Origin of the sequence: Gordonia liuliyuniae, assembly GCF_021739025.1 — a bacterium.
Taxonomy (GTDB): Bacteria; Actinomycetota; Actinomycetes; order Mycobacteriales; family Mycobacteriaceae; genus Gordonia; species Gordonia liuliyuniae.
This window is the reverse complement of record NZ_JAKKOT010000003.1, coordinates 229,731-889,420: the sequence shown is the minus strand read 5'-3', so window position 1 is coordinate 889,420 and position 659,690 is coordinate 229,731. Positions and strand designations below refer to the sequence as shown.

646 protein-coding genes, 4 tRNA genes, 1 other RNA gene, 12 pseudogenes and 2 riboswitches are annotated in these 659,690 nt (G+C 67.1%); of the genes and pseudogenes, 238 read left to right on the top strand and 425 right to left on the bottom strand.

Translation table 11 applies throughout. The annotated features are described in order from the left end of the window. Nucleotides 1-124 precede the first annotated feature (124 nt). The 3 genes and pseudogenes from L5G28_RS09225 to L5G28_RS09215 form a co-directional block, all read right to left on the bottom strand. Nucleotides 125-1,179: pseudogene (locus L5G28_RS09225) on the bottom strand (IS3 family transposase); the annotation flags it as partial. 324 nt (nt 1,180-1,503) lie between these two features. Next, nucleotides 1,504-2,370 (bottom strand): lipase family alpha/beta hydrolase, encoded by an 867-nt coding sequence (locus L5G28_RS09220; RefSeq protein WP_236999239.1) that lies wholly within the window; start codon nt 2,368-2,370, stop codon nt 1,504-1,506. After that, nucleotides 2,367-3,710 (bottom strand): cellulase family glycosylhydrolase, encoded by a 1,344-nt coding sequence (locus L5G28_RS09215; RefSeq protein ID WP_237001253.1) that lies wholly within the window; start codon nt 3,708-3,710, stop codon nt 2,367-2,369. Before L5G28_RS09215 ends, L5G28_RS09220 begins: the two co-directional genes overlap by 4 nt. 449 nt (nt 3,711-4,159) lie before the next feature. On the opposite strand from L5G28_RS09215, the gene L5G28_RS09210 reads away from it, so the two are divergent. Then, nucleotides 4,160-4,753 carry a TetR/AcrR family transcriptional regulator gene (locus L5G28_RS09210; protein ID WP_236999241.1) on the top strand — a complete coding sequence of 198 codons (594 nt, stop codon included), beginning with the start codon at nt 4,160-4,162 and terminating at the stop codon, nt 4,751-4,753. Between the two features lie 153 nt (nt 4,754-4,906). Here L5G28_RS09210 and L5G28_RS09205 read toward each other — a convergent pair whose 3' ends face one another. Together L5G28_RS09205 and L5G28_RS09200 are read right to left on the bottom strand one after the other, a co-directional pair. After that, nucleotides 4,907-6,433: a carboxylesterase/lipase family protein gene (locus L5G28_RS09205; protein ID WP_237001252.1), complete on the bottom strand. Its 1,527-nt coding sequence runs from the start codon at nt 6,431-6,433 to the stop codon at nt 4,907-4,909. Between the two features lie 25 nt (nt 6,434-6,458). Beyond that, nucleotides 6,459-6,941: a MarR family winged helix-turn-helix transcriptional regulator gene (locus L5G28_RS09200; protein WP_236999243.1), complete on the bottom strand. Its 483-nt coding sequence runs from the start codon at nt 6,939-6,941 to the stop codon at nt 6,459-6,461. 54 nt (nt 6,942-6,995) lie between these two features. Here L5G28_RS09200 and L5G28_RS09195 point away from each other — a divergent pair, with 54 nt between their 5' ends. The 4 genes from L5G28_RS09195 (at nt 6,996) to L5G28_RS09180 (ending at nt 9,280) form a co-directional block, all read left to right on the top strand. Next, a complete protein-coding gene (locus L5G28_RS09195) occupies nt 6,996-7,919 on the top strand; it encodes an amidohydrolase family protein (protein WP_236999244.1) in 924 nt (307 codons plus the stop codon). A gap of 536 nt (nt 7,920-8,455) precedes the next feature. Continuing rightward, the gene (locus L5G28_RS09190; RefSeq protein WP_236999245.1) at nt 8,456-8,599 is read left to right on the top strand and encodes a hypothetical protein; all 144 of its coding nucleotides are present in this window, start codon (nt 8,456-8,458) and stop codon (nt 8,597-8,599) included. Next, nucleotides 8,596-8,952 carry a VOC family protein gene (locus L5G28_RS09185; RefSeq protein WP_236999246.1) on the top strand — a complete coding sequence of 119 codons (357 nt, stop codon included), beginning with the start codon at nt 8,596-8,598 and terminating at the stop codon, nt 8,950-8,952. Before L5G28_RS09190 ends, L5G28_RS09185 begins: the two co-directional genes overlap by 4 nt. A gap of 121 nt (nt 8,953-9,073) precedes the next feature. Further along, nucleotides 9,074-9,280 carry a hypothetical protein gene (locus L5G28_RS09180; protein ID WP_236999247.1) on the top strand — a complete coding sequence of 69 codons (207 nt, stop codon included), beginning with the start codon at nt 9,074-9,076 and terminating at the stop codon, nt 9,278-9,280. A 541-nt stretch (nt 9,281-9,821) separates the two neighbouring features. On the opposite strand, the gene nrdE is transcribed toward L5G28_RS09180, so the two are convergent. From nrdE to L5G28_RS09160, 4 genes are all read right to left on the bottom strand, one after another. Next, complete coding sequence (gene nrdE, locus L5G28_RS09175; RefSeq protein ID WP_236999248.1) at nt 9,822-12,017, bottom strand: class 1b ribonucleoside-diphosphate reductase subunit alpha; 2,196 nt, start codon at nt 12,015-12,017, stop codon at nt 9,822-9,824. Nucleotides 12,018-12,034: 17 nt separating this feature from the next. Then, complete coding sequence (gene nrdI, locus L5G28_RS09170) at nt 12,035-12,523, bottom strand: class Ib ribonucleoside-diphosphate reductase assembly flavoprotein NrdI (RefSeq protein WP_237001251.1); 489 nt, start codon at nt 12,521-12,523, stop codon at nt 12,035-12,037. A 10-nt stretch (nt 12,524-12,533) separates the two neighbouring features. Continuing rightward, entirely contained in the window at nt 12,534-12,767 is a 234-nt protein-coding gene (nrdH, locus tag L5G28_RS09165; protein WP_236999250.1) for a glutaredoxin-like protein NrdH, read from the bottom strand. 458 nt (nt 12,768-13,225) lie between these two features. Next, entirely contained in the window at nt 13,226-13,783 is a 558-nt protein-coding gene (locus L5G28_RS09160; RefSeq protein ID WP_237001250.1) for an NAD(P)H-dependent oxidoreductase, read from the bottom strand. A 196-nt stretch (nt 13,784-13,979) separates the two neighbouring features. Here L5G28_RS09160 and L5G28_RS09155 point away from each other — a divergent pair, with 196 nt between their 5' ends. After that, nucleotides 13,980-14,606 (top strand): TetR/AcrR family transcriptional regulator, encoded by a 627-nt coding sequence (locus L5G28_RS09155; RefSeq protein ID WP_237001249.1) that lies wholly within the window; start codon nt 13,980-13,982, stop codon nt 14,604-14,606. 6 nt (nt 14,607-14,612) lie between these two features. On the opposite strand, the gene eccB is transcribed toward L5G28_RS09155, so the two are convergent. Beyond that, nucleotides 14,613-15,998, bottom strand: a complete 1,386-nt coding sequence (gene eccB, locus L5G28_RS09150; protein WP_237001248.1) for a type VII secretion protein EccB — start codon at nt 15,996-15,998, stop codon at nt 14,613-14,615. Between the two features lie 120 nt (nt 15,999-16,118). Here eccB and L5G28_RS09145 point away from each other — a divergent pair, with 120 nt between their 5' ends. Further along, nucleotides 16,119-17,174, top strand: a complete 1,056-nt coding sequence (locus L5G28_RS09145; RefSeq protein WP_237001247.1) for a type VII secretion protein EccE — start codon at nt 16,119-16,121, stop codon at nt 17,172-17,174. An 18-nt stretch (nt 17,175-17,192) separates the two neighbouring features. On the opposite strand, the gene manA is transcribed toward L5G28_RS09145, so the two are convergent. Genes manA through L5G28_RS09130 form a run of 3 tightly spaced genes read right to left on the bottom strand, consistent with a single transcriptional unit; the run spans nt 17,193 to nt 20,079 of the window. Next, nucleotides 17,193-18,413, bottom strand: coding sequence for a mannose-6-phosphate isomerase, class I (manA, locus tag L5G28_RS09140; RefSeq protein WP_237001246.1), 1,221 nt, complete (start codon nt 18,411-18,413; stop codon nt 17,193-17,195). Beyond that, a complete protein-coding gene (locus L5G28_RS09135; protein WP_237001245.1) occupies nt 18,410-19,591 on the bottom strand; it encodes a hypothetical protein in 1,182 nt (393 codons plus the stop codon). Before L5G28_RS09135 ends, manA begins: the two co-directional genes overlap by 4 nt. 50 nt (nt 19,592-19,641) lie before the next feature. Beyond that, on the bottom strand, nt 19,642-20,079 hold the full coding sequence (locus L5G28_RS09130) for a DUF3499 domain-containing protein (RefSeq protein ID WP_236999257.1): 438 nt from the start codon (nt 20,077-20,079) through the stop codon (nt 19,642-19,644). 63 nt (nt 20,080-20,142) lie between these two features. Here L5G28_RS09130 and L5G28_RS09125 point away from each other — a divergent pair, with 63 nt between their 5' ends. Further along, nucleotides 20,143-20,661, top strand: a complete 519-nt coding sequence (locus L5G28_RS09125) for a metallopeptidase family protein (RefSeq protein WP_237001244.1) — start codon at nt 20,143-20,145, stop codon at nt 20,659-20,661. A gap of 5 nt (nt 20,662-20,666) precedes the next feature. Here the strand turns inward: L5G28_RS09125 and L5G28_RS09120 are convergent, their stop codons facing one another. Further along, nucleotides 20,667-20,996: a WhiB family transcriptional regulator gene (locus L5G28_RS09120; protein ID WP_236999259.1), complete on the bottom strand. Its 330-nt coding sequence runs from the start codon at nt 20,994-20,996 to the stop codon at nt 20,667-20,669. Between the two features lie 186 nt (nt 20,997-21,182). Between L5G28_RS09120 and cofD the strand changes: the two genes are divergently transcribed. Genes cofD through L5G28_RS09105 form a run of 3 tightly spaced genes read left to right on the top strand, consistent with a single transcriptional unit; the run spans nt 21,183 to nt 24,123 of the window. Continuing rightward, complete coding sequence (cofD, locus tag L5G28_RS09115) at nt 21,183-22,178, top strand: 2-phospho-L-lactate transferase (protein WP_237001243.1); 996 nt, start codon at nt 21,183-21,185, stop codon at nt 22,176-22,178. After that, nucleotides 22,175-23,542 (top strand): coenzyme F420-0:L-glutamate ligase, encoded by a 1,368-nt coding sequence (locus tag L5G28_RS09110; RefSeq protein ID WP_237001242.1) that lies wholly within the window; start codon nt 22,175-22,177, stop codon nt 23,540-23,542. The genes cofD and L5G28_RS09110 overlap by 4 nt, the downstream gene beginning before the upstream one ends. Continuing rightward, complete coding sequence (locus L5G28_RS09105; protein WP_237001241.1) at nt 23,539-24,123, top strand: NUDIX hydrolase; 585 nt, start codon at nt 23,539-23,541, stop codon at nt 24,121-24,123. Before L5G28_RS09110 ends, L5G28_RS09105 begins: the two co-directional genes overlap by 4 nt. Nucleotides 24,124-24,145: 22 nt before the next feature. On the opposite strand, the gene glgC is transcribed toward L5G28_RS09105, so the two are convergent. The 10 genes from glgC to L5G28_RS09055 form a co-directional block, all read right to left on the bottom strand. Continuing rightward, complete coding sequence (gene glgC, locus L5G28_RS09100) at nt 24,146-25,363, bottom strand: glucose-1-phosphate adenylyltransferase (protein ID WP_237001240.1); 1,218 nt, start codon at nt 25,361-25,363, stop codon at nt 24,146-24,148. A 71-nt stretch (nt 25,364-25,434) separates the two neighbouring features. Beyond that, nucleotides 25,435-26,292, bottom strand: a complete 858-nt coding sequence (locus tag L5G28_RS09095) for a putative RNA methyltransferase (protein WP_237001239.1) — start codon at nt 26,290-26,292, stop codon at nt 25,435-25,437. A 2-nt stretch (nt 26,293-26,294) separates the two neighbouring features. Continuing rightward, a complete protein-coding gene (locus tag L5G28_RS09090; protein ID WP_236999265.1) occupies nt 26,295-26,462 on the bottom strand; it encodes a DUF3117 domain-containing protein in 168 nt (55 codons plus the stop codon). 87 nt (nt 26,463-26,549) lie between these two features. Further along, nucleotides 26,550-26,891 (bottom strand): DivIVA domain-containing protein, encoded by a 342-nt coding sequence (locus tag L5G28_RS09085; RefSeq protein ID WP_237001238.1) that lies wholly within the window; start codon nt 26,889-26,891, stop codon nt 26,550-26,552. Between the two features lie 27 nt (nt 26,892-26,918). Beyond that, nucleotides 26,919-27,899, bottom strand: a complete 981-nt coding sequence (locus tag L5G28_RS09080) for a glucosyl-3-phosphoglycerate synthase (protein ID WP_237001237.1) — start codon at nt 27,897-27,899, stop codon at nt 26,919-26,921. After that, nucleotides 27,896-28,708: a dihydropteroate synthase gene (gene folP, locus L5G28_RS09075; RefSeq protein ID WP_237001286.1), complete on the bottom strand. Its 813-nt coding sequence runs from the start codon at nt 28,706-28,708 to the stop codon at nt 27,896-27,898. The genes L5G28_RS09080 and folP overlap by 4 nt, the downstream gene beginning before the upstream one ends. 109 nt (nt 28,709-28,817) lie before the next feature. Next, nucleotides 28,818-30,587: a long-chain-acyl-CoA synthetase gene (locus L5G28_RS09070; RefSeq protein ID WP_237001236.1), complete on the bottom strand. Its 1,770-nt coding sequence runs from the start codon at nt 30,585-30,587 to the stop codon at nt 28,818-28,820. A gap of 41 nt (nt 30,588-30,628) precedes the next feature. Next, nucleotides 30,629-31,177 carry an LOG family protein gene (locus L5G28_RS09065; RefSeq protein WP_236999269.1) on the bottom strand — a complete coding sequence of 183 codons (549 nt, stop codon included), beginning with the start codon at nt 31,175-31,177 and terminating at the stop codon, nt 30,629-30,631. After that, a complete protein-coding gene (locus tag L5G28_RS09060; RefSeq protein ID WP_237001235.1) occupies nt 31,174-31,977 on the bottom strand; it encodes a TIGR00730 family Rossman fold protein in 804 nt (267 codons plus the stop codon). Before L5G28_RS09060 ends, L5G28_RS09065 begins: the two co-directional genes overlap by 4 nt. Before the next feature lie 31 nt (nt 31,978-32,008). Beyond that, the gene (locus L5G28_RS09055) at nt 32,009-32,464 is read right to left on the bottom strand and encodes a nitroreductase family deazaflavin-dependent oxidoreductase (RefSeq protein ID WP_237001234.1); all 456 of its coding nucleotides are present in this window, start codon (nt 32,462-32,464) and stop codon (nt 32,009-32,011) included. A gap of 116 nt (nt 32,465-32,580) precedes the next feature. Here L5G28_RS09055 and L5G28_RS09050 point away from each other — a divergent pair, with 116 nt between their 5' ends. Continuing rightward, nucleotides 32,581-33,321: a TetR/AcrR family transcriptional regulator gene (locus L5G28_RS09050; protein WP_237001233.1), complete on the top strand. Its 741-nt coding sequence runs from the start codon at nt 32,581-32,583 to the stop codon at nt 33,319-33,321. Here L5G28_RS09050 and dapE read toward each other — a convergent pair. Next, a complete protein-coding gene (gene dapE, locus L5G28_RS09045) occupies nt 33,287-34,390 on the bottom strand; it encodes a succinyl-diaminopimelate desuccinylase (protein ID WP_237001232.1) in 1,104 nt (367 codons plus the stop codon). The genes L5G28_RS09050 and dapE overlap by 35 nt on opposite strands. 45 nt (nt 34,391-34,435) lie before the next feature. Between dapE and dapD the strand changes: the two genes are divergently transcribed. Together dapD and L5G28_RS09035 are read left to right on the top strand one after the other, a co-directional pair. Further along, nucleotides 34,436-35,401, top strand: coding sequence for a 2,3,4,5-tetrahydropyridine-2,6-dicarboxylate N-succinyltransferase (dapD, locus tag L5G28_RS09040; protein WP_237001231.1), 966 nt, complete (start codon nt 34,436-34,438; stop codon nt 35,399-35,401). 173 nt (nt 35,402-35,574) lie between these two features. Continuing rightward, complete coding sequence (locus L5G28_RS09035) at nt 35,575-36,528, top strand: alpha/beta hydrolase (RefSeq protein WP_237001285.1); 954 nt, start codon at nt 35,575-35,577, stop codon at nt 36,526-36,528. Between the two features lie 36 nt (nt 36,529-36,564). Here L5G28_RS09035 and dapC read toward each other — a convergent pair whose 3' ends face one another. The 7 genes from dapC to typA all read right to left on the bottom strand — a co-directional run bounded on the left by dapC (nt 36,565) and on the right by typA (nt 46,002). Further along, a complete protein-coding gene (gene dapC / locus L5G28_RS09030; RefSeq protein WP_237001230.1) occupies nt 36,565-37,671 on the bottom strand; it encodes a succinyldiaminopimelate transaminase in 1,107 nt (368 codons plus the stop codon). A 7-nt stretch (nt 37,672-37,678) separates the two neighbouring features. Beyond that, nucleotides 37,679-38,005, bottom strand: coding sequence for a ferredoxin (fdxA, locus tag L5G28_RS09025; RefSeq protein WP_236999276.1), 327 nt, complete (start codon nt 38,003-38,005; stop codon nt 37,679-37,681). Between the two features lie 175 nt (nt 38,006-38,180). Next, nucleotides 38,181-40,823, bottom strand: a complete 2,643-nt coding sequence (locus L5G28_RS09020) for a bifunctional FO biosynthesis protein CofGH (protein ID WP_237001229.1) — start codon at nt 40,821-40,823, stop codon at nt 38,181-38,183. An 83-nt stretch (nt 40,824-40,906) separates the two neighbouring features. Continuing rightward, on the bottom strand, nt 40,907-41,260 hold the full coding sequence (locus L5G28_RS09015; RefSeq protein ID WP_237001228.1) for a hypothetical protein: 354 nt from the start codon (nt 41,258-41,260) through the stop codon (nt 40,907-40,909). Further along, the gene (mshB, locus tag L5G28_RS09010; RefSeq protein WP_308191959.1) at nt 41,257-42,129 is read right to left on the bottom strand and encodes an N-acetyl-1-D-myo-inositol-2-amino-2-deoxy-alpha-D-glucopyranoside deacetylase; all 873 of its coding nucleotides are present in this window, start codon (nt 42,127-42,129) and stop codon (nt 41,257-41,259) included. Before mshB ends, L5G28_RS09015 begins: the two co-directional genes overlap by 4 nt. After that, nucleotides 42,126-44,060: an ABC transporter family substrate-binding protein gene (locus L5G28_RS09005; RefSeq protein WP_237001227.1), complete on the bottom strand. Its 1,935-nt coding sequence runs from the start codon at nt 44,058-44,060 to the stop codon at nt 42,126-42,128. The genes mshB and L5G28_RS09005 overlap by 4 nt, the downstream gene beginning before the upstream one ends. A 34-nt stretch (nt 44,061-44,094) precedes the next feature. Then, a complete protein-coding gene (gene typA / locus L5G28_RS09000) occupies nt 44,095-46,002 on the bottom strand; it encodes a translational GTPase TypA (RefSeq protein WP_237001226.1) in 1,908 nt (635 codons plus the stop codon). Between the two features lie 114 nt (nt 46,003-46,116). Here typA and L5G28_RS08995 point away from each other — a divergent pair, with 114 nt between their 5' ends. Further along, complete coding sequence (locus L5G28_RS08995) at nt 46,117-46,293, top strand: hypothetical protein (protein WP_236999280.1); 177 nt, start codon at nt 46,117-46,119, stop codon at nt 46,291-46,293. Between the two features lie 14 nt (nt 46,294-46,307). On the opposite strand, the gene L5G28_RS08990 is transcribed toward L5G28_RS08995, so the two are convergent. Genes L5G28_RS08990 through L5G28_RS08975 form a run of 4 tightly spaced genes read right to left on the bottom strand, consistent with a single transcriptional unit; the run spans nt 46,308 to nt 50,354 of the window. After that, complete coding sequence (locus L5G28_RS08990) at nt 46,308-46,712, bottom strand: (deoxy)nucleoside triphosphate pyrophosphohydrolase (protein ID WP_237001225.1); 405 nt, start codon at nt 46,710-46,712, stop codon at nt 46,308-46,310. Further along, a complete protein-coding gene (locus L5G28_RS08985) occupies nt 46,709-47,728 on the bottom strand; it encodes an ABC transporter ATP-binding protein (protein WP_237001224.1) in 1,020 nt (339 codons plus the stop codon). The genes L5G28_RS08990 and L5G28_RS08985 overlap by 4 nt, the downstream gene beginning before the upstream one ends. After that, nucleotides 47,722-49,380: an ABC transporter permease gene (locus L5G28_RS08980; RefSeq protein WP_237001223.1), complete on the bottom strand. Its 1,659-nt coding sequence runs from the start codon at nt 49,378-49,380 to the stop codon at nt 47,722-47,724. Before L5G28_RS08980 ends, L5G28_RS08985 begins: the two co-directional genes overlap by 7 nt. Next, on the bottom strand, nt 49,344-50,354 hold the full coding sequence (locus tag L5G28_RS08975) for a thiamine ABC transporter substrate-binding protein (RefSeq protein ID WP_237001283.1): 1,011 nt from the start codon (nt 50,352-50,354) through the stop codon (nt 49,344-49,346). Before L5G28_RS08975 ends, L5G28_RS08980 begins: the two co-directional genes overlap by 37 nt. Before the next feature lie 280 nt (nt 50,355-50,634). Here L5G28_RS08975 and L5G28_RS08970 point away from each other — a divergent pair, with 280 nt between their 5' ends. The 3 genes from L5G28_RS08970 (at nt 50,635) to L5G28_RS08960 (ending at nt 54,028) form a co-directional block, all read left to right on the top strand. Then, nucleotides 50,635-51,498 (top strand): Rv1157c family protein, encoded by an 864-nt coding sequence (locus L5G28_RS08970; protein ID WP_237001222.1) that lies wholly within the window; start codon nt 50,635-50,637, stop codon nt 51,496-51,498. A gap of 186 nt (nt 51,499-51,684) precedes the next feature. Beyond that, nucleotides 51,685-52,767 carry a hypothetical protein gene (locus L5G28_RS08965; RefSeq protein WP_237001221.1) on the top strand — a complete coding sequence of 361 codons (1,083 nt, stop codon included), beginning with the start codon at nt 51,685-51,687 and terminating at the stop codon, nt 52,765-52,767. A 46-nt stretch (nt 52,768-52,813) separates the two neighbouring features. Continuing rightward, nucleotides 52,814-54,028 (top strand): alpha/beta hydrolase, encoded by a 1,215-nt coding sequence (locus tag L5G28_RS08960; protein ID WP_237001220.1) that lies wholly within the window; start codon nt 52,814-52,816, stop codon nt 54,026-54,028. Between the two features lie 66 nt (nt 54,029-54,094). Here the strand turns inward: L5G28_RS08960 and L5G28_RS08955 are convergent, their stop codons facing one another. Next, a complete protein-coding gene (locus tag L5G28_RS08955; protein ID WP_237001219.1) occupies nt 54,095-54,634 on the bottom strand; it encodes a hypothetical protein in 540 nt (179 codons plus the stop codon). A 32-nt stretch (nt 54,635-54,666) separates the two neighbouring features. Between L5G28_RS08955 and L5G28_RS08950 the strand changes: the two genes are divergently transcribed. The 3 genes from L5G28_RS08950 to L5G28_RS08940 all read left to right on the top strand — a co-directional run bounded on the left by L5G28_RS08950 (nt 54,667) and on the right by L5G28_RS08940 (nt 57,226). Beyond that, a complete protein-coding gene (locus L5G28_RS08950; protein WP_237001218.1) occupies nt 54,667-55,230 on the top strand; it encodes an HhH-GPD-type base excision DNA repair protein in 564 nt (187 codons plus the stop codon). 34 nt (nt 55,231-55,264) lie between these two features. Continuing rightward, on the top strand, nt 55,265-56,305 hold the full coding sequence (locus tag L5G28_RS08945; protein WP_237001217.1) for a hypothetical protein: 1,041 nt from the start codon (nt 55,265-55,267) through the stop codon (nt 56,303-56,305). A gap of 108 nt (nt 56,306-56,413) precedes the next feature. Further along, nucleotides 56,414-57,226, top strand: a complete 813-nt coding sequence (locus L5G28_RS08940; RefSeq protein ID WP_237001216.1) for a mycofactocin-coupled SDR family oxidoreductase — start codon at nt 56,414-56,416, stop codon at nt 57,224-57,226. Between the two features lie 27 nt (nt 57,227-57,253). On the opposite strand, the gene L5G28_RS08935 is transcribed toward L5G28_RS08940, so the two are convergent. After that, complete coding sequence (locus L5G28_RS08935; RefSeq protein WP_237001215.1) at nt 57,254-58,762, bottom strand: DUF222 domain-containing protein; 1,509 nt, start codon at nt 58,760-58,762, stop codon at nt 57,254-57,256. A 134-nt stretch (nt 58,763-58,896) separates the two neighbouring features. Next, nucleotides 58,897-60,177 (bottom strand): WS/DGAT domain-containing protein, encoded by a 1,281-nt coding sequence (locus tag L5G28_RS08930; protein WP_237001214.1) that lies wholly within the window; start codon nt 60,175-60,177, stop codon nt 58,897-58,899. Between the two features lie 81 nt (nt 60,178-60,258). Between L5G28_RS08930 and L5G28_RS08925 the strand changes: the two genes are divergently transcribed. The 5 genes from L5G28_RS08925 (at nt 60,259) to L5G28_RS08905 (ending at nt 65,685) form a co-directional block, all read left to right on the top strand. Further along, the gene (locus L5G28_RS08925; RefSeq protein ID WP_237001213.1) at nt 60,259-62,637 is read left to right on the top strand and encodes an acetyl-CoA acetyltransferase; all 2,379 of its coding nucleotides are present in this window, start codon (nt 60,259-60,261) and stop codon (nt 62,635-62,637) included. 83 nt (nt 62,638-62,720) lie between these two features. After that, nucleotides 62,721-63,896 (top strand): acyl-CoA dehydrogenase family protein, encoded by a 1,176-nt coding sequence (locus tag L5G28_RS08920; RefSeq protein WP_237001212.1) that lies wholly within the window; start codon nt 62,721-62,723, stop codon nt 63,894-63,896. Continuing rightward, nucleotides 63,893-64,759, top strand: a complete 867-nt coding sequence (gene mmsB, locus L5G28_RS08915; RefSeq protein WP_237001211.1) for a 3-hydroxyisobutyrate dehydrogenase — start codon at nt 63,893-63,895, stop codon at nt 64,757-64,759. The genes L5G28_RS08920 and mmsB overlap by 4 nt, the downstream gene beginning before the upstream one ends. A 71-nt stretch (nt 64,760-64,830) precedes the next feature. Then, nucleotides 64,831-65,325, top strand: a complete 495-nt coding sequence (locus L5G28_RS08910) for a MarR family winged helix-turn-helix transcriptional regulator (protein WP_237001210.1) — start codon at nt 64,831-64,833, stop codon at nt 65,323-65,325. Between the two features lie 150 nt (nt 65,326-65,475). Next, nucleotides 65,476-65,685, top strand: a complete 210-nt coding sequence (locus L5G28_RS08905; protein ID WP_237001209.1) for a CsbD family protein — start codon at nt 65,476-65,478, stop codon at nt 65,683-65,685. 75 nt (nt 65,686-65,760) lie between these two features. On the opposite strand, the gene L5G28_RS08900 is transcribed toward L5G28_RS08905, so the two are convergent. Further along, nucleotides 65,761-66,075, bottom strand: coding sequence for a DMT family transporter (locus L5G28_RS08900; protein ID WP_237001208.1), 315 nt, complete (start codon nt 66,073-66,075; stop codon nt 65,761-65,763). 11 nt (nt 66,076-66,086) lie between these two features. Further along, a riboswitch (guanidine-III (ykkC-III) riboswitch) is annotated at nt 66,087-66,150 on the bottom strand. 120 nt (nt 66,151-66,270) lie between these two features. On the opposite strand from L5G28_RS08900, the gene L5G28_RS08895 reads away from it, so the two are divergent. Continuing rightward, nucleotides 66,271-66,669, top strand: coding sequence for a DoxX family protein (locus L5G28_RS08895; RefSeq protein ID WP_237001207.1), 399 nt, complete (start codon nt 66,271-66,273; stop codon nt 66,667-66,669). Here the strand turns inward: L5G28_RS08895 and L5G28_RS08890 are convergent. Together L5G28_RS08890 and L5G28_RS08885 are read right to left on the bottom strand one after the other, a co-directional pair. Beyond that, the gene (locus tag L5G28_RS08890) at nt 66,651-67,319 is read right to left on the bottom strand and encodes a response regulator (protein ID WP_237001206.1); all 669 of its coding nucleotides are present in this window, start codon (nt 67,317-67,319) and stop codon (nt 66,651-66,653) included. The two genes, L5G28_RS08895 and L5G28_RS08890, sit on opposite strands and share 19 nt — an antisense overlap. Beyond that, nucleotides 67,316-68,443 carry a sensor histidine kinase gene (locus L5G28_RS08885; RefSeq protein ID WP_237001205.1) on the bottom strand — a complete coding sequence of 376 codons (1,128 nt, stop codon included), beginning with the start codon at nt 68,441-68,443 and terminating at the stop codon, nt 67,316-67,318. The genes L5G28_RS08890 and L5G28_RS08885 overlap by 4 nt, the downstream gene beginning before the upstream one ends. A gap of 110 nt (nt 68,444-68,553) precedes the next feature. Between L5G28_RS08885 and L5G28_RS08880 the strand changes: the two genes are divergently transcribed. Further along, entirely contained in the window at nt 68,554-69,099 is a 546-nt protein-coding gene (locus L5G28_RS08880; protein ID WP_237001204.1) for a hypothetical protein, read from the top strand. Between the two features lie 17 nt (nt 69,100-69,116). Here the strand turns inward: L5G28_RS08880 and L5G28_RS08875 are convergent, their stop codons facing one another. Both L5G28_RS08875 and L5G28_RS08870 read right to left on the bottom strand, forming a co-directional pair. Continuing rightward, nucleotides 69,117-70,097 (bottom strand): TauD/TfdA dioxygenase family protein, encoded by a 981-nt coding sequence (locus L5G28_RS08875; protein ID WP_237001203.1) that lies wholly within the window; start codon nt 70,095-70,097, stop codon nt 69,117-69,119. 213 nt (nt 70,098-70,310) lie between these two features. Continuing rightward, nucleotides 70,311-70,493 (bottom strand): annotated as a pseudogene (locus L5G28_RS08870) (hypothetical protein); the annotation flags it as partial. A 305-nt stretch (nt 70,494-70,798) separates the two neighbouring features. Here L5G28_RS08870 and L5G28_RS19500 point away from each other — a divergent pair. Then, nucleotides 70,799-71,521, top strand: a complete 723-nt coding sequence (locus L5G28_RS19500; protein WP_372477199.1) for an ABC transporter substrate-binding protein — start codon at nt 70,799-70,801, stop codon at nt 71,519-71,521. 21 nt (nt 71,522-71,542) lie between these two features. On the opposite strand, the gene L5G28_RS08855 is transcribed toward L5G28_RS19500, so the two are convergent. The 3 genes from L5G28_RS08855 to L5G28_RS08845 form a co-directional block, all read right to left on the bottom strand. Then, nucleotides 71,543-71,998, bottom strand: coding sequence for a peroxiredoxin (locus L5G28_RS08855; RefSeq protein WP_236999309.1), 456 nt, complete (start codon nt 71,996-71,998; stop codon nt 71,543-71,545). Between the two features lie 81 nt (nt 71,999-72,079). After that, nucleotides 72,080-72,781: a response regulator gene (locus L5G28_RS08850; protein ID WP_504864849.1), complete on the bottom strand. Its 702-nt coding sequence runs from the start codon at nt 72,779-72,781 to the stop codon at nt 72,080-72,082. Between the two features lie 9 nt (nt 72,782-72,790). Next, entirely contained in the window at nt 72,791-74,011 is a 1,221-nt protein-coding gene (locus L5G28_RS08845; protein WP_372477203.1) for a sensor histidine kinase, read from the bottom strand. Nucleotides 74,012-74,144: 133 nt separating this feature from the next. Here L5G28_RS08845 and L5G28_RS08840 point away from each other — a divergent pair, with 133 nt between their 5' ends. Then, nucleotides 74,145-75,050: an ABC transporter ATP-binding protein gene (locus tag L5G28_RS08840; protein ID WP_236999311.1), complete on the top strand. Its 906-nt coding sequence runs from the start codon at nt 74,145-74,147 to the stop codon at nt 75,048-75,050. After that, nucleotides 75,050-75,838 (top strand): ABC transporter permease, encoded by a 789-nt coding sequence (locus tag L5G28_RS08835; RefSeq protein ID WP_236999312.1) that lies wholly within the window; start codon nt 75,050-75,052, stop codon nt 75,836-75,838. Before L5G28_RS08840 ends, L5G28_RS08835 begins: the two co-directional genes overlap by 1 nt. Nucleotides 75,839-75,942: 104 nt before the next feature. Here L5G28_RS08835 and L5G28_RS08830 read toward each other — a convergent pair whose 3' ends face one another. From L5G28_RS08830 to L5G28_RS08815, 4 genes and pseudogenes are all read right to left on the bottom strand, one after another. Then, entirely contained in the window at nt 75,943-77,427 is a 1,485-nt protein-coding gene (locus tag L5G28_RS08830) for a flavin-containing monooxygenase (protein WP_237001201.1), read from the bottom strand. 75 nt (nt 77,428-77,502) lie between these two features. Beyond that, nucleotides 77,503-78,519 carry an AraC family transcriptional regulator gene (locus tag L5G28_RS08825; RefSeq protein WP_237001200.1) on the bottom strand — a complete coding sequence of 339 codons (1,017 nt, stop codon included), beginning with the start codon at nt 78,517-78,519 and terminating at the stop codon, nt 77,503-77,505. A gap of 12 nt (nt 78,520-78,531) precedes the next feature. Next, entirely contained in the window at nt 78,532-79,968 is a 1,437-nt protein-coding gene (locus tag L5G28_RS08820) for an amino acid permease (protein WP_237001199.1), read from the bottom strand. A 251-nt stretch (nt 79,969-80,219) separates the two neighbouring features. Further along, nucleotides 80,220-81,500, bottom strand: a pseudogene (locus tag L5G28_RS08815) (condensation domain-containing protein); the annotation flags it as partial. A gap of 51 nt (nt 81,501-81,551) precedes the next feature. Between L5G28_RS08815 and L5G28_RS08810 the strand changes: the two are divergent. The 3 genes from L5G28_RS08810 to L5G28_RS08800 all read left to right on the top strand — a co-directional run bounded on the left by L5G28_RS08810 (nt 81,552) and on the right by L5G28_RS08800 (nt 83,833). Beyond that, nucleotides 81,552-82,322 carry an alpha/beta fold hydrolase gene (locus tag L5G28_RS08810; RefSeq protein WP_236999316.1) on the top strand — a complete coding sequence of 257 codons (771 nt, stop codon included), beginning with the start codon at nt 81,552-81,554 and terminating at the stop codon, nt 82,320-82,322. 90 nt (nt 82,323-82,412) lie between these two features. Further along, nucleotides 82,413-83,042, top strand: a complete 630-nt coding sequence (locus tag L5G28_RS08805; RefSeq protein ID WP_236999317.1) for a DUF2461 domain-containing protein — start codon at nt 82,413-82,415, stop codon at nt 83,040-83,042. Further along, on the top strand, nt 83,039-83,833 hold the full coding sequence (locus L5G28_RS08800; protein ID WP_237001198.1) for an RCC1 domain-containing protein: 795 nt from the start codon (nt 83,039-83,041) through the stop codon (nt 83,831-83,833). Before L5G28_RS08805 ends, L5G28_RS08800 begins: the two co-directional genes overlap by 4 nt. Nucleotides 83,834-83,854: 21 nt before the next feature. Here the strand turns inward: L5G28_RS08800 and L5G28_RS08795 are convergent, their stop codons facing one another. Then, nucleotides 83,855-85,168 carry a cytochrome P450 gene (locus L5G28_RS08795; RefSeq protein ID WP_237001197.1) on the bottom strand — a complete coding sequence of 438 codons (1,314 nt, stop codon included), beginning with the start codon at nt 85,166-85,168 and terminating at the stop codon, nt 83,855-83,857. Between the two features lie 87 nt (nt 85,169-85,255). On the opposite strand from L5G28_RS08795, the gene L5G28_RS08790 reads away from it, so the two are divergent. Beyond that, nucleotides 85,256-85,870, top strand: coding sequence for a TetR/AcrR family transcriptional regulator (locus L5G28_RS08790; RefSeq protein WP_237001196.1), 615 nt, complete (start codon nt 85,256-85,258; stop codon nt 85,868-85,870). 56 nt (nt 85,871-85,926) lie between these two features. Here L5G28_RS08790 and L5G28_RS08785 read toward each other — a convergent pair whose 3' ends face one another. Both L5G28_RS08785 and L5G28_RS08780 read right to left on the bottom strand, forming a co-directional pair. Beyond that, nucleotides 85,927-86,811, bottom strand: a complete 885-nt coding sequence (locus L5G28_RS08785; protein WP_237001195.1) for an SDR family NAD(P)-dependent oxidoreductase — start codon at nt 86,809-86,811, stop codon at nt 85,927-85,929. Beyond that, the gene (locus tag L5G28_RS08780; RefSeq protein ID WP_237001281.1) at nt 86,805-87,356 is read right to left on the bottom strand and encodes a nuclear transport factor 2 family protein; all 552 of its coding nucleotides are present in this window, start codon (nt 87,354-87,356) and stop codon (nt 86,805-86,807) included. Before L5G28_RS08780 ends, L5G28_RS08785 begins: the two co-directional genes overlap by 7 nt. Nucleotides 87,357-87,453: 97 nt before the next feature. Here L5G28_RS08780 and L5G28_RS08775 point away from each other — a divergent pair, with 97 nt between their 5' ends. The 5 genes from L5G28_RS08775 to L5G28_RS08755 are packed head-to-tail and all read left to right on the top strand — an operon-like array spanning nt 87,454 to nt 91,974. Next, on the top strand, nt 87,454-88,920 hold the full coding sequence (locus L5G28_RS08775; protein ID WP_237001194.1) for an aldehyde dehydrogenase: 1,467 nt from the start codon (nt 87,454-87,456) through the stop codon (nt 88,918-88,920). 35 nt (nt 88,921-88,955) lie between these two features. After that, nucleotides 88,956-89,690 (top strand): SDR family oxidoreductase, encoded by a 735-nt coding sequence (locus L5G28_RS08770; RefSeq protein WP_237001193.1) that lies wholly within the window; start codon nt 88,956-88,958, stop codon nt 89,688-89,690. Next, nucleotides 89,690-90,556, top strand: a complete 867-nt coding sequence (locus tag L5G28_RS08765; RefSeq protein ID WP_237001192.1) for an NAD(P)-dependent oxidoreductase — start codon at nt 89,690-89,692, stop codon at nt 90,554-90,556. Before L5G28_RS08770 ends, L5G28_RS08765 begins: the two co-directional genes overlap by 1 nt. A gap of 56 nt (nt 90,557-90,612) precedes the next feature. Next, entirely contained in the window at nt 90,613-90,951 is a 339-nt protein-coding gene (locus L5G28_RS08760; protein ID WP_236999394.1) for a carboxymuconolactone decarboxylase family protein, read from the top strand. A gap of 18 nt (nt 90,952-90,969) precedes the next feature. After that, a complete protein-coding gene (locus tag L5G28_RS08755; protein WP_237001191.1) occupies nt 90,970-91,974 on the top strand; it encodes an NAD-dependent epimerase/dehydratase family protein in 1,005 nt (334 codons plus the stop codon). A 14-nt stretch (nt 91,975-91,988) separates the two neighbouring features. On the opposite strand, the gene L5G28_RS08750 is transcribed toward L5G28_RS08755, so the two are convergent. From L5G28_RS08750 to L5G28_RS08730, 5 genes are all read right to left on the bottom strand, one after another. Next, entirely contained in the window at nt 91,989-93,695 is a 1,707-nt protein-coding gene (locus L5G28_RS08750) for a class I adenylate-forming enzyme family protein (protein ID WP_237001190.1), read from the bottom strand. Nucleotides 93,696-93,841: 146 nt separating this feature from the next. Further along, entirely contained in the window at nt 93,842-94,783 is a 942-nt protein-coding gene (locus L5G28_RS08745; RefSeq protein WP_237001189.1) for an alpha/beta hydrolase, read from the bottom strand. Further along, the gene (locus L5G28_RS08740; RefSeq protein WP_237001188.1) at nt 94,780-96,171 is read right to left on the bottom strand and encodes a flavin-containing monooxygenase; all 1,392 of its coding nucleotides are present in this window, start codon (nt 96,169-96,171) and stop codon (nt 94,780-94,782) included. Before L5G28_RS08740 ends, L5G28_RS08745 begins: the two co-directional genes overlap by 4 nt. Before the next feature lie 13 nt (nt 96,172-96,184). Continuing rightward, the gene (locus tag L5G28_RS08735; protein ID WP_237001187.1) at nt 96,185-97,033 is read right to left on the bottom strand and encodes an LLM class F420-dependent oxidoreductase; all 849 of its coding nucleotides are present in this window, start codon (nt 97,031-97,033) and stop codon (nt 96,185-96,187) included. A gap of 170 nt (nt 97,034-97,203) precedes the next feature. After that, nucleotides 97,204-98,280, bottom strand: a complete 1,077-nt coding sequence (locus L5G28_RS08730) for an oxygenase MpaB family protein (protein ID WP_237001280.1) — start codon at nt 98,278-98,280, stop codon at nt 97,204-97,206. A gap of 110 nt (nt 98,281-98,390) precedes the next feature. On the opposite strand from L5G28_RS08730, the gene L5G28_RS08725 reads away from it, so the two are divergent. The 5 genes and pseudogenes from L5G28_RS08725 to L5G28_RS08705 all read left to right on the top strand — a co-directional run. Continuing rightward, on the top strand, nt 98,391-98,981 hold the full coding sequence (locus L5G28_RS08725; protein ID WP_236999331.1) for a TetR/AcrR family transcriptional regulator: 591 nt from the start codon (nt 98,391-98,393) through the stop codon (nt 98,979-98,981). A gap of 79 nt (nt 98,982-99,060) precedes the next feature. Continuing rightward, the gene (gene arfB, locus L5G28_RS08720; protein WP_237001186.1) at nt 99,061-99,501 is read left to right on the top strand and encodes an alternative ribosome rescue aminoacyl-tRNA hydrolase ArfB; all 441 of its coding nucleotides are present in this window, start codon (nt 99,061-99,063) and stop codon (nt 99,499-99,501) included. Nucleotides 99,502-99,561: 60 nt separating this feature from the next. Next, entirely contained in the window at nt 99,562-100,395 is an 834-nt protein-coding gene (locus L5G28_RS08715; RefSeq protein ID WP_237001279.1) for a class I SAM-dependent methyltransferase, read from the top strand. After that, on the top strand, nt 100,392-100,844 hold the full coding sequence (locus L5G28_RS08710) for a VOC family protein (protein ID WP_237001185.1): 453 nt from the start codon (nt 100,392-100,394) through the stop codon (nt 100,842-100,844). The genes L5G28_RS08715 and L5G28_RS08710 overlap by 4 nt, the downstream gene beginning before the upstream one ends. A gap of 6 nt (nt 100,845-100,850) precedes the next feature. Further along, nucleotides 100,851-101,042: pseudogene (locus L5G28_RS08705) on the top strand (VOC family protein); the annotation flags it as partial. Nucleotides 101,043-101,045: 3 nt separating this feature from the next. Here L5G28_RS08705 and L5G28_RS08700 read toward each other — a convergent pair. Together L5G28_RS08700 and L5G28_RS08695 are read right to left on the bottom strand one after the other, a co-directional pair. Beyond that, the gene (locus L5G28_RS08700) at nt 101,046-101,825 is read right to left on the bottom strand and encodes a nuclear transport factor 2 family protein (RefSeq protein ID WP_237001184.1); all 780 of its coding nucleotides are present in this window, start codon (nt 101,823-101,825) and stop codon (nt 101,046-101,048) included. 42 nt (nt 101,826-101,867) lie between these two features. After that, nucleotides 101,868-102,197, bottom strand: coding sequence for a VOC family protein (locus L5G28_RS08695; RefSeq protein WP_237001183.1), 330 nt, complete (start codon nt 102,195-102,197; stop codon nt 101,868-101,870). Between the two features lie 279 nt (nt 102,198-102,476). Between L5G28_RS08695 and L5G28_RS08690 the strand changes: the two genes are divergently transcribed. Beyond that, nucleotides 102,477-103,589, top strand: coding sequence for a N(5)-(carboxyethyl)ornithine synthase (locus L5G28_RS08690; RefSeq protein ID WP_237001182.1), 1,113 nt, complete (start codon nt 102,477-102,479; stop codon nt 103,587-103,589). Nucleotides 103,590-103,690: 101 nt separating this feature from the next. Here the strand turns inward: L5G28_RS08690 and L5G28_RS08685 are convergent, their stop codons facing one another. Together L5G28_RS08685 and L5G28_RS08680 are read right to left on the bottom strand one after the other, a co-directional pair. Continuing rightward, nucleotides 103,691-104,614 (bottom strand): dihydrodipicolinate synthase family protein, encoded by a 924-nt coding sequence (locus L5G28_RS08685; RefSeq protein ID WP_237001181.1) that lies wholly within the window; start codon nt 104,612-104,614, stop codon nt 103,691-103,693. A 44-nt stretch (nt 104,615-104,658) separates the two neighbouring features. Next, complete coding sequence (locus tag L5G28_RS08680; protein ID WP_236999337.1) at nt 104,659-105,234, bottom strand: TetR/AcrR family transcriptional regulator; 576 nt, start codon at nt 105,232-105,234, stop codon at nt 104,659-104,661. A gap of 174 nt (nt 105,235-105,408) precedes the next feature. Here L5G28_RS08680 and L5G28_RS08675 point away from each other — a divergent pair, with 174 nt between their 5' ends. Then, the gene (locus L5G28_RS08675) at nt 105,409-106,245 is read left to right on the top strand and encodes an NAD(P)H-binding protein (RefSeq protein WP_443669972.1); all 837 of its coding nucleotides are present in this window, start codon (nt 105,409-105,411) and stop codon (nt 106,243-106,245) included. Between the two features lie 47 nt (nt 106,246-106,292). After that, entirely contained in the window at nt 106,293-106,673 is a 381-nt protein-coding gene (locus L5G28_RS08670) for a hypothetical protein (RefSeq protein WP_237001179.1), read from the top strand. A gap of 22 nt (nt 106,674-106,695) precedes the next feature. Here L5G28_RS08670 and L5G28_RS08665 read toward each other — a convergent pair whose 3' ends face one another. The 4 genes from L5G28_RS08665 to L5G28_RS08650 form a co-directional block, all read right to left on the bottom strand. Beyond that, nucleotides 106,696-107,082: a PIN domain-containing protein gene (locus L5G28_RS08665; protein ID WP_237001178.1), complete on the bottom strand. Its 387-nt coding sequence runs from the start codon at nt 107,080-107,082 to the stop codon at nt 106,696-106,698. A 61-nt stretch (nt 107,083-107,143) separates the two neighbouring features. Next, nucleotides 107,144-107,515 (bottom strand): DUF488 domain-containing protein, encoded by a 372-nt coding sequence (locus L5G28_RS08660; protein WP_237001177.1) that lies wholly within the window; start codon nt 107,513-107,515, stop codon nt 107,144-107,146. Nucleotides 107,516-107,526: 11 nt separating this feature from the next. Continuing rightward, on the bottom strand, nt 107,527-107,739 hold the full coding sequence (locus tag L5G28_RS08655) for a hypervirulence associated TUDOR domain-containing protein (protein ID WP_237001176.1): 213 nt from the start codon (nt 107,737-107,739) through the stop codon (nt 107,527-107,529). 53 nt (nt 107,740-107,792) lie between these two features. Beyond that, nucleotides 107,793-108,344: a VOC family protein gene (locus tag L5G28_RS08650; RefSeq protein ID WP_237001175.1), complete on the bottom strand. Its 552-nt coding sequence runs from the start codon at nt 108,342-108,344 to the stop codon at nt 107,793-107,795. Nucleotides 108,345-108,929: 585 nt separating this feature from the next. On the opposite strand from L5G28_RS08650, the gene L5G28_RS08645 reads away from it, so the two are divergent. From L5G28_RS08645 to L5G28_RS08625, 5 genes are all read left to right on the top strand, one after another. Continuing rightward, on the top strand, nt 108,930-110,027 hold the full coding sequence (locus tag L5G28_RS08645) for an MBL fold metallo-hydrolase (protein WP_237001174.1): 1,098 nt from the start codon (nt 108,930-108,932) through the stop codon (nt 110,025-110,027). A gap of 210 nt (nt 110,028-110,237) precedes the next feature. After that, nucleotides 110,238-110,801 (top strand): ester cyclase, encoded by a 564-nt coding sequence (locus L5G28_RS08640; protein ID WP_237001173.1) that lies wholly within the window; start codon nt 110,238-110,240, stop codon nt 110,799-110,801. 23 nt (nt 110,802-110,824) lie between these two features. Continuing rightward, the gene (locus L5G28_RS08635; RefSeq protein ID WP_237001172.1) at nt 110,825-111,175 is read left to right on the top strand and encodes an alcohol dehydrogenase catalytic domain-containing protein; all 351 of its coding nucleotides are present in this window, start codon (nt 110,825-110,827) and stop codon (nt 111,173-111,175) included. Beyond that, nucleotides 111,159-112,445 carry a zinc-binding dehydrogenase gene (locus tag L5G28_RS08630; protein WP_237001171.1) on the top strand — a complete coding sequence of 429 codons (1,287 nt, stop codon included), beginning with the start codon at nt 111,159-111,161 and terminating at the stop codon, nt 112,443-112,445. The genes L5G28_RS08635 and L5G28_RS08630 overlap by 17 nt, the downstream gene beginning before the upstream one ends. 5 nt (nt 112,446-112,450) lie before the next feature. Beyond that, nucleotides 112,451-113,248 carry an MBL fold metallo-hydrolase gene (locus L5G28_RS08625; protein WP_237001170.1) on the top strand — a complete coding sequence of 266 codons (798 nt, stop codon included), beginning with the start codon at nt 112,451-112,453 and terminating at the stop codon, nt 113,246-113,248. 307 nt (nt 113,249-113,555) lie between these two features. On the opposite strand, the gene L5G28_RS08620 is transcribed toward L5G28_RS08625, so the two are convergent. Continuing rightward, entirely contained in the window at nt 113,556-114,230 is a 675-nt protein-coding gene (locus tag L5G28_RS08620) for a TetR/AcrR family transcriptional regulator (RefSeq protein ID WP_237001169.1), read from the bottom strand. A 340-nt stretch (nt 114,231-114,570) separates the two neighbouring features. Then, on the bottom strand, nt 114,571-115,329 hold the full coding sequence (locus L5G28_RS08615; RefSeq protein WP_237001168.1) for an SDR family NAD(P)-dependent oxidoreductase: 759 nt from the start codon (nt 115,327-115,329) through the stop codon (nt 114,571-114,573). A 143-nt stretch (nt 115,330-115,472) separates the two neighbouring features. Between L5G28_RS08615 and L5G28_RS08610 the strand changes: the two genes are divergently transcribed. Beyond that, a complete protein-coding gene (locus L5G28_RS08610) occupies nt 115,473-116,105 on the top strand; it encodes a TetR/AcrR family transcriptional regulator (protein WP_237001167.1) in 633 nt (210 codons plus the stop codon). Between the two features lie 203 nt (nt 116,106-116,308). On the opposite strand, the gene L5G28_RS08605 is transcribed toward L5G28_RS08610, so the two are convergent. The 7 genes from L5G28_RS08605 to L5G28_RS08575 form a co-directional block, all read right to left on the bottom strand. Further along, a complete protein-coding gene (locus L5G28_RS08605) occupies nt 116,309-116,563 on the bottom strand; it encodes a Txe/YoeB family addiction module toxin (protein WP_237001166.1) in 255 nt (84 codons plus the stop codon). Next, nucleotides 116,563-116,823: a type II toxin-antitoxin system Phd/YefM family antitoxin gene (locus L5G28_RS08600; protein ID WP_237001165.1), complete on the bottom strand. Its 261-nt coding sequence runs from the start codon at nt 116,821-116,823 to the stop codon at nt 116,563-116,565. Before L5G28_RS08600 ends, L5G28_RS08605 begins: the two co-directional genes overlap by 1 nt. Before the next feature lie 181 nt (nt 116,824-117,004). Continuing rightward, the gene (locus L5G28_RS08595) at nt 117,005-117,475 is read right to left on the bottom strand and encodes a P-loop nucleotide/nucleoside kinase family protein (protein ID WP_237001164.1); all 471 of its coding nucleotides are present in this window, start codon (nt 117,473-117,475) and stop codon (nt 117,005-117,007) included. Next, nucleotides 117,472-117,792 (bottom strand): HigA family addiction module antitoxin, encoded by a 321-nt coding sequence (locus L5G28_RS08590; RefSeq protein WP_237001163.1) that lies wholly within the window; start codon nt 117,790-117,792, stop codon nt 117,472-117,474. Before L5G28_RS08590 ends, L5G28_RS08595 begins: the two co-directional genes overlap by 4 nt. Then, nucleotides 117,756-117,971, bottom strand: coding sequence for a type II toxin-antitoxin system RelE/ParE family toxin (locus L5G28_RS08585; RefSeq protein ID WP_372477202.1), 216 nt, complete (start codon nt 117,969-117,971; stop codon nt 117,756-117,758). Before L5G28_RS08585 ends, L5G28_RS08590 begins: the two co-directional genes overlap by 37 nt. Before the next feature lie 222 nt (nt 117,972-118,193). Beyond that, entirely contained in the window at nt 118,194-118,427 is a 234-nt protein-coding gene (locus tag L5G28_RS08580) for a HepT-like ribonuclease domain-containing protein (protein ID WP_237001162.1), read from the bottom strand. Between the two features lie 128 nt (nt 118,428-118,555). Then, the gene (locus tag L5G28_RS08575; protein WP_237001161.1) at nt 118,556-119,029 is read right to left on the bottom strand and encodes a nucleotidyltransferase domain-containing protein; all 474 of its coding nucleotides are present in this window, start codon (nt 119,027-119,029) and stop codon (nt 118,556-118,558) included. A 186-nt stretch (nt 119,030-119,215) separates the two neighbouring features. On the opposite strand from L5G28_RS08575, the gene L5G28_RS08570 reads away from it, so the two are divergent. The 7 genes from L5G28_RS08570 (at nt 119,216) to L5G28_RS08540 (ending at nt 126,547) form a co-directional block, all read left to right on the top strand. Beyond that, complete coding sequence (locus tag L5G28_RS08570) at nt 119,216-119,776, top strand: helix-turn-helix transcriptional regulator (protein ID WP_237001160.1); 561 nt, start codon at nt 119,216-119,218, stop codon at nt 119,774-119,776. Then, nucleotides 119,773-120,153 (top strand): hypothetical protein, encoded by a 381-nt coding sequence (locus L5G28_RS08565; protein WP_237001159.1) that lies wholly within the window; start codon nt 119,773-119,775, stop codon nt 120,151-120,153. Before L5G28_RS08570 ends, L5G28_RS08565 begins: the two co-directional genes overlap by 4 nt. A 116-nt stretch (nt 120,154-120,269) precedes the next feature. After that, entirely contained in the window at nt 120,270-120,746 is a 477-nt protein-coding gene (locus tag L5G28_RS08560; protein WP_237001158.1) for a glycoside hydrolase family 113 protein, read from the top strand. A gap of 260 nt (nt 120,747-121,006) precedes the next feature. After that, nucleotides 121,007-121,360 carry a DNA-binding protein gene (locus L5G28_RS08555; protein WP_237001157.1) on the top strand — a complete coding sequence of 118 codons (354 nt, stop codon included), beginning with the start codon at nt 121,007-121,009 and terminating at the stop codon, nt 121,358-121,360. Nucleotides 121,361-121,365: 5 nt separating this feature from the next. Then, entirely contained in the window at nt 121,366-122,496 is a 1,131-nt protein-coding gene (locus tag L5G28_RS08550) for a hypothetical protein (RefSeq protein ID WP_237001156.1), read from the top strand. A 1,451-nt stretch (nt 122,497-123,947) separates the two neighbouring features. Next, entirely contained in the window at nt 123,948-124,643 is a 696-nt protein-coding gene (locus tag L5G28_RS08545; protein WP_237001155.1) for a hypothetical protein, read from the top strand. After that, the gene (locus L5G28_RS08540) at nt 124,640-126,547 is read left to right on the top strand and encodes a relaxase/mobilization nuclease domain-containing protein (RefSeq protein WP_237001154.1); all 1,908 of its coding nucleotides are present in this window, start codon (nt 124,640-124,642) and stop codon (nt 126,545-126,547) included. Before L5G28_RS08545 ends, L5G28_RS08540 begins: the two co-directional genes overlap by 4 nt. 143 nt (nt 126,548-126,690) lie before the next feature. Here L5G28_RS08540 and L5G28_RS08535 read toward each other — a convergent pair whose 3' ends face one another. Both L5G28_RS08535 and L5G28_RS08530 read right to left on the bottom strand, forming a co-directional pair. After that, entirely contained in the window at nt 126,691-126,855 is a 165-nt protein-coding gene (locus L5G28_RS08535; RefSeq protein ID WP_237001153.1) for a hypothetical protein, read from the bottom strand. Continuing rightward, the gene (locus L5G28_RS08530) at nt 126,852-128,039 is read right to left on the bottom strand and encodes a hypothetical protein (RefSeq protein ID WP_237001152.1); all 1,188 of its coding nucleotides are present in this window, start codon (nt 128,037-128,039) and stop codon (nt 126,852-126,854) included. The genes L5G28_RS08535 and L5G28_RS08530 overlap by 4 nt, the downstream gene beginning before the upstream one ends. A 483-nt stretch (nt 128,040-128,522) precedes the next feature. Here L5G28_RS08530 and L5G28_RS08525 point away from each other — a divergent pair, with 483 nt between their 5' ends. Together L5G28_RS08525 and L5G28_RS08520 are read left to right on the top strand one after the other, a co-directional pair. Next, a complete protein-coding gene (locus tag L5G28_RS08525; protein WP_237001151.1) occupies nt 128,523-129,014 on the top strand; it encodes a helix-turn-helix domain-containing protein in 492 nt (163 codons plus the stop codon). Between the two features lie 228 nt (nt 129,015-129,242). After that, nucleotides 129,243-129,650: a ParB family protein gene (locus L5G28_RS08520; RefSeq protein WP_237001150.1), complete on the top strand. Its 408-nt coding sequence runs from the start codon at nt 129,243-129,245 to the stop codon at nt 129,648-129,650. Nucleotides 129,651-129,972: 322 nt separating this feature from the next. Here L5G28_RS08520 and L5G28_RS08515 read toward each other — a convergent pair whose 3' ends face one another. Further along, complete coding sequence (locus tag L5G28_RS08515) at nt 129,973-130,542, bottom strand: recombinase family protein (protein WP_308191962.1); 570 nt, start codon at nt 130,540-130,542, stop codon at nt 129,973-129,975. A 372-nt stretch (nt 130,543-130,914) separates the two neighbouring features. Here L5G28_RS08515 and L5G28_RS08510 point away from each other — a divergent pair, with 372 nt between their 5' ends. Beyond that, nucleotides 130,915-131,868, top strand: coding sequence for a hypothetical protein (locus L5G28_RS08510; protein ID WP_237001148.1), 954 nt, complete (start codon nt 130,915-130,917; stop codon nt 131,866-131,868). Nucleotides 131,869-132,093: 225 nt separating this feature from the next. Then, nucleotides 132,094-132,705, top strand: a complete 612-nt coding sequence (locus L5G28_RS08505; RefSeq protein ID WP_237001147.1) for a hypothetical protein — start codon at nt 132,094-132,096, stop codon at nt 132,703-132,705. Between the two features lie 3 nt (nt 132,706-132,708). Here the strand turns inward: L5G28_RS08505 and L5G28_RS08500 are convergent, their stop codons facing one another. The 7 genes from L5G28_RS08500 to L5G28_RS08470 all read right to left on the bottom strand — a co-directional run bounded on the left by L5G28_RS08500 (nt 132,709) and on the right by L5G28_RS08470 (nt 141,876). Next, nucleotides 132,709-133,215, bottom strand: coding sequence for a hypothetical protein (locus L5G28_RS08500; RefSeq protein WP_237001146.1), 507 nt, complete (start codon nt 133,213-133,215; stop codon nt 132,709-132,711). Between the two features lie 26 nt (nt 133,216-133,241). Beyond that, nucleotides 133,242-133,787: a hypothetical protein gene (locus L5G28_RS08495; RefSeq protein WP_237001145.1), complete on the bottom strand. Its 546-nt coding sequence runs from the start codon at nt 133,785-133,787 to the stop codon at nt 133,242-133,244. 5 nt (nt 133,788-133,792) lie between these two features. Beyond that, nucleotides 133,793-136,126 (bottom strand): DEAD/DEAH box helicase, encoded by a 2,334-nt coding sequence (locus L5G28_RS08490; protein WP_237001144.1) that lies wholly within the window; start codon nt 136,124-136,126, stop codon nt 133,793-133,795. A 1-nt stretch (nt 136,127) separates the two neighbouring features. Further along, nucleotides 136,128-138,083 (bottom strand): site-specific DNA-methyltransferase, encoded by a 1,956-nt coding sequence (locus L5G28_RS08485; protein ID WP_237001143.1) that lies wholly within the window; start codon nt 138,081-138,083, stop codon nt 136,128-136,130. A gap of 645 nt (nt 138,084-138,728) precedes the next feature. After that, nucleotides 138,729-139,481, bottom strand: coding sequence for a metallophosphoesterase (locus tag L5G28_RS08480; protein ID WP_237001142.1), 753 nt, complete (start codon nt 139,479-139,481; stop codon nt 138,729-138,731). Nucleotides 139,482-139,799: 318 nt separating this feature from the next. After that, complete coding sequence (locus tag L5G28_RS08475; RefSeq protein ID WP_237001141.1) at nt 139,800-140,501, bottom strand: hypothetical protein; 702 nt, start codon at nt 140,499-140,501, stop codon at nt 139,800-139,802. A gap of 586 nt (nt 140,502-141,087) precedes the next feature. Next, entirely contained in the window at nt 141,088-141,876 is a 789-nt protein-coding gene (locus L5G28_RS08470) for a hypothetical protein (RefSeq protein ID WP_237001140.1), read from the bottom strand. Nucleotides 141,877-141,985: 109 nt separating this feature from the next. Between L5G28_RS08470 and L5G28_RS08465 the strand changes: the two are divergent. Together L5G28_RS08465 and L5G28_RS08460 are read left to right on the top strand one after the other, a co-directional pair. After that, nucleotides 141,986-143,190, top strand: a pseudogene (locus tag L5G28_RS08465) (XRE family transcriptional regulator). After that, nucleotides 143,187-143,654 (top strand): DUF4411 family protein, encoded by a 468-nt coding sequence (locus L5G28_RS08460; protein WP_237001138.1) that lies wholly within the window; start codon nt 143,187-143,189, stop codon nt 143,652-143,654. Before L5G28_RS08465 ends, L5G28_RS08460 begins: the two are co-directional and overlap by 4 nt. A 108-nt stretch (nt 143,655-143,762) precedes the next feature. Here L5G28_RS08460 and L5G28_RS08455 read toward each other — a convergent pair whose 3' ends face one another. Genes L5G28_RS08455 through L5G28_RS08445 form a run of 3 tightly spaced genes read right to left on the bottom strand, consistent with a single transcriptional unit; the run spans nt 143,763 to nt 147,730 of the window. Next, nucleotides 143,763-145,364 (bottom strand): recombinase family protein, encoded by a 1,602-nt coding sequence (locus tag L5G28_RS08455; protein WP_237001137.1) that lies wholly within the window; start codon nt 145,362-145,364, stop codon nt 143,763-143,765. Between the two features lie 51 nt (nt 145,365-145,415). After that, entirely contained in the window at nt 145,416-146,507 is a 1,092-nt protein-coding gene (gene ychF, locus L5G28_RS08450; protein ID WP_237001136.1) for a redox-regulated ATPase YchF, read from the bottom strand. 11 nt (nt 146,508-146,518) lie between these two features. Next, nucleotides 146,519-147,730, bottom strand: coding sequence for an AI-2E family transporter (locus L5G28_RS08445; protein ID WP_237001135.1), 1,212 nt, complete (start codon nt 147,728-147,730; stop codon nt 146,519-146,521). Nucleotides 147,731-147,830: 100 nt separating this feature from the next. Between L5G28_RS08445 and L5G28_RS08440 the strand changes: the two genes are divergently transcribed. The 5 genes from L5G28_RS08440 (at nt 147,831) to L5G28_RS08420 (ending at nt 153,480) form a co-directional block, all read left to right on the top strand. Next, the gene (locus tag L5G28_RS08440; protein WP_237001134.1) at nt 147,831-149,336 is read left to right on the top strand and encodes an AlkA N-terminal domain-containing protein; all 1,506 of its coding nucleotides are present in this window, start codon (nt 147,831-147,833) and stop codon (nt 149,334-149,336) included. After that, nucleotides 149,333-149,881, top strand: a complete 549-nt coding sequence (locus tag L5G28_RS08435; RefSeq protein WP_237001133.1) for a methylated-DNA--[protein]-cysteine S-methyltransferase — start codon at nt 149,333-149,335, stop codon at nt 149,879-149,881. Before L5G28_RS08440 ends, L5G28_RS08435 begins: the two co-directional genes overlap by 4 nt. A 75-nt stretch (nt 149,882-149,956) precedes the next feature. Then, complete coding sequence (locus L5G28_RS08430) at nt 149,957-151,015, top strand: DNA recombination protein RmuC (protein ID WP_237001132.1); 1,059 nt, start codon at nt 149,957-149,959, stop codon at nt 151,013-151,015. A gap of 63 nt (nt 151,016-151,078) precedes the next feature. Continuing rightward, complete coding sequence (locus tag L5G28_RS08425) at nt 151,079-152,203, top strand: DUF6542 domain-containing protein (RefSeq protein ID WP_237001131.1); 1,125 nt, start codon at nt 151,079-151,081, stop codon at nt 152,201-152,203. A 209-nt stretch (nt 152,204-152,412) separates the two neighbouring features. Further along, complete coding sequence (locus tag L5G28_RS08420; RefSeq protein ID WP_237001130.1) at nt 152,413-153,480, top strand: phosphotransferase; 1,068 nt, start codon at nt 152,413-152,415, stop codon at nt 153,478-153,480. A 74-nt stretch (nt 153,481-153,554) separates the two neighbouring features. Here the strand turns inward: L5G28_RS08420 and L5G28_RS08415 are convergent, their stop codons facing one another. The 11 genes from L5G28_RS08415 to L5G28_RS08365 all read right to left on the bottom strand — a co-directional run bounded on the left by L5G28_RS08415 (nt 153,555) and on the right by L5G28_RS08365 (nt 165,275). Further along, the gene (locus L5G28_RS08415) at nt 153,555-154,607 is read right to left on the bottom strand and encodes an ABC transporter ATP-binding protein (RefSeq protein ID WP_237001129.1); all 1,053 of its coding nucleotides are present in this window, start codon (nt 154,605-154,607) and stop codon (nt 153,555-153,557) included. 27 nt (nt 154,608-154,634) lie between these two features. Beyond that, nucleotides 154,635-155,576 carry a hypothetical protein gene (locus L5G28_RS08410; RefSeq protein ID WP_237001128.1) on the bottom strand — a complete coding sequence of 314 codons (942 nt, stop codon included), beginning with the start codon at nt 155,574-155,576 and terminating at the stop codon, nt 154,635-154,637. 138 nt (nt 155,577-155,714) lie between these two features. Beyond that, the gene (locus L5G28_RS08405) at nt 155,715-156,671 is read right to left on the bottom strand and encodes an MlaD family protein (protein ID WP_237001127.1); all 957 of its coding nucleotides are present in this window, start codon (nt 156,669-156,671) and stop codon (nt 155,715-155,717) included. Next, nucleotides 156,668-157,669, bottom strand: a complete 1,002-nt coding sequence (locus L5G28_RS08400; RefSeq protein ID WP_237001126.1) for an MlaD family protein — start codon at nt 157,667-157,669, stop codon at nt 156,668-156,670. The genes L5G28_RS08405 and L5G28_RS08400 overlap by 4 nt, the downstream gene beginning before the upstream one ends. Next, nucleotides 157,666-158,817: an MlaD family protein gene (locus tag L5G28_RS08395; protein WP_237001125.1), complete on the bottom strand. Its 1,152-nt coding sequence runs from the start codon at nt 158,815-158,817 to the stop codon at nt 157,666-157,668. The genes L5G28_RS08400 and L5G28_RS08395 overlap by 4 nt, the downstream gene beginning before the upstream one ends. A 1-nt stretch (nt 158,818) precedes the next feature. Further along, complete coding sequence (locus L5G28_RS08390; RefSeq protein ID WP_237001124.1) at nt 158,819-159,835, bottom strand: MlaD family protein; 1,017 nt, start codon at nt 159,833-159,835, stop codon at nt 158,819-158,821. Further along, nucleotides 159,823-160,839 (bottom strand): MlaD family protein, encoded by a 1,017-nt coding sequence (locus L5G28_RS08385; RefSeq protein WP_237001123.1) that lies wholly within the window; start codon nt 160,837-160,839, stop codon nt 159,823-159,825. The genes L5G28_RS08390 and L5G28_RS08385 overlap by 13 nt, the downstream gene beginning before the upstream one ends. Nucleotides 160,840-160,841: 2 nt before the next feature. After that, on the bottom strand, nt 160,842-161,972 hold the full coding sequence (locus tag L5G28_RS08380; protein ID WP_237001122.1) for an MlaD family protein: 1,131 nt from the start codon (nt 161,970-161,972) through the stop codon (nt 160,842-160,844). A gap of 1 nt (nt 161,973) precedes the next feature. Then, a complete protein-coding gene (locus L5G28_RS08375) occupies nt 161,974-162,795 on the bottom strand; it encodes an MlaE family ABC transporter permease (RefSeq protein ID WP_237001278.1) in 822 nt (273 codons plus the stop codon). Between the two features lie 64 nt (nt 162,796-162,859). Then, nucleotides 162,860-163,750 (bottom strand): ABC transporter permease, encoded by an 891-nt coding sequence (locus L5G28_RS08370; RefSeq protein WP_237001121.1) that lies wholly within the window; start codon nt 163,748-163,750, stop codon nt 162,860-162,862. Between the two features lie 136 nt (nt 163,751-163,886). Next, entirely contained in the window at nt 163,887-165,275 is a 1,389-nt protein-coding gene (locus L5G28_RS08365) for an aldehyde dehydrogenase family protein (protein ID WP_237001120.1), read from the bottom strand. A gap of 295 nt (nt 165,276-165,570) precedes the next feature. Here L5G28_RS08365 and L5G28_RS08360 point away from each other — a divergent pair, with 295 nt between their 5' ends. Next, a complete protein-coding gene (locus L5G28_RS08360; protein ID WP_237001119.1) occupies nt 165,571-166,383 on the top strand; it encodes an enoyl-CoA hydratase-related protein in 813 nt (270 codons plus the stop codon). 15 nt (nt 166,384-166,398) lie between these two features. Here L5G28_RS08360 and L5G28_RS08355 read toward each other — a convergent pair whose 3' ends face one another. From L5G28_RS08355 to L5G28_RS08345, 3 genes are all read right to left on the bottom strand, one after another. Then, nucleotides 166,399-167,712: a TetR/AcrR family transcriptional regulator gene (locus L5G28_RS08355; protein WP_237001118.1), complete on the bottom strand. Its 1,314-nt coding sequence runs from the start codon at nt 167,710-167,712 to the stop codon at nt 166,399-166,401. Between the two features lie 59 nt (nt 167,713-167,771). Continuing rightward, the gene (locus L5G28_RS08350) at nt 167,772-168,584 is read right to left on the bottom strand and encodes an alpha/beta fold hydrolase (RefSeq protein ID WP_237001117.1); all 813 of its coding nucleotides are present in this window, start codon (nt 168,582-168,584) and stop codon (nt 167,772-167,774) included. 67 nt (nt 168,585-168,651) lie between these two features. After that, nucleotides 168,652-169,344 carry a nitroreductase gene (locus tag L5G28_RS08345; protein WP_237001116.1) on the bottom strand — a complete coding sequence of 231 codons (693 nt, stop codon included), beginning with the start codon at nt 169,342-169,344 and terminating at the stop codon, nt 168,652-168,654. 136 nt (nt 169,345-169,480) lie between these two features. On the opposite strand from L5G28_RS08345, the gene L5G28_RS08340 reads away from it, so the two are divergent. Then, a complete protein-coding gene (locus L5G28_RS08340; protein ID WP_237001115.1) occupies nt 169,481-170,788 on the top strand; it encodes an oxygenase MpaB family protein in 1,308 nt (435 codons plus the stop codon). Then, complete coding sequence (locus tag L5G28_RS08335; protein ID WP_237001114.1) at nt 170,785-171,942, top strand: CaiB/BaiF CoA transferase family protein; 1,158 nt, start codon at nt 170,785-170,787, stop codon at nt 171,940-171,942. Before L5G28_RS08340 ends, L5G28_RS08335 begins: the two co-directional genes overlap by 4 nt. A 6-nt stretch (nt 171,943-171,948) precedes the next feature. Here the strand turns inward: L5G28_RS08335 and L5G28_RS08330 are convergent, their stop codons facing one another. Both L5G28_RS08330 and L5G28_RS08325 read right to left on the bottom strand, forming a co-directional pair. Next, a complete protein-coding gene (locus L5G28_RS08330; RefSeq protein WP_237001113.1) occupies nt 171,949-173,088 on the bottom strand; it encodes an acyl-CoA dehydrogenase family protein in 1,140 nt (379 codons plus the stop codon). 1 nt (nt 173,089) lies between these two features. Further along, nucleotides 173,090-174,268 carry an acyl-CoA dehydrogenase family protein gene (locus L5G28_RS08325; RefSeq protein ID WP_372477198.1) on the bottom strand — a complete coding sequence of 393 codons (1,179 nt, stop codon included), beginning with the start codon at nt 174,266-174,268 and terminating at the stop codon, nt 173,090-173,092. A gap of 75 nt (nt 174,269-174,343) precedes the next feature. Here L5G28_RS08325 and L5G28_RS08320 point away from each other — a divergent pair, with 75 nt between their 5' ends. The 7 genes from L5G28_RS08320 to L5G28_RS08290 all read left to right on the top strand — a co-directional run bounded on the left by L5G28_RS08320 (nt 174,344) and on the right by L5G28_RS08290 (nt 183,521). After that, complete coding sequence (locus L5G28_RS08320; RefSeq protein WP_237001111.1) at nt 174,344-176,353, top strand: flavin-containing monooxygenase; 2,010 nt, start codon at nt 174,344-174,346, stop codon at nt 176,351-176,353. 48 nt (nt 176,354-176,401) lie between these two features. Then, the gene (locus L5G28_RS08315; RefSeq protein WP_237001110.1) at nt 176,402-178,249 is read left to right on the top strand and encodes an AMP-dependent synthetase/ligase; all 1,848 of its coding nucleotides are present in this window, start codon (nt 176,402-176,404) and stop codon (nt 178,247-178,249) included. Between the two features lie 108 nt (nt 178,250-178,357). Next, a complete protein-coding gene (locus L5G28_RS08310; protein WP_237001109.1) occupies nt 178,358-179,164 on the top strand; it encodes a crotonase/enoyl-CoA hydratase family protein in 807 nt (268 codons plus the stop codon). A gap of 205 nt (nt 179,165-179,369) precedes the next feature. After that, the gene (locus L5G28_RS08305) at nt 179,370-180,554 is read left to right on the top strand and encodes an aromatic ring-hydroxylating oxygenase subunit alpha (RefSeq protein ID WP_237001108.1); all 1,185 of its coding nucleotides are present in this window, start codon (nt 179,370-179,372) and stop codon (nt 180,552-180,554) included. Next, a complete protein-coding gene (locus L5G28_RS08300) occupies nt 180,551-181,390 on the top strand; it encodes a GNAT family N-acetyltransferase (protein ID WP_237001107.1) in 840 nt (279 codons plus the stop codon). The genes L5G28_RS08305 and L5G28_RS08300 overlap by 4 nt, the downstream gene beginning before the upstream one ends. Beyond that, the gene (locus L5G28_RS08295; protein WP_237001106.1) at nt 181,387-182,907 is read left to right on the top strand and encodes a class I adenylate-forming enzyme family protein; all 1,521 of its coding nucleotides are present in this window, start codon (nt 181,387-181,389) and stop codon (nt 182,905-182,907) included. The genes L5G28_RS08300 and L5G28_RS08295 overlap by 4 nt, the downstream gene beginning before the upstream one ends. 5 nt (nt 182,908-182,912) lie before the next feature. Beyond that, a complete protein-coding gene (locus tag L5G28_RS08290) occupies nt 182,913-183,521 on the top strand; it encodes a TetR/AcrR family transcriptional regulator (protein ID WP_237001105.1) in 609 nt (202 codons plus the stop codon). A gap of 7 nt (nt 183,522-183,528) precedes the next feature. Here L5G28_RS08290 and L5G28_RS08285 read toward each other — a convergent pair whose 3' ends face one another. From L5G28_RS08285 to L5G28_RS19420, 3 genes are read right to left on the bottom strand one after another with little or no spacing between them, the layout of a single operon-like run. Beyond that, a complete protein-coding gene (locus L5G28_RS08285; RefSeq protein WP_237001104.1) occupies nt 183,529-184,386 on the bottom strand; it encodes a class I adenylate-forming enzyme family protein in 858 nt (285 codons plus the stop codon). Between the two features lie 60 nt (nt 184,387-184,446). Then, nucleotides 184,447-186,051, bottom strand: a complete 1,605-nt coding sequence (locus tag L5G28_RS08280) for an FAD-dependent oxidoreductase (RefSeq protein WP_237001103.1) — start codon at nt 186,049-186,051, stop codon at nt 184,447-184,449. Beyond that, a complete protein-coding gene (locus L5G28_RS19420; protein ID WP_308191957.1) occupies nt 186,036-186,971 on the bottom strand; it encodes a hypothetical protein in 936 nt (311 codons plus the stop codon). Before L5G28_RS19420 ends, L5G28_RS08280 begins: the two co-directional genes overlap by 16 nt. 152 nt (nt 186,972-187,123) lie before the next feature. Between L5G28_RS19420 and L5G28_RS08265 the strand changes: the two genes are divergently transcribed. The 5 genes from L5G28_RS08265 to L5G28_RS08245 are packed head-to-tail and all read left to right on the top strand — an operon-like array spanning nt 187,124 to nt 192,952. Next, nucleotides 187,124-187,447, top strand: coding sequence for a hypothetical protein (locus L5G28_RS08265; RefSeq protein WP_237001102.1), 324 nt, complete (start codon nt 187,124-187,126; stop codon nt 187,445-187,447). Beyond that, nucleotides 187,444-187,878: a Zn-ribbon domain-containing OB-fold protein gene (locus L5G28_RS08260; protein ID WP_237001101.1), complete on the top strand. Its 435-nt coding sequence runs from the start codon at nt 187,444-187,446 to the stop codon at nt 187,876-187,878. Before L5G28_RS08265 ends, L5G28_RS08260 begins: the two co-directional genes overlap by 4 nt. A 3-nt stretch (nt 187,879-187,881) precedes the next feature. After that, nucleotides 187,882-189,063, top strand: coding sequence for a thiolase C-terminal domain-containing protein (locus tag L5G28_RS08255; protein ID WP_237001100.1), 1,182 nt, complete (start codon nt 187,882-187,884; stop codon nt 189,061-189,063). A 17-nt stretch (nt 189,064-189,080) separates the two neighbouring features. Then, nucleotides 189,081-190,535, top strand: coding sequence for an aldehyde dehydrogenase (locus L5G28_RS08250; RefSeq protein WP_237001099.1), 1,455 nt, complete (start codon nt 189,081-189,083; stop codon nt 190,533-190,535). 20 nt (nt 190,536-190,555) lie between these two features. After that, the gene (locus tag L5G28_RS08245) at nt 190,556-192,952 is read left to right on the top strand and encodes a CaiB/BaiF CoA-transferase family protein (RefSeq protein WP_237001098.1); all 2,397 of its coding nucleotides are present in this window, start codon (nt 190,556-190,558) and stop codon (nt 192,950-192,952) included. Between the two features lie 77 nt (nt 192,953-193,029). Here the strand turns inward: L5G28_RS08245 and L5G28_RS08240 are convergent, their stop codons facing one another. Then, complete coding sequence (locus L5G28_RS08240) at nt 193,030-193,854, bottom strand: mycofactocin-coupled SDR family oxidoreductase (protein ID WP_237001097.1); 825 nt, start codon at nt 193,852-193,854, stop codon at nt 193,030-193,032. Between the two features lie 4 nt (nt 193,855-193,858). Beyond that, nucleotides 193,859-194,755, bottom strand: a complete 897-nt coding sequence (locus L5G28_RS08235; protein ID WP_237001096.1) for an alpha/beta fold hydrolase — start codon at nt 194,753-194,755, stop codon at nt 193,859-193,861. A gap of 147 nt (nt 194,756-194,902) precedes the next feature. Here L5G28_RS08235 and L5G28_RS08230 point away from each other — a divergent pair, with 147 nt between their 5' ends. Then, entirely contained in the window at nt 194,903-195,847 is a 945-nt protein-coding gene (locus L5G28_RS08230; RefSeq protein ID WP_237001095.1) for a PDR/VanB family oxidoreductase, read from the top strand. Nucleotides 195,848-195,870: 23 nt separating this feature from the next. Here L5G28_RS08230 and L5G28_RS08225 read toward each other — a convergent pair whose 3' ends face one another. The 9 genes from L5G28_RS08225 to L5G28_RS08185 form a co-directional block, all read right to left on the bottom strand. Further along, nucleotides 195,871-196,530, bottom strand: coding sequence for a TetR/AcrR family transcriptional regulator (locus L5G28_RS08225; RefSeq protein WP_237001094.1), 660 nt, complete (start codon nt 196,528-196,530; stop codon nt 195,871-195,873). A 57-nt stretch (nt 196,531-196,587) separates the two neighbouring features. Then, nucleotides 196,588-197,463, bottom strand: coding sequence for an enoyl-CoA hydratase-related protein (locus tag L5G28_RS08220; RefSeq protein ID WP_372477201.1), 876 nt, complete (start codon nt 197,461-197,463; stop codon nt 196,588-196,590). Beyond that, nucleotides 197,463-198,983 carry a class I adenylate-forming enzyme family protein gene (locus L5G28_RS08215; RefSeq protein WP_237001093.1) on the bottom strand — a complete coding sequence of 507 codons (1,521 nt, stop codon included), beginning with the start codon at nt 198,981-198,983 and terminating at the stop codon, nt 197,463-197,465. The genes L5G28_RS08220 and L5G28_RS08215 overlap by 1 nt, the downstream gene beginning before the upstream one ends. A gap of 66 nt (nt 198,984-199,049) precedes the next feature. Next, on the bottom strand, nt 199,050-200,210 hold the full coding sequence (locus L5G28_RS08210) for an acyl-CoA dehydrogenase family protein (protein ID WP_237001092.1): 1,161 nt from the start codon (nt 200,208-200,210) through the stop codon (nt 199,050-199,052). A 15-nt stretch (nt 200,211-200,225) separates the two neighbouring features. Beyond that, on the bottom strand, nt 200,226-201,173 hold the full coding sequence (locus L5G28_RS08205) for an N-acetyltransferase (RefSeq protein WP_237001091.1): 948 nt from the start codon (nt 201,171-201,173) through the stop codon (nt 200,226-200,228). 15 nt (nt 201,174-201,188) lie between these two features. Beyond that, nucleotides 201,189-202,376 (bottom strand): aromatic ring-hydroxylating oxygenase subunit alpha, encoded by a 1,188-nt coding sequence (locus L5G28_RS08200; protein WP_237001090.1) that lies wholly within the window; start codon nt 202,374-202,376, stop codon nt 201,189-201,191. 184 nt (nt 202,377-202,560) lie between these two features. After that, nucleotides 202,561-203,790 (bottom strand): cytochrome P450, encoded by a 1,230-nt coding sequence (locus tag L5G28_RS08195; RefSeq protein WP_237001089.1) that lies wholly within the window; start codon nt 203,788-203,790, stop codon nt 202,561-202,563. A gap of 51 nt (nt 203,791-203,841) precedes the next feature. Further along, the gene (locus tag L5G28_RS08190; protein ID WP_237001088.1) at nt 203,842-204,063 is read right to left on the bottom strand and encodes a ferredoxin; all 222 of its coding nucleotides are present in this window, start codon (nt 204,061-204,063) and stop codon (nt 203,842-203,844) included. Then, nucleotides 204,063-204,935 (bottom strand): SDR family NAD(P)-dependent oxidoreductase, encoded by an 873-nt coding sequence (locus L5G28_RS08185; protein WP_237001087.1) that lies wholly within the window; start codon nt 204,933-204,935, stop codon nt 204,063-204,065. The genes L5G28_RS08190 and L5G28_RS08185 overlap by 1 nt, the downstream gene beginning before the upstream one ends. Nucleotides 204,936-205,247: 312 nt before the next feature. Here L5G28_RS08185 and L5G28_RS08180 point away from each other — a divergent pair, with 312 nt between their 5' ends. Further along, nucleotides 205,248-205,871: a TetR family transcriptional regulator gene (locus tag L5G28_RS08180; RefSeq protein WP_237001086.1), complete on the top strand. Its 624-nt coding sequence runs from the start codon at nt 205,248-205,250 to the stop codon at nt 205,869-205,871. Nucleotides 205,872-205,905: 34 nt separating this feature from the next. On the opposite strand, the gene L5G28_RS08175 is transcribed toward L5G28_RS08180, so the two are convergent. The 5 genes from L5G28_RS08175 to L5G28_RS08155 all read right to left on the bottom strand — a co-directional run bounded on the left by L5G28_RS08175 (nt 205,906) and on the right by L5G28_RS08155 (nt 211,750). Then, complete coding sequence (locus L5G28_RS08175) at nt 205,906-207,384, bottom strand: aldehyde dehydrogenase (RefSeq protein WP_237001085.1); 1,479 nt, start codon at nt 207,382-207,384, stop codon at nt 205,906-205,908. A gap of 149 nt (nt 207,385-207,533) precedes the next feature. After that, the gene (locus L5G28_RS08170) at nt 207,534-209,018 is read right to left on the bottom strand and encodes an acetyl-CoA acetyltransferase (protein ID WP_237001084.1); all 1,485 of its coding nucleotides are present in this window, start codon (nt 209,016-209,018) and stop codon (nt 207,534-207,536) included. A 62-nt stretch (nt 209,019-209,080) separates the two neighbouring features. Further along, the gene (locus tag L5G28_RS08165; RefSeq protein WP_237001083.1) at nt 209,081-209,632 is read right to left on the bottom strand and encodes a nucleosidase; all 552 of its coding nucleotides are present in this window, start codon (nt 209,630-209,632) and stop codon (nt 209,081-209,083) included. 1 nt (nt 209,633) lies between these two features. Continuing rightward, nucleotides 209,634-210,602 (bottom strand): SDR family oxidoreductase, encoded by a 969-nt coding sequence (locus tag L5G28_RS08160; RefSeq protein ID WP_237001082.1) that lies wholly within the window; start codon nt 210,600-210,602, stop codon nt 209,634-209,636. A 53-nt stretch (nt 210,603-210,655) separates the two neighbouring features. Further along, nucleotides 210,656-211,750 carry an N-acetylmuramoyl-L-alanine amidase gene (locus tag L5G28_RS08155; protein ID WP_237001081.1) on the bottom strand — a complete coding sequence of 365 codons (1,095 nt, stop codon included), beginning with the start codon at nt 211,748-211,750 and terminating at the stop codon, nt 210,656-210,658. A gap of 181 nt (nt 211,751-211,931) precedes the next feature. Here L5G28_RS08155 and L5G28_RS08150 point away from each other — a divergent pair, with 181 nt between their 5' ends. Continuing rightward, nucleotides 211,932-212,327, top strand: a complete 396-nt coding sequence (locus tag L5G28_RS08150) for a TIGR02611 family protein (RefSeq protein ID WP_237001080.1) — start codon at nt 211,932-211,934, stop codon at nt 212,325-212,327. A gap of 9 nt (nt 212,328-212,336) precedes the next feature. Here L5G28_RS08150 and L5G28_RS08145 read toward each other — a convergent pair whose 3' ends face one another. Further along, on the bottom strand, nt 212,337-213,344 hold the full coding sequence (locus tag L5G28_RS08145; protein ID WP_237001079.1) for a CobW family GTP-binding protein: 1,008 nt from the start codon (nt 213,342-213,344) through the stop codon (nt 212,337-212,339). A gap of 19 nt (nt 213,345-213,363) precedes the next feature. Beyond that, nucleotides 213,364-214,215, bottom strand: coding sequence for an oxygen-dependent tRNA uridine(34) hydroxylase TrhO (gene trhO, locus L5G28_RS08140; protein WP_237001078.1), 852 nt, complete (start codon nt 214,213-214,215; stop codon nt 213,364-213,366). Between the two features lies 1 nt (nt 214,216). On the opposite strand from trhO, the gene L5G28_RS08135 reads away from it, so the two are divergent. The 4 genes from L5G28_RS08135 (at nt 214,217) to L5G28_RS08120 (ending at nt 218,055) form a co-directional block, all read left to right on the top strand. After that, nucleotides 214,217-214,969, top strand: a complete 753-nt coding sequence (locus tag L5G28_RS08135; protein WP_237001077.1) for a hypothetical protein — start codon at nt 214,217-214,219, stop codon at nt 214,967-214,969. Between the two features lie 54 nt (nt 214,970-215,023). Continuing rightward, nucleotides 215,024-215,353 carry a histone-like nucleoid-structuring protein Lsr2 gene (locus tag L5G28_RS08130; protein ID WP_236999361.1) on the top strand — a complete coding sequence of 110 codons (330 nt, stop codon included), beginning with the start codon at nt 215,024-215,026 and terminating at the stop codon, nt 215,351-215,353. Between the two features lie 145 nt (nt 215,354-215,498). Then, nucleotides 215,499-217,274: an ABC transporter substrate-binding protein/permease gene (locus L5G28_RS08125; RefSeq protein WP_237001076.1), complete on the top strand. Its 1,776-nt coding sequence runs from the start codon at nt 215,499-215,501 to the stop codon at nt 217,272-217,274. 7 nt (nt 217,275-217,281) lie between these two features. After that, nucleotides 217,282-218,055, top strand: coding sequence for an amino acid ABC transporter ATP-binding protein (locus L5G28_RS08120; RefSeq protein WP_237001075.1), 774 nt, complete (start codon nt 217,282-217,284; stop codon nt 218,053-218,055). Here L5G28_RS08120 and L5G28_RS08115 read toward each other — a convergent pair. Together L5G28_RS08115 and L5G28_RS08110 are read right to left on the bottom strand one after the other, a co-directional pair. Then, complete coding sequence (locus L5G28_RS08115; protein WP_237001074.1) at nt 218,041-218,991, bottom strand: hypothetical protein; 951 nt, start codon at nt 218,989-218,991, stop codon at nt 218,041-218,043. The two genes, L5G28_RS08120 and L5G28_RS08115, sit on opposite strands and share 15 nt — an antisense overlap. A 15-nt stretch (nt 218,992-219,006) precedes the next feature. Further along, nucleotides 219,007-219,819, bottom strand: a complete 813-nt coding sequence (locus L5G28_RS08110; protein ID WP_237001073.1) for a Cof-type HAD-IIB family hydrolase — start codon at nt 219,817-219,819, stop codon at nt 219,007-219,009. A gap of 144 nt (nt 219,820-219,963) precedes the next feature. Between L5G28_RS08110 and ykgO the strand changes: the two genes are divergently transcribed. Beyond that, on the top strand, nt 219,964-220,086 hold the full coding sequence (ykgO, locus tag L5G28_RS08105) for a type B 50S ribosomal protein L36 (protein WP_237001072.1): 123 nt from the start codon (nt 219,964-219,966) through the stop codon (nt 220,084-220,086). A gap of 129 nt (nt 220,087-220,215) precedes the next feature. Here ykgO and L5G28_RS08100 read toward each other — a convergent pair whose 3' ends face one another. Then, the gene (locus L5G28_RS08100; RefSeq protein WP_237001071.1) at nt 220,216-221,583 is read right to left on the bottom strand and encodes an acyltransferase; all 1,368 of its coding nucleotides are present in this window, start codon (nt 221,581-221,583) and stop codon (nt 220,216-220,218) included. 121 nt (nt 221,584-221,704) lie between these two features. Between L5G28_RS08100 and L5G28_RS08095 the strand changes: the two genes are divergently transcribed. Then, the gene (locus tag L5G28_RS08095; RefSeq protein WP_237001070.1) at nt 221,705-222,181 is read left to right on the top strand and encodes a MarR family winged helix-turn-helix transcriptional regulator; all 477 of its coding nucleotides are present in this window, start codon (nt 221,705-221,707) and stop codon (nt 222,179-222,181) included. 164 nt (nt 222,182-222,345) lie between these two features. After that, entirely contained in the window at nt 222,346-222,966 is a 621-nt protein-coding gene (locus L5G28_RS08090; protein WP_237001069.1) for a heme-binding beta-barrel domain-containing protein, read from the top strand. A 12-nt stretch (nt 222,967-222,978) separates the two neighbouring features. Here the strand turns inward: L5G28_RS08090 and L5G28_RS08085 are convergent, their stop codons facing one another. Both L5G28_RS08085 and L5G28_RS08080 read right to left on the bottom strand, forming a co-directional pair. Further along, nucleotides 222,979-223,470 (bottom strand): carboxymuconolactone decarboxylase family protein, encoded by a 492-nt coding sequence (locus L5G28_RS08085; protein ID WP_237001068.1) that lies wholly within the window; start codon nt 223,468-223,470, stop codon nt 222,979-222,981. Nucleotides 223,471-223,552: 82 nt separating this feature from the next. After that, on the bottom strand, nt 223,553-224,680 hold the full coding sequence (locus L5G28_RS08080) for an NAD(P)H-dependent amine dehydrogenase family protein (protein WP_237001067.1): 1,128 nt from the start codon (nt 224,678-224,680) through the stop codon (nt 223,553-223,555). Nucleotides 224,681-224,743: 63 nt separating this feature from the next. On the opposite strand from L5G28_RS08080, the gene L5G28_RS08075 reads away from it, so the two are divergent. Beyond that, nucleotides 224,744-225,322: a DUF1707 SHOCT-like domain-containing protein gene (locus L5G28_RS08075; protein ID WP_237001066.1), complete on the top strand. Its 579-nt coding sequence runs from the start codon at nt 224,744-224,746 to the stop codon at nt 225,320-225,322. Nucleotides 225,323-225,480: 158 nt separating this feature from the next. Then, the gene (locus L5G28_RS08070) at nt 225,481-226,980 is read left to right on the top strand and encodes an NlpC/P60 family protein (protein WP_237001065.1); all 1,500 of its coding nucleotides are present in this window, start codon (nt 225,481-225,483) and stop codon (nt 226,978-226,980) included. A 33-nt stretch (nt 226,981-227,013) separates the two neighbouring features. On the opposite strand, the gene L5G28_RS08065 is transcribed toward L5G28_RS08070, so the two are convergent. Beyond that, complete coding sequence (locus L5G28_RS08065) at nt 227,014-228,675, bottom strand: ABC-F family ATP-binding cassette domain-containing protein (RefSeq protein ID WP_237001064.1); 1,662 nt, start codon at nt 228,673-228,675, stop codon at nt 227,014-227,016. 6 nt (nt 228,676-228,681) lie between these two features. Between L5G28_RS08065 and L5G28_RS08060 the strand changes: the two genes are divergently transcribed. Continuing rightward, nucleotides 228,682-229,056, top strand: a complete 375-nt coding sequence (locus L5G28_RS08060) for an HNH endonuclease (RefSeq protein ID WP_236999378.1) — start codon at nt 228,682-228,684, stop codon at nt 229,054-229,056. Nucleotides 229,057-229,219: 163 nt separating this feature from the next. Here the strand turns inward: L5G28_RS08060 and L5G28_RS08055 are convergent. Next, a pseudogene (locus tag L5G28_RS08055) lies at nt 229,220-229,622 on the bottom strand (MFS transporter); the annotation flags it as partial. On the opposite strand from L5G28_RS08055, the gene L5G28_RS08050 reads away from it, so the two are divergent. Beyond that, nucleotides 229,528-230,028: a TetR/AcrR family transcriptional regulator C-terminal domain-containing protein gene (locus tag L5G28_RS08050; protein ID WP_372477197.1), complete on the top strand. Its 501-nt coding sequence runs from the start codon at nt 229,528-229,530 to the stop codon at nt 230,026-230,028. The pseudogene L5G28_RS08055 and the gene L5G28_RS08050 sit on opposite strands and share 95 nt — an antisense overlap. A gap of 63 nt (nt 230,029-230,091) precedes the next feature. On the opposite strand, the gene L5G28_RS08045 is transcribed toward L5G28_RS08050, so the two are convergent. The 4 genes from L5G28_RS08045 to L5G28_RS08030 all read right to left on the bottom strand — a co-directional run bounded on the left by L5G28_RS08045 (nt 230,092) and on the right by L5G28_RS08030 (nt 232,820). Then, entirely contained in the window at nt 230,092-230,946 is an 855-nt protein-coding gene (locus tag L5G28_RS08045; RefSeq protein ID WP_237001062.1) for a 3-hydroxybutyryl-CoA dehydrogenase, read from the bottom strand. Nucleotides 230,947-231,096: 150 nt separating this feature from the next. Next, nucleotides 231,097-231,771 (bottom strand): hypothetical protein, encoded by a 675-nt coding sequence (locus L5G28_RS08040; protein ID WP_237001061.1) that lies wholly within the window; start codon nt 231,769-231,771, stop codon nt 231,097-231,099. 25 nt (nt 231,772-231,796) lie between these two features. Next, entirely contained in the window at nt 231,797-232,348 is a 552-nt protein-coding gene (locus L5G28_RS08035) for an isochorismatase family protein (RefSeq protein ID WP_237001060.1), read from the bottom strand. Between the two features lie 43 nt (nt 232,349-232,391). After that, nucleotides 232,392-232,820 carry a MarR family winged helix-turn-helix transcriptional regulator gene (locus L5G28_RS08030; protein WP_237001059.1) on the bottom strand — a complete coding sequence of 143 codons (429 nt, stop codon included), beginning with the start codon at nt 232,818-232,820 and terminating at the stop codon, nt 232,392-232,394. A gap of 19 nt (nt 232,821-232,839) precedes the next feature. Here L5G28_RS08030 and L5G28_RS19495 point away from each other — a divergent pair. After that, nucleotides 232,840-233,031 (top strand): annotated as a pseudogene (locus tag L5G28_RS19495) (MFS transporter); the annotation flags it as partial. A gap of 158 nt (nt 233,032-233,189) precedes the next feature. Here the strand turns inward: L5G28_RS19495 and L5G28_RS08020 are convergent. The 5 genes and pseudogenes from L5G28_RS08020 to L5G28_RS08000 form a co-directional block, all read right to left on the bottom strand. Beyond that, nucleotides 233,190-234,257 carry a lipocalin-like domain-containing protein gene (locus L5G28_RS08020; RefSeq protein WP_237001058.1) on the bottom strand — a complete coding sequence of 356 codons (1,068 nt, stop codon included), beginning with the start codon at nt 234,255-234,257 and terminating at the stop codon, nt 233,190-233,192. A 58-nt stretch (nt 234,258-234,315) separates the two neighbouring features. Continuing rightward, complete coding sequence (locus tag L5G28_RS08015; protein WP_372477196.1) at nt 234,316-235,599, bottom strand: CaiB/BaiF CoA transferase family protein; 1,284 nt, start codon at nt 235,597-235,599, stop codon at nt 234,316-234,318. Further along, a complete protein-coding gene (locus L5G28_RS08010) occupies nt 235,589-237,067 on the bottom strand; it encodes an aldehyde dehydrogenase family protein (protein ID WP_237001057.1) in 1,479 nt (492 codons plus the stop codon). Before L5G28_RS08010 ends, L5G28_RS08015 begins: the two co-directional genes overlap by 11 nt. Nucleotides 237,068-237,132: 65 nt before the next feature. Beyond that, a pseudogene (locus tag L5G28_RS08005) lies at nt 237,133-237,496 on the bottom strand (oxygenase MpaB family protein); the annotation flags it as partial. A gap of 276 nt (nt 237,497-237,772) precedes the next feature. Beyond that, nucleotides 237,773-239,638, bottom strand: coding sequence for a multicopper oxidase family protein (locus L5G28_RS08000; RefSeq protein ID WP_237001056.1), 1,866 nt, complete (start codon nt 239,636-239,638; stop codon nt 237,773-237,775). A 66-nt stretch (nt 239,639-239,704) separates the two neighbouring features. Between L5G28_RS08000 and L5G28_RS07995 the strand changes: the two genes are divergently transcribed. The 3 genes from L5G28_RS07995 (at nt 239,705) to ygiD (ending at nt 242,188) form a co-directional block, all read left to right on the top strand. Next, nucleotides 239,705-240,565: a hypothetical protein gene (locus L5G28_RS07995; RefSeq protein WP_237001055.1), complete on the top strand. Its 861-nt coding sequence runs from the start codon at nt 239,705-239,707 to the stop codon at nt 240,563-240,565. Then, complete coding sequence (locus tag L5G28_RS07990) at nt 240,562-241,143, top strand: TetR/AcrR family transcriptional regulator (protein WP_237001054.1); 582 nt, start codon at nt 240,562-240,564, stop codon at nt 241,141-241,143. The genes L5G28_RS07995 and L5G28_RS07990 overlap by 4 nt, the downstream gene beginning before the upstream one ends. 187 nt (nt 241,144-241,330) lie before the next feature. Continuing rightward, nucleotides 241,331-242,188 carry a 4,5-DOPA-extradiol-dioxygenase gene (gene ygiD, locus L5G28_RS07985; protein WP_265743875.1) on the top strand — a complete coding sequence of 286 codons (858 nt, stop codon included), beginning with the start codon at nt 241,331-241,333 and terminating at the stop codon, nt 242,186-242,188. Nucleotides 242,189-242,208: 20 nt separating this feature from the next. On the opposite strand, the gene L5G28_RS07980 is transcribed toward ygiD, so the two are convergent. Continuing rightward, complete coding sequence (locus L5G28_RS07980; RefSeq protein WP_237001053.1) at nt 242,209-243,504, bottom strand: glutaminase; 1,296 nt, start codon at nt 243,502-243,504, stop codon at nt 242,209-242,211. Between the two features lie 117 nt (nt 243,505-243,621). Between L5G28_RS07980 and L5G28_RS07975 the strand changes: the two are divergent. The 3 genes and pseudogenes from L5G28_RS07975 to mdlC form a co-directional block, all read left to right on the top strand. After that, nucleotides 243,622-243,891, top strand: a pseudogene (locus L5G28_RS07975) (phage holin family protein); the annotation flags it as partial. Beyond that, nucleotides 243,888-244,235: a deoxyuridine 5'-triphosphate nucleotidohydrolase gene (locus L5G28_RS07970; protein WP_237001052.1), complete on the top strand. Its 348-nt coding sequence runs from the start codon at nt 243,888-243,890 to the stop codon at nt 244,233-244,235. The pseudogene L5G28_RS07975 and the gene L5G28_RS07970, both read left to right, overlap by 4 nt. Before the next feature lie 255 nt (nt 244,236-244,490). Then, nucleotides 244,491-246,122, top strand: coding sequence for a benzoylformate decarboxylase (gene mdlC, locus L5G28_RS07965; RefSeq protein WP_237001051.1), 1,632 nt, complete (start codon nt 244,491-244,493; stop codon nt 246,120-246,122). Nucleotides 246,123-246,166: 44 nt separating this feature from the next. Here mdlC and L5G28_RS07960 read toward each other — a convergent pair whose 3' ends face one another. Beyond that, nucleotides 246,167-247,936, bottom strand: coding sequence for an oleate hydratase (locus L5G28_RS07960; RefSeq protein ID WP_237001050.1), 1,770 nt, complete (start codon nt 247,934-247,936; stop codon nt 246,167-246,169). Nucleotides 247,937-248,376: 440 nt separating this feature from the next. Here L5G28_RS07960 and L5G28_RS07955 point away from each other — a divergent pair, with 440 nt between their 5' ends. The 4 genes from L5G28_RS07955 (at nt 248,377) to L5G28_RS07940 (ending at nt 251,589) form a co-directional block, all read left to right on the top strand. After that, nucleotides 248,377-249,210, top strand: a complete 834-nt coding sequence (locus L5G28_RS07955; RefSeq protein ID WP_237001049.1) for an MBL fold metallo-hydrolase — start codon at nt 248,377-248,379, stop codon at nt 249,208-249,210. Continuing rightward, on the top strand, nt 249,207-250,241 hold the full coding sequence (locus tag L5G28_RS07950; protein WP_237001048.1) for a PHP domain-containing protein: 1,035 nt from the start codon (nt 249,207-249,209) through the stop codon (nt 250,239-250,241). Before L5G28_RS07955 ends, L5G28_RS07950 begins: the two co-directional genes overlap by 4 nt. A gap of 89 nt (nt 250,242-250,330) precedes the next feature. Further along, on the top strand, nt 250,331-250,840 hold the full coding sequence (locus L5G28_RS07945) for a flavin reductase family protein (RefSeq protein WP_237001047.1): 510 nt from the start codon (nt 250,331-250,333) through the stop codon (nt 250,838-250,840). Next, the gene (locus L5G28_RS07940; protein ID WP_237001046.1) at nt 250,837-251,589 is read left to right on the top strand and encodes a pyrimidine reductase family protein; all 753 of its coding nucleotides are present in this window, start codon (nt 250,837-250,839) and stop codon (nt 251,587-251,589) included. Before L5G28_RS07945 ends, L5G28_RS07940 begins: the two co-directional genes overlap by 4 nt. Here the strand turns inward: L5G28_RS07940 and L5G28_RS07935 are convergent. Further along, nucleotides 251,571-252,119, bottom strand: a complete 549-nt coding sequence (locus L5G28_RS07935) for a dihydrofolate reductase family protein (RefSeq protein ID WP_237001045.1) — start codon at nt 252,117-252,119, stop codon at nt 251,571-251,573. The two genes, L5G28_RS07940 and L5G28_RS07935, sit on opposite strands and share 19 nt — an antisense overlap. A 312-nt stretch (nt 252,120-252,431) precedes the next feature. Between L5G28_RS07935 and L5G28_RS07930 the strand changes: the two genes are divergently transcribed. Further along, nucleotides 252,432-253,004: a hypothetical protein gene (locus L5G28_RS07930; RefSeq protein WP_237001044.1), complete on the top strand. Its 573-nt coding sequence runs from the start codon at nt 252,432-252,434 to the stop codon at nt 253,002-253,004. Between the two features lie 86 nt (nt 253,005-253,090). After that, nucleotides 253,091-254,161 carry a zinc-dependent alcohol dehydrogenase gene (locus L5G28_RS07925; protein WP_237001043.1) on the top strand — a complete coding sequence of 357 codons (1,071 nt, stop codon included), beginning with the start codon at nt 253,091-253,093 and terminating at the stop codon, nt 254,159-254,161. Between the two features lie 135 nt (nt 254,162-254,296). Here L5G28_RS07925 and L5G28_RS07920 read toward each other — a convergent pair whose 3' ends face one another. The 7 genes and pseudogenes from L5G28_RS07920 to L5G28_RS07885 all read right to left on the bottom strand — a co-directional run bounded on the left by L5G28_RS07920 (nt 254,297) and on the right by L5G28_RS07885 (nt 261,809). After that, nucleotides 254,297-255,007, bottom strand: coding sequence for a M23 family metallopeptidase (locus L5G28_RS07920; RefSeq protein ID WP_372477195.1), 711 nt, complete (start codon nt 255,005-255,007; stop codon nt 254,297-254,299). Between the two features lie 283 nt (nt 255,008-255,290). Then, nucleotides 255,291-255,767, bottom strand: a pseudogene (locus tag L5G28_RS07910) (IS21 family transposase); the annotation flags it as partial. Between the two features lie 1,890 nt (nt 255,768-257,657). Then, the gene (locus L5G28_RS07905) at nt 257,658-259,151 is read right to left on the bottom strand and encodes a hypothetical protein (RefSeq protein WP_237001042.1); all 1,494 of its coding nucleotides are present in this window, start codon (nt 259,149-259,151) and stop codon (nt 257,658-257,660) included. A gap of 680 nt (nt 259,152-259,831) precedes the next feature. After that, entirely contained in the window at nt 259,832-260,056 is a 225-nt protein-coding gene (locus L5G28_RS07900; protein WP_237001041.1) for a hypothetical protein, read from the bottom strand. A 215-nt stretch (nt 260,057-260,271) separates the two neighbouring features. Beyond that, entirely contained in the window at nt 260,272-260,913 is a 642-nt protein-coding gene (locus L5G28_RS07895; protein ID WP_237001040.1) for an MspA family porin, read from the bottom strand. A 326-nt stretch (nt 260,914-261,239) separates the two neighbouring features. Continuing rightward, on the bottom strand, nt 261,240-261,614 hold the full coding sequence (locus tag L5G28_RS07890) for a hypothetical protein (RefSeq protein ID WP_237001039.1): 375 nt from the start codon (nt 261,612-261,614) through the stop codon (nt 261,240-261,242). Nucleotides 261,615-261,662: 48 nt separating this feature from the next. Next, nucleotides 261,663-261,809: a hypothetical protein gene (locus tag L5G28_RS07885; protein WP_237001038.1), complete on the bottom strand. Its 147-nt coding sequence runs from the start codon at nt 261,807-261,809 to the stop codon at nt 261,663-261,665. Between L5G28_RS07885 and L5G28_RS19490 the strand changes: the two genes are divergently transcribed. Next, nucleotides 261,803-262,264: a DUF2510 domain-containing protein gene (locus L5G28_RS19490; RefSeq protein ID WP_372477194.1), complete on the top strand. Its 462-nt coding sequence runs from the start codon at nt 261,803-261,805 to the stop codon at nt 262,262-262,264. The genes L5G28_RS07885 and L5G28_RS19490 overlap by 7 nt on opposite strands. 357 nt (nt 262,265-262,621) lie before the next feature. Here the strand turns inward: L5G28_RS19490 and L5G28_RS07880 are convergent, their stop codons facing one another. The 42 genes from L5G28_RS07880 to L5G28_RS07675 all read right to left on the bottom strand — a co-directional run bounded on the left by L5G28_RS07880 (nt 262,622) and on the right by L5G28_RS07675 (nt 298,848). Beyond that, entirely contained in the window at nt 262,622-263,521 is a 900-nt protein-coding gene (locus L5G28_RS07880; RefSeq protein WP_237001037.1) for a recombinase family protein, read from the bottom strand. A gap of 51 nt (nt 263,522-263,572) precedes the next feature. Then, nucleotides 263,573-263,983, bottom strand: a complete 411-nt coding sequence (locus L5G28_RS07875) for a hypothetical protein (protein ID WP_237001036.1) — start codon at nt 263,981-263,983, stop codon at nt 263,573-263,575. Continuing rightward, a complete protein-coding gene (locus L5G28_RS07870; protein WP_237001035.1) occupies nt 263,980-264,423 on the bottom strand; it encodes a hypothetical protein in 444 nt (147 codons plus the stop codon). Before L5G28_RS07870 ends, L5G28_RS07875 begins: the two co-directional genes overlap by 4 nt. Further along, nucleotides 264,416-264,724, bottom strand: a complete 309-nt coding sequence (locus L5G28_RS07865) for a hypothetical protein (protein ID WP_237001034.1) — start codon at nt 264,722-264,724, stop codon at nt 264,416-264,418. Before L5G28_RS07865 ends, L5G28_RS07870 begins: the two co-directional genes overlap by 8 nt. Continuing rightward, the gene (locus L5G28_RS07860) at nt 264,721-266,208 is read right to left on the bottom strand and encodes an N-acetylmuramoyl-L-alanine amidase (RefSeq protein ID WP_237001033.1); all 1,488 of its coding nucleotides are present in this window, start codon (nt 266,206-266,208) and stop codon (nt 264,721-264,723) included. Before L5G28_RS07860 ends, L5G28_RS07865 begins: the two co-directional genes overlap by 4 nt. 72 nt (nt 266,209-266,280) lie before the next feature. Further along, nucleotides 266,281-266,919 carry a glycine-rich domain-containing protein gene (locus tag L5G28_RS07855; RefSeq protein WP_237001032.1) on the bottom strand — a complete coding sequence of 213 codons (639 nt, stop codon included), beginning with the start codon at nt 266,917-266,919 and terminating at the stop codon, nt 266,281-266,283. Between the two features lie 5 nt (nt 266,920-266,924). Next, entirely contained in the window at nt 266,925-267,893 is a 969-nt protein-coding gene (locus L5G28_RS07850) for a hypothetical protein (RefSeq protein WP_237001031.1), read from the bottom strand. Further along, entirely contained in the window at nt 267,890-268,198 is a 309-nt protein-coding gene (locus tag L5G28_RS07845) for an LtfC-like domain-containing protein (protein ID WP_237001030.1), read from the bottom strand. Before L5G28_RS07845 ends, L5G28_RS07850 begins: the two co-directional genes overlap by 4 nt. An 11-nt stretch (nt 268,199-268,209) precedes the next feature. After that, the gene (locus L5G28_RS07840; RefSeq protein WP_237001029.1) at nt 268,210-269,580 is read right to left on the bottom strand and encodes a hypothetical protein; all 1,371 of its coding nucleotides are present in this window, start codon (nt 269,578-269,580) and stop codon (nt 268,210-268,212) included. Continuing rightward, entirely contained in the window at nt 269,580-270,557 is a 978-nt protein-coding gene (locus L5G28_RS07835) for a hypothetical protein (RefSeq protein ID WP_237001028.1), read from the bottom strand. Before L5G28_RS07835 ends, L5G28_RS07840 begins: the two co-directional genes overlap by 1 nt. Beyond that, nucleotides 270,554-271,096: a phage gene 29 protein family protein gene (locus L5G28_RS07830; protein ID WP_237001027.1), complete on the bottom strand. Its 543-nt coding sequence runs from the start codon at nt 271,094-271,096 to the stop codon at nt 270,554-270,556. Before L5G28_RS07830 ends, L5G28_RS07835 begins: the two co-directional genes overlap by 4 nt. 51 nt (nt 271,097-271,147) lie before the next feature. Continuing rightward, nucleotides 271,148-272,917, bottom strand: a complete 1,770-nt coding sequence (locus L5G28_RS07825) for a Gp37-like protein (protein ID WP_237001026.1) — start codon at nt 272,915-272,917, stop codon at nt 271,148-271,150. A gap of 1 nt (nt 272,918) precedes the next feature. Continuing rightward, nucleotides 272,919-273,866: a hypothetical protein gene (locus L5G28_RS07820; RefSeq protein WP_237001025.1), complete on the bottom strand. Its 948-nt coding sequence runs from the start codon at nt 273,864-273,866 to the stop codon at nt 272,919-272,921. Beyond that, nucleotides 273,863-278,692 (bottom strand): phage tail family protein, encoded by a 4,830-nt coding sequence (locus L5G28_RS07815; protein ID WP_237001024.1) that lies wholly within the window; start codon nt 278,690-278,692, stop codon nt 273,863-273,865. The genes L5G28_RS07820 and L5G28_RS07815 overlap by 4 nt, the downstream gene beginning before the upstream one ends. A gap of 99 nt (nt 278,693-278,791) precedes the next feature. Continuing rightward, on the bottom strand, nt 278,792-279,232 hold the full coding sequence (locus L5G28_RS07810; RefSeq protein ID WP_237001023.1) for a hypothetical protein: 441 nt from the start codon (nt 279,230-279,232) through the stop codon (nt 278,792-278,794). A gap of 108 nt (nt 279,233-279,340) precedes the next feature. Then, nucleotides 279,341-279,919: a hypothetical protein gene (locus L5G28_RS07805; RefSeq protein ID WP_237001022.1), complete on the bottom strand. Its 579-nt coding sequence runs from the start codon at nt 279,917-279,919 to the stop codon at nt 279,341-279,343. Between the two features lie 21 nt (nt 279,920-279,940). Further along, entirely contained in the window at nt 279,941-280,381 is a 441-nt protein-coding gene (locus L5G28_RS07800; RefSeq protein WP_237001021.1) for an HK97 gp10 family phage protein, read from the bottom strand. Further along, nucleotides 280,368-280,517: a hypothetical protein gene (locus L5G28_RS07795; RefSeq protein ID WP_237001020.1), complete on the bottom strand. Its 150-nt coding sequence runs from the start codon at nt 280,515-280,517 to the stop codon at nt 280,368-280,370. Before L5G28_RS07795 ends, L5G28_RS07800 begins: the two co-directional genes overlap by 14 nt. A gap of 77 nt (nt 280,518-280,594) precedes the next feature. Further along, nucleotides 280,595-281,104 (bottom strand): hypothetical protein, encoded by a 510-nt coding sequence (locus tag L5G28_RS07790; protein ID WP_237001019.1) that lies wholly within the window; start codon nt 281,102-281,104, stop codon nt 280,595-280,597. Nucleotide 281,105: 1 nt separating this feature from the next. Next, a complete protein-coding gene (locus L5G28_RS07785) occupies nt 281,106-281,873 on the bottom strand; it encodes a hypothetical protein (RefSeq protein ID WP_237001018.1) in 768 nt (255 codons plus the stop codon). A 128-nt stretch (nt 281,874-282,001) separates the two neighbouring features. Continuing rightward, entirely contained in the window at nt 282,002-282,712 is a 711-nt protein-coding gene (locus tag L5G28_RS07780) for a hypothetical protein (RefSeq protein WP_237001017.1), read from the bottom strand. An 81-nt stretch (nt 282,713-282,793) separates the two neighbouring features. Continuing rightward, nucleotides 282,794-283,147, bottom strand: a complete 354-nt coding sequence (locus L5G28_RS07775) for a hypothetical protein (RefSeq protein ID WP_237001016.1) — start codon at nt 283,145-283,147, stop codon at nt 282,794-282,796. Nucleotides 283,148-283,149: 2 nt separating this feature from the next. Continuing rightward, the gene (locus L5G28_RS07770; protein ID WP_237001015.1) at nt 283,150-284,043 is read right to left on the bottom strand and encodes a hypothetical protein; all 894 of its coding nucleotides are present in this window, start codon (nt 284,041-284,043) and stop codon (nt 283,150-283,152) included. An 87-nt stretch (nt 284,044-284,130) separates the two neighbouring features. Continuing rightward, nucleotides 284,131-285,942, bottom strand: coding sequence for a major capsid protein (locus tag L5G28_RS07765; protein ID WP_237001014.1), 1,812 nt, complete (start codon nt 285,940-285,942; stop codon nt 284,131-284,133). Between the two features lie 83 nt (nt 285,943-286,025). Beyond that, nucleotides 286,026-286,181, bottom strand: coding sequence for a hypothetical protein (locus L5G28_RS07760; RefSeq protein WP_237001013.1), 156 nt, complete (start codon nt 286,179-286,181; stop codon nt 286,026-286,028). After that, nucleotides 286,181-286,375 carry a hypothetical protein gene (locus tag L5G28_RS07755; RefSeq protein ID WP_237001012.1) on the bottom strand — a complete coding sequence of 65 codons (195 nt, stop codon included), beginning with the start codon at nt 286,373-286,375 and terminating at the stop codon, nt 286,181-286,183. The genes L5G28_RS07760 and L5G28_RS07755 overlap by 1 nt, the downstream gene beginning before the upstream one ends. Continuing rightward, nucleotides 286,372-287,391, bottom strand: coding sequence for a hypothetical protein (locus L5G28_RS07750; RefSeq protein WP_237001011.1), 1,020 nt, complete (start codon nt 287,389-287,391; stop codon nt 286,372-286,374). The genes L5G28_RS07755 and L5G28_RS07750 overlap by 4 nt, the downstream gene beginning before the upstream one ends. A 20-nt stretch (nt 287,392-287,411) precedes the next feature. Further along, entirely contained in the window at nt 287,412-289,523 is a 2,112-nt protein-coding gene (locus L5G28_RS07745; protein WP_237001010.1) for a hypothetical protein, read from the bottom strand. A 395-nt stretch (nt 289,524-289,918) separates the two neighbouring features. Then, entirely contained in the window at nt 289,919-291,862 is a 1,944-nt protein-coding gene (locus L5G28_RS07740; RefSeq protein WP_237001009.1) for a phage minor head protein, read from the bottom strand. After that, on the bottom strand, nt 291,843-292,217 hold the full coding sequence (locus tag L5G28_RS07735) for a hypothetical protein (protein ID WP_237001008.1): 375 nt from the start codon (nt 292,215-292,217) through the stop codon (nt 291,843-291,845). The genes L5G28_RS07740 and L5G28_RS07735 overlap by 20 nt, the downstream gene beginning before the upstream one ends. Next, entirely contained in the window at nt 292,214-293,776 is a 1,563-nt protein-coding gene (locus tag L5G28_RS07730; RefSeq protein ID WP_237001007.1) for a hypothetical protein, read from the bottom strand. The genes L5G28_RS07735 and L5G28_RS07730 overlap by 4 nt, the downstream gene beginning before the upstream one ends. After that, on the bottom strand, nt 293,776-294,087 hold the full coding sequence (locus tag L5G28_RS07725) for a DUF1360 domain-containing protein (protein WP_237001006.1): 312 nt from the start codon (nt 294,085-294,087) through the stop codon (nt 293,776-293,778). Before L5G28_RS07725 ends, L5G28_RS07730 begins: the two co-directional genes overlap by 1 nt. Before the next feature lie 154 nt (nt 294,088-294,241). Continuing rightward, nucleotides 294,242-294,709, bottom strand: a complete 468-nt coding sequence (locus tag L5G28_RS07720) for a single-stranded DNA-binding protein (RefSeq protein WP_237001005.1) — start codon at nt 294,707-294,709, stop codon at nt 294,242-294,244. A gap of 3 nt (nt 294,710-294,712) precedes the next feature. Beyond that, complete coding sequence (locus L5G28_RS07715) at nt 294,713-295,063, bottom strand: hypothetical protein (RefSeq protein ID WP_237001004.1); 351 nt, start codon at nt 295,061-295,063, stop codon at nt 294,713-294,715. Further along, the gene (locus tag L5G28_RS07710; RefSeq protein WP_237001003.1) at nt 295,053-295,301 is read right to left on the bottom strand and encodes a hypothetical protein; all 249 of its coding nucleotides are present in this window, start codon (nt 295,299-295,301) and stop codon (nt 295,053-295,055) included. Before L5G28_RS07710 ends, L5G28_RS07715 begins: the two co-directional genes overlap by 11 nt. Then, nucleotides 295,298-295,447 carry a hypothetical protein gene (locus L5G28_RS07705; RefSeq protein WP_237001002.1) on the bottom strand — a complete coding sequence of 50 codons (150 nt, stop codon included), beginning with the start codon at nt 295,445-295,447 and terminating at the stop codon, nt 295,298-295,300. The genes L5G28_RS07710 and L5G28_RS07705 overlap by 4 nt, the downstream gene beginning before the upstream one ends. Continuing rightward, entirely contained in the window at nt 295,444-295,623 is a 180-nt protein-coding gene (locus L5G28_RS07700) for a hypothetical protein (RefSeq protein WP_237001001.1), read from the bottom strand. Before L5G28_RS07700 ends, L5G28_RS07705 begins: the two co-directional genes overlap by 4 nt. Before the next feature lie 64 nt (nt 295,624-295,687). Beyond that, nucleotides 295,688-296,128 carry an Ltp family lipoprotein gene (locus L5G28_RS07695; RefSeq protein WP_237001000.1) on the bottom strand — a complete coding sequence of 147 codons (441 nt, stop codon included), beginning with the start codon at nt 296,126-296,128 and terminating at the stop codon, nt 295,688-295,690. Nucleotides 296,129-296,211: 83 nt separating this feature from the next. Next, a complete protein-coding gene (locus tag L5G28_RS07690) occupies nt 296,212-296,418 on the bottom strand; it encodes a hypothetical protein (RefSeq protein WP_237000999.1) in 207 nt (68 codons plus the stop codon). A gap of 32 nt (nt 296,419-296,450) precedes the next feature. Continuing rightward, nucleotides 296,451-296,612: a hypothetical protein gene (locus L5G28_RS07685; protein ID WP_237000998.1), complete on the bottom strand. Its 162-nt coding sequence runs from the start codon at nt 296,610-296,612 to the stop codon at nt 296,451-296,453. 124 nt (nt 296,613-296,736) lie between these two features. After that, a complete protein-coding gene (locus L5G28_RS07680) occupies nt 296,737-298,302 on the bottom strand; it encodes a phage terminase large subunit family protein (protein WP_237000997.1) in 1,566 nt (521 codons plus the stop codon). A 3-nt stretch (nt 298,303-298,305) separates the two neighbouring features. After that, nucleotides 298,306-298,848: a hypothetical protein gene (locus L5G28_RS07675; protein ID WP_237000996.1), complete on the bottom strand. Its 543-nt coding sequence runs from the start codon at nt 298,846-298,848 to the stop codon at nt 298,306-298,308. Between the two features lie 193 nt (nt 298,849-299,041). Between L5G28_RS07675 and L5G28_RS07670 the strand changes: the two genes are divergently transcribed. From L5G28_RS07670 to L5G28_RS07645, 6 genes are read left to right on the top strand one after another with little or no spacing between them, the layout of a single operon-like run. Then, the gene (locus L5G28_RS07670) at nt 299,042-299,263 is read left to right on the top strand and encodes a hypothetical protein (RefSeq protein ID WP_237000995.1); all 222 of its coding nucleotides are present in this window, start codon (nt 299,042-299,044) and stop codon (nt 299,261-299,263) included. Next, entirely contained in the window at nt 299,260-299,559 is a 300-nt protein-coding gene (locus L5G28_RS07665) for a hypothetical protein (RefSeq protein WP_237000994.1), read from the top strand. Before L5G28_RS07670 ends, L5G28_RS07665 begins: the two co-directional genes overlap by 4 nt. Beyond that, nucleotides 299,556-299,780 (top strand): hypothetical protein, encoded by a 225-nt coding sequence (locus L5G28_RS07660; protein WP_237000993.1) that lies wholly within the window; start codon nt 299,556-299,558, stop codon nt 299,778-299,780. Before L5G28_RS07665 ends, L5G28_RS07660 begins: the two co-directional genes overlap by 4 nt. Then, nucleotides 299,773-300,039, top strand: coding sequence for a hypothetical protein (locus L5G28_RS07655; protein WP_237000992.1), 267 nt, complete (start codon nt 299,773-299,775; stop codon nt 300,037-300,039). The genes L5G28_RS07660 and L5G28_RS07655 overlap by 8 nt, the downstream gene beginning before the upstream one ends. Before the next feature lie 2 nt (nt 300,040-300,041). Continuing rightward, a complete protein-coding gene (locus L5G28_RS07650) occupies nt 300,042-300,287 on the top strand; it encodes a hypothetical protein (RefSeq protein WP_237000991.1) in 246 nt (81 codons plus the stop codon). Between the two features lie 5 nt (nt 300,288-300,292). Continuing rightward, nucleotides 300,293-300,559 (top strand): hypothetical protein, encoded by a 267-nt coding sequence (locus L5G28_RS07645; RefSeq protein WP_237000990.1) that lies wholly within the window; start codon nt 300,293-300,295, stop codon nt 300,557-300,559. A 56-nt stretch (nt 300,560-300,615) separates the two neighbouring features. Here L5G28_RS07645 and L5G28_RS07640 read toward each other — a convergent pair whose 3' ends face one another. From L5G28_RS07640 to L5G28_RS07465, 36 genes are all read right to left on the bottom strand, one after another. Beyond that, nucleotides 300,616-300,831: a hypothetical protein gene (locus L5G28_RS07640; protein WP_237000989.1), complete on the bottom strand. Its 216-nt coding sequence runs from the start codon at nt 300,829-300,831 to the stop codon at nt 300,616-300,618. Beyond that, nucleotides 300,828-300,965 carry a hypothetical protein gene (locus L5G28_RS07635; protein ID WP_237000988.1) on the bottom strand — a complete coding sequence of 46 codons (138 nt, stop codon included), beginning with the start codon at nt 300,963-300,965 and terminating at the stop codon, nt 300,828-300,830. Before L5G28_RS07635 ends, L5G28_RS07640 begins: the two co-directional genes overlap by 4 nt. Beyond that, nucleotides 300,962-301,126, bottom strand: coding sequence for a hypothetical protein (locus tag L5G28_RS07630; protein ID WP_237000987.1), 165 nt, complete (start codon nt 301,124-301,126; stop codon nt 300,962-300,964). Before L5G28_RS07630 ends, L5G28_RS07635 begins: the two co-directional genes overlap by 4 nt. Further along, complete coding sequence (locus tag L5G28_RS07625) at nt 301,123-301,293, bottom strand: hypothetical protein (protein ID WP_237000986.1); 171 nt, start codon at nt 301,291-301,293, stop codon at nt 301,123-301,125. The genes L5G28_RS07630 and L5G28_RS07625 overlap by 4 nt, the downstream gene beginning before the upstream one ends. Further along, a complete protein-coding gene (locus tag L5G28_RS07620; protein WP_237000985.1) occupies nt 301,290-301,496 on the bottom strand; it encodes a hypothetical protein in 207 nt (68 codons plus the stop codon). Before L5G28_RS07620 ends, L5G28_RS07625 begins: the two co-directional genes overlap by 4 nt. After that, nucleotides 301,493-301,810 (bottom strand): hypothetical protein, encoded by a 318-nt coding sequence (locus L5G28_RS07615; protein ID WP_237000984.1) that lies wholly within the window; start codon nt 301,808-301,810, stop codon nt 301,493-301,495. The genes L5G28_RS07620 and L5G28_RS07615 overlap by 4 nt, the downstream gene beginning before the upstream one ends. Then, nucleotides 301,807-302,130 (bottom strand): hypothetical protein, encoded by a 324-nt coding sequence (locus L5G28_RS07610; protein ID WP_237000983.1) that lies wholly within the window; start codon nt 302,128-302,130, stop codon nt 301,807-301,809. The genes L5G28_RS07615 and L5G28_RS07610 overlap by 4 nt, the downstream gene beginning before the upstream one ends. Next, on the bottom strand, nt 302,127-302,363 hold the full coding sequence (locus tag L5G28_RS07605) for a hypothetical protein (protein WP_237000982.1): 237 nt from the start codon (nt 302,361-302,363) through the stop codon (nt 302,127-302,129). Before L5G28_RS07605 ends, L5G28_RS07610 begins: the two co-directional genes overlap by 4 nt. Next, nucleotides 302,360-303,079, bottom strand: a complete 720-nt coding sequence (locus L5G28_RS07600) for a hypothetical protein (RefSeq protein WP_237000981.1) — start codon at nt 303,077-303,079, stop codon at nt 302,360-302,362. The genes L5G28_RS07605 and L5G28_RS07600 overlap by 4 nt, the downstream gene beginning before the upstream one ends. Next, nucleotides 303,079-303,303 (bottom strand): hypothetical protein, encoded by a 225-nt coding sequence (locus L5G28_RS07595; RefSeq protein ID WP_237000980.1) that lies wholly within the window; start codon nt 303,301-303,303, stop codon nt 303,079-303,081. The genes L5G28_RS07600 and L5G28_RS07595 overlap by 1 nt, the downstream gene beginning before the upstream one ends. Further along, on the bottom strand, nt 303,300-303,563 hold the full coding sequence (locus tag L5G28_RS07590) for a hypothetical protein (RefSeq protein ID WP_237000979.1): 264 nt from the start codon (nt 303,561-303,563) through the stop codon (nt 303,300-303,302). The genes L5G28_RS07595 and L5G28_RS07590 overlap by 4 nt, the downstream gene beginning before the upstream one ends. After that, nucleotides 303,560-303,742, bottom strand: a complete 183-nt coding sequence (locus tag L5G28_RS07585; RefSeq protein ID WP_237000978.1) for a hypothetical protein — start codon at nt 303,740-303,742, stop codon at nt 303,560-303,562. Before L5G28_RS07585 ends, L5G28_RS07590 begins: the two co-directional genes overlap by 4 nt. Further along, complete coding sequence (locus L5G28_RS07580) at nt 303,739-303,897, bottom strand: hypothetical protein (RefSeq protein ID WP_237000977.1); 159 nt, start codon at nt 303,895-303,897, stop codon at nt 303,739-303,741. Before L5G28_RS07580 ends, L5G28_RS07585 begins: the two co-directional genes overlap by 4 nt. 227 nt (nt 303,898-304,124) lie before the next feature. Beyond that, a complete protein-coding gene (locus L5G28_RS07575; RefSeq protein ID WP_237000976.1) occupies nt 304,125-304,769 on the bottom strand; it encodes a hypothetical protein in 645 nt (214 codons plus the stop codon). A 168-nt stretch (nt 304,770-304,937) separates the two neighbouring features. Then, complete coding sequence (locus L5G28_RS07570) at nt 304,938-305,408, bottom strand: hypothetical protein (RefSeq protein WP_237000975.1); 471 nt, start codon at nt 305,406-305,408, stop codon at nt 304,938-304,940. Beyond that, the gene (locus tag L5G28_RS07565) at nt 305,405-306,115 is read right to left on the bottom strand and encodes a 3'-5' exonuclease (RefSeq protein WP_237000974.1); all 711 of its coding nucleotides are present in this window, start codon (nt 306,113-306,115) and stop codon (nt 305,405-305,407) included. The genes L5G28_RS07570 and L5G28_RS07565 overlap by 4 nt, the downstream gene beginning before the upstream one ends. A 58-nt stretch (nt 306,116-306,173) precedes the next feature. Next, on the bottom strand, nt 306,174-306,473 hold the full coding sequence (locus L5G28_RS07560; protein WP_237000973.1) for a hypothetical protein: 300 nt from the start codon (nt 306,471-306,473) through the stop codon (nt 306,174-306,176). After that, the gene (locus tag L5G28_RS07555; RefSeq protein WP_237000972.1) at nt 306,470-306,655 is read right to left on the bottom strand and encodes a hypothetical protein; all 186 of its coding nucleotides are present in this window, start codon (nt 306,653-306,655) and stop codon (nt 306,470-306,472) included. Before L5G28_RS07555 ends, L5G28_RS07560 begins: the two co-directional genes overlap by 4 nt. Next, nucleotides 306,652-306,915, bottom strand: a complete 264-nt coding sequence (locus tag L5G28_RS07550; protein WP_237000971.1) for a hypothetical protein — start codon at nt 306,913-306,915, stop codon at nt 306,652-306,654. Before L5G28_RS07550 ends, L5G28_RS07555 begins: the two co-directional genes overlap by 4 nt. After that, nucleotides 306,915-307,472: a crossover junction endodeoxyribonuclease RuvC gene (locus L5G28_RS07545; protein WP_237000970.1), complete on the bottom strand. Its 558-nt coding sequence runs from the start codon at nt 307,470-307,472 to the stop codon at nt 306,915-306,917. Before L5G28_RS07545 ends, L5G28_RS07550 begins: the two co-directional genes overlap by 1 nt. 117 nt (nt 307,473-307,589) lie before the next feature. Then, nucleotides 307,590-307,928 (bottom strand): hypothetical protein, encoded by a 339-nt coding sequence (locus L5G28_RS07540; protein ID WP_237000969.1) that lies wholly within the window; start codon nt 307,926-307,928, stop codon nt 307,590-307,592. Beyond that, nucleotides 307,925-308,359, bottom strand: a complete 435-nt coding sequence (locus L5G28_RS07535) for a hypothetical protein (RefSeq protein ID WP_237000968.1) — start codon at nt 308,357-308,359, stop codon at nt 307,925-307,927. Before L5G28_RS07535 ends, L5G28_RS07540 begins: the two co-directional genes overlap by 4 nt. A gap of 569 nt (nt 308,360-308,928) precedes the next feature. Next, on the bottom strand, nt 308,929-309,111 hold the full coding sequence (locus tag L5G28_RS07530) for a zinc finger domain-containing protein (protein WP_237000967.1): 183 nt from the start codon (nt 309,109-309,111) through the stop codon (nt 308,929-308,931). A 154-nt stretch (nt 309,112-309,265) separates the two neighbouring features. After that, a complete protein-coding gene (locus L5G28_RS07525; protein WP_237000966.1) occupies nt 309,266-309,703 on the bottom strand; it encodes a hypothetical protein in 438 nt (145 codons plus the stop codon). Continuing rightward, on the bottom strand, nt 309,700-310,224 hold the full coding sequence (locus L5G28_RS07520) for an NUMOD4 domain-containing protein (protein ID WP_237000965.1): 525 nt from the start codon (nt 310,222-310,224) through the stop codon (nt 309,700-309,702). The genes L5G28_RS07525 and L5G28_RS07520 overlap by 4 nt, the downstream gene beginning before the upstream one ends. Next, nucleotides 310,217-310,360 (bottom strand): hypothetical protein, encoded by a 144-nt coding sequence (locus tag L5G28_RS07515; protein ID WP_237000964.1) that lies wholly within the window; start codon nt 310,358-310,360, stop codon nt 310,217-310,219. The genes L5G28_RS07520 and L5G28_RS07515 overlap by 8 nt, the downstream gene beginning before the upstream one ends. 3 nt (nt 310,361-310,363) lie before the next feature. Then, nucleotides 310,364-311,359, bottom strand: coding sequence for a recombination protein RecT (gene recT / locus L5G28_RS07510; protein WP_237000963.1), 996 nt, complete (start codon nt 311,357-311,359; stop codon nt 310,364-310,366). 3 nt (nt 311,360-311,362) lie between these two features. Then, nucleotides 311,363-311,779, bottom strand: a complete 417-nt coding sequence (locus L5G28_RS19415) for a helix-turn-helix domain-containing protein (protein WP_237000962.1) — start codon at nt 311,777-311,779, stop codon at nt 311,363-311,365. Beyond that, complete coding sequence (locus L5G28_RS19410; protein WP_237000961.1) at nt 311,776-312,837, bottom strand: YqaJ viral recombinase family nuclease; 1,062 nt, start codon at nt 312,835-312,837, stop codon at nt 311,776-311,778. Before L5G28_RS19410 ends, L5G28_RS19415 begins: the two co-directional genes overlap by 4 nt. After that, the gene (locus L5G28_RS07495) at nt 312,834-313,193 is read right to left on the bottom strand and encodes a DUF7432 family protein (RefSeq protein WP_237000960.1); all 360 of its coding nucleotides are present in this window, start codon (nt 313,191-313,193) and stop codon (nt 312,834-312,836) included. Before L5G28_RS07495 ends, L5G28_RS19410 begins: the two co-directional genes overlap by 4 nt. 126 nt (nt 313,194-313,319) lie before the next feature. After that, the gene (locus L5G28_RS07490) at nt 313,320-313,520 is read right to left on the bottom strand and encodes a hypothetical protein (protein WP_237000959.1); all 201 of its coding nucleotides are present in this window, start codon (nt 313,518-313,520) and stop codon (nt 313,320-313,322) included. After that, nucleotides 313,517-313,741, bottom strand: a complete 225-nt coding sequence (locus tag L5G28_RS07485; protein WP_237000958.1) for a helix-turn-helix transcriptional regulator — start codon at nt 313,739-313,741, stop codon at nt 313,517-313,519. Before L5G28_RS07485 ends, L5G28_RS07490 begins: the two co-directional genes overlap by 4 nt. Beyond that, complete coding sequence (locus L5G28_RS07480; RefSeq protein ID WP_237000957.1) at nt 313,738-314,154, bottom strand: hypothetical protein; 417 nt, start codon at nt 314,152-314,154, stop codon at nt 313,738-313,740. The genes L5G28_RS07485 and L5G28_RS07480 overlap by 4 nt, the downstream gene beginning before the upstream one ends. Next, nucleotides 314,151-314,435: a hypothetical protein gene (locus L5G28_RS07475; RefSeq protein WP_237000956.1), complete on the bottom strand. Its 285-nt coding sequence runs from the start codon at nt 314,433-314,435 to the stop codon at nt 314,151-314,153. The genes L5G28_RS07480 and L5G28_RS07475 overlap by 4 nt, the downstream gene beginning before the upstream one ends. Before the next feature lie 29 nt (nt 314,436-314,464). Further along, nucleotides 314,465-315,322: a phage antirepressor KilAC domain-containing protein gene (locus tag L5G28_RS07470; RefSeq protein ID WP_237000955.1), complete on the bottom strand. Its 858-nt coding sequence runs from the start codon at nt 315,320-315,322 to the stop codon at nt 314,465-314,467. Further along, nucleotides 315,319-315,591, bottom strand: a complete 273-nt coding sequence (locus L5G28_RS07465; RefSeq protein WP_237000954.1) for a helix-turn-helix domain-containing protein — start codon at nt 315,589-315,591, stop codon at nt 315,319-315,321. The genes L5G28_RS07470 and L5G28_RS07465 overlap by 4 nt, the downstream gene beginning before the upstream one ends. A gap of 188 nt (nt 315,592-315,779) precedes the next feature. Between L5G28_RS07465 and L5G28_RS07460 the strand changes: the two genes are divergently transcribed. From L5G28_RS07460 to L5G28_RS07445, 4 genes are all read left to right on the top strand, one after another. Then, nucleotides 315,780-316,556, top strand: coding sequence for a hypothetical protein (locus L5G28_RS07460; protein ID WP_237000953.1), 777 nt, complete (start codon nt 315,780-315,782; stop codon nt 316,554-316,556). A gap of 88 nt (nt 316,557-316,644) precedes the next feature. Beyond that, nucleotides 316,645-317,094: a hypothetical protein gene (locus L5G28_RS07455; protein ID WP_237000952.1), complete on the top strand. Its 450-nt coding sequence runs from the start codon at nt 316,645-316,647 to the stop codon at nt 317,092-317,094. Between the two features lie 40 nt (nt 317,095-317,134). Further along, nucleotides 317,135-317,566 (top strand): ImmA/IrrE family metallo-endopeptidase, encoded by a 432-nt coding sequence (locus L5G28_RS07450; RefSeq protein ID WP_237000951.1) that lies wholly within the window; start codon nt 317,135-317,137, stop codon nt 317,564-317,566. Beyond that, nucleotides 317,566-318,759: a tyrosine-type recombinase/integrase gene (locus L5G28_RS07445; protein ID WP_237000950.1), complete on the top strand. Its 1,194-nt coding sequence runs from the start codon at nt 317,566-317,568 to the stop codon at nt 318,757-318,759. The genes L5G28_RS07450 and L5G28_RS07445 overlap by 1 nt, the downstream gene beginning before the upstream one ends. 79 nt (nt 318,760-318,838) lie before the next feature. On the opposite strand, the gene L5G28_RS07440 is transcribed toward L5G28_RS07445, so the two are convergent. Further along, a tRNA-Ala gene (locus L5G28_RS07440) sits at nt 318,839-318,911 on the bottom strand. A 196-nt stretch (nt 318,912-319,107) separates the two neighbouring features. On the opposite strand from L5G28_RS07440, the gene L5G28_RS07435 reads away from it, so the two are divergent. After that, complete coding sequence (locus L5G28_RS07435) at nt 319,108-320,763, top strand: FMN-binding glutamate synthase family protein (protein ID WP_237000949.1); 1,656 nt, start codon at nt 319,108-319,110, stop codon at nt 320,761-320,763. A gap of 4 nt (nt 320,764-320,767) precedes the next feature. Here the strand turns inward: L5G28_RS07435 and L5G28_RS07430 are convergent, their stop codons facing one another. Together L5G28_RS07430 and pgm are read right to left on the bottom strand one after the other, a co-directional pair. Further along, nucleotides 320,768-321,493, bottom strand: coding sequence for a DsbA family protein (locus L5G28_RS07430; RefSeq protein WP_308191955.1), 726 nt, complete (start codon nt 321,491-321,493; stop codon nt 320,768-320,770). Between the two features lie 32 nt (nt 321,494-321,525). Continuing rightward, entirely contained in the window at nt 321,526-323,166 is a 1,641-nt protein-coding gene (pgm, locus tag L5G28_RS07425; protein ID WP_237000948.1) for a phosphoglucomutase (alpha-D-glucose-1,6-bisphosphate-dependent), read from the bottom strand. 69 nt (nt 323,167-323,235) lie between these two features. Here pgm and L5G28_RS07420 point away from each other — a divergent pair, with 69 nt between their 5' ends. From L5G28_RS07420 to L5G28_RS07405, 4 genes are read left to right on the top strand one after another with little or no spacing between them, the layout of a single operon-like run. Beyond that, the gene (locus L5G28_RS07420) at nt 323,236-323,859 is read left to right on the top strand and encodes an alpha/beta fold hydrolase (RefSeq protein ID WP_237000947.1); all 624 of its coding nucleotides are present in this window, start codon (nt 323,236-323,238) and stop codon (nt 323,857-323,859) included. After that, nucleotides 323,856-324,710: an ABC transporter ATP-binding protein gene (locus tag L5G28_RS07415; protein WP_237000946.1), complete on the top strand. Its 855-nt coding sequence runs from the start codon at nt 323,856-323,858 to the stop codon at nt 324,708-324,710. The genes L5G28_RS07420 and L5G28_RS07415 overlap by 4 nt, the downstream gene beginning before the upstream one ends. Next, complete coding sequence (locus tag L5G28_RS07410) at nt 324,707-325,765, top strand: ABC transporter permease (protein WP_237000945.1); 1,059 nt, start codon at nt 324,707-324,709, stop codon at nt 325,763-325,765. Before L5G28_RS07415 ends, L5G28_RS07410 begins: the two co-directional genes overlap by 4 nt. Nucleotides 325,766-325,775: 10 nt before the next feature. Then, nucleotides 325,776-326,114, top strand: a complete 339-nt coding sequence (locus L5G28_RS07405) for a DUF488 domain-containing protein (protein WP_372477193.1) — start codon at nt 325,776-325,778, stop codon at nt 326,112-326,114. Here the strand turns inward: L5G28_RS07405 and L5G28_RS07400 are convergent. Beyond that, a complete protein-coding gene (locus L5G28_RS07400; protein WP_237000944.1) occupies nt 326,104-326,664 on the bottom strand; it encodes a TetR/AcrR family transcriptional regulator in 561 nt (186 codons plus the stop codon). The genes L5G28_RS07405 and L5G28_RS07400 overlap by 11 nt on opposite strands. Before the next feature lie 157 nt (nt 326,665-326,821). On the opposite strand from L5G28_RS07400, the gene L5G28_RS07395 reads away from it, so the two are divergent. Together L5G28_RS07395 and L5G28_RS07390 are read left to right on the top strand one after the other, a co-directional pair. Further along, nucleotides 326,822-328,468 (top strand): long-chain fatty acid--CoA ligase, encoded by a 1,647-nt coding sequence (locus L5G28_RS07395; protein ID WP_237000943.1) that lies wholly within the window; start codon nt 326,822-326,824, stop codon nt 328,466-328,468. A gap of 285 nt (nt 328,469-328,753) precedes the next feature. Next, on the top strand, nt 328,754-329,779 hold the full coding sequence (locus L5G28_RS07390; protein WP_237000942.1) for an alpha/beta hydrolase family protein: 1,026 nt from the start codon (nt 328,754-328,756) through the stop codon (nt 329,777-329,779). Nucleotides 329,780-330,299: 520 nt separating this feature from the next. Here the strand turns inward: L5G28_RS07390 and ssrA are convergent. The 9 genes from ssrA to L5G28_RS07345 form a co-directional block, all read right to left on the bottom strand. Beyond that, nucleotides 330,300-330,672, bottom strand: a transfer-messenger RNA (tmRNA) gene (ssrA, locus tag L5G28_RS07385). A 116-nt stretch (nt 330,673-330,788) separates the two neighbouring features. Continuing rightward, entirely contained in the window at nt 330,789-331,520 is a 732-nt protein-coding gene (locus tag L5G28_RS07380) for a hypothetical protein (RefSeq protein ID WP_237000941.1), read from the bottom strand. A 35-nt stretch (nt 331,521-331,555) separates the two neighbouring features. Next, complete coding sequence (gene smpB, locus L5G28_RS07375; protein ID WP_236996362.1) at nt 331,556-332,029, bottom strand: SsrA-binding protein SmpB; 474 nt, start codon at nt 332,027-332,029, stop codon at nt 331,556-331,558. A gap of 63 nt (nt 332,030-332,092) precedes the next feature. Beyond that, the gene (gene ftsX, locus L5G28_RS07370; protein WP_237000940.1) at nt 332,093-332,998 is read right to left on the bottom strand and encodes a permease-like cell division protein FtsX; all 906 of its coding nucleotides are present in this window, start codon (nt 332,996-332,998) and stop codon (nt 332,093-332,095) included. A gap of 35 nt (nt 332,999-333,033) precedes the next feature. Then, nucleotides 333,034-333,720: a cell division ATP-binding protein FtsE gene (gene ftsE, locus L5G28_RS07365; protein ID WP_236996360.1), complete on the bottom strand. Its 687-nt coding sequence runs from the start codon at nt 333,718-333,720 to the stop codon at nt 333,034-333,036. A gap of 27 nt (nt 333,721-333,747) precedes the next feature. Further along, the gene (locus tag L5G28_RS07360; protein WP_237000939.1) at nt 333,748-334,179 is read right to left on the bottom strand and encodes an Rv3103c transmembrane domain-containing protein; all 432 of its coding nucleotides are present in this window, start codon (nt 334,177-334,179) and stop codon (nt 333,748-333,750) included. Continuing rightward, entirely contained in the window at nt 334,176-335,114 is a 939-nt protein-coding gene (locus L5G28_RS07355; RefSeq protein ID WP_237000938.1) for a mechanosensitive ion channel family protein, read from the bottom strand. The genes L5G28_RS07360 and L5G28_RS07355 overlap by 4 nt, the downstream gene beginning before the upstream one ends. Before the next feature lie 10 nt (nt 335,115-335,124). After that, nucleotides 335,125-336,237, bottom strand: a complete 1,113-nt coding sequence (gene prfB / locus L5G28_RS07350) for a peptide chain release factor 2 (RefSeq protein WP_237000937.1) — start codon at nt 336,235-336,237, stop codon at nt 335,125-335,127. Nucleotides 336,238-336,241: 4 nt separating this feature from the next. Then, complete coding sequence (locus L5G28_RS07345; RefSeq protein ID WP_236996356.1) at nt 336,242-336,601, bottom strand: hypothetical protein; 360 nt, start codon at nt 336,599-336,601, stop codon at nt 336,242-336,244. A 74-nt stretch (nt 336,602-336,675) separates the two neighbouring features. Between L5G28_RS07345 and hisN the strand changes: the two genes are divergently transcribed. From hisN to L5G28_RS07315, 6 genes are all read left to right on the top strand, one after another. Then, nucleotides 336,676-337,485 carry a histidinol-phosphatase gene (hisN, locus tag L5G28_RS07340; RefSeq protein WP_237000936.1) on the top strand — a complete coding sequence of 270 codons (810 nt, stop codon included), beginning with the start codon at nt 336,676-336,678 and terminating at the stop codon, nt 337,483-337,485. A gap of 43 nt (nt 337,486-337,528) precedes the next feature. Beyond that, on the top strand, nt 337,529-338,188 hold the full coding sequence (locus L5G28_RS07335; protein ID WP_237000935.1) for an MBL fold metallo-hydrolase: 660 nt from the start codon (nt 337,529-337,531) through the stop codon (nt 338,186-338,188). 166 nt (nt 338,189-338,354) lie between these two features. Next, on the top strand, nt 338,355-339,722 hold the full coding sequence (locus L5G28_RS07330; RefSeq protein ID WP_237000934.1) for an acyl-CoA dehydrogenase family protein: 1,368 nt from the start codon (nt 338,355-338,357) through the stop codon (nt 339,720-339,722). 25 nt (nt 339,723-339,747) lie between these two features. Further along, nucleotides 339,748-340,974, top strand: a complete 1,227-nt coding sequence (locus L5G28_RS07325; protein ID WP_237000933.1) for an acyl-CoA dehydrogenase family protein — start codon at nt 339,748-339,750, stop codon at nt 340,972-340,974. 234 nt (nt 340,975-341,208) lie between these two features. Continuing rightward, nucleotides 341,209-342,606 carry a lipase family protein gene (locus L5G28_RS07320; RefSeq protein ID WP_237000932.1) on the top strand — a complete coding sequence of 466 codons (1,398 nt, stop codon included), beginning with the start codon at nt 341,209-341,211 and terminating at the stop codon, nt 342,604-342,606. Nucleotides 342,607-342,647: 41 nt separating this feature from the next. Next, entirely contained in the window at nt 342,648-343,274 is a 627-nt protein-coding gene (locus L5G28_RS07315) for a TetR/AcrR family transcriptional regulator (protein ID WP_237000931.1), read from the top strand. A 137-nt stretch (nt 343,275-343,411) separates the two neighbouring features. On the opposite strand, the gene L5G28_RS07310 is transcribed toward L5G28_RS07315, so the two are convergent. Beyond that, a complete protein-coding gene (locus L5G28_RS07310) occupies nt 343,412-345,292 on the bottom strand; it encodes an acetate--CoA ligase (protein ID WP_237000930.1) in 1,881 nt (626 codons plus the stop codon). 339 nt (nt 345,293-345,631) lie between these two features. Between L5G28_RS07310 and L5G28_RS07305 the strand changes: the two genes are divergently transcribed. After that, nucleotides 345,632-345,955: a transglycosylase family protein gene (locus L5G28_RS07305; protein WP_236996348.1), complete on the top strand. Its 324-nt coding sequence runs from the start codon at nt 345,632-345,634 to the stop codon at nt 345,953-345,955. Between the two features lies 1 nt (nt 345,956). On the opposite strand, the gene L5G28_RS07300 is transcribed toward L5G28_RS07305, so the two are convergent. The 6 genes from L5G28_RS07300 to L5G28_RS07275 all read right to left on the bottom strand — a co-directional run bounded on the left by L5G28_RS07300 (nt 345,957) and on the right by L5G28_RS07275 (nt 348,899). Further along, a complete protein-coding gene (locus tag L5G28_RS07300; protein ID WP_237000929.1) occupies nt 345,957-346,391 on the bottom strand; it encodes a hypothetical protein in 435 nt (144 codons plus the stop codon). A 12-nt stretch (nt 346,392-346,403) separates the two neighbouring features. Further along, nucleotides 346,404-346,655: a hypothetical protein gene (locus L5G28_RS07295; RefSeq protein WP_237000928.1), complete on the bottom strand. Its 252-nt coding sequence runs from the start codon at nt 346,653-346,655 to the stop codon at nt 346,404-346,406. Then, nucleotides 346,652-347,095, bottom strand: coding sequence for a hypothetical protein (locus L5G28_RS07290; RefSeq protein WP_237000927.1), 444 nt, complete (start codon nt 347,093-347,095; stop codon nt 346,652-346,654). The genes L5G28_RS07295 and L5G28_RS07290 overlap by 4 nt, the downstream gene beginning before the upstream one ends. A gap of 137 nt (nt 347,096-347,232) precedes the next feature. Then, nucleotides 347,233-347,306, bottom strand: a tRNA-Met gene (locus L5G28_RS07285). Between the two features lie 166 nt (nt 347,307-347,472). Next, nucleotides 347,473-347,546: transfer RNA gene (locus L5G28_RS07280), tRNA-Met, on the bottom strand. Between the two features lie 105 nt (nt 347,547-347,651). Continuing rightward, on the bottom strand, nt 347,652-348,899 hold the full coding sequence (locus tag L5G28_RS07275) for an MCE family protein (RefSeq protein WP_237000926.1): 1,248 nt from the start codon (nt 348,897-348,899) through the stop codon (nt 347,652-347,654). A gap of 197 nt (nt 348,900-349,096) precedes the next feature. Here L5G28_RS07275 and L5G28_RS07270 point away from each other — a divergent pair, with 197 nt between their 5' ends. After that, nucleotides 349,097-349,387, top strand: coding sequence for a hypothetical protein (locus L5G28_RS07270; protein WP_237000925.1), 291 nt, complete (start codon nt 349,097-349,099; stop codon nt 349,385-349,387). Nucleotides 349,388-349,465: 78 nt separating this feature from the next. Here the strand turns inward: L5G28_RS07270 and L5G28_RS07265 are convergent, their stop codons facing one another. After that, nucleotides 349,466-352,447, bottom strand: a complete 2,982-nt coding sequence (locus L5G28_RS07265) for a UPF0182 family protein (protein WP_237000924.1) — start codon at nt 352,445-352,447, stop codon at nt 349,466-349,468. Between the two features lie 137 nt (nt 352,448-352,584). On the opposite strand from L5G28_RS07265, the gene L5G28_RS07260 reads away from it, so the two are divergent. Next, entirely contained in the window at nt 352,585-353,154 is a 570-nt protein-coding gene (locus L5G28_RS07260; protein ID WP_237000923.1) for a PPA1309 family protein, read from the top strand. A gap of 13 nt (nt 353,155-353,167) precedes the next feature. Here L5G28_RS07260 and L5G28_RS07255 read toward each other — a convergent pair whose 3' ends face one another. Next, complete coding sequence (locus L5G28_RS07255) at nt 353,168-354,220, bottom strand: YlbL family protein (protein WP_236996341.1); 1,053 nt, start codon at nt 354,218-354,220, stop codon at nt 353,168-353,170. Between the two features lie 71 nt (nt 354,221-354,291). Here L5G28_RS07255 and L5G28_RS07250 point away from each other — a divergent pair, with 71 nt between their 5' ends. Genes L5G28_RS07250 through L5G28_RS07240 form a run of 3 tightly spaced genes read left to right on the top strand, consistent with a single transcriptional unit; the run spans nt 354,292 to nt 357,905 of the window. Further along, nucleotides 354,292-355,665: a zinc-dependent metalloprotease gene (locus L5G28_RS07250; RefSeq protein ID WP_237000922.1), complete on the top strand. Its 1,374-nt coding sequence runs from the start codon at nt 354,292-354,294 to the stop codon at nt 355,663-355,665. Between the two features lie 53 nt (nt 355,666-355,718). Further along, on the top strand, nt 355,719-356,534 hold the full coding sequence (locus L5G28_RS07245) for a hypothetical protein (RefSeq protein ID WP_237000921.1): 816 nt from the start codon (nt 355,719-355,721) through the stop codon (nt 356,532-356,534). Between the two features lie 57 nt (nt 356,535-356,591). Beyond that, nucleotides 356,592-357,905 carry an ABC1 kinase family protein gene (locus L5G28_RS07240; protein WP_237000920.1) on the top strand — a complete coding sequence of 438 codons (1,314 nt, stop codon included), beginning with the start codon at nt 356,592-356,594 and terminating at the stop codon, nt 357,903-357,905. Between the two features lie 118 nt (nt 357,906-358,023). On the opposite strand, the gene L5G28_RS07235 is transcribed toward L5G28_RS07240, so the two are convergent. The 7 genes from L5G28_RS07235 to L5G28_RS07205 all read right to left on the bottom strand — a co-directional run bounded on the left by L5G28_RS07235 (nt 358,024) and on the right by L5G28_RS07205 (nt 369,816). Beyond that, nucleotides 358,024-358,302, bottom strand: a complete 279-nt coding sequence (locus tag L5G28_RS07235; protein ID WP_237000919.1) for a WhiB family transcriptional regulator — start codon at nt 358,300-358,302, stop codon at nt 358,024-358,026. 390 nt (nt 358,303-358,692) lie between these two features. After that, on the bottom strand, nt 358,693-360,690 hold the full coding sequence (locus tag L5G28_RS07230) for an ATP-dependent helicase (RefSeq protein ID WP_237000918.1): 1,998 nt from the start codon (nt 360,688-360,690) through the stop codon (nt 358,693-358,695). 83 nt (nt 360,691-360,773) lie between these two features. After that, a complete protein-coding gene (locus L5G28_RS07225) occupies nt 360,774-361,031 on the bottom strand; it encodes a mycoredoxin (RefSeq protein WP_237000917.1) in 258 nt (85 codons plus the stop codon). Between the two features lie 49 nt (nt 361,032-361,080). Then, entirely contained in the window at nt 361,081-361,986 is a 906-nt protein-coding gene (nudC, locus tag L5G28_RS07220; RefSeq protein WP_237000916.1) for an NAD(+) diphosphatase, read from the bottom strand. Continuing rightward, a complete protein-coding gene (locus L5G28_RS07215; RefSeq protein ID WP_237000915.1) occupies nt 361,986-363,044 on the bottom strand; it encodes a potassium channel family protein in 1,059 nt (352 codons plus the stop codon). The genes nudC and L5G28_RS07215 overlap by 1 nt, the downstream gene beginning before the upstream one ends. Nucleotides 363,045-363,053: 9 nt before the next feature. Then, on the bottom strand, nt 363,054-366,503 hold the full coding sequence (locus L5G28_RS07210; protein WP_308191954.1) for an ATP-dependent helicase: 3,450 nt from the start codon (nt 366,501-366,503) through the stop codon (nt 363,054-363,056). Further along, on the bottom strand, nt 366,496-369,816 hold the full coding sequence (locus L5G28_RS07205; protein ID WP_237001271.1) for an ATP-dependent helicase: 3,321 nt from the start codon (nt 369,814-369,816) through the stop codon (nt 366,496-366,498). The genes L5G28_RS07210 and L5G28_RS07205 overlap by 8 nt, the downstream gene beginning before the upstream one ends. A 106-nt stretch (nt 369,817-369,922) precedes the next feature. On the opposite strand from L5G28_RS07205, the gene L5G28_RS07200 reads away from it, so the two are divergent. Genes L5G28_RS07200 through L5G28_RS07185 form a run of 4 tightly spaced genes read left to right on the top strand, consistent with a single transcriptional unit; the run spans nt 369,923 to nt 372,572 of the window. After that, complete coding sequence (locus tag L5G28_RS07200; RefSeq protein WP_237000914.1) at nt 369,923-371,023, top strand: alcohol dehydrogenase catalytic domain-containing protein; 1,101 nt, start codon at nt 369,923-369,925, stop codon at nt 371,021-371,023. 21 nt (nt 371,024-371,044) lie between these two features. Then, entirely contained in the window at nt 371,045-371,491 is a 447-nt protein-coding gene (locus L5G28_RS07195; protein WP_237000913.1) for an acyl-CoA thioesterase, read from the top strand. Next, nucleotides 371,488-372,285: an alpha/beta fold hydrolase gene (locus L5G28_RS07190; RefSeq protein WP_237000912.1), complete on the top strand. Its 798-nt coding sequence runs from the start codon at nt 371,488-371,490 to the stop codon at nt 372,283-372,285. The genes L5G28_RS07195 and L5G28_RS07190 overlap by 4 nt, the downstream gene beginning before the upstream one ends. Further along, nucleotides 372,282-372,572: an MGMT family protein gene (locus L5G28_RS07185; protein WP_237000911.1), complete on the top strand. Its 291-nt coding sequence runs from the start codon at nt 372,282-372,284 to the stop codon at nt 372,570-372,572. Before L5G28_RS07190 ends, L5G28_RS07185 begins: the two co-directional genes overlap by 4 nt. A gap of 4 nt (nt 372,573-372,576) precedes the next feature. Here the strand turns inward: L5G28_RS07185 and L5G28_RS07180 are convergent, their stop codons facing one another. From L5G28_RS07180 to L5G28_RS07165, 4 genes are all read right to left on the bottom strand, one after another. Next, the gene (locus L5G28_RS07180; protein ID WP_237000910.1) at nt 372,577-373,425 is read right to left on the bottom strand and encodes a TIGR02569 family protein; all 849 of its coding nucleotides are present in this window, start codon (nt 373,423-373,425) and stop codon (nt 372,577-372,579) included. Nucleotides 373,426-373,501: 76 nt separating this feature from the next. Beyond that, nucleotides 373,502-373,780: a DUF2277 domain-containing protein gene (locus L5G28_RS07175; protein ID WP_237000909.1), complete on the bottom strand. Its 279-nt coding sequence runs from the start codon at nt 373,778-373,780 to the stop codon at nt 373,502-373,504. A gap of 109 nt (nt 373,781-373,889) precedes the next feature. Then, the gene (gene moeZ / locus L5G28_RS07170; protein WP_237001270.1) at nt 373,890-375,065 is read right to left on the bottom strand and encodes an adenylyltransferase/sulfurtransferase MoeZ; all 1,176 of its coding nucleotides are present in this window, start codon (nt 375,063-375,065) and stop codon (nt 373,890-373,892) included. A gap of 5 nt (nt 375,066-375,070) precedes the next feature. After that, nucleotides 375,071-376,039 (bottom strand): DUF3152 domain-containing protein, encoded by a 969-nt coding sequence (locus tag L5G28_RS07165; RefSeq protein ID WP_237000908.1) that lies wholly within the window; start codon nt 376,037-376,039, stop codon nt 375,071-375,073. 102 nt (nt 376,040-376,141) lie between these two features. Between L5G28_RS07165 and fasR the strand changes: the two genes are divergently transcribed. Continuing rightward, entirely contained in the window at nt 376,142-376,801 is a 660-nt protein-coding gene (gene fasR, locus L5G28_RS07160; RefSeq protein WP_236996324.1) for an HTH-type transcriptional activator FasR, read from the top strand. A gap of 82 nt (nt 376,802-376,883) precedes the next feature. Here fasR and L5G28_RS07155 read toward each other — a convergent pair whose 3' ends face one another. Then, nucleotides 376,884-377,114, bottom strand: a complete 231-nt coding sequence (locus L5G28_RS07155) for a DUF3107 domain-containing protein (RefSeq protein WP_237000907.1) — start codon at nt 377,112-377,114, stop codon at nt 376,884-376,886. A gap of 33 nt (nt 377,115-377,147) precedes the next feature. Beyond that, a complete protein-coding gene (locus L5G28_RS07150) occupies nt 377,148-377,792 on the bottom strand; it encodes a ferritin-like fold-containing protein (protein WP_237000906.1) in 645 nt (214 codons plus the stop codon). A gap of 216 nt (nt 377,793-378,008) precedes the next feature. On the opposite strand from L5G28_RS07150, the gene L5G28_RS07145 reads away from it, so the two are divergent. After that, nucleotides 378,009-379,568, top strand: coding sequence for a DEAD/DEAH box helicase (locus L5G28_RS07145; protein ID WP_237000905.1), 1,560 nt, complete (start codon nt 378,009-378,011; stop codon nt 379,566-379,568). Between the two features lie 22 nt (nt 379,569-379,590). Further along, nucleotides 379,591-380,856 carry an Rv3212 family protein gene (locus L5G28_RS07140; RefSeq protein WP_237000904.1) on the top strand — a complete coding sequence of 422 codons (1,266 nt, stop codon included), beginning with the start codon at nt 379,591-379,593 and terminating at the stop codon, nt 380,854-380,856. A 19-nt stretch (nt 380,857-380,875) separates the two neighbouring features. On the opposite strand, the gene L5G28_RS07135 is transcribed toward L5G28_RS07140, so the two are convergent. Together L5G28_RS07135 and L5G28_RS07130 are read right to left on the bottom strand one after the other, a co-directional pair. Beyond that, on the bottom strand, nt 380,876-381,670 hold the full coding sequence (locus tag L5G28_RS07135) for a ParA family protein (protein WP_237000903.1): 795 nt from the start codon (nt 381,668-381,670) through the stop codon (nt 380,876-380,878). A gap of 46 nt (nt 381,671-381,716) precedes the next feature. Beyond that, nucleotides 381,717-382,145 carry a hypothetical protein gene (locus L5G28_RS07130; protein WP_237000902.1) on the bottom strand — a complete coding sequence of 143 codons (429 nt, stop codon included), beginning with the start codon at nt 382,143-382,145 and terminating at the stop codon, nt 381,717-381,719. A 247-nt stretch (nt 382,146-382,392) separates the two neighbouring features. Here L5G28_RS07130 and L5G28_RS07125 point away from each other — a divergent pair, with 247 nt between their 5' ends. Beyond that, nucleotides 382,393-383,340, top strand: coding sequence for a diacylglycerol/lipid kinase family protein (locus tag L5G28_RS07125; RefSeq protein ID WP_237000901.1), 948 nt, complete (start codon nt 382,393-382,395; stop codon nt 383,338-383,340). A gap of 264 nt (nt 383,341-383,604) precedes the next feature. Further along, nucleotides 383,605-383,859 (top strand): WhiB family transcriptional regulator, encoded by a 255-nt coding sequence (locus L5G28_RS07120; RefSeq protein ID WP_236996316.1) that lies wholly within the window; start codon nt 383,605-383,607, stop codon nt 383,857-383,859. Nucleotides 383,860-383,957: 98 nt separating this feature from the next. On the opposite strand, the gene L5G28_RS07115 is transcribed toward L5G28_RS07120, so the two are convergent. Together L5G28_RS07115 and L5G28_RS07110 are read right to left on the bottom strand one after the other, a co-directional pair. After that, nucleotides 383,958-385,469, bottom strand: a complete 1,512-nt coding sequence (locus L5G28_RS07115; protein WP_237000900.1) for a sensor histidine kinase — start codon at nt 385,467-385,469, stop codon at nt 383,958-383,960. Between the two features lie 12 nt (nt 385,470-385,481). Continuing rightward, complete coding sequence (locus L5G28_RS07110; protein WP_236996314.1) at nt 385,482-385,700, bottom strand: biotin/lipoyl-binding carrier protein; 219 nt, start codon at nt 385,698-385,700, stop codon at nt 385,482-385,484. Nucleotides 385,701-385,815: 115 nt separating this feature from the next. Here L5G28_RS07110 and L5G28_RS19485 point away from each other — a divergent pair, with 115 nt between their 5' ends. Next, complete coding sequence (locus L5G28_RS19485; RefSeq protein WP_371865352.1) at nt 385,816-385,890, top strand: 50S ribosomal protein bL37; 75 nt, start codon at nt 385,816-385,818, stop codon at nt 385,888-385,890. Nucleotides 385,891-385,968: 78 nt separating this feature from the next. Here L5G28_RS19485 and rsrA read toward each other — a convergent pair whose 3' ends face one another. Together rsrA and L5G28_RS07100 are read right to left on the bottom strand one after the other, a co-directional pair. After that, the gene (gene rsrA, locus L5G28_RS07105; RefSeq protein ID WP_236996313.1) at nt 385,969-386,271 is read right to left on the bottom strand and encodes a mycothiol system anti-sigma-R factor; all 303 of its coding nucleotides are present in this window, start codon (nt 386,269-386,271) and stop codon (nt 385,969-385,971) included. Next, nucleotides 386,268-386,975: a sigma-70 family RNA polymerase sigma factor gene (locus L5G28_RS07100; RefSeq protein WP_372476847.1), complete on the bottom strand. Its 708-nt coding sequence runs from the start codon at nt 386,973-386,975 to the stop codon at nt 386,268-386,270. Before L5G28_RS07100 ends, rsrA begins: the two co-directional genes overlap by 4 nt. Before the next feature lie 171 nt (nt 386,976-387,146). Here L5G28_RS07100 and L5G28_RS07095 point away from each other — a divergent pair, with 171 nt between their 5' ends. Beyond that, entirely contained in the window at nt 387,147-387,896 is a 750-nt protein-coding gene (locus L5G28_RS07095; protein WP_237000899.1) for an SOS response-associated peptidase, read from the top strand. A 48-nt stretch (nt 387,897-387,944) separates the two neighbouring features. Continuing rightward, nucleotides 387,945-388,316, top strand: coding sequence for a DUF5313 family protein (locus L5G28_RS07090; protein ID WP_237000898.1), 372 nt, complete (start codon nt 387,945-387,947; stop codon nt 388,314-388,316). 7 nt (nt 388,317-388,323) lie between these two features. Here L5G28_RS07090 and L5G28_RS07085 read toward each other — a convergent pair whose 3' ends face one another. The 3 genes from L5G28_RS07085 to L5G28_RS07075 all read right to left on the bottom strand — a co-directional run bounded on the left by L5G28_RS07085 (nt 388,324) and on the right by L5G28_RS07075 (nt 391,063). Then, entirely contained in the window at nt 388,324-389,823 is a 1,500-nt protein-coding gene (locus L5G28_RS07085; RefSeq protein ID WP_237000897.1) for a flavin-containing monooxygenase, read from the bottom strand. 108 nt (nt 389,824-389,931) lie between these two features. Beyond that, a complete protein-coding gene (locus L5G28_RS07080) occupies nt 389,932-390,855 on the bottom strand; it encodes a quinone oxidoreductase family protein (RefSeq protein ID WP_237000896.1) in 924 nt (307 codons plus the stop codon). A 19-nt stretch (nt 390,856-390,874) separates the two neighbouring features. Beyond that, a complete protein-coding gene (locus L5G28_RS07075) occupies nt 390,875-391,063 on the bottom strand; it encodes a hypothetical protein (RefSeq protein WP_236996308.1) in 189 nt (62 codons plus the stop codon). 175 nt (nt 391,064-391,238) lie between these two features. On the opposite strand from L5G28_RS07075, the gene L5G28_RS07070 reads away from it, so the two are divergent. Next, nucleotides 391,239-392,081 carry an aldo/keto reductase gene (locus L5G28_RS07070; protein ID WP_237000895.1) on the top strand — a complete coding sequence of 281 codons (843 nt, stop codon included), beginning with the start codon at nt 391,239-391,241 and terminating at the stop codon, nt 392,079-392,081. Nucleotides 392,082-392,131: 50 nt separating this feature from the next. Here L5G28_RS07070 and L5G28_RS07065 read toward each other — a convergent pair whose 3' ends face one another. After that, complete coding sequence (locus tag L5G28_RS07065; RefSeq protein WP_237000894.1) at nt 392,132-392,779, bottom strand: NAD(P)-dependent oxidoreductase; 648 nt, start codon at nt 392,777-392,779, stop codon at nt 392,132-392,134. 125 nt (nt 392,780-392,904) lie between these two features. On the opposite strand from L5G28_RS07065, the gene L5G28_RS07060 reads away from it, so the two are divergent. From L5G28_RS07060 to L5G28_RS07050, 3 genes are read left to right on the top strand one after another with little or no spacing between them, the layout of a single operon-like run. Further along, the gene (locus tag L5G28_RS07060; protein ID WP_237000893.1) at nt 392,905-394,572 is read left to right on the top strand and encodes an FAD-dependent monooxygenase; all 1,668 of its coding nucleotides are present in this window, start codon (nt 392,905-392,907) and stop codon (nt 394,570-394,572) included. Beyond that, nucleotides 394,569-396,236 carry an FAD-binding dehydrogenase gene (locus L5G28_RS07055; protein ID WP_237000892.1) on the top strand — a complete coding sequence of 556 codons (1,668 nt, stop codon included), beginning with the start codon at nt 394,569-394,571 and terminating at the stop codon, nt 396,234-396,236. The genes L5G28_RS07060 and L5G28_RS07055 overlap by 4 nt, the downstream gene beginning before the upstream one ends. After that, nucleotides 396,236-397,177, top strand: a complete 942-nt coding sequence (locus L5G28_RS07050; RefSeq protein ID WP_237000891.1) for an MBL fold metallo-hydrolase — start codon at nt 396,236-396,238, stop codon at nt 397,175-397,177. Before L5G28_RS07055 ends, L5G28_RS07050 begins: the two co-directional genes overlap by 1 nt. Here L5G28_RS07050 and L5G28_RS07045 read toward each other — a convergent pair. Then, nucleotides 397,155-397,811, bottom strand: coding sequence for a TetR/AcrR family transcriptional regulator (locus L5G28_RS07045; RefSeq protein WP_237000890.1), 657 nt, complete (start codon nt 397,809-397,811; stop codon nt 397,155-397,157). The two genes, L5G28_RS07050 and L5G28_RS07045, sit on opposite strands and share 23 nt — an antisense overlap. Nucleotides 397,812-398,036: 225 nt before the next feature. Here L5G28_RS07045 and L5G28_RS07040 point away from each other — a divergent pair, with 225 nt between their 5' ends. Continuing rightward, complete coding sequence (locus tag L5G28_RS07040) at nt 398,037-399,194, top strand: aminotransferase class I/II-fold pyridoxal phosphate-dependent enzyme (RefSeq protein WP_237000889.1); 1,158 nt, start codon at nt 398,037-398,039, stop codon at nt 399,192-399,194. Here L5G28_RS07040 and L5G28_RS07035 read toward each other — a convergent pair whose 3' ends face one another. Both L5G28_RS07035 and L5G28_RS19300 read right to left on the bottom strand, forming a co-directional pair. Then, the gene (locus tag L5G28_RS07035; RefSeq protein WP_237000888.1) at nt 399,195-399,650 is read right to left on the bottom strand and encodes an NUDIX hydrolase; all 456 of its coding nucleotides are present in this window, start codon (nt 399,648-399,650) and stop codon (nt 399,195-399,197) included. A 34-nt stretch (nt 399,651-399,684) separates the two neighbouring features. Next, nucleotides 399,685-399,765, bottom strand: a pseudogene (locus L5G28_RS19300) (PadR family transcriptional regulator); the annotation flags it as partial. A 169-nt stretch (nt 399,766-399,934) separates the two neighbouring features. On the opposite strand from L5G28_RS19300, the gene L5G28_RS07030 reads away from it, so the two are divergent. From L5G28_RS07030 to rsgA, 3 genes are read left to right on the top strand one after another with little or no spacing between them, the layout of a single operon-like run. After that, the gene (locus tag L5G28_RS07030) at nt 399,935-400,309 is read left to right on the top strand and encodes a VOC family protein (RefSeq protein ID WP_237000887.1); all 375 of its coding nucleotides are present in this window, start codon (nt 399,935-399,937) and stop codon (nt 400,307-400,309) included. Between the two features lie 22 nt (nt 400,310-400,331). Continuing rightward, the gene (gene aroA / locus L5G28_RS07025; protein WP_237000886.1) at nt 400,332-401,618 is read left to right on the top strand and encodes a 3-phosphoshikimate 1-carboxyvinyltransferase; all 1,287 of its coding nucleotides are present in this window, start codon (nt 400,332-400,334) and stop codon (nt 401,616-401,618) included. After that, entirely contained in the window at nt 401,615-402,649 is a 1,035-nt protein-coding gene (gene rsgA / locus L5G28_RS07020; protein ID WP_237000885.1) for a ribosome small subunit-dependent GTPase A, read from the top strand. The genes aroA and rsgA overlap by 4 nt, the downstream gene beginning before the upstream one ends. Nucleotides 402,650-402,671: 22 nt before the next feature. Here rsgA and L5G28_RS07015 read toward each other — a convergent pair whose 3' ends face one another. The 14 genes from L5G28_RS07015 to mtrA all read right to left on the bottom strand — a co-directional run bounded on the left by L5G28_RS07015 (nt 402,672) and on the right by mtrA (nt 419,731). After that, complete coding sequence (locus L5G28_RS07015; RefSeq protein ID WP_237000884.1) at nt 402,672-403,886, bottom strand: fatty acid desaturase family protein; 1,215 nt, start codon at nt 403,884-403,886, stop codon at nt 402,672-402,674. 9 nt (nt 403,887-403,895) lie between these two features. Further along, the gene (locus L5G28_RS07010) at nt 403,896-405,158 is read right to left on the bottom strand and encodes a fatty acid desaturase family protein (RefSeq protein ID WP_237000883.1); all 1,263 of its coding nucleotides are present in this window, start codon (nt 405,156-405,158) and stop codon (nt 403,896-403,898) included. Nucleotides 405,159-405,268: 110 nt separating this feature from the next. Further along, entirely contained in the window at nt 405,269-406,381 is a 1,113-nt protein-coding gene (locus L5G28_RS07005) for a ferredoxin reductase (protein ID WP_237000882.1), read from the bottom strand. 110 nt (nt 406,382-406,491) lie between these two features. Beyond that, on the bottom strand, nt 406,492-407,121 hold the full coding sequence (locus tag L5G28_RS07000; RefSeq protein WP_308191953.1) for a mycothiol transferase: 630 nt from the start codon (nt 407,119-407,121) through the stop codon (nt 406,492-406,494). Between the two features lie 119 nt (nt 407,122-407,240). Beyond that, nucleotides 407,241-407,741 (bottom strand): DUF6912 family protein, encoded by a 501-nt coding sequence (locus tag L5G28_RS06995; protein WP_237001268.1) that lies wholly within the window; start codon nt 407,739-407,741, stop codon nt 407,241-407,243. Between the two features lie 86 nt (nt 407,742-407,827). Continuing rightward, entirely contained in the window at nt 407,828-409,276 is a 1,449-nt protein-coding gene (locus L5G28_RS06990; protein ID WP_237000881.1) for a wax ester/triacylglycerol synthase domain-containing protein, read from the bottom strand. A 73-nt stretch (nt 409,277-409,349) separates the two neighbouring features. Next, nucleotides 409,350-409,829, bottom strand: coding sequence for an Rv3235 family protein (locus L5G28_RS06985; RefSeq protein ID WP_237000880.1), 480 nt, complete (start codon nt 409,827-409,829; stop codon nt 409,350-409,352). 90 nt (nt 409,830-409,919) lie between these two features. Continuing rightward, the gene (locus L5G28_RS06980; RefSeq protein ID WP_237000879.1) at nt 409,920-410,870 is read right to left on the bottom strand and encodes a DUF808 domain-containing protein; all 951 of its coding nucleotides are present in this window, start codon (nt 410,868-410,870) and stop codon (nt 409,920-409,922) included. Between the two features lie 54 nt (nt 410,871-410,924). Further along, nucleotides 410,925-413,684, bottom strand: coding sequence for a preprotein translocase subunit SecA (gene secA, locus L5G28_RS06975; RefSeq protein WP_237000878.1), 2,760 nt, complete (start codon nt 413,682-413,684; stop codon nt 410,925-410,927). A gap of 228 nt (nt 413,685-413,912) precedes the next feature. Beyond that, nucleotides 413,913-414,650, bottom strand: a complete 738-nt coding sequence (gene hpf, locus L5G28_RS06970; RefSeq protein ID WP_237000877.1) for a ribosome hibernation-promoting factor, HPF/YfiA family — start codon at nt 414,648-414,650, stop codon at nt 413,913-413,915. A 313-nt stretch (nt 414,651-414,963) separates the two neighbouring features. Beyond that, on the bottom strand, nt 414,964-415,662 hold the full coding sequence (locus tag L5G28_RS06965; protein ID WP_237000876.1) for a ComF family protein: 699 nt from the start codon (nt 415,660-415,662) through the stop codon (nt 414,964-414,966). A gap of 63 nt (nt 415,663-415,725) precedes the next feature. Then, nucleotides 415,726-417,453 (bottom strand): LpqB family beta-propeller domain-containing protein, encoded by a 1,728-nt coding sequence (locus tag L5G28_RS06960; protein ID WP_237000875.1) that lies wholly within the window; start codon nt 417,451-417,453, stop codon nt 415,726-415,728. Beyond that, nucleotides 417,450-419,057 carry an MtrAB system histidine kinase MtrB gene (mtrB, locus tag L5G28_RS06955; RefSeq protein WP_308191952.1) on the bottom strand — a complete coding sequence of 536 codons (1,608 nt, stop codon included), beginning with the start codon at nt 419,055-419,057 and terminating at the stop codon, nt 417,450-417,452. The genes L5G28_RS06960 and mtrB overlap by 4 nt, the downstream gene beginning before the upstream one ends. Beyond that, nucleotides 419,054-419,731: an MtrAB system response regulator MtrA gene (mtrA, locus tag L5G28_RS06950; protein ID WP_236996287.1), complete on the bottom strand. Its 678-nt coding sequence runs from the start codon at nt 419,729-419,731 to the stop codon at nt 419,054-419,056. The genes mtrB and mtrA overlap by 4 nt, the downstream gene beginning before the upstream one ends. A 108-nt stretch (nt 419,732-419,839) precedes the next feature. Here mtrA and L5G28_RS06945 point away from each other — a divergent pair, with 108 nt between their 5' ends. Beyond that, nucleotides 419,840-420,475 carry a dTMP kinase gene (locus L5G28_RS06945; RefSeq protein WP_237000874.1) on the top strand — a complete coding sequence of 212 codons (636 nt, stop codon included), beginning with the start codon at nt 419,840-419,842 and terminating at the stop codon, nt 420,473-420,475. Between the two features lie 151 nt (nt 420,476-420,626). Here the strand turns inward: L5G28_RS06945 and ahcY are convergent, their stop codons facing one another. The 3 genes from ahcY to L5G28_RS06930 all read right to left on the bottom strand — a co-directional run bounded on the left by ahcY (nt 420,627) and on the right by L5G28_RS06930 (nt 423,957). Then, complete coding sequence (gene ahcY, locus L5G28_RS06940; RefSeq protein ID WP_237000873.1) at nt 420,627-422,117, bottom strand: adenosylhomocysteinase; 1,491 nt, start codon at nt 422,115-422,117, stop codon at nt 420,627-420,629. Nucleotides 422,118-422,215: 98 nt separating this feature from the next. Then, the gene (locus L5G28_RS06935) at nt 422,216-422,380 is read right to left on the bottom strand and encodes a methionine/alanine import family NSS transporter small subunit (protein WP_236996284.1); all 165 of its coding nucleotides are present in this window, start codon (nt 422,378-422,380) and stop codon (nt 422,216-422,218) included. Beyond that, a complete protein-coding gene (locus tag L5G28_RS06930) occupies nt 422,377-423,957 on the bottom strand; it encodes a sodium-dependent transporter (protein ID WP_237000872.1) in 1,581 nt (526 codons plus the stop codon). The genes L5G28_RS06935 and L5G28_RS06930 overlap by 4 nt, the downstream gene beginning before the upstream one ends. Nucleotides 423,958-424,180: 223 nt before the next feature. On the opposite strand from L5G28_RS06930, the gene L5G28_RS06925 reads away from it, so the two are divergent. Together L5G28_RS06925 and L5G28_RS06920 are read left to right on the top strand one after the other, a co-directional pair. After that, nucleotides 424,181-425,314: an LLM class flavin-dependent oxidoreductase gene (locus tag L5G28_RS06925; protein WP_236996282.1), complete on the top strand. Its 1,134-nt coding sequence runs from the start codon at nt 424,181-424,183 to the stop codon at nt 425,312-425,314. Next, nucleotides 425,311-425,970: a CE1759 family FMN reductase gene (locus L5G28_RS06920; RefSeq protein ID WP_237000871.1), complete on the top strand. Its 660-nt coding sequence runs from the start codon at nt 425,311-425,313 to the stop codon at nt 425,968-425,970. The genes L5G28_RS06925 and L5G28_RS06920 overlap by 4 nt, the downstream gene beginning before the upstream one ends. A gap of 81 nt (nt 425,971-426,051) precedes the next feature. On the opposite strand, the gene L5G28_RS06915 is transcribed toward L5G28_RS06920, so the two are convergent. Genes L5G28_RS06915 through L5G28_RS06890 form a run of 6 tightly spaced genes read right to left on the bottom strand, consistent with a single transcriptional unit; the run spans nt 426,052 to nt 429,247 of the window. After that, the gene (locus L5G28_RS06915) at nt 426,052-426,345 is read right to left on the bottom strand and encodes a WXG100 family type VII secretion target (RefSeq protein WP_236996280.1); all 294 of its coding nucleotides are present in this window, start codon (nt 426,343-426,345) and stop codon (nt 426,052-426,054) included. 36 nt (nt 426,346-426,381) lie between these two features. Next, entirely contained in the window at nt 426,382-426,699 is a 318-nt protein-coding gene (locus tag L5G28_RS06910; RefSeq protein WP_237000870.1) for a WXG100 family type VII secretion target, read from the bottom strand. A 25-nt stretch (nt 426,700-426,724) separates the two neighbouring features. Continuing rightward, complete coding sequence (locus tag L5G28_RS06905) at nt 426,725-428,143, bottom strand: hypothetical protein (RefSeq protein WP_237000869.1); 1,419 nt, start codon at nt 428,141-428,143, stop codon at nt 426,725-426,727. Beyond that, nucleotides 428,140-428,445 (bottom strand): type VII secretion target, encoded by a 306-nt coding sequence (locus L5G28_RS06900; RefSeq protein ID WP_237000868.1) that lies wholly within the window; start codon nt 428,443-428,445, stop codon nt 428,140-428,142. The genes L5G28_RS06905 and L5G28_RS06900 overlap by 4 nt, the downstream gene beginning before the upstream one ends. Further along, nucleotides 428,442-428,825 carry a YbaB/EbfC family nucleoid-associated protein gene (locus L5G28_RS06895; RefSeq protein ID WP_237000867.1) on the bottom strand — a complete coding sequence of 128 codons (384 nt, stop codon included), beginning with the start codon at nt 428,823-428,825 and terminating at the stop codon, nt 428,442-428,444. The genes L5G28_RS06900 and L5G28_RS06895 overlap by 4 nt, the downstream gene beginning before the upstream one ends. Further along, nucleotides 428,822-429,247, bottom strand: a complete 426-nt coding sequence (locus L5G28_RS06890) for a hypothetical protein (protein WP_237000866.1) — start codon at nt 429,245-429,247, stop codon at nt 428,822-428,824. The genes L5G28_RS06895 and L5G28_RS06890 overlap by 4 nt, the downstream gene beginning before the upstream one ends. Before the next feature lie 102 nt (nt 429,248-429,349). Here L5G28_RS06890 and L5G28_RS06885 point away from each other — a divergent pair, with 102 nt between their 5' ends. Beyond that, the gene (locus tag L5G28_RS06885) at nt 429,350-430,762 is read left to right on the top strand and encodes a MinD/ParA family ATP-binding protein (RefSeq protein WP_443669973.1); all 1,413 of its coding nucleotides are present in this window, start codon (nt 429,350-429,352) and stop codon (nt 430,760-430,762) included. Between the two features lie 72 nt (nt 430,763-430,834). On the opposite strand, the gene L5G28_RS06880 is transcribed toward L5G28_RS06885, so the two are convergent. Beyond that, a complete protein-coding gene (locus L5G28_RS06880) occupies nt 430,835-432,106 on the bottom strand; it encodes an NAD(P)/FAD-dependent oxidoreductase (protein WP_237000864.1) in 1,272 nt (423 codons plus the stop codon). 125 nt (nt 432,107-432,231) lie between these two features. Between L5G28_RS06880 and L5G28_RS06875 the strand changes: the two genes are divergently transcribed. Continuing rightward, nucleotides 432,232-433,098 (top strand): LysR family transcriptional regulator, encoded by an 867-nt coding sequence (locus tag L5G28_RS06875; RefSeq protein WP_237000863.1) that lies wholly within the window; start codon nt 432,232-432,234, stop codon nt 433,096-433,098. A gap of 3 nt (nt 433,099-433,101) precedes the next feature. Here L5G28_RS06875 and L5G28_RS06870 read toward each other — a convergent pair whose 3' ends face one another. Both L5G28_RS06870 and soxR read right to left on the bottom strand, forming a co-directional pair. Further along, complete coding sequence (locus L5G28_RS06870) at nt 433,102-433,695, bottom strand: TetR/AcrR family transcriptional regulator (protein WP_237000862.1); 594 nt, start codon at nt 433,693-433,695, stop codon at nt 433,102-433,104. A gap of 171 nt (nt 433,696-433,866) precedes the next feature. Continuing rightward, the gene (soxR, locus tag L5G28_RS06865) at nt 433,867-434,325 is read right to left on the bottom strand and encodes a redox-sensitive transcriptional activator SoxR (protein WP_237000861.1); all 459 of its coding nucleotides are present in this window, start codon (nt 434,323-434,325) and stop codon (nt 433,867-433,869) included. Nucleotides 434,326-434,390: 65 nt separating this feature from the next. Here soxR and L5G28_RS06860 point away from each other — a divergent pair, with 65 nt between their 5' ends. After that, nucleotides 434,391-436,238 (top strand): ABC transporter ATP-binding protein, encoded by a 1,848-nt coding sequence (locus L5G28_RS06860; protein WP_237000860.1) that lies wholly within the window; start codon nt 434,391-434,393, stop codon nt 436,236-436,238. A 35-nt stretch (nt 436,239-436,273) separates the two neighbouring features. Here L5G28_RS06860 and truA read toward each other — a convergent pair whose 3' ends face one another. The 8 genes from truA to infA form a co-directional block, all read right to left on the bottom strand. After that, nucleotides 436,274-437,107 (bottom strand): tRNA pseudouridine(38-40) synthase TruA, encoded by an 834-nt coding sequence (truA, locus tag L5G28_RS06855; protein ID WP_372477189.1) that lies wholly within the window; start codon nt 437,105-437,107, stop codon nt 436,274-436,276. A 62-nt stretch (nt 437,108-437,169) separates the two neighbouring features. After that, the gene (rplQ, locus tag L5G28_RS06850) at nt 437,170-437,910 is read right to left on the bottom strand and encodes a 50S ribosomal protein L17, sunset domain variant (RefSeq protein ID WP_237000859.1); all 741 of its coding nucleotides are present in this window, start codon (nt 437,908-437,910) and stop codon (nt 437,170-437,172) included. Nucleotides 437,911-437,974: 64 nt separating this feature from the next. Then, nucleotides 437,975-439,027 (bottom strand): DNA-directed RNA polymerase subunit alpha, encoded by a 1,053-nt coding sequence (locus L5G28_RS06845; RefSeq protein ID WP_236996267.1) that lies wholly within the window; start codon nt 439,025-439,027, stop codon nt 437,975-437,977. Nucleotides 439,028-439,273: 246 nt separating this feature from the next. Further along, on the bottom strand, nt 439,274-439,879 hold the full coding sequence (gene rpsD, locus L5G28_RS06840; protein ID WP_236996266.1) for a 30S ribosomal protein S4: 606 nt from the start codon (nt 439,877-439,879) through the stop codon (nt 439,274-439,276). 22 nt (nt 439,880-439,901) lie between these two features. Continuing rightward, a complete protein-coding gene (rpsK, locus tag L5G28_RS06835; RefSeq protein WP_006895581.1) occupies nt 439,902-440,309 on the bottom strand; it encodes a 30S ribosomal protein S11 in 408 nt (135 codons plus the stop codon). Continuing rightward, nucleotides 440,309-440,677, bottom strand: a complete 369-nt coding sequence (rpsM, locus tag L5G28_RS06830) for a 30S ribosomal protein S13 (RefSeq protein ID WP_236996265.1) — start codon at nt 440,675-440,677, stop codon at nt 440,309-440,311. Before rpsM ends, rpsK begins: the two co-directional genes overlap by 1 nt. Before the next feature lie 174 nt (nt 440,678-440,851). Beyond that, nucleotides 440,852-440,965, bottom strand: coding sequence for a 50S ribosomal protein L36 (gene rpmJ / locus L5G28_RS06825; RefSeq protein ID WP_026917227.1), 114 nt, complete (start codon nt 440,963-440,965; stop codon nt 440,852-440,854). Nucleotides 440,966-440,995: 30 nt separating this feature from the next. Next, a complete protein-coding gene (infA, locus tag L5G28_RS06820) occupies nt 440,996-441,217 on the bottom strand; it encodes a translation initiation factor IF-1 (RefSeq protein WP_007616247.1) in 222 nt (73 codons plus the stop codon). 525 nt (nt 441,218-441,742) lie between these two features. On the opposite strand from infA, the gene L5G28_RS06815 reads away from it, so the two are divergent. Genes L5G28_RS06815 through L5G28_RS06775 form a run of 9 tightly spaced genes read left to right on the top strand, consistent with a single transcriptional unit; the run spans nt 441,743 to nt 450,640 of the window. After that, nucleotides 441,743-442,600, top strand: a complete 858-nt coding sequence (locus L5G28_RS06815) for an MlaE family ABC transporter permease (RefSeq protein WP_237000858.1) — start codon at nt 441,743-441,745, stop codon at nt 442,598-442,600. Between the two features lie 4 nt (nt 442,601-442,604). Next, a complete protein-coding gene (locus L5G28_RS06810) occupies nt 442,605-443,687 on the top strand; it encodes an MlaD family protein (protein ID WP_237000857.1) in 1,083 nt (360 codons plus the stop codon). Continuing rightward, entirely contained in the window at nt 443,684-444,745 is a 1,062-nt protein-coding gene (locus tag L5G28_RS06805) for an MCE family protein (RefSeq protein WP_237000856.1), read from the top strand. The genes L5G28_RS06810 and L5G28_RS06805 overlap by 4 nt, the downstream gene beginning before the upstream one ends. Beyond that, complete coding sequence (locus L5G28_RS06800) at nt 444,742-445,791, top strand: MCE family protein (RefSeq protein WP_237000855.1); 1,050 nt, start codon at nt 444,742-444,744, stop codon at nt 445,789-445,791. Before L5G28_RS06805 ends, L5G28_RS06800 begins: the two co-directional genes overlap by 4 nt. Beyond that, the gene (locus L5G28_RS06795) at nt 445,791-446,906 is read left to right on the top strand and encodes an MlaD family protein (RefSeq protein ID WP_237000854.1); all 1,116 of its coding nucleotides are present in this window, start codon (nt 445,791-445,793) and stop codon (nt 446,904-446,906) included. The genes L5G28_RS06800 and L5G28_RS06795 overlap by 1 nt, the downstream gene beginning before the upstream one ends. Next, nucleotides 446,903-447,970, top strand: coding sequence for an MlaD family protein (locus L5G28_RS06790; protein ID WP_237000853.1), 1,068 nt, complete (start codon nt 446,903-446,905; stop codon nt 447,968-447,970). Before L5G28_RS06795 ends, L5G28_RS06790 begins: the two co-directional genes overlap by 4 nt. Beyond that, nucleotides 447,967-448,935: an MlaD family protein gene (locus L5G28_RS06785; RefSeq protein WP_237000852.1), complete on the top strand. Its 969-nt coding sequence runs from the start codon at nt 447,967-447,969 to the stop codon at nt 448,933-448,935. The genes L5G28_RS06790 and L5G28_RS06785 overlap by 4 nt, the downstream gene beginning before the upstream one ends. Nucleotides 448,936-448,977: 42 nt before the next feature. Further along, a complete protein-coding gene (locus tag L5G28_RS06780; protein ID WP_237000851.1) occupies nt 448,978-449,799 on the top strand; it encodes a hypothetical protein in 822 nt (273 codons plus the stop codon). A 1-nt stretch (nt 449,800) separates the two neighbouring features. After that, a complete protein-coding gene (locus tag L5G28_RS06775) occupies nt 449,801-450,640 on the top strand; it encodes an MlaE family ABC transporter permease (RefSeq protein ID WP_236996256.1) in 840 nt (279 codons plus the stop codon). A 16-nt stretch (nt 450,641-450,656) separates the two neighbouring features. Here the strand turns inward: L5G28_RS06775 and L5G28_RS06770 are convergent, their stop codons facing one another. After that, the gene (locus tag L5G28_RS06770; RefSeq protein WP_237000850.1) at nt 450,657-451,502 is read right to left on the bottom strand and encodes an LLM class F420-dependent oxidoreductase; all 846 of its coding nucleotides are present in this window, start codon (nt 451,500-451,502) and stop codon (nt 450,657-450,659) included. A gap of 116 nt (nt 451,503-451,618) precedes the next feature. Between L5G28_RS06770 and L5G28_RS06765 the strand changes: the two genes are divergently transcribed. The 5 genes from L5G28_RS06765 to L5G28_RS06745 all read left to right on the top strand — a co-directional run bounded on the left by L5G28_RS06765 (nt 451,619) and on the right by L5G28_RS06745 (nt 456,912). Further along, complete coding sequence (locus L5G28_RS06765) at nt 451,619-452,020, top strand: phage holin family protein (protein ID WP_236996254.1); 402 nt, start codon at nt 451,619-451,621, stop codon at nt 452,018-452,020. Nucleotides 452,021-452,161: 141 nt separating this feature from the next. Further along, the gene (locus L5G28_RS06760; protein WP_237000849.1) at nt 452,162-454,486 is read left to right on the top strand and encodes an FdhF/YdeP family oxidoreductase; all 2,325 of its coding nucleotides are present in this window, start codon (nt 452,162-452,164) and stop codon (nt 454,484-454,486) included. Nucleotides 454,487-454,688: 202 nt separating this feature from the next. Further along, entirely contained in the window at nt 454,689-454,994 is a 306-nt protein-coding gene (locus L5G28_RS06755) for an rRNA adenine N-6-methyltransferase family protein (RefSeq protein ID WP_372477187.1), read from the top strand. 192 nt (nt 454,995-455,186) lie between these two features. Continuing rightward, on the top strand, nt 455,187-455,639 hold the full coding sequence (gene dtd, locus L5G28_RS06750) for a D-aminoacyl-tRNA deacylase (protein WP_236996251.1): 453 nt from the start codon (nt 455,187-455,189) through the stop codon (nt 455,637-455,639). Nucleotides 455,640-455,694: 55 nt separating this feature from the next. Then, on the top strand, nt 455,695-456,912 hold the full coding sequence (locus L5G28_RS06745) for a glycosyltransferase 87 family protein (RefSeq protein WP_237000848.1): 1,218 nt from the start codon (nt 455,695-455,697) through the stop codon (nt 456,910-456,912). Here L5G28_RS06745 and L5G28_RS06740 read toward each other — a convergent pair. From L5G28_RS06740 to L5G28_RS19400, 12 genes are all read right to left on the bottom strand, one after another. Then, on the bottom strand, nt 456,896-457,315 hold the full coding sequence (locus L5G28_RS06740) for an Rv0361 family membrane protein (protein WP_237000847.1): 420 nt from the start codon (nt 457,313-457,315) through the stop codon (nt 456,896-456,898). The genes L5G28_RS06745 and L5G28_RS06740 overlap by 17 nt on opposite strands. A gap of 170 nt (nt 457,316-457,485) precedes the next feature. Next, nucleotides 457,486-458,280, bottom strand: coding sequence for a type I methionyl aminopeptidase (gene map, locus L5G28_RS06735; protein ID WP_236996248.1), 795 nt, complete (start codon nt 458,278-458,280; stop codon nt 457,486-457,488). Nucleotides 458,281-458,288: 8 nt separating this feature from the next. Further along, a complete protein-coding gene (locus L5G28_RS06730) occupies nt 458,289-458,837 on the bottom strand; it encodes an adenylate kinase (RefSeq protein ID WP_236996247.1) in 549 nt (182 codons plus the stop codon). Next, entirely contained in the window at nt 458,834-460,165 is a 1,332-nt protein-coding gene (secY, locus tag L5G28_RS06725; RefSeq protein ID WP_237000846.1) for a preprotein translocase subunit SecY, read from the bottom strand. The genes L5G28_RS06730 and secY overlap by 4 nt, the downstream gene beginning before the upstream one ends. A 206-nt stretch (nt 460,166-460,371) precedes the next feature. Continuing rightward, nucleotides 460,372-460,812 (bottom strand): 50S ribosomal protein L15, encoded by a 441-nt coding sequence (gene rplO / locus L5G28_RS06720; RefSeq protein WP_236996245.1) that lies wholly within the window; start codon nt 460,810-460,812, stop codon nt 460,372-460,374. Between the two features lie 3 nt (nt 460,813-460,815). Then, nucleotides 460,816-460,995 (bottom strand): 50S ribosomal protein L30, encoded by a 180-nt coding sequence (gene rpmD / locus L5G28_RS06715; RefSeq protein WP_161897451.1) that lies wholly within the window; start codon nt 460,993-460,995, stop codon nt 460,816-460,818. 3 nt (nt 460,996-460,998) lie between these two features. After that, complete coding sequence (rpsE, locus tag L5G28_RS06710) at nt 460,999-461,649, bottom strand: 30S ribosomal protein S5 (RefSeq protein WP_237000845.1); 651 nt, start codon at nt 461,647-461,649, stop codon at nt 460,999-461,001. A 37-nt stretch (nt 461,650-461,686) separates the two neighbouring features. Continuing rightward, nucleotides 461,687-462,097 (bottom strand): 50S ribosomal protein L18, encoded by a 411-nt coding sequence (gene rplR, locus L5G28_RS06705; RefSeq protein ID WP_237000844.1) that lies wholly within the window; start codon nt 462,095-462,097, stop codon nt 461,687-461,689. Between the two features lie 2 nt (nt 462,098-462,099). Continuing rightward, entirely contained in the window at nt 462,100-462,636 is a 537-nt protein-coding gene (rplF, locus tag L5G28_RS06700; protein WP_237000843.1) for a 50S ribosomal protein L6, read from the bottom strand. 14 nt (nt 462,637-462,650) lie between these two features. Continuing rightward, complete coding sequence (gene rpsH, locus L5G28_RS06695) at nt 462,651-463,049, bottom strand: 30S ribosomal protein S8 (protein ID WP_236996241.1); 399 nt, start codon at nt 463,047-463,049, stop codon at nt 462,651-462,653. Between the two features lie 295 nt (nt 463,050-463,344). After that, entirely contained in the window at nt 463,345-463,614 is a 270-nt protein-coding gene (locus L5G28_RS19405; protein WP_308191951.1) for a putative endonuclease domain-containing protein, read from the bottom strand. Nucleotides 463,615-463,694: 80 nt separating this feature from the next. After that, nucleotides 463,695-464,195 carry a type IV toxin-antitoxin system AbiEi family antitoxin domain-containing protein gene (locus L5G28_RS19400; protein WP_308191950.1) on the bottom strand — a complete coding sequence of 167 codons (501 nt, stop codon included), beginning with the start codon at nt 464,193-464,195 and terminating at the stop codon, nt 463,695-463,697. 176 nt (nt 464,196-464,371) lie between these two features. On the opposite strand from L5G28_RS19400, the gene L5G28_RS06685 reads away from it, so the two are divergent. Genes L5G28_RS06685 through L5G28_RS06660 form a run of 6 tightly spaced genes read left to right on the top strand, consistent with a single transcriptional unit; the run spans nt 464,372 to nt 472,826 of the window. Further along, a complete protein-coding gene (locus L5G28_RS06685) occupies nt 464,372-468,097 on the top strand; it encodes a nitrate reductase subunit alpha (RefSeq protein WP_237000842.1) in 3,726 nt (1,241 codons plus the stop codon). Further along, nucleotides 468,097-469,770 carry a nitrate reductase subunit beta gene (gene narH, locus L5G28_RS06680; RefSeq protein WP_237000841.1) on the top strand — a complete coding sequence of 558 codons (1,674 nt, stop codon included), beginning with the start codon at nt 468,097-468,099 and terminating at the stop codon, nt 469,768-469,770. Before L5G28_RS06685 ends, narH begins: the two co-directional genes overlap by 1 nt. Then, a complete protein-coding gene (gene narJ / locus L5G28_RS06675) occupies nt 469,767-470,444 on the top strand; it encodes a nitrate reductase molybdenum cofactor assembly chaperone (protein WP_237000840.1) in 678 nt (225 codons plus the stop codon). The genes narH and narJ overlap by 4 nt, the downstream gene beginning before the upstream one ends. Continuing rightward, a complete protein-coding gene (narI, locus tag L5G28_RS06670; protein WP_237000839.1) occupies nt 470,441-471,187 on the top strand; it encodes a respiratory nitrate reductase subunit gamma in 747 nt (248 codons plus the stop codon). The genes narJ and narI overlap by 4 nt, the downstream gene beginning before the upstream one ends. Continuing rightward, a complete protein-coding gene (locus L5G28_RS06665) occupies nt 471,187-472,446 on the top strand; it encodes an MFS transporter (protein WP_237000838.1) in 1,260 nt (419 codons plus the stop codon). Before narI ends, L5G28_RS06665 begins: the two co-directional genes overlap by 1 nt. Further along, a complete protein-coding gene (locus tag L5G28_RS06660) occupies nt 472,443-472,826 on the top strand; it encodes a cupin domain-containing protein (RefSeq protein ID WP_237000837.1) in 384 nt (127 codons plus the stop codon). Before L5G28_RS06665 ends, L5G28_RS06660 begins: the two co-directional genes overlap by 4 nt. 126 nt (nt 472,827-472,952) lie before the next feature. Here the strand turns inward: L5G28_RS06660 and L5G28_RS06655 are convergent. Both L5G28_RS06655 and L5G28_RS06650 read right to left on the bottom strand, forming a co-directional pair. Continuing rightward, a pseudogene (locus L5G28_RS06655) lies at nt 472,953-473,222 on the bottom strand (Rossmann-fold NAD(P)-binding domain-containing protein); the annotation flags it as partial. 355 nt (nt 473,223-473,577) lie between these two features. Beyond that, complete coding sequence (locus L5G28_RS06650; RefSeq protein ID WP_236996234.1) at nt 473,578-474,255, bottom strand: trimeric intracellular cation channel family protein; 678 nt, start codon at nt 474,253-474,255, stop codon at nt 473,578-473,580. A gap of 151 nt (nt 474,256-474,406) precedes the next feature. Between L5G28_RS06650 and L5G28_RS06645 the strand changes: the two genes are divergently transcribed. After that, entirely contained in the window at nt 474,407-475,786 is a 1,380-nt protein-coding gene (locus L5G28_RS06645; RefSeq protein WP_237000836.1) for an AIM24 family protein, read from the top strand. Between the two features lie 10 nt (nt 475,787-475,796). Here L5G28_RS06645 and L5G28_RS06640 read toward each other — a convergent pair whose 3' ends face one another. Next, nucleotides 475,797-477,203, bottom strand: a complete 1,407-nt coding sequence (locus tag L5G28_RS06640) for an aminotransferase-like domain-containing protein (protein ID WP_237000835.1) — start codon at nt 477,201-477,203, stop codon at nt 475,797-475,799. 78 nt (nt 477,204-477,281) lie between these two features. Here L5G28_RS06640 and L5G28_RS06635 point away from each other — a divergent pair, with 78 nt between their 5' ends. After that, entirely contained in the window at nt 477,282-478,511 is a 1,230-nt protein-coding gene (locus L5G28_RS06635; protein ID WP_237000834.1) for a pyridoxal phosphate-dependent aminotransferase, read from the top strand. Between the two features lie 25 nt (nt 478,512-478,536). Here L5G28_RS06635 and L5G28_RS06630 read toward each other — a convergent pair whose 3' ends face one another. The 11 genes from L5G28_RS06630 to L5G28_RS06580 form a co-directional block, all read right to left on the bottom strand. Beyond that, complete coding sequence (locus L5G28_RS06630; protein ID WP_236996230.1) at nt 478,537-479,532, bottom strand: zinc-binding dehydrogenase; 996 nt, start codon at nt 479,530-479,532, stop codon at nt 478,537-478,539. Between the two features lie 67 nt (nt 479,533-479,599). Further along, a complete protein-coding gene (locus tag L5G28_RS06625; RefSeq protein ID WP_237000833.1) occupies nt 479,600-480,022 on the bottom strand; it encodes an organic hydroperoxide resistance protein in 423 nt (140 codons plus the stop codon). Between the two features lie 9 nt (nt 480,023-480,031). Beyond that, a complete protein-coding gene (locus tag L5G28_RS06620) occupies nt 480,032-480,481 on the bottom strand; it encodes a MarR family winged helix-turn-helix transcriptional regulator (protein ID WP_236996228.1) in 450 nt (149 codons plus the stop codon). 192 nt (nt 480,482-480,673) lie between these two features. Continuing rightward, the gene (locus L5G28_RS06615; RefSeq protein ID WP_183370365.1) at nt 480,674-480,859 is read right to left on the bottom strand and encodes a type Z 30S ribosomal protein S14; all 186 of its coding nucleotides are present in this window, start codon (nt 480,857-480,859) and stop codon (nt 480,674-480,676) included. 1 nt (nt 480,860) lies between these two features. Next, nucleotides 480,861-481,439 (bottom strand): 50S ribosomal protein L5, encoded by a 579-nt coding sequence (gene rplE / locus L5G28_RS06610; protein ID WP_237000832.1) that lies wholly within the window; start codon nt 481,437-481,439, stop codon nt 480,861-480,863. A gap of 2 nt (nt 481,440-481,441) precedes the next feature. Beyond that, complete coding sequence (gene rplX / locus L5G28_RS06605) at nt 481,442-481,759, bottom strand: 50S ribosomal protein L24 (protein ID WP_236996226.1); 318 nt, start codon at nt 481,757-481,759, stop codon at nt 481,442-481,444. 3 nt (nt 481,760-481,762) lie between these two features. Continuing rightward, a complete protein-coding gene (gene rplN / locus L5G28_RS06600; RefSeq protein WP_237000831.1) occupies nt 481,763-482,131 on the bottom strand; it encodes a 50S ribosomal protein L14 in 369 nt (122 codons plus the stop codon). Nucleotides 482,132-482,385: 254 nt separating this feature from the next. Next, a complete protein-coding gene (locus L5G28_RS06595) occupies nt 482,386-483,444 on the bottom strand; it encodes a DUF8320 family protein (RefSeq protein WP_237000830.1) in 1,059 nt (352 codons plus the stop codon). After that, a complete protein-coding gene (locus L5G28_RS06590; protein ID WP_237000829.1) occupies nt 483,441-484,544 on the bottom strand; it encodes a sensor histidine kinase in 1,104 nt (367 codons plus the stop codon). The genes L5G28_RS06595 and L5G28_RS06590 overlap by 4 nt, the downstream gene beginning before the upstream one ends. A gap of 148 nt (nt 484,545-484,692) precedes the next feature. Continuing rightward, nucleotides 484,693-485,076 carry a response regulator transcription factor gene (locus L5G28_RS06585; RefSeq protein ID WP_237000828.1) on the bottom strand — a complete coding sequence of 128 codons (384 nt, stop codon included), beginning with the start codon at nt 485,074-485,076 and terminating at the stop codon, nt 484,693-484,695. 151 nt (nt 485,077-485,227) lie between these two features. After that, nucleotides 485,228-485,893 carry a response regulator gene (locus L5G28_RS06580; protein ID WP_237000827.1) on the bottom strand — a complete coding sequence of 222 codons (666 nt, stop codon included), beginning with the start codon at nt 485,891-485,893 and terminating at the stop codon, nt 485,228-485,230. A gap of 137 nt (nt 485,894-486,030) precedes the next feature. Between L5G28_RS06580 and L5G28_RS06575 the strand changes: the two genes are divergently transcribed. Next, a complete protein-coding gene (locus L5G28_RS06575; RefSeq protein ID WP_237000826.1) occupies nt 486,031-486,780 on the top strand; it encodes an acetoacetate decarboxylase family protein in 750 nt (249 codons plus the stop codon). A gap of 28 nt (nt 486,781-486,808) precedes the next feature. On the opposite strand, the gene L5G28_RS06570 is transcribed toward L5G28_RS06575, so the two are convergent. Both L5G28_RS06570 and L5G28_RS06565 read right to left on the bottom strand, forming a co-directional pair. Further along, nucleotides 486,809-487,309, bottom strand: coding sequence for an SRPBCC family protein (locus L5G28_RS06570; RefSeq protein WP_237000825.1), 501 nt, complete (start codon nt 487,307-487,309; stop codon nt 486,809-486,811). Next, a complete protein-coding gene (locus L5G28_RS06565; RefSeq protein WP_237000824.1) occupies nt 487,302-487,688 on the bottom strand; it encodes an ArsR/SmtB family transcription factor in 387 nt (128 codons plus the stop codon). The genes L5G28_RS06570 and L5G28_RS06565 overlap by 8 nt, the downstream gene beginning before the upstream one ends. 124 nt (nt 487,689-487,812) lie before the next feature. On the opposite strand from L5G28_RS06565, the gene L5G28_RS06560 reads away from it, so the two are divergent. Further along, nucleotides 487,813-488,322: an MTB12 C-terminal domain-containing protein gene (locus L5G28_RS06560; RefSeq protein ID WP_237000823.1), complete on the top strand. Its 510-nt coding sequence runs from the start codon at nt 487,813-487,815 to the stop codon at nt 488,320-488,322. A gap of 30 nt (nt 488,323-488,352) precedes the next feature. Here L5G28_RS06560 and L5G28_RS06555 read toward each other — a convergent pair whose 3' ends face one another. The 24 genes from L5G28_RS06555 to rpsJ all read right to left on the bottom strand — a co-directional run bounded on the left by L5G28_RS06555 (nt 488,353) and on the right by rpsJ (nt 543,565). Further along, complete coding sequence (locus L5G28_RS06555) at nt 488,353-489,504, bottom strand: DUF8320 family protein (protein WP_237000822.1); 1,152 nt, start codon at nt 489,502-489,504, stop codon at nt 488,353-488,355. Next, on the bottom strand, nt 489,501-490,703 hold the full coding sequence (locus L5G28_RS06550) for a sensor histidine kinase (RefSeq protein ID WP_237000821.1): 1,203 nt from the start codon (nt 490,701-490,703) through the stop codon (nt 489,501-489,503). Before L5G28_RS06550 ends, L5G28_RS06555 begins: the two co-directional genes overlap by 4 nt. Beyond that, entirely contained in the window at nt 490,700-491,761 is a 1,062-nt protein-coding gene (locus L5G28_RS06545) for a hypothetical protein (RefSeq protein ID WP_237000820.1), read from the bottom strand. The genes L5G28_RS06550 and L5G28_RS06545 overlap by 4 nt, the downstream gene beginning before the upstream one ends. Beyond that, nucleotides 491,758-492,996, bottom strand: coding sequence for a sensor histidine kinase (locus L5G28_RS06540; protein WP_237000819.1), 1,239 nt, complete (start codon nt 492,994-492,996; stop codon nt 491,758-491,760). The genes L5G28_RS06545 and L5G28_RS06540 overlap by 4 nt, the downstream gene beginning before the upstream one ends. A 126-nt stretch (nt 492,997-493,122) precedes the next feature. Further along, nucleotides 493,123-493,476: a hypothetical protein gene (locus L5G28_RS06535; RefSeq protein ID WP_237000818.1), complete on the bottom strand. Its 354-nt coding sequence runs from the start codon at nt 493,474-493,476 to the stop codon at nt 493,123-493,125. Nucleotides 493,477-493,743: 267 nt separating this feature from the next. Then, on the bottom strand, nt 493,744-493,965 hold the full coding sequence (locus L5G28_RS06530) for an MbtH family protein (protein ID WP_237000817.1): 222 nt from the start codon (nt 493,963-493,965) through the stop codon (nt 493,744-493,746). A 109-nt stretch (nt 493,966-494,074) separates the two neighbouring features. Next, the gene (locus L5G28_RS06525) at nt 494,075-499,897 is read right to left on the bottom strand and encodes a non-ribosomal peptide synthetase (protein WP_237000816.1); all 5,823 of its coding nucleotides are present in this window, start codon (nt 499,895-499,897) and stop codon (nt 494,075-494,077) included. After that, entirely contained in the window at nt 499,890-525,608 is a 25,719-nt protein-coding gene (locus tag L5G28_RS06520) for a non-ribosomal peptide synthase/polyketide synthase (protein ID WP_237000815.1), read from the bottom strand. Before L5G28_RS06520 ends, L5G28_RS06525 begins: the two co-directional genes overlap by 8 nt. A gap of 171 nt (nt 525,609-525,779) precedes the next feature. Next, the gene (locus tag L5G28_RS06515; protein WP_237000814.1) at nt 525,780-533,813 is read right to left on the bottom strand and encodes a non-ribosomal peptide synthetase; all 8,034 of its coding nucleotides are present in this window, start codon (nt 533,811-533,813) and stop codon (nt 525,780-525,782) included. Nucleotides 533,814-534,007: 194 nt separating this feature from the next. Beyond that, nucleotides 534,008-534,829, bottom strand: coding sequence for an ABC transporter permease (locus L5G28_RS06510; RefSeq protein ID WP_237000813.1), 822 nt, complete (start codon nt 534,827-534,829; stop codon nt 534,008-534,010). Continuing rightward, nucleotides 534,826-535,659, bottom strand: a complete 834-nt coding sequence (locus L5G28_RS06505) for an ABC transporter permease (protein ID WP_237000812.1) — start codon at nt 535,657-535,659, stop codon at nt 534,826-534,828. Before L5G28_RS06505 ends, L5G28_RS06510 begins: the two co-directional genes overlap by 4 nt. Beyond that, complete coding sequence (locus L5G28_RS06500; protein WP_237000811.1) at nt 535,656-537,161, bottom strand: ATP-binding cassette domain-containing protein; 1,506 nt, start codon at nt 537,159-537,161, stop codon at nt 535,656-535,658. Before L5G28_RS06500 ends, L5G28_RS06505 begins: the two co-directional genes overlap by 4 nt. Nucleotides 537,162-537,230: 69 nt before the next feature. Beyond that, entirely contained in the window at nt 537,231-538,142 is a 912-nt protein-coding gene (locus L5G28_RS06495) for a glycosyltransferase family 2 protein (RefSeq protein WP_237000810.1), read from the bottom strand. Nucleotides 538,143-538,298: 156 nt separating this feature from the next. Next, nucleotides 538,299-538,580: a 30S ribosomal protein S17 gene (gene rpsQ, locus L5G28_RS06490; RefSeq protein ID WP_236996203.1), complete on the bottom strand. Its 282-nt coding sequence runs from the start codon at nt 538,578-538,580 to the stop codon at nt 538,299-538,301. Beyond that, nucleotides 538,577-538,810, bottom strand: a complete 234-nt coding sequence (gene rpmC / locus L5G28_RS06485) for a 50S ribosomal protein L29 (protein WP_161893840.1) — start codon at nt 538,808-538,810, stop codon at nt 538,577-538,579. Before rpmC ends, rpsQ begins: the two co-directional genes overlap by 4 nt. Next, nucleotides 538,810-539,226: a 50S ribosomal protein L16 gene (rplP, locus tag L5G28_RS06480; protein WP_008376013.1), complete on the bottom strand. Its 417-nt coding sequence runs from the start codon at nt 539,224-539,226 to the stop codon at nt 538,810-538,812. Before rplP ends, rpmC begins: the two co-directional genes overlap by 1 nt. A gap of 3 nt (nt 539,227-539,229) precedes the next feature. Continuing rightward, nucleotides 539,230-540,042 (bottom strand): 30S ribosomal protein S3, encoded by an 813-nt coding sequence (gene rpsC, locus L5G28_RS06475; RefSeq protein WP_236996202.1) that lies wholly within the window; start codon nt 540,040-540,042, stop codon nt 539,230-539,232. Nucleotides 540,043-540,045: 3 nt separating this feature from the next. Continuing rightward, nucleotides 540,046-540,456 carry a 50S ribosomal protein L22 gene (gene rplV, locus L5G28_RS06470; RefSeq protein WP_236996201.1) on the bottom strand — a complete coding sequence of 137 codons (411 nt, stop codon included), beginning with the start codon at nt 540,454-540,456 and terminating at the stop codon, nt 540,046-540,048. A 3-nt stretch (nt 540,457-540,459) separates the two neighbouring features. Further along, nucleotides 540,460-540,741, bottom strand: a complete 282-nt coding sequence (rpsS, locus tag L5G28_RS06465; RefSeq protein WP_236996200.1) for a 30S ribosomal protein S19 — start codon at nt 540,739-540,741, stop codon at nt 540,460-540,462. Nucleotides 540,742-540,757: 16 nt separating this feature from the next. Next, nucleotides 540,758-541,594: a 50S ribosomal protein L2 gene (gene rplB / locus L5G28_RS06460; protein ID WP_236996199.1), complete on the bottom strand. Its 837-nt coding sequence runs from the start codon at nt 541,592-541,594 to the stop codon at nt 540,758-540,760. A gap of 31 nt (nt 541,595-541,625) precedes the next feature. Then, complete coding sequence (rplW, locus tag L5G28_RS06455; protein ID WP_236996198.1) at nt 541,626-541,931, bottom strand: 50S ribosomal protein L23; 306 nt, start codon at nt 541,929-541,931, stop codon at nt 541,626-541,628. A gap of 2 nt (nt 541,932-541,933) precedes the next feature. Next, nucleotides 541,934-542,590 (bottom strand): 50S ribosomal protein L4, encoded by a 657-nt coding sequence (gene rplD, locus L5G28_RS06450; RefSeq protein WP_236996197.1) that lies wholly within the window; start codon nt 542,588-542,590, stop codon nt 541,934-541,936. Continuing rightward, nucleotides 542,587-543,243 carry a 50S ribosomal protein L3 gene (gene rplC, locus L5G28_RS06445; RefSeq protein ID WP_236996196.1) on the bottom strand — a complete coding sequence of 219 codons (657 nt, stop codon included), beginning with the start codon at nt 543,241-543,243 and terminating at the stop codon, nt 542,587-542,589. Before rplC ends, rplD begins: the two co-directional genes overlap by 4 nt. A gap of 16 nt (nt 543,244-543,259) precedes the next feature. Further along, nucleotides 543,260-543,565, bottom strand: a complete 306-nt coding sequence (rpsJ, locus tag L5G28_RS06440; protein WP_003938093.1) for a 30S ribosomal protein S10 — start codon at nt 543,563-543,565, stop codon at nt 543,260-543,262. Nucleotides 543,566-544,480: 915 nt separating this feature from the next. Here rpsJ and L5G28_RS06435 point away from each other — a divergent pair. The 4 genes from L5G28_RS06435 (at nt 544,481) to L5G28_RS06420 (ending at nt 547,324) form a co-directional block, all read left to right on the top strand. Then, complete coding sequence (locus tag L5G28_RS06435; protein ID WP_236996194.1) at nt 544,481-544,972, top strand: hotdog fold domain-containing protein; 492 nt, start codon at nt 544,481-544,483, stop codon at nt 544,970-544,972. Between the two features lie 9 nt (nt 544,973-544,981). Next, complete coding sequence (locus L5G28_RS06430; RefSeq protein WP_237000809.1) at nt 544,982-545,740, top strand: DsbA family protein; 759 nt, start codon at nt 544,982-544,984, stop codon at nt 545,738-545,740. Between the two features lie 159 nt (nt 545,741-545,899). Continuing rightward, on the top strand, nt 545,900-546,646 hold the full coding sequence (locus L5G28_RS06425; protein WP_237000808.1) for a DsbA family protein: 747 nt from the start codon (nt 545,900-545,902) through the stop codon (nt 546,644-546,646). Between the two features lie 6 nt (nt 546,647-546,652). Continuing rightward, nucleotides 546,653-547,324, top strand: coding sequence for a vitamin K epoxide reductase family protein (locus L5G28_RS06420; protein ID WP_237000807.1), 672 nt, complete (start codon nt 546,653-546,655; stop codon nt 547,322-547,324). A gap of 27 nt (nt 547,325-547,351) precedes the next feature. Here L5G28_RS06420 and mftG read toward each other — a convergent pair whose 3' ends face one another. From mftG to mftE, 3 genes are read right to left on the bottom strand one after another with little or no spacing between them, the layout of a single operon-like run. Beyond that, nucleotides 547,352-548,581 (bottom strand): mycofactocin system GMC family oxidoreductase MftG, encoded by a 1,230-nt coding sequence (mftG, locus tag L5G28_RS06415; RefSeq protein ID WP_237000806.1) that lies wholly within the window; start codon nt 548,579-548,581, stop codon nt 547,352-547,354. A gap of 4 nt (nt 548,582-548,585) precedes the next feature. Next, complete coding sequence (gene mftF / locus L5G28_RS06410) at nt 548,586-550,016, bottom strand: mycofactocin biosynthesis glycosyltransferase MftF (protein ID WP_237000805.1); 1,431 nt, start codon at nt 550,014-550,016, stop codon at nt 548,586-548,588. Next, nucleotides 550,013-550,723 (bottom strand): mycofactocin biosynthesis peptidyl-dipeptidase MftE, encoded by a 711-nt coding sequence (gene mftE / locus L5G28_RS06405; RefSeq protein ID WP_237000804.1) that lies wholly within the window; start codon nt 550,721-550,723, stop codon nt 550,013-550,015. Before mftE ends, mftF begins: the two co-directional genes overlap by 4 nt. A gap of 150 nt (nt 550,724-550,873) precedes the next feature. Between mftE and L5G28_RS06400 the strand changes: the two genes are divergently transcribed. Then, complete coding sequence (locus tag L5G28_RS06400; RefSeq protein ID WP_237000803.1) at nt 550,874-551,989, top strand: CaiB/BaiF CoA transferase family protein; 1,116 nt, start codon at nt 550,874-550,876, stop codon at nt 551,987-551,989. A gap of 93 nt (nt 551,990-552,082) precedes the next feature. Here the strand turns inward: L5G28_RS06400 and L5G28_RS06395 are convergent, their stop codons facing one another. Further along, on the bottom strand, nt 552,083-552,772 hold the full coding sequence (locus tag L5G28_RS06395; protein WP_237000802.1) for a TetR/AcrR family transcriptional regulator: 690 nt from the start codon (nt 552,770-552,772) through the stop codon (nt 552,083-552,085). 63 nt (nt 552,773-552,835) lie between these two features. Between L5G28_RS06395 and L5G28_RS06390 the strand changes: the two genes are divergently transcribed. Together L5G28_RS06390 and L5G28_RS06385 are read left to right on the top strand one after the other, a co-directional pair. Then, nucleotides 552,836-553,591: an SDR family oxidoreductase gene (locus L5G28_RS06390; protein ID WP_237000801.1), complete on the top strand. Its 756-nt coding sequence runs from the start codon at nt 552,836-552,838 to the stop codon at nt 553,589-553,591. Nucleotides 553,592-553,619: 28 nt separating this feature from the next. Further along, the gene (locus L5G28_RS06385; protein ID WP_237000800.1) at nt 553,620-553,946 is read left to right on the top strand and encodes a nuclear transport factor 2 family protein; all 327 of its coding nucleotides are present in this window, start codon (nt 553,620-553,622) and stop codon (nt 553,944-553,946) included. Nucleotides 553,947-553,962: 16 nt separating this feature from the next. Here L5G28_RS06385 and L5G28_RS06380 read toward each other — a convergent pair whose 3' ends face one another. From L5G28_RS06380 to sucC, 6 genes are all read right to left on the bottom strand, one after another. After that, nucleotides 553,963-554,763: a mycofactocin-coupled SDR family oxidoreductase gene (locus tag L5G28_RS06380; RefSeq protein WP_237000799.1), complete on the bottom strand. Its 801-nt coding sequence runs from the start codon at nt 554,761-554,763 to the stop codon at nt 553,963-553,965. Between the two features lie 51 nt (nt 554,764-554,814). Continuing rightward, nucleotides 554,815-555,450, bottom strand: coding sequence for a TetR/AcrR family transcriptional regulator (locus tag L5G28_RS06375; RefSeq protein ID WP_237000798.1), 636 nt, complete (start codon nt 555,448-555,450; stop codon nt 554,815-554,817). A 59-nt stretch (nt 555,451-555,509) separates the two neighbouring features. Beyond that, on the bottom strand, nt 555,510-555,950 hold the full coding sequence (locus tag L5G28_RS06370; RefSeq protein ID WP_237000797.1) for an RDD family protein: 441 nt from the start codon (nt 555,948-555,950) through the stop codon (nt 555,510-555,512). Then, nucleotides 555,943-556,467 (bottom strand): hypothetical protein, encoded by a 525-nt coding sequence (locus L5G28_RS06365; protein ID WP_237000796.1) that lies wholly within the window; start codon nt 556,465-556,467, stop codon nt 555,943-555,945. Before L5G28_RS06365 ends, L5G28_RS06370 begins: the two co-directional genes overlap by 8 nt. Nucleotides 556,468-556,565: 98 nt before the next feature. Further along, nucleotides 556,566-557,468: a succinate--CoA ligase subunit alpha gene (gene sucD / locus L5G28_RS06360; RefSeq protein WP_236996179.1), complete on the bottom strand. Its 903-nt coding sequence runs from the start codon at nt 557,466-557,468 to the stop codon at nt 556,566-556,568. 12 nt (nt 557,469-557,480) lie between these two features. Next, complete coding sequence (gene sucC, locus L5G28_RS06355; RefSeq protein WP_237000795.1) at nt 557,481-558,644, bottom strand: ADP-forming succinate--CoA ligase subunit beta; 1,164 nt, start codon at nt 558,642-558,644, stop codon at nt 557,481-557,483. A gap of 222 nt (nt 558,645-558,866) precedes the next feature. On the opposite strand from sucC, the gene L5G28_RS06350 reads away from it, so the two are divergent. Then, nucleotides 558,867-559,802 (top strand): M23 family metallopeptidase, encoded by a 936-nt coding sequence (locus L5G28_RS06350; protein WP_237000794.1) that lies wholly within the window; start codon nt 558,867-558,869, stop codon nt 559,800-559,802. Between the two features lie 158 nt (nt 559,803-559,960). On the opposite strand, the gene L5G28_RS06345 is transcribed toward L5G28_RS06350, so the two are convergent. Then, nucleotides 559,961-562,480 carry a UvrD-helicase domain-containing protein gene (locus tag L5G28_RS06345; protein WP_237000793.1) on the bottom strand — a complete coding sequence of 840 codons (2,520 nt, stop codon included), beginning with the start codon at nt 562,478-562,480 and terminating at the stop codon, nt 559,961-559,963. 187 nt (nt 562,481-562,667) lie between these two features. Continuing rightward, complete coding sequence (locus tag L5G28_RS06340; RefSeq protein ID WP_237000792.1) at nt 562,668-564,527, bottom strand: hypothetical protein; 1,860 nt, start codon at nt 564,525-564,527, stop codon at nt 562,668-562,670. Nucleotides 564,528-564,619: 92 nt separating this feature from the next. Between L5G28_RS06340 and L5G28_RS06335 the strand changes: the two genes are divergently transcribed. Continuing rightward, nucleotides 564,620-564,934 carry a chorismate mutase gene (locus tag L5G28_RS06335; protein ID WP_236996173.1) on the top strand — a complete coding sequence of 105 codons (315 nt, stop codon included), beginning with the start codon at nt 564,620-564,622 and terminating at the stop codon, nt 564,932-564,934. Between the two features lie 4 nt (nt 564,935-564,938). Here L5G28_RS06335 and pgi read toward each other — a convergent pair whose 3' ends face one another. Further along, the gene (pgi, locus tag L5G28_RS06330) at nt 564,939-566,621 is read right to left on the bottom strand and encodes a glucose-6-phosphate isomerase (RefSeq protein WP_237000791.1); all 1,683 of its coding nucleotides are present in this window, start codon (nt 566,619-566,621) and stop codon (nt 564,939-564,941) included. Nucleotides 566,622-566,666: 45 nt separating this feature from the next. Then, the gene (locus tag L5G28_RS06325; RefSeq protein WP_237000790.1) at nt 566,667-567,407 is read right to left on the bottom strand and encodes an SDR family oxidoreductase; all 741 of its coding nucleotides are present in this window, start codon (nt 567,405-567,407) and stop codon (nt 566,667-566,669) included. A 135-nt stretch (nt 567,408-567,542) separates the two neighbouring features. Between L5G28_RS06325 and L5G28_RS06320 the strand changes: the two genes are divergently transcribed. Further along, nucleotides 567,543-568,754 carry a glycoside hydrolase family 183 protein gene (locus L5G28_RS06320; RefSeq protein WP_237000789.1) on the top strand — a complete coding sequence of 404 codons (1,212 nt, stop codon included), beginning with the start codon at nt 567,543-567,545 and terminating at the stop codon, nt 568,752-568,754. Nucleotides 568,755-568,905: 151 nt separating this feature from the next. Here the strand turns inward: L5G28_RS06320 and L5G28_RS06315 are convergent, their stop codons facing one another. Then, nucleotides 568,906-569,802, bottom strand: a complete 897-nt coding sequence (locus L5G28_RS06315) for a DNA-formamidopyrimidine glycosylase family protein (protein WP_237000788.1) — start codon at nt 569,800-569,802, stop codon at nt 568,906-568,908. Nucleotides 569,803-569,862: 60 nt separating this feature from the next. Between L5G28_RS06315 and L5G28_RS06310 the strand changes: the two genes are divergently transcribed. Next, nucleotides 569,863-570,603 (top strand): 3'(2'),5'-bisphosphate nucleotidase CysQ, encoded by a 741-nt coding sequence (locus L5G28_RS06310; RefSeq protein ID WP_237000787.1) that lies wholly within the window; start codon nt 569,863-569,865, stop codon nt 570,601-570,603. Nucleotides 570,604-570,619: 16 nt separating this feature from the next. On the opposite strand, the gene cobF is transcribed toward L5G28_RS06310, so the two are convergent. The 3 genes from cobF to L5G28_RS06295 form a co-directional block, all read right to left on the bottom strand. After that, nucleotides 570,620-571,378: a precorrin-6A synthase (deacetylating) gene (gene cobF / locus L5G28_RS06305; protein WP_237000786.1), complete on the bottom strand. Its 759-nt coding sequence runs from the start codon at nt 571,376-571,378 to the stop codon at nt 570,620-570,622. Then, complete coding sequence (locus L5G28_RS06300) at nt 571,375-572,199, bottom strand: SDR family oxidoreductase (protein WP_237000785.1); 825 nt, start codon at nt 572,197-572,199, stop codon at nt 571,375-571,377. Before L5G28_RS06300 ends, cobF begins: the two co-directional genes overlap by 4 nt. A 145-nt stretch (nt 572,200-572,344) precedes the next feature. After that, nucleotides 572,345-572,417 (bottom strand) — tRNA-Arg (locus tag L5G28_RS06295). Nucleotides 572,418-572,639: 222 nt separating this feature from the next. Here L5G28_RS06295 and L5G28_RS06290 point away from each other — a divergent pair. After that, nucleotides 572,640-573,098 carry an HNH endonuclease gene (locus L5G28_RS06290; protein ID WP_236996165.1) on the top strand — a complete coding sequence of 153 codons (459 nt, stop codon included), beginning with the start codon at nt 572,640-572,642 and terminating at the stop codon, nt 573,096-573,098. Between the two features lie 223 nt (nt 573,099-573,321). Here L5G28_RS06290 and L5G28_RS06285 read toward each other — a convergent pair whose 3' ends face one another. The 12 genes from L5G28_RS06285 to L5G28_RS06230 all read right to left on the bottom strand — a co-directional run bounded on the left by L5G28_RS06285 (nt 573,322) and on the right by L5G28_RS06230 (nt 587,005). Beyond that, nucleotides 573,322-574,431, bottom strand: coding sequence for a FecCD family ABC transporter permease (locus tag L5G28_RS06285; RefSeq protein WP_237000784.1), 1,110 nt, complete (start codon nt 574,429-574,431; stop codon nt 573,322-573,324). Then, nucleotides 574,431-575,429, bottom strand: a complete 999-nt coding sequence (locus tag L5G28_RS06280; RefSeq protein WP_237000783.1) for a FecCD family ABC transporter permease — start codon at nt 575,427-575,429, stop codon at nt 574,431-574,433. Before L5G28_RS06280 ends, L5G28_RS06285 begins: the two co-directional genes overlap by 1 nt. Before the next feature lie 68 nt (nt 575,430-575,497). Then, nucleotides 575,498-576,469, bottom strand: a complete 972-nt coding sequence (locus L5G28_RS06275) for an ABC transporter substrate-binding protein (RefSeq protein WP_237000782.1) — start codon at nt 576,467-576,469, stop codon at nt 575,498-575,500. Between the two features lie 51 nt (nt 576,470-576,520). Next, nucleotides 576,521-577,378, bottom strand: a complete 858-nt coding sequence (locus L5G28_RS06270) for an MTB12 C-terminal domain-containing protein (protein WP_237000781.1) — start codon at nt 577,376-577,378, stop codon at nt 576,521-576,523. Between the two features lie 155 nt (nt 577,379-577,533). After that, nucleotides 577,534-578,742, bottom strand: a complete 1,209-nt coding sequence (locus L5G28_RS06265; protein WP_237000780.1) for an acyl-CoA dehydrogenase family protein — start codon at nt 578,740-578,742, stop codon at nt 577,534-577,536. Continuing rightward, nucleotides 578,739-580,391, bottom strand: coding sequence for a long-chain-fatty acid--ACP ligase MbtM (gene mbtM, locus L5G28_RS06260; RefSeq protein WP_237000779.1), 1,653 nt, complete (start codon nt 580,389-580,391; stop codon nt 578,739-578,741). The genes L5G28_RS06265 and mbtM overlap by 4 nt, the downstream gene beginning before the upstream one ends. Further along, nucleotides 580,388-581,164 carry an alpha/beta fold hydrolase gene (locus tag L5G28_RS06255; RefSeq protein WP_237000778.1) on the bottom strand — a complete coding sequence of 259 codons (777 nt, stop codon included), beginning with the start codon at nt 581,162-581,164 and terminating at the stop codon, nt 580,388-580,390. The genes mbtM and L5G28_RS06255 overlap by 4 nt, the downstream gene beginning before the upstream one ends. Before the next feature lie 6 nt (nt 581,165-581,170). Beyond that, a complete protein-coding gene (locus L5G28_RS06250; RefSeq protein WP_237000777.1) occupies nt 581,171-582,355 on the bottom strand; it encodes an acyl-CoA dehydrogenase family protein in 1,185 nt (394 codons plus the stop codon). Between the two features lies 1 nt (nt 582,356). Beyond that, nucleotides 582,357-583,535: an acyl-CoA dehydrogenase family protein gene (locus tag L5G28_RS06245; RefSeq protein WP_237000776.1), complete on the bottom strand. Its 1,179-nt coding sequence runs from the start codon at nt 583,533-583,535 to the stop codon at nt 582,357-582,359. After that, complete coding sequence (locus L5G28_RS06240; RefSeq protein ID WP_236996155.1) at nt 583,535-583,813, bottom strand: acyl carrier protein; 279 nt, start codon at nt 583,811-583,813, stop codon at nt 583,535-583,537. Before L5G28_RS06240 ends, L5G28_RS06245 begins: the two co-directional genes overlap by 1 nt. Then, nucleotides 583,810-585,294: an AMP-binding protein gene (locus L5G28_RS06235; RefSeq protein WP_237000775.1), complete on the bottom strand. Its 1,485-nt coding sequence runs from the start codon at nt 585,292-585,294 to the stop codon at nt 583,810-583,812. Before L5G28_RS06235 ends, L5G28_RS06240 begins: the two co-directional genes overlap by 4 nt. 7 nt (nt 585,295-585,301) lie before the next feature. Continuing rightward, entirely contained in the window at nt 585,302-587,005 is a 1,704-nt protein-coding gene (locus L5G28_RS06230) for a (2,3-dihydroxybenzoyl)adenylate synthase (RefSeq protein ID WP_237000774.1), read from the bottom strand. Between the two features lie 114 nt (nt 587,006-587,119). On the opposite strand from L5G28_RS06230, the gene L5G28_RS06225 reads away from it, so the two are divergent. Further along, nucleotides 587,120-587,818, top strand: a complete 699-nt coding sequence (locus L5G28_RS06225; protein WP_237000773.1) for a siderophore-interacting protein — start codon at nt 587,120-587,122, stop codon at nt 587,816-587,818. Here the strand turns inward: L5G28_RS06225 and L5G28_RS06220 are convergent. After that, on the bottom strand, nt 587,793-589,547 hold the full coding sequence (locus L5G28_RS06220; RefSeq protein ID WP_237000772.1) for an ABC transporter ATP-binding protein: 1,755 nt from the start codon (nt 589,545-589,547) through the stop codon (nt 587,793-587,795). The two genes, L5G28_RS06225 and L5G28_RS06220, sit on opposite strands and share 26 nt — an antisense overlap. Then, nucleotides 589,544-591,400 (bottom strand): ABC transporter ATP-binding protein, encoded by a 1,857-nt coding sequence (locus L5G28_RS06215; RefSeq protein ID WP_237000771.1) that lies wholly within the window; start codon nt 591,398-591,400, stop codon nt 589,544-589,546. Before L5G28_RS06215 ends, L5G28_RS06220 begins: the two co-directional genes overlap by 4 nt. A 197-nt stretch (nt 591,401-591,597) precedes the next feature. Here L5G28_RS06215 and L5G28_RS06210 point away from each other — a divergent pair, with 197 nt between their 5' ends. The 8 genes from L5G28_RS06210 (at nt 591,598) to L5G28_RS06175 (ending at nt 605,607) form a co-directional block, all read left to right on the top strand. After that, nucleotides 591,598-592,203 (top strand): GNAT family N-acetyltransferase, encoded by a 606-nt coding sequence (locus L5G28_RS06210; protein ID WP_237000770.1) that lies wholly within the window; start codon nt 591,598-591,600, stop codon nt 592,201-592,203. After that, nucleotides 592,200-594,017 (top strand): IucA/IucC family protein, encoded by a 1,818-nt coding sequence (locus L5G28_RS06205; protein WP_237000769.1) that lies wholly within the window; start codon nt 592,200-592,202, stop codon nt 594,015-594,017. Before L5G28_RS06210 ends, L5G28_RS06205 begins: the two co-directional genes overlap by 4 nt. Continuing rightward, complete coding sequence (locus tag L5G28_RS06200) at nt 594,010-595,530, top strand: pyridoxal phosphate-dependent decarboxylase family protein (RefSeq protein WP_237000768.1); 1,521 nt, start codon at nt 594,010-594,012, stop codon at nt 595,528-595,530. Before L5G28_RS06205 ends, L5G28_RS06200 begins: the two co-directional genes overlap by 8 nt. After that, nucleotides 595,523-596,851, top strand: a complete 1,329-nt coding sequence (locus L5G28_RS06195) for a lysine N(6)-hydroxylase/L-ornithine N(5)-oxygenase family protein (RefSeq protein WP_237000767.1) — start codon at nt 595,523-595,525, stop codon at nt 596,849-596,851. Before L5G28_RS06200 ends, L5G28_RS06195 begins: the two co-directional genes overlap by 8 nt. A 95-nt stretch (nt 596,852-596,946) precedes the next feature. Then, nucleotides 596,947-600,408 (top strand): non-ribosomal peptide synthetase, encoded by a 3,462-nt coding sequence (locus L5G28_RS06190; RefSeq protein WP_237000766.1) that lies wholly within the window; start codon nt 596,947-596,949, stop codon nt 600,406-600,408. Next, the gene (locus L5G28_RS06185; RefSeq protein WP_237000765.1) at nt 600,408-601,835 is read left to right on the top strand and encodes a condensation domain-containing protein; all 1,428 of its coding nucleotides are present in this window, start codon (nt 600,408-600,410) and stop codon (nt 601,833-601,835) included. The genes L5G28_RS06190 and L5G28_RS06185 overlap by 1 nt, the downstream gene beginning before the upstream one ends. Nucleotides 601,836-601,933: 98 nt before the next feature. Then, nucleotides 601,934-604,207 (top strand): penicillin acylase family protein, encoded by a 2,274-nt coding sequence (locus L5G28_RS06180; RefSeq protein WP_237000764.1) that lies wholly within the window; start codon nt 601,934-601,936, stop codon nt 604,205-604,207. Next, a complete protein-coding gene (locus L5G28_RS06175; RefSeq protein ID WP_237000763.1) occupies nt 604,204-605,607 on the top strand; it encodes a condensation domain-containing protein in 1,404 nt (467 codons plus the stop codon). Before L5G28_RS06180 ends, L5G28_RS06175 begins: the two co-directional genes overlap by 4 nt. Before the next feature lie 26 nt (nt 605,608-605,633). Here the strand turns inward: L5G28_RS06175 and L5G28_RS06170 are convergent, their stop codons facing one another. From L5G28_RS06170 to L5G28_RS06140, 7 genes are all read right to left on the bottom strand, one after another. Next, nucleotides 605,634-606,572 carry a carbohydrate kinase family protein gene (locus L5G28_RS06170; RefSeq protein ID WP_237000762.1) on the bottom strand — a complete coding sequence of 313 codons (939 nt, stop codon included), beginning with the start codon at nt 606,570-606,572 and terminating at the stop codon, nt 605,634-605,636. Between the two features lie 82 nt (nt 606,573-606,654). Beyond that, on the bottom strand, nt 606,655-607,929 hold the full coding sequence (locus L5G28_RS06165; protein WP_237000761.1) for a wax ester/triacylglycerol synthase domain-containing protein: 1,275 nt from the start codon (nt 607,927-607,929) through the stop codon (nt 606,655-606,657). Beyond that, on the bottom strand, nt 607,926-608,174 hold the full coding sequence (locus L5G28_RS06160; protein ID WP_236996139.1) for an acyl carrier protein: 249 nt from the start codon (nt 608,172-608,174) through the stop codon (nt 607,926-607,928). The genes L5G28_RS06165 and L5G28_RS06160 overlap by 4 nt, the downstream gene beginning before the upstream one ends. An 81-nt stretch (nt 608,175-608,255) precedes the next feature. Continuing rightward, entirely contained in the window at nt 608,256-609,056 is an 801-nt protein-coding gene (locus tag L5G28_RS06155) for an ABC transporter permease (RefSeq protein WP_236996138.1), read from the bottom strand. After that, nucleotides 609,053-609,868 carry an ABC transporter permease gene (locus L5G28_RS06150; protein WP_237000760.1) on the bottom strand — a complete coding sequence of 272 codons (816 nt, stop codon included), beginning with the start codon at nt 609,866-609,868 and terminating at the stop codon, nt 609,053-609,055. The genes L5G28_RS06155 and L5G28_RS06150 overlap by 4 nt, the downstream gene beginning before the upstream one ends. Beyond that, nucleotides 609,865-610,818: an ATP-binding cassette domain-containing protein gene (locus L5G28_RS06145; protein ID WP_237000759.1), complete on the bottom strand. Its 954-nt coding sequence runs from the start codon at nt 610,816-610,818 to the stop codon at nt 609,865-609,867. Before L5G28_RS06145 ends, L5G28_RS06150 begins: the two co-directional genes overlap by 4 nt. A gap of 195 nt (nt 610,819-611,013) precedes the next feature. Then, nucleotides 611,014-611,451, bottom strand: a complete 438-nt coding sequence (locus L5G28_RS06140; RefSeq protein ID WP_237000758.1) for a type II toxin-antitoxin system Rv0910 family toxin — start codon at nt 611,449-611,451, stop codon at nt 611,014-611,016. Here L5G28_RS06140 and L5G28_RS06135 point away from each other — a divergent pair. Next, entirely contained in the window at nt 611,429-612,049 is a 621-nt protein-coding gene (locus L5G28_RS06135) for a DNA-3-methyladenine glycosylase (protein WP_237000757.1), read from the top strand. The genes L5G28_RS06140 and L5G28_RS06135 overlap by 23 nt on opposite strands. Nucleotides 612,050-612,127: 78 nt before the next feature. Here the strand turns inward: L5G28_RS06135 and L5G28_RS06130 are convergent, their stop codons facing one another. Genes L5G28_RS06130 through L5G28_RS06120 form a run of 3 tightly spaced genes read right to left on the bottom strand, consistent with a single transcriptional unit; the run spans nt 612,128 to nt 615,962 of the window. Continuing rightward, the gene (locus tag L5G28_RS06130; protein WP_237000756.1) at nt 612,128-612,358 is read right to left on the bottom strand and encodes an antitoxin; all 231 of its coding nucleotides are present in this window, start codon (nt 612,356-612,358) and stop codon (nt 612,128-612,130) included. A gap of 14 nt (nt 612,359-612,372) precedes the next feature. After that, nucleotides 612,373-614,889 (bottom strand): HAD-IC family P-type ATPase, encoded by a 2,517-nt coding sequence (locus tag L5G28_RS06125; protein WP_237000755.1) that lies wholly within the window; start codon nt 614,887-614,889, stop codon nt 612,373-612,375. After that, complete coding sequence (locus tag L5G28_RS06120) at nt 614,886-615,962, bottom strand: MBL fold metallo-hydrolase (RefSeq protein ID WP_237000754.1); 1,077 nt, start codon at nt 615,960-615,962, stop codon at nt 614,886-614,888. The genes L5G28_RS06125 and L5G28_RS06120 overlap by 4 nt, the downstream gene beginning before the upstream one ends. 190 nt (nt 615,963-616,152) lie before the next feature. Between L5G28_RS06120 and L5G28_RS06115 the strand changes: the two genes are divergently transcribed. Beyond that, nucleotides 616,153-617,385: an alanine racemase gene (locus L5G28_RS06115; RefSeq protein WP_237000753.1), complete on the top strand. Its 1,233-nt coding sequence runs from the start codon at nt 616,153-616,155 to the stop codon at nt 617,383-617,385. After that, nucleotides 617,382-618,686, top strand: a complete 1,305-nt coding sequence (locus tag L5G28_RS06110; protein WP_237000752.1) for a D-arabinono-1,4-lactone oxidase — start codon at nt 617,382-617,384, stop codon at nt 618,684-618,686. The genes L5G28_RS06115 and L5G28_RS06110 overlap by 4 nt, the downstream gene beginning before the upstream one ends. A gap of 3 nt (nt 618,687-618,689) precedes the next feature. Here the strand turns inward: L5G28_RS06110 and L5G28_RS06105 are convergent, their stop codons facing one another. Together L5G28_RS06105 and L5G28_RS06100 are read right to left on the bottom strand one after the other, a co-directional pair. After that, nucleotides 618,690-619,421 (bottom strand): enoyl-CoA hydratase, encoded by a 732-nt coding sequence (locus L5G28_RS06105; RefSeq protein ID WP_237000751.1) that lies wholly within the window; start codon nt 619,419-619,421, stop codon nt 618,690-618,692. Nucleotides 619,422-619,455: 34 nt separating this feature from the next. Beyond that, the gene (locus tag L5G28_RS06100; RefSeq protein ID WP_237000750.1) at nt 619,456-620,232 is read right to left on the bottom strand and encodes a TetR/AcrR family transcriptional regulator; all 777 of its coding nucleotides are present in this window, start codon (nt 620,230-620,232) and stop codon (nt 619,456-619,458) included. Between the two features lie 66 nt (nt 620,233-620,298). Between L5G28_RS06100 and L5G28_RS06095 the strand changes: the two genes are divergently transcribed. Next, complete coding sequence (locus tag L5G28_RS06095; RefSeq protein ID WP_237000749.1) at nt 620,299-621,201, top strand: ATP-binding cassette domain-containing protein; 903 nt, start codon at nt 620,299-620,301, stop codon at nt 621,199-621,201. Beyond that, nucleotides 621,201-621,977: an ABC transporter permease gene (locus L5G28_RS06090; protein WP_237000748.1), complete on the top strand. Its 777-nt coding sequence runs from the start codon at nt 621,201-621,203 to the stop codon at nt 621,975-621,977. The genes L5G28_RS06095 and L5G28_RS06090 overlap by 1 nt, the downstream gene beginning before the upstream one ends. Nucleotides 621,978-622,040: 63 nt before the next feature. On the opposite strand, the gene L5G28_RS06085 is transcribed toward L5G28_RS06090, so the two are convergent. Together L5G28_RS06085 and L5G28_RS06080 are read right to left on the bottom strand one after the other, a co-directional pair. Further along, on the bottom strand, nt 622,041-622,406 hold the full coding sequence (locus L5G28_RS06085; RefSeq protein WP_237000747.1) for an FKBP-type peptidyl-prolyl cis-trans isomerase: 366 nt from the start codon (nt 622,404-622,406) through the stop codon (nt 622,041-622,043). Between the two features lie 4 nt (nt 622,407-622,410). Beyond that, nucleotides 622,411-623,721, bottom strand: a complete 1,311-nt coding sequence (locus L5G28_RS06080; protein WP_236996123.1) for a citrate synthase — start codon at nt 623,719-623,721, stop codon at nt 622,411-622,413. 171 nt (nt 623,722-623,892) lie between these two features. Here L5G28_RS06080 and L5G28_RS06075 point away from each other — a divergent pair, with 171 nt between their 5' ends. Genes L5G28_RS06075 through L5G28_RS06065 form a run of 3 tightly spaced genes read left to right on the top strand, consistent with a single transcriptional unit; the run spans nt 623,893 to nt 626,497 of the window. Continuing rightward, a complete protein-coding gene (locus tag L5G28_RS06075; RefSeq protein WP_237000746.1) occupies nt 623,893-624,570 on the top strand; it encodes a 5-oxoprolinase subunit B family protein in 678 nt (225 codons plus the stop codon). Then, nucleotides 624,567-625,451, top strand: coding sequence for a 5-oxoprolinase subunit C family protein (locus L5G28_RS06070; protein WP_237000745.1), 885 nt, complete (start codon nt 624,567-624,569; stop codon nt 625,449-625,451). The genes L5G28_RS06075 and L5G28_RS06070 overlap by 4 nt, the downstream gene beginning before the upstream one ends. Nucleotides 625,452-625,492: 41 nt before the next feature. Continuing rightward, complete coding sequence (locus tag L5G28_RS06065; RefSeq protein WP_237000744.1) at nt 625,493-626,497, top strand: oxygenase MpaB family protein; 1,005 nt, start codon at nt 625,493-625,495, stop codon at nt 626,495-626,497. 22 nt (nt 626,498-626,519) lie between these two features. Here the strand turns inward: L5G28_RS06065 and L5G28_RS06060 are convergent, their stop codons facing one another. Continuing rightward, nucleotides 626,520-627,803, bottom strand: a complete 1,284-nt coding sequence (locus L5G28_RS06060) for an MFS transporter (protein ID WP_236996627.1) — start codon at nt 627,801-627,803, stop codon at nt 626,520-626,522. Then, nucleotides 627,803-628,462: a pyridoxamine 5'-phosphate oxidase gene (pdxH, locus tag L5G28_RS06055; RefSeq protein WP_237001265.1), complete on the bottom strand. Its 660-nt coding sequence runs from the start codon at nt 628,460-628,462 to the stop codon at nt 627,803-627,805. The genes L5G28_RS06060 and pdxH overlap by 1 nt, the downstream gene beginning before the upstream one ends. A gap of 393 nt (nt 628,463-628,855) precedes the next feature. Here pdxH and serC point away from each other — a divergent pair, with 393 nt between their 5' ends. From serC to L5G28_RS06040, 3 genes are all read left to right on the top strand, one after another. Beyond that, nucleotides 628,856-630,007 (top strand): phosphoserine transaminase, encoded by a 1,152-nt coding sequence (gene serC / locus L5G28_RS06050; protein WP_237000743.1) that lies wholly within the window; start codon nt 628,856-628,858, stop codon nt 630,005-630,007. A 122-nt stretch (nt 630,008-630,129) separates the two neighbouring features. Continuing rightward, nucleotides 630,130-631,002 carry a septation protein SepH gene (gene sepH / locus L5G28_RS06045; protein WP_237000742.1) on the top strand — a complete coding sequence of 291 codons (873 nt, stop codon included), beginning with the start codon at nt 630,130-630,132 and terminating at the stop codon, nt 631,000-631,002. After that, a complete protein-coding gene (locus L5G28_RS06040) occupies nt 631,003-631,881 on the top strand; it encodes a DUF6928 family protein (RefSeq protein ID WP_237000741.1) in 879 nt (292 codons plus the stop codon). It begins immediately after the preceding gene. A gap of 27 nt (nt 631,882-631,908) precedes the next feature. Here L5G28_RS06040 and L5G28_RS06035 read toward each other — a convergent pair whose 3' ends face one another. After that, on the bottom strand, nt 631,909-632,754 hold the full coding sequence (locus tag L5G28_RS06035; RefSeq protein ID WP_237000740.1) for a TrmH family RNA methyltransferase: 846 nt from the start codon (nt 632,752-632,754) through the stop codon (nt 631,909-631,911). Between the two features lie 40 nt (nt 632,755-632,794). On the opposite strand from L5G28_RS06035, the gene L5G28_RS06030 reads away from it, so the two are divergent. Continuing rightward, the gene (locus L5G28_RS06030) at nt 632,795-634,021 is read left to right on the top strand and encodes a GNAT family N-acetyltransferase (RefSeq protein WP_372477181.1); all 1,227 of its coding nucleotides are present in this window, start codon (nt 632,795-632,797) and stop codon (nt 634,019-634,021) included. A gap of 16 nt (nt 634,022-634,037) precedes the next feature. On the opposite strand, the gene L5G28_RS06025 is transcribed toward L5G28_RS06030, so the two are convergent. Further along, the gene (locus L5G28_RS06025) at nt 634,038-635,495 is read right to left on the bottom strand and encodes an NCS2 family permease (RefSeq protein WP_237000739.1); all 1,458 of its coding nucleotides are present in this window, start codon (nt 635,493-635,495) and stop codon (nt 634,038-634,040) included. A gap of 76 nt (nt 635,496-635,571) precedes the next feature. On the opposite strand from L5G28_RS06025, the gene L5G28_RS06020 reads away from it, so the two are divergent. Further along, the gene (locus tag L5G28_RS06020; protein WP_236996113.1) at nt 635,572-635,820 is read left to right on the top strand and encodes a DUF2530 domain-containing protein; all 249 of its coding nucleotides are present in this window, start codon (nt 635,572-635,574) and stop codon (nt 635,818-635,820) included. Here the strand turns inward: L5G28_RS06020 and L5G28_RS06015 are convergent. From L5G28_RS06015 to L5G28_RS06000, 4 genes are read right to left on the bottom strand one after another with little or no spacing between them, the layout of a single operon-like run. Further along, nucleotides 635,802-636,398 carry a phosphatase PAP2 family protein gene (locus L5G28_RS06015; protein WP_237000738.1) on the bottom strand — a complete coding sequence of 199 codons (597 nt, stop codon included), beginning with the start codon at nt 636,396-636,398 and terminating at the stop codon, nt 635,802-635,804. The genes L5G28_RS06020 and L5G28_RS06015 overlap by 19 nt on opposite strands. Before the next feature lie 13 nt (nt 636,399-636,411). Next, entirely contained in the window at nt 636,412-637,551 is a 1,140-nt protein-coding gene (locus tag L5G28_RS06010; RefSeq protein WP_237000737.1) for an acyl-CoA dehydrogenase family protein, read from the bottom strand. A gap of 54 nt (nt 637,552-637,605) precedes the next feature. Continuing rightward, complete coding sequence (locus tag L5G28_RS06005) at nt 637,606-640,377, bottom strand: sacsin N-terminal ATP-binding-like domain-containing protein (protein ID WP_237000736.1); 2,772 nt, start codon at nt 640,375-640,377, stop codon at nt 637,606-637,608. Beyond that, nucleotides 640,358-641,143 carry a DUF3027 domain-containing protein gene (locus L5G28_RS06000; RefSeq protein WP_236996109.1) on the bottom strand — a complete coding sequence of 262 codons (786 nt, stop codon included), beginning with the start codon at nt 641,141-641,143 and terminating at the stop codon, nt 640,358-640,360. Before L5G28_RS06000 ends, L5G28_RS06005 begins: the two co-directional genes overlap by 20 nt. Nucleotides 641,144-641,232: 89 nt before the next feature. On the opposite strand from L5G28_RS06000, the gene L5G28_RS05995 reads away from it, so the two are divergent. Both L5G28_RS05995 and L5G28_RS05990 read left to right on the top strand, forming a co-directional pair. Beyond that, on the top strand, nt 641,233-643,149 hold the full coding sequence (locus L5G28_RS05995; protein ID WP_237000735.1) for an MFS transporter: 1,917 nt from the start codon (nt 641,233-641,235) through the stop codon (nt 643,147-643,149). 87 nt (nt 643,150-643,236) lie between these two features. After that, nucleotides 643,237-643,830, top strand: coding sequence for a DUF2771 family protein (locus L5G28_RS05990; protein ID WP_237000734.1), 594 nt, complete (start codon nt 643,237-643,239; stop codon nt 643,828-643,830). 87 nt (nt 643,831-643,917) lie between these two features. Here L5G28_RS05990 and L5G28_RS05985 read toward each other — a convergent pair whose 3' ends face one another. After that, complete coding sequence (locus L5G28_RS05985) at nt 643,918-644,340, bottom strand: cold-shock protein (RefSeq protein WP_236996623.1); 423 nt, start codon at nt 644,338-644,340, stop codon at nt 643,918-643,920. A gap of 119 nt (nt 644,341-644,459) precedes the next feature. On the opposite strand from L5G28_RS05985, the gene L5G28_RS05980 reads away from it, so the two are divergent. The 7 genes from L5G28_RS05980 (at nt 644,460) to L5G28_RS05950 (ending at nt 652,028) form a co-directional block, all read left to right on the top strand. Then, nucleotides 644,460-644,669: a hypothetical protein gene (locus tag L5G28_RS05980; RefSeq protein ID WP_236996105.1), complete on the top strand. Its 210-nt coding sequence runs from the start codon at nt 644,460-644,462 to the stop codon at nt 644,667-644,669. Beyond that, nucleotides 644,666-645,184 (top strand): flavin reductase family protein, encoded by a 519-nt coding sequence (locus L5G28_RS05975; protein WP_237000733.1) that lies wholly within the window; start codon nt 644,666-644,668, stop codon nt 645,182-645,184. The genes L5G28_RS05980 and L5G28_RS05975 overlap by 4 nt, the downstream gene beginning before the upstream one ends. Nucleotides 645,185-645,456: 272 nt before the next feature. Next, nucleotides 645,457-645,644: riboswitch (cyclic di-AMP (ydaO/yuaA leader) on the top strand. Nucleotides 645,645-645,648: 4 nt separating this feature from the next. After that, complete coding sequence (locus L5G28_RS05970) at nt 645,649-646,269, top strand: transglycosylase family protein (protein ID WP_236996103.1); 621 nt, start codon at nt 645,649-645,651, stop codon at nt 646,267-646,269. Between the two features lie 166 nt (nt 646,270-646,435). Then, entirely contained in the window at nt 646,436-646,624 is a 189-nt protein-coding gene (locus tag L5G28_RS05965) for a hypothetical protein (RefSeq protein ID WP_237000732.1), read from the top strand. A 169-nt stretch (nt 646,625-646,793) separates the two neighbouring features. Next, the gene (locus L5G28_RS05960; protein WP_237000731.1) at nt 646,794-649,115 is read left to right on the top strand and encodes a helicase-associated domain-containing protein; all 2,322 of its coding nucleotides are present in this window, start codon (nt 646,794-646,796) and stop codon (nt 649,113-649,115) included. 63 nt (nt 649,116-649,178) lie between these two features. After that, nucleotides 649,179-650,816, top strand: a complete 1,638-nt coding sequence (locus tag L5G28_RS05955; RefSeq protein WP_237000730.1) for a DNA repair helicase XPB — start codon at nt 649,179-649,181, stop codon at nt 650,814-650,816. 54 nt (nt 650,817-650,870) lie between these two features. Further along, nucleotides 650,871-652,028 carry a pyridoxal phosphate-dependent aminotransferase gene (locus L5G28_RS05950; RefSeq protein ID WP_237000729.1) on the top strand — a complete coding sequence of 386 codons (1,158 nt, stop codon included), beginning with the start codon at nt 650,871-650,873 and terminating at the stop codon, nt 652,026-652,028. 100 nt (nt 652,029-652,128) lie between these two features. On the opposite strand, the gene L5G28_RS05945 is transcribed toward L5G28_RS05950, so the two are convergent. The 4 genes from L5G28_RS05945 to L5G28_RS05930 all read right to left on the bottom strand — a co-directional run bounded on the left by L5G28_RS05945 (nt 652,129) and on the right by L5G28_RS05930 (nt 656,049). Next, nucleotides 652,129-652,758 carry an alpha-ketoglutarate-dependent dioxygenase AlkB gene (locus L5G28_RS05945; protein WP_237000728.1) on the bottom strand — a complete coding sequence of 210 codons (630 nt, stop codon included), beginning with the start codon at nt 652,756-652,758 and terminating at the stop codon, nt 652,129-652,131. A 34-nt stretch (nt 652,759-652,792) separates the two neighbouring features. Then, nucleotides 652,793-653,674: an oxidoreductase gene (locus tag L5G28_RS05940; RefSeq protein ID WP_308191949.1), complete on the bottom strand. Its 882-nt coding sequence runs from the start codon at nt 653,672-653,674 to the stop codon at nt 652,793-652,795. Then, nucleotides 653,671-655,401, bottom strand: coding sequence for an adenylate/guanylate cyclase domain-containing protein (locus L5G28_RS05935; RefSeq protein WP_237000726.1), 1,731 nt, complete (start codon nt 655,399-655,401; stop codon nt 653,671-653,673). Before L5G28_RS05935 ends, L5G28_RS05940 begins: the two co-directional genes overlap by 4 nt. Before the next feature lie 99 nt (nt 655,402-655,500). Continuing rightward, nucleotides 655,501-656,049 (bottom strand): YceI family protein, encoded by a 549-nt coding sequence (locus L5G28_RS05930; protein WP_237000725.1) that lies wholly within the window; start codon nt 656,047-656,049, stop codon nt 655,501-655,503. 140 nt (nt 656,050-656,189) lie between these two features. On the opposite strand from L5G28_RS05930, the gene L5G28_RS05925 reads away from it, so the two are divergent. Continuing rightward, nucleotides 656,190-656,792: an NUDIX hydrolase gene (locus L5G28_RS05925; RefSeq protein ID WP_237000724.1), complete on the top strand. Its 603-nt coding sequence runs from the start codon at nt 656,190-656,192 to the stop codon at nt 656,790-656,792. A 93-nt stretch (nt 656,793-656,885) separates the two neighbouring features. Here the strand turns inward: L5G28_RS05925 and L5G28_RS05920 are convergent, their stop codons facing one another. Next, on the bottom strand, nt 656,886-659,579 hold the full coding sequence (locus L5G28_RS05920; RefSeq protein ID WP_237000723.1) for a ring-infected erythrocyte surface antigen domain-containing protein: 2,694 nt from the start codon (nt 659,577-659,579) through the stop codon (nt 656,886-656,888). Between the last annotated feature and the right edge of the window lie 111 nt (nt 659,580-659,690).

Here is a 659,690-nt window from a genome sequence, read left to right as displayed (position 1 = left end):
GTGCCCAGCCGGAGGGTCGACAGATCAACGCCAAGGCACCCTGCGGGCCAATCGTAGAGATGGGTCAGAACGCTCCGGCCGGGACTACCCCATCCTCGCGGGACCGGGTAGAAACAGGCTGACAGTCGTAGGAGGACCCGACGGCACCGGTCGACGGTTTGATTCCCGCCTCGTCGAGCCGTTCAGAGTAGGCCACTGACATGTACTGCACGCCGTGGTCATGGTGGGCGATCAGGCCGGTGAGATCGGTGCCCTCACGGCTGCGAGTCCAGATCGCTTGCTCTACGGCGTCTATGACGAGCTTGCTCGTCATAGTGGTAGATACCGACCAACCCAGAATCCGGCGGGCATAGGCATCGACGACGAACGCGGTGTAGCACCAGCCTGACCATGTCGAGACATAGGTGAAGTCGGCAACCCACAGCCGGTCAGGTGCTAACGGCGCGAAACCGCGATTGACCAGGTCCAGTGGTTTCGAAGCCTTCGGGTCACTGATCGTGGTGTGCTTGACCTTGCCGCGGACTGCGCCGGCCAAACCGAGTTCAGTCATCAGCCTCTCGACCGTGCAGCGCGCTATCGGCGCCTCGTGCTCGGCTCGTTCTCGGTTCAACATCAGCCACACCTTCCGCGCTCCGTAGACCCCGTAGTTCTCCTCGTGCACCTTTGTGATCTTTGCCTTCAGCTCCTCATCGCGCACCTCACGAAAGGTTGGTTTTCGGGTGCGGTGCTCGTAGTAGGTCGCGGGGGCGATCTTCGCACCCAGCGTGGTGAGCTGAACGCAGATCGACTCGACACCCCACCGCAGACCATCACCATCGCGGGTACCGACATGTTCGTCGATGTAACGCACAATCAGCGCTGTGGCCGGTCGAGTTCGGCCGCAAAGAAAGCCGATGCGGACTTGAGGATCGCGTTGGCACGCTTGAGCTCGGCATTCTCGCGTTTGAGCCGCTTAAGCTCCGCCGATTCCTCGGTCGTCGTCCCCGGCCGTTGGCCAGCATCGACCTCGGCCTGACGACACCACTTCCGGATGGTCTCCGGCGTGCCCACCCCGAGCAGCTCAGCGACCTTGGTCATCGCCGCCCATTCCGACTCATGCTCAGCCCTGATCTCCGCGACCATCCGGACCGCCCGCTCACGCAACTCCGACGGGTACCTCTTCGACGTGCTTCCTGACATGACTCCATCCTTCCCAAGGAACAGAGTCTCCGGACACGCCGGGGCGATTCACATAGGAGCATCAGGTCGGTTAAGGCGACGAACTGTTGGGCCAGCCGCGGTCTGCCACTTCTTCGATGCAGAGGCTACAAATGAGCTCACGCGCCGAGCTGCCGCGCGACCCGTCGCACCGACTCCAGCAGGATCCAGTTCATGCGTCTCAGGTTGATCGTCCTCTACGTCACGGAATCGGCTCTCGACCGCGCCGCGTGTCCCGCCTTGAGCGAAAGTGTGACGCACCCTTGAGCACAAGAGGTGGGCTGGGGCCGAACTCGCCAACAACGCCTAGCAGGCTATTGAACTCGTACCGTGGTGCCCTAACCTCGCGAGGAGTAGCTGGGCAACGACCCGGTCGTGGGTCAGGTCCTGGTGCCCGACGTGTGCGCGCGGACATACCTCTTGCACGAACACGTTGTCTACTCCTGGTTCCCGGATGAACTGAGACTTCGGCGGTGTGACGATCAGATCATTTCGTGAGGCGATGACGAAGTACTCGATGCCCGGCTGTGCGATCGGGCCACGAGTGAGCTTGCGCACGAACGCCGACCCCTCTTCCATGTCTACGCAGGCGGGGCAGAACACTCCCATCGCCGCATCGGTAGTGGCACGGTTCGGCGTGCCCGCTGGTACCAGGCGATTAAGCCCACTCAAGGTCGTGCCATGAGTCAACGGTGCCAGCAGGATCATGGAGTCCACTGTCGAGGCTCCGCCTAGGTACTTCGCGTAGTACTCACCGATCATCGCACCTTGCGAGTGGCCGACATAGGTGACCTTCTTCGCCCCGGTCCGCGCTTTCACGTTCGCGATGAAGTCTGCGACGTGCCGGGCTGAGGCTCTCACATCGCCGAATCCTTTGACCTGGCCGCCTGTCACCGGGTGCCCGCCGTAGTCGGGCGCGAAGACGCAGTATCCAAGCTTGACGAGCAACGGTGCGTAGTCCGCCCAGTCCTGCTTGTCCGCGGCGGTGCCGTGCACGAGAACCAGCGGGGCTGGGTGAGGGCTGTCCGGCTTACAACCCCAGTCGTTGACCTGCGCCATTGATGGCGCAGGCAGTTGGAAGCGAGTCTGGGCGGTGGCAGGAAACGTGGTGAAAGCGAGTACGCCGGCAACTGCAAGCGCGGCGACCGCAAGGCGTCTAAGCGAGGTGGTCATGAGTGATCCTTGATGGTGACGGTAACGGGCTTGTTTCCGCTGGCGGTGATCTGAATGCGGTTGTCGGTGAGGCCATTAGTTACTGTGCCTCCGTCGACAGTGATGGCTGGTCCGTGCTTGTAGTGCAGCGGGCTCACGAAGATCTCGGTTGGGGCATCGGCATTGCCGGGCTCGTAGGTGTAGGTGAAGTCGCCAGTGTTGGTGTCGAACCGCAGGCGCTTCGGGATCCCGGCGGTTGCCTGCGGGTACGTGCGGACCAGACGTCGGAGTTTGTCCTTCTTCGTGCTCTGCAAATCACTATCGTCTACGAAGAGACCTTGGTCGCCGTCGGCGGTTGTCGGGTCGCCCCACTTCTTGTATGCCCAGTGCATCCACCCCATCAGATGCCGATCCGCCACGTCGGCGTCGATGCCGATCGCCGTGGTGTTGTCGGTGGCCCCCCACTCGGACATCAAGGTGGTGGCATTCATTCTGCGTCCCTGATCGAGCGCGTGCTGATTCCGGTCGGTACTAAACGAGCGACATCCCTGCATGTTCCCCGCGGGAAGCCCTTGGGACTCGGCGAAGACGTCAGGGCAGTAGTTGTGCCAGGAGAATCCGAGGTTCTGCTCGCCGTCGACTGGTGTGAAGAACGTGTCCAGGCGTTGTCCGCCGGCGAACTGCTGGGGTTCGAACCAAACGATGTTGTTCGGGTCAACGGTGCGCACGGCCCGCAATGCCTTCTCGAAGGCGGGTTGGAGTTCGTTGCGATAGGTATCAGGGCACCCATCGATCAGGCAGGTCATTCCTTCAATTCCCGCCCAGGGCTCATTCATCAGGTCATACCCCATTGAGTATGGCTGGTCCTTGTATCGGTTCGCGGTGATCGCCCATGCGCGAGCGAACTGGTCGAGCACTCCGTTCTTGTTGGCCCAGAAGTTGTCGTACACGGTCGAAAGCTCCGGCATCCAGTACCCCATGGGGAAAGGAGCGGACGCGATCGCGGACCGTGCAAACGGTTCGGGGCGGTGCGTTGCCCAGTCGGGTGCTCCCTCGCCGCCGTACTTCTCGTGCCACATGTCCTGGTGGAAGTCGAATTGCATCCAGATCCTGCGTTCGGCAAGTGCATTCACCACCGGCTGCCAGCGGTCCAGATACGAGGGATCCTCGACTCCCGGCCTATCGGGGGTGACGCCAGTCCAGAGGGTACCTAGTCGCGCCCCGTTGAACCCGTGATCGTAGAGCCATTCGGCGTCCTTGTCGGTGAAGCCCTGCGCCGTGGGCGGCGGAACATACGGCTTGTGCTTCCACACCAGATTCAGGCCATGAACGAGAACCACCCGTCCGAACTGGTCGACCATCCACCGACCATCGCGCCGCAGTTGAGGAACGGCCGAACCATCGGCAGCCGCAGGACCGACCACCAGCACAATAGCCCCGGCACTAAGAACAGCGACAAGCAGTAGACGGACGGCCACCAGGGCCACTCGGCACCCACCGAGACGCACGCGAGTTCGTGTATTCCAAGCTGTCGGACGCTGCATTGCTTCTCCTAGAGTCATCGCACCACTCGCACTTGCGCGGGCGGTCGAGCACCGCGACACCAGTGCCGTGACCTCCCCGGTCAAATCTCTGCGGTACACACAGTGCGGTAGCGGTTGCGGGCTCGTGCGACTCACCCTGACGGAACACTCCGGAGTAGGCCGCGTTGTCAGGTGTCGACGTTTGGTCGAATCCACATCGGAACGGTAGCCCCGGACCAACCAGGTTTGCAAGACATTCCTTGCAGAATTGTCCGTACGATGAGCCTGTGGCAAGCGATACGCGAGGGAGAATCATCGAGGCGGCGGCGCGCTTGTTCGCCGAACGTGGCGTTACCGGAACGACAGTCACTGCCATCGAACAAGAGTCTGGGCTGGCAGCTGGCAAGGGAAGCTTCTATCGACACTTCTCGAACAAGTCAGCGTTACTCGAGGAGGTGCTCGATCAACTCATCACACACGCCGCCGAAGCCAAGGAGTCGGCTCAATGTCTCGAGGAGTCATGCGATCAACTGCCGTCATACCTGCGCGCAGACCTCAGACACCTAACTGGAATCCGTCACCTAGTTGCCGTCCTAGCAGCCTCGCGCGATAACGCCCGCGTCCGCGAACGCATCGGAGAAGCACTCGTCGACGGCGGTATCGCTAACGAATCAGTAGCCCTGGTGTCCCGCATCTCAGCAGCATCTCCGGCAAGTGAGGACCCCGCGGCCTCGGCAGCTGTGATGATATCGGCAATGATCGGATATGCCTTGACCACCGAGTTCTTCGGGAGACCGCCCGGTGACATCGAAGCTGACCGATTCACCGACACTCTCGCCCGAATCCTGATCGGACAACACCCGCCGACTCCTGCCGCGTGAACCGGCCACGACAGGCAGCGCATTCCCGCACAACACGCAAATGGTGCCAGGCGGAGCGACCAAGGGGCGAACGCGCTGCGCCGGATCGTGAGCGACGTGCCGCATCACTGCGTACGGTGAAGCCATGTCAGGCATGGACCTGGCGTTCCTCCCCTACTCCGACCCTTCCCTAGGGCTGTACATCCGTGGGTAGGTGGCCCAGGCCAGCCGGCGGTCCCGCTCGGGATCCTCGACCACACGCGTGTGGGTGTCGAAGACCAGGGTGTCGCGTTCGGTCGCGGTGTAGCGAGGCCATGACGAGAGAGGTTCGCCGTGATGCGCGATGTTGATCCAGTGACCTTGTACCTGTTCGGTCACGGCACGAAGATTCTTGCGCCCGCCGAGTGCGGTCAGCGCCCACCCTGCCGGAGAACGGTCGAGCCCGAACACTGCGATCATCTCCGACGTGTGAGTTGCACCGAATCCCAGAAGGTTCAGAGTTCGCGGAGCAAAGTCGTAGCGATAGGTGTAAGTGGGCGCGTACCGACTGTGCCCCTCCACCGTCGCGACCAGTGGGCGCAGGAACGTGTAATCGGCCCCCATGCATACGGCCGCCCGCTTGGGCGAGTATTCGGTGTAGTGCTTCGCAATACTGTCGAGGGGCACCGAATCCGAAGTCGCGAACATCCGTCTCAGCTTCGCATCAGTGGTCGGTATCGCATCGAGGACTTTCGAGAAGAACGACCCCTCGTTGCGGTTTCTACCGATGATCAGTGGGACGCGGTGGGCGGTGCCGTCAGCGAACGCGTCGAAAGGGTGGGATGGCAGGTAGTCGCCGTCGACGACCGGCGCGAGCGTCCACTCTCCGGGCTTGTTCACCAGCCGTCCCCGGGCGACTTCACTAACAGCACGACGCAGCCGCTGAGGGGGCGCGAACCGCAAAGTCTCCGCCGCCTCCCCCACACGGATGCCCAGGGCGGCAATGCAACCGCGGGCGATGCCCGCTGCCGTGTCGGCATCGTGAGCCCAATCTACCGGCGCACTCTGCGCTATCCCTCTATGAAACAGACCGTCCGCAGCCGGCGTGGCGAACAACGTCGTGACAGCCGCACCGCCCGCGGACTCACCGAAGATCGTGACATTGTCCGGATCACCACCGAAGGCAGCGATATTGCGTTGCACCCATTGGAGTGCGGCAACCTGGTCTCGCACTCCCAGGTTCGAATCGATCGGACCGTCGGCTGTTGCGAACGGGGTGAAGTCGATGTAACCGAACGCGTTGAGCCGATAGTTGAGCGACACGAAGACCACGTCACCGCGGGCCGCCAAGTTGTTCCCGTGGTACATGTCCATGGCCGAGCACCCGAAGAAGTAGCCGCCACCGTGAATAAACACCATGACCGGCCGCAGCTCACCACTGGAGTTGGCGGGCGCTGTGACGTTGATCGTGAGGCAGTCTTCGCTCTGCGGCTGGATCACGAAGGCCCCAGCTCGAGACCCGGATGCGTGCTGTACCGCTGCGTCACCGTAGGTCGTGCCGTCACGCACGCCACTCCATGGCTGAACCGGCTGGGGAGCCCGGAACCGCCATCGCCCGACCGGCGGGGAGGCGTACGGAATCCCGAGCCACCGATTCACATCACCGCTACGGCGGCCACGCACCACCCCCTCGGCGGTGGATACTTCCAGCGATGCGTCCATCTCCTTCCCCCTGCCATGTCGAGGATCAGCTCGCACGGGGCACCTCCCCGTTCGCATCGGACATGATGACCGTGGTGAGCCGCCGCATGTACTCGATCAGCTGCGCACGTTCGCTAGATGTGAATATCTGCGCGGCGCGCAGCTGCCGTCCCCTTAACTCGACACGGTGGCGGCCAAGTAGCTCCGCGCCCTCGACAGTCAGACTGACCAGGACCCGCCGCTCGTCTTCCTGTGATCGACGCCGCGTGAGGATGCCCTTGGATTCGAGCTGCTGGAGCATGCGGGTGGCCGTGGGGATCGTGACGCCCGACTTGCCGGCAAGTTGACCAACGGCGAGCGCATCTTCCGGCGACGAGAGTGGATCAAGGAGCGCAATCTGCGCTTGAGAGAGGCCGCCGCTGCTGTGCGCTGTGCGCGCCTTCCGCATAGCTAGATAGAGCGCGTCTGCCGCCTGTGCCATGCCTTCGGGCTCCCCCGTTGCGACGCTCCGGTATTCGTTTCGTTCCACGACGAGAAGATTAGCAGCCTATTGCTTAGTTAGCTAACTGTTAGTGTGCTTTCTATGACTCGTATTGATGTGCACCAGCACTTGCTACCGCCCCTGTACCGCCGCGTCCTCGATGAGCGGGGGCTCACATCGGGCGGATGGCCTACCCCTGCCTGGGATCCGAGGGGTGCGATCGCGGCGATGGACCACCGCGAGATCACGACCGGAGTCCTGTCGGTGAGCGCACCCGGCGTCCACTTCGGGGATGACGACGACGCGCGCCAGCTCGCCCGGGCGGTGAATGACTACCAGGCCGAGTTGATGAAAGACCGACCAGAGCGATTCGGCCACTTCGCTGTCCTGACGCTGCCTGACGTCAAGGGCGCGATCGTTGAGGCCACCTACGCTCTCGAGGAACTGAAGGCCGACGGAGTCGTTCTACTGTCCAACGCGCAGGGGACATACCTCGGAGACCCGTCGATCGAACCGCTGTGGGAGTACCTCGACACTCAGGCAGCCGTGGTGTTCATTCACCCTGCCGAGCCGCCCATCACCAGGTTGCCCGGCCTGCCCAGTCCGGTCGTCGACTATCCGTTCGACACCACTCGTACGGCGGTTCATATGGTGGCGAACGGTGTCATGGCGCGGCACCGAAGAATGCGGGTGATCCTTGCACACGCTGGCGGCTTCCTACCGTACGCGGCTGAGAGGTTCACTCTGGCCGCTTCTTTCAACACGGGTGCCACGCCCGAGGGGATCCGCAGGGACTTGCGCAGCTTCTACTTCGACACGGCCTTGTCTTCGTCAGCGCTTCCCGCACTGTTGGCGTTCGCCGCGGCCGGGCACGTGCTCTACGGAAGCGACTTTCCGTTCGCTCCGGCGCCAGTACGCGCCGAGGTTGACGCTGAACTGGAAACGTACCGGGGTTGGCAGCCCGGCCAGCTCGCGGCTCTTGAGCACCACAACGCCGAAGCGCTCTTCCCGCGTTTGCGGCGTTAGGTGGATCCGTTGCGGTGCCGTCGGCACGAAGTGTCGGAAGCTGTAGCGGAGGAGAACCGAGCCGGCGGGGCGTCCCGGCTCGGACACTGTCGGCAGTCAGCGAAGCTCGATCCAAGGTGCACGCGGCGTGCCTCGGGAGTCGGCTGACGAACTGAGGAGGCAGGGGCGGGACCAGACTCGCTCCCGGTAGGGCGCAACTCTCGTCGGTTGCGCAGTAGGGCTCCTCGATGGAGTTGAGCTGAGGATTCAGGACGCTGAGACTCGGCGACCGGCCGCGCAGACACCGATCAGTCGCTCGTTCCTGTCAGACCGCCGTGTCACGCTCATCTCCATGACCCAGACTCCGCCCACCGAACTGTGCGACTGTCCACGCCGAGACCACACCGGCTCCGAGAACGGGTGCTGCCTCAACCCGTCGATCCGCAGCGAAGGGGCCAGCGACACCGAGGTCGGTTACTCCCGCTACTCGGAGTGCGGCTGCTGCATGTCCCACTGTCCTGATGTACACCCGTCACCGACCCCCAGGCTTCTGACCAGTGCCGGGCTCGCTTGTCGTCGCCAAGGGGCACTTCGACACGCTGCTGGCCGAGAAGCAGATGGAGTTGCGCGAACGCGAGTCACGCGGGGAACTGCGGATCGCTCCGCAGGCCGAGATGCGGTCGCCAGGGATGGACCGATGAAGCTGAGCCTGATCGTTCTCTACGTTTCACCGCCGCCCCTTGACCGCGCCGCGGCGTTCTACGGTGAGATCCTCGCCGCCGAACCCGTCGCCGAGAAGCATGGCTCGGGTCCCCGGCAATGGTCGGTCACGTCCGACGAGACCGGTCTCGTGACGGAACTGTATCCGGCCACATCGTGGCCGCACACTGCAACGCGTCTCGAGTTCCACGGCGTGGACATGGACGCTGCGGCGCACCGCCTGATGGACCACGTGTACGCCTTGCCGGAACACGCCAGGGACGGTGCCGGTTGGTGGGTGAGCGATCCCATCGGCAACACAGTGGTGCTGTTGCCGGAGCCGACGCCGAGCTGAGCACAGTTGCCCGCGCCGCGCACACCATTTCACTGGGATCAGTCAGATCGTGTCCGCATGAACGAGTCGACCTGGACTGAACCGCCCGCCGCCGAGGACGCACCGCCCGAACTGCTGCACGATGCGCGCGCTACTCGCCGAATTCCAGGAACTCTCCCCGTCAGCGGACGGGTACGCCGAGGCCGTCACCGCACTGCGGGTGTCACGAGACGCGATGGCCGCGCCGCCCATCCGATCCCGCGTACCTCGCGGCGCAGCGGGAAGGAGCAGGCGCATGACGACCGGCCCCGTGCACATCCGCGACGAAGACGAGCAGTGGGCTGACTGACGGCGCGTCGATAATCGGAGGGGAGATATTCACGTGGTTCTCCTGTCGAGGTTGAGGTTCGTGAGGGGCTGCAATGACCACGCTGGCGTCGACGAGGTCCATTGCCACGCCGGCCTGCAGCACTGACCGTCTGATGGTCTGATCGGGGTGTAGCGCTGCGGCACCAAGAACGATGTCGCGGACGCCGAAGGCCTTAACGCAGCTGCCGTTGGTCGGGGCCCGGGTAATCGATACCAAGCGCGCGGTGAACGTGGGCCGGCGCCAGCGCTGTCGTCGCGCCCCAGGCGATACGACCGATACCGATCATTGTGAGAACAGTCCGCTCGGCGGTGTCCGGCAGTGTTGGTGTCATCTGGCTTCTCGCTCAGTCCGTTGCATCACCTGGTGTTTGGGCCGGGATCGCTGCGATCGGGATGGCCGCGGCCGGGGGTACAGCGGCAGCCATTCTTGCTCATCGTACGCAAAAGCCACTACGCGACTCCTGGAACAAAGCGCTGGCCAGGGGTTGTCTCCCCTCGCCAGCGCCTTGCCTATCCGGCCTCTAGAGCATGCAGCTGACGCAGCCTTCGACCTCGGTCCCCTCGAGGGCCATCTGACGCAAACGGATGTAGTACAGCGTCTTAATTCCCTTGCGCCATGCATAGATCTGCGCCTTGTTGACGTCGCGTGTGCTGGCGGTGTCCTTGAAGAACAGGGTCAAGCTCAGGCCCTGGTCAACGTGCTGCGTCGCAGCAGCGTAGGTATCGATGACCTTCTCGTAACCGATCTCGTAGGCATCCTGGTAGTACTCCAGATTGTCGTTCGTCAGGTACGGCGCCGGGTAGTAGGCGCGGCCGATCTTGCCTTCCTTGCGGATCTCGATCTTCGACGCGACCGGGTGGATGGAACTCGTCGAATGGTTGATGTAGCTGATCGAACCGGTCGGCGGGACGGCCTGCAGATTCTGGTTGTAGATGCCGTGCTCCTGAACGCTGGCCTTCAACGCACGCCAGTCGTCCTGTGTCGGGATGGCGATCCCGGCCTCGGCGAAAATTCCGCGCACCTTGTCGGTCGCCGGTTCCCACACCTGGTCGGTGTACTTGTCGAAGTACTCGCCCGACGCGTACTTGCTGTCCTCGAAGCCCGCGAACGCGTTGCCTCGCTCCTGCGCGATCGTGTTCGACGCACGGATCGCGTGGTACACGACCGTGTAGAAGTACATGTTCGTGAAGTCGATGCCCTCTTCGCTGCCGTAGAAGATCCGCTCACGAGCGAGGTAGCCGTGCAGATTCATCTGGCCGAGCCCGATCGCGTGACCGTCCTCGTTGGCACGCTTGATCGACGGGACCGAATCGATCGACGTCTGATCAGCCACCGCGGTGAGGCCGCGGATCGCGGTCTCGATGGTCTGCGCGATGTCCGGCGAATCCATCGTCTTCGCGATGTTCAACGAACCGAGGTTGCACGAGATGTCACGGCCGACATGCGAGTACGACAAGTCATCGTTGAACGTCGACGGCGTCGACACCTGCAGGATCTCCGAGCACAGGTTCGAGTGGGTGATCTTGCCCGCCACCGGGTTCGCGCGGTTCACCGTGTCCTCGAACATGATGTACGGGTAACCCGACTCGAACTGCAGCTCGGCGAGAGTCTGGAAGAACTCGCGCGCCTTGATCTTGGTCTTGCGGATTCGCCCGTCCTCGACCATCGCGTGGTACTCGTCAGTGACATTCACGTCGGCGAACGGCTTCCCGTAGACGCGTTCCACGTCGTACGGGCTGAACAGGTACATGTCGTCGTTGTTCTTGGCGAGCTCGAACGTGATGTCCGGGATCACGACGCCGAGCGAGAGAGTCTTGATACGGATCTTCTCGTCCGCGTTCTCACGCTTGGTATCCAGGAACCGGTAGATGTCGGGGTGGTGCGCGTGCAGATAGACCGCGCCCGCGCCCTGACGTGCACCGAGCTGGTTGGCGTAGCTGAACGAGTCTTCGAGCAGCTTCATGATCGGGATGACACCCGAGCTCTGGTTCTCGATCCGTTTGATCGGCGCGCCGTGCTCACGGACGTTGCTCAGCAGCAGCGCGACACCGCCGCCACGCTTGGACAGTTGCAGCGCCGAGTTGATCGAGCGGCCGATCGACTCCATGTTGTCCTCGATACGGAGCAGGAAGCACGAGACGGGTTCACCACGCTGCTTCTTGCCCGAGTTGAGGAACGTCGGCGTCGCCGGCTGGAAGCGCCCGTCCATGATCTCGTCGACGAGGTTGCGTGCTAGCGACGTGTCGCCGCTGGCGAGCGTCAACGCGACCATGCAGACACGGTCCTCGAAACGCTCGAGATACCGCTTGCCGTCGAAGGTTTTGAGCGTGTAGCTCGTGTAGTACTTGAACGCGCCGAGGAACGTCGGGAAGCGGAACTTCTTGCTGAACGCGTGGCCGAACAGCAATTTGACGAACTCGCGGTCGTACTGGGCGAGCACCTCGGGCTCGTAGTAGTTCTCCTTGACGAGGTAGTCGAGCTTCTCATCGAGATCGTGGAAGAACACCGTGTTCTGGTTGACGTGCTGCAGGAAGTACTGCCGCGCCGCCTCTTTGTCCTTCTCGAACTGGATGTTGCCGTCCGCGTCGTACAGGTTGAGCATCGCGTTGAGCGCGTGGAAGTCCAACTCCCCGGGGTCGTGGCCCGCGGGGCCTGCGTGCACCCCCGACTGGCTGGCCGAAACGGTGGAATCTGTGGCAGTGGCGGTGGGCGACACGGGTACTCCTGGAGTGTCTAGTGCGCTGGTGCGCGATGTGCTCGGACGAAGTCGGCGAGGCCGGCCCGCACTCGGGTGACGTCCTCTGGTGTGCCCATCAACTCGAACCGATAGAGGTAGGGCACGTTGCATTTGCCGGCGATGATGTCGCCTGCCATACAGAACTCCGCTCCGAAGTTTGTATTTCCGGCGGCGATCACTCCCCGGATCAACGATCGATTGTGTTCGACGTTGAGGAACTTGATGACTTGCTTGGGTACGTAGCCGCCGCCCGCATGGGCGGTGACCGTGCCGCTGTCGCTGACCTTCCCTCCCCCGTAGGTCGGGCTGATCAACACGTACGGCTCGTCCACTCGGAAGGCGCCCTCACGGTCGATCAGCGGGATCCGCTGAGACCGGGCTCCGAGCTTGCGCACGAAGCGTTGGGTGTTCTCCGAGACTGACGAGAAGTAGACGATCAACGGCAGGTCGTCGCGGCCCGGTACCTCGTCGGCGGCCGCGGACATCGGCCCGGGCTCAGGCCGCGCGGACGGCGATGGCCTTGATGCGGTCCGGGCGGAAGCCCGACCAGTGGTCGTCACCGTCGACGACGACCGGGGCCTGCAGGTAGCCGAGGGCCATGACGTAGTCGCGCGCCTCGTCATCCTGACTGATGTCGACGACGTCGTACGACAGACCGGCCTTGTCGAGTGCCTTGTAGGTCGCATTGCACTGAACACAAGCGGGCTTGGTGTAGACGGTGATTGCCATCGGCGAGACTCCCTCATCCTGCGGTCGTGGACCGCTTCCCTGCGACTGTTTGTTCGTGGTCTGTTCGGGAGGCCTTCCCGGTGAACGACGTCGATGTGATTCGATCGCCTTCTGTCCGCCCCCCGGACACTCCAAACACTACACCTAGTGGTTCGGTTTTCAACCGACCACAATCACTTGTGAATAACATTCGTGAAAGTCCCAGGTCGGGATGGCGTCATCCACAGGTCACTCGGCGTGTCTCGGCGCGTTCGGCGTGTCGTGCACAGCACTGTGGAGGAGTACTCAACAGCTGTGGATCGAACCATGAGACCAGTCAATCATCGGGGTGTGACAATCACGCTCGGAGACGACGAACGCGCCCCGCGGCTGCGAGAGTCTCTCGCGGCCGCGGGGCTCGTTGAACGGCTCCGCTCCGGGATCTCCGGCGCGCACCGTCCACCGGTCGCCGTCGAGGGTCAGACGGCGACCGCGACCGAGTCGACGAGGACCCGGACGGCTTCGCCCACCTGAGCGACGATCTCGTCGGTCCGCACACCCGCGTCGTCGAGCTTGCCGGTGGCGACGCCGATCTCGACGTCCTCGACCACCCGGCCACCCGCGATACCCGCCGACTTGCGGGTGTCCTGGCGCGACCAGGTGCCCGCATACTGCCCCAGGGCGGCGCCGATCACGCCGACCGGCTTGCCGACCATCGCGCCGGCGCCGTACGGACGCGACAGCCAGTCGATGGCGTTCTTGAGCACAGCGGGCAGAGTCCCGTTGTATTCGGGGGTCACCAGGAGGACGGTGTCGGCGGCGCCGACCGCCTCGCGCAGCTGCGCGACACCGGCGGGCAACGCGCCTTCGATGTCGATGTCCTCGTTGTAGAACGCGAGATCGCCGAGTCCTTCGACGATCGAGCCGGAGACGCCCTCGGGGAGGTTCTCGAGCGCGACCTCCGCAAGCTGACGGTTGATGGATTCGGCCCGCAGGCTGCCGACGAGGACGGCGACGGTGAGGTTGTTGTCCGACATGAAGTTCTCCTACTGAGGTCGTTGCAGCGGTGTCGTTGCAGTGAAGTCGTTGTCGCGAGCCGTCGTCGGGACGTCCCGCATCGTCCACGACGATTAAAACGGACCACGGTCCGCAGATCATCCCGCAACACCGGTGACATCGGTCACCCCGCAGGACGGATCGCAGGTGAAGCCGACAATCAGCTAGTGTCGGGCTATGGCGATCTCGCAGCACACATCCGTCGGCCTGCCGGTCATCGGTGGGCCGACGCTGTCGTGCGAACGTGCCGACGCCGCACGTAATCGACGCCTGCTGCTCGCCGCCGCGCAAACGTTGATCGACGACAACGGCGCGGCAGCCGTCACGATGGACGCCGTGGCCCGTGCCGCAGGCGTCGGCAAGGGCACCGTGTTCCGCCGTTTCGGCAACCGCACCGGCCTGATGCGTGCACTCCTGGACCACTCGGAATCCGATCTGCAACAGGCGATGCTGTCCGGTCCCGAACCGCTCGGTCCGGGCGCGCATCCACTCGACCGGCTCGTCGCGTACGGCCGTGCCCGTCTGAAGATGACCATCGACCATCTCGACATCCTGCTCGAAGCGAACGCCGACGATCCGGATCGACTGTCGCACCCGGTGTGGACGATGTCGACGCAGCACGTGAAGATCCTGCTGCGCGAACTCGGATTCGCCGGCGGTCTGGACGTGCTGGCACACGCCGTGCAGGCTCCTCTCGACGCGATCACGGTCCGGCACCTGCTCAAGGTCGTCGAACTGACGCACACGCAGATCGCCGACGACTGGGAGCGCATGGTCCGCGACCTCACGGCCGGCGCGTCCTGAGCCCGGTCAACGCACCACGTCCCGCATCGTCAACGCCGCGACACGACTGAGCTCGGGACCTTCGGGCACCAGCGAGATCACCGACCACGGGGCCCGCGGCGGCGTGTCCGACAGGCCGAGGCTCGTCACTGCGTCGTCGCCCGCCAACCGGTGGCGTACGCCGGTGTCGGCGATCAGGAAGCGCTGTCCAGCGAGTGGGCTGTCGGCTCGAATCCCCGTCAGCGCAACGTATTCGGCCGTCCCCGGCGCCAGGTAGACACCGTCGACGCCCGGCCCCGGCCCGTCGGCAGATCCGAGTCGCACCGGCGCTCCGGAGCCGGGCACCGGCAGCCGATCGGCGACCACCAGTCGCTCTTTCGCGCTCTCGTCCCGCCGTCGCGCCCAGTGTCTGCAGAGCACCGCGTCCGACCCGCCCCGCATCGCAGGCGCGCCGCCCGGAAAGTGCCCGACCGGCAGTCCGTCGACCGCTCGAACACTCGTCAGCTCGGCCGATGCGACGTCGCGGATCGGCGGCGCGGCGTCGACGGCCAACAACATGTCGGCGGCCGTCTCCGGCACCCGTTGCACGCCGTCGGCCAGGACCACGCGGTAGACGTGGGCGCCTGCCGCCGTAGTGGTGCGGATGACGGCTCCGACGGTGGCCCCGAGTGGACCTGGCGATCCGCGCTCCGGAACGTCGGGGACCTCGAGCGCAGGGACTTGGGGGAACGTGTCGAGCAATGCTGCGGACACGGCACGCGGCTCGACCCCCTCCAGTCCCAGGGCACGCAGCACTTCGATCCGCGACGTGTCGACCCGCGCCTTCACCGGCAGCGTGAGGTCACCTCGACGGTCGTTGTACAGCAGCCACTGCTCGTCACCGTCGGTGACGAGCACCCCGGAGTCGGCGGGCGCCGCTCGCGGGTCCGCCCCCGCCAGGACCACGGTGCCGTCCGCCCCGTCGCACACCGTCCACGCCGAGTCACCGTCGTCGGCGGCGCCCGGCAGCGACGCGGGTGCGCCGGGGATCCCGAGCGTCGGTCCACGCGAATACTCCCGCAACGACGCCGCGCTGACCGCCTTCACCGCAGCTGGGCTCCCCACCACCAGTCGAGCGGACGCGAGGTTCAGCACCGGATGCATCACCTCGTCGACGCGGACGAACACGGCACCGCCCGGATCGGTGACGATCTGCGCGTCACCGACCGTCGGAGCGGGCCGGATCAGTCCGTAGACGCCTGCCCCCGCCAGGATCAAGACGGCGATCACCACTCCGGCGACCAACGCTCTGCTCTGCGAGCGCATCGGATCGTGAAGCAACCGCACATCGCGTCGGATCAACGCGTGCTCGGCTCTCGTCAAGCCGAACCGATAGCCGCTGACCTGCGCTCGCGTCGTCATACGTCTGGACATTCGTGACCATCCCCCCGGAATCGGTCTATCCCCCGATATCGAATCCGATACAGGCACGCTAGCCGCGTTGTACCGTGACGCCTAGCAGTTCGGGGGAATTGGCGATTCGGGGGAATGCACATGCGACTGCTCACACGCACTCATGTCGGACCGCGCCGGGAACCGTTCGACGTGCCCGACGGCGACGGATTCGTCGGTGTCGGGCTGGACGGAACCCGCTTGGTGTCGGTGCTGTCGGTGATTCCGCCGCCGCCCGCCCCGGTGCTGCTTCCCGACGGGCCCCGCGCACGGCTCCCCGTCGACGCGATCGCCCGCTGCTTCGCCTACACCGACGCCCGGCCCGCCCGCATCGACGTCGTCACCCGCACGCTCGCCTCGTGGGGCGACGGTCCCGCAGCTCGCGCCTATCGCACGGTGCTCGGCCCACTGGACCCGGCGTCCCATCGCAGTGTCGCCCTGGTGATCCGCATCGACCCGGCGCAGTGCCAGGCAGCCGTCGCCCTGCGCGGCGGCGGGGCCGTCGGCGCGCTGCGAACTGCGCTGTGGTGCGTTCGGCGGGTGATCGCGGCCGCGGCGCCGCACGTCAGGCTGCGACCGTTGACGGCGGCGGCGCTGTCCACGGACGCCGCCTGGACGCTCGACGCGCGCTCGGCGGTCGTCGCGACGCTGGAGCCTGCCGGGTTCGACGGCGTCGCTCCGCCCATCGGTGGAGACGGCCAGGTGGTGGGCGCGGCGGAATCGGGCGCGCCGATCGCACTCTGCCTGGCCGGCCCGCACATCGACCGAGTCGACATCGCAGCCCAGCCGAGGCTGATCCGGCAGACCGCGGTCCGCCTCGCCGCTCTCGGCGTGCGCGGACACGTGATGACCGACCGTCACGAGCTGTGGCAGCCGTTGGCCGCGGCGATCGGTGACCCGCTCCTGTTCGGTCTCGGCCCATCGGTTCCGCCGACTGCGCAGGTGGTGATCCGCGACGTCGAGCAACCCGACGACAGCAGCGAACCGGGTGTGACCGAGCTCCGCGTCCACCGTCGCGACGTGCGGACGTCGCCGGGCCGCTTCCTGCTCCGTCAAGATCTGGGCGACGCGTCGCTCATGCATCTGGTGGCGCCCGACGGCGCGACGACCACGGTGCGCACGGTGTCGACGCCTGCCGAACGTGCGCTCACCGGATGATCCGAGCGGCCATGCGACTCAGGGAACGAACGCGCGGACGAACTCGGTGTCCGACGACGCCGCGTGCACGACGACGTCCGGATCGGAGTCGGCGATCCACACCGCATCGCACGCGGACGCGGTCACGTGGTGCCCGTCCGCCGCGGACACCGTGATCCGGCCGGAGAGCACCGCGATGATCTGCGGTCCGGACACGCCGAAACTGATCGACGACGGCTGGTGCAGCCCGGTCCCATCCAAGTGCACACGCGAGAGCCGGAACTCCGGTGCGGGCGTCAGATAGACGAGTTCGGACCCGACTGTCGTGCTCTCCGGGGTCAACTCATCGAGGCTCACCGGGGTGAAGTCCAGGACGCGGAGCAGTTCGGGGACGTCGATGTGCTTGGGGGTCAACCCGCCGCGCAGCACATTGTCCGAGTTCGCCATGAGCTCGACAGCCGTGCCGTGAAGATATGCGTGCAGGTTGCCTGCCGCCAGGTACAGCGCTTCGCCCGGCCGCAGGTGAATGCGGTTCAGGAGCAGGGACGCGAGCACGCCCGGATCGCCCGGATACGCTTCGCCGAGTTCGAGGAGCGAGCGCAGCTCCAGCCGGAACCGGTCCTCGCCGCGTTCCAGCGCGCGCACCGCACCGGCGAGCGTGTCCGGCACCAGCGTGCCGATCACCGAGTCCGGCAGCGTGAGCCAGGTCGTGAACACCGCGCGCAGTCCCGTGTCGTCCGGCTGGCCGGCGAGCAGACCGAGGTACGGATCCAACGCGGGCACCTGCAGGCTGCGGAGCAACTCGACAGTCCGGTGCGGGTCACGGAAGCCGGCGAGCACGTCGAAGTCGGTGAGTGCCACGACCAGTTCCGGTTTGTGCCAGCCGTCGCGGTAGTTGCGTTCGGGCGCGTCGAAACGCAGGCCTGACGCGTTCTCCCGGGCGAATCCTTCGGCTGCCTGCTCGGCGCTCGGATGCGCCTGCAGCGAGAGTGGTTCTTGCGCGGCGAGGATCTTCAACAGATACGGCAGGCGCGGGCCGAACTGATCGATCACTGCCGCCCCGAGTGCACTGGCCGGATCGTCTTCGATCACCGAGAGCAGATCGCTGCCGGACTCGAGGGTCGCGGGCGACGCCGGGTGCGCGCCGAACCACAGCTCGGCTTCCGGGTGGGCCGACGGGCTCGGCGCGCCACGCATCTGTGCCAGTGCCGTGCGCGAACCCCAGGCATACGGCCGGATGACTCCGGCAAGCAGCTTCATCGCGCGGCGGCTCCCGTCAACTCCAGGTAGGCGGCCGCGAAGTCGGCGCGGACCGCCATCGCGAGATACGCCCCGAGGTCGGACGGCGCGTCGCCGAACTCGACGGAGCCCCGATCGGCGACCGGGCTCGCGGGGCCCTCCGGTGCACTCGCCTGCTCGGTCACGATGTCGACGTCCCCGAACGACGCGGTGCGCTGTTGCACACCCCAGCTCCGGCTCGCGGTCGTCAGCATCATGACGCGGGGCCGCTCGACGGGCGTCCCGCCGCCGAACCCAGAGTCGCCGAAGTCTGGGCCGCCGAAGTCAGAGTCGTCGAAGTCTGGGCCGTCGAAGTCTGGGTCGTAGAAGAGTGAATCGGTCGCCGACCCGGAGTACGCCGGAACGCGCAGACGTGCGAGGATGTCCGCTTCGTCTCCGGCGGCCGACATGATGCCCGCGACGGCGAACAGGGTGGCCGCGACGTGTTCGGCGAGGGCCGTCGCCGTCGGGGTGTCGCCCGCCCACGCGACGGATCGTCCATCTGCCCGCATCGCCAACAGCTTGGCCTGGTTGTGGAAGCTCTCGTTGCCCGGACGGTAGGCGGTCGCTTCGGCGTCGAGGAGATCGGCGACGTCCGCGAGCGCAGGCGGCGTCGGATGCATCCGCGCCGCGCTGAGCTGCGTGCACACGGCGACAAGCACAGCGACGAGACGGACGAATCCGAAGCGTGCGTCCGCCGGTAGCCGTGGCGACATGTCGGCGATCGACGCCGCGGCGACGGCGTCGGCGAACGGGCCTTCGACGGGGACCGCCGCGACGAACTCCGCGCGACGGCGCAGCGCCCGGAGCGCTGCATCGGCGTAGCTGCGGTCGCCCGGGTCGTCGCCCGCCGCGACCACCACGTCGAGCGGACCGATCCATCCGGGCAGGGTCGGCGCGACGACGAGCGGGGCGTCGACCCGCGCCGCCAGCAGTGCGACGACGAACTCCGCAGCCCGCCGCGCGGACGCCGACGCACCGGTCACCACGACGATCGCGCGCGGCCGCAGGTCGGTGAGCGGGTCGAGGACGCCTTCCGAGACCGCGTGTGCGACGGCGCGGACGTGCGCGCCGGACGTGGCAGCTGACCGCAACAGACCATCGCGGTCAGCGGCGATGAGACCGTCGACGTCGTCGAGGTCGCGGAAGTGGGCAGACATGTGTTCCAGCCTAGGGCATGGCCTCGGCGTAGCGAGGCGTCCGAATGGACTCAGTCGACCGGGTCGGGCAGGACCCGCAGGTGCCCGCGCCGACCGGGTCGCGGAGTCACCGGGGCGGCCGATGCGGAAGCGCCGGACCGTTCAGTTGCGCGATGTCGTCCGCGCTGCGACTCGTCGAAGTCGGAGTGCGTCCGGAACGACGGCCGGGTGACCGGCGCGGCCGACCCGACTTCCCGGACCGCTTCGGCGAGCGCCGTCAAGTCCTGGTCCTCGGTGGTCTGCGTGAATCCGCTTCCGCTGCGCAGCATCTCCCAACCGCGCGGAACGGTGATGCGGTCGGCGTGTTCGGCGCACAGATCCCACGAGTGCGGCTCCTCGGCACCAGCGAGGGGGCCGATGACCGCTGTCGACTCCGCATAGACGAAGGTCAGCGTGGCCACGGCCAGCTTGGAGCAGCCTGGGCGGCAGCACTGACGGGGAGAACTCACACCCACACCTTAACGTGTCGTGTCGGTCCGGCCGCGTTCGACACACGTCCTAGACTGGCGTTCATGGCGTTTCGTCTCGCTCCCCTGCACTCAGGCCACCTTCTGCTGACTCCGGCGACGCGTCGTGCCCGGGACAAGCGCGGACGCGGCCTGCGCGGGCCGATCCTCGCTCCGGGCATTCCCGCGCGACGCACCAGATCGGATGCGTTCGACCGCGCTGCGGTCGACGCGTTCGCCGAACTCGACGCGCGCTGGCATGACCGGCTGACCGGTTTGGACGTTGCGGTCGACGACATCCCCGGGACCCTGCCGCGCGGTGCGGACCCCTCCGAATGGGAGACGGTCGCCTGGCCCGAAGAGGTCACTGCGGACGGACCCGTCCCGTTGGCACGACTGATCCCGGCGGCCGTCGACGCGCAAGGACGACCGACGCGCGCGCAGATCGTCCTGTTCCGACGCCCACTCGAGTTGCGGGCGCTCGACGACGACCTCCACGAGTTGCTACGGGAGGTCCTCATTCAGCAGGTCGCCACATACCTCGGCGTCGACGAGGACACCGTCGAAGACGGTCCGGAAGAATAGACCCCTCAGATGATGCCGCGCTTGAGGCGGCGACGTTCGCGCTCGGACATCCCACCCCAGATGCCGAATCGCTCGTCGTTGTGCAATGCGTACTCAAGGCAGTCTGCCTTGACCTCGCACCCCTGGCAGATCCGTTTCGCTTCACGCGTCGATCCACCCTTTTCGGGGAAGAACGCTTCGGGATCGGTCTGCGCGCAGAGCGCCCGATCCTGCCATTCGTCTTCCACCGCGTCGAACAGTGCTTCGAAATCGCTCGGAACAGCCGTGAGGTGCCCAAAACCCGACCCCGTAATTCGACTGGTCGGCTCAGCACCTTCGCCGTGATCAATAGTCATAGTCGGCGCCCTCCCTGCTTCGCTCCACCCTTAATGACACTGATGTGATTACACACGGTGACAATGGTGCGGGTCAAGCCGAACGCCAAGATTCATTCATAACATCGGGGACCGGCAAAACCGTTCGTGCGCGAGTTTGCCGACGCCCGTCGGCGTGTCGGCGGGCGCTGGTTAGAGTGGATCCCTGTGAATGTGACCGTACTCGTCGGAGGCGTCGGCGGCGCCCGTTTCCTGCAGGGCGCACGCGAGCTGTTCGGTGTCACCGAGTTCCCTGCCACCTCCCCGTCGGCGGACTCGGTGACCGCGATCGTCAACGTCGGCGACGACGCGTGGATGCACGGCGTCCGCATCTGTCCCGACCTCGACACCTGCATGTACACGCTCGGCGGCGGCATCGACCCGGAACGCGGGTGGGGCCACCGGAACGAGACGTGGAACGCCAAGGAGGAGCTCGCGGCGTACGGCGCCGATCCGGACTGGTTCGGGCTCGGCGACCGTGATCTCGCGACCCACCTGATCCGCACCCAGATGCTCGACGCGGGGTTCACCCTCGCCGACATCACCGCCGCGCTGTGCAAGCGCTGGCAGCCCGGCGTCCGACTGCTGCCGGTGACCGACGACCGACACGAGACGCACGTGGTCGTCGACAATCCGGGCGGCGAGCCCGGCGAGAAGGTCGCCATCCACTTCCAGGAGTGGTGGGTCCGGCATCGCGCGAAGATCCCGACACACGGATTCGCCCAGGTCGGCAGCGACGCCGCCACGCCCGCTCCCGGAGTGCTCGACGCCATCGCCGACGCCGACGTCGTCCTCCTCGCGCCGTCGAACCCGGTGGTGTCCATCGGCGCGATCACCAGTGTCCCCGGCATCCGCGCGGCGCTGCGCGCCACCTCCGCACCGGTCGTCGGCGTCAGCCCCGTGATCGACAACAAGCCGTTGCGCGGTATGGCGGACGAATGTCTGTCGGTGATCGGCGTCGAGACGTCCGCCGAAGCGATCGCCGCCCATTTCGGTGCGCGGTCGGGGAACGGGCTCCTCGACGGCTGGCTGATCGCCGACGGCGACCACGCCGAGGTCGACGGCATCGAGATCGGGTCGGCTCCGCTCCTGATGACCGATCCGGCGACGACCGCCGACATGATCCGCGCGGCCCTCGCGCTGGTGGGGGTGCACGCGCCGTGAGCGAGCCCAGCACTCACGACCCCAGCACTCATGACCACCGGGCACTCGACGGACTCCGCATCCTGCCCGTGACCGGGCTCGGCGAGTTCGAACCCGACGGCGATGTCGCCGCCGCGATCACGACGGCCGCGCCGTGGCTCGTCGACGGTGACGTGCTGGTCGTGACGAGCAAGATCTTCTCGAAGACCGAAGGGCGGATGGTCGACGCCCCGACTGATCCGGACGAGCGGGACGCGTTCCGCCGCCGACTGATCGACGACGAGACCGTCCGCGTCGTCGCCAAACGCAACCGGACGTTGATCACCGCGAATCGCAACGGGCTGGTGCAGGCCGCGGCGGGCGTCGACGGCTCCAACGTCCGCACCGATCAGATCGCGCTGCTGCCCGTCGACCCGGACGCGAGCGCCATCCGGCTGCGCGCCGCGCTCGCCGCGCGCGGGCTCGACGTGGCCGTGATCGTCACCGACACGATGGGGCGCGCCTGGCGCACCGGGCAGACCGATGTGGCGATCGGGGCCGCAGGCGTCGCCGTCAGCCATGCGTACGACGGCGTCGACGACGCGTACGGCAACACATTGATCGTCACCGACATCGCGGTCGCCGACGAGATCGCGGCTGCGGCAGATCTGGTCAAGGGCAAGCTCGACGGGGTCCCGGTCGCAGTGGTGCGCGGATGGCGTCCCGTCGACGACGGGTCGTCGGCCCGCGATCTGGTCCGCGACCTCGACGACGACATGTTCCGGCTCGGCGTCGAAGAGGCGATCGGCCAGGGCCGCCGGGAGGCGGTCCTGACACGCCGTTCAGTGCGAGCGTTCGCCGACGAGACGGTGCCCGAGGACGTCATGAACGCGGCGTTCGCCGACGCGCTCACCGCGCCCGCCCCGCATCACACACACCCGATCCGCTTCCTCTGGTTGCGTGACGCGCAACGCCGACGGGCGCTGCTCGATGCGATGGGCGATGCGTGGCGCACCGACCTCGACCGCGACGAGAAGAGCGACGAGTCGATAGCCAAGCGCGTCGCACGCGGCCAGATTTTGTACGACGCACCGGAACTGGTGATTCCGGTGATGACCGGCGACGGCATGCACACCTATTCCGACGCCCGCCGCAACGCGTGCGAGACCACGATGTTCACCGTCGCCGGAGGCGCCGCCGTCTCCGGGCTGCTGGTCGGGCTGTCGGTCCGCGGTGTCGGCAGCTGCTGGGTCGGTTCGACGATCTTCGCGGCGTCCACTGTTCGCGACGTGCTCGACTTGCCCGAGCAGTGGCAGCCGTTGGGTGCGGTCGCGATCGGCTATCCCGCCGCGGAGCCCGGCCTGCGTGCGCCCGCCGCGACCGACGGGCTGGTCATCGAACTGTGAACATCACCGACGCGACCCGCGCCGTCCTCGACGGCTGGCACGCACCCGATTCCGGACAGGACGCGCTGCGGCACACCATGTTGGCGTTCATCGACGCGGTGGACGACCCGTGCATGCGAGCATGCGTCCCCGGACACGTCACGGGCTCGGTCATCGTCTTCGACGCGACCCTGCGCCACGTCCTGCTCACGCTGCATCCGCGCGTGGGGAAATGGATCCAGCTCGGTGGACACTGCGAGCCGGGCGACGCCAGCGTCGCCGCGACAGCGCTGCGCGAGGGTCTCGAGGAGTCGGGCCTCGCTTCGCTGCGAGTGTCCGACGGCCCGGTGCATCTGCACACGCATCCGATCACGTGCTCGCTCGGCGTCCCGACGCGGCACCTGGACATCCAATACGCGGCGGTCGCCGACCCCACCGCGGACGGGTCGCTCCCCGACATCGTCCGCAGCGACGAGTCCGTCGACCTCGCCTGGTGGCCGGTGGACGACCTGCCCGCCGACATCGACGCCGACACGATCCCGGTACTCGTCGAGCGGGGCTCCGCCGCGCTTGCCGGATTGCCGGATTCGCCAGCGCGGTGACTAGCGCTTAATCCACTAGCGCTTAATCCACCAGCGCGCTCTTACCGACGCAGACCACGCCGCCCGCACTGACCTGGAAGCGCTCGCCGTCGTGGGCGAGGTCGACGCCGAGCTGCCCGTCATCGGCGACGGTCACATTCTTGTCGAGGATCGCGTTGCGCACGACCGCGTTCTTTCCGATCCGAACCCCGGGCATGAGGACGCTGCCCTGCACGACGGAACCTTCGCCGACGACGACGTCGTTCGACAGGACCGAGTTGTGGACGGTGCCACCGGAGACGATGCAGCCTGCACCCACCATCGAGTCGTTCGCGGCACCGCCCCGCAGGAACTTGGCAGGCGGCAGGTGGCTCGTCGCGCCGCGGATCGGCCAGCGCTGGTTGTACAGGTTGAACACGGGATTCTCCGAGATGAGATCCATGTGCGCTTCGTAGAACGAGTCGATGGTCCCGACGTCCCGCCAGTATCCCTTGTCGCGGGGCGTCTCACCGGGGATCGTGTTCTCGTCGAAGTCGTAGACGTACGCTTGTGCGGCCCGCACGAACGCCGGAATGATGTCGCCGCCCATGTCGTGGTCCGAGTCGGGGTCGGCGGCATCGCGTTTGAGCGCCTCGACGAGCTTGTCGGTCGTGAACACGTAGTTGCCCATCGACGCGTACGTGACATCCGGGTCGTTCGGGGTGCCGGGCGGATCGCTCGGCTTCTCGACGAACGCCGTGATCTTGTTGTCGTCGGCGGAGTCGATGCAGCCGAACGCGATCGCCTCCTTGCGCGGTACGCGGATGCCTGCCACGGTGACGGCGGCGCCCGACTCGATGTGCGCCTGCACCATCTGAGACGGATCCATCCGGTACACGTGGTCGGCGCCGAAGACGACGATGTAGTCGGGTTTCTCGTCGTCGATCAGATTCATCGACTGGAATATCGCGTCGGCGCTGCCGGTGTACCAGCGCGGACCGAGTCGCTGCTGCGCCGGAACGGGCGTGATGTACTCCCCGTGGAAACCCGAGACCCACCAGTTCTGGGAGATGTGCCGGTCGAGCGAATGCGACTTGTACTGGGTCAACACGCACAGACGTTCGTACCCGCCGTTGACCAGGTTCGACAGCACGAAGTCGATGAGCCGGTACGAGCCGCCGAACGGCACCGCAGGCTTAGCGCGGTCCATCGTCAACGGATACAGGCGTTTACCCTCTCCGCCGGCGAGGACGATTCCGAGCACGTGCGGTTGTGATCTCACCGTTCAAACATATCGGCACTGGAGCGAAGCGACCACCCGACCGTCCCGAACTGCTACCGACAGTGCGGTGTTCACCGTCGACGCGCGAGGGTGACCGTCACGTCGAGAGCCGCGGTCGCGGCGCCGCCCGAAGCGAGGTCGGCCGCTGCCGCCAGCAGTTCGTCGGCCGTCCGGTGAAATCCCGCGGGGCCCATGCCTGCGATATCGGCGAGCTGATCCGGCAGGAGGTCGAGCGATGCGACCACGCGCTCGGTGGCGGTGACATCGAAGTCCGAACGCAGGTCGGCTTCGAGGCGATCGGCCTTACCGTCGCCGACACGCAGCATCCCCATGGGTTCGACGATCTCCGCGAGATGCCCGGGGTTCGGAGTGATGATCACCCAGTGGCCGCCCGGCATGAGGATGCGGGTCGTCTCGGCGACGTTGCGCGGCGCGAACACCGACAGGACCGTCGACGCGGCGCCGGTCAGGATCGGGATCGACGCCCAGAGATCGGCGACGACGGACACGGCGCGCGGATGTGCGCGCGCAGCGGTGCGCGCGCACGATTTCGACAGGTCGACGCTGACGCCGACCGCGCCGTCACGTCGAGCGTCGAGCACGGCGGCCAGATAGGCGCCGGTGCCTCCGGCCGCGTCGACGATGACCTCGGTCGACTCGTCGCGACCCGGCCGTGTGGCCGCTGCCGCGACAGCGTTCTGGATCGGCGTGTACAACCCGCTGGCGAACACCCGGGCGCGGGCCGCGACCATGTCGGCTGTGTCGGACCGGTGTGCGGTCCCCTTCCCGCCGAGCAGGGACACGTAGCCCTGTCGTGCGAGGTCGAAGCGATGGCCTGCCGGGCAACCGAGGACGCGCCCCGATTCTTCGAGGGCCCTCTGACAGACGGGGCAGGCCAGGTGTGCGGCTGCGAACAGCTCCGGCCGCACCGTCAGGCGGTGACCTCGCGGAGAGCCTCGCCGAGCGCACCGGCCTCTTCGTCGTTCAGTTCGACGACGAGTCGTCCGCCGCCGTCGATCGGGATGCGAACGACGATCCCGCGACCTTCCTTGACCGCTTCCATCGGTCCGTCGCCCATTCGTGGCTTCATCGCCGCCATGCCCGTGCTCCCTCCAACGCTTCAATGACTGGGTCCATGATACGTGCAGCGTATCCGCGGCGCGTCGTCAGCACCGGCCGAACTTACTCAATCGTCAGTCTCGTGCACCCGAACGGTCGGCATGGCACCGGTGTCGGCGACGTCGCGACCCGACAGATCGTGGACCACATCGCGGAGTTCGTCGATCTCGCGCGCCAACTTCTCCAGCGCCCAATCGACCTCGACGGCACGGTAGCCGCGGAAGCTCTGCGCGAAGACGAGACCGCGGACGTCGTCGCCGCCGATCCCCGCGCGAGGCAGTCGAGTGAGGGTGGTTCCGGATTCGATCGGCGGCAGATCCTCGCCGCGTCCGAACACGAACCACACCAGTGCGAAGATCAGGGCGACCAGTACGGCCACGCCGATCACGTACAGTCCGATGATCGCCACCCCTCCAGCCTAGTGCCTCGTATCGGTCTAACGCCGCCGACCGCCTGACGCCGCCGCGTTCAGGACTCGCGGATCGAGGTCGGCGACCGGCGGCCGCTCGTCACGCATCAGCTCGGTGGTACGGGGCGCGAATCCACCGGTGTCGTCGGGCAGGAACTGGGTGAGGCCGACACCGGAGTCGTCGATCCCGCAGCGGTCGAGGAGCGTCGCGACGATCTGCCTGCTCATGACTGCGAGGTCGCGGAGCGGACGGTTCCGGTGCTGCCGGACGCCGAGATTGACCTGGCCGATCCCGGTGAGCCCGTAACGGTCGTAAGTGTCGACGAGCAGTCCGATCTCGACGCCGTAGCCGGGTGCGAACCGCACCGACGTCAGGAGTTCGCGGGTGCCCGCGTATTCGCCGCCGAGCGGCTGCAGCACCTCGCCCAGCTCAGGTTTGAGCGCGGTGAGCAGCGGGCGGGCGAGGAGTTCGGTGACCCGGCCGCCGCCGGAGGCCTCGTGGGTGGCCCCGGTCGTCAACGGCCGCCGGTAGTAGCCCTTGACCAGGTGGATGCTCGGCTCGGCGAGGAGCGGTCCGAGCATCTTCGGGACGAACATCGGGTCCGGGTCGATGAGGTCGGCGTCGACGAACGCGACGAGGTCGCCAGTCGTCGCGGCCAGTGACCGCCACAGCGCCTCGCCTTTGCCCGGCTGCGGCGCGATCCCGGGGATCGCCTCCTCCCGGGTGACCACGCGCGCTCCGGCGGCGTGTGCCCGTTCGGCCGTCCGGTCAGTGCACCCGGAGTCGATGACGACGAGTTCGTCGACGAGAGAGCCGAGCAGGGGTGCGATCGAGGCGATCACCTGCGCGACCGTGTCCTCCTCGTTCAATGCCGGCAGCACCACCGAGACGGTCCGACCGGATTTCGCGGCGACGAGTTCGTCGACACTCCACTCCGGGTGGTCCCACGTGTGGGTGTGGGACCAGCGCGCCTCCCCCTCGCCGCGTTCGGTCCAGACAGCGTTCATGCGAGCCCTCGCACGGTGCGCGCCGGCGGTCGGGTGCCCGCGATCGACGCGACCATGTCGACGACGCGACGCGTGTCGGCGACTTCGTGCACTCGGAACACGCGGGCGCCGCGCGACGCCGCGAGCGCGGTGGCCGCGAGTGTTCCGGCCACCCGCTCGGTGAGTCCGACGCCGAGCGTCTCGCCGATGAAGTCCTTGTTCGACAGTGCCATCAGGACCGGCCACCCCGTGTCGACGAGTCGGTCGAGGTCGCGCAGCAGCGCGAGTCCGTGGTGGGTGTTCTTACCGAAGTCGTGCGTCGGGTCGATGAGGATTCCGTCGTCACGGACTCCAGCCGCTCTGGCCCGCATCGCAGCCGACGTGACCTCCTCGATGACCTCGGCGACGATGTCGTCGTAGGCGACCCGGTGCGGTCTGGTCCGCACGCGAGCGCCGCCGGTGTGCGAACACACGATGCCTGCGCCTGCCTGTGCGGCGACGCCGACGAGACCCGGATCGACCCCGGCCCACGTGTCGTTGATGATGTTCGCTCCGGCGTCGCACGCGGCCGACGCGACTTCGCTGCGCCAGGTGTCGACGCTGATCAGCAGGTCAGGGTGCCTCGATCGGATCCACGCGATGAGCGGAACCACCCGCTGTGCTTCGGCGGCGGCGTCGACGTTCTCCCCCGGTCCAGCCTTCACTCCGCCGACGTCGACGATGTCCGCGCCGTCGGCGACGACCGCGTCGACGCGAGCCTTCGCCGCGTCGTCGGAGAAGGTGGCTCCACGGTCGTAGAACGAGTCGGGGGTCCGGTTGACGATCGCCATGACGAGGGCTCGATCGGTGGCGACAGGCCGACCGGCAAGGGTCGACCGGGCCGGTCCGGCCGTCGGGTCAAGGCTCACGGATTCACCCTACGGGGGCGCGTGTCTCCGCTCAGCGCGGGGCCTTGGCGGCCGCGACGTCGGCCGGGTACTCGGCGTAGAACGGCACATACCCGTCCTGACGCCCCTTGAGCACCCACACCTCGTCGTCGCCCACGTCGGTGTAGGCCTCCTCGCGCAGTTCCACTTTGCGGTTCTTGAACGTCGAGGTGACCTCGAATTCGGGAACGAATCGAATGAACAGCGGTACCGCGTAGGCGGGCAGGTCGGCGTACATGCGGTCTGCCAGACGCTTCGGGTCCGGGTCTGCCTCGCCGGAACGAGTGACCGCGACCATACCCGCGCGGCCGTCGCAGCCGGGGACCTCGACGCCGTAGGCGACGGCGCCGCCGATCGCGTCGTCGCCGGTCACCGCGCCCTCCACCTCGGTGGTCGCGACGTTCTCCCCCTTCCAGCGGAAGGTGTCGCCGAGCCGGTCGACGAACGCGATGTGCAGGAAGCCGAGCTCGCGGACCAGATCGCCAGAGTTGAAATAGGAGTCGCCGGACTTGAACGCGTCGCGGATGATCTTCTTCTCGGTCTCGGCCGGATCGGTGTAGCCGTCGAGCGGGATCCGGTTGGTGATCTCGGAGATCAGCAGGCCGGGGACGCCCTTCTTGACCGGCGTCACCCGGCCGTTCGCGTCGCGTTTGGGCGTGCCGTCGCCGTTGTACTCGACCACCTTGTACGGGAGCGGGCAGAACCCGACGGTCTTCTTGACGCCGAACACGTTGACGAACGCGAGGTTCGATTCGCTCGCCGCGTAGAACTCGACGATGCGGTTGATGCCGAAGCGTTCGGAGAACTCGTCCCAGATCTCCGGGCGCAGGCCGTTGCCGACGATCACGCGGACCGAGTGCTGGCGGTCGACCGCGCGCGGCGGCTGCGCCAGCAGGTATCGGCAGAGCTCGCCGATGTAGGAGAACGCGGTCGCCCGGTTCTCGATGATCTCGTCCCAGAACTTCGACGCCGAGAACTGCTTGCTGAGCGCGATGCAGGCGCCGTTGGCGAGCACGGAGCCGAGGGACACCGAGACCGCGTTGTTGTGGTAGAGCGGCAACGCGACGTACATCGTGTCCGACGGCCGCAACCGCACCGACATCCCGCCGATTCCGCCGCTGTTCGACAGCCAGCGGTTGTGGCTCATGACGCTGGCCTTCGGCAGGCCGGTGGTGCCGGAGGTGAAGATGTAGAACGCGGGAGTCGACGCCGGGAGGGTCGCGGTGACTGCGGGGTCGGCCGTCGACTTGCCGTCGGCTGCCGCCTCGAGGGCCGCGAAGTCCAGGACGTGCTCGGGGTGCACGCTCGTGCTCATCGAGGCGAATGCCTCGTCGCATTCGGGGTCCCAGACCAGGACTTTGGCGCCGAGCAGGGACATGCTGTGGTCGATGACGTCGCCGCGCTGGTTGTAGTTGATCATGCCGGCGACGGCTCCGAGTTTGAGCGTCGCGAGGATCATCAGCAGATCGGTTGGGTTGTTCTTCGACAGGATCGCGACGATGTCGCCGACGCCGATGCCGCGTTCGGTCAGAACGGCGGCGTACCGGTTAACGATGCGATTGCATTCGCCGTACGACGACGACTCGCCGTGCCACCGGAGGAACGGACGGTCCGGGTGCTCGGCGGCATGCTTGGCGAACACCTGGCCGATCGAGTTCTTCGTCTCACCCTTGCGGAAGACGATGCCGGGCGCGTGTCGCGCCATCGATGGGAGGTCGGGAGCCAGCGTGGCCACCCCCTTGAGGATGTCAGTGATCCCGACTTTCGTTGGCACTGCATTCATGCTTTCTCCACTCTCCGCACCGACATGTGAATGCCGCCACCCTACCGTCGAGTCAGTTGTGTTATCGCGTCGGCCGCCGTGTCGACGACGATGAGCCGGTCAAGCGCGTATCCGGAGACGAATCCGCGGGCCTTCAGTTCGTGCAGCCACTCGAGCAGCGGATCGTAGAAGCCGTCGAGGTTGACGATGACGACCGGCTTGTCGTGCTCGCCGAGGTAGCCGCCGGTCCACGTCTCGAAGAACTCTTCGAGCGTCCCGATGCCGCCGGGGAGCGTGACGAATCCATCGGAGCGCTCCTCCATGATCCGTTTGCGTTCGCGCATGGTGTCGGTGACGATCAGCTCGTCGGCGTCGAGGTCGGCGACTTCTTTTGCCATCAGATGTTCCGGGATGACGCCGATGGTCCGCCCGCCCGCGGTGCGGGTCGCGCGGGCGATGCTGCCCATCATCGAGACGTTGCCGCCGCCGGAGACCAGGGCAAGGCCCGCGCGAGCCAACCCGGTGCCGAGGTCGGCGGCCAGACGCAGGTACTGCTCGTCGACCGCGCCGGACGCACAGTAGACGCAGATCGCGGGCTGGTCCGCGCTCACGAACGGACCGCTTTGTCGCACACGGCTTGAACGGCTTCGGCTGGGGTGTCGACGAGCGTCACGAGGTCGAGGTCGTCGGGGGAGATCTTGCCTTCGTCGGCGAGGGTGGTCGTGATCCAGTCGACGAGCGGCCCCCAGAACTCGCGTCCGACGAGAACGATCGGGAACCGCAGAACCTTGCCGGTCTGGACGAGGGTCAAGGCCTCGGACAGTTCATCGAGCGTGCCGAAACCGCCGGGCAGACAGATGAATGCCTGCGCGTACTTGACGAACATCGTCTTGCGGACGAAGAAGTAGCGGAAGTTCATGCCCAACGTCAGGTACGGGTTCATGTGCTGCTCGAAGGGCAGCTCGATGTTCAGGCCGATCGACGGGGCGCCTGCCTCGTAGGCCCCCTTGTTGGTGGCTTCCATCGCGCCGGGACCGCCACCGGTGATGACGGCGAAGCCGGCCTCGCCGAGCAGCCTGCCCAGTTCGACGGCCCGCTCGTAGCCGGGCGAGCCAGGCTTGTCGCGCGCGGATCCGAACACGGTGACCGCTTCGGCGACGTTCTCGAGGGCGTCGAACCCGGACACGAACTCGGACTGGATGCGCAGCACTCGCCAGGAGTCGCGGACGGTGCGGTGCGCAGCGCGAGTCGGATCGCGCGGATCGACCCACTCGAGCAGGCCGCGGTCGGTCGGCACCTGTTCGGCGTCACCGGGCAGCCTCACCTGCGCCGCTCCGACGTGTCGAACCTGAACGTCCACGTGGGGGATGTCGCCGGGACTGGACTGCGCCTCGCGCGCATCGTCTGCCATGGCGAAAACGGTACCAACACCCGGGAACAGGTCAGCGCACCTCGAACACCGGCATGCCCGGTGCCGCGTCCAGGATCTCCGCGTCGGTCGAATCGGGCGCGAGGCCTTCGTCGAAGGCCGCCACCTGCCACGCCCACCGCGTCAGGTAGGCACGGATGAGTTCCGGTTTGCGGTCGTCGTCGAGTTCGACGAGCGTCACCGCTTCGCTGCGGCGGCCGCGCCGGAGCGTGACCTCTCCCCCGGCTCGGACGTTCCGCACCCACTGGGTCCGACCTCGCGCGGAGACGAGGTATCGCACACCGTCGAGGTCGAGGACGTTGACCGGCGTCGTTCTCAACTCCCCGCTCACCCGACCCGGCACCTGCAGGTCGTAGCAACCGCTCGGCGCGAAACCGATGCGCGCCAGACTCCCCACCAGCTTGTTCAGTGCGAATCCCAGTCGTCCAGTCGGCTCGATGTAGCGATCGGCGGCGGTCGTGTCGTTCATGTCAGTCTCCTTCGAACAGCAAACGTGAACAGTGTTCTCTTCTTTACCGTAAGTCGACCGCCCACAATAATCAAGAACACTGTTCTCTTTTCTGTGGGCGTGCGACGATGGGTCCGATGACCACTGATCACACCCCCGGCATCCGGGCCCGCAGACGCGCAGGCATCGAAGCCGATCTCCGCGATGTCGGCCGCAGACACCTCGCCCAGCACGGCGCCGCCGCGCTCTCGTTGCGCGCCGTCGCGCGGGACATGGGCCGGACGCCGTCGTCGCTGTACCGCTATGTCCGCGACCGTGACGACCTGCTGACCGTCCTGATCGTCGACGCATACGACGACCTCGGTGACACCCTGGACGCTGCCGTCGCCGACCGCTCCACTCCCCGGTCGCGATTCGAAGCGTTCGCGAATGCGTTGCGCGCGTGGGCTATCGCCCATCCGAGCGAGTACACGCTCCTCTACGGGTCACCGGTGCCCGGCTACCACGCGCCCCGGGAGACGACGGTCCGCGCCGGGACCCGGCCGATCCTGACGTTCGGCGCGATCGCCGCCGACGCCGAGGTTCCCGCCGTCGACGGCACACACGCGTCACGACAACGCGCCGCCGCTGCCGCGCTGTCGGCGACCGCAGCGTCCGACGAGGTCGCCGGTCTGACCCTGACAGCGGACGCGCTCGCCCGCACACTGGTGGTCTGGAATCTGCTCCTCGGCTCGATCGCCTCGGAACTGTTCGAACAGATGGGGACGATCACCGATCGACCCGACGACGTGTGGGCAGGCGTGGTCGACCTCGGCGGCGGATTGCTGTTCGGGCGACAGGGGGTCAGCGCGAGAGGTAGGCCCGCAACGTCTGGGTGACGGTCGTGATCTGCTCGACGGGGACTCGTTCGTCGACGCGGTGCGCGAGACTCGGGTCGCCGGGCCCGAGGTTCACGGCGGGAATGCCCAGTGCCGCGAACCGTGAGACGTCGGTCCAGCCGTACTTGGCGCGGAACCTCCCGTGCGCCGCCTCGACGAGGGCCGCCGCAGCGGGATGCGCGAGGCCCGGCAGCGCGCCCGCGGCCGAATCGGTGATCTCGGCGGTCACCGCACCCGAGGCGAGGTCGTCGGCGAACACCTCGCGGACATGGGTGAACGCCTGCTCCGGACTGCGATCCGGGGCGAAGCGGAAGTTGACGTCGACATACACCTCATCGGGGATCACGTTGCCTGCGACGCCACCGTGCACGGCCACCGCCGACAGGCCTTCGCGGTACTCGCAGCCGTCGATGTCGACGCGTCGCGGCTCATACGCGGCGAGAGTCGTGAGGAGACCGCCGATCTTGTGAATCGCGTTGTCGCCCATCCATGCGCGCGCCGAATGAGCGCGCGTCCCGGTCGCCGTGAACCGCACGCGGAGCGTCCCCTGGCACCCCGCTTCGATCAGGCCCGCGGTCGGTTCGCCGAGGATAGCGACGTCCCCGACCAGCCAGTCGGGCAGTTCCCGCTCGATGGCCCCGAGACCGTTGAATTCGGCCGCGATCTCCTCGCAGTCGTAGAAGATCAACGTGATGTCGTGCGCCGGATCGTCCAGTGTGGCGGCCAGATGCAGGAAGACGGCGTCGCCGGACTTCATGTCGACCGACCCGCAACCGTGCAGCACGTCGCCCTCGTCGTCGGTGACGGTGCGCCGCGACGGCACATTGTCGATGATCGGCACGGTGTCGAGGTGCCCGGCGAGGATCACCCGGGAGTCGAGTCCGCGATCGGTGCGTGCCAGGACACAGTTTCCGTGGCGGACCACCTCGAAACCGGCCGTCTGCTCGCGGAGCGCCCGTTCGACGGCGTCCGCGATCAACGTCTCGTCTCGACTCACGCTCGGGAGGTCGACGAGAGCCGCCGTCAGATCGATCGGGTCGGCGGACAGGTTCAGGCTCGGAGTGCTCACAGGGAACCATCGTAGGCCGCAACGGCCACGGTTAGACTTGCCGACGTGACTATTCAAGGTGCTGCTGCCATTGGAATCGCCACCGTGTGGGAGAACGACGGCCGGGTGGCCGTCCTCGACACGTGGTACCCGACCCCCGAACTCGACCCGGCCCCCGGCGTCACCGGATCCACCGAGCTGACCGGCGACGACATCCCGGCCGACCTGCGTCCGCTCGTCGGCGTCGACGAGGCCCGCAACGTCAAGACGATCGCCGTGAAGACCGTCATCGCCGACCTGTCCGTCGCACCGGTCGACGCCCACGACGTCTACCTTCGCCTGCACCTGCTGTCGCACTGCCTCGTCCAGCCGCACGGCCTCAGCCTCGAAGGTCAGTTCGCGCTCCTGGCGAACGTCGTCTGGACCAACTTCGGTCCGTGCGCCGTCGACGGTTTCGAGCGAACTCGTCTCCGTCTGCGCGCCCGCGGCCACGTGACGGTCACCTCCGTCGACAAGTTCCCGCGGATGGTCGACTACGTCGCCCCCGCAGGCGTTCGGATCGGCGACGCCGACCGCGTCCGTCTCGGCGCCCACCTGTCGCCGGGAACCACCGTGATGCACGAGGGATTCGTCAACTTCAACGCAGGCACTCTCGGCACATCGATGGTCGAAGGCCGCATCTCCGCAGGCGTCGTCGTCGGCGACGGCTCCGACATCGGCGGCGGCGCGTCCACCATGGGCACCCTCTCCGGCGGCGGCAAGGAGATCATCGCCATCGGCCAGCGCTGCCTACTCGGCGCGAACGCCGGCTGCGGAATCCCACTCGGCGACGACTGCGTCATCGAAGCAGGCCTCTATCTCACCGCGGGCACCAAGGTGACCGGCCCGGACGGATCGGTCGTCAAGGCCCGTGAGCTGGCGGGCCGCTCGAACCTCCTGTTCCGCCGCAACAGCACCACCGGGGCCGTCGAGGTCACCGCGAAAGAAGGCGACGGCATCGAACTCAACGAGGCGCTGCACGCCAACAACTGACGAACTGCCGCAAGAATCGACCCGCTCACCCGCCTCCGAGGGCACTATGCCCTCGGAGGGTCGTGAGCGGGTCGATCTTTACAGTTCAGCGGAGGTGTCTCACGTCACAGGATTGGTGGCGTCGCGAGCGTTGACTGGACCACTGCCCCGGCTCAGACTCACATGGCATGAGCCTGCCTCGCACGAGCTACGCCGACCAGCCGGAGTGGCGCACAATCGCGGATTTCCTGCCGAATAAGTACCGACTCACCGACGAGACCGTCCCCGACGAAGAATGGTGGGAGCACGACGGCCACCACATCCACCTCGACACCTATCGGAACCCGGACGCCGCAGTGAAGGTCATCGCGTTCCACGGAGTCGGTACCAACGGTCGCCAGATGTCGACGATTCTCGGCCGTCCGCTCGCCGAGCGAGGATTCGAGACCATCGCCATCGACATGCCGACCTTCGGCGTGACGCAGGTCGCGCCGGGCGCCGTCGTCACCTACGACGACTGGGTGCGCATCGGCTCCGATCTCGTCGACGCCGAACGTGCCGACGACGATCGCCCCATCGTCCTCTACGGTCTGTCGGCGGGCGGGATGGAGGCTTTCCACATCGCGTCCGTCAACCGACAGGTCGCCGGTGTCGTCGGCATGACATTCCTCGACCAGTCCTCGCGGGCCGTCCGGATCGGGACCGCGATCGAACCGGCGACCGGATTCGTCGGCGCGAGCGTGATGAAGGCGCTCGCCCAGACGCCCGCGCGGCGCGTCCGCGTGCCGATGAGGGCGGTGTCCAAGATGCGGGCGCTCGTCAACGATCGAGCCGCGAAGAAGGCGTGCTACGCCGACCGCACGTCGGCGGGCAACCTCGCGACGGTCGCGTTCCTCGACTCCTATCTCAACTACGAGGCCGACATCGCCCCCGACGAGTTCGACGTCTGCCCGATCCTCCTGACCCGGCCGGCGGCCGACCGGTGGTCGCCGCTGTCCATGTCGCAGCCGTTCGTGGACCGGATCACCCGGGTACCGGTCGAGACGGTGATGCTGGAGAACGCCGGACACTATCCGCTGGAGCAGCCCGGGCTGGACCAACTGGTCGACGCCGTCGCCGACTTCGCCGGGAAGGTGACAGGCCGGTGACTGTGACAGGACGGTGACTGTCACAGGCCGGTATAACTACGGTGCGAGGCGGTCGACGGCCGCATCGACGCGTTCGTCGGTGGCAGTCAACGCCATCCGAACGTGCTTCGAACCCGCCGGACCGTAGAAGTCGCCCGGCGCGACGAGGATGCCGCGCGACGCGAACCAGTCGAGCGTCGCACGGGAATCGTCGCCGCGCGAGATCCACAGGTACAGACCCGCCTCCGAATGGTCGACGGTGAATCCGGCGCCCTCGACGGCGGCTTTCAACTTGGCGCGACGCACCCGGTACCGCTCACGCTGCGCATCGACGTGGACGTCGTCGTTCAACGCCGCGATCGTAGCCCCCTGAATCGGGAACGGCACGATCATGCCTGCGTGTTTACGGACAGCGAGCAGTTCGGCGATCAGCGCGCGGTCACCAGCGAGGAACCCCGCGCGATACGAGGCGAGATTCGACACCTTCGACAGCGAATGAACCGCGATCAGACCGGTGTGGTCACCGCCGCACACACTCGGGTGCAGCACCGAGAGCGCCGAACCCTCCCACGTCAGACCCAGATAGCACTCGTCCGACACGACGACGCTGCCGTGCGCACGCGCCCACTCGACAACGCTCCGCAGTTCCTCGGCAGACGCGACCGCACCGGTCGGATTCGACGGACTGTTCAGGAAGATCAGCGTCGGTACGCGGTCGCCGTAGTCGGCGATCCGATCGGCTCGACGCGGCGTCGCACCCGCCAGAAGTGCGCCGACCTCGTACGTCGGGTACGCGACCTCCGGGATCACGACGGTGTCGCCCGCAGGCACCCCGAGTTGCGCCGGCAGACCCGCGATCGCCTCCTTGGTGCCGATCACCGGCAGAATCGACGACTCGTCGAGACCGGTGACCCCGAACCGCCGATCCAGCGCACCGACCGCCGCCTCACGCAGCGCGAGAGGCCCGACGGTCGCCGGATATCCCGGGAACTCCGACGACGCGGCGAGCGCATCACGGATCAACGAGTCGACGGGGTCCATCGGTGTGCCGACAGACATGTCGACGATCCCGCCGACGTGCGACGCAGCCGCCGCCTTCGCCGCGGAGATCGTGTCCCACGGAAAGTCCGGGAGCCCGGCACTGATCGGACGGAGACGGCTCACGGTCGAATCAGTCCTCTTCGCCCATCGGAGGCAGATTCTTGATGAACGGCGGGTCGTACGGCGTCTTCCCGACCTTGCTCGCGCCGCCCGGCGACCCCAACTCGTCGAAGAAATCGACGTTCGCACTCACATACGGTTCCCACTCGTCGGGCACATCATCCTCGTAGAAGATGGCCTCGACCGGACAGACCGGCTCGCACGCACCGCAATCGACGCATTCGTCTGGCTGGATGTACAGCATCCGGCCGCCTTCGTAGATGCAGTCGACCGGACACTCTTCGACGCACGCACGGTCCAGGACATCAACACACGGCTCCGCGATGATGTAAGTCACGTCGCTTCTCCTTCTCGTTCTCCGCGACGACACGAGGGCTGATCGCATCGTCTACGCATGCCGGGGCGGCATCGCAGCCGCACCGATACAGACTATCGGGACTGAACTCCGCCGCCCGAATCAGCGCACCCTGACCTGGGCTGATTTTTGCTCACCTACCGAAATCGCCAGGAAATCAGCCGAGCCCTACGCTCATCATGGGAGCCGGAGCCGGACGATAATCGGTCAACCGCTGGCGCGGCGTCCGCCCGATCCCGTCGACGATGTCGTGCAACTCCTCGACAGTCTTCTCCGAACCGTGCTGACTGCCCGCCATCCGCGAAATGGTCTCCTCCATCAAGGTGCCGCCGAGATCGTTCGCGCCGCCGCGAAGCATCGCCCGAGTACCGTCGACGCCGAGCTTGACCCAACTCGTCTGGATGTTGTCGATGCGGCCATGCAGCATGATGCGGGACAACGCGTGCGCGGCGCGGTTATCCCGCTGTGTCGGTCCGGGCCGCGACGCCCCGGCCAGATACAGCGGCGACGACTGGTGCACGAACGGCAACAGGACGAACTCGGTGAATCCGCCAGTGCGGTCCTGGATCCCGCGCAGCACGTTCAAGTGGCCGACCCAGTGCCGCGGCGAATCCACGTGCCCGTACATCATCGTCGAACTCGACGGCAGGCCCACCTCGTGCGCCGTCGTGACCACATCGATCCACGCCGACGTCGGCAACTTGCCCTTCGTGAGAATCCACCGGACCTCGTCGTCGAGGATCTCCGCGGCCGTGCCGGGGATGGAGTCGAGTCCAGCCTCGCGCAACGCCGTCAACCAGTCACGGACCGATTCGCCACCGCGCGACGCGCCGTTGACAACCTCCATCGGGCTGAACGCATGCACGTGCATTGACGGCACCCGCTCCTTGATGGCGCGCACCAGGTCCGCGTAACCGGTCACCGGCAATTCGGGATCGATACCGCCCTGCATACAGATCTCGGTCGCACCCGCGACGTGCGCCTCCCACGCCCGATCGCCGACCTCCGTGGTCGACAGCGTGAACGCGTCGTCGTCACCCTTACGCTGCGCGAACGCACAGAACCGGCAGCCCGTGTAACAGATGTTCGTGAAGTTGATGTTCCGATTCACCACATAGGTGACGTCGTCGCCGACCACATCCCGACGAATCGAATCAGCCAGCGCCGCAAGGGCATCCAAACCCGGTCCGTCGGCAGTCGCGAGCGCGAGATACTCGTCGTCCGAGAGCCCAGCCGGATCGTTCTCGGCATGCCGCAGCGCCGCAGCGAGATCAGATTGTAAACGCTCGGGCCCGCTCGCTTCGCTCCCGGCGCCCAAACGCTCGGGCCCGCTCGCTTCGCTCCCGGCGCCCAGCCCCACGGGCCCGCTCGCTTCGCTCCCGGCGCCCAGCGCAAGCACCTGCTCCCGGATCGTGTCCCAATCGCCGAACGCGTTGTCGATGTCACTGCGCGTGTCGCTGTTGCGACCGTCCGTGTCGATCTCCGTGTTCAAGTCCACTCGGCCGCTCGACGTCCACTCCTCGTCGGGCTCCTGCCACGGCATCCCCTCCGGACGCACGTCGACGGCGAGACCCGTGACCGGATCGGTGACGGCGGCGACATGCCGCGCGATGCGCGGGTCGATCCACGGCGACCCCGCGAGCACATACCGGGGCTGCGCCGCCGACCGCTCGGTCAGCGTGTACCCGGTCGACGCGGTGATCTCCGCGAGCGAATCCAAGTTGGGCCACGGACGTTCCGGATTCACATGGTCCGGCGTCAACGGCGAGACGCCACCCCAATCGTCGACGCCCGCCGCGATCAATGCTCGACACTCGTCGGCCGACACCAGATTCGGCGGGGCCTGAATCCGCATACGCGGCCCCATCACCAGCCGTGCCACGGCCACCGCAGCCAAGAACTCCGACATCTCCGCATCGGGCGACGCCCCCATCGCCGTATCGGGCTTCGCGCGGAAATTCTGCACGATCACTTCTTGGATATGGCCGAACGCCTTGTGCGCCTTACGGATCATGAAGATCGATTCGGCGCGCTCGGTCAACGTCTCGCCGATGCCGACGAGGATGCCCGTCGTGAACGGCACCGACAGCCGGCCGGCGTCGGTCAAGACGCGTTCGCGGACCACCGGATCCTTGTCGGGGCTGCCGTAATGGCATTCCCCCTTGTCGGTGAACAGTCGGCGGGCACTCGTCTCCAACATCATGCCCATGCTCGGAGCCACCGGCTTGAGTCGGTTGATCTCCTCCCAACTCATGACGCCGGGGTTCAGATGCGGGAGCAGACCGGTCTCCTCCAAGACCCGGATCGACGCGGCGCGAACATAGTCGAGCGTCGAGTCGTAGCCGCGCTCGTCCAGCCACTGGGCGGCCTCCGGCCACCGCTCCTCCGGACGGTCGCCCAGAGTGAACAGCGCTTCCTTGCACCCGAGTGCGGCACCGTCCCGCGCGATCGCGACGACCTCGTCGAGTTCCAAGAACATGCCGCGGCCCGCACGCTTGAGCTTGCCGGGCACCGTCACGAACGTGCAGTAATGGCACCGGTCGCGGCACAGGTGCGTCAACGGTATGAAGACCTTGCGCGAATACGTCACCTGTTTGGCTCGCCCCTCCGCTTCGAGGCCCGCGTCGCGAACCCGCGACGCAGCCTCGAAGAGAGCAGTCAGGTCGTCGCCGCGTGCGGCCAACAAGACTGCCGCCTCATCGACGTTGAGCGCGGTCGCATCGGACGCTCGGCGCAGCGCGCGCCGGATCGCCGAGGGCGAAGGAGCCGAGACTCCGATTGCCGATTCAGAAGACGTCACCTGTTCGATGGTAGACACGACTTCGCGAGCGTGGTTTTCGGGCGGGGGTCTCGGTGGACCGAACGCCTCGGCCGGCCCGGCGCCTACAGGTTGTTCAGCCGGGACATGTAAGTCGTGGCGGCCGGGACGCCGAGCCCGCAGAGGAGCAGCAGCAGCACGCGCCAGTCGCCGATGAGCGGACCGTTGCTGTTGATCCCCGGGACCGCAGCGACGAGGACGACAGCCGTCCACACGATGAGCGGTGCGTACCGCCACGACGACTCGGTGATCGCCGACGTGAGTCGCAGAAGCAGCGTCGTGCCGATCGCGGCGACGACCACGGTGAACGGGACCGGCACCGCGCCGATCCGGACGTTCAGGAAGAACACCGTCAGAATCGCGAGGACGAATCCGCACACGGTGAGGACGCCGAGTTCGACCCGGTCGCCGACGCTCATCGCAGTCCCTCGAACAGGTCAGCCTCGACACCGCCGACGCGCGGCCCCGCATCCGTGCGGATGAAGTGTTCGACCGGCGACACCGGTTGCGCGATGAGGTTCGACAGCGCGTACTCGGTCCGCGTCGGCGCCACGATCACCTGGGTGGCGTGGGCGGCGAGCGCCGCGACCTTATGGTCGAGTACCGCGGAGACGTCCACTGAGGCCGTGATCGTCTCGTCCGGGTAGCTCGGCAGCTCGCCGGGCTCCGGCATCCGCCAGCCGTCCGGCAGTTCGCCGATCGACGCGAGGCCCGCGTCGAGCGTCGAACGTCGGGTCACCGACTCGTACACCTTGCGCGGGAATCCGGTCTGCGCCGCCGACTCGGCGAGCGCCGCCACCGAGACCTCGTGAACTCTCTTGTGGTCGGGATGGCCGTAGGTGCCCGCCTCGTCGTAGGTGACCACGACATGCGGCTCGAACGCATCGAGCTCGGCGCGCACCGCGGCCACGAGATCGGCCTGCGACGCCTGGAACAGAGCACGCGGGTGTTCGGCCGACGGCGTCCCGGCCATCCCCGAATCGCGCCACCTGCCCGCTCCCCCGAGGAATCGCGGCTCCGGCGGCGTCGCCCCGTCCGGCGTCACCGCTGCGAGCGCGGCCGTGAGCTCGCCGATCCGGTACCCGCCCAATTGGTCGGCTCCGCCGTCCGCGACGAGCTGGGCCCACCGGTCGCCGATCACCTCGCCTTCCTCACCGAGGGTGAACGTGACGACGCGGACGTCGACGCCTTCGGCGAGGTAGCGGGCGATGACTCCCCCGGTCATGATCGATTCGTCGTCCGGGTGCGCATGCAGGAGGAGCAGGCGCAGGCGCCCGCCGCCGGTCACCGGAGACCCCAGCGGACGGCGTCGCCGAACACACCAACCTGCGGCGCACCATCGAGAGACACACCGACGATCTTGTCGGTGGCGGCACCGAACACCGAATCCTGGTAGATGGGCAGATAGACGGCCTGATCGGCCAGGACCGTCTCCGCCTGAGTCAAATAGGGTGCCGGATCGTCCGAGCTCATCGCTTCGGTGGCCAGGGACATCAGCTCCGGATCACACAGCCCCGAGATGTTCCCGGTGTACGAGCTGAGGCTGCCTCCCGCCGGAGCCCGACTCGTCGACGAGGCGCTCGGCTTCGTCGGCAGAACGCTTTCGTCTGCGTCACCGTCGCCCTCGGCGTCCTCGGTGTGCTCGCCTGCCTCGGTGCCGGCCGTCGGCGGTTCACAGCCCACTTGGGAGGCCAGTGACGTCGCCGGGTCGCCGCCCATCCCGGTCCAGCCGACCACCAGGTCGACCCGGGCGTTGAGCAACGCCGCTCCGTACAGTTCGGTGTTCGACATTCCCTGCACCACCGCCCGGACACCGGAGGCCCGTAACTGGTCGGCGATGGTCTCGGCCGACGACATGATCTGTTCGTCCGAGTTGACCGCGCCTATCCGCACCACGAGATCGTCGCCGTCCTTGCTGATCGGGGCGACCCCGGACGGCAGACCCGGGACGTCGCTCGGCGCAGGCGTCGACGTCGACGGTGGGGTCGTCGACTCACCGGACGTCACCGGGGCGGGAGGCGGTTCCGGCGCGGGGACACCGGGACGGTAACCGACCGAGGCCAACAGTTCCAGCACCTCGCGCGGCGACTGACGGGCGCGATCGACCGCGCGGTAACCGTGGTTGGACGGGGCGTACACAGTGTTCGCGAACGGCGTCACCACGGTGTCGCCTGCCGCCGCGGCCCGGATGAGTCCACTGTCGAGCATCCCGAGAATCGCTCGGCGCAACGGCAGCGAAGTCATCGTCTGCGACCGCGTGTTGATGTTGACGGTCAGGCCGCGGGTCATCGGACGACGGATCGTCGTGACTCCGGGGATGGCCCCGACTTCGGCTGCCGACGCCGGGCCCGCGGTCAACGACACCATCGTCGAGTCGCCGTTGCGGATTGTCTGCGCCATCTGCGGCGCGGTACCGGCGCGGCGCAAGACGACCTGGTCGATTTCGGGCGGCTTGCGCCAATAGCGGTCGTTACGGATCAACCGCACCTCGTCGCGCGACCGATCGATCGAATAGATCGCGAAAGGTCCGGCTGTCACCGGTTTCCCGTTGTCCAGCCCGGTCTGGAAGCCGGCCTGCTCGGACCGGAGGCTGTGGCTGGGTAGCAGCGATGTGAAGAGTTCACGCCACGCCGTGTACGGCTGAGCGAAGGTCACGGTGACGACTTTGCCGCCGCTGCCGGTCTCCACATTCTTGACCGCTCGGTAGCCTGCGGCCCCGACGACGTTCGGCTGCCGTGACATCTGCTGCCACAGATAGGCGAAATCGTCGCCGGTCACCGGCAGCCCGTCCGACCACTGCGCGTCGTCGACGATCTTGTACGTCACCTCGAACGGGTCGGTCGACGTGACCTCCGCCGACGTGAGCAGAGCGTCGTTGCGCTGCCACTGGACGCCGTCGTCGGTCTGCACCGGCAGGAACGCACTCGGCAGGGTGAGCGCGGCGACCGCCGTCGTCACCGAGCCGAGGTCCGATCCGATGTGCGGATTGAACCCCGACCCGATGGAGTCGGTCGCCACGTACACGGTGCGTTCGTCCGGGTACTCGTTCGGCGTCGTCGTCGGGAGCGTCTCCCGGACCGGCGGCGGAGGATCGGCCATGCACGCGGTCGACCCGAATCCGACGACGCCGACCACGGCCAGCGCGGCGACGCGTCGCAGACCTGCAGAACGCCGGAAACCGTCTGCAGAACGCAGCACCGAACCTCCCGTGCCGGTCATCCACGCACCTTTCCGATCACAAACCCTGCCCGGTTTACGAGTTCTGGTCGCGTGCCTTGGCGCGTGAGCGCTCACGCGCACGAGTCGAGGCATCCAGGTGCAGCTTACGCACGCGCACCACCTCGGGCGTCACCTCGACGCACTCGTCGGCGGCACAGAACTCCATCGCGGCTTCGAGGTCGAGGACCATCGGCTTGGCGAGTGTCTCCATGACGTCGGCCGACGACTGACGCATGTTCGTGAGCTTCTTCTCGCGGGTGACGTTGATGTCAAGGTCTTCCATCCGCGGGTTGATGCCGACGACCTGGCCCTCGTAGGTGTCGTCGCCCGGGTCGACGAAGAACGTGCCGCGGTCGGCGAGCTGGATCATCGCGAACGGGGTGACGCTGCCTGCACGGTCGGAGACGAGCGACCCGGTGTGGCGGGCGCGGATCTCGCCCGCCCACGGGCCGTACTCGGCGAACACGGCGTTGGCGATGCCGGTGCCGCGCGTCTCGGTCATGAAGTCGGTACGGAAACCGATGAGGCCGCGTGAGGGCACCTCGAACTCCATGCGCACCCAGCCACTGCCGTGGTTGTTCATCTGGTCCATGCGGCCCTTGCGGGCGGCCAGCAGCTGAGTGACGGCGCCCAGGTACTCCTCGGGAACGTCGATCGTCAGATGCTCGAACGGCTCGTACGTCTTACCGTCGACCTTGCGGGTGACGACCTGCGGCTTGCCGACGGTCAGTTCGAAGCCTTCGCGACGCATCTGCTCGACGAGAATGGCGAGCGCGAGCTCACCGCGAGCCTGCACCTCCCACGCGTCGGGGCGGTCGATGTCCAGCACGCGGAGGGACACGTTGCCGATGAGCTCGCTGTCGAGACGGTCCTTGACCATGCGCGCGGTGAGCTTGTGCCCCTTCACGCGGCCCGCGAGCGGTGCGGTGTTGGTGCCGACGATCGCCGAGATGGCGGGTTCGTCGACCGAGATGCGCGGGAGCGGAATCGGATTCTCCGGGTCGGCGAGGGTGTCGCCGATCATGATCTCCGACATACCCGCGACTGCGACGATGTCACCGGCGACGGCGACCTCGGCGGGCGCGCGGTCCACACCGAGGGTCACCAGGAGTTCGGTGATCTTGGCCTTCTCGATGACCGGTTCGCCGTCGACGTCGCGGCACCACGACACCTGCTGCCCCTTGCGGAGGGTGCCGTTGTGGATGCGGACCAGGCCGAGACGGCCGAGGAACGGCGACGCGTCGAGGTTGGTGACGTGTGCCTGCAGCGGCGCGTCGACGTCGCCCTTCGGTGCGGGAACGCTGTTGATCAGCACATCGAAGAGCGGATCGAGGTTCTCCCCCGCGGGCACGTCGCCGTTGGCGGGCTGCACGGTGCTGGCGATACCCGCGCGACCGGACGCGAACAGCACCGGAAGCTCCAGTGCGAGTTCGGCGGCTTCGGCGGCCTCGTCTTCGAGGTCGGACGCCAAGTCGAGCAGGAGGTCCTGCGACTCGGTGACGATGTCGCCGATGCGTGCGTCGGGCCGGTCGGTCTTGTTGACGACCAGGATCACCGGCAGCGACGCGGCGAGTGCCTTGCGGAGCACGAAGCGGGTCTGCGGAAGCGGCCCCTCCGACGCGTCCACGAGGAGAACGACACCGTCGACCATCGACAGCGCACGCTCCACCTCACCGCCGAAGTCGGCGTGACCGGGGGTGTCGATGACGTTGATGACGTACTCGGAGCCGTCGGGCTGACGGCGGTGCACGGCGGTGTTCTTCGCGAGAATGGTGATGCCCTTCTCGCGTTCGAGGTCACCGGAGTCCATGACGCGGTCGACGAGTTCGGCTCGTTCACCGAACACACCGGACTGACGCAGCATCGCGTCGACCAAGGTGGTCTTGCCGTGGTCGACGTGCGCCACGATCGCGACGTTGCGGAAGTTGGGGACTGCGCTCACTAAGGTCTCTTTCATCGGGCCCGGACTTTTAACCCTGTAAGGGTAGCGGCACGGTCCCGTCGGAAGCGATTTCACCGTTAGGTCGATGTGGTTAGGCTGAGCTAAACTCGACGCATGGGGAAGAAGGATCCCGCCCGAGTCGCGAGTATGAAGCCGAAGAAGAAGTGCTGCCGCAAATCGACGCGGTGTCTGCGCTGCCCGGTCGTCATCCACCGCATGAGCAAGATCGACTGCGACTCGATGTCGAAGAAGAAGGCCACCAAGGCACTGAAGAAGGCGCGTGCGGCCTGAGCGCCGATCGCCCACTATTCACGCAGGTCAGCGAGCAGTTCCGGAATCCACGCCCGATCATTCGGCACGATCTCTCCGCGCGAGTCCATCGCGTTCAACATGTCGGCGTCCACCCAGCGGAGGTCGAGATGCTCGGTCGTGTCCGGGATGCCTGCGACGATCCGGGCGCGGACGGCAACCATGTCCAGCCCCGGTTTCAGGCGAACCGACACCTCGAGCCGCACACCGACTCGGACGTCGACGTTTAATTCCTCACACAGTTCACGCACGAGCGCCTGATCGAGCGTTTCGCCGGGTTCGACCTTCCCGCCGGGCAGTTCCCAGAGCCCGGCGAGTTCCGGTGGATACGCGCGCTGCGCCAGCAGCAGGCGCCCGTCGTCGGCGTAGATCGCGCCCGCCACCACGGTCCTCCCGCTCATCCCCGGACCACGCCGATCCGTTCGGGCATCGGCGTGAGTGACACGCGATCGCCGACGGCGACAGCGGTATCGGACACCGCGTCGACGGCCCGGCCGTCGATGACCGCCTGCACCCGCCAGGTGCCGATCAGCGGTGCCGAACGGGTGACGACGGCACGCCCCGCGTCGTCGCGGTCGGCCCGGAGCGAGTCGGGACGCAGCGCGGCGCGGCACGGGCCTGCGGGGGCGTCCGCGAGATCGGCGTCGATCTCGATCGCGCCGAACGCCGTCGCGAGCGCAGCCGAACCGATGACGCCGTCGACGATGTCGGTGGCGCCGAGGAACCGCGCCACCCACTCGTTCGCGGGACGGCGCCAGAGTCGTTGCGGCGCCGCTGTGTCGACGATCGATCCGGCGCGCATCACGCTGACGACGTCCGCCATCATCGCGGCTTCGCCGTGGTCGTGGGTCACGACCACGGTCGGGGTGCCGGAGTCGCGCACGATGTCCGTGATCGCGACGGCGAGGTCGTCGCGGAGTCTGCGGTCGAGGGCCGCGAGCGGCTCGTCGAGGAGCAGTAGACGCGGCCGCGGAGCCAGCGCTCGCGCCACTGCGACCCGTTGTGCCTGCCCGCCGGACAGTTCGGTGACCCGTCGGTCCGCCGCACCCGGCAGTTGGACGAGATCGAGCAACTCGGCGACCCGCTGCCGAGCCTGCGCACGCGAGACGCCGCGGCGCGCCAGGCCGTACGCGATGTTCTGCCCGACGGTGCGCCCCGGGAACAGCTGGCCGTCCTGGAAGACGACCCCGAAATCCCTGCGGTGCACCGGGATCGCATGTAGGTCCACGCCGTCGAATGCGACCGTCCCCGACGCCACGGGCTCGAGACCGGCGATCGCACGCAGCAGCGTCGACTTTCCGCACCCTGACGGCCCGAGCAACGCCGTCACGAGCGCATCGCCGCCGACCTCCCAGTCGACGCCGTGCACCACCTCATCGGACCCGTATCGGACCGACACATCACGCAGAGTCAGCACCGCTTGCGCCTCCTGTCACCGGTTCTCGTGCGCGCCGCGAACTCGACGGCGGCGACGACCACCGCACTCACCGCGACGAGCAGGACGGACGCGGCCATCGCTGCCGCGTAGTTGTCGGCGCCGGGTCGACCCATCAGTGAGCCGATGAGGACCGGCAGCGTCGTCGTGTTGGCCCGGGCCAGGAACGTCGTCGCACCGAACTCGCCGATCGCCATCACGAACGCGAACGCGGCGGCCGCGGCCAACGACTTCGCGGTGAGCCGAAGGTCGACGGTGACGAACACGCGTGGGCCCCGAGCACCGAGTGTCGCGGCCGCGTCCCGCAGCCGCTGGGGCACTTGTTCGAGGGCGGGCACCATGACGCCGACGACCACCGGGATCGCGATCAACGCCTGCACGCACGGGACGATCAGCGGCGACGCCGCCACCTCGTAGGGCAGTTCGGCCAACGCCAGCGTGTACCCGAATCCGAGGGTGACCGCGCTGATCCCCAACGGCAGGATCGCCAGGACTGCGCCGGCGCGGGCCACCAATCCACCGCCTCTGGTCAGCGTGGCCGCGGTGAGCAGTCCGACGACGACAGCGATCGCTGTCGCCAGCAAGGCGCTGGTCACCGAATACCGCAGGGACGCGACGGCCGACTCGCCGTAGGTGTCGTCGAACATCGCCCGATAGCCGACCAGACCCCAGTGTCCACCGGGACGCAACGATCGGACCACGAGCGTCGCGATCGGAAGCACCAGCCACACACCGATCCACCCGAGGACGGCGATCACCGCGATCCACCCGATGCCACGGGGACGCTCGGCGTGCGAGGTCGTCCCGCTCTGCGGTACGCGAGCCGATCCGAGCAGTCGCGCCACGGCGAGCGCCGCCAACACCACGCCGATCTGCAGCACCGACAGCGCGACGGCATCGGGCAGTCTCGCGTAACCGATGCCCTGCAGGTAAATCTCCGTCTCCAGGGTGCGTGCGGTGCCGCCGCCCAGGATCACGACGACACCGTAACTGGTGGAGCAGAACAGGAAGATCAGCGCGAATGCAGCCGCAACAGCGGGCAGCAGTCGGGGCGCGACGACGTCGAGGAACGCCCTGGTCGGCGACGCCCCGAGCGCGCGGGCGGCCGCGACCTGCCGCGGATCCACCCGTTGCCAGGCTGCCGAGACCACCCGCACGACGACGGCGACGTTGAGGAACGTGTGCGCCGCGATGATCGACGTCCACCCCTGTTCGACGCCGAGGAACGCGAGCGGACCGTCGAACACGGCGCGGAAGGCGACACCGACGACGACGGTCGGCAGCACGAATGGCAGCGTGACGATCACCCGAAGCAGGCTCGTTCCCGGGAGCTTCGCCCTGGACAGCAGCCAGACGATCGGCGCAGCCACGACGAGCGCCGCCACCGCCGACACCGCCGCCTGCAACGCGGTGACGCCCAGCAGGCCCAGCGCCCCGGTCCGCGACCACGACTGGGTGAGCGTGGTCGCGTCGTCGTCGTCGAAGGCACGCATCACTAGAACGCCGAGCGGCCACGCGAACACGACAGCCGTGAATACGAGCGGAACGAGCGCACCGAACCCACGCGCCAGGCCGAACGCTCCGCGCGAGCGAAAGCTCAGCGTTTCACCGTCTCGCGCCACTGCGTGAGCCATTCCTCACGGTTCTTGTTGATGTAGTCGGGGTCCATGCGCACGGTCCACGCTGGGGCCGGCGCTCGCTGACGCCAGGAGAAGGGCAGCTGAACACCCTTCTGGACGGGATACACGTACATCGAGGTCGGCAGCGCGGCCTGCACCTCGGGACTGAGTAGGAAGTCGACGGCCTTCTTCGCGCCCTCCACATTGCGCGCGCCCTTGAGCACGCCGACGTACTCGATCTGCGCGAAGCAGCTGTCGAGGATGGCGTGGGTGCCCGGCGTCGCGGCCGGACTCGACGCGTACGAGACGACGATCGGCTTGTCGCCGTGCCCCTCTCCGGCACTGAAGACTTGGTTGTAGGCGATCTCCCAGCCCGCCACGACCTGCGCGCCGTTGCCGCTCAGTGCGCGCCAGTAGTCCGGGGCCTTCTTCCCGTAGCGGCCGACGGTCGACAGCAAGAAGCTCATGCCGGGCGACGACGTCGCCGGGTCCATCAGCACCGTCAGGTCGCGGTACTCGGGGTCGACCAGGTCGTCGATGCTGGTCGGCGGCTCGAGTCGGTTGCTGTCGAACCACGCTTCGTCGACGTTGACGCAGACGTCGCCGCGGTCGACCGCCGTCAGCTGGCCGGGGTGAGGGCCCACCGCATAGTCGGCTGCGCCGTTCTTCGCGAGGGGCGATGTGTACGGCTCCAGCGCCCCCGCATCGATCGGCCGGGCGGCGAAGGTGTTGTCGATGCCGAACACGGCGTCACCCTTAGGCGATCCCGGAGTCAGTGACACCACCGACGACAGCTGTCCGGCGTCTCCGGACCGCACGATGTTCAGTTTGAGTCCGGTCTCGTCCTGAAACTTGTCGAGCAGATTCTGCGGGAGTTCGAACGAGTCGTGGGTCAGCAGATTCACCTCGTCGGCGCCGTCGGACGACGTACACGCGAACGAACTGGCGGCGACGACGGCGACGACGCCGACCGCCAGTAGCCGACGCATCGTCTGCGCTCTGCGTTTCACTGCAAGGTTCTCCACTCGGTGGTCTCCTGCGGTCTCTGCGGCGTGCTGTCCGCCGTAACGGCGCACCGGTCCCTGACGAATCTAACTCTGACGAATCTAACCAGGAGACGGCAGATGTTTCGAGGCTACCGGTGCTCGATGACGCCACCGTCACCCCATGTTTCACACGGATAACAATTTTCACACCAGCCTCAGTAGTTTCATGGTGTTCGCGTTAGACTCGCGTCACCGTCCGTCCCATCTACCGATTGGATCCGCAGTGCGATTCGCGCGCATCAGCCGCACCGCCACGCTCGTCGCCGCATTCGCGGTGACCGGCGCTCTCATCGCCCCGGCCACGGCGCACGCCGAGCCCGCCACCACTGCCGAGACGCCGTCCGAGCAGACCATTCCGCTCCCCGACAAGGCGCCCGACGTCGACCCCGAGATCCTCAAATCACTCGGCACCTTCGCCCCTGCGCTGCTCGGCTCGGTCGCCACACGCGACGAGAACGGCAAGGTCGACACCGCGCTGCTCGACCATGCGCGCTCCCTCGCCGACAATCCGGCCGTCCCGAAGCAGGCCGGAGCCACCTGGCGCAGCCTCATCGACTTCCTCGGCGAGCCCGGCAAGCAGCAGGCCGTCGCCGCGGGCGCCATTCCGGCGGCCAAGCGCGACGCAGCCAAGGACAAGGACGCGCCGAACATCCCGACCGGGCCGAAGAAGCCGCGTATCCAGCAGTTCCTGTACCCGACACTCGGCTTCGGCTGCATGCCCGGCAACGGCAACTCGGTCGGCATGGCGCTGGCGACCGCGGGCCCGCAGTCGGCCCCCGCTCCCGGACCGAAGCGTGGTCAGGCCGGATTCGTCTACACGAGCCTCGGCACCGGCCCGGCGAAGGCGTCGTCGGCCCACCGACTCTACGTCTCCTGGCTGAACCTGGAGAACGGTCGCACCGGACAGACCACACTGAAGCCGAATGCGAAGATCAACGCCACCAAGGGTCCGGGCACCTTCACCGGTATCGCGAAGACCGGCCGTGGCCGCATCGTCTCGACCGTCTACGGCGAAGTGACCACCAAGACCAAGGGTCGCACCATCTCGTGCATGATCGCGCCGACCATCGGCACCGCGATCATCTGACCCCAGACCGCGACGATCAGTGCCCTCCGGGTCCCACCCGGAGGGCACTGTCGTGTCGCGGCAATGTCACAACTCGGACTCGCTCCTTGAGTTTCGCCCACCGACCGCACCACTATTAACTCCAACACCATCTGTCACACCAGCAACAATGCTCGTGTGGCGACTCAGCAGTTGTGGAGGAAGCCAGTGGCCGTCGTCAGAAGCTCGGTTCGGATCGGAATCGTCGGCGCAGCAGCCGCATTGGCAGTCGCCCTCGGCGCTCCCGGGCACGCGACCGCAGAACCTGAGACGACAAGTCCCACCACTCCCACCGCGCCAGCCACGCCCACCGCGCCAGCCACTCCCAGCGCGCCAGCCACCCCCACCGCGCCAGCCACGCCCGAAGGCGAGACCCCGACTCTCTCCGGCATCCCCGGCGACGCCGAGCTCGCAGAACTTCTGCGCGCTCTCAAACAGTCCGGCGGCGACGAATCGGCGATCGGCGCGCTCTCGTCGATCCTCGGCTCGGAAGGACAGATCGACCCGTCCGGACTGTTGACCAGCTTCGGCATCAACCCCGACGCACTCGACTCGCTCCTGCAGACCGATCCGAACGCGACCGATCCGAACGCGACCGATCCGAACGCGACGGATCCAAACGTGCCTGATCCGAATGCGACTGCGCCCAGTCCGGTGTCGGGCACCGCGACGACGCCCGCCGCGGAGAAGGCAGGCAGCGGCAATGTGATCGCGACGCTCGAGAAGCTCACCGGAACCCAGATGCTCTCCCCCGCGATCGCGCCGTTCTGCGCCGCCCCGACCGACGACAACCCGCTCGGCATCGTGACGGCGCCCGCCGTCGCCGCGCCCGGTCCGTGGCCCGTCGCTAAGGACTCCGCCCTGGCGAACCTGCTGCGCGGCACCGGAGCCGACAATCTCCTGAAGCTCGTGGACCCGAACGCATCGAAGGCCCTGCAGGCCGTCGACGACGGTGAGACAGCGTACGCGTTGGTTCCGCCGTCCAAGCCCGACTCAGCCAACCTCCAGGTCGCGTGGTTCAACACGTCGACGATGCAGGGTGGGATGGAAGCACTCAAGCCCCTCGGCGACGACAAGTCCGCGGGCCCGCTGTTGAAGGCACTCGCCGCCGCCGACGGATTCCACGGGATCCGCATGGCACGTGCGTCGACCGGTGAGGGCACGGTTCTGTCTGCCGTCTTCGGCACCACGACGACCGGCGGGCGCACCTGCTACTTCCTCCCCGCCCTGGGCGCAGTCACCAATGACTGACCCAGCCGAACGCCACGTTCACCGCAGAAGACTCGAGGACACCTCCATGACCGCGCAACCCCGCCGCATCGTCGCAACCCCCGGCCCCGGACGGCCGAAACGCCGTGCGCTCACGTCGCGTCCGACGGTCGCGGTCGGAGCCGTCGCCGTGGCGGCCGGACTCATCGGCGCCGGAGTCTGCACCACCCAGGCGTTCGCCGACCCCGAACAGGCCGCAGGCGAGACGGCGCGCGGTGGCCAGACCGCAGGCTCGGTGTTCGCGAGCAGACCCATCGCCGACGACAGCCTCGTGACCGGCGCCGCGAACGGTCAGCAGTACAGCTTCTGGACGCAGGGCAGCGACGACCGCACACACTTGACGACGGCCGTCGTGCTGACTCCGAAAGGCAAGGCTCCGGCGGCCGGTTGGCCGGTCGTCGCATACGCCCACGACGCCGACGGGGTCTCCGAAGACTGCGGACCCACCCAGGCACGAGTCGCTCGCGACACCGGCGCCGTGTCCGACCTGCTGCGCGAGGACTACGCGGTGGTCGTCCCTGACTACTCGGTGATCGGCACCGACGGTTCCCCGCAGTACGTCGACTACTCGGTCGCCGCGAAGGGCGTGACCGATGCGGTGCGGGCCGCCCTCGACGTCGAGCCGTCGTTGTCGTCGCGCTGGGCTGCGGTCGGCGACGGACAGGGAGCCGCTGTCGCCGTCGATCTCGCGAGGACCGCGTCGAAGTCCGGGTCGGCGAAACTGGACTTCCGCGGCGCCACGGCGACCACCCTCCCCGTCGGCTACGCCGACGTGGTGACCGGCCTGAGCCCGCAATCGGCGAAGGTGTCGCCGTCGACTGTCGCCGACGTCGTCTACACCCTGTCGTCGCTGCCGTCCGACGAGATCGCCCCGCTGCTGTCGACGCGTGGGCGCGAACTCGTCACCAAGGCGAAGAAGCTGTGCGAGCCGGCCCTCACCAAAGCGGTCGGATCGTCGAACGTCGCGGACCTGGTGCGTAAGCCGATCTCGTCGGAGCGGACGTTGACCTCAGACCTACGCACGCAGCTCGCCTTGCCGTCGAGCGGTTTCAGCCGTCCGATCATGTTGAGCCAGAAGCTGGTAGACGACGACACCGACGTCCCGGCCAGCCTCCAGTACCTGACGACCGCGCAACTCGCGAGCAACAAGGTGTCAGCGAAGACCTACCTGACGGGCGATGTAAAGGACGCCGATCACCAGGAGAAGACTGCGCTCACCGCGTTCTTGAAGAAGCTCTTCTGAATCAGCGCAGCACCCTCACACTCACCGACTAGCCCTTCACCAACTAGCCCTTCGCCGACTGGGCCTTCACCAACTGGGCGAGGTGGTCGTGCACGTCCGGTACTGCGGGTTGACCATCGGAACCCAGGCGAGCGCACCGACCTTCTGTTTGATCGTCAAACGCACCGGCCCCTTGCCCGGGTGAACGACGGCCTCCCACTGGTAGTGGGTGGCGCGCGTGGGAACGGTCACCTTCCCGCTGCGCCCGGTCCGGAGGTTCTTCCACTTCACCGTCGTGGAGATCGTGTACTCGGTGACGTTGCCCCACTGGCCTCCCGAGCGAGGGTCGTTGGCCCGCAACGAGATCGCCGGGCCGGGCAGGCCGTCGGACGGAAACTTGATACCGCTGTAGAGGTCGATCGATACGGGGATCCGCGGCGCAGGCCACGGGTCGGCGACCGAGCACCGGATCGTCTTCACGTAGTGCTCCCCGACCCACGGAGCCGCCGTGGCGTCGGGCGTCGCGGCGACGATGCCGGCGCCCGCGAGGGCGGTAGCCGACAACGCCACCGCGCCGCGTCTGATGACCGACATGTGTGCATCCCGCTTGAGCCCCTGTTCGCGCATGCGGCCAGTGTGCCACCGCTTACCATGTCGTCATGGCGAATCTGCAGATTGCTCAAGACCCGGTCGCAGACGAACTGCTGTCCACCGACGCTTTCGCACTCCTGACGGGAATGCTGTTGGATCAGCAGTTCCCGATGGAGCGCGCGTTCGCCGGTCCGGCGAAGATCGCCGAGCGTTTCGGCTCGCTCGATCCGGAGGCGATCGCGGCGGCCGACCCGGAGGTGTTCGCCGATCTGTGTGCCACTCCCCCGGCCGTGCACCGGTACGGACGGTCGATGGCCGGGCGCATCCAGGAGTTGGCGCGAGTGGTCGTCTCCGACTACGACGGCGACACCGAGGCGATCTGGACAACCGCGAAGACGGGGAAGGACCTGTTCGCCAGGATCCGAGCACTTCCCGGTTTCGGCGAGCAGAAGGCCAAGATCTTCACCGCTCTCCTCGCGAAGCAACTCGATGTGAAGCCGAGCGGTTGGACGACGGTGACCGGAGACTACGGCAAGAAGGGTTTCCGCTCGGTGGCCGACGTCGTCGACGGCGACTCGCTGATCAAGGTCCGCGAGTTCAAGAAGGCCGCGAAAGCCGCTGCGAAGAAGTGACGAGTTCCTGCAACCGCCAGGTACACTTTCGCGCATGAGCAGGTCACCGATCGATCCACGCGACGTCCTCAGTCTTCCGTTCCGCGTCGGATTCGCGACGACCGGTGTCGTGCTCGGTACGGCCGAGTCGGTCATCAACGTCGTACGGCTGACCGCCGGCAGCATCGAGTCCGAGGTGAACGAGGTCCTCGGCGTCGAGCCGGAGGCAGGCGTCGCGTCGGTGCGCGCCCCGCTCGCGATCCTCAGCCAAGTGGCCGACCTCCTCGGGCCGGACCGTCCGTTCGGCAGACTTCTGGCCAACGGCGGCCCGCTCGACCGTTTGGTCCAGCCGGGCGGCGTCATCGACCGACTCACCGCGCCGAACGGTCTGCTCGAGAAGTTGACCGAGCAGGGCGGCATCCTCGATCAGATGACCGACGAGAACGGCATCCTGATGCGGCTCGCCGCCAAGGACGGCCCGCTCGACCGCCTCACACGCGAGGGCGGTGTCGTCGACCAGTTCACCGAGAACGAAGGCATTCTCGAACGCCTCACCTCCGAAGGCGGTTTCCTCGATCTGATGACCGACGAGAACGGCATCCTGATGCGGCTCGCCGCCAAGGACGGCCCGCTCGACCGCCTCACACGCGAGGGCGGCGTCGTCGACCAGTTCACCGAGAACGAAGGCATCCTGGAGCGCCTCACCTCGGAGGGCGGCATCGTCGACAAGTTGACCGCGCCGGACGGAATACTCGAGAAGCTCGCCAAACAGGACGGACTCCTCGACCGCGCCGCGAGTGACGAGGGTCTGCTCGACCAGTTGCTGGGCGAGGGTGGTGCTCTGGACCGTCTCATCGAGGAGGGCGGTCCGCTCGACAAGTTCACCGAGCTGTCCGCGACGCTCGCGTCGCTCCCCCCGAACCTCGCGGCGATGCAGGAGACCGTCGACCGTCTCAACGACATCGTCGAACTGCTCAACGCATCGGTCGCGCCGATCGGCGGGCTCGCCGAACGTCTCCCGAAGCGGTTGACCCGCGGCGGACCGGGCCGCGGCAACGGCGGCGGATCGTATGAGCAGCTCCCTCCGCTCGACTGACCCCTCCCGCTGAGCGGTTGTTTCCACTCGCGGCACCGCCGCGTTCTGATTGACTAGTCGTCGACGTGGCGGATGGCGCTCGCGCCCGGACCGAGGAGACTGATCAGATTGCAACGACTCGATGGCCGTGTGGCCCTGGTGACCGGAGTGGCACGCGGCCAGGGACGTGCACACGCGGTGCGGCTCGCACGCGAGGGCGCGCACATCGTCGGCATCGACATCGCCGGCCCCATCGACGGCATCCCGTACGACCATGCGACGCTCGACGACTTGGCGGAGACTGAGCGTCTCGTGGCGGCCGAGGGCCGGGAGTCAATGCTCGTCCAGGGCGATGTCCGCGACCTGGACGCGCTGACGACGTTGGCGTCCGACGCTGTCGAGCGCTGGGGCAGGCTCGACGTGGTCGTCGCCAACGCCGGTATCTGCATCCCTGCGACGTGGGACGAGTCGACGCCGAAGATCTTTCAGGACACCCTCGACATCAATGTGACGGGCACGTGGAACACGGTGATGGCGACGGCGCCCCATGTGATCGCGACCGGGCGGGGCTCGATCATCCTGATCAGTTCGTACGCGGGTAAGAAGATGCAGCCGTTCATGGTTCACTACACGACGAGCAAGCATGCGGTGACCGGTATGACGAGGGCGTTCGCCGCGGAGCTGGGTGCCCACAACATCCGGGTGAACAGCGTCCATCCGGGGGCCGTCGACTCGCCGATGGGGTCGGGCCAGATGCAGTCCCGGATCGAGTCGACGATGCAGGCCAATCCGCGGCTGGCCCCGATGGGCACCCCGTTCCTCAACGAGTACGCGGCGTCGTCGGAGCAGATCGCCGATGCCGTGGCCTTCCTCGCCTCGGACGATTCGTCGTTCATCACCGCCGAGCACCTATCGGTCGACGGCGGCGCCCAATACTTCTGATCACCCGACTGGTTCCGAGCCGACGGTTCAGAACGGGGGCGGACCGTCCTGTTCGATCGATACGGCCCGATCAGCGGCCGCGCACACCTGGACATACCGACGGCGCGAGCGGATCCGCATGCGGTAGGCGTGTTTGGCCTGGGTTCGGGTGCGTACCCGGTCCGGCTGCGCGGCATCGTCGACCGAGCCCGGCGCGACGGGTTCGCCGTGTCGGCACGGGATCAGACCGAGGTCGGGCAGCAGCCAGTGGTTGCGGGCTCGTGAGCGGACGGTATACCCGGTCGGCGTGGTGACTTCAGTCCAGATCGCGCCGTCGGCGTCGACGATCTGGTCGTCGACCCAGTCTGACGCGAACGTCTTCAACACATGGTGGAACCGGCACTTCGGATTGAGATTGCACGGGCAGGTCGCACCACCTGCGGCGTTGTCGGCATGGTTGAACTCGCACACGTGGTCCAGGTCGCACGACCATGCCCGGCGAGCGCATCCCGGCTCGCTGCACGAGCCGAACACGGCACGCATCGCGGTGTCGCATGCTGCGGTCGGACGGTACGCGTTCCCTGGTTGAGCGGCGTGGTCTGCCAGTCCGACGATGTCCAGGGGTCGGGTGATGGCGTCGCCGCGGGCTGCGATCTCCCGCACATGATGCGCGTCGAGAACGCCGAACCCGTCGAGCCAGCCAGCCTTGTCCGAGTCACCCGACAGCGTGGACGCGTCGGCGACCACATGCACGACGACCGACGCGAACCGCTCGGCGACAGTCGCCGCCGAGCCGGTGGCCGCACAGTCGGGATTACCGCAGTCGCATGCGAACTCCCCACGCGTGAGTAGCGCGACCGCGGCATCGTGGCGCCGGACACCGCGGCTGCGGGAGTCGTCGGCACATACTCGGTCGGCGACTGCGGACACCGATGCGTCGATCAGGACGGCGTCTTCGGGCGTGGTGGTGATCGTGACGTCCGAGCCGTCCACGTCGTGGGAGACGTGGACACCTTTGCCTCGCAGTTCGCGGCGCTCGCGGACGCCGTCGGGGTCGAGTTCGGCGACAGCGCGGCGAGCGGTGTCGCCCGCGTCGCGGCGCGAGACTCCACCCATCTCGCGGAGTTCGGCGGCAGTCGTCGCATCGACTGCTGCGATCAGGTCGGTGTCGGCGACGCCGGTGGTCTGCAGTACGACATCGCCGAACGCCGCAACGCTGATTACACCGTCGCGCATCAACCGCGCGACCTGTGGAAGCCGCTCGGCCGCTTCGACCGCGAGATTCACTTGACGGTCCGCGGTCCCCGCCGCCACCCGCAACGCGACCGCGACCTCCCGCGCCACCGAAGCGAACACATCGACCACGCGATGATCGGCGTCGCCCACCTCGACGCCCTCACGAGCAGCCGCGGCGGTGAGCATCGCGTAGATCGCCTCGAACCGCAGGAACATCAGCATGCCTTCGCCCGCCTGCAAGACGTCGATCAACGCACCGCCCGCTTCCCCACCGACGCCGACCGGACTCAGGTCGACCTTCGCCCACACGTTTCCGGCCATTCGAACCACCCCTCTCCAAGAATGCCCGTATCGAACTGTTGTTCTAATTGTAGGACGGAGATGTGATGTATTCAATAGATGATTCGAACGTAGTTACGATTGGTCCGGCAGGGTATCGACGCCCTGCCCTTCGCTCAGCCGGCGAACGCGAAAGCTGCAGACAAGGCAGCCACGTACTCGTCGACATCGTCGGCGATCGGAGCACCCGCGCAGACGGAGATCGTCACCGCGTCACCGATCCCGTGCACACCATGAGTCAGGGAGTGGGCGGCGCTCAGCGCCGGGAAACCCGCGGTGAAGAGCACGCGTCCGCCCGCGAGGGTCAGATCGGCTGCGCCTCGGTTGACCGACGACACCACCGTCCATCCGGACACCGTCGCCGGCTGCGGCGCATCCGCGCTCAACCGGGCCGCAGTCGCGCCGAGTACTGCGGGCGCCGATGCTGCGGCACGCCGGGACGCGACGAACCCCGGCGAGTCGACGCGACGTCGAACCGCTCCGAGCTCGGCCGCGATCAGCGCGGCCCGACGACGCCGATCCATCTCGTCCGCATGCAGCGGCACACTCGCGGTCTGGAAACGATTGCGCGCCAGCGCTTTCGCTCCGGGGTCGTCACCGAATGCGACGGTCACCTCGGCGCGTGCCTCGCGTCGCGACGCGTCGAGGACGTCGGGGAGCACCTCGGCGAGCACGGCGAGCACTCCGACGGTGACCGAGTGTCCCCCACTCCGCACCGCCTTCGAGGGAACCGTGAGAGTCCGCAGCACTCGACGGTCGCCGGGAGCGGTGTTCGCTCGCGTCGCAGCCGTCGGGGCGGCCGTCGCCTCTGGAACCGGCGCCGCCCACGCGGCGAAGCCGAGAGCCGCCGCCAGCACCAGATGCGGCCCGACCAGCATCCCTCCGCGCACCGCGGCGAGGGTTCGGTCGCCGACCGCGACCCGCGCGTCCCGCGCAGGCTCGGGCAGCGATCCGCCGAACAGTGCTCGCGCGATCGCCGACACCCGACGCCCGTCACCCAACGCGTGCGAGATCTGCAGGACGGCAACGCGTGCAAGGGAATCGGCATCCGGAACTCCCGTCACCCGATCGAAGATGTGGACGCGCCACAGATCTCCGCCGCTGCGCGTCGACAGCGCTGCGACGTCCTTGAGCACCGCGTCCCACGTGTAGGGCCCCGGATACCCGACGATCGCATCGTCGCTCACCGGTGCGGGCACCCACCGCGGGAAGTCGAGGTCGCCGGGAACGGTCTCGACGGTGAGATGAAGGTCGACGATGGCCGCGGCCCGTCGACGGACCTCGGATACCAACGCCGCACACGTCGCCGCCTCGTCTCCGGAGAACGCGAACAGGAGGAACTGGTCGTTCGCCGACACCTGCGACGCCCAGTACATCGCCGCATCCGCTGGTGCCATCGCCTGCATCGAAGCTCCTATCGCGACAGCTGGGGCGGGGTCTCGAATCGACGTCGAGCGGACAGATGAATAATGCCATTCATGGATGACAACATCGCTGCCGCCGACATCGATCCGACCACTCCGATCATCGTAGGCGTCGGACAGGCGTCCGAGCGTCTCGACGATCCCGACTATCAGCGGTTGGGCGAGGCCGATCTCGCGGCCATCGCCGTCCGCGCGGCGTTCGCCGACACCGGGGTCGACGCTGCGGCTGTCACAGAGATGATCGATGTCGCCGCTGCGGTGCGATCGTTCGAGAAGTCGAGTCCCGCGTCGTCCGCGCAGCTCGGGCGACCCGACAACATGCCGCGCGCCGTCGCGAAGCGCACGGGCATGGATCCGCGGCGCGCCGTCGAAGAGGTGACCGGAGGACAGAGCCCGCAGCACCTCGTGACCGAGTTCGGTACCGAGATCGCGGCCGGCCTGACCGACGCGGTCCTCCTGTTCGGGTGCGAGGTGATGTCGACAGTCCGCGCGGCACTCAAATCCGACGACCGCCCCGACTACTCCGAGACGGTCGGTGGTCAACTCGAGGACCGCGGGTTCGGGATCGCCGGACTCACCTCGGTCGACGAGGTCCGGCACGGTGTGATGGTGCCGCTCGCCCAGTACTCGATTCTGGAGAACGCGCGCCGCCACCGTCTCGGCCGGTCCCGCACCGAGTACGCAGCACAGATGGGCGCACTGTTCGCACCCATGTCGCAGATCGCGGCACAGAATCCGTACTCGTCGACGACCCGCGTCTACTCGGCGGCCGATCTCGCCGTCCCCGGTGACGACAACCGTCGCGTCTGCGTCCCCTACACCCGTCGACTCGTCTCCCGCGACCAGGTGAACCAGGCGGCCGCCGTGGTGATGACCTCGGTCGGAGCCGCCCGGCGGGCAGGTATCGACCCCTCGCGATGGGTGTTCCTCCACGGGTACGCCGACCTGTGCGAGAAGCCGATGATGCGACGGCCCGATCTGTCGCAGGCGCCGTCGGCCGTCGCAGCTGTGCACACCGCGCTGACGATGGCGGGAATCGGCATGGGCGACGTCGGGGCGCTCGACCTGTACAGCTGCTTCCCGATCGCGGTGTCGAACGTCGCCGACGCGTTCGGCCTCGAACCCGACGATCCGCGTGGGCTCACCGCGACAGGTGGGCTCCCCTACTTCGGCGGCCCCGGAAACAACTACTCGATGCACGGCATCGCCGAGATCGTCGAGGGCGCCCGCCGGACGCCCGGCTCGTACGGTCTCGTCGGAGCCAACGGCGGCATCCTCAGCAAGTACTCGGTCGGTGTGTACTCGACCACGCCGACACCGTGGCGTCGATCGCCCTCCGACGCGGTGCAGCGCGAACTCGACACCGCTCCGAACATCCCGATCACCCGATACGCCGACGGACGCGGCGTCATCGAATCGTTCACCGTCCTCAACCCGGATCGCGCCGATCGCGCGGGAACCGTCATCGGCAGACTGCACGACGGCACCCGTTTCGTCGCGACCGCCGAGGGCGACGACCTCCTCGACCTGCTGTGCGGCCAGGAGGATCCGATCGGCCGCACCGTGTACGCGCGATCGTCCGCCGACCGCAACGTCGTCACGCTGACCCGCACCGAACTCGACGAACGGCATCCGCGCACAGCACCCAGATTCGCCGACGACTACGAGCACCTCATCGTCGAACGTCGCGGCCGCGTACTCGAGGTGACCATCAACCGACCCGATTCGCGCAATGCGATCAGCCCGAAGACGAACGCCGAACTGGACGCAGTATTCGAGGCCTACTTCGCCGACCCGGACCTGTGGGTCGCGATCCTGACCGGAGCGGGCGATAAGGCGTTCTCATCGGGCAACGACCTCGCAGCGAGTGCAGGCGGCACCGGTCTCTCCATGCCCGAGAACGGATTCGCGGGCCTCACCGCACGCACCACCGTGCCGAAACCGGTGATCGCAGCGGTGAACGGCTTCGCACTGGGCGGCGGGCTCGAGATCGCGTTGGCATGCCATGTGATCGTCGCCGACGAGTCGGCGACCTTCGGCCTGCCCGAGGTGAAGGTCGGCCTCGTCGCGGCCGCAGGCGGTCTCGTCCGGCTGCCGCGCGCGGTCCCGAGGGCCCTGGCTCGCGACATGATCCTGACTGGCCGTCGACTCGACGCGGACGAGGCTCTCGCGCACGGACTCGTGTCCCGGATCGCTCCGAAGGGAGACGTCATGGCCACCGCCCGCGGCGTCGCAGAGGAGATGCTCGCAGCCTCCCCCGCGGCCGTTCGCGCATCGATCTCGACCATGGCCGCCGCCGACGCCACGCCCGACACGGTGACGGCCGTTCGGGACAGCCTCGGTGTTCTCGACGAGATTCTGGTCAGCCCGGACACCACCGAGGGGATCATGGCGTTCGTGCAGAAGCGCCCGCCCCAGTGGACCGGAAGGTGACCGAGGACTGCGCCGTCGGCCGACAATAAACTTGGACGTCCAACCTATTGATTTAGTTGGACTTCCAAGTTTATCCTTGCGGCATGCCCTATCCAGTTCTGACCGACGACGACCTACTCGTCGTCGAGACCGCACGCGACTTCGCCCGCAAACGCCTGGCCCCGAACTCCTTGGAGTGGGACGCGACCAAGCACTTCCCCGTCGAGGAGATGGTCGAAGCCGCATCGCTCGGCATGGCCGCCATCTACACCCGCGACGACGTCGGCGGCTCCGGTCTGCGACGCATAGACGGCGTCCGGATCTTCGAGGAGTTGTCCAAAGCCGACCCGGTGACCGCGGCGTTCCTGTCGATCCACAACATGTGCACCTGGATGGTCGACACGTACGGCACGCAAGACCAGCGCAACGAGTGGGTGCCGCGAATGGCGTCGATGGACGCGATCGCCAGCTACTGCCTCACCGAACCGGGCGCTGGTTCGGACGCGGCGGCCCTCTCGACGTCGGCGCGACGCGACGGCGACGAGTTCGTCCTGCGCGGCAGCAAGCAGTTCATCTCCGGCGGCGGCGTCAGCGACGTCTACATCGTGATGGCGCGGACCGGCGACGCCGGACCGCGCGGCATCTCCACGTTCATCGTCCCCGCCCAGACGCCCGGGGTGTCGTTCGGACCGGCCGAAGCGAAGATGGGCTGGCATAACCAGCCAACCGCCCAGGTGATCTTCGACGACGCCCGAATCGGCGCCGACGCGATGCTCGGTGGCACCGACGGCGAAGGCACCGGCTTCTCGATCGCGATGAACGGGCTCAACGGCGGCCGCCTCAACATCGCGGCGTGCTCGCTGGGCGGCGCTCAGGCCGCCTATGACGCGGCGCTCGCATACACCGCGGACCGTGCGGCGTTCGGCGCACCGTTGATCGACGAGCCGACGATCCGCGCGACCATCGCCGACATGGCGATGAACCTCGAGGCGTCGCGTCTCATGCTGTGGCGTGCCGCCGACGCACTCGACGCGGGCGACCCCGACAAGGTGGAGCTGTGCGCGATGGCCAAGCGGTTCGTCACCGAAGCATGCTTCACCGTCGCCGATCAGGCATTGCAGCTTCACGGTGGATACGGATATCTCCACGAGACCGGTGTGGAGAAGATCGTCCGCGACCTGCGGGTGAACCGCATCCTGGAAGGAACCAACGAGATCATGCGGATGGTGATCGGCCGTGCCGAAGCCGCCCGCGTCAGGAATGAAAGGAAAACGCGATGAAGATCGCATTCGTCGGACTGGGCAACATGGGTGGGCCGATGGCCGCGAACCTGATCTCCGCCGGCCACGAGGTCGTCGGTTTCGATTTGTCGGCCGACGCCGTCGCCGCGGCCGTCGAGCACGGTGTCACCTCGGTGGAGAACGCTGAGACTGCTGTCGTCGGCGCGGACGCCGTCATCACGATGCTGCCGAGCGGCGCGATTGTGAAGAGCGTCTACGCGTCGGTGCTCGACCACGCCGCCCAGGGCACGCTGTTCATCGACTCGTCGACCATCTCCGTGGAAGACGCGCGCGAGGTGAACGCTCAGGCGAGCGCGGCGGGCATGTTGCAGGTGGACGCGCCGGTGTCCGGCGGTGTGAAGGGCGCGACGGCTGGCACGTTGGCGTTCATGGTCGGTGGCGACGACGAGTCGGTCTCAGCTGCACAACCGGTCCTCGCTCCGATGGCGGGCAAGGTCGTGCCGTGCGGAGGCACGGGCAACGGTCAGGCTGCGAAACTGTGCAACAACATGATCCTGGCCGTCCAGCAGATCGCGGTCGGCGAGGCGTTCGTCCTCGCGGAGAAGCTCGGCCTCGCCGATCAGGCACTGTACGACGTGGTGACCGGCGCGACCGGAAACTGCTGGGCGCTGCACACCAACTGCCCGGTTCCCGGCCCGGTCCCGACCGCACCGTCGGAGAACGATTACAAGCCCGGCTTCGCGACCGCGTTGATGAACAAGGACCTCGGCCTCGCGATGGCCGCCGTGTCGACAGCTGGCTCGTCGGCACCGCTCGGCACACACGCCGCCGAACTCTATTCGGCGTTCGCCGCGGAGAACGGGCACCTCGACTTCAGTGCCATAATCGACACCCTGAAGTGATTCGCCGCAGTAGTGATTCGCCGCAGTAGTAGTTCGGCGCAGGAGTGAACGTCGCAGTAGAGGAGGGGCCAGTGCGTGAGGTGACCGATCCGATCGCATTGGCCCGCTCCCACTGGGAGGACGCGGGCTGGGGCGGCGAGATCGCCGACGGGATGGAAGCCGTCACCTCGGTGATGCGCGCGCACCAGATCATGCTGGCTCGTGTGGAATCGGAACTGAAACCTTTCGGGTTGACGTTCGCCCGCTTTGAACTCCTGCGACTCCTGGCGTTCAGCCGGTCCGGTGCGCTGCCGATCTCGAAGGCCAGCGACCGGCTGCAGGTCCACGTATCGTCCGCGACGAACGCCGTCGCACGTCTCGTCGACGCGGGCCTCGTGCAACGCCGACCGCACCCGACCGACGGGCGCACGACGCTGGTCGCGATCACCGACTCGGGACGCGACCTCGTCGAGGAGGCGACCGCCGCGTTGAACACGGTGTTCGCCGACATCGGTCTGCCGCCCGCGCAGTCACGCGCGCTGGTGGACGCCATCCGCACGTTGCGGCGATCCCACGGGGACTTCTGACACCCGATTTCTGATCGCCGACACCTGCCGGGCGGCTTCGGTCCCGACGCCGTTCTCCTGAGACCAGTACCGTGGACAGTGTCGTCTTGACAGACGACGCCGAGCGGGGATCCACCGTCCGGTCGTGTTCGATTAGCGGAGGGGCATCACATGGGAATCGCAGACGACGCTCAGAACAAGGCAGACGACCTCAAGGGTCGCGCCAAGGAGGCCGCGGGTGCGGCCACCAACGATGACGACCTCAAGCAAGAGGGACAGGCCGATCAGGGCCTCGCGGGCGCCCGCGAGAAGATCACCGAGGCCGCCGACAAGGTGAAGGGCGGTATCGACTCCGTCAAGGACAAGCTGTCGGGGCGCTGACTCACCGACGCCGAAGGGCCGGGACCGCGCTGCGGTCCCGGCCCTTCGGCGTCGGTCAGCACAATCGCCCGAGCCTCACGCAGCGAGTTTGAGTCCGATGACTCCGCCGACGATCGCGATGATGCAGACGATCTTCGCCAGACTCGCGGCCTCGGTGCCGGTGGCCATCGCGTAGACGACCGTCGCGGTCGCACCGATGCCGACCCAGATCGCGTAGGCCGTACCCGTCGGAAGGTCGCGCATCGCGTAGGCGAGTCCAGCCATGCTGACGACGAGCGCGACGAAGAACACGATGGTCGGCGAGAGTCGGTGCAACCCTTCGGATCTGCCGAGCGCGGTGGCCCACACGGCTTCGAAGAGACCTGAGATCACCAGTACGATCCATGACATGACGATTCCCGTCTCCACCGTCTTGTCGCGGACCGGGTACGGCGGGCTCGTCCGGGGCCGCAGACGCGGCCACGCCGTCGAGAGTACCCACGGCCGCGCCCCAGGTGAAGGGCCTGATGTGGTGGATTCGGTCACCATGGTGGCCGAGGCGACGATCACCTTGTAACTCGGCGTGCGCGGACCTACCGTCAGTATATGAGCCACCCGAGACAACTGCTCCGCGATCCCGTCGTCTACCAGGTCGCCGCTGCCGGTCAGGCCGCAGACGCCGCAGCCTGCATCGGCCCGATCCCCTACGTCGCCCGCTGTCTCGACTCCGTCGACTTCCCCTCCGAGCACCGCTGGATCTTCCCGGTGGTCAAGGCGGCGTCGGCGGTCGGACTCGCCGCCGCGCCCAGGTTTCCAGGCCTCGCCCGCCTCACCAGCGCCATGTTGACGATCTACTTCGTCCTCGCGGTCGGCTCCCATGTTCGTGCCCGCGACATCGGCCTCAACTTCGCGGCGTCGTCGTCGATGCTCGCCTTCTATTCGACCCTCGCGGTGACGGGACCGCCCCAAGACCAGTCCGGCCCGTCTCAGACGAGTCCCGCCTGAACGGCGATCACCGCCGCCTGCACCCGTGACGGCGCGTCGAGTTTCATCAGCACCCGGGACACATGGGTTTTCACGGTCGACTCCCCGATCTCGAGTCGCCGCGCGATCTGCATGTTCGACAGTCCGGACCCGATCCCGGCGAGGACGTCACGCTCGCGCTCGGTGAGTGCGGACAAGTCGGCGGCGGCGGTCGCGGACCGTCCGCGCATGGCGTCGACGACGACCCGCGTGACCTCCGGGTCGAGGATTGCGTCGCCTGCCGCGACACGTAGGGTCCCGTCGACGAGTTCGGCGCCCGACGCCGTCTTCAGCAGGAACCCGGACGCACCCGCGGCGAGCGCGCCGAGTACGTAGTCGTCGACACCGAACGTCGTCAGCACCAGAACGCGCACGCCGGTCGAGGCGGTGATCGTCTCCGTCGCGGCGATCCCGTCCACCTGGGGCATCCGGACGTCCATCAGGATGACGTCTGGACGTACCTGCGTCGCAGTGCGGATCGCGGCTGCGCCGTCCGCGGCCTCCCCGACGACACTGATCCGGCCGGACGCCTCCAACACCATCCGGAGGCCTTCGCGGACCGCCGCATGGTCGTCGGCCAGCACCACACGTACTCGTCGCGCGCCGGTCATCGCCGGTCGCTGGTCGTTCATCGTGGCACCTCCGCGGTCACGACCCAGTGTCCCCCGTCGGGTCCGGCGTCGGCTCGGCCGCCGATGCTCTCGGCCCGAACCCGCATGTTCACGACCCCTCGGCCCGCCCCAGCGTCCGGTGCTTCTGTCGGCATCTCGTTACGCACCGTCAACCGGACCCGGTCGGCGAGGTCGGCGAGGTCGGCGACGACGACGCTCACCGCGTGTCCGGGCGCGTGTCGCGTCGCGTTGGCGATCGCTTCCCCCGCGATCCGGGTGAGCACGGCTTCAACGTGGTGCGGCAGGTCAGCGAGGTCGCCGTCCACGGTGACCGTCGATCCGACGGCGTCGGCCGCGGCGATCAGCGGTTCGAGCGAAGCCCAGCGGACGGTGGTCCTCTCGTCGCCGTCAGCCGCGAGGACGTCGATCATCGTGCGGAGTTCACCGAGCGCGGCCAGACTGTTCCGACGTATCGAGTCGACGATGGCAGACGGCTCGTCAGAGCCTCGCACCGCTTCGGACAGGATCGCGATGGCTGATACGTGCCCGGCAACCGTGTCGTGCAGGTCGCGTGAGAGGCGGCGTCGCTCATCGGACACGGCTTCGATCCGTTCGGCGTCGGCTCGCGAAACCGCTGCCGTCTTCTCTGCCTCGGACGCACGCCGCGCTGCGGTCACCGCCCGGGCGTATGTGATCGGCGACAGCAGGAAGGCGATGCCGATCAGTCCGACGAGAACGCCGACCCGCACGCCGCCTGCCAGCGCGCCGACGACGGCGAGCCCGAGTGTCAGGATTGTGCACACCGCGATCACGACGCGCTGCACGGTGTGCGTGCCTCGCACCGCACACAAGAACACGATGTCCGACATCGCGATCCACAACGGCAGCGACGGCCCCCAGACCGCGTCGACGGCGAGCAGCGCGCACATCACGCCGAACGCGAGCGCCGGTCGTTCTCGCGCGGCGAGCGCGATGCCGAGAGCCGCCGTGAGCAGCAGAAGTTTCACGTACCAGGGATAGACGTCGTGGTCGGAGAAGAACGTGAACGCGCCACACGCCCACAGCAGAAGCCCGACGGCGAACGTGCCGACGGCGGTGAGGTTCGTCGGCCGCAACAGGTCTGATTCGCCCAGGTGAGACTTCATCGTCCTCAACTACAGCACACTGGCGTACTTGGTCGGGTCCCCCGAAAGTCGGACCCCGCGCGCGTCGGCCGACTGATGTGCAGGAGGTGATCCGGGGGAACGCTGAAGCCATGAATGAACTCACCGACCCCGTCCTCGTCACGATCGCCGCGTGCGAGATCGGATTCTGGGTGTTCGTCGTCGGCGGCTTGGCCTTGCGTTACCTCGCGCGGCTGCCGCGTCCGTCGATGATCGTCCTCGCGTGTGTACCCCTTATCGACCTGGTGTTGCTCGTCGCCGTGACGATCGACCTGGCGCAAGGCGGCGACGTCGGTTTCGCGCACCGCCTGGCCCCGATCTATCTCGGCTGCACCGTCATGTTCGGCCATCGGATGATCGCGTGGGCCGATGCCCGGTTCGCCCATCGCTTCGCGGACGGTCCGGCACCCCGTAAGGCCCCGGCATCCGGCCCCGAACGACGACGCTACGAGTGGGCCGATTTCGGGCGGTGGCTCGGGGCCGTCGGCATCGCCGCCGCGATCACCGGCCTCCTCGGTGTCACTGTCGCCGACCCCGCGCAACGCGAAGCCCTGGTCGGCGGCCTAGGCGTCTTGGGCACGATCACCGTGATCTGGCTGCTGACCGGACCTGTCTGGTACTCGCTGAGTCGAGACTGACCGGCTCGCAGGCCGATTCAGTCGGCGAACGGCGCCAGGCGCTTCGGCTCCTCGATCACGGAGTAGTGCGAGGCGTCGCCGGTGAGGATCTCTCCGGTGCGACCGTCGGCGTTCACCGGAACATCGCCGGCGAGGGTGATGCGGTGCAGCTTGCGGTCTTGCGCGCCGAAGTCCGCGATACCGTAGTGCTGGGTGGCACGATTGTCCCAAATAGCGACGTCGCCGAGGCTCCAGCTCCATCGGAATGTGTTCTCCAGCTTGATGATCCGATTCTGCAGAAGCTGGTAGACGGCGCTGAACTCGGCGGGCTTGAGTCCGATGAACTCCTTGACGAAGTGGCCGAGGAGCAGCGTCTTCTCACCGGTCTCCGGGTGGACGCGGACCACCGGATGGATGGTCTGGTACTCCTTGCTCGTGAACTCCTCGTAGTGAACGACGCGACGTTCGACCTGCGTGTCGTCGATGTCGACATCGTTGGTCACGTAGTCGTAGAAGTTGGTGTGCTTGGCCCACAAGTTGTCCACGAACGCCTTCAAGCTGTCGGGCAGCTGGGCGTATGCGGCCGTCGTGGACGCCCAGGTGGTGGCGCCGCCCCAGGTCGGCAGGTTGACCGCGCGCAGGATCGACGCCTTCGGGACGCGGTCGACGAAGGACACGTCGGTGTGCCAGCTGTTCGCCGCACCTTCGATCGTCAACAGCTGGTCACCCCTGGACGTGACGGTCGGATGCGGCAGGGTCGGGTCGCCGAGCAACTGCGCGAACCCGTACTGGCTCTCGTCGTCCAGGTGGTTCTGACCGGTGAACACGATGGCCTTGTTGACGGCGAGAGCCAGCCGGATGGCCTCGATCTTGTCCGACGGCACGTCGCCGCCGAGCGTCACGCCGCCGATACGCGCGCCGATGTGTTCGCCGAGCTTGTCCACGGTGATTCCCGCGTCCGCATAGACGGACTGGATCTCGAGCTCACGGTCGGTGGAATTGGAGACGGTGACGGTCATTGTGTAACGCCTTTCATCAGAAATAGGATCTGTTTATCCGATTGCGGGAGTGAGTATTCGACGGGTGCGCGGCAGGAGAATGTCGATCCGAATTCTCTCTGCTTCGCGTTCCGTTGAAAAAAAGCGGGTGCTACCGATTCGGTGGTGTCAGTCAAACATGCGGCGATGCGCATCAACCAGGGATAGATTCACGATGAATTCAAGTGGCGTCGGTCAATCCGCGAGATCTTCGGCCTGCTCGTCGATGACCTTCCGGACGGCGGCCGGGACCTTGACCTCGCCCGGGCGATAGGAGACGGCGACGAGACTCGACGGTGCGCGGAACACGCCTCGCCTCCGGCGTAGTTCCGGGTCGACCGGGCCCCTCGCGTCGAGACCCACCGAGATACCCGTCCACTGGTCGGTGTGCGGGGATGCCGCGCTGCCGTCGCGCAGCACGTCGACGATGCTGACTCCGTCGTGGTCGGCCGCCGGGCGCCCGTGTCTGGTGGCGCGAGTCTGAACGTCATATCCGCGAGCGTAATCGGGAATGTCCTGAGTCATATCGAAAGAATGCTCCCGTGGCATCGGGACGCACAAAGATTCAATTCTCGGTGAGTGGAAGTGATTACAAATCCGCGTCCGTCGCGAATCATTCGAGAGCAGTCGCTCACCTCCCCGGCGGCTGTTGTCCACTCGAATCGAGAAAGCGGCCCCAACTCATGTTCCGATCCAGACGTCTGCGCGCGGTGTGCGCACTGGTCCTGACGTTCGCCACCGTCGTCGGGCTCACCGCATGCCGCAGCGCCGTCGACGCGCAGCAGGGCTCGGCGAGCCGATCCGGCACCGTCCAGCGCGGCGGCGAACTCCGCGTCGGCGTGATCGGCGACCTCGCGCCCGCCAAATTCTTGCAGATCGGGGCAGGCGGGCCGACCCGTCATGTGGTCGCCAACGTGTTCGACACGCTGATCACGTATCCGCCCGAATCGTCGAAGCCGCAGCCGTCGCTGGCGACGTCGTGGACGCTGGCGCCGAACCGGCTCGCACTCACCCTGAACCTGCGCGAAGGCGTCACGTTCCACAACGGAAAGCCGTTCACCTCGAACGACGTCAGATCATCGATCCTCGCCTACCTCGGCGGTCCGTGGACCCCGCAGTTCAAGCGGACCGCGGCCGCGATCACCGGCTACGACGTGCTCGAACTGTTCGCCGACCTGCAGGCGGAGCTGGGATTCTCGGCAATCTTCATCAGCCACGATCTGGCGGTGGTCCGCCAGGTGTCCGACCGGGTGACGGTCCTGCGGTCCGGCCGCGTCGTCGAGACCGGAGCCGCCGACGCGGTCTTCGCGTCGCCGACGACCGACTACACACGCTCGCTCGTCGCCGCCGTCCCGGTTCCCGATCCCGATCGGCAACGCGCCGGGAGGCCCGCCGTCGCAGCATGAACCGGGCTGTGCCCGTGTTGCTCAGGCTCCGAGCGCCGACAACGCGCGGTCGGCATGGACGGCCATGCTGACCTCGGACGCGATGACGTCGGCGATCACGCCGTCGGCTCCGATCGCGAACGTGGTGCGTTTGGTAGGCATGACCGACGAGAGCAGCCCGCTGCGTCGAACGCCGTAGGCGTGGGCGACGCTCCCGTCGCCGTCCGACAGGAGCGGGTAGTCGAGTGAATGCTTCGCGGTCCAGTCCGACTGCTTGGACACCTCGTCCCGGCTGATCCCGACGCGCTGCACTCCGGCCTGGGTGAACTCGCTCGCGAGATCCCGAAAGTGGCACGCCTCCTTGGTGCAGCCCGGCGTGAACGCCGCGGGATAGAAGAACAGTGCGACGGGGCCGTCGGCGAGGAGTTCGGACAGTCGGCGCGTCTGCCCGTTCTGGTCGGGCAATGCGAAATCAGGGGCACGATCACCGGTCTTCATAGACTCCACGGTAGTCGGCGACGCAGTGCATGGCGAAGCCTCGATGCTGTTGCCGCACCCTCGTCTACGGTCTCGCTGCGGTCAGACGAGCCCCGCATCGTGCATGAGGATCGCGACCTGGACGCGATTGGATGCACCGAGCTTGGCGAAGATGTGCGAGATGTGCGCCTTCACGGTCGCCACACCCATGTACAGCTCGGCGGCGATCTCTGCGTTCGACGCCCCCTTGGCCAGGCAGGTGGCCACCTCGCGCTCGCGGTCGGTGAGCTCAGCGATCGCGCGTTCGGCCGACTGCGAGCGGCCCGCACCGTTCGAGTCGACGACCTGCTTGATCAGCGCCGCTGTGACGGACGGACTCAACGCGGGCTGTCCGCTCAGGACATTCTTGACGGCCGCCACGATGTCGGCGGGCGGCGTGTCCTTCAACAGGAACCCGTCCGCTCCGACGGCGAGCGCGCGCACGACGTAGTCGTCGGCGTCGAACGTCGTCAACACGATCACCGACGGCGCCCGCTCCAACGCTTTGAACTCTGCCGTCGCCGCGATGCCGTCCATCACCGGCATCCGCAGGTCCATCAGGACGAGGTCGACGGGATCGGCCGCATGCTGGCCGAGCGCGTCCGCGCCGTGGCCTGCCTCAGCGACGACGTCCAGTCCACGGTCGCCGCCGAGGAGCAGCCGCAGGCCGGACCGGACGAGCGGATCGTCGTCGACCAGCATGATCCGGCTCACGGCGTCCGCATCGGGCCCACCCGGTGTGTCCACCCCGACCCCGCTGTTCATCCAACCGCCCTATTCATCAGCAAGCCCCGATTCTTCGGCCAGCCCCGTTTGTTTCTGCCACGGTAACCACACCGCGAGCACGAACGTGCCACCACCCGTCGTCCGATGGACTTGGCGGCCGCCCGCGAGAGCGACACGCTCGGCGAGACCGACGAGCCCGAAACCCGACTCGGGCGGTGTCTGGCCGGCGGCGAGCGACAGCGGATTCTCCACGTGGATGTCGACGCCGCGGCCCGGCTCACCGCTCACCGACACGCGCACCCGGCTGGCGGGCGCGTGTTTGCGGGCGTTGGTCAACGACTCTTGGACGCAGCGGTAGACCGTCCGCCCCAGCACGGCGGGCAAGGCGTCGACGTCGAGGTCCCCGTTCACGCCAAGGCTCCAGTGCACGTCGATCCGCATACCCGTCCGGCGATTCTGCTCGATCAATTCCCGCACGTGCGCTGCGGTGGCCTGCGGGCGTTCGGGGTCGGCGTCGCCCGGGCCGTCCCGCAGCACGCCGAGCACCTCACGCAGTTCGGTCAACGCCTGGTGCGACGTCTGTTGGATCGTCTGCGCCGTCGCCTTCACCTCTTCCGGCGACAGATCGTCCCGGAACGCGAGCGCCCCCGCATACATGCTTGCCGCCGAGATGCGGTGTGCGAGCACGTCATGCATCTCGCGAGCGATCCGGGCGCGTTCCGCGCTCTGCGCTTCGCGAACGTGTGCGGCCTGCTCGGCCTCGCTGAGCAGTGCACGCGCCCGCCAGCTGGCGAGCAGTTCGCGGCGCGAACCGATGTACATGCCCCACGCGACGACGAGCGCGGCGATCAGGACGAACAGGGCCCCGTCGACGACGGTCAACTCTGCTTCGTCCGGTGCCCGCAACACGTGCTCGCCTGCCAGCATGCACGTGATCGTCAGCAGCGTCTGCGGGACGATCTCCTTCCACCGCCTGCGCGTCGACAACGACACGAGAGCCAAGACCGCCGGACCGCCCGCCGTCGTCGACACCACCGTCATCAGGTTGGTGATCGTCGCGACGAGCACCGGGTGGGTCCGCCGGTACCGCATCACCATCGCCAGTGCGAGCACGCCGAGAGCGAGGTCGACGGCGAACCACCATCGGTGCTCGCTCCACTGGTACGCGACGCGCGGCGCCCAGCCGAGGGCCGACACGGCCACGACGCCGATGATCCGCCACGTGTGACCCCACCAGGTGAGGGTCGGTTGGTAGTCGGCGGGACGCACGAGGTACAGGCTAGTCGCGTCGGTCACGACACTGCTTCCGTCCGGGGTCGACACCGATCTCATACTTTCGGATGATGCGGAACTGTCCCCGAGACTGATGACAATCCAGTCTGGGGCGACGAGTATTAACGTCATGATCGAAGTCAAGAACCTCACGAAGCGCTACGGCGACTTCGTCGCCGTCGACGACGTCTCGTTCACCTGCAAGCCGGGGCGGGTGACCGGATTCCTGGGTCCGAACGGCGCAGGCAAATCGACGACCATGCGCATCATCGCCGGTCTGACCCCCGCCGGATCGGGCAGCGCCACCATCAACGGTGTCGCCTACCGCGACATCCCCAATCCAGCGACCCACGTCGGCGTCCTGCTAGACGCGTCGGCACAGCACGCCGGCCGCACCGGAGCCGAGATCCTCCGTCTGTCGGCGACCACGTTGGGGGTCCCCGCGTCCCGCGTCGACGACGCTCTCGCGATGGTCAGCCTGACCCCGCAGGAGGCCGGCCGTCGTGTCCGCAACTACTCGCTCGGCATGCGGCAGCGCCTGGGCATCGCGAACGCTCTCCTCGGCGACCCCAGCGTCCTGATGCTCGACGAACCGGCCAACGGCCTCGACCCGGCGGGCATCCACTGGATGCGCACACTCCTGCGTGGGTATGCCGACCGCGGCGGCGCCGTCCTCCTCTCCTCACATCTGCTACACGAGATCGAGATCATCGCCGACGACCTCGTGGTGATCGGCAACGGACGGATCGTCGCCGAAGGCACGAAGGAAGAACTCCTCGCGGGCACGGGTTCGGTGGTCCGCGCCGTCGACAACAACTATCTCGGCCAGTCCCTGCATGCCGCGGGGGTGGCCGCCCATCCGGTGGACGGCGGCGGTTTCCGCGTCGAAGCGACCCCCGACGTCGTCGGTCGTATCGCACTCGACGCACAGGTCCACCTCGTCGAACTGCGCGGCGGCGACGGCGCCCGCCTGGAGGAGATGTTCCTCCAGCTCACCCAGCAGAACCAGCGCGAACAGCCACAGGGAGTCCAGTGATGACCGCGACCACACAGCCCGCGTCGGCCGTCTTCACCGGCCCCGGCATCCCGTTGAGCCGACTGATCAAGGTCGAACTCCGCAAACTCGTCGACACCCGCGCCAGCTTCTGGTTGGCGGCGTCCATCGCCGCGATCTCGGCGATCATCGGCGTCGTCGTTCTGATCGTCGGTCCGGGCACGTCCGACTCCAGCGCGGACGGCAACATCACCTTCGCGAATCTGTTCGACCTGATGACCGCTCCGATGGCATTCCTGCTGCCGGTGATGGCGATCCTGCTGGTGACCAGTGAGTGGAGCCAACGGAACGCGCTCACCACGTTCACGATGGAGCCGCGGCGCGAACGGGTCATCGTCGCCAAGCTGACCGTCTCGATCATCGCCTCGATCGCGGCCGTCGTGATCGCGCTCGCGCTCGGCGCACTGTGCAATCTCGTCGGCGGGCTGATCTACTCCGACGGCGGCGAGTGGTCGATCTCGGGAAGCGCACTGGTCTCCGGACTGCTCAACATACTGGTCGGCGTACTCGTCGGATTCGCGTTCGCCGCACTGCTTTTGAACACGCCCGCCGCGATCGTCGCCTACTTCGTCATCCCGACGGTGCTGGAGATCATCGGCGCCGTCGTGCCCTGGATCAACGACCACCTGATCGACTGGATCCGCCTCCCGATGCTGGCGTCCTCGCCGTCGGGCTCGGACTGGGCGCACTTCCTGTCCGGCTGCGTCATCTGGTTCGCGATCCCCTTGTTCTTCGGTGTCAACCGAATAATGCGTTCAGAGGTCAAGTGACCGGGAGGGGTCACTTCACCTGGAGGAACTGAACGCGAAACAACGCGGTCGGTGCGCCCGAGTTTCCCCGGGCCCACCGACCGCGTTCTTCGTCATCGCCCGGTCTACGCGTGCGTCGCCCCTGGCGCCGCATAGGCGTTCGGGTCGAATTCGCGTGTCGCCGAACGATATTTGAAGGTGAACCCCGGCCAGTTCTGGGTATTCTTGCCGGACGCCGTCGTGTACCAGCCGTCGCATCCCGTCGCCCAGACCGTCGTACCGAGCTGTGCCTGGATGTCGGCGTTGTAGGCGTCCTCCACGTCTTGCCGGACGGTGAGCCACCGGCCTGCGCTGCGATCGATCTCCCGCACCGCGTCGACGATGTACGCGAACTGCGATTCGAGCATGTAGACGATCGAGTTGTGCGACAGGTTCGTGTTGGGCCCGTACAGCATGAAGAAGCTCGGGAACCCGGCGACCGCGATGCCCAGGTACGCCTGAGCGCCGTCGCGCCACGCCTCGTTCAAGTCTTCGCCGCCGAGCCCGGTCACCGTCATCGGCGCCAGGAATTCGGTGGCCGCGAACCCCGTGCCCAGGACGATGGCGTCTACCTCGTGCAGCTTTCCGTCGACGGTCACCACACCGCTGGGTTCGATGCGCTCGATACCGTCCGTGACGACGTCGACGTGCTCGCGGACGAGAGCCGGGTAGTAGTCGTTCGACATGAGGATCCGCTTGCACCCCATCGGATCGGTCGGAGTCACCTTGCGACGCAGCTCCGGGTCGGCGATCTGCTTCTTCAACGACTTCAGATACCGCTTCTCGAAGACGCTGATCAACAACCGGCCCGACTTGGAGCCGTTGAACCCCAGCCCACGCGGCTCCAACCACGCGTACGTCGCGAGACGCGACGCCTTCAGCAGTGTCGGGAATCGTTTGAACGCCGCGATCACGCTCTGCCGGTACGGGTAATCGGGTTTGTCGATGACGTGCGGCGCGTGCCGCTGGAACAGTTCCAGCCCCGCAGCGCGATGAGCGATGTGCGGGACGAACTGGATGGCGGACGCGCCGGTCCCGATCACCGCGACCCTCTTGCCTTCGAACTCGTAGTCGTGGTCCCACGTCGCCGAATGGAACATCGTCCCGGAGAAGCTGTCGATGCCGTCGATCCGCGGGTAGGCGGGACGACTCAGCTGGCCGGTCGCTGCGATCAGTATCTGCGCGCGATGTGTCTGCTCGCCGTTCAGCTCGAGTACCCATTCGCCTGCCGACTCGTCGAACGTCGCGGTGAGGACCTCGGTGCCGAACCGGATGTTTCGGCGGAGATCGAAACGGTCGGCGCACTCGTTCAAGTATCCGAAGATCTCCTGCTGGCCCGCGAACCTCCGTGACCAGTCGGGTTTCGGCGCGAACGAGAACGAGTACAGGTGCGACGGCACATCGCATTCGGCTCCCGGATACTCGTTGTCGCGCCACACTCCCCCGACGTCGTCGGCCTTCTCGAAGATGACGAAGTCGTCGTAGCCGGCCTGGGTGAGCTGTGCGGCCATCCCGATGCCGCCGAATCCGGTGCCGATGATGGCGATCGTCGGGCGCGTATCTGCTGTCATGCCCTCACGGTATAACCGCGGCCGCGCGATCGGCAGGTGCACGACGGCGCAAGAGTTACTCGTTTCGGCAACCCCTCAGCGGCCGGTGCGACGCCGCACGTACTCGGCGGGACCGCAGCCGTGCCAGCGGTGGAAGGCCTGCGAGAAGCTCGACACCTCGACATAGCCCAGCCGCTGCGCGGTCTCGGTGACGGTGAGTCGGCCGCTCACCAACATCTCCTCGGCGAGTCGAGAGCGCATCTCCTGCAGCAGACCGCGATACGAGGAGCCCTCGGCCGCCAGCCGGTGACGCAACGTCCGGGTGCTCATCGCGAGAGCGCGCGCCGCCTCGTCTGCGGTCGGCGGTTTCGCCGGGTCGGTCGTCAGCAGATCTTGGACCCGTGCCGCCAGACCCGACCGTGCCGCCCGCGTGCGCAGCAGGTCGCGGCACTGCGCCTGTGCGAACGCCGCCGCCTGCGCATCGGCGCGCGGCAACGGCTCGTCGATGACCTCTCGCGGCAGACGCAGCAGCGTCTCGTCGCCCCCGAACACGGGACGCGCGTCGAACACCTCGATGTACGGCTCGATGTGGTCGGGTTCGTCGAAGGCGAACTGGATCTCGAGCGGACGATCCGCGTCGGCGACGAGGTCGCGCGCGATCGTGCGCACTGCGGCGAGGTCCCGTTCAACGACGAATCGTCGCACAGCCGCCGGCACGTCCGGGGCGGTGAACACCAGCTCGAACCGGTCGTCGACGTCGCGTGGCTCGATGCGCGAGAACGCGAACGCCAGGTCGAAGTAGCGCAGCCCGACCTCCACGGCGCTCCGCAGAGTCGGGCTGCTGATCAGCGCGAACCCGAAGATCCCGTACGTCGTCAGCTGGTAGCGAGCACCCGCCCGCACGCCGACGCCGGTGCGGTCGCCGAGCACGTCGACGAGGTTGCCGACGACGACGAGTTCCTGTCGGAGCTGAACTTCCGAGTCGGGTCTCGTCACGACATCGACGTCGAGCCCGGTGCCGGCGAGCGTCTGCTCATCGGACAGCCCGGCGTCTCGGGCGAGGCCCAGCAAGACGAGGACTCCCGCCGACGACCGCGGGATGCTCCAATCCATGGTGGCCGACAGTCAGCGCATCACGGCGGGCGTTCCGGAGCGCCTGACCTGTCGACGTCGGCCGCCCGTCCACCCGAAGTAGCAGGCCGTCACGATGATGAACCAGATGGCGCCGACGACGAGGGCGATCCGGCCGTCCTGGTTGAAGAACAACAGCACGACGACCATGCCGAGGAACGCGAGCGCGACCGTGGAGCTGACCATGCCGCCCGGGACGGGATAGCCGGAGTCGGGCAGATCCCCGGAACGGACCTTGAACCGGTACCGCATCTGACACACGATGATCGTCGCCCACACGACGACGATTCCGACCGTCGACACGGACGTGATGTAGGTGAACGCGTGATCCGGGTCGATCACGTTGACGACCACGCCGATCACCATGACGACGGCGCTGAGCACGATGCCGGTGACCGGTACTTGACGGCTCGACAAGTTGGCGAGGGCGCTCGGTGCGTCGCCGCGCTGCGACAGCGATCGCACCATGCGTCCGGTCGAGTAGATGCCCGAGTTGCACGAGGACAACGCTGCGGTGAGCAGGATGAAGTTGATGATGCCCGCCGCGCCCGGGATGCCGATGTATTGGAACACAGCGACGAACGGGCTGGTGCCCTCGTGAAAGTCCTTCCAGCTACGGACCGACAGGATGACAAGGAGCGAACCGACGTAGAAGATGCCGATGCGAAACGGGACCGAGTTGATGGCGCGGCGGAGGGTGACGCGCGGATTCTGCGCCTCACCCGCGGTGACGCCGACGAGTTCGACACCGACGTAGGCGAACATGACGATCTGCAGGCTGAGCAGCGCGTTGGTGAATCCGGTTGCGAAGAAGCCGCCGTCGCTCCACAGATTCGTCACCGACGGTCCGACGTCCGGCCCCAGCCCGGAGATCGGGAGCAGCACGCCGATGCCGATGATGATCATGCCGAGGATGGCGGTCACCTTGATCGCCGAGAACCAGAATTCGGCGCGACCGAACAGTCCGACGGAGATCAGGTTCGCGCCGAACAGCACGATGAGCGCGACGAGTGCGGTCACCCATACCGGGATCGCCGGCCACCAGTAGTTGATGTACTTGCCGGCCACCGTGATTTCGGCCATGCAGGTGGTGACCCACACTGCCCAGTACGTCCAGCCCTGGCTGAAGCCCATGAACCGACCGAGGAACTCGTCGGCGTACTCGCTGATGCCGCCGGAGATCGGGCGGTAGAGCAGGAGGTCACCGAGGGATCGCATCACGATGAAGATCGCGAGACCTGCGAGGGCGTACGCCAGGATCAGCGCCGGGCCTGCCTTCTCGATCGCGCCGCCCGCCCCGTAGAACAGGCCGGTGCCGATGGCTCCGCCGATGGCGATCATCTGCACGGTGCCGGACGTGAGGCCTCTCTGGTAGCCCTCGTCGACGCTCGTGTCGTCGATCTTGTCGGCGCTCTGCGGTGTAGACGTCACCGGCGTTCCTCCCTGGGTATGCGTTGTGCAGCGGGAGTGAATCTACTCTCGTCGTGTATCTCGCGTGTTACCTGGTTCACGTGGAAACCGATGGACGACTCACATCGACCTGGGGCGTACGGGTGCTGCGGCAGCGAAACCTACACCGCAGGGGGCGAGCATCGGGCTATCGGCGGTCGTGGCGCCTGAACGGTGTAGGTACGTGACATCGCGGGGAGATCCTGGCGACGCTCAGAGCCGCCGGGTGATCACGATGAGGCTGCCAGCGACCGCATTCGTTCGACGAGGACGTCGAGCCAGCCACCCACATTGCGGCGAGCGTCGACGGTGTCCGGGTATCGGCATCGCAGATGCAGGCCAGCGTCGTCGAGGATGAACCACAGCATGACGCCATCGGTGCGGATGACCGCTCCGACGTACTGCGCGTCGATCGTGTGCGAGTCGATCTGTACCGGGAGACGCCGGAGGTCGAGCCATGAGATCGCGAACATGCCTGCTTTCTCCGGCATGTCGCCACCCCACGCGTCCAACACGTCGCGCAGCGGCCACGAACCGAGGCGCACCGCCTCGCGGATGGCGTCGGCGCTCGCCGCCGGATCCGGGTCGGCCGATTCGAGCACCGAGTTCGTGATGAACCAGCCGACCGACTCGTGCCAGGTGTCCTCGTATCGGCTGTGCACCGGAAACACGGCGCGCAGCGGGGCGTCCGCGAGGTCACGGGTCACCGCGGTCATCACCGACACCGCGAGCGACAACGTCGACACTCCGTCGGCACGCGCCTGCGCGGAGAACGTCGCACTTTGGTCGACGTCGAACACGTCACGCACTTCGACGCGCTCGGGTTGAGGCTCGGCTGGCCCCAACTGCAGCGGGAATCGAGGCATCACACCGCCGCCGGCTGTCAGGATCTCCTCCCACCGGCGGTGCACGTCGGAGGGAGCCGTCGGGCGCTCCGCGAGCGCACGCGTGTGATCGACGAACGCAGCAGCGGCCGGCAGCGACGGGCGCCCGCCCGCGGTGATTCCGGCGAGCAGATCTCGGGCGACGACGAGCATCGACCACATGTCCACGTGCGAATGGTCGGCCGCGACGACGACAGTCGACGACGTCGCCGTCTCCAATACGCACAAGCGGTGCGACGGCGAAACGTACGGCGAGCACGCGGTGTCGAGGACGTCGCGGAGAGCCTCGTTGACCGCCTGCCCCGGCCCGATCGGGTGCTCGACCCAGCCGCCCGGAGCGATGTCGACCTCGAACAGCCGCGGTCCGTCGTCGCCCGGAGCGAACACCGTCCGCAGCGTGTCGTGGCGATCGATCACGGCGAGCCACGCCGACGCGAGAACCCCACGGTCCACCGGCCCGTCGAGGCGGAACGAGAGCGCCATCCACGAACCTGGCCGATCCCCCGCTCCGACGTGTCGCCGCTGGTCGAACGAGACCGGCTGCTCGGTGCCGCGGTCGCCGACACGCACGTCGTACCCCCACAGCCTGCCGAACGGCAGTCGCAGGTGGCCGACGTTGTCCAGACGCATGCCGGTGTACGCTACGCCCCATCCCGATCGCCGCAACTCCAGGAGAGACCCGTGCCCACGTTCGACGTTCCCGGAGCCCGGATCGCGACCCAGTTCAGCGACGAAGGTGGACGGGCCGTCGTCCAATTGCACGGCCTGACGTCGAGCCGGTCACGTGACCGTGTGCTCGGCATGGACCTCGGTCGCGGCCTGTCCGGGACACGCCTGCTGCGGTACGACGCGCGCGGCCACGGCGAGTCGACCGGTGCCGCGGCGCCCGACGACTATCGGTGGACGAATCTCGCCGACGACCTCCTGCGGCTCCTCGACCACTGGTTCCCCGGCGAGCGGGTCCACGGAGTCGGGCCGTCGATGGGCGCCGGCACCCTGCTGCATGCGGCAGTCCGCGAACCCGAAAGATTCTCGAGCCTCACACTGATGGTTCCCGCGACGGCATGGGCCACCCGAGGTGCCAAGGCCGAGGAGTATCGACGGTCAGCCGACATCGTCGAGCAGGAGGGGCTCGCGGCGTTCGTCGCCTCGGGAGCCGACAGCCCACACCCTCCGGCGTCGGCGGACGCACCGCCGACCCTGCCCGCTGTCGCCGAATCGCTGCTCCCCTCAGTACTGCGGGGCGCCGCGCTCAGCGACCTGCCACCGCTCGACGACATCACCGCGATCGCTGTGCCCACGACGATCCTCGCCTGGATCGACGACCCCGCTCATCCCCTCTCGACCGCACAGGCACTCGTCGAGACACTGCCGAACGCATCGCTGACCGTTGCCCGCACTCCTGCCGATCTGGCGCAGTGGCCATCGCTTCTGCACCATTCACTGTTCTGATCGGCGGCGCGCGGGTCGAATGTGGGCCTGCCGCGAAGCTGCTGAACCCGGTGTCCAGCTCGTAGTACGCCCGGTCGATATTCTCGACCCATGAGCTTCACTGGATTCCCCGAAGCGGCCCTCGACTTCTACGACGACCTCGAGATCGACAACAGCAGAGTCTTCTGGGACGCGCACCGCGACGTCTACCGCGATGCCGTCGCCGCGCCGATGACCGCTCTCACCGCCGAGTTGGCCGACGAGTTCGGCGACGCGAAGATCTTCCGCCCGTACCGTGACGTGCGATTCTCGAAGGACAAGACACCGTACAAGACCCACCAGGGCGCCTTCGTCGCCGTCGCCCCGGCAACCGGCTACTACGTCCAGATCGGCGCCCCCGGGGTCCGCGTCGGGGCAGGCTTCTATCACGCCGAACCTGAACGCCTGGCCTTCCTGCGCCGCGCCATCGACGACGACCTGCACGGCGCCGAGCTCGAGAAGCTCGTTGACGGACTTCAGCGACGAGGCTGGGAGATCGACGGCGACCGGCTCAAGACCGCACCTCGTGGGTGGGCGAAAGACCACCCACGAATCGAACTCCTCCGACACCGATCATTGATCGCCAACCGCGACTACGGCTTCGAGGGAATCATCCACACCCCCGATCTCGTCGACGAGATCCGCGCACACTGGAGACAGACACGGCCGCTCCTCGACTGGCTCGTCCAACACGGCGGATGAGCGCGTTCGCCGCGCTCGCGGCTGGCCGACGACACTGGGTCGGGCTCCGTCCTGACGGTACCGTCACCGCAGTGGGCGACGGCCGCGCGGGCGAATGCGCTGTCGGCGACTGGACCGACGTCGTCGCGATCGCGGCAGGCGCCGTCCACGCTGCGCGCAACACCGGCCGCTCGCACACCGTCGGACTCCGAGACGACGGAACCGTGGTGGCGACCGGATGGAACGACGACGGCCAGTGCGACGTGGCCCACTGGACAGACGTGGTGGCGATCGCGGCGGGTTGGCGGCGGACTATCGGCGTCTGCGCCGACGGGACCGCTCTAGCCGCGGGGCGCAACCGCGAACAGCAGTGCGCCGTTGACGACTGGCGTGGCGTCCTCGCCGTCGCGTGCGGCGACTGGCACTCGGTCGGACTTCTCGCCGACGGATCCGTTCGCGCCACCGGAAACAGCACCAGGCGACAATGCGACGTCGGACAGTGGCGAGACGTCGTCTCGGTGGCGGCCGGGTCCGTGCACAGTGTCGGGCTCCGACGCGACGGAACCGTCGTCGCGGCAGGCCGCGGCCCTGCGTGCGAAGTCTCCGAATGGACGAACGTCGTCGGTGTGACCGCGGGCAGCCACCACACGATCGCACTACTCGACGATCGAACGGTCGTGGCCGCCGGCGCCGACGAACAACATCAATGCGACGTCGGACAGTGGCGAGACGTCGTCTCGGTGGCGGCCGGGTCGACGTTCACGGTCGGACTGTTGCGTGACGGCTCGGTCGCAACCACTGGCGGATTCTGACCCCCACTACTGCCGCTGTGCTCAGCGCCGTCGGACAGCCATCCGACCGCCGAACCGCGGCGCGAACGCGACACCGCGCGAATGCAGCCCCTCGGCCCTCGCGGTCGACGGCTCGATGCGGAACTCACGCAAGACAGTCCGCACGACCACATCCATCTCCATCGTCGCGAACGCCGCACCGATGCACCGTCGTGTGCCGCCGCCGAACGGCAGCCAGGCAGCGGACGGCGTGCTCCCGACGAACCGGTACGGGTCGAAACGCTCGGGGTCGCGGAACTGGTCGCTGTCGTCGTGCAGCAGCGAGATCGCGACCATGGCGTTGTGTCCGCGCGGAATCCGCCACGGTCCGACCTCCAGATCGTCGGCGACGACGTGGCGTCCCGCAAAGTCGATGACCGGTCGCGACCGCTGCGTCTCCAGGATCACCGCGTGACGGAGTTCGTCGCCGTCGCCTTGAGCTTCGACCGCCAGGTCGTCGAGGATCGGCCGATGGCGTTGAATCCGTTCGAACAGCCACGCGAGAGTGGTCGCCGTGGTCTCGTGACCGGCCGCCAGGAGCGTGAGCAGCTCGTCGGCGATCTCGTCGTCCGTCATCACGCTGCCGTCGTCGTAGGTGCTCTGCAACATCAGCGCCAGGATGTCGTCCCGGTCGGCCAGATGCGGGTCGCTGCGCGCCTCTCCGATCACTCGGAGGATCGTCTCCTGGTACCGCGCGCGACACAGACGCAGGTGCACGTTCGGGTCGACTCTGCTTAGCGCGCGAGGCAGATCCGGCATCGTCGCCGACCGCGATCCGGCCGCCACCAGATCCGGAAGTTGCGCACGAAGATCGTCGAAATCGTCGCCGTCGGCACCGAACACCGCTCGAAGGATCACGTTGAGGGTTATCCGCATCATCGGCTCGAGGGATGCGAAGCGCTTCCCGGTCGGCCATGTCGCGATCTCGCGCTCGGTCTCCTCTTCGACGATCTGCTCATAGGTTCGGATCCGCTTGCCGTGCAACGGCGGCGTCAACAGCTTGCGGCGACGCCGATGATCGGTGCCTTCGATCGCGAAGATCGAGCCCGAGCCGAGTACGCGGCCGAGGTTCGGCTGGACGTTGATCGTCTTGGCACCGGAGGTGAACAGTTGTTTCGCCATCGCGGGGTCGGAGATCACTACGAGGTTCCCGAACACCGGAACCTCGAGCTCGAACACGGGGCCGTAGCGGGCTCGGCACGCGCGGAGCACTCCGCGGCGGGCGGCGAGGAACCCGACGCCCTGAAGCCACGTCGGCAGCGGCACTTTCGGCGGCAGCGCCGAGGTCGACGACTGCTGAGGAACTTCGGTGGTCATCAGACGGTCTCCGTTCACTGGTACGACACCGTACCAGGTGAACGGTACGCTGACGTACCACCGGGGGCAAGGGCCTATTCTGGAGACGTGACATCGACCAGCGCCACCGACCGAATCGCGGACACCGACTTTCAGGCTCGATCCCGCCTCCTGTCCGCGATGAGCGAGTGCGTGGCACGCCTCGGGTACCGCGCGACGACCGTGGCCGACGTCGTCCGGGTGGCCCGCATGTCGCGCCGGTCCTTCTACGAGCACTTCACCGACAAGTCCGCCTGCTTCGTCGCCGTCCTGCGCGGAGCGAACGACGAGATGATCGACGCCGTCGCCGACGCCGTCGACGCGTCCTCCCCGTGGACCGATCAGGTGCGACAGGCCGTGACCGCGTACGTCGAACTGAGCGAAGCGCGCCCGGAACTGACGTTGAGCTGGATCCGGGAACTCCCCGCACTCGGCGAGCCCGCGCAAGAACTCAAGACCGAAGCAATGGACGCCTGGATCTCCCTGTTCGTCGCCATCACGTCGACGCCGAACGTCGCCGCAGACGGGATCGAGCCGGTCTCCCGGATCACCGCGATCATGATCTGGGGTGGAATCCGAGAGTTGACTGCCGACTCCGTCGAGAACGGGACGCCGCTGTCGGCGATCATCGAACCCACCACCCAGGCGTGTATCGCGCTGATCGCCGGCAACACCGCCCGCTGAGTCCGACCGACCCCAGGGCGCGACGGCGGAGTGGACGCCGTCCTCGACCGGTGCGATCAGCGGGAGGCGATGAGGGCGGCGACTTCGGCCAGTGAGTACGGCGGCTCGTCGTCGTGGCCGCGGTAAGCGACGAAGCTGGGTTGGAACGGCGGATACTCACCGATGAATCCGCCTGCCGCACTGAATATCTCACCGGTGACGTCAGTAGCGAGGTCGCTCGCGAGATACGCGTAGAGCGGAGCGACGTACTCGGCGGGCGCAGGTTGGAGCGCGATATCGCGCGTCCCCTCATCGAGCAGCCCCCGTTCGTGCAGATCGTCGATGTGGGCGCGGTAGTCGTCGCCCGACGACAGCCGGGTCTTCCCGCCGGGGCAGACGACGTTCACCCGAACTCCATTCGGCCGCAGTTCCGCGGCCAGCGCCATGGCGAGACTGTTAGCCCCGCCCTTGCCCGCCGGGTAACCGATGCCGCCGAACATGCCGGACGACGCCGCCGATCCGGTGAGTACCACGGCGCCCGCTCCCTGCGCGACGAGCAGCGGCGCCGCCGCCCGGACGAGCTCAAACGAGCTGACGAGGTGAGCGTCCAGTTGCGCGCGGAACTCGTCGGTCGTCGCCGTCAGGATCGATGAGCCTGCCGGTTCTGCGGTGCCCGCACAGTTGATCACGATGTCGACCCCACCGAACTCGACGACGGCGGCGTCGACCATCGCCTGTGCGATCGCGTGGTCCGCAGCGCTCCCCGCCACGGCGACGGCGACACCGCCCGCCGCCGACAGTTCAGTGGCGGCAGCCAGCGCGACGGCCTCCTCCCGACCGTTGACGATCACCGAAACACCCTCGGCCACCAGAGCTTTCGCCACAGCCAGCCCGATGCCACGACTCGATCCCGCGACGACGGCCCGCTTGCCGCGCAGTACCGAATCGGTCGGCGTCACCACATCGGCACGGGCGTCTGCCCGATCGGGTACCAGCCGGGAAGCGGCCCGTCAGCATTCAGAACGCGGTCGATCCGGCCCTGCAGGCCCGGGGTGATCACGCCGTCGGTGAGCATCTCCGCGAACAGCGCGGTGACGTTGCCGTAGTCGAAGAAGTCGCGCTGCCAGCCCCACTTGAAGTCGCCCGCATACTTGAACCAACTGCCTTGCACACCGTTCAACGCGTAGTGGGTGCCGTCGGCACGAGTGGCCTCGTTGATCTGCTTCCACAGCCCGATCATGTCGCCGGTCCGTTCGTCGATCACCCACGACTGATACGGGTACGTCCACCCGTCGAGTCCGTCCATCTCCAAGCCGATGGCGATGTCGCGGATCTCGTTGCGCCCCACCGCCATGAAGTCGTTCTTGGGGCCGTAGTTCCATCCGTAGGTCGCGTCCTCGGTGTAGAAGTCCGCCAGCGGACGCCAGTCGCCTGCCTTCTCCACGTCGATGTTGGCTTGCAGCCAACGCTCCTTCATCTCGTCGAGTTCAGCGCGATCGAATGCCATGGCGGCGACCAACTTCCTGTGAGTACTGGACATCTGACCCGACGCTACATTAGGTTCAAACGCAAGTCCAGACAGTTGTCCAGAAGGAGAGTCAGGCGTGCCCCTCAAGCCAGAAAACAGTTCTGAACTGTTGATCGACGGAGAATTGGTGCCCGGCTCCGCCGGCACTTTCGACGTCGTCAACCCGGCGACCGAAGAGGTGATCGGACAGGCCGCGGACGGCAGCGAAGCCGACATGAGCGCCGCCATCGCGGCCGCGCGCACCGCGTTCGACACGACCACGTGGTCGCGTGACCCGGCCTTCCGTGCCACCTGCCTCCGCCAACTACGCGACGCCCTCCTCGGCCACGTCGACGAACTCCGCGAGATCACGATCGCCGAAGTGGGAGCCCCCAAGTTCCTGACCTCCGGGCCCCAACTCGAAGGCCCGATCACCGACCTCGGATACTTTGCCGACCTCGCCGAGAGCTTCGAGTGGGAGACCGATCTCGGACGGGCGGAACCCATGGGCATTGCCAACGACCGACGCCTGCGACGCGAAGCAGCGGGCGTCGTCGGCGCGATCACGCCGTGGAACTTCCCGCACCAGATCAATTTCGCCAAGATCGGACCAGCCCTCGCGGCCGGATGCACCGTCGTCCTCAAACCCGCCCCCGACACCCCGTGGTGTGCCGCACTCGTCGGCAAGGTCGTCGCCGAGGAGACCGACATTCCGGCAGGCGTGTTCAACGTGGTCACGTCGAGCGATCACCGGGTCGGCGCACTCCTGTCGACCGACCCGCGCGTGGACATCGTGTCGTTCACCGGGTCCACCGCGACCGGACGAAAGGTGATGGCCGCCGCGTCCGAGACGCTCAAGCGGGTCTTCCTCGAGCTCGGCGGCAAGTCGGCGTTCGTCGTCCTCGACGACGCCGACCTCGCGACGGCCTGCTCGATGGCCGCGTTCAACGTCGTCACCCATGCGGGCCAGGGCTGCGCGATCACCACGCGACTGCTGGTCCCTCGCGACCAGTACGACGAGGCGATCGGCCTGGTCCGCGACTCGATGGCCGGTCTGCAGCCCGGCGACCCCACCAAGGGTGGAACCATCTGCGGACCGTTGATCTCCGCCGTTCAGCGCGACCGCGTCCTCGGCTACATCGAACTCGCCAAGACTGAGGGCGGCGTCATCGAGACCGGCGGCGGTCGACCAGCCGACAAGGAGAAGGGCTTCTACGTCGAACCCACGCTCATCTCCGGTCTCGACAACTCTGCGCGCGTCGCCCAGGAGGAGATCTTCGGCCCCGTACTGGTGATCCTCGCCCACGACGGCGACGACGACGCGATCGCGATCGCCAACGACTCGCCGTACGGCCTGTCCGGCGCCGTGTGGGGAACCGACCCCGATCGGATCAACAAGGTCGTCGACGGTGTCCGCACCGGAACCATGGGCGTCAACGGCGGCATCTGGTATTCGGCGGACGTCCCGTTCGGCGGCTACAAGCAGTCCGGCATCGGCCGCGAGATGGGCGTCGCCGGATTCGAGGAGTACCTGGAGACCAAAGCCGTCGCAACCCCCGCCTGACACCCGAACACTCGAACCACCACAGAGGGAACCCCATGAGCACCAAGCGTTTTGAAGGAAAGACCGCCATCGTGACTGGCGCCGCAGGCGGCATCGGCGAGGTGTACGCACGCCGTCTCGCCGCCGAGGGCTGCCACGTGGTCGTCGCCGACCTCAACGACGAGGCGGGACAGGCCGTCGCGGCGGACATCGGCGGGCTGTACGTCCACACCGACGTCGCCGACCCCGACTCCGCCGAGGCGCTCGCCGACGCGACGATCGAGAAGTACGGACAGATCGACTACCTCGTCAACAACGCCGCGATCTACGGCGGCATGAAGCTCGACTTCCTCATCACCGTTCCGTGGGACTATTACAAGAAGTTCATGAGCGTGAACTTCGACGGCGCACTCAACGTGACACGTGCCGTCTACGGGAGAATGAAGCCGGGCAGCGCGATCATCAACCAGTCGTCGACCGCAGCATGGCTCTACAGCGGCTTCTACGGTGTCGCGAAGGCTGGCGTCAACAGTCTCACCCAGCAACTCGCGACCGAGCTCGGCGGCTCCGGGATCCGCATCAACGCCATCGCGCCCGGCCCCACCGACACCGAGGCGACGAAGACCACGACGCCCGGCAACATGGTCGCCGAGATGGTCGGGAAGCTACCGCTCTCGCGGATGGGCACCCCCGACGACATGGCCGGGATGCTGCTGTTCCTGCTCTCGGACGAGGCGGCGTGGGTCACCGGGCAGATCTTCAACGTCGACGGCGGACAGATCATCCGGTGATGAGTGGCAACGACGAGACCGTGTCGGAACCGGTCGGGTTCATCGGCCTCGGCAACATGGGCGCCCCCATCGCCGAACGCCTCGCCGCCTGGCCGGGCGGACTGATCGTCAGCGACGTCCGACCGGACGCCACAATCGACGGCGCGCGGCGCGCCGAATCGCCCGCCGAGATCGCGTCCGCCGCCACCGTCATCGGAATCACCGTCCTCAATGACGAGCAGGTCCGCACCGTCGTCACCGGACCCGACGGCATCTTGGCGAGCGCACGTCCGGGCACCGTGGTCGTGATCCATTCGACGATCGGCCCGCACACCGCGGTCGACCTTGAAGCGGTGTGTGCGGCCAAAGGCGTCGCAGTCCTCGACGCGCCCGTCTCCGGCGGCGCGCAGGGCGCGAAGGAGGGCAGGCTGGCGCTCATGGTCGGCGGCGACCGCGACGCCTACCTGCGGATCAAAGCGCCGTACGCGCTCGTGTCCGACATGCTGATCCACGCGGGTCCGGTCGGGTCTGGAACCAAGATGAAGCTGGCCCGCAACCTGCTGCACTTCATCTCGTTCACCGCGACGACGGAGGCGTCCCGGCTCGCTGAGGCCGCAGGCATCGACCTGGTGAAACTCGGCAAGGTGGTCCGCCACACCGATGCGATCACCGGTGGCGCGGGCGCGATCATGTTGCGCGACACGACCGCACCCATCGCGCGCGACGACTTCTGGTACGACGTGTTCGACCACGTGCGCGGCCTCGGTGAGAAGGACCTCGGACTCGCTCTCGATCTGGGCGACGAACTGGGCGTCGACCTGCCTCTCACCGCACTGGCACTGGAACGATTCGCCGATGGACTCGGCGTGGGAAAGGACGAGAAGTGAGCACTCCGGAGGATTCCTCGGAAAAGATCTCCCCGCAACGCCAGAAGGGCCTGGACATGATGTCCAAGGTGTACGGCTGGGAGATGAAGGACGGGCCGGGCGACTTCTTCGCCCACACCGCGGATCAGGTGTTCGGCGAGGTGTGGTCCCGTGACGGGCTCAGCATCCGTGACCGTCGCCTCCTGCTGCTGGGGGCGCTCGCTGCGACCGGACAGATCGACGTCGCCGAGATCCAGGCGGGCGCCGCGCTCGGCAACGGCGAGCTCGACGGCGACGAACTCCTCGAGATCGCCCTGTTCCTCTGTTATTACATCGGGTGGCCGCGGGGTTCGGCCCTCAACATGATGTTCGGTGGGGTCATCGACAAACATGAGAGGGCTCAACGCAAGGATTGAGTCGAACGATCGCAAGGCATGGGAAGGCAGCGGATGCGCGTCCTGGTGACGGGTGCGACCGGCTTCGTCGGAGGCTGGATCGCGAAGGCAGTACACGAACACGGCCACGAGGTCCGGCTCCTCGCACGCAGCCCCGAGACGGTCGCCGACTCGGTGACCTTCCTGGGGTTCGACCCCGACGTCGTCGTCGGTGACATCGGCGACCCCGACGCCGTTCGACGGGCCCTCGCCGGATGCGATGCGGTGATTCACGCCGCCGCCGAGGTCGCGCTCCACGCGGGCAAGGCCGACGACTTGGTCCGACGCAACGTCGAGGCCTGCCGAAACGTCCTCGGTCAGGCCGCCGACCTCGGCATGGACCCGATCGTCTACGTGTCGAGTTCGGGGGCGCTCTGGGACGCGGCGGAGCCGGGCGTCGCACCGGACCTTCCGGTGCGAGGCGGACCGGACGCGTACGGACAGTCGAAGGCGGCTGGCGAACGGTGCGCGCGGGAACTCCAAGACGCAGGCCATCCAGTCGTGATCGTCTACCCGACCGCGGTGATGGGGCCGTCCGCGCACGGCCGGTTCGGCGAGGCCGGCGACGCCGTCATCACCTTGACCAGGGCGGGCGTCGTCGGACGGACGGCAGCCCTGACGATCGTGGACGTCCGTGACGTAGCCGAACTGCACGCACGCGCACTCGAAGTCGGCCGGGGGCCGCGCCGATACGTCGCGGGCGGACATCGTCTCGGCGACGCCGAACTGGCTCGATGTCTCAGCGAGATCACCGGCCGCCGGATCCGCCACTGGCCGATCCCGAACTCGGTACTCGCCTGGGCTGGCCGCGTCGCCGACCGGGCGCCCGGTGTGGTTCCCCCGTTCCTGTCCCAGCTGAGCGAGGCCGCGATCGGCTACCTCGTCCACGCACCGATCCCGGACAACACGGCAGCCGAGAACGATCTGGGCATGACGTTCCGTCCGGCTGCCGAGACGCTCGCCGCTGTGTGGGACGAGCATCCGTCAGGCGGCGGCTCCCGCTGATCCGCGCGCGACGATCAACCCAGGAAGTTCTCGCGGATCTTCCGCTTGAGGATCTTGCCCGTAGCGTTGCGCGGGAACGGACCGAGGTCGAACACCACGTCGGTCGGCGTCTTATACGCGGCGAGCGATTCGCGGACGATGTCGCGGACATCGTCCGCGGTCAAGGCGAGTCCCTCGGCGACGGTGACGGCGGCGACCACCTTCTCGCCCTGTCGCGGATCGGGCACGCCGAACACCGCGACCTCGGTGAACCGTTCGGACGCCAATAGCGTGAACTCGACTTCCGCGCAGTACACGTTCTCGCCGCCGGTGATCACGATGTCCTTCTTGCGGTCGACGACGTAGACCAGACCATCGGCGTCGACGTATCCGAGATCGCCTGTGCGGTACCAGGACCCGTCAAGCACCGCGGCCGTCTCTTCGGGACGGTTGAGGTAGCCGGCCATCACCTGGGGGCCGCGGATCTGAAGTTCGCCGGTCGCGCCCGGCCCGTCGAGAGCCTGGCCTGCCGCGTCCACCACACGCACCTCCATCACCGGGCTCGTCGCCCCCGCGGTGTTCGGATGGGTCGCGAGCAGGTCGCCGCCCGCCGTGCACACGCTGGCGGTGGTCTCGGTCATCCCCCACCCGACGCCGCGGGCAGCGTTGGGCATCACTCGCTCGATCCGACTCACCAGGTCGGGCGGTGTCGCCTGGCCCGCGGGCGAGACGTTGATCAGGGTTCCGACTTTCTCGACGGGCGGTTCCGCGGACAACAGGTCGATGATCACCATCGGCGGTCCGGCGAGCATCGACAGCTTGTACTCGTCGATGAGTTCGATCGCCGCGTCCACGTTCCAGCGGGGCATGATCACCGCGAATCCGCCCGCAGACATGGTCGTCAACAACGATGCCAGACCCGATGTGTGAAACAGCGGGAAGATCAACAGCGCTGAGAGTTTCGGCATCAATCCGCGGAGCGCCTCCGGCTCCATCCCGTACTTGCGCGCGTTGAGAGCGATGTTCGACTCCTTGATCACGCGCAGATTCACGACCAGGGTGCAGATGTTCCTATGGGTCAGCAGCACACCTTTGGAACGTCCGGACGTCCCGGAGGTGAACAGGATCCATGACACCGAATCGGGCTCGGGCACTTCTCGTGCGGCGATCGGCTCGCCGCCCGCCAGTAGGTCGTCGTAGCGACACGCGGGCGCGGACGGCAGGTCCCCGTCGCCGACGACGACGAGGTCGGTTTCCTTGTCCCGCGTTCGGATCTTTGCCGCGCGCTCGTCGTCGGCGACGATCACGACGCACGCGGCGTCGGCCACGGCACCGGCGAGTTCGCCTTCGCTCTCGCGGCCGTTGAACAGCACGGCGACGGCCCCGCACCGTCCGATGGCGACGAGCGAGACGACGAAGGCCATCCGGTTCTTCATCGCGATCCCGACGCGGTCCCCCTCGGCCACACCGTGGTCACGAACCAACGATCCGGCGAGCAGCCCGGCCTCGTCGGACACCTGCCGATAGGTGTACGAGACGCCGTCTTCGACGAACAGCGTGTCGTCGGCGTACTCCGAGACGGCTTCGGCGAACACCTCGTCGAAGCTCGTCGGTGTGTCGCGGTAGACCCGCATCGTCTCGCCGCCGACCACCGCGTCGATCACCGCGAACGGCCCGTCGGGACCGGTCAGTTCCGCTTCGACCTCGCGGTAAGCGGCTACCGATTCGTTGGCTGTTGTCACGAGTAGGACCTCCGGGTCGATTCTCCAGGCACGGCAAAAACTGAAACGTATTCTAGTTACACGATAACTGATGTAGCCGACGTCACTACGGAAACGTCGATTCTGTGCCGTCACACGACGCGAGCGGCTGCTCCGGCAGCGGCGGGTCAGTCCGACGGAGCGAGGGTGCGCGTCAGAAAGTAGATCTGGTGCTCGGACGCCGCGTCGAAGTAGGGCTGTCCGGGGAAGATCCCGAAGTGGTCGCATGGGTAGTGGCGCACCTGCGCACGAGCTTTGACGCCCGCTTCGATGGCGGCGTGCGGCGGGGCGCTCCGGTCGAAGTCAGCGACCTGCATGAGGACCGGCACGGTGATGTCCGCGGCGTGTTTGTCGGCGCGGTAGCCGCCGATCTCAGTGCCGAGCGCCGCGTCGACTTCGTTGCGCCACGTCGGCCCGGCGATCGCGAGGTAGTCGCCACGGTAGCCGGGCAACGTCAGTGCGCCGGGCTCACCGGGGTCTCCGACGATCGGCATCATCAGCGGTTCACGGCCTGCGAGACGACGAGCCTTGCTGCGGTACCCACGCACCGTCGACGCGGCCATCGCCGACACCGGGCCGTTCGCCAACGCGAGCCGTCCGGCTGCCAATCCGTTGACGAGTGGCGTCATCGAGACAACGGCGGCGATATCGTCGCGACCGGCGGCGACGGCGAGGACGTGCCCGCCGGACAACGACACACCCCACAGCACGATCCGCCGGGGATCGACGCCGTCGATCTGCGCGGCCGCGGCGATCGCGGCACGGTAGTCGTCGAGCTGGTCGGCGAGCCGGACTGTCTGCCGCGGTTCGCCGTCGGACGCGCCGAAGCCGCGGTAGTCGAAGGCGAGGACGTCTACCCCCGCGGCCGACAGGCGTTGCGCGAACGGCGCGAGACCCGAGTCCATGGTGCCGCCCAGCCCGTGTGCCATGACGACGACAGGCCTGCCGTTCGGCCCGGCGAGACGGTCGGTGCCCACTGGGAAATGCCAGGCGGCGCAGCGCGTTCCCCCGCTGACGAAGGATGTCGGCGTGTAAGCGCCGGAGTCGTGCGTCTCAGGTCGAGCGGTCATGCTGTCACCGCCGTCGTCGACGCGCCGAAGCGTTCGGCTCGTGCGATGCCCGCAGGCAGTTCCCTTGTTCGCAGGTCGTGCTCGTAGATGAAGTAGTCGACCTGTTGGGTGTGGCGAGGTCGGTCGAGCATGTGCCCGGTGTACTTGTGCTGGTCGCTCACGATCACCTCGTTCATCACCTCGACCGACGGCAGCCGGTAGCGGCCGGCCGCGTATGCGCCAAGGAGACGGGACTGGCATTCGACGAACGGGAACAAGGTAGGCGTCGCCTGTGCGAAACCGATGAACACGAGATCGTCGAACCCCGGCTTGAACATGCGCTTGTACAGGTCGATGCGGTTGTCGGGAGCGCTGATGACGTCGTCGTCGAAGAACGGGAACGTGATGTTGTAGCCGGTCGCGTAGACGATCACGTCGAAGTCGCTGCTCGTCCCGTCGTCGAAGTGGACCGACTCGCCGTCGAGCCGGGAGACGTTGGGTTTCGGGATCACGTCGCCAGACCCGAGTCGCAGCGGCAGTTCGACGGACTGCGTCGGATGCGCTTCGAAGAACTTGTGGTTCGGGGTCGGCAAACCGAAGTTCTCGGGGCGTCCCGCCGACATCGGCTGGCCCCACTGGGCGATCTTCCGCTGCCACGACAACGGCACGTGCGGACTCGTCTTGTAGTACTTGTCGGCGGGTCGTCCCGCAATGTACTTCGGCACGATCCACGCACCGGACCGGGTCGACAGCGTCACGTCGTTCTGCAGCGATTTCGATGACAGTTCGACGGCGATGTCGGCGGCGCTGTTGCCGAGTCCGACGACGAGAATTCGCTTACCGTGCAGGTCGAGCGGTTCCTGCGGATCGACGTAGTGGTGCGCGTGGATGGACTCGCCAGTGAACGTGCCGGGGAAGTCGGCCATCCGGGCGTCCCAGTGGTGGCCGTTGCCGACGACGAGCAGATCGAACCTCCGCGTCTCACCCTTCTGCGTGGTGAGCTCCCATCCCCCGCCGTCGAGTCGTCGAGCGTGCGTCACCCCGTTCTCGAACTCGATGTTCGCGCGGAGATCGAACGCATCCGCGTAGTCGTCGAGGTACGCCTTGATCTGTGCGTGGTGCGGGAAATCCGGGTAGTCGTCGGGCATCGGAAAGTCTTTGAACGAGAGCCGGTGCTTGGAGGTGTCGATGTGCAACGAGCGGTAGGCGCTGCTCATGCCGTTCGGGTTGCGGAACGCCCAGTTGCCTCCGACGCGGTCAGAGACTTCGAAGCACGTGTAGTCGATCCCGTAGTCGGCCAGTATCTTTCCGGCGGTCAAACCGCTGATCCCTGCCCCGATGATCGCGGTCGTCGGCCCAGACCCCCCGTTCCCCGTGTCCCTGTGTCCCGTGTCCCTGTGTTCTGTCATGGTCTGCCTCGCCCTACTCGAGCCCGAGCTTGCCAGCGAGTTTGGCGAGGTACCCGCTCGCCCGTTCCTCACTGTCGTCGGGCACCCCGTACAGGACGGTCGTCACCCCGAGTTCACGCCACTTGTCGAGCTTTTCGGCGACCGGCTTGAAGTCGAGGACGACGATCTGCGGATCGCCGTCGCGTCCGGCGTCGGCCCAGATCTGTTTGAGGAGCAGCACCGACTCCTCGATGTCCTGTTCGTTGGGCGTCGTGATCCAGCCGTCGGCGCTGCGCGCGATCCACTTGAAGTTCTTCTCGTTGCCCGCGGCGCCGACGAGCGTCGGCGGCCCCGGCTGCTGCACGGTCTTGGGCCACGCCCACGATGGGCCGAAGTTCACGAACTCGCCCGCGTACTGCGCTTCCTCGTCCGACCAGAGCGCGCGCATCGCTTCGAGGTATTCGCGCAGCATGGTCCGTCGCCGCTTCGGCGGGACCCCGTGGTCGGCGAGTTCGTCGAGGTTCCAACCGAATCCGACGCCGAGAGTCACGCGTCCGCCGGAGAGGTGGTCGAGCGTGGCGATGCTCTTCGCGAGCGTGATGGGGTCGGATTGAACGGGCAGCGCGACGGCGGTTCCGAGTCGGATCGTCGACGTGACCGCCGCTGCGGCGCTCAGTGACACCCACGGGTCGAGGGTGCGCATGTACCGGTCGTCGGGCAGCGACGAGTCGCCGGTCTGCGGATGCGCGGCGTCGCGACGGGTGGGGATGTGGCCGTGTTCGGGGACGTAATACGCACTGAACCCGGCGTTCTCGATGAGGGGCGCCAAGACCGACGGCGCGAGCCCTCGGTCACTCGTGAACTGGACGATCCCGAAATCCATTGCTTACTCCTACGCGCCGACGACCGATGACGGACTAATGACTGGACACTAGTCCAGTACTGTAACACGTTCTAGTACATGCGAGGGTTCAGAACGTCATCATCTGCGGTGTTCAGCAACGTTCGCAGCATTCGGCGAGTGCCGCGCACGTCGTCGAGTGCCGCGTCGACTCACGACTCGGCGAACACCCGCTCGACCTGCTCGCGATCCATCTCCGGGTCAGACCCGAGAACGTACGTCGGTTCGGTGTGCAGGCTCGTCGTACCACCCGCGACGCGGCGCTGAGCGGCAGCAAACTCGGGAGCCGTCCCCATACTCGAATGGAGGCCGTTGATCGCCGTCCACACCACAGAACGCCGGGCACGTCGCTCCACCGGGTTCGGCGGCTGGTACATCACCAGACGCGCAGCCCACGACGGCATGGTGTCGCGGATCGCCCAGTCGACCACGGCTTGCGCCGGGTTGGTGAGGTTCGATCCGGTCGCCATCGCACTGCCGTACGTCAATCCGAGCTTCGGCAGATACTCTTCGAGACAGTCGAGAGTCTCGGCCTTCGACGTCGGTAGACCCGTGCCCCCGAGCGCGTGTCCGACGCGCACAAACTCGGCGTAGTACTCGTCGAGCGCGGCGCCGCGGAGCGGCTTCGGATGATAGATCTCATGCGCGGTCGCGATGCCCCAGACCACCGTCGCATAGTTCCACCGCAGCCACTCCGGATCGTCGGCGTCGTAGGCGAGACCGTCGGGGCGGACCCCTTTGATCGTGTGATGCATCGATCGAACCGTGCGCGCGAGCCGTTCGGCGGTCGCCGTGGAGCCGTAGGCGGTCCCGACGAAGAACGCCAGCGAGTGCCCAAGACGGATCGCCACCCCTTCCAGATCAATTCTGGCGACGAGCCCGTTCTCCGAGTTCTCCACGAGGCGGGAGTGATGCATGCCCATCCAGTAGATGCTCGGATCCAACCGCTCGAGGTACGACGCGCACTGGAGACCGAAGATAAGTGCGGGCGTGTGCGAGTGGACATACCACGTCCGACTCTCCGGACCGAACCATCCAGGGTCGGCCGTCGGTGCTTCGAACTCCATCCCGCGGAAGAACTTCGACTTCACGTTCGCGGTGAAGCGTTCGTTGAGCCAGTCCCCCACGAATCGATGCGGCCATTGCACCGGCACCCGGGCGACGGCGGGCAGCCCGGGGACGGACGGAAGTCTGGACGGCAGCAGTGACGGCAACGGCAGGGACGGCATCGGCAGGGACAGCATCGTCGATCTCCTCATTATTCTGGCAACACGTGTACCCAGAATAGCTTCTGGATACAGATGTGACCAATAGTTCGGCGCGGACGTATGCTGGACGAGTGTCGAGCCCCACGAGATGGGCGGGCGTCCCACTCGCGGATCGTCGCGCCGAACGCAGATCGAAATTAGTCGAGGCTGCCTTCGACATCTTCGGAACCGGAGGTGAGACGGCATTATCCGTCCGATCCGTTTGCCGCGCATGCGGTTTCAACACGCGGTACTTCTACGAAAGCTTCGCTGACACCGACGAGCTACTCGGAGCCGTCTACGACGTGACCGCGCTCGCTCTGGGCGAGGCGATCGAACGAGAGCTCGCCGACCTCCCCAGCTCCGTCCGAGCCCGCACGCGCGCGGGAATCGTCGCCGTCCTCGATTTCAGCTCGACCGATCCTCGCCGCGGACGCGTGCTCTTCACCGAGGCGCAGGCGAACCGCGTACTCGCGCAACGACGGTCGGCGACGCAGGAACTGCTGCACGAGCTCACCCTCGCCGAGACGCTCACCCACGCCCCCGATCGGCTGGTCGGCAGAATCCGTGCGGTCATGTTCACCGGTGCGATGTCGGCGCTCGTCCAACAGTGGTTGAGCGGCGATCTCGGCGACGATCTCGATGTGGTCGCCGATCACGCGGTCAGCATGCTGACGAGCTGAGGTCGGCTCGCGCTGCGCGCCACTCGGGGTGCACGATATTCATTCGTCAGATCGGGCCGACACCGGGAGAATGGGTCGCGTGGACGATCTGCTCATCTCGCCGGGCCCCGGTGCGCCTCATGACCTCCGTGTACCCGCAGCCGAGTTGGTCGAACAGTTCTCCCGATCATCCGGGCCCGGCGGGCAGGGCGTGAACACCACCGACTCGCGGGTGCAACTCAGCCTGGACCTCGCGGCGACGGCGGCGCTCGACGACGTGCAGCGAGCGCGCGTACTGCACAATCTCGCGGCTCGGCTCGATGGAAGCGTCCTCATGATCGCGGCGTCGGAGGACCGAGCGCAGCGCCGCAACCGTGTCGCGGCGCGGCAGCGTCTCGCCGACCTGCTGCGCGATGCCGTCGCCCCGTCCGTCTCGCGGCGGGCGACGCGTCCGACGAAAGGCTCCCAGCGACGCCGGCTCGACGCCAAGGCGCGGCGCGGCGCGGTCAAAGCGAACCGACGCAAGCCGGTCGCGGACTAGCGTAGTGCCGAGTGTCGTTACAAGCCGAGTTCAGTCCGCCGTCGAGGAGGCGTGAAGACCATGGCACAGGGAGCCGACTCCACCGCTGTCCGCACCGCACTGTGGCGCGGACTGCACGTCCTGCTCGACGAGCCGCCACACGTCGTCGACGACCTGGTCGGCGTGCAGATCGCCGACGTCGACGATGCCTGGCGGACGCGCCCGGACATGAATCCAGAGCGGACACGCACCAACCGTGCGTCGATCGTGGCGCGATCGCGGGCAGCCGAAGACGCACTTGGTGACTCCGACTCACGCCAATACGTGCTGCTCGGGGCGGGTCTGGACACGTTCGCACAGCGACAGGACGGTGACGTCCAGGTCTTCGAGATAGACGAGCCCGCGACTCAGGAGTGGAAGCGTCAGCGCCTCGACGAACTCGGCTACCTCGACTCTGCTCGCCCGATCTTGGTGCCGGTCGATTTCGAAGCAGGTCAGTCCTGGCTCGCCGAAGCGAAATCGGCCGGTCTCGATCCGACGGCACCGACCGTCGTCGCGATGCTCGGTGTGACGATGTATCTCACGCGCGACGCCATCTCGGCGACCTTGCGCGAAGCGGCGTCGCTCGCACCCGGGTCGGTGACGGTGTTCAGCTATTCGCGGCCGATCGAGATGGCGCCGCCTGAGGTACGGACGATCTTGGAGGTGGCGTCACAGGGGGCCGCCGCCTCCGGCCACCCGTGGTTGTCGCTGTTGCGGCCCGACGAGGCAGCCGCACTGGCCCGCGACGCCGGGTTCAGCGACGTCTCGGTGATCACCTCCGACGACCTCCACGACCGCTATTTCGCCGACCGCACCGACGGGCTCAGTCCCGCGGGCGGAGAAGATCTCGTGATTGCCGAGGTGTCGCGATGACCACCCGGATCGACAATATGGGGATCGTCGTCGACGACCTCGACGCAGTGATCGGCTTCTTCACTGAACTCGGTCTCGACCTCGTCGGCCGGACCACCATCGAGGGCGACTGGTCGGGACGCGTCACCGGGCTGCCCGGCCAGCGCGTCGAGATCGCGATGCTGCAGACGCCGGACGGTCACGGCCGACTCGAACTGTCGCGCTTCATCGAACCGGCCGTCGTCGCCGACCATCGACGCGCTCCCGTGAACGCGCTCGGTTACCTGCGGGTGATGTTCGCCGTCGACGACCTCGACGACACCCTCGACCGGCTTCGTGCACACGGCACCGAACTCGTGAGCGACGAAGTGGTGCGCTACGAAGACGTCTATCGCCTCTGCTACGTGCGAGGTCCGGAAGGGATTCTGGTCGGGCTCGCCGAGGAACTGGGCCCGTCGTCGCAGGCTTGACCGGGCCTAGTCGACGACGTCGACGCGACCCATGCAGCTCTTCAGCAGGTCGTAGATCTTCAGCAGGTCGTAGACGTGTTCGTGAACGAGCCGACCGACATGCCGTGGGGCAACCGTTCGCTTCTCGTCCGAGACCCGGACGGCAACCTCATCAACTTCTTCACGCCGGTAGCCACCACCGCGGCATCGGACGAATAGGCGTCAGCGATCGACGAAGACCGACATCGACGACACCGTGCATCCCGCGTACTCAAGCATCGCCAGCGCATACGACTGTCCGTCGGTCAATGTCGCAGAGACGGTGTGCCCTGCTGCAATGACTTTGCCGACTCGCCAGCCTGCGAGATGCTCGCCGAACTCGGCCGGTGAGTGCACCTCGTCCACGCCGAAGCGGAGCGCTGCGGACTCCGCGAGCGCTGCGGCAGCATTCACGGAGTCGCCCGCGGCGAGCGCTGAGAGCAGTTCGACGGCCCGCCGTTTGGTACGACCGCCGACGCCGACGAATCCGCGCGCGAAGCCTGCGGTGCCGGCGAGCCGCTGATTACGCAGCAGACCGACGGTGAGGCGGCGCGACACAGCCGCGGCTGGCAACCCTTTGCCGATGAGCTGACCGACCATCGGCGCCAGCTCCCAGTGTGCGTAGAGCCCATCGATCCGCGCATCCGCAGTCATCGCGTACCGCAGATGCGCGGGCACCGACAGAGTCACCTGGTCGCTCATCTGAATCTTGAGTGTGACGTCGCGAAGCACGGTGGATCCGCAGACGATGTCCTGGTGTACCTGGAACGTGATGTCGTTGGGCGCGATGAACGTGTCGTAGAAGCGCGACAGTTGTGCACGGCCCTGATGCGGCGCAGAGCCGACCGGATCGTTCACGATCGCCGACTGCGCGAACAGGGACAGCCAGCGATCCTTGTCGTGCTCAGCTACCGCGGTGGGCGACGTGTCGACCGCGGCCAGCAACTCCCGCCTCGTTGGCATCCTCGGCCACCCTCCATCGACTTAGAACTTGTTCCAATTCTATCAGCGACCCCCGGACGCGAATGGAGGCGAGAGCTCAATCGGCGTGACGACGTCGACGCCCTCGCTTCGTAGCCGTACATATTCGGCGTCGATATCGTCGACTGTGAAGACAACGAGCATCCCGTCGGCTCGCCCCGCAACCGATTCTGGCTTGAACGTCGGCAACCCCGCCCGGAGATAGACGAGGTTGACACCGGCCGACTCGTGGGCCAGCGAACAGAAGCCGTCCGCGGCCATTGCCACCGTGAAACCAAGATGCTTCCGCAGCCATTCGGCTGAAGCCTCGACATCTGAAACGTTCAGCGAGATGGCAGTGCTGGTGATGTGCATGTCGACCCCTGTCTACTCACAACCCTTTTGCCGTACACCGCACAGGGTATGTGGGATGTCGAGCTCACGAACGTGAATCCCCTCCCCGAGACCGGTCCACAGTCACGCCTCGACCGGCTCGGGCATATAGTCACCCCAGGAGCTGGCTTCGGTTCCCCAATGATGGGAGACCGGATGTCCGGTACCGCTCGATCGTCCGTTGCTGTTTCTGCCGTCTCGTCTGACGAGGCTCCACCGAGCAACCGGCCGCTCACTCTCGGGTTGCTGGCGAGCTCGACGATGGAGAACGAACGTCGACTGCCGATCCATCCCCACCACCTGGACCGGATCGACCCGGACCTTCGAGCGCGCATGATCGTCGAACGCGGTTACGCTGCCGAATTCCAGCTGGAACCCGAATATGTCGAATCCCGCGTGGGCAGGATCGCGGAGCGCGCGGACGTGATCCGATCCGCGGACATTCTGCTCCTACCCAAGCCGCAGGCGACGGACGTGGCCGCAATTCCCGAAGGCGGCGTCCTGTGGGGATGGCCCCACTGCGTGCAGGATCCCGAAGTCACGCAGACGGCGGTCGACCACCGACTCACGCTGATCGCGTTCGAAGCGATGAACCACTGGACCCACCGCGGTGACTTCAATCTGCACGTCCTCCACAAGAACAACGAACTCGCCGGTTACTGCTCCGTACTGCACGCGCTGAGCCTCAGAGGCTCGACCGGTGATTACGGGCCACGCCTCAGCGCTGTCGTCATCGGCTTCGGCGCGACGGCACGAGGGGCTGTCACCGCGCTCAAAGCACATGGAATCCACGACATCCAGGTCCTCACGCAGCGTGACGTCTCGGCGGTCGGCTCACCGATACACAGCGCACACATCACCCAACTCAACACCGACGACGGACCGACCCACCTCAGTACGATCTCCACCGACGACGGCGACGTGTTCCTCCCGACCTTCCTCGCATCGCACAACATCGTCGTCAATTGCACGCTCCAGGACGTGGCCGCGCCGTTGACGTATCTGCGCACCGAGGACCTGGCGGAGTTCGCCGCAGGCAGCCTCATTATCGACGTCTCATGCGACGAGGGGATGGGATTCGAATGGGCGAAGCCCACGGGATTCGACAACCCGATGTTCACCGTCGGCCAAGGAGTCAACTACTACGCCGTCGACCACAGCCCGTCGTACCTGTGGGACTCGGCTACGTGGGAGATCAGCGAGGCGATACTGCCGTTCGTCCGCGCAGTCATGGAAGGACCGGACTCCTGGGCCGCAAGCCTCACGATCGCGCGCGCCATCGAGATTCACGATGGTGTGATCAAGAACCCGAGCATCCTACAATTCCAAAACCGACGACCGGACTATCCGCACGCATTCGTGGAAGGCGCCTAGTGTCGCGTGTCGAGCGCGACGGGGCAGTCGGCGCTCGCGAACCTACACCGGCTGGGGCGCACACTTGTCTGTAGACCACCGTATGGCCTGAGCGGTGTAGGTCATACGTCATGCAGGCCGAGCTCGTCATTCAGGCCGAGCTCGGCGACCACCTCAGCGACGCGGACGCGGTCTGCGGCGCCGAGGCCCTGGATCGGTAGGGGCAGGCACCGCCGCGGGGCAAGGCCCAGCTGCTCGGCGATGGCCGCGACCACCCGCAAGCTCCCTCCGAACTCACTGAACAGCGACCACAGAGGTTCGAGGCGGGCCGACTCCGCGAGCGCCTCATCGGCCCGGAACTGTTGCGCGGCACGGGTTATCGCCAACGCAGGATCCGGCAGGGTGCCGCCGATCACGGAGTACCAGGCATCGCATCCGGCGTTGAGCCCAGCGGCAGCGAAAGCGTCGCCGGAGACGCCGATGGTCACGTGCTCCGGGATCACCGCGCGGATCGCTGCCACGTGGTCAGCGGCCCCTTTCGGATCGGCGGGCACAGCGGGGATCTTGATCGACGCGATGCCGGGCAGCTCGGCGATACGTGCGTAGAGGTCGACGGTGAACGAGAAGTGGGTCGTACCGGGGTTGTCATAGACGATGACCGGCAGTTCGGTGCGCTCGGTGACGGCTCGGAACAGTTCGAACACCTCGTCGTGCGTGAGCGGCTGGTAGGTCATCGGCGCGAGCAGCACGCCACTGGCGCCGGCACGCTCAGCGTCGGCCACGTTGGCCAGCACGTGCGAGGTCCGCAGCGCCCCGACTCCGACGAAGACCGGCGTCGTACCCGCATACTCGACAGCGAGGCGGGCGACGCCCGCGCGTTCCTCGGGGTCGAGGAACGCGTATGAGCCGGTCGAGCCCAGCGCCGTGATCGAGTCGACTTCTGCGTCCGCGAGCCGTTCGATCAGGCTGGCGAATGCCCGCTCGTCGACCGCGTCGTCCTTGAACGGGGTGAGCGGAAATGCGCTGAGACCAGTGAACTCGGTCAATCTTGCTCCTGTTCGTTGAAGCACGTAAAACCAACTGCTCGCGGCTATCGGCAGATCCCTCCGAGCACGAACCCGGTTCGGCGGTCATAGTCCGCCCGGGACGGTCGGCCACCGTGCTTGAGGGCGAGCGCATTGTCGATCGTCAGCGCCTGGAAGTCTTGAGGCAGGAAACCCTGCACCAGCACACCGGCGATGTGCCCCTCTGCGACCAAGTCCGCATGGAAGTCTCCCCCGACGCGACAGAGCGCCATCAGCGGTTCCGAGTCGGGGAACTCCTGCAGCAGGACGTCGTTGACCGCTGGCAGTCGGTACTGGAGGTCCCGGATCGCCCCGACGTACGAGCAGATCCGATTGCGGACGTCCGGGACGGACCGTTGAGAATCGATGACGCCCAGCAACTCTGCGGCGACGACGTCATCGATGACTGCATCGATCAACCCGATCCGCCCGCCGAACCTGTTGAAGATGGTCGCCTTGCTCACGTGGGCGGCCTCGGCGACGTCCTCGAGAGGTGACGAGAAACCCTTCTCACGGAACACCGTCACAGCCGCGGCACGGATCTGCTCCACGTTGCGCCGGGCATCCGCGCGAAGCACCGACGACGGCTGCGCATCGATCACGCCATCCTCCTCAATTCATGGAAGTAACTTGACTCTGATGGTCAACTTGCTCCAGCATCCTACTCGAACTTAAGTTGACCTACTGAGTCAACTTGCCATCGATGGCTGCCGCGGACCCCCTACCGGATGCCACACAGCGTCAGCCCGAACGAAAGGCGCCACATCATGATCATCGTGACCGGAGCAACGGGGGTCCTCAACGGCGCCACCGTCGAACGCCTACTCGACCACGTTCCCCCAGATCGCATCGGTGTCAGCGTCCGGGACCCCGACCGCGCCACTCACCTGAGCGAACGAGGAGTTCGCGTACGACGCGGAAGCTATGACGACCCAGATGCGCTCCGCCACTCGTTCACTGACGCAGAACAGGTTCTCCTGGTCTCCTCGAGCGATGTCACTGCCGACGTCGTCGGGCAGCACCGGGCGGCGATCGACGCCGCAGTCGCCGCCGGAGCAGAACGGATCCTGTACACCAGCGCTCACGGGACCCGCTACGACACTCCCTACCCACCGCTCGCGATACACGCCGCCACCGAGGACTACCTCGCGGCCTCAGGCGTCGCATGGACTTCGCTGCGCAACGGCTTCTACGGCGAGCTGAGGCAGCTGCTCGGCCCATGGCGGGAAACAGGTGTCATCGCCAAACCCGCCGACGGCCCGTTCTCGTGGGTCGACCGGCGCGATGTCGCAGAGGCCGCCGCAGCCATCATCACCGGCGAGTCTCCGGTCGACGGCCCCATCGATCTGGTTCTGCCCTCGCCGGTCACTCTCGCGGATTTCGCGTCGACGGCTTCCGAGATCTCTGGATTCGACGTCGAACGTGTCGTCGTCGACGACGACGAATGGGTCGCCCGTGAGATCGCTGACGGGACGCCGGAACCGGTCGCGCGTTTCACTCTCTCAATGTTCCAGGCCACCAGGAGCGGGCATTTCTCGCAGTCTGATCCTGCACTGTCCCAGCTCCTCGGAAGGAGTCCACGCAGCATCACTGATCACCTACTCGGCAGGTGAATCCCTTTCGGCCCCTCGCCGTCGCTCCGCCGATGTAGGGTGACGTGATGGCGAAGCCGCGAGTGCTGCAGATCGGCATCGACCCGGGCGTCGTCGACTTCTCACCGTGGCCAGGCCAAGACGCCGACGGTCTCCGAGCACGTATCGCAGACGCCGAGACGGCGCTACGCGACGCGGGATTCGACGTCACCGTCTGCTTGGTGCCGGACGACGCCGCAGCCGCTGACTCGGCGGTGCGCGCACGACTCTCCAGTGCGGTGTTCGATGTCGTCGAGATCGGGTCGGGTTTGAGGACGTCCCACGAGTACACGACGATCTTCGAGCGGGTCGTCAACGCCGTCACCACACTCCACAGCGGAGTACCGCTGTGCTTCAACGATTCACCAGAGACGACGCTCGACGCCGTACGTCGCGCGCTGACGCGGTGAACCAGCCTGCACTCTTGCGAGTCTATGAGCGCACGGTCTGGGGCCCGACGGTCCGTGCGCCCAGGCTGCTCACCCGGGACCGCAGGCCCCGGTCCGCGGTCACGACCACGACGTCGTTCCCCTGTGCGGTGAACTGCTCGACGACGTGCACGATGGTGTCGTCGCCACTGCCGGGTGCATCGATCACTCGCACGACGTCGGAGGACTCGACGTCTCGGGCACGCCCTTCGACGACGAACACCACCACCGGGATCGCGTTCAAGTGCAGTGTGTGCAGCAGTTCGTGGGGCGAGATGGAGTCACGGAGCCGCCGCGTCGCTCCGGCCCGGTCACGCCACCAGCCGTCCGGAACACTTCCGACGCAGTTGGCAGCGTCGACGATCACGGCGGTCTGAGACGTATCTGTCATGGTCACCACCCTGTCACGCATTCGAGCGATATCCCTCGCCGGCGAGCCCGTCTGTCCACGCTCAGTCGTGCGGTGGATACGTCACCACACCGTCGACGTCGACGAAAGGCGCAATGCCGCTGCGGTAGTCGTCGGTGAGGGTGTAGTCCGCGTAGTTCTTGAAGCTCGAGTTCTGCCATGCGGCGTTGGTGTTCGGGTCGACGTCTTGGCGCCGTCGCCGACCGCCGAGCGCCGCAATCCGCTGATAGTCGATGCCGTTCTCCGGGAGCCAGATAGCCATCGCGTCCGACCCGAACTGCGGGTTGCGGCGGGACCCTGGGTGAGCTCGGACGTCGACGAGCACCTCGATGCGGCGGTCGTCCAGCGGTTCGAGGAAGGCGGGGATCGGACAGGTCCAGTGTCCGATCGTCCAGATCTGACGAGGTTCTTTCACGGGACGGAGGGCTAGTCGATCCGGTGCAGCGCGCCGGCCTTGTGCATGGCGACGTGGTCGGTCTTGTCGCTCTCGATCTCGTACTGCGGATCATCCGGGGTGCATCGCCGCATGTGCCCCTTGTACTCGGTGTCGCTCGTGTGCTTCTTCACGATGACACCGGTGACTTCCCCGGCTTCGGAGTTCCACCGGACGTGGTCGCCGACAGCGAGATCGTTGCTCATGTCCGCACGTTAGCAATCACCGAACGCGGGTGCGGCGAGAAAGGATGGGCAGTTCAGCGCCGAGGTAGGGTTCGCCTTGCCTGCCATGCGAGTCCGGGCACCGTAGCAGCCAGATCCGGCCGAGTCCGGGCGAACCCGCGTAGTGCGCGATAGGACGACCACATCTGGCGCGGAGTCGGCACCTTCGGTATCCACGCCAGTTCCCAGTGAATGCCATTGATCGGATCGTCGAAGAACACGGCATAGTAGCCAGGCCAGTACTGCGGATAGTCTCGGGGTTCATCCGTGACAGAGATGCCCCGCGCTACCAGGAACTCTCGATGAAAGCGGTCCACCTCGTTCCTGTTCCTGGCCCACAGCGCGATGTGGTTGATGCCGACCGATTGATCAGAATGGACGAGCTGCTCTCCGGTCTGCGCCGGCTGAATGCCGATGTAGCTGTGCAGATGGACATGCTCCGTCATGTAGTAGACGGACTGATACTCCATGTTCAACGACGAGAAACTGCTGTATCCGAGCCAGCCGAACAACCCGTCGTAGAAGGCGACGGACGCCTCATATTCCAGTACCGCAAACTCAACATGGCTCACACCGCGCCATCGCATCGCGTCCTCCGCCCGTCGACTACTGCGCACTGTAGTACGGACTGCTGCGCGGATGAGTGCAGAGCCCACGAGGCACTAGCTCACCACGCAGACACGGAAGGTCCAGCAGAGCGACGGCTCGTGGCACTGCCGTGGTCTGCACTGGCCGATGATGCCGCCATGATGACGACCGGACGACCCGGTCGCACCGCTCCGCCGGGATCAGCGTCGACGACCTCACCGACGCCTTCGAAACCGAGGCCGCGAGCATTCGCAGACCCACGTATCCCGGCGATCTCGGGGACAGTGCGACCCGTTTCGCCCGAACCACCTCATGCGGGGGACCTGGACGCTCAGCGACTGCGACCAGACCGGCTGCCCCGGATGTCACGCTGGAATCGTGTCTCGGTCTAATCACGACACCTGTCGTATAACGGACACCGTCATTAACGGTAGACGTTAAACCGGGGCTCGACATTACTCCCGCACAACGTATCCCGCGACGCCGTCGGTGCACACAGGCAGGGTCTCGACAAATCCACGCCGTGGGTATAGCGTCAGTCACGCACTAGTAACCCACGGCGTGGATTTAATTGAGGAGTTGCGATGGGATTCCCACTGACCGATGTCGCCGACCTGCCGACGGTTGGCGACCGCGTTGAGAGCTTGACCGACCTGACTGAACTCGATGGCGGGCCAGGCGCAAAGCTCGCTACGGTCCGTTTGCAAGGACGTGCCTTCCGGCAGGAGTTCGCTGCATCGGGCACACCGGACAGGATCGATACCTGCGACCTGATCACGCTGCCCTACCCCACGCGGTTCGGACTCTTCCGCGCGTCCCGGGCCATTGCTCCGTTCCTGTCGATCACTAACCGAATGATCGTGATCCGCTGGACCGAGTCCGACGGCCGCAAGCGCGTACTCCTCTTCGAGCCCAGCGATCACGAGCTGGGCCGGTACACGCCTTACTTCGACACCCTGTCTGCTCGCACCCCCGACGTGATTGAGAACCGCATGGTGCGCCCCCATGGCACCGTCCTCGGCCACCTGACCGCCCTAGGGATCGCGCCGAACGAGGTCGACTACCTGATGTTCGACCACCTTCACACGCAGGACCTCCGCCGGTGGATCGGCACGTCGTCCTACCAGGCCGACCTCAACGAGCATCCTGAAGCCGCGTTCCCCAACGCCAAGGTGATCGTCCAGCGCGACGAACTCGTCGGCGTGGCCGATCTTCACCCTCTGCAGAAGCCCTGGTACCAGCCGGACACCTTCCGCGACGTCCCGCCCGAGGCGTTCCTGCCTATCGACGGGTCAGTGATCGTCGGCCCCGGCGTCGCCGCGGTGAAGACACCCGGTCACGTCTTCGGCAATCAAAGCCTGGTCGTCAACACCTCCACCGGCATCTGGGTCAGTAGCGAGAACGTCATCGCAGCCGAGGCGCTCAATCCCGAGCACTCCAAACTGCCTGGGCTGGCTCGCTGGAGTCGTGACTGGCAACAGGAGATTGTGCTCAACGCCAACACCATCGAGACGACCGCCGATCAATACAACTCGATCATCCTCGAGAAGACGATCGCCGACCGCAGCCAGAAGGACTCGCGGTTCCTCCAGTTCTTCCCGTCCAGTGAACTGACCGGCGCATGGACCAACCCCGGCACCACCCCGACCTTCACCCACGGCGCCATCAGCCACACCGCCTAGTGTCGCGTGTCGCTAATTCCTCGACGGTTGGTGGTGTTCCGCTGTGCAGCTGGCAAGGCGGAGGAGGAAGGGATACCGGTAGGTATCGCGACCGACGACAACGCCGCCAGATGTGCAGCGGGGCGCTGCCAACCATTAAGGAATTAGCGATACGAGGCACTAGACCGCATCCCCGATCAACAGCCCCGAATGGATCAAGGAGCCCCAGCCATGACCGACCGATTCCACCTTCCACCTGAAGATGTCCTCCGCGCCCGCGAGAAGCTCGTCCTCGACCACTTCCACGACGAAGTGATCCAGGACTGGGACGCGACCCTGTCGACGTTCCCGCACCCGCATTACGAGCTGATCGCCCAAATGGTCGTGCACGACGGCGATCAGGAAGTACGCGACTACTACAACGACACCCGCGTGGCCTTTCCCGATCAGGACCACGAGATCATCGCGTTCCGCCACAGCTACGACGCAGTGATCGTCGAGTTCTGGTTGCTCGGGACCCACAAGGGCTACCTCGGCAAGATCCCGCCGACCGGCAGCAAGCACCGCACCCGGATGACTGCGTACTTCGTATTCGACGAGAACGAGAACCTCATCATCGAGCGCATCTACTTCGACCAGCTCACCATCCTCAAGCAACTGGTCGGCGGCCTCGACAAGAGGAACCCGAAAGACCTGGCCAAACTCGCCGGAGCCCTCAAGGGCGCCCTCTCCATGGCCGGATCCGAACCCGACCCGAGACTGATGAACACCACCCCGCCAGACCTTTCCCACTGAATCGCGAACATCTAGGAGACGACTTGACCACCACCATCGACACCCCGACCATGCGCGCACTGATCGGCGGCAAAGGCGACGACTGGCGCCTGGAACAAGCACCACTTCCCGACCAACTGGGAGCACTGCGGATCCAGGTTCACGCTGCAGGACTGAACCGGGCCGACCTCTACGCGCTGGAAGGCTCCTACACCGCGAACTCACAGGAGGAGGAAGGCCCGTTCACCGCCGGCATGGAGATCGCCGGAATCGTCGAGCGCGGCAGCTTGCTCGCACCCGACCTGCCAGTCGGCACACGGGTCATGGGCATCACCGCCGGCGGCTTCGCCGACTACGCCCTCGGCCACCCCCCGCCTGATGGTGTCGATCCCTGACCACCTCTCGTTCGAGGAGGCAGCGGCCCTGCCAGTCGGCCTCATCACCGAACACGACGCCCTAGTCACCCAAGCCGGATTCACCGAAGGCGAGACAGTCCTCATCATCGGCGGCACCAGTTCGATCGGGCTGGTCGGCATCCAACTCGCCAAAGCCCTCGGAGCAGGACAGGTGATCGCCACGACCACCAGCGCAGACAAGCGCGGCGCACTCACCGACGCCGGCGCCGACGTCACGATCGACACCAGCAGCGAAGACCTCGTCGAGACGGTACTCGCAGCCACCGACGGCGCAGGCTCCGATGTCGTCCTCGATCACGTCGGCGGTGAACAGTTCGGCTCACTACCCAACGCGACCGCGATCGGTGGACGGATCGTCAGCATCGGCCGACTGGCCGGACCTGCCACGAACCTCGACCTGGACACCGTCGCCTTCCGCCGGCAGAAGCTGATCGGCACCACGTTCAGCATCCGAACGCGAACCGAACTCGGCGAAGTGGTCGCCGCACTGTCCGACACGGTCCTCCCGGCCGTCGCGGACGGTAAGATCACCCCGAGGCTCGACAGTGTCTATCCGGTAGATCACGCGAGCGAAGCGGCGCAGAAGCTCCGCGAGAACGGTGCGATCGGCAAGATCGCGCGCTCGTTCGCCGACGCTCACACAGGCGCAGCGCCCACGCCCGCGCCCGTCGCGAACTTCTTCGGCACCATTCGGCAGATCGGCTACGTTGTCCGCGACCTCGAAGCATCGATGCAGGGCTTCATCAACGCCGGCATCGGACCCTGGTTCTACCTCAAAGGCGTCCGACCGGGTGACTTCACCTACCACGGTCAGCCGTCCGACATGGTCATGGACGTCGCAGTAGCCAACAGCGGCGACATCCAGATCGAGCTGATCACCCCGGTCAACGACGCCCCCTCGATGTACACGGACTTCCTCGACGCCGGCCATGAAGGAGTCCAGCACATCGCCTACTGGGCCGAGGACTACCAGGGCCTCTACGACCGCGCACTGGCGGCCGGGTTCACCGTCGGGCAGGAAGGCCGCATCGGCGGCGAAGACGGACGCTTCGCCTACCTGTCCACCGAACACCACCCCGGAACCGTCATCGAGATCAGCGACCTCGGCGGCAGCAAAGCGTTCATCTTCGGCCTGATCAAAATGGCCGCCGCCAACTGGGACGGGTCCAACCCGATCCAGGAAATCGACGCCAACCTGATCGGCGGCGACCCGGAAGCCGCCGCCAAGCTGATGGCCGAGTTCGGGTAAGCGCCATGAAGGTCCATCACCTCAACTGCGGAACGATGCGCCCTCGGTTCATCCCGGACGAGCTGGTCTGCCACGTGCTCCTCATCGAGACACCGCGCGGCCTGGCCCTCGTCGACTCCGGAATCGGCAGCAGTTACGCCCGCGCACCCGGCAAGACGTTCGGTTCGGCGCGGCATTACGTGCGGCCACAGTACGACGACGCCGAGACGGCACTCGGCCAGGTCAAGGCACTCGGCTTCGACCCGCACGACGTCCGCGACATCGTTGTCACCCACTACGACGCCGACCACATCGGCGGCGTCGCCGACTTCCCCTGGGCCCGAATCCACCTCACCTCCGACGAAGCCGACGCAGCACTGGCACCGAGAACCCTCGTCGAGAAAGAACGCTACCTGCCGGCGAACCGCGACCCGCTCCCGACACTGGTACGACACAATCCGGCCGCCGGCGACCAGTGGCGCGGGTTCGCTGCCGCCACCGAACTGTCCGAGATCAACGAGGGGATTGTCCTACTGGCGCTGCCCGGACACAGCAGAGGTCACGCCGCTGTCGCCGTCGATGCCGGGAGCCACTGGGTGCTCCACGTCGGCGACTCCTTCTACCACCACGGCCAGATCGACGGCGGAAAGGCGCCCCTCGCGCTGACCGCGATGGAACGTGTCATCGCATACGACTGGCCCAAAGTGAGGGAGAACCATGCCCGCCTCGCCGAACTCTGGCGTGCTGCGGACCCCGACCTCCTCCTCGTCAACGCGCACGACCCGCGATTACTCACCACCGCGCAGAACAGGAACACCCCATGAGAATCGCCGTCCTTGGAGCCACCGGCAAACCTCGGCTCCCACACATTGACTGCAGCCGTCGACGCCAGGCCTTCGGCGCTGGCGACACGGCAGCCAAGGCATCCGTCTTTGCCCGCCTGATCTACCGCACCGCCCTCAAAGGCTTCTTCGACGACAAGGCCGCCGCCGAACAATTGCTGCCCGCGGCAGGCGTTTCGTACACGGTCGTCTACCCGGTCAACCTGAAGGAGGCGGACGCCAAGCCGTCAACGGCGATCGAGCCAGTCGATCCTCGTCCGGCATCTAACCGAGGCCCGGCGCGGTCACCTCACGCCGGCGCTCGGCGCACCACCGCGTCAAGCGCGAGATCAAGCGCGAACTCGAACTCCTTGTGGGCGTCGAATGTCGCCAGCTGTGGCGCCACGGCGGCAACGGCGGGCAAGCCGCTGGCTTCCAGAGCCGCAGTACGCTCGGCGATCCCTGCGGCGTCGTCTGACCCGTAGGTCGGACCCGCGTTGACTTCCCGCAGCAAAGTGCCGATAAGCGCGGCAAGTACGACACGCAGGAGATGGACCGATTCCTCGGCATCGAAGCCCGCATCCTGCAGGATGCCGAGGACGGCTTCGACGGGTGCCAACCCTTCGAAAGAGGCCAGTTGGCGCGTCAGAACCAGCGAGGCAGCTTCGGGATGGGCGAGAGCCCGGTCGCGAAACGCGAAGGCTATCGCCCTGAGATCGGCCACAAGATCACCCGTCCGCTCCGGGAGATCCAGTGCGCCGAGGAGTGCCTCTGCCACCGAATCCAGGAGACCTTCCTTGCCGTCGACGTGGTTGTACAGGCTCTTGGGGTCAACCCCGAGAACACGGCCCACTTCCCGCATGCTGACGCCGCTGACGCCGTCCGCGTCAATGACCTGAAGCGTGGCGCCGACGATCACGTCACGCGACAGGACTGACGCCCCTTTGGGTGGGCGGCCCCGACGGGCGCTCGAACCGTTCTTCACAACACCGATACTAATCATAAATCCACGCAGTGGGTATTGGGCTCTGGTCCCGTCGGCACTCTGGCCTCAATGATGAGGTAGGGGCGGACACGGTGACGCACTTCGCCGACTCGGTGGCTTTTTCGCTGGTAGAGGCGCCAGATCGCCCGTGAAACTCTTGAAAGGACCCCGACCTGGCCGATCCCGCCGATGACGACGATGCGCTTCTCAGGCTCGCCGTGCTGCCAGATCCACCAGATGTTCGCGCTCGAATCCTGGATCCGAGCGAATCGGGTCCCGAACAAGTCAGTCGAGAGCTGTGCCGAGCGGCGAATCGAGCCTGAACCTTCCGTTCTTCCAGTCATGGGTACACCTGGACCTCACCACCGTCCACGAACAGCTCACTGCCGGTGACGAAGCTGGACTGATCCGATGCCAGGAAGAGCACGGCGTTGGCGATCTCGGTCGGATCAGCAGCGCGTCGCAAGGGTGTGCTGCTCGCCAGCTCATCGAGGAGCGCGCCCGCTTGCCCTGAGTTCTCGGCGAGGCCACGGAGCCCCGGGGTGTCGGTGGGGCCGGGCACCAACGTGTTGACGCGCAGGCCGCGCGGCGCGAGCTCGGCGGCCCAGACTCGGCCGAATTGCCTGACGGCGGCCTTTGTAGCGGAGTAGACACCGAAGCCGGTGGTACCACGACGCGCCGAACTGGAACCGGTGAGCACGATGCTCCCGCCATCGTTCAGCAGCGGGAGCGCCTTCTGGACCGTGAAGACCGTGCCCCGCACGTTGATTCCGAAGGTGTGGTCGAAGGCCTCGGGCGTGAGCGAGTCGAGTGGCTGGTTCGCCTCGCCGCCGCCGGCGTTGGCAAAGAGGATGTCGAGCAGATTCCCGTCTGCGGCGATCCGGTCGAACAGCCTGTCGAGGTCGTCCAGATCGGAGACGTCGCTCTGGATCGCGATCGCCTGGTCGCCCAACTCCTGGGCCGCGGCATCGAGCACCAGCTTTCGACGTCCCGTGAGGTATACGCGCGCGCCCTCAGCGATGAAGCGCTCGGCCGTGGCGAGCCCGATGCCCGTACTCGCGCCGGTAACCAGGGCTGTCTTGTCGATGAGCTGACCCATAAGTATTCGTCCTCTGCAGTCATGTGGAAGCGCCGGAATGGCGAGTTGGGCGACGGTCGCAATGGCGTGGCAACGCGTTGTTGACCGCTCGGTCCACCATATCCATAGTGGACCGAGCGGTCAATAACGGGTACGGTGGGGACATGGCGAGGCCACGGCAGTTCGACGAGGAAACGGTGCTGCGCGCAGTCTGCGACCAGTTTTGGGACGCAGGCTATGCGGCGACGTCGCTCCAGGACCTCATGCGAGTCACCCGCCTGGGCAAGGGCAGTCTCTACGCCGCCTTCGGGGACAAACACGCGCTCTTCCTCCGGGTGCTGCACCGGTACGTGGCATCGCTCGACCACGCGGTGCGCGGGTCGATCGACTCGGCTCCACGCGCGGTCGACGCGCTACACTCCTTCGTGATGATGCCGGTGGGCGACCCCGCGGGCCGGGTCGCCCGGCGCGGCTGTCTGCTCGCCAACAGCACGACCGAACTGGCTTCCACCGATCCCACCGTCGCCGCGGAGGCGCGGCGAACATACGAGGGGATCACAGTGGTACTGGCCGAGGGCGTGCGGCGGGCTCAGGTCGAGGGCGACCTGACCGCCTCCGTCGACCCCGTCAGCGTCGCCCGGGCGCTGCTGGCCGCTCAGCAGGGCCTGACGTTCATGGGCCGCACCGGGATGGACGTCGAGACGCTGGCGGCGACCGCCCATTCGCTAGCAGCCCAAATCCTGCCCACCCCGGCCGATCGCCGGGAAGACATGGGACCCACCCCACAAACCGGGTGATCCCGTCGCCCAGGCTCCCAACGTTCCACGCTCTACCACCTCGCCGGCGCGACGTGCGTCGCCGTCGGCGACGTCATGACCAACTGCACCTAGCGCGCCCCGACGAGGCGATGGCAACAATGACGACCCGGCAACGTAAGCGCCACGACACAACTGATGGTTCGACCGCCTCGACCACGTCGCCACACGTGGGGCAGTCTGGCTCAGTAGTGGTAGCGGGCCTGCAGGATCACGAGGTCGTCATCGTCGACGAGGTAGACCAGTCGGTGCTCCTCGGTGATGCGTCTCGACCACGCGCCCTGCGCACCGTACTTCAACTGTTCAGGCTTGCCGATCCCGGAGAACGGTTCGCGCAGGCAGGCGTCGATGAGCGTGTTGACACGCCTCAGGACCTTCCGGTCAGCGCGCTGCCAGTGCTTATAGTCCTCCCACGCCGACTCGTCCCAGACCAGACGCATCAAGCATCCTCGTCTGCTCGGTCGAGATCGTGGACCTCGACCTTCCCGGCGCGTGCGCGGTCGTAAGCATCGAGCAGCCGGCGAGCGTTGGCCGGCGAACGGAAGAGGTACGCGGTCTCCTGCCACGCGGCGTACTCGTCGGCCGGCATGAGCACCGCATTGCCGTGGCGGGAGACGATCTCGACGGCATCGCGATCCTCGTTCACACGCTCGATGAGCGGAAACAGAGTCTTGCGCGCCTCGCTTGCGCTGATGGACATGATGAGGACCCCCAGATCCGGTCGAGTGGTACGACATAATGGTACCAGTTGTCGTCGGTGGATCACACGGCGCGATCAGTTGATGCCGTCAGCCGGGCCTCCAGTGACTGCAGATGCACGCAGAAGTGACGAGCCGGCGCGGCCTGTTCCTGCATCAGCCACAGTCCGACCGGGTCGGGGCTCAGACGTTGAACCGGAACTCCAGGACCTCACCGGACCAGGCGGCGTAGTCCGCGCGCCGGCGCTCAACGTCCGTCCAGGTCGGCTCACCGACGAAGACGAGACCGCGATCCCGGCCGCTGAGCCTTCGCTCATGCTCCCGCGCATCGGAGATCATGAGGTACACGAACTCGATGCATGCATCCGTTCGCGAGGCCGCCGTCCGCCAGGTCTGCCGAGCCTCTTCACTGTCATTGACTGCATCGACGATGACATCGTGACCGAGCCGCAGATTCTGCTCCGCCATCGCACGCACCGCCTCGTATGCCGAGACGCCGACTTGCCACCCTGACGGCAGTCCGCAGGCGAGGATCGCCTCCTCGACTGCGTCGATGGACAGATGGACAGACCTCGTGCGCGCAGCGATGATCTCGGCGACGCTCGTTTTCCCGACCCCGGGCAGACCGGAGACCGCGACGAGTCGAGCGCTCACGCAACGACGAGTGGCGTGATCGCAGCGACCTGGTCACGCAGCGCCCGTCGCTCGAGCCGCAGCTCGTAGTTCGACTGCAAGTTCATCCAAAACTCCTCGGACGTGCCGAAGTAGCGCGCCAGACGGATCGCCGTATCCGCGGTGATCCCTCGCTTGCCGTGCACGATCTCGTTGATGCGCCGCGGCGGCACTCCGATGGACACGGCAAGCTTGTTCTGCGTGATCCCGAAGCCCTCGATGAAATCCTCCATCAGGATCTCTCCCGGATGGATCGGCTCGATCAGATCGGCCTCAGTGGTAGTCGACGAGTTCGACATTGTCCACACCTCCCTCTCCAGACGAAGCAGAGACGCCATTGCGCGTTGACGCGGATGCTGTGCTGGCCACGACGGTCGCCGACGAGCCGCTCCATTCGGTTCCCCGGCGGGATCCGGAGGTCCTCGACGTCCTTCGCCGCGTGGATCAGCTCGAGCTTCCGCAAGGTCGCTCGCTGCACGCTCCGGTCCACACGCTTGACGTACTGCTCATGCCAGATCCGCTCGGTGTCCCTGCTGCCGAACGATCTGATCACGAGACCAGTGTATGACGGAGTCCGTCAATAACGCTAGACGTTAAACGCCGAACTCCACCTGGTTCAGGCAGTTGGCTAACGACACCAGGCGTTCGCGCGGACACCCCGATAGGCGACTTCGATGGTCTGGACGGCGGCGCTGAAAGGTCAGTTGGTGTCGGACCTAAGCACGGTCCGCGCATCTTCGACGAGCGGTGCCAGAGATGCCCGCCAACCCGGTAGATCGACCGATAAAGTCAGCCAGGTCAACTCGCGGTTGATCTGGTCGTACTGGTGGATGATGAAGTTTCGGTTGGCGACGGCCAACGCCCACTCGACGCCGTCGGGCGCGAGCACATCGAGTCGCGAGAGACGATTCGCGGCCTCGCCGAGCTTCATCATCAAGGAGTCCCCAGCTTCTTACAGGAGTGCATCGGCAAGGTAGGCATCCTTGTCACGTGAGACAATCTCGGCGGACCGATCGAGCCAGCCCTCAATGTGCAGCAGCTCCTTGGCGGCGCTTCGGTTCATCACAGGAGCACCACGTCGCGCCGGATGTCATCGTCCATCGTCGGCGTCAGGCTGCCATACGAGACCAAGTCGACCTCACGACCAAGAACCTGCTCGATCAGCTGCTTGAACCTGACGAACCCAAACGACGACGTGCCAGTCGGCGCATCCACGATCAGGTCGATGTCGGAGTCCTGACGAGCTTCGCCGCGTGCGACAGAGCCGAACACCGCCAGGTGCTCGAAACTACGCTCCCCTGCCAGCGCCTTGAGGACGGGCGCAGCCGCCTCAAGCAACTCCTCCGGATGGATGCCTTCAAGGTCAGGTGCGGATCGAAGCTGCTGACTGATCGCTGGCTGAGAGGTACCCAGCGCCTCAGCGATTTGCCGCTGACTCATCCCCGTAACAGTCATCGCGCGCAACGCGATGACGCGACGCAGCCGAGCGACATCCTCGCCTCGCCGCGCATCGCGGTACTCCGCCAACAAGACCATAAGGCAACCTTATCGCACATGGTCTGGCTCCGTCCAGTCGCGGCACTGAAACGCTAGACCTGCGACTGAGCCGGCGCGGGCGCGTGGAGACGGCGCTCCGTGCCTGAATACGGATAGATTTCCACTGCAACGCGCAGGGGCACTATCTGACGTTGCAATATAGACGTATACGCCTATAGTTCCTATGTGCCCACGAACGCTCTCCACAGCAAGTTGTCGCTGCCCACCCTGGGGCTCCTCCTCGAGCAGGCGGACCACGCGTATGGGCTTACCTTGCGCCTCAACGACCGTTACCGACATCTCCGCGCCTCCCGAAGCAGCATCACCACTCTCGCCAAGTCGCTGGCCGACGCTGATCTGGTCACGCCACGCGCGCCTGAACGTCTGGGAAACCGGCCGCCGAGGACGATCTATGACCTCACCGAAGCTGGCGTCACACATATGCAGCACCGCATCGAAGAAGCCATCCGCACTGCGCCCGCCATGAATGCTGACTTCGTCACTGCGCTCGCATATGTCGGTCTCCTGAGCAAAGGGTTAGCTGAGGACGTCCTCGACGAGAGAACCCGTCGGATCCAACAGGAGATCGCCGACCTCAGCGACAGCGCGGCCGATCTCGCCGAGATCAAGATGATCGAGGTCGATTACTGGCTCCGCATGCTCGCCTCGGAGGCAACCTGGCTCGAACAGTTCCACGACAGGATCGAATCTGGACACATCGATTGGATGGGAGACAAACCCGAATGAAGTACGGCATTTATGTCGCCGGCCGCGCAGGTACGACCAGCGCAAAGCCAGACAGCCCGGAAAGGATCGCCTCTGCCGTCGACGACCTCATGGGCGGCTCCCCGCACGTCATCCGTGAGTACATCCACTTTCTGGGTGCCGATCCGGACCCGGCTCTCGTCCGTTCCCTTGGTGCCGACGATGAGCTCACTGGCCTCACCATGCCCGACGAGTGGTACCTCCAGAACGAACGAGAGCTGGATCTCGTGGTCAGCTATCTCCCTTCGGCTGAGGAGATTCCGGATGGCTGGCGTTTCTCGACGCCGTCTTGGAGCGTTACGGTCACATCGTCCGGTATCTCCAAGTCACCCTGGAACCGAACTTCCCCATCCCACTGATCGACGGGAGCTCACCCGGAGTCATAGATGCCCTCATTCGAGGACTCCCTTACGCGAAGCGAGCGGCACCACCACACGTTCGGGTCGGCTTCTCGGTCGCGGAGCCAGCCGAGTGGTTGGGCGGTGATGACGGGTTCTGGCAGATGCTTGCGAACCTTTCTGCGGAGCAGTTCGCTAACTTCGTCGACTACGTCGGCCTCGGCCTCTACCCCGACGCCTTCTCCCCTACCCCGCCAGAAGCCGTTCCAATGCTCACTGAGAATGCGGTACGACTCCTTCGCCTGCGCAGCCTCGCCACGGCGAAGATTCCTAAACGGATACCCATCCACATCGTGGAGTTGGGCTCACCGAGCGGAGACGGCCGAACTGCAGCCGCGCAGGTCCGGTCGATCACTGACATGGTGGCGGCGCTCGAGCAGGTCGCAGAAGAACTCAACATCACGGTCTGCGAGTACTTCGGACTCCGCGACGCGGACACGTCAGGCGGTCAAGCGGTCGGAACTTTTGGTCTGCTCGATGACGACTACGTCCCCAAGGACTCGTTCGACATCTATCGAAGCATCGTCAGAGCCGATTTTACCGGCAGGGATTAGGGGGTAACCGGAACGCGACTATACGTTAAACCGGAACTCGACCGCATTCCGTAAGTTGGGCATATTTGAGCGCATAGTGGCAGGTCGCACGACTCTGAGCTAGAGTTGATCACGCTACCGGCTCGCATAAGCGACCGTCTTAAGACGCGAATTTGCGACTACGGTCGGTAGCCTTTACGAGGTCCAGGTGTAGCCATCCGTGAACCTGGGTAGCAGCCGGCGACGCACTCCTCCCGGAGATTCCAGCATGGGAATTTCCGATGACACAGGCGATCACGCCCTCCTCAACTCGTACCAATTTCGACCTCGCCGATCCGTTCCGCTGGCTATGGCTCGCTGAAGCCGTAGAGGAGCATTACGGCGGATACAGCAGTCTTCGCCGCTATATCACTGAAGGACGGCTTGCTACCGCCGAGAAAGTCGGCAAGCGCTGGAGGGTACGCAAATACGACCTCGACGGCCTCATCGTCAAGCGGGCCGTAGACCCCAGCCCTGAAGACGTCGAGGCCGCAGTGGCCCGCATCGTCGCGTCCGCTCCCCCTCTGAGTGACTCGCAGATCCGAAAACTCGGCAGGGAGTTCGTCTCGCAGCTACAAAGGCGGCAGGCGGCCTGAGCCTGATGACGACAAACGAAAACCCCGGAGCCAACGACTCCGGGGTACCCGAGATTACTACGTCTCGCGTTGATGCTACATCCGGCGATGGAGAGCCGCAGGGCCTTGATCGCAACCTGTTGATCGCGCCCGATTTCATCTTGGTCCGGATGGCGCTAGTCGACGAAATCGGATGGAACGCGGCGATCGTCCTCCAACGGATCGCTTTCCGCTACGACGTCCACCCCAACGGATGGCCCGCAACTATCGATGAGATCTGCCGCGAAACGCGGCTCAAGAACTCTGTTGTGAAGGCAGCGATCAAGCTGCTTCGCACACGCCGGTTTCTCGACTCCAGACGTGCGTCTACATGGGACTCCACGCAGGTCTGGAGCATCAACTACGCGACACCCGCCACACCGGAGATTCGCACCGAAGCCCTACAGAACCGCAGGTCGTCCCGACAAGTCGGAATCCGACCGCCCGAGGAGTCGGAATCCGACCTCTGTGAGGAGTCGGAATCCGACTTCCCTCCTTTATCTAAAGAACTAGAAGAAGCCTCCTCCCTTCCCCCCTCCACCAGGGTCGCGGGCCAGCTACCGGAGGAGGACATCGAGATGGGGGCGAGACCGACGGACTTCGCCGCCCGGGCAAGTATCGAATTCACAGCGAGAGGCCACACCCCTTTGGTCAGCGCAGACGCCCGCCGGACCTTGAATCGTCAGGCGACGAGGGCCGTTGCTGCGGGCCTAAATCCTGATCTGCTTATCGAGGCTGCTCTCAAGGCCGACTCGCCGTCGGGCTGGCTGGTGAGCGTAGGAATGCCCGGACTCCTGGCATCGCGATCTGTGCCGGCAGTGACTCATGGTCACGGACCGCAACGGCCGGCTACGACACCGTCTCCGGCGCAGTACGATCGCTCTGGAGAAGCTGAACGCCGGTCGGCTATTCGGGTAGAGAACCAGGAGCTGGAGACTCTAGTGGCGTCTGTGCCACCAGTCCTCCGAGAGCACCTTGCAGAGGTTGCTCAGAACCTCGAGACTGGCGTGCCTCCCGACGTGGCTCGTCGGCAAGCTGTCCGCGTTGCGATGGCAGATTTCCCCAATCTCGATCCGTCCAGCGCCATCGAATCTTGGCTGAGGACGAAAGTGAGCTGACCATGGGAATTGCTGGTGCGAGCTACAAAGAAACCTCGGTGAATGACCAGCTCACGGACATTCCAATCGAGGCGCTCAAACACCGGTCGAGAGTCCCTCCCGCACTCGCTCACCGAAGTCGTTCCGTGCTCCCACAATCAGGGACGACTCACCGAATCCGCCAGCGTCAGGCGTCGCCCACTGCGCGATCTGCAACACACTCCCTCCGACGTTCTCGCCGAGCTGCGCGATTGCTCTACCTCGCTTTCCCACAGCCGCGGCCAGACATATCGATAGTCGGAAGGAACCGTTCAATGCGAGAGGCAACCCCTGCATCACAAATTCGGAACTCTTCATCACTCAACGCCTCAGAGGCCAATAGCGCCTGCGAGGGCGGCTTCCACCCGCCTCGCCTCGCTGGTCTGGTCGTCCATCAGACTGTTCCTCGACAAGGTGCGTAGTCGATGTGGCATCCCCTGCTGCGGCTGCTGCGAGGAGCCAGTCGGGGACGTCGCGGCCGTCGTATTCGCGGATCGCAATGGCGGCCCGGGCTGCGGCGGCCGCGACCCGGGTCCGCGGCTTGTTCTGGTTCCTGTCCATCGGAGGCCGTTGCGTCAGCGCGCCAGGCGTCGATTCAGCTCAACTGACAACTCCGCAACCCGCGCGGATGCCTCCGCGACCCGCCATCGCGCTTCGGCATGGTCGTCCGCTTGGTCCTCGCTCGCGCGCTCGTGCTCACGGCGCTCAGTCGCCATGACCAAAGAATACCCCTGCCCGAGCACCAGGGCAGGCGACTGCAAGTGGCGATGTCCACGACTCTCGACCTCCCCACATTGGTAGGCGGTGGCCAGTTCGGCGACAGTGTCGCTCTTGTATGGCTCCGACTGCACAATGGCACCACTGTGGACAAGCGAGCGTCCCCTACAAGCCGGTAGTAATGGCTCTTGCACGTGCACAGAGGCTCACTCGGTCTATAGGTGGGTACTGACGTCTCCATAGAGCGAGTTGTAATGGCCCCTAAGAGACGGTAGTGCTGTCTAGCGACCCTTGATACCGGCACTCAGGGGACAGACCTGGCGGTACCGGACCGCGACAAGTGATTGCACGTGGCGACCACGCACAGTCGATGGCGAGTGAATCAGCGAAGTTGGTCACGCGGTGGCCGCAGAAGCTAACACGCGCGGGCCAGCTTGGCGAGCGCATGCGCCAGCTCGCTCCCCGACGTCGCCCGACCAATGCGCCAGGTCAGGTGCCGCCGCCCGGTTGGTCGCGAGCCCCGCGCATGGCTGGGGGTTTGGGGGCGCGCAGCGGTCCCCCAACGAGCCCCGCTGGCCCGAGCGCAGCGAGGGCGGTAAACGGAAGGCGCGAAGCGCCGACTGTTTAACGGCGGGGACGCTCGCTGAGGCCGCAATATCTTCCGCGCTAGCGGTAGCGTTTGGTGTAGGTTGGCCTCTATGACGCAGGAGGCCGGTATGGCGGAGTCGACGGGCGATAGCCCGCTCGACTACGCCGTGCTGGCCGCCGGAGTCGCTGCGGCGGTGAAGAGCACCCGGGCCCCGGAGCCGGAGCAGTCCGTGGTGACGAAGTCGCTGCGGATGCGCGCCGACGGCGCGACGTACGAGGCGATAGCCGAGGGAGTCGGCGTCTCGGCGAAGCGAGCGGCGTCGTGGTGCCGCCAGGCGGCGCGGATCGACGACCGTTTCGACGCCCGCTCGGACGCCCCGCGGAAGGTCCGCAAGGAAGCGGCGGCCAAGGCCCCGTTGGAGAAGCTGATCGGCTGGCGTCCGCGGCCGGGCACTCGGGCGGTGCTGGAGCGGCGCGCCAAGATCGAGGGGCGGAGCCTGACCGACCTCGTGCAGACTGCGGTCGACGCGTACCTGCAGAGAAAGTCCGCGGGCGTGGAGATACTGGTGCGCCGACAGCTGCGTAAGGAGCTCAAGGCCGAACTGCGGGCGGTGGCCGATGCGGTGAGCTCGCAGTCGGTGGAGATTGCCCGACAGGGCAACAACTTGAATCAGCTCACCCGGTTCTGCCAGAAGTATCAGGAGCTGCCGCTGGCGATCACCAGTGAGCTCGAATCGGTTCGTCTGGAGCTGGCGGCCAACCGCGTCGAATTGGCGCGGCTGACGGATGCGGTTGAGAAGCTGGTCGGAGGCGCAGACAGATGACAACACTGAGCGGCTCGTCGCTACCGTTCGTGAAGGGCTTCGACGACTACATCAGCAGCGCTGCCGCGCACGACCAGGACCGCCCCGGCGGTCCGTCCGCGCGCGTGGAGTGGATGAGCACGCTCGGCGACTGTCGGCCGGAGACTTTCGTAGGCGACATGCTGCGCACGCGGCTCGCCTACGGCAAGGGCGATCTGGAGATCGACGCCTACTCGTACGTCCTGTCGCACTCCCACGAGGAGCTGGACCCCGGCGACGACGAGCTGGGCGCGGTGGCGCATCGACTGGCCCGCGAGTGGGCGCGCGAGGCGTGGCCGGGCCGCCAGATCAAGATCGTCACCCAGCGCGATAACGGCCGCTGGGAGGGTCAGGGCGACGACCAGAAGTGGGTCGCCGGACACTGGCACTCTCACATCGTCGTGGCCAACGTGGCCGAGCAGGAAGTGTCCTTACGTTGGCAGAACGCCGACAGCGACGAGCTGGTGAAATCGTATCCGGCCGGCCGCGCAATCGACGGAGACCTCAAGAACATATTCCGCTTACGCCACGTCACTGATGCCGTGGTGCTGCGCGAGTGGAAGTACGACAACGCCGCCTTTGTCGAGACGTGCCGGAAGTTCGCCGACGGCTCGGCGTCCAAGCAGGACCTGGCCCAGCGCGCCGAGCGCGGGCACAGCACTTACGACCAGGTGCGTCTCAAGCTGCGCACCGCGGCGGCGCAATCGGTCTCTTGGGAGGACTACGTCGCGCGCTGCCAGGCGGCGGCCGTCGACGTGCGGGTCCGGGGCAAGGCCGGGGTCTCGTACTCCTGGATCGGCGACGACGGGCTGGAGCGAAAAGCACGCTCCCGCGGCAAAGCCGGCATCGGCCCGGAGTTCACCAGGTCCAAGGTCGCGGAGCGCTGCGCCGAGAACGCAGCGACCCTGGCCCGCGGCGAGACGCTCGAAGTTTCAGAGCAGGCGCTGGTGATGCCGACGAGCACTCTGATGCCGGACCGACCGCGGCCGGTCTACCTCACGGCCGACGGTCGCCCGCCGTGGGAGCAGGACGAAGCCGCCTACGTCGAGTACGTCCGCCACACCGGCGGCACCTACGAGGGATGGGCGGCGCAGGCAGTCGTCGCGAGGGAGCCCCTCAAGGGTGTCACGCTGACCCGCGACGGCGACGCGGTGACCGCGACGGTCGATACGGGCAGCGGACCGCTGGTGGTCGACGTAAACGCCGAGCTGTCGGCGCGCGCGGCCGACGCGCAAAGGGCACATGCCGTGCAGCAGAAACATGCCCAACTCCTGCTTGACCAGCGCGAGCTTCTCGACCGGCGCGAGGCGTCCATCAAATCCGACCGCGGGGCTCTCGAGGCCGAGAAGCAGGCTTTCGAGCCGACCAAGGCCAAGGAAATCGAACAGGCCCGAGCCGAGGGCATTCGGCGGGGCTACGCCGAGACCGAGGACGCCCGCAACGCCGCTGCTGTCGAGCGTGATCGCGCCCGTGAGAAGGGCTACACCGAGGGCATCCGCAAGGCGAAGGCCGACCTCGCCGAACGGGAGGCGAAGGTCGCGGCCGATCTCGCCAAAGCCGACGCGGCGTGGGCAGAGGTCAATGCTTTCGACCAGGAGGCAGCGAAAGCCGGCATGAATCGCTGGATCGTCCAAGCGCTGCGAGAGGACACCACGACTTTCGCGCATGAAGGCAAGGGCAACGCCCTCGATCATTACGTGGCCCTCGGCCAGAAGGAGATCCACAGGCAGAAGGGCATGGGCCGCAAAGTGGACATCAAAGAAACCGAGGGGCAGCGCCGCGCGAAGGTCGACGCCGCGGTGCGGGGAGCCCTGGGTCAGAACCGGCAGGCGAGCAAACAGGCCGGACGGCAGCAGGATTCGGATTATGGATACGGAATCGGATGATCGTCACGGTAAGACTCGCTAGAGGCCGGGTAGGGCCGATAGAAGCAGGGGGGTGCGCATCGGATCGATGATGAAATGGGGTCTCCGGAACAGTTGCTGTATCGCAGACTCAACAGCCAGAAACAGAACTTGCGGAGGTTCTTTCATGTGTGCGGGTCAGCTTCGTCCGCACCCCGGTTGAGCCGGTCGATCACGTCGTCGAGTCGCGCGCGGACACCAGCTGGCATGCCCTGCGCCTCTACGATCGCATCCTCGGCCTCGGCGAGCACGCCGACGACGGGTCCGACCCAGCTCGTGTCGTCCGTCATGCTGCTTCGACCTTCAGCTCCAACGCCTCGTTGCACCGCAGCAAGAGGGCACACGCGATCAGCGCACCCTGCACGGCGTTCGTGCCATTGTATTGAAGGTCGCTGACCGTATGCGCGGTCGCATGGCGATTGAACGTGTTAGGCACCGGGTCCTTGCGCTTTGCGAAGTAATGCTGATACGTCTGCCAGATCGGCGCAAAAGCGAGGAGGTCCCGCGTTCCGAGATCGTCGTAGACCGCAGGTTTGCGGTCGTCTCCCTTCGGCTTGAGCTCGGCTCCCATGCCGTCTTCGAACAGGCTGGTCAGGGCCGCGTCGATGATCGAACCGACAAGGGCTTGCCCGGCCTCGGCGTGACCGCTTGCGATCGCGTCAATCGCTGCGAGCAGGTGCCGGGCATACGGCCGTCCGGCCTCGGTACCGAACCGTCCTGTCGCGGCGCGGCAGTCGTCGAGTATGTCGTCTCGCCGATCGTCGATGACGGCGCGCCGCGATTCGACGTCCACTGCCCTGACGAGGGCCACGACGATCTCCGTGCGCGGGACCCCGTACATCGCGATTCCCTCGTTGAGCACAATGTCGTCGACGACGCTCATGTCCTGGTCCTCGAGAGATCGCAGGTTCGGTGGGAACAGCGCTCGTCGCAGGCTGCCGAGCGTCGACAGCGCGGGGGCCAGGCTACTCAGGATGATCTGGCGCTGGGCGGCGAGCTGTTCGCCCCACATCGTCTGGGAGTCGAGCACCGGCTTCATCGCGCGCTCGACCATGGATTTTTGAGACTTCAAGATATCGTCAAGCACGGACGCGGCGGCTGAGGTCGCGGGAATGGCCTGGAGTAGCAGGCGTTGCTGTGTCTCAGCAATCTGAACCGGCTTCATGCCGAGCAACTTCACCGGGTCCGGAATCGCGTAGGCCGCGTTCGCAGTGCGCTGCGCATGGGCCAGTCGCTTGGCCATGGTTGTCCCTCCCATTGCGCGCGTCACGGCTTCGGTGAACCCCACGCTGCCGAGTGCTGCTCGCTGGGCGTCGACGACTCGTTTGGCGAGACCTGTGTTTCCGAGGACCTCCCTCAGCGCTTCGCTCGCTGGAGAGGCACCGGAAGGCTCTGTTCTTCGGCTGTGGGCGCTCCCGGCAGCGACGTCATCGAAAGGGACGTTTTCGTCGGTCTTCGGCAGTTCGTCGGTCATCGACCTATCTAAGCGGATCGGGTGGCATCGCGCCTCACGAAACCCGCAAAGACGGTTCAGGGCATGGACGCCGCCGTCGAGATGATCCGTTCGGTAACTGAGTGACTCAAGTCAGCGCGTCGAATTTCGATCAGGCCTTTGATGAGAGCGAATTGTCGGTCGGCGCTGTCGGATCAGGCCCTGAGCGAACCGAGCGCGAAGTCCAGTAGGCGGTCGACATACGACCGATCAAGGCTCGCCCCGGGGATCAGCAGTAAGCGCACCGTAGATCAGATCGATGACCATGGCCGGTTCGAAGTCGGCCGCGAGATCATCACCGACGATCTGCTCCAGCGGTGGCCGCGGCCGTCGCCGTTCGCTCGCCGGCCGGCGGCTGTGCGGCGCAGGCTGGTGGTGCGTACGATCGGGCAAATATCAATAACAGAAATGTTGTCATGACCCGTTGGTGTTATTACACGGTAGCGTCAGCAGCACCGATCATTCATGGCTAGGCAGCCGGCATCGAGCATCCTCACTGCCGACCAGGAGAAAGCCCTCCGGGCAGCGGGGTCCTTCGTAGATGAGATGCCGCCATTCGAGAAGCGTGCCTCGACACTGGCGACGCGGCGCAATATCAATCTCCTGGCTCATAGCTTCAGCACCGCCGAGGTCGCCGATCTGCTCAAGGTGTCACAGGCACGCATCCGCCAACGCGCCACGGTACGTGGCCTTCTGGCAGTCAAAGCCGGGACGAAGTGGCGATTTCCCCGATTCCAGTTCACCGCTGACGGGGAAGTCACAGGATGGTCTCGCATCGCTCCTATATTTCCGGAGAGTGCACATCCGACCTCGATCGCTTGGTTCGCGCAGACTCCTCACAGTGATCTCGTCGTCGCCGGCGAAGCGGTGTCGCCTATTGACTGGCTGGCTGGAGGCGGGAGCGCCGAGCGCGTAAGCGCTCTGGTTCACGTTGTGTTCGACGTCCGCGGGTCGTGATCGAATACTTGCCGTGGGTCGAACTCGGGGCGGTTTCCACAGTTCGACGACCGGTATGCGCGCTCACAGTTAAGAGCACTCCGAACTAAGTGGGTCGTACGGAACCATTTCTGATGGTACGAAATCCTTGTAGAGATGCCGTGATCGAAGGCTCGCACCGCTCGAACCCGCGTGGCCCCATAGGCCCGAAGCCGAAACGAAATTTTCGCATCACAGGAGGGCTAAATCATGACTGAACCTCGACGCAGAGTCCCAGGGCTGCACTGGATTTCCACCGATAGGGAGGGGACAACCCACAAGCGCGCAGTCGCTGGAAGGCCTCCGGCATTGCCAGCGAAGAGCCGGATCTCAGCACCATCGACGCTCCCGACAACACCTGTCACACCGCCGCCCCCACCTGCCATAAAGAGTCCGACCAAGAAGGCCGTAACGGTGTACATCTCCCCCGATATCTACGTACAGGCCCGTCTGGCTTACAAGACCACGAGCTCAGCTGAAGGCGATCGCAGTTGGTCTCACTTCGTGGAGAGGGCCATTGCTGCCGAGGTCCAGCTTCGGGCACAGCGGCATAACGGAGGAGAAATGTTCGAGGGCGTCGATATTCCACTATCGCCAGGCCGTCCGCTCGCGGAGTGACTTCCCACAAGGGCCGCGTCCTATCGTCTCCTCGGGGCCGAAGGGTACGTCGCAATCGCGGCTCGCAGACCCGTTGATCGCAGCGTGCTGAGCTCGCCATGAGGTTGGCCGATTCCTCCTCTCCCGTCGTTCCCGGACCTCGTACAGAGTCTCGCCCTTGCTCGCCACCTCACACGCTTACTGAGGGATCTCTCCCCCCTCGTCCAGTGCGCGCTGACGGTACGCATAGTCATCGGCGACCGAATTCTCCAGCAGCTCGGCGAAGAGCTGGCGGTCGACCGGAATGCTGCCCCCCCGATGGGGACGTTGATGTTCACGCGGTCTAGTCTCCAGCCGTGCTGTCCTCGGAGAGGGCCTTGTGCACCGTGCCGACAGACACAGCGACGCCGCGGGCGATCTCGCGGACCGACTCGCCGCGCTCGCGGCGTGCGAGGATGATCGCACGCTTATCGTCATCGAGGACTGTTGGCCGACCGCCGACCTTGCCTCGCTCGCGGGCAGCGTGCAGGCCGCTGCGGGTCTTGCGTGCGATATCGCGGCGGCGGTCCTCGGCGATCGCCAGGGCCATGTCTAGGACGAACGATCGCTCGGTGTGCTCGCCAACGGCGATGCCTTCGAGAACCTTCACTCCAACGCCGCGGGCGAACAGGTCCGACAAGACGGTGAGTCCTTCAGGCAAGTTGCGGCCGAGGCGGTCAACTTCGAGCACCGTCAGCATGTCGCCGGGGCGCAGGTAATCCAGAGCAGCCTTGAGCCCGGGGCGGTTGTCAACGTTGAGCTTGCCAGACACCCTCTCCTCAAAGACCCGGATACAGATGTTGCCGAGTGCGTCGTGCTGGCGCTGCACGTCCTGGTCCTTTGTACTGACACGGACTAGTCCAACGAGTGCCACGTCTGTCTCCTGTTCGAGAAACCTGTTCACCGACAGCGTCGAAGACCGCTCCCTGATACACGTTAGATGAACGCGTTTACGAACACTTTCTCGATAGTTTGGAAGTCGGCTACAGGACGTGAGCAGGGCCGTTCGATTCGGTCGGCAATTGACCGTTTGATGAACGGCGACCTGGCGCTATGGCACGACATTTGGGCAGACAGTGTGCGGATGCCCCCGAAGCGATGCCCGCGACGAACCCGTGGTTGTACGACCGGGGCTGAGGACCACCTGTCATGCGGCGGAGCGGCGCTTCTCTATCAGCGGAGTCTGACCTCAAAGACTCATGGTGGGCCGCTGCTCCTGTATGCCACGCGTCCCCAAGGACTGTCGGTGGCCAACGCTACTTTGGTTCCGCAGGCCAACATGACGAATTTACAGGGGGCTCTTTTGAGCTATGTATGGCAGTGGCTAATCACAACCATCCTCGGGTGGGCGGTGCTCGGGGTCTGCATGGTGGCGTTCTTCGCTTGGAAGTGCTCAGGAGCCGACGCGTTCAATTCACTCAGAATCGCGGAGACTGATCGGGCCATCATCCGTGTAGTCGGGCGCCGAATCTCCAAGAAGGAGTCTCTGAAGGGAAGATTCCGCCAGACGGCAGCATCAATGTTCAGCATTAATCCTATTGCTGGCCTCAAGGACGACACTGCTACCTGGGCATTCGGAGTCCACCAGCAAGCCGATAGCATCGATGATGCAGAGGACCGGAAACTCTTGTATAACGCCTTCGCGGCGTTCCCCGAACCTGGCCTGGATCAGACAGTGGCCACCGGCATAGGTCGGCGGGCGGAGGATCGGGCGGACAGAGAGTTGGAACGAATCTCCGTCGGCCTGCTCGAGTCATCAGATGTTGAACAAATCCGAATGGTGGTTGGCCCCCGAGTGGTTTTCGAGATGAATGCTCGCATCCTCCGCAGGGCACTACAGGATCGCGAGTTCTGTAACCATGTACTTCGCCAACTGTTCTTGCTCATCGACTACGCGGGTCGCGGAACATCCGTCGGGTTGCTCGTGACTGCACTGACGATGCCAAGCACCATCGACGACGCAGTCCAGCGCGCCGGGTATCTCACGCTGGTGGGAGGAACACTTGGGGCGAGCGTATTCGTCGGGAAGATGTTCCAGGCAGTGGCGCAAGCCGCCACCGAGGAAGGGAATCACTCACCTGTCGCGAGATTTGTTGCGACGCATCCGTGGTGTACCGTTGCGATCTTCACTGTCGTCCTGGGCATCATGTACGCGGCAGTTATCGTATCGCCCCTACTCACCACCTCGCTCGTAACGTGACAGGCGCTTCGATGCCTTGAAGCCCCGACTCGTTGGAAATTCGTCGACCGGAGTCTCAGACTTCAGTGCGATCCGTTCCAACGATCCCTAACCTGACGTCATTGAGACTCGATATGCGGCGGCGACAGTCGCTCCACCCGGGTGTACCCCATACAGACGGACGTTTGTCCGGGCATGTCAGCGCTTTGGCGGCGTGGCGGCGGGGGTCGTCTATGGTGTCGATTCGTGACCCTCACCCCGCTCCAGTCGGCCGTTGACGTACTAGATCGAGCCGGCAGCCTTCTACTCGCCGCCGACGCGGTGCCAGATCCGCTCGTAGCGGACGACATGCGTCGATTCGCACTCGCGCAGGGTGTGGCGGCGCTCGACACCTATCTGCACTGGGCGATCGCCGACGTGCCGCTGAAGAACATGGCATCGGCGCTCAAGAGCCTTGATGTCCCGTTCGAGGAATTGATCTCGCTCAGCGAGGCTGTGGTCGCGAATCGGGACAAGATTAGGCCGAAGGTTCGTGCGAGGGGTGCGCTGGAGCGAGTGATTCTGACCATGACGTTTCAGAGCAGTCGTGGGGTCGAGCAAGCGATGGCGTTCCTGGGAATCAGGAAGGCGTTCGCAAAGATCTCTCCGCACATGGTGCCGGCGCACAAGCCGTCCGATGTGAAGGAGAGGCTGAACCGGATAGTCCACCGACGAAACCAAATCGTCCACGAAGGGGACCTGCAGCGTCAGTCGCGCCCTCAGAGCATTAAGCGGGAACCCGCCGACAAGGTAAAGATCGGCGCCGACCTCGCATGGTTGCGCATGCTGGTGCTGGCGGTCGACGCGGCGACTCCGTAGTCCTCAGTTCAAGTCAGCAACGTCTGGCCGGGGTGTCGGCCAGACGACCTGGCCGCGCAGCGGGCTCGGGTCGAGCACGACGACGGCCTTCTCGGCCAACTTCCTGGACGTCGTGGTCGGGCCACGTCTGAGGTAGTCGCGGACCGCCTCGATGGGGTCGGCGCTCGGCGGCACGTCGATCACGCGCCCCATCAGGTCGACATGCCTGCCGCGGAATCGTGGATCGTCGTCGGGGTGCCGCCCAAGGTCTGACTTGCCGAAGTCCACCATCTTGCGTCGTCGGTGGGGAAAGTTGACGGTCGGATGCTGCGCGTAGAAGGTGTAGACGTCTAGGTCCTTGACCCCGTTCTCCCCGTCAACGAAATGCAGGGCGGCACCCTGACACAGTGCGGTGAGCAGCACTCGGCTGCGGAAGACGCCAAGTCTCGGGTGGTCCTCAAACATGTTGTGTCGGTCCGCCTCCGCGAGACGCGCTAGTCGGCCGAGATGGTCGCCGGTGATCGGAGACATCGACCGTTCAAGGTCTGGACCGTTCGTCATTCGAGGCCGGTCTTCCACGAATCGTTCTCGACGTCAAGGACATTCGACAGATCCGCCAGGGCCGTCTTCGCGGCCTCCGCAGACGTTGCGAAGGGTGCGCGACTACCTTCCGGGAGTAGTCCTGCAAACTTCCGGAGGCTTGCCGTGATGAGGCCGATGTGGGTACCCAAAACCTGGCGCTGGCCCGACTTGGCTAAGCCCAGGTCGTCGGCGAGGGGTTCAAGGCGGTGCAGCGCCCACAAAAGCACGAACACCTGGTGGCGTAACTCTTCGTCGCCAGACCCGACTGTATCGGGGACTCCACCGGAGGTGGCCTTGTCCGCCACGCATCGGCGCGCAGAAGCGACCGAGCCTGTAGTGAGGTCTTCGATGGCTGCAGCGGCATGTCGAACAGCCGCCTCTCGTCGCGATTCGTACTCTCTTGACTCGCGGTCTTCGACTTGAGCACGCCAAGCGAGCCAAGCGAATACCGCAGCCGACGCCATCGCCATCGCGTTGAACCAGGTCGCGACATCTCCTAGCTGGGGCGGGTAAAGAGACACTGCCGCTAGTCCTCTCCGTCAGCAACGAACGATCTGGCGAGTTCTTCGAGATCGGCGAACGGGAGCGAGCGCAGAGACTGCCCCGGACCGAGTTCCCACGTCGAGTAGCCTTCCTTGCCATCGGGGGTGCCGTCGGCCTTCCAAGTGCCCTCGGTCACGAACTTCACCTCGACGGTGACGGGGACGTCCTTGTGCGGACGGATCGACAGCAGTTTGCGCCGTCCGTCTCCTTCGACAATGTGGCTGCCTTTGGTATCGACGCAAAGCACTTTGTCGCCGACCCATACGAGGAAGTCAGGGAAGAACCAGACTGTCTGCCCCAGGGAGATGAGAGGGATCTTGTATCCGGTCTGCGAGCGGTTCCGCGTCCACGGGAGGCCGGTGCCATCAAGTGCGCGGGCGAAACTGAGCTCGAAGGGATTGAGGCCGTCGTAGCCCTCGTGGATCGCGTTGCTGAATGTCTCCATCAACGACTTTCGGACCAGCGTGCTGCCAATCTGGTACGGCTTCGGCTTGAGCAGTTTGATGTCGGCGTAGAGCAGGTACTCGTCGACGGCGTCGCCCGCCCTGTCGGTGAGCGTCTCGTACGCCGGGCTTCCGACTCCCACTTTCGCGTCGAACTTCGGCTCGTCGGTGTCGATCACCATGAGCGCCGGTCGGTATCTGCGCGCCACCTCGCGCTTGAAGACCCAACGGGCATTGACCCGGTTGGACTGCTCGAACTCCTTCCACTCTGAGTCGACGGACTCGTTCTTGCCGATCGCCTGCTGGACGGTCCGCCGGCGTCCGACGCCCCGGGTGTTCGTCTCGTCGGCCGAGTAATCGTGGATCTTGGCCAGCACCTTGTTCACCGGATCGACCGTGCGCGAGCTGTCCGTCGCGGACCGTGGGACCGAGCGGCTCGACTTTGGGGACAGGCTGACGGGGTCCTCTGTCCCAGGAGGCGACGTGAGGATTCGAACCTCCGGGGCGTCTCCGCCCAGTCCCTTCCGCACGTCCTCGACCACTTGGGCGAACGAGTCATTGCGATCGACGCGGACGTAGAAGTGCGCGGTATTGAGGCGGTCGGACTGGTAGTGCGTGGCCCCCGGCTGGCGGAGGACGCGACCGACGATCTGGGTGATCTGGACCGAGGAGTCCATCGTCTTGTCAACGTAGGCGAAGTAGACGCTCGGATCGTCCCACCCCTCCTGGAGGGTCTGGTTGAAGATGATGTGGCGGTAGTCGCCGGCGATGAACTCGTCGTAGTCGCTGTCTCCGCCACCAAAGAGCGTGAATTCCGCCGGAAGGGGAAAGTCTCTGTGCGTCTTCAGATTCGCGTAGACGGCCACTTCCTCGGCGGGGACGCCGCACTGCTCGGTGAGGTACCGCCAGATCACGATCGGCGGCGCCTGTCGCTGCTCGAACGGCTGCTTGGGATCATCGGACTGGCTCGCGTCGTCAGCGAGGATGTTGGTGTTGCAGACGTAGATCGCCTTCGGCAGGAACGGAAGCCCTTCGGCCATCGACATCGCCTCGGCCTCACGCATGTCGACGAGCATCTCGGACACGGTCTCTTCCATCGGGGCGTTCAGCCCGTCCAAGGAGATCATCCCCTTGACCAACCCGGACGAGACGACTATGGCCGACTTCACCGAGGTGATGAGGTCGTCGTCGCTGTAGTCGCCCTGAGTTCGAAGGGGCTGGATAACTTGCGTGTCGAACTGCGCCGGGAAGCGCAGCGTGGCGCTCGCCAGGAGGAATACCGCAGGTTGCTGCTCCAGCAGGAGCAACGTCTGCTGGTCGCTGAGGTTCTGGGCCTCGTCGTAGACGACGACCAAGGGGCGGCGCTGGCCATCGGCCGTTTGCCGGAGCTTGAGCGCCTCCCATCTGGTCGACTCGATGTTGTCGGTGTCGGCAGCGAAGATCTTGAGGCTGCTCTTCTCGCGGTCCTTCTGGTTGAACGTGCCGACCGTGGCGAAGTACAGGAGCGCCCCGTCGGATTCGGCTACGTCCGCGGGGTCATACTCGCTGAGGAGCCGAACCGGGACGCCCGGCAGGAGGTGGGCGTACTTGCCCCCCTCGTCGAGGTTCGCGTAGCTCTGCTGCACGACGACCTTGCCCTTGGAGAGCCACAGGATCACCGGCGAAAGCTCAGACAGTTCGACGATCTCGCTCACAGCCTGAGCTAGAATCGCTGTCTTTCCCGAGCCAGTGATCGACGACAGCGCTTGGTAGAACGGCACATCGTGACGGTTGGCACCCCGTCCGAACGAGATCGGCTCGGTGCTGTATTCGATATACCGGTCGGCGATCTGCGACGCCGCCTTCTGCTGAAACTGGAACAGCTCGATCGCCATTTCAGACCGCCTCAGTGAAAGGCTCGGACCGGACGTCCAGGCCAAAGTCGGACAGGATTCGGTCGGGAATCTGATACCAGATCACGTCGTCGGTGACGATGAGGTTGCGCCTGCTGTAGACGTGATAGACGTCGCCGAGGCCTGCGGCGTCAGCCTCCTCGGTGATCGCTTCGTAGGCCTCCTCGGTCAGGTCGGTACTCGACCCGGCCCCCGCCCACACGAGGTAGATGCCCTCGTTGTTGGCGTTCTTCGCGACGAGGTACGTGTACGGCTCGCCGTCATCGCCGATCAGGATCAGCTCTGTGCGACGGCGAGTTCCAGTGCTGGAGTGCGAGGCGATGACCGTATCGACCATCTCATCCCGCTCCATGAGTAGGAGAGTCTTCGCGTCAACCTTCTTTTCGAGTGCCTTGAAAGTGAAGCCGCCGCCCAGCGCGGGGCGACGCTCCTTCTGCCAGTCTCCGGTGATCACTCGGGTGAGTCGGTCGACGGTCAGCGTCCTGGCGTACGAGTCGCCGTTGTCCGGCCTGCCCTGCTCGACAAGGATGAATCGTCGGTCGGTTTCCTGTGCGTGGTTGAGTTCGAGCACCGCGTGTCCGGTCGTCCCTGATCCAGCGAACGGATCGAGCACGGTTCCGTTGGGTGGGCACCATATCTGAAGAAGTTTCGTTACCAGCTTCAGCGGCTTTACGGTCTCGAACTTATGCCCGGCACCGACGACCAGCGTCAGCTCCTTGACTCCTGCCTGGCTCAGACCCGACTGTTCCCAATCCCAGGAGGTCGAGCCCATCTCAAACGGTTCGTCGTACTCATCAGAGGCCCAGTAGGTAATCGGAACGAACCCTTTGCGTACAGCCTCCTTGTACTTCTTCGGACGAGGGCCACCTGTGCCCTTCAGCCCCCACCACACGAACGGCCACTGACCTCGTTTGAGGACGGCGGTGGCCGCCTGTGTCGCCGACTTGGGGACAGTCCCAGGTCGGGTTCGGGGTCGTTCCTCGCCCGACGCGGGAGGGAGTGCTCGGCCGCCCTTGACCATCAGGGCCGTCGGGCGACCGTCGCCGATATTGACCGTCGTGTAAGCGACCCCCCACTCCTCAAGCCATTGCTTGATATTCCGCTTCGGGTGGGCCCACGACCTGTAACCCGCCGGGTAATGGATCGTGCCATCGAAAGGTGACTGAATACCGTACTGGTCCTTTGGGCTTGAGGTACGGGCCGTCAAGTCATGTTCCCTCCAGAGACCGCGGTGGTCGTCATCAGGATTCTTGTAACGGTCGTAGCTGTCCTCGTTGCGGGGCAGACTGCCGGTCGACGCGCGCTTCTCGTTCTTTGCATAGACGAGGACGTACTCCGTCGTGCTCGCGACGTGATTCTTGTCGTTCTTCGGTGCCGCAGCCTTCTCCCAGTTGATGATTGCGAGTCGGTTCTCCTCGCCAAAGATCTCGTCGAGCATGTTGCCCAAATGAAACAATTCGCGGCTGTCGATGCAGATTGCTAGCACGCCAGAGGGTTTGAGCATCGCGCGCATGATCTGGAGGCGCGGGTACATGAACTTCATCCACTTGGTATGACGCGCTGGGTCGTCACTGCCGACGAACTCGCCCATGTCGGGATCGTTGGGGTCCTTATCCCACTTGTCGTTGTAGCGGAAGTCGCTGCCTGTGTTGTACGGCGGATCGGTCAGGATCATGTCGATCTGCCCGCGCTCGCGATAGAGCGACGCCATCGCTTGCAGGTTGTCCCCCTCGATTACCAGGTTCCGCGAACGGCCGTGCTCGTCCCCGGCGCTCAACGACTTGACGGTCCGCTGATTGCGAGGCCGAACACGGCGGCCGATCTGACGTGCGAGGACCTTGCCGGGGAATGACAAGTTGACGCCAGCCCCAGTCTTCTCTCGGATCATCTCGATCAGCTGCTCGACTGGCAGCGACTCAAGATCGGTCAGATCATCCATGTATCCCCTACCTCACTAGTTCCAATTGCACAACGTTTCGAAGCCGAAGGCACGAAGCCACCGTCACTAGATCAGACGGCACCGACAGGACTGGCCCGTTGCACCCTACGAAAGTGGCTAACGGTTCTCCACACGCGAGAAACACCAGGTCAGAGTACCAAGGTCGCAGAGGCCGATTTGTCTGAGCCGGAAGTCCGACCCACCGCCCAGACGCGATCGTCGTCGCGCCCAGGGCACGGACCGCTTGTTCGTCGAGCCGTGGCGGCGCGACCTGCAGGATTCAGTTGCGAGCGTCGAAAGCGCGTAAGCGTCCGGTGTCTCGACCAATTCCCGTAAGCCGTGGCCTCGCGGCCAACGATGTCAGTCGTTGGCCTGGCCGGGCCCGTCGCGGAGCGCCTGGTCGCGGCGACTCTGCACCGCGGGCGGCAGCTCATCGGCGGCGGCGATGATCCCCTCGGCCTGCGCGAGCGCGTTGATCGCGTTGCCGATCGGCTGCGTGCGCTCGAATCGGCGTCGATCTCGGCCTCGGTCATCGTCTCGTCGTTGTCCACGCCCACCAGTAGATCGCGTGCAGATGGCGGCGCACAGCGAATCGAGAGAACAAGCACCCGCCAGCCACCGGCCGGCGGGTGCTCGTGTCGCAAGTCAGAGGAAGATCGTTGTGCGCGACTCCGCGTCGTAGCGCATGACATTGAGTCGACCGGTGTCCTCCACACGCCCGTCGAGGTAGATGTGGCCAGCATCGACATAGGGCTCCCAGCAGCGCATCCGCCCCTCACGGGCGTGCAGCGGGCCGACACCGACGTGTCCGGCGACGATGACCTTGCCGACCGACGTGGGGCCGAGCGACGGCGGGAACTTTTCGGTGAAGATCTCGGCGGTCGTCATTGATGCCCACATCGGTCCCGCCTCCTCGTCGACGCCTGCGTGCACGTAGATGTGCGAGTCGGCCTCATGGTGCAGCGGCAGTTCCCGCAGCCAGGCGATCAGATCGTCATGACGAGCAATGGTCTCGCGATTGATGGCACCGTTGACGACGTCGATGGAACCGCCCGCCAATTCGGCGACGGCCTGCTCGATGATGGCTGTCGGCAGGAACGAGCGGACCGTGACGAGCCCAGTGGCGGCCAGCAGCCAGGTGGGGTCGCCGTCGTCGGCGCCGAGCCAGTCGAGGAGCCACCGCTCATGATTGCCGGCGAGCGCGACCACCTGGTCGGGGCGGGCGTCGCAGAGGTCCTTGACGGCGGCGAGCACACCGGCGCTGTCGGGACCGCGGTCGACGTAGTCACCGAGGAACACGAGCTGGGTCGACGGGGCGGAGATGTCGACCTTGGTCAAGGCGTCTCGCAGCTCGTCGAGGCAACCGTGGGTGTCGGGAATGGCGTAGGTGATGGTCACAGGTTCCCCCTCTATATATAAGGCTCAGTTTTACTTGCATGTGCAAGTAATTAACCGGCCGGGGTGTTCGCCGGCTGCCGTGAGCAGAGAAGGGGCTCGCCCGCGGATCGCGAAGATGGCTAGACCGGGATCTAAACCGTAGCCATCGAGAGGATTGATCGGTTCACGCAGGTCAAGTGCGCGCAGTAGGGATCGAACCTACGACCGTTGGTTTACGAGCCTGACTTCGATCAAACTCCTGGTCACCATGGCTTGCAGGACCTTCTCCACCGTGCAGAACCGCGTGGTCGAGCCGCATCCAGTCACCGCCATCGGCGGTCAGTCGATCACCGGATCATCATCTGGGCGATCGGTCGATGACGGCCCGAGAAGTTCGTGGATCGACTTCATACCGGCGGGCACTTGCGTCATGTCGGTACCGGAGAGGTCGATGCCCAGGTCACCCACGTAGGCCTGCCCCGGAAGCGTCCACTCAGGCTCGGTGACGACCACGTCGACGGTGAAGGCGTCCTCGGGCAGCGACAACTTCCCTTGCTCGACAAGAAACCGGATGTATGCGAGTGATTCGATCGCGACGACCGCTATCCCGGAGCACACATGCACCGCGGCCTGGTAGCGGTCGCGCGCATCAAACTCGTCGAAATCCGGTAGGTCCCCGTGGACCGAGTCCTGGTAGAGCCATGCGTAGGCGAGATCGAGGTCGGTGGCGCGATCGACCGCTTCCGGGCTCGACACGTCGCCGACGGCGACGTTGTAGGCGCGGGCCTTGCCGCCACGGGTGTTTCGGTGGCGTTCTGTGGCCGTCGCCCAGTCGGCGCGCATCTTCGCGTTCCCCCGCCCGATGCGATCGTCCGTCAGATCGGTCAGTGCGTCGAGAGAGTCCATGACTTTCTGGTGGCCGAGGGCATCGTTTTCGAGCGTCATCGGCCGCAGACACGCGGCCAGGGACTCGAACGCCACCTCGTCGGGGCAGGCTGATGACCCGCTCCACGCCCATCGGGGTCCCGTCGGTGCGCTCATAAATCCTGAGCTTGATCTCGGTCGAGCAGAGCTTGCGAATCCGCTCACCGTCGTCGTCGATCAGCGGGTGGGCTTCGATGCGGCGCAGGCGACGACCGAACGCTGCTATCCGGTCGGTGTCGTCGACTGGCGGCTTGCTCATGCACCGATAGTGCCACCCGGATCGCGGGGCGCGGCCGCAGCACGACCCTCATATGCATGAAGCTCAATTTTACTTGCGCGTACGCAAGTACACCTGTCGCATCGTCCAACGGAGCTAGCACCCCTAGCTGTCCCGCCAATTGCATTAGAGGGTCCATTAAAGGGTTCAGGCCCCTACCAGATCCCTCCGGTAGGGGCCTGACCTGCTGTTATGGTGCACAATCAGGGACTTGAACCCCGAACCCCGAACCCGCCGATTATGCGCGCCTTCTCCATCTTGAACATCTACCCATCGCGTCTGTATAATTCCTGGTCAGAGCTTCTTTGATCTTCACTACGCATCAGGCCGTCCACCTAATCTGTCCGGGTCTTGGGGCATTGGCGACCCACCGGCGGGGCTCTGGAGATGGAGCCCGGCGGGGCACGTAGCCGGGCACGGGCGCGCTCATGGGGAGTCGGTCGCCGCCTGCTGGAGAAGCTTCTGCGCGGTCCGAACTACCAGCACCGTTCCCTGGGCGGCTGCGAACGCGTCAACGTCCGCGACATCTCCGTGAGTGACCTTTTGAGCCAGTGCCCAGACAGCCCGCATGGTGGTGCGCAGCTCGGACTTGTCGCGCCCCTTCGCGTAGCACGCAAGGAACAGGTCGAACCACGCTTTCGCGTCGGCAGCTTTCGGAGCTTCCGTGCCGAGTGGCACGAGATCGGGATCCTGGATGAGCTTTCCGAAGTCGATAAGGATCTCGCGGCTGCGTCGGCCCACATCTTGCCAGTCGTCACGGTCACGGGCCGTAGAGTATTCATCTACAAGGTTAGTGATGCGACGGTCGATGTTCTCCCAGTTCGGGGGAGGGTCGGTCAAGCTGGGATCGACGACGCCGCCTCGTGCTTCCAGAGCGTCGAGATTGCCGAGTGCTTCCCGGGTCAAGGTTCCGACGTAGGCGCGTCTCGACTGGTACGTGTCCAGATTTGTTGAGTAGTAGCCGTACCAGTCCCAGAGTGAGTCCCACGGGAAGGGAAGCGGGAGCCCGAGCCTCTGGAAGTTGCCGTTAAGGACGCGCGCGCTGCGTTGGTACCGCCGGTCTTCGTCCTGGATTCGCGGTCCTCCGGTGCCCACGCTCACGATCAGATTGGCTTGGTCCTGTAAGAGCCGTCGGACCGCATCTCGATCGAGCTCGTCGACCGGGCTGTTTCGCGCAGAGTCGAACAGGTTGTCAATTGCATCGGACACAGGCACAGCCTTGCATGCGTTCGAAGGATCGGCGTCTTGTTCGCGTCGTCTTCCTGGTGACACTGAGTCTGCTCAGCGGTTCATTCTTCGTGTGTGGGTGGGGTGGTGCATCATCATGGTGTGGCCATTTCGATCCCTGCACCTGTGGAGACCTCCGTGCTCCGCTGGGCGCGCGAGTCCAGCGGATACTCGCCGATCGCAGCCTCGCGCAAGATGTCGTTGCCGGATGACCGAGTGGCGCAGTGGGAAGCTGGCGAGGCCGTCCCGACCATCGCCCAGCTTCGCAAGGCAGCGGAGGCGTACAACCGGTCGTTGGCCGTGTTCTTCCTCGCTGAGCCACCGGTCGGGTTCGACACCCTTCGCGACTTCCGTCGGCTCGATGAAGTCACCGCGGGCGACTGGAGCCCTGGACTGCACGACGAATTTCGGCGTGCCCACACGCAGCGCGAGTTCGCGCTGGAGCTGGCAGAGACCGAGGACCGAGGGATACCGGCCGAGTGGAATCTGCGGCTGTCGGCGGATGATGTCGAGGCCGCGGCGCAGCGGATCAGGGACGTGCTCGGCACCGTCGGCCCTCTGGCCGTCCCGCCAGCATCGAACGATTCGTACGCCCACCTGAACGCCTGGATCGCCGCCGTTGAAGCCAGCGGCGTGCTGGTCCTCGCGACAAGCCGCGGCGGCGTCGAGGTGTCCGAGATGCGTGGAATGTCCCTGTACTTCGACGTGCTCCCGGTGATCGTCCTCAACGGAAGCGATACCGTCCGACCTCGGCTGTTCTCACTGCTGCACGAGTTCGCGCACCTCGCGTTGCACACGGAGGGGCTGTGCGATGTCACCGCCGACGACCGACCGCGCACCGAGAACCGCCAGGTGGAGACCGTCTGCAACGCGATCGCCGCAGCTGTGCTCATGCCTCGCTCGGCTGTGCTCGCGCGCCCCGAAGTGATCGCGCGGAGCGACGTGCCCACGTCGTGGGACTACGACAACCTCCGGCCGGTCGCTGCGCACTTCGGCGTGAGCCCCGAGGCGTTCCTGCGACGACTGTCCACGCTGGGCGTGGTCCCGATCGAGTTCTACCGGCAGCGTCGCGCTGAGTTCTCGGCGGCGTTTGACGAGGAGGCCGCGCGTAAGAAGCCGAAGAGCGGCAACTGGTACCGAAACACGGTGCGAGACCTCGGAAAGGCGTACGTCCGCGCGGTGACCGACGCGCACCGACGGCGAGTGATCGATAGCAACACCGCGGCGGTGTATCTCAACGCGAAGGTGGGGCAGATTCAGGAACTCGGCGAGTTCGCGCAGCTCGGGAGCAGTGAGAGGTGACGCTGTACTCGTTCGACACGAGCGCGATCCTCAACGGACGCCGTGACCTGTTTCGCCCCACGGTGTTCGTCGGCTTGTGGACGCGCATCGAGGAAGAGATCGCACGCGGTGACATCCGCGCGGTCGATGAGGTACAGCGCGAGCTATCGAAGCGTGACGACGACGCGAAGCAGTGGGCCGATCAGCAGCCTGATCTGTTCTGCCCTCTGTCGCAACAGATCCAGGACGGCGCGCGGCAGGTTCTCAGCCTCTACCCGAACCTCGTCCGGCAGGGCGGCAAACGGAGCGGGGCCGATCCGTTCGTGATCGCGCTCGCGCTGGTCACCAAGGGCACCGTGGTCAGCGAGGAGACGGCCTCCGGGAACTTGACCAAGCCCCGTATCCCGGACGTTTGCAGCGATCTCGGAGTACCGTGTGTGACCTTCATGGGCTACATCGAGGCTCAGGGCTGGGAGTTCCACTAGCAGCGAGCCGAGGTGGCCGACACGGCCGTGTTGTCCGCCATAAGGGACTCGAACCCCGAACCCGCTGAGTGTATGCGGTGCAAAACCGTTCTCGCACACGCAAGTGGCTCAGCGCTTCCATGCGATACCGACTGTCGCATGGTCGAAACCCTTACGCCCGCGAGGCGCCGGCCTAACAGTCACCGTCAGCAGCGCCTCGATCACCAATCGCTGACCGGCCAGGTCTGCGCCGAGAAAGGCCCCAGTGGGATCCTCGGTGCCCAACAGCGGGACGCTGACGGCACCGCGCGACAGTGCAAGCGACTGACGCTCAAGGTCTTCTATTTCGGCGCGCGCAGCGTTGCGGACGCGTTTGAGGTCGACGGCCTCGATCGCTTCGGCGGCATAATCTCGCTCGGCACGCGCAATCCGTGCATGCTGGACATCTAAAGCGGCGAGCACGCTGGTCAGCTGGGGTGAGGTAGCGGCGGTAACAGTGGTAAACGCATCCGGCTCTGACAGGCGTGCGACGACGATTTTGGTCACGTAATCGTCAATCGCGACACCGGTGCGGTTGACGTGCCCGTCGGTGCGGCACCGGTAGCCGCGGGAGCTGCCACGCAGCGGAAGGTTGCAGACACCGCAGAGGTAGAGCCCGGAGCCAATATGCCTACGTGCGGTACCGACGTTGTTTGTCACGCGACGAGCGTCGTCAAGCTTGGCCTGGACAGCCTGCCACGTCGTAACGTCGACGATCGGATTCCATTGTCCCATAATCGGCTGACCGTCGTCATCGAGGACGAGCTGGTCGCGCCACGAGCGACGACGCGAGCGCTTGCGGTCCTCGTCGGTGGCGGTGCCGCTGTCGAGCCTGCGCTGCTTCTCAGCGTTGTCAGCCACAGCCTTCCGGCGGTCCTTCTTCTGCGTGTAGACGCTGTATCCGCAGTAGCGCGGGTTTCGAAGGATCTCAAGCACTGAGGATTCTGGCCAGGGCGCGTCCGGCGCGCACGGGGCTGGGCGCAGAGCCTGCCGCTTCTCATTCGGCAGCTTGCGATTCGCCTCACGGCGCAGAGAATTACGCTCCTGATTGAGGGTGTAGCTGTGCCGCGGGAGCTGCGGCACAGCAAAGTGGTGCTCGTCGGAATCGCCCGACAAAGCTCGGGCGATTCCACGCAACGTGCCCTTCTCCCCAAGAAACGCCGTATACATGGCGGCGACAGCGTGCGCTTCAGCGGGAATTTGGTCGCCAGCTATGTCGTATCCGAGCGGGCGGACCCCCTTGGGTGGTCGCCCTTGCCTGGCCCGTTGCTGGTGCGCAGCCTTCTGACGCGCACTCTTACGCTCCATCTCGGCTCGCGCCACCGCCGCTTTAATCCGCGCATACATACGTCCGCCGTCGGTGGACAAGTCAGCGTCACCGTTCGCGGTCACCAAGGCGAGGCCGCGCTCTTCGGCGCGGTCGATCCAGTCTTCGAGTTGTCGAGGCTGGCGGGTGAGCCTGTCCAGATCCCAGCAGACAATCGCGTCAAACGCGCCGGACTCCCAGTCAGCCACCATGCGGTCGTAGCCCGGCCGTGCCTTGGTCTTGTCGGTCGCCGACTTCGACACATCGACATACGTCTCCACGACGCCCCAGCGGCGAAACCGGGCGAGGTTCTCGCAGTCCTCGCGCTGACGTTCGATCGCCAAACCGTCAGCCTCGCGGTCCTGCGAGATCCTCAGATAGATCACACATCGAGTCGGAACTTCGGCATTTCCGCTGGTAGGCGTCACGCCACCATCTTACTTCTTAGATGGCACTCCGCTGCGGAATTCGACCACGTCGCCGTCGGCCATGACGTAGTCCTTGCCCTCCATGCGGACCTTGCCCGCAGCCTTGGCATCGTTCATGGAACCGGCCGCGTCGAGATCATCGAAGGAGACGATCTCGGCCTTGATGAAGCCTTTCTCGAAGTCCGTGTGAATGACACCGGCAGCCTTGGGCGCGGTGTCGCCTCGCCGGATAGTCCACGCACGCGACTCCTTCGGGCCCGCCGTGAGGTACGTCTGCAGACCGAGCGTGTGGAAACCGGCGCGAGCGAGCTGATGCAGACCCGCCTCGTCCTGACCGATCGACTCGAGAAGCTCCATAGCATCCTCGTCATCGAGTTCGAGCAGTTCGCTCTCCACCTTCGCATCGAGGAAGACGGCGTCCGCGGGCGCGACCGCAGCGCGCAACTCGTCCTTACGTCCCTCGTCGGTGAGGACGCTCTCGTCGGCGTTGAACACGTACAGGAACGGCTTCGCCGTCAGCAGATGCAGTTCGCGGACCGACGACAGGTCGAACGAGTCCTTCGCCGAGAACAACGTCTTGCCGCTGTCGAGGATCTCCTGCGCCTTCTTCGCCGCATCGACCAGGGCCGCGAGATCCTTGTTCTTGCGGGCGTCCTTCTCCAGACGCGGCAACGCCTTCTCGAGCGTTTGCATGTCCGCGAGAATCAACTCGGTCTCGATCACCTCGATGTCGGCGCGCGGGTCGACGCGGCCGTCGACATGCACGACGTCGTCGTCGGCGAACACCCTAACCACCTGACAGATCGCGTCGGCCTCACGGATGTTCGCGAGGAACTGGTTGCCCATGCCCTCACCTTCGGAGGCACCCTTCACGATGCCCGCGATGTCGACGAAGCTGACCGTCGCGGGCAGGATCCGCTCACTGCCGAAGATCTCCGACAGCCGATCGAGACGAGAATCGGGCAGCTCGACGACGCCCACGTTCGGTTCGATCGTCGCGAATGGGTAGTTGGCGGCCAGCACGTCATTGCGCGTCAGCGCGTTGAACAGGGTCGACTTTCCGACGTTGGGCAGGCCGACGATTCCGAGGGTAAGACTCACGGGTGTCGAGTCTATCCGTCGCCTGCGGCCCTCGCCGCCGCGGCGTCCTCCTCGGCCACCTTCTCCCCCGCGGCCGTGCCTATCTGGTCCACGATGTACCGGAGCGCGACGGCCAGACACGACACGGCGGGAACCGCCAGGAAGGCGCCGGTGATCCCGTACAGCGTGCCGCCGAGCGTCACCGAGAGCAGAACGATCACCGCGTGTAGATTCATCGATTTGGCCTGCAGCCACGGCTGCAGCACATTGCCTTCGAGCTGCTGCACCACAAGAATGATCCCGAGAACGATCAGCGCCTTCGTCACACTCGCCGACACCAGTGCGATCAGCACAGCAAGCGCGCCCGCGACGAACGCCCCGACGATCGGGATGAATCCGCCCAGGAACGTGATCACGATCAGCACTCCCGCGAGCGGGACATTCAAGATCAGCAGCCCGGCGCCGATCAACGCCGCGTCGACGAAACTCACGATCGCCTGAGTTCTGATGAAGCCGCCCAACGTGTTCCACATCTGCAGCAGCACTTCACCGAGGTGCGACCGCTCCGGAGCGACGCCCATCGTGCGGTTGAGCCACGGAATGAAACGCGGGCCGTCCTTCAAGAAGAAGAAGACGAGGACGATCGTTGCGAACAAGGTGACGAGAACCGAGGTCGCAACACCGACTCCGCTGAACACGCCCGAGGCGATGGCGGTCGCGCTCTGCTGCAATTTCGCGGTGATCTCATCGACGAAGGAACTGATCTGCTCATCGCCGATGTTCAACGGCGGCCCCTGTGCCCAGTCCTGAACCTTCTGGATACCGTCCACCGCCTTGTTCGCCAGGTCCGGCGCCTGATCGACGATCGACGGAACGATGAGACCGATGACACCCCCGACCACGCCGAGCGCCAATAGCACGACCACGATGACGGCCGCAGCGGGCGGCACCCGCCGTGCACGCAACCAGCGGACCGGCGGCCACAGGACAGTGCAGACGATGATCGCGAGGACCACCGGCAACAGCACGACCCAGAACTTGGCGAGCACGATCATCAGGACATACAGGAACGCCAAGACGAGGATCATCTGAAGGCAGACGATCGACGTCGACCGCAGACCGGCCAGAAAAACTCGACCGCGAGTCGGGTGGTTGCGCACTTGAACCGTGCGCTCGGCGACGTCAACGGGCTCGGCGTCGCCGGCAGGCTCAGCGTCGTCGGCAGGCTGGTTAGGCTCGTTCACGCCCTCATCGTCACACAGGGATACGACAAAAGGCGTACGGCGCACCGCCGTGTCTGATTCCCGCTAGACGACGCCTCGATCAGATGACAGCGTTACAGGTGTGACCACGACGCTCGCTACCGCTCCGCTCGACTTCGACGGCTGTTACCGCGCACTCGCTGCCCGCGACACTCGGTTCGACGGACAATTCGTGACGACGGTGCTGACGACCGGAATCTATTGTCGGCCATCGTGTCCCGCACGGACGCCGAAGCCGGGGAATGTCCGCTTCGAGCTGACGGCCGCGGCGGCGGCGGCCCGCGGCTTCCGCGCCTGCCGTCGATGCCTGCCCGACGCGACCCCCGGATCGCCGCTGTGGAACGTCCGGGCAGACCTCGTGGGTCGAGCGATGCGTCTGATTGCCGACGGCGTCGTCGACCGCGACGGAGTCGGCGGACTCGCGGCCGCCCTCGGGTACACCGAACGTCACATCAGCCGAGTGCTGTCCGCCGAGCTCGGAGCCGGAACGCTCGCTCTGGCGCGGACACATCGCGCGACGTCGGCGCGCATGCTCCTGACCGGAACGAACCTGCCGATCGGCGACGTCGCGTTCGCCGCGGGCTTCTCGAGCATCCGCCAGTTCAACGACACGATCCGGGAACTCTACGACGCGACGCCGAGCGGCCTGCGCGCGTCCCGCGGCCGCACCGGCGACCCGAGCACAGGCGACCGGATCACCCTCCGCCTCCCGTTCCGACAGCCGTACGACACCGCATGGACGCTCTACGGTCTGGCGGCACACGCCGTCGACGGGCTCGAGCACTGGGACTCGACGACATTCGAGCGCACACTGCGTCTGCCACACTGCGCCGCCTCGGTGCGCATCACCATCGCCTCAGACCACGTCTCCGCGGCGTTCGAGCATCTGGACATGCGTGACCTCGGTGCGGGCGTCAACCGTGTTCGACGCCTCCTCGACCTCGACGCCGACCCCGTCGCCGTCGACGAAGCACTGAGCCGTGACCGCAGACTTCGCCCGCTGGTGACCGCTCACCCCGGCATTCGCATCCCGGGCAGTGTCGACGGCGTCGAGACCCTCATCCGCGTGATGATGGGTCAGCAGGTGAGCGTGAAGGCCGCGCGCACACGCATCGCACGACTCGTCGCCGAGCTGGGTGAACCCACCGGATGGCCGGACGAGGCGGGCCGCCCGAACCGGCTGTTCCCGACCGCCGCAGCCATCGCCGAACACGGCCCAGCAGTGTTGACCGGCCCCGCCCGGTCGATCCGATCGATCACCGCCGCCGCAGCCTGTGCACAACAGATGGAACTGCACCCGGGGGTCGATGCGTCCAACTTACGAGCGGACCTGATGCGGCTGTCCGGCATCGGCGACTGGACCGCAGACCAGGTCGTGATGCGTCTGACCGGCGATCCGGACGTCCTCACCCGCCGCGATCTCGTGATCGATCGTGCTCTCGCCGACCTCGGCGCGCGCCCGGACGACACGCGATCATGGCGGCCGTGGCGGTCGTACGCGTCGATGCATCTGTGGCGGCACCGGCTCGCTCACCTGGTCGACGATCCCGTCGCACCACGACCACTACCGAGGGGAACCACGCCATGACAATCGAAACCGCCACGACAGCCGCAAGGACCACGCCGGCCGCAACGTTGCACTGGTCCGGAGTCGATACTCCCGACGGGCGCTTCACCGCCGTGTTCGACGACGCAGGCACCGTCTTCGCGTCCGGATGGACCGACGATCCCGACTATCTGCGAGTCCTCATCGCGCCGCCCCTGCGGACCGACGAGATCACCGAGGTCGACGGCGGCGACGTCATCGCCGCGGTAGACGCGTACTACGCAGGAGACCTCGCCGCACCCTCGCAGATTCCCGTGCAACAAACGTCCGGACCGTTCCTGACCGCCGCATGGGCGGCGTTGCGGGAGGTTCCCGCCGGCGGGCCGGTCACCTACACACGGCTCGCTGAACTCGCGGGCAACGCCGCCGCGGTCCGGGGCGCGGCGTCATGCTGCGCGCGGAACGCCGCCGCTCTGTTCGTCCCGTGCCACCGTGTGGTCCGGACGGACGGGACGCTCGGCGGCTTCCGGTACGGCCTCGACGTGAAGCGGTCCCTGCTCGACCGGGAGGCTGCCGCGGCCACCTGACGGTGACCGCCGGAATCAGCTCGCCAGAACTGGTTCCTGCACGGAATTGTCGGAGGGCGGGTCCATGATGGCGATATGACTACGATCGCAGCCGTCATCGGACCCGTCTGCCTCGTCGTCGGGGTGCTCCTCGGCTGGTTCGGCCACAGTCGTGCGATCCGCGACCAGCCATCGACGATGCCTCCCGACGCGCTCGTCGCGCCGCTGCGCGACACGCTGGGACACCTGTCGGAGGAACTGCGCCGATCCGAACACAACCGAGTGCACGCGTTCGCCGGGCTCAGCGAACAGGTACGCGGCATGCAGCTGACGTCGCACCGATTGCACGAGCAGACCGCGAAACTGGCAGGCGCGCTGCAAGCACCACAGATCCGCGGCCGGTGGGGCGAGATCCAGCTGGAGCGGGTCGTCGAACTGTCGGGCATGTCCCGGCACTGCGACTTCGCGACCCAGGTCCACGGCCGAACGCCGGACCGCGTGGTCCGTCCCGACTTGGTGGTGCACTTGGCCGGCGGGCGGACGATCGTCGTCGACGCGAAGGCGCCGCTGCAGGCGTACCTCGATTCGACGTCACCAGGCCTGACTGCGGATGCTGCCCGCGACAAGATGGCCCGGCATGCTCAGGCCGTCCGCGCACACATCAATTCGTTGTCGGCGAAGGCGTACTGGGCTGCGCAGACGAGCACTCCCGAGTTCGTCGTCCTGTTCCTTCCCGGCGACGGCGTACTCGACGCGGCCATGGCCCACGATCCGGATCTGCTCGACTACGCGTTCGCGCGCGACGTCGTCCTGGCCACCCCGGGAACTCTGATCGCGCTACTGCGCACCGTGGCGCTCGGGTGGCGCCAGCACGCGATCGCCGAGGACGCGGAACAGATCCAGATGCTCGGCCAACAGCTCTACCAACGGATCGATCAGGTTCTGGGACATCTGGAGAAGGTCGGCTCGGCGCTGCGGCGCACCGTCGAGAGCTACAACTCGGCGGTCGGAGCCATCGACTCCCGGCTCGGGGTGACGGCACGAAAACTCGCCGAGATGGAGGCACTCGCCGTGTCGACCGGTCGGACGAACAGTACGGACAGATCGCCCAGGCCCGTGGACGCCACGGTGAGATCCGCATCACCGAATCTGTGATGCGCTGGGAACTCGCGGGCGGGGATAAACCGGCTCGGCCCCGGTAACCGGTACCGTCTAAGTGTGTTTTCCCGATCCCCGAGCGGCTCCGCCCTGCCCGCCGACCAGCAGTCCGTCGTACCGACCGTGCGCGGACTGCCCTGGTGGGGCGCGGTCCTTCTGGCGACGGTCGTCACGTTCTTCGGCGCGCTCATCGACTCCGCTCCGTCCGGTGAGCTCGGCCGCGTCTTCAAGATCGTCTTCATCATCGGTTGTGTTCTCGCGGCGCTCGCGGTGCGACGTCGCGCGATGTTCACCGCGGCGGTGCAGCCACCGCTGATCGCGTTCGTCACCGGCCTCATCACGCTGTACCTCGAAGCAGGCGACGCAGCATCGGACAAGAAGACCCTGATTCTGAAGATCGTGCTGCCGATCGCCACGAGCTTTCCGTGGATGCTGATCGCGTTTGTGCTGAGCCTCGCCGTCGTGCTCGCACGTCTGTTCCTCACCGGCCCACCGTCCAAACGTCCGTTCGGCGGCTTCGGTGGATTCGGCGCGAAGACTGCGGCACGCAAACCGATTCGCGAGACCCAGAAGTCCAAGCCCCAGAAGTCCAAGACTCAGAAGTCCGAGCCCCAGAAGTCGAAGACTCAGAAGGCCAAGACTCAGAGGCCCAAGACTCAGGGCTCACAGCCCCAAGGCGCCACGTCTTCCAAGTCGCAGTCCCCCAAGTCGCAGTCCCCCAAGTCGCAGTCCCCCAAGTCGCCGGCCAAGAAGTCGCCTGCCCCGACATCCACGGGTGGCGACTCGAAGCGCACCGCTGCGGCGGCACCTCCGAAGAAGGCTCCCGCCGATCAGTCTGCGGCGAATGCGCCGTCGACGAAGGCGCCGCCGACGCCTACCCGCAGGCCCCGCCCGCGGCCCGCAGCCGAACCCGCATCGAGCTCCGACCGCGGCGCAGCCCAGCGCGAACCCGTCCGTCGACCGCGCCGGACGAATCCCGCGGAGGCTCCCGCACCGCGGTCAGCCGCGCGTCCGAACCCGGCTCCCGCCGATGCTGCTGCGGTTCCCACGGAGCGGCAGACCAAGCGGCCCGACCGTCGACGTGCGCAGCCCGAGAAGATCCCGGCCCGCCCGCGCCGTACCGCTGGCCAGCAGCTTCGCGAACGGGGTGCGATCGAGGACCTCACCGCAGGCCTCGACGACTGACTCTCGTCCCACTCCAACGGTCCGCATGTCCGACACGCTCACGGGTGCCGATGCGGCCCACGGCAACAGCCTTTAGTCGACGGCTGACCACATGGCGAACTCCGCCATGTGGTGCGGTCGACCACCGGCCCGTTCGGCCGCGCATCGCACCCATCGAACGACACACAATGTGATTGACACCATATTCAGACACTATGTATGGTCAGGTGATGAACACTTCATCCGAACTTCTGGCTCGTGATATCGACGAACTGACTGCCGACTGGATCACCGATGCGCTCGCCCAGAGTCGCCCCGGCATCAAGGTCACCGAACTCGAGATCGAGCGGATCATCTGGGGCTCGGCCACCAAAGTCTTCGCCCGCCTGGCATTCGACGGCGACCCTCAGGGGCTCCCCACCCAGGTATGCATCAAGGGCGGTTTCGACGAACGTAGTCGCGCGTTCGGGCTCGGTAGCGCATACGAGCTCGAAGGTGCGTTCTTCCGCGACTTGTCACCCGAACTGGCTGTGGAACATCCACGCGGCTTCTATGCGGCGAGCGAGCATGACCAAGGAATCGTCATCATGGAAGACCTCACTCAGCGCGGAGCGGAGTTCTGCAATGGTGTGGACACCTGGGGTATCGACGCTGCGAGCGAGACGCTCGAGTTGCTCGCCACTCTGCACGGAGCGACGTGGGGGACGAAGCCCGGTCGCTTCGATTGGCTGCCGGTCGGCGTCGAAGCCGCACGGCAAGCGTTCCAGGTCATGCTCAGCCCCGAGATGTTCGGGCCGTTGGTCGAACGCGACGAGGTCCCCGACCTCCCCGCGCATATGCGAGACGGCGATTACGTCCGTGCGGCGTTCTCCAAGCTGTGGGAGTACGACGACGCGTCGACCCACGTCATCAACCACGGAGACGCTCACACCGGACAGCTGTATCGCACCCCCGGTGGCCGCACCGCGTACCTCGATTGGCAGACAGCGTGCCTGGCACCGTGGGCCCACGACGTCGCGTATTTCATCGGCTCGGCGCTGGAGCCCGACGACCGCCGCGATAACGAGCGCGAGCTGCTCGCGCATTACCGCGACGCACTCTCGGCCGCAGGTGGACCTCGACTCACCGACGACGAGGTGTGGGAGGAGTACCGCCGCCACAGCCTGCACGGGTTCTTCTGGATGTGTGTTCCGACCGTCATGCAGCCCGCCGAGGTCGTCACCGCGATGACTCGCCGTTACGCTGCTCAGATCGAAGACCTCGATCCGTTCGAACTGCTCGGCATGCCTCGGCAGTAATGCTCGCTGCCAGACATAAGAAGGCCTGCGGCCCGAACCGAATCGGTTTGGGCCGCAGGCCTTCTAACTGACCGTCACACGCGCGGGAGCGGTGCCGTCTCCATGACCGACGCGATGGCAGCGTCTTGCTCCGCAGCACCGGCGTCCTCCGCAGCGATACTCGCCCGGATCGCGTCCTGCGCTTTCGGCGGCATCGTGTGCAGCATCTCGAGGACGTTCTGCCGATGTCGGATCGCGGCCTTGCGGACCGGCATGCCCGGGTTGGGCTGGACCTGCGGGATGATCTCGGAGAAGTCGTCCTTGGTGCCGCCGCCGGAGATGCCCGCGGCCTGCATCGCCGCCTCCGCAGCCGCAGCCGCCTCGTCCTTCTCCTCGGACATGCCGATCGGACCGAAACGGTCACCGGACAAGAACTGCTTGACCACCGGCTGCTGCGACGTCAACAGCTGCTCGCGCGGACCGAACATCACCAGTTCCTTACGGAACAGCATCCCGATGTTGTCCGGGATCGTACGAGCGATGTTGATGTTGTGCGTGACCACCATGATCGTCGCGTCGATCTCGGCGTTGATGTCGATCAACAACTGCGAGATGTAGGCGGTACGCACCGGGTCCAGACCCGAGTCCGGCTCATCGCACAGGATGATCTCCGGATCGAGCACGAGGGCGCGGGCCAGGCCGGCGCGCTTGCGCATACCACCGGAGATCTCACCGGGCAGCTTGTCCTCGGCACCGGTCAGACCGACCAACTCGACCTTGTCCAGGACGATCTTGCGGATCTCGTCTTCCTTCTTCTTCGTGTGCTCACGAAGCGGGAACGCGATGTTGTCGTACAGGCTCATCGAACCGAACAACGCACCGTCCTGGAACAGGACGCCGAACAGCTTACGGATCTCATAGAGTTCCTTGGCCGAACACTGCGTGATATCGGTGCCGTCGATGACCACCGACCCCTGCTCGGGGTGCAGCAGACCGATGAGCGTCTTCAAGAACACCGACTTACCCGTACCCGACGGGCCCAGCAGAGCACTGACCTCGCCCTTGGGGAGCGTCAGACTGACGTCTCTCCAGATGTTCTGCGACCCGAACGACTTCGTCAGATTCGCGACACTGACTTCTACACCCATGATCTACTCCTCACGCTCGGCACGTGGTCAGTTACCGGGAACCGCGGGCACATTCGCCCCGCCCTGCTGGCCCGGCGCGGCCGGCTGTGACGGTGCAGCGGGAGCGTCGCCCTCCGGCGCGGCTCCACTCGCATCGAGGTTCGTTCCGTTGCTGGTGATCTGCGTGATCTTCCAGTCCTGGTCCTTGTCGACGGTCAACTTGTAGGTCGCCGTGGTCTCGACCCCGTCAGCGGGGGTCTGTACGTTCTTGGTCACGATTCCGACGAACGCGTCTACCTTGTACACGTCACCGTCGACCGACGTGACCTTCGCGGAGATCGGCGACGAGGTCGACGACCATTGCAACGGGCGCAGCAACTGCTCCATCTGTCCCGCCGCGTTGCGGAGCCTCGTGCCCAACTCGGGCGTGGTGTTCGCCGTCAACCGCTTGAGCCATCCCTGAGTGTCTTCGTAACTCATCTCGGCGGCACCGGTCGAGTAGTCGAGTGCGACTTGCTCGGCATGCGCCTTGTCTGCGCTTGCGGCCTTCATGTCGTCGATCTCGGACGACTTGGCGACCACCATCCAAATCAGCGCGGCCAACACGACCACGACGACCAGTGCCGCGAGTACCGACAGGAGCGACTTCATGGTGATCGTGCGGTTGGCGAAGACACCGCCGATAGATCGACGCTTCGGCTTCTCGTCGGCCGTTGGCTCCGACTCCGACTCCGACTCCGACTCCGCCTTCGCCTTCGCCTTCGCCTTCGCCTTCGCCTTCGCCTTCGCCTTCGACTCCCGCGCCGGTTTACCGGCCGCGTCGTCTAATGGAGCGGACTTCTTCGCCGTCGTATCGACCTTCGCCGTCGCAGTCTTCGGCGATGCGATGTCGACGGCCTCCTCCGAGAGGGGCGAAGCGGTGAAGTCGGCGTCGTCTGATGATGAGGTGCGCTCGTCGGCACGATGCGGGGTGAATGCGGGTCCACTCATGATGGATCTCCTAACGATTGGATTCGGGCTGTCTACCGGCCCCGTGTGTCCTACCGGCCCCGTGTGGCACGGGCACCGTCGGAAGTTGTCGTCGTCGGCTGTCGTCGTTCGTCCGCAGGATGCGAGAACAGCGATCCACTACCGCCCCCCTGCTGGAATCTGGACTGTCAATCCGCCCTTGTTCGTTGCGGCGATCAACGTGTCGAGGAACTCCCCCGTATCCACCGTCCGCATTGCCGCTGCGCCGGCCGACGTCACCGGCAACAAGTTCTCACCGATGATCTTCAGTTCGCCCGAGTTCCGGTCCAGGAACTCCTGCAGCATGGCGACGAGAGGAGTCGCGCCCTCGTTGATACCGGTGAACATCGGCCCCGACCAGTCAATCGCGTCCTTCACACCGTCTTCCAGGTAGGCGAACATCTTGCCGAAGTCCCGGATGTTCGGAGCGAGCCTCGCCATGTCGCCCGGAAGTCGCGACGAACGCATCAACAGCGGCTGCATGGTCGACAACAGGGTCCGCAGTGAGTCCTCGTTCCGAAGCATCTCGTTGGTCAGCAGCTTGCCCACCTTGTTCAGGTCACCCAGAACCTCAATGTCATCCGGAAGCCCCGCGTTGAGCTGGTAGAAGACGTTCTTGACCTGCTTCGGATCGACTTGAGTGAGCACCTCGGTGACCTGCTGCGAGAGGTCCTTGAACGTGGACGCCTCCCGAACCCTGTCCCCGTCGATGTTCGCGTTGTCCGTCAGATACGGTCCCGACTCCGTCGTCGGCAACACCGCCACATACGCTTCGCCCAGTGCCGAGAGGTTGTCCACTCGGTAGCTACTTTCGACCGGAATCTTGTGCGAGTCCGTGTAGTCCCACGTCACCTTCGCGCCCTGTGGCGTCTGCGATATCTCGGTGACATGGCCGATCTCGATGCCGCGCAACAGGACCCGCGAGCCGACAAGAATCCCGTTAGTGTCCTGCAACGTGACACTGGCGTACTTGGCACCGATGGTCTTGATGTGCAGCCCCACATTGAAGAGGTAGAGCACCGACAGGACCAGGATCGCCACCATGCCGAGGACGGACAGGCGTGTCTTCGTGATCATCGGACCACTCCCAGGATTCGCAGGATCGAGGCGGAGTCCGCGAGGAGTTGCTTGTCGCTCCCCTTCGCCTTCACCGAACTCACGGCGACTCGCGGATTCTTCAAGAACGGTTTCAGCGTGTCGTTGACAAAATCGTTCGTACTGGCGATCACGCCGTCGCCTGCGGGCCAGATCGGCGCCGCGTTCTCAGCCGCTTCAGCCATCGAGGTGAGCAGCGGGACGACCCACAGACCGCCGGTGAACACCGAGCCCACAGACGGGAGCAGTGTCGCGATGTGCCGGACCAGCGAGTGCGCCACCGTATGGAAATAGTCGATGCCCTCGTCGCCGAACACGTGCTCGATCTCCGTGGCGCTCGCGGGGAAGGACTTCGCGACACCGTTGAGTCCGTTGAGCAGACGGTCGATCTCCCCGACGTTGTCACCGAGGTCTTGAAGGTCCGTCGACACGGTGGTCGCCAACCGTCGGACGTCCTTGACGTCCGGCAGCGTCTGGTTCAGGGTGACCATCGTGTCCTGGACTTTCTGGACGCTCCCACCGTTCACGAAGTAGGCCAGCACCGCGATCGTGTCCTCGAGGGTCGGAGGTGACGTGGTTCGCGACATCGGGATCACCGAGCCGTCGTGCAGGTTCTCGCGATCGGTCGGGTTCTGGGGCGGCGTGAACCCGAGGTACGTGTCGCCCAGCGGCGTGTTCTGGCGGATGATCGCCGTGGAGTCGGCCGGTACCGGTCGAGACTCGGTGAGCCCGACGACTACGTCAACGCCGTCCTTGGACTCGTTCAGTTCCTTCACTCGCCCGACCTGCAGCCCGTTCATCATCACGTCGGCGCCAGTCGGCAGGTTCAACACGCTGGCGAACTTCAAGGTCACCTCGTAGTCCGAACTCACGCCGGCCTTCACCGAAGGCATCCGGTTGGGGCTTAGCGAACAGCCTGACAGCACCATGGTGACCGCCGCGACGAGGACGACGAGCGCCCACGAATACTTGGTCTTCACTTCGCCCCCGCCTTCAGGACCAGGTCGATCGGGTTGACCGACGTCGTCTCATTGGAGCCGCGCTTGCACGCGCCGCCCATTGCCTTGCACTGTTCGGGTGTGACCTTCACCGACGGAGTCTTGTACGGAACCGACAGTGCTCCGGACGCCGAGGTCTGCGCTTGCATGGCGTCACCGATCGCCGGCGTCAGGCTGCTCAGGCTCTTACCCCACGTGGGTGCGTTGCCTGCGACCGCTTCGATGACCGGCGTACCCACGTCGAGGACGATCTTCTCCAGCTCCGGGCCGTAGTTCTTCCACACGTCGTAGAGGAGCGCGATCGTCCAGCCGATGCCGCGACAGAATCTGGCCACGTCCCAGAAGAGGCTGGCACCGAGCTTGGAGACGGCTTCGCCCTGGTCCGCGAGCGACATGATCTGCTCCCAGTGTTTCACCGCCTCATCGGTCAGCGGAGCCATGTCGGCAATCGACGAACCGATGTCGGCGGTGAAGCCGTCTGGATCTCGCGATGCCAGAGCGGCGTTACGGAACATGGAGTTCGCCGTGGCGCCGGTACCCTCCAGCGCACGGTCGGCCCCGTCCAGTGCACGTTGAAGGTCGAGGCCGCCGTCGTTAGAGAGCCCTTTGAGGAAGTCCGAGGCCGAACCCGCAACCTCGCTGATCGACTTAGGCGTATAGCTGCTGTCCATGGAGATGCAATGCCCGGGTTCGAGGGTCGGCCCGTTCTTGTAGTTGCCCACCAGTTCGAGGCCGCGGTCGGCGAGCAACGACTTGGATCGGGTGACGGCCTTCACGTCCGCCGGGTAAGCGCGCCCGGAGTCCAGGGAGAACTCGACCTTCACTTTGGGGCCATGCGCCGTGATCTCCTTCACCGTGCCCACTTTCAAGCCCATCTGCGTGACCGGGTTCCCTTCATAGAGTCCGATCGCATCGGTGAACTCGGCACAGAATCCGTCACCGCCGGCTGTCCCGTGGGTTGCGGCTTCGGCAGAGCTGAACCCGACACCGGTCGCCGCGACCCCGACGGCCACTGCCATGGTGACGGCCAGGGCGACGAACAGGCGTCGCCTCTTCCGCGAATCGCTTGCGGCCCTCGCGTGTTCGTCGACGACGTCGGCCTCGTTCACGACTTCGTTCGTGTCCGTCATGTCAGCATTCCTTCCCCGGGAGCGGGATGCACAGGTTCTCGAGCATCAGCTGACCGTTACTCATCTGGCGCAGGCTGCCGGGTGTCAGCGACGATTTCAGGGTGTCGCGCATTCCGATGAGCCCGTCGATGGTCGGCACGAGTTCCTTCTCCATCGTGCGAATCGTCTCCATGATCGAACGGATCTGGGGCTCGTACGCCTGGCTGTTGACCAGATAGGTACGGAAGGTCGGCCCCGCCTTGTACAGCACGCTCGAGAAGAGCTTGTACGCATACTGGAAGCCCGCTGAGTTCACGTGGTAGGTCGTCACCACCGAGTCGAGCTTTTTGATCAGACTGAACACGAAACTCTTGTTCGAGTTGAAGGTGTTCAGGTACCGCGAGGCCAGTTCGGCGACCTGGTGGACTTGGTCTCGTTGCTTCGCGAAGACTCCGGTGACCGAATCGAGGCCGTCCACAATCGACCGAAGCGACGTGTCGTTCTTGCCGAGCGCATCGGCCACCTGTTGGATGTTGGAATTCCACGTAGGAGTCTCGACACCATCTGTGGTGTTCGGCACCGCTTGGATCACATCGCCGATCGAATACGGCACAGTCACCCGTGACTGCGGGATGGTGTCCGACAGCTCACTGGTCCCCCGCGGAGTGAGGGTGATGGCGTATCCGCCGACCGGGGTCAGCATGCGCACGTCGACCGTGGCCTGATCGCCGACGAAAGTCGACTCATCGATCCTCGCTTCTACCCGCACCGAGTCGGCCTGCATGGTCACCTCGGAGACCTTGCCGACGACGATCCCGGCGACCCGGACGTCCTCGCCCGCGTGGATCGACGCGGCGTCGGTCACCTCGAACGTGATGGCCTTCTTGCCCGGTGGGTGAACGTAGAGGACGAAGATGCCGGCGAGCACGAGGATGACGACGACGATGACGCCCACACCGAGCAACTTGTGGTTGGCGTCCCGGTGCGACTTCTTCTTGCGGGGCTTCCGCAGCTTGCGGAATGCGGTCACGGCTTGCACAGGGTCACCTGCCTGTCATCGAAGAAGTATTTGGCCCCGAGCGGGATCTCGGCCGTCCCGTTCGAGCACTTCGGGTAGGGCTCCTGGAATCCGTCGGTGCTCTTCAGGCCTTCTAACGCGTTGGGCATCAGTTTGAACACTCCGAGCAGTTGGGTGGAGTTCTTGAAGATCGCCTTGATGCGTTGCGGCATGTCGGTGTCTTCGCGCACGTTGAGTGCGGTGAGCAGCCTTTCGATGGGCTCGAACAACGCAGGCCCAGCGGACGCGGTGATCGCGAACTCGTCCAGGACGGTGGTCGCAGCCGTGATCGGCAGATCGACCGCACGCAGGAACGACATGACGTTCTCGTTCCGACCACCCATCACGTCGGAGATCCGCGCCAGATTGGCGGTGAGTGTCGACAGGAGTTGCTGACGGCTCTTGGCGTACTTCGTCAGTTTCTGCGTGCTGTCGAGCATCGGACCGAGTCCTGTTCCGTCGCCCTGCAGCAGGGCGATCGCGTTCTGGCTGAACTCGTTGATGTCCTTGGTCTGCATCGTGGACAGCACCGGCTGCAGGCCGTTGAACAGTTCGGTGATGTCGAACGACGGGATGGTCTTGGTCACTGGCACGTGACTGATGCGCGGACCGGACTCGTCGTCACCGCGCACGTCCACATACCGCACGCCGGTCAGGTTCTGGTACTTGATGGCAAGCGTGGTCTTGTCGGTGATCGTGTGATCGTCGGCGAGAGTGAACTCGACGTGTGCGAGCGGTTTGTCGGGCGAGTCCCCCTCGGTGAGCTCGACTTTCGTCACCTTGCCGACGCGTTTGCCCTTGTATCGAACGTCGCCGTTCTCGTGCAGTCCCGATGCGTCGGTGAAGTCCGCGGAGTAGGAACGGGTGCTCTCCTCCACTGGATTGCGCATCGCGTTGATCACCAGGATGAACAGCAGGATGGCGACGACCGCCACGACTGCCACTTTGGAGCCGGAGATCAGAGTCTGTACTCGTGGTGAAGCCACAGTCAGTTCTCCTTCTTCTTCGTCGGCCGATCGCTCGGCTCGGTCGTGATGTCGGGACGCGACGCCGACCCAGTCCTGCTTCCCATGCTGTTCATGGTCTGCGCGAGCCCCGGAACAGAGTCCAGGAGAATGTGCAGCTGGAGCGTCTGCTGCCCCTTCGAGCCCTTGAAGCTGCGCTCCAGACCCTCTATTGCCTTCTGCAGCTTCGTCATGTTCGACGCGTCTCCCATCACACCCGGAATCTCGTCGACCAGGTACTTCACCGATGTGACGGCGGGAGTGAGCTCGGCCGCGTGGGAGCCGAGCAGCGTGCCGATGGCACCGAACAATCCGTCGGCGGCCACGGTCAAGGATCGGTCCATCAGGTCGTGGTAATCCTTGTCGACACCTCGTGATCCGTCCGGCATCCGGTTGAACCGACTGTTGGTGATCGCGTCGAGCGCACCGAGAGCCTCGATGTTGGTTTCCGGGAAGACTGCGGTGATGTCGTTCAACTTGTCGAGCAGCGTGCTGGGCAGGTGCTTCTGAGTGCGGGCCACGTTGTCGCTCACCACGATCATCGTCTCGATCAGCGGCGAGAGACCGGACGCGTATTTGGTCACCTTGTCCAGGCTGCTGATGACGTCCCTGGTCAGACTGCCGTCCACCACGATCGATCCGTGCTCGAGCATGGTCGACATGGTGTAGTCGGGCGCGGCGTCACGGGCTATCGTCTCACCGTCGCTGATCGCTCCCCCACCTGGCTTGGCGATGAGGTTGACAGCAGTCGTACCGAAGTAGTTGGCGGGCCGGAAGTCGATGTCGAAGTTGTCGGTGAGGCTCGCGGCGGCCGCCTCGTCGAGCGCGATGTCGACGTGTACGGAGTACGGATCGGTGGAGTCGATCTTCGTGACGACACCCACTTCAGCGCCCCGGAGAAGCACCTTGCTCTTCTCCTTCAATCCCGGACCGCTGGCAGGCAACACCAGGTGCACCTCTGTCCCGGACGGGGCAGTCGCCTTCGGGTACACGAGAGCCGTAGTCACGACTGCGAGCACGATGACGATGACGGAAGCGACACCCGCGGTCACCAGGGTCCGGGCCTGATCGCCTCCGCTTCCTCGAACGAAGTCTTGATGCGTTGTTTTGGCCATGTCAACCCCTAAACGGAAGCGGCGGATTGAGACCCCAGATGACGATGGTCATGAGGAAGTTGAGGACAACGATCGCCACGAGGGACGCTCGGATGGCGCGTCCGGAGGCCGAACCGACTCCTGCGGGACCGCCACTCGCGAAGTAGCCGTAATAGCAGTGGATCATCGTGACGATGGCGCAGAAGATGAGGGCTTTAGCGATCGACGCCAACAAGTCCTGCCAGGTGACGAACTGACTGAAGTAGTGGTCGTAGGTCCCGGCTGGTTGGTCGTGGAAGGTCTTGACGATGATGCCGCCGGTGACGAAGCTGACCACCAGAGCCATCACGTAGCTCGGGAGCACCACCAGCATGCCGCCGACGAGGCGCGTGCCGACGACGAACGGGATGGCGCGCAGGCCCATGGTCTCCGTCGCGTCGATCTCCTCGGAGATGCGCATGGCGCCGATCTCAGCCGTCATCCGGCAGCCGGCCTGTGCAGCGAACCCGATGCCGGTGATGATCGGAGCAACCACGCGGATGTTGCCGAACGATCCGATGATGCCGGTCAGCGGGCCGAACCCCAGGAGGTCGAAGGCCATGAACGCCATGATCGCGACCACGGCTCCGACGGCGATGCCGAGGAAGAACAGCAGGCTGACCACACCGCCGTCGACGATGATCGAGCCGCTGCCCCACGCCATGTCGTTCATGGTCTTCAAGGTCTGCTTGCGGTAATGGCGAATCGTGGTCGGCAGCAGGACGATCGTCTTCCAGACGAAGACGGCGATCTGGCCAAGTTCGGCGGCTGCGTCGGCGAACTTGCCGCGTACGGCCCGTCCCATCCGGAGGAACACGCCTCCGGGGCGCGCGACGCTATGAGTGGGAATCTCGTGCTGTGTCATGTGCTCACGCCAACCTTGCCGGGAAGAACATCGTCTGCACCTGGCTCACCGCGAGGTTGGACATGAAGATGCAGAAGACACTGAGCACGACGGAGGCGTTGACCGCGTTGGCCACACCCTTCGGTCCGCCTTTCGCCTCAAGTCCTCGCAGACTCGCAATGACGACGACGATGAATGCGAACAGCACCGCCTTGAACACCGAGAAGCCCAGATCCACCGGAGTCGCGAAGGCGCCGAACGACTGCCAGAAGCTCGCAGGCACCACGTCGTTCACGTTTGCGGAGATCGCCAGACCGGCTCCCACGCCTGACGCGATGATCATGACGCACAGAGCGGGCGCGATCGCCAGCATCGCGAGGAACCGCGGAACGATGAGTCGCTGAACCGGATTGACACCCATCACCCGCATGGCCTCGATCTCCTCGCGAATCGACCGAGAGCCGAGATCGGACGCGATCGCGGAGGCCGCCGCGCCGCTCATCAAGAGACCGGCGGCCATCGGGGCTCCCTGACTCACCACACCGAGGCCGCTTGCCGCGCCCGCGAGCGAGTTCGCTCCGACCTGGTCCATGACGCCGCCGACCTGAACCGACACCTCAGCACCGATCGGCACCGCCATCAACAGGGCAGGCAGTGCGGTGACCTTGAACAGCTTCCAGATCTGATCGATCACTTCGCTGCCTGCGAGTCTGAGCGACAGCGAGTCGGTGACCGTGAAGCGGACCATCTCACCGGCCAGACCGGCGGACCGGCCGATCGTGTCGATACTCGCGCTGACCCGACCGACGAAGCCGGACAAGAACTTGCCGAACCCTGCAGCCAGGGCCTGGGCACGACTACGACTTCGCGAGCTGCGCAGACCATCAGGCTGGAGCGTCGTTGCGCTCATCGTCACCTCTCTCGTGGTTCCGAGATCGAGTAGATCCGGAAGCTTCTTCGTTTTCAGGCGTCAGCGCGCCCGGGTTCCTCACCGGCGACGCGAGGTCGGCGGCATCCTCTGCAGAATCGGGGGGTCGTGCGGACCGAGCGAGTCAGCCCATCACTTTTCGGAGCACTCTGCGCATCACCGCCCCGTAGGGCGGGTAGGTGGCGGCGACGTCCAGCCGAGTCGGCTTGCGCAGGACCGCTTTGTGGTGACTGAACGTGTCGAAGCCGTGCTTGCCGTGGTAGCGGCCGAGGCCGGAGTCGCCGACACCGCCGAACGGCAGTTCTGGCACCAGCAGTTGGTAGAGCAGGTGGTTGACGCCGACTGCCCCGGACGACGTCTGTCCGATGACCGCGTCCTCGACCGACCGGGACTCGGTGAACAGGTAGAGGGCGAGCGGCTTCGGACGGTCGGTGACGAACTCGATTGCGTCGGCGATCGACGGCACGCTGATCAGCGGCAGGATCGGGCCGAAGATCTCCTCGCGCATGAGTTCGGAGTCGAGGTCGGGGTCGGTGACGAGCGCAGGCGTCAGCGCGAGCGTTTCAGGATTCGCCTCGCCGCCGTACGTCTCGCCGCCATGCGTGCGCAGCAGGCCGGTGAGCCGGTCGAGGTGATGCCGATTGACGATGTGCGTGGTGTCGGCGGCCGCGTGAGTGGGCAGTTCCTCCAGGAGTCGCGCGACGAGCCGGGGCCGCACAGACTCTTCGACGAGGACGTAGTCGGGTGCGATGCACGTCTGTCCTGCGTTGATCGACTTGGCCCACGCGATCCGTCGGGCCGCGACATCGATGTCGGCGTCGGACGCGACGATCGCCGGACTCTTGCCGCCCAATTCCAGGGTCACCGGTGTCAGGTGTTCGGCACTGGCCGCCATGACGGCCTTTCCGACCTTGGTGGAACCGGTGAAGAAGGTGTGGTCGAACGGCAGTTTCAAGAGCTCGCGATTCACCATTCCGTCACCGAGCACCACCCGGACTGCGTCGCTGTCGACGTAGCGCGGCAGTTTCTCGGCGATGACGCGTCCTGTCGCATCGGCGAGGTCGGACGGTTTGACGACCGCGGTGTTGCCGGCCGCCAGAGCACTCACCAACGGTTGGAGGGTGAGAAGTAGTGGGAAGTTCCAGGTCCCGAGGACGAGCACGACGCCTTTGGGTTCAGGGACGGTGAATGCCCTACCCGGCGCGGTCGCAGCGCTCAGCGGCACCGACGTCGGCTTCATCCAGCCGTTCAGCTTGTCGAGGGTGTGTCGAATCTCGTGTCGGACCGGTCCGACGTCAGCCATGAATGTCGCCATCTCGCTGCGGCCGAGGTCCGATTCAATCGCCGCGACGATGTCGTTCTCACACTCGTCGACGAAGCGGAGAAGGCCGTTCAACTGAGCCTGTCGCCAGGCGTACGAACGGGTCCGGCCGTCGCGAAAGGCTCGGCGGGCGATGTCGGCAGCTTCTTTGACCGGCGACGCACTGGTCGCGGTGAAATCGGTAACGCTCATCGGGGACTCCTGACATCGGGCGTACGGGGCAGAGTTCTCGGAATTCGGCTCTCCGCAGTCGGTGGGCTAGATCTGCGATTCCGCTCTACTGAACGGGATGAGCATACATAGTGTTCAGACGTGATGTCAATCACTGACGTGGCTCCAAGAGGGATCGCCTCACTGCCTGTCTAACTGTGATCCACAGCACCACGCTCACCTACAGTAGATAGGTTTACATGAGACGTCAAGCGTCTTTTGTCAGCAGTGGATATACATCAAGTACAGACATGTTGTATGGACTACCGTCGTAGTCGTGATTACCGAATATTCGTCGCAGAGCGACGTGCTCGACATTGCGCAGACCGGCGCCGTCCGCCAGCTGATCTTGAATCGACCAGCCGCACTCAACGCTTTTGACCTGCAGTTACAGGAATCTCTCCGGGCGGCAGTCGACGACGCCGCTCACGACGACGCGGTGCGGTGCGTCGTGTTGACCGGCCGTGGCCGCATGTTCTCCGCGGGCGCCGACATCTCGTTGGACGACCTCGACTCCGGCACGAGACTCGCCCCGCGAACCGAAGAAGAACTCCGAATGCGGTACAACCCGACAGTCCGCGCACTTCGCACCATGGACAAGCCGGTAATCGCTGCGGTGAATGGTTCGGCGGTCGGGCTCGGCTGCGCGTTGGCGATGGCCTGCGATCAGGTCGTCGCTGCCGAGTCCGCGTGGTTCTCGCTCGCCTTCGCCAAGGTCGGACTGACGCTCGACGGCGGCGCGTCGCTGTTGATCGGCGCACGGATCGGCATCGGTCGGGCGACCCGTATGGCGATGCTCGGCACCAAGGTCGACGCGGCCACCGCCCGACTGTGGGGCATGGTCGACGAGGTGGTGCCCGACGACGAACTGGACGCGCACGCCTCCGCGCTAGCGGAAGCACTCGCCGCCGGACCGACGGCCGCGTTCGCCGCGACCAAACGTAGTCTGAACACGGCGCTGCTCGGTCGACTCGACGCGGCCTTCGAGACCGAAGTCGCGGGACAGACTTCCCTCGTCGACGCCGCCGACTTCCGGGAGGGCGTCGCGGCGTTCACGCAACGACGGCCGCCGGTGTTTACCGGCCGCTGACGGTCGAGCCGGCCGTCAGGCGTCGCCAACTTCCACCCGTCGGCCGTAGATCGCCGCGTACAGAACGGAGCCGACCATCTCGGTCACCGCAGGGAGATCGTCGAGGCGTTCTTCGCCCGCAAGCGCCCCCGCGACCGCCCGTTCGATCGCCCAGAGCACCGTCGCCGCGAACTGCGGTGCAGGCGGACCCGCGGGTGCGAGCCCGCGCGCGCGGTCGGTCTCGATGATCGCCTCAAGTGTCGACTCCATCGCGTTCATCGCGGTCAGGTACTCCGACCGCAGTTCCGGCAGTCGCGGCCACTCGTGAACGGCGTTTCGGATGATCGGCCCGGTGAAGCCCTCCAGGTTGAGCCACTGCCCCACCTGCCCGATCAGTTCGGCGGGATCGGAGCGATCGATGTCTGCCAAGCCCTGAAGACCGGCGACGATGCCGACCGCGGCCTGCCGGAACAGCGACACGAACGCGTCCTCTTTGCTGCGGAAGTAGAAGTAGAACGACGCGCGGGACGTCCCGGCCTTCGCCAGCACCTTCGCCACGCTCAGCTCCGCGAGCGTTCGGTCCACGAGGAGTTCACGCATGGCCTGCAGGATAGCTCGCGGTGTCTCGGATTCCAGTCCGTCTTCGACCGGGGCGGGCGTCGGGAGTCGGACTGGAACCGCAGGCGCTGCCGGGTCGGCGCCGTCGACGTCCGTCGCGGCCCGGCCACCGTAAATGGCCGCCTCGTTGAGCGCCCGCAGCGAGGCCGCGATGTCGTCGATATCGGACAGTCGCGGGTCCAGCTCTCGAGTGCTGACGTAGAACGTGCGCTCGGTCGCGCCGACCAGCAACGACGCGAGCATATCGGCGGGCGCTCCGTCGGGTGCGCGACCCGAGTCCCGCTCGTAACGGATCTGTTCGGCCACCGTGTCCACGAAACGGGAGAACATCTTCTGCCACGCGGAGCCGACGGCGGGCTGACTGTGCATGTGCTCGATGACGGCACCGATGACGGCACCGTGCTGAGACCACATGTCGAGTGTGCTCGCGAGCGACGACCCCATTTGCCGGGCGCGGTCACGCCCGGGCGCGCTCGACCACGGTGCGTCGTCGCTGTACGACTCGTCGAACATTCGCCCGACGAGTGCGACGAGAACGTCGTGCTTGCTGGCGAAGTAGTGGTAGAAGTTGGCTCGGGAGAGCCCGGCGGCCGGCAGTATCTGGGCGACCGTCAGGTCCTGCAGCGAGGTATCCAGGAGCAGACGCTCAGTCGCATCGAAGACGGCCTGCTCGGCCTGGCTCGTACCGTCGAACTCACGTGGCCGACGCCGGGCAAAGGACCTCTGAGTCATTCGTCCGATCGTACACGATGTTAAGACACTGCGTCTTAGGCTGGCGGTCTCATTTTTAATCAGGCCGAAGGTCCCGCCAACACCGCCAGTAGTGCGTCGTCGAACTCGTCGGCACATTCGAGCATCGGGTAGTGCCCGCAGTCGAATTCGACGAGCTGTCCGCCGGCCTGGTCGGCGACCCATCGCGCACCGCGAACGGACAGCGCCGGATCGGCAGTGCCGATGAGAGCAGTGACGGGGACCGCCAGTCCATCGAGCACATGGGTCTGATCGGTGCACATCAGAGTCCGCATGGCCGCACGCCCCGCCCAACTCGGCGTCTGCAGGGAGATGCGATGAAGCCAGTCCAAGACCGCAGGCTCCGGAGGATTCTTGAACGGGTCGCCGACTGCACTGCGCCGCAATAGAATCCGATTGTCATGCTCAGCGGAGAGGATCTGTTCGAGTGGCCCCGCCGCGGGCACCCCGAAGGGGAAGGACTCCGTGCGGGAAGCGGCGACACCATTGGATGCCACCATGACGACAGCGTCGACGCGGTCGGGATGCTCGTGCGCGGCTCGCAGCGCGACCATGCCGCCCAACGACCATCCGACGATGACCGCCGAAGAGATGCCGAGCGCGTCGAGCACCCCGATCGCGTCCGCTGTCAGATCGGTGATCGAGTATCCGGACATCGGTGCATCCGACGCGCCGTGGCCGCGCTGGTCCATCGCGATCGCGCGGTAGCCGGCTTCGGCGACGATCCGCAGCTGACGGTCCCACACTTCGCCGGACAGGCTCCACCCGTGCACGAACAGGACGGGCGGCCCGTCCCCCACGTCACGGATGTTGATGCCGACGCCGGTCGAGACGGCAATCAGTCGAGCGGTCATGAGTTCTCCCTCATATCAATCCGGCGGTGGTGACAATCTGACGCTGCGCCTACCGGGCGAGCGCTCGTCATCCGACGAACGTCGCGACGTCGGCGATGCTCTGGCGGTCGGTCCGGTAGCCGTTGGCAGCGTGATCGTCATCGGCGTATCCGAACGAGATCCCGACGACGACGAGCCGGTCGTCGGGCAGATCGAAGAACTCCCGCAGCACGGGAGCCTGGGCGGCGAGCGCCGCCTGCGGAATGCTCGCGATCCCCCGGCTGTGGGCGGCGAGCAGGAAGTTGTTGACGAAAAGCCCGCAGTCCACCGCACCATAGGTGCCCAGGTCGCGATCGGTGGTCACGATCGCGACGTGGGGAGCGTCGAAGAAGTCGAAGTTCCGCAGCGTCTGCTGTGCCGAGGCGGCGCGATCGCCCTTCTCGATCCCGAGGCTCTCGTACAGCTGCCACCCACTAGCGCGCCTGCGGTCGCGATACACGCCCTCATAGGAGGACGGAAACGGGAGATCAGCGTTCTCCGCCGGTCCGTCGGCGAGCGCAGCGGCGAGTGCAGCGCGCAGTTCGTGCGTCCGCCGACCGGACGCGATGTGCACATGCCACGGCTGGGTGTTGCACCACGACGGCGTCCGGCGGGCGATGTCGAGCACGCGCTCGATCTCCGTGCGCGGCACCGGGTCAGGACCGAAGGCCCGGCAGCTCCACCTGGTGGAGAGCAACCGTTCGAGCGTGGCGGTCGCGGCATCGTCGGAATCGGAAGTCATGGGGTCTCCTGTCACTGAAAAGACAAATCGCCGAACATCTGGCCAGACACTGAGTGTAGACATAGTGTTCGGCTCGGTCTACCCTGGCTGTAATGCCCGTCACAGAATCTCGATCGAGCACAGGAGGAACCCGCTCATGACCATCACCGAACCACTGACCTTCCACGGCGATCTCGACGTACCCGAGGGGCTGCCGAGAGGCTTCGAACTCGGCCGGATGAACAATGTCGACAGGGCGATCGCCATGTACGGCCGCCCGATGGTCGAGAAGATCACCGATCACGCGCTTCTCGGCGACGACTACGCGTACCGTGCGATGCTCGACTTCAAGGACAAGAGCAACTCGATGAACTGGCGGACTTTCGACACCGCCATCGAACACGGCCTCGACGCGTTGGACGATGTGACCCCCGCCGTCGCAGCGTTGTTCGAGCAGATGGAGACCGTGCCCGACTGGGTCGACTTCGACCAGCTCTACCGCGGAGCCGTCGCGTTCTGGCGCGCGGGCATGATCGTGCAGCCGATCCTCGCGTGGTCGACCATTGCGGGCGGCTTCTCGATGTACAGCGCGACGCGACCGGTCTTGTTCAGCGGCCGCCTCCGCAAGGCAGACAAGGTCGGCACGCGACTGGTCGAGAGTTTCCGTTACGTGGTCGCCGCCTACACGCCGGGCGGCATGCAGCGTTTCGAAGAGGGCTTCCGTCTCACCGCCAAGGTCCGGATGATCCACGCCGCAGTACGCCACAGCCTCAGCCACTCCGACGCCTGGGACTGGGCCGGGTGGGGCATCCCGATCAACAACATGGATTCGATGGTCACGCAGTCAGGCCAGTTCGGCGTCAAGTTCACCGACGCCGTGCAGGCGTCGGGTATCCGATTCTCCGATCGCGAACTCGACGACATCTTCGCACTGGCCCGGTACGTGGGCTATGTGATCGGTGTGCCGCCGGAAATCCTGCACACCGACTACGAGGATGCGCGCCGCAAGACCGATCTGCACACCATGCTGGAGCTGCCGCCGGACGAGCTCTGCCGCGACGTCGTCGAATCGGTGATCAAGTTCAGCATCGAGCACCCTCCGGGCGACGTCGAGGTCCTGCCCGGACCGATCGCCAAGGTCATGACGAACGAGCGACGACTCAAGCTCGCCTATGGACTGCTGCGCGAATGGCTGCCGACCGACGTGATGGACGCTCTCGGCGCGGAGAAGACGCCGTGGCGACACATTCTGCCGGCGGCCCGCCCCCTCATCCGTGTCGCCGACCGCGTACAGCGGGCACTGCCCCACGACGACGAGAAGGCCGCGTTCACGCTCCTGCACAACTTCAACGACGCCATCGCCGTGCCGAACGGCGAAACGGCCCACGAAGTGGCCAACCCCGAAGAGGTCGGCGCCGACATCGCCGCGAACAAGGGAGGCATGCCGGTGGTGACGCGATCGTGACACCGGCGCCGGCGATGCCGCCGCTCGGCGGCGTCCGGATCATCGAACTCGCGGGTATCGGCCCGGGCCCGTTCGCCGCGATGATGCTCGCCGACCTCGGCGCAGAAGTCATCTGCGTGGATCGCCCCGGGGGCAACCCGTGGGCGGTCTCCGGTCACGACATCATGTTCCGAAGCAGACGCCATATCGCCGTCGACCTGAAGTCCGCAGACGGCGCTCAGGTGGTTCGCCGCCTGTGTGCGGGCGCCGACGGCCTCATCGAGACGTTCCGGCCCGGCGTGGCCGAACGGCTCGGCATCGGCCCGGACGACTGCATGGCGGCCAACCCCGACCTGGTGTATGGGCGGATGACTGGATGGGGCCAGACCGGCCCGATGGCGTCGATGCCCGGTCATGACATCAACTACATCGCTCTTGCCGGCGCGCTCCATGCGATCGGCCGGGAGGGCCAGCCGCCGGTTCCACCGCTCAACCTGGTCGGCGACTTCGGCGGCGGCGGAATGCTGCTCGGTTTCGGCATGGTGTCGGGCATCCTCGCCGCACGTGGCGGCAGCGGCGGCCGCGTGCTCGACGCCGCGATGATCGACGGTGTGTCCGCACTCATGGCCATGTGGCACTCGTACCGTGCCGAGGGTGAGTTCTCGGACGATCGGGGCACTCACTTGCTCGACACCGGCGCGTTCTTCTATGACACCTACCTGACCAGGGACGGCCACTGGGTGAGCATCGGTGCAATCGAGGCCCCGTTCTGGGTCGAGCTGTGCGATGTCCTCGATCTGCCGGACGAGGTCAGGAACAACCAGTTCGACCGGACTCGGTGGGGTGAGTTTCGGCGCCTCCTCGCAGAGGCCGTCGGAGCCCGAACACGCGCGGAGTTGGACGCCGCGTTCGAGGGGCGGAACACCTGCTACGCGCCGGTCCTACCGCTCGCCGAGGCCGTCGAGCACCCTCATCACCGGGCGCGGGGAACGTTCGTCGACGTCGACGGTGTCGTGCAGCCTGCTCCCGCGCCACGGTTCGACGGCACTCCGCCGACGTATCCGACCCGCCGTCGCTCCCCCGGCGCAGACAGCACGCAGGTGCTGTCTGACAACGGATTCAACGACGACGAGGTCGCCGACCTGATCGCGGCCGGGGTCGTGTCCGGCAGCTGAGCGAACTCAGAGGCCGAGCGAACGCCCGACGATCTCCCGCATGATCTCGTTGGTCCCGCCGTAGATGCGCTGCACCCGTGCGTCCCGCCAACGGCGGGCCACCTCGAACTCTTCCATGTATCCGTATCCGCCATGGATCTGCAGGCAGGCGTCGAGGGCCTCGAATTCGAGTTCCGTGGTCCAGAACTTGGCACCCGCGGCCTCCGCCGCGGTGAGCTCTCCGGCATTGGTCGCCTCGATGCAGCGGTCGACGTACGTCCGCGCGATCGACGTCTTGGTCGACAGTTCAGCGAAACGGAACCGGTTGGCCTGGAAGCTGCCGATCGGCTTGCCGAACGCCTTCCGCTCGGTCGCGTAGGCGATCGCGGTGTCGACCGCGTGCTCCGCGCTCGCAACCGCGACCACCGCCATCGACAGCCGCTCCTGTGCGAGGTTCCCCATCATGTAGTGCAGCCCGCGGCCCGGGTCGCCCAGCACGTCGTCGTCGGGCACGAAGACGTCGGCGAAGAACAGTTCGGCGGTGTCCTGTGCGCGCCTGCCGATCTTCTCGAGCTTGCGGCCCTTGACGAATCCGTCCTGGCCGTCGGCGACGACGAACAGCCCGAGTCCCCCGCCGTCCGACTCGGGGATGCGCGCGGCGACGATCACGAGGTCGGCCTGGATTCCGCTGGTGATGAAGGTCTTCGAGCCGTTCAGTCGCCACCCACCGGACTCGCGGGTCGCAGTCGTGGCGATCGCGCGCAGATCGGAGCCTGTCCCTGGCTCGGACATCGCGATGGCAATGACGGTCCGTCCGGCCGTGATCCCCGGGATCCACCGCGCCTGCTGTTCGGGCGTCGCGATGTCCAGGTAGTACGGCAGGACGATGTCGTTGGTGAGCGAGAAGCCGTCACCGACCGCGCCGACTCGGACGATCTCCTCGTTGAGGACCGCGTTGAATCGGAAGTCGCGCAGACCCGCCCCGCCGAACTCCTCAGGCGCGGAGAAGGCGACCAGCCCCTGCGCTGCGGCGGCGGACCAGAAGGAGCGGTCGACAAGGCCGGCCGCCTCCCATTCCGCAGTACGTGGCACAGCCTCTTTGAGCAGGAAGGCGCGAACCGACTCACGGAAGGCGTCGTGTTCGGTGTCGAATAGGGTGCGTCGCATATCAGATCCCCATCGACTTTCCGATGATCTCTTTCATGATCTCGCTGGTGCCGCCGTAGATCCGCTGCACTCGGGCGTCGACGTAGGCCCGTGAGATCGGGTACTCCGCCATATAGCCGTATCCGCCGAACATCTGAAGACACTTGTCGACCACGACGCCCTGTGCTTCGGTGGCGGCGAGTTTGGCCATCGCCGCACGGTCGGGACTCAGTACGCCTGCGACGTGTTCGCGCAGACAGTCGTCAACGAACGCGCGCACCACCTCGGTCTGCACATGGCAGTCGGCGAGGGTGAAGCGCGTGTTCTGATTGGCCGACAGCGGCCTGCCGAATGCGGTCCGCTCGCTCACGTACACCGCAGCGAGTTCGACGGCGTGCGCCGCCGCGGCGGCGCTCGCCACCGCGATCGTCATCCGTTCCTGGGAGAGGTTCGAGACGAGCGCTTTGAAGCCCGATCCCGGATCGCCGAGCAGGTTCACTGCGGGAACACGCGCGTCAGCGAAGAAGAGTTCCGCCGTGTCTTGCGCGTGCATGCCGATCTTGTCGAGGTTCCGGCCACGAGAGAAGCCCGGCGTATCGCGCTCGACGACGATCAGCGACAGCCCGCTGTGCCGGTCTCCGTCCGTGTCGGTGCGGGCGGCGACGATCACGAGGTCGGCGTTCATGCCATTGGAGATGAACGTCTTGGCGCCGTTGATCACGAAGTCGTCGCCGTCGCGCACCGCGGTGGTCGTGATGCCTGCCAGGTCGGAGCCGGTACCGGGTTCGGTCATCGCGATGGCGGCGATCAGTTCGCCCGAAGCGAGCCCGGGAAGCCAGCGGCGACGCTGCTCGTCATCGGCGTACCGCAGAAAGTACGGGACGCAGATGTCGTTGTGCAGATTGATCCCGAACGACATCACGCCCGCGCGGGCGATCTCTTCGGCGATCACGGCGTTGAACCGGAAGTCGTCGACGCCGCCCCCGCCGAATTCCTCGTCGATCGCCATTCCCAAGAATCCGTGCGAACCCGCTTCGGCGAACATCGCGCGCGGAATCACGCCGTCGGCTTCCCATTTCGCGTAGTCGGGAACCACCCGGGAGTCGAGGAAGCGCCGAAAACTGACGCGGAACTGTTCGTGTTCGGCGTCGTAGACCGACCGTGGCTGCTGTCTCTTTGCATTCATAGCCTCACCATACATGTTGTATGGATACCATGTATGAATTCTTTCGTGTGTGATTGACGCCACGTATAAACACATTGTATGGTCAGGCGTATGCCGCAGTCCAGCACTTTCCCGAATCCCAATTGGGGCGCGCAGCCCGCAGGCGCTTTCGCCCCCTCCCCCGACTTCACCGACGCCGAACTCGACGCCGCCCTCGCGCAAGCGAATCTGCCGATCCTTCTCGGGTCACTGGCGCTGCTGACCGGTGACGATCAATGGATCAGCGAGCCCTACCTACCGACCGCGCCGAAGGATCTCGGCGATCATGATTCCGGCGGCTTCGACGAGGCTACGGCCGCGCAGATCCGAGCCCACGCGCGAATAATCCTCCGGGGGTGGCGCGCAGGCGAGACCACCGTCCCCGCCGAACCGCCCGCCCCGGAACGAATCGCGTCCATCCTGTCCGTGATGCTCGCCGAGCCGATCGCCCCCGAGTACGGCCGACTGCTCGCCGAGGAGATGGGCCTGGCCCCGCGACACAGCGAGCCCGCCGTCCCGCCGTCGACACCGTTCCACGTCGTCATCATCGGCGCAGGCATCTCCGGACTCGCGATGGCGATTCGACTGGGGCAGGCCGGAATCGACTACACCATCGTCGACAAGAACGACTCGGTCGGCGGCACCTGGCACGAGAACACCTATCCCGGCTGCGGGGTCGACACCCCGAGCTATCTCTACGCACTGTCCTTCGATCCCAAACCCGACTGGTCGGCCTACTTCGCACCGCAATCGGAGTTGGACGCGTACTGGAACGACCTCGCCGACCGGCACGACGTCCACGCGCATGCGCGTTTGCAGACCAAAGTGCACGTCGCGTCGTACGACGAGGCGACGTCGAGCTGGAACGTCACCATCGGATCGGCCGACGGCGACCACCCCTCCGAGACTCTGACCGCCGACGTAGTCATCAGCGCTGTCGGGCTGCTCAACCAGCCGAGTGTTCCGAACATCCCCGGCCTCGACGCTTTTGCCGGCCCCGCACTGCACACGGCACGCTGGGACGACTCCATCGACCTCACCGGCAAGAGTGTCGCGGTGATCGGAACCGGCGCCAGCGCGATGCAATTCGTACCCGCGAGCTCGACGATCGCGGACCACGTCACCGTCTTTCAACGGACCCCGCAGTGGGCGATGCCACACCCGTTGAAGGGCAAGCCCGTCGACGACGCCAGTCGCTTCCTCAACGCGCATGTCCCGTTCTACGTGGCGTGGTACCGCTCCCGCCTGTTCTGGCGGATGGGAGACAAGGTGTGGAAGCTGCTGCAAGTAGACCCCGACTACCCTCACCTCGGCCGGGCGGTGAACAAGGCCAACGACCGGCTGCGCGCGCACCTGACCGAGTACATCGAACACGAATTGGCCGAGCATCCGGAACTGCTGGCCGAGAGCGTGCCCGACTATCCCCCGTACGGAAAACGTCTTCTGATCGACGCCGGCTGGTTCTCCACCCTCACCCGCGACAACGTCGAGCTGGTGACCGCGAACATCGAGACGGTCACGGTGACCGGCGTGCGGACCGCCGACGGCGTGGACCACGACGCCGACGTCCTCGTTCTCGCGACCGGATTCAAAGCGGTCGACGTGTTGGGCTCGATCGAAGTGAAGGGGCGCGACGGCCGTGACCTCCACGAGGTGTGGGGCGAAGGAGACGGGCGGGCGTACCTGGGCATCACCGTCCCTGGATTCCCGAACTTCTTCTGCCTGTACGGGCCGAACACGAACACCGGACATGGCGGGACGGTCATCGCAGGCACCGAGATGCAGGTCCAGCACGTCACCGCCCTCGTCGCGACGATGATCGACCGACAGTTGGCGAGTGTCGAGGTCCGCGCTGATGTGCACGACGCCTACAACGCGGAACTCGACGCGGCGATGGCCCGCACCGTCTGGGACTACGGAGGGACGACCACGTACTACCGCAACGACCGCGGGCGCATCGTCACCAACAGCCCGTGGCGCTACATCGACTACTGGGCCCGGGTCCACGAGCCCGACGAGGCGGACTACATCGTCACCGAGAAGACTGCTGCGCCCGTCACTTCAGAACCGTCAACTCGCTAATCTCGTCCCCTTCCCTCCTGTCGACCCCAACTCCAGATGAGGCCACACATGTCCAGTGCACAGACCACCGAAACCGTCGTGGCAGGTCCCGGCGTCGCCAGTGCGACACTGCCCGCCGCGTTCCAGGCGACAGTCGCCAGTCGTGCGGAGCAGACCGCGCTCATCGCGTTCGGCGAGGACCGAGAGTTCTCGTGGCGCGAGTACGCCGCAGCAGTCGAGGAGGTCGCGGGCGGCCTGGCCGGCATCGGCATCGGCCGCGGCGACACGGTCGCTGTGATGCTCCCGAACAGTCCCGAGTTCCACATTGTCGACATGGCTGCGCTGCACCTAGCGGCGACGCCGTTCTCCATCTATCTGACGTCGGCGCCCGACCAGATCAGCTATCTGTTCGGCAACGCCGAGAACTCCGTGGTGATCGCGCAACGCCGGTTCCTCGATGTCATCGCCAACGCCGCGCCGTCCGCGCTCCGCTACATCGTCGTGACCGACCCCGGTCCTGAACCCGTTGACCTCCCCTCGTCTGTTGGCGATGCACAGGTCCTCACGTTCGACGACCTCCGGGCACGCCGACCGGAGGAATTCGACTATGCCGCAACGTGGTCGGACGTGTCGCAGGATGACGTCGCGACGCTCATCTACACGTCCGGCACCACCGGAGCCCCCAAAGGCGTCGAGCTGACGCACGCGAACCTGATGTTCGTGATGCATACATGTAATCTTCGCTTCCCTTTCGCGCCGGACGGCGCAGCCATCTCCTACCTGCCTACCGCCCACGCCGCTGACCGGGTGTTCTCGCATTACCTCGCGACGGTGACCGGCTGGCCGATCACCACTGTCGGCGACGCATCGCAGGTGTTCGCTGCCGTCGCGGCCGCTCACCCATCGTGGTTCCTTGGCGTCCCGCGCATCTGGGAAAAGTTGCGGGCCGCACTGCTCGCCCGCTTCAGCTCACTGCCCGACGCGCAGCGGGAGCCGACGCTCGCCGCGATCACCGACGCCGAGCACGCCGTACGACTCGGACAGCGAGGGGAACCCCTGCCGGCGGAGCTCGCGGCCCGAGTCGCCAAGGCCGACGCCGCAGTCTTCGCGCCGCTGCGCGTCCAGCTCGGCTTCGACCGCGTCGCCCTGTTGATGACCGGCGCAGCCCCGATCGCACCTGCGGTGCACGAGTTCTTCCTGTCGCTCGGCCTGCCCCTCCAGGAGGGCTTCGGCATGTCGGAGACGGGTGCGCTGGGGTTCACCAACATTCCGACCGACATCCGCGTCGGCAAGGTCGGGCTGGCGCAGCCCGGCACGGAGGCGAAACTCGGCTCCGACGGCGAGCTGCTGCTGCGCGGCCCCCACGTGATGCGCGGCTATCGCAAAGATCCGGAGAAGACCGCCGAGGCGATCGACGGCGACGGTTGGCTGCACACCGGCGACATCGCCACCATCGACGACGACGGCTGGGTGATGATCGTCGACCGCAAGAAGGAGCTGATCATCAACGCGGCGGGTAAGAACATGTCGCCGGTGAACATCGAGGGCAAACTGAAGAGCGCAAACCCGCTGATCGGACAGGCGTGTGTGATCGGCGATCGCCGACCGTACAACGTCGCACTCCTGGTGCTCGACCCGGACGCGGCCCGCACTTTCGCCACGACGCACGGGTACGCCGACGCTTCGCCTGCGGCGATCGTCGACGACCCCGACCTAATCGCAGCCGTCGACGCTGCGGTCGCGACGGCGAACGAACAGCTCTCCCGCATTGAGCAAGTCAAGGCATACCGACTGCTCAACGACGAGTGGCTGCCCGATTCGGAGGAGCTCACTCCGACCATGAAACTCAAGCGTCGCGGGGTCGCGTCGAAGTACGCTGCGGTCATCGAGGAGATCTACTCGTCCTCGCAGCGCTGACGGCGAAGTATGTCGACCGGTGAACACCACCGCTAATAAACCTATACATATACGGTTCATGGCGTGAGCGTCGCTGCGCGCACCCGACCGACCACCGATAGAGAGACCATGACCGAACAAGACTCCACCCCCGCCGTCCTCGTGGAACGTCGCGGCCACGTCGCCGTGATCACCATCAACCGACCGGACGCACGCAACGCCGTGAACTCGGCCGTCGCCGACGGACTCGGCGACGCCCTCGATCAGGCCGACAACGACCGCGAGATTCGTGCGATCGTATTAACGGGCGCGGGCGACAAATCTTTCTGCGCAGGCGCCGACCTCAAGGCGATCGCGCGCGGCGAGGGCATCGACGCGACCGACCGGTCCCGCCGCAAGTGGGGCTTCGCGGGCGTCGTCACCCATCCGATCAGCACACCGCTCATCGCGGCCGTGAACGGCACCGCTCTGGGCGGCGGCACCGAGCTGGTCTTGGCCAGCGACCTGGCGGTCGCCGCCGAGCGTGCCACATTCGGCCTCCCAGAGGTCAAGCGCGGGATAATCGCGGGGGCCGGCGGCGCATTCCGCATCGTCGCCGCGCTTCCGAAGAAGATCGGCATGGAGATACTGCTCACCGGCCGGGCCGTGTCTGCGAGCCAGGCGGCCGACCTCGGTCTCGTCAACCGCGTCGTGCCCGACGCCGACGTCCTGGACGCAGCGATCAAGCTCGCCGAGGAGGTCGCCGCCAACGCACCGCTCGCCGTCCAGGCCTCCAAGAGACTGGCCGTCGGCATCGTCGACGGGGCCGTCCCCGCCGAGAGTGACCAGTGGGCAGCGAACACCACCGAGCTCATCACGGTATTCACCAGCGAGGACGCGAAAGAGGGGCCGCGCGCGTTCGCCGAGAAGCGCTCACCCCTCTGGCGGGCCGAGTAGCCTCCCAGCGCGCTCCGGGGAGGGCCGACCGGACGATTCCGGTCGGCCCTTCTTCATTCGAATGGTCCGATCCGTCTCCCCTCCCGACCGGCCATACCTATGACCATTAGCTTCCCCAAGGCCCATCGAAGGCATTGACAAATAAACTAATGCCATTAGTCTAATGGTGACGGCAAACACGCGTCGAACGACATAGGAGGTCACCATGACCCTTGCCATCGACATTCACCACCTGCGAACACGCGCGCTCCGCGGGCTCCTCGGCCACCTCGACTCGTCGACTACCGACCTCTGGCCGGAGATCGCCGATTCGAGTGCACCCGACTTCGCGGACACCCTGCGTGCCGAACTCGAACGCGACCGGGTGTTCGGCGCCGTCCCGTTCGTCGCCGCCCACTCGTCCGAGATCGCCAAGCAGAACGACTTCGTGACCGCCGAGCTGCCGCGCAACAAGGTGATCTTGATCCGGCAGCGCGACGGCGGCGTGAAAGCACTGGTCAACTCGTGCCGACACCGCGGAGCCGAACTCGTCGCCGAGGAGTCCGGCAGATGCCGCCTGTTCTCGTGTCCGTACCACCGGTGGTCGTACGGCCCGGCGGGCGAGCTGCGGACGGTCACCCTGGACGACACATTCGGCGACTTCGACCGTTCGCAGTACGGCCTCGTCGAGATACCGGTGGAAGAACGTCACGGATTCGTCTGGGTCATCGACAACCCGAACGCAAGCATCGACGTCGCCGAGTGGCTCGGCCCCGAGATGGACGCGATCATGGCGTCCTACGGGATCGCCGATCTCGTCAGCATCGACCCGCACACCTACCGCCGCCCGACCAACTGGAAGATCATGCAGGACGGCTTCCTGGACAATTACCACGTCAAGTACGCGCACCCGAACACCGCGGGGAAGATGCTCCACACCAACGCCGTCGCGTTGGAGGACTTCGGTCGCGCATTCTGGTTCCTCACCGCTCGCAAGACCCTCGACCAGTTCATCGGTCACGATGTCGAGTGGGACGAGTCGATGGAAGCCCACACCATCGAGAGCTGTTATCTCGCACCGAACACCATGCTGCTCAAGCATGCGACGCATTTCGAGCTGCTGACCTTCCGACCGGTCGGCGCCGATCCGGGACAGTCCATCATGCAGATGCGCATCATGGCGCCGTCGATCGAAGCGAGCGGCCTCGAGCCCGAGCATTGGCGCAAGCGCTGGGCCAAGAACTGGGGGCTGCTCATCGCGATCCTGCACGATGAGGACTTCCCGATCCTCGACGGTTCGCAGAGGTCCATGAATAATCTGGATGCAGGGCCGATGCTGCTGGGCCGCAATGAGATCGCCAGCCACCTGTTCCGACGGCTGATCGACGACCTGATCGGCTCGCCGCAATGACAGAAGACCCAGTGGTCGACGACACCCTGGTCACCCTCGACTCGTACGACGGTCCGCCTCGTCCGGACGCGCGGGAGCTGTTCGCCGCCGCACGCGTGCTGGACAAGGAGATGAGCTTCGCTCGACCGCGCACGTTCCGGACGCCGTCGGCGACGTCGACGATCGAGGTCCGCACGGGCCTGTACCGCTGGTCGGTCCGCACCGCCGACCGAACCCGTCTGGCAGGCGTCATCACGATGAGGCCCGGGACGGCGGCGCGAGTTCTCGACCTGGTGGTCGCACCCGAGTACCGGTCGACGGGTGTCGCGACCGCGGCGGTCGAGGCGGCACTCGACGAGAACGTCTTCGATGCGCGCCAGGGCCTCGACCGGATCGTCGCCGGCGCGTACGGTTCTCATCCCGCGGCACTCCGCCTCGCTCGCCGGTTCGGCGCGATCACCCTCGGCGAACGCCACCACATGGTGCTGCCGTCGGCGTCGGTCTACCGACGCCCGGACGATCGGAAGCTCCACGGCCGGGAGCACGACGACCGGTGGGCTGTCCTCGGCGAATCTCTCACCGACGAAATCGTCGACGGCGTGGGCTCCGTCGACTTCACGAGACTCTCCTCGAGAGTCCACACCCCCGCGGACGTCCACGCTGCGATCACCGAGCTCTTCGTCGCGGGTGCCGCGTCGGTCATCGCCATCGTCGACGCCCGCGACGACGCGCTGATCGACATTCTGCGGTCAGCCGCCTTCGGCCATGACCGGACCGACACTCTCCTGGGCTTCGACAGCCCGGAGTCGATAGCCCAGCCCGATATCACCGACTCTGACTTGAGGACCCTGCCATGAACACCAGCATTCTCCGCCCATTGTCCGCGTGGGCCGCACGTCAAGCCGACGAGCTCGCCGTCGCCTGCGGTGACGACCAGTTGACCTGGCGCGAACTCGACGCAGCGTCGACACGTGCCGGGATCGAACTCGCCGAGACACACGGCGTCGCGCAGGGCGACCGTGTCGCGATCCTCGGACGCCCGACAATCGAATGGGTCGTCGCGGCGCTGGGCGCGATCAAGCTCGGCGCCGTCGTCTGCCCGCTCAACGAGCGCAGCGGTCCCGCTGACCTCGCGCAAGCCGTCGCGCAGACCGAGCCGACGGTCATCGTCGTATCGGAGGCGCTGCGGTCGGGTGTCGCGGACCTGGATGTGCCGACGGCCGGCCTCGGTGGGGTCGGCCGTCGGGAGGGCACGACAGCGGTGCTCCCGCCGGTCATCGTCGACGGCGACGACCCGGTCGCCGTGCTGGCGACGTCCGGATCGACCGGATCACCGAAGGGCGTCGTGTTCACCCACGCGTCCCTGGTGAGCAGCTTCTTCGAATGGTGCTTGGCCGAACCGGCGTTCCTGCACGCCCGCGCGCTGAGCGTCAGTTCGATGGCGTTCGGTGCGGGTCTGCTCAACGGTTTCCTCGGGCCTCTCGTTCTCGGCGGCAGCGTCGTCTACCTCCCGGAGTGGGATCCGTCAGTCGCGTTGGCACTCATCCGCGACCACGACGTCAACCACCTCGGCGCAACCACCCTGTTCTACGAGCAGATGGCGGCGCACCCGGAATTCGGCGACGCCGATCTGTCGTCGTTGACGATCGCGTTCACCGGCGGGAACCCGGTCACCGCCGACCTCATCCGGCTGTGGGGGGACAAGGGCATCGGACTACGCCAGGTGTACGGTCTCACCGAGTCGCAGTCGCATGTCACGCTGCCGACAGTCGAGGTCGCGATCACGCATCCCGACAGCGTCGGCATCGGTGGGGTCCTGAACGAGTTCGACATCGTCGGCGACGACGGGTCGTCGTGCGGTCCGGATGAACCCGGCGAGATCGTCATCTCCGGTCCCGGCATGGCCGCAGGCTATTGGCAGAACCCGGAATTGACACAGGAGACGTTCGGCGGCGGCCGCCTGCGGACCGGCGACATCGGCGTGCGGGACGCCGACGGACTCATCCGGGTCGTCGGCCGCACCAAGGACATCATCATCTCCGGCGGCATCAACATCTACGCCGCAGAGTTGGAACGCGTCATCGCCGAACTCCCCGCTGTGGCCGAGGTCGCGGTCATCGGCGTCGCCGACACCGAGTTCGGCGAGACTCCCGCAGCTCTGGTCCGCTCGGTCGACGGCGCCGTGGTGACCGTTGACGACGTCGTCGACCATTGCCGGTCCCAGTTGTCGTCGTACAAGGCTCCGCGTTACGTCGAGTTCTTGGACTCCCCGCTGCCGCGCACTGCGGGCATGAAGATCCGAAAGGGCGCTCTGCGCAGCACATACGCCGACCTGCCGACGCGTGGACACAGAATCGCCTCGCGTAGGGTCTGAAGGCTGTGGGACGCAGACCGCTGATTCGCCGTGAGACGGTCGCACGCGCGGCGGTCGACATCGTCGACGAGGACGGTCCAGCGGCCCTGAGTCTGGAGCGGATCGCGTCACGGCTCGGGGTGAAGGCTCCGTCGTTGTACAACCATTTCGCCGACAAGACCGAGATCGTCGAAGAGGCTGCGCGGACCATCGTGCTCGAGACGCCCGAACACGCCGACGTCGTTGACGGTGACTGGATCGGGTGGCTCGTCGAAGGCGCGATCGCATTCCGCGGTGCTTTGCTCGCCCACGCACGTTCGGTTCCCCTTGTCGTCGAGAACTTTCCGCAACGGCTCCTCGAGCGGCTGTACGCGCAGCACTGCCGCGTCTTGCACGACCACGGGGTGCCGGTAACCGATCAGATGTTCATCGTGGAGGCCGTGCATCGCATGACGATCGGGTCGGCGATGTGCGCGGCCACGGGCAGGCCGGCCATGTCGACGCCGATCGATCCCGATCAATTCGACGTCGGCGTGGTCGAGTCGCTGGCCTCTAACGATTGGGACGACGACCGACTGTTCGTGGAATCGGTCCGCACGTTCCTGCACGGTGTCCGCGCGCGATGGGGGCGCTGAATCGCCGCTACCGGACGCGGTCGTGTGTGACGACGAGATCGTCGTTGTCGCTGCGGATCGTGCGTTTGTCGATCTTGCCGCTGGCCATGCGCGGCAACGGGTCCGCAGACAGGACGAGGTAGCGAGGCACTTTGTAGTCGGCGAGTTGGCTGTTGCAGCGTGCGATGATCTCCTCGGCCGTGAGGTCTGCTCGAGTCGCAACAACGACGGCCGCGGGTGTCTCGCCGAACTTCGCATCCTGCACGCCGAAGACGGCGACCTCAGCGACACCCTCGATCGAGCCGACGACCGCCTCGATCTCGGCGGGCGAGATGTTCAGACCGCCCGCCGGGCAGTCCACACCGTCCGGGTCGACGACGCGGATCCGGGTGAAGACTGTTCCCCAGCCGCACTTGTCCGGATGCTCCTCGGCTTCGGCCCGGACGGTCACGGTCGCCGATCCGCCGATCTCGGTCTGACCGTAGAGCTGTCGCAGAAGGACTCCGCGCGGCCTCCACCGCTCGAACAGATCCGGCGGCACGCGGGCGCCGCCGACGTGAGCAGTCGTCAGATGTTCCAGGTCAGCCTCCCCGAATCCCGGAGCTTTCGCTATCTGCTCGAACAGGATCGGCGGGCGGTGAACGTAGTCACCTTCTCCTCGACCAGAACTCGCAGCGCTTGTTCCGGATCGAACCCGGGCTGCCGGAAGAGGGAGCTCACGCGGTCCCCCCGGCGTCACGCCGTGCGCGGCGAGCAGGGTGCCGACCCCGTCAGCCCACGAGTTCAGTTCGGCGTATGTGACGCGATCCCCCGAAAAGTCGACCGCGACGCGGTCAGGTGCGACACGTGCGAAGTGGAGTAGCGCGTCGATTACGGTCCCGCTCATATGGTTCGGTTCCTTCACCAGGTCAGGGGACGGGGGCAACAGGTCGGGGGGATCACGGGATCACCGAGGTGCGCACGCGTGCACGACGCTCGGGTCGAGAAGTTTCACGCGAGGCCGCCCCTGGCCGCGTCCGGCGGCGCGCTCGTGACGGTCGACGGCGAACCAGTCGTCGGCGGTCATCGCGCTCGGCCGCCGACTTCGCACGAGGCGGTCGAATATGTTGGCCGACCCCGACGGGTCGGTGAGGAGGTTCGACTCGTAGTCGACCAACAGGTTGGCGACGGTCTCGCGGGCGCATTGTCGATTGGTGCCGATCACGCCGCTCGGTCCCCGCTTGATCCACCCGGTGACGTATCGTCCGACCACCGGCCGCTCCGAGCCCGCTTCGCACACCCGCCCGTCGACGTTCGCGATCGTGCCGCGTCGCTCGTCGAACGGAAGGTCGCCGAACGGTCTGCCGCGGTAGCCGATCGAGCGCAGTACCAGTCCCGTGTCCAGTTCGTTGACCGCCCGGTCCTGGGCCGCGAGCCGAATCGCGCGAACTCGGTCACCGCCGACGATCTCGAGCGGCGCGCTGTGGAATCGCAGCGTGATCCGCCGCGAACGGTGCGGAACGGCGGATGCGTACTCGGCGAGAAGGCGCGTCTTGTAGGTTGCATCGGAGTCGACGTGCACGTCGCCGTCGACAATCACATCCGCCCCGGACATCTCGGAGAGGCCGAGCAGTTCGGGCACCGTGCACGCGGCAGCGTCCGGCCCCCGTCGACCGAGCACGACCACCTCGCGCACCGCGCTCTCGGCGAGCGCGTCGAGGGCGTGATCGGCAATGTCGGTACGCCGCAGGTCGTCGACCTCGGCGCTGAGGATCCGGGCCACGTCGAGCGCCACGTTGCCGTTGCCGACGACCACGGCCCTCTCGTGGGAGAGATCGAACCACGAGTTCGCGAAGTCCGGGTGCCCGTTGTACCAGGCGACGAACTCGCGTGCGCTGTGCACGCCCGGCAGGTCTTCGCCGTCGATGCCGAGCCTGCGGTCCTCGTCCGCCCCGGTCGCTACGATCACCGCGTGATGGTGGTCCGCGACCTCGTCCAGACTCACGTCACGGCCGACTTCGACATCGAGGTAGAACGTGGCCCCAGCACGACGGATCGTGCGTGCGAACGTCCGATCCACCATCTTGGTCTTGGCGTGGTCCGGAGCCACGCCGTAGCGCACGAGTCCGCCCGTGAACGGCAGCCGCTCGATCATGGTGACTTCGATATCGATGTCGCGGCGGGCGAGCAGTTCGTCGGCCGCATAGCTCGCCGACGGGCCCGATCCGATCACTGCGACCCGCAACGGCAACCGGGTCCCCGTTACCGATATCCGGTCCGGCATCGTCGGCTGCGGGAGATCCGCCGCCGTCTCGGTCGATCGCGCGTAATAGTCGGCGTTGACCTCGAGATACCGCAGATCGAGCCCCTCGAGATCGTCGTCGGGCCTGATTGCCTCGACGGGGCAGACGTCCGCGCACGCACCGCAGTCGATACACGTGTCGGGGTCGATGTACAGCATCTCGGCGGTCCGGTACCCGGGCTCGCCGGGCGCCGGGTGGATGCAGTCCACCGGACACACAGGTACACAACTCGCGTCGTTGCAGCAGTTTTGGGTCACGACGTAGGCCATGTGTCATGCTCCGTTCGAATGTCGATGTGGGCGGGTGCGAGCGACCTCGACGCGCACGCCGTTGAAGACCGGCGAATCGGTGAGGGCTTCGAGGTGTTCGGCGTGTGCAGCCACGAGTTCATGCCTCGCGGCTGGCGACGGTTGATCATCAGCAGTCCGCCTTCGCGGCCGGGCCTCCGACGGAGCCGGTCGATATCGTCGACGAGCATCGCGGGAACCAGGTCGATGCGCCCGTTCGGTGTCCGCAGCACCTCTGGGATCCGCGGTCGAAGTGGCCCGAAGTCGATGCCCTCCGGACGCTGTTCGAGCGTCGCGAGGCTCAGACCGTCGACAAGACCGAACTGGTCGCCGTACGGCCCGCTGCGGAGTCGTAGATCGAGCAGTCGCAACGGCCCGGAACGCCCGGAGACGGCTTCCGCTGCACGCTCGACGTCGACGCCCGCCAGCTTCGCGGCCCGGCGGGTCGCCACCTGTGCGACTCGATCGTCCCAGTCGGCGGTCGACACGTCGGGCGTGCCCGACGCCGCGGCGGCGAGCCGGAGAAGGATCTGCCATTCGGCGAGTTCGTCGTCGGCGAGAGACCTCAGCGGAGCGCTGTACCGGGCGACGTTCCGAATCTGCATACAGGTGCCGATCCGCGAATGGGCGACCGCCGACGCAGCCTCGGCGAAGCCACGTGCGACTGTTTCGATGAGCTCGGTGTCGACACCGCATCGACAGGCCATCTCGCGAGGGTCGCGGTCGGGATCGTTTTCGACCCCGGCCAGCCCCAATCCCTTTCCACAGCAGTACCCACGACTGAAGACGTCGTCGTGGTTCGGCTCGACGTCCACGACCGCGCCGTCGTTGAGCGTGAAGAGCAGTCCGCAGGTCGATTCGCACAGCGGACAGATGCGGGCACCTCGGGTTGTGACCGCCATCGACACCCCTTCCAAACCTACACTTGTTAGATTTAATTCTAGAGTACGCCCCCGCTGCCGCGGGCGGAGTTCCACACCGCGACGCCTTGCCAATTTAACCTACAGTCATTAGCTTTATCGACAGCGCATCACTCAAGAGAGCAGGAGCAGGCATGCCGGAGACAGATCTCGACGAGTTCCGCCGGATCTATGAGCGACACGTCGACCACGTACGGGTCGGCGACATGAAGGCGGCGATCGCCGACATGGTCAGCGAGAACGTACCCGCCGTCTTCGAGGGCGTCGACGTCCCCCGATCCGCGGTCGAGAGCGTCGAGATCGTCGAGGTCCGCGCCGACGGCGACCTCCGCGTCGGCGCGAGCGTGTATCGCCTTCCCGACCGCGCCATCGGACTCCGCTCATTCTGGGAACGCCGTGACGGCCGCTGGCTCGCCGCCCGCCTGGAGAACTTCGAGGCTCCGCAGGCAGGCGCGTGAGCACCGAGTCGGCGTACCCGTGGGGCCCCGCCGAGGACGGGCTCGACCAGCCGTACTGGGACGGGCTGCTTCAGCACGAACTGCGTCTACAGCGGTGCACCGAATGCCGCACGTGGATCTGGGGACCGCAGTGGATCTGCGCGCAGTGCCACACCTTCGAACCCGGGTGGGAGTCGGTGGAACCGACCGGCATCGTCTACGCGTGGTCCCGTAGCCACTACCCGTTCATCCGCGAGTACGGCGACCGCACACCGTACGTGACTGCGCTCGTTGAGCTCCCCCACGCGGGCGGTCGACGTGTCCTCGGGCTGATGCCCGACACACACGGCCACGACGTCCGCATCGGCGACGCGGTCGACGGGCGCTTCGAACTCGACAAGGACGCGATCTGGCCGCTGTTGCGGTGGCACCCGTCCGAGACCAGGAAGTAGACGATGACCATTGCACTGCGCGGCACGTCCGCCGTCGTCGGCGTCGCCGACCACCACTACAAACGCGGCGAGGCACCGTACGGCGAACTGCCGATGACCTTGGAGGCGATCGTCGCGGCGTGCGCCGACGCCGGCGTCAGCGCACGCGAAATCGACGGCTTCGTCTCGTACGCGGGAGGCGGCTTCGACGGCGCGACGCTCGGCGGCGCACTCGGCGTCGACGACGTCCGCTGGTCCACCATGATGTGGGGCGGCGGCGGAGGCGGTGTCGCGGCGGCGATCAACGACGCGAACGTCGCCATCGCCACCGGCCAGGCCGACACCGTCGTCGTCTTCCGATCGATGGCGCAGGCCGACACTGGCCGGCTCGGATACGCCTCCTACTTCTATGGACCCCACTATCTCGCGCACGGCGTCGGTTCCCCCGCGCAGGTCTGTGCGCTGCGGACCCAGCGGCTCCTCGAACACGACGGGGTCCCCCGGGAGGCACTGCGCGCGCTGGTCCTGGCCGACTACCGGCACGCCCAGAACAACCCGACCGCGGCGGGGTACGGCAGGCCGCTCGACGAAGCGACGTACGACGAGTCCCGGCTCATCACCGAACCGTTCCACCTCTACGACTGCTCGCGGGAGAACGACGGGGCCGTCGCCCTGATCGTGGTGTCCGCCGAACGCGCCCGCGCACTGCGTCCAGACGCTGCCTACCTGCTCGCCGGCGCGCAGGGCGCACCCGGTGGATACTCGTCGCTGATCGACAACGACGACCTCTACACCACCGCCGGGTTCGCCGGACGCGGCGAGCGCCCCGGTGTCGCCGGACGCCTGTGGGCCGCCGCCGGACTCGGCCCGACCGACGTCGACGTCACCCAGGTGTATGAGAACTTCTCCGGCCCGGCCGTCGCCGCGCTCATCGATCACGGTCTGGCGCCCACCGGCCCCGCAGCGGGCGAGGTGCTCACCGCAGACAATCTGACGGCGGGTATCGGCGAACTCCCGGTCAACACCAGCGGAGGGAACATCGCCGACAGCTTCGTCAACGGGATGGGGCTCGCCGTGGAGGCCGTCCGCCAGATCCGCGGCACGTCGACCAACCAGGTCGACGGCGCACGCACCTCCCTGTTCATCGGCGGGCCGATGGCCCCGTTGGTCTCCTCCACCCTGTTCGGCCACCAGGACACGCTCTAGACCTCGAAGGACATTCCATGACTGCATCGGCGATTCCCGAATCCGCACTGGATCGACTCGACCTCTTCGTCGACGGCCGCTGGGTGGCCCCAGCGGACGGCGCGAGTACCGAGGTCGTCGAGGCCGCGACCGAGAAGACTCTCGGCGCCGCTGCCGCGGCGTCGCCCAGCGACGTCGACCGAGCCGTCGACGCGGCCCGGCGTGCGCTGCCCGCCTGGCGCGGCATGTCCGCCGCGGCCCGAGCCGACCTCCTGGACGCCTTCGCCGCCCAGCTCAAGGCCCGCGCGAAGTCGACGGCGGCGCTGTCCAGCAGGGAGAACGGCATGCCGATCTCCCTGTCGGTCGGCGTCAACGGATATGCGCCGTCGATGATGGTCGCCTACTACGCCGACCTGATCCGCACCGCCGACGCAGACGACGTGCGGCCGAGTGCTCTCGGCAGCCGCACCGTGGTCCGCCACGACGCGGTCGGTGTCGTCGCGGCCATCACGCCGTGGAACTACCCGCAATCCCTCGCCGCGATGAAGATCGCGCCAGCGCTCGCCGCCGGGTGCACGGTGGTGCTCAAACCGTCACCGGAGACCGCATTGGACGCGTACGTCTTCGCAGACGCCGCACTGGCAGCAGGCCTGCCCGACGGCGTGTTGAACATCGTGTCCGGCGGACGCGAAGTCGGCGCGTACTTGGTGGAGCACCCGGGCGTGGACAAGGTCGCATTCACCGGTTCGACCGGCGCCGGACGCGCGATCGGACAGGCGTGCGGACGACTGCTCCGGCCCGTCACCCTCGAGCTGGGCGGCAAATCGGCGTCGATCATCCTCGACGACGCCGACATCGAGCAGTTCGCTGCACAGTTGGGAGCCGTCTCGCTGGTCAACAACGGACAGACCTGTCACGCCTGCACGCGCATCCTCGCGCCGCGCTCACGCTACGACGAGATCGTCGACGCGGTGACCTCCGCGGTGTCGGACCTCACGCTCGGCGACCCCCTCGACAAGGCGACGCGGATCGGTCCGCTCGTGACGCAGGCACAACGCGACCGAGTCCTGAACTACATCGAGATCGGCCGTTCCGCAGGCCACCGGTTGACGACGGGCGGCGGAGTACCCACCGGCCAAGACGTCGGCTGGTATGTCGCCCCGACCGTGTTCGCCGACGTCGACAACTCCGCACGCCTGGCGCAGGAGGAAGTCTTCGGCCCCGTTCTGACGATCACCGAGTACGCCGATGAGGACGAGGCGGTCGCCATCGCCAACGATTCCGAGTACGGGCTCGGCGGCACGGTGTGGACCGCGGACACCGAGCGCGGCATCGCGCTGGCCGACCGGGTCGAGTCCGGCACGGTCGGCGTCAACCACTATGCGCTCGATCTCGGCGCACCGTTCGGAGGGGTCAAGGCGTCCGGGCTCGGGCGTGAGCTCGGGCCCGAAGGCCTGACCCCGTACCTCCGTACCAAGTCCATCTACCTGTAGACGCGAAGCGAGTGATCCACATGTCTCAGTCTGGGGAGTCAGGTCTTCCTCTGGAATCAGTGCGCGTCCTCGACCTCACCGTCGGCTCCGCGGAGTCGGTCGGGCGGTTCCTCGCCGATCTGGGCGCCGACGTCGTCCACCTGGTCCGGTCCGATGCAGCCCCGTCGGGTGCCGACTCGGATCCGGCAGCGTCCGATGAGTGCGTCGCCGACGCACTGCGCAGTGCGAACAAGGCGCGCCTCGCCCTCGACCCGGCCGTCGCCGCGGACACGGTGGCCGGCTTGATCGCCCGCGCGGACATCGTGGTGACCTCGGACGCCCCCGGCAGCGACTCGGTATGGGGGGTCGACGCGGACTCCGCGCGGGCGACGACGCCCGCCCTCGTGTGGGTGTCGATCACCGCCTTCGGGTTGACCGGCCCGTACCGGCACCGGGTGGCCGACGAGCAGGTCCTCTACGCGATGTCCGGCGTGCTGTCGCGCTCCGGCGCTCCCGGCGAGACTCCGCTGCTCCCGCCTGCGGGTCTGGCCGAGGGAACTGTCGCGGCGCACGCCGCGTGGGCCGCACTACTGGCCTACTATCGCCGTGCCGAGACCGGACTCGGCGAGACCGTCGACGTGTCGGCGTTCGAGGCGATGGTCCACGGCTTCGACCCCGGTTTCGGTACACAGGGCTCGGCTGCGGCGGGGCGCGCGGAAGATTATCCGCGCAACCGTCCGGCAGCCGCCGAGTTCTACCCGGTGTTCGGATGCTCGGACGGCCGCGTCCGAATCTGCCTGCTCGCCAAACGGCAGTGGCGCGCGATGTTCGAATGGCTCGGCGAGCCCGAGGAGTTCGCCGATCCCCGCTACGACACGATCCCCGCACGCTTCGCCGCCGCCGACCGTCTGCACCCATTGATCGCGGACCTCTTTGCCGCTCACACTCAGGACGAACTCGTCGCCGAGGGAGCCCGCCGCGGCATCCCCGTCGGCGCCGTCTACACGCTCGGTCAGGCGCTCGCCGTCGACCACTTCGCCGAGTCCGGCGCGCTCATCGACGCCGAGCTGTACCCAGGCGTCACGACGCGTATCCCGTCCGGGCATGCGAGGGTCGGAGGCAGGCGAGCAGGTTTCCGAGCAGCCGTCACCATGGCGGACGGCCCGCCATCGTGGGGCACTCCAGGCGAGCCCTCCCCCGAGCCGTCGGTATCCGCCGCAGATGCGACGGCCGCGCCGCTCGCGGGGATCCGCGTCCTCGATCTCGGCGTGATCGTCTTCGGAGCCGAACTGAGCAGGCAGCTGGCCGACTACGGCGCCGACGTGATCAAGATCGAGAACGCCAACTACCCGGACGGGCTGCGCCAGTCCAAGCGTGGAGCCAAGCTCTCCGCATCGGTGGCCTGGGGCCACCGCAACAAGCGGAGTATCGGCGTGGACCTTCGCTCGGCCGAGGGCGCGGACGTCTTCCGACGGCTGGTCGCTGACGCCGATGTCGTGGTCGCCAACTTCAAACCGGGCACACTCGCCGCAATGGGGTTCTCCTACGAGTCGCTCGCCGAGATCAATCCGGGAATCATCGTGGCCGAGGCGAGCGCGTTCGGCAGCACCGGACCATGGCGGTCCCGGATGGGATACGGACCGCTGGTGCGCGCGGCATCGGGAGTGTCCGCGCTCTGGAGTTACCCGGACGACAGCGAACTCCTGTGCGACGGATCGACTGTGTACCCCGACCACATTGCCGGACACATCTGTGCCAGCACGCTGCTGGCCGCGCTGATCGCACGTCGCCAGACCGGCCGCGGAACATCGATCGAACTCGCTCAATCGGATGTGGCGCTCAACCACATCGGCGCTTCGCTCGTCGCCGAGGGTCTGCGCCCGGGCTCGGTCGTGCCGACCGGGAACAGCGACCCGCGTCATGCACCGAGTGGCGTGTTCGCGTGCGCGGGCGACGACGAGTGGTGCACGGTGACGGTCCGCACCGACGCACAGTGGGCCGCCGTCTGCACCGTCGCCGATCGGCCCGAGCTCATCACTGACGAACGTCTCGCGACCGCCTCAGCACGTCTGGCGAACCGCGGCGAAGCCGACGACGTCCTCGCACAGTGGACGGCAACGCGCACTCCCGCCGAGGTCGCCACCCAGCTCCAGAATGTCGGCGTGGCCGCCGGGCCGATGCTCCGGCTTCCCGAACTGCTGAACGACGAGCACTTGTGCGCCCGCAGCACGTACACGACGGTGACACACGAACTGATGCCGACCGCACTCCCCGCGACGGCCCGTGCCGCAGTCTTCAGCACGATCGCCGACCCGCCCGCACGTCAGGCGCCGACGGCCGGTGAGCACACCCGCGAGATCTGCACCGGACTACTCGGCATGAACGACGACGAGTACCAACGCCTCGTCGCGGCTGGAGCGCTGCAACCCGCCAACTGAGACTGGCCCGAGTCTCCTGTCAGCGAGTGACAGGAGACGTCGGGCCAGAAGGTTTCGGGCCAGAGTCGATGCGGCGACTACCGGTTGTTGTAACCCGCGTCGACCGGCATCGTCACACCGGTGACGTAGCGGGCCTCGTCGGACGCCAGGAACACAATGGCGTTGCTGATGTCGACGGCTTCGACGAGCTCGACGGGCATCGGGTTCTTGTAGGCGTCGTCGCTGGCGACCTCCGGGTGGCCGGCGATGAACTCGCCGTACTCGGCATTGGCGACCATCGGCGTGTTGACGCCCGTCGGGTGGATCGTGTTGACGCGGATGAAGTCCTTGGCCAGTTGCTTGGAGTAGAGCCGCATCAGACCGACCACCCCGTGCTTGGACGCGGTGTAACCGGCTTGGCCGGGGAAGGTGTTGAGTCCGATGCTGCGCAGCCCGGCAGCCGAACTCGTGATGGTGATGGTGCCGCCGCGTCCTTGCTCGATGAGGATGGGCGAGACTACGTCGAGCACCTGCCAGACACCGGTCAGCATGACATCGACCGCGTCGAACCAGGCCTGTCGCTGATCGCCGGGTCCGATTACCGGCATGATGCCCGCGTTGGCGATGACCGTGTCGATGTGGCCGAACTGCTCGATGCCCGCAGCCAGGGCGGCCTCGATGTCCTCACGTCTGCGCACGTCGCCGATCGTCGTGACGATCTCGCCGCCCGCCTCCTTGACCAGCCGTTCGGTCTCGGCCAGATCCTCGCGGGTGGCCATCGGGTAGAAGACTGTGGGGATCTGGTCACAGATGTCGATGCCGATGATCGACGCGCCCTCCTCAGCCAGCCGCACCGCGTGCGACCGCCCCTGTCCACGGGCGATACCCGTGATGAAGGCGACCTTTCCGTCTAAACGAGCCATGTTCTCATTCCTTTCTTGGGTGAAACTCCGGTAAACGGGTCCGGCGCGACCGCAGGCCGTCGCAGAAGTCGACGATCCCGGCGCTCAGCATGTCGTTGTCATCGCCTGCGACCATGTGGCCCGCCCCGCGCACTTCGACGTGCTGAGCGCCGGGGATGAGGGCGAGCAGGTCGTCGACTCCGTCCTCGGCGACAACCTCCGACTCCGCGCCGTGGACGAGCAGCGTCGGTATGGTGATCGTCCGCGCCGCCGATCTGGCTGCACGTTCGCGTTCATCCGCGGCCTCCACAGAGTTCTCGCGCTGCGCGAGGATCCGCGGATCCCAGTGCCAATACCACCGTCCGTCACGGTGCCGCAGGTTCTTGCGCAGCCCGTCGACTCGCGGCGAGCGTCGCCGGCTCGGGTTGTAGGCGACGACGGCGGCCAACGCGTCGTCGAGTGAGTCGAACCCGTCGATCCCACTGGACATGAAGTCGTGGATCTTAGCGAGCCCTTCGGGCCGCGCCTTGGGCGTGATGTCGACGAGGACCAGCGCCCGCGCAAGGCACTCGTCGGCAGACTGCGCCATCAACGACGCCATCCCGCCAAGTGAGGCTCCGACCAGGACGGGCGGCTCGGGCAGACTCGCGGTCACCGCGCGAACGTCGCGCGCGTGCGCGGCGATCGTGTAGTCGCCGTCTGGCGCCCACTGGCTGTCCCCGTGCCCACGGAGGTCGACGGCGTGCACCAACCAGCCTTCCCGTGCCAGACGTCTGCCGGTGCGCTGCCACGAATGCCGTGTCTGCCCGCCTCCGTGCAGCAGCACGATGGTCCCCGTCGGTTCGTCTTCGGGCGCCCATCTGCTCGCCGCGAGATCGACGCCGTCACCTCGAAAGTACTGCGGGATATCAGTGAGGGGCATGCAGAAACCACCTTGAATCGGGCGAACAGCCCACGAGAGTCGTTGTAGGCCAATCGGTCCGCGTCGCCATCCGGCCAGCGCAGTTGCTCGCATAAAACTAATATCATAAGATTAATGGGCACTCAACCGTTTTCTGGAAGGCTCCGCATGCCACCCACCCACCGCACGCTGCGCGTGATCGCCAAGGACGAGGTGGCCGACCAGGTCGCCTCCGTCGTCCTGGAGGACTCCGCAGGCGGTGCACTGCCCGAATGGCGGCCGGGCGCCCACATCGACGTCGAACTAGACAACGGTGTGACCCGCCAATACTCACTGTGCGGCGACCCGGCCGACGACCATTGGCGAATCGCGGTGCTGCGTGAGCCCGCCAGTCGAGGCGGCTCGGCGTACGTGCACGACGAACTCGTCGTCGGCTCGGAGATCGGCACCCAGGGGCCACGTAACCATTTCGCGTTCGTGGAGGCGTCGTCGTACCTGTTCATCGCGGGCGGCATCGGCATCACGCCCCTCATCCCAATGATCGGCGCGGCCGTCCGTTCGGGCGCGTCCTGGCGTCTGCTTTACGGCGGGCGCACCCGGGCCAGCATGGCGTTCGCCGACGTCCTTGCCCGGGCACATCCAGATCAGGTGACGCTGGCACCCACCGACGAGGTCGGGCTGCTCGATCTCGAGTCAGCGCTGGGCTCGGTCGACGACGGATGCGTCGCCTACTGCTGCGGACCCGAGCCTCTTCTCCTGGCTGTGGAAGAAGTCAGTCATCGTCTCGGTGTTCCGCTCCACGTCGAGCGGTTCGCCGCGAAGGAGGTCCCCGACGATGCCGTCAACACTGCCTTCGAGGTCGAACTGGCGCAGTCGGGCACGACCGTCCAGGTCGGCGCGGACGAGTCCGTCCTCGACGCGGTCCTCGATGCGGGCGTCGACGCCGATTTCTCATGCCGCGAAGGGACCTGCGGCACCTGCGAAGTAGCGGTGCTCAGCGGGGACATCGACCACCGCGACTCGGTTCTCGACGAGGATGAGGCAGCCGAAGGCGACGTCATGATGATCTGCGTATCCCGCTGCCTGTCGAAGCGCCTGGTCATCGACCTGTAGCGGTCAAGGCCGACGCGAGAGACTTACGCCCCGGTCGGTTGGGACGCGGCGCCCTGAGGTGCCCCGGCGGCCTGCGCCGACGGCAGAAACGCAGGCAGCACGAAGGTGCGGAGCATCTCACGGTGCGAAGGGTCGCCGGGCTTGTCGAAGTCCAGTCGGCCGACGAGGATGAACTGGAGCAGAGCGATCCACTCGGCCATCTTGCGTCGATCCAGGTCGTCCCGGATCTCGCCGCGTTCGAGCGCACGGTCGAGCACCGGCTCCCACATCTCGGCAGTCAGCCGAGCAGCCAACCCGGAACTGCCGACCAGCGGCTCGGCGAGCTGCATGTGCTCCGGCGAGACCAACACCCTGATCAGTGGATCCTGCCGTCCCCGATCGACGAGGAAGATCAGCCCTTCGACCAGTTGATCGGCGAACGTCGGCTGGTCGAGTAGAAACTTGCGAGCCTTGACGAACAGCATCCGCGAGCGACGTTCGATGAGCGCCGAGATCAGCGCGTCCCGACCGGAGAAATAGCGATAGACGGTCGGGCGCGAGACTCCCGCCTCGCGCCCGATGTCGTCCATCGTCGTCTTCGCCGGACCGTATTTGGCAAACACCTTCTCGGCAGCGAGCATGATCTGATGGCGAGCCTCGTCGGCGTCCCCCGAGAGAACATTGCCGGTTTTCCTGCGCGCCATCATCTGGTCCTATCGTCGTGCCACACGACCCACACGATACATGAGACGCCTACTGTTCTATGTCAGCGGGCGGAAATCGAGGTCGCGCATGTGGTCACTCACGGCGTCACCGAACACAGCCGGTCGCTTCTCCAAGAAGGATGCAACGCCTTCGCGGACGTCGTCGGACTGGCCGCGCTCTACTAGCAGAACCGACTCGACCTGGTGAGCTCGCCGGGGGTCGTCGGCCGCCGACATCTGCCACATCAACGCGCGCGTGAGCGCCACGGACACCGGAGCGGTGCCGTCTGTGAACTCGTCGGCGATAGTCAGCGCGCGTTGCAGCACCTCCGCCTTGGGGACGATCTCCGAGACGAGGCCCGCCTCGAGGGCCTGGACCGCAGACACCGTCGCACCGGACATGGCCCATCTCAGGGCGGTCGCCATTCCGACGATGCGCGGAAGGAACCACGTCGAGCACGCTTCGGGAACGAGTCCACGCCGAGTGAACACGAACGCGAACTTCGCGTCGTCAGACGCGATGCGGACGTCGGCAGGCAGCGTCATCGTCACGCCCACGCCCGCTGACGGTCCGTTGACGGCGACGATCACCGGCTTGCACGAGTCGAAGATCCGCAGCGACGCGACGCCGCCGGAATCGGGCGGGACGTCGCCGCGCCCTTCCTCGGGAACGAAGGTGTCGCCTCCCGCCTGAAGGTCCGCGCCTGCACAGAACGCCCGCCCGGTGCCGGTGAGGACGACGGCCCGCACCGAATCGTCGGCGTCGGTCGCGTCGAAGGCCGCGACGATGTCATCGCGCATCGCATAGGTGAAGGCGTTCAACCTGTCCGGCCGATTCAGCCAGACGACGGCGGTCGATCCGGCTCGCTGCACCCACAGCGTGGGCCGTTCGAGCAGCACGTCCGCCTTCGCCGCGGCGGTGGAGTCGGAGATCAACGCACCTTCTCGAATCGCACGTGCACGTCCTGGTAGGCGTCGCGGATCGCGGTCTTGGCGATCTTGCCGGAGGGCAGCCGCGGCAACGGGTCCCGGGTGACCACGACATACCGCGGCACCTTGAAGTCGGCGAGCACCGTCGAGCAGTGCTCGACGATGGTCTCCGCGTCTACGTCGCCTTTGACAGTCACTATGGCAGCGGGGGTCTCCCCGAACCGATCGTCGGCTGCCGCGATCACCGCGACCTCGACGACCCCGTCCACCGCACCGATCGCGATCTCCAGTTCCACCGGTGAGATGTTGATACCGCCGGAAATGATCAGGTCTTTGAGCCGGTCGACGAACTTCACCCGCCCGTCAGCGTCCGCTTCGCCCAGGTCACCGCTGTGCAACCAGCCGCCGCGCAACGCTTGCGCGGTCGTCTCGGGATCGTTCCAATAGCCGGGCGTCACACCCGGGCCCCGGACCACCAGTTCACCGGTCTCGCCCGGCGCTGCGGGGCGGTCGTCGGAGTCGAAGACCTTCACCTCGGTGAAGATCGAGCCCGTACCGCATCGATCCGGGTACGCCATGGCCTCGGACGCGATAGTCGCGGTGGCGACGCCGCCCGCTTCAGTCATGCCGTAGATCTGCCGCAGCAGAACGCCCTTATCCGCCCACCGTTGGAGGAGGTCCGTCGGAACGGCGGCGCCGCCGACGATCGCGGTCTTCAGCGACGTCAGGTCGGCGTCAGCGAATTCCGGTGCTCGCGAGATCGCTTCGAAGATGAGTGGAACGCCGAAGATCGCCTCCACCGCATGCTTCTCCAGCAGCGTGACCGCTCGCGACGGGACGAGCTCGGGTTCCACGACGAGCGTTCCGCCGAGCACCGTGGTGATCAACAGTCCGTAGACGAGCCCTGGGGTGAACGCGAGCGGCAACACCAGCAGTGTCGTGGTGCCCGGCCGGAAGCCCTCCTCGGTCAGCGTGTTCTCCAGAACGATGGCCAGCAGCGTCCGGTTGGTCAACACGACGCCCTTCGACAGGCCTGTCGAACCGCTAGTGAACAGGATCGTCGTCGGCTCGTCGGCCTCGACGTCGACGCGGAAACTATCGGGCTCCCCCTCGCGCAACTCGACCAGATCCGCGTACGGCACGATCGTGAAACCCGCTCCCATCGCGGCGGTAGCTTCAGCGAGACCTTCGAACCCGGGAGCCACGACGACCACGGACAGACCGGCCTCGTCGGCGATCTTCCGCAGCTCAGCGGGCTGATATCGACTGTTCAGCGGAACGAGGACACCGCCGGACTTCAGGATCGACAGCGCGCCGACAGGCCACTCGATCGAGTTCGGCCCGAGAAGCCCGACGCGGTCGCCCGGCGCCACCTTCACCGTCTCGACGAGGTGACGGGCCGCACGACCGGTCCAGTTCCGCAGCTCACCGTACGTGATCTCCGAGTCGTTGAAGACCAGCGAAACGGCTTCCGGTTTCGTTCTTCCCCACCAGTCGAGGGCTGCTCCGATGGATTCAGTCATGGCGTGCGTTCCTTCTTGTCGAGCGATCTGGGTTCGAGCAGTGCCGGCGGAGAGAGCGCTGCCGGGTCAAACGGTCGGGCGGGCCAGTTCATGACGGCCGATGATGTGTTTCATGATCTCGTTGGTACCTCCGTAGATCCGCTGGATCCGGGCATCGGTGAACGCGCGACCGACCGGGTACTCGAGCATGTATCCGTACCCGCCGTGCAACTGCACGCAGGCGTCGATGACCGCCCACTGGTTCTCGGTGGCGATCAACTTGACCTTCGCGCCGTCCTCGGCCGACAGCGTTCCCGCGTTATGCTGGGCGACCGCGCGGTCGACGTAGGCGCGACATGCCTCGGTGCGAGTGATGTGGTCGGCGATGGTGAACGACGTGTTCTGGAAGTCTCCGATCGCCTTGCCGAAGGCACGACGCTCCCGCACGTAGTCGACCGTCCATCGGAGTGTGGCCTCGGCCGAGAACTGACCGGCGAGCGCGATCCCGAGTCGCTCCAGCGGCAGGCTCTCCATCAGGTATCCGAAGCCGCCGCCGACCTCGCCCAGGACGTTCGCGTCGGGCACGAACACGTCGTCGAAGAACAGTTCTGCGGTGTCCTGAGCCTGGAGTCCGACCTTGCGGAGCTTGCGGCCGCGGCGGAATCCCGGCATGCCCTCCTCCACGACCAGCAGGGTGAAGCCCTTGGACCCCGCGGAGATGTCGGTCCGTGCGACCACGATCACCAGGTCTGCGAGAATGCCGCTGGTGATGAACGTCTTGGAGCCCGACAGGCTCCAGCCGCCGTCGACCCGGGAAGCGCTGGTGATGATCCCCTGCAAGTCGCTTCCGGTGCCCGGCTCGCTCATCGCGATGGCGCCGATCGTCTCGCCGGTCGTGAAACCACGCAGCCACCGTGCCGACTGCTCCTCATCTGCCAGACGCAGCAGATAGTTCAGGACTATGTCGTCGTTGGTCGAGAAGCCCGACTGCAGCGAGCTGGCGCCGACACGAGCGAGCTCGTTGATGAGTGCGGCTCGGAACCGGTAGTCGGTCACCGCGCTGCCCCCAAAGCGTTCAGGGACCGACAGACCGAGCAGACCCTGCCTACCGGCCGCGGTCCAGACCCCGCGATCGATTTCGCGTGCGTCCTCCCACTCCTCCAGGTGGGGCACGACTTCGCGGGCGACGAATCCTCGCACAGCGTCCGCGTAGGCGAGATGATCGCCCTCGAAGAGGTCACTTTTCATGGACGTGTTTCTCCTTCAACGAATCTCGTATTGAACGTCGGTGCGGTCATGCTGGAATCCGGTGCGTCGGCTCACCGCCACGAGCACGTCGTCGGTCGACGCCGCGTAGGCGATGAGACCGTCGAGACCGGCAGCCGCGGCTCGTGCGCCGGCCGACACCAGAAGGTGCGCAAGGACGTCGCGGCGTTGTGCGTCACCGAGTCGGCCCGTGACTCCGAGATAGGTGACGCTGGCACACCTGCCGAATTCGTCGACGTACAACGGGGCGAGGTCCAGTTCGAGCAACCCGGCGAGTCCGGGTTCCGCTCGAATGCCGAGCACGCGACGACGGTCGGCGCCGCCGCCAGCACTCTCCCCCACGCGGTCGCGTTCGCCCGCAGACACGCCGAGGTCGGTGAGCAGCGCGTCGATCGCGGCGGTGTCGGCGTCGCCGAGTTCGTCCGCGAGCCTGTCGTCGCCGTCGACGCATTCGCTGCTGGGATGCACGAGTTTCCACACCCGTCGGGTACTCGGCAGCAGGTTCCGGTCACCGATGCGTCCAGACGCCGGATGGTTGCCGCGCGCCCACGATCGGATGCCGACGAAACCGCTGCCGAGCCAGCCGTCGGCACCGGATGCCTCGACGCCTTCGCGTTCGAGTAGGAGCGTGACGACGCCGATCGAGCGGAGTTCCGGGTCGATGACGATGGTTCCGTCGGCCCACCCGTCACCCCGCGGCACGAGGCGGATCACGCCTGCGACGCGCTCGGGCTCATCGGGACCTTCCAGGGTGACCGGCCGAGCACTCAGCCAGATGACCAGGTGTCGTACCCCGGTGTCGGACGCCAGGTCGTTGAGCACCTCGTCGGCGTCGATCGTGTTGTACTCGGGTTCCGCGTCGTAGGTCGCGGCGCGGACCAGCAGATCTCTCAGCTGCTCGGCGTCCGCGTCGCCGAGTTCCGAACGCCATTCGTAGCGAATCATGAGGTCGCGCCGGATCTACTGTGCTGCCACCGCGGCGCGCCCGTCCGCGACGAGCTTGCGCGTCTCGCGCCGGAACACCTGGTTGGCGATCTCATTGCGGCCCAGCATCATCTCGCCGGCGTCGGCGCTGGCCATCCCTCGCTGCGAGCCGCGCAGCAGCGGGAAGTCCTCGTTGTGGAGGACGGCGAGCAGGATGTCCCAGTTTTTGGTCCACAGCCGCTCCCAGCGCGACTCCTCAAGTCCACTGTCCTCGACCTTCGGCACGATGAGACGTTGCTCCATGCGTGACTGGGTCGGATCGGACGGGTGCGGCCGGAACGTCAACAGCTGGAAATGATCCGGCTGGCGAAGCAGCGTCGAGTTCGGCAGCAGGAAGTGGGTCTCCGTGACGTACTTGTCGAGTGCCTCGTCGCCGGGATCCTCTTCGAGGAAGCGGTCGATCGACTTACGTGGCGCGATGAAGCGGCAATGCCGACCGAAGTCCTCGAAGGCCATCACATTGGTGTGGATGATCTTTCCGGCGGTGTTCGGATGGGCATACTGGATGTGGTAGCCGTCAAGGAACGCGTCCTGCATGATCTTCCAGTTGGTCGGCTCGTCGAAGCCCCCGGCTTTGAAGCACACCGAGTCCTCGAGCCGGTACTCGGCGAGGATGCCGTCCATCTCGGGTCCGAGCCAGTCCGCGACGTCGATGGTGGCGTTCGCATTGTCGATCACCCAGATGAATCCGTGACGCTCCTGCACCGGAATCTCGATCAACCCGTGCTCGGACCGGTCGACGTCGCCGAAGGTCGTGTCGCGAGTGATGGTCCGCAGCGAACCGTCAGGATCGTACGACCACCGGTGATAGGGGCAGGAGAAGATTCGGCAGCGCCCCTTCTCCCGATCTTCGAGCAGCGCACCGCGATGCCGGCAGAGGTTGACGAACGCCTTGACGCTGTGGTCCTTCTGCCGCACGACGATGATGCTGTTACGCGGCATCTGGACCGTCATGAAGTCGTTGGGCTTCGCCAGTTCCGAGCTGTGGGCGACGATCGACGGCACGGTGCCGAAGATGTGGTCACGCTCGTCCTGAGCGAGCGCCGGGTCGGTGAACTCGGCAGGCGCGAAGTCGATCACGTTGTCGAATTTGTCGGTGGTCTCGTTTCGCAGCAGTTCGAGCGCGCGCCGGATCCGATCCTGGCGAGGCAGTGATGTCGTCATGATTTCTTTCCCGTCGTCATCAGATTTCTCAGCGGTGCGCGCTGGTGCCGCACCAGGTGGAGTGGACTCCCATAAACCTATCGTCTATAGGTTTATGGCGCAACGATATGCATAAAACGGCCGGTCCGAGCACACCGGGTCGAGCGCCCCTCAGGCGTCCGACCCGGCGTGGCGTCAGGAGACGCTAGGCCTCCGGTGTGAATTCGATCGGCATCCGCAAGCAGCCGCGCACCTGCGACGCCTGGAAGACCGGCGGATCGGACTCAACGAACCGGTAGTCGGGCAAGCGCTCATGGATCGCCTCCATCGCCACCTTCATCTCGATGCGCGCGAGGTGCGAGCCGATGCAGCGGTGCGGGCCACCACCGAAGGACAGGTGCCGGTTCGGGCTGCGGGTCACGTCGAGGACCGCCGGGTCATCGAACTCCTCGCTGTCACGATTCGCCGAGCACAACAGCAAGATCATCTGGTCTCCAGCCGCTATGTGTTGACCACCGAGAACCGTGTCGCGTGTCGCGCGTCGCCCGGGAACAACCTGCGCCTCGATTCGCAAGATCTCCTCCACCGCGTTCGGAATCGCCTCCGGATCGTCGACGACTTCCTGACGCTGCTCAGGATTGTCGATGAAGTGCTTGATCATCCACGCCAATGACCCTTGGACGGTGTGCAGACCGGCAATGAGCAGGAGGAAGAACAGTCGATTGAGCTCCTCATCGTTGAGTAGACGCACACCGTCCTCGAGTTCGACCTCGGTGTGGATCAGCGTCGACGTTATGTCGTCGCCCGGATTCGCGCGACGCTCGTCCACCATGTTCTGGAAGTAGCCGAACATCTGCATCGCGGCCATTGCACGTGCCTCGAGCGACTCCTGCTCACTCGCGCCGGGCTTGCCAAGCAAGGCGACGTCGGTAGCTTCGGTGAACAGCGGAGCGTCGGCCACCGGCCAGTCCATCAGCGCCAGGAAGACCCGCGCGGGGAGTTCGTGAGCGAACTCCGACACATACTCTGCGCTCCCGCGCTTGGCGAAGCTGTCGATCAGATCGTTGACCACCGCGCGAATGTCGTCGGTGAGCTTCTTCATGCGCGCCGGGCCGAACAACGGCTGGAGCGCCTTGCGATAGCCAGTGTGCTCCGGCGGATCCAACTCGATCGGCAGGAACTTGCCGAACGCCTCGTTCGTCACGAGGTTGTTCGGATAACTCGAGTAGGTGTCCGCATCCCGGAGAACCTCGTGGATCTCCTCGTACGCGGTGACGATCCAATGCCCGCCGTACTTCGGCGACCATACGACCGGTCCGACGGCGGCGAGCTCTTTAGCTCGATCCTGAAACAGGTCGACGGGGGCCGCCAGCGCGGGATCGTAGACGTCGAAGTCGACGGTGACTTCTTCAGGTGCTTTCTGGGCTGTGGTCATGACATCTCCTTGAAGGGTTGCGAAATTGAGGTCGACGCCGGCGACTTCGTCCTACGAGGCCGACGCTGTCGCCTCGACGAGCGACAGCGCACGCTCGGGACACGCCGCGACGGCGTCATGTGCCGCGGCTGTCTCGTCGTCCGACAGACGCCGTTCGGGAAGGATCGGATCGCCCTGGTCGTCGCAGTCGATCAAGTCGGGCGCCGTGCCGTAGCACATGCCGTGGCCTGCACACGCGGATCTGTCGACGGCGAGCATCTGCGACGCAGCCATCACTGTTCGTTCGGATTCGGCTGGTTCAGGTCCTCGGCGAACCACATGCCGACCCGCGAGAGCGTGCCACCATCGGCGGATCCGAGCACAGTTCCGGACGTGTATGCCGAATCGTCCGAGACGAGGAACAGTGCGACCTTCGCGTTGTCGAGCAGTGACGGCGGGCGGTTCAGCTTGAGCGGGATCGGCGAGACGAACGGATCCCACGGCCCGGAGACCTCTTCATACGACTGGCCGACGACCGGCGAGCCGGCGGGCATGAGGAAGTTCGGTGACATGCCGTGTGTCGGGGCGATCCCGTTGACGCGGATTCCATACGGACCGAGATCCAGACTGAGTCCCCGGACCATGCCGTTCACGCCGGCCTTCGTCGCGCTGTAGAACGAGATGTCGTGATACGCGGTCAGGGACGCGGCGGACGACGTGGCGAGGATGACGCCACCGCCATTCGCTTTGAGTGCGGGCACCGCGGCCTGTGCCGTGAAGATGACCCCGGAGAGATTGACACCGAGGACATCGTTCCAGTCGTCGACCGTCAAGTCTTCGAAGAGAACCTGCTCGCCGCCCGCCACCGTCGGAACGCCGCCGCGTGACACGATTCCCGCATTCGCCCAGGCGATGTCGAGCTTACCGAAGGTCGAGACCGTCTCGGCGACCGCAGCGGTGATCTGGTCGCGCTGCGAGACGTCGGCGGTGATCGCGATCGCCTCGCCGCCCTGCTCCTTGACTAGCTCTACAGTCCCGGCAGCACGTTCGGCGTCGATGTCGACGACGGCGACCTTCGCGCCTTCGGACGAGAACAACTGCGAGGACTGCCGACCGAGCCCGGATCCCGCCCCGGTGATGAGCGCGACTTTACCTTCGAGTTTCATATGGTTCTTCTCCCTTGAGGGTCGGGTGATTTCTTGACGTCAGACCGGCGAGCCGGATGGATGCTCTCCGGGGCTGTGACCTGCCGGATCGAGGTGGACGTCCGATACATCGAGCTGTGATGCGTGCCACTCTCACCATCCAAGCTAATACACCCGACATGAGACGTCAAGTGATATTTGTCAGCAGCTCGAAACGCGCCACGCCACACCCCGTGCGCCGATCACAGCCGTGGGTAAACCTATGCTCTACAGGTATGTGCGCGGATCGACCCACGCACGTCGGTTATCCGCCAGTCGAACGAAAGGCGCGGAATGGCTCGCCCGTCCAAACCCCTGATCAGCCGCGATGCCGCGGTGAACGCATCCATCGAGATCATCGACTCCGAGGGTCTGGACGCCTTCAGCCTGCCGAAGCTCGCCAAGCACCTCGGTGTCCGCGCGCCGTCGCTCTATCACCACTTCGCGGACAAGAACGAGATCTTCACCGAGGTCGCGAGATACATCGCAGGCACCACGGTGGCGACCCCGCGTCGCCGACCGGGGCCGGACTGGCCGGAGTTCTTCGTGTCGCTCGCCCTGAACTTCCGACAATCGATTCTGCGTCATCGCAACGCCGCCCCCGTCCTCCTGCAACACCTCCCACGCGACCTGTTCGTGTCGACGTACGAGGACACCGCGCAGTTCATGCTCGAGTCGAACGTGCCGATCGAGTTGCACGTTCGCATCCTCGACGGAATGGAGACACTGGCGATCGGCGCGGTACTGATGGAGGCGATGCGCAAGCCGAGCACCAAGTCGACGATCTTCCCTAACGTCGACGCAGCGTCTCAGCCGATCCTGGCGGAGGCGCTCGAAAGCAACGAACTGACGCAGAAGAAGCTGTTCGAAGAGACGGTGCGTAGCTTCCTGCACGGCGTGATCCGCGACCACATGTAACCGCGGTCCGCGCCGTGCGAGAGCCGAGCGACGATCAGGACAGGTGGATGGTCTTGGTCTCGAAGAACTCGTCGAGCCCTTCGGGCCCTCCTTCGCGCCCCACGCCGGACTGCTTGTAGCCGCCGAACGGGATGGTGAAGTCGATGACTCCGCCGTTGACGTTCACCGTTCCCGTGCGGATGCGCTTGGCGATCTCGTAGGCACGCTCGGCATCGGCGGAGAACACCGCGCCCGACAGCCCATACTGCGAGTCGTTGGCGATCGCGACCGCGTCGTCCTCATCCTTGTACGTGATGATCGAGATGACCGGCCCGAACACCTCTTCCTGCGCGATGCTCATGTCGTTGGTGACATTGTCGACGATGGTCGGCTCGACGAAGTAGCCGTGGTCGAAACCGCCGCGCCCCCCGCCGTGCGCAATCGTTGCACCCTCGGACTTGGCGCTCTCGATGTAGGCCTCCACGCGGTCACGCTGTCGCGCAGACGCCAACGGGCCGAGGAAGTTCGTCTCCTGCCACGGATCGCCGAGGGGCAGCATGTCCAGCGCAGCCTTGTACGCCGCAACAACCTCGTCGTGACGCTTCTCCGACACCAGAACGCGGGTCAGGGCGATGCACGCTTGACCCGACTGCATACAGCCACCCATCGGCAGCGACTGCATCACCGAACTGAGGTCGGCGTCGTCGAGAACGATGGCCGCAGATTTGCCGCCGAGCTCCAGCGACACCTTGGCGACTCGCTCACTGGCGAGCGCCATGATCCGACGGCCGACCGCCGTCGAACCGGTGAACGTGACGTGGTCGACCCGCGGATCGACCACCAGTGCCTCCGAGACCTCACGATCGGCGGCGACCACACTGACGACCCCCTCGGGGATACGGCCTTCCGCAACGAGTTCCCCAATGACGTCAGCGAAGATCGACGGCGACAGCGGAGCCTCCGGAGACGTCTTGAGCACGATCGAACATCCCGCGGCGAGAGCGGGAATCGCCTTGAACGCGATGGTTCCGATCGGCCCATTCCACGGGATGATCACGCCGGCGACACCGTTCGGCTCCTTCACCACATGCGAGACGCCTCCGTCGGCGCGTGTGCGCTCGTCGACGAGCGTCACATTCCGAGCCTCGTTCGCGACCGCCCGGAACAACCCGATCGTCATCTCCTGAGTCATCGCACTGACCGGCACCGTGACGCCGACCTCGGCAATGCCCACCTGGATGAGCTCGGGGAGTCGCGCGTCCAGCCGGTTCGCGATCTCGTCGATCACGTCGGCACGCACCTCGATCGGGGTCGACGCCCACACTCCAGCATCGAAAGACGCACGGGCAGCACCGACCGCGGCCGCGACGTCGTCGGCCGAAGCGGACCGCACACGCGCCACCACACCCTCGGACCACGAGTCGATTACGTCGATCCATTCATCACTCGTCGACTCGACCCATTTCCCGCCGATGAAGACGTCCGGTCGGTCGTCGAACGTGATGGCCGCGGTACGCGGATCTGTGGTGGTCATCGTGAAGATCTCCTCGAAAGTCGTTGTCAGCACACGAATCCCAATACTTCTGTGAACCGTGTCACAGCCGAGTATAGTTTACCTACACCCATTAGGTCAACAGATGACAGAATCCGTTCGCTGTATCACGGCTTGGGGCGTGCATCGGCTCAGACCAGGTCGACGAGGCCGCCCGCGCCATCCACCCGAGCGGTCGACCCGATCACGTCGTCGGCGGTCAACGCCGCCAGCAGGCCGGCCTCCTCTGTGCCGACAAGCGACCGTTCGCCGTCGGACGTGCGGACCGCCGCAAAAGCCCGCACGGGGTCGCCCGCACGGTCGTAGGCCACCGAGCACGACTCCACCCGAGCCTGCCCGGCGAAGTCGTCTCGGGCAGCGACCGTCCCGAGCGCGTCGACCTCGGGCTGCACGTCGCGGTGCACGAACGGCCGCTCGGGCGGCTGGGTTCCATAGACCCCGACCGCATGTTTCGTCAGGTAACCGCCGTTGGCCGTGATCAACCCTCGATGTCCGGGATTCGCGCGCAGCGTCGTCGCCATCGTGGCGATCGCATGGGTGCTGTAGTTGTTCCACGGACCACCGGCGAACGTCAGCCCACCCGTCACCGTCAGCGATCGGGCCGGGTCGTCGATCGGCAGACCGAGTTCGCGCGCCGCCACCTGGACCGCGGACGGAAAGCACGAGTACAGGTCGACGTGCTCGATCTCGTCGATGCCGACGCCCGCATCCTCGAGCGCACGAGATCCGGCGATCCTGATCGCCGCACTCCCGTCGAGCCGCTCGCGCTCGGTGATGTCGTAGGTGTCGTGCGCATCGGTCGCCGAATGGATGAAGACCCAGTTGTCGCGCGGAATGCCGAGTTCAGTGGCCACCCCGACCGAACACACGACCACCGCGGCTGCCTGTTCGACCATGTTGTTCGAGTTCAACAGCTTGGTGTAGGGCCGACAGATCCATCGGTTGCGTTCACTCGGTGTGATGATGTCGGCGGCCGAGTGCGGAGTGCGCGTCCAGGCGAACGGGTTGGCGACGGCCACGTCGGCGAACCGGGACCACAGTCGACCGATCGCGTCTCGATGCTCGTCGACGCCACGGCCGAGCGAGGCGCGCAGCGCCTCTTCGAAGAGCGGATAGACGAATGCGGGACGATCGAGGCCGATCCGCTTGTGCGCGTCGAACACCATTGGCACGTCGCCGATCGCCTGCTCGGGCGCATCGACATTCTCGTCCTGCACAGTCCAGTCGGGCCGCTGCCCGTCCGCGCGAAGCTTCATCCGTGTCCGCCACGCCTCGGCTCCGCCGACCAGGACGGCCTCACACCGCCCCGCCAGAATGTCGCGCGCCGCCGCGGACACCAACGTCTGCGGGCAGTTGCCGCCGTCGCCCGTGTACGCGGTGTGCACGACCGGCGCGCCGAGACGCTCGGCAACGAGAAGTCCAGCGTTGCGGTAGCGCCACGACAGCATCCGGACGAGCCGGATCGAGTCGATGCGCCGCAGGATCCGGTCCGAGCCCGCTTCAGCGGCGGCAGCACGTGCGGCCTGGGCGATCAGATCGACCGGCTCGACACCGCCATCACGATTGTTGAGCTGCCCCCCACCGACGAGGATCGGGGTGCGCGGATCAAGTGCCATCGGGACTCCAAGTTCGTTAGTCGAATTGACGGATCCCGATGACTCTATCTAAAATCATTAGTTTACGTTGCGAGGCCACCCACGGTCCGCACCCAGTCCGCGAGTTGGCGTGCGGCTGCGTCGACGACCTGCGGCCACTCCATCGCCGAGTCGTCCGCCTGATCGCTGACCGCCTTCACCAGCGTGAGCGGTATCCGATAGTGAGCGCACACCTGCGCGATCGCCGCACCCTCCATGTCCACGAGGTCGGCGCGTTCGGCCAGCTGTGCGCGGCGCGCGGGGTCGGTGACGAACGTGTCGCCGGTCGCGAGGACGCTACCGTCGCCGTCGTCGAACTCCCACCGGTCGACGGTGTCGTAGCCGATGGCGGTCAAGGCCGCGGCGCTGATGTCGTGCTCGACGACCGCCGACGGAACAAACAGACCCGAGTGGTGGTCGTGCAGGGCTCCGGCGGTGCCGATGTTGATCACCCGCGTATAGTCGCCGCGCTCGAGTCGTCGGGTCACCGCCATCGCAGCGCGGACCTTGCCGATTCCCGTGACGAGGACGTCCGTGCGCGCGCCGAGGTGCGCCGCCTCAGCGTGTGTCGCGGAGACGATGAGGGTCGTGCTCACGTCAGTCGGTCCGCCCCGTCCGAGTCGACGCCGCCCCCTCGGGCGCGCCGTCGAAGGCGCCGAGGCCGGCGATCCGGGAGAGCTGGTCGAACCGGTTGTTCGCAATCCGCATCGCGACCTCGTATGGGAACGCGAACTTGCGCGCCCACCAGTACCCGAACCGGACGTCGAACGACGTGTAGACCATGAACTTGTTCTTGACGACCCCGCGGATGATGGCGTTCGCGGCCTTCTCCGGCGTCACTGCGATCTTTCCGAAACTGTCGACCTGCTTCGCCACTCGTGGGTCGTCGCGGTCGAGACCGACGATCTCGACGGTCCCGACGAGCGGCGTCGCGACGCCGCCCGGACACACCAGCGACACGCCGATGCCGTGACGCCGGAGGTCGTAACGCAGCACTTCGGACACCCCGCGGATACCGAACTTGCTGGCACTGTAGGCGGCGTGCCACGGCAGTGCGAGGAGCCCGGCAGCCGACGACACGTTGACCACGTGGCCGCCGGCGCCGCGGCGCACCATCTGCGGGACGAAGCTCTCGATGATGTGGATCGGACCCATCAGGTTGACGTCGACGAGCTTGCGCCAATGCGAGTGCTTGAGGTGCTCGACGGTCCCCCACGCCGAGATTCCGGCGACGTTCATGACGACGTCCATCACGCCGACCTCCGCGTCCACGGCGCGCGCGAACGACGCGACCCAGTCGTAGTCGGACACGTCGCCTGCCGCGTGATAGACCACCGAGCCGCCGTCGCCTGCGATGTCGGCGACCACGGCGTTCAGCGGGTCGGCATGTAAGTCGGTGAGGACGAGCTGCGCGCCGTCGCGTGCGGCGGCAACCGCCGTCGCACGACCGATCCCGCTGGCGGCACCGGTGATCAACACCGTGCGCCCGCGCAGAGACGGAACCGGGGTCGGGACCCAGAACAGGTCGCGGATCGTGGTCAGCGTGCGCAGCGGATCGAGGCCCATGTCACAACCCTAACCCGATGCGTTCCCGCGCCATCGGATCACCATTGGCGGGATCAGACCGGCAGTTTGCCGCCGAAGACCGCGTAGACCACCGACAGCATCGACTTGAGCACGTCGGCTGACACGTCCTGCCCCTCGCTCAACAGGATCCGTTGCGCCTCCTGCGCGCTCTTGGCGTCTGCGATCTTGTCGAACAGCGGACCGATCGCGGCGAGGCCTGCGAGGTCGACGCCGTCACCGCTGTCGTCGGATTCGGGCGCGGCCTGATCCTGCGGGTTCACGCCCTGCCCGGACTTGTCGTCCCCTGGTGCGGGGACCGGTGCGGTCGGGTTCGCGGGCCCGGCCTTGCCTTCGACGTACGACGTGATTCCGTCGGTGATCGCGACCGCATACTTCGCCGCACCCTGTGCAGACGACAGCGACTTGGCTTCGGCCGGGTTCGATAGGTTGCCCATTTCGAGGAACACGGCCGGGACGCGAGTGAGGTTGACACCCGCAATGTCCGAGCGTGTCTGGATCCCGTCGACGGCGCCCGCGTAGCCCGCGGGGGCGAAGCCCGCCTTGACCATCGCGTCGCGCATCGAGTTGGACGCCTTGCGACCTTCGCCCGCCTGCGCGGTGTCCGCCGCCTTATCGGGCAGCGGCAGCGTCGGCACGATCAGGTGGAACCCCTTCTTGCCGGCGTCGGCCGCTGTGCTCGTCGAGTCGGCGTGCAGGCTGACTGCGACTGCCGCGCCCGACCGACTCGCCGCCTCGGCGCGCTCGTCGACGCATCCACCCCATCCGGTGTCGTCCTTGCGGCTCAGCACCACTCGGGCTCCCTTGCCCTCGAGCGCGGCCTTCACAAGCTGAGAGACTTCCCAGTTGACGGTGTGCTCGGCTTTGCCGCTCACCGCGGTGGCTCCGGTGGTCTGGCAGTCCTTCTTGCCGCCCCGACCGTCCGGAACCTGCTTGCCGAGGTCGTGTCCGGCCGCCGATCCCTGGTGTCCCGGATCGAGGAAGATCGTCTTCCCGGCCAGTGCTTTCCCGGCCCTCGGCGAGGGGGCGGCGTCCGCGGACGGCACGTTGACCATCCCCAGACCGAGCGCTGCGGTCGCGGCCAGCGATGCCCCTGCGAGAACTCCACGACGTACACGGACACCATTCATCGGCGCTGCTCCCCTTCCAAACGACACATCAATCGTCACATTGATCACTTGCGTAACAGTGAACCAGTAGTCGAGGGTCGCTGTCGAACGGGAACCTTCCACGGCACCGAATCGTTAACCCGCTGTGACCCGACCGCCTGTAGAGTCTGGGCGTTCCAACGAGACGACTCGAAAGCCACGCATGTTCGCGAAACTCGGTGCGAGATACCACAATCTCCGGCACAACCATCGGTACGGCTTCGTCCTGCGCTATGTGACGATCGTCGTCGGCGTGCTCGTGACCGCCGTCGGCGTCGTCGCGATCCCGTACCCCGGCCCCGGCTGGGCGATGGTCTTCCTCGGCCTGCTGATCCTGTCGCAGGAACTCGAATGGGCGGCCCGGCTGCGGCGGTGGATCATGGACAAGCTCAACACGTTCTACCGTCGCTACATCGACGACAATCTCGTCGCACAGATTATTCTCGGTGTCGCGACCTGCGCGATCGTAATCGCCACCCTGTGGGTCACCGACGCGCTGGACCTCGTCGCCGGCTGGGTCGGCATCCACGCCGATTGGCTCGACTCACCGGTCTTCTGACAGTTCGGGTCAGTCGACGATGTACCGGGTGATGTGCAGGATTCCGTGCTCGTCCGTGGGATCGGGCGGTTCGACGAGCGCGGCGAGCGCGTGGTCGGCGGCGTCGACGTCCAGGCCCGCACCGATCACCACCAGGGATGTCCGGACCGGCCTGCCCGCCCATGCCTGAGTGGTCACGCGGACGATGCCGCCGACCGCCTGGATCACGTAGGCGTGGTCGCGATGCCCCGGCAGATCGATGTGAGCCTCTCCTTTGATCCGGTACGCACCGGCTGGCGGTCGTTCCAGGAAGCGCGCGAGTCTGCGCGGGTCGACGGCATCGGCCGTCGCCAGTGACGTGGACTGGAACGACGCGTGCAGGTGGGAACTGTGATCGTGGTCCGCCGGCTCGTCTGCCAACAGTTCGTCGAAGGTGAGCTGTCGGGCGCCGACGTCGGCGGCGCGCTCGGGCGCATCGTCGAACAGCATCGCCGGGTCGACCGCCGCCTCGCTGACCACGACAGTCGAGGCCGTCGGATTCAGTTCGGCGACAAGATCGCGCACCCCGGAGAGCACCGTCTCGTCGACGAGGTCCGCCTTGTTGCAGACCACGAGGTCGGCGACCCCGATGTGGTCGCGCACCGACGGGTGTTCGTCGACGGTCCGGGCGAGCGCGGACGAGTCGACGACGTAGACCAGTCCCCCGTACGATGCCGTCGCCCCGCACGCCGCCAGCACGAGCCTGATCAACGCGCTCGGCTCGGCGATCCCGCTCGCCTCGATCACGATCGCGTCGAGGCCCGCGGTCGGTGCCGACAACGCACCGACGGCCTCCTCGAGACCGTCCGCGTCGGTTGTGCAGCACATGCAGCCGTTCTCGAGCGTGACGGTGCCGCCAGCCACTCCGGAGACGAGCATCGCGTCGACGTTGATGGATCCGAAGTCGTTGACCAGAACACCGATTCGTCGTCCTCCCGCATTAGCGAGGACATTGTTGAGCAACGTGGTCTTACCGGCTCCTAAGAATCCCGCCAGCACGACAACTGGAATGTGTCGTTCACGCACCGGTCGGCACGCATTCTTCGCAGACCACCGCCAACTCGCGCCCCCGCCGGTCCGGGTGATTGACGACGCGCGACGTCGGCGCCTGGCATTCGGCGCATCGCCCGATGACCGCGGGGGCGCCGAAATCTATCGACATTCGCTTGTCGAAGACGTAGAGAGAGCCCTCCCACAGTCCGCGGTCTGCGAACCGCTCGCCGTACCGCACAATTCCCCCGTCCAGTTGATAGACGTCGGTGAATCCTCGATGCCGCATGATCGCAGTGAGGACTTCACAGCGGACGCCACCGGTGCAGTACGTCACGACCGGTTTGTGTTTGAGGTGGTCGAGTTCGCCACTTTCCAGAAGTGGAATGAAGTCGCGTGTGGTCTCCACGTCCGGCACGATCGCGCCTCGAAAACGTCCGATCTGCGCCTCGATCGCATTCCGGCCGTCGAGGAATGCGACGTCGCCGCCGCGTTCTTCGATCAACGCGTGGAGCTCATCCGGATTGAGGTGAGTGCCGCCTCCGATGATGCCGTTCTCGTCGACCTCGACCTCGTCGGGCGCGCCGAACGTGACTATCTCTGCGCGCACCTTCACCGTCAGTCGGGGAAAGTCGTCACCGACACCGTCCGACCATTTGATGTCCGCTCTGCGGAACGGCGTGTACTCGCGGGTGGCTCTCACGTACTGTTTCACTTCACGGATGTCGCCACCCACTGTGGCGTTTATCCCGTGGGATGACACGATGATCCTGCCGTGCAGGCCGAGGGACTCGCATACCCGGTGCTGCCAGAGGCGAACGGCCTCCGGATCGGGCAGCGGCGTGAACACATAGAACAGTACGATTTTGGGGGTCGCCACAGTGCAAGGGTACGGACCACGCGGCGGGGTCGCCGCCATAGCCCTGCTCGGGCTGCTCACGCTCAGCGGCTGTGGGCTACTCACTGATCAGGGAACCCCCGACCGGATCGTCATTCCCAGCACCGACGACCTCTCGACCGAGACCAAGCCGTCGACGCTGTCGGCGACCTCGACGACCGAGCGTTCGCATTCGAACGATGTCCCGTCCGAGTGGAGTTACGAAAGAGTCATCAAAAGCGCTCCGCGAGTGAGCAACTCTGAATATCAGATCGGCGCCTCCACCGCGGACGGAAGCCGAGAGGACGTTTCCGGATACCACTTCACTTCGGCCGACCGTGAAATCCGTTGCTCGACGGGCAACAACGGCGCGAATGCGTTGACGTGCGCCTCCGACGAGGTGAACGGTCCGGCGAACCCGCCTGCGAACGAGGATGCTGGCTGTTCCTGGGACCGGGATCTCGCAGTGCTGTCTGGTGACGGAGTATCCCGAGGCGCTTGCGATAACCGTTACTCTGTCTTGTTCCGATCGCGCAGCATCCCGTCCGGATCGACGATTTCCGTCGCCCGCTTCGCTTGTCTGTCGCAGGATTCGGGACTGTATTGCGTCGAGTCGGACTCCGGCTCAGGTTTTGCGTTGACCGACGACGGATTCTCTGAGATCAGAGCAGACGAAAGGGCTCCGGAATCGTTGACCGGAGTGGAATCGGAATCATCTTCTTCGACCTCTGCTTCTCGTGTGGTATCGACGCGCTGATCATGTGTACAGTAGGCGACGAAATACCCACAGATTTCTATTAAGGGGCGCCCCGTGGCAAAGAAGACCGTGATCAAGATCGTCGACGACATCGACGGCGCAGAGCTCGATGAATATGAAACCGTCCGCTGGAGCCTCGATGGCAAGAACTTCGAGTTCGACACATCGCCTGCGCACGCCGAAGAGTTCCGTAACCACGTGGCCACGTATGTCGCCGCGTCGCGGTCGGTCGGTCGCGCGACGCCTCGTCGTGGCGCAGGATCGGCGCGCCCGGCCGCGAACACACGCGTCATTCGCCAGTGGGCCAACGAGAACGGGCACCCGGTGAGCGACCGCGGTCGCATCCCCGCCGACGTCCTGGCCGCCTACGAGGCTGCCCACTGACTTCCCGCGGTTAACGATCGGGGCTCCGGACCACACGGTCCGGGGCCCCGATCGTTGTCATGGCACCCTTTGCTCAGGCCGGACTTTTCCCCAGCCCGGTTGTATCTATGGGCCGCGGTATTCGGCCGCGATACTCTGACCAACCATGACTGTCCTTCATAAGGCTCAGCGGCGGGTTCCCGCACTGCCCTCTCCTCGCAGGTGGTTGCCGCTGCTGATCGCGGTGCTCCTGATCGGTGCGCTCGCAGCGTGCGGTTCCTCGTCGTCGGACGAGACCGACGATGAGGGTCTGTGCGCCCCGCCCGGAGTCAACAGCGCGTCGGCGGCGCCGACGAACCTCGCGACGAGCGCCCAGGCGCCCGACAAGTTCACGACGCCGACCGTGACGCCGATCGACGAGATCGATACGTCCGACCTCGGCCTCATCAAGCCGGGCACGATCATCGTCGGCACCCTCGGCGACGCCCCGCCGAGCATCTGCGTCAACTCCAAGCAGCAGTACACGGGCATGGACAACGAGATGCTGCGCGCCATGGCCGACAAGCTCGGCTTGCAGGTCGAATTCGTCGGCACCGAGTTCTCCAGTCTGCTGGCCCAGGTCGCAGGCAAGCGGTTCGACGTCGGGTCGTCGTCGATCACGACCACCGACGAACGTCGCCAGACCGTCGGCTTCACCAACGGCTACGACTTCGGCTATTTCGCGCTCGCCGCGAAGGTCGACGGCGAGGTGCAGAGCTTCGACGACCTGAATGCGGGCACCCGCATCGGCGTCGTCCAGGGCACCGTGCAGGACGACTACGTCGCCAACACGCTGGGCCTGAACCCGGTCAAGTTCCCCGACTACGCGACCGCTTACGCGAATCTGCGGTCCGGGCAGATCGACGCGTGGGTCGCGCCCAGCCAGCAGGCCGAAGGCACCGTCCAGGCGTCCGACGGGATCGGGATCCTCGAGAACACGTTCAGCATCAACAACTTCACCGGCTGGGCCGTCAACAAGGGCAACCCGAAGCTGGCCGACGCGCTCAACAGCGCACTCGACGCGATCATCGCCGATGGCACCTGGTCGAGACTGTACGAGGACTGGGCGCCGCGTGAACTGCCGGCAGGTTGGAAGCCCGGTTCCAAAGCCGCACCGTCGCCGAAGCTCCCGGACTTCGCGAAGATCGCCGAAGCGAACGCGGCCGATCAGACGAAGACCGAGGCCGTCGCACCGAAGAGCACTCTGGAACAACTCGGCGACACCTTCTTCAGCGGCGAACAGTTCCGCAAGGCATTGCCCGAGCTGGTCACGACGGGTCTGCCGAACACGCTGAAGATCGCGATCACGTCCGGCGTCATCGGCACCGTCCTCGGCATGCTGCTCGCGGTCGCGGGAATTTCGCGCACCCGTTGGCTCCGCTGGCCGGCCCGCGTCTACACCGATGTCTTCCGTGGGCTGCCCGCCGTCGTCGTCATCCTGATGGTCGGGCTCGGCTTCGGCCCGGTGGTCAAGAACATCACCGGCGGCAATCCGTTCTGGCTCGGTTCCATCGCGCTGGGACTGCTCGCCGCCGCCTACATCGGCGAGATCTTCCGATCAGGCATCCAGAGTGTGGAGGACGGCCAGATGGAGGCCTCCCGCGCGCTGGGATTCTCGTATCGGTCGTCGATGTCACTCGTGGTGATCCCGCAGGGGGTCCGCCGCGTCCTGCCCGCACTGATGAACCAGTTCATCGTGCTGATCAAGGACTCGTCACTGATCTACTTCCTCGGTCTGACCGTGTCTGAGCGCGACCTGTTCGCAGTCGGCAAGGATTTCAACGCCGACAGCGGCAATCTGACACCGCTGCTCGCCGCAGGCCTGCTGTATCTGGTCCTGACCGTCCCGCTGACCCACCTGGTCAACTACATCGACAAGCGCCTGCGCACCGGAAAGGCCTGATCTCACCATGAGCACTCCTACCCCACCGGTCGCCCACCCTCTGGTCAGCAGCGATTCCGCGATCTCGTTGACCGGCACCGACCTGCACCTCTCGTTCGGTGACAATCATGTGCTGCGCGGCGTCGACATCCAGGTGGACGCAGGAACCACGACGACAGTCATCGGGCCATCCGGTTCGGGCAAGTCGACGTTGCTTCGCGTGCTGAACCGTCTCCACGAGCCGCAGCAGGGAGACATCCTCATCGATGGCCGCTCGGTCCTCGGCGACAACCCGGACGAACTCCGACGCCGAATCGGCATGGTCTTCCAGCAGTTCAATCTGTTCCCGCACAAGACTGTCGCACAGAACGTCGCTCTGGCGCCCCGCAAGCTGCGCGGCTTGAGCAAGGACGAGGCCCACCAGCTGGCGCTCACCCAGCTCGACGCCGTCGGACTCAAACACAAAGCCGACGTCCGGCCGTCCACGCTGTCGGGCGGTCAGCAGCAGCGTGTCGCGATCGCGCGGGCCTTGGCGATGAAACCCGAGATCATGTTCTTCGACGAGGCGACGAGCGCGCTCGACCCCGAACTCGTCAAGGGCGTCCTCGCCCTGATGGCCGAACTGTCGACGGAGGGTATGACGATGATCGTCGTGACCCACGAGATGGGGTATGCGCGCGACGTCGCCGACAACGTCGTCTTCATGGACGAAGGGTCGGTCGTCGAGACCGGCACCCCGGAGAAACTGTTCGAAGACGCCCAGAGCGGTCGGCTGCGCGCATTCCTGTCACAGGTGCTGTAGCGCCTCGGTGAACGCGCGCGAGGCATAGAACGGCGCGAGACGTCGTCGCAGTGCGGCCTCCAGGAAGCCCCGGCTGTTGATCTCGGCGATGACCGGCGGACCGAATCGGTGCGCTTCCTCGATGAGGTCGTCGTAGCCGATCCCGAGGTCGGCCAAGAGGTCCGCGAGCGCCGTGTCGCCGTAGGTGTCGAAGACCTCGTCGACGCCGTCGGCGAGGAGCCGAGCGAAGTAGTAGGTCTCGCGGAAGAGGCGCCAGAACTCGAAGACCAGGACGACGACGTCTTCCACGTCACCGGGTTCGACGAGCGAACCGAGTGCGCCGGCGCCCGGCGCGGCGGCAGCCCGCGACAGCTCGCGCATCGTGTCCGCGAGCAGCTCATCCGATTCGGATCTGTTGGCACGCAATACGAACGACGCTGCCCGACGGGTCACCGACTCCACCGCGCCGTCGACGTACCGGCGCAGGCTCTGCGGCAGGCGTGAGGAGTCGACGGACCGCTGGACGGCTTCGACGACGGTGTCGACGGTGTCGGGCGAGTCGAGCACTCGCTCCACCAGCCTGCGCGACAGGCCGAGCTGCGCGATGTCGTCGGTCAGGTCGTCGGCGTGCTTCCGACCGATCAGTTCGGCCAGGACGACGTCGTCGGTCGCGGAGTCGTGGTACAGCCGCGCCGCGACCCGACCGACGAGCTCGGGGATCGCGCCCTCCACCGGGAACGCGACCGCGTACTTGTGTGCGACGGCCTTGATGAGGTCCCGCGACACCGCTTCAGACAGGGTGATGTGCGCGGCGTCGTCGAGGACGTGAGTGATCTCCTCGTGCACCAGTGCGGCGAACTCCTCCGGATCGGTGAGCTGACCGCACATGAACTCGACGTGTGCGTCGAGCAGCCGGGCGGCCAGGTCGTCGTCGGCGACGGGGTTCTCAGCGGTCATGCCTGTGCACCCTACTCATCCGAGGAGTTCGCTCAACACGGTGACCACGCCGTGCTCGACGTTCGACGGCGCACGGAAGCGGGCGCGAGCGGCCACCTCGGGGTGCGCGTTGTCCATCGCGTAGGAGAGGTCCGCCGCGTCGAGCATCTCGAGATCGTTGAGGTAGTCGCCGAAGACGACGGTCCGCGCGGCGCTCACTCCGAAATGCTCTTGCAGCCGGCGGACGCCGACACCCTTGTGCACGCCGCGCCCAGTGATGTCGAGCCAGTGCGCGCCCGAGACCACGAGCGCGTGGTCGTCACCGAGGTGGGCGAGGACGCCGTTCGCGGTCGCCGCCGCGTCGTCGAAGTCGTAGACGGCGATCTTGACGACACCGTCGGTGTCGGCGGTCAGATCGTCGACCTGATGCAGCACCGCGCAATAGGTGGCGGCGTGGGCGGCGAAGTCGGGGTCGGCCGATTCGATGGACGCACCGTCCGCGCGGCACGCGATCGCACGGAGCCGAGCGCCGTCGTCGTTCGCGGCGCGAACCGCGCGGACCGCACGTCGCACGAAGTCGGGATCCATCGCGGCCGCATGCAGCAGTTCGCCCTCGCGGACGGCGACGGCCCCGTTCTCCGCGACGTACGACAGCGTTCCGGGGAACCGGTCGAACAGCCGAACCAGACTCTGGTACTGGCGGCCGCTGGCCGGAACGAAGGCGATGCCCCGCGCGGTCATCTCGTGCAGGAGCGGCCAGAACCCCTCGGGCACGAGCCCGTCGGCGTCGAGCAGCGTGCCGTCCATGTCGCAGACCACGAGTCCTATATCGGCGGCGGGTTCGGGCACGGCGCATGCACCTCTCATCGGCAGGACACCCGGGAGTCCGGGGATGGTCCGCCCAGTCTATTGCCGAACGCACAGTCGGTTGCCGACCGTCCCGGCGCCGACCGCTTTTTTGTTAATGATTTTCATTACCGATACTCTGGCGGCATGAAGGTTCGGAACTCGCTCAAGTCGCTCAAGAATCAGCCCGGCGCCCAGATCGTCCGACGACGCGGTCGCACATTCGTCATCAACAAGCAGAACCCCCGCTTCAAAGGCCGACAGGGCTGACCGCCGCGCCGACGCGCGAAACGATCGAAACGCTAGTTACGCGCACGCCCGATCGTCCGCAGACGACGCGACTGCGGAATCGGCGGGAGGGCCCGGACGGGGCGACAGAGAAGGCGACGATCACGGTCCTTACCGTGCTTCCTTCTGCATTGGGGCTTTCTTCTGCATCGGGGCTTCCTTCTGCATCGGGGCTTTCTTCTGCAGCGGGGCCTTCTTCTGCAGCGGGGCCTTCTTCCGTAGCGGGATGCGATCGCGGGCGACGAGCCATTTGGCCGCGGGTGTACGCAACAGCAGGTCGACGGCGATCAGCGAGAGCACCAGCACGACGATCACCAGGACCGTCGAGCGGGTGGCCGCCGACCTCGGGAACCACTCGTACAGGTCAGGAGTGAATCCGACGCGGTTGAGGATGTCGAGGATCAACGGATGGATGGCGAACACGCCGAACGCGCGGATCGTCGCGTACGAGACCGCCCGCGCCCCCACCTTTCGGCCGCCGACGCGGAGTGCGTCCCACCCCATCGCCACCAGCCACAGCAGGACGACGCCGCTGACCAGCCACAGCAGCAACGACGGGTTCCACGGCGTGGTCGCCTGCCACGGCACCTCGCCCGGCTCGGTCATCCACAGATAGACGGCAATGCTCGCCGCGGTACCGAGGGCGCACGCGCTCACGACCGAGACGACGTGGGCGCGTAACCAACTCTGCACCTGGTCGAGGTGCAGAGCGGTGAGCCCGCCGATCGCCACGAACAACGTGTACATCGGCAGCGTCTTCCACGCGTGCTCGTACACCTGGTCCCATGCGGAACCGCTGGGGCGAGGCAGCCACTGGTAGGTCACGAACGTCAAGATCTGAATCGCGGCCGCACCCGCCAACAACAGCCACGGGTGTCTGATCGTCCGCTCGAGGATCCACGAGATCACCGGAAAGAACAGGTAGATCTGCATGGAGATGAGCAGGAAGTAGAGCTGATACTTACCGGTGCCTGCGACGACCGACCAGCCGAGGTCCTCGAAGAACTGGCCGACTCCCGGGAACGGATCGTCGGCGATCAACAGGTGGTCGGACACGACGTACACGACCGTCCACACGAGATACGGGACGACGATCAGGCCGAATCGTCGCCGCCAGAACTGGACGGGGCTCATCGTCCGTCCGCGCATGCTGAGCACGAGGACGAACAGGGTGACCGCCACGAACCCGTAGCGGGTCACGTGCAGCAGGGTGCCGACGAGTTGCGCCGAACGCAGGACGTCCGGGCTGGTGTTGATGCCGCTGACGCTGTGTGCGATGACGACGCCCGCGAACAGCACGACGCGCACGAAGTCGGCGGTCAGCGCGCGGCCGCCCGTGCGGGGCGCAGGTTTCTCGGACGTCGGTTTCTCGGACGTCGCCGGTCCTGCGGTGCTCGATGGAGCAGACGGTGCGTCACCGACGACGGTCTGCCCTTCGCCGGTCCTCACACGCTCCGTCTCCTCGACGGTCTGCTCCACTCTCGACACCTCCGCGAGTCTTCGTTCACCCCACGACCCCGCCCCGCGCCGGAGTCTACGGACCGAACCTGGGAACGGCACACAGGAACTCCTCTGGCGCGTCGCGTGGAATACTCGCGGAATGGATGAGGACCGCCCGCAGGCGCCGATCGACGAGGTGATCGCGTTCGAGACCGCCACCCGCGATCTCGTCGGCGTCGCGTTGCGCAGCGTCGAACGACTCGACGTCTCGCTGTCCCAGTTCCGCCTGCTACTGGTCTTGCATGAGCACGGCCCGTCGAGTTCGGTCGCGTGCGCGCGAGCGCTCGGTGTCGTCGGTTCGTCGGTCACCCGGCTCGCTGATCGGCTGCATGCCTCCGGTCACCTCCTGCGCGGCGCGGATCCCGCCAACCGGAGCGCGGTGACCCTGCGGTTGACCGATGTCGGACGCCGGGTCGTCCAGGAGGTCACCGACCGTCGCAGGCGGGAGCTGTCCGAGGCCATCGGCAGCCTGGACCCGGCGGAGCGTGCAGCGTGCGCACGCGCGCTGCGGAGTCTGCACCGCTCGCTCGACGGCACGACGTCGGGCGACGAACTGCACCGCAACCTGCCGTTCTGACACCCCGGGCGGGGGCTTCGCCTAAGCGAATCGACCGAGTGAGACCTCTCGCACGGTTCGCCTGATTCATGTCTTGCGTTATGCAACACTTGCGTCTGGAATGCCTTCTGGCCGTGGCCGAAGACTCACGACCGGCCGTCCGACCCGACGATTGGAGACACCTCATGACCACCACCGCAGACGCCACCGTCAGCGAGATCCGAGGACCGCGCAAGCTGGGCCCTCTCACGCCGCTGGTCGGCGAATGGGAGGGAGATGTCGGCGTCGACCTCTCGTACCACAACGACGACGACGTCACCGACCGCACGTCGTACTTCGAAAAGGCGTCGTTCGCGCCGATCCCCATCCAGGAGAACGGCCAGCAGAAGCTGTGGGGTCTGAAGTACTCGATGACCGCGTGGCGGCACGGCGAGGAGGCGATGGACCCCTTCCACGACGAGTTCGGCTTCCTCCTCTGGGACAAGGCGAACGGTCAGGTGATGCGCAATGTCGTGTTCGGTCGCGGCATCGCGATCCTGGCGGGCAGCGACGCCGGATCGCACGACACCCAGTTGCACTTCAACGCCACGCCCGGCGACCCGTCATACGGCATTCTGCAGAACAAGTATCTGATGGAGCGCGCCGAGATCGAGGACTTCACGAGTTCGTTCACGATCATCGACGACGAGACGATCAGCTATACGTCCGATCTGGTCCTACGTTTAGCGGCGGCGGGCGTCACGATGCACCACACCGACGAGAACACGCTGCGCCGAGTGAAGCGATTCCACCCGAGCCAGGCCTGAGGGCACCTGGCTTCAGTCAGTGGACCCGTGGCTGGGCAGGACGCATACCGCGTCGATACCCAGCACCCGGTTGAGGCGGCCGAACGCCAACCACGAGCCCAGACACATCGACAGTTCGACGATCTCCCGGTCCGCGTAGGCGGCCCGCATCCGTGTCCAGAAATCGTCATCGAGTCCGTGGTGGTCGAGTGCGTACCGTTCGGCGTATTCGGCAGCCAGACGTGTGCGCTCGTCGAAAGCGTCGGTCACGCGCCACTGCTCGACCGCGGCGTCGAAGGTGTCCTCCACCTTCTGCCCGTCGCGTTCGGTACGCCAGTCCTGACAGAACAGACAGCCGTTGATCTGCGCGATGCGCAGTCGCGCCGCCTCGAACTCGCGGAGTCCGAGTGTGCTGTGTTCGTAGACGCTGGTCGCCAACGTCGCGGCGGCCGGACCGATGCCGGGAACGAGCTCGCCCCACACGTATCCGATGGGGTCTTTACCGTCGGGAATGTCGATGATCACGGTCAACTCCTGGAGTCGGTGTGGGAGGTCAGGGTTTCGGGGTGTCGGGGGTCAGGGCATCGGGGGTGGGGGCATCGGGGGGTCAGGGCATCGGGGGTGGGGTTCGGAGGTAGACGGAGGGTGTGAGCGGAACCTCGAGTCCGTCGTACAGTCCCGGTTCGGCGTCGCGAAGCCAGGGAATCGCGTTGACGATGCGGTCGGCCGCCGTCGCATTGCCACCCGCCGACCGGTTGCCGTCCTCGTCGGTCGCCTCGACGTTGATCTCGATGCGCGGACGGCCCTCGATGACGACGCGGTGTGCCCCGTCGCCGCCTGCCGGCGGGGCCGGCCAGTCGGGCGCGACATCGGCGACGATGCGGGTGACGTGCTCGATGACGATCAGCGCCCGGCCGTCGACGACGCCCTGCACCTCGAATCGCAACGCTCCCTGCATCCCCTCGCCGAAGTCGCCGAGGGCGGTGGTGACCTGTTCGGTCAACGGCTGTCGATCGACCACTTCGCGGATCTCGTCGAGTCGAACGCCGAGCGCCCGCGCGATGAGGCGGATCTGCCCGCCCCAGACCATCGTCGGCACCCCTGCCCCGACCATCGGGGGCTCGTAGTCCATCGGCTGCCCCATGCCGACGAGGTAGCGGACGGAGTCCTCGGCGTCGTAGGTGGAGTAGTCGAAGATCTCCTGACACCGAATCTGCTCGATACGCGCGCCGAGCCCACTGACGAGAACCGGAAGCAGATCGTTGCCCCACCCGGGGTCGATCCCGCTGACGAACAGTGCCGATCGGCCGGCGGCGCACGCCTGCTCGACGGGATCCCGCACTTCCGGTGGTGCGCTGTGATGGTCGTAGAGCGCGTACACCGAGGTGCTGACGACGACGGCGCCTGCGGCGAGCGCTCGAACGATGTCGGCGACCGCCTCGTCCGGCCGCAGTTCGCCCGACACCGCGTACACGAGCGCGCCGCCGCCGCCGAGGCTCGCGAGGGCTGCGTCGACGTCGCGGGTGGCGCGCACTCCGAGGTCGCCTGCGACACCGACGGGGAGGTCGGCGAGCCGCCCCGCGTCACATCCCACCTTCGACTCCGACGCGACGATCACGGCTGCGAGGGCGAGATCGGGATGCGCGTGGACGGCCCGGATCGCCGCTCGGCCGACGTTCCCCGTACCCCACACGACGACCGGGATCGGCGAGTGACACACGTTACAGTCCACCATGGTCTGAGCGTAGCCGCCAGTCACGCCGACGGGCGCGCGTTCTCCTCCTTTAGGGTGAGACACATGAGCGCCAGTGACGACGACGTCCGAGTCGGGACCCCCGAACGAGAACGCGCCATCGGCTTTCTCAACGACGCGTTCTCAACCGGATACCTCGACATCTCCGAGTTCGAGGAACGCTCGGGCATCGTCTACGGCGCGCGTACCCGCGGCGACCTGCGAGGAGTGGTCGCGGACCTCCCCAACGCCGCGATGTTGTTCCCCGACGCGCCGACCGCGACCGGCGTCCCTACGGCGCCGACTGCCCCGACCACGTTGAGCTCCGACTGGGAGACTGTGCGCCGCAAGGGTTCCTGGCAAGTCCCGCCGAGACTGATCCTCACCGGGTCGATGGGCACGTTCGACCTCGACTTCCGGCAAGCCGTGTTCACGACGCCGACAATCGAGATCGAGGTCCAGGTCTCGGCGACCAACGTCAAGCTGCGTCTGGGACCCGACCACGAGGTCCGCGCCGACGAGGTGGTGAAGTCCGGCTGGTCGAGCACGAAGGACAAGGCAGGCCCACCGGCCCGGCCGGGCGGCCCGATCGTCGTCGTACGCGGTTCGCTGGCGGCGGCGTCCGGGCTGATCATCAAGCGGTAGCGCGCTCTCCTCGGCAAGCCGGATCGACATTTCAGGCTGCCGCAGAATTACACATCTGTTATTAACGCTCCCAGGTTTCCCAACGCGTCACTGTGACGTACGGTGCAGAAGACGACTCGTGTTGCGAGGGGGACGAATGTTAAGGGAGTTCACGCCAGATGCGAGTTGATTCCGGTGCGCGATGGTTTGCGCGCGGTTGCGCGACGGGTGCAGTGGCCCTGGCCGCAACGCTCGCCGCCGGACCCGCGATCGCCGAACCGACCAAGGCCAACCCGGTCGCGTCGTTGATCAATCAGATCGCCGACGTCGACCAGACGTTGACGAACCTGTCGGACGCGGTCGCGACCAGACAGGGCGATGTGAACAAGGCGCTCGTCGACTTCCAGAACGCGGTGGCCGCCCGGCAGTTGGCGGTCGAAGCGAACAGCGGCGCGAAGTCGTCGCTGGCTAAGGTCGGCGGCGAGGTCGAACGCGCCCAACGCGACTTCGACGCATTCGTGCGGTCGGTCTACCGCGAAGGCGGCAGCCGGGGCGCCATGACGAAGTACGTGGCGTCCGACGACCCGGACAAGGTTCTCGAGCAGATGTCGGCCGTCGACCGGGTCACCAGCCAGCAGCAGCGAGTGATCCGCAAACTCCAGGTCGCACGCAACCAGCAGGCCAACCGGGTCGCCGCCACCGAGGTGACCAAGCGACAGACCGTCGCGACCGCTCGGGACGCGGAGTCGCGACGCGACGACGCCGTCGCCGCTTACCGCGCCGCCCAGGCGGCGATGCGCGATCAACAGACCAAGCGCACAGACCTCCTCGAGCAACGCGACTCGCTCGCGACCCGGCTCGCGAAACTGCGCGGCAAGCCCGCTGCCACCGCGCCGGAGCGCGGCGAGCAGCGGCAGCAGCCGGCCGTCCCCGGAGTGCCGAAGGAGGTGACCGACGGGCTCGGGCGCGCAGTCGACGCGATTCCCGCCAAGCCCGTCGAAGGCGACGATGCGCTGGCTCAGGCCGCGGAGGCGGCCGCGACACTGGCCACCGACACCGGACAGGCACTGCTCGCGAGTCTCGTCGGACAGCAGCAGATCCCGCACTCGAAACTCCTCGACGAGATCGGGATCGGCGGGACCAGCCCGTTCGAGCAGGGGGACAACAACACGTTCACCCGCCTCGGCAACGGGTCGTTGGGCTCGCTGTTCGGTGGACAGGGTGGCGCTCCCGGTGCGATCCGCCCCGGGCTGCGCGGGCCGCAGGCGATCGAGGTCGTCGTCAACCGGATGAAGTCTCAGCTGGGCGTCCCCTACTCGTGGGGCGGCGGCGACGCGAACGGACCGACGCTCGGGGTGCGCGACGGCGGCGTCGCCGACAGCTACGGCGACTACCAGAAGGTGGGTTTCGACTGCTCAGGCCTGATGGTCTACGGCTTCGCCGGGGTCGGCATCGACCTGCCGAAGTACTCGGGTTACCAATACACAGCGGGCCCACAGGTCCCGTTGTCGGAGGCCAAGCGCGGCGACATGATCTTCTACGGCCCCGGCGGCACCACGCACGTGGCCCTGGTCCTCGGCGACGGCACCATGCTCGAAGCCCCCTACTCGGGTTCGGCGGTCAAGATCTCCCCGATGCGCACCGCGGGCGCCGAGCCGATGGTCGTCCGCATGCTGTGAGTCTCGGCGACCCGGCCCGAGTCCACTCCCCGGTCATAGCTGGCTGACCCGTCCGGCCTCCACACGCCAACGTCGATCGACGTCGACGTTCGCGAGCATCCGTCGATCGTGCGTCACCAACAGGAGAGCGCCGTCGTACGACGCCAACGCCGACTCGAGCTGTTCGATGGCGGCCAAGTCGAGGTGGTTGGTCGGCTCGTCGAGCACCAGGACGTTGGTCCCCTGCGCCTGCAGCAGCGCGAGGGCTGCGCGTGTGCGCTCCCCCGGCGACAGATCGTCGACCGCGCGGTCGACGTGGTCGGCGCGCAGACCGAACTTGGCGAGCAGGGTGCGGACGTCGGCGGTCGTGAACTCCGGCACGAGTCGCTCGAACCGTTCGGCGAGCGGATCCGCGCCGGAGAACAGTCCGCGAGCCTGATCGATCTCCCCGATCGCCACGCTCGCACCGAGCTGCGCGGAGCCCTCGTCCGGGGCGATCTGCCCGAGGAGCATCCGCAGCAGCGTCGACTTCCCCGCACCGTTCGGTCCGGTGATCCCGATCCGCTCGCCCGCATCGACCTGCAGCGACACCGGCCCCAGAACGAAGTCGCCCTGACGCACCACCGCCTCGTTGAGGGTCGACACCACCGAGCTCGATCGCGGCGCCGACCCGATCGTGAACTCGAGCACCCACTCCTTGCGTGGTTCGACGACCTCCTCCAGTCGGGCGATGCGACTCTCCATCTGACGCACCTTCTGCGCCTGCTTCTCGCTCGACTCGGACGCCGCCCGGCGACGGACCTTGTCGTTGTCGGGGTTCTTGCGCATCGCGTTGCGCACCCCCTGGCTCGACCATTCGCGTTGCGTGCGGGCACGAGCGACGAGGTCGGCTTTACGGTCGGCGTACTCTTCGTACTCGTCGCGCCGATGCTTGCGGGCGACTGCGCGCTCGTGAAGATAGCTGTCGTAACCGCCACCGAAGGCCGTGTTCGTATGCTGCGCGAGATCCAACTCGAGGACACGGGTCACACTGCGCGCCAAGAACTCTCGATCATGACTGACGAGCACCACGCCGCCGCGCATCCCGCTGACGATGTCTTCGAGGCGGTCGAGCCCGTCGAGGTCGAGGTCGTTCGTCGGCTCGTCGAGCAGGACGACGTCGAACCGCGAGCACAGCAGCGCGGCCAGACCGACGCGCGCCGCCTGGCCGCCGGACAGCCCGGTCATCAACGCCGATTCCGGCGCCACGGCACCGGGGACGAACCCGAGGCCGGCGAGCACCTCCGGCAGCCGCTCGTCGAGGTCGGCCGCCCCGGTCGCCAACCAGTGGTCCAGTGCCGCTGCGTACACGTCGTTCGGATCTTCGGGGCCAGCCGCATCCGGCTCGGCCAGCGCCGCGGCCGCATCGTCCATCGCCCGCGCCGCCGCCGCGCACCCGGTCCGGCGGGCGACGTACTGTCCGACGGTCTCCCCCGGCACTCGCTCGTGTTCCTGCGGAAGCCAGCCGACGAACGCGTCCGACGGCGACCGCGACACCGTGCCTGCCAGCGGTGCCAGCTCGCCGGCCAGGATGCGCAGCAACGTCGACTTCCCCGCGCCGTTCGCGCCGACGACGCCGACCACGTCGCCCGGCGCGACGGTCAAGTCCAGGTGATCGAACAGGACGCGGTGCGCGTACCCGCCGGAGACGTCCTTCGCGACGAACGTTGCGGTCATGCACATATGGTTGCACTCGTGCCCCCACGTCCTCGCGCCGCCCGCTATGCCCGACGCCGCAAGACCCGGATGGCCGCCCGCACACACGACCTCACCGACGAGCAGTGGATGTCGCTGCAGGACGCGTGGGGCGGGTGCGCCTACTGCGCGGCGCCCGGTCCCGGCCTGCAGAAGGACTGCATGCAACCCATCTCGCGCGGCGGCCGGTACACGCTTGAGAACGTCGTCCCCGCATGTCGGTCGTGCAACGCGAGCAAATGCAACACCGAACTGACGACGTGGATGCGGCGCAAGAAGCACAACGAACGCCTGTTCCTCGAACGACACGTGTTGATCGTGCGGGAGCTCACTGGTGCTCGTCGGTCTCCCGAGAGTCCGTGAGCGTGGACGCTCCCCACAGCGCGATCACGCCGACGACAACGGCGAGGACCGCGTAGGCGATCCGCTCGCCGTGGAAGAACGACTCGACGAGGTCGCCGCTCCAGACGCCCCGCACGAGGCCCGCCGTCGAGCCGCCGAGAAGCACCGCACCGATCACGCACGCGACCCGGTGTCCGAACCTCTTCACGAGATGTTCGGAGACGGGTGTGCCCAGCAGCCATTCCCAACCGACGTGCGCGAGCATCGTGCCGCCCCACACGGGCCCGAGGACAAATCCGCTCATGCCGACGACGATCATCACCGTCATCGCACGCATGCGGAGCGCAGTGTCGCCCGAAACGGTCGGCGATCGACCCGGCGGTCAGTAGCAGTCCGCCGAAGGTCAGCGAGTACGCGCCCGTCATCCACTGCAGGGCAGTCGTGCCGCTGCCGAGGTCGCGGCCGATGGTCGGCAGCGCGATCGTCAGCAGCGTGTTGTCGACCATCTCCACGACGAAGGCCAGACACAGCGCGAACATCGGAATCCACGCGGCACGCAGGGAGGTATACGTGCGGGTCGAGCACATCCTCGGCGAGGTCGTCGACCAGACCGACGGGTTCGCCGACACCGACGATCCGATCGCCGATCTGCGCGCCGTCGCGATCGCCTTGTTCGCGGCCGTCGTCGAACGGCCGTGGTTAGGTCGATACCTGATGCGCGACAATGGAACTCAGCCGAACGGTGTGCGCATGTACGAGGAACTTGGTCGGCACGTGATGCGGTTGGGCCTCAGCCCGCGCGACACCTTCCACGGGGTGTCCGCGGTGCTCGGATTCGTCATCGGCACCGCGACCGACCTGGGCCAGCAGGTGCCGGCAGAGGTGCGCGACGGAACCGTCTCCGGCGAGGAGCTGATCGCGCGCGCCGCCGACCAGTTCCGCGCGGGTCTGGACCTCGTACTTGCCGGGCTCCGCCTGCAGGCCGACGCGTGAAATGACTTCGGCACTTTCTTTCGGCGTGACGCCGAAAGAAAGTGCCGAAGTTCTGTCAGAGGATCAGTTCTCGCTGTAGTCGTAGAACCCGCGGCCGCTCTTGCGGCCGAGGCGGCCCGCGTCGACCATGCGGCGCAGGAGCGCGGGCGGCGCGAAATGCGGCTCGGCGAACTCGGCGTACAGCGACTCGGCGGCAGCGAGACAGATGTCGAGACCGACTGTGTCGCAGAGGGTCAGCGGGCCCATCGGGTAGCCGCAGCCGCCCTTCATCGCGGCGTCGATGTCTTCGGCGGTCGCGTACCCCGAGTCGTACATGCGAATGGCCTGGCAGAGGTACGGGATGAGGAGAGCGTTGACGATGAAACCCGACCGGTCGCCCGCCTGGACCGTGGTCTTGCCGAGCACGTCGCCCGCGTAGGCGGTGACGGCGGCAGCGGTTTCGTCCGAGGTCAGCAGGGTCGAGATGATCTCGACGAGCGGCATCACCGGGACCGGGTTGAAGAAGTGGACGCCGACCACACGCTCGGGCCGCTTGGTCTCGGCAGCGATCTTGATGACCGGGATCGACGACGTGTTGGTCGCGAGAACGGTCTCGGGCTTCACGACCTCGTCGAGCTTGGCGAAGATGTCGTGCTTGATGGACTCGACCTCGGGGGCGGCCTCGATGACCAGTTCGCGGTCGGCGAACTCGGCGACGTCGAGCGTGACCCGGACGCGCGCGATGGCGGCGTCGGCGTCCTCCTGCGAGATCTTGCCCTTGGTCACACCTCGGCTGATGGACTTGGTGATCCGTGCGTTCGCCGCATCGGCGAACTCCTGCTTGGTCTCCAGGACGAGCACGTCGCTCCCGGCCTTGGCACACACTTCTGCGATACCGGCACCCATGGTGCCGCCACCGATCACGCCGATGAGGTTCACTCTCACTCCAAATCAACACGGGCCACCGCCAACGGGCGGCCGAATTTCGGTTGTCGCCTCATAGGTTAGTTGCTGCGTCGGTGGACTAGCGCCGCCGGTGCGCGATAGTGACGGCCGTCGCGAGGATCAACGACCTGTCGACGTGAGCTATCAGCTCAGGGGGTAGTCGTAGCGGGAGGTCGGCACGACATCTATGTTCTTCTCTGCTCCGATCCGACTGACGCTCGCGAGCATCGCGGTGATGCGACGGTTCAACTCGTCTCGGTCGCCGCCGCTGCCGTAAAAGGCGTGGACGTCGGAGATCGCCTCCATCGGAAAGAGTTCTTCGACGATCGCGACGACACCGGTCGGGTCGTCGGTCAGCGGCTCGGCGACGATGTTCTGGTAGTAGCCGAACGTCGCCTGCGTGTCGATCGCGACCGGGGTGTGGTCGTCGAGCCAGCGGCGTCGCCATTCGTCGTACGCCAGGTCGTCGGGGCGGCGGAGGAAGGCGACATTGGCGAGCGCGTCGACCCGCTCCCCGACGGGCAGGTCAGGGTCGAGAGGGGCGCGCAGCGCGGTCCGCCACGCCTGCACGGTTCCGGCGACGCCGCCGAGCGCCGCGAGCACATCGGCACTGTCGCCGCCGGTGACGGCGACGACCGCCTCGATCGGCTGTTCGAAGTGGTTCATCGCGAGTCCGCCACGAGCGTCGTCGTCGCAGACGTTCACCTGCAGTCGGGTCGCACCGAGTGCGGCCAGGGCCGCGTGGAGGCGTTCATCGCGCAGGGCGTCGGCGTCGACGTCCCAGAGCGCCGCGATCAGTCGCATCGGAAGTCCGGTCATGCTCGTCATCGTAGGCCGCGGCGCGTCAGCCGTGGAGTTTCGCGCCGATGTCGGCGGTGGTCGTCACTTCGCCGAGCTTGGGGAAGATCGTGGCGACCGAGAAGTCGTGCGCGGCCGGAAGTGAATCGGTCATCGCGTCTTCGACGAGGACCACGTGATAGCCGAGCTCGTAGGCGCTGCGGGCGGTCGACTCGACGCCGATCGACGTCGAGATGCCGGTCATGACGATCTGGGTGACGCCGAGTTCGCGGAGTCGTGCGTCGAGATCGGTGTTCGTGAACGCACCCCAGGCGCGTTTGGTGATTCTGATGTCTGCGGCGTCGGATCCGAGCGCTGCGTCGATCACGATGTCTGCCGCAGCGAACTCTGCGGTGCTCGTGCCCGCATCCGTGCGGCCCGGTGGACGGGTCGCGACGTTCACCAGCACCACCGGCCGGCCCGCGGCACGGAAGTCGGCGGCGAGCGCCGCCGCGTTCGTCACGATCGGGCGCGCGGCGTCGCCGAGCATGCCGACGATGTTGCGTTGAAGGTCGATGACGACCAGTGCGGAGTTCTCATCGATCTGGGTAAGCGGCATCAGGGCTCCTGTCGTTCGCGGTTGTCGTTGTTCGCGGTTGTCGTCATTCGGCAAGCCGGGCCAGCAGCGGCAACGCTGCGTCGACCGTCTCGCGTTCGGCGTCGGTGAGTCGTTCGGCGACGGCTTGGGTGAGCCACTCCTCGCGGGTGCGGCGCGTTCCGTCGACGAATGCGCGGCCGGCGGCCGACAGCGAGAGGAGTTGCCGGCGACCGTCGTTCGGGTCGGGAGCGCGGTCGACGAAGCCCCGGCTGACGAGGACGGCGACGGTCGCGGCCATCGACTGCGGGCGGACCCGCTCGGCCGCGGCGAGGTCGCTCGACGACGCGTCGGCGCCTACGAGGCGACTGAGCACGGAGGTCTGCGACGGCGTGAGCTCGTCGAACTGGGAGACTTCGCGGAATCGTCGTCGGAGGCGGCTGAACACGACTCTGATCTCGCCAGCCGTAGTCCTCGCGTGGTCCCGGTTCGCCATAATCTTCAGTCTAGGCTGAACGATTGCCAGCATCGTGTTCAACGACCTCTTCTACCCCGACACGAGTGCGTTCGTCGGCACGATGCTCGCGTTCGCGACGTTCGCGGTCGGGTTCGTGATGCGTCCGGTCGGCGGCATGGTCTTCGGCCACATCGGCGACCGGATCGGACGGAAACGCACGCTCGCTCTGACGATGGTGACGATGGCTGTTCGGCTTCATCCCGCAGGTGGGTCTCGCTGATCCTGACCGCGCTCCTCGGCGCCGCGCACGGCTCCCCGTGGCTCGCGTGCGGGTACCTGGTCGCCACGTCGGCGATCAGTGTCGTCGCGTCGGCGTTGGTCCGACGCGCCGACACGTATCTGCGTTGATCAACTCAATGCGACGAGTTCGTGCAGGGTGCTGCCCGCGACGGACTCGACGGAGCCGTCGGCCTGCGTCACGTCGAGGGTGAAGTCCGACTGGAATCGGAAGTAGCCGGGTTTGCCGACCAGCCGGTCGGCGATCGGACGCATCATCTTGGCGCCGATGACCGGGATCTCCTCGATCAGCGAATGCGACTGCAACACCTGCTGGACGCGCATCTCGAGTCGGAACCTGCCGGGAGCGGCCAACGTGAACGTCTCCGGGTAGTCCTGCCGCGCGACGTCGTCGTAGACCGACGGCCCGACGGTGAACTCGACTTCGCCGGTCGACAGGAGGACTTCGTCACCCTTGGCGAGCATCACCGGCATGATCTGCAGGTTGTTGTATTTCTCGTTGCAGGCGACGACGGCGTAGAGCAGCGAGTACTCGTCGGTGTAGAGCCTGCCCCAATGCCAGCGTTCGATGACACGCGGCATGTTGCCGACGCCCCAGTTGTGGTCGGCGTATCCGCGGCCGGTCACCTCCCAACTGTCGTCGCCGATCACGACGGTGCCGCGCACCGCGGCGCGGGGTGCGCCGACGCACCATCCGAAGATGCCGCCGTCACCGAACTGTGTCTCGCCGCGCCCAGGCATCCACGGCAGGATCTCGTTGCGGAACTCCAGGTCGAGCCGGACGCCGTCCTCGTCGAAGGTCACGAAGTAGGTCGGTATGCCGTTCTCGTCGAACTCGACGCGAGCCGAATTCGGTCCGATCCGCACGTCCACTTCCTCGGTGGAGAAGCGCGTTGCGCGTTCGGGGTATCGCTGCGCGATCTGCAGCCTGCTGCCGTCCGGCTTGTAGACGATGATCTCGACCCAGGGTCGCGACATCGGCGGATCTTCCGGACGGCGCTTCACCAGGAAGCCGACGACCGTGTAGCCGTTGTCCAAGTGCGCGTCGAAGTACCAGTGCTCGAATGCTGTCCGCTCTGTACGGGCGTGCAGGGCGTTGTGTTCGGGTCGGACGGTGGTGATGGTCCCGTCGCCACGGCCGGGGCCGTTCCATGCCTCGACGGCGTCGATGGTCTTCATGAGATCTCGTTTCTGTGCATTTCGCTTCGTTCTACCGTCGGCGCCGTCCGGCCCCGACTCAGATCACTCCGGTGGCGGCGAGCTCGGCGAGCCGGTGCTCGTCGATCCCGAGCAGGTCGGTGTACACCTCGGTGTTGTGTTGGCCGACGCGTGCGGGCCCGGACGACCGGATGGAGCCGGGTGTGGCGGAGAGCTTCGGCACCACCCCGGGCCCGAGGACTGCGCGGCCGAGCCGCTCGTCCGGATGTGGCACGAGCATGTCGCGCGCCTGGAACTGTTCGTCGGCGACGACGTCGGCGACCGTGTTGACCGGCCCGGCGACCACACCTGCGTCGGCCATCAGCTCGATGACCGTCGCACCGTCACGCTCGGCGACCCACGCGCCGATGATCTCGTCGAGCAGATCCTCGTGCTTGCCGCGGGCCACGTGGTCTCGGGTGCGTTCGTCGTCGATCAGGTCGTCGCGGCCGATCACCGTGCACAGTCGCCGAAAGACGGTGTCCTGGTTGGCGGCGATAATCACCCACCGTTCATCCCTGGTCAGGTACAGGTTGGACGGCGCGATGCCGGTGAGCCTGGTGCCGGACGGTTCACGGACGATACCGCCGAGATCGTAGTCCGGGATCGTCGATTCGAGCATCGCCAGGCAGGCCTCGGTGAGCGCCACGTCGACCACCTGGCCGCGCCCGGTGAGGTGGCGGGTGTGCAGGGCGGCGAGCACGCCCTGCACCGCGAACATTCCGGCGAGCGAGTCACCGATGGACAGCGACATCCGCGGCGCGGGTCCGCCAGGGAAGCCGTTGATGTAGCGGAGTCCGCTCACTCCTTCGGCCACCGACGCGTAGCCGGCTTTGAACGCGGCCGGGCCGGTCTGCCCGTAGCCGGAGACCCGAGCCACGATGACGCCCGGATTCCGTTCGGCCAGCACGTCGTAGCCGAGCTGCCACTTCTCCAGGGTGCCCGGCCGGAAGTTCTCGACGATGATGTCGCTGCGTTCGACGAGATCGAGGAAGATCTCGCGTCCCTCGGCGGAGCGCAGGTCCAGGCTGATGGCCCGCTTGTTGCGGGCCTGCACGGTCCAGAAGGCCCGCTCCCCGTCCTGTTCGGCCTGGCCCCAGGTGCGTAACGGATCGGCTCTGCCCGGCGCCTCGATCTTGATGACGTCGGCTCCGAGGTCGCCGAGCAACCTTCCTGCGAACGGGCCTGCGATCAGGGTGCCCAACTCCAAGACCCGCAGGTCAGCGAGCGCTCCGGTGTTCTCAGAAGGCCCTGGGTGTTCAGAAAGCCCTGTGTTCTCAGAAGGCCCTGTGTTTTCAGAAAGCCCTGCGTGTTCAGAAGGCAAGGTGGACGGTCTTCTCTTCGGTGTTGGCATGGATACCAGACTGCCCCAGTTCGCGACCGTAGCCGCTGGCTTCGCGGCCGCCCCACGGCAGGCCCGGCTCGGGGACGCCCCAGCCGTTGACCCACACCATGCCGACCCGCAGTCGTGGGATCACGGCGTGCGCGGTGGACAGGCTGCTGGTGTGAATCATGGCGTTGAGGCCATATTTGGTGTCGTTGGCGATCTGCACCGCTTCGTCGGTGGTGGAGAACGGGATGACGGTGGCGACGGGCCCGAAGATCTCTTCGCGGGCGATCGTCAGGTCGTTGTGTCCGCGGAACACGGTCGGCTCGACGAAGTAGCCTGCACGGTCCACGACGTTGCCGCCGGTGATGAGTTCGGCGTTCTCACTCTTGCCCGCGTCGATGTACCGCTCGATGGTGTCGAGTTGTTTGCGGTTGACGATGGTGCCCATGGTGCTCGACGCGTCGCGCGGGTCGCCGATGACGGCGGCTTCGGCGGCTGCGACCAGGCCTGCGATCACTTCGTCGACGCGCGACTCGTGGACGAGCACGCGGGTTCCCGCCGCACAGACCTGCCCCTGGTGGTAGAAGTTGCCCATCGCGATCCACGGCATCGACTCGTCGAGGTTCGCGTCGGCGAACACGAGTTGCGGTGACTTGCCGCCGAGTTCGAGGGTCATCTTGCGGAACTTGTCACCCGCGCGGGGTTGGATGGTGCGGCCGACGCGGGCGCTGCCGGTGAAGCTGATCTTGTCGATGCCCTCGTGGCCGGCGAGCGCCGCACCGGCTTTCTCGCCGAGACCGGTCACCACGTTGAGTACGCCTTCGGGCACTCCGGCTTCGACGAGGAGTTCGGCGAGACGGATGGTCGAGAGCGAGGCGTCCTCGGCTGGTTTGATGACCGCGGTGTTGCCTGCGGCCAGCGCCGGAGCCAGCTTCCAGCCCGCGATCACGGCGGGGTTGTTCCACGGCGTGATGGCGCCGACGACGCCGAGCGGCTGGCGCAGGGTGTACCCGAAACGCTGCTGCGGACCGTAGCTGGGGAGTACGGAGGTCTGCCCGACGATCTTGTCGGCCCAGCCCGCAAAGTGCCGGAAGGTGCCCGCCGTGGCCGGGATGTCGCCGTTGACACTGTCGACGAACAGCTTGCCCATCTCGACCGATTCGAGGGCGGCGAGGTTCTCTGCGTCGGCTTCGATCAGATCGGCGGCACGCGAGAGGATCCGTCCGCGCTCGGCTCCGGGCAGGTCGGACCAGATGCCGGACTCGAACGTCTCGCGAGCGGCGGCGACCGCGTCGTCGACGTCGGCCGCGGTGCCCGCGGGAAGTTCGGCGACAACGCTCTCGTCGGCCGGGTTGGACGAGACGTAGGTCGCCCCGCCGGTCGCGGCGCGACGGGTGCTCCCGATGCGCAGACTGACGTCCGGAATCGTCGGTTCGTAGCGAGTCGCGGTGGCCTCGGTCATCGGTGTCTCCTTCTGGAGTGTTGGTGGGTGAGCGAAATCTGGGTCGGTCAACGACGCAGTGCGGCGACGGCCGGGAACCGGGCAACGACCCACAGGAGGCCGGGCAGCGCGTTGGGCATGTCGTGTTTGGCGTAGGTCCGCGGGAACATGAACAGCCTCGCGTAGGTCGCGTAGATCGCTGCGTTGTAGCGTTCCCGCAGGCTGTCGGCGATGGTTTCGGGATACCAGCTGTTGCGCACGCCGACGATGTGGCCCATGTACCGCTGGAAGTGGATGAGGGCGTAGATCTCCTTGCGGGTGGTCGGCGACGCGTCGGCGCACCGATACGTGCATGACGCGCACCAGCATCGCGGTGGCGCGCCCCCTGCTGCCAGGTGTGAGCAGGCCACCGGGTTCGGAGACGTCGATCCAGAAGCGCGACGTCTCCAGGGTCTCGCCGCCCGCGACGCGGTGGGTGTCGGCCGCTTCACCGCGTGCTGATCGTCGAGTGAACTCGCGTCCTGTACGGTCATGTCGATACCGCCGTACTCGATCCTTGGCGATTCGATCCTTGGCGATTCGTTGACACCGAGACGACCCGCCACGATGAGGCCCCATGACGCGTAGCCATGACACACCCGAGAACACTGATGACCGGCTCCGCCCGACGAACCAGAAGAGGCGTGATCGCGGCGGAGAGCAGAGCTTTCGCGGCGGTCGCCGCCGTCATGGGACCACCCGGTACCGCAGCATCATGTCGTGATCCTCGTGGTCGAGAATGTGGCAGTGCCAGACGTATCCCTGCAGGTCTTTGGTGACCATGCCGTGCGCGGGGGTGGCGCCCGCGTGGCGGCCGTGCATCGAGGACGGCGACGGTGTCACCGCGTGCCCGTGCGACGGACGGGTCCAGTTCTGGGTCGGATCTGACGAGAAGATCGCGTCAGGATCGAAGTCGAGTTCGTCGGCTGTCGGGAACCGCACGATGATCGAGGTGACGTGTCCGCCGGGAGCGAGCACAGTGTCCTTCCATCCGGCCTCCCACGCCGAGGGAGAGCGCATCGGTCCGGCGTAGAAGCCGCTCGGATCGGGAGCCCACCTGGTGCCGATCGGCGGCTGTGGATGGGCGGCCTGGTAGTCGACGGTGCGCAGCGGTCGGCGGCCCAGGATCCGGAACATCACCAGGTGCAGATGGATCGGGTGCGGGTCGGGCGTGATGTTGACGATGTCCCAACGCTCGGTGGTCCCCTGCCTCGGCTTCTCGATCTGCGGATCCGCGTAACGCAGATTGTTCAGCGACATGATCGCGGGCGGCACCCGCAGCTCGTAGGGCTGGGACACCGAGACTCGTCGGACCTTCTGCGGCTTGGCGATCGGCGGAAGGCGATCGGGTTGACGCGCTGCGCCGCGCAGGCGGCTCGGCACCCCGCGTCGATCGCCTCGACCCGCGCCCGCGATGAATCGACAGAAGCGCGGCATGGCGACCTCGCCGAGGACCGCGGCCTGGAAAGGCGGAGCCATGTCGTTGCACAGGTCGACGGTCTCCCCCGGCGCGAGGGCGCTGAAGTCGACCAGCAGGTCGAAGCGTTCGGCGGGAGCCGCCTTGATCGACCGAGTCCGGACCGGCGCGTTGAGCAGGCCGCCCTCGTTTCCGATCACCCAGAAGGGCATTCGGTTGGAGAAGAACAGATTCCACACCGAGTACGACGCCGCGTTGATGAGCCGGAATCGGTACAGACCTCGGTCCACGGTCGTCTTCGGCCACACCTTGCCGTTGACGAGACCGCGGTCGCCGACCGCGCCGCCCTCCCACAGCCCCTCCGGAACGACGGGGGTCGACCGCAGCGACTGGTGGCCGTCGTCGCGGAAGATCTTCTCCTGCAAGATCAGCGGAACCTCGTGCTCGCCTGCCGGCAGGCCGAGTGGATTCGTCGACGTTCCGGTGTCATAGTCGTCGCGCAGAAAGTACATGCCGGCCAGGCCCGCGTACACGTTGGCGCGGGTGATCGCCATCGCGTGGTCGTGGTACCAGAGGTGGCCGGCCTCCTGCCGGTTCGGAAACTTGAACAGCGACGTTCCGTGGTGCGGCAGCATCAATCGTTCCGGGTTGCCGTCGAACTCGGGCGGGGTCGCACCGCCGTGCAGATGCATGGAGGTGACCGGGGTGTCCCGGTACTTGGCGGTGACGCCGTGCAGCGAGGTGTCCAGGTCTGCGGCGAAGATGTGCTTGCCGAGTTCGCTGCGGTACTCGATGGTCGTCTGCTCACCGACGTGCGCCTCGATGGTCGGTCCGAGGTACGACTCGTCGTTGTAGGCCATCGTCGGCACCTTCGGCTGATGCCGATGGAAGCGGCTGCTGGTGGTGCGGGCGACGATCTCGATCGGCTCCGACGGGGACGACGTGATGGTGCTCGGCACGGAGAGGTCGTCCACGTACTTCGCCATCGGCGGCGAATGGAAGATCGTAGGCCACTTGATGTCCGACACCGGATCAGCGCTTGCGGCACCGCCGCCGAGCCGACTCGACAGCACGCCCGAGGCGGCCGCTGCCGCAGCCCCCAGCAGAAATTCACGACGGTTGACCCTTGCGCCCACTCGGTTCCCTCACTCGGCTGCTATTGAGACGAACAGCACAGTACCATACGGTATGGTTTGTTAACTATGACTCGTCGCCCTCCTCTCTCCCCCGCGTCACCGCTGGTCACAGCGGCCGTTGCGGCCCTCACTGCTGTCGCGACCCTCGCTGCACTAGCTGTCACACCGACGCAGGCGCAGGCGGCTCCGGCCGTCAGGTGTCCGCAGCAGTACGTGTACCTGCACGACATGGCAGGCACCGCCGCCGAGATGGCCGACTTCGCCGACACCGTCGGCGCCCCGGAGCAGTGTTCGTTCGTCGCCGACTACGGCCGCACCCGACTCACTGACGCCGTGGTCGACGCGGGCGGAGCGCCGGTGGCCGGATTCGCCGCGATCGACGACAGTGCGACGCAGGTCGCCGGCCTCATGCGCGCAGAGCAGCGCACCGAGGCCGAGGGTTGGACGGTGGTTGCGCACGGTGCCGGCGCACTCGTCGCACAGCGCGTCGTGCAGACCCAGACCGTCCCGAAGCCGATCACCGGGATCGTCGCGATCGGGCCGATGTGGCGCGGCACCAACGTCGGATTCCTCGGCGACACCGAGGACATCAGCAGACGTCTCGGCACCTATGACGCGGTCCTGCGCTTGGAGAAGCCACTCATCGACCCGTGGTGCGAAGGCTGTCGAGAGTTGGTCCGCGGTTCGGATCTGCTGGTTTCCTTACGGCGAGCAGGCCTTCCATCTCACGGGGTCCGATACACTAACGTCATCTCGCCCATCGACGGTCTGGTGAGTGATCCGTTGTCGGCAGCTCTGCCGGGCATGGACAATCGGATCCTCGACCCGGCGCGCACCCGGCACGTGACACACCACTTCGCGCTGTTGTCGGAGCCCTCGGTGGCGAACGTCGTCCGCCACGCCGTAGGAGGGTCCACCGACCGATGAGGAAGTCGCGCCGCTCACCTCGCCTCACCGCCACCGACTGGGTCGACGCCGCACTCGCACTGATCACGTCCGAGGGGGTGCGCGGAGTCAAGATCAGCCAGCTGTGCGAGGAGCTCGGCGTCACCAAGGGCAGCTTCTACTGGCACTTCAAAGATCTCGACGCACTGTGGGAGGCGATGGCGGTGCGGTGGCAGGAGATCAACCGGCTGAGGATTGCCGAACTCCACGAGCTCACCGAGATGCCTGCCGATGCCCGGCTCATCGCACTGTCGACGATGTTGATCAGCGACAGCCATCTGACCGTGGAGACCGCCATCCGCGACTGGGCTCGCAGCAACGACAAGGTCGCCGAGACGGTGCGGAGCATCGACGGCGAAGTCTTCGACGTCGTCGACCGCACACTGCGCGAGCTGGCGATGAGCCCGAGCCAGGCACGTCTGCTGGCCGGGCTGCTCGTCTACGCGGGCATCGGCTACATCCACGGCCACGAGGGACTGCCGACACCGACGCCAGACGAACTGCAGCACGCGATCTCCGCGCTGCTGTCCGCCGCCGTCGCACCACCCATCGGGAACTGACCTAATGTTCCCCGCTCAGCGCCACCATCGGGCCAGGGAACGATGTCGAGGCTGAGCGGGGAACAGTAGGTCACGCTCGGATCCCGCGACCTCTCTGTCCGGTCCGCTCGGCCTACCGGATCGAAATGAGTAGGTCGCGTAGCGTCGACGGGGAGACGATCTTCTCTACCCTGGAGGATTCTGGACGATGGAGACGACGATGATGCCCGCAGCGTTCCTCGGGCACGGCAACCCGATGAACGCGCTGGAACGCAACCGCTACACCGAGTCGTGGAAGGCGTTCGGGGCAGCGGTGCCCACCCCGCGCGCGATCCTGGTGATCTCGGCGCACTGGTACACGAACGCGACCGCCGTCACCGCGATGCAACTGCCCCGGACGATCCACGACTTCTACGGTTTCCCCCAAGAGCTCTTCGACGTGGAGTATCCGTCGCCCGGCGCACCGGAGATCGCCGAATTGGTGGCCGACGTCGCGAAGCCGACCTGGGTCGGGCTGGACGTGGACAGCTGGGGCATCGATCACGGCACCTGGTCGGTGCTGCGGCATGCTTTCCCGGATGCCTCGATTCCGGTGGTTCAGTTGTCGCTCAACGCGTTCAAGGATTTCGACCACCACATGGACATCGGCCGCAAACTGGCTCCGCTGCGCGAGGAAGGCGTGCTCATCATCGGCAGCGGCAACATCGTGCACAACCTCCGCGCGATCGACTTCTCGCAACCCGACGCGGGCTTCGACTGGGCGCACCGATTCGACGACGCGGCCGGAGAGCTGTTGCAGGACACACCGAGCGAGGTCCTCACCCTCGATTCCCACGCGGACTTCTCGGCCGCGGTGCCCACCCCCGATCACTTCCTGCCGATGCTCTACATCGCGGGACTCGCCGACGATCAGCCGCTGCAGCCGCTGATCAAGGGTTATGCAGCGGGCTCGTTGTCGATGACCGCCTACACCTTGGGACTCGATCAGGACCTGCGGGCCGCCGAGGGCGTCCCCGGGGCCGCCGAACTGCCTGAGGGGTTCCCGACCCTCGACTCGAATCTGTAGACCGCGCACGACACGCGACACTAGGTCGCGGACCGTTTCAGTCGTTCGATGATGTCGTCGCGGCTGGCGACCACGGTCACCCGCCCGCCCTCACCGGGGTCGGGATCGGGCAGCACTCGGTCTGGGTCGACGAGATAGACGTCGTGCCCGTCGAGAGTCAGTCGACGGACGGCTTCCAGAAGCATCCGGCGGGCGACGTCTCCAACCGTGGTGACACGCACCAAGCTGATCGCCACTGTCTTCTGTGTGAGCGGCTCGTCCTCGAGTTCACGGAGTACACGTTCTGCGCCGGCGAAACGGATGCTGCCCTGTAGGGACACGACCTGTATCGCGTGCTTGCCGGCACCGAGCAGTCGGCGTCCGCGCACCACGGACGGGCCGGACGGAGGAACTTCCATCAGATGCATTCCCATATCCGATGTGAAACGGCGAAACAGATCCACACCGCGCACGCTGTTGCCGTGCTGGTCCAGTCGCGGCGAGAACGTCGCGATCCCCGCCTGACCGGGCAACGCACCGATCAGTCCGCCCGCGACACCACTCTTGGCCGGGATGCCGACGCGTGTCATCCAGTCCCCGGCGCCGTCGTACATGCCGCAGGTGGCCATCACGCTGAGTACCTGGCGGACGACGGGCGCGGGCACGACCGGTGCACCGGTGACCGGGTTGACGCCGCGGTTCGCAAGTGTGGCAGCCATCATCGCCAGATCCTTGACCGTCACTAGAAGCGAGCACTGGCGGGTGTAGCCCACCACCGCCTCCAGCGGCTCGCCGCCGATGATCTCGTTGGCGCGCAACATGTTCGCCAAGGCTCGGTTGCGGTAGGCGGTGGTGATCTCGGACTCGAAGACTCCGTTGTCGACCGTCAGTTGTCGTCCAGCGAAAGCGCTGAGACCGTGGATGATCCGGGACGTCCGCTCCGTCGGGGTCGCGCCGCGCGGACCGGCGAGGGTATGCGCGGCGATCGCTCCCGCGTTGATCATCGGGTTCAACGGTCGGCCGGTACCGGGCTCGAACGAGATCTCGTTGAACGCGTCGCCGCTCGGTTCGACGCTCACTTTCTCCAGGACTTCGTCGAAGCCACGGTCGGCCAGCGCCAGCGCGTAGACGAACGGCTTCGAGATCGACTGGATGCTGAACGCCTGATCGCAGTCGCCTTGTGAGTAGAGGCGTCCGTCGTGGGTGCACATCGCGACGGCGAGCCGATCGGGGTCGGCTGACGCGAGTTCGGGAATGTAGTCGGCGGTCTGCCCGGACTGATCGGCCTCGACGGACAGCAGCGCTTCGGCGAGGTAATCGGGAATCGGCGATCGCACCTCCACAACCTACCCCGGCGTCATGCGGTCGCGAGGTCCATCGTCGGATGCACCCTCAGCACCGTCGGCGATGTTTATGCAGCGGCGCACCGGGTACCTCACTGTCATGACCGACACCGCATCGGTATCGGCGTCGGAGTGTCCGGGGCGGGACTGCTGGTCGTTCTGTTCGGTCTCGGCGCACTGACCGCGGCGGCGGTGCTGGGTCTGGCCACCGCCGTGGCGGGCTGGTTGGCCGCCCTGATCATCGGCGCCGTGCTCGTCGTGGTCGGCGCGGCGACTGCAGGGGTGGGCGCCATGCGCGCCCGCTCAGCGACACCACCGGTACCGGAGAACACCGCCGACAGCATTCGCTCGGATGTCACCACCGTGAAGGAGCACCTATGAGCACCGACCCGAACAACGACCCGATTCTGGGATCCACCGACGACGTCGATCCCGATCTGGCCACCACCTCCCCTATCGAACCGGTCGACGACACCCCGGCGCCGCCGCAACCCGCAGCACAGCAGCGTGCCGAACTTGCCGACACTGTCGACGCGCTGCACGATCGCCTCGATGTCCGGCGGCGAGCGATCGACGAAGCATCCGTCCGAACGGACCAGGTGAAACAGCAGGCCGTCGAGCATAAGAACACACTCCTCGGCGTGGCCGGTGGCGTCGGCGCTGTCGCCGTCCTCGTGATCGTCGCCCGCCGTCGGCGGAGCGACCGACAAGGCAGGGAGCGCTGAATGAGAGCCGGTGCCCGCGGGTTCGAGAAGCTCACCCATTCCGACCCGTCGCCGACACGGAACTCGCCGAAGTAGCGGCTCGATACCTGCCGCGTCCACGACAGCGGACGACCGCGGCAGTCATTACGGACAAAAGGTCACACCGACGAGCGGCGACACTTTACGATCGGCGACAGCGGAAAACGTCTCCTCGATCGAGGACCCTCCCCGCCCGATCGGCAGGCGGGGCCGCCATGGACCGAGAGGGATGCGCCAGTGCGAACCGTACGTGAAGCGACGTTCGACCTCCTACGCGAGTTGGGCTTGACCACTGTCTTCGGCAATCCCGGATCGACCGAAGAGACTTTCCTGCAGAACTTTCCGGGCGACTTCCAGTATGTCCTCGGGCTGCACGAGGCCAGCGTCGTCGCCGCCGCGGACGGCTACGCCCAGATCACCCGCGGACCGGCACTGGTCAACGTGCACACTGCGGCGGGGATCAGCAACGCGATGGGCACCTTGATCTCCTCCGCCCAGAACAAGACGCCGCTGATCGTCACCGCGGGCCAGCAGACGCGGGAGATGCTGCTACTCGAACCGTGGCTGGTCAACCCGCAGCCGGAGGTACTGGCGCAGCCGTGGGTGAAGTGGTCGTACCAGCCGCAGCGGCCGCAGGACGTACCCGCCGCGTTCATGCGGGCGTACGCGGTGGCGCTGCAGCCGCCCGCCGGGCCGGTGTTCCTGTCGCTGCCCCTCGACGATTGGGATGCACCCGCCACCGTGCCCACGGCTGTCCGCAGCGTCGGTCGTCGCGTCGGTCCTGACCCCGAGCGTCTCGCCGAGTTCGCTGCCGCGATAGCCGACGCGGCCCACCCGGTGTTGATCTTCGGTTCCGACATCGCCCGCGCCGACGCGTGGGGACCGGCCGTGGCACTGGCCGAGCGGCTCGGCGCACCGGTCTGGGCTGCTCCGTCGTCCGAGCGTCCGCCGTTCCCCGAGGACCATCCGCTCTACGCGGGCGGCCTCCCTTTCGCGCAGGGCCTGCTCTCGCAACGTTTGACCGGGCACGACCTCATCGTGGTCGTCGGCGCACCCGTGTTCCGCTACTACCCGTGGATCCCCGGCGAATACATTCCTGCGGGATCCCGACTGCTGCACATCACCGACGATCCGGCGGAGGCCGGCCGCGCGCCGGTCGGCGACAGCCTGGTCGCCGACGCCGGACTCGCTCTCGAGGCGCTGACCGCGACGGTCCCGGCCCGCACAACCCAGGCCACCGTGATCACCCAGGCCCACCGTCTGGCCCCACACCCGCCCGCCGAGGCCGAGATCACCGATCCGACCGACGACGGCCCCCTCACTCCGCGCCAGCTCTTCCGAGTCCTGCGCGCCGCGGCGCCCGCGGACACGGTGATCGTGCAGGAGTCGCCCTCGAACCTCGCCGATTTGCACGCTGAATGGGAGATCACCCGGCCGGACTCGTATTTCGCGATGGCGAGCGGCGCTCTCGGCTGGGATCTGCCTGCGGCCGTCGGTATCGCACTGGCCGAGCGGGACCTCGGCCGGAACCGTCCCGTGCTGGCCGTGATCGGCGACGGCTCGCTGCAGTTCTCCTCGCAGGCACTCTACACTGCCGCGCAACACCGGCTCCCGCTGGTGGTCGTCGTCCCAAACAACCGCGAGTACGGGATCCTCAAGGCTTTCGCGGTGCTGGAAAAGAGTCCCGACGTCCCCGGCCTCGACCTGCCTGGGCTCAAACCCGCACTGCTGGCCCAGAGTTACGGCGCGGCAGGAGTGGTGGCCGAGACCGCCGCACAGGTGCGCGCCGCGCTCGCTGAGGCCTGGGAACGCAAGGGGCCGACGGTCATCGAGGTGCCGACGGACCCCACCGTGCCGAACCTCGTCTGAGTCGGCACGGTGGGCACGGCGCGCTGATCGCCAGGTACGACGTGTCAGGGTGTGGCGATGATCTTGTACTCCGTCAGCAACTTGCCGACCTCGTTGTTCTGGAACTTGTCATACAGCTTCTCGCGTAGGAAGTGTGGGCCGGGCAGTTCGGTCTCCTCCCCGTCTCGCAGGCGTGCGGTGGCGTTCAGCAGCTCGCGGACGTCGTAGGTTGAGCCGTACACCTCGGGAACGCCGCGCTCGATGTCGAGCAGCGTGTACACCGCTTCCATCGGGGTGCGCACCGAGTACTCGGTGGTGAAAATACAGTCGCGCGTTGCACTTTCGGCGAACTGGCCGATGAAGGCGAAGTTCGACGCCCCCTCGGGCACCACCGCGGGCCGGTCACCTGCCCGGCGCGGCATGAAGAACGCCGTGACATACGGCATCATGCAGGGCACCGATTTGGCGCCGGTGGCCGCGAGCTCGTCGATCTGATCCTCCGGCACCCCCACGTGGTACAGCCATTCGCGAGTGATCTCCTCACCGGTGCAGGCGGAGATCGACTTCTTCACGTAGTCGCCCTCCACGTCGGAGAACAGCGCGTAGACCCAGACGACGATCTGGTCGGCGGGCTGCTGCTTGAAATGCGGCTGGCGATTCACCGTCCAGCTCATCAGCCAGCTCGAATCCTTGGCGGTCACGATGCCGCCGGTCACCACCTTGCCGCTGAACGGGTCGCGCTTACATATCTTCTGAATGTATTCCGGAATCCGCTTGTCCAGCGTGGTCACCGTGCACGACTCCCACTTGGTCGCGTCGATGTCGCCTGCGAAGACATCGGGCCGCCCGAACGCGGGGTCCTTGGCGGCGATGGTCCGCCACAGGTCCCAGGCGGGCGCGGGCCCGGTGTTGAGCGTGGCCGGGGTGTGGTGATCGCCCTCGTCGGAGTTCTCGGTGAGCGAGCCGATCGTCATGAACGCCAGGTCGTTCGGGCCCAGTTCGGTGGTGCCGTCCTCGCCGTTGTGCGTCCAGTGGATCCGGGTGGCCTGTTTGCGCGTCTGGTCGATGTCGAAGTCGACGTCGGTGACGGTAGTCGAGAACTGGAAGTGGACGCCCTGATCGAGCAGCCAGCGGTAGAGCGGCAGGACTAGCGACTCGTACTGATTGTATTTGGTGAACTTCAGCGCAGACAGGTCCGGCAGCCCCTTGATGTGATGAATGAAGCGATGCAGGTACAGCTTGAACTCGAGTGCGCTGTGCCAGTTCTCGAAGGCGAACATGGTTCGCCAGTACAGCCAGAAGTTGCTGCCCAGAAACTCTGCGCTCATCACCTCGTCGATGCGCTTGTTCTCCATCTCCTCGCGGGTGGCGAGGAACAGCTTCGTCAGCTCCTTCTGTGCTTTGTCGCTGAGCCCGAACTTGAAGTCCGTGTGCGCATCCTGCCCTTGATCCATCGTGACGCGCTGCAGTGAAGAGTTCGGATCGTCGTTGTTGAGCCAGAAGAACTCGTCGAGGACACTCGCCCCGTCGATCTCGATCGACGGGATCGAGCGGTACAGATCCCAGAGGCACTCGAAGTGGTTCTCCATCTCACGGCCGCCGCGGATGACGAAACCCTTCTTAGGCTCTTTGATGCCGTCGAGCGCGCCACCGGGAAGATCGAGTTCTTCGAAGACGGAGATCTTGTCGCCTGCCATCTGGCCGTCGCGGATCAGGAACGCCGCCCCAGCCATCGAGGCGAGTCCTGCCCCGACGAACCAGGCGGTCTTCTCGTCGACACCCGCCGGCTTCCTCGGCCGGGCGAAGGCTTCATAGTTTCCCGCGCTGTAGTGCATCGATCCTCCTGGTCGGTACGAGGACAGCGGGAGTGTCGTCTACGGCTGCACGCACCCCGTCCGCATGCCGTGAACGGCGGCGTCGAATGATGACCTGTCCGATTAATCCCGTAGCGGAACCTTAACGCCTCAGCCCAGCCCGCGGGTCAGTCTTCGCTGACGGTGCGGTCGCGGATCCGCCGGCTGACACAGGATCAGCAGGCGAGGGCGTCGACGACCGGGTGTGCGGGTGGCCTTGTCGAATGCATGGAGAGTCTTGTCGTAGCCGTAGTCACTGAGCCACATATCTTCGTCTCGATGAACACCCGAAGAGTAGCGTTTGGGCTATCGCAGTGCGCTGGTGAAGGGGAGGCGATGAGCACGACGACCACTCCCGCGGCCACCATCCCTGGCGTCTACTGGGGGCACACCTCCCCGGCGCCTAGTGCGAGTCTGTCGCGATGACTGCGGCCTGGACCTGTGTCACCTGCGGCAACGAGTATCCGCCCGGGCCGACGCCCGTCGCCTGTCTGATCTGCGTCGACGAACGACAGTATGTACCCGCGGAGGGACAGCGATGGGCGCAACTCGATCCAGGCGAAACCCGGTCGGTGGCCGTCCGAACGCCCGAACCCGGCCTCTCCGAGTTCGCCATCGATCCCGCCGTGGGCATCGGTCAGCGCACCTTCCTCGTGCACACTTCGGCCGGCAACATCCTGTGGGAGCCGCCCGGATTCATCGGCTCCGCTCTCGTCGAGCAGTTGCTGGCAGCCGGCCCGGTCTGCGCGATCGTCTCGAGTCATCCGCATCTGATCGGGGCGAGCGTGTCGTTGAGCCGCATGCTCGGCGGGGCGCCCGTCTACGTCAATGAATTCGACCGACGCTGGATCACCCGGCCCGATCCGGTGATCGCGTTCTGGCGCGAGACGCTGGAGCTCACGCCAGGGGTCCGGCTCCGGCGATGCGGCGGCCACTTCCCCGGCAGCTGTGTACTGCATGTCGCCGCCGGAGCCGACGGGCGGGGGCTGCTGCTCACCGGCGACACCATGATGGTCGGGGCCGACCGCGCGAGCGTGTCGTTCATGCGCAGCTACCCGAACTTGATTCCGCTCTCCCCCAGGCTGGTCCGCGAGATCGTCGGCGCGGTCGAACCGCTGGCCTTCGACCGGATCTACGGCGCCTTCGGAGACGTGATCGACTCCGGGGCGAGCCTGGCGGTGTGCGCCTCGGCCGAACGCTACATCGGCTGGGTCACCGATCAGATTCGCGATCCCGACGAGCCGGAGCCGTCATGAAGGCCTTCGCGCCGGTGACAGGCCCGGTGGATCCGGTGACCGCGCTCTCGCGTATCGCCTGGTTGCTCGAGCGTGACCGGCAGAAGACTTATCGGGTGGAGGCCTTCCGCCGGGCCTCGGCCACGGTCTCGGCGCTGGCCCCAGCCGAACTCGTGGAGCGCAGCCGCGCAGGCACCCTCACCGCGCTGCCGGGGATCGGCAAGGTCACCGCAGCGGTGGTCACCGAGGCCGTCGACGGCGCGCTGCCGAGCTATCTCGACACACTGCAGCAGGCGCCGTCGCCGATGCCGGACGGCGAACCGCTCGCGCCCCTGCTGCGCGGCGACCTGCACGCGCACACCGACTGGAGCGACGGCGGCGCGCCGCTGTCGGAGATGGCCGCCGCCGCAGTGGCGCTGGACTACCAATGGTTGGCGATCACCGACCATTCGCCGCGCCTGACGGTGGCCAACGGCCTCAGCGCGGAACGCCTGAGTCGCCAGCTCGACCTCATCGACACCTGGAACCGCGAGCACGACAACGGCTTTCGTCTGATGTCCGGGATCGAAGTGGACATCCTCGACGACGGATCGCTGGATCAGTCGCCGGACATGCTCGATCGGCTCGACGTGGTGACCGCGTCACTGCATTCGAAACTGCGGATGAGCCACGACCCGATGACTGCCCGGCTGGTGGCAGCGGTGAGCAATCCACGCGTGCAGGTGCTCGGACACTGCACAGGTCGGCTGATCGCCGGCCGCGGGCGTCCGCCGTCGACCTTCGACGCCGCGGCCGTGTTCAGCGCGTGCGCCGAGCACGGCACCGCGGTCGAGATCAATTCGCGTCCCGAACGGGTCGACCCGCCCGACGACTTGCTGGCGCTGGCCCACGAGTTCGGCTGCCTGTTCGCCGTCGACTCCGACGCCCACGCGCCGGGGCAACTCGAGTTCAGCCGGCTCGGTGCCGAGCGGGCCGTGCAGCACGGCATCGAGTCCGACCGGATAGTGAATACCTGGTCGGAGGAGCGCTTATCGGCATGGGCGCGTCGCTGACCGTTTGGAATCGGGTCGCCGCGGGTACGCAGAGTCCGCCCCCGATCCGTGCACACCTGATCTGTGCGCCTGATTGAATGGAGATCTACGTGAGCGAGACCGCTGACGCCACCGGCGCCTTCGATGCGCTGGTGGCGGTCGACCGCCCGCTCTACGTGGTGACGACTCGTTCGGCCGACGGCCTGTCCGGTTGTCTGGTGGGCTTCGCCACCCAGACCAGTATCGATCCGCCGCGGTTCTTCGTCGGAATCTCGCGCGCCAACCACACCCACGGGGTCGCCGCGAATGCCAATCATCTCGCGGTGCACCTGATCGCGCGTGAGCACGCGGAGTTGGCTCGGCTCTTCGGCGGCGAGACCGGGGATTCGGTCGACAAGTTCGCCGCCTGCCAGTGGGTGGAGGGCCCACACGACCTGCCGGTACTCACCGATGCCGGCGTGTGGTTCGTCGGGCGCGTCATCGACCGGATCGACGTCGGCGATCACACGGGTTACCTCCTCGCCCCGGTCGCCGGCGAGGTCCGACACCAGGACCCCGAATTGTCTGCGTGGGTGAGCCTGGCGATCGGCGATTCGATCGAACCGGGACATTCGGCGTGAACAACGCCGTAGTGCCCGGCAGCAGCGGGCCGGAGTTCGACGTCCTCGCTTTCGCCGAGCAGTCGTATGCCGATCAACCGCCCGGTCTGCGCACCAACATGGTGATGAGCCTTGATGGGGCGGTGAGCTTCCGCGGTCGCGTCGGACCACTCTCGTCGCACACCGACCGCGCGCTGTTCCACGCGCTGAGAGCGCTCTCGGACGTCGTACTGGTCGGCGGGGCCACAGCCCGCGCCGAGAGGTACGGTCCGGTGGAGCTGAGCGACGATCTGCAGGGACTGCGTTCGCGAGTCCGGCCGGGTGCACCCGCTACCCCGCCGATGGCCATCGTCACTGCGTCCTGCGAACTGCCCGAGCGGATGCTCGCCGCATCCTCCGCGGCCGGCATGCCACGCCCGATCGTGATCACCTCCGGGCGCGCGGAGACGACCGCGGTCCGCGATCACGTGGACCTCATCGTCGCGGGGGCCGACGAAGTGGATCTGCCTGCGGCGCTCGCCGAGCTCCGGGCCCGGGGCATGCACCGGATTCTCTGCGAGGGCGGTCCGACCCTGATCGACCGCCTGACCGAGGACGACCTGGTGGACGAGTTGTGCGTCACGCTCACCCCGCAACTCACCGCGGAGGCTTTGCCCGTCGCGCGGCTGTCGAACACCGCCACGGCACTGCCGTCCCCGCGCCGCTTCGCACTGCGGCATGCGCGGGCGCACGACGACGAGCTGTTCCTGCGCTACTCCCGGCCGCGATAGCGCAGGACCATCGCTCCGGAACGGAACTCCTCACGGCCGACGAGCGTGAGGTCTATCGGTTGCTCCAGGCCGTCGAACAGCCGAGGTCCATGACCGATCACGCGCGGATGCACGAGGAACTGGTACTCGTCGATCAATCCCCACTGCGCCAACGCCGTCGGCAGTTGCACCCCGCCGACGTACAGGCCGTTTCCTGGCCGGTTCTTGAGTTCGGTGACGGCCTGACGTAGGTCCCCGCCCAGAAGCTCTGCATTCCAGTCGACCTCGGTGAGCACGCTGGAGACGACGTACTTCTTCGCCGCCCCAATGGCGGTGGCGAAAGACTGCATCCATTCGGGCATCGCCGCCACCTGATCCGGATCGCGCCAGCCCTCTTCCATCATGAGATAGGTCGTGCGGCCGAGAATCAGCGCGTCGGCCTCGGCGATCATCCGTTCGGCGTGCTTATGCATCTGCGGCTCAGGGACGCCTTCGCGATGGTCGACGCAGCCGTCGAGGGTGGTGTTGATCGAATATCGCAGTGGGCGCATACGACGACGCTAGGCGCTGACCGGCGGGTCTGCCGCCGATTCCACCGCGAAGATCCGCCCACCTGGAGCAGTCGTGGGAGAATGCGCTAACCAGACGGGCCTCGCAGACCTCGTAACTGACTGATAGCCCGTCACGAACCGACAGGAGGGCGAGGATTTGCAGCAGGAGACGCCCACGAGCGCGTTGCCCGGCGATCCGTTGGCTTTCCGCCTGAGTCTCATCAAGGACGTGGACGCGCAGAACGAGCGGATCTTCGAGCTCCGACGCAAGGCCGCGCGAAGCGAGCCCTCGCTCCCGGTACGGGGGCAGCAATGATCAATCGGCAGACCGCGGAGTGGCTGAGTCACGCACGGACCCCACAGACGCGGGCACGGATACGTCAGTGGTCGCGGCGGGACGACCTGTCCGTGGTGATTCTCCTCGTCGGCTTCGTGGCGTTCGTCGTGGCGATCCCGGTCGGCATCGGGCTCGGCATCTGGTTCTGGATCGACGGCATCGACCGGCTTGAGGTCTTCTACTGGCTGTACGGATCGAGCCTGGGGGTACTACTTGTCGGGGTCGCCCTCAATGCCGTCACCACCTACCGGCTCACCGAAGCCCGGTTCGCAGACGGGCGATGCACCGTCGGCGTGATCGACGACGTGATCCGACTGCCCTCGAACGACGTGGACGCGAACCCCACCTACGAGCTCGCCGTCCGCGCCACGTCGCCGGAACAGGCTGCTGCACTCAGTCGCACCATCCACTGGGGATCAGGAGACTCATCCGGCCCCGACGACAGTTGGATCGGGCGAGCGATCCGATTCCGCCACAACACCTTCGACCCCGACGCCCAGCAGGACGCACTCTTCGACGGGTGGCCCGACGACACGGAGCGGAGCTGAGGATGAGTAGTGGACACTCGCGCTCATCGGCTCGATCGTCCTCCGACCGGACCGAACCGGGTGGCGGCAGTCGATAGTCTGTGACGATGGCGACCACTTCCGACCGTGACATTCCTGCGCGCGCGACGATGCGCGGTGCACTGGTCCGGCCCACCCGCGACGTCGTGGTCGAGCAACGACCGGTGCCCGCCCCCGAGCCCGAACAAGTACTTGTGCGCAGTTCCCTCGTCGGGATCTGCGGCTCGGACACGCATGCGCTCGCCGGCCACCACCCGTTCCTTGACAGCGACTACGCGCCCGGCCACGAAGCAGTAGGCGTCGTCACCGCGCTCGGCGCGTCCGTCTCGGACCTCACCGTGGGGCAGCGCGTTCTTCTCAAACCGAATGTGGCGTGCGGGCAGTGTCTGAACTGTCTGGCCGCCCGCAGCAATGCGTGCGAGCGGCTGTCGTGGATCGGCTGCGACGTCTCGCGGCATTGGGCCGGCGCGCTGGCCGAGTACTTCGTCGCCCCGGAACAGAATCTGTTTCCCGTCCCCGACCACGTGGACGACGCGACCGCGGTCCTCGTCGAGTGTCTCGCGACGCCGGTGCACGCGGTCCGGATCGCGGGCGACCTCACCGGCGCCCGCGTCGTCGTCCTCGGCGCGGGAACAATCGGGGTCTTGGCGGTCGTAGCCGCGGCACGCGCAGGCGCAGACCGAGTCGTCGTCACCGATATGGATCGGGGCAAGCTCGACCGTGCCGTCCGGGTCGGTGCCGCCGCAGGCGTCAGTGCCTGCGCCGCAGACGTCGACAACCAATTGCGGAGTGCGCTGGGCGGACCGGCCGACGTGGTCCTCGACTGTGTCGCGTCCCAAGGATCGCTCAATCAGGCGGTCGGCCTCCTTCGACGGGCCGGAACAGTCCTCGTGGTCGGCGTCCCCGCACGGGAAGCATCGCTCCCGATGCCGGTCGTGCAGGACTGGGAGATCCGGGTGCAGGGCTGTGCGGCGTACACCGAGGCCGACGTCGCCACAGCGCTGGCGATCGCGACCGACGGTGGAATCCCCACCGCCGAGATCGTCTCCCGGACCGTCCCAATCGACGACGTGGCGGCAGCGTTCGCCGCAGCGACCGCAGACTCGTCCGGGAAGGTGCTCATCGATCCGCGGCAGTGAGCACACCTGACGCCGACCGTGTCGTCGGGTCAGTGGTACCGCTCAGCAGGTAGGGCGGTCTATCAGGGCTCCTATGGCCGCATAGCGATACCACTGACGCGACTCGACGGCTCGCAAGCCGTGCCCGCTGTCAGATCAGGGCTGAACGCCGCGCTTCTTCAGCCAGGACTGCGGGTTGATTGGGTTACCGGCGGAGTTCCAGACCTCGTAGTGCAGGTGGGGTCCGGTGGAATTGCCTCGGCTGCCCACGGTGCCGATCTTCTCGCCCGCCTTCACTTTCTCGCCGGCGTGCACGAAGATCTGCTCGACGTGACCGAAGATTCCGGTGGTGCCGTCGTCCTGGCGGACCCGAATCCACTGTCCGTAGCCCGAGGCCGGGCCTGCTTCGAGGACTACGCCGTCGGTCACGGCGTATACCGGGGTGCCGGTCTTGTTCGCGATGTCGACACCGTCGTGGTGGGAGCCCCAGCGTCCGCCGTATGTCGAGGTGACTGTGCCGCTGACCGGCTTGACGGCGTGTCCCTGACCGGGACCGGTCCGCGGCAGCAGGTCGCGGAGCGCGGAGTCGACGTCCGGCGGCAAGTTCTTGGGCACCTGCAGGTTCTGCGGCAGATTTACGCCTTCCGGGAGCGTTATCGGCGACGAGGGCTTGGCGGCGACTTCACCGGCGGTGGCGCCGGCCAGACCGATCGCCCCGGCGAAGGCGGCGATGGCGCCGATACGCACCGGCAGCGCGGTCCGGCGCGTCTTGGCCACCCGATGGCGGCCCGCCCCGCGGGCCGGAGGGTTGATGCCGAGGTCGGCAGGAGTCGTTATGGAGTCAGCAGTTGCGCGGTGTAGAGACAAAGTCTGTCCGTTCGGAGATAGATAACGTTTCGGAAACGGTAAGGACACGGCGAGGCTACTTGGTTCGCGGCGAGGGACGCCAGTCGAAGCGCGATATGGGTGATGTCGGTCATGGTGGCGGCCGGTCACAAGCACCGACGCGACAGGTCTACTCCTCGCGGCGTGTTCGCGCATGTTCTTCGTGCCGGTGTCGATCCAGATGGCGTTGTGGACGATCCGGTCCATGATCGCATCGGCGCGGACTCCCGAGCCGAGCCGGGGATGCCAGTCCTTCTTCGCGTACTGGGCCGGACCAGTCGACCTCCACGCTCTGGCCCGCCTTATGCCCCACGCGCGAGGCCGCGCCCGTGACCAGGACGTGACGCTGGTAGGTGCGGCAGAACCGGTCATACCCCATCGCCGGATCCCCGGCCGCCGCGGTCGCGTCGAGGTACTCACCGTGCAGGAGCTTCAGCGTCACTCCGACCCGGGCCATCTCGCGGTGGACTCGTTCCCAGTCCGGCTGGGCGAACACGCTCTCGTGCTCACCCCGGCCCGGGAACAGCTTCGCGTAGACCTGCTCGTCCTCGAGCTCAGCCACCTCGTCCCACCCGATCCCCGCCGCATCCGCGGCGTCCAACACCGCGGCGATGCTCTTGCGGGACATGCCCTGCGACGCCGAGATCGCCCGGCCCGACAAGCCATCCGCGCGCAGCTGCAGAATCAGCTTCGCTCTGATCTTCCGTACCCTTTCTGATTGCTCCTTCCGCCGCGTGCCCAATACACGCGGCGGAGGGAGCGTAAGCAGGGTGGCCCCCGAGCACACCATCACTGGCCCCCACGTCCACTACCGGGCGAAGAGCGGACTGGCCCCCAGAACCGCTACCGATGGACCCCAGCGAGGCGAATATTCATAGCTTGAACATGGCCCAAGTGCTCGGCCAAGTGCATATCGAGAGAGCAATATCAGAGATATCTGAATTCGCTCCCAATTCGGATTTACCACAAGTGTTTCCAGTGCGGTGATTACATCAGGATGCTTGTTTCTGCTTGCGTCGGCGCATATTCTCCTGATGGTTTCAATCTGCTCTCGGCGAATCACCACGGCCACTTCCATCTACTAGCCATCCGGCTGAATACTTTAACTAGACCAGCGAATATTATCGCCCCGCCGACAGGCGCGGTCAGTGGTTGGGTGTTGGTGGTCATTCCACGTTCCCCCGGTGTATGGCTGGTGCCGAGCGGTCAGATGTTTCCCGATTGAGTGGGTTAGCGGGCGCGGGTTCGGTAGACGCGCACACCCACAGAGGCACAGGGGGTTAGAGCAGGTGGGGTGGGCACGGACAGGTGATCTGACCTACCCGCTACGCCGTCCGGCGAAGAATCCAACGCAGAATAGCCCGACGACGAGCGTAGACGCAATTTCCCAGATCGTCCTTCTCCCCCCCCGTAGTGGGGTCCATATATTCACCTTGAAAGCAGCCTCGATACTCATTCAAGAGAATATCGATAGCCTTCGGTCGTTTTCTATCACATGATTAGGAGTTGTCATTTCCTGCCCAGTGCTTACCGAATTTCACTCAGCCGTCGCCGGGCTTATCGAGGCCTTCCGGTTCCGAAAACACGAATACAAGTCCTGATAGCAGGAACCAGCACCCGACCGCCAGCCCAGCAATTGGGGAAACGCCGCTGAGTAGGGTGGCCGAGAGGGCCCCCGTTACAACGCTCAGGACCATGACGACGCCGCCCCGAACCCATGGAATGTCGTGACGAAATATCCGCGCAGCTAAGGCTGCCGCCAACGGGGCTGCCGCGACGGCTACATCGACGATCCAAGAAGTGTCACTCTGAGACATCCGGACCCCGAACAGCTTCCGCAATGAACCAATCTCTGAGGGGGGTGATCGCGTCTCTCAAGCTCTCTCTATCCTCGTCCCTGCAACTCAGGGTGTGTTGTCTAAGGAGTCCACGAGAAGTGTTGAATACGTACTGTGTATCCGACCATATATGTATATTGTCATAATGATAGGACCCGCTCATGCCAACCGAAAATGCCGAATTTGAGATATCGATCATCGATCTAAGAACGCCTGGACGGAACGTGCTCGCCAGTTCTAGGCGTGAATACTCGAGCACATCCTCGCGCGAAGGAATCGCTACCAATGAATATTCAATTACGACAGACGTCGGCGCCCACCCATCGGTAACAAATGAGTCGCACGTGAGCACATCAATAACATCGGCATCAACTCGGGACCAGCCGTCCAGCGCAGGCTGGATGCGTTCCATCTCCGCCGCAGCCAAAACTAGTCCCGCCGACTTCATTGAAGACGGAACGCTGACCGGAACGTCCATTCTAGTATTCAGCATCATCTATTCTGTTTCCCAATCTGCCCACGTACACGAAATGAAGTATGATTAAGCCAGGGATAACGATCCAGGTTTTCAACGGGAGAAACATCACCATTCCAATAATGGTGAGGACAAGCGCTCCTGTACGAGCCAAGGATGCTCGATCTATCCTAGACTCTTCGCGGAATTTGGAGCCGTCGTGCGTTATCCGATTTTTCGACCACGTTACAGCCACGATGAGCCACATGTAGGGACTGAATGCAATTAGAATTGCAAAGGTGACGTTTTCTAATCCGAGCGGCGACGATATCATGATGAGTCATCCGCCGAGTAGACTACGGAATCCGGAGCCGATTGCCCCGCCCACCTTTGTGCCGACCCCTGAACCCACGATGCCGCCGATCGCGCCACCCACAAGGGCACCAACAGGACCACCGACCATGGCTCCTGCAGTTGCTCCAGCTGCGGCTCCGCCCCAGCCTCCAACTGTGGTGCCACCCAACTCACCGACTGATTCGTAGATCCCTGCCCCGTTAGCGATGTCACCCACGGTGCTACCGACAGTCAGGATCGTGCCTGCGGGCCCGAGTGCCTTCCCGTACTTACCCATCTTCTTGAGCTGATCATTTGTGAAGTCCTGGTCTGGAGTGTATGCCCACCGTGTGTTTGCTATGGCATCTCCCTGTCGAGTAATCGCCTGCTCAAGGCCGAGAGCGGTCGAACCGGCTAGTGTTCCTGCCTGCGTCATTGTCTCAACAAGCCCGTCCGGGACGACGCCTTGTGGCGTACCGTCAGCGTCGCGGACTTCCCAGGTCGAGGGCTTGCCATCCTTGCCAATCTGCTCAGCTAGGACGCCGCCATCATCGAGTCGGATGGTGCGAGCTCCGGTAGCAGGGTCGACTGCGCCTTGAATCCACCGACCCGTGTCAGGATCGTAGAACCGGCCCGTAGATGCATCCGGTGGACCGCCGTCCGCGCGCACTTCGTTGCCTGCGCCATCGATCTCGGAAATGGAGCCGTCAAGGTTTCCGACTCGTCGCCCTAGATCGTCATTGACGACTGTGGAACGTTCTCCATCAGAGTTCTCCCTGAACTGCACGTCGCTAGTTGAGCCGTCAGGGTTGTCGACCGTCAGATCCGTTCCGTCTTCGCCCACTGGGACGTATGTCCCCGTGGACTGGGTTCCATCTGGGTTGTTTGCGACGATCGTCCCACTCCCTTGGGGATTCTCATCGACGGCTACAGTCGGATCTCCGTACACATCGCCGCCGTGGTACTGCTCGTTGTACTGCCCGCCCTCGCTGGGGAAGTTCGAGTAGCTCGCGCTCCCGGCGCTGTCGTTCGACCACGTCTGGTATCCGCCCTGGCCGTCGTTCACGCTCCGAACATCGGTGTACGTGGCGTCCGGGCGAACGACGCGGGTGTCCACCGTCTGACCGCCAGTGCCCTCGACCACATGGTGAACTGCGAGCTGTCCGTCACCGAGGTCCTGTGTCCAGGACTCTCCGTCGGCCCTGCCGGTGGTATCTACCAGCCCGACACTCGTCGGGTCCGCGAGGATCGGGTACAGCGCGTTGTCGGCGGGTTCGACGTGCTGGATCAAATCGCCGTTCTCATCGACGGTGTACCACGTCTTTTGTGGCCGCCCTGCTGCGTCGAACGCCCACGGACGTGCGATCTGGCGGACAGCGTTGCCGTCCTTGTCATATACGGTTGCTGATCCGTCGGGGTTGACTTCAGTGCGGCCGCCGGGTGGGACGTTCATCGCGAACCGGTAGGTGTTCGAGGACGTTTCGTCGTGAATCAACACCATCCTCGAGGGGCCGACCGTAGCCCGGGTCGACCCGCCACGCGAGAGAAGCGAGCGTGTCCGGGGGCTGGCCGCCGCTACTGCGGCCGCGCCGGCGATAGCCCACACCGGCAACGGAATCGATCCCTTACCGCCATCGTCTGATGGTGTCAGGAGTGCGCGATCCGAGGCGTCAGGAGAGTCTTGATTGACCGGTGCATTAGCTGGCGCGGTAGTCGTAACCGGAAGCGGTTCGGTGCCTCTCCGATCGCTACCATGAGGCTCACTCTGGTTCGTTGAGATCGTCGGTCGTGCCGGCGCCTGGGTCGTACCGCCGCCGGGCGACCCTTCCCGGGGCTCGGGGCGACTGGGTGTCCCGGTTCCGCCGATGATGGGTGTGCCGTTGCCTTGTCCTGGGCCGGGTCCGGGATCGCCGCCGATGACTGGGCCGTTGCCCGACGGGGATCCCGGAGCGTTCGGTGTGGTGGGCTGGGTGGGCATGGTTGGTGGTGGTGTGTAGGTCGGGACGGAGATGCATGGCCAGTTCGGTCCGTGTTGGGCGCGCATCTGATCACACAACGCATCCGCACCCGCATCACCAGCACCGCCGGTGAGTCCGGCAGTGAGGATCGCGCCAGTGAAACCGAGTGTCCCGATACCGGCCGCCAGCGCTGCTCCACGACGACTACTCCTGCGCGTGGTGCTCATGCATTATTCCTGCCGCGCACAGCGTTCCAGATGGCGTCGATACCGGTCCAGAACCAGCGGCCACCGATCGACATCATCATGAAGAACGCGAGGAAGACCAGGACGTTCCCGTAGTCGTCGCCCCATCGGGCCAGGTTCGGCAGATTCCACGCTGCGACCACCAGAATCGCGCACCCGGCGATGAACAGCAGCATCGTCCACACCGACACCGACCGGTCCACACCAGACGATGAGCCATCATCGGCAGCGTCGGCTGGTGTCGCGGGCGAAGTAGCCGGCGGCGTAGCTTCGCTGGCTTGCTGGCCCTGCGCTCGACGTGAATGCTTAGGCCCATCAGGTGCCGGCCGATCAGGTGCAGTCAGTGGTTGCGTGCTGGTGTTGGTGGTCATTCCATGTCCCCTGTTGGTGGCCGGATGGATGGTTAAGTGTTCAGGCTTTAGAGCAGATGCGGCTTGCCGTACAGGTTGAACGTGTTGTCATTCGCCTTGCTCGTCATCGCCACCCGTACATACGCCCGCACGGCTGGGCGTGCGCCGACGCATCCGGAGATCTCCACGCGGACACCGTCCAATCGGACACCAGCCGACGGACCCTGCAACGGCTTCTGCCCGAACGGGACATCGATCGACACACCGTTCTTCAACGTCGTGGAAATATTCGGCATCACCTGGGCGCCGAGCACGATCGCGGGCGGATAGGAGATGGACATTTGCGCGGTCGGGCCGCCGGTGACCCCGAGGTTGACGCCGTCCATCTGCCACTGGCACGAGACTTGGAAGCCCGTCGAGACGACCGCGGCGTCCACCGGCACCGTCCCGGACCCCGACATCTGCGCAGCACCACGCAACGACAAGAACGCCTCATACGAACCATGCCCACGACTCAGGGCCGGCACGCTCCGGATCTTCTCCCCCGACTTCGACAGTTTCACTGTCCACCCATCATCGGAATGGCGCGTCACGGACTTGTCAGCAAACGACCGCGTCGGACCAGCCGACGCATCACCAGGGGCCCCGAACGCGGCGACGCTGATCACCGCGACCAGAACAGCGCACATGACGCCGATGAACTTCTTCACGAATTTCCCCCACATTCACACGGCGACCACGGCGGGAGGAAAAGCCACAGCCCCCGACCCGAGGGATATCTAGTACTCGTATGTACGAGTAGTCGATCCCCCGGGTCAACCTGGACGATTCCTCCCGAATCGCCACAACAGATGAGACGGACGCTACAACCGGTAGCAGCAACCCGCAACCAGCCAGCAAATAGTGTGACGCGGGTTACTCTGTTGGGCCTGGCTTCGGGCACGCCTACGACCGCTCATGGAGCTGTACCCGCTCAAACGCTCTGCGCTTTACGCCACGATCGAGCGGGAGCGAGAGTGCCGCGACCTCGCAGGCGTTACCGACGCTTCTTTCGGCGAGGCGCCACGGGTAGGTTGATCACGTCGCGCTCGCGTGTAATCAGGTGGGAGATGCGCGCGTGGTAATCCCCCTTCCGGTAGCACCATGCGATTACATCCGGAACGCTCAGCAGCGTCTCGGAACGGGCCCTCGCGTGCTCCCAGCGGAACTCGTCGCGCACGCCTAGGTCCCGAGTCGCGGTGATCAGCGCCTGGTTATCCCAGGTCACCATGCCATCGTCTTGCTCGATGACGAGATGACCGATACCGGCTTCGACGGCGTCTGCGACCACGGCCCGCAGGCACGCTGCCCGGGCATCCTTCTCGGGGCCGGATCTACTCGTTGACCGATAGACCCACGCCTGCACCTCCATGCGGCCAACGACGTCCGCGATCTCGCGCTTGCGGCTGTCTCGCTCGTCTCACATATGGATGCGGGCTTGACCAGGCTTGGTTAACCCGCGCAGGACTTTGCGGATGTCGGTGAACTCTGAGCTGACGATTACGCCGGCGACGAGAACAAACCCGTTCTGCTTCGTCTCGTCGATGAAGATGCGGCGGGATGGCACTTACTATTTCTACCCCAGACAACGCGAAACCCCAGTGCACAGTCGTCCGGCTGTGTCTGGGGTTCACTTCCCGCAAGCTCAGCGCAAGGGGCTTGACACAACGATACGGCCAGTCCGCGACGCTGCGCAAGAACCAGTTCGGGCCGACTTCTGTCGGTGGGCCGCCGGCATGCTCACGGGCACGGTTCACCATCTTTGCGAGTGGGAACAAGGCCGAGGTGAAGAACGTCGCGAAAGACGACGGGAAGAGTGGCGTCGATACAGTCCGCGGGATTATCAGTGGGCAGACGACGGCGTCCGCCGTAACGCCCGCGGCATCTGCTTCGCCCGTAGCGCCCAACGCGGCGCCTCCCCCACCGCCGCCGTCGATGCCCGCCGGCTGGTACCAGGACCCCGACCTCCTGAGGTACTGGGACAACGGGTGGACTGAGCGCACCGCCCCCGCACCCGCGTAGCCGAGACACGCGTTCGTCCGAACGGGTGAATATTGTGACTGCGGTAACCGCGCGCGTCACTGATGAGCGACTGACCGCCGCACCTGAGATGCTGTCGAAGGCGATAGGGCAAAGTTAGGACACATCGCCCGTCCACACATCGGACCAGAACAAAAAGAAACCCCCTCCGACGCAGTTCGGAGGCGGTTTCTTATGAGTGGAGCTAAGGGGACTCGAACCCCTGACCCCCACACTGCCAGGGTGAATATACGTCCCCGTCCGTTACTGAGCAGGCCCGGTGATTCCGCTTGACCTGCGTTTCTACTGCCGTATGGTCCGAACCGGTCCCTGCCTGTTCCTGTCAGTCTTAGGCACAAGTTAGGAACGTCGCACGTCTGTTCCAACCCGCCAGTTGAAGACGAGGCGGTCGCCGCGGGGTGCAGCCGACTCGTTGACGACGATCGTGTCGACGACGGACCGGATCACCGCGCGCCGGTCGTCCTCGGCGGCGGTGTCTACCCACCACTCGACGACAGACTCCTCCGTGAGCGCGGGCAGCCCGTCGACAGCGGCGAGCGTCGCGAGATGCCGCTCGGCGTCGGCGAGGGTGCGGCGTGCCGCAACCATCCCCGCGTCGAATGCCTCCTGCGGTCCGCCCGACCCGAACTCCTCCGCGAGCCGAACCATCCGCTGATGCGTGTCCTCAACGACCGCCCGCCAGTGCGCCGCCCCCTGCTCGGCGACGGGGCGTAGCGCGTCGAGCCACGGACCCGACGTGATCCGCACGAGTACCCGCTCAGACGCTTCGGTCTCTGCGATCGCCTGCCGGATCGTGAGCGGCTTAGGGCACGCGCCCGCCCCGCACATGTAGTTGACGCCCGTCAGGTACATGGGGCGGCCACACGACGCGCAGCGCAGCACGTCCGCGAGAAGGGGACTCTGCCGCCGCCGCTGCGGCGTGAACCGTTTGCGGTCGGCGTCGTTGATGCGGTCGCGTACCCGCTCCCACAAGGCGACGTCGAGAATCGGGTCGACGTCGGGGTCGGAGGTGAGTTCGCCGTTGCGCTCCCGGAGTCCGACGGCGCGCGGGCTGGTGACGGATCGGCTGATCGTGCGCGACGACCACGGACGGCCGGACACGGTAGGGATACCGCGCTCGTTGAGGTCGGCGGCGACCTTCTTGATGGGTTCGCCGTCGGCGACGCGCTCCGCGAGTTCACGGAGCACGTCGGCTTCGGCGTCGACGATCTGGCCCTTGTTCCATCCGTAGGCTCTCACCGCGAGCCACCCGAGGTTACAGTCATAAACCGTAACCTTACAGGTTCGGTGCTACAGGAACTCCTTCAGGATTTCCGGCGGGGCCTTCACCTCGTGGTCCGGGTCGATACGGCGGATCGTGCCGACGAGGTCCCGAATGTACGAGAGTGCCGCGAAGAACCGGCGGTTCGTCTCGGTCAGCTTCTTCTCCAAGCCGTCGACCCGCTCCGACAGCTCCTCAAAGTCCTCATTGACCCGGTCGTACTGGCGGCTGATGCGCGCTATCTCCGCCTCCTGCTTCTCATACGAGGAGGACCGCCTAGCCTCGACCTGGTTGTCCGGTTGCCGCGCCTGCCACCACCGCGCCCCCGCACCCAACACCGACGGCAGCTTCGCCGCCGACTTAGAGAGAAGCGCCGGAGAACCGAACAGCAGAAACAACACCAGCACGAGCCAGCTCGGCAGCCCGTCCGGCGGGTTCACGAGGCAGCCTTCAGCGCCCGCTCGTTCCGCGTCTGGTTAAGGTAGCCGAGCGCCGCCGACCAGCACGTCGCCGCGAAGATAGCGAACATCATCGGGGTACGGAACCCGTCTCCGCCCCGCTCCACACACTTAACGATCAACCCGATAGCGAGCGCCGCATACGTGCACCCCATGACGTGCAGCCCGGCGATGGTGATGTTCGGCCAACGCCCGAGGAACCCCGCCGCCACCGTGACCCCTGCAGCCAGGAACAGCACACCCCACATCTGCAGCGGCATCGCCGTCTCGACGAACGTCAGGCTCGACGTCGTGCCCGGTAGGTCGCCGGTCACGTAGTCGATGCCGCGTGCGATCGGTTCGAGCGTCCACAGGGCGAGGATCGGCCAGCGGAAAGTCGTCGGTATCAGCGGCACCCAGCGGCCGCGCCGCACCCTACCCACCGGACGTCGCCCCCTCGGCCTTACGGTGGCGGCCGACGTACCCTTCCAGGTCGTCGATCTGCCTCCGGGTGACACCGTTCGGGGTGAGCTTCACGCCGACGGCACCGAGTCCCTGGATCGCGGCGGCGACCGCACCTATCACCGTCGGATCAATATCGACACCGAGCGACACCAGCACCCACAACACGTTGACGCCGAGCGTCACGACGGTCGTCACGGTGTTCGCGTACGTCTTGTACCAGGGCTGCGCGGCGAGCTTGTCGCGGAGGAACCCAGCGAGGTCCTGCTCCGGCGCGGTCATGACTGCACCGTCTTCACAGCGCCGGACGCATCCCACGACAGCGACCCGTTCTCGAACCGCTGCACCCGGCCGCCGGTCCCGTTGTCCTCCTCATCCGATACCGGCCAGCCGAGCGGTCCCGTCTCGAACCCCTCCGCGGCCCACCGCTCACCGATGATGCCGCGCACCGGGAAACCGGGCTGCCCGTACCGCCGGTAAATGACGCCGCCCTCGAACGCCTGCACGTCGCCGACGCCCGCGATGATCGTGTGCCGACGCTTGGGGTAGCCGAGGAACCCGTTCTCCCAGTCCAGCGCCGCCCACGCCTCCATGATGTGAGCCGGTACCGCGGTCGCCAACCCCTTGCGGACCTTGGGGTGCCAGTAGATCGAGCCGTTCTCGAAGTCCGCGAACTTGCCTCCGCGTGCGGCGTCCTTCTCCCCGTCGGTGAGCCGCTTACCGATCCACCCCTTAGCGACGTCCGCCTCGACGTTGATCTGGTTGACCAGCGGCACTGTGGTCGTCGCGCCCGCTTTCGCGTAGGCCAACACCTTGTCGTACGGGAAGTTCGGGCCGGGGTCGGTGTGGTCGGTGCCGCCCCACACCTGAGTGTCCACATGGCCGAGGACGCCCGGCAGACCGGCCGCGGTCACCTTCTTCAGCGGGACGCTGTACTTGTCCGACCAGTACCGGATCACCGTGGCACCGGCCCGGAGCATCTTGTCCTGGGCCAGCCACTCCGCGCGCGTCTGCCGTGCCGACCCCACGAAACAGATATGGAGCAACACGTCGTTGCCCTTGTTGCCGGTGGCCCACACCGTCCAGTCGTCGGTGTTCTGGCGGATGCGTTCACCGTCCACCCCGACCATGATGTGATAACTACCCGTGCGCGAGGTGCACTGGTAGGTGGTGGTGTTGTCGTCTGTCTCGTCGGTCGCCTGCGCCGAGGTGACGCCCTCCGTGTCGTGCACGCATATACCGGCGATCGGTAGCGTCCGCGGACCACCGAAGTCGAACTCGTCGCTCCGGTCGGTGTCGTAGTAGGTACCCACAGGTGTGCCTCCTCCACCGGCGGCGAGCCGGTCGTATAGCTGTTGTGCTTCGTTCATGCGTTGCCCGTATCGGTCCGGGTACGCCGACCCCTGGACTGCCTGCGCGTGCGCGCCCGCGTCGCCGGTCATGTAGTTGCGTTTCGCCAGGCGCTCGAAGAACAGCCGCGCCGACGACTCCGGACCCATGCACGTTTCGGCGTCGCCCCACCACCAGCCGTTACCCATAACGACCTGCTGCTGGAAGATGCCGACCGATTTACCGTCCGAAGCGACGGCGTCGTGCGGGAGCCGCATCGACTCCGGCACCTTCGGGTTCGCGTACACCTTGATGTTCGATTCGGCGAGACCGGTCGCGATACCGATGACGATGCCGCGCGGCTGAATCCCCATCGCGCGGCCGACAGCGATTATCCGACGGACGTATCCGTCGCGTGAGTCCAGGGAGTAAGCCACAGGGCCTCCGACGTTGCAACGTCGCCCGGCCCCTACCGCCAGTCAGCTATACGGATGATCGTATCGCGGCGGTCATGACCAAGATCGGAACCGGTACCACGCCTGTCCGCGTGCGCCTGCCGCGCCGCGGGTACGCGACCCGAAGAAGCCACCGTTACCGCCTGCCCCTGCTGCGCCCGGAGCGGTCGGCGAACCGGCATTCCCGGTGCCGCCCGCCCCGCCGGTATAGACGACGCCCTCGAACGTCGAGTTGCCGGGACTTGCGCCGTTCTGGCCGCTCGTCGTGCCGGAGCCGCCCGCCGCCGACAGGCCCGACCCGATCCCCGTCGCCGTCGTCGCCTGCCCGGCGTTCGGTCCGCCCTTGTCCGAGTTCGGTGCCTGCGCGCCGCCCGCACCAACCGAGAACGACAGCGTCGGCGTCCCGTTGAAGTCGACGCCCCGCTCGAACCGCCGCGTCACCCATGCCCCGGCGTTGCCGCCGTCACCGGCGGACGCGTTCGCGCCGCTGCCGGTCTGCCCGGACGCTCCACCGCCGAGAAGGACCACGTCGACCCACCGGACCCACAACGGCACAACGACCGCCCCGGTGTCCGTGAAGCTGCCGGAGTCAGGGTCACGTTTCCAGTGCAGGACGTCGCCGAGATAGATACCCCACGGCATCGTGTCGCCGACGTATATCTGGCCTGCGGGCTGGCCCCCCAGATAGATCACCGCGGTTACCCCGTCCTGAACGTGATCTGCGTACCCGCCGCACCAGACGGGGCCGCCGCCTGCACAACGATGCTGTACCCGCGCATCACTGTCGCCGGGAGCCGTGCGAGGTCGAGCGTCCCCGCGTTCACGTCCGACGCGTTATGCGTGTGCGCGGCGGCCGCCTTCCCCGCCAGCTCCGCGACCAGCCCGACAATGTCCGCCATCGCGTGCGTGTGCGACACCGGTGTCCGCGCGTTCGACAGCCGCGGATCGTTGCCTTCGGCAGCGGTGCCCGCGTCCGTCCCGTACTTGACCGAGAACGAACGATCGGCCGCTAGGGTGCCGCCGCCGTCGAGTCCTGTACCGGCGGTCATCGCGGTTGTCTTGTCGGCCTTCGCGCCGATCTGGGCCGCTATCGTCGCGGCGAAGTTCGGGTCGTTGCCGAGCGCCGCCGCCAACTCCGACAGGGTATCGAGCGCCGTCGGCGACCCATCGATGAGCGCCGCCACCGCATCACTGACAGCCTGATTCAGTTCCGCCTCCGACACCTCCCCGGCAGGCCCCTGGTCACCCTTCGGTCCGGGCGGCAGCGTCAGGTTCAGTTCTTGCTCCGGCGAAGTCCCCGTAATCGTCGCGGCCGCCGGACCCTCGACGACCGTACCGATCGACAGATGGTTTGCCGGACCGGCCGGACCCGGCACCGTCGACACCGGACCGGTGCCGCCAGTCTCGCCCTTCTCGCCCTGCGGCAGCACCAGACTGAGCACCTGGTTCGGGGACTCGCCCGACAAGGATGCGTCGGCGGTCTCGCCGCCCGTCACGGTCCCGATCGTGAGCGTCGACGACGGACCCGTCGGCCCCGGCTTGCCTCGCGGCCCCGGAGCGCCCGGAGACACCAACACCGTCCCCGACTGCGGAGCCTCCACCTTTTGCGGCGGAGCGCCCGGCGCGGTCACCTTCACCGTGCCGACCAGCGGCGGATACGTTGTCATCGTCGTGTCCTCTTCACTATGTCCTCGAACCACGCGTACTCCGTGGTCTCCGGCGTCGTCGGGTAGCGGACGTAGATCGTGTACGGGGTGCCGTTCTTCACCGGGTCGGTGACCTCCGCCTCGACCTTGAACGCGACGATGCCCTCCGTCGCGTCGACCGCACCATCCCACTGAGGCAGGTCGCCGACCTGCACCCAGCACGTAGTGCCCTCCGGCCACTCGCCGTCTATGTCGAGCGTGCACACCCAGTCCGCGCCCGTCGATAGCAGTAGCTTGCTCTTGTTCGGTTCATACCCGAGTGCCATTGTTTTCCCCTTCACCACTGGTAATAGAAGACGACGCCGCCGTCCTTGTCTGATGTGCCGAGACTGTGCGCGAATGTTGTGATCCCGTACTGGGTTGTGCCGTTGGACAGGTTGCCGCCGTCAGCGGAAGACACCCCCGCGAAGCTGCAGTGCGCGCCGTCCTTGCCGTCGGAGCCGCTTACCCCGGAGTACAGCGAGTCGCTGCCGTCCGTGCCGTCGCCGCCGTCCGTGCCGTACCCGGTTGCGTCTCTGCCGTCGGTACCGTTCGAGCCGTCCGAACCGCTGTTGCCGTTGCCGCCCTTGCTCCCGCGCTGCCCCCCGCTGACAGGCTCACTCTCCTGGGTTACGACAGCGGCGATCATTCGTCCGGGGCCGCCCGCACCGCCTGCACCGCCCGCGCCGCCTGAACCGCCCGCGCCGCCGCGCCCGCCCGAGCCGCCCGAGCCGGACGTCCCGGAGCCGCCCGCGCTTCCCCTCGAACCCGTCGAACTACCGCCGCCCGTCTTCCCGGCTGCCCCGTTGTTGCCGCCGCGGCCGCCTGGCCCGCCCCCGCGCCCGTCGCCGCCGTCACCACCACGACCGCCGTCACCGCCGCGATCGTTGGTCCCACTGCCCGCGGGACCGCCGTCACCGCCGTCGCCACCGTCGCCGCCCGAGCCGCCCTCGCCGCCGTCACCGCCGGAGCCGCCGCCACCCTGATACACCCACGCGCGGAGAGACTTCACGCCGTCCGGCCGGTTCCACGTCGAGTTCGGGGCGGCAATATCCCACGTCGCGTTATTGATGAACGCCTCGCGGTACTTCGCATCCGACAGCGGAATCGTCGACTCCTCCGACCAGAAGAACCAGAACCCCGGAGTCTTCTCCGCGAACCACGCCCACCCCGACAACGCGTTACAGGTGAGCGTCTTGCCGTTCGTCGTGATGAGGTCGCCGAACAGTGCGCTCGTCGTGCCGAGCGCCTTCGACTCGTTGAAGTCGATCAGTGCCGTGAACGACACCTGGTTATTGAGGAGTCCGCCCGCGGGGACACACTTCAGGTAGACGTTCGACCAGTACAGTGCTGCAGTCGTCGCGGTTGTCGTGTACTTGGTGCCGCCGTTGGTTTGCACCGCGACAGTGACCGTCGTACCGGTGCGGCTGATCTGCACCGTGTTGTTACCCGAGGCACCGCCGAGCGTCACCGAGCCGCCGTCACCAACGAACACCGACAGCAAGAAGTCACGCGAGCTGCCGTTCGTTACCGCGACCGACCCGCCCTCCGCGAGGACCCGCTGCGCGCCGGACCGCTCGCACAACCACTTCGACGCCTGATTTACCGGCCGATCCCACAGGGTCGGGTCCGACTGCCGAGACCACGAGCGGCGCACCAGGAACCCCATCAGACGTACCGGCCCATCACGCTGACGCTCATGTTCGCGGCCTGCGACGTCACCGTCGACACGTAGAACGTGATGCGGTCGCCCTTCGCGACGGACAGGTTCAGCGTCGACGACGCGTAGGTGTTGCTGCCGCCGTTCCACGTACCGGTGTGAATCACCGTCCCGTTCTTCCGGGTCTCGACGACAATCGACCCCGAACCGATGTGGTCGTTCGAGTAGAATTGAATGTCGGTGATCTTCCCCGAGAACGGCATCCCGAACCCGAGCGGCACATCGTTGAACCCGAGCGTGACCGGTCCCGCCGCGACGTAGAGTTCCTGCCCCCACTTCGTGCCGCCGTCACCAAAGATCGAGTCGATAACGTCCTGGATCGCTGCGGAGATAGCAGCCGTGATCGCCTGCGCGAACGCGCCGATACCGTTCATGCCGTCGACCACCGCATCGACAGCAGCGTCGACAGCGTTCGAGACGGCGTCGGAGATAGCCTGCTCCGTGTCCGAGACGCGGCCCTCGAAGTCAGTCCAGAAGTCGGAGACCTGTTGCGGAGTCGAGCCGTTGCCGCCGAGCACCCCGGTGAATATCTCCAACAGCTTGCGGAGCGGCGCGAACAGCGCCTCGATAGCGTTCAGGACGTCGTCGTCGCCCTCGTACTGCCCGAGCATCGCGTCGAGTAAGTCCTGCAGGCTTTGCACCACGTCGAAGATGAAGTCGCCGAGCTTCGACTGCACGAACTCCGCCATAGCCTCCAACGACGCGGTCTCGCCCGTCGTGATGAACTCCTGCAGGTCCGTGATGATCGTGCCGAGACCATCCGTGATCCACGAGACGACACCACCCAGCGGCCCCGCGATGTTCTCGATCTGGGTCTGTATGTAGTCTTCGGCCTGCATCGCCTGCGACGCAGCGAGACCGACAGCGTTCGCAGCATCCTTGAAGTCGTCGAGGTCGCTCGCCGATGAATAGTTCGGTGAGGTCACTTGCCTGCCTCCTTACGTGCACGCTTAGCGGCCGCCCAACGGCGCGCCTGCGACGGCGTCACCATCACGGTCGTGCCGTCCTTGCGGAGATAGGGCACCTTCTCGTCGGGTGCCGTCTTCGGGGGGCCGGGCACCTTCGGTTTGGGCGGATCATCGTCTAGCCCGAACCGTTCGCGTAGCTGCGCCTTCTGCTCCGGCGACAGCTTCTTCGCTGCCTCCTCGCCCGGCTCTGGGTCGTCGATCGGCACCCACGTCCCCGGATTCGACAGGAAATGCGGATCGCCCACCCGAGGCTTGCGGTACTTGATCGTCCGCAACTCCGGGTGGTACCTGAACCCGGCATCCCACAAGCGCCGCGACACCAGCCGGAGAATCTTCACCGGCAGCGGCAGCGGTGCGCCGTTCTGCCCCGGCAACCCGACCAACGCCCACACCGCATACATGGTTGGGTCGTTCGGGTCGCAGTTGTCGACCGTCGGGAAGTCCGGCACCGAGATACGCGGCTTCTTCGGCGGCCGGTTCTGATTACGTCGGCCCATCGGGCACCCCTCGAACTTGGTAGCAGTCCCTTCGCATCCTAGTCGGCACGGTCACACCAACCCGACGTCATGCAGGCCCGACGTCACCGAGCGGATACGGTCGAGCGCATCCTCGAACGGATCACGGTTCTTCGCATCCTCGCCGACAGTGATCGTCCAGTCAGGGTGGAACGTCGTCTCGTCCGCGGACAGAACGACCTTCTTGATGCGGTCGACCCACACACGGCCGGAGTCGTCGCGCGGCTTCGTCGTGCCGACACGATCCCCCACCCACATGTGACCGATGCCGTTGTCGCCAAGCATCCACGGACACGAGTCGATCAGCTTGACCTCGTGCGAGGACCACCGCCGTGTCGCCCACAACCCGGTACGAATCACCATCAGGCTGTTGAGCGTGTACGCCTGGTCCGCGCCGTCCTGGAAGAACTCGACATACCTCGACCAGCCGAGCTTCTGCGCCCGCGGGAACGACTTCGTATCGGTCCACGCCATTATCGTGTCGGTGTACAGGGGGCGCAGCAGCGTATCTATCGCGCCGCCAATCGATCCGACGCCGTACCCCTGGAACGAGATGTTATCGCCGACGACGTCACCGATCGCCTGAATCAGCGCGCCGATACCCTCGTTCACGCCCGGAGCTGACTTACCCCCGGTGATGATCTTCGGCACCTTCTCCGGCGTGAAGATGAACTTCGCCGACTCGACGCCCGGCGTCACGCCCGGCCGGAGGATCACGTACGGCATCGTCTTGTTGGTGCTCTTGACGCCGATCTGCATGTACTCGTTCGGGACCGGGGTCTCGGTCAGCAGCGCGAGCGACGTGTCGAGGAAGTCCTCGGAGAACTCCGCGATCGTCGATTCGAGTCCGCCGAACAGGTTGCCGAACTCCGACGTGCCCGAGTTGTAGCGGCCGCTCTTGTCCACGATCGACACCACAAGCGTGCCGTTGCGGAGGTTCGCGCCCGGCCACGGCTCGTCATCGCCTTCGAGCCAGCGGTCACACTGCACCGACAGTTCCGCGTCGGCGAGCATCGCCGCGAACGCATCGTGCCAGTACTTCATGCGGATGATCGGCATTCCCCACAGGACGCCCGACTGCATCGCCGCAATGAACGACACCGGGTTCACCACGATCTGCCAGTTCGACAGGTTGAACCCTCCGGTCCACTCGTCGAGGTCGAGCGGATCGTCGGGGATCGTCAGCGGAGTCTCGTCGCGCATCAGGTTGCAGAACAAGGTGGTGAGCGCGCACCAGTTGACCGGCCCCAGCAGCATCCACGCCCGCGGAAACTGTGTGATAGCCGGGAGGAACGGGTTAGGGAAGCACTCGATCCACTTCAGGTTCTCGTAGTCGTGCATGAACGTCGCCGTGACGATCTGATCGCCGGTCGACGTCTCCTCTATCGATACGTCTTCCATGCGGCCGCCCCACCGCGCGCCGACATAGTCCGCCGTGATGTGCGGAGCTGCGCCTTCGCCGCGGAGGTCGCGGCCCTCGAAGTCCAACAACCACTGCCCGACAGGGTCCTCCGCGAGCACAACTAGTTCGCCGGTGCCCGAGTCCAACTCGATCCACTCGAACTCGTAGCTGAGCGGATTGTTCGCGACGTGCTGCAGATGCCACTCCGCGTCCCACAGCCGCATGACAGGCGACTCGCGGCGGACCGCGGACTCGTCGCGGACCGTGCCCTGCGACGCCTTCCAGATCGACTCGCACTGGTCGAGCAACGACTGCGAATCGACGCCGTCCATCGCCTCGTGTGCGCGCTGCGCCCGCACCCCAAGGACCGCCTTTGCTTCGGCCGTCAGGAACGCGCCCATATCAGACCCTCCCCCACGGCTTACGGAACCGGCGCGGTTGTCGTAGTGTCATGGCGGCCCCGGCCGCGGGCACGTTCGTCGCGGTCACGTCGAGGGTCTGCTCCTGCGTGAACCGCGGGATCAGATACTTCGGGAAGTCGCCCTGAACCGGCATCGCGCCGATCAGGTTGGTGTCGTATGCGTCGCGGACAGGTAACTGCATCGGGTCCATATCGACGATCAGGCCACCGTTATCGGCTGTCAGGTCCGGGTAGGGGACCGTCCGGGTAGGCCACAGGCCGCCCGGCTTACGGTCCCAGCTCCGCCCCTCCCACGAGTTGTCCGGGAGTTTCCACGTCGCCACCGTCCCCGACCACTTGTGCGCCATATCGACGCCCGTCGGATTCGACACCGTGATCGGCTTCGTCGTGCCGGACTCCGCTTGCGTGAACTCGACGCTCGTCACCTCGTCGTCCTCCTGCCAGAACGGCACATAGGCTTTCAGGTGAATCTCCCACTCCCACTCACCGTCTGAGTGGGGCACCTTCTCCGTCTCGTACGAGCTGCCCTCCGCGAGCACGACTTCCAGCCAGCGCGTCGAATCCCCGGTCTCCCACTCGATGCGCGCGAGCGTGCTATCCGGGTAGTACGGGTCCAGCTCGAAACTGAACGCTTCGCGGAGCGCACCGTCGACCTGCCCGAACTCGTTGACCTGGTCGCCCTTCACGATCACCGTGATGACCGGCTCCATCACCGCGGTCTTCACCGAGCGGAGAATCGCGCCGTCCATGCGGACCGGTGTCCGCTCCACCGTCCTGATCGGTGCTTCGTACAGGTCTTCCAGCCCGCCGAGCTTCAGCGTGGCCCCAGTCGTCCCGGCGTCCTCGCCGTGGATAGGGTGCACTTCGCCGTCGTCGCACCCGATGATCCTGATGTTCGACGTCGACCCGCCTGGTCCGCATCCGGTCACTTGCCGTACCTCCGTGCTTTCCGTCGACGATTGCCGTCGAGCTTGCGTGCGAGTTCTTCAGCGTTGGCGTCGCCGTAGTTGTTGATGACCGTCTTTCCGAACCCGGCCGACACCAGATCACGCGTCAGGTCGACGAGGTCCTTCTTCGTCGCGGTGTCGCCGGTGCCCTCGTCCTTGTTGTCGGCCATGTAGGTGCCGATCGCATCGAGGAACGGCGGCTGCACGTCGAGTCCGAGAATCCCCAGCGCCGACGACGCCTGCCCCGCCACCGCCTTATCGGCGACACCACCCAGCCGCGACCCGAGAGACGTCTTCGCGTTCTCGTTGTCGAAGTCGCCCAGCAGTCCGGGGTGATCCTTGATCCACGCATCGAGACCAGTCGCGGCGGCAGTGTTCGCGTAGCCGCCCGCCTGCGCCGACAGCGCCGACCCGCCGACAGTCACCTCGACCTCCGTCTTCTCCGGGGTCGTTGTAGCGTCCGGCGTCGCGGTCGCATCCGGTGCCGTTGTGGTGTCCGGGGTGGTTGTCGTGGTGGTGTCCGGGGTCGCCAGCGACGGCGTCGTCGCGGTGTCGCCGGTGTTCAGCCCACCGGTCACCTCGACCGGCACATTCCCGGCCGGAGTGACCGGCACCGTGTTCGCCTTCGCGATCAGCCGCTCGGCCTCCGCTTGCTTCGCCGCGTAGTTCGAGCCGTCAGCGAACGCCGACCGCTGCACCGCCTGCGACCGCGCCGCCACCGACATACCCTCACGGCCGTCGACGTCCTTCAACGTGTCGTAGTACTTGCCGATCGCATACGTCGGGTCCATCAGTTGGTCATCGCTGCCCCAACCCATCCCCGACTGCTGCTGCATCACGCCGAGGCTCTTACCGTCCGAGCCGACAGCATCATGTGGCCGAGCCTCCGACCCGGCGACGTTGCTGTTCGCGTAGTTCTTGCCGTCCGACTCGGCGAGCATCACAGCGACAGCAGATTCGATGTCTTTGTCGCTCATGTTCTTCTCTTTGCCGACCCGAACGACCTCCGCGACCATCTCCTCCTTGGTCGCGCCCTTCTTCAAGTCCTTCGCCGGGGCCGCGGCTGCCGGGGTAGTACCCAGCCCGCCGGTCGTGTCGGTGCCGGTCGCCAGCGAGCCGCCGCTACCGCCACCAATCGACGCGGGCCAGTTCTCCACCCACACCGGAGTCAGCCCGGATGCTTTCGCCTCCTTGGCGGAGTTCGCCGCCGACCCGCCGCCCGAGTTGCCCCACGACGCCGACCCGCCACCCGACGAGATACCCGAACCGATCGGGGTCGAGCCGCCACCAGTGCCGCCGGTAGCGCCGAGGCCACCTGCACTACCCGCGGTAGGTGCGCCCGCATCCAGACCGCCAAAGAAGTCCGGCGGCAGGTGCGCGTGATCCGAGAACTGCGGGTCGTTCGCGCCTGCAGCCTGCCCGCCGTACTGTCCGTCGCCGCGGTTGCCGCCCATCTCGAAGTTCGTGCCGTTCGGCAGGGTTGCGGCGGTGTGGCCGCCGTACGGGCCGCCATTGAACCAACCAATGTTCAGCGACCCCGCCGGACCCAGCCCCGACTTGAACCCGCGCTTCTTCAGCTCCTCCGCTTCCGAACCGGTAGCGAACCGCGACGCGAACGGATCAGCGCCGGTCGCAAAGTTTGCGATCGCCGAAACCGCCCCCGAGCAATCTCCCCAGTTGGTGCCGCCCCACACATAAGGCTTGCCCTCGACGCCCTTCGCAAACTGCACGAGCTTGTCCGCCGACACCGGGCCGCCCCCGGCCAACGCGAGCATCTGCCCGAGCCGCTTGCCGGAGTTCATCGCGACGAGCATCGGCATGATCCCGGCAGCCTGCTCCGGCGGCACGTAGTATTCGCCGCGCGATACCGCCGCGACCGTCTTGCCGCCCCACTTGCCCGCGATCGAATCGGACGTGCCGGTGCCCGGACCGGACAGGACACGGCCCTTCGGCGCGACGCGCGACAGCAGCTTCTTGTTCTGCTTGGTCGCGCCCGCGTTCACGATGTAGCCGCCCGGCTTGATCGGCGTCGACGCCTTGCTCACAGCGCCCGCGGAGCCGCCCGCGGCGAGCGCCGGAATCGCGCCACCCGACGCGAACTTCGGCACCCAGCCGCCCACCGACAAGAACGGGACGAACCGTTCGATGGGGTCCGGGACTATCGACTTGATCGCGTCGCCGATCATGCCGCCCATCGACTTAATGCCGTTGATCAGGCCCTCGATAATCTTCTTACCCATGTCGATCAGCCACGACCCGGCATCGGAGAAGATGTTCTTGACCTTGCCCGGCAGCTCCTTCACGAAGTTGACCGCCGTCGTCACACCGTTCGAGAACCCGTTCGACACCTTGTTCCACAAGTCCTGCACCGCTTGCCAGCCGCGCGCGACAAGATCGGTGAAGAACCCGATCACGCTCGACACCCAACCGGACACCGTCGACACGACGGTCGTCACCATGTTGACGAACCCAGTGATGATGCCCGTCACCCAGCCGATGATGAGCGCGAGCGCCTGCGCGACGAAACCAATAATCATGCCGAGGAGCTGCGCGAACGCCGCCACCACCCGCACGATGATGAGCACCACCGGCATGATCGCCGTGACGAGCATCGCGAACACCTGCGCGCCCATCGTGATGATCGGCAGCAGTGCCGTGACCAACTGGATGAGCGGCGGCAGCAGCGCCGACACAATCTGGATCAGCGGCGGGATCAGCGGAGTCAGCGCGGTGACGATCTGCAGCCACGCCGTAGCCATCTGCTGCAGCATCGGCGCGAGCGCCGTAATGATCTGGATGAGCGCATCACCAATCACCGGGAGCAACGGCTGCAGGGCCGCCATCACCTGCGAGAAGCCCTCGGCTATCGGCGGAATGATCGGGACGATCGCCTGGATCGCAGCCACCAGAACGTCTGCGAGCACCGATGCAATCTGCGTTAGTACCGGCGAGAGGGCCTGGAATACCTGGCCGATCGGTCCGATAGCGGGTTTCAGTGCCTCGAACGCGGCAGCTAGCCCCTCGCCGATCGCCGACACAACCGGGGCCAGAGCCTCCACCAATGACCCCAGTACCGGCCCCGCGACCTCGACGAACTTCGCGATGAGTTCCCCGAGGATCGGCAGCACCGGAGCGAGCGCGGTGCCGATCTGCGCGAGCGCATCCCCGAGCGGCCCAATAGCGGGCTGCAGCGCCGCAAACGCTAGACCGATCTGTTCGACGATTGTTCCCAGCGTCGGCCCGATAGCGGTGATGAGGTCCGCGATCATGGGTGCGACCTGCCCGCCGATGATCCCCGCAACCTGCAGGAACACCGGCATAATCGCGCCGACGGCCTGACCGATCGACGAGAAGAACGACGTGAGCGCCTGCTGCCCCGGCCCGTTCACCCACTCGTTGATCTGCGTCAGCGAGTTCATGATGTTGCCGAACGGGTTACCGTCCCCGGCAGCCTTCGCCGCCGCGAACACCCCGCCAATGATCCCGCCAAGCTGCCCCAGCGCCGCACCGATCTGCTTCGCCGTGTCGAGCAACCCCTTCATCTTCGCCTGCAGTTCGCCGGTCTGCTGCATCTGCAGCATGGTCTCGGACCACTTGCCTGCCATAGCTCCGATGCCAGTTGACATCGGAGCGAGAACCGACGTAGCCGCCGAGCCAATCGACAGGAACCCCGGAACCAGCGCGACGAGCGCATTACCGAAGTCGCCCGCGAGTTTCCCCGAATCAGCGAGCAGAGAGTTCACCATCGACGTGCCCTGCGTGGTGCTGATCATTCGCAGGACACCGTTCGCGGCGTCGTTGAAGCCCCCGGCTACGTCGACGAGAGAATCCCGCAACGGGATCATGAACCGCTGCAGCGCCGCGATCTTCGGTGCGAGACCGGCGAACATCGCCTCCTGGACTGGCTTCTTCACTATGTCGGCGTACGTCTTGCCGAGGCCCTGCATAGACCGGACCGCCGACTGAGCCGCCGGGGTGAGCTTGGCGACGGCTTCTTCGAACTTCTCGGCGTTCTCCGGGTCGAACGCGTTCGATAGCGCATCACCAACACCCGAGAACGCGGTCTTCAGTGCGGCACCGGCCGCGACGACCGCGAACAGTCCGCCGACCGCAACCGTGCCCGCCGCCCCGCCCAACGCAACCAGCCCCGCCCCGAGCGCACCAATCACCGGCACCAGCGACCCGACAGCAACCACAGCCGCGCCCGCGATACCCGCGAACTTGCCGATCGTCCCGACAGCCGACAGCCCCGACTTAGCGAACCGCGCGAACCCGCCGCCCAACTTCCCCAGACCGCGGTGCAAGCTCTCCACCCGCGACGACGCCCGCCGATCTACGTCGACGTCGACGTCGACAGTCTGCCGCCGCGGCAGCGCGCGCAGCGCCGCCGACAGCTCCCGCACCTCCGCAATACCCGACACCGAGACGTCGATCTGCACACGAATATTGCCCTGCGACCGCTGCAGCCGGTTGATAGCCGACGACAGCGCACGCACGTCGGCGACCTCCGCGCCGCGCATCTGCACGTCGATCGTCGCTATCGTGTTCTGCTGGATACGGGCGAGGGTGCGGTTGATCGCCGCGACGCCCGTCATGGTGCGCCGCTCCATCCGCTTCATCGCGGTGTCGTAGTGGTCGCCGACCTGATCGAACGAGCGGCGCGCGTTACCCGCCAGCTTGCCGAAGTTCCGAGACGCTGCACGCTGCGCAATATCCGAGGCGCGCGTCAGCCGCCGAATCAGTTGTTCGTCGAGGTTGGACCAGTCGAGTTCAACATCGACGTGCGCTGACGCCCAAGGCTCGGTCATGCCACGGCCTCCCAGCCACAGCACCCGGCCCCTACCGCCAGTCAGCGCACACTTAGAATCTCGATCACCAGGGTATCGGGTCGCGCCCGATCCTCTGCGCTACTGCGACGCGATCAACCGTTGGAGTTCTGCCTGGTCGTCGGCGGGCATAGGCTTCTCGGCTTCGCGGAGGACCACGCGGCGCGGCTCGTGCCTCATATCCTTCTGAAACTTCTTCCACGCCTTATCGTCCTGCGAGAGCTGCCCCCGTAACCACGCGTACACGGTGTTCGTTGCGCGGGCAGGCGGCAGCAGCGACACGTCGACGCCCCGCCCGAGGAGGTCCCCGTCGACCTCCGGCCACGCACCCAGCGCCGCCCGCCACACGAACTCCGCCTCCCACCGGTGCCAGCCCGTCAGCCTCTCGACGATGACGTCCGCCGCATGATCGAACACGTCGAGCGGGGTGCCGCTGTAGGCGCGCTCCGCAATGCGCCACCGGTCCGCGGGCGCGGTGCACTCGTACGCGACCCACAAACCAGGCCCGTACTCGTCTTTCATCGTGAGGACCGAAACGAAACTGGTGGTCGCCGGAGCGTGCACCCGCATCGGGTATCCGTCCAACGACCACCAGCTAGCGGCACGGCCCCACGGCGGACCGAGACCCAACTACCTGCGCGCAGACGCGCGAAGTGCTGCGCGGTTCTGCGCGGGCTTCGCGGCGGCGGTGTCGGTGTTGAGTTCGTCGGCCATTGTCGGTGCCCACCGGTTGAAGATCGTCTCCATCAGGGTCGACAGCAGCCCCTCGTCGAACGAGTTGTCCGAGTTCATGATCGCCGCGCGGACGACGCGCACACCATCGGAGTCGAGACACTTGTCGATGATGTTCATCATGGTGCGAATACGGTCTTCGAGGGACGTCTCCGTCGACACCAGCGCCGACCCGAGCAGCAGCAGCATCGCGCGCGACGGCTCGTACAGGTAGTGAGGGCGGCCGTTCAGGCTGATGAGTACCTTCTCCGGCTCACGCGACTCGCCGGAGTCGGTCGAGAACTGCAGCTCTTCCGGCACCTGGTCGGCGAGCTTCGGGTTCGGCGACGGCCGGTAGTCGTTCACCTGGTCGGCGACAGGGTTCGGGGCGTCGTCGAAGTCGAGGTCGACGTCCGGCTCCGCGACAGGCGCGAGCGCCTTCTTTGCCGGTGCGCGGCGCGGGGCGGCCTTCTTCGCGGGGGTCTTGCTGGTTGCCATTCTTCATCTCCTGGTTGGGGTCTATCGGGTTCGGCGTCGGACGGCACCGATCACGGCTTCGAGCGCGTCGGCGAGGAACGGGTTCGGCTTGATGCCCTTGACGGACTTCGCGAACACGAACCCGCGCTTGTCTTTGCTGCGGGTGTTCACGCCTCCGCCGTCCCACTTGAACTTCAGGGCCTTCCGCGTGACCGGCACGATCGGTGTGCCCTTCGGCCCGTAGATGCCGGTTCCCGTGTGTAGGTATTCGGCGTAGGGCAGCGGCGACCCGATGACGACCTTCGCGCTGCCGTTCTCGACGGTGGCGACGTAGTCGATCGATGCGCGGAGGGTGCCCTCGTCGACGGGCGCGCGGCGTTTCGCTTCGTTGACGGTGCGCGTGCCGATGCGGTGCGCCCACCTGTACGCGGCTCGTTGTGTGCCGCGCTGCAGGGCCGCGCGGTGGAGTTCAACGTGTCCCATCGGTGGCCCCCTGTTCGACGATCAGGTGCCCGGCGGTGATGTGCCGGTCGATGAGGAGTGTTCGTTCGACGGTGACGACGGCGTCGGCGTACAGCCCGAGAACGGGCTGAACAGCGCGAACGGTGACCTCACTCATGGTCGTGACGATACCAGCGAGGGTCAGGTTGCAGTTTGACCGTAACCTCACTGGGGGCGGGTCGCTGTCGTTGTGTCCTATGCGCGGGGATCGCCGGGCATCATCGGTGAGCGCGGCTCCGTGTAGTCGCCCATGCCGACCCGCACCGACACGGTCAGCTTCGAGCCATGCACCCCGCCACGCGGCGGCACCGGCTGCCACCCCGACACCAGCGGCTCCTCATCCTCGAACGCATCCCGGACCGCGCGGCGCATCGCCTCCGCGTCGTCGAGAATGTCGCGGGACGCCGAATCGACCGCCGCCAACGCCGGAGCGCCGTTGTTCTCCTCCGTCGGGTAGCAGCGCGCCACACCGACCACCATCTCCACGTCCCACGAGATAGCGCACGCCGACCCGCGGCCGCCGCCCGCCGCCGGACGGATCGACCCAATACCCACCCACGCCATACCGTCCGGGCAGAACTCGATCGCCGGATCGACGTGCGGATAGACCGCCAACCGATCCGGGACGCCGCCGCGGGTATCGCGTAGGTTCGCCTCCAACGCGGCCGCCAGCATCGCAGCCAGCCGGTACGGTGAGCACTCCATCTCAGCGGCTCCGCACGTAGCGGGGCGAGTCCGGCGACGTCACCCGTCCGGGCCGCTTCGACTTGAACGGGTTCACGCTCATAATCCACAAGTCGACCGACTCCACACCCGTCACGCCGTTCGTGAACCACTCGCGCATATCCGCTAGCTCGACCGTGATGCCCTGCCGCGACACCGACGTCGCACCCGACGGCAGCGCACACACCCCGCCAGACAGACCGCGCAGCAACTCCACCGCGAGGCGGCCGCCCGCGTACAGCCCGTCGGCCGGGATCGGCAGGCCCCGCTCGTAGCGGATAGTGAACGCGCCCGGCCCGTCGTCCGGCGCGTGCAAGTCCTGATGGGTCGGCCAGCGGCCGCCGTCGACCCGATGCAGCCACCGGTGATTCTCGATCCGATAGTCGGCCGGGGCGACAACCTCGCCGTCGACAACGACCTCCGTGATCGACGCAATCGGCCCCGGCAACGCGACCCGGTCGTAACCGACCTCGCTGCAGCCCTCCGAACAGCCACACGGACCCGACGCGGCCGGGTCACCTGTTAGGAGACCCGGCCAAAACACGGCACCAGCACCGCGGTACGTCGTGTGGTCCTGCGGCTGAAAACACGGCCGAACCGTCTCCGGGCACGTACCGAACACCTGCCCGGTCAACGTCCACAGGATGCGGCCCGCCGCCTGCTGCGCGCGCTCGCGTAGCTCGGCCGGTGCCGCCTGCCACTCGTCCGCCAGATCGGCCGGAATAGTGACCGCCCATCCACAGAATCCCACGTCCGCTGCCCGCCTTCGTTGCTGGTGTGTGCGCGTCTGTTGTCGGCCCGATCCTGCCCCGCCGACGCGCTATTCGCCGGGGTACAGGTCCGCGGCCGGGTACACGTCAGTACCCGGCCGCGGGGCCTCTAGGGGTTTTCCGGGTCCGTCTCACCGGCGGTCAGCTCGACCGCGCCGTCCGTCGGCTCCGGCGGAGCGACAGTCGTCTGCTGGAACCAGATGTGGTGAGACGACTTCAGACCGGTCAGCAGCGGCACCGCGACGTCGGTCTCGTCACGGACCACGTTGTACGGACCCGACGCCCAACCGTTGCCCGGCTTAGTCTGCGCCGACAGCGTGAACTCCGCCGCCGACACCGACAGCTCGACGTCGCCCAAACGGCCCGACCCGATGAACGGGATCAGCCAGTACCCAAACGGCTGGAACCCGGACGCGCCACACGCGGCACCGGGTACGTCGGTCCACAGTTCCAGCGCGAAGTTCGCTTCGATCGGCTGCGAACCGAGCGCGATACCGACAGCATTCGCGGCACCATCGGTGACCACGTCCTGCCCGGTGATCATCGCCCACGCCTCCGGGTCGACACCACAGAACTCAATCTCCGGTGCCATGTACTTGAGCTGATCGGGGTCCTTGTGCTGGACACAAATGTCGCCGTTGCCGTCCTTCTTGACGGTGTCTTCGCCGTCTTCGTATTCGGCGGTGAGCGACACCTTCACGATGCCCTTCGTGACGAGCATGGACTTGTTACCGGCGGTGGTGATCGGCTGACCACAGCCGTCGAGCTTGGTCAGGCGCATCTTCTTCGCGTGGATGGACGGCCAGGTCGAGTTCGGCATGACTACCTCTCAGGGTTTGATACCGGCCCGGCCCCTACCGCCAGTCGACCAAGTTGTTCAGTTGTGTTGCTGCGGAGCGTGTTACGCGCCGCCCGCGGCCGCTTCCAGAGCAGCCAGGCGCGTTTCGAGGTCGGCAGTCACCGACGTCGACGCCTTGCCGTCGAGAGCAGCCTGCAGCCCGGACACCTGCGCCACGGTGTGCGTGTGCGATGCCGGAGCGGCACCAACGTCGGCCGCGGTATGGGTGTGGTTACCGGCGGCCGCATCGGTTGCGCCGGTGCCGATCTTCGGCGCGAAGGTGCTCGGCTTGTTCGCCACGCTGCCCCACGTCGCCGTCGACGCGGCCGACTCGATCGCGGCGTCGCGCTCGTTCAGCCGCTCCGCGGACAACGGGGTGCCGCCCTCTGTGCCGTCCTGCCAGTCGTTCAGTGCCATTGTCATGCTCCTTGTTCGGGGTACACGTTCAGTCCCGGATAGGACTGGACTCCGGGGAACCCTGTGTTCGGGTCGATCGGGGTGCCCTCGCCCGCGAGGCCAACCAGCGCGGCCGCCTGCACGCCTTCCCACCCGACGACGTAGACGCGTTCGGCGTGACCGAGCGCGGTGTTCGTCGAGTAGTCGAAGTAGGCGGAGCCGTTCGCGCCCGGCACCCGGACCGGCGACCGCCGAACCCGGACCGTGCCCGACGCGACGATCCACGCCTGCCCCGCCGGAGCGGCCGCCCCAGCCGGACCGGTCGCCGGGTACGCGCCCGCCGACACCGCCGTACCCAGCGGGGTAACCAGGCGGCCGTTCTTCTCCGCTACCTGACGATCGGCGACGAGGAACGGCACGAGCTGCCGCGGCACATGCAGCACACCGGTGCCGCCGTAGTTGTCCCACAGCCACCGTTCGAGCGCGCCGAGACCGGCAAGCATCGGCACCGCCGACGTCCCGGCCGGGGTCACGGTGTCGTCCGACATAAGCGGCGACGTCGACGACGACCAGATCGCCGACTCGACGGAATTGCTTTCACTCACCGACAGCGCGAGACGCGCCCGCTCATGCACTTCGTCGGCGGAGAACGCCGCGTGCGGCAGCGTGAAGTTCGCCCACACGCGCAGCGACCCATCAACAACGGTGTCCATCGTGTCGGCGGTAGGGGTCAGGGGGTCCGGGTCGCAATCGACGCCAGACGTCGAACCCGACGGGGTCGGGTTCGGGAGATGTTCAGTTCCGTTCTGCCAGTGCAGATCGGGGTCGTCGACAATCTCAGCGACCGACAGCAGCCCGAACCGCGGCGGTGTCAGAGTCGGTGTCGGGACCAGGAGCGGAGGGGCGACTACAGCCATGAGTTGTCCTCGTGTCGAGTGGGGGCGGTGGGAACCGGGGCGGGCGGCGGGCGCATTGCCTGCGCTGCCCGCCCCGGCGTCACTGGACTACTCGCCGCTGGCAGCGACCAGACCGTTGTGATCCAGCGCGAGGCCGGTGCCGGTCGTGCCGTTGACCGCGACCGGGATGGTCACGTTCAGGGCCTTGTGGGCGCGCTTGTGAACGAGCAGCTTCTCCTCCATGAACATCGACAGGAAATCGTTGTTCTTGATGCCCTGCGAGTCGTAGACGGTGTCGAGGTTGACGACGTCGCCACGGCCACGCACGAACGTGCCCGCCGCGTACACGAGGACGTTGACCTCGTCCGGGAACCCGGTCAGCGGGGTCTCGCCACCGAACCCGGTCGCCGGGTTCGTGGTGAACGCGTCCTGCCAGTCGTAGACCCACGACACCTTGACGCCGCGAGCAGCGAAGTAGCCGTCGATCTGGGCGTCGTTGACCTGCACGTACTGACCGTCACCGGCGCGCAGCGACAGGTCGGCGCGGATGACCTCCTTCAGCCACATCGGAGCGACAGCTTCGAGGGTGAGCGTCGGCGACGCACGGAACCCGTACCGGTAGTCTGTCGCGACCAGACCGAGACCGTTCAGCGTCGACGAGGTAGCCGACGGGCCGATCGTGGTCGTGAGGTCGACCTCGTCCGACAGCGCGACAATCCGCGAGATGGACGATGCGTTCACGCGGTGCGCGTGCACAGCGAGCAGCCCTTCGAGGGTCTGCTTGGTGACCTCGGGGTACGCGTTGTCCTGCAGGAACCCGACCTGCAGACCGGAGTAGATGACGTCCGCGCGGGTCTCCTTGAACTCCGGGCACTCCGGCCGGTAGAGAGCCTTCTCGACGTACGGGTCGGCCTCCTCGTTGGCCTCGGTGCGGATCAGGCCAGCGTTACCGGCCCACACGGTGCGGAAGTCGACGCCTCCGGCGGTCTCGATGCCGCCGCGCTTCACCGCAATCTCCGGCATCGACAGGATGCCCGCGTTCGGGTCGGCGAGCATCGGAGTCAGCTCGTACATGCGCTCCGACGGGGCGCACCAACCGCCGGACGCGGTCAGCGAACCACCCTTCAGGCGCGACTCCGACGCCGCGAACTCGATCTGAGCGTCGGCACGCTTGGCCGAAGCGACCAGGCTGTCGGGCCACTCCGCGCGGAGCTGAGCGACACCGGCCTTCACGTATGCGCCTTCGAGGCCGCGGGGCATCGCCTCCACGCGGGCGAGCGCAGCCGCGACCAGCCCGTCCATGCCTTCGAGGTCCTGGCCGGTAGCGAAGCCGCGGACGTCGGCCGCCGCGGTGATCGCGACACCGGTGCTGTCCTTCGCTGCGGGCGACTTGTGCTGCGGCACGTTGCGGAGCACGAACCGGCGCGACGGGGCACCCGCCGCGGTGACCGGAGTAGCAGCGTCGGCGACGGCCGCCTCAGCCTCGGCGACAACCTCGGCACCGGCAGCGTCTCCGCCGTCGGTAGCTGCGGGGGCCTCCTCGGTGGTGGCCTCAGCCTCCGCGGGGGCCTCGCCCTCGGGAGTCTCGGCCGGGGCCTCCTCGGTGCCGTTGACCTTGGCAGCGAGTTCGTCGCGCTGCGAGCGCACCCGCTCGACCTCGGCGTCCATCTCGCCCTGCACGTCGCGAGCGGTGACAGCGATAGCCGTCAACAGTTCGAGACCGTGAATCGAATCGGCGTCCGTGGGGTCGGACTCGTTGAGTTCGTTGAACTTACCGACAGCGTCCGAGACGAGCGTGTCGACCTCGGCGCGTTCGGGGTTGGCTTCGGTGATAGCCGACTTGATCGCCGCGATGCGGTCCTCAGCGGATGCACCGGCGTTATGTGCGGCGTCGAGAATGGCCTGCAGATCGAGCTTCACGATAGGCTCCTAGCTGGTTCGTCCCAGCCCGGCCCCTACCGCCAGTCAGCTATCGATCGCCAGAATACAGGCATAGGTTGCGATCACTTAGCAACCTGGGCTATCTGCGCGTAGCGACCGCCGTTTCGGGCGACCTCCTTGCGGGCCTCGGCCTCGGTGAGATACCGCTTCACCTTGCTGCCGTTGTGGACCTCGTGCACGATGATCCGGCGGCCGTTACTGCAGTTGCACCCGCCCATTACCGGACCTCCTGCGCGGCGGCCTTCACGCGCTGCTCGATGCCCGCGTGCCGGTCGGAGAGGTTCTTCCGACGGCCGGACCGCCACGCGGCGGCGAGAATCCCCGACGTGTAGGGACTCCTCGCCGACAGCTCCGACGTGAGGCCACCTTGGTACGCCTCCTGGTACTGCTCCCGCGTGACGTTCTCGGTCATTGAAGGTAATCCCCTTGGCTACGGTGGCGGCCGCGCCACTGGCTGAATGCCACCTGGATCGACTCAGGTTCGAAGTTCTCGGACAGTGTACCGTCCTCGATCATGCCGACGAGGTCCGTCTTTGAGACACGGCCACCGACGTCGTCGAGGAACAGTTTCGCCTCCGGCGACAGGTACGTACGCGCCTCGTTATCGGTCATCGAGAACAGCGACTTGCTCTCCTTGTTCCACTTCTCCCAGAACTTGTCGTCGTGCGTGTGCTTCGCATCGATGTAGTGCCCCCTCGTGGCCTCCTCCATCTTCAGCTCCATCTCGGTGCGGTACTCCATGTGTGCCTCGTCAACGAGACCCTTGAAAGACGTCGACCGGTAGCCGAGTTCGGTGCCGCGGCGCACGGCCTCGCGCCGCCGGACCTGCTCGGGTTCGAGTCCCTGCACCCGTCCGAGGGCTTCTTCGTAGGTGATGCCCTCCTCATTGGACAGCTTCTCGGCCTGCTCCATGACCGCCCACTGTTTGCGCTGCGCCGCGGACACGTTCAGCTCCGCGGTGCCGTCCTTGTCGGTGTGCTCGACCATCTCGCCGTCGGCCGCGTCCGCGGCCTTCTTGTTGGTCGCTGCCAGCTTCTCCTCGTGGTCGATGATCGCCGAGTAGACCTGCCACCGGTCGAGGTCGTCTTGGAAGTCGCCGTCGTTGTCGTGCGCGTTGCCGTCGAGCCGTTCGAGCGCGGCGTCACGTTCGGCCGCGAGTACGAACAGCCTGTCCGACTCGGTCGGGTCCGGCCCGTCGTCCCAAGGGTCGGGGTGCGGGGGTTCGACCGGCTCCGGCTTGCGGCGCATCCACTCGGACATTGCCGCCTCGTACACCTGCGGGTTCTTATCGTGTGCGATCGTGTCGCCCAACAGTTCCGCGATGTGGTCGTCGTCCATGTTCGACAGGTTCACCGACTTGTTCCCGCGGCTGACGATGATCGACCCGACGGGTTGCTTGTAGCGCGCTGCACCGGCCGCGGTCCGCACACGACGGACCGCGGCGGCGGTCAGCGCGCGCGGCGGAAAGGGCGACCACCACCGAACAGGCGGGCCTTCATGCGGACGTACCCGGACGCGGCGAGCGCGCCGTCGGGTGTCGACTGCCGCCAGACCGCGCCGTCGGTTTCGGTGCCGTCGTCGTAGCGTGCGATCCCCCCGGAGAAGTCGACGAGCTGCCCGCCGTTTGCTCCGGTGTCGGGTGCCTCGTCCTCCTCCATCGGGTGATCGGTGCCCGCGCCGACGTCCTTACGCGGCGGCACGTTCGACTCGATCGCTTGCCCGACGGTCGTGCCTTCACCAAGGTCGGCCATGCCCTCCGGGTTGGCGGCCGGATCAGTCTCGTCGATGGTCGCCGTGTCCTCCGGCGGTGGCATTGCGCCCGGCCCGTCGCCGATCTGCCACGTCATGCCGTCGGTGTAGCTGCCGTCGTCGTAGTAGGCGGTCCCGTCCTTGACGGCCGACAGCTCGCCGCCGAGCGCACCACTGTCAGGGGCCTGGTCCTCCTCCAATCGGCCCTCACCGCTCTTACGGGGCGGCGGCGCATCGTCGGGGATCGCCGGAGGCACCGGAGCCTCCGGCTCGACGGGTTCCTTCGGTTCGGAGGGCGGCTCGGGCTTCTTGTCGGCCTCCGGCTTGGCCGGCGGCTTCGGCTTCGCGGGGTCGCCGTCGCCGACGGTCTCCGCGGGACCGTGCTCGTCGTTCTTCTCCGCCTTCGGCTTAGCGTCCTTCTTCGGGGCGGGCGGCAGCTTCAGCCCACCGACGTCCTTACCGCCGTCCTTCTCCGCGTCGGGCTTGTCGACGTCCTTGGGCTTGTCGGCGTCCTTGCCGTCGTCGGGCTTGGGTGCGTCCTTCTTCGGGGCGTCGCCACCCTTACCGTCGTCCTTCTTTCCGTCGTCCTTCTTGCGGTCGGGGTCGATCAGGTCGGCGACGTCCTCGCCTGCCTTCGCTGCGGCCTTCCCGGCGTTCTTTTGCGCGTCGAGGATCGCCTTCGGGATCAAGTCGCCGACACCGACCCCATACCGGTCCGCACCCGACTTCGACCGGACACGACGACCCGCCGCCACCACCGCGCCACTACCCGGCCCGACAGGGTTGTCGCCCTTGCGTTCGCCCGGCCAGATACCGAACACCGACTTGAACAGGTTCGCCGCGAGACCCTTAATCGCGGAGTCGGGCTTGCCCTTAATCTCGCGCTTCAGTGCGTGCACCAGCGACGTGTACGGGTGCGGGGACTCCGCCCACCGCGCCAGCCCGGCCCCCTTCGTCCAGTACCGGTGCAACTGTCCCGGCATGTGTCCGGGCACCGCGGCCGTCAGGTCCATCGACTCGCCTGCACGCGCAGCCGCGACACGCTCCATCTCGTCGACCGCGGCCGCCCGCCGGTCAGCGTTCGCCGACGCGACCAGCGACTCCATCGACGACCGGGCACGCTGCAGCCGCTCCCGACCCGACATAGCAGCGGCGACACGGCCGTCGACGAGCGCCGACACCATCGCGTCGAACTCGTCCTGCGTCGACGGCATCGACGGCGGAGCAACCACCCCAGCCGCGACAAGGGTCTGCACCCCGCCCGCGGCGACTAGCTGCTCGGTTCGCGGCACCGGGAACCCCGGCACATTCACCGCGAGCGCCGCCACCAGCTCCATGCTGCCGTCGATACCGCGCCAGTCGCCGGATACCCCGGATCGCCGCAACTCGTCGATGCGTTCGGGCGGGGTGCCGGGCACGATACGGCCCGCGAGCCAGATGCCGTGTTCGTCCTCGCCTGCGCGCGCGACAGCAACCGTCGACCCGGTGTTGTCGTAGTGGGCGGCGGCGGTCGTCGCGGACTCGCCGAGCGCAGCGTGGCCGGTACCAAGGGTGATCTTCCCGACCGGTAGATCGCCCTCCGGCGTCGAGACGACACCCTGGTGGAAATACTGGTAGGCGCGCTCGGACGACGGCGGCGTCACGCATTGGCCGGTGTGCCCGATATGGCACGTACCCCAGCTAGCGAGGTGCCCGAACACGCGGCCGTCGGCGGTGACGGTGAGCGCGGTCGGCCGGTCGAGCTTCGGATCGGAGAAGTCACCGGTGGTGAATCGGACACCGGCGGCGGTTAGGGCTTGCAGGGTCTTCATAGCGGCTGCTCCCGAAAGGTTGAGACAGCCCGGCCCCTACCGCCAGTCGACTACTGACGACCAGTATCCACCACGCACGCCCGACCGTTGTGTACCTGCAGCACGAGACCGGACTGCATCGGGTGCGGTCCGGTCTCGGTACTAGCTGTGGGGTTACGCTGCGTGCGTCGCCAGGAGGTCGCCATACCCGCGGCGGCGGATGCTGCGAATCAGCCTGTCCGACGGGGTGTTCGCGGCGAGCCAGCGGCGTATACCGGCCCGGCGTGATGCGTCGTCGGCCGTAGTGAGCCGGAGGTTCGCCATAAGCTGACCTAAGCTCTGCGGAGCGGGGCGCGGCGTGCCACGCGGAACGAATACCGAGTCGTCCCAGAGTCGTTCATTGCTCAACACCGGGGTCACCTCACTTCCACGTCGATCACGGGCACAGCCCCGTCGGTTACACCAAGGATAACTATCTCCGATGCGCGGAGCAATAACTCACGTTGCTCAGCGAGCGCGGGGTCCCCGGCCCCCGCCACCCACAGGTGCCCCATTCCCGCGCGGACAGCGACGCGGAGAAGCCCCTTCAGCTTGCCGGGGATCGTGAAGGACGTAGCGACCTCGGGCGACGTGCTGGCAGCGGTGAACCCCGCTAGCGGGATCGATTCACCGATAAGCGAGGCGAGGTTACGGGCGGCGTCGCCGAACATCGCCTCTAGGTTGCGGACTCCGCGCCACACCAGCACCGGCCGCGGCAGCGGGTTACGTGCGATCAGGTCATCGAGGAGGTCGCGGACATCGTCGGCTTCGTCGTCGTCGGGTCCGTCTTCGCGTTCGAGTGCCTGCACACGCTGGTAGAACCGGTCCATACCCTGCCAGCGGTACACCGCGGACTGCTCCGCGCGGGACACGACGAAGTCCGCGTTCAGCTCGTCTAGGTACTGGGTTAGCTCGTCGGCGTCCGCGTCGTCAGGGCCGCCAAGAATGTCGTCGTCGATGTACGAATCATCCCCTACGGCATCCGGCCCGGTGTCGCGCGGTTCTTCGCGGTCGTCGGGTAGTAGCGTCCGCCGGTCGTACTCGTCGCGGGCGGCTTCGTACCGGCCGTCGAGGTCGTCGGCGGTATCGACCATCATCTTCAGCAGCTCATCGTCTGTATATCCTCTCAGGTCTATGTCGGCGGCTTCCGGCTCCCGGTACACCGGGGCGTCGCGTTCGTCCGTCAGCGCGACGTCCGCGGTGTCCGGCGGTGGGGCCTGTCCGTGGTGTTCGCCGCGCGCCTCCACATCGGGCGGCAGTTCGCGGTGTTCGGCCTCCGCGGTCTCGACGATCACGCGTGCTGCCTCGTCGGGGTCGTCGGTACCCAACCGGACACCGCCCGGCTCCACAGCACCGTTCGACGCGTCCGGCCCCTGTAGCTCGTCCTGCACCGCGTCCGGGTCGTGAACCAGCATCGTGCACCTGCAGTTGATGACCTCATGCGGCGCGACAACAATCGGATCGCCGGGGAAGTCCAACAGGAACCCGCCCACCCGAAACTTGCCGCTGATCGGCACGAGCTGCCCGTCGGCGACACGATGCGTCACGCGGGTGCGGGGGTCGTCGGTAGCGAGCCACCGCTTGTACCAAGTCTCGCCGGTGTCGGCTTCGATCTGCCGGGCCGACGCTATCTGCCCGGCGTTCACCGCCCCATGCGCCTCCGTGCGGGCGATACGCCGCGCCTTCCACTCCCAGTCCGACAGTTCGGCGTCGTGCTCGTCCCACAACTGTCGGCGGAGCGCGCGGAGTTCGCGGCGGTCGTCGCCCTCGACGGTCGGGTCGGCGAGCTGCGCCTCCACCTCGTTGATGCGGGCCTTCGTCTCACGAGAGTCGGAATCAATTTCTAAGACGCGGCCGACACGGTCCTTCACCTGCTCGATGGTTTCCGCTTCGGCGAGCGCTTCAACCAGCTCCGGCCGTAGCTTCTCGAACGCACCCTCGGGCCAGATGCGGAGCCTGTCGGCGACACGCTCCATGTGTTCCTGCTGCGCCGCGAACGACCCGGTGCCGCGGTTCGCGCGGCGCACCTGCTGGAACCCTTCACCGAACGCGATCGACACCGCGGGCAGCACGTTGTTGTCGACGCTGCGCCGCCAATCGTTGTAGGCGGCGGTCGCGGCATCGACAGCAGCATCCGGGGACGTCGGATATCCGGCCGCGGTGATCCCCCGCTGGTCCATCACTTCGCGGATCACGAGGTAGCCGACAGCCTGCAGCCAGTCGCGCATCGCGCGCAGCACCGCGGCCTCGACCGCCGCCTCGACGACCGCGAGTTTGCGGTCGGCAGCTTCGCGGAGGAGTTCAGCCGACAGCGACGGCATCGACTTGGTCCAGATATGCGCGCAGCGCGGCGACGTCGTGCGGGGCCTGCGCGAGCACAAGCTGCCGAACGTACTCGTGGCAGGCGCGCATGATGAGCTGGATATGCGGGATCGCGGCCTCGTCGAGCACCGACGGCAACCCCCACCACCGCGAGAACGACGTCTCGAACTGGTCGACTTCGTGCGCGGCCGGTGCCGGTGTCAGCACGAGATACAGGTCCGAGTCGGCGACGCCCCGGTACGCGCCGCGCGAGGCGCGGCCCCGCTTGTTACGGATCGACCGCCCGGCCGCCTCCAACGTCATGCGGACAGCGAGGTCACACGCGAGCAACACGTCGTCGGTGGCGGCGGTCATTGGGGGCCTTCGTTCGTGGGCGGCCCGTTTTCTGCCTCCGCCGCGACACCCTCCGAGCCGGGCAGCACCACGGCGGTGTCGGCGGCCGGAGCGTCCGCGGCCGGGGCCTCACCCTCCGCTACCCCCGGTGTGCCGAGGTCGATACCGAGCTTCGGGAGAATCTGCTCGGACAGGTCCGGGCGTATCTGCAGCAGTTGCCACAGGCGGTCACGTTCGGACTCGTCGGCGGCGGGTGCGTCGCCGTCGTTGAATCCGTTCTCGCGACGCAACACTTCGAGGCTGATCGCCTTCTTGTCGTAGAGGGCCTGCGAGTCCTTCGACCGGTCCGGGCGGACCTGCAGCGGAGTCGCGTCGTACCAGACGACGTACTTCGACGCGTCCGCGATGTCCTCCGATTCGAGGAGCGGCTGCAGCAGCCCGACAGTGAGCGCGTGGCAGATAGTCGCGACGGTCGGGATCACCCCGTACTGGACTTCGTTCTCGTCGATCTGCCACGCCGACCAATGGTTCGACGACGCCTGCCCCAACAGGACCGACGGGTCGGAGTCCATGCCGAGACCGATACGGCGGATCGCTTCGTCGCGGAGCGCGGGGGCCTGCGCGTCGAGCGGAGAGTCGAACGTGATGTGTTGGATCTTGTCGATCAGGTCCGGCGGCACCGTCGCCATGAACGGCACCACCGCGGCCGCGCTGTCGCGGTTCTTGATCGGCTCGATGAAGTACTCGGTCAGCTCGTCGGCGAACGTGTACTCCTCGTCGGCGTCGTCGCCGCTGTCGGCCTGCGAGTGCATCGACTCGATACCCTGCGGCAGCAGCAGCAGACCCGCACCAGCAAGCCGCGAATCAACCTGCGACGACACGTACATCGTCAGTGCGCGGAGTTCACGCGCGGCCGGGAGCACCGCCCGGACCGGGGCGTCAGCGAGTGCACCCTTCTCCGGGTGCGGAGTCCACGCGCGGATCACGCGTTCGTTGTCCTCGTCTATGTCGCGGGGGGTCATGCCGTCGTTGAGTTTCCACTTACCGGAGCTGCCGGTGAGTTCCTGCGGCGAGTGGGTCGCCCATTCGAGACCGCGCTGCCCTTCGGTGACGAGGATGATCGACTCGCCATTGAAGATGATGTGCTGCGCGGCGCGCTTCAGTGACTGCTCGACCGCCGCATGGTTCGAGAACAGCGCCGACGACAACTCTGCCGGGCGGCCGTCCTTCACTGGTTCGGGTTCGCCGTCGACGGCAGTCTTCTCGCCGACGAACAACCGGACCTGACTGCAGGCGCGGGCCTGCCGGTCGCCGATGAACCGGAGTTCGCCTATCTCGTCGCGGAGTTTCCACGCGTCCTGCTGCCAGTCCTGCGTAGCCGGGCGGCGGACGTCGCGTTTCACCTTCTTGCTCGCGAGAACCTGCGCCGACGCCGTGATAGCGCGCGGTCTGCGGCTGGTGTCCTGCGGGTTGTCCGCGGTGAAGTGCGCTATCTGCGCGCCTTCGGGTGCGCGGAGCCGCCGCAACATCGACGGCTTCTTCGGTAGGTAGGCGGGCAGGTTCGAGTCGGGGGCGCGCATCACTCACCGTCCTCGTGGTCTGCGGGGTCGAGCCAGTTCGCGGCCCACCCGGTCAGCAGAGACGCGGTACCGGCGAGCGTCATCACGAACCACCAGCGGGTATCCCCCCACCAAAATGCAGCAAGCCCCACGCCCGCACCGGTCCAGACGGACAGACACCACGAGCACGTCACTAGGTACGCGATCGGGTTATCTGGTCCGAGCTTGACGACGATGCGTGCGCGGAGCTTGTAGGTGATCTGGTCAGCGACCAGCAGACGAGTGAGCCGGATGATGAACCCGACAGTGAGCAACGTTGCGAGAGTGGACACCGCGGCAACCTCCGAGACTAGGTGACGGTGTCATCGTAACCAGCCTTCCCCTGAGTATCCCGCTCCCGCATCAGGCAGGTGTGGCACGCGGCGATACCCCAGGCGTTCACCTGCGCCCCGCATTTCGGGCACCGGGGGTATTCGCCGCGCCCCATCAGAACGGCGGTTCTGTGTCGCTGTAGCCGCCCGCCGGTGCGCTACCCCACGGATCGTCAGCCGGGCCGGTGGACGTGGCTGCACCCCTCGAACTGCCTCGCCCACCCCCTTGCTTACGCGTGACGTCCGCCGTCGCGAACCGGAGCGTCGGCCCGACGTCGGTCGCCTCCAACTCGACGGACGTTCGCCGTTCGCCGTCCTTCTCCCACGAGCGCTGCTTCAACTTGCCCTGGACGATGACCTGCATCCCCTTCTTCAGCGACTCCGCGATGTTCTCGGCGTAGTCACGCCAGATGGAGCAGCGGAGGAACAGGGCCTCGCCGTCTTTCCAATCGTTCGTCTGTTTGTCGAACGAGCGCGGCGTCGACGCGACGGTGAAGTTCACAACGGGCGCACCCGACGGCGTGAACCGGAGTTCCGGGTCGGCCGTCAGGTTGCCGACCACGGTGATGATCGTGTCGGTCATGGGTCAGTTGCCCCCGACAGGGTAGATGCACACCCACTGATAGATCGGGTCGCCGTTGTCGTCGGTGCCGACGTACGTCCACGAGTTCGAGACTGCGCCCGGCTTCGGGCAGCGCGACACACCGGGCGACTCGTAGTTCGGGCGGCGGTCGGGGTCGCGGTCGCCTTGGGTGATGGTGCCGCGGTCGGGTGTGTAGGTGGTGTCGGGGCCGCCCTGCACGATGGTGCCGGAGTCGGGCGCGTAGGTCGCGTCCGGTCCGCCCTGCGTGATGGTCGAGTCGGCGGCGGCGATGCCCGCCCCTGCACCGGTGAGCGCGAGAGCCGCGATAACGGCTGCGATGGACTTACGGAACATGGTGTTCTCCTTCTTCTTGGGTTGTGGACGTCGCCGGGGTGGCGGGTCCGTGGGTGTTGGTTTGGTCGGGGCCACTGCAGGTGCACGCGCCGCACACGCGGCAGTCGGCGCACTGGTCGTCGTTGTCCCAGAGGCAGAACTCGGCGAGGATCGATTCGCCTTCGGGGGTGACGGTCTGCGAGTTGCACGCCGGGCAGGTGCCGAGGGACGTCGGGGTGAAGAAGCAGTCGCCGGTCACAGGTCTTCTCCGTGGTCGTTGTTCATGGCCTGCAGGCAGTCGCGGCAGACGCGGTCGTACAGGGTCGGGGTGATGCCACACTCCGGGCAGGCGATGTGTTCCCACTCGCCCGTCGCCGGGTCCATGCGCGGCGGGTTACGTTTCACTGCAGGTCTCCGTCGCGGACGATGAAGTGACGGTCGACCGGGCGGGCGCGCTGCGCGCGGTGCTGGCGGCGAGTGAGGTATTCGCGGGCGAAGCTGATGAGGCCGAGGACCGCGAGGCCGAGGAACATGACGAACATCGTGTCCACCACCAGCCAGTCCAATCGATAGGTCGCCATGTTATTTCCTCCTGAATAGTAGGGGCGGCCCCCATCCCCATAGGGGCCGCCCCGGTCGGTTGGTCTAGAACTGGGAGGCTGCGCCGTGCTCGGCCTGCGCCTGCGTGAATCCCTCGAACACGAGCTGGTCGGTGAGTGCCTGCTGGCTGAACGAGGAGTAGTCCATGTATTCCTTCGCCTTCTCGACGGACTGCTCGTTCCAGTCAATGTTGAGGTAGTCGGCGGCGAACGTCGCGTCGGCGTTGGCGAAGCCTTCGAACTCCAACTGGCGGATGAGTCCGTCGCGGCTGAACGAGGAGTAGTCGAGGTAGTCGGACGCCTTATCGACGGCGTTCTCCTGTGAGCTGGTCAGGTTGCTGACGTCGGCGGTGGTGTCGGCGAGCCGCACATCGGTCGCGGCGGCGGTGGGTCCGGCCGGGACGGAGAGGTCGGTGGGGTCGCACGCGGTGGTGATACCGATGACGGCTGCGGCGACGATGACGGTGGCGGCGATGGTCTTGCGCACGGTGTGTTCCTTCTTCGAGTTGGGGTCGGGGCCGTTCTGGCCTCCGGTAGCGCGTCCGTGCGGGACGGGCGCGGAGCCGGAGGTCAGAGCAGCCCGTCGAGTTCGTCAATCGCGCGGTTGAGATGCTTACAGGCGGTGGCGATGCTGCCTGCGGCGTGCCGCTCGGCGCGGCTGGCCTCGTCCCAGTCGGCCGCGATTGCGTCACGCTTCTCCTGTAGCCGGGTACGGATCGCGGAGAGTTCGGCGGCGAGTTCTTCGGCGAGCATGTCGCGGGTGATGGTGTTGCTCATCTAAGTGCTCCTTCTTCGGTGGTTGGCTGGGTTTAGAGGGCGTCGACGGCGCGGATGCACCAGTTACCGGTGCCGTACTTGGCGTCGAGGCGGCGGGCGGCGCGGTGGCACGCGTTGTCGCTGCTGGTTGCGGCGACGGTGACTTCGCCGCTGGTCGATCCGACGATCGTGTAGCGGACGCTGTACCGGCCCATCGGGTGCTCCTTCTTCGGGGTGTGTGCTGCGGTGGTTGGCCGCTGCGGTTGTTGCGGTTGTAACCGTAGCTCGTGTCTAGGTTACTTTGCAACCGTAACCTCCAGTTTGGGGTGAAATGGCTGGTCACGATATGCGGCGCGCAGCCAGACCCGACCGGCGCGGCATCCCATCCCGCGACTTACGCGCCGGATTCGCCATAGTCCCCGACCGCACCTGCGGCAGCAGCGCCATAGCCACATGCACCCCAGCGTCGAGCGCGCCCGGCGACCACGTACTGCCCGGCTCCCACATCTGCCATTCCGTCGTGAGCTGCTTCAGCGACGCCCCCTGCACAAACTTGACGCGCCCCGTCTTGATCGCCTGCGCGATCGGCTCCGCGCGGAGTTGCTTCGACTTACGCGACGACACCCCATCCACATACGGGCACGCCCCCGATACCAGCTTCTCCGCCGCGAGCCTGTCCCACGCCTGCGTCACGAGGGTGGTTGCTTGGTCGCCGCCGTAGTTCGTCTCGATGACGACCCGGTCGGCGTCGTGTTCGTACGCTGCCAGGCACGCGGCGCGAGGCCACTCGATCGACGTCATGTGTGCGGTGCGGTCCTCCATGAACCAGACGTGCCCGCCCGACGGCCCAGCAACGACAACACCGGCGGAGTCGCGGCCGCCGCCCGACGGGTCCACCCCGACCGCCGTCCGCGAGAACGAACCCGGCGGGGGTGCGGTCGCTGCACGTATGTCCGTCTCGGACAGCAGCGCACCCTCCGCGGAGAACGGCACGCCGAGGTACATAGAGTTCCAGTCGCGGTCGGTCGAGCGAGCGCGCTGACCGCTCCAATGCCGGATCAGTCCGTCGGTGTCGCCAGGTTCGATCTTCGGATGACTGAGGGGTTCGCCGACCTCGCGAGCGAGCGGGTCGCCATAGATGCCGCGGGCGCGGTCCTCTGCTAGTGCGATCGCGGGCATGTGCAGGACCACCCACTCGCCGCCCTCCTCCACACGTCCATCGCGGTCGAGGAGCCGCCCAGCTAGGTCGTCCTGGTGCCAGCGCGTCATGATGATGACTTCGCGGGCGGTCGGGCTGCGGCGCGCGGACCAGACGCCGGAGTACCAGTTCCACGCGGCTTCGCGCATCGTCGGGCTGTCGGCTTCAGCGCGGCCCGCGAACGGGTCGTCGATTATGCCGAGGTCCATCGGGTGTCCAGACAGGCCACCGCGAACACCGACGGATCGCAGCCCGCCGCCGGTAGTGAGTTCCCATGCAGCTTTCGTGGACTGTTTCGGCGATAGGCGCAGCCCGTAGTCGCCGCCGTACATCGATACGTAGTCACGGACGACACCGCCGTGGGTTTGGGCGAGGGATGCGGCGAACGAGGCGAGGATGATCCGGTCGCGCGGCCGCATCGTGAGCCACCAGAACGGGAACCAGCGCGCGCCACGCGCCGACTTACCGATCTGTGGAGGCGAGAAGATCATGACGCGGGCGTTCGGCTTCGAGAGCAGCGGTGTGAGGACGTTGTCGATCGCTCGGGTGTGTGGTCTTTCGACGGTGACTCCGAGGTCGCACCGCGAGGCGAGCGCGCCGGGTGACGACACGGCGGGTAGTTCGAGTCCGGCTTGCGCCATGCGTTCGGCGAGTGCCCGCTTCAGTTCCAGCTTCTCGTCGTAGGTGAGGCCGTCGAGCTGCGACACCTGTTACTCCTCCACCGATTCGACGATGCCGTCGAGCACTGGCATGGCGGGGGCGTCGATGCCAGCGGCGTCGGCGTCGGCGCGAGCCTTGTCCCGTAGTGCCTGCGCCATGCCTGCGAGTTCGCGGTCGATGTCGGAGGTTTGGGTGATGGTGACTTCGGTGCGCTGAGGTTGGTCGAGGCCCAGCAGTTTCGTCTTAGAGTCGAGAACTCCGCGGGCGGCGGAGATGAGTTGCGCGCGGCCGACTTCGCGGCCGTTCTTTGACTCGTCGAGGGCGCGACACGCTTCGTCCCATAGTCGGTCGTAGCGGGCGAGCTGTAGGTCGAGGGCGAGGTCGGCGAGTTCGCGGCGTTCGGCTGCCGCTTCAGCGAGCGCCCGGAGGATGACGTCGCGGACGGAGGTGTAGTGGACGCCGTAGGTATCGGCGATGTGCACGAACGTCGCGCCGCCGGTGTAGAGCTGCAGCCATTCGGTGTGGCGAGTGGCGCGGTTGAGTTGAACGCGCTTGCTGGTGTTGGCGTTGCCGCTGGACTTGTCGGTCGTCATGGGTGCTGCTACCTCCTCGTTCTCTCCGAGTTTAGGTTACGGTTGCACAGCCACTTATCCGGTTGCTACGGTATTAATTGCCGTCAGGTTGATCGCTTGCCCATCAGGCCGTCAGACGTCCTCACCAGCCGTCCGATGAAACACGGTGGCGGTACCTCCGCTACCTCTACCCATTTGATCGAAGGAGACACACATGAGCATTGACACCTACCCGCGGGACACGCGGTACATCGAAGCACTCGCCGACGCGCACAAGCTGCAGCAGCAGCTCGGGATCGGGTCAGTCACGGTGACCGAGACGATGGTCGACGTCGATTCCGACGCCGAGGTGCACCGGTTCACGGCGACATACGCGGGCGGACCGTGGGACGCCGCACTGACCGCCACCGCTGCAGGCGAGGAGGTCACGCCGTGACCGGATTCAACCAAGCGAACTACACGACGGCCGCAGTCGTGCTCAACCTGTCGAGCGCGGAGCGCGTGTACGCGGACGTGCGCTCAGTGTGCAGGTCTGCACGGTCGGCGGAGTCGGCGGCCCCGATGCTGCGGGCGTACGTGGAGACGCTGCAGGGGATGCCGATTCTGCTGCACCGATACGAGCTGACGGAGATTCAAGCGGCCGACGTGAAGCGCGTCGACTGGGTTGCGGTCGCCGAGGATATGTTCGGCGAGCAGATGCGCGACGAGGGTCGCTGGGAGGACGAGCAGTGATCTACACACTGACGGATATGGGCGGCCGGGTCGTCGAGCGCGGGACCGTGCTGAGCCGCCCGATGCTGACCAACCGTGTGATGCAGGTGTTCCCCGGTTCGCGGGGCGCGGCGGGTATCGGGGATACCGCGAACACGTACGGGCTGATCATGAACTGGGGCGCGGAGCTGCTGGGGCACTGGCGGATCGAGGGGTCGGAGGAGGTGGCTATCGATGACTGAGGAACTGCTGGACACCAAGGGTCTCGCGGCGTTGGCGCGGGTGTCGGTGGGGTCGATGCGCGTGTATGTCGCGCATTCGGCGGCGGCCCGCCGTGACGGTGCCGAGGTTGAGCCGGGCGCGAAGAACGCTATCCCGCCGGAGGATTACAGGTTCGGGCAGTCGCCGGTGTGGTTGCGGTCGACGGTCGAGCCGTGGCTGGCTGCGCGATCGGAGTCGCAAGGTAACTTGCACACACGAGGTCGGCAAGGTAACTTGTAGGTATGCAGAACGTACGAATCGGGAACCCCGCCTACCGGCACGGGATCAGCGAGGACGACATTCTGTACGGATACCACCACCGCTTCTACATCGTCGACGGAACCGATGACATGTCCATCGCGATCGGCCCGATCAACGACGGACACGGACTCATCGAGATTGGGTTCATCAGCGACACGGAGGGCGGGGTGGTCATCCTTCACGCCATGCACGCACGACGGAAGTACGTCGGAGAGATGAGAAGGTGATAACCATGCCGAAGACAGTTGAGGAGATACTGGCCCACGCCGACGAGCTGGCAGACAAGTTCGAGTCGGACGACTTCGAGGTTACGGGCGTCTACTCCCCCGCCGAGTTTGAACTACTGCAGGCGGTACGGCTGCGCGCCGACGCCGAGCGGAAGATCACGGAGGCAGTCGTTCACACCCGCGAGGAGGGCGGATCATGGGCGACCGTCGGGAAGATCGTCGGTACGTCCGGTGAAGCGGCCCGGCAGCGGTACGCCAGCGCCGCCCGCTAGACCCCACACGACAGGCCCCCGGAGGATCAACCTCCGGGGGCCTGCTTCGATTCTGGTTAGAGTTCCGCGATGGTTTCGGGTAGGCGGATGCCGCGCCGGTGTGCGGTGGTGCGGAGTCCTTCGAGGTTGGTGCCTGCGCGGCGGGCGGCGGCTTCGGGGCTGATGCCGTAGCCGAGCATGAACTCGTATTCTTCGAGGGTGTTGCGGAAGCGTTCGTCGGCGTAGGCGGTGCGGCCGTCGACGCGTTCGGTGGGGCGGTGCGCGGTGGTCACGGTTGCTCTCCTTCGTGCGGGCAGGTGTAGTCGCGGCGGATGAGTTCGCCCGCGCCGGTGATGTAGTCGGTGACGTTGTACAGGTCGCCACAGCAGGGGCATTCGCCGAGGGGCTGGTCGTCGAGTTGGATCATCGCGGGTGTGCCTTCTCCTGGGTGATGGTTGTGCCGGTGATGGTTTCGCGGCCGAGGTCGTTACCGTCGGGGTCCTGGTATTCGTACGCGTGGGTGCCGGGCGGGTAGTGGACGCGGCGGTGCGGGTCGGGGAGGGTGCTGTCCTCACGTATGCGGATCATCGGCGTGCGACTCCTCCCCCGCCTTGGGGCGGCCGCGGTGGTGCCGGGTTGTGTCCAGCGGCGACGCGCTGCAGGTACAGGTCGGGGTCGGCGAGGTAGGCGGTGTTCTGTCGGTCGGCGTCGCGGCGGAGGCGTTCGGCTTCCGGGAGTGGCCGCGGCCGGGTCACCGGGGTGCTCCGCTGCGGGTGTGTCCTTGCCAGCGGCGGCGGGCGCGCCACTTCATGCGCGGGTAGTTGTCGGGGTCGCGCGCCCAGGGGTCGATGAGACGGATCGTTGCTGAACCGGCCGCGCCGGGCTTGAGGCGGGCGCGGAACTTGAACGTGCACGCGATCCCGCGCTCGTCGGAATGCCGGGTGCTAGATGCGGTCATCGTGTTCTCCCGGTTCGGGTGTAGCCGAGCCTCCGGCGGAGTGCTCGGTGTTTCATGCGGGGGCGGCGGAGCGACGGGAGTCCGGTGAGTAGCCAGACGGCGGCGGGGTTGACGTCGGTGACGGTGAACGTGGCCGTTGTGCTGCACCAGCTACCGGTGTCGATCGGGTCGTCCGGTATCTGCCAGGTGTCGGCTTCCATCTCCGCGGATATGAGGGCGTCGCCGAGGGCACGCTCGAAGCCGAGAGTCGGCCGGAAGGGTGTCGTCGTGCTGAGGGTGTCTGTCCGTATCGCGGCGAGGCTGTCGCGGGTCATCGTCCGTCTCCCCACGGTGGGGTCTGCTGGAATAGCCCGACGCTGTTGTTGTCACAGCCGCGGGCGGCGAGTTGTTTGCATCGGGCGTCGACGGCGGCGGCGACGTAGGCGCGGGCTTGCTCGAACGTCCGAAACGTCGGCCCTCCGAACACGTACGGCGGCCGGGTCGCGACGACGCTACTGATCCTCCAATGGGGTGCAGGACCGAACAGCGGGGTGCAGTCCACTGCTATCCACCAGCGGCGCGGCTCCGCGGTGCCGAATGTGTTCGGACAGATTTCTTCGATGAGGCGCGTGACTAGCCTGTGGTCGTCGCTCATTCGCTGACCGCCTTGATGGTGATGGGGCGTAGCTCGAACGTGAAGTACTGGGAGCCGCGGCCGTCGTAGTCGAGGCTGATGTTTGCGACGTGCCGGGGGTTGAGTCCGGCGAGCGCGCATAGGTGCTCGTAGTACAGGCGGTCGCGTTCGTGCGGGGGTACGTCGGCGTCGACGGTGACAGTGACGGGCAGCGTGATGTGGTCGGCGGGGGTGCCGATCTGGTTTGCCTTCACTGCTCGACCTCCTCCTCGTACGTCTCGGCGAATATGTCAGCGCGGCATGGGTAGAACTCGCCTGCGACGCCTTGGATGATCCAGTCGCCGGGGTTGGCGAGCATCCTGCCTTCGAGGGTGTCGACGGTGAGGTACGCCGCGTCGGGCGCGTCCGCGTCCCATTCTCCGGGTGCCCAGTAGTTGACGGTGACTCCGCGTGCGTGCGCCCAGTCGATGATCGGCCCCGCTCCGGGGTTGGTTCCGTCCCATTGCATCGCGTGGACGGTGACGGGCTTCTTCCGGTAGGCGCGGGGTCCTTCGGTGTCGGACCCTTCCCTGCCGGTGACGACGGTGACGCGCCCGTCTTTCACGACGACTCGCCGGTCCGGTTCGGCGTCCGGTGTGCCCGCGTTGCCTCCGGCACCTCCGCTGCCGCCGTTGGCGGCGGTGAACGCGGCCGTGGGATCGGCGATGGACGTGAAGAACGCTTGCAGCTTGTCGAGGTAGGCGTGACTGTCGGCGCGTTCTTCCGGGGTGAGGTACGGGTCGATACCCGTCGTGATCCACGATGCGATGTTCACGAGGTCCATCGGGTCGGCGGGGCCGCTGCGGGGTGCGAGTCCTCCGACTTGGTGGACGAGGACTGTGCGGGCGAGGTCGAGTGCTTTCGCGCGCTGCTGCTGCTCGCCGGTGAGGACGTCGATCGTGAGGACGGTCGGGGCGGTGGTGTCGGTCATCAGTTCGTCTCCTTGTGGTCGATTACGGCTTGTCGGACGGCGCAGTCCTTGGCCTCGACGAGCTTGCGGAGGCCCGCGGACAGTTCAGCGCCGTCGTGCAGATGGATCACGAGTTCGTGGGCGAGTTGCTCGAACTTGGCGGAGACCAGCGCCAGGTGCGGCGGTAGGTGCCCGTACTCGAACAGGGCGAGGAGGTGGGTGGTGGAGGGGTGGCGGTCGGTCATCGGTTCTTCTTCCATGTGCGGCCCTGCGGGCAGGTGGTGAAGTGGGCTAGGTGGAGGTTCTGGTTTTGTGCGCGCATTGCTGCGGCTTTCGCTTTCGGGACGACGACGGCGCGCATGGTGCCGCCGTCGGGGTAGATCGACACGTTGCCGCGTACGCGGTCGGGGTGCGGGTCGACGGGCATGGGTTTGCCTTTGTCGGTGACGCACCAGTAGATGGGTGCGCGGCAGGATCGGCACTGGTCGAGGTGGTTCGCGCTCACGGTGTCTCCTGTCGTATGGCGCACGTAGCGCACACGAGTTCGTAGTTGCCGCCTAGCAGGGGTACGCGGGCGTAGGCGTGCCCGTTGGGGATGAGGTCGCGGCAGGCGATGCAGCGGAGTCCGTGGGGGAAGCCTTCGGGGGTGACGAGTCCGGCGTCACCGTCCATCGGGTCACTCATGGCTGCCCTCCTGTCACGGCTATGTGGACCATGCGTCCATCTCCGATCTTGAACGCGGCCTGCCTACCCTCGTGAGACTCGGCGATGTCGGCCAGTTCCCGGAGGACGATGTTCGACAGTGGATTGTCGGCCCGTAGGACCTTGATGCCACTCATGACTGCCCCTCCCCATCGATCGCGGCCCGAATCTGCACCCAACGGTCGTGGCTGTATTGCGGGTCGTGCCCCCACTCGTCAGCCAGCTTCCGCACACGGTCGAGAGCCTCGCGTGCCTCGTTGTGCTGGTTGATCGCTTCATCAACCTGCGTCCGGAGGCCGTCGACAACTTCGGGCGCAGTGCTGTGCAGGTCACATGGCTCAGACTCGACGGGGATGCCGCACTCTCAGCAGACAACGCCACCTGGGGGGAGGGTGTCGTCCCACACCTCGTTGCGGTGATCGAGCCGCACACGGTCGAGAGCGGCGAGGACTTGCTTATGTGCCTTCTGGTGGTCTAGCGCCTCGCCCGCTGCCTCATACGCGCGGCGTTGCCACTCGTCCCGTTCTGCCGCGAACCATGCCGCCCACGCCTGGGAGTCGTCCCAGGCGTTGCCGTCATCTTCGATTGCGTCCGCGAAGTGATCGCATCGTGCAGCGAGTCGTTCGTTCTTGGCGAGGAGCTTCCGCACCTTCGCGGCTGCCTCGGTGCCGGTGATACGGCTCCCAAGCGGCAGTCCGAGGGCTTGGCCGAGTTCCTGTAGCTCCGCCATGACCCGGCCTGCTTCGGCTTTCCACTGCTGTAGCTGTTCGTTCTCGGCGAGGAGTTCCCGCACCAGGCGAGGAGACGAGGCGATGAAGTCGGCGTCACGCTTGTCGATGCTGTTCGTCAGGAATATCGGCGCGGAGCCATGATCGACCGGATAGGCACCGCCTCGGTACGAACTGCTGCCGTCCTCGTACTGGACGCCGTCTAGTAGCGACGCCCGCCACTCGCCTGCCGTGGTGCCGTCGAGGAGTTCTCGCGCCTCCCGCGTGATGTCACTGCTCATCGTGACCACCCGCGCTCTTTCGGCACTTGCCGCAGTAGTCGTAACCGTTGCGGCTGGACCAGCCGAGCTTTGCGCTGTCCGCGCGGCAGCCTCTTACGGTGGTGTGGATTCCGTGGTCGAAGACTTCGCCGCACGCATCGCACGTGAGCGTGACGAATCGGTATGCGCTCATTTCTCGGTCACCGCCTCGGCGAGTAGGCCAGCGTCGACGACTGCGCGGAGTCCCGACCGCACACGGTTGCCTGAGTCTCCACGCGAGTCGGCTTCATGCCACGCCTCCTTAAACACGCGCTCGGCCTCGGCGAACCGTGCGTCGGCTTGCTGCGCGGCCTTGTGCTCGGCTTCGAGGCGGTTGGCGAGCAAGCTCAACGCGTCGAGCCACAGCATGTTGCCGTCAGTGTCACTGACAACCTGCCGCGCCTGTCGCAGAATCTCCCACTTGGTGGGCTGCTGGTCGGCGGGGCGGAGGACGGTGACCCCGCGGTCGGAGCACCACCTTTGCTCCCCGTAGTTCGCGAGGATTGACCAGGGGGCGCAGTCATCGGGGTCTACCCGCTGGCCGATCACGTCGCGGTCGACGCCGGAGACGCGCACCCAGAACGGGGTGTCAGCGGGGCAAGTGGCGGGGTCGATGGTCATGCGGTTGCTCCTTCTTCGGTGGTTGGGGGTGTGTAGCGGATGGGCCATTCGGGGCTGACGTCGTCGGCGGGTTTCCCTTGGCTGCGGAGGTAGTCGGCGAACTCGTTCTGCCGGTCGGCGTGCCAGGCGGCTTGTGAGGCCATGAGGGTGTCGGTGTCGGCGATGGTGGCGAGTTCGGGGCGGCGCAACAGTTTGTAGGCGAGGCGGGCGGTGGCGAGTGCGTCGCCGTTGCTGCTGTGGGCGTCGGTGAGTTCGATGCCGTAGTGGTCGCACAATGCGGTGAGGGTGCGGCGGCCGCGCCGGTATTTGTCGATCTGCCGGTCGATGACCATCGGGTCGATGACGGGGCCGACCTGCAGGGGCGGGTAGCCGAGCCGTATGCCTTCCCAGTGGATGAGGGATAGGTCGAACGCGGCGTTCATGATTGCGACGAGCCGGTCGTTCGCCCACAAGGTTTCGAGGGTGGAGCGGATCGCTCTGTACCCGACGTCGTAGCCAAGCCCGTCAGCTTGTGCCTTCTCGGTGGTGATGCCGTGGACGTCGGACGCTCCGGTGGGTATTTCGATGCCGGGGTCGACTAGCCATTCGTCGGTGTGCGCGTCGGTGCCGTTGATGGTGATGATCGATGCGGTGACGATGCGGTCCGCGTGGACGTTGACGCCGGTGGTTTCGGTGTCGAATGCGGCGAGGGGTAGGTCGGTGAGCATGGGTTTGGCTCCTTCTTCGGTGGTTGCTGTCTAGGTTACCGTGCGACGGTAACCTTGCCTAGTCAGGCGCGCGATGTGCCCCGTTGTGCCGGTCGAGGCAGGCGTAGTGGGCGTCGGGGTAGGTGCGGTGGATGCGGCGGCGGAGTACCCACCACGGCAGTGCGTGCGGGAAGGTGCGGCGGTGGTCGGCGAGGTCGTCGATGCTGTAGCTGCCGCCCTCGTTGCCGGGCAGTCCGTGGCGCGGGCCGCGCGCCTTGCCGATGGGGCGCAGGTAGTAGTCGCCTCCGGGAGTGCCGTAGTCGACGCGGTAGCCGAGGGCCTGCAGGTAGGCGTCGAAGTTGTATGCGGTGTCGGTCATGGGTATCTCCGTGCGATCTGTAGCGGTTTGCCGTTGGGTAGCTCGATGACGTGGTCGCCGGTCTCGTGTGCCTGCAGGACACATCGGCGTGTGAGGACGTCCATGCCGCCGTCGGGGCGGGGCTGGATGCCGTCGGCGGTGAACGCGCACCGGCCCTCGTTGTCGCTGTCGTAGTCGGTCATGCGCCTTCGCTCCGGTAGACGTGCGGCCAGACGAGGTCGTAGACGTACTGGACTCCTGCCGCCTCGTTCGCGTACCGCGACGTTGTCGCGGCGTTGTCGGCGGCGAGCATGGCCTGCGTGAGTTCGTCGTACCTTTCGCGGACCTGCGCTAGTGCGGCGGCGATGGGCGCGAGGGCTTCGCGGGCGATAGCGGCCTCGTGCGGGTTGGGTTCACGGCCAAGGTTGCGGCGACGGGCAGCGTCGATTGCGGGGTCGGTCATCAGATGCTCCGGTTCGGGTTGAGGGCGGGCCACGAGATACCGGACACGGACAGTTTGTGTCGTTCGAGGACGGTGACGGGGAGTGCCCGGAAGTCGGTGTGGACGGCCGCCATTGTGGCGAGCGCGAGCGCGTCGAACTGGTTGTTGTCGGTCGGGTTGGCGAGGTCTTTCCACAGTCGGGTCATGTGTGCGGCGACCGCTGTTTTGTCGGCGTTGCCTTTGTCGGTGGCGAACTTCTTGACGGTGGTTGGGGGTATGGCGACGTAGGGGATGGTGAGGGCGTCGAGGGCGGTGATGATGGACCACCAGAGTCCGGCGCGGTCCCATACTGATCCGACGTTGCTGCTGTAGGCGGGGGCTTCGATTGCGACGAGGTCGCTGTGGAGGCAGTGGTCGACGATGGTGTTGCGGAGGCGGCGGAGGCGGTCTGTTCGCATGGGGAGGGTGTCGGTTTTTCTGCCTGCGCTGGTGATGGTGTGGGTGGTGGGGTTGGTGCTCGTTTCGATGTGGGCGATTCCGGTGGCGGTGAGGCTGAGGTCGAGTCCGGTGTGTCGCATTTTGTCTTCTTTCGTTTGTGGGGCTGTGTGGCGTTCTGCGGGTTTGGGGTACCGGGTGTACCGGAGGGGCGGTGTTCGTCGCTCTCTGTTGTAGCCAGGGGGCAATGCGACCGCGTCCTAGTCGGGCTGGCGGTTCTTCATTCGCTGTTTGAGTTGTTTCATGAACTCGGCGCGGGTTTCGTCACTGGCGGGCTTCTTCTCGATCGCGAGGACGTCGTCGGCGTGTGCGGGCTGTCGGCGGGCGAGTTTGATCCGGTCGGTGATGTGTCCGGGCATGAGCCATTTCGTTGACTCGGCGTAGTGGGCGTGGATGGCGTCGAGGGCTTCGGGGTAGGTCCAGCCGATGCGGCGTGCCGCTTCGTGCCAGGCGGCGATGTCGCCTTTGCCGACGGTGCGGCGGTCGTAGGCGGCGATGACGGTCAGCAGGTCGACGGTCTGGTCGTGGTCGATGCTCATTCGAGTTCCCTTCTCGGCTGGGTGGGTGTCGCGGTTTTGAGGGCTTGGATCGCTGCCATGCGGTCGTCGGTTGTGGAGGGGCGGCGGCTGGCTGCGGGGGCGGTGCGTGCTCGTGCTGCGTCGGCGACGAGGTTCGGGAGGAGGCGTGGCCCGGCTCCGGGGCGGCGCGCCCACTCGGCGAGTCCGGCCTCGACGTCAGCGCGGTCGATGCCGCGTTCGCGGCCGAGGCGGTCGACCTGTTCGGCGAGTTGCCGCTTGACCGCTCGGGGGATGCCTTGGCCGATGTGGAGCCGGACGAGGGTCTTGGCGGAGTCGGTGGGTTCGGGGGTGCGTGTGGGGCGGGCGGCGGTCTCGACGAACTCGGGTGTCCAGTCCGGGACGGGGACGAGCGTCGGGGGTTCGTCGTCGCGTTCGGGTTCGGGCGGGATCATCGTGCCGTCGGCGAATCGGGTGCTCGGTTGCGGCTGCTCGCCGTCGCCTCGCGTTACGGAACTAGCAGCAGCAGCGTTAGGAGGTAAGTAGTTACGGGTCGGGTCGGGTCGGGCAACCGCGCGCGCGTGGGCACTGTTACTAACAGCGTTACGCCCGTCGCCTGTAACGCTGTTACTACCCCGCCCAGTAACACCGTTACCTTCTGGCTTGCTCGCCCTATTTTCCGCGGCCCGCGCCTTCTCCTCACGCTTACGTTTACGGTGCTCAGCTACCCTTTTACGGGTCTCAGCGCGGTCCGCTTCGACGTCGACCTTGGAGGGTTGCCGCTCGGACCATTCGTGGAACGAATAGCCGTCGGGATGCTCGTGCCAGAGCTGAGCGTTTAGAAGGCAAGTGATCTGCGATTTGGTACCCATCTGGCGTGCGATTCGTCGCGGGATCACACCGTCAGTGAGGTTCATTCCGCACCACGAACCGGCCCGGACCCATAGACCCATCGCCGCGTTTCCGGCCTCCAACGTCTTCTTGTGGAAGGCGAGATTGTCGTCGACTTTGAACCAAGTCATGGTTAGATCGTGTCCTCGATTCGGGGTAGGTGGGCGGCCTTGTCGGAGAGTTTCGCTCCGGTGGGGCCGTGGCAGGTGGTGCCGGGGGCGGCCCCGCACTCGCGGCAGAGAACGGTCTCTGCCGCGAGGCGGGTAGCCAGCCAGTCGAACCGTTTCCGGGTCGGCTTGGGCCCGGGCTTGCTCATCGGGTGTTCGCCTCCGCCAGACCCCCGACAGGTCTGCGGCCCGTCATGACGCACAGATTCCCGGCGGTGTCGTAATGCGCCCACACGGTTTTCCGTGCCTGCACGAGCTGCAGGCAGACCGGGCAGACGGTTATGTCGGGGGCGGCGGAGACGGTCACGGCTGTACGACCTTGAACGGGTTGTCGTTCGGGCGTCCGTCGTCGGTGTCGTCGGCGGCCTCGGGGTCGAGTCCGTCCTTCTGTGCCGGGTCGAACGGCGGCGGCGTGTAGTCGCCATAGGTGCCGCCGTCGCGGTCCTCGACGTCATCGATCGACGTCTGGTTCGGGTCCTGCCCGTCGGCGCGGGCGACGAACTTCGGCGGTGCGGAGTCGACGACCCGGAACTGCAGAATCTCGCGGGGGCCTTCGTTCGTGCGGTCGGAGACGACGGCCTTCAGCTCGACGCGGACGTTCATCGAGAACGTGTCACCGATGTGCAGGTGCGGGTCTCCCGACGGGAAACTGAACTGGTCGATTCCCCCACCGCTGTACTTGTGGAGGTAGAGGCCTTCGCTCGTCCCGCCCTCGCCGTTGAACTTCGTAACCTTGCTCATACTGATTCCCTTTCCATTTTCCGGCGGCGCGCATTGCCCGCTCGGCTTGACTCGTTCTTGCAGGCGCGGCAACCACGGCCGCGCCCCGGACGGACGATCGTGTTCGCCTCGTCGTACGGGTGCCCCTGCTTGCAGTGGGTCTTCCGTGCGTGGTGGTGATTGCCGTGCCGGACCTTGTCGAACTGGTTCGCCGATGGGGTATCCCAGCGGAGGTTCCCGACGGTGTTGTTCGCGGGGTCTCCGTCGGCGTGGCAGGCGTGCATCCCGTCCGGCCGCGGACGAACGAACGCTTCGAGCACGAGACTGTGCACCGTCCGCATGGTGATCGCGCCGTCACGCCAGAGTCCGACTCCGCGGTGCCCCTGCGTGCCGTGCGGTCCGTCGCTCCGCGTCCTGGACTTGTAGGTGCGGGTCGTTCCGTCGGAGAACTCAACGGTCCGCTCGACGCTGCGAACGTGCCCCTGGTCACTGACTTCGTAGTAGCCTTCCCACCCGACGACGGGCCTCCACTCCTCAGCCATTGGCGGGCTTGGTGGGTCGGTGGGTGGTGGCGCGGCCGCGGGCGCACCGCTTACAGCGGGGCGAGTGGTTGCTGTCGCCGCGGCACGCTTTCCGCTGCCCGATCAGGCGGGCGACCTGCAGGTGGGTGATGGTCATGGGTTACTGCTCCTTCTTCTTGTTGGCGAGGGCGGTGAGGGTGCCCTGCAGTTCTTCGTCGGACAGTTCGCCGACGCCCGCGATCTGGTCGCCGAACTGTTTGGAGAGGAAGTCGGCGACGTCGGTGATTCCGGCCTCGTCCATCCCTGCGAGCACCGCGGCCTCCAACGAGTCGCGGTCGACGGGGGCCGCGGCGGGCGGTTCGGTGACGTCCTCGGACTGGCCTTCGATGTAGTCGGGCTGGGCGTCGACTCCGGCCGGGGTGTAGTCGACGCGGACCGCGCCGTCGTGGGTCATGGCGCGCACAACCTCCGGCGACTTCGGCAGCATCTTCGCGAGCTGCCGGACCATCGTCTTCTTCCCCATCTCGACGAACTGGGTGACCCACGGCCCGACGACGGTGCCGTCCTTCTTCTTCGCCATTGCGTACTTGTCGCGGTGCTGCTCCATGTCGGCGCGGCTCATCACGTCGGTCATGGCGTAGCCGCCGCCCTTCATGCGGGCGATCGCGTAGAACGCGACGACGTCGCCGCGCGGCCCGGTCATCGGGGGCCGGTGGATGAGCTGATCTTCGGCGAGTCCGTACTCGTACATGAACTCGTCGTTCTCGTGGACGGTGCGGGCGGCGACCATGTTGACGCTGTCGCTGCGGTACACCAGCTCGACGAGGCCCTGGTAGCCCATGATGAGTTGCGCTTCGCGGCGGCGGGTCTTCCCGTTCCACAGCGGGAGGAGGTACGCCTGCCCCAGCACGCCGGGGCGGAGGCCGAGTTGCGCGCACGTCATGAGTGCACCGAGGACGGTCGACGGTTCGCACTCGGTGAGTTGCGGTGTCTGCCGGAGGCACGTCTGCGCGTCGCGGATGAGTTGCGCGGCTTCGGTGCCCTTCGGCATGGCGAGCTGGAACGCCCGCTCCATATCTCCGATCTGTGCCGCGATGGGCTTCGGCCCGTTCTGTGCGGGGGCGCTCATGGCGCGCTGTTTCAAGTCCTGAGCCATTGGTCAGTGTCCTTTCGTTACGTACTGCTCGAACATGGTGGCGACGGTGATGAGGTCTCCGGCGCTGTCCGCGTACGGCTCTGCGATGCGCAGCAGCTCGACGCGGAGTGCCGTCGGGTCGACGGCGGTATCGGGGGCCGCGGGCGGGGCGGCCGAGGTGTCGAGTTCGATGAACTCGTCGAAGTCGCTGCCGGGGGCCGCGGCGGGTGCCGGGGCGATACCGGGTAGTTCCTCGACGGTGATGCCGAGTGTCTTCGCGAGCGGCAGCAGTTCGTCGAACCGGATGCCGCGGCCGCCCAACTCGATGCGTGAGAGGGTCGCCTGGCTCCACGGCAGCCCGTAGCCGCGGGCGAGTTCGGCGAACTCCGCTTGCTTCATGCCGAGGGCGTGACGTCGCCCCTTGATCCATTCGCCGTTCACGCGCTCTTGCCTTTCGGGATGCGGACCGACACGGCTTGGAACCGGCGGTACAGGTCGGGGTCTTCGTTCTTCAGTGCGGCGGTGTCGACGGTCTCGATCTTGTGCATGAACAACGGGGCGAGGTCTGGCTCCTCGTCGACGAACCGCTTGGCCGCGAACCCTCCGCGCTGCAGGCGGAACAGCACATGCGTTATGTCGCCGGTCTCCTCGACGACTTCGGTGTGGCCGTGCGCGAGCTGGGCGAGGTTGTTGCGGGCCTCCTTCTTGGCTTCGTCGGCGGCCTTCGCGTCGGCGGTGGCGGCCGCGTACTTGTCGAGCCAGCGACGAACCTCGTGTGCCTGCTCCCCCGCGACGACGAGCGTCTTACTGTCCGGCCGTCCGGCGGAGGCGAGGATCGTGTTCACGCTGTCGCGCCACACAACCGGCGGCAGAGTCCCGTCGACGACGTGCGCCCACAGTGCCGCCTCCTCCGCGATCAGGTAGTCGATCAACTCCTGGTCGCGGTCGACGCGGCGGGTCACGATGCGCGACCCGCCGATCATCCCGGCGACGTACCCGTACGGCGCCCCGGAGACGCCGAGCTGGTGCTGCACCTGCAGTTCGGCGCGGTCGGGCACCTGGTCGTCGGCCCACTGCTCGGCGAGGAACTGCGAGGTGTTCTTCACCTCCAACGGGATCGGCCCGTCGTCGGGGACCAGAAGGACGGCGTCGAGCGATGCCCGGAACCAGTCGTGGGTGCGGGACTGCAGACCGCCGATGGTGCGGACCTCGAAGCCAAGGCGGCGGGCGGCAGTGTCACGGATGATGGGTTCGAGAATGTGCCCTAGCTCCATCGCCTCGTTCACCGCGGCGGACAACGGCACCTGGCCGGTCTTGTCGAGCCACACCGAATACGCGGTCGAGTACTTGTCGAGACCGAGCACGGCGGCGGCGTCGGATGCGCCGATACCCTCGCGGCGCTGCAGCAGCCAACTCGTTTCGTCTTCCGGGGTCGGGAGGAGACGAGCGTGCATCTCGTACGGATTCCAGCCGGTCGACGGCTTGAACGACGCGGTCACGCGCTGTACTCCATATCGGCCGGGGCGCTGATGCCTTCGGCGCGGAGGTACGCCGCCCACACGTATTGGCTGGACGGCGCGATACCGCCGTCGATCCACTTCTCGTAGGCTTCGCGCCCGGTGTCCCATGCGCGCTGCTCAGAGCGGAGGAACCCGTCGAGTTCGCTATCGGTGCGGTCCGCGGTGACGCGGTTGCGCTTGACGGTGATGCCGGGGACGCCGTGGAGGGTGTCGAGGAACGCGCCGTATGCGGCGACGGCTCCGGGCACACCGGCGACGAGGTCGAGGTCGACGGACGCTACTTCGACGGATTCGGTCTGGTAGCTCGGGAGGTCGGAGTGGTTCTCGGGTCGCATGTGCTTCTCCTTCGAGTGGATAAGTAGCGGTTGTTCCGCTACCTGGTTTGAACTGGGTAAGGCAGGGGGTCGGTAGAATCGTGGGTGCTCACTTCTTCGAGCACCGGAGTCGGGTCGTAGGGCTGGTTACCCGTCGGGACGTTCAGCGCGTCCCCGACCCGGCTTCATCAATTCAGCGAGTTCCGCGACCTGTGTCGCACTCGGCCCTGCGTGCGTGATACCGGCCGCCCGCTCCCGTGCGCGGCGCGCTTCGACGCGAGCGAGCAGCGCCCTGGCCGCGGGGCTCATACGGCGGCGAGTGCCAGCTTCAGTCAGGTTCGTCGTCATGCGTTCTTCTCCTCAAGTTCGGCGAGCCACGCGTTGATCGCCGAGGATCGCCAGCGGAGCGATTGGCCGACCTTCACCGCTGGCGGGAGCACACCGGTGTCGCGCAGGTAGTAGATGGATTTCCGGGTTTTCTGCAGGACCGTAGCGAGGTCGTCGACAGTCAAAAGCTGCTCGACGGCTTCGACTGGTCCGGGATGAAGTTCGACGACGTTGCTGCTCATGACTCGTCCTCGAAGTCGGAGAAGTCCTTACCCCATCCCTCCACGGCGATGCCAGCCATCGCGTTCGTGAGCCCAGCCCGTTCGATGATCGAACCAATGAGCAGGTCCATTCCGCGGAAGACGTTCGCGAACATGATTCCCGCGAGTTCGGGAGACTGGGCGAGCTTGAGAACCAAGGTGATCCATTCTTCGACGGAGTCCTCGTCGTGGCAGATCGCGAGGTACTCAGTGCCGAGCTTCGCGGCAACGATCTGCATGTGGCCGAAGTCCGGCACCGTGATGAACCCGGCGGGCATCCCGTCGAGGTCATGCCCCATCAGCGCCTTCTCGTGCGGGTCGAGTGGATGATCGGCGAGGTATTCCTCGCGGGCTGCAGCGATACGCAGTCGTGCAGCGATCAGGTTGTTGGTCATGGTGCCTCCGTGTCGGGCCAGATGATGGGGTTGGATCGTTCGATAACGGCAGTCGCGCCGTACGATTCGAGGAGGTCAGCACGATTTTTCGCGGTGCTGCGCGAGTGGTAGACTTTCCGGGTTGTCGGCCAGACAAACTCGCGGGTACCGACCAGTTCGACGTAGTTGCCCTCCGGTCGCCATCCCGGTGGAGCCCAGCCCTCGACGGGAATCAGATACGTCTCTTCGAAACCGTCATCGCTGTGACTCACAACCTCGTGCGACCCCTCGGGGAAGCTCATGACTCGAACTCGGTACAGGCGGAGCGGGCTCACTTGGTGACCGCCTGCGGTGCGAGGGTTCCGTACTGATCGACGTGAGCGATCACCCACTTCCATGCGATGTCCTGCCCCTTCGGGTACAGGTAGGTTGTGGCGGTGGCGTGCCCGTTCTTGACGTCCTTCTTCGTCCACGCCCACCCGGCCTTGACCGCGTGCGACGTCGCATGGTCACGATCGGAGCGTTCACCACCGATCGTCATCCCCTTGCGGCGCAGCAGCTCGTACACGTGGTCCTGAAGGACGTTGATGCCCTGTTTGGTTCCCCATGCCTGAACCTCGCGGGCGAAGGCCTGCCGGTGGATGGCCGAATCAGACGCTGTGTGCGCATCAGACTTGGCGATCTTCGGGGCGTCGACGACGACTTTCCGCTCCAACTGGAAGATCCGGGTCTCGCGCTGTTCGAGGACCTTCTGTGATTCGATAAGCGCGGCGGCAATCAGTTCCGGACCCTGCAACGCGGGCACGGCATGCCGGGTCTCGGCTTCACGGGTACGGATCGCGAAGTACGCCTGAGCCTCCGCGATACGGGGCATGTTCGGGTCGCCGTTCATGACCGTCAGGTAGGCCGCGAAACGGGTCAGCTCGAAGTCCTCAGCGGGACGTCCTCCGTCTTGTCCTGAGTTCTTCACCGATCGGCGAAAAACCTCATCGGGTTCGATGCCCTGGTTGCGCGCCGACGCCATCGCCCGCGTCAAGGGGTTCTTGAACTTCTCCCACGCGCTGTACTCCGTGACTCGCCGCAGGTCGCGCGCCGACCAGAACTCGGTGCCGTCGGGGTGCGTCTGCTTGATCGCGTCGAACGGCGACAGGTCAGCATCGGATAGGTCGAGCATCAGGTCCGTGCTCATGCGATCTCCTCCACGGGTCGGCCGGTGGTGATCGCTGCGAGCGGAACACCTAGGGTGTCCGCGATTCGCCGGGCCATTTCGGGCGTGCATCGCTTTCGGCCCGCTTCGATGTTCGACAGGTGCGAATGAGTCGTTTCGATCGCTTCCGCGAACTTCCCCAATCGCCACCCGTATGCCTCTCGTAGCGAAGTGATCACCGCGCCTATGTGTTTCATTTCGTCTCCGGCCACGCTCGGAGACGCATTCACATGAATGACTTCCGTTTCCATGCCACCAAGCTAGGAAACTTACTGGAACTTGTCAACACCCAGTGCCGTTTATATTCCACTTCTATTCATACTCGCAGGTCGCCGACCCTGCTTACGCTGGCCGCTGCTGCCTACGCACCCCAGTAGACGGGCCGAATAAACGGGAACTCTTCTTGAATGTTTCCGGACGTTTCTGCATGATGAGAGGCATGGAACCAGAAACAGACCTGGAACGACTTGGGCGACTCGTTGTCGCTCGACGCCGAGTCCGCGGCTGGCCAACCAGAGAAGAGTTCTCCTCGAACGTGGACTTGAGCTACCGAGTGCTGACAGACTTGGAGAACGGCAAACGCCGCCTTGGTGCTAAGGCATACTCGGCAATCGAGACTGCCCTCCACTGGACTCCGGGGAGCGTCGATGCAGTGCTGGAAGGTCGAGACCCTCAGCCAATCGACACCGGCGGGCAGTCGTCGCGCTTGCTCGCTGTACTACGCGCGAGGGACAAGCCTCCCAGTGAGCAAACCCCAGAGGAGCGGGCTGCGATATGGAAGACCGCCACCCGCGCGGAGGCGACTCGACGCGCTGAGGAGTTCAGCCAACGCGTGAGTAGATACCTCCAGTTGGTCGACCTAGCAGATGAAGCAGTCGACATGCTCTCAACCGGAGACCTTGAGTTGCTTGAGGGCACGCTGGAAGGAATGTCCTCCGAAGTCCGGAAACTCGCCGAGTCCGATGTGGGTGCGGACGCACTGCGCGTTGAGAGTGAGCACCGACAGCGAATGAGGGCTCTGGTGTTGGCGCACCGTGCAGGCGACGACGCCAGGATCGAATCGATCCTGAATGACGCTCGACCAGACGACGCCACACAACCCGGTCAGATGCTGTACGCCGCGCGACGGTTTGAAACCCCTTCACCGGGGGAGACTCTTCACGACCGCCTCGAAGGGATGGGGGAAGAATCACAGGTCGGACCGGACGACGACTAGTTCGATCGACCGACAAGTACCTCAGATGTGTCGGCGGTGACCGCTATTGTCCGCTTCACGTCCACAACACCAAATGAGAAGAGACACAATGCGATCCATCCCAGCCGTAGCCGTCATCGCCGTCGCGCTCGCCCTGACAGCCTGCGGAAGCGACGACAGCGATACCAGTCCGAGCGCTCCCCCATCGACGTCGACATCGGTTGCCGAGAGTTCTGCCGCCCCGAATAGTGAGACAGCGCTACGCGCACGGCTCGCCGACTTCTACAAGACAGTGCCGCAAGGCCACGACTGGGACAAAGCGTTCGACTACCAGTCCCCACGCTGCCAGCAACAGACGACCCGCGGAGCCCTCGCGACGATGATCGAAGAGGCCTACGGCGCTAACTCCGGTCGCGACTTCTCCGGTGATCCGACCTACCTGATCACGATGAACGGCGATACAGCCACGGTCGTCTCAAAGTCCTACGACAACAAGGGGACGATGGCCCCTCAGACGTGGACCTTCATTAACGGGAAGTGGAACCTCGACAACTGCTGACAGCACCGCTCATGGGTGCAGGAACGAAAGAAGCAACCGCATGATGTATCACCCGTGGCGGGACGCCCGCGATCGGCTACCCGACGTCGACATCGTGTTCGTCGACCACCTGCCAGACGGACAGCGCGGACAGATGTACGGAGACCGCATCGAGATAAACGCTCGACTCCTGTCATCGGCGGAGCGGCGCTGCACGCTGGCGCATGAGCTTGTCCACCACGAACGCGGGCCTACACCCTCCGACAGCATCCTCCTCGCGCGCGAAGAAGCTCTCGTCGAACGCACAGCGGCGCGCCGACTCATCGCACTCGACCAACTGATCGATGCTCTTCGCTGGACACGACACGCACCAGAGGTCGCCGACGAACTGTGGGTCGATGTCCCGATGCTCACAGCATTTGTGGAATCACTCAGCCCTGACGAACTCGCTGTCATTGCGACCGCACTCGATGATGACGCCGAGGTCGCGTGATGAGTGGGAAGGAGCGCGCTGAACGCGCCGACGATTCGATCCGCAAGCAGCCGAACGGACGTTGGCTCGCACGGCCGACACTCGGGATCGACCCGGTCACCGGGAAACAAGTCCGACCCGCGAAGCGCTTCGATCGAAAACAGGAAGCACGCGACTGGGTCCACGCCGAACGGCAGAAGTGGGCGGAGAAGTCGTGGGCCGCACGCAGCGAGCGCACGTTCTCCGACGCCGCCGATCACTGGCTGACCGTCCGCGACGCCGACGACAGTACCCGCGCGAACACGGTGCGCGCCGACCGTGAATCGCTCGCGTACGCGCGACGATCGTTCGGCGATGTACCGCTGCAGAGGATCACGCCGGAGCTCCTCGTTGACTGGACTCTCACGATGTCGACGAAGCCACGCCACACGAAGGACGGGAAGCCGATCCCGACGCGTCCTCTCGCGCCCGCGACTAAGCGCCGCGCGATCGTCAGCACGCAATCTGTGTTCGTCCACTGCAAGCGGATGCGGTGGATCAGCCACGACCCGTCTGAGTTCCTCGACGTTCCCGCGCAGAAGGTTGTCGTCGCGCTCGATGACGATGACGTCTGGACACCGACCGAGATGGACGGGTTCCTATCCCGCGTGGCGGGTGATCGTCTCGGTGGCTGCTACGCCCTCACGCTCCTCGGTCTGCGGCGCGAAGAGGTCGGAGGCCTGCAGTGGGGCGACTTCGACCTGACCGCCGCGACGTTGCAGATCGAGCGTGCCCGCGTAGATGTCAACGGGCACGATGTCACCGATGACCCGAAGAACCCGCGTAGCGCCCGCTCGTTGCCGATCCCTGCGCGCGAACTCGCGATTGTGAAGGCGATGCGCCGAACGCATCAGAAGGAGCGCCTGGCGCTAGGTCAGGCGTTCGCGGAGACGGATTTCCTCGTGTGCCGCGAGGACGGGACACCGATGCCCGTCCGTACCTACAGCAACCAGTTTCAGCAGATAACGAAGGAGCTCGGGTTGCGTCCGATCACCCTGCGGAATCTCCGTCACTCGTCGGTGTCGCGGATGCGTGAGGCGGGTGTTCCAGCCGATGTGGTTGCGGCGTGGCACGGCCACAGCGAGCGGATGACGCAGGCGATCTACGGCCGCGTGACGGATGAGCGGTTGAGCGCCGCGGCCGACGTCCTATCGAAAGCCGTAGGCACAAGTTAGGAACACGCGCCCGTTCGGTGCCGATGCCAGAGCATAAAGAAACCCCCTCCGATGCAGGTCGGAGGGGGTTTCTCGTGAGTGGAGCTAAGGGGACTCGAACCCCTGACCCCCACACTGCCAGTGTGGTGCGCTACCAGCTGCGCCATAGCCCCGTATTCGGTTGTACCCGGTCTCCGGGTGCGGTAGCTAACCTACCCCACCGCGTAAACGGCGGCCAAATCCGCTGGTCACTTCCTTCAGGGTTGCCTTATGCAAGACCTGGCCACGAGAACGTCGTAGTCTGGCGGCGAGTGGGACGGTCGGCCCCGGCCCCGTCCGTGATCGACGACAACGGAGGTCCGACTTCTCATGATCCGATGGTTCGCAGTACTCGCTCTCTGGGTCGTTTCGGCCGCGTCGCTGCTCCTCGTCTTCTGGCTCTCTCCCTGGTGGTTGTTTCTGAGCGTCCCCCTGGTGGCGGTGGCCGTCATCGGTGTGTACGACCTGCTGCAGCACCGGCACAACATCTTGCGGAACTACCCGGTACTAGGACATTTCCGATTCCTCCTCGAATCGATCCGGCCAGAAATCCAGCAGTACTTCATCGAACGAAACACCGACGGCACACCGTTCGACCGAAACACACGCAGCACCATCTACGAGCGGGCCAAGGACATCAAGGACGTCGACCCGTTCGGCACTCAACGCGACGTGAACAAGATCGGCTCCGAGTTCGTCCGACATTCCATCGCAGCCAAACCCGCACCCGCGGGTACTCCGCGTGTACGCATCGGCGGCCCGGCATGCACCCAGCCGTACGACATGGCGCTCTACAACGTGTCCGCCATGAGTTTCGGCGCGCTGTCCGCCAACGCGGTCCTCGCCCTCAACGGTGGGGCGGCCCGCGGCGGGTTCGCCCACGACACCGGCGAAGGCGGCCTGAGCCCGTACCACCTGCAGCCGGGCGGCGACCTCATCTGGGAGATCGGTACCGGCTACTTCGGCTGCCGGACCAGCGACGGCCAGTTCGACCCGGAAACGTTCGCCCAGAAGGTGAAGGCGCCGTCCGTCAAATGCGTCTCGATCAAACTGTCCCAGGGAGCCAAGCCCGGCCTCGGCGGCGTGATGCCGGGCCCGAAGGTCACCGCCGAGATCGCGCAGATGCGTGGCGTGCCCGTAGGCAAGACCGTCGTGTCACCGCCGTCGCACAATCGGTTCCACACCCCCGAAGGACTGTGCGAGTTCATCGGGCAACTGCGGGACCTGTCCGACGGCAAACCCGTCGGGTTCAAACTGTGCGTCGGCTCGCGCAGCGAGTTCCTCGGGATCTGCAAAGCGATCAACAAGACCGGGATCGCACCCGACTTCATCATCGTCGACGGCTCCGAAGGCGGCACCGGAGCCGCACCCGTCGAGTTCGAAGACCACGTCGGCATGCCGTTGACGCAAGGCCTAATGACCGTGCACAACGCGCTCGTCGGCACCGGGCTCCGCGGCCAGATCCGGGTCGGCGCATCCGGCAAGGTCACCAACGGCGTCGACATCGTCAAACGCATCATCCAGGGCGCCGACTTCACGCTGGCTGCCCGCGCCATGATGATGGCCGTCGGCTGCATCCAAGCCCAGGCCTGCCACACCAACAAGTGTCCGGTCGGCGTCACCACGCAAGACCCGCGACGGGCACGAGCACTCGACGTCGACGACAAGACCACACGCGTCTACAACCTGCAACGCAACGTCGTCGACAACGCCAAGCAGCTCATCGCGTCGATGGGTCTCGACAGCTTCGGCGATCTCAACGCGTCGATGCTGGTGCGGACTGTCGGACCGAACGAATCGAAGACGTATGTCGAGCTCTACGAGTGGCTCAGCCCGGGACAACTCCTGACCGATCCGCCCGAATCGTGGCGCGAGGACTGGGAATGCTCGCGCAGCGACGCCTTCGTCCTCTCCGCCATGTTCGAGGGCGAACCCGACGGATACACCCCGCCGATCACGACGACTGACGGACCGCTCGCCGTGTGAGTGCTCAGGACTTCGGCGGGTTCGCGATCAGTTCGTCGAGCCAGGCCGGACCGTCCAAGATGCCGTCGACCTGGGTGCCTGCGGAGAGCACGCTCGGCGTGCCGACGTTCCCGTCGTTCGAGTTCGCGAGCTGAGTGCTCGACTCGTCGGCCATCGAACGCGCCTCGTCGACCAGTTCGCCGTCGGCGATGCACTTCTGCGCGGCCGGGCCGGCCCCCGCATCGGCGGCGAGCTTCGCGATCTCCGCGTTCGACGGATCACCGCCTGCATTGGCGAACAACGCCGAATGCAGCTTCCAGAAGGCGTCCCGATCGTCGTTGCGGGCGACGCACAGGATCGCGGCCGCACCCCGCGACGAGAAGTCGCCGGAATCCGACTCGCCGTCCAAGAAGTTCAGCATGTGGTAGCGGACGCGGACCGTACCCTCGGTGACCTTCGCCTGGATCGCCGCGCCAGAGCTCTCTTCGAACTCCTTGCAGTGCGGGCAATGGAAGTCCTCGAACACGTCGATGGTCTCGGGCGCCGTCCGCTCGCCGACGATGAACGCCGCGTTCTCCGCGAGGACCTTGTCGTCGACCGGCGGATACGTCTTGTTCGACTGCCACAGGTATCCGCCGACCACCAGGACGACGACCACCACGACGCCCACGCCGATCAAGATGTACGACGTCATGCTCGACGTCGCCTGCGGTTCGTATTTGGAGTCGGTGCGTTCGCTGCTCTTGGCCACGGAGTCGACTCTAGCCGGGGGGGCGGAAGGACTCAGCGCAGGACGGAGTCGACGAGCGACTGGGCCTGCTCTTGGACGCGGGCGAGGTGGTCGGAGCCGAGGAACGATTCGGCGTAGATCTTGTAGACGTCCTCGGTGCCGGACGGGCGGGCCGCGAACCACGCGTTCTCGGTCGTCACCTTGAGACCGCCGATCGCGCGGCCGTTCCCCGGAGCCTCGGTGAGCACCGCGGTGATCGACTCCCCCGCCAACTCGGTCGCCGACACCTGGCTCGCCGTCAACGCACCCAGCCGCGACTTCTGTTCGCGGTCGGCGGGCGCGTCGATACGCGCATAGGCCGACTCGCCGAACTGTTCGGCGAGCTCGGCATACCGCTCCGACGGGGTCTTGCCCGTCACCGCGAGAATCTCCGACGCGAGCAGATTCATGATGATCCCGTCCTTGTCGGTCGACCACGGCGCACCGCCGAACGTCAGGAACGACGCTCCGGCGCTCTCCTCGCCGCCGAACGCGACCGACCCGTCGAGCAGCCCGTCGACGAAGTACTTGAAGCCGACCGGCACCTCCATCAGGTTGCGGCCGAGCCCGGCCACCACGCGGTCGATCAGCGATGACGACACCAGCGTCTTACCGACGGCGGCGTCGACACTCCAGCCGTCCCGATGCGAGAACAGGTAGTCGACGGCAACCGCCAGATAGTGGTTCGGGTTCATCAAACCCGCATCCCCGGTGACGATGCCGTGACGGTCGGCGTCGGCGTCGTTGCCGGTGGCGATGTCGAACTCGTCGCGGCGGGAGATCAGCGACGCCATCGCGTTCGGCGACGAACAGTCCATCCGGATCTTGCCGTCGGTGTCGAGCGTCATGAACCCGAACGCCGGATCGACCGTCGGATTCACCACCGTCATCGAGTCGAGCCCGTAGAAGTCCTTGATCTCCGACCAGTAGTTCACGGACGCGCCGCCCAGCGGGTCGGCGCCGATCTCGACGCCCGCCGCGCTGATGGCCGCGAGATTCACGACGTCGCCCAACGCGGTCACATACTCGCCGGAGAACGGGTAGTCGATCACCAGGTCGGACGTCCTCGCCTCCTCGAACCGGACACGCTGCACATCGCGCAGTCCGCGTGCGAGGATCTCGTTGGCGCGCTCGGCGATCGGCGTCGTGATCGGGGTGTCGGCTGGGCCGCCGCTCGGCGGGTTGTATTTGAACCCGCCCTCCGCGGGCGGGTTGTGCGACGGCGTCACCACGATCCCGTCGGCCTGTACGCCGGGATTCTCCGCGTTGAACCGCAGGATGGCGCGGCTCACCGCAGGCGTCGGCGTGTAATCGTCGTCGACGGCGGTGAACACGGGAACCCCGTTGCCGACGAGCACTTCGATCGCCGACCGCCACGCCGGTTTAGACAGCAGGTGCGTGTCGAAGCCGATGAACACCGGCCCGGCGATCCCCGCACGTCGACGATGCTCGACGATGGCCTGCGTCATCGCCAGGACGTGTGCCTCGTTGAACGACCCGGCCAGGCTCGCGCCGCGGTGGCCCGACGTCCCGAACACCACCCGCTGCCCCGGATCCTGCACGTCGGGAGTGCGTTCGTAGTACGCGTTCTCGACGGCTGCGACGTCGATCAGGTCGTCGGCGCGGGCGGGGGTTCCAGCTCTCGGGTGCGGCATGCGAACGATTCTGCCACCGGGAGTTGGCTATTGTCGGGGGCGAGGCGATCACCGGATGTGGGGGAATTCATGCACTTGTCGATACCGGGGCCCGAGCTGGCCGTCTTGGTCCTGCCCGGCGGCACCGACTTCAGCTACCGCCCGTTCTCGACGTTGCAGAGCTCGGCACTGCGCATGTACCCGTTCACCGCGTCCATTCAGGCCGCGTTCGGCGCACGCGTGCGCGTCCGCCAGTCCCGTTACCGCGTGTACGGGTGGAACGGCGACCAAGCCAGCCCGATGCCGTACGCCCGCAACGATCTCGAACAGCTCGCCCGCGCTTACCCGGACGTCCCGGTCGCCGTGATCGGGCATTCGATGGGCGGCCGGATCGCCGCGCAGCTCGGCGACGACGACCGCGTCACCGACATCCTCGCGCTGGCGCCGTGGTGGCAGTTCGCCGACTGGCGTCAGATCCGCGACGAGGCGCGAGTCGTCGCGATACACGGTGAATCCGACACCGTCACGCGGCCCAAGCGCACCGCGAAGGGCATCGCCGAGCTCGCCGCGCGCGGCCTCGACGCCACCTACGTGCCGGTGCCCGGCGGAGGCCATCCGATGCTCGATCACATCGGCTTCTGGCACGGCGAAGCGCTCTCGTTCGTCTCACATGCGCTCGAGCGTGCCCGCGTACGCGACAGCGTGACCGGATGACCACGCCGCCGCCCGCACTGACGGGCGTCGGCCTCGCACGATCGTTCGGCGCGCACCACGCCGTCGTCCACGCCGACATCGCATTGCACCCGGGGCGGATCACCGGCCTCGTCGGGCCCAACGGTGCGGGCAAGACCACGCTGCTGTTGATGCTCGCCGGGCTACTCGCCCCCGACCGCGGCGTCATCGCGACGGGCGACGGCGTCGCCGACCCGCAGGTGATGCGCAGCCGCATCGGGTGGATGCCCGACGTGTTCGGGACGTGGGAGTCGTTGACGCCGCGCGAGATCCTCGTCGCGTTCGGCCGACTCAACGGAGCCGACCGAGCGACCTCCGATCAGCGGGCCCGCGATCTGCTCGCCCAAGTCCATCTCGTCGAGTTCACCGACCATCCGGCGTCCGGCCTCTCCCGTGGGCAGAAGCAGCGTCTCGGCCTGGCCCGCGCGCTGGTCAACCACCCACGGATCCTGTTGCTCGATGAGCCCGCGTCCGGCATGGATCCGCGCTCGCGCATCGAGCTCCGCGGACAGCTGCGGGCCGTCGCCGACGCGGGCGCCGCCGTCCTCGTGTCCTCGCACATCCTCGGCGAACTCGAAGAGATGGTCGACGACGTCGTGATGATGACCGGCGGACGTACGCGGCCATCCGCGGCCTCGACCACGCGGCGGTGGCGGGTCCGACTGGTGAACCAGCCGACCGATCAGGCGGTCTTCATCGAACTCGCTGACGATGCGGCCGCGGCCGCCTACCTCGCACACTATGTCGCACAGGGCACACCGGTCGCCGAGTTCACCCGACTCGGCAACGGACTCGAACAGGCCTATCTCGATCTCGACGCGGACAGGACGTGACCGGAGTGAACCGCAACGCAGTGGCCGTCCTCGTCGGTCTGGAAGTCCGTCAGCGGATCCGGTCCACTCGCTGGAAGGTCACCGCGGGTCTCCTGTTCGCACTGACCAGCGTCCTGGTCCTCGGCTCCCTGTATCTGACGGTGGCCGTCGCGGGCGAGAGCTACCGGGACTGGGCGTCCAACCTCCTCGACATCACCCTGGCCGTGGTGCTGTTCCTCGGATTCGCGGCCGCGCCGACGTTGAGCGCGACGTCGATCAACGGTGACCGCCGGGATGCGACCCTCGCCCTCGTGCAGGCGGCTCCGATCTCCTCGTGGGACTTGGCGCTCGGCAAGCTCCTCGGCTCCTGGTTCGCTTCGCTCGCCCTGATCGGCGTCGCGCTGCCGTACCTGATCTGGGGTGCGGTATCGAGTCACACGTCTATTCTGTTCGCAATCCTCGCGATGATTGTGACCGCCGCGATCATGGGCGCCTACTGTGCGATCGGGTTGGCGTTCTCTTCGCTCACCTCCCGGCCGGCCGCGTCGGCGATGCTCACCCAGGCGACGGTGCTGCTCCTTCTGCTGGGCTCGCCGATAGCGTTCGGGCTGACCTATCCGATGACGCAACAGAATCATCGTGTGACGGTCGCCGGCTGGGACTTCGACGACGCTACCTCGGAAGCCAATTGCCGTCTCGACGAACGGGAGGAGCGGTTCAACCACACCGAGTACACGTGGTGGCTGCTGGCTCCGAACCCGGTGCTGATCGTGTCGGACGTCGTGTCGGCGGGCATCGACCGACCCGACGACTCGCCGTTCGTCGGTGGCGCGGGCTTCTTCGCATTCCTCCAGTCGGCCGCGCGTGCCGGACCTGATGTGCGCTCGGAGGGGTGCGACGCACTGACGACCCCCGGGCTGTCGGGCGACGACGAGCGGCTCGCCCGCCATGTCGGAGACAGCTGGTACATCGGCTTGGCCGTCACCGTCGTCATCGGCTGCGCATCCCTGGCGGTCGCAGCGCGTCGGCTGCGCGTGCCCGCGCACAAGCTCGGCAGGGGTGTGCGGGTGGCGTAACGTCGACGACGTGATCACCGTCGCCCGCGTCTACGATCCGCCGAACACCGACCGGGTGTTCGTCGACCGGCTGTGGCCGCGCGGCATCAGGAAAGACGACCCGCGCATCGGGCGGTGGTTCAAGGATGTGACGCCGTCGAACGAGTTGCGGTCCTGGTACCACGCACACCGTGACCGGTACGACGACTTCGTCGCGCGCTATCGCGAGGAACTCGCGTCGGGTCCGGCGGCACAGGCTCTCGACGAGCTGCGTGCGCTGGCCGCGGCAGGAGACGTGGAACTGGCGACCGCGGCGAAGGACGTCGAGCACAGTCATGTCCCAGTGCTGGTTGAGACCCTCACCGCGTGACCCGTTCGCGCACACCGAGCAACGCCCCGCATGACTGCGCAACCTTCGCCGCGTCGGGCTCCTCCCCACTGATCACGTTGGCGTAGACGAACGTCTCGGTGATGCGGACCAGGATGAGCGCCAGATCCGGCACCGGCATCGGCGGATCGAGCCGCCCGGCGACGACCTCGTAGTCGATGAACGCGGCAACCCGCTCGACGATGCGGGGCTGCACCCCGCCGACCTTCGTCGTCATTAGTCGCCACGCCCGTTCGGGCTCACGGGACAGGAAGTCGCGGAAGTACGCCGCACTGTTCGCGAGGACCGCGAACTCACGCATCATCGTCGCGATGCGCTCGCCGCCGACGCCGACGGCGCGTCGGGCGGCCGCATCCATCGTCATCTCGGTCAACGACCAGATCACTTCGCCGAGAAGTCCGTCGCGGCCGTTGAACCGACGGTAGAGGGTGCTGCGATTGATGCCCGCCGCGGCGGCGAGCTCCCCCACTTCGAGCCGTCGGCCCGACACGAACTGCCGCGTCGCCAGGACGAGCACCTCGTCGGACTTCACTCGCGATTCATCTCCTCGGCGACAACGCACCATCTTGGTGGAATGGTGCACCAAAGTGTGACTAATGTAGGAAACTAGTCGATAGCGGCGTGAGGCCGCTCACTTTTCGGCGAAACAAGTGCGAACCGACTCGCTCGGCGCAAACGAAGGAGACTCGATGATCCAGTCCACGATGCAACACGGCGCCCTGACCATCTCGAGCCTGGTCGAGTACAGCCGTCGCATCTTCCCCGAAGCACGGATTCGCACGTGGACGGGCGAAGGCTTCCGGGACGTGTCGTTCTCCGACATCGGCGACACCGGCGCGAAGATCGCCAACGCACTCGCCAAGCTCGGTATCGAACGCGGCGACCGCGTCGCCACCTTCATGTGGAACAACAACGAGCACCAGGCGATCTATGCGGGCGTCCCGTCGATGGGCGCCGTGCTCCACACGCTCAACCTGCGCTTGTCGCCGGAGCAGGCCGTCTTCATCATCAACCACGCCGACGACAAGGTGATCTTCGTCGACGCCACCGTCGCCCCCATGCTCTCGCAGTACCTGCCGGGCACGCCCAACGTGCAGCACGTGATTGTCGTCAACGGACCGGTCGACGCGATCGACGCGCCGGAGGGCATCACCGTCCACCAGTTCGACGAACTGATCGCCGACGAGCCGACGACGTACGCGTGGCCGGAGATCGACGAGAACGACGCTGCGGTCATGTGCTACACCTCCGGGACCACCGGCGACCCGAAGGGCGTGGTCTACTCACACCGCAGCATCTACCTGCACTCGCTGATCGTCACCACGACCATGGGCATGCGGTTGTCGAGCACCGACACCATGCTCGCGATCGTGCCGATGTTCCACGTCATGTCGTGGGGCCTGCCGTACGCCGCGATGATGGCGGGCGCGACGCTCATCATGCCCGACCGTTTCCTGCAGCCCGAGCCGCTGCTGACGATGATGGCTGAGGGACGCCCGACGGTGGCTGCCGCGGTCCCCACCATCTGGCAGGGTGTGTCCGCCCTGCTCGACGCGAAGCCGCAGGACATCACGCACTTGCGCGAGGTGGTCGTCGGCGGCGCAGCGGTGCCGCCCGCGATGATCAAGAAGTTCGACGGATACGGCGTCCGCATCACCCACGCGTGGGGCATGACCGAGACGTCGCCGCTGGGCAGCGTCGCCCGCCCGCCGATGGGGGTAGCCGACGAGGAGGCCGAGTTCGCCTACCGCGTCACCCAGGGGCGGTTCCCGTCGCCGGTCGCCGCACGGATCATCGGCGACGACGGCCAGGAGCAGCCGTGGGACGGCGAGGCCGTGGGCGAGCTCGAAGTGTCCGGACCGTGGATCACCGGCTCGTACTACCAGCCGGACGGCAACGTGACCGACGAATCGAAGTTCCACGACGGCTGGCTGCGCACCGGCGACGTCGCGACGGTCACCCCGGACGGCTTCATGACGATCGTCGACCGCGCCAAGGACATGATCAAGACGGGCGGCGAATGGATCTCGTCGGTGGAGCTCGAGAACATCATCGCCTCGAACCCGGCGGTCGTCGAAGCCACCGTCGTCGGCGTCCCCGATAAGAAGTGGGATGAGCGTCCGTTCGTCCTCGCCGTCGTCCGCAGCGACGACGACGCCGACATCGACGCCCACAAGAAGTACCTGGAAGACCAGGTGCCGCGCTGGCAGATCCCTGAGCGTTGGTCGTTCGTGACCGAGGTCCCCAAGACCTCGGTCGGCAAGTTCGACAAGAAGCGTGTGCGCAAGCACTACGCGGAGGGTGACTACACCGTTCTCGGCGATCCCGAGGCGTGAGGACTCGCAACTTCAAGTGACCGACGGTACCGTGGCAACGGTAATCGGTCTTCAAGTGACAGGAGCACATCATGATCGATCAAGCACTGTGGGAAGCCCTGCAGAACAACGACGCACTTCTGGGCGCACTCCGCCTCATGTTCTCGGGTCTGGCATAGACCGGTAGTGACCTACCGCGGCCCGCGCACCGTCCTCGGTGCGCGGGCCGTTCTGTCTGTGCGACACGTCGACCAGGGGCCGGCGACCTGTAGCCGTCAACCCGTACGTCCCGTCTAAACTCGCTGTGTGAGCCGCAGGAAGAAATTGACGCTGGTCGCACTCGGCACCGTCGTCGCCCTCGTCCTGGGCGTCACCGTGTGGGTCCTCGTCGCCAAGGATTATGCGTTCCACGAGGAGCGCGTGACGATTCCCGGTCCGCGCGGCGAACTCCACGGCATCCTCGCCACCCCGGCCAACGAGGAGGGACCGTACGGGCTCGTCGTCTTCGTCCACGACGACGGCCCCGTCGACGCCGATGACGGCGATCACCTCAAGCCGCTCTGGGACGCGTTCGCCGAGGCAGGCTTCGCCTCGTTGTCGTGGGACAAGCCCGGCGTGGAAGGCGCGCCCGGCGATTGGCTCGACCAGTCGATGCACGATCGCGCGACGGAGGTCGACTCGGCTATCGCGTGGGTGCATACTCGCGACGACATCGACCAGACGCGCGTCGGCGCGTGGGGTCTCGGTCAGGCGGGCTGGGTACTCCCCGAGGTCGCGCGGGCACGCCCCGATCTCCGTTTCATGATCGCCGTCGACCCTGCGATCAACTGGCTGCGCCAAGACGAGTTCGCGGCGCGCGCCGAAGCCGTGGCCGACGGCGATTCACCCGGAGAGCTCGCCGCCACCGTGGATCGTCGCACCAAGCGGGCGGCATTGATCCGGCGAAAGGCCGACTACACCGAGTACCTGGCTTCGCATGTCGACGTGGACCCGATGGCTGCCGACCGGTGGGCGTTCATCACACGCAACGCGGGCTCGGATTCGACGGCGTCCCTCACGTCCGTTCCCATCCCGACGCTGCTCCTCCTCGGCGGCCGCGACAGATCCGTCGACGTCGCCGAAACCGAACGCGTCTACCGCGACCGAATCGAGCCGGACTTGTTGACGGTGAAGGACTTTCCGGAGGGAACGCATCGGCTGACGCGCAACGACATCGAGTACCGCGGCAACGACATCCGCACTGTCGGACGCTCGATCCTGGCACCGAAGAGCGTCTACGTGCCGGGTTACCTGGACGCCCTCCGAGTCTTCGCCAAGCGGCAGACCGAATGACGTCCGTTTAGTCTAGTCTGTTCGCAGTACGTCAAACGACTTAACGAAGGGCTCTCCATGATCGACAGCATCCTGTGGGACACGATCTCCGGCAACGACTACGTCCTCAACGCTCTGCTCTACGTCTTCTCCGGGCTGGCCTAGGCCTCTCGCTCCACTGACGCACAAGAGCCCCACCTTGCCTAGCAGGTGGGGCTCTTGCGTTGGTCGATCTGTCGACGCCGCCAGGAAGGCGTGGTGACGCGAGACGTGAGGTAGGCACCCAACCGGGGCTTGCCGGGGGCCTCGGGGCGTCCGGCGTGAACGATTGTGGTTCCAATGGCGACTGGGGTTGTGTTCGTCATACCTCAACTGCAGACGTCTGCACGTCTATGGTCACGCCGACTTCCACGTGTGCCCGTCGTGGTCGTGCGGCCCGTCGTGGTCGCGCGGTCGGCGGCACGTGACGCGACGCCCGTCCACGGTCGTCCAGTACAACCAACGAAAAAGCCTCCCACCTGCGCTAACAGGTGGGAGGCCGGGGTGGAGCCGCCGGGAATTGAACCCGGGTCCTCCGTCACTTCGGTGGGGCTTCTCCGTGTGCAGTCCGCTATGTCTCTACTTGGATCTCCCGGTCTCACGAACAAGCCGGGATGACGATCCCAGTCGCTGTTTGATGTCCTGCCGTCGTCCGCGACCGACGCCGACAGTGAGTCCCCTAGCTGATGCCGGCATCCGGTTCCGGGAACTTAGAACCGGGCCGACAGACTAGCCTCGCTGATCAGGCAGCGAGTGCGTAGTCGCGCTGATTGGAATCGGCGCTTAATTGTTTGCTGCGACGCTTACGGTGGTCTCCAGCCTGCACCGACACGCTTCCCCCACCTCGATGCACGTAGTCGAAACCGATCGGCCCCGAGGTGGTCTCCCCTGTTTCCAGCGGAGTGGTGTCCCCTGTTTCCAGCGGACACCCCATCATAACGAACCCGACCGACACTTTCATCCCGGTATCACCGAAGACCCATCGATTCGGTCAGCCGATGCGCAGCAGCGCGCTATCGGTGGACGCCACCGGCACCGTGATCGTGCCGCCGGACGCGTGCACCCGACGACCGGTCCATACGTCTGTCGCGGCGACGACGTCGCCCGCGAGGTTCACCTCGTCGAGATCGAACGACATGTCGCGCGCCGCCGACTCCCCGTTGGTCAACGACACGATGAGCCCCTGCGAGCCGATGGCCCGCGAGAACCGCTCGTCGTCGCCGTTGATGGGCGCGCCCGCAGTCCGCCTGCTGTCGCGGCCGATCGCCAGCACGTCGCGGTTAGCGACGGTCGCGATGTGCGCGTCGTCGAGCAGAGCGGCCTCCCCGCTGAACACCAACGGTTGCGCCGCCATCACATGCCGGGTGATCGCGGTGCGCAGCGCGGGCAACGGGATGTCGGCCCGCATCGCGGCGCTCACGTCGGCGTCGTTGGACGGAATCACCGAGAGTCGCAGACCCTGCTCGTCGAGACGAGCGTGAAGCGCGGAATCATCGAGAGCGGCGGGCGCCTGCGCGGCGTCGCAGACCACATACAACGAGCGGTATCCGGCGTCCGCGAGACCGCGAGCGACGATACCGTCGCCGTCGGCGCGCACCCGATCGGGCGGCGTCGCGCACCCGTCGCCGACGACCCATCCGAGCACCGGCGTCGGTTCTTCGGCGGGCCGGGGGTCGGCGCCGCACGCGGACGCCGACAGTCCGCACGCAACGACGGCCAGCACTGCCAAGCACCGCGCCCGCACTGTCACGGCGGGTCTCACATGCCTTTCACGCGACGGCCGACGATGCGCTCGACCTCTCGTTTGGCAGTCCGTTCGGCGATGTCGCGCCGCTTGTCATGGGCCTGTTTACCGCGAGCCAACGCCAACTCGACCTTCGCATGTCCGTCGGAGAAGTACATCTGCAACGGGACCAACGTCAGGTTGCCGTCGCGGATCTTGCCGATCAGGTTGTCGATCTCGCGGCGGTGCATCAGCAACTTGCGTTTGCGACGCGGCGCGTGGTTGGTCCACGTCCCGCTGCCGTACTCGGCGATGTGCACCGCGTTGAGCCACACCTCGCCGTCGTCGATCGTGGCGAATGCGTCGACGAGCGACGCCTTGCCTTCGCGGAGGGCCTTGACCTCGGTGCCCTGCAGCACCATGCCGGCCTCGAACGTCTCGAGGATGGTGTAGTTGTGCCGGGCTTTGCGGTTGCTGGCGATCACCGACTTGCCCTTTTCTCTGGGCACGTTGCGCTCCTCCAGGTGTAGTCGGGGTGGTCCTACGGTCGGACCGGTTCACCACTGCCCGTGTTATTCACGGACGTAGACGCGCAACGTTCCGTACGAGGTGATGCCGGCCAAGACGATGCCGGCCAACACCAGCCACGGGGACACGAACCACACGTCCGCGTTCGTGATGCGCGCCAGGATGTTCACACCGTAGAGGTCTTCGAGCGCTTTGTCGAAGAAGAATATCTTGCCCAGAAACAGGCCGCCGATCGCAAGCACCGCGCCGATGACGGCGGCGATCACCGCCTCCAGCAGGAACGGCAGCTGCGTGTACCAGCGGGTGGCGCCGACCAGACGCATGATCGACACCTCCGTCCGTCTCGTATAGGCGGCTATCTGCACGGTGTTGACGATCAGCAGGATGGCCGCCACCGCCAGGACGGCCGCGATGGCGAACGCCGCGTTGCGCGCGCCGTCGAGCACACTGAAGATGCGTTTCACCAGGTCCCGCTGGTCGAGGACGCCGTCGACGCCCTGAGATTTCGAGAACTTGTCGAGGACCGCGCCGAACCGGTCCGGATCGTCCATGCGGACGCGGAGCGCACCCTGGTACGCCTCCTTGCGGATGAAGTCGGCGAGCTCGGGTGAATCCTTCTCCCACGCCGCCTTCGCGGTGCGGAACGCCTGATCCTGGCTGATGAAGGTCACCGACCCGACCCCCGGCTCGGCCTCCAGATCGTTCCGGAGCGTCGTGCACGGCGCTTCCAAGCAGTTCGGGTCCCGCTCGGTCACCTCGTCGTTGATGAAGAACTGCATCTCGACGCGGTCGAGGAAGATCTTCTGGCTCTTGTCGGCCATCTGGATCACCAGCATGCCGCCGCCGAGGATGCCGAGCGTGATGGCGGTCGTCAGGATCATGGCGACCGTCATGGTGATGTTGCGACGGAATCCGTTGAGGACTTCGCCGATGATGAAATTCGCGCGCATGCGTGCTCGCCTCTCGTAGTCTGCGAAGTCGTCGGTCAGCCGATGCCGTACACGCCGTATTGGTCGTTGCGGACGAGCTTGCCGTTGTCGAACTCGAGGACTCGACGTCGCATCGCGTCGACGATGTGGCGGTCGTGCGTCGCCATCACCACGGTCGTGCCGCGACGGTTGACCCGGTCGAGCACTTCGACGATGCCCTCGCTCGTCTCGGGGTCGAGGTTGCCGGTCGGCTCGTCGGCCAACAGCAACTGCGGACGGTTGACGATGGCGCGCGCGATGGCGACTCGCTGCATCTCACCGCCGGACAGCTCGAACGGCATCCGGTCGGCCTTGCCTGACAGGCCGACGTACTCCAGGGTCTCCGGCACCGCGTCGCGGATCGTCGACGACGGTTTGCCGATCACTTCGAGAGCGAACGCCACATTGTCGGCGACAGTCTTCTGCTGCAGCAACCGGAAGTCCTGGAACACGCAGCCGATGGACTGCCGCAGTTTCGGCACATCGCGGTTGCGAAGCGTGTTCACGTGGAAGTCGCCGACCTCGATCTCGCCGGACGTCGGCTTGTCCTCTTTGAGGAGCAACCGGAAGAACGTCGACTTCCCCGACCCCGACGGCCCGATCAGGAACGCGAACTCGCCCTTGTCGATCTCAAAAGACAGGTCCGACAAGGCGGGCCTGCTCGACTTCGCGTATTGCATCGTCACGTTCGACAGCTTGATCACGGTGACCAAGTGTACTGATCGATGCGGTCACCGACCGTCGCCGCTGCCCGGAGTCGTGTCGGTGCTCTCGTCCGGTGCGTCGAGCTCCGGCATGAGCTGCGTCGGCAGCGGTGCGGTCCGCCGCGGCGGCAACGGCGTCGTCGACTGCGTCTGCCCCGTCGTCTGCTCGGTGCCGTCGGTCGGCTCGGGGGTCGACTCCGTCGTCGACTCGACGCTGGTGCTCGGCGTCCGGGAGGTCGTCTCCGACGGCTCGGTGACCGGGGCCTGCGTGTCCACGGGCTGCTCGGTGGTCCGAGTCGGTTTCACCGCGTCCTTGGGCGGATAGTGATGCGACGTGAAGCCGTACAGCGCCAACAGCGCGAACCACAGCACGATCAACACGACCGTCGTCGTGCGCACCCGAGTGTGATAGACGTGCTTCAGCCGCTCCACGCGCGTCTGCTGCTGCCCGTCGGTCATTCGTCACCCCCGTCGCGGGCCTCGTCCGGCGTCGCATCGGCAGCTGTCTGCGCGACCGTCTGGTTGCGGACCGCCTTCGAGACGGTGACGCCGTGGCGGGCGAGCGCGAAGATGATCTCCGACCGCAACGCACGACCGATGTCGAACTGCTGACCCGGAAGCGTTCTGGCCACCATGCGCACCGTCGCCGAATCGAGTTCGAGGTTCGTCACCCCCAGCGGCTGCGGCGCGTCGAGCAGCAGCCGATGCCACCGCGGCTTCTCGTAGAACTCCTGCCCCACTTCGCGGAGCGTCGCGTTGACGACGTTGATGTCCGCGTCGAGCGGAACGGGGACGTCGACGACGGCGCGTGCCCAGTCCTTGGACAGGTTGGTCGCCTTGATCATCTGCCCGTTGGGCACGGTGATCAGCTCACCGTCGGAGTTCCGCAGCCGGGTGACGCGCAACGTCACATCTTCGACGGTGCCTTCGGCCTCCAGGCCGCCGGTCACCGCGAGATTCACGACGTCGCCGTAGCCGTACTGATGCTCGGCGATGATGAAGAAGCCGGCGAGCACATCCTGCACGACCCGCTGCGCGCCGAAACCGAGAGCCGCGCCGAGCACGGCGCTCAGACCGACGAGGCTCGACGTCGGGACCCACACCGCCAGGATCTTGAGGCCGACGACGATCACGACGACGGCGATCAACGTCCACGCGACCACGTCGACCAGGGCGCGCCGGTGCTTGAGGTCCTCGGATTGGACGATGTCTTCGCTGAGTTCGAACCGTGCCACCGCGCGCTGCGAGTACCGACCGGCGACCCAGCGGATGAAGCGGGCGATCAGGATGGCGCCGATGACCCACACCAGCATCTGGACGAAGTCGACGGCCAGCCAGCGTTCGATGGAGCGCAGCCACGAGGGCAGCCCGAATTCGTCGACGAGGTATGTCATCGCGGGCCGACTACGAGTCCTCGTCCATCCGCCAGCGGATGCCCGCTTCGATGAACTGATCGAGGTCGCCGTCGAGCACGTTGCTCGGGTTGTTGCTCTCGACGTTGGTCCGCAGGTCTTTGACCATCTGGTACGGGTGCAGCACGTACGAGCGCATCTGGTTGCCCCAGCTGGCGCCCGTGTCGCTCTTGAGCGCATCCATCTGGGCGCGCTCCTCCTGGCGTTTGCGTTCGAGGAGTTTGGCCTGCAGGACGCGCATCGCGGCCGCCTTGTTCTGCAGTTGACTCTTCTCGTTCTGGCAGGTGACGACGATACCGGTCGGCACGTGCGTCAGACGGACCGCCGAGTCGGTGGTGTTGACCGACTGGCCGCCGGGCCCGGACGACCGGTAGACGTCGACGCGCAGATCGTTCTCGTCGATGTCGATGTGGTCGGTGGTCTCGACGACGGGCAGGATCTCCACTTCGGCGAACGACGTCTGACGCCTGCCCTGGTTGTCGAACGGGCTGATGCGAACGAGTCGGTGCGTGCCCTGCTCCACCGACAGGGTGCCGTACATGTAGGGCGCCTTGACCGCGAACGTCGCCGACTTCAGTCCGGCCTCTTCGGCGTACGACGTGTCGTACACCTCCACCGAGTGGTCGTGCTGTTCGGCCCAGCGGATGTACATGCGCATCAACATCTGCGCCCAGTCGGCGGCGTCGACGCCACCCGCACCGGCACGGATGTTGACGACGGCCTCACGCGCGTCGTACTCGCCCGCGAGCATCGTTTTGACTTCCATCGCCTCAATGTCGCGCCTGAGGTCGGCTCGCTCGTTGTCTGCGTCGGCCACGGCTTCGGCAGCGGCGTCGCCCTCCTCGGCTTCGGCGAGTTCGTAGAGCACCGGCAGGTCGTCCAGCCGGGACCGCAGTTCGGAGACGCGACGCAGTTCGGCCTGGGCGTGCGAGAGCTCGCTCGTCACCCTCTGCGCGTGGTCCTGGTCGTTCCACAGACCCGGATCGGAGGCCTGCATCTCCAGCTCGTCGATGCGGCGACGAAGCTCGTCGAGGTCCATCACCTTCTCGACGGTGGTGAGAGTTGCGTCGAGGGATTCGAGGTCGGCAGAGGCTTCTGGATGCACTGAATCAGCCTACCGAGTCCGACAGGGTGCCGAAACGCCAGGTGGAATCCTCCTTGCCCGGCTTGAAGACGACGGGCTGGTCCAGACCGGGGTACGGCTCGACGGCCCCGGCAGGCACGACGATCCGCCCATAGACTTCCGCGGGCGAGGAATCGGCCGCCATGATCGTCCCGGCGACGGTGCACAGGCGGGCCCCGTCGCGGTCGGGGTCGCCGAGGACCGCGCTCGTGACCGTCATGACGCCTTCGACGTAGCCGCGTGCGGCGCTCGCACTGCCGAACCCCTGACCGCGGCGCGACATGTACAGCGAGACCACCGTGGCGATGAGGAACACGAGCAACAGCGCGGAGATCCAGTTCGGCATGGCCGCCATGGTACCTGCGAGTCTGCGTCGTCACGCCCCGTCGTGGCGGGTCGATGCTGGTAGCCTCGTCAGCCGTGGCCACCCTCCCAGACGGTTCTGTGTACGCGTCCGATCTCGCCCTCGCGCTGGACCTGGCGGACGCCGCCGACGCACTCACGACCGCCCGTTTCGGCGCGCTCGATCTGCGGGTCGATTCGAAACCGGATCTGACGCCGGTCTCCGACGCCGACCTCGCCTGCGAGCGTCTGATCCGTGCCCGGCTCGACGCCGACCGCCCGGACGACGCGGTGCTCGGGGAGGAGTTCGGCGGCGACGCCGTCCTGGACGGCAGACAGTGGGTGGTCGACCCGATCGACGGCACCAAGAACTTCGTCCGCGGCGTCCCCGTGTGGTCGACGTTGATCGCACTGCTCGTCGACGGCGTGCCCGTCGTCGGCGTGGTGAGCGCACCGGCGCTGAACCGTCGTTGGTGGGCGTCGTCGGGGGACGGTGCATTCGCGTCGTACGACGCAGGCGAGCCGCGACATCTCCGCGTGTCAGGAGTCGACGAGATCGAATCGTCGTCGCTGGCCTTCTCGAGCCTGTCCGGGTGGGCCGACCGCGGTATCCGCGACGATTTCATCGCTCTCACCGACCGCGTGTGGCGTGTCCGCGGCTACGGCGACTTCTTCAACTACTGTCTGGTCGCCGAGGGCGCGGTCGACGTGGCCGCCGAACCCGAAGTCTCGCTGTGGGACCTCGCCCCGCTCGACATCCTAGTCCGCGAAGCGGGCGGCCGGTTCACCGCGTTGGACGGGACACCGGGACCGGCAGGCGGGAGCGCCGTCGCGTCGAACGGACGGCTGCACGACGAGGTGCTCGCTGCCCTGACGTCGGACCGCTGACCCGGCGAACGACGCTGCACAGAGCGAGTAGTGTCCCGGAAGTATGAGGTTCACCCATCTTCTGCACTCTTGCGTACTGGCCGAACACGACGGAACCCGAGTGCTCTTCGATCCGGGCACGTTCGCGTCCGGATTCGAGGAGTTGACGGGCCTCGACGCGATCCTGGTGACCCACCAGCACGCCGATCATGCCGATCCGGCGCGGCTTCCCGCGCTGGTCGCCGCCAATCCGAACGCGGTCCGCAACGCCGATCCGCAGACGGCCGCACAGCTCAATGAACACGGCGACGCCGGGATCTGGTCGGTGATCGGACCTGGCCAGGTGGTGCGTGTCGGCTCCGTGACGGTCCGCGGGACGGGTGGCCGACACGCGGTGATCCATCCGGAACTTCCAGTCGTGGACAACATCTCGTACATCCTCGACACCGACGAACAACCCGGGGCGTTCTGCCATCCGGGCGACGCTCTCTACATTCCGTTCGAGAAGATCGACGTCCTGGCCATCCCCGCCGCCGCACCGTGGCTCAAGCTCAGCGAACCCGTCGACTACCTGCGCGCAGTGAATCCGCGTGTCGCGTTTCCGATCCACCAGGGAGTGCAGTCGTCGGCAGGAGTCACGATCCACAACAGCCGTATCGCCGACATGGCGCCCGCTGGCACCGACTTCCGCACGTTGGAGGCCGGAGTTCCGACACAGCTGTAAGGCCCTGCGGTAGGGCACCACAGCAGGCGGCCGCGGTAAACGCACCTAAGAGCGATGCGCTGCCCGTCGGGGGTGACAACCTCCTTACCGGCGAGTAAGGTCAGTTCTTACTACGGAGTAAGAATCACTCCCCCATTGAAATTCGCTCGAGAGACCTGGTGAGGAAATGACCACGAATACCGCACCCCGCGACGAGTCAGCCGTCGGCGCCGCACCCCACAAGCGCACCGCGATCGGCACGGCGATGCGCGTACTGACCGCGATCACCGGCTCCGAGGTCGCCGAGAAGTACGGCCTCCGCGAGCCCATCAATCGCGTCGCCTACGAGGCCACCAAGACGGGCTTCAAGACCCTCGGCGCCGCCAATCGCGCGTTCACCCAGGTCTCGGGCGTCGGCAAGCCGCAGCGCCCGGCGACCTCGTCCAAGGGCTACTTCGACCTGAACCCCGACGACGAGCAGTCGATGATCGCCGAGACCGTCAAGGAGTTCTCCACCGAGATCCTTCGGCCCGCGGCGTACGACGCAGACGCGGCCGCGAGCGCGCCCGAGGACATCCTCAAGCGGTCGGCCGAACTCGGCATCACCATGATCAACGTGCCCGAGGAGCTCGACGGTGCGGCGACCGATCGCAATGTGGTCACCAACGCACTGGTCGCCGAGGCGATGGCCTACGGCGACATGGGTCTGGCCGTTCCACTGCTCGCACCGAGTGGTGTCGCGACCACCCTCACCAACTTCGGCAGCGACAGCCAGCAGCGCACCTACCTGCCTGACTACGCGGGCGAGAACGTCCCGACGTCGGCCGTCGTGATCGCCGAGCCGAAGCCGCTGTTCGACGCTTTCGCCCTGGCCACCAAGGCGACGCGCGTGCCAAGCGGCTACCGACTGTCCGGCGTCAAGAGCTTCGTCCCGGCCGCGGGCAGCTCCGAGCTGTTCATCGTCGGCGCGCAGCTCGACGGCCGTCCGGCGCTCTTCATCGTCGAGTCGGACACCAAGGGTCTGTCCGTCGAGGCCGATCCGGGCATGGGTCTGCGCGCGGCGGGCATGGGCCGCCTGGTCCTCGACGACGTCTCGGTCCCGACCGGCGCGCTGCTCGGCGAAGTCGAGGGCGATCAGGCCGCCGACGCATACCGCGACGTAGTCCGACTCTCGCGTCTGGGCTGGTCGGCGCTGGCCGTCGGCACCGCCACCGCGATGCTCGACTACGTGGTCCCCTACGTCAACGAGCGCGAAGCGTTCGGTGAGCCGATCTCCAACCGCCAGGCGGTCGCGTTCATGGTCGCGAACATGGCGACCGAGATCGACGGCCTGCGATTGGTGACGCTGCGCGGCGCGTCGCGCGCCGAGCAGGGTCTGCCCTTCGCTCGCGAGGCGGCACTCGCCCGCAAGTTGACGATCGACAAGGGCTTGCAGGTCGGCCTCGACGGCGTCCAGTTGCTCGGTGGCCACGGTTTCACCAAGGAGCACCCGGTCGAGCGCTGGTACCGCGACCTGCGCGGTGCGGGCATCGGCGAAGGCGTCGTCGTCCTCTGAGAGGGCGGACGATCAAGGAGCACACATGGCTATCAATCTGGAACTGCCGAAGAAGCTGGACACGACGATCGACCAGGCGCGCCAGGCCGCGCTGCAGATCTTCCGTCCGATCAGCCGCAAGTACGACCTCGCCGAGCACACTTACCCGGTGGAGCTCGACACCCTCGCCAGCCTGTACAGCGGCCTCGCGGCGACCGGGCAGGCGGGCGCGGGCGCAGCCGGTGGGCGCGGCGACGCGAACAAGGAGCGCCCGGAGGGCTACGTCGCCAACGGCGGCAACATGCAGTCGGTCCTCAACTCGATGTGGGCGTCGTACGGGGACGTCGCGCTGATGCTGTCGATCCCCTACCAGGGGCTGGGCAACGCGGCGATCGCCGCGGTCGCGACCGATGAACAGCTGGAGATGCTTGGCGGCGGCGACGAGGTGTGGGCGTCGATGGCGATCACCGAGCCGAGCTTCGGCTCCGACTCGGCCGCGGTCACCACGACCGCGACCCGCGACGGCGACGACTACGTCATCAACGGCGAGAAGATCTTCGTCACCGCGGGCTCGCGTGCATCACACATCGTGGTGTGGGCGTCGGTGGACCGCAGCCTCGGTCGTGCCGCGATCAAGAGTTTCGTCGTCCCGCGCAAACACCCGGGCGTCACGATCGCCCGGTTGGAGCACAAGCTCGGCATCCGTGCGTCGGACACCGCGGTGATCCGATTCGAGGACTGCCGCATCCCGAAGGAGTACCTCCTCGGTTCACCGGAGGTGGACGTCAAGAAGGGCTTCGGCGGGGTCATGCAGACCTTCGACAACACGCGACCGATGGTGGCGGCGATGGCCGTCGGTGTCAGCCGGGCGTCGCTGGAAGAACTGCGCACGCTGCTGGAGGACGCAGGCGTCGAGATCGACTACGACCGCCCCGCTGCCGACCAGTCGGCGGCTGCTGCCGAGTTCATCCGCCTGGAGGCCGACTGGGAGGCGTCGTACCTCCTGACATTGCGTGCGGCGTGGATGGCCGACAACAAGGAGCCGAACTCGCTCGAGGCATCGATGTCGAAGGCCAAGGCCGGACGCACCGGCACCGATGTGACCAACAAGGCCGTCGAGCTCGCCTCGACATACGGCTACTCCGAGCGCACGCTCCTGGAGAAGTGGGCGCGCGACTCGAAGATCCTGGACATCTTCGAAGGCACCCAGCAGATCCAACAGCTGATCATCGCTCGCCGTGTGCTCGGGAAGAGCAGCGCCGAACTGAAGTGACTTGAGTTCGTTCCATACGAGACCCCCGCCCTCTTTCGGGCGGGGGTCTCGTGCGTGTTGTGACAAGTGGACGACGCTGCGCAACAACGGGTTCCGTCCATCACTGCTTTTGGGACTGCATTCGGAACCGCCACTGCGGTGGATGCTTGTGTGCCGGATCACTGTGAGGGTAGTCTCTCCCTCATATTGTGAAACACGTTCGTTTCACCCACATATTCACGAGGAGATACTTCGATGCGCCGACCGTTCGTCTTGACGCTCGTGGCCGCGGTGGCGGCCGCTCTCACGGCGGGCGCCGTCGCCGCACCGGTGACGGCCGCACCCCAGAGCGCGAACCCGAAGATCGCGCCCGCACCGCTGCTCCCGCTCCCCCAGGAGCTCGACCCGTCGTTCTACCGTCCGTCGCCGAAGAGGCTCGCCGCCGCCGAGAACGGCGAGATCATCGCGGCCCGTCGCATCACCCCCGCCAATTTCGGCGCCGTCCCGATCAACGTCGACGCCTGGCAGCTCTCGTTCCGGTCGACGAACACGTCCGGTGAGGCGATCCCGGCCGTCACGACCGTCCTCAAGCCCCGCGGCACCGTCAAGAAGGGCCCGCGCAAGGTGATCTCCATGCAGCTCGCCGAGGACTCGACGGCCGGCTACTGCGCAACCTCGTACGCCGTGCAGCATCTCAACGCGTCGTCGCTCCTCGGCCAAGCCGTCGCCCCCGCCGAACTCCTGATCGCCCAGGGCTTCCTCCACCAGGGGTACGCCGTCGTCTTGCCCGACCACGAAGGTCCCGAGCACGCGTACGCGGCGGGGCCGCTCGGCGCCCGCATCACTCTCGACAGTCTGCGCGCCGCCAGGTCGTTCGCGCCGTCGAGCATCAGCGACGCGTCGCCGATCGGCCTCTACGGCTATTCCGGCGGAGCGATCGTCACCGGGCACACCGCCGAGATCAAGCAGTCGTACGCCCCGGAACTGAATATCGTCGGCGCGGCCGAAGGGGGCGTGCCCGCCGACCTGAAGGTCGTGCTCAATGCCGCGCAAAACAACGTCACGAGCGGCCTGGTCCTCGGTGCGATCGCGGGACTGACCCGCGAGTACGACTACTTCGACAAGTTCCTCGACACGCACCTCAACCCGGCCGGCAAGGCACTCCTCGCCGCGAAGGGCCCGCTCTGCGTCCAGTACCAGGCGCTGACGTTCCCATTCCTGAACAACAAGGGATTCATCAACTGGCCCGGCGACCCGCTCGCGGCTCCGCCCGTCAAACGGGTCCTCACCGAGACCAAAATGGGCAGCATCCGGCCCGACATGCCGATGTACATCTGGAACTCGGCGCTCGACGAGGTGATCCCGGTCGGCCAGGTGGACACCATGGTCCGTTCGTACTGTCGCACGGCCGGACCGTCGATCACCTACACGCGCGATCACCTGTCCGAGCATATGATCGGCGAAGTGTCCGGCGCACCGATGGCATTGCTGTGGTTGACGGACCGACTCGACGGAAAACCCGCCGAGCCGGGCTGCACGACCCACGACGAACTCTCCATGGCGACCGACGCGGAGTGGTGGCCGACCTTCTCACAGACGATCGGCGCGGACCTGTCGGCACTTTTCGGCGCCGCCCTCGGCAAGGGGAAGTGATCGGTCGCCCCACGCAGCGGGCGCCCCACTAACCTGGTGCAGTGACCGAGACCCGAAACTACCGTGGCCGATCGATGGACGAACGCCGCACCGAACGTCGCGAGCGCTTCCTCGATGCCGCGTTGACCCTGTTCGGGACGACCGGGTACGCGGCGACGGCGGTTCCCGCGGTCTGCAAGGCCGCCGGGCTGTCGTCGCGGCAGTTCTACGAGTTGTTCTCCGATCGCGAAGATCTGCTCCGCGCGCTGTACGACCGGGTGCAGGACGAATCGATGACGGCTGTCTCCGAGGCGCTGGATGCGGCATTGAGCTCCACCGGAATCACTGTCGAGGAGGTGCTCGACGCCGGTATCAGAGCGTTCGTCGAGTACTACGCGTCGAGTACCGAACGCACCAGGGTGAGCTTCGTCGAGGTCGTCGGCGTGAGCCCGCGCTTCGAAGATCACCGGCACTCCCGGCGCGGCGAGTGGACGACGCTGCTCGACTCGGTGACCACCCTCGGACACGAGCGCGGTCTCGCCCTCAGCACATCGCCGCCCCTCGTGTGGAGCGGTTACATCGGTGCGGTGAACGCGCTGATCGTCGAACGCTCGGTGAACCCGGAGGTGACGGTCGATGAGCTGATGGACGCCATGCGCCGTCTGCTCCGGCCGGGCGCCATCGGGTGATTAGCCCGGATCTCTACCGTCTAAGCCTGCCGGCTACGGCTTCACGCACACTTTGGCACTCGAACCGCTCCTGGAGAACGGTTCGAGTGCCATCGTTCGTCAGCGGTGGCCGTCCTGCATCCGCACCCCGGCGACGGTCAGTGACCGAGCTGGTCGATCAGTGCGTCGAGGACCGCCGGGTCCTCGATGGTCGACGGGACCGCGTACTCTTCGCCGTCGACGATCTGCCGCATCGTCTTGCGCAAGATCTTGCCTGAGCGGGTCTTCGGCAGCGCGTCGACCACGGTGACGTCGCGGAAGGTCGCGACCGCACCGATCTCGTCGCGCACACGCTTCACGAGCTCGGTGCGGAGCGTGTCGCCGTCGATGTCGACTCCGGCCTTGAGGACCACGTAGCCGCTGGGGCGCTGGCCTTTCAAGTCGTCGTGGATGCCGACCACCGCGCATTCGGCGACGGCCGGATGCGCGGCGACCACCGCTTCGATCGCACCCGTCGACAAGCGGTGCCCGGCGACGTTGATGACGTCGTCCGATCGGCCCAGCACGAACACGTAGCCGTCGGAGTCGATGTAGCCGGAGTCGCCCGTCAGGTAATAGCCGTCGAAGGTGTTCAGGTACGACGCCCGGAACCGGGCCTCGTCGCGCCACAGTCCGGCGAGCGTGCCCGGCGGCAGCGGCAGTCGGACGACGATGTTGCCTTCGCCGCCGGCCGCGACCGGCGCGCCCGCCGCGTCGAGGATCTCGACGCGGTAGCCCGGCACCGGGACCGTCGGCGATCCGGCTTTGATCGGCATCGGTTCGAGGCCGCACAGGTTCGCCACGATCGCCCAGCCGGTCTCGGTCTGCCACCAGTGGTCGACGACGGGCACGCCGAGGACCTTCGACGCCCACGTGAACGTGTCGGGGTCCAGCCGCTCGCCCGCCGCGAACAGGGTGCGCAGCGATGAGACGTCGTACTTCGCGAGTTCGGCGGCGTCGGGGTCGGCTTTGCGCACGGCGCGGATCGCGGTCGGCGCGGTGAACAGCGCGACGGCACCGTGGTCGGAGATCACTCGCCAGAACGCGCCCGCATCCGGGGTGCCGACGGGTTTGCCCTCGTACATGACGGTGGTGGCGCCGACCAGCAGCGGGCCGTACACGATGTAACTGTGGCCGACCACCCAGCCGACGTCGGACGCCGTCCACCACACCTCGCCGGGTGAGATGCCGTAGACGTTCTTCATCGACCAGGTGAGCGCGACGGCGTGGCCGCCGTTGTCGCGGACCACACCCTTCGGCTTACCCGTCGTGCCTGACGTGTAGAGGATGTACAGCGGATCGGTCGCGGCGACGGCGGCGGGTTCGGCCGGCGCCGCGCCTGCGACCTCGGCGTCCCAGTCGAGCCATCCGCCGTGATCGGCTGCCGACCCGGGGACCTCGTCGCGGTTCTTGACGATCACGGTGCGCGGCGTGACGGCGGCCTTCTCGATCGCGGACGCGACGAGGGGGAGGTATTCGATGACCCGGCCCGGCTCGAGGCCGCCGGACGCGGTGACGACAGCGACCGGTTCGGCGTCGTCGATACGGGTCGCGAGCTCGGGTGCGGCGAATCCGCCGAACACCACCGAGTGGACCGCGCCGATGCGCGCGCACGCGAGCATCGCGATCGCGGCCTCGGGGATCATCGGCATGTAGATGACGACGCGGTCGCCCGCTGCGACGCCCTGTGCGGTGAGGACTCCGGCGAAGCGCGCGACCTCGTCGAGCAACTGCCGATAGGTGTACCGCTTCACCGTGCCGGTCATCGCCGAATCCCAGATCAGCGCGTCCTGGTCGCCGCGGCCGGCAGCCACGTGTCGGTCGAGTGCGTTGACACTCGTGTTGAGCGACGCACCGGGGAACCATCGGTAGATCGGGGCGGCGGTATCGTCGAGGGCCGCTGTCGGCGGGCTGATCCAGTCGACATCGCGGGCTGCGTCGAGCCAGAAGCCCTCCGGGTCGTCGGTACTGCGGGCAAACTCGTGCGCGTAATCGGACATGGGTCAACGGTATCGGCCGAACCCCCGATCATGAGTGCGGTTCGGCGTCGGAACGCCCTTCCTGATCGACCAACGGGCACATTCTCCCGGTGAGCGGTGCCACTTTTACGGCGTGTGACCAGTCACAACAAGGCTGTTTCAGATCACGGATCGATAACGGTCCGATGATGCCGATGACCTGCGGAAACCCCGGACACACCCTCGCTTGCTCCAGCTAGCACATTGTGACGGGCCCCACGAAACCGGGTGTGACCTTAGCTTTCACAGCACGTAGCGTCGCCTCCGACCCGTTGAGCGGCACCGATGAAACTGGTGCCGAACCGATACAGGAGTACACCTATGAGCTTGAAGAAGATCGCCATCCGTACCGCCGTCGCCGGCGCACTGACCGTCGCACCGCTGGCCATGACCGCGGGCATCGCGTCGGCCGACACCGGCCACAACTGGGATGCCGTCGCCGACTGCGAGAGCGGCGGCGACTGGTCGATCAACACCGGCAACGGCTACTACGGCGGACTGCAGTTCTCGCAGGAGACGTGGGCGGCCAACGGCGGCTCCGGCAGCGCCTCGGACGCGTCCCGCGAAGAGCAGATCCGCGTCGCCGAGAACGTCCTCGCCACGCAGGGTCCCGGCGCGTGGCCGGTGTGCGGCGCCTACCTGTAGGTCAGCCCCACGAGCGTGACTGCTCGACGATGAAGCCCGCGATGATCACGGCGCTTCCCCCGACCTCGCCCACGATGAGCGCCACCATGGCCGCCGTCATCGTGGGCGAGTTCGGGTGCATCTGATTGTCGGTGTCACGCAGCGCGCCGTGCAGACAGTACGACGCGATAGCCGAGACGAAGAAGAATACGACGACCGCCAGCGCCACCGTGTTGACGACGGTGCTCCAGGCACTGAACTGGACGAAGACGGCGAGCAGCCCGGTCGCGAACGCGTACATCAGCGCGGCTCGGTGCGCGATGTCCACGTAGATGTGCGCGTGCCCGGTGGGGCTGCGCATGATCTGTGCGAACTTCCACACGCCGAGCAGCAGCGCCCAGAGGAAGATCACGCCGGCCGCGATCAACGCCACCTGCGTGGCGGTCGTCAGAGTCATGAGTCGATGATGTCATGCAGCGCGCGGGCGTCGTCTGACGACGTTCGCCAACGGCGACCGCGCCGCCACCCACGCGCCGGCGTCGACGTCGACCCACGTCGCGACCTCGACCGCTGCGCGCAGGTCGGCCAACAGATCGCGACGGTGGATCGGTTCGTGATGCGCCGCCCGGTTTCGGACGGTGACGAGCCCGGCGAGGTTGCGTTCCACTCGGTGACGTCGTTCCCGGATGTCGCGGTAGCCGTTCGGGAACGCCTTGTTCAAGGCGGGCACCCACAGCGGCACAGATATCGCTGGGCCACCAGGCACCGCCAGAATCCGAAGCCGAGTTCGGCGACCGCCTTTCCATGGAAGTCGTTCCCGCCGCTCGACGACTCAGCCGCACGGCACGCACGTTCCAGGTCGGCGAGCGCTCGACCATCGACTGGGATCGAGTCGAACCAGGAGTCCTCGCCGCGGCGCGCGGCCCACGCCGTCAGCTGCGAGTCCATCGCGTTGCGTGCGATCACCTCGACCATCGCGACGGTCACCAGCACAGCGGCCGACGCGACGACGTTCCAGTCGTACAACCGCAGCGCCCCGTGCAGGTCACCACGCGCCGCCGCCCGGTAAGACCGCAGGCGGATCGGCGTGATCGCCCGCCCCACCGCGCCCTCGTCCCACTCCAGCTGCCACTCCGGCTCCGGTTCCAGCGCTGCTGACATCTCGACACCCCCGTATCGCCGACTCGCACCGAATGTACGACGCGCCTACGACAACGACAGCGTCGCCGGACCATGCGAGCGACCGGGCATGAGAAAGAAGAAGACCCGCACCGTCTCCGGTGCGGGTCTTCTTTTAGTAGCGGGGGCAGGATTTGAACCTACGACCTCTGGGTTATGAGCCCAGCGAGCTACCGAGCTGCTCCACCCCGCGTCGCCTTCGTGCATCATTATCGTACCGCACGACCCGCCCCTGCCCGAAATCCGCCCGGATGTTCGAGGCTGCGCCGTGGACTCCGGTTCACGGCGCACGCCCTCCCCAGGAAATGCGAAAGACCTCCTGGCCGGTAATCAATACCTGACCAGAAGGTCTTTCCTCGTAGCGGGGGCAGGATTTGAACCTACGACCTCTGGGTTATGAGCCCAGCGAGCTACCGAGCTGCTCCACCCCGCGCTGCGCCTGCCACGTTACACAGCGGTGAACAGCAGAGGCAAATCAATTGGCCGACAGCGTGACTGACGACACCTGCGGGGCGGCTGATCATCGACCCCGCCCCGCTCAGCGCTGGCGCACACCCATCAGACCGGCGAGCTGAGTGGCGATCGGGTTGAGGTTCAGCTTGTCGGGGTCGGCCTTGGGCTTGTCGTCCCACGGTTGGCCGAACTCCGGATTCGACAGGTCGGCGTTGTTGGCGCCGCGCACCGCCGTCGGATTGCCGGTCTCGACCGCGCAGCCCGCCTTCGTGTTGAACGGGAAGTCGTCGTAGTTGACGTCGAAATCCGGGTCTTTGCGCTTGATCTCGTCGAGCATCGTCTGCGTGCTCTCGTAGCCGCGCGTGCAACTCGCCGGATTGCCGGTCTCCAGCACGATCCCGAACTTGATCTGGCCGCCCCCGGACGACGTCGTATGGCTGCTCGCCGACAGCGACGACAGCATCGCGAACGTCATGCCGGTCGAGAACGACGTCGGCGCGATCTCGTGCACCGTCGACCCCAGTTGGTGGATCAGGGTCGTCGCGTCCTCACCGTTGGTGTCGAGGAAGTGCGTCAGCGCGCTCGCCGCGCGCGGGCCGTCGGTCAGGATCCGCCGCAGCGCCGGGTCGGACGACTCCAAGGTCGCGGCGACGACGTCCAGGTTCTTGGACCATTCGAGGATCTGGTCGGACTGCTCGGCCTGCGTCGCCAGGACTGGGTTCGCGTTCGTGATGAGCCCGATGGTGTCGTCGAGGTTCTCCACGCCCGTCTTCGACAGTTTGTCGAGCGAGTCGATGAGTCGGCTCAGATTCTCGCCCTGGCCGTCGAACGCCTTGCCGAGTTCGGTGACGGTGGTGCGCAGCGCGTCGACGGGCACCGTCTCGGTCAGCGTGATGGCTGACGCGAGGACCTCGTCGAGCTTCGGCGGGTACCTGATGTCGTCGATCACCGAGCCGTCGTGCAGGTACGGCCCCGTGTCGGAGGTGGGCTGGAGGTCGATGAACTGCTCGCCGATCGCCGACCGGTTCGCGACGACGGCCGCCGCGGACTCGGGGATCTTCGCGGCGCCGGACTCCATCACCAGCGTCACCTCGATGCCGTCCGCCGTCATCTGCATGTCGCGGACGCGTCCGGCCGCCACGCCACGGTAGGTGACTTCGGCTTCGGGGAAGATGCCGCCCGCGTCGGTCATCTCCAGCTTGACGCGGTAGACGCCGACACCGACCGCTTCGTCCATCCGGGCATACCGGATCCCGCCGTAGACCGCAGCGATGATGCCGACGAGGAGGACGACGACCAACTGGATCTTCACCAGGCGACTGAGCGGTGGCATGGAGACCTTTCTCGTAATGTGCCGGAACCCGACCATCCGACCAGTGAAGTCTAGGCGTCCGCGCACACCGCGGACCACTCCCGCACCGACCGCGTGAGCAACGATCACAACGCACATTGATGTGATTAGATTCACATTCGAGGTATGGTGAGATCCACCTGGACCGGACGAACGGCCCACGCACGTCAGGAGGCGACATGTCCAACTCTGATATCCACCACCACGAACCGCACGGAAATCACCCGATGAGCTTGATCGCGTTCGGTCTGCTGCTCATCGGCGGTGCCCTCTCGGCACTGTGGGTCATCACACTGGCCGGCCTACCTGAGAACCGGACTTTGAACATCACCTACGGTGTGCTCGCATTGGGTTGCCTGGTGTCCACGGCGATCATCTTCCGGTACCTGACCACCCACCTCCACCACTCGCCGGTCATGCCGGACAACACGCCGTCCGAGATCGAACGCTATCTGTCGAAGGTTCGCTGACTTCCCTGAGGACGAACGACGGCGCCCGCCCCGAGAGCCTCGGGGCGGGCGCCGTCGTTCGCGCTTGGTCCGCCAGTGTCAGTTCCCGGCTTGCGGGTACTTCGCCAACGCCTCCTTCAGATTCTTCAGTGCCTCACCGATCTGCGCGAGGTCGCCGCTCTTCTCGGCCTGCGTCATCTGATCCACGGCTCGACGGAGTTCGGTGACTGCCGCCTCGTCGGGGGCGTCGGACGGTGTGGGCGTCGTCGGCACCGACGGGCCGGTCTGCCCCTGCTCCTCGTCACCGTCCCCGCGCTCGGCTTCCGGCTCGGTGGCCAGACGCGGATCGATCCCCGACTGCATCAACGCTTCACCGATGGTGGGCGCAGCCCCGATCTCGACCTGCCCGTCCGGAGCCTTGTAGTACGTCAACATCCGGAACACCTTCGGCATGGCGGAGTCGCCGGCCTTCGACTCGGTGTACAACGGCTGGACGTACAACACGCCGTTCTTGCCGACCGGCAGGGTCAACAAGTTGCCGTAGATGACGTTGACCGAGCCCGCGACGAGCGTGATATCGCGTGCGACGGCGTTCTTCATCGCTTCCTGCACCTGTCGCGGACCGACCGTCTGCGAGTCCGTCGGCGTGGTCAGCACCGTCAGCTTGCCGTAGTCGGCCGGGTCGGACGCCGCCGTGATGTAGGCGGCGAGGTTCTGCCGTCGGAGCGGCGTCGTCACCGACGTCAACTGGAACGACGGTTTGCCACTCCCGTCCGGGTTGGCCGCCGTGAAGTAGTACGGCGGCTGCGGCAGGTTGCTGTCGTCCGCGGTCGGATCATTCGGCACGGACCAGAAGTTGTTCGCCTGGTAGAAGTCCGACGGATTGCTGACGTGGTATTTCGTCAGCAGTTCGCGCTGCAACTTGAACAAGTCCTCCGGGTACCGCAGGTGGCTGAGCAGGTCCGGCTTCTTATTCAGTTCCGACCGCGGCTTCACTGTTCCCGGGAACGCCTTCATCCAGGTCTTCAGGACCGGATCGTCCTCGTCGAACTGGTAGAGCTGGACTTTCCCCGTGTAGGCGTCGACGGTGGCCTTCACCGAGTTCCGGACGTACGAGACGTCCTTGTCGGCCTGAGTCCTGCCCGACTCGCCCGCGTTCTGCGCCCGCGAATCGGTCGTCGCGTCGGCCAACGCCATCCGCTGCGCGTACGGGTAGTTCTTCAACGTCGTGTAGCCGTCGACGATCCACTTGATCGATCCGTCCGCCATGACCGCCGGATACGTCTTCGAATCGGTGGTCAGCCACGGAGCGACCTTCGACACGCGGTCCCGCGGGTCGCGGTCGTAGAGGATGCGCGAGTTGTCGTTGATCGCGTCCGACAGGACGAAGTTCCGCTCGCCGTACTTGATCGCGTACAGCAGCCGGGTACCGATGTTGCTGAGGGCGACACCGCCGTCGCCGCCGTACGTGTACCGGACGCCCTCCTGGTCGTACTCGGTCTTCTCCCCGTCCTTGGAACCGACGATCGCGTAATCCGGGTCGACGTTGGAGATGAGTTCGCCGAAGTAGATGCGCGGCTGCTTCACCTGGATGGGCGCCGACTTGTAGTCGGGTTTGTTGATCGTGTCGAGGTCGGAAACATAGAACTTGGGGAGCCCGCCGCTGTCCGAACTCGCCGCGTCCTTCGGCGGCGCGTCCACCGTGTTCGCAGGCGCGGCGATGAACCCGTTGCCGTGCGTGTACACCGTGTGCTTGTTGATCCAGTTCTGCTGGCCCTCGTTGAAGCGCGACGGGTCGAGCTCACGCGCGGCGACGATGAAGTCCCGCATCTCCTTCTGCTGGCTGCCGTCGTCGGCCACCATGTACCGGTCCACGGCGAGCTGGCTCGGGAATCCGTAGAAGTTGCGCAACGACTGGCGCTGCACGAACGAGCGGGACACGACGGCAGGGTCGAGCACTCGGATGTTCGAGAGCGTCGAGACGTCGCCGTTCACCGCGGCCGGGTTCGCCGGATCACGCGTCCAGTTCGACTCGTATTCGACGTCCTTTCCGGAACGGACCCGGTAGGCCGACGTCGTCGCGTCGATGTTCCGTTCGATGTACTCGGCTTCCTTGCTCGCAGCACTCGGCTTCACCGAGAACTGCTCCATCGCGGCAGGCCAGATGACACCGATGACCAACGCCGCCAACAGCATCAGGACAGTCGCCATCGCCGGGATCCGCAAGTCGCGCAAAAAGATCGACGCGAAGAATGCGAGCGCGCACACGATGGCGATGGCCATCAGGATCAACTTCGACGGCATCACGACATTGATGTCGGTGTAGGTGCCGCCGGTGAAGATGTCACCGCGCCGATCGCTGCTGAGCAAGTCGTACCGGTCGAGCCAGTAGGCGACCGCCTTGAGCAGGATGAAGATTCCGACGATGACCGCCAACTGGATGCGTGCGGTGCGCGACACCACGCCTCGCCGCCCGCCGCCGCCCAGGCGGATGCCGCCGAAGACGTAGTGGGTCAGCAGGTTGCCGATGAAGGCGACGCCGACCGCGACGAACGCCAGGTTGAGGATCAACCGGACGAAGGGCAGCGTGAAGGCGTAGAAGCCGATGTCCATACCGAACTGCGGATCAGTCTCACCGAACGACTCGCCGTGGATGAACATCTGGATCGTCGCCCACGACGCCTGCGCCACGAGTCCCCCGATGAGCCCGAGCAGAATCGCCGGGATCAACGCGGTGAGCCACGGCTTCCGACCCGCGACCGCCCGATAGCGTTCGAGCGGATCGGCGGGCCCTGCCATCGGGACGAAGTCGGGCCGACCCCGGTATGCGACATAGACGCCTGCGAACACGATGCCGCCGACGACCAGCGCGGCGACGAAGAACGAGATGATTCGAGTCCACACCATCGTCGACATGACGCCCGAGTATCCGAGGTCCGAGTACCAGAGCCAGTCGGTGATGATCGCGACCAGGCGAGGCCCGATCAGCAGGATCAGCAGCAGTGCGACACCGATTCCGATCAGTATTTTCGATCTCCGCGACAGCGTCGGTCGTCCGATCGGACCGCGTGTACCAACCACGTTGAGTTCTCCTGTTTCTTTGAGGCCACCGCCGGAGCAGGCACCGGCTCACCCCCTACCCTACTGATCCGGTCGAATCCGGCCGACACGACGACGTCCGACTTCACGGAGCCCGGGTCTCCTGTGACAATGGCGTCGTGACTTTCGGATCCGACTCTCCGCAGCGTTTCTCCCAAGCCGATCTCGGCAACGCCCTCGCCCAGTGCGCCGGCTACGCCGCCGCGAGCGAGTGGGGTTCGCCCGCCACCCTGTTCGCACTCGTCCCGACCGCGGTCCTCGCCCGACAGGCGCCAGGCCTCGTGGACGACGACGACGATTCGGCGTTGAGTCCGGTCGTCCAGGAGTCCGGCGACGGTGACCTCGAATCACTCCTGACCGCAGTCAGTTGGCCCGACGCGGTGGTCGGCTGCGCCGTCGTCACCGAGATCACGGTCCTGCCGCCGGAGGCCGAGTCGACGCTCGACGAGGCCTTCGAACCGCTGCTCGCCGACCCGGAGGCCGCAGACGCCGCCGCACGCGAAGCCGCGAAGACACATCCGGAACGTCGGGACGCTCGCCTCATCGCGGGGGTGCTGCGCAGCGGTCAGCGCGTCGCACTGCTGTCCCTGCGCGCCCGCGACGGCGAGGACCGCTCCGTCGAGGCCGATCTGCGGACCCACCCGACCCTCGCGCCGAACGTGTTGGAAGCGCTCGCCTCGACGTTCTGAACGATACGAGGCACTAGCAGTGCGGGCGCGGCTTGTCTGTGCCGAGCGTCTTCAGCGCGTCGACCGCGCCGCCGAGCGTCTCGATCTTGACCAGTTCGATACCGTCCGGAGCCTTCGACTCGGCGAGCGAGCAGTTGCCTGCGGGCACCAGGAACACCGTCGCACCCGCCTCTTTCGCTGCGCGGATCTTGTGGTCGATACCGCCGATCTCGCCGACAGTCCCATTCGGGTCGATGGTGCCGGTGCCTGCGACGAACTCGCCGTGCGACAGATCGCCGGGCGTCATCTGGTCGATGATCGACAAGGTCATCATGGTGCCTGCCGACGGCCCCCCGATGTCGCCGACGTCGAACGTGACGTCGAGAGACGGATCCGCGGGCACCGACCGCATGGTGATGCCGAGGTACGCCTTGGCGGGGTCGTCCGGCCGCTTCGCCAACGTGACCTTCGCGGTCTCCTCGGCGGTTCCACGCAGGAATACGACGTCGACGGTGTCGCCTGGCTTGTGCTCGGCGAGAACGTGCGCCACGTCGGCCATCGTCGTGACGGCGGTGCCGTCGATCGACTTGACTCGGTCGCCTGCGGCGAGCACCGTCGACGCTGGCCCCTTGTCGGCGATCTCCTTCACCCCGATCGCAGTCGGCTTGTTCAGGTAGTTGAAGGCGGCCAGGGTCGCATCGTCCTCGCTGGTCGACATCTGCGCGAGATTCTCCTGACGTACTTCTTCCTCGCTCGTGCCCGGCTTGTAGTACGACTCGCGCGGCTGCAGCTCAGCCGACGGCGACAGCCACTTGCCCAACGCCTGGAACAGGGTGAGACCGTCGAGCAACGACACCGTCGTCAGGTTCAAGTTGCCCTTCGGGTTCGGATCCACGGCGCCGGCTACCTTCACCACCCGTTCGGGTCCGGCATCGGTCTCCACGGTGCCGAGGGTGTTGACGGTGGGACCGGGGCCGAGTGAGACGTACGGGACCCGGACGAACATTCCGACGGCGATGAACGCGGCCAACAGAATGACCGCCACATAGATGGTGATGATCCGTCGGCGGTTGGGGTTGCTCGTCATCTGGCCCAGGGTAATCGAGCGCCGTGCGCCGAGCCCGGCGGGAGGCGCTCGACGAACGGTACCGTGGAGGCATGAACGATCTCCCCTTCGGGTTCTCGTCGCACGGCGACAACGACGACGACCGTGATGACAAGGCCCAGAATCCGGGTGCGGCAGGCGGTTTCGATCCCAACATGCTTGGGCAGCTGTTCAACCAGCTCGGCAGCATGTTCAGCGGAATGGGTTCGGGCGCTGGCGGCGGAGCCCAGTCCGGTCCCGTCAACTACGAGGTCGCGGCGAACCTCGCGCGCCAGCAGATCGGCGACTTCACTCCGATGGTCGACAAGGAGGCGTCCGCTGTCGCCGACGCCGTCCGACTCGCCGAGGTGTGGCTCGACGAGCAGACCACCCTGCCCGCAGGCATCACGACCACCGCGGCGTGGACGCCCGTCGACTGGTTGGAGAACTCCATGCCGACGTGGCGCACACTGTGCGACCCGGTCGCCGAACAGATGGCGCGCGGCATGACCGACAACCTCCCCGAAGAGGCTCGCACGATGGCCGGGCCAATGCTCGGCATGCTCAGCCAACTGTCCGGCAGCATGTACGGCAGCCAGCTCGGGCAGGGCCTCGGAACGCTCGCGAAGGGCGTGCTGACGTCCACCGACATCGGCTTGCCCCTCGCACCCGACAACACCGGTGTGCTGCTGCCCGAAGCGATCGCCCGCTTCTCCGAGGGCCTCGATCTCCCAGCACAGGAGATCATCGTGTTCCTCGCGGCCCGCGAAGCCGCGCACGTCCGCCTCTTCACGCACGTGCCATGGCTCAAGCAGCGGCTGCTGGCGACCGTCGAGCAGTACGCGCGCGGCATCAGCATCGACTTCTCCGGCATGCAGGACCTCGCACAGGGCATCGACCCGCAGGAACTGTTCACCGACCCCGAGAAGATGGAACAGCTGATGGGTTCGGCTGCGGCATTCGAACCGAAGACCACCCCCGATCAGCAGGCTGCGCTCAACCGACTCGAGACGCTCCTCGCCCTCGTCGAAGGCTGGGTGGAGACCGTCGTCTCCGCGGCCCTCGGCGACCGTATCCCCAGCACCTCGGCCCTCACCGAGACGATGCGCCGCCGCCGCGCGACCGGCGGTCCCGCCGAGCAGACATTCGCGACTCTCATCGGTTTGGACCTTCGTCCGCGCAAGCTCCGGGAGGCCGCCGACCTGTGGCGCAAGCTCACCGAGGCGTCAGAGGTCACCGTGCGCGACGGTGTGTGGGGCCACCCCGACCTGATGCCCGACTCCGACGACATCGACTCCCCCGCCGGGTTCATCGACAGTGTCATCGGCGGCGGCACCTCGTCGTTCGACGACCCGATCGCCGAACTCGAGCGGACCATCGCCAAGGAGAAGGAAGAGCGCGGGGACACCGGGGAACACGGGGACGAAGAAGACGACGCCGGACGGTAGCGCCTGTGGAATTCATCCTCGACGGAACGGTGCCGCGGTGACATCGTGAGGCTATGACGTCGGGGGGCGAACTGACACTGCCGGTTCTCGTGCCGGGAATACCGGTGCTGGCGCGCGGCGACTCCGGGGTGCACGTCGGATGCGATCCGCGATCGGCGATCGTGCTCGCCCTGACACCTGGAACCGATGCGCGCGCCGTCGCCGACCTCCTTCAGGCACTGCGCGTCCCGGTCCGTTACCGAGACATCGCCAAACGGGTACGCGCCGCGGGACTCGACGCAGCGTCGTTCCGCGCGATGGTCGACCGGCTCGTCGCCGCTGGCAAGGCCGCCGTCGTCACGCCACCGAGGAACATGCCCGTGCACGTCCTCGGCTCCGGTGACGTCGCGACGGCCCTGTCGGTGTCGTTGACGAGTGCGGGCGTCAAGGTCCACGGCGCCGCCGACGGCGCCGGACTCGTCGTCGTCGCCGACCAGCCGGTCCCCGACCCGATCCTCGTCACTACCCTGATGGCGTCGGCGACACCGCATCTGAGCGTGCACCTCCGTGACGGTGTCGGGATCGTCGGCCCACTCGTCCTGCCGGGCACATCGGCGTGCCTGCGGTGCGTCGACCTGTACCGCGCCGACCTCGATCCGCAGTGGCCGGTCCTCGCCGCGTCGATGAACGCGATCGCGGGCTACGCTTCGTCCGCCGTCCTCGCGGCGACCGTCGCCGTCGCGTGCTCGCAGATCGAGGAGATCACCGCGGTGTCGGCCCGCGCGACACCTGCCTGCGTCGGTCGAACGTTCGAATTCTCCGACCACCCGGCACGGCTGTCCTCGCACGCTGTGACCCCACACCCGCGGTGTATGTGCGTTGTTGCATAGCTCACCTGATCCCAATTCCGGGCCGTCCACTATCCTCAGAGGCGGGGAAAGGACACCATGAGCGACATCACTCGCGGCCAAGGCCGTCGTAACGCGAAACTGGCATCGCTGCCACTGGGTATGGCCGGTCGTGCCGTCGGCGGATTCGGCAAGCGTATGACCGGTCGGAGCAGAGACGAAGTCAACGCCGAACTCATGAACAAGACCGCGGAACAACTGTTCTCGGTCCTCGGCGAATTGAAGGGCGGCGCGATGAAAGTCGGCCAAGCCCTGTCGATCATGGAAGCGGCGATCCCCGACGAGTTCGGCGAACCATTCCGTGAAGCGTTGACGAAACTGCAGGCCGAGGCGCCGCCGATGCCAACGGCCACCGTCCACAAGGTCCTCGACCAACAGCTCGGCACCAAATGGCGCGAGCGTTTCGTCTCCTTCGACGACGAGCCCGCCGCGTCCGCCAGCATCGGCCAGGTCCACAAGGGTCTGTGGAAGGACGGACGTGCCGTCGCCGTCAAGGTTCAGTATCCGGGTGCCGACCACGCGCTCAAAGCCGACCTGAAGACGTTGAGCCGCATGTCGGGTCTCATCCAGAAGCTGTCGCCCGGTACCGACGTCAAATCCATGTTCGACGAGCTCATCGACCGTACGGAGGACGAGCTCGACTACATCTCCGAAGCCGACAACCAGCGCGCGTTCGCGAAAGCCTTCGACGGCGACCCCGATTTCGTGGTCCCGAAGGTCGTCGCCAGCGCACCGAAGGTCATCGTCTCCGAGTGGGTCGACGGTAAGCGGCTGTCCAAGATCATCACCGACGGCACCCAGGAGGAACGCAACGCTGCCGCGACCAAGATGACGACCTTCGAAGTCAGTTCGCCGTCGCGCGTCGGACTCCTCCACGGTGATCCGCACCCAGGTAACTTCTTCGTCCTCGACGACGGCAGGTTCGGAATCCTGGACTTCGGAGCGATCGGCCACTATCCGGACGGCCTTCCCGCACAGACTGGCCAGATCCTCGCGTTGGCCCGCGACAAGAAGTACGACGAGTTGCGCGACCTCATGGTCGAGCACGACTTCATCCGTGCGTCCCACGCCGACCGGGTGACCGCCGACGATCTCGCGAATTATCTGCAGCCGTACGTCGACCCGCTTTACAACGACACCTTCCACTTCACCCGCAACTGGCTTCAGCGCGCTGCCGGCCAGGCCACCGACCTCACGGGCGACGTATACAAGACCTCGCGCAACCTCAACGTCCCCCGCGAGTACGTCATGGTGTTCCGTGTCCTCATCGGCTGTGTCGGTATCGCCGCCCAGCTCAACGCCGAGGCGCCGTACCGCGCGATCATGGCGGAGTGGGTGCCGGGCATCGCTTGAGTCGGCCGAGCTCTACCGGCTGCATTCGTCAACCGACACCGCTCAGGACGAACAGCACCGTGGAGCGCGGTGCTCGGCCTGAGCGGTGTAGGTTTTGCGAGACGTGCGGGGCAGGGCGTCACGCGACCGGGTTTTTGCGTGGGCGGCCACGGGGACGCTTGCGGGCGACGACGGTGCCGCCGGAGAAGATCTCTCCGCCCCAGACGCCCCACGGTTCGGCGTTCTCAAGTGCGACCTCGAGGCACTGCACACGGAGCGGGCACTCCTGGCAGAGCGCCTTGGCCTGTTCGAGGTGGCCGGGTTGTTCTGCGAACCACAGGTCGGCTTCGGCGCTCTGGCAGGGCAGTTCGATGGCTTTTCGCCGGGCCGAGTTCGGCGACAGCATTGGGGTACTCATGAAGTCGGGCTTTCTCATCTGGTGATGAACGGGTGTTCTCGATGTGAACCCCGGCCGACTCGATCGACGAACGAGTAAGGCCACGGTCCGCTTATCGCGATTCGCCGTGGCCTCGTCGGTTCCGTGCTAGCTGGTGACTAGGTGGTTCGGAACGGCTGTCGACAGCCGAGACGGGGTACGGGGAATCGCCGGCGCGCTCGCGCGACAGCTCCTGCTGCTGCAGCGGCGTCTGGTGCCACATGCCAGGTGTTCTTGATCATTTCGCGCAACTCCCTTCCGTCTTCGTCTCCACCACACGCCGAGATGGGCGTGTCACTTACTCGGACTACTCTATGCGCGAGCTCAGACTCGCACAACCTATTTTCTACCTGCGGTTTTGCCGACTTCTGGTCAGCCGAAGAGACCGTCGTCGACGACCGCGAGGACTTCGGCTCCGATGACGTCGGTCCGTTCGGCTCCGAAGCCGCGGACCGCGGCCAACTCGTCGAGGCCGGTCGGGAGTTCCGTCGCGATCCGCCGGATCATCATCGTGCTCATCACGTTGACCGGTGCGATGTCTTGTCGTTTCGCGTAGTCGGCGCGCCACGCAGTCAACGCTTTGACCACGTTGCGGTCCGGTTCCTCGCGAATCTCGTCGAGCCGGGCGGCCGACGACGACGGGAGCAGCCCGTCGAGGAACTGGGAACGTTTACGGGACGAGCGGCGTCCGTCGCCGCGCGACAGACTCCACGACAGATGCAGGTTCTCGCGTGCCCGCGTCACCCCGACGTAGAACAGGCGACGTTCCTCTTCGATCTCCTCGCGGCTACCGGTCGCCCGTCCCAGCGGGACCGACCCCTCGTGGAGCCCGGTGAGGAACACCGCATCCCATTCGAGCCCCTTGGCGGCGTGCATCGACGATAGGGTGACCCCGTCGACGACGAGCGCATGCCGCGACTTCGACCGATTGTCGAGCTCTTTGACGACTGTCGGGAAGTCAGCGGACGGTCGCTCGGCTGCGATGCCTTCGACGATCTCGACGAGACGCAACAGCTGCTGCCACCGGGCTTTCGCGTTGGCGCCCGCCGGCTCTGCTTCGGTGAGCCCGACGGGGGCGAGCACGTGACGTACGGCGTCGATCACCGTCATCGGCGGCGGTGGCCCTTCGGCGAGTGTCGTGAGTCGGCGCATGGCGGCGACGATCTCGGGCCGCGCGAAGAACCCCTGATCACCGCGTACCTGGTATTCGATACCGGCCTCGGACAACGCTTCCTCGTACTGCTGGGATTGCGCGTTGACTCGGTACAGAATCGCGATTTCGGTCGCGGGTACACCGGCGCGCAGCAGCTTCTTGCACTCGGCGACGACGCACACGACTTCGCTCGCGGCGTCCTCGTTCTCGGAGAACACCGGCGTCGGCCCGGACGCACGCTGACCGACGAGCTGCAATCGTGTTCCCGCGATACGGCCGACGGCGTTGCCGATCACCCGGTTCGCCAGGTCGACCACTTCGGGTGTGGAACGGTAGTCGCGTTGCAGACGGACGAGGGTGGCCTCCGGGAAGCGGCGGGTGAAGTCGAGCAGATAGTCCGGGGTCGCGCCGGTGAAACTGTAGATCGTCTGGTTGGCGTCGCCGACCACCGTGAGGTCGTCGCGCTCCCCCAGCCACGCGTCGAGCAGATTCTGTTGGATGGGCGTGACGTCCTGATACTCGTCGACGACGAAACTCCGATAGCGCGTCCGGAACTCTTCGGCGATCGACGGCTCGGCCTGCAGGATCATCGTCGTGTAGATGATGAGGTCTTCGAAGTCGAGGAGTCGGTCGCCGTCCGGCGACACCTTCGCGTCCTCATAGGCGGCGAACACTTCGGCGACCGTCCGCGCATCGGTCGGCAGGTCGCGGTGGCCATCGGCCGCTGCCGCCGGAAAGTCGGCGGGCCCGATGTTCGACGACTTCGCCCATTCGATCTCCGACGCCAGATCACGGATCAGATCGCGGTCGGCCGAGTCGAGGCCTGCGTCCCGTGCGACACGAGAGACGAGCCGAAACTTGTTGTCGAGGAGTTCCCACCGGGCCGCCCCCATGACGCGGGGCCAGAAGTACCGGAGTTGGCGCAATGCTGCGGCGTGGAAGGTCTGGGCGACGACCGTCCCGCCGGGACCGGACACCCCGAGACCCGCGAGTCGCTCACGCATCTCGGCCGCGGCCCGCGCCGTGAACGTCACCGCCAGCACTTGAGTCGGATTCACCTGCCCCGACTCGATGAGGTGAGCGATCCGCCGCGTGATGGTCCTGGTCTTACCGGTGCCCGCCCCGGCGAGCACGCACACCGGGCCCCGAGGCGCCGTCACCGCCGCACGCTGCTCGGGGTCCAGTCCGTCCAGTGCGTTCGTCCGAGTCTCTGCCATCACCGCCACATCCCGACACTCTCACACGCCCCCGACAACTCTCGGTCCGCCGACGCGCGAGCGCGAACGAAGCGAGTGGTCCTCTACATCAACCCCAGCTTCGACATCACTTCGCCGACCGCGGGATTCGTCGCCGTCGACCCGTCGCCGTACAGTGCGGTCGGCACGACGTGATTGCCGCCGTTGACGGAGCCGACGAATTCGGCTGCGGCGGGGTCCGCTTCGATGTCGATCTCGGTGTAGTCGACGTCGTTGCGGTCCAGTCCGGCTTTGAGTCGGTTGCAGAACGGGCACCAGCTGGTGGTGTACAGGGTCAGTGCGGGGTTCGTCGCGTCGCTCATACGGTCAATCCCAGCACACCGCGCGCCGATCTCACCACTTCGGGGCACCTCACGCCCGCGGCGCGTGTGCCCACGATTCGATGAGGCTGCGGGCGATGGAGATCGATCCGGGCACCATCAGTCGGGTGTCGGGGTCGTCGGCTCCCCAGTCGGCGTTGCGGTCGAGTGCGGCGAGCACGTCGTCGCGGTGGAACCATCGAGCGTCGCCGAGTTCGCCGTCGCGGAGTTCGATCGGCTCGGCGGGATCGCCGACGGCTTCGAAACCGCACATGAGCGACCGCGGGAAGGGCCACGGCTGGGAGCCGAGGTATCGCGGATCGTGCACGGTGATGCCTGCTTCTTCGAGGGCTTCACGTCGCACGCACTGTTCCAGGGACTCGCCGGGTTCGACGAAACCGGCGAGTGTGGAGAACCATTTGTCGGGCCACACGGTCTGCCTGCCGAGGAGGACGTGGTCGGCTCCGTCGTGGATCACCATGATGACGGCTGGGTCGGTGCGCGGGAACTCGTCGACTCCTGCGTCGTTGCGCATCAGCCAACCGCCTTGCGCCGGGACGGTCGTCGAACCGTCGACGGGCGAATGGCCGGCGGCCCGATGCCAGTTGAGCATGCCGATGGCGGTGGCGAGGAGCCCGGCGTCGTCGTGCGACAGGCGGTGTGCGCCGGTGCGGGGGTCGGCGTGGTCGCCCGCCACGTGGTCGACTCGGACGGCCCACCGGTAGCCGTCGGCGTCGCCGAGGAACACCGCGCGTGCGGGCGGCTGGTCGCCGTCGGCGTGCTGCCAGGCGATGGCGCCGTCGGCGTCCACCGGGTAGCGCCCCTGGTGATCGACGTGGAGCACTGCGGCCCCGGCCCAGGCTCGGGCGAGCCGGTCGGGATGTTTCCGAATCTGGTCGGCGCGGTCGAATGCGGCGCGCGCCAGCATCGGTGGTTCGATGAGTTCGAACGTCGCCATCAGGCGGGGCCTCCCTGTCGGACGTAGAGGAGTCGGTCGCCCACCTCGATGGCCTCGACTTCCGGGTCGCCGACCCGGTACAGCTTCCCTTCGCGTACGACGCCGAGGACGAGGTCCTTGGTGTGTGCGGGCGAGCCGCCGGACTCGGAGGGCTCCACTTCGCGTTCGGCGATGGCGTAGCCCTCTTCGGGGCTGAGGAGGTCTTCGACGACTTCGACGACGGACGGGGTGATGGTCGCGATGCCGAGGAGTCGGCCTGCGGTCTCGGAGGAGACGACGACGGAGTTGGCGCCCGACTGTCGCATGAGGTGCGTGTTCTCGGCTTCGCGGATGGACGCGACGATCTTGGCGCGCGGGTTGATCTCGCGGGCGGTGAGCGTGGCCAGGACCGCGGTGTCGTCGCGGTTGGCGGCGATGACGATCGCAGCGGCGTACTGCACACCCGCCAGGCGCAGGACGTCCGACTTGGTGGCGTCGCCGCGGACGGTGACGAGGCCGTGAGCCGCTGCGGCTTCGAGCGCCGCGGTGTCGTTGTCGACGACGACGATCTCGGCGGGCTTACCCCCGTCTGCGATGACCGCGTCGACGGCGGTCCGTCCCTTGGTGCCGTAGCCGACGACGATCGTGTGGTTACGCACGCGGTTCCTCCAGTTCTGGATCTTGATGGCCTGTCGGGACCGTTCGGTGAGCACTTCCAGGGTCGTACCGATGAGCACGATCAGGAACAGCACGCGGAGCGGCGTGATGAAGATGACGTTCACCAGTCGCGCGGACTCGGTGACCGGTGTGACGTCGCCGTATCCGGTGGTCGACAGGGTGACCGCCGAATAGTAGAGCGCGTCGAGGTAGCTGAGCGCGGTGCCTTTCGCGTCCCGGTACCCGCCGCGGTCGAGGTAGACGACGATGGAGCAGACGAACAGCGCGATGAGCGCCCACAGGATGCGTTTGCCGATCGCCCGCGCCGGGCTCTGTTCGAGTTCCGGGATCCGGACGACGCCGACGAGCGCGTAGTCGGGCTCGTCTACCAGGCCGCCTCTGCGACGCAGTCGTTTGCGCACAGGCTGAGGCTACTGCATCGAGCCCGGCGGCACGGATGTCGACGGTCTGCCGGTCTGGGGCTGGACGGTCTGGGGCTGGACGGTCTGGGAGTGGGCGGCCTGGGAGTGTCCGGCCTGGGAGTGGGCGGCGAGCATCTCGGCGAGTCGGTCGGCGTCCGGCAGCACGTCGGGTTCGAGGGTGAAGCCGTGCCGGACGTACACGAACGCGGCGCGCACCTGGTCGAGGTCGACGTCGGCGAGCTGCGCCCACGCGACCCGGTAGGCGGCGAGCTGCACGAACAGCGACGCGCGTTTGGCCGGTTCGGGGATGGCTCCGGTCTTCCAGTCGACGACGAGCCAACCGTCGCCGTCGCGGAACACGGCGTCCATCCGGCCGCGGACGACGGTCTCGCCGATGACGGTCTCGAAACCGACTTCGACGTCAACGGGTGTCCGGTCGGCCCACGGCGAGGCGAGGAACTTCTCCCGGAGGACGGCGAGGTCGTCGTCGGCGACGTCACCGGTTGCGGCGTCGGCGGCGCCCGGAAGTTCGTCCATGTCGAGGAGTCGGGTGGCGCCGAACCGGCGTTCGAGCCACGCGTGGAACGCGGTGCCACGCCGCGCGAGCGGGTTGGGCCGGAACGGGACAGGTCGCCTCAGCCGCGCGGCGAACGCCTGTTCGTCGGTGTCGAGTTCGACGAGTTCGCTCACCGAGAGGTGGCCGGGCAGTGCGACGTCGACGACGGGGTCGCGCTCGCTCGCGTGTTCGTCGAGGAGGACGGTGACTTCGTCGCGCCAGGCGAGGATGTCGGGGTCGTCGGTCGGCGCGTCGTCGACGGTGAACAGTCCGTGGGCGGCGCGCGCCGACGCGACGAGGTCGGCTGCGGCCGTCATGGGCGCGCGGCGGTCGCCGAGACGGTCGACGGGCCAGGCGACGGCGACTTGTTGTTCGATGAGCGGGTTGACGTCGCCTGGCTCCGGGTCGGGGGCGTCGACATCGATCGAGAAGGCTGCGGGATCGACTCCGGAAACCATTCCGTCGGCGGCGGTTGCGACGTGTTCGGCGAGCTCGGTGTAGAACGGCGATCCGCCGCGCGGCTTGTCGCCGGTCTCGGACCAGTGGTGGGCCGACACGAGCAGGGTGTGTTTGGCGCGGGTCAGCGCCACGTAGAGGAGTCGTCGGTCCTCGTCGAGGCGGCGTTCGCCGACGGCGGCCTTGTGGTCGTCGATCGCGGCCTCGAGTTCTTTGCGGTCGGCGAGGCCGGCCAGGTCGATCGGCGGGTAGCCTTCGCCGCCCGCTTCGTCGGCGAGGTCACCGCGCAGCGCTGCCGGAAGTTCGCGGGCCGACCCGAGCCAGGTGGTCTCGGCTTTGCCGCTCGGGAAGATCCGATCGGCGACGTGCGGCAACGCGACCACGTCCCATTCGAGGCCTTTGGCTGCGTGGACGGTGAGGATCTGTACGCGCTCTTCGGCGACCTCGACGCGTCCGGCTTCGAGCCCCTTCTCGACGGCTTCGGCGGTGTCCAGGAAGGCGAGCAGTCCCGGCAGGGTGGCGCCGGAGCGTTCGGCGTAGTGGGTCACATAGTCGGCGAACGCGTCGAGGTGTTCACGGCCGGTGATGCGGCCGCGCATGCGGCGCGCCCGGATCTGCGCTTCGACGGCCACTCCGATGGTCTGTTCGACGTCGGCGACGAGTTCGGGCAGCGGCTGGCCGATCCGTCGACGGAGCGCTTCCAACTGTTTCCCGAAGGTCACGATGCGTTCGTGGCCTGCCGCGCTGTATCTGCCTGCCGGCCCGGGGTCGGCGAGGGCGTCGCACAGTCCGGCCGAGTCGACGGCTTCTCCGGGCAGGGCCGCGTCGAGCGCGTCGCCGAGAGCGTCGGGGGTGGTGACCGCCCCCGTGGTCGGCGCAGCGGCTCCGGCGGCGAGTTCGCGGGCACGCCGCCACAGGGCGGCGAGGTCGGCGGCGCCGAGCTGCCAGCGTGCTCCGGTCAGTAGTCGCATGGCCGCGGTTCCGGCCATCGGGTCGGCCATCAGTCGGAGTGTGGCGACGATGTCGGTGATCTCCGGGACGTGCAGCAGTCCGCCGATGCCGACGACTTCGGCGGGAATGCCTCGTCGTTCGAGTTCGGCGGCGAGCGGCGCCGAGTCTTCGTTCCGCCGCACCAGGATCGCGGTGGTCGGCGGGGCCGTCTGCTCGCGTTCGGCGCTCCGGTAGTAGTCCTCGATCCGGTCGGCGATCCATTCGCGTTCGGCGACGACAGTCTCGGTCAACGCGAGTCGGACGGTGCCGTCGGGTGCATCCGGGCGGGCGCGGAGCACGCTGACGGGGACGCCGCGGCGACGGAGTCCTTCGGAGGTCTCGTTGGCGAGGTGGAGCGCGGCACGACAGTTGCGCCAGCTCGTCAACAGTTCGCGACGGCGCGCGCCCGTCCCGTCGTTGCGGGGGAAGTCGAGCGCGAACCGCGGAAGGTTGGCTGCCGACGCGCCACGCCAGCCGTAGATCGATTGAATAGGGTCGCCGACGGCGGTCACCGCAATCGCGGGCGTCCCGGTCGGTTGGACGCCGCCGAACAGCTTGGACAGGAGGATGCGTTGGGAGTGGCCGGTGTCCTGATATTCGTCGAGGAGGACGGCGCGGATCCCGGACCGTTCGGCGGACACCACTTCCGGATGGGTGGCGACGAGCCGTGCGGCGAGCGACATCTGGCTGCCGAAGTCGAGTGCGCCCTGAGCGGTCATGGCCTCGCCGAGCGCGACGACGAGCGGGATGAGTTCGCGTCGTTCGTCGATGACGGCCTGGTAGTCGCGCAGCCTTTTACTCGGCTCGTCCTTCTGCCGCGCACCTTTGGGCAGGGTGTCGATCAGCTGGTACAGGTCGTGGCCCGCGGCCCGCAGATCGTCGACGTCGACGAGGTGTTCGGCCATCTCCGAGTAGAGGCGGAGGACGGCCTCGGTCACCGATGACGGCACCTTGGTCGTGGTCAGTTCACCGGGCCACGAGGTGACGACGGAGAACGCGAGCTGCCACAGTTCGGTCTCGCTGAGCAGCGTCGATGTGGGCTCCACCGGCAGGAGCAGCCCGTAGTCGGCGATGAGTCGTCCGGCGTAGGCGTGGTACGTGCTGACTTCGGCGTCCGCGCTGCGCAGCCTGCTCGCGAGCGTGCCGCCCGGATCCCATTCGAGGAGGGCCGGACTGCCCGCGAGCATCGAGAGTCGGCGCCGGATGCGTGCGGCGAGTTCGCTGGCCGCCTTCCGCGTGAACGTCAGGCCGAGGATCTCCTCGGGCCCGACGAGCTGGTTGGCGACAAGCCACACCACGCGGGAGGCCATGGTCTCCGTCTTGCCCGCGCCTGCCCCCGCGACGACGAGCATCGGTTCCATCGGCGCTTCGATGACGTCGACCTGCTCGTCGGTCGGCGGCGGCAGCCCGAGCGCCGCAGCGATCGAGCGGGCCCCGATGCGCGAACGGTCAGTCATCGGTGACCGCCTTTCCACGCAGTTGCGCCGGGCAGGCGGCGTGCAGCGAGCAGTGCCCGCACCCGGAGTTCGGGGTCGCTTCGAAGACCGGCCCGACGCTCGATGCGGCGGCACTGCGGACCACGCCGATCCACTCGTCGACCTGGTCGGGGGTCAGCGGCGGCTGCAGCCGTTCGGCGGCCCCGGTCTTCTTGTTCGCCGAGTTCACGTAGACCAGGCGTCCGCCGCCCGGCTCCGTCGCGGACACTCCGTCGACCCCGCCGAGCATCAGCGCGAGTTGGTAGGCGGCGAGCTGCGGATGCTCGTGCGCGTCGGCGACGCTGATGACGGTCTTACCGGTCTTCACGTCGACGATCACGGGTCGGCCCGACTCATCGGTCTCGAGCCGGTCGATCCGGCCGACGAGTCGGACAGCCATGTCGTCGGGCCGGTCCTGCGGCAGATCGGCGGACAGTTCCACTTCGACGCCAGCCTCGGACAGTTCTGCGCGCGAGGCCCGCAGCCAGTCGCGGAAGTGGGTGAGCATCGCTTCGGCGCGTTCGAGTTCGCGCGCCGAATACCACTGTGCCGGCGACGCGACTCTCCCCCACACCTCGTGGAGGGCTGCGCTGACCTGGGCGGGGTCCATCGCGCCCGCGACGGCTTGCACGAGGGTGTGCACCAGCGTGCCGGTGACGGCTTGCTCGGCGTCGCCGTCGCGCCCGCCGTGGCGTTCCATCATCCAGCGCAGTGAGCATCGGGTGAGCGCTTCGACGTTCGACGGCGACAACGACCGAGCTCCCCGTTCGGGCGTCCACAGCGGTTCGTCGGTGCTGGGTCCGACGAGGCCGAACCATTCGGCCGGGTCGGCGCCCGGAACACCGGCCTGCGCCAACCGCGCGAGCAGCGAGGCGGCGGACGACGTCCGTTCGTCCGGTGTCTCGACGTCGCCGGCGAGGACGGTTTCGGCTCCGGTGACGACGGCGGCGCGCAGGTCGGCGACCAGAGACGGCAACGACAGCACGCGGTCGACACCCGGGTCGAGCGGTACCTCGTCGGCCGAGTCGGCGGTCTGGTCGCCGCGAACCGACTCGTCACCATAGCCGCCGAGGGCGTCGGCGATCTCCGGAACGAAGCGGGACGGCGACGCATCGCCGGTGCCGTCTTCGACCGCGGTCACCAGCAGTTGCGACCGCGCACGCGAGCACGCGACGAGCAGCAGTCGACGTTCGTCGGCGAGCATCACCGAACCGCGGGAGATCGAGTCGAGGGCGTCCGCGTCGACACCGTCGAGCAGGTCGAGCAGCGCGGGCGTGTGCAGGATGCTGCCGCGGCTGCGCAGCGACGGCCACAGTCCGTCGAGGACGCCCGGCACTGCGACGACCTCCCACTCCCGGCCGGACGCGGCGTGCGCGGACAGGACGGCGACGGTGTCGGACGCGGCGACCGCGACACGTGAGGACCGCGGGATCTGCAATTGTCCGAGGTAGTCGACGAATCCGCGCAGCGACGCGGACGGCAGGTTGTCGGTGAACGATCCGGCGGCCTCGAACATGGCGAGCATCGCGTCGAGGTCGCGGTCGGCCTGGTCGCCGATGCGTCCGCCCCGCAACGACCGGGCGCGCCAGCGCCGTTCCAGACCGCTCGCCTGCCAGGCCCGCCACAGGGTCTCCTCGACACCGACACCGGCCTGATCGGCGCGTCGAGCGGCCCCGATCACCTTCGTGACCTGCTTGAGCGGCAGGCCTTCGAAGTCGGTCATCGAATCCAGATACTCGGCGGCCGCGTCCTCGGAGGTGAGCGCCAGTCCGAGGGAGGTCAGCGAGTCCCGGTCGACGCCTGCGGCTTCGTCGATCCGCCGCACGCCGCGCCGTAGGCGGCGCAGTTGCGCCGGATCGGCCGACCCGATCGGACTGGAGAAGAGGGCGATCGTCTCGTCGCCGTCGACGGCGTCGCCCGCCGCGAGACGCAGAGCCAGAGTGAACGCCTGTACGGCCCGTTGCTGATGGATCGGCACATCGCTCGTCGGCGTCGCCATCGGTACGCCGGCCGACGAGAACGCGCGACGCAGCGCGGGCAGTGCGCGCGGCACCGACCGGACGATCACCGCCATCTGCGACCACGGGACGCCGTCGAACAGGTGGGCACGACGCATCATGTCGGCGACGGCGGTCGCTTCCTTCGCGTCCGAGGAGAACACTCGCACCGTGGCGTCGCCTGTGTCCTCGGGCCGGCTCGGGATCGCCGCAGCCGCCGGGTGCGGCCGTGCCCCCGGCAGTCGAGCAGTCAGGGCTCGCGTCACCGTGTTGATCCGCTCCCTACTCCGGTGGTCGACGTCGAGCACCACATCGCGGCCGCCGTCGGCGGCGAGCCCGTCGGCGAAGCGCGGGCTCGCGCCACGGAACCCGAACACGGACTGGTCGGTGTCGGCGGCGACCACCACCGAATCTGCTCCGGTGCCGAGCGCTTCGACGAGGCGGGCCGCCTGCGGGTCGAGGTGCTGCGCGTCGTCGACGAGCAGGTGGCGGATGCGTTGGCGTTGCGCGGCGAGCAGTTCCGCATCGATCGCGAACGCCGACAGCGCTGAACCGATCAGTTCGGCGGCGTCGACGGCGGTCGCGCTCGCGAGCGGAGCGTCCAGACCGACGGCTCCGCGTAACAGCATGCCCTGCTCGTACTGTCGGTACGCGTGGGCGGCGGCCACCCACTCCGGTTTGCGATGGCGGCGTCCGAGCTCGGCGAGGTCTTCGGGGCCGAGACCCCGCTCGGCAGCCCGCATCAGGAGATCGCGCAGCGCCTGCGCGAACCCGTTCGTGGTCAGTGCCGGACGCAAAGACGCGGGCCAGTAGTCGGCGCCGTCTTCGACGTCGCCTGCCAGCAGTTCGCGCAGGACCACGTCTTGTTCAGATCCGGTGACCAGTCGGGGCGGCGGATTGCCGTGCGCCTGAGCCTGCAACCGGAGGACCGCGAACGCGTACGAGTGGACGGTGCGAACCAGCGGTTCGCGCAGCGCGCCGCCGAGCCGGCCGCCCGCGGACAGCACGCGTCGGGTGATCTCGTCGCGCAAGGCCGTGGTCGCCCGCCGGTTCGCGGCGAGTACGAGCACGGATTCGGGATCGACGGTCGGGTCGAGCAGTCGCGCGACGGCGGTGTCGACGAGCAGTGCGGTCTTGCCGGTGCCCGGACCGCCGTGGACCCGGTACGGGTGCCACGGGCGCGCCGAATCGGTGGTGTGCGGCCCGTCGATCAGGGCACGCGCACGCTCGGGCCACGCACGTTCGACCGGGCCGACATCGGTCGGCGCGGTGACGAGTCGCGTGTTCGGGCGGGCCATGCACAACATCGAACCACGCGCCTCCGACAGGGCGGATGCGCGCTGGCCGAACGTGCGCGCCACGAGGTCGGTCGGCTTGTCAGCACCGGGACCTACACTCGTCCCCATGATGATCCGCGGAGCCGTACTCGAAGACATCGGACGCCCGACCCCGTACGCGGACTCTCGCCCGCTGTCTGTCTCCGAGCTGGATCTGGCCGCACCTGAGCCCGGCGAACTACTGGTCCGCATCGAGGCCGCCGGACTGTGCCATTCGGATCTGTCCGTCGTCGACGGCAACCGGGTGCGGCCGACACCGATGGTGCTGGGCCACGAAGCCGCGGGCATCGTCGAAGCGGTCGGTTCCGGTGAGGACTCCGCCCTGATCGGCCGCCGCGTGGTGATGACGTTCCTGCCGCGCTGCGGCGACTGTGCGGGCTGCCGGACCGATGGGCGTACCCCGTGCGTGGTCGGTTCGGCGGCCAACAACGAGGGCGTTCTCCTGGCCGGTGGCACTCGTCTGCACCGTGGCGGTGCGCCGGTCGCCCACCATCTCGGCGTGTCTGGGTTCGCTTCGCATGCGGTCGTCGACCGTCGCTCGGTGGTGCCCGTCGACGACGATCTGCCGCCCGCTGTCGCCGCGGTCCTCGGGTGCGCGGTGCTCACCGGCGGCGGCGCGCTGTTGAACGCGGCGCCGCCGCAGACGTCCGACTCGATCATGGTGGTCGGTCTCGGCGGCGTCGGCATGGCCGCTCTCCTCGTCGCCACGTCGCTGGCGACCGGCAGCGACGTCATCGCGGTCGATTCGGTTCCCGAGAAGCTCGCCCTGGCACGTGAGCTGGGCGCGACGCGGACGTTGACGCCGGCCGAACTTGGCGACATCCGCGCCGACATCGTGGTCGAGGCCGCAGGCAACGCGCGTGCCTTCGAGACCGCGGTGGCCGCGACCGCCGTCGGCGGGACGACCGTCACCGTCGGGCTCCCGTCGCCGTCCGCCCGTGCGACGATCTCGCCGCTCAGCCTGGTCGCCGAGGCCCGCACGGTGATCGGAAGCTATCTCGGGTCGGCGGTGCCCTCGCGCGACATCCCGCGTTACGTCGAACTGTGGCGCGCCGGGCGCCTCCCACTCGAGAAGCTCATCACCTCGCGCATCGGCTTGGACGACGTCAACGAGGCGATGGACGCGCTCGTCGCGGGCCGCGAGGTCCGGCAGATCATCGAGTTCTGAGCACCCGATAGCGTGTCCGGTATGACGTCACCGGTGTTCGACCCCCACTCGTTGAGCAGCTATCGGGCGACGTGGTCGGTCGACACCCGGTGGGAGGACAACGACCACTACGGCCATGTGAACAACGTGAAGTACTACTCGTATGTCGACACGGCGGTGAACGGCTGGCTGATGGAGACGACCGGGGTGGACGTCCGAGACCTCTCGGCGATCGGCGTGGTCGCCGAATCGGGTTGCAAGTATCTCGCGTCGATCTCGTTCCCGGACACGCTGACGATCGGGATCGCTGTGGAACGCCTCGGCACGCGGAGCGTGACGTACACGCTGGGGCTGTTCGTCGACGGTGACGAGCCGACATGCGCCGCGACATGCCGCTTCGTGCACGTGTACGTCGACGGCCAGTCGCGGCGCCCCGTCCCCGTGCCGACCGAGATCGCCGCCGTCGCCGCTCCCCTCGTCCTCGAATGACCGCGCAGCCGCTGCACACCCACGTGTTCGGGACCGACGACCCCGACGCTCCGGTCGTGCTGGCGTTGCACGGCCTCACCGGGCACGGACGGCGGTGGGGCCGTCTCGCCGACCACCTGCCCGGCGTCCGACTGCTCGCGCCCGACCTCCTGGGCCACGGGCACAGTTCGTGGGCGCCGCCGTGGGGTGCCGCCGACCATGCGACAGCCGTCGCCGAGACGGTGAAGGCACTGGTCCCCGCGAATCGGTCGATCGTCGTCGTCGCCCATTCGTTCGGGTCGGTGGTCGCGCTCGCCCTCGCGCGCCGGTGCCCCGACCTCGTCGCGGGGCTGGTGCTGCTCGATCCGGCGCACGGCCTCGACCCGGCGCAGGCTCGCGTGTACGCCGAGGCGACACTCGCGCACTGGGGGTACGCGGACGCCGACGCCGCGATCGCAGCCAAACGCGCCGAAGGCTGGTATGACGTCCCGACCGCGATCCTCATTGACGAACTCGACCACCACCTGATGTCCGACGACGCAGGCGGGGTCGTCTGGCGGGTGTCGCCGCCCGCGGTTGCGACGGCGTGGAGCGAGATGGCCCGCCCGTTCCGGTTGCCGCCGGAGTCGGTCCCGACGCACGTCGTCGTCGCGGGCCGCGTCGATCCGCCGTTCGTCCGCCCGGAGTTCCTCGCCGCGTGCGCGGCCGAGCGTCCGACGACGGTGACCGTCCACCACGTCGACACCGAGCACATGGTGCCGTTCCTGGCGCCCGACCTGTGCGCCCGGCTCGTCCTCGACCTGGTGCACTCGTGAGTGCGGTGACCGACGGGCAGGTCGAGACGGTTCGAGCCCTCGTCGCGGCGATTCCCACCGGCCGGGTCCGCACGTACGGCGACATCGCCGACGAGGCCGGTTTGTCGAATGCACGCATCGTCGGCTGGATCATGCGAACCGATTCGTCCGACCTGCCGTGGCACCGCGTCGTACCGGCGAGCGGTCGACCGGCACCCGCAGTCCGGACGCGTCAACTGCAGTTGCTCCGCAGCGAAGGCACGCCGATGGTCGACGACCGGATCGTGATGAGGCGCGCGCGGATGTAAGGCTCTACACCATCATCCGGACGAGGTCGACGACGCGGAGAAGGCCCGGTAGCGCCCCGACTGTCGAACGCGGATGGAGTGCGTGGACGGCGAGCCGGAACATCGTGGCGCGCAACATCATCTGCGACCACTCCGGGTGATCGGACCAGCGTTCGACGAGTTCCTCTTCGGCGCCGCCCCACGCGAGCGCGTCGACGACGGTGACCGCCGACGCCCACGAGGCGGGCCGCCAGTACGGGACCAGGTCGGTGATCGCCGGGGCCGCGGCACCCGCGAACAGCACCGTGCCGAACAGGTCGCCGTGCACGAGTTGGGACGGCAGGTCGACGGGCCGCCGCAGTTGTGCGAGAGTCTTGACCTCGTCGAGGCTGCGTCTGCCGTCGTCGCTGGTCGGCTCGCTCATCCCCGCGCCGCGGGCCGACCGCATCGGAACCTCTTCCCAGGCGGCCCGGTCGGCCGCGGTGAAGACGTCGACGTCGTTGAACGGCGGAGCGGGCGGCTGCAGCAGGAATCGGGGTCGTTCGAACTTCGCGGTCGCCTCGTGCAGGCGATCGGCGACGGCGAGGACCTCGTCGTGCCGCGGCTCCGGACTCCCCGCGACATAGGTGTCCGCGCGCCACCCCGACACCACGTATCGGCCGTCGGACGCTCGGATCGGGCGGGCGATGCGCATCCCTTCCACGTACAGGTTCTCGCGGGCCGTCGCCGACCACGCCGCACGTGCGTGATCGGGCACCAGCGAGAGCACCACTTCCCCGACCCGCCAGCCGACACCGTCCATCGCGATCGGCGGATGCGAGGTCAGGCCGAATGTCGTCAAAACCTGCTCAGGTGGCTCGACAATGGTGGTCACGCCGCCAGATTACCCACGGCACCATGCGTTTCCCGGCAACCACACCGTGGCGCGTGCCGTCGGATCCGCTGCGACGTCAGCTCACCGGTGACGGGAACCGCTTCGCCGCACGCGCCCGAGCCTTCTCCGCCTCCGCCTCGCGATCCTTCGGCGGAGCCGCCGTCGTGAGCTCGGCCATCAGCCGTCGGGTGACGTCGGCGATCTCGTCGACAGCGGCGTCGAACGCCTCGGTGTTCGCCTGACTCGGCGCGTTGAAGCCCGACACCTTCCGCACGAACTGCAGGCTCGCAGCATGCACTTCGTCGTCGGTCACGGGCGGTTCGAAGTTGAACAGTGGTTTGATGTTGCGGCACATGAGCAATCCCTTCGTCCACCATCCATGATGCCCCGACTCCGCTTGACTCCGCTCGACTCCGCTTGACTCCGCTCGACCCGCTCGACTCACCGACGCCGAGGCGGGCACGTCAATAGACGGGCATGTCGGGGTCGACGGTCGACGCCCACGCCGAGATGCCTCCGCCGAGATGGACTGCGTCGTCGAAACCGTTGCGGTGCAAGGCGGCGAGCGCGTCCGCGGAGCGGATCCCGGTCTTGCAGTACACGACGATCCGCCGGTCGTGCGGGAGGTCGCCGAGCGCTCGACCCGACACGATCTCATCCTTCGGGATCAGCACGGCCCCGCCGATCGAGGTGATCTCCCATTCGACGGGTTCCCGGACGTCGATCACGACGGGTGGGTCCTCACCGTCGAGCGCGTCCGCGAGTTCGGCCGGCGTCCACGTGGCGCCGTCGACGGCCCGCGCCGCGTCGTCGGAGACGACACCGCAGAACTCGTCGTAGTCGATCAACGCGGTGATCTGCGCGCCCGCCGGATCCTTCTCGACGCGCACCGTCCGATAGTTCATCGTCAACGCGTCGTAGATCATCAGCCTGCCGAGCAGCGGCTCGCCCAGCCCGCAGACGAGCTTGATCGCCTCGGTCGCCATGATCGAACCGATCGACGCGCACAGCACACCGAGGACGCCGCCCTCCGCGCACGACGGGACGCTCCCCGGTGGCGGAGCCTGCGGATAGAGGTCGCGCAGGTTGAGTCCGCGTCCGTCCGGCGCGGCCTCCCAGAACACCGATGCCTGGCCGCCGAACCGGTAGATCGACCCCCACACCAGCGGTCTGCCCGCGAGGACCGCGGCGTCGTTGCACAGGTAACGGGTCGCGAAGTTGTCGGTGCCGTCGATGATCAGGTCGTACTGCGCGAACAGTTCGACGGCGCCTGCCGGCTCCAACCGGTGTTCGTGCAGGACGACGTCGACGTGCGGATTCACCGCTGCGATCGAGTCGCGCGCGCTGCGCGTCTTCGGCCGGTCAAGGTCGGCGACACCGTGGATCACCTGGCGTTGCAGATTGGACTCGTCGACCGTGTCGAAGTCGACGATCCCGATGGTGCCGACACCGGCGGCCGCCAGGTACAGGAGGGTCGGCGACCCGAGACCGCCCGCACCCATCACCAGGATCCGCGCGTTCTTCAACCGCCGCTGTCCGGTCACCCCGACGTCCGGGATGATCAGGTGCCTGCTGTAGCGCGCCACCTCGTCACGGGTCAGCTCGACGCCGGGTTCGACCAACGGGGGCAGCGCAGGCACGTCGATCAGCCCGGGAACGGCCAGGCGTTCGGCTTGCACACCAGGGACCGGTCGGCCTTCATGTCGGGGTCGAGCGCCAGGATCTCGCTGTTCGCGGTACCGAACGTCTGCTGCATCATGATCGGTGCGAGCGCGCCGTTCTCCTCGCAGGGACGATGCTTCTCGTACCCGATGCCGTGCCCGACCTCGTGGTTGATCAGGTACTGCCGGTAGGTCATGTCGTCGCCCGCGAACACCGACGCACCGCGGACCCACCGCGCCTCGTTCAACGTCACGCGCGCTTCGGGCGGATAGAAGCACGACGTCTCGAGTTTGATCTGGTAGCCGCACAGTTCCCGGGCGGTCTCCGTGGACGCGAGGGTGATCCGCAGATCCGGGTCGCCGGAGTCGACGCGCCGGAACGACACGTTCCCGCCGCCGATCCAGCTGCGTTTGTTGGCGAGTGTGGTGTCGACGAGCTTCGCGAACGACTGGTCTCCGGAGTACTGGACCGGGTCGATGCCCTTCTCCACCTCGACGGTGTACGTGTACTCCTGGCCACCGGTGCCGATCTTCTTCCCGGTGCCGCGGACCACGCGATAGTCCTTGTCGCCGACCCGGGTGAACGGTCCACCGACGGGCAGCTCGCCCGACGGCAGCGCCTCCTCCTGAATGTCGCCGGTCGGCGCACCGATCGCGTGCGTCTCCTCGCTGACTTTCGCGTTGCGTTCGTCCGACGGCGTCGCCGCGGCCTCGCTCTGGTCGCCGCCGCCGCGGACGGTCGCCACCAGCAGGACGATCGTGAGGATCGCGAGGACGGGGATGGCGTACGCGCGCCACCCGAAGGTCTCGGCGAAGCGCGCGAACGCACTGCGGGACTCTTCCTGGTCATCGTTCTCGTGATCGTCGGCGATCGGGTCCCACCGAGCACGCAGCGGCTGGTCGGGCCGCGGACGGCGGGGGCGCTGCACCCCGGGCTCAGGATTTCCGGTCACCCATCAACTCTGCCACAACAACCACAGGGGTCGAAGTGAGCACCCTGCCCGGGCGGTTCGACTCGCTCACGCGGCGCAGTGACGCGCGAGTATTCTGAGACGATGACCACCGCCAATTCCGCCGTTCCCGCAGCCCCGACCCCGGCTGCCTCGGGCCGCGGCCAGACGCGCCTGCCCCGCAGCGCCCGTCGTCGCCAACTCCTCGACGCGGCCAGCGAGATCTTCGTCGAACGCGGCTACCACTCGGCAGGCATGGATGAGATCGCCGTGCACGCCGGTGTGAGCAAACCCGTTCTCTACCAACATTTCCCGTCCAAGCTAGACCTGTACATCGCGGTGGTCGACTCGCACGGCGAAAAGCTGGTCTCCGACGTGAACCAGGCGCTTCAGGGCACCACTGACAACCGTCAGCGAGTGCAGGCCGCCGTGCAGGCGTTCTTCGACTTCATCGACGAGGACAATTCCGGCTATCGGCTGATCTTCGCGTCCGACGCCATGGACCCCGCGGTGATCCGCCGCGTGGAGGGGGCGTCCGACGCCTGCGTGGACGCCGTCTACGGCCTGGTGATGCAGGATTCCGGTCTCGGCCCGTACCGTTCCCGAATGTTGGCCGCCGGTCTCGTCGGCGCGAGCCAGGTGAACGCCCGGTACTGGGTGGAGGCCAACCGCCCGATCGACAAGGCGTCGGCCGTCGAGACCACCGTCGCGCTCCTGTGGGGCGGCCTCGCGGGCGTCCCGATGCAGGATCTCGCGCGGGACTGATCCAGACCCGAGACACACCGCAGCGACGAGAAGACCGCCGGGCACGCCCGGCGGTCTTCGGTGATTCTGTGCTCGTGCGGGGTCAGGCGCCGAAACCGACGCGACGCGATTCGCTCGACCCGACCTCGACGTAGGCGATCTTCGTGGACGGTACGAGCATCTGCGAACCCTTCTCGTCGACGAGTTCCAGCACGGCGTCCGTGCCGTCCAGTGCCGCAGACACTCTCGCGTTCACTTCCGCACTGGTCCCGGGGATGGTCACCGCGAGTTCTCGGGGGTTGTTGTCGATGCCGATCTTCACCTCAACGCTCATGGCGACCGACTCTACCCGGATCGGCGACGACTGTTACGCGAGGCCGAGGTCGGCCATGCGCTGTGCGTGACGCTCGGCGATGCCGTCGAAGAACGACGCGGCCGTCGCCAACGTCGCGTCGCCGGTGAACAACAGATCCATCACCTCGTCCTCCTCGGCGAGAACCCACTGCATGTGCGTGATCGCCTCGCCGAGCAGCCTCCTGCCCCACAGCGCCAGCGCCGAGCGCGACGACGGGTCGGCGGCGATCGCCGCGCGCACCCGGTCGACGGCGAACTGCGACGAGCCGGTCGAGCCGAGCACCGAAGCGACGACCGGTTGCACGTCGGGCGATATCCGGTCGGCGAGCTCGGTGTAGAAGTCGGCGGCCAGACCGTCGCCGATGTACATCTTGACCAGCGCTTCGAGCCAGGAACTCGGCGTGGTGACTCGGTGGTAGTCGTCGAAGACCTTGGCGTGCGCGCTCACGGCCGCCTCCGGATCGCCGCCCACCCCGGACACCTGAGTCGCCAGTTCTTCGAAGTGCGCCATCTCGGCCGCGATCAGTCTCGCGATGGCGACCCGATCGGCAGTCGTCGGCGCCATCGTCGACTCGTCGATCAGGCGATAGCAGGCCGCGAACTCCCCGGCGAGGAGCAGTCCGTAGAGCTTGGCGGTGGCATTCGACGTGTTCGGCATGAGAGCAAGAGTAGGCAAGGCGGTACACTCGGGACCAGACGTGGACATAATCCCGCAGCGCAGCCGCCGATCACGAGTCGGTGAACACTGCCGCAGCGGCCACGTCCGACCTTGAGCGCGCACCGGAAGACGCCACGTGAGAGGGCCTGCCGAGAGCGGACCCCGCGATAGCCGTCGTGTGCGTGCACGAAGCACACGAGAGGCATACAACCGCACATGAGCACTGACGCAACCGTCACCGACGATTCAGTCCAGACGACCATCGTCGACGAGGGTCACCTGGCGCCGACCTTCACCGAACTCGGCGTCGACCCGCAGATCGTCGCCGCGCTCGAAGCCGACGGCAAGACCCGCACGTTCGCCATCCAGGAGTTGACGCTCCCCCTCGCCCTCGCGGGCAGCGACCTGATCGGTCAGGCACGCACCGGCATGGGCAAGACCTTCGGTTTCGGCGTTCCGCTGCTGCACCGGCTGGTCAACGCGGAGGCGACCAAGCTCCGCGCGCTGGACACCACGCCACGCGCACTCATCATCGTCCCGACACGCGAGCTGTGCGTCCAGGTGACCGAGGACCTCGAGGTCGCGGCGAAGGGCGTGCAGGTCACCGTCGACGGTGCCACGCGCCCGCTGTCGATCACGTCGATCTACGGCGGCCGCCCCTACGAGCAGCAGATCGCCGAACTGCAGAAGGGCGTCGACGTTGTCGTCGGCACCCCGGGGCGCCTCCTGGACCTCGCCCAGCAGGGCCACCTGGTGCTCGGCAAGGTCGGCATCCTGGTGCTCGACGAGGCCGACGAGATGCTCGACCTCGGCTTCCTCCCCGACATCGAGCGGATCATGGGGGCGCTGCCGACCGACCGTCAGACGATGCTGTTCTCGGCCACCATGCCCGGTCCGATCGTCACCCTCGCCCGCACGTTCCTGAACCGGCCGATGCACATCCGCGCCGAGCAGGCCAACGATTCGGCCGTCCACGAGCGCACCACCCAGCACGCCTACCGCGCGCACGCCCTCGACAAGGCCGAACTCGTCGCACGCATCCTGCAGGCCGAGGGTCGCGGCGCGACGATGATCTTCACCCGTACCAAGCGGACCGCGCAGAAGGTCGCCGACGACCTGGCAGAGCGCGGCTTCAAGGTCGGCGCCGTGCACGGTGATCTCGGCCAGGTGGCCCGCGAGAAGTCGCTCGGCAAATTCCGCGACGGAAGCGTCGACGTGCTCGTCGCGACGGACGTCGCGGCCCGCGGCATCGACATCGACGACGTCACGCACGTCATCAACTACCAGTGCCCCGACGACGACAAGACGTACGTGCACCGCATCGGCCGCACCGGACGCGCGGGCCGCACCGGCATCGCCGTCACCCTCGTCGACTGGGACGAACTCCACCGCTGGGAACTCATCGACAAGGCACTCGGCCTCGGAATGCCCGAACCGGTCGAGACGTACTCGACGTCCGACCACCTCCGCGAGGAGATGAACATCCCGGCCGATGCGGACGGCCGCGTCGCGGGCGCCCGACAGACGTCTGAGGAGCGCCGCGAGGCGCGCGCCGACCGACCCGAGAAGCGCCGGACGCGCGCCCGTCGCCGCACACGCGGCGGCGAAACGGTCGACGGGCAGGCACCGTCGAAGAAGACGGCGGGCGAGGCCCCGGAGAAGGCCACAGTAGAGACCGCGGACAAGACCGAGGCCGGGGACGAGACGCCGCGTCGTCCGCGTCGCCGTCGCCGCCGGTCGGGCGGCAAGCCCGCGGGCGAGGCCACGGCGGACTGACCTCTTCCGTACTGTCGCCGATATGGGAGTTCGGATCGCGCCGGAACGCCGTACCCGCCTCGACCTGATCGTGACCGCCGTCTTGGTGGTGGCTGTTGTCGTCGCGGGCGTCCTGGTGTGGGCTGGAAGCAGCGCACGACACTCCGACCTGACGACCGCTGCCGCGGCGCCCGACGCCCCGCTGCCCGCCGAGGCGACACCGGGCGCGCTCATCCAGGCGTGGTCGGCGCCGTCCGCGGACACCACAGTCCCGCAGTCGACTGCCGCGTCCGTGATCGTTGCCGACGACGGCACCGTCGCAGCGCTCGACCCGGTGTCCGGTGCGCAGCGCTGGCGCTACCACCGCGATCTGCCCCTGTGCGGGGCGTTGGCGGCGTGGCCGGGTGGCGAGGACCTCGTCCTCGGCGTGTACCGCGACCGGCGGGGCTGCAGCCAGGTGACCGCACTGAACGGTGGCACCGGGCTGCGGGTCGCCGAACGCGCCTCCGACGCCGACGGGGCGGTCGACCTGTCGTTCGACGGCGACTACGCCGTCTCGGCGGGCGCCACCCGACTCGAGACGTGGGGCACCAATCTGGTCCGCGGCATCGAATACGGTCGCGTCGACGCACCGGTGAATCCCGGCGTCGCACCCGACCGCTCGCATTGCCGTCTGTACTCGGCGCTCCCGGGCGCGAACCGCGTCGCCGTCATCGAACGCTGCGACGGCGATTACGGGTATCGACTGACCGTCCTCGGCTCGGCGGAGGACTCCGAGGAGAAGGTCGTCCAGTGGGGTACGACGATGCTCACCCAGACCTCGCACGGCCCGGCACCCCGGTTAGTGGCGGGCGGAGCCACGAGTTTCACGGTGTACGACCCGGGCACCGACGCGACCGGTGAGGTACACCGTGTGCCGGGACCGTCGGTACGGGTGTTCTCGACCCAGGCCGAGCCGGTAGCCACCCGGCCGATCGCCGGCGCTACCGAACCCGCCGGGCGGCCGTCGGTCGACGCGGGAGTCGTCATGTTCTGGACGGGCACTGGCACCGCAGTCCTCGACGGGACGAGCGGGAACGTCATGTTCGAGGTGCCCGGCACGGTCGGCACCGGCGCGGTGATGGCGGGCGAACTGCTGCTGCCGACTCCCGGTGGGATCAGCGTCCGTCAACTGTCCGATGGCCACGAGGTCCGCACCATCCCGTTCGATCGCGACGGCTACGACGGAACCGTCGCTCTCCGTGTCCTCGGCGACACCGTCGTCGAGCAGCGCGGCGACACCGTCGTCGGCCTGCGCCCGCCTGCCTGACGTCTCGCTGCGGTTCCCTCTACTGCTCCCCGGCCTCGTACGTGGCCAGGTCAGCACCGTCCCAGTAGGCGCGCAGGTTGTCGGCGAGTTCGCGGTAGGCGGTCGCGCCCTTGTTCTTGCGGCCGCGCATCACCGTCGATCCGGACGCCGATGCTTCGGCGAATCGGACGGTGCGCGGGATCGGCGGATCGAGGACCGGCATCTCGTAACGGTCGGCGACGTCGGCGAGCACGTCCCGGCTGTGGGTGGTGCGCGCATCGAACAGGGTCGCCACCGTGCCGAGCATCGTGAGCTCGGGGTTGGTGATCTGCTGGACCTCGGTCACGGTCCGGAGCAACTGGCCGACGCCTCGGTGTGCGAGCGTCTCGCACTGCAGCGGCACGACGACCTCGTCGGCCGCGGTCAGCCCGTTGAGGGTGAGGACGCCGAGTGACGGCGGGCAGTCGATGAGCACCACGTCGTAGTCCTGTGCGACTTCGGCGAGCGCGCGTTTGAGCGCATACTCACGGCCGGGACGCATCAGCAGGAGCGCTTCGGCGCCCGCGAGGTCGATGGTGGCCGGGAGCAGCGTCATGCCGTCATCGGTATCGAGGAGCACGTCGGCGATGTCCTCGGCGCCGATGAGCACATCGTGCACCGACTTGGAGATCTGGTCGGGATCGTGCCCGAGTGAGAAGGTCAAGCAGCCCTGCGGATCGAGGTCGACGACCAGAACGGACACGTCCTGGTCTGCGAGGGCCGCGCCGACCGACGCGGTCGTCGTGGTCTTCGCCACGCCGCCCTTCTGGTTTGCGATGGCAAGGATGCGCGTCATGGCCCATACCCTACGTCCCCCGTCCGGGGTCGAGGAGGGCGCTCCCTCAGCGCGCGTCGGGCGGCAGCGAGTCTGCGTTGAGCCAGGACAGGGAGGCGGGCGCGAACAACAGTCCCAGGCAGGCCAATGCGACGATCCCGACAGGAGCGCCCAGCAACGGCAGGTGACTGGCCGTGAGCAGCGCGTATGCAACCGGCAGTAACAGTATCTGCGCCATCATCCCGATGCCGCGCCCCCACCGGTGGCCCCGGATCAACGCGATCCCGCCTGCGAGCACGCCGCCGCCGATCACGGCGAACCAGACCGCCGAACCGTATCCGCTGATGGCGTCCTCGTGGTGGCCGCTCGCTTCGCGGATCACGTAGACCACGGCGACGACCACGCCTATCACGCCTTGCAGCGTGATAATCCATCCGGCCCAGCGCAGCGTCGACGGGACGGCAGGCGTCGTTCGCTCGGAATCGGGACTGCTCACGTACTCCAGGGTAGGTCGGGGCGCGCCGCGAGCGCTCGCCGGGGCCGTCGACGCGCCTAGAACACGGTGGCAGGTCGACGTGCGGTGACGACCTACACCGCACAGGACGTGCAGTGCTCTACCGATGGATGTGCGTGCTGTCCGGTGTAGGTTTACGCGCGTCGCAGGATCGACACGGGGTGGCCCGCGGGACGGGGCCGCCGCTCGATTGTGTCCGGACCGCGTAGACGCTATAACGTGTGCTCTCGTGCGTGTCATGCTCATCACGAACCCGTTCGCGACCTTCACCACGGCTGAAGGACGCGATGCGCTGGCCAACACCCTCGCGTCCCGATTCACCGTAGACATCGAGCGCACCACGCATCGGGGTCACGCCGGAGAGCTCGGCGCCCGCGCGGTCAAGGACGGATACGACGCCGTCGTCGTGCACGGCGGCGACGGTTCGGTGAACGAGGTGGCCAACGGAATGCTCGGCGCGCCGTCGGGAGCCGCCCCCGACCGCGGCACACTGCCTGCTCTGGGCGTGGTGCCCGGCGGCAGCGCTAACGTGTTCGCCCGCGCTCTCGACATCAGCCGTGATCCGCTCGCGGCGACCGCCCAACTCATGACGCTGCTCGACTCCGGAGCCCGCCGCCCCATCAGCCTCGGCCACACGTTGGACCGCTGGTTCCTGTTCAACGCCGGCATGGGCATGGACGCGATCGTCGTGCGCCGCATGGAGGAGTTGCGCCATAAAGGTCGCAAGGCGACGGCCGGACGCTATCTGCGAACCACGCTCGGCTCGTTCTTCCGGCCATCGGTGACGCCGCCCTCGTTCACCGTCGAAGTCCCCGACCACGCGCCGATCGACGGCGTCCGGTTCGGTTTCGTCAGCAACACCGGCCCGTGGACCTACTTGGGCACGACGCCGATCCGCACCAATCCCGGCACCGACTTCGAACACGGCCTCGGCATCTTCGCTGCGACGTCGGTCTCAGTCCCCCGGAACCTCATGCTCGGCTCGAAGCTGCTGCGCGCGAAGGATCCGAAGGCCGCACACCTGTACCGCGACGACGATGTCGAGTGGGTCCGGTTCCGGTGCGACGAGCCGGCCGACGTCCAGATGGACGGCGACTACCTGGGCGAATACACCGGACTCGACTTCGGCTACCGCCGTCATGTCCTCGATGTCGTAGCGGCTCCACTACCGAGTTGACGCAATAGTTACCTGCCGGTACGCATAAGTTGACTTCTCTGCCAACCCCTTGTGACGTATCCAGCATTCAGCGCCGGGCTATAGCCAAACGTAACCGCACAGTAGTACAACAGTTAATGACCGCAACAACCGGCCCCGCCTTTCTGTACTCACCACGGTTCAGATCTGATGGCGACTTCCGTCGTTGCAGCCCACAAAGACGAACGATGTACATTCGTGCGCCCTGCGCACGACAACGATGTTGTATTTGAAGGAGTAAGTGTCATGGACTGGCGCCACAAAGCCATCTGCCGCGATGAAGACCCGGAGCTGTTCTTCCCGGTCGGTACGAGCGGACCGGCGATCGCGCAGGTTGCTGATGCCAAGCTGGTATGCCAGCGCTGCCCGGTGACGGCAGACTGCCTCGCCTGGGCCCTCGAGACCGGCCAGGACGCAGGCGTCTGGGGCGGCATGAGCGAGGACGAGCGTCGCGCACTCAAGCGCCGCAACGCGCGCACCCGCGCCCGCAGCGTCGTCTGACACGCAGACAATCCATCAGGGAGGGCCTCGACCATCGGTCGGGGCCCTCCTTCGTGCACCAACCCAGCGGCGTCGGGCGCGCCGCTCGCCGACGCGGGTCAGTGCAGTGGGATGTCGAGCTCGACGCGGGTGCCTCTCGCGCCGGGCACCGGCCCGATCTCGATACGCCCCCGCAGGTCGTTGGAGACGAGAGTCCGCACGATCTGCAGGCCGAGACGGTCCGACGCCGCGAGATCGAAGCCTTCGGGCAGGCCCTTGCCGTTGTCGGTGACGCGCACCTGAAGCGCGCGGACGTCCCGCACCGCGTCGACGACGATCAGGGCGCCCTGCTGCCCCGGCGAGAAGCCGTGCTCGATCGAATTCTGCAGGACCTCGGTCAACACCATCACCAGTGGCATGGCGAGATCCGCGGACAGCACGCCGAGGCGACTGTCGCGGCGGATCGCCACCCGTGACCCGCCACCGTCCGGCAACGTCACGTCCACCAGCGACGTCGCGACTCGGTCGACGATCGCGTCGAGGTCCACTTCCTCGTCGACGCTTCCCGACAGCATCTCGTGCACCAGCGCGATCGAGGAGACGCGACGCACGGCCTCGCCAAGGGCCTGCGTCGTCTCCGGGTTGCTCGACCGACGCGCCTGCAGACGCAGCAGCGCCGACACCGATTGCAGATTGTTCTTGACGCGATGATGGATCTCGCGGATCGTCGCGTCCTTGCTGATCAAGGCGAGGTCACGACGCTTCACCTCGGTGACGTCGCGGATCAACAGCACCGCCCCCCGCGACTGTCCGCGCGCCCGCAGCGGGACCGCACGGACCAGCACGTTGGCCCGGCGTGCATCGAGTTCCATGCGCAGGGCGAGATCGGGGCCGGGCAGTGCGGTGCCCACGGCCGACTCGATCATCGCGGCCGCGTCGGCCGACTCGAACGGGTCGGTGAGCAGGCGCGCCACCAGGTCGGCGACGACCACACCCGAGAGATCGGTCGTCCACCCCATGCGGTGCACCGCCGACAGCGCGTTCGGGCTCGCGTACACGACGCGTCCCGCCGAGTCGACGCGGATGAATCCGTCACCCGCACGCGGTGTCGAGAGCCCTAGCGTGTTCGCCTCGTCGAGCGGGAACGTCCCCTCGACGACCATCTCGCACAATGTCTGGGCGGCGTCCCGGTATGCGGCCTCCAGCGGCGACGCGGGCCGGGTCTCCGAAGCGTCCGCGGCACGTCCGAGGACTGCGATCACCTGGCCGTCGAACGTCACCGGAACCGCGATCCGGTCGATGAGCAGATGCCCGAACCGCGTCGCGATCCCGTCCTGTTCGATGCGGCCGCTCGCCAACGCCGCCGTGATCAACGGATTGGCGCCCTGCGGGCTCGCGGGCCGCACCACGCGGTGACCGACCTCGTCCTGTTGGAAGACGGTCGACGCCGTGTTCGGTCGACACTGGGCGACGTAGACGAGGTTGCCGTCCTCACCGCTGACTGCGAGCAGGTAATCGGCGAACGAGAGGTCGGCCAGCAGCTGCCATTCGGCGACGAGACGCTGCAGATGCGCTGCGGCGGCGTCGGGCAGGCTGGTGTGTTCGGCGAGGAGATCGGAGAGGGTCGCCACGGGCCGCGCGCGTCAGACCCGGTACGTGGCGATGACGTCGCCCGCCTGGATGACGTCGCCCACCTTCACCTTGACGAGGCCGATCGTGCCGGGATCCTCGGCGAGCACCGGGATCTCCATCTTCATCGACTCCAACAGGACCAGGGTGTCGCCGACGGCGACCGGCTGGCCCTCGTCGACGGCGACCTCGAGGACGGTTGCGACGATTTCAGCGACGACGTCTTCAGGCATGGACTGATCGTAGCCGAGGCTGCGCGGCGTCCGGGCGCACCGCGCGATTAGCACAGTCCCGCCACGACGTGAAACAATGGCCGACGCACGTGCACACTGGAGAAGGAGGTCCGTCATGGGTAAGCGCGGACGTAAGAAGCGTAGCCGCAAGAAGAACGCAGCCAACCACGGCAAGCGTCCCAACGCCTGAGCGTGAATGCGGAAAACGGCCCGGTCCCCCTCGATGGGAGGACCGGGCCGTTCACGTTTCCCAGCTGCGTTTCGACGGCTACTGGTCGGCGCCGAACGTCCTCTGCTGGATGGTCACCGACCGACGGATCTCCACCCGGAGCCGTTCACGCAGCCCCTCGGGCGCCGCGTCACCGCCGCATTTGCGGCTGATGAGCGCCTTGAGCTGGCGCTGCACACCGTAATGTTCCAGGCAGCTCGGGCATCCGTCGAGATGCCCCTGCAGCCGTTCGCGGGCACCGGCATCGCACTCGTTGTCGAGCAGCAGCCAGATGTCGGCGACGACCGCCGAACAGTCGAGGATCTCGAACTGCTCGTCGCGCTCGGGTACTCCGGCACTCATCGGACGGCCTCCCCGGTCCGGCCGATGCCGCGCTCGGCGGCGACGTCGGCGAGCAGGCCGCGCAGTTGGCGGCGTCCACGATGCAGTCGGGACATCACCGTTCCGATGGGGGTGTCCATGATCTCGGCGATCTCCTTGTAGGGCAGACCTTCGACGTCCGCGTAATACACGGCCATTCGGAAGTCTTCGGGCAGTTGAGCCAGTGCGTCCTTGATCTGCTGGTCGGGCAGCGCGTCGAGCGCCTCGATCTCAGCGGACCGCAGTCCCGTCGACGTGTGTTCGGCGGTCGCCGCGAGCTGCCAGTCGGTGATCTCCTCGGTCGGGTACTGCGCGGGCTGGCGCTGCTTCTTCCGATACGAGTTGATGTAGGTGTTGGTGAGGATGCGATACATCCACGCCTTCAGATTGGTTCCTTCACGGAACGACGAGAAGGCGGAGAACGCCTTCACGTACGTCTCCTGCACGAGGTCTTCCGCGTCGGCCGGGTTGCGCGTCATTCGCAGCGCACCGCCGTAGAGCTGGTCGAGCAACGGGAGCGCATCGCGCTCGAATCGCTCGGTGAGCTCGGCTTCCGTCTCCTCGTGGCCGCTCGATTCGGGCGGGACCTGGGTGTCCGACACGGAGTTCCCTTCACTTGACGCTGGTTCGGTCAAGTCTAGCGATTCCGGTGCGCCGTCTTCGTCCAACGGCCACCCGATCACCAGTTTCGGCTCGAGCAGACCCGCAGTCGCTGTGGTCACGGCGTCGTTCACCTCCCAGTCGTTCTCGTGTATCCGGCGTTCTCGTCTACGAACCGGCTTCCCAGATCTTGCAACACCGGACCCGCCGATCTTGTTCCGTGCACACCGAACGTCTTCCGTGCCAGCATGTATCCCATGTGCGGACGCTATGCAGTGACCACCGATCCGGCACGGCTCGCCGCCGAGATCGACGCGCGAAACGAGGTGAGCGATTCCGACGCCGCCGAGAAGTTCGCAACCGGCAACTACAACGTCGCACCCACGAGCACCGTGATGACCGTCGTGCAGCGTCATGACTCCCACGAACCCGACAGCGACGCCGTCCGCCGGGTCCGGGCCATGCGGTGGGGGCTGGTGCCGTCGTGGACGAAGGAACTCGGCAAGGGGCCGCTCCTGTTCAATGCGCGCGCCGAGTCGCTCGCCGAGAAGCCGGCGTTCCGCACCTCGTTGAAGAGCAAGCGGGCACTCGTCCCGATGGACGGCTGGTACGAGTGGAAGCCGGGACCGCCGGGACCGGGCGGGAAGCCGACGAAGGTCCCGTACTTCATGTCGCCCGAGGACGGCACCCGACTGTTCATGGGCGCGCTGTGGGCCGCCTGGCGTCCCGCGCAGGCACGGGAGGCGGGCGACGATACGGCCTGGGTGTCGAGCACGACGATCATCACGACGGACGCTGTCGGGGCCCTCACCGACGTCCACCATCGGATGCCGCTGATCATGCCGTTGGAGCACTGGGACGCCTGGCTGGACCCGGATTCGCCCGTGGACCCTGCGCTGCTCGCGCCGCCCACGAACGACCTCGTCGACCGGATCACGATCCGCGAGGTGTCGCCGCTGGTGAATCGGGTCATGAACAACGGCCCCGAACTGCTCGACCCGCTCTAGCGAGGCGACCGATCTGCCCGGGACACGAACCATGAGATGATGGCGCACATGAGTGACACCCGGCCCGGCCCCTTGCAGAAGATCGGCTATCTGCTGGGCCGCCCACTCCCCGCATCCATGCGCGACTGGGTGCGCGAGGATCTCACCGGGCCCGGCCACGTCCGCCGGTATCTGGTCCGCGGACTCATCCCGGTGATCCCGCTGCTCGTCGCCTTCGCGTTCATTCCGGGGGAACTATGGATCCGCGGTGGCATGATGCTGCTGATCATCATCCCGTTCCTGTACTTCCAGATCGCGTTGATCCGCGTCTACCGGCGACATCTGCTGATCAACAACGGGCTCGACGCGTCGCTCGTCGACGCCGTGAAGTTCAAGCGCGCCGACGAGGTCGCCGAGGAGTATCGCAGCCGCTTCCGTTGATAAGGCGTCACGCGTAGGTGTAGTCGTCGAGCGGGAACGAATCCATCTCGCGCAGCGTCGACAGGGTCGACTGTGGGCGCAGGAGCGTCGCCTCACCGTGCTGGTTGAAGTAGTAGCTCCGCGACCGCGAGCAGTCGCCCGCATAGAACACCGAGTCACCCAGGCGTCGCGTCGCGTCGTCGAGGAACTTCTCGTTCGCCTCCGCCGTCACTTCGAATCGCGAGCTGCCGCGTCGCCGCAGCTCACCGAACAGCCTCGCCATGTGGCGCATCTGGCCCTCGATGGTGGTGAAGTACGACAGACCGCTGTACGAGTACGGGCTGTTGAGGGTCAGGAAGTTCGGGAATTCGGGGACGGTGATCCCCTCGTACGCCTGGAATCTGCCCTCGCGCCACCACTTCCCCAGGTCGCGACCGTCCCGGCCGGTGATGGTGAACGCCGGAAAGTTCACGTCCCACAGATTGAATCCGGTCGCCAGCACCAGAGTGTCGACCTCGACTTTGAGCTCCTCGCCGTCAGGCCCGTCGACGACGATCCCGTCGGGTTCCACCCGGACGATCGACGACGTCTGGAGGTCGACGTCGTCCCGGTTGAACGCTCGGAAGTAACTGTTGCTGAACGTCGGGCGTTTGCAGCCGAAGTCGTACGACGGGGTCAGCTGTCGGCGAGTCCCCGCGTCGCGGACCTGCATACGCAGATGTGCCTTCGCCAGCAGCGCCGCCAGCTGGTTTCCCGGCTTGGCCTGCCGGTAGTGCAGGACACCGAAGACCATCAGCATCTCCAGCAGGGACGTGTTGACCGCTCGTGCCGCCTTCTGCGTGACGGGGACGGCCGCGAAGAGCTTGCGCACCGGGCGCGGGATCGGGAAGTCGACCTTGGGCACCACCCAGATCGGGGTTCGCTGGAACACCGTGAGTCGGCGGGCGGTCCGCGCGATCTCCGGGATCAACTGCACAGCGGTCGCTCCGGTGCCGATCACCGCAGCCCTCTTGCCGGTGAAGTCGTAGCCGTCGCGCCATGCCGTGGTGTGGATGATCTCGCCCGCGAACGAGTCGATTCCGGGAAAGTCCGGGGTGTACGGCTGGGACAGGAACCCGGTCGCGGTCACCAGGTATCGCGTGGTCAGCGCACGGCCGTCGGCGGTGCGGACCGTCCACACGTCCGCGTCGTCGTCCCACGAGGCGCTCGCGACGACGACGCCGAACTCCATGTGCCGGCGCAGATCGTACTTGTCGGCGACGTGCTCGGCGTACTTCTTCAACTCTGCGCCGGGCGCGAACAGCCGCGACCACGACGGGTTCGGCTCGAAGGAGTACGAGTACGTGACGGACGCGATGTCGACGGCGAGCCCCGGGTAGTGGTTGACGTGCCAGGTGCCGCCGAGGTCGTCTTCGCGTTCGAGGATCGTGAGGCGTTCGACCCCTTGCCGTTTGAGTTCGATCGCGGCGCCCATGCCGCCGAAACCCGCCCCGACGATGATCGCCTCGAAATCGGTCGCTCGACTCATGTGCGTCCCCTCACCCAGTAGCTGTTACCTGGAGTCACACGGTATCCCGCACGGGCTGGACTGACAAGGTCTCGGGCGACTGACAAGGCTTCGAGCGACCGGTCGACCTCAGGGTTTGATGAGGTACTTGCCGCGCGGATGCCTACCGGACAGCGCCTCGAAGGCTCGCGCGGCGTCGCCGAGTGCGAACGTTCCCACGATGTCGACGGTGATCTGGCCGCCGGCGAGGGCGTCGAGCAGCGGCGTCACGGCGGCTCTGCGGTGCGCGCGACTGTCTGCGCTCGATCCGTTCAACAGCACGATGCCGTCGTCCGCGCGCCCCCAGGCTGCGATGCTGACGATCCGGTCGGCAGGCACCAACTGCAGGGAGGCGTCGATCGCGGCGTCGGTGCCTGCCGTGTCGATGACGGCGGTGACAGCGTCGGGCACGGCGTCGCGGGCTGCTGCCGCGATGTCGCCGTGATAGGAGATCGGCATCGCACCCAGGTCGCGGAGATGGTCGTGGTTCGCCGACGACGCGGTGGCGACGACGCGCGCACCGCGCGCGACGGCGAGTGCGACGGCTACCGAACCGACCGCGCCGGAGCCGCCGTGCACGAGGACCGTGTCGTCGGCGCCGAGGTCGAGCGTGGCGACGGTGTCGTAGGCGGTGACGCCTGCGAGAAGAAGCCCCGCCGCGGCGTCGACGGACGCTCCCTCGGGAATGCGATGAACGGCGTCGGCTGCGACGACGATACGTTCGGCGAACGCGCCGACCGCCGGATAGACGGCCACGCGGTCGCCGACGGAGACGTCGGTTCCAGGTCCGGTCTCCACGACAGTTCCTGCTGCTTCTCCGCCGAGGACCAACGGCAGAGCGGACAGGTTCGCACTCATGTCGCCGGTGACGCGTTTGACGTCGAACGGGTTGAGGCCTGCTGCGGTGACTGCGACGACCACCTGGCCGTCCCCTGCCGTCGGATCGGCTTCATCGACGACGGAGAGGACAGAGGCCGGTGAGCCGTAGTCGGTTGCGACGAGTCTGCGTGTCATACGGCCATCGTAGAGCTCGTCAGCTCTTCGCTTTGAAGATCGAGTAGGCGCCGACCACCGCGAGCGCGAACAGGCCGATCCAGAACACCGCCTTGACGATCGGCCCGATCAGCGAGACCACGACGAGGATCGCGATGACAATGGCGACGATCTTCCAGAACGACGTCCCGGACGAGGTACCCGTGTTGTTCTCTGTGAATGTACTCATGCGTCCACCGTGCCACCGCCACCTGGGAAAGGCAGTAGCCGAAAGCCGAAACCAGGGGAAGTTCAGGGTCCTCCCCCATCTGTCGGCGCCCTGTCGGTGCGCGCCCGGATCGGCCCCCTCGCGTGCCGTCGCTCTCGCGGGAATACCCGCCCCGCCGCGGCTCGTTGCACTACCCATGGCCGATAACACTGTTCCCACCCTCACCTTGAACAACGGCGTGCAGATCCCGCAGTTCGGGTTCGGTACCTTCCAGATCCCGCCCGCGGACACGAAGGCCGCTGTGCTGACCGCGCTGGAGGCCGGTTACCGCCACATCGACACCGCGCAGATGTACGGCAACGAGAAGCAGGTCGGCGAGGCCGTCCGCGAGTCCGGCCTCCCCCGCGACGAGGTCTTCGTCACCAGCAAACTGAACAACAATCGGCACGATCCGGCCGACGCCGTCGCCGGAATCGGCCTGTCCATCGACGCCCTCGACCTGGGTCCCCTCGACCTGTATCTGATCCACTGGCCGCTTCCCGAGGTCGGCGACTACGTCCAGACGTGGCGGGCGCTGGAAGGCGAGTACGAGAAGGGAAAGACGCGCGCGATCGGCGTCTCGAACTTCCAACAGACGCATCTGGAACGGCTCTTCGCCGAGACTGCGATCGTCCCGGCAGTCAACCAGATCGAAGTCCACCCCTACTTCCCGCAGCCGTCGCTGCGCGCCTTCAACACGGCCAACGGCATCATCACCGAGGCGTGGGCGCCGATCGGGCAGGGTGCCGTCCTCGACGACGCAGTGCTTGCGGCGATCGGCGCCGAGGTCGGTCGGACCGTCGCCCAGGTGACCTTGCGCTGGCACATCCAGCGCGGCGACATCATCTTCCCGAAGTCGTCGACGGCCGCCCGCGCAGCCGAGAACATCGCGCTCTTCGACTTCGAGTTGTCCGACGAGCAGATGTCACGCATCGATGCCCTCGACGCGAACCGACGCCTCGGCCCGAACCCCGACGAGTTCAACGTGGTGCCGAAGTAGCGCACTGGGCGACCGTTCTGACCGACCCGCGCTCAGCTTCGACGGGCGGGTCAGAACGGCCGCCACCCCTTCGCCGTCGTCAGTAGGATCCGGCGCCCCGCCGAGACGCCGCCTGCCGCGATCTCGGCGATCGCGGTGCCCGCATCCGTATACGACAACGACGGAAGTCCGGGAACGATCCGGACGTCGTCGAGCGGCCGCACTCCGATCTCGGGCGCCGAGGGCGAGTCCTTCAGGTTGACCGGATACACGATCGTGTAATCGAGTCCGGACTGCATGAGCAACCGGTCGGCGGCCGCCTTGTCCGCCAGGAACCGCTTCAGCGCAGTCCGGTAGACGAGGCGAGCGAGTCCCGACGCCTTCTCCGCGGTGTCGCCGGCCCCGAACACCGAGATCAGCACGATCCGTACGCCTCCGGCGCGACGCACGCCTTCGATCACGGCGGGGAGAGTCCGCTGCATGAACGTGGCGTCCCTCATCGACCCCGTGATCGATACCACCACGGTGTCCGCGTCCGCTGCCGCCGCGGCCACTGCGGCGGCGTCCGAGGCATCGCCCTGGACCACCGTGAGGCCGGGCGCCGGTGTAACCGTTTCCAGCCGACGCACAAACGCGACGACCTCGTTCCCCTGTGCTGCTGCGGCTGTCACTATTCGCGATCCGACGTTGCCGTTCGCTCCGATAACGACGATTCTCATCGATCCACCCATCCTTGCCCGCGTTTTGACTGCTTCCAGCTTGACAGTAACAGTAGTGACGTTACCATCTGGAGTGATCGGAGACACAAATGCCTCCGTGAGTCGCGGACAGAATTGAGGAACTCGTGAGCGAATCCGTCATCGTCGTTGGGGCCGGACCGGTCGGTTTGGGCGCAGCACTGGAGTTGGCTCGTTTCGGCGTGCCGTGCGTGGTGCTCGAGCAACGCACGCATCCGTCGCCCCACCCGAAGACACGCAACTTCAACACTCGAACGATGGAGATCACGCGCGGCTGGGGACCACTGGCCTACACGCGATTCCGGTCCGTCGACACCCCACCGGGTTGGAAGAGCCCGATCCGATTCTTCGACACGGTGACGGGCACCGAGTTCGGGACCATCGACTCCACCGGGTTCGCAGGCCCCGGGCCGACGATCAGTCCGGCGCTCCCGGTGATGTCGTCCCAGGATCTTCTCGAGTCGATCCTGCGCGACGCTGCGGCCGCCACCGGTCTGGTCGAGGTCCGTATGGGGCATCGCGTCGTCGACCTCACCCGGGGCTGGACCGACGACGCCGAGGACGTCGCGGTGACCGTCGAGACCGACGAGGGACGGTACGACCTGACCGGGTCGGCGTTGGTGGCCGCCGACGGCGTAGACAGCTTCGTGCGGGAGTCGATAGGGGTCCGACTCAATGGCCCGCAAGGAATCCATCACTTCGTCAACTGCTATTTTCGCGCCGACCTCGAGCAGTACGTCGGCGAACGCACCGGTGTCTTGCTCTATGTGGCGAATCCCGAAGCACTCGGGGTGCTCCAGCCGTTGGACGCAAAGGGCAGATGGCTGTGCCAGATCACGGTTTCGCCCGACGACTGGTCGCGGGAACGGTGGGACGACGACCGCGTGACCGCGTGGGTGCGCGGAGCTGTCGGCCTAGCCGACGTCGACGTCGACGTCGATGTCCGCAGTACCGGGCTCTGGCGAATGAACGTCACCGTCGCCGAACGATTCGTCCACGGCCGGATCGTGCTGTGCGGCGACGCCGCGCACCAGTTCCCGCCGACCGGCGGGCTGGGCGTCAACACCGGGTTGCAGGGAATGCACAATGTGATCTGGAAGCTCGCTCTACGCGTACAGGGCGTCGCAGCCCAGTCCCTGCTGGAGACTTACGACGACGAGCGTTCGGATCCGGCACGCCGGACCGCGGATCAGAGCTACCAGAACTTCCAGAACGTCCACAAGCTCGGCATGTCCATCTACGGCGTCGGCGACACTGGGCTCGATCCGGAAGAGATCATCCGCGAGACCCGCCGCTACGGTAACCATCTCGGTGTCGAGTTCGGTACCCAATTCTCGTCCGACGCCATTGTCTCCGACGGGAGCATCCCGCCGACCGTCCACGACGACTACTCCGACTACGCGCCGAGCGCCACCCCTGGCTGCCGCGCCCCACATGTGTGGCTCGGGCCCGACGGAACAATCTCGACGATCGATCTGTTCGCCACACCCGGATTCACAGTGCTGACCGGTGCGGATGGCGAGCCGTGGCGGCAGATGTGCGATCGGCTGCGGACCAAGGACGGCGTACCGATCTCGGCGTACACGATCGGCTCGGTCGGCCTCGACGACGACGGAACGTTCTTCGACACGTACGGTATCGAGGCGGACGGAGCCGTCCTGGTACGACCCGACGGGTACGTCGCGTGGCGCAGCGCCCGCGCGGCCGATCCGGCCGAGTTGAACTGCGCGGTCCAGCAGGTTCTCGGAGTGCCGGTTCGCGAGGTGCGGGCATGAGTGACGTGATTATCGTCGGCAGCGGTCTCGCCGGGCTGGTCGCCGCCCACGAACTCACCTCCCGCGGACGGACCGTGACCCTCGTCGAACAGGAGAACCACCGCAATCTGGGCGGGCAGGCGTTCTGGTCGTTCGGTGGACTGTTCCTCGTCGACTCGCCCGAACAACGGCGGTTCGGCGTGCAGGACTCCTTCGACCTGGCGTGGCACGACTGGCTCGGCAGCGCACAGTTCGACCGCCTCCCAGACGAAGACTCGTGGGCGGTCAAGTGGGCCCGCGCCTACGTCGAGTTCGCCGCAGGTGAGAAGCGATCGTGGATCAGGGCGAAGGGTATCGAACTGACGCCGCTCGTGGGCTGGGCCGAGCGCGGCGATCTGCGGGCCGACGGCCACGGCAACTCGGTTCCGCGCTTCCATGTCCCGTGGGGAACGGGCACCGGCATCGTCGGCCCGTTCGTCGACTTCGCGCATCGAGCGGAGCAGGACGGCCTCCTCACTTTCGCGTTCCGCCACCGCGTCGACGAGATCATGGTGACCGACGGGGTTGTCACCGGCGTGCGCGGCGCGATCCTCGCACCCGACGACTCTGCGCGAGGCGTGGCGTCGAATCGCGACGTCGTCGACGACTTCGAGTTCGCCGCGCCTGCCGTCATCATGACTACCGGCGGCATCGGCGGCAACCACGACCTCGTGCGTCGCTACTGGCCGGACAGCCTCGGGACGCCGCCCACAGATATGGTCACCGGGGTCCCCGAACATGTCGACGGTCGCGGGCTCGGGATCGCCGAATCCGCGGGCGCCCGTCTGGTCAACCGCGATCGCATGTGGCACTACACCGAAGGCCTGCACAATTGGGACCCGATCTGGTCGGGGCACGGGATCCGCATCCTCCCGGGCCCCTCATCGGTGTGGCTCGACGCCCTCGGGCGTAGGCTGCCGGCCCCGTACTTCCCCGGATACGACACCATTGGGACCCTCCGTTACCTGCGCACCACCTACGACATCGCACCGTACGACCATTCGTGGTTGGTGCTCAACGAACGGATCATCGCCAAGGAGTTCGTGCTGTCCGGGTCGGAACAGAATCCCGACATCACCGGTAGATCGAAGCGCGAAGTGATCAAGTCGCGTCTGGCCAAGGGCGTCCCCGGCCCCGTACGGGCGTTCATCGATCGCGGCACGGACTTCGTCGTGGCCGACACCCTCGACGAGCTCGTCGTGAAGATGAATGCGTTGACCGACGGACCGCTGCTCGACGCCGCGACTGTCCGCGCCAGCGTCGATGCCCGGGACACGCAGGCCGACAATCCGTTCTCGAAGGACGCCCAGATGCAGGGCATCCTCAATTCGCGGCGATATCTCGCCGACAAGATCAGTCGAACCGTCGCGCCGCATCGTCTCACTGATCCGGCCGCGGGACCGATGATAGCCGTGAAGATTCATGTGGTCACCCGTAAGACGCTTGGCGGTATCCAGACCGACCTCGGATCGAGAGCGCTCGGTGTCGACGGAAATCGCGTTCCCGGACTGTACGCGGCAGGCGAAGTCGCCGGATTCGGCGGCGGAGGAGTCCACGGATACAACGCCCTGGAAGGCACCTTCCTCGGCGGCTGCCTCTTCTCGGGGCGCCAGGCGGGCCGCACCGCGGCGGAGGATCTGGGCTGATGGCCGCGCCTTCCGCGCTGTCCATGGTCACCGGCCTACGGGCACCGTCACTGCAGCCGTGGCGTCGATTCTCCGAGCCGGCCGCGCGGCCCACCGGCGACGCGGTCCGGGTGATGTTCCTCGGTGTCTCGACGATGCTCATCACCGATGGCACGTCTACTGTGCTGACGGACGGCTTCTTCAGCCGCCCCGGCCTGCTCCGGGTCCGTGCGGGTCGGATCCGGCCGAACCGTCGGCGCATCGCAGCGGAACTGGACCGCTTCGGCGTCGATCGGGTCGACGCCGTCGTGGTGCTCCACTCCCACTTCGATCACGCGTTGGATTCGTCGATCGTCGCCGAGTCGACGGGAGCTCGACTGATCGGCTCGGAGTCGGCCAGGGAGATCGCGCGCGGGAACGGCTTCCCGGACAATCGTTTCGACCTCGTGCTCGTCGGCGAGCCGGTCGACGTCGGGCGGTTCCGCCTGACTGCGCTACCCGCCGTCCACAGTCCGGGCGACCTGGCGCCCGGCGAGATCGACGGCCCGTTCAATCCGCACGCCAAGGCCATCGACTACCTGTCCGGGAGTTGTTACACACTGCACGTGTGCCACGACGAGCGGGCGATGCTGATCCAGGCGAGCGCGAACACGCTGCCCGGCGCAGTCGACGGGTACCGGGCCGACACCGTCTACCTGGGCATCGGCACGCTCGGCAAACACGATGACGAGTTCCGCGAAGCGTACTGGCGACAGTACGTCACTGGAGTGTCCGCGAAGCGGGTGGTGCCGATCCACTGGGACGACTACACGAAGCCCCTCGATCGACAGTTGGTCCCGTTCCCAGCGTTCTTCGACGACATGACCACGTCCATGCGGTTCCTCGCGCTGCGCGCCGCACTCGACGAGGTCGACCTTGGGCTGCCGGTGGTGGGTCGTCTCACCGATCCGTTCCGGACATGATCGGGGCGCACACCGCCACGAGCAGGGTCGCGACCCGGTCGATGAGTTCGTCGGTGTCCAGGGCAAACCGGGACGGCTCATGGTCGCCGTACAGGAGATCCTGCTGTAGCACGCCCAATCCTGCACGCACGGCGAAGTCGACGTCACGGGCGAGCGCGTCCCGCTCGACGACCGGTACCCGGCCATCGATCCTTGCGGTCAGACGGCGCGAGACCGACCTGGTCAGTTCGGCCGCTCGGTCGTACATCAGCGGATTGTCGGCGAGCAGAACGCTGCGGAGTAGATTCTCATTGGTCCGGTAGACGTGGACGAGCGCCGTCACAACGTCCTTGACGACCTCTTCCGCGTCGCGCCGGTCGTCGTCTGACGAAGCGAAGGCCGTCGCGACCGCATCCGCGGCGCGAATCCGGAATCGTTCGTGGACTTCCAAGAGGAGCGCCTTCTTGTCGGAGAAGCGAGCATAGAACGCTGTCGGTGCGCTCCCTGATCGCGCGGAGATCTCCGCGATGGTGATCTTCTCGAAAGGCTTCTCGTCGAGGAGCTCTTCGGCTGCCGCCACGATCCGCTCCATCGTTGCCCGGCTGCGGACTTGCTGAGGAGGATTGACGTGCGGGTCAACGACGCTTTTCACCATGAACGAACCCTACCGGGGATCGGGTGACGGCTCGATCGCCGCTCACCCGGTCTGGGGCTCCCGGCATCGGATCCAGCGTGGCCAGAAGGAGTGAGGCTTGCGTCCCGTGATGTTCGGCGGGTCGTGGGATTGAAATTCAGACCCTGTAGTTGAGATCAGACCCTGTAGCCTGAGTTCAGATCCTGTAGTTATGCGCCCGGTTCCGTCCGCCATACGATGACTCGCATGCGATTCTCTCGCCGCGCCGAGGCGGTTTCCCCGTTCTTCGCCATGGAGTTCGGCAGGCGTGCCGCCGAACTCGAGGCGGACGGACATCACGTGGTGAAGCTCAACATCGGCGAGCCGGATTTCGGGGCTCCGCCCGCGTTCCTGGCGGCCGTCCGCGAGCTGAGCGACGGTCGGCCGCTCGCGTACACGGGCGCACTGGGTCTCCCCGACCTGCGGGCGGCGATCGCACGCTTCTCCGGCGAGCATTTCGGCGCACCCGTCGACCCGAGTCGAGTGGTCGTCACCACGGGAGCCTCCGCCGCCCTCCTGTTGGCGTGTGCGGCGCTCATCGATCCGGGTGACGAGGTTCTGGTCGGCGATCCGTCGTATCCGTGCAACCGGCGGTTCGCGGAGAGCTTCGGGGCCGACGTCCGTCTCCTGGCGACCGATCCGACGTCTCGTTTCCAACTCGACGCGGCGACCGTCGAACGGGCGTGGTCGGAGTCGACGCGCGGCGTTATGGTCGCGTCGCCGTCGAACCCGACGGGCACCTCGCTCGCATACGACGAACTCGTCGACCTGTGCGCGCTGGCCCGGGAACGGGACGGCTGGCGGATCGTCGACGAGATCTACCTCGGGCTGGCCGACGGTGATCGCCGCAGCGTCGCCGCGGACGACCCGGGCGCGATCGTCGTCAACAGTTTCTCCAAGTATTTCGGGATGACCGGCTGGCGTCTCGGGTGGGCGATCGTGCCCGACGAGATGGTGGCGGTCGCCGAACGGCTCGCCCAGAACTACTACATCTGTCCGCCCACTCCCGCCCAGTTCGCAGCATTGACGTGCTTCGAACCGGAGACGATCGCCGTCGCCGAGGAGCGCCGGGCGACGCTCCGTGATCGGCGCGCACAGGTGACCGACGGCCTCGCCCGCATCGGGCTCGACGTCCCTGTGCCGCCCGACGGTGCGTTCTACGTCTACGTCGACGTCAGCGCGACCGGCCTGTCCGCCACCGATTTCTGCGACCGCGCACTGGCGGACGCCCACGTCGCCCTCACCCCTGGCAAGGACTTCGGGGCCGTCGGGGCCGAGCAGTACGTCCGACTGTCGTATGCGGCGTCGTCGGCGGAGCTCTCGCTCGGCATCGAGCGTCTGGGCGGGCTCGTCGCAGCGTTGTAGTCAGCGCTGCGGCAACCGCGTCAGGAAGTCGCCCTGCTCCGCGTTGAGCTTGTCTGCAGCCGCGGCGAGCGTGAACCACCCGGCCCGATCGACTTCCGGAAATGTCTGCGTCCGACCGGATTTCGGCGGCCACACGAGTTCGAAGGTGTTGCTGACGATCGCCTGCGCATCCACGTCGCCTTCGACGGCGAACGCCCGGACACGTTTTCCACTCTTGAGCCGGACGTCCCCGAGGTCGTGGGGGTCGCCGTCGGGCACGTCGTGGCCGGTCTCCTCGACGAACTCGCGTCGCGCGGCGTCGAGCAGGTCCTCGTCGGGGTCGACGAGGCCTTTCGGAACCGACCAGGCGCCGTGATCTTTACGCGCGAAGAACGGCCCGCCGGGGTGGACGAGAAACACCTCGACCCCCGCAGAGGTTCTGCGGTACAGCAGGATTCCGGCGCTGAGCTCAGGCATCGTCGTCCTTGCCCGCCAGCACCTTCGGCACCGGGTCGAATTCCTTGGCCAGGTCGTACCCCGACGCCTCGCCCACGGGGAGGAGCGAAGCGAGGAGCGCGTGCCGAAGAGCCATCACCCCACCTTAGTCAAGCAGCCCTAGACAACTCGACGGTCCGGGACCACGCGCTGCGATTCGCAGACGACCATCGACGGTAGAACTCTCACCGGCTGCGACTTCATTCACGTGAAACGCTCCCCCGTCTCCCGCCCCGGAACGCCGAGCGCGCCGTTACCCTGGGCCCATGGAGATCCTGACGAGCCGCACCCTGCTGACCTCGACCGACCCGCAGGCCCTCGCCGCGTTCTACCGCGACGTACTCGGCCTGGCGATCGCACGTGAGTACCCCGGCGGCACGGTGTTCCACGCAGGCGCCGGTCTCATCGAGATCCCCGCGCACATGCCGGCGCACGACGGAACCGGCGACGTGCTCTGGTTACAGGTCCGCGACGTCGCCGCGGCTCGCGACGACCTCGTCGGCGCCGACGTCCCGATCGTCGCCGAACCGGAGACCAAGCCGTGGGGACTGATCGAGATGACCGTCCACGACCCGGACGGCCGGTCACTGATCCTCGTGCAGATCCCCGCCGACCATCCACTGCGCCGCGACCTGCGATAGCCCGCATGAAAGACTGAGACGCATGGTCACCTGGTCGTCCCCGTCTGTCAACGCCCCCGTCGACGCCGTCGTCGACCTTCCCGGCTCCAAGTCGATCACCAACCGGGCGCTGATCCTCGCGGCACTGGCCGACGGACCGTCGCGCGTCACCGGGACGCTGCGCAGTCGCGACACCGATCTGATGATCGACGCGCTCGTCGCCATGGGTGTCGCGATCACGCCAGCCATCGATGATCCGACGACCGTCGACGTGACGCCCGCACCCTTGCACGGCGCCCGCATCGACTGCGGCCTGGCAGGCACTGTCATGCGTTTCCTGCCCGCGGTCGGTGCGTTGGCCACCGGCGACGTCGAGTTCGACGGCGACGAACAGGCACGCAGCCGCCCGCTCCACACCGTTCTCGACGCCCTGCGCGACCTCGGCGCAGCGATCGACGGGTCGAGTCTCCCGTTCACCGTCCACGGCACGGGCGCGCTCACCGGCGGAGCGGTGACGCTCGACGCGTCGGCGTCGTCGCAGTTCGTCTCCGGTCTCCTGCTGTCGGCTGCCCGCTTCACCGACGGGATCGCCATCACCCACGACGGTCCGCCCGTCCCGTCGATGCCGCACATCGAGATGACGATCGCGATGCTCCGCGACGCGGGCGTCACCGTCACGAGCAGCACCGACCATTCCGGCGCGGTCGGATCGTGGACCGTCGCCCCCGGACCGATCCGCGCCGTCGACGCGGCGATCGAGCCCGATCTGTCGAACGCCGCAGCGTTCCTCGCGGCCGCTGCCGCGACCGGCGGACGCGTCGGCGTGCCCCGCTGGCCCGCCACCACCACCCAGCCGGGCGCAGAGATCGTATCGATCCTCGAGCAGATGGGCGCTGCGGTGGCCAGGTCCGACGACGGGCTCCTCACCGTCTCGGGCCCGGAACGACTGAACTCCATCGACGTCGACCTGCACGAAGTCGGTGAGCTCACACCGACGGTCGCGGCGCTCGCCGCACTCGCCGACGGAACGTCGACCCTGCGCGGCATCGCGCACCTGCGTGGCCACGAGACCGACCGGCTCACCGCCCTCTCCACCGAGATCAACCGGCTCGGCGGAGACGTGACCGAAACCGCCGACGGCCTCGTCGTGGTCGGCGCACCGCTGCACGCGGGCGTCTGGCGCACCTACGCCGACCATCGGATGGCGACGGCGGGTTCGCTGCTGGGACTTGTGGTCCCCGGTGTCGAGATCGAGAACGTCGAGACCACGTCGAAGACGCTTCCCGACTTCGTGGCGATGTGGGAGACGATGGCCGGGTCCGCGTTGTGAGCCGCCGCGCGCGGACGTACGACGAGTCGGATGTACGCATCCGGCCGAGTAAAGGCAGCCGTCCGCGCACCAAGACCCGACCCGCGCACGCCGACGCCGAGACTGCGATGGTCGTCTCCGTCGACCGCGGCCGCTGGGGATGTGTCCTCGACGACGACCCGGACCGCCGCATCGTCACGATGCGCGCGAGAGAACTCGGCCGCACCCCGGTGGTCGTCGGCGACCGAGTCGGCATCGTCGGCGACCTGTCCGGGCGACCCGACACCCTCGCGCGCATCGTCCGCGTCGAAGACCGGAAAACGGTGCTGCGACGCACCGCCGACGACACCGACCCGTACGAGCGGATCGTCGTCGCGAACGCCGACCAACTGCTCATCGTCACCGCGCTCGCCGATCCGCCGCCGCGCACCGGCTTCGTCGAACGTGCGCTCGCCGCCGCCTACGCGGGCGGTCTCGCGCCCATCCTGTGCTTGACGAAATCGGATCTCGCCGACCCGGACGAGTTCGTCGCCCAATTCGCCGACCTGGACCTGCGTGTGGTGGTCGCTGGACGCGACGACTCCGTCGACGAACTGCGCGAGATCCTCGAGCACCGACTGACCGCACTCATCGGCCACTCCGGAGTCGGCAAGTCGACCCTGGTCAACCGACTCGTCCCCGACGCCGACCGGGCCACCGGCATCGTCTCCGGCGTCGGCAAAGGGCGCCACACGTCGACGCAGTCCGTCGTACTGCCGCTCCCGGAGGTCGGTGGCAGGCGCGGCTGGGTGGTCGACACCCCGGGAATCCGATCGTTCGGTCTCGCGCACGTCACCCCGGACGAGATCATCCATGCCTTCGACGACCTGCGCGACGCCATCACCGACTGTCCTCGCGGCTGCACGCACCTGGGGCCGCCCGCCGACCCGGAATGCGCCCTCGACTCACTCGACGGTGCGTCGCACCGTCGGGCGATGGCTGTGCGGGAACTGCTGCGCTCGGTGACGGCGACAGTCGGCGACGAACCCCAGGCGCAGGGTGACACACCATGAGGGCCCTCCCGAACGGGTACCGCTAGCTGGCGGGCACTGCTCCGCGCTTGCGACGGGACTGCAGTTCGGTGAGCGCCGTCCGCAGACCCTTCGCGCGGGGCGTGATCGCGTCGAAGCGTCGTTCGGACGCGGTCTCGGGCGCATCGTCGGTGGTGTCGCGGAGGAAACGGTCGGGCAGCGCGAGCTTGTTGATCGTCCGCAGCGTCCGCAGGTACTGCATGGTGAACGAGCCGGTGTTGTACGGCAGGTCGTACTTGTCGCAGAGTTCGCGGACGCGGACCGAGATGTCGGCGTACCGGTTGCTCGGCAGATCCGGGAACAGGTGGTGTTCGATCTGGTACGACAGGTTGCCGCTCATGAAGGCGAGGACGGGCCCTGACTCGAAGTTGGCGCTGCCGAGCATCTGACGCAGATACCACTGGCCCTGCGTCTCGTTCTCGAGCGTGTCCACCGTGAACTTCTCGGCACCGTCCGGGAAGTGTCCACAGAAGATGACGACGTACGCCCACAGGTTGCGGACGAAGTTGGCCGTCAGGTTCGCGGTCAGCGTCTTCTTGGCGTTCGGGCCCGACAGGACGGGGAACAGTGCATAGTCCTTGGCCATCTGCCTGCCCGCCTTGTGGACGAACTTCCGGATCTCCGGGCGCGCGACCTCCATCGGCTTGCGGCCGGCGATGACCTCTTTGAGTTCGAGGTCGTGCAGCGCGATCCCCCACTCGAATGTGGCCGCCAACATGACGTTGAAGAACGGCTGGAACGCGCGCCGCGGCTCCCACGGCTCGTCGCGCGTCACCCGCAGGATCTTGTAGCCCACATCGTGATCCATGCCGAGCACGTTCGTGTACTTGTGGTGGATGAAGTTGTGCGAGTGCTTCCAATGGGGCGACGCGCACACCATGTCCCACTCCCACGACGTGGAATGCACTTCGGGATCGTTCATCCAATCCCACTGACCGTGCATCACGTTGTGGCCGAGTTCCATGTTCTCGATGATCTTCGCCAACGAGAGCGCACCGGTGCCCAGCCACCACAGCGGTTTGCGGTGACTGCCGAGCAGCGCGACGCGGCCGAGGATCTCCAAGCCCCGCTGCGCGCGGATCGTGCGCCGCAGGTACCGCGCGTCGCGCTCACCACGGCTGGACTCCACCTCCCGACGCACAGCGTCGAGCTCTGCGCCCAGAGCTTCGACGTCTGCGTCGGTCAGGTGTGCATACTCATTGATATCCGAGATCGCCATCAGGCCCCATTATGCGCTTGCACGCTCCCTGCGGCGCGTCCGGCCATCCGCGATCGCCGACTTCAAGCCACGACGACGACCCGTCCGGGTGTCGATCGCAGACGTCAGGCGCGGCTGACCGTCGTCGCGGAACCGGCGTTCCGACGCGGTCTCCGGAGCATCATCGCTGGTCGCACGCAAGTACTTGTTCGGAAGAGACAGCTTGGCGATGGTCCGCCAGGTCTTCGCGTACTGGACCGGGAAGGACCCGGTCGTGTACGGCAGGTCGTACTTCTCGCACAGCGCTTGCACGCGGATCGAGATCTCAGCCAGCCGATTGCTCGGCAGGTCCGGGAAGATGTGGTGCTCGATCTGGTACGACAGGTTCCCACTCATGAACCCGAGCACCGGGCCGCACCGGAAGTTGGCGCTGCCGAGCATCTGACGCAGATACCACTGGCCCTGCGTCTCGTTGTCCATGTCGGCCTTGGTGAACTTTTCGGCGCCGTCCGGGAAGTGACCGCAGAAGATCACCGCGTTGGTCCACACGTTGCGGATGATGTTCGCGAGCAGGTTCGCCGACGCCGTCTTCCGGGCCGCACGCGGTGACCGGTTGACGAGTCCGGAGATCGTCGGGAACAGCACGTAGTCCTTGGCGACCTGACGACCGATCTTGCGTCCGACGTCGTTGAGGTCGCGCTTGAACTCGGCCTTGGCTTCCGGCGTCTTGCGCTTCTTGCCGAGTTCGAGGTGCTGCGCGGCGACGCCGTACTCGAAGAACAGTGCGAGCACCGTGTTGTAGGCGAGGTTGCCGAGGTAGAACGGACGCCAGCGCTGATCACGGGTCACCCGGAGCACGCCGTAGCCCACGTCGTCGTCCATCCCGAGGACGTTCGTGTACTTGTGGTGAATGTAGTTGTGGGTGTGTTTCCAGTGCGCGCTCGGCCCGGTGATGTCCCATTCCCACGACGTCGAGTGCACTTCGGGATCGTTCATCCAATCCCACTGACCGTGCATCACGTTGTGGCCGAGTTCCATGTTCTCGACGATCTTCGCGACGCCGAGGGTAGCGGCGCCTGCCCACCAGACGGATCGACGGCTCGCACCCATCGTCAGCACTCGGCCGGTGAGCTCTAGGCCGCGCTGGAAACGGATTGTGTTGCGCAGGTAGCGGGCGTCCCGCTCGCCGCGGTCGGCTTCGATGTCGGTGCGGATGGCGTCCAGTTCGGCCGCCAGCGCTTCGACATCGGCATCGGTCAGGTGCGCGTATTCGGGCACATCGGCAATCGCCATTGTCTCTCCTTCTCGCACGGGGAACTAACTTACGCAATCGTAGGTTACGGAACCGTAGGTTGTCTAGCCCCCGATCGAGTCCGCCCTTCACCGATCCAACGGACTGGCGTTCACACATCCAGCGTGCAGTCCCCCGCCGCGGCCGTCACACACGTCTGCACGCGTTCGCCTTCGACGTGTTCATCACCGGTGCGCAGGTCGCGGACGCAACCCTTGTCCAGCATTACGACGCAGCTCTGGCAGATCCCCATCCGGCAGCCGAACGGCATGAGGACGCCCGCCTCCTCACCTGCTTCCAGGAGCGTCTGCGCGCCGTCTGCTTCGATCTGCTTCCCGCCGCGACCGAAGGTCACCGTGCCGCCCTGCGCACCCACCGCGCCGCGTTCGAGCGCGAACCGCTCCACGTGCAGACGGTCGTCGTGGCCCGCGTCCCGGAACAGCGCCGTCAGCATGTCAATGAATCCGCTCGGGCCGCACGCCCACGTCTGCCGTTCGCCCCAGTCGGGCACGAGTCGGTCGAGGGCGGTCGCGTCGAGACGGCCGTCGACGCTCGTCAGCCGAAGCGTGAGGTCGACCAGACCTGCGGCCTCGAACGAGCGCAGCTCGTCGAGGAACAGCACACCCTCCTCATCCGGCGCGGAGTGCACGAGCACCGCGTCGACGCGCTGCCCGCGACGAGCCAGGGTCCGCAGCATCGAGATGATCGGGGTGATGCCGCTGCCCGCGGTGGCGAACATCAGTTTCGCCGGTGGCGGGTCAGGCAGGGCGAACTCGCCCGCCGGCGCCGCCAGACGCACAACCGTGCCGGGCGTCAGCCCGTTCACCAGATGCGACGAGAGGAACCCCTCGGGCATCGCTTTGACGGTGATCGCGACGGTGCGGTCGGCCACGGAGCTGTCCGGCTCGGACGTCAGCGAATACGAGCGCCAGGTCCATCGTCCGCCGACGAGGACGCCGATCCCGATGTACTGCCCCGGGTGGTAGTCGAAGGTGAAGCCCCACCCGGGCTGGATGACGATGGTCGCACTGTCGGCGGTCACCGGCGTCACCGCGACGACCTTGCCGCGCAGTTCACGCGCCGACCACAGCGGGTTCACCAGGTGCAGGTAGTCGTCGGGCAACAGCGGTGTCGTCACGCGCGCCGCGGCCGCCCGCACCCAGTTCGCCGCTTTGCCGCCGGAGACTCCGGCGACCGGTGCCTCGAATCGTTCCCGCCAACCCATGCTCGACTCCTCCGCCCGTTCCGGTCCGATCCATCGAACCGCTGACCTGTGCCACTAACCTACGCTACCGTAGGTTAGTGGCTCGACGGCCGCCGAGCGAGCGATGCAGGTCAGGCGAGGAGAGTGCCCGGCTCCGCCCGGTACGGCGTGAAGAAGTCGTTGGCGGGAGCGCCGGCCAACGCGAGCACGAGCCCGGGCACCGACTGCCCGTCGATCTCCTCGCGGATGATGTCGGCGTGGCCTGCGTGCCGCGCGAACTCCTCGATCTGATGGCCGAGGTAGAAGCGATTCTTGATCGGTCGGGCGTCGAAGATCCCGGCCCACGGCGCGGGCGGCTCGACGGACTCGCCGTCCGGATCGCAGTCGCGTACGGCCGCCATGAACGCGGCCCGGTCGGCGTCGAAACGGTCGATGAGCGCGGCCGCCGTCTCGTCGTCGGTCAGCGCGAAGCTGCCCAGGTACGCCGCGAACGCCGCCTCGTCGACCGGGCGGTCGACGATCTCTCCGCGGAGTCGAACGGTCGCGGTCGGCAGCCCGTACGCGATGTGCTTGAGGATGCCGCCGACCGACAGGGCGCTGCGGCACGGGGTGAGTCGCGCCTGCTCCTCGGTCAGCCCGTACAGGGACGCGCGCAGATGGTCGAGTTGTTGGTCGATGTAGCCGGCGAATCCGGTGATCTCATTGTCGCGAGCCGGTGCGTACATGGTGTCCTCCATGGAGTCGGTGAGCTTGTACAGCAAGTCTGACCGCCCTATAGGACGGAATCTGTCCGCAATTGAGAATCTCTTTGCGGACAATTTCCGACCACTATCTCCGGCGCGTTACGGGAGGTCGAGTTCGCTACCGGAGGTCAAGCCCACTACAGGAGGTCAAGAAGGAACGGCAGTTCCTGCGTCGCGTACCACCCGAGATCGTGGTCTTCGACGTCGCCGACAGCCAGTTCGGCGTCTTCGTCACCGAGATCCGCTGCGTCGACGGCGTGCACCGCGGCGCGGACCGCGGCTTCGGCGGCGGCTCCGTCCACATGGACGGCCACGATGTCGGCCGCCGACACGCCGCCGGGCAGGCGCACCACTGCGTCGTCGAGATCCGGGCGCACAGTCGCGTCGGCGTCGGCCACGACGACCACTCGCCGAGCGGGCAGATCCGACTCGTCCGCCGACAGCAGGCGCAGCGAGGCTCGGGCGGCCTCCCGCAGCGCCACTTCGCCGAGCTCCTCGTCGTCACCCGACGTGTAGGCCTCGCGCAATGCGGGAGTCACGGCGAATCCCGTACCGCTCAGGGGCACGAACTCGGAGCCGCCGCCGGCGGTGGTCAACTCCTGGATCATCGCCAACGTCGCAGGCAGGTAGACACGCATCGTGTGGGTTCCCTCTTTCACGTCTTCTGGGGCTGTCATGGTTTCTGGACTGTCACGGCTTCTGGGCTGTCACGGCTTCTGGGCTGTCACGGCTTCTGGGGCGGCAGGCCGACCGGTCCGGCATGGAGCAGTTCGTCGAACGACTCGACGAGGTAACCGGACATCGCAGGCAGGTCGGAGACGACGGCCCGGTCGGCCAGGAACGCGAACTGCACCGAGTCGCCGTACTCGTTCACGCTGATCGCCAGGGCGCGCTGCGTCGCGAGCGTCGGCACCGTGTACAGCTCCTCGATGCGGTGACCGTTCAGGAAGCGGCTCGACACCCCGTCGCTCCAGAAGATCGGTACGTTGTACGACCGCTGGAAGATGCTGCTGAACGCGCGGCTGGAGAACTCACCGAACGGCACCATGCCCAGCTCCGGGAGAAGCGGCTTCATCTCCGACGTCATCCGGCTCGTCGAGCCCGCGTATCGGTCGGCGAGACCGGCCACCTGCATCAGCCGGACGACCGGCGAGTCCTCGCCGACCGGCAGATCGGTGACGAACTCGGGTCCGCTCGCAGGCATCCACGAGCCCGGGCCGTCCGACGCGGTGTCGGAGTCGCGCGCCCGCAGGGGCACGATCACGCGGACCGTCTCACCGTGACCGACCGAATCGGTCACCGACAGCGACCAGCGACGCAGCACGCCGGCCACCGCTGCGAGCAGGACATCGTTGAAGGTGCAGTCGAACCGGGAGGCGATCCGCACGCAGTCCCGGCGGGGCACCGCGGCCGTGGCGAACAGCCGCGCCGACGTGGTGACGGTGTTGAGCGGACTGTCGGGTGCGGCGTCGACGAGCTGTTGGACGGTCGACGTCACCAGCCGGGCCGACTTGTCGGCGACCGACCAGATGTCGGCCACCGGACCGTTGCCACGCAACAACGAATCCACGAGATCCCGGGGACGCGTCATCGCCTCGGCGAGGGCCCCGACCGTCATGGAGACCTGCCCCGGCGGGTCGGTCGGCAGCCACAGGTCCTCGTCCAGCCTCCGGCCGGCCACGACGTCGTCGGTGACGGCCTCGCTCAGTTCGCAGTTGTCCGGCACGCCGAACAGGCAACGATGCGACTTAGTGAGGACAGCGACACGCCCGCCTTCGAGCCCTTCGATCAGATACATCTCCCAGAGTGGACGCGACCGGTCGAGAGGCCGCGACAACAACCGTGCGATCAGCTCCTCCAACTGCACGGACGCGCCCGGTTGCGGCAACGCGGAGAGCCGCACGTGGTAGGTGACGTCGAACTCGGGGTCGTCCACCCACAGCGGCCGACCGAGGCCGAGCGCGACCTCCTTCACGACCTGGCGGTACCGCGGTACGAGCTGCAAGCGGCGCTCCACCAGCGACACCAGCGATGTGTAGTCGAGTCTGCCGCCGCCTGCGGAGTCGGCGACACCGGACGGGTCGACGATCATCAGCGCACCGGTGAGCGCGCTCGTTCCTGCCCCGTCGAGGAAGTAGTACATCGCGTCTTCCGCCGACAATCGATTCACCATGATGCGTCGAGTCTAATGTCCCGCCCCTCGTCTGCGGGGCGAGAGACCGCCGCACGAACGCGCGCCGAACCCGTCACATGACGCCGAACTCGGTCATCGTCCACCGTTCGACCACGCCCCGGCCGGGAGAACGCACGCGCCGCACCTCGACGCGACCGGCGACCGCTCGCGTCCGCAGCCCGCGTTCCACCGTGCCGAAATAGTTCGCCGCGCGCGGCGACACCATCTGCAAGTGGATGCGGCGCAGACGCACCGTCGGACCGCGGACCGGGGCCCGAGCGACCGCATCCTCCCGTTTGCGCAGCGCGAGCACGATCTGCTCGAACACCTCCTCGGTGAGGACCGGTGACAGGTGCTCGCAGGGTCGTCGGCCGTCGAGCACCTCGAGGATCCGCTGCAGCACCGCGATGACGCAGGTGCGCGCCGCACGCGCCGCCTCGACCGGCGGGCCGCCCCTCGTGCGTGTCTCGGCAGTGCGTGTCTCGGCTGTGTAGGTGTCCGCGGCGGCTCGAGCCGCGACCGGTGTGATGGTGCCCATACTCTTTGGACGCACGCCGATCCACCCCGGTTCCATGACACGCCGCGTTCGGGCGTGTCATGCCAACACCGGTCGGTGCCATCAGGCACTAGATCCGAGATCAGCTCAGTGCGCGGACGCGCGCACCTTGCCGCGCAGGGATCCGACGCCGTGCACGATCGCGAGGACGATGCCTCCCCACAGCACGCCGAACACCGCGGACGCGAGGGTGTTCGCGATCCATCCGATCGCTGCGCCGATCGACGGGATCAGATCGTGGAACCAGTGCTCGATGTGGTGGACCACGTCGTACGGGAACGCCCAACCGAGTTCGTCTGCACCCTGCAGGACGATGTGTCCGCCGACCCAGCACATGGCGACCACGCCGACGGCGCTCAGCGTGGACAGCACCACCGGCATCGCGGTGACCAGACCTCGGCCGAATGCGGCGACGACCTTCGACTGGCGTGTCGCCAGCGCGAGACCGATGTCGTCCATCTTCACGATCAGCGCGACGACACCGTACACGAGGAGGGTGATCAGGAGACCGACGATCACCAGGATCACCGCGCGCGACACGAACGGCTCGTCGGCGACCTCGTTGAGCGCGATCACCATGATCTCGGCGGACAGGATGAAGTCGGTGCGGACGGCGCCGGACACCACGGCCTTCTCCTGCTCGGGGCCGACCTTGTCGACGGTCTCCTCGGCTTTTCCGTGCCCGGAGAGGAGTTCCCAGACCTTCTCCGCCCCCTCGAAGCAGAGGTAGGTGCCGCCGACCATCAGGATCGGCGTCAGCAGCCACGGCAGCCACTGGCTGAGTACCAACGCGACGGGCAGGATGATCAACAGCTTGTTGCGCAGCGACCCCTTCGCGATCTTGCCGATGATCGGCAGCTCGCGTTGCGGACGCACGCCGTGCACGTACCGGGGGGTGACGGCGGTGTCGTCGACGACGACGCCGATGGCTTTCGTGCTGGCCCGGCCGGTGGCCGCCGCGACGTCGTCCAACGACGCTGCGGCCATCTTGGCCAGTACGGCGATGTCGTCCAGAAGGGCGGCGAGTCCTGCGCTCATATCGACAAACAATAGCGCCCGGCAGCATCGGCTACCGGGCGCTGTCGTCGCAGGCTACTTCTTGCGGCGGTTGCGCCGCTCGGCTTCGCGCCGTTCACGACGACTGCCGGTCGCCGGAGCGGGCTGGTTCGCTGGAGCCGGAGCGGGCGCCACACCCGCGAGCTCCTGGGCCTGCGAATGGATCTCCGCCGCCCCGTCCTCGCCGGGGCCGCTGAACGTGTGGGTCGCGTCGTCGTCGGCGTCGGCGGAGTCCCCACCGAAGCCCGACAGCATGTCGCTGACACTCGTGCCGAGCGCCGGAGCCGGAGCCTCCACCTGGACCTGTGCGTTGAAGAGGATCGAGACAGTCTCTTCCTTCATCGCGTCGAGCATCGCGGTGAACATGTCGTAACCTTCGCGCTGGTACTCGACCACCGGGTCACGCTGCGCCATCGACCGCAGGTGGATGCCTTCGCGCAGATAGTCCATCTCGTACAGGTGGTCGCGCCACTTGCGGTCGAGGACCTGCAGGAGCACCGACCGTTCCAGATTGGCCATGCCCTCGTCACCTGCGATGCCGACGATCTCGTCGACGCGCTTGTCGTAGGCGGCGAGCGCGTCGTCGACGATCTTCTCGCGCAGTTCGCCCCGCGAGATGTCGTCGCGCTCGTCGAACTCGTTCGCGCCGACGACGTCCTTCGCGTCGAGCGAGATCGGGTACAGCTCCTTCAACGCAGTCCACAGGGTGTCGAGGTCCCAGTCCTCGGCGTAACCGACCGCGGTCGCACCGTCGACGTACGCGCCGACGACGGTGGACACCATGTCGCGGATCTGGTCGCGGTGGGTCTCCCCTTCGAGGATGTCGCGGCGTTCGCCGTAGATCACCTTGCGCTGGGAGTTCATCACCTCGTCGTACTTGAGGACGTTCTTGCGGATCTCGAAGTTCTGTTCCTCGACCTGCGTCTGTGCGCTGCGGATGGCTCGCGTGACCATCTTCGCCTCGATCGGCACGTCTTCGGGCAGGTTGACGCGGGTCATGATCGATTCGAGGGCCGCACCGTTGAATCGGCGCATCAGCTCGTCGCCGAGCGACAGGTAGAAGCGCGACTCACCGGGGTCGCCCTGGCGGCCGGACCGGCCGCGCAGCTGGTTGTCGATGCGGCGCGACTCGTGGCGTTCGGTGCCGAGCACGTAGAGGCCGCCCGCCTCGCGGACGTCGTCGGCTTCGGCGGTCGCTGCTTCGCGCGCGACCGTGATCGCCTCATCCCACGCGGCCTCGTACTCGTCGGATGTGTTCACCGGGTCGAGTCCGGCCTTGCGCAGGCGGGTGTCGGCGATGATGTCCGGGTTTCCGCCCAGCACGACGTCGGTGCCTCGACCGGCCATGTTCGTGGCGACGGTGACGGCGGCGAGACGTCCGGCCTCCGCGACGATCTGGGCTTCCTGCTCGTGGAACTTCGCGTTGAGGACCGAATGGTCGACGCCTGCCTCCCCGAGCTTCTGCGACAGATACTCGGACCGTTCGACGCTGGTGGTGCCGATGAGGACGGGCTGTCCCTTGGCGTGCCGTTCGGCGACGTCGTCGACGACGGCGGCGAACTTGGCCTCTTCGGTCTTGTAGATGAGGTCGGCGCGGTCGGCGCGAACCATCGGCCGGTTCGTCGGGATCGGCACGACGCCCAGCTTGTAGATCTGCTGGAATTCGGCTGCCTCGGTCTCGGCGGTACCGGTCATGCCCGACAGCGTGTCGTAGAGGCGGAAGTAGTTCTGGAGCGTGATCGTGGCGAGAGTCTGGTTCTCCGCCTTGATCTCGACGCCTTCCTTCGCTTCGATCGCCTGGTGCAGACCCTCGTTGAACCGTCGGCCGTCGAGCACACGACCAGTGAACTCGTCGACGATGAGGACTTCGCCCTTGCGGACGATGTAGTCCTTGTCGCGGTGGAACAGTTCTTTGACCTTGATCGAGTTGTTCAAGTAGCTGACGAGCTGCGAGTTCTCCGGCTCGTACAGGTTCTCGATACCCAGGCGGTCCTCGACGAACGCGACACCGGACTCGTGGACGCCGACGGTCTTCTTCTTGATGTCCACCTCGTAGTGGACGTCCTTCTCCAGGAGCGGCGCGATTCGCGCGAACTCGCCGTACCACTTGCTCGACGAATCCGTCGGGCCGGAGATGATGAGTGGCGTACGAGCCTCGTCGACGAGGATCGAGTCGACCTCGTCGACGACGGCGAAGTTGTGGCCGCGCTGGACGAGTTCCTCGAGCGAGTGCGTCATGTTGTCGCGAAGGTAGTCGAAGCCGAACTCGTTGTTCGTGCCGTACGTGATGTCGGCGGCGTAGGCGGCACGACGCTGATCCGGCGACATGCCGGTGAGGATCACGTCGGTCTCGAGTCCGAGGAAGCGGTGGACGCGTCCCATCCACTCGGAGTCGCGCTTGGCGAGGTAGTCGTTGACGGTGACCACGTGCACGCCCTTGCCCGACAGTGCGTTCAGGTAGGCGGGCAGCACACAGGTCAGGGTCTTGCCCTCACCGGTCTTCATCTCCGCGATGTTGCCGAAGTGCAGCGCGGCCCCACCCATGATCTGCACGTGGAAGTGCTTCTGGTCCAGGACGCGCCAGGCGCCTTCGCGGGCGACGGCGAACGCCTCGAGGAGGATGTCGTCGAGCGTCTCCCCGTCGGCCAGACGCTTCTTGAACTCGTCGGTCTTCCCGCGCAGCTCGGCGTCGCTGAGCGCCTCCATCTCGTCAGAGAGCGCCTCGACGCTCGTCGCGTACGAATCCAGTCGCTTGACCAGACGTCCTTCGCCGAGTCGGAGCAGCTTGTTGAGCAACGGTAATCCTCTTGGTAGGCGGTCGAGTTCGCCGCCGGCCGACCGCAGAAGCGGCAACAGACCGGACAGACCTACCCCTCATGGTACGGGGCGCGCGCACACAGGCGTGTCGCGCACACTGCTAAAGCGTGTCTCGTCGGCCACGCAGACGACGAACCGGCCGCCCCCGAACGGTGCGGGGACGGCCGGAACGAGCCGGACCAGGCCAGTCTGATCAGGCGAGTCTGATCAGGCCAGTCTGATCAGGCCGTAGTCGAAGGCATGACGCCGGTAGACGACCGACGCCTTGTCGGTCTCCGAATCGTGGAACAGGAAGAAGTCGTGGCCGACCAGTTCCATCTCGTAGAGCGCGTCGTCGACGGTCATCGGGGACGCCGTGTGGTCCTTGACGCGGACCACTTGGCCGGGACGGTACTCGTCGTAGCCGTCGTCCCACGGGTCGGCCGCGTCGTCGAGTTCACCGACTTCGGCGATCGGCGGCATCGCCTCTGCCGACGCCTCAGCGAGCGACGTCGCCCGGTGTTGGCCGTCCTTGCGGATCTGCTTACGACGCTTGGAGCGGCGCAGCCGCTTCTGCAGTTTGTCGAAGGCGAGTTCGGTCGCGGCATAGAAGTTCTCGCCGGTTCCCTGCGCGCGAATGACGGGGCCGCGGCCGACGGCCGTCACCTCCACCACTTCGCTGTCCTTCGCTCGGCGAGGGTTGGGTTCGTGGTAGAGGACGACGTCGAACCGGAAGATCGAGTCGTCGAAGTGCTCGAGGCGGGAGAGTTTGTCACCGAGATATGCGCGGAAGTGATCGGGTATCTCCACATTGCGCCCGTTCCAGGACACGTCGGCCTTCGGAACGGACAGCTCTCCCGCGTTCGACGAACTCACCGGCGGCGTGAAGGCTGCGGACTGTTGCTCTCGTGACTGCGGCTCGGGACCCTTCGGTTCGCGCTGACCCTTGCGGTGAACGACCGTCATATCGAGTTCCTCCTCTGAATGCTCCCACTCGGGGCGAACCCGGGCGGGAAACCGATTCGCTTGGCGCACTGCACGGCTCTGTTCTCATCAGAAGCCTCGTGCGCAGCAGTGCAACGGGCACATCTGGCAGCGACGTCTCCGGCGACGGCAGGCACTCGTCAGGCTCGGAGAAAAGGTGCGTCACCTCCCGGCACTCGACGTTCATCACTGCCACTTCCGAAGGTATCCGCAAACTCACGTTCCGGCCACAGTTTCGTGATTCACCGCGACATGTGTCCGCTATTCGCACCCCGTCAGGCCCGGATTCGTACCGTCAGGCCCCGGCCAGCACCGCCACGACGTCCACGACGATCCCCGCGGCGGCCAGTCTGCGGATCGACGCGGCGGCCGTCGCACCCGTGGTGAGGACATCGTCGACGAGGACGACGACGGTGTCGTCGTCGAGCGCGGCGGCGGGCGGCGTACGGGACAGGTCGATCGACCCCGCCAGGTTGGCCGCCCGCGCCCCCGCGCCGAGTCCCGCGGAGTCGCGGGCGAGCGGCGCGGTCGCCAGGAGCGGCAGCACGCGGGCGCGCGGGCCAAGGAGACCGGTGGCCGACGCGGCGACGGCGGCCACCGGGTCGCCTCCGCGCCGACGCGCGGCGGACGCCTTCGTCGGTGCCGGGATCAGTGCCAGACGTCGGCCCGACGGCAGGTCGCCCCACTGCGCCAACGTCAGCAGCGCTGCGGCGAGCCCGTCGCCGAGGATCGGCGCGAGGTCGCGTCGTCCGTGCTCCTTGAGAGCGAGCACCGCCGCGCGCAGCGGACCGTCGTACCGTCCCACAGCCCACGCCGGAGCGTCGACCTCGACGCGCGGCGCCAACGCACGGGGCGCGTCGTGCAGTTGCGCGTCGCACACCGGGCACCACGGTGTGCCCGGCCGACCGCATCCGCCGCACACGAGGGGCACGGCGAGGTCACCGACGGCGGCGGCGACGCCACGCAGCGCTCGTAACGGCCCGACGGATCTCATCCCCTGATCATCGTCGACGACGGCCGGTGCGTCAGCCGCGCCATCCACAGGGCGAGCGCGGGTTCAGCCCGCGGGAACGACCGGCACGGTGCCCGAATCCATGTCGGGGCTCACTCCCGTCCAGTACTGGTCCGGCCGACCGGCGCCGATGCCCAGTTGTTGCACACCCTGGGTGTCGCCGACGTAGACGGTCTCCTCGCTGGCCGCGACCGACGACAGCGGCGGTTTGAGGTTGCCCGCCACGAGCCCGACGGACGGTCCGCCCGCGAGCGCTATCCGCATGACCGGCGACTCGGTGCCCGCTCGCACCGCGTACAGGACCGACGGGCCCGACCAGGCGATGTCGTCGACATCGGTGTCGATGTCGACGGCTGCGGGCCGCACTCCGGTCAACGACGGGATGCCGCGCTCGTTGATCGAGACGACCGCCAGCACCGGACGCCCGGCGACTACGAGCGCGACGCGCACGCCGTCGGGCGAGACGCTCATCGCGGTGATCGGTCCCGGAGCCTTCTGAGTCACTTCGGTGACGTCGAGGTCGATGGTGCCCGCGGTCCCCTGGGCGTCCAACGACCACTGGATCGGCCTGCCGTCGACGATCGCGTACCCCTCGCTCGGCTCGGCGCCGTACGACGGCGACGTCACCTCCCGGCCTGCGGCGACCTCGACCGGAGGTGCGCCGTACGGGCCCTCCACCAGGACTTCACGCGACCGACGTGCCAGGACCGCTGCCGCCCGCGACATGTCGACGGTCACTGCGGCGGCCCGCACCTCCCGAGTGGCGCCCAGCGGTCCGGGAATCGGAATCGCGTGCCCGGCCGTAGACCGGACGAGCGCGCCCTCGTACACCAGGTGCAACGGCGGCGGCCCGCTGTCCGGATCGGCGTCGAACGACTGGACGTCGGCGGTCCGCCACCCGCCGTCGTGCCCGGGGACCAGTGGGGCGCCGTCGGCGTTCAACACGTACGTGCCGGTGATCCCCGCACCGTTGAGCGTCCAAATCAGCTGTGCCGCGAGCACCGTCCGGTTGCGGGTGTCGTCGTCGGTCACGTTCTCCACGTCGACGGTGACCGTGTCGCCGTCGACGACGACGGGCCCCGACAGCGTCGCGCCCTTGTCCGCGCCCGTGCCGACCGCTCCGGCGAGGTCGGACGCCGGGCCGCGAAGCAGCATGCCGACGACGTCGGTCGCGACCGGGCTCGGACCGAACATCCATCGCGGATCGGTGACCAGTCGGCTCATGGTGCGGTCGGGGAAGTACAGATCCACCTGTCGGTACGCGGTGAGGAACTGCGCGCGATCGGTGATGGCTCCGCGCGGCAGGTCGCCTGCGATCCGCCAGGCTCCGCGGACCCGGGTCAACGACAGCGGCACGACCATCGGACCCGTCGCGGGAAGCAGTTGTCCGGTCGGCGTGAGCGTGCCGACCTTGTCGGCGGTGATCCGCAACCGGACGGCGTCCTCGGTGCGTTCGTCGACGACCACGCCGACATTGTCGACGACGGTCGTGTCCCCCTGGTCGTCCCAGCGGCCCGATGCCGCCGTCGTCAGGAACTTGCGTGCGGCCCGGTGCCCGGAACTCGGGTCGGCCATCGCCTTGAGCACATTGCGCGCCAGCGTCTCCGGATCGTCGCTGCGACGCGGGACGGGCACGGCGTTGAGCGGGTCCTTCCGGTCGAACACTTCGATCGGCTGCGGGGACGACGAATCGGGCACTGCGACACAGCCGGTCGACACCGCGGTGGCGACCACGAGAAGGCAGGCGACGACAGTGCGAGCGATGCGCTTCACTTGTTCACCTCCGTGGTCGACTTGAGCGGCAGCGGGCTGCCGAGCAGTTTGTGTCCGCGCAACAGCGGGAGCGTCAGGCGGAAGCACGAGCCGAGTCCAGGTTCGCCCCAGGCCTCCAACCGTCCGGCGTGCAGGCGCGCGTCCTCGATGCTGATCGCCAGCCCGAGGCCGGTGCCGCCGGAGCGCCGCACCCGCGACGGGTCCGACCGCCAGAACCGATTGAACACCAACTTCTCCTCGCCCGGCCGCAAGCCGATCCCTTGATCGCGCACGGTGATCGCGACGGCGTCGCCGTCGGACCGCATCGTGAGCGTGACGGGTCGGTGTTCGCCGTGGTCGATCGCGTTGGCGAGCAGGTTCCGCAGGATGCGCTCCACGCGGCGCGGATCGATCTCGGCGATCACCGGCTCGGCGGGCAGATTGACGATCAGTTCGGTGTCCGATTCGGCGGCCAGGTGGGTCACCGTCGACACCGCACCGTCGATCGGGATCGCGACGTCCATCCGCTCCGCGGCGAGGTCGGCCATGCCCGCATCGTGGCGGGAGATCTCGAGGAGTTCGGTGAGCAGCGTCTCGAACCGGTCGAGTTCCTTCGACAGCAGTTCCACCGATCGTCGCTGCATCGGGTCGAGTTCGTCACGACTCTCGTACAGGATGTCGGCGGCCATCTTGACCGTCGTCAACGGGGTGCGGAGTTCGTGGCTGACGTCGCTGGTGAACTGGCGTTGCAGGCCGCCGAACTCCTCCAGGTGCGTGATCTGGTTCGACAGGCTCTCCGCCATGTCGTTGAAGCTGACGGCCAGCCGCGCGAACTCGTCGTCGCCGTTGACCGGCATCCGTTCGGTGAGCCTGCCGTCGGCGAACCGCACAGCGATGCGGGACGCCGACCGCAGCGGCGCGATGACCTGCCGCGACACCAGCCACGCGATCGCGGCGAGCAGTCCGAGGAGGACGATGCCCGCCACCAGCAGGGTGCCGCGGACCAGGGCGACGGTGTTCGCTTCGCCGCTCAACGGGAAGACGAGGTACAACTCAAGGTCTTGCAGCGGTGACTCCACCGGGGTGCCGACGACGAGCGCTGGCACGGTGTCGCCGTCGCGGTCGACGGAGGTGTACTGGTAGGCGACCTGTCCGCCGCCGACCATCGACCGCAGCGACCGCGGGATCTCGTCGATCGGTCCTACCGACAGCCCCGCGCTGACCGATCCGCGGTCGCCGATGGTCAGTACGCTGTCGAACGTTCCGACGCCCGGCGACTGCGCGGTCTCCGCGTCTGCGTCGGACAACAGGGCCCGGGCGCGAGCCATCAGGTTCTGCGCGGACGAGCTGCTGTCGGATGAGCTCAGGATGCGTTCGACGGCTCCGCGTGCACGGTCGACCTCTTCGGTGGCCGCCGCCTGCTTCGCGTCGAGCAGGCTGCCGGTGATCTGGCTGATGAGCAGGAATCCGAGGACCAGCAGGACCACGATCGACAACACCATCGTCGACACGACGACCCGCAGCTGGAGCGAACGCGACCACATCGCGCCGAACGCGCGGCCGACGGAGCGGGCCGCGCGTTGAAGTCGTGCGATGGACCGATTGAACCGGCGCCGACCGTTCACGGCGGACCGGCCTTGTAGCCCACCCCTCTCACCGTGAGCACGATCTCCGGGTTCTCCGGGTCGGTCTCGACCTTGGCGCGCAGACGCTGGACGTGGACGTTCACCAACCGAGTGTCCGCCGGATGACGGTATCCCCACACCTGCTCGAGCAGAACGTCCCGCGTGAACACCTGCCGCGGCTTGCGGGCGAGTGCGACGAGCAGGTCGAACTCCAACGGTGTCAACGAGATCGGCACCTCGTCGCGGGTCACCTTGTGCGCCGGGACGTCGATCTGCACCGGTCCGATCGCGAGCAGCTCGGCGGGTTCGTCGTCGGTGCGACGGAGCCGAGCACGGATGCGCGCGACGAGTTCCTTCGGCTTGAACGGCTTCACCATGTAGTCGTCGGCGCCGGACTCGAGCCCGAGGACGACGTCCACGGTGTCCGACTTCGCGGTCAACATGACGATGGGGACACCGGAGTCCGAACGCAGCACACGACACACGTCGATCCCGTTCATCCCCGGCAGCATCAGGTCCAACAGGACCAGGTCGGGGCGTACTTCACGGACCGCGGTGAGGGCCTGCGTCCCGTCGCCGACGACGAACGGCTCGAAACCTTCGTTGCGAAGCACGATGGTCAGCATCTCGGCGAGAGCAGCGTCGTCGTCGACGACCAGGATGCGGGGCTTCATGGGAACCCATGGTGTCACCTCCACTCCCCGAACTGGTTCCGACTCGCCGAAGGAGCCCCGACGACTGCTTGCGCTGCGGTCCGCCGGTCAATCCGTAGACTGTCAGCCGTGGGCATCCTGGTGGCAATCGAAGGTCTTGACGGAGCCGGCAAGAGAACGATCGTCGGCCGTATCCACGACGCAGCGACCGCACGCGGTGCCCGCACCACCACTTTCACCTTTCCCCGGTACGGCGAGTCGATCACCGCCGACCTCGCGTCGGAGGCCCTGCACGGCGAGCACGGGGACCTGCCCGACAGTGTGTACGGGATGGCCGTGATGTTCGCGCTCGACCGCGCGGCCGCAGGCCCCGCACTGCAAGCGGCGTGCGGAGACCACGACCTCGTCCTGTGCGACCGGTACGTCGCGTCGAACGCCGCCTACAGTGCGGCGCGCCTCGGCGAGCCGATCGGCGCGTCGCCGGTCGTCGACTGGGTCACCGGCCTCGAGTTCGGCCGGTTCCGCCTGCCGACCCCCGACCACCAGTTGTTGCTCGGGGTTCCGCCGGAGGTCGCGATGACGCGGGCGTCCGGGCGGGCCGCCACCGACGCCGACCGACCGGTCGACCATTACGAACGCGACGCCGACCTGCAGTCGGCCGTCTATCGAGCGTATTCGGATCTGGCCGCGACCGGCTGGATGTCGCCGTGGTCGCACGCCGCCGACGACGCGGCGGTCGCCGCCGTCATCGACCTGCTCGGGTAGGAATGGGACTTTTCACATTCGGCGAGCCCACGAAACCTACACCGCTGGCACCGAGCACCGAGCCATAGACCGATGCACGCCCCCAGCGGGGTAGGTTTCGCACGCGGGGCACAGATCGGATCGGCCGATCCGATCTGCCCCGGCCGGTGACTCAGTAGCGGTAGTGCTCGGGCTTGTACGGGCCTTCGACGTCGACGCCGATGTACTCGGCCTGTTCCTTGGTCAACTTGGTCAGGGTGCCGCCGAGCGCCTCGACGTGGATCTTGGCGACCTTCTCGTCGAGATGCTTGGGGAGGCGGTACACCTCGTTGTCGTACTCGTCCTTCTTGGTCCACAGTTCGATCTGCGCGATGACCTGGTTCGAGAAGCTGTTGCTCATGACGAACGACGGGTGGCCGGTCGCGTTGCCGAGGTTGAGCAGACGCCCCTCCGACAGCACGATGATCGAGTGTCCGTCTTCGAACACCCACTGGTCGACCTGCGGCTTGATGTTGATCCGGGTCATTCCCTCAGCGGATTCGAGGCCTGCCATGTCGATCTCGTTGTCGAAGTGGCCGATGTTGCCGAGGATGGCCTGGTTCTTCATCTTCGTCATCTGCTCGAAAGTGATGATGCCCAGGTTGCCCGTCGAGGTGATGACGATGTCGGCGTTGCCGATCGCGTCATCGACGGTGACGACGTCGAAGCCGTCCATCAGGGCCTGCAGCGCGTTGATCGGGTCGACCTCGGTGACCTGGACGCGAGCGCCCTGACCGGCAAGCGACTCAGCGCAGCCCTTACCGACGTCGCCGTACCCGCAGACGAGGGCCTTCTTGCCGCCGATGAGGACGTCGGTGCCACGGTTGATGCCGTCGATCAGCGAGTGGCGGGTGCCGTACTTGTTGTCGAACTTGCTCTTGGTGACCGAGTCGTTGACGTTGATCGCCGGGAAGCTGAGATCGCCCGCCGCTGCGAACTGGTACAGACGCAGCACACCCGTCGTGGTCTCCTCGGTGACACCCTGTACCGACTCGGAGACGGCCGTCCACTTGCCCGCGTCGGCGGCCAGCGACTTGCGCAGCAATTCCAGGAACACCTTGTACTCGGCCGGGTGGCTCTCGTCGGTCGGCGGGACGACACCGGCCTTCTCGAACTCGGCGCCACGCAGGACGAGCATGGTGGCGTCGCCGCCGTCGTCGAGGATCATGTTCGCGGGACGCGGCTCGCCGTCGGCGCCGGCCGGCCAGGTGAGCATCTTCTCCGCTGCCCACCAGTACTCTTCGAGGCTCTCACCCTTCCACGCGAACACCGGCACGCCCGCGGGCGCGTCCTCGGTGCCGTGCGGGCCGACGACGATCGCGGCCGCGGCCTCGTCCTGGGTGGAGAAGATGTTGCACGAGGCCCAGCGGACTTCGGCGCCGAGCGAGGTCAACGTCTCGATGAGGACGGCGGTCTGCACGGTCATGTGCAGCGATCCGGAGATACGCGCGCCCTTGAGCGGTGCGACGTCGGCGTATTCACGACGCAGTTCCATCAGGCCCGGCATCTCATGCTCGGCGAGACGAATCTCCTTGCGGCCGTACTCGGCGAGCGACAGGTCGGCGACCTTGAACTCGACTCCGTTGATGGTCTGGCTGGTCATGGCGTCCGAAGGCGCTGTCATCTGATCCCTCTCAGGTTTTACGTCGTTGACAGTCAAACGGTACCGGCAACCCGTCGAAGGGCCACCGGTACCGTGTCCAGGATTTCAGAGTATCGCGGTCACCCGGACGAGCCGGGACCACCGTCGCCCAGCGGCGCGGGGTCATCGGGGTCGCGCAGGTCGGCGACTTCCGGGTACCGGCGAATGAAGATCACGCTGGCGACCAAGCCGCCCCACACGATCAGCGACGCCACAACGAGCATGATGATCGCGGTGGTGCTCATCGTTGATTCTCCTTAGTCTTCACGCTTGCTTTCTGCGTGACTCCCAACTCGGGCCACGGCCGGAAGCCCGGATCGTCGCGCCCCTTCCAGGCGAAGAGCGGCCCGACGATCGCGAACAGGACGAGCAGGACGAGCGTGCCCCACCCGAACACTCCGACGAACCAGGTCGGGTAACCCTCGTACCCTTCGGTGATCAGGTCGATGAGTTTGTCGACCAAGATGATGCCCAGGAAGATCGGCGCGTACAGGCCGATCACGAACACCCACCACTTGCCGACCTTGAACGTCGAGACGGCGCTCAGATGCAGGCGGAGCTCCTCGATATTGCGCATGACCCACACCGAGAGCACACACATCACGATGGCGGAGAACACGATCCCGACGTTGTTCGAGAAGGCGTCGACAGTGTCCAGGGTGTAGAGGCCGGTGGTCGTCGAGAACAGCGCGAAGGAGATGATCGCGGCGACGACGCCGACCGTGACTGCCGCCGTTCGACGGTTGAGACCGAACTTCTCCTGAACGGCCGCGGAGACACCTTGGACGATGGAGACCAAGGATGTGAAGCCCGCGATCACCAGTGCCCCGAAGAAGAGGGCGCCGAACAGCGCGCTGCCCGGCATCTCCGATATGACGGCGGGGAACGTGACGAAGGAGAGGATCGGACCGGTCAGGCCTTCCAGCTCGCCTACCTGAATGTTGGACTGGTGCGCGAGGAAACCCAGGGCGGAGAACACCCCGATGCCCGCGAGGAGTTCGAACGACGAGTTCGCGAACCCCACGACGAGCCCCGACGACGTCATGTTCGCCTTGCGTCGCTGGTACGACGCATACGAGATCATGATGCCGAATGCGATCGACATGGAGAAGAAGATCTGGCCATACGCGGCGATCCACACCGAGAGGTCGCCGAGCGCGTTCCAGTCCGGGGTGAACAGTGCGTTCAGACCGTCGGAGGCGCCGGGGAGGGTCACCGACCGGATCACCAACGCGCCGAAGCCGATCACCAGAAGCGGGATTCCGAAGACGTTGAGTTTCTCGACGCCCTTAGCGACGCCCATCGCCAGCACTGCGACGATGGCGACCCAGACTCCGACGAGCGGCCACGCGACGCCTGCGACCAGTTCCGATGAGACGCCGACCTCATCGGGCAGCTTGAGGTACTCGCCGGTGAAGAATTCCGCTGGGTCGTCGCCCCACTTGGTGCCGAAGGAGAAGTAGAAGAAGCTCAGCGCCCAGGCGATGATCACCGCGTAATACACGGAGATGACGAACAGCAGTCCCACCTGGAACCAGCCCATCCCCTCCGCTTTGCGCTTCATGCGCCGGAAGGCGAGCGGCGGCGCGCCGCGATATCGGTGGCCGATCGCGTAATCGAGGAACAGCACCGGTATACCGACCGACAGCAGCGCGATCAGGTACGGAATGAGGAACGCGCCGCCGCCGCTCTCGTACGCGACACCGGGGAACCGCCAGATGTTGCCGAGGCCCACCGCGGAACCGATCGCCGCCATGATGAAGCCGCTGTTACTGGTCCACGACTCCCTCGCGGCACCGCTCCTGGGCTGCACTTCAGTCAAGGCGTGGCCCCTTTCGTAGTTCAAAACTGATGCGAACCTATCGCATCGACCTCAAGTGTCCGACCGCATTGCCAACACTGACGCGAGACGACAGTATTCACCGGGCTCGAGGAGCATCCGTCGACACACCGGCCTGACTCGAGGAATTAATCGGACCACGGTCCGGTTATGCTCGATGACACGCTCGGACACAACGCGGAGCGCACAGGAAAGCGAGAGGTCAATGCAGTTCGGGATCTTCAGCGTCGGCGATCTGACCGCCGACCCCACCACCGGAACCACGATCAGCGAGCACGAGCGGATCAACGCGATCACCGCCATCGCGCTCAAGGCCGAGGAGGTCGGACTGGACGTCTTCGCGACCGGCGAGCACCACAACCCGCCGTTCGTACCGAGTTCGCCGACCACGCTGCTCGGCTGGATCGCCGCACGTACCGAGACGCTCAAGCTGTCGACGGCGACGACACTCATCACCACGAACGATCCGGTGAAGATCGCCGAAGACTACGCGATGCTGCAGCATCTGTCCGACGGCCGGATCGATCTGACGTTGGGCCGAGGTAACACCGGCCCCGTGTATCCGTGGTTCGGCAAGGACATCCGCAAGGGCATCCCGATGGCCGTCGAGAACTACCACCTGCTGCGGCGTCTGTGGCGGGAGGACTCGGTCGACTGGCAGGGCGAGTTCCGTACGCCGCTGCAGGGATTCACGTCGACCCCGGCGCCCCTCGACGCCACCCCGCCGTTCGTGTGGCACGGTTCGATCCGGTCTCCGGAGATCGCCGAACAGGCAGCCTTCTACGGCGACGGGTTCTTCCACAACAACATCTTCTGGAATACCGAGCACACCGAACAGATGGTGAATCTGTACCGGCAGCGCTTCGAACACTACGGTCACGGGAGCGCCGACCAGGCGATCGTCGGTCTCGGCGGCCAGGTGTTCATGGCCGGAACCGAGGCCGAGGCGAAGCGACGTTTCCGGCCGTACTTCGACAACGCACCCGTGTACGGGCACGGTCCGTCGTTGGAGGAGTTCGCCGAGATGACACCGCTGACGGTCGGCACACCCGAGCAGGTCATCGCCAAGACGTTGACCTTCGCCGACTATGCGGGTGACTACCAGCGCCAACTGTTCCTCCTCGACCATGCGGGCTTGCCGCTCGAACTGGTGTTGGAGCAGGTCGAGATGCTGGGTCGCGACGTGGTGCCGACGCTGCGCGCCGAGTTCGAGCGTCGTCGTCCGTCGCATGTGCCGTCCGACCCGCCGACGCACGCAAGTCTCGTCGCGGCAGGCCCGGACAGCGCACACCGCCGAGTGATCCCGAATGAGGCCGTCGCCGCGGGAGCCGACCGATGACGCGGCGAGTGGTGGTCGTCAACGCCGGAGTGTCGGCGGCGTCATCGACCAAACTGTTGGCCGAGCAGCTGGCAGGCGCCGTCGACGCCGCGGTGTCGGCGCGCGGCGAGCAGGTGCAGATCGACTACATCGACGTGTCCCCGCTCGCTCGGGACCTGGCGACCGCGATCACCTCGGGTGTGCCGTCCGCCGAGGTGCGTGCGGCGCACGACGTGGTGGCCGACGCCGACGGGTTGATCGTCGCGACCCCTGTGTTCACCGCGTCGTACAGCGGCATCTTCAAGATGTTCTTCGACACGCTCGACCCCGATGCGATCACCGGGGTTCCGGTTCTCGCGGCAGCCACCGCGGGCACCGCGCGCCACTCGTTGGTGATCGATCACGCGATCCGTCCTCTGCTCGCCTATCTGCGGGCCGATGTGCTGCCGACGGGTGTGTTCGCGGCGACCGACGACTTCGGGGCGCCCGAGCTCGGCGACCGCATCTCACGGGCGGGAGCCGAACTGGCACAACGTCTCGTGTCCGACGGAGTAGTCGCCGGATTCGGCGGCCCCACCGACGCCGGGTCTGCTCCTCGCCGCAGCGGTCGCAGCAACGATCTGGGCCCGGTGACGGACTTCGCGACCCTGTTGAACGGCCACACCGGGCAGACGTGATCCGTCTGCCCGGCCGCGCCGAGCCCGATGCCTGCGCCGCATCCCCCGACGAATGCAGCACCGGCGGTCAGGCACCGCTGGTCAGGCGCCGAAGGTACGGCTGACGCGCAGGTCGGTCTCACGCATCTGCGTCGCCGCACGCTGCACGCCGACGCCGAGGCTGTCGAGTCGGGTCCGTGCGTCGCCGAACAGCCGGTCCCACTGGGCCTGCGCCTGCTGGTACGACACCGCACCACCGGAATCCCAATGGCTGGCCAACGCGGTCACCTGCTTCTTCAGTTGCCCCGACAGCTCTTCGAGTCGCTGGAACTGGCCTCGCAGGTCACCCGACAGCGTGTCGAGCCCGGCGAAGTTGTAACGGATCACTCCGGACATGTGGTTCTCCCCCTCTGATCGTTGAATCTGCGACGCTTACAGCGCCAGCGTCCCGTTGCCCGAGCCGCCGACCATCGTGGCCGCCGTCGCGTCTTCGTCGTCGTATCCGCGGAAGCCGGTCGTCAGCTTCGCCTCGATCTCGTCGAGCGCGTGCTGCAGTCTGGTTGCGGTCCCGTGCCAGTCGGCGTGCGATCCGCCGAAGGCGTTGGACGCCTTGCCGTCCCAGGTGCTCTGCCCGGTGCCGGCCGCCGACTGGATCCGGCTGATGATCCCCTGCATCTCGCCCACGATCCCTTTGATCGACGCCGTCGACGCCTGGGAGGCGCCGAGGTCGACGTTGAGTCCTGTCGTCATACGATCTCCTTCTCTCTGTGCCGGATCAGACGGATCCGGCGAGGTCTGTGCGCACCGTGTCGAGGCGGAGTCCGACATCGACCCCGAACGGTTGCGCGAGCAGCGCCGACAGTTCGTCGGCGGGGTCGGCTTCGGCCGGTTCGGCGACGACGGCCGCCGGGTCGGCGAGTCGGAGACCGCTGCTCTCGGCGGAGCGCGCCGCACCCATCGCCGCGACGGGCGCCATCGGTGCTCCGCCGCCCACCACCCCGGAGGAGACAGGCGAGACGGACGTCGTCGACGAGGACGTCGTGGTGTCCGGGGCGACCGAGGCGTTGGTGGTTGTCGGCCGATCGGCCAACTCGATCGGTGGTTCGGCGGCGGCGACGCTCGGCACTGCGCCACTCGCATTGACGGTGGCAGCCGGCCGCATGGTCGTCTTCGACGCTGTCGTGTCCGATCCGGTCGACGTGGTGGTCGTCGGACCGGTGGTCGTAGTGGCAGCAGGGCTGGTTGTCGACGGTTCACACGCCGCGCAGCAGGGTGCGCCAGTCGTTCCCGTGGTCCCAGTCGTTCCCGTCGTGCCGGTCGTTCCCGTCGTGCCGGTCGTTCCCGTCGAGCCGTCGCTCACACCGAGCAGACCGCCGACGACCTGGACGCCTGCGTCGAACAGCGGACCGGCCTTCTGCAGCAGCGACGACAAGGTGTCTCCAGACAGCGCGGTCGGCGCGTCCGACACCGCCACCGGGGTGCCGACCGCGCTGATGTGGGCGGTCGGCGCAGTGAGCTGCGCGCGGGTGTCGGCGACGACTGCGAGTCCTTCCGTGAGACCTTCGGCGGCGATGCCCAGGGCCGCGACCTGGCCGGCCGGCGTCACCAGCGTCGGCGCTGCGGCCGCGAGCAGTCCGACGGTCTTCGCGACGACGCCCTGTAGGGCGGCCGTGCCCGCCGCGACGATCGCGGCGGCTGTCTGCACATCGGCGGCCATCGCCGTCCCCTGCGCGGCGATCTGCTCCGATTGGCCTGCGGTCCGTGTCGCGGTGCCGACCGCTGCGGTAGCCGCTTTCCCCGTCCAGTCGGTTCCGACGCTCGAGATCGCACTCAGGATCGTCGACGCACCAGACTGCAGCAGCCCGGCGAGGCTCCCCAACGATTCCACCGGGTTCGCCGCCCCCGACAGGCTTCCCGATCCGAACGTGCCGAGGAGGTCGACGATCGGTTTGACCAGCGCGGTCGGGTCCAGTCCGGGCAGGGTCGGCACGGCGGGCAGGTCGAATTCGGACAGGTCGGGAAGGCCGATGCTCGACGGCGCGGTCAACGACGGCAATCCGAGGTCGGTCAGCACGTCGGCGACGGGTGTGTCCAGGAAGGCGGTGAGCCCCGTCGGTTCCAGCACCTGTCCCATCGTGACGCCGCCGGTGGAGCCCGTCGCGGTCGACGCCGCGGGCTCGTCGCAGACGGTCATCGTGAGCTCACGCCGGTGGCGGCGGCCTCGTCGGCGGCCGAGAACCCGGCGAGACCGGCGGCCGTCGCAGCGGCTGTGCCCGTGTGCACCGCTGCGAGACGCCCCACGGCCTGCAGATGGTTGGTCTCGGCGACCGCGTACGCGGCGAGGAACTCCTGACCGATGAGGCCGAACGCCGCCGCCAGCATCGCGGCCTGAGCTGCGTCGACCGTCATCGCCCCGGCGGTCGCCGCGCCCAGAGTTCCTGACATCGCTCCGAACGCCGCGATCCCTGCGGGCACCACATCGACCTGACCACTCATGACTCCCCCTCTGTTACCGGCTCTCGAAAGGTTGGACGCAGCGACGGGCTGTTCGGTTCCACCGACTCGCCGGTGAGGTCGGCGAACTCGGCGAACTCGGCGACGAACTCCGACATGATCTCGGCACGCTCGGCGAACGCCTGGGTCGCGGCGCGCACCGCTGTCCGCACGATCGCATCGGCCAGTGCCGCGGGCCGCCCGTTCCCCGCCCCCGGCGCCAACTGCAGTCCGGTCATCGCGCCCGACACGTCGACGTGCACGATCACGCGTCCGTCGTCGCCGGTCTCCTGGACGGTCAGCGCGTTCAGCTTGCGTTGGACGTCTTCGAGCATGTCGAGTTGCCGTTCGGCCGTGCGTTGCACCTCGTCCATCACGCTCATCGCCGACTCCTCGCGGTGCGCGCCCGACCCGCGTCCGCGGCGTCCTCCGAGGCGAGGAGGTCGGCGCGTGACGGCAGGCCCAACAGCGCGAGCGTCTCCTCGGACACGCCGTCGGCGGCCAGCGTCGTCCGACGCCGCACTCCGGCGGTGACGCCCGCGAGACGACACAGCGCGAGGATGTCGGCGGCGAGGTCGGACGGATCGCGCCTGCACTGTGCCGGTTCGAGTCTCATCGCGACCGGCAGCCCGGTCGGCGTACAGGTCACGGCGATCCCGCCGCCGCGCGAACGCACCGTGGTGACGCCTTCGGGCTGCACGTGGTCTGGGTTCACGTGGTCTGGGTTCACGTGGTCTGGGTTCACGTGGTCTGGGTTCACGTGGTCTGGGTTCACGTGGTCTGGGTTCACGTGGTCTGGGTTCACGTGGTCTGGGTCAGCCTGTCCAGGTGTTTTCTCGGTCTCCATGAAAGGTCAGACGCACGCCGACCGCTTTCGGTTCCATCGATCTTCTTTCGGGCGAGTCGCCTGACGGCAGGCGTAGCGTTCGGCTCCACCGCGTCAGAGCACGCTCACCCAGCCGCAGCGAAGGGACCCGCCATGACCACCGACATCGCCACGCCCGGCGGCACCGGCCCGTACGACGCCGACACTCCGCCGTGGCTGGTCGGACCACCGCTGGTCGGACCACAGCTGGTCGGACCACGACCCGGGCAGGTCGACGACGCCGACGACGCACCGGTCGGCGAAGTCGACCTGTCGGGGATCGTGCCGCCGCCCACACCTGCGGTCCCCCCGCGACCGCCACTCGCCCAGCACGGCGTGGGGCCGCAGCAGGCAGCCGCGCCGACACCGGTCTACCGTCCTGCACCCCAACCCGTCCCGCCCCAACCCTCCCCGTCCCAGTCCTCCCCGCCCCAGTCCGCCCCGCGACAACCCGCTCAGCCACCGCCCCTGCGACAGCGGCCCGTTCAGCCCCGACCGTCCGGGCAGCGGTCGGGTCCCGCGCTCGACGAGGTCGGGTTGATCCGCAAGGCACGACGCCCGCCGGTCCGAGGTTGGCGCCGAGCCGTCCACACGTTGAGCGGGGGTGCCGTGAACCCCGGCGAGTCGTCGGCGGAACTGGAATACCGTGACCTGCTCGACCACGTCCGCCAACCGGTCCGCGGCGACTACCGGATCGCCGTGCTCTCGCTCAAAGGCGGCGTCGGCAAAACCACCACGACGATCGGGCTGGGTTCGACGTTCGCCTCGCTGCGCGGCGACCGGGTGATCGCGGTGGACGCCAACCCCGATCTCGGCACGCTCGCCCAACGCGTGCCACTACAGACGCAGTCCACCGTCCGGGACCTGCTGGCCGACCCCGTCGTCGCCCGCTACTCGGACGTTCGCGCCCATACCTCGCAGGCGCCGAGCCGACTGGAAGTCCTGGCGTCCGAGCGGGATCCGGCCGCCGCTGAAGCGTTCGACGAGGACGAGTACCGCGGGGTCATGTCGATCCTGCAGCGGTTCTACAACATCATTCTGACCGACTGCGGCACCGGTATGAGTCACAGCGCGATGCGCGGTGTACTCGATCTCGCCGACGCGATCGTTCTGGTCAGCTCGCCTGCGCTCGACGGAGCACGCAGCGCAGGCGCCACCCTCGACTGGCTCGGCGGCCACGGGTTCGGGCACCTGATCGCGCGCAGCGTCGTCGTCCTCAGTTCTGCACGACCGGGTGCGTCGTCGATCGACGTCGACGACCTGACCAGGCATTTCCTGACGCGCTGCCGCGCCGTCCACGAGATCTCGTTCGACGATCATCTCGCGGAAGGCGCCGACATCGATCTCGAACTTCTCGGCAAGCGCACTCGTCGAGCCTTCGTCGAACTGGCCGCGACGATCGCCGACGACTTCGGCGGCACCGTGCTGCGACGTCATCCGCCTTTCGAGGGGTGAGGCGGCGACGTGCAGCGGCCTGGAGACGCATCGGGGCGACCTCCAGGCCATGCGGCACGAGAGCGGCTGACCTCAGGCGGCTCTCTCTGCGCCACGCGGCCGGCGGGGCGACTCGCTCGCCGGCGCGGCCGCCGCGACCTGGGCGAAGCCGGGCCTGGCACGGCCGGCGAAGGCCTTGAACCAGGAGGCGATCGCGGCCACCCGGTTCCGGAATCCGACCAGGTAGAACAGGTGGACGGCCAACCAGGTGAACCAGCCGAGCACGCCGGTCAGCTTGATGCCGAACGGAGCGTCGACGACAGCGTTGTGCCGGTTGACGACGGCCATGCTGCCCTTGTCCAGGTAGACGAACTCGGTGCCCGCGGCCTTCTTCCCGCGGATCACGTCGGCGACGTGACGGCCCTGCTGCATGGCGACCGGGCTCTGCCCCGGGTAGCCCTTCAGGCTCGTCATGTCACCGATGGCGAAGACGTCGTCCCGGTCGCCGACCGTGAGGTCGTCGTCGATCAGAAGTCGGCCCGCGCGATCGGTGGCGCAGCCCGTCACCTCGGCGAGGACTCCGGCCAGTCCGGTCGCCTGCACACCCGCGGACCACACGATGGTCGCCGCGCGCAACACGCGATCCTCGTCGCCGCTGTGGACGGTGACCTCGACGCCGTCGATATCGGTGACGAAGGTGTCGGTGAGAACCTCGATGCCCGTCTTCTCCAACGTCTTTCGGGCGAACGCCGACAGCTTGCCGCCGTACACGGGAAGCAGGTCGCCCGCGCCCTCGACGAGATAGACGACGGCGGGCACCTCGGTGAAGTGGCGGGTGCTCAACTCGCGGATCTGCCCGGCGATCTCGACGCCGGTCGCACCGCCGCCGACCACCACGAAGGTGTGCGCCTCGGCGTCGTCGGCGGGCGCGGCAAAGCACTCGAGCAAGTGGGCGCGCAAGGCGACGGCGTCGTCGAGCGACTTCAACGAGAATGTGCGGTCGGCCCACTCGTCGTGCCCGAAGTATCCCTGCGCGACGCCGGCAGCGGCGACGAGACGGTCGTAGCCGACCTGCTCGTCACCGTCGTCGGTGCGGTAGGTGACGACCTTGCGATCGACGTCGATGTCGGTCACGTACCCGCGGACCACCGACACGGACTCTTTGGACTCGAGGACGTCGCCGATGTTCGGCGCGATCTCCTCGGTCGGCAACACTCCGGTCGCCACTTGATACAGCAGCGGCTGGAACAGGTGCTCGTCGGTCGCCGAGATCAGCAGCGTGTCGATCTTCGACTTCGCCAGACGCTTCGCGACGGCGAGCCCGCCGAAACCCGATCCGATGATCACCACGTCGGTCCTGCGCATGTTCCCTGCTCCTCTCGAGTCGGTGTGCCTCTCCCACCAGGTTGCTAGAACTCAGATCGATCAACAAGGTCAGCGAACAGGCATTCTCTTGTACTTACGATCTGTTCTATTCATAGAATGCTGGAATGGAGTTTCGTCAGCTCGAGTATGTGGTCGCGGTCGCCGAGACCGGTGGGTTCTCCCGTGCAGCGCACCGGTGCTTCGTCTCGCAGTCGGCCATCAGCCACCAGGTGGCGGCCCTCGAACGTGAGTTGGCGACCGAACTCTTCGACCGTTCGCAGCGACGCGTCCGACTCACCGAAGCGGGCGAGACGCTCGTCCCCTACGCGCGAGATCTGCTCGCGCTGCGCGACGACGCGATCGCCGCGACGTCCCCGCGACCGGACCGTGTCCGCATCGCCGCCAACATGTCGTTCGCCGGCGCCGCGCTGACCGCGGTGTCGGCGGTCCGCGAACGCAATCCGGAGGCCGAGATCGACTTCCTGATCAAACCGTTCACTCAGCGCATCGATGCCGTCGCGTCCGGTGAGGCCGACCTCGCACTGATCCGCGGCAGCGTCGACCGGGACGGCCTGTACCTCGATCCGCTCTGGGTGGACCAGCCGGTCATCGCGTTCAGCTCCCGCCATCCGCTGGCGGCAGGCGGGCAGGCGCCCAGCCCCGCCGACCTCGCCTCCTACCCGCTGATCCTGCCGCCCGCGGACCGCCAAGTACTGCTGCATCGACTCGTCGACCGCGCGTTCGTGCGCGCGGACGCCGAGGTCACCTACGGTCCGGAGATCCGCGAGGGCCACTCCGTCGCGTTCGAGCTCATCAACCATCCGACTGCGTGGACTCTCCTCTACGAGGATCCGCTGCAGCCCGGTATCGCGTGCCGACGCAGTCTGAACTTCACGCTCCCGGTATCGGCAGTGCTCCGCGTGGACGCGACACCCAACGAACTCGTCGCCGAACTGCTCACCGAACTCTCGAACGGGTTCCGCCGCATGTGAGAGTCACACGCGAGCCGCGAGAACCGCGTGTAGGGTCCGCCGCATCGAGTCGCGCCACGCGTCGTCGAGTCGCTCGTTGCGCCGCAGGAGCACCGCGGCGAGGGTTCCGCCGAAGGCGACCTCGATGACCATGGTCGGATCCTCCGACACCTCGACGCCGTCGCGAGCGGCAGCGTCCTGCAGCCGCTCGGTCAGGTCCGGCCAGACGATGTCGCGGAGTTCGTCGGTGAGCTGCGCCTTGACGTCCGCCTGCGGCCCCAGGTCGCTGATCAGCCCGAGGATGGCCCGGCGCATGGCCGAATCGGAGAAGATCGCGGCACAGGCGTCGACGATCGCCTCGACTTCGTCGGCGAGCGTCGCGGTCGGATTCCGCGGCGGCACCGCCACCGCGGTCGGGAACACCACGTGATGGACCAGATGCGCCTTGCCCGGCCACCGTCGACGAATCGCCGGAACCGACGTGCCTGCACGCGCCGCGACCTCGGTGAGCGTCAGCCCGTTGTAGCCGACCTCGCTGAGCAGTTCGCGCGCCGCGTCGAGGACCGCGTCATCGATCCGACCGTCCCGGGGCCTGCCCCCGCCGACCGTTCGCGACACTGCACCCTCCACCGACTCCACTGCTTGACTAGGTACCCGACAGTAGCTTATGTTTCGTTCTAGATACGAACGATATCCCGAACGGTGGCGTAAGACTCCCTCCCAGCCTCTCCACCCCACGAGACGGGCGCGCGAGCAATCGCACGCCCGTCTCACTCGTACCACCCAGCATCACGATTCGAGGAGACGTCGCGGACCGTCGCCGTGACGCCCGTACTCGTCGTGCGGATTCGCCAACGCGCACCGTTCCAGGGACAGGCAGCCGCAGCCGATGCACCCGTTGAAGTCGTCACGCAACTGCTGCAGCCGGTGAATCCGTTGATCGAGTTCGTCGCGCCACCCCTCCGACAGCCGCGTCCAATCGCGAGCCGTCGGCGTGCGCCCCTCCGGCAGTCGCGCCAGCGCGTCGCGGATGTCGGCCAGTGGAATGCCGACGCGCTGCGCGATCCTGATCAGAGCCACCCGACGCAGCGTGTCGCGCCGGTATCGCCGCTGGTTGCCACTCGTCCGACGTGCGTCGATCAGCCCCTCCCTCTCGTAGAAGTGAAGCGCCGAGACGGCGACGCCGCTGCGCGCGGACAGTTCGCCGACGGTCAGCTCCCGGCTGTTCCACGCGGGCCGATCGGTCATCAGCGATACACCTTTCCGAGACGAGGACTTGACCTAAACCTTAGTTGATGTTTCAAGCTCGAGTCATGAGCATGGAGACGACGGCATGGACAACGATGCACGCGGCGATGAACGCGACCACCGACCGCGGCCGGATCGACCCGGCGCTGCTACGACGGATCGCGCGGTTCGCCGCACCGCACCGGCGCCGGCTCGCCGGATTCGCGGTGGTCAGTGTGGTGATCGCGATCCTGACCGTCGCGACGCCGCTGCTCGCGGGCCGCGTCATCGACGCGATCACGCGCTCGGCGTCGGTGTCGGTCGTCGTGTGGCTGGCGTCGGTCATCGCGGTGGTCGCCGTCGCCGAAGCCGGGTTCGGGGTCGTCCAGCGCTGGCTGTCGGCGACGATCGGCGAGCATCTGATCTACGATTTGCGGACCGCCGTCTACGACCACGTTCAGACGATGCCGGTCGCCTTCTTCAGTCGCACCCGGACGGGCGCGCTGGTGAGCCGACTGAACAACGACGTGATCGGCGCGCAACGGGCGTTCAGCGATGCCTTCTCGGGCGTCATCAGCAACACCGTCACACTGCTGCTGGCCCTGGTCGCGATGCTGAGCCTGTCCTGGCCGATCACCCTCGCGACGTTGATCCTCCTGCCGATCTTCCTGTGGCCCGCGCGACGCTTCGGCGCTCGCCTCGCCCAGATGCAGCGGACGCGCGCCGGGCACAACGCGGCGATGGGCGATCGCATGACCGAACGCTTCAGCGCCCCGGGAGCGACGTTGATCAAGTTGTTCGGCGGCGCGGATCGCGAGTCCACCGAGTTCGCCGAGCGGGCGGGCAGTGTCCGCGACATCGGTGTGCGATCGGCGATGGTGCAGGAGGTCTTCTATCTCGCCCTGATGCTGGTGTCCGCGCTGGCGTTGGCGCTCGTCTACGGGATCGGCGGTGTGCTCGCTCTTCACGGGCAGATTCAGACGGGCACGATCGTGTCGTTGGCCATGTTGCTGACCCGGCTGTACGCGCCGCTCACCGCACTCGCCAACACCCGGGTGGAAGCGATGAGCGCGATCGTGAGCTTCGAGCGGGTCTTCGAGGTCCTCGACCTCGAACCCCTCATCCGGGACCGCGCGGACGCCCGCCCCGCCCCGACCGGCCCGGTAGGGGTTGAGTTCGACGGGGTCTCGTTCTCGTACCCGTCGGCCGCGCAGATCTCGCTGGCGTCGCTGGAAGAGGTCGCCGTCCTCGATCCACGACCCGCCGGCCGTGTGCTGCACGACGTGTCGTTCACCGTGGAGCCGGGGCAGACGGTCGCACTGGTCGGTACGTCAGGTGCGGGCAAGTCGACGATCGCCGGTCTCATCCCCCGGCTGTTCGACGTCGACTCCGGAGCGGTCCGCATCGGTGGAGTGGACGTGCGCGAACTCGACGCGGCATCGTTGCACGCGACGGTCGGCATGGTGACTCAGGACGGACACCTGTTCCACGACACGGTGCGGGCCAACGTCCGTCTCGCCCGCCGGGACGCGAGCGACGACGAGCTGTGGGAGGTCTTGCGCCGGGCTCGGCTCGACGGTGTGATCGCGGCCCTCCCCGACGGGCTCGACACGATCGTCGGCGAACGCGGCTACCGCTTCTCCGGCGGCGAACGCCAACGGTTGACGATCGCCCGTGTGCTGCTGGCCCGTCCGCGCGTGGTGATCCTCGACGAGGCGACCGCACACCTGGATGCGACGTCCGAGGCGCAGGTCCAACTCGCGTTGTCCGAAGCGCTCGCCGGACGCACTGCGATCGTGATCGCTCATCGGCTGGCGACGATCCGTGACGCGGACCGGATCCTCGTCGTCGAGGGCGGCCGGGTCATCGAGTCCGGTTCGCACGTCGAACTCGTCGACGCGGACGGCCGGTACGCGGAACTGTATCGCGCGTGAGGGCAGGTCCGGCCGCCAACCGGGCAGGGCGGAGTTCAGTCGCCGCAGCAGCCGCCGTCGAGGTCGGCCTCGTCGCGGACGTCGCGCGTGCGTTCGGCACGTGCGGCCCATTCCTCGGGCGGCGGGTACGCGACGTGCACGAGGCTCAGGCCGCGGGCCTGCGCGACGGGCACCTGCGCGGAACGCGTCTTCTCGGTGAGCAGCGACGCGCACCAGTCGAGGTCGCGACGCCCGTCGCCGGCCACGGCGACCGCGCCGACGAGGGAACGGACCATCGACCAGCAGAAGGCGTCGGCGCGGACCACCGCGATGAGGACGTCGTGCTCGTCGCGCCGCCACGTGAATGCCTGGAGTTCGCGGATCGTCGTCGATCCGGGACGGTAGCGACAGAAGGCGGCGAAGTCGTTGAGGCCGACCAGTCTCGCGGACGCCGCGTTCATGGCGTCGACGTCGAGTGCGCGCGGCCAGTCCGCGGTGGTGCGGGCCAGCGTGGGTTCGGCGCCCCACCGGGCATCGGCCAGTCGGTACTCGTAGGTGCGGGCGAGGGCCGCGAAGCGGGCGTCGAAGTCGTCCGAGACGGCGTCGACGGCTTTGACGCGGACGTCATCGGGAAGCATCTTGGCGAGCCTGCGGACGAGTCGGGTCGGGTCGCCGTCGATCGAGCGGGTCGCCAGTGAGGCGACGGGCACGTCACAGTGCGCCACCTGACCGGACGCGTGGACGCCTGCGTCTGTTCGGCCCGCGACCGTCAGTCGCACCGGGGCGCGGAGAATGGTCGCGAGAGTGGTCTCGATCGTCTCGCACACGGTGCGCCTGCCGGGTTGGGTCGCCCAACCGGAGAAGTCGGTGCCGTCGTATCCGATCGTCAATCGGAGACGGCACTGCCCGCCCTCGTCGGTGACGGGGGCGGGCAGTGCCGTGTCTGGCAGGATCAGTCTTCCTGCTGCGACGGCGGCAGCGAGTAGCCTGCTGCCTCTGCGTCCGCTTCAGTGGCGAACCAGATCTCCGCGACGGTCGACTCGTAGAAACGAGTGCCCGGGCGGTGGTACAGCTTCGACTGGGCGTTGCCCTTGATCGGGAAGCCCTCCGGCTGCTCGTCGCCCTCGATCGGAGCGTGCGAGCCTGCCGGAGCGTCGGCGTCGGCGACGACAGCTGCGGTCGACACGTCGTCGACGGCCTCAGCGACCGCTTCGGCGTTCTCGACCTGTGCGTCCGTCGCCTCGGCCTCGACGGCCTCGACGACGTTGTCGCCTTCGGCAGCCTTCTTCTTGGACGCCGCGGCACGTGCGACGCGGTTGGCCTCGTTCGACGCGGTGGCTTCGCGGACCAGCTCGATCACTGCCATGGGGGCGTTGTCGCCCTTGCGCGGCAGAGTCTTGATGATGCGCGTGTAGCCGCCATCGCGCTCGGCGAAGTGCGGGCCGATCTCGGCGAACAGCGTGTGAACGACATCCTTGTCGCGGATGTCCTTCAGCACCTGGCGACGGTTGGCGAGCGCGCCTGCCTTCGCGTGGGTGATGAGCTTCTCGGCGTACGGACGGAGCCGCTTGGCCTTCGCTTCGGTGGTGGTGATGCGGCCGTGCTCGAAGAGCGCCGTGGCGAGGTTCGCCAAGATCGCCTTCTGGTGGCTGGCCGACCCGCCGAGGCGGGCACCCTTTGTGGGCTTGGGCATTTCTCTCTCCTAGGAGGGGACTTGCGATCTGCAGACCGAAAGTCGTAGTGGTTCTAGCAGCCCCTTAGAGCTGTTCGGTCTCCGCGAAATCCTCACCGGAGTCGGCGTCGTACGACGCCTCGTCCGTCCATGTGCCGGTGGCCGGGTCGTAACCGGCGACCTGCGACGGGTCGAAGCTGGCCGGGCTGTCCTTGAGGGCCAGTCCCAGACCGTGGAGCTTCACCTTCACCTCGTCGATCGACTTCTGTCCGAAGTTGCGGATGTCGAGCAGATCCGATTCGGTGCGTGCGACCAGCTCGCCGACGGTGTGAACACCCTCGCGCTTGAGGCAGTTGTACGAACGAACGGTCAGCTCCAGATCCTCGATCGGCAGCGTGAACGCAGCGATGTGGTCGGCCTCGGCGGGCGAGGGTCCGATCTCGATGCCTTCTGCCTCGACGTTGAGCTCCCGAGCCAGGCCGAAGAGCTCGACCAGGGTCTTACCGGCGGAGGCGAGTGCATCGCGCGCGGTGATGGAGTTCTTGGTCTCCACGTCGAGCACCAGACGATCGAAGTCGGTGCGCTGCTCGACGCGGGTGGCCTCGACGTTGTAGGTCACCTTGAGGACCGGCGAGTAGATCGAGTCGACCGGGATGCGGCCGATCTCGGCGCCGGACGCCTTGTTCTGCACGGCGGGCACGTAACCGCGGCCCCGCTCGACGACGAGCTCGATCTCGAGCTTGCCCTTGTCGTTGAGGGTCGCGATGTGCAGGTCCGGGTTGTGGACGGTGACGCCTGCCGGCGGCACGATGTCGGCGCCGGTGACGGCTCCCGGACCCTGCTTGCGGACGTACATGGTGACCGGCTCGTCCTCTTCGGAGCTCACGACGAGTCCCTTGAGGTTCAGGATGATGTTGGTGACATCTTCCTTGACTCCGGGGACGGTGGTGAACTCGTGCAGAACGCCGTCGATGCGGATGCTGGTCACTGCCGCGCCCGGGATGGACGACAGCAGCGTGCGCCGCAGCGAGTTGCCGAGGGTGTAGCCGAATCCCGGTTCGAGCGGTTCGATGATGAACTTCGACCGGTCCTCGGCGATGACCTCTTCAGACAGTGAAGGTCGCTGTGAGATGAGCATTGAGGGTGTGTCTCCTTCGTGACCGCCCGCTATTTGACGGTCTGGAAGCGGAAACCAAACAGCATCTCGCTGCTGTTTGGGTCTTTTCTGTGTGAACGGCTCGCCGTTCAAGTTCTTTAACTCCAAGCGTATGTCCGGATTTCAAACCCAAGCCTAGAGACGGAGCCCAACTGGAAAGCCAGGCACTCAACTCGCCAACGCGGGTTCTTGTCCGGGGGCACTCGGGGGACGGAGTCCCCCGAGGGGTTACTTGGAGTAGAACTCGACGATGAGCTGCTCGGTCAGCGGGACCTCGATCTGAGCACGCTCGGGCACCGAGTGCACGAGGATGCGCAGCGTGGAGGGAACCACCTGCAGCCAAGCCGGGGTCGGTCGATCGCCGATGGTCTCCTTGGCGATCTGGAACGGCGTGGTCTGCAGCGACTTCGGACGAACGTCGATGATGTCGTACTGGCTGACGCGGTAGCTGGGCACGTCCACGCGAACACCGTTGACGGTGAAGTGGCCGTGGCTGACCATCTGGCGGGCCTGACGACGCGTGCGGGCGATGCCTGCACGGTAGACGACGTTGTCGAGACGGGTCTCCAAGATCTGGAGCAGCACGTCGCCGGTCTTGCCGGAGCGACGGTTCGCCTCTTCGTAGTAGCGGCGGAACTGCTTCTCCATGATGCCGTAGGTGAAGCGAGCCTTCTGCTTCTCCTGCAGCTGGAGCAGGTACTCGGATTCTTTGATCCGCGCGCGGCCGTGCTGGCCGGGCGGGTACGGGCGACGCTCGAACGATGCGTCTCCACCGACGAGGTCGACGCGGAGTCGACGAGACTTCTTAGTTGCGGGGCCGGTATAGCGAGCCATTGTTTATCTCTTCCTTTCCCGCTTAGACCCGGCGCCGCTTGGGCGGGCGGCAGCCGTTGTGCGGCTGCGGGGTCACGTCGGAGATGGTGCCGACCTCGAGGCCGGCTGCCTGCAGCGAACGGATGGCGGTCTCGCGACCTGAACCCGGTCCCTTGACGAATACGTCGACCTTCTTGACACCGTTCTCCTGCGCCTTGCGGGCCGCGTTCTCGGCAGCGAGCTGCGCGGCGAACGGGGTGCTCTTGCGCGAGCCCTTGAAGCCCACGTGGCCGGAGGAGGCCCAGCTGATCACGTTGCCCTCGGGGTCGGTGATCGAGACGATGGTGTTGTTGAACGTCGACTTGATGTGTGCGTGGCCGAGCGGGACGTTCTTCTTATCGCGACGGCGGGTGCCCTTCTTGGGGCCTGCGCTACGTGACTTCGGAGGCATTACTTCTTCTTCCCGGCGATGGTCTTCTTCGGTCCCTTGCGAGTGCGGGCGTTGGTCTTGGTGCGCTGACCGTGGACCGGCAGGCCGCGACGGTGCCGCAGACCCTGGTAGCAGCCGATCTCGATCTTGCGACGGATGTCGGCCTGCACCTCGCGGCGGAGGTCGCCCTCCACCTTCACCGATGCCTCGATGTATTCACGCAGTTTCGAAACGTCTGCGTCGGTCAGATCCTTCGCGCGGAGGTCGGCCGAGAGACCGGTTCCGGCGAGGATCTCTTTCGAAGTGGTGCGACCCACCCCGTAGATGTATGTGAGTGCGATCTCCAGCCGCTTTTCGCGGGGAAGATCCACACCAGCTACACGTGCCATGTGGCGATTCCTTCGTATTTCTCAGAGGTCTGCTTCTGGTCCGTCCCGAACTCATATGTCGGGCCCCGGCCTCTGCACCGGGGGTAGGTGTCCGCGCGTCTGCGAACACTGGTGCCAGAAGTTCATTCGCGATGTTCAGTTGTGTTTCTCAAGCGACCCGAAGAGGGGCGTTGATCAGCCCTGACGCTGCTTGTGACGCAGGTTTTCGCAGATCACCATGACCCGGCCGTTACGGCGGATCACTTTGCACTTCTCGCAGATCGGCTTGACGCTCGGCTTGACCTTCACGTCACCGTTCTCCTTGTTGAACTTCGAGGGTTACTTGTACCGGTAGACGATTCGTCCACGGGCCAGGTCGTAGGGCGAGAGCTCCACGACCACACGATCCTCGGGCAGGATGCGGATGTAGTGCTGCCGCATCTTGCCACTGATGTGGGCGAGAACCTTGTGTCCGTTCTCCAGCTCAATGCGAAACATTGCATTGGGCAGGGGTTCGACAACTCGACCCTCGACCTCGATGGCTCCGTCTTTCTTCGCCATGTCCTCCGCGATTCTCCGGCGCCGCGCGTTACGCGACTCCGGGCTGGATCCTTCGACTTCCGGTACGGTGGCACGCACTACGGATTCCTCCTCGCCGAGTGACTGTCGCCACTCGGTTACGGACACGCGGAAACCGCACGACGCACCGACGTTCGAGTCTACGCGAGGCATCCGGTTCCGACCAACTCGAACCGTGCGACATCAGCCCCGTCGCCTCCGCGCGTCCCGGCGTACCCACCCAGTGCCGTGCTTGCATTCCGGCCCCTCTGGCCAGACGCCGTTCACCCAACCCCGCCGCGCGGAGCCGCACCCAGTCGACGCATAGCTGTCGACGCACAACAGTCGATGCCTCGATATCGACGCAGGAACCCAGAACCCAGCCCGCTTGATGAAACACTTTTCGCATTCGTGTTACATCCGTGGTAGAAATCAACCGTCGCACAGAGGTGGCGGCCGACACACTGCGTGGCGTGACAGGCGCGGGAGCAGATTCCCGCAGACGAGACAGACGGGTCGGGGGATCCATTGGGCATTCCATCAACGTATGAACCCGGCTTCGCTCGGTGGTTCATCCGAGCGAAGGACGGCGTCGACCTCGCACTCGCCTATCTCGGCCAGTTCCTCACGTTCCTGTGGCAGACGGTCCGGTACATCCCGGTCACGCCGTTCCGCTATCCGCGACAGACCATCCGGACGATCACAGACCTCACGTGGGGTCGTGGCGCCGTCGTCATCGGCGGCGGAACGGCCTTGCTCATGGCGGGTCTGGGCATCGCGGCCGGAGCGACTGTCGCGATCATCGCCGACAGCACTCTGGACCTCGTCGGCCTCGGCTCGGTGACCGGTTCGGTGTCGTCGTTCGCGATCACGCGCGAATTCGCTCCGATCCTCGCCGCTGTCGCCTTCACCATCCAGGCCGGCTGCCGCATGACCGCCGAGATCGGCTCCATGCGCATCAGCGAGGAGATCGACGCCCTCGAGGTGATCGGCGTGCACTCGATGTCGTTCGTCGTCTCGACACGCGTCATCGCGGGCGTCCTCACCACCATCCCGACGTTCCTCGTCGCGCTGGTCGCCAGCTATCTGAGCAGTGCGTTCGTCGTCGTCTCCCGGGGCGGATCCCGCGGCGCCTACGCCCACTACTTCGACCAGTTCGTGAACTTCCCCGACATGCTGGCCGCGACCGTCAAGACCATCACGTTCATCGTGGCGATCACCCTCATCCACTGCTACAAGGGTTTCTTCGCGGCAGGCGGGCCAGAGGGCGTCGGCGTCGCATCCGGTCGAGCGGTCCGGGCCAGCCTCGTCACGATCATGGTTCTCGATCTCGCTCTGACGCTCGCGTTCTGGGGCGTCAACTCGCCGTTCCTGTTCCGAGGGTGACTCAATGACCGAATTTCGAATCCCCGGCATGTCCGCCACGGCGAGCGCATACCGAAACCGCGCATTGGCCACGATCATAACCGTCGCCGCCGTCGCCACCGCAACGGTCGTCGGGGTGCGCGCCCTCCCCGACGACACCACCGAGATCGTTCTGAAGACGAGTTCGGTGGCGGGCGGCATCCGCCCCGACGCCGCCGTCGTCCTCAACGGCTCCGAGGTCGGTGTCGTCAGCGAGATCGAGGTCACCGCCCCCGACACCTACACGGTGACCCTCGACCTGAGCGGCGACCGCGGCGACGACGCACTCGCCGTACTCACCGATCGGACCGTGGTGACGTACGCGCCGAAGAACCTGTTCGGCATATCCGCCGTCGTCCTGACCAGCCAGGCGGGTGGAACTCGGCTACACAACGGATCGACGCTCGACGCGGGCGACCCCGAGGACGCGACGATGACGACGCTGCTGCGCAAACTCAGCGACCTCCAGAACGAGGCGTTCGACCCGTACCTGAGCGACATCCTGACCGTCGCCGCGAAAGCGACCGACGGCCTCCTTCCGATTCTGGGCGTCGCAGGTCAGATCATGAACGACATCGCCGAAACCCAAGTGGTGAGCCCGCGCCGGACGTTGCCGCAGTTCGCGCAGTTGGTCGCCCAGGTTCGGGGCACCTTCGACGATCTCCTTCCGCCGATCCGACGACTCATGGACTGGCAGGCGCCACGGCGGCCGGGCTTCAGCGATCTCGCCGAACAGGGACTGTCGTTCACCGAGGGGCCGGTCATGGACGAGATCACCGCGCTGCTCTCCGACGCCGAACTCGGGCAGACCGCTCCCCTCATGCCGGTGCTGACCGCGCTCCTCGACCGGATCAACAACACGTTCCCCGACTCACGGACCAACGGCATCCAGATCGCGACGCTCATCGAGCGGCTCCGCCGAGCACTGCCCGCGGGCCCCGACGGCTCGCCGGTGCTCACCGTCGACGCGGTCCTGGCGTCCGCGCCGGGTTTGAAGGCGGTCCTCGATCAGCCGTCGGTGACGAAACGTGCAGCCGACCGCCCGACCGGACAGGAGGGAACCAGGTGACCAAGTTCCCTCGCGCACTGGTCTATCTGATCGTGTTCGCCGTCTTCTGCGTGGGTGGCGGCCTGTTCATCAGCAACGCCATCGTCCGCCCCGTCGACACCGCGACCACGAAATACACTGCCGACTTCACCAGCGTCGCAGGCCTGAAGGTCGGCAGCGATGTCCGCGTCCTCGGCGCACGCATCGGCAAGGTCACCGACATCGCCGTTCACCACGACGACCAGGACGGCGCCTCGGTCGGTCGTGTCGAATTCGAGATCGACACGAAGCAGAAGATCTACGACGGCACGCGGCTCGCCATCCGCTACCTCAACCTCACCGGCATCCGATACGTCGACGTGCAGCAACCGACGACGACGCCCGGCGTCCCGATCCGCAAGGGTCAGGTGATCGGCACCGACCACACCGACCCGTCGTTCGATGTGACCCGCGTGTTCCACGGTCTGGCACCGGTGTTCGCGACCATGAACACCGAGGACATCAACCATTTCTCCGAGAGTCTGCTCGCGGTGATCGAGGGCGACGGCTCCGGCTTCAGCGAGTTCGTCGCGTCCCTCACGAAAGTCGTCCGATTCGCTGACGACCGGGCCGCGGTGATCAACACGCTCGTCGACAATCTGGCCGAGCTCTCCGGTTCCGTGGCCGGACGGTCGCAGTACATCACGCCGATCATCGACTACGTCTCCCGCTTCGGCAGCGTCCTCGCGCAGTGGACGCCGTCGTTGCGTGAGCTCGCCGACAACACCGGTGCGCTCCTGGTCCAGGCGGACGATCTCCTGGCCTCGCTCGGCGTCGAGCCGAACGGGACCCCGGACGCGAGCTTCTTCCTCGCGCAGGCGAAACCGACTCTCGAGGCGGCCGTCTCGCTGCTGTCGCTGGCGCCCGTCCTGCTCGAGACGCTCAACACGGTGGTCCCCGCACCCGGTTCGAACCCGACCGGTTCGAACCCGACCGGTTCGAACCAAGCCCAGTCGACGTGTACCAGGGGTCGCGCCGAAATTCCGAAACAGTTGCAGCTGTTCATCCGGGAAAGCCAGGTGACCCTGTGCAAGCGATGAAGATCGTCACCGCACCGTTCCGTTGGATCGGCGGGATCATCAGGTGGGTCATCAACCCGCGCCAGCGAACCGAGTCGCACGATCGTGCGCTCGAATTCGGCTGGGGCGTCGTGGCCATCGGCGTCACCCTCGTCGCGATCGTCATCGGTGTCGCCGCGTACTGGTACTCCCCCGGTCACTACCGGGTGGTCGCCCAGTTCAGCGAAGCGGGACAGCTCGAATCCGGCGACAGCGTCCGCGTCGCGGGTGTACCCGTCGGCACCGTCAAGTCGGTCGAGCTTCGCAACGACCACGTCGACGTCGAGATGGCCGTGCGGTGGGGCACGTTCCTGGGCGACGAGACCAACGCCGACGTGAAGATGCTGACGCTCGTCGGCGGCAGCTACATCGATCTGACCACTGTCGGCACCGATCCGCTCGGCGACGACGTCATTCCCGAGAGCAGGACCAGCATCCCGTACAGCCTCGCGGAGACCTTCCAGAAGATGCAGCCCAAGCTCGACGAGATCGACGCCGCGCCCGCACGCAAGAGCATCGCCCAGATCGGTCAGGCGCTCGACGACAATCCGGACGCGTTACGCGAAAACCTGACGACGATCCAGTCGATGCTCACCAACTTGCAGAACCGTCAGGACGAGTTCGGCTCCATGTTGGCGCTGGCCGCCGACTACTCCGAGCAGATCAACGCCAACGGCGACGTGCTCACCCAGCTGGCACGCAACCTCGACTCGTTCGTCACCGAGTACTCGGTGTTCGGATCGCGCCTCAACGTCGTCCTCGACCACCTGGCACTGCTCCTGGAGCGGGTCCGCGGTCTGGCGATGATCTACATGCACGACATCGCGCCGCTCGTCGACCAGATCGACGCAGTCGGTCGGGAGTTCGGTCCTGCGCTCGAGCGCTACGGACCGATGATCAGCCGGGCCCGCGACCTCATCTACCGCCTCGAAGGGATGGTGCAGCCCGACGGCTCGATCGTCGTCGATCAAGGCAAGATCGTGCTTACCTCGGACTTTTGCATCCCGATGCCGGGGGTGACGTGCTGATGATCGCCAAGGTACTCAAATCGCGCTGGCTGATCACCGGCTGCGTCATCACCGTCATCCTCTCCGCCGTCGCCGGTTTCCTGATCGCCGATGTCAGCTCCTCGCGAGCCGCGAAATACTGCGCCGAGTTCAACGACGCGATCGGATTGTTCGTCGGCAATCAGGTGACCCGGCGCGGCGTTCCGATCGGCGAGATCACCGGCGTCGAGGCGGAGGGCGGGCACGCCGTGGTCCGATTCACCGTCAATGACGACGTACCGATCCCCGCCGACACGCAGGCCGCCACTGTGGCGCCGTCGGTGATCGCCGTCCGACAGCTCGCTCTCCTCGGCGACTACGACGGCGGCCCACGGCTGCAGCCCGGGCACTGCGTCCGGCTGGCGAACACGAACACCCCCGCGTCCATCTCCGAGTCGCTGCAAAGCCTGTCGGATGTCGCCTCCCAGCTGACGACCGCGGGCGGGCTCACCGAGTCGAAGCAGATGCTGTCGGCGATGTCGAACCTCGACGAGGCGTTGGCGGGCACCGGCCCGCTGCTGAACACGATCATCAAACAACTCGCGGCGCCCGGACGTTCGCCGATCACCGGGGCATTGGACGACACCTCACGCATCATCGACAGCGTCAGTTCGCTCTCCACCGGTCTCGCCGACAACTGGCCGTTCCTGGAATCGTTCATCACCGAGATCTCCGGCGTCGTCAAACCGTTGATCCTGCCGACCATCGGCAGTGTCAGCCGGATCATCGGCGCACTGCCGGAGACGCTCACCATGCTCACCAAGGTGATCGACAATTACAGCCACTTCGTGTGGCCCGCCGCGGACGTCGTGGTCCCGATCGCACGGGTCGTCGGCAACGGCATGCGCAATTTCGGCGACGTCCTGGGGATCGTGCCGGTGCTCATCCGAGCCTTCGACATCTCCTTCGATCAGAAGACGCTCGGCCTGCGCATCAAGTACACCCCGCCGACCACGCGCATCCCGGCCAAGAACCCGCAGACCACGTGCGCCAACATCAACCGCTATGCGCCGGGGCAATGCACGGTCACCGATCCCTCCGGGATGGAGATCGACGCGCTGTCACTGGCCCTGACCTTGACGGGAGCGGCCCGATGACCACCGTGACTCGCGTCGCGGCGCGCCCCATCCTCCGCATGATCGTGACCCTTCTGGTCGTCGCAGTGCCCCTCGTCGTCGCAGTGCCCCTCACCGGCTGCTCGGCGTACGCCGAGTTCGCCCCCGAGAACCTGCCGACTCCGCAGGGACTCCGGGACGGCCGTGAGATCAGCGCGCTGGTGCCGACCGCTGTCAACCTTCCGCTCGAGTCGAAGGTGCTCGTCAACGGCATCGACGCGGGCAGGGTGTCGGCGATCGTGCCCGACGACGGCGCCACCAGGATCACGATGCGGATCGACGACTCGACCGTCGTCTCGGCGACCGCGCGGCTGGAACTCAAACAGGACACGCTGCTCGGCGACACCTACGTGTCGATCACGAACCCGTCGGATCCGACCGCGAACGCGTTGCCCGCAGGCGGAACACTGCGCATCGAGCAGGTCGCCGAACCGGTCCAGATCGAACAACTGTTGTCGAGCCTGGCCAACTTCCTCGGCAGCGGAAGCCTTCTGCAACTCGGCGCCACCTTCAGCGCGGTCAACGACCAGTTCCCCGAGAACCCGAAGGACATCGTCGAGATCCAATCGGTCCTCGCCGACACCCTCGACACGTGGGCGTCGAACACCGATGATCTCGGGGCCATCCTCAGCGATGTCGCGGGCCTGTCGCAGCGGCTCACGAAGATGAAGGGCACCCTGGAGTTCGCGCTGAGCCCGGCGGGCGTCAACCAGTTCCGGGCGATCAGCAGCACCACGTACATGGTCGCGATCCTCGGCCGACTGTCCGACGCGCTCGGCCCGGCGATGCCGCTGGTACCGGTGTTGTCGAGCTTGACCCGGTTGATCGGCGACGTCGTCACACCGCTCCTGATCCCCGGTTTCCCCCAGAACGACGTCTCGAACGCCGAACTGCTCACCGACGTGATCGACGACAAGGTCCTCCCGTGGCTCAAGAACACACCGGGAGTGAACCTGAGGTCGGTGACGGTCGAGAACGACGTGTCCGACCGTGACCTCTCCCGAGAGATGGTCCGCGCCTTCCGCATGTTGGGAATGGTCCGATGAACCGGAGCAGCAGAATCGAACTGGCCTTGAACGTCCTCGCGTTCGCGACGGTGATCATCGTCTGCGGCACGTACCTGGCGACTCAGGCCTACCACTGGAAACCTCTCCAGGACACGAAGACCGCGTACGTCAGCCTCACCGACAGCAACCTGATCCTCGAGGACACGGGTGTGTTCGTCAGCGGAATCCGAATCGGGAGGGTGGCCGACGTCCGGATCAAACCGGACGGCGCCACCCTGGTGCTCGAGTACGACGCCGACAATTCGCTGCCGGCCGATTCCGTCCTGTCCATCGGTCTGCAGTCGGCGCTCGGCGAGCCCTACCTGAACTTCACCCCCGGCACGAGCGGTGGACCGTCCCTGAAGAACGGCGCGACGATCGCCGCGGAGAGTCTGGAGGAGCCCGAATCGATCCCCGGCATCTTCAACCAGATTTCGACGATGTCGTCGGTGTTCGACGCCGGGCCGATGTCGGGGATATTGAAGTCGTTCGCCGAAGCTCTCGACGGCACCGAGGGGTCACTCGACCGCATCACCGACGGCACGCGACTGGTGGCGACGATGCTGATGACACATTCGCCACAGATGCGGAAGATGTTCTCCAACACGCAGGTCTACACGGCCGACCTCGATTGGATCGTCAAGACGCTCCCGCAGTTCTCGGGCGGTCTGCACGACATCATCGTCACGTTCCTGTCCGCGTTGGAGGCGACCGGCGACCTCGTCGACAAAGGACATCTGAACTCGGCGATGCGCGACTCGGTGCAGCCGTTCTTCGCGAAGCTCAACCCGTACCTCGCCGACATCATCCCCCCGGTGATGGACGCCATCGGCCCGCTGATGCCGATCGCATTCGCGATCGACGACACCGTCCCGCAGATCGACATGAGCGCCTTCCTCGCCCAGGCGCTGGAGCTACTCGGCGGAGGAGACGGCGTCAAGCTCGTCATCACCCAACCGAACTGACCTGAACCCGACAGCACTTTCCGTATCGAACAGGAGTACCCGATGACTGAGGACAACACCGATCGCCACAACACCGATCGTGAAGACAGCGGTGGGGACCACGCCGACAGAAACGACGCCGACAGAAACGACGCCGATAGGGGTGCCGTGGCGACGCTGAACGAGCCCCAGATCGATGAGCAGGCCCCCGCAGACAAGACCGCTGACGACGGGACCGGCGACGAGAAGGCCGCCGAGACGCTGTCGCAGAAGAACGCCCGCGGATCGGGCGGCCGGCGTCAGGTGATGATGTCGATCCCTGCCCTGATCGCCTCACTGGTCGCCGGGCTGCTGATCATCGTCCTGGCCGCGACGGCCGTCCTGTTCGTGCTCCGCGACTCGTCCGCTCGCAGCGACCTCGACTCGATGCGTGCCACCGCAGCCGATGAAGCAGACGCGGAGATGGCGGCAGGCAAGTACGCGGTGTCGGCCGCGACGCTCGACTACCAGGATCTGACGCCCTGGATCACGGCGATGAAGAAAGGCGTGAGCCCGGAACTGTCCAAGCGCTACGACGCGGTCGGCCAGACGATGGAACAGATCATCACCCCGCTGCGAATGAAGACCAGTGCCGAACTGGTGACGACATCGCTCTCCGACTCCGAAGGAGACCTGTTCCGGGTCGACGCCGTCGTCAACGTCAACACCACGACGGTGCAGAATCCGAGCGGCGGCAACGCCGTCGCCGTCTACAAGTTGACGCTGGACCGCTCGAAGGATTGGCTCATCACCGAGGTCGGCGACCCGACGAACACCGTCGCGGGCAATCTCGGGTCCACATCGGACGCCCCGGCCGCGCCTGCCGCACCGGCGCCCGGCAACTGACATGCGCATCGAAGGGCGCTCCCGGCCGTCCGCGATCGGCGGGTTCACCGACAACTTCAACGACAACGCCCTCGGCCCGATCCGCACGTTGGGCCGAACGTTTCGGTTGGCGATCATCTCGATCGTTCAGATCGTCCTGGACATCGTCCGCGGCCAGTTGAAGATCCGGGAGACCGTCGTCATGGGCTGGTATCTCATCAGCGTCACCGCGGTGCCTGCCTTCCTCATGGCGATCCCGTTCGGCGTCATCGTCACCATCCAGATCGGCAACATCATCAATCAGCTGGGCGCCCAGTCGCTGCTGGGCGCTGCGAGCGGTTTCGCGGTGATCCAGCAGGCGGCGCCGCTGGCGTCGGGTGTCCTGCTGGGCGGTGCGGGAGCCTCGGCCATCGCCGCCGATCTGGGGGCCCGAACCGTCCGCGAGGAGATCAGTGCGATGCGCACGATGGGTATCGATCCCATTCAACGTCTCGTCGTGCCTCGCGTGCTTGCCGCCGCGATCGTCGCCCCGCTCCTCGCGCTGTTCATCATCCTGGTCGGTGTCATCGCGGCGTTCTACCTCGCCGTGATGATCCAAGGCGTCGGCCCAGGCAGCTACTGGCAGTCGTTCGGCTCGTTCGCGTCCGGACGCGACCTGATCCTCGGCGTCGTCAAGGCGATCGTCTTCGGCATCATCATCGGGGTCATCGGCTGTCAGCGCGGTCTGGAGGCGCGGGGCGGACCGCAGGGCGTCGCGAACGGTGTCAACGCGACCGTCGTCGTCTCCACGGTCGGCATCATCGGCGTCAACTTCATCATGACGCTCATCTACACGGTGTTCTTTCCGATTCAGATCGGCTGACGGGACGCTCGCTCAATCAACCGGCACCGATGATCGCCGCCAGGTCGGCAACCACGTCAGACGAGCCGAGAAGCTGGATGGCGACGTGGTCGGCTCCCGCTGCCAAGTGCTCGTCGATCTGTGCGCGGACCGTGGCGGCATCGCCGTGCGCGACCAACGCGTCGATGAGCGCGTCGCTGCCGCCGTCGGCGATGTCGGCGTCGGTGTAGCCGAGTCGCTTCAGGTTGGACGTGTAGTTCCGCAGGTGCAGGTACGGCTGGTCGACCGGCGGACGGCCGACGGCGCGGGCCGCGACCGGGTCGGTTCCGAGCACCACCTTGTGCTCGGGCGCCAACAGCACGCCGTCGCCCACCGTCTCGCGAGCCTGCGCAGTGTGTGCGGGGACCGTCAGATACGGGTGGGCGCCGAGTGCGCGCTCGGCGGAGAGGGCCAGCATGCGCGGGCCGAGCGCTGCGAGGACGCGACGGTTCACCGGGACACCACCGTCATCGAGCACGTCGAGGTACCGTTCGACGGCTCGGAAGGGGCTGGTGTATTCGGCGGTCGCTTCGGGATGTCCCGCGCCGATGCCGAGGTAGAAGCGCCCCGGGAAGTCGCGGTCGAGTTCGAGGTATTCGGCGGCGATCGCCGCGGGGTCGGTGTTCCAGATATTGACGATCCCGGTCGCGACGGTCAGGTTCTCGGTGGCCTCCAACATCTTTCGTGCGGGCCGCAAGTGGGCCGGTGACCCGCCGAGCCACAGCGCGCCGTAGCCGAGTCGTTCGATCTCACGCGCCGTGTCGGGCGAGAACTGGTTGAACCCGCCCCAGACGCCGTGCCTGCCGAACCGGACGATGTGTGCGGTCTTGTCGCTGCCTGTCATAGTCGGTGCAACCTGTCCGGTGTTCCGTTGTATTCCGGCGCGCTCGATCAAGCGGCTGCGGTCCGGCCTCGCTGAGTGCTCGCCGATCGTCCGCGCCGCGTGTCAATATGGACTCCATGCGCACATTCCTCGTCCGAAGCGCCCTCACCGGCGTCGCTCTGTGGATCGCGACTCTCATCGTGCCGGGCGTCGAGTTCGACTTCGGCGATCTTTCGTCCTGGTGGGCGAAAGTCGGCGTCGTCCTGCTCGTCGCTGCCGTCTTCGGCCTGGTGAACGGATTCATCAAACCGATCGTTCAGATCCTGTCGATACCGCTGTACATCGTCACCCTCGGCCTGATCCACGTGATCATCAACGCACTGATGCTGAAGCTGACGGCGTGGCTCACCGACAACGTCTTCCATGTCGGGTTGGAGGTCGACGACATCTTCTGGTCGGGCATCTTCGGCGCCATCGTCATCTCGATCGTCGGCTGGCTGACTGCGCTCGTCATGAAGGACAGGTTGGAAAACCTGTAGCACGGATGGGATGTCCGAGCGGGATCCCCGATCTCCGATCTCCATTAGCGCGACATAACTCCCCGACTGACCGATAGGCTGAACGCGTCGTATCCCTTGGCGTCCGAACAGCGTTTCGGCGCCGGACGAGTGAGGACGCCCATGACTCGCAAGCCGCCGGTAGACGATTTCACAGACGCGGGACTCACAGTCGGCCCTCCGGCCACGTGGGCGGTCGGTCTCCCTGCCATCGAGCACGCGATGCTGCCCGCGCTGGGCGAGCTCGATCCCGAACGAACGGCCAAAGTCGCCTTCTCGATCAATCACAAGAAGGGCTTCGACTGCCCGAGCTGTGCGTGGGCGAACCCAGACAAGTCCAAGCCGTTGGAGTTCTGCGAGAACGGCATGAAGTCGGTGGTGTGGGAGTCCATCCCGACCGTCGTCACCCGTGACTTCTTCGCCGAGCACTCGCTCACCGACATGGCCGACAAATCCGAGTACTGGCTGGGACTGCAGGGGCGCATCGGCGAACCGATGTACAAGGCCGCAGACTCCGACCATTACCGGCCGATCTCCTGGGACGACGCACTCGACCTCGTCGCCGACAAACTGCGGAGCCTCGACGATCCGAACGAGGCCGTCTTCTACACGAGCGGCCGCATCACCAACGAGCCCGCGTTCCTGTACCAGCTGCTCGTCCGGGCATACGGCACCAACAATCTGCCCGACTGCTCCAACATGTGTCACGAGGCGACCGGCGCGGGCATGGTCCCGGCGATCGGGGTCGGCAAGTCGACCATCCACTTCGACGACTTCGCCGACGCCGACCTGGTGATCGTCATGGGCCAGAACCCGGGCACCAACCATCCCCGCATGCTGAACTCGCTCCAGGACACCAAGGTCAACGGCGGACAGATGGTCGCCGTCAACGTCTTGCCGGAGGCCTCGCTGCTGCGATTCAAGAATCCGCAGAAGCCGGTCGGCGTGCTCGGCGACGGCATCGCGATGGCCGACCAGTTCGTACAGATCAAGATCGGCGGCGACATGCACCTGATCCAGGCTGTCGCCAAACGCGTCCTCCTCGCCGAACAGGTCTCGCCCGGACAGGTGCTCGATTGGGACTTCATCAACGCGCACTGCACCGGCTTCGAGTCGTACCGCGATCACATTCTCGCGATCGACGACGACGAGGTGCTCGCTGCAACCGGGCTGGACGCCGCCGAGATCGAGGAGCTCGCCGAACGCTATCTGAACTCCGACGCGACGATCGTCACGTGGGCGTTGGGCATCACCCAGCACAAGCAGGCGGTCGGCACGATCGCCGAGATCATGAACCTGCTCCTGTTGAAGGGCAACATCGGAAAGCCGGGCGCGGGCGCGTCGCCGATCCGCGGCCACTCCAATGTGCAGGGCGATCGGACGATGGGCGTCTGGGAGCAGATGTCCGCCGCGTTCTTGGACGAGTTGGGTAAGGCGTTCGCATTCGAGCCGCCGCGCGAGCACGGTCTGGACAGTGTGAACGCGATGAATGCGATGGACCGCGGGGACATCCGAGTGTTCTTCTCGATGGCCGGCAACCTCGTCGCCGCGATCTCCGACTCCGGACGCGCCGAGGCGGCGATCCGGTCGGCGGACCTCACGGTCTCGGTGACGACGAAACTCAACCGGTCACATGTGATCACCGGTGCCGAGTCGCTGCTGCTGCCGGTCATCGGCCGCACCGAGTACGACGAACAGGCCACCGGCCGCCAGGTGACCACTGTCGAAGACACCGTCTGCTTCGTCAATCAGAGCGGCGGCGAACTCCCGCCCGTGTCACCGGATCTCCTGTCCGATGTGTCCGTCCTCTGCCGGCTCGCGCAGCGTCTGGTCCCCGACGTCGGCGATATCGACTGGGCCGGTTTCGAAGCCGACTACGACCGGATCCGGGACGCCATCGAGAAGGTGATACCGGGTTTCGACGACTTCAACGAACGGCTCCACCGCGACCACGGGTTCCTGCTGCCGCACGGCCCCCGCGATTCGCGCACGTTCCCGACCGCGTCGGGTCGTGCCCAGTTCACCGTTCGCACCGCCGAACACGTCGCAGCGCCTGCGGGCCGTCTGATCTTGCAGACGATGCGCGCCCACGACCAGCACAACACCACCATGTACGGGCTCGGCGACCGGTACCGCGGCATCGCAGCCGGCCGGTTCGTGGTGTTCGTCAACCCGGACGACCTCACCGAACTCGGCCTGTCCGACGGCCAGACGGTCGACGTGTTCAGCGAATGGCCGGGCGAGGACGACCGTGTCCTGCGCGGCTACCGCGTCGTCGCCTACCCGACCAAGAAGGGGTGCGCCGCACTGTACTTCCCCGAGGGTAACGCGTTGATTCCGCGCGGCGCCGTCGCCGACGAGTGCAACACTCCTGCGTCCAAACAGGTCGTCGTCCGGATCGAACCGGGTGCCGCCCGCGCCGACAGCGGCAGGCCGATTACCGTCTAGTGCCATGACGTTGCATACGCCGCGATACCCGTGCTGTAGCATCCGGCCCGTGGGAATTACGAGCATCGCAGTGACCAGGTTCCGCCGCTTCTAGCGGCGGAGAGCTAACGTTTAACGCTCCGCCGCTCTCAGCATCTTCTTCGCTGGGCGGCGTATTCGTGCTGCCCGGGCCATCCGACTATTGCCCGGAGTGAATTCCCCAATGCCTACTTACCGTGCCGGCCGCCACGAGCTCGGCCAGAACTTCCTCACCGACCGCACAACAATCGACACGATCGTCGACCTCGTTTCTCGAACAGCTGGCCCCCTCATCGAGATCGGCTCCGGCGGTGGCGCGTTGACACTGCCCCTGCAAGCGTTGAGCCGACCGATCACAGTTATCGAGATCGATCCGCGACATGCGCACGAGCTTCGACATCGCGTCGATCCGAGTACGACAGTCGTGCACACAGACTTTCTGCAATACCGGCTGCCCCAAGCACCGCACACCGTCGTGGGGAACCTGTGACTGGCCGGTCCGGCGAAGTCGCGGTTGAGAAGTGGTTCGCTGACCAACGATTTCGGGGCACACCGCTGCCGCGCGACCTTTCACCCCAACAGTGGTCCGAGCTGTTCGCGGTCACCGGGCGACGGGCTCCGGCTACCGCTCGGAAGCAGGGCGGCCGACACTAATGGCGTGACGGGCACTAACCTGCCAGTCATGCGAGCAGTCCTTCAACGTGTCAGTGCAGCATCGGTCACGGTCGACGGCAAAGCGGTCGGCGCCCTCCAACTGTCGTCGGGCGCACAGGGACTCGTCGCGCTCGTCGGCGTCACCCACGACGACGACGAGTCGAATGCCCGCGCGCTGGCCGACAAGATCTGGGGGCTGCGCATCCTTGACGGCGACGAGGACCGGCCACAGGCGTCGGCCGCCGACCTGGGCGCGCCGATCCTGGTCGTCAGCCAGTTCACCCTGTACGCCGACACAGCGAAGGGACGTCGACCGTCGTGGAACGCGGCTGCGCCCGGCCCGGTCGCCGAGCCGCTGGTCGACGCCGTCGTCGCCGCTCTGCGGGATGCCGGCGCCACCGTCGAGACCGGCCGGTTCGGGGCCCACATGCACGTCGACATCGTCAACGACGGGCCGGTGACGATCGTCCTCGACGTGTGACCGAAATCCCCTGCCAGGTCGGCGTTTCCGCTGGCAGCACTGGTATTCTTGCGCGGTGACATCGTCGTTGACCCTCCGTGACCGCTCGCCCGCCGTACTAGTCGGAGCCGCCGCCGCGTTACTGACAGTCACGACCGCGCTCGGCGTCGCGTTCCACGCATGGCACGGTCACGTGGACCTCCTGGTGTATCGGCTCGGCGCCCAAGCCCTGCTCGACGGCGACGGGGTGTACGGGCCGCTTCCCGCGTTGCAGAACGGCGAGGTCCACCTCCCGTTCACGTATCCGCCGCTCGCCGCGGTCGTCTTCACGCCGTTGGCCGCTCTCCCCGAGAACGTGGCGGTCTTGCTCATGTTCGCGCTCTCGCTCGCCGCGATCGGCCTCACCGTGTGGCTCGTCCTCGACCGGATCAGGCCGTCGATGGACCGCGGCACCAGACTGGCGATCGTTCTCGCCGTCGTCGCCGTCGCCGAATACACCGAGCCGGTGCGCGGGACGCTCGGGTACGGCCAGGTCAACGCTCTACTGATGGCTGCGGTCGCCTTCGACGTGTTGAACCGCTGCGAGAGGTGGCCGCGCGGCATCCTCATCGGGATCACGGTGGCGATCAAGCTGACGCCGGCCGGGTTCCTGCTGCTGTTCCTGATTCGACGCGACTGGCGGGCGTTCGCGACGACCATCGTGTCGACGATCGTCTCGGTCGGTGTCGCCTGGCTCGTGATGCCAGATGACTCCCGCGAATACTGGTTCCACACGTTGAGCGAGACCGGCCGGATCGGTGCCCCGTACTTCGCGGGCAACCAGTCGTGGAAAGGTCTGGTCTACCGCCTCGGGTTGAGTGAGACCGCGGCGACCCTGTTGTGGCTGACGCTGTCGGCGGTGGTCGTGATCCTCGCCGCCGTGTGGATGCACCGGCTGCTCGTCGAACGCCGCCTGGCGACCGCGTTGGTCGTCAACTCAGCGGCGATCCTCCTCATCTCGCCGATCAGCTGGTCGCATCACTGGGTGTGGTTCGTTCCGGCACTCGTCATCGCCGGGAACGCGATCGTCGAGGGCCGTCGCGACCGCTGGTTCGTCGCGGCGACCGGAACGGCGTTCATCATGTTCTTCATCGGGCCGCACTGGTTGTTGCCCGGCAGCGACGACGTCGAGTTGCAATGGTCCTGGTGGCAGCAGATCATCGGTGCGTCCTATGTGATCTTCACAGCCGCCGTGCTGGCCGTCGGCGCGTGGCGCAGTCCCCGGACGTGGGACGTCCTCAGCCGACGTCCGTGATGCACCAGCCGTCGCTCTCGCGCCGCAGAGTCATCGGGGTCGGCACCGACGTCGAGCCGTAGCGCAGCGATGCGTCGACGGTAGCGGTGTCGCCGGTGATCGAGATGTCGTCGACGACGGTCTCGCCGTCGCGTACGGAACTGTCGCTCGACGGGAGGTCTGGAACGTCGCCGGTTCCGCTGACCACCGATCCGAGCGCCTGGCACATGCGTGTCGACGCCCCGCGCAGATCGGCGTGCGAGATGTCGTCGAGGTAACCTCTGGCCTGTTCGTCGACGAGCTCGGTGTCGGTCTTCGGGTCTGCGGAACTCACCGCACGGTAGGCGAACACGCCGCCGACGATCACCGCGACCACGCAGACCACGACGATCCCGATGGCGGCCAGCCGACGGTGACGATCCACTGCAGGCCGATCCTCTGCAGGCCGCCCCTCTGCGGATCGTGCGGTGCCGGGCTCACTCGGTTGCGTCGTCATGGTGTGAGAAAGCGTACTCCGCCCGGTAGACGACGAACGCGTCGCCGCACATTCTCGTGCGGCGACGCGCTCATCCGGGTGTATCGGCCGGGCTCGGGTCAGCTGGGTCGGACGGTGAGGATCCGCGGACCGTTCTCGGTGACGGCGACGGTGTGCTCCCAGTGCGAGGCACGGGTTCCGTCGTCGGTGACGACGGTCCACCCGTCGTCGAGTTCGGTGGTGTCCTCGGTGCCGAGGGTCAGCATCGGTTCGATGGCGAGCGTCGACCCCACGACGAGGCGCGGACCGCGATTGGCTTTGCCCTCGTTGGGCAGGAACGGTTCCATGTGCATCTCGCGCCCGATGCCGTGTCCGCCGTAGCCTGCGACGATGCCGAAGCGCCTGCCGAACTTCGTTGCGGCGGCATGCGTCCCGGCTTCGATGGCGGCAGACACGTCGGTGAGGCGTCCGCCGGGGACCATGGCCGCGATCCCGGCTTCCATCGACAGTCGGGTGGCTTCGTTGAGTTCGTGGTCGGCAGTCGACAGGTCACCGATGCCGAACGTCCACGCCGAGTCGCCGTGCCACCCGTCGTAGACGGCTCCGCAGTCGATGGAGACGAGGTCGTGGTCGGCGAGCACCACATCTCCGGATGGGATTCCGTGTACGACGACCTCGTTCACCGACGTGCAGATCGAACCGGGGAAACCGTGATAGCCCTTGAACGACGGGACCGCTCCGGCCTCGCGGATCACGGTTTCGGCGACCTCGTCGAGATCGAGGGTGCTGACGCCGACGCGTGCGGCCGCACGGACCGCGACGAGGGCGGCGCCGACGATCTCGCCTGCGGCCGCCATCGCGTCGAGTTCGCCGGCCGAACGGAACGGCACAGCTTTGGGTTTACGGAATCCCACGGGCCGGGTCAGGCCTTGCCGAGCGCCGACATTACGCGCTGATGGACCTCGGCCAACTCGCCGACGGCGTCGATGCTCTTGACGGTGCCCGCATAGTGGTCGAGCAGCGGAGCGGTCTCGGCGTCGTACACCGACATGCGGTTGCGGATGACGTCTTCAGTGTCATCGGCGCGGCCACGGGCCAGCATGCGTTCGACGACGACATCAGCGTCCACCTCGAACGACAGGACACCGTCGAGCTTGGTGCCGAGGTCGTCGAGGATTCCTTCGAGCGCGATCGCCTGCTCGGTGGAGCGGGGGAAGCCGTCCAGAATGAAGCCTTTCACGGCATCCGGCTCGGCGAGGCGTTCACGCACCATGTTGATGGTGATCTCCGGCGGCACGAGGTTTCCTGCGTCGAGGAACTTCTTTGCCTCGACACCGATCGGGGTGCCCTGCGAGATGTTCGCCCGGAACAGGTCTCCGGTCGAGATGTGCGGAATGCCTACCGCTTCCGACAGCAGCTCTGCCTGCGTGCCCTTGCCTGCTCCGGGAGGACCGAGGATGACGAGTCTCATTTCAGGAATCCTTCGTACTTGCGTTGCATCAACTGGCTGTTCACCTGCTTGATGGTGTCGAGGCCGACGGCCACGATGATCAGCAACGCCGTGCCGCCGAACGGAATGTTCTGCGCACTGCTGCCACCAAGGTCCATGAACAGGTTCGGGAGGATCGAGATGATGCCGAGGTACAGCGATCCCGGCAAGGTGATCCGGTTGAGCACATAGCCCAGGTATTCGGCGGTCGGACGTCCCGGTCGGATGCCGGGGATGAAGCCGCCGTAGCGCTTCATGTCGTCTGCGCGCTCTTCGGGGTTGAACGTGACGGCCACGTAGAAGAACGTGAAGAACATGATCAGCAGGAAGTAGACCACGATGTGGAACCAGCTGGACGGGTTGATCAGGTTGTCCTGCATCCACACCTGCCAGCCGGCGACATCGGTGTTGTTCTGGTTGGTGATCTGCAGGATCAGCTGCGGGATGTACAGCAGCGACGACGCGAAGATCACCGGGATGACGCCTGCGGTGTTCACCTTGATCGGCATGTAGGTCGACGATCCGCCGTACATCTTGCGGCCGACCATGCGCTTGGCGTATTGGACGGGGATCCGTCTCATGCCCTGCTCGATGAACACGACGGCGACGAGGATGATCAGGACGGCGACGATCACGAGGCCGAATGCGAGTCCGCCGCGCGACTGCAGGATGGTCCGGCCTTCGGACGGGAGGCGTGCTGCGATGCCCGCGAAGATCAGGATCGACATGCCGTTGCCGATGCCGCGTTCGGTGATGATCTCGCCGAACCACATGACGAGCATGGCGCCAGCGGTCATGACGAGCACGATGATGATGAGGCCGAAGATCGACCGGTCGGAGATGATCTCCTGGGAGTTGCAGTCTGCTCCGGTCGTCGGCAGCAGGTTGCCGCTGGCGGCGAGCGCGACGATGCCGGTGGACTGCAGGAGGGCGAGCGCCAAGGTCAGGTAACGCGTGTACTGCGTCATCTTGGTCTGGCCGGACTGGCCTTCCTTACGCAGCTGCTCGAACCGCGGAATGACAACGGTGAGCAGCTGAACGATGATGCTGGCCGTGATGTACGGCATGATGCCGATCGCGAACACCGACAGCTGCAGCAGTGCGCCGCCGGAGAACATGTTGATCAGCGAGTAGATCTGACCGGAGTCGCCTTGGCTGGCGGCTTCGACGCATCGATCGATCTCTTTGAAGTTCACGCCCGGCGACGGCATCGTCGCGCCCAGGCGGTACAGGACGAGGATTCCGAGGACGTAGAAGATCTTCTTCCTCAGGTCGGGCGTCCGGAAGGTCGCCACGAGGGGGGAAAGCACCAAGTCCTCCTATAAGCACCTGAGTATGCGGACCGCTGGCCAGCATTCTCGGCGATCACGCTCGAAAGATTCCGGGCACCCCGTCGTCAGGATGCCCCTACGAACTCTAACAGTCGTCCAACCACAGCCGGTCAGGCGAGCGGGTCGCGAACACGATGTGTCCGTTTTACGCTCGCCTGACCGGGTGATCAGATGTGCACCAAGTCTTACTGCTCGGTGGCGGTGCCGCCTGCGGCGGCGATCTTCTCTTTGGCGGAGCCGGTGAACTTGTCAGCGGTCACGTCGACCTTGACGTTCAGTTCGCCGTTGCCGAGAACCTTGACGAGACGGTTCTTGCGGACTGCGCCTGCTGCCACGAGCTCGGTGACGCCGATGGCGCCACCCTCCGGGAACAGCTTGGCGATGTCGCCGACGTTGACGACCTGGTACTCCACGCGGTTGCGGTTGGTGAAGCCCTTGAGCTTCGGCAGACGCATGTGAATGGGCATCTGGCCGCCTTCGAAGCCGGCAGGCACATTCTTACGAGCCTTGGTGCCCTTGGTGCCGCGACCCGCGGTCTTACCCTTCGAGCCCTCACCGCGACCCACGCGGGTCTTTTCGGTCTTCGCGCCCGGTGCGGGGCGAAGGTGGTGCAGCTTGATGGTCATGACTTAAACCTCTTCGACTGTCACGAGGTGCCGCACCACGTTGATGAGACCGCGGTTGATCGGCGTGTCCTCGCGGGTGACGGTCTTGCGGATGCCCTTGAGTCCAAGGGTGCGCAGGCTGTCACGCTGGTTCTTCTTGGTACCGATGGTGCCCTTGATCTGGGTGATCTTCAGTTCAGCCATGGCTTATGCTCCCTTGTTCGCTGCGGCGGCAGCGCGTGCGCGCAGCATGCCGGCGGGGGTGACCTCTTCGACGGTCAGTCCGCGACGAGCAGCGACCTCTTCGGGCTGCTGCAGCATCTTCAGGGCGGCGACCGTCGCGTGAACGACGTTGATCGCGTTGTCCGAGCCGAGGCTCTTCGCCAGGACGTCGCTGACGCCTGCGCACTCGAGGACGGCGCGGACGGCGCCACCGGCGATCACACCGGTACCCGAGCTGGCCGGGCGCAGCATGACGACACCGGCAGCCGCCTCACCCTGAACGGGGTGGGTGACGGTGCCCGCGATCAGCGGGACGCGGAAGAAGTTCTTGCGAGCCTCTTCGACGCCCTTCTGGATCGCTGCGGGAACTTCCTTGGCCTTGCCGTAGCCGACGCCGACCATGCCCTGGCCGTCGCCGACGACGACGAGAGCGGTGAAGCTGAAGCGTCGACCGCCCTTGACGACCTTGGACACGCGGTTGATCGTGACGACGCGCTCGAGCTGGTTCCGCTCTTCGCGGTCACGCCCTCCGCGGTTGTCGCGACGGTCTCCGCGGCCACGGCCGCGCTCGTTGCTGTTGGTGTTGCTGCTGTTTCCGGCGGGTCCGTTGCCGCCATCACGCTGACGTCCGGGCATCAGATGTCCCCTCCAGTGTTGGTCTTGTTGATCATCATCAGAACTTCAGGCCTCCCTCGCGGGCGGCGTCGGCCAGTGCCGCGATGCGGCCGTGGTACGCCTTGCCGCCGCGGTCGAAGACCACAGCGTCGATGCCTGCGGCCTTGGCGCGGGCGGCGACGAGCTCGCCGACCTTGCTGGCCTGTGCCGACTTGTCGCCACCGGCTGCGCGAACGTCAGCTTCGATGGTGCTGGCCGCTGCCAGCGTGCGACCGGTCAGATCGTCGATGACCTGCACGTGGATGTGACGGCTGCTGCGCTTGACGGCCAGGCGCGGACGCTCTGCCGTTCCGGCGATGTGCTTGCGCAGACGGAAGTGACGGCGGTTCGTCGCGGTGCGGCGGCGCGTCGACACGTCCTTGCCGAGGGGCTTGCGTGCTTTGGTGGTCGTTTGAGTTGTTTCAGACATGTCTACTTACCCGTCTTTCCGACCTTGCGGCGGATCTGCTCACCCTCGTAACGCACGCCCTTGCCCTTGTACGGGTCGGGGCGACGCAGACGGCGGATGTTCGCCGAGATCTGGCCGACTTGCTGCTTGTCGATGCCCGAGATCGAGAACTTGGTGGGCGATTCGACGGCGAAGGTGATGCCTTCCGGTGCCTCGATCGGCACGGGATGGCTGTAGCCGAGGGCGAACTCGAGGTCCTTGCCCTTGGCCTGGACGCGGTAGCCGACACCGTAGATTTCCATCTTCGTGGTGTAGCCCTGGGTCACGCCGACCACCAGGTTGTTGACGAGGGTACGGCTCAGTCCGTGCAGGGCACGGCTGCGACGCTCGTCGTTCGGGCGGGTGACGACGATGGAGCTCTCTTCCTTCGTCACCTCGATCGGCTCGGAGACAGTGAGGCTCAGTTCGCCCTTCGGGCCCTTGACCTTCACGTCCTGGCCGTCGATGTTGACGTCGACGCCGGCCGGGATTGCGATGGGATTCTTACCAATACGCGACATTTTTCTACGCTCCCCTACCAGACGAAGGCGAGGACTTCGCCGCCCACGCCCTGGTTGGCTGCCTGGCGATCAGTGAGCAGACCGGACGACGTGGAGATGATGGCCACGCCGAGGCCGCCCAGAACCTTGGGCAAGTTGGTGGACTTCGCGTACACCCGGAGGCCCGGCTTCGAGACGCGACGGAGACCAGCGATGCTGCGCTCCCGGCTCGGGCCGTACTTCAGGGTGACGACGAGCTTCTTGCCGACCTCTGCGTCTTCGACGCTGAAGTCGGTGATGTAGCCCTCGCGCTTGAGGATCTCGGCGATGTTCACCTTGATCTTCGACGACGGGAGGCTCACCTCGTCGTGAAACGCCGAGTTGGCGTTGCGCAGACGTGTCAGAAAGTCTGCGATCGGGTCAGTCATGGTCATGGTTGACCGTCAACCTTTCTCGTAGCGGTTCCCATACAGCGGTGACCTGCGATTTCTCGCATGATGCGCCGGTGGGCCTTCCACGAAGTGGATAGTTGTGCATTGTTCTCCCCCGCTGATGCCATTGGCTTTTCACCGGCACCCGCGAGCTATGAAGTTGTAAGTCCCGGGGGCACACTTCACCCAGGCAACTGGTCTAGTGTAGGGAACTCGCTGGCGAGGACCAAATCGGGCAGTCGGGCGAGGAGCCATCGACAGTTAATCGTGTAGATCGTTACCCGATTCGGGTAACGATCTACACGATTGATCGTCGGACAGCGCAGTCGGGCGAGGAACAGGGCGTCGGCGCGCCCGCCCAGCCGTGTCTGGCGAAGATCTTGCCCATCTTGACCGCGGTGACGCACGGCCGTACGAAGGACTGCCCCCAGCCGAGACGCTTGGTTTCGAGGCCCGACTCGATCGCCGCATCCAAGTCGCGTTCCATGTCGCGGTCGCGGTCGGCGACGCTGTCGTGGAAGGCCCGTCCGTCGAGTTCGACGACGAGGCCGAAGTCCGGATACTCCATGTCGCGGAATCCGCGGCGCCGTCCGCGAGTCGGGGATTGCCGAATGGGAGTCGGGAGACCGTGCGGACGTTCGACCTCGGTCAGATATGCGTGCTCGAGTGCGGAGCACGTTCCGTCGCGAATGTCGGCGAGGACCGCGAGGATGAGTTGTCGAGCACCGCTTCCTCGAGGCGGATGCGGGGAGGTGACAGATGGGCCTGCACAACGGCGTCGAACGACGCCCGATGATGAACGACGACACCGCGTCTGCGCGTGACACGTCGACCCTCGGCGACGGCGATATGGATCGCCTCCGCACGTCGGCCCTCGTCCGGACCCATCGCCGCACGCACCGACGACCCGTGACTCAACGCCGCAGGCCAGGCGCCAAGGACCGCACACCACGCTCGTTGTCGCCATGACAGTGGCCCGGTGTGCGTGACGTACACGCCCGGATCGACGCTCACCCACGCGCCGCTGCGGAGCCGACTGCGGACGAAGGCCGACCCCAGACCGCATGCCAGTACCTGCCGCCGGGCGACGACGCCGTCCTGGTCTCTAATCAATCGCGCGAGGCGAGCGCACGCCACCTGATCCCCCATACCCGAATCGTGACGCATGACCGACGATCACGGAAGGCCGCCATCGGCCGACCTGTGGATAACTCGGTAAGGCCTCCCTCACTCCGGGGACGACGGCCTGGGACGCTGCTGCCCGAAGGTCCCGAATGTCGCGAGAACGCCGATTCTGGCGGCATTTCAGGCATAGAGTCCGACCCATGCGGGAGTCTCACAGCGTGCAAGGCCCGGCGGCGCAAGCCCTACTCGATATCGGCAACTTCTTCACCAAATGGGATGAGAGCGACGACGGTCGCGCCGTGTTCCGCGACGGTGGCCGCAAGGGCGACGTCTTCTACCGGGATCGGTGGAGCCACGACAAGATCGTCCGGTCGACGCACGGCGTCAACTGCACCGGATCGTGTTCGTGGAAGGTGTACGTCAAAGACGGCATCATCACGTGGGAGACGCAGGAGACCGACTATCCGTCGGTCGGTCCCGACCGCCCCGAGTACGAGCCACGCGGCTGCCCGCGCGGCGCCGCGTTCTCCTGGTACACGTACTCCCCGACCCGAGTGCGGCACCCGTACGCACGGGGCGTCCTCGTCGAGATGTTCCGGGAGGCCAAGAAGAAGGTCGGCGGCGACCCGGTCCTCGCGTGGGCCGACGTCGTGAACGATCCGATGCGGCGTCGCTCCTATCAGCAGGCGCGCGGCAAGGGCGGACTGGTCCGGGTCACCTGGGACGAGGCGATCGAGATCGCCGCCGCGGCCCACGTGCACACCATCAAGACGTACGGGCCCGACCGTTGCTCCGGCTTCTCCCCGATCCCCGCGATGTCGATCGTGAGCCATTGCGTCGGCACCCGGTTCGTCCAGTTGATCGGCGGCGTCATGACGTCGTTCTACGACTGGTACGCCGACCTTCCCGTCGCGAGCCCGCAAGTGTTCGGCGACCAGACCGACGTGCCCGAGTCCGGCGACTGGTGGGACGCGTCGTACCTGATGATGTGGGGCTCCAACGTCCCGGTGACCCGCACTCCCGATGCGCACTGGATGGCCGAGGCACGGTACCGGGGCACCAAGGTCGTCACCGTCTCCCCCGACTACGCCGACAACACGAAGTTCGCCGACGAATGGCTCCCCGCCCAGGCGGGCACCGACGCCGCCCTCGCCATGGCGATGGGGCACGTGATCATGCGCGAGTTCTACGTCGACGGGCAGACCCCGTTCTTCGCCGACTACTCGCGCAAGTACACCGACCTGCCGTTCCTGATCCGCCTCGACGAGCGCGACGGCACCCTCGTCGCAGGCAAGTTCGTGACAGCCGACGAACTCGACGGCGCGCCGACCGACGGCCCAGACGACGCACCTGGCGCCGAGGAGCAGTGGAAACCGGTCGTCCTCGACTCGATCACCGACACCCCCGTCGCCCCGAACGGGTCGCTGGGGTTCCGGTACGCCGAATCCGGCGAAGGCAAATGGAACCTCGACCTCGGCGACGTCGTCCCCGCGCTCAGCCTCTACGACGGCGGCCACGAGCCGCGCGAAGTGAGCTTCCCAGCATTCGACGCCCCCGACGGCAGCGGAAGCGTCATCGTCCGCGGTGTGCCGACCCGCCGCATCCACGGACACCTCGTCACCACGGTGTTCGACCTGATGCTCGCCCAGTACGGCGTGCAACGAGACGGACTACCCGGCGTCTGGCCCACCGGCTACGACGACGCGTCCGTGCAATACACCCCCGCCTGGCAGGAGGCGATCACGTCGGTGCCCGCCGACACCGCGATCCGGGTGGCCCGCGAGTTCGCGACCAACGCCCGCGAGTCGGGCGGACGCTCGATGATCATCATGGGCGCGGGCATCTGCCAGTGGTTCCACGGCGACGCGACCTACCGTGCGATCCTCGCGATGCTGTTGTTGACCGGCAGCATGGGCCGGAACGGCGGCGGTTGGGCGCACTACGTCGGCCAGGAGAAGTGCCGTCCGATGACCGGCTGGATCTCCCTCGCCAACGGCCTCGACTGGTCGCGTCCACCGCGCACCCAGCCCGGCACCTCGTACTGGTACATGCACACCGACCAGTGGCGGGGCGACGGCTACTCGACGTCGGCGCTGGCGTCCCCGCTCTCGCAGGGCACGCTCGACCACGAGCACACCGCCGACGCGATCGCCCAGTCGGCGGCGCTCGGATGGATGCCGTTCTATCCGCAGTTCACCGCGAACCCGCTCGATGTCGCCGACGACGCGCAGGCCGCCGTCGCCGCGGGCGACGCGCCGGACGCAGCGTCGTATGTGGCGGAGAAGTTGCGCGACGGCGGACTCACCCCCGCGATCAGCGACGTCGACGCTCCCGAGAACTGGCCGCGCACCCTGGTGCTGTGGCGGTCGAATCTGCTCGGGTCGTCGGCGAAGGGCAACGAGTACTTCCTGCGACATCTCCTCGGCACCCACCACAACGTGCTCGGTTCCGAAGACCCGCAGACGCCGCGGCCGTCGAGCGTCGCCTGGCACGACACCGCACCCGAGGGCAAGCTCGACCTGATGCTGTCGGCGGACTTCCGCATGACGAGCACGACCCTGCTCTCGGACATCGTGCTGCCCGCGGCCACCTGGTACGAGAAGCACGATCTCAGTTCCACCGACATGCATCCGTTCGTACACGCCTTCACCCCGGCGATCGACCCGCCGTGGGAGGCCAAGAGCGACTTCGAACTGTTCCACCTGCTCGCCGAGAAGCTCTCCCACCTGGCGAAGACCCACCTGGGGACCCGCCACGACCTGGTCAGCACGCCCGTCCAGCACGACACCCCCGGTGAGACTGCGCAACCGCACGGCCGCGTCGTCGACTGGCGCGAGGAAGGCAACCCCGGAAAGCCGGGCGTCAACATGCCGACGTTCGCGGTGGTCGAACGCGACTACACGGCGATCGCCGACAAGTTGGCGACGGTCGGACCGTTGGCGGACACACTCGGTTTCACCGTCAAGAACGTCAACTACGACATCGCCTCGCAGATCCCGCGCTTGGCCGCCAAGAACGGTGTGATGCAGTCCGGTGCAGGCGCAGGCAGGCCCGCGATCGAAACCGACGAGAAACTCGCCGAAGCGATCCTGACGTTCTCCGGGACGACGAACGGCGCGCTCGCCGTCGACGGCTTCGAGAAATTGGAGAGACGTGTCGGTAAGACGCTCGTCGACCTCGCCTCCGGTTCGGAGGAGAAGCGGATCACGTTCCCCGACACACAGGCCGGACCGGTCCCGGTGATCACCTCGCCGGAATGGTCGGGGTCGGAGACCGGCGGGCGACGGTACGCCCCGTTCACCGTCAACATCGAACGCGACAAGCCGTTCCACACGCTCACCGGACGCATGCACTTCTACCTCGACCACGACTGGATGATCGACATCGGCGAATCCCTGCCGATCTACCGGCCGCCCCTCGACATGCACCGTCTGTTCGGCGAACCGAAGCTCGGAGCCAACGGTGAGAAGGAGATCACCGTCCGCTACCTGACCCCGCACAACAAGTGGTCGATCCACTCCGAATACCAGGACAACCTGTTGATGCTGTCGCTCTCCCGCGGCGGCCCGACGTGCTGGATGTCGGCGGAGGACGCGGAGTCGATCGACGTGAAGGACAACGACTGGATCGAATGCGTCAACGCCAACGGCGTGTTCGTCGCGCGCGCCGTCGTCAGCCACCGGATGCCCGAAGGCGTCTGCTACGTGCACCACGCGCAGGAACGCACCATCGACGTCCCCAAGTCGGAGGCCACGGGCCGACGCGGCGGCATTCACAACTCGGCGACGCGACTGCTGGTCAAGCCGTCGCACCTGATCGGCGGGTACGCGCAACTGTCGTACGCGTTCAACTATCTCGGTCCGACGGGAAATCAGCGGGACATGGTCTCGACAATCCGTAAACGCAGCCAGGAGGTCACGTACTGATGCGAGTCATGGCGCAGGTCGCGATGGTGATGAATCTCGACAAGTGCATCGGCTGCCACACCTGTTCGGTCACGTGCAAGCAGGCGTGGACCAACCGGGCGGGCACCGAATACGTCTGGTTCAACAATGTGGAGACCCGCCCCGGGCAGGGGTATCCGCGGCAGTACGAGGACCAGGAACGGTGGCGCGGCGGGTGGAAGCTCGATGGGCGAGGCCGGCTGCGATTGCGCGCGGGCGGACGGCTGCAGAAGCTGCTCACCATCTTCCACAGTCCCGTCCAGCCGACGTTGCACGACTACTACGAGCCGTGGACCTACGACTACGAGAAACTCATCAATGCTCCGCTGGGCGACGACTTCCCCGTCGCCCGACCGAAGTCGCTGATCACCGGCAAGGACACGAAGGTCACGTGGTCGGCGAACTGGGACGACAACCTCGGAGGCGGACCGGAGGCCGCCGAACTCGACCCGATCATCGCGAAGCTGCGCGCCGAGTCGGAGGCGCAGATCAAGTTCTCCTACGAGCAGACGTTCATGTTCTACCTCCCGCGGATCTGCGAGCACTGCCTCAACCCGTCGTGCATGGCCTCCTGTCCGTCTGGCGCCATCTACAAGCGGTCCGAGGACGGGATCGTCCTCGTCGACCAGGACCGATGCCGCGGCTGGCGGCAGTGCGTCACCGGCTGCCCGTACAAGAAGATCTACTTCAACCACCGGTCCGGCAAAGCCGAGAAGTGCACGTTCTGCTATCCGCGCATCGAGGTCGGGCAGCCGACGGTCTGCGCGGAGACCTGCGTGGGACGTCTGCGCTACATCGGTCTGGTCCTCTACGACGCCGACCGCGTCACCGAGGCCGCGTCCGTCGAGAACGACACCGACCTGTACGAGGCACAACTCGATCTGATGCTCGATCCGCAGGACCCGGAGGTGATTCGCCAGGCGCGCGCCGCGGGCATCACCGACGAATGGCTCGACGCGGCTCGACGCTCACCGGTGTACGCGCTGGCCAAGAAGTATCGGATCGCGCTGCCGCTGCACCCGGAGTATCGGACGATGCCGATGGTCTGGTACGTGCCGCCACTCTCGCCGATCGTCGACCTCCTCACCGAGCAGGGGCACGACGGCGAGGCGGCAGGCACGCTGTTCGGTGCGATCGACGCGCTGCGGATCCCGCTCGAATACCTCGCCGAACTGTTCACGGCAGGCGACACCGACAAGGTCGCGCACGTGCTGCGGACGTTGGCGGCGATGCGCTCGTACATGCGCGACATCAACCTGGGCCGCGAACCGGACGCGTCGATCCCGGCGTCGGTCGGCATGTCCGAGGAGACGATGTACGAGATGTACCGTCTCCTGGCGATCGCCAAATATCACGACCGATACGTCATCCCGACCGCGCACACCGAACAACACGAGCGCGCCAGTGAACTCGAGGAGCTCGCGTGTTCGCTCGACTACGACGGCGGTCCCGGAATGTACGGCTCCGGCGCGTTCGGCGAGGCCAGCGGCCGGCCGACCCCGGTGTCGGTCGAGACGTTCCACGCCTTGCAGGAACGTCAGACCAGCGAGGGTGCAGCGGGAGACGCGGCACTGCGCGGACGCACCAACCTGTTGAACTGGGACGGCAACGGTGTCCCCGACGGGCTCTACCCGGAGAGGAAGGCGTCGCAATGAGGCTGCGTCTACGGTCCGAACGATCGATCGCCGCCGACCACCGCGTCGTGCGTCTCGTCGCATCCTGGTGCCTCGCCTACCCGGACGACGATCTCCTCAGCAAGATCGGCATGTTGCGCGCAGGCCTGGCCGAGGCGCCGCAGACCGAGGCGAGCACCCTGCTCACGACGTTCCTCGACCACCTGTCGGAGACCGACCCGGCACGCCTGGCGCACGACTATGTCGACGTGTTCGACCTGTCCGGCAGGCAGACGTTGTTCCTGACCTATTGGACCGACGGCGACACCCGACGCCGCGGCGAGACCCTCGCCGCCATCAAACGCGTGTATCGAGACTCCGGCTTCGCCGTCGACCTGCGCGGCGAGCTGCCCGACTATCTTCCGGTGATCCTGGAGTTCGCGGCGCGCGTCGACCCGGAGCGCGGCGGCACGCTCCTTGCCGAGCACCGCGGCGCCCTCGAGTTGATCCGCTTCTCACTGCTCGACAAGGCGTCCCCGTACGCGCATGTGCTCGCCGCGGTCTGCGCGACGCTGCCGGGCGAGTCGCCGCCGGACCGTGCGTCGGCGATCGCGATGCGCGGGCACCGACCCGAAGTGGAGTCCGTCGGACTCGAACCGTTCGACCCACGACTACTTCCCCTGCACACCGGAGCCGAGGCGGGAGCCCTACGATGAGCATCTTCCTGTGGGGTGTCCTCCCCTACCTGGCGTTGATCGCAGTGATCGGCGGAACCATCTGGCGGTACCGCTACGACAAGTTCGGGTGGACGACCCGTTCGTCGGAGCTCTACGAATCTCGTCTCCTGCGATTCGGATCGCCGCTGTTCCACTACGGGATCCTGATGGTGATCGCCGGGCATGTGATCGGACTGGTGATCCCCGAATCGTGGACGGCTGCCATCGGCATCAGCGAGACCTTCTATCACTGGGTGGCCGCCGTCGGCGGAATCATCGCCGCAGTCGCCACCCTCGTCGGCGTCTCCCTTCTGGTCTACCGGCGTCGGACCGTCGGCCCGGTGTTCATGGCGACCACCCGCAACGACAAACTCATGTACGCGGTCCTGCTGGCCGCCCTCCTCGCGGGCAGCTACATCACGCTGGTCGGAATGATCGACCCGCACGGGCACGGGGTGAACTACCGCGAGACCGTCTCCCCGTGGTTCCGGTCGATCTTCGCCCTGCAGCCGGACATCTCCGCGATGGAGGCCGCGCCCCTGCGATTCCACATTCACGTCGTCATCGGCATGTGCATGTTCATCCTGGTGCCGTTCACCCGACTGGTGCACATCTTCACCGCACCGCTGCACTACCTGTTCCGCCCCTACATCGTCTACCGCAGTCGCGACGACCGGCCCGCTCCGGGCAACGCGCCGCCGCGCCGCGGCTGGTCGCCCATCGGAGTGAAGGATCGAGACTGATGACCGCACCCGGCGTTTCCGCCCCTGCCTCGGTCACCGGGCAGACCCGTAACCTCGCTCTGGCGACGGCCGCGTTCGCGATCAGCTTCTGGGCGTGGAACCTCGTCGGACCGCTCAGCAAGTACTACACCGAGACGTTAGACCTGTCGGCGAGCCAGAAATCGGTCCTCGTCGCCGTCCCCATCCTCGTCGGTTCCCTCGGGCGGATCGTGGTCGGCGTCCTCACCCCGAAGTACGGCGGGCGGGTCATGTTCCCCGCGCTGCTGGTGCTGACCGCACCATTCGTCGTCCTCATCGCCGTCGCCAGCAACCTCGGCTCGTATCCGATGATGATCGTGATCGGCTTCTTCCTCGGCATCGGCGGCACGACGTTCGCGGCGGGTATCCCGTTCGTCAACAACTGGTTCGAGCCGTCTCGGCGAGGTCTCGCGACGGGCGTGTTCGGTGCGGGTATGGGCGGCACCGCCCTGTCCGCATTCTTCACCCCTCGGTTCGTGAACTGGTTCGGGTACACCGCGACGCACATCATCATCGCGGTGGCGCTCGTCGTGGTGGCAGGCATCTGCTGGGCGTGGATGCGTGACGCGCCGTCGTTCGTGCCGAGCACCGAGCCCGGCTTCCCGAAGCTGATCAGCGCGTTGAAGCTGCCGATCACCTGGCAGATGTCGTTCCTGTACGCCGCGGCGTTCGGCGGCTTCGTCGCCTTCTCCACCTACCTGCCGACCTATCTGAACGACGTCTACGAGATCACCGATCCGACGTCGGCAGGCACCAGGACGGCCGGGTTCGCGATCGCCGCGGTCATCGCCCGCCCCATCGGCGGCGCGCTGTCGGACAAGTTCGGCGCACGGCTGATCACCGCGATCTCCTGCGGCGGCGCCGCCCTGCTCGCGGTCTGGATGATCACCAAGCCGTCGACCGGATCGGGTCTGGCCGCCGTCGACTTCATCGGCATGGCCATCATGATGGGACTCGGATCCGGTTCGGTGTTCGCCTGGGTCGCGACCGCGTCGCCCGCTGCGCGGGTCGGCGCCGTCACCGGTCTCGTCGGCGCCGCGGGCGGCCTCGGCGGATTCTTCCCGCCGCTGGTCATGGGGGCGACCTACGACGAGGCAGGCCACTCGTACACGATCGGCCTCGCACTCCTGGTCGCGTTCGCCGCGGCCGCCTGCCTGTTCACCGTGTTCGGCATCGGGCGCAGTGCCTCCGAGTCTGCGACGGAATCGAGAGTCAAGGAACCGAGAGTGGAGAAGTCATGAGTTCGGTATCGCTGCCCGCCGTTGTCGACGAGCTGATGTCCGAGGCGCGCGAGGCGAGTTCGGGCCGGTCGGCGCGCACCGTCCGCGGCCACGCCGAGCACACGCTCCGGCACACGGTCATCGCATTGGCCGCAGGCAACGGACTGTCGGATCACGAGAGTCCGGGCGAGGCCACTCTCCAGGTGCTGCGCGGCACCGTCCGACTCACCACCGCCGACGGCGAATGGCACGGCACGGCGGGCGATCTCGTCGACATCCCGAACGTGCGGCACGGGCTGATAGCAGACGAAGACTCGGCCGTGATGCTGACCGTCGCGCTGCGCGGCACCACGAGGGACGGGCGTAAACCTACACCGGACAGCGCACACACTCGCCGATAGACCAACGCAAGCCCTGAGCGGTGTAGGTCGCCGCACACTCCTCGACGCCAGGCCCCGCAAGCCCTCGAGTTCACGCCGGCGGTTCGGGGTGGCGCGGCACGGCGGGTATCCGCGACACAGTTCGTCGAGCATGTCGGGCACCGTCAGCAGCACATGGTCGGGGGCGGCCGCCATGAGCTCTTCCGGAGAGATGATCGGGCTGTCCGTGCCCGTCATCCGCCTGCCCTGTTTCGCATCCGCCACGTCGGCGACCCCGAGCAGCACGTCGGCCGTCAGACCGGCCGCATAGAACAACGACACCGCCCGGGAGGCCGCCGCATAGCCGTACACCCGTCGCCCGGCCGCCGCGCTCGCCTCGACCCAGTCCCGCAGCTGGGCGGTCTTCCGGTCGAACACCGCGGCCAGCGACGCGAGTCCACTCGGCTAGGTGACCCGCGCTCGATTGATCGCGGGTCGATCCCTCACAGTTCTGGAAACGCCGAAAGTAGCCAACTGCGCCGTGTCGCCCCCAGGACGGGACTGAACCTACACCGCGTAGCGCGAACACTTGTCTATAGACCGTTGCAAGGCCTGAGCGGTGTAGGGCGCCCCTGATACCGACTCATCAGACGCGGCAAGATCACCGACGTCGAGTTCGCGCGGATTCGTCCGACCGTTCCTGATTGCCGCCGACCTGTGGCGGCTGATCAAGGTGAGTCCGAGGAGCCCCGAGGTCGCCGCGATCGCCGCGTACGGCCGCTCGGCCTGACCCTCATTCGCCGCGCGACACGTAGTACGGTCGCGGGCCCCGCCATCCGTACCTGAGGGAGAGGAGTCGCGCGAAGATCACCAGCGCCGCGCAGATCAGTCCGATCCACGGCCGATACCAGTCGAAGTACATCAGGGCGGACGTCACCACCGCGCCGACGAACGCGGGGATCGCATACAGGGGTTCGTCCGTGCGCAGGATCGCGGGCACCTGGCCGGACAGCACGTCGCGGATGATGCCGCCGCCGACGCCGGTGGTGAGCCCGAGGAGCGCGGCGGCAGGCGGCGACACTCCCCACGCGTAACCGACCGCGGTGCCGGTGAGGACGAACATTCCGAGACCTATCGCGTCGGTCACGTCGAGCGGCCAGCGCGTCAACCGCGTGGGCGGATGCCAGAAGAAGATGATCAACCCGGTGACCGCCGCCGCGGCAAGGTACTGAAGATCGGTGAATGCGGTCGGCGGCGTGTTGCCGACCAGAACGTCGCGGATGATGCCACCGCCGAGCGCGGTGCTGACAGCCAGGAACACGATGCCGACGATGTCGAGGTTCCGGCGGACGGCCAACAGTGCTCCGGACGCGGCGAACGCGATGGTGCCGATCATCTCGCCGATCTCGTGGACGAGTGACGCCGCATCGTCGATGTCGGCCGCCAGCACGACCGACTGCGCAACACTCACATCCGCCTCCGCTCGCATCGGTTCGCTCCGACTCTTCGGATTGAGCGTAGCCACCGCCGGTAGCGCGGCCGCATCCGAGACAGGGAACATCGTTCGTACATCCGCTTCGAGCCGGGGGCCTTCGAGCCTGGATCTCAGTACACTGTGATCCGTGAAGCAGCTGTCGCCCGGCGAGAACCAGCCACTGCCGTCGTCGACGATCGGTGTGCAGGTCCGCTGCGCGTCGCAGGCGAACACATCGGCGATCCTGTTGACCGACAGCGGACGCGTCCGGTCCGACGCCGACTTCGTCTTCTACAACCAGCCGTCGGCGCGCGGGGTGCAGTACCGCGACGAGGGTGCGGTCGACACGATCGCCATCGACACCGGCTCCGTCGACCAGGATGTGGTGACCATCGCGATCACCGCGAGCCTCGACGGCACCGGCCCCGCATCGTTCGCGACCGCGGGCGTCCTGCAGGCGACGGTCTTCGACGCAGCCGGGACCGCGACCGCCGACTTCACTGTTCCCGGCCTGACGAGCGAGACCGCCGTCGTCTGCCTCGAGGTGTATCGCCGCGGCGACGCGTGGAAGGTCCGTGCCGTCGGACAGGGCTACGACACCGGGCTCGCCGGCCTCGCGTCCGCGTTCGGCATCTCCGTCGACGACGAGCCCGCGCAGCCGAGCGGGCCACCGATGGCCGACCCACAGCAGTGGCCGCCCACGCCGACTTCGATCCAGCAGCCGCCGTCACCGACGCCGGTGCCCAACCCCGCCGCGACCGCCAGCGTCGCGGGCCGCACCCCAGGAGGGTCCATGCAGAGCGAACTGTTCGCCCCCGCACACGCCGAAGTGCAGTCGCAGGGCATCGGCAAGCAGGGCAGCAAGATGTGCCGGGTCGGGCTCAGTGGCGAGGTCATGGCCCGCCAGGGTTCGATGGTCGCCTACCAGGGCGACCTCCGTTTCGAAGCACTCGGCGCGGGCGGCATGGGCCGGATGGTGCGTCAAGCGATGACCGGTGAGGGGGTGCCGCTGATGAAGGTGTCCGGTCGAGGCGATCTGTTCCTGGCCGACAACGCGTCCGACGTCCATCTCATCGACCTGGACGGGTCGGACGGGCTCACCATCAACGGCGCCAACGTGCTGGCCTTCGAACCGACGCTGCAGTACAACGTCGAACGCATGCACGGCGCAGGCGCGATGAGCAATGCGGGCATGTTCAACTGCGTGTTCACCGGCCGTGGACGCATCGCGATCACGACGAACGGTTCGCCCGTCGTACTGAACGTCGCCGGCGACACTTTCGCCGATCCGCAAGCCGCCGTCGCCTGGTCGTCGAGCCTGCGGACCACGGTGAAGACCAATGACAGTTTCGGTCTCAACACACTGTTGGGTCGCAGCACCGGGGAACGGTTTACCCTGGCCTTCGGCGGACAGGGTTTCGTCGTCGTCCAACCGTCCGAGCAGCCGCCCGGCGGGTTCATCGGCGGAACCGGCGGAGGAAACGATGCAGGTGTCGGCGGCATGCTCGGAGGATTCCTCGGCCGCTGAGGCGATCGGGCTACCCGGCTCGCGCGAGTACCTCGCGCAGAGCAGACGCGAATTCTGCGGCGTCCGGTCCGCGCAGACGCGCATAGTTCAGTACGAGACCTGAGACCGCATACCGGTGCGCCTGACTGCTCAACGATCGGGTCCGCCACCCCGCTGCCTCCAGAGCGCGGACGATCTCGTCGTCGTCCCGCCCTGGCAGCAACACGCACAGGTGCAGCCCCGCTTCGACACCGGTCACCGCCAAGTCGGGACACTCTCGGCAGAGCGCGGACACCAGCCGTGAGCGTCGGTCACTGTACACGCGGGCCGCCCTCGCGAGATGGCGATCCATCGCTCCCGATCCGATGAACTCCGCGAGCACATCGGCGGGCACCGACGACGGGCCGCGACGGTGCACGGCCAGCCATCGCTGCACACCGCGGCGCAACGTCGCAGGTGGCAGACACCACGCGACCCGGAGGTCGGGCGCGACGGATTTGGACGACGTCCCGACGTACGCCACGCTCTCCGCCCCACCGGGCAGTGTCGCGAGCGCGGGCAACGGGGCGACGCCGTAGCGGAACTCCCCGTCGTAGTCGTCCTCGATCACGAGTGAGCCGGTCGTGCGCGCCCACTCGACCAACGCCACACGACGGTCCACGCTCATCCGATACCCGAGCGGATAGTGGTGCGCCGGTGTCACGAAGACGATCGAGGGCTCGTCGCCGAGCAGGGCCGCGTCGAGGCCGTCGGGGTCTGCGGGATGCACTCGCACGGACAGTCCTTGCTCGCGCGCCATGAGCATTGCTCCGCGATAGCCGGGGTCCTCGATGTGAAACGGGGCCTGCCCGTCCGCCGCGAACGCCGCACACAGAGCCGCGACGGCCGATCGCGAGCTGTCGAACAGCATCGGGTCTGCATCGGCGATGCCTCGGTGACGCCGAAGATGCCCGGCCAGAGCCGCGCGGAGTGTCGGGCTCGGTTCCTCCCACGGATTCAATCCGGCCAGTCCTCCGACCGCAGCAGTTCGGACCGCGCTGCGCCAGGCCCGCGCGTCGACCAGCGTGGCGTCGGGGATTCCGGGCCGCAGGTCGCGGTGCGACCGACCGCGTCTCGGTTCGACGGTGGGCCCCGGAACTGCCTCGTCGCGCCCGCGTGTCCTCGCCCCGGCCCGTGCCGCCTGTGTCGCCCCGCCGCTGACACGCGTGCCCGACCCGTGCGTCGAGGAGATGAAGCCCGCGGCGGCGAGTTCGTCGAACGCCCGCACCACGGTTCCTCGGGAGAGTCCGGTCTGCCGAGCCAGCACGCGAGTGGACGGCACGGCGTCGCCGTCCGTGAGCGCGCCGTCGGCGATCCGGTCGACGATTGCGTTCACCAGGTCGGCGGCACCCGCCACATCGCCGAGGACTAGAGAACCGGGACCGGGGTTGCGTGGCATGGAACCCAGAATAGTGGTCCTGCGATAATGACAGAAGTGGATCTACCATGATGGCCACTTCGCGGGTGGAATAGCCGTATGACATCGTTCCGACAGTCCGACCGCCTCCGTAATGTCCGCTACGACGTCCGCGGCCCCATCCTCACCGAGGCCATGCGCCTCGAGGCCGAGGGCCACGACGTGCTGCGCCTCAACTTGGGCAACATGCACCCGTTCGGACTCGAGGCCCGCCCCGAGATCGTCGACGCCGTCGCCGCCGGCCTCGCTCCCGCGCAGGCGTACTCGGACTCCCGCGGAATCCCCGAGGCGAGAGAGGCGGTCGCCGAGCACTATCGGCGCTGCGGCATCGACGACGTGTCTGCCGACGACGTGTTCCTCGGCAACGGGGTCAGCGAGCTCATCACGCTCACACTCCAGGCGCTGGTGAACCCGGGCGACGAGATCCTCGTGCCCGCCCCCGACTATCCGACGTGGACCGGCGCGGTGAACCTCACCGGCGGGGTACCGGTGCATTATCTGGCCGACGAGGCCAACGGATGGAATCCGTCCATCGAGGACATCGAGTCGAAGGTGACCCCGCGAACTCGCGCTCTCGTGATGATCAACCCGAACAACCCGACGGGCGCCGTCTACAGCGAGGAGACGGTCCGCGGGATCGCCGACATCGCGCGCCGCCACGACCTGATCCTGCTCAGCGACGAGATCTACGAAGAGCTCGTGTTCGGCGACGCCCGCCACCACCATGCCGCCCGCACGGCGGGCGACGACGTCCTGTGTCTGACGTTCGGCGGCTTGTCGAAGGCCTACCGGGTGTGCGGCTACCGGGCGGGATGGGTGGTCGCGACCGGACCGCTGCATCGCGCGGCCGATCTGCTCGAAGGCGTCACCCTCCTGTCCAACATGCGTGTCTGCCCGAATGTGTCCGGCCAGTACGCGATTCCCGTCGCACTCGGCGCGGGCGCACCCGGTTCTCCGCTGCCCGCCGACATCGTCGATCCCGACGGGAGCCTGGAGCGTCGACTCGCACTGACCGCCGATGCGCTCAACGCGATCCCCGGCGTCACCTGCGTCCCGCCGCGCGGTGCACTGTACTGCTTCCCTCGGATCGATCGTGAGATGTTCGGTGTGGCCGACGACGAGGCTTTCGTGCTCGACCTGCTGCACACCGAGCACATCCTGGTGACACACGGAACGGGCTTCAACTGGCCCGAGCCCGACCATTTCCGGATCGTCTGTCTCCCCGACGAACAAGTCCTGACGCGGGCGGTCGCGTCGATCGGCGACTACCTCGCACGCCGCAGACGGTGAACCGTCACCGTTGCGGCGGATGCGATCACGGCCGAAGCAGGACCTTGCCCGACCGTCCCGGAGTCCCGCTGGCGTCGACCGCAGAGGCGATCTCGGCGAGCGGGAACACGCCGTCGACCGGCAGCGTGATGCGTCCGGTGGTGACGGAGTCGATGACCTCTCGCATCAGCGCCGCGCGCTTGGTCAGCGACATCTCTTGACTGACCGTGCGGCCCCAGAAGCCCTTCACCGTGAGTTCCTTGAAGATCGCCGCGTTGACCGGGATCTCCAGGAGCGCCTTCTGGCCCGCGCCGGGTGCGCTCATCGCACCGAACGAGACGAGTGTGCCGCGCAAGCCGAGCAATTCGGCGAGGTCGGTGCTCGCAGGACCGCCGATCGAATCGATCGCCGCGGCGAAGCCCGCCTCGCCGGCGAACGCCGCTGCCTTCTCTCGCCAGCCGTCCGTATCGGTGGACACGACATCGATGACGCCGGCCGCGGCGAGTTCGTCGACGGCCGCCGATCGACGGACGATGCCGACGACATTGACTCCACGAGCCTTCGCGAGCTGTGCCACCAGCCGTCCGACCATCCCGTTCGCGGTGTTCTGGATAACCCATTGGCCCGGCTCGACGTCGAGGTAGTCGAGCAGCGTCACCGCACTGAAGGGCATCGCGAACAGCTGTGCGGCCGCTTCGTCGGAAACGAGGTCGGACACCGGAAGCAGGCCGCTCGCACTCGCGACGAAGTACTCCGCCCAGGTTCCGAAGGCGGACCCGGTGGCCACGCGCTGCCCGACTTCAAGACCGCTGACACCGTCGCCGAGGGCATCGATCACGCCGACCGCCTCCGAGCCGGATCCGGCCGGCAGGCTGGGCTTGTAGCCGTAGTCGCCCTTGACCGTCCAGAGGTCGTGGTTGTGGATCGGCGCGAGCAGCGTGCGGACACGCACCTGGCCCGGGCGGGGTTCGGGAAGCGGGACGTCGCGGACGGACAGGACGGTAGCGGGATCGCCGAATTCGTCGTGTACGAGTGCGCGCATGAGTTCTCCTTGAGGTCAGTGGTCGAGCGGTGAGCGGTGGCCGAGCGTATTCGGTGGCGTCTGCGGTTCAGTCGTCAGAGACGGAGACGGCTACGTCGACGTTGCCTCGCACCGCGTTCGAGTACGGGCACACTTGATGCGCGGCGTCCGCGAGGGCCTGCGCAGCGTCGTGGTCGAGATCGGGAATGATCACCTCGAGGGCGACGGTGAGCTCGAATCCACCGGATCCGTTGGGGCCGATGCCGACCCGGGCTCCGACGCTCGAGTCACCGAGATCCACCTTCTGCGACCGGGCGACCATCTGCAGCGCCGAATGGAAACAGGCCGCATAGCCAGCAGCGAACAACTGCTCCGGGTTGGCACCCTCGCCCGAGCCGCCCATCTCCTTCGGGACGGCAAGTTGCAGATCGACGCGGGCGTCGGCGGTGCGGGTGCGCCCGTCGCGGCCTGCTCCGGTCGCGATGGCTTCAGCGATATAGACGGCATTCATCGTTAGTTCCTAACTCGATTGGGAGGGGTTGGGTGCACTGTGGGCCTCACAGAAGCGGACCGCGAGGTCGCGGAGCAAAACTGCATCGTCGACGGAGAGCTTGAATCCCTCGTAGACCCGCTCGCGAGCGGCGTCGACCACGGGCTGCAGTGCGTGTCCCGCCTCGGTCACGTGCACGGTGACCAGGCGTTCGTCGGACTGATCACGGCGTCGCTCGACGTACCCGCTCTTTTCGAGACGCCGGATCAGCGGCGACAGCGTGCCGCTGTCGAGGTGGAGTCGGTCGCCGAGATCACGGACAGTGACCGCATCCTCGTCCCACAGGGCGAGCAGCGTCACGTACTGGGTGTAGGTGAGTCCGAGTGCCGCGAGTTCTCCGCGGTAAGCACCCGAAGCCACCTTCGACGCCGAGTAGAGGGCGAAGCACAACTGCGATTCCAGCTTCCGATCTGCATCCACCCATTCATAGTTGCACATAACTCGATTGTGCGCAATCAAATTGTCGCGCTTAGGCCCTGGACGCCGCATCCGCGTTGCACGAAAACGCCGTCGGCCCCGCCTCCTGACAAGGGAGACGGGGCCGACAGCGTTATTGCGGTGTTCTCGGATCAGCGCAGAGAGAGGATCCGAGGGGTTGTCACCGGTGCAGTGTCACCAGCTCGACTTCTGCACGCCCGGCAGTTCGCCGGCGTGAGCCATGTCGCGCAGGCACACGCGGCACAGACCGAACTTGCGGTAGACCGAGTGCGGGCGACCGCACTTGTTGCAGCGCGTGTAGGCACGCACGGCGAACTTCGGCTTCTTGTTGGCCTTGTTGACCAGCGCCTTCTTTGCCATGTCAGTTGTCCTTAGCGTTGTTGTCCTTGAACGGGAAGCCCAGCGCGCGGAGCAGCGCACGGCCTTCGTCGTCCGTGGTGGCCGAGGTGACGACGGTGATGTCCATGCCGCGCGGCCGGTCGATGTTGTCGATGTTGATCTCGTGGAACATCGACTGCTCGGTCAGGCCGAACGTGTAGTTGCCGTTGCCGTCGAACTGACGGTCGCTCAGGCCGCGGAAGTCGCGGATACGCGGGAGGGCGATCGACACGAGGCGATCGAGGAACTCCCACATGCGGTCGCCGCGCAGCGTGGTGCGGGCGCCGATCGGCATGCCCTCACGAAGCTTGAACTGGGCGATCGACTTGCGAGCGCGACGGATCTCCGGCTGCTGGCCGGTGATCAGAGCGAGATCGGCGACGGCGCCGTTGATCAGCTTCGCGTCACGGGCGGCGTCACCGACACCCATGTTCACGACGACCTTGACGACGCCCGGGATCTGCATCACGTTGGCGTAGTTGAACTCGTTGTTGAGCGTTTCCCTGATTTCCTCGCGGTAACGCTGCTTCAGCCGCGGCTGAACCTTTTCGGTTGCGGTCATGTTCAGATGTCCTTCCCGGTCTTGCGCGAGATACGGACGTTCTTGCCGGTCTCGTCATCGACGCGGTAGCCGACGCGGGTCGGGTTGCCCTCGGAGTCGACGATCATCACGTTCGAGACGTGGATCGGAGCTTCCTGGGTCACGATGCCGCCGGAGCTCGCGCCGCGCTCGTTGGCGGAGTCTGCGACGTGCTTCTTGATGCGGTTGACGCCTTCGACGAGAACGCGCTCGCGCTTCGGGTAGGACTCGATGACCTTGCCCTTGGCGCCCTTGTCCTTGCCTGCGATGACGATGACAGTGTCACCCTTGTGGATCTTCATGAATCAGATCACCTCCGGTGCGAGCGACACGATCTTCATGAAGCGCTTGTCGCGAAGTTCACGGCCGACCGGGCCGAAGATGCGGGTGCCGCGCGGGTCGCTCTCGTTCTTGAGAAGCACTGCGGCGTTCTCGTCGAACTTGATGTACGAACCGTCGGGGCGGCGACGCTCCTTGGTGGTGCGAACGATGACGGCCTTGACGACCTCACCCTTCTTCACGTTTCCGCCGGGGATGGCGTCCTTGACGGTGGCGACAATGACGTCGCCAACGCCTGCATAACGACGCGCCGAACCACCGAGGACACGGATGCAAAGGACTTCCTTGGCACCGGTGTTGTCGGCGACGCGCACGCGGGATTCCTGCTGAATCACTGCTTGTCTCCTTGACCTGGATTTCTATGTCCGCCGGATTTCCGACCCGACGCACATGGTCTGCCGCCACCGAAACATGCGCCTGCCTGGTATTTCGCCGCGTGAACGGCTCCATGCCAGTGGGTTCGCATGCCGGCTCGCGGTGCACGCACCGCAGGCAACCGCTCTAGTGTAGGCGAAACGGCCGGTCAGGGACAAATTCCTAGCCACCGTCAATCACGAGCCGCCCCGAGCGAGTCGAGTCCGATGAGGGTTCACGCGAACTCCTGCAAGCTGACCGTGCCGTCGGCGGCGACGGAGATCGTCGCCGCGACCGCACGTCCGGCGGGCAGCAGCCGGACGGTGACATCTGCGCCTGGCTCCGCCTGATCGAGCGCGGCCGTCCCCGCGGCCCACACCCTCTCGACGAGTCGGGCACGATCGTCGCCCACGACGGCGAGCGTGGGCTCGTCCGCGACGGTGGGGTCGGTGTGGTCGTCGAGGAGGAGGACGCGGACCCCGCGCTTGCGCGCCGCCCATGCGGCGTCTGCCAGCGCGGGAACATCGAGTCCTGGTGCGCGGATCCGGTCCCGTAGCTGGGCTTCGACGAGCCGGCAGTGCGCCAGTTGCTCGTCGTCGAGGATTTCCCCCGCCGCGATCGACTGCAGCAGCGGCCGCACTCGCTCGTCCAGACGCGCCAACTGCTGGTCGCGGACGGCGCGGACGGCGAACGCCGCACTCTCCCGGCGAGCCTGTCGACGCAGCGCGAAGATCTGCTCGGCGCGCGGGCCGATCACCGTCGCGAACACCGTCATCAGGACGAGGACCCCGAGGTTGCCCGGGGTCATGATCACCAGATATTCACCGGAGTCGGCGCGGACCATCCCCGCCACCCCGATGGCCGAGGTCGAGACCACGAACGATATCCACGCGACGTCGACCCTCCCCCGCAGACACAGCAGGGCGCCGACGATCGCGGTGGCGCCCGCGCACGGCATGAGCGGTCCGCGCACCAGAGGTTCGACGGCCGCAATCACCCCGACGACGGCTGCGGTCTCGAGGACCACGACAGCGGCCGCCGACGACCGAGCCATCGGAGTGCCGGGAGCGCGCAGCGCGATTGCCCACGCCGCCCCCGTGCCGATGAACGACACCGCGTACAGGGCCGGCCACTGGAGCCCTCCTCCGCTGAGACCGAGGACGACGAACCCTGCCCAGACGATGACCGCCCCGATCATCACCTGCGGCGTCTGCAACCCGACGATCGCCGACGCGTCGTCGCGCGGACGTCCCCGCCACCAGATGTCTGGCACCTGAATGTCCGGCCCGGTCACGGTCGCGCCCAGCCGACCTCGACGGTCGTCCCCCGCCCGGGTGCGCTGCGCACCCGAGACCAGCCGCCCACCGAGTCCATCCGGTACCGCACACTCGATCGCAGGCCGAGTCGGTCGTTGGCGACCTCGGTGGGATCGAATCCGATCCCGTCGTCGGCGACCACCACCGACACTCGACCGTCTGCGACGTCGATGGCGACCATGACGTCGGCGTCGGCGCCCGCATGTGTTCGGGAGTTCCGGACCGCCTCGCCGACCGCCTCCGACAGTGCGCGGACCGTCGACGAATCGAACGACGATGCCGTCGACGTGTCGACGTGGACCACGGTCTCGACGGTCGAGTCGATCGCGGTGCGGATCCGGGCGACGAGCTCGGTGCCGGACACCTGTTCGTCGTCGCCGTCGTGGCCGGCGAGTGCGTCCAGTCGCGCCAGCGCAGACGACGCGAGGTCGACGACTCTCGGGTCTCGCCGATCGGCGCCGACGGCGACGAGGGTGGAGATGACGTGGTCGTGGATCAACCCGTCGAACCGGGTGAGCTCGTCGTTACGCACGCTCGCCGCCACCAGGTCGGCGGCTTCGGACCGGGACGCGTCCAACGATGCGCCAGCACGCACCACCATCGACGTCACGTAGACGAACGCCGAGGTGAACAGCATCCCGAAGACCGCTTCGCGGGCCATCGCCCCGACATCGACGCCGGGGCTGTGGGCGAGCGCGGTGTACGCCGCGGCGCTCTTGCACACGACGAGCACGAGGAGCGCTTCGCGTACTGGTCGGACGATGGCCACCGCGACCGCGGCCAGCCCGACGAAGTCGAGCATCCACACGGCGGGCTCGGCCGACTCGCCGACACCGGCCAGCCCCCACACCCCGGCGGCGGCCACGGCGCCGACCGGACAAGCGATCGCGGTGACGAGCGCGCGACGTTGCGGGGCCCGCGCCCACCGGACCGCGAGCAGTGCCAGGCCGGGACCGAACGCGAGGATCGTGCCGACGATCGGATACCAGCCCGCGACCACTCCGTTGGCCTCGACGAGCATCGCGGGCAGCGTCACGATCAGGTAGACGACGTATCCGACGGCGATGATCGTCGCCATGACGATGACGATGCGGTCGTGTTCGACCGATGGCCGGCGCCCACGACGGCGACTGGCCTCGACACCGTCCGGGGACGGCCTCGAGGCCAATCGTCTGAGTGCAGAGACAGTCGCCACGCGGCGCCTCAGCTGGTGGTCGCCGGACCGGTCACCAGACGTCGAGCGTGGTGTATCCGTCTTGCAGGGCACGTGCCAGCAGGTGCGCTTTGGTCGGCGCGGACCGTCTGACGGCGCCGTACTTCGCGCGGATCCGCGAGATGTGCGTACTGACCGTCGACGCCGAGATGAACAGACGCGCCGCCGCATCCTCTTTCGACTCGGAGGCCAGCCACGCGAGCAGCACCTCGACTTCGCGCGAGGACAACGCGGGCCGAACCAGCGTGGGGTCGCCCGTGGCGAAGAACGGTGGCACGCCCGCGGGTCTGTGCTGGGCGGGGCTGCTGAGGGAGACGACCGGCGTCTGACTCGGTGCGCTCATCGGCTCGACCTGAGTAAGGGGCTTGGGGGCAGCGGTCATGGGAGCAGCGGTCATGGGAGTCCTCCTGTGAGAAACCGACCAACGGGGTGAAACACCTACGTGCGGCATTCATCACGTCAGGCTCAAATACAACCGTACGAACACACGACATCCCGCGGTAGACCCAGAGCTGGTGACACCGGTTATCTGAACACCGGGACTGGGGTCACTCGCCTCGCGCGCGGTGCGGCATCGGCAACCACCCGTCCTCGACTGCGCGCTTGAACAGGTCGAGTTTGGTGTGGGTCGGCCGCCCGGCGTCGGCGTACTTCTGCCGGATGCGTTTGAGGTATTCGTTCACGGTGTCGGGAGCGACGCCGAGCTCCCGACCCACGCTCGTCGACGTGCCCCCGGACGCATAGAGAGTGAGCACCCGTTGCAGTTGCGGACTCAGGTCGACAGCGTCGAGATTGGGGTCGCCGTCCACGGCCGCGGCCCACTCGGTCGTGATGACGCCTTCGCCCGCCGCCGCGGCACGGACCGCGTCCAGGATCTCGTCCTCCGAGGCGGATTTCAGCACGACGCCGAGAGTGCCCGCGCGCGCCGCGGACCGCAACAGGTCCGGATGCTCGCCGGAGGTGTAGACGACGGTGCCTATCCCCCGCTCGGTGAGCCGCTCCACGTTCTCGCGCGGAGTGGTTCCGTCGTTGAGTCGGAGATCGAGGATGACGACATCGAGATCGGCGGCGGTCGTGAGGAGTTCGGTCACGGTGGCTGCCGCACAGACGAAATCAAGGTCGGCTTGAGGTTCCAGAATCCGGTCGATCCCCCACACCGGTGACGGATGGTCGTCGACCATCCCCACCCGTACTGCCGTTTGCGATTCCGTCATCACGACGTCCTTCTGCTGTTCGCCCCTGCTCCGACCACTTCATCGGAATCCTCTACCCAACGTAGTAGATACCTCGGACAATTCTCGCCTCATCGAATCGGCCACGAAGCCCGCCGGGCTCGCCTAGCGTCGACGACATGCCCGATTCGAGCCACCAGGTTCTCGGCACGCGAGTGTCGATGCCCGTCCATATCCGTTCCGCCCGCTGCTTCGTCGCCGGGTTCACCGCGTCCGAGTCCGCAGTCCGGTCCGCCATCGCCTCGCGGGGCGACGTCGAACTGGCGCCGTTGCGGGTCCGTCCCGGCCGCGCGATGTGCATGCTCGTGTTCGTCGATTACGTCGACGGCGATCTCGGTCCGTACAACGAGTTCGGCGTCTGCTTCCTCGTGCAGGATCCCGACCGTGCCGCGCCGTCGCCGCTGCGCGCGCTCGGGTCGTTGGTGAAGGGCGACGCACACGCACTCATCCACGAACTCCCGGTCGACGGCGAGTTCACCCTGGCCGCCGGGCGCGGGATCTGGGGTTTCCCCAAGGTGCTCGCCGACTTCGACGTCGACCACGACTCGGCGACGAAGACCGGTCGGGTGAGTCAGGACGGCAAGCTCATCGTCGATCTGGCGGTCCGACGCGGAATCGGCGTCCCGGACAGTACGTCCGAAGCGGTGCTTCAGTCGTATGCGCAGTTGGACGCGGTGACCCGGCGCACCCCCTGGCGGTTGACGTCGACGACGGGCACTCGCACTCGAATCGGCGGAGCGACGCTGCGTCTCGGTGACCATCCGATGGCTGACGAACTGCGTCGACTCCAGTTGTCCCGGCACGCCCTGATGACGAGTTCGGTCGAGAACCTGTCGATGGTGTTCGAGGACGCCGTCGACATCGGCTGACCACCGGAGTCCACGGCGCGCCTGGCCGTCAGCGCGCCTGTGCGTCGCGGGCGAGTTCGGCCACGTAGGCGGCGAGGCCGGCGAGCGTCTGGCGGCCGCCCTCGATCGCACCGTGCTTGCGCACCGCCTCGTCGCGAAGCTCCTCGGTGGCGAACACCGTCCGCATCTCGACCCGAGTCGTCTGCCCGATCGGTTCGAAGGTCAACACCGACTCGAACGTGTTCGGGTCGTCGCTGTATTCGCCGTGCAGCATGGCGATCCGCTCCGGCGAGTCGATCTCCGTCCACGTGATCCATTCGGGGTAGTCGGTCCCGTCAGGTCCGTGCATCACGAACTCCCACACTCCGCCTGCCCGGAATTCGAACGCCCGCGTAGTCGTCGTGAACCCGTGCGGCCCCCACCATCGCGACAGGTGACGCACCTGCGTGAACGCTTCGAACACCAGCTCTCGCGGTGCATCGATCACCCGGGAGATCACGATCTCGCGGCCGCCTGCGGACAGTGCCGCACCGGTTTCGGTCTCACTCATCGACTTGCCCTGCCTTCTTGTTGGGGTTGTTGCTGCCTTCTCGAGTTCGTGCTTCCTCTTTGAGTTCTTGCACGTAGTCGTCCAGCCGGTCGAAGCTCTCGTTCCAGAACTGCTCGAATCCACCGGCCCACTCGTGGACTGATCGCAGCCCGTGCGCATCGAGCGAGTAGAGACGCTGCTTGCCGTCCCTACGGTCCCGAACGAGGCCGACTTCACGGAGCACCCGCAGATGCTTGGACACTCCGGGTTGGGTGAGCCCCAGTTCCTCGGCGACCGCGGTCGCCGGACGCTCCCCGCCCCGAAGCAGCATCAGAATGTCCCGACGCCGCACTTCGGCGATCGCGTTGAAGACGTCGGACGTCGTCGCTGCTCGAGCCATGCCAACAATATATTCCCATATGGGAAAGTATTCAAGACGAATGGACTCGCATAGTTAGCGACCTGCGAACCTTCCGCCAGAAGACCGTCATGTTAGGTTTACCTCACACGAGGAAAGGAATCTCATGACCGTCTCTCCCGCTTGGCGTCGCCCGCTCGTCGGCGTCGTCGCTCTCGCCGCAGGCGCCGCCATCGCATTGACTGGTTGCTCGTCAGACGACGACACCGCAGCAGACTCGACCGCGATGTCGTCGACGTCGGCCGAGCAGTCCGCCGGACAGTCCGCTGAACTCGACAACGCGCAGGCCCAGACCATTCTGCGCACCGCTGTCGACCCGGCGACCCCCGAAGCGGACTTGGACGCGATCGTCGAGATCACGAACCCCGGCGTGAAGGCCGCTCTCGTCGGCTACGCCAAGGGTTCGTCGAAGGCCGGTTACACGCCGGACATCTACACCGTGAAGTCGGTGAAGGTCGACGGCGACAAGGCCACCGCCACCGTTGCGGTGAAGTCGCCGCACGCGCCAGCCCCGGTCGACATGGACTTCGCGTACGTGAACGTCGACGGCACATGGAAGCTGTCGGCGACTGCTGTGCAGGACCTCGCCTCACAGATGTCCGGTCACGGCCGCTAGTGCCACTCGGCACTTAGAAGCGCTGGCCGGTCAGTCGACCGACCCTCCAGAACGCCAGACGAGGACGCCACTGCGACGCCCGGCGACCCGACGGATGATTCCGTCCGCGGTCACCACGGTGATCACCGCGACGTCCTCGCGGCCGCTCGGCAGGATCCGAGCGGTCACCACTCCCGAACTCGCCGCGGCCAATGTCGCGGCGAGTTCGGTGTGCAGCACCGTGGCGTCGTCGGCGGACAACTCCGTCCGACTGTCATCGAGGACCCGCACCGCGACGCCCGCACCGCGCGCCGCCGCCAACGACGTCTTCGTCTGCGCCGACCACCACCCGCGGCCGCGCACCGCGTCCCGCAGGTTGTGCTCCACCAGGCTCGCGCGCATCGCAGCCGCCTCGTCGAACTCCGCACCGTCGGCCACTCGCTGCAGGTAGGGGCGGACTTCGTCATCGAAACGCCGGAGTCGTTGAGCGCGTTCGGCCGCCGTCGCAACGGTCACGGCAGCCGACCGAGCCGCCTGGACTCGGCGCTCCTCCAACGCACCGGTCAACCGGAGCATCGGCCGCACCAGCGACGCCATCAGCGTGGCGGGCAGCAACGCCATCACCATGCGCACGGTGAGCTGGCCGCCTGCGACCGCGGTGCCACCGCGCTGCATCGACCAGATCACGGCGATCGCCAGAGCCGCGCCGCACACCGTCCACGCGGCGGCGGCACGCCCGCGCAACGTCAACAGTCCCGCGACGACGGCGAACACGACGAGCGGAGCGCCCGCCTGCACCCAGACGCCCGCGGCGAGCGGGGTGGCCCACCACGCCGCGGCGACGGACGCGACTCCGACGACGGCGACAGCGAGCGTGCTGCGCGACGGCAGCGGGTCCTCGTCGCCGAGGAGGACGCGGTGCGCGGCCACCGACAGTCCGAGCACGGCGACCGCCTCCAGCACCCACTGCGCCGGTGTCCTCGCGTCGCCGAACGCGGTGGCGCGCACCGCGACATAGACCACGAGCAGTCCGGTCACCGCCACGTGCAGCCGCCGGGTCCGCAGGCCGAGCATCACCGGCATGCCCACATCCGTCGTCATCTGCCCAGACCCGATCTGCCCCTTCCCGATCTGCCCCGTCCCGATCTTCGCTGTCCCGATCTGTCCCGTCCCGATCTTCGCTGTCCCGCGGCGGGCAGTCATGAGCGCACCCATTCGAGGGAGACCATCGTTCCGTCGCTCGGCGAGGTACGGATGTCCGAACGGCCACCGGATAGTCCGGCCAGTCTGCCGGTGATCCCGACGGCGATCCCGGACCGGTCGGGGGCTATCGCGGCCAGGTCGAAACCGCACCCGTCGTCGACGATGCGTACCCGAATGCCCTCGGCGGCGATGTGTCCGACGACCGCCGTCGAGGCGTTCGGACCCGCGTGGGCGACGGCGTTCCCGACTGCTTCGTTCAGTGCGTCGCCCAGGATGTCCACGACGTCGTCGGGAAGGTCGACGGCATCGTCGGCGGCGTCGACCGCCACGAGCACGTCGTCGCCGAATGCGATCGCTGATTCGCGGAGTCGGACGACGGCGTCCGCGACGCTGGTCCGATGCCGCGCCGGGGCGTCCGCGACGATCCCGTCGAGCTCGTCCATGGCGATCTTCGCCTCGGCTCGGCGGCGGCCGTCGGGACGTCCGGGAGTGATGTCGCGCAGCACTCCGATGACGCGGTCGCGGACGACGGCGTCCATTCGCCGACGTTCGGCTCCGCGGGCCGCCGCGGTCGCGGTCTCGACAGTCTCGGCGAGCACTGCGCCCCGGCTGCGATCGACGTTGCGCGCCATGTGCATCGCGGTGCCGAGCATGGTGAGGAACACTGCGAGCATGCCGAACGTCATCGCCTGATTGAGGTAGGCGTCCCACCCCTGTCCCCCGAAACCGATCCGCTGTTGGACCGCGGCGAGGAGCGCGAGGCCGCCGAGCGCGTAGGCGAGCGACCACCAGACGGGAAAGACGGTGGCCAACGCCAACGCCGGAAGCGCCACGTTGTTCGCCATCCAGATCGGCGGTGATCCCCCGACGTCCGACACGGCCCCCGACCACGCGGGGAACCAGAGGATGAGCATGACGACGTCGACGGCGGCGAGGAGCACGATCGTGGCCCGCACGACGCCGATCCGCTGCTCGGCGCGACCGGAGGAGGTCCCGCCCCAGAGGGCTCCGGCGAACAGGAGCACTGCGGCGAACAGGAGCACTGCGGCGACGACCACAGCAGCCACCGACACCGGTGTCCACCAGGACGCCGTCAGTTGCGCGCCTTTGCGCATCGGGATCACCGATACGCACGAGACGACGATCGTGCAGACGGCCACCGTGAGCGACGCGGCACGACGCATCCGGGACTCGTTCACGCTTCGACCGTCCGCACGACGAAGCCGTCGGCCCCCAGTTCGATCCGTCGCCGGATCGCTCCGGACACGACGACGACGGTCGCGACGGGATCCCGCCCCGCGGGCGCGATGCGGGCGACGACGTCGCCGCTCGTCAGCGTCGCCAGCTCGGATTCGAGCACCACTGCCGCCGCCTCGACCACGGCGGCCGAACGGTCCGGGCCGAGGGCGTCGAGTCCACCGTCGTCGAGGACCGCCACCGATACACCCCGACGTCGCGCATCCCAGACCGAGGCACGCACCCGTGGCACGTCCAACGCACGACCGCGGATGCCGTCGCGCAGCTTCGCTTCCATCAGTCGCGCATCGATGACGTCGTCGTCGGTCACCTCGTGCCCGTCCGCGATACGACTCAACAGCGGTCGGACGCGGTCGTCGATCCGCCGAATCCGGTCCTCGCGGTCGGCGGCGTCGTGGCGGCGGTCCTGCACGTCCTTGTCGTCGGCCCGCTGCCGGCGCCCGAGGGCCCGCATCTCCGCCATCTGCGGGCCGAGTAGAACGGCTCCGCAGGTCCCGACGAACAGGATCGTCAGGCTCGCACGCGGCAGGACCGCGTTGAACCACCGTGCCGACTCGGTGAACGGGCCGAGGATCAGCCCGATTGTGATGTTCGAGGAGATCGCCGCCCACACCAAGGCAACGCGGCCTCCGAACATGAGGATCACCGCGACCACGGTGGCCGTGGCCAGCATCGGCTGGTAGGCGGCGAGACCGGGTGCGTGAGCGTACGCGGCCGATCCCCATGTCGCGGCGACGCCACCGACGGTCAGGAGCGCGATCGCCCGCGCCCGGGCGTCGGTGAGCTCCGCGAATATCGTGCTGCTCAGCGGGACCGCCGCAGCGACGAACAGCACGAACGCCGCACTCATGCCGATCCAGCTCACCGTGTCGAACCCGACCTCGATCCCACTGTGCACGGTGTACGCGCCAAGAGCGGCGAAGTAGATCACGACGACACCCAGGACGAGCATCCGCACGGCGGGCGGTCGCCCGAGCCGCTCACCGATCGACGGGTTCACGGCCTCTCCCACCGCAGACGCACGCGGGTGCCGTGGCCGGGCGCACTGAGGACGCTGCTCGACCCGCCGGGGACGGCAGCCATGCGGCCGGTGATGCCGAACGAGACGCCGAGCCTGCCGGGTGGAGTCTCGTCCGGGTCGTAGCCGATGCCGTCGTCGGCGACGGTCACGGTGATCTCGTCGTCATGCACCACGGCGAGCACCACGCACGATGCCTCCGCACCCGCGTGCCGGTGGAAGTTGCGGACGGCTTCGGCCGCCGAGTCCAGGAGCGCCGGGGTCGTGTCGCCGTGATAGCGAGCCGTGACCGACGCATCGACGTCCGCGCGGACGGCGACGTCGGCGCCCAGCCGCGCCACGGTGGTCCGAAGTCGTTGGACGAACTCTCGAGCGTCGACCGGGGCGTCCGCCTCGATCGGCTCGTCCCACCAGTGGTCGAGTTCATGGAGTACCGCCGCTGCCGCGGACCTCGTCGCAGACGTCGGGCGCCCCGGCGGGAGGGCGAGCAGGAAGGCGATGATCCGGTCGTGGACGAGAGCGTCGGCGCGCCGGCTCTCGATGTCGCGGATGTCCTCGCGTGCGAGGTCGCGGGCGGCCGCCACGGTCGCCGACCGGGTCTGATCGAGTCGGCGGGCGAAGGCGACGCTGGTGGCGCCCATCGCCAGGAAGACCGCGCACCACGCGATCGACCACACCGACCGAAGGACCGTGTCCAGACCGTAGTCGCCCGCCGAGGCGACGGCTTCGCTCAGCGCGCCTGCGACGACCAGGTTGGTGACCGCCAGGACGGGTCGTTCGGCGAGGACCAGCGCCAGACACGCCAGCGCGGGAATGATCGTGAACCAGACGATGATCGTCGGGTCGGCGTCGCCGCTCCGAGTGGACGTCCCGTTCCACGCGACGAACCACAACGTCATGAGGACCAGGTACGCGATCGCGGCGGCGGCGGCGACGGGCAGGAGACGGTCGAGTCGGCCGCTGACTCCCACCCAGAACAGGCCGAGTCCGCTCGCCACCACGACGACCATGCTCAGCGGGAGCCACCACGATGCGGCGAGACCGCCGAACCTGGCGAACGAACTGGTGGCCGCGATCAGGTAGACGAAGTATGCGGCGCCGGCGATCGCCGATCCGACCGCCTGGAGCGTCTGCAGGGACGAGCGGCCTGTCTCGGCACCGCTCACGACGGTAGCGAGCCGACGTACGAGAGGCATGTTCGGCTGATCGGTGAACACTCGCGGCGCGCTCCTCTCGATTCGGCACCTCATAATCGCATGAGGGGCTGCGCCGCAGAAACGAATCGGTCCGCCGGTCTGAATCAGACCGGCGGACCGATTCGAAGTCAGTGCGGGGTGTGCGAGTCAGCCGACCGATCGCAGGGTCGGCGCCGCAGTCACAGCCGGTGCGGCGGCGACATCGCGGCCGAGCCAGCGAATCATCTGGTCGACGACGCTGGCGCGCTCGGCGGGTTCGAGGTCGACGAGGCTCGGCGCGGTATGAAGCAGCGCACCGGTGAGAGCGCTTTCGAGGGACATCCCGTGTGTCCCGACGATGCGTCGGTAGTCGTTGATCGCTGCTTCCAGAGCGCCGAAGGTCACGGCGTCGCCGCTATGTCGGACCGCGACCATCCAGCTGCCGGTCTCCGACCGGTCTGCCACATGGATGCACAGGTCGGCAATCCACCGATCGCGAATGGCTTGATTGGTCGTGCCCATCGCCCGATCCCTCCGTCTCACTGCGTCCCCCAAGCGCCGCACCTGCCGGTGAAAGGCTGTACGCCTTGGGCCCTACGTCAGCGTAACTTAGGGATGACTCACCCGCTAGACTTCACAGCTCACGACCAGCAAACTTGTTCATTCGATCAACTGAATCGCAATCGTTCCAGATTCCATGACCTGGGGCGATCAAGGATCCTTGTCGTTCGAACGTACAAATCTGTTATGAAACCGTTACCCCAAAACGGCTCGCTACGTCCACCAAGGCTATTTTGACTTGTCGGCTTCCATCGCGTCGATGAGACTTTGCGGACGCAGATCGGTCCAGTTCTTCTCCACGTATTCCAGGCACGCAGCACGCGAGTCCTCGCCGAACACTTTGGTCCAGCCTGCCGGGATATCGGCGAACGTCGGCCACAGCGAATGCTGGTTCTCCTCGTTCACAAGCACGTAGAACCGGCCGTCTTCGTCATCGAACGGGTTGGTCATGTCTGTCCTTTCTCCATGCACGCATTCGTGCACAATTCTCCAGTAGGTTACCGCCGCGGCGCGTCATGCACTTGCGGTGTCGCGCTCCCTCGCCGACGCGGACGCGCCGTCATCTCAGCCGGTGCAACGCAGCCTCGATCACCGGTCCGATCACCGCCAACGAGTCCTCGTCGGCCATCCCGAGATGGTGTGTGTCCACGTCGGTGCCGAGGACTCGTCCGGAGACGAACGGCCGCCACCGCGCGGCCAGGTCCGTCCCTTCCGGCTTGTCACGCACCGCAGTGAACAGGTGCAACGGCCCGTCGAACACGTCGGCCCGGTGCGTCGGAGTCATCGCATCTGAGCGCACGAAACTGTCCATCACCCGCTGGACCTGGTCCTCCGTCAACAGTCCGGTGCGGACGATCGACGTCCGCACCACGTCCGCGACATCGTCTGCCCCCGCCGCCGAGGACTCCTCCGGAAGGTTGAACAGTTCGCGCCAACCGCCCAGCAGGTCGCCGACGACGTCCTGCGCCGACGTCTCAGACGCCGGGGCCGCGTGGTGATGGGCGGGCAGGTCATCGTCGCCCGCGGGCGCAGCATCCATCACCGCGAGGAAGTCGACCGTCTCGCCGCGGCCCTGGAGCTCGACTGCCATCGCGTGCGCGACGAGGCCGCCGAGCGACCAGCCCAGCAGGTGGTAGGGGCCGGTCGGCGACACGCGCCGGATCTCGTCGACATAGCGTTTCGCCAGCTCGGTGATCGAGGCCAGTTCCGGTTCGCCCGCGACCACCGCCGGATCCTGCAGCCCGTAGATGGGGCGGTCGGCGAGGTGCGGCGCCAGCCCGCCGTAGAACCACGCCAGGCCGCCTGCCGGATGGACACAGAACAACGGCGGTCGGCGGCCTTCGGTCCGCAGGCCGAGGAGCACCGACGCACCGGCGTCCACACCTCGCTGCTGCGCGTCGATCCGCGCCGCGAGCCCGCGGACGGTCGGGTCGTCGAACAGCCAGCCCAGCTGCGCGTCTGGGTCGAGTCGTTCACGCACGGCGGCAAGCACCCTGGTGGCAGACAATGAGTTGCCGCCCAAACTGAAGAAGCTCGCCGTGGCCGACGTCTTCTCGATGCCGAGCACGTCGGCGAAGATGTCGGCGAGAATCGTCTCCGCGTCACCGTCGGGTTCGACGTACTCCTCGTCCGACGCGGCGAAGTCGGGTGTCGGCAGCGCCTTGCGGTCGATCTTGCCCGCCGTGTTCAACACGATCTCGTCGATCACCGTCCAGACGGTCGGGCGCATGTACTCCGGCAACGAGTGAGCGGTCTGCGCGCGAACGTCGTCGAGGTCGACGTCCTGGCCCGGCACACCGGCGAGATAGGCGACGAGATGGTCGCCGCCACCGGGTGCCGTCGCCACCGTCGCGGCCGCGTGCATCACCGAGTCGATGCCGTTGAGCACCGCTTCGATCTCACCGAGTTCGATGCGTTGGCCGCGGAGCTTCACTTGGAAGTCGGTGCGACCCAAGTACTCCAGGGCTCCACCCGCACCGTGTCGCACGAGGTCGCCGGTCCGGTACAGGCGCGAGCCTGGCATCCCGAACGGGTCGGCGACGAAACGCTCAGCTGTCAGTTCGGAACGGTCCGCGTACCCCCGCGCCACTTGGACGCCGCCGACGTACAGCTCGCCGGGTGTGCCGAGCGGGACGGGTCGGAGCCGGTCGTCGAGCACGTACGCGGTGGAGTTCCACACCGGGACGCCGATCGGGACGGTGCTGTCGTCGGCGTGCGCCGACACCACGTTCGCGAAGGTGATCTCCACTGCGGCTTCGGTCGGGCCGTACAGGTTGTAGAGCGCGGCGTGAGCAAGCGCGGACCGAGTCTGCGCGGCGACCGACGGGGGCAACGCCTCACCCGTCGTCGACACGTACCTGATGCTCGTGAGCGCGCGAACGCGTTCGGTGCCTGCGATGTCGAGGAACACGGCGAGCATGGACGGAACGAAGTGCACCATCGTCACGCCGGTCTCGGTGATGACGTCGCACAGGTACATGGGGTCGAGATGCCCGTCGGCCTTCGCGACCACCATGCGGGCGCCGACCATGAGCGGCGCGTAGATCTCCGGGACCGAGCAGTCGAACGTGTACGGCGTCTTGAGCAGCACGGCGTCGGTGCGATCGAGAGGCATCTCGTCGAGTCCCCACCACAGCCGGTTGACGACCGCCCGGTGCGACAGAGTGACGCCCTTGGGGCGGCCCGTCGATCCGGACGTGAAAAGGGTGTACGCGGCGTTGTCGGTCCGCAGCGGCGAGATCCGGTCGCCATCGGTGACCGGGAGCGTCCGCGGGTCGCCGCGATCGACTGCGCTGTGCGCGTCGACCGACACGATCCGCACAGTGGAGCCGAGTTCGGCGATAGCGGGACTGACGTCGGCGTGCGCCGACACCAGCACGGTGGCCGCACCCGACGTGGCGAGCATGTAGTCGACACGCTCACTCGGCGCGTCGGTGTCGATCGGTACGTACGCGCCGCCTGCGGCGCCGATCGCATGGATCGCCAGCACCATCTCCACCGTGCGCGGCATGCAGACGGCGACCGCCCGATCGGGGCCGACTCCCGCGTCGATCAGGTCGCGGGCCAGCGCGCTCACCCATGCACCGAACTCCGCATAGTCGATGCTCCGCCCCTCGTACACGATGGCGGTCGCTGCGGGCGACGCCTCGATCTGCGAGTACAGCAGGTCCGGCAGGACGGACGGCGCCACGTCGTGGGAGGCTCCGACGGCCAGTCGGTCGGTCTCGCGCCGTTCATCGTCGGTCCGCAAGTCGACGTCGCCGACCGCTCGGTCCGGTGTCGCCGTCAGGTCGTCGAGCATTCGCACCAGGCGGTCGGCGAACGCGACGACCGTCGACTCGTCGAACAGGTCGGTCGCGTAGATGATCGAGCCGGCCCAGTCCTCGCCGTCGCCCGCGGTCCAGACACCGACGGTCAGGTCGACCTGTGCGACGGGGGCGCCCGGGTCGATCGGGGTCACCGTCAGCCCGGCGACGTCGAGGGAGCGAGTCCGTTCGACATCTGCCCCGCTGTCCTGGTCGAACGAGAGCTGCACCTGCATGAGCGGCGCGAACGCCTGCGATCGAGCCGGGTCCAGGCGCTCGACCAGGTATTCGAACGGGACGTCGGCGTTTGCCAGCGCGTCCAGTCCCACGCCTCGTGCTTGTCGCACCAGTTCGGTGAAGCTCATCGAACTCCGCACCTGAGTCCGCAAGACGAGCGTGTTCACGAACATGCCGATCATATCGTCGAGGACGGCCTGCCCACGGCCGCCGACATGTGTTCCGACGGCGACGTCGTCGACGGCCGCCAGGCGAGCGAGCACCGCGGCGAGACCGGCGTGCACCACCATGAACGGTGTCGCATCGACACGCGCGGCGAACGTCTTGATTCGGGCCGCTACGTCTGCGGGAACGGTGAACTCTGCTTTCGCGCCCGCCATCGTCGCGACCGCGGGTCGCGGCCGGTCGGTCGGCAGGTCGAGGACGTCCGGCAGTCCGGTCAACTGCGGGCCCCAGTAGTCGAGCTGTCGTCCGACCACCGAATCCGTGTCGTCGACGGAACCGAGTTCGCGGTGCTGCCAGAGGGCGAAGTCGGCGAACTCGATTGGGCGAGGCTCCCACGCCGGCGGCGAGCCCGCGGCCCGCGCGAGGTAGGCGGTCACCACGTCGCGTAGCAGCGGCGCGAGCGACTGTCCGTCGCCCGCGATGTGGTGCAGTACCAGCAGGAGCGCCGTCCGGTCGCCTTGATGCATGAGACGCGCTCGGATCGGAAGGTCGGTTCGGACGTCGAACCCGGCGTGCACCGCGGCGAGCACATCGTCGAGACGGTCGACGACCGCGACGTCGAGCAGGTCGGTCAGCCGACTGATCGGCGTGATCACCTGCTGCCCGTTCCCGGTCGGGCCGGTGGCGAACACCGTGCGCAGCACCTCGTGGCGGGTGAGGACATCGGTCAGCGCGGCCCGGAAGGTGTCGTCGTCGAGGTCGCCGTCGATCCACACCGCGAGCGGAATGTTGTACGCGGCGGAGTCGGGTTCGAGCTGGTTGATGAACCACATCCGCTGTTGCGCGAACGACAGCGGGATGTGCGCCGGTCGCGGGACCACCGCGGTGATCGGCGCGGCGGCACGCGCACGGCCGGCGACCGCCGCGACGAGTTCCCGCACGGTCGGCGCGTCGAACACGTCGCGAACACTCACCTCGGTGTCGAGGGCTTCGGCTGCCCTCGCGGCGAGTCGGGTGGCGGCGAGCGAGTTGCCGCCGAGGTCGAAGAACGATTCGACGACGCTCACCAGGTCCTGGCCGAGGAGGTCGCCGAAGACCGATGCGACCAGGGCCTCGGCGTCGCCGACGGGCGCCACGTATTCGGTGCTCCCGAACTCCGGCCGCGGCAGTGCGCGACGGTCGACCTTTCCGGAGGCGCCCAACGGCATCGTCGCGAGCCGGACCCACGTGGTCGGTCGCATGTAGTCGGGCAGCCGCTCGGCGAGCGTCGCGGCGACGTCGGCCTCGTCGACGGTGTCCGGGGCGAGGTATCCGACGAGTTGCGGCCCGCCCGGAGCCTCTACGACGGCGGCCGCCGCGTGGACCACGCCGGGCACGGCCGCGAGCGCCGCCTCCACCTCGCCGATCTCCAGGCGCTGGCCGCGCAATTTCACCTGGAAGTCGACGCGGCCGAGGTATTCGATCTCGCCGCGGGCGTTCCAGCGGACCCGGTCGCCGGTCCGATACAGTCGCCCGCCTGCCACGTCGAACGGGTCCGCGACGAAACGTTCGGCGGTGAGGTCGGGGCGGGACGCGTAACCGCGGGCCACCTGGGGGCCACCGAGATACAGTTCGCCCGGCACCCCGACAGGCACCACTCCGAGCGCGTCGTCGAGTACGTAGGTCGTCACTCCGGGCAGCGCGCTCCCGATCGGCACCGTCGGACGATCGTCGACGATGTGGTGGGAGGTGACGTCGACTGCCGCCTCGGTCGGCCCGTACTGATTCTCCAATCGCACGGCGGGCAGCGACCGACGCACCCGAGACACGAGTTCCGCGGCGAGCGCCTCGCCGCCGGACGTGATCCGGCGCAGTGACGTGAGGGTGCTGACGCGGTCGCCGAGGACGTCACAGAACGCGGCGAGCATCGGCGGGACGAAGAAGGCGACAGTGACGCCCGTCCGACCGATCACGTGCTCGAGGGCCGTCGGGTCGCCGTGCGCGCCCGGCGCTGCCACCACGAGCGTCGCCCCGGTCGCGATGGTCCCGAAGATCTCGACGACCGATATGTCGAACGTGATCGGCGCCTTGTGGAGGACCACGTCGCTGGTCGTCAACTTGCCCAGCGACGCTTCCGCCGCCAGCCGGTTGGTGATCGCCGCGTGCGAGACCGTCACGCCCTTGGGGCGGCCTGTCGATCCCGACGTGAACAGGGTGTAGGCGGCGGTGTCCGGACGGATCGGCCCCGACCGCTCCTCGTCCCGGACCGGCGCGGCGGCCTCCGCCGGCGATGAGCAGTCCACGACCACCACCGGTGCGAGACCGCGATAGCGGTCGCGCACCGATTGCGGATCACCGGAGGTCAGCACCAGCGCGACGCCCGCGGTCTCGACCATGTACCGGCAGCGGTCGTCGGGCAGGTCGGTGGTCATCGGCACGAACTGCCCACCCGCCGCCGACACCGCGTGCAGTGCGACGATGAGCTCCACGGAGCGGTCCATCTGGACGCCGACAGCCACCTCGGGTCCGACGCCCGCATCGATGAGTGCGCGGGCCAGCGTCGACACCCGATCGGCGAACTCGCCGTACGACACGGTGCGCTCGCCGAACACGATCGCCGCGCGGTCGGTCGGCACGATCGGCGCGACCATGCCCGGAACCGGCTGCGACGTCTCCTCGCGTACTCGATCAGTCACGCTGATCCACCTCCTGTACTCGGGTGTTCTCCTGGACTCGGGTGTTCAGGGCGGGCAATGTGCGCGCCGAACCGGTCGGCTCCGGTCCCCGCGACCACCGCAGTACCTGATCGCGTTCGGCGCGTGTCATCAACGGCACCGCCGAGATCGGCGTGTCCGGGTTCGTGGCGAACTCGTCGAGCATCGTGATGAAGCGGTCGCCGAACACTGTCGCGGTCGCTTCGTCGAACAGGTCGGTCGCATACACGATCCGGACCGCCCAGTCGCCGCCCCGGTTCGCCTCGACCGTCACCGACAGGTCGTAGTTCGCGGGCACGACCGGCGGTTGCACGGCCGACACCGACAGGCCTGCCACCTCGGGCGCATCGCCCGACGCGGTGGTATCGGTGAGGCTCACGATCACCTGCGCGAGCGCCGCGAACGCCTCGGACCGGGTGGGCTGCACCCGCTCCACGACAGACTCGAACGGTGCGTCGGCGTGGTCGAACGCCTCCACGTCGGTGTCACGGACGTCGGCGAGCAGGTCCGCGAACCGTGTCCGCGGCCGGATCGGCGTCCGCAGGATCAGGGTGTTGACGAACATGCCGACCAACGGCTCGATCTCACGCTGCCCGCGACCGGCGATCGGGGTCGCGACCGCGACATCGTCGGTCGCGGCCAGCCGCGACACCAGCACGGCGAGCGCCGCGTGGACGACCATGAAGGGTGTGACCCCGGAGTCGGCGGCGACCGCGTCGACCCGGGCACCGGTCGTCCGGTCGATCGGCAGCTGCACCATCGCACCGCGGTGCGACGCGACCGGCGGCCGCGGCCGGTCGGCAGGCAGATCGATCACGTCCGGCGACGCCGCGAGACGCTCGGCCCAATACTCGAGTTGGCCGCCGATCACCGAATCCGGGTCGTCGGGCGTGCCGAGTGTCTCGCGCTGCCAGATCGCGTAGTCGGCGAACTGCACCGGAAGCGGCGGGAAGGCCGGGGCCTGCCCGGCCTGCCGCGCGAGGTAGGCGGTGACGATGTCGGAGATGAGCGGGCGCATCGACTCGCCGTCGCCGATCAGGTGATGCAACACCGCGAACAGAATGTGCTCGTCGGGACCCACCTGGAGCAGACGGACCCGGAACGGCACCTGCGCCGCCACGTCGAAACCCGTGGCTGCGGCCTCTTCGACGGCGGCCATCGTGTCGACGACCTGCCAGTCCGGGGTGGCCTTCGGCGTACCAGCGTCGTGGACCAGTTGGTGCGGCTCGCCCGCCGACTGCCCGAATGTGGTCCGGAGGATCTCGTGGCGTGCCACCACGTCGTAGACCGCGCGGCGCATCGCGTCCGCGTCGAGGTCCCCGTGCAGGCGCACCCCGATCGGGATGTTGTACGCAGCGGTGCCGGGAGCGAACTGCTCGATGAACCAGATCCGCTGCTGGGCGAACGAGAGCGGGACGACGTCGGGGCGCGGCGACACCGCACGCACGGACCCGAGTGCCGGGCGGGCGTCTGCGGCGTCGATCACCGAGGCGAGTGCCGCCACGGTGTCCGCGCCGAACACGTCGCGCACCGACACCGCGGCGCCGGTCCGGTCGGACAGCTGGGCCGCATATCGTGCGGCCGACAGCGAGTCGCCGCCGAGTTCGAAGAAGCTCGCGTCGACAGACACCGTGTCGGGCTCGACGCCCAGGACTGCGGCCGCAACCTCGACGACGGCGAGTTCGGTCGGGCCGGTCGGCGCCGCGAACTCGCCGGTCTCGACGACCGGCTCGGGCAGCGCCCGCTTGTCGAGTTTCCCGACGGGCGTCAACGGCAATGCGTCGAGCACAGTGACCGATCCGGGAACCATGTGCGCGGGCAGTGCTCGACTCGCGAACGTGCGCAGCTCGCCCGGATCGACGGTGCCGTCGAGCACCACGTAGGCGGCGAGCGACGTGGCGACGGATCCGCCCACACCGACGACGACAGCCGACGCGACCGCCGGATGTCCGGCGAGTACCGCCTCGATCTCGCCGAGTTCGATGCGGAGCCCACGGAGCTTGACCTGCTCGTCGGACCGGCCCGTGTACTCGAGGGTCAGCGCTCCGTGACGATCGGTCGCCCACCGCACCACGTCGCCGGTCCGGTACATGCGGGCGCCCGCCGTGCCGTACGGGTCGGCGACGAACCGTTCCGAGGTCAGGCCGGGCTTGCCCGCGTACCCGCGCGAGAGCGCGTTGCCGACGACGTACAGTTCGCCCGGTATGCCGACCGGGACCGGCCGAAGCCGGTCGTCGAGCACCATCAGATCGACTCCGCCGATCGGGCCGCCGAGGTGGACCGGCTCGCCGACCTGCAACCTCGCGCTGATCGTGATGCCGATGGTCGTCTCGGTGGGACCGTACAGGTTATGCAGGTCGACGGCCGACGACCACTGGTCGACCACGGCCTGCGGCACCGCTTCACCGCCTGCGGCGACCGACGACAGACTCGGCACCCGGGCCGGATCGAGTGTCGCGAGCACCGACGGCGTCAGGAACGTGTGGGTCACACCGTGCCGGGCGATGAAGGCTTCGAGTGCGACGCCGCCGACCGCGTCGGACGGACGGTACGCGATGGTGCCCGCGTTGACCGTCGCCAGTAGGTATTCGAGCACCGAGGCGTCGAAGCTCGGCGACGCGAAGCCGAGCACGACCGGAGCCTGCTCGGCGTGCAGGCGCACCGACTCCTGGCCGGCGAAGTTCGCCAGGCCCGAGTGGGTCACCGCCACCCCCTTGGGGCGTCCCGTCGAACCCGACGTGTAGATCATGTACGCCAGGTTCTCCGGCGTGATCGGAGCGAGTCGTTCGGCCGAGCCGATCGGCGCGGGCGACCGACTCGCGACGTCTGCGGCTACGTCACGATCGTCGAGACGCACCCATTCGAGCGCGTCTGGCGACGACGGTCCCGAGTCGAGCGGCCCGCAGTCCGCCGTCGCCAGACCGAGCACCGCCGCCGAGTCCTCGACCATCGCTGCGACGCGATCGGCCGGATAGTCGGGGTCGATCGGCACATACGCACCGCCGGTCTTGGCGACGGCCCAGATCGCGGTCAACAACAGTGCCGAGCGGCGGATGGCCAGCGCGACGGGCCGTTCGGCTCCGACACCGCGTTCGATGAGCATCCGGGCCAGCCGGTTGGACCGCTCGTCGAGTTCGCGGTAGGTGAGCTCGACGCCGTCCGCGTCGACCACAGCGGAGCGTTCCGGAGCGCGCCGGGCCGCAGCGGTGAACATCTCCGGCAGCAGCACCGGCGGCGTGCCTGCGCCCGCGGTGGCGGGCAGGATGCCCTGGGCCTGCGCGTTCGGCACGTCGATCAACGCGAGATCGTCGAGGGTCAGGTCGCCGATCCCGCTCTCACCGTTCCCGCTCTCACCAATCCCGCTCTCACCAATCACCGTGAGAATACGGCCGAGCGTGTCGACGAGCGATCGAGCGCGTTCGGCCGGGACCTGGTCAGGCAGGAATTTCAACGTCAACGCGATCGACTGATCGTCGCCAGGGTGCGGTGCGGCCGACAGGGTCAACGGATAGTGCGTCGCATCCGATGCGTCCACGCCCGTCAGTTGCAGGGCATCGGACGGCTGGTCGCCGTCCGCGCCCGCCGTCGCGGGGTCGAGCGGATACGACTCGTAGACGAACAGCGTGTCGAACAGCACCGGGTGCCCGGTCGCCTCGCTGATCTCCGCCAACCCGATGTGCTGGTGGCCGAGGACCCTCGTCTTCGCGGCCTGCACCGCGACGGCAGCGTCAGCGACGGACACGCCACCGCCGACGGTGACGGCTGCGGGCAGCGTGTTGATGAACAGCCCAATGGTGGCGTCGGCGCCGTCGACCTCCGCGGGGCGTCCCGCGACCGTCTCGCCGAATACGACGGTCGGCGAGTCGACGAGTCGGGACAGCAGCACCGCCCAGCCGAGTTGGAGCAGCGTGGACGTGGTGACGCCGAGTTCACGCCCGCGGGCGTGAATCCGTGCGCCCACCCCGCCGTCGAGCTCGGTGCGAACCTCGAGGGGTTCGCTGTCGACCCGATGCCGATCGCCGCTGCCGACCAAGGTCGGTCCCGCCACGTCGGAGAGGACGTCGCGCCACGCCGCGCTGTCGGCCGCCGAGTCCGTGTCGCCCAGCCACCGCAGGAAACGGTGGTAACCGTCGACCGTCACCTGCGGTGCGGCATCCGCCGGACCGGCGTACGCCGACAGGATCTCCGCGAGGAGGAGCGGACCGGACCAGCCGTCGAGGACCAGGTGGTGGTTGGTGACGATCAAGCTCGACTCACCGTGTGATGCAGCCACCAGCGTGAACCGGATGAGAGGCCCCTCGGCCACGTCGAACGGGTTGCGGCGTTCGGCGGCTGCGACGGCGGCCACGTCGGCAGCCGGCTCCGCGATCTCCAGTCGGACGGTCGAGGCGTCCGGGACCACGGTGACCGGGGTGCCGGACGCGGTGCGTACGAACGTCGACCGCAGCGCGGCGTTGCGGCCGATCACTGTGGTCAGCGCGCGACGCAGACGACCGACGTCGACCTGTCCGCGCAAGCGTAGGACCGCCTGCGTGATGTACACGTCGAGTCCGTCGCCGACGATCTCGGACTGGAAGAACAGTCCGCGCTGCAGTGGCGAGAGCGGCCACAGGGCGGCGTTCGGGTTGCGGTCGACGAGGTCGTCGATCTCCGGTTGGGTCAGGCCCGCACCGGGGACGTCCATCGGGCTGGGCCCGACCTTCCCGCCCAGTTCGTCGACCCTGGCGACGAGACGCGCGAGTTCGCGCTGCCAGGTCTGCGCCAGTAGCGTCGACGTCTCGCGGTCGAGCACCGCGGCCGGGGCCGCGATCGACACGTCGAGGCGACGGCCCGCTTCGTCGCCGGTGACGGCGACGTCGACCGACAGAGCGTTCAACGCGGTCATCGCGCCGGACACGGACGCGGGTAGGACGGGACCGGGCACCGGCACGAGCAGGTCGGCGCCGTCGAATGCGGGTTCGACGTCGCCGCTGCGGCCCGCGCCCGCGAAGTTGAAACCGATCTCCGGCAACGGAGCGTCGGCGAGCGGCGAATCCGGGCGCAGGTAGCGGCGGGCGCCGAACGACAGGCCGCCGTCGGGATGGCTGGCCCGCGATTCGCGGACGGCCTTGACCGCGTGGACCGGGTCGTCGTCGACGCCGATCGCGATCGGTTCGAGCGCGGTGAACCAGCCGACCGTGCGCGTCAGGTCCGCGCCGGGCGCGACCTGTTCCTGGCGTCCGTGGCCCTCCAGCAGCAGGTTGACGCGGCGTCGCTCATCGTCGCCGAACACCCGCTGCACCGCAGAGGCGAAGGTGGCGACGAGAACGTCGATCGGGGCTCCGCCGAACAGTGCGGGCAGCGTGGTCAATGCCGATTCGGTGAGATCGGCAGGCATCTGCCATCCGGCCGCCTCGACAGTCGCCTGTCGATCACGGACTCGATCGAGCCCTCCCCCGGGCAGTCGGACGGACTCGGCGGCGGGAAGGTGTCCGAGCCAGTGCGCGTCGGCGCGGTCCGGATCGGGCGAGTCCCGCTCAGCCAGCTCGGCGAGGACGCCGGCCCAGCGCCGGGCCGATGTTCCTTCGTCGGCCAGTTCCACGTGGGCGCCCGCGGTCAGCTGTGCATCAGCCGCGGCGAGGTCGGCGAGGATCGTCTGCCACGACACGATGTCGACCGCGAGGTGGTGGGCGGCGACGACGAGGCGTCCGGCTCCGGAGTCGTCCCGTACGCCGACGGCCGCGAACACGGTTCCGTGGGACGGATCGAGAGCGGCGAGTGCAGTCCGGTGTGCGTCGAGAACGGCGTCATCCCAGTCCCGGACTGAACGGTGCGTGTCGATCGCGACGAACGGCGTCGCCTCCGCCGCCCCCGAGCGGAGGGCGGGCCGACCGTCGACCGTCGAGAGCACCGCGCGGAGCATCGGGTGGACGGCAACGACCGCGTCGACCACTGCGCCGAGGTGATCGAGCTCGACGCGGGAAGGCAGGTTGACGACGACGGCCTGCGAGAAGTCGTCGGCGTCACCGGGATCGACGACGTGGTCGAGCATCCAGCGCACCATGGGCGGCACCGGGAGAATGTCGCCACTGCCGCCGCCGTCGAATTCGGGGAGCGTGAGAGGTGCGGCGTCGACGACGGCGGCGAGGGCACGCACCGTCGGGTTCTCGAAGATGTCCCGCGGGCTCACCGGATGGCCGGCGGCGCGTAACGCCGACGCCAACTGAATCGACGCGATGGAGTCGCCGCCGAGCGCGAAGAACGACTCGGTGACACTGACGCCGGTCCGCCCAAGCACGCCCGCGAACACCTGCGCGATGGACGCCTCGACCTCGTCGGCGGGTGGCACCACGCCATCGCCCTGCGTCTCGGGCGGGGCCGGCAGCGCGTTTCGGTCGAGTTTGCCGAGGACCGTGGTCGGCATCTCGTCGAGTTCGACGATCGCCGACGGCATCATGTAGCCGGGCAGCCGCGCCGCGAGGGCGCCACGGACGTCCGTCTGGTCGACGGCGAGTCCGGGCCGCGCCACGAGATAGCTGATGAGCCGGGTCCGGCCGTCGGCGCCGACCCGGTCGAGCGTCACCGCTTGTGCGACGCCGGGCTGTGCGGCGAGGACCGCGTCGATCTCACCGAGTTCGACGCGCTGACCGTTGATCTTGACTTGGAAGTCGGACCGGCCGACGTATTCGAGGTCGCCGTGCCGGGTGTAACGGACGAGGTCGCCGGTCGCATACATCCGGGCGCCGGGCGCGGTGAAGTCGCACGCGACGAATCGCGATGCGGTGAGTCCTGCGCGGCGCAGGTAGCCGAGCGCGAGCGCGTCACCGGTCAGATACAGCTCGCCGGTCACTCCGGCGGGGACCGGACGCAGCCGTGGCCCCAACACCATCGCGGTCACGCCGGGGACTGGCAGACCGATGGTGACGGGCCGGTCGGTGGTGACCTCGCCCGCGGTGGCCCACACCGTGGTCTCGGACGGGCCGTACAGGTTGACCATCCGCCTGCCGATCGACCAGCGCGCCGCCAGGTCCGGCGGGCACGCCTCACCCGCGACAGTCACCGTCCGCACGGTCGGCACATCGTCGGGATCGAGGGTGGCGAGGACGGTCGGGGTGATCACGAGGTCGGTCACGGCCCCGCCGTCGACGACCTGCGCCAACTCATGTCCGCCATACACGTCGGGGGGCGACACCACGAGTTCGGCTCCGCGCGCATAAGCCCAGATCATCTCGAAGAAGGCCGCGTCAAAGCTCGGCGACGCGACGTGCAGAACACGACTGTCGGCGGCGGTGCCCAGCTCCGACGTCTGCGCGGCGACGAGGTTCGCGACGCCTCGGTTCGCGACCGCGACGGCCTTCGGCAGGCCCGTCGACCCGGACGTGTAGATGAGGTACGCGAGGTCGTCGAGCATGGGCTCACGACGTCGTTCCCCGCTCTGCAGCGGCGCGGTCGCGGTGTCGTCGAGCGCACGGCGCATCTCGTCGCCGTCGATGGACAGCCAGGCTCCGACCGACAACGACGGCCGGTCGGCTTCGGTGGTCAACCCGATGCGGACGTCCGCATCGGCCAACATGTGCGCGACCCGATCGGTTGCCAGGCGCGGATCCACCGGCACGTACGCGGCGCCGGACTTGACCACAGCCCACACCGCGAGCACCGAGTCGACGCCTCGACCGATGCCGAGCGCGACGACGTCGCCGGGGCCGACGCCGCGGTCGATCAGCTGTCGTGCGAGCGCATTGCTCCGGGCTTCGAACTCGCCGTACGTCAGGCGCCGGTCGTCACACCGCACCGCGGGTGCGTCGGCGTCGAGTACGCGTCGATCCAGCAGGTCGACGAGGGTCATCGGCTGCGCTGACGCGCCGTCGCCGAGAACCGGTGCGGGGTCGGCGGCGACGGTCAGGTCGATGTCGCCGACCGGCAGGTCCGGGGTGTCGACGAAGGCCTGCAGGATGGCGGTCAGCCGGTCGGCGAACTGGGCGATCGTCGCCTCGTCGAAGAGTGCGACCGCATAGTTGAACAGGCCGGTGACCGTCGTCGAGCCGTCCGCGGCGCGTCGACGCGACCACCCGAGGGACAGGTCGACCTTCGCGGTCGCCACGTCGGTGTCGACCCAGGCGACGTCGATGTCGGCGACGCGGATCGGCTGATCCTGCCCGGTGGACTGGCCTGCGGTGTGATCGGTGGACTGATAGGTCAAGCCGATCTGGAACAGCGGAGACACCGACAGGTCGCGTGCTCCGGCGACCGCGTCGACGAGCTCTTCGAACGGCAGGTCGGTCCGTGAGAGGGCTGCGACGTCGATGTCGCGGATGTCGGCCAGCACGGTTGCGGAGTCGGCGCCGAGATCGACCTCGGTGCGGAGCACCACCGTGTTGACGAACATGCCGATCAGCTCATCGAGTTCGGCCGCTCCTCGTCCGGCGACGGCGGCGCCGACCGCGATCTCGGTCTCGCCGGACAGGCGTGCGGCGAGCACACTCAACGCGGCGTGCACCACCATGAACTCGGTCAGCTGGTGTGCGCGCGCGATGCGGGCGATCCCGGACGCGAGATCGTCGGGGATCGCGAACTCGTAGTCGGCGCCACGCGCGTCGCGGATCGCCGGTCGGGGCCGGTCGGTCGGCAGCGTGAGCGCCTCCGGCGCTCCGGCGAGGCGGTTCCGCCAGTAGGCGAGCTGGCTGCCGACCACCGAATGGGGGTCGTCCACGCTGCCCAGATGACGACGCTGCCACAGCGCGTAGTCGGCGATCTGGACGGTGAGGTCGCCCAGTTCGGGTGCGACGCCGCGGGTGCGGGCCTCGTAGCCGGCGAGCAGCGCAGCGACCAGCGGGCGTAGGGACTCACCGTCGCCCGCGATGTGGTGGATGACGATCGCCAATGTGTACGCGGTCGCGTTCTCGCGGAGCAGGACCGCACGGACCGGCCACCCGCTGGCCACGTCGAAGCCGTCGGTGACCGCGCTGCGGAGCACCCCGGGATCGCTGGTCGTCGTCCAGTCGAGCCGTGATCGGACGTCGGCGGCGTCGGCGATCACCTGGTGCGGGACACCGTCGGGATCCGCCGGGAAGACAGTACGCAGCACCTCGTGGCGGACCACGACGTCGGCGACCGCTGCGGCGACGGCCTCGGCGTCGACCGGCCCGGACAGCGACAGAACGATCGGCACGTTGTACGCGCTCGCCGAGGTGTCGAACTGGTTGATGAACCACATCCGCTGCTGGGCGAACGACAGCGGGAGCCGGTCCGGCCGCGGCGTGACGGCGCGGATCGGCGGGACGACGGCCGCCGCATCCGACGAGCGCGCGTGCGCCACGAGTTCGCGGACGGTCGGCGACTCGAACATGTCGCGGACCGCTATGTCGACGCCGAGCGCGTCGCCGACTCGCGCCGCGACCCGCGCCGCGCTCAGCGAGTTGCCGCCGACGTCGAAGAACGACGCGGTCGCCGACACGCGGTCGACTCCCAGCACGTTCGCGACGATGCCGGCGACGATGCGTTCGGTGTCATCGGCGGGCGCGACGTATTCGTCGGCTTCGAACTGCGGCTCGGGCAGGGCTCGACGGTCGATCTTGCCCGCGGCGTTCAACGGCAGCTCGTCGAGGAGCATCCACCCGCCGGGCCGCATGAACGTCGGCAACGTGTCGACTGCGTGCTGTTTGAGCGTCGCCAGGTCGAGCGCGGCGCCCGACACGTACGCGACGAGTTGCTGACCGGCGGGCGTGTCGACGACCGCGGCCGCGACGTTCGCGACACCGGGGTGGCGGGCGAGGACTCCCTCGACCTCGCCCAGTTCGATGCGCTGGCCACGCAGCTTCACCTGGAAGTCGGCTCGTCCGATGTACTCGAGTTCGCCGAGACGGTTCCACCGCGCCAGGTCGCCGGTCCGATACATGCGCATGCCGGACTCGATGAACGGGTCGGCGACGAATCGGTCGACCGTCAGTCCTGGCCTGGCCTCGTAGCCGCGAGCCACCCGCACGCCGCCGTGGTACAACTCACCGACCACGCCCACGGGCACGGGTTTCAGGCGTTCGTCGAGAACGTACGAGGAGGTGTCGGCGACGGGCGCCCCCAGCGGGATCGTCCCTTCCGCGCCGACCACGCGATGTACCACCGAGTAGATCGTGGTTTCGGTCGGCCCGTACAGGTTGAACAGCCAGACGTGCGGCAGTCGTTCGTGGACGGCGGCGGCCAGCCCCGGCGACAGTGCTTCGCCGCCGACGCCGAGCGCACGGAGCGCGTCCAGTCCGGCCAGTTCCTCGTCGGTCGCGAGATCGAGCATGGCGGCCAGCAACGACGGAACCAGGACCACGGAGGTGACGCGTTCGCGGCGGATCACCTCAAGCATGTAGCGCGGGTCGCGTTCCCCGTCCGGACGGAGCATCACCGAACGACCACCGTCCGCGACGGGCCGGAGGAAATCGATGACTGACGGGTCGAACGTGATCGCCAACGCGAACAGGACGGAGTCCTCCGGCCCGAAGCCGAACCGCCGGAAGTCGTCGTCGACCATGGTTCGCAGCGCTCCGTGCGAGATGGTGACGCCCTTCGGCAGGCCGGTCGATCCGGAGGTGAAGACCGTGTACACCGATGTCTCGGGACGGATCGGTCCGAGTCGTTCGGCTTGCCTCAACGGCTGGACGCCGGTCGGCGGCAACGGACGGTCGGCGTCGAGCCTGATCAGGTGCAGCGCCGCGAACTCGACGTCCGACAAGATGGGCAGATCCGTCGGCTGGTCGGTGAGGACGACGACGGCGCCCGACGTCCGCAGCAGGTATGCGATGCGTTCGGACGGAGCCTGCGGATCGATCGGCACGTAGCGCCCGCCCGCGTCGAGGACCGCGTGGAAGGCGATCGCCAACTCGATCGAGCGCGGCATGCACACGGCCACCGCGACTTCGGGCCCCACGCCCGCGGCGATGAGGTCGCGCGCCGCGAGGGTCACTCGCTCATGCAGTTCTCGGTAGGTCAGGGTGCGGTCGCCGAGGGTGAGTGCGGGTGCGTCCGGGGTGCGTGCCGCGTGGTCGGTGAGCATCTCGGACACGATGGCGTCCTCGTCGACGCCGGCCAGAGCAGCGCGTGCGCTGTCGGTCCCCGCCAGCGCGGCCAGTCGGCCGCGCTCGGTCTCGAGCAGCAGGTCGGCGTCGCCCACAGCGGCTGCCGGGTTCCCGGTCAACTCGTCGAGGACCCGCACGAATCGGAGGACGATCCGGGCCACGGTCGACGGGTCGAACAGGTCACTCGCGTAGATGATCGACGCTTCCCACGCCTGGTCGGGGGCGGGTGCCACGGCGAACGTCAGATCGACCTTCGCCGGGATGCGGTCCGGTTCGACAGCGTCGACACGGAGGCCTGCGATGTCGGCGACCGGGCTGTCCGCGGCGGCGAGTGCCCCGCCCGCCAGTTCGATCATCGAGGCTCGTTCGAAGGTCAGGGCGATCTGCGACAGCGGCGCGAAAGCCTCCGAGCGCACCGGGTCGACCCGATCGACGACCACTTCGAACGGCACGTCGGCGTGGGCGAACGCCTCCAGGTCGATCTCCCGGATTCGGCCGACGAGAGCCGCGAACGACTCGGTCGAATCGACCCGGCTGCGGAGCACGAGGGTGTTGACGAACATGCCGACGAGATCGTCGAGCGACTGCTGTCCGCGGCCTGCCACGGGGGTCGACACGGTGACATCGCCTTCGCCTGACGCGCGTGCGATCAGGACTGCGAGGGCCGCCTGCACGACCATGAACTCGGTGGCTCCGGCGGCCGCGGCGAGAGCAGTCACCTGGGCGGCGACCGACGCGGGGATCTCGAATCGGTGGGCGGCACCACGCTGGGAGGCGACGGCGGGCCGCGGCCGGTCGGTCGGCAGCTCCACGACGTCCGGGGCGCCTGCCAGACGTTCCTGCCAGTAGGCCAACTGACGCCCGATCTCCGACTCCGGGTCGTCGACGGTGCCGAGTTCGCGGTGCTGCCACAGCGCGTAGTCGGCGAACTGCAGGTCGAGTTCGGGCACTGTCCACGCCTCGCCCGCACGGCGTGCGGTGTACGCGGAGACGAGGTCCGTGACGAACGGCCTCATCGATTCACCGTCGAATGCGATGTGGTGCAGCACCACCAGCAGTACGTGGTCGTCGGGGCCGCTCGCGAGGAGGCGTGCACGCACCGGCCAGTCGACGGTGACGTCGAAGCCTGTGGTCGCGGCGGCGGTGAGCGAGTCCGGATCGGACACGGTTGCCCAGTCGAGGGTCGAGGAGACCTCGGCCGCGTCGCCGACCTCTTGGTAGGGCACGCCGTCACGGTGTGGGAAGCACGTGCGCAGTACCTCGTGTCGTGTGACGACGTCGATGAGCGCTCCGTGCAGCGCGTCGACGTCCAACTCGCCGCGCAAACGCAGCGTGAGGGGCACGTTGTAGGCCGGCGACTGCGCGTCGTAGCGGTTGATGAACCACATACGCTGCTGCGCGAACGACAGCGGGACGTCGGCGGGACGGACCGCGTCCGCGACGATCGGCGCCGCCCCGCGTGCGGTGGCCGCCGTCGCGCGTGCAGCGAGCGCCCGCACCGTTGGGGCCTCGAATACGTCGCGGACCGTCACGGTGGTGTCGAGCGCCGCACCGACCCTCGCGGCCAGGCGTGTCGCCGACAACGAATCGCCGCCGACCTCGAAGAAGCTGTCGGTGGCTCCGACCCGGTCGATGTCCAGGAGGTCGGCGAAGATGTCCGCGACCCGGGTCTCGACGTCGTCGGCGGGCGGCACGTAGTCCTCGGAGGCGTCGATGGCGATCTCGGGCAGCGCCGCGCGGTCTAGTTTGCCGACCGGAGTCAGCGGCATCTCGTCGAGCATCATGACGCCCGCGGGCACCATGTAACCCGGCAGGTGATCGGCGAGGTGTTCGCGCAGTCGCGCAGGCGTCGCCGACGCACCGTCGGTGAGCACGACGTACGCGTGCAGGCGTGTCACCTGGGCGCCTTCGGTCACCGCGGTCACCGCGGCCATCCGAACCTCCGGATGTCCGTCGAGCACGTGCTCGATGTCGCCGAGTTCGAGTCGCTGGCCGCGGAGTTTCACCTGGAAGTCACTGCGCCCCATGTGTTCGAGGACCAGGTGTCCCTTATCGTCCCCGGCGATCCACCGCACGAGGTCGCCGGTGCGGTACATGCGGGCGCCGGGCTCACCGAACGGGCAGGCGACGAACGTGCCTGCGGTCTGGCCCGCGCGGTGCCGGTAACCGCGCGCGAGCGACGGGCCGAGGATGTACAGTTCGCCGACGGCCCCGACCGGGACGCCGGACAGCGTGTTGTCGAGGACGACCATGCCGGTGCCGGGGAGCGGGCCGCCGATGTCCATCGGGGCGTCGAGGGTCTTCGCAGAGCTCGCTGAGACCACCATGGTGGTCTCGCTGGGCCCGTACACGTTGTGGAACCGTGCGTGGGGAGCCCACCGGTTCCGCAGTTCGCTCGGCACGTTCTCGCCGCCGGTGCACACCATCTGCAGCGGGGTCCGCTCGGGCCGGAGAGTCTCGGTCACACGGGTGGTCAGGAACGCGTGTCTGATGTCGCGGCTGGTCAGGAATTCTTCGAGTTCGACGCCGCCGACGGCCGACGGCGGCCGGATGTGGAGGGTGCCGCCGACGGCGAGGGCCAGAAGCAGCTCGAGGACGGACGCGTCGAAGCTCGGCGACGCGAACGACAGCACGGTGCCGCCGTCGGCGACGTCGAGCGCCGCCGCGTGTGCAGCCGCATAGGGCGCGATCCCTCGGCCGGTGACTTCGACGCCCTTCGGGACGCCGGTCGAACCGGACGTGTAGATGACGTATGCGACGGCGTCGAGGAAGCGGCGACCGGCGGTCTCGCCCTCGGTCAACGCGTCAGTGCAGTACCCGTCGAGGCCGTTGCGCGACAGGTCGTCGATGTCCGTCCAGGTGAAGTCGGCGCCGGCCGGCGGCTGCGCCCCACCCGCGGACAGTCCCAGGTTCGCGCCGGAGTCGGCGAGCATGAACGCGATGCGGTCCGCCGGGTACTCGGTGTCGACCGGCAGGAAGCCTGCACCGGCCTTGGCGACCGCCCACATGCAGACGTGCAGATCGAGTGAACGGCCGATCGCGAGCGCGACGATGTCGTCGGCCCCGACGCCGCGGTCGATGAGCCAGCGGGCGAGAGCGTTCGATGCGCGGTCGAGTTCGGCGTAGGTCAGCGACTCGCCGGTGTCGTCGACGACCGCGGTCCGCTGGGGCCAGCGCGCGGCGGCAGCCGTCACGAGTTCTGCCAGTGTCGCCTGCGGTACGAGCGGCGGCGTGTCGACGGCGAGCAGCCGGTCGCGGTCGGTGTCGCTGAGGAGCCTCACGGCGCCCAACGGCATCCGGGGGTCGGTGGAGAACTGGTGCAGGACGGTGCGGAGTCCGTCGGCGACCGCTTCCGCCAGCCCCGGCGGCACCAAGTCGGGACGGTGCTTGATGGTCAACGACAGGTCATTGCCGTGGCTGGCCGCGGCCACGCTGACCGGGTAGTGCGTCGCGTCGGACGTCTGGACCGACGCGACGGACAGGCCCGCGAGGTCACCCGCGGCCGCGAGCGAGGCCGCATCCACCGGATACGACTCGTACACGACGAGCGAGTCGAACAGGACGGGCTCACCGAGCGCCGCCGAGATCTCCGGCAGACCGATGTACTGGTAGTCGAGGGTGGCCAGCTTCGCGTCAGCGAGTCTGGTCAACGCGTCGGCCACCGACTCCGCATCGTCGAGTTCCACCTGGACGGGCAGCGTGTTGATGAACAGACCGACCATGCGCTCGATGCCGTCGACCTCCGGGGGACGACCGGACACGGTCTCGCCGAAGACGACCGTGTGCTGCCCTGTGTAGCGGCCGAGGACGACGGCCCACGCCAATTGCAGGATCGTGGACACGGTGCTGCCGCTGGTTCGCGCCAACGATTCCAGGGCGCCGAACTCAGCTGGGCCCAGCATGGCGCGGTGGTCGACGGACACGCGCTGCCCCTCCGGGCGGACGCCGGTGGAGATCAGGGATGCGCCGCGGAATCCGGTGAGGGCCCGCGTCCACGCGGCGATCCCCTTCTCCCGGTCCTGGCGGGCCAGCCACCGCAGGTAGGTGTCGAAGTCGGCGCCGCCCAACTGGTCGGTGTCCACGCCCGCGTAGGCGCCGAACAGTTCGGCGAGCAGGATCGGTCCGGACCAGCCGTCGAGAACGATGTGATGGTTCGTGACGATCAGCGTCGCGGTGTCCTCGAACCGGACCAGGGCGAAACGGATCGCGCCCGGACTGCTCAGATCGAAGTGATCGGCGGCGGCGCGTGCCGCGATCTCGTCTACCGCGGCGGCGCGCTCTGCGGGGTCGGCGAGTCCGCTCATGTCGAACTCGGCCCACTCCGGGGTGGCGTCAGGCGAGATCACTGCGACCGCGGTGCCGTCGGGCGTCCGTACGAACGCGGCACGCAGTATCGCTCGCTGCGCCAGGACGGTGGAGGCTGCGGCCTGCAGCCGGGACGCATCCACCGGACCGTCCAAGTCGATGCGCACCTGCGAGGCGTAGAAGTCAACGGGGTCTGGGCCCTCGGTCGCCGAGGCACCGGCCTGCGCGATGTCGGATTCGAACAGCAGTCCGGCCTGCAGCGGGGTCAGTCGCCACACATCCCACCCGGCGAACTGCTCGTCCAGAATGTCCACTTCGTCTTGCGACAGCTCGACTCCGGGAATGTCCGACGGCGTTCGACCGATCGGCCGATCGGAGGCGAGCACGTCGGCGACGCCACGCAACTCCTCCATCCACAACCGGCAGATGTCGTCGACGTCGGCGGCGTCGACGATCGTGGGCAGGTGGCTGAGGCTCGCGTCGACGAGGTAACCGGTCTCCTGGTCACGGACGGACACGTTGACTGCGAGGCCTGCGACGGGAACGAGCCCGCCCGCCATCGATCCGGGAAGCCGGTGCGTCTCGGGCGCAGGCGCGAACGGCGGCAGGGACGCCGGATCTGAGACAGTGAGATCGCTGTCGGCGGTCCGCGTCACGCCCAGATAGTTGAAGGCTATCTCGGGCAGTGCGGCGGTCCGCAGCACGCGGAGGTCGGATGTGACGGCGCCGTCGGGGATCTCGCCCCACCGCAGCGCGCCGAAACCGACGCCGTTGTCCGCGGCAGTCGCCAATTCTTCCTTGACGGTCTTGACCGCGGCGATGCGTGACGTCGTTCCCGTGGGCACGCGGACCGCCGACACCGCGGTGAACCAGCCGACTGTCCGACCCAGGTCGGCGCCCGGCGCGATCTGTTCGGCCCGGCCGTGGCCTTCGATGAGGATCGGCACGCCGTCGACGTCCCCGCTCACCGGATCGGCCCACTGTGCGAGTGCGCGACCGAGGGTCGCGATCAGCACGTCCTGCGCGGTGCCGCCGAACGCGGCGGGGGCGTCCTCGACGATCGTCTGCGCCAGATCTGCGTCGATCTGCAACAGATGCGATGTCAGGTCGCGCTCACGGTCGACGCTCGGGTCGACCAGACGGCGCAGGATCGGGCGCCGCGTGACTGCCTCGACGCCACCGAGACGGTCGGCCCACAGCGCGGCCTCGTCGAGTCGCGCGACGGGCTGTTCGGCGATGGCGGTGTTCCAGCGGCGGACCGATGTGGCCTCCCCCGCCACCTCGACCGGTGTGCCCGTGCTCGCCTGCGCCCACGCGGTGGCGAGGTCGCCGATGATGATCGACCACGACACGGTGTCGACGGCGAGATGGTGCGCGGCGACGACGATGCGTCCGGCCGACGGCACGGTGACCGCGGAGAACATCCGCCCGGCCGCGGGATCGAGTAGAGACACCGCGTGCCGGTGTGCGCCGTCGACATCGGCGGCTCCGACGACCACCTGCTGGTCGGCGTCGAACTCGGCGTCGCCCGCCCGCACGATGTCCGTGTCCTGCTCACGGTGCAGGCGCGCGGTCAGCATCGGGTGTGCGCCCGCGACGGCCGCGAACGTCGCCCGAACCTGCTCCGGGTCGGCGTCCGAAGCGAGGACGAGGACGGCCGCCTGCGAATAGTCGGCGAGGTCGGCGACCGCGGGTGCACGGTCGAGGAGCCACCGCATGACCGGCGTCAACGGAGTGTCGCCGACACCACCGCCGGGAAGTTCGCGTAGGACGTCCGAGGATGCCTCGCGTGCCGCGAGGGCCAGGGCTCGCGCGGTGCGGTGCTCGAAAATATCCCGAGGCCGAAGGTCGAAACCGTTGGCGCGCAATGCGGCCGACAACGAGATCGAGACGATGGAGTCGCCGCCGAGCTCGAAGAACGAGTCGGTGGCCGACACCTCGTCGATGCCGAGGAGCGACGCGATGATCTCGGCGATGCGGGTCTCGCGTTCACCGACCGGCGCGACGAATGCGGTGTGTCCGGTGAGGACGGGCGCGGGCAGCGCGTCCCGGTCGAGTTTGCCCATCGCGGTGCGGGGAAGCTCGTCGAGGACCATGATCGCCGACGGAACCATGTAGTCGGCGAGGTGCTCGCGCAGGTTGCGTTCAACCGCCTCCACATCGATACCGGTGCCATCGATGCCGCTGCCGTCGACACCCACCACGTAGGACGCGAGGACGGTGCGGCCCGACGGGCCGGGCGCCCCGACGGTCACCGCCTGCGCGATGGCGGGCAGCGAGCGGAGCGCCGCGTCGATCTCGGCGAGCTCGACGCGCTGGCCGCGCACCTTGACCTGGAAGTCAGTGCGTCCGGCGAACTCGAGGTCAGCGTCCGCCGTCCAGCGGACGAGGTCACCGGTCCGGTACATGCGTGCCCCCGGCCGTCCGTACGGGTCGGCGACGAAACGGTCTGCGGTGAGGTCGGGACGGTGTAGGTAGCCGCGTGCCAGGCCGGGCGACGCGATGTACATCTCGCCGACGACTCCGATCGGCACAGGCTGCAGTCGGGCGTCGAGGACGAGTATCTCCACGTCGTTGATCGGACGGCCGATGGTGACCGGGCGTCCGGTCTGCAGCGGAGCCGACGTCGCCCAGATCGTCGTCTCGGTCGGGCCGTACAGGTTGATCATGGTGCGCCCGGGCGCCCATCGGTCCACCAGTTCGGGCGGACATGCCTCGCCTGCGGTCGTCAGGCGACGCAGGTGGGTGGCGCGCCCCTCGGGGACGGTTGCGAGGGCGGTCGGGGTGATGACCACGTCGGTGACGCGGTGGCGCTCGATCAAATCGGCGAGGTCGGCACCGCCGTACACGTCGGCGGGCGAGACGACGAGGGGGACGCTCGCGGCGTGCGCCCAGAACATCTCGAAGAACGCGGCGTCGAAGCTCGGCGACGCGACGTGCAGGACACGCGCGTCCGGGTCGTCGCCGGTCACCGCCCGCTGGGCCGCGGCCAGCGCGGCGAGGCCACGGTGCGGTACGGCGACCGCTTTGGGGCGTCCGGTGGATCCGGACGTGTAGATGACGTAGACGAGGTCGTCGAGTCGCGGTGCGCGGCGCAGCTCGGTGGTGTCGACCGGGTCGACGGACAACTCGGCGAGTTGGGCGGTCACCGTCGGGTCGTCGAGTGCGATCCACTCGCACGAGGCGGCGGCGGGGCCGAGGTCGTCGACGGTCAGGCCGAGGCGGACATCGGAGTCCGCGAGCATGTAGTCGATGCGGTCGGCGGGCAGACGCGGGTCGATCGGCAGATACGCCGCGCCCGCCGTGAGGACCGCCCACACTGCGAGGACGGACTCCCGCGACCGCGGGATGCATACGGCGACTACGTCGCCGGGCCCGATGCCTGCGGCGAGCAGCCATCGCGCCAACCGGTTCGTCACGGCGGCTGCTGCGGCGTTGTCGAGTTCGCCTGCCTCGTCGATGATCGCCGGAGCGTACGGCGACACGCTCCTTTGGGCGAGCAGGTCGACCAACGTCTCCGGTCCGGGCGCTCTCGACCCGGTCGCGGGGACCAGGTCGCCGCGCTGTGCCGGGGTGAGGAGACCGATGTCGCCGACCGGTGTGCTGCCGACGGTCGCGACGGCGGTCAACACCTGGAGCCAGGTGTCGGCGAAACGCTGCGCAGTCGACCGGTCGAACAATGCCGTCGCGAAGCTCATCTCGCCGGCGAGCACGACGCCGCCGTCGGTATTCCGACTCTCGATCACACCGAACTCGAGGTCGAACCGCGACATCGGGACCGCCAAGTCCTCGCCACGCACCCGCAGGCCCGCGACCGTCTGTTCCGCGTCGAATGCGGCGTCGCGACGCTGATAGGTCATACCGACCTGGAACAGCGGTGCGTACGCGGTGGAGCGTTCGGGGGCGAGGACGTCCACCAACTGCTCGAACGGTAGGTCGGCGTGCGCGAACGCGTCGAGGTCCACCCGCCGGAGTTCGTCGAGGAGTTCGGCCGCCGTAGCCTCGGGGCGGACCCGGGTGCGAAGCACCAAGGTGTTGACGAACATGCCGACCAGATCGTCGATCTCGGGACGGCCACGGCCGGCGATCGCGACACCGATCGAGACGTCGTCGGTCGACGCCAGACGTGCCATCGCGACCGCGACAGCCAGGTGCACCACCATGAACGGGGTCGCTCCCCGACGTGCTGCGAAGTCGACGACCGCGTCGGCCACCGACTGTGGGACGGTCAACGCAACCCGGTCGCCGGACTGGTCGACGACCGCGGGACGGCGGCGGTCGGCGGGCAGCGCGAGCGTCTCCGGCGCACCCGCGAGCTGCTCACGCCAATACGAGGCCTGCTGGGCCGCCAACGAGTCGGCGGTGTCCAGGTCACCGAGGCGCTCGCGGTGCCAGTGCGCGAAGTCCGCGTACTGGATCTGTAGGGGATCGAGACCGAACGGCTGCCCGGTGGCCCGTGCCGCGTACGCGGCCATCAGGTCGCGGGCCAGCAGGGGCACCGACTGTCCGTCGAAAGCGATGTGGTGGACGACCATCAGCAACGTGTGACGTTCGGGTTGCTCGACGATCCCCACCCGCACCGGCAGGTCGGCCGTGACGTCGAAGCCGACCAGCGCGGCGGCCTGCGCGTCGGCGAGTCGATCATGTCGCACCCACGTCACGCGCGCCGACGCGTCCGCGACATCGAGCACCCGCTGATACGGCTCGGACGATCCCGAACGCGTCGGGAAGAGCGTGCGCAGCACCTCGTGCCGTTCGAGGACGTCGGACACCGCGGCGCGCAGCGCACCGTGATCGAGCGCCCCGTCCAGATGCAGCACCATGGGGATGTTGTAGGCGGCTGACGAGGTGTCGAACTGGTTGATGAACCACAGCCGTTGCTGAGCGGGCGACAACGGCGGGAAAGCGCCCCGCTCCGACGGCGCCGCGATGACCGCCTGCGCCGACCCGTCGACACGCTCGGCGAGGTCGCGCGGTGACGGGGCGTCGAACAGGTCACGGATCGACGGCCCCGAACCGAGGGCGTCGTCGATCCGCGCGACGACTCGGGTCGCCGACAGCGAGTCGCCGCCGATGTCGAAGAACGACGCGGTCGCCGAGACCTCCGGCACGTCGAGGACGTCGGCGAAGATCGCCGCGATCGTCTTCTCGACGACGCCGGTCGGGGCGACGAACTCCTGCGCGACGAACTCCGGTGCGGGCAACGCCCGGCGGTCGAGTTTTCCGGCCGTGTTCAGCGGGATCGACTCGAGCACGGTCCACACGGTCGGCACCATGTACTCCGGGAGGGCACCCTCCGCGAATCGCCGCACCTCGTCGACGACCACCTCGTGGCCGGGCGCCGCCGCCAGATATCCGGCGAGCTGCTGTCCGCCGCCGGGTGCGACGGCGACGACGACCGCGGCGTGCGTGACGTCCGGCGCACCGGAGAGCACCGATTCGATCTCGCCGAGCTCGATCCGTTGCCCGTGCAACTTGACCTGGAAGTCGGCACGCCCGATGTAGTCGAGTTCGCCTCGCTGGTTCGCACGAACGAGGTCGCCGGTGCGGTACAGCCGCTCTCCGGCCGCGCCGAACGGGTCGGCGACGAATCGTTCCGCCGTCAGGTCGGGTCGGTCGGCGTACCCGCGCGCGAGTTGCACGCCGCCCAGATAGAGCTCGCCGACGACGTCGGGTCCGACGGGGTGGAGCCGGTCGTCGAGCACGTATGCGGTCGAGTTCCACATCGGACGGCCGATGGGAACCGAGACGGGGAGCTCGACGGCCGGATCGAACGTCACCTCATGGTAGGTGATCTCGACCGCGGCCTCCGTCGGCCCGTAGAGGTTGTACAGGCGGGTGTCGGGCAGCGCCGCGCGCACCTGGGCGGCGACGGTGGCGGGCAGGGCCTCGCCGGTCGTCGAGATGATTCGGAGACTGTCGAGCGCAGTGAGCCGGTCGTCGCCGAGCACGTCGACGAAGACGGACAGGACTGACGGCACGAAGTGCACCATCGTCGCGCCGGTCTCGGTGATCAGCCTCGCCATGTACACCGGTTCCAGGTGTCCGCCCGGGCGGGCGATGACGACGCGCGCGCCCGCCATCAGCGGCGCGAACAGTTCCGGGACCGAGCAGTCGAACGTGAACGGCGTCTTGAGCACCACGCGGTCGGCCGGCAGCACGTCGAGCCCCCACCGCAGCCGATTCATCACGGCTTCGTGGCTCAGCGTCACGCCCTTGGGCCTGCCCGTCGAGCCGGACGTGAACAGGGTGTACAACGCCGAGTCCGGCGTGATCGTGCCCCGCCGTTCGGCAGCGGCGACCGGAGCCACCGGGTCGGCAGGCAGTTCCGTGGAAGAGTCCACCCCGATCGTTGTCACGCCGTCGACGCCGTCGAGCACGATCGACGATCCGCCCGCCGTCGCGGCGGGCACGAGCGCGACCGTCACACCAGCGGTGTCCACCATGTATTGGACGCGCTCGGACGGTGTGTCCGCGTCGACCGGGACGTACTGGCCACCCGCGGTGATGATCGCGTGGATCGCGACGACGAGGTCGATCGACCGTGGGATCGCGACCGCGACCGCTGTCTCCGCGCGAACTCCTGCGGCGATCAGCTCGCGTGCCAGCAGTGCCACCCGGGCGCCGAGTTCGCGGTAGTCGACGTGCCTGCCCTCGAACACGAGCGACACCGCGTCCGGGGTGCGCTCCGCCTGTCGGGCGAGCGCGTCGCCGACGAGTTCGGGCTGCAGGCCGATGGCATCACCAGCCGCGAGGGCGACGACAGCTGCGCGGTCGTCTTCACCGAGGACCTCGACGTCGCCAACGGTCAGCGCGGGCTCGGTCAACAGCCCGTGCGCCACTCGCATGAACACGTCGATGAAGCCGCGGATCCGCTCCGCGTCGAACAGGTCGGTCGCGTACTCGATGACGCCGGACAGCGCACCGTGCCGGTCCGACGTCCCGTCCTGCAGGAAGGTGATCGCGAGGTCGTATTCGGTGAGGTCCCGATACTGTTCCATCCGTTCGACGCCGACACCCGGCAGCGACAGTTCGGCTCCGCGGGTGTCCTGCAGGACGAGGAGCACCTGGAACAGCGGGGCGTGCGCAGTGCTCCGGACCGGATCGAGGTCGTCGACGACCAGGTCGAACGGAATGTCCGCGTTGGCGAACGCGGCGAGGTCGTCGGTGCGGACCTGAGAGAGGAGTGCCGCCAGGTCGGCGGCCGGATCGATCTCGGTCCGCAACACCAGCGTGTTGACGAACATGCCGATCAGATCGTCGAGCGCTGCGTCGGTCCGCCCGCCGAACGGCGTGCCGATCGTCAGATCGCGGGCCCCGGCCAGACGGGACAGCGCCACCGCCCACAGCGCGTGCACCACCATGAAGACGGACGCGTTGTGCTCGTGTGCGGCCTCGTCGATCTTCCGGGCGAGGTCGGCGTCGACGTCGAAGGTGACCGATCCCGCCGACTTCCCGAGAACGTGTGGGCGCGGACGGTCGGTTGGCAGCGCGAGGACCTCGTCGACGCCTGCGAGCCGGCCGCGCCAGAACTGCAGCTGCTGGGCCGCGATCGAGCTCGGGTCGGACGGGTCGCCGACGACGGCGGTCTGCCAGGTCGAATAGTCGGCGTACTGGACGGGCAGCTCCGACCACGACGGCGGATGCCCTTCGGCGCGAGCCGCGTACGCGGTCATGAGGTCTCGCGCCAAAGGCGTCAGCGACGCGCCGTCGACGATGATGTGGTGTGCGACGAGGACGAAGACGTGGTCGCGCAGACCGACGCCACTGTCCTGGAGACTGTCGCCGTCTTGGATCCGGAACAGTCGTGCGCGCAACGGCGGCGCCGATCGCAGATCGAAGCCCGTGCCGAACAGTTCGGCGAGCGTGTGGTCGAGACCTGGTTCGGCGACCGCCGCGGGCACCGCGATCTGCACATCGGGCCGGTAACCGTCGTCGATGCCACATACGACCTGCTCAGGCACGCCGTCGACGGCTGGGAACCGGGTCCGTAACGACTCGTGGCGGCCGATCAGATCGTGCACCGCGGCGTCGAGGGCGACCGGGTCGAGGTCGCCGCGAAGTCGGAGCACGAGCGGAACGTTGTACGCCGAACTGCCCGGATCGAACTCGGCGAGGAACCACATGCGTCGCTGTTCCAGTGCCAGCGGGATTGGTCCACCGACGTCCGCGCGGCGCCGCAGCTGCGGCCGATCGCCGCGGGTCCGTCTGTTCAGGAGTACGCACAGCCCACGGACCGACGGCGCATCGAACACGTCGCGCACGCCGACGTGCACGTCGAGTGCGCGCCCGACCCGTGCCGCGATCTGCGTCGCCGCCAACGAGTTGCCGCCGAGGTCGAACATCGACTCGGTGACGCTCGGCTCGTCGATGCCGAGGACCTCGGCGAAGATCTCGGCGACGGCGGTCTCCTCGGCGCCGTCCGGCGCCGCGTACTCGTCGACCGATCCGGCCAGGACCGGCTCGGGCAACGCTCGACGGTCCAGCTTTCCGTTCACCGTCAACGGCAGCCTGTCGAGGATCACGACCACGTCCGGCACCATGTACGACGGCACGTGGAGCGATGCGGTGTGCCGGACCGCAGCCGGGTCGACCGCCGGTCCGTCAGCGGCCTCGACCACGTAACCGACGAGCAGTTCCATACCCGGACCGTCGGCGTCACCTGCGGTTCTCGTCTTGACCGCCGCGGCGGCCGCCGACACACCGTCCGCGGCGAGGAGCGCAGCCTCGACCTCGCCGAGTTCGATACGGAATCCGCGCAGCTTGACCTGGGCGTCTCCGCGTCCCAGATACTCGAGATTGCCTGCGTTCCAGACCCCGAGGTCGCCACTGCGGTACATGCGGGTGCCGCCGTCGCCTGCGAACGGATCGGCGACGAAGCGTCCCGCGCTCAAACCGGGTCTGCCGAGGTAGCCGCGGGTCACCTGTGTGCCGCTCACATAGATCTCGCCGGGCACACCGTCCGGGACGGGCCGTAGGCGCGCATCCAACAGGTGGATCGTCAGATCGGGCAGACCGACGCCGACGTCCGACGCCGCGGTCGCTTCGACGAGGTCGCGGTCGAGGGCCCGAAACGTCGAGTGGACTGTCGTCTCGGTGATGCCGTACATGTTGACCAGGATCGGACCGCCCCCGTCACCTGCCTCACCGCCGTCACCTGCCTCACTGCGGTCGGCGTACCACCGACGTACCTGGTGGAAGTCGAGGGCTTCGCCCGCGAAGATCATGTATCGGACCGACGGCGACAACCGTCCGACGTTCGGCCGCACCGATGCCGACAACTGGTAGTACGCCGACGGCGTCTGCGAGACGACGGTCACCTGTTCCTTCGAGAGGAGTACGGCGAACTCGTCCGGGCTGCGGGTCGTGACGTAGTCAACGACCACGAGGCGACCGCCGAACAGCAGTGCGCCCCACATCTCGAACACCGACACGTCGAACGCATACGAGTGGAACATCGTCCACACGTCGGTCTCGTCGACGTCGTACTCCTGTGCCGCGGCGGCCATCAGTGCCACGGCGTTCCGATGCTCGACGACGACGCCCTTGGGTCGGCCGGTGGAACCCGAGGTGTAGATCATGTACGCGGCGGAAGCAGGGTCGATCACGTTCGGCAGGTGGTGGGCGATCCCGTCGAATCCGGCGGCCGAGAGTTCGCCTATGCTCGCGCGGTCGGCGCCAAGGAAGCTCAATCGGTCGAGATCGGTGGGCTCTGCGATTACGAGAGCAGGATCGGCGTCTTCGACGACGAACGTCAGCCGGTCCTCTGGGTGAGCGGTGTCGAGCGGCAGGTACGCCGCGCCTACTTTGAGGACTCCCAAGACGGCGACGAGGACGTCGACTGTCCGATCCAGCGCCAGACCGACGACGTCTCCCGCGCTCACTCCTCGCGCAGCGAGCCCCGCCGCCAGCTCGTCGGATCGACGGTCCAGCTCTTGATACGAGAGGACGCGCCCCGCGGTGTCGCACACCGCGACGCGATCCGCGTGCAAGTGGGCCGCCGAACGGAACAGGCCGGCCAGCGATGCCCAGTCGACGGTGCCGGCCAACGCGCACGCACGCTCACGGATCTCCTCGACGACCCGGCCGACAGCGTTCGCGACCTCAGCGGGCGAACCGGCGGCACCGAGTGTCCCCGCGACGGCTGCGCTTACCGCAGCCTCCGGGTCGAGTCCTTGAGCTGCGAATATCTGCGCGGTCGTGGCGACCTGAGCATCGAGCGCGGCGAACGACACGGGCCCGGCGGCCCCGGTGAAGGCCTCGGCCTGCGGCGCGATCGCCGAACCGACTCCTACCAGCTGAGGTGTCGACGGCCGGTCCCCCCACATCCGTTGGAGGGTCGCTGCCACCGCGTCACCCGACACTGAATAACCACCGCCTTCTACTCGACTCCACTAGGAGAGCCCAGTATCGATCCCCGTCTTCCCCTCGTATAGTCCCCGCTGTCCGTCCCGGTGTTACGTGTTTCCCTGTAGTTCCCGGTCACGACTGTAGTTCCCGGTCACGCCTGTAGTTCCCAGTCACGACTGTAGTTCCCGGTCACGACAGTCCACCGCGTTGCGACGGATCGCCGCGAGCACGTCACCGAATGCGTCCGGCCCGGCCGCAGCCAACGTCGGCAGCGCGCTCATCAGCGCCATGGTGAGCGCGGTGTCGCGATCCGGCACCACCGCGGCCATCGCCGTCAGTGTCTGTTGAAGCTGGCCGAACGTCAATTCCGTGCCGCCGTGGGCCACCGCGACCGCATCGCGTGCGGCTTCGGCCGCAGTGGCGATCACATCGGGAAGCGCAACCAACGCATCATCCCCGTCGACGTCTTCGTCGACAGCCTGTTCGTCGGCCAGATGGATGTCGACGTCGCCGACCTCGACGCTCGGCTGATTCGCGAACGCGTCGAGGACCCGCGAGAACCGGTCAGCGAGTCGTTGGATCCGTTCCCGGTCGAACAGATCCGTCGCGAATACGAACCGTCCTTCGAGGTGGCTCGACGAGTCACTCGGCGGGCGCAACGTGAGTTGCAGGTCCACTTGGGCTCCGACGGTGTCCGGGTCCCGTCCGGACACGCGCAGGCCGGTCAGTTCCAGGTTCGGGAACGTGAAGTTCTGGAACGACAGCATCACCTGGAAGATCGGGTTGTGCGCGCCGGACGGCGAGTCCAGCAGTCGCCCGACGACGGACTCGAACGGAACGTCTGCGTGTGCGAAGTCGTCGAGACTATCGGTGTGCACCCGACCGACCAGCGTCGACAACGACTCGTCCGCCCGGATGCGGGTGCGCAGCGGAACTGAGTTGACGAACATGCCGACGACGTCGTCGAACGCCTGCTCGGACCGTCCGGCATACGGCGTGCCGATCACGATGTCCGGCTCACCGGTCATCCGGTGCAGCAGTACCGCGAACGCCGCCTGCAGCACGACGAACAGGGTCGACCCCTGCTCTCGGGCCATTGCGTCGAGCCGCGCCGCGACCTCCGGATCCACCTGGAACGCCACCTGGTCGCCTGCGAACGTCGGGGTCCGTGGGCGGCGGCGATCACCGGGAATCTCCAAGAGTTCCGGAACTCCGGCGAGCCGGTCCTCCCAGTAGTCGAGATGGCGCTCCTGAGCGCTCCGCCCGTCGTCGCCAACCTCCTGCAGACGCGCCGTCTGCCATGCCGCATAGTCGGCGTACTGCACGTCCAGCGGCAGCCATTGCGGTGCCCCGCCGAGTCGACGCGCTTCGTAGGCGACCATCAGGTCGCGGGCGAGCGGCACCATCGACGAGCCGTCCGCACTGATGTGATGGACGACGAACACCAGCACATAGTCGGCTGAGACATCGCTACCGTCGGTCTCGGATACCGGGAACAGGGTCAACCGCAGTGGCGGAGCCGATGCCAGATCGAACCCCCGGGTGGCTTCGGCCTCGATGGCGTCGACGATTGAGCCCTCGGGTTCGGACACCGTCAACCGCACGCCTGCGACCGCGTCGTCGACGGACAGGATCCGTTGCACCGGCACTCCGTCCACACCGGGGTAGACGGTCCGCAGCGACTCATGTCGGGCGAGCAGGTCGGTGAGCGCCTCCCGTAGATGGGATGTGTCGAGACGACCGCTCAATTCGAGGACGAGTCCGATGTTGTACGCCGACGAATCGGGGTCGGTCTGGTTCAACAGCCACATACCGCGTTGGGCGGCCGACACCGGCAGCGCCGACGTCCGATCGGCCAGCACCGGGATTGTTCTGCCTGCGGCCGGCGAGCTCGCTGCCTTCGGCAGTCGGTCCACCGCGGCCGCCAGATCGACGACGGACGGCGCTTCGAACACGTCGCGCACCGTGAACGACACGTCGAACGCCACTGCCAGCCGCGAGGCCAGCTTCGTCGCCGACAGCGAGTTGCCGCCCACGTCGAAGAACGACTCGGCGGCACTGACTTGGTCGACGCCCAGCACCGATGCCATCAGCTCGGCGACCGCGGACTCCGTCGCACCCGTCGGCAGCACGAGGTCGTCGCGGTCCGCGAAGTCGATGGCGGGCAGGGCCCGACGGTCCACCTTCCCGATCGGCGTCACCGGCAGCGACGGCAGAACCACGATCGTCTGCGGAACCAGATACTTCGGCAGCCTCGCACGCGCGAACTCCATCAGGCTGCGCGTCGAGACCACGTGGTCGTCGGCTGCGGCATAGGTCACCAGGACCTGGTCGCCGCCGGGCCCGGGGACTCCGAGACTGACCGCAGCACCGACGTCCGGGTGGGACGCCAGCACCGCATCGACTTCGCCGGGTTCGATTCGCAGACCCCGGATCTTCAACTGGAAGTCCGTCCGTCCGTGATAGACGAGGGCGTCCGAAGCCGTCCGTGTCACCCGGTCGCCGGTTCGATACATGCGCTGCCCCGGCGCGAAGGGGTGCGCAACGAAGCTGCGTGCGGTCAACCCGGGGCGGTTCAAGTACCCCAGGCCGGTCTGGTCGCCGGCCAGATACAGCTCGCCGGGCACGCCGACCGGCGTGGGACGCAATGCGCCGTCCAGTACGAGCGCTTCGACGCCTGGGAGCGGAGCCCCGATCGTCAGCGGTTCGCCCGCGGTCCGCGGACCGTCGACACTGACCCACACCGTCGCTTCGGTGGGCCCGTAGAGGTTGAAGAATCCGCCGGGCCCTCGACGTGCGTCGGCCCACCGGTCAGCCAGTCCGACCGGGCACGCCTCGCCGCCGCTGAGCACGGTCGTCAACGTCGGCACATCGTCGGGTTCGACGGTCGCGAGCACCGACGGCGTGAGCAGAGCGTGCGTGACGCGGGCCGCATTGATCAACGACGACAAGGGCTCGGACGCGTACACGTCGGGCGGTGCCACCACCAGTTCCGCGCCTGTCGAGAAGCCCAGCACCAACTCCAGCACCGACGCGTCGAAGCTCGGGGACGATACGTGGAGCACGCGGGTCGACGGTCCGGCCGTGAACATCGTCGCCAGGTTCTGCGCGAGCCCGGCCAGACCGCGGTGGCCGATGGCCGTCGCCTTCGGCCGCCCGGTGGAGCCCGAGGTGAATATCAGGTAGGCGGTGTCGTCGAGGCGGACCGGACGGAGCCGATCGGCGTCGCCGAGCGCATCACTCGATCGCGCGGCGATCGACCGTTCGACGTCGGGATCGGACAATTCGATCCAGGTCGGTCCGGTCGGGGCGACGCCGCTTCCCGCAAGGCGAATCCCGAGGCGGGCGCCCGCGTCGACGATCATCTCTTCCTGCCGGGCTACGGGTTGGGTCGGATCGATGAGGACGAATCCCGCGCCGGACTTGATCACCGCGAGGGTCGCCCGCACCGACTGGTGTGATCGCCCGATCGCGACGGCGACGATGTCGCCGGGACCGGCGCCTCGAACGATCAGTTCCCGCGCCAGCGCATTGGTCTGGACGGCCAACTCGCCGTACGTCCACGTCGCTGATCCCGATACCGCCGTTTCCGCTGCCGCCGTGCTCGATGTCGCCGTGCTCGATGTCGCGGTGACGGCCGGCGCGTCGGCGCCGGCTTGGCGGGCGCCGTCGTCGAGGAGTTCGGGGAAAGTACGCGTCGCGATCGACGTCGCGGGTGCCTGCATCGGATCGACGAGATCGAGTGCACCGACCCGGTAGTCGGGGCCCGCGGTCATGCCGCGCAGCACGTGCAGGAACGACTCGGTCAGTTGCGCTACCCGTTCGCGGTCGAACAGGTCTGTCGCGAAACCGAAGTCGGCGCTGATCGTGCGGCGCCCGTCGGCGCGCGTGGACACGCTGAACGACACCTCGAGGTCGGTCTTGACCACGGGGAGTCGCAGGGCGCGGACCGCTCCGGCGTCCGCTCTCGACAACGGATCGTCGTGCCATGTCATCGCGACCTGGTAGATCGGTGTGTATGCGAGCGACCGGTTCGGCGCGAGAGCTTCCACCACGTCCTCGAACGGCAGGTCCGCGTGATCGAGGGCCGCACCGAATGCGCGGCGGCCTGCGGCGAGCAATTCACCGACTGTGAGCTCCGGCGTCGGTCGAGCTCGCAGCACCACCGTGTTGACGAACATTCCGACGAGACGGTCGAGTTCGGGTGCGCCACGCCCGTGTACCGCGACCCCGACGGGTACGTCGTCGGATCCAGCCAACCGCCCGAGCACCACGGACATCGCCGCGTGCACGACGAGGAAGCTCGTCGTACCGGTCCGTTCCGCGAGAGCCTGCACGGCGTCGGCCACGTCCGAGGGCACGGTCATGGTGACGGCGTCGCCGCGACCGGAGGCGACTCGCGGACGTGGACGGTCGGTCGGCAGGTCGAGGAGTTCGGGTACTCCGGACAGCTCGGTCCGCCAGAACGCGAGGTCGCGGCCTGCCGTGGACACCGGGTCTGCCATGTCGCCGAGCGCCGCTATCCGGGCCAGCGCGTGGTCGGCGTACTGCGGTGTCAACGGTTCCCATCCGGGCGACTGCCCGTCCCGCCGAGCCGTGTACGCCCGCGTCAGGTCGTGCATCAGCGGGGCCAGCGATGCGCCGTCGCCTGCGATGTGGTGCAGAACGATCAGCAGAGTGTCGGTGTGGTCGTCCCGGAACAGCACTGCGCGCAACGGCGTCGCCGTGGTCAGGTCGAACCCACGCGAGGCGTGCGCGACCAGCGCAGTCTCGAGTTCGTCTGCCTGCGCCGGGACCGGGCCGACAAGGATGTCACCGGGCACGTCGGACGTCGCCAGGATGTGCTGGACCGGACGCCCGTCATCGGACACCGGGTGGATCGTGCGGAGGGGTTCGTGACGGTCGATGACGTCGCCGAACGCCGCGCGCAGCGCGTCGACGTCCACGGGATCGTCGAATGTGACCACACCGGCCATGTTGTACGTCGCGGCGCCCGGCTCCATTCGGTTGATCAGCCAGAGCCTCGACTGCGACGGTGACAACGGGATCTCGTCCGGGCGCACGAGCCGCCCCGCACGACTTCCGGCGTCCGAGCCCAAGTCCGAGGTCGAGTCCGAGTCCGAGTCACTGTGCGCGGCCAGGTCGGCGAGCGTGCCGCCGTCGAAGATGTCGGCGAGGCGCAGTTCCAGCCCGACGGTCCGCGCGCGGGACACGAGGCGGGCCGCGGTCAACGAGTCGCCGCCGAGCCCGAAGAGATGCTCGGTCATGCTCGGCGTCTGGTCGAGTCCGAGGAGTTCGGCGACCAGGTCGGCGAGGCGATGCTCGGCGGCGGTCCGTGGCGCGACGTGCTCGTCCGCCGGTGCGGACAGGACCGGCTCCGGCAGCGCTGCCCGATCCAGTTTCCCGTTGTCGGTGACCGGAAACTCGTCCATGACGACGACGGCGGTGGGCACCATGTGCGACGGGAGCTCGCGACGGCATGTCACCAGCACGTCGTCGTCGGTCACATTCCCACCGTCGGTGGGCCGGACGTACGCGACCACCATCGGGATCCCGGTGGGGCCGGACCGGACCGACACGACCGCCGACTCGATCATCGGATGGTCTCGGACGGTGCTCTCGATCTCGCCGAGCTCAACCCGCTGTCCGCGAATCTTGACTTGGAAGTCCGTACGACCGTGATAGCGAAGCTCGCCGTCGCTCCCCCAGCTCACGAGGTCGCCGGTGCGGTACATACGGGTGCCCGCATCGCCGAACGGAGCAGCCACAAACCGTTCCGCCGACAGGTCGGGCCTGCCCACATAGCCGGTCGCCAACTGGGGTCCGGCCAGATAGAGCTCGCCCGCGACTCCCACCGGGACCGGACGCAGGGTCTCGTCGAGAACGAGCACGTCCGTGTCTGGGACCGGTCGCCCGATCGGCACGTCGTCGACATCGCCGTCGACGACGTACTCGGTCACGTCGATAGCCGCCTCCGTCGGACCGTACAGGTTGACCAGGCGCACCGACCATTGGCGAGTCACGGCCTGCGCCAGGGTCGGGCTCAACGCCTCGCCGGAGGTGAACACGGTGTCGACGTGGGCCGCCAACTGTTCGCCGGAGTCGACGAACACTTCGAGCATCGACGGGACGAAGTGCATCGTGGTGACGCGCGACTCGTCAACGAGACGGGCCAGGTAGGCGGGATCCCGGTGGCCGTCGGGGGCGGCGATCACCATGCGCGCGCCGCTGATCAGCGGCCACACCAGTTCCCACACTGACACGTCGAAGGTGTACGGAGTCTTGTACAGGACGGCGTCACCGCTGCCGATCCGATGGCGGCGCTGCATCCACTCGAGCCGTCGGCGCAGCGCCGAATGCGTCACCTCGACGCCCTTGGGCGTACCTGTCGACCCCGACGTGAAGATCACGTACACGGGGACGTCCACCCGGGCGGGGTGGACGCCGACGGGCGCAGCCGGCCGGTCGGTCGCGTCCAGGTAATCGTCGTCGACGACGACCACCGGTCGAGCCGTGTCGAGGATCGCCCTCCGTCGGGTGGCTGGCAAGCCCGGATCGAGCGGAACATATGCCGCACCGATCAGGAGGGTCGCGTGGATGGCGACCACCTGCGCGATGCCGCGGTCCAGGCTCACCGCGACCCGGTCGCCCAGAGCGACGCCGTCCGCGGCCAACCGTCCGGCCAGGCTCCGTCGCTGCGCGTCGAACTCCTCGTACGTCATCGTGCGACCGGCGAAATCGAGGGCTACGGCCTCCGGTTGTTCGGCGACCCGCTCCGCGAGCAAGTCGAGGATCGTCGTCGCCTCATCGAATGATTCGAGTGCCGGTCCGCGCCCTCTCTCGACGAGTTCGGTCTGCTCGCCGGGCGCCACCAGTTCCACGTCGATCACCCGGCGATCGATGTCGTCCAACGCTCGGGTCAGAAATCTGACGAACCGCTGCACATGGGACCGCAGGTCGCTCGGTTCGTACAGATTCGGATTGCCGTGGAGGTCGACCGCCAACTGTTCGCCCGGTGCCGCCTGATACAGGTTGATGCGGAGGTCTTCGAGAATGCCGGACGAGAGAATGTGATAGCTCGTCTGCGCGCGGTCGACTTCGATCGGCGTGTCGAAGAACATCATGTTGACGACCGGGCCGAACGACGCACTGTTGCCCGCGCCCAACCCTGCGTCGACACGGATGTCCTCGAACCGGTAGCGCTGATGGCGGAGGGCTCCGGTCAGATCGACCTGCAACGCGCGCGCCAGTGATCGCATCGTGGACTGGGAGATATCTCGCGCCCGCACTGGCAGCATGTTCGACAGCATGCCGCCGGAATTCTTGACCTTGGCGGTCGACCGTCCGGTGACCGGCAGGCTCAGGACCACGTCGTCAGTGCCCGCCATTCGTCCCAGGAATGCGGAGAACGCGGCGACGAGCAGGACTGCCACCGAACAGCCAGCGTCTTTCGCGACCGACTCCAGCCGGGCCTGCGTCTGCGTGTCCAGTCGCTCCCCCGCCACCACGTTCTGCGGTGACAGTGGCGCCACCCTGTCGCGCCCGGACAAGCTCACTCGTTCCGGCAGGTCGGCGACCTGCTCGACCCAATAGTCCCGGTCTCGCTCGCGTCGGGAGCTCTCGGTGTACGCCTGATCGTCGGCGACCAGACCTGCGAGATCCAGACGGCGGGTCGGCGTGTACTCGTCACCGGTCCGGGCGGCGTTGTATCGGCGCACCGCCGACAGAAGACTGGTCAAGGCGGAGAAGCCATCGAAGACGATGTGGTGTCCGCGCATGTAGAGCAGCGTGTGGTCGTCGGCGACTCGAATGAGAGCGGCGACCGCGAGAGGATCGACCAGCACGTCCATCTGACGTTGGTAGTCCGCGGTCATCCAGTCCAGAGCCGCCTGGAACGGCGCGGCCTCGCCTCGCATGTCGATCCGTGCGACTTCGAAGCCGGATTCGCGGTCGACCCGTTGCTTCGGCACCCCGTCGACCTCGACGAGGGTGGTGCAGGGCGACTCGAAATCGACGGCTGCTTCTGCCGTGCACGCCTCGAGGAGGTCGTGATCGATCGGGGCGTCGACGGACCGAATGCTCAGGTAGTGCGCGATGATCACCGAATAGTCGGCCGAGAGACTCTCTGCGAACCACATGCCTCGCTGTGCGGCCGTCAGAGGCAACAGTTCGTCCTGGCCTCCGAGAGCAACAACGTGTGTCACCTGGTCACTCCATCCAACTAAGCATCGCTATGCTCCGAATTTCCCATTCGTCCGCGCTTCTCCTCACTCATGCACCGCACATCGGCGTCTAGTACATCGCGTTACACGACGTACATATCTGTAACCGAAGGGGCGGCGGCCACATGCAGTCGCAAGTTCAGAGTATTACCCGGCACCGCACCTTTCGTCTGGAATCATCTAGTTGTCGCGGCCCTGCGATATCCACGCAAAGCGGGGTATACACTGCACCCCACGAAAACTACGGTCCATATCATGACTTTGATAAAAGCCTCCAGCACTGGCCCCCCGACTGCAAATCCTCGCATCAACTCGATTGCCGGCGTCATGGGCTGGTTGGCGACTATCGGCTGCAGCCATCCGGGATAGGCGTCGATCGGCGAGAACCCCGAGTTGAAGAACATCAGGAGATTCGTCAATAGTCCGAGGTATTGGACGAGCGGAGCGCCGGGCGGAGAATTCACCGCGATCGCCAGCACGAAGACTGCGTACGCACCGCCGAACACCAAGGGTATCGCGAGGAGACCGAGCGCCCCGAGTAGACCCTGCTCGAACCGGAAGCCCATCACATAGCCGACGAGCAGCAGTTCCAGCGTCAGCACAAAGATGCGGATGATCTCGGCGACCACCCGGGACGTGAGGTCGGCGGCGCGATTGATCGGCAGCACGTACAGTCGCGCGAGCAGACCCGTCGACCGTTCCTTGTTCAGGCGGACCGCAGACACGACCGAACCGCCCATCGCTCCGATCAGGATCATCAACGGGACCGTCCCGTACAGGCTGTCCTGCCCGGTCGCCGACCCGACCGCGTCGCCGAGCACCACCTTGACCAGCACCATCGAGATGGCGGGCACGATGAACGACTGCAGGACTGTCGGCACGTCCCGCACATACACGAGCAGTTGTCGCCAGGTGAGTACGCGCGATGCGTCGAACCAGGCGCGCACCGACACCTCGCGCGGCCGTGCAGGCACCGCATCGGATCGGATCATCGTCATCGCCGCGCCCCCCGAACGCCGACCGTCAACAGGGCAACCGCGAGGACGGCGATCCCGACACACCACCAGACGGTCGGCGCCGCCACCGACCACGTCAACGACTCCGGCGAATCCGCTACCCGCAGCACGTCGACGAACTGCGACACAGGCTGGTTGCGAGCGAACCCGCGAATCCACTCGGGGAAGCGTTCTTCGGGCGAGAATCCGGTCGAGACCAGGCCGAGGATCATCATTGGCAGGCCGAGGAGCTGACTCGTGGCTTCCGGGCTGCTCGCGACTCCGCCTGCACCGTCCGACAGCAGCGCGAGCAGGATTCCGATGCCCAGCGCGATTGCGAACAGCGACACGGTGCCGCCGACACCGCCGGAGGGGCGCCATCCGATTATCAGGCAGGCCACCGCCGCACAGATCAACGAAATGATCAAGAGTGCGGCGTTCGTCGCAAGGCGCGCAAGCGGCGGAACGCTCCTCGGCATTGGCAGAATCCGGAATCTGGCACTGATCCCGTCGCTCACATCGAATGCCGATCGCATCGCAGCGGACGTGGCCGCGAAACTAATGGACAAGAGAATGATGATCGGTGTGAGGAATGTGCCGTAATCCATCCCCGGAACGGTGTCCATGATCTTCCGAAGCGGAACGTAAAAGCACACGGCCAGGAAGACTGGGGCGATGAATGCGAAGGCGAACTCCCCGTTGCGGAGAACCTTGACCAGCCCGCGAGCGGTCAGCGTCCACCACTGGCGAATCGCACGGACGCCACTCGACACGTCGACCTCGCCCGGGATCGTCTGAGCCCCGGCCTCCTGCCCTCCGACGACCTGCGTCACTCGGCGTCGTCCTCGTCGTCGAGCCGCGAGCTGGCTGTCGTCTTGTCGGTCAGAGCCAGGAAGACCTCGTCCAACGACGGACGGCGCAGCACGATGTCGGCCAGCGGAATCTTGGCAGCCTCGGTCCGACGGATCACTTCCGCGAGCGTCTGCGGGCCGTCCGGAGCGGGCACCGACACCGCACCGGCTTCGTCCGACGCGGTGTCGTCCACCGCCGAACCGCCCGATGCCTGGCCGTCGAACATGTCTTCGAGTCGCGCGCGCAGCCGAGGGAGGTACGCCGGGTGGGCGGGCGTCACTTCGCAGTACGCCGCCCCGGTCGCAGCCTTCAGTTCGTCGGACGTGCCTTCCGCGATCACTCGCCCGCCGTCGATGACCACGATGTTGTCGGACAGCCGATCGGCTTCTTCCAGGTACTGAGTCGTGAGAAGGATCGTCACACCCGAGTCCCGCAGTTGCTCGACCACCGTCCACACGTCCTGACGGCTCCGAGGGTCGAGGCCGGTCGTCGGCTCGTCGAGGAACACGACCTCGGGCCGGGTGACGAGACCGCACGCGATGTCGATGCGGCGGCGCATGCCGCCGGAGTACTTGCCGACGCGGCGACCCGCAGCCTCGGTGAGACCGAACTCGGCGAGCAGTTCGTCGGCGCGCACGGCGGCCCGTTTCTTCGGCAGGCCGAGCAGTCGCCCGAACAGGATCAGGTTCTCGCGCCCGGTCAGCGCTTCGTCGAGCGCGGCGAACTGTCCGGTGAGCATGATGTCACCGCGCACGGCCGACGCCGCCTCGACGATGTCGTGTCCGGCGACTACGGCTTCGCCGCCGTCGGGGGCGAGCAACGTGCACAGCATGTTCACTGTGGTGGTCTTGCCTGCACCGTTCGGGCCGAGGAGCGCGACGATCGTGCCCTTCGGGACGACGAACGACACGTCGTCGACCGCGGTGAAGTCGCCGAAGGTCTTCCGCAGATGAGACACGGTGATCGCAGCTTCGGCGGGAGGCCCATCCGGCGCGTTCACCGGGGTCAACGACGGAAAGGTGATCGTCTCGGCGGCGGCGTTCTCGACGTCTTCCGGGGACCGCAGCGGCTCCGGCGACGCCGTGGTCATCACATCCCAGGACGCGTGCCTCGGCGCGCGCGGCCGAGCACGGTCCACGCGAGGCTCGGTCGACTGGGGTAGTTCGCGCTTCCGGCGGCGCAGCACGGGCGCCGACGGCCCGACTGCGCGTTCGATCTGGGTCGGCGCATCGCGCGCCGTCGCATCGTCTGGTTCCGCAGCAGTGCGAGGCGACGACGTATCGACTGCGGCCATGCCCTGGGCGTCGGCTGCGGCCATGCCCTGGGCGTCGGCCGGGGTCCCGCCCAGCTCGTCCCGCCAGGCACGCAGCTCTTTGAGAACCGGATCGTCCTCCGGGACCCATGGCATCGTGTCCGCCAAAGCGTCGCGGGGAGGCTGCCGACGGGGACGGATGTGCTCATGCGGATCCGTACCGTGCTCCATGCATGCCTTCCTCGAACAATTCCATTACATCGCCCGAAAGAGAGTATCGTCCGGTGCCGCGGCAGCGTTTCACAATCTCTTCGGCGAGACAGAGCCGTGACCGTCTCGACCGTCCGTGATCAGTGCGCGCTCCCGCTCCAGCGGCCGGAACAAACGGTACGGACGCCACGTGCCCTCTGCGTCGTCCCACGGGCGCATGATGAGCCAGAGCACCGTCGCCATCGCGAACCGGAACGGCAGGTCTGCCCTCATCCGGCGTAACAGCCGACGGTCTCCCCTCGCTTTGGCAGTCCGGACACCGCCGGTGAGGTAGTGCCGGTTGCGGATCGGCGAGAACCGGAGCTGTCGTCCCGACGTATCGACGACCGCCCCGGGGACAAGGCGGCACCGCACTCCCTGTTCGACGAGCGCCAACGACAGGTCCAAGTCGTCCCACACGTCGTGCGCTCGGGTCAGTTTGGATTCGACGAGGCTCCAGCATTCACGGCGCAATGCCATGTTCGCGCCTGCGAGCGAATCGATGTCCTTTCCACCGGCGAACTTCTCCGCAGCTTTGGTCTGCATCTTCAGCAGCCTCTCGCGGGCCGGACCGTCCGAGAGCATGACGAGACCGGTCATCGCGCCGTACTCGCCGTTAGCGGGGTCGTCGAAGAAGCCCAGCACACGTTCGGCCCAGGCGGGGTCGGCCTGGCTGTCTGCATCGATGCGGGCCACCACGTCGCCTGCGGCTGCCGACATGCCTGCAGACACTGCTTCCACAACGCCCGGTGTGGGTTCGGGGAGCAGACGGATCCGACGTTCACTGTCGGTCGAGTATCGCCGGATGTACTCCACCACGATCTCGGCGGTGCCATCGGTCGACGCGTTGTCGACGACGACGATCTCATCCACCGGTCTCGTCTGGTTCAGCAGGTGGTCCAGACACCTGCCGATGGCGTCTTCCTCGTTGAATGCGGGTATGACCACGGACAGAGTCGTCATTCCACTCCTCGTCATCGACGGCGGGCGCTTCAGCTCACTCTAACGACTATGTCATCCGTTCAGGGGATGCCCTTCCCTACCCACGAAAACAAGAACGCCCCTCCCGGAATCCCGGGAGGGGCGATCTGTGTGGTTCACCGTCAGGCGACGAGAAGCCTACTTGGCCTTCTCGAGCACCTCGACCAGGCGCCAGCGCTTGGTGGCCGACATCGGTCGGGTCTCCATGATGCGAACGCGGTCGCCGACACCGGCGGTCTCGTTCTCATCGTGCGCCTTGACCTTGCTGGTCGTGCGGATGATCTTGCCGTAGAGCGGGTGGCTCTTACGATCTTCCAGCTCGACCGTGACGGTCTTGGTCATCTTGTCACTGACGACGTAACCGATCCGCTCCTTGCGGCGGTTGCGCTCTTCGACGTTCACGTTCTGGTCCTCACTCATGCGTCTTCACCTTCCGGTCCGGACGCCAGGCCCAGCTCGCGCTCACGCATAACGGTGTAGACGCGAGCGATCTCACGACGCACGGTGCGCAGGCGACGGTTGTTGTCGAGCTGGCCGGTTGCCATCTGGAAGCGAAGGTTGAACAACTCTTCCTTCGACTCCTTGAGGCGGTCGACCAGATCGGTGTCACTGAGCTCGCGGAGCTCAGACGCAGCGATTCCGAGTGCCATCAGAACTGCTCCTCTCTGGTCACGATCCGGGTCTTCATGGGGAGCTTGTGCTGTGCGCGACGCAGGGCCTCGCGAGCGGTCTCCTCATTGGGGTAGGTCATCTCGAACAGCACGCGGCCCGGCTTCACCGGTGCCACCCACCACTCGGGCGAACCCTTACCGGAACCCATGCGGGTCTCGGCGGGCTTCTTCGTGATCGGGCGGTCCGGGAAGATGTTGATCCAGACCTTGCCGCCACGCTTGATGTGGCGGTTGATCGCGATACGAGCGGACTCGATCTGACGGTTGGTGATGTAAGCACCCTCCAGGGCCTGGATACCGTAGTCGCCGAAGGTGACCTTGGTTCCGCCCGACGCCTGACCCTTCAGGCTGGGGTGGTGCTGCTTGCGGTGCTTGACCCGACGAGGGATCAACATGGGCTAGCCCTCCTGCTTCTCTGCCTGCGCAGGCGCAGACGCCTCTGCAGCCGCACCCTCGGCAGCCGCGCTGCGGCCCGCGTCGGTTCCGGTCGCGGTGGTGCCCGAGGCACCGCTGCGACGCGGACGGCTGGGACGACGCGGACGACGGTCTTCTGCCGGAGCGGCCGCAGCCAGCTCGCGACGACCACCGACGACGTCACCCTTGTAGATCCAGACCTTCACGCCGATCCGGCCGAAGGTCGTCTTGGCCTCGTAGAGTCCGTAATCGATGTCGGCACGCAGCGTGTGCAGCGGGACGCGACCTTCGCGGTAGAACTCCTTGCGGCTCATCTCAGCTCCGCCGAGACGGCCCGAGCACTGGACACGAATGCCCTTCACGCCCGGCTGGCGCATGGCCGACTGGATGGCCTTGCGCATCGCGCGGCGGAACGCCACACGGTTGGACAGCTGCTCGGCGACGCCCTGAGCAACGAGCTGGGCGTCGGCCTCGGGGTTCTTGACCTCGAGGATGTTCAGCTGAACCTGCTTGCCGGTGAGCTTCTCCAGGTCGCCGCGGATGCGATCGGCTTCGGCGCCGCGGCGGCCGATGACGATGCCCGGACGAGCGGTGTGGATGTCGACGCGAACACGGTCACGGGTGCGCTCGATCTCCACCTTGGAGATGCCTGCGCGCTCGAGGCCGGTGCTCAGCAGCTTGCGGATGGCGACGTCTTCCTTGACGTACTCCGCGTACTGCTTGTCGGCGTACCAACGCGAGCTCCAGTCGGTGGTGATGCCGAGGCGGAAGCCATGCGGGTTGATCTTCTGGCCCACGGTTCAGGCTCCCTTCTTCTTCTGCTGGCGCGAACGAGCACGTCCGCCGTTCTCCGCTGCAGCTGCAACGACCACGGTGATGTGGCTGGTGCGCTTGCGGATGCGGAACGCACGGCCCTGGGCGCGAGGCTGGAAGCGCTTCAAGGTCGGCCCCTCGTCGGCGTAAGCCTCCGAGATGACCAGGGTGCGACGATCCTGACCCTGGTTGTTCTCTGCGTTGGCGATCGCGCTGGCGAGCACCTTGTACACGGGCTCGCTGGCCGACTGCGGGGCGAACCGCAGAATGTCCAGGGCCTCGTCCACGTTCTTGCCGCGGACCAGGTCGAGGACGCGGCGAGCCTTCATCGGGGTGACGCGAACGAACTTCGCGGTCGCCCGTGCGGTCTGCACTGCGTTGTCAGTTTCAGTAGTCATGGTTTACCGGCGCTTCGCTTTCCGGTCATCCTTGATGTGACCCTTGAAGGTTCGGGTGGGTGCGAACTCGCCGAGCTTGTGCCCCACCATGGAATCCGACACGAACACCGGCACGTGCTTGCGACCGTCGTGGACGGCGAACGTGTGACCGATGAAGTCAGGCGTGATGGTCGAGCGGCGCGACCAGGTCTTGATGACCTGCTTGGTGCCCTTCTCGTTCTGAACGTCCACCTTCTTCAGGAGGTGGTCGTCGACGAACGGGCCCTTCTTCAGGCTGCGTGGCATTTTTTACCTCCTCCTATTATCGCTTGTTCTTGCCGGTACGACGGCGGCGGACGATCAGCTTGTCGCTGGGCTTGTTCTTGCGGGTGCGGCCTTCCGGCTGACCCCACGGGCTGACCGGGTGGCGACCACCGGACGTCTTGCCCTCGCCGCCACCGTGCGGGTGGTCGACCGGGTTCATGACGACACCGCGGACGGTCGGGCGCTTGCCCTTCCAGCGCATGCGGCCGGCCTTGCCCCAGTTGATGTTGCTCTGCTCGGCGTTGCCGACCTCGCCGACGGTTGCGCGGCAGCGCACGTCGACACGACGGATCTCACCGGACGGCATACGCAGCGTGGCGTAGGGGCCTTCCTTGCCGAGGAGCTGGATCGACGCACCGGCCGAGCGTGCCATCTTGGCGCCACCGCCCGGACGCAGTTCCACGTTGTGGATCTGGGTACCGGTCGGGATGTTGCGCAGCGGCAGGTTGTTGCCCGGCTTGATGTCGGCGTTCGGACCCGACTCGACGATGTCGCCCTGCTTCAGGTTCTTCGGCGCGATGATGTAGCGCTTCTCGCCGTCGACGAAGTGGAGCAGTGCGATCCGAGCCGTACGGTTCGGGTCGTACTCGATGTGAGCGACCTTGGCGTTGATGCCGTCCTTGTCGTTACGACGGAAGTCGATCAGACGGTAGGCACGCTTGTGGCCGCCACCCTTGTGACGAGTGGTGATGCGACCGTGGGCGTTGCGGCCACCGCTGGAAGACAGCGGGCGGACCAGCGACTTCTCGGGGTGCGAACGAGTGACCTCGGAGAAGTCGGCACCGCTCGAGCCGCGGCGACCCGGGGTCGTCGGCTTGTACTTACGAATTGCCATGAGTGTTAGTCCCTATCCTTCTCGCGGGCGGTCAGCTGACCGCTCCCCCGAAGATCTCGATGGGCTTGCTGTCAGCGGACAGCGTCACGATGGCGCGCTTGGTGTTCTTGCGCTTGCCGTAACCGAAGCGAGTGCGCTTGCGCTTGCCCTGACGGTTCGCGGTGTTGACGCTGGAGACCTTGACGTCGAAGATCGCCTCGATCGCGATCTTGATCTGGGTCTTGTTCGAATCCGGGTGCACCAGGAAGGTGTACACGTTGTCTTCGATCAGCCCGTAGGCCTTCTCCGAGATCACCGGCGCCAGGATGATGTCACGCGGATCTGCGTGCGTAGCCATTCCTAGGCCTCCTTCTTGTTCAGCTCGATGAAGACGTTCAGGGTCTCGACGCTGAACACGACCTCATCGGAATCGAGGATGTCGTACGTGTTGAGCTGATCAGCGGTGATGCCCAGCACGCCCGGCAGGTTCGCGATGCTCTTCCAGCCGGCCTCGTCTTCACGGGTGAGGACGACCAGGAACTTGCGACGGTCGCTCAGCAGTTCCAGGAACTTGCGGGCGGCCTTGGTCGACGGGGTCTGGCCGGCGACGAGCTCGGTCACGACGTGGATGCGCTCGCTGCGAGCACGGTCCGACAGGGCGCCACGGAGAGCGGCGACCTTCATCTTCTTGTTGACCTTCTGCGAGTAGTCACGCGGCTGCGGACCGTGAACGGTGCCGCCGCCGACGAACTGCGGTGCGCGGGTCGAACCCTGACGGGCGCGACCGGTGCCCTTCTGGCGGTACGGCTTGGCGCCGCCGCCGGCGACCAGTCCGCGCGTCTTGGTCGAGTGCGTGCCCTGACGGCCTGCGGCCTGCTGGGCGACGACGACCTGGTGCATCAGCGCGATGTTCGCGGTCTTGTCGAAAAGCTCAGCCGGCAGGTCGACGGTTCCGTTGACGGAGCCGTCGGCAGCGCGGACGTCGAGCGTCAGCTTGGTTGCGGTTTCGGTGCTCACTTGTTGCCACCCTTCACTGCCTCGCGGACCACCACGACGCCGCCCTTGCGGCCGGGGATCGCGCCCTTGATCAACAGGAGACCGGCGTCGGCGTCGACCTTGTGAACCGTCAGGTTCTGCGTGGTCACCTTGTCGTTACCCATACGGCCTGCCATGCGCATGCCCTTGAACACGCGGCCCGGAGTCGCACAGCCGCCGATGGAGCCCGGCGAACGGTGGACGCGGTGCGTACCGTGGCTCGCGCCCAGACCAGCGAAGCCGTGACGCTTCATGACGCCGGCGAAGCCCTTGCCCTTGGAGGTGCCGGTCACGTCGACCTTGACACCGTCGGTGAACAGGTCGGCTCCGAGTTCCTGGCCGACCTCGAACTCCGAGATGTCGTTGACACGAAGCTCGGTGAGGTGGCGGCGCGGGGTCACTCCGGCCTTGGCGAACTGGCCGGCGACCGGCTTGTTCACCTTGCGGGGGTCGATGGCGCCGTAGGCGAGCTGGACTGCCGTGTAGCCGTCACGCTCCGCAGTGCGGAGCTGGGTGACGACGTTGGAGCCGGTCGCGATGACGGTCACCGGGACGACCCGGTTGTTCTCGTCGAAGACCTGGGTCATGCCGAGCTTGGTGCCCAGGATGCCCTTGGTTGCATTCTGCTTGCTCATTTAATCCGATCCTCCGTCACTGAATGTTGACGTCGACGCTGGCAGGCAGGTCGATGCGCATAAGGGCATCGACCGTCTTGGGCGTCGGGTCGAGGATGTCGATGAGTCGTTTGTGAGTGCGCATCTCGAAGTGTTCGCGGCTGTCCTTGTACTTATGCGGCGAACGGATGACGCAGTACACGTTCTTTTCGGTGGGCAACGGCACCGGGCCGACCACACGTGCACCCGTGCGGGTCACGGTCTCCACGATCTTGCGCGCCGAAGCGTCGATCGCTTCGTGGTCGTAGGCCTTGAGCCTGATGCGGATCTTCTGTCCCGCCACGCTGTGTCCTCTTCCGTCTGATTGTCTCTCGACAGCAGAACACCGCGTGAACCCACACCCGCGCATGCACGGGCGGCAACTGAGCCACATGACCAACCCCGTGAGATCGGGCGATCGACGCTGTTCTTCTGTCGTTGTACGGTGCCGAACTCTCGTCCGGCTGCCGGCTCTCGCCGACTCGCCTCCGGTACCCCGCGGTCGGGCGTGTCGTGTCCGTGTCGATCAGCAAATCGCACGCGTTACACACCTGGCCCGCGGTTGCGGCCCTAGAAGTTGTGAGCCTCCGAACTGGAGGCAACCTGAACAGTATGCAGCACCTGGTCGGTGATCTCAAATCGTTTCACGAGGTCCGCTACGGTGACCTTCGTCTCGCTGCCGCAGCCTCAACTCTACTGACGCAGCCTCAGCGACGTCCTCGCCCCGTCTGCGCAGCCGACCGTATTTGTGCAGTCCGTCGAACTCACCGACGAGCCGGCACCGCCAATCGAAGTCGAACCGGTAGGTTTCGCCTGCGATTCGGTGCTCGCACTGCAGCGTCGGCGATGCGATTTTGGCTTCGATCATCTGGGCGCGACTCCAGGACTCACCGACGGATTCGGACAGCGGACTTCCGTGCGCCACGGCGGCGCGCGCGTTCACAGGACCCGGGCGATCGTCGGCCGCGGAGCCGCGCAGCGATCGCCTCCCTGGACGCGCCGGCCCGGAGCGCGCCGTGCACCTTTCGATGTCCGCGTGTCCCGCCTCCGTTGTTTCCGTTCCGGGTCACGTGCACCAGCCGGTGGTCGGCCTTGAGGAGGGGCAGCCGATGCAGAGCTGCCGCCGACTGGTGGCTGAGCGTGGTCGTACCGTGATCGCGAAGGACGGATTGAGGCTGCGCGAGCGCAGGTGAGGCTGCGGGACGGCTACCATCGAGCCATGAGTGACACTTCCGGTAACAGTAAGAGTCCGACGTACGCGCTCCGTCGCAGGCTGCCGCAGAACAAGATCGGCGACGCGCTGTTCTCGCTCGGCATGGTCGCGCGGGTCCCCTACTTCGGCACGATCCTGCCGTTCGTCGAGGAGATGGAGCCCGGATACTGCCGGGTGACCGCCCCCAAGTGGTTCGGCGTACACAATCACATCGGCACCTTCCACGCGATCGCGGCGTGCAACCTCGCGGAGACCGCGATGGGCATGCTGATGGAGGCCACCGTGCCGACGACGCACCGGTGGATCCCGAAGGGGATGAACACGCAGTACCTGACGAAGGCGAACACCCGGCTCACCGCGCACGCCGAACTCGCCGAACCGGTCGACTTCGACGCGATCACCGAGGGCACCGACGTCGTCGTGTCCATCCGCATCCTCGACCGCGAAAGCACCGAAGTGGTCCACTGCGACATCACGACCTGGGTGACGCCCGCTTAGGATGAGCGCATGAATGCACTCGGCCGTCACCGTCTCGTCCCCTCGCAAACGGTCCGCGCGGCCGCGTTCGGCTGCATCGTCGCCGCCGGAGCCCTCCTCGTCGGAGCCTGCGGAACAGACGGCACGCCGGTGTCCGACGGTTCGACCCCGTCCGCTGACACCTCCGCCGACACCTCAGCGTCGAGCACACCGTCCACCGGGGCGCCCGTGATGGCAGGCGGGGCGTTCCGCGTCACCGCCGCGGCCGGTCAGCCGAAAGTCGTGGTCACCATCATCGAAGACCTCGCCTGCCCGGCGTGCCAACAGTTCGAGAGCCTGACCGGAACGACCCTCGACGGTTACGCGGCCGACCCGGAGATCGCGATCGACTACCAGATCATCTCCTTCCTGGACCGCGTCTCCCCCGACCGCTACTCGTCGCGCGCAGCCAACGCGTCGTACTGCGTGTGGCATGCGGGCGACGGCTCGGTCACGAGTCAGGCGCGGTGGCGGGGATTCCAGCACACGATGTTCGAACGGCAGCCCGACGAGGGCGGCCCGGGCCTCGACGACGACGAGATCATCGCCATCGCCGCCGAGGCCGATGTACCCGACGTCGCCGATTGCATCACCAGCGGCCAGTACCGCGACGACGTGGCCGCCACGACCGACGCCGTGACCAACGACTCCGATTTCGAAGGCACTCCGACCGTCCTGGTGAACGGCGAGAAGGTCACGGCACGATCGGCGTCGGAGCTGAAAGCCGCGGTCGACGCCGCTCGACGCTGATCGACCGACCGGGGTCGGACGACCCGGACAGGCTGGATGCTCCGAGGTGTCTGTCATGCATCTCTCAGGGTGAAACCAGTACTCTTGCACCCGAGTACGCTTCGTCGCGCACCTAACGGTCGTCGAGCCCGGCGCGGCACCACCTGCGAAGGATGAACTGTGACCCAGAATCGTCGAACCGTCGTCGACCCGCGACAGGCAGAACGCCGCCGCTCCCTCATATTCAAGATCGGGGCGGCCGGGGTGCTGATCGCAGTAGCCGCAGGCATCGCGGTCTGGGCGGTGAACAGCAACAGCGAGGACTCGAGCACCGGCGCCTCCGCCACCCCGACCGTCGTCACCGAGGACGGCTTCATCCGGGTGTCGGCCGCGCCGAAGGGCACCGAGCCCAAGGCCGTGGTGTCGCTCGTCGAAGACTTCCAGTGCCCCGCCTGCCAGGCGTTCGAGACCAGGCACGGCGCGACGCTCCAGGAGCTCGCGAAGAACCCGAACGTCGCGGTCGATTACAAGCCGATCATCTTCCTCGATCGCGGCGGCCAGACCGAGTTCTCGGCGAACACGTCCAACGCGTCGATGTGCGTCGCCGAAGCGACCGGCAAGACCGGCGACATGTCGGTCTGGCTCAAGTTCCACAACCTCCTCTTCGCGAACCAGCAGCAGGAGGGCGGCCCCGGCCCGAGCGACGACCAGCTGCGTAAGTTCGCCGAGGAAGCGGGCGCGACCGGCGTCTCCCAATGCATCAAGGACGACCAGTTCGGCGACTGGCTGTCCGACCAGAGCTCCAGCACCATGCAGGACTCCGGCTTCCAGGGCACTCCGTGGGTCCGCCTCAACGGCGAGACCATCGACGCGATGAACATGTCGACCCAGCAGCTCACGGACGCCGTCAACGGCGCCGCGAAGTAGCCGACGATGACCGAGCAGGACGTCGCCGACGCACCCGAGCCAGACGGCCCCGGTCCGGCGACCGAACCTGTCGCCGCGTCCGGCGACGAATGGACCGGTCGTGCGCTGACCGAGCCGCGCGCGACGTCCCCGATCGCGGCGTGGGTGCTCCTGATCACTGGCATCCTCGGACTGACCGCGGCCGCGATGCTCACGATCGAACGCATCGAACTGCTGATCAACCCCGAAGCCAGCCTCTCGTGCAACTTCAACCCGATCATCTCGTGCGGATCGGTCATGGTCACCGAGCAGGGTCGTTTCTTCGGGTTCCCCAACCCCATCCTCGGCCTCCCCGCGTTCGCGGTGGTCATCGTGACCGCGGTCCTCGCGATCGGCCGGGTACGGCTCCCCCGCTGGTACTGGATCGGGCTGTCGATCGGCACCGCCCTGGGCTGGGTGTTCGTCCACTACCTGATCTTCCAGAGCATCTACCGCATCGGCGCTCTCTGCCCGTACTGCATGGTGGTTTGGGCCATTACCCCGCTGATCCTGGTGCTCAGCGTCTCGCGCGCTCTGCCCGACAACAGGATCGGCCGGTCGATCCGTGAATGGATGGGCGTCCTGCTGCCCGTCTGGTACGCCGCGGTGATCGCCGCGGGCGCCGTCGAGTTCTGGGACTACTGGCGGACCCTGTTCTGACGGTCGTCTCCGCGCGAGCGACCGACATCAGATTCGAGCAGCGAGCAGCACGGCGAGCATGACGATGCTCGCGTGCGGCCCGCTGTGCAGCGGGCCGGGCAGGATCGAGCCGTCGACCACCCGTAGACCGCGCCACCCCTGCACACGGCCGTCGGCATCGGTCGCCTCGCCTGCCGGTAACGATCCCCACGCGTGCTGGGACAGGCCGATCACCGGATCCACCCGCACCGACCCCGGTTCGACGAGGTCGGCGAACGTGCGGCCCTCGAGCATGTCGACCACCCGCCGGACACCGCGCGACATCCTCTCCGACGACGCCGCGTCCGGCACGCCCAGATCGATCGATTCGCCGTCGACGACACCCGAGGTGCCCGCCATGTCGGCGACACCGATCGGCGCCCCGGTCGGCTCCAGCGAGGTGAACGCCGCGAAGTCGTCTCCGTACGCCCTGATCTCCAGCCCGTCGACGTGCAGCACAGTCTGCAGCAATGCGGGAGCTCGCAGCGCCGTCCGCGGCGTGAATCGCACGATCCGTTCGGCGTGCTCGTGGACAGGCAGCGGACCGACCAGCGGTGCGACGAGTCGCGCGGTGCCGAGCGTGCCCGCGCAGACGATCACTTCGCCTGCCTCGATCAGTTCCCCGGTCGCCACGCGGACTCCGACCACCTCGTCCCCGGACGTCTCCAACGCGACGACGTCGACACCGGGTCGGATCGTCAACCCGGGCCGGCCCGCCGCCGCAGACAGAACGTGCCCGGCGGTCCACCGCGCGCCGTCGACGCGGTTGCTCCACACCCGGTTCAGCCCGTCGCTCGGCCACGGCCCGGTGTTCACGGGCCCACCGCACGCGGCCTCGAACGTACGCGCCAGCACGCCGAGTTCGTCGTCGGCGAACGGGGTCGCCCGCATCGACGCGGCGGCGGCATCGAACGCGGAGTCGACCTCGTCACCGCTCCACGGCCACGACCGGTAGTCGTCGCGGTGTCCGCGGAGGAAATAGGCGCCGTTGATCGCCGACGACCCGCCGACCCCGCTGCCCCGCACCACCGGCCTGCCGCCGCGTTCGACGATCGGCGTCGCCCGGTCGGGCGAATCGATGGGCAGACGGTCGAGCGGAGCCGCGAACGGTCCGCGGGGCCCGCGTTCGAGCACAGTCACTGCACGCGACGGGTCTCGCGACAGCCGTTCGGCGAGCACGCATCCGGCCGACCCCGCCCCGACGATCACGACGTCGGCGCTCGCCGGGTGGGGACTCACCGGGTCACCGGGAGATCACTGGGCGCAGCGCACCGACATCGCGACGTTTCAGCGCACCCTGCCACAGCCCTGCCCCGTACGCGAGGTCGTCGAGACGGCGGTAAGCGGCGTAGTGCAGTGGGCTCATCACCGGAGCCTCCGGGTCGACGAGTTGACAGCGCACCCACATCGCGACCGCTTCGGCAACCGCGACCCACGGCAACCAGCGACGGAAGCGACGGCTGCACGCGAACGCGAGCAACGACACGGGCCAGTAGTGCCGCAGCACCGCCGCGCACGCCTGCAGCAGACCGAAACCGACGGCGCGCGCCGTGTTCTGGGCGGCGATCGCCCGTGCCCGTGGCACGTCGCCGAGCAGCCGGCGCGTCCGCCGGTACACGAACGCGAGGATCACTGCGGCGACCAGCGCGCCCCACCGGCTGCGCATCATCAACCCGATGACCGCTGCGGCCAGCGGCACCGTCGTGACGACCGGCGCAGCCAGCGCACCGTGCCGGAGCGCCAGCTCCGCACCGCCCGTCCCATAGAATCGTCGCCGATTCAGCATGGCGCGCAACGTCTCTCGATGGTCATGGCCGACCGACGCAATGGGGTCGTACCGGATTCGCCAGCCGTGCTCGTGGGTCCGCCAGCACAGGTCGACGTCCTCGGCGACGCGCAGCGACTCGTCGAAGCCGAGGAATGCGTCACGGCGGATCACCATCGCTGCGCTCGGCACGTACGCGATGGGGCTGCCCGGAGCGACGAGAGCTTCCCGCGGCCCCATGTCGAGCGAGGAGAAGCGGTTGGCGTATTCGGCGACGGCCGACGAATCCGGTTGTTGCGCACCGCTGCAGACCATGCCGAGACCAACGATCCGCGGTGCGACGATCGCGACCGCGGGGTCCGCGAAATGGCCGAGCAGCATCGTCAGCCACCCGCTCTCCGGGACGGTGTCCGAGTCGAGGAACGCGACGAACTCGGTGTCGGCCGCTGCGGTTCCCGCGTTTCGGGCCGCGGCCGGCCCCTGATTGTCGTCGAATCTGATCGACCGGACTCCGGCAGGCACACGGATCGGCTCGTCGGAGGCGTCGTCGACGACGATCACTTCGACGTCGCCGAGCGCGCTGAGCAGGCGGTCGATCCCGGCCTGGTTGCCGTGCACCGGAATCACCACGGTCACATCGGAGACGTCGGGGCCGGACATGGGACGCGGGTGAGCGATGCCCGCATCGAGCAGTCGGCGCGCGAGAATTTGCGTTCCGGTGTCGTGTACTGCGATCCGGCCGTCACCCGACGTCATTCCCAACGCCGGGTCGGACAGTTTCATCACCCGCAACGGCGAACCGCCGACGAGGTGGCGCAGGTTTCCGCCGCGCGCGCACCGCGGATCGATCTGCACCTGGAATCCGGCGGGCAGCGACGTCGTCGCCGGGCCTGCCGTGCCTGCGTTCACGCGAGCCGCCCGTCGTCGCGCACGGTCCACGCCTGCAATGACGTCGCGAGTGCGCTCGCGCCCGCCGCGCGCATCGCCGCGCCGCGGGCAGCGTCGGCGGACGTCGGATCCCCGAGGACCCCGTTCGGGCTGACCGCGGCGACACCGCCGGAACGCAGCCCGTCCATCAGCTGGGCGACCGGCGTCGTGACGCCGGCCTCGACCGCGTCGACGCGCACCGCGCCCGGGCTCATCGACAGCAGCAGCGACGTCTCGGTGTCGCCTGCGTGCGCGTCGGCGTCCGCGAAAGCGCACGGCCACCACGCCGCGTCGCGTCCCTCGTATCGGAGGAGTGCGACGGCTGCGGCCAGCGCGAGCGCATTGCCGCCGTGCCCGTTCACGAACACGACGCGGGCGGCCCATCGGCACACGCTCCGGCCGTACTCGACGATCAGCCGTTCGAGCACGTCTGCGCCGATCGACACCGTCCCGGGGAACCCCTCGTGTTCACCGGACGCGCCGTAGGCGATGGCCGGCGCGAGGAGGACGTCGCCGTCGGCCACCGATTCGACTGCGTGGCGGGCGATGTCGGTGGCGATCCGACCGTCGGTGTCGACGGGCAGATGCGGTCCATGCTGTTCGACGGCCCCGACCGGTACGACGATCGTCAGATCTCTGTCGATCAAGTCGCTCCACACCCGGGCCCCCAATTCGAGCGCAGGGGTCATTCCAGTAACCCTACCGACGTGTCCGCCGTCGCCATAGGCCCGTCGACGTTTCCCCATAGCCGAGCCCGCAGCTGATACACCGATGCGGTGTGTGTAATGCTGAGTCGGAGTAGGTGATTCAGCACACGTCCGATTCGCAGAGGAATTCTCATGTCTACGTCGACCGATCGCGCCCCGTCGGGCCGTTCCGGCCCCCTGGCCTCCATCCGTGTCATCGAGTTCGCGGGCATCGGCCCGGGACCGCACGCCGCGATGCTTCTCGCCGATCTCGGCGCCGACGTGATCCGCGTCCAGCGCCCCGGCGACCTGCCGGATCCGAACCGCAAGGCCGACGCCATGCTGCGCGGCCGTCGCGTCGTCGAAGCGAACTTGAAGAACCCGTCCGACCGCGAGACGATCTTGAACCTCGTCGGGAAGGCCGACGTCGTCCTCGAAGGCTTCCGTCCGGGCGTCATGGAGCGTCTCGGATTCGGTCCGGACGATCTCGCGAAGGTCAACGACAGGCTGATCTACGGCCGGATGACCGGCTGGGGTCAGGACGGTCCGCGCTCCGAGCTCGCCGGACACGACATGAACTACATCTCGCTGACCGGCATGCTGCACGCGATCGGGCGCAGGGAAGAGCGCCCGACCCCGCCGTTGAACCTCGTCGGTGACTTCGGCGGCGGTTCGATGTTCCTCGTGATGGGTGTCCTCGCGGCGCTCGTCGAGCGCAGCGTCTCCGGCAAGGGCGAGGTCATCGACGCCGCGATGGTCGACGGCGCGTCGGCACTCGGCCAGATGATGTGGGCGTTCCGTGGCACCGGCCTGTGGCAGGACGCACGCGGGGTCAATCTGCTCGACACGGGTGCCCCCTACTACGAAGTCTACGAATGTTCGGACGGCAAATGGATGGCAGTCGGTGCCATCGAACCGCAGTTCTACGCGGAACTGCTCAACGGCCTCGGCTTGGACCCGGAAGCGATTCCGGGCCAGAACGACGTCGCCAAGTGGGGCGAGCTGAAGCAGATCTTCACCGACGCGTTCAGAACGAAGACGCGCGACGAGTGGGCCGCGATCTTCGAGGGCACCGATGCGTGCACTTCGCCGATCCTGGACTGGCAGGAAGCGCCGAACGATCCCCATCTGGCCGCCCGCGGCACCCTGGTGGACATCGACGGCGTGACCCAGGCACAGGTGGCGCCCCGCTTCTCCCGCTCGGCAACCGTCACGCCGGAGCCGCCCGCCCGCACCGCCACCGATCCCGCCGCGCTCTGGCAGGACTGACTTCCGCCTAGCTGACCTCAAGTTCCCCGCTCAGCGTCGACATCGCCTTGTGCGCGCATGCCGCCGCTGAGCGGGGAACTTGAGGTCACTCGGTCAATCCAGGTGATCGGCGAGCCGCCGTAACCATTGACTCAGCAGGGCGGTCTCGGCTTCCCCCAACACCTCCGGCACCCCTGATGCGAGGGAGGCCACTCGACGGACGTCATCACTCGACGCACTACCGCCGCCTTCTCCGGTAATGCCTGCAATCGTCGCCTCCCGCATCGCTACCGACAGCTCCGGATCCGACTCGGCGAGAATGATCCCGCGCAGGGTCACGCCGATGTTCGCCGCCAGGATGTGCGCCGCCGCCTGCTCAGGCGATACCGCTAGCCTGCCCTCCGCCGCGGCCCGTTCGGTCAGCTTCATCAGCAGCATCGTCGGCTTCGCTTGGGCCGCAGGCGAATAGCCAGGCCTCACCTTGCCGTACATGAGCGTGTAGAACCCGGGGTTCTCCAGCCCGAAACGGACGTGCGCGTCCCAGCCGCCGCGGATGTCCGCGATGGGATCTCCGCTGGACTCCTGGTCGCGCTTCGCCTCGAGATACAACTCGAACCCGTGCTCGACGACGGCGTCGATCAATCCCTGCTTGCTGCCGAAGAAGTGATAGAGCGTCGGCATGCGCACCCCGACCCGGTCGCAGACGTCCCGGAGGGAGAAGTCCTCGCCGGGCGAGGCCGCAATCAACTCCGCGGCAGCCTCCATCAACTGCGCGCGTGTATCGCTCTTCGCTACCTCTGGCACACCGCTACACTAATCATGTATCGTCGCTATAGTTCTACATATCAACGATATACAGGAGGCACCATGACCGTATACCCACTCGAGGGACGCAAGATCCTCGTCGCCGGCGGAGGAAAGAACCTCGGCGGACTCATCAGCCGTCAAGCGGCCTCCGCCGGCGCCGACGTCGCCATCCACTACAACAGCGAAGGCTCGCGGCCCGAAGCCGAAGCGACCCTCGCAGCAGTGCAGGCCGCCGGTCGCACCGGCGTCCTACTGACCGGTGACCTGACCGACCCCGACACCGTCGCTCGGGTCTTCGACGACGCAGTCGCCGCGCTGGGCGGACTCGACGTCGCCGTCAACACCGTCGGCAAAGTGCTGCGCAAGCCGATCGCCGAGACCACCGAGTCCGAGTACGACGGCATGTTCGACATCAACGCGAAGTCCGCGTACTTCTTCATCAAGGAAGCCGGGCGCACGTTGCACGACGGCGGCAAGATCATCACCATCGTCACCGCTCTGCTTGCCGCCTTCACGGACGGGTACTCGACGTACGCGGGCGGAAAGAGCCCCGTCGAACACTTCACCCGGGCCGCAGCCAAAGAGTATGCACCGCGCGGCATCTCGGTGACGGCGATCGCCCCCGGCCCGATGGACACTCCATTCTTCTACGGCCAGGAGACGCCCGAGCGCGTCGAGTTCCACAAGTCGCAGGCCATGGGCAACCAGCTGACCCAGATCGAGGACATCGCCCCGATCGTCAGCTTCCTGGCAACGGACGGCTGGTGGATCACCGGCCAGACGATCTTCGCCAATGGCGGCTACACGACCCGCTGATCATCTGCCGCACTACGAAAGGACGAGCATGACTACACCGATCCCCGTCCCAGTCACCGATTTCATCGACACGGTGAACCGCCATGACGAACAAGGTTTCCTGAACGCCTTCACCGACGACGGATTCGTCGACGACTGGGGCCGCGTCTTCACCGGCCGCGACGAGATCAAAGCGTGGAGTGACAAGGAGTTCATCGGAGCCACCGGGACGATGACCGTGACCGACACGCACGTCGATGGCTCGGTTGTCACCGTCGTCGCCGACTGGCGCAGCACCCACGCGAACGGACTGTCGACGTTCGTCTTCGACGTCGCGGGCGGCCGACTGGCCTCGATGACCATCCGCGAAGGCTGATCGGCGGCGGGGCCGCTCAGACCTTGGACGAGCCCATGTCGATCTGGAACTCGGCTCCAGTGACGGCCTTGGCGGTCGCCAGGTAGATGACGGCGTCGCTGAGGTCGTCGACGCTGGCGACCGGGTAGTGATCCATCATCGACGGGAAGTGGCGACCCCAGGTCTCGAAGGCTTCGAAGGCCGACTTGTCTTCCACACCCATCGGGGTGTTGACGGCGTACGGGTGCACCGAGTTGACACGGATATGCTTGTCGCCCAGCTCTTTTGCGACGGCCTGAGCGAGTCCACGCAGACCGAACTTCGACGACGCGTACCCGACCTGTGCGGGCATCGCCTTGAGTCCGGCGCACGACGAGATCACCGTGATGCTGCCGCCGTTGCGGGCTTCGAGCATCGCGGGGATGGACGCCTTGAGCGTCTTCCAGGTGCCGACCAGGTTGACGTCGATGAGGTCGGTGAACTGTTCTTCGGTCTGCTCCCACGACAGGCCCCACGACAGAATGCCCGCATTCGCGACGACGTGGTCGAGACGGCCGAACTGTTCGACACCGTCGGCGACGAGTTCCTGCTGGAATGCCAGGTCGCGAGTGTCGCCCCGGCGGGCCAGGACCTTGCCGCCCTCCAGTTCGACGAGCTTGATCGTCTCGGCGAGATCGTCGGCCGTCGCCGGCGGGTACGTCGTGTGGTCAGCAACGCGGTCGGCGATGTCCATCCCGATGATCGCCGCACCTTCACGCGCGAATCGGATCGCATGATTGCGTCCCTGACCTCGTGCGATGCCCGTGATGTACACGACCTGACCGTCGAACTGTCCCATTGGCGCACGCCTTCCCGAATCACTCAGCAGATGGGTGAACTGTAACACGTTCTAGTTAGGGTGGTCGGGTTCCGCTCCCGAACTCGCGTGCAGCGCACCCAGCGCCATCGCGGTCAACAACTCGCGCAGCGCCGGCTCGGGATACCGCGGCAGTCGGGGCGACGAGTTGAGGAGACCGAAGCCCGCATGGACACGCACCCGCGCCTCGTCCCGGGCGAGGCCGTCCCCCACCGCGTCGACGAGGACGTCCACCCAGCGTTCGACGTACCGACGCTGCAGCGAACGGACGGTCCGGTTGGCGTCGGGCGTCATCGACGTGAGATCACGGTCCTGCACGGTGATCAGGTCGGGCTTGGTGACGAGGACGTCGATGTGGAATTCGATGAGCCGCACCAGGACGTCGGCGGGCTCACCACCCGCGGCGACGACCCTCTCACCGCCCTCGTGCAGCCGCTCACTGATGTCCAGCAGCATCTGGTCGAGGAGATCGATCTTCGATTTGAAGTGTCGGTACATCGCGGGACCGCTGACGCCCGCCTCCGCACCGATGTCCTCCAACCGGACGGCGGCGAATCCGCTGCGCGCCATCTGTCGCGCGGCCGCGGAGATCAGCTCGGCCCGTCGTGCGGCTTTGGCCTGCGAACGACGCGTCCCCGGCACCGCATCGGGTTCAGCACGCTCGGGCACCGCCGCTCCTCGCCGGATCGTAAGGGATCGTCGAGGTGAACTCTATCCCGGCGTCGGCGTCACTCCGCGTACACCACCCTGGTCCGCAGCACGATGTCCTGGAGCGATCGCCGGCGCGGCGACAGCGCGACCCACGCCAACCCGAAGGGGAACACCGTGCAGAACACGGCGCGCAGCAGAAGCCAGTGCACCCGCACGCGGCCGCCTTTGGAATTCGCGACGCGCAACCCGAGCACCGCGTGGCCCACGGAGCGATCGGTGACGGACCAGCACACGAACAGGTAGGCGGCCGACGCGACGAAGAATCCGGTCGCGGTGAAGATCCACGGAACGGTCGGGAAGCTGAAGTCGCGCACGTCGACGGCGAACATGACGAACGCGATCGTGAGATAGCTGCCGCTCATCAGCACGAGGACCACGACGAGGTCGACGCCTGCCGCCAGTGACCGGCTGACGATGCCCGCGTCGCGCACCGATACCGGCGCTTGCCGGTCATTCATCGCGTGCCTTCCGCCGGAGCATCCGTCCCACGAGGTTCTCGACGGCGTCGTCGGCGCGTTCGCTCCCGCCGCGGACGTCGGTGATCATCTCCGTGGTCACCGTGGTGCTCGCACCGCGCACCATGGACGAGATGTCGACACCGTCGAGAAGAGCGTCGACGTCCACCCGGTCGAGCAGCGCATCCAAGTCGAGGTCGGCGAGCAGCGCGTCCAAGTCGAGTCGGGCGAGGAGCCTGGGCAGGTCGACGGAGTCCAGGACCGCGTTCAGGTCGACAGTCTCGAGGAGCGTGTTCAGGTCCACAGTCTCGAGGAGCTTGTTCAGATCGATCTTCTCGATCACGGCATTGACGTCGAGGGTTGCGACGATCCGATTCAGGTCGACGCCGGTCAATAGGACCCCGGTCAGGTCGATCTCCTCGGTGAGGTAGGTGAGCGCTTCGGACAGGACGAAGCGGATCGTCTTGCCCGGCAACGCGACCGCCCGCCCCACGGTCTCCGCGATCAGGCTCTGGATCATTGACTGATCATGCCAGAAATGCACGACGCCCCGATCGGCTTGCGGCCGATCGGGGCGTCGCGGCATGCGTTCGGGTGAACGCGATCCTCGTTACCGAATCACAGGGCTTCGAAGAGTTCGCGTGCGAGTCGAGCGGTCTCGCTCGGGGTCTTGCCGACCTTCACGCCTGCGGCTTCGAGAGCTTCCTTCTTCGCCTGCGCGGTGCCGGCGCTGCCGGACACGATCGCTCCCGCGTGACCCATCGTCTTGCCTTCGGGGGCGGTGAAGCCCGCGACGTAGCCGACGACCGGCTTGGAGACGTTCGCCTTGATGTACTCGGCCGCACGCTCTTCGGCGTCGCCGCCGATCTCACCGATCATGACGATCAGCTTCGTCTCGGGGTCGGCCTCGAACGCCTCGATGGCGTCGATGTGCGTGGTGCCGATGACCGGGTCGCCGCCGATACCGATGGCGGTCGAGAAGCCGAGGTCACGCAGCTCGTACATCATCTGGTAGGTGAGGGTGCCCGACTTGGAGACCAGGCCGATGGGACCCTTGTCGGTGATGTTGTTCGGCGTGATGCCGACCAGCGCCTCACCCGGGGTGATGACGCCCGGGCAGTTCGGACCGATGATGCGGGTCTTGGCGCCCTTCTCCACGTTGTAGGCCCAGGCGTACGCCGAGTCCTGCACCGGGATGCCCTCGGTGATCACCACGAGCAGCGGGATCTCGGCGTCGATGGCTTCGATGATCGCGTCCTTGGAGAACGCGGGCGGAACGAAGGCGATCGACGTGTCGGCGCCGGTGGACTCCATGGCTTCGGCGACGGAGCCGAAGACCGGCAGCTCGACGTCGTTGCCGTCAGCGTCCACGTGCGACACGGTGGTGCCTGCCTTGCGGGCGTTGACGCCGCCGACGACGTTGGTGCCTGCCTTGAGCATCAGCGCGGTGTGCTTGGTGCCCTCGCCGCCGGTGATGCCCTGGACGATGACCTTGTTGTTCTTGTTCAGGTAGATCGACATGTTTTCCGGCTCCTACTTGCTCGCCAGCTCGGCGGCCTTGTCGGCGCCGGCGTCCATGGTCTCCGCCAGGGTCACCAGCGGGTGGTTGGCGTCGGCCAGGATCTTGCGACCCTCTTCGACCTTGTTGCCGTCCAGGCGGACGACGAGCGGCTTGCTCGCGCCGTCGCCCAACTTCTCGAGGGCGCCCACGATGCCGTTGGCGACCGCGTCGCACGCGGTGATGCCACCGAAGACGTTCACGAAGACGCTCTTGACCTGCTCGTCACCGAGGATGACGTCCAGGCCCGCGGCCATGACGTCGGCCGAAGCGCCGCCGCCGATGTCCAGGAAGTTGGCGGGCTTCACGCCGCCGTGGTTCTCGCCTGCGTATGCGACGACATCCAGCGTCGACATGACCAGACCCGCACCGTTACCGATGATGCCGACCTGTCCGTCGAGCTTGACGTAGTTGAGGTCGTTCTCCTTGGCCTTGAGCTCAAGGGGATCGGTCGCTTCCTTGTCGGCGAACTCGGCGTGGCCGGGCTGACGGAAGTCGGCGTTCTCGTCGAGGGTCACCTTGCCGTCGAGGGCGAGGATCTCGTCATTGGGGGTGCGGACCAGCGGGTTGACCTCGACCAGGCTGGCGTCTTCGTTGATGAAGACTTCCCACAGCTTCTGGATGGTCACGGCTGCTGCGTCGAGGACCTCGGCCGGCAGGTGGCCTGCCTCGGCGATCTGACGCGCGAACGCCAGGTCGACGCCCTTGACCGCGTCGACGGCGATGCGGGCCAGGCGGTCCGGCTTCGTCGCGGCGACCTCTTCGATCTCCATGCCGCCTTCCACCGAGCACATGGCCAGGTAGGTGCGGTTGGACCGATCGAGCAGGAACGAGATGTAGTACTCCTCGGCGATGTCGCTGGCTTCCGCGACGAGAAGTCGCTTGACGACGTGGCCCTTGATATCGAGCCCGAGGATGTTTTCAGCGTGTGTCTGTGCGTCATCGGGGGTCGCGGCGTACTTGACGCCACCCGCCTTACCACGTCCGCCGACCTTGACCTGCGCCTTGATCATGACGGGCTTGCCGATTTCCTCGGCGATCGCCCGTGCATCAGCGGCAGTATCGGTCACCCGACCCGGTGTGGTGGGTACCCCATGCTTGGCGAACAGTTCCTTCGCCTGGTATTCGAAGAGATCCATTCAGCTCACCATCTGAAGTAAGTTTCGTCCGCTTCGGTGTAACGCGGACCATAACGGACTGTAATCCTGTTGCCCGCGTCGCTTCGCACTCGGTGCGAACCTTGTGCCCCATCTCACTCAGTCCTCGCCCAAGGTGGACTTCAGGCGGACTGTTGGTTACCGTCAACTGGGTTGGTAACAGGATGGTCACAGAGACCAGGCACGATACGAGGTGAGCAGACGGTGGCAGCAGGTAGCGCTTTGCGCTCGGAGAACCCCACCGCTCCCGTCGTCGAAGAACCCGCCACCCTCGACATTCCGCTTCCCTCCCGCAGCCTCCGGCTCGGGCTCGGCGCCACCCCGTGCAACGACGCGGTGTCCACCACCGAGATCCCCGTCGCCGACGGCGACATTCCGACGCCCACCGCTTCGGTGACCACGACGACGTCGCATCCCGAACCTCGCGGTCGCCACCGCCTCCGGGCGCCGTCCTCCGCGTTGAAAGCGCGCACCGCACTGGTCGCGATGGCCGCAGGCGCGGGCGCGTTCGCACTGTCCGGCTCGGGCGCGCAGCAGTCGACGCCGACCGCCGAACCGCCCGCCCCCGATGTGACGCTCGCCGCGGCGGGCACCGGCACAGACCTCGGTCCCGGCATCGCCGCGTCGACCCCCGAATCAGATATGAGCGTCTTCGACGATCAGCTTCCGCAGGGCGCGAAGCTCGCCAAGGCGAAAGCCGCCGCCCGCGAAGCGAAGCTCAGGCCCAAAGTGGCGAGCCCGATCCCGTTGGGGGGCTACGACCTGACGTCGGCGTTCGCGCCGCGATGGGGCGCCTTCCACGGGGGCATCGACTTGGCCGCGCCGCTCGGCACCCCGATCCACGCGGCGACCGACGGCGTCGTCGTCGAGGCGGGCCCGGCGTCCGGCTACGGCAACTGGGTGCAGATCAAGGCTCCGGACGGCACAATCACGATGTACGGCCACATGTCGTCGTCGGGTGTGCACGTCTCGAAGGGCCAGCACGTCACCGCGGGCGATACGATCGCCGTCGTCGGCAGCGAAGGTTTCTCCACCGGACCGCACGTCCACTTCGAGGTGTGGAAGGGCGGCAAGATGAAGATCGATCCCGCCGTCTGGCTCGCCGCGCAGGGCGTCCGCCTGTCCGCCCTCCACGGCTGACCCGCCGCACACCGGCGGCCACCCCCTCAACCCTGTTGCCGCAGCCTCAGCTCTCTCGTCGCAGCCTCAATGCGTCTTAGCAAGCTCCGCTCAGGCGGCTAAGACGCATTGAGGGTGCGACAACGTAGGTGAGGGTGCGGAAACGAGCGCTGAGCGCTCTACAGCTTCTCGCCCGGCAGACCACCGGCGGTCATCAGCGTGACGCGTCCGACGGAGCCGCCGAAGTCGAACGTGATCCGTTCGGTGATGCCACTGCCCTCCTTCGCGACGGCCTTGCCCATCCCGAACTTGGGGTGGTTCATGCGGTCCCCGATGTCGTAGTGCACGACCTTGCTGCGGGCACGTGTGGGATCGGGCGAGCCGAACGACGACCGGCGATTCCCCGAGTCCCCGAAGCCTGAACTGCCGAAGCCGGAACCACTGCTCGACGAGTAGCCGAACGCGCCCCGTGACTCCCGCGGTGCGCGACGCGGCTCGGTGCGTCGCCAGTCGATGAGGTGTTGCGGGATCTCTTGCAGGAAGCGCGATTCCGGGTTCGACACCGGTTGCCCCCAGGAGGCTCTGGACATCGCGCGCGTCAGATAGAGGCGCTGCCGGGCTCGGGTGATCCCGACGTAGGCGAGTCGTCGTTCCTCGCTGAGCTCGTTCGGGTCGCCGAGCGCGCGCATGTGCGGGAAGTGTCCGTCCTCCCAGCCGGTGACGAACACGACCGGGAACTCAAGCCCCTTCGCGGTGTGCAGCGTCATCATGGTGACGACACCGTCGCCTTCGTCGGGCACCTGGTCGGCGTCTGCGACGAGGGACACCTTCTCCAGGAAGGCGGCAAGCGAACCGGGTTCGGGCTCGCCCTCCTCCGCGGGAGCGGGCGCGTCCGGGTCGGCGGCGGTCTCGTCGTCGGCTTCGGCGCGCTGCGCGGCCTCCAGACTGAAGTCGCGGGCGACTGCGACGAGTTCGTTGATGTTGTCCAGTCGGGCGCCGTCCTGCGGGTCGTTGGACGCTTCGAGTTCACTGCGATACCCGGACCGGTCGATGATCGCGTCGACGAGGTCGCCGATGTCGGCGCCCTCGGTGGTCGCGTCGGCGACCGCTTCGTCCGCTGCGCCGCCGACCGCACCGAACGACATGAGGAAGTCGTTGCGGAGCCCTTCGATGAGCTCGACGAATGCGGTGATCTGTTTGACGGCGCGTGTATTGAGCAGTGCGACGCGGTTCTCCGTGGCGTCGAGCAGGCCTTGATAGAAGCTGACGCCGAGGTTCTCCGCGTGGACCGCCACGCACGCTTCGGCACGGTCGCCGATGCCGCGTCGCGGAGTGTTGAGGATGCGGCGCAGGCTCACCTGGTCATCGGGGTTGGAGACCACACGCAGGTAGGCGACGATGTCGCGCACCTCTTTGCGTTCGTAGAATTTGGTCCCGCCGACCACCTTGTACGGCATGCCGTGCCGCACGAAGACTTCTTCCAGTGCGCGCGAACCCGTGTTGGTTCGGTAGAAGACGGCGACGTCGGCGTAGGTGTGGCTCGCCGAACCACCGATCGAGTAGTCGACGAGCTGCTCGATCTCCTTGGCGATGAACGCGGCCTCCTCGCGGTCGGAGTCCGCGACGTACCCGGTGATGAGTTCGCCGTCGCCGGAGTCGGTCCACAGGCGCTTGTCGCGACGCCCCGTGTTACGGGAGATGACGGCGTTGGCCGCCGACAGGATGGTCTGCGTGGACCGGTAGTTCTGTTCGAGGAGGATCGTCTCGGCGTTCGGGTAGTCGCGTTCGAACTCTTCGATGTTGCGGATCGTCGCGCCACGGAAGGCATAGATCGACTGGTCGGCGTCGCCGACAACGCATAGTTCCGACGGTGCGACCGCCCCTCCGGGGCTATCCGATGCGGTCGGCTCGTCGCCGACGAGTTCGCGGACGAGGACGTACTGGGCGTGGTTGGTGTCCTGGTACTCGTCGATCAGCACGTGGCGGAAGCGGCGACGATAGTATTCGGCGACCTCCGGATGTCGCTGCAGCAGCGACACCGTCTCGCCGATCAAGTCGTCGAAGTCGAAGGCGTTAGCCGAGGCGAGGCGACGCTGGTACTCGGCGTAGATCTCGGCGATCGTCTGCGCCGTCGGATCGGGCTGGTCGCCTGCCGAAGCCTGCGCGGCGGCCTCGTCGGGCTCGACGAGCTCGTTCTTGTGGTTGGAGATCACGGTGCCGACGCCGCGCGGACTGAACTTCTTCGCGTCGAGCCCGAGGTCGCGGATCACCATGCCGAGGAGCCGACGGGAGTCGTCGGCGTCGTAGATCGAGAAGTTCGAGTTGCGGTTGCCCAGCAGTCCAGACTGCGCGCGGAGAATTCGGACGCACGTCGAGTGGAACGTGGACACCCACATGTAGGCGGCCCGCGGACCGACCAGGTCGATGACGCGTTCGCGCATCTCGGCCGCCGCTTTGTTGGTGAACGTGATCGCCAGGATCTGGCCGGGCGTCACATCCCGTTCGGCGAGCAGAAACGCGATGCGGCGCGTGAGCACCGCGGTCTTCCCCGAACCCGCACCCGCCACAATCAACAGCGGCACGCCCTGGTGGAGGACGGCCGCGCGCTGCTGCGGGTTGAGCCCGTCGAGCAGCTCTCGACCGCGGTCGGTGAGATCGGCGGCAGCTGGCCCGGGCGCAGGAGAGTTCGAGGAGTTCATCGCCTAGCCAGGCTACCCGCGAGGTCCGACAAGGACGACGACGGCTGGTGTCGCGTCGTACTCACCGAAGCGCACGACGACGTCATCCGATCCGGCTACGATCTCGGCAGACACAGTCAGCATGATGAGCCCGGCACCGGCTCCGACCTGCTGTTGCGCCGCTTCGCGGAGAGTTAGTCCCGAGCGACTACGGCGCCAGTCCGGCCATGACCGCGTTCCCGACCCGGCCCTCACCCGTGTGCAGGTGCAGTCCGGGCGTGACCGGACGGATCTGCACGCCGTCGCCGTGCCCGGTCAACTGCGCATACACCACGTGCAGACCCGACTGGACGGGTATCTGCAACGGATCGCCTCCGTCGAGCCGCAGTTCGATCTCGCCGTCGCGGTCCGCGCAATAGCTGATCTGCAAGGTCCACTGGAGGTCGAGGAGCGGCCCGTCGAGCGCCAACCGCTCCGGTCCCGCGATGCCCGGCCTGCGGCACGAGCCCGCACTGGGCTCGATCGTCCGTGCTCGCGTGACCGCCCCCTGCGTCGCCTTACCGGTCGGGTCGAGGACGACGAGGTCGTCGGTGTACGACCCGAACTCCGGCCGTTCGGGGAGGCGCCCGAAGATCCGACTGATCTGGTTGTCCGGGTAGGCCACCGGGAGCAGCACCTCCAACGGGACCGCCTGGTCGAACATGGTGCGCCCCGCGTTGTCCTTCATCGCCTGGCGCGCGTTCGCGAGATAGTCGGCGGTGGGGTCCTCGCGCCACGACGTCGAGTACGCGCTCGTGGCGATCATCGACGAAACGACCAGCAGCACCGCTCCGACGGCCACCGCGATCGTCGGACGCCGATCGGGTTCGGATGCGGCGGCGTGCGTTCCGCTGGCGCTCGGAGCTGCCGCGATCAATGCGAACGCGATGGTGAACACGAGCGCGGTGTCGGGCAGATACCTCATCGTCTGCGCGAGTTCGAGCGAGGTGAACTCGCCGGACCGCGTCCACAGGACGGGGGCCTGCGCGAGCACGGCGTAGAGCGCGGCGCACACCCAGACGGCGACGGCGCCGCGCGTCGCGCGCACCGTCGACACGACGAGCACCGCGATGATCACCCAGCCGAGCACGATCATCCAGACAGGCGCGAGACCCATCGGCGGCGACGGCACCCACCTCTCCCAATTCCACGGCCCGCCCGCGAACGACGGGACGATCGCGTTGTTGATGCTCCGCCACACCAGGTGCGCCGTCTGCGAGAACGAATGGCTGCCCTCCGTCGCGGTGGTGGTCGCGAAGAACAGGACGGCCCACGCCACGAACACCGTCCCGAGGATCGCCCACAAGTTGCGCGCCCGAGTGAACGTCACCGTCAACGCTGACGTCCGATAGTCGGTGTCGGGATGCTCGAATCGGTTGGTCCGACGGCGCGTCGCGAGCAGTGCCGCGACGAATGCGACGGGGAGTATCAGCAGCGACTTCTCGAAGAACGTGAGCGCGACCACGAAGGCGGCCACCGCGCAGACGACGAGCCGGGTCCGGCGAGCGTCGGACACGTCGTCGCGCACCAACACGACCGCGTTGCCGACGACATACGCGAGCGCTGCCTGCATCGGCAGGGTGTTCAGGCCCGCCGCCCACCACACATACGCACTGATCGTCATCGGGACGAAGAGATAGAACGCGAACGCTGCGAGCGCCGCCACGCCCGCACGCGGCGCGATGATCCGGATCATCCGCCACACCGCGAGGGACGCGATCGCCTGCAGCACGACGAGGGTCGCCGCGGGCAGCCACCATTGGACGGGCGCGATCACCGTCGACACTCCGGCCACCAGGAACGCTCCCGGCATGAAGTGCCCGTCGTGGCTGGTGCCGAGGTAGTCCCAGCTGAGGATCGGATCGCTCGACGCCTGCGAGATGAGGACGAGATCGTCCCAGTAGAAGTTGCCGCGAGCGACGAGCCATGCGCGTACGACGAGTTGCGCGACGAGGAGGGCTCCGGCGATGGGGACGACGGCGGCTGCAGGGACGGCGGGTGCAGGGACGAGCGTGCGGGCGTGCGGCATTCCAGCATTGTCGCGCACCCCGCGCGCCGTGGTGCCGGTCCCACGCCGGTCTCGCGACACGCGGCGGTCGACGCGTGGCAAAATCGATAGACGTGACTGAGCCAACCGACCCGGCGAACCGGGACCTGGGAATCGACGGCCTGAGCGCCGACGTCGCCGACCTCCCCGACGACATCGACACCCTGCGCTTGGAGATCGACCGGATGGACGCGGTCATCCTGGCCGCGATCCAGCGGCGCAGCGCCGTCTCGAAGAAGATCGGCGCGTACCGGATGGCGACCGGCGGGCCCCGGCTGGTGCACAGCCGCGAGGTCAAGGTTCTCGACCGCTTCTCGGCCCTCGGTTCGGAGGGGCACACCCTCGCGATGCTGCTGCTGCGTCTGGGACGCGGACCGCTCGGCCGCTAGTACGTCAGCGTCCCCGCTGGTCGCGATACCAGCGGACCAGTGCGTCGGTCGACGAATCGTGCGACGCCGCGGGCGCCGCGTCGCCGGTGAGGCCCTCGACGAGGGCGTTCGCCTTCTCCTTGCCGAGCTCGACTCCCCACTGGTCGAAGGGGTCGATGCCCCAGATCGTCGCTTTGACGAACGTGATGTGCTCGTAGAGCGCGATGAGCTGGCCGAGGACTGCCGGGGTGAGCCGCGGCGCGAGGACCGTCGTCGACGGCCGGTTCCCCGGCATCACCTTGTGCGGGATGCGGTCGGCGGGCACGCCTTCGGCGGCGAGGTCGTCTGCGGGCTTCCCGAACGCCAGCACCTCGGTCTGCGCGAAGAAGTTCGCCATCAGGATGTCGTGCATCGAACCGCCGGAGGCGCCGTCGAGGTCGTCGGTCGGCTGAGCGAACCCGATGAAGTCAGCGGGCACCAGCCACGTGCCCTGGTGCAGGAGCTGATAGAACGCGTGCTGTCCGTTGGTGCCGGGCTCGCCCCAGTAAACGGTGCCGGTCGGGGTGGTGACCGGTCGTCCGCCCGCGGTCACCGACTTGCCGTTCGACTCCATCGTCAACTGTTGCAGATACGCGGGGAACCGGGCGAGATCCTGCGCGTACGGCAGGACCGCCTGCGACTGTGCTTGGAAGAAGTTCGAGTACCAGACGCCGATCATGCCGAGCAGGACCGGCGCATTGCGTTCGAGGGGCTGCGTCGCGAAATGCTCGTCGACGGTGTGGAAGCCGTCGAGGAACTCGGCGAACCGTTCCCGGCCGACGGCGATCATCAGGCTCAGGCCGATCGCCGAGTCGACCGAGTAGCGGCCGCCGACCCACCCCCAGAACCCGAACATGTTCGCGGTGTCGATACCGAACTTCGCGACCTCGTCGGCGTTGGTGCTGACGGCGACGAAATGCTTGGCGACGACGTCGGCGGCACCGTCGTCGACGCCGAGGCCGGCGAGCAGCCAGCGTCGCGCGGCGACGGCGTTCGTGATGGTCTCCAACGTGGTGAACGTCTTCGAAGCGACGACGACGAGCGTCGTCTCCGGGTTCAGAGCGTCGAGAGTGGACAGCACGTCGACCGGGTCGATGTTGGAGACGAAGTGGCAGTGCAGGCCGTCCTGCCGATAGTGGCGGAGCGCTTCGTAGGCCATCGCGGGCCCGAGATCGCTGCCGCCGATCCCGATGTTGACGATGTCGGTGATCGGCTTGCCGGTGTGCCCGACCCAGTCGCCGCTGCGGACCCGGTCGGCGAAGTCGCCCATCGCGTCGAGGACGGCGTGCACGTCGGACACCACGTCCTGGCCGTCGACGACGAGTTCCGCGTCGCGCGGCAGACGCAGCGCGGTGTGGAGGGCGGCCCGATCCTCGGACGTGTTGACGTGCTCGCCCGCGAGCATGGCGTCGCGCCGGTCTTCCAGGCCCGCTTCGCGCGCCAGACTCAACAGCAGTTCGATCGTCTCGCCGGTGACGAGGTGCTTCGAGTAATCGATGTGCAGGTCGCCCGCGTCCACCACGAGCGTCGAACCGCGCTCGGGGTCCATGGCGAACAGTTCACGAAGATGCAGTGCGTAGACGTGCGGGTAGTGGGCGGCGAGCGCATGCCACGACACAGTCGCCGTTATGTCGTATTCGCCGGTGGCATCGGTGCGGGAGCCCAACATACTTCAACCCTATGTTGTCGCACGGCAATTCGCCGTTCGACGGGGTCAGATGAGGCGTGCGCTGATCGCGTCGGGGAGATACCGCAACGCCCACGAGATCGGCGTCCACGGCCATCCGGGGACGGCGGCGCGTGCGGGCTCGGCTTCGATGGCTTTGACCATCGCCGCGACACCCGCATCGGTGTCGGTCATCATCGAGGTCTTGACGCCCCGGTTGATGTCGGTCTCGATGTACCCGGGCAGCAGCACGGTGACGACGATGCCGGAGCCTTTCAGTTCCGCCTGCAACCCCTGGCCGAGCGTGGCCAAGCCGGCCTTGGACGCCGAGTACGCGGCCTGCGCCTTGGGGAGCCCGCGGACGGCGCTCATCGAGCTGACCAGGACGAGGTGGCCGCTGCCCTGCGCACGGAAGATCGCCAGCGCGGCCTCGATCTGGGTGAGGGCGCCGACGAGGTTGGTCTGGACGGTCTCGATGTTGGCGGCGGCCTTCCCCGTCCCGATCGGCGCGCCCTTGCCCAGTCCGGCGTTGACGATCACCCGGTCGACACCGCCGAGTTCGTCGGCGAGCTTCCCGAATGCGACGGGGACGGCGTCGACGTCGGTCACGTCGAGCTGTGCGACAGCGACTTTCCGCGCGGCCGGCTCGATTTCGGCGGCGAGCGATTCGAGTCGGTCGAGCCGTCGGGCGGCGAGCCCGAGGCTGCGTCCGCGGGCCGCGAACTGACGCGCCATGCCCTCGCCGAGTCCTGAGCTGGCGCCGGTGATAATGATCTTCTCGCGCGACATGGCAGCGAATATACCTGCGCGGGTTGCCAGATCGTGATGGGACGATCTTCGCGGTATCGCTTCATTCCGACGATCTTCGCCTGTACAACTGATTGGGACCGTATTATCCCCTCCCCCGGTAGAGGACCGAACGCGATGCGACGAATCACCCGAACTATCACGACCTTCGCGCTTACCGCAGCGATGGCCGCGGCAGCACTGACCGCCGTCGTCACACCGCCACCCGCTCAGGCGTCGGGCGCGTGCAGCAACTCCGGCACAGGCATCCCACTCCCGTTCGACTTCGGATCGCTCGGCTTTCCGCGCGGCGGCGCCGCACAGGGACCGCAGAAGCCGCTGCCGCACTTCGACAACGGACGCACCAAGACGATCTCCTGGGTCACCGGACCGCTCAGCCGCAACAAGACGTTCACTCGGTTCGGCATCTCCGGCACCGACGTCGGCGTCGCGTGGGACAACGGGCGAGGCCAGACGCTGATGGCGTTCGGCGACACGTTCGGGAACTGCCTGCGGCAGGACCGCGGATGGCGCAACAACACGTTGCTGCGCTCGACGGACACGAATCTGGCGAATGGCCTCACCCTGCAGCATCGCGGATACGCGGGGCCGATGTTCGGCGCGTTCGGATTCAGCGGTATCGAGAAGACGAAGATCCCTACCGCTGGCATCTCGATCGGCGGCAAACAGTACGTCAACTACATGTCGGTCCGCGCGTGGGGCCCGCCGAGCCGCTGGTTCACGAACTACTCGGCGACCGCCGTATCGTCGAACAACGGGCGCAGCTGGTTCACACCGCAGAGCACGATCCGGGTGAACGCAGGCGTCGACGTGGCATTGCCCGCCGGGTGGCCGTCGGTGAACCACGTGAACCCGCTGTTCCAGCAGAGCGCCTACCTGAAGGGCGTCGGTGACGACGCAGGCTGGGTCTACCAGTACGGCACGCCGAACGGCCGGTTCGGCGCGGCACACATCGCGCGGTTCCGCCCGGGCGACATCCTCGATCCGGGCAAGTACCAGTACTGGACCGGTTCCCGCTGGGCGGGCGGCGCGGCTCGGCCCGCGGCGATCGTCCGCGGCCCGGTGACCGAACTGTCGGTGGCGTGGAGCCCGTACCTGAACAAGTACGTGATGCTCGACAGCCCGAACGGCGTCAAGTTGCGCACCGCGAACCACCCGCAGGGGCCGTGGAGCGCCGGCCGGCGGATCGCTCCGTCGAGTCTCGAGCTGTACGCGCCGATGATGCTGCCGTCGTCGCCCGCGCTGCGCGGTACGGGACCGGAACTGTACTTCAACGCTTCCCGGTGGGATGACTACAACGTCGCCCTGATCCGCACCAAGGTGCGCTGACCACCAGCACCCGATCAATACGGCCGGCACCCAATCACCGCCGGCACCCAAACCGACACCGCCCAGAGCGAGCATCGGCCCATAGCCGGTCGTATCGCCTGAGCGGTGTCGGTTTGCGATCTCCGCACCGCTGCTCGCGGTGTCGGGACTCCTACTTCAACAGCCGCGACATCCGACGGTCGGCGAGAACCTTCCCGCCGGTCTGGCAGGTAGGGCAATACTGGAACGAGCGGTCGGTGTACGACACCTCGCGAACCGTGTCGCCGCACACCGGGCAGGGCAGCCCGGTCCGGGCGTGGACGCGCAGCCCCGTCCGCTTCTCCGATTTCATGGTCGCGACCTCGCGGCTCTCGAGTCGCTGCACGGCCTCGGTGAGGACGGTCCGCGTCGTCTCGTAGAGGTTGTCGACCTGGTCGTCGTCCAGGGTCTTGGCGGACGCGAACGGGGAGAGTCTCGCCGTGTGCAGGATCTCGTCGGAGTAGGCGTTCCCGACACCGCTGATGGTGCGTTGGTCGGTGAGGACGGTCTTGAGGCGCGACGTCGTCGCACCCAGGATCGCGGCGAACTCCTCGCGGGAGACGGCGAGGACATCGGGCCCGAGGGTCGCGATGCGTTCGACGTCGGACGGGTCGCGAACGATCCACGCGGCGAGCCGCTTCTGGGTGCCTGCCTCGGTCACGTCGAAGCCTTCACCGGGCAGTCCGCAGTGCACGCGCAGCGCGATGGGGCTCTTCCCACCGGGGCGGGGCGGCGTCTGCGACAGGGTGCTGCTCCATCGGACCCATCCGGCGCGCGAGAGGTGGATCACCAGGTCAATCTCCGGGTCGCTCGCGCCCGGACCGCGCTCGGGGCCGGGGACGGTGCGGATCACCAGGTATTTCCCGATGCGGTCGACGGCGCTCACGGTGCGCCCAGGCAGGTCCGTGTACTGCGGGTCGGCCGTCTTGAGGACCGACAGTGATGCGACGTCCACGCGACGAATCGGCAGACCCGCGGTGCGCGAGTCGAGGTATGCGGCGATCGCGGAGACCTCGGGAAGTTCCGGCATGTATCCAGTGTGGACCGGTTTCGGCGGCATGTCTTGCACCCGATGTGATTTGGTAGACGGATGCCCGTCCGCCTCTCCGATGCCGACCTCGCCGCCCATCTCGCCGAGGGCGCGGGTGAGATCTTGAACGGCATCCGCCACCGCGACCTACTCGACGGCCGTGTCGTCGGCGATGTCGGAGACATGCTCGCGCAGGCGTGGATCTCGACTGTGTTACGCGTGCACCGCCCGCACGACGCGGTGCTCTCCGAGGAGGCTGAGGACGTCGGCGACCGGTCGACGACGAGTCGTGTCTGGATCATCGACCCGTTGGACGGCACCAGCGAGTTCTCGTTGGGCACCGACAACTGGGCGGTGCATGTCGCGCTCGCCGTCGACGGCGTCCCCGAGGTGGCTGCGGTGTCGTTGCCCGCGCAGGGCGAATTGTTCCGCAGCGACACGGTCGACGAGGTGATGGGGCCGCTCACCGGTCGGCTCGCCGTCTCACGGTACGGGCATTCGTACCATTCGGCCGCCGTCGCCGACCGTCTGCGGATGGGTGCGGTGCAGATCGGTTCGGCCGGTGCGAAGGCGATGGCCGTGGTCCGCGGCGACGTCGACGCGTACGTGCATTCCGGTGGCCAGTACGAGTGGGACAACTGCGCTCCGGTCGGCGTGGCGCTCGCCGCGGGTCTGCACTGCAGCCGGATCGACGGCCGCCCGATCACCTACAACAATCCGCAGCCCTACATGCCGGACTTCGTCATCTGCCGCAGCGAGATCGCCGACGCCGTCCTCGACGCCCTGTCCACTCCCTGGTAGCTCGGAGCTCGAGACCCTATCCGCGGCCCTTCTGCAGCAGGTAGATGTCCATGATCCAGCCGAGTTCGTCGCGGACTCGCGCACGTGTGGCGGCGATCTCATCGGCCACGTCGGCGACGCGGCCGCTGACGAGGACCTCGTGCTCGGTGCCGAGGCAGGCGCCCCAGTAGACGGTGTCGTCGGGGTCCGCGGTCTCGCGGAAGGCGAGTGACGAGTCGAGCATGACGATCTGGTTCTGGTCGGCGCCGTCCGGTGTGGACGAGAGTCGTCGGCCGGTGGTGGTGAGGATCGGTTCGCCGACCGCATGCGCGACGATCCCGTGCGCGGCGGTGAGCGCCGATGCGCTCGTGACGCCGGGGACGACGTCGACGGACAGCGGACGCCGGCGCGCGAGGGCGTCGGTCAGACGCAGCGTCGAATCGTAGAGCGCCGGGTCGCCCCAGACGAGGAACGCCGCGGTCCCGCCGTCGGGCAGGTGCGCGGTGAGGGCGGCGTCGATGGCGTCGACTCGGGCGGCGTGCCAGCGGCGCACTTCGGTCGCGTAGTCGGCGGGGTCGCGGTCGCGCGGCGGATCCGGCACGGCGACGACGGTGTGCCCGGGCGCAGCATGCGCGTCGAGCATCTGCTGCCGCACACCGGTCAGCTCGGAGGTGCGGTCGCCTTTGTCGAGGATCAGGAACACGTCCGTCGCGGCGATGGCGTCGACGGCGTCGAGCGTGATCTGGCGCGGCCCTCCGGGACCTATTCCGATGACGCGGAGGGCTACCGGCTTCACGGACGGATCTTCGCGAGGCCGTGGATGCGCGCGGTGAGGTCGAGTACCAGCTGACGCGGCGCGACCCGTTGCAGCGCGAACACGACCGGCGCACGGTTTCCTCTGGCGTAGAACGGTTTCGGCTGTTCCGCGAGCGCAGCCTGCACGACGGTTTTCGCCATCGCGGTGCTGGAGATGCCGTTGGCTTCGTTGGCGCGGGTGGCTGCGGCGACCGTCTCGTACTCGGCGCGATACGGCGAGTCGTCACCGATGTGGATGGTGCGTCGCTCCCCGATACCGGTCGCGATGGTGCCGGGTTCGACGGTCACGACGCGGATACCGTACGGCGCGACTTCTCGACGCAACGCCATCGCGTACCCCTTGAGCGCGGCTTTGGTCGCGGCGTAGTTGGTGCGGAAGGCGACGGGGAAGCTCGCGAGCATCGAGCCGACCATCACGACGGTGCCGCGGCCTCGTTCCCGCATGCCGGGAAGGACGGCCTTGGTGAGTGCGACGGGACCGAACACGTTGACGGCGAACAGGTGCTCGACGGCGTCCATCGGGGTGTCTTCGAAGGCGCCTGCCGCACTCTCTCCCGCGTTGTTGATGAGAATGTCGACGGCGCCGACTTCGGCGGCACACGCGGCGGCCGAGGCGTAGTCGGCGTTGTCGAGCCGCACATAGGTGACGCCCGCGATCGGGTCTTCGACGGTGTCCGGGTTGCGGCTGGTGCCGTACACGCGGTGGCCGGCAGCCACCATCTGCCGTGCCACGTCCGCGCCGATTCCGCTGCTGGCGCCGGTCACGAGAACCGTGAGTGCGTCCGATGTCTGTGCAGTCATGGCGTCTACCGTATCCGGGGACGGCACGCGACTGGCACGACCATCCGCGGTCTTCGGCGACGTTCGCGGCGCTCATGAATGCCGCGGATGTCGCCGAACTGCGCGGATGCGTCCGAATGCCGCGGATACACGGCCGTGTCACTTGTGCTCCCGGCAGGATTCGAACCTGCGACACCCGCTTTAGGAGAGCGGTGCTCTATCCCCTGAGCTACGAGAGCAGGCGGCCGTGGTGGGGATTCGGCCGTCGCGAGAAGTCTACGACAGCGTGCAGGCGACTCCCGCACCGCCGTCCGCTCGAATAGATCCCGCATCAGGCAGAAAAACCCGTTGACCGGAGTCGGCCGTCCCCGTACGTTTCTACGTCGCGGACGCGCCGTCGCCGCCTTACCCAGCGAGAAGGCCTCGTCTGGGCTATTTTCTTGAGGGGAGGTAGGCCCGCCATGGCGATTCAAGCGATCGATGCGATACCGGTGATAGTCCGCAACGCCGACAACGCTGTGCTGCACCGTCGGCCGTTCCGCGACGTCGTCGCCAACCTCCTCGAGAACAAGATGTGGATGGTCGAGCGCTTCGACCCGCCGATCATCGCCCACTCGGTCTCGATGCAGGTCGAAGTCCCCCGCGAAGTGATCCTGCGCGAATACGTGTACCGCCCGTACGTCGAACGCGAGCACACCACACGGGAGAAGGTGCTACGGCGCGACAAACACCTCTGCGCCTACTGCGGCGAACACGCGCAGACGTGGGACCACGTGATGCCGCAGTCACGCGGCGGCGGCAACACCTGGGTGAACTGTGTCGCCGCGTGCGGCCCGTGCAACTGGGCCAAAGGCGATCGGACCCCTGAAGAAGCGGGCATCCGCCTGCTGTGGGAGCCATACCGCCCTACTTGGGCATAACTCTCTGGGGCTTAACTCTCTGGGGCATAACTTTCTGGGGCTTAACTCTCTGGGGCATAACTCTCTGGGGCACGGCCGCCGCCTCTCCCGGAGCAGGGGCGAGCGGACGTTCACCGTCGACGACACCGCTGAGATCAGTCGTCTCATCGCTCCGCTCCGGCAAATAGCCGGAACGGGGCGGTGAGCGTACTGATCTCAGCACCACCGGCGGTCGAACGCCGGTCTACACCGACGCCTTCCGGGTGATCTGAACCATCAGATAGATCAACGCGAGACCACCGACGCCCGCAGTGACGACCCCCACCGGCAGACCGGCGGGCAGGACGGTGCGGCAGAGTACTTCGCCGCCGATCACCAGCACCGAACCCATCAGCCCCGACGTGATCGCACCGGGGATCTCGGCGCGTGCCAGGCGCACCGCGACCTGCGGCGCGAGGAGCGCGACGAACGCGATCGGCCCCGCAGCCGACACCGCGACCGCCGCCAGGACGACCGCCGTCACGAAGACGACGCCCGTCACCGCACTGGTGCGGACGCCGAGGCTGCGGCTCACCTCGTCGCCCAGACTGATGATCGCGAGGTTCCGCGCATTGGCGGCGATGATCACCAACGCGACCGCGACGACGGCGACCAGCGGCCACACCTTGCTCCACGTCGCCCCGGACACCGAGCCGACGATCCACAGTTGCGCCTGCTGCACCTGGTTGACCTCGGCACGCGTCAACAGATACGCGATGAACGCCTGCATGCCCGCGGTCATCGCGACACCGACGAGGACCAGCCGGATCGGATCGATGCCGCGCCGCCACGTCATCAAGAACATGGCGAGTGCCGTCAACAGACCGCCGAGAAGTGCGGCCACCGTCAACCCGAGGTCGGCGAGCCACGACGCCCACGTCGCACCGAACGTGATGACGACGACGGCACCCGCGCTGGCCCCCGAAGTGATGCCCAGCATGTCTGCGGTGGCGAGCGGGTTGCGCAGCGTGACCTGTGTCAATGCGCCCGACGCGCCGAGCGCGAACCCGACGAGGAGACTCACGAGACCGATCGGGAGTTGCGAGTCGAAGACGACGACGTTCTCGAACTTGGTGCCGCCGCCGAGCAGGATCCGCCCCACGTCGATCGGCGTCATCGGCAACGAACTGGTGCCGATACTCACTGCGAACAGCACCAGGGCGACGGCGGCGAGCACCACGCCGAGACCCGCAGCCCACGGGTTGACGACGAACTGCACACTGCCCGCCCGGACGAACGTGCGGCGGGCCCGCTCGCCGTCGAGCGGGCGTTCGACGGCGAGCGGCTCATCGCCGGAATGCTTCGTGAGGTCCATCAGACGGCCACCAGCTTCTTCGCCTGCACCAGAACGATGAAGAACGGGGCGCCGATCGCCGCGAGAATGATGCCCGCCTGGACTTCGCCCGGACGGGCGATGACGCGGCCGACCACGTCGCTGCCGACCAGCAACAGTCCGCCGATCAACGCCGAATACGGGACGATCCACCGATAGTCGGGGCCCGTGATGAACCGCGCGATATGCGGAGCCACCAGGCCGAGGAACACGATCGGACCGCACGCCGCGGTCGCCGCGCCGACCAGCAACGTGATCCCGATGATCCCGATGATGCGAGCCTGCCGGACCCGAGTGCCCAACGCGTGCGCGATGTCGTCGCCCAGCGACAGGATGTTCAAGAAGAATCCGCTCGCCACCGCGAGGACCATGCCCGGGACGATGAACGGCAACGTCGCGACGATGACGTCCCAGCCGCGCCCCTCCGTCGAACCGACCTGCCAGAAACGCCACGCGTCCAACGACGCGGTGTCGATCAGGACGATCGCCGACGTGATCGCCATCAACAGGACCGACAGACCCGTACCCGCGAGAATCAACGTCAACGGGTTCGCACCCTTGCCCGCCGACGCGATCAGGAACATCAGACTCGACGCGACCAACGCACCGACCAGCCCGAACGCCATGTATTGGATCGGCGTCGTGATGCCGATGACATAGACGCCCACGACCACCGTGCACGCGGCGCCCGCGTTGACGCCCAGCAGACCCGGATCGGCCATCGGGTTACGCGTGTGCCCCTGAGTCAGCGCTCCCGCGGCGCCGATCGCGGCGCCTGCGACGAGACCGAGCACGGTCCGCGGGATCCGCAGACCGTGCACGATGCCGGAGATGTCGGTGCCGTCTTCGTTCCAGAGGATGTGCCAGACATCTCCGACCGGGATCGCCCGCGAACCGAAGGCGATCGACGCCACCGCCACCGCGACCAGAGCTGCCAGGAGCAACAGCAGTCCGCCGATTCTCTGTGGCGTCTTTCCCAACGTGTACGAACCTTGTCTATCTGTGAGGAGACGTTGCCGACTCCGCTCGAACCGGTAGACCGGCGGGCTTACTTCGCGTCGGACGCGGCCCGCAGAGCCGGCTTCATGTGGTCGAAGGCGTACGGGATCGAGTTCGGCGACGGCTCGTTGAGACCGGTGATCTCGAGTGTCGACAGCATCGCGACCGCGCCGGTCTTCACCGAGGTCAGGTTCTTGTAGCCGGGCAGGCCTTCGACCCGCTCCTGCAGCTTCGGCGTCTGGCTGGCGGCGACGAGAAGATCGGAGTCGAGGAGGTTGACGTTCTCGGTACTGATCTGGAAACGCGGCTGCCCCGTCTTGGTCGACTCGCGGATCGCCGTCGGCGACATCTTCAGACCGAGCTGCGAGAACAACTTGGCCGATCCGTCGGACTCGTCACCGAGAACCGAGATCTGGTCCGAACCGTAGAGGTACGCGAACGAGTAGGTCTTGCCCTTGAGACCGGAAAATTCGTCGGCGAGCGCCTTGATCTTGGCGTCGACACCGCCGATAATCTCCTTGGCCTTCTCCGGCTGGTGCAAGATGGTGCCCATCAGCGTCACCATGTCCTGCCAGGGATCGACCTGCTGACCGCTGATCTTGTCGATCGTCGGAGCCATCGCCTCGAGCTTGTCGAAGCCTTCGGCCATGGACGCGAAGCCCGGAGCCAGGATCAGGTCGGGTTCGAGCTTGGCGACCGATCCGACGACGTCGTCGTTCGGGTTCACCAAGACCGAGTCGTTGAGCTTGTCACCGAACCACGGAGCCTTCTTCCCGGTCTGAACCTCTTGCGCGTCGTAGTACCCGACGGGTGTGACACCGAACGACAACGCGATGTCGGTCCACTGTCCGCCGAGCGTCACGATGCGTGTCGGCGTATCCGGGATGTCGACCGTGCGGCCGTCGGGCAGATTGATCTTGACGGGCGCGGCGTCCGCGTCGTCCGGCGACGAGCATCCGCCGATGACGAGTGCGACGACTGCGACGATGATGAGAACAAGACTCGACTTCAGCCTGGTCATCGGGATTCTCCTACTGTAGGGACGCCTCGAGAGACGACCGATTTCGATGGGTCAGACCGTGCACTTGAGCATCGCGTATTCGGCGATGGTGCAGACGCTCGTGTTGGACAGCTTCCATTTGTTGTCCGTCCACACCCAGCTCAGATCGAGGTAGCGGGAGCCGTTACCGACCAGCGACATCTGCAGGCGAGCGTTCAGGGTGGTGCCGTTCTGGGTGACCGGCCCGACGACTTTGTAGCTGAATCCGGCTCCGCTGACCTTCAGCATCTGAGCCACGGCGTTCACCGACCCGAGTGCCTGCTGACCGCCCTGGAGTTCATCGGCACGCGTGGCGTTCGACGCGCCGGTGTTCATGATGGTCTTGACCTTGGTGTTGAGCTGTCCCGCGGTCAACGGTGCGGGCGTCGCCGACTGCGCCGGTGTCGTAGCGCCCTGACCTGCGTCACCCGTCTGCGGTGCGGTGCCGTTGTCGGTGCCGGTGCCCTGAGTGCCCTGGGTGCCCTGGGTGCCCGTCCCGGTGCCCGCGTCGCCGTTGCTCTCGGGGACGTTCTCCGTCGGCGCGCCGGCGACCGGCGTGCCCGCCGCCTGGTCGCCGGTGTTCTGCGGGGTGGTGACCCCGTTGGGCGTCTGCGTGCCCTGAGCGTTGCCGAGGTTGACGACCGTCGGCTGCGCGGCCGCCGTGTCGGTCCCGAACTTGTCCGACGTGGCGAGCCCGACGACACCGATGGTGACGATCAGCGCCGAGATGACGGCCGCGATACCCGCAGACGCCAGGATGGTTGGGACGTTGACCTTCGAGCCCGACGACCCCGCCGGCTGTGCGGACTCCCCCGACTGGGCGTACCCCCCTGGCTGCGCGTAGGGCTCGTCAGCGTATGGCTGCTCCCCGAACGAGTCTCCCTGCGACATGTGCGTCTCCATTTCATCGTCGAGGCAACCGAAAGCCCCGCTCGCATAATATAGGTCAGGCTAACCTGAATCTCAGGTAACATTCAAACCCGACCTGTCGGATTCGAGCAATACGATCCGCGTCACATGCCGGCCGCGGTCTCACGACTGGGATGTCAGGTGATGGATCCCGCGAACCGTCGATAGCCGACGACGTCGGGGCGCATCGACGCCGCGACGAGTTCCCAGAGCACTTCGTCGGTGCCGCCGCCCACGCGGGCGAGCTTCATGTCCCGCCACCACCGTGCGAGCGGCGTCTCGTCGGTGAGGAATCCCGAGCCGCCGAACAGGTGCATGCACTCGGAGACCACCTCCTCCCCCAGCCGCGCCGCGGACACCTTCATCGCTGCAGCGGTTCGCAGGTCCATCTTGCGGCCCGCGGCGATTCCATCGAGCGCGTACCGGAGCATGTCGACCCGCGACTGCAGGTCGGCGACGCGCAGCCGCAGTGCCTGGTGCTCGAACAAGGTCTTGCCGAACTGGGTGCGATCGTTCATCCGCGCGAGCGTCACGCCGATCACGGTGTCGCACGACGACGCAACCTGCGCCGCGATCGACAGTCGCTCGTGCGCGAGACCCCAGCTGACAGCGGCGAGTCCGGTTCCGGCCCGCGCGATCAGATGGTCGGCGGGCACGACGGTGTCGATGCTGACGGCTGCGGTGTCCAACGGGCCCGCGCTGGCCTTGCGGTAGGGCGGTTCGACGACGACCTGGGACGTCGGGACGAGCACGAGCGCCACATTTCCGTGGGTGCTCTCTGGCCCGTGGGTGCTCTCTGGCCCGTGCGTGCTCTCTGGCCCGTGCGTGCTGTCCGGCCCGTGCTCGACGCTGCGGGCCACCACCAGGATGTAGTCGGCGATCGGCGAGAGCGACACGAACTTCTTACGTCCGACGACGCGCAGTCCGTCGTCGCCGGTGCGGACGGTCGTCTCGACGATCTGAAGATCCGATCCGCCGGAGGACTCCGAGGCGGCCAGACACAGCACGGACTCCCCGCGAATCGCTTCGTCGGCGACCCGGCTCAATGTCTGCGATCGTCCGCCGAAACGGCGAAGCACCGCGATCGCCGAATCGTGCAGGCTCACACCGACACTGATCCCGGCCGACCCCTGGCGGCCGAGGCTGCTGCCCAGGGCGAACAGTTTCGCCAGATCCGGCTTCTTGTCGTCGCCCCACTTGTGGGTGAAGACGCCCGCGGCGCCGAGCTTCTCCAGAAGCTTGCGTGGGAAGCGCTCCGCGGTCTCGGCTTCCTCGACCCACGATCGGATCTCGTCGTCGAAGACGTCGTCGAGGAGCGAGCGATACTCGTCGAGCGGCATCGTCATGACAGGATTCCCGCGGTCACCATCTGCTTGGTCTCGAGTCGACGCAGCTTGCCCGACGTCGTGCGCGGCACGGTGCCGGGGTCGAGCAGGATCACGTCGGCGGGGACGATGCCGCATTCGGAGGCGACCGCCGAGACGACCGCCGACCGGGTCGCGACACGATCCGAACCGCGGTACTCGGCGACCACGACGAGTCCCGGTCGCGACGAGTCCTCGTCGCGCGCCATCGCGACGACACCGCCGCGTTTGACGCCGTCGACCGACGCCGCGGCCCGCTCCACCTCGACGGGAAACAGGTTCCGTCCGGCGACGATCACGATCTCCTTGGCGCGCCCACAGATCACGAGACGTCCGTCGAGGAGGTAGCCGAGGTCGCCGGTGTCGAACCATTCGTCCTCGCCGAGCTGCGGGTGGCCGAGGTAGCCGCTCATCATCGACGTACCGCGGATCTCGACGCGACCGACCTCCCGGTCATCGATCAGCGGAACATCGACGTTGGGTTCGACGATGCGGATCTCCATGCCGTCCAACGGCTTTCCGAGCACCGCGTAGCGGCGACGCCGGGGTTCGGAGCCGTCGCCGGGCGGCGTGACGGTCACCTCGTCGTAGGCCGCGCCTTCGCCGGTCGCGGGCATGGTGACCGCGCAGGTCGACTCGGCCATGCCGTACGCGGGCGCCGCCGCGGCCGGGTCGAACCCGAAGCGTTCGGTCTCGGCGAGGAACTTGTCGAACGCGTCCGGATCGATGGGCTCGCCACCGCTGATCGCGACGCGCAGGTTGCTCAGGTCAGCGGACTGCAGCAGCCGCCCGTAACGGCCCAGGATGTCGTAGGCGAAGTTGGGCGCCGCAGTGACGGTCGCTTTGGTCTCGGAGAGCCATTCGAGCCATTTGAACGGTGCGGCCGCGAACGCTGAGTTGGGCACGATGTACGTCTGGAATCCCGCCCCCATGCCCGCAAGCAGGAAGGTCAGCCCCATGTCGTGATAGAGCGGAAGCCAACTGAATCCGATGTCCCGGCTGTGGTGCATGCCGAGACGGGCGACGAGTTCGCCGGTGTTGGTGTGGACCGAGGACTCCGGCAGCGCGGCCGTCTTCGGGTCGCCGGTGGAGCCCGCGGTGCCCTGCAGGACGGCCGGCGCGTCGGGGCCCGCGACGACCGGGACGAACCCGGCGGTGTCGGCTCCGACCCCGTACTCGCGGGCCGGAGCCAGGTGCAGGTCGCCGTCGACGGCCGTGAGGAGATCGAACTGCGGGCCGTCGCCGAGGACCGTCCCGACGCCGATGCCCGCGAACCGCGTGTACGTGGCCTGCGCCCACCGATTCTCGTCGGCACCTCGGATCGGACCGGGCAGGATCGCCACGGCTGCGCCAGCGAGCCAGGCGCCCTGGATCGCGGCGATCAGGTCGACGGTCGGGTCGCCGATCAAGCCGACGTGTTCGACCTGCGCCTCATCGCCCCGCGCCGCGACGAGGGTCGCGGCGATCTCGACGGCGCGAGCGTGCACGTCGCGCCAGGTGCGGGTCTCCCACGCACCCGTCTCAGAGTCGAGGACGGACAGCGACCGGTCGCTGGTGAGCATGGCCCTGCTGAACGGTGCGGTGAACGCGCTGGGCGTTCCGGTCTCGTCGATCACAGTCGTCGGCGTCATAGCGCTTCTTTCGTCGAACCCATCGACAGGGATGCGTGTGCGAAGTCGGCGATCAGCCTGGCGATCGCCTCGGGGTCTTTCAGGTGCGGATGGTGTCCGTGGCCGGCGAGCAGGCGCGTCTGGACCGGCCCCGACGCGTGTTCGGCGACGGCGTCGAGGTGGATCGAAGTGCCGTACTCGTCGTCGACTCCTTGGGCGACGAGCAACGGGACGTCGATCCGCGGCAGCAGATCGGTGAGGTCGAACGAGGCGAACTCCTCGGACAGCCACACGCCCGACCACCGCGCGAACAGGCCGTCGGGATCGTCGTGGAACATCGCCAGCGACGGACGGACCTGCTCGTCGAAGCGGGCCGCGGTATCGCGGATCCCGGTCAACGTCGTGTCCTCGACGACGAGGTGGGGCGCGATGAGCACGGCGGCCCTCACCTGGTGTGTGCCCGCGGTGACGACCGCGATCGACGCACCGTCGCTGTGCCCGACGAGGAACGGTGTGTCGATGCCGAGCGCGTCGAGCACTTCCGGGAGGACGTCGGTCCCCTCGCGGTGCAGGTAGTCGGCGCCCTGCGGGCCGTCGCCGGCCGAACCGCCGTACCCGTGGCGCGAGTAGACGAGCGCACGCATCCCGGTGGCGTCGCTGACCAGCGACGGGAGCCGCCCCCACTGGCCGGCCGATCCGAGTCCTTCGTGCAGGAACACCAGGGTCGGCAAGTCGGGGTCGCCGTCGAGCAACACGTATTCGAGGTCACCGAGCGGGTGCGGCAGAGTCGGCATCGCGGGTCACCACCCGTGGTTGGAGACGTCGAACATGTTGGCGCCCAACGTCGACTTGCCGACGTAGTCGAGGCAGTCGGCGGGTTTCGCGGGCATGATCGAGCAGAACTGGACTTCCCGGAGCAGTCGCTGCAGCGGTTGGTCGGCGGCCATCGCCGCCGATCCGACGAGGGCGACGGCCTGCGCGGCCAGCGACTGCGCGGTCTCGCCCAGGTGATGCTTGGCCGCGTACACGGTCGCGTTGGTCGCCTGATCCGAGCGCCGGTCGACGACGCCGCGCGCAGCAGCCGTCGTCAGTGCTCGGGTCGCCTGCAGCGCGACCGTCATCGCGCCGAGACGTTGGACGTCGGCGGCCTGGCTCCGTCGTCGCTCGTCGGCGCCGAGTCGTTGCGCCGCGAAGTCGACGATCGCCTCCGACAGGCCCAGGTAGGCCCCGAGGTAGCCAGCCGCCATCCAGTGCGGGTCGCGGACGGCTTTGAACAGCGACATCCCCTCGACCCCGAGGAACAACCGGTCTGCGCGAATCCTGGTGTCGGCCAGGAACATCTGTGCAGTCGACGTGCCGCGGAGCGCGGTACCCGCCCATTCGGTCGAGAAGGAGACGCCCGGATCACCGGCGCTCACCACGAAGTGCGACACCTCGACGTCGGAGTCGTCGTCGTGGGGCCGTGCGGTCACCACATAGTGGTCGGCGACGCCGGCGAGCGACACGAACGACTTGTGTCCGTCGAGGACGTAGCCGTCGCCGTCGCGGCGGTAGACGGTCGAGATGCCGCGCAGGCGCGCGCCGGTCGCCGGCTCGGACGCCGCCGATGCGAACATCGTGCGGCCTACCACGACCTGGTCGATCACCCAGTCGCGGAAGGTGACACCGGTCGATCCGAGAGCGTCGACGTCGGCTTCGAACAGGGATCCGATCGCGACGTTGTGCATGTTGAAGCCGAGCGCGATCGCGCCGTTGGCTGCGGCGAGTTCGGCGAGGAGCCGCGTGTAGTCGGCGAAGTCGAGGCCGAGCCCGCCGTTCTCGATCGGGATCATCGCGGCGAGCAGTCCGGATTCCCGGATCAGGTCGTAGGCCACCTGTGGCGGTGTCTCGCCCCGATCGATCGGATCGGCGAGTTCGGTCAGGCGCGGCGTGATCGACGCGGCGAGGTCCAGCGCGGCGTCGACCGGGTGTATGGCGATCGTCATGTCAGTTCTCCACCGGAAGTCCGAGGTCACGGGCGATGGACACCCGCAACAGGTCGTTGGTGCCCGCATAGATGGATGCCGCGATCGCACTCGTCATGTTGATTCCGTATCCCGAGTCGGCGATCACCGAGCGTGCGCCGAACAGCGGCGCGGCAGCCGTCTCGAACGCGAGCAGGTCCTGCGCGCAGGAGATCTTGACCTGTGCCGCGTCCGTCGACAGTGCGCTCAGCGGGGTGGAACCCTCGTCGATGCGGCGAGCCATGTCGTACACGAGGGCGCGGACGCGGTAGCGGATGGTCGCGAGGTCCGAGACGCGCGACGCGACGAGCGGGTTCGAGCCGAGACTCCGGCCGAACTGTTCCCGATCACGCAGCCACCCGACGACCCGTTCGATCGTGGCGTGCAGGCCGCCGAGTGCGTAACTCATCAGCAATGCGCGCTCCCACGTCGTCGTGCTCGACAGGAAGGCGAGCCCTGATCCTTCCGCAGCCACCAGGTCAGCATCGGCCACGGCGACCCCGTCGAAGTCGACGGCACCCATCGGCACTTCGGTGAGCGCGACCTTGGCGAACGGCTCGGAACGGACGACGCCCGCTCGACTCGCGGGGATCAGGAACGCGCTCAGCGCGAACGGGTGACGCGCCTCGTCGGTGCGCGCGAACGTCAGGATCAGATCTGCTTCGGGCGCGGCGGTCACATACGCCTTGCGGCCGTCGAGCCGGTACCCGCTGTCGGTGACGGTGGCCGCGGTCCGCATGGACAGCGGGTCGGAGCCGCCGGTCTCTTCGGTGAGCGCGTGGCACAGGACGAGCGAGCCGTCGATGAGACCGTCGACGTAGGGAGCGAGCGGGTTGCGCGCCGAGGACGCCAGCGGCCACTGGATGCCGAAGATCTGCGAGGTGAACGCATAGCAGAGGCCTGCGGGAACGCCTGCGCGGCCGAGCCCTTCGATCACCGCGACCGCGTTGGTGACGACGCCGTCGCCGGTCGCACCGCGCAGCGAGTCGGCCATGACAGCCGAGACCGACGGGAGGGCCAGCAGGGCGCGCCACGCGTCCCGGAAGCTCATGTCGGCCAAGGCCGCGGCGATGTCGGCGGCCTCCGCCTCTACAGCTGCAGGTACATCGGCTGGGGGCACAGCGGCTGGGGGCACAGCGGCTAGACGGGGCACCGCCGTCATCAGACGCGCTCCGCGAGCACGGCGGTCACCGCGGTGTGCAGCGTGGTCGGCGTGCGGAAGTTGCGGGCGACGACCATGTCTTCGGGAAGTTTCCGACCGAGCCGCTTCTCGAGTTCGGCGACGATGTTCACGAGGGTGAGCGAGTCGAGCATGCCGGTGATCAGCATCTGCGTGTCCGCATCGATCGGCTCGGCCTTGCCGTGCCTGCGGACGATCGCCTCCGACACCACCTCGCACACGTCGTCGATGGCGAGCTGTCCGAGATCGTCCTGCGTCATGAGTGTGTCTCCTGCTGGTTGGTGAGCATGTCCGCTGCGAGTTCTTCCAAGCGGGGCCGGTCGACCTTGCCGCGACGGTTCGTCGGCAATGGGGAGTGCGCGACGACCCGGTCGGGCTGCGAATAGGTCGGCAGCCGTTCTCGCAGAGCGTGTTCGACGGTGTCGAGCACGGTGGTCGGCGACGTCGCTTCGACGTCGACGAAGAGGGTGATGTGTTGGTCGGCGCCGGTGGCGACGGCGGCCGCCCCGTGTGTGGCACCGGCTTCGGCGGCGATCGCCTCGATCCCGGACAGGTCGATGCGATAGCCGCGACGTTTGATCTGGCGGTCGACGCGACCGACGAGGACTAGGCGGCCGTCGTCGTCGCGGTACGCGCGGTCGCCGGTCCGGTAGGCGCGTCTGCGCTTCCCGTCGCCGAAGACGACGTCGACGGCGGGGTCGAAGACAACTCCGTCGACGACGTAGCCGGTCAGCAACGTGGGACCGGCGACGACGAGCTCGGCGTCGACGATCTCGACGAGCACCCCGTCGACGGCCTCGCCGATGGGCACCGGCGTCCCGGGCCGCCACTGCCGGGCGTCTTGCGCGGTGCACACGTTGGTCTCGGTTGGCCCGTACCAGTTGAGCACTCGGGCGTCGGGGAATGCGGCGAGAAGGTCGGTCAGCGCGGCCACCGGATACGGTTCGCCCGCGAACATGATGGTCGCCAGCGCGGGCAGTGTCGCCGACCGTCCGCCTGCCGCGACGATCCCCTTCATCAGGGTCGGGACCGCGTAGACGGCGGTGATCCGTTGTTCGGCGAGCCAGTCGACGGTGTCGGCCGGGAACGGCTTCAACCAGTCCGGGAGGATGACGGCCGTCGCTCCGGCGACCGCCGTGGCGAAGACGTCGAACGTGCTGAGGTCGAAGGTCAGGGCGGCCTGGGCAGCCACCCGGTCCTCGACGGTCAGGCCGGCGGATCGGGCGGCCCACCGCGCGAAGTGCGCGACGGCCTCACCCGAGAGGAGCACCCCCTTCGGGACGCCGGTGCTGCCCGACGTAAACAGCAGGTAGCCGCCCTCGAGGCGGGACGGCGTCGCGTCGCCGGCGACCACGGCGAGCCCCTCCCCGACGTCGACGGACGACGGTTCGCCGCTGCGCACCAGCAGATGGGAGATGCCCGCCTGCTCCAGGAGCGCGCGGACGCGTTCGGACGGATCGGTGACGTCCAGGGGTGCGACGACGGCTCCGGTGGCGATGACGGCGTGGATCGCGATGAGCGCGGAAGGCGAACGCGGCACGTGAACGGCGACGGCACGGCCGGGGCCGATACCCGCTTCACGGAGGCGCCCGGCGAGATCGGCGACCCGTGTCCCCAGTTCACGGTAGGTGATGCGCTCCGCTTCGGTGGCGATCGCGCAGCGTTCGGGATGGTCGGCCACGGCGGCGTCGAGGATCGTCGCGAGTTCGCTGACCGTCGAAGAAGTCGAGAGGGTGTCCATGTGCGTCTCAGCCGAGCAGGGTGCGGAGCGCGTTCTTGTCCATCTTGCCGAGCGGCGTCAACGGCATCTCGTCGATGATCCGCACGACGTCGGGCGCCTTATAGGCGGACAGGCCGACCGACTCGGTGAACGTCTGGAGGTCCCGACGCGTCAGCTCGGGGGCGCCGTCGTCGATGACGACGAAGGCCACCGACCGCTCGCCGAGCGTCTCGTCGGGTTCGCCGAGGATCGCCAGCGCTCGGATGTCGGGGTGTTCGAGCAGCGCGCCCTCGACCTCGGTCGCGGCGATCTTCTCGCCGCCGCGGTTGATCTGATCCTTGATGCGGCCGGAGACGATGAGGTGTCCGCTGTCGAGTCGGCGGACGAGGTCCCCGGTGCAGTAGAAGCCGTCGGCGGTGATCGCCTTCGCCGTCTGTTCCGGAGCGTCGAAGTAGCCGCGCAACGTGTATGGGCCGCGGACGGTCAGCTCGCCGATCTCGCCGTTCGGGACCACGACGCCCTCGGCGTCGATCACGCGGATCTCGTCGTACTCGGAGACCGGGACGCCCTGGGTGGTGGCGAGCAGTTCCGGGTCGTCGTCGAGGTGGGTCGCACAGAACAGCCCCTCGGACATGCCGAGGATCTGCTGAAGTGTCGCATCGAACTCGTCGATGATGCGGCGGGCCTCGTAGTCGGCCAGACGTGCCGAACCGATCTCGATGATCTTCAGGGAGCTGAGGTCGTTCTCGGTCCACTCCCGCTCGTCGAGCCACATCGGCGCGAGCTGCGGGTTGATCGCGGTCATGGTGACCTTCTCGCGTTCGATCAGCTCGAAGCACATCGCCGGGTCCTGGTTCGGTGCGAGGACCACGGTGCCGCCGACGCGGAACGTCGACAGGATGCCCGGGCAGTTCCAGGTGTAGTTGAACGCGATCGGCAGGATCGCGAGGTACACGCTGTCGGCGTCGAGACGGCTCCGGTCGCCCGCGACGCGCGAGTTGTACGCGTAGTCGTCGTGCGTTCGCCCGATGAGCTTGGGCATGCCCGTCGTCCCGCCGGACAGCAGGAGCAGGGCGATGTCCGACGGGTCCGCCGGGTCGCCCAGCCCACCGTCGTTGAGGCCCCCGTCGTTGAGCCCCATGTCGTTGAGCCCCCTGTCGTCGTCGACGTACAGCGAGTCGAAGGCACGGAAGCGGTCGTCGGCGGCGTGGTCGCCGAGCTCACCGGCGATGATCACTGAGGTCATGGACTCCACTTCGTCGGCCACCTGGCTCGCGAGCGCACGGTGGTCGAAGCGGGCGAGCTCGTCGGTGGTGATGTACGCGACGGCCCGAGTCGCGCCTGCGAGGTAGCTGACCTCGAGGTGGCGGTGTCCGGGCTGGGTGTGGACCGGCACCGCGCCGAGACGCTGCAACGCGAACCAGCCGATGACGAACTCGGCCGAGTTCGGCAACTGCAGGAGCACGGCGTCGCCCCGGCCGACGCCGATGTTCCGGAGGCCGTGCGCGAGACACGTCGCACGCGTCGCGAGGTCGCGGTAGGTGAACCGGCGGTCGCCGTCGACCACCGCCGTCGACGCCCCGTAGAGGTCGGCCCACTCGTCGAGGCGAGTGCTGAAGGTCTTGCCTTCCCACAGTCCGAGATCGCGGTAGCGCTGGGCGAAGTCAGCTGGCCAGTCCGGAATCAGGCTCCGGATCGTAGCGGTCTGCGCGTGATCGTCGACAGTGGTCATCGGTCAGCCTTTCTGCGTGAGAGGGAGCGTGAAGTCGGGTTGCCACCCAGCCCGACCCCGAATGAGGCTAGCCTAAACTTAGCATCTTGATCGAAGTCAGGTTAGGGTGGCCTCATGGGTAAAGGTTTCAGCGGGCTCGTCTTGAAAGCGATGGGCGGCAGCGACTACGTCCTGACCGTGACATCCACGCAGAAGATCACGGACGAGTACGTGCGTCTGGGCTTCACCGGCGGCGGACTGCTGGCCGACCATCCGATCCATCCGACCCAGTGGGTCCGACTCTGGATCCCGGACGGCGACGACGTCGCGCAGCGCGGCTACACCCTGTGCGACCCGAATGCCGACGCCGACACCTTCGACATGGAGTTCGCGATCCACAACGGCCCGGCGGCCCGGTGGGCGCTCGCCGCGGAGCCCGGCGACGAGATCGCCGCGACCGTGATGGGATCCAAGTTCGAGATTCCCGCCGTCACGCCGAGCGAGTACCTGATCTTCGGCGACACCGCGTCGCTCCCCGCGATCAATTCGCTGCTCGACGCGATCGGCGGCGTACCCGCGCGCGTCTGGATCGAATGGCAGTACCCGTCCGACCAGAGCCTCCCGCTCCGCGCGACCCCGACGACCGACGTCACCTGGGTCGAGCGCGTCAACGACGGCCAACTCCTGCGCGAAGCCGCCGACCAGCTCACCCCGGCCCCCGGCGCCTTCGCGTGGGTCGCCTGCGATGCGATGACCACCCGGTCGGTGACCAAGTCTCTCCGCGGCCACGGCATCGACAAGGCCTCGATCAAGGGCCGCGCCTACTGGAAGTAGGCGCGACAGCGAGGCGCCAGCCGCGGGCACGGTCGCGCTGGGCGACGAAGTCGGCGTAACGCCCCTCCCGGGACGCGAGTTCGGCATGCGTTCCGCGGTCGACCACTGTGCCGTCGTCGACCACCACGATCTGGTCGGCATGCGCGACCGTCGACAACTTGTGGGCCACCACCACGACCGTCTTGCCCTGCGTCAACTCGCGCAGGCCGTGCACCACCACCGCCTCGTTGTGCGGATCCAACGCACTCGTCGCCTCGTCGAGCAGCACGATCGGCGCGTCCTTGAGGAGCGCTCGCGCTATCGACACCCGCTGGCGTTCACCACCGGACAGGTTCGCGCCGCGCTCACCGACCATCGTGGCCCACCCCTGCGGCAGCCGTTCGACGATCTCGTCGACGGCGGCGACCCGCGCAGCCCGGCGGACGTCCTCGTCGGACGCGTCCGGCCGACCGATCCGAATGTTCTCCTCGATAGTCTGATTGAAGAGGTAGACGTCTTGGAAGACCGGCGACACCTGCGCCATCAGATCCTCCAACGACATGTCGGCGACGTCGACGCCACCGATCCGGACCGCTCCCCCGTCCACCGGGTAGAACCGAGCCGCGAGCCGCAGCAATGTCGTCTTGCCCGATCCGCTCGGCCCGACGATCGCCGTCGTCGTACCCGCGGGAACCGTGAACGAGACGTCGCGCGCCACCCGGACGCCGGGCTGATACCCGAACGAGACGCCGTCGAACGAGAGCGAGTTTTCGGCCGGCACCGCACTCTGCGCCGGGTCTCGGAGTTCGGGCGCGGCCAACAGATCGTGGACGCGGTCGACCGCCGCGCTCGCCCGGCGCGTGGACGTCGACACCTGCGCGAGCGCAGACACCGGATCGATGAACCGCGACGCCACCACGATCAAGCCGACCGCCGTCGCGGCGGCGAAGTCGCCGTCGGTCGCCCACACCGCGACCGCGTACACGAGCGCGACGAACACGATCTGCACGATGATCGCGAAAGCCGCCAGCCCGGGCACGCTCGCCGCGATCAATCCGCCCGACGCACGACGATGCCGGGCCAGCGCCGACTCCAACGCACGGTTACGCTCGCCGACCGCGCCGAACGCGCGCAGGACCGGCTGGGCGGTGGTGAACTCGAGGACACGAGCGTCCACCTCGGCGGCACTCGCGTGCAGCCGGTCGTCGGCGCTCCGGTACGAGCGGCCCGCCAGTGTGTCGACCGCAGCCATGACGGGCAGCGACACGAGCATGATGACTCCGAGCCGCCAGTCGATGAACAGGACGCCGATCCCGATGCCGATCGGGACGACGACGCCGGTCACCATCACTGCGAGCAGATGGGCGAAGAACTCGACGATCTCGCGGACGTCCGCCACCACCGTGCGGGTGATCGACGCGGTGGTGCGGCCGGAGAACCAGCCGAGCGGCAAGGCCGCAAGATGATCGCCGAGACGATGCGAGACACCGCGGAGCATGCCGACGCCCAGTTTCAATCCGAGCAGCGACTGGAAGTAGCCTGCGACCGCCGCGACGACGACCACGCCGGCCATCACGGCGAGCCACACCCCGGCCGCACCGGTGTCACCGTCGAACAGCGACTCGAGCAGCGGGATGAGCAGGACGAAGGCCGCGGCCTGCGCGACGCCGTAGATCAGCGTCGCCACCAGGTGAAACGGAATCAGATGCTGCCGGTCGGCCGGGACCAGCGCGAAAGCTCTGCGGATCATCGGGTGACCTCCTGCTCGTCGGCGAGAGTCGCCATCGCGTTCTCATTGGACTGCCATAGTCGTCGGTACAGGCCACCGGAAGCCACCAGCGCGTCGTGGACGCCGCGTTCGACGACCGCTCCGGCGTCGAGCACCACGATCTGGTCGACGTCGGTGATGGTGTGCAGACGGTGCGCGATCACCAGGACCGTGCGGTCGGCGATCGCCGACGCGAGTGCGTCCTGCACGGCGGCCTCCGACTCGGGGTCGGCGAAAGCGGTCGCCTCGTCGAGCACCAGGACCCGGCTGTCCGCGAGCAGCGTGCGCGCGATGGACAGGCGTTGCGCCTCGCCGCCGGAGAAGTTCACGTCGGAGCCGATCACCGAGTCGTAGCCGCGCGGGAGTTCGACGATCCGATCGTGGATCTGCGCGAGCCGCGCCGCATCCTCGAGGTCGGCGGGGCTCGCGTCCGGTCGCGCCAGACGGAGATTGTCGGCGACGGTGCCCGCGATCAGGTGCACGTCCTGGAAGACGAATCCGACGATCGAGTACAGGTCGGCGAGCGGCATGGCCGCGATGTCGCGGCCGTCGATCGTGATCGTGCCCGCGTCGACGTCGTGGAACCGCGCGAGAAGACGCGCGAGCGTCGTCTTGCCGGAACCGCTCGGGCCGACGAGCGCGGTGACGGTGCCCGGTTCGAGCGTCAGATCGATGCCGTGGAGCACCGGGGTGTCGACGCGGTATCCGAACGTGACGTCGTGGAAGCGAACAGCCCCGGCGACGTCGTCGACATCGGAGCTCGCCGCGGTCTGCGCGAGTTCGGGCAGTGCTTCGAGCTCGGTGATCCGGCGCGCGGCGGCCGCCCCTTGGCGGAGCGACTGCCCGGCGTACGCGAAGCCGAGGAAGCCTGCCCCCAGTCCGACGCCGACGAGCAGGAACGGAATGAGGTCGAGCGGGTCGATCCAGTCGAGGGCGGTCATGCCGACGGCGGCGGCGGTCACGACGAGCGTCGAGAAGACGGGTGCCAACAGCATGTCGGCCATCGCCTGGAGCCGGGTCATCGGTGTCTTCCACGCGTCGAGCGCGTCGGCGTAACCGTCGACGGCTGCGGAGAACGCCGCGGACGCCTTGCGCGTCTGACCGAACGCGCGGATGACGGCGATGCCGTCGACGAACTCGACCGCCGTGCTGTCGACGGCGCGCTGACCGGCGGTGAAACCGCCGAGCAGTCGGGTGAACTCCGGACTGGTCATGGCCTTCAGTGCGAACGCATAGCCGATCACCGGGATCAGCGTGACGAGCGCCAGCCGCCAGTCGGCGACGAACAGGTAGACGAGGATGACCAGTGGCGTCACCATCGCATTCACGTATTCCAGCCGGACGTGGGCGATCAGATAGTGCAGCGCTTCGACGTCGTCGGACAGCAGCCGTTTGACGTCGCCGGACGTCCGGGCGCTGAACCACCCCAGGGGCAGCCTGCTCGCCTTCGCCGCGAGACGACGGCGCAGCGTGAGCTGGAAGCCCGCGTCGACACGGTGCGTCCAGACGAGTCCGATGATCTGCAGGAGCCCGCGGAGGACGGCGACCGCGAAGGCGGCGACGACGAGAGCGGTGACGGTCCCGGTGTCGGTGTCGTCGCGCAGGAGTTGCCTGCAGACCTCGACGACGAGAATGAACGGCACCACCGAGGCGACGGCCGACATCGCGACGAGGATCGAGGCGAGTGAGATCGCCGAGCTGACCGGGGCCAGCAGATCCTTGGCCGCGATCTTGTCTCGTTTGGCCTGGGCGCGCAGGGCGACGTGGTCGGGAACCCGCGCGCCGGACGCGCTCGTCAGATTCCAGCCGTCGCCCTGTTCGACGGTCTCGGCCATCTCAAGTCTCCTGTCGGTCACGAGGTGTGCGATACCGCGAACCGGTGATGTTCGCGCACCCTCTGACCGTATAGGGAGATGCATCCGTTAGCCTAACCTAAGTGATGTAGCCTAACCTAAGTAATCGCCCGATACCGTGCTCCCAACGTGCATTCCACGCACGCCCCGGAGGCGGTTCCTCTACCGAAGTGGGGCCGATGAGTTCTTCTCCCGTGTCGATCCGGCACCTGTCGTCCACCAGGATCGACGCCGATCGCGATGCGCCGCTCGTGCACACCTGGCTGACCCATCCGAAGTCGAAGTACTGGGACATGCTGTCGTCGTCTGTCGACGAGGTCCACGCCTTTCTCGATGAGACGATGCGCGCAGCCGACGGCACCGACTACGGTCTGCGCATCGGTCGCACCGACGGCCGCGACGAGTTCATGTTCGAGCTGTACGACCCGTTGACCAGCGAACTCGCCGATCCCGACACCGGGTACGTGCACGCCGACGGCGATATCGGCATGCACCTGCTGGTGGCGCCCGCCGACCGACCGATATCCGGATTCACCGGCGAAGTGATGCTGCACATCATGCGCACCGCCTTCTTCGACGTCGGCGCTGCGCGCGTCGTCGTCGAGCCGGACGAGCGCAACGTCGACGTGCAGGCGCTCAACGCCGCCGTCGGATTCGAGGTGGCGGGCGACTACCCGGTGGGGAACAAGACCGGCCGCCTGAGCTACTGCACACGTGCGGACTTCGCCCGCGTCACCGACAACGGCACGAGGCTCGACATCGGCAAACGGGCGGCCGTCCGATGAGTGCTTCTCCCGACACCGGCGTCGCCGCGCGCTCACTGCGCGAGGTCTACGACCGCCGGATCGCGACCAAGGTGATCGCCGAGTTCTGTCATGAACGCGCTCTCGCGCCGTTGGAGACGAACCCCGGCCAGTTCATCCTCTTCTCCGATGACCGCCGGACCGAGTACGCGTTCACCGCCGACCTCCTGTCGCTCGACAGCTGGGCCGTCGACGAGACGTCGGTGCGTCGCACCCGCGCCGGGCGCGACCTGCCGGTGAGCTCGGTCGAACTGGTCGTCGATCTGCACGAACAACTCGGCATCACCAGTGAGAAGCTGCCCGAATATCTCGAAGAACTCGGGCACACGGTCGCGATCGGCGCGGACCGGTCCGACGACCGACGCATCAGCGCCGCCGACCTCGCCGCAGCCGACTTCCAGACCATCGAACGCACGATGACCGAAGGCCACCCGTGCTTCGTCGCCAACGCGGGCCGACTCGGCTTCAGCGCGCACGACGTGGTGGCGTACGCCCCCGAATCGGGCGGTCGCTACCACCTCATCTGGGTCGCCGCGCTCCGCGACGACTGCGACTTCGCGTCGATGAGCGACATCTCCTACGACGACCTGCTCCGTCACGAACTCGGCGGCGAGACCCTCGAGAAGTTCTCCGACGTCCTGCTGTTCCACGGACTCGATCCGAACGACTACACCTATCTGCCGGTGCACCCGTGGCAGTGGACGGAGAAGGCCGCGCGCCTGTACGCGGACGACATCGCACGGCAGCGGCTGGTGATCCTCGGGCCGTCGCCGGACCGATACCAGCCGCAGCAGTCGATCCGAACCCAGTTCAACGCGTCGACCCCCACGCGCCACTACGTGAAGACGGCGCTGTCGATCGTCAACATGGGATTCACTCGCGGCATGTCGGCCGACTACATGCGCACCACCCCGCTCATCAACGACTGGGTCCGCACCCGTGTCGGCGACGACCAGTACCTGCGCGCGCTCGGCTTCGAGATGCTGTACGAGGTGGCGGCGGTCGGCTACCGCAACCGGACGTTCACCGCGATCACCGAGCCGGGTTCGGAGTACCGCAAGGTGTTGTCGGCACTGTGGCGCCAGAGCCCGGTCCCCCGCGTCACCGACGACGAGCAGCTCGCCACGATGGCCGCCCTGCTGCACATCGACCATCTCGGCGCACCGCTGGTCGGCGCGTTCATCGACCGGTCCGGGCTGGCCGCCGACGAGTGGCTCGCCCGATACCTGCGCACCTACCTGCACCCGATCGCGTATCTGCTCTACCGGTACGAGCTCAAATTCTCTCCGCACGGCGAGAACCTGATCCTCGTCCTGCGCGACGGCGTACCGATCCGCGCGATCCTCAAGGACATCGGCGAGGAGGTCTGCATCTTCGACGAGCCCGCCGACCTCCCCGAGTCGTGCCGACGCGCGCTGACCGTCGAACCCGACGCCATCAGAAACCTCGGCGTCCTCTCCGACGTGTTCGACGACTTCCTGCGGCCGCTCGCCGCGATCATGCACCGCCACGGGCTACTCGACGATGCGCGGTTCTGGGCAGTGGTCGCCGACAGCGTGCGTGCATTCGTCGCCGACCATCCCGACCTGTCCGATCGCTTCGCGGCGTGGGACCTGTTCGCGCCGACGTTCCCCGCCGTCCACCTGAACGGACTGCAGCTCGGGGACAACCGTCGGATGGTGAACGCGGGCGACTCGTACGGCTCCATCCTCGACGCCGACCACCGACTGACCAACCCGATCGCCGATCCGCTCGCCGATCCACTCGCCGATCCTCAAGGGGCTCACCGTGCCTGATGACTTCAACCGTTTCGCGACGCCAGGCGTCGGATGGTCGGACGTCGGTGCGTCCCTGACCCGGATGGCGACGGCCGTCGCCGGACGCCACCACGGATCGCCCCTCCCCTACGGCGCGCCGGGCGACATGCTCGGCGCCGTCGCAGCGGTGCTCGGTCCTCAGCGCCTCCCCGACGACGGCATCGGCGAGGACGACGCGCTGACGAGAGTCGCCGAGCTCGTCGCCGTCTACGGCCTGGATCTGACGCACCGGCTCACCGCCGCGCACCTGCAACCGCCACCGTTGACGGTGTCGGTCGCGGCAGACGCGCTCGCGAGCGCCACGAACGCGTCGCTCGACACCTACGACTCCGGCCCCGCGACTCTTGCGATCGAGAAGTGGACGATCGCGGCGCTCGCCCGCCTCGCCGGGTTCGGCCCCTCCGCGGGCGGCGTCTTCGGGCCGGGCGGATCGTTCTCGAACCTTCTCGCCATGCTGATCGCCCGTGACCACGCCGCCGCCAGACTCCGTATCGACACCAGGCATCACGGTGTCGCCGGGCTGACGCGTCCGGTGGTGTTCTGCTCGCGGATCGCGCACTTCTCGATCAACCGCGCGTGCGCCACCCTCGGTCTCGGTGAGGCCGCCGTCGTCGCCGTCGACGTCGACGAGGACCATCGGATGATCCCCGCCGCGCTCGACGCCGCGCTCGCCTCCACCGACGGGACGCCGGTCGCGATCGTCGCGACGGCTGGCACGACTGACTTCGGGACCGTCGACCCGCTTCCGGAGATCGCCGACATCGCCGCGCGGCACGACGTGTGGTTGCACGTCGACGCCGCCTACGGATTCGGGTCGTTGTTCTCCGACCGCCTCGCGCACCTCGTGCACGGCATCGACCGGGCCGACTCGGTGACCCTCGACCTGCACAAGATCGGCTGGCAGCCCGCGGCGGCGAGCCTGCTGCTCCTGCGCGACGAGAATCTCTTCGCGGCCCTCAACCGGAACGTCGCATACCTCAACCCGGAGGACGACGAGGACGCCGGCTTCGGCGGTCTCCTCGGCCACACCCTCCAGACCACGCGCCGACCCGACGTCCTGAAAGTCTTGACCACGTTCCTGGCCTACGGACGTTCGGGGCTCGGCGAGATGCTCGAGGCATGCCACGACGTCGCCCGGCACGCCCAAGCCCGCATCGTCGCCGAACCGCAGCTCGAACTGGTCGCGTCGGTCACCTTGACGACGGTCGTGTTCCGGTACCGCTGCCAGGACCTCGACGCGGTGAACGCCGAACTCCGGCGCCGCCTGATCAGCTCGGGGACCGCGTTGATCGGTCGGACCCGCGTGCAGATCGCCGGTGACGCCGAGCCGTCGACGTGCCTCAAACTCACCCTGCTCAACCCGACGGCCACCGGGACGGACATCGACGAGCTCTTCGACGAGCTCCTGCGCCACGCTCTCGAAGTGGAGTCGGAGAGCACGATCGACGGGCCCGGGTACGCGACCACAGAGAAGGTGCGCGCACATGAGTGACCCCACCCCCGTCGATGTTCTGCCCGTCGACGTTCTAGCCGTCGACGTGCTGGCCGTCGGCTGCGGCCCGTTCAACCTCGGTCTGGCCGCGATGGCCGCCACCGCCGACGACGTCGACGTCCTCGTCGTCGATTCGGTCGACGAGTTCCGCTGGCATCCCGGTCTCCTGTTCGAGGAGGCCACCCTGCAGGTCAGCTTCCTGTCCGACCTGGTGACCCTCGTCGACCCGACACATCCGATGTCGTTCCTGGCATACCTCGCCGACGTCGACCGGCTGTACCCGTTCCTCGTGCGCGAACAGTTCTTCCCGACCCGCCGGGAGTACGAGGCGTACCTGTTGTGGGTCGTCGGCAAGCTCGACTCGCTCCGGTTCGGCACCACGGTGGACGAAGTCCGCTGGGACGACGACGCGCACCGTTTCGACGTGCTCGTCACCTCGGGCGGGGCACAGTCGGTGATCCACGCCGGCCACGTGGTCGTCGGCGTCGGAACCGAGCCGTCGGTCCCCGCCGCGATGGACTCGGATGCGGCGGGCGTGCTGCACAGCAGCGAGTACCTGTACCGGCGAGACGACGCGCACGCCGCGGACGCGGTGACCGTGATCGGCTCCGGCCAGTCCGGCGCCGAGATCGTCGTCGACCTGCTCGAAGCGAACCTCGACGGAGGGCCTGCGGTCACGTGGTGGACACGCACGCCGTGGTTCGCGCCGCTCGACTTCACCAAACTGTCGTTGGAGATGACGACGCCCGCGTACATGGACTACTTCCACTCCCTGCCCGAGGCGACGCGCGATCGCGTGCGCGACGGCCACTGGCAGTTCCACAAGGGCATCTCCACCGACACCCTCGACCGGATCCACGACCTGCTGTATCGGCGTCAGTTGCACGACGGGCTCGCTCCGGTCGAACTCCGCAACGGTGTCGTGGTCGAAGGACTCGACAGCCGCGGCGGACGCTTCACGGTCCGCGGCCGGCACCTCGACTCCGGTGACGCGCTCGCCCACGACGCCGACCTCGTCGTCACGGCCACCGGCTACCGCGAACGGGCACAACCGTTTCTGGCACCGATCGAATCCCGGCTGCACCGTGATTCGCAGGGGCGCCGGGAGATCGCGGCGAACCATTCGGTCGTCGCCGACGGCCCCCTCGGTGACCGCGTGTTCGTCGTGAACGCCGAGATGCACGCCCACGGCGTCTCCGCACCGAATCTGGACATCGGCGCCGTCCGCAACGCTCGCATCCTCAACACCGTCGCCCGCCGCGAGGTGTACCGGCTGCCCCAGAAGACGGCGTTCACGAGTTTCGCCGCCACCCAGACCTGACGGCTTCCGCCGCGTGAGCGGGGCCGGACCCGCTCGACCGACGCACAGACCACTTGAAGACTCACAGACCACCTGAAGACTCACTAGGAGTTGACGTGATTTCCCTCGAACAGATCCGCGCCGACGTCGCATCGCTGCTGGACGTAGATCCCGAGACGATCAGCGACACGGACGACCTGGTCCGTCACGGCATGCATTCGCTGCTCGTGATCAAGCTGACGAGCACGTGGCGTCGCGCCGGGCACCGGGTGCGCAGTTCGCAGCTCGCCGAGAATCCGACGATCGAGGCGTGGGCGGCGCTGTTGGGCGCCCACACGGTGACCCCCGAACCCGCACCCGCTCCGGTGCCCGCGACGCAGGACGACGACCCGGAGTTCTCGCTGGCCACCATGCAGCACGCGTACTGGGTGGGGCGGCAGGACGGTCAGGCGCTCGGTGGTGTCGCCGCCCACCTGTTCGCCGAGTTCGACGGGGAGGGCGTCGACGCCGCTCGGCTCGAGCGCGCAGTCGGACACGTCGTCGACCGTCACGAGATGCTCCGGGCCGCGTTCGGCGACACCGGTAAGCAGCTGATCCTCGACGCTCCGCCGACCCCGGTGTTCAGCGTCGTCGACCTGCGCGACGGCGTGGACGTGGACGCGCAGACCGAGCGCACCCGCGACCGGATGAGCCATCAGCTGTTGGACACCGCGGCGGGCAGTGTGGTCGAGTTCGTCTTGACGCTGCTGCCGGAGGGCCGTCACCGGCTGCACCTGGACGTCGACATGCTGGCCGCCGACGCGATGAGCTATCGCCGGGTCCTCGACGATCTCGCGACCGCGTACGAGACCGACGCCGCCCTGCCGTCGACGGAGTACACGTTCCGCGAATACCTCGCCGCCCGCGGCGACCACATCTCGGCCGACGAGTACGAGGGCGCCCGTGAGTGGTGGGCCGCCAAGGAGCCGACGTTGCCGGACACTCCGACGCTCCCGACGATCCCGGAGGACCGTCGTGCCGAACCCGATCGCAGTGTCCGCTACCACCACCAGTTGAACGCCCAGGAGAAGGACCGCCTGTACGCGGTGGCCTACGACAACGGCATCACACCCGCGGTCACGTTCGCGGCAGTGTTCTCCGAGGTCATCGCCCGCTGGTCGACCCACCAGCGGTTCCTGCTGAACGTCCCGTTGTTCAACCGGGAACCGACGCACGCCAACATCGACCAGGTGGTCGGCGACTTCACGAACTCGGTGCTGATCGACGCGGACGCCTCCCACACCGAGTCGATGATCGACCGCGGCCGCAGGCTGGCGCGCGAACTGCACGACTGCGCGGGCCACGCCGCGTACGAGGGCCTCGACGTCCTCCGTGACCTGGGTCGCCTCCGCGGAGCGCCCGTCACGCCGTCGCTGGTGTTCACGTCCGGTCTGGGCTTCGGCGAACTGTTCTCCGACCGCGTCCGCACCCTGTTCGGCGAGCCGGTGTGGATCCTCTCCCAGGGCCCGCAGGTCGACCTGGACGCACAGGTCGTCGAGCTCGACGGCGGTCTGCTCGTCAACTGGGACGTGCGCCGCGACGCACTGCCCGACGGCGTCATGGACGCGATGTTCGCCGAGTTCCGCGCGATCCTGACCGGCCTCGTCGCCGAGGACGCCGACTGGAACGACACGCTGTCGATCGCGCTCCCGAGCGCACAACGCGACGTCCGGGACACGGTCACCTCGACCGCCGCGGTCAGCGAACCGCGCACTCTGCACGGCGCGTTCTTCGACGTGGCCGCCCGCGAACCCGAGCGCGTCGCGCTGGTGACCGCGGACGGCCGCGAACTCTCCTACGGCGACGTCGCCGCGCAGGCTCGCGCGATCGCCGGTGCACTCGCCGCAGACGGCGTGGTCGGAGGCGACACCGTCGCGGTGATCGTGCCGAAGGGGCACGCCCAGGTGATCTCGGTGCTCGGCGTCCTCGCCGCCGGGGCCGCCTACCTCCCGATCGGAGTCGACCAGCCCGCGGCCCGCCGCGATCAGATCCTCGCGCGCGGCGACGTGAAAGCCGTCGTCATCGGTGACGAGACGGACGCCTCTCCGAGCGAGCCGAAGCCCATCCCGTTCGCCACCGCGCTCACCGCGGACCCGATCGACGATGTTCGCGCCGGCGACCCGGCAGGTCTCGCGTACGTGCTGTTCACCTCCGGGTCGACGGGCGAGCCGAAGGGTGTGGAGGTGAGCCATCGGGCCGCGGCGAACACGCTCGACGCGATCGCCCACGAGTTCGGTCTCGGCGCCGACGACCGCACCATCGGTCTGTCGGCCCTTGAGTTCGACCTGTCGGTGTTCGACGTGTTCAGCCCGCTGTCGCTCGGTGGAGCCCTCGTCTGCATCGACGCCGAGCGGACCCGCGACGCACAAGCGTGGGCGGCGCAGATCGCGGCGCATCGCGTCACGGTCCTCAACGCGGCGCCCGGCCTGATCGGCATGCTGCTCGACACCGCGTCGAACGACCAGCTGGCGAGCCTGCGCACGGTGATCACCGGCGGCGACCGCGTCGACGCCGAACTGGGGCGTCGTGCGCGCGCCGCCGTCCCGGGACTGCGCTTCGCCGGCCTCGGTGGTACCACCGAGACGGCCATCCACTCGACGGTGTTCGAAGTGACCGACGAGTTCCCAGCCGACTGGGACACCGTCCCGTACGGCCGCCCGATGGCGGGCTCGGCGTGCCGAGTCGTCAACGAGCGCGGCGAGGATGCCCCCGACTGGGTGACCGGCGAACTCTGGATCGGTGGCGCCGGTGTCGCCGACGGCTACCGCGGGGACCCCGAACGCAGTGCCGACCGGTTCGTCACCGTCGACGGGATCCGCTGGTACCGGACGGGCGACCTGGCCCGCTACCGTCCCGACGGGACCATCGAGTTCCTCGGGCGCGCCGACCACCAGGTCAAGATCCGCGGCTACCGCGTGGAGCTCGGCGAGGTCGAGTCGGCCGCACGCAGCGTCGACGGCGTCGGTGACGCGGTCGCCGCGCTGATCGGCGGACGGCTCAGTCTCGCGGCGACCGGCGAACACGGTGGCGCCGCGCCCGCCCCGGACGTGGTGACCGAATCGCTGAGCGGGCTGCTGCCCGACTACATGGTCCCCGAGATCGTCCTCGCCGTCGACGAGGTCCCGCTGACCGCCAACGGCAAGGTCGATCGGGCGTCGATCCGCGGCACCCTGCAGCGGGCCGTCGCAGGCACCACGCCGGGCGAATACGTCGCGCCCGGCAACGCCGTCGAGGCAGCCGTCGCATACATCGCCGAGCAGGTGCTGGGCGTCGATCGGCTCGGAGTGAGCACCGACTTCTTCGACGCGGGCGCCAACTCGATCCTGGCGACGACATTCGTCGCGAACGTGCGCAGCCTGCTCGCCGTGGAAGGCGTCGGGATCACCGCGGTCTTCAAGGCGCGGACCGTTCGCGGGTTCGCCGCGCTCCTGGCCGACCGCGAGCCGGTCCCCGGCCAGCTCGCCCAGGTCGCCGAGATCTTCCTGGAGGTCGCGGGCGTCGAGGCGCCCGCGGGCGATCTGGTCGGAGCGTCGAACTGATGCCGACTCTCGACGAGTTGCAGGCGGCGATGGCCGCCCGACTCTCTGATGCCGGGATCGCCGTCGAATCGGGTGTCCCGACGCGACGCGACCCCGAGCGGGCGCGGCTGTCGTTCAGCCAACGTCTGGTGTGGGCCCATCAGCAGCGGGTCCCCGACAGCACCGCGAACAACATCTGCCTCACCTTTACCTATACCGGTGATGTCGACGCCGACGCGCTCGGACGCGCGCTCCTCGCGGTAGTGCACCGGCACGAGGTCCTGCGGACGACCTATCACCCCGGTGAGGACGGCGGCGAACCGTTTCAGCGGATCCACGCCAGTTTCCCCCCGCCGGTGGTGACCGTCGACCTCGGCGACGCGGCCGACCCGGACGAGCGTCTTCGACGTCTCGTCGAGGACGCCGCGACCGAGGTGTTCGATCTGGCGACCGAGTCGTCTATTCGGTTGACGTTCGTGACACTGCCGCCCGCCGACGGACAGAAGCGGCTGGCGGTGGTGATCGCGATGCAGCACATCGTCTGGGACGGTATGACGTTGCCCGCGATGGCACGCGACGTCGCGCGCTTCTACACGGCGGCTCGCGAGGCTCCGGACCAGGAGTTGACGGTGGACGCGTTGTCGCCGCAGATCGCCGACTTCGCCGACTGGGAACGCGACCGCTTCGACGACACCGACCATTCGACGGACGTCGCATTCTGGGAGGACCAGTTCCGCGGCGCCGCCGCGACCGCGTCGCTCCCCTACGACCGGCGGCCGGAGAATCCGTCAGAGGTGAGCGCCCGCGCGGACCGAACACTGAGCCCGGCCGCGGAGAAGGGCTTGCGCGCGTTGGCCGCAGAACTGCGGATGCCGCCGTTCTCGGTGTTCCTCGCCGCCTACTACCTGGCGCTGCGCCAGCTGTCGGGGCGCGACGATCTGCTGATCGGCAGCACCGTCGCGAACCGCGAGGAGCGCGGCGCCCAAGCCTTGATCGGCAACTTCAGCAATTCGATCGCCCTGCGCATCCGTGGCCGAGCCGACGACACGTTCGGCGATCTCGTGCGGCGGGTGCGCGCGGTGACCGATGCGGCGTTCGAGCATCGAACGTTCCCGTTCGACGAGATCATCGAGATCGCGCGCCGGGTCACCGGTGACGAGACCGCGTACCCCTTCGACTCGCTGGTGCTGTTCCTCGACCAGAAGATCGACGGCATACATCTCCCCGACACGACGATGACCTGGGAGCTCGCCGACAAGGGGCGCGTCGCCCTGCCGTTGACTGTCGAGGCGTTCATGCACCCCGATCGCACCGAGGTGCAGATCGGCTATCAGGTCGACCTGTTCGACGCATGCACCGTCGACCGGCTGCACGACCTGATCGACGACGCGCTCGGCACGGCTGCGGTCTCGACGCCGTATGCCGCAGCGACGGTCACTGCCCGCTGACATCTCGGCCCGCGAACATCTCGGCCCAGTCACGCTCCACTACCCGTCACGCTCCACTACCCGACACCTCCACCAGCCCGACGAAAGACCGTTCCAGCATGAGCACTGTCCTCCGTGACGCCCACGGCATTCCCCACATCCGCGCCGCGTCCGCCCGGGAGGCGATCTTCACCCAGGGGTACACCACGGGTGTCGACCGCGCATGGCAGGTCGAGTTCCTGCGTCTGCGCGCCGAGGGTCGGACAGCGGAGGTGTTCGGGCCGGCCGGCGTCGGCTGGGACGAGTTCGCCCGGCGGGCCCAGATCGATCGGGCGGCCCGACGGATCCACGACGCGTCGTCCGACCGCACGCGGACGCTGTTGCGGGCGTACGCCGACGGCGTCAACCGGTCGCACGCCGACGCGTACGCCGTCGAGTTGACCGAGTTCGATCACGAGCCGACCGCGTGGAGTCCGTGGACGCCGATCGCGATCTTCATCGTCCAGCATCTGATGTTCGGTCGGTTCGCGACCAAGCTGTGGCGGCTGCACGCACGGCGGATGCTCGGCGCCGACGCGCTGGCGCTGCTCAACACCGAGGCAGGCGAACCGTCGCACGACCGTGTCCCCGCGATGCCGTCCGCGGAGTTCATGGACGAACTGCTTCGCCACCTCCCGCTGACCGCGCCCGACCCAGACGACGATGTGCCCGAGCCCGACGTGCCCGAGCCTGACGTGCCTGCGCTCGGTGACGCGATCTCCGGCAGCAACGCGTGGGGGGTCGCCGCGGCGGGCACCGACACCGGCGCACCGTTGATCGCGGGCGACCCACACCGGTTCATCGAGATTCCCGGCGTCTACCAGCAGTATCACCTGGCGTGTGACGAGTTCGACGTCGTCGGGCTCTCGTTCGCGGGCGTCCCCGGCCTCCCCCACTTCGCACACGCGTCGTCGGTTGCGTGGGGCATCACCAACGCGATGGCCGACTATCAGGACGTCTATGTCGAGAAGCTGCGACGAGTCGGCGAGTCGGTCGTCGCGGCTGCCTCCGACGGCGACGCACCGTGCGAGGTGTGGATCGAACAGGTCCGAGTGCGCGGCGGCGACCCCGTCGACGTGGAGATCATCGCGACCGCCAACGGTTCGGTGATCATCGGCGGCGCGGACGACCGGTGGGCGATGAGCCTGCGGACGCCGATGCTCTCCGACGCGACGTCGACGTTCGACGCGGTCCTCGATCTCTTGTTCGCGTCGTCGATCGACGACGTCGAACAGGCGTTGACGAACTGGGTGGAGCCACCCAACCGGATCGTCATCGGCGACTCGTCCGGCGGCCTGCGCCACCACACGGTCGGCCGGTTCCCGGTCCGCGCCGACGAGAACTACTGGCTGCCGGTGCCCGGGTGGGACGAGCGGTACACCTGGCAGGGGTACGCCGCGACGTCGCTGAGCGGCTACGACGCCGACGTGCCGACCCACGCCGTGATCGCGAACCAGCGGATCGCCGAATGCCCGCCGATGCAACCGATCACCACCGAGTGCGCTCCGGACGCGCGCGCGAGGCGAATCGACGCCCTGCTGTCCGACGATGTTCCGGTGTCGGTGGACGGCTGCGCCGACATCCACCGCGACGTCGCGAACGGGCACGTCCGCGGGCTCATCGGCCTGGTGTCCGGACTGCGCGGCCTGAGCGACGACGCGTCCGGACTTCAGTCGCGTCTGGCCTCGTGGGACGGTGCGATGCACCCCGACAGCGTCGACGCGTATCTGTTCGCCGAGTTCCGCAGCAGGTTCGTCACCGCGATCACCGCCGACGACGCGCTGGCCCCGCTCGGCGAGCCGAACGGTTTCCCGCGGTGGATGACCCCCTACTTCGTGGCCGGGACACGAATCGCCGCAGGCCTCGACGCGGCGATCGTGGGAGCACCACGAATCGGTGTGGATGTGCAGTCCATCGCCGTGCGAGTGCTCGAAGAGCTAGCGGTCGACACCGGGGGCGACGCCGGGGGCACCGCGACCGCGTGGGGCGACGTCCACGTGCTCGCCCCGTTCCACGGCATGGACTTCGCGGGCGTCACCGCGTCGTATCCGGAATTGTCCGCGTTGATGCGGCCCGAGCAGGTGCCGCTCGGCGGCGACGCCGAATGCGTGCTCGCGAACGCGAGCGCCGTCGGCTTCTCCCACGTGTGCCGTCTCGGCTCGGTCGCCCGGTACGTGTGGGACGTCGCCGACCGGGACGCCAGCCGATGGATCGTCCCGCTCGGCGTGAGCGGCGACCCGTCGTCCGACCATTTTCAAGACCAGACACGGGTGTGGGCGCGCGGCGACCTCATCGGGGTGGTCTCCGATTGGGACGTCCTCGCCCGTACCGCTGCAGCAGAGGAGATCTCGTGAGCATTCTGAACGACACCCAACGCGAACTGATGCGTCGACGGTTGGCCGCGGCAGGCATCGACGCACCGGTCGAGGACACCGCGTCTGCACCGTCGGAGCCGGCGGCCGCCGACGGCACGCTCGGCATCGCCGAACGCCGGATGTGGAAGATCTACGAGATCGACCCGACGTCCGACTCGCACAACTTCGCGGTGCATCTGACGTTCGGCGCGCCGTACACGCTCGAGCGACTCGTCGAGTCGATGGCGAAGCTCATCGCGTCGTCCGAGGTCGTCGGATCGGTGATCGACGTGACCGACGACGGACCGCGCCGTCGCCCTGCGCCACGCGTTGGCCGGTGGACGGTGCCGGGACGGGTGTGGGAGTTCGGTGACATCGCCGCCGACGTCGACGCCTCCGCGCGGGTCGTCGCACAGGCGCCGTTCGAGTTGACGCGCGAACAGCCGTGGCGGGTCCGGGTGCGGACGCTCGCTGACGGCACGGTCTCGGTGATCCTGGTGATCCACCACATCGGCGGCGACGAGACGATCCTGCCGCCGGTCCTGACCGCTCTCGTGTCCGGAAGGGCCGCGTCGTGGTCGGGCGGCGGCACCGCCGTCGACCCGTCGACACGCACCGGCGTCCACGCCGATGCCGCGGTGCGCCATGCCCAGTCCACGTGGGCCGCCGACGGGGTCCGCTATCCACTGTCGGGGGAACTGCCGTCGACCACTCCGGAGGAGAGTTGGGTGTCGGTGATGGGTGAGGGCCGCGGCGCGCTCCTGCACCGCAGGCTGCCCGACGAGGTGGTCGCACGTCTGATCGGGTTCGCCCGCACAGTCGACGCGACACCGAACTCACTGTTCGTCGCGGTGTCGGCGCTCACCGTCTACGCGGTCACCGGCACCGCCGACTTCGTGATCCTGGTGCCCGCCGACAATCGCGCACCGGCCGAGACCGTCGACCGCGTCGGCTACAGCGGCAACATCGTGCCGATGCGGTTCACGTTCGACCCGGCCGCGATGGTCGGCGACGCGGTCCGGTCCGCCGTCGCGACGGTGTTCGAGTCGATGGAGCATTCGTCGGTCGACTACGGCACGATCCTGACGGCCCTGCGTGGGTCCGGTGGACGATTCCCCGTCGCCGAGATCATGACGCTGGTCAAGAACGCTCCGTTGCGCGGCGTCCGGGTCCCCGACGGTGCTCGTGTCACGTGTGAGACGGTCTTCAAGGACGTCGTCCACTATCCGCTGAGCATCTCGTTCGAGTTCGACGAGCACGACGCGGTGCATCTGGAACTCGAGCACCGGACCGACGTCCTCGACGGCGCCTACGCCGAGCGGGTCGCCGACGTGGTGGACACCCTGACCTCACGACTCCCCGACTCCGCCGACGTCCCTCTCGCACAGTTCGTCGGCTGACGGCCGCGCACTAACCGCGGCCCAGTTCACATCTGGGCGGCTCGCGGCGGGTCCGCGCCGGGACGCGAGACGGTGACCGCGGCGGCTTTCGCCGCGAAACCGAGGACGTCGGCCCACGCATCGGCGGACATCGACGCGATCCCGTCGACTGTCAGGTCGTGTTCGAGATCGAGTCGCGCGACGAGGGCGCCGAGGACGGTGTCGCCTGCGCCGATGGTGTCGACGACCTCCGCCGCCACCCCGGGCACGCGCACCACACCGGCTGGCGTGATCGCCGCGATACCGTCACCGCCGAGCGTCACGACGACCGCTTCGACCCCGGCGTCCACCCACGCGAGCAGAGTCGGCGCGACGTCGTCGAAGGTCGAAGCCTCGGGACGATCGGTGAGCCAGGCGATGTCGTCGATCGAGGCTTTCACGATCGTGGTGTGCGCCAGACGTTCGACAAACCTGGCGCGGTACGCGGCGGGGTCGTCGACGAGCGCGGCTCGGATGTTGGGATCGACGACCGTGACGCGTCCGGCGGCTGCTTCGCGCGCGAGCACCGCGTCGTACACGGAGGCCCCGGGCTCGAGCACCATCGACACCGTGCCGAACACGACGGCGCGCACTTCGTCGGGGAGCGCACCGGGATCGGTGACGAGCCGGTCGGCGGTGCCGTCGACGTAGAACCCGTACTGGACCGCGCCCGGGTCCGAGGTGTCCGCGACCGCGAGGGTCGTCAGTTCGTCGCCGCGTTGCAGGAGCTCGAGGTCGACGCCCTCGGCACGTAGCCGCGCCACCAGCGAGTCACCGAAACCGTCGGTCGATATCCGCGACAGGAAACCGGTCCGGGCTCCGAGTCGCGCCGCCGCGATCGCCGCGTTGAACGGGCCGCCGCCCAACGCGGGCCGCAACGCGGGCGCCCCGTCGTCTGCCGTCACCGGGACCAGGTCCACCAGCGCTTCGCCACCGACCACGATCATGTCTCGACCACCTCCGGACTCCACCGTCTCACGTCGCGGGTGCGGGACGCAGCCTCCGGCTGACGGGATGCGACGTGCGGCCTCACGCAGACGCGGCCGCGATCACCTCGGTCAGCACCTCGACGAAACGTGCGGGGTACCCCGGCAGGGCGTCGGGGTCGGCGACGATGCCCAGCGTCGTCCGGTTCCCGAGGATCAGGCCGGTCACCGAGAACGAGTAGCCGATCAACGGCGACAGCGCGGTCAATTCGGCGATGTCGCGCCCCAGCACCGCGTGCACGCGAGTGAACCCAGGGTTGATGCCGATGTGGATGTCCGGGCTCATCCGCTTCATGGACTCGGCGACGATCGTGCGCATGTCCGACCACTCGATCGGCGGCGCGCCGTCGACAGCGGCCAACGCGAGGCCTAACCGTCCCTCGTCGATGAGGGCCAACTCCGAACGGGCATGCGCGATCTGACTGGCGAGGTCGGCGTCGTCGCCCGGCAGGTTGAGCAGGGACACGGCGACGGCGTTGCCGGTGTGCCGAAACTCCGGGTCGAGGGTCACGGGCAACGTGACCCGGATGTTCGACGACTGCGGACCGTCAGAGGCAGGCGGCGCGATGCTCACGGCGCGCCCGATCGCCGCGATGAGGAACTCGTGGACCGACGCGTCGTGCGCGCGGGCGGCCCGTCGAAGGGCACGGGTCGACGCCGAGAACACCGCGGTCTCGCGGCGCCCGTGCCCGGTGAGCGTCGGCCACGCGCGGCCTTCCGCACCGTCCGTCCACTGCTTCTCGAACGCCGCCCGAGCCGTCGCCAGCACGTCCTCGTCGGGATCGCCGACTCGGAAGCGAGGGCTGGTGGCGAAGCGGTCGAAACTCGCCAGGTCGTCGTCCGACCCGTCGGCGAGCAGCGCCGAGAACGCCGCACCGGCGATACCGTCCGACAGACTGTGGTGGACCTTGAGCAGGACGTGCTGCGTGTCCGGCGAGGTCAACAGGGTCAGGTGCCAGTACGGTCGCGGCTGCGGCAACGGCTGTTCGAGGAGAGCGGCCACCGGCACCGCCACGTCCCCGTCGAAGTGCACCTCGGTGACGTGAGCGGGTACGTCGACGACGTCGGCGACCACGATCTCGGGGGCCTCGTCGCGTCCGCCCCGCACACCGACGCGGAACAGTTCGTACCGTCCGACACGGTCGGCCACCCGCAGACGCACGGCGTCGAGCGTCAACGGTTCGCCGTCGGCCAGAGTCAGCAGCATTCCCCAGTGGGCGGGTGCGCCCGGGCCGTCCGAATGCAGATAGGTGAAGTCTGACGGACCGAATTCGGCGACAGACGGTTCGGCGGCAGGCGGTTCGGCGGCAGCAGTCACTGCGTGACGCCCAACTTGGCGCGGATCGCTTCTTCGAGGTCGCCGACGGTCTTGGCGTCGTAGATCTCGCGCTCGGCGAGCTTCACGCCCAGCTTCTCCTCGATCGCGACGACACCGATGGCGAACGCCACCGAATCCATGCCGAGATCGTCGATCAGCGACGACTCCTCGGTGACACCGTCGAGCGACAGGTCGAGATCCTCGTCGAGGATCTCCTTCAGCGACTCCCGTACCCGGTCAGACATTGACTACTCCTTCTGGTTGGTTCAACCCAGTGTGGTTCAGCGCAGTGTGGTTCGGCGCAGTGTGGTTCAACGCAGTGTGGTTCAGCGACCTTCGGACGCGCGCCGGTATCCGCGCACGGCCAACGGTCCGAAGACGGCGAGCAGACCGATGGTCCACACGATGGTCGCGGTGAGCGGCCCGGCGACGGGACCGCCCTCGGTCAAGCTGCGGATCGCGTCGATCGCCGGGCTCATCGGCTGATTGCGGACCACCGGCTGCAGCCAGCCCGGATACTCGGAGATCGGCGCGAAACCGCTGTTGAAGAACAGCAGGAACAGGAAGACGCCGCCGAGGAACTGCACCGACTGGGTACCCGATGCGACCGTCGCGAGCGCGATGACGGGGGCGGCGACGCCGACAGCGAAGATCATCGGCACCACCCATGCGCCGAGAGCCGGCAGCACACCCTGCTCGAAACCGAACCCCATCGTCATCGCGACGAGGAACAGCACGACGGTCGCCAACCCCGTCCGGACGGCTTCCGCGGTGAGACGGCCCGCGATGAATCCCGATCGCGACACGGGGAGCGTCCACATGCGCGCAAGCAGGCCGCTGTCCCGTTCGTGGATCAGCGACATCGCGGTCGCGATGGTCCCGTACAGCGCTCCGACGAGTGCGACGAGTCCGGTGTTGCCGAAGATGCTGTCGCCGGAACCGAGTGCGGTCACCGACTTGCCGAACACGAGTTGGAACATCAGCAGCATGAACGTCGGGAACGCCAACGACTGCACGACGATGCCGGGGTCGCGACTCCACGACCTCAACAGCGTGCCGGTGTGGACGGCGATCTGCGCGAGCGGGCCGACCGCACGTCGCGGCGGCCAGATCTGTGCGGTGGTCATCGGGTCGCCTGTCTCCGCGCGACGGCGGCGACCGCGAGCGCGCCCGCGGCCAGCAGACCCACCGCCCACCAGATCACGGCCGTCGGATTGAGGTCGGCACCGGTCGAGAGGGCGCGGAGCGCATCGGAGAACACCGACAGCGGCTGGTTCCGCACGAAGGGTTGGATCCAGCCGGGGAAGCTCTCGGCGGGGACCAGACCGGTCGACGCCATGACGAGGATCAGTTGCGGGATCATCAGGACGCTCGCGACCGCGAGGGAACTCGCGGCGACCGAGCCTGCGGCATCGGTGAGCAGGCTCAACGCCAGCCCGAAGAGGACCACCAGGACGAGGAAGCCGATCGTGTCGGCGGCATCGCCGTGGAAACGGAAACCGAGGCTGAATCCGACGATCAGACCGCCGCACACCGCCAGGCACATGCGGACGACAACCCACACCATGCGACCGAGGATCGGTGAGACGCGCGGGATCGGCAGGCTCATCAGGCGTTCGCGCACACCGGCGCGGGCGTCGGCGCCCGCCACCTCGGTCGCGGCGATCGCGGTGAAGATTCCGGTCTGCAGGAAGATGATCGGGGTCAGGAACTGGGCGTAGTCGCCGCCCGCTGCTTCGAACCGCCGGTGCAGCGGCACATAGAAGCAGAGGAAGAAGACGACGGGGCTCAATGTCGCGAACATCGCGTCGCCGGTCCGGAAGCCGGTGGCCACCTTCTGACGAGCGAGTGTCGCGGTCGCCGACAGCAGGCCGACGGACCGGCGTCGGACGGCGGCTTCGGGAGCCGACGGCACGGTCGGGGCGAGGGTCGCGGTCATCCGGCGTCGACCCCGGTCATCTGCAAGAACACTTCGTCGAGCGACGGTTGGCGCAGACCGATGTCGACGACGTCGATGTGCGCGGTGTCCAAGCGGGCGATGACGTCTCGGACGGCCGACATGCCGTCCGCGGCGCGGACCACGATCCTCGGGTGCGTCGCGGTGGACGCGTCGTCGTGTTCGATGACGTCCAGATCAGTCAGCGCGGCGAGGGCGGGTTCGACGTCGGACCGTTGCACCAGGCTCAGTTCGCACACGGCGGCGCCTGCCTGCTGTTTGAGGGTGCCCGGAGTGCCCGACGCCACGACCTTCCCGCCGTTGAGCATGACGATGTTGTCGGCGAGACGGTCGGCCTCTTCGAGGTACTGGGTGGTCAGCAGGACGGTGATGCCTTCGGCGCGGAGCCCGGCGACGGTGTCCCACACCGCCGCTCGGCTGCGCGGGTCGAGTCCTGTCGTCGGCTCGTCGAGGAACAGCACCTCCGGTCGCGTGATGAGGGCGCTTGCGATGTCGACACGTCGGCGCATGCCTCCCGACAGCGCGCCGACGCGGCGGGAACGGACATCGGCGAGGTCGAACTGGTCGACGAGATCGTCGATGCGGCCAGCCAACGCCGCACCGCGCAGACCGGTGAGGCGACCGAAGACCGACAGGTTCTCGGCGGCGGTCAGGCTGTCGTCCATCGACGCGTACTGCCCGGTGAGCGAGATCAGTTCGCGGACTCGCCCGGCTTCGGCGACCACGTCGTGTCCCGCGATCCGCGCGCTCCCCGCGGTGGGACGCTGCAGCGTCGACAGCAGCGTGACCGTGGTCGTCTTCCCGCTTCCGTTCGGTCCGAGGAGGCCGAGGATCTCACCGTGCGGCACCTCGAACGAGATCCCGTCGAGAGCGGTGACACTCCCGTACGTCTTGGTCAGATTCTCCACAGAGATCGCAGCGGGCGCTGACATGCGTCCTCCCCTTCGTGGGCGGTTCTCGACACCAGCAGATCACTGGAACATAGGTGAGCCTAACCAATTCGTGGCGGGTTGGCCACGGCGGGTGCTCGCGCACTCACCTGGACGATCTGCGTCCGTCCACGCATCCGCGGTGAATGGGTGCGTGGAACTTCGTGTCCGGCGCCGTCTCCGGCGCAGCAGCGCCGATCAGCCGAAGATCTCGGTGAACTTCTGCAACGACGTGTGCACGTCGCCTTTCACCGCGAGGGCCGCCGCCTTGCCGACCGGGCCCATCAGCGGGAGGCCGCCGAGGTCGATGAGGAAGCTGATCGTCGAACCGGCGCCGTCGGGCTTGACTGCCAGGTTCAGCTTCGCTTTGACACCGCCCTTGCCGGTACCCTTCAGGACGACTTCCCTGGGCCGATCGAACTTCTCGATCTCCCACGTGAACCGGACGCGGGTACCTTTCGCTTTGATCACCGACGACAACGTGGTGCCTTCGGCGAGCTCGTGTGCGGCGGGAAGCCGGCTGCGCCACCCGTCGTGCAACACCAGCCACTCCTCGTAGCGGGACAGGTCGGCGGCCGCCGCGAAGGTATCCTCGGGCGACAGATCGACATGAATGGAGTCACTCGTCTTGGCCATGGTCACCGAGCCTAGCGTCTGCGCACAGGCCCGCGGACTCCTCGGTCGCATCCTCACGTCGCACGGCGTGTCCGCGGTGATCACCGAGGTCGAGGCGTACGACGGCCCGCACGATCCGGCGTCGCACGCGTACACGCGGACCCCCCGATCAGAGACGATGTACGGGCCGCCGATGCGCCTCTACGTCTACCGGATCCACGGCCATCATTGCGCGAACATCGTGACCAGCCCAGAAGGCGCAGGGTCGGCGGTACTGATCCGGGCCGGCCGCGTCGTCGGCGGCCTCGACCTCGCCCGGCAACGACGCGCACCCAGGATCGACGACAAACGCAGGATCGACGACGAGTCTTTGGGCCGCGGGCCCGGCAACCTCGCCAAAGCGCTCGGCATCACCATGGCCGACCTGCGCACCGACGTCACGGCCCTGGGCGGCGTCCACCTCGGGGAGCGCGCTCAGACTCCCGAAACGATCGTCGCCGGGCCGCGTGTCGGCGTCCGGCTCGCCGCCGACGAACCGTGGCGGTTCTGGATCGGCGACGAACCGTCCGTGTCCGTGTATCGCCGCCACCCGAAAGCCTGCCGCCAGACTCGCAACTAGTGGCAAAAACAGCTAGTCCGCCGATCCGGACCACATGGTGGAACAGATCGGCGGACTACAGGATTCGCCGGACGAGTCCTACTTGCCTTCCGGCCTGTTCTCGCCGGGCTTGTTCTCGTCAGCCCGCTTCTCGTCAGCCCGCTTCTCGTCAGCACCGACTGCCTTGCGGGCCGCGTCCTGCGCCTTGTCGACCTGCGAAGCGAACTTGTTGCCGGTCGCCTTGTCGACGGCGTCGCCACCCTTCTCGATGAGGTCCGGGTTCGACTTCAGCGCACTCTTGGCCTTGTCAACGATTCCTTTGAGATCCATGGACGAAATTATAGTCACGCATTCAGCGACTCCGCCGACCGACGGCGGTCCACTACTGCGGCGAGCACACGACTGGACACCTCGACGGCGGCGCAACCGACCACCGCACACACCCCGGCGACGGCCATCATCCCGGCGTTCGACGAATCGAGATGGAACATCCGCTGGCTGAACGGCACCGTGAAGATCAGCACGTACGCGATCACCGACACTGCCACGAGCACGAGTTTCCACCATGTGTACGGGCGCGCGACCACGGCCAGGACGTACACCGCGATCGCGATCATCGTCGCCAACGCCGCCGTGGCGGCCTGCGTCTGCTGGGCGCCGATCGCCTGTGATGCTCCTGCGACCGCCGCGACCGTGTCCGACGGCGCCAACAGCACGTCGCCGGTGTAGCTCGCCAACGCACCCGAGTAGTCGCGGTTGACGAACATGAAGCAGACGAACGTCGCCAGGCCGATGATGATGCCGTTCGGAATCGCCTGGGTCAGCACGCGACGGACGAACCCGGTCTTCGCCCGCTCGTTGTTCGGCGCGAGCGACAGGATGAACGCCGGGATGCCGATCGTGAACCACGCCGAGATCGTCACGTGGATCGGCTGGAACGGGTAGCTGACGGGGTCCCAGCCGAACGCCCTCGCCAACAGTCCGGTGATGCCGATGAGGAGTGCCAACAGCACCGCGTACACAGTTTTTGTGAGGAACAGGTTCGAGACGCGTTCGATGTTGCCGATGACGCGTCGACCCTCGCCCACGACATACGGGAGCGTCGCGAACTTGTTGTCCAACAACACGATCTGGGCGACGGACCGGGCTGCCGACGAACCGGACCCCATCGCGACGCCGATGTCGGCGTCCTTGAGTGCGAGGACGTCGTTGACGCCGTCACCGGTCATCGCGACCGTGTGCCCCTCCCCCTGCAACGACGCGACCATGGCACGCTTCTGGTCTGGTCGGACACGGCCGAACGCGTCGGCGCGGTCGATCACCTGGGCGAGCTCGCGCTCCTGCGTCGGGAGCTTCCGCGCGTCGACGGCGGACTCCGGGTCGCCGAGGCCCAGCGATGCGGCGACCGCGCCGACCGAGAGCGCGTTGTCACCGGAGATCACCTTGACGGCGACGTTCTGTGAATCGAAGTATTCGATGGTGTCGCGGGCGTCGGGACGCACCCGCTGCTCCAAGACGATCAACCCGACCGGGGTGATCGCGCCGGGCAGCGTGGAGCCGGCCGCCGGTTCGGAGTCGACGAGCGTCGCGCACGTCGCGACGAGCAGGATCCGCAGCCCGGTCGAACCGAGTTCCTGCGCTGCCAGCGCGATCTCCGACTCCGGGTCGAGAAGCACGTCGGGTGCGCCGATCAACCAGTTGCCGCGGTCGACGCCGTCACCGTCGACGAACGAGATGCCGGAGAACTTGTTGGCCGAACTGAACGGCAGGATCGCCGACGTCGACCAACCGGGCGCCTCCGGATACGCCTCGGCCACCGCCTGGATGCTGGCGTTGGGGCGGGGGTCTGCCGCCGCCAGCGCAGCCATCGCGGTCTGCACCTGGATCGGGTCGAAGGCGTCGTCGACCACGCGGATCTCCGACAGGCGCATGCCGTTCTCGGTGAGCGTCCCCGTCTTGTCGGTGCACACGACGTCCACTCGGGCGAGGCCCTCGATCGCCGGGAGCTCGTTGACCAGGCACTGCCGCTGGCCGAGCCGGACGACACCGACCGCGAACGCGATCGACGTCATCAGGACCAGACCTTCGGGCACCATCGGCACCAGCGCGGCCACCATGCCGAGCAACGCGGTCCGGAGTCCGTTCTCACTGATGAACAGCTGGTTGACGATCGTCAGGATGCCTGCGGGGATCAACAGCCAGGTGATGACCTTGAGGATCTTGTCGATGCCCGCCCGCAGCTCCGACGAGACGAGCGTGAACTTGCTGGCCTCAGCGGCGAGCTTGGCCGCGTAGGCGTCCGGGCCGACCTTCGTCGCCCGGTAGGCGCCCGAACCGGAGACGACGAAGCTTCCCGACATGATCTCGTCGCCGAGCGACTTGTCGACAGCGTCGGCCTCACCGGTCAGCAGCGACTCGTCGATGTCGAGTGCTTCGGATTCGACGGTCTCGCCGTCGACCACGACCTGGTCGCCCGGCCCCAGTTCGATGATGTCGCCGACGACGACCTCGTCGGGCGCGATCTCCTGCGCTGCTCCGTCTCGGCGCACGATCGGCTTGGTCTGGCCGACGATCGCCAACCGGTCGAGAGTCCGCTTGGCTCGGATCTCCTGAATGATGCCGATACCGCTGTTCGCGATGATCAACAAGCCGAACAGCCCGTTGATGAACGACCCGGTGAACGCCACGATCGCGAACAACACACCGAGGATCGCGTTGATGCGGGTGAAGACGTTGGCCTTCACGATGTCGGCGACGCTGCGACCCGACTTGTCCGGCATCGTGTTGACCTGCCCGGCGGCCGTCCGTTCGGCGACCTCCGCCGAGGTCAGGCCGGGCAACCGGTCCATCGTCATGCTCATACGTGTCGCTCCCACCACGTCGGATCGTCTATCGCGGTTCCGACACGGTCGACCGCGTCGAGGGTGGAACCGGGTCGGGGCACGCACACGTCGATCCCGGCCGCTTCCGCCGCGGGCAGCAGCCGCCGGACAGGATCGCCCCACGAATGCCGCGCAAGGTTGAAAGTACCCCAGTGGATCGGGATCAGGAGACTGGCGCGCTCACCCCCGTTCACCAGATCATGAACGGTCACAGCCTCTTCCGGGTTGAGGTGGATGTCGGGCCACAACGGATCGTACGCCCCAATCGCGATGAGCGTCGCGTCGAACGCACCGTGCTGCTCGCCGATTTCCCGGTACCCGTCGGTGAAGCCGGTATCGCCCGAGAAGAAGAACGAGTGCGACGGTCCGCTCACCGCCCAGCTCGCCCACAGCGTCTCGTTCCGAGTAAACCCTCGACCCGAGAAATGCCGGGCCGGATACGCGTCGAACGTGAGTCGGGTGTCGCGCACCGAGACGGTGACGCTCCCGTGCCAGTCGGCGGTGCGGATCTTCTCCGCACCGATGCCCCAGTGGCGCAGGTGGGCGTCGACGCCGATCGGTGCGACGAACATCGCGTCCGGCTGCATCCGCGCGATCGTCGTGACCGTGCCGGTGTCGAGGTGGTCGTAGTGGTCATGGCTGAGCAGGACCACGTCGACGGCGGGCAGCGCCGCCGCCGTGATCGGGACGTCGTGCATCCGCTTGGGCCCCACCAGTTGCGACGGCGAGCATCGGGCACTCAGCACCGGGTCGAGGAGCACACGCACACCGTCGACGTCGACGATCGCGCTCGCATGCCCGAGCCAGGTGATCGAGAGCTCCGCAGGTACGGGCGCCACGACGGGGCGCAGCACCGGAATCACTCCGCTCGGCGCACCGGGGCGGCGCAGCATGTCGACGAACACGCCGGGACCCGGAGCGCCCTCCGCGACCGCGGCGGGCTCCCGGTTGGCGAAGACGCCGCCCGAACGATTCGGCGATCCCGCGGTGGCCTCCGCGATCGCAGCGGTCGACGCGCCCATCGCGCGCAACGGTCCAGGAATCACAGTCACCGATCCAGAATATGGTCTCGGGGCGTCGGCGCTCCGCGTGGCAGCCGAGAGAGAATGACTTCGGCACTTATTTTCGGCGTACGGCCGAAAATAAGTGCCGAAGTCCTTTCACCGACCCGACGGGCCTGTGTCATGATGATCACAAAAGTTGATCGATCGATCTACTTCCTAGACGGAGAGGCTGCACCCGATGCCGACGAGCACGTATGAGCCCGATTGGGCCGCTGTCGACGACGCCGTCCGCCGGGCCGGGCTCGACTCCCCCGTTCTGGCGCTCGACCTCGACGCGCTCGAAGCCAACATCAACGATCTGCGCCGTCGCGCGAACGGCGTCCCGATCCGCGTCGCGTCGAAGTCACTGCGGGTGCGTTCGATGATCGACCATGTCCTCGAACGCGACGGCTTCGCCGGAGTCTTAGCTTACGATGTCGCCGAAGCGCACTGGTTGGCGACCGAGTCGGGTGTCGGCGACGTCCTGCTCGGCTATCCGACCTGCCGCCGCGAAGCGCTCGCGGCTCTCCTCGCCGACGAGACCGCGTGCGCGCGAGTGACCCTCCTCGTCGACGACCGGGCCCAACTCGACGTCATCGACTCGGTGACCCCGCCCGGCAAGCGTCCGACAGTCCGCATCGCCATCGACCTCGATGCGTCACTCCGCATCGCGGGCGACCGCGTCCACCTGGGCGTCCGTCGGTCGCCCATCCACTCCGTCGGGCAGGCGACCGCTCTCGCCCGAGCGGTGCAGGCCCGCGACGGGTTCCGCCTGGTCGGCGTCATGTCGTACGAGGCGCAGGTCGCCGGGGTCGGGAACGGGGTCGACGGCAAGACCGCCATGAACACCGCTGTACGCGCGATGCAGGCGGTGTCGATGCGTGAGCTCCGACATCGGCGAGGCGACGTCGTCGCGGCGTTGCGGCACATCGCCGACCTCGAGATCGTCAACGCAGGCGGCACCGGATCACTCGAGGAGACGGCGAAGGACACGTCGGTCACCGACATCGCCGCGGGATCCGGGCTGTTCGGCGGGCACCTGTTCGACAACTACCGCCACTTTCGTCCCGCCCCGGCGATGGCCTTCGGCCTCGACGTGCTGCGACGGCCCGCTGACGGAATCGTCACATGCGGCAGCGGCGGATGGATCGCGTCCGGGCCGCCCGCCCTCGACCGTCTACCGAAACCCGTGTGGCCGGCAGGCCTGGAGTACGTGGGCACCGAGTCGGCAGGCGAAGTGCAGACTCCGCTCGCAGGCGAAGCTGCCGACGAGTTGTCGATCGGCGACCGAGTATGGTTCCGCCACACCAAGTCCGGCGAGGTCTGCGAACGATCCGAGCGGGTGGCGCTGATTCGGCGAGACGCGGCGGGCGTCGCCGACGTCGTGGACGTGGTCCCGACCTATCGAGGCGAAGGGAAGTGCTTCGGATGACTGGAATCTGGACTAACTGGGGCGGCACCGTCTCGTACACGCCGGCCGAGGTGATCACGCCGCGGACCGTCGACGACCTGGCCGACGCGGTCCGCGGGGCGGTCGGGCGCGGCGACCCGGTGAAACCGGTCGGCGCGGGCCACAGCTTCACACCGATCGCCGTCGCACCCGGCATCCAGGTGCACCTGTCGGGACTGCGCGGCGTCCGAGCCGTCGACCTGGACCGCAAACGAGTGACGCTCGCCGCGGGAACTCACCTGCACGAGATCCCGGGGATCCTGGAGCCGCTCGGGCTGGCGATGGAGAACCTCGGGGACATCGATCGTCAGACCATCGCCGGGGCGACGTCGACGGGCACCCACGGGACCGGCGCCCGGTTCGGCGGTATCTCCACGCAGATCCGCGGGGTACAGCTCGTCGACGGCACCGGCACGATCCGCGACATCGGCGAGGACGACCCCGACCTGAAGGCGGCTGCCCTCGGTCTCGGCGCGCTCGGTGTACTCACCGAGATCACCCTGCAGTGCGTCGACGCGTTCGCCGTCCGCGCCGTCGAAGGCCCCGGGGACGTCGACGACGTCGTCGACGGGTTCCTCGACCGGGTCGCCGAATTCGACCACTACGAGTTCTACTGGTTCCCGCACACGCGCGCGACGCTCACCAAGTCGAACAGCAGGCTGCCCGCGGACACCCCGTCCGACGGCCCGAGTCCGCTGCGCCGCTACATCGACGACGAACTGCTGGCCAACCGCACTCTCGGAGCGCTGACGGCTGCGGGGTCACGGGTGCCGCGAGTGGTCCCGGTGTTCAACCAGGTGGTCGGCCGCGCGTTGTCGGCGCGCGCCTACACCGACCGGTCGGACAAGGTGTTCGTCTCCGATCGTGATGTCCGTTTCCGCGAGATGGAGTATGCGCTCCCGCTCGCCGAGGTGCCGGACGCACTACGCGAGGTCCGGTCGGTGATCGAAGGTCGCCACCGCGTCAGCTTCCCGATCGAAGTACGGTCTGCAGCCGCAGACGATCTCATGCTGTCGACGGCGAGCGGCCGCCCGTCCGGCTACATCGCCGTTCACCGCTACCACCGCGACGACCCCGCCTCGGTGCGGGACTACTTCCGCGACGTCGAAGCGATCATGACGGCCCACGGCGGTCGCCCGCACTGGGGCAAGCTGCATACACGCGACGCCGACTACTTCCGCGAGGTGTATCCGCAGTTCGACGCGTTCCTCGCCGTGCGGGACCGCTTCGATCCGCAGCGTGTGTTCACGAACCCGTATCTGGAGACCGTCCTGGGTTCGTGACGCCTACTTGCCCTGGAAGACCGGCGGTCGCTTCTCGTCGCGGGCGGCGCGAGCCTCTTTCGCGTCGTCGCTCATCCATGCGGCGATCATCGCGTCGTGCCGGTCCTTCGGCGCCTCGTCGCGCGCGCCGTCGCCGGTGAAGACCATCTTGTAGTGGCGGAGCGTCAGCGGTGCGTAACCGGCGATGGTGGCGGCCCAGTGCTGGGCGTCGGCGAGGTCGCCGATCTTGTTGGCGAAGCCGAGATCGTAGGCGCGGTCCGCCGAGAGCGGCTCACAGCCGATCAGGATGCCGCGCGCGGGGCCGCCGCCGACGAGTGACACGAGACGCCGGATCGTCCATTCGTCGAGGGCGACGCCGATCTTCGCCGCCGGGATGCCTGCGACGGCTCCGGGAGCGATGACCCGCAGGTCCGCGGCCATCGCCAACTGGAGTCCGCCGCCGAGCGCCGGACCGTTGACGGCGGCGATCACCGGAATCGGTGTCGACTCGATCTGCTCGATCACCTCGACGAGCCGTTCGGGGAACGCCGGGTCGTACACCGGCCCCGACAGGTCGGCGCCCGCGCTGAACACCGGACCACGCCCGGTCAGGACGATGACGCGTGCACCCGCGTCGACGGCGTCGGTGAATGCCTGCGACAGGTCGCGCAGCATGTCGTAGTCGAGGGCGTTGCGCTTGGCCTCGCGGGCCAGCTCGATGGTGGTCACTGGGCCGGCTGTGCTGCTCACGATCATGGATGGCAGGATACCGAGGCCCGCGGGCGCACGCTCAGTCGGCGAGCGGATTCGGCGTGTCCATGGTCCCCCACCGGACGGCGAGACCGTCGAGCAGCAGATCGAGACCGAGCCGGTAGTCGTCGTCGACACCATCCTCGTCCTCGTCGGCGGGACCACCGATGTAGCCGCCGGAGAGCATCAGAGGCGCGAGGTACGGCAACCGCTCGACGGTGACCACTTCCCCGAGTTCGGCGAAGGCCTCGGCGCCGAACTCGACGTCTTCCTGCCCCGCCAGGTCCCGTTCGAGGCCGGCGAACGACGCCACGTACGACGAGAGCGCGAGGACCACCGAAATCTGTTCTCCACCGCCGAGGCCGAGTTCGCTGAGGGCGCGCATCCCCCGGTCGGCGATGTACATCGACACAGGCATCAACACGGACGTCGGCCCCCGCGGAACGTCGAGCATCCATGGATGCTCGCGATACATGTCCCGGAGAAGGTCGGCCCACGCGCGCAGATCCTCGCGCCAGCCCGCCGCGGGCACTTCGGCCGCCGACGGCGGTAGCAGCGACTCGGAGCCGATCATGAGCAGGAGCAGTTCGTCTTTGTTGGCGACGTACCGGTACAGGGACATGGTGGTGAAGCCGAGCTCTTTGGCGACTCTGGCCATGGTGACCGCCGCGATGCCCTCCGCGTCGGCGATCGCGATCGCCTGGGTGACGATCTGCTCGTGCGAGAGTCCGCGTCGCGGCCCGTTCTGCGACGGCACATACGTCCCCCACGCGATGGCGACCGGTCTGGGCAGTCCGCTCTCGGTCTTCTCCGTCATGCCCCCACCCTATGTCCGACCGAGAACTCTGTGTACATGACCCACTGTGTATGCCATACTCTGTCTATGTCATACACAGATGGTCCGATCATTCAGCTCACCGACCTCACCAAGCGCTACGGCGACCGCCCCGTGCTGACCGGCCTGTCCCTGACAGTGGCACCGGGCATCCACGCACTCCTCGGACCGAACGGCGCCGGGAAGACCACGCTCATCGACATCCTCACCACACTCCGCCCCCACGACGACGGCGCCGCGACCGTCCTCGGCCTTGACCTGGCCACGTCCGGAGCCGACATCCGCCGCCGAATCAGCGTGACGGGCCAGTTCGCGACCGTCGACGAAGTCCTCACCGGACGGGAGAACCTGATCATGATGGCGCGACTCCTCGGACTGTCGTCCCGCGCCGCACGTAGCCGGGCAGACGAACTCCTCGATCGCTTCGATCTCGCCGCCGCCGCAGATCGACGCGCCTCCACGTATTCCGGCGGCATGCGACGACGCCTCGACCTCGCCGTCAGCCTCATCTGGCCGCCCGAGATCCTCTTCCTCGACGAGCCGACCACCGGACTCGACGCGCACAGCAGGCTGGCGTTGTGGCAGCAGATCCGCGAACTCGCCGAGCACGGCACGAACGTCTTCCTCACCACCCAGTACTTGGAGGAGGCCGACGCACTCGCCGACGAGATCTCGGTGCTCGACCACGGCGGGATCGTCGCGCGCGGGAGCGCAGCCGAACTCAAGGAGCGAGTCGGCGGTGCGATGCTCACCCTGCTCGACGACGACGGCGTCGTCGTCGACGAGATCCCCACGGACGGATCGGCGCGCGACCTCGCACGCCTGACCGCCGCCGTCGCCGTCGACCGACCGGGGCTCGTCGTCGAACTGCGGCGCCCGACCCTCGACGACGCCTTCCTTCAACTCACCGGCCACATCGGTGGTCCCGCCACGACACCGGAGGCGGCGTGATGACCACTCCAGCCCCGGGCGTGAGCGCCCTCACCGCCTCGCGCATCCTCATCGGCCGATCGGTCCGCCACAGCGTCCGCGACATCGACGCGATGATCATGGCGGTGATGCTGCCTGTGATGCTCATGCTGCTGTTCGTCTTCGTCTTCGGCGGCGCGATCTCCGACACCGGCAGCTACCTCGACTACGTGGTACCCGGCATCGTGCTGACCTGCGCCGGGTTCGGTGCGGCGAGTACGGGGGTGTCGGTCAGCCAGGACATGACATCGGGCGCCATCGATCGGTTGCGGACCATGCCGGTGTCCGCGGCGACCGTTCTCGTCGGCCACACCGTGGCGAGCGTCCTCCGCAACCTGGTCGCGACCGGCGTCGTCGTCCTCGTCGCCGTCGCCCTCGGGTTCCGCCCCCACGCGAACATCGTCGACGCCGTCGGCGCGCTCGGCCTCATCGCGCTGTACATCCTGGCTATCACCTCGGTGTTCGCGATGCTCGGACTGGTCGCGGGATCGGCCGAAGCCGCCAGCGGCTACGGATTCGTCATCCTGTTCCTGCCGTACGCGTCCAGCGCATTCGTCCCCATCGACTCGATGCCCGGATGGCTCCAGGCGTTCGCGGCGCACCAGCCGGCGACCCCGGTGATCGAAGCGACTCGAGCGCTTCTGGCCGGCCAGGCGCCCGGCGGCGACGCGGTCATCGCCGTCGCCTGGTGTGTCGGGATCATCGCGGTCGCGGCCGCGCTGACCGCCTGGGTGTTCCCGCGCCGCACCGCGCGGTGAGCGCGAACCCGCAGACGACGCGACGCCCGGAACCATCGGTTCCGGGCGTCGCGTCGGTCAGTCTCAGGCGCCGAGCAGGTCGATCACGAAGATCAGCGTCTTACCCGAGAGGCGGTGTCCCGCCCCTTCGGGGCCGTACGCGAGCTCCGGCGGCACGACGAGGCGGCGGCGGCCGCCGACCTTCATGCCGGGGATGCCCTCCTGCCATCCGGGGATCAACGCCTCGAGCGGGAAGTTCGCGCTCTGGCCGCGGTCCCACGACGAGTCGAACTCTTCGCCGGTCTCGAACTCGACGCCAACGTAGTGCACGTCGACCATCCCGCCGCGCTGGGCTTCGGCGCCGTCGCCGACGACCAGATCGGTGATCTGGAGTTCGGTCGGGGCCGGGCCCTCGGGGAATTCGACGTCGGGTTTGGTGTTGTCAGCCATGGTTCTAACGATCTCCCATCGACACGAAGTCGCGCTCGGTGTAACCGGTGTACAGCTGGCGCGGACGGCCGATCTTGGTGGTCGGGTCGGCGTGCATCTCGCGCCAGTGCGCGATCCAACCGGGCAGACGTCCCAGCGCGAAGAGCACGGTGAACATGCGCGTCGGGAAACCCATCGCGCGGTAGATGACGCCGGTGTAGAAGTCGACGTTCGGGTAGAGCTTGCGCTCGATGAAGTAGTCGTCGCTGAGCGCGACTTCTTCCAGGCCCTTCGCGATGTCGAGGAGCTCGTCTTCGACGCCGAGCGAGGCGAGGATCTGATCGGCGGTCTTCTTCACGATCGCGGCACGCGGATCGTAGTTCTTGTAGACGCGGTGACCGAAGCCCATGAGCTTCACGCCGTCTTCCTTGTTCTTCACCTTGGTCATGAAGGCCTTGGTGTCGCCGCCCGACGCGCGGATCTCGTCGAGCATCTCCAGGACGGCCTGGTTGGCTCCGCCGTGCAGCGGGCCCCAGAGTGCGTTGATGCCGCCCGAGATCGACGTGAACAGGTTGGCCTGCGACGAACCGACGAGGCGGACCGTCGACGTCGAGCAGTTCTGCTCGTGGTCGGCGTGCAGGATGAACAGCATGTCGAGCGCCTTGGCGATCTCGGGATTCACCTCGTACGGCTCGGCGGGGAAGCCGAAGGTCATGCGCAGGAAGTTCTCGACGAGGCTCAGCGAGTTGTCCGGGTACAGGAACGGCTGACCCTGCGACTTCTTGTACGCGTAGGCGGCGATCGTCGGGAGCTTCGCGAGGAGTCGGATGGTCGCGAGCTCGACCTGCTCGGGATCCTTCGGATCGAGGGAGTCCTGGTAGTAGGCGCTCAGTGCGTTGACGGCGCTCGAAACCACCGGCATCGGGTGTGCGTTGCGCGGGAACCCGTCGAAGAAACGCTTGAGGTCCTCGTGCAGCAGCGTGTGGCGCTGGATGCGCGTGGTGAAGTCCTCGAGCTCACTCGGGGTCGGCAGCTCGCCGTAGATCAGCAGGTAGCTGACCTCGATGAACGTCGACCGCTCGGCGAGCTGGTCGATCGGGATGCCGCGGTAGCGCAGGATGCCCGCGTCACCGTCGATGTAGGTGATCGACGACTTGGTCGACGCGGTGTTCACGAAACCGCCGTCGAACGTCGTCAGGCCGGTCGTCGACAGGAACGAGCCGAGTGCGACCGAGTCGCTGCCCTCCGATGCCTTCAGTATAGGAAGATCGATCTTTCCACCGGGGTAGGTGAAAGTACCGGTCTGCTGATCGGCGGCGCCATTCTCCACGGACACACAAACCCCTTAGCAATCGCGGGTGAGCAGTTGTTGGTTACAACTTAGTCGGCTTTCGACTCGGCCGCCCACTGAGGGTCCCCCGGGGATCACCACGGGTTTGCTCACAGGGAAGCCTGCGACTTCTCTCGTCGCCCGCTCAGCTTACTCATATCCCGATACCGTGAGTTCATGCGCGAGTACCCGGCGGGAGACGACGCTCTCCTCCTCGACTTCAGCGGACACGACGACCCCGCATCCGCGGCGGCGCGCGCCGCGACTGCGTTGCGGAGGGCCGCGGACGACGGCCTACTGATTGTCGCCGATGTGGTGGCTGGAGCCGAAACGGTTCTGGTGGAAGCGCTTCCGGGCACCGGCGTGAACGAGTTGGGGGTTCGTCGCGTCGTGCACGACTTAGCGGCCGACCACCGGCGGGCCGACGACCCGGCGTCGAGTTCGGGCGATCCGGCGGTCATCGCGACGGTGTACGACGGGCCCGACCTCGCCGCCGCCGCATCGATCGCCCACTGTTCGGTCGACGACCTGATCCGAGCGCACACAGCGGTGCTCTGGCGGGTTCAGTTCATGGGGTTCGCCCCCGGGTTCGGATACCTGATCCCCGATGGTTCGAGTGAGATATCTGACATCGAGCTGCTCGCCCAAATCGGGCGTCGCGGCCAATCGCGACCCGCCGTCCCGTCCGGATCGGTCGCGGTCGCGGCCGGCTACAGCGCCGTCTATCCGCGCGAGAGCCCGGGCGGATGGCATCTCCTCGGTCGCACGACCCGCCGGATGTGGGACTCGTCCGCCGTCCCGCCCGCGGTCCTCTCGACGGGTTCGACCGTCCGTTTCGAGCAGGTGCGCGCATGACCGGCCCGCACGCCGAGTTCGAGGTCGCCTCGACGGGACTCCTCGCGACGGTGCAGGACCTCGGCAGGCCGGGGCACGCACACCTGGGCGTGCCCCGCTCGGGCGCCGCCGACCTCGAGTCGTTCGCGCTCGCCAACCGGCTCGTCGGCAATCTCGAGGACGCCGCGTGCGTCGAGGTGACGCTCGGCGGCTTCTCGGCTCGGCTCCACGGGACCGCTCTCGTCGCCGTCGCCGGGCCGACCACCGTCGTGCGGGTGGACGGGCGCGAGGTCGGCAGCCATTCGGCGATCGCGCTCAAGAACGGCCAGACGTTGTCGGTGACGGCTCCACGCCGCGGCTGCCGCAACTACGTGTCGGTCCGCGGCGGGTTCGCCGTGGCCGCCGAACTCGGCTCACGATCGACCGACACGCTGTCCGGGCTGGGGCCCGCGCCCCTCGCGGTCGGCGACGAGCTGCCGGTCGGCACCCTGTCGTCGACGTGGCCCGCGGTGATGCTCGCGCCGCCCGCTCCGTGCCCGGCGTCGCCAACCGTCACGCTGACCGTTCGCCTCGGTCCACGCGCCGACCGCCTCGTCGCTCCGGATTCGCTGACCGACGGGGCATGGGTGGTGAATCCGGCGAGCAATCGGATCGGCGTGCGCGTGGATCGCCCCACCGACAGCACCGAACCCGTTGTGGCACACCGTGATCTGCCGGAGCCCGCGTCCGAGGGCGTGCCGCTCGGCGGGGTGCAGATTCCATCGAGTGGACAGCCGGTGATGTTCCTCGCTGACCATCCGGTGACCGGCGGTTACCCGGTCGTCGCGGTCCTGACGCCGTCGTCGCTGCACCTCGCGGCCCAGCTCGTCGCCGGCGACCTTGTGCGGTTCGACCTCGGGTGAGCCATTGCCTTTAGGATGAGACGCATCTAGAGTTTCGTCTCATGACGGACGTGCTGCCCTACCAAGCGATCGACCCCGATACACAGACCCTGCCACCGCTCGGGCCCGACTCGGTCACCTGGCGGTACTTCGGCGACTGGCGAGGCATGCTGATGGGTCTGTGGTCGGGGTCGATGCAGAACATGCATCCGAAGCTGGCTGCGGGCGTCTGGGAGCACTCCGACTTCTTCGGCGAGCGCTGGGAACGCCTGATGCGCTCGCTGTATCCGATCTCGGGCGTCGTCTTCGACCAGACACCGGAGACCGGCCGAGAGGTCCGTGACTATCACCTGACGATCAAGGGCACGATGAACGACGGGCGGCGTTACCACGCACTCGACCCGGATGTCTTCTACTGGGCGCACGCAACGTTCTGGTACGGGAACATCCGGTGCGCGGAGGCGTTCGGCCCGCCCATCTCCGAGGCCGACAAGCGCGCCCTGTTCGAGGAGTCGCGCAACTGGTACGCCGCGTACGGAATCAGCATGCGCCCGTGCCCGGACACGTACGAGGAGTTCTTGGAGTACTGGGATCACATGTGCCGCAGGGTGCTCCGTGACCACGATGCGGTGCGCACCGTCCTCGACATCACGTCGCTGCCCGCCCCGCCGTGGGCGCAGCCGTGGATGCCGAACTGGGTGTGGAAACGGCAGGTGAGGGTGGTCCAGCGACTGTTCATGTGGATCACGACCGGCCTCTACGACGAGCCGATCCGCGAGATGATGGGTCTGACGTGGACCGATAAGGACGAACGGCGGTTCCGGCGGTTCGGCACGGCCGTCGACCGGACCCTGCGTCTGCTGCCTGCCCGCTACCGCCGCCACCCGCGCGCCCGTGACGCCGACGACCGGGTCAGCGGCCGCGTCGCGCCCGACGCTCCCCTCGTGGAGACACCGACCCGCAACCTGCCGACCGGCGCCGAGCGCGACAACCCGATCCACTACTGCCCCGTCCACGCGGGTCGCCGCGCCAACCTCCCGTGGCAGAGCAACGAGGTGAACGACTGAGCCGACCGGATTTCGAAGCCGATCACGCCTTCCGTTCGCGCACGATCACCCGGTACCGCCAGAACGCAGGCACCGCGAGGGCGGCGAGAACGGTTCCGATCACGGTGAGGACGCCGCCCCCGGCGACGGTCGCGGCCGTGCCCGCGACTGCGGCGGACCCACCGTGCGCGACGTCGGCGATGCGCGGACCACCGGCGACGATGACGGTGAAGACCCCCTGCAAGCGGCCGCGGACATCGTCGTTGGCGGCAGACTGCAGCATCGTCTGCCGGAAGGCGGCCGACGCCATGTCGGCGGCGCCGCCGACCATCAACGCGACCACGACCAGCGGCAGGACCGGGAGCGGCGAACCGTTCGCGAACAGCAGCAACACACCAGACACCGTGATCGCCAGACCCCACACGACGATGCAGATGATCACCGCGCGTCCCTGCCGCTGCACCCGCGACACCCACCCCGACAGCACCCCACCGACGACGGCGCCGAGCGGAATCGCGATGAACAGCAGCGCGAACGCGACACCGCCGTCGGTCGGTCCGCCGAAGTCCTCGTGCGCCATCTGCGGGAACAGCGCGCGCGGCATGCCGAAGATCATCGCGATGAGATCGACGACGAACGACATCAACAGCACTGGCTGCGTCTTCAAATAGACGAGGCCGTCGATCACCGACTTGAGGCCCGGCGTCGTCGGCCTGACTCCCTCGGGCAGTTCCGGCGGCAGCGACGGCAACGCGATCACCGCCCACAGTGTGGCGAGCAGACAGATCGAGTCCACGAGGTAGAGCAGCGAGAAGCCGAGCACCGGGATCAACGCGCCGCCGACCAGCGGGCCGGCGATCGCACCAGCCTGCATCACGGTCATGTTCAACGAGTTCGCCGCCGGGAGATCCTCCTGCTCCAGGATCCGCGGGAGGACGGCGGTACGCGTCGGCTGGTTGACGGCGAAGAACGCCTGCTGCAGCGAGAACACGCCCAGCAGGATCCACACATTGTTCCAGCCCGCCGCCGCCTGCGCCCAGAACAGCACGCCCGTCGCGATCAGCCCGAAGGTGGTGACGAGCAGGATGCGGCGGCGGTCGAACGTGTCGGCGAGCGCCCCGCCCCACAGACCGAAGACCACGAGCGGTACGAGACCGAACACTCCGGTCAACCCGACGTACGCCGAGCTCCCGGTCATCGCGTAGATCTGGGCGGGCACCGCGACCACCGTCAGCTGCGCGCCGATGACGGTGACGATGTTCGCCCACCACAGGCGACTGAAGTTCTTGTTCTTCAGCGGCGTGGTGTCGGCGAGGAGTCGAGCCACTACGGTTGCAGACGGTCGACGCGCCACGAATCGCCGTCACGCACCGCACGCACCCGATTGTGGAGGCGGTCGGCGCGTCCCTGCCAGAATTCGACGACCTCCGGCTCGATCCGGTAGCCGCCCCAGTCCGCCGGGACCGGGACGGGCCGGTCGGCGCCGAGGTCGGCGGCGACTCCGGCGGCCTTGGCCTCCAACGCCGCGCGCGACACGATGGGACGAGACTGGTCGGACGCCGACGCCGACACCTGCGATCCGCGCGGACGCGAACTCCAGTACGCGGCTGTCTCCGCGGCGCTCACCTTGACCACGCGCCCCCGGACGTGCACCTGCCGCTCCATCGCGATCCATGGAAACGTCGCCGACGCATACGGATTCGTCGCGAGCGCACGCCCTTTGTCGGAGCTGTATCCGGTGAAGAAGACGATTCCGTCGTCGCTCACGCCTTTGCAGAGGACTGTCCGGGTGGCCGGTCGACCGTCCGCGTCGACCGTGCCAACGATCATCGCGTTCGGTTCGGTGACGCCCGCGGTGATCGCGTCAGCTAGCCAGGCGTCGAACAGGGCGCGCCACGGCGGATCGCCGGTCAACCACGCCACGTCGAGGTTCTCGGCGACACCGTCGCGGCCCGTCGCGTCGGCCGCTCCGTACCCGACTCGCATGTTCTGCAATTCGACCTGCCCGTTCACGAGAACTGATGGTATTCCTGACGCTAGTGTGTCGCGCCACTGATTCGCGTCACACTAGACCGTCGGACAGACAGCCGAGGTGATGTAGTCGGCGATCTGTGCGTGCGACCACGATCGGACTCGACCACCACATCCCGATGACGTTCCACGGCGCGTTCCGGCCCGCCGGCCACCGGTTCGATGACCGGGCAGAAGTCTCCCGTCAGCGGTCGAGATGACCCGATACTCGGGTCGAGTGTCCATATACGGGAGAGTATTGCCCGGCGGCCGGGGCAGCAGACCGATCTGTTCTGTTCATACCGCAGCCTCCGGATCCTCATCGAACCGAATCGGTTCGAGGCGACCCGACGTTCTACGATGCTCACCATGACCGAGAACGCCGCGATCACCATCCCCGCCGACCTCCTTCCCGCCGACGGCCGCTTCGGCTGCGGACCGTCGAAGGTCCGTCCCGAGCAGTTGCAGTCGCTGGTCGACACCGGCGCATCGGTGTTCGGCACCAGTCACCGCCAGGCGCCCGTCAAGAACGTCGTCGGCGCGATCCGCAGCGGCCTGACCGACCTGTTCTCGCTGCCCGACGGCTACGAGGTGGTGCTCTCCAACGGTGGCACCACCGCGTTCTGGGATGCCGCGGCGTTCGGACTCGTCCGTGAGCGCGTCCTCAACCTGACGTACGGCGAGTTCTCGTCCAAGTTCGCGACCGTCACCAAGAAGGCCCCCTTCCTGGCCGACCCGAAGGTCATCTCGACCGACCCCGGCACCGCGCCCGATCCGGCCGCGATCACCGCGGCCGACGTCGCGGGCGGCGACGGACCCGCCGTCGACCTCATCGGCTGGGCGCAGAACGAGACGTCGACCGGTGTGGCCGTCCCGGTGCTCCGCCCCGAGGCCGCGGGCGACGCCCTGGTCGCCATCGACGCCACGTCGGGTGCGGGCGGGCTGCCCGTCGACATCTCGCAGACCGACGTCTACTACTTCGCTCCGCAGAAGTCGTTCGCGTCCGACGGCGGCCTCTGGATCGCCATCATGAGCCCGGCGGCGCTCGCGCGCGTCGACGAGATCAAGGCGTCGGACCGCTGGTGCCCGGAGTTCCTGTCGTTGCCGACCGCCGTCGACAACAGCGCCAAGAACCAGACGTACAACACGCCTGCGGTCGGCTCGCTGCTGCTGCTCGCTAACCAGATCGAGTGGATGAACACCAACGGCGGCCTCGACTTCTGCACCGGCCGCACCGCCGAGTCGAGCAGCATCCTCTACTCGTGGGCGCAGGCCAGCGACTACGCGTCGCCGTTCGCCGACGAAGCGCACCGCAGCCAGGTGGTCGGCACCATCGACTTCGCCGACTCGGTCGACGCGGCAGCCGTCGCGAAGACGCTGCGCGCCAACGGCGTCGTCGACACCGAGCCGTACCGCAAGCTCGGCCGCAACCAACTGCGCATCGGCATGTTCCCGGCCATCGATCCGGCCGACGTCCAGAAGCTGACCGAGTGCATCGACTACGTGGTCGGCAAACTCTGATCTAGGCCGGTAGAGGATGGACACGCGGAGAACTCCGCGTGTCCATCACTCGTCTGACCGGGCGGTGACTTACGCTGGAACAGGTATCCGCGTACGTCAGGACGCAGAGGAGGATCGATCGAGTGCGAAAGTTGAAGGCGCTGCGCGTCGATCCGGACGGGACGGTGATCTGTGTCGACACCGACTCCGGCGACCACTTCGCTCTGACGGTCGACGACGTGTTGCGCGAGGCCGTCACTCCGGCCGTCCCGACCCCCGAAGTCCCGACCGCGCCGGACATCACGTTGAGCCCGCGTGAGATTCAAGCCCGCGTCCGCGCCGGAGCGACGGTCGACGAACTCGCCGACGTGACCGGGGAACGCCCGGAGAAGATCTATCGGTTCGCCCATCCCGTACTCCTGGAACGCATGCGAGCGGCCGAGTTGGCGCGCGCATCGCACCCGGCGGGGATCGACGGGCCAAGCCTGAACACGCTCGGCGAACTCGTCTCCGAATGCCTGGCTCTGCGCGGCAACACCTCGGCCGAGGCATCGTGGGACGCGTGGCGCCCCGACGACGGCCGGTGGGTGGTCCAGATCGGGTGGACCAGCAACGGCCGCGACGAGTTCGCGCACTGGCGGTTCACTCCCGGATCGCACGGCGGTAGCACCGAGCCGCTGGACGATCTCGCGGTGGAACTGACCGAACCCGAACTGGCCCGCGCATCCCGTCGCTCGGTCATGTCCGTGGTGCCGACGACGCCCGAGCCGCCGCAGCACGAGGTCCTGCCCGACGGCCACGAGCAGGTCACGGTGAACGCGGACCAGATCATCGAACAGCAGTCGTCGTCTCCACTGGAATTGGAGTTCGAGGACGACCCGTCCGCCGAGCGCAGCGGCCGGGACCAACAACAGCACGGGCAGGGCCCTCGGCATCGCAGCGGAAAACGTGCGACGCCGAGCGTCCCAGCCTGGGAGGACGTCCTTTTGGGCGTCCGTAGTCACCCCGGAGAGTAATTGTTCGCCCACACCACCACATTGTGGTTCGTCGCCTGCCCGGACCCCGCCGAACAGCTTCGACGGGGGTCGGTCGCCGACCCGGACCGCACCGACGACCTGATGCGTCGCGCCTACGTCGACGACGTCCCGTCCGCTACCGCCGTCACGAACCTGTCGACGCTGGCCGATGCCGACGACGATGAGGTGTTCGCCGCGCACTTCGGTGACGTCGCGGTGTTGGCGGGCCGATCGTTGGCGACGGTGACGCCCGACGAGATCACCACGTTCGTGACCGGGCTGGAACCGGGCTGGACGGTTCTGCTGCTGTCGTTGGACCCGACGTCCAACACCGGGGTGTTCGCACGCTGGGAGGACGGACGGCTGCAGCGTGCGTTCGCGGCGTCACCCGACACGATCCACTCCGACCACGGCGTCCCGTTCCCGTTCGAGAGTCCGTTCTGGGCGGGTGAGCGTCCGCTGCAGTACCTGCCCGGCGCCGAAGCCGACCCACTGGATCTGCCGTTCCATCCCGCAGAGCTGGCCGAGGAGGCGAACCGTCAGTGGCTCGGCTTCCGGTTCACCCCGCCGACGGGCGACGGCGACACCGAGCTGACCCGCATCCCGGTGTTCACGTACCGCATCCTGTCCGAGGGTGCGGAGGCGACCCCCGCGTCCCAGGTGAAGCCGCTGCCGACGGCAGAGCCTGCGCCGTCGGCCGCCGACGAACCCGCAGACGTCCCCGAGGAACTCGCAAGCGTCCCCGCGGGCGCCTCGGCTGAGCTCACCGACGCGGAGGTGACGATGCCGCTCGCCGTCTCGACACCGCCCGGACCAGCTCCGGAGCCGAAGGCGCCCGGCCCGATCTCGCGGTACTTCGGTTTCCGCGGGCGCCTGTAACCAGCCCGCTGATCAGCGGCCCGATGATCAGCGACTCAGTGCTTCATAGAACGCGACCGCAGCGGCCGTCGCGACGTTGAGGGAATCGGTGCCCCGGCTCATCGGGATGTGCGCGCGAACGTCGCAGGAGCGCATCGTGTGCTCCTTCAGGCCGGGCCCCTCGGCGCCGACGAGGAACGCCAGCTTCTCGCCCTGCACCGCTTGCCGCAACGGCACACTGTCCTCCCCCGGTGTCAGGGCGATCGTGCGGAAGCCGTCGCCGCGCAACCGCTCCAGATCGCCGGCCCAGTCGTCCGACCTGGCGAACGGCACGAGCAGCGCATGCCCCATCGAGACGCGGACGCAGCGCCGGTACAGCGGGTCGGCGCAGCCGGGCCCGAAGATCACCGCGTCGACGCCGAGGCCTGCGGCATTGCGGAAGACGCTGCCGATGTTCTCGTGGTCGTTGACGCCTTCCAGGACCGCGACGGTCCGCGCCAAGGAGATCGCCGACGCCACCGTCAGCGCCTGCGGGCGACGCGCAGCGGAGAGCACGCCGCGGTTGAGGTGGAAGCCGATCACCTCGGCCATCACCTCCTTGGACGCACGATAGAACGGAATACCGCCCGCGCCCTCGACCACGTCGCCGGACAGTTCGGCGAGGCGACGGTCCACCCCGAACAGCGCATGCGGCGAGAACCGCGATGCGATCATCCGTTGGACGACGAGGACGCCTTCGGCGATCACCAGGGCCTTGCCGACGCTGCCGCCCGGCAGCGCCGGAAGGTCGGGTCGACGGTCCACGGAGTTGAGATCACGGAAGTCGTCGACCCGCTCGTCGGCGGGATCGGTGATGTCGATGACCTCGACGGTTAGACGCTGGCTCACCTGCAATACGGTGGCACACCTGAGCCACCAGACCCAAAATGGCAGAGTGGACACCGTGGACAACCTGACGATGACGCACGCGAGCGACGCCGATTGGCCCGAGATCATCGACTTGGACGCCCGCGCGTTCGCTCTGCCGAGCCCGCTCCCCCGCGACGAGATCACCGAGTTCCGCGCCAAGGTCCCCGATGAGGCGACCTACCTGATCCGCGACACCGGGACCGTCGAGGGGTCGTCGACGATCGTCGCGTTCTCGCTGTACTACGACCTGCCGTTGACCCTCCCCGGCGGCGCGGTCGCGTCGACCGCGGGTCTGTCGTGGGTCTCCGTGTCGGCGACACATCGCAGGCGTGGGCTGCTGCGCCGGATGATCGACGGCCAGTTCGCCGACTGGCGCGCCAACGGACATCCGCTGGCGCTCCTGACCGCGACCGAGGGCACGATCTACGAGCGGTTCGGATTCGGTCCCGCCGCGTTCGCGCACCGGGTCAGCGTCACGCCGTCGGCGGCGACGTTCCGAACGCCTGCCCCCGACGACTCGCGCGTGCGCTATGGCACACCCGAAGAGGTCGAGACGCATGTGCCCGCCGTCCACGCGCGGTGGGCGGCGGCGCGCGGCGGGGCGATCGGACGGCCGGACGCCTGGTGGCCGTCGTTACTGGCGGACCGAAGTTTCCGCCGGAACTCGCAGACATCCGGACTGCACTACCTGCTGCACCCGGACGGATACGCCGCGTACCGGATCGACGCCCGCGACCGGACCGCACTCGTCGACGACCTCGTCGCCGTGACGTCGCAGGCGCACGACGACCTGTGGCGTGTGCTGACGAGCCTCGACCTGATCTCGTCGGTCAATGCGTCGATCCCGGTGGACGATGCGCTCCCGCACCTGCTGACCGATGCGCGCGCGGTTGAGCTCCAGGCGCGGCCGGACACGCTGTGGGTGTCGATCCTCGACGTCGTCGACGCGTTGTCGCTGCGTACGTACTCCGAGGACGGAACACTCGTCATCGAGCTCGCCGACGCCTACTCCGACCGTGCGGGCCGCTACCGGCTGAGCGTCGTCGACGGTTCCGCCGACATATCGCGCACCGACGACGAGCCCAACGCGAGCATGGACATCTCCGTGCTGTCGAGCCTCTATCTCGGCGGCTCCGCCGCACGCGGGTTCGCCGAAGCCGGACGGATCGACATCGACTCCGCCGACTCCCTCACCCTCCTGGCCCGCATGTTCGACGTCGAGCACGCTCCGTTCGCAGGCACCTTCTTCTAGGGGCGCGCGGTCTGCGCTACGAGTTGATCAGCGTCTCGATGGGGCCGCGGGCGAAGTAGACGATGAACAGGACGGCGACGACCCAGAGCAGCGGGTGGACCTTCTTGATGTCGCCGCGCGCGGTCTGCAGCACCACCCAGGCGATGAAGCCGACGCCGATACCGTTGGCGATCGAGTAGGTGAACGGCATGACGACGATCGTCAGGAACGCGGGCAGCGCGTAGTCGAAGCGGCCGAAGTCGATCTCGCGGACCTGCCCCATCATCAGCGCGCCGACGACGATGAGCGCCGGCGCGACGGCTTCCATCGGAACGATCGTGTACAGCGGGGTGAAGAACATCGCCGCCAGGAACAACACGCCGCTCACCACATTCGCGAGGCCGGTGCGGGCGCCTTCGGCGATACCCGACGACGATTCGACGAACACCGTGTTCGACGACGACGACGCGGCACCGCCGACGACGGCTCCGACACCTTCGACGGCCAGCGCCTTACCGATGCCCGGCAGGTTGCCGTCCTTGTCGGTGAGACCGGCTTCCTTGCCGAGACCGGTCATCGTGCCCATCGCGTCGAAGAAGTTCGACAGCACGAGAGTGAACAGGAACACGCACGCGATCAGGATGCTGACATGCTCGAACGCTCCGGTGAACGCGCCGAACAGGTCGACGTCGCCGACCAGCGACAGGTCGGGCAGACCGCCGACGCCGTCGGGCATACCGGGCACGTTCATCGCCCATCCGCCTCGGTCGCCGGAATCCAGGTCGAGGACGGCTTCGACGATGATCGACACGATTGTCATGATCACGATGCCCAGCAGCAGACCGCCGGGCACCTTCCGCACGACGAGCACGCCCATCACGAGGACACCGATGCAGAACAGCAGCGTCGGGACGGTCGCGATCGAGCCGTCGATGCCGAGTTGGACGGGCGGTCCGCTCTCGGCGCCGTGCGTGACGAAGCCCGCGTTGGCGAGGCCGACGAGCGCGATGAACGCACCGATGCCTGCGGCGATCGCCGCCTTCAACTCGTTGGGGACCGCGTTGAACACCGCGGTCCGCACCCCGGTGAGACCGAGGATCACGATGACGATGCCGTCGAGCACCACCAGTCCCATCGCGGCAGGCCAGCTCATCTGCGGGGCGATCGTCACCGCGAGGAGACTGTTGATGCCCAGGCCCGCGGCGAACGCGAACGGGAAGTTCGCGACGACGCCGAACAGCACCGACATGATGCCTGCGACGAGCGCCGTCACCGCGGTCACCTGGTTGGGGTCCAGCGCGTGACCGAAGGCGTCGACGTTGGTGTCGGTGGCCGCGTTGCCGCCGATGATGATCGGGTTCAACACGACGATGTACGCCATCGCGAAGAAGGTGACGAGGCCGCCGCGGACCTCGCGTGAGAACGTCGACCCTCGTTCGGAGATCTTGAAGTAGCGGTCCAACACGCCGGTCGTCTTCCCAGCGGGATCGGTCATCGGTTCACCCTTCGCACATGCACGCTCGATCCGATGCGCGGTCAGCGCACCACGGGAGAAAAGCTACCCTGAACCCATGACCGATGAGACACCGATCCCGGAGCTCCCCGCCCGACTCCGCGCTCCGGAACCGGTGATCGTCGTCGGAATGCTCGCCTGGCTCGTCGCGACGATCGTCGTGTGGGCAGCCGATCTGGGCGGCGAGCGAGCGTTGACGGTGTGCTGGGTCGGCCTGCTGGTCGGCGTGGCGGGGACCATCCTGGTGCTCGCCCAGAGGGCAGCGGTACGCCGTGGATCACGCGGCGCTCAAGAAGGGCTCGACTGAGTCTTCCCGGTGCGGCGTGCGGCACGCGCGGCTTGCCTGCGACGCGAGGACTGCACGTGCACGGCCACGCACAACGTGACCCAGATCGCCCCGAACAGCCATCCGAACAACACGTCGCTCAGCCAGTGCACGCCCAGGTAGACCCGGCTGAATCCGATGAGCGCCACCAGCACCGGGCCGACCAGCAGCCACCCGGCGCGTTCGCGGACGCGCGGATACAACCGGTGCACGATGATCACCGCCAGCCCGTAGACGACGAGGCTGAGCATCGAGTGACCGGACGGGAACGAATAGCCGCCGATCTCGATGAGCCGGTCGTCTACCGGTGGTCTGTCGCGGGCGAAGATCACTTTCAGCAACGCCATCACCGCCCACCCGGACAGCGATCCGGCGACGATCATCGCCGCGAAGTCGATGCGGCCGGCCATCCAGGCGAGGACGGCGACCCCGATCACGACGAGCGTCAAGGTGAGGGTGTCGCCCCACACGGTGATGAACTGCATGAACGAGGTCCACGGCTCGCCTCGGTGCGACAGGATCCAGTCGGTCACCGTGTCGTCGACGCCGAACGGTTTCATCGTCGTCGAGCCTCTACTTCGCGAGCGAGCGCCCGATGACGAGTCGCTGGATCTGGTTGGTGCCTTCGAAGATCTGCATGATCTTGGCTTCGCGCATGAACCGCTCCACCCGGAAGTCTCGCGTGTAGCCGTTGCCGCCGAGCACCTGCACGGCGTCGGTCGTGACCTTCATCGCGGCGTCGGTCGCGACGAGTTTCGCGGTCGCCGCGGCGCGCGAGTAGTCGCGGCCCGCGTCGCGTCGCCGGGCGGCGTCGAGATAGGTGGCACGCGCCGAGTCGACGGCCGCAGCCATGTCGGCCAGCAGGAACGAGAGCCCCTGGTGGTCGATGATCGCCTTGCCGAACGTCTCGCGTTCCTTCGCGTAGTCGACGGCGGCGTCAAGTGCCGCCTGCGCGAGTCCCGTCGCGCACGCCGCGATGCCGAGCCTGCCCGAGTCGAGTGCCGAGAACGCGATCTGCAAGCCCTGCCCCTGCGCGCCGAGAAGTCGGTCGGCTCCGACGAAGGCGTCGCTGTACGACGCGGCAGTCGTCGGCACCGCGTGCAACCCCATCTTCTCCTCCGGCCGGCCGAACTCGAGTCCGTCGGTGTCGCGCGGGACCAGCAGGCAGGAGATCCCTTTGGCGCCCTCGCCGGTCCGCACGAAGGCGTTGTAGACGTCGGCGATGCCGCCGTGGGTGATCCACGACTTGGTTCCGGTCACCGAGTATCCGCCGTCGACGGCCTTCGCGCGGCAGGCCACCGCGGCGGCGTCCGATCCGGCCTGCGGCTCGGACAGGCTGTACGCGCCGATCAGCCGACCGTTCAACAGGTCGGGCAGCCACCGCTGCTTCTGCTCGTCGGTGCCGTACGTGAACAGCGGGAAGCACGCGAGTCCGTGAACGCTGACGGCCACGGCGACCGACGCCCACCGGCTCGACAGTTCTTCCAGGACTTGCAGATACACCTCGTAGGGCTGACCGCCGCCGTCGTCCTCCTCCGGATACGGCAGGCCGAGCAGGCCCGCCTCGCCCAACGCCCCGAACACGCCCTCGGGGTAGGTCTCGGCCTTCTCGTGGGCGTCGACGATCGGCTCGAGCAGCCGATCGCCGACATCGCGCACCAGGTCGATGAGGTCATGGGCCTCGTCGGACGGCAGCAGACGGTCAACCGGCATGTCTCAACCTCTTCTGTGGGGCAAGTCGTCTCGCGTCAACCGTACCGAGTCCGGTCAGGGCCCGACGCTCACGTGCACGGTACCCGCGTCGTCCACCCAGTGCGGCACGTCGAAGCGGTACTCGACCCCACCGTCATCCTGCCCAGCCTCATCCTGCCCAGCCCTGTCCTGCCCACCCCTGCCCCCACCGTCGTCGACGACCACCGCGACGGTGAGCGGGCGGTGCGCGACGACGCGCCCGGTCAGTGCTCGGCCCGTGGCCGCGGCCCACGCGACGATCTCGGCGGAGTCGGCGTCGACGGTCAGCCCGTCACTGACGGGGCCGCCCCGACACACGTGAGACGCGAGGTCCGCGTCGAGGACATCCGCGAGGATCTCGGCGTCCGCGGCGTCGACGGTCGGCCCGGAGAGGACGGCCCGGTCCGCGGGCACACCGAGCGCCCACCACGAGCGGTCGACGACGATCGGGCTGTCGGTCACGGTGCCCGCGAGCGTCCGAGCCCGGTCGATCGGGTCCAGTGCGGCGACGTCGACGCGACCCGACCTGACGGCGGCGACGAGGGCGGCGTGCGCGCGGGCCGCGACCCCGGGTGTCACGGCGCGGTCGGGGTCGCCGAGTCGATCGAGCCAGAACTGCGCGTCGTCGGTGTCGTCCGGCCCGGACCAGTCTCCTACCCCGCCGACGAACAGCGGCGACGCGGCGGCCGGCACATCGTCGGCGGTGTCGAAGAGACCCGCGAAGCGGGTGTCGTCGACGGTCCGCAGGTTCCGCAGCGGTGTCGCGTCGATCTGGGCGTAGCGGCGCAGCCACCACCGTGTGTAGCCGGTCGCGAGCAACCCGGCGGTCGCCTCGTCGGCGAGCAGAGCCAGCGCGTCACGCCACCGGCCCGGGTCGACCAGATCGAGGTCGCGGACCGCGTCGACGGTCTCCGGCGGCACGTCGTGGGTGTCCCACCACTGTTCTTCGTCGGGCAGATCGTGGTCGGGCCCGGTCGCCAGATCGTCGTGGACGACGGCGAACCCCCAGCCGACACCCAACGCGCGCAACGCCTTCGGCCCGTAGCGGTCGACGACCGACTGGTCGAGGGTGCCGAACGGCGAGTCGGCGACGAGCACCGCGCGCAGTGGAGCGTCGGGCAGCAGGAGCTCGTCGGCCGGCCAGTCCTCGCCGTCGTCGGCGCGCAGTTCGAGCGCACCGAGACCGGATACGTCGTCGAGGTCGCCGAGGACGATCAAGTCCAGGACCGCTGCCGACAACTCATCGTGAGTGTCCGCGGTGTCGATCGCCGCGCGCAGCGCCGGGTCGGCGAGCGCGTCGGCGACCCCGCAGTGTTCCAGACCGAGCCGGTCGAGCAGTGGGTCGTATGCGTCGGGATGCACGAGCGGCAGCCAGTCCGGGGGCTGCACCCGGCCGGTCGCGTGGACGAGTTCGTCGAGGACGAACAAACCGCGCGCGCCTCGATGCGTCCGACCGTCTGCGCGCGGGATCGGCAGCGCGCCGAGTTCGGCCGCGTCGTCGCCGGTCTGCACCAGCACCGCGAGCTCGGCGTACAGACTCCGCCACCACGACGGCTCCCGCTGCACGGCGGACAGTTCGTCGGCGAGGTCGGCGAGACCGATCTGTCGGGCCCCTGACCGGACGAGGGCCGACGCACCCGCCGGGTGGGAGAGGTCGGGATGCGCGAGCGGGTCGAGGACATCGGCCAGAACCGAGCCGAGACCGTCGGACAGTCCGGGCAGCACCCACGCACGTTCAGGAGCGAGCGCGTCGCCGCCCGCCGTCGCCGCCCACCGCGCGACCCGCAGGTCGGCGATGACCTGCTCGTGCAGCCGTGCGGCGGTCCGTCCCGCGGGGAGGGTCGGCCGCGGGATCAGGTGGTGCCGCTGATCGATCGGCGCCAACGCGACGAGCTCGGTATAGCCTGCGGCGGCCGACGAGACGTCCGCGTCGGGGTGCACATCTCGACGGTCCGGCGTCAACGGGAGGTGGGTGATGACGCGTGCGGGCAGCGCGAGCCGGACGGCGGTCGCGGTGGGACTGCGCAGGACGTCGCCGTCGAGCGGAACGATGCGGCCGTCCGCGTCCAGTCGCGTCGGGACCATCCAGCTGGTCGATCCGGCGCGCGCGACCAGCCATCGCGCGAGGGCCTCGCCGTTCCGGACGATGTCGATCCAGTCACCGTCCGTCTGCCTCTGGAATGACTCGCCGCCGACATCGATCCGGCTCAGCGCGGGCAGTTCGAGCAGCAAATCCGGCACCTGTTCGGCGAACCCGGCGTAGAGGGCCGCCGCGGCGGCGCCCGCATCGACCGACACCTGGGTGGTGAAACCCGCCGGCGGCACCGCGTCGGACGGCCAGGCGAGGCGTTGCGCAGGCACCTCGTCTGAGCCGATCTCGGCGGCGCTGCGCTGCCGGTCGAACTCGATGGAACCGCTGGTCGACGCGACCGTCACTCGGTCGGCGAAAGCCGTCGACCGGAAGCCGACGCCGAAGTGGCCGACGGTCTGCCCGCCCAGTGACGGTTTCGGCGAGACGCGTAGCGCAGTGAGCGATTCCACTCCGTCGCGGGTCAGCGGAACCCCGGTGTTCGCGAAGCGCAGCACGGTGCCGTCGCGGGTGATCGACAGGTGCCCGTCGCCGTCGACGGCGGCGTCCGCGGCGTTGGCGGCCAGTTCGGTCAGGAGACGTCCGCGGTACCCGATGTCGGACAGTTCGCGTTCGGCCGCGGCGTCCTCGGCCATCCGCGTGTGCGACGACCGCCACGTCTGCAGGGTCGCCGCGCGCAGCTCGGCGGTTCCGAAAGGGTCAGGAGTCGGCCGGGCCATCGGATCCGACGGACTCGGCAGGTCGGGCGACCACTTCGATGGCGCCGTCGTCGAACGCGTCGTACGCGGGGCTTCCGCTGCCCGACGGCGCCTTCACGTCCGAGTGGGCGCCGCAGCCGTACTCGGCGGAGACCACGTGCCCGTCAGCGGAGAACTCGTTGGCGCACACCCCGAATCCGGAGTGCAGCGCTCCGGCGACCGGTAGGTAGAAGCCGCAGGTGCCGCACGCGTGACGCGCGTTCCGCGCCATCGGCGACGCCGGACCGAAGTCACCGTCGTACCAGCGCTGGGCGGCGTCGGCCCGGCCTTCGAGCGACAGGAGCCGTTCGCGTCCGAGCCCGATCTCCGCCGACACCTGGCCGACCTCGTCGGCGTCGAGCAGGCTCACGTCCTGCGTGTCGACCTGCCCGGGGACCAGACGCGGATCGTCGGCGGGGGCGGCGAGCAGATCACCGGGCCCCAGGTCGCCCGGCGCCACGCGCTGCACCCACGGGACCCAGTCGGGTGCCAGCAAAGCGTCACCGGCAGGCAGGAGCGCCACCTCGCTGACGGTGACCTCCGACGACTCCGGCGCACCGGCGACGACGACGCACCACTGCCAGCCTCGGTAGCCGGTGAGCTGCGCGTCGAAGTAGTGCGCGGCGGCGTAATCGCCTTCCGCGGTCACCCCGGTATGGGCGCCGGGCTGTTCGCCCTCGGCGACCAGGGCAGCGCGGGCGACGTCGACAGCGTCGACGAGTCGGGGCGAAGAGATAGCAACACTCACCTGTCCAGTGTGCAATAGTCGGCCCCCTCGACGCACGTCAGGCACGTCCCTGCGTCGCGTTGTCTCACCGATGAGGAACAATCGAGGGTGTGAACACCCGTGGATCTCGTGACGACCGCGGGCCAGGCGGTCGCCCGCGCCCTCCTCAGGAGACGCAGCGCAGCGGGGACGCGCAGGCCCGACGGCCCCGTCGCCCTGCCCCGCATCCGGGGCAGACCAACTACCCCGCCGACAGCCCTCGCCGACCGCGCCGCACCCCGACGCGCCGGTTCGACGCTCCCGGGTCGAACGGCGATCCCGCGTACGACGACTCGCGGCGCGACCCGCGACACGACCAGGCGCGCCCGGCGAGCGGGGCGTATCTGCCGCCGCGCACACACAATCCGCATCTGCCACCGCTGCCGCCGCAGAACGACGCGTACGACGCGCAGACCGAGGCGATCGACGCGAAGTCGGGCAAGCGCCGGAAGCGACTCGCCGGCGACGCCGAGTACGTGCCACCGGAGAAGGTGACCGTCGTCCGCGTGATGGCGCGCCGGTCCAAGTACTTCACCTCGTTGGGCGCCAAGATGGTGCACCGCGCCGCGACGGCCGACGGCGCCGACCGTTCAGGGTTGACCGCGCTCACCCTCCCGGTGATCGCGAACACCGCGGCCGACGCCGCGATGGCGATCGCCCTCGCCAACACGTTGTTCTTCGCGGCGGCGACCAGCGAGTCGAAGGTCAGCGTCGGACTGTACCTGGCGATCACGATCGCCCCGTTCGCGTTCATCGCACCGCTCATCGGCCCGATCCTGGACCGGTTACAGCACGGTCGGCGGATCGCGATGGCGACGACCTTCGGACTCCGTGTCGTGTTGGGACTGCTGATCATCGTCAACTCGTCGTGGAACTCGGACACGATGCAGGTCGAATACAAACCGTGGGTGCTCTATCCGTGCGCACTCGGTTTGCTGGTCCTGTCGAAATCGTTCGGCGTCCTCAAATCGGCGGTCGCGCCGCGCGTGCTGCCACCGTCCATCGACCTGGTGCGCGTCAACTCCCGTCTGACCGTGTTCGGCCTGGTGGCGGGCACCATGGTCGGCGGAGCGATCGCAGGCCTCTTGGAGATCCTCCTCGCGAAGACACTGCCGTTCCACGTTCCCGGCGCAATGATCTGGCTCTGTCTGGTGGCCGCAGCGGGCGCCTACTTCTGCATGAAGATTCCCTCGTGGGTCGAGGTCACCGAGGGCGAAGTCCCGACCACGCTCACCTACCGCGGCGATCCGACGGCCGAGGAGGCCGCGCCGTCGAAGGGAGGCAGCTTCTCCCGCGAGCTGGCCAGCAAGATGCGGCAGCCGCTCGGCCGCACCGTGATCGTCGGCCTCTGGGGCAACGGCACGATCCGCATCCTCACCGGATTCCTGACGCTGTACATCGCGTTCTACGCGAAGGCCCAGCCCGACACGTCCGGCTGGCAGCAGATGTTGATGCTCGGCGCCGTCGGCGCGGCCGCCGGTGTCGGAAACTTCGTCGGCAACGGACTCGGCACCCGGATCGAACTCAAGAATCCGACCCGGATCGTGATCTTGGCGACCGCCGCCACCTTCGTCGCATGCGTGCTCGCCGCGATCTTCGGCTCGCTGCTCCTAGTCGTTGTCGCGGGCTTCACCGGTTCGGCCACGAGCGCCATCGCGAAGGTGTGCATGGACTCGTCGATCCAGAACGATCTGCCCGACGAGTCGCGGGCATCGGCGTTCGGCCGCTCGGAGACCGTCCTGCAGTTGTGCTGGGTCCTCGGAGCCAGTCTCGGCGTGGTGCTGCCCACGGACATCTGGATCGGCTTCACCGTCGTCGCCGCCCTCGTCGGCATCGGCTTCGTCCAGACCCTGCTGACCAGCCGGGGCTCCACCCTGGTGCCCGGGGTCGGCGGTCGTCGACCTGACCACGCCGCGCCGACCGTCCCGTTCGCCGCGCAGGGTCCGCCGCCGCCGAGCGCCGCGCCGACCCGTCGCACCACTCGCTGACAGTCCCCAGCTCCCAATCCCGTCAGCCCCCCCCATAGCCGCCACCCCAATAGCCGCCAGCCCCACCGATCGACGAAGGATTCACTCGTGCTGCAACCCGGAGACAAGAAGGTGCTGGCGAAGCTCACTGCGGCAGTCGCCGTCGTGGTCGTCGCCATCGCCGCTCTCACCACCGTCCTGGTGGTGACCGACAACTCGGACCCGCTGCCGACGGTGTCGGTGCAGGCGGGCGACGAGCTGGTGCGAGCCGAGCCGGACTACTGGTGCGAGATCGACATGACCGACTGCCGACCGGCCGATCCCCGTCGCGTACAGCAGCTTCCGGTGAACGTGCAGCGCGCGCCCGCCCCGGTCGGCAGCACTGTTCTGGTCTCGGTGCCGCACGAGGTCGCCGACGGGCCGTGGATGGCGATCGCGCAGTACGCGACGCCGCGGGGCACGTACCGCGTCTTCGACGTCGAACCCTCCGAGAGCACGTTCACGAAGAAGTTCGTCAGCCGCCCGGACGCCGTCCTGTTGGGCATCCAGGTGTGGTCGGTGTCGACCGTCCTGCAGGACGCACCCGACGGGATGGACTCGCTCGACGGCTCCATCCTGATGCGCGGGACATACACGATCGACACCGTCCCCGATGGGTTCACGATCCCGAACAGCACCGAGTTGGCGGACCGCCGCAACTGACCGGCGGTCCCGCCCGTCCGGCGAACACAGAACGACCCCGTCCGAGGACGGGGTCGTTCTGGTCTGTCGTGTGCTGCCCGGTGTGACTCAGCGGTCCAACTCGCGGGTGACGCCGCGCACCACCTCGGAGATCCGTTGGGCCGTCTTGCGGTCCGGGTACCGGCCGTTGCGCAGGCCCGGTTGCACCGTGCCCTCGAGCAGGGTGATCAGATCGGCGACCACGCCGTGCAACTCGTCGGGGCTCATCCGCTTGACGTCCGGACGCTTCTCGCGACGAGCCTCACGGGTGTTCTTGACGACGCTCGGCGCGGGTTCGAGCACCGTGACGCGCAGCGCCTGCGGGCCGCGTCGTCCGGCTGCCATGTCGAACTCGACTCGCTGACCGGCCTTCAGTTCGGGGGCGTCGTCCCCGAGCGCCGACGCGCGGACGTACACGTCCTCGCCGTCGTCCTGCGACAGGAATCCGAAGCCCTTGTCGGCGTCGTACCACTTCACTCGGCCGCTTGGCACAGCACTCACCCTCAACTCGTTCATCTGCCTAAGAATCACGTATGCGCCTCCGGAGCCGCTGGCAGTGCGACGCGAGGCGCGTGGTGTCCGATTCTACCGCCTGGATTACCGTGGACTGCATGCAGACCCACAAGTCCTCTCGCCTGCTGATGGTGGCCGTGGTGCTGTTCGCCGTCGGCATGATCGCATCGTTGGCGCTTCTGCTGCCCGCTGTCCGCGACAGCAATCAAGCGGTCGTGGTGACCGTGTACCTGCTCGCACTGTGTGCCCCCCTCGGATTCGTCCTCGGCCTGGTCTTCGCTCTGCTGTCCGGCAGGCGCAGCCGGTGACCGGTACGACGCCGCTGGTCTCGGTGTCCGACCACGGGGCCCTCAAGCAGGCGTACAGCTGCTTCCCGACGGGAGTCGTCGCGGTCTGTCGTCGCACATCGGACGGCGACGACATCGGCATGTCGGCGAGCTCGTTCACCACAGTCTCTCTCGACCCGCCGTTGGTGTCGGTGTGCGTGCGCGACGGTTCGACGACGTGGCCTCGGCTGGTGACCGCCGACCGTCTGGGCGTGAGCGTCTTCGCCTCTCATCAGGGTGATGCGTGCCGCCGGCTGGCCGGGCCGCCCGAATCACGATTCGATGACGTCCACCGGTCGTCGACCGACTCCGGCGCCCTGTTCATCGCCGGCGCGGCAGCTCAACTCGAGTGTTCCGTGCTACAGGAGGTCCCGGCGGGCGACCATCTCGTCGTCCTGCTCCAGATCCATGCGTTGCGCAGCGACCCGAGCGTCGATCCGCTGGTGTTCCACGCCTCGACGTTCCGCGCCCTCGAGGCACGTCGGGCACAATCCTGAGCGATCGACGTGCTCCGCGTCTCAATCTGGACGTGATCCTTGTCACATAACGACCTTATAACGAACCGGACACGGACCGGGTACCAGTGGCGTGAACTGCACAGACGCGCCACCGCGTCCGAAACGCGCCTTTCGCGGCATGAAAATCACCGAGCGCAAGACGATGAAATCGAGGCCTACTCGGCCGTAGTGTTCAGGGCGGTCATCCACCAGGTGATCGACAACCGAACCGAACAGCCTCTTTCTGCCGCGCCAAGCCTCGCTCCGCTGAAAGAGACCGCATGACGAACATTCAGGAGCGAGGACGGGGGACCCACCATCTCCCCGTGAGACCCGGCGGACGAGCGATCGACCGCCTTGGGGTTAAGTCTCTGGCGTCGGCTACCAGCCGAACATCGAGACCGGGCACCTCTCGCCCGAACCCGACAGCTCACCTCGTAGGCGCGTGGAGAGAGGAAAAACACATGTCCGGACGTCACGCCAAGCAGACGACCAACACCAAGACTTTCGCCAAGATCGCTGCGACCTCCGTCGTCCTCGGCGGCATCGGCGGCGGCGCCGCACTTCTCGGCGGCGGCCAGGCCTCCGCCGCGACCGACTCCGAGTGGAACCAGGTCGCGCAGTGCGAGTCGGGCGGCAACTGGTCGATCAACACCGGTAACGGCTACCACGGTGGCCTCCAGTTCAGCCCGAGCACCTGGGCCGCACACGGCGGCACCCAGTACGCTCCGACCGCCGATCAGGCGACCCGTGACCAGCAGATCGCCGTCGGCGAGCGCGTCCTCGCCTCGCAGGGCAACGGCGCATGGCCGACCTGCGGCGGCGTCCTCTCGGGCCCGACGCAGCGCACCGCTCCCGCCACCCCGCAGAAGGCAGCCCCCGAGGCGCCGAACAAGCAGGACAAGACCGGCACCGAAGCCAAGACCAGCGATGACGTCAAGGGCCAGGTCGACGACGAGCTCGCCGACGCCAACGTCAGCCCCGAGGTCCGCAACGCTTGGAAGGCCGCCAAGGACAGCGGCTACGAGCTGACCCCGGACCAGGTCAAGCTGTTCAACCAGAACAAGCACCTGCTCCCGTTCTGATCTGAACCAGATCTTTCCGATGACGGCCTCCGCTCACCGAGCGGGGGCCTTCGTCGTCGCGCCCACGGTGTGCTCCGCGAGAAACCGAGGGTGCTCCGAGAGAAACCGAGGGCGCTCCCGCGAGAAACCGAGGGTCTGCGGGCCTTCCCGGCGTCGACATGGCAGAATGAGCGGCGTGGCTAAGAAGAATGGATACGTGGACAACGGCTGGCCGAAAGAGACCGGCGACGACCACGCAGTGACGGAGTTCCTCGCGCACCTGCCCGGTGCTCTCTCACCGTTCGGCGACTCGGAGTTCCCGCTGCCCGCCGACGACCTGCCCTACGTGCACGCGAAGACTGTCGTCAACCGCTGATCTTCTTCTAGCAAAGAACTGACCGCGAAGACCCCCGCTCATCGAGCGGGGGTCTTCGCGCGCCGTCACCGGTCGCCATTCCCGCCGCCCTCCAGTCCACCGCCGGTTCTCTACTCCACGGGGCGAGCGAGTCGGGGCCGGCCCGACCCAGGTCGGTAACATGGATCGAATGAGTCCGGACCTCCCGCTGCGCAGTTGCGCCGACGAGTTGGCGAGCCGAACGGACGCTCGACTCGTCGAGCTCCTGGTCCGACGACCCGACCTCGCATCCCCACCGCCACGCGGGACCGGCGTCCTCGCCCAGCGGTCCCTGGCGGCCGCATCCATCGCGTTGGCCGGTGAAGACCTCGACCTGCTCGCCGTCGCCGTCGTCGAAGCATTCGTCGACGCCGCAGGCGGCTCACACCACCACGGACTGCTCGGACCGGTGAGCCGCGAGGACATCGTGTCGAAGCTGGGCCGCCGCGCGCTGCGCTCCGACGTGGACACCCGACTGTCGCTCCTGTCCGACCTCGCACTGATCTGGCCTAGCGGCTCGTCGACCGGGAAGAGAACGACCAGCTGGCTGGCCGGCATCCACCTGCCGTCGGCCCTGCCATGGCGGGCGCCGCACCTGCTCGCACCGATCGCGACGAGAGAGCCCGACGAGATCTCGGCTCAACTCGACGGCCTCGACGAGCGGCAGCGCGAACTCCTCACGACGCTGTCCAGGGGCCCGGCGCTCGGCCGGTCTCGGGACGCCGCGCCGGATGCCGACCCGTCCGCCCCGGTCCCCCGCCTCCTCGCGGCTGGCCTCCTCGCCCGGGTGGACGAACAGACCGTCGAACTGCCGCCGCAGGTCGGACAGATCCTGCGCGGCGAACCGCCGTTGACGACGAGTCTGAAGGCGCCCGGCCTCGACGGGACATCGTCGCGGTTCGACGCGGCCGCCGTCGACGCGGCGGGCGCAGGCGAAGCACTCGAGGTGCTCCGGCACGTGGGCGACCTGCTCGACGCACTCGCCGAAGCGCCCGCGGCGGTACTCCGCGCAGGCGGCATGGGGGTACGCGAGCTGCGTCGCCTGGCGAAGACCACCGGTCTCTCGGCCACCCGCGTCGGGCTCCTCGTCGAATTGTCCGATGCTGCGCGACTGATCGACGCGGGCGTACCCGACTCCGTCGACGTCCTGTCCGCCGACGAGGTGTTCGCCCCGACGACGTCGAGCGATACCTGGCTGCACATGGAGCCGGGACGCCGGTGGGCGCATCTGGCGCAGTGCTGGCTCGACCTGCTCCGCCGGCCGTGGCAGATCGGCGACACCGACCGCGACGGCGCGATCATCGCCGCGCTCGCCCCGCATGCGTTCGACGGGTCCGCCACCCTCGTCCGACGCACGATCCTGGCACCGCTCGCCGAGATCGATCCGGCAGTGCCGGTCAGCGTCGAGTCCCTCACCGCCCTCCTCGGGTGGCGCCATCCGAGACAACTCCGTCGTCTGACCACCCGCGTGGTCGGCGAGACCCTGCGGGAGGCGACCGAGCTCGGCATCGTCGCACACGGCAGCCTGACCACGGTGGGGCGGGCGCTGCTCGCCGCCGACCCGGACGACGACGACCGCGCTGATCTCGTGCGGACGATGTCGGCGGCGCTGCCCGAACCGATCGATTACTTCCTGGTCCAAGCCGACTTCACCGTGACGGTGCCCGGCCCCCTCACCCCCGAACTCGCCGCCCGCCTCGCCCTGGTCGCGGATCTCGAGTCGGGCGGTGCGGCGTCGGTGTACCGCGTCACCGAGGACGGAATCCGCCGCGCCCTCGACACCGGCCGCACGGCAGCCGAACTCGCCGCCCTGTTCACCGAGCACTCCAGGACGCCGGTCCCCCAGTCGTTGAGCTATCTGATCGACGATGTCGCCCGTAAGCACGGACAGCTGCGGGTGGGCGTCGCCTCGTCGTTCGTCCGATGCGACGATGCTGCGACGCTGACCGCTGTGCTGCGCAGCGACGCGGCGGCCGACCTGTCGCTGCGTGCGCTGGCGCCGACGGTCGCCGTGTCCGGGGCGCCGCTGCGCGATGTGATCGACCGGTTGCGCGCGGCGGGCTTCGCGCCCGCGGGCGAGGACTCGTCGGGCACCCTCATCGATCTGCGCAGCCGCGGCGTCCGGGTTCCTGGACGCACACGCAGGCCGCCGCGCCCGGCCGGGCGCGGCCGGATCGGCGACGGCCAAGCCGCCACGGTCGTGAACCGGATGCGGACCGCCGACCGTGCGGAGCGCCCCGTCTCGAGTGCTGTGTCGAGCGACTCCGGCGAAACGACGTCGGCGCTCATCCATCTGGCATTGCAGACCGGCCGTCTGCTCCGCATCGGGTACGTCGACGCTCACGGCGGCGCGAGCCGCCACGTCGTGAAGGCCCGTTCGCTCGCCGCCGGGCAGCTCGTCGCCGCCGAAGAACCCTCCGACGACGACCTCCGATTCGCCCTGCACCGCATCACTCGCGTCGAACTCCTGTAGCCGCGCGGACTCCTCGCACCGCCCGATGTGGCCGGACCGCCCGCCCACCTGGACAATGGACGGGTGACCGACGGACCGCTGATCGTGCAATCGGACAAGACCCTCCTGCTGGAGGTCGACCATCCAGCCGCCGCGCAGGCGCGCGCGGCGATCGCCCCGTTCGCCGAACTCGAACGCGCCCCCGAACACATCCACACCTATCGGGTCACCCCGCTGGCGTTGTGGAACGCGCGGGCCGCGGGCCACGACGCCGAACAGGTCGTCGACGCCCTCGTCACCCATTCCCGGTTCCCCGTGCCGCAACCGCTGCTCGTCGACATCGTCGAGACGATGGGCCGGTTCGGGCGGCTGCAACTGGTCAAGCATCCCGCGCACGGGCTCACCCTGGTCTCGTTCGACCGCGCGGTCCTCGAGGAGATCCTCCGGAACAAGAAGGTCGCCCCGATGTTGGGGACCCGCATCGACGACGACACGGTGGTCGTCCACCCGTCCGAGCGCGGTCGGCTCAAGCAGGTCCTGCTCAAGGTTGGCTGGCCTGCCGAAGACCTCGCAGGCTATGTCGACGGCGAGGCCCACCAGATCGATCTCGTGCAGGACGGCTGGGAGCTGCGCGACTATCAGCAGATGGCCACCGACTCGTTCTGGGCGGGCGGCTCGGGCGTCGTCGTTCTGCCGTGCGGCGCCGGTAAGACGATGGTCGGTGCGGCCGCGATGGCGAAGGCAGGCGCGACGACGTTGATCCTCGTGACGAACACGGTCGCGGGACGCCAGTGGAAACGCGAGCTGGTGGCGCGCACGTCGCTGACCGAGGACGAGATCGGCGAGTACTCGGGCGAACGCAAGGAGATCCGTCCGGTCACGATCGCCACTTACCAGGTGATCACCCGCAAGTCGAAGGGCGAGTACAAGAACCTCGACCTGTTCGACTCTCGCGACTGGGGACTCATCGTCTACGACGAGGTCCATCTGCTGCCCGCACCGGTGTTCCGGATGACGGCCGATCTGCAGTCGCGTCGCCGCCTCGGCCTGACCGCGACGCTGGTCCGCGAGGACGGCCGGGAGGGCGACGTGTTCAGCCTGATCGGACCGAAGCGGTACGACGCGCCGTGGAAGGACATCGAGGCGCAGGGCTGGATCGCTCCCGCCGACTGCGTCGAGGTCCGGGTGACGATGACCGACGAGGAGCGCCTGCAGTACGCGGTCGCCGAGGCCGACGAGAAGTACAAGCTGTGCTCGACGGTCCATTCGAAGGTCAACGTCGTCAAGAACATCCTCGGCAAGCACGAGGGTTCGCAGACGCTCGTCATCGGCGCCTACATCGACCAGCTCGAGGAGCTCGGCGCCGAGCTCGACTGCCCGGTGATCCAGGGGTCCACGCGCAACGCCGAACGCGAGAAGCTGTTCGACGCGTTCCGCCGCGGCGAATTGTCGACGCTGGTGGTCTCCAAGGTCGCCAACTTCTCCATCGACCTCCCGGAGGCGTCGGTGGCCGTCCAGGTCTCGGGCACGTTCGGCTCCCGCCAGGAGGAGGCCCAGCGGCTCGGCCGGCTCCTGCGACCGAAGGCCGACGGCGGTCAGGCGCACTTCTATTCGGTCGTCTCCCGAGACTCCCTCGACGCCGACTACGCCGCCCACCGGCAGCGGTTCCTCGCCGAACAGGGGTACGCGTACCGGATCATGGACGCCGCCGACCTGGTGTAGGCGTCACACGTAGCCGAGTCGTCGTCGGCTGCACCGCTGTGGCAGCGTAGACGCATGCCCTTGGTCAACCGGATGCGTCCGTTCACGTCGACGATCTTCGCGGAGGTATCCGCCCTCGCGGTGGCGCACGACGCAGTGAACCTCGGGCAGGGGTTTCCCGACTCGGACGGCCCTGCCTCGATGCTCGAGGCCGCGCAGCGCGCGATCGCCGAGGGCCAGAATCAGTATCCGCCGGGGCCTGGTATCCAGGCCCTGCGCGACGCTGTCGCCGCACAGCAACTCGACGATTACGGGCTCGCCTACGATCCCGACACCCAGGTGTTGGTCACGGTCGGTGCGACGGAAGCCATCGCCGGCGCGATCCTGGGTCTGGTGGAGCCCGGCCGCGAGGTCGTGATGATCGAACCGTTCTATGACGCGTATGCGGCGTCGGTCGCATTGGCGGGCGGTGTGCGGCGCACGGTGCCGCTCGTCGCGGAGGGCGACGGGTTCACGCTCGACCGCGAGGCGTTGGCCGCGGCGTTCGGCCCGAACACGGCGGCGATCGTGGTGAATACGCCGCACAATCCGACCGGGACCATCCTGTCCGACGACGATCTGATCGAGATCGCCCGGCTCTGCGTCGAGCACGACGTGGTCGCGATCGCCGACGAAGTGTACGAACATCTGGTGTTCGACGGCGCCGTCCACCGGCCGCTTGCGACGTTCCCCGGCATGGCTGAGCGGACGCTGCGGATCTCGGGAGCAGCGAAGACTTTCCACGTCACCGGGTGGAAGGTCGGCTGGATCAGCGGGCCCGCCGAACTCGTCCGAGCTGCGCGCGCGGCGAAGCAGTATTTGACGTACGTCGGCAGCGGCCCGTTCCAACCTGCCGTCGCGCACGCACTGCGCAACGAGATGGACTGGGTCCGTGCGGACGCGGAGGGGTTGGGTCGTAAGCGGATTCGACTCTCGAAAGCACTCGCCGACGCCGGCTTCGGCGTGCACCGCTCGCAAGGCACCTACTTCGTGTGCGCCGATCCCCGACCGCTCGGCATCACCGACGGCGCCGCCTTCTGTCGGGAGTTGCCCGCCCGTCTCGGCGTCGCTGCCGTCCCGGTCAGCGCCTTCGTCGACGACCAGCAGCCTTGGCGCCACCTCCTCCGCTTCGCCTTCGCCAAAGACGACGACGTGATCGACGAGGCCGCACACCGGCTGTCACGCCTGACCTGACCAGCCCCCACCAACGTGATAGGCCGACCAAACCTACACCGCACAGGCCCGACACCCTCACCACGACGACACCCGGCCTGAGCGGTGTAGGTTTACACCCTCAGAACACGCCCGCCGGCCGAAGCTGGACGCTAATCCGCGGACCGACACCAGATACTTTGGGGACCGCGTGCTCCCACGTGCGCTGGCAGCTACCTCCCATCACCACGAGGTCCCCGGACCCGAGCACGAACTTGCGCGAGGCTCCTCCGCCGCGCGGCCGGAGCAGCAGGGGCCGCGGCGCACCGAGGGACACGATCGCGACAAGTGTGTCCTGCGTGCGGCCGCGGCCGATCCGGTCGCCGTGCCACGCCACGCTGTCGGAACCGTCCCGGTAGAGACATAGGCCCGCCGTCTCGAAGCCGCCGGGCAGGACGGGCCGGTAGTGCTCACTGAGCGCGTCGCGCGCCACGTCGAGTATCGGATGCGGCAACCGGTCGCGGCGCAGGTACATGGCCAGCAGTCGCGGGACGGTGACCGTCGCGTCGTACATGCGCCGCTCCTCGGCCCGCCAGGGAACGTCCGCGTGCAGCGCATCGAACACGTCGATGGACCCTCGCAGCCAGCCGGGGCGGACGTCCACCCAGGCGCCGTCAGTCAACTCGGTGCGGCGGACGCCCGTACCGAGCGACCCCACCGCCGGACCGTGATCAGTCACGTCGAAGAGGCTCGCCTGCAGTCCCGCCGTCATAGCCCAGAATCGTACACCTGTTCGAAACCAGGCACTACACGTCGAATGTCGCGTCGGTCAACCGTTCCGATTCAGACCAGAGCAGGTCTCGGAGGTCCTGCCGGTCCGCGGCGCGGCGCACGTGCGCCTTCCCCGGATAACCCCGCATGCCGCCCGGCCCGTTCGGGCCGTAGAAGTCGCCGTTGCGCACGTCGGGCATCGTCGCCGCGTACAACGTCGGGAGCGCGCCCCGGGCGGCTGACTGACCCAGCCGGAGCGTGTCCGCGAGCTTCGACACGTTGCTGAACCGTGTCTGCGAATTGCCGGTGATACCGGTCGACGCGTACCCGGGATGTGCGATCACCGATCGTTTCGTCGATCCCGCGGCGTCCAGCCGCCGCGCCAACTCGCGGCCGAACGTGAGATTCGCAAGCTTCGAGTCACCGTAGGCCACCCAGCGGTTGTAGGCGCGCTGCTCCCAGTTCAGATCGTCGAACCGTTCGCGAGACCCGTACTGCATGAGCGAGGAGAGGACGACGACCCGGTCGGTCACCTTCGGTAACAGCAAGGACGTCAGCACGAAGTGGCCGAGATGGTTGGTGCCCATCTGCATCTCGAAACCGTCGACGGTGCGCTGGAACGGAACCGCCATCAGGCCGGCGTTGTCGATCAGCACGTCCGCCTCGTCGACGCTGTCGGCGAACGCGCGCACGGATGCGAGGTCAGCGAGGTCGAGTTGCGCAACGGTGGCCGCCGGGCCGATCTGGTCGGCCACGGCTCGCGCCGTCACCTGGTTACGGCACGCCAGGGTCACCCTGGCACCGGCTGCGGCCAACGCTTTCGCCGTCGCCGCGCCCAGTCCGCTGTTGGCGCCCGTCACGATATGACGGCGGCCGTTCTGTGGGGGAATGTCGTTCGCATTCCACTTCCGAGTCACTCGGTCACCCTTCTGTGATTCGACGGACGTTCGCCGGGAAATGCGAACTTCACGAGGTCGGCTAGCACGCTACCGAGGGACGGCGGTTCCGGTCTGCTCAGGAGTCCGATCGGTGCGTGTATCTCCGTCACATTCGTTCGCCCGCGCAGCACCTGTCGGTCCACTCGCTTCCATCGCTGCCCTTCGTGCTCGGCGGCTGCGTCGATCGCGACGCGACTCGCGTACACCGGCGAATAGCCGAGCTTGGCGAGGTCGGACAGGCGCGCGGACTCGTTCACGGCGTCGCCGATCACCGTGTACTCGTAGCGGGTGCGCGCACCGATGTTGCCTGCGAACACGCTCCCGAACGTGACGCCCATCCCCCACTCCAGCGGAAGCTTCTCGCTCAGCTCCGTCCCGAGTTCACGGGCGGCCGCCAACGCAGCCGCCGCGGGATCGTCGACGGCGGCGGGCGCGCCGAACACGATGAGCGCGGCATCACCCTCGAACTTGTTGATGAACCCGCCGTGTCGGTCGACGACGTCGACGACGATCGAGAAGAAGGCGTTCAAGACGACGGCGGTCTCGCGGGGATCGCGGTCGGCCGCGAACGCCGTCGAACCGGTGATGTCGACGAAGATCACGGCCACCTCGGTGTTGCCGCCGACGAATTCGCCGTCCTGCTCCAAGGCGAGCTGCGCGACGCCGTCGCCGACGTGCCGCGAGAAGATGTCCCGCATGCGTTCGCGTTCGACGAGCCCGTCGAGCATCGCGTTGAGCCCGGCCTGCAGAACGCCGAGCTCCGACGCGTCGTAGGCGGCGACGCGTCGGGTCAGGTCGCCGCTCCGAGTGGCCTCGACGACTTCGCGCATGTCGTTGAGCGGGTCAGTGATGGCCCGGTTCACCAGGCCGACGACGCGGGCCCCCGACGTCAGCGCAATCACCGCCAATAGCATTGTCGCCCAGTCGATGTCGCCCGCGACCTGCGGAACCCACCCGAGGCCGCGTCCGACGTTCATCAGGATCAGACCGACCATCGGCACGGCCGACGACACGATCCACACCACGACCATCCGTTCACGGACGCCGTGCATCACGCCGTCGACGGAGCCTCCGCGCAGCGCGAGGGCCGCGAGCGGGCGGGCCGCACTCTCCGCGAACAGATAGGTGAGGCACGACGAGGTGACGGCGGCCAGACCGAACGCGCCCGCAACCGACAGCAGGAACACGATCCGTGTGTCCGAGATCAAGGCGTAGACGCCGAGTGCCACCGCCCAGCCGGAGAGATCCGCACAGACGAGCCGCCGCGGGATCGCGCGGATGTCACCGCGTCGCCGTTCGTCGGCGGGCTCGGACGGGCCGACGTCGACGAACCAGCGGAACTGCGGCGTCAGGAAGACGAACGACGCCAAGACACTCGTCAGCGTGCCGAGCAGCAACGCGATGAGCACAGCGCCCATGAGCAGCGGATAGTCGGAGTCGATGTGGAGGTTGAGCTGTCCGCCGTTGAATGCGAGGAGGACGGCGACGAAGGTCTCGACGCCGATCAGAATCTTGGCGCCCGCGACGATGACCCCGCCGATGAACATCCCGCGCCTGGCCAGACCGCGGCGGGTCGGCGCGTCGAGGATCTCGGTGTCGAGCAGCGGGAGACCGCCCTCCCGGAAGCCGATGCCGGCGGCAGCGCCCAGCCGGGCCTCGATCCAGTCGGCGATGCGATGAGCGACAGCTCGATTCCGCCTCGCCATACGCGTCACCTCCCAGTTCTCGAATCTCACTGAGACTACCGGGAACCGGGAGGTGAATTGCAGCGGCAATCGCCAATCACCGTGGCGTTGCCGAAGGCGTCAGGCGTCGGCCTTGAGCGCCTCGACCTCGAGGGTGATGGTGATCTTGTCGCCGACGACCGTGCCGCCGGTTTCCAGCGGCATCTCGATGTCGATGCCGAAGTCCTTGCGGTTGAGGACGGTCTTGGCGTCGAAGCCTGCGACCGCGCCCTGGCCCATCCCCGGGTTCACACCGTTGAACTCCATCTGCAGCGTCACCGGCTTGGTGATTCCGCGAAGGGTGAAGTCGCCGTGTACGAGGTAGTCGTCACCGTCGGCCTCGACCGAGGTCGAGACGAATGTCGCAGCCGGGTAGTTCTGGGCGTCGAAGAAGTCGGCCGATCGAACATGCTGGTCACGCTGGTCGTTTCCGGTATTGATCGAGGTGACGTCGATTTCGGCGTTCACCGCGGGCGAGCCGTCCTCGGCGATCTCGACGGTTCCGGAGAAGCCACCGAATGCGCCGCGGACCTTCGAGACCATCAGGTGTCGGACGGTGAAACCGACCTGCGAGTGGACCGGGTCGATGGTCCAGGTGCCTGCGGTCAGTTCTGCGGGAGTGATGCTCATGGGAGTCCTACCTTCTCTCGGCGACTTCTCGTCGCCATCGTGGGGCGCGGTCTGCGACCGTCGTTCTCGATCGCCTACACACCACACTAACCGGACCTTGGTCCGTTTACTTCCCGGTGTGAGCGGGATAACATCGAATCATGCTGACTCGCACTGACGTCGAGACCCGCCTCGACGCATTCGACGTACGACGGATTCCGCTCGCCGAAGGCGCTCGAGCCGCGGCCGTAATGCTGGTGGTGGCTCCGCGCGACGGTCGACGCGGCGTATGGCTCACCCGCAGGCCCGCTCGGATGAATCGTCACGCCGCCCAGTTCGCCTTGCCCGGCGGACGGCTCGACCCCGGCGAGACGCACCACGAGGCCGGCCTGCGTGAACTCCACGAAGAGATGGGCATCGTGCTCGGATCAGAGACGATCCTCGGCGATCTAGACGATTTCGCGACGCGCTCCGGCTATGTCATGACGCCGACTGTCGCATGGATGGACCACGAGATGGACCCCGATCCGAATCCCGACGAAGTGGAGCACGCCTACCTCATCGACCTCGACGAGTTGGCCGATGCCCAACCACAGTTCGAGATGATTCCGGAGTCGGACCGGCCAGTGATGTCGCTGCCGCTGATCGGCCGTCGGATCCACGCACCGACCGCCGCGGTGCTATTTCAATTCGCGCGCGTCGCTCTTCGGGACGAGCCGGTGCGCGTCGCCGACTACGAACAGCCCGTGTTCGCCTGGCAGTGAGTGCCGGGTGTGACGTCAGCTTCCCCGCTCAGCGCCACCGTCACCTCCAGAGGCGATGACGACACAGAGCGGGGAATCTGACGTCACCGGTGTCTAATCTTCTGAGCGGTGCCGGGCACGTCGAGTCTGGTACTGCGGCTCGACCCGGTCACGGGCGACGCTTTCTGGCGTCTGGAAGCCGACGGTCTCGTCGTCGGGGTGCTCGCCGGTCCCGGCGTCCACCCAGCGGTGGCCGCCCCCGGGCTTGGCCTCGAGGTATCGCGCTTCGATCGCCTGCGCCTCGGGCGCATCGTGGGTGACGGTGCGCGTCTCGCTGCCTTCTTCGAGGACCTGCTGCACTTCGCGTTCGACCACCTTGCGGACGATGACCGGCTTCTCGACGACCACCTCGATGATCTTCTCGATCGGCTTCTCGATGATCTTCTCGACTTCGCGGTAGACCGGTCGCTCGACGACCTTCTCCACCACGTGCTCGACCGGCTTCTCGACGATGCGTTCGACGACGACGTTGATCTGCTTCTCGACCACCTTCTCGACGAGAACCGGCGTCTGGACGTTCTTCTCGAATTCGCGGTGGACCGGCTTGTCGACGACCTTTTCGACGATCTCGGGTCGCTCGACGATCTTCTCGACGACGTGCTCGACCGGCTTGTCGACGACCTTCTCGACGATGTTCGGCGTCTCGACGATGCGCTCGACGACATGGTCGACGGACTTCTCCACGACCTTCTCGACGACGTTGGGTCGTTCGACGATCTTCTCGACGATCCGTTCGACGGGCTTCTCGATGACCTGCTCGGTGATCTCGGGGACTTCGACGACCTTGTCGACGATGTGGTCGACGGGCTTCTCCACGATCTGTTCGATGACGTTGGGGACCTCGACGACCTTCTCGACAACGTGGTCGACAGGCTTCTCCACGATCTGCTCGATCACGTTGGGGACCTCGACGATCCGCTCGACCACGTGGTCGACATCCTTCTCGATGACCTTCTCGATCACGTTCGGCTTCTCGACGACCCGCTCCACGACGTGGTCGACGGATTCCTCGACGACCTTCTCGATCACGTTGGGGACCTCGACGATCCGCTCGACGACGTGGTCGACGGATTCCTCGACGACCTTCTCGATCACGTTCGGGGTCTCGACGACCCGCTCCACTTCGCGGTCGACAGACGTCTCGACGACCTTCTCGATCACGTTGGGGATCTCGACGATCCGCTCGACGACACGGTCGACGGACTTCTCGACGACTTCTTCGATGATGTTGGGTTCTTCGACGATCCGTTCGAGGACGTGGTCGACCGGCTTCTCGACGACCTTTTCGACGACGTTCGGGGTCTCGACGACGCGCTCGACGACCTTGTCGACGGGCTGTTCGACGACCTTCTCGATCACGTTGGGCTTCTCGACGATGCGCTCGATGACGTGATCGACGGACTTCTCGACCGGCTTGTCCACGAGTCGCTCGACGACGACGTCGCGCGGTACCTCGACGACTTTGATGACGGGCTTCTCGACGACCACCTCGATGATCTTCTCGACCGGCTTCTCGACGGTCTTGTAGATCACCTCTTCGACGGGAACCTCGATCTCCTTCTCGACCGTCGTGTAGACGTTCTTCTCGACGGGGACCTCGATGACGTGCTCGACGATCTTCTCGACCGGCTTCTCGACGGTCACTTCGATGATCTTCTCGACCGGCTTCTCGATGACCTTCTCGACGATGGATTCGACGGGAACTTCGACGATCTTGTCGACGAGGGTGACGATCGGCTTCTCCACCATGCGTTCAATGGTGACCGGCTTGTCGACGACCTTGTCGGTGATGTCGACGATGAGCTTCTCGATGACCCGCTCGACTTCGGTCGGCCGTTCGATGACTTCATCTACGACGGTGACGATGAGACGTTCGACGAGGCGCTGGATCTCGACGGGCTTGTCCGCGATCTGGTCGAGGACGGTGACGATCGGCTTTTCGACCAACCGCTCGATCTCGATCTCGGTCTCTTGGATGTCGTCGACCACGGTCACGATGGGTCGCTCGACGAGGCGCGGGAGTTCGACAGGCTTGTCGACGATGTCGTCGACCACGGTCACGACAGGCTTCTCGACCTTGCGCGACAGTTCGACCGGGGTCTCGACGATCTCGTCGACCACGGTCACGATCGGCTTCTCGACCTTGCGCGACAGTTCGACCGGGGTCTCGACGATCTCGTCGACCACGGTCACGATGGACTTCTCGACACGGCGCGGGAGTTCGACAGGCTTGTCGATGATCTCGTCCGTGATCGTGATCGTCGGCTGTTCGACGACGCGCGGGACCGCGACCGGCACGTCGACGGCTTTGTCGACGACGGTGACGATCGGATGCTCGACGACGCGTTCGACGTCGACGGGCCGTTCGACCACCTCGTCGACGATGCTGACGACCGGCTTCTCCACGAGACGCTGGATGTTGACCGGCTTGTCGGTCAGGTCGTCTTCAACGGTGACGACGGGGCGTTCGACGATTCGTTTGATGTCAACGGGCTTGTCGGTCACGTCGTCGACGACGGTGACGACGGGCTTCTCGACGAGACGCGACACGGTGGCCGGTCGATCGACGACGACGTCGACGGTGTCGACTACGAGTCGTTCCACGATGCGTTCGAGCGTGATCGGCTTGTCGATGACCGTCTCGACGGCCTCTTCGACGAGCCGTTCGACGGTGTATCCACGCTCGACGACATTGTCGACGACCTCCAGCGGAGGGTTCATCGTGTCTTTGTCGTCGCCTTCAGCCATTACCACTCCTCGAACCGGGTTCCACCTCTGCGGACAACGCTTCCACAAGTACGAGTTTCCCACGCCACGCCACGCGGCACGACTCCGCGTCCACAATAGTTGCCCGACGTG

Bases quoted from the DNA above. Each gene is read 5' to 3' on its own strand.
- L5G28_RS09220 (WP_236999239.1), bottom strand. From the start codon at position 2,370: ATGACCACCTCGCTTAGACGCCTTGCGGTCGCCGCGCTTGCAGTTGCC.
- L5G28_RS09215 (WP_237001253.1), bottom strand. From the start codon at position 3,710: ATGGTCGACCAGTTCGGACGGGTGGTTCTCGTTCATGGCCTGAATCTG.
- L5G28_RS09205 (WP_237001252.1), bottom strand. From the start codon at position 6,433: ATGGACGCATCGCTGGAAGTATCCACCGCCGAGGGGGTGGTGCGTGGC.
- L5G28_RS09195 (WP_236999244.1), top strand. From the start codon at position 6,996: ATGACTCGTATTGATGTGCACCAGCACTTGCTACCGCCCCTGTACCGC.
- L5G28_RS09185 (WP_236999246.1), top strand. From the start codon at position 8,596: ATGAAGCTGAGCCTGATCGTTCTCTACGTTTCACCGCCGCCCCTTGAC.
- L5G28_RS09180 (WP_236999247.1), top strand. From the start codon at position 9,074: ATGCGCGCGCTACTCGCCGAATTCCAGGAACTCTCCCCGTCAGCGGAC.
- nrdI (WP_237001251.1), bottom strand. From the start codon at position 12,523: ATGTCCGCGGCCGCCGACGAGGTACCGGGCCGCGACGACCTGCCGTTG.
- nrdH (WP_236999250.1), bottom strand. From the start codon at position 12,767: ATGGCAATCACCGTCTACACCAAGCCCGCTTGTGTTCAGTGCAATGCG.
- L5G28_RS09160 (WP_237001250.1), bottom strand. From the start codon at position 13,783: ATGTCGGACAACAACCTCACCGTCGCCGTCCTCGTCGGCAGCCTGCGG.
- L5G28_RS09155 (WP_237001249.1), top strand. From the start codon at position 13,980: ATGGCGATCTCGCAGCACACATCCGTCGGCCTGCCGGTCATCGGTGGG.
- eccB (WP_237001248.1), bottom strand. From the start codon at position 15,998: ATGTCCAGACGTATGACGACGCGAGCGCAGGTCAGCGGCTATCGGTTC.
- L5G28_RS09145 (WP_237001247.1), top strand. From the start codon at position 16,119: ATGCGACTGCTCACACGCACTCATGTCGGACCGCGCCGGGAACCGTTC.
- manA (WP_237001246.1), bottom strand. From the start codon at position 18,413: ATGAAGCTGCTTGCCGGAGTCATCCGGCCGTATGCCTGGGGTTCGCGC.
- L5G28_RS09135 (WP_237001245.1), bottom strand. From the start codon at position 19,591: ATGTCTGCCCACTTCCGCGACCTCGACGACGTCGACGGTCTCATCGCC.
- L5G28_RS09125 (WP_237001244.1), top strand. From the start codon at position 20,143: ATGGCGTTTCGTCTCGCTCCCCTGCACTCAGGCCACCTTCTGCTGACT.
- L5G28_RS09120 (WP_236999259.1), bottom strand. From the start codon at position 20,996: ATGACTATTGATCACGGCGAAGGTGCTGAGCCGACCAGTCGAATTACG.
- L5G28_RS09090 (WP_236999265.1), bottom strand. From the start codon at position 26,462: ATGGCGGCGATGAAGCCACGAATGGGCGACGGACCGATGGAAGCGGTC.
- L5G28_RS09080 (WP_237001237.1), bottom strand. From the start codon at position 27,899: ATGAACGCTGTCTGGACCGAACGCGGCGAGGGGGAGGCGCGCTGGTCC.
- folP (WP_237001286.1), bottom strand. From the start codon at position 28,708: ATGGCGATCGTCAACCGGACCCCCGACTCGTTCTACGACCGTGGAGCC.
- L5G28_RS09070 (WP_237001236.1), bottom strand. From the start codon at position 30,587: ATGAATGCAGTGCCAACGAAAGTCGGGATCACTGACATCCTCAAGGGG.
- L5G28_RS09060 (WP_237001235.1), bottom strand. From the start codon at position 31,977: ATGGCAGACGATGCGCGCGAGGCGCAGTCCAGTCCCGGCGACATCCCC.
- L5G28_RS09055 (WP_237001234.1), bottom strand. From the start codon at position 32,464: ATGAACGACACGACCGCCGCCGATCGCTACATCGAGCCGACTGGACGA.
- L5G28_RS09050 (WP_237001233.1), top strand. From the start codon at position 32,581: ATGACCACTGATCACACCCCCGGCATCCGGGCCCGCAGACGCGCAGGC.
- L5G28_RS09015 (WP_237001228.1), bottom strand. From the start codon at position 41,260: ATGAGCGTCGGCGACCGGGTCGAACTCGGCGTCCTCACCGTGTGCGGA.
- L5G28_RS09005 (WP_237001227.1), bottom strand. From the start codon at position 44,060: ATGACCGGCACGGGAGGTTCGGTGCTGCGTTCTGCAGACGGTTTCCGG.
- L5G28_RS08995 (WP_236999280.1), top strand. From the start codon at position 46,117: ATGGGGAAGAAGGATCCCGCCCGAGTCGCGAGTATGAAGCCGAAGAAG.
- L5G28_RS08990 (WP_237001225.1), bottom strand. From the start codon at position 46,712: ATGAGCGGGAGGACCGTGGTGGCGGGCGCGATCTACGCCGACGACGGG.
- L5G28_RS08980 (WP_237001223.1), bottom strand. From the start codon at position 49,380: ATGGCTCACGCAGTGGCGCGAGACGGTGAAACGCTGAGCTTTCGCTCG.
- L5G28_RS08975 (WP_237001283.1), bottom strand. From the start codon at position 50,354: ATGCGTCGGCTACTGGCGGTCGGCGTCGTCGCCGTCGTCGCCGCCAGT.
- L5G28_RS08960 (WP_237001220.1), top strand. From the start codon at position 52,814: ATGACCGCGCAACCCCGCCGCATCGTCGCAACCCCCGGCCCCGGACGG.
- L5G28_RS08955 (WP_237001219.1), bottom strand. From the start codon at position 54,634: ATGCGCGAACAGGGGCTCAAGCGGGATGCACACATGTCGGTCATCAGA.
- L5G28_RS08950 (WP_237001218.1), top strand. From the start codon at position 54,667: ATGGCGAATCTGCAGATTGCTCAAGACCCGGTCGCAGACGAACTGCTG.
- L5G28_RS08945 (WP_237001217.1), top strand. From the start codon at position 55,265: ATGAGCAGGTCACCGATCGATCCACGCGACGTCCTCAGTCTTCCGTTC.
- L5G28_RS08935 (WP_237001215.1), bottom strand. From the start codon at position 58,762: ATGGCCGGAAACGTGTGGGCGAAGGTCGACCTGAGTCCGGTCGGCGTC.
- L5G28_RS08930 (WP_237001214.1), bottom strand. From the start codon at position 60,177: ATGGCACCAGCGGATGCGGCGATGTACTGGGCGTCGCAGGTGTCGGCG.
- L5G28_RS08925 (WP_237001213.1), top strand. From the start codon at position 60,259: ATGGATGACAACATCGCTGCCGCCGACATCGATCCGACCACTCCGATC.
- L5G28_RS08920 (WP_237001212.1), top strand. From the start codon at position 62,721: ATGCCCTATCCAGTTCTGACCGACGACGACCTACTCGTCGTCGAGACC.
- mmsB (WP_237001211.1), top strand. From the start codon at position 63,893: ATGAAGATCGCATTCGTCGGACTGGGCAACATGGGTGGGCCGATGGCC.
- L5G28_RS08905 (WP_237001209.1), top strand. From the start codon at position 65,476: ATGGGAATCGCAGACGACGCTCAGAACAAGGCAGACGACCTCAAGGGT.
- L5G28_RS08900 (WP_237001208.1), bottom strand. From the start codon at position 66,075: ATGTCATGGATCGTACTGGTGATCTCAGGTCTCTTCGAAGCCGTGTGG.
- L5G28_RS08895 (WP_237001207.1), top strand. From the start codon at position 66,271: ATGAGCCACCCGAGACAACTGCTCCGCGATCCCGTCGTCTACCAGGTC.
- L5G28_RS08890 (WP_237001206.1), bottom strand. From the start codon at position 67,319: ATGAACGACCAGCGACCGGCGATGACCGGCGCGCGACGAGTACGTGTG.
- L5G28_RS08885 (WP_237001205.1), bottom strand. From the start codon at position 68,443: ATGAAGTCTCACCTGGGCGAATCAGACCTGTTGCGGCCGACGAACCTC.
- L5G28_RS08880 (WP_237001204.1), top strand. From the start codon at position 68,554: ATGAATGAACTCACCGACCCCGTCCTCGTCACGATCGCCGCGTGCGAG.
- L5G28_RS08875 (WP_237001203.1), bottom strand. From the start codon at position 70,097: ATGACCGTCACCGTCTCCAATTCCACCGACCGTGAGCTCGAGATCCAG.
- L5G28_RS19500 (WP_372477199.1), top strand. From the start codon at position 70,799: ATGTTCCGATCCAGACGTCTGCGCGCGGTGTGCGCACTGGTCCTGACG.
- L5G28_RS08855 (WP_236999309.1), bottom strand. From the start codon at position 71,998: ATGAAGACCGGTGATCGTGCCCCTGATTTCGCATTGCCCGACCAGAAC.
- L5G28_RS08850 (WP_504864849.1), bottom strand. From the start codon at position 72,781: ATGAACAGCGGGGTCGGGGTGGACACACCGGGTGGGCCCGATGCGGAC.
- L5G28_RS08840 (WP_236999311.1), top strand. From the start codon at position 74,145: ATGATCGAAGTCAAGAACCTCACGAAGCGCTACGGCGACTTCGTCGCC.
- L5G28_RS08835 (WP_236999312.1), top strand. From the start codon at position 75,050: ATGACCGCGACCACACAGCCCGCGTCGGCCGTCTTCACCGGCCCCGGC.
- L5G28_RS08830 (WP_237001201.1), bottom strand. From the start codon at position 77,427: ATGACAGCAGATACGCGCCCGACGATCGCCATCATCGGCACCGGATTC.
- L5G28_RS08825 (WP_237001200.1), bottom strand. From the start codon at position 78,519: ATGGATTGGAGCATCCCGCGGTCGTCGGCGGGAGTCCTCGTCTTGCTG.
- L5G28_RS08805 (WP_236999317.1), top strand. From the start codon at position 82,413: ATGAGCTTCACTGGATTCCCCGAAGCGGCCCTCGACTTCTACGACGAC.
- L5G28_RS08800 (WP_237001198.1), top strand. From the start codon at position 83,039: ATGAGCGCGTTCGCCGCGCTCGCGGCTGGCCGACGACACTGGGTCGGG.
- L5G28_RS08795 (WP_237001197.1), bottom strand. From the start codon at position 85,168: ATGACCACCGAAGTTCCTCAGCAGTCGTCGACCTCGGCGCTGCCGCCG.
- L5G28_RS08780 (WP_237001281.1), bottom strand. From the start codon at position 87,356: ATGGCATTCGATCGCGCTGAACTCGACGAGATGAAGGAGCGTTGGCTG.
- L5G28_RS08770 (WP_237001193.1), top strand. From the start codon at position 88,956: ATGAGCACCAAGCGTTTTGAAGGAAAGACCGCCATCGTGACTGGCGCC.
- L5G28_RS08765 (WP_237001192.1), top strand. From the start codon at position 89,690: ATGAGTGGCAACGACGAGACCGTGTCGGAACCGGTCGGGTTCATCGGC.
- L5G28_RS08760 (WP_236999394.1), top strand. From the start codon at position 90,613: ATGATGTCCAAGGTGTACGGCTGGGAGATGAAGGACGGGCCGGGCGAC.
- L5G28_RS08755 (WP_237001191.1), top strand. From the start codon at position 90,970: ATGGGAAGGCAGCGGATGCGCGTCCTGGTGACGGGTGCGACCGGCTTC.
- L5G28_RS08745 (WP_237001189.1), bottom strand. From the start codon at position 94,783: ATGACCGCTCGACCTGAGACGCACGACTCCGGCGCTTACACGCCGACA.
- L5G28_RS08740 (WP_237001188.1), bottom strand. From the start codon at position 96,171: ATGACAGAACACAGGGACACGGGACACAGGGACACGGGGAACGGGGGG.
- L5G28_RS08735 (WP_237001187.1), bottom strand. From the start codon at position 97,033: ATGGATTTCGGGATCGTCCAGTTCACGAGTGACCGAGGGCTCGCGCCG.
- L5G28_RS08730 (WP_237001280.1), bottom strand. From the start codon at position 98,280: ATGCCGTCCCTGCCGTTGCCGTCACTGCTGCCGTCCAGACTTCCGTCC.
- L5G28_RS08715 (WP_237001279.1), top strand. From the start codon at position 99,562: ATGGCACAGGGAGCCGACTCCACCGCTGTCCGCACCGCACTGTGGCGC.
- L5G28_RS08710 (WP_237001185.1), top strand. From the start codon at position 100,392: ATGACCACCCGGATCGACAATATGGGGATCGTCGTCGACGACCTCGAC.
- L5G28_RS08700 (WP_237001184.1), bottom strand. From the start codon at position 101,825: ATGCCAACGAGGCGGGAGTTGCTGGCCGCGGTCGACACGTCGCCCACC.
- L5G28_RS08695 (WP_237001183.1), bottom strand. From the start codon at position 102,197: ATGCACATCACCAGCACTGCCATCTCGCTGAACGTTTCAGATGTCGAG.
- L5G28_RS08690 (WP_237001182.1), top strand. From the start codon at position 102,477: ATGGAGAACGAACGTCGACTGCCGATCCATCCCCACCACCTGGACCGG.
- L5G28_RS08670 (WP_237001179.1), top strand. From the start codon at position 106,293: ATGGCGAAGCCGCGAGTGCTGCAGATCGGCATCGACCCGGGCGTCGTC.
- L5G28_RS08665 (WP_237001178.1), bottom strand. From the start codon at position 107,082: ATGACAGATACGTCTCAGACCGCCGTGATCGTCGACGCTGCCAACTGC.
- L5G28_RS08655 (WP_237001176.1), bottom strand. From the start codon at position 107,739: ATGAGCAACGATCTCGCTGTCGGCGACCACGTCCGGTGGAACTCCGAA.
- L5G28_RS08650 (WP_237001175.1), bottom strand. From the start codon at position 108,344: ATGCGATGGCGCGGTGTGAGCCATGTTGAGTTTGCGGTACTGGAATAT.
- L5G28_RS08645 (WP_237001174.1), top strand. From the start codon at position 108,930: ATGGGATTCCCACTGACCGATGTCGCCGACCTGCCGACGGTTGGCGAC.
- L5G28_RS08640 (WP_237001173.1), top strand. From the start codon at position 110,238: ATGACCGACCGATTCCACCTTCCACCTGAAGATGTCCTCCGCGCCCGC.
- L5G28_RS08630 (WP_237001171.1), top strand. From the start codon at position 111,159: ATGGTGTCGATCCCTGACCACCTCTCGTTCGAGGAGGCAGCGGCCCTG.
- L5G28_RS08625 (WP_237001170.1), top strand. From the start codon at position 112,451: ATGAAGGTCCATCACCTCAACTGCGGAACGATGCGCCCTCGGTTCATC.
- L5G28_RS08615 (WP_237001168.1), bottom strand. From the start codon at position 115,329: ATGGGTCAGCTCATCGACAAGACAGCCCTGGTTACCGGCGCGAGTACG.
- L5G28_RS08610 (WP_237001167.1), top strand. From the start codon at position 115,473: ATGGCGAGGCCACGGCAGTTCGACGAGGAAACGGTGCTGCGCGCAGTC.
- L5G28_RS08605 (WP_237001166.1), bottom strand. From the start codon at position 116,563: ATGCGTCTGGTCTGGGACGAGTCGGCGTGGGAGGACTATAAGCACTGG.
- L5G28_RS08600 (WP_237001165.1), bottom strand. From the start codon at position 116,823: ATGTCCATCAGCGCAAGCGAGGCGCGCAAGACTCTGTTTCCGCTCATC.
- L5G28_RS08590 (WP_237001163.1), bottom strand. From the start codon at position 117,792: ATGTCGAACTCGTCGACTACCACTGAGGCCGATCTGATCGAGCCGATC.
- L5G28_RS08580 (WP_237001162.1), bottom strand. From the start codon at position 118,427: ATGATGAAGCTCGGCGAGGCCGCGAATCGTCTCTCGCGACTCGATGTG.
- L5G28_RS08575 (WP_237001161.1), bottom strand. From the start codon at position 119,029: ATGGTCTTGTTGGCGGAGTACCGCGATGCGCGGCGAGGCGAGGATGTC.
- L5G28_RS08565 (WP_237001159.1), top strand. From the start codon at position 119,773: ATGAAGTACGGCATTTATGTCGCCGGCCGCGCAGGTACGACCAGCGCA.
- L5G28_RS08555 (WP_237001157.1), top strand. From the start codon at position 121,007: ATGACACAGGCGATCACGCCCTCCTCAACTCGTACCAATTTCGACCTC.
- L5G28_RS08550 (WP_237001156.1), top strand. From the start codon at position 121,366: ATGACGACAAACGAAAACCCCGGAGCCAACGACTCCGGGGTACCCGAG.
- L5G28_RS08545 (WP_237001155.1), top strand. From the start codon at position 123,948: ATGGCGGAGTCGACGGGCGATAGCCCGCTCGACTACGCCGTGCTGGCC.
- L5G28_RS08540 (WP_237001154.1), top strand. From the start codon at position 124,640: ATGACAACACTGAGCGGCTCGTCGCTACCGTTCGTGAAGGGCTTCGAC.
- L5G28_RS08535 (WP_237001153.1), bottom strand. From the start codon at position 126,855: ATGACGGACGACACGAGCTGGGTCGGACCCGTCGTCGGCGTGCTCGCC.
- L5G28_RS08530 (WP_237001152.1), bottom strand. From the start codon at position 128,039: ATGACCGACGAACTGCCGAAGACCGACGAAAACGTCCCTTTCGATGAC.
- L5G28_RS08525 (WP_237001151.1), top strand. From the start codon at position 128,523: ATGGCTAGGCAGCCGGCATCGAGCATCCTCACTGCCGACCAGGAGAAA.
- L5G28_RS08520 (WP_237001150.1), top strand. From the start codon at position 129,243: ATGACTGAACCTCGACGCAGAGTCCCAGGGCTGCACTGGATTTCCACC.
- L5G28_RS08500 (WP_237001146.1), bottom strand. From the start codon at position 133,215: ATGTCTCCGATCACCGGCGACCATCTCGGCCGACTAGCGCGTCTCGCG.
- L5G28_RS08490 (WP_237001144.1), bottom strand. From the start codon at position 136,126: ATGGCGATCGAGCTGTTCCAGTTTCAGCAGAAGGCGGCGTCGCAGATC.
- L5G28_RS08485 (WP_237001143.1), bottom strand. From the start codon at position 138,083: ATGGATGATCTGACCGATCTTGAGTCGCTGCCAGTCGAGCAGCTGATC.
- L5G28_RS08475 (WP_237001141.1), bottom strand. From the start codon at position 140,501: ATGAGCGCACCGACGGGACCCCGATGGGCGTGGAGCGGGTCATCAGCC.
- L5G28_RS08435 (WP_237001133.1), top strand. From the start codon at position 149,333: ATGACAATCGAAACCGCCACGACAGCCGCAAGGACCACGCCGGCCGCA.
- L5G28_RS08430 (WP_237001132.1), top strand. From the start codon at position 149,957: ATGACTACGATCGCAGCCGTCATCGGACCCGTCTGCCTCGTCGTCGGG.
- L5G28_RS08420 (WP_237001130.1), top strand. From the start codon at position 152,413: ATGAACACTTCATCCGAACTTCTGGCTCGTGATATCGACGAACTGACT.
- L5G28_RS08415 (WP_237001129.1), bottom strand. From the start codon at position 154,607: ATGGGTGTAGAAGTCAGTGTCGCGAATCTGACGAAGTCGTTCGGGTCG.
- L5G28_RS08410 (WP_237001128.1), bottom strand. From the start codon at position 155,576: ATGAGTGGACCCGCATTCACCCCGCATCGTGCCGACGAGCGCACCTCA.
- L5G28_RS08405 (WP_237001127.1), bottom strand. From the start codon at position 156,671: ATGATCACGAAGACACGCCTGTCCGTCCTCGGCATGGTGGCGATCCTG.
- L5G28_RS08395 (WP_237001125.1), bottom strand. From the start codon at position 158,817: ATGACGGACACGAACGAAGTCGTGAACGAGGCCGACGTCGTCGACGAA.
- L5G28_RS08380 (WP_237001122.1), bottom strand. From the start codon at position 161,972: ATGGCCAAAACAACGCATCAAGACTTCGTTCGAGGAAGCGGAGGCGAT.
- L5G28_RS08375 (WP_237001278.1), bottom strand. From the start codon at position 162,795: ATGGGACGGGCCGTACGCGGCAAGTTCGCCGACGCAGCCGCCGAACTT.
- L5G28_RS08365 (WP_237001120.1), bottom strand. From the start codon at position 165,275: ATGAGCGTTACCGATTTCACCGCGACCAGTGCGTCGCCGGTCAAAGAA.
- L5G28_RS08355 (WP_237001118.1), bottom strand. From the start codon at position 167,712: ATGACTCAGAGGTCCTTTGCCCGGCGTCGGCCACGTGAGTTCGACGGT.
- L5G28_RS08350 (WP_237001117.1), bottom strand. From the start codon at position 168,584: ATGACCGCTCGACTGATTGCCGTCTCGACCGGCGTCGGCATCAACATC.
- L5G28_RS08345 (WP_237001116.1), bottom strand. From the start codon at position 169,344: ATGACTTCCGATTCCGACGATGCCGCGACCGCCACGCTCGAACGGTTG.
- L5G28_RS08340 (WP_237001115.1), top strand. From the start codon at position 169,481: ATGACCATCACCGAACCACTGACCTTCCACGGCGATCTCGACGTACCC.
- L5G28_RS08330 (WP_237001113.1), bottom strand. From the start codon at position 173,088: ATGCGACGCACCCTATTCGACACCGAACACGACGCCTTCCGTGAGTCG.
- L5G28_RS08325 (WP_372477198.1), bottom strand. From the start codon at position 174,268: ATGTATGGTGAGGCTATGAATGCAAAGAGACAGCAGCCACGGTCGGTC.
- L5G28_RS08320 (WP_237001111.1), top strand. From the start codon at position 174,344: ATGCCGCAGTCCAGCACTTTCCCGAATCCCAATTGGGGCGCGCAGCCC.
- L5G28_RS08315 (WP_237001110.1), top strand. From the start codon at position 176,402: ATGTCCAGTGCACAGACCACCGAAACCGTCGTGGCAGGTCCCGGCGTC.
- L5G28_RS08310 (WP_237001109.1), top strand. From the start codon at position 178,358: ATGACCGAACAAGACTCCACCCCCGCCGTCCTCGTGGAACGTCGCGGC.
- L5G28_RS08305 (WP_237001108.1), top strand. From the start codon at position 179,370: ATGACCCTTGCCATCGACATTCACCACCTGCGAACACGCGCGCTCCGC.
- L5G28_RS08300 (WP_237001107.1), top strand. From the start codon at position 180,551: ATGACAGAAGACCCAGTGGTCGACGACACCCTGGTCACCCTCGACTCG.
- L5G28_RS08295 (WP_237001106.1), top strand. From the start codon at position 181,387: ATGAACACCAGCATTCTCCGCCCATTGTCCGCGTGGGCCGCACGTCAA.
- L5G28_RS08285 (WP_237001104.1), bottom strand. From the start codon at position 184,386: ATGAGCGGGACCGTAATCGACGCGCTACTCCACTTCGCACGTGTCGCA.
- L5G28_RS08280 (WP_237001103.1), bottom strand. From the start codon at position 186,051: ATGGCCTACGTCGTGACCCAAAACTGCTGCAACGACGCGAGTTGTGTA.
- L5G28_RS19420 (WP_308191957.1), bottom strand. From the start codon at position 186,971: ATGGCGGTCACAACCCGAGGTGCCCGCATCTGTCCGCTGTGCGAATCG.
- L5G28_RS08265 (WP_237001102.1), top strand. From the start codon at position 187,124: ATGCCGGAGACAGATCTCGACGAGTTCCGCCGGATCTATGAGCGACAC.
- L5G28_RS08255 (WP_237001100.1), top strand. From the start codon at position 187,882: ATGACCATTGCACTGCGCGGCACGTCCGCCGTCGTCGGCGTCGCCGAC.
- L5G28_RS08250 (WP_237001099.1), top strand. From the start codon at position 189,081: ATGACTGCATCGGCGATTCCCGAATCCGCACTGGATCGACTCGACCTC.
- L5G28_RS08245 (WP_237001098.1), top strand. From the start codon at position 190,556: ATGTCTCAGTCTGGGGAGTCAGGTCTTCCTCTGGAATCAGTGCGCGTC.
- L5G28_RS08240 (WP_237001097.1), bottom strand. From the start codon at position 193,854: ATGGCTCGTTTAGACGGAAAGGTCGCCTTCATCACGGGTATCGCCCGT.
- L5G28_RS08235 (WP_237001096.1), bottom strand. From the start codon at position 194,755: ATGCCCCTCACTGATATCCCGCAGTACTTTCGAGGTGACGGCGTCGAT.
- L5G28_RS08230 (WP_237001095.1), top strand. From the start codon at position 194,903: ATGCCACCCACCCACCGCACGCTGCGCGTGATCGCCAAGGACGAGGTG.
- L5G28_RS08225 (WP_237001094.1), bottom strand. From the start codon at position 196,530: ATGGCGCGCAGGAAAACCGGCAATGTTCTCTCGGGGGACGCCGACGAG.
- L5G28_RS08215 (WP_237001093.1), bottom strand. From the start codon at position 198,983: ATGACTGAATCCATCGGAGCAGCCCTCGACTGGTGGGGAAGAACGAAA.
- L5G28_RS08210 (WP_237001092.1), bottom strand. From the start codon at position 200,210: ATGAAAAGTGACCTCTTCGAGGGCGATCATCTCGCCTACGCGGACGCT.
- L5G28_RS08205 (WP_237001091.1), bottom strand. From the start codon at position 201,173: ATGATTCGCTACGAATGGCGTTCGGAACTCGGCGACGCGGACGCCGAG.
- L5G28_RS08200 (WP_237001090.1), bottom strand. From the start codon at position 202,376: ATGACGACATCACTGCCTCGCCAGGATCGGATCCGGCGCGCGCTCGAA.
- L5G28_RS08195 (WP_237001089.1), bottom strand. From the start codon at position 203,790: ATGACCACAGCCCAGAAAGCACCTGAAGAAGTCACCGTCGACTTCGAC.
- L5G28_RS08190 (WP_237001088.1), bottom strand. From the start codon at position 204,063: ATGGCTGCGTCGCAGATGCTCGCCGTCGACAGATCCGCGTGTGCAGGC.
- L5G28_RS08185 (WP_237001087.1), bottom strand. From the start codon at position 204,935: ATGAAACTCGAAGGTAAAGTCGCGCTCATCACCGGGGCGGGATCCGGG.
- L5G28_RS08180 (WP_237001086.1), top strand. From the start codon at position 205,248: ATGGCTCGCCCGTCCAAACCCCTGATCAGCCGCGATGCCGCGGTGAAC.
- L5G28_RS08175 (WP_237001085.1), bottom strand. From the start codon at position 207,384: ATGACCACCACAGATCCGCGTACCGCGGCCATCACGTTCGACGACCGA.
- L5G28_RS08170 (WP_237001084.1), bottom strand. From the start codon at position 209,018: ATGGCACTTGATCCGCGCACCCCGATCCTCGTCGGTGGGGGGCAGCTC.
- L5G28_RS08160 (WP_237001082.1), bottom strand. From the start codon at position 210,602: ATGGGCCTCGATCCGCTGCGCACGCTGACCACGATCCGCGACCTGTTC.
- L5G28_RS08155 (WP_237001081.1), bottom strand. From the start codon at position 211,750: ATGAATGGTGTCCGTGTACGTCGTGGAGTTCTCGCAGGGGCATCGCTG.
- L5G28_RS08150 (WP_237001080.1), top strand. From the start codon at position 211,932: ATGTTCGCGAAACTCGGTGCGAGATACCACAATCTCCGGCACAACCAT.
- L5G28_RS08125 (WP_237001076.1), top strand. From the start codon at position 215,499: ATGACTGTCCTTCATAAGGCTCAGCGGCGGGTTCCCGCACTGCCCTCT.
- L5G28_RS08120 (WP_237001075.1), top strand. From the start codon at position 217,282: ATGAGCACTCCTACCCCACCGGTCGCCCACCCTCTGGTCAGCAGCGAT.
- L5G28_RS08115 (WP_237001074.1), bottom strand. From the start codon at position 218,991: ATGACCGCTGAGAACCCCGTCGCCGACGACGACCTGGCCGCCCGGCTG.
- ykgO (WP_237001072.1), top strand. From the start codon at position 219,964: ATGAAGGTTCGGAACTCGCTCAAGTCGCTCAAGAATCAGCCCGGCGCC.
- L5G28_RS08095 (WP_237001070.1), top strand. From the start codon at position 221,705: ATGGATGAGGACCGCCCGCAGGCGCCGATCGACGAGGTGATCGCGTTC.
- L5G28_RS08090 (WP_237001069.1), top strand. From the start codon at position 222,346: ATGACCACCACCGCAGACGCCACCGTCAGCGAGATCCGAGGACCGCGC.
- L5G28_RS08080 (WP_237001067.1), bottom strand. From the start codon at position 224,680: ATGGTGGACTGTAACGTGTGTCACTCGCCGATCCCGGTCGTCGTGTGG.
- L5G28_RS08075 (WP_237001066.1), top strand. From the start codon at position 224,744: ATGAGCGCCAGTGACGACGACGTCCGAGTCGGGACCCCCGAACGAGAA.
- L5G28_RS08070 (WP_237001065.1), top strand. From the start codon at position 225,481: ATGCGAGTTGATTCCGGTGCGCGATGGTTTGCGCGCGGTTGCGCGACG.
- L5G28_RS08065 (WP_237001064.1), bottom strand. From the start codon at position 228,675: ATGACCGCAACGTTCGTCGCGAAGGACGTCTCCGGCGGGTACGCGCAC.
- L5G28_RS08060 (WP_236999378.1), top strand. From the start codon at position 228,682: ATGGTTGCACTCGTGCCCCCACGTCCTCGCGCCGCCCGCTATGCCCGA.
- L5G28_RS08040 (WP_237001061.1), bottom strand. From the start codon at position 231,771: ATGACCGGACTTCCGATGCGACTGATCGCGGCGCTCTGGGACGTCGAC.
- L5G28_RS08035 (WP_237001060.1), bottom strand. From the start codon at position 232,348: ATGCCGCTTACCCAGATCGATGAGAACTCCGCACTGGTCGTCATCGAC.
- L5G28_RS08030 (WP_237001059.1), bottom strand. From the start codon at position 232,820: ATGGCGAACCGGGACCACGCGAGGACTACGGCTGGCGAGATCAGAGTC.
- L5G28_RS08020 (WP_237001058.1), bottom strand. From the start codon at position 234,257: ATGAAGACCATCGACGCCGTCGAGGCATGGAACGGCCCCGGCCGTGGC.
- L5G28_RS08010 (WP_237001057.1), bottom strand. From the start codon at position 237,067: ATGACCGAGGCCACCGCGACTCGCTACGAACCGACGATTCCGGACGTC.
- L5G28_RS07995 (WP_237001055.1), top strand. From the start codon at position 239,705: ATGACTCGTCGCCCTCCTCTCTCCCCCGCGTCACCGCTGGTCACAGCG.
- L5G28_RS07990 (WP_237001054.1), top strand. From the start codon at position 240,562: ATGAGGAAGTCGCGCCGCTCACCTCGCCTCACCGCCACCGACTGGGTC.
- ygiD (WP_265743875.1), top strand. From the start codon at position 241,331: ATGGAGACGACGATGATGCCCGCAGCGTTCCTCGGGCACGGCAACCCG.
- L5G28_RS07970 (WP_237001052.1), top strand. From the start codon at position 243,888: ATGAGCACCGACCCGAACAACGACCCGATTCTGGGATCCACCGACGAC.
- L5G28_RS07960 (WP_237001050.1), bottom strand. From the start codon at position 247,936: ATGCACTACAGCGCGGGAAACTATGAAGCCTTCGCCCGGCCGAGGAAG.
- L5G28_RS07955 (WP_237001049.1), top strand. From the start codon at position 248,377: ATGACTGCGGCCTGGACCTGTGTCACCTGCGGCAACGAGTATCCGCCC.
- L5G28_RS07950 (WP_237001048.1), top strand. From the start codon at position 249,207: ATGAAGGCCTTCGCGCCGGTGACAGGCCCGGTGGATCCGGTGACCGCG.
- L5G28_RS07935 (WP_237001045.1), bottom strand. From the start codon at position 252,119: ATGCGCCCACTGCGATATTCGATCAACACCACCCTCGACGGCTGCGTC.
- L5G28_RS07930 (WP_237001044.1), top strand. From the start codon at position 252,432: ATGATCAATCGGCAGACCGCGGAGTGGCTGAGTCACGCACGGACCCCA.
- L5G28_RS07925 (WP_237001043.1), top strand. From the start codon at position 253,091: ATGGCGACCACTTCCGACCGTGACATTCCTGCGCGCGCGACGATGCGC.
- L5G28_RS07905 (WP_237001042.1), bottom strand. From the start codon at position 259,151: ATGGTGTTGATTCACGACGAAACGTCCTCGAACACCTACCGGTTCGCG.
- L5G28_RS07890 (WP_237001039.1), bottom strand. From the start codon at position 261,614: ATGGAGGTGCAGGCGTGGGTCTATCGGTCAACGAGTAGATCCGGCCCC.
- L5G28_RS19490 (WP_372477194.1), top strand. From the start codon at position 261,803: ATGGCACTTACTATTTCTACCCCAGACAACGCGAAACCCCAGTGCACA.
- L5G28_RS07865 (WP_237001034.1), bottom strand. From the start codon at position 264,724: ATGACCGCGCCGGAGCAGGACCTCGCTGGGTTCCTCCGCGACAAGCTC.
- L5G28_RS07850 (WP_237001031.1), bottom strand. From the start codon at position 267,893: ATGACAACGTATCCGCCGCTGGTCGGCACGGTGAAGGTGACCGCGCCG.
- L5G28_RS07845 (WP_237001030.1), bottom strand. From the start codon at position 268,198: ATGGCACTCGGGTATGAACCGAACAAGAGCAAGCTACTGCTATCGACG.
- L5G28_RS07840 (WP_237001029.1), bottom strand. From the start codon at position 269,580: ATGGGGTTCCTGGTGCGCCGCTCGTGGTCTCGGCAGTCGGACCCGACC.
- L5G28_RS07830 (WP_237001027.1), bottom strand. From the start codon at position 271,096: ATGGGCCGACGTAATCAGAACCGGCCGCCGAAGAAGCCGCGTATCTCG.
- L5G28_RS07825 (WP_237001026.1), bottom strand. From the start codon at position 272,917: ATGGGCGCGTTCCTGACGGCCGAAGCAAAGGCGGTCCTTGGGGTGCGG.
- L5G28_RS07815 (WP_237001024.1), bottom strand. From the start codon at position 278,692: ATGACCGAGCCTTGGGCGTCAGCGCACGTCGATGTTGAACTCGACTGG.
- L5G28_RS07810 (WP_237001023.1), bottom strand. From the start codon at position 279,232: ATGAAAGACGAGTACGGGCCTGGTTTGTGGGTCGCGTACGAGTGCACC.
- L5G28_RS07805 (WP_237001022.1), bottom strand. From the start codon at position 279,919: ATGGCAACCAGCAAGACCCCCGCGAAGAAGGCCGCCCCGCGCCGCGCA.
- L5G28_RS07800 (WP_237001021.1), bottom strand. From the start codon at position 280,381: ATGGGACACGTTGAACTCCACCGCGCGGCCCTGCAGCGCGGCACACAA.
- L5G28_RS07795 (WP_237001020.1), bottom strand. From the start codon at position 280,517: ATGAGTGAGGTCACCGTTCGCGCTGTTCAGCCCGTTCTCGGGCTGTAC.
- L5G28_RS07790 (WP_237001019.1), bottom strand. From the start codon at position 281,104: ATGGAGTGCTCACCGTACCGGCTGGCTGCGATGCTGGCGGCCGCGTTG.
- L5G28_RS07780 (WP_237001017.1), bottom strand. From the start codon at position 282,712: ATGCCGAACTCGACCTGGCCGTCCATCCACGCGAAGAAGATGCGCCTG.
- L5G28_RS07775 (WP_237001016.1), bottom strand. From the start codon at position 283,147: ATGGCACTGAACGACTGGCAGGACGGCACAGAGGGCGGCACCCCGTTG.
- L5G28_RS07770 (WP_237001015.1), bottom strand. From the start codon at position 284,043: ATGGCTGTAGTCGCCCCTCCGCTCCTGGTCCCGACACCGACTCTGACA.
- L5G28_RS07760 (WP_237001013.1), bottom strand. From the start codon at position 286,181: ATGGGCGGGTGCAACTGCAGTAACGGCCGCCGGATCATCGTGCACGAG.
- L5G28_RS07755 (WP_237001012.1), bottom strand. From the start codon at position 286,375: ATGACCGAGAACGTCACGCGGGAGCAGTACCAGGAGGCGTACCAAGGT.
- L5G28_RS07745 (WP_237001010.1), bottom strand. From the start codon at position 289,523: ATGAAGACCCTGCAAGCCCTAACCGCCGCCGGTGTCCGATTCACCACC.
- L5G28_RS07740 (WP_237001009.1), bottom strand. From the start codon at position 291,862: ATGCCGTCGCTGTCGGCTGAACTCCTCCGCGAAGCTGCCGACCGCAAA.
- L5G28_RS07735 (WP_237001008.1), bottom strand. From the start codon at position 292,217: ATGACCGCCGCCACCGACGACGTGTTGCTCGCGTGTGACCTCGCTGTC.
- L5G28_RS07730 (WP_237001007.1), bottom strand. From the start codon at position 293,776: ATGCGCGCCCCCGACTCGAACCTGCCCGCCTACCTACCGAAGAAGCCG.
- L5G28_RS07720 (WP_237001005.1), bottom strand. From the start codon at position 294,709: ATGACCGACACGATCATCACCGTGGTCGGCAACCTGACGGCCGACCCG.
- L5G28_RS07715 (WP_237001004.1), bottom strand. From the start codon at position 295,063: ATGTTCCGTAAGTCCATCGCAGCCGTTATCGCGGCTCTCGCGCTCACC.
- L5G28_RS07700 (WP_237001001.1), bottom strand. From the start codon at position 295,623: ATGGCGACCTATCGATTGGACTGGCTGGTGGTGGACACGATGTTCGTC.
- L5G28_RS07690 (WP_237000999.1), bottom strand. From the start codon at position 296,418: ATGAGCAACACCATCACCCGCGACATGCTCGCCGAAGAACTCGCCGCC.
- L5G28_RS07685 (WP_237000998.1), bottom strand. From the start codon at position 296,612: ATGGGCCGGTACAGCGTCCGCTACACGATCGTCGGATCGACCAGCGGC.
- L5G28_RS07675 (WP_237000996.1), bottom strand. From the start codon at position 298,848: ATGACGACCGACAAGTCCAGCGGCAACGCCAACACCAGCAAGCGCGTT.
- L5G28_RS07670 (WP_237000995.1), top strand. From the start codon at position 299,042: ATGAGCATTGACACCTACCCGCGGGACACGCGGTACATCGAAGCACTC.
- L5G28_RS07655 (WP_237000992.1), top strand. From the start codon at position 299,773: ATGACTGAGGAACTGCTGGACACCAAGGGTCTCGCGGCGTTGGCGCGG.
- L5G28_RS07650 (WP_237000991.1), top strand. From the start codon at position 300,042: ATGCAGAACGTACGAATCGGGAACCCCGCCTACCGGCACGGGATCAGC.
- L5G28_RS07645 (WP_237000990.1), top strand. From the start codon at position 300,293: ATGCCGAAGACAGTTGAGGAGATACTGGCCCACGCCGACGAGCTGGCA.
- L5G28_RS07635 (WP_237000988.1), bottom strand. From the start codon at position 300,965: ATGATCCAACTCGACGACCAGCCCCTCGGCGAATGCCCCTGCTGTGGC.
- L5G28_RS07630 (WP_237000987.1), bottom strand. From the start codon at position 301,126: ATGATCCGCATACGTGAGGACAGCACCCTCCCCGACCCGCACCGCCGC.
- L5G28_RS07620 (WP_237000985.1), bottom strand. From the start codon at position 301,496: ATGACCGCATCTAGCACCCGGCATTCCGACGAGCGCGGGATCGCGTGC.
- L5G28_RS07615 (WP_237000984.1), bottom strand. From the start codon at position 301,810: ATGACCCGCGACAGCCTCGCCGCGATACGGACAGACACCCTCAGCACG.
- L5G28_RS07610 (WP_237000983.1), bottom strand. From the start codon at position 302,130: ATGAGCGACGACCACAGGCTAGTCACGCGCCTCATCGAAGAAATCTGT.
- L5G28_RS07600 (WP_237000981.1), bottom strand. From the start codon at position 303,079: ATGACCGACACCACCGCCCCGACCGTCCTCACGATCGACGTCCTCACC.
- L5G28_RS07595 (WP_237000980.1), bottom strand. From the start codon at position 303,303: ATGACCGACCGCCACCCCTCCACCACCCACCTCCTCGCCCTGTTCGAG.
- L5G28_RS07585 (WP_237000978.1), bottom strand. From the start codon at position 303,742: ATGAGTGACCCGATGGACGGTGACGCCGGACTCGTCACCCCCGAAGGC.
- L5G28_RS07580 (WP_237000977.1), bottom strand. From the start codon at position 303,897: ATGAGTGGCATCAAGGTCCTACGGGCCGACAATCCACTGTCGAACATC.
- L5G28_RS07575 (WP_237000976.1), bottom strand. From the start codon at position 304,769: ATGAGCAGTGACATCACGCGGGAGGCGCGAGAACTCCTCGACGGCACC.
- L5G28_RS07570 (WP_237000975.1), bottom strand. From the start codon at position 305,408: ATGACCATCGACCCCGCCACTTGCCCCGCTGACACCCCGTTCTGGGTG.
- L5G28_RS07565 (WP_237000974.1), bottom strand. From the start codon at position 306,115: ATGCTCACCGACCTACCCCTCGCCGCATTCGACACCGAAACCACCGGC.
- L5G28_RS07560 (WP_237000973.1), bottom strand. From the start codon at position 306,473: ATGACCGACACCGCATACAACTTCGACGCCTACCTGCAGGCCCTCGGC.
- L5G28_RS07555 (WP_237000972.1), bottom strand. From the start codon at position 306,655: ATGACCGACTACGACAGCGACAACGAGGGCCGGTGCGCGTTCACCGCC.
- L5G28_RS07550 (WP_237000971.1), bottom strand. From the start codon at position 306,915: ATGACCGACCCCGCAATCGACGCTGCCCGTCGCCGCAACCTTGGCCGT.
- L5G28_RS07545 (WP_237000970.1), bottom strand. From the start codon at position 307,472: ATGCGACACACCGGACTCGACCTCAGCCTCACCGCCACCGGAATCGCC.
- L5G28_RS07540 (WP_237000969.1), bottom strand. From the start codon at position 307,928: ATGAGCATCGACCACGACCAGACCGTCGACCTGCTGACCGTCATCGCC.
- L5G28_RS07535 (WP_237000968.1), bottom strand. From the start codon at position 308,359: ATGATCCCGCCCGAACCCGAACGCGACGACGAACCCCCGACGCTCGTC.
- L5G28_RS07530 (WP_237000967.1), bottom strand. From the start codon at position 309,111: ATGAGCAAGCCCGGGCCCAAGCCGACCCGGAAACGGTTCGACTGGCTG.
- L5G28_RS07525 (WP_237000966.1), bottom strand. From the start codon at position 309,703: ATGAGCAAGGTTACGAAGTTCAACGGCGAGGGCGGGACGAGCGAAGGC.
- L5G28_RS07520 (WP_237000965.1), bottom strand. From the start codon at position 310,224: ATGGCTGAGGAGTGGAGGCCCGTCGTCGGGTGGGAAGGCTACTACGAA.
- L5G28_RS07515 (WP_237000964.1), bottom strand. From the start codon at position 310,360: ATGACCATCACCCACCTGCAGGTCGCCCGCCTGATCGGGCAGCGGAAA.
- recT (WP_237000963.1), bottom strand. From the start codon at position 311,359: ATGGCTCAGGACTTGAAACAGCGCGCCATGAGCGCCCCCGCACAGAAC.
- L5G28_RS07495 (WP_237000960.1), bottom strand. From the start codon at position 313,193: ATGCGACCCGAGAACCACTCCGACCTCCCGAGCTACCAGACCGAATCC.
- L5G28_RS07490 (WP_237000959.1), bottom strand. From the start codon at position 313,520: ATGACGACGAACCTGACTGAAGCTGGCACTCGCCGCCGTATGAGCCCC.
- L5G28_RS07485 (WP_237000958.1), bottom strand. From the start codon at position 313,741: ATGAGCAGCAACGTCGTCGAACTTCATCCCGGACCAGTCGAAGCCGTC.
- L5G28_RS07480 (WP_237000957.1), bottom strand. From the start codon at position 314,154: ATGACCAACAACCTGATCGCTGCACGACTGCGTATCGCTGCAGCCCGC.
- L5G28_RS07475 (WP_237000956.1), bottom strand. From the start codon at position 314,435: ATGAGCTTCCCCGAGGGGTCGCACGAGGTTGTGAGTCACAGCGATGAC.
- L5G28_RS07470 (WP_237000955.1), bottom strand. From the start codon at position 315,322: ATGAGCACGGACCTGATGCTCGACCTATCCGATGCTGACCTGTCGCCG.
- L5G28_RS07465 (WP_237000954.1), bottom strand. From the start codon at position 315,591: ATGGAAACGGAAGTCATTCATGTGAATGCGTCTCCGAGCGTGGCCGGA.
- L5G28_RS07460 (WP_237000953.1), top strand. From the start codon at position 315,780: ATGGAACCAGAAACAGACCTGGAACGACTTGGGCGACTCGTTGTCGCT.
- L5G28_RS07455 (WP_237000952.1), top strand. From the start codon at position 316,645: ATGCGATCCATCCCAGCCGTAGCCGTCATCGCCGTCGCGCTCGCCCTG.
- L5G28_RS07450 (WP_237000951.1), top strand. From the start codon at position 317,135: ATGATGTATCACCCGTGGCGGGACGCCCGCGATCGGCTACCCGACGTC.
- L5G28_RS07445 (WP_237000950.1), top strand. From the start codon at position 317,566: ATGAGTGGGAAGGAGCGCGCTGAACGCGCCGACGATTCGATCCGCAAG.
- L5G28_RS07435 (WP_237000949.1), top strand. From the start codon at position 319,108: ATGATCCGATGGTTCGCAGTACTCGCTCTCTGGGTCGTTTCGGCCGCG.
- pgm (WP_237000948.1), bottom strand. From the start codon at position 323,166: ATGCCGCACCCGAGAGCTGGAACCCCCGCCCGCGCCGACGACCTGATC.
- L5G28_RS07420 (WP_237000947.1), top strand. From the start codon at position 323,236: ATGCACTTGTCGATACCGGGGCCCGAGCTGGCCGTCTTGGTCCTGCCC.
- L5G28_RS07415 (WP_237000946.1), top strand. From the start codon at position 323,856: ATGACCACGCCGCCGCCCGCACTGACGGGCGTCGGCCTCGCACGATCG.
- L5G28_RS07395 (WP_237000943.1), top strand. From the start codon at position 326,822: ATGATCCAGTCCACGATGCAACACGGCGCCCTGACCATCTCGAGCCTG.
- ftsX (WP_237000940.1), bottom strand. From the start codon at position 332,998: ATGCGCGCGAATTTCATCATCGGCGAAGTCCTCAACGGATTCCGTCGC.
- L5G28_RS07360 (WP_237000939.1), bottom strand. From the start codon at position 334,179: ATGACCGACGGGCAGCAGCAGACGCGCGTGGAGCGGCTGAAGCACGTC.
- L5G28_RS07355 (WP_237000938.1), bottom strand. From the start codon at position 335,114: ATGACATACCTCGTCGACGAATTCGGGCTGCCCTCGTGGCTGCGCTCC.
- L5G28_RS07345 (WP_236996356.1), bottom strand. From the start codon at position 336,601: ATGCCGAACTGGATCTCCGCGCTGTTGCTCGTGTTCCTCATCGCCACG.
- L5G28_RS07335 (WP_237000935.1), top strand. From the start codon at position 337,529: ATGAGGTTCACCCATCTTCTGCACTCTTGCGTACTGGCCGAACACGAC.
- L5G28_RS07330 (WP_237000934.1), top strand. From the start codon at position 338,355: ATGACCACGAATACCGCACCCCGCGACGAGTCAGCCGTCGGCGCCGCA.
- L5G28_RS07325 (WP_237000933.1), top strand. From the start codon at position 339,748: ATGGCTATCAATCTGGAACTGCCGAAGAAGCTGGACACGACGATCGAC.
- L5G28_RS07320 (WP_237000932.1), top strand. From the start codon at position 341,209: ATGCGCCGACCGTTCGTCTTGACGCTCGTGGCCGCGGTGGCGGCCGCT.
- L5G28_RS07310 (WP_237000930.1), bottom strand. From the start codon at position 345,292: ATGTCCGATTACGCGCACGAGTTTGCCCGCAGTACCGACGACCCGGAG.
- L5G28_RS07305 (WP_236996348.1), top strand. From the start codon at position 345,632: ATGAGCTTGAAGAAGATCGCCATCCGTACCGCCGTCGCCGGCGCACTG.
- L5G28_RS07300 (WP_237000929.1), bottom strand. From the start codon at position 346,391: ATGACTCTGACGACCGCCACGCAGGTGGCGTTGATCGCGGCCGGCGTG.
- L5G28_RS07290 (WP_237000927.1), bottom strand. From the start codon at position 347,095: ATGTCAGCAGCGCTGGAACCGGAGCCGGAGTGGCAGCTGGAGTGGGAC.
- L5G28_RS07275 (WP_237000926.1), bottom strand. From the start codon at position 348,899: ATGCCACCGCTCAGTCGCCTGGTGAAGATCCAGTTGGTCGTCGTCCTC.
- L5G28_RS07270 (WP_237000925.1), top strand. From the start codon at position 349,097: ATGTCCAACTCTGATATCCACCACCACGAACCGCACGGAAATCACCCG.
- L5G28_RS07255 (WP_236996341.1), bottom strand. From the start codon at position 354,220: ATGACGAGCAACCCCAACCGCCGACGGATCATCACCATCTATGTGGCG.
- L5G28_RS07250 (WP_237000922.1), top strand. From the start codon at position 354,292: ATGAACGATCTCCCCTTCGGGTTCTCGTCGCACGGCGACAACGACGAC.
- L5G28_RS07245 (WP_237000921.1), top strand. From the start codon at position 355,719: ATGACGTCGGGGGGCGAACTGACACTGCCGGTTCTCGTGCCGGGAATA.
- L5G28_RS07240 (WP_237000920.1), top strand. From the start codon at position 356,592: ATGAGCGACATCACTCGCGGCCAAGGCCGTCGTAACGCGAAACTGGCA.
- L5G28_RS07235 (WP_237000919.1), bottom strand. From the start codon at position 358,302: ATGAGTACCCCAATGCTGTCGCCGAACTCGGCCCGGCGAAAAGCCATC.
- L5G28_RS07230 (WP_237000918.1), bottom strand. From the start codon at position 360,690: ATGGCAGAGACTCGGACGAACGCACTGGACGGACTGGACCCCGAGCAG.
- L5G28_RS07225 (WP_237000917.1), bottom strand. From the start codon at position 361,031: ATGAGCGACGCGACGAACCCCGCACTGACCCTGTACACCACCAGCTGG.
- nudC (WP_237000916.1), bottom strand. From the start codon at position 361,986: ATGGCGACGTTCGAACTCATCGAACCACCGATGCTGGCGCGCGCCGCA.
- L5G28_RS07210 (WP_308191954.1), bottom strand. From the start codon at position 366,503: ATGACTGACCGTTCGCGCATCGGGGCCCGCTCGATCGCTGCGGCGCTC.
- L5G28_RS07205 (WP_237001271.1), bottom strand. From the start codon at position 369,816: ATGGCCCGCCCGAACACGCGACTCGTCACCGCGCCGACCGATGTCGGC.
- L5G28_RS07200 (WP_237000914.1), top strand. From the start codon at position 369,923: ATGATGATCCGCGGAGCCGTACTCGAAGACATCGGACGCCCGACCCCG.
- L5G28_RS07195 (WP_237000913.1), top strand. From the start codon at position 371,045: ATGACGTCACCGGTGTTCGACCCCCACTCGTTGAGCAGCTATCGGGCG.
- L5G28_RS07190 (WP_237000912.1), top strand. From the start codon at position 371,488: ATGACCGCGCAGCCGCTGCACACCCACGTGTTCGGGACCGACGACCCC.
- L5G28_RS07175 (WP_237000909.1), bottom strand. From the start codon at position 373,780: ATGTGCCGCAACATCAAACCACTGTTCAACTTCGAACCGCCCGTGACC.
- fasR (WP_236996324.1), top strand. From the start codon at position 376,142: ATGACCACCGCCAATTCCGCCGTTCCCGCAGCCCCGACCCCGGCTGCC.
- L5G28_RS07155 (WP_237000907.1), bottom strand. From the start codon at position 377,114: ATGAGCGTTGAGGTGAAGATCGGCATCGACAACAACCCCCGAGAACTC.
- L5G28_RS07150 (WP_237000906.1), bottom strand. From the start codon at position 377,792: ATGCCGAACACGTCGAATGCCACCGCCAAGCTCTACGGACTGCTCCTC.
- L5G28_RS07145 (WP_237000905.1), top strand. From the start codon at position 378,009: ATGAGCACTGACGCAACCGTCACCGACGATTCAGTCCAGACGACCATC.
- L5G28_RS07140 (WP_237000904.1), top strand. From the start codon at position 379,591: ATGGGAGTTCGGATCGCGCCGGAACGCCGTACCCGCCTCGACCTGATC.
- L5G28_RS07135 (WP_237000903.1), bottom strand. From the start codon at position 381,670: ATGACGCGCATCCTTGCCATCGCAAACCAGAAGGGCGGCGTGGCGAAG.
- L5G28_RS07120 (WP_236996316.1), top strand. From the start codon at position 383,605: ATGGACTGGCGCCACAAAGCCATCTGCCGCGATGAAGACCCGGAGCTG.
- L5G28_RS07110 (WP_236996314.1), bottom strand. From the start codon at position 385,700: ATGCCTGAAGACGTCGTCGCTGAAATCGTCGCAACCGTCCTCGAGGTC.
- rsrA (WP_236996313.1), bottom strand. From the start codon at position 386,271: ATGAGTGCCGGAGTACCCGAGCGCGACGAGCAGTTCGAGATCCTCGAC.
- L5G28_RS07095 (WP_237000899.1), top strand. From the start codon at position 387,147: ATGTGCGGACGCTATGCAGTGACCACCGATCCGGCACGGCTCGCCGCC.
- L5G28_RS07090 (WP_237000898.1), top strand. From the start codon at position 387,945: ATGAGTGACACCCGGCCCGGCCCCTTGCAGAAGATCGGCTATCTGCTG.
- L5G28_RS07085 (WP_237000897.1), bottom strand. From the start codon at position 389,823: ATGAGTCGAGCGACCGATTTCGAGGCGATCATCGTCGGGGCGGGTTTC.
- L5G28_RS07080 (WP_237000896.1), bottom strand. From the start codon at position 390,855: ATGACACGCAGACTCGTCGCAACCGACTACGGCTCACCGGCCTCTGTC.
- L5G28_RS07075 (WP_236996308.1), bottom strand. From the start codon at position 391,063: ATGAGTACATTCACAGAGAACAACACGGGTACCTCGTCCGGGACGTCG.
- L5G28_RS07070 (WP_237000895.1), top strand. From the start codon at position 391,239: ATGGCCGATAACACTGTTCCCACCCTCACCTTGAACAACGGCGTGCAG.
- L5G28_RS07065 (WP_237000894.1), bottom strand. From the start codon at position 392,779: ATGAGAATCGTCGTTATCGGAGCGAACGGCAACGTCGGATCGCGAATA.
- L5G28_RS07055 (WP_237000892.1), top strand. From the start codon at position 394,569: ATGAGTGACGTGATTATCGTCGGCAGCGGTCTCGCCGGGCTGGTCGCC.
- L5G28_RS07050 (WP_237000891.1), top strand. From the start codon at position 396,236: ATGGCCGCGCCTTCCGCGCTGTCCATGGTCACCGGCCTACGGGCACCG.
- L5G28_RS07045 (WP_237000890.1), bottom strand. From the start codon at position 397,811: ATGGTGAAAAGCGTCGTTGACCCGCACGTCAATCCTCCTCAGCAAGTC.
- L5G28_RS07040 (WP_237000889.1), top strand. From the start codon at position 398,037: ATGCGATTCTCTCGCCGCGCCGAGGCGGTTTCCCCGTTCTTCGCCATG.
- L5G28_RS07035 (WP_237000888.1), bottom strand. From the start codon at position 399,650: ATGCCTGAGCTCAGCGCCGGAATCCTGCTGTACCGCAGAACCTCTGCG.
- L5G28_RS07030 (WP_237000887.1), top strand. From the start codon at position 399,935: ATGGAGATCCTGACGAGCCGCACCCTGCTGACCTCGACCGACCCGCAG.
- aroA (WP_237000886.1), top strand. From the start codon at position 400,332: ATGGTCACCTGGTCGTCCCCGTCTGTCAACGCCCCCGTCGACGCCGTC.
- L5G28_RS07015 (WP_237000884.1), bottom strand. From the start codon at position 403,886: ATGGCGATCTCGGATATCAATGAGTATGCACACCTGACCGACGCAGAC.
- L5G28_RS07010 (WP_237000883.1), bottom strand. From the start codon at position 405,158: ATGGCGATTGCCGATGTGCCCGAATACGCGCACCTGACCGATGCCGAT.
- L5G28_RS07005 (WP_237000882.1), bottom strand. From the start codon at position 406,381: ATGGGTTGGCGGGAACGATTCGAGGCACCGGTCGCCGGAGTCTCCGGC.
- L5G28_RS06995 (WP_237001268.1), bottom strand. From the start codon at position 407,741: ATGCGTGTCTACCTGCCTGCGACGTTGGCGATGATCCAGGAGTTGACC.
- L5G28_RS06990 (WP_237000881.1), bottom strand. From the start codon at position 409,276: ATGGTGAATCGATTGTCGGCGGAAGACGCGATGTACTACTTCCTCGAC.
- L5G28_RS06980 (WP_237000879.1), bottom strand. From the start codon at position 410,870: ATGAGCGCAGGACTCGCCGCCCTTCTGGACGACATCGCCGTACTGGCC.
- hpf (WP_237000877.1), bottom strand. From the start codon at position 414,650: ATGACGGTCGTTCACCGCAAGGGTCAGCGCGAACCGAAGGGTCCCGAG.
- L5G28_RS06965 (WP_237000876.1), bottom strand. From the start codon at position 415,662: ATGAGATCCGTCGGGCCGTTACGAGCGCTGCGTGGCGTCGCCGCCGCC.
- mtrA (WP_236996287.1), bottom strand. From the start codon at position 419,731: ATGAAGCCCCGCATCCTGGTCGTCGACGACGACGCTGCTCTCGCCGAG.
- ahcY (WP_237000873.1), bottom strand. From the start codon at position 422,117: ATGACAGCGCCTTCGGACGCCATGACCAGCCAGACCATCAACGGAGTC.
- L5G28_RS06935 (WP_236996284.1), bottom strand. From the start codon at position 422,380: ATGAGCACCACCGCGATCATCATGCTCGTTGTGGCGTCGCTGATCGTG.
- L5G28_RS06925 (WP_236996282.1), top strand. From the start codon at position 424,181: ATGCAGTTCGGGATCTTCAGCGTCGGCGATCTGACCGCCGACCCCACC.
- L5G28_RS06920 (WP_237000871.1), top strand. From the start codon at position 425,311: ATGACGCGGCGAGTGGTGGTCGTCAACGCCGGAGTGTCGGCGGCGTCA.
- L5G28_RS06915 (WP_236996280.1), bottom strand. From the start codon at position 426,345: ATGTCCGGAGTGATCCGTTACAACTTCGCCGGGCTCGACACGCTGTCG.
- L5G28_RS06910 (WP_237000870.1), bottom strand. From the start codon at position 426,699: ATGACGACAGGACTCAACGTCGACCTCGGCGCCTCCCAGGCGTCGACG.
- L5G28_RS06905 (WP_237000869.1), bottom strand. From the start codon at position 428,143: ATGACCGTCTGCGACGAGCCCGCGGCGTCGACCGCGACGGGCTCCACC.
- L5G28_RS06900 (WP_237000868.1), bottom strand. From the start codon at position 428,445: ATGAGTGGTCAGGTCGATGTGGTGCCCGCAGGGATCGCGGCGTTCGGA.
- L5G28_RS06895 (WP_237000867.1), bottom strand. From the start codon at position 428,825: ATGAGCGTGATGGACGAGGTGCAACGCACGGCCGAACGGCAACTCGAC.
- L5G28_RS06880 (WP_237000864.1), bottom strand. From the start codon at position 432,106: ATGCGCAGGACCGACGTGGTGATCATCGGATCGGGTTTCGGCGGGCTC.
- L5G28_RS06875 (WP_237000863.1), top strand. From the start codon at position 432,232: ATGGAGTTTCGTCAGCTCGAGTATGTGGTCGCGGTCGCCGAGACCGGT.
- soxR (WP_237000861.1), bottom strand. From the start codon at position 434,325: ATGACCGATCGGCCCGCGTGGAACAGCCGGGAGCTGACCGTCGGCGAA.
- L5G28_RS06860 (WP_237000860.1), top strand. From the start codon at position 434,391: ATGAGCATGGAGACGACGGCATGGACAACGATGCACGCGGCGATGAAC.
- rplQ (WP_237000859.1), bottom strand. From the start codon at position 437,910: ATGCCCAAGCCCACAAAGGGTGCCCGCCTCGGCGGGTCGGCCAGCCAC.
- L5G28_RS06845 (WP_236996267.1), bottom strand. From the start codon at position 439,027: ATGCTCATCTCACAGCGACCTTCACTGTCTGAAGAGGTCATCGCCGAG.
- rpsD (WP_236996266.1), bottom strand. From the start codon at position 439,879: ATGGCTCGCTATACCGGCCCCGCAACTAAGAAGTCTCGTCGACTCCGC.
- rpsK (WP_006895581.1), bottom strand. From the start codon at position 440,309: ATGCCTCCGAAGTCACGTAGCGCAGGCCCCAAGAAGGGCACCCGCCGT.
- rpsM (WP_236996265.1), bottom strand. From the start codon at position 440,677: ATGGCACGTGTAGCTGGTGTGGATCTTCCCCGCGAAAAGCGGCTGGAG.
- infA (WP_007616247.1), bottom strand. From the start codon at position 441,217: ATGGCGAAGAAAGACGGAGCCATCGAGGTCGAGGGTCGAGTTGTCGAA.
- L5G28_RS06810 (WP_237000857.1), top strand. From the start codon at position 442,605: ATGACCGAATTTCGAATCCCCGGCATGTCCGCCACGGCGAGCGCATAC.
- L5G28_RS06800 (WP_237000855.1), top strand. From the start codon at position 444,742: ATGAAGATCGTCACCGCACCGTTCCGTTGGATCGGCGGGATCATCAGG.
- L5G28_RS06795 (WP_237000854.1), top strand. From the start codon at position 445,791: ATGATCGCCAAGGTACTCAAATCGCGCTGGCTGATCACCGGCTGCGTC.
- L5G28_RS06790 (WP_237000853.1), top strand. From the start codon at position 446,903: ATGACCACCGTGACTCGCGTCGCGGCGCGCCCCATCCTCCGCATGATC.
- L5G28_RS06785 (WP_237000852.1), top strand. From the start codon at position 447,967: ATGAACCGGAGCAGCAGAATCGAACTGGCCTTGAACGTCCTCGCGTTC.
- L5G28_RS06780 (WP_237000851.1), top strand. From the start codon at position 448,978: ATGACTGAGGACAACACCGATCGCCACAACACCGATCGTGAAGACAGC.
- L5G28_RS06775 (WP_236996256.1), top strand. From the start codon at position 449,801: ATGCGCATCGAAGGGCGCTCCCGGCCGTCCGCGATCGGCGGGTTCACC.
- L5G28_RS06770 (WP_237000850.1), bottom strand. From the start codon at position 451,502: ATGACAGGCAGCGACAAGACCGCACACATCGTCCGGTTCGGCAGGCAC.
- L5G28_RS06765 (WP_236996254.1), top strand. From the start codon at position 451,619: ATGCGCACATTCCTCGTCCGAAGCGCCCTCACCGGCGTCGCTCTGTGG.
- L5G28_RS06760 (WP_237000849.1), top strand. From the start codon at position 452,162: ATGACTCGCAAGCCGCCGGTAGACGATTTCACAGACGCGGGACTCACA.
- L5G28_RS06755 (WP_372477187.1), top strand. From the start codon at position 454,689: ATGCCTACTTACCGTGCCGGCCGCCACGAGCTCGGCCAGAACTTCCTC.
- dtd (WP_236996251.1), top strand. From the start codon at position 455,187: ATGCGAGCAGTCCTTCAACGTGTCAGTGCAGCATCGGTCACGGTCGAC.
- L5G28_RS06730 (WP_236996247.1), bottom strand. From the start codon at position 458,837: ATGAGACTCGTCATCCTCGGTCCTCCCGGAGCAGGCAAGGGCACGCAG.
- rplO (WP_236996245.1), bottom strand. From the start codon at position 460,812: ATGACCATCAAGCTGCACCACCTTCGCCCCGCACCGGGCGCGAAGACC.
- rpmD (WP_161897451.1), bottom strand. From the start codon at position 460,995: ATGGCTGAACTGAAGATCACCCAGATCAAGGGCACCATCGGTACCAAG.
- rpsE (WP_237000845.1), bottom strand. From the start codon at position 461,649: ATGCCCGGACGTCAGCGTGATGGCGGCAACGGACCCGCCGGAAACAGC.
- rplR (WP_237000844.1), bottom strand. From the start codon at position 462,097: ATGTCTGAAACAACTCAAACGACCACCAAAGCACGCAAGCCCCTCGGC.
- rplF (WP_237000843.1), bottom strand. From the start codon at position 462,636: ATGTCGCGTATTGGTAAGAATCCCATCGCAATCCCGGCCGGCGTCGAC.
- rpsH (WP_236996241.1), bottom strand. From the start codon at position 463,049: ATGACCATGACTGACCCGATCGCAGACTTTCTGACACGTCTGCGCAAC.
- L5G28_RS19405 (WP_308191951.1), bottom strand. From the start codon at position 463,614: ATGGAGTATCCGGACTTCGGCCTCGTCGTCGAACTCGACGGACGGGCC.
- L5G28_RS19400 (WP_308191950.1), bottom strand. From the start codon at position 464,195: ATGGGGGATCAGGTGGCGTGCGCTCGCCTCGCGCGATTGATTAGAGAC.
- L5G28_RS06685 (WP_237000842.1), top strand. From the start codon at position 464,372: ATGCGGGAGTCTCACAGCGTGCAAGGCCCGGCGGCGCAAGCCCTACTC.
- narH (WP_237000841.1), top strand. From the start codon at position 468,097: ATGCGAGTCATGGCGCAGGTCGCGATGGTGATGAATCTCGACAAGTGC.
- narJ (WP_237000840.1), top strand. From the start codon at position 469,767: ATGAGGCTGCGTCTACGGTCCGAACGATCGATCGCCGCCGACCACCGC.
- narI (WP_237000839.1), top strand. From the start codon at position 470,441: ATGAGCATCTTCCTGTGGGGTGTCCTCCCCTACCTGGCGTTGATCGCA.
- L5G28_RS06665 (WP_237000838.1), top strand. From the start codon at position 471,187: ATGACCGCACCCGGCGTTTCCGCCCCTGCCTCGGTCACCGGGCAGACC.
- L5G28_RS06660 (WP_237000837.1), top strand. From the start codon at position 472,443: ATGAGTTCGGTATCGCTGCCCGCCGTTGTCGACGAGCTGATGTCCGAG.
- L5G28_RS06640 (WP_237000835.1), bottom strand. From the start codon at position 477,203: ATGCCACGCAACCCCGGTCCCGGTTCTCTAGTCCTCGGCGATGTGGCG.
- L5G28_RS06635 (WP_237000834.1), top strand. From the start codon at position 477,282: ATGACATCGTTCCGACAGTCCGACCGCCTCCGTAATGTCCGCTACGAC.
- L5G28_RS06630 (WP_236996230.1), bottom strand. From the start codon at position 479,532: ATGCGCGCACTCGTACACGACGAATTCGGCGATCCCGCTACCGTCCTG.
- L5G28_RS06625 (WP_237000833.1), bottom strand. From the start codon at position 480,022: ATGAATGCCGTCTATATCGCTGAAGCCATCGCGACCGGAGCAGGCCGC.
- L5G28_RS06615 (WP_183370365.1), bottom strand. From the start codon at position 480,859: ATGGCAAAGAAGGCGCTGGTCAACAAGGCCAACAAGAAGCCGAAGTTC.
- rplE (WP_237000832.1), bottom strand. From the start codon at position 481,439: ATGACCGCAACCGAAAAGGTTCAGCCGCGGCTGAAGCAGCGTTACCGC.
- rplX (WP_236996226.1), bottom strand. From the start codon at position 481,759: ATGAAGATCCACAAGGGTGACACTGTCATCGTCATCGCAGGCAAGGAC.
- L5G28_RS06590 (WP_237000829.1), bottom strand. From the start codon at position 484,544: ATGGCGACGATCATCGCCGTCGGATACGTCGTCTACCTGATCGTGACG.
- L5G28_RS06585 (WP_237000828.1), bottom strand. From the start codon at position 485,076: ATGACCGCTGCTCCCATGACCGCTGCCCCCAAGCCCCTTACTCAGGTC.
- L5G28_RS06580 (WP_237000827.1), bottom strand. From the start codon at position 485,893: ATGACGGAATCGCAAACGGCAGTACGGGTGGGGATGGTCGACGACCAT.
- L5G28_RS06575 (WP_237000826.1), top strand. From the start codon at position 486,031: ATGCCCGATTCGAGCCACCAGGTTCTCGGCACGCGAGTGTCGATGCCC.
- L5G28_RS06570 (WP_237000825.1), bottom strand. From the start codon at position 487,309: ATGAGTGAGACCGAAACCGGTGCGGCACTGTCCGCAGGCGGCCGCGAG.
- L5G28_RS06565 (WP_237000824.1), bottom strand. From the start codon at position 487,688: ATGGCTCGAGCAGCGACGACGTCCGACGTCTTCAACGCGATCGCCGAA.
- L5G28_RS06560 (WP_237000823.1), top strand. From the start codon at position 487,813: ATGACCGTCTCTCCCGCTTGGCGTCGCCCGCTCGTCGGCGTCGTCGCT.
- L5G28_RS06555 (WP_237000822.1), bottom strand. From the start codon at position 489,504: ATGACTGCCCGCCGCGGGACAGCGAAGATCGGGACGGGACAGATCGGG.
- L5G28_RS06535 (WP_237000818.1), bottom strand. From the start codon at position 493,476: ATGGGCACGACCAATCAAGCCATTCGCGATCGGTGGATTGCCGACCTG.
- L5G28_RS06530 (WP_237000817.1), bottom strand. From the start codon at position 493,965: ATGACCAACCCGTTCGATGACGAAGACGGCCGGTTCTACGTGCTTGTG.
- L5G28_RS06510 (WP_237000813.1), bottom strand. From the start codon at position 534,829: ATGACGATGATCCGATCCGATGCGGTGCCTGCACGGCCGCGCGAGGTG.
- L5G28_RS06500 (WP_237000811.1), bottom strand. From the start codon at position 537,161: ATGGAGCACGGTACGGATCCGCATGAGCACATCCGTCCCCGTCGGCAG.
- L5G28_RS06495 (WP_237000810.1), bottom strand. From the start codon at position 538,142: ATGACGACTCTGTCCGTGGTCATACCCGCATTCAACGAGGAAGACGCC.
- rpsQ (WP_236996203.1), bottom strand. From the start codon at position 538,580: ATGAGTGAGGACCAGAACGTGAACGTCGAAGAGCGCAACCGCCGCAAG.
- rpmC (WP_161893840.1), bottom strand. From the start codon at position 538,810: ATGGCACTCGGAATCGCTGCGTCTGAGCTCCGCGAGCTCAGTGACACC.
- rplP (WP_008376013.1), bottom strand. From the start codon at position 539,226: ATGTTGATCCCTCGTCGGGTCAAGCACCGCAAGCAGCACCACCCCAGC.
- rplV (WP_236996201.1), bottom strand. From the start codon at position 540,456: ATGACTACTGAAACTGACAACGCAGTGCAGACCGCACGGGCGACCGCG.
- rpsS (WP_236996200.1), bottom strand. From the start codon at position 540,741: ATGCCACGCAGCCTGAAGAAGGGCCCGTTCGTCGACGACCACCTCCTG.
- rplB (WP_236996199.1), bottom strand. From the start codon at position 541,594: ATGGCAATTCGTAAGTACAAGCCGACGACCCCGGGTCGCCGCGGCTCG.
- rplW (WP_236996198.1), bottom strand. From the start codon at position 541,931: ATGGCTACGCACGCAGATCCGCGTGACATCATCCTGGCGCCGGTGATC.
- rplC (WP_236996196.1), bottom strand. From the start codon at position 543,243: ATGAGCAAGCAGAATGCAACCAAGGGCATCCTGGGCACCAAGCTCGGC.
- L5G28_RS06435 (WP_236996194.1), top strand. From the start codon at position 544,481: ATGAGTGACACTTCCGGTAACAGTAAGAGTCCGACGTACGCGCTCCGT.
- L5G28_RS06430 (WP_237000809.1), top strand. From the start codon at position 544,982: ATGAATGCACTCGGCCGTCACCGTCTCGTCCCCTCGCAAACGGTCCGC.
- L5G28_RS06420 (WP_237000807.1), top strand. From the start codon at position 546,653: ATGACCGAGCAGGACGTCGCCGACGCACCCGAGCCAGACGGCCCCGGT.
- mftE (WP_237000804.1), bottom strand. From the start codon at position 550,723: ATGACCCCTGCGCTCGAATTGGGGGCCCGGGTGTGGAGCGACTTGATC.
- L5G28_RS06400 (WP_237000803.1), top strand. From the start codon at position 550,874: ATGTCTACGTCGACCGATCGCGCCCCGTCGGGCCGTTCCGGCCCCCTG.
- L5G28_RS06390 (WP_237000801.1), top strand. From the start codon at position 552,836: ATGACCGTATACCCACTCGAGGGACGCAAGATCCTCGTCGCCGGCGGA.
- L5G28_RS06385 (WP_237000800.1), top strand. From the start codon at position 553,620: ATGACTACACCGATCCCCGTCCCAGTCACCGATTTCATCGACACGGTG.
- L5G28_RS06380 (WP_237000799.1), bottom strand. From the start codon at position 554,763: ATGGGACAGTTCGACGGTCAGGTCGTGTACATCACGGGCATCGCACGA.
- L5G28_RS06370 (WP_237000797.1), bottom strand. From the start codon at position 555,950: ATGAATGACCGGCAAGCGCCGGTATCGGTGCGCGACGCGGGCATCGTC.
- L5G28_RS06365 (WP_237000796.1), bottom strand. From the start codon at position 556,467: ATGATCCAGAGCCTGATCGCGGAGACCGTGGGGCGGGCGGTCGCGTTG.
- sucD (WP_236996179.1), bottom strand. From the start codon at position 557,468: ATGTCGATCTACCTGAACAAGAACAACAAGGTCATCGTCCAGGGCATC.
- sucC (WP_237000795.1), bottom strand. From the start codon at position 558,644: ATGGATCTCTTCGAATACCAGGCGAAGGAACTGTTCGCCAAGCATGGG.
- L5G28_RS06345 (WP_237000793.1), bottom strand. From the start codon at position 562,480: ATGAACTCCTCGAACTCTCCTGCGCCCGGGCCAGCTGCCGCCGATCTC.
- L5G28_RS06340 (WP_237000792.1), bottom strand. From the start codon at position 564,527: ATGCCGCACGCCCGCACGCTCGTCCCTGCACCCGCCGTCCCTGCAGCC.
- pgi (WP_237000791.1), bottom strand. From the start codon at position 566,621: ATGTTGGGCTCCCGCACCGATGCCACCGGCGAATACGACATAACGGCG.
- L5G28_RS06325 (WP_237000790.1), bottom strand. From the start codon at position 567,407: ATGTCGCGCGAGAAGATCATTATCACCGGCGCCAGCTCAGGACTCGGC.
- L5G28_RS06320 (WP_237000789.1), top strand. From the start codon at position 567,543: ATGCGACGAATCACCCGAACTATCACGACCTTCGCGCTTACCGCAGCG.
- L5G28_RS06315 (WP_237000788.1), bottom strand. From the start codon at position 569,802: ATGCCGGAACTTCCCGAGGTCTCCGCGATCGCCGCATACCTCGACTCG.
- L5G28_RS06310 (WP_237000787.1), top strand. From the start codon at position 569,863: ATGCCCGTCCGCCTCTCCGATGCCGACCTCGCCGCCCATCTCGCCGAG.
- L5G28_RS06300 (WP_237000785.1), bottom strand. From the start codon at position 572,199: ATGACTGCACAGACATCGGACGCACTCACGGTTCTCGTGACCGGCGCC.
- L5G28_RS06290 (WP_236996165.1), top strand. From the start codon at position 572,640: ATGGCGATTCAAGCGATCGATGCGATACCGGTGATAGTCCGCAACGCC.
- L5G28_RS06285 (WP_237000784.1), bottom strand. From the start codon at position 574,431: ATGGACCTCACGAAGCATTCCGGCGATGAGCCGCTCGCCGTCGAACGC.
- L5G28_RS06275 (WP_237000782.1), bottom strand. From the start codon at position 576,469: ATGACCAGGCTGAAGTCGAGTCTTGTTCTCATCATCGTCGCAGTCGTC.
- L5G28_RS06270 (WP_237000781.1), bottom strand. From the start codon at position 577,378: ATGTCGCAGGGAGACTCGTTCGGGGAGCAGCCATACGCTGACGAGCCC.
- L5G28_RS06265 (WP_237000780.1), bottom strand. From the start codon at position 578,742: ATGACGATGCCGCTCGACGAGTATCGCTCGCTCCTCGACGACGTCTTC.
- mbtM (WP_237000779.1), bottom strand. From the start codon at position 580,391: ATGACGCCGACGACTGTGATCGACGAGACCGGAACGCCCAGCGCGTTC.
- L5G28_RS06255 (WP_237000778.1), bottom strand. From the start codon at position 581,164: ATGCCGACTCTGCCGCACCCGCTCGGTGACCTCGAATACGTGTTGCTC.
- L5G28_RS06250 (WP_237000777.1), bottom strand. From the start codon at position 582,355: ATGACGATCGCCATACACCCGGTCGACGCCGCGCTGGACCTCGCCGCG.
- L5G28_RS06245 (WP_237000776.1), bottom strand. From the start codon at position 583,535: ATGACGGCGGTGCCCCGTCTAGCCGCTGTGCCCCCAGCCGCTGTGCCC.
- L5G28_RS06240 (WP_236996155.1), bottom strand. From the start codon at position 583,813: ATGACGCAGGACGATCTCGGACAGCTCGCCATCGACGACGTGTGCGAG.
- L5G28_RS06235 (WP_237000775.1), bottom strand. From the start codon at position 585,294: ATGGACACCCTCTCGACTTCTTCGACGGTCAGCGAACTCGCGACGATC.
- L5G28_RS06230 (WP_237000774.1), bottom strand. From the start codon at position 587,005: ATGACCACTGTCGACGATCACGCGCAGACCGCTACGATCCGGAGCCTG.
- L5G28_RS06225 (WP_237000773.1), top strand. From the start codon at position 587,120: ATGGGTAAAGGTTTCAGCGGGCTCGTCTTGAAAGCGATGGGCGGCAGC.
- L5G28_RS06220 (WP_237000772.1), bottom strand. From the start codon at position 589,547: ATGATCCGCAGAGCTTTCGCGCTGGTCCCGGCCGACCGGCAGCATCTG.
- L5G28_RS06215 (WP_237000771.1), bottom strand. From the start codon at position 591,400: ATGGCCGAGACCGTCGAACAGGGCGACGGCTGGAATCTGACGAGCGCG.
- L5G28_RS06210 (WP_237000770.1), top strand. From the start codon at position 591,598: ATGAGTTCTTCTCCCGTGTCGATCCGGCACCTGTCGTCCACCAGGATC.
- L5G28_RS06205 (WP_237000769.1), top strand. From the start codon at position 592,200: ATGAGTGCTTCTCCCGACACCGGCGTCGCCGCGCGCTCACTGCGCGAG.
- L5G28_RS06195 (WP_237000767.1), top strand. From the start codon at position 595,523: ATGAGTGACCCCACCCCCGTCGATGTTCTGCCCGTCGACGTTCTAGCC.
- L5G28_RS06185 (WP_237000765.1), top strand. From the start codon at position 600,408: ATGCCGACTCTCGACGAGTTGCAGGCGGCGATGGCCGCCCGACTCTCT.
- L5G28_RS06180 (WP_237000764.1), top strand. From the start codon at position 601,934: ATGAGCACTGTCCTCCGTGACGCCCACGGCATTCCCCACATCCGCGCC.
- L5G28_RS06170 (WP_237000762.1), bottom strand. From the start codon at position 606,572: ATGATCGTGGTCGGTGGCGAAGCGCTGGTGGACCTGGTCCCGGTGACG.
- L5G28_RS06160 (WP_236996139.1), bottom strand. From the start codon at position 608,174: ATGTCTGACCGGGTACGGGAGTCGCTGAAGGAGATCCTCGACGAGGAT.
- L5G28_RS06155 (WP_236996138.1), bottom strand. From the start codon at position 609,056: ATGACCACCGCACAGATCTGGCCGCCGCGACGTGCGGTCGGCCCGCTC.
- L5G28_RS06150 (WP_237000760.1), bottom strand. From the start codon at position 609,868: ATGACCGCGACCCTCGCCCCGACCGTGCCGTCGGCTCCCGAAGCCGCC.
- L5G28_RS06145 (WP_237000759.1), bottom strand. From the start codon at position 610,818: ATGTCAGCGCCCGCTGCGATCTCTGTGGAGAATCTGACCAAGACGTAC.
- L5G28_RS06135 (WP_237000757.1), top strand. From the start codon at position 611,429: ATGGAGTCACTCGTCTTGGCCATGGTCACCGAGCCTAGCGTCTGCGCA.
- L5G28_RS06140 (WP_237000758.1), bottom strand. From the start codon at position 611,451: ATGGCCAAGACGAGTGACTCCATTCATGTCGATCTGTCGCCCGAGGAT.
- L5G28_RS06130 (WP_237000756.1), bottom strand. From the start codon at position 612,358: ATGGATCTCAAAGGAATCGTTGACAAGGCCAAGAGTGCGCTGAAGTCG.
- L5G28_RS06125 (WP_237000755.1), bottom strand. From the start codon at position 614,889: ATGAGCATGACGATGGACCGGTTGCCCGGCCTGACCTCGGCGGAGGTC.
- L5G28_RS06115 (WP_237000753.1), top strand. From the start codon at position 616,153: ATGCCGACGAGCACGTATGAGCCCGATTGGGCCGCTGTCGACGACGCC.
- L5G28_RS06110 (WP_237000752.1), top strand. From the start codon at position 617,382: ATGACTGGAATCTGGACTAACTGGGGCGGCACCGTCTCGTACACGCCG.
- L5G28_RS06105 (WP_237000751.1), bottom strand. From the start codon at position 619,421: ATGATCGTGAGCAGCACAGCCGGCCCAGTGACCACCATCGAGCTGGCC.
- L5G28_RS06100 (WP_237000750.1), bottom strand. From the start codon at position 620,232: ATGACGGAGAAGACCGAGAGCGGACTGCCCAGACCGGTCGCCATCGCG.
- L5G28_RS06095 (WP_237000749.1), top strand. From the start codon at position 620,299: ATGTCATACACAGATGGTCCGATCATTCAGCTCACCGACCTCACCAAG.
- L5G28_RS06090 (WP_237000748.1), top strand. From the start codon at position 621,201: ATGACCACTCCAGCCCCGGGCGTGAGCGCCCTCACCGCCTCGCGCATC.
- L5G28_RS06085 (WP_237000747.1), bottom strand. From the start codon at position 622,406: ATGGCTGACAACACCAAACCCGACGTCGAATTCCCCGAGGGCCCGGCC.
- L5G28_RS06075 (WP_237000746.1), top strand. From the start codon at position 623,893: ATGCGCGAGTACCCGGCGGGAGACGACGCTCTCCTCCTCGACTTCAGC.
- L5G28_RS06070 (WP_237000745.1), top strand. From the start codon at position 624,567: ATGACCGGCCCGCACGCCGAGTTCGAGGTCGCCTCGACGGGACTCCTC.
- L5G28_RS06065 (WP_237000744.1), top strand. From the start codon at position 625,493: ATGACGGACGTGCTGCCCTACCAAGCGATCGACCCCGATACACAGACC.
- pdxH (WP_237001265.1), bottom strand. From the start codon at position 628,462: ATGCGAGTCGGGTACGGAGCGGCCGACGCGACGGGCCGCGACGGTGTC.
- serC (WP_237000743.1), top strand. From the start codon at position 628,856: ATGACCGAGAACGCCGCGATCACCATCCCCGCCGACCTCCTTCCCGCC.
- L5G28_RS06025 (WP_237000739.1), bottom strand. From the start codon at position 635,495: ATGACCGATCCCGCTGGGAAGACGACCGGCGTGTTGGACCGCTACTTC.
- L5G28_RS06020 (WP_236996113.1), top strand. From the start codon at position 635,572: ATGACCGATGAGACACCGATCCCGGAGCTCCCCGCCCGACTCCGCGCT.
- L5G28_RS06015 (WP_237000738.1), bottom strand. From the start codon at position 636,398: ATGAAACCGTTCGGCGTCGACGACACGGTGACCGACTGGATCCTGTCG.
- L5G28_RS06010 (WP_237000737.1), bottom strand. From the start codon at position 637,551: ATGCCGGTTGACCGTCTGCTGCCGTCCGACGAGGCCCATGACCTCATC.
- L5G28_RS06005 (WP_237000736.1), bottom strand. From the start codon at position 640,377: ATGGCCCGGCCGACTCCTGACCCTTTCGGAACCGCCGAGCTGCGCGCG.
- L5G28_RS05980 (WP_236996105.1), top strand. From the start codon at position 644,460: ATGCAGACCCACAAGTCCTCTCGCCTGCTGATGGTGGCCGTGGTGCTG.
- L5G28_RS05970 (WP_236996103.1), top strand. From the start codon at position 645,649: ATGTCCGGACGTCACGCCAAGCAGACGACCAACACCAAGACTTTCGCC.
- L5G28_RS05965 (WP_237000732.1), top strand. From the start codon at position 646,436: ATGAGCGGCGTGGCTAAGAAGAATGGATACGTGGACAACGGCTGGCCG.
- L5G28_RS05960 (WP_237000731.1), top strand. From the start codon at position 646,794: ATGAGTCCGGACCTCCCGCTGCGCAGTTGCGCCGACGAGTTGGCGAGC.
- L5G28_RS05950 (WP_237000729.1), top strand. From the start codon at position 650,871: ATGCCCTTGGTCAACCGGATGCGTCCGTTCACGTCGACGATCTTCGCG.
- L5G28_RS05945 (WP_237000728.1), bottom strand. From the start codon at position 652,758: ATGACGGCGGGACTGCAGGCGAGCCTCTTCGACGTGACTGATCACGGT.
- L5G28_RS05935 (WP_237000726.1), bottom strand. From the start codon at position 655,401: ATGGCGAGGCGGAATCGAGCTGTCGCTCATCGCATCGCCGACTGGATC.
- L5G28_RS05930 (WP_237000725.1), bottom strand. From the start codon at position 656,049: ATGAGCATCACTCCCGCAGAACTGACCGCAGGCACCTGGACCATCGAC.
- L5G28_RS05925 (WP_237000724.1), top strand. From the start codon at position 656,190: ATGCTGACTCGCACTGACGTCGAGACCCGCCTCGACGCATTCGACGTA.
- L5G28_RS05920 (WP_237000723.1), bottom strand. From the start codon at position 659,579: ATGGCTGAAGGCGACGACAAAGACACGATGAACCCTCCGCTGGAGGTC.